Origin of the sequence: Variovorax paradoxus (assembly GCF_009755665.1) — a bacterium.
GTDB classification, from domain to species: Bacteria; Pseudomonadota; Gammaproteobacteria; order Burkholderiales; family Burkholderiaceae_C; genus Variovorax; species Variovorax paradoxus_G.
Genome location: NZ_CP046622.1, coordinates 2696292 through 3602077, shown reverse-complemented (window position 1 = coordinate 3602077; position 905786 = coordinate 2696292). Strand labels below are relative to the sequence as shown.

Genomic DNA, 905786 nt, shown 5'->3' with positions numbered 1-905786 from the left:
GCCAAGATCGAGGTGACCTCGTTCACTTCCGCCAAGGCGATACCGGCACTGCGCGACGGCGAAGAGGTGATGCAGCGCATCACGCGCCGCCCCGGCGTGGTCTACACCGCGCTGGTGCCGAACCTGCGCGGGGCCGAGCGCGCGCTGGAAAGCCGCATCGGCGAATTCAACATCGTCATGTCGGTGAGCGAGACCCACAACCTCAGCAACCTGCGCATGACGCGCGAACAGTCTTTCGCCCAACTCACCGAAGTCATCGCGCTGGCAAGTCAGGCCGGCGTACCGGTGAACGTCTCGCTCTCATGCGTGTTCGGCTGCCCGATGGAGGGCGAGGTGCAGTTGGCCACGGTGCTCGAATGGATCGACCGCTTCGCCGTGCTGCAGGTGCAAGGCGTCACGCTGTGCGACACCACGGGCATGGCTTTTCCAACGCAGGTGCAGACCGTCTGCGAAGCGGTGCTGGCAGGGCACCCTGCAATGCAATGGACAGCGCACTTTCACAACACGCGCGGCATGGGGCTTGCCAACACCGTTGCCGCGGTCGAGGCGGGAATGGAGCGGCTCGACATGTCGCTGGGCGGCATCGGTGGCTGCCCGTACGCACCCGGTGCCACAGGCAATGTGGCCACCGAAGACGTGGTGCACATGCTGCAATGCATGGGCTACGAAACCGGCATGAATCTCGATGGCCTGATCGAAGCCGCAGCGGAGCTCGAGAACCTGGTGCAGCACGCTCTGCCGGGCCAGGTTTCCCGCGCCGGCCAACGGCTCACACGGCATGCGCCGCCGGCCGATTTCAACGACATCGCGGCGCGTGCGCATGCGCGCCGCGGCAAGGAGCTGCACTCATGATCGATCATCTGGACCACCTGGTGCTCACCACCGCGGATGAGAAAGCCTGCACCCGCTTCTACGTCGATCTGATGGGCATGGTGCTCGAGACTTTCGGTCCAGGCCGCAAGGCTTTTCGCTTCGGCAACCAGAAGATCAACCTGCACGTGAAGGGCCACGAATTCGAGCCCAAGGCGCAGGTGCCGACGCCGGGGGCGCTGGACCTGTGCTTCATCGCGAGCGTGCCGCTCGACGACGTGATCGCGCGGCTGAAGGACAAGGGCCTGCCGATCATCGAAGGCCCCGTGATGCGAACCGGCGCCACCTCGCGCATCCGCTCGGTCTATGTGCGCGACCCTGACCTGAACCTCATCGAGATCTCCGAGCTTTCGCCCTGAGGGCGCCGGCTTCGAAGACAACCTACAAAAACCACCCGAGACAAACCATGAAAACCACACTTCGCCTTCTGGCAGCCAGCCTTGGCCTTGCACTGGTCACCACCACGGCCAGCGCCGACACCTGGCCTTCCAAGCCGATCACCTTCATCGTGCCCACCGCACCCGCGGGCTCCACCGACATCATGGCGCGCATGGTCGGCGAGCCGCTGCAGCGCGCATTGGGTCAGCCCGTCGTCGTCGACAACAGGCCCGGTGCCAGCGGCAATATCGGCACCGAAGCCGTGGCGCGCGCCGCGCCCGACGGCTACACGCTGCTGATGCAGTACTCGGGCTACCACGTCGGCAACCCGTCGCTCTACCCGCAATTGAAGTGGAGCCCGTCCAAGGATTTCGTTCCGGTCGCCATGGTGATGCGCGCGCCGCACGTGGTCGCCGTCAGCGGCAAGCTTCCGGTCAGTTCTATGAAGGAACTGATCGAGCACGGCAAGAAGAAAGAAGGCGGCTTGTTCTACGCCTCGTCGGGCAACGGATCGATCCAGCACATTGCGGGCGAGTTGCTCTCCCGACAAGCCAAACAGCCGATGACGCATGTGCCCTACAAGGGCTCGGGTCCGGCCATCAACGACCTGATTGCGGGCAACGTGGACATGTTCATCACCACGCCGCCCTCGGTTATCGGGCACATCGCCAGCGGGCGCATGAAGGCGCTGGCCTATACCGGGAGCAAGCGGCACCCGTCGATGCCCAATGTGCCGACTTCGGCCGAGGCGGGCTTGCCGGGCTACGAAGTGGAATCGTGGTTCGCGGTGTTCGCGCCGGCCAGGACGCCGCCTGAAGTGGTCGCCAGGCTCAGCGCCGAGATCAAGAAGATCATCGAGAGCGAATCGTTCCGCAAGAAGGTGGACGAGCAGGGCGCCTTTGCCACCTACATGGATTCCGCCGCGCTGGGCAAGTTTGTCGACCAGGAATTGGTGGCTTGGTCGAAGGTGATCAAGGCGGCCGACATCAAGCCCGAGTGACAGGTCTCGGGCCGCAACACGCTACGGCTTGACGCCGAGCACCGAGAGAATGATGGCTGCGAGGGTCAGCGTGACCGGCAGCCGGTGCGACGCCAAGGCTTGCGCCCGCGCAACCGACAGCTTCGACGAGAGAAGCAGATTCTTTTCGGAATGAAGAGGTGTGGTCATATCGATACTCCTGAATGGCTGCGGGCGACTTGTCCGCATGTCTCAAAGATAGTCATCGCAAGGCACTGCGGCACAGGCCTTTGCGCGACACCGCGTTTCCGTTTTTGCAACGATCGGCGCGGAACCAGGTCAGGGTAGCTGCGAAGAATTAGCCGGCAATGAGCTTCTGCACCAGCTCGGCCGTGGTGGCCGCCGCGTACTTGCGCATCAGCCGCGCCCGGTGCAGCTCGACCGTGCGGTGGCTGATGCCCAGCGCCTTGCCGATCTCCTTGGACGTGAGGCCGCGCATCACCTGCGCGGCCACCTCGCGCTCACGCGGCGTGAGCTCTGCCTTTACGGCGCGGCGCGAACCCAGGTCTTCGAAGGTCCAGATGCCGGCCTCGTGCGGTGCGGCCCGGTTCATGGCGTGGCCGGTGACATGGCACCAGAAGGTTTCGCCGGCCATGGCGCCGTGCAGGCCGCCCAGGCGCTTCATCATGCGGTTGTCGGCATAGCGGCCGCTGGCGTTCAAGAACGGCTCCATGCGCTTGCCGATGCGCTCGAACTCGGCCACGCTCGGGTACAGAATGCTGAACGAATGCCCGACCAGCGCAGAGGGCGTTGCACCAAATATCTCGCAAACCCGCTCGTTGCAGGCCACGATGGTGCGGTTGCGCGAAACCACCATGCCCACGGGGGCATGCTCGAAGGCCAGGCGGTAGTCGATCTCCAGCATCGGGGGTCACCATTACGAAATACTACGTATGCGACTACGTAGTATCGTTCAAGGCTCTTCAAAAGCTTTCGCCAACTCTCCACCCATCCATCAAGGAGCCCGAGTGAACAAGATTTATCCCTCCGCAGACGCGGCACTCAAGGGGGTCGTGGCCGACGGGCAGATGCTCGCGGTCGGCGGCTTCGGCCTGTGCGGCATTCCCGAGGCGCTGATCGATGCGCTCAAGGACACCGGCGTGCAAAACCTCACCGTCATCTCGAACAACGCGGGCGTCGACGGCTTCGGCCTTGGCAAGCTGCTCGAAACGCGCCAGATCAAGAAGATGATCGCGTCGTACGTGGGCGAGAACAAGGAGTTCGAGCGCCAGTACCTCGCGGGCGAGCTCGCGCTGGAGTTCACGCCCCAGGGCACGCTGGCCGAAAAGCTGCGCGCGGGCGGCGCGGGCATTCCGGCCTTCTTCACCAAGACCGGTGTCGGCACGCAAGTGGCCGAGGGCAAGGAACTGCGCGAGTTCGACGGCGAAACGTACGTGATGGAACGCTCGCTGGTGCCCGACGTGGCGCTGGTCAAGGCCGACGTGGCCGACAAGTCGGGCAACCTGCGCTTTCGCCTTACGGCGCGCAATTTCAACCCCGCCGCCGCCATGGCCGGGAAGATCTGCATCGTCGAGGTCGAGAAGATCGTCGAAGTGGGCGAACTCGCACCGGACGACATCCACCTGCCGGGCATCTACGTGCACCGCATCGTGCTGAACGCCAACCCCGAGAAGCGCATCGAGAAGCGCACCGTGACGGCAGCCGCTCCGGCCGACGCCGCGGCTGCCAAGGTCGAGGCGCAGGCCGCCATCGCCCAGGCCGCCGCCGGCAGCGAAGTGCCCGCCCCCGTCAAGAACACCAAAGGAGCCTGAGATGCCCTGGACCCAAGACCAAATGGCCGCGCGCGCGGCGCAAGAGCTCGAAGACGGCTTCTACGTGAACCTGGGCATCGGCATTCCCACGCTGGTGGCCAACTTTGTCGGCGACAAGGAAGTGTGGCTGCAAAGCGAGAACGGCATGCTCGGCATCGGCCCATTCCCGACCGAAGACCAGGTCGACGCCGACCTGATCAACGCCGGCAAGCAGACCGTGACCACGCTGCCGGGCTCGGCCATCTTCGGCAGCCACGACAGCTTCGCGATGATTCGCGGCGGCAAGATCAACCTGTCGATCCTGGGCGCCATGCAGGTCAGCGTGAAGGGCGACCTCGCCAACTGGATGATTCCCGGCAAGATGGTGAAGGGCATGGGCGGCGCCATGGACCTCGTGGCCGGCGTGAAGCGCGTCATCGTGCTGATGGAGCACGTCGCCAAGAAGAAGGACGGCACCGAGGACTTCAAGATCCTCGAGAAGTGCACGCTGCCGCTGACCGGCGTGGGCGTGGTCGACCGCATCATCACCGACCTGGCCGTGATGGACGTGGTGCCCGAAGGCCTCAAGGTGGTCGAGCTCGCGCCGGGCGTGAGCTTCGATGCGCTGCAGGCGAAGACCGGGGCGCAGCTGATCCAGTAGGCAACAGCAGCGCATCGCGCTGCGCTTCGGCGGCTTCGCGCAGAAAGTTCCACACCGTCTGCATCCGCACGAGGTGCTTGGTTTCCGCCGGCATCGACATCCAGAAGGTGCGCGTGAAGTTCGCCTGGTCGCCGAGCACGGGGCGCAAAGCCCCATCCTGTTCGGCAATGAAGGCCGGCAGCACCGCAATGCCGGCACCGGCGGCCACCGCGCGGTGCTGCGCGAGCACGCTGGTGCTGCGCAGTGCAAAGGCATCGGGCCGATGCAGTTCGTCCAGGTACTGCAGCTCCTTGCTGAAGAGCAGGTCGTCCACGTAGCTGATGAAAGTGTGGCCGCGCAGGTCTTCGCGCGTCCTGATCGGCTGGTGCGCGGCCAGGTACTGCTTCGACGCGTAGAGCCGCAGCGTGTAGTCGGTGAGCTTGGTCACGACCACGGCCCCGCGCGCCGGCCGTTCGAGCGAGATCACGATGTCCGCCTCGCGCCGCGACAGGTGCACCAGCCGCGGCATGGCCAGCAGGTCGATGGTGAGCCGCGGGTGCTGCTGCGCGAACAGCGCGAGCTGCGGTGCCAGCACCACGGTGCCGAAGCCCTCGGTCGCGCCGATGCGCACTAGGCCCGACAAGCCTTCCTGCGATGCCGGCGCAGTGCTTTCCACTGCCTGGAACGCGCTTTCCATCGCCTCGACCTGGGGCTGCAGCTTGCGGCCCGCCTCGGTCAGCCTGTGGCCGCCCGCTTCGCGCGAGAAAAGCGGCGCGCCCACTTCCTTCTCGAGCGCCTGGATGCGCCTGGCCACCGTGGTGTGGTCCACCTCGAGGCGGCGCGCCGCGCTCATCAGCGTGCCCGAGCGGGCCAGTTCCAGAAAGTAGCGAAGGTTGTCCCAGTCCATGTGCTCGCATTGCCTCGGTTGGGCTTTGCATTTTTGCAAAGCGATGGCGCATATTTGTCTATTGTCATGGCAAATCTGCAAAGCTAGGATGCGGCTTGAACCTGCCACGCAGGCCCCCGTATTCACAGGAGACAAAACCCATGGACGCCACCACCACTCCCAACGCAAAAAACCAGGTCGCCACCGTCAAGCTTTTGATCGGCGGCAAGTTCGTCGAATCGAAGACGAGCGAATGGCGCGACATCGTCAATCCGGCCACGCAGGAAGTGCTGGCCCGCGTGCCCTTTGCGACGCAGGCCGAGCTCGATGCCGCGGTTGCGTCCGCGAAAGACGCCTTCAAGACCTGGCGCAAGACCCCCATCGGCGCGCGCGCCCGCATCTTCCTGAAGTACCAGCAGCTCATTCGCGAGAACATGAGCGAGCTGGCCGCGATCCTCACGGCCGAGCAGGGCAAGACGCTGCCCGACGCGGAGGGCGACGTGTTCCGCGGCCTCGAAGTGGTCGAGCACGCATCGAACATCGGCAACCTGCAGCTCGGCGAGCTGGCCAACAACGTGGCCAACGGCGTGGACACCTACACGCTGCTGCAGCCGCTGGGCGTGTGCGCGGGCATCACGCCGTTCAACTTCCCGGCCATGATTCCGCTGTGGATGTTTCCGATGGCTATCGTCACCGGCAACACCTTCGTGCTGAAGCCCTCCGAACAAGACCCGATGGTGACCATGCGCCTCGCCGAACTGGCGCTCGAAGCCGGCATTCCGCCCGGCGTGCTCAACGTGGTGCATGGCGGCGAGGCCGTGGTCAACGGCATCTGCGACCACAAGGACATCAAGGCAATCAGCTTCGTGGGCTCGACCAAGGTCGGCACGCACGTCTACAACCGCGCCACGCTGGCGGGCAAGCGCGTGCAATGCATGATGGGCGCGAAGAACCACGCCATCGTGATGCCCGACGCCAACAAGGAGCAAACGCTCAACGCCCTGGCTGGCGCGAGCTTTGGCGCCGCGGGCCAGCGCTGCATGGCGGTGTCGGTGGCGGTGCTGGTGGGCGAGGCGCGCAACTGGGTGCCCGAGCTCATCGCCAAGGCCAAGACGCTGAAGATCGGTGCCGGCACCGAGAAGGGCGTTGACGTGGGGCCGCTGGTTTCCTGCGCAGCCTACGACCGGGTCAACAACCTCATCGAACGCGGCCTGGCCGACGGTGCCAAGCTGGAGCTGGATGGCCGCAAGCCCACCGTGCCCGGATACGAGAAGGGCAACTTCGTCGGCCCAACAATCTTCTCGGGCGTGAAGCCCGGCATGACGATCTATGACCAGGAAGTCTTCGGACCGGTGCTGTGCGTGGCGGACGCCGAGAACATCGACGAGGCCATCGAGCTGATCAACAGCAACCCCAACGGCAACGGCACCGCCATCTTCACGCAGTCGGGTGCTGCGGCGCGCCGCTTCCAGGAAGACATCGACGTGGGGCAGGTCGGCATCAACGTGCCGATTCCGGTGCCGGTCCCGATGTTCTCTTTCACCGGTTCGCGCGCCTCCAAGCTCGGCGACCTGGGGCCCTACGGCAAGCAGGTCATCATGTTCTACACGCAGACCAAGACGGTGACGGCGCGCTGGTTCGACGACAGCACAGTCTCGCATGGCGTGAACACCACGATCAGCCTCAAATGAGGCACGGGCTTCGCGTCGCGGCTTCGGGGGCGGTGACGGCGCTCGTGTTGCTCGGCGGCAGCGCGCTGGCCGCCGAAGCTGGTCCGGATGACTGCGATCCCAACGGGAACCAGCAGCAGATGAACGCCTGCGCCGCGCGCGATTTTCGCGCGGCCGATGCCGCACTCAACATCCGCTACGGCGAAGTGATGAAGACACTCTCGCCGCAGATGCGCGTCGCGTTGCGCACCGAGCAGCGCGCTTGGCTCAAGGGCCGCGACCCGGCCTGCAAGCGGGCCGCGAAAGCGAACGAGGGCGGCTCCATCTGGCCGCTGGTGTTCAGCTCTTGCCTGGAGAAATCGACCCGCAAAAGGGCCGCCGAACTGGATCGCTGGAAGGGCCGCGAACAATGAACTTCGAATTGTCCGAAGAGCAGAACGCCTTTGCGCAGAGCGCGCGCGATTTTGCGCAGGCCGAGTTCGCGCCGCATGCCGCGCAATGGGATGCGGAGGCCATCTTTCCGAAGGAGGCCATCGCCAAGGCCGGCGAGCTGGGCTTCTGCGGCCTCTATGCACCCGAGCGCATCGGTGGCCTCGGTCTGCCGCGGCTCGACTCGGCGCTGGTGTTCGAGGAAATGGCCGCGGTCGACCCCTCGACCACTGCCTTCATCACCATCCACAACATGGCGACGTGGATGCTCGGCACCTGGGCGACCGATGCGGTGGCCGAGCGCTGGGGCGAAGACCTCACGAGCGGGCGCAAGCTGGCTTCGTACTGCCTCACCGAACCGGGCGCCGGTTCGGACGCGGGCTCGCTCAAGACGCGCGCCGAGCTGCAAGGCGCCGAGTACGTCATCAACGGCGGCAAGGCCTTCATCTCCGGCGCGGGGTCGACCGACGTGCTGGTGCTCATGGCGCGCACGGGCGGCGGCGGCGCGGGCGGCATCTCCGCGTTTGCGGTGCCGGCCGATGCGCCCGGCGTGAGCTACGGCAAGAAGGAACACAAGATGGGCTGGAACAGCCAGCCCACGCGCACCATCAACTTCGACAACGTGCGCGTGCCGGCCGAGAACCTGCTGGGCAAGGAAGGCGAGGGCTTTCGCATTGCCATGAAGGGGCTCGACGGCGGGCGCATCAACATCGCGACCTGTTCGGTAGGTGCGGCGCAGGGCGCGCTGGACGCGGCGCGCCGCTACCTGCACGAGCGCCAGCAGTTCGGCAAGCCGATCTCCAGCTTTCAGGCGCTGCAGTTCAAGCTGGCCGACATGGCGACCGAACTGGTGGCGGCGCGGCAGATGGTGAGGCTTGCCGCAAGCAAGCTCGATGCGGGCCATGCCGATGCGAGCACTTATTGCGCGATGGCCAAGCGCTTTGCGACCGATGCCGGCTTCAACGTGTGCAACGACGCGCTGCAGTTGCACGGCGGCTACGGCTACCTGAGCGAGTTTCCGCTCGAGCGGCTGGTGCGCGATACCCGCGTGCACCAGATCCTCGAAGGCACCAACGAGATCATGCGCGTGATCGTTGCGCGAAAATTGCTGGAAGGGGACAGCGATATCCGCTGAGGCCCCGCATCCAGAACCTCTCAAGACAATGACCGATTCCGTAGTTCTTTTTGAAGAAATCAAGACCGCCGGCGGCCAGCGCTTCGGCGTTGCAACGCTCAACGCACCGGCTTCGCTCAACGCGCTTTCCGTGGACATGGTGCGCCTGCTCACGCCCAAGCTGCGCGAGTGGGCAAAGGACGACGGCATCGTCGGCGTGCTGATGCAGGCGGCCGGCGAAAAGGCCTTCTGCGCGGGCGGCGACCTGCGCCAGCTGTATCAAACGCTGCTCGAATGCGGCCCCGCTCGCAACACCTACGCCGAAGACTTCTTCCGCGAAGAGTACGAGCTCGACTACCTGATCCACACCTTTCCCAAGCCGTTTCTCTGCTGGGGCCACGGCATCGTGATGGGCGGCGGCGTTGGCCTGATGTCGGGCTGCTCGCACCGCGTGGTCACCGCGCAAAGCCGCATCGCCATGCCCGAGATCAGCATCGGCCTCTACCCGGACGTGGGCGGCAGCTGGTTTCTGCGGCGCACGCCGGGGCGCACGGGGCTGTTCCTGGCGCTTACCGCTGCCAACCTGAATGCGGCCGACGCCATCTTCTGCGGACTGGCCGACGTCCTGGTGCCGCATGAGCACAAGGGCCAGGTGCTCGAGGCGATTGCCGCAACGCGCTGGCACGGCGAGCAGAAGGCCGACCGCGCCGAGCTTTCGCGAATCCTCGCGCGGGCGGGCGAGGGCGCGCAAATGCCGCAATCCAAGGTCCGCGAGCACTACGACACCATCAACGCCCTGATGGCCGGCGACGACCTGCTCGACATTGCGAACCGCCTGCGCAACCTGCAAAGCGACGATGCGTGGCTGCAGTCCGCGTCCAAGACCTTCATGAAGGGCGCGCCGAGTTCGGCTGCGCTGAGCTTCGAGCTGTGGCAGCGCGTGCACCGCATGTCGCTGGCCGAGGTGTTCCGGCTCGAATACTGGGCTTCGCTGGGCTTCTGCGCGCACAAGGATTTTGCCGAGGGCATCCGCGCGGTGCTGATCGACAAGGACCGCAACCCGCGCTGGAGCCCGGCCACCATCGAAGAGATCACGCCCGATTTCATCGAAGACCACCTGCGCCCACGCGGCGAAATGCCGGCCGAACTGGCTGCATTGGTCTGACTCTCTTCCACGAATACAACGGAGACAAACAATGAAGATCGCATTCATCGGCCTCGGCAACATGGGCGGCCCCATGGCCATGAACCTGAAGAAGGCGGGCCACGATGTCAGGGCTTTCGACCTGTCGGCCGAGGCTTGCAGGAAATACGCGGCCGATGGCCTGGGCATTGCCTCTTCCGCTGCCGATTCGGTCGTCGGCGCCGAGGTGGTGATCAGCATGCTGCCGGCCAGCGCGCATGTGGAGGGCCTGTTTCTCGGCGGCGCCGGCAAGCCCGGCCTGCTCGAGAGCATCGTGGCCGGCACGCTCGTCATCGACAGCAGCACCATCGCGGCCGCCACCTCGCGCAAGGTGGCCGAGGCGGCCGCTGCCAAGGGCATTGCCATGATCGATGCGCCGGTTTCCGGTGGCACCGGCGGGGCCATTGCCGGCACGCTCACTTTCATGGTCGGAGGGGAAGCGAAAGACCTGGAGCGCGCCCGCCCGGTGCTCGAGAAGATGGGTGCCAACATCTTTCACGCGGGCGCGGCAGGCGCAGGCCAGACAGTGAAGATCTGCAACAACATGCTGCTCGGCATCTTGATGATCGGCACCTCCGAAGCGCTGGCGCTGGGCGTTGCCAACGGGCTCGACCCGAAGGTGCTGTCCGAAATCATGCGCCGCAGTTCCGGCGGCAACTGGGCGCTTGAAAAATACAACCCCATGCCGGGCGTGATGGATACCGCTCCCGCATCGAAGAACTACGCAGGCGGCTTCGGCACCGACCTGATGCTCAAGGACCTGGGGCTCGCTCAAGAAAACGCCACCGCCGTGCGCGCCGCAACGCCGCTGGGTGGGCTGGCACGCAGCCTGTATGCGGCGCACAGCCTCGCGGGCCACGGCGCGCTCGATTTTTCGAGCGTGCTGAAGCTGGTACAGAAGGCTTCGTAGCCCTTCTTTCAGACGGCGTGCGCGGTCGCAGCAACGCGGCTGGTGCCCGTGCTCAAAGCAGCTCGATCCCGGGCAAGCTCTTGAAGCAGCTCTCGCGCGTGATGCGCACAAAGTCGGCCAGCCACGGCTGGCCGGAAGTGCCCTGCGTGCAGGCCATGTACAGCCGGCCCGTGAGGCCCCTGGCGCCCACGCGGCGCGCCGTGACATAGCCGCGATCGAGGTAGTTCTGCACTGCCCACAGCGGCAGGGTCGCCACGCCCCGGCCGCTGGCCACCAGTTGCAGCATCGCCACCGTGAGCTCGGTCGTGCGCCGGTGCGCGGGCTCCACGCCGGCAGGGGCCAGCACTTGCCGCACGATGTCGAGCATTTCGTCCGGCACGGGGTAGGTGATGAGGGTCTGGTCGGCAAAGTGGCGCGCGGTGAGATGCGGCTTGGCCGTGAGCGCGTGGTCGTTGGCCAGCAGTGCCACGATCTCGAAGCGGAACAGCGCGTGGTAGTCCACCGTTTCGTCCGGGTCCTGCTCGGAGACGATCGCCACCTCGGCGCGGTTCTGCATGACCAGCGCGATCGGGTCGGGGTGAAAGCCCGAGACGATGTCGAGCTCGATCTCGGGCCAGCGCTGGCGAAAGGCGTCCATTGCCGGCATGAGCCAGTCGAAGCAGGTATGGCACTCGACCACGATGCGCAGTTGTCCGCTGCGCCCCAGCGCAAGCCGAGCCACGTCGCGCTCCGCTTCTTCGACCAGCGGCAGCGCGGTGTCGGCCAGTTGCAGCAGCCGCAGCCCGGTGGTGCTGAACTGCGGCGGCACCGACTTGCGCTCGAACAGCTGCGCGCCATAGCGGTCTTCGAGCAGCTTGATCTGGTGCGACAGCGCCGACTGCGTGAGGTTGAGCAACTGCGCCGCGCGCACCAGGCTGCCGGTGTCGCGCAGGGCAACCAGCGTGCGCAGGTGCCGTATTTCCAGGATGGACTGCAACATGAACAAATTTCAAGTGAAAGGGCAAAACGTTTCGTTTGAATCATATGCCTCAAAGCCCGACCATTGCGGATTCTCAAGATCCAGCGACCGGAATACCTGCAAATGACCATCCGTACCCACACCCTCGGCTTTCCGCGCATGGGCGCCAACCGGGAACTGAAGTTCGCACTCGAAAAGCACTGGCGCGGCGAAATCGACCGCGCCGCGCTCGAAGCGGTCGGCGAACAGCTGCGAGCGCGCCATTGGCAGGCCCAGCGCGACGCGGGGCTCGACTACGTGGCCGTTGGCGACTTCGCCTATTACGACCACGTGGCCAACCACATCCAGCTGCTCGGCTGCGAGCCGGCGCGCTTCGGCTTCAAGGGCGACGAGCCAGAACTCTCGCGCTATTTCAAGATGGCCCGCGGCGTGGAAGACGAAGCCGGCCATGTGCACGACGCGGCTTGCGGCCACGGCTGCGAAGGCACGGCGGGCACCTTTGCCCTGGAGATGACCAAGTGGTTCGACACCAACTACCACTACCTCGTGCCCGAGTTCTCCGTGGCCACCCAGTTCAAGCTGGCCTCGGCGCGGCTGTTCGATGAAGTGGCGCAGGCGCAGCAGGCGGGGCATGCCGTCAAGGCCGTGCTGCTCGGCCCGCTGAGTTTTCTGTATCTCGGCAAGGAGAAAGAGGCGGGTTTCGACCGCTTCTCGCTACTCGATGCCTTGCTGCCCGTTTACGAACAAGTGCTGAACCGCCTGAAGCAGCAGGGCGTGGAATGGGTGCAGATCGACGAGCCCATCCTGGGCCTGGACCTGCCCGATGCCTGGCGCAATGCCTTCGAGCGTGCCTACTGGCAACTGGCCCGCAGCGCGCCCAAGCTGCTGCTGGCCACCTACTTTTCGCCGCTTTCGGACAACCTGCGCCTTGCTTGCCAGTTGCCGGTGGCCGGCCTGCACGTGGATGCCGTGCGCTCCCCGCAGGAGTTGACCGGCGTGGCCGACTGGCTCCCGGCGCACAAGGTGCTGTCTGTCGGCATCGTCGATGGCCGCAACATCTGGCGCACCGACCCCGATGCCGCACTTGCCGCGCTGCGCCCGGCGGTCGACAAGAACCGGGGCGAACTGTGGATCGCGCCGTCGTGCTCGCTGCTGCACGTGCCGTTCAGCCTGGCGGCGGAAAGCAAGCTCGACGCTGAACTGAAGTCGTGGCTCGCGTTTGCGGTCGAAAAGCTCGACGAACTGCGCGTGCTGCGTGCCGTGCTCGAGGGCCGCGAAGCCTCCGTCGCCGAAGAGCTCGAGGCCGCGCGCTCCGCAGTGGCTGCGAGGCGCGGCAGCTCGCGCGTGCACCGCGCCGATGTGGCGCTGAGGTTGGCCCGCAGCGTGGCGGGCGATGACCAGCGCGCGTCTACCTTCACCAAGCGCCAAGCGGTGCAGCGCGCGCGCTTCGCGTTTCCTGCACTGCCGACCACCACCATTGGCTCGTTCCCCCAGACTTCGGAGATACGCGCCGCGCGCGCCGCATTCAAGCGGGGCGAGCTCGATGCGGCGGGTTACCGCGAGAAGATGCGCGCCGAAATCGCGCTGGCCGTGCGTAAGCAAGAGGCACTGGGCATCGACGTGCTGGTGCATGGCGAGGCCGAGCGCAACGACATGGTCGAGTACTTCGGCGAACAGCTCGACGGCTTTGCATTTACCGCCAACGGCTGGGTGCAGTCGTATGGATCGCGCTGCGTGAAGCCGCCGGTGATCTTTGGAGACGTGGCGCGCCCGGCGCCGATGACGGTCGAGTGGACGGCCTATGCACAGAGCCTGACCCGACTGCCGATGAAGGGCATGCTGACGGGCCCGGTCACCATCCTCCAATGGTCGTTCGTGCGCGACGACCAGCCGCGTGCCACCACCTGCGAGCAGATTGCCTGGGCGATTCGCGACGAGGTGGTCGATCTCGAGGGCGCCGGCATCGGCATCATCCAGATCGACGAACCTGCAATCCGCGAAGGCTTGCCGCTGCGCCGTGCGGGCTGGCCTGCTTACCTGAAGTCGGCCACGCGCGCATTCCGCATCAGCGCCTCGGGCGTGCGCGACGAGACTCAGATCCACACGCACATGTGCTATTCGGAGTTCAACGACATCCTGCCCGAGATCGCGGCGATGGATGCCGACGTGATCACCATCGAGACCAGCCGTTCCGACATGGAGCTGCTGCGGGGGTTCGGTGGCGAGAACAGTTCGGGCGGCTTCCGCTACCCGAACGAGATCGGCCCCGGCGTGTACGACATCCATTCGCCGCGCGTTCCATCGGTCGACGAGATCGTGCGCCTGATGCGCAAGGCCGCGGGCGTGGTGCCGCTGGAGAACCTCTGGATCAACCCCGACTGCGGCCTGAAAACCCGCGGCTGGCCCGAGACTGAAGCCGCGCTGTCGAACATGGTGACGGCTGCGAAGCTGCTGCGCGAGGAACTGGCCATCGCCTGAAGCAGAGAGAGCGGCCATGGCAAGCGCCAATAATGGTGCCATGACCGCTTTCTCAATCGTTGCCAGACGTTTCTTCTTCGCGCCCTTTCTTCTCCTGCTGGTGCTGGCCCCGGCAATGGCCCGTGCGCAAGACCGCGCCCAGGCCCTGCTGCAATTCGAAGGCGTGCAGGCGCGCTACCAGGCGGCCTATGCGCCGGGCGCGGTGGCGCGCGATGCACGCGAGTTGCTGGAGCCAGCCGACCAGGCCATTGCCGACAGTGCACTCAAGGCGCTGGACCGAGCCGCTGCGCGGTCGTTCGATGTGGCGGCATCTGTCGCCGCCATCCAGCAGGAAGTAGCGGCCGCGGGCAAGGGCGCAGCCGCGCCAAGCCCGCAGGTAGTGACGGCGGTGGCCCGTTTCGCGCAGCTGCGCGCCGACTACGCCGCGAAAGACCGGGCGGCGAAGTTCGAGTTCTTCAACCGTGAGCGCGCGAAGCCGGTCGACCCCGCGCGCACCGAGCTGCTCGAGCGCATGGCCGTGGCCGACATGCGGGAAGTCGATTTTTCGAGCCAGCTGCTGCTGAGCTCGGTCGTCAAGCAACTGGCCCGCGGCAATGCCGGCCAATTCACGTCGTTGCCCGACCGCACGCTCGACATGGCGGTGGACACGCTGTGGTCGCGCGGCGTCACGTCGCCGCGCCCGCGCAATCTGTTGACGGTGGCGCGCGAACTCGAAAAGCAGGTGACGCAGGCATTGCTCGCGGCACTGCCAGATGCGGATGTGGCTGCCTTGCTTGCATGGCGCAACGACCCGCATGCCGCAGCCGAGCGCGAGGCACTGCTGGGTGCTTACCGCGCCGAGGTCAAGGCAAGCGGCGCCGTGGCAATCCGGACGATGGTGCGCGGCTGGCCGCGTTCTTGACCACGGCGCGTGCGGTGCCGTATTTGTCGGGCGCCGCGGCATAGGGCATGAAGCGGCTTTGGTTCTCATCCACGTCGAGCGGGCGGCCGACGAACGGAAACGCCCGCTGCGGGCAGGCTTCGCGCTCGCACACCTTGCAGCCCGCGCCGATGGGTGTCGGCACATCGGGGTCGCGCAGGTCCAGGCCCTTGGAATAGACGAGCCGCGTCGCGTGGCTGATGTCGCAGCCCAGGCCGATCGAAAAAGTCTTGTTGGGCGAGCCGTAGCCGCGAAACCCGTGCGACACCGTGCGCGCGATCCAGAGATAGGCGCGGCCGTCGGGCATGCGCGCCAGTTGGGTGAGTACGCGCCCGGGCTGCGCAAAGGCTTCGTACACGTTCCATAGCGGGCAGGTGCCACCGGTCTTCGAAAAGTGGAAGTGCGTGGCCGATTGCCGCTTCGAGATGTTGCCGGCCCGGTCGACGCGAATCAAGAAGAAAGGCACGCCGCGCGCGTCGGGCCGCTGCAGCGAACTCAGGCGATGGCAGATGGTTTCGAACCCCACGCCGAAGCGCCTCGCCAGCTGGTCGATGTCGTAGCGCAGCTGTTCGGCCGCTTCGAGAAAGATTCCGTAGGGCAGCAGCAGGGCGGCGGCGAAGTAGTTGGCCAGGCCTATGCGCGCCAGCGAGCGTGCGGTGTCGCTCGAGAGCGGCGCATCGGCCACCAGCTGGTCGATCAGCCCGCCCAGTTCAAGGAACGCAAGCTGCGTTGCGAGCTGGAATGCGTGCTGGCCCGGCTCCAGGTAGCGCGAGAGCCGCAGCACGCGCGTGGTTGGGTCGTAGCGGCGTTGCGCCCCGCCTTCATCGTCATCCGCCGGAACTACCTGCACGCCATGCGCTTCGAGCAGCCGCTGCGCGAGCCTGTCGCCCGGGCTGCTTTCGCGCAGCCGCCATTGTGCGGAGAAGGCCTCGGCCGCGGCATCGAGCGGCGCGATGTGGTTCTGGTGTGCAAAGAAGAAGTCGCGCACTTCCTCGAAGGGCATAGGCCGAGCTTGCGGCATGCGCGCAAGGTCGCCGCGGCCGTCGCCCAGTTCGGCTGCCAGTGCTTCGAGCCGTTCGGTGGCGTCGCGGTGGCGCTGGTGCAGCGCCACCAGTGCGCGGCCCACGGCTGGCATTTGCGTGGCTACTTCGCGCAATTCTGCAAGCGCGACGGCATCGCCGCCGGGGTTGTCGGCCAGTGCTTCGCGCAGGCTTGCGACCAGGCGCGCCTCTTCGTCTTCGGAGAAGGCCTGGATGTCGACGCCCAGCGTGGCATGCAGGCGCAACAACACCGGCACCGTGAGCGGACGCTGGTTCTGCTCGATCTGGTTCAGGTAGCTCGGCGACAAGCCCAGTTGCTGCGCCAGCGCGAACTGGCTCAGGCCGCGCTCTTCGCGCAGGCTTCGCAGCCGCACGCCCATGAAGGTCTTCTTCATCGTCAATCCGTTCTTCGCAAGATTCGCAAAATGCATGCGAGGTCTTCGCAATCATTCGCCAATTCAGTCCTTCATTATGGGCACGATCTTGCGTAAATTGCGAATATGCAAATCGCACGCGGCACAGTCCGACTGATCGAGGTGGTGTTCCCCGAACACACCAACCACTACGGCACCTTGTTCGGCGGGCAAGCGCTGCAGCTGCTGTCGAAGGCGGCGTTTCTTTCCGGCCGCGGCTTCGTGCGTGGCGACGTGGTGATGGCGCGCTGCGGCGAGGTGCTGTTCCACGCGCCCGTGCGGCTGGGCAGCACGCTGGTGCTCGACACGCACGTGTCGCGCGTGGGCCGCAGTTCGCTCACGGTGCGCGTGGCCGGCAGCGTGCAGGACGTGGCCACCGATGCGCTCACCCGTGTGCTCGACGGTGAATTCGAGATGGTGGCGGTCGATGCCGCCGGACGGCCGGTGCGGCTGGCGAACCCACCGCACTTTCATGAACAGAAACTCGAGGAGACGGTATGACACTGATCGCAGAGAACGCGCCCGCAACCGGCTTCAAGCCGAAGAAATCCGTTGCGCTTTCGGGCGTGGCAGCGGGCAACACCGCACTGTGCACCGTGGGGCGCACCGGCAATGACCTGCACTACCGAGGCTACGACATCCTCGACATTGCCGACGTCTGCGAGTTCGAAGAAATTGCGCACCTGCTGGTGCACGGAAAGCTGCCGACCGCTTCCGAGTTGCGCGCCTACAAGGGCCGGCTGAAGGCGATGCGCGGCCTGCCCGCGAGCGTGAAGGAAGCACTGGAGCGCCTGCCCGCGAGCGCGCACCCGATGGACGTGATGCGCACCGGCGTTTCCGCGCTCGGCTGCGTGCTGCCAGAGAAAGACGACCACTCGCTGCCCGGTGCGCGCGACATTGCCGACCGGCTGATGGCATCGCTCGGCTCGATGCTGCTCTACTGGTATCACTGGTCCACGCAGGGCAAGCGCATCGAGGTGGAGACCGAAGACGATTCGATCGGTGCGCACTTCCTGCACCTGCTGCACGGCCGCGCGCCTTCGGCAAGCTGGGAGCGCGCAATGCACACCTCGCTCAACCTGTATGCCGAGCATGAGTTCAACGCATCGACCTTCACTGCGCGCGTGGTGGCGGGCACGGGCTCCGATGTGTATTCGGCCATTACCGGCGCCATCGGCGCGTTGCGCGGACCCAAGCACGGCGGTGCCAACGAAGTGGCGTTCGAGATCCAGAAGCGCTACGACACACCCGACGAGGCCGAGGCGGACATTCGCCGCCGCGTGGAAGCCAAGGAGGTCGTCATCGGTTTCGGCCACCCGGTCTACACCGTGTCGGACCCGCGCAATGCGGTGATCAAGCGGGTGGCCAGGCAGCTCTCGGACGAGGCCGGCTCCACGCGCATGTTCGACATTGCGGAGCGCATCGAAAGCGTGATGTGGAACGCCAAGATGATGTTTCCCAACCTCGACTGGTTCAGCGCCGTGAGCTATCACATGCTCGGCGTGCCCACGGCCATGTTCACGCCGCTCTTCGTGATTGCGCGTACCAGCGGTTGGGCCGCCCACATCATCGAGCAGCGGCAGGACAACAAGATCATCCGGCCCAGCGCCAACTACACCGGCCCTGAAGACCTCGCCTTCGTGCCGATTTCAGACCGCCGCTGAAGGCTTCCGCACAGCTAAGCACCGTTTACCGCAACAGAGAAGAACCATGTCCGCTCACATCAGCAACGTCCGCCCCGAACCCGACCAGGTGCTGGTCGACATCGTCGACTACGTGCTCGACCACCAGCAGATCACCAGCGCGCTGGCATACGAAACAGCGCGCCATTGCCTGATCGACACGCTCGGCTGCGGGCTCGAGGCGCTCGAGTATCCGGCCTGCACCAAGCTGCTCGGTCCGGTCGTGCCCGGCACGGTGGTGCCGCATGGCGCGAAGGTGCCCGGCACGCCCTACCAGCTCGATCCGATCCAGGCGGCCTTCAACATCGGCACGATGATCCGCTGGCTCGACTTCAACGACACCTGGCTTGCGGCGGAATGGGGCCATCCGAGCGACAACCTCGGCGGCATTCTTGCCACGGCCGACTGGCTTAGCCGCAATGCGGTGGCGGCGGGGCGCAAGCCGCTCGTGATGCGCGACGTGCTCACCGCCATGATCCAGGCGCATGAGATCCAGGGCTGCCTTGCGCTGGAGAACTCGTTCAACAAGGTGGGCCTCGATCACGTGGTGCTGGTGAAGGTGGCTTCGACGGCCGTGGTGGCGCGCCTGATGGGCCTCTCGCGAGACGAGATCGTCAATGCCGTTTCGCTGGCCTGGGTCGACGGGCAGAGCCTGCGCACCTACCGCCATGCGCCCAACACCGGCAGCCGCAAGAGCTGGGCCGCGGGCGATGCCACCAGCCGCGCGGTGCGCCTCGCGCTCATCGCCAAGACCGGAGAGATGGGCTACCCCAGCGTGCTCACGGCCAAGACCTGGGGCTTCTACGACGTGCTGTTCAAGGGTCAGCCTTTCAAATTCCAGCGGCCGTATGCAAGCTACGTGATGGAGAACGTGCTGTTCAAGATCAGCTTCCCGGCCGAGTTTCACAGCCAGACGGCGGTGGAGGCGGCCATGGCGCTGCATGCGCAACTCAAGCAGGCGGGCAAGAAGGTGGAGGACATCGAGCGCGTGACCATCCGCACGCACGAGGCTTGCATTCGCATCATCGACAAGAAGGGGCCGCTCGCCAACCCGGCCGATCGCGACCATTGCATCCAGTACATGGTGGCGGTGCCGCTGATCTTCGGCCGCCTCACGGCCGCCGACTACGAAGAGAGCGTGGCGAGCGACCCGCGCATCGATGCGCTGCGCGACAAGATCGTGTGCGTGGAAGACCCGCGCTTTACCGCCGACTATCACGATCCTGAAAAGCGCAGCATTGCCAACGCGCTGACCGTGACCTTCAAGGACGGCGCCGGCTTTTCAGAAGTGGTCGTCGAATACCCGATCGGCCACAGGCGCCGCCGCGCGGACGGCATTCCGCTGCTCGAAGCCAAGTTCCGCACCAACCTGGCACGCCGCTTCGCGCACAAGCAGCAGCAGGCCATCCTCAATGTGTCGCTCGATGCGAAAGAGCTTGAGGCCATGGCGGTGCACGAGTATGTCGATCTCTACGCCGCCTGATCCGATGCGAACCAACACCGAATCGACGAAGAAGGTGCTGCGCCGCCTGGCCGAGGCGCGCCGCGGCGTACTGGTGCCGGGGGCATTCAACGCGCTCTCCGCGCGCGTGATCGAAGACCTCGGCTTCGAGGCGATCTACGTCACGGGCGCCGGCGTTACCAACATGCACTTCGGCTTGCCCGACCAGGCCTTCATGGGCCTGCATGAGATAGCGGAGCACACGGCGCGCATTCGCGATGCAGTGAACCTGCCGCTGCTGGTCGATGCCGACACCGGCTTCGGCAACGCGCTGAACGTGCGGCATGCGGTGCGCGTGCTCGAACGGGCAGGGGCCGACTGCATCCAGCTCGAAGACCAAGTCAGCCCCAAGCGCTGCGGCCACTTTGCGGGCAAGGCGGTGGTCGACACGGCGGAGATGCTCGGCAAGATCAGGGCCGCGACCGATGCACGCACGGATGCCGACATGCTCATCATGGCCCGCACCGATGCGGCGGCGGTGCACGGCTTCGAGGCGGCCGTCGAGCGCGCGCAGCTGTTCAGCGAGGCCGGTGCCGACATCCTTTTTGTGGAAGCCGTGACGCAGGCCGACGAAGTGCGCGCCTTGCCGCGGCGGCTGGGCAAGCCGCAACTCATGAACATGGTGATCGGCGGCAAGACGCCGACATTCGGTGCCCAAGAGCTGGGCGCGCTCGGCTATGGCCTGGTGCTGTACGCCAATGCTGCATTGCAGGGCGCGGTAGCTGGCATGCAACGTGCATTGACGGTTTTGCGTGATACTCGCCGCCTCGACGAAGACCCGTCGCTGGTGGCTTCGTTTGCCGAACGGCAGCGCCTGGTCGGAAAACCCGAGCTCGACCAGCTAGAGAAAAAATACGCAGGCTGAGGTGAATTTCTTAGACGAATGTGCACTTTTGCCCTCTCGTCAGAAAGTTCCCCGTCATTGTTTCAGTTTCATGAACACTGCGATTCGATTGGCTAGGGTTTTCCCTTGTAATCGTGGTGCAAACTTCAGGGCATCCAAAGCCCAATCAAGAAGGAAATTGAAATGAAGACCTCGAACATCCTCGCCGCCGCCGCTCTCTCCCTGCTCGCCGCCGCTGGCGCCCACGCAGAAACGTACGAAGGCGTGCAGCCCCTGACCTCCGGTTACAGCCGCGCCGACGTGGCACCCCAGGCCGCCGCCGCAGCCCGCGAAGGCAACGTGTACAGCGACGCCGCTTCGGCAACCGTGGCTCCCGTGCTGGCTGCTTCGACCGACCGCGCCGCAGTTCGCAGCGAAGCCGTTGCCGCCGCTCACGCACCGGGCCAGAACCTGCGCCGCGAAGCCTTCGCAGGCAGCGTGGTTCCCTCGCAAGCTCGCAGCTTCACGCGTCAAGCCGGCCTGTAAATCACGGCAGGCACGGGAACAGCGGCATCGGGCCGCTTGCTCCCGCCAAGACAAAAAAGCCGGACGGTGCCCAGTGCATCGTCCGGCTTTTTCGCGTTTGCCGCGAAGGGCATAGGGGCACCGACAGGCGTAGGCGAGTCTGTGTGCAGCGTGCGCCTTGGCGACCTGGAACGCCCGGTTACAGGGCGCCGCGTTACCGGAAGTTTCACCCGGCCGGGGAGGGTCTGCGGAGGCGTCCAGGGAGGGTGGCCGGTGTAGACTGCCAGGTTTTTCGTTCTGGGGTATGGCGCACGTTTCACAGCGCACAGTTTTCAATGGTTCGGCGCTCGTTCGCTTGCTTTCGCGACTGGCCGACACGGACCTGCGCGAACCCCGGCAAGCAACCGCGGACCGATTGAGCCAATGGTTCGGCTGGACCGATGCCATTTCACTGTCCGCGGCGCTGGACGGCGTTCCGGCGGCTGCTGCTTCCCGGTTGCGGCCGGGCGCGAACGCCGAGGAGCGGGAGTGCGCTGGTGCGCATACCGCGCTGGCCAAGGCCATTGCCGACGACGTCGCCGTGGCGGCAGCGACCGAGTTCGCGCCGTTTCGCCGCCGCTACCTTGCCCTGCAGCAAGCCATGGAAGCGGGCATCGGCCCATTGCGCGGGCGCCTTCGGGCCGCACTGGCGGCCAGGTCGCCGGCCATGGCCAGGCTGGCCGCCGTGGACGTGGTCATGGAGCAGGTGCTGGCTGCGCGCGAGCACAGCCTCCTGGCCGGCGTGCCCGCCCTGCTCGAAAAACACTTCACCCGCTTGAGCGAGGACGGCCTGCTGACGACAGCCGAACCCGCCAGCGAGGCCCAAGCCGGCGAGTGGCTGCATGTGTTCCGCAAGGACATGAAGAACGTGCTGCTCGCCGAACTGGACTTCCGATTTCAACCCGTCGAAGGGCTCCTTGAAGCCTTTCGCGAGGCAACCAGAGTGCCATGACTAGATTTCTTCAATACGCTGTTTTTGCCGCCGGCCTGGCCGCGGTGTGCTGGGTTGGCGCGGGGTACGTCGGCTCCAGCCATCCGCTGGCGCTTTCGATCACGGTGCTGGTGGGCGCGTTCTACCTGATGGGGGCGCTGGAACTGCATCGCTTCAGGCAGGCCACGTCCACTCTGGCCAGTGCCGCGGCGCGGTTGACCGAAGCCCCGGCCAACCTGGGTTCGTGGCTGGAGCAGCTGCATCCGTCGCTGCGCAACGCGGTGCGCCTGCGCATCGAGGGCGAGCGCGTCGGCTTGCCCGGCCCCTCGCTCACGCCGTACCTTGCCGGACTGCTGGTGCTGCTGGGCATGCTGGGTACTTTTCTGGGCATGGTGGTTACGCTGAACGGCACCGGCATGGCGCTGGAAAGCGCCACCGACCTGCCGGCCATCCGCGCCTCGCTCTCCGCGCCGGTGAAGGGCCTGGGGCTGGCGTTCGGCACCTCGGTGGCCGGCGTGGCTGCGTCGGCGATGCTGGGCCTGGCCTCTGCGCTGTGCCGGCGCGAGCGGCTGCAAGCCGGGCAACTGCTCGACACAAAGATCGCGACCAGCTTGCGCGTGTACTCGCTGGCGCATCAGCGCGAGGCGTCATTCCAGCTGCTGGAGCGGCAGGCCCAAGCCATGCCTGTGCTGGTCGACCAGCTGCAAGCCATGCTGGCCGCCATGGAGCGGCAGAGCCAGGCATTGAACGAGCGCCTGATCACCAGCCAGGAGCACTTCCACAGCAAGGCCGAGGCGGTGTATGCCGGCTTGGCCTCGTCGGTGGATCAATCGCTGAAGCAAAGCCTGACCGAAAGCGCCCGCATCGCCGGCGCAACGATCCAGCCGGTCGTCGAAGCCACCATGGCTGGCATCGCGCGCGAGACGGCCTCGTTGCACGGCACGGTTGCGCACACGGTGCAGCAGCAACTCGAAGGGCTTTCGAGCCGCTTCGAGGCGACCACAGCCACCGTGGCCGATACGTGGAAGGCCGCGCTGGCCGAACACCAGCGCAGCAATGAGGCCTTGGCCAGCGACTTGCGCGTTTCGCAGGAGCGCTTTGCCGAAACCTTCGAGCAGCGCTCGGCCTCGCTGGTGGAGAGCGTGTCTGCGCGGCTCGACAGCACTGTGGGCAGCGTATCCGACACATGGGGCAGTGCCCTCGCAGAGCACCAGCGCGCCAGCGAGAAGCTGTCGGGCGACACGCAACAGTCCCTCGCGGCGGCCGCGGCCACGTTCGAGCAGCACTCCGCATCGCTGCTGCGCACGGTCGGCCAGGCGCATGCCAGCCTGCAAACCGACATGGCATCGCGCGACGAGCAGCGGCTGTCGGCCTGGACCGAGGCGCTGTCGTCCATGGCTGCATCGCTGCAGCAGGAATGGCAGCAGGCCGGCGCGAACACGGCCAGCCAGCAGCAACAGCTCTTCGAAACCCTGGCGCAAACTGCGCGCGACATGTCGGCGCAGGCGCAAGCGCATGCGAAGAGCACGGTCGAGGAAATCGCCCAGCTGCTGCAAGCCGCTTCGGACGCACCGCGCGTTGCGGCCGAAGTGGTGGCCGAGCTGCGGCAGAAGCTCTCGGACAGCATGGCGCGCGACAACGCAATGCTGGAAGAGCGCAGCCGCATCATGGAAACGCTCGGCACCTTGCTCGACGCGGTGAACCATGCCTCCACCGAGCAGCGCTCGGCGGTCGATGCACTGGTCGGCGCGTCGGCCGATGTGCTCGAACGCGTGGGCAGCCGCTTCACCGAAAAGGTCGAGGCCGAAACCGGAAAGCTCGAGAGCGTTGCCGCGCAGATCACCGGCAGTGCGGTCGAAGTGGCAAGCCTTGGCGAAGCCTTCGGTTTTGCCGTGCAGCTGTTCAGCGAATCGAACGACAAGCTGGTGGCGCACCTGCAGCGCGTTGAAGGCGCGCTGGGCAAGTCCCTTGCGCGCAGCGACGAGCAGCTGGCCTACTACGTTGCGCAGGCGCGGGAGGTCATCGACCTCAGCATCATGTCGCAGAAGCAGATCGTCGAAGACCTGCAGCAGATTGCCAGCCGGCAAGCCGCCGTGGGCAGCGAAGCATGACGAGCGAAGAAGCCGACGGCGGCCTGGAGCCGACCGTTCCGGTATGGGCGGTGTTCGGCGACCTGATGGCAGGGCTGGTCGGGGCCTTTGTGCTCATTCTCGTGGGCGCGCTCGGCATGCAGCTGGATCTTGCCGCCAAGCTCGAAGCCGAAGTGCAGCAGCGGCAGGCGGAAACGCAGCGCCGCGAAGCGCTCGAACAAGCCTTGGCCGGGCCGCTCGCGGCGGGCCGCGTCACGCTGAACAACGGACGCATCGGCATCAGCGGCAGCGTGCTGTTCGCCTTCAACTCCGCCGATCTGCAGCCCGAAGGCCGCCAGCTGCTCAAGAGCCTGGCCGCGCCGGTGGCGGCCTACCTCCGCGCCCGCGACGAGGTGCTGATGGTGAGCGGCTTCACCGACGACCGCCAGATGCGGCAGTCGAAGGACGGCAACCGCCCCTTCGCCGACAACTGGGAGCTCTCGGCCCAGCGCGCACTCACGGTCACGAGGGCGCTCATCGAAGAGGGCATTCCTTCGTCGTCGGTGTTTGCCGCGGCATTCGGCTCCGAGCAGGCGGTCGCGTCCAATGCCGATGCCGAAGGCCGCTCGAAAAACCGGCGTGTGGAAATGGCGCCCACGCCGAGGCAATCCAACGCCACCACGAAGCGGCCGTGAGCGAGCACGTCGATCCCATCGAGATGATCGGCACCTGGCGCGCGCAGGGGCAGCACCGCGCGGACCCGGTGCGCTTTCATTTCATGGAAGCGATGGCCCGGCGCGCGGCCGCCCACCAGGGCGAGGCGAGGCGCATCCTCGATGAGAAGCTCATCAGCCTGACTGCGGCCTACGGCAAGAATCTTGAAAAGGCCCAGGGTGTCGACAGTGCCCCGGCGCTCGCTGCCGCGAAACGACTGCCTGCAGGCGCACCCGCCCGCGGCGCACTCGCGGAGCTGGTCGACCACATCGCGCGGCATGCCCCGGCCATCGGCGGCAGCACCGCGGCGGCCGCAGAAGACACGCTGCACGGCCTCGCGCCGGCGCCCGCCGAACTGAAGACCCTCAAGATCTTCAAGAGCACCTGGTCGCGGCTCAGCGCCGAGCGGCGGCTGACCCAGTCGCTCGCCAAGGTGCCCGATAACGCCGGCCCGCTCAACTCGCACCACCTGGTGCACCGGTCGCTGCTGTTGATGCGCGATTCGTCGCCGGAATATCTCAACCGCTTCATGACCTACGTCGACACGCTGTTGTGGGTCGACCAATTGAACGGTGCCGGCGCTGCGGCGCCCGTGAGTGCGCCGCGCGCCGAGACCTCGAAGAAGACCGGGCGCGGCAAATCCGCCTGACGCTGAGATCGAGGCTGAGGGCGCAGCCGGCTAGCGCAAGCCGTGCGTGCGAATCACGGCCTTGAGCCGCCGCACCTCGTGCTGCAGGTCGAGAATCAGCGCCGCGGCGTCCAGGCCCACGCCAAAGTCGCGCTCCAGCCGGCGCGCCTCGAGCGCGCATTGCAGGTCGCTGCTCGAAAACTGCCAGCGCTCGGGCGGCGCCTCGGCGGTAGAAATTTGCACGATGCCCACTTCGACGAGCTGCACCACCCATTCGGTGTCGGCGCCGCAGGCATGGGCCAGCTCGCTCGCGGCGAGCGGCTGCGACGCGCTGATGGCTGTTGTGACGGAAACGGTCGCCATGCTCACACTCCCAGATGGTGGCGTGGGTTGAACGAAGCCGATGCCTGCGCCAGTTGCTCGTAGGCCTTGCGTGCGGCCTCGCTGTTGGCCGGGGGCAGGGCAATGTCGAGCAGCAGGTACAGGTCGCCGGGCTGCTTGCCGCCCAGGCCTCGGCCCTTGAGCCTGAGCTTGAGTCCGCTGCGCGCGTTCCGCGGCACGGTCACCTCGACCGCACCGCCGGTGGGCACTGGCACCTTCACCTGCGCGCCGAGCGCGGCTTCGCTCGGGGTGACGGGCAGCGTCATGTAGAGGTCGCGCTCTTCGACGCGGTAGAGCCTGTGCGGCGCAATGCGCACTTCCAGGTACAGGTCTCCGGCCGGCTCGCCGCCGTGGCCGGGCATGCCCTGTCCGGCAAGCCGGATGAACTGCCCCGGATGCATGCCGGGCGGAATCTTGACACTGAGCGTGCGCGTCTTGAGCGCGGGGCGGCCCTGCGCGTCGGTTTCCTGCGCGCGCAGCGTGATCTCGCGCTCGGCGCCGTTGAGCGCGTCTTCAAGGGATATCTCGATGGCCGCGTGATGGTCTTCGCCGCGCGCGCGGTAGTTGCGCCTTGCCGCGCCGCGCCGCTCGGCTTCGCCGAAGAGCGAGGAGAAGAAGTCGCTGAAATCCGCATGGTCGGCCGGGCCCTGGCGCGGGCCGCGGTGAAATTCGAAGCCCGTGTCCCAGCCCGGCGGCGGCTGAAAGTCGCCTTCGGGGTGTCCGCCGCGCGCCACGCGGTCGGCCAGTGCGTCGTAGGCGGTGCGCTTTTCCTTGTCGCGCAGCACGTCGTAGGCTTCGTTGATGTCGCGCATGCGCTTCTCGGCGTCGGCCTCCTTGCTGACGTCCGGGTGGTACTTGCGTGCAAGCTTGCGATAGGCCTTTCGCACCTCGTCCTCGGACGCGGTGCGTTCGATGCCGAGCGCGCTGTAGTAGTCCTTGAATTCCATGGCTGTCGGTTTGAGTGAACGCCGAACAGCGCGCGCCCCCGGACGTCTACGCCAGGGCCGAGTCGCCGTCGGCATGCCGCAGCAGCGGCGTTACAGCCCATGTAGGGCCGCTGCGCGAAAAACGCAATGGCTGTGCATTGCCGAGCAGGCCCAGGTCGATGGGCACGCCGATCAGCGCGGCCAGCGCGTAGAGCGTGCCGCCGTGGGCCACCACCAGGACCGGCGAGGGCTGCGCCAGCGCTTCGTCGAGCGCCTGCCTCTTGCGCGCCAGGAACTGCGCGAGGGTTTCGCCGCCGTCGGGCTCGCAAGCCCAGTCGATGTTGACCGACGAGGTGCCGATGAGTGCGCCGAAGTTGCGCTCGCGCAGTGCGGCCTGCGGCGTGGGCTCGATGCGGAGCACGGCTGCAACGGTGTGCGCGGTGTCATGGGCGCGCCGTGCGTCGCTGCAGACGATGGTGCGGATCGGCTCGCCGGCCAGCAGCTGGGCGGCGCGGGCCGCCTGCTGGAGCCCGAGCTCGCTCAGCGGCTCGTCCACGGCCTGGAAAATGCGCTGCGCATTGCGGCCAGTCTGGCCGTGGCGCAGAAAGTAGAAGTGATCGCAGGCCGGCGCCAGCGGCTGCGCGGCGGCAATGCTCACCAGCTGGTCGAGACCGGCGGTTGCGCCGTGGGGAAAGGGTGGCTGTGACATGGGTGCGGTTCAACCGAACTTCATGCCCTTGGGCCGGGCCTGGAGCCGGTTGATGTAGGCATCGATCTTCGGCCGGTTGGAGCGCCCGCCGAACGCACGGTGCCAGATGAACATCGAGCCGATCATCACGTCGGCCGCGGTGAACCGCGCACCGAAGAGATAGGGGCCGTCACCCAGCTCGCGCTCCACCGCGTCCTTGGCCTGCTCGAAGTTGGTCCAGCCGCGTGCGCTGTTGTTGCTGCGCACCCCCAGCAGGCTGTCGCCCATCGCGGGCTCCAGCTGTGCCGTTGAATAGACCATGAGCGACAGGTAGCGGCCGCGGTCGGGCGAATCCACGGGCGGTGCCAGGCGGGCCTGCGGAAACTTGTCGGCCACGTACATGCAGATGGCCGCGTTCTCGAACACGCGCGTGCGGCCGTCCACCAGCGCCGGCAGCTTGCCCGCGGGGTTGATCTTCAGGTACTCGGGCTTCTTGTGCGCCTTTTCGCGGATGAGGGTGGTCACGATCTCGTATTCCACGCCGGCTTCGTCGAGCATCCACTTCGCTACCTGCGAACGGCTTTGCGGATCGAAATACAGCTTCAGCATTGAATGGGCTCCTTTCAGCGATGTACGGTCAGAACTTGGGAATGCGCAGCGTCTTGCTGATCATCAGCGTGCCGGAGAGCGCGAAGAGCAGCGTGAGCGGATGCAGCTGCCACGGCCCGAGCACCCAGGCGCCGCCCCACACCGCGTCGCCGATGCGGCCCTGCCAGGCGGCCCAGGCCAGAACGCCGACCAGCACCACGCTGGTGGGAATGGGCGTGCCTTCGAAGTACTTGACCTTGTCGGCGCCCGCGGAAAGCGCCTCGGCCGTGACGTTGTAGCGTGCGAGCCGGCTCACGCCGCAGCCGACGAAGTAGATCAGCAGCACGCAGTCCCAGCCGCCGTCCAGGCCCGCCGCGAAGGCGAGCGCGGCGGGCGCCACGCCGAACGAGATCACATCGGCCAGCGAATCGAGCTCGCGCCCCAGGGCGGAGTGGGTTTGCCGCCAACGCGCAATGCGGCCGTCGAACACGTCGAACACGAAGGCCGCCGGCGCGAGCGCGGCGGCCCAGAAGAACTGCGCGAGCGACTGGCTTGCCATGAAGGCCATGGCAAGGAACACCGCGCCCACGCCGCACGCGGCATTGCCGAGCGTGAACGCATCGGCCAGGTGAAAGCCGCGAATCATCGAAAAATGCTTGCGGGCCGGTGCGGAGGAGGGGGTGGTCATGGGGGTGCTTCGGAGTCTGCGAATGCACCGCACCTTAACGCAAGCGGGGCCGCTTGCCTGTAGTCGGCATCCGACTCCGGCTCAGGCCGGAAACCGGGCCTCATAGGCTTTTTCGAGTTCCGCGTGGTTGCTCCAGAACCCCCGGGGGGTGCGCTCGTGCAGCACGTCGTCGAGCACGTCCAGGTGCGCGTGCCAGCCGCTCGAAACGCCGAGTGTTTCCTTGCGGTCGGGCAGGCGGCGATGGGTGAGCACCAGGTGCGTCGAATCGCCCCGGGGCGTGAACTCGAAGCTCACTTCGGATGCGGTGGCGCTTTCGCTGCCCCAGCTGATGGTCAGGCGTTTCAGTGGTTCGATCTCGACCAACCGCGATTTCTGGGATATGGGGCTGCGGCAGTCGGCGAAGCGATCGGGCGCCACTTCGCCGGAAAGGCTGGTGTGGTCGAAGCGCAGTTCGAACACGCCGCCGCTTTTCTCGGCCATGGTGCCGCCGGCCAGCCAACTTGCGCGCTTGTCCGGGTCGATGAAATAGGCCCACACGCGCTCCACCGGCGCGGGCAGGGTGCGCTCCATGCGCACGGTGCCGGGTTCGATCAGGGTTCCGAGGCTGCTCGTCGTCATTGCTTGCTCCTTGAAGAAGGGAAAGAACTTCACTTGCGGGATGCGTTGTCGCGCCGCAGCTCCTGCTCCAGCGCGTCCAGATGGCTGTTCCAGAAGCCTTCGTAGTACCGCAGCCATGCGTTGGCCGATGCGAGCGCCGCCGGCTCCAGCCGGCAGACGTGCGCGCGGCCCTGCACCGTGCGGGAGACCAGGCCGGCGCGCTCCAGTGCCTTGACGTGCTTGGAGGCGCCCGCAAAGGACATTCGAAACGGCGCCCCGAGTTCGCCCACGCTGCACTCGCCCTGGGCCAGCAGCTGCAGCATCGTGCGCCGCGTGCTGTCGGCCAGGGCATGGAACACGGCGTCGAGCCGTTCGTCATCTAGTTCAACCATGAGGTTGAATATAGCCGTGCAAGAAAAGTTATTCAACCAAAAAGTTGAATGAATTGTGTCGTTACACCCGATACAGAAGAGACGCGGTTGCGCCGCCTGGCGCTGGAGCTTGCGAGGTGGCGCTCCTACGATTCCCTTCGTTCCATCCACTCGCTGACAAACAGACAAATGAAAACTATCGCCAATCGCCGCATCTTCCTGCTTGCCGCATCTGCGCTGCCGCTGGCCAGCGCCTGCACCGCCTGGTCCGCGAAAGCGCAACAGGCCACATCGGCCGAGGCGCAGCTCGCGGCGCTCGAAAGCTCCGTGGGCGCGCGGCTCGGCGTGGCCGCGCTCGACACCGGCAGCGGCGCGCGCGTGCTGCACCGCGCAACCGAACGCTTTGCGCTGTGCAGCACCTTCAAGGCCATGCTGGCCGCGGCCATCCTTGCCCGTAGCGCGCGTGACGGCAGCCTGCTGGAGCGCCGCGTGAGCTACGGCAAGAGCGACTTGTTGCCCAATTCGCCCATCACGGAAAAAAACCTGGGGCAGGGGATGACTGTTTCCGCCCTGTGCGCGGCCACCATGCAATACAGCGACAACGCGGCCGCCAACCTGCTGATGAAGATTCTCGGCGGGCCTGCCGCGGTGACCGCGTTCGCGCGCTCCATCGGCGACCAGTCCTTCAGGCTCGACCGCTGGGAGACCGAACTCAACAGCGCCATTCCGGGCGACCTGCGCGACACGACCACGCCGGAGGCGATGGCCGCAAGCCTGCAGCGGCTGGTGCTGGGAGACGCGCTTGGCGCGGCGCAACGCAGCCAGCTCGAAGCCTGGCTCTTGGGCAACACCACCGGCGCGACTCGCATCCGCGCCGGCGTGCCGGCCGACTGGAAGGTGGGCGACAAGACCGGCCTGGGCTCCTACGGCAGCAACAACGACACCGGCGTGCTGTGGCCGCCGGCGGGTGCTCCGGTGGTGCTGGCGGTGTACCTCACCTTTCCCAGGGAGGATGCGCCGGCGCGCAACGACGTCATCGCGTCGGCGGCGCGCATCGTGGTGAACGCACTGCGGGGCTGATCCCCGCGGCTTACTCTTCGCTCGTCCACTCGACCTGCACGCCCAGGCTGCGCAGGTTTTCGACGAAGCGGGGGTGGGCGCGGCGAATGGGCGCGGCATTGCGGATTTCGGAGCGGCCTTCGATGCTGGCTGCCACCATGAAGAGCGCGATCGCCACGCGAATGATGTAGGGGCTTTCGACCACGGCCGGCGTCAGCGGGCTGCCGCCAAAGCTGATGAGCCGGTGCGGGTCCGACGAGAACACATGGGCGCCGAACTTGGAGAGCTCGCTGGTCCAGCCCAGGGCGCCGTCGTACACCTTGTTCCAGAACATCGCATTGCCCTGGGCACGCACGCCCAGCGCGATGAAGATGGGCAGCAGGTCGACCGGAAAGTAGGGCCACGGCGCAGCCTCCACCTTGGTGAGCACGTTGCTCGTGAAGGGCGTTTGCACCTTCAGCGGGCCGCTGCAGGTGGCGCGCGACCAGCCGTCCTGGTGCGTGACGGTGACGCCGAACTTGGCGAAGGTGCGGTCGATCAGCGGAAAATTCTCGGGTGCGCTGTTGCGCACGACCACGTCGCCGCCGGTGATGGCGCCCAGCGCCAGGAAGGTGGTGATCTCATGAAAATCTTCGTCGAAGCGGAACTCTCCGCCTCCGAGGGCATTGCCGCCATGCACCGTGAGCCGCGAGGTGCCGATGCCCTCGATGCGCACGCCCAGCATCGTCATGAAGCGGCAGAACTCCTGCACGTGCGGCTCCGACGCTGCGTTGGTGAGCGTCGATGTGCCCTTGGCCGCCGCCGCGCACAGCACGAAGTTTTCGGTGGTGGTGACCGAGGCGTAGTCGAGCCAGTGTTCGGTGGGCGCAAGCGGCCCGTCGCAGCGCACGAGCAGCGAGCCGCTGGCGCGCTCCACTTTGCCGCCGAAGCGGCGGAACACGTCCACGTGCGGATCGATCTCGCGCACGCCCAGCGTGCAGCCCTTGACGTTGTCTTCCAGCCGCGCAATGCCGAAGCGCGCCAGGAGCGGAGGCACCAGCATGATCGACGAGCGCATTTCCTCGGGCAGCCGGTCGCGTGCGGCATCGAACACCGTGTTGCGGTGGTGCAGCTCCAGCGTGCCGGTGGCGTGGTCCATGCGTGCTTCGCTGCCCAGGCTGCGGAAGATGTCGAGGATCTTGCGCACGTCGGTGATGTCGGGCACGCCGTGCAGCCGCAGCGGCTCACGCGTGAGCAGCGTGGCGCACAGCACCGGCAGCACGGCGTTCTTGTTGGCGGAGGGAGTGATGCGGCCGCGAAGCGGCGTACCGCCGTGCACGATGAGATTGGACATGGGAATACGGGGCGGAAAAGAACCGGAGAAATGAGTGCCGGAACTGTACCCGCCGGGCGGGTGGCGCTGTAGAGCGCGGTAGTGAACTATTCCGCGTTCAGCTGTTCCGCCACTTCGCGCCGGCCCAGGCCCCGCACCGAGGCCAGGCCCTCCAGCTGTGCCTTGCGCGGCCGCGCCTTGCCTTGTTCCCACTTGTAGATGGTCTGGCCGGTAACGCCCACCAGCTTTCCATAAGCCGCCGCCGAGAGGCCGAGCTTTTCGCGGTGCGCGGCCAGTCGGGTGGCGCTGAAGCGGCGGGACGGGCCCGATTCGGCGCCATCGTCCGCATCGCCCGCGGAGGGGGCGCTCGAAGACATCTTCAGCGCGCGCCGCAGTTCCTTCTCCAGTTTCTCGACTTGCCGGCGCAGAGCGGCGATCGAGGCGCGATGGTGCGTGGAAGCTTTTTTCAGCGTTTCGATCTCTGTGCGAACTTCCTTGCGGGCGACACGGGAAATCTCGGTTTTGAGGATGGAGGCAATATTTGGCATGGGCGCATTTTGCACACCTTGCGCGAAGCTGGGCCGAAGGGTAATAAAAAATGCTTATTTTCTGGGTCAGAGCACGAACCAGCCGACCGAGATGAAATGGCTCACCGTGCCCGCCAACACGAACACGTGCCAGGTGCCGTGCGCATGCCGGAAGCCGCGGCGGTTTCGATAGAACACCGTGCCCACCGTGTAGAGCACTCCGCCCGCCAGCAGCCAGGCCAGGCCGCCCCCATCGAGCCGCGCCGCCAGGGGCGCCGCCGCCAGCACGCCGAGCCAGCCCATGCCGATGTAGAGCGCCAGCGGGGGCTTGGAAACCGCGCTGTCCGGTTGCAGCAGCTCACGCCCGATGCCGAAGAACGCGGCGCTCCACACCGCGGCGAGCAGCAGCCAGCCCCAGAGGCCGTGCAGCGTGACGAGCGCAAAGGGCGTGTAGGTGCCCGCAATCAGCAGGTAGATGGCGCAGTGGTCCGCCCGCTCCCAAAAGCGCTTCAGCCGTCCGCGCGTGCTGTGGAACAGCGTGGATGCGGCATACAGCACCACGGCCGAGAGCGAGAACACCAGCGCACCGCCAATGCGCGCGGCATCACCCGTGGGCAAGGTCTTGGCAAGAAAGAGAACGGTGGCCGCAAGGGCAAGCACCAGGCCCAGCAGATGGCTGTACCCATTGAGACGTTCGCCGGGGTACATCGCGTGAGTGCAGCAGTTCTGGTCGGAAAGGGGAGGCGGAGGCCGCGGATGCTAGGTCGCCCTCATGACCGCACGGTGACTCCGGTGCGTGTTCACGCGGCCGTGCCGAAGCGCTCCGCATAGAGCTGCGCGATCCAGTCGATGAACACCCGCACCCGCGGCGACAGCTGCCGGTGGTGCGGGTACAGCACCGAATAGACCATGGGCGGGCAGGGCGTGTGCGGCAATATCTCGACCAGCGAACCCTCGCGCAACTGGCGCTCCACGCTGAAGCGCGGCACCTGGATGATCCCGCAGCCCTGTTCGGCGCAGATCTTGTAGAGGTCGGCGTTGTTCACGCTGATCCAGTCCTTGAGCATGTACATCTCGAGCTTGCCGTCGACCATGAATTCGTACGGAAACACCTCGGGCCGCGAAGCCGAGAAGAAATTGACGCCCAGGTGCCTCGCAAGCTCCGAAGGCTGCGTGGGCGTGCCGTATTCGGCCAGGTAGCCCGGGCTCGCGCAGGTCACTTGCGGCAGCAGCGCCAGGCGGCGGGTGACAAGCGATGAATCCTTGGGCTCGCCCGCGCGCACCACGCAGTCGACGCCCTCCCGCAGCAGGTCCACCAGCCGGTCGCCGCTGCCCATGACAAGCTCGATGTGCGGATAGCGCGCGTGAAACTCGCGAATGCGCGGCAGCACGATCGCCTGCGCCGGCGCGCCGTGGATGTCGATGCGCAGGCGCCCGCGCGGATTGACCGCCAGCTCCGACAGCGAAGACTCCGCGTCCTCCAGTTCGCGCAGCAGATGACGGCAACGCTCGTAGAAGGCCTGGCCGTCGACGGTGGTGCGCACCTGCCGCGTGGTGCGCTCCAAGAGGCGCACGTGCAGCCTGGCCTCGAGTTCCTTGATGGCATGCGTGGCCGTGGCACGTGGAATGTCGAGCGCGGCCGCGGCCTGGGTAAAGCTGCCCAGGTCGACGATGCGGGTGAACAGCTGCATGGCGTCGAAGCGGTCCATGGGTTTCTTCGATTGTTGAGTCTCATTGAATTGTATTGGCGAGATTTGCGTATTTATTCACCCCCACAGAACAGAGAGACTTTCCGCTCACCCCCTTTCGACATTCAAAGGAGCGACCTCATGCAATTGATCTTTCCCCGGCTGCGCGGTGTTTACGACCGGCTGGAGCCGTTGAGCTATGCGCTGCTGCGCATCGCGTTCGGGCTGATGCTCATGACCCACGGCATTCCCAAGCTGCTCGGCCGCAGCCACGGCAGCATGGCCGACCCGCTGGCCGGTTCGGTCAACCTGATTGCCAACGTGCTGCACCTGCCTTTCGCGCCGCTGATCGGGTGGTTCATCGCGCTGCTTGAAGGCGTGGGCGGGCTGATGCTGGCGCTGGGCTTCCTGACGCGCATCGTCGCGCCGATGGTGGTGGTCCAGATGCTGGTCATCTGCTACTTGCTGGCGCCAACCTTCCCCTGGATCGACCGCGGCTACGAATATCCGCTGATGCTGGTCTTTGCCGCGCTTTGCATCGCTGCGCGCGGTGGCGGGCGGGTCTCGATCGATGCGCGCCTCGGCCGCGAATTCTGAGACCAACAAAAAAGGAGAAGCCCCATGAACGAACTCCGGCAGAACGCGGCGGGCCCGGTGCCCGCCTTCAATACCCTCAACCGCCGAACATTCATGATGACCACCGCGGCCAGCGCGGGTGCCGCCGCTTCGGCGGCCAGTGGCACGGCTGCGGAAACCGGCAGCGCGGCACCGCTCTCCGGCGCCGGCTCCCAGGAGACCCGCGTCACCATCAACGGCACGCCCCGCGAACTGACGCTGGAGCCGCGCGCCTCGTTGCTCGACGTGCTGCGGGAGCAGCTCGGCCTTACCGGCGCCAAGAAAGGCTGCGACCACGGCCAATGCGGCGCCTGCACGGTGCACGTGGACGGGCGCCGCGTTGCCTCGTGTCTCACGCTGGCCGTGAAGACCGACGGCTGCGCCGTGACCACCATCGAGGGTATCGAGCCGGCCGACGGCACGCTGCACCCGATGCAGCAGGCCTTTCTCGACCACGATGCGCTGCAATGCGGCTACTGCACGCCCGGGCAGATCATGGCGGCCATTGCCTGCGTGCGCGAGGGCCACGCCACCAGCGAAGCGCAGATCCGCGAATACATGAGCGGCAACATCTGCCGGTGCGGCGCCTACACCGGCATCGTCGAAGCGATCCGCGAGGCGGCGCCGCAAGTGCTTCGGATCGAAGGCCGCATGGAGGGCCGCCGCCATGCATGACTTCGCCTACCTCCGCGCGCGCAGCACCGGCGAAGCCGTGCAACTGCTCGCCCGGCACCAGCCCGGCGCGCACTACTTCGCAGGCGGCACCACGCTGTTCGACCTGATGAAGCTCGGCGTTGAAGCGCCGGCCACCGTAATCGACATCACCCGCATCGAAGGGCTGCGCGAAGTCGATGCGTCGAGCCGCGGCGAACTGCGCATCGGCGCGCTCGCGGCCATGAGCGACGTGGCCGAGAACGCCACGGTGCAGCGCGAATTCCCGGCCTTGTCGGAGTCGCTCTGGAAGGCCGCCTCGCAGCAGCTGCGCAACATGGCGACGGTGGGCGGCAACCTGCTGCAGCGCACGCGCTGCGCCTACTTTCGCGGCGGGCCCGAATTCGCTTGCAACAAGCGCGTGCCCGGCAGCGGCTGCGCGGCACTGGGCGGTCAGAACCGCGGCCACGCGGTGCTTGGCGGCAGCGAAGCCTGCGTGGCCGTGTATCCGGGCGACTGGGCGGTTGCGCTCGCGGCTTTCGATGCACTGGTCGACACCGTCAGCCCGCGTGGCGAGCGCACGGTGCCGTTGCGCGAGCTGCACCGCGCGCCGGGTACCACGCCGCACCTGGAAACGGTGCTCGCAGCCGACGAACTGATCGTGCGCATTCGCATACCGCGCGGGTCCATCGGCCGGGGCTCCACGTACCACAAGATCCGCGACCGCGAGTCCTACGCCTTTGCACTCGCATCGGCGGCGGTTGCACTGGAAATCAGGAGCAACCGCGTGGCCGACGCGCGCATTGCGCTCGGCGGCGTGGCCACGCATCCGTGGCGCGCCGTGCAGGCGGAGCGCAGCCTGGTCGGCCAGCCGTTCACCCGGGCGGCCGCGCGGCGCGCCGCCGAGCTCGCCTTCGAGGGCGCGAAGCCGCTCGAGCACAACGCATTCAAGGTGGCGCTCGGCATCGAAACGGTGACCGACGCGCTGATGCTGGCCAGGGAAAGGAACTGAAGATGGCAACCAACCTCAAGACAGCGCCAAGGAACATGCCTCGCGCGGGTGCCGAGCGTGTCGACGCGCGCGACAAGGTGCGCGGCGCCACGCGTTATGCGGCCGACGATGCGCGCGCCGGGCTGCTGCATGCTGCGCTGGTGCCTTCGCGCATTGCGCGCGGCACCGTCACCGGCATCGACACCGCCGCGGCACAGCGCGTGCGCGGCGTTCGGCAGGTGTTCACCCACGAGAACGTCGGCGCCTTCGACACCGGGGGCTTCCTGATGGGCGGCGGCTTCGGCTTCCAGAGCTTCTATCCGCTGCGCTCGCCGCAGATCGCCTACCGCGGGCAGACCGTGGCGATGGTGGTGGCCGACACGCTGGAGGCTGCGCGCGAGGCGGCGGCCCTGGTGGCTGTGACCTATGCAGCCGTTCCCTTCGTTGCCGGCATCGATGCGCCCGATGCCCAGCCGCAGGCTCAATCGGCATTGCTGCCGCAGCCGATGTTCGCGGACCGGCGGGCGGGCGATGCGGAGGCCGCGCTCCAGGGCGCTGCATTCACGGTGGACGCGTCGTACGAATTGCCGACCCAGCACCAGAATCCGATGGAGATCATCGCGACCGTGGCCGAGTGGAGCGCCGACGGCGTGCTGACCGTTCGCGAGCCCACCCAGAACGCCGAGGGCGTGCGCCATGGCGTGGCCAAGCAGCTCGGCATCGAGCCCGCCAAGGTGCGCGTGCTGTCGCCCACCGTGGGCGGCGGCTTCGGCCAGAAGAACTCGCTGCAGTCGCACACCACGCTGGTGGCGATGGCGTCGCGTGCGCTGGGCCAGCCCGTCAAGCTCGTGCTCTCGCGCAGCCAGCTGTTCCACAACGCGAGCTTCAGGCCCGCGAGCCGCCACCATGTGAGGTTGGGTGCCGACCGCAACGGAAAGCTGACGGCAGCCATCCACGAGATCGACCAGCAGACCTCGCGCCACGACCTGTTTCCGTCGAGCGGCACCGAGATCACATCGCGGCTCTACGGCATCGGCAACTTCCTGGGGCGCGAACGGCTCGTGCGCACCGACGTGCAGACGCCCGGCTACATGCGCGCGCCATTCGAGCATCCGGCCGCCTTTGCGTTCGAAAGCGCGGTCGACGAGATGGCCTACGCGCTCGGCCGCGACCCGGTCGGGTTCCGTCTTGCGAACGATGCGGCTGTCGACCCGATCAGCGGCAAGCCCTTTTCTTCGCGCCACCTGGCCGAATGCCTCGTCAAGGGAAGCACCGCCTTCGGTTGGGCGCGTCGCACGATGGCGCCGCGCTCGATGCGCGCGGCCGACGGCAGCCTCATCGGGTGGGGCGTGGCGGCCGGTGCCTACAAGGCGGCCATCGCACCGGCCGTTGCCAAGGTGCGGCTGAACGCCAACGGCACGGTGAGGGTGGCGGTGGGCGGCCACGAGATGGGGCAGGGCATTCGCACCGCCATTGCATTGACGGTGGCGCGCACGCTGGGCGCGCCGGTGGCGGCGGTGGAAATTGTGCTGGGCGACACCACCGCCGCGCCGCAGCACCTGACCGCCGGCTCCTGGGGCACAGCCACCGCGTTGCCGCCAGTGCAGGAAGCCGCCCAGCGGCTCATGGACGATCTGCGGCAGAACGCCGGGGCGCAAGCCGGTGCACAAGCTGATGCGAATGGCGCCACGGCGGTAGCGCTGCTGCGCGCCTCGGGCCGCTCCTTTGCCGAGGCCGAAAGCCGCATGCGCGCGCCGGGCCAGCCCGAGCAGGTCTTCGGCCGGCTCACGGGGGGCCTGCCCGCAGCGGCAGGGCCGGTGTATCCGGACTTTGTCGCCTTCAGCTTCATTGCGCATTTCGTCGAGGTGCGCATCGAACCCACCACGCGCCGCATCCGCGTGCCGCGCGTGCTCAGCGTGGCCGACTGCGGCACCGTGGCCAGCCTGCGCACCGCGCGCAGCCAGGTCGAAGGCGGGGTGGTGTGGGGCATAGGCGCCGCATTGCGCGAGGCGAGCGAGGTCGATCCGCGCTACGGCGGCTTTCTCAACGCCGATCTTGCGGAATACGTGCTGCCCGTTGCGGCGGACATCGGCCGCATCGACGTCGACTTTGTCGGCAAGCCCGACACGCGGCTCAACGCCATGGGCGTGAAGGGCCTGGGCGAAGTGGCCATGGTGGGCGTGGCGCCCGCCATCGTGAATGCGGTGTTCCACGCCACCGGCAAGCGGCTGCGCCGGCTGCCGCTGCGGCTGGAGGACCTGCTGGAGAGCTGAAGAGCTGAGCCTTGGCGCTACTTGCCCGTGCCGAACGAATTGACATGCACCTCGACGATGTCCACAAACTCCGGCAGCTCCAGCAGGAACTCGGCGTCGCGTGCTAGCGGCGCCACGCGCAGCGGATCGCCGCGCTCCGCGTGCATGGCGTGCATGTGTTCGATCGACTGCCAGTAAGACACGGTCCTGAACTCGGCGGTGTCGCCGTTCAGTTTGCGAAAGTACTGCACGCCCAGGCATTGGGGCTTTTTCGCGATCTCCTGGATGCCGTGCTCGAAGCTGTAGCGCAGGTATTCGTCGGCCCGCGCGATCGGTGTGCGGCCTTGCCACACACGTCCGATCAAAGGGGTGGCGAGCAGTTTGCATTCGACGGACATGGGTGCTCCTTTTCTTGGAGGCGACAAAACAAACGGCACCCCGTGTGCCGTCGATGTCGTGAAAAAGACTGGCGCTCGTGCCGGCGCCGGTGCGTAGGAAGCCGTCGCCTTCGCCTGCAAGCGAAGGCTGGGCGCTCAGCTTTCGAATGCGCCTTGAAGCGTACGCGCCAACTCGGCCGCGAGTGCCTCGCGCTGCGGCGCGGGGCGCCAGAAGCCGCGCGTTGCCACGCCTTTCGATTCCCACTCCGGATGATTGCGGGCCGGACGCGCCGCGCGAACGGCCGCCGCGGTGGCGCGTGTCGGCGCATCCTGCGTTGCGCTGGTTTCGGCCGCAATGCGCCCGGTGGCCGCGTGCCCGCGCTGCTCCAATGCCCGCGTGAGCTTCAGTTGCCATGCCACTACCGCGAACAGCACGCCGTCTTCGATGGTGAGCTCGTGCACGTCGCGCAGCTTGTTCACCAGCTTGCGCCCGAAAGGGCCCCAGCCCTGCGAAACGGCACCGCCGATGGCACCGCCTACCGCGGCACCCGCGCCGAGTGAAATGCCGGCCACGGCAAGGTCCGCCACCACGCCCACCGCGGCGCCGATGACCGCGCCCTTGCCGAGCCGCAGGCCCGCGTCCTTCATCGCCTCGGGGCTGAAGAAGTCCAGCGTCCAGCGGCCCTCGACGAGCGGCAGCGGCGCTTCGCCGGCATCGTCCTGGCGAAAGCCGTAGAGCGCGAGCAGGTCGTCGGTGCAGCGCTGCGCCTTGTCGAACACGTCTTTCTGCAGTGCGGCGACAAGCGCCTTCCGGCGCGCGGTGTCCGCGAATTCTTCGGCCGGCACGGTGCGGCGCAATGCCGCGGCATCCACCAGCAGTTCGGCGATCCGCGCGCAGGCCGAGCGCCGCCGTTCTGCGGCTTCGGCGGCCAGCGAATCCATCACGCCGTGCAGCAGTTCGCGCCGGTCGCGCAGCAGTGTCGAAAGGTCGTTGTAGAGCTCGCGCTCGGCTCCCACGAAGGGCGCAGCGGCATCGAAGCGCACCTGCACGTGCAGGCCATAGGCCGAGAGCAGCTCTTTCCAGGCGGGCTCGCGGCTTGCCGCATTGCGCACGAAGTTCAGAACCGGCAGCACGGGCCGCGCGCAGGAGTTGAGCAGTTCGATTTCGTCGCGAAACTTCGGCAGCACCGGTTCTCGCACGTCGATGACGAGAAAAGCCGCGTCGATGTCCAGCATGGTGCGCAGCACCTTGGCCTCTTGCTCGAACACGCCGTGCGCCTCGGGGCCCTGGAGAAAGGCGCGGATGCGCTCGGGCGGCGTGGCCTGCGGATCGAGCCCGGCCAGGTGCTCGCGCAGGGCCACCGCATCTTCGAGCCCCGGTGTGTCGAAGAAGCGCACGGCAGCCTGGCCGTTCACTTCAAGATCGGCCGATTCCACGTGGCGCGTGGTGCCGGGGCGCTGCGACACCTCGCCGAAATTCACGCGCCGCGTGAGCGTGCGCAGCAGCGAGGTCTTGCCTGCGTTGGTGTGGCCGACAACGGCAATGCGGATGGGTTGCTGCGTCATGGTGCCGTGCCGAGTTGCTTCAGGGCGTCTTCGAGCCGGTGCGTGACCGCGACGCGTTGCAGGCCGGTGCCCTGCAGCCAGTCCACCCAGCGCTGAGCCAAGCCGGCGTCAGCCGCCTCTTCCGCCGCGTGAGCCGGCCACAGCCGGCATTCACCGCAATGGGCCAGCACTTCGCGCAGAAAGCGCTCGGTGCCGCGGTCGGGGCTCGATGCGGCATGGCACACCAGCAGCACCGCACGCGGGCGTGCCAGTGCCAGCTGGTCGAGCAGTGCGCGGCGCGCGGGGGCGCTGCCGTCGATGCGCTGCACCTGCGCGGCGGGCAAACCCGCGGGCGGCCATGCCAGGTCGGCAGGCAGCTCGAACCCGATGACGAAGAGCGCGTCCTGCAGTTCCGAAGGCGCGAGGCTGGCAGGCGCGGTGCCTGGTGCGCCGCCGGGGTCGGCATCCACGATGGCCGGCGGCGCGAGTGCGGCGAACCTGGCCATCAGCTTGCGGTAGTAGGGGTCGCTCCAGTCTGGCTGCAGTGCGGCTTTGCGCCTGTGCCACACCACGGCGCTCAGCAATACCAGGGCCACGCGCGGCAGCAGCCCGTACACGGCGATGCAGCCCGTGAGCCACAGCGCCCATGTGCGCTGGCCCGCGGCACCGGGCGCGGCCGAGAGAATCGTCGCCGCATCGGGAACCGGAAAGCCGAGTTGTGCCGGCGCCCAGCCCAGCGCATGGACCGCGCGCACGAAAAAATCCGGGTCGAGAATCGTCGTTTCCCAGCTCAGCGTGTAGCTGCGGAACGCAAGCGCGAACAGCAGCGCGGCCAGCACCACCGCGAAAGACAGCGCCCAGATGCCGTGGCTCACGAGCCCGAACGCCCAGGGCAGCAGCCGCGCCCGGCTCAAGAGGCCGGTGGCCGCCCGCAGCAGCACCGGTGCCTGGCCCCGCTTGCCGCCGGCCACGCGCGCGGTGAGCGAAAGCCATATCCATCCGAGCGAGCTTGTGTTGAACGAGCCGAGGGGAAGCCACAGGCCGGCCAGCCACAGCAGCAGTGCGAGCAGGTGAATGCCCAGCAGGCTCACGAGCGCGACGATCACATTGATGTGCCGTTCGCCGCCGCCGACCACGTTGCCCGCCAGGCCCAGGCCGGCAACGACGACCAGCGCTACCAGGCCAAGCAGCACCCACGGGCCCCATTGCCGGGCGCGTACAAGTTCGGATTGAAGGCCGATGCGTTCGCCGAGCTGGAGCGCGCGGGCCGTGATGCGCGTGTGCGCGTCAGCTGAGCGGGAGGCGGCGGTGCGCATGGCTTGCGCATCATCGAGTGGACCTTTCTCTTCGGTCCATCGGATCGCCTCGGTAATGACCGCGTCCGGAAAAGCAGATTCGCGCAACGCGGTGTTGATCAACAGGGTCCCTTCGCAAGTGGCGTTCCGCGATGGCGGAAGGCGGGCAAATTATGCCCGGCGCGCTGCGATGGACTCTATGCGAACGACTAGAGAAGGGACCGCAAGCGATCCCTTTCGTGGAACACCGCGGAACCGGCTTTGCCGGGCCGCAGGTGTTGCCCCCGGCGAGGGGGAGGGAGAAGCGACACGAAGTGCGCGCAGCCTGGGGGAGTGCCCATCTCTAGCGGAGGCCGAAGAACGAAAGCACGGCCACTACAACCACGACCAGACCGACGATGTAGATGATTGAATTCACGCGAGGACTCCTCGTTGTTGACGACAGCGCCAGCATCGCGCCGCAGGGGGGTGGCGGCTGTCGGCGAGGGGCGGCCTGTGCTGTAGGACTCGCCAAGACCCGGGCGAGCGCATGCGCCCCGCCAGCGCAGCCTCAGGCCGCGTGCTTGCGGCGCGGCTCGAGGCCCAGTGCCTGCTCGAGCAGCCAGCGCATCGCCGAATGGATTTCTTGCGGATCGGCGCCGGCATCTATCTCCAGTGCCGCCCGGTCGAAGGCCGCCGATAGCAGCCGGGAGAGGGCGTCGAGCGAGACTTCTCCCTTGCCCAAACCGGCTTTTTCCAGCCCCTGGCGCAGCGAGCCGGCCGAGGTGGCGTCGTCGATGGCCATGATTTCTTCCAGGCCCAGCACGGCCGGCCCTTCGATCAGCAGCAGCCGCGTGCGGCCCGGCGCGCTCATCGCGTTCAGGTAGGCCTGGCTTCCCTCCAGCAGGGCTTCGCGCGGCGTCAGCTGCCGTGGCGTGGCCGCCTCGATGTCGGCCGCCACGGTTTCGGCCTCGCGCACCAGCACCTGCCTGAACAGGTCGCGCTTGTCCGCAAAGTGGTGATACAGCGCGCCACGCGTGATACCGGCGGCAACAGCAATCTCGGGCGTCGAGGTTTCGCCGTAGCCCTTGCTGACGAACAGCGCTCGCGCGGCGTCGATCAGCGCAAGGCGCGTGGCTTCCGTGCGTTCCCGGTTGGTTCTGGATTGAGAGTCGGCAATGGATTTAGGCATTTACATACAGGCTGTCTGTAGATTAATATACAACTTACATGCAGACTGCATGTTAATTGAAAGGACCGACGCCATGAAAGTGACAAGCTACTACCCGGTGATCATGACCAATGACGTGGCCGGAACCGCCGCCTTCTACCAGGCGCATTTCGGCTTCACGCCGCTCTTCACGAGCGAGTGGTATGTGCACCTGCAGATGGCAGAGCAGCCATCGGTGAACCTTGCCGTGCTCGACGGCCGGCACGAGACCATTCCCGCGCCCGCGCGCGGCCAGGTGGCGGGCGGGCTGCTGCTCAACTTCGAGGTGGACGACCCCGACGCGGTTCACGACCGGCTCGCCGCGGCCGGCCTGCCGATTCTTCTGCCGCTGCGCGACGAGGCCTTCGGCCAGCGCCACTTCATTACCAGCGACCCGAACGGGGTGCTGATCGACATCGTCAAGCCAATTGCACCAAGCGCGGAGTTCGCGGCGTTGTACGAGGCCGGCGCACTGCCCACCTGAAGCTGGCTACGCCCGCAGCGCTTCGCCTTCGTCTTCCTCGAGCGAATCGCCCAGGAAGCCGCCGCTCTGGTGCGCCCACAGCCGCGCATACAGGCCGCCTTGTGCCATGAGCGAGCGGTGGTCGCCTTCTTCCACCACGCGGCCTTCGTCGAGCACGATCAGCCGGTCCATCGCCGCAATGGTCGAGAGGCGGTGCGCAATGGCAATCACGGTCTTGCCTTCCATCAGCCGGTACAGGCTCTGCTGGATGGCGGTTTCCACCTCGGAGTCGAGCGCGCTGGTCGCCTCGTCGAGCAGCAGGATCGGCGCGTCCTTCAGCATCACGCGTGCAATGGCCACGCGCTGGCGCTGCCCGCCCGACAGCTTCACACCGCGCTCGCCCACGTGCGCCTCGTAGCCGCGCCGGCCGGTCGCGTCGCCCAGCGTCTGGATGAATTCGTGCGCCTCGGCGCGCTTGGCGGCGGCCTCGATCTGCTCCTGCGTGGCGTCAGGGCGGCCGTAGGCGATGTTGTCCGCCACCGAGCGGTGCATGAGCGAGGTGTCCTGCGTGACCATGCCGATGTGGCTGCGCAGTGAATCCTGCGTCACATGGGCAATGTCCTGCCCGTCGATCAGGATGCGGCCGCTTTCCAGGTCATGAAAGCGCAGCAGCAGGTTGACTAGCGTCGACTTGCCCGCGCCCGAACGGCCGACCAGGCCGATCTTTTCACCGGGCCGCACCACCAGGTTCAGGTCGTCGATGACACGGCGGCCGGCATCCGCATAGCGGAAGCTCGCATGCTCGAAGCGCACCTCGCCGCGCGGCACGTGGAGCACGCCGGCATCGGGCGCGTCCAGCACGATGCGCGGGCGCGACAGCGTCTTCATGCCGTCCTGCACGGTGCCGATATTCTCGAACAAGCTCGTCATCTCCCACATGATCCAATGCGACATGCCCTGCAACCGCAAAGCCATCGCTGTGGCCGCGGCCACGGCACCCACGCCCACCGTGCCGTTCGACCAGAGCCAGAGCGCCGTGCCGGCCATGCCCGCCGTCAGGCCCATGCTGAGCGCATGGTTGACGATTTCGAAGGCGCTCACCAGCCGCATCTGCCCGTAGCCGGTGTACATGAACTCGCGCATCGCCTCGCGCGCAAACCCGGCCTCGCGCTGCGTGTGCGAGAACAGCTTGACGGTGGCGATGTTGGTGTAGGCGTCGGTCACGCGGCCGGTCATCAGCGCGCGCGCGTCGGCCTGCGCCTTGCCCACCTTGCCCAGGCGCGGCACAAAGTACATCAGCGAAACCGCATACAGAACGAGCCAGATGATGAACGGCACCACCAGCTGCAGGTCGAGCACGCTCACCAGCACGATGATGGTCACCACATACACGCCCATGGCCACCACCACGTCGGCCAGCACAAAGAGGGTGTCGCGCACCGCGAGCGCGGTCTGCATCACCTTGGCGGTGATGCGGCCCGCAAACTCGTCCTGGTAGAAGGCCATGCTCTGGCCCAGCATCAGCCGATGAAAGTTCCAGCGCAGGCGCATCGGCAGGTTCACCGCCAGCGTCTGGTGCTTGACGATGGTTTGCAGCGCGACCACGCCGATGCTGATGACCAGCAGCGCGGCCAGCCACATCAGCGTGTCGCCGCGGTCTGCCCACAGCCGCGACGGTACCTGGCCGCCGAGCCAGTCGACCACACGCCCGAGCACGGCGAACAGCAGCGCCTCGAAGGTGGAGATGGCCGCGGTGAGCGCCGCCATGGCGGCCATCTTGAGACGCAGGCCTTGCGTGCAGGCCCACAGGAAGGCAAAGAAGCCCGTCGGGGGAAGCGCCGGTTCGGCAGCGGGATAGGGGTGGAGGAGTTTTTCGAAAAAACGGAACAAGGCGTGCAGTCTCCAGGGAGAAGCTGCGACTTTATCCCGGGGCGGCATTCCTTGCCCCGAAAGGGTGCGTTCCGGCGTTGCGCTCTGCAGTGGCCCGGGTCATTCGCCCAGAACACAGAACCAGTGCCATCGCACCACATGGTGCCCGCAGTAGCGGTCGACCACGCGCGACGCCAGTTCCTGGTTGGCGTACATGTCCGAACGCCTGTCGACCCACACCATGGCCTCGTAGAGGTCGTCCGAGTCGCCGGTCAAATCGAACTTGTCCAGCAGCGCATTGGCGAGCGCCCAGTTTGAAAATTCGTCGCCGCCCGCCGCCTGGTTGCGCAGCAGATCGAGCCTGGACTGCGCCACGGCGGCCCGTGCAGGTTCGATCGGCGGCGTGACACCGACGGCCGGACTGTTCATCGCGAAGGTCAGGAGAACGCCGGAGACCACCGCCCCTGTAGCGAAGGACCCGATGAGCTGCGTCCGCTGCGAGAGCCGAAGCATGATTGCGCCTTTTGCTGCGGACAGGCGTCGAACGGTGCGGTCGAACATGGCAAACCCTCTTGTTGTAGATATTGGTGCGCGAGCGTAGGCCTCCACCGCAGCCGCCGCGTCATCGGAAGCGATGACGCGGCGGCATACATCCTTCGCGTCAGGCCGTTCGTCCGAGGCCGCTCAATCCGCCAGGCGCGTCTGGTGCCGTGTCGGAGGTGTCGAGTGGTGCAGAAGGCGCAGCAGATCCCCCTGCCTGGAGGTGCCGGTCTTGGAGTAGATCCTCTGCAGGTGGGTGCGAATGGTCGGCTCGCCCACGCCCAGCATGCCGGCGGCCTCGGTGCCGCCGAGGCCTTGCGACAGCGCCATCAGCACGCGCAGTTCGCCGCCGGTGAGCCCATGCAGCCGTCCAAAGGCCTCCCCGGGCATCAGCGGCGGCTGCACGGGGTCTTGCATGAACACGGCAACACTCGCCGCGAACGGTGCGAGGACCCCGGCGCGCCGGCCATCGGCAATCGGCAGCAAGGTGGCGACGTAGCCCCCGCCGGTTCCATCAGGAATGCCGATCGCATGGTCCTTGGTGCGCATGTCGGCACCCTCGCGGCCTGAATCCTGGATCGCCTGCGTCAATGCGGCACGAGCCGCCGGATACACCGGGGACAACCGGTTGTCGACCAGGCGCATCGCCGTGCCCGACCTGACCTGCCGCTCGGCCGCGGTGTTCATGTACACGACGTGGCCGTCGCGCGCGGCCAGGAAAACGCCGGCTGCCAGCCCGTCGAGGGTTCTCTTCAGCACGTCGGAATTCAGCACCTGGATGTCGAGCGCATCGGAAATCGCCAGAGCGCGGCAGACATGCGGAGCAAGGAGCTTGAACAGGCCAAGGTCGCTCTGCTGGTAGTGCGGCGACTTGTCGCTGCGCGACGCGTGCAGGGACGCCATGCGCCCGCCGGTGCGCAGCGCCGGAAACCACATGATGTCGAGCACGCCGTGCGGCTGCAGTACCTCGCGGTAGAAGCCGCTGTCGTGCAGATGGAAACGCTCCATCGACAGAGCGCTCACGTCCCCCAGGTTCGAGAGGACATCCGCCGCGGCCATCGGGCTCTCGGCGTACCGGGCGCCGAGTTTCTGCAGAAACTCCGGCTCATAGCCGAAGACGTACAACTGGTCGTTCTGGACCTGCTTCAGGTCGTGCACGCAGATGCCGCCGCCGACGCTGTCACAACGCTGCGCAATCATTTCGCATGTTGCAGCCCACCGCTGCGGGTCGAGGGAGCAGTCGTAGATGGCACCGATCAGCTCCGACAGCTCCGCGGCGGAAATCTGTTCCGGGGCGGTCATCGCACGGGGTACCTACCCGATGCCCGTGCCGGGGGCACAAGGTTCGTCAAATGCCATACGATGCGGGGCTGATTCATCGACGAATCGTAGGCAGGCGGGCTGCGTCGCGTAATAACCTAAACAGGTGATCAATTGAACGCAGGAGTCGAGCCCGCCGCACAGCCTTCAATACCCGATTGCACCGAGCAGATCTACACGCTGTGGGACAAGCTCGCGAACTACCCCATCGGCGACGGCGATGAAGCGCTGGAGCACCTGCTCGGCAGCCTGTGCTCGATCTTTGGCGCGCATAACGCGCTCTGGTCGGTGGTCGTGCGGCTGCCCAGCCCCGCGGTGGGCGACGCGTTGAACGGCTGGCGTCCGCTATACGTCCGGCTTTTGCGGCCCTTGCCGCCGATTGCCGCTTCGGTCCAGGAGCAGTTCGACACCTTGTGGTCGCCGTCTGTCGACCTCTCGCAGATCCTTGCGGTGTCGGGCGAGGAACCGTTTCGCACACAGCTGCTGTTTGAAGCGCTGCCTCCCGAGTGGTTCAACGGCCCCCACTACCAGCGCCATTACCTGGATGTCGGGCACGCGGACAGCATGTCGATGCGTTGCGCAATCAACGCCGATGTGCGGGTGCATCTTTTCATTTTCCGGAGCACGGAAACCCCCCGGTTCTCATCGGCGGACAAGAACCCTTTCGGCCTGGCGCTTCGCGGACTGCGGTGGTTCTATCGCCAGCAATTGCTCAGCCACGGGCTCCTCATCGCGAACGCACCGCTCACCGCAACGGAGCGCAGGGTCTTGCTGGGGCTGCTCGAGGGAAGGGCGGAGAAAGTAATCGCAGCCAATCTGGGCCAAAGCCCGAACACGACGCACATTCACGTGAAGTCGATCTACGCCAAGTTCGGCGTGCATAACCGGGCGGCGCTGACATCCCTCTGGCTCGGGCGCCTGCCCGAAGCCCGCTGATCGAACATCGATTCGTCAGCGCAGCGATCTCACGCCTCATTGTTTCCGATGACTCCTTGAGCGTGCGATCTCCCTAGGCTCGGGACCTCACCGTTCCGCCCGGCCAAGACCTCACAGGCGGTTCCAACTCGAGGAGTCCACTGTGAACACAAGCCGAATCTTCCCGCTGCCGCTGCCGGCCGACGCAGTCAAGGTGCCGAGCCCGTCCGTGCACGACGCTTTCAAGCGTGCTGTCGAAAGTCTTGTGCGGCGCTGCGGTGCTGCCACGATCGACCTGCGGGAACGCTACCTCTCGCAATCGGTCGATCATGAAGATCTCGAGAACCGCATGCGTGAATGGGAAGCGTACGAAGCCCGCTCGCGATGCCTTCCCCCCGCGCTGTGATCGTCTACTGGCCTGTCGATCCCTGATGGGAGATGTCTGGCGCTACAGTCGATGCAACGCCTTCACGGAGCATCGGCTTGACCCACGACGACAACACCTCCCGCCTGCCCACGTACTTCATCTCGCATGGCGGCGGCCCCTGGCCCTGGATGAAGAAAGAGATGGGCGGCGTCTACGACCGGCTGGCCGCCTCGCTGGCCGACATGCCGCGCCAGATCGGCCGCACGCCCGGTGCCATTCTCATGGTGTCGGCCCATTGGGAGGCGCCGGTCTTCACCGTGCAGGGCAACCCGCGCCCGCCGATGATCTACGACTACGGCGGCTTTCCGGCCCACACGTATGAAGTGCGCTACGACGCGCCCGGCTCGCCCCAGCTCGCGCAACGTGTGCAGTCGCTCCTGACCGCGGCCGGGCAGCCGGCGGCCATCGACCCCGAGCGCGGCTTCGATCACGGCATGTTCTCGCCCATGGCGGCCATGTACCCGGACGCCAGCGTGCCGGTGGTGCAGCTGTCGCTCAAGCGCGGGCTCGACCCGGCGGAGCACCTGGCGCTTGGCCGCGCGCTCGCGCCGTTGCGGGGTGAAAACGTGCTCATCGTCGGCAGCGGCCTGAGCTATCACAACCTGCGCAATTTCGGTCCGCAGGCGCACGGCGTTTCGAAGGCGTTCGGCGACTGGCTCGACGACACCTCCGTGCAAGCATCGCCGCAAGAGCGCGTGCAGCGGCTGCAGGACTGGGCCTCGGCCCCCTCGGCGCGCATGGCGCATCCGCGCGAGGAGCACCTGATTCCGCTCATGGTGGCGGTCGGCGCGGCCGAGCAGGAAGCCGGCGAACGCATCTATCACGAAGACGACTTCATGGGCGGGCTGGTGGTGTCGAGCTACCGCTTTGGCGCGGCCGCCAGCTAGAAGAACAGCCAGTTGGCAGAATCGGGCGATGTCTTCCATCCCCGATTCAAATTCCACTTCGGAGTCAGGCGCAGAAGCCCGCCTGCTCATCGAACGCGTCGCCGCCACCGGCACGCGCCATGACGTGGTGCATGGCGGCGTTCGCGTCTGCTGGCGCCGCTTCGGCGCCGAAGAAGAAAGCCCCGATCCGCCGCTGGTGCTGCTGCACGGCGGCCACGGCAGCTGGATGCACTGGCTGCGCAACGTCGAGGCGCTTTCGGCCGGCCGCACGCTGTGGCTGCCCGACATGCCGGGTTTCAACGATTCGGATGCGCCGCCTCGCGCAGCGCCCGGCGAAGACCCGCTCGGCCCCTTGCTCGATGCGCTGGGCGGATCGCTCGACCAACTGATCGGCGCCGGCACGCCCATCGATCTCGGCGGCTTCTCGTTCGGCGGACTCACCGCCGCGCGCTTTGCCGTGCGGCGCGGTGCCATCCGGCGCCTGGCGCTCGTCGGCAGCGGAGGCCACGGCACCTTGCGGCGCATGGCGGCGCAAATGATCAACTGGCGCGCCGCACCCGATCGCGAGGAAGAACGCGCCGCGCTGCTGCACAACCTGGCCGCGCTCATGCTGCACGACAAGGCTGCCATCGACGCGCTGGCTTTCGAGATCCACGACATCTCCTGCCACGGCACGCGCTTTCGCAGCAAGGAGGTGTCGCAGGCCGGCGGACTGCAGGCCGCGCTCGAGGCCATCGGTGGGCCGCAACTGCTGCTCTGGGGCGAGTACGACGTCACCGCCGATCCGCGACCGCTGGTGGCGCAACTCACGGCCGGGCAGCCGCAGCGCGAAGGCGTGGTGATCGACGGGGCGGGGCACTGGGCGCAGTACGAGCGCGCCGATGAGTTCAACCGGCTGCTGCTGCGCTTTCTGGGCTGAGCGCTCGCAGCCGACGCCCCGCTATTGCTTCACCAGCCCCAGCTTGCGGATCATGTCGCCCCACTGGTCGTAAGTGGCTCGCGTGAGCTCGGCCAACTGGGCGGGGCTCGATGACTCGGCTTCGTAGGCGCCCTGGCGGAAGAAGTCGCGCGTGGCCGGCATCGCCAGCACCTGTGCGAGCGCGCCGTTGAGCTTGGCGACGACGGGCGCCGGCATGCGCGCGGGCCCGTAGAAGCCGAGCCAGCTCGGCATGTCGACGCCGGCAACGCCTTGCTCGGTCATGGTGGGCACGTCGGGCAGCATCGCGCTGCGTTTCGGCGCGGCCACCGCCAGCATGCGAACCTTGCCCGTGGCGGTGTTCTGGATGGCGTTGGGCGCCGCATCGAAGTAGTACTGCACGCGGCCTGCAAGAAAGTCCTTCGCGGCATCGGCGCCGCCCTTGTAGGGCACGTGCACCACGTCCAGCCCCGCCTTTTGCGCGAAGGCCTCGCCGTAGATGTGCGACGAGGTGCCGGTGCCGAAGGACGCGTAGCTCATCTTCCCGGGGTTGGCCTTGATGTAGGCCACGAGCTCCTGCACCGTGCGCGCCGGCACGCTCGCATGCACCGTAAGCACCAGCGGCCCGCGTGCGCCGAGCGAGAGGGGGGTCAGGTCCTTGAACGGGTCGTAGCGCACTTGCGCCAGCGTCTGCGGGTTCTGCGCGACCACGGAAGAAGGCGCGTACATCATCGTGTAGCCATCAGGCGCGGCGCGAATCACTTCCTCGGTGGCAAGGATGAAGCTCGCTCCCGGCCGGTTCTCGACGATGACAGGTGTCTGCAGCACCTCGCCGAGCTTGTTGGCGACAAAGCGCGCCTGCGCATCGGAGGCGCCCCCCGCTGCCAGGCCGAGCACGATGCGGATGCTGCGGCCCTTTTCGGGGAAGGCCGCGGGTTCGGCCGCGAGCACGCTGGGCGGCAATGCGGTTGCGCCAAGTGCGATGCCGAGGCCAAGGCACGCGGCCATGCGGCGGCGGCTGAAAAAGGGCGAGCGGTTCATTGCCTGGCCAACCCCACCTGCTGCACCATCGCGCCCCAGCGTTCGTAGCTCGAACGCGTGACGCTTGCAAATTCCTCCGGCGTGGAGGCGCCGGCTTCGTAGCCGCCCGATCGGTAGAACTCGCGCACCTGCGGCATCGCCAGCACCTGTGTGAGTGCGGTGTTGAGCCTGGCGACGACCGGCGCGGGCATGTGCGCCGGGCCGTAGAAGCCGAGCCAGCTGGGCAAGTCGAGCCCGGTGACGCCTTGCTCGGCGAAGGTGGGCACGTCGGGCAGGGCTGCAATGCGCGCGTTGGCGGCAATCGCCAGGATCTTCACCTTGCCGGTGGCCGAGGTGATGAGCGCCGAGGAGGCCGAATCGAACATGTACTGCACGCGGCCGCCGATCAGGTCCTTGGCCGCGTCCGACCCGCCCTTGTAGGGAATGTGCACCGCGTCGATGCCGGCCTTCTTGACGAAGGCCTCGCCGTAGATGTGCGACGAAGTGCCCGCGCCAAAGGAGGCGTAGCTCACCTTGCCGGGGTTGGCCTTCACGTAGGCGATGAGTTCCTTCACGTTGCTGGCGGGCACGGTGGTGCTCACCGACAGCACCAGCGGGCCGCGGCCGCCCATCGAAATGGCGGTGAAGTCCTTGAACGGGTCGTAGGGCACCTGCGAGAAGGTGTGCGGGTTCTGCGCCATGGTCGAAGAGGGCGCGTAGAGCAGCGTGTAGCCGTCGGGCAGCGCACGCGCCACCTCGCTCGCGGCGAGCATGGTGCTGGCACCGGGCTTGTTGTCGACGATCACGCCGGTGCCCAGCACCTCGCCGAGCTTCTGCGCCACGATGCGCGCCTGGGCATCGGTGCCGCCGCCGGCGGTAAAGCCCACCACGATGCGTATCGGCTTGCCGCCGCGCACCGGAAAGTCTTGCGCCAGGGCCAAGGGCGCCAAGCCCAGCAAGGCCGCCGCGCCGAGTGCAGCGCCGAACGCACGGCGGGTGCCGCGGGGTTTCTTCATCGATGTCTCCGTTTATGAATGTTCTTCTTATATTGATTTAGAAATCCATAAAAATCCACATAACCTAGGGAATACCCCGAAGTCGCGCTGTTTTCAAGCTTTTGTGTTTGACAAAATGAACATTGAAATCAAAATACGACGAAACAGCCCATCCAAGACACTCATTCATGAAAACTGTCGTCCGCACCGACGAGCGCATCCTCAGCTCCGACATCTTCGACCGCGACAGCCGCGTCAAGCGTCCTGACCACGGCACCTGGGCGGAGCCCGGCAAGAACATTCCGGTCTATCACCGCTGCGGCGTGCTGGTTGTGGGCGGCGGGCCTTCGGGCACCGCGGCCGCCGCGGCTGCCGCCCGCGCGGGCGCCGACGTGGCGCTGCTCGAGCGCTACAACCACCTGGGCGGCCTTTCCACCGGCGGCCTCGTGATCTGGATCGACCGCATGACCGACTGGGAAGGCAAGCTGGTGATCCGCGGCTTTGCCGAAGAACTGTTCGACCGCCTGCCGGCCGATGCCATTGCCGGCCCCTCGCGGGAAGACTGGGGCTCGCAAGACGCGGCCAAGGCCGCGCACTGGTCGCAGCGCACGGCCGCGTATCACGGCGTCGTCACCTGGTCGCCTACCATCGACCCCGAGCGGCTCAAGCTCCTGTCGCAAGAAATCGTGCTGGAGCGCAAGGTCAAGCTCATCTATCACTCCTGGGCTGCCATTCCCATCGTGCAGGACGGCGCCGTGAAGGGCGTGGTCTTCGAGAGCAAGGAAGGCCGCATGGCCATCATGGCCGACGTGGTGGTCGACGCCACCGGCGACGGCGACCTGTTTGCGCGAGCCGGCGCCGCCTATGTCAACGACATCGAAGAAGCCGACGTGCACCACTGCATGAACACCTCGTGGCTCTTCGGCGGCGTGGACATGAACCGCTGGATCGAATTCAAGGCCGGCCAGCCCGAGGCGTTCAGCGCCTTCATGGCGCGCGGGCGCGAAGTGTGCGGCCTGTTCGAGCGGCCGTTCGTCTCGTGGCGCAACGACGTGGCGTTGTTCATGGGGCCGCGCCAGTCGGGCTACTCGGCGCTGGACGTGGACGACCTCACGGCCGTGGAGGTGCGCTCGCATCGCGCCATGGCCGCGCACCTGGACTACTTCAAGGCGCATGCGCCGGGCTTTGAAGATGCCTACCTGATGCTGAGCGCGCCGCAGATCGGCGTGCGCCATGCGCGGCGCCTCAGCGGGGTGGGTGCGGTGCTGCGCAGCCAGTGGCCCGACGGCGTGGCTCTGGCCGATGAGGTGGGCGTAACGCCCGCGGTGTCGCCCAAGTTTCCGAACATCTCCATTCCCTACGGCGCGTTGGTGCCGCAGCAGCTCGACGGCCTGCTGGCCTGCGGGCGCCACATTTCATGCGACCGCAACTCGCACGGCTTCATGCGCGAGATTCCGCAGTGCTGGATCACCGGCCAGGCGGCGGGCGTGGCGGCGGCGCTGGCCTCGCAGGGCGGCATCGAGCCGCGCTTTGTCGATGTGGGCGCGCTGCAGTCGGCGCTGCTCGCGCAGGGCGTGTACCTGCGGGCCGGTGCCGGGCAGGGTGCGCATGCACCGGCCGTTGCCGAAGCCGGCGCCTGAATGTCTTGCCATGAGCCCGGTCGACCTTTCCCGCGAGCCTCTACATTGCACAGTCCTGAGTCTTGCAACGGGTTCTTCCATGTCCACTGACAAAAACGACACCTCTTTTTCCGCATCGGAGGCCGCCGATGCGCGCGGCGACCGCTCCGACACCGTGAGCGCGCTGGAGCGCGGCATCTCGGTGCTGCGCTGCTTCAGCGAAGAGCGCCCCGTGCTGGGCCATGCAGACATCGCGCGCATGACCGGTATTCCTCGGCCCACGGTCAACCGGCTCGTCGCCACGCTGCTCTCCATGGGCATGCTCAAGGCCGCGCAGGTGGCCGACCGCTTCATGCTCGGCCCTGGCGTGGTGTCGCTGTCGCGCGTGTTCCTGGGCAGCCTCGACGTGCGCGCCGCGGCGCGGCCCAGCATGCAGGCCATGGCGGAGGAGGTGGGCGCCTCGGTCTACCTGGCCATACGCGACGGCATGGAGATGGTGCTGATCGAGGCTTGTCGGCCGCGCTCGTCGATGCTGTCGGCCCGGCTCGACGTGGGCTCTCGCGCGCCGCTGGCCAATTCGGCCCTGGGCCGTGCGTACCTTTCGGCACTGCCCGAGGCGCAGCGCAACCAGCTCATCGATTCGATGCGCCTCCTGCGCGGTCCCGAGTGGGACAGCATTGCGCCCGGCATGACTCGCGCCATCGGCGAAGCCCGGCGGCTGGGCTATTGCCTCTCGCTCGGCGAGTTTCACCGCGAGATCAATTCGGTGTCGGTGCCCCTCATCGGGCCCGACGGCGAAGTGATGTCGCTCAACGGCGGCGGCGCGGCTTTCGTGTTCACCGAAGAGCGCCTGCGCAACGAACTGGCACCGCGCCTGCACGACATTGCGCTGACCATTGCGCGCGACATCGGCGGGCACGTGCCTACGCCTACGCCTTCACCGGGCTAGCAGGGCCGGCACGGGCCGGCCTCCCACGACCACACAAGAACGGAGACACAGGTCATGTACCTGAGCGATGAAGAAAAAGCCATGATGGACGGCCGGGACGGACCGGCCGTGCAGAAGGCGATGGACCTTCTGATGCGCTACGGCGAAGCGCTGGGCGCCGAGCGGCTGGTGGAAACGCGCAACGTCTGCGCCACCATCACCTCGACCACGCCGTTCCAGCGCGACTTCGCGCTGGCCAAGGGCGGCGGCATGGACGCGGTGTTCTCCGAGTTCAGCCTCGACAGCCAGGAGACCGTCGAGATTCCGAAGTTCAAGGTCTTCACCAGCCACCTGCAACTGGGCTTCGACCCCGGCCAGCCCGAGCGCATGGGCGTGAGCGAGGAGATCGTGCAGTTCTACAACAAGAGCGAGCGCCACGCGGCAGGCCTGGGTGCGCAGATCATGAACACCTGCACGCCCTACCAGGTGGGCAACATTCCCACGCGCGGCGAGCACTGCGCGTGGATGGAATCGTCGGCCGTGGTGTATTGCAACTCGGTGCTCGGCGCGCGCACCAATACCGAAGGGCGCGAGAGCACCGGCGCGGCCATGCTCACCGGGCGCATTCCCTACTGGGGCTACCACCTCGACGAGAACCGCCGCGCGACGCATTTGGTCGAGCTCGACGTCGAGGTCGAATCGGTGCAGGACTGGGGCTTGCTCGGCTACTACATCGGCGAGCACGTGCAGGAGCGCGTGCCGGTGGTGCACAGCAAGCGCGGCATCGCCCGTGTGCCCAACCTGCCGCGGCTCAAGCACTTTGGCGCGGCGGCATCGTCGTCGGGCGGCGTGGAGATGTATCACATCGCCGGCATCACGCCCGAGGCGCTCACGCTGGAGCAGGCGCTCGGCGGCCGTGCGCCGGTGGAGGTGCTGCGCTACGGAGAGGCCGAGCGCCGCGCCACCTACGAGAAGATCAACGCGACCGGCAAGGAAGCCGAGGTGCAGTACGTGATGCTCGGCTGCCCGCACTACACCATCGAACAGATCTGGGAGGCCGCGCAGCTCATCGAAGGGCGCAAGGTGCACCCGGATTGCGAGCTGTGGATCTTCACGCCGCGCGCCATCAAGTCGCTGGCCGACCGCAACGGCTACACCAGGATCATCGAGGATGCGGGCGGCATCATCATGTCCGACAGCTGCTCCGCCATGAGCCGCGCCGTGCCCAAGGGCACCAGGACCGTGGCGCTTGATTCAGCCAAGCAGGCGCACTACCTGCCCGCCATTCTTGGGGTGCAGGCGTGGTTCGGCAGCACGGCGGAATGCATCGATGCGGCGTGCACGGGGCGGTGGAATGGGGGCATGCAATGAGGCTCGGGATTTTCTCCCTCCCCCTCTGGGGGAGGGCAGGGGTGGGGGCCAGCGGCGCATCCGTCGCGCGCTCTGCCCGCCCCCATCCCAACCTTCCCCCAGCGGGGGAAGGAGCAAAACCATGAATGCACGCGACAACACATCCACGCTCGTCATCCGCGGCCGCAAGGTGGTCGGCGGCGTGGCCGAAGGCGAGGCACTCGTCACGCGCGACCGCATTTCGGGCTGGGGCGGCATCGATCCGCGCACCGGCACCGTCATCGAAACGCGGCACGAGCTGCGCGGCCAGAGCTTTGCGGGCAAGGTGCTGGTGTTTCCGGGGGCCAAGGGGTCGTCGGGATGGTCGGCCATGTTCCATATGACGCGGCTCATGAACTCCGCGCCCGCGGCATTCCTGTTCAACGAGATGACCACCAAGATGGCACTGGGTGCCGTGGTCACGCACTCGCCCTCGATGACCGACTTCGAGCGCGACCCGCTCGAGTGCATCGAGACCGGAGACTGGGTGCGCGTGGACGCCGACCGCGGCGTGATCGAGATCACCAAGAAGAACAAACCCGGAGACCGCCCATGACTACCCGCCCCCTGCGCAGCAACTTTCCGCGCGGCTCGTACCTCTGGTCGGTGCGCAATGCGCACTGGCGCGCGCTCGGCATTCCGGAAGAAGACTGCGAGAAGCCGAAGATCGCGATCGTCAACAGTTCGTCGGAACTGGCCGCGTGCTTCAGCCACCTTGACAAGGTGGCGGCGGAAATCAAGACCGCGATCCGCGCCGCGGGCGGCGTGCCCTTCGAGATACGCACCGCGGCGCCCAGCGACTTCATCACCGGTGCCGGCGCACGCGGTGCCTACATGCTCGGCGCGCGCGACCTCGTCACCAACGACATCGAAGTGGCCGTGGAGGGCGCGCAGCTCGACGGCATGGTGTGCCTCACTTCGTGCGACAAGACCGTGCCGGGCCAGCTCATGGCGGCGGCGCGGCTCAACATTCCGACTTTGCTCGTGCCCTGCGGCTACCAGCCCAGCGGCGAGTACCGCGGCAAGCACATGGACATCGAGGAAGTGTTCATCGGCGCGATGCATGCCGTCACCGGCCACCTGCCGGTCGAAGAACTCGTGGGCATGAGCCGCGAAGCGATCCGCGGGCCGGGCGTGTGCTCGGGCCTGGGCACTGCCAACTCGATGCACATCGTTTGCGAGGCGCTCGGCATGGCCTTGCCGGGCAGCGCACCGGTGGCCGCGCTGAGCCAAAAGATGATGGCCGACGTTCGCGCCGCCGGCACGCGCATCGTGCAAATGGTGTGGGACGACCTCAAGCCGCGCGACATCCTCACGCCCGGCGCCTTTGCCAACGCGGTGCGCGCGGTGCTGGCCATCGGCGCCTCGCTCAACACGGCTAAGCACTTGCAGGCGGTGTCGACCGAAGGCGAGTGCGGTGTCGACGTGTACGGCCTGTTCGAAAGCCTGGGCCCGACGACGCCGGTGCTGGCCGGCGTGCGGCCAATCGGCGAACACAGCATCGAGGCCTTCGAGGCGGCGGGCGGTTGCCGTGCACTGATGAAGCAGCTTGCACCGTTGCTCGACACGAGTGCGCCCACCGTCACGGGCGGCACCGTGGCCGACAACCTGCAGAGCGTCGGAGTCGCCGACCCGGAGGTGATCCGCCCCATGGATCGGCCGGTGGCGCCGCTGCCCGCCATCGTGCTGCTGCGCGGCAATCTCGCGCCCGAGTCGGGCCTCATCAAGACCGGCATCGCGCCACGCAAGGTGCGCAGCTTCACCGGTCCGGCGGTGTGCTTCTGGACATCGGATGCCGCCATTGCCGCGTTGAAGAAAGGCGAGATCGTGCCGGGCCAGGTGGTCGTGATGCGCGGCGCCGGTGCCTGCGGCGGCCCTGCGATGGGCGGCGGGGCCTCGCGCGTGGTGTTTGCCATCGACGGTGCGGGCCTGGGTGACCAGGTCGCGATCTTGACCGACGGGCATCTTTCGGGCCTGGTCTGCAAGGGGCTGGTGGTGGCCGAGGTGTCACCCGAAGCCGCGCTCGGCGGGCCGTTGGGGCTGGTGCGCGATGGCGACGTGATCACCATCGACCTGGACGCGCGCCGCCTCGACATTGCATTGACCGATGCCGAACTCCAGGCGCGCCGCGCCGACTGGCAGGCGCCGCCGCCTGCCTTCGACACCGGCTGGCTGCAGCAGTACCGGCGCAACGTGAGCCCGCTGTCCAAGGGCGCCGTGCTCGTGCGCACCGAACGGCCTCAACCCTCGGGCTAGCAAAACCTTTTACCCCGGCCTTCGCCGACCGGTGCGCCCCCCTGCGCACCCGGTGGCGCAGCCCTGCGCGCGTTCCGAGTTTTTCAACCAAGAGAAGAAGCAGGAGACAAGAAAACCATGAAGAAGATCTTGATGTGGTCAGCGTTGGGGCTCGCGAGCAGCGGCGCCGCGCATGCGCAATCCACAGTGACCGTGTTCGGCGTGATGGACCTCGGCATCCAGTACACCAACGGCGATGGCGGCGGTTCGGTCAAGGCGCTGTCCAACGGCGGCCTCTCGACCAGCCGCCTTGGATTTCGCGGCACAGAAGACCTGGGCGGCGGCTTGCGCGCGGGCTTCTGGCTCGAAGGCAGCCTGAATCCCGACACCGGCACCGGCCGTGCGAGCAACAGCAACAACCAGACGAGCGGCGCGGGAACGGCGGGGCCGATCACCTTCGACCGCATGTCTTTCGTGAGCCTCTCGCACCAGAAGGTGGGTGAGCTGCGCCTGGGGCGCGACTTCATTCCCACGCACTACAACAGCATCTACTTCGACCCCTTCAATGCCAACGGCGTGGCGCGCGCGGGCAACCTCACGTTCGCGGGCGCGGGCACCGGGCCGCTGCCCACCGGCATCACGGGCAGCAATACGGTGAGCTACTGGCTGCCGGCCGGCCTCGGCGGCTTCTACGGAATGGCGATGATCGGCACCGGCGAGAACGATTCCACCGCCCCGAACCGCGACGACGGCAACTTTGCCGGTGCGCGCTTCGGCTTTGCCTCGGGCGCATTCGACGTAGCCGCCGCCGTGACGCGCACCCACTACGACGCCACCGCCACCATCGGCAACTACACGCACGCCAACATCGGCGGCACGTGGGACGCGGGCTTTGCGAAGTTCTTCGCGCTCTACAACAAGGTAACGGTGAAGCTCGCCGCCGGCACGGTGCGCAAGAACACCGCCGAGATCGGCGCGCACATTCCGGCTTTCGAAGTGGGCCGCATCCGCGTGAGCTACGCCTACCTGGACGACCGCAGCGACGAGAGCCTGCGCAATGCCAACGGCATGCCGCGCAACCGCGACGATGCGCGCCAGTTCGGCATTGGCTATGTGCACAACCTCTCGAAGCGCACCGCGCTCTACGGCACCTACGCGCGGCTCATGAACAGCGGCCAGGCGCGCTATGTCGTCAGCGGCGGCGTGGCGCCGGCCGGCGGCCGCCGCTCGTCGGGCTGGGAGCTCGGCGTGCGGCATCTCTTCTGACAAGGAGCAAGAAAATGCGACGCAGAAACCTGACGCTGGCGGCCCTTGCGGCCGGCGGTTCGCTCGCCCTGCTGCCCGGCGGGGCGGCCTGGAGCGCCGAGACCTATCCGGACAAGCCGCTGCGCCTGATCGTCGGGTTTGCGCCCGGCGGCGGCGCCGACGCGCTCACGCGCATCATTGCGGAGGGGCTGTCGAAGCAGCTCGGCCAGCAGGTGATCGTGGAAAACAGGCCCGGCGCCGACGGCGTGCTCGCGGCGCAGGCCACGTCATCGGCCAAGCCCGACGGCTACACGTTGCTGATGGGCACCAACACCGCCATGGTGGCCGCGCCCACGCTGCGCCCCACAGCACCTTACGACCCGTTCAAGGCCTTCACGCCGATCAGCTCGGCCGGCCAGTTTTCGATGTTCCTGGTGGTGCCTTCGAGCCTGCCGGCGAAGAGCGTGAACGAGTTGCTGGCCTTGGTCGCGGCCAAGCCCGGCGCCTACAACTCGGCATCGAGCAACAGCGCCTCGGAGCTGGCCATGCTGCAGCTGCTGGGCGAGCGCAAGGTCGTCAACGCGCGCTACAAGGGCGACATGCAAGCCATGACCGACCTGCTGGGCGGCCAGATCCACATGATGTTCACCACCGGCACGCTGGCGCCGGGCTTCGTGAAGGAGGGGCGCATTCGCGCGCTGGTCACGCTGCTGCCGCAGCGCAGCGCGTTGCTGCCCGACGTGCCCACGGGCAGCGAACTGGGGCTGGGCAAGCTCACCATCACGCCCTGGGCCGGCTTCTTCGGGCCGCCGGGGTTGCCGCAGGCCATTACCGCCAAGCTGTCGCAGGAACTGCAGAACACGCTGAAGCGGCCGGACGTGCATGCACAACTGGTGCAGCAGGGCTTCGAGGGCTACGGCATGAGCCCCGCAAAGTTCACCGAGTTCTTCCGCGCGCAGTACGACGCCTTCGGCGCCACCGTGCGGCAGCACAACGTCAAGTTCGAATAGCCGCGGCTGCGGCTCAGAGGCCGATCGAGCGCGCGTTGCTGCGCCAGAACGCCGCATCCGGAAAAGCACCCGCGCCGGCCGCGGCGTTGTCGGCCATGTGCTCGGCGCGGCTGGTGCCGGGAATGGTGCAGGTCACGGCAGGGTGGCTCAGCACGAACTTCAACAGCACCTGCGCCCAGCTTGTACAGCCGATCTCGCCGGCCCACGCCGGCAGCGGCTTGTCGCGCAGCCGGCGCAAAAGGCCGCCACCGCCAAAGGGCATGTTGACGATCACCGCCACGCCGCGCTCGGCCGCGAGCGGCAGCAGTCGCTGCTCGGCTTCGCGTGCGTCGATCGAATAATTGATCTGCAGGAAGTCGAGCTTCTCGGCGCGCAGCACGGCCTCGACCTCGTCGTAGGCCGAGGCGGTGTAGTGCGTGATGCCGATGTAGCGCACGCGGCCCTTGTCCTTCCAGCCGCGCAGCGTGGCGAGATGGGTTTTCCAGTCGACCAGGTTGTGCACCTGCATCAGGTCCATGCGCTGGGTGCGCAGCCGCGCGAAGGACTGCTCCATCTGCGCAATGCCAGCCTCGCGGCCCGATGTCCACACCTTGGTGGCAAGAAAAGCCCTGTTCTCGCGCTGCTTCGATGCGGCCAGCAGTTCGCCGGTGTTTTCTTCGGAGCGGCCATACATCGGCGAACTGTCGATCACCTTGCCGCCGGCTGCGAAGAGGGCGTCGAGCACACCCGGCAGGCGCTTGTATTCGTCGGTACCGGGGCGCTGGTCGAACCCGATCCAGGTGCCGCAGCCGACAACCGGCAGGGCTTCCTGGGTGGAAGGAATGGGGCGGGTGTTCATGGTCATCGCAGGCCTGCCTTGTTGCTGTGCGAAGGAGGGGAGCGCGGCACCGGCGCAGAGTGCGGCGCCTAGCCTGAGCAGCCGGGCGCGTGTGATGGGGAAGTGGGGTTGGTTCGTGAGGAGCGTCACGAATCAAATTCTGCGCCAGGGGCTTTGACTGGGTGCGCGTTGGGGGCGTTGTTCAGGGCGCGCACCCGCCGACGGGGTACCTTTCTCCGCGAATGTCCCCCGGGGCTGCGCCCCTCCTCCTTTATTTCGCTGCGCAAGGCACCCCATCGACGTGTGCGTTATGAGCAGCGGTCGTTGATCGGCGGTACACCCAGAGCGTGCCCCGGTGCACAGGGCATCGGGTGCTCCACGCAGCGAAATAAAGGAGGAGGCCGCAGGCCGGGGGACATTCGCGGAGGGGAGTACCCGGTGGCCTTTGCACACGCTCTGGACAACAGCGCCCCGAATGAATTCACGTACGGAGAAAGCCCTCAGCGCAAATAGCGCCCGTCAGCCTTCAGCATAGACAGTTCAGAGAAGGTCAGTCCCCGGTGCTCCCCCGGCCGGTAAGACACAGCAATCCCACCGATGTCCAGCGTCTTGAACGACTCGAGCCCCTTGTGCAGCGAATCGGCCGTCGGGTTCGCGCCCGCGCGCTTCAGGCCCTCGACCATCACCTTGGCCGCCACATAGCCTTCGAGGCTGGCGTAGCTGAACTCCGTTGCGCCGATTTTCTTCATGGCTGCCTGGTACTCGGCAATCATCGGCATTGCCGTGTTCCACGGGTATGGCACGACTTGCGAAATGACCACGCCGGCTGCGTCCTTCTTGATGTCCTGGAACAGCTTCTGGCCGTTCAGGAAAGAGAACGAATAGAAAGCCGTTTCGCCGCCTGCCGCTCTATAGGCGGTGATGAACTTGGCCGCCACGTCGTTCGTGGCCGACAGCACCACGGCCTTGGGCTTGAGCTTGACCAGTTCCGCCGCGCGTTCGGCTGCGTCGGAGCCGTCGTTCTTGATCGGCACGCTGCCGACCATTTTTTCGCCGCGTTCGGAAATGAATTTTTGCGTGCTCTCCATTGCCGAGCGCGCGCCCGGGTTGTCGTTGTGCGCAAAGGCGATGCGCGAGAGGCCGATGGTGAACAAGTGGTTCACGATGCGGCTGTATTCCTCGTCGAAGCTGATGCGGACCGGAAAGCCGTATTCGGACGGCTTCACCACCGGCGCCGCGCCTGTGTACGAGCCCACGACCGGAATCTTGAGCTCGTTGGCAGCCTTCAGGGCACCGACCGCCGACGACGTGCCGATCGGCATCAGGATGCCCACGGCGCCGTCCTTCACGAAAGTCTTCACGTTCTCGGCGCCCTTGGCGGGGTCGTATGCATCGTCGAGCTGGCGCAACTCAATGGGCCGGCCGTTCACGCCGCCATTCGCATTCACCGCGGTGAACAAAGCGCGGATGCCGACCAGCGGCTCGGTCGACAGCGTTGCCAGCGGGCCCGTCTGAACATTGGTCTGGCCGATCAGCAGCGGCTTGGTTTGCGCCTGCGCCGCAGGCTGTACCGCAAGGAGGAGGGCAGTCAAGGCCGAAGCCAGCAAATGAATCTTTTTGTATTGCATGGTCACAAATTGTTTGTTCTGCCATCTTAAGAGGCAAGGCGCTTTGGGTAAATCGCTATTTGTCCCGTGCTGGTTGCGGCTCATGGAATACTGTATAAAAATACAGTTAACGATTGCATCATGGGCCTTCCTTTCCTCAACTCCTTTTCCGCCGCCGCAGGCCGTGGCGTCTGGCATGCCGACGAACTCGGCCTGGCCGACGCGCAGGTCGTCGCCACCGGCCACGCCGCACTCGACGCCGAGCTGCCCGGTGGCGGTTGGCCTGTGGGCGCCATGACGGAGTTGCTGCAAACCGCGCCGGAAGCCCATGTCTGGCGGCTGCTGCTGCCGGCCCTGGCGCAGGCAGTGCAGGCGCGCGGCGGGCCGGTGGTGCTGATCGGCGCGCCCTACGAACCCTGCGGGCCGTCTCTGGCGGCGCAGGGCTTGCCGGTGGAGGCGCTGATGTGGGTCAGAAGCGACGCGCCGGCCTCGCGGCTGTGGGCCTGCGAGCAGGCGCTGCGCTGCGCGGATGTGTCCGCCGTGCTGGCCTGGCTGCCGCAGGCCCGGGTGGGTGAACTGCGCCGGTTGCAACTGGCCGCCGCCCAGCATGACGTGCTGCTCTTCGTGTGCCGGCCCGAATCAGCCGCGCAGGGTGCGTCGCCGGCGCGGCTGCGCCTCCAGGTGGAAAGCTGCGAGGCCGACAGCTCGCAGATCGAACTGCGCATTCTCAAGCGCCGCGGGCCACCCTTGGCCGCGCCGGTGATGCTGCCCGCGCGCAACGAACGCATGGCCGCATTGCTGGCGGCTGCCCGGTTGCGCCGCAAGCTGCGGCTCCAGCAGCAGGGCACGGCGCCGGCCGGCGAAGCGGCAACGTCCGCCACGGCCACGGTGGTGCGCATCGACGCATGGAAGGGAGGCCCCAATGCACTGGATCGCATTGCGGTGGTCGCTTGAATCCGGTTCGCCTGAAGAAGCGCAGCCCCTGCCCACGCCCGAGGCACTCGGCTGGTGGGCGCTGCAATACACGCCGCATGTCGCCTGGCAAGACGAGGCGCTGATGCTCGAGGTTTCGGCTTGCGAGCGCCTGTGGGGCGGGCGCTCGTCGCTGATGCGCCAGTTGGCCCACGAGAACCCCGCGCCCGGCGCGGTGATGCGCGGCGCGCAGGGCGCCACAAGCCTCATCGCATTGGCCCGGTTGCGCCTGTTCGAGCGCAACGAGAGCCGGCCCAAGGACATTCCCGCCGGCCTGCCGCTGGACACGCTGAGTGCCGCGCGCGAACACCTCGATTTGCTTGCGCGCCTGGGCTGCCGCACCTGGGGCGACGTGGCCGCCTTGCCGCGCGGCGGCCTGACGCGGCGCTTTGGCGCGGCGTTGCGCGAGGCGCTCGATGTGGCATGGGGCCTGCGCCCCGAAAGCCACCACTGGCTCACGCTGCCCGACGTGTTCGAGCAGAAGCTTGAACTTCCCGCGCTGGCCGAAACCGCGCCCGAGCTGATGTGGTCGGCCAACCGGCTGCTCACGGCGCTGCAGTTCTGGCTGCGTGCCCGCCAGCGCGGCGCGCGCGCGCTCGAGCTCCAATGGACGCTCGACCTCAAGCGCTTCAACGGCGTGAACCTGCCGCCGCACCAGCAAGTCACCGTGCGCACGGCCGAGCCCACGCAGGACATGGCGCACCTGCGCCGCCTGCTCTCCGAAAAACTCGCCCTCACCACGCTTGCGGCGCCTGCGAGCTGGCTGCGGCTGCGCACACTCGAAACCGATCCGTGGGCCGGCGCCAGCACCAGCTTTCTGCCTGAAGACAACCGCAAGGGCGACAAGCTGCACGAAATGGTCGAGCGGCTCAGCGTGCGGCTCGGGCCGCAGCAGGTGGTGGTGCCCGTGTCCCGGGCCGACCACCGGCCCGAGCGCAAGCAGGCCTGGCGGCCCGCGCTGCAGAAAGACACTGCGCTGCCGGGCACCCGCAAGGAAGCCAAGGAAACTGCAAAGGCGAAGGCCGCGGCTTCGCAGCCCGATGCGCTCTACCCGCCGTGGCTCTTGCCCGAGCCGTTGCTGCTCGAGATGGACGGCGAGCGCCCGTGCTACCGCGGCGCACTCAGCAAGCTGATCGGACCGCAGCGTGTCGAAGCCGGCTGGTGGGGCGGCAAGGAAGACGGCGGCCAGCCTGCAATGCGCGACTACTACGTGGCGGAAAGCCCTGAAGCCGGGCTGGTGTGGATCTTTCGCGAGCGGCCCTCCGCAGGCTTTTCGCCGGGCGAAGTGCGCTGGTACCTGCAGGGGTTCTATGCCTGACCTGAGCGAGAAGCAGCTGCGCGGACGCAACTCCGCCAAGGTGCATGCGCTGCCGTTGCCCTTGCGCAAGAAGCCGCCGCCCACGCTGCCCGACTATGCCGAGCTGCATTGCCTGACCAACTTCAGCTTCCAGCGCGGCGCCTCGACGCCCGAGGAGATGGTCGAGCGCGCCTACCAGCTCGGCTACACGGCGCTGGCCATTACCGACGAATGCTCGGTGGCCGGCATCGTGCGCGCGCATGTCTGCCTGCGCGAGTTGACGTCCAAGCTCGACGAGTACGAGCGCGAGCACCCCGACGAGCCGCCGATTCCGCGCAACCCCGGCTTCCGGCTGTTGTTCGGCAGCGAGTTCCGCTTCGAGCGCTTCAGGCTCGTGGTGATCGCGAATGACACCGAGGGCTGGGGCAACCTGTGCGAGTTCATCACCGCCGCGCGCAACACCGAGCTGCCCAAGGGCGAGTACCGCGTGAGCTGGGACGAGAGCGACGTGGCTTCGCTGCAGCACTGCCAGGTTCTCTTCGTGCCGCACAGGGCGCCGGGCGGTGCCATGGACGTCGCCTCGCTGCATGAAGACCTGCTGGCCGCCAAGGCGCTCTATGGAGAGAACCTGTGGCTGGCGGTGGAAATGCTCAACGAGCTCGACGACGACCTGTGGTTTGTCACGCTGATGCAGGCGGGCGAGCACACGGGCGTGCCGCTCGTGGCGGCCGGCGACGTGCACATGCATGCGCGCTCTGCCAAGCCGCTGCACGACGTGCTCACGGCCGTGCGCGAAGGCAAGACCGTGGCCGAGTGCGGTTTTGCACTGCAGTCGAATGCCGAGCGGCATCTGCGGCAGCGGGTGCGGCTGGCCGAGCTGTATCTGCCCGAAATGCTGTCGAACACGCTGGTGGTGGCCGAGCGATGCCGGTTCGATCCCAATGTGATCCGCGAGACCTACAAGTACCCGCTCGAAACCGTGGGCAACCACGAGACGCCCGTGCAGACGCTGGTTCGCAAGACCTGGGAGGGTGCGGCAGTGCGCTTTCCCGGGGGCATTCCGAACAAGGTGCGCGAGCAGGTCGAGAAAGAACTCGCGCTGATCGTCGAGCTGAAGTACGAGATGTTCTTTCTCACGGTCGAAGACATCGTGCGCTTTGCGCGCTCGCAGCACATCCTTTGCCAGGGGCGCGGTTCTTCGGCCAACTCGGTCGTCTGCTACTGCCTGGGCATTACCGCGGTCAGCCCTGAAAAAGGCCATCTGCTGTTCGAGCGCTTCCTGAGCCGGCACCGCAACGAGCCGCCCGACATCGACGTCGACTTCGAGCACCAGCGGCGTGAAGAGGTCATCCAATACATCTACAAGAAGTACGGCCGCGAGCGCGCAGCCATTGCGGCCGTCGTCATCTGCTACCGCGCGCGCAGCGCCTTGCGCGACGTAGGCAAGGCCATTGGCATCGACGAACGCCTGATCGACGAGTTCGCAAAAGACCACTACTGGTTCGACGACACCGTGCTGGGCGAGCAATTGTTCAAGGCGGCCGCGCGCGTGGGTGTGGAAGAAGATGAGCTCAAGCTGGTGCAATGGATCGAGATGACGCAGCGCCTCAAGGGCTTTCCGCGCCACCTGAGCCAGCACGTGGGCGGCTTCGTGCTCACGCACACCAAGCTCACGCGGCTGGTGCCGGTCGAGAAGGCATCCATGGTGGATCGCTCGGTCATCCAGTGGGAGAAGGACGACCTCGAAGCCATGGGCATGCTCAAGGTCGACGTGCTCGCGCTCGGCATGCTCAGCGCCATACGCCGCGGGCTCGATCACATGAACCGCTGGCGCGGCTCGATGATGGAGATGCACCACATTCCCAACGACGACCAGAAGGTGTTCGACATGATCTGCGATGCCGACACCATTGGCGTGTTCCAGATTGAAAGCCGCGCGCAGATGTCGATGCTGCCGCGCCTGAAGCCACGCTGCTATGAAGACCTGGTGATCGAGGTTGCCATCGTGCGGCCCGGGCCCATCCAGGGCGGCATGGTGCATCCGTATCTCAAGCAGCGCGAGCGAGTGGCCAAGCACTTGCCGATCCATTACGAGAAGGAAGAGCTGAAAGAAGCACTCGGGCGCACGCTGGGCGTGCCGATCTTCCAGGAGCAGGTGATGCAGATCGCCATGATCGCGGCCAAGTTCACCGCCGACGAGGCCGATCAATTGAGGCGCGCCATGGCCGCCTGGAAGCGCAAGGGCGGCCTCGAGAAATTCCACGAGAAGCTCGTGCAAGGGATGGTCGACAACGGCTACAAGGCGTCCTTCGCCGAGGCCATCTTCAAGCAGATCCTCGGTTTTGGCGACTACGGCTTTCCCGAAAGCCATGCCGCGAGCTTTGCGCTGCTGGTCACCGTGAGCAGCTGGCTCAAGAACTACGAGCCTGCCTGCTTTCTGGCGGCCTTGCTCGATTCGCAACCCATGGGCTTCTACAGCCCCTCGCAGCTCGTGCAAGACGCGCGGCGGCATGGCGTGGAGGTGCGGCCGGTCGATGTCACGTGCAGCGACATCGACACCACGCTCGAAGCCCGCGCCCCCGACGCGCCGCGCATGCCGCCTGGCACCGATGCGCGATATGCCGATCGCCTCGGCAACGAGAACCAGCCCGCGGTGCGGCTCGGGTTGAACCGGGTTTCGAGCCTCAGCAAGGAGGGCGCCGAGCGCCTGCTTGCAGCGCGTGCGCAAGCGCCATTCACCAGCACCGAAGACCTCGCCCTGCGCGCCGAACTCGACGGCAAGGACATGGCCGCACTGGCCGCCGCCGATGCGCTGATGTCGCTTTCGGGCCATCGGCGCCAGCAGGTGTGGGACGCCACCGCCCAGCGCCGTTCGCCGGCCTTGCTCAAGGGCGTGCCGATCAACGAGCAGGTTCTGCAATTGCCTGCCGCACCCGAGGGCGAGGAGATCGTGGGCGACTACGCGGCGCTCGGCCTCACGCTGCGGCGCCATCCGCTCGCGCTGCTGCGCCCGCGCCTTGCACGCATGAAGCTCATGAGCGCCGAAGAACTGCGCAGCCTGCCCAGCGGCCAGACCGCGCGCGCCTGCGGCATCGTGAAGGGGCGGCAGCGCCCGGGCACCGCCAACGGCACCATCTTCGTCACGCTCGAGGACGAGACCGGCAATGTCAACGTCATCGTCTGGAGCCATGTCATCGAAGCCTGGCGCGAGCCGCTGCTCAAGTCGCACCTGCTCGCGGTGCAGGGCACCTGGCAGCGCGACGACGAGACCGGCGGCAAGGTGCAGCACCTGATCGCGACCGGCTTCAAGGACCTGACGCCGCTCATGGGCCGGCTGGCGCAGAGCAACACCAGCCGCGATTTTCATTGACGGCGCGGATGCAACCGATCGTTCCATGTCTCGCGCAGCCGGCCACTTTTCGCTAACCTGCTTCTTCCATGTCCACACTTGCACTTGATCCCGTCGTGGCCTTGCCGATCGGTCCGCCGCCGCCTGCGCCCGATGTGCCCAACCCCATGCCGCCACCGCCGCCCGGCCCGCCGCCGGAAGGCGATCCACCGCCTGCCGAGCCGCCATTTACCGACCCCGGCTTTCCGCCGCCGGTGGTGGACCCGCCGCCCATGCAGACCGCAAGCGCGGTGCCTTTCGGAAAGCCGCACGCGCGGCGGCTGCGCGAAATCTATCGCTCGGCCGGCTGGCCCTGCTGCGACGCCATCGAGGTCGAGCTGCTGGCGGGCGGGTTTCTCGAGCGCGTGCGCACGCCGCACGGCCACGAGACCTTGCGCGTCACCGACGCCGGTATTGCCCGCATTGCCACCACGCTCACCATCAACCGCGCGGCACTCTCGCCGCACGAGGCATTGGTCGAACGCGTGGCACGCGAAATGACACGCGGCGGCCGTATCGCCTGGCGTGGCCTGGGCCTGCGGGCGCGCCTGCCGCCGCTCGAAGAGGGCGGCAAGCCGCGCTGGTGCATTGCAAAGCCCGATGTGTTTTCGATTCGCAATACCAGCGTCGAGGCTTATGCGCACCCCATCGTGCATGAAGTAAAGGTGAGCCGCGCCGACTTGCTGGGCGACCTGCGCAAGCCCGACAAGCGCGCCGCCTACCTCGACTTGGGCGGCGAGTGCTGGTACGTGCTGGGCAACGACGCGCGTGGCCGCTGCATCGCGTCGCCCGACGAAATTCCGCAGGAGTGCGGCGTGCTGGTGCTCGAAGGCGAACGGCTGGTGGTGGCGCGCGCCGCAGTGCATCGCGCGTTCGACCGTATTCCGTTCGGCGTGTGGCTGGCGCTTGCAAAGGCGCAACCCATTGCGGGCTTCGATGACGATGCGCAGGACATGCTGGGCGACGATGCGCATTGAGTGACGGCCTGCACGGCCGCACCGCCCCTTATCGGGCCTCGGGCCACCACTGCTCGGCCGTCGTGCGAATGATGCGCGCCGCCTGCAGGCGGATGTTCTTGCCGTCGTCCTCGCGCTCCTTGTCTGAGACCACGCGAAAAGGCCAAGTTGAAATGCGGCCCGCATGCGGGCGCGGCTGCGAGCGCCTCAGCGGCGAAAAAAACAGGATCCGCGCAGAAGGCGCTGGCGGGCTGGCGGTGGTCATGGTGTCGCCTCGAATGTTGCTCTGGGAGACGAGTAATTCTAGAGGAAACACTGTATGAACGTACAGTATATTTGCGCTGTCTCAAATGCTGAGAAGCGGATGCGCGGCCTTCGGCACGTCCGGCCCGCTGCGCAGGTTGCGTTCGATGAACTCGCGGGCAATGGCATCCAGGTTGGCCGGCGCCGGCGCGACGAAGGACATGCGGTATTTCAGCAGCCGGCCGTTGCGCCCCGTGAGAAAGGTGAACGACTCGTAGGTCTTCTTGCTCTGGGCGTGAACCACGCGAAAGCTCACGCGCCGGAAGGCCTGCCCGTCGATCAGCTCATCGCGCACCGGGCCGACTTCCACCTTGGCATAGACACCTCTCGCGCCCGCAAGCCGGACCTCTTCCACGGCGGCCTTGAAGTGCTCGTCGAACTCCGGGTCGGCGATGCCGGCTGCCCAGTCGCTGCGCTTCATGCCGTACACGTACACATCGACCCACCCCACCTTGCTTTGGTACCGGTGGCTCATGCCCAGCCCGGGCTGCCCGGCCTCGTACGAAGTCGAGCGCACATACTGCCACTGCACCGTGCCGGCAGCCGGAGCCGAGGCGACGGGAGGTCTCGCGGGCGGCGTGGTGCAGCCCGCGAGCAGGGCTGCAGCCGTCAAGATCAAGGCAGGCCAGCGCTTCGTCATCTGGGGCCTGCCTGAAACGGGTGGTGCGCCTCGGCCGTCAGTCCGGCCGGACTTCGAAATACGCTTCGTCGGCTTCGCCCAGTGCCCGAAAGCCCGCGGTCTTGGCCGATTCGTAGGCCTTGGCCCAGCTTGCGGCCAGCGCAATGTCGTCTCTCGTGAGTTCGTCGGCACTCGACTCGCTGGCGTTTTCGAAGGCCTTCAGCGCCTGCGTCACGCCGTCGCCCAGCAGTTTGTCGAGTTCGCGCCGGAAGCGCGACTCCGCCGCGGAAATGACTTCGGCCGGTGCGCCGGGGAAGTCGATCAGGTTCACTGTGTAGCTCATGGGTGGGATGCTACGTGATGGCAACAGCCCCGCCCTCCGGTGACGTTGTTGCCGCGCATGTCAGGGATGTGCCGCCAGCTGTGTGCCCGCGCTCACGCCGCCGCTTGCAGCCAACGCCTCGGGCGGCATCGCAGCCACCGTCTCGGGCTGCGTTTTGATCGAGGCGCAACGGCCGTAGGTGTCGTCGAAGCGGACGATGTCGTCCTCGCCCAGGTAGCTGCCGGTCTGCACCTCGATCACTTCGAGCATGGTCTTGCCCGGGTTCTCGAGCCGGTGGATCGCGCCCGAAGGCAGGTAGATGGATTCGTTCTCCCGCACCAGGCTGACCTGGCCGTCGCACGTGGCCCTGGCCGTGCCGCGCACCACGATCCAATGCTCGGCGCGGTGGTGGTGCATTTGCAGCGACAGCTTGGCGCCCGGGTTCACCGTGAGGCGCTTCACCTGGAAGCGGTCGCCGAAGTCGAGCCTGTCGTAGGCGCCCCAGGGCCGCACCACGCGCCGGTGTTCGGTCGCTTCGGCCTGGCCTTGCTGTGCGAGCATGCGCACCACCTCGCCCACCTGCTCGGCGCAATCCGACTTTGCCACCAGCACGGCGTCGGGCGTGTCCACGATGATCAGGTCTTCGGTGCCCAGGGCAACCACCGGCCGGTGCGGCGCATGAATGAAGGTATTGCGCGAACGCAGCGTTCTGGCCTGGCCGCTCAGCCGGTTGCCGGTTCCGTCGTCCGGGTGCAGCGTGGCCACCGCGTTCCAGCTTCCCACATCGCTCCAGGCGCCTTCGAACTTCACCACGGCAATGTTCTGCTGCTTTTCGAGCACCGCGTAGTCGATGCTGTCGCTGCGGCAGGACTGGAAGGCCTCGGGATCGAGGCGGTCGAAACTGCCTTCGCTCGAAACGCCGGCAGTCGCGCGCTCGCAGGCCAGCAGGATGTCGGGCGCGTGGGCGTTCAACGCCGCAATCAGCGTGCTTGCCCGCACCAGGAAGATGCCCGCGTTCCAGCTGTAGCCACCGTGCAGGATCAGCGATTCGGCCACCGCCGCCGTGGGCTTTTCGACGAATCGCACCACGGCTCGGCTGCAGCCGTCGGCCGACACCGCGCCGGCTTCGATGTAGCCATAGGCGGTGCTTGCGAAAGAGGGCATCACACCGAAGGTCACGATGTGCCCCGCCAACGCCGCGTCCACGCCGCGCCGTATCGTTTCGGCGAACAGCGGTGTGTCGGGAATATGGTGGTCGGAGGGGGCGAACAGCAGCAGGTCGTCCTTGCCGGCGAGCAGTGCCGCCGCCGCCATGGCCGCTGCGGTGTTGCGCGCCATCGGCTCCAGGATCTGGCGTCCCGTCGCGCCGGCCTTCTCAACCGCCTCGCGCACCAGGAAGCGGTGGTCTTCGGATGCGATGCAGGTAATGTTGCGGTTCAGGCTGCACAGGCGCTCCAGGGTCATCTGCAGCAGGCTCTTGTCGCCGATCAGCGGTGCGAACTGCTTGGGAAGCGTCTTGCGCGAGAGCGGCCACAGGCGCGTGCCGCTGCCTCCGCAGAGCACGACGGGATGGATGATGGGGGTGTTCATTGCAACGTCCTTGATGAAGGTGGAGGCCGGCGCGCTCAGAGCTGCCCGGTGTTGGTGGCGAAGCTCACGGCCTGTGCGCGCGAATGCACTTGCAGCTTCTTGTAGATGTTCTTGATGTGGGCGTTGACCGTCTGCCCCGAGATTCCGAGCCTCATGCTGATCTCCTTCGACACGCAGCCGCGCGCCACGCAGCGAAGCACTTCGCGCTCGCGAGTCGTCAGCGTTACCTCGCGCTGCGGTGTTTCGACCGGAGGCGGTTCGCTGGTCTGCTGGTTCATGCGCGTGAGCAGGCGCCGCGCCAGCTTGGGCGTGATCGCCGCGCCGCCGTTCACCACCTGCAGCACCGCCTGCGCAAAGCTCTGCAGCCATGCATGCTTGAGCAGGTAGCCCGTGGCGCCGAGCTCGAAGGCATGCATCACATGAGCGTCGTCTTCCATGGCCGAGATCACGATGATTTCGCAGTAGCGGTGCAGCTTGCGTGCCTCGCGGATGAGCTCGAACCCCGATCCGTCGCCGAGCCGCAGGTCGACCATCAGCACGTCGAACTCGTGGGTCGTCAGCAGGCGGCGGCCGTCGCGCACGCTGCCGGCCTGCGCCTCCAGCTGGATGCGCATGTCCGACAGCAGCTCCTGGGCAATCACGCGGCGCATGAACTCGTCGTCGTCGACGAGCAGCACGCGGACCGGAGCATCTTCCTGCCCCGTCAGGAAATGCGGCCACAGCGGTTCGGCCGGAGGACAGACGCCGGACGGATAAACCGTGCGGCGCTCGGACGCCCGAGCGGAGTCAGGGGAGTCGGAAGAGTGAGGCGCGGTGTCGGACATGAAGGTTCCTAGAGAGTTGTTAGGGTTGGAGGAGGTTTCACGTTTGCATCGAGATACGCCGGCCCTACGGGGCTGGCAATTTGGGAGCCTCTGCAGGCAGCTTTGAAGAAGTCATGGCCTGGATCCGGTGGGAGCGGGAACCGCGAGCGGCTCGGCCACGCAACGCATCAGCTCGCGCTCCAGGCGCTGAAGAATGGCGTTGCGGTCCAGCTCTGTTTCCGCGAAGGAACGGGCGGCCGCACCCATGGCTTCGCGTTGCGGGCGAGACATCGCGAGCTGCGCGATGGCGTCGGCCAATGCGTCCGCGTCGCCGGGGGCAACCACCATGCCGCGGCCGGACACCACGTTGCTCAGTTCGGTGCCCTCATGGGCCGTCACGATCACGGCCTTGCCGCTCGCGAGCATGCCGGCCAGCTTCGAAGGCATGACCAGGTCCGCGGCGTCGGCGCGCTGCGGCAGCACGTGGATGTCCGCCATGCCCAGCAGTTCGTTGAGCCGCTCGGCAGGCTGCAAGTCGATGAAGTGGACGCGCGGCAGGTTCGCGCAGGCGGCCTTCAGCGGCTCGCGGCTCGGGCCGTTGCCGCAGAAGACAAAGTGGATATGCGCCGCCGCGACCAGGCGGTGCGCCGCATCGGCCAGCAGCTCGATGCCCTGCTTGGCCCCCAGGCTTCCCGCGTAGAGCACCACCACCTCGTCCGCCGGAATGCCGAGCATGTTCCGGTAGCCGGTGGTGCCGTCTGCATCCGATGCACCGGCGGGTTGCGGAAAGATCGAACGCACATCCACCCAGTTGGGCAGCAGCACCAGCCGGGTTTCGTCGATGCCCTTGTCCCTTGCCTTGTCGAGCATGGCGGCCGAGATGGTCGATACGCGGTTGAACCGACCCAGCAGCCAGCGCTCCACCGAGAGCGCGAAGCGCCGCACCCGCGCGCCGCGCACCAGGCCCATGCCAAAGGCGGCGTCCACCTCGTAGTCCTGGATGTGCAGCCACGACTTGATGCCCAGCATCCGCGAGAAGAAGAGCACGGACGGCGCGCAGAAAAGGGGCGGCTCGACCACGAAGACCAGGTCCGGCTTCCAGCGGATCTGCGCGAAGAGCAAAGGCATGCTCGACACCATGAAAGAGAAGAGGTGCGCCAGGCGCGCCAGCGCCCGGGGCCGCGCGGGCACCCAGGTCGGGGCGCGCCAGACGGTGATGCCGTTCCAGTCCGTCTTGCGGTAGGCCCAGGCCGAATGCCCTTCGGACACTGCCCAGTTCGGAAAGAAGGGCGGCGATGCGATTACGCGCACGTCATGGCCCTTTGCATGCAGCCACTGCGCCATCTCGCCCGAGTACTTGCCGATGCCGACCAGCTCGGGCGTGAAGTTCATCGAGTAAAGCAGAATTTTCACGACGCCCTTTCAAAGGAACCGCGGACCAGCCGCACGATCGGATAGAAGCCGAACAGCGCGCGCATGCGCACCTCGTAGAGAAGAAAGTCGGACACGAAGGCGATGAAGAAAACGTAGTGCGGCTTGCCCGGAAAAACCGACACCACCACGCCGTACGACAGCAGCCGAAGCGCCACCTCGAGCAATGCCCAGCCGCCGAGCGCGGCCACCGGGCTCTTGAGTGCGAGCAGCATCTCGTGGTGGATCGTGTAGGTGCGCAGCAGGAAATACGGCGCAATGCACAGGAAGATCTCCAGCGCCTCGTGCCCCACCTTGAGCAGCGGTGCGGCAACCGTGATGAGCGCGGCCAGCGCGGCAAAGAGCGCGCAGCCCAGCAGGAACGATTGCCTGGCCAGCTGCAGCGTCGACGCATCGAGCTTGCCGGCCTCGGCGCCGAGCATGGCGCGCGTCTTCGTATAGAGAAACGCCTGCACGAACTGCGACGGGGCTTCCGCCAGCAGAAAGGCGACCTTGAAAGCGCCCACGTATCCGAGCGGCATGAAGAAGGCGATCACCAGCAGGTCCGACTTGCGAAGCAGGAACATCAGCAGCGAATAGACGGTGGCGCCGCCCTGCGACTGGAGACGCAGCGCGGGCCGGCCACGCGGCGGTCCCGCGGCCCACCCGGTGCGCATGCTGGCCGCCCCTACGAGCAAGAAGGCCACGAGGTTGATGAGCAGCAGCTGCCAGGCACCCAGTTCGAACCCCAGCACGATGAGAGCTGCGACGCCGAGCACCAGGATGCTCGACCGGATGCCCGTCTCCAGGTTGAGCAACCCCGCGTAGCCCATCCCCCGGCTATAGGAAAGGCGCAGGCTGATGAACGAGAACACTGCGAGCGTGGAAACGATCAACGCAAAGGGCACGCCCACCACCGGCAGGTGTTGAACCTTCAGGATCAGCGCGACCAGCAGCGTGGCCAGCGGAATGCCGATGGCCAGCGTGCGCAGCACGTCGCCCCGGCTCACGCCCGGCGGCACGCTGGCGGCTTCGCGCGAGAACAGCAGCGAACTGCCCAGCGTTCCCACCATCAGCGCCGCTTCCAGCACCGATTGGTAGATCGAGTACTCGCCGAACTCCGCGGGCGAGACATACGCCGCCATCAGAAACACGGCCAGGAAGCCCGACATGTAGGCATAGAGCCGCGAAGCCAGCGCACCCAGGCCGCGCAGCTGCACCGCGCGAAAGCCGGGCAGGGTGATGGAGCGGTCTAGGAGGTTCATGGCGTGCGCCTGTTGCGTGCTGGCCGCGTCATTTCGGCGCGGAAGCGCCCGCGAAGCGGCCGGCAGCGGCTGCACGCTGGGCGAGCAGCCCGCGGCCGAAGGCCCAGTTCTTGGCGCGCCGCGCCGCCTGCAACGCATATGTCAGCGCGGCGGCCGTGTGCACGCGGCCATGCAGCACGTGCGACATGGCCATCTTTGCGCTGCCCTGGAAGTGCAGGGCCATCACGCCCACCAGTTCGCCGGCCGGCGTCACCACGCTGGGCTGGCCGTCGACGTACACGATGCGCTTTGCGCCGCCCCGCGCCTGGAATTCGTTCAGCAGCAGGTTGTGGCCGCCGTTGATGTTGTGGTCGATCATCCGTCCGCCGAACACGCGGTTGATCGGGTCTGCATTGCCGCTCGCCTGGGCCCAGAGGTGAAGCAGCGTCATGTCGGACACGCCGCCGCGCACGCCGCGGGCCGCGAACCGCGCCGCGATCGCGCGCAGCTTCCGGCGGCCGGCGGGCGTGGCGTAGGTGTTGAGCACAAAGGCGATGAAGCGTTGCAGGCCCATCGCGGTCCAGTAGCTCACATGCGGCGATATCTGGCATGGGTCCCACCCGTCGCGGGGGCGCACGTACGAGCCGGAGAAATCCGCCTTTCCGGACACGCGCCGGATGTGCGCGCCGACGCCGCGAAACAGCAGCACGTCGCTGTCGATCAGCACGAACTCGCGGCACTCCGGATGTGCCTTGAGGTACTCGGCCAAGAGGAAGTAGCGCCGGAAGCAGATCTTCTCGAACTCCGGCGAGTTGCTCGACAGGTGCACATAGTGGCTGCATAGGCGCGCGTAGTCGGGGCCTGCGTCGGTGCCCGCCAAAACGACAAGGTGTTCCTCGGCCAGTGCCGCCGATTCGCGGCACAGCAGCAGGGTCTTGTTCTGGCGGTCTTCCACCACGATGAATGCGAGAGCGTTGGTCATGGGTTATTGAAAAAAATGGCGTGGGTAGTGGGTCGGCACTCAGGGCCGCGGCGCTGTGGCGTTTCGCACCAGCGCGACGTGGGTGGGTAGAAAGCGGTAGTCCGCGTCCAGCGGCAGGTCGAGCGTGAACAGCCCACCGCGGGCTTTCGCATCGGCAATCCAGTCGCGCAGCTGGTCGGCCGTGAAGCGCGGCGCAGTGGTCTGGCCCCACGACGAGCCGAGCGGCGTGAGCACATGGAACGCCAAGCCCGATGCGGGAGTGGTGGAAGGCACCGAAGGCGCCGGAGGCTGCAGGAGCTCCCCGGCCATGAGGTTCTGGCACGGCGCGGCCTTGGCACTGAAGCGCTGCGGGCCCTCGCCGGAGTTGAACGCGAGCCACCGCTTCGGCGCGCCGGTGCGCGCGGCGGCGCAGAGCCCGTTCCAGTCTTCCGCCGACATGCCCTTGGTGTTGTAGACCCCGTCGAACCACCAGCCCTTGGCAAGCGCGCCGTAGTGTTCCGACCATTCCCGCACCACCGCGGTCCATCCGGCGATGAAGCGCGCGGGCGGCGGCTTCTGCTCCGAAACGTCGCCCAGGCAATCCATCAGGTAGGCGTCGCCCTGCGGCGCGCGGAAGGGCAGGTACAGCACCAGCCCGATGCCGCGGCGCTGCAGGGCGCGGCCGATTTCCATCGGCAGGTCGCGCGGCGGGCGGTTCTCGATGCTGCCGGGGCACAGCAGCTCCAGCGCCGCATTGGGCGCGATGAACTGGCCGTTGTTCTGGCCCAGCGTCAGGATGAGGTAGGAGGCCCGCATGCGTGCGAGCGACGCGGCAAGCGCTTCGGCATCGAATCGCGCGACATCGGCAATGGTCTGTTTGTCGGGCAGGTAATGCACCATCACGCCAAAGCCCGTCACAGGCGGTGCGGCCGATGCCGCGCAAGCCACGCACAGCAGCCATGCCGGGAGAAGCCGCCGAAGAGCGCCTGCAAGCCTGGTCATTACATGGCCCCCGCGAGCGAAACGGCTTCATGCTTGAGCGTGAGGTAGCGCCTTGCCACGGTGCCCGGCGCGCAGGCTTCGGCGAGGGTCCAGGCCGGCTGCTTGGAGCGGTGCTCGGCCAGGTAGCGCGACAACCCGTCGAGGTCGGTGGCGCCGTTGCCGATGAGGAAGGCGTAGTCGCCGAACAGCTCCCGGTGCACCGGAATGTCCGACAGCAGCAGCGGCACGCCCAGCGTGGCAGCCTCGGCGGCGGACAGGTTGAAGCCCTCGAACGCCGAAAGCGAAATGAACGCCGCCGCGCCGCAGTACAGCTGCGTCAGTTCCTTGCGCGAGACCATTCCTCTATGGCGCACGCAGCCGCTGATGGCGGGTCCCATAAGGGCGGCCATCCGCTTCACTTCCGCCGCACCGTTGCCGGTGACGTCCAGCCAGTCGACCAGGCCCTCCCGCTTCATGCGTTCGAACAGCTTCAGCGTGCCGTCGAAGTTCTTGTGGGGGTAGTAGTGGTACGAAGCAATGAGGTAGCGCTCTCCAATGACAGCCGCGCGCCCCGGCTTGACCGGTCCCGGCGGGCCGGGCGAGCGGGTTGCCTCCACCGGATTGAAGATGACCGTCGGGTGCTCGCAGCGTCCGAAGTAGCGCTCGAAATCCTGCTGGCTGCTTCTGCTGATGAACACCACGTCAGCCGCGCTGCGCGCCACGCGCCGCAGGCACCAGTCGAGCCACAAGCGCTTGGTGCGGCTGAAGTACTGCGGGTAGGCCTTGTACTGCAGGTCGTGAATTACCACGATCGAATCGCGGTGGCGCCCGAAAAGCGTGAACGGCAGAAAGTAGTTGGGGAACAGCGAGAACACGGTCTCGCCGGACACCAGTGCCCGCAGCCGGTGATAGTTGTAGAGCAGTATCTCCACCAGGAAACGGCTGACCCTCAGGCGCTGCGCGACGGCGTAGATGCCCGGGTGCCGCTCGCTGATCGGCTGGATGTGGTCGCCCTTGCACATGCGCATCCGGCGCAGCAGAAGATCGGACACGTTCAGCACGCCGCCCGCGCCCTTGTTGAGGCTGATCGAGTCGTAGAAGAGGTATTTGTACATGTTGAAACCTCACGTCGTGCCGTGCGCGTACATCGCCGCCCCGCGGCCCGGCTGGCGAAAGCGCGAACTCAGCAGCCCGGCAAAAACCGCCGCGATCAGCCCCGAGGCCGCGAACGGGCCCCAACCCAGAATCGGCCCCCGCATGAAGGGCACGTATGCAGCCAGCAGCACCAGTGCGCAGAGGTAGGTGGCAGACAGCGCGGCATGCGGTTGGTCCACCTTGTCGAGCATGCGGAACAAGGCCGAGACCGCCAGTCCGAGCATCACCGGACCTGCCAGGCCGAAGTCGAAGTACGCCGTGGTGAATGGCGGCAGCGAGAGATTGCTCTGCGAGAAGTTGCCCAGCACGGCCGGCCATCCGAGCGGGTCGAACTCCGGGTACATCTTCAGGCTGCGCGGCAGCATGAAGGAGAAGGCCGACAGCAGGTAGCGGCCGAAACCGAGTTCGGGTTCGGGCGCGCGCTCCAGCAGTCCGGCCACGACGTACATCGCGTCGAAGTCCTGGCTGTAGGGAAAGGTGGTGAGCGTCTCGCCCCAGAAGCTGCCGCGCGAAATCAGGTTCAGTACCGGGCCAAGTCCGGCGATGGCACCGAAGATCAGCATGGCCAGCAGCCAGCGGCGCTTCACGCCGAGCACGTAGATGAAAAGCGGCAGCAGGCCGATCAGCAGGATCTGCCGCGGCGTGTTGACGGGGTAGGCCGCAATGCCGGCCAGCACCAGCGCAAAGCCGGCGGCGCACCACGACCAGATCGTCCGGCGGCGGTATGCGTGGATAGCCAGTGCCACGAAGCACATCAGCACGATGAGCTTCGGCAGCGTCGAATAGACGATGAAATCGACCGGAAGGTTCTGGCCTTCGTCGGGCAGGCCGCGCGCGATGAAGTTCAGGTCGGGGCGGATGAACAGCGACGCGAACGCCGCAACCGTGCCGCTCAGCAGCAGCAGCACGGGGTGCGCAACGCCGGCGATCTGCGTCTCGGGCAGCCCGGCCCCGCGCGCGAAGGCCGGCGCTGCCGCCTCGTGCATGCCGAACCTGGCGGCCTCCACACCCGCCATGTACAGCAGCAGCAGCGTGATGGCTTGTGTGTGCGCACCCGCGCCGATCACGCCCGTGTCCCAGAACGAAACGTCGGCCGCGATCTGCATGGCCGGCGCCACCGAGAAGTAGGTGAGGACCGCGGTGTAGTGGATCAGCAGGAACGTGCTCGTCCCGGGGGCGCCGAGCATTGCAAGCTGCACCAGCGAGAGCACGCACACCGCCGCGTAGCCCCAGACCGGGTCTACCTGGGCGCATGCGAACGCAGCCGCAATGCCGAACCAGAAGCAGAGTGTTCTCATGACAGGGCCTTGTGCGGTGGAGGTGGGCGTTCGGCTCAGGCGTGGGCGATCTCTTGGACCGGACGGATCGCCTCCTGGTATGCCGCATAGGTGCGGCGCAGGCCTTCTTCGAGCGGCACCGTGGCGTGCCACCCGATGGCCGCTGCGCACGACACATCGAGCAGCTTCCTGGGCGCGCCGTCCGGCTGCGAGGTGTCGAAGCGGATCCGGCCGCTGTAGCCGACGACGTCGCCGATCAGCGCCGCCAGTTCGCCGATCGACAGGTCTTCACCCGTGCCGAGATTGATGTGCGCGCACATGGGCGTGGTGTGCTGCTCGTAGCTGTCGCGCGTCATGTCCATGACTGCGATGCAGCCGTCGGCCATGTCGTCGACATAGAGGAACTCGCGACGCGCGCGGCCGGTGCCCCAGATCACCACCTCGGACGCGTTTTCCGTCTTGGCCAGGTGAAAGCGCCTGATGAGGGCCGGGACCACGTGGCTGTTCTGCGCGTGGTAGTTGTCGCCGGGCCCGTACAGGTTGGTCGGCATCACGCTGCGGTAGTCGATGCCGTGGGAGGCACCGTATTGCCGGTTGTAGCTCTCGCACAGCTTGATGCCTGCAATCTTGGCGATTGCATAAGGTTCGTTCGTCGGCTCGAGCTTGCCGCTGAGCAGCGCATCTTCGTGGATGGGCTGCTCGGCAAGCCGCGGGTAGATGCAGCTCGAGCCGAGGAACAGGAGACGCCTGACGTTCGCAAGGAACGCCTGGTGCGTGACATTGGCGGCGATCAGGAGGTTCTGGTAGATGAACTCCGCCGGGTAAGTCATGTTGGCGTGGATGCCGCCGACCCTTGCCGCCGCGAGATAGACCTGGTCGATCTGCTCGGTGGCGAAGAACCGGCGCACTGCCTCCTGGTCGAGCAGGTCGAGCTCTTCACGTCCGCGCGTGACGACCTCGTGCCCGAGGCTGCGCAGGCGCTTCATGAGCGACTGACCCACCATGCCGCGATGACCAGCAACGTATATACGCATATGTTCTTTCGGTTGAAGGTTGAGGATTGAGATGTCGGAACAGGGAGTGCACGGGCCTCGGCGCCTAGCCGGAACCCTTGGCGCCGGCCACCACCAGGAAGGTCTTCAGCAGGATCGCGAGGTCCTGGCGCAGCGACAGCGTGGCGACGTAGTCGGCGTCCATGGCGGCCCTGCGCCGGTAGCTGACTTCGCTGCGCCCGCTCACCTGCCACAGGCCGGTGATGCCAGGGCGTACCGAGCAGTAGTGGCCCCAGTAAGGGCCGTACAGGTCCTTCTGCGAGAACATGCAGGGGCGCGGGCCGACCATGCTCATGTCGCCCTTGAGCACGTTCCAGAACTGCGGCAGCTCGTCGAGGCTGTACTTGCGCAGGAACGCGCCGAAGGGCGTGATGCGCGGGTCATGCTCCAGCTTCTGGTACATGTCCCATTGCCGGCGCGCCTCTTCGTTCTCGCGCAGGTGCCGCGCCAGCACCGCGTCGGAGTCGGCCACCATCGAGCGGAACTTGTAGAAGCTGAAGACACGCCCATCCCGTCCGTAGCGCGGCTGCTTGTAGATCGCCGGGCCGCCGGAGGTCAGCAGCACGCCGATCCAGACCAGCGCATAGGCCCACCCCATGAACAGGAAGAAGCAACTCGCCATTGCGATGTCCGCACCGCGCTTGGTGGCCATCAGCAACCGCGAATTGCCCGCCCACTGGACGGGAGCATTCGATGGCAAGGTGTTCACGCCGTGGCTCCCTCCGTTGCCGCCGCGGCCGCGACCGGCGTTGCGGGCCGGGGCAGTTCGGCGGGCGCGGTCGGATAGTCGTGCGCGCGCAGCCTGTAGGCACCGTAGCGATAGGCAAGGCTGCCGTAGTAGCGGCGGCGGGTGTCCAGCGCGTTGAGTACCACGCCCTGGAAATGCGCACCGGCGTGCCTCAGCTGCTTGACGCTTTCGGTCAGGTCGCCCAACTCGTTGTCGCCGGCGCGGGCGACCATTAGCAGGGTTCCCATGCAGGTCGCCATCTCGGCCGTTTCCGACGCGAGGAGCGTGGGCGGCGTGTCGACAATCACCACGTCGTAGCGCGTCGAAACCTTCTCGAGCACGCGTGCGAATGCATCGCTTGTGAGAAGGCCCGTCGGGTCGGACGGCAACACGCCTGTCGTCATCACGTCGAGATGCGGCAGAACCCCCTTGTGGATGGCGCTGTCGAGTTCGATGGCGCCCTGGATCAGTTCCGAGAGGCCGCCGCTGCGCTTCAGGCCGAAGCGGGGTGCCACGCTGCTGCGCCGGAGGTCGGCATCGATCAGCAGCACGCACCGGCCGCTCGATGCAAGCACCGCCGCAAGGTTGGAAGACACGAAGGTCTTGCCCGCGCCGGGCGTGGCGCTGGAGATCATGATCCGGTTGTTCAGCGCCCGCGGCATCGCAAACTTGAGCGCGGTGCGTAGCCGCCGCAGTCCCTCGAGCGCCGGGTCGTCCGGATGAGCCGCCGCCAGCAGGTGCATGCCGGGCTTGCCTTGGAGCACGGCGCGGTCGAGGTGGCGCTGCCGGTCGCTCAGCGTGACCGTGCTGTACACGTCCAGGCCGGTGTGGGTTTCGATCTCGGCCGGGCTGGCAATGGTGTTGCGCCACGACCTGCGCATGAAGGTCGAGGCCGCGCCGACGAAGAGGCCCGCCAGCAGCGCAAGCGCCATGGTGATCGAGGCCTTGGGCCGGATCTGCTTCTCGGGCGTCAGTGCCTGGTCGAGCACACGCACGTTGCCGATGCGTCCTTCCTTGGCGAGCCGCATCTGCAGCGAGCTGTTGAGCAGCGACACGTAGAGGTCCGTATTGACCTTGATGTCCCGCTGCATGCGCAGCGAGTCCTGCTGCATCATCGGCATGCGGCGGATGCGCTGTTCCACGCCGCCCAGCGCCTTCTTCAGCGACGCAATCTGCGCGTCGATGGTCATGACGCTCGGGTCGCGGGCCGTGAAGCGCTCGGTGAGCTCCAGCCGCTTCTGCGTTGCGTCGAAGAGCTTCGTCTGCAGGTCGATGTTCTGCGACAGCGCATTGCGCGCCTCGTCATCGAGGCTGATCGTTCCGTTGCGATTGCGATACTGGTTGTAGACCTCTTCGGAGTTCTCCAGCTGCTGCTTGAACTTGGGCAGCTCGCCTCCCAGGAAGTTGAGCGCGCGCTGCGCCTGCGCCGTCTTCTGGTCGATGTTCACGCGGACATACAGGCGCGCGACTTCATTGAGAAGGTTCGCCAGCTGCATGCGGTTGCCGGTCTGCCAGCTCACTTCCATGACCGAGGACTGCTTGCCTTTTTCGATCACGCGAAGGTCCTTCTGCAGCTCCAGCAGAGTGAGCTGCTTCGATTGGCGCACCAGCGAGAAGGCCGCGCCCGGCAGCCCCGAGACGGAGCCCACCAGCAGGTGGAGGGGGCCGAGCGGGGTTTCGGCGTCGACCGGTGTCCCCACCTTGCCTTCGATCGGCGCTTCCAGCTTGGGATGGCTCAGGGAGTAGGCGCCGTTCTCGCCCGCGGTCAGCGTGAAGCGCGTGCCTTCGAGTTCGGCTGGCACGTCCATTTGCGCGACCACGATCTGCTCGTTACCGCTCACGTAGCCCGAAAGGCCCGCAAAGCCGGGTTCGGAGAGCTTCTTCGCGCGCCGTGCCAGCCATGGGCCGACGATCGGCACATAGAGCGGCTCGGCCTCGATGTAGAGCTTGGTGTTCTCGATGGCCTGCCCGAGCACGAGGCGCGACTTCAGGATTTCGGCCTCGCCCGCGGTAGGGGTCTTGGCATTCAGCGCGCTGCTCGCGGAGTCGCCGACCAGCGTGCCACCCGAGCGTTCCGGGTCCTCGACCTGGATGAGCACGTTGGCTTCGTACACGCGCGGGCCGAATAACGCGTAGGCCGCGCCGATCAGCAGTGCCACCGCGGTGATCTTCGCGATCTTCCATCGGTTGTCGATCAGCAGGTCGACATGCTCCCGCAGTCTTGAAGGAGGCTGCTCGGAAGCCGGCGCCGCATCTGTTGGGGCGGTAACCATGGGTTGCCAGTGCGCATTCATGAGATCACCTTTTTGGTTTGCCTGGACGAGGGGTGGCGAATGGGGATAGGGCGCTCAGCGCCGGTCGACGGTGCCGCCGAGGTTCACGACCTGCGCCGCGGGAAGGATCAGGCTGATGACGCGGTTCCATCGCACCAGCGGCACGGGGTCGATGTAGACGACGTCGCGCGCCTGCAGCGGAAAGCGGTCTGCCAGCGCCAATGCAACCGGGTTCTTCGCGTCGAGGTGGTACACCTCGGGCACTTCGCCGCGCGAATTGCGCACCACGTAGATCTGGCCGGGCGAAGAGGTCAGCAGGTCGGGCCCGCCCGCATCGCCCAGCGCCTCGTTCAGGCTCAGCCGGCCGTTGCGCATCAGCAGGGCGGAGGGGTTGCGGATCTCGCCCATCACATACACGCGGCTGTCCTCGCGGGTGCCCACGTTCACGAGGTCGCCGTTCTGCAGCGGGATGCGACTCGCATCGAAGCCGTAGCGCTGCAGCAGCGGCAGGTCGATGTTCAGCGTGCGCTCGCCGCGCGTGAGGGTCACGCGCGAGCGGTCGGCTGCGGTGGTAACGCTGCCGGCGCGGTTGATCGCCTCTGCAAGCGTCATCGGCACATCGGTGAAGATCTGCAGGCCCGGTGTGCGAACCTCGCCTTCCACGTACACGCGCCGGCTGCGGAACGACTGGATCCGCACGCTGACCAGCGGGTCTTTCACGAACGGCGAAATGCGCCGCGTGATCATGTCGGAGGCGCCGCTTTCCGTCATGCCCTCGACCTTGGTGCGCCCGATGTAGGGAAAGGTGATCTCGCCCGATCCGTCGACGATGAAGCCGGGAGCCACGCTCACGCCCGTCGGGTCCGACTGCTGCGAGATGACGGCGCCCGCGTTGGGCATGAGTTCCGGGTGCCGGTACACCACGATGCCGATCACGTCGCCTGGAGCGATCGTGTAGGCCGGTGCCTTGCCGAAGAGCTGGCGCACCTCCGCCGGCACGCCCTGCGGTTCCTGTGTGGCGCGCGTGCGGATCAGCTCGGGCGTGATGGGAACGATCTTCGGCTCGCCTTCCGCATGGGAAGTGCTCCAGCCGCTGGTGTCCGGCGTCTTGAAACCGGGAATCCCGCAGCCAGTCAGGCACAGCGGCAGCGCCAACGCGACCACCGACCCGATCCGGCGTCGGATGCGCGCGCGTTCGGAAGCTTGGACGGACGCGGGAGCAACGGGTGCGCCGCGCGAGGAACTGGCTGGGTCGAGGTGTGCCATGGGATGGTCCTTTGCTCGTGGGGGATCCTGAAAGTCCTGGAACGGGTTCACTGCGGCACGTAGGCGCCGTGCAGGGGAGGCTCGGCAACGGCCGGGGCGGGGCTCACGGCGCGGCGCTCGGTGCCGGCGCCCGTGGCGCATGCGGTCACCCAGTCGCCGACCGACTGCAGAAAGAGCTGCTGCCCCTTTGCCGTGCAGAAGGTGTGGTCGAGTTCGCGCATGAATTCGTACTGGAGGGCCTGCGCGAAGGGCTCGCGCCGGAAGGGGCCGAGCTGGTCGCGGCCGTGGTCCGAGACATGCAGCGAGCCCGAATACAGCAGCTGCACCGCCACCTTCCGCTCAACCAGGCGCTTCATGGCCGCGCCGAACCAAACGGCATTGACCTGCGGCGGCTTTCTTTCCGTGAAGAAGCCGGGCAGCGCCTTCGTGGAGTAGCTGCGCAGAAAATGCCGCTGGAGCCAGCGCTTGGCCTTGCCCGCGAAGGCCGGGTGCGCGGGGGCGGCAATGGCGCGCCGCACGTTGCGCTCCCAGCGGGAGCGCCATTCCGGGAACGCGAAGCCGTCGAACAGCGAAATCGCCACCACGCGCGTGTCCGCTTCGGCCACGGCCATGGCGTGCTCCACGCCCGAGCACATGGCCACGATCACGAACTGCCGGATGCCCATCGTGTTCTCGAGCAGGTCCATGCCCGCCTGCAGGTCGTTCATTGCGCGGGTCTGCAGGTCGTGCGAGAAGTCGGACGCCTCGCTGTCCCCCACGCCGCCCAGGTCGAAGCGCAGGCTGCTCACGCCGCGCGCGGCCAGCACATGCGCCAGCTTGACGTTGATGCGGCGCGGGCCGATGCGATGGTTGGCGCCCATGTTGAACATCAGGCATGCGGCAGTGGCGGGCACCTGTTGCGCGGGCATCGTGACGGTGCCGACCAGCGAGTTGCCGGTGCCGAACCGCACCGGGGTTTGCGTCATGTCATTCATGAAGGGCCCCCTGCAGGCGGTTGAGCGCATCGGCCGGAACCATGGCGCTGTTGGGGTAGGGGTCGGACGTCCAGTCGAGCCGGTGCTGGAAGTAGGCAAGGCGCACCGGCATGTAGCGCGACTGCTGCTCGGCCGCCCACTGCGCTGTCTGCTCGTCGTCGGGGCCCGTGAGCACCAGCGTGTCGTGCAGGGCCGTGAGCGGGAGCGATTCGGGCGCAAGCGTGGCCAGCTGCGTGCGCAGCGTGGCCGAAAGCGAGGTGCCCAGCGCCTCCTCGGGCATGGTGTCGGGCTCGCGCGAAAGGCCGCGTCGCCACGCCAGGTCGGGAATGCAGAAGGTCGTGTCGATGGCCGCCACGTGTTGCTCGCGCAGCAGGCGCGCATAGCGCCGCCCGTCGATCACGGGCTCCCACAGCACCAGCCGCGCCGGGTCGCAGCGCCCGTTGCGGGCCGCCAGCACGGCCAGGGTGGCGCCGAGCCGCGCGCCCACCCAGACGATGCGGCTTCCCGGTGCGCGCCGGCGCAGCTCTTCATGCGCCGTGCACAGGTCGCGCCGCCAGCCGTCGAGCTCGCCGTCGTCCTCGTCGCCCGGTGAATCGCCGGTGCCGTAGAAGTCGAAGCGCAAGGTCGCGATGCCCGCGCGCGCCAGGCGCTCGGCCAGCACCTTGAAGAAGCGGTGCGTGCGCATGCCCTCCTGCCCGAAAGGCGGGCAGATGAGCACCGCGGTGTTTCCGGGCAGTGCTTCCTCGGCGGCGTGGAACAGGCCGAAGATCTGCCGCGATGCGGGGCCGAAAAGGAATGGATAGGGGGTCATGCAAAGCTCTCCATTGCCCCGCGCGGCATGCTGGCGCGGGTGTGGGTCTGCCGCCACTCGGCGATCGATCCCACGCTGTCCATGCGCGAAGGCGCGGGCTGCAGCACAAGCCACAGGATTCGGCCGGCGACCGGCACCTCGACGCTGCGGCAGTCCGCCGTCACGCCCACTTCGAAGCGCTCCGGCGGCACGATCAGCCCCAGCCCGATGGCCTTGAGGCAAGCCTCCTTGCGCGTCCAGCAGGTGAGAAAGGCCTGGTCGCGCTCGTTGGCGGGCAGGGCGCGAAGCGCTTCGTTCTCAAGCCGCGTGAAATGCGTTGCGGCAAGCGCCAATGCATCGGGCACCGGCCGAAGCTGTTCCACGTCCGCGCCCAGCGGGCCGCGCTCGCCGATGGCGACCAGGCCCAGCCCCTGGCTGTGGCTCAGCGAGAAGTGAACGCGCGGCCAGCCCAGCAGCGAAGGCTTGCCGAAGGCGCTGTGCGTAAAGCGCAGCGCATCGGCGCGCGCGCCGGTCTGCTCGGCCAGCGCATAGCGCAGCGCGGCATGCGCCGCCACGTAGCGTTGCCGCTCCTGCGGAAAGCGGAACTGCCCGGCACGTGTGCGTTCCTCCTTGGAGAGGATCAGCGCGGCACCGGGACCGGCGCAGTCATCCAGGTCGAAATACTGGCAAAGCGGTGCGTCGACAGAAGAAAGGGCGAAGGCCGCGTGTCCCATGATCGTTACTCCTTGCGTAGCCAGCCGCCGAAGGTGCGGCTCAGCAGGCCCTCGCCGCGCGCGCCGGTCTTGAGGTTGCCCATAGCCAGCGGTGCGAGCTCCGAGAGCTCGGCGCTGTCATGCGCTTCGTGGGCGGAGGCCGCGATCTGGCCGAGGTTCTCGAACAGGTACCGGCGCGACTGAACGCGGTACCCCAGCGTCTGCTCGGTCTGCTGCAGCGCCCGCAGCACGAGCAGCGAATCCCCGCCAAGGTCGAAGAAGTTGTCAGTCGGGCGGATGTCGTTGACGTCGATGCCGATCACCGAGGCCCAGATCTGCGCGAGCCGGGCATGCTCCGGGTTCAGGAGCGTTTCGTCGGCCTTCGGGACAGCGGCGGTGGCATGGGCCGGTGCCGAAGCTTTGGCCGCATCCACGGCGGCGAGCCTGCGCAGGTAGACGGCGCTGGGCGAACCTTCTTCGCTGGACAGTTCGGCAAGCGTGGCTTCGGGATGCGCGGCGGCCCGTTGCAGCAACTCCAGGTAGCGGTCGCGCAGATGTGCCCCGGTTTCGCGCAGGTAGATGTCCGCGTTGTAGTTCAGCGCGCCCTCCAGCCCGTGCGGCTTGTCCATCAGCCACATGCCGATGTCGTCGGTGGCGCCGTGCTGCATCAGGTGCAGCTGGCGGGTTTGCAGGCTGCCCAGGCGGCGTGCGCGGTCGCGCGCGTCCTGGAACGAGAACATCGTCTGGTAAGGACCGACCGCGCGGATGCGGGCGCCCAGGGCGGGCTCCGCCATGAGCCGCTCGAACGGCACCTGCTGGTAGTTCATGATCGACAGCAGCTCGCGCTTCACGTAGCGCATGAACTCGGCGAGCGGCTGATCCAGGCCGACCTGCAGAGAGACCGGCAGCACGTTGTTGAAGAAGCCCATCACGTCTTCGGTCTCGGGCTGCTGGCGGCCGCGCACCGGGTTGGCGATGACGATCGACTCCGAGCCGATGACCCGGCTCATGGTGAGCGCATAGATGCCGAACGTCAGCATGCTCAGCGTCACGTCCATGTCGCGGGCAACCTTGCGCAACTGCTGCGTGGTCGAAAGGTCGACACGGATCCATTGCGCGCCGCCCTGGCCGCTCTTGCCCGAGCGCCGCGGCATGTCGGTGTTGGGCAGGCGCGGCATCGGCGCGTCGGCGAAGCGCTTCAGCCAGAAGTCGAGCTGCTCCTGGAAGCCGGGCTCGTTCATCCAGTTGGCCTGCCATTCGGCATAGTCGCCGTGCGTGGTGGCAAGCGCGGGCAGGCCGTGCGGGCGCCCGCGTTCCGCCGCGTCGTAGATGGCGGAGAGCTCGCGCTGAAGCAGGTCGAAGGACCAGCCGTCCCAGATCAGGTGGTGCGGCACGAACACGAACACATGCTCGTGCGCATCGAGCTGGAACACCGCCGCATGCATCATGGGCGCGCGGTGAATGTCGATCGGCCGGTCGGCAAGCTCCTGCATGCGATCGGCCAGTTCGGCTTCGCGCTGGTCGGCCGGCAGGTTGCGCAGGTCGATGAAAGGCAGTTCGAAGTCCACCGCTTCCGACATCGCCTGCACCGGCTGCCCGGTGTGCGGATCGGTCGCCATGCGGGTACGCAGGGCGGGCTGGCGGCGAATGATCTCCCTGAACGCGGCCTCGAAGCGCTGCGCATCGAAGTTGCCGGTCAGGCGCTGGGCGGCGGGTGCGTTGTAGACCGAGCGGCCGGGATGCAGGTCCTCCATGAACCGGATGCGCTCCTGCGACGGGGTGAGCGGCGCCGTCTTGCGATTGATGCGGCAGGGCAGCGGCGCCTGTGCGAGGGAGCCCGCGCTTTGCAGGCCCTCGACAAGCGCGGCCAGCTTTTCGGCCGTGGGCGCCTCGAACAGAGCGCGCAGCGGCAGCGTGATCTTGAACTCGCGGCTCAGCAGCGTTGTCAGGCGCGAAGCCAGCAGCGAATGGCCGCCCATGGCGAAGAAGTCGTCCCGCATGTCGAGGCCGGGCAGGCTCAGCACCTTTTCCATGGTGGCGAGCACCTTGCGTTCGCAATCGGTGCGAGGTCCGGCGCCGCGCCGCGCCTCGTCGCGCGAGACGGCCTGCGGTGGCGGCAGCGAAACGCGGTCGACCTTGCCGTTCGGCAGCGTGGGCAGCGTCTTCAGTGCCACCACGTGCTGCGGCAGCATGAAGGCGGGCAAGTGCTCGCGCAGGTGCGCCATCAGCACGTCCTGATCGAATTCGACGCCGGGCGTGAGCGCAAGGTAGGCCACCAGGCGAACGTCGCCCGGGCTGTCTTCGCGCGCCACGACCACGCAGCGCGAAACGCCGGCCACCTCGCGGCAGCGCGCCTCGATCTCGCCCGGCTCGATGCGGTAGCCCCGCACCTTGAGCTGGAAGTCCAGCCGGCCCAGGTGCTGGATCAGCCCGTCGTTGCGCCAGCGGCCCCGATCGCCGGTGCGGTACAGCCGCTTGGCGGTGCCGAAGATGCGGGCGGTGACGAAGCGCTCGGCAGTGAGCTCGGGCCGGTCGATGTAGCCTTGCGAGAGGCCGTCACCCGCAATGCAGATTTCTCCGGGCACGCCGATGGGACAGGGTTGAAGGTCGGCGTCGAGAATCCAGATCTCGGTGTTGTCCACGGGGTGGCCGATGGACACGCCGCGCGATGCCACGGCCTTCGGGTCGACCAGCCAGGCCGTCGAGTACACCGTGGTTTCGGTGGGGCCGTAGCCGTTCCAGAGTTCCGAAAGGCGCTCGCACAGCGCAAGCGCGAAGCTGGGCCGCAGCGGCTCGCCGCCGATCCAGCCGCGAAAGCCCGGCGCGCCCGGCCATTGGGCGTCGAGCAGCAGCTGCCACATGCCGGGCGTGGCCTGCAGGAAGTTGATGCGCTCTTCCTCGAGCAGCTTGCTCAGGCGCACGCCGTCCATGGCCAGCTCGCGCTGCACCATCACGATCTCGGCGCCCACGGTGAGCGGCAGCAGCAGGTCCGGCACGGCCATGTCGAACGACAGCGTGGTCACCGCCGCAATGCGGTCGCTGGCGTTCATGCCGGACTTCCTCAGCATCCACTGCAGCAGGTTGGCCACCGATGCGTGCCGTGCGGACACGCCTTTGGGCAGGCCCGTGGAGCCGGAGGTGTAGATCACATAGGCGGGATCGTCCGGGCCGGCGTCGTCTTCGCTCGCGGGCAGGGGATCGCCGGAGGCTTGCTGCCAGGCGCTGTCGCGGTCGATCTCGAACACGTGTTCTCCCGCGCCCTCGCGCCAGCTGCGCGGCGCCCCGGCAATGTCCGACGAAGTCAGAAGCAAGGTGAGGCCGGCGTCCTTGGCGTAGTGGTCGAGCCGTGCCTGCGGAAACGCGGGGTCGAGCGGTACGTAGGCGGCGCCCGCCTTCAGCACGGCGACCATCGCGAGGACCATTTCGAGGCTGCGCTCCAGGCACAAGCCCACATGCTGGCCGCGGCGCACGCCGCGCTCGCGCAATGCACGCGCAAGCCGGTTGGATTGCGCGTCGAGCTCGGCATAGGTGAAGACTCGCGCGCCGTCGCGCACCGCGGGGCGATCGGGCTGCAGCGGCACGCGGGCCAGGAAGCGCGCGAGCGCATGCGGCGCGCCTTCCAGTGCGGTGGGAGGTGGCTGCAGCGCGATGAGCTCTTGCGCGCCCTCGGGCGAGAGCACCTCGAGCCGGCCGACGGCTTCGCCCGGGTTGCGCGCGGCCGAGCGGAGCACGCATTCGAACATGTCGAGCCAGCGCTGAACGGTGGCTTCGTCGAACAGGTCGGTGTTGTATTGCGCCTCGATCTGCAGGCCGCCGTCGAGCGGGCGCAGGTTCAGGAAGAGCTCGAAATTCTCGAACTGGCGGGGAATGGTGTCCTGGGTGACGTCCAGGCCCGTGAAGGCCTGCGTGCTGCTGGCCACGTCGGGGTCGACGTTGAACACCACGCTCACCAGCGGCAGGCGGCTCGGGTCGCGCTGCAGCGCAAGTTTGCCCAACAGCGCGCCGTAGGTAAGCGCCTGGTGATCGAATGCGTCGAGCACGGCGGTGCTGCATTCGCCCAGCAATGCGTCGAAGCGCATCTGGCCGTGTGCGGCGAGGCGCAGCGGCAACAGGTTGACGCAGTGGCCCACCAGGTCGGGCATGTCGCGCGCGATCTGGCCCGACGCCGGAATGCCGACCACGATGTCGTCCTGCCCGGTGAGGCGGTGCAGCGTGGCGACGAAGCCGGTAAGCAGGCCCGCGAACAGGCTGGCGCCGGTCTTCGCGCTCATCGAACGCAGCGCGGTCACCAGGCGGCGGTCTAGCAGCCGCTCGGCGCGCCGCGAGTTGAAGGTGCGCGTGGCGGGGCGCAGGTGGTCGAGCGGGAGTTCGATCACGGGCAGGGTTCCGCCGGGAAAGCGCTCCAGCCAGTAGTCCACATGCACCTGCATGTCGGGGTGCGCGGCTTCAGCGGCTTCTTCCGCCGCAAAGCTCGCATAGGTTGGCGCGGGCTTGAGCCGCAGGCCGTTGCCCGTTTGCTCGGCATACAGATGGCCGAGCTGCTCGGTAATGACCACCCAGGACCAGCCGTCGCAGACCACATGGTGCGCCGACATGACGAGTTCATGCTCGGCATCGCCGAGCCGGTACAGCACAGCCCGGAACAGCGGGCCTTGCTCCAAAGAGAAAGGCGTGCACACCGCGGTGTCGTGCGCGTCCTTCAGCGCCTGGGTTCGGGCTTCGGGCGAAAGGGCGCTCAGGTCCTTTTGCTCCATCGGGTCTTCGGGCGGCTGGCCGACCAGCATGCAGGTGCCGTCAGGCGAAACCGTGGCGCGCAGCGACTGGTGGCGCCCGACCAGCCGTGCCACGGCACGCGCCATGGCATCGCGGTCGAGCGGCCCGCGCAAGCGCAGCAGCACCGATTCGTTGTACGAGAGCGAGGCTTCGGTGCTCATCGTTGCGCCGAGCCAGACTTCGCGCTGCGATTCAGTCGTCGGAATGACGCATTCGATAAGGCCCGCGGCGGCGGGGGGGCGAAGAACGGCGTTCATGCTGTGGCCTTTCCATTGATCAGATGGCTGGGGGAAGAGGTGGTGTCGGGCACGTACCAGAAGGGCTGGCCGTCGATGTCGCGGGCGAGGACCGAGCCGTCTTCTTCCTCGGCCTTGCGGTAGTCGAAGCCGGTGATGACGGTCGCGCGGCGCGGCAGGAATCCGGATTCCTGCATTTCGGCCACAGACTCCTTGAATGCGCGCTGGATGGTCGCGATGTCCTCGGCGCTGTGCGCGCTCGTGAGAAAGCACGGGAAGTTGTCCAGGATGTGCACGCCGCGGCTGCGCATCATTGCGAACAGCAGGTCTTGCAGCGGATGGTCTTCGAGCCAGCTCACGCGCCAGAGCGAAGCGAAGTGCCGGATCGCGATGGGCGCGCCCACCTCGGCGCACCAGGCCGTGAGCTCCTCGGCCATGGTGCCGGTGCTGGTGCTGAGCCCGATCTGCAACGCGGGGCCGGCGTCTTTCAGATAAGCGAGCGATGCCTTGGCCGCGGCCAGCGCGAGCGGGTGCCGCACGAAGGTGCCGGCGAAGTAAGTCACGCCCACGCCGGGGATGGAGTCGTCGCCGTACTGCCAGGCGCCGCCGTCGAGCGCGTCCATGAACTCGCGCTTGCCGGCAATCACGCCGACCGGGAAGCCGCCGCCGATCACCTTGCCGTAGGTGGCAAGGTCGGCGCGTATGCCGAACAGTTCCTGGGCGCCGCCCAGCCCGACGCGAAAGCCGGTGATGACCTCGTCGAAGATCAGGCAACTTCCGCTTTCCGCGGTAATGGCGCGCACCTCTTCCAGGAACTCGCGCGGCTGGAAGTCGGGGCGGCGGCTTTGCACCGGCTCGGCGAGCACGGCGGCAAGGTCGTCGGCGTTCTCGCGAATGAAGGCCAGCGCCTCCGGCGTGCCGTAGTCCAGCACGCGGATGTCCCCGAACATGCCGCTCATCACGCCGGGCGCGGCGGAGAGGCCCTTGCCGCCCTTGCCGGCGCGAACCAGCACTTCGTCGAAGGTGCCATGGTAGGAGCCCGTGAACACCACGACGGTGCTGCGCCCCGTGACCGTGCGTGCGATGCGCAGCGCCGCCATGACCGCTTCGGAGCCGGTGTTGCAAAGCGCCGCGCGGTCGCTGCCAGTGAGCTCACAGATGAGCGCGGTCACATCCGCGGCCAGCGGATGCTGCGGGCCGATCTCATAGCCTTCGTCGAGCTGCCGGCGCACCGCTTCCTGCACGAAGTCCGGCTGCCAGCCGAACATGTTCATGCCGAAGCCGTTGAGTGCATCGACGTATTCGTTGCCGTCCAGGTCCCAGAGCTTCGACCCCTTGGAGCGCTCGATCACGATCTGGTAGGTGATCTCCTTGGTGATCGGACGGAAGCCATTGACCACGCGCGGGTCCGCCATGTGGGGGCGGTTGGCTTCAGTGAACTGCTTGCTCTTTTGCGTGCGCTGGACGTAGCGGCGCATGAATGCGGCGAGCCGCGCTTTCTGCCGGCCGCTCGGCTCGGCGGTGCGCTGCGTGTGGATGCGCGCAATGGCGCCGAACGCCTTTGTCACGTCATACCGCAGCGGCTCCTTGGCTGCGGCGGGTTCGTCGGCAGCGGGCAGTGCGGGCGAGGTGGGCGCTGCCTGCGCCACGGCCGGCTGCACAGCGGGCTGGGTCGCCTGCTGCACAGCCACGTCATGGGAAAGCTCCGCCCCGGCGCCGGACAGCAGCGCGAGCTGCTGACGCATCAATTCCATTTGCTGCGTAACCAGTTGTACAAGTGGCGTGGCGCCGATTCCGCTGCCTTGCAAGGGCGTGAAAACAGGCGACAGATGGGCTACCGCGGGCACGGCGGCCGCCGTTGGCACCGGCGCGGAAACCACCACGGCTGCCGGAGCGGACGCCACTGGCGCCGCAGCCACTGCGGCAACGGGTTCGGACGGCAGGGTCTCCCGCAGGAAAGCGCCGAGCGCGTCGAGGCTGCGATAGTTCTCCATGAGCTGGCGAAAGCTCAGGTTCACCTTGAAGCGCTTCTTGATCTGCGTGGCGACCTGCGTCAGCGTGAGCGAGTCCAGCCCGAGTTCGCTGAATGCGGCGCTCCCTTCCGCCTGGGCCATGTCGATGCCGGAGATGTCCTCGAACAAGGACCGCAACCGCGCGTCGAGCGAGGCGTCCGACGAAGCGGATGTGGAAGAAACAGGTAGCGGGGGCGCTGCAGCAACTGTCACGGTCGTCTCCAAAACGGGGGGTGGTACAAAAAGGGCGGGCACGGGCGACGCGGCTTCCGGCGGGATGGCCGGCTTTGCCGCGGGGGCCGCGATGTCGACCCAGAAACGCTTGCGCTCGAACGGATAGGTGGGCAGGCGAACCCGCTGCGCGCCGTTGCGCACCGCGAGCCGCGACAACTCGACATCGGCGCCGCATGTCCAAAGGCGCGCCAGCGCCAGGCGCAGGGTGCGGGCCTCGTCGGCCGGCTCGCCGTGCAGCAGCGGCATCACTTCGCCGGCGCCGTGCTGGCGCACCAGCGTGGCAAGTGCATTGCGGGGGCCGACCTCGACGAAGAGCGGCCGCGCCGTCTGCGCCATGGCGCTGCGCACCGCCGGCGAGAAGTGCACCGTGCCGCGCAGGTGGCGTGCCCAATAGGCCGCGCTGGTGGCCTCGGCGTCTTCGAGCAGACGGCCTGTGAGCGTCGAATAGATCGGGATCGTCGGCGGGTGTAGCGCCACTTCACTGACCAGCGCTTCGAAAGGCGCGACGGCGCCGTCCATCATTGCGCTGTGGAATGCGTGCGATGTCTGCAGCGGGCGGCTCGGAATGTCTTCTTCCTGCAGCGAAGCCTGCAGCGCCGCAATGGCATCGAAGGGGCCGGCGGCCACGCAAGCTGTCGGGCCGTTGTCCGCGGCCAGGGAGAGCGAAGAGCCGAGCCTGGCCGTGAGCTGTTCGGCACCAAGGCGCACCGACAGCATTGCCCCCGCGGGCTGGGCCTGCATGAGCGCGCCGCGGCGGGCGACGAGCCGCGCGGCGTCTTCGAGCCGCATCACGCCGGCCAGCACCGCGGCCACGAACTCGCCCACGCTGTGGCCGATCAGCGCATGCGGCCGCGCACCCAGCGAAAGGAGCCTGCGTGCCAGTGCGTATTCCATCGCAAACATGGCGGGCTGCGTCACGGCCGTGGGTGCCAGCGCATCGGCTTCGCCTTCGAACATGCGCTCGCGCAGATCGAAGTCGAGCGCGCTGCCGAAGGCCTTGACGCAGGCATCGAAGGCGGCCGCGAAGACGGGGTCGTTCGCGTACAGGTTCTTGCCCATGCCGGCGTACTGCGCACCCTGGCCGGGGAACATCAGCACCAGCTGCGGCGCGCGAGAATCGATGTGGCCGCTGACCCGCCATGCGCTGTCGCTGCCGCGCAGCGCGGCAACGGCTTCGGCCGCATCGCTGGCCACCACGGCGCGGCGGAAGGCGTGTGCCTTGCGGCCGACGCCCAGCGTGTAGGCGACGTCGGCCAGCGGCAGCCCCGGCGTTGCATCGAGATGCGCCGCCAGCTGTTCCGCGGCCACGGCGAGCGCCGCCTCCGAGCGGGCCGAGAGCGGCAGCACTTGCGGACCGGCTGCGCTCGGCGAAGCGGGACGCGGAGGCGCCTCTTCGACGATGACGTGCGCGTTGGTGCCTCCCACGCCGAACGAGCTGACGCCCGCGCGGCGCGGCTCCGCGGCGCGCGGCCACGGCTGGAGGCTTGGCGTGACGTAGAAGGGCGTGCGCGAAAAGTCGATGGAGGGGTTCGGCGCGGTGAAGTGCGCAGTCGGCGGAATCACTTCGTGGTGCAGCGAGAGCGCCGCCTTGATGAGCCCGGCCGCGCCCGCCGCCGTGACCATGTGGCCCACGTTGCTCTTGAGCGAGCCGAGCGCGCAGAAGCCCAGCGCATCGGTGTGCTCGCCATAGGCGCAGGTCAGCGCCTCGACTTCGATCGGGTCGCCCATCGGCGTGGCGGTGCCGTGCGCTTCCACGTACGAGATGCTGCGCGCCTCCACGTCTGCAGCCGCCAGCGCGGCGCGGATCACGGCGGCCTGGCCGTCCACGCTGGGTGCGGTAAAGCTCGCCTTGGCGCCGCCGTCGTTGTTGACTGCGGCGCTGCGCAGCACTGCATAGATGGTGTCGCCGTCGGCCTGTGCGTCCGCCAGGCGCTTCAGCAGCACCACAGCGGCGCCGTCGCTGAACACGGTGCCCTGGGCCTGCGCGTCGAAGCTGCGCGTGCGGCCGTCGGGCGAGAGCATCGAGCCCTCCTGGTAGAGATAGCCGCTGCGCGTGGGGCAGGTAACGGACGCGCCGCCCGCCAGCGCCATGTAGCACTGGCCCGTGCGCAGCGCATGAAACGCGTGCGCCACGGCCACCAGCGATGTCGAGCAGGCGGTGTGCACGCTCACCGCCGGCCCCGTGAGGTTGAGCCGGTTGGCCACCCGCGTGGTGATGTAGTCCTTCTCGTTGGCCAGCATCACCTGGAACTCGCCCACGGCTTCGATGAGGTCGGGCCGCGTGCTGACGTGGCGCTGGAAGTAGCTGGCGTTGTACATGCCGGCATACACGCCCACGGGGCCGGGGGCGGCGTCGGGCACATAGCCCGCGCGTTCCAGGCACTCCCAGCAGATCTCGAGGAACACGCGCTGCTGCGGATCCATCAACGCCGCTTCCTTCGGGCCGATGCCGAAGAAGGCGGCGTCGAAGTTCTCGATGCCTCCGATCACGCCGCGGGCGCGCACATAGGCCGGGTCGCTACGCAAGGCTTCCGAAACGCCGGCATCGAGTGTCTCGTCGTCGAAGAAGCTGATGGTGTCGCGGCCGGCAACCAGGTTGTCCCAGAACTGCTCGACATCCGCAGCGCCCGGAAAGCGGCCCGCGGTAGCGATCAGCGCCACGGCGTCTTGCATGTCCGTGCCTGCCTGCGCCTGGGGTGCGCGTGGGCGATCGCCGGTGGCGGGCGCGGCACTACCGGCGGGTGCCAGCTGAGCCGCCATTGCGGCCGGCGTCGGATAGCGGAAGAAGAGGTTGGTCGAAAGCGGCTTTGCGCTGTCCCGCTGCAGATCCGCAAGCACCTGCAGCACGCGCATCGAATCGCCGCCGAGGTCGAAGAAGTTGTCGTTGCGGCCCGCCTTGGCAATGCGCAGGGCGCGCGCAAAGGCTTCGCACACGCGCTGCTCGGTGGCATTGCGCGCTTCTTCGAACGGCTGTGCAAGATCGGGCCGATCGCTGGCCGGTTCGGGCAGCGCCTTCCGGTCAAGCTTGCCGTTGGCGGTGACCGGCAACTGCTCGAGCCAGACTTGCGCGGAAGGCACCATGGCCGCGGGGAGGCGGGCCGCGAGGTGCGCGCGCAGCGCCTCCCACGAGAGCTTTTCCTGCGAACGCGCGACCAGGTAGGCGACAAGGTTCAGCTGCCCGTCGGCATCGGGCCGCGCGACGACGGCGCAGTTCTTCACCGCCGGGTGGGCGAGGATGGCCGCCTCCACCTCGCCAGTCTCGATGCGGTGGCCGTGGATCTTGACCTGGCCGTCGCGCCGGCCGATGAACTCGATGGTGCCGTCGGGCAGCCAGCGCGCAAGGTCGCCCGTGCGGTACAGGCGCTCGCCCGGTGCGCCGAAAGGGTCGGGCACGAAGCGTTCTTCCGTGAGCGCGGGTTGCCGCAGGTAGCCGCGCGCCAATCCGTGTCCTCCGATGCAGAGCTCGCCCACCATGCCCGTGGGAAGCAGGGCCATCGTGGGGCTCAGCACGCGCAGCACCGTGTCCTTGATGGGCCGCCCGAGCGGCACCGAGCGCAGGTCGGCGGGCAATGCGGCGGGAATGCGGTAGGTGGCCGCGAAGGTCGTGCACTCGGTGGGCCCGTAGCCGTTGCTCAACGCGAGCTGCGGTAGCGCGGCCAGTGCGCGCCGCACATGCGGCACCGAAAGGGCTTCGCCACCGGTGAGCAGGTGCCGCAGGCCCGAGAGATGCGCCGGGTTGTCGTCGATCACCGCGTTGAACAGCGCCGCAGTGAGCCAGGCGGTGTGCACGTTGTGGCGTGCAATGGTGCGGGCGAGGCCGGCACCCGTGGGAACGCGCTCGTCATGAATGACGCAGCAGCCGCCGTTGAGCAGCGGCCCCCAGACTTCGAGGGTGGAGGCATCGAAGCCGAGCGGCGCGGCATGCAGCATCGCACGGCCGGGCGCCAGCTCGACATAGCCGGCATCGACCACCAGCCGAAGAATCGCGCGATGGCAGATCTCGATGCCCTTGGGCGCGCCGGTGGAGCCCGAGGTGTACATCACGTACGCCACCGTTTCGCCGTCGATGGCCGGGGCTTCCCACGATGCAGGTGCAGCATTGCCTTCGGCGCCGTCGGGCACTTCTGCGGACTCGTCGAGCACCAGCACGGACATCGTCTCAGGCACGAGATGGCGATGCGAGGGTGCGGCGATGGTCAGCTGCGCGTTTGCTTCGGCCAGCATGTAGGCAATCCGCTCGGCCGGAAAGTCCGTCGGCACCGGCACATAGGCCGCACCCGCCTTGAGAACGCCCAGCTGGGCCACCACGGCCTCCGTCGAGCGGTCGAGCAGCAGCCCGACGGCATCGCCTGCCTGCACGCCCAGGTGCTGGAGGTGCCGGGCAAGCCATTCGGAGCGGCGTTCGAGCTCGCTGTAGCTCATCTGCGCATCGCCTTCCGCAATGGCCGGCGCATCGGGCGTGGCGGCGGCCTGGCGGCTGAACATTTGCGCCACGTTGAGCTGGCGGTCGAGCGGAGCAGGCGGCGTGTTCCAGGCGATGAGCTGTTGCTCGCGATCAGCCGGGGGCAGGGTGCGGATGTCGCCCAATGGTGCTTCGGGGCGGCAGAGCAGGTCAGCCGCCGTGTCGGCGATTGCCATCAGCAATTGCTCGATGGATGCGGCATCCAGAAAACCTGCCGCCGCGTCGGCGTGGAGGCGCGGCGTGTCGGATGCGGCGTCCAGCCAAAGGTGAAGGGGGGCCTGGAGTGTGGGGGCGACGGCTTCGCCGCGCAGCCAGAGAGAACTTGGCGAGGACTCCGGCGTATCTGCTTCGAGTGCTTCAGCGGCCTGCCGCCGCTTCTGGTCGAGCGTGGCCAGCCATGCGCTCGCCGGCTGCGCGGGATCGAACGTCGCGGCAAGCGTGATTTGCCTTGCGGTTGCTTGCAACTCGTGCGCCGGTACTTCGTGCAGGACCGCTTGCTGAGCGCCAAGCCAGCGCGCCTGCAACAGGGCCCAGGCTGCTGCAAATGGGGTGTCCGGCAATTGACCGGCGGCTGCAGCCCATTGGCTCCAATGCCTCATATTTTCCGGCGCGAGTGCCATTGAACTGCCAGTTCGCTCTGCAGTTGCCGAGCTGGGTAGAGAAACGAACAGATCGCGAAGCGAAAGCTGGAGGGCTCCGAATTGCACCGAAAAAACCGAAGGAAATTTCATGGAAAAGCTCGAATGGGTAATATCTGCTAATACATTGAATACGGAAAAACTGCATTAAGTAGAAATAAAATGAGGTAGTACGTTTGGTCATATTTCGGAGGCAATCCTAGGGTGTTTGACGAAGACGGTGGGAGCAAATGTTGGTCAAGTTACACTCCGGAATCAGTTGTTACATAGATGTACTGCCTGATATCGCCCAAACAGGGTAGCTAATCACTCGATTCGAGTAGGTAACTCGCTCTCGAGGGCGCGCTCGGGTTCCCGGTCTGCGTGAAAACAGTGGCCGTGAGCCGTTCACGGGGAACCAATGTAAAAATTCCAAGGCACTGCCGCATGAGCGATGTGCCCCCTTTCGGGGGAGACAATCGCCCCGTTTCCCTCGGACGGACCCATGACAAAACGCCTGCATGGCGCGGCTGGCTGCGATCAAAGGGGGGAGAGGGGATCCCGGTGTTGCACCGGCGGCCTGGTGGTTACAGTTCGGCCTTGCTGGCCGGGGCGCCGCCCCGAATCGGTGCTTGCAAGTGGCGGGAATGCGACGCCGAAATATCGCGAACTAAGGATGTACGCATAAACAGGGTAGATGGCCCCTGTTATTAATCATCCGAGCTTGTAACCGAATTAAAAATACTCGTGCTGGAATCCGAGTTCATGTAATTCTTGCGCAATAACTTGTCTCAAGATTGTCGCAACTTTGAAGGGTTCCAAAATGTTCCGGGACATCTTATTGCCAAATGCAAAATTGAAGCAATCCGGGGTCTACTACGAGTCCGGACTTGAGCGAAAAACCGAGGCTATTACTGCCAACGCCACTTATTTTGGCAATCCGCAGTGGGCGCAGGAATACCTCGATTTTTGCCATAGGGATGCGCATTTCAGGAGCCGGTGGCTCGCGGCGGCCGGCGACTGGACGGACAAGGTCGTCATCGACCTGGGCTGCGGACCCGGGAACATCTTTGCCACGGTGGGCGGAAAGCCGCGGCTCCTGGTAGGCGTGGATGTCGCCCCCGGCTCGCTGGAGTTGGCGGCAAAGCTGGGCTATACGGCGGTGCTGGCCGATGCGGCCTACACGCCTTTTCGCTCGCATGTGGCGGATATCGTCGCCATCAATGCGTCGCTGCACCATTGCGACGACATGGCCGCGGTGCTGCGCGAAGGCGCCCGGCTCGTCAAGCCGCACGGCCTCCTGGTAACCGACCACGATCCGCAGCTCACCGCATGGGACTACAAGGGCATTGCCAAGCTCATGTGGGATGCGCGGCTATGGGTCTACCGGGCGATCCGGCACGGCTTTCACAAGACCGGCAGCCAGCAGTCGTGGGGCCTCAGGACCGAAGTCCATCACCAGCCGGGCGATGGTGTCACGAAGGAGTTCTTCAAGTCGACACTGGAGCCGCTCGGCTTCGACGTGCACGTTTATCCGCACAACCATCAGATCGGCGCCGAAGCGCTGAGCGGCGTCGTGGGGCCTGCGCAATGGAAGTACCGGCTGGGCAATGTGCTGTCCGGCCGCCGCCCTTCGGCACCTACCAGTGCGTTGTCATTGATGTGCGTGGCCAAGCGCCGCGGCGACGCGCCAAACCTGACGGCGGAATAAAGCCGCTCCACAAGAACAAAGAGGAGACCGACCCATGCTTGCAACCCTGATGCCGCAGACGCCCCTGACACCGAGCGACTACGAACGCAAATTTCTGGACAACCAGGACGAGAACCTTTTCATGGGCTCGTTCGAGAGCTTTGCCGCCGCCGAAGCAGGCGCACCCCCCTCGAAGGCTGTGGGCTACGACAACGCCGAAGCTGCCTGGGAAATCTACAGCCACCAGATTTATTTCTACGACTACCCGGGCCTTTTCTGGCTTTCGAGATCCCTCGACGCGGGCATGTCGCGCGTGTTCGACCTGGGCGGGCACGTGGGCATCAAGTACTACGCCTTCCGCCGCGTAATGCCGTATCCCGACAACCTGCGATGGACCGTTTGCGATGTACCGGGCGTGGTGCAAACCGGGCGCGAACTGGCCGTGCGGCGCGAGGCGACTGCGCAGCTGAGCTTTACGACCAACTATGAAGATGCCAGCGGGTGCGACGTGCTGTACGCGTCTGGCAGCCTGCAGTACCTGCCCGTCCGCATCTCGGAAATCATTGCGTCGCTTGCAGTGAAGCCCAAGCGCATCGTGCTGAACACGACCGCCGTTCACCCGGAGCGCACCATCTACACGCTCAACAGCATCGGCTTTGCGGTGTGCCCCTACCGCATTCAGCATGACGAGGAGTTGTGGGCCGACCTGAGAAACGCCGGATACAAGCGGCGCGATGCCTGGCGCAACGTAGGCAAGCCGATCGAGGTGCCCTTTGTCGAGGGCGGGGACAAACCGTATTACGCGGGGTGCTGCTTCGACCTTGCCGGGTAAGGCGCAGGGAGAGGGCTACTCGCGAGCGCTCTTGCCGTTGTCAACGTGCGTAGCGCGCGAGCTCGTGCTTGGCAATCGCGTTGCGGTGCACTTCATCCGGACCATCGGCCATGCGCAGATGGCGGGCGTAGGCCCAGAAGTTCACCAGCAGCGTGTCCTGGCTCAAGCCCATGGCGCCGAAGGCCTGCATTGCGTCGTCGATCACCTGAATGCAGTTGTTGGGCGCAATCACCTTGATCATCGCGATCTCTTGCGCCGCCACCTTGTTGCCCACCGTGTCCATGCGCCAAGCCGCGTGCAGCACCATCCAGCGCGTCTGGTCGATCAGCATGCGGCTCTTGGCAATGCGCTCGCGCCACACGCCCTGTTCGGAAAGCGGCTTGCCGAAAGCCACGCGCGACACCACGCGTTCGCACATCATCTCCAGCGCCGACTCGGCCATGCCGATCATGCGCATGCAGTGGTGAATGCGCCCCGGGCCAAGGCGGCCCTGTGCAATTTCGAAACCGCGGCCCTCGCCCAGCAGGATGTTGTCGACCGGCACCCGCACGTTCTCGAACAGCACCTCCGGGTGGCCGAACGGCGCATCGAAGTGATTGACCAGCGCCATGTCGCGCAGCACCGTGATGCCGGGCGTGTCCGCGGGCACGATGACCATCGACTGCTGCCGATGGCGATCGGCGTTGTCGGGGTCCGTCTTGCCCATCAGGATGAACAGCTTGCACCGCTCGTTCATCGCACCCGTGATGTACCACTTGCGCCCGTTGATCACGTATTCGTTGCCCTCGCGCCGGATGCTGCACGCAATGTTGGTGGCGTCCGAAGAGGCCACTGCCGGTTCGGTCATTGCAAAGGCGGAGCGAATCTGCCCGTCGAGCAGCGGCTGCAACCAGCGCGCCTTCTGCGCGGCTGAACCGTAGCGCTCGATCACCTCCGTATTGCCCGTGTCCGGCGCGCTGCAGTTGAACGCCTCGGCGCTCCAGTAGCGGCGACCCATGATCTCGCACAGCGGCGCGTACTCCAGGTTCGTCAAGCCAGCACCGTGCGCCGTCTCGGGCAGGAACAGGTTCCACAGGCCTGCCGCGCGAGCCTTTTCTTTCAGTTCTTCGAGCAGCGGCAGGCCGGTGTAGAAGCCGCCGTTCTTCTGTGCGTTGAGATACGACTGATGCGCCTCTTCGGCCTGGCGCTTCTCGTTCGGGTAGATGTGCGCATCCATGAAGGCAAGCAGGCGCGTGCGCAAGTCCTGGACCTTGGGCGTGTAGGCGAATTCCATGAGAGACGTCTTTCGAGGGGCGTTGGGAGTGCCTCGATGGTGCCCGGGTGCGGGCTGGGCGGCTGTCTCCTGCATGACGGGGCGTACGGCTCGGAGCAGCGCGGAATGCGCGAAGGGCAGCCATGTCGCGCATGGCCGAGGCCGAGCGAATGCTTGCGATGCAGGTGGGATGTGAACTGCAGGGGTCTTGCACAGCACTGCTTGGCATGGGCGTGCTGTAGATGTGGCTGCCGAAGCGCTTCTTAGTCGCGCGGAGTTTCAGCTATTTGCGCAGTGCTTGGAGCGGGTGAAGGGAATCGAACCCTCGTATGAAGCTTGGGAAGCTGCCGTTCTACCATTGAACTACACCCGCATTTTGTAGCCCGTTGACTTCTAACGAGCTATCGACCTAAGTGCCTGATTCTACAGAGGGAAGTTAGAGATTCAACTTCAGCCGCAAAGCTTTTCAAGCGGAGACGACCTGGCGGTAGAAGGGGGCAAGGGCCTGCGCCTGGTTGCCTCTGAGTCGGGTTCAGGCGGCCGTGGGAGATGTCACTTTTGGGTCGCCTTTCGGCTAGACGCCGCCAACCAAGCTTAGGCCCTACTTCGTCGTGCTTTTCTTGAGCTTCTCGAGGTCGCTCGCAGCAAGCTGATAGCCTCGTCGAAACTCGGGCGAGTTCAACAGCGTTGCTCGAAACGCCACGAATGCAGCAATGGCGTTTCTCACGCTGGGAGTGAAGGCATCTGTAAAACCGGGTGGGGCAACGCCCCACTCGAGGGTCAACATGCCACCTGCGGCGGTTTCAAAGTCGTCTTCATCGATCCCGCAGTTGTCCGAGCCCGCAATCAATGCGTTCGAAATCAAGCTTTCCGCGTCATTTACAGCGCTGAAACTCTTGCGCTGAATCGGATCGGCACGATCGAAGTTTTTCAAAACGTAGGGATCAACGATGCCACCACTTGGCGATTTCACCCAGTATTTGCCACTTGCGACCACCAACGTTCCGAGTTCTTCTGCTTTGCTCATGTCGAAGGTCGCGAGGATGCAGGTCGTTAGCGCTTTCGATGCGGCGCTTGGGTCCTCAACCTCAGGCGCTGCGTGTGCGCCCACGGAACTCTTGCAGATCAACAATGCGAGCAACGCCATCCGAGGCCAGTGGCGGCCTGTAGAAAATTTGGACATAGCGGATATTCTGCCGGCCGCGCGTTCTGCATATCCGGTTGGAGCGCCCAGGCTAACCGGTTCCTCCCTCGCGGAATCGGGCGTCTCCCATCTTCGCGAGTTCGGTGAAGCCGGCCTCCGTGATGCGAAGCACCGTGGCGACGCGTGAGGTGGCGTAGCGAACGGTGGACTCCAGGGCCTGAATCTCAGCTTCGATCAGACCGGTAGCCAAGAGGACGGAGATGTGCCGGATGTCCTCTGGATTGGCAACACGAACCGGAAGCCGCACATGCAGCAGCCGCATCAAAAACGAAAGGGGCATTCGAGTCTCCGAGTGCCGGCGCTTGTCTTTGTTCTGCCAAGAAATGCCGGCCATTTCTGGTCGGCGGAATGTAGCTACAAGTGCAACTCGGTCGCTACTACTTGCTTATAAGTTAGAACCATTTTTGAGAAATACTTCACACTTATTGCTAAGCTGGCCGGGCTGACGCGGATGACGACGTAGGCACCCGCCTGTAGTTCACCTCGACCGCAAGCGCTTCTTCCCCGCCCGGCGTGATGTTGAACATGCGGATGTCCAGGTGCTCCGCGTCAGGCTGCGACACCTCGGTGCGCCAGCCCCAGCGTTCGCCGCCCGCGCCGGTGCCGTAGCCGCCCAGCGCGCCGAAGCGCCCGTCCTCCACGCGGCCGGTGCTGAACATGATCGACGTGCCGGTGCCGAAGCTCTCGCCCCAGGCGCATTCGAAGGCGTCTTCATCGAGGTGGTAGCCCCAGAGCGCGACGCCCTCGAAAGGCTCGCCGCTGCAGCGGCCCTCGTACTCGTGCAGCAGGAACCGCCCGCGGCCGACGAGCCGGATGGTGCCGCGCTGCACCGATTCGTCGGCCAGCTTGCCGGGCTCGAACCAGAGCCTGAAGCGGCCTTCCCAGTTGCCGGCCATCGCAGCCAGCCGGTGATGCGTGCCGCCGGGCGCGGCGGATTGTTGGAACGCTTCTTTGCTCATGAGGCCTGTCGTGAACGGGGTGCCGTGGCGGGAGATGAGGGGGTCATCGCTCGGCATGGTGCGCCACCCGCCCAAACCCGACTTTTTTGCCCGACTAATCTAGACACCGTCACATTGCCCTAAAACAATCCGGCTCCCTCAGGTTCAACAAAAAGCATTCGTTGAGGGGATCAAGAAATGCACCTGCTCTTCTTGCTGCGACTCCAGCATGTCGAGTTACCTGCCGAGATCGTGGGGCCCGAAGAAATCAAGCATGTTTCGGTTCTCAAGGCGACGGGCCTGGTAGAAGCGGAAATTGCACCGGCCATCGACCCATCCGGCAAGTTCAACATGGCCCGCACCGCCATCGTCACGGCAATCACCGACGACGGCATTGCCGAGATCATGAAGTTGCGCACCGAACGGATGCGGCCCGCAACGACATGGCGGGCGGCCAGGCGCCGCCGAAAGCTGTGCATCCGATGCGGCCAGCCGAACGCTCCGGTTTGCAGCTGCTGCCCGGCACCTGAACCGGAATCCAGCGCGCCGATCTGACTGACCGGGAGGCCGGAAGAAGGCCGAAGCGGCGAGAAACCGCGCTCGTCCGACACGGCGCGGCTTGCTCATCGCCGACGATCCGTCGATGTCAGCGCTTCGGAGCATTGCCGTCACCGTCATCGAAGTGGAAGAGGGCGCCTACCGTTGGCGCCTGGTCGAGCTCGGCGACGAGGAGTTGGGGCAGGGCTGGAGCGTGCTGCGCCAGCAGCCGAGGGCGATGAAGACCTACAAGGCGGCGATGGCCGCTGGCCTGGTCGAGCTGCAGAAGATGATCGGCGACCTCGACCTGGGGCCGCGGGAGGAAGAAGAACCCGGCCGGGCGAAACCCGCGAAGAAGAGTGGGCCGGTGTTCGGGTTCGGCTTCGGGCTGCCGAAGCTCGGCTGAAGGGCGAAAAAAGAAGCCGCCGGGCCGTTTTTCAGACCGGGCCGTACAGCGCCCTGATGTGCCGGCCTGCGTTGGCGGAGGCCGAATCGCCGTAGCCGTCGCCCACCGCAGCGCACAGTTCCGCAATGCCGTGGGCGAATTCGATGTGCATCTGGTCGAGCCGTTCGCCCGGCTTGATGATGCCGACCTCGGCCGCCAGCGCGGTGAAGTTGGTCTCGGGGTCGCGCACCAGCTGCTCGGGCTCGGGGGTGTTTTCGAAATGCTGGCGCGCCACGTCGGCGGGTTGCCGGTCGCCCACCACCCGCACCAGGCTCAGGCCCTGGTCGATCAGGAATTCATGATCCGCGCGCCCGCCGGCCAGCCGCGTCCATTCGGCGGCGAACAGCGACGCCCATTCGAGGCGGGCATTTCTTGGGGCAAATTCGGACATTTCGCGGAACCCAGAAAAGTACCTCTAAAGTATACATCTGCGTTATTGAAATTGTGAGCGAATTCACCCTTTGCAGCTGGCACCAAGCCCATCAACGCAGGAAAACATGCTCCATGAACTGCCTGACGGGGTACTGGATCATGGTTTGCACCCCGGCCGGCAGTTCCAGCGGGCGCATCAGCATCTTGAGCGTGGCGCCGGCGCTCAGGTTGGTGCGCACTGTGCTGTTCAGGCGGGCGCTCAACTGCTCGACAAAGGCCGTGTCGCCGGCGCGCTCGGGCGACCGGGTGCGCGCCACGTGGCGAATGGCGCAATCGGCGTCTTCGCTCTTCAGCTCCAGCGTGCGCCGGCCGATGGTGCCCAGCACGCGAAAGCGGCTGAGCCGTTCCTCGTCGCGGTAGCGGCGAAAGAAGCGATAGAAATGCTTGTAGTGGCTCACCTCGTCGGCCGCAATGCGGCTGGCCAGGTCTCGCAGCACCGGTTCGGCCGTGCTGCGCGCCATGGCGCGGTAGTAGGTGGCGGTGCCGGTTTCGACCACGCAGCGCGCCGTCATTTCGAGCCCGCGCGTGGGGGCAAGGAGCTCGACCTTGCAGTAGGTGGCGTATTCCTCGAGAAAGCCGCGGTAGGCGGTTTCCCAGTCGAATTCGGGCCACACATGCGCCACGTAGGCGCGCAGGGCCTTGCCGTGCTGCAGTTCCTCGGCCTCCCAATGGTGGGTGAGCCACTCGGTCACCTCGTCGTCGCCGCGAAAGAAGTCGACCAGGTTCTGGGTGTACAGGTCGGAGCCGCTTTCGATGAAGGAGGCGGAAGCAACGAGGTAGAAAAGATTCTCGTCCTGGCGGACTTCGTCGCGCGCAATGCGCGAAAACTCCAGATCCTCGATCTTCCAGTGTGGCGCCTCATGACCTGCCATGCATGCTCCTTGATCCACGTCGGGACGAAATAGCCATTAGGACGAAGCCGAACGCATTTGGTTCTCCCGGTGCGGCCCATGGTAGCGGCGCTCCCCACGGCAAGCTGACTGCGGCCCCGGCAAGGCGCGGGGCGGTAGCCAAACCTATAATCGTTTGTTCAAGCAAATCAAGCAGTTAGGTCGGTTCGACGCAGTGGGTTCGACGAGAGGGTCGCCATCGCCAGGCCGCCCTCGACAGAAGACGAAATCCAAAGATGAGCCAGCCCACATTCACGGTCGCGGACATCCGCAAGACCTTTCTCGATTTCTTCGCCTCCAAGGGCCACACGGTGGTGGCCTCGAGTTCGCTGGTGCCGGGCAACGACCCGACGCTGATGTTCACGAATTCGGGCATGGTTCAGTTCAAGGACGTGTTCCTGGGCGAGGACAAGCGCCCCTATGTGCGCGCCGCCTCGGTACAGGCGTGCCTGCGCGCCGGCGGCAAGCACAACGACCTGGAGAACGTGGGCTACACCGCGCGCCACCACACCTTCTTCGAGATGCTGGGCAACTGGAGCTTTGGCGACTACTTCAAGCGCGAATCGCTCAAGTGGGCCTTCGAGCTGTTGACCGAGGTGTACAAGCTGCCGGCCGAAAAGCTCTGGGCCACGGTCTACATCGAGGACGACGAGGCCTACGACATCTGGACCAAGGAAATCGGCCTGCCGCCCGAGCGCGTGGTGCGCATCGGCGACAACAAGGGCGGGCGCTACATGTCCGACAACTTCTGGATGATGGCCGACACGGGCCCCTGCGGCCCGTGCTCCGAAATCTTCTACGACCACGGCCCCGAGATCCCCGGCGGCCCGCCCGGCAGCCCCGATGAAGACGGCGACCGCTACATCGAGATCTGGAACAACGTGTTCATGCAGTTCGACATGCAGCCCGATGGCTCGGTCAAGAAGCTGCCCGCGCCCTGCGTGGACACCGGCATGGGCCTGGAGCGCCTGGCGGCCATCCTGCAGCACGTGCACAGCAACTACGAAATCGACATCTTCGATGCGCTCATCAAGGCCGCCGGCCGCGAGACCGGCACGCAAGACCTGTCGAACAACTCGCTGCGCGTGATTGCCGACCACATTCGCGCCACCTCTTTCCTGGTGGCCGACGGCGTCATTCCGTCGAACGAAGGCCGCGGCTACGTGCAGCGCCGCATCGTGCGCCGCGCCATTCGCCACGGCTACAAGCTGGGCCAGAAGAAGCCGTTCTTCCACAAGCTGGTGCCTGACCTGGTCAAGCTCATGGGCGACGCATACCCCAAGCTGGTGGCCGATGAAAAGCGCATCACCGAAACGCTGAAGGCCGAGGAAGAGCGCTTCTTCGAAACGCTCGCCAACGGCATGGAAATTCTCGACGCGGCGCTTGCCAATGGCGCCAAGACGCTGCCGGGCGACGTGGCTTTCAAGCTGCATGACACCTACGGCTTTCCGCTCGACCTGTCGGCCGACGTGTGCCGCGAGCGCGGCGTGAGCGTGGACGAAGCGGGCTTCAACGCCGCCATGGAAAAGCAAAAGGCCGCGGGCCGCGCGGCCGGCAAGTTCAAGATGGACCGCAACGTCGAATACGGCGGCGCGGGCAACGTCTTCACCGGCTACGAACACCTCGAAGAATCCGCCAAGGTGGTGGCGCTGTATTTCGAAGGCGCGGCTGTGCAAGAGCTGAAAGAAGGCCAGCCTGGCATCGTGGTGCTCGACACCACGCCGTTCTATTCGGAAAGCGGCGGCCAGGTCGGCGACCAGGGCGTGCTGGTGGCCGAAGGCGTGCAGTTCGGCGTGGAAGACACGCAGAAGATCAAGGCCGACGTGTTCGGCCACCACGGCACGCAGACCCAAGGCACGCTGAAGGTGGGCGACACGGTCAAGGCCGCGGTCGACACGGCGCGCCGCGCCGCCACCATGCGCAACCACTCGGTCACCCACCTGATGCACAAAGCCCTGCGCGAAGTGCTGGGCACGCACGTGCAGCAGAAGGGCTCGCTGGTCGATGCCGACAAGACGCGCTTCGACTTTGCGCACAACGCGGCCGTCACGCACGACCAGATCCTCGAGATCGAAAAGCGCGTGAATGCCGAGATTCTTGCCAACACCGAGACGCATGCTCGCGTGATGGACATGGAGTCGGCCCAGAAGACCGGCGCCATGATGCTGTTCGGCGAAAAGTACGGCGAGAGCGTTCGCGTGCTCGACATCGGCACCAGCCGCGAGCTTTGCGGCGGCACCCACGTGGGCCGCACGGGCGACATCGGCCTGTTCAAGATCGTGAGCGAAGGCGGTGTGGCGGCCGGCGTGCGCCGTATCGAAGCGGTCACGGGCGCCAATGCGCTCAGCTACCTGCAAGATCTCGAATCCACAGTGCAGAGCGTGGCTGCCACGCTCAAGTCGCCGGCTGCCGAGCTGCAGGGCCGGCTCACGCAGGTGCTTGAGCAGGTGAGGGCGCTGGAGCGCGAAGTGGGCGCGCTCAAGGGCAAGCTTGCATCGTCCAAGGGTGACGAGCTCGTGTCGCAGGCCATCGACGTGAACGGCATCAAGGTGCTGGCCGCCAAGCTCGACGGCGCAGACGCGAAGACGCTGCGCGACACCATGGACAAGCTCAAGGACAAGCTCAAGACGGCGGTGATCGTGCTGGCCGCGGCCGACGGCGCCAAGGTGCAGGTGGCCGCCGGCGTGACCAACGACACGGTGGGCAAGGTCAAGGCCGGCGAGCTGGTCAACTTTGTTGCGCAGCAAGTGGGCGGCAAGGGCGGCGGCAAGGCCGACATGGCCATGGCCGGCGGCACCGATGCCGCGGGGCTGCCTGCAGCGCTCCAGTCAGTGCAAGCCTGGGTGGCGGAACGCACCTGATGGCCGCCACCGAGGTGCTCGGCTCCCCTCCCGGCGAAGTGCTGGTGATGGGAGCGGGCACCATCGGTTGCTTCATCGGCGGCAGCCTTGCCGCGGCCGGTGTCCCGGTTACTTTCGTGGGCCGTCCGCGCGTGCTGCAAAGCCTTGCGGCGCACGGCCTTGCGCTCAGCGATCTGGAAGGCGGCTCGCATCGCTTGCCCGCCGACAGCCTGCGGCTGAGTGACCAGGTGCCTGTCGGCGCAACGCCGGCACTGGTTCTGCTGTGCGTAAAAAGCGGCGCCACGGCCGAAGCGGCCGCCGAACTTGCCTTTGCGCTGCCCGCGGGCACGACGGTCGTCTCGCTGCAGAACGGCATTTCCAATTGCACCGAGGCATCGAAGGCCGGCCCCACGCTGGGCGTGCTGCCCGGCATGGTGCCCTACAACGTGGCTGAAACGGGGCCGGGCGCCTTTCACCGTGGCACGGCAGGGCGGCTGGCTGCAAAGGACGACGCGGCGCTGCGGCCTTGGCTGCCGGTGTTCGAGCGCGCCGGCATACCCATCGACCTGTACGCCGACCTGCTGCCCGTGCAATGGGGCAAGCTGCTCCTCAATCTGAACAACCCGGTCAATGCGCTCTCGGGCCTGCCGCTGCGCGACGAACTGCTGCAGCGCGGCTATCGGTGCTGCTTTGCCGCGCTGATCGACGAGGCGCTGGGCGTGCTCGGCAGCGCCGGCATTGCGCCCGCGCAGGTGGCCGCGGTGCCTGCAAAGCGGCTGTCGACAGTGCTCCGGCTGCCCGACTGGCTGTTTCGCATGGTTGCGGCGCGCATGCTGCGCATCGATGCCAAGGCCCGCTCCAGCATGGCGGACGACCTCGCGCTCGGGCGGCGCACCGAGATCGATGCGCTCAGCGGCGAGGTCGTGCGGCTTGCGCATGACCAGGACATGGAGGCGCCGCGCAACGCAAGGATGTCGGCGCTGCTCGAAGAGTGGCCGCGGCAGCCCAGGCGCTGGACCGCACGGCAATTGCAAGACGCACTCTGGCTTTAACGCCATGATGAATGCATGCATCTGTGGCTGCACGGTCACACGGCATGCGCCGGTTTCGCCGCCGCCAAGCGCTTGCAGAAAGAAGAAGGAACCATCTTCGTAGTGCATTGCTTGCATCTGTTCAATGACTCCCTTTGTCGTATGGCGCGCGAACATTTTGAGAGGGAAAAGTTCCGTACTTCGTTGACGCTGTTGCATTCGATCAGCTAAAAATGTTCGCACTTCCAAGGAGGGAGAGCGCACGTGAAGCTATTCATAACAGCCCACAAGAACTTGCCGTCGCAACTCCGATTTCATGCCGGAAATGATGAGTTAGCGCGCGTGCGCTAAGTCCACTCTCCAGGCATTCATCTCGGCCCGGCATACCCATTCCATAGCCCTCGCGCATCGACGGGAATGGAACCCCTCGCTCCCCGCATCCTGGGACCACCTGCCTGACCGCGGTGTGGCTCGGCGTTGCCCGCGTTTTCCTGCGAACGTTCAGTTCGCCGGGAGGGTGCGGTGCTGCCTGTTCGTTCGATGTTTTGTTTCGTTCCATCCAACACCGCGCGCGCTCGCGCACGGCCGGCTATCCGCCGGTACATGCGGGGCGGTGCCTGTCTTTACCAAGAGGCGATCATCATGAAGAAACTTGTCAAGCCAGTCGTCAACAACCTTGCCATTACCGCCGTGACTCTTGCCGCCCTGGCGGCCTGCGGCGGCGGAGGAGGCGGCGGCGAATCTTCCTTGGGAGGCACTGCACTGAGTGCCCCCAGTCCATCGGCAGACAGTGCGGCCTCGCCCAAGGCGCCCGACGACGGACCCGCGCTCGCGCCCGATGCGGCGCTGGCCCAGACCGACCGCTCCGTGAAGCCGATGGAGTTGCCCGATACCGTCTGGCCCATCAACTACAAGCTCTGGTTCAGGCCCGATGCGGCGCTAAAGACCTTCGTGGGACGCGGCGACGTGGAGATCGAGGTGCTCAAGCCGGTAGACGCCATCGTGGTGGCCGCGCACAACCTGAAGTTCGCCAACGGCCGCACCACCTTGCGCAAGCTGTCGAATCCCTCCGAGGTGATTGCGCTGGTGCCCACCCCGCAGACGCTGGGCGACTTCGTCCAGCTGCGGCGCAACGACGGGCAGATTGCCAAGGGCAAATACCTGCTGCACATGGAATGGGACGGCAAGATCCAGTTCTCCGACGCGGAGTACTGTCCGCCCGGCGAGATGGCGCGCAACCCGTTCTGCTCGGCGGCAACCGGCATCTTCAAGGTGGGCCTTTCCACGCCCGAGGGCGTGAGCAGCGACGCCATCGTGACGCAGGGCGAAACCAACTTTGCGCGGCAATGGTTCCCGGGCTGGGACGAGCCGGCTTTCCGCCACACCTTCGAGATTTCGGCCGAGGTGCCGGGCGACTGGCAAACGGTGTCCAATGCCGCGCAGAAGTCGGCCGTCAAGCTGCCCGACGGCTACCAGCAAGTGGCGTTCGAGAAAACGCCTTCCATGCCGATGTATCTCACCTTCTTCGGCGGCGGCAAGTTCGACATTCTTTCGGACACTTTCAAGAACCCGCTGGACGGCAGCGAGATGCCGCTGCGCTGGTTCACGCCGCCGGGCCGCTCAACCTGGGCCACCTTCGCGATGGAGTGGACCAAGGTGGCCATGGACTACTACTACAACTACACCGGCATTGCGTTGCCGTTCAAGAAGTTCGACACCGTGGCGGCCAACGACAGCTATGACAACAAGCCGAACACCGGCTTCGGCGGCATGGAGAACTGGGGCTCGATCTTCGAGTTTGCCGACCGCGTGCTCACCAAGCCGGGCGACACGCCCACGCTGTATTCGGTCACGGTGGTCACGCACGAAATTGCGCACCAGTGGTTCGGTGACCTGGTCACGCTCGACTGGTGGGACAACGTGTGGCTCAACGAATCGTTCGCACGCTGGTTCGACCGCCGCACCACGATCAAATTCCATCCGAACTACTACAGCTTCTCCGACTACGTGCTCGACAAGCACTCCGTGATCGTGGCCGACCTGAAGGACACGGCGGTGCCGGTGCAGCGCAACCTCAACGACGCGGGTTCGTTCGGCTTCATCAGCCCTTCGATCTTCGTCTACAACAAAGGCAGCCACGTGCTGGAGATGGTGCAGAACTACATCGGCGAAGAAGCGATGCAGAAGGGCTTGCAGATCTACTTGAAGGACTACGCATTCGGCAACGCCACGCCGTCGCGGCTGTGGAACTCCATCGAGAAAGCCAGTGGCGGCAAGAGGGTGGCCGACATCGGCGACAGCTTTATCCGGCAAACCGGCGTGCCGCTTTTGACGGTGGACGCGCAATGCGCGGGCGACCGCACCTTCGTGTCGATCGCCCAGGAGCCGTTCCCTAACGAGAACGCCTATCCGGCATCGTCGTGGACCATTCCGGTGACGCTGGCCTATGGCGACGCGATGGAACAGCGCAAGACCTTTGTCATGGCGACCAGCACCACGCAGCTGGAGCTTCCGGGCTGCACCGCGGTGCTTGCCGGGCCGACCGGGCAGGACTACTACGTGAGCAACTACAGCACGCAGTCGTGGAGCGACCTGCTGGCGAAGGCGCAGAACTTTGCCGACAACAAACCGCTCCTGCTCAACATCGAGCGGGACGCATTCCGGCTGCTGTCGGTGGGGCGCATCACTCAGGGGCAGTACGACCAGATCAAGGGCGTGATCAACCTGCCGTCGACACTCCTGGCCAAGACCGAGGCAAGCCAGCAGAAGATGATGGCGCAGGATGCCGGCGGCAAGGAAGACTACCCGCACGCGCTGCGCTACCAGGGCAGCCTGAAGCTGCGCGAGAACCAGAAGCGCTGAGGGGCACCGCCATGAAGAAAGCATTGGGCTACCTTGCGGCCGGCGCGGTCGCACTGCTGTTGTTGTCAGGCTGCGGCGCGGGCGATGGGCCCGAGGCGGAGCTGGTCGGCGTCTATGCCGTGAAGAAGAACGGCGCGCTGAAAGAGCTGGTGAAAATCGAGTGGCAGGGCGGCCGCTACATCATGCGCGACAAGGTTCGAACGCCCGAGTGGAGCGAGCCCAAGATGCAGATGCAGCCGGTGACGCGCGAGGCTTGGCGCAGGATCACCACCGACACCGAGGACACCGCCTTCGTTGGCGTGTCGAGCGACCAACTCGCCATCTTCAAGGTGCCGCCGGGGTGGCAGAAGAACAGCTTCAAGACCGAGACGGGCTACTTCCTGTTCTATTCGCAGGGGCCGGTGGAGGCGTACAAGCTGTAGTGCGGCGCTTGCGCTTGCGTTGAAGGGAGAGGGCGCAGCCCCGGGGGACATTCGCGGAGGGGAGTACCCGGTGGCCTTTGCACACGCCCTTAACAACGGCGCAAGAGCTACAGAGCCGCTCCAGTGGAGGCAGGCGCTACGATCGCACCTTCGATGCGATGGCGCTCCAGTGCATCGGCGACAAAGCCGCTCGCCTTCATCTCTTCGACAAAAGCCGCCAGCACCGCCTGCGCCTCGGGACCGCGGCTGGCGGGAGTGCCCATGGCCTGCTGGATCACCATGAAGCGGCCGGGCAGCACGCGCACGCCCCGTTCTCGCTGTGCCTCGGCTTCGAGCAGCTGGCGAATGCCCGCCGCCACCTCGACCGCACCCGAGCGCAGTGCCGCCAACGCGGCGGCCGCGCCCTGGAGCCGGACGATCTCGGCCTGCTTGATCTCGCGTGTGAGGAACAGGTCGTAGGCGCTGCCCGCGCCGACCGAGATGCGATGGCCCTTGGCATCGACCTGCGCGTTGTCCGTGAGCGCCGACGATTCGCGCACGAGGTAGCTGCCTTCGATCAACACATAGGGCGCGGTGAACAGCAACCCCTCGCTGCGCGCCGGGTCGATGGCGAAGAAGCCGATGTCGGCCTTCTCGTTCTTCACGGCATCGACGGAAGCCGCCGCCTTTTCGAACACCACGAGTTCCACGCCGACGCCGAGCCGCCGCGCGAATTCGCGCGCGAGATCGACCGACACGCCCACCGGCTCGCCCGTGGCCGCGTCCTTGTTCGCAAGAATCGGGTTGCCCAGGTTGATCGACGCGCGCAGCGTGCCGCCGGGCGCGAAGGCGGAAACAAGAGCGGGTGCAATGCCGTATTGCGACTTCGGCGGCTTCGGCTGGGTCATGGCGTCCATCGTTTCAGGAAGATGATGTGCGCCAGTTTACTGACCCGCCTCGATGCGTCAGCGCGCCGTTATCGGCTCGAGCCCGGTCTTTGCAATGGTCGGCGCCGCGGCAGGCGCGTTGAGGTAGCGAATCAGTTGGCGTGCCGCATCAGGCTGCTTCGATGCCGTGGCCACGCCGGCCGAGAACACCGTCACGCGCTGAACCTCCGCGGGCAGTGGGCCGATGTAGTCGATGCCTTCGATGGGGAGCAGTTCGCTCACCTGTTGCAGGCCCAGCGCCGCATCGCCGCGGGCCACCACGGTGCCCACGCGCTCGCTCAGGATGCGCTTGCTCTTGGGCTTGACCCGGTCCTCGATGCCGAGCTTCTTGAGCAGCTCCGTCTCGTAGTAGGTGCCGCTTGCGCTGGCCGAGTAGGCGATGGAAGGCGCCGCCAACAGCGTGCGCTTGAGCGCGTCCACGGTCGAGATGTCGGGCTTGGGCGCACCCTTGCGCACCGCAAACCCGATGGACGAGCGCACCAGGTCGACCTGGCTCCCCGGCACCACCTTGCCTTGCGCCACTAGCGCGTCGAGCGCGGGACGCGCGAGGATCACCACATCGGCCGGTTCGTTGCGCGAGAGCCGGCTCGGAATCGAATCTTCCGCGTTGCCCATGGAGGCCCCGTACGCGGTCTTGACCGTGCGACCGCTGCTGCGCTCGAAACCCGGGCGCAGGTCGTTGTACGCGGCCGTGAAGCCGCCCGAGGTCATCACGTGGATGTCGCCGCCGACGGGTGCCTGGCCGCCGAGGCTGCCGCATCCGGCAAGAACGGCCGCAGCCGCCAGCAGAGCCGTGCGGCGCGTCAGGCGATTGAACGAGAAAGGCTGGGTCTTCATGGTGTCTCCTGAGTGGCTCAGGTTCATCGTAGGCAGCCAAACTGTCAATCAGCCTTCAGCGTCTTCGGGGTAATTACCGAGAAGGCCGCCTGGCAGAGGGTTTCAACCGAATGGCTTGGCCTGCCTGATGACTTTTGACTACATGAGTGACTTCCGGTTTCGTACGACCTAGCGCAGTTTTTTTTAAGCGAGCTGCCCGCTTGCCAATGCCGCAGCGGCGGCGCGTGTCTCGACGCCGAGCTTCTCGAAGATGTGCTCGAGGTGCTTGTTGACCGTGCGCGGGCTGGTGCCGAGTATTTCGCCGATGTCGCGGTTGGTCTTGCCCTTGGCAAGCCACGACAGCACTTCGGTCTCTCGCGGCGTCAGGGCCGCTTCGGCCAGCCGTGCAGAAGGCGCGCCGCCGGTACCTTCGCGCTGCACGGCAAAAAGAAGCATGGTCTCGCCGAGCGCGGCGGCGCCCAGGTTGCGCACCGACAGCCTTGCGCCCGCCGCGGTCATGAGTGCTATTGCGCCGCCGGGCACGAGCGCGGGCTCCAGCGAAGCGGGCAGCAGGCCCGGCGCCGGCGGCGCATCCATCGCGTGCAGCCACAGCGCGGCTTGCGGTGAACGCCATGCGACACGCCCGTGCGCATCGACAAAAACCACGCCCATGCCGGCCACATCGACAGCGTCGCGCGCCATGCGCGTGATGCGCGCGTTGCGGGTGTGCGTGTGCAGCCGCGCGAGCACTTCCTGCGCGCGAATGGGCTTGACCACGTAGTCGACGCCGCCGCACTCGAAGCCTTCGACCACGTGCGCCGTTTCCGAAAGGCCCGTCATGAAAAGCACGGGAATGTGCGCAAGCGCCGCATTGGCCTTGATGCGCCGGCAGGTCTCGAAGCCCGAAAGGCCGGGCATCAGTCCGTCGAGCAGGATGGCGTCGGGCACCACCAGTTCGAGGCGCTGCAGCGCGGCCTCGCCGTCCGCGGCAACCAGCACGGTGTAGCCGCTCGATTCGAGCGTGTCGCACAGCATGCCCAGGCTGCTGGGGGCGTCGTCCACCACCAGCACCACGGGGCGTTCGGTTTCAGGGGGCGAGAGTGTCTGCATCTTCTGCGAGTGCCTTGCGGAGATTGTCGAGATCGAAACGGGTGACCATGCCGCGCAGCCAGGTGCAGGTCACGGCGGCCGGCGGAGACGCCGCGGCAAGCCGGTCGAGCACCTGGTGCAGGCCGCGCACGTGGCCCATCTGCACCAGCCGCATCAGCTCGGCGCGGTCGTCTTCGGAAAGCGCCAGCTGATCGGGACGAACCGAGACATCGACCGTGGGCGGCATGGCGTCGTTGAGCGCCAGCCATTCGAGTCCGAGATGGCGCTCCAGCGTGGCAATCAGCTCCGATTCGATGACCGGCTTGCCCACGAACGCCTGGCAGCCTGCGGCGCGCAGCAGCTCGCTCTGGTTCTCGAACATGTTGGCCGAGACGATGATGATCGGAATGCGATCGAAGCCCGAGGCGCGCACCAGCGCTGCGGTCTGCCAGCCGTCCATGTCGTCCATGGTGAGGTCCAGAAGAATCGCGCTGGGCAGGTTTTCGCGCAGGCTGTCGAGGCACTCGGTACCGCTGGCGGCTTCTCGCACCTCGAAGCCCAGCGGCACTAGCATGCCGGCCAGCATCTGGCGCTGCACCGGCTGGTCGTCCACCACCAGCAGCGTACGGCGCTCGCCGATGTAGCCCGACACCAGCCGCCGCAATGCGCCGGCCTTCGCCTGCGGGCCGGGGTCGGCCACTTCGCGCAGGTACACCCGCACGCTGAAGGTGCTGCCCGCAGGCGAGGTGGCAGCCAGGGCGAGCTCGCCGCCCATCAGCGACGTGAGAAGGCCGGTGATGGTGAGGCCAAGGCCCGTGCCCGGCTCGCCGCGCCGGCGTCCCGCGGCCCCGCGTTCGAACGGAAGAAAGATGCGCTGGTGGTCCTGCGGCGCCACGCCGATGCCGGTGTCGTCCACGTCGAAGCGCAGCACTTCGCGCCGCGCATCCACATGCAGAGTAACGGTGCCGCTGTCGGTAAAGCGCACGGCGTTGGCCAGCAGGTTGATGAGAATCTGCCGCAGCCGCTTGGCGTCGGCATGCACCCAGGGCGGCAGCCGGCCGCTGTGGGTGTACACGAAGGCAAGGCCCTTGTTCTCGGCCTGCGGCCGCACCATGTGCACCACCTCGTCCAGAAAGGCGGGCAGCGCGAGCGGCGCGGGCTCCAGCTGCAGGCGCCCGGCCTCTATGCGTGCCAGGTCGAGCAAGCCGTCGATCAGGCCGAGCATGTGCTCGCCGCTGCGCTGTATGGTCTGCACCGCTTCGCGCGGCGGCGCCACGGCCTCGCCCTTGAGCAGGATCTGCGAGTAGCCCAGGATGCTGTTGAGCGGCGTTCGCAGCTCATGCGTCATGCCGGCCACATAGCGGGTCTTGGCCTGGTTGGCGGCCTCGGCGGCCTCCTTGGCGGTCTGCAGCGCGGCATCGGTGCGCTGGTGCGCCTCGATCTCGACGGTGAGCAGGTGGTTGTGGCGGTTCGATTCTTCCTGCGCCATCTGCCGGCTCTCGCTGCCCAGCACGATCCACCACGCCGCCACCGCCGCCACCAGCGAGAGCAGCGCAAACACCTTGAGAAAGGCGCTGCGCAAGGCCGGGTCCACCACATCGGAGCCCATGATGGTCTCTTGCGCGTACACCACGCCCATCACCGTGGCCAGCAGCGCCACGAGCGAGGTTGCCACCATAAGGTAGTGCGCCACGCGAAAGTTGAGCCGGCCCGACAGCGCCGGAGGCAGCAGCGCCTTGAGCCAGCCGCTCATCTGCTCGGCCGCGCGAGAGTCGGCCTTGCAGCGGTCGTGGCAGCGCGATTCGAGCGTGCAGCACAGCGAACAGATCGGCGCGCTGTAGGCGGGGCAATGCGCCATGTCTTCCGACTCGAAGCTGTTGTCGCACACCGAGCACTTGACCATCTGCCCCGGTGCCCAGCGCCGGATGTCGGTGCGCGCCAGGTAGTAGCGTCCCCGCGTGCGCCAGGCGAGCAGCGGCGAAACAACCAGCGCAGTGACAAGCGCGATGAAGGGGGAGAAAGCCCGCGCCCACTGGCCCAGCACGCCGGAGTACGCCAGCATGGCGAGCGCCGCAGCCACCAGCATCGCGCCAAGGCCGACAGGGTTGATGTCATACAGGTGCGCGCGCTTGAACTCGATGGTGCGAGGGCTCCAGCCCAGCGGCTTGTTGATGACGAGATCGGCCACCAACGCGCCGACCCATGCGATGGCGATGTTGCTGTAGAAGCCCAGCACGTGCTCCAGCGCCGCGAACACGCCCAGCGTCATCAGCAAGATGGCGATGACCACATTGAACACCAGCCACACCACGCGCCCCGGGTGGCTGTGCGTGAGCCGCGCAAAGAAGTTGGACCACGCCAGCGAGCCCGCATAGGCGTTGGTGAGGTTGATCTTCATCTGCGACACCACCACGAAGAGCGTGGTGATCGCCAGCACCCAGGCCGGGTCGCGCAGCACGTAAGAAAAGCCCGTGAGGTACATCAGCGTGGGCTCGATCGCGTGCTTGCCCGGAATCTCGTGTTGCAGCGCCAGAAAGGCCAGGAAGGCGCCGCCCATCATCTTGAGCATGCCCGGCACGATCCAGCCCGGGCCCGATACCAGCACCGCGGCCCACCAGCGCCCCCGGTTGGCGGCCGTTTTCTCGGGCAAGAAGCGCAGGTAGTCGACCTGCTCGCCGATCTGCACCACCAGCGAAAAAGCCACCGTGGCGGCGGCGCCGAACATCAGCGGGTCGAAGCCGCTGCTGTCTGAAGTGCGGCCCACCAGGCCGGTGAAGTCGGCATAGAGCTCGGGCTTTTTCACCAGCACCGCGATGAAGGGGCAGATGAACAGCACGATCCAGATCGGCTGCGTCCATAGCTGCAGGCCCGAGATGAGCGTGATGCCGCGCATGACCAGCGGCACTATCACGATCGACGAGAGCAGGTAGAGCAGCGGCAGCGGCCAGTCGAGGTATAGCTGCAGCGCCAGCGCAAGGATGGCCGCTTCCAGCGCGAAGAAGATGAAGGTAAAGCTCGCGTAGATGAGCGAGGTGAGGGTGGAGCCCAGGTAGCCGAAGCCCGCGCCGCGGGTGAGCAGGTCCATGTCCACGCCGTGCTTGGCCGCGTAGTAGGAAATCGGCAGGCCGGTGAGAAAGGTGATGAGCCCCACCACCAGGATGGCCCACAGCGCATTCGAGAAGCCGTAGCTCAGCGCAATGGCGCCGCCAATGGCCTCCAGAGCGAGGAAAGAGGTGGCGCCGAAGGCCGCATTCGCGACACGGAACTCCGACCACTTGCGAAAGCTGCGCGGCGTGTAGCGCAACGCGTAGTCCTCCAGCGTTTCGTTCGCGACCCACGCGTTGTAGTCGCGGCGGATGCGAAAGATCTTCTGGCCGGTGACGGGTTGCATGGTGGGGTCTTGCGGCAAGGGCGAGGGCGGCGGCATGGAAGGCAGCAGAGCAAGAAGCGCTCCCTGCGTGCGTTGCGCTGTTTGCGCCCTTTGCGCGGCTTGCAAGTCTGCAGGTCCGGGCGCTGGTGGCCGCTACGTTGAATGACGTATTCGCGGCGGCGCAAGTGATTTCTAAAGTACCAGCCATGGTGCTCGAGGCACCGTCCGATGCACTGCGATGGTGCGCGGCCAGTTCATTTTTCAACCCGCCTGGAGTTCCTGATGTCGCGTGATTCCGATCCTTCTCTCGATGCCCTGGCATTGCGCCGCCGCCGTTTGCTGCAGGGCGCCGCGGCGCTGCCCGTGATGGGCCTCCCCGGCCTGAGCTTCGGGCAGTCGCAGTTCCCGACGGCCAAGATCAACACCACCAAGCTCGCGGTGACCGACACCGAAGTGACGGTGGGCCAGTTGCACTCGTCATCCGGCACCATGGCCATTTCGGAGACCGGGTCCATCCAGGCCGAACAGCTCGCCATCGACCAGATCAACGCGATGGGCGGCATCCTCGGCCGCAAGATCAAGGTCATCAAGGAAGACGGCGCCTCCGACTGGCCGACCTTTGCCGAGAAGTCGAAGAAGCTGCTGGTCAACGACCACTGCGCCGCCGTTTTTGGCTGCTGGACCAGCGCCTCGCGCAAGGCCGTGCTGCCCGTGTTCGAAAAGGAGAACGGCCTCCTGTACTACCCGACGTTCTACGAAGGCCTGGAGCAGAGCAAGAACGTGATCTACACCGGCCAGGAAGCCACGCAGCAGATCATCTGGGGCCTGGACTGGGGTGCGAAGGAGAAGAAGGCCAAGACCTTCTTCCTGGTGGGCTCCGACTACATCTGGCCGCGCACCTCGATGAAGATCGCGCGCAAGCACATCGAGAACTTCCAGAAGGGTTCGGTCAAGGGTGAGGAGTATTACCCGCTGGGCCACACCAACTTCAACTCGCTGATCAACAAGATCAAGGTCGCCAAGCCCGACTGCATCTTTGCGGCGGTGGTGGGCGGCTCGAACGTGGCCTTCTACAAGCAGCTCAAGGCCGCGGGCATCACGGGCGACAAGCAGTTTCTGCTGACGCTGGCCGTGACCGAAGACGAAATGACCGGCGTGGGCGGCGAAAACTTCGCAGGCTTCTATTCGTCGATGAAGTACTTCCAGTCGCTCGACAACCCGAACAACAAGAAGTTCGTGGAGGCCTTCAAGGGCAAGTACGGCAAGGATGCGGTGATCGGCGACGTCACCCAGGCGGGCTATCTCGGCCCATGGCTCTGGAAGGCGGCTGTGGAAAAGGCCGGCAGCTTCGACGTGGACAAGGTCGTGGCCAGCTCGCCGGGCATCGAACTGAAGACCGCCCCCGAAGGCTACGTGAAGCTGGATGCGAACCACCACCTGTGGAGCAAGGCGCGCATCGGGCAGGGGCAACTGGATGGGACGTTCAAGGTGGTGGCGGAGTCGAGCGAGCTGATCAAGCCGGATCCGTTTCCGAAGGGCTATCAGTAAGAAAGCCGCCGACCCTCACCCCAACCCTCTCCCGCGCGCGGGAGAGGGAGTCAATACAGGAATCCTTCATGACTCTGTCGGACATGATGAACATCGGCCTCATGCAGGGCTTCGCGGGGCTGAGCCTCTTCGCGGTGCTGCTGCTCATGGGCCTGGGGCTTGCGATCATCTTCGGCCAGATGGGCGTGATCAACATGGCGCATGGCGAGTTCATGACCATCGGCGCCTATTCGATCTACCTGGCCGCACGGGTCACCGAAAGCCTGGCGCCGGCGTTCATGCCGTACTACTTTCCGATTGCCATCGGCCTGGCTTTCGTGTTCGCCTTCATCGTCGGCTGGATCGTGGAGTGGGTGCTCATTCGGCACCTGTACAAGCGCCCGCTCGATACGCTGCTGGCCACCTGGGGCGTGAGCCTGGGGCTGCAGCAGCTCTTTCGCACCTTCATCGGCCCGAAGGAAGTGAGCCCCACGCTGCCCGAATGGCTCATGGGCTCGTGGACGCCGCATGAAGGGCTGGACATTCCGATCAACGGGCTCTTCGTGCTCGCGCTCACCGCGCTGGTCACCGGCGGCGTGCTCGTCGCGCTGCACAAGAGCCGCTGGGGCCTGCGCGTGCGCGCCACCGTGGCCAACCGCACCATGGCCAACGCGACCGGCATCGACACCATGAAGACCGACCGCCTGACCTTCGCCATCGGCTGCGGCATTGCCGGCATGGCGGGCGCAGCCTTCACCACCATTGGCTCAACGGGGCCGACCTCGGGCTCTCTCTACATCGTCGATGCCTTCCTCGTTGTCACCTTCGGCGGCGCCGCCAGCCTGTTGGGCACGGTGGTTTCGGCCTTCGGCATTGCGCAGACGCAATCGATCTCGGAATTCTTCATGACCGGCTCGATGGCCAAGGTGCTGACGCTTTCGCTGATCGTGCTCATCTTGATGATGCGTCCACAAGGCTTGTTCGCAGTCAAGGTCCGTCGCTGATGAAACCGCTTCCTTCCTGGAGAACGTTCCGATGATGAATTTCATCAAGGCCTCGATCCTGCGCTATCAGCTTGGCAGCCTCCTGCTGCTGGTGTTGCTGCTGGCAGTGGTGCTGCCGCTGTCGCTCGACATCTTTCGCCTCAACCTGGTGGGCAAGTACCTCGCCTACGCCTTCGTTGCCGTCGGGCTTGTGATGGTGTGGGGCTACGGCGGCGTACTGAGCCTGGGGCAGGGCGTGTTCTTCGGCATTGGAGGCTACGCGATGGCGATGTTTCTGAAGCTCGAAGCCTCGGACCCGATCACCACCAAGATCCAGTCGACGCCCGGCATTCCAGACTTCATGGACTGGAACCAGATCACCGAGTTGCCCATGCTGTGGCTGCCCTTCAAGAGCCTGCCGCTGAGCCTGGCGCTGGTGGTGCTGGCGCCGATGGCGCTGGCGTGGCTCGTGAGCTTTGCGATGTTCAAGCGCCGCGTGGGCGGCGTGTACTTTGCCATCATCACGCAGGCGGTGGCGCTGATCTGCACCGTGCTCATCATCGGCCAGCAGGGCTACACGGGCGGCGTCAACGGCATGACCGACCTGAAGACGATGCTGGGCTGGGACACGCGCACCGACGGCGCGAAGTACATCCTCTACTACGTGTGCGTGGGCCTGCTGGTGGCGAGCATCGTGCTGTGCCGCTGGATCCAGACCAGCAAGCTCGGAACGCTGCTGCTCGCCATGCGAGACAAGGAAGACCGCGTGCGCTTCTCGGGCTACGACGTGTCGAACTTCAAGGTTTTCATCTTCTGCCTTGCGGCCGGTCTCTCGGGCATTGGCGGTGCGATGTTCGCGCTGCAGGTGGGCTTCATGTCGCCGAGCTTCGTGGGCATCGTGCCGTCCATCGAAATGGTGATCTTCTGCGCCGTGGGCGGCCGCATGAGCCTGGTGGGCGCCGTGTACGGCGCGCTCCTGGTGAATGCGGGCAAGACGCTGTTCTCGGAGAGCTTTCCGGACCTGTGGCTGTTCCTGATGGCCGGGCTTTTCATCGGCGTGACCATGGCCTTTCCGATGGGCCTGGCAGGCCTGTGGGACGAAAAGATCAGGCCCTGGTGGAAGAGCCGCCGCCAGGCGCTGCGCGAAGCCGCAATAAAGCCGCCGGCCGCAGCCATGCCTGCGCCCGCACCGCAGACGGAACCTGCGTTGCCGGACGGCATCGGCAGCCAGCGCGCCTGAACCCGGAGCCCATCGCATGAGCAACACCGACTTCGCACTTGCCGTGGAAGACCTCACCGTCTCCTTCGACGGCTTCAAGGCCATCGACGACCTGACGCTTTACATCGACAAGAACGAACTGCGCGTGATCATCGGCCCCAACGGTGCCGGCAAGACCACGCTGCTCGACCTGATCTGCGGCAAGACGCGGGCGAGCGGCGGCAGCATCAAGTTCAAGAACACCGAGCTCACAAAAATGGCCGAGCACAAGCGCGTGCGGCTGGGCATCGGGCGCAAGTTTCAGACGCCGTCGATCTACGAGAACCTGAGCGTCTTCCAGAACCTGGAAGTATCTTTTCCGAAGGGCCGTTCGGTGCTGGGTGCGCTGGCCTTCAAGTGCGACGACGAGGTCAAGGCCAAGGTGCAGGCGGTGGCCGAAGACATCGGCCTGGCCGACAAGCTGCGCACCGAGGCGGGTCTGCTGAGCCACGGCCAGAAGCAGTGGCTGGAGATCGGCATGTTGCTGATGCAGGAGCCCGAGCTGCTGATGCTCGACGAACCCATTGCGGGCATGAGCGCGCGCGAACGCGAACTCACGGCCGACCTGCTCAAGCGCATCTGCCAGAACCGCGCGGTGATCGTCATCGAGCACGACATGGCGTTCGTGAAGCAGATTGCGCACAAGGTGACTGTGATGCACCAGGGAAAGATCCTGGCCGAGGGGCCGATGGAGAAGGTGCAGGCGGATCCGAAGGTCATCGACGTTTATCTGGGGCATTGATGGCGTGTTCTTCTGGTTTTCGCCTTGTGCGCTGTTCAGGGCGCGCACCCGCCGACGGGGTACCTTTCTCCGCGAATGTCCCCCGGCCTGCGGACTCCTCCTTTATTTCGCTGCGCAAGGCACCCCGCCAGCGGGTGCGTTGCACAGAGCAGTGGTTGATCAGCGGAACACCACGAGCGTGCCCTGGTGCACAGGGCATCGGGTGCTCCGCGCAGCGAAATAAAGGAGGAGGGCGAAGCCCGGGGGACATTCGCGGAGGGGAGTACCCGGTGGCCTGTGCACGCGCCCTGAACAGAAGCAAAGGAGTCACCAAATGAGCAACATCATGCTGAAGGTCGATGATCTGCACACAGCCTACGGCCAGAGCGAAGCACTGCACGGCATCTCGTTCGAAGGCCATGCCAACGAAACAATAGCCATCATGGGCCGCAACGGCATGGGCAAGACTACGCTGTTCAAGAGCCTCATGGGCGTGCTGCCGCTCAAGAGTGGGCGCATCGAAGTGGCGGGGCAAGACGTGTCGCGCGACGAAAGCTTCAAGCGCGTGGCCAAGGGCATTGCCTACGTGCCGCAGGGCCGCATGATCTTTCCGACGCTGACCGTCGAAGAAAACATCCAGACAGGCCTCGAGAACTCGAAGACAAAACGCATACCAGAAGAAATCTACGCGCTGTTCCCCGTGCTCTGGGAGATGAGGCGCCGCAAGGGCGGAAACCTCTCCGGCGGCCAGCAACAGCAGCTTGCCATTGCGCGCGCCCTGGTTACCGACCCCAAGGTGCTGCTGCTCGACGAGCCTACCGAGGGTATCCAGCCTTCGATCATCAAGGACATTGCCAAGGCCCTCAACGAGATCCGCAAGCTGCGCGGCATCACCATCGTCGTGTCCGAGCAGGTGCTGAGCTTTGCGATGGACGTGGCCGACCGGCTCTTCGTGATCGAGGGCGGCAGGCTCGTGCATGAGACCGCGCGCGACAAGACCGATGTCGATCACATCAAGGCCTATCTCTCCGTATGACCTTCTCCGTTCACCACAACCCAACCAGGAGCCACTGCAAATGACGGACACGCTGATCAAGGTCGACCTGACCAAGCCGCCTACCGAGAACGAGATGATCCACAACCGCTGGCATCCGGACATTCCGATGGCCTGCTGGGTCAACCCGGGCGACGACTTCATTCTTGAAACCTTCGACTGGACCGGGGGCTTCATCAAGAACAACGACAGCGCCGACGACGTGCGCGACATTGACCTGAGCACCGTGCACTACCTCTCGGGCCCGGTGGGCGTGAAGGGCGCCGAGCCCGGCGACCTGCTGGTGGTCGACCTGCTCGACATCGGCGCCAAGCAGGACAGCCTTTGGGGCTTCAACGGATTTTTCTCGAAGAAGAATGGCGGCGGCTTCCTGACCGATCATTTTCCCGAAGCGCAGAAATCAATCTGGGACTTCAAGGGCATGTTCACCAGCTCGCGCCATGTGCCGGGTGTCAACTTTGCGGGCCTCATTCACCCCGGCCTGATCGGCTGCCTGCCCGACAAGCCCATGCTCGACATGTGGAACGAGCGCGAGGGCAAGCTCATTGCCACCGACCCTGACCGCGTGCCCGGCCTTGCCAACCCGCCGTTCGCCGGCACTGCCCACATGGGCAAGATGACAGGCGAGGCCCGCGCCAAGGCTGCGGCCGAAGGCGCGCGCACCGTGCCGCCTCGCGAGCACGGCGGCAACTGCGACATCAAGGACCTGTCGCGCGGCTCCAAGGTTTTCTTTCCCGTGTATGTGGATGGTGCCGGGCTCAGCGTGGGCGACCTGCACTTCAGCCAGGGCGATGGCGAGATCACCTTCTGCGGCGCTATTGAAATGGCGGGCTGGGTGCACATGAAGGTCACGCTCATCAAGGGCGGCATGGCCAAGTACGGCATCAAGAACCCGATCTTCAAGCCAAGCGTGATCACCCCGCAGTACAACGACTATCTCATCTTCGAGGGAATCTCGGTCGATGAGGCCGGCAAGCAGTACTACCTCGACGTGAACGTGGCCTACCGGCAGGCCTGCCTCAACGCGATCGAGTACCTGAAGAAGTTCGGCTACTCGGGTGCGCAGGCCTACTCGATCTTGGGCACCGCGCCCGTGCAGGGTCACATCAGCGGCGTGGTCGATGTGCCCAACTCTTGCGCCACGCTCTGGCTGCCCACGCAGATCTTCGATTTCGACATCAACCCGAACGCCTCAGGGCCAATGAAGATGATCGACGGCAGCATCGACATGCCGCTCTCGCACGACCTGGTCTGACGCACCCATGCCTACCTACGATTACGCCTGCGGCCAGTGCGGCGGTTTCGAGGCGCTGCGGCCTTCGGGCCAGCGCGACGAGCCCGCCGCTTGCCCTGACTGCGGATGCGCGTCGCCGCGCGTGCTTTCGGCCGCACCGCGGCTCGCACTGATGGCCTCGGGCACTCGCCGTGCCATGGAGACCAACGAGCGTGCGCGGCATGAGCCGGGCAGCTCGCGCGACTACGCGCGCTTCAAGCATCCGGCGGGCTGCGGATGCTGCTCGGGAGCGTCGCGGCGCAGCGCAACGTTGACGGCGCCCAGCGGTGCGAAGTCGGCGCCGTCGAAGCGGCCCTGGATGATTTCGCACTAGCCCGGATGCCGTTGCGGCAAAGCCTTGTTGCTTGCGACGCATTCGTGACCCCGGTCACCACACTGCCCACCAGTCAAGCAAGATGCTCCCGGCTCAAGCTCGAGAGATCTGCGCAACCGAGGAGACCGAGGGTTCGTTCGATGTCATCCCGGAACAGCTGGAGCACGCGCTGCGCACCTTGTTGACCCCCAACGGAAACACCATACAAGGGCGGTCGCCCGAGCATGACGCAGCGCGCGCCAAGCGCCAGCGCCTTCACCACGTCGCTTCCATCGGAAAATCCGCTGTCGATCAATACGGGAACGCGCGCTCCGACGGCTTCGATGATCTGTGGCAGAACGTCCATCGGAGAGACAAGGCTGTCCAGGTTTCGGCCTGCGTGGTTTGAAACAATGATGGCGTCGGCGCCGTTGTCCACTGCGATGAGTGCATCCGCGGCACTGAGGATGCCTTTGACCATCAATGGTTCTTTCCAGTGCTTGCGCAGCTCGCGCAGCTCTTGCCACGTGCTCCGGTCGTTCTTCGGGTTGGCGAAAGGCTTGGCTCCTTTGCTCTGACGCAAGCCTGCCTGGAATTCCTTGGGATAGTTCTCGTAGCGTGGCATGCCGTGCCGTCGCACGTGTGGAACCAGCACATCCAGAAACCATCCCGGATGGCGCGCCACGTCATAGGTATTGCGGGCCGTCATCCGGATCGGAACGCCAAAGCCGTTGCGGAGGTTGTAGGGCCGCAGCGGCAAGACGGGCGTGTCGACCGTAAGAATCAAGGCTTTGTAGCCGGCTTCGCGCACGCGCTCGACGAGCTGATACGACATGTTTCTGTCCGGCCACATATAAAGCTGAAACCAGAGCTCGGTATCGCCGGCAGCTTCCGCCACTCGTTCCATACTGGTGATTGAAGAGGTGGACAGCGTGAACGGAATTCCAGCCGCCTTGGCAGCGCGCGCCAAGGCGATCTCACCCTCGTACCAAAGCAGGCCGGCAGCCGCCGTCGGGCTGATTGCCAGCGGAGACTCCAGCGTTCGCCCGAAAAGCTCCACACGCTGATGTCGCTGCGATACGTCGCGCAGCACTCGCGGCACGAGCCGGATCCGGTCGAACGACGCACGGTTGTAGGTGCGGGCGTTTTCGTCGCCGGTGCCCCGGTCGACGTACTCGAAGAGCCCGTGCGGCAGGCGCTTGCGGGCCAGTTCGCGCATCTCTGCCGTGCTGTAGGCGGCCGCAAAGGCGGGCTTAGTCCACCTTGACATTGTTTGCCTCGATCACCTTCTTCCAGCGAGCAGCTTCCCTGATCTGGAAAGCGGTCGCTTCCGCGCCGTTGTTGGCTACCACCTCGAAGCCGAGCTCCGCCATTTGCCGCCCGAAGGCATCGGAAGTCAGAACTTTGAGGATCGCCTCGCTGAGCCGCTGCTTGATTGCTGACGGTAATCCTTTGGGTGCGGCAATGCCTTGCCACGAATACACGTCGTCGAGACCGTGGACGCCGGCCTGTGCCAACGTCATCGTTGCGGGGGTCATGCGGTCGCGCTTGTCACCGGTGATTGCAAGCAGGCGAAGCTGCCCTGACTTGGTGTACGGCGCCACGTTCCCCAGGTTCGATACCAGCACTTCAGCGTGTCCTGCCAGTGTGTCGCTGATGGCCGGCCCACCGCCTTTGTATGGAACGTGAACACCTTCTGTTCCGGCATTCTGCAGAAACAGCGCCAGCGTCAGATGCTCGCTCGATCCCGAGCCTGCCGTGGCGATGGGCGCTTTGCCTCCGCTGCTCTTGAGGTAGGTCAGGAGCTCCGGAATCGAATGCGCCGGCACCTTTGGGTTCACGACGATGGCGTTCGGCGTACGCACCGCGATTGTCAGCATGTCGAAGTCACGCTCGGGCAGGTAACCCAGGTTCTTGTACAGCCCCTGGTTGATGGCCAGTACTCCCAGCGCTCCAAGGAGAAGGGTGTAGCCGTCCGGCTTGGCGCGGGTCAATTGCACAGCGCCCAGGGCGCCATTGGCACCGGCCTTGTTTTCGACGACGACGCTTGTTCCCAGGACTTCCGCCAGCGGCTGGGAAATTCTGCGCGCGATGGCGTCGGAAGATCCGCCCGGCGCATAGGGAACGATGATCGTGATAGGACGCGAAGGGTAGTCGGACGCGAACGCCGGTGCAGCCAATGCCAATGCTGCCGTTGCGGCAGCGGCAAGCTTCTTTAGAGTGTTTTTCATATGTCTCCGAGAGATTGGAATAGTGCGCCGCTGCTTCCCCGGCAGCAGCGCTTCAACGTTGGCTGCGTGTTGCTGGGCGCCCCCCAGTCCGAGCCAATGAAGAAGAAGCGGATGCTATCGACGGGGTGGAGCAGGGTCCAATCCAATGACAGCATCCGCTGATGCAATGTTTGGATCGGAAAACAGCACTCGCCGCTTGACATGGCAGCGCTCGGTCCTGTCGGGATTGTTTCAATCTCGTGAACGCCGTGATTCGTTTTGCGGCGTTTTTTTATGGGTGTTCGGGATCAAACTTCTTCTCACCAACCAACCCATTAGGAGATTGAAATGAATGCCTCGAAGATCCTCGCTGCCGCTGCTCTCTCGCTCCTGGCTGCCGCCGGTGCGCAAGCAGAAACCTATGAAGGCGTGCTGACCGTGAACTCGGGCGTGTCGCGCTCCGAAGTCGCTCCGCAAGCCGTTGCCGCCGCTCGCGCCGGCAACCGATACAGCGAAGGCGCCAGCGCCGGCGCACAACCCTTCACCTCGACCGCCGACCGCTCGGTGATCCAGGCTGAAGCCGTTGCCAAGGCACATGACCCGCTGGCCAGCCTCGACCGCCGCGCGTTCTACCGCGACGAAGTGCCGCAAGCCTACAAGAAGCCCAGCGTGTCGTTCACGCGCCAAGCTGGCCTGTAAGCCGATCTTTCCTTGATCACTGCGATGATGAAGAACGGGCCCTCGATGGGGCCCGTTTTCCGTTGCTGTAGAAAGCCTGGGGGGCTAGATGCGTTGCGCGGCGTGCGTCACTCCCGCGTCAGCGCAAAGCCCTTTCGTATGCCGCCGGTAGCCGAAGGCGCCACCCACAGATCGAACTCGCCGGGTTCGACGGTCGGCTTCATGTCGCGGCCGATGAACTGCAGGTCTTCCGCGCCCAGCGTGAACTCGACCACCTTCGATGCGCCGGGCTCGATGCGCACCTTTTGAAAGTTCTTGAGTTCGCGCACGGGCCGCGTCACGCTCGCGGCGCGTTCGGCGGTATAGAGCTGCACCACCTCCTCGGCCTCGCGCTGGCCGGTGTTGGTTACCGTGGCACGCACGCGCAGGGTGCTGCCAATCGGCAGCCGGTCGCGGCTGAGTTCGATGCCGTCGTAGCGCACAGGTGCATAGCCGATGCCGTATCCGAAGGGGTAGAGCGCCTGGTTCGTGGTGTCCACGTAGCGGGTCTTGAAAGCCATGGCCTGGTCGTTGTCGGGCAACGGCCGGCCGGTGCGCTTCTGGCCATAGTAGAAGGGCACCTGCCCCGACGTTTGCGGAAAGCTCACCGGCAGCCGGCCCGATGGGTTGAAGTCACCGAACACTACGTCCGCAATGGCGGAGCCCGTCTGCACGCCCAGAAACCAGGTGACAAGAATCGCGTCGGCATTGCGCACCGCGCCCCGAAGCGCCATCGCACGGCCGTTGCTCAGCAATACGACAACGGGCTTGCCGGTTGCGGCCACTGCTTCGGCCAAGTCTTGCTGCGCCTGGGGTAGGCCGATGTCGGTGCGCGAACGGGCCTCGCCCGACATGAGCTGTCCTTCGCCGATGGCGAGCACCACCACGTCGGCGTCGCGCGCGGCGGCCACCGCGGCTTCGATGCCGCCCGCCAGCGGCGACTCGATGTTTGAGCCGCGCACCACGGTCAATGCTTTGGGGGCGTGCAGCGCCGCACGCAGGCCATCTTCAATGCCGACCGGGCCCGACTGCCCCGGGAACAGGCTCCAGGCGCCGAGCAGGTCTTGCGTGCCGGAGGCGAAGGGGCCGATCAGCGCGATCTTCTTGCCGGACTTGGGCAGCGGCAGCACTGCACGTTCGTTCTTCAGCATCACGATGGAACGGCGTGCGTCCTCGCGTGCCAGCGCAATGTGCGCGGGGTTTTCGGGCCGGGCCTGCGCGGGGGGACCGTGGAGCCCTCGAAAGGGCTGGTCGAACAGGCCGAGCTTCTGCTTGACCCACAGCACGCGGCGCACCGCGTCGTCCAGCCGGGCCGTCGGCACTTCGCCCGAGGCCACGAGTTCGGGCAGGTAGCGCATGTAGAGGCCGCTTTGCATGCTGACGTCGGTGCCGGCCAGGAACGACTGCTTGGCTGCTTCCCGCCCATTGGCGGCGTAGCCGTGGGCAATCAGTTCCTCGTCGGCGGTGTAGTCCGAAACCACGAAGCCCTTGAACTTCCACTCGTCGCGCAGCACGCCCGTCAGCAGCGCAGGGTTGGCGATCGAGGGGATGCCGGAGATTTCATTGAAGGCGCTCATTACCGAGAGCGCACCCGCGTCAAGCGCGGCGCGGAACGGCGGCAGGTACACCTGGCGCAGCGTGCGCTCGGAAATATCGGTGGCTGCGTAGTCGAGCCCGCCCTCGGCCGCACCATAGGCCGCAAAGTGCTTGGGCGTGGCCAGCAATGCATCGCCGCGCGAGAGGTCGCTGCCCTGAAAGCCGCGTACGCGTGCCGCCGCGAACAGGTTGGCCAGGTACACGTCTTCGCCCGCACCCTCGATGCCGCGGCCCCAGCGTGCATCGCGGGCAATGTCCACCATGGGCGCAAAGGTCCAGCGAAAGCCGTCGGCGCTGGCTTCCACCGCCGCCGCGCGGGCGGTGCGCTCGGCCAGTTCTGGCTCCCAGCTGGCGGCCTCTGCCAGGGGCATGGGGAAGATGGTGCGAAAGCCGTGGATCACGTCGGCGCCGTAGAGCAGCGGAATGCCCAGGCGCGATTCGCGCACGGCCACCTCTTGCAGGACGCGCTTGCGCTCCAGTCCCTGATTGTTGAACAGGCCTGTGAGCCGGCCGGCGCGCACGTCGTCGATCTCTTGCTGCGCATTGCGCTGGCCGGCCTGGGGGTTGCCGGGAATGTTTGTGTCGGCGGGGCCGTAAAGGCTGAGCTGGCCCACCTTCTCCTCGACCGTCATGCGGGCGACGAGCGAATCGATACGAGCGTCGACGCCTTGAGGCCCTACAGGGGTTGCAGGAGCTCTCTGTGAGACGGGAGTGACGGCGGAAACGGGAGAGAGAAAACAGGCCAAGCCCAGCAGGGCCGCCATGGCGGGGGTTCGAACGTGCATGAGCCGCCATTCTCACGCCAAAGCCTGACCGCACGGCACGGTCGGTCTTTGGAGCTGTTACACCCGGTTTAACAGCGGCTGTCCCTCGGCCCAGCGGCGCAGGTTGTCCAGGAAGATGGCGGCCACCCGCATTTCGTTGCCATCGGAGTGGCCCGCAGTGTGCGGCGTGACGATCACGTTGGGCATGTCCCACAGGGGCGAATCGACCGGCAGCGGCTCGTGTGCGAACACGTCGAGGTAGGCGCCGGCCAGTGCACCGCGCCGAAGAGCGTCGATGAGTGCGGGTTCTTTCACCACTTCGCCGCGCGCCACATTCACCAGGCGCGCGTCGGCCGGCAAGCGCGCGAGCGCAGCCGCATCGACGAGCCCGCGCGTGCGCTCGGTCAACGGGCAGCACAGCACCAGCCAGTCGGCCCGCGGCAGCACTTCGCCGATGCGCTCGTAGCTCACCGTTTCGGATGCCGGCGATTCGGCTGCGCCATCGGTGCTTCGAACGGCGACCACGTGCAGGCCCAGCGTCGCAAGCAGCGAGGCCAGGCTCTGGCCGATCGGGCCCCAGCCGACGATGACCGCGGTCTGCCCCGCAAGGTCGCGTGGGAGCCCGCTGCCCACGAGCGGTGCCCAGCTCCGGTTGCGCTGCGCCGCCAGCAGCTGCGGAAAGCAGCGCGCCAGCATCAGCACGCCGGCCAGCGCGGTCTGCACCACAACCCCGGCGTTGGCGCCGGATGACGTCGTCACGGCCACGCCGCGCGCAAGGAGTTCGCCATACACCGGCCGGTCGGCACCCGACGAGTGGGCATGCACCCATTTCAGCGAAGGCGCGCCGCGCAGCGCATCGTGAAAGCGTTGGGTGTGGGGCAGCACCGCATGCTTGGTCGAAAGGCCGGTGACGTCGCGCGAGACGAAGGCCACATCGGCATCGTCGCCAATGGTTGCCAGCACATACGGCTTGCCGCCGAGTGCCGCCTGCAGGCCATCGCCGGCATGGCGCGCAGCCTCGGGCGACATGAGAATGCGCAGCGGCTGCATCGGTGTCTTCACGTGCGTGGTTGGGTCACTCGGCCGTGGCGCCCGATTCGCGCACGATCAGCTTCCACTTCTCGTACTCGCGCCGCGTGAACTGGCCGAACTGCGCGGGTGTGCCTCCGACCGGGTCGGCACCCTCGCGCACCATCTGTGCGCTCAGCGAGGGCAGCGTGTCGTTGACGGCCTTGTTGAGCAGCGCAATCACGGGCTCGGGCGTGCCCTTGGGCGCGAAGAAGCCGAACCACGAACCCGCAGAAAAATCCGGAAAGCCTTTCTCGGCCACCGTGGGCACGTCGGGCAGCGAACGCGAGCGCTGCAGGCTGCTGACTGCAATGGCGCGCAGCTTGCCGCCCTTGATATGGGAGATGACCGAGGGAATGGTCGCGAACATGAACTGCACGCGGCCCGCGATCAGGTCGTTCAGTGCGTTGGCGCCCTTGTACGGTATGTGCAGTGTCTCGGCGCCGATGCGTTTGCTGAGCATGAAGCTCGACAGGTGCGAGGAGGTGCCCACGCCGGTGGAACCGTAGTTCAGCTTCCCGGGGTTGGCCTTCGCGTAGGCGATGAATTCTTCCATCGTCTTGGCGGGCACCTCGGGGTTCACGACCAGCACGTTGGGCACGTCGGCAATCTGCACCACCGGCACCAGGTCCGTGAGCGGGTCGTAGGGCAGGTTCTTGTAGAGCGTCTGGTTCACGGCCATCGGGCCCACCGAATTGACGATGAGCGCGTAGCCGTCCGCCGGTGCGCGCACCACGAATTCGGTGCCGATGTTGCCTCCACCGCCGGGCTTGTTGTCGATGACGAAGGGCTGCCCGAGCTTCTCGGACATCTGCTGCGTGACCGCACGCGCCAGTATGTCGGTGGTGCCGCCGGCGGTGAAGGCCACCACTACGCGAACCGGCTTGGAGGGGTACGCCGCTTGCGCTCCGGCACGGTGCGCCGTGACCAGGCCGCCGGCGAAAAAGGCGATGGCCGCGACGCTTGCGAGGCTGCGGCGCCGCAGGGCGAATGAATCGACGGATGATGAAAGCTTGTCTCGTGTCATTTTTGTTTCCTCTGATGGGATGTTGATGCGCTGGGTCTGTCAGTCGCGAAAGCCCGGGTCCATTCGGTCCAGCTTGCGCAGCAGCGCGGGCCATTCCATGAGCCCGTAGGGGCGGCGGGTGCCGGGCTGGTAGTTGTTCCACGTCTCTTCCAGGATGTGCTGCGGCACTTTCGTCAGAGGCGTGTTGCACGACATGGCACCGATCTGCGCGCGGCAGGCCAGCTCGAGCCGGTGCATCCAGTTGAAGGCCTCGCCCACGCTGCGGCCCACCACCAGCGCACCATGGTTGCGGAAGATCACGGCCTCGCCCTGGCCCAGGTCGGCCAGCAGCGAGGCCTGCTCCTCGGTGTTGAGCACCACGCCCTGGTAGTCGTGATAGCCGATCTTCAGAAAGCGCATGGCGGTCTGCGTGAGCGGCAGCAGGCCGCATCCGAGAGAGGAAACCGCCATCGACGCCCAGCTGTGCGTGTGGATCACGCAGGCCACGTCGGGCCGCGCGGCATGCACGGCGCTGTGGATCACGTAGCCGGCCTTGTTGATGCCGTAGCCCAGCTGGCCGAAGTCGGGCTTGGAGAGGATGTTGCCGTCCTGGTCGACCTTGATGAGGCTCGACGCGGTGATCTCCTCGTACATCATCCCGTAGGGGTTGATGAGAAAGGCGCCTTTCTCGCCCGGCACGTGCGACGAGATGTGATTGGCCATCATGTCCGACATGCCGTACAGATCGACAAGGCGATAGCAGGCCGCAAGGTCGATGCGGGCTTGCCATTCCGCCTCGGAGCAACGGCCCCTCATGGAGGGAATCTGGAGTACGCCGGGTGTGTTCATCGTGGTGTTTCCTTTCGGTGGCTTCGGTACAGAAGGAGCTCAGTCACCGCCCAGCTGCAGGCGGCTGGGCAGGCGTTTTTCAATCGCGAACTTCAGCAGTGCTGCCGAGCGGAAGATGCCGTGCGCGAACTTGCCGTAGGGCAGAGTCAGAAAAAGCGCCATGACCACGCCCAGGTGCACCGCGAGCAGCAGCGCCATGAAGGCGGTGTCGCGCCATGCAAGCAGCGCAAGGCCCGTCAGGCTGGTGAGCAGCAGCAGCGCGATGAAGCCGCGGTCCATCGGCCGCTGCGCAATGTCGCCGTGCGCGGCATTGCGCCGCAGGTTCATCCACAGCAGCCCGACCGGGCCGATCACCAGGCCGGTGCCGCCCGCGGTGCCCAGCAGCACCGGCAGGCTGGTGAGCGCGTAGGGCGCTTGCAGGCCGAGCAGGTAGTGGTACAGCGTTGCCACGCAGGTGGAGGCAAAGCACAGCATGAAGCCGTAGAAGGTGAAGTGGTGAAAGCGCCGCCGCCAGAGCGTGAAGCGGTCGTCCTCGTTGTTGCAGCCCTGCCCGTGGCCGCCGTCCAGGTACTTGAGTCGCAGCACGTCGTGCGCGGCCTCGGCGCTGGCTGCGGCGCGCACGCCGGCCACTTCGGCGGGCGCGCTTTCTTGAGCCGGCGACACCTCGCGCCAGAACCGGCGCGTGCCCAAGGCCAGCGCGAACACCACCCAGCCGAACACCGTGCCGAACACCAGCGCCAGGAAGTTGTGCGGAAAGATCGCATAGAAGTTGCCCGCAAGCGGCTCGTGCAGCAGCGATCCCGTCATCGCCACGGCCAGCACCAGAAACAGCGCGAGGCCGCCGGCCAGTGCGAGCGCTACGGTGAGGCCGGCCCTCTTGTAGAGCGCGCCCATCGCGGGCGGCCAGGCGTAGTCGTGATACGTCTGCATGCGCACCTGCGCCATGGCTTGCGGCACGTTCACCGCAAATTCGTGCGGCGGCGCATATTGGCATGCATGCAGGCAGGCGCCGCAGTTGTGGCACAGGTTGGCAAGGTAGTGCGTGTCGGCCTTGCCGAACTCGAGCCGCCGCGTCATCGCGGGAAACACGGCGCAAAAACCTTCGCAGTAGCGGCAGGCGTTGCAGATCTGCAGGATGCGCGCCACCTCGCCCTCGCTGGCATTCAAAGGAAGGGCGGGGCGAATCGGAATCACGCGCGGCGAGGCGCTGCCGATGCCGTCGGCATCCGCACGGGCACGCGCGACGAGATCAGTGAGCTGCTGCAAGGGTGGCCTCCGGGGAACTCTTCGAAAGGTTCTTTGCCGCGCGCGCAGCCTGGGTTCCAGCGATGCGGCCGAAGGCCGTGCCGATGCTCATGCCCACGCCGGCCGTGTAGCCCTTGCCCAGCACGTTGCCGGCCATCATTTCTCCGGCCACAAAGAGGTTGGGGCTGGGCCGGCCGCCGAAGCGCACGGCCGCGGTCTCGTCCACCTTGAGGCCGAGGTAGGTGAAGGTGATGCCGGGACGCACGGGGTAGGCGTAGAAGGGCGCGGTGTCGAGCGGGCGCGCCCAGTGCGTCTTGGCGGGCACGAGGCCTTCGGTGTGGCAGTCGTCCAGGGCCGTGTGGTCGAAACGGCCGACGCGGCAGGCGTCGTTGTAGTCCTGCACGGTGCGCACGAACGCGGCTTCGTCCAGGCCGATCTTCTGCGCGAGTTCGCCGAGCGTGTTTGCCTGCGTGCCGGTGAACACTGGCGGCATGAAGCGACCGACCGCCTTCTGGTCGATGACCGACCATGCGATCTGCCCCGGCTGCTGCGCCACGAGCCGGCCCCAGATCGCATAGCGCTTGGGCCAGAAATCTTCGCCCTCGTCGTAGAAGCGCTGCGCCTCCCGATTGACCACCACACCGAGCGAGACGCAGTCGATGCGGGTGCAGATGCCGCCGTCGTACAGCGGCGCGCGCGCATCGATGGCCACCATGTGGCCCTGCGACGGATCGCCGATGCTGTCGGCGCCGACTTCGATCATGTACTTGAGCAGCACGCCCTGGTTGAAGCGCGTGCCGCGGATCAGGAAATTGTCGGCCGGCCACTCGCCGCGCTCGTTCCGGCCCCAGGCCTCGCGCAGCCACTCGCGGTTCGACTCGAAGCCGCCCGCCGCCAGCACGCAGCTCTTCGCTTCGATGCGTTGGCCCGCCTCGGTGCGCACCGCCACGAAGCAGTCGCCGTCGAGCTCCACCGAGGCCACGGGCGTGTCGTAGCGGATCTGCACGCCCAGCCGTTCGGCGCTGCGGTAGTAGGCATTGACCAGCGCCTTGCCGCCACCCATGAAGAAGGCATTGGTGCGCGCCACGTGCAACGCGCCCGAAAGCGGCGGCTGAAAGTGCACGCCGTGGCTGCGCATCCAGTCGCGGCAGTTTGAAGAGGCGCGAATCACCAGGCGCGCCAGGTGTTCGTCAGTCAGGCCGTCGGTCACCTTGAGCAGGTCTTGCCAGTACTCCTCTTCAGGGTAGGCGTCGATCAGCACGTCCTGCGGTGCGTCGTGCATGCAGCGCAGGTTGCGGGTGTGCTGCGAATTGCCGCCGCGCCATTCCTTGGGCGAGGCTTCGAGCAGCAGCACCGAAGCGCCGGCCTCGCGCGCCATCAGGGCGGCGCACAGCGCGGCATTGCCTCCGCCGACAACCAGTACATCTATCACTCGTGGGTCTCCTTGATGCAGGAGACTTTAGGCAGCACGGCCTTCACGCGAAAGGCCGATCGAGGCAACGGGTGTTCAGTTTTCGAGAAGACTGGCGCCAGTCCAGCGGCCCTCGCGCACCAGGGCACGGGCGGTGTCTGCAAGCACCACGCGCGCGGCGAGCGCGGCGGGCGAAAGCTCGTCGTCCGACAGGCTGACGAGCAGGTTGCGGCGGCCCACGTGCGCATCGCTGATCTGCGTGAGCTGCAGGTCGTCGCGGTCGTGCCGGGCCGTGGCGGCGCCGGGCTGGATGGTCGCGCCGTGGCCTGCGCGCACCGCGTCCATCAGTAGTGCGAGGCCGTCCACCTCGGCCACGATGCGCGGCTGAATCCGCGCTCGCGCGAAGGCGGCCATCAGCGTTGCGCGGAGACCATGGCTGCCGCTGGGCAGGATGAGTGGCACATCGGCCAGCTGCGACAGGCGCACCTTGGTGCCCGTGGGGCGCCCGTTCAGCGTCGGCGATGCGATCACGAACAGCTTTTCCGCCAGCAGCGGCAGCACGCTCCAGCGCCGCGGCGTGTCGGTCTGGAACAGCACCGCCAGGTCGAGCTGGCGCGCGTGCAGCATGGTGGTGAGATGGCCCGAGAGCGCCTCGACCATGTGCAGCCGCACCTCGGGGTAGCGCTCCTGCATGCTGCGCATCAGGGGCACGCCGAGCACAGTGGCCGTGGTGGGCGCCAAGCCCACGCTCACGTGGCCGGAAAGCCGCGCCTGCTGCGCCGCGCGCACGGCGTCGTCGGCATGCCGCAGCGTGAGTTGTGCCTGGTGCAAGAAGGCCAGGCCCGCATCGGTGGGCACCACGCCGGTCGAGCTGCGCTGCAGCAGCCTCGTCGAAAGCTCGCTCTCGAGCCGGCTGATCTGCTGGCTGAGCGCCGACGTGACCACGCCCAGCTCGACGGCCGCGCGGCCCATGCTGCGGAGTTCGCAGACCTTGACGAAGTAACGCAGTTGCCTCAGTTCCATGCCCGCATCATCGCGCAGGCACGGCCACCGGTTGCCGCTTGCGCAGCAGCAGCCAACCGAAGAGCGGAGCGGTGATGTACATCACCACCGAATAGATCGCGGCCGGCAGCGCGAGCTGAAAGCTGCCGAGCACGCTCACCGCGATGAAGATGGCCAGCGTGGAGTTGTGGATGCCGATCTCGTAGCTGATGGCGGTTGCGAGCGGCTTGTCCAGGCCCGCGGCGCGGCTCAGGTAATAGCCCGCCAGCAGGCTCAGCAGGTTGAACAGCAGCACCGGCAAGCCGATTTCGGCGAAGGTGGCCGTGATGGTCTTCCATTCGTTGGCAATGGCCAGCACCGTGACCACCGCGAGCACCACGGCGCTGAAGATCTTGGTGGGCTTTTCCATGCGCGCTGCAAAGCCGGGCTTGCGCGAGGCCACGAACATGCCGATGGCCACCGGCACCAGCACGATGGCGATCACCTCCACCAGCTTGCGCGTTTGCAGCGGCACCACCTGGCCGCTCTGCGCAAAATGCCCGATGGCCCAGTTGGCGATGAGCGGCAGCGTGACGATCGACAGCAGCGTGTTCACGGCCGTGAGCGAGATGTTCATGGCCACGTTGCCGCCGAACAGGTGCGAGAACAGGTTGGCCGAAATGCCGCCCGGCGAGGCCGCGAGCAGCATGAGCCCGATGGCGAACACCGGCGAGAGGCCGAAGCCGACGATGATGGCGTAGCAGGCCAGCGGCAGGCCGACAACCTGCAGCGCGAGCGCGATGGTCACCGCCTTGGGATGCTTGAAAAGCCGCCGGAAGTCGTCCAGCGAAAGCGAAAGCCCTAGCCCGAACATCACCAGCGCCAGCGCGCCGAACAGAAACCGGGTCACGATGAGCGTAGCGTCCATGCTTGTTGTCTCCTCTTCTTGCTTCTTCTAAAAAAATGGCTGCCGGCACCTGTCGCGCAGGCGCTGGCAGCCGTGGAAACCGGAATCTGCGCGTCTTATTGCTTGTAGCTGTCGTCGATGCGGTCGAGCTTGCGAATGAGCGACGGCCAGACGAACTGCCCGCCCAGTCCGCCCGTCTGCACCTTCATTGCCTGGCCCACGCCCTCGACGATCTTCGGGTTCACTTGCGTGAGCTCGCCGCCGCCCGACTGCGCTGCAATCTGGATCTGGCAGGTGTTCTCGAAGGTGTACATCGAAAGGAACGCGTCTGCAATGGTCTTGCCGCAAGTGAGCAGGCCGTGGTTGCGCAGCATCAGGAAATTGGCGTTGCCCATGTCGGCCTGCAGGCGCGGCTTCTCGTCGTCGCGGAAGGCCACGCCTTCGTAGTCGTGGTAGGCCAGCGAGGCCAGCACGAAGGTCGATTGCTGGCTGATGGGCAGCACGCCGTTCTTCTGCGCGCTCACGGCAATGCCGGCCTTGGTGTGGGTGTGCAGCACGCACTGGATGTCTTCGCGCGCGGCATGCACGGCGCTGTGGATCACGAAGCCGGCCGGGTTGACGGGGTAGGGCGACTCGATGATCTTGTTGCACTGCTGGTCGACCTTGACCAGGCTGGACGCGGTGATCTCGTCGAACATCAGGCCGTAGGGGTTGATCAGGAAGTGGTGCTCGGGCCCAGGAATGCGCGCGCTGATGTGCGTGAACACCAGGTCGCTCCAGCCGTAGAGTGCCACCAGGCGGTAGCAGGCCGCTAGGTCGACGCGCAGCTGCCACTCCTCGGCGGACACGAGCTTCTGGATTTCGGATTGGGAGTTTGCGTTCATGGTGATGTGTCCTTTGTCGGGTGTCAGGCGGCGGCCGGCTCTTTCATCGCGGCCTTGTAGATGCTCTGCTTCGGCTGCGCCATCAGGCGCTGCAGCATGGGTTCGAATTCGCTGATGGGCAGCGTCTCGGCTTTCGGGTCGAAGGCCGGGTTGTCGTACAGCGCGCAGAACTCGGCCGTGCGCTCGTAGTGCGGATGGCTCCTGAAGTTGTCGCGCATGTCGCGGTCCAGCCCGATGTGGTGAAAGAAGTAGTGGCCCTGGAAGATGCCGTGGTGCTGCACCATCCAGTGGTTGGCCTCGCTCACGAAGGGCTTCAGGATGGCCGCGGCAATATCGGGGTGGTTGAAGCTGCCGAGCGTGTCGCCGATGTCGTGCAGCAGGGCGCAAACCACGTATTCCTCGTCGCGGCCGTCGCGCAGCGCGCGGGTCGCGGTTTGCAGCGAATGGGTGTAGCGGTCGACCGGAAAGCCGCCGTAGTCGCCTTCGAGGATCTGCAGGTGCCTGATCACGCGCGCGGGCAGGCCGCCTGCAAATTGCCTGAACTCGCCGCCGATCAGTTGCCAGTCTTCGCGCGTGCTCTGCTGCATGCTGGTGAAACTCGCCCGTTCGCTCATCTTGTGGTCTCCGTTCTTGTGGGGTGCCGGCCACTGTAGACCCGTGCTTGACGCGCAACTGTCAAGGATTTGACAATGCAGGGGCCTGGAAAACCCCCGATGCCCGCTCCCAAGCCGCGCCTTTCCGCTTCGCACCTGGTTGCGATGGAGCGCAACCCGTGGTTCACGAGCATTCCGCGGGCACAGCGTGAGGCCCTGCTTGGCGCGGCCGAACTCATTCACCTGCGGCGCGGTGCCATGGTGTTTCGCCAGGGCGACCCGGTGCATGCGGCGGGCGGGGGCTTTTATGGCCTGGTGGCCGGCACCATCAAGATATCGTCGCTGCGGCAGGACGGGCGCGAGGCCATCCTAGCGGTGCTCGAGCCCGGCAACTGGTTTGGCGAGATCACGCTGCTCGACGGCTCGCCGCGCACGCACGACGCTACCGCGCTGGAACCGCTCGATCTGCTGGTGGTGCCGCCCGAGGCTTTTGCGCAGCAGATGCGCGACGTTGTCTTTGCGAACGCCATTGCCATGATGCTGGCCGCAAGGGTGCGCATGCTCTACGGGCTGACCGAAGATGCCACGCTGCGCAGCCTGCGCGCGCGCGTGGCGCACCGCCTGCTGGTGCTGGCGCGCGGCGACGCCACGCAATCGGTGCAATTGCGCCGCACGCTGATGCTGCCGCAGGAAGCGCTGGCCATGATGCTCGGCGTCACGCGCCAGACGCTTTCGAAGGAGCTCAACGCGCTGGCGCGCGACGAGGTGATTTCGCTGAGCTACGGGCGCATCGAGCTTCGGTCGGTCGATACGCTGCAGGCGCTGGTTCGCAGCGGCTAGCCCGGCGCATTCAGCGGGTATTCAGCGCAGGACGCGGCCGTCGGCCGAGATACTGATCAGGTCGATGTTCCGCGACGGATCGCGCAGGCCCGGCCGCAGGTTGACGCGAAAGCCGCCCACGTCGTAGTCGGTCATGGCCGTCATCACGCGCTGCAGGCTGGCGGTGGTGAAGCCGCGGCCCGCGCGCCGCACGGCCTCGCCCACCACCTTGGCGGCAATGAAACCCTCCAGGCCTTCGTACGAAGGCGTCTGGTCGGAGTTGTCGAGGGCGGCGCGGTATTCCTTGACGATGGGAATGGCCGAGGGCCGGGGCGAGGGCACCACCTGCGAAATGACGATGCCGCCGATATCCTTGCCGAGTTCGGCGTAGAGCGGGTCGATACCCACGATCGAAAAGGCCATGAAGCTGCCGGTGTAGCCGCTCTTGCGCAGTTTGCGGATGGCGTTGGCCGTGGTGCCCGAGAGCGACACCAGCACGATCGCTTGGGGCGTCTGCTGCAGCACGGTCTTGAGCGCCGCGTCGAGCTTGTCGCCGCCCATGGGAACCATGGCCGTTGCAACCAGCGGCGGCGCCTTGAGCTCGGTGACGGCCTGCTGCACGGCGGCGAGGCCCGCGCGGCCCATGGCGTCGTCATCACCCACCAGCGCGATGCGCGTCTGACCCACAGTGGCGCACTGGCGCACGATCTTCAGGGCTTCGTCGATCATGCCGGGACGCACATGAAACACGTTCGGATGGCTCGCCTCGCGCAGCGAATCGGCGGCGGCAAAGGGCGCGAACAGCAGGTTGCCCTGCTGGGCGGCAACGCTGGCGCCGGCATCGCTGCTTGCGGTGCCCACAAAGCCGAACAGCATGTCGGCCTTGTCTGCGCCCAGCAGCGTGCGGGCGTTGGCTGCGGCACGGGTGGCGTCGTAGCCGTCGTCGAGCTGCAGCAGCTTGAGCTGGAGCCCGCTGGCCGCGTTGCGCTCGTTGAACTCGCCCACGGCAAGCCGGCTGCCGGCCGCAAAAGCGAGGCCGATCTCGCCGGCCGCGCCCGTCAGCGGCACCGATTGGCCCAGCAGCACGACACGCGCGCCTGCGGTGGCCTTGGCGTGTTGTGAGAGCGCCGGAAGAGAAAGGCCGCCGCCCAGCAGCAGTGCGCCGGTTGTCTTCAGTACTTGCCTGCGAGAGCTGTTCATTTGCCACCCTTTGTCAAAATTAGTAAAAAAGTGTAGCAATTTCGGTGCCCGCAGGGAAGGGAACCGACCCGCGGGCAAGCCGGGTTCGCATGGGCGATCTGCTTGCGATATTCAAGCCCTTGGGACCAGCTGTTGGCCGCCAAGGCGACTGCTCCGAAGGCGCAGATGGATGCAGCCATTCAGAAAGCCTATTGCGAGTCGCTTGCGCTCAGTAAGGAGGAGCGGGCAGTTGCAGTGTCCAGCGCGGTCACCGACGCATTCGATCGTGTGCAGCCGGTGTTGCCGCGGTTCCTGTCAGCTGCGGCAATTGGAGAAAGTGCCGGCTGAGACCTGGCTCCGCCGGCAATACCTCAGGCGCGCCGGAAGACCAGGTCCCACACGCCGTGGCCCAGCTTGAGGCCGCGGTTCTCGAACTTGGTCAACGGCCGGTACTCCGGCTTGGGCGCATAGGCTTCGGCCGTGTTGCGCAGCAGAGGCTCCGCCGAGAGCACTTCGAGCATCTGCTCGGCGTAAGGCTGCCAGTCGGTGGCGCAATGGATGTAGCCGCCCGGGCGCAGGTGCTCGGCAAGTTTCTTCACGAACTCGGGCTGGATCAGCCGGCGCTTGTTGTGGCGCTTCTTGTGCCACGGGTCGGGAAAGAACACATGCACGCCGGCCAGTGAATCGGGCTGCAGCATGTGGTCGAGCACGTCGACGGCGTCGTGCGCGCAAATGCGGATGTTGCCGATCGATTGCTCGCCGATGCGCTTGAGCAGCGCGCCCACGCCGGGCTCATGCACTTCGCAGCAAAGAAAGTTGGTCTCGGGCATCACCGTGGCGATGTGCGCGGTGGCTTCGCCCATGCCGAAGCCGATCTCGAGAACCGTCGGCGCGGCGCGCCCACCGAAGGCCGAGGTCAGGTCGAGCGGCTCGGGCTTGTAGGGCAGCAGGAAGAGCGGGCCCAGCTCGGCAAAGGCGCGCGCCTGGCCTTCGGTGGTGCGGCCGGCGCGCTTCACGAAGCTCTTGAGGCGGCGGTGCAGCGGATGCGGCTGGTCGGCCGCGTCGTCGCTCGGCGGGGAATCGTTTGGCACGGTGTCGGGAAAGGTCATTACGGCCGCGAATTGTAGAGACCAAGCCATTCCGGCACCCAGCCGGCCAGTGCCGCGGCGCATGAGCCGCCCCGCGCGGCGCCGAGGCCGAGCACGCGCGCGGCGGCCTCGAGCGACGCCAGTGCGGCCTTGGGCGTGGCGGTGTCGATGGGGGTGGCGCCGTTCTGCTTCGAGAGCTTGTCGCCATGGGCGCCCCGCACCAGGGGCGTATGCAGGTAACTGGGCGTGGGCATGCCGAGCGCGCGTTGCAGCAGGATCTGGCGCGCGGTGTTGTCTGCCAAGTCTTCGCCGCGCACGACGTCGGTTACGCCCTGTTCCGCGTCGTCGACCACCACCGCGAGTTGATAGGCCCACGGCCCGTCGGCGCGGCGCAGCACGAAGTCGCCCACCTCGCGGCTGACGTGCTGGCACTGGCGGCCGAGGCGGCGGTCGGTCCAGCAGAGCTCGCCCGACGGAAGCGCCGGTTGCACGGCTTCGAACTTCTCGGTGGCAAAGCGCCACGCCCGCGCGGGCTTGCCGTGCAGGCCATTGCGGCAAGTACCGGGATAGACCCGCTCTCCATGCCGCGTGTGCGGCCGCCCAAGCCGGACCAGCGCCTCGTCAATGTCCTTGCGCGAACAGCCGCAGGGGTAGGCGAGGCCGAAGGCCTGCAGCTTCGCAAGCGCCGCTTCGTAATGCGCGATGCGCTGCGTCTGCCACACCGGCGCTTCGTCCGGCAGCAGGGCGCAGTCGGCCAGCTGCCGGAGGATGTGCTCGCCCATGCCGGGCAGGCAGCGCTCGGTGTCCGCGTCCTCGATGCGGATCAGCCAGCGTGCCTGTGGCCCGCGGGCGCGCACGTCGAGCCAGCTCGCAAGCGCGGCAACCAGCGAGCCGGCGTGCAGCGGGCCGGTGGGCGAGGGCGCGAAACGGCCGGTCTCACGCATCCGCGGATCAGATCACTGCAAGCGCCAGCGAGAGGCCCGAGAGGAAAGCGTCTTCCACCCGGTGGCCGGTGCACCAGTCGCCGGCAACGCCGATGCGGGCCTTGGCGTCCCACAGGTGGGTCTTGCCCACCGGGACTTGCGTCTGGGCTTCGGTCCAGCAGCGTGCCTGCGCGTGCGTGGGTGCGGCATGGATGCCGGTGATCTCGGAGAAGGCGCGCAGCAGCTTGGCTTCGACGCGCGCGGCGTCGTCGCGCAGGTGTTCTTGCGACCAGGTGGCGCTGGCCTGCAGCGTCCAGCGCTCGACGCGTTCGCGCCCCGGCTTGGACGACTCGCGCGCGAGCCATGCCACGCGGTGGTGGGTGCTGCGAGCCGCATTCCATTGCGGGCCGAGGTGCGACATGTTGGCCTGGTTGGCCTGGGGAAAGGCGATCATCAGCGTCCAGCAGGGCGCGATGCGCACGGGCTCGATCTTCTGGCTGATGCTGGCCGAGAGCTTGCCGTCGCCCAGCAGCGCACGTGTGCGCGAAGGCGGAACGGCGAGCAGCACGGCATCGAAGCCCGAGTACACATGCTGCGAATCGTCCGCACCCGCGGTGCGCAGCTGCCAGCGCTTCGGATCCAGCGCATCGGGTTCGATCTGCGTGACTTGCGTGCCGGTCACGAGGTTGCCGCCCAGCGGCGCGGCCCAGTAGGCCACGAGCGCATCCATGCCGGGCTGGGCAACCCAGTGCGATTCGCGGCCCGGCAATGCCGCTTCGGCCACGCGCCCGTGCGCGTCGAGCACGCGCACCAGGTTGGCGCTCCATGGGCGGCAAAGGCTAGGCGTGGCTTCGAGCGCCAGCGCAAAGCGGGCGTCGCGCACGGTGAAGTACTGCGCGCCGCTGTCGAAGCGGCCGAAGGCGGTGTCGATGCTCGCCATGCGTCCGCCCGGGGCGGCCTCGCGTTCGAAGACGGTGACCTTGTGGCCGGCCTGCACCAGCGTGCGTGCGCAGGCCACGCCGGCAATGCCGGCGCCCACGACGGCGTAGTGGCGCGGGGCGGCGGGGGTTCGGTGGCGGTCGGTGGCCTTTGCCGTCTTGGCAGTTGCGCGAGTGGTCATGAGGGACTCTTTTCTTGTGTAGGGAGACGATGGATGTGGTTGCACTCTACATCGGTCTGGAAGTGGGGCGTCCGACCGGGCAACGTCAGCGGCCGCGGTGCCGCTCGAGCAGCGCCCGCCGCGTGGCCTCGTGGTCGAACTGCGCGAGCCACCATTCGAGGGCGCGACCCGGCCCGCCCGCGCTGCGCACGCGCCAGGCGCAATGCATGGTGGCGAGCGGCGGCTGGCGTTCGGTCTTGCGTTCGACGAGGTGCCCGGCTTCGATGTAGGGACGCGCCATGGGCTCGGGCAAGAAACCGCCGCCAAGGCCGTGCAGTTGCGCGTTCAGCTTGGCATGCATGCTCGGCACCGTGAGCACGTCTTGCCCGCCGACCAGGTTGACGGTCATGCTGGGGCCGCTGCGCACCGAGTCGGCGGCGGCCACTGCACGGTGCTGGCGCAGCACCGCGTCGGTCAATGGCTCGGGCAAGCGCGCGAGCGGATGGTGCGGTGCCACGGCATACACAAAGCACAGCTCGCCGATCGGCCGGCTGCGGATGCCGGTGGCGGTGAAGGCCAGGCTTGCCGCGTCGAGCACGGCGCCGATGGCGAGGTCGGCCTCGCCGCTGGTCAGTGCCTCGATGGTGCCGAGCAGCGTTTCATCGCGCAGCTTGAGCCGCGTGGGCGGGTTCAGCGCGAAGAAGGCAGTGGCCAGGTCGAGCAGCGGGTCGCGTGCGATCACGCTGTCCACGGCAATGGTGAGCATCGGCTCCCAGCCGGTGGCGACGCGCTTCACGCGGTTGGCCACCGCATCGATCTCGCCCAGCAGGCGTGCCGCTTCGCGCAGCAGTTCGGCGCCGGCCTCGGTGATGCGGGCCTGGCGGGCGCTGCGGTCGAACAGCAGCACGTCGAGCGCGTCTTCGATCTGCCGCACGCGGTAGCTGAGCGCACTGGGCACCAGGTTGAGCGCGCGCGCCGCGCCCGCAAAGCTGCCGGTGCTTGCCACCGTCTGGAGCATGGCGAGCGCGTCGGGGGTCAGTACGTCTCTGGCGCTGGGCATTGTGGCTCCGTTGGATGCTCGGTCGATTGATCAAATAATTTGAATGATGCCATCAAAACCCGGCGCTTTTACGGCTGGGGTGCAGGCCTAAAGTTCTTCACATCCGCTGCGCATCCGGCGCGGCATACGAAAGAAGGCCCGAGCATTCCCACGGGGCAGGGCCGAAGGAGTTTGACGATGTTGCAAGTCCGTAAATCACAGGAACGCGGTTATGCCGACCATGGCTGGCTGCGCTCGTTCCACAGCTTTTCTTTTGCCGGCTACTACGACCCGGCCCACATGGGCTTCGGCAACCTGCGGGTGATCAACGAAGACCGCGTGGCCGCGGGCGCCGGCTTTGGCACCCATGGCCACAAGGACATGGAAATCATCAGCTACGTGCTCTCGGGTGAACTGGCGCACAAGGACAGCATGGGCAACGTGGAGTCGATTCCGCCGGGCGACGTGCAGCGCATGAGCGCGGGCCGCGGCGTGATGCACAGCGAGTTCAACCACAAGGCCGACGAGACCACGCATTTCCTGCAGATCTGGATCGAGCCGAACGTGCGCGGCATTGCGCCGGGCTACGAGCAGAAGAAATTCAGCAATGACGAAAAGCGCGGCAAGCTGCGCTTGGTGGCCTCGCCCGACGGCGCCGACGGCTCGGTGACGGTGCACGCCGACGCGCGCCTGTTCGCCGGCCTGCTCGATGGCGACGAAAAAGCCAGCCTGGCGCTCGATCCGCAGCGCAAGAGCTATGTGCACCTGGTGCGCGGGGAGCTCGAAGTCAACGGCCAGAAGCTGTCTGGCGGCGACGCCGCGATGCTGCAAGGCGAATCGCAACTGACGCTCGGCGCCGGCAAGGATGCCGAAGTGCTGGTGTTCGACCTGGCCGCCTGAGCAGACGTTTTCTTCAATTCTTGTTTTCCGCTTCTTTCAACTTTCTACAACCGAGGAGTTTCATCATGACAACCACCGCAATCAATGTAACCGCCACATCCAACCCCACCGCAGCGCAAGACACGCTGGCACTTGTAGGTCGCGTGCTGCTGGCGCTGCTTTTCGTGCCTGCGGGCTTCAGCAAGCTCATGGGCTTTGCGGGCACGGTCGGGTATATCTCGTCCGTCGGAGCGCCGCTGCCGCAGGTTGCGGCGGTCATCGCGATCGTCGTGGAACTGGGCCTGGGCCTGATGCTGCTCGTCGGCTTCAAGACACGCCTCGCGGCCGTGGTGCTGGCGGTGTTCACCGTCGCGGCATCGGTGCTGTTCCACAATTACTGGAGCATGCCCGCAGACAAGGCCTTCGTGAACCAGCTGATGTTCTTCAAGAACATTGCCATTTCCGGCGGTTTGCTCGCCTTTGTCGCCTTCGGTGCCGGCCGCTTCAGCATCGACAGGAAGTAAGCAGGCTTTTGCCCGGGCTTCGCATCAACGACCCTCGTCACCACTTCAGGAGAACCATCCAATGCCAAACATCGTGGTCGTCTTTCATTCCGGCTACGGCCACACCCAGCGCATCGCCCAGGCTGTCGCCGATGGAGCCGGCGCGCAACTGCTCGCCATCGATGCGGATGGCAACCTGCCCGAAGGCGGTTGGGAGACGCTGGCCGCAGCGGACGCCATCATCATGGGCTCGCCGACCTACATGGGCGGCGTGAGCTGGCAGTTCAAGAAGTTTGCCGATGCGTCGTCGAAGGTGTGGTTCACGCAGGGCTGGAAAGACAAGCTCTTTGCGGGCTTCACCAACAGCGCCACCATGAACGGCGACAAGGTCACGACCATGGCGTACCTGTGGACGCTCGCGATGCAGCACAGCGGCATCTGGGTGAGCTTGGGCATCCTGCCGACGAACAACAAGGCCGCCACGCGCGATTCGCTGAACTACGTGGGTGGCTACGGCGGCCTGCTCACGCAGTCGCCGTCGGATGCGAGCCCGGCCGAGATGTTCAAGGGCGACTTCGACACTGCGCGTGCTTTCGGCGAGCGCGTCGCCGAAGTGGCAAGATCGCGCGGGTAAAACCCAGTCCACCACGGAGCCCCCGATGACCGATAACGCCGCACAGACCCAACTGCTTCAACCGCATGACAAGGACCTGGGCGGTGGCTTCAAGGTGCGGCGCCTGCTGCCCGCGGCGCAGCGCCGGTCGGTCGGGCCCTTCGTCTTCTTCGACCACTTCGGCCCGGCTACCGAGCAGCCCGGTGCCGAACACGATGTGCGGCCGCATCCGCACATCGGCCTTTCGACGGTCACTTATCTTTTCGAGGGCGCGATGATGCATCGCGACAGCCTCGGCAGCGTGCAGGAAATCTTGCCCGGTGCCATCAACTGGATGACGGCGGGCCGCGGCATCGTGCACTCCGAGCGCAAGCCCGAGCGGCTCAAGGCCGATACCTACGTTAACCATGGCCTGCAGCTTTGGGCAGCCTTGCCACAGGCGCATGAAGAGGTCGAGCCGAGCTTCGAGCACACGCCGGCCAGCGCCATTCCCGAGCTTGAGGAGCAAGGCGCGAAGGTGCGCGTACTGGTGGGCGAGGCCTTTGGAAAGCACTCACCGGTCAAGACGCTGTCGCAGACGCTCTACCTCGATATCGCACTGCCCGCTGGCGGCCGCTTCGAATTGCCCGCACTGGCACAGGAGCTGGCCGTCTACGCCGTCGATGCCGATGCGCGCATCAATGGCGAGTCCATTGCGGCGCACACGATGGTTGTGCTGCCGGACGGCCAGGGCGCGGTGCTGAGCGCCGATACGGCGGTGCGTTTGATGGTGATCGGCGGCGAGCCGCTCGATGGTCCGCGCTACATCACCTGGAACTTCGTTTCCAGCCGGCGCGAGCGCATTCTGGAGGCGGGCTCCGACTGGGCCGCCCAGCGCATGGGCCACGTGCCCGGTGAGACCGAATTCATTCCGCTGCCGGGCAAGCCCTTCGGCGTGCGTGAGCCGGACGTCGGCACCACGCCGGTCTGACGAGCCCGCAGCGAACAAGCCCCCGCGGCGCGGGGGCTCAGTTCTTTTGTTCCAGGTCGGGATCCTCGGCAGCGCGCGCACTCGCATCGGCCGCGCGTGCGCTCAGGTCGGGTGCCAGCGCGCGCCGGCCGTCGAACACGAAGCAGTCGCCGTGATAGTGCGCACCGCCGACTTCTTCGAAATATTTAAGGATGCCGCCTTCGAGCTGCAGCACGTTTTCCACGCCTTCCTCGCGCATCAGGATGGCGGCCTTTTCGCAGCGGATACCGCCGGTGCAGAAGCTCACGACCGTCTTGCCCGCGAAATCGGCGCTGTGTGCTTTCAGTGCGGGCGGGAATTCGGTGAACTTGGTGATGCGCCAGTCGATTGCGCCGTCGAAGGTGCCTTCGTCGACCTCGAAGTCGTTGCGCGTGTCGAGCAGCGCAATTTCGCGGCCGGCGTCGTCATGCCCCTGGTCGAGCCAGCGCTTGAGGGTGTGCGCGTCCACGCCCGGTGCGCGGCCGGCCGCCGGCTGGATGGCGGGATGGTCCATGCGGATGATCTCGCGCTTCAGCTTCACCAGCATGCGGCGGAAGGGCTGCGTGGCCGACCAGCTTTCCTTGGTTTCGAGGTCTGCAAAGCGCGGATCGGCGCGGAGGCTGGCCACAAAGCTGCGAATGGCGTCGGCTGCGCCCGCCAGAAACAGGTTGATGCCCTCGGGCGCCAGCAGGATGGTGCCCATGAGGCCCAGCGCCTGGGCGCGCCCGCGCAGGTCTTCACGCAGCACGGGGCTGTCGTCGATGGCTACGAACTTGTAGGCCGCAATATTCAAAATCTCTTGCACGGGGCGGAATTGTAGGTGCCGCCGGGCCGCCCCAAGGCACCGAGCCTCCCCCTCGGGGGGGGGCGAAGCACACGAAGTGGCAAGCCGGGGGGCTCAATTTAGGGGATTGCCAACCCACATCGTGGAGTGCCGGTTTCTACAATGGGAGGATGTTTGTTCACCTGCGCCTGCACACCGAGTTTTCCGTCGTCGACGGCACCAACCGAATCGACGAAGTCGTCAAGGCCGCCGCTGCCGACAAGCAGCCCGCACTGGCCATCACCGACCTGAACAACCTGTTCGGGGCGATCAAGTTCTACAAACAGGGGCGCAGCAAGGGTGTCAAGCCGGTCATCGGCGCAGAAATCTTCGTCGAGGGGCTGGGCAAGGAGCCCGGCGTGCTCACGCGCATCGTGCTGCTGGTGCAGAACATGGAAGGCTACCTGCATCTTTCCGAGTTGCTGGCGCGTGCCTGGACGCAGAACGTGGGCCGGGGGCAATCCCAAGCGGCCTGCAAGCTCGAATGGCTCGAAGAGCTGCAGGGCGGGCTGATCGCGCTCTCGGGCGCGCAAGCCGGCCCTCTGGGGGCGCCGCTTTTGCAGGGGCAGGAAGAACGCGCCGCTGAACTGGCGCTTCAGTTGGCGGGCATGTTCCCGCACCGCTTCTACATCGAGCTGCAGCGCGCGGGCCGCCCCGAGGACGAGCCGCACGTGATTGCCGCCGTGAAGCTCGCGGCCCGGCTGCGCCTGCCGGTGGTCGCCACGCACCCTGTGCAGTTTGCCGAGCGCCAGGACTACGAGGCGCACGAGGCACGGGTCTGTATCTCCGAAGGCGAAATCCTGGGCAACCCGCGCCGGGTGCGCAAGTTCACCGAGGAGCAGTATTTCAAGTCGAGCGCCGAAATGCAGGCGCTCTTTGCCGACGTGCCGAGCGCGCTGGCCAACACGGTCGAGATTGCCAAGCGCTGCAACCTGACGCTGGTGCTCGGCAAGCCGCAGCTGCCCGATTTTCCGACGCCTTTCATCAGCGAAGGCGTGCGCATGCCGATCGACGAGTTCTTCCGCCAGGAGTCCTTCGCGGGGCTCGAAGAGCGGCTGGTGCACCTGTATCCAGACCAGGCCAAGCGCGATGCCGAGCGGCCGCGCTATGTGGAGCGGCTCGAGTTCGAGATCAACACGATCTTGAACATGGGGTTCCCGGGCTATTTCCTGATCGTGGGCGACTTCATCAAGTGGGCCAAGAACAACGGCTGTCCGGTGGGCCCGGGCCGGGGCTCGGGCGCGGGCTCGCTGGTGGCCTATGCGCTGAAGATCACCGACCTCGATCCGCTCGAATACAAGCTGCTGTTCGAACGGTTCCTGAACCCCGAGCGCGTTTCGATGCCCGACTTCGACATCGACTTCTGCCAGGGCAACCGCGACCGCGTGATCGACTACGTGAAGGACAAGTACGGCCGCGAGGCCGTGAGCCAGATCGCCACCTTCGGAACGATGGCCGCCCGCGCCGCCATTCGCGACGTGGGCCGAGTGCTGGACATGAGCTACATGTTCTGCGACGGCATCAGCAAGCTCATTCCGAACAAGCCGGGCCAGCCTGTCACCATCCAGTATCCGCCGGATCCGAAGGTGGATGGCGACAAGAACAACTACGCCATCGAGATGGAGCCGCAGCTCGCGGCCCGCATCGAGAAGGAAGAAGAAGTGCGCATGCTGGTGGAGCTTGCGCAAAAGCTCGAAGGCATGACCCGCAACATCGGCATGCACGCGGGCGGCGTGCTGATTGCGCCCGGCAAGCTCACCGATTTTTGCCCGCTGTACCAGCAGCCCGGCAGCGACTCGGCCGTGAGCCAATACGACAAGGACGACGTGGAGGCCATCGGCCTCGTGAAGTTCGACTTTCTGGGCCTGGCCACGCTCACCATCCTCGAGATTGCGAAAGAGTTCATCGTCAAGCGCCACAAGGGCCAGGAGAACTTTGCCTACGAGAACATCAAGCTGGACGACCGCGAGACCTACAAGCTCTTTTCCGAGGGCAAGACGGAAGCGGTGTTCCAGTTTGAAAGCCGCGGCATGCAGGGCATGCTGAAGGATGCGCGGCCCACGCGCCTTGAAGACCTGATTGCGCTCAACGCGCTGTACCGGCCGGGCCCGATGGACCTGATTCCGAGCTTCGTGGCGCGCAAGCACGGCCGCGAAGAGGTGGAGTACCCGCACCCGGCCGTGGCCGAGATGCTCTCCGAAACCTACGGGATCATGGTCTACCAGGAGCAGGTGATGCAGACCGCGCAGATCCTGGGCGGCTACTCGCTCGGCGGCGCCGACCTGCTGCGCCGCGCCATGGGCAAGAAAAAGCTCGAGGAGATGGCCGAGCACCGCGAGAAGTTCCGAGCGGGCGCGCTCAAGACGCACGGCATTCCGCAGGACAAGGCCGACGAGATCTTCGACTTGATGGAGAAGTTCGCGGGCTACGGCTTCAACAAGTCGCACGCGGCCGCCTATTCGCTGCTGGCGTACCACACGGGCTGGCTCAAGGTTCATTACACGGCCGAGTTCTTCTGCGCCAACATGACCGTGGAAATGGACGACACCGACAAGCTCAAGGTGTTGTTCGAGGACGCGCAGAAAAACTTCGGCATCACGTTCGAGCCGCCGGACGTGAACCGCGGCAACTACCGCTTTGAACCCGTCACCGACAAGGTGATTCGCTACGGCCTGGGGGCCGTCAAGGGCACGGGACAGCTTGCGGTGGAGGCCATTGTGCGGGCGCGCGAAGAGGGCGGTCCGTTCAAGAGCCTGTTCGATTTTTGCGTGCGCATCGACCGCCAGCGCATCAACAAGCGCACGGTCGAAGCGCTCATCAAGGCCGGCGCGTTCGATGCCATTCAGCAGAACCGCGCCTCGCTCATCGCCTCGGTTGACCGCGCCTTCGAGTTCGCGGTGGCCACCGAAGCCAACGCGGCCCAGGTCGACATCTTCGGCGACAGCGAGCACGGCTCGGCCACGCAGGAGCCCGAACTGGTGGACGCCACGCCCTGGGGCGTGAAGGAGCGGCTCACCTACGAGAAAACGGCCGTGGGCTTCTACCTCTCGGGCCATCTGTTCGACGAGGTGTCGCACGAGGTGCGGCGCTTCTGCAAGCGCGAGATCGGCGACCTGATGGACACCCGCGAGCAGCAGGTGATTGCGGGCATCGTGAGCGACTTCCGCGTGATCAACGGCCAGCGCGGTCGCCTGGCGATCTTCAAGCTCGACGACAAGTCGGACTCCATCGACGCGACCGCCGACGAGGCGCTGATCAACGCGAACCGCAACACGCTGAAGGACGACGAGCTGGTGATCGTGAGCGGCCGGCTGCAGCCCGGCCGCGGCGGTTTCGAGGCGCGTTTTCAGGTGCAGCAGGTGTGGGACCTGGCTACTGCGCGCTGCCGCTTCGGCAAATTCCTGCGGGTGGCGGTCAACGGCAAGGCGCCGGACATCGCACGCCTGGTGAAAGATTTTCCGCCGCGTACCGAGCAAAGCGAACACGGCGACCTGGTGCAGGGGCTGCCGGTGCGTCTTTCGATGGCGCGGGGCGGCGCGCAGGTCGAACTGCAGCTTGGTGAGCGCGCCAAGTTCTTTCCGACCGATGCCGCGCTGGCAAGCTGGACGGCGCAGGCCGAAGCCGGAAAAGCCTCGGTCGTCTACGAGTGAGCGAGAGGCGCCGGATGTTCCTCAGGGGAACATTCGGATGCCGGGGGTTGTCCATCTGTTTCTTTGTAAACCAGGCTGTTCAAAGGAGGAACGATTGCCATGACCCATACCAACACCAGGACCCTGAAGAAAGCCACACTGGCCCTCGGCATGTCGCTCGCGCTGGTGCTGCCCCTTTCGCCGGCATTTGCGCAGTACGCAGGCCCGAGCACGGTGCAGACGATGACCGTCAAGCAACTGCTCGACACCGGCAAGGACGATCAGCACGCCACGCTGCGCGGCTTCATCGTTTCGCATGATGGCGGCGAGCACTACACCTTTGCCGACGACACCGGCCGCATGAAGGTGGAAATCGACGCCAAGCACTTTCCGCCAGGCGTGAAGATCGACGACAAGGTGCGCGTCGAGATTTCGGGCGAGTTCGACAAGGATCTGGTGGGCAACAAGGCCGAGCTCGACGTCAAGCGGCTGAGCGTCGCGGCGGCAAAGTAAAGAGCTCCAGCGCTTCGCTGCCTTCGGCGCGCAGGCACCGAAGGCAGCGAGATCTCAACCCTAGCGCTTGGGCCGAAGCGAGACGATCAGCGACGGGAAGATGCGCCCGTCGGTGTCGCGCGGCAGCTTGTCGGTCTTGCGCAGGCCGCGTTCGGCGGCTTCGTCCCAGCTGGGCAATCCGCTCGATCGGGTCAGCTTGACGCCGACGATGGTGCCGTCGGGCGCTAGATTCACTTCGAATTCGGCGGCCGGGTTGCCATTGACCGTCTCCGCATCGGGGAAGGTGATGTTCGGACGAACGGCGGCTGCAATGCGCCCCGCATAGCCGCTCGACGGTCCGGACGAACGCAGGGCGGTGCCCTTGGAATCGTCGCTGCCGCTGGCGCCCGCCAAACCCTGCATGCGCTTGAGCGTTGCGGCGCGGTCGGCGGCGGCCTGCTTGGCTGCCGCTTCCTGCTGCTGTTTCTTCGCTTCGGCCTGCTTGGCCTCGACTTCCTGCTGCTTCTTCTGCTGCTCGGCGAGCTTTTGCTGCTGGGCCTTCTTGCGCTCGGCTTCGTCTTCCGCGCGCTGCTTGGCTTCGAGCTCTTTCTTGCGCTGCTGTTGCTGGCGCTCCAGCTCGCGCTCTTTCTGCTCTTTTTCTTCCTTGAGCTTCTTCTCGCGTTCGAGTGCGATGTCCGGCGCGCGCGGCGGCGGTGCGGGTTCGGGAGCCTTCACCTGGGGTGGAGGAGGCGGCGGCGGGGGGAGCGGGCGGCGGTGGTGCGGGAGCGGGCGTGGGCGCTTGCGGTGCGGACAGGCGCGGCGCGGCCTGCTGCACCGTGGAAGACCACAGCTCCGCATCGACCGCGCCTTCGTCGGGGTCGCTGCGCCAGCGCACTCCCCACGTCAGCGCCGCGATCAGGAGCGCATGCGCGACCAATGCGAGCAGCACCGCGCGCGGCGTGCCGCGCTGCGGCGGTGGTGCGAACTCGGGGCGATCCAGGGCGAGCGACATGCCTTATTTGCCGCCCGTGGTGGTGACGGACAGGCCCACGCGCTCGATGCCGCTGCGCTTGAGCTGGTTCATCGCCTTCACGACGGTTTCGTACTTGACGGACTTGTCGGCGCTGATGACCACGGGGCGCTGGTCGTCGCCGCCCTGGGCGGTCTTGGCCGCGGAGCCGATCTGGGTCATGGGAATCGACGCGCCGCCGCTGCCGGTGGACGGGTCTTTCTTGATCTGCACTTCGTCGTCGCTCTTGATGACGATCTCGATGGGCTTGTCGGGTTGCTTGTTGGCACGGTCTACCGAGGGCAGGTTGATCACGCTCGGCGTGATGAGCGGCGCGGTGACCATGAAGATGATCAGCAGCACCAGCATCACGTCGATGAACGGGACCATGTTGATCTCGTTGATCGTGCGGCGGCCTCGGCCTCGGGATGAAACGGCGGGCATGCGCTCGGCCTCCGTTCAGCGGTTGCCCGGAGTCGCCGAAGCTGCCGTCGCGCTCGCGGCCGGGTGGGCCGAGAGATTGCGCTGCAGGATGTTCGAGAACTCCTCGATATAGGTTTCGAGCGCGATGGCGATCTTGTCGATCTCGCGCGCGAAGCGGTTGTAGCCCACCACCGCGGGAATGGCGGCGAATAGGCCGATGGCCGTGGCCACCAGTGCTTCGGCGATGCCGGGCGCCACGGTGGCCAGCGTTACCTGAGCGAGCGCGGCCAGGCCGGTGAAGGCATGCATGATGCCCCAGACCGTGCCGAAGAGGCCGACATACGGCGATACCGAGCCCACGGTGGCCAGGAACGACAGGTTCTGCTCGGCCGCATCGAGTTCGCGCTGGAAGCTCGCGCGCATGGCGCGGCGGGCGCCGTCCAGCAGCGTGCTGGCGTCGCTCACGTGGCGTTCGCGCAGCTTCTGGTATTCGCGCATGCCCGAAGCGAAGATGCGCTCCATGGGCCCGGCGAACTTGGCGTTTTGCGCGGCCGATGCGAACAGTTCGTTCAGGCTGGTGCCCGACCAGAACTCGCGTTCGAAGTCGTCGTTCAGCGCGCGCATGCGGCGCAGCGCAAAGTATTTGCGGATGATCGCGGCCCAGCTCGCAATCGAGACGATCACGAGCAGCAGCACGACCAGTTGGACCACGAAGCTCGCGTGGAGGAGGAGATTGATGATCGAGAGGTCTTGGTTCATGGCTTGAAAGGTTGAGTCATGGAGCCGCCGGAGCGCTCGAGGGTTCCCGAAACTTGGGTCGGTATGCGCGCGGGGCGCAATGTGGTGGCGTCCACCCAGCCGATGCGGATGGTGCCTTCGCACAGAAGGACGGGCGCCGGGGCGCCTGTTCGTTCTTGCTCTGTTTTTGATAGCACCTGCTGACCGATTATCAACGACGCCGTACCCATTTGTCGGAGATCGGCTGTAACCAGCAGTTCGTCGTCGAGGCGGGAGGGGCGATGGTATTTGAGCTGCGTTTCGCTCACCACGAACTGGCCACCGGTTTCCTCGCGCAGCTTTCGCTGCTCCACGCCCAGCGAGCGCAGCCATTCGGTGCGCCCGCGCTCCATGAACTTGAGGTAGTTGGCGTAGAACACGATGCCGCCGGCATCGGTGTCCTCCCAGTACACGCGGATGGGAAACGCGTAGCTCATGGGGCCGGGTTCGCGATCATGGCCCGCAGGCGTTCGATGGATTCCTCGAGATGGGCCATCGAGCTGGCGGTGGAAAAGCGCACGAACTTGCCGGTTTCGGCGGTGCCGAAATCGCGCCCCGGGGTCACGGCCACGTGGGCGCGCTTCATGGTTTCGAAGGCGAAATCCCAGCTGCCCGAAATGCCGAGCTTCTCGGCCACGCTGGTGCAGTCGGCCCAGGCATAGAAGGCGCCGTCGGGCACCACGGGCACGTTGAGGCCCAGCGCATTGAGCTGCGGAATGAACCAGTCGCGGCGCGCCTTGAACTCGGCGCGGCGGCGTTCGTATTCGGCAATGCTCGCATCCTCGAAGCAGGCCAGCGCCGCGTATTGCGACACGGTGCTGGGGCAGATGAAGAGGTTTTGCGCCAGCCGCTCGACCACGGGCACCAGCGCTTCGGGCACCACCAGCCAGCCAAGGCGCCAGCCGGTCATGTTGAAGTATTTGCTGAAGCTGTTGATGCTGATGACGTTGTCGTCGATGGCCAAGGCCGTCTGCCCAAAGGCATCGTCGTGCGAAAGCCCGAGGTAGATCTCGTCGATCAGCGTGATGCCGCCGCGCTGCGACACCACGTTGTGGATGCGGCGCAGCTCGTCGGACGCAATCGAGGTGCCCGTGGGGTTGGAAGGCGAGGCGAGCAGCACGCCGCGCGTCTTGTCGGTCCACGCGGCTTCGACCTTGGCGGCGGTGAGCTGGAAGCGCTCGTCGGCCGTGGTCGGGATCATCACCGCGGTGCCATCCGCGGCGCTCACGAAATGGCGGTTGCAGGGATAGCTCGGGTCGGGCAGCAGGATCTCGTCGCCCGATTCGATGAGCGCGAGGCAGGCCAATTGCAGCGCGGCCGATGCGCCGGCCGTCACCACGATGCGGCGTGCGGGCACGTCGACGCCGAAGCGCTGCGCATACCAGCCGCTGATGCGCTCGCGCAGATGGTCGAGTCCGGTCGCCTGCGTGTACTGCGTGGCACCGGCGCGCACCGCGCGTGCGGCGGCTTCCTGCACCAGCGGCGGCGCGGTGAAGTCGGGCTCGCCGATGTTCAGGAAGATCATCGGCCGGTCGGTATGGGCCACCTCGCGCGCCAGCACGCCGGCGGCCTTGGCAACCTCCATCACGTAGAACGGTTCGATGCGCTGTGCGCGCGCCGAGATTCTCATTGCACCCCCAAGCTACGGCGCTGCGCGCCTTCGGGCGGCCGGGCGGCGCTCCTCACGTTCTAGCCTTGCCGGAAGTGCGATCGGCCTCCACCTCGGCCGCGCGCAGTTGCGGCGCCAGGCCGTTGAGCACGGCGTTCACATACTTGTGGCCGTCCGTGCCGCCGAATTCCTTGGCAAGCTCGATGCATTCGTTGAGCACCACGCGCCATGGCACGTCCAGGCAGTGCTGAAACTCGTACACGCCGATCCACATCACGGCGTGCTCGATGGGCGATATCTCTTCGAACTTGCGGTCCAGCAGCGGGCGGATCAGCGCGTCGAGCTGCTCAGCGCCTTCGATGGCACCGTGCAGCAGCGCGTCGTAATGCGCGGCGTCGGCCTTGTGGAAGCCCGCGAGGTCGCGCGTGAACTGGTCGATGGCAGCCGCGTCGTTGCGGCCCACCAGATGCTGGTAGAGCGCCTGCAGCGCAAATTCGCGCGCGCGGCTGCGATTCGACTTGGCCGAAGCCTTGCGTGCGCCCGTGCTGGTGAGGCCGGTGCGTGCCTGGCGCGGCTTGGCGCCTGCTGTCTTGTTGTTGTCTTCGGTCATTTGAGGGAGGCCAGCAATTGCGCCATCTCGACCGCCACCTGGGCCGCATCGCGGCCCTTGTCGGTCTGGCGGGCAATGGCTTGCTCCATGTTTTCGGTCGTGAGGATCGCGTTGGCGATGGGAATGCGATGGTCGAGCGCGATGCGGCTCACGCTCGCGCCCGATTCGTTGGCCACCAGTTCGAAGTGGTAGGTTTCTCCGCGAATGATGCAGCCCAGCGCCACGAGCGCGTGGTAGCCGCCGCGCACGGCCATGGCCTGCAGGGCCACGGGCACTTCGAGTGCGCCGGGGACCTGCACATGGTGAATGTCGTCCGCCGCCACGCCCAGCTTTTCGAGCTCGGCGAGGCAGGCCGCGGCCAGCGCGTCCGTGATGTCGGCGTTGAAGCGTGCCTGGACGATGCCGATGCGCAGCCCTTTTCCGTCGAGCGGCTTTGCATCCGCTCCCTTGTTTGCACCTTGCATGTCTTGTCAGTCTTTCGTGAGGTAGCCGGCAATTTCGAGGCCGTAGCCTGCGGCCATGCTCGGCATGCGGCGGGGCGTGCCGAGCAGGTTCATCTTGTGCACGCCGCATTCGCGCAGGATTTGCGCGCCGATGCCGTAGCTGCGCAGGTCCATGCGGCCGCGCTCGGGGGCTTGCGCGGGGCGCGCGGTGCCGTCGAACTGGGCGAGCAGCTCGCCGGCGGTTTCGCCGCAGTTCAGCAGCACGGCCACGCCCTTGCCTTCATTCGCGATGTGCGCGAGGCTGGCGTCAAGGCTCCAGGAATGCAGCGAGCGGTTGATTTCGAGCGCGTCGAGGACCGAAAGCGGCTCGTGCACGCGCACCGACACCACATCGTCCGGCTGCCACTTGCCGCGCACCAGCGCAAGATGCACGCCGCGGCTGGGCTTGTCGGTGAAGGCGTGGGCGGTAAAGCTGCCCCACGCGGTCTGGATTTCGCGGCAGCCGACTTTTTCGACCAGCGATTCAGTGCGGCTGCGGTGCTCGATGAGCGCGGCAATGGTGCCGATCTTGAGCCCGTGCTCGGCCGCAAAAATCTGCAGGTCGGGGAGGCGCGCCATGGTGCCGTCTTCGTTCATCACCTCGCAGATCACCGAGGCGGGCGAGCAGCCGGCCATGGCTGCGAGGTCGCAGCCGGCTTCGGTATGGCCGGCGCGCATCAGCACGCCGCCGTCCACCGCCTGCAGCGGAAAGATATGGCCCGGCTGCACCAGGTCGCTGGCCACGGCATTGCGCGCCACGGCGGCCTGCACAGTGCGGGCGCGGTCGGCGGCCGAGATGCCGGTGGTCACGCCTTCGGCCGCTTCGATCGAAACGGTAAAGGCGGTCGAATGCTTGGCGCCGTTGCGGGACACCATGGGCGGCAGCTGCAGCCGCTCGCACATTTCGCGCGAAAGCGTGAGGCAGATCAGCCCGCGCGCATGGCGGGCCATGAAGTTGATCGCCTCGGGCGTGATGTGGTCCGCCGCGATGACGATGTCGCCTTCATTCTCACGGTCTTCCTCGTCCACCAGGATCACCATGCGGCCGGCGGCGAGCTCGGCCACGATCTCCTCGACCGGGGAAATCGGCGCGGGTGCCCGCGAGCCGCGGGGCGCGCCGATGGGGGTGACGGAGGCGTTCATTCGGCGGTGTCCTTGGAATACGTGGAAGGAGTTGGCACCAGGACGCCGGCCTGGAGCATGCGCTCCACGTAGCGCGCCACGGTATCGATTTCGAGATTGACCTTCGAGCCGGCCTGGAGGCTGCCGAGGGAGGTGTTTTCGACGGTGTGCGGGATCAGGTTGATGCTGATTTCCGCGCCGTCTTCGATGTCGCTCACGCTGTTGACCGTAAGGCTCACGCCGTTGATCGTGATCGAGCCCTTGTAGGCCAGAAAGCGCGCCAATGCGGGCGGTGCGACCACGCGCAGTTCCCAGCTTTCGCCCACGGGCGCAAAGTGGCTCACCATGCCGATGCCGTCCACATGGCCCGACACGATGTGCCCGCCCAGCCGGTCGCTGGCGCGCAGCGCCTTCTCGAGGTTGATGCGGGCGCCTTGCTCGGTGAGGCCGGCGGTCTTGTCGAGCGATTCGGCGGAAATGTCGATGGTGAACAGCTGCTGCGCCGGATCGAGCGTGGTCACGGTCATGCAGGCGCCGTTGAGCGCGATGCTGTCACCGAGGCCTACATCGTCGAGATATCCGTTGGGCACCGAAATGCCGAGTCTTTTGCCGTAGGAGGAGGAGGGGCCGAGGTCGTGGATGGCGGCGATGCGCCCCACGCCGGTGATGATTCCGGTGAACATTTGCACATTTTCGCAGATGCGGGGGCCCTCGGCCTTTCCGCGGCGCTTTGGCCGTGCAATCCGCCTCCGGTCGCCGAGGCTGGACGCTAGAAGCTGTCGCGCCCGCGCACCCGTGACACGATCCGCAGGTCGGGCTCGAGCATCTGCACAGACTTGAATTCGAGCGCCAGCGCGCCCTCCAGCGAGGTGAGTGGCCCTTCGGCGTGCAGGTGGCTCGCCATGTCGAGGCCGCTGCCGATCAGCTTGGGCGCCAGGTAGACCAGCAATTCGTCGACGCAGCCTTCCCGGATGAGCGAGCCGTTGAGCTTGTGGCCGGCCTCGACGTGCAGTTCGTTGACGCCGCGCGCTGCCAGGTCTTGCAGCATGGCGGCCAGATCGACCTTGCCCGCGGCATTGGGCAGGCAGGTGACGGTGGCGCCGCGTGCTTCCAGGGCGGCAGCGCGGGCTTCGTCGCGGACGGCTGCGTAAATCCACACTGGGCGGCCTGCTATGAAAACATGAGCGTCAGGCGGGGTCTGCAAATGGCTGTCGACGATCACCAGATGCGGCTGGCGCGGCGTTTCGACCATGCGCACGTCGAGCCGGGGGTTGTCTTCGAGCACGGTGCCCACACCGGTCAACACTGCGCTGGCACGGGCGCGCCACGCGTGGCCGTCGGCTCGGGCCGCTTCGGAGGTGATCCATTGGCTCACCCCGTTGGCAAGGCCCGTCTTGCCGTCGAGCGAGGCCGCCACCTTGAGACGCACCCAAGGCAGCTTGCGGACCATGCGGCTGAAGAAACCGATGTTGAGCTCGCGCGATTCCGCGGCGCCAGGGCCGGTTTGCACCTCGGTGCCGGCCGCCCGCAGCCGGGCGAAGCCCTGTCCGGCGACCAGCGGGTTCGGGTCTGCAAGCGATGCCACGACCCTGCCGATGCCGGCCGCGATCAGCGCGTCGCAGCAGGGACCGGTACGCCCGTGGTGCGAGCAGGGCTCGAGCGTGACGTAGGCCGTGGCGCCTGCAACCGAGTGGCCCTTGGCCGCGGCGTCGCGCAGCGCCATCACTTCGGCATGCGGCCCGCCGGCTTGCTGCGTGTGGCCCTGGCCCAGCACGCGGCCGTCTGCATCGCACAGCACGCAACCCACGCGCGGGTTCGGATCGGTCAGCAACAGCGCGTCGGAAGCCAGGCGCAATGCGGTGGCGATGTGCTGCGCGTCTTGTTCGGGGGAGGGCATGGGCTGCGAGAAGAATTATTTAACACCGGAGCCGCTGGATCATACGAGCGGCGGTCAAAAGCGGATGAACGGCAAACGGCCTGCAGAGAGCCGCCTCTACGCTCCAGTTTCGATGCAGGAATAAAGAAGCAACCGAAGTTGCAGGACGGGGAGGACATCGAAAAATGGCTACATCAAGGCAGGCCGCCACGGGCTTTTCGCTCGTGGAGGTGCTCGTTTCCATCGCGGTGCTGAGCGTCGGTTTGCTCGGCTCCATCGGCATGCTGCTCACGGCTGTGCGCACGGGCAAGGAAGCCGCAACATTCGCTGCGGCAGTCAACCTCGCTCGCGACCTTTCCGAAAAGGTTCGAATGAACCCGGGTGTGGCGGCAAGGAACGACGCGGCCAATACCTATCTTGTCGCCAACTGGACCGAGGATGCCGGCACTGGCGCCGCCCCGGGCGGGTGCGCGGCGGCAGGCGCGGCTTGCGATCCCGAAAGCCTGGCGGCCTGGGACATGGGCGAGTGGAAGCGCCGCGTTGCCAAGGCATTGCCCGGTGCCCGCCTGAGCGTGTGCTTCGATGACCACCCTTGGAACGCGTCGGCCGGCGAATACGCGTGGCCGTGCAGTGGTTCCGGCCGCAATGTGGTCGTCAAGCTCGGCTGGGTGCCGCACGCCGACGCCGTGGACGCGAAGCACGACGGCAAGCCGCAGCGGGAGCTTCCGCCTCGCTTGGTGATGCAACTGGTTGTCGGCTAGGCGAACGGCTGCCGTGCGAGCCCCTTGTCACCCAAGGTGCCTGCGCCAGGGCGGGATGACCTTGGTCGAGTTGATGGTCGCCGCCGCGATCGGCCTGGTGGTGGTGCTGGCCGCCACGGCTACCTTCATTGGCAGCCGGCAGCTCTTTGCCGCCAATGCCGAAGCGCAGGCGGTGGAAGATTCACTGAGGTTCGCGGCTGCAGTCGTCAGAGGCATCGTGCGGCAAGCCGGCTATGCCGACTATGCACCGGACCACGTCGGCCCGGACGGCAGCGTGGTAATCGGCAGCAACGCAAACCTGATGGTGTCGCCCGACGATCCATCCGACCTGGACATCGTCGGCGCGAGCCATGCGCGGGTCGGCCTCACAGGCGAAAGCTATGGCAGCCACAACAGCAGGGGCGTGAACGGGAGCGACTCGCTGCGGGTGCGGTTTTTCGGCCGCAGCCGCGACGGAGGCGGCGATACCGAACCAGACGGCACCATGGTCGATTGCATGGGCATTGCCCAGGCCGGCCCTTCGGACGACGGGCCGTCGCTCGCCGATCGTGCATGGAGCTTCTTCTTCGTGGCGGAAGCCGCCGACAAGGAGCCCGAGCTTTACTGCAAGTACCGCAGCGACAAGGAGGGCTCGTTCAGGTCCGAGCCGCTCGCGCGCGGTATCGAGGTGTTCAAGGTCGTTTACGCCTACGACGGCAATGGCGACGGGGTGCCTGAACGCTGGCTCGACGCCGCGCAGCTGGAGGCGCTGGCGGGCTCCACCGCCGGCATCAACGATGAGTGGCGCAAGGTGGTCGGTCTTCGCATCGGCATGGTCGCGCGCAGTGGCCCTGGCATTGGCGAAGCCCGAACGCAGGTTGAACTTCTCTATCCGCTCGGCGCCGACTTTCCCGATGTGAGCTTCATGCCTCCGGCGGACGGCAGACTGAGGCGCACTTCCACCTTCACGGTCATGCTGCGCAACGTCATGAAGGAGCCGGCACCATGAGCCGGAGCGGCTCGTCGCCGCAGCGAGGCTTCTCGTTGATCGTGGTGCTGTTGATGCTGCTCATTGCGATGGTGCTTGGCATTGGTGCGGCACAGGTCTCGCTGGTGGGCGAGCGAAGCGCACGCAACGACCGCGACACCGAGATCGCGTTCCAGGCCGCCGAAGCGGCGCTGGTCGACGCCGAGCGCGACGTGCTCGGCCCGAACCAAGGCGCGGCGCAACGCCTGTGTATTTTCAACGGCAGGGATGTTTCGGCCTTTGTCGCGGGATGCGGCGGCACGGGCATTCACCAGGGGCTGTGCGCCCAAGCCGAAGACGGCGCCGAGCCGGTCTGGATGACTGCTGATTTCGCAGCCGAAAGCACAACGTCGGTCGCCTACGGCACCTTCACTGGGCAAATCTACGCAACGGCCAGTGCGGTCGCAGGCGCTCGCGGCGGCGCGTTGTCGGCGCGCGCGCCGCGCTACATCGTGGAAGCGGTTCGCAACCTGGGGGGCTGGCAGTCCAGCCAGCTCCAAAGCGCAAGTGCGCGAAGCGCCTCGCATCTCTTTCGCGTCACGGCCATCGGCTACGGCGTGCGGGACGAGACGCAGGTGGTGCTGCAAACCAATTTGTACAAGCCGGCCGCCAGCCCGGGTTGCCCGTCCTGACTTTCCTGCTTTTGCTGAAACGGAATCCGAATGCGTTCTCCTGAAAGTCGCCTGCGCTCGGCGGCAGCTGTTGCCATCTGGGTGCTCTGCGGTACGTCGGTATTTGCGGCGGAGACCGGCGTGGTGCCGGCTGTAGAGCTGCCAAGTGAGCCGTTGTCTTCCATGGCGTCGCGCGTCGACCCGAACATGGTGCTCGACCTCGCACTGGAGTTCTCGAACACGGGTGCGGCCTATCGCGGCAGCTTCGACTGGAAGAAGGTCTACCTGGGCTATTGGGACCCGATGGCCTGCTACGGCTACGCCGCTTCCGATGGCTATTTCAAGCGCCTGTCCCCGGCAACGCGACTTGCCGGCGGCGAGATCGCGTGCGCGCATCAATGGAGCGGCAACCTGTTGAACTGGGCCGCGACGTCGACCGTTGACGTATTGCGGCTCGCGTTGACAGGTGGCGACCGGGTGGTGGACGAAGCCGAACGTACCGTGCTGCAACGCGCGGTGCTGCAGCAGGATTTCTACCGCGGCAGCTACTTTCCCGACAAGGCCGTGTCCGGCAACCTGGACAAGCTCACGCCGCTGGTGGTGGGCAGCAGCAATGGCTTGCGCGCGGCGGGCACTCTTCATTTCAATCATTGCGCCGACCGCATGTTCGTTGGATCGAGCGCAAGCGGCAGCTGCGCCAGCCCGGGCACCGACCAGCAATACGGTCCCGGCGCGGCGAGCGCTCCCTACTTCGCGCGGGTCGAGGTCTGCACCGCGGCTGAAGGCGCGGTGCGCAGGGACCTGTGCCTCAAGTACCCGAGCGGCAATTTCAAGCCCGCCGGCGAGATACAACATTACGCCGACAGGCTTCGTTTCGCCGTGTTCGGCTATCTGCTCGACAACGACCCGGCCCGCTATGGGGGCGTGTTGCGCGCACCGATGAAATACGCCGGACCGAGAAAGCTGGAGGCCAAGCTCGACCGAGTGGACAACCCCCAGACCGAATGGGATGCCAGGACCGGCGTCTTTCTTGGCGATCCGATATCCGTCGCGCAGGGCGGCCGGTTCGGTGGCGTCATCAACTACCTGAACCGCTTCGGACGCGCCGGTGCGTACAAGAAGTTCGACCCCGCGGGTGAGCTCTACTACGAATCGCTGCGCTACCTGCAAGGCAAGGTGCCCACGCGAGATGCAATCGCGGGCGTAGCAGCCCTCGACGATCCGCGAAAGGACGGGCTGCCGGTCTACAACGACACCGCGCAATGGCGCACCGACGGCCACAAGAGCTGGGACCCCGTGGGTGTCAGCTGCCGCAAGAACTACATCCTGGCGATCGGAGATCTCGAAACGCACGGCGATCGTGCCTTGCCCGGGCTGCCTGGCGGTGGCCGCAGTTTCAGCAATGCCTCGTTTGAGCCCGACACGTCCTACTGGACCCGCCTGGTCGGCGCGTTCGAAAACCGCGAGTCGCTGTCCTATACCCACCCTTCGGGAAAGACCGGTCTTGCAACGACCGGAAACCGAGGTCTTCCAGCCTTCAACTACAAGGGCGGCGCGCAACTGACGGCGAGCACCATCGCAGCTGCGGAAACGGGCGCCGACAAGGGTTCGTTCGGCATGGCGGGGCTGGCCTATTGGGCGAACACCCAGAAGATTCGTGCCGACTACCCCGACGTGCGGGTCCAGACCTTCGGCGTCGACCTGGACGCCGGCGGGCAGGGGGCCGTCCGGCAAGCGCAGCGCGGCAGCGCGCTTTATCTCGCGTCGAAGTACGGGGGCTTTGCAGACAGCAACGCGGACGGCAATCCATTCAGGGGCTCAGGCGACGGCGGCCAGGCCGACGTGGCGGGCAATTCCGAATGGGCCGAAGGCATCGACAACGATGGCCAGCCCAAGCCGTCCAACTACTTCCTGGCGGGCGAGCCGCGGCAATTGCTCGGCGCGATCCACCGGATTTTCGAGTCGGCAGCGGCGCCGTCAGGCGGGAGCACGGCGGACGCGGCCATTTCCTCGGACCGCATCGCGGAAGCCGGGAGCAGCCTCTACGTGCCGCGGTTCCGCGGACGCCGCTGGTCGGGCACGCTGCTGTCGTATCCATTGGCTTACGACGCGGCTGCGGCCACGGTGCGCCAGGCCGATGAGCCCGCGTGGGACGCGGGAGCCCTGTTGACCGGCAACGCATCGGCTCAGCCGGCACGTGTGGCGCGCGATCCCTCGGACAGGAACATCTTCACCCTTTCGTCGGCCGGCAGAGGGACGCCTTTTCGCTGGGAAGCACTCGACAGCGCATCGCGAGCCCATTTGAACTCCACGCCCTATGCGGTGCCGCCGGCATCCGATGCGCTGGGCGCCGACCGGCTTGCCTATCTGCGCGGCGACCGCCGCAAGGAACTGTCGGCACCGGGTGGGATGTTCCGTGTGCGTGATTCGGTCATGGGCGATGTTGCCAATTCGAACCCGCTGTTCGTGGGCGCACCGAGCCTGCACGTGCAGGATGCCGGCTATGGCCGCTTTCTAGAGGCGAACAAAGCGCGGCCGCCGGCGGTGTACGTCGGCGCCAACGACGGCATGCTGCATGCGTTCTCGGCCGCCACGGGAGGCGAGCTCTTCGCCTACGTGCCGCGCGCGGTGTTGCACAAGCTCGGTAGCTACAGCTCGCCAGACTATGTGCATCAATCCTATGTCGACGGATCGCCCGCGGCGGTGGAGGCGAGGATGGCCGACGGCAGCTGGAAGACCGTGCTGGTTTCCGGAATGGGTGCTGGAGCAAGCGGCGTCTTTGCGCTCGATGTTTCCGATCCCGCCGCGTTTTCTGCCGACAAGGCACTGTGGGAGTTCACGGGCCTCGACGACGAGGACATGGGCCACGTGCTCCAAGCGCCGCGAATCTTGAAGTTTCGCCTCTCCGCACCCACGCGCACCGGGGCAGCAGCCTATGCCTGGTTTGCCGTGGTGCCCTCCGGCTTCAACAACGCCAATCCGGACAGGCGCGGGGCGCTGTTCCTGCTTTCGCTCGACAAGCCCGCCGGTGCCGCCTGGAAGCGGGGCGTCAACTATCACAAGATCGTGCTGCCGACACCAGCGGACAAGACGCTGGCAAACGCCCTCGGCACGCCGGGCGACTACGCAGCCGCGGACGGTTCGGTGCACTGGCTGTACGCCGGCGACACGCAAGGCAACCTGTGGAAGTTCGACTTCACCGGCCGTGCGCCTTGGAACGAGGACAACGCACTCGGGTTGAAGGGGTTGCCGCTCATGGTCGCGATATCGCCCGGCGCGGGCGCCAAGCGCCAACCGATCACTGTGGCGCCAGAAGTGGGCGCAGGGCCGAACGGCGGCGCCATCGTGCTCTTCGGCACCGGCAAGTTCATGAGCGCCGAAGACATCGGCAGCGCCAGCCATGCGGTGCAAACGCTCTACGGCGTGTACGACTCGGGCACCGCCATTCCCGCGCACGAAACGCGCACCCAGCTTCAGGCGCGGACCGCCGCCGCTGCGGCCGGCCAGGCACTGCCGGCCATCGTGGGCGAACCTTTCGTCTATGGCACCGGAAACCGCAGCGTGGCAAGTCGCCGCGGCTGGTATTTCGATCTTCCCGGCTCGCTCGACTCGGGCGAGCGGCAGGTGACCCGGCTGGCGCTCAGCGACGGCTATCTGTTCTTCAACACGCTAATACCGAACGGCAATGCCTGCGGCGCAAACGGCGGCGGTCGCAGCTGTGCAATCAACGCAATGACAGGGCTTTCGAAAGGCGGGACCTGTGTGCCTTCGACGGTGGGGTCGTTGTCGTCGCCATTACTCGTTGCGCTTGGAGAAGGGGCGCATACCTCACCCGATGCATTCGGCCGCCGTTCGGCGACGAAGAGGCTTTCAGTGATCAACGCCGGCTCTGGAGGACGCCCTGGTGGAGCCGGCATTTCAACCGTGCAGCCGGTGGAAGGTGGCCAGATTTCGCAAGTGGCCGGGCGCTTGAACTGGCGCCAGATCACCGATTTTGAGGGGGCAAAGCCATGAAAGCCGCCAAGTCGGCAAGCGGCACCGCCGGTCGCATTCACGGCTTCACGCTCATCGAATTGATGATCGTGGTCGCGATCCTCGCCATCCTGGCCGCAATCTCCTATCCGTCGTACCTGGACTTCATGCGCAAGGGCTGGCGCACCGAGGCGCGCTCGGCCCTGATGCAGCAGATGCAGCAGCAAGAGCGGCAATACACCATGACCGGGCAGTACAAGCGCTACGAAGGCGGATCCGGCGAGGGAGGTGCCGGCGGCAAGTACCTTGTCGAGAGTGGCAATTGCGAGGGGCAGGGCACCATCGAGCGCTGCATCAGGCTCACGGCCACCCCGCAGCCGGGCTACTCCGATCCCGAAGTCGGAGCGCTCTGGATCGACAGCATGGGAGACAAGGGCTGCAACGGCACGGCGGGTGCCAAGTGCTGGCAATGAGGTCCGGCTGGCGATGGCCGATGGTTGCGAGGGCTGCGCTGGGCGGATTCACCCTCGTCGAGCTGATGGCCGTGGTAGCCATCATGGCAATCCTGGGTTCGATCGCCGTTTCCTCGTTTCGCGACCTGCTGCTCAACCAGCGGCTTGCCGCTGCTTCGAGCGGTTTCGTGGCCGCGCTGAACCTGGCTCGCACCGAAGCCATTCAGCGTTCGCAAAAGGTGCATGTGGGCGCCCTCGAGGGAAGCGACTGGTCGAGTGGCTGGGCCGTGCAGGCCGGGCCGGAAGGCGCAATGCAAACGGTGCGCAAGTTCGAGAAGCTTCCGAACGGGGTGAGCGTCGACGCAGCACTCGGAGACGGATTCGTGCGAGGGCTGGACTACGACAGCAATGGCTTCTCGCGCCGGGCGGGCGGCACGGGCTTCGGCGCCGGATGCCTCACGCTGAAGGCCGAGTCGGGCCGCAGGGCGTCGATCGTGGTATCCGCGTCGGGTCGCGCCAGGGTCTGCAACCCCGATGTCCGGGGTGAGTGCGGAAGCGGCGCTTGCGGCAGCGGCGGCTAGTGAGAGGGCGCCAGGGGCTTGCCGCGACGCCTCTTGCTCAAATGTCCCGCAACAGCTGCCTGAACTCGTCCACGTCCTCGAAGCTGCGGTACACCGAAGCAAAGCGCACGTAAGCGACCTTGTCGAGCTTCTTGAGCTCGCGCATGACGAGTTCGCCAACCTTGGTCGAGTCGATTTCGCGCAGGCCGCTGGCCAGCAGCTTTTGCTCGATGCGCAGCAGCGCGTTGTCGATCTGCTCGATGCTCACCGGCCGCTTGCGCAGCGCCAGCATCATCGAGGCGCGCACTTTGGTCGAGTCGAAGTCGGCGCGGCTGCCGTCCTTCTTCACGACGACCGGAAAGTTCACGTCCGGCCGCTCGTACGTTGTAAAGCGCTTGTCGCAGGCGCTGCACTGGCGGCGCCTGCGCACGAAGTCGGCGTCTTCCGAAACGCGGGTCTCGACGACCTGCGTTTCAAGATGACCGCAAAAAGGGCATTTCATGCGGCCAGGTCTTGCGGACGATCAGCGGTAGACAGGGAAGCGGCTCGTGAGCGCGTGCACCTTGGCGCGCACGGCGTCGATGTTGGCTGCATCGCGCGGGTTCTCGAGCACGTCGGCCACCAGGTTCGCCGTGATGCGGGCCTCTTCATCCTTGAAGCCGCGCGTCGTCATGGCGGGAGTGCCGATGCGCACGCCGCTGGTCACCATCGGCTTCTCAGGGTCGTTGGGGATCGCGTTCTTGTTGATCGTCATGTGGGCGGCGCCCAGCACGGCTTCGGCTTCCTTGCCGGTAATGCCCTTGGAGCGCAGGTCAACCAGCATCACGTGGCTTTCGGTGCGCCCGCTCACGATGCGCAGGCCACGCTCGGTGAGGGTGTCGGCCACGATCTGGGCGTTCTTGACCACTTGCTGCTGGTAGGCCTTGAACTCGGGCGTCATGGCTTCCTTGAACGCAACGGCCTTGGCGGCAATCACGTGCATCAGCGGGCCGCCTTGCAGGCCCGGGAAAATGGCGCTGTTGATGGCTTTCTCATGCTGCGACTTCATCAGGATGATGCCGCCGCGCGGACCGCGCAGGCTCTTGTGGGTGGTGGAGGTCACCACGTCGGCATGCGGCACGGGGTTGGGGTACACGCCCGCGGCCACAAGGCCTGCGTAATGGGCAATGTCGACCATGAAGATCGCGCCCACGTCCTTGGCCACCTTGGCGAATCGCTCGAAATCGATGCGCAGCGAATAAGCCGAGGCGCCGGCGATGATGAGCTTGGGCATGTGCTCGTGCGCCTTGCGTTCCATCGCGTCGTAGTCGATGGCTTCGTTGGCGTCGAGGCCGTAGCTCACCACGTTGAACCACTTGCCGCTCATGTTGAGGGGCATGCCGTGCGTGAGGTGGCCGCCTTCGGCCAGGCTCATGCCCATGATGGTGTCGCCGGGCTTCAAGAAGGCCAGCATCACGGCCTCGTTGGCCGATGCGCCGCAATGCGGCTGCACGTTGGCGGCGTCGGCGCCGAAGATCTGCTTGACGCGGTCGATGGCCAGTTGCTCGGCCACGTCGACATGCTCGCAGCCGCCGTAGTAGCGCTTGCCCGGGTAGCCTTCGGCGTACTTGTTGGTGAGCTGCGAGCCCTGTGCGGCCATAACGGCCGGCGAGGCGTAGTTTTCGCTCGCGATGAGCTCGATGTGGTGTTCCTGGCGCGCGTTTTCGGCCTGGATGGCAGCCCAGATTTCGGGATCGGTCTGTTCGACCAGGATATTGCGTTGGTACATGGCAGTCCTTTGAAGACGAGGTCCTTGTTCTTCAACCAAACAAGGGCTGCCCAGGCGAACGGCTGAACGCCTGAATGGATGCCAGGCGGCACGCTTCCCAGTGGTATTCCACGTCAGCGCGTGGCACCTTTGGAGGTGCTGCGCCTATCGCCAGTCGCGTACGGAACGGAGTGTAGCTCACCCCATGGTTTTGCCCATGGGGCAGGGACTCAGGAAACCTCGGAAAGCAGTGCGACTTTTTGAGGATCGGCCACTGCCGGCTCGGCAGCTTGCTGCGGCTTCGGCGGTACCGCGATGGGGATTGGCTGTGCGCGAACGATGGGCGCCGTCGTGGTCGGAGGGTTGCGGCCGTTGGCCACCTGCAGTAGCCGCTCGTGCTCGGCCAGCACCTTGTTGGCATAGCCGCCGTCATCATCGAGATTGGCTGCGCCCACGTAGTAGCGCAGGCCGCCTTCGAGCGAGCCGGCGCGGGCGATGCATTCCTGCAGCACCTTCACGCCGACGCGCATGTTGGTCACAGGGTCGAAAGCGGTGAGTGTGCCGCCGGCGCTTTCGTACTTGTCGCCGTGAACGCGGGTCATGACCTGCATCAGGCCCTGCGCGCCCACGTGGCTCTGCGCGAACGGGTTGAAGCTCGATTCGACCGCCATGATGGCCAGGATCAGCGTCGGGTCGAGCTTGGTGCGCTTGCCCAGTTGGTATGCCTCTGCGACGAGCACGCTCAGCGGCTCGGCCGCCACGCGGTATTTCTTGCTGAGCCAGTAGGCCACCGCGGCTTGCTGCTTGGGCAGATCGCCGGGGCTCGCGGCCGTGGTGCGCACAATGGCTGTCGGCTCCAGGTCGGTGGCCTCGGGCGCAGGCTTGCGCGACTGGAGCCAGCCCATGAGCTGCTCTTCGCCGGTCTGGCGCAGATCGGGCCGCGCCACCAGCGCGAGAGCCGCAAACACAATAGCCAGGCCGACCAGTGCAAACCCGTTGTGGGTGATTTCAAAAAAGCCGTCTGCCACATCGGACGCAAAGGTCCTTAGCCCGCGGGCTGTGGCATCAAACGCCTTGTTCATCGCTCTTCCTTTCTATGCGGCACCTGATCGCAGCGCCCGGAGGGCGATGGATGAAGGCAGCGGCGCTTGATTGGTACGAATCAGGCTCCGCGCATGGAGGTGTAGGGGTGAGGGCGCGGCGACCTGATCAAGCCGTGGGAATTCGGCAGCGGGTTCAGGGGCCCCTGCTGGGTCTGGGGCAGGCCAGGGGCAGGCGGATTCTAGCGTGGCTAAATACTCGGTCAAGAATAAGGATTCATACCATTATATGATTACATATTTAAACAAATCCAACTTCTTGATTCGAAAGGCAAGGGAAATCCCTTGGAGGCGGGGATTGCAATGCAAGCGTGGGGCGCCTAATCTGAATACGCCTGAGTTCTCAGGCGGTTTTCCGAAATCCGGCAGCCCGAGGTGCAAGTCAAGGGCTCGAACGATGGAGGATCCATGGCGGCAATCTCTTGCTGCCAGCACGGCAGGAACCATTGACTTCCGGTCGCGCGAAACGATGGCATGGGTCTTATGCCCGCCATCAAGCCCGGTAATGAGACATTCGTCGAATTGCCGGGCTTTCTTGTTTCTAGCTTTGCTTCTCTTTGCGGCACACTCCCGCGATGGATGTAGCTTCGCTCAAACAAAACAAATGGATGCGGCGTGGGATCGTCGCCTTGCTCGTTCTTCTGGCGCTGTGGGTCCTTGCCTGGCTGGCGGTGCCGCCGATCGCCAAGAGCCAGATCCAGAAGATCGCAAGCGAGAAGCTCGGCCGGCAGGTCACCGTGGGCAAGATCGACTTCAAGCCCTGGAGCCTCGAGCTCGCGCTGAACGATCTGAGCATTGCCACGGCCGATGGCAGCCGGCCCCAGGTGGCCGTCAAGCGCATCTATGCCGACGCCGAGCTGCAGTCGCTCTTGCGCCTGGCGCCGGTGATCGATGCGGTGTCGGTCGAGTCGCCCGCCATCCTCCTCACGCACCTTGCCGACGGCAAGTACGACATTGACGACATCGTGGCCAAGCTCGCGGCCGGCCCGCCGCCCGACCCCAAGGCCGAGCCAGCGCGCTTCGCGATCTACAACATATCCATCAAGAACGGCGCGGTCGATTTCGACGACCAGACCGTCAAGCGCAAGCACGAGCTGCGCGACTTCGTGCTCAACGTACCGTTCCTGAGCAACCTGGCTTCCAAGCGCGACATCAACACCGAGCCCAAGCTTGCCTTCACCCTCAACGGCAGCAAGTTCGATTCGGCCGCGCTCACAACGCCGTTTGCCGAAACCCGCAAGACCGACGCCCATGTGCAGTTCAAGGGGCTCGACCTGGTGCCCTACCTGGGCTACATACCCGGGGGCTTGCCGGTGAAGCTGCAGGCCGGCAGCCTGGACGCCGACCTGAAGATCGACTTTGCCCAGGCCGCCGCGCCCGGCCTGAAGATCACCGGCACAGTCGAAGCCCGCGGCGCGAAGCTGGGCGATGCGCGGGGCCGCGACTTGCTGGGCTTCGAGTCGCTCAAGCTGGCGCTGGCCGACGTGCGGCCGCTGGAGTCGGTATTTCATCTGAGCGAAGTTGCGCTCTCCGGTCCGCAGCTTGCGGTCGCCCGCGATGCAAAGGGCCAGCTCAACCTGCTCGCCACCGACCCGGCCACGGGGGCTGCCGAGAAAGTAGCGGCTCCTCCCACTGCAGCGGCAAGCGCTCCGGCCGGCAAGGCACCTGAAAAACCGAAGCTCAAGGTCCAGGTCGACAAGATCGCGCTCAGCGGCGGGCGCATCGGCTGGCGCGACGAAACCGTCAAGCCCGCCGCGGCCATCGACCTGAGCGCGCTCGGCCTCGATGTGACCGGCGTCACCTGGCCCATGGAAAAGCCGGCCCAGTTCAACGGCAGCACCGCAGTCGCCGGCGCAACCCTCAAGTTCCAGGGCAGTGCCACCGACAAGATGGCCGATGTGCAGACCGAAGTCGAGGCGCTGCCGCTGTCCCTGGCGGCTCCTTATCTGGCGCAAAGCCTGGAGCCCACGCTCGACGGCAAGCTCAGCGGGCAGATCGACATCGCCTGGGCTCAGCCCGATCTCAAGTTCAAGGCCCGGCGCCTGGCCGCCGACGGCCTGGCGCTCACCCAGGCGAAGACTGCCTTGGCGAGCGTCGGCCGCTTCGAACTGGTCGATGCCGAGGTCGACATGGCGAAGCACACGCTGAACGTGGCTTCTTTCACCGCCACGAACCCGAAGGTCCATATAGAGCGCGACAGCGAAAAGCGCTGGATGTTCGAGCGCTGGCTCAAGACGCCGGCGGCTGGCGGGGCTGCAGCGGCCAAGGTGGCCGCGCCCAAGCCCGCGGGCTCCGGGACCGCGGCGGCATCGTCCGCCGCCAACACCAAGCCGTGGGCATTGACCATCGGCACGCTGGCGGTCGGAAACGGCACGCTTTCGTATGCGGACAAGGCCAGCGCAACGCCCGTGGCGGTCGAGATTACAGCGCTCAATCTGAACGCGCAGAAGGTCGCGCCCGAGACCAGCACGGTGTCGCCGCTGCAGATTTCAGGGCGTATCGGCTCGCGGCGGGCCGAACCGGGCCGCTTCGACTACAAGGGCCACGTGGTGCTCAAGCCGCTTTCGGCCGAAGGCCGGCTCGAGGTGGCGTCTTTTCCCGCCCATGCCTTCAAGGCCTACTACGCGGATGCACTCAACGTGGATATCCGCCGCGCTTTCGCGAGCTATCGCGGCACCGTGCGCTATGCAAGCGCACCAGCCGGCATGACCCTGAAGCTTGCCGGTGACACCGCACTTGACGACTTCCGCGCCAACAGCATCTCGCTCACCCAGTCGCCCGGTTTCGACCGCAACACCAACCAGCTGCTGAGCTGGAAGACGCTGAGCCTGCGTGGCCTGCAGGTGAGCATGGCGCCCAACGCGCCGCCAGCGGTGGATGTTCGCGAAACCACCCTGACCGACTTTTTTGCCCGCGTGATCGTCGATCCCACCGGCCGGCTGAACCTGCTGAACCTGACGAAGAAGGGCGAGGCGGAAGGCAATGCCACCGCGGCGACGAGTGCCGAGGCAAAGACGCGCAGGAGCCTGGGCGGAACCAGCACCACCACGGCGCCCTTGCCGCAGTCCGGCGGCGCCCCGGCGTCGGCCGAGGCCATGGTCGGCGGCAGCTCCGAGCCCGCCAGGCCGGCCTCGGCGCCGGTTGCAAAGGCGCAGGCCGAAGCCGACACCGGGCCCAAGCCGGTCATCAATTTCGGCCCGATGAGCCTGGTCAACGGTCGGATCGACTTCACCGACCTGTTCGTCAAGCCCAACTACTCGGCCGACCTGAGCGAGCTGACCGGCAAGCTCAGTTCCTTCTCGTCGAACCCGCCGAGAGGCGAGAGCGGCCGCCCGGCGCTGGCCGACCTGGAACTGCGCGGCAAGGCGCAGCAGACGGCGGCACTGGAAATCACCGGCAAGCTCAATCCGCTGGCCAAGCCGCTGGAGCTCGACATCACGGCCAAGATGCGCGATCTCGATCTGGCGCCGCTCTCGCCGTATTCGGTGCGCTATTCGGGCCACGGCATCGAGCGGGGCAAGATGAGCATGGACGTCAACTACAAGATTGCGGCCGACGGCCAGCTCACGGCCACCAACAAGCTGGTGCTCAACCAGCTGCAGTTCGGCGACGAAGTGCAGGGCGCGCCCAACAGCCTGCCGGTAAGGCTCGCGGTGGCGTTGCTGGCCGACCGCAACGGCGTGATCGATGTCGACCTGCCGCTGCGCGGTTCGCTCAACGATCCGCAGTTCAGCATCGGCCCGCTGATCTTCAAGGCAATCGTCAACCTCATCGTCAAGGCGGCGACATCGCCGTTCAGCCTGCTGACCGGTGGTCTCGGCGGGGGCAGCGGCGAATCGAGCACCATCACCTTCGAACCTGGCAGCTCGGTGCTCAGCGCGAGCGCCAAGGAAAGCCTGGACAAGGTCGCCAAGGCTTTGGCGGAGCGTCCGACCCTCCAGATGACGGTGGTCGGCACTTCCAGCCTCGAGCAGGAGCGCGATGCCTACCAAGGCCAGCGCCTGCGCCAGTTGGCCCAGGCCGAGAAGCGGCGTGCGGCCGTGCGCAGCGGCCAGGCGGGCACCGACGTGCCGCCGGTTACCGATGCTGAATACCCCGAACTCCTGACCGCCGTGTACAAGCGCGCCGACATCACCAAGCCGCGCAACATGGTCGGGCTGGCCAGGGATCTGCCGGTGAAGGAAATGGAAAACCTGCTGATCACCAGCATTCCGGTCGACGAAGAGTCGATGCGGCAACTGGCCGTGGAGCGCGGCGCCGTGGTGCGCGACTACCTCCTGGCGCAAAAGCTCCCGAGCGAACGCCTGTTCCTTGGCGCCGTGAAAACCAAGGCGAGCGGTGCCGACTGGAAACCGGGCGCCGAACTCAACCTGGCCATGAAGTAGGCAGAAGAGCACTTGGTTTTTTGCGCCGGCTCGCTATATATGTAGGCCGCCGCCCGGGCCTTCGGGCAGCTATTTGGCTGCTGTCCCGGCATGGAATTCAACCGCCCGCCACAACTGGGTGAAAATGTCGATGTGCGCCGGCCTTTGCCGGCGCCTTCGCTTTCTCTCTTCAGACAACGATCTCGCGCAAGTGACCTCTACTTCTTCCAAGCCACACGACCTCCAGGCCCTCGACACGCTCACCGGCGGCGCCTTCACCGCGCCAACCTCGGGCGAGCGCGCCGCGCGCATCCGCGACTGGCTCGCGGGCAACCCCGCGCCCGAGCAGATGCAGGAAGTCTTCAAGGAGCTGAGCGGCCGCGACAAGGGCGCGGCGCGCCTCTTGCGCGAAAAGCTCGACGAACTCAAGCGTGCCAAGGGCCAGGAAGCCATTGCCGCCGAATGGGCGCAAAAGGCCGAGGCGTTGCTGGGCCAATCCAAACTCAACATTGCCGATGCGCTCGCCTGGCAACGCGACGCCGCCAAGGCCGGCGCGCCGCTCTCGCGCGAGCCGCTGGCGGGTTTCAAGGTGCAACTCGCCGAGCGCGTGAAGGGCATCGAAGACCTGCAGCACCGTGCCCAGGTGCACCGCGAAGCCGCCGTGCTGCTCGCGCAGCGCTTTGAAGTGCTCTCGACCAAGGGCTGGCAGGACGCCCAGGCCGCCGAGGAATCGCTGCGCGCCGACGTGACCCACTGGCAGCAGCAGGCCGCCGACATCACGGCCGATGGCAACTGGAGCAGCCTGGACGCCAGGTTTGCCCCGCAGCTCGAATCGTCCAAGGCGCAATTGCTGGTCGTGTCCGACGCGTTCCACGCGGCGCTCGCCCAGGCGCAGGCCGCGGCTGCAGACCCGGCGGCACCGCTCCCGCCGGTGCCCGTGTGGGCCGACGAACTGCGCGCCGCGCGCGGCGAAGTGGTGGCGCCCAAGGCCGCGCCCGCCAAGCCGGCCGCACCCAAGGTAGACCCGGCCGTGCGCGCAGCGGCTCAAGATGCCGTGCAAGCGGCCCTGACCAAGCTCGAGCAGGAAACCGCCGAAGGCCACGGCAAGGCCAGCGCTGGCGCGGCCGCGGCACTGCGCGCGGTGCTGAAGGAACACGGCAAGCTCGTCGATGCCCCGCTCGAAGCGCGCGTGCATGCGGCGCTGGTGGCGGCCGGCGAACTCGAAGGCTGGCAGCGCTGGAGCGCCGACAAGGTGCGCGAAGATCTCGTCGCCAAGGCCGAAGGCCTGCTCAAGCGCCCCGAAGGCCAAGCCCTCGGTGGCCGCAAGATGCAGGAAACGCTGCGCTCGCTGCGCGACCAATGGAAGCAGGCCGACCAGGGCGGCGTGCCCAATCATGCGCTCTGGAAGCGCTTCGACGAAGCCTGCAACGAAGCCCACAAGGTGGTCGAAGCCTGGCTCGAAAAGGTTCGCGCTGATGCGGCCGAGCATCGTGCCCACCGCGTGGCGCTGATCGAAGAGGTCAAGGCCTGGGCGGCCGAGCACGCCACCCCCTCCGACCTGAAGGCGCACAACCGCGCGCTGCACCAGTTTGCCGACCGCTGGCGCGATGCCGGCCACGTGGGTGAGAAGGTCTTCGCCGAACTGCAGCCGCAGTGGAACGAAGCATTCGGCGCTGCACGCGCACCTTTCGAGACGGCGCAAAAGGCGAGCATCGAACGGCGCCAGGCCATGATCGCCGAGGCCGCAGAGCTCGGCGCCCAGCCCATGCTGCGCATCGATGCCGTCAAGGCCCTCCAGCAGCGCTGGCAGGCGGAGGCCCAGAGCGTGCCGCTCGACCGCCGCCACGAACAGAAGCTGTGGGACGCGTTCCGCGCACCCATCGATGAAGCCTTCAATCGCAAGACTGCGGAGCGCGAGAAGTCCGCAACCGCGATGAGCGAACACGACCGCCATGTGCTCGAGGCCTCCAAGGCGCTCGACGCTGCCAATGCCGGCGGCGATGTGCAGAAGATTCGCGCCGCCATCGCCCGGCTCGAAGCCGCGCTGCGCGGCGAGGCGCCCCCGCCAGCACCCGCGCCCTCCAGCGACGGACCTTCGGTCGGCGCCACCGAGGTGGTCGCACCCGGGCAGGCTGCGGCCGAATTCGGCGAGAGCGCCGAACAGGCTCCGGGCTCGAGCGATGCGGAAGCCCTGCCAGGCACGCGCGCCGAACCGCCGCCCGCCGCCAACACAGACCTGGTGGCACCGGCCGATGGCGCGGATTCTTCGGCGCGGGCCGACAGCGCGGCACACGAAGGCAGCGAACCCGCTGCGGCCGAAGAAGCCAAGGCACCGCCCGCACCGCCGAAGCCGGCCCCCAAGCCGGTGGTTGCCGTGCGCGGCGACGACCGTCCTGGTAACAAGAAGGCCGAAGCAGCCCCGGCAGCCCGTGCAGGCGGCCGGTTCGGCGATCGGCGCGATGGCGCCCGTCCGGGCCCGGGCGGCCCTGGTCGTCCTGGCGAGCGCGGGGCACCTCGCGCTGATGGCCGTGGCGACCGCGGCGATCGCGGTGCACCGGCCGGACGCTTCGGCGACCGCCCGCCGCGCTTCGAAGACCGAGGTCCGCGGCTTGGCGACGCGGCTTTCCGCGCGCAACGCGAAGCCCTCGAGCGTGCGGACATGGCGCTGCGCAAGCTGGCGGCCCAGGCCCACGGCGAAGCGCTAACGCAAGTGCTCGGCGCATGGGAGCAACGCGATGCCTCCAAGCTGCCCAGCGTTCAGGAGCTGGGCCGCGCGGTCACGCCCGCGGTGCGCAGCGGCTGGTCTCAGGCCATCGGTTCGGCACCCAAGGCCGCACCCGATGAAGCCGCCGAAGCACTGTTGCGCCTCGAAATGGCCGCCGAAGTGCCGACGCCTGCGGAGCAACTCGACGCACGCCGCGCGCTGCAACTCAAGTTGCTGACGAAGCGCGGCGATCCCCCGCCGGCACAGACCTGGGGCCAGGACGCCGGCAAGGTGCTGGCTGCAGCGCACGATGCGGCCAGCGCGCGACGTTTGCAGAACGCGTTGAAGGCGCTGCTGCGCAAGTAAGGCGCGCACCCGCGCACCGGCTCCGACGGCCATGCAAGAAAAAGGCGCCCCGCGGGGCGCCTTTTTCTTGGTGCGATGAAATCGCGTGGATCAGACTTTCTCGCCAATCGTGGGCGTTTGGACGACGGCCGCCTGCTCGGCCGCATGGCCGCTCGCCATCCGGCGCCGGGCGAACAGCCCGCCGATGCCCAGCAGCAGCGCGACGGCGCCGACGATCAGGGTGGTCTTGTCCGTGGCCATCGATGCCGCGACCTTGTCCTTGTTCTCCATGATCTTCTGCACGTCGGCGAGCGCGACCACCGGCTGGCCCTTGAGCTTGGCCTCGTACACGAGATTGTTGTCCGAGGGATCGATGCGCACTTCGATGGCTTCGTCGATCAGCGGCTCGACCTTGCTTCGGCCGATGGCATGGTCGACGCGCCATTTCTCGGTGCTCCCGTCGGCGAGCTTCGCATCGAGCACGAAGTAGTGGCGCGTCGTGGTGCCGCCGCGGCGGCGCTTGGTGGTTTCGGTGATCTCGCTGCCGCTGACGATCGTGCCGCTCTTGGCAACCAAGTCTTCCACCGCGGTGCCGTGCGTGTCGGCGCCCGCCTTGAACTGTGCATAGGCTGCCCATCCCAGGATGCCGACGCCGAACAGCAGCGCGATCCATGCCTTGCCCGTGAGCTGATAGAACCAATCCCTCATGTTGTTGACCTTTTTCGGTGAGTTGATAACCCGCCGATGTTAAGGGGCAAATTGCTACTGAATAGGTAGCAATGAATGAAGAATTGGCGGGCGATCAGCTCTGTTTAGGAAGAAAGAACTCATCGAACAGCGCCACCACCGCGGGGAAGTCCCGCGCGAAGTTCGGACGGTTCACGAAGTAGGCCTCGCAGGCCACCGCGAAGAACTCGCTGATCGATGTTGCGCCATAGTCGTCGAGCCATGGCGGCTCGGCGCCGAAGCGGTCAGCGAGGATCGTCTTCTCGCGAAAGTCTTCATACGCCGGCTGCAGCACCGCAAGCCAGGCGGCGCGAGACTCGCGCGCATTCTTCTTGCCCGCGAAGCCCGGCGGCAGCGGCGGACAGCCGTCGGCATCGCCTGCGCGCATGTCGATCTTGTGGGCGAACTCGTGGATCACGACGTTGTAGCCGCCGCCAGTGGTGATGCCGCTTGCGAGCACATCCTGCCAGCTCAGCATCACCGGGCCGCGGTCCATGGCCTCGCCGGCCACCACCTCGTCGTATTCGTGCACCACCTGCGCTTCGTCGACGATCTTGCGCCGCGCGACGACCTCCGACGGATGCACCACGATGCCGACAAAATCGTCGTACCAGTCCAGGCCGCCTTTCAAGTTGAGAACCGGCAGCACCGCCTGCGCGGCAATTGCCAGCGCGACCTCGTCGGTGATGACGAAGCCCTGCGTGCCGTGAAATTCCTTGTCGCGCAGGAATTCAGCCGTGAGGGTGCGCAGCCGTTGCTGTACGAGGTGAGGCAATTCGCCCAGAAAGGCATAGCGCTCGAGCGTCGCCTGCCAGGCCGCTTCGGGAATCGGGGGCAGGGCGCGCAACTGGCGCAGCCACTTGAACATTGCGTTGGTTAACGCAGATCGACGCGTTGCGCGCCGGCGGGTGAAAGGCACAGCAGCTGCGCGCGCGGCGGATGGGCCGCCACGTCCCAGTCGCTCAGCACCATGCGCTGGAGGCCGTCGCCCAAGTCGTGGTCGGCGGGACGGTGCGTATGGCCGTGCACCAGTGTGCGCGCGCGCGCCTGCTCAAGCCACTGGCGGGCGGCACCGCCATCCACATCGGCCCAAAGCGTCGACGGGTCGCGTTTGCGGTCTTCGCTTTGCTCGCGCATCGACCGTGCGAGCGCGCGGCGTTCGGCAAGCGGCCTGGCCAGAAATGCGGCCTGCCACTCAGGCGTGCGCACCTGGGCGCGAAACTTGAGGTAGTCGGTGTCGTCGAGGCAAAGAATATCGCCGTGGCTCAGAAGCCACCGTTCACCGTGCAGCACCAGCACTGTGGGGTCGTCCAGCAGCGTGAAGCCGCATTGCGCCGCAAGCGCTGGGCCCACGAGGAAGTCGCGGTTGCCGTGCATGAAGTACACCGGCAGCCGTTCGGCGGTGCGACGCAGCAGCTCGGCGCAATGCGCCTCGAAGCCGGGCAGGGCGGCGGCGTCGTCGCCCACCCACACTTCGAACAGGTCGCCGAGGATGATCAGCGCATCGGCCGGCGTGGTCTGCAAATAGCCCTGCCACGCTTCGAAGGTGACGGGCTCCTCGGCCTGCAGATGCAGGTCCGAAATCAGGTCGACGGTGCGCCACGTCGGCGGAGCGAGCAACTCCTTGAAAGCCGGATTTGCCGCCATGCCGATGTCGCGCCCCGCCTGCTCTTGCTGGTCGTTATTCGGAGACGACAACAGCCTTTTCAATCACGACGTCTTCGAGCGGCACGTCGTCATGGAAGCCCTTGCGGCCCGTCTTCACGGCCTTGATCTTGTCGACGACATCGGTGCCGCCGGTGACCTTGCCGAACACCGCGTAGCCCCAGCCCTGGGCCGAGGGGGCGGTGTGGTTCAGGAAGCCGTTGTCGGCCACGTTGATGAAGAACTGGGCGGTGGCCGAGTGCGGTGCGCTCGTGCGGGCCATGGCCACGGTGTAGTTGTCGTTCTTGAGGCCGTTGTTGGCTTCGTTCTCGATTTCGGCGCCGGTGGGCTTTTGCTTCATGCCGGGTTCGAAGCCGCCGCCTTGCACCATGAAGCCCGGAATCACACGGTGGAACACCGTGTTGTCGTAGTGACCGTTCTTCACATAGTTGACGAAGTTTTCGGCCGACTTGGGGGCCTTGGCGCTGTCGAGCTCGAGCGTGATCACGCCGTAGTTCTTGATGTGCAGTTCGACTTTGGGGTTGCTCATGAGGGAGTCCTTCTTTCGGATGTTCGGAAATTACTTCGCCAGTGTGGCGGACTTGATGATGATGGGCTCGAGCGGCACGTTCTGCATGCCGCCCTTGTTACCGGTTTGAACAGCGCGGATCTTGTCGACCACGTCGGTGCCGGACACGACGCGGCCGAACACCGTGTAGCCGTAGCCGTCGGGATTGGGCGCGTTGAGCGAGTCGTTGTTCTTCACGTTGATGAAGAACTGCGACGTGGCCGAATTCGGGTTGCCGGTGCGCGCCATGGCAATGGTGTACCTGTCGTTCTTCAGGCCATTATTGGCTTCGAGGGCAATGGGCGGGCGCGTGGGCTTTTGTTGCATCTCGGCCGTGAAGCCGCCGCCCTGGATCATGAAGCCGTCGATCACACGGTGGAACACTGTGCCGTCGTAGTGCTTGTCCTTGACGTACTGCAGAAAGTTCTCGACTGTCTTGGGTGCCTTGGCCTGATCGAGTTCGACGAGGATGTCGCCGGCCGAGGTGGCGAGCTTCACGCGCGGGCCGGCCTGCTGCGCATGCACGGTACCGGCAAAGGCGAGGGCTGCGGCCAGCGCGAACGCGCCGCGGCGGCTGAATCGGGTGGACGGGAAATTGAATAAGGCTTGGATCGTCAAGGAAAGCTCCGTGTGCGAATGATGTGGGGTGCGGGCCCGGCAACGCAAGCTGCCGCGGTCCGGTGCGCGTGCGGCCGGTTACTTGCTCGGGCGGCCGACCGGTTTGCGAACTTCCGCCGGAGGCGGTGGCAGCGTTGCGGCTTGCGCTTCGGCTTTCGGGTTGAAGATCTGGCGGATCAGCGAGAGCTTGGGCGCGACGCTCGCGTTGGTGCTGGCGAATTGCTGCGCCCGCACATATTCCTGGGCGGCGAGACGCGCATACACGTCGCCGAGATTTTCATGCGCGGTGGCGTAGTTGGGGTTGAGCTTGAGCGCCTGTTCCAGAGCGGCGCGTGCCTGGTCGAACTTGCTCTGCGCCGCATAGAGCGCGGCCAGGTTGTTGTAGGGCTCGGGCAATTCGGGGAAGTCTTGCGTCAGCTGCGTGAACGCGGCGATGGCCTCGTTCTGCTTCTTTTGCTCGGTGAGGATCACGCCTCGCAGAAAGCGCATCTGCGGATCGCGCGGCTTGCCGGCAATGTACGCGTCGGCCTTGGCGAGCGCCTCGTTCGACTTGCCCTGGCGCAGCAGCGTGTTCACGTCGTCGTAGTCGTTGGCGTACGCGGTGGAACCCCACAGGCTGAAGAGCAGTGCAAAGGCGATGGAGAGTTTGGAGAACGCGACGTGCTTCATGAAGCCTCGGCAAGATTGGGAAGTGCGGGCCTCGAAAACACCCGGAATGTACACGGCAGCAGCCGTTTATACTGCGATGCATTGTAGCCGAGGGGCCATGTCCAACCCCTCGCGGCCACTGTCCCGTCACCCCTGAAATTCAACGTCGTTCGCCCGTGCCGCACGTGCGCGAAGCGACGCTTTCCGAGCCTCATGAGTCTGCGCATCTACAACACGCTTTCGCGTGAACTGGAGGAGTTCTCCCCATTGCAACCGGGCCGGGTGCGCATGTACGTGTGCGGCATGACGGTTTATGACCTGTGCCACCTGGGCCATGCGCGCTCGATGATCGCCTTCGACCTGGTGCAGCGGTGGCTCAAGGCCAGCGGCTATGCCGTGACCTATGTGCGCAACATCACGGACATCGACGACAAGATCATTCGCCGCGCCGTCGAGAACGGCGAGACGATCCGCTCGCTCACCGACCGCATGATCGACGCGCTGCACGAAGACGCCGACGCGCTCGGCATCGAGCGCCCCAGCCACGAACCTCGCGCCACTGACTACATCCCGCAAATGCTGTCGATGATCGGCACGCTCGAGAAGAAAGGTCTGGCCTACCGTGCAGAGAACGGCGACGTGAACTACGCGATCCGCAAGTTCCCCGGCTACGGCAAGCTCAGCGGCAAGTCCATCGACGAGCTGCATGCGGGCGAGCGCGTGGCCGTGCTCGACGGCAAGGACGACCCGCTCGACCCCGTGCTCTGGAAGAGCGCCAAGGCGAGCGAGCCCGACGAGGTGAAGTGGGCCAGCGAGTTCGGCGCGGGCCGCCCGGGCTGGCACATCGAGTGCTCGGCCATGGCCTGCGAACTGCTCGGCGAAACGCTCGACATCCATGGCGGCGGCGAAGACCTGCAGTTCCCGCACCACGAGAACGAAATTGCGCAGAGCGAAGGCGCAACCGGCAAGCCGCTGTCCAACTACTGGATGCACAACGGCTTCATCGTGACCGACAACGAGAAGATGTCCAAGAGCTTGGGCAACTTCTTCCTGATTCGCGATGTGCTCAAGAAGTACGACGCGGAAACCATCCGCTTCTTTGTCGTGCGGGCGCACTATCGCCGTCCGCTCAACTACAGCGACGTGCACCTGGACGACGCCCGCAATTCGCTGAAGCGGCTTTATACGGCGCTCGAACTGGTCGCGCCCGAGGCCGTGGCCATCGACTGGAGCGATCCGTACGCGGCTCGCTTCAAGTCCGCCATGGACGAGGACTTTGCAACGCCCGAAGCCGTTGCCGTGCTGTTCGATCTGGCGGGCGAGGTGAACCGCACGCGGTCGGCCGCGCAGGCCGGCTTGCTGAAGGCGCTGGGCGGCTGCCTGAACATTCTGCAGAGCGATCCGACCAGCTTCCTGCGTGCAGGCACCACGCTGGACGAAGCCACCATCCAGGCGCAAATCGATGCACGCGCGGCCGCCAAGGCCGCAAAGAACTTTGCCGAGGCCGACCGCATCCGCAACGACCTTCTGGCGCAGGGCATCGTGCTCAAGGATTCGCCCACCGGCACGACCTGGGCCGCAGCGCAGTGAACGGAACCACCAACCCAATGCCTGCAACCAGGAAATCGAGCGTCCAGATCTTCACGCCCGATTACTGGGAGGAGGCCTGCAAGCACCTGGCCAAGAAGGACCGCGTGATGAAGCGGTTGATTCCGAAGTTCGGCGATGCCTGCCTCGAGTCGCGCGGCGATGCGTTCACCACGCTCGCGCGCAGCATCGTGGGCCAGCAGATTTCAGTGAAGGCCGCGCAGACGGTGTGGGACAAGTTCGCGGTGCTTCCGCGCAAGCTGACCCCGGCCAACGTGCTCAAGCTCAAGGTCGACGACATGCGCGCGGCAGGGCTGTCGGCGCGCAAGGTCGAGTACCTGGTCGACCTGGCCATTCACTTCGATTCGGGCGCGGTGCACGTCGACGCCTGGAAGGACATGTCGGACGAGCTCATCATCGAAGAGCTCGTGGCCATTCGCGGCATCGGCCGCTGGACGGCTGAAATGTTCCTCATCTTTCACCTGATGCGGCCCAATGTGCTGCCTGTGGACGACCTGGGCCTGCTCAACGGCATCAGCGTGAACTATTTTTCGGGCGATCCCGTGAGCCGCAGTGATGCCCGCGACGTCGCCGTGGCCTGGGCGCCATTTTGCAGTGTGGCAACTTGGTATATTTGGCGCTCGCTCGACCCGGTACCGGTCGCATACTGAACAACAGGAGAAGACGTTGGCGAAACGAACCTTCCTCGACTTCGAGCAGCCCATTGCTGAACTCGAATCCAAGATCGAAGAACTGCGCTATGTACAGACCGAATCGGCGGTCGACATCTCGGAGGAAATCGACCAGCTGGGCAAGAAAAGCCAGCAACTCACCAAAGACATCTACAGCGACCTGACGCCCTGGCAGATCACCAAGATCGCACGGCATCCGGAGCGCCCCTATACGCTCGACTACGTCAACGAAATCTTCACCGACTTCGTCGAGCTGCATGGCGACCGGCATTTTTCGGACGACCTTTCGATCGTCGGCGGGCTTGCACGCTTCAATGGCACGCCTTGCATGGTGCTGGGCCACCAGAAGGGGCGCGACACCAAAGAGCGCACCGCGCGCAACTTCGGCATGAGCAAGCCAGAGGGCTACCGCAAGGCATTGCGGCTCATGAAGACGGCCGAAAAATTCAAGCTGCCGGTCTTCACCTTCGTCGATACGCCCGGCGCCTATCCCGGCATCGACGCCGAGGAGCGTGGCCAGTCCGAAGCCATCGGCCGCAACATCTACGAGATGGCGCAGCTCGAAGTGCCGATCATCGTCACCATCATCGGTGAAGGCGGCTCCGGCGGCGCCCTCGCAATCTCGGTGGGCGACCAGCTCCTGATGTTGCAGTACTCCATCTACTCGGTCATCAGCCCCGAAGGCTGCGCTTCCATTCTCTGGAAGACCAGCGACAAGGCGCAGGAAGCGGCCGATGCCCTCGGCATTACCGCGCACCGCCTGAAGGCATTGGGCCTGGTCGACAAGATCGTGAACGAGCCGGTCGGCGGCGCGCACCGCGACCACCGCCAAATGGCTGCTTTTCTCAAGCGCGCGCTCAACGACGCCTTCCGCCAGGTCAGCGACCTGAAGCCGAAAGAGCTGCTCGATCGCCGCTACGAACGCCTGCAAAGCTACGGGCGCTTCAACGACACCAAGGCCGACACCGGCAGATAAGCAAGCGCCCCATGAACGAAGCCTTCGAACGCGCGATGGCCGCGTTCGAGCCAGCGTATCTGCCGTTGGCGGTGGGCTTCAGCGGCGGGGCGGATTCCACGGCCTTGCTGGCCGCTTGCGCGTCGGCATGGCCGGGGCAGGTGGTGGCCTTTCATGTACACCACGGGCTGCAAGCTGTGGCCGACGATTTCGAGCGGCATTGCGCCGAGGTGTGTGAGCGGCTGGGCGTGCCGCTGGTCGTCCATCGCGTCGATGCCCGGCATGCGCGGGGCGACAGTCCTGAAGATGCCGCACGGCGTGCGCGCTACGAGGCCTTTGCAGCAATGGCTCTCTCGGGCGAATCGGCTGGCGCTATCAAATCAATAGTCCTCGGGCACCATGCAGACGACCAGGTCGAGACACTGCTGCTCGCCTTGTCCAGGGGGGCGGGGTTGCCGGGCCTTGCGGCCATGCCGGCGCATGCGCAGCGTCATGGGCTCGACATCTACCGGCCGTTGCTGGCCGTGCCCGGTGCCGATATCCGTGCCTGGCTGAAGGGGCTCGACTTGCCCTGGATCGAGGATCCGACCAACCAGGACGAGCGCTACACCCGCAACCGCATCCGCGCCGTGCTGTTGCCGGCGCTGGCGCAGGCTTTTCCGCAATTCCGCTCCACCTTCACCCGCAGCATCGGCCATGCCGCGCAGGCGCAGGAGCTGTTGGGCGAACTGGCGGCGCAAGACCTGGCCACAGTGGGCGCTCCACCGCGCATTGCCCCACTGCGGCTGCTTTCACATGCGCGCCAAGCCAACCTGCTGCGATACTGGCTGATGCAGGCGCACGGCTGCGTCCCCAGCGCGGCGCAGCTCGACCAATTGCTGAGCCAGTTGCAAGCGTGCACGACCCGCGGCCACCGCATCCACCTCAAGGTGGCCAACGGTTTCGTCGAGCGGCGGGGCGATTTTTTGCATTGGTACAATTCCAGGCCCTCGCCCAAGGCTTCGCGCTGACGGCTTGCAGGGCGCCGCGTCGGCACTCGGGAGTGCAGCGGCCCTTTCTTTTTCTCTGAATTCACCCATGGCATTGATCGTTCACAAATACGGCGGTACGTCGATGGGCTCGACCGAGCGCATCAAGAATGTCGCCAAGCGCGTCGCGAAGTGGGCGCGCGCCGGCCACCAGATGATCGTGGTCCCGAGTGCCATGAGCGGCGAAACCAATCGCCTGCTCGGCCTGGCCAAAGAGCTGGCTCCGAGCAAACCCAGCGACGCCCACGGCCGCGAACTCGACATGCTCGCCGCCACCGGCGAACAGGCTTCGTCCGCGCTGCTGGCCATTGCCCTGCAGGCCGAAGGCATGGAAGCCGTGAGCTACGCGGGATGGCAGGTGTCGGTGCGCACCGACAGCTCCTACACCAAGGCCCGCATCGAGAGCATCGACGACGAACGCGTCCGCGCCGACCTGGATGCCGGCAAGGTGGTTGTCATTACCGGCTTTCAGGGCGTGGACGACAGCGGCAACATCACCACGCTGGGCCGGGGCGGCAGCGACACCTCGGCCGTGGCCATTGCGGCCGCCATGAAGGCCCACGAGTGTCTGATCTACACCGACGTGGACGGCGTCTACACCACTGACCCGCGCGTGGAGCCCGATGCGCGCCGCCTCTCGACCGTGAGCTTCGAAGAGATGCTCGAGATGGCGAGCCTGGGCTCCAAGGTGCTGCAGATCCGCTCGGTGGAATTCGCCGGCAAATACAAGGTGCCCCTGCGCGTGCTTTCGAGCTTCACGCCCTGGGACATCGACATCAATGAAGAGGCCAAGTCCGGCACGCTGATCACTTTCGAGGAAGACGAAAACATGGAACAAGCCGTTGTATCCGGCATCGCTTTCAACCGCGACGAAGCCAAGATCTCGGTGCTGGGCGTGCCCGACAAGCCGGGCATCGCGTATCACATCCTCGGTGCCGTGGCGGACGCCAACATCGAAGTCGACGTGATCATCCAGAACCTCAGCAAGGACGGTCGCACCGACTTCAGCTTTACCGTGCACCGCAACGAGTATGCGAAGACGGTCGACCTGCTGCAATCGAAAGTCATGCCCTCGCTGGGCGCGACCGAGATCGTGGGCGACACCAAGATCTGCAAGGTCAGCATCGTGGGCATCGGCATGCGCAGCCACGTGGGCGTCGCCAGCAAGATGTTCCGCGTGCTGAGCGAAGAGGGCATCAACATCCAGATGATTTCGACCAGCGAGATCAAGACCTCGGTCGTCATCGACGAAAAATATATGGAATTGGCGGTGCGCGCGTTGCACAAAGCCTTCGATCTGGACCAACCTGCCGCCTGACAGTGGCATAATCTCGGCTTCTTTCAGGAACTGTGACCGAGTGGCCGAAGGTGCTCCCCTGCTAAGGGAGTATGGGGTGTAGAGCCTCATCGAGGGTTCGAATCCCTCCGGTTCCGCCAATTGAGGTTTTGGAGCAATCCATAACCTTCCGAATAAGCCCCGTAGATCGTTGATTTACGGGGCTTTTTCTTTGGCTGAGCGTCTTTAGCGTACCTGGCTTTTCCAACGTTTTCCAGGCCGAGCCAGCCGCAGCGCGTGGTACGCGCCGTGGTAGGGCGCTTGGCCTGTGGTAAGACCCTCTCAGAAAGCGGTGTGGTAAAACCCGCGCCCATGGCTCGACACACACTCACGGCACTGGCACTCAAGGCTCGATTGACGGAGGCCGCCAAGGTGGCCGCCGAGAAGAAGAAGCCGCAGCGCATTGGCGACGGCGACGGATTAATGCTCGTGGTGCAGCCGAACGGCTCCGCCTCTTGGGTCTTGCGCTACTCGACCACCAGGCGCACCGACCTGACGCTCGGGCGGTGGCCCACCGTGACTCTGGCGCTTGCGCGCGAAAAGGCCGAAGAGGCGCGCCGGCTCATCGCCGCTGGCGCCGATCCAGCGGAGAAGCGGGCCGAAGAAAAAAAGGCCCGCGCAAGCGCTGCATCGCCCGACACCTTGCGCTTGCTGTTCGACGACTGGATGGCCACTACGAAGAGCGACAAGAGCGCCGTCTATCGCGGCAACATCGAAGCCGCCATGAAGAAGGACGTGTTCCCGAGGCTCGGCGCCAAGGCCCCGCACCTGGTGACGCGCGCCGAAATCCTCGAAATATTGCGTGCGATTGAAGAGCGCGGTGCTTTCGAGATGGTGCGGCGGCTGCGCATGTGGCTGCGCGAGTTATTCGAGTTCGGGATCGACGACGAGAGCCGACCGCTCTTGCTCGCGTCTCCGGTGCCGATGGGCACGCTGCGCAGTTTCAAGACGCGCAAGGCCATGAATTTTCCTGCCGTCACGAATCATGCTGACGTGAAGGCGCTGATGGTCGCCTTGCGCCGGACCGAGAACTGGACGGTGCGCGCGGCGCTGCTTTTTTCGTCGTATGTGTTTCAGCGACCAACAGAGATTCGTGAAGCGACGTGGGCCGAGTTTGATCTTCAACAGGCCAGGTGGGTCATACCGGCCGAGCGCATGAAGGGCAGGCTTGAGCACTGGGTGCCCCTCGCTCCGCAAGTCGTGGAGCTGCTGCGGCAGCACCAAGGCGTCGTTGGCAATGAGGGGTGGCTGTTCCCGGGCCGGCGCTATGGCAAGCCGCTGTCAGAGGGAACTCTGTCGGGGCGGTTGAATGCCTGCGGCTATGAAGGGAAACACTCGCCCCACGGGTTCCGGGCGATGGCCCGTACCGTCTTGGATGAGCGCCTGAAGGTCGACACTCGCTTCATCGAAAAGCAGCTGTCGCACGAGGTCGACGCCAGACTCAAGGGCGCATACAACCGTGCGGAGTACTGGGACGACCGCGTACTCATGATGCAGGCGTGGGCGGATTGGCTGGACGCTCAGAAATGAGCTTCTGCAAGTAGGCGTCGATTTCCGACTCCAGCCAGTAGTTGCCGCTGCCTTGCTTCATTGGCGCCGGGAAAGTTCCCTTCTTGACCTCGCTGTAGATCGTGGACTTTCCGCGGCGCACGCGTTGGCAGACCTCGGGGATGCGCAACAGCTTCATTTTTCTAACCTCCTGAATTCAACGACCCACACCCACGGGTTTGCGGCCCAGCTCGTGGTGTCGGGATGCTTGTCGAGCCACGCTTTCACACGGCAGTAGCGCTTGGCTTGTGGATCAGCGGGGAGCACGGGGCGTCCGGCGGCATTGAGCGATTCCCATAGCCAGCGGTAGTGCTCAACTGGTGTCGCGGCATAGCCGTACCCGGGTACGGTCCCGTGGCCGCCGGGCGTACCCTCGGCGAGGGCGTCGGCTTCCGTGATGTACTGCAGGCGCTCGATCCGAACGCCGGTGATTTCGAGAGTGATGCGGCTGGCCCAGCGGAACATGTGAATGCCTGGCTTCCAGCCTTGCCGCAACCTATCGTCGGCATCGAGGTATTCGGGCCGCGGGCCACCGTCTGCGGCGTAGCGGCAGTAGTCAGGCTTCCTGAACGGGGCCATGTCGCCGCCATGTTGTTCGAAGAGGTCGCTATCGATGAGCGGACCTTGCCATGACTCACGGACCCATAGGCGCTCGCCCGGCGCGCCGTACACGGCATTCGTGAAGTCGCCGCCATTGATCTCGCCGGCGATCTCATGCGGCGCCAGGTCACAGCCGATGCCTCGGTCGCGCCGCGGCTTCACCACGCGCCGCGTCTGCGTCTTGCTGCCGTCGAGTAGCGCGCGCACCATGGACGCGGAGAACAGGATGGGGCGCTCGTGCGGGAATTGGCTGACTGGCACGCGGCGCGTATTGATGAATTCTGGCGGACTCATGCGGGAACCTTCTGGTGTGTGCTGCGAAGGCGTCTTTGCAGCGCGGCGGCAGCGTTGAGCCGGGCGTGCAAGCCTTCGAGCGCCTCTGCGCTAAGCGGATACCCAGAGCGGCGCACCAGGCGCGCCGCGTCCTGCAGCGTGTGCAGGTCGTGGGGGTTGTGAAACTCGACCGTCATCCGGTTGGCGGTGACATCGACCCCAGCCACGGACACGAGCGGGCCGGCTGAGGCAATCTCGGTTGCCGCCATCGCGTCGGTGGTTGTGAGAATGGCTTCGACCAGCTCGACGCGTCGGGATGGTTCCAGCTCCGGGGCAAGGCGCTTCACTACGCGCCAAAGGGCGGTCCTGCTGCTCATGCTGCCGCTCGCTGTTCTGCTGCGGCCTGGCGCAGCGTGAGGTGGTGGAAAGTTGCTGCGGCCTCGGCCATCTGCTGCGGCGTGCTGTTGCGCAACATTTCTTCGTAGACCTCGAGGCCTGCCGTCATGGCGTGGAGGCCGGGCCCGTCGAAGCCATAGCGGCCATGGCGCCCGCGGATGCCGTCGCATCGGATCAGCGCATCGCGCGCGGCGACCATCGGCGCGACACATACCGGGTCGATCTGTTCGGCGCGCACGAGTCCGACGTTAATGCACGATGCGAGGCGGTCGAAAAAGTCATCGTCGGTCGTGCCGGCCTTGAGCTGGCAAAACGCATCGTGCAGCTTGAGCATTACGTCATCGGCGGTGCCTGGGTGCGTGTCCTGGCGTGCGGCGATGAGCATTGCCCACGTCGCCGGATTGACGTTGGAGCGAGGGTATCGGCGCTTCATGCTGCGTACTCCTGTTCGGCCATGTCGCAAAAAAAGGAGCACGAAGGCAGCGCTTCGTTTCGTCGGACTGGGCCGGGCGGAAGGTCGCGCAGCGAGTAGCGGATACCGGTCTTTCGGTCGCGGAAGAGGTAAGCGCCTTCGCCAATCTCGTCCTGCACCTGGCACAGCTCTTCAAACTCTTCGGGGAAGTCCTGTGCAATCGCGCGCCAATAGCCCTCGCCGCCCTTCACGCATCCGATGCAATTCGCGTTGTCATAGCCGAGGCGGTACATGAGCGGAGGCACGAGCCCGGCGCGCTCGACCATCGCTTTGCAGTCGCTCTTTGAGAGGCCGCGGTCGATCAACGGCGCGATCACTGGGCGGTCAGGATTTCGCTCGCGGAAGTCGTCTAGGCGGTCTTCTTCCTCGGCGGTGTAGCCGAACACCATGATGTCGCCTGGCTGCTTCCACGCATCGAGCAGCTTGCGCTTGAGCAGACGCGAGCAGGGCGCGCCGTTCGGCCCCTTCATGAAGCGTTCGCGCCGGAAGACCTGAACCGTCGATGCGCCGTACTTTTCATCGCGCAGCACAGTGACCGGGCGGGCGAGCCAACTCTCACAATCGGCCAGAAACCGGCGGTTGACCTTGTGCTCTTGCTTGAGGAAGGCATTGATGATCTGCACGTCGTGCGTCCCGCTGTACTGGGCGAGCGCGAGCTTCGTTGCGACCGCCGAGGCGGCTCCGCATGAGAACTGGCAAACGATGCGGGTCATGCGGCCTCCAAGAGGCTGGCGATCAGATCGCGTGCGACAGGCGGGCAAACGGCGTTGCCCAGCATGTGCATCGCGGCCTTGTGTTGCGCCGGGAGTTGGTAGTCACCCGGAAAGCCCATCGCGGCGCGCGCTTCGTCTGCTCGGAGCATCCGCATGCGGTTGCCGCGCACTACGCCCCAGCGGTCAACCGTAGTGATGGTTCCGATAGGTCTATGGATGCTCCGCCCGGTGAGTCCCGAGCCGCTGCCGTAGTACGGAATTAGGAAGCGCCCACAACCGAGGTCGCGGCGGCCTTGGTGGATGCGCCGAAGCGTCGCGGGGCTGCGCTTCGCCGTGCGGATGGGGGACCATGCGCCCGCGTCGAAATTCACGATAGCGCTCGCGGGAACGTGCTCGCGCTGGGGCAGCTTCAGGGAAATCGGGTGCTTGCTGCGTGTGCCGACGATGAACAGCCGGCTCCGATGTTGAGGCACGCCGTGATTCGCTGCATCGATCACCATCGGTGCAAGGGCGTACCCCAGCGCTTCCATCGCAAGCTGCCACGCAGGATAGAGCGCCCAATCGGAGAACTCGGGAACGTTCTCCACGATCAGCACCGGCGGGCGGTGGTACTCGGCTGCCGAGACGACCGCCCACGCGGTGCTGCGCAGCGCGTCGTGGTGCGGCTTCTCTTTGCCGCGCGCCGGGCTGTGCCCTTGGCAGGCGGGGGAGGCCAGAAGAAGATCGTGGGCGGGCACTGCGCGCCAGTCGGCTTGCTGCAAGTCCTGGCATGCGTGCTCGGTGTGTGGGTGGTTGGCGGCGTGAACGTCCACCGCGGCTTGCCAGTGGTTGCCCGCCCACACCACTGTGCATCCAGCCTGCACGGCGCCGGTGGAGAACCCGCCGGCACCTGCGAAGAGGTCGATAGCTCTCATGCGTTCACCGCAAATCGAATGCTTGCGCGGTCGAGCCCGAAGTCTCGCGCGATGAATTCGGTCAGCACCAAGCCCTGCAGATGGCGAACATCGTGCAGGTTGGCGATGACCGCTTCGGGCTGAAACCGGGTGCCATTGGTCGCGCTGACGTGGGCGTTCTCTCCCTCGCCGCAGTAGCCTGGCCGGGTGACCTGCCAGATGGTTCCGCCGGCGGTGCGCAGGGTGTCGGCTTCGTTGTCGAAGCGCACATCAGTAATGACGAACCGCTTTTCGCCGTTGCGCTGGTATTCCACCAGCCGGGACAAAAGGGCGCGCGTCCAATAGCGGCCATGCTGCGACCGGCGGTACTCGGTGCCCCACCACTGCAGGATTTGCCGCGGCGTGCGCGGCAGGTCGAGCCATTCGTCGCTGAGCGGCGTGCGGTGGTCGGGTGCGGCCACGCTGAGCGATAGCACCACGGCAGCGAGGAAGTCGCGCGGCGCGCCGCGCATCCGCAGGGCCGTGTTGGGCGTGCTCTTCAGGTGCGGGGTTGCCAGTTCCTTGAGCGTCAACCCGAAGGCGTCGGCGACCTCTGCGCGGAGGGCGTCAGCGAAGGCGAGCTTGCGGAAGTGCGCGTGCGCCACGAGCAGATCGGCCACGGTGTCTTTTCCGGAGCCTGCCCAGCCTGACAAGCCGATGATGTGTTGTTTCATGTGTGAAATCTCGAAAGGGTTAGGCGGCTTGCGCCGTGGCGGGTGCGCGCGCCGGCAGCAGCTCGCATGTGCTGACCTGGGCGCTGGTTTCGGGGGTGCCGCGCGGCCCGAGAAGCGAGCGCGGATTGATGAGCACCAGGCGCAGCGCATCGCCGGCCTTGATTGCGGGGTTGGCTTTGCGCCACGCTTCGGCGGCGGCGCCGGGCCAACGCACGACGTAGCCCTCGACGCGGCCGGGGCCTTGGTTGTCGATCACGCGCATCTTCAGCACGAAGGTCTTGCTGTCGTCGTGGTGTTCGCTGACGGCGGGGCGGCCCGGATAGTCCTTGCCCACGAAGAAAACGCCGGTGGTGGTCGTCGTCATGGCCGCGTACCTCGCTGCTCTGCGCGGATGCGCTTGAGCGTCTTGCGGATGTCGGTCGCGAAGCTCGGCGTGTAATGGAATCGGCTGTCGGCGAGGCCGCCGATGGGTCCGGTTTGTTGCGGCTGCTTGGGGCGCCGCGGGCGAGGGGAAACGATCACAATCATGGTGTGCTCCAGCCGTAGACACACATCGCGGCAAGCACGATGGGCAGGACGATGAAGACCGCCAACGCAGCGGCGGTCGCGAGAAAGCCCGGGATGGGCTTCACGGGCGATGTCCTCAGAAGGCCAACGCCGGTTTCTTGAAATGAGGTCGAGCGCATGGCCGGCCTTTCAGAAAGGGCAGGCCGCGACGGCGCGGCCCGGAGTGGTGAGGGCAATCTCGAGCGCGATGTCGAACACCTCTTCGTCAGAGGCGCCGTGCCGGCTCGCGAGCAGCGCCGCGCTCATTGGGTTGCGCTCGCAGTAGGGCGAACCCGGGCGGTGCTCGTAGTGGTATCCGCCACACCGGCACAGGCGATGGCCGGTTTCGCGCAGGTGCTGCGTGAACAGGCCATGGCTGCGACGCCGCGTGCGGCACTCGGGGCAGCGAAAGAGGAAGGCCATCAGACCGCCTTCGCCCACGTTGTGCGCAGCCATTCACCGAAGCGCAGGCCGGAATCCGCATCGAGGAAGGCTTCGTAGCGGCGCTGGCTGCGCGTCATCGGGCGCACCGCGCCCATGCCGAGGTATTCAACCTTCCAGGTCGGATGCGCGTTGCGGATGTCGCCCGGCTTGTGGGCGTCGAAGTTGACGCCGATGTAATGGCCGCGGTCCTCGGCGATCACGCCAGGCCTGCCATCGACGGTGACGCGCCGGCCGATAGCTGCGGGCACGCCGTAGGTGTCGCGAACATAGGCGAAGGGGACGGCGCTCACGATGCTGCGCTCCCGGTGGCCTCGGCGATGGCGGTGATGTGGCCCCTGCAGTTGGCGCCGTAGTGCGGGCATCCGGGGCCTGCGCGGCACCCTGTCTGGACACAGATGCAGCGGACGCCCTTGTAGTCGTCGACTGCCTCGGCCTTGGCGATGGCGGCGCGGGCCTCGGCGGGGCTGCCGAACAGTGCTTCGCCGCCGTGCGCGTCGATCATGGACTCGTAGTCGTACCCGGGTTCCGGCGCGGGATTCCAGCGGGCCACCGACCACATGCCGCAGCTCGGGCCTTCGGTGCACGGCTCGACGAACCACGGCCCCGGCGTGTGCTGCGCGATGCTCATGCGACACCGCCTTGCATGGCCGGCGCCGCGCCAGCGGCCGAAAGGTTCAACGCGTCGATCTGACCGTTGAGGGCTTGCGCCTGCCTGCCGAACGCTTCGTGCATCGGGTGCGTGGGCGCGTCTTCGGTATGAAGGCGAACGGTTCCGCCTTCGATGCCGGGCAGCGAGACGGTGCCTGCCTTGAGCGCCTTGTCGGCTAGCGGGAGCCCCATGGCCTGCCATGCCGAGACGCCAACGGCGGGGCAGCGGTAGAACGCCTGGCGGCGAGTGCCGACCTTGCGAATCCAGATGTCTACGCGCGTCGAGCCGGTCGGGATAAAGCCTGAGGCTGCGCCCGTGCTCGTGGCGTGGTGAGCTTTGACGCCGCGCATCGCTTAGCTCGCGTGCTCGAGGCGAACGACATCGGCGACGGGGCAGCCGGTGACGTGGTTGGCGGCAACTTGGGCGTCTTCAGCGTTAGCGGCGCGAAGCTGCACGAACGGGAGGTAGCCGGTTTCCGACTGGGTGAGGTGCCCCAGCTTGTCGCGTGGGGTGTAGTAGCAGCGGTACCTGCGGCCCGCGGTGATCGATTTCGCCATAGCAACTCCTTGGTTGGGATGGCGAATTAAACATGGCGTTTATAAGTCTGTCAACACGGTGTTTAAGTGAGTCGAGCAAAATTAGTTGACGGGCCGCTTAAAGCTCGAATCGGAGGGACTCGTGAAGCTGTTGTTTGTGCTGTGTTGTCTTGTCGCTGCCTCGAGTGCAACGGCGCAGGTCTACAAATGCCCCGATGCGACTGGCAAGCTGCAGTTTCAGCAGACGCCGTGTGCCGGTAGCGCGGGTAGTAAGGTCGAAGTGCGGCCGGCTTCAGGTCCCGATCCGACTAAAGCGGCTGTGTCGCCCGCTGGCGCGCCTGGCAGTGGCGGAGACAAGAAAACTTTTACGGACACCCTGGCCGATGAGCGCATGCAGCGTGAGCGCTGGGTAAAGCTCAACGATGCGAAGCTCGACGCGGATCGGCAGCGTGTGGCTTGCGAAGAGCAACAACGCGCGATGGCGTCACGCACCGCGAGTTCAAACAACAATCTCGCTGGGGCGACGCGCAATCAGGCTATCGCATCTGAGATGCAAGCGGCCGCGACAACGTGCCAAAACCGTGTGTCGGGCGCCGACCGATTGGTGGATCGGCTTCAGGCTGAATGCGACCGCCAAGGATGCAGGGCTCCTGGCACCTGAGCGTTAAAGCTCGATGCCGGTCCAGACCGCGCGACCGATCACTTCGAAATCGTCGGCCGCGGTGTATATCTTCTGTTTCGGCTTGAAGTCGCTGTTCTCTGCAATCGCAAGAATTCCGACGCCCTCGACGGTTTGCAGTCGCTTGATGAGCAGTTCGCCGTCGACGCGGAAGGCATAGAACTCTCCATTGAGGCGGGTTTTGTCGGCGCGATTCAAGAGCACCACGGCGCCATCGCGAATCTTCGGCTCATTGCTGATGCCGATGGCATCCACAACGATGGCATTCCCTTTGTTGATTCCGAGCTTTCGAAGGTAGTCTGCCCTGAACGAGAGGGGAGGCCGGTCGTCTTCGTTGTAGACGATCCGGCCCTCGCCGTTGGAGAACGACACATCGACTCGGCGCACTTCTACGAACTCGGCGGTGTCGACCGCCTTCGCTTGTGCGTCCTCATCTCCTTCGCCGGTGAGAATCCAGTTGGCAGAGCACCCAAGTTCGCGCTCGGCGCGAATGGCGCCTTCTTTCGAGATGCCGCGGCTTTTCCAGTTGGTGAGGGTTGCTGAAGACACTTGGAGCTGCACCTGTAGGCGCGCAAAGTCGTTCCCCGGTCTGGCGAATTCGGGAGACTTTCGGCGGGCGTAGTCAAGCAGGCGCGAGACGGATTCATGCATGCCGAGATTCTCCGGCGCTAAACAAAGTGTTGATAAACACCGCGTTGACATGTGTATAAACACCATGTTTAATACGCGCCATGACCGACAAGGAACTCATTCGTGAGCTGGGTGGGCCGACCAAACTGGCGGTGCTGCTTGGGTACGACAAGACCCAAGGGGGCGTGCAGCGTGTCCAAAACTGGATTACTCGCGGCATTCCGCCGCAGGTAAAGCTCGACTTCCCTCACATCTTTCTGGCGGCCCAGTTCGGTCGCGCATCTGCATCGTCCGATGCGAAGCAGGGCGCGCATGCCTGATTGGGCGCTCTTGGTGCTGCTTGGTCTTGGGCCCCACCGGCTTCGGTGTGGCGCTTTCACGGGGAGGGTGCGCCGGCACAGATGACCTTTCATGCATCTCCCCCGCAGGCGCGCGCCGTACTTCGCGAGCGCCGCGCTTTCGCGCGTTCACGCCATCCGCGTGTCGGCCGGTCGCAGCACATCGACGGCCGGCGTCAGAACGCGCCTGCACAAGCCTTGAAGTGTCACGGTCTGCCTCGGCGTTCGCGCGCCGTGCGCCAGGGCGCTCGCAGAGCAGATTTCGATCCATGCCGAAACGGTCTCGCGGTTGATTTCTGGCTCCACCTCGAGCAGGAGCACGAGCTGCTGCAGGAATTGCTCGATGGCGTCGATTCGCTCGGCTGGCGTGGGGGTGAGTGCTGCTTCCATGGTCTGCCTGGCTCTTTCTTTCTCTTGAGGTTTGCATGAACGCAACTTTCTCAATTCCGAACCATCTCGCCTATGGCGCGGATGAGGCCATGCCCTCCAGACAGCCGGGGCAAGACATCCTCGATGCGATCTACAACACGGTGCACAAGTACCCGGGCGGAGTGGCTGCTTTGGCCAGCCGCATGGAGATGAGCGCGAACACGCTCACGCACAAGGCCAACCCGAACACGGTTTCGCACCAGCCGAATCCGCGAGAACTGATCGCGCTGCAGACCTTCAGCGGTAACTACGCGATCCTGCATGCGATGGCCGAGGCGCTGGGTCATACCTGCACGCCGTCGACGCCGGACCAGTCGGGTGGTGATCCGGTCGAGGCGCTCATGCTGATGCAGGGCGCCTTCGCGGACTTCGTGCGAGCGGCTGCCGACACTGTGCGGGTCGGCGATGGTGCCGTGAGCGGCTCACAGATTCGGAGGGCCGACCATTGCGCCCAAGAGGCGATTGCGACGATAGGGCATGCCATGGCGATGCTGCGCAGCCGCATGCGGAAGGCGCCGCAGACATGAGCGATGGCGAAATGGCACGGCTGCCCGACATTGGCTTGCAGGCTCTGCTCGAGCGGGTCGATGAGGTCGGCGACTGCTTGGTTTGGAACCGCTATTCGCTCGATGGCCTGCACCCGCAATGGCGAATCGGCGGACGGGGAGGGCGGCTTTGGAACGTGCAGCGCTTGCTCTGGTTGCTCGTGCGTGGCCCGGTGGAAGAGGGCTTTCAGATTGGCGTGAGTTGCGGCACGGAACGGTGCGTGCATCCCGATCACCTGGCGGCGCGCACGCGCTCGCAAGCCTGCGTTGGCAAACCCAAAGCACCGGACCATCGGATTCGAATCGCGATGGCGCGACGTGCACGCGCGACGTTGACGGCCGATGGGGTCAACGCCATCCGGGCCAGCACGGAAAGTTGCGCGGTGCTCGATGAGCGACACGGGCTCTCGCGCGGCTATTCGTCGCAGATTCGCAAGGGCAACAAGTGGCGGCAATCCGGCGGGCACTTCGATGGCTTGGGAGGGCGTCGGGCGTCATGAGCATCCGGGTAATGACGATGGTGTTCGACCGCTACCCAGTGGGCGGCAGCGAGCGGCTGCTCGCCCTGGCGATGGCGGACCATGCGCGCGACGACGGCACGCGCATTTGGCCTTCGCTCGATGAGCTGGCACGCAAGACCATGCAGAGCCGCAGCACTGTGCAGCGGCAGATTTCCAAGATGCTGGCCTCGGGCTGGCTTGAGCGTGTGTCGGATCGCACTGGGCGGGGACACACCAATGAATACCGCATTGCGCAGGTCTGGATCGAGGGCGGGCTGCTGCCTTCGCAGGTCGCGCCGCTGCCTGTTACAGATGCCGAGCCCGGTTATCCACAAGGTGGTCAAGATGACACCCTTTCTCCGGACCAAAAGGGTGTCACCCAGAACGCAAAGGGTGTCACCACGGACGTAAAGGGTGTCATAGCTATGACACCCGAATCTTCAGAACCGTCAAAGAACCGTACCCCCCTACCCCCCGATGGGGGGGCGACGGGTTTCGATCAAGTCTTTTCGGACTACCCGAACCATGCCAACCGGGCGAAGGCGGAGCGGCGTTGGCGCCGGCTCGGGCCCGATGCGGCGTTGCAGCAGGCCATGCTCGCGGCCATTGCCGTGCAGCGGCACAGCGTGAAGTGGAGCAAGGACAAGGGCCGGTTCGTTCCCGAGTTCCACACCTGGCTGCGCAATGCCGGGTGGCGCGATGACGTGAGCGAATGCACCCCGGCCCTGCCGTGGGATACCGACCGCAGAACCATCGAGGCAAAGGCCGCAGAGCTTGGCATGCGGCCATGGAACGAGGCGGACTTGAGCATCAACCGCGAGACGTTTCAGGCGTACACCGAACGCGTGCGCCGTCTGATCGAACAGGAGGCGGAATGCGCATTGACCTGAAGCTCACCGGCATTGAGTCCGTGCTTGGCGTCATGGAGAAGCTGAGCGGCCAGCAGATCAAGCAAGCCTATGCCGCGGCGTTGAACGATGGCGGCTTTCACCTGCGCCGCGAGATGCGCAAGGAAATGGCCGCAGCCTTCGACCGGCCCACCGCGTACATCCTCAACAGCGTCTATGTGCGCAGGGCCAAGCCCGACGATCTGAGCGTGGCTGTCGAGCCTACCTACTACGGCGGCAAGGGCGTGGACCCGCAGAGGATTCTCCAAGCGCAGGAGTTCGGCGGCTCACGCCGAGACAAGCGCAGCGAGGTGGCACTGCGGCGTGCAGGCATCCTGCCCTCTGGCTATCAGACCGCCATTCCTGAGACTCCCTTCCCGGGCAGCGACGATGGGCGCGGCAACCTGCGTGGCGCCTTCCTTGTGCAGTTGCTGACCTACTTCCAGACGATGGGCGAGCAGGGCTACCGCGCCAACATGACGGCACGGCGCAAGGCCAATGTGCACAAGGGCACCAAGACGCGCACGGGCCGACGCTACTTCGTGGCCTATGGTCATCTGCGCAGTGGTCCCACCTCGCACCTGGCGCCCGGCATCTGGGCGGCCAGCGGCACGCAAGATGTAGAGGTGCGCCCTGTGCTGATGTTCGTGCGCGTTGGCATCTATGAGCCGAGGCTCAGCATGGAGGCAGTGGCCGACAAGTCCAATGTGGATGCGTACATCGAGCGGCGCATCCGCTTCCGCATCAGGCAGGCGGCGGGCGTATGAACCTCAACGGCAACGCACCAACAGTGTGCGGCACCCCCCCGGGCTCGGGTCCTTCTGCGAAGCGTCGGATACGGGTAATTCGAACCGCGTCCTCGGGCTGTTCACCGACCTTCCTAAGGGGGTTAAGTGAAGGCTGTTGAGGCTATGAGCGTGGGCATCACGCAAGCGGAGTTCGCGGTGTTGATCGGCGTGAGCGAAGCGAAGGTGAGCCAGTTGATCGGGGAGGGCGTCATCGAGCGCGGCCAGACGGCGCATGCGTGGCTGCTCGCCTATTGCGAACGGCTGCGCGAGGTGGCCGCCGGCCGCGCATCGATTGAAGACGGCGGCCTCGACCTCGTGCAGGAGCGTGCCCGACTCGCACGCAGCCAGCGCGAAGCACAGGACATCAAGAACGCCGTGGCGCGCGGCGAGTTCGCGCCCATCGGCCTCCTGGCTGACGTTCTCGGCATGGCATCCAGCGCGGTCGTGGATCGCTTCGAGCAACTCGAGGGAGCGCTGCGCAAGGCGTGCCCCGACCTGCCCGACGAAGCGAAGGCGACCGTGCAGCAGGTCATTGCCAACGCGCGCAACGAGTGGATTCGCGCCACTGGAAAGCTCGTGGTGGCCGAACTGGAGGGCATGGCGTCCGACGACGAAGGCAACGCAGACGATGCCTTTGCGGAAGAGGTGGGGCAGTAATGGCCATGCACGTTTCGCGTGAAACATTGCGCGCCGTGGGCAAAGCGGTAGCGCTCGGCTTGAGCAGCCTTCGCGCCGAGGTCTTTCAGACGCTGAGCGAGTGGGCCCGCGACAACTTCAAGCTGGCTGGCGAAAGCTCTCACCAGAAGGGCGGATGGCTCGCATGGTCGTTTCAGGTCGGCATCCTCGACTTCATGAGCGACGACCGAATCGAGGAACTCGATGTGGAGAAGTCGAAGCGCGTCGGCTACACGAAGATGATTACCGCGTTCGTGGCCTACAACATCGCGCACCGCCGGCGCAAGCAGGCGCTTTGGCAACCGACCGACGACGACCGCGATAGCTACGTCAAGAGTGAAATCGACCCCATCCTCGATGCGCGCGACGGCGTGCCTGCGGTGCAGGCTGCTCGCCGCAAGGGCGGCGGCAGCGACGACACCATCAAGATGAAGAAGTTTCGCGACAGCGTGCTTCACCTCTTGGGCGGGAAGGCGAAGCGAGCCTATCGGCGGATCACGGTCGCGATTGCAATCCTCGATGAGTGGTCTGCCTTTGACCAGACCATCGAGAAGTCCGGCGACCCGGGCGGCTTGGCGAAGGGGCGGCTCGAAGGCGCGCCCTATCCGAAGTTCGTGGGTGGATCGACGCCTGGCTTCAAAGGGTTGTGCCATGTCGAGCGCGCGGTGCTCAACGCCGAGGGCTTCGTCCGCTTCTACATCGATTGCAAGCACTGCGGCCTTGAGCACCCGCTGAAGTGGGGCGGAAAGGAAATGCTGCACGGCTTCAAGTGGGACCGCGGCAACCCGGCCAGCGTGCGGCATGTGTGCCCGCACTGCCGCAAGTCCATTCGGCAGAGCGACTTCCTGCACGGCGGGCTCCCGATGCAAGGCACATGGGTGTGCGAGAAGACGGGCAAGAGGTTCGGTCCGGATCGCATTTGGCGCGACAGCACCGGCATGCCGACCCGGCCGCCGAAGACGCTGGGCCTGCACATCTGGGCGGCGTACAGCCCGCAGCGCACCTGGGAGAGCATCGTCAAGGAATTCGAGGAAGCGCTCGACGCAGTGGCCCGCGGCGACGCGGGGCCGATGCAGCTCTTCGTGAACGAAACGCTCGGCGAGACGTGGGAGGTGGTTGGCGAGCGCACCGATGAGCATGCGCTGCAGTCCCGTGCGGAGGCCTACCCATTGAAGACGGTCCCGGCGGGCGGCCTGGTGCTGACGGCTGGTGTCGACGTGCAGCGCGACCGCTGGGAAATCGATGTATGGGCGTGGGGCCGCGGCTTGGAGTCGTGGCATGTCGAGCACCACGTCATCCAAGGAAACCCGGCATCTGAAGACGATTGGGAGCCGGTCGCCGCCTACCTGTCGAGCCGCTACGTGCAGGCGTGGCATGGCGGGTCGATGGGCCTGAGTGCCATCTCGATCGACTCGAGCGACCAGACGCAGGCCGTCTACAACTGGGTGCGCAAGATGCAGCACCAGCTCCCCAAGCTGCGCGCGGTGAAGGGACGCGGCGAAGAGAACGTGCCCGTGCTCGGCCCGAGCAGCCCGCAGGAGGTGCGCTGGAACGGCAAGAAGATTCCGAACGGCATCAAGCTGTGGAATGTCGGCGTGGACTCGGCGAAAGACTTGCTGCTCGGGCAGCTTGCCATCGAAACGCCGGGCCCCGGCTACGTGCACTTCAGCCAAGAGCTGCCGAAAGAGTGGTTCGAGCAGCTCACAGCCGAGCAGCGCATTCTCGTGAAGGTCCACGGCAAAGAGGTCTACCGATGGGTCAAGCGCAGGCCGCGCAACGAAGTGCTCGACAACCGCAACTACGCGCTGCACGCTGCCTTCGGCCTCGGCCTTCACAACCACACCGACAGGCGCTGGAGCGAACTCGAGGCGGCTGTGCAGCCCACTCGCGACCTCTTCAGCGGTCCGGCCGCCGTTGAGCCGGCTCCGACCCAGCCGGCCGCGCTGCCCACGCGCGCGCCAGCACCAACGCCACCAAGACCCGCGCCGCGGCCAGCACCTGCGCCGCGCTCGTTTGCATCCGATGAATGGAGTGACCGCCTTTGACTGAACCTACCTCGCTCACACCTGGGCAATCCGAAGACGCCGCGGTGCAGTTGGAGCACGACTTCACCAGCATCGTGCGTGAAGAAATCGGCATGCACGAAGGCATGGCCGGCGTCTTCGCTGCAGCGCTGGTGCGTGGCCTGCGCCGGCGTCTCGGCGGCCAAGACATCTACATCCCGGCGCCGGATCGGTCCGTGCGTGATGCATCGATCCGCCGGGACTTCACGGGGTCGAACGTCGATGAACTGATGCGGCGCCACGGGCTGAGCCGAACCCGCATCTACGAAATCGTGGGCCAGCGCCCACCGCGCACGGCACCCGCGAAAAATCCGGAATCGCCCCTAAAAACCGGACTCACAAACGGATAGCTTCATTGCCATGACCATCGCAAAAGACATGCTTACCGCCTACCTGGCCGCCGAAGCCGCAGTGCTCTCGGGCAAGACCGTGCAGTTCAACGGGCGAACCCATACCCAAGAAGACCTGGCGGAAATCCGCAAAGGGCGCTTGGAGTGGGAGCGCCGCTTTGCCAACGAAACCGGCGGCGGCCAAGCCACCTTCGGTGGACTCTCTTACTCCGTCGCCCGCTTCGACGGCGAGCAAGGCTGAATATGAACATCGTTGATCGCATCGTTGGTGCTGTAAATCCGTTGGCCGGCCTTCGCCGCGCGCAGGCGCGCCGGGCGCTGGCGCACTACGAAGGCGCGAAGCCGAACAAGCAGCGCGTGCGGCGCATGGACAACAGTTCGCCCGACACGCTTGTTGGCGCGGGTGCCGCGGCCGTGCGCGCGCACGCGCGCTATCTCGAGCGCAATCACGACATCAGCCGCGGCGCTCTCCGCGTGCTGGTTAACAACGTGGTAGGGCCCACGGGCATCGGCGTGGAGCCGCAGCCACGCCGCGCAGACGGTTCTATCCATTCGGAATACGCAGCCCTTCTGCGCGAAGCGCACCGCGATTGGCAGCGCCGGCCCGAGGTCACGGGGCGCTACCGCTGGCCGCTGGCGCAGCGCCTCACGGCCTACACCTGGCTGCGCGACGGTGAGGCGTTCGCACAGCAGCTCGTGGGCCCTGTGCCCTTCCTCAACCACGGCACGCGGGTGCCGTATTCGCTTGAGCTTTTCGAACCCGACTTCGTGCCTCTCGACTATGACGACCCGAGCAAGGGCATCCGGCAAGGTATCCAGTCGAACGCGTGGGGTGAGGCGACCGGGTATTGGGTCTACAAGGGCGACCCGCGGGAGGGCATGACCTTCATGAACGCGAGCGGGCTGAAGTTCATTCCTGCCGAGCGCATGCTCCACACGGCCACCATCGACCGCCTGCACCAGCGCCGGGGAGTTTCGGAATTTGCGAGTGTCATCACGCGCGGTGAAGACCTCAAGGACTACGAAGAAAGCGAGCGCATTGCTGCCAAGGTGGCGGCTTCGTTGACTGCCTATGTGAAGCGGAACGAGACGAACGGGTTCCAGCCTGAGAACTCGCCGCAACCTCCGCGCGATGAGAAGGGCAATGTGTTGCCGCGCGATCTGAGGATGCAACCCGGGATGATCCTCGACACGCTGACCGTGGGCGAAGAGGTCGGGATGATCGACAGCAACCGACCGAATCCGAACCTCATCGCCTGGCGCGCGGGGCAGTTGCGCGCGTTCTGCGCCGGCATCGGCGCGAGTTACTCGAGTGTGAGCCGGGACTACGACGGCAGCTACAGCGCGCAACGGCAGGAGCTGGTCGAGCAATGGGTCCACTACGCAGTCCTGGCCGACGAGTTCGTGGGCATGTTCGTGCAGCCGTCGTGGGAGACGTTCGTGCAGGTCGCCCACCTGAGTGGTGCCGTGCCGATTCCCTCCGACGTAGTGCCGGGCACCGAGGATGATGCGCTCTTCATCGGGCAGAGCATGCCGTGGATCGACCCGATGAAAGAGGCCAACGCGTGGGAGAAGCTCGTGCAGGCCGGCTTCGCGAGTGAGGTCGAAGTCATCCGCCGCCGCGGCGGGAACCCGCACGACGTCATCGAGCAAGTCGATGCCTTCCGCAAGGATGCGGCAAGGCGTGCGCTGGTGTTCTCGAGCAATGCGGCAACGCCCGCCAACGTGGTGGCTGCGGCGAGCGCAAAGCCCGAGCCGGAAGAAGAGGAAGAAGGCCGGCGCAGAAAATAATCCGGTTTCTCCCCTAAAAACCGGACGCCGGTTTTTTGACACTGAGGGCCTCAACACAGAGGCCCTCAGTTCATGAGCAAACCGCAAAACACCTGGTACGCAATTCGCCGCCGCACAGCCCTCGCCGCAGCCGCGCTGGGTGTAGCAGCCGCAGCCGAGATTTACATCTACGGCGACATCGGAGAAAGCTGGTGGGAGGAAACGGTCAGCGCCGCTTCCTTCGTTCGTGAACTGCAGGCCGTCGACGCCGATCAGATCACCGTCCGCATCAACAGCATCGGCGGCAGCGTCCCCGATGGCCTGGCCATCTTCAATGCGCTTCGTCGCCACAAGGCGACCGTGACGACGGAAGTCGACGGCATGGCGTTCTCCATTGCCAGCCTCATCGCCATGGCCGGCGACAAGGTGCACATGGCGGACAACGCCATGCTCATGATTCACGCGCCGTGGACCTACGCCGCCGGCAACAGCGCCGAGCTGCGCGAACTCGCCGATCAGCTCGACACCTGGGCGGCGGCGATGTCCACAAGCTACGCGGTGCGCACCGGCGATCAGCCCGGGATGCTGGCCCTGCTGACCGATGGCAAAGACCACTTCTACACGGCGGCCGAGGCGCTCGCCGCGAAGTTCATCGATGCGGTCACCGACCCGATGCCTGTTGCCGCCAGCGCCGCGCGCGACCTCCCGCTCAACCGTTACCGCTCTCTGCCGGCTGCTCTGCTGGCCGAGGGCACCACCGCGGCGCCTGCCGCTCTTTCCGCTGAAGAGGACTCTATGAAATTCCGTTCCCATGTGCTGCTGGCCTCCATCGGCGCTGCCGGCGCAGCTGCGGCCGGCGGCGGAACCGCCGCCGTTCCCGCCAACCCCGCCGCACCTGTCGTGGCACCGGATGCCGCCGCAGTGCTGGCCGCCGATCAGGCGCGCCGCTCGGGCATCCGTGCGAGCTTCGCGCGCTTTGCCGCACAGCCCGGCGTCGCCGATATCCAGCGTGCCTGCGAAGACGATCACGCCGTGACCGTCGAGGCGGCCGGCACGCGCCTGCTCGCGCACCTCGCCACCGGCGCAACGCCCGTGGCAGGCGCCCATGTGACCACCGTCGAAGACGAATCCGACAAGCAGCGCAACGCCGCCACGCAGGCGCTGCTCGCGCGTGCCGGTCTGGAGAAGCCCGAAGGTGCAAACCCCTTCCGCGGCTACACGCTCGCCGAACTGGCTCGCTCCAGCCTGGCTCGCGCCGGCTTCAAGACCGATGGCCTCGACAAGATGGCATTCATCGGCGCCGCGTTCACGCACAGCACCAGCGACTTCCCGGGCCTGCTCGCGAACGTGGCGAACAAGTCGCTGCTGCGCGGCTACACCGAAGCCGATGAAACGTTCCCGCTGTGGACCCGGGCCGGCTCGCTCGGCGACTTCAAGCCCGGCAAGCGCGTCGACTTGAACGCGTTCCCGAGCCTGCGCAAGGTGGCCGAAGGCGCCGAGTACAAGTACGCGACGCTTGGCGAGCGCGGCGAAACCGTGATGCTCGCGACCTTCGGCGAACTTTTCAGCATCACGCGGCAAGCCGTCATCAATGACGACATGGACGCGTTCACCCGCGTTCCGCGCCTGATGGGCCGTGCTGCCATCCGCACAGTGGGCGATCTGGTGTATGCGGTGCTGACCAGCAATCCGGCCATGAGCGACGGCATTCCTCTGTTCCATGCCGATCACGCCAACCTGATGGCTGCCGGCGCGATCACCACCGCGAGCGTCGATGCAATGGGCGCGGCGATGGCTGTGCAGAAGCAAGGCAAGTCGGCGCTGAACATCGGCCTGAAGTACCTGCTCGTGCCGCGTGCGCTGCGCGGCGTCGCTAACGTGGTGAAGGCGAGCGAGTTCGAAGTGGGCGCCGCCAGCAAGAACAACACCGTTCCGAACTCGGTGCGCGACACCTTCGAGGTCATCTCGGACGCGCGGCTCGATGCCGCCTCGCCGACCGCCTGGTATGGCGCCGCCGACCAGAACGCCACCGACACCATCGAAGTGAGCTACCTCGATGGCAACGATCAGCCGTACCTCGAGCAGAAGGCCGGTTGGAACGTCGACGGTACCGAGTTCAAGGTGCGCATCGATGCCGGTGTGTCGCCGCTCGACTTCCGCACCCTCGCGAAGAACGCCGGCGCCTGATGCCCGTGGCAGGGCCTCACGGCCCTGCCGGCACAGCACATCTCAACTTCCTCAAGGAAACGTCATGAAGAATTTTGTTCAAGAAGGCAACGTGCTCGACTACACGCCGGGTTCGGCTGTGGCGTCGGGTGCCGTGGTGGTGATCGGCGCTCGCGTCGGTATCGCGGTCGCCGACATCGCGGCGGGCTCCACCGGCGCGCTGCGCGTCAAAGGCGTGGTCGAACTCGCCAAGCTGGCTGCCGACGCTCCGGTTCAGGGCGCGCTCCTGTATTGGGATGACGCGAACGACCGGCTCACGACCACCGCCAGCGGCAACACCCTGGCCGGCTACGCCGCCAAGGCCGCCGGCGCGGGTGCTACCACCGCTTGGGTCCACCTCAACGCCTGAAGCGATGTCGACGCCCTTCGCCGCCCTCGAAGCCCGCGCCAATGGCGCGGTGCTCGGCCGCCTTGCCAACGCCATCGCAGTGGTCGAGGGCGTTGATGTGCCTGTCATCTTCGACAAGCCCTACGCCGCACCCTTCGGTGGCGAAGTCGATGCCGCGGCGCCCGAATGTACGGGGCCTGTTGCAGGGCTCGGTGCACTCGAGCGGGACAGTGCGCTAACGATTGACGGCATCGCCTACGTAGTCGAGACGGCGGAGCAAGACGGCCTCGGCTTCGTGCGCTTGGTGTTGCGGAGCGTCTGACCATGCTTGCACTTGAGCCCGTCATCGTTGGCCGTGTCCGGGAGGTTCTCGCTGATTGGACCGTCATGGGCTTCACGTCCGACAAGGGCAGCCGCTCAGCGCGGCCGCTGGCCTCTGTTTCGTTCGCAGATTGCCGGGTCGCCGACAGCAAGGCCGGCGCAGTGAACGTGCAGCCGGGTTACCGGGTGACGCTGTTGACGACCAAGGGCGACGAAGCGGCGGCGCTTGTCGATGCGGCATTCGTTGCCGTGGTTGGCGCGCTGCACAACTGGGCGCCCGGCGAGGCGGCAGGGCGGCGCTGGGAGCGCCTTTCCCTGCTGCTGGTCGGCGCACCGCAGTACCCCGAAGACGGCCTTGTGGGCGTCGACCTTCTTTTCACCACCGGCGCCCGCTTCGACGGGCAACCCTGAACCTTTCCCCTGGAGCTTCCACCATGCCTGTTGTCCACATCAAAGACGAATATGCGATCCCGCGCGGCCGCACGTATTTCGACCCCTACGACGCCAACGAAGAGTTGACGGGCGAGATTCCGCTCGGCAACTGCCCGGGCGTCAATCTCACCATCGACACCGAAAAGGCCGAGCACTACAGCTCGCAAACGGCGCAGGGTGAAAAGGACAAGTCGCTGACCGTCCGCATCAACCGGACTGGCGCGCTCAACTGCGACAACGTGAACGCGTCGAACTATGCGCTGTGGCTGGCTGGCACGCGGCAGGTGGTTTCGCAGACTGCCGTTGCTGTGTCCGCAGAGCTGCGCCGCGTCGAACCCGGGCGGTTCTACCAACTGGGCGCCACCGCGGCAAACCCGCTGGGTGTGCGCAACGTGACCGCTGTCACGGTCAAGGACGAAGCCGGAACCGTGACGTTCGATGCAGGCGACGACTACAACGTTGACCTCGAAACCGGGCGCGTCCAGATCATCGAGGGCGGCGCCATCGTTGCAGGCGATGTGCAGTTCGGCTACACGCCGGTCGCTGGCACCTTCGAGCGGGTCAAGACCGGCGGCAAGGCCGAAGTGCTCGGCGCGTTGCGCATCGTCGCGGACAACGCATCCGGTGCCAACCGCGATTTCTACATGCCGAAGGTCGTGCTGACTCCCACGGGCGACCTCCCGCTCATCGCCGAGGGAACCGACTTCGTGCAACTGCAGTTCGGCCTCGAGGTGCTCAAGCCCGCCAACGTCGAGGCCATCTACGCGGACGGCCGCCCCGTCGCCTCCTAACTGCACCGCTGCCCGCATCGCCGCGGGCAGCGGCAACCCGTGGTGCTTGTTTTCAGGCGCCATGGGCTGCCGCTGAAAAGCAATCGGCTCCTGCCTCAACCGACCTAAATTCTCGTGGCCACTCCCAAGCCGATTCAGATTCTCATCAATGCCAAGGACGATGCGTCCAAGGTGTTCGACAAGCTGCAGAGCCGCCTCGCCGCATTCGCCGCGGTGGTGCTCAGCTACTTCGGCATTCAGGCCTTTGCCGGGTGGGTGAAGGGCGGTGCCGACCTCGAGCAGGCGCTCAGCCGTGTGCAGGCGGCGACCGGCGCTACTGCTGCCGAAATGCGCGCGCTGCGCAAGGCCGCGACGGATGCCGCAGCGGATACGCGATTTGGCTTCACCGAACTCGAGGCTGCCGGCGCTCTCGAAAATCTGGCGAAGGCGGGGTTGAGCGTCAAGCAGGCGATTGAGGCGCTCCCGGCTGCCATGCAGCTCGCCCGTGCGGGCGGAATCGAGCTCTCCACCTCCGCCGAGTACCTGACGAAGATCGTCACGGGCCTTGGCCTGGCGTTCTCCGACTCGGGCCGGGTCGCGGACGTACTGGCGAAGGGCGCCAACGCCACGAACACCAGCGTGACCGGCCTGGCGCAGGCTCTGAGCTATGCCGCGCCGCTTGCGAACTCGCTCGGCCTCGGCCTCGAATTCACCGTGGCTGTCATCGGGAAGTTCGCCGACGCAGGCATTGACGCGAGCCGCGCGGGTACGGCGTTGAACTCTGTCCTCTCGCAGTTCTCGGACCCGGCCAGCAAGTTCCGCACGGAACTGGCCGCGGCCGGCATCACGTCGACCAACTTCGAGAAGGCCTTGCACGAGCTGGCCGCCGCTGGTCCGGCGGGGCAACGAGCTATTGCGGCGGTCGGGCAGGAGGCCGGGCCCGCTCTGCGCGCCTTGCTGAATCAGGGTGTCGGCAAGCTCGATGAATTGAAGAAGGCTCTGACGGATGCCGGTGGCAGCGCAGCCGATACGGCGGCCGTGATGCAGAACAACCTCAACGGTGCGCTCGACAGCCTGCGCACCGCGTGGAACACGGCCGCCAATGCCCTGACCACGCCGGTGCTGCCTGTGCTGAAGGATGGTGTCGAGAAGCTGGCCGGGGCGCTGCGTGCAGCGGTGGCTGACGGCACCGTGGGCCGCTTCGGAACCGCCATTGCGTCGGCCTTTCAGAACGGCATCAAATGGGTGCAGGCGTTCATCGCGAGCGTCGATGTGCCCGCTTTGATCGCGAAGGCGCAGGCGCTGGCCGGCCGTGTGGGGGAGCTGCTCGACAGCTTCGGGCAGAAGGCGCAGACCACGGGCAGCGTCGTGCAAACGGCCTGGGGCGTCGCAACTGCAGGCGCCAACACGCTCATCGCGGTGGTGTTTCGGGTGGCCCAGGCCTTCGCCGGGGTGTCCCGCGATATCTTGAGCGGAACCGCCGCAATCATCGAAGGGCTATCGAAGATCACCTTCGGCGGCGTGTCTGCGGCGTTCAAGCAGGCGGCAGCCGATGTCCGCGAATCGGCTGCCGGGATGGAGGGGGTCACAGAGGCTTTCGGCGAGAAGGCTTCGGAAGCTTTCGACCGGGCGGCCGAGGGCGCGGAGTTGGCGCGGACGGGATGGGCTGGGCTGACCGCCGGTGCCGAGGCGACCACGACGGCGACCACCGCGAGCGCCGCGGCATTCACCGATATGGCGGCCACGATGCAAGCCGCCGGCGACAGCGCGAAGGAGGCGGGCCAGAAGTCGGCCAGCGCAGCCGATGCGCAGCGGGTGAAGGCCGAGGAAGCGCGTGCTTCAGTGGTCGGTCTGCGTGAAGAATACGCAAAGGCAATCGCCACCGGAAACCTTGAGCTGGCCGTGCAGAAGCTCGAGGAACTGCGCAAGGCCAACATCGCCGCTGCCGGATCGGCGGGCGAGAACAGCAAGGCGCAGGAACAGGCGGCCGCTGAGATTGCCGCGGCGTTCTCGCGCGCAGGCATCGAGACGAAAGAGGCCCTCGAGGTCGCTGCCAAGACTGCGCTGCGGGATTTCGAACTCATCCGCGACAGTGGCAAGGCGACCGCCATCGGCCTCGGTGAAGCGTGGAAGCGGGCGGCCGATGCCGCCATCGCGGCGAGCAACGGCGTCGCACCCGGCTGGGTGCAGGCGCAAGCCGCCATGCGCGGCTTCGAGATGGTGGTCGACGGCGCCGGCCGCTCGACTCTGCGGCTGCGGGATGCGCAGTCCGATGCGGTCAAGTCCGCCAACGAACTCGCAGGCGCGCTGCAGAACGTGACCAGCGCGCGCGAGCGCGACATCGAGGCGCGCGAGAAGGCGATTGCGTTGCAGGAGCGCGAGCAGGTGTTGGAACGCAAGCGCCTTGGTGTGGACAAAAACGGTTTCTCGACCGACAAGAACGGCAACACCGTTGTCGCCGGCAGTGACCTCGGCACCCTCACGGGCATCGCCGCCTTCCTGAAGAATGCCGGCGTCGATGACGATGCCAAGGCGCGCAGCATCGCCCGCGAGTTCGCCGATGAGCAGGGCAACGTCCAGTATTTCAACAACCCCGGACAGAAGAAATACGGGGGCGACACGCTGAGCTTCGCGCTGTTGAAGGCGGCGGAGAAAGTGACCTTTAGCCAAGCCAGCGGAACGCCGGGCACGCCCACCACGATCCCCCGTCAGGAATCGTTTCGCAATGTCCGGGTGGACATCAATCTCAACGGCAGTTCTCTCGGTGCTGTGAACACCGACAACGCCGGCGCCGACATCATCCAAGACCTCATGGCGCGGCTGGGGCAGGCCAAGGGCGTCGCCTCGACGTAAGCAGATGGCGACCACACATCACACCCTCGGTTCGATCCAAATCCCGCGCGGCATGGTTTGGGCGGATGAATTCAACTGGAGCCCGGTCGAGAAGTCCGCCGAGTATTCGGTCACCGGCGCGCTGCTGATCGACGCGGCCACCAAGCTTGCCGGCCGGCCGCTGACCCTGCAGGGCACCTCGGATGCCGGCTGGATTGATCGCGGGGTGCTCAAGGCACTGCGCGCGCTCGCTGCGGCGGATGCCGTGGGTGTCCACGTGCTGACGCTCGCGGACGGGCGAATCTTCAATGTGCAATTCGCACCTGGCGAGCCAATCGAGGCGACGCCGCTCGCACGTCCCGAGCTTCCCCCTGATTCCTATCCCTACATCGCCACGCTGCGATTGATCGAGGTCTGACGCATGACGATTCTTAAAGGCGACGTGAAGCTGGTGAAGTCCCAAGTGATGGACGATGTTCCCGAAGGCGGTGGCGCGCCCACGGCGAATGTCGTTGTCGACGGCTCCAGCAATGCCATCTTTCCCGACATCTCCGAGGTCGACCGCGCAGCCGGGCGAGTGAGCGCGCGCAAGGTGCATGTGTGGGTGCAATCGGACGACACCGATACCTACATGGGCGCGAACCTCATCATTGCCGAGCCACCGAACGACCCGAACGTTTCCGTCACCATGTTCGCGGGCGAAACCTTCGACGTGCGCACCGCGGCCATCTCGCGCATCGAGGCTTATCTGAGCGTCGGGCCGAACTACGCCGGGTTCTTGTTCGGCAACCACATCAACGGTCAGGCCACGATCCAGATCTTCCAGCGTACAGACGACCTGCCGGCCATCGGAAGCACGCTGGCGCTGACGAAGCGTGAAGGGTTCCCCGACCAGTTCATCCAGTACGTGCGCGTGACCGAGGCCTCGGTGGTGCTGTCCACGTTCACCGATGCACAAGGGGACTTTCAGCGCTACGTGCTCACGCTCAAGATCAGCGACCCGCTGCGCGCCGACTTTCCCGGCTTCGATGTAGCCCGCATCGATCCGACCAAGGCCCAACTCGCGGCAGCGACGAAGGTCAGCAGCGTCATCGTGGCGGACGCGGCCAAGTACTACGGCGTGGTGCCCCTCGAGGAAGGGGCGAGCATGGGCGATTTCTCGGTCAAAGCCACGGGCATCTTCACCCAGCTCGTGCCGAGCGCGCAGATTGAGACGCCGATTGCCGACGCGCGCAGCAACCAGTTGCTCGCGGGCGTCGTGTCCGGCGGCGGCGCGGTCACATCGAGCGTCACGCTCGCGTTCACCACGTCGCAAAGCCTGTTTGTCGGCGGGGCGATCAAGCCGAACACCCTCACGGTGGTGAACGGGGCAGTGACCGTGAGCGACAGCGGCGGCCGCCTCATGAGCGCCGGAACCCAAGTCGGCACCATCGACTATGACAACGGCATTCTGTCGCTGCTGACGAACGTTTTTGGCACCAGCGCGCTCACCTTCGACATCACGTACCAGCCGGCGCAGGTGCCCCAGGCTGTCACCCAGTCGCAGAGCATCCGCGTTACCGCCGAAAGCCGCGCGCTCTCCTACGTGCGGACCATCGAGCCAGCGCCAGTGGCGGGCACGCTGTCCGTCGCCTACATGGTCGCCAGCCGCTGGTATGTCATCCGGGATGACGGCTCGGGCGCGATTCGCGGCCCGGACAGCGGCTATGGGGCCGGCACGGTCAACTTCACTACCGGAACCGTGTCTGTCACGCTTGGGGCGCTGCCGGATGTCGGCAGCGAGGTCATCTACCAGTGGGTCGAGCCGCAGGCGGCGCGCTCGAGCGAGCTGCTGACGTTGGACAACGGTGGCAAGTTCTATTGGCCCTTCAACACCAGCGGCGTGTCGTCGCTCGCGCCTGGCGCCAAAAGCATCGAGCCCGGCGCCCTGACGATCACCTGGAATGACGGTACGCCGCGGACCGTGACCGACGACGGAGCGGGCAATCTGACCGGCTATGGCACGGGCACGGTGAACTATGCGCAAGGCACCTTCCGGCTCAGCCCGACGACGATCCCTGCGCCTGGCACGCCGGTCAATGTGACCGTCGACACCGCCACGCTCGCGACTGCATCGGTCGCCATCGCAAGCGGCTCGGGCAGCTTCGGCGTCACGGGCATTTCGCCGGGCTCGGTTTCGCTGACCGTCACAGGGCAGCTACAGGGAAAGTACCTTGCGACACCTATCGTGGATTGGGGCCCCGCGGCGTCCTACCTCATCACGGACGACGGGGCCGGCGTGCTCTACATGCACCTGGCCGGGCAGTTGCTCGCGGTCGGGGCGGTCGACTATGCCGCCGGCACTTTCACGCTCAACGCCAACACCGTTGTTCCGACCCCGCTCGCCCTGTTGCTGACAGCCTGGGACAACGTCTACCTGCGCAAGAACAAGCCGGCCTGGGCGATCGACGTCGTGGCCTCCTAAGGATCAATTCAGATGGCAAACGTCACCATTCCTTTCGAAGAGACCGGCAATGCGCTCGAGCTCTCGAGCTTCCTCGCGATTTCGGCGAACACCGTGCTGAGCATGTCCCTCGCGGGCGCCAACAGCGCCGCGGCCAAGTACGCAAGCGCCGCGTCCGGCAGCACGTCGTTCTCTGGCGACATGGACGAACTGCACTTGAAGACCAATGTCGCGAACGCCTTCGTGCTGTCCGGCGTGAGCTTCAGCGCCGGCGGCAAGCGGTACGTGTCAAAGGCCAGCGGCGACCTGCATGTGGACCTGTCTCCGATCACCGGCAATGGAACAAAGGTCGGCACGCTGACGTCGGGGCAGGGTGAGGTGGTGCTGAACACCTGGCCCGCCGGCATGGCGCCGGCGGTCACCGACTGGCGCGGCGTGGCGGGTGCGCCGGTGAACGGTGCATTCACGCCCTTCAACACCTACCTCTCGACATTCCGCATTGCGACCGCGCCCATTCGCACGGGCAGCTTCAGCGTCCTCGGGACGATGCAGGACGGCACGACTTTCAACTACTCGGCAGACAGCGACGGCACCATCGATGAGCCGCGCGTGAAGGGCCGCATCAACTACACGACGGGCGTGGTCAAGCTGGTGGGCGTCACGCCTTCGGCGCCGGCCGGCGCCACGCCCGTTGATCTGTCGTTTCTCGACATCCCGGGCTTGACCACTGCCTACATCGATCTGATCCGGCAAGAGACGCTACGTTACAACGCCGTCGCCTTTACCTACCTGCCGCTCGATGCCGATCTGCTGGGCATCGACCCAGTGCGCTTGCCCAGCGACGGGCGGGTGCCGATCTTCCGCCCTGGCGAACTGGCGGTGGTCGGCCATCGGGCGACGACAGCGCCAGCGACCGCCGTCAACGGCGGTGTGGTGAACGTGGGTCGTACGCGGCTCTCGCGCGTGCGGGTGCTCGGCAACGACGGGCACGTCATCGAGACCGGGTATAGCGAGAACCTCGAGGCGGGCACCGTCACATGGAATGACGTGACGGGCTATTCCCAGCCGGTGCGGGTGGAGCACAGCATCGAAGACACGGGTCTGCAGCGTGACGCTCAGATCGATGGGACCATTACCTTCACGCGGCCTCTCACGCACGACTATCCGATCGGCTCCTACGTTTCGAGCGCGCTGCGGGCCGGCGACATGAAGGCCCGGGTCTCGTTGGTGTTCGACCAAGCGACATGGAACGGCACGACCTTCTCTGATGTCCCTGTCGGCGACCCGGCACCCGGCACATACAACACAGTCGGATACCCGATCACGGTCACCAACGATGGGGCCTACACCGAGCGGTGGGCGCTGCGCTTCAAGACAACGTCGACGGTCGAAGTTTTCGGCGAGCACGTCGGCAACCTCGGCGAGTTCTCGATCAACGCCGTTATCCAGCCGATCAACAGCGTCAACAACAAGCCGTTCTTCACGATCCAGCCGGCGGGCTGGGGCGGCGGATGGGTCCCGGGCAATCTCCTGCGCGCCAACACAGTCGGCGCCATGTTCGGAGTCTGGATGGTTCGCACCGTGCAACAGGGCCCCGCATCGGCGGCCGACTACTCCTTCTTGACCGTCGTCCGTGGCGACGTGGACAACCCTGCAACCTGAGGCAATCAATGACTTCTCTCGTCGACACATCGGTCAAGCTCTACACCAGCGAGATGGCGAATGCGCCCGCACTGACCAACGCCAATGGCACGCTGGTGGCTCTGCTGGACGCGGTACTGAAGGATGGCTTCGATACGAAGGCCATCACCTCCCTGGTCGTGGCCTCAGGCGTTGCAACACTCACGTGGTCGGGCGCGCACGCAGCGATCCCGAACGCGGTGATCTTCCTGGCTGGCGTGACCGGCGGTCCGACAGGCTTTGCCGACATGAACGGCGAGCAGAAGGTGCAGACCAAACCGAACGCCACAAGCTGCACCTTTCTGACGGCGCTGCCGGACGGAGCCTATACCGGCACGATCACGAGCAAGATTGCCCCTCTGGGCTGGGAGAAGCCCTTCTCAGGCACGAACAAGGCAGCCTATCGCAGCGCGGACCTCGCAGGCACGCGCATGTACCTGCGCGTGGATGACAACTACACGGCGAACGCGCGCCTTGTCGGCATGGAGACGATGTCCGACATCGATACTGGCACAGGGCGGTTTCCGACATCGTCGCAATCGGCCTTGCTTGCGGAAGGTGGCGGATGGTGGGTAAAGGCCGAGGCGTCCGTACAGCCGGCATCGTGGGTCATCGTGGGCGACGGTCGGGTGTTCTTCATCCACATCTCCCCCTATGTGGCGAACGGAAGCTCGTTCAACGGCTACGTCCTCGGGTCATTGCGCGGCTTCGGCGACATGATCTCCCTGCGCCCTGGTGGCGACGCCTACGCGTGTGCGCTTGGCGTTCAGCCGGGTACGGGCACCGGATTCCCCACCTATGGCTGCTTCGAAAGTGCCGCGAATGCGCAGCTCTTCATGCCTCGCGACTGGACGGGTGTGGGGTCATCGCTCGGAAACAACTCGGTCCCATATACGGGGGGCACCGCCGTGTCAGGCATGGACAGCACGCTGGGTGTCTTTCCAAGCCGTGTCGACGGATCGATGCGCCTCTCTCGTCGTTACCTCAACACCTCGCCGTTCGGACAAGAGCCTCGATGCGACGTGCCGGGCCTGCTGTCGGTGCCGCAGATCGGCCTCGGCGGCCTGCAGCACAAGGCGATCTATGCAGGCACCGGGACACTGTCTGGCCGAAACCTGATCGGGCTCATTGTGTCTAACAGCGGCGCCAGCACGGTGCCCAGTCCCTCGAACTCGGGGATGATCTTGGTCGATGTCACGGGCCCGTGGCGCTAATGGCCACTACCTACGCTCCAGTCGCGCTGTTGCACCTGGACGGCCCGAACGCGTCGACGAACGTCGTCGACGCGATGCACAACCTTTGGCAGGCCTCCGACGGGGCGAAGCTCACGACGGCCGACTCGAAGTTCGGCGGTTCGTGCTTGTCACTCGATGGGAGCGGTGATTTCATCACTACGCAGGGCGGGCAGTCCTTTGTCTTCGGTACGGGAGACTTCACGGTTGAAGCCTGGGTGAAGCCGACCAACACCGGGCGCGCGATGCAGGTTGTTGACTTCTACCAGACCAATCAGGCGAGCTGGCAAATGGAGGTCAACGCGGCGGGGCGTCTGCATTTCTATGGCTGGAACGGCATCACCACCGCCAGTCTCGTGACTGGCACCTCGTCGCTGTACGGCGCATGGCATCACGTCGCGATCTCTCGGAAGGCGGGAACGATCTATGCGTGTGTCGACGGAGTTGTCGAGGCGAGCGTCGCGAACGCCGTCAACTTCTCGAATCAAGTTGGCCAACTCGCCATTGGCGCGCAGGTCAGCATGCGGAACGCGGCCTACGACTATGCGGGATTGATCGACGAGGTCCGCATTACGAGGGGCACCGGCTGGTACAGCGCCAATTTCACGCCACCTTCGGCGCCGTTTCCTGACGAGGCGGTGATATTGATCGGACAACAGCGCTATGCACTGGCTGTTGGTCAACCGGCCGCGGCCTACTCGGGAGCCAGGCCGCTGTTTGCAGGACGGCTCTACCGCAACTTCCAGATCCTCGGTGCCGAAGGAAGGCTTGTCGGCACCGTGAAAGAGAAAAGCCTACCTGCAAACCTGCCGCTGAAGCGTCGGGTGCGTCTCGTGCGTGAGCGCGATGGCGCAACGGTCGGCGAGACGTGGAGCGATGCGACGACGGGCGCGTATGTTTTCACCAACATCGACGCTGCGGAGGCTTATTCGGTGGTCACGTACGACTACCTGCACAACTACCGTGCGGTGATCGCAGACAACCTGAGTGTCGCGAGCGGCGGGGTGGAGTTGGTCCCATGAGCTTCACGCACACGACCGCCGCCAACGACGCCATGCTGCTCGGCATGGCGGCACTGCTCGATGCCGACGACGACCCCGCCTATGCGATCCTGTTCGCGGGCACGACGGCGCTTGTTACGCTGAGGTTCGCACAACCGGCCGCGAGTCTGGTCGCGCATCAGCTGGTGTTCGAGCAGGGCGACCCGGCCGGCGACATGATCCTCGTACAAGGCAGCGCCGACAACTTCACGTTGTTCAACGGCGCGGGCACGCTCATCGGCGCGGGCGATGTGACGGACATGGCGGGCAGCGGCGCTCTCAAGGTGAGCGGCACCACGGGCACGCTGCTCTATGCCGGCGCGCGCGCGATCCTCGGCTCGTTGGTAATGGATTGAGCCCGTGGCCTCGATCGATCTTGTCTTCGAGGGTGCACCGCTTCACACGGGCGATCTCGTCTTTGGCGACGGTGGCAGCTCGCCGGTCACCGACGCGGTTATCAGTGGCGCAATCACGCTCTCGAAGCCTGGGCTTTCCGGCGCCGTGGTGCTCGGGCTCGTGGTTTCGGGGGCGGTCACGCTCACGAAGCCTGCGCTTCGGGGCGACGTGGTGTACTTCAGCGATACGCAGCGGCCACTCGTTGGGCGAATTCAGGGGCGCTGGCAGGATGCCTCGCCGCGGTCAGAGCGAGCGGGACAGGCTTGGCGTGATGCGCAGCACTCCCCGGCAGGGTTTGACACGCGGTTTATGAGCGGCGTGCGCCTAACTTCAGGCACCGAGCAGCGCTGGCAGGATGCCTTTCGCGATCACCGCCGGCCATTGTGGATGCGGTATCAGGACGGCAAGCGCCGCCAGCTCGAAGCTGACCAATCCTTTGCCGACGGGGTTCGCGCCCCCGATGTGGTTTGGCAGGCATTCCAGAGCGGAACAGGGATGCAGCGCCGCGTCGCCACTTCGTTCCAGGATGGCATCCGAGGCGTCGCCGGCCAGCACCGTACGCGCTTTCAAGATGCGGTGCCCGCGGGCTGGCGCTGGTGGTCCGTGGTCGGCACCGGCAAGAGCCTTGTGAAGGGTTGGAGCAACCGCTATCAGGACGGACGGCAGCCGACTCCTGGGGTGACTGTTCCGCATCCCCCCGAGCCGCCCCTCGACCCTTGCTACATCCCCGATCCCAATCTCGTCTTCGAGGCGCCTTGGCGTGCTGGCACGAACTTGGTGTTTGTGTGCGAGCGGCATGGCGCCGGCGAGACGGTCATCGTTCCAGTTAGGAGGGTCTACGTCGTGGAAAACCACATCACACTGCACCGTGTCGACAACGGGGCATCTATCGAGGCGGACGCCTTCAGCATGAGTCTCGATGTGGACTCTTGGACTTGGACATGGGGCGCATCGCTGCCGGCGAGCGCGCTCGCGCTTATCGAGCCCGGGCCGAATGGCGATCCTGTCGACATACAAGCCAGCGTCAATGGCGTGGCGTTTCGGCTGTGCGCCGAGAGCTACACCCGTGAGCGCAGCTTTGGCAAGGCTCGAATTCGCGTGCAGGGCAGGGGTCGTGCAGCGATCCTCGATGCACCCTATGCGCCAACACTGAACCACGCCAGCGCCAGCCCGCTAACCGCGCAGCAGCTCGCCGCGCTCGCGCTGACCATCAACGGCGTGGGCATCGGGTGGGATGTGGCCTGGGGCCTCGAGGATTGGAGCGTCCCGGGCGGCACGTGGAACTTCCAAGGCAGCTACATCGCTGCTGTGCAAGACATCGTGGGTGCTGCCGGCGGCTACGTGCAGCCGCACCGCACTGCGCCGACTCTGCGCGTGTTGCCCCGCTACCCGGCGACGCCGTGGACCTGGGACACGCTCACCCCAGACTTCGAGCTTCCGAGTGCGGTCACCAGCGTGGAGGGCATCGAGTGGAGAAGTCTTCCGGCCTATGACCGCATCTTCGTCAGCGGGACCACCGGCGCTGGCGTGCTCGGGCAAGTCACGCGCGCCGGCGCGGCGGGCGGCTCGGTGGCGCCGATGGTCACGCACCCGCTCATTACCAATGCAATCGCGGCCCGGCAGCGCGGCCTTGCGGAACTGTCGAACACCGGCCGCCAAGCGCTCGTGACCCTGCGCATGCCGGTACTGGCCGAGACCGGAATCATCCAGCCTGGCGCACTGGTGCGCTACGTCGACGGGCCCACCACCCGGCTTGGATTGGTGCGTAGCACCGCCGTGAGCTGGGACCGCCCGGTCTTGCGGCAAACCATTGGCCTTGAAACCCACGTGGACTGAACCATGCGAAACATCTACCGCGTCTTTCTCGACTTGTTGCCGGCGCGTCCGCTGCAGGTGGGGACTATCACCTCGGTCGAGGGCGAGGTCGCGACCGTGCAACTGCCTGGCGGCGGACTCCTGATCGCGCGCGGCGTCGGCGCCGCCGGCGCCGTTGGTGCCACGGTGTTCGTGCGTGACGGCCTCATCGAGGGCGAGGCGCCGTCTCTGCCTGTCGAAGTCATCGAAATCTAAAGAGACACCCATGGGCGATTTCATCCAAGTCTTCACAGAACTGAAGGGCGTGCTCGGCGGCGCCGGCGCCGTGGCGGTTGCGGTCGCGCTCTATCTGTGGAATCAGCGTGGGCAGCGTCAGCTCGAGGGTGCGAATACCGAGGCCAACGTTTCGGCCATTGCGCACTGGCGAAGCGTGGCAGAGCGCTCCGACGCTGCGCTCGTTGCCATGACGCTCCGAGCCGACAAATTCGCCGAAGAGCGCAACGAGGTGCGCGAGGCCTTTGCGCGCATGGAAGGGCAGATGGCGGAGATGACCAAGCTCATTGCACTGCAGAACTCTCAGCTCGAGGCTCAAAGCAAGAAGCTGGAGTTGCAAAGCGAAGAGATGCACGGCCTGCGGGACCAAGTTCGGAAACTTCAGGAGCAGATTCATGCACCCCGTTGATAGCGACCTGTCGCCCCTCGAGCCGACCAAGCGGCTGGCTCGTTCCGTCCGCCATGTTTTCAATGCGTGCGTCGTGATTGGCGGCCTGTTTGGTGGTGGCGTAAGCATCGGCTACTTCGTCGGTGTGCAGCAGCAACGGCAAGCTTCCCTCGAAGAGATTGCGAGACTTCAGAAGGCCTATGGGCTTCGACTCGAAAGCGCTGCCGGCGCAGTCACGGACGCGGCCAAAGCAACGTCGAGCGCGGCTGAAGCGGTGGGCGAAGCGGCCGACCAGGTGGGCGCCGCGGCCAAGACCGCAACCACGGCGGCAATCACTGCCAAGGCCGCGGCCAAAGCAACCGCAGCGCCGGCGCCGACGCCAGCGCCGGCCGCCACGGTGAACAACACCATCAAGCGGGCCAACGAGAAGCTCCAAGGGGGGCGCCCATGAAAACAGCGGCAGCCGTCCTGTTCGTACTGGCCTTGCAGGCGTGTGCGACTCAGCCGCCCGCGGCGCGCGACTGCCCGCCACTCCCGACGCTTCCAGCGAATCCCACGCCCGCGCAGAGAGACCGGCACACCGAAGCAATCGTTGCGCAGTACCTCCGCTGTGCCGGCGTCACGCCATGAACCCGAACAACCTTACCGCGGCGAAAGAGCCGAACAAACCATGATTGATGTCCAAACCCTTATCGACTGCACCGGCGCCTCACGCATCAGCTCGGAGCGCTACGCGTGGCATCTGAACGATGGCATGAGCCGCTTCCGTATCACCTCGGCCGCGGTGGCTGCGTGTTTCCTCGGCCAAGTGGCCATCGAGTCGGAAGGGCGCGACGGACCACTTTCGGAGGTGGAAGAGGGCCTTAACTACACCTCTGCCGACCGGCTTCGCGACATCTTCCCGAGCCTATTCGTGAGAGGCGGCTATCGAGCGGCGGACTATGTGCGAAAGCCGGCAGCGCTGAGCAATCTGCGCTACAAGGGCTTCCATGGCCGTGGGCTCATCCAGCTCACCTGGGAGGCGGCTTATCGAGCGGCCAGTGATGCACTGGGCTTTGACTACGTGGACAACCCGGCGCTCGTGCTCGAGCCGGAGCACGCTGCGCTTACGGCCTGCTGGTTCTTCGCTGAGTACAAGGGTTGCTTGCCGGCGGCAGAGCGAGGCGATATCTATGAAGTCACTGGGCGCGTGAATGGCCCGGCGCGCCTGAAACTGGCAGAGCGCAAGGCGATCACTGCGCGTGCTTACAAGGTGCTGAGCACATGAAGCTCCTAGACATCGTGCCTTCATGGCTATGGGCATTGCTGTTGGTGCTTGCTCTTACGCTGGCCGGCGTCGAGCGCACGCAGGTGCTCAAGGCGAGGGCGGAAGTGTCGAAGGCACAGAAGACCCTCGCTGATGAAAAGCTCGACCGTCAGGCCGAGAACACTCGCCGCGCTGTCGCGGCCCTCGAAGACCTGCAGCGGGTGCTCGCAATGCAGGCTTCTCATGCCAAAGCTCAACAGGAAAACGTCAATGCCTACGAAAAGAAACTGGCCGCGCTCGATGGCCGCCGCCGCGCTGCTGCTGGCGATGCTGAGCGGATGCGCCAGCAGTTCGCCGCCTTCGCCGCCCGTGATCGGGACCAAGCCACAAGCGACCCAGCTGCCTGCAAGCGTATCGCGGATCGATCCGCGGTCCTCGCAGACCTGGCTGCGCGAGGTGCAGAGCTACTTCGAAGCGGTCGAGTCATCGTTGAGCAGAGAGACGCCGAAGTAGGCGTGCTGTTGACATTGGTCGAAAACGATCGGAAGTTGCTCGGAAACCCTGCACCCTAGCCAGCTCTCGCGCTTGACAAAATACTGTATGAAAGTACAGTATCTATCAAGGGATCGCTCTCATAGAAAAGCGCTACATACTGTGACAATTCGCTTTTTATGAAAGCAATTGATGGATTTGCAGCAGCTTGTGATAGGTAGAGCCGTTCTGTTTGACATTCCGCCCGACCAACCTGATAAGAGTGCAGGAGTGCCGACCGGCGGTCAGGCGCTTACAACGTTGGGCAGTTCCGCGAAGTTGATGGTGGGCCGTCGTCTTACCGGAGCACTTGGAAAGAACGCGAATGGAATGGAGGTGTCGATCGTCGACTCTGCGCCAGCTAGCTTTTTCCAGCTCGCCTGCAATGCAATCGATGGCAATGACGCCAACTTTGTTTCCCAAGCTCGAGTGCTTGCGACGATGCTGGCAGGCGCGCAGAACAACAAGCACCTAGCGCACAGCAAGTTGATGTTCATACAAGGAACGGTCACGGCAGGGCAGTTGCCGTACCTAATGGCAGTGAAAGCTGAATTGCAAGATGGTTTGGCGGACAGGCCGGGTGCAGGTGCATCTAGTTCGTTGCAGCATTTGAAGGACATCTTCATGACTGATAGTCAACGACTGTTCAAGATTGGATACCTGCAGCGAAATGTGGCGAACCCGACGATCAACGCAGGGCAATATCAACCGCACGAGCATGTCGTTCATTTGTTTGATCACTTAATGACTTCGACCGAGACTCGGCACGCCGCGTTTTACTTCTACAACGGCTTTCTGGGTTGCAACACTGCAAGTTCGGCGCGAGCAAGGACAAGAGATTTTTACGAGAACACGCTGACTTTCATCAAGTCCTCAGGGCTGCCCGAGAACGATAGACTAGATTTGATCGAAGCGCTCCGTACAGACCTTCGCAGCACTTCAAATGTGGTAAGTGTTATCGACTTTGCGACAAGTCATATGGCTCCGCAGATCAAGCAGGCCTACGAGACCTTCATGATTGGGCAAAAGGGCTTCCCAAATCATGCAGTTCAGAAGGACGTTGAATACGTCGCTGCAAAACTTAAGCGTCGTCGGAAGATTACATTTTCCTCGAAAATCTTTCTGTCCAGCCCGCCGGAGTTGATGTCGAGCATTACGTTGGCAGCCAACCCAGACGGGTCAACTACGCTTACTGTTCCTGGCTTGATGGAGACTCGTGAATGACCCCTGCCTCCTTCGGAGAGAGGCTTGATGCGCTTCGTCCGTGTCTGAAGGAGTACGGGAAGTACGTCATTCAGACAATCATGGCTTCCTTAGAGGCGACGCTGACTGCTGAGAAGTACTCGCAGTTGATCAAGGTAGGTCCGAGTTTCCGCGTCAAAGATACTCTGTCAGCGGTCGAAAAAATTGAGCGCAAAGCCTACGACGATCCAGTTTCTCAGCTAACAGATGTCCTAGGAGTTCGCTTCGTAGTCTTGCTCGACGCAGATATCGCACTAGTCGAAAGGGCGATAGTAAATTGCAACGCGTGGACTCCGCGAAAGGATCGGTCTCCGCTCTTCGAAGTACATGAGAATCCCGAAGTCTTTGATTACCAGTCAACGCATTTCATCGTTCGAGCTAACGATGACATCAAACTAGGTGATTTCGTAGTTCCGCGAGACACTCCATGCGAAATCCAGATTCGCACTCTAGTGCAGCATGCCTATGCTGAATTCGTCCACGATAGGGTCTACAAGGCTGGCAAGGAAGTTCCTTCCAATGTGAGGCGACTTGTGGCGCGCTCCATGGCCATGCTGGAGTCCACGGACTTGATCTTCTCGGAAGCGGCAGAGGAACTTGCCTGTATAAATCTTTCGTTAGCGGAGTGGAGCGCGCACTCAGCAAAGGTATATGCCACCTGCGGTCAGCTGGCAACGGCTGTTAGCGAAGCTGAGGCACAACTGTTTTTTGAGACATTCAGAGATGTGTTGAGCGGCGCCCATACCAGTGACGTGAGAAGACTCTTCGAAGTCCACTCTGCCAAGGTTATTGAGGCTCGCGAAGAAGGCAATATGTTTAGCCATCCCTTCGTGGTTTTGGTTTTGTGGGTCCTCGCGCATCACGATCAAATTGCCGCAGATCGCTGGCCTTTGGGCAAGTACCGCGCTGATCTTGTTACAGCAGCTTCTTTTCTGGGCATCGCGCTACCACACTAGTTGTATGCGCTCGTCGGGGCCTCACCTCGGCCAGGCCGGCAGCAAATCCTCTTCGTCGTCGTCGTTCACGCTGAAGCCCGTGCTGCATTTCGGGTTCATCCGCTCGAGCGCTGCGTATCCGATCTCCAGCTCTGCAACGCCGACACACCACCAGGTCTGCCGGGTCTTGATCGGCTTGCTCTTCGCTCCACGGGCGCTGATCTCGAAGCCGTCGACCATCACGCCGCCTTCCTTGATCGTCAGCACGCGTGCGTATTGCAGGACCGGCAGGACGTCCGTCTCCAGATTCTTTATGGCCAGGAGTCGCGCCTGCAAGGAGTTGCCCCAGTGTTCGCGATTCGCCTTCCGCAGGTCCAGCACGCCAGGCATGCCGGCCTGACCGGCAACCTGCATGCGCGATTTCCAATTGCCGTGCCATCGCAGCGGAACTACGCGGCACAGCACTCCGACCTCCCGACGCCATCACACAGGCCCATACACCGAGCGGATGTGGTCGCCGGCGTTACCGTAGGCCTTGTCGCCGTAACGGTCGCCAATTGCCGCGCACAGGTCGACCACGCCAAAGGCGAAATCCATCTGCATGTCGTCGAGCCGGTCGCCGCGCTTGATGATGCCGAGCTCGGCCGCCAGCTCGGCGAACGCCCCTTCAGGATCGCGCACCCGGTCTTCGGGGTCTGGATAGCTGTTGAAGTGCTTCAGGGCGATCTCTTCCGCCGGCTGGTCGCCGACCACGCGGAACAGCGTCATGGCCTGCTCGTGCAATTCTTCAGGGTCGGCCTGGCCTTCGGCAAGGCGGAGCCACTCGGAAACGAACGCCCCGACCCAGGTGTGGTAGTCGGGCTTTAGGGAGGGTTCAGTCATGTTGAACTCCAGAAAGTACTGTAAAGGCATACAGTATTCGGCAGGGTTATTCGCCCGTCAACCCGTTCCTGAGTGCAGAATTTGGGCATGTGCACCCGTTACATCAGCCCGGAAGAGCGTGAGATAGAAGCCTTCTGGAAGATCGACCGGCGGTCCAACCAACGCAAGGACTGGCAGAACCTGCTGACGGCGTTTCCGCTCTCCCTGGCCAGCTTCGTCCGACGGGCCGACGAGGTGGAGTACGCGCGCGAGCTGGTGGTGGGGCAGTGGGGAATGATCCCGCCTTGGTCGACGTCGAATATTCCCGTGTCGAAGCCGCGGAAGGGCGAGGACAAGGGCAAGCGCCTGAGCACCGTGAACGCGCGTACCGACCGCATGGAAAAGTCGCCAACCTACAAGGACGCATGGGCCCGCGGCAAGCGCTGCATCATCCCGGCCGCCAGCTTCGACGAACCGAACTGGGAGAGCGGGAAAAACGAGTGGTGGCGCTTTCGCCGCGCCGACGGCAAGCCATGGGGCGTGGCCGGCCTGTGGAACAGCTGGACGGACCTGAAGACTGGCGAGATATGGGACAGCTACACCATGCTCACCATCAACGCGAATCTGCACCCGGTGATGTCGCGCATGCACAAGATCGAGATCGATCGGATGACCAAGCAGGTGATGTTCGATAAGCGGTCCGTCGTGCCGCTCGAGGAGCACGACTTCGATCGGTGGCTGACCTGCACGGTCGAGGAGGCGCGCGACATGCTGCTGCTGCCTTCGGTGAACGTCATCGATGCGGGGCCGGCACCGTCGACAGCGCAGGCGGCCAGCGAAGAAGAAGCCGACCTCGTCTGACACCTGGCGTCGCGCCCGCGGCTGACGATGTCGCAATGCCAGACCTCCGCAGAATCGCCGTTACCGTCGTTGAGGAAGAAGAAGGAGCCTACCGCTGGCGCCTGATCGAACAGTATGGCGAGGACTGGCACGTCCTTAAGCAGCAATCGAGGTCGATGGGTACCTACAAGGCTGCCATGGCCGCGGGTCTGCTCGAGCTGCAGAAGATGATCGATGACCTCGACGTGGGGCCGCGCGAAGAAGAGCCTGAGATCGTCAAAGCGAAGAAGTCTGGTCCGAATTTCGGCTTTGGATTTGGGTTGCCAAGCTTTAAGTGATTTCAGGCAGACGGCACAGGCAGGCGAGAAAAAGCCCGCTCGGGAGCGGGCTTTGGTACTTAGTTCGGGAACTGGGGCAGGGCGCGGAGCGCGGGCGCCACGATCTTGTCCGCGGTGGTCCGAAGCGCCACATCAACACCCGGAACGCGGTCGTCCGGGTAGATTTCTACGGCCTTGCCGTTGGCTTGCTTCATGAAGAATCGGGCTCCAGCTCGATACATCGAAACGACGGCTCGCACAGGTAGACGCCACAGGAGGCGGCCATTCTGAACTGCGCCAATTTCTGCGACCGAAAAGCCGCCATCTAGTTGCACATGCGTAACTTCGACGCACAGATTTGTACTCATTTTTGGAGTTCCCAAAAAAAGTGCTTGGCGTCGTCTTCACGAAATGCAAAAATATTTGTGCTGCTAGCACGAATGGTTTTTGCCGTTCGTTTCCCCCGCCAAGCGAAAGTAAGGTTGGGGCCAGAGGCCAGTCCCCGTTGGCGCGGGGCCTGGCCTTCTGCGTTTCTGAACCATCAGAAACAGGACGTGGACGGACTATATCTAGGGTGTGGGGAAGCTCCAACCGTGGAAAAGTTGCGTTTTCAGCGATTCCTATCTTGACCGATCACAGGGGCTAACAGCAGTTAACTTCTTGGTCAATACGGCGGGCGTGGGCAAGGCGCGGAAACGCTCGGGCATCTTGACGGACATGGCTCTGGGCGCGGCTTGTGGCGCGATTTCATTCAGAAACCCGCATGGGCATTGGCTCGAATACTTTTGTACCCTCAAAAGCTGCGCCGTTGCACGTGATAATCGCTGCCAGCGTGTTGATTGAAATTATCAATGATTGGTCTAGACCGCGCTTTCGGACCTATATCCATGGAAGAAACATGGGTATGGAGTTGGCGCGCGGTTGTTTGCCGAACGACGAACTGCCTTAGTCTCCGGACGGCTCGAAGGGGTTGGGCCGATTGCCTCGCCGGGTAGAATCGCCGCTCGCGCGTTGTGTGAGTTGGTGTCAGTTAGCTGGCAGGCCCTCTAAGCTATTGATTAATAAAGGGATTATTTCCCCTTACAAAGCTTATCTGCATCTAGCGACGGCATATTTACATGCGGCGTCGGCGCAGTTGGCGGGGCCCGTTCCAGCGTCGCGCAGCTGAGTCTCGGAGTACGCAAAGGACTCAGTCTAAGAGCGCGCAACGCGGCTCTTCGGGCGAGATCAGCTTGCGGTTGTGTGTCTCCAGTTCTGCGCGGCAGGCTTGGTCGCGAACCGGCATGCCATGCGAGAACAATACTTCGTGGCAGCAGTCGCTATCCTCGGGCGATGGACTCAAAGCCGATACTGAATTTAAAGAAGCTGCGCACGGAGCGCAGGATTACCCAAGAGGAGCTCGGTAAGGCCCTCGGGATAACTACGCGAACGCTCATCAGATGGGAGGCTGGCCAGGGGGAGCCGGGCATCTCCGATCTAAGGGCCCTTGCCAGTTATTACCAAGTTAGCGTTGACCAACTTATCGGGGACCTTCTAGGATCAGGCGAGACGGGCGTTCTACCGAAAGTGGCCGATCTTTCTGGCGATCAGCTGAACTACTGGGTTGCGAGGGCGCAAGGGTTGTCGCCTGAGATGACTGATCATGGTCCTGTTGTCTATGAGCCTGGTTACGGGCAGCGCCCGGTACCTGCGTACTGCAATGACTATGTGCATGGTGGCCCCTTCATTCGGCTGCACAGGATCCACTTGCTCCCTCTTGCTGCCGGCGAGAAGTTCGACGGGAGAGTGGTTGCCGTAGATAGTTGGGTCGCCAGATGCGCAGCGAGTCCCTTTGCTTCTCTTGGCGCCACCGATCTGGAGGCGGCCATGCGGGCCTACCTTCTGGCTGAGTTTGGGGTCCACGTCCTGGCTTAGGCGGCGGTGACATTTTTGTTACCTTTCGACAATCTTTGTCAGCGCCGCGGGCTGCTCAAGTGCCGTCTCGAACATATTTGTTCCATTTGGCACACTTTCTTACAGAAATCATGGGTAGAAAGAATTGGCACGCGATCTGCGACTGTTGAAGCGCTCCGGGGACATTCCCCGGTGAACCCAAACTCAACCGAGGAAACTCTATGAACGTTCGTACCCTCCGCAGCCGCGCACAAGCTGGCTTCACCCTTATCGAACTGATGATCGTTGTGGCGATCATCGGCATTTTGGCCGCCATCGCCATTCCCCAGTACCAAACGTACATCGCCAAGTCGCAAGTCTCGCGCGCAGTGGGCGAAACCGGCGCCATCAAGACGGCCATCGAAGATTGCATGAACAACGGCAAGACGACCATCGGCGCTGCCGCTGGCGAATGCAATCCTGGCGCTACCGCTTCGAGCATCCTGTCTGGCACGCCGCAAGCTGGCGCTCCGACCGTGGCCGGTGCAGGTTACCCTGTCGTCACGATCACCCCTGCTAGCGGCACGGCTCAGATCGTCGGTACGTTCGGCAACAAGGCTGCCAACACGCTGACCGCTGGCACCGCCAAGGCAATCACTTGGGCTCGCGATGCCAATGGCACGTGGACCTGCAACAGCACCGCCGACGTAAAGTACAACACGGCTGCTTGTGGCGCAACCGTTGCTGCTACGCCGTAATTTACGCGTGCATCAGCAAAGGCCGCCTTCGGGCGGCTTTTTCAATGCTCTGATGAGGAGTACATGAACGAGCCGATTCAATTCGTGATTGATAGCCTGTGGTATCAATTGGACGCGGCGAAAGAACTTATCCTTATAACCTTGGGGGGGGTTCTATTCGCGGTTCTAGGCAACCAGCAAGGTTGGAAAAATGAAATAAGAAGACTACATCCTTCCAGTCTTCGCATCAATCTAATCGTCTACATCGTCGATATCTTGATTGTGGCGGTGCCGGTCTCGATGCTCGTCCGCCTCATTTATCAAGTGCTTAGTTCCCACGGATTGATCCTCTTCTCGACGGTCTTGGATGTTTGGCCAGTATGGATTGTTGGACTTCTTTGCGTTGCCACGGGTGACTTTATTGGATATTGGCGTCATCGGTTCGAGCACTCTCCGCTGCTCTGGTCGGCGCACTCGTTGCATCACAGCGACGAAGAGATGACTTGGTTTACGCTGTTCAGATTTCACCCACTCAATAGAGTTTCCACTGCTGCGATAGATTACGGCGCGTTGTTCCTTTTGGGTTTTCCTTTATGGGCGATAGCTTTTGCCGGATCAGTCCGGCATTTCTACGGAATGTTCGTCCACATCAACAGGCCATGGACATTGGGCTTCTTGGGGTGGATTTTGGTTTCACCCGCGATGCATCGATGGCACCACGTACGCGCTGGACCGGGTATGTTTAGCAACTACGCAACTGTCTTTAGCCTATTTGATCGCATGTTCGGAACGATATACGCGCCCGGCCCCTGTCACGATCGCCTTGGGGTGGAAGGTGTGAATCAGGATGAGTATGTGTCTCAGATGCTTCTGCCGATTGCAAGGATTTGGCGGATGATGGGATCACTGAAAGTGCCCGGGTTGCGAGCTCGTGTTGGAAAGAATTGAGTTTAAGAACGTTAGCGTTGAGTCGTTGCGGACGGACGGGAGCAGCGTCTCTGAAATATCCGGGGCTGCAGCCCGCGTCTGTGCGCCGGACGTATGCCTCCGTACGCGTCGGACGTCTGTGTTTGCTTCGATATGCCGACCCATGCTTGCTCCCAGTCGCATCGTTCACATCTGCTCCCATGGACCGGTGCTGTTGACTCGACCTTCCCTGCCCCGATCTTTCCGTGGTAAGGGTGTGGTAAAAAATCAGAAACAGCCCGCTAGGCTTTGTGCAGTCTAGATTCTTGAAGTCCTCCGGTTCCGCCAAGCTGATGAAGCCCTGTTAATCTTCGGATTGACAGGGCTTTTTTCATGCTCGGGAAATGCTGCGAGCATCGCTTTAAAGCCATCGGCGGCTTTTTTTCGTCTGCGTTTTCCGATGCCTCAAGCTCTTCGACCATCGCTGCGATGAATGCACGCCATGCGCGCTGTCGACTGTTTTCAAGAGGCCTGCCGACATGCTGGCATATCGTGGCACGCTGAAAACGCGTAGTGAACCGCGCTCGATCAAAGGTTTTCCAAAGTATTCAAATTCGCTGCGTGGCAACTTGCGAGCGGGTGCATTGCCCTCCGCAGGTCAGAAACGAGCGTAAATAAATCTCTTAGAACCACCCGCGCCGTAGCAGCTTTGCGACAAAACCGGGGCAAAAGTAACCATCTGTATGGTTAAATCGCCCGAACTATCGCGAAGAGGACGAGGGAATCTCCATGAAGCTGCTGCTGAGCGTCGTGTGCGCCGTTGTTGCATTGGCCGGGTGCGTCAGCACGCCGCCGACACCGACGGAGCCTGGAACAGGGTCGGGGCTTTCCTATGTGCCCATGGTGGCCATGCAAGGCGTCGACAAGGCCCGATACGACAGCGATGTGGCCGATTGCCGCACCGCGGCGACCCGCATCACTGCGCGTAGCGAAACGGGCGACGCCATGTGGCTGGCGCTCGGCCTGGGCTTGATCACCGTGCACGGTCAGGGCATCGTTGCCGCAGCCGCTCAGGGGGGAATTGCGGCCGCCGTGATCGACATGTCGTACCGTCCCGATGCAGAGGTGATTGCCGAGCACCAGCAGATCGCGATCGTGCATTGCATGGCGAAGCGCGGGTATCACAACCTGGACCCGAACGTGCGCGATACCTTCTACGGCCACTCCTTCAATCCCGAAGTCGTGCTGGCGCCGCGCCGCACCGGCGTGGACACCTACAACGCCGAGCTCGTCGCCAAGGCCGGGCAGTGCAGCATCCAGCCGCGCGCGGAGCTGACGGCCAAGGGCCCCGGCTACGAGGCCTACAACGTGCCGTGTTCGAACGGCGCAACCTGGGCCGTGCGCTGCGAATTCGGCAAGTGCCGCGTGCTGGGCCAGTCGGCCGTTCGCCGTTCCTGATTCGCGATGGTGTCGGCGCCGCGCGCGCCGACGATCCGTCGCCCGCCCGATCACTTGATGATCATTCCCTTGAGTGCCGGATCCGCAGGCGGCGCCTTGAGCTTCATCTCCCGCAGAGTCTTCATGAGCAGCTTGGCAATCATGAGATTGCGGTGCCGCTTGTGGTTGGCGGGTATCACGTACCAGGGCGCGTGGTCCGTGGAAGTGGCGCGCAGTGCCTTGTCGTAAGCCTGCTGGTAGGCGCTCCACTTGGTGCGCACCTCGAGGTCGCCCATGCTGAACTTCCATTGCTTTCCCGGCGTATCGATACGCGCCTGCAGGCGTTCCCGCTGTTCGTCCTTGTCGATGTGCAGCATGCACTTGACGACCACCGTGCCGGTTTCGGCCAGCAGGCGCTCGAAGTCGTTGATTTGCGCATAGCGCCGCTTGGCCTCGGCCTTGTCGATCCAGCCTTCGACCACCGGCACCAGCACGTCTTCGTAGTGGCTGCGGTTCCACACCGCTATTTCTCCCGCGCGCGGCACGACCGCGTGGCAGCGCCAGAGGTAGTCGCGCGCGCGTTCGTCGTCGGTGGGCGCCTTGAAGGCCGTCACGCGCACGCCCAGCGGCGAGGTGCGTGAAAAAACCCAGCGCACCGTACCGTCCTTGCCGCTGGTGTCCATGCCCTGCAGCACCAGCAGAACCTTGCGGCGGCCTTCTGCATGCAGCAGGTCCTGCATTTCGTCGAGTTCGCCTGCCAGCTCGTCTATTTCGGCGATTTGCGCGGCTTCGTTGCCCTCGAGAAATGGGGTTTCGCCGGGGCTCACCTGCGATAGTTGGAAGCTGCTGCCGACGCGGTATTTTTTTAGGCTGGCCATGAACCGGAGCTCCGTGCAAAAACACGCAGCGTACGCGATCGGCGGTCAGCGATCCGACTCATCCGGATCGATCGATGCGCTCCAGCGGTTGTCCCAATCGGCGTGGCGCGCCGCGCCGTCGAGCTCCCGGCGGTCGCGCTTGGTCGGTCGGCCCTGCTCGATGGCCAGCGCCGGTTCGCTGCCCATGCGGCGCTGTTCGCGGGCTGCGGCCTGCGCAGCAATGCTCTCCGCCGTTTCTTCATAGAGCTGCTGCGCCACCGGCGCGGGGCCGCGCTGTCCGCTCAGGCCGCGCACCGTCACAGTCCGCGTGATGGGGCCGAGGCGGATGGCCACCGTGTCGCCCGCCTTGACCTCGCGGGACGCCTTGGCGACGTCGCCGTTCACCTGCACCCGGTTCTTGCCGATCTCTTCCGCAGCCAGCGACCGCGTCTTGAAGAAGCGAGCGGCCCAGAGCCATTTGTCGATGCGCAAGCGATCCATATTCAGGAATTGTGGTGGTAGACAGGGAGCCGCACGACAGCGTCGAGCCCGACCACCTGTGCGGAATTTTCCTGCACGCGGCGGTTTTCGAGGCTGATGCGGCCGCCGAGCGCCAGCACGATTTCGCGGCAGATGGCCAGGCCCAGCCCGGAGCCGCTGCCGGTGTCGCCGGCCGAGAAGGGCGCAAACAGGCGCTGGCGGAGTTCGGCCGAAATGCCGGGGCCTTCGTCGCGCACCGTCAACACTGCTTCGTCGCCGATGGACTGGACCATCACCGAAAGAGCGCCGCCCCGGGGGCTCTGCTTGATGGCGTTGTGCAGCAGGTTGCGCGTGAGCTCCTGCAGCATCCAGCGGTGCGCGCGCACCGTCACGGGCTGGTCCACGGCCAGTTCGAAGTCCAGCGCCTTGTCGGCGATCAGCGGCGAGAGGTCCAGCGCAATTTGCCGCGCCACTTCGCCGAGCTCCAGCGGGACCGATTCCGGCTGCTGGCGCAATTGCTCCACCTTGGCAAGCGAAAGCATCTGGTTGGCGAGCGTTGTGGCGCGCTCCACGGTCTGGCTGATCTCGCTCAGCGCCTGTTCGGGCGCCACGTCGCCGCGCCGTGCCGACTGCACCTGCGCCTTCAGCACCGCCAGCGGCGTGCGTAACTGATGAGCGCTGTCGCGAACAAAGCGCTTCTGGTGGTCGAGCAGGCGTTGCAGCCGGCCCATGACCTCTGTGGTGGCATCGACCAGCGGTCGCAGTTCGCGCGGCGCATCGGGTGCATCGATGGGCGACAGGTCGTCGGCCGCGCGTTTCTCGATGGCCTCGCCGAGCTCCCGCACAGGACGCGTGGCGCGTTGCACCACGAGCACGGTAACCAGCGCGATCACGCCCATCAGCAACAACTGGCGCCACAGCATGTCGGTGAGCAGCTTGCGCACCAGCGTCTCGCGCAGTTCGAGGGTTTCGGCCACCTGCACCACGGCCATGCCGCGACCCTTGGCGCTGGCAACGGGTTGCAGCAACACGGCCACCCGCACCGGCTGGTTGCGAAAACGTGCGTCGTAGAAATCGACCAGCGCCGAATAGGCGCCGCGGTCAGGAATTTGGCCGCGCCAGAACGGCAACTCGGCAAAGCCTGAAACCATTTCGCCGTCGAGCGCGGAGACCCGGTAGAAAAGCCGGCTGCGGTTGTCGGCCTCGAAGGCTTCGAGCGCGGAATAGGGAACGATGGCGCGCAGCCGCGCCGCTTCGTCGTAGCCTTCCACGTCGAGCTGCTCGCCGATGGTCTTGGCCGAGGCGAGCAGGGTGCGGTCATAGGCCGTGGTGGCCGCTGCCAGGCTCTGCCGGTACAGGCTTACGCTGTTGATCACGATGAACAGCGCCACCGGCGCGAGAATGCCGAACAGCAGCCTCGCGCGCAGCGACAAGGCCTTCTTCATGGTTCGGCGCGCAGCAGGTAGCCCAGGCCGCGCAGCGTCATCAGCGCGGCGCCGGTGCCCGCCAGCTTCTTGCGAAGGCGGTACACCACCACTTCCACGGCCTCGTACTGCACATCGGTTTCGCCCGGAAACACCAGTTCGAACAGCCGCTCCTTGCTCACGGCGTGGCCCGGCTTCATCATCAGCGCCTTGAGCAGCGCCAGCTCGCGCGGCGTGAGCTCCAGGATGCCGCCGCGGTGGTAAACGGCGCCGCTTTCGGGCTCGAAGCGCAGGCCGCCTACCTCCTGCGGGTTCAGGCCCACGTCGGGGCCGGCATTCTGGTGGCGCCGGCGCAACGCCCGAATGCGTGCTTCGAGCTCGTCGAGGTCGAAGGGCTTGGGCAAGTAGTCGTCGGCCCCCGCGTTCAGGCCCATGATGCGGTCGCCCACCGTGCCGCGGGCAGTCAGCAGCAGCACGGGCGTCCGCAGCCCGGCGGCACGGGCCTGGGCCAGCACCTGAAGGCCGTCCAGGTTGGGCAGGCTCAGGTCGAGCGCCACCACGTCGGGCTCCAGCTCGCGCCATTGCTCGACCGCCAGCGCGCCGTCGCCGCAGATGCGCACGTCGATCTTGCTGCGGGCGAGGGCGCGCTGCAGGGTGACCTGCATCGAGGGATCGTCTTCGACCAGCAGCAGCTTCATGGGGTGTGGAGGGGCAATGGTACTTCGGTGTTTTCCCCAGTCCGGCGGACAGCCAACTGACAGCGGGGCGGCGCATGATAGCGGCTCAGGTCCAAGTCAGGTTTTCTTTAGTTCTCAGGAGACAACGATGCGTCGCGACACCTTTTTGAAGTCATTGGCCGCGCTGGCCGCCGCCGGAGCCCTGCCGTTGTCGGCGCGCGCCGCTGCCAACGTCAAGATGATGATTCCAGCCAACCCGGGCGGTGGCTGGGACACCACGGGCCGCGCGCTGGGCAAGGCACTGACGGACGCCAAGCTGGCCGACACGGTCACCTATGACAACAAAGGCGGCGCCGCGGGCGCACTGGGCCTGGCCCAGTTCGTGAACGGCTCCAAGGGCGACCCGAACGCGCTCATGGTGATGGGCTCCGTCATGCTGGGCGGCATCATCACCGGCAAGCCGCCGGTCAACCTGTCGCAGGCCACGCCGCTGGTCCGCACCACGACCGAATACAACGTGTTCGTGCTGCCGGCCAACTCGCCCTTCAAGACCATGAAGGATGTGGTCGAGCAGCTCAAGAAAGACCCCGGCAGCGTGAAGTGGGGCGGCGGTTCGCGCGGTTCCACCGAGCACATTGCCGCGGCCATGATCGCGCAGAAGGTCGGCGCCGATCCCTCCAAGATCAACTACGTGGCCTTCCGCGGAGGCGGTGAAGCCACCGCCGCCATCCTGGGCGGTAACGTCACCGTCGGCGGCAGCGGCTACAGCGAATTCGCCGAGTACATTGCCGCCGGCAAGATGAAGGCCATCGCGGTCACGTCCGCTCAGCGCCTGCCGGGCATCAACGTGCCCACGCTCAAGGAGCAGGGCATCGACGTGGAAATCGGCAACTGGCGCGGCGTGTACGGCGCCCCCGGCATTACCGCCGAGCAGCGCAAGGCGCTGACCGACATGGTGCTGGCCGCCCTCAAGAGTCCCTCGTGGGCCGAATCGCTCAAGAAGAACGACTGGACGCCGGCCGTGCTCTCTGGCGAAGCCTTCGCCAAGTTCGTGGACGACGACTTTGCTAGCCTGCGCGCCATCATGGCCAAGTCCGGAATGATCTGATTTCGCTCGCCCCCAGTCTTCGCGCACTTCGGAAGATGGGGGCTCTTTCGATAGTGGGGCCCTTCAACGGGCCCCATTCCTTTCCCTGACTGCGGGAGAAAAATGACAACTCCAGAATCCTCGGTCTCGCCGCAACCCGCGGCCACATGGCCGCAAACCCTGGTCGGCGCAGGTGTGCTGCTGACCGGCCTTGCGCTGGGTTTCGGCGCAATCGGCATTTCTTCAGAAGCCGGCTACGGCGGCGTGGGCCCCAATTTTCTGCCTTGGCTGGTCTCGGGCGTGCTCACCTTGTGCGGCGCCTGGATTCTTTGGGAGGCGCGCACCGGCGGCTTTCGTGAACTCGACGCACCCTCGGGCGCCGAGCATGCCTACTGGCCGGGTTTCGTCTGGGTATCGGCCGGCCTGCTGCTCAACGCGGCGCTGATCACCACGATTGGCTTCATCCTCAGTTGCATGCTGTGCTACCTGCTCGCCGTGCAGGGCCTGCGCCGCGCGAGCGGCCAGCCTTCGGCCAGCTCGCCGCGCACCTGGTCTATCGATCTGCTGACGGGCGCGCTCATCTCGGCCCCCGTGTTCTGGATGTTCACCAAGTTCCTGGCCATCAATCTGCCGGGCCTCACGACCACAGGCTGGCTCTGACATGGAAATCTTCAACGCACTCATGGCGGGTTTCGCTGCGGCGATCACCCCTGTCAATCTGCTCTGGTGCCTGGTGGGCTGTGCATTGGGCACGGCCGTCGGCGTGCTGCCCGGCATCGGCCCAGCCGTGGCGGTGGCCATGCTGCTGCCCATTACCGGCAAGGTCGACATCACGGCCTCGATGATCTTTTTCTCGGGCATCTACTACGGCGCCATGTACGGCGGCTCGACCACGTCGATCCTGCTCAACACGCCGGGTGAAACGGCCAGCATGGTCACGGCGATGGAAGGCAACAAGATGGCCAAGAGCGGCCGCGCAGGCGCCGCGCTCGCCACCGCCGCCATCGGCTCCTTCGTTGCGGGCACCATCGCCACCGTCATCGTCACGCTGTTTGCGCCATTCGTGGCCGAGTTCGCTGTCAAGCTCGGCCCACCCGAGTATTTCCTGCTGATGCTGCTGGCCTTCACCACCGTGAGCGCAGTGCTCGGCAAGAGCACGCTGCGCGGCATGACGGCGCTGTTCGTCGGCTTGGCGGCGGGCTGCATCGGCCTGGACCAGATCTCGGGCCAGGGCCGCTACACCGGCGGTGTTCCCGAACTGCTCGACGGCATCGAGATCGTGCTGGTGGCGGTGGGCCTGTTCGCTGTCGCCGAGGTGCTGTATGCCGTTCTCTACGAAGGCAAGGTGGTCGAAGCCCAGAACAAGCTGACCCGCGTGCACATGACAGCGCGCGACTGGAAACGTTCGATTCCGGCGTGGCTGCGCGGCACCGCCATCGGCACGCCGTTCGGCTGCATTCCGGCCGGCGGCACCGAGATCCCGACTTTCTTGAGCTATGCGACGGAAAAGAAGCTGGCCAAGGACGCCGATGCGAAGGCCGAGTTCGGCACCAAGGGCGCCATCGAAGGCGTGGCCGGTCCCGAAGCCGCCAACAATGCCACGGTAACGGCAGCGCTGATTCCGCTGCTGACGCTGGGCATTCCCACGTCGAATACCACTGCCATCTTGCTGGGCGCATTCCAGAACTACGGCATCCAGCCTGGCCCTCAGTTGTTCACTACCTCCGCCGCATTGGTGTGGGCACTGATTGCTTCGCTCTACATCGGCAACGTGATGCTGCTGGTGCTTAATCTGCCGATGGTCGGCCTGTGGGTCAAGCTGCTGAAGATTCCCAAGCCGCAGCTCTACGCGGGCATCTTGATCTTCGCGACGGTGGGTGCCTACGGCATGCGCCAGAGCGCGTTCGACCTGTTCTTGCTGTACGGCATCGGCCTGCTTGGCGTGGTGATGCGGCGCTTCGACTTCCCGACCGCTCCGGTGGTGGTGGGCATGATCCTCGGGCCGCTTGCGGAAGCACAGCTGCGCAATGCCATGTCGATTGGCGAAGGGAGCGCTTCGGTGTTCTTCCAGCGGCCCATGTCGATCACGCTGGTGGTCATCATCGTGGCTGTGCTGGTGTTGCCGCGCGTTGCCAAGCGGATGAGTGATCGGAAGTTGGCTCGGCTGGCGGGCTGAGTTGGCTTTATTTTCCGGGGCCGGGATTCCGCCCGGCGGCGAACTCACTTTCTTCTGCTTCGCCAAAAGAAAGTAAGCAAAGAAAAGGCGACCCCACTGTCTGCGACCCCTGCGCTGCGCTACGGGGCAACCTGCGGTGCTCGGTTTTCGCGGGGTCCGCAGAACTCGCTTCGCTCAGACAGCTGCGGCCCTGATCCGCGAAACCCTCCGCTCCTCGGCGCATACAGAGGGGAGTGCAACCCATCTGGGCCTTTGCTTCGCTCGGCCACCAGGCCACTGCGGCGCTGCGCGCCGCGGTGGTTGGAATTGAGTTGGGCTGTTGATCAACGCGCCGGCCGCTCCACCAAGTCATCATCAATATGCGGATCAGCCGGCTGCCCCCGCAGCTTGCGCACAGTTCGCCGAATCCAGTGCTCGATGTCATCCACATAAGTGAACACAGCCGGCACCACCAAGAGACTCAGCACGGTAGACGTAATCAGCCCCCCAATCACCGCCATCGCCATCGGTGAGCGGAAGCTTGAGTCGGCAGTACCCAGGCCCACCGCAATCGGCAACATGCCCGCGCCCATGGCCAGCGTGGTCATGATGATGGGACGTGCACGCTTGTGGCAGGCATCGCGCAGCGCATCCCAGCGGCTCATGCCGTGATCGCGCCGCGCCACGATGGCGTATTCGACCAGCAGGATCGAGTTCTTGGTCGCGATGCCCATCAGCATGATCAACCCGATCAGCGAGGGCATCGACAGGGCCTTCTGCCCGATCAGCAGGCCCACGAATGCTCCGCCCAATGCCAAAGGCAACGCGCAAAGAATCGTCACCGGATGCAGGAAGTCCTTGAAGAGCAGCACCAGCACGATGTAGATGCACAGCACGCCCGTGAGCATTGCAAGGCCGAAGCTCGCGAACAACTCTGTCATCACTTCCGCGTCGCCGATCTCGGTTACGCGCACGCCGGGCGGCAGCTTCTGGATCGATGGCAGCGAAGTGACTGCCGTCTTGGCATCGCCCAGGCCGACGCCCGAGAGTTCGATTTCGAAGTTGACGTTGCGCGAGCGGTCGTAGCGGTCGATGACGGCCGGGCCGCCTTCCATCGTCAATGAGGCTACCTGGCTCAGCATCACCGGGCCGCGCGTACCAGGCACCGAAAGGCGGCCGAGCAGGTCGAGGTTCTGCCGTGCCGAATCTTCGAGCTTCACCACGATGGGCACCTGCCGCTGCGCAAGGTTGAGCTTGGCCAGCGCTTGGTCGTAGTCGCCCAGCGTGGCCACTCGCAAGGTTTCGGCGATGGCCGAACTGGTCACGCCAAGATCGGCGGCGCGTGCAAAGTCGGGACGCACCGCAATTTCGGGACGGATCAGGCTCGCGGTCGAGGTGATGTTGCCGAGGCCGGGCACCGTGCGCAGGTCTTTCTCGACCGCACTGGCCGCACTTGCCAAGGCCGCAGGGTCTTCACCGGTGAGCGCGAGAATGTATTTTTCGCCCGAGCCGCCCAGACCCACCGTGCTGCGCACGCCGGGCAGCGTTTCGAGCGCGGCGCGAATCTGGTTTTCGATCACCTGCTTGCGCGGCCGGTCTCCGCGGTCGTCCAGCTTGATGGTGAGCGTGGCCTTGCGCGTTTCGGGCGTGCCGAAGTTGGCGAACGGGTCGCCGCCCGCGCTACCGCCCGCCACCGTGGTGTAGACGCTTCTCACGTGCTGGATCTTCATCACGCGGTTTCGCGTTTCTTCCGCAGCCGCGGTGGTCTGTGCGAGCGTGGAGCCGGGGGCGAGCGAGAGATAGATCTGCGTTTGCGAGTTGTCGTCCGGTGGAATGAAGCCGGTCTTCAGCAGCGGAATCATCGCCAGCGAACCGAAGAAGAAGAGGGTGGCGAACACCATCGTCTTGAAACGATGGTGCGTGCTCCACTCCACCGCGCGCATGTAGACCGTGAGCCAGCGCGGCTCCTTTTCGGCGCCGACCACCGGCTTCAGGATGTAGGCCGCCATCATCGGCGTGAGCACCCGCGCCACCACCAGCGACGCAAACACCGCCAGCGAAGCCGTCCAGCCGAACTGCTTGAAGAACTTGCCGGCCACGCCGCTCATGAACGCCGTGGGAAGGAACACCGCAATCAGCGTGAAGGTGGTGGCGATCACCGCCAGGCCGATTTCGTCGGCCGCCTCCATGGCTGCCTCGTACGGCGACTTGCCCATGCGCAGGTGGCGAACGATGTTTTCCACCTCCACGATGGCATCGTCCACCAATATCCCGACCACCAGCGAGAGCGCAAGCAGCGAGATCACGTTGACCGAAAAGCCCAGCAGGTGCATGCCGATAAAGGCCGGAATCACGGACATGGGCAGCGCCACGGCCGAGACAAAAGTGGCGCGCCAGTCGCGCAGGAACAGCCACACCACGATCACGGCCAGGATCGCGCCCTCGTACAGCAGGTGCAGCGAGCCGTCGTACTCTTCTTCCACCGGGTCGACGAAGTTGAAGGCTTCGGTCAGTTCGATGTCGGGTCGCTGCACGCGCAGGTCGGCCAGCGCCTTCTGGATGGCGCGGCCCACTTCCACTTCGCTGGCGCCGCGGCTGCGGGCCACTTCGAAGCCGACCACGGGCTTGCCGTTGAGCAGCGCGGCGGCGCGCGGCTCGGCGATGGTGTCGCTGATGCGCGCCACCTGGTCGAGCCGGATGCGGCGGCCGTCGGAAAGCGCGATCTGCAAGTCGGCGAGCTGGTCGGCCGACTGCACGGTAGCCAACGTGCGCACCGGCTGCTCGCTGCCGCCCAGGTCAATACGGCCGCCCGCGCTTTCGGTTTGCACCTGGCGCAGCTGACGCGAAATGTCGGCCGCCGAGGCGCCCAGCGCCTGCAGCTTGGCCGGGTCCAGGTCGATGTGCACTTGGCGCGTGACGCCGCCCACCCGGTTGACCGCGCCCACGCCGGGCAGTGCGAGCAGCTTCTTGGTCACGTCGTTGTCGACGAACCAGCTCAGCGCCTCGCTGTCCATGCGCGGCGAGGCGATGGTGAAGGCCAGCACCGGCTGGGCTGCGAAGTCGAGCTTTGTGACGACGGGGTCGCGCACGTCGGCCGGCAGGTCGGCGCGCACGCGCTGCACCGCGGAGCGCACGTCGTCCACGGCCTCTTGCACCGGCTTCTCGAGGCGGAACTCGACGATGAGCGTCGCGGCACCGTCCTGCACCTTGGTGGTGATGTGCTTCAGGCCCTGCACCGTGGCAATGGAGTTCTCGAGCTTGCGCGCAACGTCGGTCTCCAGCTGCGAAGGCGCGGCGCCGGGCAGCGATGCCGAGACCGTCACCGTCGGCAGGTCGATGTCCGGAAAGTTCTGCACCTTCATCGCGTTGAACGACAGCAGCCCACCGAAGGTGAGCAGCACGAACAGCATCACCGCCGGAATCGGGTTGCGGATGGACCATGCGGAAACGTTCATGGGCGTGCCTTTGTTTCGTTGGTGCCCGCGTTGCCCGCGGGCGCCGATGCCGCCGATGCGGCGGGCTGGGCTCCGGCCGCTGCCGGTGCGGGCGCCGCCACGACGCGCACCAGGTCGCCGTCGTTCAGGAAGCCCGCGCCTTGCACCACGATCTGCGCGCCTTCGGGCAGCGCACTGGTGATTTCGACGCGCTCGCCGACGCGGCGGCCGGTCTGCACCTTGAGCTGCGCCACGCGGTTGTCGGGCAGCAGCATGAACACGTTGTTGAAGCCGTCGCGCGGAACGATGGAGCTCTGCGGCACGGTGGGTGCCGAGCTGCGTCCGAGTTCGAAGTCGCCGCGCGCGAACATGCCCGCCTTGATGCCGGTGTTCTGCTGCACGTTCGGCAGGTCGACATAGACCAGTGCCGCGCGCGTTTGCGGGTCGACCGTGGGCGCGATGCTACGCACCTTGCCGCGCACCTGCGCGCCGCTTGCGCTGACCACGAAGGCTGTGGTGCCCACCGCGATGCGGCTGAGTTCGGCCGAGGTGACCTCCGCGCGCCATTCGAGCCGGCCCTGGCGGATCAGCCGGAACAGTTCGGTGCCGGCCGCCACCACGCTGCCGACAGTTGCGGTGCGCGACGAGATCACGCCGTCATCGGGCGCCAGCACCTGCGTATTGCGGCCGCGCACTTCCTGCGCTGCCAGCACGGCCTCGGCGGCTTCGACGCGCGCCTTGGCGGTTTGCTCGGCCGTCTGGTACTGGTTGATCTGCTGCTGGCTCAACGCGCCCGTGGCTTGCAGCGTGCGGGCGCGCGCCGCGTTGCCAGCGGCGTCGGCGGCGGTGGCCTTTGCTTCCGCAAGGGAGGCGCGCGATTGCGCGATGTCGGCACGCACCGTCTCGGGCGAGAACACGGCCAGCACCTGGCCCTTCTTCACCACGTCGCCCACGTTCACACGAACCTCTGCCAGCTTGAGGCCGCTCGATTCGGAGCCCACGCTGGCTTCTTGCCATGCCGCCACATTGCCATTGGCAGCAAGGGTGAGCGTCAGCTCGGTGGGCTCGGGTTTGGCGACAGTCACCGTCAGGGACGGCCGGGGCGGCGGTGCGCCGTCCTTGCCCTTGGCGGCCGCGGGCGTTGCGGATTCGTTCGCGGGCTTGCCGCGTGTCAGCCACACGGCCGCAGCAACGACCACAACGAGCGCCAGCAGCGCGATGACGAGGGTAGAGCGTTTGATTCTTTTCATGGCGACGTCGCGACCTTGGCGGTCGGGTTGGAGGTCATAGAGGACGATTCGGGGCGGGCCCATCCGCCGCCCATCGAGCGGTAGAGCGCCACCCAGGCTTCGGTGCGTTCGCGTTGCAGCGAGACGCGCGCGGTTTGCGCCGCAAAGAGCGTGCGGCGCGAATCCTCGAGTTCGAACAGGCTGGCCAGGCCGCTTTGATAGCGGGCCTGGGTGGCGTCGAACGAGGCCTGGTAGTTCTGCACGGCCGTGTCGGCATCGGTGGCGCGTGCGTTGGTGCTGTCGAGGTTGACCAAGGCTTCTTCCACCTCGCGCACCGCCTGGCGCACGTTGGCCCGGTACAGCGAGACGGCTTCGGTGTAGCGCGCCTTCGCTGCTTCGGCGTTGGCGGCGCGCGTGCCGCCGTCGAACAGGGGCACAGTGAGTGACACCGGCCCCACGGTCCAGGTGTCGAGCGATTCGCGAAAGCCGCTGGTGCGAATCTGCATGCGGCCGATGGAGCCCGAGAGCGACAGGCGCGGATAGCGCGCGGCCTCGGCCGATCCCACGTCGGCACTTGCGGCGGCCACGCCCAGTTCGGCGGAATACACGTCGGGCCGCTGCGAGATGGCCTGTGCCGGCACGCTGGCAATGCTGCCCACCGCCGGCAGCGCGCGTTGCGCCGGCGAGGCTGCGAGCTTTTGCTCCAGCGTTGTTTCGTCGATGCCGCTGAGCGCCACCAGCGCCTTGCGCTGCACTGCGCACAACGCGCGCTGCTGCGTCAGGCGGCCGGAAGCATCGGAGGCGCTGGCGCGTGCGAGTGCGGCATCTGCCGGTGCGGTAAAGCCAGCGCGTGCCGAAAGGTCGGTGAGCCGCGCGGTTTCGCTGCGCGAGCGGGCGTCCGATTCGGACACGCGCAACTGCTGCTGGCAGGCACGCTCTGCGAAATAGGCATTGGCGGTTTCGGCCGCCACTGCAACGCGTGCGTCATGCCACTTGGCATCGGCACTTTCCTGCCGGTTGCGCGCTGCATCGCGGTCGGCACGCAGCCGGCCGAACAGGTCGATTTCCCATTGCGATTGAAGGCCGGCCTGCAGCGTGGTCACCGGCGCAAGTGCGGTGGCGCCGCCGCTGCCGGACGAGGCGCCTGAAGCGCCCGAGCCAAGCGAAGAGCCCGAGACGCCACGGCTGGCCGAAAGCGTGCCGTCCAGGTTGGGCAGCAGCGCCGCACCGGCCGCAATGCGCGTGGAGCGCGCTTCGGCCACGCGCGCTGCGGCGCTCGCAACGTTGGGGCTCGCGGCTTCGGCCGCGGCAATGAGTTCGACCAGCAGCGGGTCGTCGAGTTGGCGCCACCAGTCGGCCAGCGACGTGAGCGAGCCGCCGTGAGGCAGCGGCGCGTGCCACTGCGCGGGCATCGGCGCTTCCACCGCGGCGGGCGGCCTCATGAAGCCGCAGCCGGTAAGCCCGAGCCCGAGACCGAGCGGCAGGCAAACCGTGTAAATCAATCGAAGTCTTCTCATGTCTTCTTTCTCCCGGATCGGACTGGTGCGGCCGCAGGCTTGGCGGCGGCCTGGCGGCGCACGGCTTCGGCCTCGACCAGCGCAAGCGCATAGCCTGTGAGGCGCTGAGCCCACGTGTCGACGCTGCGAGGCGTGTTCAGCAAAGAGGGGCGTATCGCTTCGACGAGGTCTTGGCTCACGAAGAGCTGCATGGCCAGGCCGGTGATGGCGAAGGTCAGGCGATGCACGTCGTCGTCGGGCCGCGCAAGACCGAGCCGGCGGCACAGCACGCCCGCAATGGCCTTGTGCGGCGCCTTGATGTCGCGCTCCATCTCTTCGGCCCACTGGCTGGTGGGTTCGAGCATTTCGCGCAGGTGCAGCTGGATGCACTGCCGCACGATCTCGCCTTGCTTCAGCGGCTCGATCATGTGCGTGAAGAAGATGCGAAGCGCTTCTTCGATCGGCATGTCGGGTGCGTCGTAAAGCTGCACGAAGTCTCCGGCATTGCCGCCCATCGGCTCGCCGAAGGTGGCGGCATACAAGCCAGCCTTGTCGCCGAAGTAGTAGCTGATGGCCGAGATGTTGACGCCGGCGTTGCGCGCAATCTCGCGTGTGGAAGTCTTGGCGTAGCCGTTGGCGGCAAAGAGCGCGAGTGCGGCGTAGAGAAGGCGCTGGCGCGCTTCAACGCCGTCGCTTCGAGGGGCGCGGGCGGTAATGGCTTGAAGGGCGGTGGCGCTCATGCCCGCGATTAGACCACGCAGCTAATCAAACGATTGATTTACTTAAGGCCGGATGAGGGCTTTAGTCGCATTCTTTGGCCGGATGTGAATTCTGGACAATTCCGCAGCCGCATTGATGCCGGATTTGTTGCGGATTGATGCACGCTACGATCCGCCCATGTCCGCCGCTCCGCCTGTTGCCGCACCCTCCGCATTGCCCCTCGACGCAGAGGGCATCCTCGCGCTGGCTGCGCGCTCGATGTTCCATCTGTTCTCGAGCATCAGCCAGGGCATGTTCCTGGTCGACCGCAGCGGGCGCATCGTGTGGGTGAACGAAGGCTACCGGCGCTTCTTGCCGGCGCTGGGTTTTTCTTCGATCGACCAGTTCATGGGGCACATGGTCGAAGACGTGATTCCCAACACGCAGATGCGGCGCGTGCTCGAAACCGGCGAGCCCATACTTGTTGACCTGCTCACCAACAAAGCAGGTACTTTCGTTGTCAGCCGCATTCCGCTGCGCGCCGAGCACGACGGGCAAGAGGGACAAAAGGGCGGGGCGGGAGATGTGATCGGCGCCATCGGCATCGTGCTGTTCGATCAGCCCGAAACCACGCTGCAGCCGCTCATCAGCAAGTTTGCGCTGCTGCAGCGCGACCTCGACGATGCGCGGCGCGAGCTGGCGAGCCAGCGCAACAACCCGCTCTACCAGCATGCGGCCGATGGCCAGCGCCGCTCGAAATACACCTTTGCCAGCTTTATCGGCAGCAGCCCCGCGGCGGTGGAAGTAAAGCGCCATGCACGGCGTGCCGCACAGTCGACCAGCCCGGTGCTGCTGCTGGGCGAAACCGGCACCGGCAAGGAGCTGCTCGCGCATGCGATCCACGCGGCATCTGCGCGGGCCAAGGGGCAGTTCGTCAGCGTCAACATCGCGGCCGTGCCCGACACGCTCCTCGAGGCCGAGTTCTTCGGCTTTGCCCCCGGCGCCTTCACCGGCGCCGACCGACGCGGGCGCGAGGGCAAGTTCAAGCTGGCCGATGGCGGCAGCCTGTTCCTCGACGAGATCGGCGACATGCCGCTCGGCCTGCAGGCCAAGCTGCTGCGCGCGCTGCAAGAGGGCGAGATCGAGCCGCTCGGCTCCAACAAGCTCGTGCCCTTCGATGCGCGCGTGATCGCCGCCACCTCGCGCGACCTGCCCGAGCTGGTGCGCCGCGGCCAGTTTCGCGAAGACCTGTACTACCGCCTCAACGTGCTGCCGCTGCGCGTGCCGCCCCTGCGCGAACGCCGCAGCGATATTCCGGCGCTGGTCGAAGCGCTGGGCGAAGACATGGCGCTGCGCAGCGGCGAGGCGCCGCCCGAACTCACACCCGATGCACTGGCGCTGCTTGCCGGGCAGCATTGGCGCGGCAATATCCGCGAGCTGCGCAACGTGCTGGAGCAAGTGACCATGCGCAGCGATTCGCAGCGCATCGACGCGGCGCAACTCGAGCGCATCTTGCGCGAAGCGGGGCTCGAGCAGATTGCCCCACCCGAGTTGCCGCAAGCAGGCGGTGACGCCGACGAGAAAGCCGCATTGCTGCGGCCACTCGCGCAGCAGGTGGCAGAACTTGAACGGCGCGCCATCGCCGCGGCAATGGCGGCAACCGGCGGCAACAAGCTTGCCACGTCGCGGTTGCTGGGTATTTCGCGGGCGACGCTGTACGAGCGTATGACAAACACGGATCGCGCGGCCTGAAATGCGGAGACCACCCTTGGCTGCGGGCGGTTCGATTCTCTAGCGCGAGCCTGTCCGCGACTGCCGCTGCACCTTGACCAGCCTGAAAAAGCCGGAGGTCCACATCATGAGCAGGAGCGGGGCGCAGAAGGTGAGTCCGAAGCGGCGGACCTGCGTTTCCAATGGATTGGCCGCGGGGCCCCAGCCCAGATGCGTATCGATCCAGCTGCCCGCGCCGTAGTACACGCCTGCCCAAACGGCCCAAAGCGTGAGCAAGGCCAGTCCGATCCATCCCCTCCGTGCGAGCTTCTGGCCCGGCAGGAGGGCCAGCACCGCATGGTTGAACCACAAGCTGGCAAACAACACAAACAGGCCGGCTACGGCGGCGGAGAACGGCAGCTGCCACGCGCGCTCCTGCGCCGGCAAGGCTGCGATCGAGATGCACACGATGGCGATTACCAGGCGGGGCGATTGCGAGGCGCCGAGTTGCATCAGCCGGTAAGGCCACGCCACCGTGATGCGCAGTAGCGACCCCGCCATGACGAGGAGGCCATGGTGCGTGGTCTGGTTCGTGCGCTCCCTGTGCCGCCGGGCATCCTCCTTGTACTGGCGCCAGCGGCTCTCGATGGCCTCGCCATGGAGCGTGTGGGCCAGGCAGGCGGCCATGAACCACGCCATGCCTGCGCATGCACCGGTCCAGGGCAAGCCGCTGAACCAGGGAAGATAGATGCCGACAACGATGCAGAGCACCAGGATGGCCGGGAAGGCGGGGCTCGCCTCGGTGGGTGGCAGCGACGGCGTCATCACGGCAAATGCGATCAGCAGCACCGTAATGCACACCAGCACCGGACTTCCGAAGCCGGAGTGAAACGCTGCGGGCCATGCATCGGTCTCGCTGAGGCCGCACATGAACGTGGCCGCCAGCATGCAGGCAAAGCCCGCGGCGGCAAGATGCGACCGCTTGGGCAAGCCCGGTGCAAGGCCTTCAGGCCGGAGTGTCGCGTGCATGCTTGCCTTGAAAGAAAGGAAGAAGCGATACGCAAAGTGCAGCATCACCCAGCCGACGACGCCGTTGGCGATCGCAAACGCCAGGCGTTCGAGCCAGGGCCTCTCTGCATAGCCCTTCAGCTGCACCACTGTCGCTGCTACAAGAAGCACGGCGAAGGTGCGAACCCACGCTCCGACTTCCATTGCGTGATCGGCGCGCGAATGCTGCGGCGGCGGTACCCCTAGAACATACCGCTGCCTGGGTTCGAGCTCGCCCCAGAGCCGCGCGAGGCGGTTCGACGCAAGCATGGCAAACAGATACAGCCGCCATTTGGCGACCTGCTCGATCATCGGGCCGAAGAACGAGAGCTCGGCGTAGCGGCGCCTGAAGTTTTCGTCGGCGTGAAAACCAAAATTCAGATCGTGCAGCCGCTGGCGAAGCGCGACGGCGCGCGACGCACCCATCACCTGCTCGGTTCGAAAATCGGTTTCCCAGCCGAAGTAGGTGGACAAGCCCTGCGCAAAGCCCCGCGGCATCTGCTCCGCGTCGATCACCAGTTGCGCAAACCATTTGCTTGCTTCGCTGTGCTCCCAGAAAGGCAGCTTGCCGAGCTCTTGTTCCAGCAAGGGCCATCCGGCAATCAAGGCTTCGCCGCCCGCTTGCTGCAGGTAGGCCAGGGTCTGCTCGGCGAGCACGCGGGCGGGAACGTAGGACAGGGGCGGCGCTTCGGCCTCGGGTTGCGGCTCCAGATGCGGTTCATGCTCAGGCTCAAGCACGTGGGGCCCAGGCGCAAGCGCTTCTTCTGCGGCGACGCTTGCATGCCCTTCGTCGGCAGCAGCCTGCTGCTCAGGCGGTGTTGCCAGTGCCACCGCCGTTACGGTCGCCGGCTCCTCTGTCAATGGCTCGACGGCCTGCGTTGCCGCATGCTGTGCTAGCCATCGCGCATGTTCCTGGGCAGATTCGTAGGCCTCTCTCAAGGCTTGGTAGGCCTGTGCGTCGTCGTCGGGCCGCGTCACCTTCAACCGCATCGCATAGGCACGCTTGATTGCAATCAGGTCGGCAGTGGGCTCCATGCCGAGCGTCGACCAGAAATTCACAGCACGAAGCCCTTGTCGATGCTGTCGAGGTAAGCCTTGAATTCTGTTCGATGCTGCCGAATCAGGTGCTCGTCCTGGCTGTCGAGCGCCGCCTCGAAGCGCATCAGCGCATGGGCAACGTCTTGCCGTGCATGGCCCAGGCGATCTTCGTAGAGCCGCTTCGCCCGCGACACCAAGTACACGTTCTCCTGCTTGTCGCGCGGATGGATCTTGAGGGTGCGCAGTTTCTCGAGTGCGGCGGCAATCTGCGGTTCGCTCATGACCTGCGCAGACCGCTGTATCACGCTCTGGGTCGTCTGCCCGGTGGCGGGAATATGGGCCTCCACTTCGAGCAAGCCGTTGATGTCGTAGGTGAAGCGAAGATTCACGTTGATTTCGCCGCGCGCCATCGCAGGCACCTGTACATCGAGGCTGCCCAGCTTGAGGTTTTCGGTTCCTATCGGCGACTCGCCCTGGCGCACGTCGATGGTGATGGCTGTCTGCCCGTCCTGCACAGTCGAGTAGGACTGCACACGCGACACCGGCACGGCCGTGTTGCGCTCGATGATGGGCGAAAAGCGATTGGGATAGTGGCGGCCGTCGATCTCTTCCGACACCACGATGCCGAGCGAGTAGGGCATCACGTCGGTGAGCACGACCTCGTCGAGCGCGGCGTTTCTTTCCTTGAGCGCCGCCTGTATCGCGGCGCCGCGGGCGACGGTTTCGTCCGGATTGATGGTTCGCAGCGGAAGCCGGCCGAACAGGCGTGTCACAACCTGCCGCACGATGGGCATGCGGCTTGCGCCCCCCACCAGAACCACTTCGCTGAGGCCGCTCGGGTCGAGCTTTGCGTCCATCAGGGCGCGTTCGAGCGGCCTTCGCAGACGCAGCAGCAAGTCGGCGCAGCGTTTTTCGTATTCGGCGCGGGTCACTTCCAGCGTGTGCGTCGCTTCCTTGCGCTGAAGCTGGAGTTGCGCGGTTTCGCGTTCGCTCAAGTCGCGCTTGGCCTGCTCGGCCGATCGCCAGAGCGCGTTGTCGGAGGCGATGGCTTCCTTGTCCGCGTCGTTGAGCGCGGGAATCTTCTCGACGAACCAGTCGACCAGCACCTTCACGAAATCTTCGCCGCCAAGGCGGGTGTCGCCCGCGCTGGCGCGCACTTCGATCACGCCTTCAAAATATTCGAGCACCGAGACGTCGAAGGTGCCGCCGCCAAGATCGAACACGAGGAAAGCCGAGTGATCGGCGCGTTCCTGCAATCCGTAGGCAAGCCCGGCCGCGGTGGGCTCGTTGAGTAGCCGCTCGACCTTCAGGCCCGCCAAGCGTCCGGCTGCCTGGGTGGCCTTGCGCTGCACGTCGTTGAAGTACGCCGGCACCGTGATCACGGCCTCGGTGACCGGCTGGCCCAGATAGGCCTCGGCATCGGCCTTCAGGGCACCGAGCACGAGCGCGCTCAGTTCCTCGGCGCGCATTCGGCGCTGGCCGAGCGTTACGGCGTGGTCCGTGCCCATCCAGCGCTTGAAGGCGGTGGCCGTGAGCCGGGGGTGGGTGGCCGCGCGTTCGCGAGCGGGCAGTCCGACGATAAAGCTGCCGTCGTCGGCCACGCCCACGGCAGAAGGAGTCAGCACGTGCCCCAGCGAGTTCGGGATCAGTTCTGTTTTTCCGTCTCGGTATACACAGACCAGGCTATTGGTCGTTCCCAGGTCGATTCCAACTAGCATCTCACTCCCTCATAGGACACGTTGCATTTTGTTGCCAAGCATACTTCGGTGCCGTGTTTGCTGCTGTGCCTGTGCATGAGCGAGTGCAACGGTGCACCTCTAGTTAACCCTGATCGAATAGAAGACAAGTGTCTGAAAATCAGACGATTCAGGTGTTCTGAAGCTGGACGAATTGACTGCCGTCCGGGACAAATCCGTTTGGCATCAACGGCTTCGATGCCTGGCACGAACTGTGCAATATTCAGGCATCTAATAAGGAGACAAAGAATGAACCGTCGCCACCTCGTTGCGTTGGCCGCACTCGCTGCCTGCGCCGCCACGGCACCCGCCTGGGCCCAGTCCAACGAAATTCGCATCGCGCACATCTACAGCAAGACCGGCCCGCTCGAGGCCTACGGCAAGCAGACGCAGACCGGCTTCACCATGGGCCTGGACTACGCCACCGGCGGCACGATGACCGTCAACGGCAAGAAGCTCGTGGTCATCGAGAAAGACGATCAGGGCAAGCCCGACCTCGGCAAGTCGCTTCTGGCGGCCGCCTACTCCGACGACAAGGCCGCGCTGGCAGTGGGGCCCACGGCTTCGGGCGTGGCACTGGCCATGCTGCCGGTGGCCGAGGAGTACAAGAAGATCCTGATCGTGGAGCCCGCGGTGGCCGATTCGATCACCGGCGACAAGTGGAACAAGTACATCTTCCGCACCGGCCGCAATTCGAGCCAGGACGCCATCTCCAACGCGGTGGCCATCGACAAGGCGGGCGTGACCGTTGCCACCTTGGCGCAAGACAACGCCTTCGGCCGCGACGGGGTGAAGGCCTTCGGCGCGGCGCTCAAGAAGGCGAAGCTGGTGCACGAGGAATACCTGCCGCCCGCCACCACCGACTTCACGGCCGGCGCACAGCGGCTGATCGACAAGCTCAAGGACCAGCCTGGCCGCAAAATCATCTGGATCGTCTGGGCCGGCGCGGGCAACCCGTTCAAGATTGTCGACCTGGACCTGAAGCGCTACGGCATCGAGATTGCCACCGGCGGCAACATCCTGCCGGCCATGGCGGCCTACAAGAACCTGCCGGGCATGGAAGGCGCGGCGTACTACTACTTCGGCATTCCGAAGAACCCGATCAATGAGGCGCTGGTGTCGGCGCACTACAAGGAATTCAAGACGCCGCCGGACTTCTTCACCGCAGGCGGTTTCTCCGCGGCCATGGCGGTGGTCACGGCGCTCAAGAAAACGGGCGGCGACACCAACACCAACAAGCTCATCAGCGCCATGGAAGGCATGAGCTTCGACACGCCCAAGGGCAAGATGACCTTCCGCAAGGAAGACCACCAGGCGATGCAATCGATGTACCACTTCAAGATCAAGGTCGATCCGGCTTTTGCCTGGGGCGTGCCCGAGCTGGTGCGCGAGATCAAGCCCGAAGAGATGGACATCCCCATCAAAAATAAGCGCTGAGCTGAGCGCCCAGATCCTGCCGCGGCCGTGAGGCCGCATGCCTTTCGCCCCGGGTGGCCGCCGGGCGAAGCGCCAGCTTGCGCCTTGCGGCGCGGGCGCGGCGCCATCAACGGCCGATTCGTCAGCAATCAAGCAAGCGTTCGACACACCTACAACAGAAGGAGACAGCGATGGCAGCGATGCGATGGAACTGGAAGGGATTGGCCGCGGCTGCGGCAATGGCGTTTGGTGCCTACAGCGCAACGGCAACTGCGGCGGTGCCGCTGCCGTCGCTGGGCGCGAACCCGGCGGAAGTGAGCGTGTCCGGCCTCTCGGCGGGCGGCTTCATGGCGGTGCAATTGCACGTGGCCTATTCGGCCACCTTCAAGCGCGGCGCCGGCGTGGTGGCAGGCGGGCCTTACTACTGCGCGGAGGGCTCGGTGCTCAACGCCACCGGGCGCTGCATGACGCACAGCACCAGCATTCCGGTGTCGTCGCTCGTGACCACCACCAACAGCTGGGCCGCGAGCGGCGCGATCGACCCGGTGTCGAACATGACGGCTTCGAAGGTTTACCTTTTCTCCGGCACGTCGGACAACACCGTGAAGCCGGCGGTCATGGACGACCTGAAGACCTATTACCAGAGCTTCGTGCCTGCCGCCAACACGGTCTACAAGAACAACATCGGCGCCGGCCATGCCATGGTGACCGACGACTACGGCGGTTCCTGCAGCACCACTGCTGCGCCCTACATCAACAATTGCGGCTTCGATCTTGCGGGCGACATCCTGCAGCATCTCTACGGCCCGCTGAACCCGCGCAACAACGGCACGCTGGGCGGCACGTTCACCGAGTTCAACCAGTCCGAATTCATCACCGGCCACGGCGTGGCCGCCACCGGCTGGATCTACGTGCCGCAGGCCTGCACCACCACCTCGTGCCGCGTGCACATGGTGCTGCACGGCTGCAAGCAGAACTACACCGACGTGGGCGACCAGTACGTGCGCAAGACCGGCTACAACCGCTGGGCGGACACCAACAACATCGTGCTGATCTATCCGCAGACCAGCACCGCCGCCACCAACAGCTGCTGGGACTGGTGGGGCTACGACAACGCGAACTACGCAAAGAAGTCGGGTCCGCAGATGGCTGCGCTCAAGGCCATGGTCGACCGCGTGACGGGTTCGGGCGGCGGCTCGTCGCTGCCGGCGCCCACCGGCGTGGGCACCTCGGGTGCGACCAGCAGCAGCATGGTGATCGGCTGGGCCGGCGTTTCAGGCGCGAGCGGCTACAACGTGTACCGCGGCGGCAGCAAGGTCAACGCCGCACCCGTGGCCGGCACCAGCTACACCGACACCGGCCTGGCACCGTCCACCACCTACAGCTGGACGGTGGCGGCGCTCGACGCGAGCAACGCGCAAGGTGCGATGTCGGCCGCGGCCACGGGCACCACGCTGGCCGGCAGCGGTGGCGGCGGCACCTGCTACACCGCCAGCAACTATGCGCACACCGTGGCCGGGCGCGCCTATGCGCTCTGGGGCCTCACGTATGCCTATGGTTCGGCGCAAGCCATGGGGCTGTGGAACATCTACGTGACCACCACGCTGAAGCAGACCGGGCCCAACTACTACGTGATCGGCAGCTGTTGAGGGCCGACCGGTACCGACTTTTCCATTTGCAAATGACCAACGATGCTTGAGACCCGAGACCTGACCATCCGCTTCGGCGGGCACGTGGCCGTCAACAACGTGAGCTGCGCCTTTGCGCCGGGCACGCTGACGGCCATCGTGGGCCCCAACGGCGCGGGCAAGACCACGTACTTCAACCTGATTTCGGGCCAGCTCAAGGCGAGTGCAGGAACGGTGTCGCTCGACGGGCAATTGCTCTCGGGCCTGTCGCCTTCGGCGCGCACGCATGCGGGGCTGGGGAGGGCGTTTCAGCTCACCAACCTGTTTCCGAATCTCACGGTGCTGGAGAACGTGCGGCTTGCGGTGCAGGCCGCGCGCGAAGGCGCGCACCGCCGCGGGCTCAACCTGTGGAGCATCTGGAGCGACCACAAGGCGCTGACCGAGCGCGCCGACCAGATCCTGGCCGACGTGGCGCTGAAGTCCCGAGAGCATGCAACGGTGGCAAGCCTGCCGCACGGCGACCAGCGCAAGCTGGAGGTGGCGCTCCTGATGGCGCTCGAGCCCAAGGTCTTCATGTTCGACGAGCCCACGGCCGGCATGAACGCGGCCGAGGCTCCGGTCATCCTCGACCTGATCCGCAAGCTGAAGCAGGACAAGAGCAAGACCATTCTCCTGGTCGAACACAAGATGGATGTGGTGCGCGAGCTTGCCGACCGCATCATCGTGCTGCACAACGGCACGCTCGTGGCCGATGGGGAGCCGGCCGAGGTGATTGCATCGCCGGTGGTGCAAGAGGCTTACCTGGGCATTGCGAAGGAGGCCGCATGAACCTGCTCGAACTACAAGGCGTGCAAACGCACATCGGGGCTTATCACATCCTCCACGGTGTCGACCTGCAAGTGCCCAAGGGCCAGCTCACCATGCTGCTGGGCCGCAACGGCGCGGGCAAGACGACCACGCTGCGGACCATCATGGGCCTCTGGCATGCGTCGCAGGGCAGGGTGCGCTTCGGCGACAAAGAGATCACCGCCATGCACACACCGCAGATCGCGGAGCTCGGCATTGCCTACGTGCCGGAGAACATGGGCATCTTCTCCGACCTCACGGTGAAAGAGAACATGCTGCTCGCCGCGCGCGGCGCGAAGAACGCCGAGCAGATGGACGATGCGCGCCTGAAATGGATCTTCAAGCTCTTTCCGGCAGTGGAGAAGTTCTGGAACCATCCCGCAGGCAAGCTCTCAGGCGGCCAGAAGCAGATGCTGGCCGTGTCGCGCGCCATTGTCGAGCCGCGCGAACTGCTCATCGTCGACGAGCCCAGCAAGGGGCTGGCGCCGGCCATCATCAACAACATGATCGACGCGTTCGGTGAACTCAAGCGCAGCGGCGTGACGATCCTGCTGGTGGAGCAAAACATCAACTTCGCCCAGCGCCTCGGCGACACCGTCGCGGTGATGGACAACGGCCGCGTGGTGCACAGCGGCGGGATGGCGGAGTTTTCCGCGGATGCGCAACTGCAGCAATCTCTTTTGGGTCTCGAGCTATGACGTATTCGATGTCTTGTTCCCTCTCCCTCTGGGAGAGGGCCGGGGTGAGGGCAGACGGCCTGTGCAGTGGCCACGCCCTCCTGTTGGTGCCGCTGGCCCTCACCCCAACCCTCTCCCGCGAACGGGAGAGGGAGCAAGAGAAGGGAGCGCAACGATGAAAGCACTCGACTTCGACTGGAAGCCGCTGCTTCTCGCGCCCATCCTCGCAGCGGTGGCGCTGCCGCTCACCGGCTCGTTCTCGACCTGGCTCACGCTCACGGTAGCTGGCCTGGCCATGGGCATGATCATCTTCATCATCGCCTCGGGCCTCACGCTGGTGTTCGGGCTGATGGACGTGCTCAACTTCGGCCACGGCGTGTTCATTGCGCTCGGCGCCTTCGTGGCCAGCAGCGTGCTCGGCCTCATGGGCGACTGGACCGGTTCGCAAGAACTGTGGCGCAACCTCGTGGCTGTGTTCCCGGCCATGCTGGTCGCCATGGCGGTGGCTGGCGCGGTGGGGCTGGCCTTCGAGCGCTTCATCGTGCGGCCGGTGTACGGCCAGCACCTGAAGCAGATCCTCATCACCATGGGCGGCATGATCATCGGCGAGGAGCTCATCAAGGTGATCTGGGGGCCTGCGCAGGTGCCGCTGCCGCTGCCCGAAGCCTTGCGCGGCTCGCTGCTGATCGGCGATGCGGCCATCAGCAAATACCGCCTGCTGGCGGTGGCTGTGGGCGTGCTGGTGTTCGGGCTGCTCGCCTGGACGCTGGGCCGCACCAAGATCGGCCTTTTGATCCGCGCCGGCGTGCAAGACCGCGAAATGGTCGAGTCGCTCGGCTATCGCATCGGCCGGCTGTTCGTCGGCGTGTTTGTGGTGGGCAGCGCGCTGGCGGGCCTGGGCGGCGTGATGTGGGGGCTGTTCCAGCAGAACCTGGTGCCGCAGATGGGCGCACAGGTCAATGTGCTGATCTTCATCGTGATCATCATCGGCGGGCTCGGCTCGACCGGCGGTGCGCTCATTGGCGCGCTGCTGGTGGGGCTCATGACCAACTACATCGGCTTTCTGCTGCCCACGCTCACGCAGTTTGCGAGCATCTTGCTGATGGTGGCGGTGCTGCTGTGGCGGCCGCAGGGCGTGTACCCCGTGGCCAACCGTTGAGAAAGAAGCAGCCGCCATGTTCCTGAAACGACTTCTCTCCAACGACACGCCCCGAAGCCGCCTGCTGGCGCTGCTGCTGGTGGTGCTGTTCATCGCGCTGGCCTTCGCGCCGTTCATCTTCCCGGGCGTGAAGGCGCTGAGCGTCGCGGCCAAGATCCTGGTGTTCGTGGTGTTGGTGGCCAGCTTCGACCTGCTGCTGGGCTACACCGGCATCGTGAGCTTCGCGCACACCATGTTCTTCGGCATCGGTGCCTACGGAATCGCCATCTCGGCGTCGCGGCTCGGGCCCAGCTGGGGTGCGGTGCTGCTCGGGCTTGGGGCCGCACTCGCGATCTCGCTGGTGCTCTCGTTCGCCATCGGGCTGTTCTCGCTCAGGGTGCGCGCCATCTTCTTCGCGATGATCACGCTGGCCGTGGCTTCGGCCTTCCAGACGCTGGCGTCGCAGCTGTCTGACTTTACGGGCGGCGAAGATGGCCTGACCTTCAAGCTGCCCGAGCTGATTTCGCCGAGCTTCGAATTCTCTGAAGAGCCGTTTCTCGGCGTCTCACTCGACGGCCGGCTGCTGTGCTACTACATGCTGTTCGTGGCAGCGGTGGTGCTGCTGCTGGCGTTGCTGCGCATCGTGAATTCGCCGTTCGGCCGGGTGCTGCAGGCCATTCGCGAGAACGAATTCCGCGCCGAAGCCATCGGCTACCGCGTGGTGGTGTACCGCACCACGGCGGCCGTGCTGTCCGCGCTCTTCGCCACGCTGGCCGGTGCCATGCTCGCGATCTGGTTGCGCTACAACGGGCCAGACACGTCGCTGAGCTTCGAGATCATGATCGACGTGCTATTGATCGTGGTGATCGGCGGCATGGGCACCATGTACGGCGCGGCCATTGGCGCAGTGCTGTTCGTGCTGGCGCAAAGCTACCTGCAGGACCTTCTACGCGTGGGTAGCGAAGCCGCGAGCGGGTTGCCTTGGCTCTCGGCGCTGCTGTCGCCCGACCGCTGGCTGCTCTGGCTGGGCCTGCTGTTTGTTCTGTCGGTGTACTACTTTCCGACAGGCATCGTCGGCAAGCTCAGGGCGAGGGCTGCGCGATGAGCAACGATCTTTCGGTTCCGGTTGTCTCCCGTTATGCGCAACTCGCGGGCCGCGAAGTCCATTGGCTCGATTGGGGCGCGCCCGATGCGCCGGTGATCATTGCGTGGCACGGCCTGGCGCGTACCTGCCGCGACATGGACGAGCTGGCGCAGCACTTTGCCGCGCGCGGCTTCCGCGTGATTTGTCCCGACACCATCGGCCGCGGACTCAGCCAATGGAGTCCGGTGCCGGACGAGGAATACCAGTTGTCGTTCTACGCGCGCCTTGCCGGCGCGCTGTGCGACGAGCTGCGCCTGGGCCGCGTTCACTGGGTCGGCACTTCCATGGGTGGCGCGATTGGGACGGTGTGCGCTTCAGGTCTGTTCGAGCCACGGATGAGGGGGCGCATTGCGAGCCTGGTGCTCAACGACAACGCGCCGCAGCTTGCACAGGCCGCCATCGAGCGCATCCGTGCCTATGCCGGCGAGCCGCCCGCATTCGACACGGTGGCGGAGCTCGAGCTCTTCTTTCGCACTGTCTACAAGCCCTACGGCTGGCTCAGCGATGCGCAGTGGCGTCGCCTCACCGAGAGCTCCACCCGCCGCCTGCCCGATGGCCGCGTGACGCCGCACTACGACCCGGCCATGGTCCGGCAGTTCAGTGCGCACGACAACGACTACCTGATCTGGCCGCACTACGACGCGATCGAAGTGCCGGTGCTGTGCCTGCGGGGCGCCGAGTCGGACCTGGTGCTGCCCGAGGTCACGCAGCAGATGCAGCAAAGAGGGCCGGGCGTTTCGGGCCGGCTGCAAGTGGTCGAAATTCAGGGGTGCGGCCATGCGCCCGCGCTCAACGTGTCGGAACAACTGGAGCTCATTGAAGGGTTTATTCGGGCCGCCGGTCGCTAGTGGCGAGTCGGCGAGACAATCGCCGCCGCTCCCAACCACTAGGATTTATGCCATGGCGCTTTCGATGTACGACCTCTCCGTGCCGGTCTTCTCCCGCGGACTCGGCCAGCTCACCCATCTGCTCGAGAAGAGCCTGGCGCATGCCAAGGCCAACGACATCGATCCCGCGACGCTGGTGGACGCAAGGCTCGCGCCGGACATGCTCACGCTGGCCGGGCAGATCCAGCGCGCGAGCGATGCCTCGAAGCTTGGCGTGGCCCGCATCGCCGGCATCACGGCGCCGAGCTTTCCCGATGAGGAAAAGACTTACGACGAGCTGCTGGCTCGCATCGTGAAGACGCAAGCGTTTCTTGCTACCGTGGACCGCACGATGATCGACGGGCAGGAAGAACGCCAAGTGACCATCAAGTCCCGAGAAGGCGAAGCGCATTTCACTGCGCAGCGCTACCTGCTCCAGTTCGCGTTGCCCAACTTCTTCTTCCACGTGACCACGGCCTACGGCGTGCTGCGCCACAAGGGCATGCCGATCGGCAAGATGGACTATCTGGGTAGGTTCTAGGCGCGGGCCGGCCCTTGGGTCGGCCAGCCTGCCAAGTTGCGTTCGGCGATTCCCGCCAGCCCGGTGATCCACGCGGGGCTGTCGTTGAGGCACGGGATGTAGCTGAAGGCCTCGCCGCCAGCATGCATGAAGGCCTCGCGGCCCTCCATGGCAATTTCTTCGAGCGTTTCGAGGCAGTCCGCCGGAAACCCCGGACACACCACGTCGACACGCTTCACGCCGCTCGCGCCCAGTTCGCGCAGCGTAGGCTCCGTGTAGGGTTCGAGCCATTTGGCGCGCCCGAAGCGGGACTGGAAGGTCACGCGGTGCTGCTCGTCCGAAAGGCCGAGCCGCGCCGCGAGCAGGCGCGCGGTTTCGAGGCACTGCGCCTGGTAGGGGTCGCCGAGTGCAATGTTGCGCGCCGGAATGCCATGGAAGCTCATCAGCAGGATCTCGCCGCGACCCTCTTTCTTCCAGTGCTGCTCGATACCCAATGCAAGCGCCTCGATGTAGGCCGGGTCGTCGTGGTACTGGTTGACGAAGCGGAACTCCGGAATGCGCCGTTGGCTGCGGCTCCAGTCGTTCACCGCATCGATCACACTGGCCGTCGTGGTGGCCGAATACTGCGGGTACGCCTGGAGCACCAATACACGCGTGGCGCCTTCGGCCTGCAGCGCATCGAGGCGCGAGGCGATCGACGGGCTGGCGTATCGCATGGCGTCGCGCACCGTCACGCGGTGGCCGCGTTCGCCGAGCCAGCCGGCAAGCAGCGTGGCCTGCCTTTGCGTCCATACCTTCAGCGGCGAGCCCTCGGGCATCCAGATGCTCGCATACTTGGCGGCCGACTTGGCGGGCCGCACGCGAAGGATGATGCCGTGCAGGATCAACGCCCACACCAGCCTTGGAATCTCGACCACTCGCGGGTCGCCGAGAAACTCCGCAAGGTAGGGGCGAACGGCAGCCGCCGTGGGCGCATCGGGCGAGCCCAGGTTGCACCAGAGCACGGCGGTGCGCCCGGCGATGGAACTGTCGTTCGTGTTGTCTTGAGGCATGCGATATTCTCGGGCATGACCTCCGCCTCCACGGCGCTCGCGAACAGCGCGCCCCTCGACATCAAGCGCATCGCCGCGATCTCGCTCGACCTGGACGACACCCTGTGGCCGATCTGGCCGACCATCGAGCGCGCCGAGACGGTGCTGCAGGAATGGCTGCTTCGCGAGGCCCCCAAGACCGCCTCGCTGCTGCTGACGCCGGGCATCTTGCGCGAGCTGCGCGAAGCCACCGCCAAGGAGCGTTCAGACCTGGCGCACGACCTGAGCGCGCTGCGCCGCGAATCGATTCGCACGGCGCTGAAGCGCTCGGGCGAAGACCCGGCGCTGGCCGACCCCGCCTTCGATGCCTTCTTTGCCGAACGACAGCGCGTGACGCTGTATGAAGACGCGCTGCCCGCCCTCAAGTGGCTGAGCGAACGCTACCCGCTGGTGGCGGTGTCGAACGGCAACGCCGACATTCACCTGACCGGCGTGGGCCGCTGGTTTCGCACTGCCTTCAATGCACGCGCGTTTGGCAGCGGCAAGCCGCATGCGCCGATCTTCCGTGCCGCGGCCGCTTCGGTCGGCCTGCTGCCGAAAGACGTGCTGCACGTGGGCGACGACGCCGAGCTGGACGTGGTCGGTGCGCTCAATGCCGGCATGCAGGCGGCCTGGCTGGTGCGCGACGAGCGCCCCTGGGTGCACGGCGCGCGGCCGCAACTGATCGTGCCGAACCTGCACGCGCTGTGCGTGGCGCTTGGTGCCTGAACGCCGTCAACGCGGGCCTTACGAGAACACAGGCCGGAAGAAGCTGCGCTCGTAGCTCACGATGCAACGGGTTTCTTCGGCGTACCTGAATGCGGCCTGGCATTCGGGGTCTTGCATCGAATCTGCGCGGTATTGCTCGTAGGCGGCCAGGCTCGGAAAGCTGAACATCGCCAACGCCACATTGTTGGCGCCTTCCGACGGCAAAAAATAGCCATGGTGCTGACCGCCGAACTTCTCGACCAGCGGAATCCACAGCTTGCCGTAGTGCTCGAATTCCTTGAGTTTGTAGGGATCGACGATGTAGCGGAGATAGCAGGTGACCATGGTTCTTTCCGTGAACGAGTGGGGATCGGCAATCGGCTTTGTTCAGTCCAGCTTGAAATGTTCGCGCAGCGCCGTGCAGAAATCGGCGGTGCCGCTGAGCGAGAAGGTCACGGTGTCGAGCTCCGGCGCTTCGCTCGTCTGCTGCAGGTCGAAGTCCCAGGCGGCTCCGTCTTCCAGGGCGCCTTGCGCATTGGGGAAGGTGGCGTTGGCCCAGGCCAGCACCTGCGCAACTTCCGCAAGCACCTCGCGCGTGTTGGCGGGCACCGTCGTGGCCATGGCATCGAAGGTACCGTGGCCTTCGGTGTCTTCGCTGTAGTCGAAATCGAGATAACGCAGGTGGCTCATGGTGTGTTCAGAGCGTTGGCTGCGGCTAGCCCGCTGAGTACCGCGCCTTCGAGCGTGGCGGGGTAGGGGCCTTCGGTGTAGTCGCCGCAGGCCTGCAGGCCGGGCGCGATTTTCGCAGGCGGCCGCACGAGCGCCGGCGTGCATGCGAAGGTGGCGCGTTTCTCGACGACGGTCTGCACGAGCTGCAGCGGGGCCTGTCCCAACTGCGTGGCCGCCTGTGCCATCACCTGATGCTCCAGCGCCTCGCGCGGAGTCTCGGTCGCGCTCACGACCATGGCAAGCACGCCCTCGGGCCCGCCGAGTTGAGTGCGATCGAACACGAACTGCGCCGGTGCGGTGGCGGGGTGGCTGCGCAGCGCGAGCATCGGCTCTGCAAGAGGTGTGGCGCCGCGCACATAAACGGTGGCAATGGCTTCGAAGCTCAAGGCCTCGGTGCTCTCGCACCAGCGCTCCGCCGATAGGCCCGATGCGCGCACGAGCCGGGCCGCGTCCCACGGCGCGCAAGCCAGCACAACCTGGTCGAAGCATTCATCGTCCGCGCGCCATTGCTCGCTTTGACGCGAGATGGCGCGCACGCGCGTGCCGATGCGCAGCGCGGCGCCATGCTGCACAAGCCAGGCCAACGCAGCATCGGGAAAAAGCGCACCCAGGTCCACACGCGGAATCAGCAGGTCGGCGCCGCCGCTGCCGCTGAAAAGCGCATCGCGCAGCACGCGCAAGAACACCTCTCCGCTCGATTGATCGACCGGCGTGTTGAGCGCCGAAACGCACAGCGGCTCGATCAGTTCCTGCATCACGCGCGGCGTAAGGCCGGTGCAGAGCGCGGCCACGGTAGTGCCGGTGGCGCAGCGGAATCCGCCGAGGCGCCATTGCACGGCCGTGCGCAGCAAGGCGGATTTGTCGCGCCATGTCCAACCGCGTGCGCTGAAGATGCCGGCCAGCAAATCGAGCGGCGCCGGCAGCCGCGGCAGCTTCAACCCGCCGCCGTCGGCAAAGCGCAGCGAGAGCGGCATGCGAAGCAGCGCACTGCCTGCATCGACGCCTACATCGCGCATCAGCTTCAGCGTTGCGGTGTAGGCGCCGATGAGGATGTGCTGCCCGTTGTCGAGCGCCATGCCGTGCATGTTGTCGACCCGCCGCGCGCGGCCGCCCGCCATGTGCGCGGCTTCGAACAGCGTGACGGCATGGCCGAGGCGGGTGGCCTCGACGGCGCAGGCGAGTCCGGCCCAGCCGGCGCCGATGACGGCTGTTCTCAAATGCGCCCCAGCGCCTGGACTTTCCAAGCCAGCCAGAACTTGCGCACCGGCGTCAGGCTCACGCGTTGGTTCAGCACCTGGAAGTTGTCGCGCTCTATTTCGCGCAACAGCGTGCGGTAGATGCTGGCCATCATGAGACCGGGCTTCTGGGCGCGGCGGTCGGCGGCAGGGAGGAGGGCGAGGGCTTCGTCGTACGCCGCATGTGCGCGCTCGGCCTGGAACTTCATCAGCGCGACGAAGCGCTCCGAATGCACGCGATTGAGAATTTCGTGCGCCTTCACATCGAACTTCTGCAGCTCGTTCACAGGCAGGTAGATGCGCCCGCGCAGCGCGTCTTCGCCCACGTCGCGAATGATGTTGGTGAGCTGCAGCGCCAGGCCGAGCTTGTGCGCATAGGCGGTGGTCTGCGGATCGGTCTGGCCGAAGATGCGCGCCGCGACCTCGCCGACCACGCCGGCCACCAGGTGGCAGTAGCGCGCCAGGCCCGGGAAGTCGAGATACCGGGTCTGGTCGAGATCCATCTGGCAGCCGTCGATCACCTCGTTGAGCTGCCGCGGCTCGATGCCGTAGGCCGCGGCATGCGGCACCAGCGCCTGCATCACCGGGTGCCGCGGCGGGCCCGAGAAAGACTGCGCCACCTCGGTGCGCCACCAGGCGAGCTTGGTCGCGGCAACGCCGGGGTCGCTGACCTCGTCGACCACATCGTCGATCTCGCGGCAGAAGGCATAGAACGCCGTGATGGCTGCGCGCCTTTGCTTGGGCAGAAACAGGAAGGCGTAATAGAAACTGCTGCCCGAAGCGGCGGCTTTGTCTTGTACGTATTGCTCGGGAGTCATCGGGGGAGCGCTTTCATGGGCGGCAATTGTCTCCGCATCTGCAGGGCCCGCCAGACCAGCAGCGGGGCGTCGGTCTTGCCGATCTTGGGACGCTGCGAAAAGGTGTCGAAGCCCAGGTCTTCGATTTTGTCGAGAATGCGCAAGCCGCCCTGCACGACGAAGCGCAGCTCCCAGCCGGCGCGGCCCGGCAGCCGGTGGACCAGCGGTGCGCCCTGGGTCATCAGTTCGCGCGCCCATGCACTTTCCACGGCGATGAGGTTGATGGCTTCCTGCGGAGGCGGTGCGTCGGCCAGGGGCGCGAAGACCTTGAAGCTCTCGCGCGCGAGGCCGCGCCGGGCGCAATCGGTGAGTGGAAAGTAAAAGCGGCCACGCGGCAGATCCACGCTCGGGTCTTGCCAGAAATTGATGAGTTGCAGCGCGCTGCAGATGGCATCGCTCTGGGCCAGCGCCTGGGCATCGTTCACGCCATAAAGATGCAGCAGCAGGCGGCCGACGGGATTGGCGGAGCGGCGGCAATAGTCGAGCAGTTCGGCGCGGTCGGTGTAGGTTCCGCCGTCGCGGGTTTTCTCGATGTCCTGGATGAAGGCGCTCAGCAGGTCGGCCAGCAAGTCTTCGGGCAATGCGAACTGCGCAATGCTGTAGGCGAGCGGGCCGAACACCTCGGGCCAGCGCGAGGTGGGCAGCACGCTCCCCATGGCGGCGGCGCGTAGCTCTTCGCGGTAGGCATGCAGGTCCGCCAGCCGCTCGCCGGGCGAGGCGTTGCCTTCGTCGGCGATGTCGTCGGCGGTTCGGGCGAAGTGGTAAATGGCGGCAATCGGCGCACGCAGGTGCGGCGGGCACAACCAGGAGGCCACCGGAAAGTTTTCGTAGTGCGCCGGCGCAGCGGCAATAGGAGATGGTGCGGACACGCGGCGATTGTCCGCGACGACCGAGGCCGCGGACTATGCTCGTGGTGTCGCCATCAACAAGTTCCTGCTTTCATGAATCCATCGGCAACGGTTCCCTCGGCCCCGACACCAGCGCCCGGCGAGGCGCCTCACCCGGCAGGGCCCGGCCTGATGATTGCCGCCCTGGGCGTGGTGTTCGGCGACATCGGCACTTCGCCGCTGTATGCCTTCAAGGAAACGCTGAACCCCGAGCACGGCGTGGCGTTCACGCCCGATGCGGTACTAGGCCTGCTCTCGCTCATCTTCTGGGGGCTGATGTTCGTGGTCACGCTCAAGTACGTGGTGTTCGTGCTGCGCGCCGACCACGACGGCGAGGGCGGCATCCTCGCGCTGCAGGCGCTGGCGCGCAACGCGACTGCGGGTCCCCGCGCCCGGCCATGGGTGTGGAACGCAATCGGAGTGCTCGGCCTGGTGGGAGCGGCCATGTTCTATGGCGACACCTTGATCACACCGGCCATCTCGGTGCTGTCGGCGGTCGAGGGGCTGGAGGTGCAGGCGCCGGTTCTGCAAAGGGTGGTGATTCCGATCACCATCGTCATCCTGGTCGGGCTCTTTGCGGTGCAGCGCAAGGGAACCGGCGTGGTGGGCAAGGTGTTCGGGCCCGTCATGCTGCTGTGGTTCGTGGTGCTGGCGCTCGCGGGGGGCTGGCAGGTGCTGCACAACCCGCAGGTGCTGGCGGCGCTTCACCCGGGGCGGGCCGTAGGCTTCCTGGTCGAGCATCGCGTCCAGTCGCTGGCGGTCCTGGGCGCGGTATTTCTTGCCTTCACCGGCGGCGAGGCGCTGTATGCGGACATGGGGCACTTCGGGGCCAGGCCGATCCGGCTCGCGTGGCTTTTTGTTGCGCTGCCGGGTCTGGTGCTGAACTATTTCGGGCAGGGCGCGCTGGTGCTGGCAAACCCGGCGGCCGTCGACAACCCGTTCTTCCGGCTCTTTCCTTCGTGGGGCGTGGTGCCGATGGTGGTGCTTGCCGCCATGGCCACGGTCATTGCCTCCCAGGCCGTGATCTCGGGCGCCTTTTCTCTCACGGCGCACGCCATGCGCATGGGCTACCTGCCGCGTATGCGGGTGGTGCAGACCTCCGGCTCGGCCATCGGCCAAATCTACGTGTCCACGGTCAACTGGCTGCTGATGGCGGGGGTGCTGTTGTTGGTGCTGGGCTTTCGCAGTTCGGGCGCGCTGTCGGCGGCCTACGGCATTGCGGTGTCGATCACGATGGTGACCACCACGCTGCTGGCCGGCATCGTGGCTTGGGGCCTCTGGCGCTGGAATCGGGTGGCGGTCGTGCTGGGCGTTGTGGCTTTCGCGCTGGTCGACCTGACATTCGTGGTCGCCAACAGCCTCAAGGTGGCCGAGGGCGGCTGGCTCACGCTGGCCGTGGCGGCCGGGGTGATGGTGCTTTTCACCACCTGGGCCAAGGGACGCCGGCTGGGGCTGGAAGCCGCCGCGGCCGAAAGCCTGCCGCTCAAGGCATTTTTCGACTCGCTGGCGCTGCACATGCCGCACCGTGTGAGCGGCACGGCGGTATTCCTGAATGCCGATGCGGCTTCGGTGCCGCACGCCTTGCTTCACAACCTCAAGCACAACCAGGTGCTGCACGAACAGGTGATCGTGATGCGGGTACTGGCCTGCGACACGCCCCGGGTGGAGGCGCGCATGCGCATAGAGGCCGAATGCCTGATGAAAGGCATCTGGGTGGTTACCGCGCGACACGGCTTCATGGAGCGGCCCGACGTGCCCGAATTCATCCGCATCCTGGCCTACCAGAAGGCATTGGCCATCGACTCGATGAAGACCTCGTATTTCGTGTCGCGTGCTTCGGTCGGAGAGGAAAACCTCCCGGGCATGAACCCCGTGCGGCGCGCGCTCTTTGGCTGGCTGCAGCGAAACGCGGGGCGAGCATCTGACTATTTCGAGATTCCGGGCAACCGGCTGGTGGAAATGGGGCAGCGAACCTAGGGGGCGAAGCTGCCAAGATTGTCACGCCGCGATTGACAGTGTTAAAGGTTTACCCTAAATTACTAACCGGTGGGTCAGTAATTGGCCCGGTTCGACCTTTCTAGGGTGTCTCATGACCGCCTCTCCCGGCTTCTCTCCTCTTGCCCGCGGTGCCGCCTGGCTACTGCTTCCCGCCTTGTTCCTGGCCGGCTGTTCGCAGTCGAAGCCGGCCGAGGAACCTGTGCGCGCGGTCAAGCTGGTGACAGTCGGCACCAGCGATTTCGACGCCCAGCCTGAGTTCTCGGCCGAGGTCCGGGCGCGTGTCGAATCGCGCCTCGGGTTCCGCGTGGCCGGCAAGATCATCAAGCGCCAGGCTGAACTGGGTCAGCACGTGCAGGCCGGGCAGGTGCTGGCGCAACTCGACCCGCAGGACTACCGGCTTGCAGCCGAAGCGGCGCGCGCCCAACTGGCCGCGGCGCAGACCAACCGCGATCTCGCGGCGGCCGATCTCAAGCGCTATACCGAATTGCGGGCGCAGAACTTCATCAGCGGTGCCGAACTCGAGCGCCGCGAATCCACCTGGAAAGCCGCGCAGGCGCAGCTCGAACAGGCGCAGGCCCAGCTTTCGTCCCAAGGCAACCAGGCGAGCTACACCACGCTGGTGGCCGATGTGGCCGGCGTCATCACCGCCATCGAAGCCGAGCCGGGACAGGTGGTGCAGGCCGGCACGCCCGTCGTTCGCATCGCGCAAGACGGCGCGCGCGACGTGGTGTTTGCGGTACCCGAAGACCGGGCCGCGCTGATCAAGCCCGGCTCGCCGGTCATGGTGCGCGGCTGGTCGGGCGGCGACGAGCTGCAGGGCCAGGTGCGCGAAGTGGCGGCCAGCGCCGACGCGGTCACTCGTACTTATTCGGTCAAGGTGTCGATCGATGCGGCAACCTCGCCGGCGCTCGGCGCAACGGTCTATGCGCGTCCGCAGGCGCTGGCGCGTGCGGGCGGCGCGGTCATCAAGTTGCCGACCAGCGCGTTGCGCCAGGAGGGCAAGGGCACCGCGGTCTGGGTGCTGGACAAGGCAACGATGACGGTGCGCTCGCAGCCGGTGCGGGTTGCCACGGCCGATGGCAACGAGGCCGTGATCGGCGGCGGACTGACGCCCGGCATGATGGTCGTCGCCGCGGGCGTGCACGTGCTTTCGCCGGGACAGAAGGTCACCATCTACCAGTCGAAGGAGGCTGCAGCCGCGGCCGCCAACGCCAATACCAGCGCGTCGGCGAAGCCCGTCGAACCGGTTGCGGCCACGAAGAAGGAGATCGCTGCAGGTGCTTCCAAATGACGGAAGGCACAGCAACCACCGACAAGCCCTCGGGCTTCAACCTCTCCAAATGGGCGCTGGACCACGGGCCGCTCACGCGCTACCTCATGGTGGTGCTGATGGTGCTGGGGGCCTTTGCCTACTTTCAGCTCGGGCAGGACGAAGACCCGCCGTTCACCTTCCGTGCCATGGTGGTGCGCACCTACTGGCCCGGCGCCACTGCGCAGCAGGTGGCCGAGCAGGTGACCGACAAGCTCGAACGCACGCTGCAGGAGGCGCCCTACGCCGACAAGATCCGCAGCTATTCGAAGCCGGGCGAGTCGCAGATCATTTTCCAGATCAAGGATTCGTCCAAGGCCGCCGACGTGGCCAACGTCTGGTACACGGTGCGCAAGAAGATCGGAGACATGCGCAACACGCTGCCGCCGGGCGTGCAGGGCCCGTTCTTCAATGACGACTTCGGCGATGTGTATGGCGTGATCTACGCGCTGGAGAGCGAAGGCTTCAGCTACGCCGAGCTCAAGACCCTGGCCGACGAAGTGCGGCAGCAATTGCTGCGCGTGAAAGACGTTGCGAAGGTCGACCAGTTCGGTGTTCAGGACGAAAAGGTGTACGTCGAGATTTCGCAGAAGCGCGTTGCGCAGCTGGGGCTCGACTTCAACGCCGTGCTCGCGCAGCTTGGTTCGCAAAACGCGGTGGAAAGCGCGGGAACGATCCAGTCGCCGCTCGACGTGGTGCAGGTGCGCGTGGCGGGGCAGTTCACCAGCGTGGAGCAACTGCGCGAAATGCCGATTCGCGGCAGTTCGGGCAACCAGCTGAAGCTCGGCGACATTGCCGAGATCCGCCGCGGCTACGTCGACCCGCCGGCGGTAAAGGTGCACCACCAGGGCAAGGAAGTCATTGCGCTGGGCGTCTCCATGACCAAGGGCGGCGACATCATTGCACTGGGCGAGGCATTGCGCGCCACCACCAAGCAAATCGACCAGCGCCTGCCGGCCGGCGTGAAGCTGGCGCAGGTGCAGGACCAGCCGGTGTCGGTGGCCAGCTCGGTCAATGAATTCGTCGGCGTGCTGATCGAGGCCGTGGCCATCGTGCTGGCCGTGAGCATCATTTCGCTCGGCCTGCACAAGGGCGGACGCCTCGGCTGGTACATCGACATCCGCCCGGGGCTGGTGGTGGCCATCACCATTCCGCTGGTGCTGGCCGTCACGTTCCTGGCCATGAACTACTTCGGCATCGGGCTGCACAAGATATCGCTGGGGTCGCTGATCATTGCGCTCGGCCTTCTGGTGGACGACGCGATCATCGCGGTCGAGATGATGGTGCGGAAGATGGAAGAGGGCTACGACAAGGTGCGTGCCGCCACCTTTGCCTACGACGTCACCGCCAAGCCCATGCTCACCGGTACGCTCATCACCGCCGCGGGCTTTCTGCCGATCGGCATTGCCAAGTCGGTGACGGGTGAATACACCTTCGCGATCTTCGCGGTGACAGTCATTGCGCTGGTGCTGTCGTGGATCGTGTCGGTGTACTTCGTGCCTTACCTCGGCACGCTGCTGCTCAAGGTAAAGCCGCACGACCCCGATGCGCCGCCGCACGAGCTGTTCGACACCCGGTTCTACAACAGCTTTCGCGGCGCGGTGAACTGGTGCGTGCAGCACCGCTGGCTGACCATCGGCGCCACGGTGCTCATCTTTGCGCTGGGTATTTTCGGCATGGGCAAGGTGCAGCAGCAGTTCTTCCCGGATTCGAGCCGCCCCGAAATCATGGTGGATATCTGGTTCCCGGAGGGCACCTCGTTCCCCGCGAACGAAGAGGTCGCCAAGCGGGTCGAGCAGCGCATCATGAAGGAAGAGGGCGTGAAGACGGTCAGCACCTGGATCGGTTCCGGCGTGCCTCGCTTCTACCTGCCGCTGGACCAGGTGTTTCCGCAGACCAACGTGTCGCAGCTCATCGTGCTGGCCAAGGACCTGAAGGTGCGCGAAAGCCTGCGCATCAAGCTGCCCGCGCTGCTGGCGGAGGAGTTCCCGGAAGTGCGCGGCCGCGTGAAGCTGCTGCCCAACGGGCCGCCGGTGCCGTACCCGGTGCAGTTCCGCGTGATCGGCACCGATCCGGCGCAACTGCGCGCGCATGCCGACGAGGTGAAGGCCGTGCTGCGCGAGAACGCCAACATGCGCGGCGTGAACGACAACTGGAACGAATCGGTCAAGGTGATCCGGCTCGAGGTCGACCAGGCCAAGGCACGCGCGCTCGGCGTGACCAGCCAGGCAATCGCCCAGGCGTCCAAGACGATGTTCTCTGGCACCACGGTGGGCCAGTACCGCGAGAACGACCTGCTGATCGACATCGTGCTGCGCCAGTCGGCGGACGAGCGCGAGGCCATTTCGGACATCGGCAACGCCTATCTGCCCACGACCTCCGGGCGTTCGATTCCGCTCACTCAGATCGCCCGGCCAGTCTTCACCTGGGAGCCCGGCGTGATGTGGCGCGAGAACCGCGACTACGCCATCACGGTGCAGGGCGACGTGGTCGAAGGGCTGCAGGGCGCCACGGTCACCGAGCAATTGCTGCCCAAGCTGCGCGAACTCGAGGCCGGCTGGCATGCGGCGGGCGAGGGCGCCTACCGTATCGAGGTGGCGGGCGCCGTCGAGGAAAGCAGCAAGGGCTCGGCTTCCATCGTCGCAGGCGTGCCGATCATGCTATTCCTGGTGTTCACGCTGCTGATGCTGCAACTGCACAGCTTCAGCCGTTCGCTGCTGGTGTTCATTACCGGCCCTATGGGCATTGCCGGCGTTGCCGGGGCGCTGCTGTTGCTGAACCGGCCGTTCGGCTTCGTTGCGCTGCTGGGCGTGATTGCGCTGATGGGCATGATCCAGCGCAATGCGGTGATCCTGATCGACCAGATCGAGAGCGACCGCGCGGCGGGCGTGCCTGCCTGGGACGCCATTGTCGAGTCGGCCGTGCGGCGCCTGCGCCCCATCGTGCTGACCGCTGCGGCGGCCGTGCTGGCGATGATTCCGCTCTCCCGCAGCGTGTTCTGGGGGCCGATGGCCGTTGCCATCATGGGCGGGTTGATCGTGGCCACCGTATTGACCCTGCTGGCGCTGCCGGCAATGTATGCGGCTGCATTCCGCGTCAAGCGGGAGCCGAAAGAGGGTCTGATTAGCGCTTAAAATACGCGGTTGACCGATTTCAGGCGGACGGTCTTTGGGCGGCGGGTATTCGACATCGGCGATATCGAATACCTGTGGCACCAAGGCCGTCCGCCTTTGCATTCACCTGAAAAATTTGGCAAGCGCGGGTGGCGAAATTGGTAGACGCACCAGGTTTAGGTCCTGACGTTCGCAAGAACGTGCCGGTTCGAGTCCGGCCCCGCGCACCAGCCACACCCCTCACAAGGAAGACACCATGACCGTGACCGTTGAAACTCTCGAGAAGCTCGAACGCAAGATCACGCTGACCCTGCCGGTCGGCACCATCCAGTCCGAAGTCGATTCGCGCCTCAAGAAGCTCGCGCGCACCGTCAAGATGGATGGCTTTCGTCCCGGCAAGGTGCCAATGAACGTCGTGGCCCAGCGCTACGGCTATTCGGTCCACTACGAAGTCATGAACGACAAGGTCGGTGAGGCTTTCTCGCAAGCCGCCAACGAAGCCAAGCTGCGCGTGGCCGGCCAACCCCGCATTACCGAGAAGGAAGAGTCGCCCGAAGGCCAGCTCGCCTTCGACGCGGTGTTCGAGGTGTTCCCCGAAGTCAAGATCAAGGACCTGTCGGGTGCCGAAGTCGAGAAGCTCTCGGCCGAAGTGGGCGACGACGCCATCGACAAGACGCTCGACATCCTGCGCAAGCAGCGCCGCACCTTCGCGCAGCGCGCACAAGACGCCGTGGCGCAAGACAACGACCGCGTGACGGTCGACTTCGAAGGCAAGATCGACGGCGAGACCTTCCAGGGTGGCAAGGCCGAAGACTTCCAGTTCATCGTCGGCGAAGGCCAGATGCTGAAGGAATTCGAAGACGCGGTGCGCGGCATGAAGGCCGGCGACAGCCGCACCTTCCCGCTTTCGTTCCCGGCCGACTACCATGGCAAGGACGTGGCCGGCAAGCAAGCCGACTTCATGGTCACCGTGAAGAAGATCGAGGCTTCGCACCTGCCTGAAGTCAACGAACAGCTCGCCAAGTCGCTCGGCATTGCCGAAGCCACGGTGGAAGGCCTGCGCGCCGATATCAAGAAGAACCTCGAGCGCGAAGTCAAGTTCCGCCTGCTGGCCCGCAACAAGAACGCCGTGATGGACGCGCTGGTGGCCAACGCCGAGCTCGACCTGCCCAACGCCAGCGTGCAGTCCGAAGTGAACCGCATGATCGAAGGCGCCCGCGCCGAGCTCAAGCAGCGCGGCATCAAGGACGCCGACAAGGCTCCGATTCCCGAAGAAGTGTTCCGCCCGCAAGCCGAGCGCCGTGTGCGCCTGGGCCTGGTGGTGGCCGAACTGGTGCGTGCCAACAACCTGCAGGCCAAGCCCGAGCAGATCAAGGCCCACATCGACGAGCTGGCCGCCAGCTATGAAAAGCCGGCCGACGTCGTGCGCTGGTATTTCAGCGACAACAACCGCCTGGCCGAAGTCGAGGCGGTCGTCATCGAAAACAACGTGACCGAATTCGTGCTCAGCAAGGCCAAGGTCAACGAAAAGTCGGTGTCGTTCGACGAACTGATGGCTCAGCAGCAAGGCTAAGCGCCGGCCTGCGCCGCCGCCCGCAACGCCAATGGGGCTTGTGCTTTACGGCACGAGCCCCATTTCACTCAGGCGTACAGTTAAATTCGAACAGCGAACGAACCCTTTTCCGGAGAGCAAATCAATGAGCGCACAGGATACCAAGGCCCTCGGCATGATCCCGATGGTCATCGAGCAGTCGGGTCGCGGCGAGCGGTCTTACGACATTTATTCGCGTCTCCTCAAGGAGCGCATCATTTTCCTGGTGGGCGAAGTGAACGACCAGACGGCCAACCTCGTTGTGGCGCAGCTGCTGTTCCTCGAGAGCGAGAATCCGGACAAGGATATTTCGTTCTACATCAATTCCCCGGGCGGCAGCGTGAGCGCCGGCATGGCGATTTACGACACCATGCAGTTCATCAAGCCCGACGTTTCCACCATGTGCATCGGCTTTGCGGCCAGCATGGGCGCCTTTTTGCTGGCGGCTGGCGAAAAGGGCAAGCGTTTCTCGCTGCCCAATTCGAAGATCATGATCCACCAGGTGCTCGGCGGCGCGCGCGGCCAGGCCACGGACATCGAAATCCATGCCCGCGACATCCTGCGCACCAAGGACCAGATGAACCGCATCCTGGCCGACCGCACCGGCCAGCCGCTGGAAAAAGTCAAGTCGGACACCGAACGCGACTATTTCCTGACAGCCGACGAAGCCAAGGATTACGGCCTGGTCGACCAGGTCATTGCAAAGCGCAGCTGATCAACCAGCCCGCGCCACGGCGCCGGTGGCGCCAAAAAGGCAAAGACGGCGTTTTCCCCACGGGAAACGCCGTTTTTGTTTAGTTATCATTGTCCTACCCCGTTAACGAGGCACCTGTCCATGGCCGAAAAAAAAGGCTCTTCCAGCGAAAAAACGCTTTATTGCTCGTTCTGCGGCAAGAGCCAGCATGAGGTCAAAAAGCTGATCGCGGGCCCTTCGGTCTTCATCTGCGACGAGTGCATCGACCTTTGCAACGAAATCATCCGCGACGAGCTCCCGGCCGGTGAAGAGGCGCGCGAGGCGCGCAGCGACCTGCCCACGCCGTTGGAGATCAAGACCAACCTCGACAACTACGTGATCGGCCAGGAGCCGGCCAAGCGCATGCTGTCGGTGGCGGTCTACAACCACTACAAGCGCCTGCGCCATAAGGAAAAGGCCAAGGGCGAGGACGTCGAGCTCAGCAAGAGCAACATCCTCTTGATCGGCCCCACGGGCTCGGGCAAGACACTGCTCGCGCAAACCCTCGCGCGCATGCTCGACGTGCCCTTCGTCATGGCCGACGCCACCACGCTCACCGAAGCGGGCTATGTGGGCGAAGACGTCGAAAACATCATCCAGAAGCTGCTGCAAAGCTGCAACTACGAAGTCGAGCGCGCCCAGCGCGGCATCGTCTACATCGACGAGATCGACAAGATCTCGCGCAAGTCGGACAACCCTTCCATCACGCGCGACGTGTCGGGCGAGGGCGTGCAGCAGGCGCTGCTGAAGCTCATCGAAGGCACCATGGCCAGCGTGCCGCCGCAAGGCGGGCGCAAGCACCCGAACCAGGATTTCCTGCAGATCGACACGACCAACATCCTGTTCATCTGCGGCGGCGCGTTTGCCGGCCTCGAGAAGGTCATTGAAAACCGCACCGAGGCTTCTGGCATTGGCTTTGGCGCCTCGGTCAAGAGCAAGGCGCAGCGCAGCATCACCGAGGTGTTCCGCGAGGTCGAGCCTGAAGACCTGATCAAGTTCGGCCTGATTCCCGAGCTCGTGGGCCGCATGCCCGTGGTGGCGTCGCTGGCCGAGCTCAGCGAAGACGCGCTGGTGCAGATCCTGACCGAGCCCAAGAACGCGGTGGTCAAGCAGTTCACCAAGCTGCTGCAAATGGAAGGTGTCGACCTCGAGATCCGTCCCGCGGCGCTCAAGGCCATTGCCCGCAAGGCGCTGGCCCGCAAGACCGGGGCACGGGGCTTGCGTTCGATCCTCGAACAGTCGCTCATCGACACCATGTTCGAGCTCCCGAATGCCACCAACGTCGACAAGGTTGTGGTCGAAGAATCCACAATTGATGAAAACAAGCCGCCGCTGCTCGTGTACCGGGAAGCGGCCAAGAAGGCTTGAGCGAGGCTTGAATGAACGCGGCGCCGGCTCTTTTCACCAAAGCTTCCGGCGCCTTCGACAAAGACCGGGTGCGCGGGCTTGAAATGCCCCAACACCCATCCATCTTTGCCTGATCAATCAAAGGATATTCATGTCCGGTCATACCCCCCTGCCTGCCGACGCGATCGACCTGCCGCTGCTGCCGCTGCGCGACGTCGTCGTGTTCCCCCACATGGTGATCCCGCTGTTCGTGGGTCGCCCCAAGAGCATCAAGGCGCTCGAGTTGGCCATGGAAGCCGAACGCCGCATCATGCTGGTGGCGCAGAAAGCCGCCGCCAAGGACGAACCCTCGGTCGAGGACATGTTCGAGGTGGGCTGCGTCTCCACCATTTTGCAGATGCTCAAGCTGCCCGACGGCACCGTGAAGGTGCTGGTCGAGGGCCAGCAGCGTGCGCGCGTTAACCGCATCGACGACGGTGAAACCCACTTCACGGCCAACGTGACGCCCGTCGAGGCGCCCGAAGGCGGCGAGAAGGGCACCGAGGTCGAGGCGCTGCGTCGCGCCGTGATGCAACAGTTCGACCAGTACGTCAAGCTGAACAAGAAGATCCCGCCCGAGATCCTCACCTCGATCTCGAGCATCGACGATCCGGGTCGCCTGGCCGACACCATTGCGGCGCACCTGCCGCTCAAGCTGGACAACAAGCAGGCCGTGCTCGACCTGGACGACGTGAAGTCGCGTCTTGAAAACCTGTTCGGCCAGCTCGAACGCGAGGTCGACATCCTCAATGTCGACAAGAAGATCCGCGGGCGTGTGAAGCGCCAGATGGAAAAGAACCAGCGCGACTTCTACCTCAACGAGCAGGTCAAGGCGATCCAGAAGGAGCTCGGCGAAGGCGAAGAGGGCGCGGACATCGAGGAGATCGAGAAAAAGATCAAGCTCGCCAAGATGCCCAAGGACGCGCTGAAGAAGGCCGAAGGCGAGCTCAAGAAGCTCAAGCTCATGTCGCCCATGTCGGCCGAAGCCACCGTGGTGCGCAACTACATCGACGTGCTGGTGGGCTTGCCCTGGAGCAAGAAGACCAAGATCAAGCACGACCTGGCCAATGCCGAGGCCGTGCTCAATGCCGACCACTACGGCCTTGAAAAGGTCAAGGACCGCATCCTCGAATATCTCGCGGTGCAGCAGCGCGTAGACAAGGTCAAGGCGCCCATCCTGTGCCTCGTGGGCCCGCCCGGCGTGGGCAAGACCTCGCTCGGGCAGTCGATCGCCAAGGCGACCGGCCGCAAGTACACCCGCATGGCGCTCGGCGGCATGCGCGATGAAGCCGAGATCCGCGGCCACCGCCGCACCTACATCGGCGCGCTGCCGGGCAAGGTGCTGCAGGGGCTGAACAAGATCGGCACGCGCAACCCGCTGTTCCTGCTCGACGAAATCGACAAGCTGGGCACCGACTTCCGCGGCGATCCTTCGAGCGCGCTGCTCGAGGTGCTCGACCCGGAGCAGAACCACACCTTCGGCGACCACTACGTCGAGGTCGACTTCGACCTTTCCGATGTGATGTTCGTGGCCACCTCGAACTCGATGAACATTCCGCCGGCGCTGCTCGACCGGATGGAAGTCATTCGCCTCTCGGGCTACACCGAGGACGAGAAGACCAACATCGCGATCAAGTACCTGCTGCCCAAGCAGATGAAGAACAACGGCGTGAAAGAAGACGAGCTGCTCGTCACCGAAGAGGCCGTGCGCGACATCGTGCGCTACTACACGCGTGAAGCCGGCGTGCGTTCGCTCGAGCGCGAACTCTCCAAGATCTGCCGCAAGGTGGTGAAGGGCCTCCTGCTCAAGCAACTCACACCGAAGGTGACCGTCGACGGTGCCAACCTCAACGACTTCCTCGGTGTGCGCAAGTACAGCTTCGGCCTGGCCGAGAAGCAGAACCAGGTCGGCCAGGTGGTCGGCCTCGCGTGGACCGAGGTCGGCGGCGACCTGCTCACCATCGAGGCTGTCACCATGCCGGGCAAGGGCGTGATCAGCCGCACGGGTTCGCTCGGTGACGTGATGAAGGAATCGGTCGAGGCCGCGCGCACCGTGGTGCGCAGCCGCTCGCGCCGCCTGGGCATCAAGGACGAGATCTTCGAGAAGCGCGACATCCACATCCACGTGCCCGACGGCGCAACGCCCAAGGACGGCCCGAGCGCGGGTGCCGCCATGACGACGGCCTTCGTCTCGGCGCTCACGGGCATTCCCGTGCGTGCCGACGTCGCGATGACCGGCGAGATCACGCTGCGCGGCGAGGTCACGGCCATCGGTGGGTTGAAGGAAAAACTGCTGGCGGCATTGCGCGGCGGCATCAAGACCGTGCTCATTCCCGAAGAGAACGCGAAAGACCTGCAGGACATTCCCGAGAACGTGAAGAACGGCCTCGAGATCGTGCCTGTGAAGTGGATCGACAAGGTCCTGGAAATCGCGCTCGAGAAAATGCCGGAGCCGCTGTCCGACGAAGAAGTTGCGGCCTCCGCCGCCGCCGTGGCAGAGCTGGCCAAGCAGCGCGAAGCGCGCGCTTCCGAAGGTTCTGTCAAACATTGATTGGCAAAACTTGCCGGGCCCCGAAAAAGTGTTCTATAATTCGAGGCTCGAAACGCGGGAATAGCTCAGTTGGTAGAGCGCAACCTTGCCAAGGTTGAGGTCGAGAGTTCGAGACTCTTTTCCCGCTCCAGTTTTTGAAAAAGGGAAGCAATGCTTCCCTTTTTTTCGCGAGTTCGATTTCGTTTTTCAGCGTGGCGCGATAGCAAAGCGGTTATGCAACGGATTGCAAATCCGTCTAGCCCGGTTCGACTCCGGGTCGCGCCTCCACCTCTCTCTGATCAAGTTCGATCCAACCTCCACTGAAAACGAGCCCCGCCAACCTGCGTTGCCGGGGCTCGTTTTGTTTGGGTTATCGTCGATGTTCAACCCGAGGCCCGGATGGTGAAATTGGTAGACACATCGGACTTAAAATCCGCCGCTTCCTTAATCGGGGCATACGGGTTCGACCCCCGTTCCGGGCACCACATCTAGACAAGGGAGCACACAATGCCTCGTTACAACGCTCCATTTGAAATTCATGTGCACGGCGACGTGCCACTGCGGTCCGACGTCAGCTTCGACCAGATCCAGGAAGCACTCAAGCCGCTGTGGGCCTATGCGGGCGCCAAGTCGCTGGCCGACGGAGCCACGAGCACCTACGAGGAAGAACCCGGCATCCGTTTCGAGCAGAAGGACCACATGCTCCAGATGTGCTGGACGGTGCCGGGCGACGAAGACTTTCGCCAGGCGCTGGACGAGATGTGCATGGCGCTGAACGAGCTCTCGGAGCGCGGGGCGGCCATCGAGGTCACGTTTTACGACACCGACTTCGACGAGGAAGAGGGCGACCCCGAGGAAGAATCCCGCGACGATTTCCTGATGCTGTTCGTCGGCCCCAATCCGGCCGCGATCATGCAGGTGCAGCGCGACTTGCTGGTGGAAGACGTCGTCAACCTGATGGAGCGCCATTTCGACGGTGCGGAGCTCGGCGGTGTCGTCTCCGAAATCGATCGCCTATTCAGCGACCGCTTCGATGCGCTCGTGAATTCGCTCGAGATCGGCAAGCGCCCGCGCGGCACCGGCGGCAGTGGCAGCGGCGGTGGGCATGGCGGCGGCCGCCGTCCGCGCCACCTGCACTGACGTACTCCGCGGAAAGTCCGGCGCCCTGATCGACAACGCCTCATGGCGCTGTTTCCGTCCTCCGCCCTGAACCCCGGCGTGCGCAAGCGCGAGGTGTTCGGCTGGGCGATGTACGACTTTGCGAACTCGGGCTACACCACCGTCGTCATCACGGCCGTATTTGCCGCCTACTTCGTGGGGGGCATTGCCAAGGGGGCGCCCTGGGCGGCCTTTGCATGGACAGCAGCGCTCAGCATTTCCTACGCCATCGTCATGCTCTCGATGCCAGCCATCGGTGCGTGGGCCGACCGGTGCGCAGCCAAGAAGCGCGTGCTTGCCGTGGCGACGCTGGGCTGCGTGGTTGCAACCGCAGCGCTCGCGCTCACACCCGGGTTTTCGGGCACCCAAGGCGTTGCCATCGCCATGGTGCTGGTGATCGTCTCGAACACCTTCTATTCGTATGGCGAGTCGCTGACCGGCGCCTTCCTGCCCGAACTCGCAACAGCCGAGGGAATGGGCAAGGTCAGCGGATGGGGCTGGGGGTTCGGCTATATCGGCGGCATGCTCGCGCTCGGCCTGTGCCTGGCGTACGTGCTGTCGGCCCAGGCCAAAGGCCTGCCGGCATCGCACTTCGTTCCGGTCACCATGCTGATCACGGCGGCCATCTACGGCGCGGCAGCCTCGGCCACTTTTGCATTGCTGCCCGAGCGCGCGCAGCCCCAGGCGGCGACCAAGGCATCGGGCACGTGGCAGCAACTGCGCGCAACCTTCCGCCAAGCTCGCGCGTACCGCGACTTCATGCAACTGCTCATTTGCACCGTCTTCTACCAGGGCGGCGTGGCGGTGGCCATCACGCTTGCCGCCATCTACGCGGAGCAGGTCATCGGCTTTGTTGCGAGCGAGACCATGGTGCTGATCTTCGTGCTCAACCTGGCGGCCGCGCTGGGTGCCTTTAGCTTCGGCTATGTGCAAGACCGCGTGGGCCACAAGATCTCGCTGGCCGCCACGCTGCTGGCATGGATTGCCGTATGCGTGATTGCGGCCATGGCAACCACCAAGGGCGCCTTCTGGTGGGCCGCCGCCATTGCCGGTCTTGCCATGGGCTCGAGCCAGTCGGCCGGCCGCGCGATGACCGGCTACCTCGCGCCGCCGCAGCAGCTTGCAGAGTTCTTCGGGCTGTGGACCTTTGCCACGCGGCTGGCGAGCATCATCGGTCCGCTCATGTTCGGCGCCATCACATGGGCCGCGGGCGGCAACCAGCGCATTGCCATTCTCTCGACAGCGGTGCTGTTCGTGGCGGGATTGCTGCTGTTGCTGCCCATCGACATGGCGCGCGGCCGGGCAGCCGCGCTGCGCAGCCGGTAGAGCCATCGGCTCAGGGCATCTGCTGTTGCTGTAGCGACTTCGGCACGCGGTAGCGCTCGCCGTCGTAGCGCAGCGTCACGTTGCTGAACCGCGCGGGCAGGGCTTTCTCGGTGCAGCCCAGGTCTTCCTGCATTTGCGCGTGGCGCTGCACCAGCGTGCGCGAGAGTTGCAAGTCGGCGTAGCCGTTGCTTGCCGACTTGCCCACCGAAAGCATGGTGCGCAGTTTCTCGAAGCGGCCGGTGCAACTGCTGTCCCATTCGCCGCTGTCGTGGTCGAGCTCTACTTCTTGCAGCACCTGCCGCAGCTTGCTGCCGTGGTGCACGTAAAGGCGAATGGTTTCGCTCGCGGCCGAGCTGCCCGGCGCCGTGCTCCTGTAGCGCACGCGCAGCCCGAATGCGCGCGTGTCGGAAGACAGCACATAGCGCGAGGTGTCGATGCGAATGTCCTGAATGGCGGTTGCGCTGTCTTCGTCGAGCGCCTCGGGCTGGAAGACGCGACCGATGACGGTGTCGCGCTCGGTATTGCCGTTGTCCGGGCGCTGGATGAGCAGCAACTCCAGGTCGAACACCTTGGCGCCCGTGCTGCTGGTTTCGCGCGGCACCGGCAGCACCACGATGCTGCGCCCCGGAAAGGCCGGCCAAGGCTTGCACGCGGCCAGTCGCTCGTCGAGCTGGCGGTTCGGATACAGCTTGGCATGCATGCGCTCGGCCAGGCCGCTCTCGCAGGCTGCATGGCTCAGGCCTGCGGCCGAGAGGCACAGCAGGAGCAGGGTGTGGCGCAAAAACAGGCGCATGCCGAAGGTTTCAGACGGCAGTTGGAGCCGGTACTGCCGTACTTTGTTGTCGAGGCTGCAGCCAGTGCGCGGCGGCCGCTTCGAGCACGGCTAGGTCGCCGCTGCCCTGCAAGACCAGTTCGCCCTCGCCATCGTTCGCAAGCCGACCGAGCGAAGCCAGTACGCGTCGGGTCTGCTGCGCGACCGGTGCGCCGGTATCGATGAAGCGCAGCATGGGCGGTGCATGGCGCTGCAGTTCGTTCTTCACGAGCGGGTAGTGCGTGCAGCCGAGCACCACGGTATCGACCTGGCCCGGCGCATCGCCGAAAGGGCCGGCCTCGACCATGTAGCGTTCGCACAGCGCGGCAATGGCCGCAGTGTCCAGGCCTTCGATCGCCTTCACCAGGCCATCGCAAGGCACCGCACGCACGGTCGCTGATCCTGCGAAAGATTCCCGCAGCGCCGCGTATTTGGCACTGGCCAGCGTCCCGCGCGTGGCCATCACCGAGATGTGCCCGGTGCGGCTCGTTGCCACGGCGGGCTTGAGCGCCGGCTCCAGGCCCACGATGGGCAGCGCCGGATGCTCGGCGCGCAGCAGGTGAATCGCCGCGGTGGTGGCCGTATTGCAAGCCACCACAAGGGCCTTGATGCCGTGATCGGCGATCAGCTGTTCGGTCACCTTGCGCGAACGTTCGATCACATAGGCGTCGCCGCGCTCGCCATACGGCGCATAGGCGGTGTCCGCAAAATAAACGAAGCGTTCGTGCGGCAGTTCGGCGCGCAGCGCGGCGAGCACGCTGAGCCCGCCGACACCGCTATCGAACACACCGATGGAAGGCATCAGAAAACCTCCGCGCTGCGCGCTGCGGTGCGAGCGCCTTCGGGCGGCCGGGCGTCGCTCAAGCTTCTTCCATCATGATGGTCTTGAATTCGCCGCTGGCAATGCGCTTCTGCCACTCGGCCGGGCCGGTGATGTGCGCGCTGGTGCCGCCCGCGTCGACAGCCACGGTCACGGGCATGTCGACCACGTCGAATTCATAGATCGCTTCCATGCCCAGGTCCTCGAAGCCCACCACCTTGGCGGTCTTGATGGCCTTGCTCACCAGGTAGGCGGCGCCGCCCACGGCCATGAGGTAGGCGCTCTTGTGCTTCTTGATGGCTTCGATGGCGACCGGGCCGCGCTCGGCCTTGCCGATCATCGCGATCAGGCCGGTCTTGGCCAGCATCATCTCGGTGAAGCCGTCCATGCGGGTGGCGGTGGTCGGGCCGGCCGGGCCCACGGCTTCGCCCTTCACCGGATCGACCGGGCCGACGTAGTAGATGACGCGGTTGGTGAAGTCCACCGGCAGCTTCTCGCCCTTGGCCAGCATGTCCTGGATGCGCTTGTGCGCGGCGTCGCGGCCGGTGAGCATCTTGCCGTTGAGCAGCAGTGTGTCGCCCGGCTTCCAGCTTGCCACTTCGGCGGGCGTGAGCTTGTCGAGATCGACGCGCTTGCTCTTCTTTTCGTCGGGCGCCCAGTTCACGTCGGGCCACAGGTCCAGCGACGGCGGATCGAGGTACACCGCACCGCTGCCGTCCATCACGAAGTGCGCATGCCGCGTGGCCGCGCAGTTGGGAATCATCGCCACGGGCTTGCTGGCCGCGTGCGTCGGGTACATCTTGATCTTGATGTCGAGCACGGTGGCCAGGCCGCCCAGGCCCTGCGCGCCGATGCCCAGCGCATTGACCTTCTCGTACAGCTCGACGCGCAGCGCCTCGACCTTGCTCAGCTCGGCGCCCGAGGCCTTCTTGGCCTGCAGCTCGTGCATGTCCAGGTCGTCCATCAGGCTTTCCTTGGCCATCAGCGCGGCCTTCTCGGCCGTGCCGCCAATGCCGATGCCCAGCATGCCGGGCGGGCACCAGCCGGCGCCCATGGTGGGCACCGTCTTCAGAACCCAGTCGACCACGCTGTCGCCGGGGTTCAGCATGACCAGCTTGCTCTTGTTCTCGCTGCCGCCGCCCTTGGCCGCTACCGTCACTTCGACGGTGTTGCCCGGAACGATCTCGGTGAAGATCACCGCGGGCGTGTTGTCCTTCGTGTTCTTGCGGTCGAACTGCGGATCGGCCACGACCGAGGCGCGCAGTGTGTTGTCGGGGTGGTTGTAGCCGCGGCGCACGCCTTCGTTGACGGCATCGTCCAGGCTGCCTGTGAAGCCGCCCCAGCGAACGTCCATGCCCACCTTGAGGAACACGTTGACGATGCCGGTGTCCTGGCAGATCGGGCGGTGCCCGGTCGCGCTCATCTTGCTGTTGGTCAGGATCTGCGCAATGGCGTCCTTGGCGGCGGGGCTCTGCTCGCGCTCGTAGGCTTTGGCCAGGTGGGCGATGTAATCGGCGGGGTGGTAGTAGCTGATGTACTGCAGCGCGGCGCTGATCGATTCGATCAGGTCGGCCTGCTGGATCGTGGTCGTCATGGTGGGGGGTGTTCTTTTGAGTGTGGAAACGCCCCCCGATTATCTCAGCCGCCGCGTTCTACCTGGCGGCGGCCCGGGCTTCCTCGATCCAGCCGTCGAACAGCGGCCGGTGCGCCCGGATCCAGCCGTCGGTGTGGCGCTCCAGGTCTTGCTGGGTGTTGGCGCCCTGGCTCATGCGCAGGTTCTGGGCATTGATGTCGCCGATCGGCAGTTTCATCACCTCGAACAGCCTGCCGGCGGCCGGATTCTTCTCGACGAAAGCCCTGTTGGCGACGATCTGCTCCTGGTTGGCCTGGAACCCGTAGTTCTTGCCGTTGGGAAGCTGCGTGTCCGCACCGCCGCCCTGGGAGGACGAGAAGGGCACCTGCAGCCACACCACGTCTGCACCCGGCCGAAGCACGGCGCTGACCCAGTAGGGCGTCCAGGTGTAGTACAGCACCGGCTTGTCCTGCTTGAAGCGGGCGATGGTGTCGGCCATCAGTGCGGCGTAGCTGCCCTGCTTGTGGGTGACGGTGTCGCGCAGCTGGTAGGCAGTGAGGTGGTTCTCGATCGCCAGCTCGCACCCCCAGCCGGGGTTGCAGCCCGTGAGGTCGGCCTTGCCGTCGCCGTCCGCATCGAAGAGCCTGGCGATTGCCGGGTCCTTCAGTTGCGCGATGTTGGTGATGTTGTATTGCTCGGCCGTCTTGCGATCGATGAGGTAGCCCTGCACTGCGCCGTCGGAGTACACGCCGGTGCGCGAGAGCTTTGCATCGCCGCCGCTGTTCTTGTAGAAGTCCGCGTGCAGCAGGCTCCAGTGGTTGGCCATGAAAGTGGCGTCTCCGTTGGCAATGGCCAGGTGCTCGGTGGCGGGCTCGAGGTCCTTCATGGGTTCAACCGTGTAGCCGAGCTTTTCGAGCGCGCGCATCACGAGCAGTGTCTGGAACGCCTCTTCCGCGAGCGAGCTCTTCAGCGGCTGCACGGTAACGCCCTTGCCGGGCAGGTCATTGGCGGCCTGTGCGGTTGCGCCCATGGCAATGAAGCCAAGCGCGAGCAGGCCGCGGGCGATGAGAAGACGGGTTTTCTTCATGCGTTGGTTTCCTCCGTGGCCTGTCATTGCGTGGAAAACGCGGGAACCGGCGCGCCCGCATCGCGCGAAGGCGTGCCCACGAGGCGCTGCAGCACGCGCAGCGCAAGACCCGCAGGACCCGTGTGCCACCAGCGCCGCCCGGCGCTGCGGCGCGACTTGCCCATCGCCTGCGTCAGCCGGTCGAGCGAAATCGCCAGCAGCACGATGCCCAGGCCGCCCACGGTTGCCAGGCCCATGTCGAGCCGCCCGATGCCGCGCAACACCATCTGGCCCAAGCCGCCCACCGCGATCATCGAGGCGATCACCACCATCGACAGCGACAGCATCAGCGCCTGGTTGATGCCCGCCATGATCGATGGCATGGCCAGCGGCAGCTGCACCTTCACCAGCATCTGCCAGGGTGAGGCGCCGTAGGCGCGCGCGGCCTCGATCAGGTCGGGCCGCACCTGGCGCAGGCCCAGGTTGGTCAGGCGCACCAAGGGGGCCAGCGCGAAGATGATCGTCACGATCACGCCAGGCACGTTGCCAATGCCGAACAGCATCACGACCGGCACGAGGTACACGAAGGCCGGCGTGGTCTGCATCGCGTCGAGCACGGGCCGCATGATCCGCTGGGCGCGGTCGCTGCTGGCCAGCAGCACACCGAGCGGCAGGCCGATGATCATGCAGAAGACCAGCGAGGTCAGCACCAGCGACAAGGTCACCATGGCCTCGGGCCAGATGCCCAGCATGGCCACGAGCAGCAGCGCCGCCGTGGTGCCGATGGCGAGCGCGCGGCCCGCAAACTGCCAGGCGAAGAGGCCGATGAGCGCGATCATCGCGAGCGTCGGCAGGCCGGTCAGCAGGCCCTGCACCCAATTCAGCGTGCTGTCGATGGGCAGGCGCACCGTCTGGAAGAAGGGGCGGAAATGCTCGACCACCCAGCCTAGGCCCTGGTTGATCCAGGATTCGACAGGGAGGGAGCCGTCCCAGAGGCGGTGCAGTTGAAATCCGCTGGCGGCGCTGTCGGCTTGGCCGGCGAGCTGATGGGCCGCGTCCACCGGCGCGTCGAGCCAGGCGCTGGTGGCCGAGGTGTCGGGCGAGGCCGAGAGCGCCTCCCACGGATCGACGAAGGCCGCGGGCTCCGCCGCCGTGTTCAACGCGGCGCCGAGGTCTGGCGCGTTCAGGTCGGAAGAAGGCAATGTGGTGTCATTCATCGTTCGGTTGTCCTTCGTGAATTCAGTGCGGCTCGGCGGCGAGGGCGGGCGCGGCATGAGGGGAGACCGGCTCGATCGGCGGCGTGTCGCGGTCCAAAAACTTGAGCAGCGTCGTCTTGCTGATTGCGCCGCAGAAGCGGCCGTCGCCCGCCACCACCGGCAGCGCGCACGGCGCCTGCGCAAGCTGGCCGATCAGGCCGGCCACCGGCGCCTCGGCGTCGATGCGCGGCAGGTCGGCCAGGAACGCATGCTGCAGCCCGAGCGGACCCGAATGCCCGTCGAGCGCGCCGCGCAGCGTGTCGGCCGACACCACGCCGAGGAAGCGCTTGTTCGGGCTGGTCACGTAGGCGAAATCGCGGTCCTGGTCTTCCAGCAGCTTGAGCGCCGCGCGCGCACCGCGCTCGGGGTGCTCGCACACCACCGTGAGCGACTTGCGCGCGATGTCCGCCGCCTTGAAGACGGCCGCCGCGTCCACGCCCCGCACAAAGCTGCGCACGTAGTCGTCGGCAGGGCTGCGCAGGATCTCGTCGGGCGTGCCGACCTGGATCACCCGGCCGTCCTTCATGATCGCGATGCGGTCGCCGATGCGCATGGCTTCGTCGAGGTCGTGCGAGATGAAGACGATGGTGCGGCGCTGCTCTTGCTGCAGGCGCAGCAGCTCCGACTGCATCTCGGTGCGGATGATCGGGTCGAGCGCGGAGAAGGCCTCGTCCATCAACAGGATCGAAGGGTCCGAAGCCAGCGCCCGCGCCAGGCCTACTCGCTGCTGCATGCCGCCGGAGAGCTCGTCGGGGTAGCTGTCGCCCCAGCCCGCAAGACCCACCTGTGCGAGCGCCTTGTCGGCTTGCGCAAGGCGATCCTTCTTGCCGGTGCCCGAGAGCTCCAGGCCGAACGCGGTGTTCTCGCGCACCGTCATGTGCGGCATCAGCGCGAATGACTGGAACACCATGCTGATGTCCTTGCGGCGCAGCGCGCGTAGCTTGGTGTCGGAGTGCTCGTTGATGTCGGCGCCGTCGATCACGATGCGGCCCGCGGTCGGCTCGATCAGCCTGTTCAAGAGGCGCACCAGCGTCGACTTGCCAGAGCCCGAGAGGCCCATGATCACGAAGATCTCGCCGGCCTGGATCTCGAAGGTGGCATCGAAGACGCCGATCGACTGGCCTGTTTGCGCAAGGATTTCCTTCTTCGAAAAACCTTGGCGGACCAGCTCGAGTGCTTGCTCGGGCGAATCGCCGAACACCTTGAAAACATGGTCGATGAGAATTCCTTTGGCCATACGCCGGGGGCTCCTTGTGTGATGTTTGGACACAGCGCCGCCCCTGGGGTATGAGGCGGCAACGGTCACGCCATCAGCCGAGGGGAGGCTGAGCACAGAGCGCGAGAAAACGCGTGCAATGGCCCGGCGAACCTCTAGGGCTGCCGACAGGCACTGAAGACGACGTGGCGACGAAACCAGTGCCCGCCGAAAGGTGGCGTGGCAGTGGGACCGGAAACGATCCGGCCGGTTTTGCCGGGCATGGCCTGGCAGGAGAACCTTGCACCGCGACGGGATTCGGAGATCCGCGAGTAGTGCAGGGCCGACCAACATGACTTGTCGGTCGTCTGGAGCCTTCGATTATAACTTTTTGACATGACGCGAGTCAACCCAACGGGCGTAACGTCATGTTGGCTGCGGCCCCCCGAATGGCCCCGTCAAATGCGAGCTATTCTTATTGGCCGATACTGGGCCCCGCGCCCGTTGAGGCGGCGCGACCATCCAAGACTGCGGAGCTTTCTCTCATGACGACTTCCCCCAAGACCCGTGCCGAGCGCGACACCTTCGGACCGATCGATGTGCCGGCCGACAAGCTGTGGGGCGCGCAGACGCAGCGCTCGCTGCAGAATTTCGACATCTCCGGCGAGCAGCAGCCGCGCGAGATCATCAAGGCACTGGCGCAGGTCAAGCGCGCTTCGGCGGTGGTCAACCACGCGCTGGGTCTTCAAGACGAAAAGAAGACCAAAGCCATCGTGGCCGCGGCCGATGAAGTCATCGCCGGCAAGCACCCGGGTGAGTTTCCGCTCGTGGTGTGGCAGACCGGCTCGGGCACGCAGACCAACATGAACGTGAACGAGGTGCTGGCCAACCGCGCGAGCGAACTGCTCGGCGGTGAGCGCGGGGAAGGGCGCCTTGTGCACCCGAACGACGACGTGAACCGCAGCCAGTCGAGCAACGACGTGTTCCCCACCGCCATGCACGTGGCGGCCGTCGAGGCCATCACGCACAGGCTGTTGCCGGCTATTGCCAAGCTGCGCGGCACGCTTGAACAAAAGTCGAAGGACTTTGCAGATATCGTGAAGATCGGCCGCACCCATCTGCAGGACGCCACGCCGCTCACGCTGGGCCAGGAGTTCTCGGGCTACGTGGCGCAATTGGCGCACGGCGAAGCGCATGTGCGCGCCGCGCTGCCGCACCTGTGCGAACTGGCGCTCGGCGGCACGGCCGTGGGCACTGGGCTCAATGCGCCCAAGGGCTATGCGGAGCAGGTGGCGGCCGAACTCGCAAAGCTCACGGGCCTGCCTTTCGTGACGGCGCCAAACAAGTTCGAAGCCATGGCCAGCGTCGATGCGCTGGTGCATGCGCACGGCGCGCTCAAGACGCTCGCGGCCAGCATGACCAAGATTGCCAACGACGTGCGCTGGCTCGCGAGCGGCCCGCGCAGCGGCATTGGCGAGCTGAGCATTCCCGAGAACGAACCCGGCTCGTCGATCATGCCGGGCAAGGTCAACCCGACCCAGAGCGAGGCCATCACGATGCTGGCCGCGCAGGTGTTCGGCAACGACGTCGCCATCAACATCGGCGGCGCTTCGGGCAACTTCGAACTGAATGTGTTCCGCCCGATGGTGGCGCACAACTTCCTGCAGAGCGTGCGCCTGCTGGCCGACGGCATGGTGAGCTTCAACGACCACTGCGCGGTGGGCATCGAGCCGAACCGCGAGCGCATCACCGAGCTGGTGCAGCGCTCGCTGATGCTGGTGACCGCGCTCAACACGCACATCGGCTACGACAAGTCGGCCTACATCGCGAAGAAGGCGCACAAGGAAGGCACGAGCCTTCGCGAGGCTGCGATTGCTTCGGGGCACCTCACGGCCGAACAGTTCGACCAGTGGGTGGTGCCGGAGAACATGACCGGCCGTTGATCAGTACCCGATGGTGTAGCGCTGGCGCGAGTGCGCGGGCTTCTCGAGTTCGTCGATGAACGCGATCGCGTAGTCCTCGAAAGTGATCCAGCTGCGGCCTTCGGCGCTCACCAGCAGGTCGTCCTTGCCGAGGCGGAATTTGCCGGTGCGCTCGCCTTCGACGAATTCGGCCGAGGGCGAAAGAAAGGTCCAGTCGAGTTCCTTCTCATTGCGCAGCGCGTCGAGGAACACGCCGCCGGCCGTTGCTTCGGCCTTGTAGGCGTCGGGGAAGTTCGGCGTGTCGATCACCTTCAGCCCCGGTGCCGCGAACAGGCTGCCGGCGCCGCCGACTACCAGCAAGCGCTTCACGCCCGCCCGCTTCACCGGCTCGATGATGGCCGCTGGCGGCACCGTGGAGAAGTGCGCGGCGCTGAACACCGCGTCGTGGCCGGCCACGGCCTTTTCGAGTGCTGCACCGTCCAGCACGTCGAGGTCGACCGCCTTCACGTTGGCACGGCCCGAGAGCTTGTCGCTGGCCTTGCGTGCAATGGCCGTCACGGTATGGCCGCGGCGCAGGGCCTCTTCGAGAAGGCGGCCGCCGGCGCGACCGGTGGCGCCGATGATGGCAATGTGGCTCATGAATGCTCCAGGAAAGTTGATTCGATGAAACGCATCTTAGGTTTCTGGTTTCGAAAGAAATACCTCGATTTCCGCGTTTCTTTATTCCTAAAATCGTTCGAATGGATCGTTTGAACGCAATGCGGGTCTTCGTGACCGTGGTGGATTCGGGCAGCCTCTCTGCCGCAGCCGACAAGCTCGACCTTTCTCGGCCGGTGGTGACACGCTATGTGGCCGAGCTGGAGCAATGGACCGGCGCGCGCCTCTTGCACCGCACCACGCGCCGCCTGAGCCTTACCGCGGCGGGCGAAGAACTGCTGCCGCGCTGCCGCCAAGTGCTCGAACTGGCGGGCGACATGCAGGCCGCGGTGCGGCACCCGGCGGAGGCGCCGCGCGGCCAGTTGCGCATCACGGCCAGCACCTCGTTCGCGCAGGCGCAGCTGGCCGACGCCGTGGCCGACTATGTGCGGCTCTATCCCGGCGTGGCGGTCGACCTGGTGCTGCTCGACCGGGCAGTGAACCTGGTGGACGAGCGCATCGATCTCGCGATCCGGGTGGCGGTGGAGATCGATCCCAACCTGATTGCGCGCAGGCTCACGGATTGCCGTTCGGTGGTGTGCGCTTCGCCCGGGTATCTGAAGGAGCACGGCGAGCCGCTGCGCGTGGAGGAGCTGGCCCAGCGCAACTGCCTGACGCACTCGTACTTCGGACGCAGCCTCTGGAATTTCACCCGCAAGGACGACGGTACGCCCGTTTCGGTGGCCGTGGGCGGCAATGTGTCGACCAACGATGCCGCGAGCCTGATGCAGCTTGCTCGGTCGGGGGCCGGCATCACGATGCTGCCAACCTACCTGACGGCCTGCCTGCTGCGCTCCGGCGAACTGGTGAGGTTGTTTCCGGAGTTCGAGCCGCAGGTGGTCGGCATGTATGCGGTGTATGCCTCGCGCAAGCACATGCCCGCCACGCTGCGCACGATGCTCGATTTTCTGGCCGGCCGGTTCACCGAGGTACCGGCCTGGGATTTGCCGCGCGCCGGCTGAACCCCGGGGTCGGATCGGCCCGCGTCAGTGCCCGTCGCCGCGCGGCGCGTTCGACGCCATGAGCTTGTCGGTGTAGGCAATGGCCATGGCCGAGAACAGGAAGGCGATGTGAATCACCGTCTGCGCAATCAGCACGCGATCGGTGTAGTTGTCGGCGTTGATGAAGGTCTTCAGCAGGTGGATCGAGCTGATGCCGATGATGGCCGTGGCCAGCTTGACCTTGAGCACCGAGGCGTTCACATGGCTCAGCCACTCGGGCTGGTCGCGGTGGCCTTCCAGGTCCATGCGGCTCACGAAGGTTTCGTAGCCGCCGACGATCACCATGATGAGCAGGTTGGAGATCATCACCACGTCGATCAGCGCCAGCACCACCAGCATGATCACGGTTTCGTTGAGCGTGCCCACCGGCGCGGTGGTCTTGTAGCCGATGCTGGTGATCAGCGCCTGCAGCGCGTCCTTGTTGCCGAAGGCGGCTTCGACAAGGTGCAGCAGTTCGACGAGGAAGTGCACCACGTACACCGCTTGCGCCACGATCAGGCCCAGGTACAGCGGCAGCTGCAGCCAGCGACTGGCAAAAATCAGCTTGGGCAGCGGGCGAAGCGGCGAGCCACGCGCTGGTACGGGCGGGTTCCGGGTATCGAAAGGGTCGGGAGCGGACATCGGGAGGAAGGTTGGAAACGACCGGCGATTCTAGGGGTGCCCCCGTGTCCGGCCCGTGATAACCCTGCGAACTAATATCGGACCGTCAGTGACCCGTAAGTGGCTCCGCCGACATTACGGCCGCACCTACCCAGGAGACAAGAGAATGAGCAGCAGCGCATCGAAGAACATCGAATCCGTTCTGGTCGAGAACCGCGTGTTCCCGCCCGACACCCGTGCCACCCAAGGTGCCCGCATCGCCGGCATGGCCGCCTACGAGGCGCTGTGCAAGGAAGCCGAGCAGGACTTCGAAGGCTTCTGGACCCGCCAGGCCCAGGCCAACCTCAACTGGACCAAGCCGTTCACCCGCACGCTCGACGAGTCGAAGGCGCCGTTCTACGAATGGTTCGGCGACGGCGAGCTCAACGCGAGCGCCAATTGCCTGGACAAGCACATGGGCACGCCGGTCGAGAACAAGACCGCCATCGTCTTCGAGGCCGACGACGGCACCGTCACCAACGTCACCTACAAGGAACTGCTCGGCCGCGTGAGCCAGTTTGCCAACGCGCTCAAGGCCGCCGGCATCCAGAAGGGCGACCGCGTCATCATCTACATGCCGATGACGGTCGAAGGCGTGATCGCCATGCAGGCCTGCGCGCGCATCGGCGCCACGCACAGCGTGGTGTTCGGCGGCTTCTCGGCCAAGGCGCTGCAGGAGCGAATCATCGACGCCGGCGCGGTGGCCGTCATTACCGCCAACTACCAGCTGCGCGGCGGCAAGGAACTGCCGCTCAAGGCCATCGTCGACGACGGCATTGCGATGGGCGGCTGCGAGTCGATCAAGACTGTGTTCGTCTACGAGCGCACGCCCTCCGCGTGGAACCGCGTCGAAGGCCGCGATAAGACATTCGACGAGGCGCTGAAGGGCCAAAGCACCGACTGCCCGCCAGTGCCAGTGAACGCCGAGCATCCGCTCTTCATCCTCTACACGTCGGGCTCCACCGGCAAGCCCAAGGGCGTGCAGCACGCCACCGGCGGCTACCTGCTGTGGGCCAAGCTCACGATGGACTGGACCTTCGACATCAAGCCCGAAGACGTGTTCTGGTGCACCGCCGACATCGGCTGGATCACCGGCCACACGTATGTGGCCTACGGTCCGCTCGCGGCCGGCGCCACGCAGGTGGTGTTCGAGGGCATTCCTACGTTCCCGCACGCGGGCCGCTTCTGGCAGATGATCGAGAAGCACAAGGTCTCGGTGTTCTACACCGCGCCCACCGCCATCCGCTCGCTCATCAAGGCGGCCGAAGGAGACGAGAAGGTGCACCCCAAGAACTGGGACCTGACCAGCCTGCGCATCCTCGGTTCGGTGGGCGAGCCCATCAACCCCGAGGCATGGATGTGGTACCACCGCAATATCGGCGGCGAGCGTTGCCCCATCGTCGACACCTTCTGGCAGACCGAAACCGGCGGCCACGTGATCACGCCGCTGCCGGGCGCCACGCCGCTGGTGCCGGGCTCGTGCACCTTGCCGCTGCCGGGCATCATGGCCGCCATCGTCGACGAAACCGGCAAGGACCTGCCCAACGGAGCGGGCGGCATGCTGGTCATCAAGCGGCCCTGGCCCTCGATGATCCGCACCATCTGGAATGACCCCGAGCGCTTCAAGAAGAGCTACTTCCCCGAAGAGATGGGCGGCACCATCTACCTGGCGGGCGACGGTGCGGTGCGCAGCGCCGACCGCGGCTACTTCCGCATCACCGGCCGCATCGACGACGTGCTCAACGTGTCGGGCCACCGGCTCGGCACGATGGAAATCGAATCGGCGCTCGTCTCCAAGACCGACCTCGTGGCCGAAGCCGCCGTGGTCGGCCGGCCCGACGACGTGACGGGCGAGGCCGTGTGCGCTTTCGTCGTGCTCAAGCGCAGCCGCCCCACCGGTGAAGAGGCCAAGCAGATTGCCAACGAGCTGCGCGCCTGGGTCGCGAAGGAAATCGGGCCCATTGCCAAGCCGAAGGACATCCGCTTTGGCGACAACCTGCCCAAGACACGCAGCGGCAAGATCATGCGGCGCCTGCTGCGCAGCATCGCCAAGGGCGAAGCGATCACGCAGGACACGTCCACGCTCGAAAATCCTGCAATTCTGGAACAGTTGTCACAGACCAATTGATTCGATCTGTAGGACATGGCCGTTAGTGGGAAGCAGGGGCCGTTGCGGCCCGCGGCCTGAGGTACAACCAGCGGAGTTGCCGTGCGCCGGGGCGCACATGGCCGTTCCGTTGTGTTAGACCTGTTCGAAGGAGGCCCCCATGGGTGTGAGATCTGCTTTCCTGTTTGCCATTCTGCTGCTGATCGCGGCCCTTGCCGCGCTCAACTGGGGCACGCTGTCTTCGCCCGTGCCGGTCTCGCTGGGCTTCATGACCATTTCCGCGCCGCTGGGCTTGATGATGCTGGGGCTTACCGTCGCCCTGGGCGTGTTCTTCCTGGTCTATGTGCTGTACCTGCACAGCTCGGTGCTGCTGGACGCGAAGCGCCACAACAAGGAAATGCAGGTGCAGCGCGACCTTGCCGACAAGGCCGAGGCTTCGCGCTTTACCGAGCTGCGCAACTTCCTTGAAGCACAAGAGAACAAGCACATGGCGGAGAACGCCGAGCGCCATGCCGCATTGGTTGCGAGGCTGGGGCAGGTCGAGAGCGTGATTCGTCAGCGCTCGGAGCAGTCGGACAACACCGTGGCTGCGCACATCGGCCAGCTCGAAGACCGCATCGAGCGCCGGCCGCTGCCCACGGACATCGATCCGCGGGTTTGATCAGCGCGTCGACAGCACCCAGGCAGCAAGCTTCTTTGCGTCCGCTTCGCTGACCTGGTTGTTGGCTGGCATCGGCACCGGACCCCACACGCCCGAACCACCCTTGATGATCTTCGTTGCGAGCATGTCGGCGGCGCCGGCATTGCCCTTGTACTTGGCGGCCACGTCCTTGAACGAGGGGCCGAGCACCTTGCGCTCCACCGCATGGCAGCTCATGCAGTTTTTCGACGTGGCCAGCGCCAGGTCGGCGAAAGCAGGGGCGGCCAGGCCAAGGCCCAAAACAGCGAACGACAGGAGTCTTTTCATGGGGCTTATTTCGTAATGGCTAGGTTACATTCGATCTAACGCGATTGTAGGTAACGCCGTGTACCGGCGTCCGGAAGCGTTTCCAACAAAACCCGAGGGATTCGCGATGCTTTTTCTGCTGTTGGGCCTGCTGGGCATAGGTCTCAAATACTTCGAAGTGGGCATGGTCGCCGGCTGGAGCTGGTGGATCGTGCTGTCGCCTTTTGCGCTGGCCGTGGCGTGGTGGGCCTGGGCCGATTCGTCGGGCTATACCAAGCGCAAGGTCGTCGAGCGCGAAGAGCGCCGCAAGCAGGCGCGCATCGACCGCCAGCGCAGCAACATGGGCCTGCCGCCCAACAACCGCCCGAAGCGCTGACACCCGAGTGGGCGCGGCATCGTAAATTGCACGCGTTGCGGCCCACGCCATGGACGAAGAAACCATCCAGCATGCGGTGCTGGTCTTCGGGCTCTCGCTCTTGCTCGGGCCTGCCATCGGCGGATTGGCCGGATGGCTCAAGAACTTTTTCTGGGGCGTCGGCATTGGCGCGCTGCTGATCGGCTGCGCCGGGCTGTATGCCGCGGCAACCATCGGGTGGCAGCGATACCAATCGATTGAAGGCACCGCCAGCGTACAGGGCAGCCTGGTCGATTTTGTCGAAGAGCGCAGCAAGGACAGCAACGGCCGCACGACGGTTTCGCGCGCCCCGGTGGTCGAGTACGTCGCCGCCGACGGCCAGAAACGCCTGGTCAAGGGCCTTGGCGGCGGCTTGTCGGACAAGGAATGGGGCGACGCTGTCGAGGTGCGCTACAGCATCGCCGACCCGGCGCACGCGCTGATCGCCGATTTCCAGAACATGTGGGGCCCCGTGTGGGGATTCGGCATCTTCGGGCTGTTCCCGACGATGTTCGGCCTGTTCTTCACCGGCATGGCCATCAACGAAGGGCGCCCCGTCAAGCGGCCCGTGCAGCGTGCGGCCACGCCCACGCAGCAGCGCTGGCGCACGCGCGGCACCGTGATGGCCAACCTCGTTTTCGTGGCCGGCTTCGCCGTGTGTTTTCTCTACCCGGGCGAGAGCATGGGAAAGGCACTCGGCGCCGGGTTCATGACCATCGGCGCCGGTGCGTTGCTGCACTTTGCGGTGCAGAGTTTCCCTCCGGCCATGGCGTTCGAATCCCGCAGCATCCTCGCGATCGTCGGCCTCGGGTTTCTGGCCTTCGGCTACGGCGCGTGGATGATGCTGGCCTGAGGCTTTCTCAGAACTTGTCGAGCACCGCGCCCGAGCTGGCGCTCGAGGCATTGAACGCGAACTTGGCCTGCACGCCGCGCGTGTAGCGCGGAGCCGGCGGCTTCCAGCCTTCGCGGCGCTTGGCAAGCTCGGCTTCGGGCACGTTGAGTTCGAGCACCAGCTTGTGCGCATCGATCGTGATCGAGTCGCCTTCGTTCACGAATGCAATGGTGCCGCCCGCCGCCGCTTCGGGTGCCACATGGCCGACCACCATGCCCCAGGTACCGCCCGAGAAGCGGCCGTCGGTGATCAGGCCCACGCTTTCGCCCAGGCCCGCGCCGATGAGCGCGCCCGTTGGCGCCAGCATTTCGGGCATGCCCGGGCCGCCCTTGGGGCCCAGGTAGCGCAGCACCATCACGTCGCCCGCCTTGATCTTGCCGTCGAGAATGGCCTTGAGCGCCGACTGCTCGTCATCGAACACGCGCGCAGGGCCGGTGATCACGGGGTTCTTCAGGCCGGTGATCTTGGCGACTGCGCCTTCGGGCGAGAGGTTGCCCTTCAGGATGGCCAAGTGGCCTTCGTCGTACATCGGGTTATCGATGGGGCGGATCACGTCCTGGTCGGCGCGCGGCACGTCGGGCACGTCCTTCAGCACCTCGGCAATCGTCTGGCCGGTGATGGTGATGCAGTCGCCGTGCAGCAGGCCCGCGTTCAGCAGCACCTTCATCACCTGCGGAATGCCGCCGGCCTGGTGCAGGTCGACCGCCAGGTACTTGCCGCTCGGCTTCAGGTCGCAGATCACCGGAACCTTCTTGCGCATGCGCTCGAAGTCGTCGATGGTCCATTCGACTTCAGCCGCGTGCGCAATCGCCAGGAAGTGCAGCACCGCGTTGGTCGAGCCGCCCGTGGCCATGATGACGGCGACCGCGTTCTCGATGGCCTTCTTGGTCACGATGTCGCGCGGCTTCAGGTCTTTCTTGATCGCCTCGATCAGCACCTTGGCCGATTCCTTGGCCGAGTTGGCCTTTTCGTCGTGCGGGTTGGCCATGGTCGACGAATAGGGCAGCGAAATGCCCAGCGCCTCGAATGCGCTGGACATGGTGTTGGCCGTGTACATGCCGCCGCACGAGCCGGTGCCCGGAATGGCGCGCTTCTCGATCTCCAGCAGGTCTTCGTCGCTCATGTTGCCGGCGGCGTTCTGGCCCACGGCTTCGAACACGCTCACGATGTTGAGGTCTTGCCCCTTGTACTTGCCCGGCAGGATGGTGCCGCCGTACACGTAGATGGCCGGCACGTTGGCGCGCAGCATGCCCATGAGGCCGCCGGGCATGTTCTTGTCGCAGCCGCCGACCACCAGCACGCCGTCCATCCACTGGCCGCCCACGCAGGTCTCGATGCAGTCGGAGATGACCTCGCGGCTCACCAGCGAGTACTTCATGCCTTCGGTGCCCATGGCCATGCCGTCGGAGATGGTGGGGGTGCCGAACACCTGCGCGTTGCCGCCCGCCTCCTCGATGCCGGCAATGGCCGCGTCGGCCAGCTTCTGCAGGCCCGAGTTGCACGGGGTGATGGTGCTGTGGCCGTTGGCCACGCCGACCATCGGCTTCTTGAAGTCGCTCTCTTCGTAGCCCATGGCGTAGAACATCGAGCGGTTGGGCGCGCGGCTCTTGCCTTCGACGATGTTGGCGCTGCGGCGGTTGATCTGGATTGGCTTGGTGTCCATGTCGGTGTCTCTTCTCGTGGGGAATTCTCGGGGAGGGTCAAGTATCGGACTTCTCATTGATTCATTCCAATCCATTTTTCCGCGCCGATTGATATGCTTGGCATATGAAAGATGCTTTGATCGACCTGCGCGCCTGGCGCCAGTTCGTGGCCGTGGCAGAGGAACTGCACTTCGGCCGCGCCGCGCTGCGGCTGCACATGACCCAGCCGCCGGTGACGCAGGCCATTGCCCAGCTCGAGAAAACACTGGGCGTCGTGCTGTTCGACCGCACGCGCCGCCGCGTGGCGCTCACGCCGGCCGGCGAGGCGCTGCTGCCCGACGTGCGCGAGCTGCTAGCGCGCGCCCAGGCGCTGCCGGCGCGGGCGCGCGCGGCGGCGGCGGGGCAGGTGGGCCGCGTGCGCATCGCCTTTGTCTCGACCGTCGGCTTCGAGCAGCTGCCGGCCTGGGTGCGCGAATTCCGCGTGCGCTGCCCGGAGGTGGCGCTCGAACTGGTCGAAGCCACGGGCGACGTGCAGATCGAGGCCTTCGCGCGCGGCGAGATCGACGCCGGCCTGATGCTGCATTCGCCGGGTGCCGCGCCGCCTGGGCTGGCGCGCCTGCCGGTAGAGGAAGAGGCACTGGTGCTGGCGCTGCCCTCGCAGCACCGGCTCGCGCGTGCGCGGCCCGTGCCGCTGGCCGAGGCGCTGGCCGAGCCGCTCGTGATCTTCCCGCGCCGCATCGTGCCATCGCTGCACGATGCGGTCTTCGATCTCTATCACGCGGCGGGCCGCACGCCGCAAGTGGCGCAGGAGGCCATCCAGATGCAGACCATCGTCAATCTCGTCTCGGGCGGCATCGGCGTGGCCTGGGTACCGCGCAGCGTGATGCAGTTCCGGCGCGCGGGGGTGGTCTATCGGCAGGCCGGCGAGTTCAAGGGCACCGGCCGGCGCCGCGTGGCGCTGCCGGTCTGCGAAACCAGCCTCGTGTGGCCCGCGCAGGCCGCGCATCCGGCGCTGGCGCGTTTCGTGGAATTCGTGCGCGAGCGCACGGGGCGGGCACGGCCGGCGTAGGGCCGCCTACCTGCGCGGCGTTCGTGCGCCGGCCGGCCGCGGTGCTTCGGGCGCATCGAGCGACGCGGCGAGCAGCATCTCGACCCAGCCCGCGAAGGCCTGCATCCGGCGCGATAGGTTGCGCCGGTGCGGATAGATCAGGTGCACCGGCAGCGGCTGGGCGCGCGCCTCGGGCAGCACCTCGGCCAGCTCGCCGGCCGCGAGGTGTTCGCGCACGTCGTAGGCCGGGATCTGGATCAGCCCCAGCCCCGCCAGCGCGCAGGCGATGTAGGTCTCGGCGTTGTTCGCGCTCACCTGGCTGCGCATGCGCAGCGTCGCGGTCTCGCCGTCGCGCTGCCACTCCCACGGCGCCGCGCGGCCGCTGGTCGGCGAGGCGTAGTTGACCGCGAGGTGCTCGGGCAGGTCCGCCGGCGCGCGCGGCGTGCCATGGCGGGCCAGGTAGGCCGGGCTCGCGCAATTGATCAGCGTGAAATGCCCGAGCGGCCGCGCCACCAGGCTGCTGCTCGCCAACGGACCCACGCGCAGCGCGCAATCGACACCTTCGAGCACCAGGTCCACGGCGCGGTCGCTGGAGCCGAGTTCGAGCTCGATCGCCGGGTAGCGCTCGAAGAAATCCGGCAGCGCCGGCGCAATGAGCCGCCGCGCGATGCGGCTCGGCACGTCGACCTTGAGCCGTCCGCTGACGTGGCTGCGCGACGGGAGGAACTGCTGCTCGATGTCTTCCATGTCGGCCACCAGCGTGCGGGCCCGCTCCAGCAGCACTTCGCCGTCGGGCGTGAGGCCGACGCGCCGCGTGGTCCGGTGCAGGAGGCGCGAGCCCAGCTTCGCCTCGAGCTGCTGCACCGCGGTGGAGATGGTGGCGCGCGGCAGCGCGAGCCGATCGGCCGCACGCGTGAAGCTGCCGGTTTCGGCCACGCGCAGGAACACCTTGAGAAGGTCGATGCGGTCCATGCGTGCTGTCTGGATTGTTTGTGATTGTCAGAACAGTCTAGCGCCGGATTGTTGATTTATTTTGGAACTTGCCATCAATAGACTGAAGCTTCCCGATTCACATCAACGCTCTTCAGCAGGAGGCCATTCCATGTCCGCACGCACTCTCCAGAACAAGGTCGCCGTCATCGCCGGCGGCGGCAAGAACCTCGGCGCGCTCATCGGCCATCAACTGGTCGACGGCGGCGCCCGCGGCATCGCGATCCACTACAACAGCGACGCCTCGCGCAAGGAGGCGGAGAAGACCGCCGCCGAACTCGAGGCCAAGGGCGCCGGCACGCTGCTGGTGCAGGGCGACCTGGCCGTGGTGGAGAGCAGCGCGAGGCTGTTCGACCAGGCGGTGGCGCACTTCGGTCAGGTCGACATCGCCATCAACACCGCGGGCGTGGTGATCAAGAAGCCGATCCTCGATGTCACCGAAGCCGACTACGACAAGAGCTTCGACGCCAACGCCAAGGCCGCGTTCTTCTTCATCCAGCAGGCCGGCCGCACGCTGGCAGACGGCGGCAGCATCGTGTCGCTGGTGAGCTCGCTCCTCGCGGCCTACACGCCGTTCTACGCGATCTATCCGGCCTCGAAGGCGGCAGTGGAACACTACACGCGTGCGGCCTCCAAGGAGTTCGGCGAGCGCGGCATCTCGGTCAACGCGATCGGCCCCGGACCGATGGACACGCCGTTCTTCTATGGGCAGGAAAGCAAGGAGGCCGTCGAATACCACAGCAGTGCGGCGGCGCTCAGCAAGTTCTCGAAGAAGGGCCTCACCGACATCGAGGACATCGCGCCCATCGTGCGCTTCCTGGTCACCGAAGGCTGGTGGATCACGGGCCAGACCATCTTTGCCAACGGCGGCTACACCACGCGCTGATCCGGCAGGACCGCACCCGGAGGACAACGCAAGATGCACACGATCATGGTGATGGGCGGCGGCTTCGTGCTGCTGCTGGTGTTTCTGTTGGCCAGCCGTTTCATCGGCGACGGCTCGCTGCTGGCGCTGGCCACGGCCGCCAAGTGGTTCATCCCGGCATGGTTCATCGGCGCCGGCATCAACATGGCCGTGGGCGTGATCAAGGCCGGCTATTCGGTGGCCGAGGAACTGCCGATCTTCCTGCTGGTATTTGCCGTGCCGGCGTTCGTGGCGGCACTGCTCTGGTGGAAGTTCGGGCGCTGACATCGCCCTGAATGTCCCCGCGCCGGCCGCGACATTTCGGCCGGGCACAATCCGCGGATGCTCATGTATCCGCAGATCAATCCTGTCGCCCTGCAGCTCGGGCCCGTGGCCATCCACTGGTATGGCCTGACCTACCTGGCCGCGTTCGCGCTGTTCTACTTTCTCGGCACGCGCCGCCTTCGGCACGAACCGTATCGCTCGCTCGCCGGCACGGGCGCCTGGCAGCGCAAGGACATCGAGGACATTCTTTTTCTTGGGGTGATGGGCGTCATCGTGGGTGGGCGGCTCGGCTACTGCCTGTTCTACAAGCCCGAGTTCTATCTGGCGCATCCGCTCGAAATTCTCTATGTGTGGCAGGGCGGCATGAGCTTTCATGGTGGCCTCCTGGGCGTGATCGGCGCAATGATCTGGTTTGCGCGCTCGCGCGCCCGGCCGTTCTGGCAGGTGATGGACTTCGTTTCGCCCTGCGTGCCGACGGGCCTCGCGGCAGGCCGCGTGGGTAACTTCATCAACGGCGAACTCTGGGGCCGCTTCAGCAGCCCCGACCTGCCCTGGGGCATGGTGTTTCCGCAAAGCGGCTCGATGCTGCCGCGCCATCCTTCGCAGGTGTACCAGTTCCTGCTCGAGGGGCTTCTGCTGTTCGTCATCATGTGGCTCTACGCGCGCAAGGAACGCAAGGAAGGGCAGGTGGCCGCGGTGTTCCTCATCGGCTACGGCGCGCTGCGCTTCATTGCCGAATACTTCCGCGAGCCCGACGACTTTCTGGGCCTGCGCGCGCTGAACCTGAGCCAGGGGCAATGGCTCAGCGTGCCGATGGTGCTCTTCGGCATCGGCCTGTGGCTCTGGGCCGCGCGGCGCCCCCGGCCGGCCACCGCCTGAGCGGCAAGCCCTCAGGGTAAGCCCGGGCTGCGCATGGGGTGCGCAGCCCTTGCGCTGCGCGGACTGCGGCCCCACAATTTTGCGTAATTACAGAAAATTACGATTCAAGCTCTTAGCCCGCCTTGTAGCTGTCCGCCTCCCATGCGCCTTGTTCCCAACTCCCTGCACGACGAAGTCGCCGCCACGCTGCGCGAGCAGATCTTCGCGGGCGAGCTCGCGCCGGGCAGTTTCCTGGACGAGGCGGCGCTGTGCGAGCGGCTGTCGATTTCGCGCACCCCCTTGCGCGAGGCGCTCAAGGTGCTCACGGCCGAAGGCCTGCTGCGGCACGAGCCGCGGCGCGGCTGCTTCGTGCGAGAGGTGACGGAGCGCGACCTCGACGAGATATTTCCGGTGATTGCGCTGCTCGAAGGCCGCTGCGCCTACGAGGCCGCGCGAAATGCCAGCGACTCCGAGCTGCATGACCTCGACGCCTTGCATGAGCGGCTGGTGCGGCACGCCAAGGCCAAGCGCATCAACGACTACTACGCCACCAACCACCTCATTCACGAGGCGATCATCCAGTTGGCCGACAACAAGTGGCTGGCGCAGGTGATCGGCGATCTGCGCAAGATTCTCAAGCTCGCGCGGCTGCAGCAGTTGCATGCACCAGGCCGCCTGGAGCAAAGCCTGTCGGAGCACCTGGCGGTTTTCGCGGCGCTCAAGGCGCGCGACAGCGAAGGCGCGGACGCCGCCATGCGCACGCACCTGACCCGCCAGCGCGAGGCCCTGCGCGAAGTGGCGCGGCAGCAGAAATCAAGGGTGATGTCATGACCTGCACCAACAAGGGCATCTCCCCATTCCACAGAACTGGAGCGTGTCGATGAGTGCGACCGAATGGTTCCAGGCGCGGCTGCGTTCTGGCGACAAGACCGGCAGCAAGGTGCCCGTGGCGCCCGAGGGCGCCGCCCGCGGCGCGCCCAAGGCTGCCGCAAAACCCACCGTGCGCTCGACCGCCGAGCGCATGCAGGCCACCTTGCGCAAGGCCGACGAGGCGCTGTCGCCGCGCGCCTTGCGCCGCGTGCTCACGGCCTTGCAGTCGGTCATCGATCCACGCGTGAGCGAGGTCGAGGGCGGCCGGAGGGCGCACGCCATTGCACTCGAATACGCGGCCGCCACGCCGGAAGAGCGCCGTGACTACTGGGCGCTGATGAGCGAGCATTTCGCGGCCGATCCGCAAAAGCTCAAGTCGGCGCGCGACCAGCACCAGGCTGCCGTCGGAACGCCCGACGAAGGCCAGGCCGAATTGAAGCTGCGCCGGGCGCTGGTGTCGCCCCGCATGCGGCTGCTGCAGCGCTTTGCGGTAGAGCCCGAGGGCATGCGCTTCCTGGTCGACCTGCGCGCCGAGCTGCTGCCTTTTCTCAAGTCCGACAAGCGGCTGATTGCGCTCGATGCCGAACTGGAGCACCTGTTCTCCACCTGGTTCGACGTCGCGTTTCTCGAACTGCGCCGCATCGACTGGGATTCGCCGGCTTCGCTGATCGAGAAGCTGATCCGCTACGAGGCCGTGCACGACATCAAGAGCTGGACCGACGTGAAGAACCGGCTCGACGACAGCGACCGCCGTTGCTACGGCTTCTTCCATCCGCGGCTGCCCAACGAGCCGCTGATCTTCGTCGAGGTGGCGCTGGTCGACCGCATCAGCGACGGCATCATGCCGCTGCTCGACGAAACAGCCGTGCCCATTCAGCCGGCCAAGGCCACCACCGCGATTTTCTATTCGATCAGCAACACCCAGAACGGCCTGCGGGGCGTGAGCTTCGGCGATTCGCTCATCAAGCGCGTGGTCGAGACGCTGCAGGACGAGCTGCCGCGCCTGAAGATCTTTGCCACCCTCTCGCCCATTCCCGGCTTTCGAGCCTGGCTGGCCAAGAACGCCGCGGAACTGCTGCCGCGCCTGGACGAAAAGCGCGAGGCCGAACTCGGCCGCCTCGTCGGTTCGCTGCCCCCCACCGCCGAGCGCCTGCTTGCGGCGGTAGACGGCGCAGCCACGCTCGACGCCAAGTCGCCGCTGCGCCAATGGCTGCTGCAGGCGGCAGCCGAGTACCTGGGCCGCACGCTGATCGACGGCACGCCCGTCGATCCGGTAGCGCGTTTTCACCTGGGCAACGGTGCCCGGGTCGAGCGGCTCAACTGGGCTGGCGATCCGTCGCCCAAAGGGCAAAAGCAGTCTTATGGCCTCATGGTCAATTACCTCTACGATCTCAAGCGGCTCGACAAGCATCGCGCATGGTTGGCCGAAGGCAAGGTGGCGGTTTCGGGAGATGTCGAAAGCCTGTTCTTCAAAAAAGGCTGAGAGTTCTGAAAGAAAGTCCGGCGCGCGAGGCGTCGGCGGCCGCATGCCGCGGCATTCCACAACGACAGGAGATGACAGATGACTCAGGGTTTTCAACGACGCGACGTGCTGCGCCTGGGCGCAGCCGGTGCAGCCGTTCTGTGCGGCGGTGCGCGTGCGCAGGGGGGTAATTGGCCAACGCGGCCGGTCAACATGATCGTGCCGTTCCCGGCCGGCGGCGGCACCGACGCCTTTGCGCGCCCGCTCTCGGCGCAGTTCTCCAAGGTGACCGGGCAAACCCTGGTGATCGACAACCGCGGCGGCGCCGGCGGCACCGTGGGCGCAAGCATTGCGTCCAAGGCGCAGCCCGACGGCTACACGCTCTTCATGGGCGCGGTTCACCACGCGATCGCACCGTCGATCTACCCCAGGCTCGACTACGACATCGAAAAAGATTTCGTGCCCCTGATGCTGCTGGCCAACGTGCCGCAGGTGGTGGTGGTCAACCCCAGGCGCGTGACCGCCACCACGCTGCAGGAGTTCGTTGCCGCCGCCAAGCGCAACCCCGGCAAGCTCAACTACGGTTCGGCGGGTTCGGGCACCTCGCACCACCTGGCGGGCGAGCTGTTCAAGCTGCAGACCGGCACTTTCATCACGCACATTCCGTACCGCGGCGCGGGCCCGGCGCTGTCCGACCTGATCGCGGGAAATGTCGACCTGATGTTCGACGGCCTTGGCTCTTCCGCGCAGCACATCAAGGGCGGCCGCATCAAGGCGCTGATGGTGGCCGGCGCCAAGCGCAACCCGGCATTCCCCGACGTGCCCTGCGCCGCCGAGGTCGGCCTGCCCGACTACACCGTGACCACCTGGTACGGCCTGTGGGCCCCCAAGGGCACGCCCGCCGACATGCAGGCACGCATCGTCGACGAGATGAAGAAGGCGCTGGCAACCGATGAGCTCAAGGCCATCTGGGCGCAGAACGGCTCGGAGATTCCGAACCTCGCCATGGCCTCGTACGGCGGCTTCGTCAATTCCGAGGTCAAGCGCTGGGCGTCGGTGGCGAAAGCCTCGGGCGCCAAGCTCGAGTAATGGGCGAGAGCACGGTCTCATTGCGCCGCGAGGGCCCGGTAGCGTTCGTCACCTTGTCGAATGCGGGGCGCCTCAATGCGATGACGCGCGCCATGTGGCGCGAACTGCGGGCCGTGTTCGACGGCATCGGGCAAGCGGACGAGGCGGGGCTTCGGTGCGTGGTCATCAGCGGCGAGGGCGGTGCCTTCTGCGCGGGTGGCGACATCTCCGAATACCCGTCGTTCCGTTTCGACGAAAGCAGCTTGCGTGAATTCCACGAGAACGAAGTGTGGGCCGCCCTGCAGGCCATGCTCGATTGCCCGTTGCCCCTGGTCGCGCAGATCGAAGGCGCATGCATGGGGGCAGGCATCGAGATAGCGAGCTGCTGCGACATCCGGCTCGCGGGCGCGTCGGCGAAGTTCGGCGCGCCCATTGCCAAGCTGGGCTTTCCCATGGCGCCGCGGGAAGCCGCGCTGGTTCACGGCGCCATCGGCGATGTGCTCGCGCGCGACATGCTGCTGGCCGCCGGCGTGCACGGCGCCCAGCGGCTGTACGACGCCGGCTTTTTGCTGCAGGTGCTGCCCGACCATGAAGTGCCCGCCGCCGCGCAAGCGCATGCGGCGCGCATTGCCGCACTGGCACCGCGGGCCGCCCGGCTTCACAAGCGCACCTTCGCCATGCTGAAAGCCGGCGCGCAAACGACCGAGAGCCTGCTCGCAACCGCCTACGACTATGCCGACTCCGCCGAGCACCGCGAAGGCATTGCCGCCTTTCTTGCCAAGCGCAAACCGAATTTCTGAAGTACCTGCTCGATGAAGACGAAAGCCAACCCCAACCTGTTTGCCGCCTTGCGCGCGGCGTTTCCCGCCGACCTCGACGGCATTGCCGTCGAAACGGACAACGGCCTGTTCTATTCGTGGAGAGACCTCGACCGCGCGAGCGCGATGATCGCCAACCTGCTGGATGCGCTGGGCCTCGAAGAAGGCGCCCGCATCGCGGTGCAGGTCGAGAAGTCGGTCGAGGCGATGATCCTGTATCTCGCCACGCTGCGTGCCGGCTATGTGTTCCTGCCGCTCAACACCGCTTATCAAAGCGCTGAAATCGAATATTTCATCGGCAATGCCGAGCCTGCCGTGGTGGTGTGCACCAGCCGCAATGCCTCGTGGGTGGGCCCCATTGCCAATGCCGCCGGCACGCGGCACGTGTTCACGCTGGACGACGACCGCACTGGCACGCTGCTGGAGGTTGCCGCGCAGTGCAGCGACCAGCATGCGGTGGCGCACAGAAACGCAGACGACCTGGCCGCCATCCTCTACACCAGCGGCACCACCGGCCGCAGCAAGGGCGCCATGCTCACGCATGGCAACCTGCTGTCGAATGCCGAAGTGCTCAAGGACTACTGGGGCTGGACGAAGGGCGACGTGCTGATCCATGCGCTGCCCATCTTCCACGTGCACGGGCTCTTCGTTGCGTTGCATGGTGCGCTGCTCAACGGCAGCAAGATGATCTGGTTCTCGAAGTTCGACCCGAAGCGCGTGGTCGAAAAGCTGCCCGAAGCCACGGTGTTCATGGGCGTGCCTACGCTTTACGTGCGGCTGCTGGCCGAATCCGGCCTCACGCGCGAGGCGGTGCGCAACATGCGGCTGTTCGTTGCGGGTTCGGCGCCGCTGCTCATCGAAACCTTCGACGAATGGCGCGAGCGCACCGGCCACACCATTCTCGAGCGCTACGGCATGAGCGAAACGGTGATGCTCACCTCCAACCCCTACAACCCGGCGCAGGGCGAGCGCCGCGGCGGTACGGTCGGCTTTGCGCTGCCGGGCGTTCAACTGCGCGTTCGCGACGACAGCGGCCGCGACTGCACCACCGACGAGATCGGCAACATCCAGGTCAGCGGCCCGAACGTGTTCGTGGGCTACTGGCGCATGCCCGAGAAGACGAAAGAAGAGTTCACTGCCGACGGCTTCTTCAAGACTGGGGACGTCGGCAAGATCGACGGCCGCGGCTACATCACCATCGTCGGGCGCAGCAAGGACCTGATCATCAGCGGCGGCTACAACGTCTATCCCGCCGAGATCGAGGGCTACATCAACGAGTTGCCCGGCGTGGCCGAAAGCGCGGTGGTCGGCGTGCCGCACCCCGACTTCGGCGAGGTGGGCGTGGCCATCGTCATTCCCAAGCCGGGCGCCGCGCTGGATGCCGATGCCATCGTGGCCGAACTGAAGTCGAAGCTCGCGAACTTCAAGATACCGAAGCGCTGCTTCGTGGTGAACGAGCTGCCGCGCAACACGATGGGCAAGGTGCAGAAGGCGCTGCTGCGCGAGCAGCACAAGGGCCTGTTCGCCTAGTCTTTCGCCGCCTTCGGCGCTCTCGGTGCGAGGGCGGTGGTGCGGGGTTCATGAAAGATCATCGCGTCCACCACGCCGGGTGACGGCCGGCGGAACTCCACCCCGTAGCCTTCGAGCGTGTCGACGTTGAAGCTGCGTCCGCCGGCCGGAAGCAGCCGGTAGGTCGGCTGGCCCGGAACGGTCATGCCGAGCTGGCCCTCGGCGTCCAGCCTGATCTCGATGACGCGGCCACTGTGCAGGTAGTCGCCGGCGCACAAACGGCGAAATGCCGGGTCGAGCACGTCGCCGGCGGCAACGCGGCGAAACACGATGTCGTCCACCATCTCCTCGAGAGGAACCTCCACGCGATCGATGCGGCCCTGCCGGTCGTAGCGGAAGGTGAGGGTCCGGTTGCTGGGGTGCATCACCGTCGGCCGGTCGGGCGTGATGAACACGTCGTAGTGGCGGTGCTCCAGCGGCTCCTCGAAGCCGCGCCAACGCCAGGCAAGGCCGTCGGCAGCCTGTTCGATGTGGATTCGTCCGTACGCCGGATGCTCGTAGCCGCCCACATAGTCTTCCAGCGCGTGGCTCGGTCGGGTGCCGCTTCGGCGGACTTCCCCCTTGGCCTTCTTGTCGAGGCCGAGCTGTTCCACTGCCTGTTTGCGCCGCGGCGCCAGGCGGCCGAACCAGTCGACGGGCGTGCGGCCGCAAATGTGGTCGAGCAACGCGTAGGTGAGGATGGCGGTGAAGCCGCCCGGCGCCCGGTTGGTCAGCACCACCACGCCCGCGCGGCGTTCCGGCTGCATGGTCATGAGCGTGCTCCAGCCGGCCCAGGAGCCTGAATGCGCGATGGTGCGCTCGCCCCGGTACTGCTCGCAGAAAAGGCCGAGGCCGTAGTGCGAATCGCCGATCTCGGGAAATTCGGAGCGGCCCATGTGCACGCGCGGCGTGGTCATTTCGCGCAGCGCCTGGGCCGAAAGCAGCTGGCGGCCATCCACCTTGCCGCCGAGCAGGAAGCGCGCCCATTTCGCCAGGTCTGACACCGAAGCGTTGATGCCGCCCGCCGGCGTGGCGCGAATGGGCGAGAGCGGCGTGCGGTAGCGCTCGTCGCCATCCATCGCATGGGGGCGGGCGGCGTCTTCGGCGGCGCCAAGCGCCTCGATGGAAAAGCTGAAGTGGCTGAAGCCCAGGGGCTTCATCAAGCGTTCGGTGGTGAAGTCCTGGTAGCTCTGGCCGCTGATGCGCTCGGTGACCATTCCGGCGACCAGGTACCCGAGGTTCGAATACTGGAAGGTGTCGCGCAAGTCCTTGTTCGGTGCAAGGTGCCTGAGTGCGGCCAGCATCTGGGCATTGCTCAGGTCGCCGGGCATGTGGATCCAGTCGTGCCGCGGCAGGCCGCTGTGATGGCACAGCAGGTCGCGCACCGTCAGCCGTTCGGTCGCCACCGGGTCGTGCAGGCGAAATTCGGGAATCACCTCGCGCACCGGCCGCGACCATTCGAGCTTGCGCTCATCGACCAGCAAGCCCAACCCGGCCGCGGTGAACGACTTGGTGATCGAGCACAGCAGGAATTGCGTGTCCACCGTCACGGGCAGGCCCGTATCGGTGTCGCGCACGCCGTAGCCCTTGAGCACGGCAATCTCGCCGTCCTGGATCACGGCCAGGGCAAGCCCGGGTACTTTCCATTCCTGCATCGAGGCTTCGACGAGGCTGTCGAGTTCGCTCCACATGGTCGGGTCCTTGCCTTTGCTTGCGCTTGAATAGGGCCGCGCATCCTAAAGCAAATGCCCGAAACGCGGTCTCTAGGTGGTGGCCAATCCGTTCATGAGCCCGCTGCGCCCATGGCAGTTGATGTACTCGTAGCTCTGCTCGTCGGCCTTCAGTACCGACACCTCGTGGTACACGCGCAGCTGCAGCTGGAAGTTCAGCGCCTGCACGTAGCGCATGAAGCTGCCGAAGATCGCGACGTGCGTGGGGTGCGACTCGGCCCAGCGCTCCATGTCGGCGAGCGATCGCCAGAAGCTCAGGCCGAACGACTTTTCGAGCGGCGTGCCCTTGGCGTCGAGATGGCGCATGTAGCGGTTGCTGTAGCAGCCGATGTCCAGTCCCCGGTCGCGCAAGAACTCCATGCCCTCGCGCAGTACCGGTTCCATCTGCTCCAGGTAGAGCGTGCGTTCTTGGCCGGTGGTGTCGGCCCATTCCTGCCCGGAGCGGATCATCGCGATGTTCTCGTGGCCCGCGATGCGCACGCGCTGCCCCGGAGCCGGCGTACCGGCCATTACGGCGCGTGTGCCGGAGGGTGCCATGGCATCGGTCTGCGAAAGCGGAATGCGGTCGCGCATCGAACCCCAGTAGCCGTGCTCCTGCAGTTCGCCGCTCACGCCGCACATCACCACGCCCACGCCCTCGAGGCGGTCAGGTGTGTTGAACATGGTCTCGAAGTGCTCGACGCGCGGCGAAACGATTTCGCGGAAATAGCCAAGGCCGTCTGCCAGCCGCTCGTCGGAGCGCCACCACGCGTCGACCTCGGGCGCGGCGCACCAGCGTGCATGGGCTGCAGGGTCGTCCCAGTATGCGATGGCGATCATGTTGTCGTAGCCGTCGGCATCGACGTAGTGTGCGAAGTCGTGATGGCCCGGGCCGTCGGGCAGCGCGAAGCCGGCTGCGATCTTCATCAGCGCAGCGCATGCGCGGCCTTGCATATCGGCGCCGCGCGATTGCACGCCGAAGTAGCCCATTACCACCTGCCTGACCGCGGCATGTGCGCGTGCCGACCAGGCGGGGTAGGGCGGCGCGTAATCGTCCTCCACGCGGCGGTGACGCGTGCGTGGGCATTTCAGGTGCTCTGCAATGGCGGATTCCATGGCGTGGCTCCAGCGTGTTCAGGCGGCCAGCTGCTGGCGCGCCGCGACGGCCGGCTCGGGCGCGGCGACGATGGCTTCGAAGGCGCCGCCTTCGACTTCGGGCGTACGCTGCAGCACCACCGGTTCGCGTTTTGTCTTGTTCAGCAGCAGCTGCGTGACGTCCGGCCGCGAGTAGTGGCCGCTCGGGTCGGCCGCTGCCTTGGCGAGCGCAATCATTCCGAGGTCGATGTCCGCAATCACCAGCCCTTCCTGGTTTTCGGCCAGCGCCGTGCCGAGCGGGGAACCGTCGGGCGAGTAGATGCGTGCAAAGCCGCCGCCCACGCGCAGCAACTGCTGCTTGCCTGCATCGGTGCACATCAGCTCGCTCATTGCCGGTGAAACGGTGGCGCACGGCGCAATGACGAAGCATTGGCCTTCCGCCGCGTAAACCTGGCTGGCCGCATTGTTGAGCTCGGGGCCGAGGGCGAAGGCCGCACCGCGGTAGAGCGAAAAACTGGGCCATGCGCCGCAGTGGATCTGCTCGTTCTGCGCATACATCGCGTATTTGCTGAGCGGCTGCAGGTGCTCCCAGCACGAGAGCGATCCGATGTTGCCGATGGCCGTTTCGGCCACCGCAAGGTCGGAGCCGTCGCCCTCGCCGAACACGGTGCGCTCCACGTGCGTGGGCTTGAGCTTGCGGCGCGTCTGCACCGTGTTGCCCTGGTCGTCGATCAGCGCCTGCGCAATGTAGAGGCTGCCCGCGGCCTTTTCGCTGTAGCCAAGGGACACCCAGATCTTGTGCTTGCGCGCGGCATCGCGAATGCGATCGAACTCGCCCGAGCCGACGACCAGCGAGTTGTCGTGATAGCGCTGCACGAACTGCATGCCCCAGGCCGGCGAGTCGAGCCAGATCCACCAGGGGTACCCGGGCATCCAGGTTTCGGGAAAGGCGATGAGCTTCACGCCCTGGCCGGCCGCTTGGGCCATGAGGTCGATGGTCTTGTCGACGGTGCCGTCGAGATCGAGGAACACTGGCGCGGCCTGTACGGCGGCAACGCGAAGCTTGGGATGAACGGTGGCGGGCATGGCGGGTCTCCAGGAGCGGGGGTGGTGAAACAACTTCGCACACCTCGCACCGGGTTTGCGCGGTGGCATGCGGGTTGCTTCGAGCGTAGATTCGCCGCCGCGAAACCCCTTGACCCGAACTTGCGGCGTTCTTGTTCCAGCGTTGCATGCCGGCCTTTCAAGAAACCCGAGGAACCCCGATGAACCAGTTGTTCAGCACCGACGCCGTTCCCAGTGACCAGCGGCTCGCCTACTGGACCGACATGATCTGCAATGTGTACGTGCAGCTCGGGTGCGATGCGGTGCGCAAGGACGATTCCGGCAACTTCGAGGGCAGCATCCGTCAGCACACGCTGCCGAGCCTCGATGTGTCGGTGGTCAAGTCGGGCCCGCAGAAGGTCATGCGCACGCCGGGGCACATCTCGCGGTCGGGCGACGATTACTTCCTGGTCAGCATCCAGGCGCGCGGCCAAGGCGTGGTGCGGCAGGACGGGCGCGACGCGGTCTTGGCGGCGGGCGACTTTGCGCTGTACGACAGCACGCGGCCCTACGAACTGCTGTTCGACAACGCCTTCGAGCAGATCGTGCTCAAGCTGCCCGGCGAACGCCTGCGCGGCGAACTGCACGACACCGAAGCACTGACGGCCACCACCGTGTCGGGACGCGAAGGCGCGGGGCACCTGCTGCTGGGCATGATCCGCACCCTGCGTGAAGACATCGACACCTTGCAGCCTGCATCGGCGCTTGCGGTGGCCAACGGGGTGCAGAGCATCCTGGTGGCAGGGCTGCAAACGCTGCCCGCGGCACGCGCGCCGGGTCTCAGCAATCTCACGGCCTACCACCTGGCCCGCGTGAAGCGGCGCATCGACGAACAGTTGGCAGACCCATTGCTGTCGGTGGGCAGCCTTGCGGCGGAACTGGGCGTTTCAGCGAGCCACATTCACCGCATCTTCAAGAGCGAGCCGCTCACGCCTTCGCAGTACATCTGGGAGCGCCGGCTCGAAGCCTGCAGCCGCGACCTGCTCGAGCCGCGCCTTGCCGGACGCCCGGTGGCCGAAATCGCCTACGGCCGTGGCTTCAACGGCGCGGCGCATTTCAGCCGCGCATTCCGCGAACGCTTCGGCTGCTCGCCGCGCGAGTGGCGGCAGCAGCGCGTTCAACAACAATAAAAAAGAGGGCGCGGCCTTCGCCGGATTACTGCACCAGCAGCACCGAGGTGTCGGTCTCGGAAATGACCTTGGTGGCCACCGAGCCCATCAGCGCGCGGCCGAAAATGCCGTGGCCGTGGGTGCCCAGCACAATCAGCTGGGCATGCGCGGCAGTGGCCGACTTGAGGATTTCCTCGGCCGCATGGCCGTGGCGCTGGTCGACAGTGAAGTTGCTCACGTTGTTCTGCGCGAGCAATGCCTTCACGGGGTCGAGCACCTTGGCGCTTTCTTCAGCGTAGTAGTCATCGACCACCTGTTTGCTCAGGTGGCGCGCCACATGGCCGTGGACGCCGGTGCACACATGCACGATGACCAGCTCATGCCCGTCCACGAACATGGCGCGGTTGGCGAGCAGGTAGTTGAGCGCCTTTTGCGTATAGGCGCTGCCGTCGACTGCGATGAGGATTTTCATGAGGCCGGTTATACGGCCCGCGCTTGCCTGCCGCAACGGGTCTCACCCAAGACCCGAGGGGCTTTCACTTCAACAGCCGCGCAGTGTGCGAAGCTGCGCGATGGCTCAGCCCTGCAGGCCCTTCCAGAGCATGTAGGCGGCCAGCAGGTACAAGATGCTCGCGAACACGCGCTTGAGCTTTTTCACCGGCAGGTTGTGGGCCGCCTTGGCACCAAGCGGAGCCGTAAGCACGCTGCACACCGCAATGACCGCGAGCGCCGGCAGCCAGATGTAGCCGAAGGCGCCATCGGGCAGGCCCTGCACCGACTGTCCGCTCACCACATAGCCCAGCACGTTGGCCACCGCGATCGGAAAGCCGAGCGCGGCGCTGGTGGCCACGGCGTTGTGAATGGAGATGTTGCACCACGTCATGAACGGCACGCTGACGAAGCCGCCGCCCGCACCCACCAGCCCCGAGATGAAGCCGATGGCGCCGCCCGCCGACAACTGGCCGGCCGTACCCGGCATCTGCCGCGTGGGCTTGGGCTTGCGGTCAAGAAACATCTGCGTGGCCGAGAAGCCCACGAACAGCGCGAACACGATCGCCAGCACGGTGCCCTTGAGCAGTGCGAACACGCCCAGGCTGCCCAGCAGGCTGCCGATGACAATGCCGGGCGCCAGGCGCCGGACGATGTCCCAGCGCACCGCGCCGCGCTTGTGGTGCGCGCGCACGCTCGACACCGAAGTGAAGATGATCGTTGCCATCGAGGTGGCAATGGCCATCTTCACGGCCAGATCGGAAGCCACCCCGCGGTGCCCCATGATGATCGTGATGAACGGCACCATGAGCATTCCGCCCCCGATGCCGAGCAAGCCCGCCAGAAAACCGGTGCCCAGGCCGAGTGCGGCCAATTCGGCGATCAGGAGGGGGTCGAGCAGGGAGTTCACGCAGCGGAGCCTTGAAAAAAAGCAACGGCCCCGTGCAGCGCATGCCGGGGCCGTTTGAACGGAAAAAGGTGTCTGCAAGTGGGCGCCGAACCCGCATCCTGAACCAGGGTTCAGGTGGGCGAGGGCAGCAAGGCTTCGGGTTCATCTGACGCGAGATGATCACGCCCGCCAAGCGATGTACCAAGCCCGGCTCCGGAGAGCATTGGAACAAGGAAATATTAAGCCCGACGCGCACCGCAGACAGTTCGGATTTTACGCCCCTCACGGGCCGGGCGCCTCTGTTCAGAGTAAATGGTCATCGCCCGCAAGGGCTTGATCGAGTTTCTGAATGAGCTGGGCGGCCTTCGCGTCGCCCTCGCCGGCATCTGCGGTGGGCACCGCGGTTGCCGGGGCGGCCGTCGATGCCGGTGCGGCTGCCGCGGCCGCCTGCTGGGCGGCCAGGTCGAAGGCCAGGTTGAGCGAAGCAAGCACGGCAATGCGGTCGCGGGCCTTCACCTTGCCCGCATCGCGGATCTTGCACATGGCCGCATCCACCCGGTCGACAGCCTCGCGCAACTGCGCCTCGCCGCCCTCGGGGCAGCCGAGCAGATAGCTCTGGCCCATGATCTGAACTTCAATCTGCTTCATGCGGGGGAATCTTCGGAAGGTGGTTCGGCCGGGAGCCGCTCGAGCAGGGCATCGAGGCGCGTGCGGGCCGCGGCGAGCCGCGACTTCAGCGCATCGCGCTCGCGCGTGAGCGCTTCGACCTGCTCCTGCAGCAGCGCATTGGTGCGCTGCACCTCTTCATGACGCACGAGCAGGCGTTCCACACGCTCGGCGATCTGGTCGATGGGGCTGGAGGCGGGCATGGTTGGCGATTGTAGTTTCCCAGGGAGGCGGTCCCCCGTGGCGCCGAGCGCCGCGTAGGACCGGGACGGATTCTGCGGCCTGCACGTTGCTCTTTCCAAGTTTTCCGATGCAAAGCGGGCAACAGTCTGCGCAACTTTTGGCTTACTGCGCCTGCGGCAACCGGGAGAAGCCCTAGAATCCCGCCCGTTGGTGCCTGCGTCGTGGTTCACACGCCGCGGTTCAACGGGAAGCAGGAGTGAACGCCCCCCGGACACGGGACAAGGCCGAAGCCGCCTGCGCTGCCCCCGCAACGGTCAAGCAGTCGACGCCATGCGCGTCAACCTCATCCATCAAGCCACTGGGTGCCCTGAAACAGGCGCCTGGGAAGGCGGTGAGGTCGCACTGCCAGCCCGGATACCGGCCAACGAGGCGGCTGCCGCATGCGCGATCGATTCGCGCGCATGAAGCAGCCATTGCGCCCAAACGCTGGCGGGGAGGCCGGCGACGGGCATAGACGTTCGTTCGGTCCATTCATGATTTCCTGCGTTTCCCTTTCCCTCGGCCGTGTTCCTGCGCGCCGTCGCCGCCTTGCCTGCTTGCCGCTCGCGCTGGCCTCCGCTTTCGGCGGCCTGGCGCTGATCCAGCTGCCCTCGGCAGCGCACGCCCAGCAAGAAGCGCCCGCGCTGGGCGAAACCGTGGTCACGGCCAACCGCACGCCGCAAGCCCTGTCGGACCTGGTGGGCGACGTGTCCATCATCGACCGCCAGACCATCGAGCGCAGCGGCGCCGTCGGCGTGGCCGACGTGCTGGCGCGCCTGCCCGGCATCGAGATGACGCGTAACGGCGGCCCCGGCAGTACCACCAGCCTGTTCATCCGCGGCGCAGACACGCGCTTCACCGCCGTGTACATCGACGGGGTGCGCATTGATTCGCAATCGACCGGCGGCGCCGGCTGGGAGGGCATTCCGCTTGCGCAGATCGACCGCATCGAAGTGCTGCGCGGCCCCGCTGCGGCGGTGTACGGCTCCGACGCCGTGGGCGGCGTGGTCCAGCTCTTTACCCGGCGCGGCGAAGAAGGCGTGGCGCCCTATGCGGGCGTGGGCTTCGGCAGCCATGGCCTTCGCAAGGCCGAAGCGGGCGTGAGCGGGAAGTCGGGCGCGTTCGACTATTCGCTGGGTGTTGCGCATGAAGAGAGCAAAGGCTTCAACGCGCTGCCGATCGAAAAGCGCACGCCCTCCAGGGACGGCCTGACCGACCCTGACCGCGACGCATACCGCAACGACTCGGGCAACCTGCGGCTGGGCTACCAGATCAACCCGGCCCAGCGGCTCGAGGCCACGCTGCTCTACAGCGACACCGAAGCGGGCTACGACTCGCCGGTGAGCGCCAGGACGCGGCCGCCGATCCGGTTTACCAACGACGTTTCGCAGAACACGCTGCGCACGGCGGGGCTTTCATGGTCCGCCAAGTGGAACGACATCTACAGCACGCGCGTGCAGGTGACCGATTCGCAATCGGTCTACAAGACGCAGCCTTCGTTCTACCGCACCGAAACCAACCTTCGCGGCTACCTGTTCCAGAACGAATTGCGCTTCGGCCCGCATCTGGTGACGGCCACCCTCGAGCGCCGTGAAGACGCGCTCGAGAACGCGCCGACCACCTTTACCGGCCTGCTTTCGCGCAAGCGCTCGCAGGACGCGGTTTCGCTGGGCTACGGTTTCGTGCAGGGCGCGCATTCGCTCCAGCTGCATGTGCGGCATGACGACGACAGCGAATTCGGCGGCAAGACCACCGGCAGCGCCGCCTACGGCTACGCCATCACGCCGAAGCTGCGCGCCACCGTGTCGGCCGGAACCGCATTCCGCGCCCCCACGCTGTACCAGCGCTTCAGCGAATACGGCACGCCCGCCCTCAAGCCGGAGTCGAGCCGCAACGTCGAGCTTGGCTTGCAATACGCCGACGGCGGCACGCATGCGGGCATCGTCGTGTACCAGAACCGAGTCAACGACCTGATCGTGTTCGACGGCGGGGCCACGAATTGCGATTCCGGCTTTGGCTGCTACGCCAGCACGGCGCGTGCGCGCTACCGGGGCATCACGCTTTCCGGCGGCCACCGCATCGGCGACGTGACGCTGCGCGCATCGATGGACTTCCAGGATCCGCGCGACCTGGAAACCGACAACCTGCTCGCACGCCGCGCGCGCCGCCACGGCACGCTGGGCGCCGACTGGCGCATTGCCGGCTGGACACTGGGCGCCGAGGTGCAATCGTCGAGCAAGCGCTTCGACGACGCGGCCAACACCCGCACGCTGAGCGGCTATACCGTGCTTAACCTCGTGGCCAGCACGCAGATCACGCGCGACATCGGCCTGGTGGCGCGCGTCGACAATGTGGGCGACAAGGACTACACGCTGGCACGCGGCTACGCCACCGGCGGCCGCAACGCCTACATCGGCCTGAAGTGGACGCCGCACTAAGCACGCTTTGCCGCCGGCAACCCCGAAAGGAAGAAAGATGCCCATGACCATTGCGCATGAATTCATCCTCGGGGGCCAGAAGAGCGGCAAGTCGCGCCGCGCCGAGCAGCGCGCCATCGACTGGATGGCCGAGGCGCCCGCTGCGCGGCGCGCCGTGCTCATAGCCACCGCCCAAGCCTTCGACGACGAGATGCGCGAGCGCATCGCGCGCCACCAGGCCGACCGCGCCCGGCGCGTGCCAGCCATGCGCACCGTGGAAGAGCCGGTGGAACTGGCGCGCGCCATCGTCTCCGAGAGTGCGCCCGAAACGCTGGTGGTGGTCGACTGCCTCACGCTCTGGCTTACCAATTTGCTGATGCCGCTGCGCTCCGAGGGCGCCAAGCCGGCCACGCGCACGCCCGCGGCGCACGTCGCCATGCTGCTCATCGCGCTGCGAGAGGCGCGCGGGCCGGTGGTGCTGGTTGGCAACGAAATCGGGCTGGGCGTGATTCCGCTCGGCCGGGAAACGCGTGCCTTCGTCGATACGCTGGGCCGCATGAACCAGGAAGTGGCGGCCGCATGCCATCGCGTCACGCTGATGGCGGCCGGGCTGCCGTTGACCTTGAAGGCGCCTGCCGCATGAAGATGAAGCACTGGATTCGATTTTTTTCCGCCGTACTCGGCCTTGGTGTTCTTTCGCTGGCCGCGCACGCTCTTGAAGTAACGGACGAGCGCGGCGTCGCCGTGACGCTGCCGCAGCCGCCGCAGCGCATCGTCACGCTGCTGCCGTCGTTGACCGAAGGGGTCTGCGCGCTCGGTGCCTGCTCGCGGCTGGTGGGTGTCGACAACTATTCCAATTCGCCGAGTGCGGTGCGCGCGTTGCCGCAGCTGGGCGGGGGGCTCGACCCCAATGTCGAGGCCATCGTGGCGCTGCGGCCCGACGCGGTGCTGCTTGCCAAGTCGTCCCGCGTGACGCAGCGGCTCGAAGCGCTCGGCCTCAAGGTGGTGGTGCTCGAACCCAAGAGCCATGCCGACGTGCGGCGCGTGCTCGGCAAGCTCGACCAGGTGCTTGGCACCCGCGAGGCGCCGAACGTGTGGCGCGTGATCGACGCCAGCGTGTCGGCTGCGGCGCAATCGCTGCCCGACCGCGCGAAGGGCCTGCGCGTGTACTTCGAGGTCAACAGCGCGCCGTTCGCGGCCGGCGAGTCGTCGTTCATCGGCGAAACGCTCACGCGGCTGGGTGCGAAGAACATCGTGCCGGCGTCGCTCGGGCCGTTTCCCAAGCTCAACCCCGAATACGTGGTGCGCGCCAATCCCGATCTCATCATGGTCAGCGTGCGCAGCGCGCAGGGGCTGGAACAGCGCCCGGGCTGGGGCGGCATCCGTGCGGTGCGCGAAGGCCGCATCTGCCGCTTCAGCGCCGACGAGTCGGACGTGCTCGTGCGCCCCGGCCCGCGTATGGACGAGGCTGCGCGGTTGATGGCACGCTGCCTGGCGGAAAAGGCCGGCTGAAAAGCCGCAAGAATTCTTCATGCACACGCACCATCAGCGCAGGGTCTGGTTCTTCGGCATTGCCTTGCTCGGCTTGGGCATTGTGTTCGCGCTGATCGGGCTGGGCATCGGCAGCACCGGCTTCGAAAGCCTGCTGGCGGCATGGCGCGATCCGGTGGCACTGCAGATCGTGTGGGACATCCGGCTGCCGCGCACGCTGGGCGCCTGGCTCGCGGGCGCGCTGCTCGGGCTTGCGGGCGCGGTGGCACAAGGTTTGTTCCGCAATCCGCTCGCCGACCCTTATCTGCTCGGCAGCGCCTCGGGCGCTTCGCTTGGCGTGGCAGTGGCGCTCATGCTGTTCGGCGGCTCGGTCGCAAACATGCAATGGGCATTGCGCCTTGGCCTTACCGGCGCGGCTTTCGTGGGGGCGGTGCTCGCAGTCATGCTCACGCTGGTGCTCGCGCGCGGCGTGCAGCAGACGCTTCGGCTGCTGCTGGCGGGCGTGATCGTCGGCGTGGTGCTCGGCGCCGCCAAGGACCTGATCACCATCGCCTCGGCCGATGTCCTGCAGGCCATCCAGGGCTTCATTCTCGGCAGCACGGGGTTGGTAGGCTGGAGCGCTTGTGCTGTCATGGCGGCAGTGGGCTTGGTGTGCCTGTTGCTGGGCTGGGCGCTTGCACCGGTGCTCGACGGCCTTTCGCTCGGAGAAGCGACCGCAAGGAGCCTGGGCTTGCCGCTGGGCGCCATGCGCGCCGCGCTGGTGGTTGTGCTCGCGTTGGCCACCGGCGCCGCTGTGGCGCAGACCGGCCTGATCGCTTTCGTGGGGCTGGCTTCGCCGCACCTGGTGCGCTCGGTGGTCAAGACCACGCATGCCGGATTGATCGTGTTGTCGACGGGCATGGGCGGACTGCTGCTGATGTCCGCCGACCTCGCCGCGCGCTGGCTCATTGCCCCGCAGGAACTGCCGGTGGGCGTGCTCACCGCCGTGCTCGGCGGCAGCTATCTGCTGTGGCTGATGCACAGGCGCAGCGCGCGGCGAGGCGTGGCATGAGCGGCCGCATTCCCGCGATCGAGGCACGCGGCTTGAGCGCCACGCTCGGCAGCACCGAGGTGCTGCACGGCATCGACCTTCAGCTGGGCGCCGCGCGATGGACCAGCATCGTCGGGCCGAACGGCGCGGGCAAGTCGACCTTGCTCAAGGCGCTTGCGGGCCTGCTTCCGCACCGTGGCGAGGTTTTCCTTTTCGGCGAGCCGGCGGCCAGGGTGCCGGGCCGCACTCGCGCTCAACGCCTTTCATGGCTGGGCCAGAGCGGCGCGGCGGGCGAGGGCAGCGCCGACGACTTGATGGTCTACGACATTGCGATGCTCGGCCGCTTGCCGCACCAGCGCTGGCTTGCAGCACCGAGCGCGGAAGACCGCGAAGCCGTGGAAAGAGCATTGCGCAGCACGCAGGCCTGGGAGTGGCGCGAACGGCCGCTGGGCCAGCTCTCCGGCGGCGAACGGCAGCGCGTGCTGATGGCGCGCGCGCTCGCGGTCGAGGCCGAGCTGCTGCTCATGGACGAGCCCCTCGCCAATCTCGACCCGCCCCACCAGGCCGACTGGATGCAGACCGCGCGTGCACTGGTGGCTGAAGGCCGCACCGTGGTCAGCGTGTTGCACGAACTGCCGATGGCACTTGCGGCCGACGAGCTGGTCGTGATGAATCATGGCCGCGTGGTGCACCACGGCGGCAGCAGCGACCCTGCCACCCATGCAGCGCTCGAGCAGGTGTTCGACCATCGCATTCGTGTGCATCGCGTGGCGGACCAGTGGATTGCATTGCCGAATTGAACGACTTCAGAACACCACACCATGCAGATCGAAACTCCCCCCAGCGACAAGCCCTACGACAAACCCGAGGGCGAGCGCCGCGGCATCGTCATCGTCAACACCGGTGACGGCAAGGGCAAGAGCACCGCTGCCTTCGGCCTGGCGCTGCGCGCCCACGGGCGCGGCAAGGCAGTGAAGATCTACCAGTTCATGAAAGTGCCCTCGGCACGTTTCGGCGAGCACCGCATGTTCGAGCAGATCGGCATTCCCATCGAAGGCCTGGGCGACGGCTTCAGCTGGAAGAGCCAGGACCTGGAGCGTTCGGGCCAGCTGGCGCGCGACGGCTGGGAAAAGGCCAGGGCGGCCATTCTTTCGGGCGAGTTCTTTCTGGTGGTGCTCGACGAGATCACCTATCCGCTGATCTACGGCTGGCTGCCGCTCGAAGGCGTGCTCCAAACGCTGCGCGAGCGGCCGAAGCATGTGCACGTGGTGCTCACCGGCCGTCGCTGCCCGCCCGAGATCGTCGAGCTGGCCGACACCGTGACCGACATGACCATGGTCAAGCACGCCTTCAAGGCCGGGATTCCCGCACAGCGCGGCATCGAGGATTGAGCCATTGGCTGCCGCGGCCGTCTTGTGGCTTGCGCTGGCCATCGACCGTTGGCTGGGCGAGCCGGCGGCGCGCTGGCACCCCGTGGTGTGGGTGGGGCACTACCTTGGCTGGTTCGGCTCCCGCCTCGCGCCGCTCGCGGCCGATGCAAGGCCGCGCGATCTGCCGCTGTTCCTGAAGGGCGCGCTGGTCTGGTGCGTTGGTGCATTGGTGGTTGGCGCCATGGCTCTGACGGTGCAGGCAACCGCACTGCTATGGCTGCCCGGCTGGGCGACCGCCGTAGTGCTTGCATTTGCATTGAAGCCGCTCTTCGCATGGCGCATGCTGCGCAATGAAGTGCTTGCCGTGGAGGCGGCGCTCGCGGTCTCACTGGAGGCGGGGCGTGCGCAGCTCGCCCGGCTGGTAAGCCGGGACGTCTCCATCCTCAGCGAAAGCGAAGTGCGCGAAAGCGCCATCGAGTCGCTGGCCGAGAACCTCAACGATTCACTGGTAGCGCCGCTGTTCTGGTTTGTGCTGCTGGGCTTGCCGGGCGCCGCGGTCTATCGCTTCGCGAACACGGCGGATGCGATGTGGGGCTACCGCGGCGAGCGCGGTGGCCGCGACTGGACATGGTTCGGCAAATGGGCCGCGCGCGCGGACGACGTGCTTTCGTGGCTGCCGGCCCGGCTCACCGTGCTGCTGCTTGCGCTCGCCGCGCGGCGGTGGCCGCGCGGGCTGGCGCTGGAGGCGCGCCGCACGCCTTCGCCCAACAGCGGCTGGCCGTTGGCGGCGATGGCATTGCTGCTTGGTGTGCGGCTGGCCAAGCCCGGCGTGTACGCGTTGAATGCGGAAGGGCGGCGCGCCGAAGCGGCCGACACGCAGCGCGCGGCGCAGCTGGGCGGCAGGGCCGCGCTGGCGCTGGCGGCGTGTGCATCATTGGCGATCTTCGCCATTGCGAGGTCGGCATGACACTGGACCGAACGACACCGACCCATGCGCTGCACGGCGGCCCCGATGAGGCCGGTGCGGCGCGGCACGATTTCTCGACCAACGGCAACGCCGCGGGCCCGTGCCCTGCCGTTCTGGCAGCGTTGCGCGCAGCCGATGCAGCGCACTATCCAGACCCGGCCTACACGTCCCTGCGCCGCACATTGGCAGTCTTTCACGGTGTGGCCGCCGAACGCGTGGTGATTGCGGCAAGCGCGAGCGAATTCATCCATCGCATCAGCGCCGCATGGGCGCAGGGCGGCGGACTGGAGGCCTGCCTGCCGCTGCACAGCTACGGCGACTACGAGCGTGCGGCATCGGCGTGGGGCTTGCAGGTGTTGCGCACCGCCGAGCCGCGGGGAAAGCCGGCACTGCGCTGGTGTTGCGAGCCCTCGAGCCCGCTGGGTCAGGCCGATCTCGTGCCGCACATGGACACAGTCGACGCTTGCGTGCTCGACATGGCCTACGAACCGCTGCGTCTCGAAGGCCGGGCGTCGTTCGACGCGGCACAGCGCGATCGCGTCTGGCAGCTGTGGACGCCGAACAAGGCGATGGGCTTGACCGGCGTTCGCGCTGCCTACGCCATCGCACCCGAAAAAGACCAGGCCGCGGCCCTGAATCAACGCATCGAGCAACTGTCACCTTCATGGCCCATCGGCGTGCACGGCGTGGCGCTGCTCGAAACCTGGGTCGGCGACGAAGCCCAGGCGTGGCTCGCGCAAAGCCTGAACACCTTGCGGGCATGGAAGGCGCGGCAGCGCACCCTCTGCGAATCGCTGGGATGGGAGTGCCTGCCGAGCGACGCCAACTTTTTCTGCGCGCGCACCGATGTGCCGTATCCGAAGCTGGCCTCGGCATTGCGCGCTGAAGGCGTCAAACTGCGCGACTGCGCATCCTTCGGCCTGCCCGGCCACGTGCGGCTGGGCGTGTTGCCGCCGCAAAGCCAACAGGCACTCAAAGAGGCCTGGACACGAGCGGCAGAAGCAGCCGAACATTGAGCAGAAGCAAGCAAGAATCCACCGCCACCATGCTCTACGCCATCACCACGCTCTTTCTTTGCCAATTGGCCGGCGAACTGCTCGTGCAGTGGCTCTCCCTGCCGATCCCCGGTCCGCTGATCGGCATGCTGCTGTTGTTCGTTGCGCTGCTCGTGCGCGGCGCCGTGCCCGAGGCATTGAGCGAGACCTCCGGCCATCTGCTGCGCAACCTCATGCTGCTGTTCATTCCCGCTGTGACCGGTGTCATGCTGCATTTCGAGCGGGTGGGGCGCGAGTGGCTGCCATTTCTTGCCGCCGGCATTGTGGGTGCGGCCTTCACCATGACGGTGACCGCGCTCACGCTGCGCTGGATGATCCGCATCACGGGCAAGGAGGCTGAATGACTGCGCCGGCAAAGCTGTCCGAGATCTGGGTCTTTCTTGCGCAGTCGCCGCTGCTCTGGCTGTCTCTCACGCTGCTGGCCTACCTGGGCGCGCTGTGGCTGCACAAGCGCAGCGGCAGCAGGCCGCTGGTCAATCCGGTGCTGGTGTCGGTCGTCGTCATCGTCACGGTGCTGCTCGTCACGCGCACGCCCTACGACACGTATTTCGAGGGTGCCAAGTTCGTGCACTTTCTCATCGGGCCAGCCACTGTGGCGCTCGCCGTGCCGCTCTACGGCCAGCTCGCACGGCTGCGTCGGCTGTGGCTGCCGATCGGTGTGGCGCTGCTGGTTGGCTCGGTGGCGGCCATTGTCTCGGCCATCGGCATTGCCTGGGTGCTGGGCGGCTCGCATGAGCTGATGATGTCCCTCGCGCCCAAGTCGGCCACCATGCCGATTGCAATGGGCGTGGCCGAAAAGATCGGCGGGCTGCCCTCGCTCGCCGCGGTGGCCGCTGCCGTCGCGGGCATCTCGGGCGCCATCATGGCAACCGGCCTGCTGAACCTGCTGCGCATCAAGGAGCCCGCTGTGCGCGGCTTTGCAGTAGGCATGGCGGCGCACGGCATCGGCACCGCGCGCGCCATCCAGGTGAATGAAACGGCAGGTGCCTTTTCGGCCCTGGCACTGGGGCTGAACGGCATTGCCACGGCGCTGCTGGTGCCGTTGCTGGTCAAGCTGCTGGGCGTTTTCTGACCCGGGATTTCTGACGCAGAATGGCGCTCCCATCGACGTTGGAGCGCACGGCATGGCCCAGTACACCGCAGAGATCCTCTGGCAGCGAGGCGACCAGGACTTTCTCGGCAACAACTACAGCAGAAGGCATTCAATGCGCTTCGACGGCGGCGCGGAAGTGCCGGGTTCCTCGTCGCCGCACGTGGTGCCGTTGCCGTTTTCGGATGCGGCGGCGGTCGATCCCGAAGAAGCCTTCGTCGCTTCGCTCTCGAGCTGCCACATGCTGTGGTTTCTCACCATGGCGGTGAAGCGCAAGTTCACCGTCGATCGCTATTTCGACGCGGCAAGCGGCATCATGGAAAAGAACGCCGAAGGCAAGCTCGCGATGACGGTGGTCACGCTTCGGCCGGAGGTCAGGTTCTGCGGCGACAACCTGCCTACGCGCGAGCAGATCGAACACATGCACCACCGGGCGCATGAGGAATGCTTCATCGCCAACTCGGTGAAGACAGACGTGCGCTGCGAGCCGGTGTTCGGCCCGGCCGAGTAAAGCCGGGCGGGCCGCAAGAACGGCTCAGCGCCGCTGCAGCCGCGGGTTCTTCGCAAACAGCTCGGCCGCCCAGTCGACGAACGCCCGCACCTTCGCGCTCAGGTGACGGTTAGGCGGATAGACCACATGAATGGGCAGCGGGTCGCGGTTCCAGTCGGGCAGCACCTCGATCAGTTCGCCGCTCTCCAGCAGCGGCTCGGCCATGAACGTGATGCACTGCGAAATGCCGAAGCCGCCGAGCACCGCCGCCATGTGGGCATTGCTCTCGTTCACCGAAACGCGGTAGGGCCCGTTGAGCTCGATGGTCTCGTCGCCCTTCTTGAACTCGTGCGGGTAGACGCGCCGCGTGCTGCCCGAAAAGTAGCTCACCACGTGGTGCCGCTTCTCGATGTCGTTGGGGTGCTGCGGAGCGCCGTAGCGCTTGATGTAGGCGGGCGATGCCACCGTCACGAAGTGCAGGGTGCCGATGCGCCGCGCCACCAGCGACTGGTCGCTCAGCTCGCCGGCCCGGATCACGCAGTCCACGTTGTCGGTGATGAGGTCGACCGTGCGGTCGCTCACCCCCAGGTCGACCTGGATCTCGGGATAGCGGTCGCAGAAGGTGGCCAGCGCGGGCAGGATGATCAGCCGCGCCACCGAGGTGCCCACGTCGATGCGCAGCCGCCCCGTGGGGTTGGCCTGAGCATTGGTCATGCTGGCTTCGATGTCGTCGAAGTCGTTCAGGAGGCGCGCCGCGCGCTCGTAGTAGGCGGCGCCGTCGGGCGTCACGGTCACGCGCCGCGTGGTGCGGTTGAGGAGTTTCACCCGCAGGCGCGATTCCAGCGCCTGGATCTGCTTGGTGACCGTTCCCTTTGGCAGGGCGAGCGAATCCGCGGCCCGGGTGAAGGTGCCTGCTTCCACCACGCGGACAAAGATCCGCATTGCCTGGATTTGATCCATTGATGACTGTTCCTGGGAACCCGGCCGCTGCCGAGGGGGAGCGGATTCTCACACAAGGTGACAATCCCTATCGTTTCCCGGATTGTTCGCCGTTTGGAAACAGAGTAGGGGCAGGTTGCCTGTTTAACACCACACTGGCCGCCTTATATTTCGACTATCGCCAATCCTCCTGAGGTTGCCTCCATGTCACCCCGTCCGTCGTCCCGCTCTGCCGAAGCCGCTGCTCTTGCCGCGGCGCAAGGCGTGGAAGCCGATCTTTCGATCGAGCTGCCCGGCCGCGCGCCGGTCGATGCCCGGGTCTACGGGCAACGCCCGCGCGGCGAAACGGTGCCGCTGGTGCTGCATTTCCACGGCGGCACCTTCGTTTGCGGCAACTTGGACAACGGGCGCAACGTGGCCCGGCTGCTGGCAGGAGCCGGTGCGGTGGTGGTGTCGGTGGCCTACCCGCTGGCACCCGAATCGCCGTTCCCCGAACCCATCGAAGTGGGCTATGCGGCGCTCGAGTGGCTCTACAAGCAGCGCGTCAAGCTCGGCGGCAAGGGTGCCCGGGTGTACCTGGCCGGCGAAGAAGCCGGTGGCAACCTGGCCGCCGGGGTGGCGCTGATCGCCCGCGACCGGGCGCATCCACCGCTGGCGGGGCAGATTCTTCTGTCGCCCATGCTCGACCCTTGCGCGGGCACCGCGTCGCTGCGCAAGGCAACGAACGATGAGGCCGAATGCCGCTGGGCCAAGGGCTGGGAAAAGTACCTGAGCTGCCCCTCCAACGCGACCCATCCCTACGCAGTGCCGAGCGGATCGCTCCGGCTCGGAGCCCTGGCACCCGCGCTGGTGCTGGTGGGCCCTGACGACGCCATGCGCGACGAGGCGCTGACTTTTGCCGGCCGCCTGCGCGCAGCCGGCATCGACGTGACGAGCAGCGTGCTGCCCGGCGCCGCCAACTGGCCCAAGGCCCTGTACGACCCCGAGCCCTCGGGCTGCAAGGCCTGTGAAGCCAGCGTGCAGCAGCACTTCCGCGAATTTTTCAGTGCCACCACGCCGCCCCCGGTAGCACCCAAGCCCAGCTAGGTGGGCCGGTCGCGGCAGCCCTGCCGAACGTCGCGACGCCTTTCCTCGGCCCACCGGTAACCCCGGTCATTTTCGAATTCCGCCTCCTGGTGCCAAAAGCGCCGGGGTGGCCTGTTGCATCCCAAAAAGTCATCGAGAAGGACGAACCATCATGTCGAACAATAAGCAAAAACTGTCTTCCGTCGCCCGCAAGGGCCTGTGGCCCACTGTGACCGGGCTCACCGCACTGCTGGCTGTGGCTGCGGCCGTGCTTGGCATGCACAGCTTCAAGGCGGAGGCCACGGCACCCGCCGCGGCGCAACAGGGCACCCCGGTGTCCGTGGCCACCGTGGCCGAGAGCGAAATCAACGCCTGGGACGAGTTCTCGGGCCGGCTCGAAGCCGTGCAGCGCGTCGATGTGCGCTCCCGCGTGGCGGGCGCCGTGCAGGCGGTGCACTTCCGCGAAGGCGCGCTGGTGAAGCAGGGTGACCTGCTGATCACCATCGACCCCGCGCCGTACGCCGCCGAAGTGGAGCGTGCCGAAGCCCAGGTGGCGTCCGCCCAGGCCCGCCAGGCATTCAGCCGCAGCGAGCAGGAGCGTGCCAAGCGCCTGTGGGACCAGCAGGCCATTGCCCAGCGCGAATATGACGAGCGCGTGAACGCCAGCCGCGAAGCCGATGCCAACCTGCGCGCCGCGCAAGCGACGCTGCAGTCTGCACGCCTCAACCTGGGCTACACGCAAGTGCGCGCGCCCGTGTCGGGCCGCATCGGCAAGCTCGAGGTGACCCAGGGCAACCTGGTGGCTGCCGGCCCCGGCGCGCCGGTGCTGACCACGCTGGTGTCGGTGAGCCCGATCTACGCGAGCTTCGATGCCGACGAGCAGGTGATCACCCGCGCCCTGAAAGACCTGCCGAGCGGCGCCAGCGCACGCGGCCAGATCGAGAGCATTCCCGTGCAGATGGGCACCTCGGGCTTCGACGGCACGCCCTTCATCGGCAAGCTGCAGCTGATCGACAACCAGGTCGATGCCCGCAGCGGCACCGTGCGTGTGCGCGCCTCGTTCGACAACAAGGACGGCGCGCTCATTCCGGGCCAGTTCGCCCGCATCCGCATGGGCCAGGCACGCAACGACGCCGCACTGCTGGTGAGCGAACGCGCCATCGGCACCGACCAGAACAAGAAGTTCGTGATGGTGGTGGGCGAAGACAACAAGGCCATGTACCGCGAAGTGACGCTGGGCGCATCGGTCAACGGGCTGCGCGTGGTGAGCAAGGGCCTGAAGGCCGGCGAACGCGTGGTGGTCAACGGCCTGCAGCACATCCGCCCCGGCGCACTGGTGGTGCCGCAGAACGTGACGATGGACGCCAAGGCCGACACCAAGCAACAACAACCGGAACGCGTCGCGGAAGCCGCGAAGTCCTGAACTCGGAGGGGAGCGCATTTGCGCTCGCCGGAGAAACAACATGAATCTCTCTAAATTCTTCATCGACCGGCCGATCTTTGCCGGCGTGCTGTCGCTATTGATATTGATAGCCGGCCTGATCGCGCTGCGCGGGTTGCCGATTTCGGAATACCCCGAAGTCGCGCCGCCTTCGGTGGTGGTGCGTGCCCAGTACCCGGGCGCCAACCCCAAGGTGATTGCCGAAACCGTTGCGACGCCGCTCGAAGAGCAGATCAACGGCGTGGAAGGCATGCTTTACATGGGCAGCCAGGCCACCACCGACGGCGTGATGACGCTGACGGTGACCTTCCGCCTCGGCACCGACCCCGACAAGGCCCAGCAGCTGGTGCAGAACCGCGTCTCGCAAGCCGAGCCGCGCCTGCCCGAAGAAGTGCGCCGCCTCGGTATCACGACCGTCAAGAGCGCACCCGACCTGACGATGGTGGTTCACCTCGTTTCGCCGAACAACCGCTACGACATCAACTACCTGCGCAACTACGCGGTGCTGAACGTGAAGGACCCGCTTGCGCGCATCGAAGGCGTGGGCCAGGTGCAGATCTTCGGCGGCGGCGACTATTCGATGCGCGTGTGGCTCGACCCGCAGAAGGTCGCGCAGCGCGGCCTCTCGGCCAGCGACGTGGTGGCTGCGATCCGCGGCCAGAACGTGCAGGCCGCGGCCGGCGTGGTCGGCGCTTCGCCGGGCCTCTCTGGCGTGGACATGCAGCTCTCGATCAATGCGCAAGGGCGCCTGCAGAGCGAAGAAGAGTTCGGCGACATCATCGTGAAGAGCGGCACCGACGGCGCCGTGACCCGCCTGCGCGACATTGGCCGCTTGGAAATGGGCGCTGCCGACTACTCGCTGCGTTCGCTCTTGAACAACGACCCGGCCGTGGGCATGGGCGTGTTCCAGGCGCCGGGCTCCAACGCGCTCGACATCTCGTCCAACGTTCGCAAGACGATGGCCGAGCTCAACAAGAACATGCCTGAAGGCTTGGAATACCGCATTGCGTATGACCCGACGCAGTTCGTGCGCGCATCGATCGAATCGGTGATCCACACGCTGCTCGAAGCCATCCTGCTGGTGGTGCTGGTCGTGATCCTGTTCCTGCAGACCTGGCGCGCTTCCATCATTCCGCTCCTGGCGGTGCCGGTGTCGGTGATCGGTACCTTTGCGGTGCTGCACGTCCTCGGTTTCTCGATCAATGCGCTGAGCCTGTTCGGGCTGGTGCTGGCCATCGGTATCGTGGTGGACGACGCCATCGTGGTGGTGGAAAACGTCGAGCGCAATATCGAGGCGGGGCTGACGCCGCGCGAAGCCACGTACCGCGCAATGCGCGAAGTGTCCGGGCCCATCATCGCGATTGCGCTGGTGCTGGTGGCCGTGTTCGTTCCGCTGGCTTTCATCAGCGGTCTCACGGGCCAGTTCTACAAGCAGTTCGCGGTGACCATCGCGATCTCGACGGTGATCTCGGCCATCAACTCGCTCACGCTGTCGCCGGCTCTCGCGGCACTGCTGCTGCGCGGCCATGACCAACCGAAGGACGCGCTGACGCGCGGCATGGACAAGGCTTTCGGCTGGCTGTTCCGCGGCTTCAACAAGCTCTTCAGCCGCGGCTCGGAAGCCTACAGCGGCGGCGTCAAGAGCGTGATTTCGCGCAAGACGCTGATGCTGGTGATCTACCTCGCGCTGGTTGGCGTGACCTTCGGCCTCTTCAAGGCGGTGCCCAGCGGCTTCGTGCCGGCGCAGGACAAGCAATACCTGATCGGCTTTGCCCAGCTGCCGGATGGTGCCACGCTCGACCGCACCGACGAAGTGATCCAGCGCATGGGCGAGATCATGAAGAAGAACCCGAACGTGGAAGACGCCATCGCGTTCCCGGGCCTGTCGATCAACGGCTTCACCAACAGCTCGAACTCGGGCATCGTGTTTGCCACGCTCAAGCCCTTTGACCAGCGCAAGCGCGCCGACCAGAGCGGCGGTGCGGTGGCCGGCCAACTCAACGGTGCCTTTGACAGCATCCAGGACGCGTTCATCGTGATGTTCCCGCCGCCGCCGGTGGCGGGCCTGGGCACCACGGGCGGCTTCAAGCTGCAGCTGGAAGACCGCGCCTCGGTCGGCTACGACCAGATGGACGCCGCAGTGAAGGCCTTCATGGCCAAGGCGTATGCAGCGCCCGAGCTCACGGGCATGTTCACGAGCTGGCAGGTCAACGTGCCGCAGCTGTATGCGGACATCGACCGCACCAAGGCCCGCCAGCTCGGCGTGCCGGTGACGGACATCTTCGACACCATGCAGATCTACCTCGGTAGCCTGTACGCGAACGACTTCAACAAGTTCGGCCGCACGTACAGCGTGCGTGTGCAGGCCGATGCGCCTTACCGCGCCCGTGCCGAAGACGTGGGCATGCTGAAGGTGCGCTCGACCTCGGGCGAAATGGTGCCGCTCTCGGCGCTGATGAAGGTGAATTCGACCTTTGGCCCGGAACGCGCCATGCGCTACAACGGCTACCTGGCAGCCGACATCAACGGCGGCCCGGCTCCCGGTTATTCGTCCGGCCAGGCGCAGGACGCGATCACCAAGATTGCGGCCGAGACGCTGCCCAAGGGCGTGACCTTCGAGTGGACCGAGTTGACCTACCAGGAAATCCTGGCCGGCAACTCCGCCTTCCTGGTGTTCCCGCTGGCGATCCTGCTGGTGTTCCTGGTGCTGGCCGCGCAGTACGAAAGCCTGACGCTGCCCATCGCGATCATCTTGATCGTGCCAATGGGCATCCTGGCTGCGATGACGGGCGTGTGGATATCGGGGGGTGACAACAACGTCTTCACGCAGATCGGGTTGATCGTGCTGGTGGGGCTGAGTGCGAAGAACGCGATCCTGATCGTGGAGTTTGCACGCGAGCTCGAGTTTGCCGGTCGCACGCCCGTCCAGGCTGCGATCGAAGCCAGCCGTCTGCGCCTGCGCCCGATTCTCATGACCTCGCTGGCCTTCGTGATGGGCGTGCTGCCTCTTGTGCTGTCGACCGGCGCTGGCTCTGAAATGCGCAAGGCCATGGGCGTGGCGGTGTTCGCCGGGATGATCGGCGTGACGGCTTTCGGCCTGTTCCTGACGCCGGTGTTCTATGTGCTGATGCGCCGCCTGGCGGGCAACCGCGCGCTCAAGCTGCACGGCGACGTGCCGCACGGGGAAGACTTTGCCCACCCGGCTGCACCGGCACCGTCGTCCCACGGTGGTTCGGGCGGTGGCGGGCTGCACCCGCTGCCTGCCGCGCCGCGCCCTTCGCACGGCTCGCATGACTGATCGAGAAGAAAGCTCATCATGAAATTCTCAGTACAACCTTGGGTCAAGCCGCTTCGCACCGCCTTGCTGCCGCTGGTGGCAGCCCTGGCGCTGGCCGGCTGCGCGACCGTGCCCTCCGGCGTGCCGGAGATCCAGACCACCGCCCAGTTCAAGGAGCAGGGCGCGGCCCCGCCCGCGGGCTGGACGCGTGCGGTGCCGTCCGAAGCGCAGGCCCGCGGCGCCTGGTGGCTGGCCTTCAACGACCCGGTGCTCAATGCGCTGGTCGAAAAGGCCGACGTCAACAACAACAACATCCAGGCCGCCGCGGCCCGGCTTGCGGAAGCTCGCGCCCTGGCGCGCAGCGCCCAGGCCGACCGCCTGCCGCAGATCGGCCTGGGCGCCGGCGCCAATCGCGGCGCGGGCCTCGACAAGGCCACGGCCAGCACCCGGCCGGCCACGATGACCAACATCGGCGCCACGTTCTCGTACGAGGTCGACCTGTTCGGCCGGCTCTCGGGCGCGAGCAATGCGGCCAAGCTCGATGCGGCCAGCCGCGAAGCGCTGCTGCAAAGCACGCGCCTTGCCGTGCAGGCCGAGGTGGCGCAGACCTACCTGCAACTGCGTGCGCTCGACGCCGAGCGCGCCCTGGTGCGCGAGCAGGTCGAGGCCTACCGCGACACGCTGCGCCTGACGCAGCGCCGCCAACAGGCCGGCGACATCGCCGAGCTCGACGTGGCACGCGTGCAGACCGAGGTGTCGTCGACCGAGTCGGATGCGCTCGCGCTCGACCGCCAGCGTGCGCAGGTCGAGCATGCGCTTGCGGTGCTGGTGGGCGATTCGGCCTCGAGCTTCGGCCTGCGTACCGACGAGTGGGCCACCGCGCTGCCATCGGTGCCGCCGGGCGTGCCGGCCACGGTGCTCACGCGCCGCCCGGACGTCTCGGCCGCGCAGAACGCCGTGCTCGCGGCGCAGGCTCGCGTGGGCGTGGCACAGGCCGCCTGGTTCCCGGACATCTCGCTGACCGGCGCCGCCGGCTATGCATCGCCCGAAATCGGCGACCTGTTCAAGTGGTCGGCCCGCTCGTGGGGCGTGGGCGCGCTGCTCTCGCTGCCAATCTTCGACGGCGGCCGCCGCGAAGCCGGTGTGCAGGGCGCCAACGCACAGCTAGACGGCGCGCTGGCCAACTACCGCAGCCAGGTGCTGGTGGCGTTCCAGGAGGTGGAAGACCAACTCTCCGCCATCCGCATCCTGCAGGAGCAGTCGACCGTGCAGGCGCAGGCCGTCACTTCGGCCCAGCGCGCGACCAGCCTGTCGGACACGCGCTACCGCAATGGCTACATCAGCCAGCTCGACCTGCTCGACGCCCGCCGCAGCGAACTGCGCAACCGGCGCCAGGCGCTGCAGGTGAAGTCGGCGCAGTACCAGGCGGCCGTGGGGCTGATCCGCGCCATCGGCGGCGGGTGGGAAGTGCCTGCCGCCACTGCGCAGGCGCAGCCTCAGCCCGGCGCGCCGGGTGCGGTACAGACCGCGGCACGCTGAAACACCAAAGGGGCGCAAGCCCCTTTTTCTTTGCCCCTCTACGGTTCGGGGGACGTGCGGCGACAACCGACAATAGCCGCATGACAACCCGATGCGTGATGGTTCTGGGCACGACAAGTGGCGCCGGCAAGAGCTGGCTGGTCACTGCGCTGTGCCGCTGGTATGCGCGGCAGGGCCTCAAGGTGGCGCCTTTCAAGGCGCAGAACATGAGCAACAACGCCCGCGTGGTGGATGGCGGCGAAATCGGCAGCGCGCAATACTTTCAGGCGCTGGCGGCGCGCGCCGTGCCGCACGTGCGCATGAACCCGCTGCTGCTCAAACCCGAGCGCGACACCCACAGCCAGGTGGTGCTGATGGGGCAGGTGAACCAAGAACTCACGGCCATGCCCTGGCGCGGACGCAGCGAGCGCGTGTGGCCGCAAATTGCTTCGGCATTCGACGAACTGCGCGCCGACAACGACGTGGTGGTGATCGAAGGCGCCGGCTCGCCGGCCGAGATCAACCTGATGGCCAGCGACATCGTCAACCTGCGCGTGGCCCGCCATGCGGATGCCCGCTGCCTGCTGGTGACAGACATCGACCGTGGCGGCGCCTTTGCGCATCTCTACGGCACCTGGGCATTGATGCCCGAAAGCGACCGCGCGTTGCTGCGCGGCTTCGTGCTCAACAAATTCCGGGGCGATGCCTCCCTGCTGGCCCCGGCGCCGCAGCAGCTGCAGGCGCTGACCGGCGTTCCCACCGTGGCCACGCTGCCCATGTGGTGGCAGCACGGCCTGCCGGAGGAAGACGGCGTGTTCGACGACCGGAGCCGCTCGAACGGCTTCGTCACGCGTACCGTGGCGGTGGTGGCGTATCCGCGCATCAGCAATCTGGACGAGTTCCAGCCGCTCAAGAACGTGACCGGCGTTCGCCTGGTCTGGGCGCGCACGCCGGCCGACATGGCCGGCGCCGACTGGATTGTTCTGCCCGGCTCCAAGCACACCAGCGGCGACCTGGCATGGCTGCGCGCGCAGGGGCTGGACCGCGCCATTGCCGCGCACGCCGCCGCCGGGGGCGCCGTGCTGGGTGTTTGCGGCGGCTTGCAGATGCTGGGCGAGGCGCTGGTCGATCCGCACGGCATCGACGGCAATGCGCCCGGCTTGGGGCTGCTGCCGCTTGTCACCGTGTTCGAGCGCGAGAAAACCGTGCGCCACCGGGCTGCCGTCTTCGGTGAACTGGGCGGCCAATGGGCTGCGCTTTCGAACGTGCCGGTGGCGGGCTACGAAATTCACCACGGCAATACAGCGATACACCCGCAAATGGCGCAGGACGGCCATGCCGTGATGCCCGAAGGCCTGGCCTGGCAAAACGCGCGCGGCAATGTGCTGGGCCTTTACCTGCACGGCTTGTTCGAGGATGCGGCCGTGTTGCACGCGCTTTTCGGCGCCGCGGCGCCCACGCTCGATTCGACCTTCGACGGCCTGGCCGATTTCATCGACACCCACTTCGAGGCCGGCGTACTGCAAGGCCTGATCGCATGACCGACAAGAACATCATTCCTTCCATCTCCGACATTCGCGATGATGCACTTGCAGCACGGCTGCAGGGCGCGCTCGACAACAAGACCAAACCGCTCGGCGCGCTCGGCCGCCTCGAAGGACTGGCCCTGCGTATCGGGCTGATCCTGGGCAGCGAAACGCCCGTGCTCGAAGCGCCGCAGATGCTGGTGTGCGCGGGCGACCACGGCCTGGCGGCGCGCGGTGTCTCCGCGTTTCCGAGCGATGTGACCTGGCAGATGGTCGAAAACTTTCTTGCAGGTGGCGCGGCCGTGAGCGTGCTGGCGCGCCAGCACGGGCTCGCGCTGACGGTGGTCGATTGCGGCGTGCGGCGCGACTTCCAGGCGCGCCCGGGGCTGGTGTCGCGACGCATCGCCGCAGGCACCGCCGATGCATCGGCCGGCCCCGCGATGACGCCGGAGCAATGCGCGCAAGCCATTGCCAATGGCCGAGAGGTGGTGCGCGCGCTCCCCGGCAATGCTTTGCTGCTCGGCGAAATGGGCATCGGCAACAGCTCGGCGGCGGCCATGCTGCTTGCGCGCCTGGCGGGTCTCGACATCGATGCCTGCACCGGCGCGGGCACGGGGCTCGACGCCGACGGGCTGGCGCGCAAGCGCACGGTGTTGCGCGAAGTGCTGGCCCTGCATGCATCGGCCGTCGCGCCGCTGGATGCATTGGCTGCGTTCGGCGGCTTCGAACTTGCCACCTTGGTCGGCGCGGTGCTGCAGGCGGCAGAAGAGCGCCGCGTGATCGTTGTCGATGGATTCATTGCGAGTGCGGCGGTGCTGGTGGCAGGGGCACTGCAGCCGCATGTGGTGCAGCGGTGCGTGGCGGCGCACAGCTCGGCGGAACCGGGGCATGCGCTGTTGTTGAAGCACATGGGGCTGGAGCCGTTGCTGAATCTCGACTTGCGCCTGGGCGAAGGCTCTGGCGGCGCGCTGGCCTGGCCGCTGCTCGAATCGGCCTGCCGCATCCTGCGCGAAATGGCGAGCTTCGAGGCGGCGGGCGTGTCGCGCAAGGACGGCTGAATTCGATGAACGGCGTTCGCCACTACCTGCTGGCACTGCAATTCTTCACGCGGGTGCCGGTGACTGGGCGGCTCGCTGGGTGGGTCGGGTTCAGCCCGCAGATGCTGCGCGCGAGCGCGGCGCATTTTCCGGGCGTAGGCTGGCTCGTGGGTGTCGTAGGTGCGGCTGTTTTCGTCTTGGCGCTGCAGGGCCTCCCGGGCCCATCCGGTGCACTGGCAGCGGCGCTGCTGAGCATGGTGGCAACCGTGCTGCTCACCGGCGCCTTTCATGAAGACGGGCTCGCCGACGTGGCCGACGGGTTGGGCGGATCGGTCGACCGCAACCGCGCGCTCGAGATCATGAAGGACTCGCGGATTGGTGCATTCGGCGCCATTGCGCTGGTGCTGGCACTCGGTTTGAAGGCTGCGCTGCTTGCTTCGCTGGCAGGGCAGGGCCTGCAAGCAGTGGCAGCCGCCATCGTCGGTGCGCATGTGCTGTCACGGCTGGCGCCGCTGTTTTTGATTCGCTGGTTGCCGTATGTGGGTGATGCCGGCGCGAGCAAGGCCAAGCCGCTGGCCGATGCAATTGGCGGCGGCGCCTTGCTGGTCGGCGTGCTCTGGTCGGTTCCGGCCCTTGCGCTGGTGCTGGTGACTCACGGCCCAGGAAGAACGATCGCCATGGCGATGTCATGCGCTCTTGCCGCGTTGGTCATGGCGCGCATGTTCCGGCGCCGGCTGCAAGGCTTCACCGGCGACGGGCTCGGCGCTACGCAGCAGGTGTGCGAGCTTGCGCTCTATCTTGCACTGGCGTGGCAGGCATGAAGCTGTGGCTGGTGCGCCATGCGCAAACCGACGCCGCGCCGGGCCTTTGCTATGGCGTCACGGATGTCGGCGTGCCGATGGAGGCGACGCTGGCGGTTGCGCGCGCCGTGGTGTCCCGCATTCCCGCGGGCATCGCACTGGTCCATTCGCCTTTGCGGCGTTGTGCCGAGCTGGCAGCCGCCATCGGCACGCTGCGCCCGGACCTTGCCATGCGGGCGGACGAGCGCCTGGCCGAAATGGACTTCGGCGCCTGGGAAGGCCGGCCGTGGGCATCCATCACCAGTGCCGACTTCGATGCATGGACCGGCAATTTCGCCGACGGTCTTCCGGGCGAGTACGGCGAAAGCACGGCCAGCTTCATGCAGCGCACCGGCGCTGCTTTCGACGAGTGGCGGGCGTCGGGCCAGGACGCGGTGTGGGTCACGCATGCGGGCGTGATGCGCGCCGTGCAACTGCTGCATGGCGGCGTGCGGCGCGTGGAGGCCGCCGCGCAATGGCCGTCGGCACCCATTGACTATGGGGCGTGCCTGCTGATCGAATGCGGGTGACGGGCGGCAGCGTCCGCGCCATTCCATTGCCCCCATTCGCGCCATGCCCGCACCGCCTTCCCACGAGCGCCTGTACGTTCGCCTCGACGAGGACCCCTTGCACGGTCCCGAGGCCGCGATGCCTGTGGGCTCATTGCAGGCCTTTCCGGTCGCGGCGCCGCTGCGCGCGCATGTCGCGCACATCCTGCTCTATCGCGAAGCGCTGCCTGACGGGCGCGAAGTGCTCGAGCGCGTGCTGCCCGACGGCGCGGTGCGACTGGTCTTCAATCTTGGCGACGCACCCTCGGCGGGTGAGGGCGCCGGGCAGCCCGTCGAGGCCATTGGCGCTTCGGCCGCACCGGCGCTGGTGCGGTTGCGCGGCAGGGTCGAGGGGCTGTCGGTCACGCTGCGCCCGGGCGCGTCGGCGGCGCTGCTCGGCATGCCGGCCGGCGAGATTGCCGGCACCGCGGTGCACCTCGATCAACTCTGGCGGGGCCAGGGCGCCGAACTGCGCGAACGCATGGCAGCCGCGCCCGACGACTCCTCGCGCGTTGCGGTGCTCTGCGCCATGCTCGGGCAGCGGCTGGCGCGGGCCGATGCGGCTCTGCACCCGGCCGCCCCTATGGCCGCAACAAGGGCGGCGCAGCTGATCGCGGAATCGGGCGGTCGGCAGTCGCTGCGCGATGTAGCCGCGGCGGTCGGCGTCGGCGAGCGCCGTTTGCAGCAATTGTTCCAGCAACAGGTGGGCCTCTCGCCGCGCACGTGGGGCAGGCTCGCGCGGCTGCATGCATGCCTGCGCGCCTTGCGGCAGCCACGGCCTTGCATGCCCGGCTGGGCGGAGCTGGCGCTCGATGGCGGCTTCTACGATCAGTCGCACCTCGTCAACGAGTTCAAGGCGCTGAGCGGCCTTACACCGACGGAGTTTCTCGGCCGCGCGATTTCGGTTTCTTCCAATACAGCGGCGTGACGCGGCGGTACCTTCGGGCTTCGAACTCGGAGAAAAAGGAAAGAACTCGATGCAAGACGAAGAAGTCAAGAAGCCGCTGACGGGCCGCGTGGCCGTGGTGACCGGCGCCAGCCGGGGCGCCGGCCGCGGCATTGCCCTGGAACTGGGCGCGGCGGGGGCGACCGTGTACGTGACCGGCCGCAGCACGCGCGCGCAGCCGGCCGAAAGCTATGGGCGCATCCTCGGGCTCTCGGAACTTGAAGCCCTGCCGGGCAGCATCGACGAGACGGCCGACGAACTCACGCGCATGGGCGGCCACGGCATTGCGGTGCGCTGCGACCACACGCAGGAAGACGAAGTGGCAAGCCTCTTCGCGCGTGTGCAGCGCGAGCAGGGCCGCCTCGATCTGCTGGTGAACAACGCCTGGGGCGGACATGAGACCTTCGACGGCGTTTTCGAGGCGGCGTTCTGGGAACACCCGCTTTCCAGCTGGGACTCGATGTTCGACCGCGGCGTGCGCAACCACCTGCTCGCGAGCCGGTTCGCGGCGCCGCTCATGGTGGCGCAGAAGAGCGGGCTGATCGCGATCACCAGCTTCTGGGACCGGGGCAAATACCTGCGGGGCAACCTGTTCTACGACCTCGCCAAGTCGGCGATGAACCGCTTGGCCTTCGGCATGGCCGAGGAGCTGCGCCCGCACGGCGTGGCGTCGCTCGCGCTTTCTCCGGGCTGGATGCGAACCGAGTTCGTGCTGGCTGGGCACAAGACCGACGAGGCGCATTGGCATGAACGCCCCGCGCTCGCAAGAACCGAGTCGCCGCGCTATCTCGGCCGCGCTGTTGCCGCGCTGGCGGGTGATGCGGGGGTGATGCAGAAAAGCGGCGGCGTGCACCGCGTGGCTGACCTGGCGCGTGAATACGGCTTTACCGACATCGACGGCCGTCAGCCTGAAGCGTTCGAGCTTTAGCCTGGAAGAGAGCCGGCGTCAGGCCGACTTGGGCCGCGGCGTCTTCGGCTTGTAGTCGCAGTAGGGCGCCACCGCGCATTCCCAGCACTTCGGCGTGCGTGCCACGCAGATGTAGCGGCCGTGCAAGATGAGCCAGTGGTGCGCATGCAGGCGAAACTCGAAAGGCACGCGCTTCTCCAGCTTGAGCTCCACCTCGAGCGGCGTCTTGCCCGGCGCAAGCCCGGTGCGGTTGCTGACGCGAAAGATGTGCGTGTCCACGGCGATCGTCGCCTCGCCGAATGCCACGTTGAGCACCACGTTGGCGGTCTTGCGCCCGACGCCCGGCAGCGCTTCGAGCTCCGCGCGCGTGCGCGGCACTTCACCGCCGTGCTGCTCCACAAGAATGCGGCAAGTCTCGATCAGGTGCTTGGCCTTGCTGCGGTAGAGCCCGATGGTCTTGATGTATTCCTCGAGCCCCTCCACGCCCAGCCTCAGGATGGCTTGCGGCGTGTTCGCTACCGGAAAAAGCTTGCGCGTGGCCTTGTTCACGCCCACGTCGGTGGCCTGCGCCGACAGCAGCACGGCGGCCAGCAGCTCGAAGGGCGTGGCGTATTCGAGCTCGGTTTCTGGGGTGGGGTTGGCCGCCTGCAGGGTGGCGAAGAAGAGGGGAATATTGTCTTTTTTCATGGGGTCTGGAAGCGCCGCGCTCGCCTGCGGTACGGTGGCAGGAGGCGATAGTTGCAATATATCGTTGAAAGCCGATGGGCTTACGCAGCTTTATTGCCTGCGGGTTTCGCCACAATAGCGCTTCAGAAAGTGAGACTTCCCATGCAATTCGCTTCCCGCCTCGACAACGTCGAAACCTCCGCAATCCGCGAACTCTTCAAGCTGCTTGGCAAGCCCGGCATCATCAGCTTTGCGGGCGGATTTCCCGACAGCGCCATGTTCGACGTCGAGGGCCTGAAGGAGGCGAGCCAGAAGGCGCTGACCGAAGAACCCGGCGGCGCGCTGCAATACGGCGCCACCGAAGGCTACGAGCCGCTGCGCACGCAGCTCAGCGCCTTCATGAAGACCAAGGGTGTCGACGTGGACCCGAGCGGGCTCATCGTCACCACCGGCAGCCAGCAGGCGCTCGATCTGCTGGGCAAGACCATGATTTCGCCCGGCGACAAGGTGATCGTCGAAGGCCCGACTTTCCTGGCCACCATCCAGTGTTTTCGGCTGTACGGCGCGCAGCTCATCAGCGCGCCCATCGACGCCAACGGCGTGAAGACCGACGAGCTCGAAAAGCTGATTGCCGAGCACAAGCCCAAGTTCGTCTACCTGATTCCCACCTTCGGCAATCCGAGCGGCGCCATGCTGAGCCTGGAGCGCCGCAAGAAGGTGCTCGAGCTGGCCGTCAAGTACCAGACGCTGATCGTCGAGGACGACCCGTACGGCGATCTCTACTTTGGTGAGGCACCGCCGCCGTCGATCATGGCGCTCAGCAAGGATGTGCCGGGCAGCCGCGAGTTGCTCGCGCATTGCGGCAGCCTGAGCAAGGTGCTGAGCCCGGGCCTTCGCATCGGCTGGATGATCGCGCCCGCCGAGCTGCTGGCCAAGGCCACGATGTGCAAACAGTTCAGCGATGCGCACACCAGCACCTTCTCGCAAGCCACGGCCGCGCAATACCTCAAGAGCGGCCGCATGCCGGCCACGCTGGCGCATGTGCGCGAGGTGTACGGCCAGCGGGCGCAGGCGATGGGTGCGGCGCTGGAGCGCGAGTTGGGTGACGCGGTGAGCTTTAGCCAGCCGCAGGGCGGCTTGTTCTTCTGGGCCCGCCTCACGGGTGCCAACGGCAAGCTGGCCGATGCAAGCGAATTGGCCAAGCGCGCCATCGAGCAGCTGGTGGCCTTTGTGCCTGGTGCGCCGTTCTATGCCGAGAAGCCCGACCTGGCCACGCTGCGGTTGAGCTTTGCGACGGCGGATGTGGCGAAGATCGAAGAGGGCGTGAAGCGCCTCGGCCAGGCGCTGTAGGTCTTCAGGGCGAGCGGTGCAGCCGCGGCGCTGCCAGTAGCGCCAGGTTGTCCTCGATGGCCGCATCCACATTGGGATAGCGGCCTTTCATCTTCGACAGCGTCATGATGGTCTGGAGCGCCTTCAGGTCCTTGACCGAAGGCGCGACCTTGATTTGCGCGATGGCCGCCGATGCGTTGCCGCCGTTGACCAATGCCATTACCTTGCTTGCCCAGTCGTTTGCGCGCGCCATGTCTTTACCTGCTTTCCATTGAACCGCCGACTGTACACAGCGCGGCGCGTTACGATCACCCATGAGAAAAACCTTTCAGCTTCAGGTCGAGGGCAAGCACCCCGACCGCCTCCTCGAAGCCATCAAGCACGAGATTCGCAAGTACATCAAGCGTGAGCGTCGCCGCGTTTTGCCCGAGGGCGCGGACTTCTGGGACTTCGACTGCAAGTTCGGCGCCTCGGCCGAAACCGCCGAAGCCGTGCACCTTTCGGCGATCACGGGCCTGATCGACGGCGTCGTCAAGGAGGCCGGCAAGCAGTTCTACGTCGAGATACTGGCCAAGCCGGGCAAGCGTACGCCGCGGCCCGCCGGCGCGCAGTCGGAAGAGCCGCCCGAAGAAATCTAGGCCTCTTTTCAGATCAGCGCCTGCGCGAGCTGCAGCCCGTAGCGCTGTTCCGCATCCTGCAGCGCACGCGCAATCGAGGGGTGCAGCCGCACCCCGCTTTTCGATTGGGTTTCACGGCGCTTCAAGCCGCCTTCCCCGGGCAGGCGCACCGGTTTCGCCGGATCGATGGGCACGTTGTTGCGGCACTGGGCCGCCACGTGGTCCATCTGGCGCAAGAAAGCTTCCTTGCCGCCGAACGCATGCAGGTCGTGCAGCGTGATGTGCACCGTCGCACCCCAACCCTCGGGCGGATCGGCCCGGCCATGGCCTGCGAGGCCGGCGGTCAGCGTTTCGACCAACAGTGCCATTCCATAACCCTTGTGGCCGTGGCTCAGTCCGCCTACCGGCAGCAGCGTGCCGGGCGGCTGGTCGAACAGCACCTGCGGGTTGTTCGTAGGCTTGCCGGAAGCGTCGATCAGCCATTCTTCGGCAAAAGTCTCGCCGGCCGCGCGCTTGCGGTTGCTCATGCCGTTGGTGGTGATGGAAGCCGAAATGTCGACCATCACGCCGCCTTGCGACAGTGGAAAACCCATGGCCAGCGGATTGGGTGTGAACACCGCGTGCGTGCCGCCGAAGGGCGCAACGCTGGCCGTATTGGGATCGGAGCAGGCGAGCAGCATCAGCATGTCTTCCTGCAGCGCGCGCAGCATGTAGACGGCAAGGCAGGCGATGTGATGGCTGCGGCGGATCACGAGCGAGGCGGTGCCGAGCTCGCGGGCACGCGGGAGCAACATGTCCATGCCCTGGTCCATGAGCCAGGGGCCGGGCAGGCGCTTGCCGTCCCACAGCACGGCGGCAGGCCGGTCGGACAGAACCTCCGGCGCGCCGCTTGGCGTCATGCCGCCGGATTCGATCTCTTTCACATAGCCGGCCAACAGGGCGAGCCCGTGCGTGTCGTGGCCCAGCAGGTCGCCTTCGACCAGGGTGCGGGCGACGCTGTCGGCCATCGAGGCGTCGAGGCCGGCCTTCTGCAGCAAGGCGCTGCCGTAGTCCCTGAGTGCGTCTGCACTGTAGAGCGGTGCGGTTGGGTCAGTCATTTAAGGATCTCCAGCACTCTGTCGAGGCCGCCCTCGTTGATGGCCACCATGGCCTGCTCGCGCACCTTCGGCTTGGCGTGGTAGGCCACCGAGAGGCCGGCTTCGCCCATCATCGGCAGGTCGTTGGCGCCGTCGCCCACGGCGATGGTCTCTTGCGGCGAAATGCCCAGGAGCGACGCGACTTCGAGCAGCGTGCGGCGCTTCTCGGCGCCGTCGCAGATGTCGCCCCAGCTTTGCTGCACCACCTCGCCGGTGAGTTGGCCATTGGCTTCGTCGAGCAGGTTGGAACGCGCAAAGTCGATGCGAAGGCGGTCTTTCACCCGGTTGGCAAAGAACGTGAAGCCGCCCGACACCAGCAGCACCTTGAGCCCGGCCGCCTTGCAGGCCGCGACAAGTTCGGCTGCGCCCGGGTTGAGCTTCAGCCGCTGGTCATACACCTGCTGCAGCGCCTCGACCGGCACACCCTTCAAGAGCGCCACGCGGCGCCGAAGGCTTTCCTTGAAGTCCTTGATCTCGCCGCGCATCGTGGCTTCGGTAATCGCTGCCACTTCGGCCTTCTTGCCCACTGCATCGGCGATCTCGTCGATGCACTCGATGTTGATCAGCGTCGAATCCATGTCGAACGCAATCAGCTTGAAGTCGGCGAGCTTCAGCGGCGGCTTCACGCGCTGGATGACGAGGCCGGGAGAGAATTCTGTAGCGCTCATGCGGGGGCGGTTTCCTTGACGATGGGTTGGCCGAGGCTGCGCAGCACGTCGCGCACCATCTGCGCGCGGTCCTTCGGCTCTTTCAGTTCGCGCTCGATGCGCAGCTTTTCGTTGCCGGCAAGCTTGATGTGCTTGTTCTTCTGGATCAGGTGGATGATGGCCATCGAGTCGACCGGCGGGTCTTTCTTGAAGGTGATGTGGATCACGCCCGGCGCCGCATCGACCTTGACCACGCCGTACGGCCGCGCCAGCACGCGCAGCCGGTGGGTGTCGATGAGCGTTTGCGCCTGCGGCGGCAGCTTGCCGAAGCGGTCGACGATTTCTTCCAGCAGCGTGTCGATCTGCTCTGGCGTCTTGGCGGTGGCCAGCTTCTTGTAGAAAGAGAGGCGCAGGTGCACGTCGCCGCAGTAGTCGTCGGGCAAGAGGGCGGGTGCGTGCAGGTTGATCTCGGTGGTGACCGAAAGCGGCGACAGCAGGTCGGGCTCTTGTCCGGCCTTCAGCGCGCGCACGGCTTCGCCCAGCATCTCGTTGTAGAGCTGGAAGCCGATCTCCATCATGTTGCCGCTCTGGTTCTCGCCCAGCACCTCGCCGGTGCCGCGAATCTCCAGGTCGTGCATGGCCAGGTAGAAGCCCGAGCCCAGTTCTTCCATCTGCTGGATCGCGTCGAGCCGCTGCGCCGCCTGCTTGGTCAGGCCCTCGGTGTCCGGCACCATGAGGTAAGCATAGGCCTGATGATGCGAGCGCCCGACGCGGCCGCGCAGCTGATGCAGCTGCGCCAGGCCGAACTTGTCGGCGCGGCTCATCACGATGGTGTTGGCGGTCGGCACGTCGATGCCCGTTTCGATGATGGTCGAGCACAGCAGCAGGTTGTAGCGCTGCGCCACGAAGTCGCGCATCACGCGTTCCAGCTCGCGCTCGGGCATTTGGCCGTGGGCCACGGCAATGCGGGCCTCGGGCAATATCTCTTCGAGCTTCTGGCGGCGGTTCTCGATGGTCTCGACCTCGTTGTGCAGGAAGTACACCTGCCCGCCGCGCTTCAGTTCGCGCAGCACGGCTTCGCGGATCACGCCGGTGCCCTCGTTGCGCACGAAGGTCTTGATGGCCAGGCGCCGCTGCGGCGCGGTGGCAATCACGCTCAGGTCGCGCAGTCCTTCGAGCGCCATGCCCAGCGTGCGCGGAATCGGCGTGGCGGTGAGGGTGAGCACGTCGACCTCGGCGCGCATCGCCTTCATTGCCTCCTTGTGGCGCACGCCGAAGCGGTGCTCCTCGTCGATGATGAGCAGGCCCAGGTTCTTGAACTTGACCGATTGCGAAAGCAGCTTGTGCGTGCCGACCACGATGTCGACCGTGCCTTCTGCAATGCCTTTGGCCGCCGCAGTGATTTCCTTTGCCGAACGGAAGCGGCTCATTTCCGCCACCTTGACCGGCCACTTGGCGAAGCGGTCGACCAGCGTCTGGTAGTGCTGCTCGGCCAGCAGCGTGGTGGGCGCGAGAAACGCCACCTGCTTGCCGCCGGTGATGGCGATGAAGGCGGCGCGCAGCGCCACTTCGGTCTTGCCGAAACCCACGTCGCCGCAGACCAGGCGGTCCATCGGCTGCGGCGAGATCATGTCTTGCACCACGGCATGGATCGCGGCCTTCTGGTCGGCTGTTTCCTGAAAGCCGAAGTCGTTGGCGAACACCTCGTAGTCGGCGGCCGAATAGCGGAAGGCGTGGCCTTGCCGTGCGGCGCGGCGTGCGTAGATGTTGAGCAGTTCGGCGGCGGAGTCGCGCACCTGTTCGGCGGCCTTGCGCTTGGCCTTTTCCCACTGGCCGGAGCCCAGCTTGTGCAGCGGGGCTTCGTCGGCGCTCACGCCGGTGTAGCGGCTGATCTGGTGCAGCTGCGAAACGGGCACGTAGAGCGTGGCCTTGTCGGCGTATTCCAGGTGCAGCATTTCCTGCAGCAGCGGCTTGCCTTCGGCATCCACGCCCTGGCCCAGGTCCATGTGGATGAGGCCGCGGTAGCGGCCGATGCCGTGGGCCGTGTGGACCACCGGGTCGCCGACGTTCAGCTCGGACAGGTCCTTGATCAGCGCCTCGACGTCGCTGACCTGTTCCTGCTTCTTGTTGCGGCGGCGGGTGGTGGGCGCGGTCGCGAAGAGCTCGGTTTCGGTGACGAGGTCGATGCCCTGTTCGCGCCACGCGAAGCCAGAGGCCAGCGCGGCGGTGGCGATGCCGATCTTCTCGTCGGTCGAGGCCTCGAACTCGGCCAGCGAGTCGAAGGCCGGCGGGCTCACACCGCTCGCGCGAAGGAAGTCGAGCAGGCTTTCGCGCCGGCCTTCGCTTTCGGCAATCAGCAGCACCCGGTGCGGCGTTGCCTTGATGTGGGCCTTGAGGCCGACCAGCGGATCTTCGGCGCCGCGCACCACTGCGAACGGCGGAAGCCGGTCGAATTCCGCATACGGCGTTTCGGCGGCGATGTCGCCTCGAATGGCGAGCTGCGCATGCGGCTTGGCGCGTTGGTAGAACTGCTCGGCATTGAGAAACAGCGCCTCGGGCGGCAGCGCCGGCCGCTCGGGGTCGCCGCGCACCAGGCGGTAGCGCTCGTTGGTGTCTTGCCAGAAATGCTGGAACGCGGGTTCGAGATCGCCGTGCAGCACCACGGTGGCGTCGGGCCCGAAGTAGTCGAACACCGTGGCCGTCTCGTCGAAGAACAGCGGCAGGTAGTACTCGATGCCAGCGGTGGCCACGCCGTTGCCCATGTCCTTGTAGATGCGGCTCTTGGTCGGGTCGCCTTCGAGCAGTTCGCGCCAGCGGCTGCGAAAGCGTGCGCGGGCGTCGTCGTCCATCGGAAACTCACGGCCCGGCAGAAGGCGGACCTCGGGCACGGGGTAGAGGCTGCGCTGGGTGTCGGGGTCGAAGGTGCGGATCGAGTCGATCTCGTCGTCGAACAGGTCGACGCGGTAGGGCACGAGCGAGCCCATGGGAAACAGGTCGATCAGGCCGCCGCGCACCGCGTATTCGCCGGGGCTCACCACCTGCGTCACATGGCTGTATCCGGCGAGGGTGAGCTGGGCCTTGAGCTTCGATTCCTCGAGCTTCTGCTTGGCCTTGAAGTGAAAGGTGTAGCCGGCCAGGAAGGCGGGCGGCGCCAGCCGGTAGAGCGCGGTGGTGGCAGGCACCAGCACCACGTCGGCTTCTTTCTGGCTGATGCGCCAGAGCGTGGCGAGCCGCTCGCTGATCAGGTCCTGGTGGGGTGAAAAGCTGTCGTAGGGCAGCGTTTCCCAGTCGGGGAACAAGGCGCAGCGCAGATCCGGCGCAAAGAACGCCATTTCGTCGATCAGGCGCTGGGCGTCGTTCGCGTCCGCCGTGAACACCGCAGTGGCCCGGCCGGCGGCTTTTTCGCGCACGCCCAGTTGCGCCAGCAGCAGGGCGTCGGCCGATAGGGGAGGACGCGGCAGCGTGAATCGCTTGCCCGCCGTGAGGTGGGGGAGGTCCATGGAACGCTTCTGAAAATGCACGACACCCCGCGCCGGCTGGCGAGGGGTGTGAAGCTGTCGATTCTAGAATGGCGGCCCCTTATTCGCTTGCCGGCCCTTGGCCGCTGCCGGACCCCATGTCTTCCTCCCGATTCTTCGTGCTGATTCCTTGCGCCGGTTCCGGCCACCGTGCGGGTGGCGTGCAGCCCAAGCAATACCAGCGGATCGCGGGGGCGTCGATGGTCGCCCACACGGTGGAGGCTTTCCGCGCGCTGGCGGGCCGCTTTGCCGGGCTGGCAGTGGTGGTGTCGCCCGAAGACCGCGACATTCAGGCGGCGCTGCCGCGTTTTCCGGCCACGGGTGAATTCCTGCTGCAGGTGGGCGGCGTCACGCGCGCGGCCACGGTGCGCAACGGCCTGGCGGCGCTTCGGCAAAAAGGGGCCGGGGCGCATGACTGGGTGCTGGTGCACGACGCGGCACGCTGCCTGGTCACGTCGAGCCAGATCGAGGCGCTGATTGCGGCTTGCGAACACGACGCGGTCGGCGGGCTGCTTGCGCACCGGCTGGCGGACACGCTGAAGGTTTCTTCCGGCGACAGCCGGGTGTCGCAAACGCTGCCGCGCGCCGACAAGTGGCTGGCCCAGACGCCGCAGATGTTCCGCATCGGCATGCTGCTCGATGCCTTGGAGCGCGCGGGCGATGCGGTGACGGACGAGGCGGGCGCCATCGAGGCGATCGGCCTGTCGCCGCTGCTGGTGCCGGGCAGCGCGCAGAACTTCAAGGTGACCTTCCCTGAAGACTTTGCGCTGGCCGAAGCGGTTCTGCTTGGCCGCAAGAAAGGCGCGGCATGACGGCGCCGTTCAACATTCGCGTCGGCGAAGGCTGGGACGTTCACCAGCTCGTGGCCGGACGCAAACTGATCCTGGGCGGGGTCGAGGTGCCGCACACCACCGGCCTTCTCGGGCATTCGGACGCCGACGTGCTGCTGCATGCCATTACCGACGCTTTGCTCGGCGCGGCGGGGCTGGGTGACATCGGCCGGCATTTTCCGGACACCGACGCGCAGTTTCGCGGCGCGGATTCGGCCGTGCTGCTCGGCGAGGCGGCGCGGCGCGTACGGGCCGCTGGCTGGGAAATCGGCAATATAGACAGTACGGTGATTGCGCAGGCGCCGAAGCTGGCGCCGCACATTCCGGCGATGTGCCAGCGCATTGCCGAGACGCTGGGGCTTGCGCCCGAGCAGGTCAACGTGAAGGCCAAGACGGCCGAGAAGCTTGGCCCCGTTGGCGAGGGCCGGGCGATGGAAGCCCGCGCCGTGGCGCTGCTCCACCGCTGACCGGCGGCGGTCTGCGCCTACGTCCGCCGGCTGGGGGCTTCAGCAGGTTTTGGTACGGGCATGGCGCGCGGCATGCGGATATGCGCCGCAAGGCCGCGCCCCGGCGTGCTGGTGAGCGCGAAGGTGCCGCCCATGCGCTCGATGTTCTTGGCCACGATCGATAGGCCGAGGCCGGCGCCGGCCGCCGAAGTGCGCGCCACGTCGCCGCGGAAGAAGGGCTTGGTCAGCTGCGAGAGCAGGGCGGGTTCAACCCCTGCGCCATGGTCCCGCACCTTGATCAGCACCGCGTCGTTGTTCGCCTGCGCCTGGATCACCACGTCGGCCACCCCCGTGGAAGGCGTCTTGCCGTAGCGCCGGGCGTTTTCCACCAGGTTGGAGATCACGCGGGTGAGCTCGACCTCATCGCCCATCACGCGCAGATCGGGCGGCACGTCGACGCGGATGTTCATTTCTTCGTAGTCCTGCACGGCGTAAGTGCAGGCATCGACCACGTCGCGCAGCAGCACGGGCTTGGGGTCGACATGGTCGGGGCGCGCGTAGTCGAGGAATTTGTCGATGATGGCGTCGAGCTGGGCAATGTCTGCCGCCATGTGGTCGCGCGCGTCTTCGTCGGCCACGCTCATCTCGGTTTCGAGCCGCAGGCGCGCCAGCGGGGTGCGCAGGTCGTGCGAGATGCCGGCCAGCATGATGGCGCGGTCCTGTTCGATCTTGGCAAGCTGGTCGGCCATGCGGTTGAAGCCGATGTTCACCGCGCGGATTTCGTTGGTGCGGGCGCGCTCGTCGAGGCGGTGGGCCTCGTATTCGCCTTCTCGCACCTGCATGGTGGCACGCGAAAGCTGCTTCAAGGGCAGGTTGATCAGCCGGGTGATCAGCGCCGCGCCGGCCAGCGAAAGGGCCATTGCCGTGCTGAGCCACACCAGCCAGGTGCGGCCGCCCACGCGGCTGAAGCGGGTTGGGTCGAGCAGCAGCCAATAGGCGTCGCTCTCGATGGTGAAGCCGATCCACAGGCCCGGCTCGTCGTTGACGCGGCTGGCCACCGTGGTGCCCTCGCCGAGCTGGTCGATCAGTTCTTCGGTCACACGCTGGTCGAGTGCGCCGCTGGTGTAGGGCTGAAATCGGTCGTTGGGCTCGCGCGGGAGGATGCGCACGCCTTCCTGGTCGGCCAGCGTCTTGATGAGCGACACCCGGGTGATCGCGTCCGAATACACCAGCGCCGCGCGCGTGAGGTTCACGAGCGAGGCGATCTGGTGCGCGGTCTGGATGGCGCGCGGCTCGTATTCGAGCGAGCGAAAAGTCTGCAGCCAAGCGACCGTGCAGCCGATCAGCAGCAGGGCGAGCAGGAAGAATGTGCGCCAGAAAAGGCTGAAGCCGAGCTTCAGGCCCGGTCGCCGGTCACGCTGGCCGATGCCCTCGAGAGGGCTTGGCATGGTGACCTGGGCGCCGTCCTCCTGGGCTGGGCTGGGTCTGGCAGATTGCAGGCCGATGGCCACCTCTGAACGTCGTTCAGGCCGCGCCGTCCGGCACGAACACGTAGCCCACGCCCCACACCGTCTGGATGTAGCGGGGCGCCGCGGCGTCGGCCTCGACCAGCTTGCGCAGGCGCGAGATCTGCACGTCGAGGCTGCGATCGAAGGGCTCGAACTCGCGGCCGCGGGCCAACTGGGCGAGCTTTTCGCGCGACAGCGGCTGGCGCGGATGGCGCACCAGCGCCTTCAGCATCGCGAATTCGCCGGTGGTGAGCGAAAGCTCCTCGCCGTCCTTCTTGAGCGTGCGCGAACCGAGGTCGAATGCAAACGGCCCGAAAGTCACGGTTTCGTTCTCGGTGGAAGGGGCGCCCGGTGCCTCGAGCGGCGGACGGCGGCGCAGCACCGCGTGCACGCGGGCCAGCAGTTCGCGAGGGTTGAAGGGCTTGCCAAGGTAGTCGTCGGCGCCGACTTCGAGGCCGACGATGCGGTCGACGTCTTCGCCCTTGGCGGTGAGCATGATGATCGGCGTGCGGTCGTTGGCGGCGCGCAGGCGTCGGCAGACCGAAAGGCCGTCTTCACCGGGCATCATCAGGTCGAGCACGATCAGGTCGACCGTGTCGCGCAGCAGGATGCGGTTGAGCGCCTTGCCGTCCTCGGCCACGATTACTTCGAAACCTTCCTGGGTCAGGTAGCGGCGAAGCAGGTCGCGGATGCGGGCGTCGTCGTCGACGATCACGATCTTGTCAGTGCGAGCGGGAACTTGAGTCATTTCTACAACGTTGAATTTGTAACAGCGCCGATTCTGAAGGCGTTAGGCCCCCGTTGAGCCGGTTTTACTTATGGTTTGACACTAAGTTACAAAACTTGCGGTCGCTCGCTGTCTAGTCATCCGACGTTAGCCCGGCAGTGGCAAAGTCCATCTCATTGATGACTTTCGTTCAATGAGAACTCTTCTTTCAGCGTTTCCGATCATCGTTGCCTGCGGCTGTGGCCCTGCCTTGGCTGTGGCCGGCGACTTTCTCAAGGTTGGCGACCTGCGCCGAAGCGAAGTGCGCGAAGCCGTAGCCGCCCACCGCGCGGCCCAGCGCGACGAGATCCGGCGGGAGGAGGCGGCTGCCGGCCGGCGCCTCACCGCGGCCGAACTCTTCGAGCTGCGGCAGCAGGTGCGAAGGCAGTGGACGCCCCCCGGCACCCCTCCGCGGCCGAATTCGGCAGAATCGCAGCCGGCCGAGCGACTCGCGCCCGCGCCGATTTCAGCCACTCGCGCGCTGACCTTGCCACGCAGCCAGCGCCGCTGAGGCGGCGCGGCGCGTTTGGCGTCTTGAATACCAATCCAGGGAGTATCTCGTCTTGAAAAAAATCAAACTGATCGCGGCTTGCGTTGCATTGGCCGCGGCTGGAGCTGCAGGCACCGCCATGGCCCAGAACATGGCCGCGCCGCCGCAGAACGTGCTGCAGCTCACGGCTTCGGGCACGGTCGAAGTGCAGCAGGACCTGCTCAGCATGACGCTCACCACCACGCGCGACGCCACCGACGCCGCCACTGTTCAGTCGCAGCTCAAGGCCGCGGTGGACGCAGCGCTGGCCGAAGCCAAGAAAAACGCCCAACCGGGGCAGCTTGATGTGCGCACGGGCAACTTCAGCCTGTCGCCGCGCTATACCCGCGAAGGCAAGATCAACGGCTGGCAGGGCTCCGCTGAAATGGTGCTCGAGGGCCGCGACTTTCCGCGCATTACCCAGACCGCCGGGCGCATCACCACGCTGAACGTCGGCAATGTGGGTTTTGCACTGAGCCGCGAGCAGCGTGCCAAGAGCGAGACCGAGGCCCAGACGATCGCCATCGAGAACTTCAAGCAGAAGGCCACTGAACTGGCCAGGGGCTTCGGCTTTGGCGGCTACACGCTGCGCGAGGTCTCGGTGAACGCTAACGACAACGGCCCGATCCGGCCGCGCGCCATGGCGGCATCTGCCAAGTCTTTTTCCGCCGATGCGCCGGTGCCGGTGGAAGCTGGAAAAACCAGCGTGGTCGTGAGCGTGTCCGGATCGGTGCAGCTCAAATAAGAAGCAAGCGCGGCTGGCGCGCCGGCCGCTTCGCGCTGATTACTGGGCCGTCCAGCCGCCGTCCATTTGCCAGGCGACGCCGCGCACCTGGTCGGCGGCGGGCGAGCACAGGAACACCGCCAGCCCGCCGAGCTGCTCGACCGTTGTGAACTGCAGCGAAGGCTGCTTTTCTCCGAGCAGTTCGTTCTGCGCCTGTTCGGCCGAGATGCCTTCGCGCGCGGCGCGGTCGTCGATCTGCTTTTGCACCAGCTGCGTCAGCACCCAGCCGGGGCAAATTGCATTGCTGGTGATGCCGGTGGTCGCGGTTTCGAGCGCAACCGACTTGGTGAAGCCGACGATGCCGTGCTTGGCCGCCACGTAAGCCGATTTTTGCGCCGAGGCGACCAGCCCATGGGCCGACGCCACGTTGACGATGCGGCCCCAGTTGGCTTCGCGCATGGCCGGAATTGCAAGGCGCGTCGTATGGAACGCGCTGGTAAGGTTGATTGCGATGATCGCGTCCCACCGTTCGGGCGGGAAGTCCTCGACCTTTGCCACGTGCTGGATGCCGGCGTTGTTCACGAGGATGTCGACGCGGCCGAACTTGTCCGCGGCGAACTTCATCATGTCTTCGATCTGGTCGGGTTTGCTCATGTCGGCGCCGTGGTATTCGGCGCGTACGCCGAGCGCCTCGATCTGCGACTGGGGGGCCTCGGCATCGCCAAAGCCATTGAGCACGATGTGTGCGCCTTGCTGTGCAAGAGCCTTGGCAATGGCAAAGCCAATGCCGCTGGTGGACCCCGTGACAAGCGCGGTTTTGCCTTTGAGCATAAAGATCAATCTCCGGATGAATTAGGATGCGACGAGACCATTATCCGCACCAGGACGACTTCGTTTTCATGACCGACCCGACGCTTCATCACGTGGCGTGCGATGACGCCCAGGGCGGCCATCGCATGGCCTATTGGCAATGGGGCGATTCACGCAGTGCGCATGTGGTGATGTGCGTGCACGGGCTCACCCGGCAAGGGCGCGACTTCGACGTGCTGGCCCAAGCCATCGTGGCGCGTGCTGGTGGCAATGTGCGCGTGGTCTGTCCCGACGTTGCGGGGCGCGGCCGGAGCGACTGGCTGCGCGACCCGGCGCTTTACCAGGTGCCCGTCTATGCGGCCGACATGCTGGCGCTGGTGGCGCAGCTGCACCGCGAACAGCCGATCGGTACCTTCGACTATCTGGGTACCAGCATGGGCGGGCTGATCGGCTTCATACTGGCGGGGCACAAGCAATTGCCGCTGGCCCGGCCGATACGCCGCTTCGTCGTGAACGACGTCGGCCCGACGATCGAGGCCAGCGCCCTTCAGCGCATCGGCGCCTACGTGGGGCAGGGCGGCCGCTACGACGGCGTGCAGCAAGCGGCCGATGCCATGTGGTCGATATCGACTACTTTCGGCCCGCACACGCCGGCGCAGTGGCTTGCCTTGTCGCAGCACATGGTAGTGCCGGCATCGCAGCGCACGGCCGATGGATCGGGCAAGCTGGAAGCGAGCAACGATGACGGTGCAGGCCCATGGGTGCTTCACTACGACCCGGCCATCGCCGTGGCGCTGCGCGCCATCACGCCCGAAGCTGCGGCCCAGGGCGGCGCGGTGATGTGGAGCCTTTACGACGCCATCGACGCGCGCACGCTGGTGACGCGCGGCGCCCAGTCGGATCTGCTCTCGCGCGAAACGGCACTGGCCATGACCGAGCGCGGCCCGCGCGCGGCGCTGGTCGAGTTCGAAGGCGTGGGCCATGCGCCGACCTTCATCGACCCTGCGCAGGTCTCCGCCGTCACATCCTTCCTGTTCGATTGAGGCCAACGTGAAGCGCGAGTCTTCCAGCCTGCAAACGGCAAACACGTCCGACACGGTCATGGTGGACTATCCCTTGTCCGCCGCAACGGCCGATCGCACCCCGGTCATCGAGAACATGCTGGCGCGCGCGCGGGCATTTGCCGAGCCGCTGATTGCCGACGAAAAGCTCGACACCGGCGAAAACACACTGGCGCACGCTGATGCGGTGGCCGCCATCGTTGCGAAGATGGGCGGCTCCGAGGCCATGCAGGCCGCGAGCTACCTGGTGTACGCCTGCCAGCACCTCAATCGCCCGCAGGAAGTGATCGCCAAGGTGTTCGGCGACAACTTTGCGGCGCTGGCGGTGGAAACCACCAAGCTGGTCCGCGTGCAGGAACAGGCGCGCTCGGCGTCGCAAGGCCACCATCTGTCCGAAGGCGCAGGGGCGCAGACCGAGAACGTGCGCAAGATGCTGCTCGCGTTTTCGCGCGACCTGCGCGTGGTGATGCTGCGCCTGGCTTCGCGGCTGCAGACCTTGCGGCATGCCGCGGCCAGCAAGCAGCCCGCGCCCGAGAGCGTGGCGCGCGAATCGCTGCAGGTATTTGCGCCGCTGGCCAATCGCCTGGGTATCTGGCAGGTGAAGTGGGAGATCGAAGATCTCTCGTTCCGCTTTCTCGAACCCGAAACCTACAAGCTGATTGCGCGCCTGCTCGACGAAAAACGGGTCGAACGCGAAGGCCACGTCGAACAGCTGCGCTCGCAGCTTGAACGCGAACTGCAGGCCGAGGGCGTGCGCGCCACGGTGCAGGGGCGACCGAAGAACATCTACAGCATCGTCAAGAAAATGCGCGGCAAGTCGCTCGACTTTGCGCAGGTGTTCGACATCCTCGCGCTGCGCGTGGTGGTGCCCGACGTGAAGGACTGCTACGCGGCGCTGGCCTGGGTGCACTCGCACTTCCTGCCGATCGACGAAGAGTTCGACGACTACATCGCGCGGCCCAAGCCCAACGGATACCAGTCGCTGCACACCGTGGTGCGCGAGGTGGTCGACGGCAAGCCCGGCAAGCCGATCGAGATCCAGATCCGCACGGAAGAAATGCATGACCATGCCGAACACGGCGTGGCGGCGCACTGGGCCTACAAGGAAGCGGGCCACAAGGGCTATGCGGGCGTGTGGGCAAGCGGGGAATACGACGCAAAGATTGCCGTGCTGCGGCAGCTGCTGGCGTGGGAGCGCGATCTTTCGGGTGGCTCGCAGGGCCAGGGCCTCTTCGACGACCGCATCTATGTATTGACGCCCGACGCGGCCATTGTCGAACTGCCGCAAGGCGCGACACCGGTCGACTTTGCCTACACCGTGCACACCACGCTCGGCCACCGATGCCGCGGCGCGCGTGTCGATGGCGCGATGGTGCCGCTGAATACGCCGCTCTCCAACGGACAGACGGTGGAGATCATCGCGGCCAAGGAAGGCGGCCCTTCGCGGGACTGGCTCAACGCCGAACTGGGCTACCTTGCAAGCCACCGCGCCCGTGCAAAGGTGCGCGCTTGGTTCAATGCGCAAATCACCCACGAGACGGTGGCGCGCGGGCGCGAAGCCGTCGAGAAGCTGCTGCAGCGGGAGGGCAAGACCTCCACGCGGCTGGAAGACCTGGCGTCGCAGCTGGGGTTCAAGTCGGCGGACCATCTGTTCGAAGTCGTGGGCAAGGACGAGTTTTCGCTGCGCAACATCGAGATGCTGCTGCGCCCGCCGGAGCCCGCGCCCAACCCCGACGACGGCGTGCAGCTCAAGAAGCCGCGCGCGAGCGAAAAGTCAGGCAAGGGCGGGGTGCTGGTGGTGGGTGTCTCTTCATTGATGACGCAGTTGGCCAAGTGCTGCAAGCCTGCACCGCCTGATGCCATCAGCGGCTTCGTGACACGCGGCCATGGCGTGAGCGTCCATCGCACCGACTGCAGCAACTTCCGGATGATGGCTTCGCGCGACGGCGAGCGCGTGATCGATGTCGAGTGGGGTGCAGCCAAGGGCGGCGAAGCACCGATGTATGCGGTCGACGTGGCCGTGGAAGCGGCCGACCGCCAAGGCTTGCTGCGCGACATCTCCGATGTGTTCGCACGAGAAAAGATGAACGTGATCGGCGTGCAGACCCAATCGGTCAAGGGCACGGCGTGGATGACTTTCACCGTGGAAATCTCCGATGCGGCGCGGCTCGCGCAGGTGCTTGGCGTGGTTACGGCGGTTGCCGGCGTGCGATCTGCACGTCGTCGCTAAAAAGCGCGTTTTCTCCTGCTACAATAGCTGCTTCTCGGACACATCCTTAGGCGCGTAGCTCAGCTGGTTAGAGCACCACCTTGACATGGTGGGGGTCGTTGGTTCGAGTCCAATCGCGCCTACCAATTTCTGTTTCAACTTCCGGCCAACCACCGGGTCTGTTGAACAGAGCTTTCACCGGGTTCCCCGGTGTCTCAATCGTCCTTGCGGTAAGCAGACAAAGACCATGGCCATGTTGTTGTGCTACCTTGGCCGCTCTGCAAACCTTTTCCAAATTTCTTGATAAGCGATCTGATGAATACGCGATCAACGCTGGTTGATCGGGCTCATGCCGAGATGCGCCTGGCCGCATTGCTTCGGCAAGCCCCCATTGAATTTGCGCGTGCGGTCTACGGCATCAACGACCACGCGAGCGGCCGTACCGACACCATGGCAGGGCGCGAAATTGCTCGTGCCCTGCAGCAGGGCATTGCGGTGACTCAGGAGCGTGCCGAACAGCGCGCCCGCGCCTACCTGCCCACGGCCGGCCATGAGCACTGCCCGCGTTGCTGGGTGGTGTACGGCCACAAGAGCCCCCTGCGTTTTCGAGAGGCGACCGCGGAGCGCCCCGAGAGCGCCGGCTGCAATGCCTGCGGCGCCGAGTACGCGACAACGCCCGACTGAGGCAGCGGACGCGCGGTCAGGGTAAACCTTGTCGCGATGCAGCAAAACCGCTACCTAGAATTGATCGGATGACATGGGCATCCATGTGAAGGAGTCCGCAGTGCAGAGCAAGAAGTCCGGGGTGAAGCCGGTGCAACGTGTAATCAAGAAGTACCCCAACCGAAGGCTCTACGACACCGAGACATCCACCTACATCACGCTCACCGAGGTGAAGCAGCTGGTGATACAGAACGCCCAGTTCGTGGTGCGCGATGCCAAGACCGGGGACGACCTCACGCGCAGCATCCTGCTGCAGATCATTCTCGAAGAAGAGGCGGGCGGTGCCCCCATGTTCACCGAGCAGGTGCTGGCCAACATCATCCGTTTTTACGGACAAGCGATGCAGGGCTATATGGGGCCGTACCTCGAGAAGAACATCCAGGCCATGACCGAAGTGCAGGCCCAGCTCGCCGAAAAGGCCGAAGGGCTGACGCCCGAAATGTGGTCGCGCTTCATGACCATGCAGTCGCCAATGCTGCAGGGGCTGATGGGCAATTACGTCGAGCAGTCCAAGAACGTGTTCCTGCAAATGCAGGAACAGATGCAGAAGAATACCGAGCAGGTTCTGGGCGCATTCGGCATCAAACGCCCCTGAATTCCCGGTCCCGGCCGATAGCTGGGACAATAGAGGCATATATGAGCGAAGTTGCCTCCCCCGAACGTACCGCCACGCCGGCTGCCCCCAAGGTCGGTTTTGTGAGCCTGGGCTGCCCCAAGGCCCTTACCGATTCCGAATTGATCCTGACCCAGCTCAGCGCTGAGGGCTACCAGACGGCCAAGACCTTCGAGGGCGCCGACCTGGTGATCGTCAACACCTGCGGCTTCATCGACGATGCGGTGAAGGAAAGCCTGGATACCATTGGCGAGGCCCTGGCGGAGAACGGCCGCGTCATCGTCACGGGGTGCCTTGGCGCCAAGACGGGCGACCAGGGCGGCAACCTGGTTCGGCAAATGCACCCGAGCGTGTTGGCCGTGACCGGTCCGCACGCCACGCAAGAAGTAATGGATGCGGTGCATGCCAACCTGCCGAAGCCGCATGACCCTTTCGTCGATCTCGTTCCCAACACCTTCGGCATTGCCGGCCTCAAGCTCACGCCGCGCCACTATGCATACCTGAAGATCAGCGAAGGCTGCAATCACCGCTGCACCTTCTGCATCATTCCCTCGATGCGCGGCGACTTGGTGTCGCGGCCGGTCGGCGACGTGCTTGGCGAGGCCAAGGCCTTGTTCGAAGGTGGCGTGAAGGAGCTGCTGGTAATCAGCCAGGACACTTCGGCCTACGGCGTGGACGTGAAGTACCGCACCGGGTTCTGGGACGGCAAGCCGGTCAAGACCCGCATGCTCGAACTGGTGCGCACGCTGGGCGAAATTGCCGAGCCGTACGGCGCGTGGGTCCGTCTGCACTATGTGTACCCATACCCGAGCGTGGACGAAATCATTCCGTTGATGGCGAGCGGGCAGGTGCTGCCTTACCTCGACGTGCCGCTGCAGCACAGCCACCCCGATGTGCTCAAGCGCATGAAGCGGCCGGCAAGCGGCGAAAAGAACCTGGAGCGCCTTGCGCGCTGGCGCGAGGTCTGCCCCGAACTCGTGATCCGCAGCACCTTCATCGCCGGGTTTCCCGGTGAGACCGAGCAGGAGTTCGAGCACCTGCTCGACTTCATTCGCGAAGCGCAGATCGACCGGGCGGGCTGCTTTGCCTACAGCCCGGTGGAAGGCGCAACGGCCAATGACATTCCCGGCATGCTGCCGGCCGCCGAGCGCGAAGCGCGCCGTGCCCGCTTCATGGAAGTGGCTGAAGCCGTATCGATTGCCAAGCTGCAACAGCGTATCGGTGCAACGATGCAGGTGCTGGTGGATTCGGCGCCCGGCATGGGTCGCAAGGGCGGCGTTGGCCGCACCTATGCCGACGCGCCCGAGATCGACGGCACCGTGCGCCTGCTGCCACCCGAGAAAATCAGCAAGACGCTCAAGGTGGGTGAATTCACCAAGGCCCGCATCGTCGGCGCCGAAGGCCACGATCTGATCGCCTTGCCGATCTGAGCCGTTCGGCCCTGCAACTCGAAACACGCCGCCGCAGCGTTGCCGGTTATGCGGCGGCACTGGCCGACCTGCGAACTAAGGGCCGAACGACAGCCTGAAAAGTTGTGCGCCTACAGACACGTAGAACCCAAGGCTTGAATGTGGCTGCCTCTGCTTCGAGGAGGTTCCATGTTCTTCCAACTCTTTCAATCCGGTTCCAGCCTTCACCTCAAAAGGGCGGCGGCGTTGCTGCAGGAGGCGCAGATGGCACGCCTCGAACACCAGGCGGCGGCGGAGCATCACGCCGCCTTGGCAATGATGTACGCAGACCGAGTGAAGCGCCTGACCCATGAGGTTTATCCGCTGCCTGCTCCCGGCGTGGAGCCCGACGCGAGGGCCGAGCAGGAAAAGCCCGCCATCTACTCGATTGAAACGAGCCGCAGGCCCAAGTCGAATCTGCTGACGTAGCCAGACCCAAAAAGAAAAGCCCGCGTAAGCGGGCTTTTCGATGGGCTTGGGTGGGGCGGCCACGGCCCGGCTGTCGTCAGTCATCCGAGCGCGAAATGACCAGGAGGCTCATGAACAACGCGCCGAGGAACATGCCGATTAACAAGGTAAATGCTGCGATCACGATGGTTTCCAGTAGGTTTGATGTCCATATTTTCAAACCAAACGTAACCTTTTGTGCGTTTTCACGTTACTTTTTGAAGCATATTGATGGAAAAGTGTGACTTTCGCCACACTTTTGAGTCTCGAAGCCGCGTGTGCCGCGGCAAGGCTAGGCGCGCGTGATGAACCAAGCCCACAAACCAACGCCAGCGGCGATCCAGACCGCAAGAACGAGAACCGCGCCCGTCATGCTTCGGGGCTTCGCGCCTTGCTCTTTCATCCACGTGTCTGCGCCGACGCGGCATTCCTCGAGAACAGCTGCGGGAATGAGCCGGATGTTCAGCCAGATCAGGCCGGGCAGCAGCAAGGCGTCGTCCAGATAGCCAAGTACCGGAATGAAATCTGGAATCAGATCGATCGGGCTCAGCGCATACGCGACCACAAAGGCGGCGAGCGCCTTTGCGAACCACGGCGTGCCAGGATGCCGGTAGGCAAACCACAGCGTGACGGCGTCGCGCTTGATCCGCGAAGCCCACTGACGGATGTTCTGGAAAATGGACATGGACGAGAAGCGGCGGTCGGCCGGCCCGAGTATGGCGGACCGCGCGGAACAATCGGCTGGCCGGATCGGCCGCAACCTTGGCGTGGTAAGGTGCACGGCGGGCTTCAAGGCCTGTCGCAACTCCGCAGATCCGTCCTGTGATCGCGCAGCGAGTTGAACGCCGCGCTCATCAGGTTGGGTTTGCGGTTCACCTTTATTGGCAACGCGGTGTATTGACTCGGTTGCCGCGCTTCATGAGACTGTGCGCGATCATTCGTCGATGTACTGCGTCAGAATGGCGAAAAGCCGCTCCTCGGTGAGCAGGTTGCTGCATCACTTCATGAGACGAAGCCCGTTCCACTTGTCCGAATCCGTGTCGTCGAAAACCGTTTCGCAAAAACTCCCGCTTAGGGACTGCGATGGTGTGCGCGAATGCGGCGGATTTTCGTCGGTCTGGCCTGCCTTGGCCGTGGCCGGTTTTCGAGAGGGAGAGCATCCCTCGATCATGTTCCCAGGGAAAAGAAAAAACCCCTGTAAATCACAGATTCACAGGGGTTTCAGCTTGGTAGGGGTGGTGCCCAGAAGAGGACTCGAACCTCCACGATGTTACTCGCTAGTACCTGAAACTAGTGCGTCTACCAATTCCGCCATCTGGGCCCACATAGCTGCCGAAGCAGTTATGTTTTGAATTTCAGGAAAGAGAGAATCATATCAAAAATAATGGCCACTCCAGCGGTCTGCTGGATGAATTTGAAGGAACTGTTCAGGGACATCGCGACGGACACGGTTTCGTGCAGCGCGACGACGGCGAAGCCGACATCTATTTGCCCCCGAACGAGATGCGTGCGGTGCTGCACAAAGACCGCGTCAAGGCGCGCGTGGTGCGGCAAGACAGGCGCGGGCGTCCCGAGGGGCGGGTGGTCGAAATCGTCGAGCGCCCCGAGCAGCCGATCATCGGCCGCCTGTTGCATGAAGGCGGCATCTGGCTCGTCGCGCCCGAAGACAAGCGCTACGGACAGGACGTACTGATTCCAAAGGGCGCGACCGGTCCCGCGAAGGTGGGACAGGTTGTGGTGGTGCAGCTCACCGAGCCGCCGGCCCTGTTCGGGCAGCCCGTGGGCCGCGTGAAGGAAGTGCTTGGCGAAATAGACGACCCGGGCATGGAGATCGAAATTGCCGTGCGCAAGTACGGCGTGCCGCACGAGTTTTCCGCCGAATGCCTGGCCGAGGCCAAGGCCTTGCCGGAGAAGGTTCGGCCTGCGGACAAGAAGGGCCGCATCGACCTGACCGACGTGCCGCTGGTCACCATCGACGGCGAAGACGCGCGCGACTTCGACGACGCGGTGTACTGCGAGCCCGCGAAGGTTGGCCGAGGCAAGGGATGGCGCCTGCTAGTGGCCATTGCGGACGTCAGCGCCTATGTGCAGACCGGCTCGGCGATCGACATCGACGCCTACGACCGCGCGACCAGTGTCTACTTTCCGCGCCGCGTTATCCCGATGCTGCCGGAAAAGCTTTCTAACGGCTTGTGCTCGCTGAACCCCGAGGTCGAGCGCCTGTGCATGGTGTGCGACATGCTCGTGGCCGCCGACGGCGAGATTTACGCCTACCAGTTCTACCCGGCGGTGATGTTCAGCCATGCGCGCTTCACCTATACCGAAGTGGCGGCCATTCTTGGCAACACGCGCGGCCCTGAGGCAGCCAAGCGCAAGGACCGCGTGAAGGATCTGCTGAACCTGGCCGATGTCTACAAGGCCCTGCTCAAGCAGCGCGGCAAGCGCGGCGCAGTCGACTTCGAAACCACCGAGACGCAGATCATCTGCGACGACGCCGGCCGCATCGAGAAGATCGTGCCGCGCACGCGCAACGAAGCGCACCGCCTCATCGAAGAAGCCATGCTCGCGGCCAACGTGTGCAGCGCCGACTTCATCGCCGAAGGCAAGCACCCGGGCCTGTTCCGCGTGCACGAAGGCCCGACGCCCGAGAAAAAGGAAATCCTCCGCGGCTATTTGAAGGCCATGGGCGTGGGGTTGAGCATTACCGACGACCCACGGCCCGGCGAGTTCCAGGCCATTGCCGAAGCCACCAAGGAGCGGCCCGACGCGCAGCAGATCCACACCATGCTGCTTCGCTCGATGCAGCAGGCGATCTACACGCCCATCAACAGCGGCCACTTCGGCCTGGCGTACGAGGCCTACACGCACTTCACGAGCCCGATCCGGCGCTACCCGGACCTGCTGGTGCACCGTGTGATCAAGGCGATTCTCGGCAAGACGCGCTATCAGCTGCCGATGCTGCCGACGCCGGGCGAGGCGCATGCCAAGCTCGCCAAACGGCTGGCTTCTCGCGTCAAGGCGCCGACGACCAAGCCGCAGAAGGCCACGGTCGCGCCCAGCAAGGAAGTGCTGGCGTGGGAAGCCGCCGGCCTGCATTGCAGCGCCAACGAGCGCCGTGCCGACGAAGCCAGCCGCGATGTCGAGGCGTGGCTCAAGTGCAAGTACATGCGCGAGCACCTGGGTGAGGAATACGGCGGTGTGGTCACCGCGGCCACCACCTTCGGCATCTTCGTGACGCTGGACGCCATGTATGTCGAGGGGCTGGTGCACATCACCGAGCTCGGCGGCGAGTATTTCAAGTTCGACGAAATGCGCCAGGAACTGCGCGGCGAGCGCACCGGCATCCGCTACGCCATTGGCACCCGCGTTCGGGTGCAGGTGAGCCGCGTCGACCTGGACGGGCGCAAGATCGATTTCCGGCTGGTGCGAGAGGGCGAAGAACTCACGTCGCGTGCCATGAAGGACAAGGGCGTGGGCTCGGCCGGCGTGCCGGTCAAGGCGTCAGCCAAGCGCAGCTCGCGCCACAAGGCCGAGGCCGCCCCCGAACCACGCGGCGACCGCGCCATCGGTGCAGCTGCGGGGCCTCAATCGGCGATGCAGGCCTTCAAGTCGGCGGTGAAGAAGGCCGCCAACAAGATGAAGGGTCGCAAGCCACCGCGCCGCACATGACGCACAACGCATCGCATCCATACACAAGCAAGACAGACAAGCTGAGAAGGAGACACTGAGCATGAGCGTAGAAAACAACAAGGGCCGCATCGCAATCGTCACGGGTGCCGGCACGGGCATCGGACGCGCCGCGGCGCTCGCATTGCTGGCCGATGGCTGGAGCGTTGGGCTGGCGGGGCGCCGCCCCGAGCCCCTGGAGCAGGTGGCCGAAGAGTCCGGGGCTGGTGCGCGCGCCTTTGCGGTGCCCACCGATGTGGCCAATGCCGAATCGGTGCAGGCACTTTTCGCCGCGGTGGTCGAACGCTTCGGCCGTGTCGACCTGCTGTTCAACAATGCCGGCGTGGGCAACCCACCGGGTGCGTTTGAAGACTGGACGCCGGATCAATGGCGCGGTGTGGTCGACATCAACCTGAACGGCATGTTCTTCTGCATTCAGCAGGCGTTCCGTACGATGAAGGCGCAGAGCCCGCGAGGCGGCCGCATCATCAACAACGGCTCCATTTCGGCCACCGCGCCGCGGCCGAATTCGCCGGCCTACACGGCGACCAAGCATGCCGTCGAGGGTCTCACCAAGACCGCGTCGCTCGACGGGCGCAAGTACGACATCGCAGTCGGCCAGATCGACGTGGGCAACGCCATGACCGAGCTGGCCGCGCGCATGGCCAAGGGCGTGCCGCAAGCCAACGGTGAACTGGCGATCGAGCCGCTGATGGACGTCAAGATCGTCGGGCAGTCGGTGCTCTACATGGCAAACCTGCCGCTGGAAGCCAACGTGCTGTTCCACACCGTGATGGCGACGAAGATGCCCTTCGTCGGACGCGGCTAGAACCTCCTCATCAGCCGGGTGCCTGGCGCGCCAGCCCACCGGCGCTCAGCGGGGGCGCATTGGCCGGCCAGGTGTCCGCGATGTGGCCGTGGCGCCAGACGGCGCTTTGCGCAGCCTCGAATGGCGATTGTTTCGAGGCCATCGCGGCGCCGATCATCCCGGCCAGCACATCGCCCGTGCCGGCGGTTGCGAGCGCGGCATTGCCAGTCGGGTTGAGCACGGGCGGCGCGCCGCTGTTGTCGGCGATGACTGTTCCCGAGCCTTTGAGCACGGCAACTGCGCCATAGCGCGATGCCAGTTCGCGGGCTGCTGCCAGCCGGTCGGCTTGAATGTCGGCGGCCGTGCAATCCAGCAGGCGCGCGGCTTCGAGCGGATGCGGTGTGATGACGGTCGGCCTTCCGCGTCGGCCGCGTGATGCCAGTTGCGTTTGCAACGCGCTGTCGCTCGCAATGGCGTTCAGTGCATCGGCATCGAGCACCAGTGCAGCCGCTGTCGCCAGCACGCGCGGCAGCACCGCGCGTATGTCTGTGCCTCCGCCGCATCCGCAGACCGCCGTCATGCCTGAAAGATCGAGCGCATCGGCGTCTCTCAGCATCAGCTCGGGCTGTGCAAGGTCGACAGGGGTGGCGCTCGGGTCGAGCAAGCCCACGAATACGCGTCCGGCCCCCGCATGCAGCGCAGCCGATCCGGCCAGCAGCGCGGCGCCCGCCATGCCGGGTGCGCCGCCGATCACGGCGACATCGCCATAGCTGCCCTTGTGCGATGCGTGGCTGCGTGGCGGGGCCGCCGGCCGGCCCGCAAGGCGCGCGGCGGGCGGTTCAGCGATGCTGCCGCTGCAACCCAGGTCGTCGAACCACACCGTGCCTGCGGCATCGCGGCCCTGCGCCGTAAAGAGGCCTGGCTTCAGGGTCAGAAAGGTGATGCAGAAGCGGAACGATGCGGCACTCGAATGAGGGATGGCGCTTGAAACGCCGGTGTCCGCGTCCAGGCCGGACGGCACGTCGACGCTCAGTACCGGTTGCGCCGTCGAATGCATCTGCCGCAGCCATTCGGCCATGGCGTTCTCGAGCGGCCGGGTGGCGCCGATGCCGAGCAGCGCATCGATGGCCAGTCCATAGGTTGCGGGCGGGTTGGGCGCGAAGATCACACCGGCATCCCTGGCTCGCTGCAGCGATGCCTTCGCGTCCGGCGGCAGGCGGTTCTCGTCGCCGGCGAAAGTGACGATCGGCAGAAAGCCACGTTGCTGTAACTGCGCGGCCGCTTCAAAACCATCGCCGCCGTTGTTTCCCGGCCCGCAGGCGACCCATACCGTGCGCGCATGCGGCGCGACAGCCATGGCCAGGCGCGCAACCGCAAGGCCGGCGCGCTGCATCAGCGTGTGGGCGGGCAGGGCGGCTGCGGCCGCCTCCTCGATGCGCCGCGTTGCCGCGATATCGAAAAGGTCGGCGACGGTTTCGGACGTGATGCGTTGCATCGGTTCATTTTGCCGCCCCATGTGCCCTGGCAGGAGCTGCGGCGGTATCTCTAGGAAAGATGGAGCCGCTCGACGCCCAGGCCTTCGAGGTCGACGCCGGCATCGCGGCCCCCGATCAGGTCGGCCACCACCCGCGCGCTGCCGCACGACAGCGCCCAGCCGCTCGAGCCGTGGCCCAGGTTGAGCCAGACGCCCGGCACGCCGCTGGCGCCGAGCACCGGAGGGCCGTCGGGAAGCATCGGCCGCGCGCCCTTCCATTGCTGCACGCCCGACTGCAGCGTGACCGCGCCGGGGAACCAGTCGTGCAGCACCTTGTAGAGCGTTTGCACTGCGGATGGATTCATGGTGCTCAGCGAACCGCCGATTTCGGCGCTCCCGGCCACGCGCACGCGCTGGCCCAAGCGCGAGATCGCGACCTTGTAGCGTTCGTCCATCACCGCGCTGCGCGGCGCATTGAGCGATTCGCGAATTGGCGCACTGATGGAGTGGCCGTAGATGGGAGCAAGCGGAACCCGAAGCCCGAGCGGCCGCACAAGCGCTGCCGAGGCCAGCCCGGCGCACACCACGACGGCGTCGAACCGCAGCGGCGGGGAACCGCTTGCAAGCGAAACGGATGTGGGCTCGGCGCGGCTCAGCGGCGCGATGTCGCAATTGAAGTGGAATTGGGCGCCGAGTGCCTCGGCCTCCCACTTGAGCAGCAGCGCGAACTGGCGGCAGTTGGCCACTTCGTCCTCGGGCAGGTAGATGGCGCCTGCAAGCGCCGTGTCGGTGCTGAGCGCGGGTTCGATGCGCCGAGCCTCGTCGGCGTCGACTTCGCGAAAGACGCTGCCAGCCGCCCGCAGCACGTCGAGGCCGGGCTGCACCAGCTTTTTCTCGCGCTTGGAGCGCAGCAGCACAAGGTAGCCGTCGCTGCGCTCGTAGCTGAGTTCGCGCGCCTCGGTCACCTCGTGCAGGCGGGTGCGGCTGTAGAACGCCAGCCGCTGCATGCGGGCGCGGTTGGCGAGATAGGTTTCGAGCTTGCAGGCCTTTTGCCAGCGCGACATCCAGCCGATGTCGCGTGAATTCAGCGGCCAGCGCAGCTTGATGGCGCCGTGGGAAGAGAGCAGTGAACGCAGCACCTTGGCGCGCATGCCCGGTGCGGCCCACGGCGTTACATAGCCCGGTGCGACCACACCCGCATTGGCAAAACTGGCTTCCTCGGCGGCCGCGCCGCGGCGCTCGAACACAGACACTTCATGGCCGTCCGAAGCCAGTTCCCAGGCGGTGGTGACGCCGATGATGCCGGCGCCCACGATCGCGATTTTCATTGAATGCTTGAGTAAGAAGAAATGGCTGACGCCCGTCGCTAGGCGTGCAGCCTATTGTCTTCGCAGTGCGTGTTCTGTTTGTAAGGCAATCGCGAGAACGGCGTCGTCGTGCAGTGCCGCGTGCCACAGCATCAAGCCGACGGGCAGCTCGCCGGCGGCATGGCAGGGCAGTGAAATGGCGCAGCCGTCGAGCATGTTGACGATTGACGGGTTGCGCAGCAGCAGTGCGTTGACGCGAAAGAACTCGTCGTCGCGCTCGGCCCCCGGTGCCACGCTCGCGATGGGAGGCGCGGTGATCGGCACGGTTGGCGACAGCACGGCGTCGTAGGGCGCGAGCGCCGCTTCGACGCGGGCAATCCAGGCGCGCCGGGCATTCACAAGGTCGATGTATTCATGCGCCTTCATGCCGGCGCCTTTGAGAATGCGCTGCGCAACGCGCGGGTCGTAGCCGGCGCCGCTGCGTTCCAGCAACAGCCGGTGCCAGGCGTAAGACTCGGCCGCCGAAAATCCGCCGGTGGCGTTGATGGCCTGCAGCTCTGCCAATTCAGGCAATGCGATTTCCTCGATCTGGGCGCCAGCGGCCCGCAATGCTCGCAGCGCGCCTTCGAAAGCCTGGGCCACGGCAGGCTCGATGCCGTCGAAAAAAACGTTCTTCACCACGGCCAACCGGTATGCGCCCAGAGAGGCTGCGCCGGCAGTCACGCGGCGCGCTGCGAGGATTTCATGTGCGGTGACGGCGTCCCGCACCGATCGCGTCATGGCGCAAACGGTGTCCAGCGTGGTCGACAGCGGCAGGGCGCCGTCGGCCGGAACCAGTCGGGCGGTGCTCTTGAAGCCGACGATGCCGTTCAGCGCCGCGGGAATGCGGATCGAGCCGCCGGTGTCGGAGCCCAGCCCGATGAACGCCGCTCCGGTGGCAACCGAAACGGCGGCGCCGGAAGAAGAGCCTCCCGGAATGCGCGGCGTGGCCCGGTCGCTCACATTTGCCGGGGTGCCGTGATGGGGGTTGACGCCCACGCCGGAGAAAGCGAACTCGGTCATGTTGGTGCGGCCCGTCAGTACGCCGCCTGCGGCGCGCAGCCGCGCCACGGCTACGGCGTCCGCCTTGGCGGCCGGGGCATGCGAAAGCACCATGGAGCCGGCAGGAGTCGGCTGTCCCTCGATGTCGAACAGGTCCTTGGCGGTGAACGCCAGCCCGGCGAGCCTGCTTTGAAGCGCCGGCCGGTCGGCTTGCCGGCGGGCGTCGTCGAACAGCGTGCGGGTGAAAACATGCTTGCAGGCCGGCGATTCGGAAATCTCGATGGCGCGCTCCATTTCGGTGCGTGCATCGCTGCCGCCTGCCAGAAGGTTCAGACGGACGGCGTGAAGGTCGTTCATGGGTTGGCTGCGAGGGCGCGGACGGCTCGGTTCCGGGGTGGGACAAGGGGGAAGGACGGGGGCAGGCCGTGCTATACTCGTTGGGTTTCGCTGATCATGCGACGGCTCTCGCCGCACCCAGCCAGACACATTCGCAAACCGGCCCAATCAAGGTGTTGTGACTCCATTCGAAGGAGGCGCAAAACGGGCTGGATTTTAGACCCAACCTTTGGAGTAATTTCAATGTCGACCACCATGCGCGAAATGCTGGAAGCCGGTGTCCACTTCGGTCACCAAACCCGCTTCTGGAACCCCAAGATGGCTCCGTTCATCTTCGGCCATCGCAACAAGATCCACATCATCAACCTGGAAAAGTCGCTCCCGATGTTCCAGGACGCGATGAAGTACGCCAAGCAGCTCACCGCCAATCGCGGCACCATCCTCATGGTCGGCACCAAGCGCCAGGCCCGTGAAATCGTGGCTGCCGAAGCCCGCCGCGCCGGCGTGCCTTTCGTTGACACCCGCTGGCTCGGCGGCATGCTGACCAACTTCAAGACCGTCAAGACCTCGATCAAGCGCCTGAAGGACATGAAGGCCCAGCAAGAAGCCGGCCTCGAAAGCCTGAGCAAGAAAGAGCAGCTCACGTTCACGCGTGAAATCGAGAAGCTCGAAAAGGACATCGGCGGCATCCAGGACATGACCGCGCTGCCCGACGCCATCTTCGTGATCGATGTGGGCTTCCACAAGATCGCCGTGGCAGAAGCCAAGAAGCTCGGCATTCCGCTGATCGGCGTGGTGGACTCCAACCACTCGCCCGAAGGCATCGACTACGTCATTCCCGGCAACGACGACTCGTCGAAGGCTGTCACGCTGTACGCCCGCGGCATCGCCGACGCGATCATCGAAGGCCGCAACAGCGCCACCGGTGACGTGGTCAAGGCCATCGCCGAAGGCAGCGACGAATTCGTCGAAGTCGAAGAGGGCGCCTCGGCCTGATCGAGTGCTCTCACGCGCCTGAAGAAGGGGCTTTGGTGCCCCTTTTTTTTAATCTGATTTTTTGGACACGGAGATAGAACAATGGCTGCAATCACCGCAAGCATGGTCGGCGAACTGCGCGCAAAGACCGACGCGCCCATGATGGAATGCAAGAAGGCCCTGACCGAGGCCGACGGCAACATGGAAAAGGCCGAAGAGCTGCTGCGCATCAAGCTCGGCAACAAGGCTGGCAAGGCTTCGGGTCGCATCACCGCCGAAGGCGTGGTCACGGCGTTTGTCGAAGGCTCGGCCGGCGGCATGATCGAAATCAACTGCGAAACCGACTTCGTCACCAAGAACGACAGCTTCCTGGCCATGGCCAACGCTGCCGCGATGCTGGTCGCCAAGAACAACCCCGCCGACATCGCTGCGCTCGGCGCGCTGCCCTATGAGCAGGACGGCTTCGGCCCCACGCTCGAAGACGTGCGCAAGGGCCTGATCGGCAAGATCGGCGAGAACATGAGCTTCCGCCGCTTCAAGCACTTTGCCGGCAACGGCAAGCTGGCTTCGTACCTGCACGGCACGCGCATCGGCGTGATGGTCGAGTTCGAGGGCGACGAAACGTCGGCCAAGGACGTGGCAATGCATATCGCCGCCATGAAGCCGGTCGCGATCTCGGCTGCAGACGTGCCCGCCGACCTGATCGAGAAAGAGCGCGCCGTTGCCGCCGGCAAGGCGGAAGAAGACCGCAAGACGGCCGAAGCCGAAGGCAAGAAGGCGCAGCCTGCCGACATCGTTGCGAAGCGCATCGAAGGCGGCGTGCAGAAGTACCTGAAGGAAGTCTCGCTGCACAACCAGCCGTTCGTGAAGAACGACAAGCAGACCGTCGAGCAGATGCTCAAGGCCGCCGACACCACCATCAAGGGCTTCACCCTGTATGTGGTCGGCGAAGGCATCGAAAAGAAGGTCGACGACTTCGCAGCCGAAGTGGCCGCGCAAGTTGCTGCCGCCAAGGCCGCCGCGTAAAAACTGTTACGCCCTAAAGCGACGGCGCGCGTGTGTGTGCCGCCGCTTTTTCACCGCCTCGTTCTACACTCGCCCCCGCCAACCCAAGTAAGGAAATTGCCCATGTCTGATCCCCGTCCAGCCCACAAGCGAATCTTGTTGAAGCTGTCGGGTGAAGCGTTAATGGGGGACGATGCCTTTGGTATTAACCGCGCGACCATCGTTCGCATGGTCGAAGAGGTGGCTGAGGTGGTGAACATGGGTGTGGAAGTCGCCGTCGTCATCGGCGGCGGCAACATCTTCCGCGGTGTCGCGGGAGGTTCGGTTGGCATGGATCGCGCCACGGCCGACTACATGGGCATGCTGGCCACGGTGATGAACTCGCTAGCGCTAGCCGACGCCATGAACAAGCAGGGTCTGGTGGCTCGCGTGATGTCCGCCATTGCCATCGAGCAGGTGGTCGAGCCCTACGTGCGGCCCAAGGCGCTGCAGTATCTCGAAGAGGGCAAGGTCGTGGTGTTTGCCGCGGGTACCGGCAATCCGTTCTTCACCACCGACACGGCCGCCGCGCTTCGCGGTGCCGAAATAGGTGCCGAGCTGGTGCTCAAGGCGACCAAGGTCGATGGTGTCTATTCCGCCGACCCCAAGACCCATCCGAATGCAACGCGGTATTCCACGCTCACGTTCGACGAGGCAATCGCGCAAAATCTCGGCATCATGGACGCCACGGCCTTTGCGCTGTGCCGCGACCAGAAGCTGCCGATCAAGGTGTTCTCGATCTTCAAGAACGGCGCACTCAAGCGCGTCGTCATGGGCGAGGACGAAGGCACGCTGGTGCATGCCTGAGGAGTATTGAGATGACCACCCCTACCATTGCAGAAATTCGCAGCACGACCGATGCGAAGATGAACCAGTCGCTGGCTGCGTTCCAGAACAACCTCACCAAGATTCGTACCGGCCGCGCCAACTCCGCGCTGCTCGACTCCATCCATGTGGAGTACTACGGCTCGCAGGTTCCCCTGAGCCAGGTGGCGAACGTATCGGTGCTCGATTCGCGCACCATCAGCGTCCAGCCCTGGGAAAAGGGCATGGGCGCAAAAATCGAAAAAGCCATCCGCGAAAGCGACCTGGGCCTGAACCCGGCCTCGATGGGCGACCTGATCCGCGTGCCGCTTCCCGCAATGAGCGAAGAGCGCCGCAAGGAAATGACCAAGCTGGTCCGCAACGAAGGCGAAAGCGCCAAGATCGCCACGCGCAACCTGCGCCGCGACGCGAACGAAGCGGTCAAGAAGCTGGTCAAGGAAAAGCTCGCCTCTGAAGACGACCAGAAGCGCGCCGAGGCCGAGATCCAGAAGGTCACCGACCGCCACATCGCGGAAATCGACCGGCTGGTCGCGGCCAAGGAAGCGGAGATCATGGCCGTTTGAGGCTGCGCATGGCCTCGTCTTCGCTGCAGATTCCCCACCACGTTGCCATCGTCATGGATGGCAACGGACGCTGGGCCACGCGGCGATTCCTGCCTCGCGTGGCGGGTCACAAGCAGGGCGTCGAATCGCTGCGCCGCTGCGTCAGGGCCTGCGTCGATCGCGGCGTGGGCATTCTCACGGTGTTCGCGTTTTCGTCCGAAAACTGGAACCGGCCACCCGAAGAGGTTTCGGGGCTGATGGAAATCATGGTCGGTGCGCTCGCACGCGAAGTGCCCAAGCTGAGCCGCGACGGCGTGCGGCTGCACTTCGTCGGCGAGCGGGCCGGGCTCTCCAAAAAGATGGTGCAAGGCCTGGTCGATGCCGAAGAGGCCACGGCGCAGAACACCAAGCTCATACTCAACGTCTGCTTCAACTATGGCGGCCGATGGGACATTGCACGGGCAGCCGCCAAGCTGGCCGAGCAGGGCGAGCCGCTCACCGAAGCCAATCTCGATCGCGCGATGGCCCTGGCTCATGTGCCCGACCCCGACCTGCTCATTCGCACTGGCGGCGAGCAGCGCCTGTCGAACTTCCTGCTGTGGCAAAGCGCCTATGCGGAGCTTTTCTTCAGCGACAAGCTGTGGCCGGAGTTCGACGAAGCCGAACTGGATGCGGGAATTGCCGCATTCCAGGTTCGCGAGCGCCGTTTCGGCAAGACTTCCGCGCAGGTCACGGCTGGCAGCGATTCCACCTCAGATCGCCAGTTGGCCTGACGGCCTTCAACGGCCCGAAATACCGCCGCATGCTCAAACAACGCATTCTCACGGCCATCGTCCTGCTGGCGATCTTGCTGCCGGCGCTTTTCTATCCGTCGCACGTTCCATTTGCCTGCGTCATGCTGGTGCTGATCGGTGCCGGAGCCTGGGAGTGGGGCCGACTCAATGGGTACGGGCAGCAACTGTCGGTGTTCCTTGGCCTGGAGACGGTGGCGCTTTGTGCGTTGTCGTGGTGGCTCGGGTTGCTCGAGCGGCCACTGATGCTCATGTGGCTGCTGGCCAGCGCCGCCTGGGTGCTTGGTGGCGCCGCGCTGCTGCGCGTGGCCGTGCCGGGCTGGCCCCGCATTCCGCGCGGCCTGCGGCTGGTCGGCGGGTTGCTGGCGCTCTGGGTGGCTTGGCTCGCGGCCGTGCAGGCGCGCATGGTCGGCATCAACTTTCTGCTTTCCATTCTTGTGCTGGTCTGGGTGGCCGACGTTTTTGCCTATTTCGCGGGCCGCGCCTTCGGCCTCAAGTTCACCCGCGGCAAGCTCGCTCCCACTATCAGCCCCGGCAAGAGCTGGGAAGGCGTATGGGGCGGCATGGCAGGCGTGGTGGTGCTGGCTTTTGCGTGGGTCTGGGCCGACAGGGCGGCTGGTGCAACCGTGGCAAGCCTCTACACCCGTCTGCATGAGCGCGGCTGGTGGCTGCTGCTCGTGGGCGTGGTGTTTCTTGCCGCGATGAGCGTTGTCGGCGACCTGGTCGAATCGCTGATCAAGCGCAGCGCGGGCGCCAAGGACAGCAGCCGCCTGCTACCGGGCCACGGCGGCGTGCTCGACCGCGTGGATGCCCTCTTGCCGGCGCTTCCCATCGCAATGATGCTGGCTTCCTTGTGAACACACCCAAACAACGCATCACGGTGCTGGGCTCGACCGGCTCGGTCGGGGTCAGTACGCTGGATGTCATTTCGCGGCATCCCGAGCGCTTCGAGGTTTTTGCGCTGTCCGCCTCCACCAAGGTCGACGAACTGCTGGCGCAATGCGCGCGGTTCTCACCCCGCTACGCAGTCATGGCCAGTGCGCCGCATGCGGCGCTGCTGGCGGAAAAGCTCGAGCAGAACAATCTCCCGACGAAAGTATTGGATGGCGCTGGTGCTATAGAAAAAATAGCATCGCACGAAGAAGTCGATGCCGTCATGGCGGCCATTGTGGGCGCTGCGGGCCTGGGCCCGTGCCTGGCCGCGGCGCGTGCCGGCAAGCGGCTTCTGCTGGCCAACAAGGAAGCGCTGGTGGTCGGCGGCGAGCTTTTCATGCGCACCGTGCAAGAAGGCGGCGCCACGCTGCTGCCGATCGACAGCGAGCACTCGGCCATCTTCCAGTCGCTGCCTGAAGATCCGTCCACCTGGTCGCGGCGCATCGACAAGATCATCCTGACCGCTTCGGGCGGCCCGTTCCGCACGCGCGCGCCCGGCACCCTGGGCACGGTAACGCCTGAGCAGGCCTGCGCGCATCCGAATTGGGTCATGGGCCGCAAGATTTCGGTCGATTCCGCCACCATGATGAACAAGGCGCTCGAGGTCATCGAGGCGCGACACCTCTTCGGCGTGCTGCCCGAGCAGATCGAAGTGGTCATCCATCCGCAGAGCGTGGTGCATTCGATGGTCCAGTTCACCGATGCGTCGGTCATCGCGCAACTCGGCACGCCCGACATGCGCGTGCCCATCGCCGTCGGCCTAGCCTGGCCCGAGCGCATCGAAAGCGGGGCGGGGCGCCTGGACTTCCGCCAGATGGCGGCGCTGAGCTTCGATGCGCCCGATGCGGCGCTGTTTCCGGGGCTGGGCCTGGCGTGGCACGCACTTCGCGCGGCACCCGGGACCACGGCAGTGCTCAACGCTGCCAACGAAGTCGCAGTCGAAGCATTTCTTGACCGGCGGCTTCGCTTCGATCGCATTCATGCAGTCAACATGGAAACTTTGGAAGCCATTTCTCCCTCCAAGCCCGCATCGCTGGCGGACCTGCTGGCGCTCGATGCCAGTGCCCGCGCGGCCGCCAATGCCGCGGCGCTGCGCTTTGCGGCCTGATACGCCGGACAACCGAGGACTCGGATGCTCACTGTCATAGCCTTTGTAGTTGCCATCGGCGTGCTGATTGCCGTGCACGAATACGGCCACTACCGCGTCGCCGTCGCTTGCGGCGTCAAGGTGCTGCGGTTCTCGGTGGGTTTCGGCAAGACGCTCTACCGCTGGCAGCCCAAGCATCAGCGCGCTGGCCAGTCGACCGAATTCGTCATTGGCGCATTCCCCCTCGGCGGCTACGTCAAGATGCTCGACGAGCGCGAGGGGCCGGTGGCACCCGAAGAACGGCACCGCGCGTTCAACACTCAGCCGCTGCGCTCGCGCGCGGCCATCGTCGCCGCCGGGCCCATTGCCAACCTGCTGCTCGCGGTAGCGCTTTACACGGCCGTCAACTGGATCGGCGTGGATGAACCCGTCGCCAAGCTGGCTCGCCCCGTGGCGGCTTCCCTGGCCGAAGCCGCGGGCCTGCGCGGCGGCGAGCATGTCACGCGCGCCGGTTTCGACGGCGACCTGGAGCCGGTGCAGTCGTTCGAGGACCTTCGCTGGCGCATGACGCGCGGTGCTCTCGACGGCCGGGACCTGACACTCGAAATCGCAGGCGAGGGCGGTCGGCCCGAACGCCAGATCGTGCTGCCCCTGAGCCGCATGCAAGCCAAGGACGCCGATCCGCAGATGTTCCGCAAGATCGGCGTGCTCGCTCCTCTTACGCGGCCCGAGATTGGCGAGGTCATGGCGGGTAGCGCCGCAGAGCGCGCTGGCCTGCGCAATGGCGATCTGGTCCGTGCCATTGGCAACGCGCCCATCGTCGACGGGCAGCAATTGCGGGAGTTGATCCGCACTTCGATCGATGGCGACCAGCCGCGCGCGCAAACCTGGCAGGTGCAGCGCGGCGGCCAAGTTGTCGAACTCGAAGTCAAGCCGGAGCTGCGTGACGACGCGGGCGTGAAGGTCGGCCGGATCGGCGCCTACGTGGGAGCGCCGCCCGAAATGGTCACGGTCCGGCAGGGGCCTGTCGATGGTGTCTGGCGCGGCATCGTGCGCACCTGGGAGGTCTCGGCGCTCACCGTTCGCATGATGGGCAAGATGGTGATCGGCGAAGCTTCGCTCAAGAACTTGAGCGGGCCGCTCACCATCGCCGACTATGCGGGCAAGTCCGCAAGCCTCGGGCTGACCCAGTACCTGGTGTTCCTTGCGCTGATCAGCGTGAGCCTGGGCGTGCTCAATCTCATGCCGCTGCCGGTCCTCGATGGGGGGCACCTGATGTATTATCTTTGGGAGGGCCTGACCGGCAAGAGCGTCTCTGACGCTTGGATGGAACGGCTTCAGCGCGGCGGTGTCGCCTTGCTGCTGGTCATGATGTCGGTCGCACTCTTCAACGACGTCACGCGGCTCTTTGGTTAACTTTCTGCCGGCCCTTTCCGCGCCGGCCCAATTCACAGATGAACACAAACTTCAGTCGCTTTCGCCTGCGTAGCGTTGCCGCGGTAGTGGCCAGCGCCCTGGCGGCCACGGCAGCTTGGGCCGTCGAGCCTTTCACGGTGCGCGACATTCGCGTCGAAGGCTTGCAACGCGTGGAGCCCGGCACGATCTTCGCGTCGCTGCCGCTGCGTGTGGGCGATACCTACAGCGACGAACGCGGATCGGCCGCCATCCGCGCGCTGTTCGACCTGGGTTTGTTCAAGGACGTGCGCATCGACGTCAATGGAAACGTGCTGGTGGTGATCGTCGAAGAGCGGCCCACCATCGCCGATGTCGATTTCGTCGGAACCAAGGAATTCGACAAGGCCGCGCTCCAGAAGGCGCTGCGCGAAGTCGGCCTGACCGACGGCCGGCCCTACGACAAGGCACTGGCCGACCGTGCCGAGCAGGAGCTCAAGCGCCAGTACGTGAGCCGCAGCCTCTACAACGCGCAGGTCGTGACCACGGTCACGCCCATCGAGCGCAACCGCGTCAACCTCACGTTCACCGTGACCGAAGGCGACTCAGCCCGCATCCGCGAAGTGCGCGTGGTCGGCAACAAGGCCTTCAGCGAATCGACGCTGCTGAGCCTGTTCGACCAGGACAGCGGTGGCTTCATGAGCTGGTACACCAAGTCGAACCAATACTCGCGCTCCAAGCTGAACGCCGACCTGGAAACGCTTCGCTCGTACTACATCACCCGCGGCTACCTCGAATTCCGAATCGATTCGACCCAGGTGGCCATCTCGCCCGACCGGCAGGACCTGACGGTGACGGTGAACATCACCGAAGGCGAAAAGTTCGTGGTGGCCGGCGTCAAGCTCGACGGCAACTATCTCGGCCGCGACGAAGAGTTCAAGTCGCTCGTGACCATCAAGCCAGGCGAGCCGTACAACGGCGAGCAGGTTACCGAAACCACCAAGGCCTTCACCGATTATTTCGGCACTTTCGGCTATGCGTTTGCGCGCGTGCAGGCCCGTCCTGAAATCGATCGCGTCAACAACCGCGTGACGCTGACGCTGCAAGCCGAACCGTCGCGCCGCGTCTATGTGCGCCGTGTGGCCGTGGGCGGCAACGCCAAGACGCGCGACGAAGTGATCCGGCGCGAGTTCCGCCAGTTCGAGGCTTCGTGGTACGACGGCGACAAGATCAAGATCTCGCGCGACCGCGTGGACCGCCTCGGCTTCTTCACCGAAGTGAACGTGGAAACCCAGGAAATTCCGGGGTCGCCCGACCAGGTCGACCTGGTCGTGAACGTGGCGGAAAAGCCCACCGGCAGCCTGCAACTCGGCGCCGGCTACTCTAGCGCGGAGAAGGTGGCTCTCACCTTCGGTATCTCGCAGGAGAACGTGTTCGGTTCGGGCAACTTCCTGGGCTTGCAGGTCAACACCAGCAAGTACAACCGCACGCTTTCGCTGACCACGACCGACCCGTACTTCACGCAGGACGGCATCTCGCGCACGGTGAGCGTCTATCACACGACCACGCGCCCATACAACTATTCGGTCGACGGTGACTACCAGTTGGTCAACCAGGGCGCGTCCATCCGCTTTGGCGTGCCGTTCAGCGAGGTCGACACCGTCTTCTTCGGTGTCGGCCTGGAGCGCTACGCATTCGACGCGCAGAGTTCGTTCGCCTTCCTCACGCCCAAGTCGTACCGCGACTACTTCCAGTGCAAGACCGACGCCAGCGGCCTGTTCGTCTCGCGATGCGACCAGGACAGCGTGTGGGGCGTGCCGCTGACCATTGGCTGGGGCCGGGACAACCGCGACAGCGCGCTGGTTCCCACCAGCGGGCGCCTTCAGCGCGCCAACGTCGAGCTGGGTGTCGGCGGGGACATGAAGTACCTCAAGACGAGCTACCAGTACCAGCAGTTCTTCCCCATCAGCAAGCAGTACACCTTCGCGATCAACGGCGAGGTCGGTTACGGCAAGGCGTTCGGCGGCAAGACCTTCCCGATCTTCAAGAACTTCTATGCCGGTGGCCTGGGTTCGATCCGCGGCTTCGAGCAGAACTCGCTGGGTCCGCGCGATGCGCCGCTGCTCGGCCAGACCGAAGGCGCCGCCCTGGGTGGTACCAAGAAGGCGATCTTCAATGCCGAGCTCAGCACGCCGTTCCCCGGCGCCGGCAACGACCGCACCTTGCGTCTGTACGGCTTCTTCGACGTCGGCAATGTGTTCGGCTCGCGTGCCGAAGGCCTGACCGACGCCCAGTACAAGGCCCAGAAGAAGCTGCGTGCCTCCGTCGGCCTCGGCGTCAGCTGGATTTCGCCGCTCGGCCCGCTGCGCCTGGCCTACGCCTTCCCCATCAAATCCCAGAAGGAAGTGGTGGATCCGGCGACCGGCTTCGTTACGATCCCGAAGGATAGAATTCAGCGCTTGCAATTCCAGATCGGAACTTCTTTCTAAATGACGCATTTGATCCGCGCCGCAGCTGGCGCGTTGTTGATCCCCGTTTTCGCGCTGGTTGCCGCGCCTGCTGCCCAGGCGCAGGAGACTTTTCGCATCGGATTCGTGAATCCGGATCGCGTGCTGCGCGAAGCCCAGCCGGCCAAGGCTGCGCAAGCCAAGCTCGAGTCGGAGTTCCTCAAGCGCGAGAAGGACCTCACGACGCAGGGCGAGGCGTTGAAGTCGGCCTCCGAAAGGTTTGAGCGCGAGGCGCCTACCTTGTCGGAAAGCCAGCGCACGGCGCGCCAGCGCGCGCTGGTCGACCAGGACCGTGATTTCCAGCGCCGCCGCCGCGAGTTCCAGGAAGACCTCAATGCGCGCAAGAACGAAGAGCTCCAGCAGGTCTACGAGCGTGCCAACCGCGTGGTGAAGCAGGTGGCAGAGGCTGAAAAGTACGACGCCATCCTGCAGGAAGCGATCTACATCAATCCGAAGCACGACATCACGGACAAGGTGATCAAGGCGCTGAACGCCTCGACCACTTCTTCCGCGCCTGCGGGCGGCAAATAACGCCGCAAAAACGGCGTGGCATTGCAGCTCGGAGCCATTGTTGACGCCCTGGGGGGCGAGCTCCACGGGGACGCTGCGCTCTCTATCGAGCGGCTCGCGCCGCTGCAGAACGCCCAGCCCGATGCGCTCAGTTTCCTGAGCCATCCCAAATACCAGCAGGAACTGGCGGCATCCAAGGCCGCCTGCGTAATCGTTTCGCCGGCCATGCGCGAGGCGGCAGCGGCGCGCGGAGCGTACATCGTCGCGGCGGATCCGTATCTCTACTTTGCGCGGCTCACGCAACTCTGGAAGGCGCACCATGCGCGTCCTGAGTCCAACCGCATTCATCCCTCCGCCGTCATCCACCCGGAAGCCCATGTGGACGCCACGGCGCGCATCGGTGCCTTGTGCGTGGTGGAGCGGGGCGCGCACATCGGAGCCGGCACGGTCCTGAAGTCGCGCGTGACCGTCAGCGAAGACTGCGTGGTCGGCGACCGCTGCCTGCTGCATCCCGGCGTGGTGATCGGTGCCGACGGCTTCGGCCTGGCGCCGCACAAGGGAGAGTGGGTCAAGATCGAGCAGCTGGGTGCGGTGCGCATCGGCAACGATGTCGAGATTGGTGCCAACACCTGCATCGACCGCGGCGCCCTGGACGACACCGTCATCGAAGACGGCGTCAAGCTCGACAACCTCATCCAGATCGGCCACAACGTGCGCGTGGGCAAGCACACCGCCATGGCGGGCTGCGTCGGCGTGGCGGGCAGTGCCACCATTGGCGCGCACTGCACCTTTGGTGGCGGTGCCATCGTGCTGGGCCACCTGACCGTTGCAGATGGCGTGCACGTTTCGGCGGCCACGGTGGTCACACGCTCGATCCACAAGGCCGGCCAGTACACCGGCATGTTCCCCATCGACGACAATGCGAGCTGGGAAAAAAATGCTGCAACGCTCAAGCAGTTGCACAGCCTGCGCGAACGACTGAAGGCGCTGGAGAAGGCCCCCCAGAAAAAATGAAGACGATGCAGGAACAGAAAATCATGACGACGACGCTCGATATCCATCAAATCCTCAAGCTGCTGCCCCACCGTTACCCGTTCCTGCTGGTGGATCGCGTGCTGGACATGGAAAAGGGCAAGCGCATCACGGCGCTCAAGAACGTGACGATGAACGAGCCGTTCTTCAACGGCCACTTTCCTCACCGTCCGGTCATGCCGGGCGTGCTGATGCTCGAAGCCATGGCGCAGGCGGCGGCGCTGCTGTCGTTCCACTCGCTGGACATCGTGCCGGACGACAACACGGTCTACTACTTTGCCGCCATCGATGGCGCGCGATTCAAGCGCCCCGTGGAGCCTGGCGACCAGCTCACGCTCGAAGTCGAAATCGAGCGCATGAAGGCCGGCATCTCCAAATTCAAGGGTCGTGCCCTGGTGGGCGCCGAGCTCGCCTGCGAGGCCACGCTCATGTGCGCCATGCGCCAGATCAACTGATCTAGCGGCGGTTACAACAAGGCATGACGCAGGTTCATCCGACAGCGCTCGTCGATCCGAAGGCAGAACTCGACGCCTCGGTTTCGGTCGGGCCTTACACCATCATCGGCCCCCACGTGCGGGTTGGCGCCGGCACGACCATCGGCGCGCATTGCGTGGTCGAGGGCCGCACCACCATCGGCCGCGACAACCGGATCTTTCAGTTTTCCTCCCTCGGCGCCGTGCCTCAGGACAAGAAATACGCCGGCGAGCCGACCGAGCTGGTCATCGGCGACCGCAACGTCATTCGCGAGTTCTGCACCTTCAACCTCGGCGTGCCTGGGGCGGGGGGTATCACGCGCGTGGGCAACGATAACTGGATCATGGCGTACACGCACATCGCGCACGACTGCCGTGTCGACGACCACACCACGCTGGCCAACAACACCACGCTGGCCGGCCACGTGCATCTGGCCGATTGGGTCACGATCGGGGGGCTGACGGGCATCCACCAGTTCGTTTCGGTCGGCGCCCACGCCATGGTCGGCTTTGCCAGCGCCGTGTCGCAGGACGTGCCCCCCTTCATGCTGGTCGACGGCAATCCGCTTGCGGTGCGTGGCTTCAATGTGGTGGGCCTTCGCCGCCGCGATTTCTCGGCAGCCCGGCTGGCCGCGGTGAAGCAGATGCATCGACTGCTGTACCGGCAGGGCAAGACGCTCGAAGAAGCGCGTGCCGGCATCAACGCCTTGGCGGCTGAAACTCCTGAAGCGGCCGAGGACGTGGCGCTGATGGAACGCTTTCTCTCCAACTCGACGCGCGGCATCGCGCGTTGAAGTAGCAGTCGCATGGGCAAGGACGAACAGCGACGGTTCGCGCTGGTCGCGGGAGAGGCTTCCGGCGACCTGCTGGCGGGCCTGCTCCTCGACGGCCTGCAGGCGCGCTGGCCATCGCTCCAGACCGCCGGCATCGGCGGCCCCCGAATGCTCGCGCACGGCTTCCAGAGCTGGTGGCCGCAAGAAAAGCTCGCTGTGCGCGGCTATATCGAGGTGCTGCGCCACTATGCCGAAATCGCCGGGATCCGCCGGCAGCTCAAGGCACGGCTGCTGCGCGAATGGCCCGAACTCTTCATTGGCGTGGATGCCCCCGATTTCAACCTCGATCTTGAGGCCGGGTTGCGCAGTCGCGGCATGAAGACGGTGCACTTCGTCTGTCCTTCGATCTGGGCCTGGCGCGCAGATCGCATTGAAAAGATCCGCGCGGCGGCCGACCATGTGCTGTGCATCTTTCCGTTCGAGCCGGCGTTGCTGGCGGAAAACGGGGTGCAGGGCAGCTACGTCGGCCATCCGCTGGCCAATGTGATTCCCATGGCGCCCGATCGTGGCGCCGCCCGCGCAGCGTTGGGCCTGGCGCCGGATGCGGAGGTCGTCGCCTTGCTGCCCGGCAGCCGCCGTTCGGAAGTGCGCTATCTGGCCGCGCGCTTCTTCGCCGCCGCGGCGCAAATGCTCAAGGCAAGGCCGGCATTGCAGTTTGTCGCCCCCATCCTGCCGGGGCTGCGCGTGGAGGTCGAGGCCTTGCTGCAGGCCAGCGGCGCCGCAGGCCGGGTGAAGTTGCTCGACGGCCAGTCGCATGCCGCGCTGGCTGCCTGCGATGTGACGCTGATTGCCAGCGGCACCGCCACGCTCGAGGCAGCGCTCTTCAAGCGGCCGATGGTCATTGCGTACAACATGAACGCGCTCTCGTGGCGCCTGATGCAGCGCAAGCAGCTCCAGCCCTGGGTCGGTTTGCCCAACATCCTGGCGCGTGAGTTCGTGGTGCCGGAGCTGCTGCAGGAGGCCGCCACACCCGAGGCGCTGGCCCACGCCACGCTGGAGTGGCTCGACGCGCCCGAAAAAACCCGAGCGCTGCAACAAAAATTTTCAGAGCTGCACGTGCAACTGCAGCGCGATACGCCGACACTTTGCGCCGATGCGATCCAGAAAGTTCTTGAAGGCTGAGCAGGCGGCGCTGGTGTGGGATGCACCGGGCCTCGTTGCGGGCGTCGACGAAGCGGGCCGCGGTCCGCTGGCCGGCCCGGTGGTCGCTGCGGCAGTCATCCTGGACGACCAGCGCCCGATTCGCGGCCTGGCCGATTCCAAGACGCTCACCGCCTTGCAGCGCGAGCGCCTGCATGACCAGATCCTTGCCAAGGCGCTGTGTTGCTCGGTGGCCCAGGCCAGCGTCGACGAGATCGACACCCACAACATCCTGCAGGCCACGATGCTCGCGATGCGCCGTGCGGTGGAGGGCCTGCGCCTCAAACCCGCGAAAGTGCTGGTCGACGGCAACCGCCTTCCCACGCTCGATGTGCTGGCCGAGGCCATCGTGAAGGGCGACGCGCGAATCAAGGCGATTTCCGCTGCGTCCATCCTCGCCAAGGTCCACCGCGACCGCCTGTGCGAGCAACTGCACGTCGAATTTCCCCACTACGGCTTTGCCGGCCACAAGGGCTATGGCACGCCGGAGCATCTGGAGGCGCTGCTGCGCCACGGCGCCTGCGTGCATCACCGCCGCTCGTTCAGCCCGGTGGCTGCGGCCCTGGCGCGTGCGGCCGGCGAAGTTGCGGTGCCCGCCGACGCCTCCATGCCGGTCGCGGTGGCCGCATCAACGGTGGAGACCGTGCATCTTGACCTGCGTACGGTCCCCTGAGATGCCCGACGCATGACCACTCCATCGGGCGCGAGCCACATCAGCTCGCGCGACAACCCGCTGCTCAAGGACTTGCGCAAGCTTGCACAGGACCCGGGCGCCTATCGGAAGCTCGGCCGCGTGTGGCTGGAGGGCGACCACCTTTGCCGCGCGGCGCTCGCCAGGGGCATCAAACCCGCCATCGCCGTATTTTCAGAATCGTTCTGGCCGCAGTGTCCCTCCGAATGGGCGAGTATCGCTATCAAAACCGTAGTGATCGATGATGATCTCTTGCGCGGCGCCAGTGGATTGGAGTCGCCTGCGCCCATGGGTTTCGTGCTCGACCTGCCCGAGCGGCCGGCGCTGCTGCCCGACGCGCCCAGCGTCGTGCTCGACCGCCTGCAGGACGCCGGCAATGCCGGTTCCATCCTGCGCAGCGCGGCGGCTTTCGGGTTCAGGCAGGTGATTGCGCTCAAGGGCACCGCTGCGCTGTGGGCGCCCAAGGTGCTGCGGGCCGGCATGGGCGCGCATTTTGGCCTGCGGCTGATCGAAGGCGTGGAGGCCGATGCGCTCGACGAACTGAAGGTGCCACTGGTGGCCACCAGCTCGCATCGGGGCGAATGGCTGCACGAGGCCAGGCTGCCGCATCCCTGCGCGTGGCTCATGGGGCATGAGGGGCAGGGCGTTTCAGCGGCACTGGAGGCGCGCGCAACGCATCACATCCGCATTGCCCAGCCGGGCGGCGAGGAATCGCTGAACGTGGCCGCCGCGGCGGCCATCTGCCTGCACGCGAGCGGCGCGGCCCGCCTTGTTCGGGCGAAATCCTGATTTTCAGACGCCATAAAGGCGTCGGCCCCGTATGTTTTCCGGACTTTCGAGGCAAGAGGGTGACGCCGCCGGGCTACAATCGGGGGCTTACTCGCAATAGCGTCGCCCGGCCGCCTACAACGCCATCTTCCCCTTAAGCAGCAGTCCGCAGGCAACGCGCCTGGGGCTCCGGGCGACCGTAACCATCCGGAGAACCCAGTGCTTTTGTCTCTAAAGGGAAGTTTCCCGCCCGCCATTCTGGCGCTCGCAGACGGCACGGTCTTTCAAGGCAATTCGATCGGAGCCGCCGGCTCCACGACCGGTGAAGTGGTGTTCAACACCTCGATGACCGGTTACCAGGAAATCCTCACCGACCCGAGTTATTGCCAGCAGATCGTGACGCTCACGTATCCGCACATCGGCAACTACGGCGTCAACGGGGAGGACATCGAAGCCGACAAGATCCATGCCGCTGGCCTGATCATCAAAGACCTGCCGCTCGTCGCATCCAATTTCCGCAAGACCGCCACGCTGACCGAATACCTCGTGGCCGGCAAGACGGTGGCCATTGCGAACATCGACACCCGCAAGCTCACCCGCCACCTGCGCACCCATGGCGCGCAGAACGGCTGCATCCTGGGCCTGGCCGCGGGCGAGGCCGTGACGCAGGCGCTGATCGACAAGGCCATTGCCGCCGCCAAGGGCGCGCCCAACATGGCCGGGCTCGATCTGGCCAAGGTCGTGTCGGTGAAGCAAACCTACGAGTGGACCGAAACCGAGTGGAAGCTTGTCAACCTGAACGGCAAGCCCGGCTACGGCGTGCAGATCACGCCCAAGTTCCACGTGGTGGCGTTCGACTACGGCGTCAAGAAGAACATCCTGCGCATGATCGCGCAGCGGGGCGCCCGCATTACCGTGGTGCCGGCGCAAACGCCTGCCGCCGATGTGCTCAAGCTCAAGCCCGACGGCATCTTCCTGGCCAACGGCCCGGGCGACCCGGAACCCTGCGACTACGCCATCAGCGCAGTCAAGGAGCTCATCGAAACCGGCATTCCCACCTTCGGCATCTGCCTGGGGCACCAGATCATGGCGCTGGCCTCGGGTGCGAAGACCTTCAAGATGAAGTTCGGCCACCACGGCGCGAACCATCCGGTGAAAGACCTGGACAACGGCCGCGTGAGCATCACGAGCCAGAACCACGGTTTCGCGGTCGACGAGAAGTCGCTGCCGGCCAATCTGCGCGCCACCCACATCAGCCTGTTCGACAACACGCTGCAGGGCCTTGCGCGCACCGACAAGCCGGCGTTCTGCTTCCAGGGCCACCCGGAAGCCTCGCCCGGCCCGCACGACATCGGCTACCTGTTCGACCGCTTCACCGAACTCATGGAGCAGGCACGTGGCTGATGCACCCGCGGTGCTCGACGTCTCGGTCATCGCCGCCTTGCGCGATGCCGAGGGCAAGATCTATGTGCTGCGCGGCCTCAAGGTCATGCTGGCGCAGGACCTTGCCGCGCTCTACGGCGTCGAGACCCGGGTGTTGTTGCAGGCCATGCGCCGCAACCTCGATCGTTTTCCCGCGGACTTTGCCTTCACCCTGGAGAACCACGACCTCGAGAATTTGAGATCACAACTTGTGATCTCAAAACCCGAGAAGCCGGGTTCCGGCGGCGCGCGCTACCGCAGCGTGGCGTTCACCGAACAGGGCGTGGCCATGTTGTCGAGCGTGCTACGCAGCGAACGCGCCGTGGCCGTCAACATCGAGATCATGCGGACCTTCGTCAAGCTGCGCAGCATGCTGTCGGAGCACGCCGATCTCAAACGCAAGCTGAACGCGCTGGAACAGCGATACGACCAGAACTTTCGCGATGTATTCAACGCGATCCATCAACTGATGGATGAACCGAAGCCGGGCGCCTACAGCGGCCGCGGCATCGGTTTCACCAAGGATAAATAAGATGCCCAAGCGCTCAGACCTCAAATCCATTCTCATCATCGGCGCCGGCCCGATCATCATCGGCCAGGCCTGCGAGTTCGACTACTCCGGCGTGCAGGCTTGCAAGGCTTTGCGCGAAGAGGGCTACAAGGTCATCCTGATCAACAGCAACCCCGCGACGATCATGACCGACCCGGCCACGGCCGACGTCACCTACATCGAGCCGATCACCTGGCAGACGGTCGAGAAGATCATCGCCAAGGAGCGCCCCGACGCCATCCTGCCGACCATGGGCGGCCAGACCGCGCTGAATTGCGCGCTCGACCTCTGGCGCAACGGCGTGCTCGACAAGTACACCGGCGCAGCCACCAACAAGCCGGTCGAACTCATTGGTGCCACGCCTGAGGCCATCGACAAGGCCGAAGATCGCCTGAAGTTCAAGGATGCGATGACCAAGATCGGCCTTGGTTCGGCGCGCTCCGGCATCGCCCATTCGATGGAAGAGGCTTGGGCGGTGCAGAAGTCGGTCGGCTTCCCGACCGTGATCCGCCCGAGCTTCACGCTCGGCGGCACCGGCGGTGGCATTGCCTACAACCCGGAAGAATTCGAGACCATCTGCAAGCGCGGCATCGAAGCCTCGCCGACCAACGAGCTCCTGATCGAAGAGTCGCTGCTCGGCTGGAAAGAGTACGAGATGGAAGTCGTGCGCGACAAGGCCGACAACTGCATCATTGTCTGCTCGATCGAAAACCTCGACCCCATGGGCGTGCACACCGGCGACTCGATCACCGTGGCACCGGCACAGACGCTCTCCGACAAGGAATACCAGATCCTGCGCAACGCCTCGCTGGCCGTGCTGCGCGAGATCGGCGTGGACACCGGCGGCTCGAACGTTCAGTTCTCCATCAACCCGAGGGACGGCCGCATGGTCGTCATCGAGATGAACCCGCGCGTCTCGCGTTCGTCGGCGCTGGCTTCCAAGGCCACGGGTTTCCCGATTGCCAAGGTCGCGGCCAAGCTGGCCGTGGGCTACACGCTCGACGAACTGCGCAATGAAATCACGGGCGGCGCCACGCCGGCTTCGTTCGAACCGTCGATCGACTACGTGGTCACCAAGATCCCGCGTTTCGCGTTCGAGAAATTCCCGCAGGCCGATTCGCGCCTGACCACGCAGATGAAGTCCGTGGGCGAGGTGATGGCCATGGGCCGCACCTTCCAGGAATCGTTCCAAAAGGCACTGCGCGGCCTCGAAGTGGGTGTCGATGGGCTCAACGAGAAGACGCAGGACCGCGAAGTACTCGAGAAGGAACTGGGCGAGCCCGGTCCCGAGCGCATCTGGTACGTGGGCGATGCCTTCGCCATGGGCCTGAGCGTCGATGAGGTGTTTGCGCTGACCAAGATCGACCCCTGGTTCCTGGTGCAGATCGAGGAGATCGTGAAGATCGAACTCGAACTCGAAACCAAGTCGCTGGCCGACATCGACAAGGACACGCTGCTCGCGCTCAAGAAAAAGGGCTTCTCCGACCGGCGCCTGGCCAAGCAGCTCAAGACCACCGACACGGCCATTCGCGAGAAGCGCCGCGCCCTGGGCGTGCGCCCGGTCTACAAGCGCGTGGACACCTGCGCGGCCGAGTTCGCAACCAACACGGCCTACATGTACTCGACCTATGAAGACGAGTGCGAAGCCGACCCGACCGACAAGAAGAAGATCATGGTGCTCGGCGGCGGTCCCAACCGCATCGGCCAGGGTATCGAGTTCGACTACTGCTGCGTGCACGCCGCGCTCGCCATGCGCGAGGACGGCTACGAGACCATCATGGTCAACTGCAACCCCGAGACCGTGTCGACCGACTACGACACGTCCGACCGCCTGTACTTCGAGCCGCTCACGCTCGAAGACGTGCTGGAGATCGTCGACAAGGAAAAGCCGCTCGGCGTGATCGTGCAGTACGGCGGCCAGACGCCGCTCAAGCTCGCACTCGACCTCGAAGCCAACGGCGTGCCGATCATCGGCACCTCGCCCGACATGATCGATGCGGCCGAAGACCGCGAGCGCTTCCAGAAGCTGCTGCACGAACTCAAGCTGCTGCAACCGCCGAACGCCACCGCGCGCACCGAGCCCGAAGCGCTCGAAAAGGCAGCGGCACTGGGCTACCCGCTGGTGGTGCGCCCGAGCTACGTGCTTGGCGGCCGCGCGATGGAAATCGTGCACGAGCAACGCGACCTCGAGCGCTACATGCGCGAAGCGGTCAAGGTGAGCAACGACTCGCCGGTGCTGCTCGACCGCTTCCTGAACGATGCCGTCGAATGCGACGTCGATTGCCTGCGCGATGCCGAGGGCCAGACCCTGATCGGCGGCGTGATGGAGCACATCGAGCAAGCCGGCGTGCACTCGGGCGACTCCGCCTGCTCGCTGCCGCCCTACAGCCTGAGCGCCGAAACCATTGCAGAGCTCAAGCGCCAGAGCGCCGCCATGGCCGCCGCGCTCAACGTGGTGGGCCTGATGAACGTGCAGTTCGCCATCCAGCAGAAGGACGGCAAGGACGTCATCTACGTGCTCGAAGTGAACCCGCGTGCTTCGCGCACCGTGCCTTACGTGAGCAAGGCCACGGGCATCCAGCTCGCCAAGGTGGCGGCACGCTGCATGGCCGGCCAGTCGCTCAAGTCGCAGGGCGTGACCAAGGAAGTGACGCCGCCTTACTTCAGCGTGAAGGAAGCCGTGTTCCCGTTCGTCAAGTTCCCGGGCGTCGACACCATCCTCGGCCCCGAGATGAAGTCGACCGGCGAAGTGATGGGCGTAGGCAAGACCTTCGGCGAAGCGTTCGTGAAGTCGCAGCTGGGCGCGGGCACGCACCTGCCGAAGTCGGGCAAGGTCTTCATCTCGGTGAAGAACAACGACAAGGCACGTGCGGTGGAAGTGGCGCGCGGCCTGGTCAAGCTGGGCTTCGAGATCATCGCCACCAAGGGCACGGCCGCCGCCATCGGCGCCGCAGGCATCGAATGCGCGACGGTGAACAAGGTGACCGAAGGCCGCCCGCACATCGTGGACATGATCAAGAACAACGAGATCGCGCTGGTCATCAACACGGTGGAAGAGCGCCGCAACGCGATCAACGATTCGCGCCAGATCCGCACCTCGGCGCTGCTCGCGCGCGTGACCACCTTCACCACCATTTTTGGTGCCGAAGCCGCGGTCGAAGGCATGGGCTTCATGGACGAACTCGGTGTGATCTCGGTGCAGGAGATGCACGCGCAGCTGGCAGCCGCCTGAGCGTGGCCATGGAAACGCAGCTCGTCGAACTCGACCTCGCGGACTGGAACGCGGCCAAGCCCAACGAGGGATGGATCGCCGCACTGGAAGCGGGCAAGGTGCTGTACTTTCCGCGCCTGGGCTTCGAACTGCTGCCTGAAGAGCGCGCTCTGCTCACGCCGAGCCTGTTGTCGCCGGATGTGCGCAACATCAGCCTCGACGCCCACGGCAAGCTCAAGGGCGCCGTCGGCGACGAGGACGTGCAGCGCAAGGCAACGGCAATGGTGGGACGGTTTCGCGCGCAGGCGCAGCAACTCATCCACGGCCTGCTGCCGCACTACACGCCGGCGCTGCGGCTAGCGCCGACCAGCTACCGGCCGGCACAGGTCGAGACGCGCGTGCAGTCCTGGCGCGCCGACGACCGCCGGTTGCACGTCGATGCGTTTCCTTCGCGGCCCAACTACGGCGAGCGCATCCTTCGCGTGTTCACCAACGTGAACCCCGAAGGTGCACCGCGCGTGTGGCGCGTGGGCGAGCCGTTCGAAGACATTGCCAAGCGCTTCTTGCCGCGTGCCAAGCCTTATGTGCGCTGGCAGGCGAAGCTGCTGCAGGCGCTGCATGTGACCAAGTCGTTCCGCAGCGAGTACGACCACCTGATGCTGCAACTGCACGACGGCATGAAGTCAGACATGGCCTACCAGGAAAATTCGCCTCAGGAGAAGGCGGAATTTCCGCCGGGCTCGGTGTGGGTGTGTTTTTCCGACCAGACCTCGCACGCCGTCATGGCGGGCCAGTACATGCTCGAGCAGACCCTTCATCTGGCTGCGTCGAAGCAATACAATCCGGATTCGAGCCCGCTCGCCATCCTGAGCCGGCTGACCGGACGCACACTCGTCTGATCCTTTCCCCCAATCGACCGCCGAACGGCAGCGTTCGGCGGTTTCGCTTTATGGAGAACCAAACATGGCCACCATCCCAATTACCAAGCGCGGTGCCGAGAAGCTGCGCGCCGAGCTGCATCAGCTCAAGACCGTGGACCGCCCCTGGGTCATCAATGCGATCTCCGAAGCCCGCGCACAGGGCGACCTGAGCGAGAACGCCGAGTACGAAGTCGCCAAGGACCGCCAGGGCTTCATCGAAGGCCGCATCCAGGAAGTCGAAGGCAAGCTGTCGGCCGCGCAGATCATCGATCCGGCCGAACTGGACGCCGGCGGCAAGGTGGTATTCGGTTCCACGGTGGAACTCGAGGAAGAAGAAACCGGCGAAGCAGTCAAGTACCAGATCGTCGGCGAGGACGAAGCCGACCTGAAGCTCGGACTCATCAATATCTCCAGCCCGATCGCGCGTGCACTCATCGGCAAGGAAGAGGGCGACGTCGCTGAAGTGCAGGCCCCCGGCGGCCTGAAGCGCTACGAGATCGTGGCGGTTCGCTACATCTGATTTGCGCCCGATGAAAGACCGTCTCGCGCTGTTGCTGGCCGCCTTCTGGTGGGGCAGCCTCACGACGATCGGTTTTCTGGTCGTGCCGATGCTTTTCGCGCGGCTCGGCAATCCCGCCGTGGCGGGCAATTTTGCAGGGCAGCTGTTCGAAGCGCAGAGCTGGATCGCCATCGGCTGTGGCCTGCTGCTGCTGGTTCATTTCAGGACGAAGATGGACGACCGTATCGACAACGCCTCGATGACGGCCATCTTCCTCATACTGGGTGCTTTGCTGCTGGCGCTGCTCCAGCAATATGCGGTGGCGCCCCGCATTCTTGCGCGCGACAACCTCAAGCTCTGGCACGCCGTGGGAAGCGGCATGTACCTGGTTCAGTGGCTGTGCGCGGGTGCGCTGCTGTGGCGCATGGGCGCTGCCAAGGTTCCCGCGGCAAGCTGAGGATCGGCGACGGGACTGCTGCCGTCCCGGTCCGCATCCGTTCAGCTCATTCCTTCCAGAACTTCGCGATCCAGTTCGCCCGCCGGATGTACCGGAAAGCCCGGTTGCGCCGGCCGGCGAGCGCATCTGGCGGGTTGCATTCGCCGTGGAACACCATGATGCGAGCGCCTTCGGGCACGAAAGGCTCTTCCCAGTAGTTGGCCGGCCACATGGGAATGCCGTGGTACTTGAAGCTCGGGCACCAGGCGGTGGGCCAATAGCCCAGCTTGCCCTGCTTGTGCATCATGGCGGACAGGTAGGTCTGCTCGTTGCGGTACTCGGCCTGGACCTTGTCCATGTTCTCGCGAAAGTACGCCAGCACGTCGGCGTGGGCACCCAGCTCGAAGCGGTAGACCGATGAGTTCCCGGTGATCCGCTGGCGCCGCCAGGGACGCGCGTAGTCGTGAATGATCAGGAACTCGCCCGGGTGCTCGAAGAATGCATCGAGGCTGCCGACGACCACTACGTCCACGTCCAGGAAGAGGGCGGTGCCGCGCAGGCCGTGCAGGTCCTTTTCGAAGGTGGTGAGCTTCTTCCACGCGCCGTCGCGCTGGCCGGGCGCCAGCTTCAGGTTGAGTGGGGGAATCGGCAGGCACGTCACCTCGGGTCGAATGCCGGTGCCGTCGTCCGTCAGGCACACGAACTTGAAATCGCCGCTCAGATTGCGGCGCACCATGGCATAGAGGCGGTTGACGTATTCGGGTCCGTATTTCGTGCCCCACTTCATGCAGAGGATATGGCGCTGGGCGCCTTGCGCTGGCACCAAGTTCAGTCTGCCTGGTTACGCTTCTTGGCCGAAAGCGGCCGCTTTGCCTTGGCGCGCTTGATGGTGCCGCCAGGGGTGAGCCGCTGGTTGCCGAGCACGCGCAGGGTCTTGATTTCGGGGCGCTGGCCGCCGCGCTTGCTGTACTTCAGCACCTTGATGTCGCGTGGGCCGGGCATGCGGTCTTCGTCGACCACGCGCTCCTTCTCGGGCTTGGGGCGCCACAGCACCAGCAGCTTGCCGATGTGCTGGATGGGCGCTGCGTCGAGTTCTTCGGCCAGTTCCTGCAGCATGGCGTCGCGCGCCAGGCGGTCATCGGAAAAGACGCGGATCTTGATCAGGCCGTGGGCCTTGAGTGCCGCATCGGCCTCTTTTTTAACGGCAGGGGTCAGCCCGTCTCCACCGACCATGACGATCGGATCCAGGTGGTGAGCTTCGGCGCGGTGCACCTTGCGCTCGGCAGGGGTAAGTTGAATGGCGGGCATCCCCGTATTATCGAGGGTAGAAAGCAACCTCTCGAAACGCCGGGCCGCTTCCGAGCGAATACCGCAGCGCGAAGCACGGGAGGCCACCCATGAGCACCAAGGCAAAAAGCAAAAAAGTCAACAAGGCGTGGCTGCACGACCACATCAACGATCCGTACGTGAAGCTGGCCACGCGGGAGGGGTACCGCGCACGTGCCGCCTACAAGCTCAAGGAAATCGACGAGTCGCTGGGGCTGGTCAAGCCGGGCCAGCTTGTGGTCGACCTGGGTTCCACACCCGGCGCCTGGAGCCAGTACCTGAGGCGGCGCATGTCGCCGGACGGCGCCGCGGCCGGGGAATTGAACGGCACCATCATTGCGCTGGACATTCTGCCGATGGAGCCCATCGAGGGCGTGACCTTCCTGCAAGGCGATTTCCGAGAGGCGGAGCTGCTGGAGCAGGTGTTGGGAGTGCTGGCGGGCCGCAAGGCCGACCTGGTGGTGTCGGACATGGCACCCAATCTCTCGGGCATTCATTCGGCCGATGCCGCCCGGGTTGCGCACCTGATCGAGCTTGCAATCGACTTCGCGCAGCACCACCTGAAGCCTGAGGGGGCGCTGGTCGCCAAGCTCTTCCACGGAAGCGGCTACGACGAGCTGGTGAAGCTGTTCAAGGCGAACTTTCGCACCGTGAAGCCCTTCAAACCCAAGGCCTCGCGCGACAAATCGTCTGAAACCTTTTTGGTCGGCATGGGTCTGAAGGCCCAGGAAACGCTTTGATACCTTGACGCTACAACCTCTTGAACGGGCCGCCAAAGGGTGTCAATGGGGCGCAAACCCTTCCGAGGCTATGGCTGCATTAGGGAAATGCCGGCTTTTCGTAGCTTGAAAAGCCTAAAATGGGGCGCAATTGCGTACCCACAGCGCGTTCTTTTCACAATCTTGTCACGCGCTTTCGACTGGAGCTTCGTTTGAACAATCAGTGGTTTTCCAAAGTTGCCGTATGGCTCGTCATTGCCATGGTGTTGTTCACTGTGTTCAAGCAGTTCGACACCCGCGGCGGCGTCGGCTCGGGGACGGTGAGTTATTCGGAATTCCTGGATCAGGTCCGAAACAATCAGATCAAGAGCGCCGTCATTCCTGAAGGCGCAGGCGGCGGAGAAATCATCGCCGTCACCAACGACGATCGCAAGATCCGCACGACCGCCACGGTGCTCGACCGCGGCCTGGTGGGCGATCTGATCGACCACAACGTCAAGTTCGACGTCAAGCCGCGCGAAGAGGGCTCGCTCCTCATGACGCTCCTGGTGAGCTGGGGCCCGATGCTGCTCCTGATCGGCGTCTGGATCTACTTCATGCGCCAGATGCAGGGCGGCGGCAAGGGCGGGGCGTTCAGCTTCGGCAAGAGCAAGGCCCGCATGATGGACGAGAACAACAACACGGTCACTTTTGCCGACGTCGCAGGTTGCGACGAGGCCAAGGAAGAAGTCCGTGAAGTGGTCGACTTCCTCAAGGACCCGCAACGCTTCCAGAAGCTCGGCGGCCGCATTCCGCGCGGCCTGCTGCTGGTCGGCCCTCCGGGTACCGGCAAGACCTTGCTCGCCAAGTCGATCGCCGGCGAAGCCAAGGTGCCGTTCTTCTCGATCTCGGGCTCCGACTTCGTTGAAATGTTCGTCGGCGTGGGCGCGGCCCGCGTGCGCGATATGTTCGAAAACGCCAAGAAGAACGCCCCTTGCATCATCTTCATCGACGAAATCGATGCGGTGGGCCGTCAGCGTGGTGCCGGCCTGGGTGGCGGCAACGACGAGCGCGAACAAACCCTGAACCAGATGCTGGTCGAGATGGACGGTTTCGAAACCAATCTCGGCGTGATCGTGGTGGCTGCAACCAACCGCCCCGACATCCTGGACGCCGCACTGCTGCGCCCCGGCCGTTTCGACCGCCAGGTGTACGTCACGCTGCCCGACATCCGCGGCCGCGAGCAGATCCTCGGCGTGCACATGCGCAAGGTGCCGCTCGGCCAGGACGTGAACCCGAGCGTGATTGCGCGCGGCACGCCCGGCATGTCCGGTGCCGACCTGGCCAACCTTTGCAACGAAGCCGCCCTGATGGCTGCACGCCGCAATGCGCGCGTGGTCGAAATGCAGGACTTCGAGAAGGCCAAGGACAAGATCTTCATGGGCCCCGAGCGCAAGAGCATGGTCATGCCCGAAGAAGAGCGCCGCAACACGGCCTATCACGAGGCCGGCCACGCCCTCATCGGCAAGCTGCTGCCCAAGTGCGACCCGGTCCACAAGGTCACCATCATTCCGCGCGGCCGCGCCCTTGGCGTGACCATGAGCCTGCCGGCGCAAGATCGCTACAGCTATGACCGCGAATACATGCTGAACCAGATCAGCATGCTTTTCGGCGGCCGGATCGCCGAAGAAGTGTTCATGCACCAGATGACCACCGGCGCTAGCAACGACTTCGAGCGCGCGACGTCCATTGCCCGCGACATGGTCACCCGCTACGGCATGACCGACGCGCTCGGCCCGATGGTCTATGCCGAGAACGAAGGTGAAGTGTTCCTGGGCCGCTCGGTCACCAAGACCACGAACATGAGCGAACAGACCATGGAAAAGGTCGATGGCGAAGTCCGCCGCATCATCGACGAGCAGTACGCCCTGGCGCGCCGCCTCATCGAGGAAAACAGCGACAAGATGCACGCCATGGCCAAGGCCCTGCTCGAGTGGGAAACCATCGACAGCGAACAGCTCGACGACATCATGGCCGGCCGCGCACCGCGTCCGCCAAAGGACTGGACCCCGCGCATTCCGCCCTCGGGCAGCGGCGGCAGCGGCGGTACGCCGGCTGTCAATCCGGATCCGGCACCGACAGCTGCCTGAAGTGCATCCGGCTTCACACAACAACGGGGCCCTTGGCCCCGTTTTTCATAGCGAAGGTGCCCCATGACGGCAGCTTCGTCGACCTGGCAGACCGCACGATTCGCCATCGATCTTGCGCAACCGCGCGTGATGGGCATCGTCAACGTCACCCCCGATTCGTTTTCAGACGGAGGGGCGCATGCCTCCACCTCGGCCGCGCTGCAGCATTGCGAGCAGTTGCTGAAGGAGGGCGCCGACATCCTCGATATCGGCGGCGAGTCGACCCGGCCCGGCAGCCCGGCCGTGCCGCTCGATGCCGAACTGGCGCGCGTGCTGCCGGTGGTGCGCGAGGCGGTCAAGCTGGGCGTGCCGCTGTCTGTGGACACCTACAAGCCCGAAGTCATGCGCGCGGTGCTCGATCTGGGCGCCGACATCGTCAACGACGTCTGGGCCCTGCGGCAGCCCGGTGCGAGAGAAGCCGTGGCTGCGCATCCTTCGTGCGGCGTTTGCCTGATGCACATGCACCGGGACCCGCAAACCATGCAGACCGCGCCCATGCAGGGCGACGTGCTCTCCCAGGTGCTGTCGTTCTGGGCCGAGCAGGTGGCGCAGCTTCGTTTGCTGAACGTCGATCCGTCGCGAATCACCCTGGATCCCGGCATCGGTTTCGGCAAGACGGTGGCGCAGAATTTTTCCTTGCTGGCACGCCAGCGTGAACTTCTCGACGCCGGCTATCCGCTGCTCTTGGGCTGGTCTCGCAAATCTTCAGTCGGCACGGTCAGCGGCATTCCGGCTGCGGCCGAACGCCTGGTGCCCAGCGTGACGGCGGCAATGCTCGCGGTCGACCGCGGTGCGGCCATCGTGCGGGTGCACGACGTGCGCGACACCGTGGCCGCACTCGCGGTGTGGCGAGCCATGAAGGCCGAAGAACCGCATTCCGGCCCGAGAGCTTCAAACGATCAACAACTAGAACAAGCACAAACTCCATGACCCGCAAATACTTTGGCACCGACGGCATCCGCGGCACGGTTGGCCAGTCGCCCATCACACCCGATTTCGTCTTGCGCCTTGCGCATGCGGTGGGCCGCGTGCTCAAGAAGAGCCAGTCGCGCCCCACGGTGCTGATCGGCAAGGACACGCGCATTTCGGGCTACATGCTCGAATCCGCGCTGGAGTCGGGCTTCAATTCCGCCGGCGTCGACGTGGTGCTGCTCGGCCCGCTGCCCACGCCGGGCGTGGCCTACCTCACGCGCGCGCAGCGCGCGAGCCTGGGCGTGGTGATCAGCGCAAGCCACAACGCCTATCCGGACAACGGCATCAAGTTTTTCAACGCCCACGGCAGCAAGCTCGACGATGAATGGGAGCTCGCGGTGGAGGCCGCGCTCGAAGAGGCGCCCGTGTGGGCAACCTCCGCCGAACTCGGCAAGGCGCGCCGCCTGAACGACGCGCCCGGTCGCTATATCGAGTTCTGCAAGAGCACCTTCGCCAACGACCTGACGCTGCGCGACATGAAGCTCGTGATCGATGCGGCGCACGGCGCGGCCTACCAGGTGGCACCGAATGTGTTTCATGAGCTGGGGGCGGAGGTCACCAGCATCGGCTGCGCACCGGACGGGCTCAACATCAACAAGGGCTTTGGCGCAACCCATCCGGCCGCTCTGGTGGAGGCCGTGACGTCACAAAAAGCCGACTACGGCATTGCACTCGACGGCGACGCCGACCGCCTGCAGCTCGTCGATGCGAGCGGACGTCTTTTCAACGGCGACGAATTGCTCTACCTCATGGTGGCCGAGCGCATTGCGCGCGGGGAAAAGCCGGTCGGCGTGGTCGGCACCCTCATGACCAACAAGGCTGTCGAGATGGCACTGCGCAACCAGGGCATCGAGTTCGTGCGCGCCAAGGTGGGCGACCGGTACGTGCTCGAAGAGCTCGATAAACGCGGCTGGCTGCTCGGCGGAGAAGGCTCCGGCCACCTGCTGGCGCTCGACCGCCATACCACCGGTGACGGCATCGTGAGTGCGCTTCAGGTGCTGCAAGCCTGCGTGCGCAGCGGCAAGACGGTGGCACAGCTGTTGGCCGACATCACGCTGTTTCCCCAGACCCTCATCAACGTTCGCCTCACACCGGGGCAGGACTGGAAGAGCAACAAGGCGCTGGCCAGTGAAACGCAGCGTATCGAGGCCGAGCTCGGCGACGGCGGCCGCGTGCTGATTCGTGCGAGCGGCACCGAGCCGCTGGTGCGCGTGATGGTCGAGGCACGCGACGCAAAGCAGGCCGAGTCTTGCGCCAAGCGCCTTGCCGCGACCCTTGAGTCCGCACAATGACGTCGATGATCGAAGTCGTTCTGGCGGACTACGGCAATGCCGCGCATTCGGCCGCGCTGGTCGATCTGCTCGACAGCTATGCGCAAGACCCTGCCGGCGGCGGCACGCCGCTCGAAGCCGAGGTGCGCGCCGGCCTGCCTGCTGCGCTGGCGGCGCGGGCGCAGGCCTTCAGCGTGCTGGCTTACGACGGTTCGCAGCCCATCGGGCTCATCAACTGCATCGAAGGTTTTTCGACCTTCGCCTGCAAGCCGCTGGTCAATGTGCACGACGTGGTTGTGCTGGCCAGCCATCGCGGCCGGCGGGTGGCGCAGCGCATGTTCGAACGCGTGGAGCAAGAGGCCCGTGCGCGCGGTGCCTGCAAGCTCACACTGGAAGTGCTCTCGGGCAATGCGCCGGCCCTGCGCAGCTACGAGCGCGAGGGGTTTGCCGGCTACCAACTCGACCCGGCATTCGGGCACGCGGTGTTCTTGCAGAAGAAGCTCTGAAAAAGAAAAAGGGCCGTGGCGCGCTTGGCGCCGTCGGCCCTTACCCCAACCCTCTCTGGAGGGAGAGGGGGCAATGCAGATCAGAAGCGCGTGACGGGTGCTTCGGCTTCGGTCTTGCTGGGCGCGTACTTGCCCAGCTCCCATTTCGCGATCGCATTGCGGTGCACTTCGTCCGGGCCGTCCGCAAAGCGCAGCGTGCGCGCACCGGCATAGGCGTAGGCCAGCGGAAAGTCGTCGCACATGCCGCCGCCGCCATGCACTTGCATGGCCCAGTCGATCACCTGGCAAGCCATGCTCGGCGCTACCACCTTGATCATCGCGATTTCGTTCTTTGCAACCTTGTTGCCGGCCACGTCCATCAACCAGGCGGCCTTGAGCGTGAGCAGGCGAGCCATGTCGATCTTGCAGCGTGCCTCGGCAATGCGCTCTTGCGTCACGGTCTGCGAAGCGACCGTCTTGCCGAAGGCCACGCGCGACGAGGCGCGCTTGCACATCAGCTCGAGCGCGCGCTCTGCCAGGCCGATCAACCGCATGCAATGGTGAATGCGTCCCGGGCCCAGGCGGCCTTGGGCAATTTCGAAGCCGCGGCCTTCGCCGAGCAGGATGTTGTCGACGGGCACGCGCACGTTCTCGAAGTACATCTCGACGTGGCCGTGCGGCGCATCGTCGTAGCCCATGACGTTGAGCGGGCGCACGATGCGAATGCCCTTGGCGTCGGCCGGCACGATCACCATGCTCTGCTGCGAATGCCGCGGCGCATCGGGGTCGCTCTTGCCCATGGTGATGAAGACGGCGCAGCGTGGATCGGCGGCGCCTGAAATCCACCACTTGTGGCCGTTGATCACGTACTCGTCGCCCTGGCGCTCGATGCGGGTCGAGATGTTGGTGGCATCGCTGGACGCAACGTCGGGTTCGGTCATGGCAAAAGCCGAGCGGATCTCGCCTTCGAGCAGCGGCTTGAGCCAGCGCGCCTTGATGGCCTCCGAGCCGTAGCGGGCAATGGTTTCCATGTTGCCGGTGTCCGGCGCCGAGCAGTTGAAGGCTTCCGAAGCCCATTGCACGCGGCCCATGATCTCGGCAAGCGGTGCATATTCCTGGTTGGTGAGGCCCGCGCCTTCGTATCCCGAGGCGGAGGCGCTGTCGACCGGCAGGAACAGGTTCCACAGCCCCTGCGCCTTGGCCTTCTCTTTCACCTTCTCGACGGTCTTGAGCGCCGTCCAGCGCTTGCCCGCAGCCGTGTTGGCGGCCAGCTCGGCTGCGTAGGCGGCTTCGGCCGGGTAGATGTGCTCGTCCATGAACGCGGTGACGCGTTTCTGCAATTCCTTGGTCTTGGCCGAATATTCGAAATCCATGCTGTCTCCTGGTGGGGTTTTGGGGGCTGGTTACGCCTTTTGGGCAAACTGCCAGGCCATCTCGGCCATCGGTCGCGCACCGCGGGCGGAGGCCACGGCTTGTTCGCTCGACGCGGTACCGGCCTCGACCCGCTTGGCAATGCCTTGCAGGATCGCGGCCATGCGGAACAGGTTGTAGGCCTGGTAGAAGTTCCAGTCGGGCGCCAGCGCCTCGGGCGTGCTGATGCGGGTGCGCTCGCAGTAGCGGCGGATGTATTCGCTTTCGGTGGGAATGCCCAGCGCCGCGACATCCACCCCGCCGATGCCGCGGCCGGTGGTGGGAGGCATGTGCCAGGACATGCAGTGGTAGCTGAAGTCCGCCAGCGGATGGCCCAGCGTGGAGAGCTCCCAGTCGAGCACCGCGATGATCCGCGGCTCCGTGGCGTGGAACATCACGTTGTCGAGTCGGTAGTCGCCATGCACGATCGAGACCTTGCTCTCGTCGCGCGCGCTCGCCGGCATGTGAGCGGGGAGCCAGTCGATCAGGCGCTCCATGGCATCGATCGGCTGCGACAGTTCGCCCGCGCCGTCGGCCGAGGCCTTGTACTGCTTGCTCCAGCGGCCGATCTGGCGCTCGAAGTAGTTGCCGGGCTTGCCGTAGTCGGCAAGGCCGCGCTCGGCAAACTTCACGGTATGCAGCGCCGCAATGACGCGGTTCATCTCGTCGTAGTAGGCCGCGCGCTCGGTGTTGGTGAAACCGGGCAGCGACTGGTCCCACAGCACGCGCCCCTGCATGAACTCCATGACGTAGAAAGCGCGGCCGATGACGGATTCGTCCTCGCACAGGCAGTGCATGCGCGGCACGGGCACGTCGGTGCCGGCAAGACCGCTCATGACCTTGAACTCGCGCTCCACCGCATGGGCCGACGGCAGCAGCTTGGCAACGGGTCCGGGCTTTGCGCGCATCACGTAGCTCTGCGTCGGCGTCACCAGCTTATAGGTCGGGTTCGACTGCCCGCCCTTGAACATTTCGACCGTGAGCGGGCCCTTGAAGCCGTCGAGGTTCTTCGTGAGCCAGGCTGCAAGCACTTCGATGTCGAAGGCATGCTGCTGCGAAACGGCGCGGGTGCCGATGAAGTTCGAGAAGTCCTGGCTCATGTCTCTGTCTCTTTTTCGTTTTCTCAGCTCTCAGCTTCGGAGACGCGCATCAAGGCTGCGCGGTCCAGCACGACCAGCCCGCCCGGCTCGATGCGGATGGTGCCCTCGCGCTCCATGGTCTTGAGCTCCTGGTTGACCCGCTGGCGCGACGCGCCGAGCAACTGCGCGAGTTCTTCCTGCGCCAATTGCAGGCCGATGCGCGTCTGGCTGCCGTCTTCCAGGTTGGGCACGCCGTAGCTGCGCACCAGGTGAATGAGCTGCTTGGCTAGGCGTGCGCGCAAGGGCAGGGTGTTGAGGTCTTCCACCAGCCCGAACAGCGTGCGGATGCGGCGCGCCTGCAGCCGCATCAATGCTTCGTACAGCTCCACGTGCGTGGCCAGGATCTTCTGGAAATCGGCCCGCGCCACGCAGAGCACCGTGGTGTCGCCATGCGCATAAGCGTCGTGCGTGCGCCGGTCCCCGTCGAACATCGCCACGTCGCCGAACCAGATGCCCGGCTCCACGTAGGTCAGCGTCACCTGCTTGCCCGAGACGGCCGTCGAGCTCACTCGCACCGCGCCCTTGGCACAGGCAATCCAGTGATCGGGCGGATCGCCGCGGGCGGCAATCAGGTCGCCGTCCTTGTAGCGTTTGACAAAAGCACATCGAAGAATGTCGTGCCGTAGCGATGGAGAGAGAGAAGAAAACCAGCGACCACTGTTGATCGCTTCACGTTCTTCGATGGTAAGAATGGGGTCGTCCATTGGTCTGTCCTGTCGGCGACTGAAAGGCTGAAGGGTGTCACGGGAGTGACGTCGTGCCGCTATTCGTACTGCGGCGGCTTCTTCTCAAGAAACGCGGCAATGCCTATGCCTGCATTCGGGTGGTGAAGGTTGCGAACGAAGTGGTCGCGCTCCTGCGACAGCTGCGACGCGAAGGTGGCGCCGCGCGCCTCGCTGAGCAGCTCCTTGATGCTGGCCAACGAATTGGGTGCGCGAGCGTTGAGCTTGGCCGCAAGCGCCAACGCGCTTGCGAGCGCCTGGCCGTTTTCGCTCAGCTCGTTGACCAGACCGAGCGCATGCAGCCGCGGCGCGCCGATGCGCTCGCCAGCCATCAGCCATTCGCTGGCCAGCTGGCGCGGCAACGCTTGGCCCAGGTGCCAGCTCAGGCCGCCGTCGGGCGAGAGCGCCACATTGCTGTACGACGCCGCAAAAATCGCGTCGCGTGCAGCCACCACGAAGTCGCAGGCCAGTGCCAGCGAAAAGCCCGCGCCTGCCGCCGCGCCTTCGACCGCTGCAATGATCGGCTTGGGAAAGGTGCGGATGGAGTCGATCCAGTTGTGCAGGCCTTCGATGCTTTCGGCCTGCACCGAGGGGTCGCGCTGGCGGTTGTCGGACAGCCGCTGCAGCGAGCCGCCAGCGCAGAACCACGCGCCTTCGCCCACGATGACGACGCTGCGGATCTCGTCGCTGCTCTCGGCGCCGTTGAGCGCCTCGATGCCTGCGGCGTAGATCTCGGGGCCCAGCGCATTGCGTTGGGTCGGGTTGGCGATGGTCAGCACCATGGTGCGTCCTTCGCTGGTGCTCTTGAGTTCGGCGGTCATCGGTGTCGTGCTTTCCTGGCTTGGCGTTCGTTCATTCTTCTTCGTGCAGCAGGCTCAGGCCTAGCGCACCGCGACGGCGCAGCCACGGGCTTGGGCGATAGCGCGGATCGCCGTAGACGGTCTGCAGGTTGAACAGCACCTCGAGCATGTTGGTCGGCCCGTACACGTTGCCCATGGCCAGCGGGCCACGCGGATAGCCCAGGCCCAGCTGCACGGCGGTTTCAAGATCGGCCGGCGAGCACACCCGCTGCTGGCACATGTCGGAAGCAATGTTCACGATGGTGCCGATCACGCGCTGCGTGACGAAGCCGCCGCTGTCGCGGATCACGCTCACCGCCTTGCCGTCGCGCGCGAAGAGTGCATGCGCCGCATCGCGGATGTCTCGCCGCGTGGCCGGATTGGTGGCGAGCACGCGGCGCTTGGTGGCGGCATCGTCGATCAGCATGTCGATGCCGACGGTGCGCGTGGCGTCCAGGCGCTCGACCGCGGCCACGGTGGTCACGTCGAAGCCGAGCGGCGCCACCAGGATGAGCGAAGCAGGCGCGGCGGTGGCACCGCTGTCGATCTGGGCTCCCAGGGCATTCACCAGCCGCAGCAGCTCGGCGCGGCGCGCGGCACGCGGCGAAACCCACACCGAAGGCAGCGCCGCCACGGTCGGCGGCGCGGCTTCGGCGGGCTGCTGCATCACACCGTCGTTGTAGTTGTAGAAACCTTCGTTGGTCTTGCGGCCGAGCACGCCGGCAGCCAGCCGCTGCGCCGTGATCACGCTGGGGCGGAAGCGCGGCTCTTCGTAGTACTGGCGATAGATCGACTCCATCACCGGATGCGACACGTCGAGCGCCGTCAGGTCCATCAGCTCGAATGGGCCGAGGCGAAAGCCGGCCTGGTCTTTCAGGATGCGGTCGATGGTGGCGAAATCGGTCACGCCTTCGCCCACGATGCGCAGCGCTTCCGTGCCGTAGCCGCGGCCGGCGTGGTTGACGATAAAACCGGGGGTGTCTTGCGCCTGCACGGCGCTGTGGCCCATCTGCACCGCATAGCCCGCCAGCTGCTTGCAGACCTCGGCGGACGTCTTGAAGCCCGCCACCACCTCGACCACCTTCATCAGCGGCACCGGGTTGAAAAAGTGAAAGCCCGCCACGCGCTCCGGGTGCTTGAGCCCGGCCGCAATGGCCGTGACTGAAAGCGACGAGGTGTTGGTGGCGAGCGTGGCCGCAGGTGCGACAACCGATTCGAGCTCACGGAACAGCGAGCGCTTGACCTCGATGTCTTCGACCACCGCTTCGATCACGAGGTCGCATGCGGCCAGGGCCGCCACCGAATCGACCGCCTTGACGCGGGCGATTTGCGCATCGCGTGCCGCGGCGTCGATCTTGCCCTTCTCGTGCAGCTTGTTCCATTGCGCCGCGAGGGCTTCGCGCCCGCGTTCCGCAGCGCCTTCAAAACTGTCGAGCAGCAGCACTTCGCTGCCCGCTTGCGCTGCAATCTGGGCGATGCCTCGGCCCATGGCGCCGGCGCCGACGACGCCGATCCGGGTGTAGTTCACTGTCATTGGAAGAAGATTTTCGCTGGTTGAGGTGTATCCGGGCCTGATGGCAGGCGTGGGCGCGGAGCGTGCACAGCCTTCGATTTTGCAGCCACCGGGCGCAGCGGCTTCCCGGGTTTTACGCGAGGCCCGGCTTTCAGGCCGCGCGGCGGCTGCGATCGATGGCCACGCTCAGGCCGATGGCCAACAGCAGCAGGGCAAGGCCGACCCAGTTCATCCAGGCCACCGCTTCGTTGGCGAGCAGCCATCCGCCCAGCCCGGCACCGACTGCCTGGCCGATGTAGATGCCCGAGCTGTTGAGCGCGACGGAGCCCGGCGCAAGAGCGGGCGCCAGGCCCACCAGCCGCGCCTGCTGCGCCGAGTTGGTCGCAAAGCACCCCAGGCCCCACGGCACGAGAACGGCCGCCAGCCAGGGAAGCGTGCCGGCCCACGGCCAGAGAAAGAGACTGAGCGCGATCAGCGAACTCGTCAGCAGCACCATGCGGCCCGCACCCACCCGGTCGATGAAGCGGCTCACCAGCATGTTGCCCAGCAGCCCGAAAACGCCGAACAGGGCCCACATCAGGCTCAGCGTGGTGGGGTCGGCACCGAAATCCTGCTTGAGGATGGGGCCGAAATAGCTGAACAGGACGAACTGCCCGGCACCCTGCAACGCCGTGACCGAAACAATGCCCATCAGCACCGGGCTGCGGAGCACGCGCGACCATGCAGCCGCTGTGAGCGCCGCCGGGCGAATGCCGCGCGGAAGCGTCAGCCAGATCGACACCGCGCTGACGATGCTGAGCACTGCGACGGCCGTGAAAGCCATGCGCCAGCCCAGGTGGCCGCCGATCAGTGCGCCGAGTGGCAGGCCCAGCACCGAGGCCATCGACCAGCCAAGAAAGACGAAGGTCACGGCGCGCCCGCGCTGCTCCGGCGGCACCAGCATGCCCGCGCAGGCCGCGGCCTGCGGCGTGAAGATGGCCGGTGCCACCACGGTGAGCATGCGCACCGGCAGCAGGGCGCCGAAACTCGGCATCAAAGCCGCAACGACGTGCCCGGCGGCATACCAGACGAGGGTGAGGGCGAGCAGTTGGCGTCTGTCCCAGCCCGCGACCACCGCCGCCAGAAGCGGTGCGCCAAGGCACATCACCACCGCGGCAACCGTGATCAGCTGGCCCGCGGTAGCAACGGTAACCGCCAGTGACGTGCTGATTTCATTGAGTGTGCCGGGCACCACCATCACGCCCGTGCCGATCACGAAATTGCCGGCCAGCAGCGCCCAGAGCGCGCCCCGGGGCGCGGGCCGGCTCACTGGAGGCCCTTCGCCTTCGGCTGCGGTGTTCGCCTTGGGGCGGCCCGGCGGCTCATGAAATCACCGGCGAACCTGCAGCGCGCCCGGATTCACGATGTTGGTGGGGTTGCCCTTGATGAAGCTCACCACGTTGTCGAAAGCCTGCCCGAAATAGCTCTCGTAGCTGTCTTGCTCCACGTAGCCGATATGCGGCGTGCAGATGCAGTTTTCGAGGCGCAAGAGCGCGTGGCCCTGCAGCGGCGGCTCGCTCTCGAACACGTCGACCGCCGCCAGTCCCGGTCGGCCGCGATTGAGCGCCGCCAGCAGGGCATCGGGCTCGACCAGCTCCGCGCGCGAGGTGTTGACGAAGAGCGCCGTCGGCTTCATGCGCGAAAGGTCTTCGAGCGTGACCAGGCCCATGGTTTCTTCGTTGAGCCGCAGGTGTACCGACAGCACATCGGCCGCGGCAAAGAACTCGTGCCGGTTCTGCGCCACCTGGAAGCCGTCGGACCTGGCCTTGGCACAGCTTGCCTCGCGGCCCCAGATGACGACCTGCATGCCGAAGGCTTGGCCGTAGCGAGCCACCAGTTGGCCGATGCGGCCGTAGCCCCAGATGCAGAGCGTCTTGCCCTTGAGCACCGAGCCCAACCCGAAGTTGGGCGGCATCGAAGCCGACTTGAGCCCCGATTGCTGCCAGGCGCCATGCTTGAGGTTGCTGATGTACTGCGGCAAGCGCCGCATGGCCGCCATGATCAGCGCCCAGGTGAGTTCGGCGGGCGCCTGGGGAGAGCCGGTGCCCTCGGCCACCGCCACGCCCCTCTCGGTACAGGCTGTGACGTCGATATGGTTGCCCACGCGCCCTGTCTGCGAAATGAGCTTGAGCTTCGGCAGCTTCTCGATCAGCTGGCGCGAGATATGGGTGCGCTCGCGGATCAGCACGATCACGTCGGCGTCTTTCAGCCGGATTGACAGTTGACCAATGCCCTTGACCGTGTTGGTGTAGACCTTGGCCGCGTACGCGTCCAGCTTGGTGGCGCAGCGCAGCTTGCGTACGGCGTCCTGGTAATCGTCGAGGATCACAATGTTCATGGCGTGCCATTGTGCCTCGCAGCATTGGCATGACGCGCGTGTGAACGTTTGGATACCCGCCCCGGGCAGTGGTCACCGGGGGTTGCATGCCCTCAATGCAGGCGTGTGGAGCCCGGCGCGGTGCTGACGGCTTCCATGGCCTCGAGTGCCGCCAGCCGGTCGAGTTCGGCGCAAACGTCGGCCATGCGGCCGGAAATCACCATGCGGTTGGTGCTGCGTTTTTCGCCCTGCAGGCCGTCCACCACGCGAATGACGCGCAGGGGCCGTGCGGGCGCGGGTGCTGCATCAGCAGAGGCCGCCGGACCATGGGCCCGGGCCGTGCATGAGGGCCGGACCGCGACGTAGCGCAAGCCTGCGGAAGCACTGCCGCTGTCGCGGCGGCGCGGGCGGCGTGCCGGCAGCAGCCGGCTTGCGAGCGATTGCAGCGGCATCCACAAATCAACGATGGCGAGGAGGGCGATTCCCATGTGAACTCCAAAAAAGTCTGAGGTTGAACACAGGCAGGATTTCTTTGATCGGGCGCAACAGGGTGATGGCGACTTCGCGCCATACGCCCGCCACCTGTGGCGACCGGATGGGGTGCTGCTTTCGCGGCAGGCCGCGGGGCCTACATCAGCATGGTGTTGCGAATGAGGCCGACGGCCAGGCCTTCGATTTCGAACGGCTCGCCGGGCTGAACCACGATGGTCGGGTAGTCGGGGTTTTCGGCGTGCAGCTCGATGACCTGCTTGTTGCGCTTGAGGCGCTTGACCGTGACTTCGTCGCCGAGGCGGGCCACCACGATCTGGCCGTTGCGGGCTTCCTTGGTGGCTTGCACCGCCAGCAGGTCGCCGTCCATGATGCCGGCGTCGCGCATGGACATGCCGCGCACCTTCAGCAGGTAGTCGGGCTGGCGCTGGAACAGCGTGTTCTCGACGTAGTAGGTCTGGTCGACATGTTCTTGCGCGAGGATGGGTGAACCCGCCGCAACACGGCCGATGAGAGGCAGTGCCAACTGCGCCATGCCGGGCAGCGAGAGAGAGAACTGGCTGCCTTCGCGATGGCGCGACTCGTTGAGCGAGCGCAGCGCATCGCCCTTGAGCCGGATGCCGCGCGAGGTGCCGCTGACGAGTTCGATCACACCCTTGCGGGCAAGCGCCTGCAGATGCTCTTCGGCGGCGTTGGCCGACTTGAAGCCCAGCTCATTGGCAATTTCTGCCCGCGTGGGCGGAGCGCCGGTGCGTGCGATGGCGCTCTGGATCAAGTCCAGGATTTGCTGCTGGCGGGCGGTAAGCTTCACGGCGAACTGCATATGTTGTTCCTTGCGGCACTGGCTAGATATCCAGTACCTGTATTTTTAACCAGTTTTTAAAAGTTGGCAAGCCATGGTTAATTCGCTCTCGCCGAGCCTGCAGCGCATTGTGGTTCTGGGAACGGGCGGCACCATTGCCGGCCGTGCCGCAAGCGGCGGCGACAACATCGGCTACACGGCCGGCCAAGTGGGCGTGGCAGATCTGCTCGGCGGCATCGAAGCCCCCGAAGGCCTCGCGCTTGCGGCGGAGCAGGTGGCGCAACTCGACAGCAAGGACATGGAACCCGGCGTCTGGCTGCAGCTCGCCCGGCGTTGTGCTTTCTGGCTGGCCGAGGCCGACGTGGCCGGCGTGGTGATCACGCACGGCACCGACACTCTCGAAGAAACCGCCTTCTTTCTTCAGGCAGTGCTTGCGCCCGACAAGCCTGTGGTGCTGACCTGCGCCATGCGACCGGCCAGTTCGCTCTCGCCCGACGGCCCGCAGAACGTGCGCGACGCCATCGCGGTCGCGGCCACTCCGGCGGCGCATGGCGTAACCGTGGTTTGCGCAGGCGCGATCCACAGCGCCTTCGATGTCCAGAAGGTGCACACCTACCGTCAGGATGCGTTTGCTTCGGGCGACGCCGGTCCGGTCGGCTATGTGGAAGAGGGGGCGGTTCGGCGCTTGCGGGAATGGCCTGAACCGGCGACGAGCTCAAAAATTCTCGAAACAGGCGAAGGCGCGCCGATGCAATGGCCGAGGGTCGAAATCCTCACCAGCCACGCCGGTGCGACCGGCGCGATCGTCGACTTGCTGCTTCAGGAACGGGCGACGGGCGTCGCCGAGCCAGTGCGCGGCCTGGTTCTGGCCGCGACGGGCAACGGCACGGTGCACCATGCGCTGGAGGCTGCCGGGCTTCGTGCGCAGGACGCGGGGGTTGCGGTGCTGCGCGCCACGCGCTGCGCTAGCGGGCGCATTCTTCCGAGGCCTGATGACAAGCTGCGCGATGCCGGTGCCCTGACGCCGGTCAAGGCGCGGATCGCGTTGATGCTGGAACTGATCGAGACTGCCGCCTGAAAAGCAGCGGGGCAGACAGGCAGGCGCGCAAGCTGCCAAGGCAGCCCGCCGGCCTGCTGAATTTCAGTTGCTCAGTGCGGCCAGTGCGCGCTGCGTGATCTCTTCGACCGTGCCGACACCCTTGATGGCGCGGTACTTCGGTGCCGAAGCCGGGTCGGCCTTGGCCCAGGCCGAGTAGTAGTCGACCAGCGGGCGCGTCTGCTGGCTGTACACCTCGAGCCGCTTGCGCACGGTTTCTTCCTCGTCGTCCTTGCGCTGGATCAGTTCTTCGCCCGTGATGTCGTCCTTGCCTTCGACTTTCGGCGGATTGAACTTCACGTGATAGATGCGGCCCGACGCCGGGTGCGAGCGGCGCCCGCTCATGCGTTCGATGATGTCGCTAAAGGGCACGTCGATTTCGAGCACGTAGTCGAGCTTGACGCCCGCTGCCTTCATGGCGTCCGCCTGCGGAATGGTGCGCGGGAAACCGTCGAACAGGAAGCCGTCGGCGCAATCGGGTTGCGCGATGCGTTCCTTCACGAGGTTGATGATGAGGTCGTCGCTCACCAGGCCACCCGATTCCATGACCGCCTTGGCTTGCTGGCCGAGCGGTGTGCCGGCCTTGACGGCTGCGCGCAGCATGTCGCCGGTCGAAATTTGAGGAATGCCGTACTTCTGGCAAATGAAGGCCGCTTGCGTGCCTTTGCCCGCCCCGGGCGCGCCCAGCAAAATTAGTCTCATGGTGTCCTCGGACGGTTCTTAGATCTTGTGTCGCGCCAAGCGCCGGCCCAGGAGCCGTGCAAGGCGGAATTGCGTCGAGGATAGCATGCGTGAGCGTGAAGAAATTCCGTTACAGCCGCTCTTGCGGCGACCCGCTTCAAGGTGCGGGGTTGGCCGCGAACAGTGCCCGAACGCGGGCCAGGTCGTCAGGGGTGTCGATGCCCGGCCCGGGAGCCGCATGGGTGACATGCACCGCGATGCGATGCCCATGCCAGAGCGCACGCAGTTGCTCCAGAGCTTCGGTCGCCTCGACGGGAGCCGGCGGCAACAAAGGGAATTTGCGCACGAAACCCGCGCGGTACCCGTAGATGCCGATGTGACGCAGCGGAGCCGGACTTGGCAGCGCCGTGGGCACGCGGTTGACCGAGCCGTCGCGCCACCACGGAACAGGCGCGCGGCTGAAGTACAGCGCGTTGCCTTGTGCGTCGAGCACCGCCTTCACCACGTTCGGATTCACGAAATCGTCGAGCGAATCGATCTCGTGGGCCGCGGTACTCATGGCGGCTTCCGGACGAAGGGCGAGAGCGGACGCGACCGCGTCGATCAGCGCAGGGTCGATCAGCGGCTCGTCGCCTTGCACATTGACGACGATGTCGTCGGCGTCGAGCGCGAGTTGCTCGCAGGCCTCGGCAAGGCGGTCTGTGCCGCTCGGATGGTCCTGTCGCGTGAGGATCGCCTCCACGCCGTGTTGCTTGCAGGCCGCGACGATGGAAAGGTCGTCTGCGGCAACCACCACCCGCAGCGCGGTCGATTGGCTCGCCCGCTGCGCCACGCGCACCACCATGGGCAAGCCGGCGATGTCCGCCAGAGGTTTGTTGGGTAGCCTGGTCGAAGCCAGGCGCGCTGGTACCAGAACGGTAAAGCTCACAGCCCCAGCTCTTCGTCGGACAGGGTGCGCGCCTCGTTCTCGAGCAGCACCGGAATTCCGTCGCGCACCGGGTAGGCGAGGCGGGCGCTGCGCGAGCAGAGCTCCTGCTTTTCGGCGTTCCAGGTCAGCGGGCCCTTGGTCACGGGGCAGACGAGCAGTTCAAGCAGCTTGGTATCCATCGAGCGATGATAGCTTTGCGTCGAGCGCGGCGAAGAATTCCGGCGCGGGTGCGAAATGCAACGGCACGGCCAATGCACCGGGGGCTTTTTGCCACAGCTTGACCGCGTCTTTTTCGGTGCAGAGCAGCAGGTGCCCGGTGTCGGAAGGGGCTTGCCAGCCACTGAAATCGAAGTGGTCGGGCAGCGCAATCGTCTCGGCCAGTGTGAGGCCGCGAGCGCTCAGCATTTCGAAAAACGCATCGGGCCGGGCAATGGCCGCGAGCGCAATCACCGGATTGCCGGCGAGGGCGCTCAGCGGCACGCGCTTGCCGTCGCGCGCCACGGCGTCGTGCGCCAATGCGCGGGTGGCGGTGTAGCCGCCGCCGAATGCAGGTTGCGCGCCGCTGTGGAGCACCAGGTCGCACCGGCGCGGCCAAGCCTCGCGCAACGGACCGGCGGGCAGCCGCCAGCCATTGCCGATTCCGCGGTCGTCGAACACGCAAATCTCGATATCGCGCGCAAGCGCCAGGTGTTGCAGCCCGTCGTCGCTCACGATGACTTGCGTCGTCGGGTGCTGTGCCAGCAGGGCCTGTGCGGCTTCGGCGCGGTGCCGCGCCACGAAAACGGGCGCACCGGTGGCGTGGCGGATCAGCGCCGGCTCGTCGCCGACGTCTTGCGGATCGCTTTCCTCCAGCACTTCACGGCAGTCACCGGTGCGGCGGCCGTAGCCACGCGAGATCACTCCGACATGCACGCCGCGAGCCTGCAGATGCCGAACCACGGCCATCACGACCGGCGTCTTGCCGGCGCCGCCCGCAATGACGTTGCCGACCACGATCACGGGCGCTTCTACGCGTTCGGTCTTCAGCCACCCCAGCCGGTAGAACCAGCGCCGCAACGCAAAAAGCGCCGCATAAACAAGCGACAGAGGCCACAGCAGGCACGCCAGCACACCGCGATGCAGCCAGGCGCGCTGCAGCCGGGAGGCCGGTGCGCCGGTACTGCTGCTGCGGCCGTAGGGCGGCACTCAGCGTCCTGCTTGCGCCGTCGACTGGGCTGCGAAGGTGATCTGCACCAAGCCCGCGCGGCGCGCCGCTTCCATGACCGTGATCACGGACTGGTGCGGGCTGCTGGCATCGGCACTGATGATGACCACGCTGTCCTTGCCGCCCGTGGCTGCCGCACCGAGTGCAGCGGCCACAGTTGCCACGTTGCGATCGGCAACGGGCGTCTTGTTGATCGAGTAGCGCCCGTCGGCGGACACCGTCACGATCACTTCCTTGGGGTAGTCGCGCTGCGAATCGACATCCGCCGTCGGCAGGCGCAGCTGCATCTCCGTGAACTTGCTGTAGGTGGTCGACAGCATCAAAAAGATGAGAACGACCAGCAGCACGTCGATGAACGGGATCAGGTTGATCTCGGGCTCGTCCCGCGCCCCGTGGCGGAAATGCATGCGGCCGCGGCTCATGCGAGGTCTCCGTCGAACGACGCGGCAGTGGCAAGCGTGGGCGCCATCATTTCCGGAGCGCGTTCAGGTGGCGGGCAAAGCGCTCGCCCGACAGTTCGAGGTTCAACAGGTATTCGTCGACGCGGCTGCGGAAATAGCGCCAGAAGATCAGCGTCGGAATGGCCACGATCAGGCCGAAGGCCGTGTTGTAGAGCGCAATCGAAATACCGTGCGCCAGCTGCGCCGGGTTGCCGGAACCCACCGCGCCGCTTCCGGGCGATTGCGAGCCGAAGATCTCGATCATGCCGATCACCGTGCCCAGGAGGCCGAGCAGCGGCGCCGCCGACGCGATGGTCGCCAGGGCGGGCAGGTAGCGCTCCAGCTTATGCGCCACGGTACGCCCCGAGGCTTCCATGGCTGCGCGCAGGTCGTCTTCGGTGCAGCGCGGGTTGGCGTTGAGCGCGCGCAGCCCGGCGGCCAGCACCTGGCCGAGCATCGAATTGCGTTCGAGCTTGGTCACCACGTCCGGACCGGGAACCGCGCCGTGAGAGACGGTCATCGCCTCGTCGAGCAGTTTGGGCGGAAGGACCTTCACGGTCTTCAGACTTGTGAAACGTTCTATAACCAGCGCGAGCGCGATGACCGAACAAGCGAGCAATGGCCAAATCGGCCAGCCCGCGGCAACTATGATGGAAAACAAGAAAATCCTCCGGCCCGTAGACTGCAAATGCGCGGCGATTATCCACCGAGCCCACAACCGCCACGCGGCTTGTTTGCATGTAAGCGGAGACGCACAGATTCTGTGGATAACTTTGTGACTAACCCGATGCGCAACAGCTCCGGACCCGCATGGAACGGGCCTTCCATTAGATCGATTGAATTTTGAGCAGCACTTTCTTCAATGAAATCAACAGCTTGCACGACAAACCGTGCGCCTGTTTCGTATCAGGGTTTCACCGCCGGTGGGTGGCCGCTCACTGTGGAAGAGTGGCTGCCGGCCACTTGTGCGATTTGTGAACTTGCGTGAACCGAATGCCACACCGGGTCCGCGGATCTGGGCTGTCGGCGCTTTGTGCCGCGCGGTTGCCGATGCGCTCGACGCGCGGTTCAATCCGGTCGCGGTGCGCGGCGAAATCTCGGGTTTTTCGCGCGCCTCAAGTGGACATTGTTACTTCGCGCTCAAGGACGCGTCCGGCCAGTTGCGCTGTGCGATGTTCCGCCGGGCTGCCGGCCTGCTTGATTTTTCGCCGCGCGACGGCGACCAGGTCGAGGTGCGTGGGCGCCTGGCGGTCTACGAGCCGCGCGGCGATCTGCAGCTGGTGGTCGAAAGCCTGCAGCGCGCGGGGCAGGGGGCATTGTTCGAGCAGTTCCTGCAGCGCAAGGCGCGGCTCGAAGCCGAGGGGCTTTTCGATGCCGCGCGCAAGCGGGCGCTGCCCACCATGCCGCGCTCGGTGGGCCTCGTCACCTCGCTCGGCGCAGCGGCTTTGCACGACGTTGTCACGGCGTTGCGGCGCCGCGTTCCGCACATTCCGGTGGTTCTGGCGCCGGCGGCGGTGCAGGGCGCAGGTGCGCCGGCGGAGCTCGTTCGTGCGCTGCAATCGTTCTATTCATTGCAGCCGGCGGTCGACGTGATCCTGCTGGTGCGGGGCGGCGGCTCCATCGAAGACCTCTGGGCCTTCAACGACGAAACCCTGGCCCGCACCATCGTCCAGAGCCCGGTGCCACTGATCTGCGGCGTGGGGCACGAAACCGACTTCACCATCGCCGACTTTTGCGCCGATCTGCGCGCGCCCACACCCACGGCGGCGGCGGAACTCGTCAGCGCTCCGCAGGCGATGTGGCTCGGTGCACTCGACCTGCTGGAAGAGCGCCTCGGCGATGCGGTGGGTGCGCGTCTCGACGTGCTGGGCCAGCGGCTCGACCAGGCGGCGGCGCGGCTCGGCCGGCCTTCGGCGCTCGTGGCGCGCCAGCAGCTTCGATTGGCGCACCAAGCCCAGCGGCTGCACTACGCATTGCGATCGAGAGCCGAGCGTCTTGCCCATGTGCCACGTTCCATTTCGGCCGATTTCCCGTTGAAGCTCGAGCGCGCGTTGGCGCAGCGACGCGAGCGCCTCGAGCGCGTGGCCTTGCGCCTTCGGTTGCTCGACCCAGCCCTGGTGCTGCAGCGCGGCTACGCATGGCTCACCGGCCCCGACGGCCGGGCCATCGTCAGCGCCAAGAAACTGAATGCCGGCGATGCCGTGGTTGCGCGGCTCGCCGATGGTTCGGTCGACCTGACCGTCACGCCCGGCGAGACGGGACCACGTCCGACGCCGGGTGCGTAATTCCTTTCTAGAATCCTTTATTCCCCGCAACCAACCCACGAGAAAAAACCATGGAACATGTGCTCCCACCCCTGCCATATGCGCTTGACGCGCTGGCACCCGAGTACTCGAAGGAAACCCTCGAGTACCACTACGGCAAGCACCACAACGCCTACGTGGTGAACCTGAACAACCTGCAAAAGGGCACCGAGTTCGAATCGATGACCCTCGAGGAGATCGTCAAGAAGTCCAGCGGCGGCATCTACAACAACGCTGCCCAGATCTGGAACCACACCTTCTTCTGGAACTGCATGAAGCCCCAGGGCGGCGGTGCTCCCAGCGGCGCGCTGGCCAAGGCCATCGATGCCAAGTGGGGTAGCTACGACGCGTTCAAGGAAGCCTTCGTGAAGTCGGCCGTGGGCAACTTCGGCTCGGGCTGGACGTGGCTGGTGAAGAAGGCCGACGGTTCTGTGGACATCGTGAACATGGGCGCCGCCGGCACGCCGCTGACCACGGGCGATACGCCGGTGCTGACGGTGGACGTGTGGGAACACGCCTATTACATCGACTACCGCAACCTGCGCCCGAAGTTCGTCGAGACCTTCCTGGCCAAGCTGGTGAACTGGGACTTCGCGGCGAAGAACTTCGGCTGAAGCGGGTTTCCAAACAAAAAAAGCCGACCCTCGGGTCGGCTTTTTTCATGAGCCGGGCAGGCGGCCTGGCTCAGCGCCTGGAAGCGGCAAACAATTCGCCGCCCAGCTTGGCGCCTTTCTTGATGTTTTTCTTGGCGAACCAGCCCTGGTTCATTTCAAGCACGTAGCGCACGGGCTCTTCGGAACAGTGCGAGTTCTCGGTCAGGGGCTGCATGTCGACCAGGTTGACGATGCGGCCGTCGTCGGCCACGAAGGCGGCGGTCAAGGGCAGCAGGGTGTTTCTCATCCAGAAGCATTGGGTGGCCGGCTGCTCGAAGACAAAGATCATGCCTTCGGACTGCGGCATCTCCTTGCGGAACATCAAGCCGATCTCCCGCTGCCGCGGTGTTTGCGCCACTTGCGCATCGATCTTGTACAAGCCGACGGACAGCTTGGTGCGTGCGAGGTCGGTCTGGGGTTGCTGTTGTTGTGCCTGCGCCGGGCCGATCAAGGAGGCGGCGAGCAGGAGCAGGGCGGCGAAACGCTGGAACATCGGAGCTTCTTTCAAGGCGGATTCAAGGGCGCGGGGCCAAGAAAAATGCCCGCTGATGCGGGCATTGGCAGGCAGTGCCGGTGAGCTGGGCAGCTTACACCTTCTTGGCTGCAGCCGCGTGCGCCTTGGCCGCGTGGTGGCGCGCCTTGTGCTTCTTCACGGCGTGTTTGGCCGGTTGCTTGGCCTTGTGCGCGGCAGCCGCCACAGGCGCGTCCACCTTGGGTGCCGGTTCGGCTTGTTGGGCGAAAGCACCGGCTGCGAAGAGACCGGCGACGAGGGCTGCGAGCAGCTTGTTCATGAAGACATCCTTTGAGATTGTTGATATGGATCACCTTCGCGAGAAGGCCAAGCTTCAACGCCTCAGCCGTTCGCCCCGGTTGACAGCGGCGGCGCCAGGACAGACGAAAAAAAAGCGCTCCGGAGAGCGCTTTTCTTGTGCGGCTGGCCGAATTACTTCGGGGTGCTGCCTTGGGTCGACTTGCGCTTGACGCTGCCGTCCTTGTTGCGGCGACGCTGGTCGCGCGTTTCAGCGCGCTTTTCGCCAGATGCGGCAGCCTTGTCGGTGCCGATGGCGCCGCCTTCGGGCGTCTTGGCGATGTCGCCAGCGGGCGCAGCCACTTGACCGGCGGGCTTGGCGTCCTTCTTGGCTTCGGCGCGGGCTTGCGACTTGCTGTTGGTCGCGTTGCCTTGCTCGGGCGTGGTGCCGGTGGGGTTCTGGGCGTAGGCGCCAGCGGCGAACAAGCCAGCGATCATGACTGCGAGAATTTTGCTCATTGTGGTTCCTCTATTCGAGAATTGGTTGGAAACGCCTCCCGGCGAGCAGAAGGTCAGCCACTAACGAGACCATTGGCCTCGAGGTTGACAAACGCTCGCTGATGGGTTGCGTCTAAAATGTACAGCGATTTGTTCGCGGGCTGTACAGCGATTCCCCGTCGCTGTCTGAATTCGCAGACAGTCGTCCGAATTACGTCACTCCCGGAGTCATCCCCCCTCATGTCCAGCTACCAGCACATCAAAGTCCCGGCCGAAGGCCAGAAGATCACGGTCAACGCCGACAACTCGCTCAATGTGCCTGATCAGCCGATCATTCCCTTCATTGAAGGCGACGGCACGGGTCTGGACATCACCCCCGTGATGCTGAAGGTGGTGGACGCAGCGGTTGCCAAGGCATACGGCGGCAAGAAGAAGATCCACTGGATGGAAGTCTATGCCGGCGAAAAGTCGACCAAGGTCTACGGCCCCGACGTCTGGCTGCCCGAAGAAACGCTGCATGCCGTGCGCGACTACGTGGTTTCCATCAAGGGCCCGCTGACCACGCCCGTGGGCGGCGGCATCCGCTCGCTGAACGTTGCGCTGCGCCAGGAACTCGACCTGTACGTGTGCCTGCGCCCCATCCAGTATTTCGAAGGCGTGCCCAGCCCCGTGCGCGAGCCGCACAAGACCAACATGGTCATCTTCCGCGAGAACTCGGAAGACATCTACGCCGGCATCGAATTCGAAGCCGAAAGCGACAAGGCCAAGAAGCTCATCAAGTTCCTGCAGGACGAACTGGGCGTCAAGAAGATCCGCTTCCCCAACACCTCCGGCATCGGCGTGAAGCCTGTGTCGAAGGAAGGCACCGAGCGCCTCGTGCGCAAGGCGCTGCAATACGCGGTCGACAACGACAAGCCCAGCGTGACCATCGTGCACAAGGGCAACATCATGAAGTTCACCGAAGGTGGCTTCCGCGACTGGGCCTACTCCCTGGCTGCCAAGGAATTCGGCGCCGAGCTGATCGACGGCGGTCCGTGGATGAAGTTCAAGAACCCCAAGACGGGCAAGGAAATCACCGTCAAGGACAGCATTGCCGACGCCTTCCTGCAGCAGATTCTCCTGCGCCCCGCAGAGTACAGCGTGATTGCCACGCTGAACCTCAACGGCGACTACGTGTCCGACGCGCTGGCCGCGCAAGTCGGCGGTATCGGCATTGCCCCGGGCGCCAACCTGAGCGACACCGTCGCCATGTTCGAAGCCACCCACGGCACTGCTCCGAAGTACGCCGGCAAGGACTACGTGAACCCGGGTTCCGAAATCCTCTCGGCCGAAATGATGCTGCGCCACATGGGCTGGACCGAAGCCGCCGACCTGATCATCAGCTCGATGGAAAAGTCCATTGCCAGCAAGAAGGTCACCTATGACTTCGCGCGCCTGATGGACGGCGCCACGCAAGTGAGCTGCTCGGGCTTCGGCCAGGTCATGATCGACCACATGTAAATTGCGCGAGCAATAACGCTTCGGCGCCCCGGGCGCCGTGAGCCAAGGCCCTCGAGATCTTTACGGTCTCGAGGGCTTTTCTTCTTTTGGCCTCCGCAGCCGCACCGGTTGGATAAATGGCACACCTTGCTCCAAATGCCCATTTTTCTCAAAGCGCGTGCCGCGTAGTATTTACGCGTGCAGCATGCGCAAACGGCAGAGTTTTTTTGCGTCGTTTGTGGTGTCGCACGCGACGCAAGCCCCTTGATTTGTCGATTCCGCGCCACCAAGTCTTCTTGCGCCGGCACGGTGCTTGCACGCTCTATAGAATCTTTTTTTATGGCAACGAGAATTCCCAAGACTCCCAGCACTCCGCCGGCACAGAAACCGGCAGGGGATGACGGAGATTCGGTCGTTCTGGAGCGGCGGCCGCAAAAAACCGCGCCGCCCCAGATGTACCAAGTGGTCATGCTGAACGACGACTACACCCCCATGGAGTTCGTAATCGTCGTCCTGCAAGAATATTTCAACAAGGATCGCGAAACCGCGACCCAGATCATGCTAAAGATTCATCTCGATGGCCGCGGTGTTTGTGGGGTTTATTCCCGCGATCTGGCGGCCACCAAGGTCAATCAGGTGATGGAGGCGGCGCACCAGGCCGGGCATCCGCTGCAGTGCGTGAGCGAGCCTGTTGCGTGAACCAGTTGAATTGCGCAAGCTCCAACCCATCTGAGAACTTATTTACAGCAAGGCAAAAGGAAATCACATGATTGCCCAGGAACTGGAAGTCAGCTTGCACATGGCCTTCGTCGAGGCCAGGCAGCAGCGCCACGAGTTCATCACCGTGGAGCATCTGTTGCTCGCTTTGCTGGACAACCCGAGCGCCGCAGAGGTTCTGCGCGCCTGCTCGGCCAACGTCGACGACCTGCGGGCGTCGCTCACCAACTTCATCAAGGACAACACGCCGCAAGTGGCGGGTACCGACGATGTCGACACCCAGCCCACGCTGGGTTTCCAGCGCGTCATCCAGCGCGCCATCATGCATGTGCAGTCCACCGGCAACGGCAAGAAGGAAGTCACCGGCGCCAACGTGCTGGTCGCGATCTTCGGCGAAAAGGATTCGCATGCGGTGTACTACCTCCACCAGCAAGGCGTGACCCGCCTGGACGTGGTGAACTTCATTGCCCACGGCATCAAGAAGAGCGATCCGCCTGAGGCCGTCAAGGGCAGCAGCGAATCGTCTTCGGGCGAGGGCGAAGAGGGCGGCGGCGAAAAGAACGAGAAGGCTTCGCCTCTCGAGCAGTTCACGCAGAACCTCAACCAGCTCGCCAAGGACGGCAAGATCGATCCGCTGATCGGCCGCGAATACGAGGTCGAGCGCGTCATCCAGATTCTCTGCCGCCGGCGCAAGAACAACCCGCTGCTTGTGGGTGAGGCCGGCGTGGGTAAGACCGCCATCGCCGAAGGCCTGGCCTGGCGCATCACGCAGACCGACGTGCCTGAAATCCTGGCCGAGGCGCAGGTGTACTCGCTCGATATGGGCGCGTTGCTGGCCGGCACCAAGTACCGCGGTGATTTCGAGCAGCGCCTGAAGGGCGTGCTCAAGTCGCTGAAGGACAAGCCGAACGCCATCCTGTTCATCGACGAGATCCATACGCTCATTGGTGCGGGTGCGGCCTCGGGCGGCACGCTCGATGCGTCCAACCTGCTCAAGCCGGCGCTCTCGAGCGGCCAACTCAAGTGCATCGGCGCCACAACGTTCAGCGAATACCGCGGCATCTTCGAGAAGGATGCGGCCCTGTCGCGTCGCTTCCAGAAGGTCGACGTGGTCGAGCCGACGGTGCAGGAAACCGTCGACATCCTGAAGGGCCTGAAGTCGCGCTTCGAAGAACACCATGGCGTCAAGTACGCGGTGGCGGCACTGCAGGCAGCGGCCGAGCTGAGCGCCAAGTACATCAACGACCGCCACCTGCCCGACAAGGCCATCGACGTGATCGACGAGGCCGGTGCTGCGCAGCGCATCCTGCCCGCGAGCAAGCGCAAGAAGACCATCAGCAAGTCCGAGGTCGAGGACATCGTCGCGAAGATCGCGCGCATTCCCCCGGCCAACGTCAGCAACGACGACCGCGGCAAGCTGCAGACGATCGAGCGCGACTTGAAGAGCGTGGTGTTCGGCCAGGACAAGGCACTCGAGGTGCTGGCGTCCGCCGTGAAGATGGCGCGTTCGGGCCTTGGCCGCGAAGACAAGCCGATCGGTTCGTTCCTGTTCAGCGGCCCCACGGGCGTGGGCAAGACCGAAGCGGCCAAGCAACTCGCCTACATCATGGGCATCGAGTTGATCCGCTTCGACATGTCGGAGTACATGGAGCGCCATGCGGTGAGCCGCCTGATCGGCGCGCCTCCGGGCTATGTCGGGTTCGACCAGGGCGGTCTCCTGACCGAAGCCATCACGAAGAAGCCGCACGCGGTGCTGCTGCTCGACGAAATCGAGAAGGCGCACCCGGACATCTTCAACGTGCTGCTGCAGGTCATGGACCACGGCACCCTGACGGACAACAACGGACGCAAGGCCGACTTCCGCAACGTGATCATCGTAATGACCACCAACGCGGGCGCCGAGACCATGAACAAGGCGACCATCGGCTTTACCAACCCGCGCCAGGCGGGCGACGAAATGGCCGACATCAAGCGCCTGTTCACGCCGGAGTTCCGCAACCGCCTGGACGCGACCGTGAGCTTCAAGGCGCTGGACGAGCAGATCATCCTGCGCGTTGTCGACAAGTTCCTGCTCCAGCTCGAAACGCAGCTGGCCGAGAAGAAGGTCGACGTCACGTTCAGCGACGGCTTGCGCAAGCACCTGGCGAAGAAGGGCTTCGATCCGCTGATGGGTGCGCGCCCGATGCAGCGCCTGATCCAGGACACGATCCGTCGTGCACTGGCCGACGAGCTGCTGTTCGGTCGACTCATCGATGGTGGCCGCCTGTCGGTCGACATCGACGACCAGGGCGAAGTGCAGCTGGACATCCAGCCGCTGCCCAAGAAGGAAGGCAAGTCCAAGCCTGAAGCCGAAGAGGCTGCGGCAGGATAAAGAAGCGGGGCCGGCAGAGCCGGTTCCGCGGTATTCCTGGCAACACTGAAAAGGCCGGTAGCATTCGCTGCCGGCCTTTTTGTTTGGGGCCGGAAATTAGCCGCACACAAGCTTCACCTTGATTCTTCCCGAGCTCAGCCAGGATTGGAAAACCGGCCTCTCCCTGGCGTGGAGCGGCTATATCGCCGTGCTCTCGGTCTGGATCGTGATGCAGAAGCGCGCGCCGGTGTCCACCATGAGCTGGATCCTGTCGCTGGCGCTGTTGCCGTTCGCAGGCTTCGTCATCTATTACTTCCTGGGGCCGCAGCGCTTGCGCAAGCAGCGGGTCAAGCGCCTGCGCAGCCGTGCCAAGGCCCACACGCAGGGCGAGCTGGCGCGGCTGAGGGACGCCGCAGAGAATGCGCCGCCGGCGCTGCAGCAGATAGCGAGGCTGTGTACCGCCGCCTGCGGGCTGCCGGTTTCCAGCGCCACGGGCGTGGCACTGCTTTCGGGTGGTGCACGCACCTTCGACGCCATCTTCGATGCGGTGCGCGAGGCGCAAGACCACATCCATCTCGAGTACTACATCTTCGAGCCCGACAAGATCGGCACCGCGCTGCGCGACCTTTTGGTGGAACGTGCCAGGCAGGGCGTGGCGGTGCGGCTTTTGCTCGACGCGCTAGGCTCGAAGCGCATCGGCCGCAAATTCATGGCGCCGCTTGTTGCCGCGGGCGTGGAGGTTGCGCTGTTCCACGACACACGCATCGGCCGGCGCCTGCGGCCGGTAACCAACTACCGCACCCACCGCAAGATCGTGGTGTGCGACGGCCGCGTGGGTTTTACCGGCGGCGTCAACATCACCGACGAGGAAGACAAGCGCACGCGGCCAGACGCCTACCACGACGTGCACCTGCGCATCGAAGGCAGCGCGGTGCGCTGGCTCCAGACCACCTTTCTCGAAGACTGGGCCTACGCCACCGGCGAAGACCTTCGCAACATGGATCACCTGATGGGCGCCATGCTGCCGCCGGTGGAGGCGGGCGACATTCCTGTGCAAATTGTGACCAGCGGGCCGGACAACATGCTCGAGCCCATCCACCGCATGCACGTGGAGGCCATTCATTCGGCCAGCGAACGCGCCTGGCTCACCACCCCGTACTTCGTGCCTGGCGAGCCCGCCATGATGGCACTCACCAGCGCGGCGCTACGCGGCGTGGACGTGCGCCTTCTGGTGCCGCGCCGCAGCGATTCGGCCATTGTGAGCGCCGCTGCGCGCTCCTATTTCGACGAACTGATCGCGGCCGGCGTGAAGGTGTGGGAGTACAAGGCCCGCATGCTGCACTCCAAGACCTTGGTGGTCGACGACCATTGCGCGATGATCGGTACCGCAAATTTCGACAACCGCAGCTTCAGGCTCAATTTCGAGGTGAGCGCGGTGGTCTACGGGCCCGAGCTGGCGCGCCCCCTAGCGGCGCAGTTCGAGACTGACCTCCACAGTTCCGGCGCGGTGCGCGCCAACCGCCCGCAGAGTTTCTGGCGCCGCCTCGGCGACGCAATTGCACGATTGTTTTCTCCCTTGCTCTGAATGAACCACACCTTTCTCTGGCACGACTACGAAACCTTCGGTGCCGTGCCGCGCCGCGACCGGCCTTCGCAGTTCGCCGCCATTCGCACCGACGCAGAGCTGAACGAAATCGGCGAGCCGCTGATGATCTACTGCAAGCCGGCGCCCGATTACCTGCCCAGCCCCGAAGCCTGCCTGATCACGGGCATCACACCGCAGGTGTGCCTTGAGCGCGGTGTTCCCGAGCACGCCTTCGCCGCGCAGATCGAGAAGGCCTTCTCTCAGCCCGGCACCATCGGCGTGGGCTACAACACCATCCGCTTCGACGACGAGGTCACGCGCTTCCTGTTCTGGCGCAACCTCATCGACCCCTATGCGCGTGAATGGCAGAACGACTGCGGCCGGTGGGACCTGCTCGACGTGGTGCGCCTGACCTACGCGCTGCGGCCCGACGGCATCGAGTGGCCGAAGAAGGAAGACGGCAAGCCCAGCTTCAAGCTCGAAGACCTGGCGCGGGCCAACGGATTGCTGCATGAAGCGGCGCACGATGCGCTTTCCGACGTGCGCGCCACCATCGCGCTGGCCCGGCTCATTCGCGACCGCCAGCCCAAGCTCTTCGAATTCGCCTTCGGCCTGCACAAGAAAGACCGCGTGGCCAGCGAGCTCGGCCTGCCGGCCATGCGGGACACGGCCAAGCCTTTCCTGCACGTCTCGGGCATGTTCCCGGTCGAGCGCGGGTGCCTCAGCGTGATGTGGCCGCTTGCGAGCCATCCGACCAACAAGAACGAGCTGCTCGCGTGGGACCTGGCCCACGACCCGAGCGAGCTGCGCGACATCGATGTCGATACCCTGCGCCTGCGCCTCTTCACCCGCACCGCCGACCTGCCCGAAGGTGTGGTCCGCCTGCCGGTGAAAGGCATTCACCTCAACAAGTCGCCGATGGTCGTCGGCAATCTGCGTACGCTGGCGCCCGCCATGGCCGAGCGCTGGAACGTCGATCTCGACGCGGCCATGCGCCACGCAGCCATCGCGCGCGACCTGCCCGACATGAGCGCCATCTGGTCGCAGGTGTACGCCCGTCCCAAGGAGGCCACGCCCGACGTGGACGAAGACCTGTACGGCGGCTTCGTCGGCAATGCGGACAGGCGCCGCCTGAACCAGCTGCGCGCGCTATCGCCCGAGGAACTCGCGAAGGACCGTACCGGTTTCGACGACGGACGCCTCGAGGAAATCCTCTTCCGCTACCGGGCGCGCAACTGGCCGGAGCTGCTCAGCCCTGAGGAAACCGAACGCTGGGAGGCGCTGCGCGTTGCGCGGCTGTTCAAAGGCGAGGGCGGGGCGCGCACCATCGAGATGCTGTTCAGCGAAGTCGATGCGCTGTCCGAAACCGCCGACGAGCGCGGCGAAGAAATCCTGGGCGCGCTCTACGAGTACGCCGAGGCCATCGCTCCGGAAGCCTGAGGCACCAACCCCCGGCGAACCGCACCATGCGTCCGATCGTCACCCGCCTGCGCCTTGCAGCTTCGGCCGCAACGCTTGCCATGCTCGCCGGTTGCAGCACCCTGCCAACTGCGCCCGGTTCCTCCACGGCCTGCGCAGCCGGCTTCGACGCTTTCGAACGCGACACTCTGTACTTCGGCCGCGCCATTCCCGCCGGCGGGCAGGTGTCGAACGCGCAGTGGGCCGCTTTCCTCGATTCGGTAGTGACCCCGGTCTTTCCGAAGGGCCTTACGGTCGTCGATGCGGCAGGGCAGTGGCGCGGCGCATCGGGCGGCGTGGTGCGCGAGCCCTCCAAGCTTGTGGTGCTGCTGCACCCGCGCAGCGCCGAGGACGATGCCGCCATCGCCCGGATCATCGACACCTACAGGCAGCGCTTCGGCCAGGAGGCCGTGCTGCAGGAAAGGCAGTCGGTCTGTGTTCGCTTCTGAAAACGAAAACGACTGCAACGCCGTCCGGCGGCTTGTGCCGGCCGACGCTACGGCCTACCGCGCCTTGATGCTCGACGCCTATGCCACGCACCCCAGCGCCTTCACCACCACGGTGGAAGAGCGCTCTGGATTGCCGGTTGAGTGGTGGGAGGAACGGCTGGGTTCGGATGCAAACGAGGCCAGCGTGGTCTATGGCGCCTTCGACGAGGCGGGCGTGCTGGTGGGCGCGGCGGGCTTGAGCTTCGAAGCGCGGCAGCGTGCCCGCCACAAGGCCACGCTCTTCGGCATGGCCGTGGCGGCTTCCGCGCGCCGCGCCGGTTTCGGCCGGCGGCTGGTGCTTGCGCTGCTGGCGCATGCGCGCGCCACCGAACGCCTGCGGCTGGTGCAGCTCACCGTCACCGAGGGCAACAGTACCGCGCAAGCTCTCTACGAGCGCTGCGGATTTCAGGTTTTCGGCGTGGAGCCGCTGGCCATCGCGGTTGAAGGGGCTTTGCTGGCCAAGGTACACATGTGGTGCGACCTCAAGGCCTTGCCTGCGTAGAGTGCTTGCGCGGCGACAAGCGGAAGACTAGGGCTTGCGAATCATCCAGCTGGTGGCCTGCTCGCGGCCTGGCAAATGCAGCGCAGCAGTGGCGGCCGGTGTTTCCGCCAGCAGCTTTCCCTTGCGGAACACCTTGAGCCTGGTGGCGCGCAGCCGGATCGCTTCGACCGCGTCGCGCGCCTGCAGCAGCACAAAGCTCGCGTCGCAGCCCGCTTCGATGCCGTAGCCTTCGAGGTGCATCACGCGCGCGGCGTTCGTGGTCACGGCTTCGAAGCATTGGCGTATGCCGGCCTGGCTCGTCATCTGCGCCACATGCAGCCCCATGTGCGCCACCTCGAGCATGTCACCCGAGCCCATGCCGTACCAAGGGTCCATCACGCAGTCGTGGCCAAAGGCAACGTTCACCCCTGCGGCCATGAGCTCGGGCACGCGCGTCATGCCGCGCCGTTTCGGATAGGTGTCGTGGCGGCCTTGCAGCGTGATGTTGATGAGCGGGTTCGAAACGACGCTGACACCGCTCTGCGCAATGAGCGGCAGCAGCTTGCTCACGTAGTAGTTGTCCATCGAATGCATCGACGTGCAATGCGAGCCCGTCACGCGGCCCTGCATGCCCAGGCGCCAGGTTTCGGCGGAAAGGGTTTCGATGTGGCGCGACAGCGGGTCGTCCGACTCGTCGCAATGCATGTCGACCAGCTTGCCGCGCTCGGCCGCAAGCTCCATCAGCAGTTTGACGCTGGCTGCGCCATCGCCCATGGTGCGCTCGAAATGGGGAATGCCGCCGACCACGTCCACGCCCTTGTCGAGCGCGCGCTTCAGGTTGTCGACACCGCCTGCCGAGCGCAGCACGCCATCTTGCGGAAACGCCACAAGCTGCAGATCGAGGTACGGCGCAACCTGGCGCTTGACCTCGAGCAGCGCATCGACCGCGAGCAGGCTCGGGTCGCTCGTGTCCACATGCGATCGCACGGCCAGCAGCCCTTTGGCCACGGCCCAATCGCAATACGCCAGCGCACGCTCGATCAGTGCATCGGCCTTGAGCAGCGGCTTGAGCTCGCCCCACAGCGCAATGCCTTCGAGCAGCGTGCCGCTTTCGTTGACACGCGGCAGGCCGTAGCTCAGCGTCGCATCCATGTGGAAATGCGGGTCGACAAAGTGCGGTGAAAGCAGCAAGCCCTGGGCATCGAGCTTTTCATGCGCCGGCGCGTCGAGGCTCGCAGTGACCTCGGCGATTCGGCCTCCCTGCACGGCAATCGACATGCCGGTGCGGCCGTCGGGGAGGGTGGCGTTGGTGATGAGGAGGTCGAGCATCGTGGGAGGTCTTCTTGTCTGGGGGCGTGTGCGTTCAGCGCGTGCGCTGCGCCCGATAGCGGTACTGCCCGGGCGCCGGGCCGACTTCGATGGTCACGCGGCGCAGTTTGCCGTCGTGGCCGGACGCGGCCTTGGCCGTGACCACGATGCCGCGCGGCGTAGCGCGGCAGGTGAGATCGGTGAGCGCGATCTCGGCATGGTCGTTGTCGAGCTCGGCAATGACCAGCGTGTGATCTGCATGCAGGCTGCCGTTGGCATCGCGCGTCATCCGCTGCACGTAAAGGAAAGACTGGGCGTACTGGTCGGCGTGGACCACGCGGTAGGTGCCCTCGTGGTTCTTCCCCCAGGTGCCGCACAGCTGCACCCAGGTGATCGAATCGGGCGTCTTGAAAGTGTCGTAACCGTAGTCGTTGCCCAGCGCATGCGCGCCGGTGCCGCACAAGCCGGCAAGCGCGGTGAGCAGCATCTTGCGCACTGCGGCTGCGCGCGGCATCAGCGCTCCCCCTTGCGATACGGTTTCATCAGCGCCTGCGGATAGCTGGCCTTGCGCGCCACCAGCACCAGCGCGAGGATAGACAGCAGGTACGGCAGCATCAGGTAGATCTGGTAGGGCAGCACGGCATCGCCCGATTGTTGCAGCCGAAGCTGCAGCGCGTCGAAGAACGCGAACAGCAGCGCGCCCAGCAGGGCCTTGCCGGGCCGCCATGAGGCAAACACCACCAGCGCCACGCAGATCCAGCCGCGGCCGTTCACCATGTTGAAGAAGAAGGCGTTGAACGCGGAAAGCGTGAGAAACGAGCCGGCCATGCCCATCAGCGCCGAACCCGCGACGATGGCTCCGGTGCGCATGCCCGCGACCGATACGCCCTGGCTCTCGGCCGCCTGCGGGTTCTCGCCGACCATGCGCAGCGCCAGACCTAGGGGTGTGCGGTACAGCACCCAGGCAATCGCCGGCACGAGCAGCAGCGCGAACAGGGTGAGCGATGTCTGCGCATTCAGGATGGGCAGCGGCAGCCAGTCCATGGGCGCGAAGGGCGTGATGGTCGGCGGTGTGTTCACTTTCGGAAAGCTCACGCGGTAGCCGAAGTAGCTGAGTGCAGTGGCCAACAGCGTGATGCCCAGCCCCGAGACGTGCTGAGAAAGTGCCAGGCCCACGGTGAGAAACGCATGCAGCAGCCCGAACACCATGCCCGTGAGCGCAGCAACGCCCACGCCGGCCCACAGCGGCGCGCCGGCGTACACCGCGAGCCATCCTGTGAAGGCACCCGCCACCATGATTCCCTCGATGCCCAGGTTGAGCACGCCTGCGCGCTCGCACAGCAGCACGCCCAGGGTGCCGAGGATGAGCGGCGTGGCGATGCGCAGCACCGCGACCCAGAAGGCCGGGTTGGCGAGGATGTCGAGCAGGTCGGTCATTTCGTCATCCGCACCCGGTACTGCGTGAGCAGCGTCGCCACCAGCACTGCGATCAGCGAGGCCGCGACGATCACGTCGGCGATGTAGGTCGGCACGCCCACTGCGCGGCTCATGGTGTCCGCACCGACCAGCACGCCCGCCACGAACACGCCCGCGGCAATCACGCCCAACGGATGCAGCCCGGCCAGCATTGCGATCACGATGCCGGTATAGCCGTAGCCCGGCGACATGTCGAGCGTGACATAGCTGGTGCGGCCCGCCACCTCGATGGCGCCGGCCAGCCCGGCCAGCGCGCCGGAAAGCAACGCCACCATGACCACGGTGCGCGTCACCGGCACGCCCGCAAACTCGGCTGCACGCGCATTGGCGCCGACTGCGCGAATGTCGAAGCCCAGCACCGTGTACTTGAAGATCGCCCAGACGATCACAGCGAGCGAAACCGCCCAGAGCAGGCCCGTGTGCACACGCGTCTGTGCAACCAGCTTGCCGAGCTCCACGTCGGGCTGCAGTGACACGCTCTGCGGCCAGCCCATGGCGGTCGGGTCTTTCATCGGCCCGTCGAGCAGCGCCGACACGCCGAGCAGCACGATGAAATTGATCAGCAGCGTGGTCACGACCTCGTCGACGCCGAGCTTGTTCTTCATCAGCGCGGGGCCGAGCAACAGCAGGGCGCCGGCCACGGCGGCGGCCAGCATCATCAGCGGGAACAGCAGCCACGGCTGAAGCTCGAAGCCCGTGCCGCCGTGCATGCCACCAACGGCCACGGCGGCAAGCGCGCCGGCGAACAGCTGGCCCTCGGCGCCGATGTTGAAGAGCCGCGCCTTGAACGCGACCGTCGCGGCCAGGCCGGTAAGGATGAGCGGGATCGCGCGCGTGAGCGTTTCGCTCCAGGCGAACACGGAGCCGAAGCCGCCCTGCAGCAGCAGCGCGTAGGTGCGGCCGACCGGTGCGCCGGCCCAAAGCACGAGCAGCGCGCTCACCAGCATGGTGAACAGCACCGCACCGATGGGAGCCAGCACCAGTGCGGCACGCGATGTCTCGTGGCGTCTTTCGAGCCGCATCATGGTCGGGCCTTTCCGCGCGACGCGTCGGTCCCGCCGGCCATTGCCAGGCCGATGGCTTCGCGTGTCCAGGCCGAAGCCGGGCGCGCCTCGCCCAGGTGTCCGCCGTGCATCACGGCCACGCGGTCGCCGAGTGCCAGCACTTCGTCGAGGTCGTCCGAAATCACCAGCACCGCCGCGCCGGCATCGCGCGCCGCAATGAGCTGCTGCTGCACATAGGCGACGGCGCCGATATCCAGGCCCCAGGTCGGCTGGTGCGCGACGATGAGGCGCGGTGCGCGGGTCGGATATTTCCTGTTGTCGGCGTCTTCCACCTGTTCGGGCGCGAGCAGCGCACGTCCCAGGATCAATTTCTGCATATTTCCGCCGGAGAGCGAGCGCGCCGGGGACATCAGGCCGGCGCCGCGCACGTCGAACGCTTGCTCGATACGCCGCGCATGCAGCCGCGCGGCCGCACGCCGCACCAACAGAGACCAGCGCGAGAAAACCGGGCTGCGCAGCCGCTCCGACACCGCGTTCTCCCACACTGGCAGGTCGCCGACCACGCCGACTGTGTGCCGGTCTTCGGGAATGCGTGCCACCCCGCGCTGCACCAGCCGGGAAGGCGAGGGCGGCAGCGCACGGCCCATCAGCAGGGCGGTGCCGGAGACGGCGCGGCGCGTGCCGCACAGCAGTTCGGCCAGCGCGACCTGGCCGTTGCCCGAAACGCCCGCAATGGCGGTGATTTCCCCGCCGCGCAGCGTGAGCGTCACCTCGCGGAGGGGGCTCGAATGGTCCTGCGCGTCACTCCTGGCCGACGCGGTGTTCACACGGTCAAGCACGCAAACCGCATCGCCCACCGAACCGGCTGGCTGCCGCTGCGCAGCCTCGACCGCATGCCCAACCATCCACAGCGCGAGTTGCGCCTGCGTGGTGTCGGCCGTGTGCGCTTCGGCCACCAGCTTGCCGCCGCGCAGCACGGCAATGCGCCGCGATACCCGCAGCACCTCGCCCAGCTTGTGACTGATGAAGATCACGGAGAGCCCCTGCGCCACCATCTGCGCAAGCGTGGCAAACAAGGCTTCGCTTTCCTGCGGCGTCAGCACGGCGGTGGGTTCGTCCAGGATGAGGATGCGCGCGCCGCGGTACAGCGCCTTCAATATTTCGACGCGCTGCCGCTCGCCGACCGAGAGGCTGCCGATCTTCGCGTCAGGCTGCACAGGCAGGCCGAAGCGCTGCGCCACTTCAAGTAGCCGGGTGCGCGCCGCGGCGCGGCGCGAGAACACGCGCCACAGCGGCTCCGTGCCCATCATCACGTTGTCGAGCACGCTCAGGTTGTCGGCCAGGGTGAAGTGCTGGTGCACCATGCCCACGCCCGCCGCCAGTGCCGCCTTGGGGTTGCCCGGAGGCAAGGGCGTGCCGAAGGCCTCGATGCTGCCTTCGTCGGCAACGTAGTGCCCGAACAGGATGGACATCAGCGTCGACTTGCCCGCGCCGTTCTCGCCGAGCAGCGCGAGCACCTCGCCCGCCTGCAGGTCGAGGGAGATGGCGTCGTTGGCGACGAGGGCGCCGAAGCGCTTGGTGATGCCCTTGAGGCGGAGAACGGTGGGAGTCGTCATGGCGAAGCGGGTTGCAGTTCGCCACAGAAACTCAAGATGGCGCGGGCGGAGGCCTCGGGCGAGGCCTGCAGCAGGCCGTGCGGCCCGTCGAGTTTCACGACGCGCAGCGCGGAAAGCCGCTGCTGGATGATCGCAGCCGCCCGCCGGGGCACGACGCGGTCCTGCAGCGCCTGGAGGTACATGGTAGGCACGCGCACCAGCGAAAGCTTGTCGCGCACGTCCACGCGCTGCACTTCCTTCATGCGACGGGTCATGACGGCGACGGAGACCTGCGCAAGCGACGCCTGCAGCATGCCCGACAGGCGCGGCGATGCGTACCGTCCCAGCAGCAACTGCCGCATGGGCGCGCGCATCGGCCTGGAATGCATCAGGCGCATCGACAGCTCGAGCAGGCCCGCGCGCATCACCGCAAGGCCTGGCCCGGGCCGGCGCGCGAAGCTGCAGCACAGCACGAGCCCGAGAAGCCCCGGCGGAGGCGACGCCGCGATCGAGATGGCCAGCGGCCCGGAAAAGGATTCGCCGAGCAGCACGAAGGGCGCCCGCGTCGGCAGTTGCGCGCGAACCAGCGGCTCCAGATCGTCATAGCCGAGCGCCTGGTGGCCTGGGTAGCGCACGACGTCGATAGCGGCCTGCGGCCCCATCGCCTCTTTCAGGGGCTCGAAGAGATCGCCCGTTCCGTCCATGCCCGGCAGCAGCACGAGGCGTACGGGCGCCACCGTCACTTCCATGCAGCCAGGAACGCCAGCATGACCTTGGCCGAGTTGTCGGCCGCAATGCCCATGAAGGTGCCCATCTCGTTCGCGCCTTCACCGCCGCCGGCCAGGTCGCTGAGCGAGCGGAAGGCGATGTAGGGCACGCCGTTGCTGTAGGCCACCATGCCCACGGCCGCGGTTTCCATGTCGAGCACGTTGGCCTGGAAGGTCTTGAAGGTGTATTCGCGATACGCCTTGTTGTCCATGAAGGCCTGGCCCGAAACACCATTGCCGCCCACGACGAGCTGGGGCTTGCGCGCCAGGCACTTGCCGGCACTGCAGTTCGCCAGGTCGACGTTGCGGATGCTGCGTGCCACCTCGAGCATCTTCGGATCGGCTTCGAACCAGAACTTGCGTTCGATGCCCGGCTTTGCGGCAGAGCGCACCTCCACCGGGCGCGGATGCATCATGCCGAAGTTGGGCAGCGTGGCATCGGTGATGAACGGCGGCGCGGTGAACTTGCCCGGCGCGGTTTCGCGCGCCATCAGCACCTCGAGGTACTGGCCCCATTGGGCGGGCACCGTGACGTCGCCCACATGCAGCGATGGGTTCACCCCACCCGCAATGCCGCTGAACACGATGCTGGTCACGCGAAAACGGTCGAGCACCAGTTGCGTGTTCATCGTCGCGTTGGTCATGCTGATGCCGGAGAGAAACAGCACTACGGGTTTGCCTTGGAGCGTGCCGGTGGTGAACTCGACCCCGTTGACGCTGTGCCTGGCCGGCCCCTGCAGTCGGCTCAGCAACAGCTTGAGCTCGGGCTCGAAGGCCGAGATCACCGCAATGCGCGGCGTGTCGTCCAGCCGGAGGCCGCTGGTGCCGCTGGCACCAGTCTTGTAGACGCCGGCGCAGCCCGCGAGACCGAAGGCCAGCACGCCGGCCGCAAGAAGAGAACGCCAGCGCATCGTCAACGGCCCCTTCACTTGGCGGTCGATTTGGGCTGGGAGTCGTCGACCTTGATGGTGACCTTGCCTGCCAGGATGTCGGCCTGCTTCGCCTTGACCTTGGCAATGATGTCGGCGGGTACCTTCTTCTCGAAAGTGCCGAGCGGCGCGAGCTCCGAGCCCTTGTGCTTCATCATCGAATAAGGGCCGTAGTCCTCGGCAGCAAACTTGCCTTCCTTCACGAGCTTGATCGCGCGGTCGGCCGACGGCTCGAAGTTCCACAGGGCCGAGGCAACCACCGTGTCCGGGTACTGCGCCTGCGTGTCGATCACGTTGCCAATGGCAAGCTTGCCTTTTTCCTTGGCTGCGTCGGAGACGCCGAAGCGCTCGGCGTACATCACGTCCGCGCCCTTGTCGATCATCGCGAAAGCCGCTTCCTTGGCCTTCGGCGGGTCGAACCAGCTGTTGATGAAGCTCACGCTGAACTCGACCTTGGGGTTGGTTTCCTTCGCGCCGGCCATGAACGCGTTCATGAGCCGGTTCACTTCGGGAATCGGAAAGCCGCCGACCATGCCGATGCGGTTGCTCTTGGTCATGCCGCCGGCCACCATGCCGCTCAGGTAGGCCGGCTCCTGGATGTAGTTGTCGAACACGCTGAAGTTGGGCGCCTGCGGCTTGAGCGACGAGCCCATCAGGAAGGCGACCTTGGGAAAGTCCTTGGCCACCTTGCGCGCCGCCGCTTCCACGCCGAACACTTCGCCCAAGATCAGCTGGTTGCCGCCCGTGGCGTACTCGCGCATCACGCGCTCGTAGTCGGCATTGCTGACGTTCTCGGTCGCCTTGTATTCGATCTCGCCGCGCGCCTCGGCCGCCTTGAGCGCCTTGTGGATGCGGCCCACCCATTGCTGCTCGAAGGGCACGGTGTACACCGCCGCCACCTTCAGCTTGGCCTGCGCCAGCGCCAGCCCGGGCGCGCCCGCCGCAAGGGCCGCGGCAATGGCAGCGGAACGAATGATCAACTGACGGCGTGCTGTCACGGTGCTTCTCCTCGAGGTATGAAAATCTTCTTGTTGCCAACCGAACCGCGCAGCCGCCGCCTGAGGGCGTCGGCTCTACTTCGTGCCAAATATGCGGTCGCCCGCGTCGCCCAGGCCTGGCAGGATGTAGCCGTGGCTGTTCAACTCGCGGTCGATCGCGGCGGTGTAGATCGGCACGTCGGGGTGGGCCTTCTGCATGGTGGCCACGCCTTCGGGGCAGGTCAGCAGGCAGACGAACTTGATCGACTTGGGGTTGAGCTCTTTCAGGCGCTCCACCGCCGCCACGGCCGAGTTGCCGGTGGCCAGCATCGGGTCGACCACGATCACGTCGCGGTTCTCCATTTCGCCGGGCATCTTGAAGTAGTACTCGACGGCTGTGAGTGTCTTGGGGTCGCGGTACAGGCCGATGTGGCCGACGCGCGCGCCCGGCACCACCGTGAGCATGCCGTCCAGAATGCCGGTGCCCGCGCGCAGGATGGACACCAGCACCAGCTTCTTGCCATCGATGACCTTGGCCTGCATGGTCTCGAGCGGCGTCTCCACTTCGATGTCCTGCATCGGCATGTCGCGCGTGACCTCGTAGGCCATGAGCATGCTGATTTCGTTCAGCAGCCGCCGAAAGCTGTTGGTGGAAGCGTCCTTGCGGCGCATCAGCGTGAGCTTGTGCTGGACGAGGGGGTGGTCGACGAGATGGACGTTGCTCATTTGATTTTTCTGCCGTTGCTGGACCCGCAAGTCTAAAAGACGGTGCCGTCGCTTTCGATCAGGAGCGGCGGTGCTCCGTCACGCAAGCGCTGTGCCAGCACACGGCCTGCCGCCCAGGTGCCGCCTTCGAGCACGCAGGCCAGCGGCAGTTCTTCTTCGGTGCGGTCGAGCATCTTGCGCACGCGGGGCGCCAACTCGTCGAGCAGCGCCACGGTGAGCGCGCGCCATTCGACGATGAACTCGTCCCCGGCCTTCCACACGCGCGAAAGAGAGGCAGGGTCTTTGGGCACGATCACGCCGCTGTCGATCAGCAGGCCGCCGTTTCGGTATTCGGGCAGGGCCGTGAGCGCATCGAGCTGGCGCACCTTCACGCCGGCCCACTCGAAAGGTTCGAGCAGCGAATAGGTCAGCCACTGCGAGAGCTTGTGGAACGGCATCCAACCGTTGGTGAGGCCGGGCCCGCGCACCGCGCTGTGGCGCCAGCAGTCGCCAAGCGCAAGGGCCGGGTCGCTCGAACCGATGCCGCCCGTTGTGTCGCTGCCGTCGACGGCAATGCTGTCGATGGAGTTGGCCGAGGGCCAGATGCGCGAGAGCGTTTCGAGCAGCAGCGAGAGGATCTGGTGCGCGGTGATTTCTGCGGTGGGCGGTGCGGCAGCGCCAAAAGGGGCGACCAGCGCGTCGAACATGCCGGCCGGCCGGCCATCGTCGCCGAAGGTTTCGGGCTGTTCGCTCATTGCTTCGCCCAGCCGGCGCAGCAACACGGCGCGGCCGGCAAGGCCCACCAGAGGGTTGACGTCGCTCACCTGAAAAGCGTCGCCGAGCCTGTCGGTGACCAACCCGCGCAATCCGGCTGCATCGGCTTGCAGCGGATGATCGGGGTTGGACGAAAAAAGCCCGCTCGTGAAGGCATGGAAGCTCGCCACCCCCAGGCCTTCGGAGCGCGTGAAGCGCTGGCCCGTGGCCGGCTCGGTGTAGTGCCAGTTGGGGCCGGCGCCGGCATCGAGCAGCACGCTCACCAGCACCAGGTCGATGTGCGCGCGGGCACGCTGCCGGGCGTCGATGCGGTCGCCGAGCAGTGCGTCGAGCTGCTTCAGCCGGTCGACGCCGCCGGCCTCGAAGTGGCGCCAGCGGCTGTGATACGGAATGGTGTCCCATGGGTAGCGCTCGCGCGTGACCTCGGCCACGGCGCGGGCCGCGTCATCCGCCGCATCGTCGCCGCCGATGCGAAACCATCGCGACTCCCCGCTGCGTGCGCGAGCGAGCAGTGCGGCCGCGCGCTCGCGAATGGCGCCGGTGGTGCGCAAGAGGGTGGCGGCGCCCGCGGGGCGGCTGGTGTCGGGCGCGAATTCGGTCGCCGGATCGATGTTGCCCGCGCTACCGGCCGGCAGGTTGCCCGATCCGTCCGCGGGCAGGTAGTTGTTGCCGTGTTCCTTGTTGTCGCTCATTCGCTCAATCCCCGGCCCTTGGCCTTCTTGAGTTCTTCGGCGGTCGGCACCGGGCCGGGCGTGAAGTAGCCGGCGGCCATCTTCGCGTCCATTTCGACTCGGGCGTCGGCCGGAATCAGTTCGTCCGGAATGTTCACGCGCTCGCCGATCTCGATGCCCGAGCCGGTGATCGCGTCGAACTTCATGTTGCTCATCGACACGAGCCGATGGATTTTCTTGATGCCGAGCCAGTGGAAGACGTCGGGCATCAGCTCCTGGAAGCGCATGTCCTGCACCCCGGCAACGCACTCTGTGCGTGCGAAATACTGGTCGGCCGTGTCGCCGCCCACCTGGCGCTTGCGTGCGTTGTAGACGAGGAACTTGGTGACCTCGCCGAGCGCGCGGCCCTCTTTGCGCGAATAGGCGATGAGGCCCACGCCGCCGCGCTGCGCGCCCTGAATGCACTCTTCGATGGCATGCGTGAGATAGGGGCGGCAGGTGCAGATGTCGGAGCCGAACACGTCGGAGCCGTTGCACTCGTCGTGAATGCGCGCCGTGAGCTCGACCTCCGGATTGGCCAGGTCGCGCGGGTTGCCGAAGATGTAGAGCGTCTGCCCGCCGATGGGCGGCAGGAACACTTCGAGGTCGGAGCGCGTGACGAGCTCGGGGTACATGCCGCCCGTTTCCTCGAACAGCGTGCGGCGCAGGTCGGTCTCGGAGCAGCCGAAGCGCCGCGCCACTTCGGGCAGGTACCACACGGGTTCGATGGCGGCCTTGGTGACCATGGCGGCGCCGCCGGTGGTAAGAAAGTGGCCGTCGGCCTTGAGCCGCCCGCTTTGCAGCGCCTCGATCACCTCGGGCAGGATCACGTGCGCCTTGGTGATGGCGATGGTCGGGCGAATGTCGTAGCCGGCCGCAAGCTCGGCGGAGAACACATCGGCCACCAGCGCGCCCCAGGGGTCGAGCGAAACGATGCGGCCCGGCTCGCTCCATTGCGGATAGGGGCCGATGACGTCGGTGGGCGCGGTGTTGGTGAGGTCGGCCTTGTGCTCGCGCTTGAGCGCCCCTGCCGCCACGGCAAGCGCGCGGTAGACACTGTAGGAGCCGCTGTGCGTGCCGATGACATTGCGGTGCGCCCGCTTGGTGGTGGTGCCCACCACCGGCCCGCGCTCGACGGCGGTGGCGGCGGCCCATCGGATGGGCAGCGCACCAAAGCCACCGGCGTGGGAGGTCAGCCGGATATGGCCGGTCGACGAGGAAGCGTGGAGCGGGGGAAGGGGGGAGACGGAGATCGCCGGATCCGCGGGAATGCCAAGGGTCGCGGGAGGCGCCGAGATGGAGGAACGGGTCGCTGTGCTATCTGCGGACATTGGAGGCCCTCAAAAAATGCAATGTACCGATGAGCCGCGCCGCTGGCAAGCAGGGCGCGGCCATGGCCATCGCACTCGCGGGCACTCGCGCGGAGCACTCTCGGCCGCGGCCCGCTTCAAGCGGGCGAGGAGCGCAGTCCGTAGGCCTTGCCGCCGACGAACAGGTATTCGGCGCGCAGCACCGGCTCGCCTTTTTCGCCGGTGAAAGTGAAGCCCAGTACCGCAACGGGCGTGCCGGGCTTGATCTCTTCGACGCCCCAGGCCTGCAGTCGCGTAAGGGGTGCCAGCTCGACAAGCCACTTGCGGTCGCGCCGGGTCGGCAATTGCGCCTTGGCCAGCAGCCCGGGGCCGTCGACCGCCGTGCTCTGCTTGGGCAGCGGGCGCTGCTTCAGGTCGGGCGGCAGCGTCGGGTTCTCGGGCAGTTCCAGTTCCAGCTCGCCGTGCGGGTTGCGCCACATGACCTTGGTTGCACGCCCCTCCAAGTAGAGCGGGCGGTCCTGGTCGAAGCTGCTCCAGCCGTGGTGAGCCCACGCAGGAAGGGTCAGGCTCAGCGAACCGGCAACGAACATGCGCCTTTGCATCATCTCGGACTCCTTGTTCAGATGTAAGCGATCCAACGCCCGCAGATGATGACAGCGAGCCAAAACCCCAACGACAACAGGCATTGCAGCTTGGGTATGGCGCCGCTCGCGGCAAGGCCGCCTCGCGCGTGGAACCAGGCTGCGTTGGCGCCCGCCAGGCAGATCAGCAGCAACTTGACGCGGAATGCGGAGTTGGCGAGCAGTTCGCCGGGCTGGCTCGCAAACATCGTGAGGCCGGTGGCGGCGCACAGGCCAAAACCCGCCAGCGCCGGCAGCAGCGTGAGCCGGGCCAATTGGCTTTGCGACAGTTCCTTGCCCACGCCGAGCACGCGCAACTCAAAAACAAGCAGGCCGCCGAACAGCATCGCAATGCCCACGATATGCACCACCTCCAGCGCCGGATAGGCCCAGGGGTGCGAAGCGAGGCCGGCCAGCATCCGCGCGCCTCAGTTCCCGGCCGAAGCCGGTTCAGGGGCCAAGGGGCATGCGGCAGCAGGTGGCACGGGCGCTCCTTCCATGGGTTCGGGCGAGCTTAGCCGAGGACGCGATGCGCTGCCGCCGGGGGGCGCCAGGTAACGGCACAATCCGGCGGAACCTTTTTCTTGAACGGGCTGTAACCAGCCGGTCCGATGGCACGAAACACTATGGACAGCAGGACGCGAATGAGCGACGCCGAGGCGGCGCTGCGGAGCCTGTTCCTGCGCGGCCTTGCCGGCGACGCAGCGGCTTACCGCGAATTCCTGCAAAAACTCAGCGCGCACTTGCGCGCTTTTCTGGGCAAGCGCCTTTTCGGCTGGCCCGACGAAGTGGAAGACCTTGTCCAGGAATGCCTGCTCGCCATGCACAACCAGCGCCATACCTACCAGAGCGACCAGCCGCTGACGGCCTGGGTGCATGCGATTGCGCGCTACAAGATGATCGACCTGCTGCGTGCCAAGTCGGTGCGCGAAGCGTTGCATGACCCGCTGGACGATGACCTGGCCGTGTTCGCCGAGTCGGCCATCGACGCCAGCGATGCCCGCCGCGACATCAGCGGCCTGCTTCAGACCCTGCCGGAGCGCCAGCGCCTGCCGATCGTGCATGTGAAGCTCGAAGGCCTTTCGGTGGCCGAGACGGCGAGCCTTACCGGCATGTCGGAATCGGCCGTGAAGGTCGGCATTCACCGCGGCCTGAAGGCGCTCGCGGCCAGACTCAGGAGCAAGACACCATGAAAACCGACGATCTCGTGGCCATGCTGGCCACCGGTGCCGCGCCCGCGCCGCGCCGCGCCGCCGGGCGGCGCCTGGCACTTGCCGTGCTGGCCGGCGTGCCGCTGTCGTTCGCCATTCTGCTCACCGAATACGGTGTTCGCCGCGATCTGGTGCAGGCCATGTTCTGGCCGATGTTCTGGGTCAAGGTGCTGTTTCCGCTGTGCATTGCGGCGGCGGCCTTCGTGGCGGTGCAGCGCCTCGCACGCCCGGGCGTTCCGGTACGGCGCGCCTGGATCGGCATTGCCGTGCCGGTGCTCGTGGTGTGGGTGCTGGCGGCCATGTCGTGGTTCAACGCTCCGCCCGAAGAACGCATGCCGCTGCTCATGGGCGAGTCGTGGCGCATCTGCGCGGCCAGCATCGGGCTCATGGCGCTGCCCGTCTTTGCGGCGGCGCTCGTGGCGTTGAAGGGGCTGGCGCCCACGCGGCCGGCCTTGGCGGGCGCGGCAGCCGGCGGGCTGGCGGGCGGGGTGGGTGCCGCCGTCTACGCGCTGCACTGCATGGAGCTGACGGCACCGTTCCTTGCGGTCTGGTACATCAGCGGCATTGCGGTGCCGGTGGTGCTGGGCGCAGTGCTGGGGCCGCGTCTGCTGCGCTGGTAGTTTGCTGCGCTGGTAGATCGCGCCGGCCGGGCCAGGGCCCGGCCCGGCTTCAGCGCTTCTTGGCCCCGAAGATGCCGCCCAGAACGCCGCGCAGAATTTCCTTGCCGACCGAAGTGCCCATGGTGCGCACGGCCGACTTGGCCATCGTCTGCACCAGGCCGTCGCGCTTGCCACCGCGCGGGCCGGTGCTACCGAAGAGCAGGTCGTTCAGCATGCTGCTGCCCCCCTCGGAAGATTCGGCCGCCCCCTTGGCGCCCTGCTTGGCCGCCGGTGCATCGGGCGCGGTTTCGGCGCGGCCCTTGAGCTTCTCGTAGGCCGATTCACGGTCCACCGTCTTCTCGTACACCCCGGCGACAAGCGAATTGGCGATCACCGCCTGGCGCTGCGCGGCAGTGACAGGGCCGATCTGGCTGCCCGGCGGCACTACGAACACGCGCTCCGTCACGCTCGGGCGGCCCTTGGCGTCGAGAAAGCTCACCAGCGCCTCGCCGACGGCAAGCTCGGTAATTGCGGTTTCGATGTCCAGGCCCGGCTTCTGGCGCATGGTGGTGGCCGTGGCCTTTACGGCCTTCTGGTCGCGCGGGGTAAACGCACGCAGCGCATGCTGAACCCGGTTGCCCAACTGGGCCAGCACCGAATCGGGTATGTCGAGCGGGTTCTGCGTCACGAAATAGACGCCGACGCCCTTGGAGCGCACCAGCCGCACCACCAATTCGATACGTTCGATCAGCGCCTTGGGAGCCTCATTGAACAGCAGGTGGGCTTCGTCGAAGAAGAACGCCAGCTTGGGCTGGTCGGGGTCGCCGATTTCGGGCAGCTGCTCGAACAATTCAGACAGCATCCAGAGCAGGAACGTGGCGTACAGCCGCGGCGAGTTCATGAGCTTGTCCGCGGCCAGGATGTTGACCACGCCCTTGCCGCCCACGGTTTGCATGAAGTCGGCAATGTTGAGCATCGGCTCGCCGAAGAACTTGTCGCCGCCCTGGGTTTCGATCTGCAGCAGCCCGCGCTGGATGGCGCCCACGCTGGCGGCGCTGATGTTGCCGTATTCGGTGGTGAACTGGCTTCCGTTCTCGCCCACGTACTGCAGCATGGCGCGCAGGTCCTTCAGGTCGAGCAGCAGCAGGCCGTTGTCGTCGGCAATCTTGAACACCAGGTTCAGCACGCCGGCCTGGGTTTCGTTCACGTCGAGCATGCGGCCCAGGAGCAGCGGGCCCATGTCGGACACCGTGGCCCGTACCGGATGGCCCTGTTCGCTGAACACGTCCCACAGGGTGACGGGGCAGGCGGCCGGTTCGGGCAGCTCGATGCCGCGTTCCTTCAGCGTGGCGGCCATCTTTTCGCCGATGCTGCCTTTCTGGCTCATGCCGGTGAGGTCGCCCTTGACGTCCGCCATGAACACCGGAACGCCGATGCTCGAGAGTTTTTCCGCAATGGTCTGCAGGGTGACCGTCTTGCCGGTGCCGGTGGCGCCGGTGATCAGGCCGTGGCGGTTGGCCAGGCTGGGGAGCAGGGCGCACTCGGTGGCGTCGTGGCGGGCTATCAGGAGGGGGTCGGCCATTGAGGGCTCCGGGTCGTATCGAAGCGGGCAGTCTAATCAAGCGGCGCTCCTATAATCCACGGCCCCCGAGGTAGTTACGGAAAAAGTTTCAGGAGGTTTTTTTTGTCATCGACTGCTCAGCCCCCCATTCCCGCCGTTGGCGATTCACCTGAACAGTCGCCGATTGAAAAAGAGTTGGCCGTCTTGCTGGTGAACGCGCTCAATCTGGAAGTCGCCCCCGAAGACATCGTGCCGACCGACCCGCTTTACGGCGAAGGCCTGGGCCTCGATTCCATCGACATCCTCGAGGTTGCGCTCGAAGTGTCCCGGCGCTACGGCTTCCAGCTGCGCTCGGACGACGAGCGCAACCAGCAGATCTTCCAGTCGCTGCGCACGCTCGCGACCCACGTCGCCCAGCACCGCAGCGCCTCCTGATCCATGTCTCGATGGCGACTGGCGCTCCTGCTGCTGGTGGGAGTGGCCTATGCCGGCCTCTCTCACTGGATGATGCTGTTCCACCCCACCGAGCCGTGGGCGGTGGTGGTTTTGCTCGGCCCGCTCTGGCTCGCCGCCATGGGTTTTGCGGCCAGCAAGCTCGGCCGCTGGGGCTTCATTGCCGCCATGCTGCTCGGCATTGCAGGCTTTGCGCTCGTGTTCCTGGGTGAGGCGGGCGATACCAACCGGCTTTATGTGTTCCAGCATGTGGCCATCAACGGCCTCTTGTGCGGCTGGTTCGGCGCTTCGCTGCGCGGGCCCGGCCTGCCGCTCATCACCCAGTTTGCCCAGCGCGTGCATCCGCTCAAGGGCCACATGCTGGCCTACACCACGCAGCTCACGCGCATCTGGACCGCGTATTTCGCCCTCGTGGTCGTGTCGTCGATCGTGGTGTACCTGAGCTTGCCTTTCTCCGCCTGGTCGCTGCTTGCCAATGTGCTGACACCGCTCTCGGTGACGCTTCTTTTCGTGGGCGAGCACCTGGTGCGCTACCGCCTGCACCCCGAATTCGAGCGCACGCGGCTCATCGATGCGGTGCGCGCCTTCCAGGGAACATCGCCCATCGACAACGGCACCGGCAGCCGGTGAAGCAGGGCCCCGCGTGACCGCCGAAATCCGCCTGCTGCCGCTCATCGCCAACCGGGACCTCGACGCGCCCCTGGCGTGGCGCGCCGGCGTCCCAGTGAGCACGCGGCAGTTCCTGGCCGACGTGGCCCGGTTCGCGCCGGTGCTGCCTGCAGAGGGCAGGGCGGTCAACCTGTGCGTCGACCGCTACGCCTTTGCCGTCAGCCTGGCGGCTGCGCTGGTGCGCGGCCATGCAAGCCTCTTGCCACCCGACGCCCGGCCCGACACGCTCGCGCGGCTGCTCGAATCCGGCGGAGCGAATCTTTTCGCGCTGACCGACGATGCCGGCCTGGCCACCCCCGGCATGCCGCGCGTGCTGATCGAAGACCGGTCCAGCCCCGAAGGCGGCATCGGTCTCGAGGTGCCGGCCGTCAGCAGCGGCATGCATGCCGTGAGCCTGCTGACCTCCGGTTCCACGGGCGTGCCCCAGCCGCACGCCAAGCGATGGGAAACACTGGTCGGCGATGTGGCCGTGGCGGTGGAACGGCTCGCCAGCCTGCTCGGGCGGCCATCGCTTGCCGGCCTGACGCTGGTCGCGACCGTGCCGGTTCAGCACAGCTATGGGTTGGAATCGTCGGTGCTGCTGGCCATGCTGGGCGGTGCCGCGTTCGAAAGCGGAAGGCCGTTCTTTCCGGCCGACGTGGTGAAAACGCTGGCCTCGGTGCCGCGCCCCCGTGCGCTGGTCACCACGCCTTTCCACTTGAAGACCCTGCTGCTCTCGGGCATCGAGTTGCCGCCGGTCGACCTGATTCTTTCGGCCACCGCGCCGCTTTCGCCGCAACTGGCAGCCCAGGCCGAGCAGGCGCTCGGCGGCGTGCTGATCGAAATCTACGGCAGCACCGAGTCCGGCCAGGTCGCCAGCCGCCGCACGACGCAAAGCGAGGTCTGGGAGAACTTCGGCAGCATTCGCGTGCATGCGGAACCGGGCGAGGGCGAGGGACCCGAGCGCTTCATTTTCAGCGGCGACTTCCTGCCCGAGCCCACGCCCATGGCCGATGTGCTCGAACTGCTCGATGCGCGCCGCTTCCGGCTGTTCGGCCGGGCCAACGACCTGATTCACGTGGCCGGGCGTCGCAGTTCGCTTGCGCATCTGAACTATCACCTCAACAGCATCGCCGGCGTTGAAGACGGCGCGTTCTGGCTCCCCGACGAAGTGGCCGACGGCGTGGTGCGCCCCGTGGCTTTCGTGGTGGCGCCCACGCTCTCGGCCGGCGAAGTCATCGCGGCGCTGCGGCAGCGGCTGGAGCCGGTGTTCGTTCCGCGGCGGGTGGTGCAAGTCAAGTCCTTTCCGCGCGAAGGCACCGGCAAGCTCACCGTGCGCGCGCTGCGCGAATTCGCGCTTGCGCAGCTGGCCGGGGACGACACCCCGGTGGGAATTGCCCACGCGGTACCCGCCGATCATCCGGCCTTTGCGGGCCACTTTCCCGGTCAGCCGCTGCTCCCGGGAGCGCTGATACTGGCCGAGGTCATGGAGGCCGTGCAGCGAGTGCCGGCACTGGTTGCCCGCCTTGGCACGCACCCCACCCTCGCCGCTGCCAAGTTTCTTGCACCCGTGCGGCCGGGGAGCATGCTCTCCATCGAACTGCAACCCGAAGCCGGCGCCGCGCGCGGCGTGCGTTTCGACGTGCGCTGCGACGGCGTGGTGGCTGTCACCGGCCGCTGGACCGCGGCGCCAGGCTCCGCGTGATGAAGCACACCGAAGCCGAGACGCACGCCGTGAAAGAGGCGTCGCAGACGGGGCAGCGCGGCGACTGGGCGCGCACGCCGGAGCGCAGCAACATGCTGGCCCTGCGCTTCATCTGCATGATGGCGCTGGTTTTCGGGCGCCACGTCACGCGGCTGCTGCTGCCGCCGATCAGCCTTTACTTTCTGCTGTTCGCGCCTACGCCGCGCCGCCACATCAAGCGCTACCTGTTCAGGGCCATCGGCCCGCGTGCGGGGTGGATCGACGGCTATCGGCTGCTGCACGCCTTTGCCTCGACGGTGCTCGACCGCGTGTACTTCCTGCGCGGGCGCATGGATCTGTTCGACGTGAAGGTCAAGGGCAACCTGCCGCTGGAGACCGAGGCGCTGCAGGGGCGGGGCGCTTTCTTGCTGGGCGCGCACGTCGGCAGCTTCGAGGCGCTGGGCGCCTGCAAGCACCACAGCCAGCACAAGCAGGAGCTGCGGCTCGCGATGCTGATGTACCCCGACAACGCGCAGCGCATCACGGCCATTCTGAACGCCATCAGCCTGCCCGAGGCGCGGCCCCACGTGATCGCGCTGGGCCGGCCGCATTCGATGCTCGCCCTGCGCGACTGGCTCGACCATGGCGGTCTTGGCGGCATGCTGGCCGACCGCACGCTGCCGGGCAGCGAGGACCAGCCCGCGCAGCAGCGCGGCAACAACATCGTGCTGCCTTTTTTGGGCCAGCCGGCCAGCTTCAACGACGGCCCGTTCCGCCTTGCGGCGCTGCTGCGGCGCAAGGTGTTCTTCATGGCCGGCCTCTACGGCGGCGGTGCGCGCTACGATGTCCAGTTCGACCTGCTGGCCGACTTCAGCGAACGCGCATCCGACCCCGCCGAGCGGGAACGCCGCATCCGCGCGGCGGTCGAAGCCTACGTGGCGCACCTCGAAGCGCTGTGCCGCGCCTACCCCTACAACTGGTTCAATTTTCATGATTTCTGGCTCGAAGATTCGGTTTGACTGGCTTTGCAGGAGCCTGCTGCTGGCATTGGCCTGCTGCGCCGCGCCGGCGTGGGCTTTCGACCTGTCCGAGCTGATGGGTCTGCTTTCGAAGCAGAAGAGCGGCGAGGCGCGCTTCACCGAGCAACGCTTCGTGCACGGCCTGGAAGGCCCGCTCGATGCGCGCGGCACGCTGAGCTTCGAGGCGCCCGACAAGCTGGTGCGGCGTACCTTGTCGCCGCGCGTCGAAACCATGGCGGTCGAAGGCAACACGCTCACGCTCTCGCGCGGGGGCCGCAACCGCACCCTCACGCTCGACAGCATGCCCGAGCTGCTCGGCCTGGTGGAGGCCATGCGCGGCACGCTGACCGGCGACGGCACCACGCTGCAGCGCTATTTCCGCAGCACCGTGGGCGGCTCGGCCAGCAGCTGGACGCTCGACCTCACGCCCATCGACAGCCGCCTGGCGGCGCAGATGCGCAGCATCCGCATCTCCGGCCGCGCCAGCGAAGTGCTGGGCCTTGAAATGGAATTCGTCGGCGGCGACCGCTCGGTAATGAACATCACGCCCGAGCGCGCGGGCGCCGCTCCCGTGGCTCCCTCTGCGCCAGCGGGCGCTGCCGGGCGCACCACGCCGTGACCGGGCGCGACACCGCGGCAGGCCCGCCGAGTTGGCAGCGCCGCGCGTTGGTGCTGCTGGTGTGGGCGCTGGTCCTGATCGGCGGCGCGGTGCAAATTGCGCGTACGCATTTCAGCGCCGACCTTTCGGCCTTCCTGCCCAAGAGCCCCGACGTGCGGCAGCAGGTGCTCATCGAGCAACTGCAAAGCGGCGTGGCGTCGCGCACGCTGCTGCTCGGCATCGAGGGCGGTGCCAGCGTGGAGCAGCGCGCCGCGGTGTCCCGCGCGGTGGCCAAGGCCATGCGCGAGAGCCAGCTGTTCGACCTGATCCAGAACGGCGACACCGGCGACTGGACCGAAGCTGGTACCTGGGTCTTCGATCATCGCTACCAGCTCTCGCCGGGCGTCAGGCCCGAGCAGTTCACAGTCGACGGATTGCGCGACGCAATCAACGAAACGCTGTCGATGCTGGGCACGCCGGCCGGCAACGTGATCAAGCCGTTGCTCGATCGCGACCCCACCGGAGAGACGCAGCGCATTGCCGTGGACCTGGCGCCGGCAAGCGCGCCGCGTACCGAGGGCGGCGTGTGGATGTCGCGCACCGCGCCGCGCGCGCTCATGATTGCCACCACGCGCGCCGCGGGCAGCGACCTCGACGCACAGGCCGCGGCCATTGCGCGCGTGCATGCGGCCTTCGATGCCGCAACGCGCGGCATGGGCGAGGCCGGGCCCAAGCTGCTGCTCAGCGGGCCGCCGGTGTTTTCGGTGCTGAGCCGCGACAAGATCAAGACCGAAGCGATCCACCTTGCGATCGTGGGCGGCATCGTGATGGGCGGGTTGCTGCTGCTGGCGTTCGCCTCGCCGCGCGCGCTGGTCATCGCGTTTTTGCCCGTGGCCACGGGCGTGGTCATCGGCACTGCCGCGGTGAGCATGGTGTTCGGTTCCGTGCACGGCATGACGCTGGGCTTTGGCAGCACGCTGATCGGCGAGACGGTCGACTACGCGATCTACTACCTCATTCAGGCGCGCGGCGCGGCCGTGGCCGGCACCGGCTGGGCAAGGTGGCGCGATGTGCATTGGCCCACTGTGCGGCTTGGGCTGCTCACATCGGTGTGCGGGTTTGCGGCGCTGGTGTTCTCTGGCTTTCCGGGCCTGGCCCAGTTGGGTGTTTTCTCGATTGCGGGGCTCGTGGCCGCCGCGCTCGCCACGCGCTACGCATTGCCCATGCTCGCGCCGGACGGCGCCACCGGCATGGGCATGCGCAAGTACATGGCACGCGGCGCCGGCCTGCTGGTTCGCGGCCTGCCGCGCCTGCGCTGGGTGCTGGCCGGGCTCGGAGTGGCCGCGCTGGCGCTGGTCATCTGGCAGGGGGGGCATCTCTGGCGCGCCGATCTCGGCGCGATGAGCCCGGTGCCCAAGTCGGCCCAGCAGCTCGACGAAATGCTGCGCGCCGACATCGGCACGGGCGACGGCAGCACGCTGGTGGTGGTCTACGGTGCCGACGAAGAGGCTGCACTGCGCAACACCGAGGCGGCCGCGGCGCGGCTCGAGGCGCTGGTCGACAAGGGCGAGCTCGGCGGCTTCGAAACCGTGACGCGCGTGCTCCCGAGCGTGGCCACCCAGGCGGCGCGCCTCGCCAGCCTGCCGGACGGCGAGACCCTGCGAACCCGGCTCGCCGAGGCCACGCAAGGCTCGCCGTTGCCCGCCACGCGCTTGGGTCCCTTCCTGGCCGAAGTGGAAGCCGCGCGCAAGCTGGCGCCGGTGCGGCGCGCCGACCTGAAGGACGGGCCGCTCGGTTCGGTCGTCAACACGCTCATGTACCAGCGCCCCGGCGGCGGCTGGTCGACGCTGGTGGTTCTTCATCCGGGCCCGAAGTTCGACGCGGGGCGGCTCGAAGCGGCGCTCGCCGGTGCGCCTGAAGTGCAGGTGGTCGACGTGGGCCGGGAACTCGCCGGGCTCTATCAGCGCTACCTGCACGAGGCCTTCGTGCAGGTGCTGCTCGGCGCATTGGCCGTGGTGGTGCTGCTCGGCATCTACCTGCGTTCGGGCAAGCGCCTGCTCGCGGTGTGCCAGCCGCTGGTGGTCGCGGTGGTGCTCACGCTCGGCGGCATGGCCGTGCTCCAGGTGCCGCTGGGCATCCTTCATCTTGTCGGGCTGCTGCTGATCGTGGCGGTCGGCTCCAACTACGCGCTGTTCTTCGACCAGCTGCGCGTGGCGGGCCGGGCCGACGAGGACACGCTGGCCTCGCTGATGCTGGCCAACCTGACAACCGTGGTGTCTTTCGGGCTGATCGCGATTTCGGACATTCCAGCGCTGTCGTCGATCGGCCGCGTGGTCGCGCCGGGCGCCTTGCTGGCGTTGCTGCTCTCGGCCGCCTTCGCGAGCCGGATGGCGCCGCCGCCCGCGCGCGGCTGATGGGAAAATCCCGAGCCATGTCATCCGCATCCGCCGCACCGTCTGAATCGTGGCCCTGGCCGCCGGCCATTCGCGCGAGCGCGGCCGTGCACGTGGCCGCCATCGGTGCGGGCGCGCTGGTGCCGGGGGCGATGCCCTGGGCCATCGGCGCCGTCGTGCTGAACCATGCGCTCATCACCGGCGCGGGGCTCACGCCGCGCAGCAGCCTTCTGGGACCCAACGTCACGCGCCTGCCCGAGGCGGCCGGCGCCCGGCGCGAAGTGGCCATCACCATCGACGACGGCCCCGAGCCCGAGGTCACGCCTCGGGTGCTCGACCTGTTGGACGCGCATGGCCAGCGCGCCACCTTCTTCTGCATTGCCGAGCGCGTGCTTGCGCAGCCGGCGCTCGCGCGCGAGATCGTGGCGCGGGGCCACAGCATCCAGAACCACACTGCGCGGCATCGGCACAATTTTTCTTTTCTCGGCCCCCGGGGCTTTGCGAGCGAGATTGCGCGGGCGCAGGAAATCCTTGCGGAAACCACGGGCCAGCGCCCGACCTGTTTCCGTGCGCCAGCCGGCCTGCGCAACCCATTCCTGGAGCCTGTGCTGCACCGCCTCGGCCTTTCGCTCGTGAGCTGGACGCGTCGCGGCTTCGACACGCGCGAAGGCGATCCCGCCAAGGTCATGGCGCGCCTAGCCCGCAACCTGCAGGCGCGCGACATCCTGCTTTTGCACGACGGCAACGCCGCGCGCACCCCTGAAGGAAACCCAGTGTTGTTGGAGGTATTGCCCTTGGTGCTCGAACGCCTGCGCGCCGAAGGCCTTAGCGCCGTCACTTTGCCCGAGGGCCTGAAGCCATGAGCGCGGTGCTGCCTTCGTCGACCGGCACCACCGGCAGCGCTTGGCGCGAGCTGCACGAAGCCGCCACCATTCCCTACAAGAAGGGCGGCAGCTTTGCGTGGCATTTCGCGCGCGGCAAGCTGGGGCGCGACCCGGTGTTTCGCGGGCTGCTCGAGCGCGGCTTGATCGGCGCGGAGCATCGGCGCGTGGTCGACATCGGCTGCGGGCAGGGGCTTTTCGCGAGCCTGCTCGCATCGATGAGCCAGATGCAGGCACAGGGCCGCTGGCCGGCTTCGTGGAAGCCGACGCCGGCAGCGGCCGACTACACCGGCATCGAACTGATGCCCAAGGACGTGGCGCGTGCCGAGGCTTCCATCGGCCATCTGCAACCGACGCCGAAGCTGGTCTGCGCCGACATGTGCTCGGCGGCGCTGCCGGACTGCGATCTGGTCGTGATTCTCGACGTGCTTCACTACGTGAACATCGAGGCGCAAGACAGCGTTCTGCAGCGTGTGCGCGACGCGTTGCAGCGCGGCGGCAATCCGAACGCGCGGCTGTTGCTGCGCGTGGGCGATGCATCGAGCAAGCGCGGCTTTGCCATCAGCCAGTGGGTCGACCGCACGGTAACGCGCATCCGCGGCCACAAGGTGTCGCCCACCTGGGGCCGTCCACTGGCCGACTGGATCGCGGTGCTGCAGCGGCTGGGCTTCAGCGTGCAGAGCATTCCCATGAGCGAAGGCACCCCCTTTGCCAACGTGCTGCTGGTGGCCGACCTGGAGCCTTCTGCGTGACAACCGCCCCGCAAACGCTCGACCGCGCGGGCATTGCGCAGCGCATTCCGCATAGCGGCAGCATGTGCCTGCTCGACTGGCTGGAGCGCTGGGATGCCGAGTCGATTCATTGCAGCACCCGCACGCACGCACTGCCCGACAACCCTCTGCGAACGGCAGGCGGCCTGCTCGCGCCCAACGCAATCGAATACGCCGCGCAGGCGATGGCGCTGCACGGTGGTCTGCTGGCCGCCGAAGGAAGCGAGCCATCGGCCGGCTTTCTGGCGAGTGCGCGCAACGTACGCCTCTCGGTCGCTCGGCTCGACGACATTGCCGGCGCACTGCAGGTGCACGCGCGGCGCCTTTCGGGCGATACGAACCAGATCCTTTATGAATTCGCGGTGAAGGACAGTGACGGCCTCATGCTGGCCGAAGGCCGCGCTGTGGTGGTGCTGAACACGCCGCTTGCAACCGGAGCCATCACCTCATGAGCCTTGAAGGAAAACGTGCACTGATCACAGGCGCAAGTGGCGCATTGGGCGCGGCCATGGCCGAGCGCCTGGCACGCGACGGCGCCACGGTGCTGCTGCACGCCAACTCGCGTCCCGAAGCGGTGGAGCAGTTGGCGGCCACCATTGCGGCCGCGGGCGGCAAGGCCGAGTGCCACGTGTTCGACCTGCGCAGCGATGAAGCCTGCCGCGTGGCGTGCGAACGCATGCTCGAAGATGGGCCAGTCCAGATCGTCGTCAACAACGCCGGCGTGCACGACGACGCGGTACTGCCCGGCATGCGCGCCGACCAGTGGCACAAGGTGATCGATGTTTCGCTCAACGGCTTCTTTCGCGTGACCCAGCCATTGCTGCTGCCGATGATGCGAACGCGTTGGGGCCGCGTGCTCAATATCTCGTCGGTCTCGGCGCTGACCGGCAACCGCGGACAGGTCAACTATGCGGCCGCCAAGGGTGCGCTCAACAGCGCGACAAAGGCGTTGTCTCTGGAGGTGGCCTCGCGCGGTGTCACGGTCAACGCCATTGCGCCGGGCATCATCGCCTCGCCCATGGCCAACGCCGCCTTCGACCCCGCCATGGTCAACCAGATGGTCCCGATGAAGCGCGCCGGAACGCCGCAGGAAGTGGCGGCGCTCGCCTCGTTCCTGGCCAGCGACGAGGCAGCCTACATCACGGGGCAGGTGATTTCGATCAACGGCGGAATGATCTGAGTTTTTCTGCCGCCGGACGCCCCCCGAAGCGCTATTTCTGAAAAGGCGGCGCCCCCCGAAGCTTGCGAAACACAAGCCCCGGCAGCCGCAGCACGAATTCGACCATCAGCCGCGTGTGCATCCACGTCAGCAGCACGTTGTCGCGCCCGTAGCGAAAGTGCGAAACCCCGCCTTCCTCGGCGCTCAGGTACTTCACCGGTGCATCGATGTTCACGGGCTTGACGCCGCGCCAGGCCAGCCGCACGACGGCTTCGGTGTCGAAGTCGAAGCGGCGCATCCACGGTTGCCGCGCCATCACGGCGATCAGGTCGGGCACCGGGTACACGCGAAATCCGTAGAGCGAATCGCCGACGCCGGCAAACAGGGTTTCGAGCTGGGTCCAGCCGTTGGACACGCGCCTTCCGCGCACGCGCAGTAGCGGCGCGGAGGCATCGAACACCGGCCGGCCGAGGACCATGGTTTCGGGCCGCGCCTGCGATGCGGCCATGAACGAAGGAATCAGGTCGGCCGGATGCTGGCCGTCCGAATCCATGGTCAGCGCGTGCGTGAAACCGGCCTCGCGCGCCGCGCGCAGGCCGTGCAGCACGGCTGCGCCCTTGCCCTGGTTTTGCGGCAGCAGCCAGACCCGCAGGCCCGGGTCGTGTGCGGCCATTTGCTGCAGGCGTTCACCGGTGCCGTCGGTGCTGCCGTCCACCACCACCCACACGGGGTTCCATTGGGCGCGCGCCGCTTCGACGGTCGAAAACAGGCGTTCGCCCGTGTTGTAGCTGGGAATTAGGACAAGGTGTGTGCGCGAGGCGTCTGGCATGCGGGGGACGCGTCGGTGGCGCGCTGTTCCATGTTTTGGCGAAAGTATTGTTCCAGCTCCGATTGCAGCACGTGGCTGTCCTGCAAGGGCGCGAACCGCTCGCCCAGCCGCAGCTTGAAGACGATGGGCAGCGGCGGCACGCGCCACAGCGGCCAGCCCTTGCTGAGGTACGGCGAATCGGTTTCGATGAACACGGTCTGGATGGGGGCCTGCGCGAGCTTGGCAATCAGCGTCACGCCGTGGCCGAAGGGATTGAGCGGCGGCGTTACCGTGCGCGTGCCCTCCGGAAAAATGACCAGCTGCCCACCGTTGCGAAGGTCAGCCACCGCCAAGCGCACCATGGTGCGCGCCGATTCGTTGCTGATGTAGCGCGCAAGGCGCGCACCCGCGCCAAGAAAGATGTTGCGCAGCAGGTCGGCCTTCATGATGCAGGCACTGCGCGGCAGCCGCGCCACCAGCAGCAGCGCGTCGAGCATCGTGGGGTGGTTGGCAACGAAGATCACGCCGGGCTCGCTGCGCATCGGGTCGAGGCAGCTCGCGTCGATGCGCATCATTCCGGTCACGGAGGCCAGGCCCCAGAACATGCGGTACGCAAACGCGATGGTCAGGCGGCCCAGCTTGCGCGCGGGCGCCTCCGGCATGACCGGATACAGCAGCATGGCGACGAAGTTCCAGACCAGCGAAATCAGGCCCAGGAACAGCAGCAGCGCGTAGAGCATCAACGCGAGCGGAATGGTCGTGAGAATGCGCAGCACGCGGGTCATCGACATCTCGTCGGTCCGATCGAATCGCAACGACGGGTCAGGCCCGCAGGCGACCCGGGGCGACGGCGTGGGCTTCGATCTCCACCAGCAGGTCGCTGCGGCAGATGTCCGCCTCCAGGTAGACCGCATGGCGGATCATCGGCGCGTCGGCGCCCACCGCGTTCTCGAGCACGCTGCGCACCGCCTCGGTGTCGGCCGGATGGCGCACATAAACCACGCAGTCGAGCTTGGCGAGAGAAAACGTGGCCGTGACCTGGCTGTTGGCCGCCGCGATCACCGCTTCGAGGTTGCGCAGCGTTTCGCGCGTTTGCTCCAGCACGTCTCCCTGGTGAACGGTTTCGTGGCCCACGATGCTCGCGGTGCCCGAGATGAAAAGTGCCACGTCGCCGTTGCCGACATCCGCCAGCGCGGCGCGCGAAAAGGTGGGCGAGCGCGGGCCGTAAGTTTCGGGATAGCGGTAGGCCGAAACCTGGCGCGGGTTCTCGACCGGCACGGGCGCCGTTTGCCCGGCCAGGAACCGGATGGACAGCGCGCCTTGGTGAATGCCCAACGCACACGCCGCAGGGGCGCCTTCGAAGGCAGCGCGGCCGGCCTCGAAAAACGCTTCTTGCCGCCCGAGGTTGAACTGGCGGTATCGCTCCAGCCCGCCGCCGTCGGCATTGATCTGCGGCAGGTAGTTCCAGATACGCAGCAAGTGCGGCGTTGCGGCGTGGTCGAGCGTCTTGAAGAGGTCGCGGTAAGCGCTGTGCGCAATTTCGGCGAGGTTCTGTTTTTCCGCGGATTCATCGATGTCGATGGCGCCAAGCAGCCAGTGGCCATTGCTGCGCCAGCGGGCGATGCCGGTGGTACCCGACTGGACCCGCCCGCCGTTCACGTGCCACACGTCGGCCATTGCGCCCTGAGCGGAAAGCACGCGCGCATTGACGGTCGGCATCCATGCCAGCCCGTGCGGCGTGCCGTAGCCGAGCGCCGCAAAAGGCGCGGTGCCGTTGGCGGTCAGCGCAAGGCTGTCGGACAGTGAAAGGCGCTCGACGCGCAGATGAGAAATTTCGCCCTGTACTCGCACGTCAGCCGGCCTCGACGGTGTTTTCTGGCTTGCGGGCCATGTATTCGGAAAAAACGCCCAGGCTCGCATGCCGGCGCACTTCGGTGAAGCCCGCGGCGCGCAATGCCTCCAGCACGCGCTCGGGCGGAATGCAGGCTTCGATGGTGTCCCAGTAGTAGCGCCACAGCTCCGAGGTGTTGCTGCGGCGGCCGACCACGCGAGCGATCAGCGGCACCACCGCGCGCATGTAGCCCTTGAGCAGGGCGGTGGCGATGCGGCCCTGCGGCTTGGTGATTTCGAGCACCACCAGGCGGCCGCCGGGGCGCAGCACGCGGTGGAACTCGCTGAATGCGGCTGCCACGTCGCTGATGTGGCGCATGGCATAGCCCATGCTCACGAAGTCGCAGCTGGCATCGGGCCGGGGCAGCGATTCCGCCACGCCCGGAACCAGCTCCACGCCCGGCAGGTTGATCTGTTCCATCATTCCCACGCTGGGATCGACGCCCACCAGCTTGCCCGTCGGGCCGATGATCTTGAGAGCCTCGCGGGCGACCAGTCCGGTGCCGATCCCGACGTCGAGCACCTGTGCACCCGCAACGAGACCGGCCTGCGTCAGGGCGGCCCGCCGGTATGCCGGGCCGGTGCCGAAGGCGAGCACGCTCTCGATGCGGTCGTAGTCGGCGGCGGTGCTGTCGAAGATGCGGCGCAGAAACGCCTGGTGTTCCGCCTCGTTCTTGTAATACAGCGGCAAGGGGGTGTGCGGCGGCAGGATGGCCGGATTCCCGGGAGCGACAGAAGGCGATGGCGTCATCGACGGATTATCACCAAAAGACCCGGCCGCTCCGGCCCGGAGGCCCCGCCGTTGCGTGCGCCGGACAGTAAACTCGGAGCCTGCTTTGAAAACACAAGACTGCGAGATAGAAAGCCATGGCCGGACATAGCAAATGGGCAAACATTCAGCACCGGAAGGGCCGCCAGGACGAGAAGCGCGGCAAGCTCTGGACGCGCGCCATTCGCGAGATCACGGTGGCCGCCCGCACTGGCGGCGGCGACCTCAGTGCTAACCCTCGGTTGCGGCTGGCGGTGGAAAAAGCCAAGGCCGTCAACCTGCCTATCGACACCGTCAAGCGCAACATCGACAAGGCGACCGGCAACCTCGAAGGCGTGAATTACGAAGAAATTCGTTACGAGGGGTACGGAATCGGCGGCGCGGCGATCATCGTCGACACCATGACCGACAACCGCGTGCGCACTGTGGCCGAAGTGCGTCACGCATTTTCCAAGCACGGCGGCAACATGGGCACCGAAGGCTCGGTGGCCTTTCAATTCAAGCACTGCGGCCAGATCATCTTTGCGCCCGGCACCGACGAAGACAAGGTGATGGAGCTCGCGCTCGAAGCCGGCGCGGAAGACGTGGTGACCGACGATGACGGTGCCATCGAGGTGCTCACCGCGGTCGGCGACTTCGAAGCCGTGAAGAACGCGCTGGAAGCCGCCGGCTTGAAGCCCGAGGTGGCCGAGGTCACCATGCGGCCTGAAAACACCGTCGAAATAACCGGCGAAGACGCGGCCAAGATGCAAAAGCTGCTCGATGTGCTCGAAGACCTGGACGATGTCCAGGAGGTCTATCACAACGCGGCGCTTTCCGAATGAACGACATACAGCGAATGAAGGCCTGCGAATGAAGGTACTGGTAATTGGAGGAGGGGGCCGCGAGCACGCCTTGGCGTGGCGCCTGGCGCAGGCCAACCGGGTCAGCCGCGTGTACGTGGCGCCGGGCAACGGCGGCACCGTGAGCGACGAGCGCTACGACTGCATCGACATCACCGAGCCCGCCGCGCTGCGCGAATGGGCCATGAAGGAAAAGATCTCGCTGACCGTCGTCGGCCCCGAGGCTCCATTGGCCGCCGGCGTGGTGGATGAATTCCGCGCACACGGCTTGCGCATCTTCGGCCCCACGCAGGCCGCGGCGCAGCTCGAAAGCTCCAAGGCGTTTTCCAAGGCGTTCATGAAGCGCCACAAGATTCCGACCGCCGAGTACGAGGCCTTTACCGATGCGGCCGCGGCCCATGCGTACATCGATGCCAAGGGTGCGCCCATCGTCGTCAAGGCCGACGGCCTGGCCGCCGGCAAGGGCGTGGTGGTGGCCATGACCGCGCAAGAAGCCCATGAGGCGGTCGACTTCATGCTGGTCGACAACAAGTTCGGCGTGTCCCACAACGACGGCGGCGCGCGCGTCGTCATCGAAGAATTCCTGCAGGGCGAGGAAGCCAGCTTCATCGTGCTGTGCGACGGCAAGAACGTGACCGCGCTGGCCACCAGCCAGGACCACAAGCGCCTGCTCGACAACGACGAAGGCCCCAATACCGGTGGCATGGGCGCCTACTCGCCGGCGCCGGTGGTCACGGCCGAGGTGCACGCGCGCGCCATGCGCGAAATCATCCTGCCGACGATTCGCGGCATGGAAAAGGACGGCATTCCGTACACCGGCTTTCTGTATGCCGGTCTCATGATCGATCCGTCGGGCCACCCCAAGACGCTCGAGTTCAACTGCCGCATGGGCGACCCTGAGACGCAGCCGATCATGATGCGACTCAAGTCCGACCTGTTCGAAGTGTTCTGGCATGCGACCGACGGCACGCTCGATCAGGTCGAGCTGCAATGGGACCGGCGCGTGGCGCTAGGGGTGGTGATGGCGGCGCACGGCTACCCGCTGTCGCCCCGCAAGGGCGACCGCATCACGGGCATTCCTGCCGAGGCGCCCGATGCCGTGGTGTTTCATGCCGGCACCACGCAGCAAGACGGCGAACTGAAGACCAGCGGTGGCCGCGTGCTTTGCGTCACCGTATTGGCGGACAGCGTAAAGCTCGCGCAGCAGCGGGCTTATGAAGTGGCGGCGCGCATCAACTTCGATGGCGCGCAGTACCGCAAGGACATCGGGTATCGCGCGGTTCACGCGCGCAACAACCCGCAGGCTTGATGCAGCAGACCAATCCGGCGGCCGTCGGCGACTACCTGCAGAGGCTCCAGCAGCAGATCGTCGAAGCAGTAGAGGCGGCGGACGGCGGCGCCTGCACGCGCGATGACTGGCAAAAGGAACCCGGAGAAAGCCTGCAGGGCCACGGCCTTACCTGCATTCTCGAAGGCGGGGAACTGTTCGAGCGCGCGGGCTGCGGTTTTTCGCAGGTGCGAGGGCCCAAGCTGCCGCCCTCGGCCACGCAGAACCGGCCCGAACTCGCTGGCGCGCCTTTCGAGGCCATGGGCGTTTCGCTGGTGTTCCATCCGCGCAATCCTTACGTGCCCATCGTTCACATGAACGTGCGCATGCTGGCCGCGTTGCCCGAAGGCAAGGACCCGGTGTGCTGGTTCGGCGGCGGCATGGACCTGACGCCTTGCTATGGCTTCGAGGAAGACGCGGTGCACTTTCACACCCTATGCCGCGATTCGCTCGCTGCATTCGGCGACGACAAATACCCGCGCTTCAAGACGTGGTGCGACGAATATTTCTTTCTGAAGCACCGCAATGAGCAGCGTGGCATCGGCGGCATCTTTTTCGACGATTTCGCCGAGGGCGGCTTCGAGAACGGCTTTGCAATGCTGCGTTCCGTGGGCGATGCTTTTCTGCCGGCCTACCTGCCCATCGTGGAGCGCCGCCGCGGCATGCCGTGGGGCGAGCGCGAACGTGCGTTTCAGCTGTACCGGCGTGGGCGGTATGTCGAGTTCAACCTGGTGTGGGACCGCGGCACGCACTTTGGGCTGCAATCGGGCGGGCGCACCGAATCGATCCTGCTGTCGATGCCGCCGCTTGCGAGCTGGGCCTATCGCCAGCAACCCGAACCGGGCAGCCCCGAAGCCGCTCTGTACAGCGACTTCATCGTGCGGCGCGACTGGTTGTGAGTTCCTCCGGCGCTCCGCGCATCGGCGTTTTCGGCGGCGCATTCGATCCGCCTCACAACGCCCACGTGGCCTTGGCCGAAGCAGCGCTTTCGCAGCTCGGCCTGGCCGAGCTGCACGTCATTCCTACCGGCCAGGCCTGGCACAAGAGCCGCACGCTCACGCCGGCGCAAGACCGTCTTGCGATGGCGCGGCTGGCTTTCTCGGGGCTCGCGGGCAGGGTGGTGGTCGACAGCCGCGAAGTGTTGCGCGACGGCCCCACCTACACGCTCGATACCCTGCATGAGTTGCGGAATGAACAACCCGGTGCGCAACTGGTCTTGATCATGGGTGCCGACCAGGCCACCGCCTTGCCCACATGGCATGGCTGGCAGGCTATACTCGGCATTGCTATTGTTTCTGTAGCGTATCGCGCACTATCGACGGGCGGCATTGCTCGTTTTGATCCGAAAATGCTGCTCGGCCTTCCGGCTGGCGCGCATTTCGAAGCGCTCGAATTACCGGCCATGGACACCAGCGCCACCGAAATCCGGCGGCGCGCGGCGCTCGGCGAGGACATTTCCTCGCTGGTTCCGTCCGCCGTTGCACGCTATATTGACCAACACCACCTTTACCGCCCTGCCTGATGACCACTGAAGCCGCCGCCAAGAAAGACACCCAGAAACTCCAGCGAGCCATCATCGATGGACTCGAAGACGTCAAGGCGCAGGACATTCAGGTTTTCGACACAGAGCATCTTTCGCCGCTGTTCGAGCGCGTGATCGTTGCCTCGGGCACCTCCAACCGCCAGACCAAGGCGCTGGCCGCGAGTGTTCGCGACGCGGTGCGCGAGGCCGGCTTCGGCAAGCCGCGCATCGAGGGCGAGGACAACGGCGAGTGGATCATCGTGGACTGCGGCGCGGCCGTGGCGCACATCATGCAGCCCGCCATCCGCCAGTACTACCACCTCGAGGAGATCTGGGGCGACAAGCCCGTGCGCGCCAAGCTCGGCGGCACCAAGCCGGCCCTTGCAACCGCCGCCAAGGTGACCGAAGAGAAGAAGCCCGTCGCCGCCAAGATGCCGAACCTGCGCCGCACAAGCGCGGCCAAGACCGCCATCCGCGCGGCCGAGCAGGAAGCCAAGGCCGAGAAGGCCAGCCGGAGCCCGGCGAAGAAAACCGCCGCCAAGAAGGCGCCCGCCAAGAAGACCACGACCGCGCGCGTGCCGGTCAAGGTCGTTGGCAAGCCCGCCGCGAAGAAGCCCGCGGCAAAGAAGGCGCCTGCCAAGAAGGCGCCAGCGCGCCGCGCATGAAGCTCCTGGTGGTCGCCGTCGGGCAGCGGATGCCCGATTGGGCGCAGACTGCCTGGGACGACTACGCCAAGCGCTTCCCGCCGGAACTCAAACTCGAGCTGCGCGCGGTCAAGACCGAACCCCGCGGCTCCAAGTCGCTCGAAACCCTGTACGCCGCCGAACGCGAGCGCATCGAAGGCGCCATTGCCAGAGGCATGCGCATCGTGGTGCTCGACGAGCGAGGCACCGCGCTCACCACCAAGGCACTGGCCGCGCGCCTGCAAAGCTGGCAAGGCGAGGGCGATGACGTCGCGCTCGTCATCGGGGGACCTGACGGACTCGACCCGGCTTTCAAGGCCGCGGCGCATGAACGCATTCGCCTGTCCGACCTGACCCTGCCGCACGCCATGGCGCGCGTGCTGCTGGTCGAGCAGCTGTACCGGGCCTGGTCGGTCAACGCGGGCCATCCGTACCACCGGGAATGACACCAGACTTCATCTACCTCGCGTCGCAAAGCCCGCGCCGTGCCCAGCTGCTGGGCCAGCTTGGCGTACGCCACGAACTGCTGCTTGCCGGCCCCGATGAAGACGCCGAATCGCTCGAAGCGGCGTTGCCGAACGAGTCGCCCACCGCCTACGTTCAGCGTGTCACGGCGCTCAAGCTCGATGCGGCCGTTGCGCGGCGCAAGCGCCTCGGTTTGGCCGATGCACCGGTGCTCTGCGCCGACACCACGGTCGCGCTGGGCCGCACGATTCTCGGCAAGCCCGACGACGCACGCGATGCCGAACGCATGCTCGCGCTGCTTTCGGGTGCCACGCACCGCGTGCTGACGGCCGCCGCTCTGCAGCATGGCCGCCGTCGCCACGCCGCGCTCAGCGTGTCGCGCGTGCGCTTCGCGGCGATCAGCAAGAAGCAGATCGCGCGCTATGCCGCAAGCGGCGAGCCGCTCGGCAAGGCCGGCGCCTATGCGATTCAAGGCGCGGCGGCTGCGTTCATCGAACACATCAGCGGGTCCTATTCGGGCATCATGGGACTCCCGATGTTCGAGACCGCGCAGCTCCTTCGCAGCGCCGGTTTCAATACCTGAGAACTCCATGCAAGACATCCTGATCAACTGGTCCCCGCAAGAGACCCGTGTGGCGCTGGTCGAGCACGGCGCGGTGCAAGAGCTGCACGTCGAGCGCACGCTGGAGCGCGGGTTGGTCGGCAACATCTACCTGGGCAAGGTCTCGCGCGTGCTGCCGGGCATGCAGTCGGCCTTCATCGACATCGGCCTGGAACGCACGGCCTTCCTGCATGTGGCCGACATCGTGGCGCCGTTCACGCCGGGCTCGCGGCCGAGCGCACCCGCGCCCGATCGCGACCACCGCAACGGCGGACCCATGGTGCCCATCGAGAAGCAGGTGTTCGAGGGCCAGTCGCTCTTGGTGCAGGTGATCAAGGACCCGATCGGCACTAAGGGTGCGCGGCTGTCGACGCAGATCAGCATTGCGGGCCGGCTGCTGGTGTTCTTGCCGCAAGACAACCACATCGGCGTTTCGCAGAAGATTCCTGCGGACCAGCGCGAGTCATTGCGCACCCGCATGCTGGCGCTGATCGAGGCGGCTGCGGCTGCCGACAGCGGCGGCGTGGTGCCGGCCAACACGGGTGGCTTCATCCTGCGCACCAACGGCGAAGATTCGTCCGATGCCGAACTGGCCGAAGACATTGCCTACCTTCGCAAGACCTGGTCGCGCATTCGCGAAGCATCGGGCAAAGTGCCGGCCATGTCGCTGCTGCACCAGGACCTGAGCCTGCTGCAGCGCGTCCTGCGCGACATGACGAGCGAAGATACGCAGACCATCCGCATCGATTCGCGCGAGCAGTTCGAGGTGCTGCTGAAGTTCGGGCTCGAATACATGCCGCAGGCGGCCGGCAAGCTGCAGCACTACAAGGGCGAGCGGCCGATCTTCGACCTGTATTCGGTCGACGAGGAAATTGCCAAGGCGCTGGGCCGGCGGGTCGATCTCAAGTCGGGTGGCTACCTGGTGGTGGACCAGACCGAGGCGCTCACCACGGTGGACGTGAACACGGGCGGCTTTGTCGGCGCGCGCAATTTCGACGACACCATTTTCAAGACCAACCTCGAGGCGGCGCAGGCCATTGCGCGGCAGCTGCGGCTACGCAACCTGGGCGGGATCATCATCGTCGACTTCATCGACATGGGGCGCGACGACCATCGCGAGCAGGTGCTGGCGGAGTTTCGCAAGCAGCTTGCGCGCGACCGCGTCAAGACCACTGCCGGCGGCTTCTCGCAGCTGGGCCTGGTCGAGATGACGCGAAAACGCACGCGTGAGTCGCTGGCGCACATGCTGTGCGAGCCCTGTGCGGCATGCGGCGGGCAAGGCATTGTGAAGACGGCGCGCAGCGTCGCCTATGACGTGATGCGCGAGATCTTGCGCGAGGCGCGGCAGTTCACGCCGCGCGAATTCCGCATCGTCTCGTCGCCACAGGTGATCGAACTTTTTCTCGATGAAGAAAGCCAGCACCTGGCGGGCTTGAGCGACTTCATAGGCAAGCCGATTTCGTTGCAGGCCGAGCCCGCCATCGGGCAAGGGCAATACGACATCGTATTGCTCTGACCCGAAGGCCTGGGCTCAGAGCGTCGGGTCTTGTCCCGGCGTGGCGCTGCGCACGGCAAGCGTCTGCAGGCGCGCATAGAGCCCGTCGAGCGCCATCAGCTGTTCATGGCTGCCTTGCTCGGCAATGCGGCCTTTTTCCATCACGATGATGCGGTCGGCATGCTGGATGGTCGAGAGCCGGTGCGCCACGATCAGCGTGGTGCGGTTCTGCATCAGCCGCTGCAGGGCGTCTTGCACCAGGCGCTCCGATTCGGTGTCGAGCGCGGAAGTCGCTTCGTCGAGCAGCAGGATGGGTGCGTTCTTGTAGAGCGCGCGCGCAATGGCCAGGCGCTGCCGCTGGCCGCCCGAAAGCTGCGTGGCGTTGTGGCCCAGCACAGTGTCGATGCCCTGAGGCAGGCTCTCCACGTGGCTGGCCAGGTTCGCCGCCTCTATGCACTGCTGCACACGGCCGCGGTCGATTTCGGCACCGAGCGCAACGTTCGCGGCCAGCGTGTCGTTGAGCATCACCACGTCTTGACTCACCATGGCGAACTGCGCGCGCAGGCTCTTCAGTTCCCATTCGGCGGTGTCGTGGCCGTCGAGCAGCACCTGGCCGCCGCTTGGCAGCACGAAGCGCGGCAACAGGTTGACCAGCGTGGTCTTGCCCGAGCCCGAGGGGCCGACGAAGGCCACCACCTGGCCGGGCTCGATGGCAAGGCTCACGCCGTCGAGCGCACGGGCTTCGTCTTCGCCCCGGTAGCTGACGACCGCATCGCGCAGCTCGATACGGCCTTGCGCACGTTCGATGCGGAAGCTGCCCTGTGGCTCGGGGGACACGTCGTCGACCAGCACCAGACCGCGCTCAAGGGCGGCCAGGCCGCGGGTGATGGGTGCGGCCATGTCCGCCAGGCGGCGAATGGGTGCAATCAGCATCAGCATGGCCGTGATGTAGGCGACGAATCCGCCCACCGTGAGGCCTTGCTCTCCGCTTTGCCACAGCGCGATCATCACGACCACCGACAGCGCAAGCGAAGCCATCATCTGCGTGAGCGGCGTGGTGGCCGCCTGCGCGATCGTCGACTTTACGGCCAGCCGGTTCAGCCGCTGGCTCAGCTGCTCGAAGCGTTCGCCTTGCGCTTCTTCGGCGCCATGCAGCCGCACCATGCGGTGCGCGAGCACGTTTTCTTCCACCACGTAAGCCAGCTCGTCGGTGGCCTGCTGGCCTTGCTGCGTCAGGCGATAGAGGCGCTTGGAGAACACCTTCATGATCCACGAGATGCTCGGCACCAGGAAGGCGACGATGAGCGTGAGCTTCCAGTTCAGATAGACCAGATAAGCGAGCAGCGCAACCAGCGTGAAGCCGTCGCGCGAAAGCCCGAGGAGCGCCTGCACCAGCAGCATGGAACCGGTCTGCACCTCGTACACCACGGTGTTGGAAAGTGCGCTTGCCGACTGCCGCGAGAACAAAGCCAACTCGGCCCCGAGCAGCCGCTGGAACAGCACGCGCCGCAGCCTTTGCATGCCTTCGTTGGCAATGCGCGAAAGCGCATATTGGGAGATGAACTGCGCAATGCCGCGCACCGCGAACAGCAGCAGCACGGCAGCGGGCACGATCCACAGCGCCAACTGGCCGCGGTTGAATCCGCGGTCGAGCAGCGGCTTGAGCAGGGCCGCCATCAAGGGCTCGGTAATGGCGGCCATCAGGGCACCGACGATCCCGACGGCCCACCAATGGCGTGAGCCGCCGAACCAGGTCATGAGGCGCGCCAGCCGGCGAATCAGGGGAGGGCGTGCGGTCTCACTGCCGGGGGATGCTTGCATGGCGGCGAATTCTACGGGGCGCCCAGACAGGCCTTCAGCAAGGCGTCATGTAGGACCGCGCCGCCCAATACACGTTTTGTGACGGCACCACCAAACCAGTGTGTAACATGTGGCCCGTCGCATCGGGTAGAACTTTTTTCCCCGAAACATCTCCGAACCGCATGAACAAGCCGTTGCCAGTTTCCATTCCAACTCCTTCTTCATCGTTTTTTGCACGCCGCAGCCTCGTCGCGGCTCTTGCTGCAACTCCCATGATGCCCGCGCTCGCCCAGTTCCGGGTCGAGGTGTCGGGCGTCGGGCTGACGCAATTGCCGATTGCGCTGGTTCCGTTCAAGGGCCAGGACGCCTCGCCCCAGAAAATTTCCGAGATCGTGCAGGCCGACCTCGAACGCAGCGGCCAGTTCCGCGGCGTCGATGCTTCCGGCCAGGCGCTCGACGAAGCCTCGCGCCCCGACCTGGCGTTGTGGCGCCAGCGCACCGCAGATTCGCTGGTGGTCGGTAGCGTCACGCGGCTGGGCGACGGCCGCTTCGACGTGCGCTTTCGCCTGTGGGACGTGGTGCGCGGACAAGATCTCGGCGGCCAGAGCTACACCGTTCCGCAGGGCGACCTGCGGCTCGCGTCGCACCGCATTGCCGACTACGTCTATGAAAAGCTGACCGGCGACAAGGGCATCTTCTCGACCCGCATTGCCTACGTGACCAAGGGCGGCAGCCGCTACTCGCTGTGGGTGGCCGATGCCGACGGCGAAAACGCACAGGCCGCGCTCGCGAGCCCGGAGCCGATCATCTCGCCCGTGTGGTCGTCCAACGGGCAACAGCTGGCTTATGTGTCCTTCGAGTCGCGCAAGCCCGTGGTGTACGTGCACAACGTGGCCAGCGGCCAGCGCCGCCTGCTTGCGAACTTCCGCGGCTCCAACAGCGCGCCGGCGTGGGCGCCCGACGGCAACTCGCTGGCCGTAACGCTCAGCCGTGACGGCGGCTCGCAGCTCTACACCATTGCGGCCACCGGCGGCGAGCCGCGCCGCCTGACCCAGAGCGCCAGCATCGACACCGAGCCCGTCTACTCGGCCGACGGCAGCACGATCTACTTCGTGAGCGACCGCGGCGGTGCTCCCCAGATCTACAAGATGAGCGCCGGCGGCGGCGCGCCGACCCGTGTCACCTTCAGCGGCACCTACAACATTTCTCCTTCTGTCAGCGGCGATGGCCGGTGGTTGGCCTACATCTCCCGCGTTGGCGGTGCGTTCAAACTCCATGTGATGGAGTTGGCAACCGGCAATGTCTCGGCCATCACCGACACCTCGGCAGACGAGAGCCCAAGCTTTGCCCCCAATAGCAAGCTGATCGTCTACGCAACGCACCTGCAAGGCCGCGAAGCGCTCATGACGACCACGCTGGACGGAAAAATCAAGGCACGGCTGGCGGGGCAGGCGGGAGACATTAGAGAACCGGACTGGGGTCCGTTTCAAAAGCAATGACCAAGGTTTATTTGAGGAGTACCCAATGTTGAAACGTACGATTTATTCGCTGGCCATCGTGGCTCTGATTGCTGGCTGCTCGTCGGGCACCAAGCTCAACGACACACCGGTGACCGACCGCTCCGGAACCGCCGGCGGCCAGCAGGGCAGCGCCAGCGGGGTCGCGCCCGTCACCATCGATCCCAATGCCGGCACCGCGCAAGGTCCGGTCGGTATCGAACGGATCGTCTATTTCGACTACGACAGCTACACGGTCAAGCCCGAGTTCCAGTCCCTGATCGACGGCCATGCCCGTTTCCTCAAGGCCAACCCGCAGCGCCGTGTTTCCATCGAAGGCCACACCGACGAACGTGGCGGCCGCGAGTACAACCTTGCGCTGGGCCAGAAGCGTTCCGAAGCCGTCCGCCGTGCGCTGACGCTGCTGGGCGTGAACGACGCCCAGATCGAAGCCGTGAGCTTCGGCAAGGAAAAGCCGGCGGCCCAGGGCTCGGGCGAAGACGTCTGGGCTCAGAACCGCCGCGCTGAACTCCGCTACACCCGGTGATGCAACACGCTCTAATGCGAGGCGCGGCACTGGCTGCCGCCTTGCTCTGCGTTTCGGCAGGCTCGCAAGCCGCGTTGTTCGAGGATGACGAGGCGCGCCGCGCCATCCTCGACCTGCGGCAGCGGGTCGAAGCCATGCGCCAGCAGACCGACCAGCGGCTGACCGACGAAAACGGCCAGCTGCGCCGCAGCCTGCTCGACCTGCAAAACCAGATCGAGCAGATGCGAGGCGATCTTGCGCGCATGACCGGCCAGAACGAGCAGCTGCAGCGCACGCTGAGCGAAATGCAGTCCCGTCAGAGCACCATCGACGACCGGCTGAAGCAGACCGAACCGACGAAGGTTTCCGTGGACGGCCGCGAGTTCACCGCGGACCCCAAGGAAAAGGCCGACTTCGATGCCGCACTCGGCATCTTCCGCGCGGGCCAGTTCGCGCAGGCGCAAACCGCCTTCGCGGAGTTCGTCAAGCGCTACCCGCAAAGCGGCTACAACGCCTCCGCGTTGTTCTGGCTCGGCAATGCGCAGTACGCCACGCGCAACTACAACGAGGCCATTGCGAACTTCCGTTCCATGCTGTCGCTCGCGCCCGACCACGCCAAGGCTCCCGAGGCCGTGCTGTCGATCGCAAATTGCCAGATCGAGCTGAAAGACACGCGCGCCGCGCGCCGCACGCTGGAAGACCTGACCAAGGCCTACCCGCAATCCGAAGCCGCTCAGGCGGGCCGCGAGCGACTCTCGCGCCTGCGTTGATGCCGGCGGAGCACTCCGCTTGAATGCAACCCTTCCGGAAGCATTGATCGCCGCCGCGGCTGTCGTCACAGACACCGCGGCGCCTGACTTTGCGCGCCGCTTCGGCGGCCTCGAGCGCCTCTATGGCGTGGCGGGCGCCGCGCGCATCCGCAACGCGCACGTGCTCGTCGTCGGCATTGGCGGTGTCGGCTCCTGGGCCGTCGAAGCCCTGGCGCGCAGCGGAGTGGGGCGGTTGACGCTGATCGACCTCGACCATGTCTCGGAGTCGAACATCAACCGCCAGATCCACGCGCTTGATTCGACCGTGGGGCAAGCCAAGGTCGAGGCCATGCGTGATCGCATTGCGCAGATCAACCCCGAGTGCAAGGTGTTTGCCATCGACGAATTCGTCGAGCCCGGCAACTGGACGGCGCTGCTCGATGCGGCGCAGGCCGAGAACGGGCCCGCCACCGCCGTCATCGATGCGTGCGACCAGGTGAAGGCCAAGCTCGCGATGGCAGCATGGGCACGCGCCTCGCGCGCCGCCTTCGTCACCGTGGGGGCGGCCGGCGGCAAACGACATGCGCACAAGGTCGACATCGACGACCTTTCGCTCGTTACGCACGACCCGCTGCTGGCCCAACTGCGCCAGCGCCTGCGCAAGGAACACGGTGCACCGCGAGAAGGCCGCAAGATCGGCGTGGCCTGCGTCTTCAGCCGCGAAAGCGTTGCACCGCCTGATGCCTCCTGCACCATCGAAGGCGACGGCTCGCTCAACTGCCATGGCTACGGTTCCGTGGTGAGCGTGACGGCTACTTTCGGCCAGTGTGCGGCAGGCTGGGTTCTCGACAAAATCGCGAGCAACGCCGCGCTATAATCTTTGGCTTTGCCGGATTCAACGTCGGCAAAGAAGAAAAAAATGGTTCCGGGACGTTAGCTCAGTTGGTAGAGCAGCGGACTTTTAATCCGTTGGTCACTGGTTCGAATCCAGTACGTCCTACCACCCGAATCGTGCGAAAGCCAAAAGCCTGCTGTCGAAAGACAGCGGGCTTTTTTGTTTGCGCCGACGCCAGCACCGGGCCCTTGCGCGGCTACACGGTCAAGGCGACGCCGCCGGCTCCAGCCGCCGCCCGGACTGCGTTGCGGTTAGCATATTCAGCTGCATACGCGAGGCGGATGGATCAATGCGGATATTGCTTGTAGAGGACGACAAGGTACTGGCGGACGCTCTCTCGCGCGCGCTGGTTCAGTCCGCCCACGCAGTCGACATCGTCTCCACCGGCGAAGAAGCCGACCACTCGCTCGCGCTCGGCATCTACGACCTGGCCATCCTGGACATCGGCCTGCCGAAGCTGAGCGGGCTCGACGTGCTGCAGCGGCTGCGCGCGCGCAGGTCGACAATGCCTGTGCTGATGCTCACAGCCTTCGACACGCTGCAAGACCGCGTTCGCGGCCTCGATCTTGGCGCCGACGACTACCTGGCCAAGCCGTTCGACCTGCCGGAGCTCGAGGCCCGCGTGCGCGCACTGCTGCGCCGCAGCACCAATTCCACGCCCTACCTCGAACACGGCGCGCTGCGTTTCGACACAGTGGGCCGCCGCGTGTTCTACGACAAGAAGCCGCTGGATCTTTCGCCCCGCGAGCTTGCCGTGCTCGAGCTTTTGATGATGCGCGAGGGCCGCGTGGTCGGCAAGGAGCAGATGGTCAACCATCTGTATGGGTGGGGCGACGAGGTGGGTGAAAACGCAATCGAAGTCAACGTCTACCGGCTGCGCAAAAAGCTCGAGCCGCTCGGATGCGAGATTCGCACCGTGCGCGGCATGGGCTATCTGATGGACCGCAGCGATGCGGAAACCTGAACCCAGGCTGCAGCGCAAGCTGCTGGCCTGGCTGCTCGGTCCGCTGGCCGTGCTGCTGGTGCTCGACACCGGCGCCGCCTACTGGAACTCGCTGCGCTTTTCCAACCTGGCCTACGACCGCGCGCTGTACGAGATCGGGCGCGAGATCGTCCTGCACGTCAAACTCGACGGTGCCCGCCCGCGGCTCGACCTCTCCGAGGCCGCGGGCAACGTCCTGCTGCTCGACCAGGAAGACCTGCTGTTCTACCGCGTCGTCAGCGAGGACGGCGTTGCGTTGGGAGGCGATGCCGAAATGCCGCCGCCGCAGCAGCAAGATCCCACCACGCCGCGCTTCTACCGCGACTCGGTGCGCGGACAGCCGGTGCGCATGCTGGTGGCCCGGATGCCCATCGGCGGCAACCCCGGCGCGCCGATGGTGAAGGTGCAGGTTGCCGAAACGCTGCACAAGCGCACGCGGCTTGCCTGGGAAATGCTGGCCAATGTGGTGGTGCCGCAATTGCTGCTGATCGTGATGGCCACGGCGGTGGTCTGGTTCGGCATTTCGCGCGGCCTCGAGCCGCTGCAGCGGCTGCGCCGCGCAGTGTCGGACCGATCGCACCTGGACTTGAGCCCGATCGACATCCAGGATGTTCCGGGCGAGGTGCGGCCGCTGGTGGACGAAGTGAACGAGCTGATGGCGCGGCTTGGACGGACCTTCGATTTCCAGAACCGCTTCGTGGCCGACGCCGCCCATCAGCTGAAGACACCCGTCAGCGGCCTCAAGGCCCAGATTGAACTCGCCCTCCGGGAAAACGACGCCGAGCGGGTGCGCCATTCGCTTGCGCAGCTCTACATCAGCGCCGACCGGCTTTCCAGGCTGGTGCAGCAGCTGCTTTCGCTCGCACGCAACGAACCCGGCGCCCTCGACGCCATGCAGCTGGAGCCGCTCGACCTGAATGCCTACGCGCTGGAAGTCAGCATGGACTGGGTTCCGCAGGCAATCAAGCGCGACATCGACCTGGGCTTTGAAGGCGTGGAGCATTCGCTGGTGATCAACGCCGACCGCGACCGCCTGCGCGAACTGATCAACAACCTCATCGACAACGCCATTCGCTACAGCCAGCCAGGCGGCCGCGTGACCGTGCGCGTGAGCCAGAGCGGCAACGACCAGTGCCGCCTGGCCATCAGCGACGACGGGCCCAGCGTGCCGGTGGAGGAGCGTGCCCGCATCTTCGAGCGCTTTCACCGCCTGCTCGGCACGCAAGAAGACGGCAGCGGCCTTGGCTTGGCCATCGTCAGCGAGATTGCCACGCTGCACGGTGCGCGCATCACGCTGGAGGAAGACATCGACGGCGTGGGCAACACCTTCAGCGTCTTCTTTCCACTGCGCGCAGCTTCAGCCTGAGCCGGCGGCTGTAAGCCGGCTGACAGCTGGCGGACAAGTTGCTGACAGCCTGCCGGCAGAAAGGTGACAGCGCAGACCCGTAGCCTCGAGCACGACGGAACCGCAGTGGTTCCGCGTCCACTTCGAGGAGACAGCATGTCGTTTCTAACCAGTCCGGATTTCTGGATTGCCCTTTCGCAGATCATCCTGATCAACATCGTCCTGAGCGGCGACAACGCGGTCGTCATTGCCATGGCGTCGCGTTCGCTGCCACCGGCACAGCAGAAAAAGGCCATCCTGTTCGGCAGCATGGGCGCCATCGTGTTGCGCGTGGTGCTGACGTTCTTTGCCGTGTACCTGCTTACGCTTCCGTACCTCAAGCTCGTGGGCGCAGCATTGCTGTTCTGGATCGGCATCGGCCTCCTGAAGGGCGATGACGGCGAAGAAAACCTCGACGGCCACTCCAGCCTTGCAGCGGCCATCAAGACCATCGTGGTCGCCGACCTGGTCATGAGCCTGGACAACGTCGTCGGCGTCGCAGCCGCTGCCAAGGGCAACGTTCCGCTGCTCGTGTTCGGCCTGGTGATCAGCATTCCGCTCATCATCTTCGGCAGCACCCTCATCCTGAAGCTGATGGACCGTTTCCCGATCATCATCACGCTCGGCGCCGCACTGCTCGGCTGGGTGGCAGGTGAAATGGCGATGTCCGACCCGTCCATCGCAGGCTGGGCCGCTGAGCAGCACGTGCTGCACAAGGTGGTGCCCGCCATCGGTGCGATCTCGGTCGTGATCGTCGGCAAGTGGCTGACCAGCCGCCAGCAGCCGGAACCCGCCAACGCCTGAAGGTGTTGCTGTGAGACGGCGCATTCTGGTCCCCATCGACCCGACCGACCCGGCCCGCACACGGTCGGCCGTCGATCAGGTGGTGCGCATCTGCCAGCGCGAGCCGGTAGCGGTCCGGCTGCTGCGGGTGCAGCCCGTGGTCTCCGGCCACGTGGCCATGTTTTTCGACGCGCAGGAACTGCGTGAGCTTCAAGAGGGCGCGGGCGCCGAAGAGCTGGAGTTCGCGCGGAACCTGCTTGCCATGGCCGGCATCTCTTGCTCCACCACGGTGGTGATCGGACGCAGCGCCGAGGCCATTGTCGCGGCGGCTCGCGACTTCGGCTGCGACCGCATCGTGTTCGGCCGGGAAGAGCCCAGCCTGGCAGGGCGCATCTTCGGTTCGCTGGCGCAGCAAGTGCGCCAGCTGTCGGGCGCGAGCGGCGGCAACTTCCAGATCATCGGCTCCTGAAGCGGTGCCCGAGGCCGGCCCTTGCAAGGGCCGGCCTCCGGTTTTCCCCACGGTGGGCCCCATATCCGCGGGCAAACTCAGCGGTACGAGAGCACCAGTCGGTGCACCAGCCGCGTCGACCCATCGAGCAACCACAAACAGCGGCAGCTTGAACGGCAGCGAGATGGTGGCGGGCGCAATCATCGACAGATCGAGGCCTTGCCTTTGTCCGCTGCAACGTCCGCAACCGCGCCTGCGCCGGCGGCCGAGAACGCAGAAGGGCGCAGGCAGCGCTTTCTGGACGACCTGCGCGCGAGTCGCCAGGCCTTGACGCTGCGCTTGAGCCTGCATGAGTACGTGCTGTGCCATTCAACCGCGTTCAGCTGGTCAAGGCGGTGCAGCAGGGCGATAGCGACTTCGGCGTGCTCAGCGACATATAGGGCACCGCCGTGCGACCGGCACGATGCGGCCGGCAGGGCCTCACAACGCATCCATTTTTCGAGGTCTCCCCACTTGCCGGAACGGCGCACGAGCCATGCCGCCGCGACATATCTAAAAGTGTCCGGCCAGGATAGCGGGCCGCAAGGCGAGTTGAGATAGTTCACGCCACGGCTCCCGAGCGAGCGCCGGCGGTCTTGAACAAATAAATCTGGAGACAAAAAATGGATATGCGCACTCGCGCCTGCCTGGCTGCGGGCATTGCAACGGCTTCGCTCGGGTCTTGCCCGGCATTCGCGCAAAGCGCCTCTGCAGATAGCGTGAGCATCTATGGCGTGCTGGACCAGTACGTGGGATCGCTGCGCCGAAGCGATCAAGCGGGCCGCACCAGGGTGTTGAACAGCGGCGGCATGACCACTTCATACTGGGGCGTCCGGGGAGCAGAAGACCTGGGCGGTGGCCTGCAGGCGTTCTTCGCGCTGGAGAGCTTCATCCAGGCCGACACCGGCACGTTCGGGCGCACGTCAGCCGACCCATACTTCTCGCGGAATTCCTATGTGGGGCTGGGCGGGGCCTACGGCCAGGTGAGCGTAGGGCGGCAAACCAATGCGATGTATGCCGCAACCGGCAACTTCAATCCCTTTCTTGCGTCAGCCAACCTGAGCCCGGTCATGCTGCAGGTCTGGAACACGGGCTACGACCGGGCGGTGCTGGGCGACAGCGTGTGGGACAACACGGTGCAGTACACGTCGCCCGAGATGGCGGGCTTTCGCGCTTCCGCGGCGTACGGCTTTGGCGAGGTGGCAAACCGGCCCGGTCGGCACAACCTGAACCTGACCGTCAACTATGCGAACGGTCCGTTCGCAGCAGTGGTTTCTGCGCAGGAGACTGATGTGGGCCCGGGTCTCGCGGCCCCGGTCACAAGCCAGAAAGCGCGGATGGCCGGTCTCTCGTATGACTTCAATGTGGTGAAGGTGTACGGCCAGTACTTCCATGCCGATACGCCCGACATCCGCACCAGGGCGCGAACGGCCCAGCTTGGCGTTGCGGTGCCTGCAGGTGCGGGGCGGATCATGGCCTCGGTTGCCAGCACCCGCAGAGACATGCCGCTTGCGGATACGCGCCGGACCACATCGGCCATTGGATACGACCACTATCTTTCCAAGCGCACGGACCTCTACGCGGTGTACCTCTCGGACAAGCTCACCGGATTCGACAGGCGGGGCAACGTGGCGCTTGGCGTGCGGCACCGCTTCTGAGATTTCCGGACACCTGTCTTACAGTGAATCGAACTCCATGAACACCATCATCCCGAACATTACCCGGCGTACTGCGCTCGCGCTTGCCGCGCTTTCCATTTGCGCAAGCGCGGGTGCGCAGCCCTCGTCGACAAAGCCGATACGCCTTGTCGTGCCCTTCGGTCCCGGCGGGGTTGCCGACCTGACAGCGCGAACCGTTGCGCAGAAGATGTCGGAGTCAATGGGACAAAGCATCATCATCGACAACAAGCCCGGCGCCGGTGGCGTGGTCGCCGCCGACACGGTGGCCAAGGCGCCGCCGGACGGGCTGACGGTCTTGCTGATGTCCAACGGCAATGCCGTGAGCGTGGGGCTCTTCAAGCACCTGCCGTTCGACACGCTGAAAGATTTTGCGCCGGTCTCGACGCTCGGCTACTTCGACATGGCGGTGGTGACCGCCGCGGATTCGAAGTTGAAGACGCTGCAGGATCTGCTCGCTCATGCAAAGGCGCACCCTGGTACGGTGAACATCGGAACGATCAACACGGGCAGTACGCAGCACCTGGCGGCAGAGCTCTTCAAGCGCAGCACGGGCATCGATGCACAGGTAGTGCCGTTCAACGGCTCGCCCGCAATGATCACGGCGCTGCGCGGTGGGCAGGTCGACGCCGGTGTTGAAATTCTTGCGCCCATCCTGGGCCAGATCAGCGGCAAGGCGCTGCGGCCGCTCGCGGTGATGGGCGCCAAGAGGTCGTTTGCGCTACCGGATACGCCAACCGTCGCGGAGAGCGGTGCGCCGGGCTTCAAGGTCGCATCGTGGAATGCACTCGCGGTGCCTGCCAAGACGCCGCCCGCCGTCATTGCCCGGCTCAACAAGGAGGCCAATGCAGCCCTGGCCGCGCCGGACGTCAAGGAGCGGCTGCGTCTGTTGGGTGTCGAGGCGCAGGGGAGCACCACGCAACAGCAGGCCGAACTGCTGAAGAGCGAAATTCAGCGCTGGTCCGAGGTCATTCGCCTGGCCGGGATTCCCAAGCAGTAAGGCATTGAGGCGCTAAGGCCCTCGCGAGCTTCAGGCGCCATTCATGGTTTGGGCCACCACTTCGCGGACCAGTTCGAGCACGGCTTGCTGGGTGAGGGTGGTCGGCCTTTGCGAGCTGAGCGCAAGGGCCAGCCGGCTGCGCAGCGGCGGGTTCTCGATGCGGCGAATGGCAAATGCCTCCGGGCGCGGCGCGGTAAGAATCGCGTTGGACGACAACACCGCCTGCCCCATGCCTTCGATGACCAGGTCGAGAATGGCGCCAACCCCGTCGATCTCCATCGAGATGGAAGGGCGGCATCCGATGTTTGCCATCTCCGCTTCGACGAGCATGCGGATCGAATTGGGCTTCGTCGGAATCACCAGCGGCGCAGAAGCCACTTCGCGCAGCGAAACCGGACCATCGGCCTTGCCGCCGCCCGGCTGCACCGGACCCACAAGGTAGAGGTCTTCTTCAAGGATGACGACGCTGTCGATGTCTGCTGAAGGTACCGGGTTATAGAGCAGCGCAAGATCGATGCGGCCTGCAGTTACCGCCTCTTGCAGCGCACTCGAAAGCGCCTCGGTAATCGAGAGGCTGGCATCGGGCAGCTTCTGGCGGAAGGCACGGGTCAGCGGCACGGCAATGCGCTTTGCAATGCTGGGCGGCAACCCGACCGCCACGCGGCCGGCCAGCGCGCCGCGCAGCAGGCCGAGGTCTTCCTTGGCGCGTTCGATCTGGTGCAGGATGCCCCGGGCGTGCTCCAGCAGCAGCTTGCCCGCATCGGTCAGGGTGACGCCCCGCCCGTTGCGTGTGAGCAGGTTTTGCCGCAACTCCACTTCGAGCTGGCGCACCTGGCGGCTGAGCGCCGGTTGCGCAACGTCGATCACGATCGACGCGCGGGTAAAGCTCCCCAGCTCCGCGACGTGAACAAAGTATTCCAGCTGCTTGAGGTCCATGGAGCGCAGTCTAGGGGCTGCCCGCGCCTTCGGCACCTCGGACGAACCTACGCCCAGTACAGCCGCAACGGGTTGTCCACCAGCAACTTGCGCTGGAGTTCTTCCGTTGGCGCAATGCGCGGAATCATGTCGACCAGCGTGCCGTCGTCGGGCATGTGTGTCTTGAGGTTGGGGTGCGGCCAATCGGTGCCCCACAGCACGCGGTCTGGAAACTCCTCGACCAGTCGCCGCGCGAAAGGGACCACGTCGTCGTAGGTCGGCGGGCCGGAAAGCGACAGGCGCTCGGGACAGCTCACCTTGGACCAGACATTCGAATGCTCGCGCAGCAGCTGCACAAAGCGTTCGAACTGCGGCGCGTCGACGCGCTGGCCAACGTCGGGCCGGCCCATGTGGTCGACCACCACCGTGGTGGGCAGGCTGGTGAAGAAATCCCAGAGCTCGGGCAGGTCTTGCGCTTCGAAATACACCACCACGTGCCAGCCCAGCGGCGCGATGCGCTCGGCAATGTTCATCAGCACCTCGCGCGGCGTGAAGTCGGTCAGCCGCTTCAGAAAGTTGAAGCGCACGCCGCGCACGCCGGCGTCGTGCAACGCGCGGAGTTCGGCGTCGCTCACGGCGGGGTCGACCGAGGCTACGCCGCGGGCACGCCCGTTCGAATGCGCAATGGCGTCGAGCAGGGCGCGGTTGTCGTTGCCGTGGCAGGTGGCTTGCACGATCACATTGCGCTCGAAGCCCAGCAGATCGCGCAGTGCGAAGAGCTGTTCCCTGGAGGCATCGCACGGCGTGTATTTGCGCTGCGGCGCATAAGGGAACACGGCGCCCGGCCCGAAGACGTGGCAATGCGCGTCCACCGCGCCCGGCGGCGGGATGAAGCGGGGCTTCGACGGCGCCGGGTGAAAACATAGCCAGTCCTTGTCCATTGTGCTGGCGGCCGCGGTGCGTGCTGTTTGCATAGCTGCGTATCTTGCGCAGGATCGCCGCACGCGGCGAGCACGAAAACGCGCTAGCAGCTAGCGCGTTTCGGCATGGCACAAGGCGGACGAATCAAGGCAAAAAAACAGCCCGCACGAGGGCGGGCTGGAAGGTGACCTGCTGGAGGAGGGAGGATCAGAGAGGAATGCAGGCCACAGGGAGAAAGAACCTCTACTATGTGCCCCCAACCTGCTTGCAACCTGACCTGGCGCGCTGTCAGTCCTCGTCTTCCCACTTGCCGATGACAGTGCCGAGTACGGTGAATTCCATGCGTATCGGCTCGTGGTTGGGGTTGAGCGGCAGCAGCCATCGGCGGCCGTCTTCTTCCTTAAAGACCTTGAAGGTGATCTCGTTGCTCGACTCGAGCTTGGCGATGACGCGCTCGCCGTCTTCGGGCGCTGTTCGCAGCGTGTCGACGAAGATGATCGATTCCGCGGGGTAGCTCTTCATGCTGCCGCTCGGGGCAGTCATGCTGTCGCCGCGCACGCGCAGCGCATAGGTATTGCCGGCGCTGTGATGCGCAACGCAGGGAATCCATCGCTCGGCCTCCAGCGGCGCCCGTCCGGGGGTGCTCCAGCAGGCGGCATCCGCCCAAGCGATGAGCGGCACGGTGCCGGGCGTGCCCGGGCTGAACGACGGGATGGGAGGCGGGGTGCGCGTAACCCGGTAGGGGCCCGGCGGTTCGTTGGCATTGTCGCGGGCCGGACGCTGTTGCACCGTGTCCCATGGAGCCGGGCCGTCGCCGGTGTCGAGCCAATTGGGGTCGACGCGATACGCGCGTGCCAAGGCAAGCAGGCCCATCGAGCGGCCGGTGTCGCCGCGCTCGATCTTTGAAATGTTCGACTGCTTGACGCCCGAAGCGGCTTCAGCCTGCTTCTGGGTCATCTTCGCAAATTTGCGTGCTGCCAGTGCACGCGCTGCAATAGTCTCCATGGGCGCACATTTAAGCGCAGGCGAATATTCAACTTGGACTTTAGAATAGTTGAAAGGGAGTATTTGCCATGAAACCACGCAAGTTGGTGCTGGCGCTGAAGGCTGCAAGGCCAACGCAAAAGCAGATCGAAAAACCGGCGGGCGGCGCAAGGCCGTGCCGCCACCGGGCTCACCGCGCGGGCTGAGCCATGCAAAGGCCATCGACACCGGGCCTTCGGCTCGACCGCGCGCTTTGCGCGCTATTGGCGCTGCTGTCTGCCGTAGCGCTGTTCTATGGATTTCGCCTGCGGGACTACGGCCTGGGTGGGCTCGCCGTTTCGGGCCTGGTCACCGCGGGTTATGTCGGCCTTGCGCTGTTCGACGACTGCGCCTTCAGGCGGGCGCATGCGGTTCGGGAGGCGATAAGGCGAGGGTCGAGCTGACGCGCACGCAGTCCTTGATGTGCTGCTCGCCCAAGGCGCGCAGGGCCGCGTAGCCCAGCGCGGCGGAGACGATCTGCCCGGCAATCGGCACGTACTTGGCGGCCTGCTTGGCCGTGAGCTTCACGCCGGCATGCCGGGCAAGCTTGATCAGCAGGTCGCGCGTGACCAGCCGGCCCACCAGCAGGGCCCCGACGGTGGTCGCCGCCTTCTGGATGCGCTCGCGCTGGTGCGGCGCGAGCTTCTCGACCTGCGTGACCGAAAGGCCGAACTCGGCGCTGATTTGCGGCACGAGCCGCGAGAGCAGGGCGGCGTCGGCCGCCCAGTCGACGCCGGGTACCGGAATGGCGCTGGCGGCAGCGGCCATCAGGGCCTTGCGGCCGATCAGCCGGCGGCTGCGATGGACCGCGGCAATGAGCTTTTCGTCACCCCGGGCCAGTTCGATGGCGGACGGCATGGCGCATGTCTCCTTTGCAGGTTCAGGTCAGGCCGCCAGCGCCTCGAGCTGGTCCGAAAGGGCCAGCCAGCGCTCTTCGAGGCGGCCGATTTCTTCGTTGAGGGCTTTCAGCCGCTTGCCTGCTTCGGCAATTTCGGCTGACGGCAGCGGCTGCGCCAGGCGCGCCTCCAGCGCGGTGCGTTCCGTGCCCGCCGCGGCCAGGCGCTCATCGATCTGCGCGATTTCGCGCTTGATCGGCTTGGCCTGGTCGCTGCGTTGCTGGCGGCCCTGGGCGTCCTGCTTGCGCTGCTGCGGGTTCTTGCCGGCGGCCGCGGATTCGCTCTCGATGGACGACGGCGCTGCGGGCGGGGCCGCAGCAGGGGCAGCGGCACTTGCCGCCTCGCGCACGGCCACCTTGGCCTCTTCGCGCAGCCGCTTGGCTTCGTCCAGCAGGTAGCGTTGGTAGTCGTCGAGGTCGCCGTCGAAATCGGTGACCACGCCGCGGCCCACGAGCCAGAATTCGTCGCACACCGAGCGCAGCAGCGCACGGTCGTGGCTCACGAGCATCAGCGTGCCTTCGAACTCGTTCAGGGCCACGGCCAGCGCCTCGCGGGTGGCAAGGTCCAGGTGGTTGGTGGGCTCGTCCAGCAGCAGCAGGTTGGGGCGCTGCCACACCATCATCGCGAGCACCAGGCGCGCTTTTTCGCCGCCGCTCATGGTGCCCACGGGCTGCTTCACCATGTCGCCGCTGAAGTTGAAGCTGCCCAGAAAGCCGCGCAGGGCCTGCTCGCCGGTGGCTTCCTTCACGCTGCTGCCGAGCTCGCGCGCCATGCGCACCATGTGCTCCAGCGGCGTGTCCTGCGGGCGCAGCACGTCGAGTTCCTGCTGCGCGAAGTAGCCGATGTTGAGGCCCTTGCCCTCCGTGACCTGGCCGGCCAGCGCGCCCATCTCGCGCGCAATGGTCTTCACCAGGGTCGACTTGCCCTGGCCGTTGGCACCCAGAATGCCGATGCGCTGGCCCGCCAGCACCGATCGGCTGACGCCGCGCAGAATGGTCTTGGGCTCTTCGCCTTCGATCTCATAGCCGAAGCTCGCGTTGCTGATGGAGAGCATCGGGTTCGGAATGTTGCCGGGCTCCTTGAACTCGAAGGTGAAGTCGGCCTCGGCCAGGAGCGGCGCAACCCTTTCCATGCGCTCCAGTGCCTTGACGCGGCTTTGCGCCTGTTTGGCCTTGCTGGCCTTGGCCTTGAAGCGGTCGATGAACTTCTGCAGGTGGGCGATCTTGTCCTGCTGCTTGCTGAAGGCGACTTGCTGCTGCTCCATCTGCAGCGCGCGCATGTCCTCGAACTTGCTGTAGTTGCCGCCGTAGCGCGTGAGCTGGGCGTTGGCAATGTGCAGGGTCACGTCGGTCACGGCATCGAGAAACTCGCGGTCGTGGCTGATGACGATCATGGTGCCGGCGTACTTCTGCAGCCAGGCTTCGAGCCAGACGAGCGCGTCCAGGTCCAGGTGGTTGGTGGGTTCGTCGAGCAGCAGCAGGTCGCTTGGGCACATGAGCGCGCGGGCCAGCTGCAGGCGCATGCGCCAGCCGCCCGAAAAGCTGTTCACCGGCTCGTCGAGTTCGTGCGACTTGAAGCCGAGGCCAAGAATCAGGGCCTGCGCGCGCGGCACCGCGTCGTGCTCGCCGGCATCGGCCAGGTCGGTGTAGGCGTGGGCCAGTTCCATGCCGATGTCGCCGTCGTCGGGGTTGGCCTCGTAGGCGGCCTCGATGGCGGCCAGCTTCTCGCGCAGCTCGGTCAGGCGGGTGTCGCCGCCCACCACGAATTCGGTCGCCGATTCGTCGGTTTCGGGCATGTTCTGCGCCACCTGGGCCATGCGCCAGTGCCTGGGCACCGAAAAGTCGCCGCCGTCTTCGTGCAGCGTGCCGTTGAGCAATGCAAACAGCGTCGACTTGCCCGCGCCGTTGCGACCCACCAGGCCGACCTTTTCACCGGGGTTGAGGGTGACGGTGGCGCCGTCGAGCAGGACCTTGGCGCTGCGGCGAAGAATGACGTTTTTGAGAGTAATCATGAAATAGGAACCGTAAGGGCGATTATCCCGCCCAGCCCCGGGCGGCCTGGCGCAAAGGGGCATAGGGGCGGACAGCGCCCGGTAAAGGGGCCGCAGCGCAGGCTGCGGAAAGCGGTGGGGGCTCGGCCAGGCGCAGCTAACGCGCGCCGGCACCGGCCAGCAGGGCAGAGCGGGTGACCAGCAAGACCTGGTCCTCGCCGGCCGAGGTTTCGAGCCACACCACTTCGAGCTGCGGAAACGCCGCCTCGAAGTAGTCGCGCTCGTTGCCGATCTCAAGCACCAGCACCGCCTGCTCGCTCATGCGAGAAGGCGCGTCGGTGAACAGCTGGCGCACAAAGTCCATGCCGTCGATGCCGCCGGCCAGCGCAAGCTCGGGCTCGGCGCGGTATTCGGCGGGCAGGGCGGCCATGCTGGCGCTGTTCACGTAGGGCGGGTTGCACAGCACCAGGTCGTAGGGGCCGGCCACATTCTTCAAGCCGTCTGATTCGATCAGGGTCACGCGGGTGTCGAGCTGGTGCCGGGTCACGTTGATGGCGGCCACTTCGAGCGCCTCCACCGACAGGTCGGCGGCATCCACCGTCACATCCGGATAGGTCAGCGCCGCGAGCACGGCCAGGCTGCCGTTGCCGGTGCACAGGTCGAGCACGCGCTGCGTGTGCTCGCCCAGCCAGTAGTCGATGCTGCCGTCTGCAATCAGTTCGGCGATGAAGCTGCGCGGCACGATGGCGCGCTCGTCCACGTAGAAGGGCACGCCCTGCAGCCACGCTTCCTTCGTGAGATAGGCGGCGGGCTTGCGCGTGGCAATGCGCTCTTCGATGAGCGCCTGCACCTTGCCGGCATCGGCCGGGGACACGGGCGTGTCGGCCACCCCGTCCAGGTCATCCAGCGGCAGCTTCAGGCGCCACAGCACAAGCCAGGCGGCTTCGTCAAAGGCGTTGGCGGTGCCGTGGCCGAAGGCGACGCCGGCTTCTTCGAGCCGCCTTGCGCCGGCCTCGATCAGTTCGATGACGGTGCTCATTGAGCCAGCGACGCTTCGAGCCGCTCCAGCGTGCGCTTGTAGATGTTCTTCAGCGTCTCGATTTCGGCCACATCGATGTGCTCATCGATCTTGTGGATGCTGGCGTTGACCGGACCAAGCTCGACCACCTGCTTGCAGATATTGGCGATGAAGCGGGCATCGCTGGTGCCGCCGCTGGTCGACAGCTCCGTCTGGATGCCGGTTTCATCGGCAATAGCCGCTTGCACCGACGCCACCAGTTCGCCGGGCGTGGTGAGAAACGGCAGGCCGCCCACGGTCCACGCAAGCGTGTAGTCGATGCCATGGGCATCGAGCACCGCATGCACGCGCTTCTGCAGCGATTCGGGTGTCGACTCGGTCGAAAAGCGGAAGTTGAAATCGATGACCGCGCTGCCCGGAATCACGTTGCTCGCGCCGGTGCCCGAGTGGAAATTGCTGATCTGCCAGCTGGTGGGCTGGAAGTACGCATTGCCCGCGTCCCAGCCCGCGGCCGCGTTGATGGCCACCAGTTCGGCCAGCGCAGGCGCAAAGGCGTGAACCGGGTTTTTTGCCAGGTGCGGATACGCGATGTGCCCCTGCACGCCGTTCACGGTGAGCTTGCCGCTCATGGTGCCGCGGCGGCCGTTCTTGATCATGTCGCCGCAGCGCTGGACGGCGGTGGGCTCGCCGACGATGCAGTAGTCGATGGTTTCGCCGCGCGCGGCCAGGGCGTTGCACACGACGACGGTACCGTCGACGCCGGGGCCTTCTTCATCGCTGGTGAGCAGCAGCGCGAGCGTGAGCTTGGGGTCGGGCGTGGCCTTGAGGAACTCTTCGATCGATACCACGAAGGCGGCAACCGAGGTCTTCATGTCGCAGGCGCCGCGGCCGTAGAGCTTGCCGCCGCGGTGCGTGGGCGTAAAGGGGTGGCTGGTCCATTGCTCGAGCGGGCCGGTGGGCACCACGTCGGTGTGGCCGGCGAACACCAGCGTCTTTGTTGCCGCAGCCCCGGCGGGCCGGCGCACCGCCCACAGGTTGGTCACGCGAAAGTCGGCCGGGCCGCTCTCGATGGTTTCAAGCGTGAAGCCCAGCGGCGCCAGCCGCTCGCCGATGATCTGTTGGCAGCCCGCATCCTCGGGAGTGACGGAGGGGCGCGAGATGAGTTGTTCGGCGAGCTGGAGCGTGCGGGACATCGGAAAAAAGCCAGGGGGCTGGGTCGGTCAGAACTTCACGTCCAGCGTGATGTCTGTAAAGGTGGGTTCGTCGACCTGATCCGTCAGGTGGCGGTCTTCGGTCTTGGGCTTGGGTGCGGCGCGGTTTTGCAGGCGCCACATCAGGTTGGTGGGCGAGTCGGACTGGGCCAGGCCTTCTTCGCGCGTCACGCGCTCTTCGGTGATGAGGCGGGCAATGTCTTCTTCGAAGGTTTGCGAGCCTTCGGCCATCGACTGCTCCATGGCCTCCTTGACCGCGGAGAAGTCGCCTTTTTCGATCAGCTCGGCCACCAGGGCCGTGTTGAGCATGACTTCGAGCGCGGGCACGCGGCCACCGGTGGGCGTGCGCAGCAGGCGCTGCGACACGATGGCGCGCAGGGCCGAACCCAGGTCGCCCAGCAGCGTGGGCCGCACCTCGACCGGGAAGAAGCTCAGGATGCGGTTGAGCGCACGGTAGCTGTTGTTGGCATGCAGCGTGGCCACGCACAGGTGGCCCGACTGCGCATAGGCAATGGCCGCCGTCATGGTTTCGCGGTCTCGGATTTCGCCGATCTGGATCACGTCGGGCGCTTGGCGCAGCGCGTTCTTGAGCGCAACCTGCAGCGACTCGGTGTCGCTGCCCACGTCGCGCTGGTTCACCAGCGACTTCTTGTTGGTGTAGGTGAACTCGATGGGTTCTTCCACCGTGAGGATGTGGCCCGTGGCGTGCTCGTTGCGGTAGTCGAGCATGGAGGCCAGCGTGGTGGTCTTGCCCGCGCCGGTGGCACCCACCATCAGGATCAGCCCGCGCTTCTCCATGATCAGCGTCTTGAGAATGTCGGGCAGGTTCAGGTCGGCAAAGCTGGGAATGGTCGAGGCAATGTGCCGCACCACCACCGCATAGCTGCCGCGCTGGCGCATGGCGCTGATGCGGTAGTTGCCGGCACCTTCGAGCATCACCGCCATGTTGAGCTCGCCGGTTCTTTCCAGCTCCTGGATGCGGGCTTCGGGCACTACTTCGGCCAGGAGCGCGAGCGGCGCGGTGGCGGGCAGCACCTGCGCATTGATCGGCACGCAGGTGCCGTTCATGCGAATCAGCACCGGGGAGTGGGCCGAGAGATAGATGTCGGAGGCCTTGCGCTCGGCCATCAAACGAAGAATTCGCTCCATCATGTTCATCGGTCTCTCTCCTCGGGTGCTGTTGTTTTCTAACGGGACAAAGGCGGGAGCCTGTCGATCAGTCGCGCAGCAGGTCGTTCAGGCTGGTCTTGGAGCGCGTTTGCGCATCGACCGTCTTGACGATGATGGCCGCGTAGGTGCTGTAGTCCTGGCCCGACTTGGTCTTCTTGGGCAGGTTGCCGCTGATGACCACGCTGCCGGACGGCACGCGGCCGAAGAAGGTTTCTCCGGTGTCGCGGTTGAAGATGGGCGTGCTCTGGCCGATGTACACACCCATGCCGAGCACCGAGTTTTCTTCGATGACAACGCCTTCGACCACTTCGGAGCGGGCGCCGATGAAGCAGTTGTCTTCGATGATGGTCGGGCCGGCCTGCAGCGGCTCGAGCACGCCGCCGATGCCCACGCCGCCCGACAGGTGCACGTTGACACCGATCTGCGCGCACGAGCCCACGGTGGCCCAGGTGTCGACCATGGTGCCTTCGCCCACGTAGGCGCCAATGTTCACGTAGGAGGGCATCAGGATCGCGCCCTTGGCGATGTAGCTGCCGCGGCGTGCGACGGCCGGCGGCACGATGCGAACGCCCGATTCCTTCAGCTCGCCGGCCGACAGGTGCGAGAACTTGGTCGGCACCTTGTCATAAAAGCCGAGCGAGCCGGCCTGCATCTGCTCGTTGTCCTTCAGGCGGAACGACAGCAGCACGGCTTTCTTGATCCACTGGTGCACCGTCCACTTGCCCACGCCTTCACGCGTGGCAACGCGCAGCTTGCCGTTGTTGAGTTCGGAGATCACGTGCTCGACGGCGTCGCGCACTTCGGCGGTGGCGGCGGTGGGCGAGACATTGGCGCGGTCTTCCCACGCGGCGTCGATGATTTGTTGCAGTTGCTGGGTCATGAGAGGGTCTCGGATAAAAAATGGAAGCCGGGAAAGCAGCGGTTCAGCGCTGGCCTTGCGCACCGGACTGGACGAAGCGGACGATGCGTTCGGCGGCTTCCACGCATTCGGCGGTTTCGGCCACCAGAGCCATGCGGATGCGGCCGCGGCCGGGGTTGGGGCTGTGCGCCGTGTCGCGTGCCAGATAGCTCCCCGGCAAAACCGTAACATTGTATTGAGCGTAGAGCGCGCGGGCGAAGGATTCGTCGTCGCCAGCCCACACTTCGGGCACCCCCGCCCACAGGTAGAAGCTGGCGTCGGGCAAGCGCACATCGAGCACCGGTTCGAGCAGGGGCGTGACGGCGGCAAACTTGGCGCGGTACTTGGCGCGGTTTTCGACCACGTGGGCTTCATCGCTCCAGGCCGCGATGCTGGCGGCGGCCACGGTGCCGCTCATCGCGCTGCCGTGGTAGGTGCGATAGAGCAGAAAGCTCTTGATGATGGCCGCATCGCCCGCCACAAAGCCGCTGCGCAGGCCCGGCACGTTGCTGCGCTTGGACAGCGAGGTGAGCGCAATCAGGTTCTTGAAGTCGCTGCGGCCGAGCTTGGCGGCGGCTTCAAGGCCGCTGAGCGGGGGCTCGTCTCGAAAGTAGATTTCGCTGTAGCACTCGTCCGCCGCAATCACGAAACCGAAGCGGTCGGACAGCGCGAAAAGCTTCTTCCATTCGTCCAACGGCATCACGGCGCCGGTCGGGTTGCCGGGCGAGCAGACGAACACCAACTGGGTGCGCTCCCAGATCGCCTCGGGAACGCTGTCCCAATCGACCGCGAAATTGCGCGACGCCACGCTCGGAACGTAATACGGCTCGGCGCCGGCGAGAAGCGCCGCGCCTTCGTAGATTTGATAGAACGGATTGGGCGAAACCACCACCGGCGCGCGGGATGTGCTGGCATCGATCACCGTTTGCGCCAGCGAGAACAGCGCCTCGCGCGAGCCGTTGACCGGCAGCACCTGCGCGGCCGGGTCGAGTTGCAGGCCGTAGCGGCGCTGCAGCCAGTCGGTAAAGGCGGTGCGAAGCTTCAGGTTGCCGGCGGTTGCGGGGTAAGCCGCCAGGGTCGACATGCTGGCAGCCAGCGCGTCCTTGATGAATTCGGGCGTGGCGTGCTTGGGCTCGCCGATGCCCAGGCTGACGGGCGCGTAATCGGCATTGGGCTTGACGCCCTCGAAAAGGAGCCTCAGCCGCTCGAAGGGGTAGGGCTGGAGCTTGGAAAGCAGGGGATTCATGGCCCGATTATGAAGAAAGTCCGGCTTCTATCGATTTGATGCGTGCTCGTGATCGCCAGTCCCATTCACCTGTTCATATGATCAGGTATGGCCATGGGGCCTCAGGGAAGGAAGAACATGGGCAACAAGCCCCCGAGATCGCGCTACGCGCGACAAGAAGCTCGCATTGACAACTGGCAAGTGAGCCGGCCCGCCAGTCGCGGCAGGCGTTTTGCTGGCGTAGTGATCGACCAAGCGTTGGTGTTCTCCACGTTTGGGCTACTGACAAAGTCCACGTTGTGGGGTAACTGGGATCTGGACTCTGGAGCCAGCCCTTGGCAACCCCATTTTGATCACGCGTATCTGGGCTTCGTCATCTTCTGGGGCATGCAGGGATATCTGCTTTTCACCCGGAATCAGACCATTGGCAAGTGGTTGCTCAACATGCGCATCGCCCGACCCGATGGTTCGCATGTGTCGGGCATTCGGATACTTGCACGCTACGGCCTTAGCCTGATGGCGTCGCTTGTTCCTGTGTGGTCTTTGCTGATCAATTGCCTCGTCGACCCTGTCTTCATCTTCGGCGCATCGCGCCGGTGTCTGCACGATGAAATCGCGGACACCGTCGTGCTCGAGATCCGACGTCCTGCCTGACCCGAACACACATTTCGCGACACAGCGCGGTTGCAGCCGATTTACAGGGAATAAGAACTATGACCATGGACATGAGCTTGGCCTTTTTGTGTTGATCTACGCTTGGGTCACCAAGAAGATCGATGACTTCAGCAACCACTTCATGCACAGCGCCATGTCCGCGGTTGCCGCCGTTGCTTTGGTGCTGTTCACAGCCTGGATCATGGTGCAGGGCTTTCGCATCCTGACGGGCCAATCGCGCGAGCCGATGATGGGCTTGGTGGTCAATGCGAGCCGCACGACCCTCATCCTGATCGCCGCCTCCACGATGGCTTTGGGGGGCTCCAGCATCCAGACATTCTTCACCAACACCCTGGCCTCGGGCATCAATGGCCTGGTCACGGGGAGCGATGACTCGCCGGCGAAGGTGATCGACAAGAACCTGGCCTATACGGCGGTGGCGATGGGCGCCATCGAGGGAGCACAGGGGCTCAACGCCAGCATTAGCGCCGACAACGTGGCGGCTGCGGGCCGCGCCTCCCTGATCGCCATGCTGGGCGTGGCCGGCCCACCGATTACGGCGGCGGCTTTGCTGCTGACCTACAAGGTGGCGCTAGCGCTCTTCATCGGACTGGGGCCGATTTTTATCATCTGCCTGATCTTCAAGGTCACCGAGTCGATGTTCTGGCGCTGGCTGAACTACGGACTAGGAACCTTGTTCTCGTTGGCGGTGCTCAGTTTCATGGTTTCGCTCGTATTGGATCTGACACTGCGGGTGGCCGCGGCGCTATGGGCCGGCAATGCGATCATGGCTTTGCTCGACCAGCAAGGCGGTGCTGGGCTGACCAATCAGGCGATGCAGCAAGGGGGTATTGGCCTCTTGATGACGGTGCTGCTGGTCACTGCGCCGGCGATGGCTGCGAGTTTCTTCGGGGGGACGTTGGGGAGCTTCTATGCGTTCACACAAGTGAATGGAGCGGCGAGCGCCAGCCAGCCGGGGCCGCAAGGGCAGGCGCCGGGGACCTATCAGCAGCAAACGGCCCAGACCACGAAAACTGCTCCTCCTGATGAAATAGGCCGTGGTCCACTCGGCGGCGCCCGTACTGCAGGCGTTCCTCCTCCCCCTCCGATCGACGCAGTGAAGAGAAGCTAACCATGTCAACACATCTCTTGCGTAGTTTGCTGGTGATTGGCTTGGCACTCTTGGGAACTGGCGTGGTGCACCCAGAAGGAGGGAGCTGTCCTTTGGGCTACTACCCTATTGGCGGGCAGGGAACAATGGGTTGCGCACCTCTTCCGGGTGCTCAACAGGCGCCGAAGCCGCCGGCAGAGCGGTGGGAGCGCCGGTGGGGAGCAATTGCGACGGACGGGCCTCAAGGCGCCTTGGGCGTAGCCACCGACAAGCAAAGCAAGCGAGAAGCGTCACGAGTGGCCATGCAGGATTGCCAATCGAAGGGTGGAGTGAATTGCAAGATTGACATTGCATATGACAACCAGTGCGCGGTGGTTGTTGTCGGCGACGGTGGGTACAACGTACCGAATGCCCCCACAGCGGACGAAGCCGTTGAGATGGGCATGAAGACATGTCGCAGTGCTGGACGTACCAACTGCCACGTTTACTACTCCGCCTGCAGCCTGCCAGCGCGAATTCGGTAAACGGCCATGAAACGCCTCGTTGCCACTACGCTCCTTATTCTTTTCACCCTCACGCTCCCCGCTTGCGGACAGTCCATGAAACAACCCGATATCAAGCTCAATCCGCAACCCAAGATGCGTTATGAATTGACGCTAATCATTCATGATGCTCCGGGGCCATTTGAATCGGTTACGGGGTTCATGCAGTACGAGGTGCAGAACGAACAGGAGTGCGTGCCAGCAGATGCCATCAGCGGACACCACCAGCGTCTGTCCAGTGACCCCGACATCGAGCTAAGGCGCGTCGGCGACAGTCAAACTTACAAGGGTACGGTCTATCTGGATTGGGTGCAGGACGGCGACTATTACGGATTGGGAGTGTGTCGCTGGAAGATGGTCGGCTTCTCGGGCGTGATGAAGGCAGGCGACGTGACCTTCAATCCGTTTATTTCGGGCGACCAGATCGCGACACAGCAGTCAAAGACTGAATTCTTCGCCAAGAAGATCTACGGGGAAAAAATCGAAGCGTCCCAAGCCCCTGTTCCGGACGAGTTGCGCACGACACCCGGTTTGCATGTTGGTGGAGTGGCGCATTCCGAATGGATTGCCCAACAACCTGAAAACTTCTTCTCCACCACCCTGAGTGCCAAGGAGGACTTCCAATGAGCATCGACGCCAACGAATACGCACGCCTGTCCAACGATTCGTACAACGATCGCTCCCAAGAGAAAAATTCCAACAAGACGGTCCTCATCGGAGGCATCGATTACAAGATTCTCGACGTTGCCAATGACCCCAAAACGGGTTATCAGGGCACGGCCTACCAGCGCATGGACACCGGCGAAGTAGTCATTGCCCACCGGGGCACTGAACCGGACGCCAAGGACGTCAAGGCCGACGCAGGCATGGTCTTCAATGGACGCAACAGCCAGCTCGACGGTGCCGTGGCATTTACGGAAAGGGCCATGGCAAGAGCGCGGGAAACGCAGCCCAACTTTGCCAAGTCCATTGCTGTCTCCATCACCGGCCACTCTCTGGGTGGCACTCTGGCCGAGATCACGGCGGCCAAGTACAGCGTGTATGCCGAAACCTTCAACGCCTACGGCCCAAAGGACTTGACCCACTTGAAACGCTATGGCGTCGACGTGCACGCCCAGCATCCGAATATCGTCAACCATGTGCGTGCCACCGATGTGGTCGGCGCCGGCGGGCCGCACTTGGGACAGGTGAGGATTTATGCCGCGCAGCAGGACATCGAGAGTCTCCGTCATGGCCGCTATATCGGGGGCTCGCAGTTGCCGGGCAATCCGCTGTTAGCGGCGGACGTTTCAGCTCACTCGATCAAGAATTTCCTGCCAGGCAACGAAGCACTGGGCGAGTCGGTTATGAACACGGCCAACGAGGCGCGCGCGCGTGCTCATGCCGGCCCCATCGCGCAATACCGCTATGACGTGATGAAGGGGCGGATCGACTTGCGCACGGTGGCGGACCATAGCCTGCCGCCGATCCCGACCGAGAGCGGCCTGCGACTTGGTGTGCAGGCGGCGGATGCAGCCAGCACGGTGGCGGCAGAGAAGGCAGCGCAAGCCATGTTGTCGGGTGCACAGGCGGTCGGATACGGCGCACAAACTGTCAGCGATGCCACGGGACGGGCCTACGACGCCACAAGCACCGCGGTCGTCCACGCAGCGAAAGCGACCGGCAAGGTCGTCGCTTCAGGCGCACAGGCGGCCAGCCACGCGGCCGAGCGAGCCTACGATGCAACGCGCGAATCGTTGATCACGGGTACCCAGCGGGCAGGGCAAGCACTGCAGGAGAGCGGCCAAAAGATCCGCGATGACGCCTCCCGTGCCGCTGGCAAGTTCACCCGTCCGTGGCTCCTCAGCCAGACAGAAGCAGCCCCGCTCTTGAACCAGCCAGGGCATCCTGGCAACGGGTTCTACAAGCAGTCGCTTGTCGGCTTAGAGAAAATCAATGCTGAGCGCGGCATTCCCTCTGATCACCGCACCTGCAATGCCGCTGGCGCCTTGGCTGCAGGAGCTTGTCAATCCGGCTTCAGACAGATCGACCAGGTGGCGCTGAATGAGGACGGCAGCAAGCTCATTGCGGTGCAAGGTAAGCTTGGCTCGGCGCATTCCAAGGTGGTCGATGTGAACACGATGGTGGCGCTGAACACGCCCTTGGCGCAGAGTTCGCAAGCCTTCGCCGATGCGAAAAATCAGCAACAGAACCAGCGCTTGCAGCAGGCGAATCAGCCTGTCCAGACGCAGGCTGCCCCGGTTCTGTCTTGAGGATGGTCGCCGCCTGCTCAGGTGCCGCTGCGCCGGTAGAACGCCAGCGAGCCGGCCAGCGCCAGCAGCATCGCGCCGCAGGTGCGGTCGATCCAGCGGGCGGCCGCGGCCGTGAGCAGTCGCATGGCCCGTGCGCCGACGAATGCGTAGACCAGCATGACGGCTGCGTCTAGCGAAGCGAACAGCACCGAGATGATGGCGTACTGCATGCCCTGTGCGGCCGACGGGTCAATGAACTGCGGCATCAGCGCCGAGCAGAACAGGTAGCCCTTCGGGTTGGTGACCGCCACCAGGAACGACTTGAGGAAGACCTTGCGGCCTTCTTTGGGGATGCCTTGCGAAGGTTCGGCCGCATTGGCGCGAGGCGCATCGAAGCTGCCACCTTTGGAGCGCAGCATGCGAATGCCCAGCCATGCAAGATACACGGCGCCCACCCACTTGAGCATGGAGAACCAGAACTCCGAGGCTGCGAGCAGCGCGCCCAGGCCGAGCGCCACGGCGCCGACCAGGACGAAGTCGGACAGCACGGCGCCCAGGATGCCCGGCAGCGCGCCGCGCACGCCGCGCCTGGAGCCATTGCTCAACGCCAGCAGCACGGTCGGGCCGGGGGTGGCAATGGCGGCCAGCGCCACGATGGAGAACAGCAGGGCGGTGGCAAGCGTCATGGCGGCGGGCTTCCTTTATGGGTTCAGATTTTTTTGACCAGCACCTGGCTCTTGCGATCCCAGTTGTACTTGCGCTTTCGGGCTTCGGGCAGCCAATCGGGGTTGACCTGCTGGAAGCCGCGCTTCAGAAACCAGTGCATGGTGCGCGTGGTGAGCACGAAGATGCTTTCCAGGCCCATGGCCTTGGCGCGGTGCTCGATGCGCTTGAGGATGCGCTCGCCATCGCCTTGCGATTGCGACTGGGGCGATACAGTCAGCGCCGCCATCTCGGCCGTGCGTGCCTCGGGATAGGGGTAGAGCGCCGCGCAGCCGAAGATCACGCCGTCGTGTTCGATGACGGTGTAGTGGCCCACGTCGCGCTCGATTTCGGTGCGGTCGCGCTTAACCAGGGTGCCGTCGCGCTCGAAGGGTTCGATCAGCTGCAGGATGCCGCCGATGTCATCCACCGTGGCTTCGCGCAGGCTTTCGAGCTTCTCGTCGATGACCATGGTGCCGACGCCGTCGTGCACATACACCTCGAGCAGCAGCGAACCGTCGAGCGCAAAGGGCAGGATGTGGTTGCGCTCCACGCCGGCCTTGCAGGCCTTGACGCAGTGCTGCAGGTAAAACGCGGTGTCGGTGGGTTTTTGCGGCGGCGGCAGCGACGCCAGCAGCTTCTCGGCCGCGGCGAGCGGCAGCTCGGTGTCGATGGGGTTGTCTTCGCTTTCGGGCAGTTCGCTGTCGATGCGGATGCCCGGGATTTCGGTCAGGAAGATCAGCTTGTCCGCCTGGATCGAAATGGCCACGCTGGTGGCAACCTCTTCCATCGTCAGGTTGAAGGCCTCGCCCGTGGGCGAGAAGCCGAAAGGCGACATCAGCACCATGGCGCCGAAATCGAGCGTGCGGCGGATGCCGACCGCATCGACCTTGCGCACCAGGCCCGAATGCTTGAAGTCCACGCCGTCGACCACGCCGATGGGCCGGGCGGTAATGAAGTTGCCCGAGATCACGCGCACTGTAGAGCCGGCCATGGGCGTGTTCGGCAGGCCCTGGCTGAAGGCGGCTTCGATCTCGTAGCGCAGCTGGCCGGCGGCTTCCTGGGCGGAATCGAGCGCCACCTCGTCGGTAATGCGGATGCCGTGCGAATAGCGCGCCTCGTGCCCCTTGGCGGCGAGCTGCTCGTTGACCTGCGGGCGAAAGCCGTGCACCAGCACGATCTTGACGCCCATGCTCTGGATCAGCGCCAGGTCTTGCGCAATGTTTTGCAGCTTGCCCGCCGCAATCGCCTCACCCGCCAGGGCGACCACGAAAGTCTTACCGCGGTGCGTGTGGATGTAGGGCGCGACCGAGCGGAACCAGGGCACGAAGGTGAAGTTGAAAACGGTGGACATGGGGCGTGATTGTGCATTCTTGAACGAAGGTTCGCGCAGCTCAGGCCAACGCGCGCAGCAGCCGGGCGGCACTGGCCCCCGCCACGGGGCCGCCCGGCGCTGCGGCAGGTTCCGAGCCGGGCAGCTTGCGCGCCCTGAAGGTGGCCAGCAGCGCGGCATAGGCGTCGGTCGATTCGCCCGAGTCGGCGGGCAGGTCGAGCATTTCAGCCAGCTGCGAGGGCGCCACGGAGCCTTCGCGCATCAGCGCATCGACCACGGCCATGAAGGCCGGCGTGTGCGCCTCGAGCAGCGCCAGTGCGCGTGCATGCTCCTGCGCCAGCAGCGCCTCGATCTCCGGGTTCGTGGCCTTCAGGTCGGTGTTGAGGTTGTCCTCGGCGTCGTTGGCCACGTCGGTGCGGCTCAGCCGCGTGCCGAAGGCGTAGTGGCGCACGTACTGCGCGGCGAAAGCGGTGGCCTGGCGGATGTCTTGCGACGCACCCGAGGTGCAGGCCTGTTCGCCGAACACCAGTCGCTCCGCGGCCCGGCCCGCCAGACCGACGCAGATACGGTCGCGCAGGTTCTGCCGCGACCATGCCTTGCGGTCTTCGTAGCTGTTGTAGCCGCCCTCGAAAGATGCGACGTTGATCTTGATCTCCTGCGGCGCGCGGCCGAACAGCAGGCCGTAGGCCACGCCGTGGCCCGCCTCGTGCACGGCCAGCAGGGCCCGAAAGTCCTCGTTCGAGCGCTGCTTGAGCCGGTTGAGCTCGAGCGTGACCGCAAAGCTGCGGCGCGCCTCGCGCTTGCCTTTCCGGTACCGCGCCACGATAAAGGCCTTGTCCCCGGCCGTTTCCAGCGACAGCCACACCGGCTCCGAACCGTCCGCGCCTTGCTCCAGCGCCCAGAGCGCGGCGTTGACCAGCGTCGCGCTCAGGATTGCGTGGATGGACGAGAACAGCGGGCGCGTGCCCTGTGCCGGGAAAACGGCATTGGCGTAGATCTGCTCGTACACGCTCGACTCGAGCATGAAGCGCACGCCCGAGCTTTCACGGATCTCTTCCACATATCGGTCGCAGATCGACAGAATCAGCTGCACATAGGTGGCCCGGCTGAACGACGGATAGATGACGTGGTTGTTGCCCAGCCGCGCCACCTGCTCGGGCTTGAAGCGTTCGGACAGCGCCTTCTTCACATCGATGAGAGAGAGCTTCCTGGTCAGCGCGTGGAAGATGTCGGCATCGGTGTCGCAGTCTTCCACGCGGCGCGCGGTTTCGGCATACATCTCGTCGAGGTTGCCCGAGACGAACACCAGCAGCTTGCTGTAGTCGGTCTCCCAGCTTTGCTGCGTGTCGCGGAACGCGCGCAGCCGCGCATGCACCTCGGAAGGCTTCCAGGCCATGATCTGCAGCAGCGTTTCAGGCAGCTTGAGGCAGCGCTTGATCTCTTGCGCTTCCCAGGGCGCGAGGTGAAGCTTGCGCTTCTTCGCCTTCTTTTTGTCGGGCGGGCCGTCGCGGTCTTGTTCATATTCGGCCTGGGCGAGCGACGCCTCGATTTCGCCGAGCATCGACAGCGCCGGCGGCAGCCGGCCATCGGACAGCAGTGCCCACACGTCCTGGTAGCGTTCGACCTTGGCGTCGTGGCCGTTGCTCTGGAGCGTGCGAAAGCGCTGGAACTCGTCGAGCACCAGGATGCCCGGCGTGCCTTCGTCGATGCCCGATTCGGCCAGCATGGCCGAAATCGAACCCCGGCTGCTGTAGCCCGAACCGTGGCTGAAGCCGTCCATCTGCACTTCGATGAATCGGTCGTAAAAGCCCAGATGCTGCGCGAGCCTGCGCACGAGCTGCGTCTTGCCGGTGCCCGTGAGGCCCCAAAGGCACACGATGACCGGGCGGCTGATGAGTTGCGGAAACACGTACCACGCCCGCAGTGAATCGATCACGCGGTCGATGCTGTCGTCGATGCCGAAGAGCTCGGTCTTGAGCGCCTGGGCAACTGCCTGCAGATGGCGCGTCCGCTCGGAGAGCACCGCATGCAGGTCTGGATGAATGTCGTTGGACATGGAAATTCTTGAATAAAACGAAAATGAAGAAGCCGGCGCTCCCTCGCGGGCGAGGAGGCGGCAATGCAGACGCTGTGAAAGGGTCGGTTGCTGCGCTTCGGCCGTGGAAGCGAGCAGGGCGTCCGGTGCAACGGACGCGCGGGCTTCTTCTTCAGGCCGGACGCGGCAGCTCGACCCCGCCATGCACCGAGGCATGGCTTGCGCGGCGGCTGCGCAAAGTGGGGGGTACGAGGAAGGAGGTCATGGGGCGCAATCGTAGCGGTAGGGTGTAGTTGAGTAAAGACTATTTACTCGACGTGTTGCGCAATGGCCGCGCATTGTCGGAGGCGTGCAACAGTGGCGGTGCGCGCCGATAATCGACGGTTTGCCCGCCGCGCATCGCGAATAGCTTTTCCCTTGACGACCACGACACCTTCCGCTCCCTTGCGCATCGACTTTCCCGAGTCGCTCCCGGTCTCCGGCCGGCGCGATGAAATCATGGCCGCCATCGAGGCGCACCAGGTGGTGATCGTCTGCGGCGAAACGGGCTCGGGCAAGACCACGCAACTGCCGAAGATCGCGCTGGCGCTCGGCCGCGGCAAGCTCAACGCACCGCCGGGCAAGGGGCGGCTCATCGGCCACACGCAGCCGCGCCGCATCGCCGCGAGCTCGGTGGCCAAGCGCATTGCCGAAGAGCTGAAAACGCCACTGGGCGACGTGGTCGGCTTCAAGGTGCGCTTTCAGGACCGGCTGAGCCGCGACGCCTCGGTCAAGCTCATGACCGACGGCATCCTGCTGGCGGAGACGCAGACCGATCCGCTGCTGAAGGCCTACGACACGCTGATCATCGACGAGGCGCACGAGCGCTCGCTCAACATCGACTTCCTGCTCGGCTACCTGCGCGAGATTCTTCCGCGCCGGCCCGACCTGAAGGTGATCGTGACCTCGGCCACCATCGATGCCGACCGCTTTGCGCAGCACTTCGCATCGGGCAAGGGGCCAGCGCCGATCATCTACGTGTCGGGCCGTACTTTCCCAGTCGAGCAGCGTTATCGACCCTTTGAGGAGTCGCGCGAACATGACCTGAACGACGCGATTGCAGATGCCGTCGATGAGCTCTGGCGCGATCCGCACAACGCGGGCGACATCCTCGTTTTTCTGCCTGGCGAGCGCGAGATCCGCGAGGCTGCGGACCATTTGCGTCGCCACCTGAGCCACCAGCCGCTGTTGCGCAATGCCGAGGTGCTGCCGCTGTTCGCGCGTCTCTCGGGCCCCGAGCAGGACCGCATCTTCGACGGCCACACGGGCCGGCGCATCGTGCTGGCCACCAACGTGGCCGAAACCTCGCTCACCGTGCCGGGCATCCGCTATGTGATCGACACCGGCACGGCGCGCGTCAAGCGCTACAGCTTCCGCAGCAAGGTCGAGCAATTGCTGGTCGAGCCGATCAGCCAGGCCGCGGCCAACCAGCGCGCGGGCCGCTGCGGGCGCGTAGCGAACGGCATCTGCATTCGGCTTTACGACGAAAAGGACTTCGAAGGCCGGCCGCGTTTTACCGACCCCGAGATCCTGCGTTCATCGCTGGCCGGCGTCATCTTGCGCATGAAGTCGCTGCGCCTGGGCGATGTGGCGCGCTTTCCGTTTCTCGAAGCACCTTCGCCGCGGGCGATTGCCGACGGCTACCAGCTGCTGAACGAGCTGGGCGCGGTCGACGATGCCAACGAACTCACCGCCACCGGTGCCGAGCTGGCCAAGCTACCGCTCGACCCGCGCGTCGGACGGATGATCCTGGAGGCGCGAACGCGTGGCGCGCTCGAAGAGGTGCTCGTCATCGCATCCGCCCTCAGCGTGCAGGACGTGCGCGACCGCCCGATGGATGCGCAGCAGCAGGCCGACCAGGCGCACTCCAAATTCGACGACGAGAAGAGCGAGTTCAGCGGCTACCTGCGGCTGTGGAAATGGATCGGCGATGCGCGCGGCGGGCATGGCGATACGCACAAGCTGAGCAACCGCCAGTACGAGCAGCTGCTGCGCCAGAACTTCATCAACATCCGCCGCGTGCGCGAATGGCGCGACATCCATTCGCAGCTGCTTACGGTCGTGACCGAACACAAGTGGCGCATCAACGCGGAGCCCGCGGGCTACGAACCGCTGCACCTGTCGATGATCGCGGGCCTGCTCGGCAACGTGGGCTGGAAGCTCGAAGACGACGAGGCGTACCTGGGTGCGCGCGGCATCAAGTTCTATCGGCATCCGGGTGCGCACCTGAAGAAAAAGCCCGGCCGCTGGATTGTTGCGGCCGAACTGGTCGAGACCACGCGGCTCTTCGGTCGAGGCATTGCCAACATCGAGCCGCAGTGGCTCGAACAGGTGGCCGGCCATCTGCTGAAGAAGCAGCTTCTCGATCCGCACTGGGAGAAGAAGGGCGCGCAGGTTTCCGCGCTGGAGCGCGCAACGCTTTATGGGCTGGTCGTCTACAGCGGGCGCCGCGTCGATTTCACCAAGGTCGATCCGGTGGCGGCGCGCGAGATCTTCATTCGCGAGGCGCTGGTCGGCGGGCAGTGGGAAAGCAAGTTCCCGTTCCTCACCGCCAACCGCAAGCTGGTGCGCGAGGTCGAGGGGCTGGAGCACAAGGCGCGCCGGCAAGACGTGCTGGTCGATGAAGAGCTGATCTTCGCCTTCTACGACGCGCAGCTGCCCGCCGACGTGGCGAGCGGCATCACCTTCGAGAACTGGTACCGCCATGCCTCGAAGGAGCAGCCGCGCCTGCTGTACCTGACGCGCGAGGAGCTGATGCGCCACCAGGCCGCGGGCATCACCACGCAGGCGTTTCCGCCCACGCTGCGGCTCGGCGGCGTCGACTGTGCCGCGAGCTACCTGCACGGGCCGGGCGACGCGAAGGACGGCCTCACGGTGAGCGTGCCGCTCTTCGTGCTCAACCAGGTGAGCGAAGAGCGCTGCGAATGGCTGGTTACCGGCATGCTCAAGGACAAGATCCAGGCGCTGCTCAAGAGCCTGCCGCAACGCCCGCGCTCGCGCCTCGTGCCGCTGCCCGATTCGGCGGCCAAGCTGGCGGAAGAACTCTCGGCGCCCGAGGTGTTCGGCCACGGCTCGTTGACCGACGTGCTGCTCAAGCGCGTGCGCGATGCCACGAGCATCGACGTGAAGCGCGCCGACTTCAAGCTCGACATGCTGCCGCCGCACCTGTTCATGAACCTGCGCATCGTGGACGAGCACGGGCGCCAGCTTGGCATGGGCCGCAACCTGGGCGCACTCAAGGCCGAACTGGGTGCGCAGGCTCGCGGCGCCTTCCAGGCGCTGGCGGGCCTCAACGTCAAGGCGTCTGCGGAGCGAAAGCCGGCGGACGGCAGCGATGGGCGCGCGCAGGCCAAGGGCAATGCCGCCGCGCCGGCACCGGCCGCGCCGAGCTTGCCCGCCGGCCAGCGCTACACGAGCTGGAGTTTCGGTGAGCTGCCCGAACTGATGGAAGTGCGCCGCGGATCGCAGTCGCTTATTGGATTTCCGGCGCTGCGCGACGAGGGCGATGCCGTCACCATCGAAGTGTTCGACGAACCCGCCGTGGCCGCCGCAAAGCACCGCGCCGGCCTGCGCAGGCTGTTTGCGCTGCAACTGAAAGACGCGCTCAAGTACCTCGAGAAGAACATCCCCGATCTGCAGAAGATGGCGGTGGCCTACATGCCGCTCGGCACATCGGAGGAGTTGCGCACGCAGATCATCGACGTGGCGATCGATCGCGCGTTTCTTCAGGAGCCACTGCCCACCGATGAATTTGCCTTCAAGCGGCGGCTCGAAGAGGGCCGGGGCCGCCTCACGCTGATTGCGAACGAGGTGGCGCGGCTGGCATCGACCATCCTGGTCGAATACGCGGCTGCCGCGCGCAAGATCAAGGACACAAAGATCCAGCCCGAGGCCGTGCAAGACGCCGCGCAGCAGCTGCAACGCCTTGTGGGCAAGCGCTTCATCGCCGATGCACCGTGGACGCAGCTGCAGCATTTCGCGCGGTACCTCAAGGCGATCGTGCTGAGGCTCGACAAGCTGCGCGCGGACCCGGCGCGCGACGCTGCCAAGCTGGCCGAGCTTCGCCCGCAGGAGCAGCGCTACTGGCGGCTGGTGGCGGAGCGCAAGGGCGCGGTGGACGATCGCATGCTCGAGTTTCGCTGGCTGCTCGAAGAGCTTCGCGTGAGCTTTTTTGCACAGGAGCTGCGCACACCGCAGCCGGTGAGCATCAAGCGGCTGGACAAGGCCTGGGCCCAGCTGCAGGCCTGAGGGGCAGGGCGGCAAAAAAGAAGCCCGCTTGCGCGGGCTTCTTTTAGGTGCGAGAAATACGCGGAAGCGCTATATGCGTCCCATGAGCACCAGGATGATCACGATCACCAGGACAAGGCCCAGGCCACCGCTCGGCCCGTAGCCCCAGCTTCGGCTGTAACCCCAGCTCGGCAGCGCGCCGATCAGCAGCAAGATCAGAATGATCAGCAGAATGAACGAGAGGGACATGCTTTTCTCCTGGACGTTGTTGTTACGAGCACCGATCCTCGTTGTCCAGGGGCGCAAGACACGCCGGAAAGCCGCTCCTTCGGCGGTCAGGACTGTCCTACCGTCAGCGTCGGCCTGGGAGCCGCGCCAGTCTGTTCAGAGCCGCGCAAGACGGTCGAGAGCGGAAATCAGCGTCTCATCCTTCTTGGCGAAGCAGAAGCGGACCACGCGCTGGTCGAAGCCGTTGCCGTAGAACGCCGACAGCGGAATGGCCGCCACGCCGATCTCGCTGGTGAGCCAGAGGCAGAAGTCGGCTTCGGACAGGTCGCTGACTGCCGAGATATCGACGCACTGGAAATAGCTTCCCTCGCTGCGCAGCAGCTTGAAGCGGGTCTTCTCAGCGAGCCCTGCGGCAAAAAGGTCGCGCTTGTGCTGGTAGAAGGCCGGAAGCTCGAGGTAGGGCTTCGGGTCGGCCATGTACTGCGCGAGCGCATGCTGCATGGGTGTGTTCACCGTGAAAACGTTGAACTGGTGCACTTTGCGGAATTCCGCCATGAGCGGCGCCGGTGCCGCCACGAAGCCGACCTTCCAGCCGGTGACGTGATAGGTCTTGCCGAAGCTGCTCACGATGAAGCTGCGTGCCGCAAGGCCCGGGAAGCGGGCCACGCTTTCGTGCTGTGCGCCGTCGTAGATCATGTGCTCGTAAACCTCGTCGGCAATCACGAACACGTCGGTCGGGGCCAGCAGCTCTTCGAGCTTGCGCATTTCGGCCGCGGTCCAGATGGTGGCGCTCGGGTTGTGCGGCGTGTTGACGATGATGGCGCGCGTGCGCGGCGAGAGCGCCGCGGCAATCTTGTCGAAGTCGGGCCGGAAGGTGCCCGGCGTGAGCGGAACGCGCACCACACTGCCGCCTGCGAGTTCGATGTTGGGCACGTAGCTGTCATAGCAGGGCTCCAGAACAATCACCTCGTCGCCCGTGCGCACCACTGCAAGAATGGCCGTGATGATCGCCTGCGTGGCGCCCGCGGTTACCGTGATCTCGGTGGCAGCGTTGTAGCTGTGGCCGTAGAGCGCGGCAATCTTGCCGGCAATGGCTTCGCGCAGCGCCGGAATGCCGGGCATAGGCGGATATTGGTTGTGGCCTGCGGCCATGGCGGCCGTCACGTCTTCAAGCAGCTTCGGGTCGCAGTTGAAGTCGGGGAAGCCCTGGCCGAGGTTGACAGCGTTCTTCTCGGTTGCCAGCGCGGACATCACGGTGAAGATGGTGGTGCCGACGGCGGGCAGCTTAGTGGTGATCTCCGGCGTGCGGGGGGCGGAAAGAACGGTGCTCATGGTCGTGGTCGGAAGCTGGGTCTGCTGAAATATCAAAGATCGTAGTCTTGCTGATGGCCGCTCAGGGCCTTGGCAATCAGGTTGCGGTCGAGCCGGTCGGACAGCAGCTCGGCAAACTTGAAGACGAAGTTGCGAAGGTAGGCGCTGCGCTTGAACGCCACGCGGGCAATGTTCTGGCCGAACACATGGCCCATGGGGCGCACCACGAGATCGGCGTTCGACTCGTCGCGCACCGCCATCTCGGCCACGATGCCCACGCCCAGGCCAAGGCGCACATAGGTCTTGATCACGTCGGAGTCGATGGCTTCGAGCGCGATGCGCGGCGTGAGCTTTTTCTGCGCAAACGCGTGGTCGATGCGCGTGCGGCCAGTGAACGACGGGTGGTAGGTAATGATGGGCTCGTGTGCCAGGTCTTCGAGCGAGACGCGCTCCTTGGCGGCCAGCGGGTGGTCTTTGGGGAGCACCAGCACGTGCTGCCATTCGTAGCAGGGCAGGGTCACGAGCTCGGTGTAGTCCGCGAGCGATTCGGTCGCAATGCCCACCTCGGCAATTTCGTCGATCACCATGCGCGCCACCTGGTCGGGCGAGCCCTGGTGCAGGCTCACGTTCACCTTGGGGTAAGCCTCGCGCAGCCTGGCCACCGGTACCGGCAGCACGTAGCGCGCCTGGGTGTGGGTGGTGGCAATGGAGAGGGTGCCGCTGTCTTGCGCGCTGAATTGCTCGCCGATGCGCTTGAGGTTGCCAACTTCTCGCATGATCAGCTCGATGCTGGCGATGACGTGCTGGCCCGGCTCGGTGACCCGTTTGAGGCGCTTGCCGTGGCGGGCGAAGATTTCGACGCCGAGTTCTTCTTCTAGCTCGATGATGGCTTTCGACACTCCGGGCTGCGAGGTGTGGAGCGCCTTGGCCGCCTCCGTAAGGTTCAGGTTGCGCCGCACGGCTTCCTGAACAAATTTGAACTGGTGCAGATTCATATCAAATTCCGTCTTATTGCGGAATTCATTATGCCTTCGGAGTCTATCGAAATGCCCAGGACTTCAAGATTTGGTTGCGATTCTGGCCAGCAGGTCGACCAGTTCGGGCTCTTCGCCCACGATGTTGGTGAGCTGGAACTCCACGTTGGGCCAGGTGCCGCGCAGGGCCTCGAGCTGCAACGGCAGGTCTTCACGGGCGTGCTTGCCCATGCCCAGGAACAGCGGAACGACCCTGAGCGACCGCGCGCCGCTCGCAATCAGGGCTGCCGAAGCTGTGCGCAGGTCGGGCGTTGCCAGCTCCATGTAGGCGCAAACCACACGAGCTTGCGGATCCAGCGCCGTGACGCGCGCGGCCACGGCCTCGATGGGCTCGCGCCAGCGATCGTCGCGCGAGCCATGGGCCAGGAGGATGATGCCCCTCGCGTTCACCGTGCTCATGTCCGGCTCCCCCGCGTCTATCGTCGAAGAACCAGCCAACTGAATGCGGCAAGCGACATGACGGAATAGATGAGCCCCGGCGCCGCGGCCGTGAGCCATGGTGACCAGTTGCTCAGGTTGCCGAGATAGCCGAACACGTTGTTCAGCAGGAAGAAGCTGATGCCGATCATCACGCCGCCGAACACATAGGTGGTGATGCCGGTCTGGCGGAAGTGCAAGTAAGCGAAGGGCAGGGCGAGCACCACCATCACCAGGCACGAGAGCGGATAGAAGACCTTGCGCCAGAACTGGATCTCGTAGCGCTGGGCGGTCTGCCCGTTGGCTTCGAGGTGGCTGATGTAGTCGAACAGGTCGATGGTGCTCATGCGGTCGGGCCGCAAGAGGGCGACCGACACCATTTCGGCGGTGAGCGTGGTCGGCCAGTCCATCTGTGGCACCCGGGTGGTCATGATGTGCGCCTTGTTGGCGTCGGCGCGGGTGTTGTAGTCCTGCAGCTCGACGTCAGACAGCGCCCAATGGTCGTCAACGATGCGCGCAGAAGACGCGAGGAGCTGCCTGCGCACGTAGCCCTTCTCGTCGAATTCGAAGATGCGCGCATTCCGGAGGGAGCCGTCGCGCGAAATGGAGACCACATTGACGGCGTAGGACACGTTGCCGCGCTTCTCCTTGAGCCACGCTCCCGTGTTGCCGACCAGCGAAAAGGTGCCTTGATAGCGCGACTTGAGCAGCTGCCCCGTGCGCTCGGACGCAGGCGCGATGTAGTCGCCGATGGCAAAGGTCAGAAAAACGAAACCTACGCCCAGCAGGAGCAGTGTGCGCAATGCACGCCAGGGGCCAAGGCCGCTGGTGCGAAGAATGGTGTATTCGGAGCTTTGCGCCAGCCGCGCCATCACGAAGATGCAGCCGATCAGCACCGTGATCGGGAGCAGCTCGTAGAGGTGGCTCGGAATAAGCAAGGTCACGTAGACCAGTGCCTGCGCGGGGCCGTAGGCAAGGCTTTCGGGTTTGCCGATGGATTGCAGCTCATCGACAAAGTCGAAGAAGAAGAACAGGCTCAGGAAGCCGAGCGTCACGAAGGCCACGGCCTTCAGTGCCTCGACGTAGATCAGGCGTCGGATTGTTTTCACGTGGTCGGATCGATCTTGGTGGGCTGGGACGGCAGGCCGCCGGCAATGACGCGTTCCGCCCTGCGTCGCCTGCCCCAATTGTTATTGCGCATAGCGAGCCACGCCACCCCGATCAGCAGCACGCCGCCGTGAAGCAGCAGCATGAAGGAGCCCATGCCGTATCGGCCCGAGCTGATCCAGCTTTGGCCCAGGTTGAGCATGTTGTAGTAGACGACGAAGGCGAACAGCGCGAAGAGCAGGTTGCCGCTGCGCCCCACGCGCGGGTTGACGCTGGAGACGGTCAATGCGAGCAGCACGAAGTTGATGGCGGCCAGCAGCATGCCGATGCGCCAGGCGAGTTCGCCCCGGTTTGCGTCGCCGGGCTCGCGCAGGAGCTGGAGCGTCGGCTTGGCGCGTGCCGGCGTGGTGTCGGCCGTAAAGGAGTCGTTGCCGCCCGCACGGGTGCCGTAGGTCTCGAACTCGCTGATCTTGAGGCCCGAGGTTGCGGTTTGCAGCAGCGGGCGTTCGACCCGCTGGCCATTGCTCAGCATGAGATAGCGGTGCTCGCCCACGTTTTCGATGCGGCCGCTGCGCGCCGATGTCGTGATCTGCAGCCCCCGTTCGATCGCCCAGATGAACACGTTGGTGGCGGTGGCGCCATCGGGCGTGTCCTTGTCGATGAAGAAGACACGGATGCGCCCGGCCGATTCGCGGAATTCGCCGGGCGTGACGCGCTCGATGTCGCTGCGCCTTTCGTACTGCGCGCGCATGCCGATGGTCTGCGAGTTGGCCCAGGGCCAGCCCAGCAGGGCCATGATGGCAATCAGCGCGAGCACCGGCCAGGCAAAGCGGAACAGCGGCTGCACGAAGTCGACGAGACCGCGGCCGCTGGAGAACCAGATCACCATTTCGCTGTCGCGGTACATGCGCGACAAGGTGCCGACAATGGCGATGAACAGGCTCAGGCTGAGGATGGTCGGCATGTAGCCGAGCACCGTGTAGGCCATCACGAGGAACACTTCGGACGGGTTCACGCTGCCCTTGGAGGCGAGCCCGAGCGTGCGGATGAGCATCATGGTCATCACGATGGTGACCAGGACCACGAGGGTCGCTCCGAAGCTGCGCGACAGCTCCTTGCGTAGGGAAGAATGGAATAACATCGTTCGAGGAAAAAAAGGATTATGGACTTTCAGCTCAAGACCCTCACCGTCGCCCGCGCCGCGGCCGAAAAATCCGACGTTCTGATCGTGCTCGTCGGCAGCGCCCCCATCACCGCCAAGGACCCGCTTTCCGCGCTGATTGCCAGCGCGCGCAAGGCCGGCGACCTGCCCGACAAGGCCGGCAAGCTGCTTGCGCTCTACCATCCGGACGAGGTGGTGGCGTCGCGCGTGGTGCTCGCCGCCATCGGCGACGGCAAGCCCGCGTCGGTGCGCAGCGGTGTCATTGCGGCGGTCAACGCGGCCAAGGCCCACGCGCCCAAGCGGGTGGTGATCGTGTTTGCGCATGAAGCCGACGGGGCGGCGGTGGCCTGCGCCGTTGCCGCGGCGGCCGACGCCAGCTACGTCTACACCACGAGCAAATCGAAGGCTTCGAACGGCGACGGCGGACGCTCCATCCGAAACCTCACGGTCGGTGTGAGCGATGCCGCGGCCGTGAGCAAGGCCTTCGACGAAGCCCGCGCAACAGTGTCCGGCATCGAATTTGCCAAGGAATGGGGCAACCGCCCCGGCAACTATTGCACGCCCACCTTGCTGGCTGACGCCGCCGAAGGCCTGGCCAAGCTGCCCCGCATCAAATGCGAGGTGCTGGGCCCCAAGGAAGTGCAGAAACTCGGCATGGGCTCGTTCGCGGCTGTGGCGCAAGGTTCGGCCGAGCCGCTGCGCTTCATCGTGCTGCGCTATCAGGGCGGCCCGAAGGACCAGGCGCCCGTGGTGCTGGTCGGCAAGGGCATTACCTTCGACACCGGCGGCGTCTCGCTCAAGCCGGCGGCCGAAATGGACGAGATGAAGTTCGACATGTGCGGTGCGGCCAGCGTGCTCGGCACCTTCCGCGCGCTGGGCGAAATCCAGCCCGCAATCAACGTGGTGGGCCTGGTGCCCTCGTGCGAGAACATGAACGACGGCCGGGCCATCAAGCCCGGCGACGTGGTCACCAGCATGAGCGGGCAGACCATCGAGGTGCTGAACACCGATGCGGAAGGGCGCCTCATTTTGTGCGACGCACTGACGTACGCCAAGCGCTTCGACCCGGCCGCCGTGATCGACATTGCCACCCTCACGGGGGCCTGCGTGGTGGCGCTGGGCGGCGTGCGCAGCGGCCTCTTCACGACCGATGAAACCTTGGCCGCCGCGCTCCAGGCGGCCGGAGAAGAATCGCAAGACCGTTGCTGGCGCCTGCCGCTGGACGACGAATACGCCGACGGCCTCAAGAGCAACTTTGCCGATGTGGCCAACGTGGCGGGCCGTGCCGGCGGCGCCATCACGGCCGCCAAGTTCCTGCAGCGCTTTGCCGGCGATTTCGCCTGGGCGCACCTGGACATCGCGGGCACGGCCTGGAAGAGCGGGGCGGCCAAGGGATCGACCGGCCGTCCGGTGGGCCTGCTGGTGTCTTACCTGATGGAGCGCGCGCGCAGCGGTGCGGCCAAGGCGCCCGCACCGAAGGCCGCGCGCAAGAACGCCGGCCCCGCCGCGCGAAAGGCCCGGTCCGCACAGTGACGGAAATCGGCTTTCACTTCAATACGCCGGACAAGGTCAACTACGCCTGCCGGCTGGTTCGCAAGGCCGTGAGCGCGCGCGGGCTGCGCGTGGTTGTGGTGGGCGAGGCGCAGGTGCTGGAGGCCGTGGATGCCGCGCTCTGGCAGCTCTCGCCGTCCGACTTCATCGCGCATTGCCGCGGCGATGCGCAGGCGCACATGGTGGCCCGTTCGCCGGTCATCCTTTCGGCCGAAGGTGCGGATGTTGCCTCGCTTCCGCACCGCGAGATGCTCGTGAACCTCGGGCCCGAGGTTCCGGCGGGCTTCGAGCGCTTCGAGCGCCTGATCGACATCGTGAGCGACGAGGCCACAGACCGGCAGATCGGCCGCTCGCGGTGGCGCCACTATGCCGACCGGGGCTACACCATCCAGCCGCACGATTTTGCGAGGAGCGCTTCCTGATGGCCAGCACGCTGCGTACACCGCCCCGGTTCGTTCCTACCTTGACCACCGTGCTCGATCTCCCGGTCGAGCCCGTGGCCGCCGAGGCGGGCAAGCCGCCTGTTCCTGCCAGCACGCCGGTACCGCCGGTCGACCCCGCCGAGGCCGTGGCGCTGCCCCCGGCCGAGCAGCGGTCCGACGCCGAAATCGTGCGCCTCGAAGAGCAGCTTTTGCATCGGGTGCTGCAGCGCGTGGACCTGTCTTTGGAAGAGCGTTTGAGCGACACGGTGTCGGCCGCGGTTCAACAGCAACTCGATTCGATGCTGCCTCGGCTGCGTGAAGAAATCGAGGCCGTTTTGCGTGCTTTGGTCATCGAGGCAATGGCCGCCGAACTCTCGGAAAACACAGGGTCTACGCCAGCTTCCGGAGCATAAAGCTTCAGCTAAACTGCGCCGCAGGTCGGTAGGCGTGAGGGTGCCGCTGGTCCGCGGCGCGAAACTTGCGAGGTCTGCGCGCCCGGATCACACGACCGGTTTCTTGTTTAGTTTTATTTATCCATGTTCTGGAGGTTCTCATGCAATTGAAATGGACTGCGGTCGCACTGGCTGCACTCACGCTTGTGGCTTGCGGCAAAAAAGAAGAAGCTGCTGCACCCGCCGCACCGGCGCCCACGGCAGCGGCCCCGGCACCTGCAGCGCCTCCGGCAGACGCACTGGTCGTCAAGATCGGCCACGTGGCACCCACCAGCGGTCCGATTGCCCACCTCGGCAAGGACAATGAGTTCGGCGCCAGGATGGCCATCGAAGACCTGAATGCCAAGGGCCTCAAGATCGGCGACAAGGTCGCCAAGTTCGAGCTGCTGCCTGAAGACGACGCAGGCGATCCGAAGCAAGGCACGGCAGTGGCCCAGAAGCTGGTCGACAGCAAGGTCAACGGTATCGTGGGCCACCTGAATTCGGGCACCACCATCCCCGCTTCCAAGCTCTACAGCGACGCCGGCATTCCGCAGATTTCGCCTTCGGCAACCAACCCCAAGTACACGCGCCAAGGCTTCAAGACCACGTTCCGCGTGGTGGCCGACGACACGCAACTCGGCGGCACGCTGGGCAAGTACGCTGTCGAAACGCTCAAGGGCAAGAACATTGCCGTGATCGACGACCGCACGGCCTACGGCCAGGGCGTTGCCGAAGAATTCGAAAAGGCGGCCAAGGCTGCCGGCGGAACCATCGTCGGGCACGAGTTCACCACCGACAAGTCGACCGACTTCAACGCCATCCTGACCAAGCTGAAGGCTGCCAAGCCCGACGTGCTGTTCTTCGGCGGCATGGACGCCGTTGGCGGCCCGATGCTCAAGCAGGTCAAGCAACTCGGCCTGAACGTCAAGTTCATGGGCGGCGACGGCCTGTGCACCGGCGAACTGCCGAAGCTGGCTGGCGATGCCATCGGCGAAGAGATGGTGGTTTGCGCCGAAGCCGGCGGTGTCGACGGCGACTTCAAGCAGCCGCTGGAAGACTTCAAGGCCAAGTTCAAGACCAAGAACGGCGTGGACGTGCAGATCTATGCACCGTACGTGTACGACGCAGTCAACGTGCTGGCCGAAGCCATGGTCAAGGCCGGTTCCGCCGACCCTGAAAAGTACCTGCCGGAAGTCGGCAAGGTGCAATACAAGGGCGTGACCGGCCCGATCGCCTTCGACGAAAAGGGCGACATCAAGAACGGCGCGCTGACGCTCTTCACCTACAAGGGTGGCGTGCGTACGCAAATCGCCGTGGTGCGCTGATCGGCTCGCCGCAAAGCGCTGCAATGCGCAAAAAAGAAAAGGGCCTTCGGGCCCTTTTTTCATTGCGCCTGCCGCCGGTGGTCAGGTGAGGGCGGCGTGGCCCGAGGGCCGGTCGGTGTTGCAGTACTCGATGAAGGCGTCGAGATCGCGCGATTTGTCGAAGACCGCATCGGCGCCCAGTGCCTCGCAGCGAGCGCGGATGTCGGCCGTGACGTAGTTGCTCAGCACCACCACGCGTTGCCCGGGTCCGCGTGTTTTGCAGCCCGAGAGCACGCCAAGGCCGGAGCCTTCCTTCAGGAACAGGTCGATGATGAGAAGCTGCCAGTCGTGGGGATGGGCGGCAAGCCAGGCGAGCGCGGCCGACTCGGTTTCAGCAAACCCGACGACCTGTCCATTGACCAGGTCCTCGAGGGCCGGAACCAGGTTGTCTCTGATGGTCTTGTTGTCCTCGACGAGGAACGTGATGAGGGCCATGCCGTGGTTTCGCTTTGAGAACCAATAGCGTAGCGTGCCGGATGAGTTCGCAGCGTAGGAGAAGGGATAAGGCGCAATCCATTCGGCCGGGGCCGGCCGAAAAGACCGTCAGTCCGCAGCGCCGGTCCGGATTCTTGCCTTGAGTTCTTCTGCCCGTGCCTGGCTTTCGTCGCGCTCGGCAGTGGCTTCGAGCCGCTTTTCGATTTCTTCGCTCAAGGCGGCGTTGACCTCGGCCAGCGTTTCCGCCGACTTGGCCAGCTTTTCTTCCAGCTGGCTGGTGTGCTCGATCGCCTGGGCCACGTCGCCAACCTGTACCTCTTCGGGCAGCCCCTGCTCGAGAACTGTATTCACGACCGCGAGGTTGTCCGATGCCCGCTGCACATCGGCGGCAACCGCTTCGGTCTTCTCCAATGTCTGTTCGAGTGACGTGTCGCCACGCGATGAGTTTTGTTGCTGTCCGGCCATCCGGGCTCCTTTGCAGGCGTGAAAAGTAAGACCTTTGGATGGTACCGCCAGACGACCTCGGTTGGCGGCGCCAGGCGCGTTGCTGGAGTACAACGGCGCCCACAAAAAAGCCCAAGGTGCCTTGGGGCAACTCGGGCTTTCTTCTCTTGCTGCATGTTCGTGAACGGTTACGAACAATCAATCTCTGGCGGAGCAGGCGGGATTCGAACCCGCGGAGGGCTATTAACCCTCACACGCTTTCCAGGCGTGCGACTTAAACCGCTCATCCACCGCTCCTGAGCCCACGATTGTAGCAGTCGCTCAGGCCGGATTTTGCGGTTTGCCGGCCTGGACCATGCGCATGGCCGAGGCGATGAGTGCTGCCGTTTCGCTCATGTTGCTCGGCACGATCAGCGTGGTCTTGGAATCGGCCGCCACCTTGCCGTAGGCATCGACGGCGCGCTCGGCCACCTTGAGCTGCACGGCTTGTTCACCACCCGGCTGGCGAATGGCCGCTGCTACGCGCTCGATGGCGTCGGCGGTGGCGGTGGCCACGGCGGTGATGGCGGCCGCCTCACCCTGGGCATTGTTGATCTGGGCCTGCTTCTCGCCTTCGGAACGGGCAATGAAAGCCTCGCGTTCGCCGGTGGCGATGTTGATCTGCTCCTGGCGGCGACCTTCGGAGGCCGCGATGAGGGCGCGCTTGCCGCGCTCGGCGGTGATCTGCGCCTGCATGGCCAGCAGAATTTCCTTGGGCGGGGTCAGATCCTTGATTTCGTAGCGCAGCACCTTCACGCCCCAGTTGAGCGCCGCCTCGTCGATGGCGGCAACCACTTGCGCATTGATGACGTCGCGCTCCTCGAAGGTCTTGTCGAGCTCGAGCTTGCCGATCACGCTGCGCAGCGACGTTTGCGCCAGCTGCGTCACGGCCACGATGTAGTTGGACGAGCCGTAGCTCGCGCGCATCGGGTCGGTCACCTGGAAGTACAGGATGCCGTCGACCTGCAGCTGGGTGTTGTCCCGCGTGATGCAGATCTGGCTGGGCACGTCGAGCGGAATTTCCTTCAGGCTGTGCTTGTAGGCGACCCGGTCGATGAACGGAATCAGGAAGTTGGGGCCGGGCGTCATGGTGCCGTGGTACTTGCCCAGGCGCTCGCGCACCCATGCGTTCTGCTGCGGCACGAACTTGACCGACTGGCTGATGAAGATGATCGCAATGACCAGGATGATGATGGGAACCGAAAATTCCATGATGTTTCTCCTCTTGAATTCTGTGTTTAGGTCTTTTCGACCACGAGGCGGCTGCCGATGACTTCGACCACGCGGTGCTCTCCGGCCGACGGGACGCGGCCTGCGCGCTGCACCACGGTCCACTGGGCGCCACGATAGCGCACGGTGGCGGTGCCTTCGGGGGTCCATGCCTCCACGTGGATGATTTCGCCGATGTCCATGTTGACGTCGCGATTCGCCTCGGTGGGCGGTGCGGCCGGCCGCCTGCGCTGCACGGCATACCAGACCAGCACTGCACCCACGCCGACCACGGCCGCCACGACCAGCTGCGTGACCATGCCCAGGCCCAGGTGCGCGGCAATGGCTGCGGCTGCAAAGCCGGTGGCCAGCAGCAACAGGTAGACCGTACCCGAGAGCAATTCGAGCACGATCGCGGCTCCCGCTATCAGCCACCAGATGGTGGAATTCGCCATGTCTTCTCCTCTTTGATGGACGCTCGACATTCTGAGTCAAAAGCTCACGCAATCCTTCATCCGAATTCCGTACACTTCGCGCCTCATTGCCTGTCCGGAGCCCTGCTCATGAAATTTCGCTTCCCCATCGTCATCATCGACGAGGACTTCCGCTCCGAAAACACCTCGGGCCTCGGTATTCGCGCGCTTGCGCAGGCCTTCGAAAGCGAGGGCTTCGAGGTGCTGGGCGTCACGAGCTACGGTGACCTGAGCCAGTTCGCCCAGCAGCAAAGCCGTGCCAGCGCGTTCATCCTGTCGATCGACGACGAGGAATTCACCGTGGGTCCCGACCTGGACCCCGCCGTGCTCAGCCTGCGGAACTTCATTGGCGAGGTGCGCCGCAAGAACGCCGATGTGCCGATCTATATTTACGGCGAAACCAAGACTTCGCGCCATATTCCGAACGACATCTTGCGCGAGCTGCACGGCTTCATCCACATGTTCGAGGACACGCCGGAGTTTGTGGCGCGCCACATCATCCGCGAGGCCAAGAGCTATCTCGAAGGCGTGCAGCCGCCGTTCTTCAAGGCGCTGATCGACTACGCGGAAGACGGCTCGTACTCCTGGCACTGTCCGGGCCACTCGGGCGGCGTGGCGTTCCTGAAGAGCCCGGTGGGCCAGATGTTTCACCAGTTCTTCGGCGAGAACATGCTGCGCGCCGACGTCTGCAACGCGGTGGAAGAACTCGGCCAGCTGCTCGACCACACCGGCCCGGTGGCGGCCAGCGAGCGCAATGCGGCGCGCATCTTCAATGCCGACCATTGCTTCTTCGTGACCAATGGCACCAGCACCAGCAACAAGATGGTGTGGCACCACACGGTGGCGCCCGACGACGTGGTGGTGGTCGACCGCAACTGCCACAAGTCGATCTTGCACGCGATCATCATGACCGGCGCGATTCCGGTCTTCATGAAGCCCACGCGCAACCACTTCGGCATCATCGGCCCCATTCCGAAGAGCGAGTTCGAGCAGAGCGCGATCAAGGCCAAGATCAAGGCCAATCCGCTGCTGGCCGACGTGGACGCGAACAAGGTCAAGCCGCGCGTGATGACGCTCACACAGTCGACCTACGACGGCGTGATCTACAACACCGAGACCATCAAGGGCATGCTCGACGGCTACGTCGACACACTGCACTTCGACGAGGCGTGGCTGCCGCATGCGGCTTTCCACCCGTTCTATGGCGCCTACCACGCCATGGGCAAGCGCCGCGTGCGCCCGAAGGAATCGCTGGTGTTTGCCACGCAATCGACGCACAAGCTGCTGGCGGGCATCAGCCAGGCCAGCCATGTGCTGGTGCAAGACTCGCAGAACCGCGCGCTCGACCGCGACCTGTTCAACGAGGCCTACCTGATGCATTCGTCGACCAGCCCGCAGTACGCGATTATCGCGAGCTGCGACGTGGCCGCCGCCATGATGGAGCCGCCCGGCGGCACGGCGCTGGTGGAAGAGAGCATTCTCGAGGCGCTCGACTTCCGCCGCGCCATGCGCAAGGTGGAGGAGGAGTTCGGCAAGGACGAATGGTGGTTCAAGGTCTGGGGGCCCGAAAAGCTCGTCGACGAAGGCATCGGCCGCGCCGAAGACTGGATCATGACGGGCGAGAAGAACGGCAAGCCGAGCAAGAGCAAGAAGTCGCCGCGCAACTGGCACGGCTTTGGCGAACTGGCCGACGGCTTCAACATGCTCGACCCGATCAAGTCGACCATCGTGACCCCCGGCCTGGACCTCGAGGGCAACTTTGCCGAGACCGGCATCCCAGCGAGCGTCGTGACCAAGTTCCTCGCCGAGCACGGCGTGATCGTGGAGAAGACCGGGCTCTACAGCTTCTTCATCATGTTCACCATCGGCATTACCAAGGGGCGCTGGAACACGCTGCTCACGGCGCTGCAGCAGTTCAAGGACGACTACGCGCGCAACCAGCCGATGTGGCGCATCCTGCCCGAGTTCTGCCAGCAGCACCCCGGCTACGAGCGCCTGGGCCTGCGCGACCTGTGCCAGCACATCCACCAGCTGTACGCGCGCTACGACGTGGCGCGCCTCACGACCGAGATGTACCTGAGCGACCTGACGCCGGCCATGAAGCCCAGCGACGCCTTCGCCCACATTGCGCACCGCAAGACCGAGCGCGTGGAAATCGACGAGCTCGAAGGCCGCATCACCACCAGCCTGATCACGCCGTACCCACCGGGCATTCCGCTGCTCATTCCGGGCGAAGTGTTCAACAAGAAGATCGTTGACTACCTCAAGTTCTCGCGCGAGTTCAACCTTCAGTGCCCGGGCTTCGAGACCGATATCCACGGCCTGGTGGCGCGCATCGACGAGACCGGCAAGAAGCGCTACTACGCGGACTGCGTGGCCGCGCCGAAGAAATAAGAAAACGAAGGAAGCACGCGGCGCGCTCAGCGCGCTGCGTTCAAGAGGGCAGGTCGATCCGTACCCGCATGAAGCGTGCAAATCTCGGCAGGCCGCTGGCGTTCATGCCATTGAAGCGGTAGGTGACCCAACTGCCGACTGCGGGCGGATTGTCGCGCTCGGCGTCGGTCAGGCCAGTGCCGAGCTTGAAGCGCTTGCCCTCGGGCGTTTCGACCAGCAGTGCACCCAGGCGCCCACTGTGCCTGCCTTTGCCCGGCGCATGGCCCACCACGCGGGCATCGGCGTCTTCATGAGGCTTTAGCTTGAGCAGGTCGTTGTTGCGTTCCGCGCGATAGAGCGATCCGCCCCGGTGCAGCATGAGGCCTTCGCCGCCCATCTTCACCGTCTTGTCGAGCAGCGCCTGCAGGTCCGCATGCGTGGTGGCCCGCTCTTGCGGCACGGGCACGACCCAAGGGGCGTCGGTGATCGGCAGCAGCTTTCGCAAGGCCGCGAGCCGCGCCGTGAAATCGCCGCCCTGGCTCGGCAGGTCGAACACCATGAAGCGCATGCTGTGCCAGGCGCTGTCGTTGGGCGTTTGGCTGCGCACCGTGGAAACGGCGTGTGCAAACTGGCCCCGGCCGGCCCACAACTCGCCGTCGAGCGGCTGCTTTGGCAGCGGCGCTGTAAACCAGGCAGGCGCCACCACCGGCTCGCCGCCGCGCGTCCAGAGCCGCTTGCCGTCCCAGTAGCCGCGCACCCCGTCGTACTTTTCGCTGACCCAGTAGTCGGCCAACGACATCCCGGGGCGATAGACCTCGGCGAGCATCAGCCCCGGAGCGGCACCGCGCGCCGCGGCCGCACCGGCCGCCAGCGCGCCAAGGCCGGTGAGCAGGAAGAAGCGTCGATTCAGCAAGAAGCGGCAGCCAATCAGTCGCTTATTCGGCCATTCCCGCCACGACGTTGCTGAAGCCGCCATCCACGTAGGTGATTTCGGCCGTGACGCCGCTGGCCAGGTCGCTCAGCAGAAAGGCGGCCACGTTGCCGACTTCTTCGATCGTCACGTTGCGGCGGATCGGAGAGGCGTCTGCCACGGCGGACAGCATCTTGCCGAAGCCCTTGATACCGCTGGCCGCCAGCGTCTTGATCGGGCCGGCGCTGATGCCGTTGACCCGCATGCCCTTGGGGCCGAGCGAGGCCGCGGTGTAGCGCACCGAAGCTTCGAGCGAGGCCTTGGCCAGGCCCATGGTGTTGTAGTTGGGCAGCGCGCGCTCGGCACCCAGGTAGGTCAACGTCAGGAGCGCCGACTTGTCGTTCAGGTAGGGCAGGGCCGCCTTGGCCATCGCCGGAAAGCTGTAGGCGCTGATGTCGTGTGCAATCTTGAAGCCCTCGCGCGAGAGCCCCTCGAGAAAGTCGCCTGCGATGGCCTCACGCGGTGCGAAGCCGATGCTGTGAACGAAACCGTCGAACTTGGGCCAGGTCTGCGCCAGATCGGCAAAAAGCTTGTCGATCTGCGCGTCGTCGCCCACGTCGCAGTCGAAAATCAGCTTGGAGTCGAAATCGGCGGCGAATTCGGTGATACGGTCCTTGAACCGTTCGCCGACATAGCTGAAGGCGAGCTCGGCGCCTTGTTCGTGGCAGGCCTTGGCGATGCCGTAGGCAATGGAGCGATTGCTCAACACGCCGGTGATCAACAGTTTTTTGCCGGAAAGAAAGCCCATGAAGTTGCCTCGTGAAAATCTTGGGCAGAATTCTCGCATGCGGTTTACCTGGGCTTGGTTATTGGCGTTGTGCGCGGTTCCCGCATGGGGGGCGCACGGATATGCACTTTGGGATGACCTGAAATACGCGCCCGGCTTCCAGTCGTTCGACTACGTCAACCCCGATGCACCCAAGGGCGGCGAGCTCCGGCTCGTGAGCAACCAGCGCTATTCGACTTTCGACAAGTACAACCCCTTCACCATCAAGGGTGCGCCGCCGGCCTACCTGGATGGCCTGCTGTTCGACTCGCTGCTGACCGGATCGATGGACGAAACCGCCTCGGGCTACGGCCTGCTGGCCGAAGACGTCTCGGTTGCGCCGGACCGTCGCAGCGTCACGTTCCGGCTGCGTCCGGAGGCCCGCTTTCACAACGGCATGCCCGTGGAAGCCGCCGATGTGAAGCACAGCTACGACACGCTGATCGGCCCGTTCACCTCGCCGGGATACAAGACCATGCTGCAGGAGGTGGAGGGCGCCGACGTGCTTGACGCCCGCACCATCCGCTTCCGCTTCAAGACGCCGAACCGAGAGCTGCCTTTGATCGTGGGCGGCCTGCCGGTCTTCAGCCGTGCTTGGGGCGTGGAGAACGGCAAGGCCAAGCCTTTCGACCAGGTGGTGATGGACACCCCGATAGGCAGCGGGGCCTACAAGATCGGACCCGTACGCTTCGGCAAGGACATCACCTATGTGCGCGATCCCAATTACTGGGGGCGCAATCTGGCGGTGAACCGCGGCGCGCAGAACTTCGACCGCATCACCATCAAGATCTACAAGGACAACACGGCCCGCTTGGAGGCGTTGAAGGCCGGGGAATTCGACATGATGAGCTTCTATTCGGCGGGCGACTGGGCGCGCCGGGTCACGGGCAAGCGCTTCGACTCCGGTGAGCTCATCAAGCGGGAGTTTCCGCACAAGAAGCCTTCCGGGTTCCAGAGCTTCGTGCTGAACAGCCGCCGCGACAAGCTGAGCGATCCGCGTGTGCGGGAGGCGCTGGGCCTGGCGCTGGACTATGAGTGGATGAACCGCCAGATGTTCTACAACGGCTATCCACGCGTGAAGGACCTGTTCGGCAACACCGATTGCGAGGCCCAGGGCTTGCCCTCCGCGGAAGAGAGGGCGCTGCTCGAACCGTGGCGAGGCAAGATTCCCGAGGCGAGCTTCGGCCCGATGTATGCCCCGCCCACCACGGAAGGCGCCGGCCAGTCGCTGCGCAACAACCTTCGACGCGCCCGCGACCTGCTGAAAACCGCCGGCTGGGAGTACCGGGACGGCGCACTGCGCAACGCCAAGGGCGAGGCAATGACGCTGGAATACCTGGACAGCAAGGAAGGCGGCGTGCGCACGGTGTCGCCATGGATGCGCAACCTCGAAAAGCTCGGCATCTCGCTGAACTTCGCGCCGGTCGACTTCGCGCTCTACCAGGAGCGCCTCGACCGGTTCGAGTTCGACATCACCACGATCAACTTTCCGGGCACCAACAACCCGGGCCAGCAACTTCTCGAAATCTTCGGCAGCAAGGCCGCAAAGACGGAGAGCTCGGGCAACTACATGGGCGTGTCCACGCCCGCGGTCGACGCGCTGCTGAAGAAAATCGTGGAAGCAGACAGCAAGGCCGAGCTTCTGCCCGCGTGCCGCGCACTGGACCGGGTGGTCATGCACAGCCACTACCTGATTCCCCAATGGACGCTGACCTCGCACCGGGTCGCCTACGACGACCGGCGGCTGGCGTTCAAGGCGCCCATGCCGCCGTATGCCGGTGCCGAAGCCTGGGTCATGGGAACCTGGTGGGCCAAGCCGCAGAAACAATAGAAGAGAAGGAAACGAACCGTGCTCTCCTATGTACTCAAGCGGCTCTTGCTGTTCATTCCCACGCTGCTGGGCGTCTTGCTGGTCACTTTCCTGGTGATCCAGTTCGTGCCGGGTGGGCCGGTAGAGCAATACCTGGCCGAGGCAAAAACAGCGGGTGCCGGCGGCGGGGGCGGTTTCGAATCGGGCGGCGGTTCCTACCGGGGCAACCAGGGCGTCGATCCGAAACGGCTCGAACAGATCAAGGCGCTCTACGGCTTCGACAAGCCGCCGCACGAACGCCTCTGGCAGATGCTCGGCCAATTCGCCCGCTTCGATCTAGGCAGGAGCTTCTTCCAGAACAAGGATGTGTGGACGCTGATTCTCGAGAAGCTGCCGGTATCCATCAGCCTCGGCCTATGGACGTTTTTCATCAGCTACGGCGTCGCGGTGCCGTTGGGCGTCGCCAAGGCGGTCAAGGCGGGGACGCGCTTCGATCTGATCAGCACGCTCATCGTGCTCATCGGCTATGCCATTCCCGGCTTTGTGCTGGGGGTGGCGCTGCTGGTGATCTTCGGCGGCCAGCTTCAGTGGTTTCCATTGCGAGGATTGACCTCGTCCAACTGGGATGAGCTGAGCTGGGGCGCCCGCATCGTCGACTACCTCTGGCACATCACGCTGCCCGTCACCGCCATGGTGCTCGGCAGCTTTGCGGTAACGGCCATGCTCACCAAGAACGCTTTTCTCGAAGAAATTCGCAAGCAATACGTTCTCACCGCCCGCGCCAAAGGGCTGGGTGAGCGGCAGGTGCTGTGGAAGCATGTGTTCCGCAATGCGCTCATCCCGATCATCACGGGCCTGCCATCAGCCTTCATCGGCGCATTCTTCGCGGGCTCGCTGCTCATCGAAACGCTGTTCTCTCTCGATGGGTTGGGCTTGCTCGGCTATGAGAGCGTGATTCGGCGCGACTACCCGGTGGTGCTCGGCACCCTGTACCTCTTCACGCTGATCGGCCTGGTGACCAAGCTGATTTCCGATCTCTGTTATGTCTGGGTGGACCCGCGTGTCAAATTCGACTGAGAGCGCGATTTCCGCCGCGGTGCCGGCCGGCCTGAACGCCAACGCCGTGCCGAATACCTCCGCGCATGCTTCTCCCGGCCGCCGTGCGTGGATACGCTTCAAGCGCAACCGCCTTGGCTATTGGAGCCTGGTGATCTTCGCCGCGATGGTGGTGCTGAGCCTGTTTGCCGAAGTGCTGTCGACCGACAAGCCGCTGGTTCTGCGCTATGAGGGGCGCACCTATTTCCCGGTGCTGCGCGACTACTCCGAGAAAACGTTCGGCGGCGATTTCGAGACACCGGCCGACTACCTCGATCCCTTCATTCGCGAGCGCATCACGCAAGGTGGCAACTGGGCGATTTACGCGCCCAATCCCTACGGGCCGAAGACGCTGAACTACTTCGCCAAGGCGCCGAGTCCGGCGGCTCCCACAGGCGATAACTTCTTTGGCACGGACGACCGCGGGCGCGACCTGCTGGCGCAGCTGATCTACGGTTTTCGCGTCAGCGTGCTGTTCGGCCTGGCGCTCACCGCCATCGGCACGGTGCTTGGCGTGATCGCGGGTGCGGTGCAGGGCTATTTCGCCGGAAAGGTCGACCTCGCGTTCCAGCGTTTCATCGAGATATGGAGCTCGATGCCCGAGTTGTACCTGCTAATCATCTTCAGCGCGATCTTCGCGCCAAGCGTGGCGTTGTTGCTGATCTTGCTGAGCCTTTTCGGATGGATGGGCCTGGCCGACTACGTGCGCGCCGAATTCCTGCGCAACCGCCAGATGGACTACGTGCGCGCCGCGCGCGCCCTTGGCGTGGGCAACCTGCAGATCATGTGGCGCCACATCCTTCCCAACAGCATGGTGCCGGTTGTCACCTTCCTGCCGTTTCGCATGAGCGCGGCCATCCTGGCGCTGACCTCGCTCGACTTTCTTGGGCTTGGCGTGCCGCCGGGCACGCCGTCGCTCGGCGAACTGCTGAGCCAGGGCAAGGCCAACATCGATGCCTGGTGGATTTCGCTTTCCACGTTCGGTGTGCTGGTCGTCACGCTGATGCTGCTGACCTTCATGGGCGACGCGCTGCGCGACGCGCTCGATCCACGGAAGGCCGACAAATGAGCGACGTGACTTCTTCTCAGCCATTGTTGGATGTAAAGGGCCTGCGCGTCGCCTTTGGCGGCAAGAGCGTGGTGCACGGCGTTGATTTCCGCATTGCCGCCGGCGAAAAGCTCGCGCTTGTCGGTGAGTCGGGCTCGGGCAAGACCGTCACGGCCCTGTCGCTGCTGCGGCTGGCTCAGAATGCCGAAGTGACCGGCTCCGCAAAGCTGTCCGGCGCGAGGGACGGCTCGAACGCGCGCGACCTGCTGTCGATTCCGGAGCGGGAACTGCGCGGCATTCGCGGCAAGGAGATCGCGATGATCTTCCAGGAGCCGATGACGGCGCTCAATGCGCTCTACAGCGTGGGCGACCAGATTGCCGAGGTGCTCGAACTGCACGAAGGACTTTCCGCGCGCGCGGCGCAGGCGGCTGCCGTCCAGTTGCTTGCCGACACCGGAATTCCCGAGCCGGAACGCCGGGCGAGGGCGTTTCCGCACCAGCTTTCGGGCGGCCAGCGCCAGCGCGCCATGATTGCGATGGCGCTCGCCTGCAAGCCGCGCCTGCTGCTGGCGGACGAACCGACCACTGCGCTCGACGTGACGGTGCGTGCACAAATTCTCGACTTGCTTGCCGACCTGCAGCGCAAGCACGGCATGGCCGTGCTGTTGATCACGCACGACCTCAATCTGGTGCGCCGGTTTGCCGACCGTGTCGCGGTGATGGAAAACGGCCGCATCGTCGAGCACGGCGCTGTCGCCACCGTGTTCGAAGCACCGCAGCATGCCTACACGCGCAAGCTGATCGACAGCCATCCGGAACGCGACGTCTCCGCGGTGGCTGTGGGCGCTGGTGCGCAGCCGGTGCTCGAGGCCACCAGGCTGCGGGTGAGCTATCCGGTGTCCAGGCCCGGCATCGCTGGCTGGTTCCGCAAGGGTGAATTCATCGCGGTGGAGAACGCCGACTTCCGCATCGCGCCCGGCGAAACGCTGGGGGTGGTCGGCGAATCGGGGTCGGGCAAGTCGACGCTGGCGCTCGCCGCGCTCGGCTTATTGAAGTACCGCGGCGCGCTGAAGGTGGACGGCAGGGGGTGGGCGGTCGACCGCACGTCGGACCTGGCCCTGCGCCGGGTCATGCAGGTGGTTTTCCAGGACCCGTTTTCTTCGCTTTCGCCACGCATGACGGTCGAGCAGATCGTGGGGGAGGGGCTGCGCGTGCACGCGCCCGAACTCGGCACCGAGCAGCGCCGGGCGCGCGCACTGGCGGCGCTGGCCGACGTGGGGCTGAGCGAGGCGCAGTTCCCGTCGCTGCTCGACCGCTATCCGCACGAGTTTTCTGGTGGGCAGCGCCAGCGGCTCGCAATTGCGCGGGCATTGATCGTCGATCCGCAATTGCTGGTGCTCGACGAGCCCACCAGCGCGCTCGACGTCACGATCCAGAAGCAGGTGTTGGGTTTGCTCCAGCGCCTGCAGCGCGAGCGGGGCCTGAGCTATTTGCTGATCACGCACGACGTCGAGGTGATCCGCGCCATGGCGCACCAGGTCATCGTGATGAAGGACGGTGCCATCCTCGAAACCGGCCCGGTCGAGCGCGTGCTCGATGCGCCCGAGCACCCCTATACAAAGAAACTGGTGGCCGCGGCGCTGCTGGAATAAACAACGGAATAGAAAAAAATGTCGGGAGTCGGACAAAACCGGCGCGGTGCCTGGCGCGCAGCGCTGGCCTGCATGGTTACTTTGGCTGTGGCCATGGGGCTGGGGCGCTTCGCCTTCACGCCCATGCTGCCGATCATGCTGCACGAGGGAAAGCTCCAGCTCGAGGCCGGAGGCGTGCTGGCTTCACTCAATTACCTGGGTTACTTTCTTGGCGCGGTCAGTTGCGCGGCCATCGGCATCAAGGCGAAGAGCATGGTGCGCGGCGGCCTCGCCGCAACGGCGGTGCTGCTGATCGGCATGGGCGTGCTCCACAGCTTCACCAGCTGGGGCATCCTGCGCACGGCCGCCGGCGTGATGAGCGCCTGGGTTTTCGTTTTCGCATCGGGGTGGGGGCTGCGGCGATTGGCCGAAACCAATTCCCCGGCACTGGCTGGCGTGATCTATACGGGGCCGGGCATCGGCATTGCCATGACGGGCCTGCTCGGCGGCGCGTTGGGCCGATGGGGCTCGGAAGCAGGATGGATCGGTCTGGGCGTGCTCGCGGTCGTGTTGGTGGCGCTGATCTGGCGGATTTTTGATGACGACGACTTGCCTGCAACCGGCGGTTCCGCGGCGGCGCCCGCTGCGGCGACCAGGCCGGCTGCTTCGGCATCGGCGCGCAGCGAGGCCATCTGGCTGGTTGCGTTGTACGGCCTGGCCGGCTTCGGCTACATCATCACCGCCACGTTCCTGCCGGTGATCGCCCGCCAAGCCCTGCCGGGCTCGCCGTGGCCCGACTTTTTCTGGCCGCTGTTCGGGCTGGCCATCATTCCGGGCGCGCTGATCGGCGCGCGCGCGCCCGTTCACTGGGACAACCGGTTGCTGCTGGCCGTGGCCTATGCGTTGCAGGCGCTGGGCGTGGTCCTGTCGGTCGCATGGCCGACGATCACGGGCTTTGCCCTGGGGAGCCTGCTGCTCGGCATGCCGTTCACGGCGATCACGCTTTTTGCGATGCGAGATGCCCGCCGCTTGCGTGGCAATGCCGCGGCCGGGCTGATCGGCTACGCCACGGCTTCCTATGGGGTGGGGCAGATCATCGGCCCGCTGTTTGCGGCGCCGTTGGCGCAGCGAACCGGTTCTTTTCAGCTGCCGCTGCTGGTGGCGGCCGCTGCGCTGGCGCTCGGTTCGGTGCTGTTTGCGCTGGTCTGGTCCAAATCCCGGCGCCGACAGGCGTTTTGAGCCGCTCCAGCCACTTCATTTATCACAGGAATAGCATATAATTCGAGGCTCACGACCAAACGGGCGGGTACCAACCGCCCGTTTTTTTTGGTCTATGCATTTTCAATGCGTGCATCCGTGGCGGGCGGGTGGCGCGCATAAGCATTTCGCACAGGCATTTTTACAAGGCGTTTTCAAACACGTGGCGTTGCAGCAGATTGTGGAACAAACCGTAGCCGGACTCGGCTATGACCTGGTCGAGATCGAACGCTCGGCCGGGGGATTGCTGCGCGTGACGATTGATTTGCCTTGGGCGGCCCCCACATCGGAAGCTGTGGCTGCCGGTATTCCCGAGCCTTTCGTGACCGTCGAGGATTGCGAAAAGGTAACGCGGCAGCTGCAATTTGCGCTCGAGGTCGATGGTGTCGATTACAAGCGGCTCGAAGTTTCCTCGCCGGGTATTGACCGTCCGCTGCGCAATGAGCAGGATTTCGAGCGTTTCGTGGGCGAGGTGATCGACATCACGCTCAAGGCGCCGATGGGTGCCGCGGCGGCGGGGCAGGTGTCTGCCACCCGCAAGAAGTTTCGCGGCACGCTGGAGCGCGTTGAAGGGGCCGACGGAGCCCCGGGTTGGCAAATCGTCTGGAGCGATGCGCCCGAGCCCAAGCCGGGTCAAAAAGTGAGCAAGAAGCGCGCGCCTGCAACACTGCATGCGCTCGGCTTCGTGCTGGACGAGCTGCGCGATGCGCGGCTCGCGCCAATTGTGGATTTCAAGGGCCGCAAGGCCAAAACCCAACCGGGTTTTTCGGATATTGACGACGGAACGAATGTTCCGGACTGACTAGAGGAGTGGTGGCATGAATCGCGAAATGTTGATGTTGGTGGATGCGATCTCGCGCGAGAAGAACGTCGAGCGCGACGTTGTTTTCGGCGCAGTCGAGTCCGCACTGGCGCAGGCCACCAAGAAGCTCCACCAGGGCGATGTGGACATCCGCGTCTCGGTCGATCGCGACAGCGGCGACTATGAAACCTTCCGCCGCTGGCACGTCGTTCCGGACGAGGCCGGCCTGCAGCTGCCCGACCAGGAAATCCTCCTGTTCGAGGCCCGGGAAGAAATGCCCGACATCGAGGTCGACGAATACATCGAGGAAGCGGTTGAGTCCGTGCCCATCGGCCGTATCGGCGCCATGGCGGCCAAGCAGGTCATCCTGCAGAAGATCCGCGACGCCGAACGCGAGATGCTGCTCAACGACTTCATGTCGCGTGGCGACAAGATCTTCGTGGGCACCGTCAAGCGCCTGGACAAGGGCGACATCATCGTGGAGGCTGGCCGTGTCGAAGGGCGCCTGCGCCGCAGCGAGATGATCTCCAAGGAAAACCTGCGCAACGGCGACCGCGTGCGGGCCATGATCATGGAAGTCGACCTGACGCTGCGCGGCGCGCCGATCATCCTGTCGCGCTCGGCACCCGAGTTCATGATCGAGCTGTTCCGCCAGGAAGTGCCTGAAATCGAACAAGGCCTGCTCGAAATCAAGAGCTGCGCCCGCGACCCGGGTTCGCGCGCCAAGATCGCCGTGCTCTCGCACGACAAGCGCGTCGACCCGATCGGCACCTGCGTCGGTGTGCGCGGCACGCGTGTCAACGCCGTCACCAACGAGCTCGCCGGCGAGCGCGTCGACATCGTGCTGTGGAGCGAAGACCCGGCCCAGTTCGTGATTGGCGCCCTGGCGCCGGCCAACGTGTCGTCGATCGTGGTCGACGAGGAAAAGCATGCCATGGACGTGGTGGTCGACGAGGAAAACCTCGCCATCGCCATCGGCCGCGGCGGCCAGAACGTGCGCCTGGCTTCCGACCTCACCGGCTGGAAGATCAACATCATGGACGCCAACGAGTCTGCGCAGAAGCAGGCCGTCGAGACCGATGCCAGCCGCAAGCTCTTCATGGAAAAGCTCGACGTCGACGAGGAAATCGCCGACATCCTGATCTCCGAGGGCTTCAACAGCCTCGAGGAAGTGGCCTATGTGCCGATCTCCGAAATGCTGGAGATCGAAGCGTTCGACGAAGACACCATCAACGAGCTGCGCACGCGCGCCAAGGATGCGCTGTTGACCATGGAAATCGCCAAGGAAGAGGGCGTCGAGACCGTCTCGCAGAATCTGCGCGACCTCGAAGGCCTGGACCCCGAGCTGATTCCCAAGCTGGCCGAGGCGGGTGTGCACACCCGCGACGACCTCGCCGACCTCGCGGTCGATGAACTCACCGAGATCACCGGCCACAGCGCCGATGACGCCAAAGCCCTCATCTTGAAAGCCCGCGAACACTGGTTCGCCGGCCAAGAGTGATGGTCATGGAGGCACGAAACCAATATGTCCAGTACCACTGTCGCCGAGTTCGCGAACGAGCTCAAGAAGACTCCCGAAACCTTGCTTGACCAGCTCAAGAGCGCAGGCGTGCCCAAAGCGGCACCCACCGATGCACTCACCGAGGCTGACAAGCAGCGCCTGCTCGGCTTTCTCAAAGCCAGCCACGGCACCGCCGAGCCCGAGCGCAAGAAGATCACGCTGACGAAAAAGTCGACCAGCGAGATCAAGCAGGCCGACGCCACCGGCCGCGCCCGCACCATCCAGGTCGAAGTGCGCAAGAAGCGCACCTTCATCCAGCGCGACGACGGCCACCCCGCCGTGCCCGAAGCACAGCCCGTGGCTGAAGCGCCCGCCGCGGCACCCGCCGCACCCCGCAGCGACGAGGCAGAACTGGCTCGCCGCGAGGAAGAGGCGCGCCGCCAGGCCGAGCTGATCCGCCGCCAGGAAGAAGAGCTGGCCGAGAAGCGCCGCCTGCGCGAAGAAGCCGAAGCCCGCGAACGCGAGCAGGCCGAAAAGGCCGAGCGCGCCGAACAGGCCGAGCAAGAAGCCGCACGCGTCGCCGCCGAGAAGAAGGCTGCTGCCGAAGCCGCTGCCGCGCCCGCGAAGGAAGCGGCCAAGCCGGTGGCAGCACCTGCGGCCGCCGCAGCCGCTGCCGCTGAGCAGCAAGCCGCAGATACCAAGCTGGCCGCCCAGACCGCTGCCACGCAAGCCAAGGAAGACGCGAAGGCCAAGGCCGCAGCTGAATCGAAGGCCCGTGCCGACGAGGAAGCCGCTCGCGCCAAGGACCTCGACGAGCGTCGCCGCAAGGCACTCGCCGAAGCCGAAGCCATTCGCGCCATGATGAATGCACCGGCCCGCGTGCTGGTGCCGCACAAGGCGCCCGAGAAGCCGCAGCCCGAAAAGGCCGCGGTCAAGGGCACGCTGCACAAGCCGGCCGCGCCCGCGGCTCGCCCCGGTGCGCCCGCCGCAGCCGGAGCTCCCGCAGCGCCTGGCGCCGCCGGTGCCGGCAAGGAAGTCAAGTCGGCCAAGCTCTCGTCGAGCTGGGCTGGCGATCCTGCCAAGAAGAAAGAAATCAAGACTCGCGGCGATGCCAGCGGTGGTGTCGGTCGCGGCAACTGGCGCGGAGGCCCGCGTGGCCGCCGTGGCAGCAACGACCGTGGAGGCCACGAAGAGCATGTGCAGGCCGCGCCGGTCGAGGCACGCATTCTCGAAGTGCACGTGCCCGAAACCATCACGGTGGCCGAGCTCGCGCACAAGATGGCCGTCAAGGCGCAGGAAGTCATCAAGCAGCTCATGAAGCTGGGCCAGATGGCAACCATCAACCAGTCGCTCGACCAGGACACCGCCATGATCCTGGTGGAGGAAATGGGCCACAACGCGGTTGTTGCCGCCTTGGACGATCCGGAAGCCTTCACCGACGAGGACGTGGGCGCACAAACCGCCGAAGCCCTGCCGCGCGCGCCGGTCGTGACCGTCATGGGCCACGTCGACCACGGCAAGACCTCGCTGCTGGACTACATCCGCCGCGCCAAGGTTGCCGCGGGCGAGGCCGGCGGCATCACGCAGCACATTGGTGCGTACCACGTGCAAACCGAGCGCGGCATGGTGTCGTTCCTCGACACCCCGGGTCACGAGGCCTTCACGGCCATGCGTGCCCGCGGTGCGCAGGCCACCGACATCGTCATCCTGGTGGTGGCGGCCGACGACGGCGTCATGCCGCAGACCAAGGAAGCCATCAAGCACGCGAAAGCCGCTGGTGTGCCGATCGTGGTTGCCATCAACAAGATCGACAAGCCCGACGCCAGCCCGGACCGCGTGAAGCAGGAACTGGTGGCCGAGGAAGTCGTGCCTGAAGAGTACGGCGGCGACGTGCCGTTCGTGCCGGTGTCCGCCAAGACGGGCCAGGGCATCGACGACCTGCTCGAACAGGTGCTGCTGCAGGCTGAAGTGCTGGAACTCAAGGCGCCGGTGGATGCCGCCGCCAAGGGCCTGGTCATCGAAGCGCAGCTCGACAAGGGCCGCGGCCCGGTTGCTACCGTGCTGGTTCAGTCCGGCACGCTCAAGACCGGCGACGTGGTGCTGGCCGGCTCGACGTATGGCCGCGTGCGCGCCATGCTCGATGAAGACGGCCGGACCATCAAGACCGCGGGTCCGTCGATCCCGGTCGAGATCCAGGGCCTGACCGAAGTGCCGCAAGCGGGCGACGAGTTCATGGTGATGAGCGACGAGCGCCGTGCGCGCGAAATCGCGACCTACCGCGCCGGCAAGTTCCGCAACACCAAGCTGGCGAAGGCCCAGGCTGCGAACCTGCAGAACATGTTCACCGACCTTTCGGCCGGCGAAGTGCAGACGCTGCGAATCATCATCAAGGCCGACGTTCAGGGTTCGCAAGAAGCACTGGCACAGTCGCTGCTCAAGCTGGCGAACGAAGAGGTCAAGGTGCAGATCGTGTACGCCGGCGTCGGCGGCATCAGCGAAAGCGACATCAACCTCGCCATCGCCTCCAAGGCCATCGTGATCGGCTTCAACGTGCGTGCCGATGCCGGTGCGCGCAAGCTGGCCGAAGGCAATGGCGTGCAACTGAACTACTACAGCATCATTTACGACGCTGTGGACGAGATCAAGGTTGCGATGTCGGGCATGCTGGCACCGGAGCGCCGCGAGGAAATCATCGGCTCGGCCGAAATCCGCACGGTGTTCGTGGCCTCGAAGATCGGCACGGTCGCGGGTTCGTACATCACCTCGGGTTCGGTCAACCGCAGCGCTCATTTCCGCCTGCTGCGCGACAACGTGGTGATCTACACCGGCGAAGTCGACTCGATCAAGCGCATGAAGGACGACGTCCGCGAAGTGCGCGAAGGCTTCGAGTGCGGTATCAAGCTCAAGAACTACAACGACATCAAAGAGGGCGATCAGCTCGAGTTCTTTGAAATCAAGGAAATCGCCCGTACGCTGTAAGCGTTCGACGCGAGAGAGTCCATGCCGAAAAGAAAAGCCGCCGCCCCCAACCGCGCGTTCAAGGTTGCCGATCAGATCCAGCGCGATCTGACGGAGCTGATCGCGCGCGAGTTGAAAGACCCGCGCGTGGGCATGGTCACGATCCAGGCGGTCGAGGTCACGCCCGACTATGCGCATGCGAAGGTTTTCTTCAGCGTGCTCACAGGCGACGTGGACGAGACAACCGAAGCGCTGAACCAGGCCGCGGGGTTCCTGCGCAACGGCCTGTTCAAGCGCCTGCACATCCACACCGTGCCAACGCTGCATTTCCTGTTCGACCGCACCACCGAGCGTGCGGCCGACATGAATGCGCTCATTGCGCAGGCCGTCGCTTCGCGTTCGAAAGACGACTAGCCATGAACGCGCCACGCACAAGGGTGCAGCGGCGCCCTGTGCATGGGGTGTTGTTGCTCGACAAACCGCTGGGACTCTCCAGCAACCAGGCCTTGCAAAAGGCCAAGTGGTTGCTGCGGGCCGAAAAAGCGGGCCACACCGGCACGCTCGATCCGCTGGCCACCGGCGTGCTGCCCCTGTGCTTTGGCGCAGCGACCAAGTTCAGCCAGCTCCACCTCGATGCCGACAAGACCTATGTGGCCACGGCCCGCCTTGGCGTGAAGACCGCCACCGCGGACGCGGAGGGCGAGGTCATTGCCGAGCGCCCGGTGCAGGTCACGCCTGAAGACCTGGCCCGTGTCGAGGCGCAGTTCACCGGCCCGATCCGCCAGGTTCCGCCGATGCACAGCGCGCTCAAGAAAGACGGCAAGGCACTGTACGAGTACGCGCGCGAAGGCATTGAAATAGAGCGCGCGCCACGCGACGTGGTCATTCACCGGCTGAGCATCACGCGAACGGACGAGACCGCCCTGCGGATCGTTGCTTCCGTGAGCAAGGGCACCTACATTCGCACCCTGGGCGAAGACATCGGCGAGGCCCTGGGTTGCGGCGCGCACCTGACTTCGCTGCGCCGCACGGCAACCGGCGGCTTCGGCGAGGCGCAATGCGTCACGCTCGAGGCGCTTGAGGCCATGGCCGAGGAAGAGCGCCTGGCACAACTCCTGCCTGCCGAATCCCTGGTGGACGGCCACAGCCGCGTCATGCTCGGCAACGAAGATGCGGCACGCTTTCTGTCGGGCCTGCGCCGCCGCGGCGACTGGGCCGATGCCGGCGAGGTGGCTGTGTTCGGCATCGAACCGCCGGCCTTCCTGGGAACGGCCCACATCACGGCCAACGAATTGATTCCGGGGCGCTTGCTGAACCCCATCGAAATCCAGCAAATTCTTTTGAACGCACAACAGACCGAAGCGACACCATGAGTACCAAGCAAATCCGCAATATCGCCATCATTGCCCACGTGGACCATGGCAAGACCACGATGGTCGACCAGCTGCTGCGCCAGTCGGGCACCTTTGCCGAGCACGAGAAAGTGGTCGACACGGTGATGGACAACAACGCCATCGAAAAAGAACGTGGCATCACCATCCTGGCCAAGAACTGCGCCGTGACCTGGGAAGGCACGCACATCAACATCGTCGACACCCCCGGCCACGCGGACTTCGGCGGTGAAGTGGAGCGCGCGCTCTCCATGGTCGACGGCGTGGTGCTGCTCATCGATGCGCAAGAAGGCCCCATGCCCCAGACTCGCTTCGTGACCAAGAAGGCCCTGGCTCTCGGCCTCAAGCCCATCCTGGTCGTGAACAAGGTCGACAAGCCGGGCGCAAACCCCGACAAGGTTGTCAACGCTGCCTTCGACCTGTTCGACAAGCTCGGCGCAACCGACGAACAGCTCGACTTCCCCGTGGTCTACGCCTCGGGCATCAACGGCTGGTCGTCGCTGGAAGAAGGCGCACCCGGTGAACAGTGGGGCCCCGACATGTCGGCCCTGTTCAACACCATCCTGAAGCACGTTCCGTCGCAAAAGGGTGACCCGAACGCGCCGCTGCAGCTGCAGATTTCCGCCCTCGACTTCTCGACCTTCGTCGGCCGCATCGGCGTGGGCCGCATCAGCCAGGGCACGCTCCGGCCCATGACCGACGTGCTGGTCATGGAAGGTCCGGACGGCAAGACCGTCAAGGGCCGCGTCAACCAGGTGCTGACCTTCCAGGGCCTGGACCGCGTGCAATCGACTGAAGCCGGCCCCGGCGAAATCGTGCTGATCAACGGCATCACCGACATCGGCATCGGCGTCACCGTGACCGACAAGGACAAGCCCGCGCCGCTGCCCATGCTCAAGGTCGACGAGCCGACCCTGACCATGAACTTCTGCGTGAACACCAGCCCGCTGGCCGGACGCGAAGGCAAGTTCGTCACCAGCCGCCAGATCTGGGACCGCCTGCAGAAGGAACTGCAGCACAACGTTGCGCTGCGCGTGAACGAAACCGACGAAGAAGGCATTTTCGAAGTGATGGGCCGCGGTGAACTGCACCTGACCATCCTCTTGGAAAACATGCGCCGCGAAGGCTACGAAATGGCCGTGTCGAAGCCGCGCGTCGTGTTCCGCACCGTGAACGGCGAGAAGCACGAGCCCATCGAGCTGGTGACGGCCGACATCGAAGAGCAGCACCAGGGCGGCGTGATGCAGGCACTGGGCGAGCGCAAGGGCGAGCTGGTGAACATGGAACCGGACGGCCGCGGCCGTGTGCGCCTGGAATACCGCATTCCGGCGCGCGGCCTGATCGGCTTCACGAATGAGTTCCTGAACCTGACGCGCGGCTCGGGCCTCATCAGCAACATCTTCGACAGCTACGAACCGCACAAGGGCGACATCGGCAGCCGCAAGAACGGCGTGCTGATCTCGATGGACGACGGTGAAATCTTCACCTACGCCCTGGGCAAGCTGGACGACCGCGGCCGCATGTTCGTGAAGGCCAACGATCCGGTATACGAAGGCATGATCGTCGGCATCCACAGCCGCGACAACGATCTGGTGGTGAACGCCACGCGCACCAAGCAGCTGACGAACTTCCGCGTGAGCGGCAAGGAAGATGCGATCAAGATCACGCCCCCGATCGACCTCACGCTGGAATACGGCGTCGAGTTCATCGAGGACGACGAACTGGTCGAAATCACGCCCAAGAGCGTGCGCCTGCGCAAGCGTTTCCTGAAGGAAAGCGACCGCAAGCGCGCCAGCCGCGAAACGGCGAGCTGATCGCCGACATCGACCGATGCTGCGCCTGACGCACGGAGGGGCCGTGTGGATGATGGTCGCCGTGACCCTGATGTGGGCCACGGCGGGCGTTGTCACGCGGCACCTTGCGCAGGCGCACAGTTTCGAGATCACCTTCTGGCGCAGCCTCTTCACGCTGCTTGCGCTGCTGGTGATCTTGCCGCTTTGGCGGGGCCGGGCGGTGTTTTCGCAAATACGGCGCGGCGGCCGCGCGCTCTGGATTTCAGGCGTTTGCTGGACGGTGATGTTCACCGCCTTCATGGTGGCGCTCACGCTGGCTTCCACCGCGAGCGTGCTGGTGACCATGGCGCTCGGGCCGTTGTTCACGGCGCTGGCTGCGCGCATTTTCATCGGCCACCGGCTGCCGCTGCGAACCTGGCTCGCCATTGTGGTGGCCGGGCTTGGCATTGCCTGGATGTACGGCACGCAGCTGATGCAGGGCGGGGCGGCGGCGGGCGGATCTCTGCTCGGAACGCTGGTGGCGCTTTGCGTACCGTTGGCCGGCGCCACCAACTGGACGGTGGTTCAGCATGCGCATGCCAAGGGGCATGACATCGACCTGGTTCCCGCGGTGCTGATCGGCGCGGCGCTCAGCGCGCTGTTCACGCTGCCCTTTGCACTGCCTTTTCAGGCGAACGCGCGCGACCTCGGCCTGCTTGCCTTCCTGGGCGTGTTCCAGCTGGCGATTCCGTGCGTGCTTTCAGTGCTTTGCGCACGGGTGCTGAAGGCGCCCGAAGTTGCCCTGCTTGCATTGCTCGAGGTGATCTTCGGCATTGCATTGGCTTGGCTCGGTGCCGGCGAAACGCCTGCGCCCAGTGTGCTGACCGGCGGCGCGCTGGTCATCGGGGCGCTGGTGTTCAACGAGCTGCTTGCGCTACGCGGACGGCGCACCACAGCGGCAAACAGCGTGCTGCCCAGCGCGCACTAGGCGAATACGAAAAAAGAAAAAGGCCCCGACTTTCGCCGGGGCCTTTTGCATTCAGCAGATGGCCGCCCTCAGGGGCGGGCAACCTTCCAGGCGCCATTCAGGACGCCGTCACCGGTCTTGTCGCCCGGCTTGCTGTCCTTCGTCCAGTAGTAGAGTGGAGAACCCTTGTAGGCCCACTGCTTCTTGCCGTCTTCGCGCATGATGATGGTGTAGCCGCCCATGGGCTTGGCGGTTTCTGCCACGGGGAGCGGCGGCCAGTTGGCGGCGCACTGGGCGTTGCAGGCGGAGGTGCCTGCGCCGGGCGTATCGCGGGCGAAGGTGTAGAGCGTCATGCCGTTCGGTCCGACGAGCACGCCGTCAGCGGTGCGGGTGGGTGTGTCGGGTGCGCTGGCGGTCTTGTTGGACATGCCGCCGCAGCCGGCGAGCAATGCCGCCGCGAGGATCGAGGCGCTGAGCAATTTCATGCAGTTTCTCCTTCAGTTGATAAATCGCGAAAACAAAGCCAGTTGGTTGCGCGACCGGGCAGTTTATGCCGGCCTCAAGACAAATCGCGGTAGGCGAGCGTCGCGAGTTTCAGCAAAACATCACGCGGCAGCTTGCCGGCTACGGCATAACCGAAGCCCTGATCCACCCAGTAGAAGCTTGGCACCGGCCCTTCCGACGCAAAACGGAAGGCCGTTTCGCGCGAAGCGGCTGTGCTGGTGGGCGCCGGGCTGTCGAGAATGCCGATGTAGAGAGTGACACGCTCGCCGGATCCGTCCTCGAACATGAACTGGGCGCGCGCGCCGCTTTCTCCGGGCAGGAGGCGCCCGCCGACCAGCGTGTAGCCCATCGTCGTCAGGTCCGGCACCTTGAGTGGCCTGTCCAGGCGTTTGGACAGCCACTGGACGAGATGCTGCTGCTCGGTGGCGGCCACCTCGACGGGATGCCTCTTTTCGGGCGCATAGACGGCATGCGCAATCGACGCGTCGTGCACGAACTCGCGCGTTGCAGGTGCCTTGGCCAATTGGGCCAAGGGCGTGGCGCCATGCACCGCCCACTGGGCGTTGCCAAGCCAGCCGGCCGCAAACGCGACGAGCACGCCGGCCGCCATGCCCCCCCATCGAACCCAGCTGCCTTGCCGGTGCAAGCCGCGATCGAGCGCGCCCGCCAATGCGGCGGGAATCGGCTCGTCGAAGAGTTCGCCATGCAGGCGCCGCAACGCCTCGCGCTGGCGGCGCCACGCTGCGACTCGTGCGGCAGCAGCAGGGTCATGCGCCACGGCTTCTTCGACCTCGGCCCGGCGCTGTGGCGTGAGTCGGCCGTCGACCAGCGCATGCAGTTCTTCATCGGTGGGGGGCGCGGTGGGGCGGTTCATGGTTGAGGGCAGGTTTCACTTCAGGAGGCGCAGGCCGGGGCGATTCGGCGCGGAGGCGCCGTCCATCAGCTCTCGCAACCGGTTGCGGGCGCGCGACAGGCGAGACATCACGGTGCCCGCCGGAATGCCGAGCACCTTGGCCACCTCCGCATAGGAGAAGTCTTCCAGCGTTACCAGCAACAGAACGATCCGCTGTTCCTCGGGCAATTGCATGAGGCAGCGCTGCAGGTCCAGGCCGGTGCCGAGGTCCCGGCCCGGATCGACGCCGCCGTGCAGCTCCTGTGCGGCCTCGTCCAGTGGTACGACGCTGTGCGGCGGCGGCGAGCGCCGCAACTGGCTTGCAAAGATGTTGTGCATGACCGAAAACAGCCATGCGCGCAGGTCGCTGCCCACCAGCCACAGGCGCCATTTGCTGCAGGCCCGCTCCAGGGTGTCCTGCACCAGGTCGTCCGCCGCCCAGGCATTGCCCGTGAGTGCGCGCGCATAGCGGCGCAAACTCGGGATCTGCTCGGCCAGCAGGCGGGCGTTCATGAGGAGCGAGGCGCGTGCGGCTCAGGGCTTGGCGGTTTTCCAGGCGCCGCCGACACCGTCGCCGGTCTTGTCGCCCGGCTTCGTGTCCTTGGCCCAGTAGTAGAGCGGCCAACCCCTGGCGGCCCATTGCTTCTTGCCGTCGTCGCGCGTAACGATGGTGAAGTCGCCCGCTGGCTTGTCGGCATCGGTGGCCATGAAGGGCGGCCAGTTGGTTGCGCAGCCCCCGTTGCATGCCGATTTGCCGCTGCCGGCGGTATCTTTGTCGAAGGTGTAGAGCGTCATGCCGTTCGGCCCGACCAATGCGCCGTCCGCCGCCTTGGGCTGGGCAAGAACGGGAAGCGCGAGCAGGCTGCCAAGCAGCGCGGCGGCAATGCCGGCGGAAGGAATGCGAAAAGGCGACATGGAAGACTCCTGGTTGTGGCGCACCGACTGTCCGGTGACACCGCATAAACGCCTGCGAGCGGCGTTTTATTCCATGCCGAGCAAAAAAAAGAAACTAGCGGCTGCGGCTCTTCATGGCGCGCTCGACTTCGCGCTTGCCTTCGCGGTCCTTGATGGTGTCGCGCTTGTCGTGCTCGGCCTTGCCCTTGGCGAGCGCAATTTCGCATTTGACCTTGCCCGCCTTCCAATGCAGGTTGAGCGGCACCAGCGTGTAGCCCTTTTGTTCAACCTTGCCGACCAGCCGGCGGATTTCTTCCTTGTGCAGCAGCAACTTCTTGGTGCGGACCGAGTCAGGGTTGACGTGGGTCGATGCGCTCTTGAGCGGGTTGATCTGCAGGCCGACAACGAACAGCTCGCCGTCGCGGATCACCACGTAGCCGTCGGTTAGCTGTACCTTGCCTTCGCGCAGGGACTTGACTTCCCAGCCTTCGAGGACGATGCCGGCTTCGAAGCGTTCTTCGAAGAAATAGTTGTACGCGGCCTTCTTGTTGTCGGCAATGCGGGAGGAGGTATCTTGTTTCTTGGTGGCCATGGCTCGGAAAGATGGGGACGCATGGCTTCAATACAATCCGTCGCGCACGCTGTCCCGATTCTATGAAAACCGTCAACAAGTCCGTCCTCATCTGGTACAGCGCCGAAGAGATGTATGCGCTCGTCACCGATGTGGAGAAGTATCCGCAGTTCCTGCCCTGGTGCGACAAGGCCCGGGTCATCGAGGAAGACGAGGCCGGCATGACCGCCGAAGTCGGCCTGGCTTTTGCCGGCCTTCACCAGAGCTTTACTACCCGCAACAGCCATGTGCCGGGGCGCGAAGTGCACCTCAAGCTGGTCGACGGGCCGTTCTCCAACCTCGACGGCATCTGGAAGTTCGCACCCGTGGGCGAGCCCGGCGACCGGGCCTGCCGGGTCGAGCTGCACATGAGCTACGGCTTCAGCAACTTTGCGCTGCAGGCACTGGTGGGGCCGGTGTTCGACACCGTGGCCTCCAGCCTGGTCGAGGCCTTCGTGAAGCGCGCCGAGCAGGTCTACGGCAAGGAAGGATGATCGAAGTCACGCTGAGCTGCTCGCCCGCGCCGCGCGAGGTGTTCGAGCAAGTGCTGCGGCTGGCGACCGGCGCCACGGTGACCGATGCCGTCGAGGCGAGCGATCTTGCGCTGCGATTTCCGCAGCTCGATTGGCACCAATCGATGACACCAGGAATATGGGGCAGGGAAGCCGACTGGGGCCAGCCGCTCAAGGATGGCGACCGCGTCGAGCTCTGCCGCCCCCTGGCCGTCGATCCCAAGGTGGCGCGCCGCGAGCGCTTCCAGCGGCAGGGCGCGCGCGGTACCGGCCTTTTTGCAAACCGCCGCAAGGGCGGCAAGGCCGGCTACTGAGTCTTCGAGACTACTTGCAGTCGCTTTGGATGATCGACTGAAGGCGCTTCTGCTCGGCGGCACGCGCGGTGTCGTCCATGATCTCGCGCTCGCCCTTGGCGTTGACCTTGGCCACGCGGATGCCGCTATCGAACGTGGCCTTGCCTTGGCGCGCGCGTTCGCAGTTCTCGGCCTTGATCTTGGCGTTTTTCTCCGCCTCGGCGGCTTGCTTGGCCTTTTCTTCCGCCTGCGCCTTCTTGGTCTTTTCCTCGAGCTCCTTGTCGACAGCCGGAGGCTTGGGCGCTGCGGCGGCTTCACGGGCCTTGGGTGCGCCTGCCTCGTCGGAGGCGGCGCCGTCGGCGGGAGCCGAGCTGAAGCCCGTGCGGGCCGGCGGCGGCGAGCCCGCGCGGCGCAGGATGTTCTTTTCGGGAATATCGGGCGGCGGTGCCTGGTCGCTGAAGACCTTCTTGCCACTCTTGTCGATCCATTGCCATTGCGCGCTGGCCGACAGCGGCAGCAGGCAAACACATCCCAGTACGAGCCAATGCGCGAATTTCATGCGGCGAGTTTAGCTGTGCCTTACGTTTTGCAACACGAAAGGCCCACGCTTTCGACGACGTCGAGTTGGAAATTGGCGACGTTTGACGCTCTCGCAGGCCGCGCCCGATATCGGCCGAAGCCCCTCCGGGGTCGGGTAAGTACCGGGCATCGTTACAATCCGTCTTTTGGAGCTTCACCCATGCGCCTTCTCGGCAAAGCGCTCACCTTCGACGACGTGTTGTTGGTGCCAGCGTTCTCCCAGGTCCTGCCCAAGGACACCTCCCTCGCCACCCGTTTCTCCCGCAACATCGCGCTCAATCTGCCGCTGGTTTCCGCCGCGATGGACACCGTGACCGAGGCTCGCCTCGCGATCGCAATTGCGCAAGAAGGCGGCATCGGCATCGTGCACAAGAACTTCACCGCGGCCGAGCAGGCCGCGCAGGTTGCCAAGGTGAAGCGATACGAGTCCGGCGTGCTGCGCGACCCCGTGGTGATCACGCCCACGCACACGGTGCTGCAGGTCATGCAGCTGTCCGACGAGCTGGGCATCTCGGGCTTTCCGGTGCTCGACGGCGGCAGGGTGGTGGGCATCGTCACAGGGCGCGACCTGCGCTTCGAGAGCCGCCTGGACGTGCCGGTGAGCGAGATCATGACGCCGCGTGAAAAGCTCATCACCGTGCCCGACGGCACCACGCTCGCCGAAGCCAAGGCGCTGCTCAACAAGCACAAGCTCGAACGCCTGCTCGTGATCAACAGTGCATGGGAGCTCAAGGGCCTGATCACCGTCAAGGACATCACCAAGCAGACCAGCTTTCCCAATGCGGCGCGCGATCCGAGCGGCCGCCTGCGCGTGGGCGCGGCGGTGGGTGTGGGTGCGGGCACTGAAGAACGCGTCGAGGCGCTGGTCAAGGCCGGTGTCGATGCCATCGTGGTCGACACCGCGCACGGCCACAGCGCCGGCGTGATCGAGCGCGTGCGCTGGGTCAAGAAGAACTATCCGCAGGTCGACGTGATCGGCGGCAACATTGCCACCGGCGACGCAGCGCGCGCGCTGGCGGACGCCGGCGCGGACGCCGTCAAGGTCGGCATTGGCCCCGGTTCGATCTGCACCACGCGCATCGTTGCCGGCGTGGGCGTGCCGCAGATCATGGCCGTGGACAACGTGGCCACCGCGCTGCAGGGCACCGGCATTCCGCTGATCGCCGACGGCGGCATCCGCTATTCGGGCGACATCGCCAAGGCTATTGCCGCGGGCGCGAGCACGGTGATGATGGGTGGCATGTTCGCGGGTACCGAAGAGGCGCCGGGCGAGATCGTGCTGTTCCAGGGCCGCAGCTACAAGAGCTACCGCGGCATGGGCTCCATCGGCGCCATGCAGCAGGGCAGTGCCGACCGCTACTTCCAGGAGTCCACCACCGGCAATCCCAACGCCGACAAGCTGGTTCCCGAAGGCATTGAAGGCCGCGTGCCGTATAAGGGCTCGATGGTCTCCATCGTGTACCAGATGTCGGGCGGCTTGCGCGCCAGCATGGGCTACTGCGGCTGCGCCACCATCGAAGAGATGAAGAACAAGGCCGAGTTTGTCGAGATCACCACAGCCGGTATCCGCGAGAGCCACGTGCACGACGTGCAGATCACAAAAGAAGCGCCAAACTACCGCGCCGAGTAAGTTCAATCTGGCCAGACATCGAAAGTCAGGCCATATTGAGATTAGAATTCGGGCCAGATTAAAAATTTCTGGCCCAAATGCAATCCATCGGCATCGCTGAAGCCAAGAACAACTTCTCTGCCCTGATCGACCTGGTCGAAAAGGGCGAGGAGGTTCGCATCACCCGCCACGGCAAGGAGGTGGTGCGCATGCTGCCGGTGCGGCGCAAGCCGGTCATCACCGACGAGCAGATCGAGCGCGAACTCGGCCAGATCGACGCGCTGCACGCCAGCATCAAGCCCGGCCGAACCGTGCGCACGTTGCTGGACGAGGGGCGCCAGTCGTGACAGCCTTCGTCATGGACGCTTCCGTCACCGCCGCCTGGCTGTTGCCCGACCAGGCCAGCGAACACACCCGCAAGCTCTACGCCGCCATCCGCCGCGACGAGGTCGAGCCGCAGGCGCCCAACGCCTGGCAGTGGGAATGCGCCAACATCCTTGCCAACGGCGTGCGCAGCGGCCGCATTCCTCCTGCGGCCGTCGAAGGACTGTGGAGCGTGCTCGATGCCATTCGCCACCGCGTGGAGCTGCACGAACTCGCACCGGCCCAGCACAAGGCGGTGCTGGCCGTTGCCATCGATGCCGGCGTTTCGCTCTACGACGCGGGCTACCTGTGGCTCGCCAAGTCGCTCGATCTTCCGCTCGCCACCTTCGACGAGCAACTCATCCAGGCCGCGCCGCAAGCGGGCGTCAGGCTGTTCGACATCTCAACGCTCTGACCGAGTCTTCTCCATGCAACACGACAAGATCCTCATTCTCGATTTCGGCTCGCAAGTCACCCAACTCATCGCGCGCCGCGTGCGCGAAGCACACGTGCTCAGCGAAGTGCACCCTTGCGACGTGACCGACGAATGGGTGCGCGAGTACGCGGCCGACGGCCACCTGAAGGGCGTGATTCTTTCGGGCAGCCATGCCAGCGTGTACGAAGAAACCACCGACAAGGCGCCTCAAGCCGTGTTCGACCTGGGCGTGCCGGTGCTCGGCATCTGCTACGGCATGCAGACCATGGCGCACCAGCTCGGCGGCAAGGTCGAGGGCGGCCACAAGCGCGAGTTCGGCTTTGCGTCCGTTCGCGCCCATGGCCATACCGCGCTGCTGAAAGACATTGCCGACTTCACCACGCGTGAAGGCTTCGGCATGCTCAACGTGTGGATGAGTCACGGCGACAAGGTCACCGAACTGCCGCCCGGATTCAAGCTCATGGCCAGCACGGAGAGTTGCCCCATCGCCGGCATGGCCGACGAGGCGCGCCGCTACTACGCGCTGCAGTTCCACCCCGAAGTGACGCACACGGTGCAGGGCAAGGCGATCATCGATCGCTTCGTGCTCGGCATCTGCGAGGCCAAGCCCGACTGGGTCATGCGCGACCACATCGCCGAAGCCGTGCAGAAGATCCGCGAGCAGGTGGGCGACGAAGAAGTCATCCTCGGCCTCTCGGGCGGCGTGGACTCGAGCGTGGCCGCCGCGCTCATCCACCGCGCCATCGGCGACCAGCTCACTTGCGTATTTGTCGACCACGGCCTCTTGCGCCTGAACGAAGGCGACATGGTCATGGAGATGTTCGAAGGCAAGCTGCACGCAAAGGTCATTCGCGTCGATGCAAGCGAGCTGTTCCTCGGCAAGCTCGCCGGCGTGAGCGACCCCGAAGCCAAGCGCAAGATCATCGGCGGCGAGTTCGTTACCGTGTTCAAGCAGGAAGCCGCCAAGCTCAAGGCGGGCGACGGCGGCCACAAGGGTGCGACCTTCCTCGCTCAAGGCACCATCTACCCGGACGTGATCGAATCGGGCGGCGCCAAGAGCAAGAAGGCCGTCACCATCAAGAGCCACCACAACGTGGGCGGCTTGCCCGAGCAGCTCGGCCTCAAGCTGCTCGAGCCGCTGCGCGACCTGTTCAAGGACGAAGTGCGCGAACTGGGCGTGGCGCTCGGCCTGCCGCCCGAGATGGTGTACCGCCATCCGTTCCCCGGCCCCGGCCTGGGCGTGCGCATTCTTGGCGAAGTGAAGAAGGAATACGCCGACCTGCTGCGCCGCGCCGACGCGATCTTCATCGAGGAGCTGCGCAACTTCAAGGACGAGGCCACCGGCAAGACCTGGTACGACCTCACCAGCCAGGCCTTCACCGTGTTCCTCCCCGTGAAGAGCGTGGGCGTGATGGGCGACGGCCGCACCTACGACTACGTGGTCGCGCTGCGCGCGGTGCAGACCAGCGACTTCATGACCGCCGACTGGGCCGAGCTGCCGTATGCGCTGCTCAAGAAGGTGTCGGGCCGCATCATCAACGAGGTTCGCGGCATCAATCGCGTCACTTACGACGTTTCGAGCAAGCCGCCCGCGACGATCGAGTGGGAGTGAGGTTCACTTCTCCATAAAAAAAGCCGCTGATTCCCAGCGGCTTTTTTTTGTTCCTAGTCGCGTCTCCAAGGGCTCCACCAACGTCGGGAGGGCTGCCAAGGTGCGAGCGGCCGCGTGTCCAGATCGAAAGCTGTGGTCGGTATATCGCCGCGGAGCTTGCGTACTTTCACCTCGAGGGCGTGAGCGATGCCGCGTGCGTGCCGGTCCCCACGGAGCGCGCGCCGGCGCCACTCTGCCGCCTGGGCGGCCAAGGCATGCTGATCTGTGTCGTCGTCCAGTTCCACCATGCCGGCATTGTTTGTTTTTGCCGGCCTTCGGCTGTAGGCGGATGGAGTACACGGTTGTACGAAAAGATACAAACGCCGGCGTTCTTCGCAGGACGATGGTCATCGCTGGCGCAGTCTTCTGCCGAGCGCGATCACGCAGCAATCACTATCGGAAAACGCGCTCGCAATCCATCCGCTCCACGCTCGAAAGGCACCGTAACTGCGTCCCTTGCAGCTTGGGGAAGGTTGCGCCAAAGGTAGTCGCGCGCGTTGCCCGGGTCGCCGGCCACGTACAGCTGCGTCGTCAGCAGCTCACGCGTGCCCAGTTTCACCTTGACGTGGATGTGCGGTGTGCGGCCACTGTAGGGCACGGGCCGGATGGTGCGGAAGCGGTAGCTGCCGTCCTCGCCGACTGCAACGCGACCGAAGCCCTGAAACGCCGCATCGGCGCGGTCCCCGTCGCCGGGATGATGGTAGTGGCCGTCTTCGTCGCATTGCCAGATCTCGACCTGCGCGCCTCTCAGCGGCTTGCCATCCAGGTCGGTCACCGAGCCGTCGACCCATGCGGGTTGGCCGCCGCGGTACTTCAGCGTGCCGTTGCGCAACAGGTCGTTGTCGGAGTCGCTGGGCAGGCGGACGGGATAGAAGGGGCCTTCGGTCTGCGACGGCGTGGCCGTCCGCGCTACCGCAGGCTGAGCCCGGGCACCCAGCCAGAGCGCCGGAAAGGCGACCATCGCCGCGGCAACGGCGCGCCGTGGAATGCCGTCCGCCGGACCAATCCGTTCGGATCGTGCTCGATCCGGTGGGGATTCAACCCGGTCGGATCCTGGTTCTGGCGTGGCGCGCATGGCTTGTCAGAGCCGCGGCGCACGCGCGAGTTCCGTGCCTTCATCAACCGGCGCTCGGGCGCACCCGGCCGGCCGCGTCCACGCCCAGCGCCAGAACCGCCGCGCCCATCAGCAGCAGCCCCAGCAGCTGTTCGAGGGGCACTTCCGCCGGTTGCGACGACGGGCTGAAGTGAGGCTGGGAGGCAAAGTCCTGCGGACCGAAGCGCACGTCGTTGAACAGGTACGGGTAGTAGAAGGCGCGCAACCGGGCATGAAATTCGGCGATGCGGTCTTGATACGCCAGCTGCGCCTGCAAGTCGGTATCGGCCTGCCGATGCAATGCGGCCTGCACGCCGACGCCCGGCAGCAGCCAGCCCAGCCGCGAGGTCCAGCGCTGGCGCGCAAGCAGGCCATCGCGATAAGCCGCCACCTGCGGTGCCGCGCTCTCGTCGCCGAGCTGCTGAAACGCGTAGTACCACTTCCAGTGAAAGCCCGAGGGTAGCGGCGAGGTGTCCCGCCATTCGGGGTGTGTGCGGAAGAACTTCTCCATCGTCGCCTCCGGCGGCAAGTCCCACGCGCCGTGCACGGCCTGGCGCTGTGCCAGCATCAACTCCACGCCCTGGTGAACAGGCACGGCGCGCGCGAGCACGGCGTTGGCAAGGGTCGGCAGGATGAGCGTCAGCACGGCCCAGCAGCCCATGAGTGCCATCGCGTTGGCGGCGGAGCTCCCGCTTCGCGTTGCGACGATCAACGCCAGCCCGCTCCAGAGCGCGAGGTAGCCGGCCGTGACCAACAGCACGATGCCCAAGGCTTCGATGGCGGTGCCGCTAGCCGGTGCGCCCGCCAGCACAGGCAACACCAGGCAGCCGAAGACCAGCGCCGTGCGCAAGCCCGCGCGGCGCAGCCACAGGCCGCGGCCGGCGCCGGGCATGGCCAGCAGCGTACTCAGGCGGCCCGAGCGGCGTTCACCCGAAACCAGGTCGTACAAGAGCGCAATGAGAAACAGCGGCGCCAGGTACACCAGCACAAAGGCAAAGTCGAAACGTCCGGCCAGCGCCAGTTCGGGGTTGAAGCTCTCGCCTTCGTGCAGCTGGGCTTGCAGGGCCAGGGCGCGCACGCGCAGCACGTAGGGCGCGGCATCGCGCAGGCCAAGCGCAAGGAAGGCCGTGGGCGAGGGCGCATCCCAGGTGCCGTGAAAGGTGTAGTAGGCGGCCGAACCGGCGTCGCCGCCATGGGTGTACTTGCGCGCCTGTGCCGCGAGTTCCTGCTGCTGCAGCCCCTCCAGGCGCGCAATGGTCTGCTGCTGGCGCTCGACTTCGCGCATGCCTGAAAGCACCGCAAGAGCCGACAGCACCAACAGCAGCGTCAATGCAGACAGCGCGAGTTTCGAGCGCACCAGCAGGCGCAATTCATGGGCAACCCAATTCATCGCGTCACCCTCCCGAGACGGCGTGTGGCCACGGCCAGCAAACCTGCGAGCACCACCAGCCAGAGCAGCAGCACTCCCGCGGCGGGCGCCGCGCGGCGCAGCGCCTCGGCCGGTGGTGCGGCTTGGTAGCGAAAGTCGGCAACGCCATGCCAATGCGCGTGGCTGATGCGGCTGTCGCGGCTGGAGCGGTCGCCCGCGAAGCTGAGCTTTTCGGCTTGCAGGCGGTTGAGCTCCTGCACCATGCGATAGCGATGGCGCTCGGCCTGTTCGACGAAGCGGCGGTAGTTCTGCAGGTCGGTGCCCGCAGCGGCCATCGAAAGGCGGCGCAGCGCGATCACCGGGCTGATCAGCGCAAAGGCGTCAACGCGGCGCAGCTGCGCCGCTTGCCGCTCGAAGCTCGCATTGGCGTAGCGCTCGAAGAGCGCGCTGGTCAGCCGTTCGCCTTCCATGCCGAGCAGGCCCTTGTAGTTGACGGGGAGGTCTTCCACGCGAGAAACGCCGTACTGCGCGAGCACTTTTTTCTTGAAGCCGGCGAAGTAGGGGTCATCCGGGTCGTGGCTGTCGCCCAGCGCAGCCAGGTCGCGCGCCACCGCGATGTCGGTCTCGAAGCGCGTGGGCAGCGCAAGCACCGAGGCCGCGATCTCGGGCGCCAGCCGCGGCACCAGCACCACGCTGACGGCCCAGAGCGCGAGCAATGCAACCAGGGCATCGCGTCCGCGCCCAAACCACGCAGAAACGCCGACGATGCCGACGGCCCAGATAAGCAGCCACACGCCGTAGCCTGCCGCCATTGCAATTGCCAGACCGGCGGGAGCGGGGGTTGCCGCACCGATCCACAACAGCGCCAGCAATGCAGGCAGCAATGCCGCGGCCGCAACGCCGCACAGCGCCAGCAACTTGCCCGCCACGATTTGTCGCGGGCGGACCCCTTGCGCGAGCAGTACCCGCAACGTGCCCGATTCGCGCTCCCGCGCCAGCGCCGCATGGCCGACAAAGATGAGCAGCAACGGCGCCAGCACCTGCAGCACGAAGGCAGGGGTGAGCTGGCCGAAGCGCAGCAGCAGCGAAGACTGCCGCACGTCGCCAAAATTGGCGCTGTTCTGCCGGTGCCCTTCAAGGAAGAGCGTGTGGCCCGTGTAGGCGTCGACCCCGGGGTCGAAAGCGGCAAGCGGGTTCAGCGGCCGGAAAACGAAGTGCCCGTAGTGCACCATGCGGTGAGGGTGCCGGTCGGGCTGGGTTTCGAATTCATGGTCGACTTGCCCCTGGTGGCGCGCGCGTTCCGTATCGGTCGTGCGGCGCTGTTCCCAGGCCGTGAAGGTGGCCACGGCCGTCAACAGCAGCAGCAACACGAGCCCGAGCACGGCGACGCGGTCGCGGCGCAGCAGGCGCCATTCCTCGCGCGCAATGTGCAGTGCGACGCTCATTGCTGCGCCTCCTGGCCCGCGTAGCGGCGGTGCAATGCACGCACGTCGAAGCGCTCGGTGCCCGAGGCGGCGACTTCTTCGATCAGCCGCCCGCGTTCGATGAAGCCGATGCGGTCGGCCACGTCGGCGGCGCCGAGCAAGTCGTGCGTCACCATGAGCACGGCCACACCTTGCGAGCGCAGCAGCCCGAGGATGCGGCTGAACTCGGTGGTGGCCTGCGGGTCCAGCCCGGAGGTGGGCTCGTCCAGCAGCAGCGCTGGCACCTTGCGCGCGAGCGCCAAGGCAATCGCCACCTTCTGGCGCATGCCTTTCGAGAACCCCGACACGCGCCGACCGTGCGCGGCGGCGTCCAGTCCGGCGCTGGCCAATGCCTCGTCGATGGCCTGCGCGGATGCAGGCTGGCCGGCAAGGTGGAGCAGGTAGGCCACGTTCTCGCGCGCGCTCAGGTGCTCGTAGAGCGCCACGTTCTCGGGTATGTAGGCAAGCTGGCGCCGTGCGCCTGTCGGGTCCGCCACCGGGTCGGTGCCGTTCACCCGCACGCGGCCGCTGGCGGGTTGCACGAAGCCCAGGAAGAGGCTCAGCGTGGTGGTCTTGCCGGCGCCGTTGGCACCCAGCAGCGCATAGATCTCACCGGCCTCGACCCTCAGGTCCAGCCCGTGCAGGATGATGTGCGCGCCATAGCCGGCAACCACGCTGTGGGCCTCCAGCGCGGGGTGCGCCGCGGCGTGCGGCGGTGCAAAGTCGGTCACGGTCATGATCTGTATTTCCTCGCGTCAGAACCGGGCCTGCAGGCCGACGGTGATGGTGCGTGCCGTTCCCGGCGTCACCCACACGCGGCTGTAGGAGCTCGTGTAGTAGGTCTTGTCGAAAAGGTTGTCGACATCCAGCGTCAGCCGCAGCGTGGGGTTGAGGCGCCAGTAGGCGACCAGCTTGGCCGTGGTGTAGCTGGGCAGGTCGAACGCGGGCGTTCCGGCATTGGCCTCGGCCTGCGTGCGGGCCTGGCCCAGCCGCTTGCCCACGTAAGTGACGCCCCCGCCAATGCCGTAGCGCTGCCCGTTGGCAAAGGCGTCCTCGTACACGGCAAGCACGCTGCCGTTGACCTTCGGCACGTTGAGCAGGCGTCCGCCAACTTCCAGGCTGTGGTCCTTCGCAATTTCCACGTCGTTGAACACCAGGCTCGCATTGACCCGCCAGTTCTTCGTGACCTGGCCCGCAAAGTCGAGTTCGAGGCCGCGGCTGCGAATTTCTCCCGCGGAGACCGAGTAGCCGGCGTTCACCGGGTCGGAGGTCAGCACGTTGCGCTTGCGAATGTCGAACAGCGCGGCGGTCGCGCCGATGCGCTGGTCCGCGCTCTCCCACTTGGTGCCAAGCTCCAGCGCGCGGCCGGTCTCCGGCGCGAAGCTGTTGGCCGCAAAGTCCGAGCCGACGTTCGGGCGGAACGAGCGGCCCGCGTTCGCATACAAAGTCCACTGCGGCGTCGGCAGCCAGCTCAGGCCGATGCGAGGCGAGGTGGCCGATGGGTCCTGTTCGGCCGTGGTGTTCGTGCGGCGGTTCAGCAGCGACTGGCGGTAATTGTCCACCCGCACACCAGCCACCAGCCGCCATTCGGGCGTGAGCTTGATGGCGTCCTGCACATAGAACGCAGTGCCGCGCTGCTGCTCCAGGGTATCGGTGTTCGCGCCCGGCGTGGGTTGCGGTTGGCCGTAGACGGGGTTGTAGATGTTGATGGCGTACGGCCGCGCGGCGCTCGGATTCACCCGCAGCATCACCGAATCCATTCCGAAGCGAAAGCTCTCCGCGCCGAACAGCAGCTCGTGCTCGATACTGCCCGTGTGCACCTTGCCCTGCAGCTCGGCCTGCAAGGCTGTGTCGTGGGAGTCGAAATCGCGAAAGCGCCGCTGGCGCGTCAGGTTGCCGTTGGCCTGCAGCGCGGTTGCCTCGGTTGCAAAGCCGTTGATCGAGGTTTCGCGATAGGAAAGACCCACGCGGCTTCGCCAGTTGGTGTTCCATTCATGCGAAAGAACGAATTGGTGCGTCTGGTTGTCGACGGTCACGTCGCCGTCGGCGGGTTCGCCCAGGAAACGGCTGCGCGGAATTGCGCCCAGCCGGTTGTTGACGGCCACCACGCCGCGGTCCAGCGGCGTCTTGTGGCGAAGTACCTCGCCCGCGTACTCCAGCACCGTGTCGCGGCCCAGCTTCCAGGTGAAGGCGGGCGCAATCACCTGGCGCTTGGCGCTCACATGGTCGCGAAAGCTGTCCCGGTCTTCCACCGCAACGTTGAGCCGATAGGCGAGGTTTTCCCCGAGGGGGCCGGTGCTGTCGAATGCGCCGCGCTTCAAGCCATGACTGCCGGCATACCCCTCGACCGAATGCGCGGCTTTCCAGAGCGGCCGCTTGGACACGATATTGAGCGTGCCGCCCGGCTCGCTGCTGCCGTAGAGCGCGGCGGCCGTGCCCTTGAGAAATTCGATGCGCTCCACGCCCGCAAGATCTCGCGGCGCATTGAAGCCGCGATTGGACGAGAAGCCATTCAGCAGCGTGGCCATGCCGGTGTTCTCGTTGCCGGGTAGACCGCGGATCGCAATGTTGTCCCACAGGCCGCCAAAGTTGTTCTGGCGCGAAACGCCACCCACATAGTCGAGCACGTCGTCCAGCTTGGTGGCGCCCAGGTCGTCGATGGCCTGGCGCGTGACGATGCGCACCGATTGCGGCAGCTCGCGCAGCGGCAGTTCTGTCTTGGCGCCGGCAGCTTCTTCGGAGTGGTAGGCGCCGGACTCGGTCCGGCCGATGACTTCGATGGTCGACAGCTCGGCTGTCGCCGGGGCTTCGGTCGCCGATTGGGCGAAGGCCGGTCCGGCAAAAAGGCTCGCCACTGCAAGGGCCGGAGGAAGCAGGCGGAAACCGGGAATCCGGCGCCCCGCGAAAGGGGTGGAGGTGAGATTGGAAATCATGAACGGCACTCGACAAGAGACGGCCGGGCTGCGCGACGAAGGCGCGGCAAGGCAGAAATCGGGAAGAAACTGGTAAGTACGCGGCCGGGCCTATGAAGCACCGGGCAGCGGGGCGAGCAGGCAACAGTCCGCCTCAGCGGCGGATGTCAGGCGAGTGCAGGGGGATCGCGCGAGGCGAAGGGCCAGCGTTCAGGATCGGGAACGAATGCAGTGGCGGGCCGTGTCGCCTGGAGCGCAGCCGGTTCGGCCCGGCCGGCCATGTAGATCGGCGGCGCAGCGAGGGCGCTGGCCTGCTGGGCGAACGCCACGCACCACGAGCACAGCGCCTGGGCTTCCGCGCCGTGGCCGTCGGTGTCGTCGCTGAGGCCGGCATTCAGCGAACGCCACTCTTGCGCAAGTTCCGGCCCCGCCTGCTGCAGATGCTCTGCTTCGTGCAAGGGCATGCCGACGGCCGTGTTGAAGAACACGGCGAGCAGCAGGAGTCGGAGAAGAATGCGGCGCATGATGACAGCGAAGGCCGGAATCATACTGTCGGGCACCGGCCGCCGGTTCAGCCTGCTGCGGCGTGCGGCCTCTTGAACCTGCTTCGCGCGTGTTGCGCCTTCCCCCGGATCACGCAGCCTTGCGCATGGTCGTTGATGAGGCCCATGGCCTGCATGAAGGCGTAAACGGTCGTTGGCCCGACGAACTTCCAGCCGAGCTTCTTCAGTGCCTTGGACAGCGCGATGGAAGCCTCGGAGGTCGATGCGCTCTGCGGTTCCGCGAGCGCGCCGGCATCGGGCTCATGGCTCCAGAAAAAGGCCGCCAGCGAGCCGTGGCTTGCAACCAGTTCTTGCGCCCGTGCGGCGTTGTGGATCACCGCCTCGATCTTGCCCCGATGCCGGACGATGCCCGCGTCTTGCAGCAAGCGCTCGACGTCTTGCGCGGTGAAGCGGGCCACCTTGTTGAAGTCGAACCCGTGGAACGCCGCGCGAAAGTTTTCCCGTTTGGCAAGGATGGTGCGCCAGCTCAACCCCGACTGGAAGCCTTCCAGGCAGAGCTTTTCGAACAGGCGGCGGTCGTCCGCTACCGGAAAGCCCCATTCGGTGTCGTGGTAGGCAAGGAATTCGGGCGCGCTTGCGCACCAGCGGCAGCGCGGTTGGCCGTCTGGGCCGTTGATCAATGTGGTCATCAGGTGGAGGCGGCTATAGGGATGGTCAGCCCAGCAGAAAGCCGAGCCGCTCGTCGGCGCGGGCCGGCGCAATTTCCATGATCTCGGCGCTTACGACGTTCTCGGCAACGAACGGATCGGCATCGACGCGCGCCTGCAGCTCGGCCATGGTCGTGCGGTGCGCAAGCACGGCACCGCCCTGGTTGGGCTTGAGGCTGCCGGAGAGCATGAACACGCCGTCGTCGAAACCGCGCTGGAGCCATGCCTTGTGGCCTTCCATCCACTGGGCTGCATTGGCCTTGTTGCCGGAGAACTTGAGGAGCACGATGAACATGGATTTTTCTGTTTGTGGAGGGTGGTGGGTCTGGAGGTCAGCGGTGGCTGGTGGCTGGCTTGGTCGCGCAGGACGCGAGCCATTCGCACAGCTGTCGGACTTCCTGTTGCACGAAGGACTTGTCCCGAAAGGCGTTGGCCAGCACGGCCACGCCCTGGCTCCGGGCGAGCAGGTGCATGGCGAGCGCATCGGCATCGGCCTTGCGGCCCAGCAGCGCGAACTGCTTTCGCAGCCAGACGCGGAACAGGGTGAACAGGCCATTGGCCTGCTTCAGCGAGGGGTGGTCCAGCTTGGCGAGTTCGGTGGACAGCGTGCCCACCGGGCAGCCGTGCCGCATGATGAGAGGCTGGTTGGCAACCAGGATGTGAATGAAGCTTCGGATGCGGCTCATGGGATCAGGGCCGCATGCTTCCCATTGCGCCAGCATGCCGCGCGTCTGGCCAAGGCGCGCGGCAATCACCGCATCCAGGATTTCGTCCTTGGTCTTGAAGTGATGGTAGAAATTGCCGCGCGAAATGTTCACCACCTTCGCAATATCAGCGAACGAAGTGGCCTCGAAACCTCGCATGTAGAACAGCTGGTCCGCGGCGTCCACGATCTGCTCGCGGGTGGTCTTGTCGGCCGTGGCGGTCATCTGCAATCCGGATCTCCTGCAACTAGGACGTCTGTCCTAAACGGCGCGGAGAATAGGGCAGCCGCTCTGATTCGTCAAGAACGCAAATCGCCGGACCGATGCGGGTGCTTTCGGTAAGCTACGGGGCCAGCAGCAGTCCGAATCTCCGGGTGAAGACGCTCTTATTCCTTGCCATGCCCGAACAGCTTCTTCTCCCAGGTATCGACCCTCCGCCGCCGCCCCTGCGCCGCGCCCGCGGCACAGCGCCCCGCAAGGAGCGCCTGCATCGCTCACTCTTCCTGGCGATCTTTCCGCACGCTGAAGACGCCGCTTCGATCGCCGCGCTGGGCGCGCGCCTCAAGGACCGGCATGCGCTGAAAGGAAAGCTGACCGAGGCGCATCGCCTGCATGTCACGCTGCATCACCTAGGAAGCTATCCGGCGTCAGCGCCGCGCAAGCAGGTGCAGGCGGCCATCGACGCGGCAGCCAGCGTGGCACCTCCGTCTTTCGATGTGGTGTTCGACGAGGTCATGCGGTTCGACAAAAGCAAGGCATTCGTTTTGTGCGGCGCTGAGAGCGGGACATCAGCGATCGCGGCGTTCAGGCAGTGTCTTGGCGAAGCACTGGCCGATGCGGGCTTCAAGCCCGAGCACGGCTTCACGCCTCACATGACCCTGGCCTACACGCCCACAAAGGTCGAGCGGCATCCGATCGAGCCAGTCCGGTGGAGGGCCGATTCGTTCGCCCTGATCGAAAGCCACGTCGGCGAAAGCATCCATGAGGTGCTCGGTCGGTGGCCCCCGGTCCGGCCCGCCTGAAGTTCTTTGCCGCCGCGCCCTAGTCGCTGTCCGCAAAATTATCGAACAGCAATCCGCGCAGCCACTGGTTGCCAGGGTCGCGATGCACCTTCGCGTGCCAGAACAGGTTGATTGCAATCTGCGGCAGCGGCACCGGGTGAGGGCGCCACACCAAGCCAAAAGGCTCGGCGATGCTCTGCGCCAGCCGCTCCGGCACGGTGGCGATCATTTCGCTCGAGCGAAGAATATGGCCAATGGCCACGAAGTGCGGCACCCTGAGCCGAATGCGCCTTTGGATGCCTTGTGCGGCCATCACATCGTCGGCCTTGCCATGGCCCGTGCCGGCGGCCTGCACCAGAACATGGTCGGCCGCGCTGAAGTCCTTGAGCGACACACTGCGCTTGCGCGCGAGCGGATGGGTGCCTGAAAAAAGGCACACATAGCGCTGCAGAAACAGTCGGCGCTGGAACACCCCGGCCTTGAGCTGCGGCAGCAGGCCGATGGCAATGTCGACGTGGCCGGCTTCGAGCTCGTCGCGCAGGCTGGCAGCGGTGTTGTTGCGCACCGTGCTGATGGTCACGCCCGGCGCTGCGGCGGACAGCGTTTCCATGAGCCTGGGCGTGAAGTAGATCTCGCCGATGTCGGTCATGGCGAGCGTGAAGCTGCGCGTGCTGCTGGCGGGGTCGAACACCACCTGCTGGTTCAGCGCCGAATGCAGCGCGCCCATTGCGTAGGCCACCGGTTCGGCCAGTTGCAGCGCAAAAGGCGTGGGCTCCATGCCGCGCGCCGTGCGCAAGAAGAGCTCGTCGCCCAGCAGCTTGCGCAGTCGCGCCAAGGCATTGCTGATGGCTGGCTGCGAAAGCCCGAGCGATTCCGCCACGGCCGAGACGCGCTTCTCGGCCAGCATGCGGTCGAACACCAGCAGCAGGTTGAGGTCGATGTCCTTGAGTTGCATGCGGACCTTTATTCATGGCGGTGATGTAGCCAATTCACCGGATTCTATTGGTCAATCTGCATTCGCCGCGCATCATCCGCTCCAGAGACAGGCCGGCCTCTTGAGCCGGCGCACAGAAAAGCCCACGATGGACCTGCACATTCACCCTATTGCCCGCACGCTCGAAGTCCGCCCCGGCGCGAACCTGCTCGAAGTGCTGCGCGAGCACCACGTGCCGGTGTCTTACAGCTGCATGTCGGGGCGCTGCGGCACCTGCCGCTGCAAGGTGGTGGCCGGCCAGGTGCTCGACGCCGGGCAAGACGCGATACGGCCCGACGGGCAGGGCGAGCGCTACGTGCTCGCCTGCCAGAGCACGCTGACCGAAAGCTGCACCATCGAGATTCCGGAGCCCGACGAGGTGGTGGTGCACCCGGCGCGCATCTTGAAGGCGACCGTGACCGGCATCGACGTGCTCACCCACGACATCCGCCGCCTGCGGCTCAAGCCAAACAAGCCATTGGAATTTTCACCGGGCCAGTACGCGCAGCTGCAGTTCGCACCGGACCTGGCCCGGCCGTATTCGATGGCCGGGCTCAGCCGCGATGCCGAGCTTGAATTTCATATACGCAAGGTGCCGGGCGGGCGTGTCACCGCGCACATCTTCGAGCAGTTGCGCGTGGGCGATGCGGTGCGCGTGAGCGGCCCGCTCGGCACGGCCTACCTGCGCACGAAGCACCGCGGGCCGATGCTCTGCGCGGCCGGCGGAACGGGGCTCGCGCCCATTCTCTCGATCGTTCGCGGTGCGATTGCGGCCGACCTGATGCAGCCGATTCACCTGTACCTTGGCGTGCGCTCCGACGCCGACGTGTATGGATTGGCCGAACTCACCGAACTGCAAGCGCGGCATCCCGGGCTGAAGGTGCATGTGGTGGTCGTCACCGGCCCCGCGCGCGAAAACCAGCGCCTGGGCCTCATCACCGACGCCATCCGCGCCGACTGGCCCGGCGGCCTCGAGGGCTGGCGCGCCTACCTCTGCGGCTCGCCGCCCATGGTCGAGGCCGTGACGCAGCTGGTGCATGCGCGCGGCCTCGCGCCCGAGCAGACCCATGCCGATGCCTTCTACCTGCAAGGCACCTGAAGAATACAGACAGACAAGAAAAGGAGACCCGCGATGAGCACGCAAGACGTATTTCCCATCGAGCTGCGATGGGAAAGCGAAAAGACCAGCCGCATTCCCTTCATGGCCTACACCGACGAGGCGCTGCACAAGAAGGAGCTGCAGCGCTTCTTCTACGAAAAGCACTGGTGCTACGTGGGCCTGGAAGCCGAGATTCCGAATACGGGCGACTTCAAGCGCACGGCCATCGGCGAGCGCTCCGTCGTCATGTCGCGCGACGAAGCGGGTGCCATCCATGTGTTCGAGAACGTCTGCGCCCACCGCGGCATGCAGTTCTGCCGCGAGCGCCACGGCAACAAGAAGGAGTTTGTCTGCCCGTACCACCAGTGGAACTACACACTCAAGGGCGACTTGCAAGGCGTGCCGTTCCGCCGCGGCGTGAAGCAGGACGGCAAGGTCAACGGCGGCATGCCGGCAGACTTCAAGACCGAAGAGCACGGCCTCAACAAGCTCAAGGTGGCCTCGCGCGGCGGCGTGGTGTTCGCATCGTTCGACCACGACATCGAGCCCTTCGAGGACTTTCTCGGACCAGACATCCTTGGCTACTTCGACCGCCTGTTCGACGGCCGCAAGCTCACCATTCTTGGCTACAGCCGCCAGCGCATTCCGGGCAACTGGAAGCTGATGCAGGAGAACATCAAGGACCCGTACCACCCGGGCCTCTTGCACACATGGTTCGTCACCTTCGGGCTCTGGCGTGCGGACAACAAGTCGGAGCTCAAGATGGATTCGCACGGCCGCCATGCCGCAATGATTTCCACCCGCGGCAGCGCCGGCAAGGCCGCGCAGGTCACGCAGGTGTCGAGCTTCAAGGAGAGCATGCAGCTGAAGGACCCGCGTTTTCTGGACATCGTGCCCGAGCCCTGGTGGAACGGGCCCACGGCGGTGATGATGACGTTGTTCCCGAGCCTCATCCTGCAGCAGCAGGTCAACAGCGTGTCCACGCGCCACATACAGCCCGTGGGCCACGACGCCTTCGATTTCGTCTGGACGCACTTCGGCTTTGAAGACGACACCGAGGAGATGACACAGCGCCGCCTCCGCCAGGCCAACCTGTTCGGGCCGGCCGGCTTTGTCTCGGCCGACGACGGCGAGGTGATCGAGTTTTCGCAGGAAGGCTTCGAACAGAAGCCGTATCACCGCACGCTCGCCGAACTGGGCGGGCGCGAGGTCGAGAACACCGACCACATGGTCACCGAAACGCTGATCCGCGGCATGTACCGTTACTGGCGCGAAGTGATGGAGGCGGCATGAACCTCGACGCCAACGCTTATCTCGAACTGTCGCGGCTGTACGCGGCCTATGCGCATGCCGTCGATTCGGGGCAGTGGGACTTGTGGCCGGCGTTCTTCATCGACGAGTGCAGCTACAGGCTGCAGCCGCGCGAGAACCACGAGCGCGGGCTGCCGCTTGCCACGCTGTCTTTCGAGAGCCGAGGCATGCTCGAAGACCGCGTCTACGGCATCAAGGAAACGCTGTTTCACGACCCGTACTACCAGCGCCACGTGGTGGGCCTGCCGCTGGTGCACAAGGTCGATGCCGACGGCACGATCCACAGCGAAGCCAACTACGCAGTGTTTCGCACCAAGCTCGACCAGGCATCGACCGTGTTCAACGTCGGCCGCTACATCGACACGGTGGTTGCGACCCCCGAAGGGCTGAAGTTCGCGACACGCCTTTGCGTGTTCGACAGCGAGATGATCCCCAACTCGATCATCTATCCCATCTGAGCCACCCAAGTTCCAAAGGCATCCAGCTATGACCACAGTGACATGGATCGACGCGGCGTCGGTCGACGAGGTTCCCGCCGACGACGTGGTGGGCATCGAGGTGCAGGGCAGGGACATTGCCCTGTACGGCACCGAAGACGGCATTCATGCGACCGACAACATCTGCACCCACGGCCACGCGCGCCTTTGCGACGGCTTTCTCGAAGGCCACGAGATCGAATGCCCGCTGCACCAGGGGCGCTTCGACGTGCGCACCGGCAAGGCCATGTGCGCGCCGCTCACCGAGGACCTGCGCAGCTATCCGGTGAAGATCGAGGGCGGGCGCGTGTACCTCGCCATCGAGCAGTAGGCGCTGCGCCAAGCCGTCTGTTGCGCATCGGGTCTGCGCAATCTGTATCTGTTGCGCCGCACGCGGATGGCGACAATGAAGCCATCGTTTGATGGAACCATGGAACCCGTATGACCGCGCAGACCCGAGACCAGATTGCCGACCGCATTGCCGCCGAACTGGGCCACAGCTTCGAAGGCGAACTCGTTGCCGGCGGCAACTACATACCCGTGGTGCGCGACGGAAACATCCTCTACACCAGCGGCCAGGTCCCGCGCGTGGGAACCACCGTTGTCGTCACCGGCCGCGTGGGCGACCAGGTGCCGCTTGCCAAAGCCCGGGAAGCCGCGCAGATCTGCGCCTTGCGCTGCCTGACTCTGCTGCGGCGCGAGCTCGGTTCGCTCGACGAGATCGGCAAGCTGCTGCGCGTGGGTGTGTTCGTGCAGTGCACCGCCGACTTCACGCAACAGAGCGAAGTGGCCGATGCTGCTTCGGAGCTTCTGCACCGCGTTTTCGGCGATGCCGGCCTGCATGTTCGCACGGCGGTCGGTGTGTATGCGCTGCCCAAGAACGCAAGCGTCGAGCTGGAGATGACGGTAGCCGCCAGGCCCACCGCCAGTTGATGCGCTAGCGCGTTTGCAGGTTGACGATGTCGCGCGCCAGCGAGGCGATCGTGAGCGGCGCGCAGCCTTCTGCGTTATTGCTCACGGTGACGTAGGCGCGCTGGCCTGCGCCCGTGGTGCCTGCAATCACCCGCGCCAAAGCCTCGCGCGTTTCCGGATCGGGGTCGACGATCTTGTCGAACGGCCCGTAGAGTTTTTCCGCATCTTCATAGCCGAAGCGGCCGTGCCGGCGATGCAGGTTCCAGCGGCACACCAGCGGACCGGGCCACAGCGCGCGCAGCATCGGCAACTGGTCTTCGATGGGCGGCATCTTGGCGTGCAGGCCCATGCAGAAGGTGGCACCGGTGCTGCGCAGCATGTCGGCGAAGGCGGGGCACAGCAGCTGCGGGTCGCGCACCTCAACGGCAATGACGGCGTCGGGCGCCACCGGCTGCAAGCCGGGCAGGGCTTCCAGCATCTCGCCGATGCGGGTGAGCAGCGCGGGCTGGTCGGCCAGCAGTTGCGAAGGAATCGGGCTCAGCTGGAACACCAGCGCACCGATGCGGTGGCCGAGGCCATCGAGCGCAGGCTGCACGAATTCCTGGATCGCGATCTCGCTGTTCAGGAACACCGGGTTCACTTGCGTGCCGCGGCCGCTCTCGTCGCGCACCGTGGCATCGGTCACCAGGCTCGGCGCCTTCACCACAAAGCGAAAGTCGTCCGGCACCATGGCCGCATAGCGCGCGTATTGGCTCGCCGTCAGCGCGCGGTAGAAGTTGCGGTCCAGGCTCACGGTGCGAAAGAGCGGGTGCTGCGCCAACGCGGCGAGCCCGTTTTTCGAGAGCACCGATTCGGCATATTCGCCGTCCCACACCAGGTTGGCCCATCCCGGATAGCTCCATGACGAGGTGCCGAGCCGAAGCCCGGGCGGCAGCGCCGCGGCCAGCTCGATGAGTGCGGGGTCGGCTGCCGCTGCTGCCACGGTGCCGCTGCGTGGTTTTTTCTTCGGTGGCGGTTCGGCCTCGGGCTCTTGCAGCGCCGCCGGGGGCGCCTCGGGCGGGCGCGGAAGATCGGGGAAAAGGGAGTCCTGCACTTCAGCCATGTCTGGGGTCGCATTCTCGGCCAACATCGGCCGGCCTTGCCGCGGCGGGCACAATCCGCGCCATGAAACAGTGGTTGCGTACGCAGGTGGGCTGGTGGCTGGCATGGCTGATCTTCACGGCCGTGGGTGCGGTGTGGCTCGCGCGCGCAGAGCTGGCCCAGCTGCAGCAGGCTTTCGAAGCCGACGTGCGCATTGCGCACCGCCTCATGAGCCAGCAGATGGTGCAATACGACGCGGTGCTGGCCACGCTGGCGCTGCTTGAAACCAGCAGCGGCGCAGACCGCCCGGAGCAGCGGCTCTCTTCGGTCTATCCGTCGATCCTGCGGGTGCAGCGGCGCGCAGGCGACGAACCCTGGCCCGATGAGAAGCACGCGGGTGCTCTGGCCGCGGCGGAAGCGAGTTCGCGCACCCAACGCCGCGCCGAAGTGGCCGCGGTCGATCTTGGGCAGGGCCGATACCAGCTCGTGATCGGTGCCACGCCCGTCAGCTATTCGCTCGAAATCGACTTGGCCGGCTCGGTGCCGTGGCGCGATTGGCCGATGAACCCCGAGCAAAGCCCGGTGCGCGTAAGCCTGCAGCGCGGCGGGCAGCAGTTTGTTCTGCAGCCGGGGCATGCGGCCCGGACGGGTACGGGCGGCTGGCGCTTCGGCCTCACCAAGCCTCTCGCATCGCCGAGCCAGCCCTTCGACCTTGTGGCCGAGCGGCGCGTGGGCTGGGCCGAGCTGCCATGGCGCGGCATTGCGGGCTGGGCCGTGGCGGTGGCGGTGCTGCTGGCCGGCTTGTGGACCGCCCAGCGCCAGCGCATAGCGCGCCGCCGTGCCGAAGAGCTGCTGCGGCTCGGCCAGGTGGCTCGGCTCAATGCGCTGGGCGAACTCTCGGCCGGCTTGGCGCACGAACTGAACCAGCCGCTCACCGCCGTGCTGGCCAATGCGCAGGCCGCGCGGCGGCTGCTGGACGACGATCCGCCTGAGTTGGCCGCGGCGCGCGACGCCATGGGCCAGGCCGTGGAACAGGCGCGCCGCGCGGCCGGCGTGGTCGGCCGGCTACGTCGCGTGATCGAGCGCCCTGAAGCCGGTGGCGACGTCAAGCCGCTGGTGCTGCAGGAGGTGGTGCGCAGCGCCATGCATCTGCTGGCGCCGGAGTTTGCACAACGCGGTGTTGCCGCGCAGTTCGACGCCACGGCCCAGGCGCCTGTGCGCGTGCAGGCCGAGGCGGTGGCGCTCGAGCAGATCGTGCACAACCTGCTGATGAATGCGTTGCAGGCGCTCGACCTAGTGCCCGTGTCCGAGCGGCGTCTCGCGGTTTCGGTCGGCCGCAACGGCCAGGAGGGCGTGCTGACCGTGACCGACGACGGGCGCGGCATTTCGCCCGAGGCGATGCCGCGTCTTTTCGAGCCCTTCTTCAGCACGCGTGAAGGCGGCCTGGGCCTTGGCCTGAGCCTCAGCGAAACGCTGGCGAGCGGCATGGGCGGCAGCCTGAGCGCTGCCAATGCGGCGCCGCGCGGTGCACGCTTCACGCTGCTGCTGCCGTTGGTGGCGGCATCGACCAAGGAGCGCACGGCATGAACAGCACCGTCCCGCATTCGCCGTTGTCGCCGCTCATTCATCTCATCGACGACGACCAGGCGGTGCGCGACAGCCTCTCGCTCCTGATCGGCACGGTGGGCCTCAGGGTGCAGGGCTGGGCCGAGCCGCAGGCCTTCATCGACAACTTCGACCGCGCGAGCGTCGGCGCCATCGTGCTCGACGTGCGCATGCCGGGCATCAGCGGGCTCACCGTGCTCGACCGGCTGGTGGCGCAGGGCGTCGACCAGCCGGTGATCATGCTCACCGGCCACGGCACCGTCGAAATGTGCCGCCGCGCATTCAAGGCCGGCGCGGCCGAGTTTCTCGAGAAGCCGGTGGACGACGAGCAATTGCTCGAAGCGCTGCAGCAGGCCGTGCGCCAGCATGTGCGCTCGCGCGAACGCGCACAGGCCGACAACGCCGCGCGAGAACGGGTGACGCAGCTGTCGGAGCGCGAGCGCGAGGTGCTTGCCTTCATCGTGCAGGGGCTGACCAACAAGGAGATCGCGCGCATGCTGGCGCTGTCGCCCCGCACGGTCGAGTCGCACCGCGCCAACCTGTTTGCCAAGCTCGATTGCGACTCGCTCGCGCAGCTGATTCGCCGCTACGCCGTGCTGGTGGCCGGAGAAGCCTGAACCCGGCCGCTCCGTAGTTCTACGGAGCGCCGGGCGTAGCCGTACGAATGGCCCCGGCGGCCGGTGTTTTCTACAGTGGCGCTGCCGTCGGCAATGCGCCGGCGCAACCACCCGCATCCACTGGAGAAATCGAAAAATGCGTTCCACCCTTCGCCTTGGCGGCCTCGCCATTCTGCTTGCCGCTTCTGCCGCACAGGCCCAGACCACCGCACCCGCGGTGCGCTCCGAAAAGAACATCTCGCTCGCCCTGGCCAACCAGATCGCGGCGGAAGCCGTGGCCGCCTGCGCCGCCAATGGCTACAACGTGGCCGCCACCGTGGTCGACCGCGCCGGCACCGTGCGTGCCGTGCAGCGCGCCGACAACGCAGGCCCGCACACTCTTGCCTCGAGCGAGCGCAAGGCCTGGACTTCGGCGTCGGCCAAGAACGCGACACAGGCCATGATGGAAGGCTCGCAGAAGAACCCGGCCGGTGCCAACCTGGTCTACCTGCCGGGCGTGCTGCTGCTGGGCGGCGGCGTGCCGGTGAAGTCGGGCAACGAAGTGATCGGTGCCGTGGGTGTGGGCGGTGCGCCCGGCGGCCATCTGGACGAGCAGTGCGCCAATGCCGCGCTGGACAAGGTCAAGGGCCTTTTGGGCTGATGATGATGAAGCGCGGCATCTGGTCCGGGGCACTGGCGGTCGCGCTCGGCGCGGGCGCGGCGCTTGCCGCGCATGCCCAGGTGCCGCCGCAAGCGGCCGAGGTGCTGGCCTATGAAGGGCTGCACCGGGCCGCCTGGCACGGCGACCTGCCAAAACTCAAAAGCCTGATTGCTACCGGCACCAACCTGGACGCACGCGATGCGCGGGGGCGCACGCCTTTGCACGTGGCCACCCATGCGCGGCAGCGCGAAGCGGTGAAGCTGCTCGCCAAGGCCGGCGCGAAGCTCAACGCGCTCGAAGACGATCGCTACGACGCGGTCACCATTGCGTCGGTGGCCGACGACGCTCCGACACTCGCGCTGTTGCTGTCGCTCGGCGCCAGTGCAAAGCAGGTGACGAGCCGCTACGACGGCACCGCGCTCATCGCCGCGGCGCACCTGGGCCATGACGAGGTGGTGCGACAACTGATCGCAGCCGGCGCGCCGCTCGACCATGTCAACAACCTGCACTGGACGGCGGCAATCGAAGCCGTCGTACTCGGCGACGGCGGTCCGCGCCACCAGCGCACGCTTGCAGCGCTGGTCGATGCCGGTGCCAACCTGCAGCTGGCCGACCGCCAGGGCAACACACCGCTGCAGCTTGCCAAGGCCCGCGGCTACACCGCGATGGTGAAGCTGCTGGAGGCGCCGCGCGCAAGATAAGGGCGGCTCGGGGGACAATCGGGCCTCTCCACGAGGAAACCGCCCCATGTACATGCCCCCGCAGTTCAACGCCAAGGACCCGGCCATTGCGCTGGAGTTGATGCGTGCGCACCCGTTCGCCAGCCTGATCTCCAACGACGACGAAGGGCTGCCGTTTGTCACGCACCTGCCCATCGTGGCCGAGCAGCGCGAAGGCGACGAGCTCGTGCTGCTGGGTCATTGCGCCAAGCCGAACCCGCACTGGCGATACCTGCAGGCGCGGCCGCAGGCGGTCGTCACTTTCATGGGGCCGCATTCGTACCTGTCGCCTTCGGTCTACCCCGACCTGGCACGGGTGCCCACCTGGAACTACCTGGCGGTGCACTGCACCGTCGAGGCCCGGCTGATCGAAGAACCCGCCGCGAAGGACGCGCTGCTCAAGAAGCTCATCGGCGATCACGAGCCCGGCTATGCGCAGCAGTGGCGCGACTTGGGCGAGGAGTTCCAGCTCAAGATGCTGGCCGGCATCGTCGGCTTCGAAATGCGGGTAACCGCGCTGCAGTGCAAGCTCAAGCTCAACCAGCACCGCCGCGAATCGCATGCCGCCATGCGCGCCGTCTACAGCGCCGGCACGCCGGACGAGAAGGCGCTCGCGGTGTGGATGGAGCGCCTTGGCATGACGGGCGAAGCCACTGCGGTGCAAGGAGCCTGAGATGCGCATGTTCGGATTGCTCGGCCTGGTGCTCGCGTTGGTGATCGTCGGGCTGATCGCCAAAAAGCAGTTGACGACCACCGCGGCCCCGGCATTGCCAACGGTGCCGGGCGCTGCATCGCCCGCGCCGGGGCAAGCGCCTGCCGCTGCGCGCGCGCAGGTGCAGCAGGTGCAGACCCAGGTCAACCAGGCGCTCGACGCCGCTGCGCAAGCGCGCAAGATGCCGGATGACAACTGAGCCCCTACAGCCTTTGCAGACAGGCGACGCGCACTGGATGGCGCTGGCGCTGGCCGAGGCGCGCCGGGCCGCCGAAGCCGGCGAGGTGCCCGTGGGTGCGGTGCTGGTGAAGAACGGCCAGGTCATCGCCACGGGCCGCAACACGCCGGTGGCGCAGCACGACCCGAGCGCGCATGCCGAGATCAACGCGCTGCGTGCCGCGGCGGCTGCACTTGGCAACTACCGGCTCGACGGCTGCGAGCTCTTCGTGACCCTCGAGCCGTGTGCCATGTGCGCGGGCGCCATGTTGCACGCGCGGCTCGCGCGCGTGGTGTTCGGCGCGGCCGATCTTAAGACCGGCGCGGCCGGCTCGGTGGTCGATCTTTTTGCGGAGCCCCGGCTGAACCATCGCACCCAGGTGCAGGGCGACGTGCTCGCCGCTGAATGCAGCGCCGTGCTCCAGCAGTTCTTCAAGGAGCGGCGCGATGCGGCGCGCGAACAGGCCGAGCCGTTGCGCGACGATGCACTGCGCACGCCGGCCGAGCGCTTCGATGCGCTGGAGGGCTACGCTTTCGAGCCGCGCTACATCCACGACCTGCCCAGCCTGCGAGGCTGGCGCATGCACTACATAGACGAAGGCGAAGGCCCGAGCGACGCGCAGACGGCCTGTTGCCTGTGCCTGCACGGCCCCGGCGAATGGGGCTACTTCTTTCGCCATCTCGTGGGTGCGCCGGGGCTGCGCACGCTGGTGCCAGACCTCATCGGCTTTGGCAAAAGCGACAAGCCCAAGCGCGAAGCGGTGCACACGCCCGAATGGCACTGCCAGGTGCTGAGCGAATGGCTCGACCGCATGCAGCCCGGGCCGATGGTGCTGGTGCACAGCGCCGCGGGCGCCGGGCTCGCGACTTTGCTGCAGGCTGCAAGGCCCGAGCGGTTCACGGCCATGCTCCTTGCACCCGATGCCGGCGAGCCGGTGGGCAATGCATGGCGCGCGCCATTCCCGGACCGCGGCTACCAGGCCGCGCTGCGCGCGCTCGGCCCCATGGCGTCGTCTTCGGGTCCGGATGCGCAGCAGGCCGCGTCGCTCGCACAGAAGGCTCGCAACGCAATGGGATACTCGGCGGCGTGACCAAACACATCTATATCTATTCCCCCTCCAGCGCGATTCGCGACAAGGCCGCTTTCCGACGCGGCGTCGCAAGGCTCAAGGCCCTTGGCTATGAAGTCGAACTCGACGAGGCCGCGCTTGCAGTGCACCAGCGTTTTGCGGGCGACGACGCGACACGGCTCGCCTCGATCAGCCGCGCCGCCGCCAGCGGTGCCGACATTGCCTTGATTGCGCGCGGCGGCTACGGCCTCACGCGCATCCTCGACGCGATCCCCTACAAGGCCGTGGCCAAGGCGATCCAGCGCGGGACCGAATTCGTGGGCCTGAGCGACTTCACGGCCTTGCAAAATGCGCTGTTCGTCAAGACCGGCGCCGTCACCTGGGCCGGCCCTGCGGTGGGCGAAGATTTTGGCGCCGAGGGCGGCGCCGACGACATCATGGAAGCCTGCTTCGACGACCTCGCGAGTGGGCAGGGCGAAGGCACAGGCTGGCGCATGCCGGTGCGCGACGCCGGGCTGAAGCTCAAGCCCGTGCACGACGCCACCCTGTGGGGCGGCAACCTTTGCGTGCTGACCAGCCTGCTCGGAACGCCTTATTTCCCGCAGGTGGACAAGGGCGTGCTCTTCATCGAAGACACCAACGAGCATCCGTACCGCATCGAGCGCATGCTCGACCAGTTGCGCATGGCCGGGGTGCTGGCAAAGCAGCGCGCCATCGTGTTCGGCCAGTTCACCGGCATGCGCAAGGTGCCCGGCTACGACCGCGGGTTTGGCTTCGATTCAGTGGTCGACAGGTTGCGCGCAAGGCTCAAGGTGCCGGTGCTCATGGGGCTGCCCTTCGGGCACGTGCAAACCAAGGTGCTGCTGCCCGTGGGTGCCAAGGTGGAGCTTGCCGCCGAAGGGCGGGATGTCTTCATGGTCTGGGGCCACCGCCACGCGCACGACGACCACGCGCATTGAGCAGCGGATGCCAGCGCCGTTATTGGTGCTGCGTAAAGCGCTGGTGCACGCGCGGGCTCATCGAGCCCGGCAGTCCGCCCTCGAACATGCTGTTGATGGCCTTCATCTGGCGGCGGGCGGCGGCTTCGCCGTCGATGGCGCTCAGCGCCACCATCACGTCCTGACGCAAATACCAGAGCGACTCGACATCGGTCGCAAACCGGACGCGCTGCGCAACGCGCTGTACCGAATGGCCGCCGTGCGCCTGGAGCACCGAAAGCATGGCCGAGCGGATTCTTCCCAACTGGTTTTCTCCCATCCGGGGAGACCCGAGACCGGGAATTCCGAAGAAGCGAAAAAAGCGACGAAAAGTCAGCATGAGGACTAAAAGCGTATTGCCGGAAGCAAGGACGGTTGCTACCTTAAGCCTCAGTCACACGATTAACAAGTTCTGAAACAGTGTTTCTTGTTTGTAAACAACAAACTTTACGCTTCAGTTGAAGTGATCGTTGGCGTTTGTCTACGAAAGTTGTAAAAATTAATGTCATCTTGCGAGCGGCCTAACAAGTTCAGAACGCAGAAATGGGGTTAACAGGTTCGTCCCGAGCGTCGATCCGCCAACTGGCCGTTAATGTGTGGGCATCAGCAACTGTTGCCATCGAGTCCTCTCAACAGCATGGATGCCAATTCCACAGTCGTTTTCGCTGACCTGACCGGGAGCTCCCGGGTCTTTGAAGCCATGGGAAATGCGCGCGCCACCGAAACGGTGACGCGGCTCACCCAATGGATCGGCAGTATTTGCCAGGCGCACGGGGGCAGGGTGGTCAAGTCGCTGGGCGACGGCGTTTTTGCCATCTTCTCGCACGCCGCCGCAGCCACGCATGCCGTCATCGAGCTGCAGCGCTACCACCAGAAGCGCCTGGTGGCTTGGCCGGCGCCGCTGCGCATGGCCCTGCAGATCGGCGTGGCAAGCGGCGAAGTGCTCGAGGTCGAGGGCGACTGCTTCGGCGATGCGGTCAACCTGGCCTCGCGGCTCAGCGACCTGGCGGGACCGGGGCAGATCTGGGCCACCGACGCCGTGATTTCGCAGTTGCGCGAGGTCGGCGTGCGGCATCGCGACCTGGGCCTCATCACCATTCGCGGGCGCAGCGAAATGTCGGCGGTCCATCGCATCGACTGGCAGGAGGAGGTGACCTCGTTCCTGACCGTGCCGGCCGCGCTCATGCCCATGCGCCTGCCCGATTCGTCGTTCGGGCAGATCGAGCTCGCTTGGCTGGACGTGCGCTCCATGTTCCGCACCGAAGAGTTGCCGATCCACCTGGGCCGTGTGAACGACGCGCAGTTCGTGGTCACCGATCCGCGCGTCTCGCGGCTGCACGCGCGCATCGAGCTGCGGCAGGGCAGTTGCGTGCTGACCGATCTCAGCACGTACGGCACCTGGGTGCGGTTTCACGGCAACGGCGGTCCGAGCAACGAGATCGCTCTGCGGCGCGAAGAGTGCGTGCTGCACGGCAGCGGAGAGATCGGCCTGGGCGCATCGCTGAGCGATTTCACCGCGCCGACCATCGCCTTCAAGACGGCCGGTACGGAAATGCTGCTGTCGCCCCGCGCCCCCCGGCGCTGAGAGCTCACTGCGGCGCCGACAGAATCGCGGTGAGCTGGCCGATGTCGATCGGCTTTTGAAGATGGTGGTCGAACAGGTCCCGTGCCGCGGCGCCGGCCGCGTCTTCCACCGAGAAGCCCGATATGGCCACCAGGAGCCGTGGCGCACCTTCCGCGAACTCCGTGCGCAGCCGACGCGCCACCTCGGTGCCGGGAAAATCGGGCAGGGTAAGGTCGATGAGCGCCGCATCGAAGCGCTCTGCCTTTGCCGCATCCATGGCCTGCTGCGCCGTGTAGGTGCAGCGGGCGGTATGGTCCTGCAAGGTCAGCAGTTCCTGCAGGAGGTCTGCGGCGGCCTGGTTGTCGTCGACGATCAGCACATTCACGGTGGCACGCTTTCAATCAGCTAAGGCGAACCATGCAGTATCCCGGCCAATCGCAAAGCGTGCAGTAGGAAGGCGCCTACGCCTCCGCTTGCGCCACTGTCCTGGCAACGGCCTCCAGCGGCAGTTCGACCCGGAACAGCGCCCCTTCGCCCGGCGTGCTCTCCACCTCGATGCAGCCGTTGTGCAGGCACACGATCTTGCGCGTGATGTAGAGGCCCAGGCCCAATCCCGACGCATGCTTGCGGCTGTCGTCCGTGCGCTCGAACTGCTCGAAGATGCGTTCCTGGTCTTCGGGTGCAATGCCGATGCCTTGGTCGCGCACGGTGATGCGCGCGGTGCCGCCAACCTGGGCGAGCACCATCTCGACGGGCTTGCCGCGGCCGTAGCGCAGTGCGTTGGTCAGCAGGTTGGTCAGCACCTGTTCGATGCGGAACTCGTCCCACACGCCCCGAAGCTCGCGCGGCGCTTCGAGCGCGATCTTCGAGCCCGCGGCCTCCGCCTGCTGGCGCAGGCCCTCCACCACGGTCCGTGCAAGGGCGGCCAGGTCCACCGGCTTGGGCTGTATGGACAGCGCGTCGCGCCGCATGCGCGTCACGTCGAGCATGTCGTCGATCAGCCGCACCATGTTGCGAATCTGCCGCTGGTCGCGTTCGATCATCGAGGGCAGCCGGTCCGCGGCAAAGGACTCCAGGTTGCCCTTGGCCACATGAAGCTGCCGCAGTTGGGTTTCGAGGTAAAGAGTGTTGAGCGGCGTGCGCAGCTCGTGCGAAACCATCGACATGAAGTCGTCGCGCATTTGCACCGCGCGTTCGAGTTCGCGCTGCGTATGCCGCAGCTGCTGCACCAGTTCTTCCTGCTTGTGGTTGGCGGCCGCTAGCTTTTCCATCTCCTGGCCGAGCGCCTTGCGGTGGCGGTGCAGGTCGACGAACACGTTGACCTTGCTCGTGACCGCATGCGGATCGAGTGGCTTGTGCAAGAAGTCGACCGCGCCGCTCTCGTAGCCCTGGAATGCATAGTTGAGTTCGCGGCCCGCCGCGCTCACGAAGATGATGGGAATGTGCCGGGTGCGCTCGGTGCCGCGCATGAGCTCGGCCAGTTCGAAGCCGTTCATGCCCGGCATCTGAACGTCAAGAATCGCGAGCGCAAACTCGTGGTCGAGCAGCAGCGCAAGCGCTTCTTCGGCCGAAGTCGCGCGGAACACCGCGCGCCCCGGGCCGCGAATCAGGGCTTCGAGCGCAAGAAGGTTTTCGGGCAGGTCATCGACGATCAGCAGCTTGCTTTGGACGTCAATGGGCATGGGTGGACTCCAGTTGCAAGAGCAATGCGCGAAGCTCGCGCAGGGGCAGCACATGATCGGGGGAATGCAAGGCAATGGCCGCTTGGGGCATGACGGAAATCTGGGCTTCGTTGGGGTCCTGAACGGCTGTAATACCACCGGCTTGCTGGATGCGTCGGAGTCCTTCGGCGCCGTCCTCGTTCGCGCCGGTCAGCAGCATGCCGGCGAGAGCGGGGCCGTACGCGTCGGCGGCGGAGGCCATCAGCACGTCGATGGAGGGGCGCGAGAAGTGCACTGGCGGCTCGCAGCTGAGTGAAAACCGCCGGTCGCGCTCGATCGACAGGTGATAGCCCGGCGGTGCGAAGTACACATGCCCAGACGCAAGCGGCATCTTGTCCGCAGCCTCGTGCACGGGCAGGTGCAGGCGATCGGAAAAGATCTCGGCCAAGTGGCTTTCGTGGTTTTCGGGCACGTGCAGCACGATCACGACAGGCAAGCTCCACAATGCCGGGAGCCCATTCAGCAGCGTGAACAACGCCTCGATGCCGCCGGCGGATGCGCCGAGCACCACGGCCTCGACGCGCCGGCCCGGGGTTTGGGGTGCGGTCAGCTTCATGTGGCCTTGCGGTAGATGCGCTCCGGCTTCGAATGCGCATCGAAACGCTGCGAATAACTCGAGAAGTCGATGCTCTCTTTCGAGCCCAGTCCCAGAAAGCCGCGGTGGCAGAGCGACTCATGAAAGAGGCCCAGCGCGCGATCTTGCAGCTCGCGGTTGAAATAGATGAGCACATTGCGGCAAGACACCAGCTGCGTTTCGGCAAACACGCTGTCCGTTGCCAGGCTGTGGTCGGCAAAGATGACGTCGGCGCACAGCGAAGGGTCGAAGCGGGCGGCCTCGTAGGCGGCCGTGTAGTAGTCGGAGAAAGAACTCCGTCCGCCCGCGCGCTGGTAATTGGCCGTGTACCCGCGAACCGCCTCGATCGGAAAGATGCCTTGCCGCGCCTTTTCGAGCGAAGCCGGGTTGATGTCCGTCGCATAGATCTGCGTGCGCGAGAGCAGGCCTTCTTCGCGCAGCAGGATGGCGAGCGAAAACACCTCTTCGCCCGTGCTGCAGCCCGCCACCCATACCTTCACGGAGGGGTAGGTGTGCAGGATGGGCACCACATGCTGGCGCAGCGCCAGAAAGTAGGCCGGATCGCGGAACATCTCGCTCACGGGAATCGTGAGGTACTGCAGCAGCCGGCCGAACAGTGCCGGGTCGCGCAGCACTTTTTCCTGCAGCGCCGAAATGCTCGGAAGCCCGAGCTGTGCCAGCGCATGCAGCACGCGCCGCTTTTGCGACGCCACGGTGTAGTTGCGAAAGTCGTAGCTGTACTTGAGGTAGATGGCTTCCATCAGCAGCCGCAGCTCGATCTCCGTGTTGCTCAACGGGGAGGGCAGGGAGGACGGCGGCGGCGAAGGCGCGGCGGAGGAGGTCACAGCCGCTCCATTTTCGGCAACCACACGCGCAAGAGCGAGAACAGGCGCTCCAAATCCACAGGCTTGGCCAGGTAGTCGCTGGCGCCGGCGGCCAGGCACTGCTCGCGATCGTCCTTCATGGCCTTGGCGGTAATCGCAATCACGGGCAGCTTGTCGAAACTCGGGTTGGCGCGCAGGCGTCGCGTGGCCTCCAGGCCGTCCATCTCCGGCATCATCACGTCCATGAGCACCAGGTCGATCTCGCGCACCTGGGCGAGTTTTTCGAGCGCCTCGCGGCCGTTGCGGCCGATCTCGACCGCGGCGCCGCGCTGCTCCAGCGCGCTCGTCAGCGCGAAGATGTTGCGCACGTCGTCGTCCACCAGCAGGATGGTGCGCCCCTCGAAGATGCGGTCGCGCCCGCGCACGGCCTTGAGCATGCCCTGGCGTTCGCTGGAGAGCTCGGCTTCCACCTTGTGCAGGAACAGCGTCACCTCGTCGAGCAGCCGCTCCGGCGACCGGGCGCCCTTGATGATGATCGAGCGCGAGTACCGTTGCAGCTCGGCCTCTTCGTCGCGCGTGAGGTTGCGGCCGGTGTAGACGATCACGGGCGGGAACGAGACGATTTCCTCGGCTGCCATCTGCTTGAGCAGCTCGCTGCCCTGCATGTCGGGCAGGTGCAGGTCGGTGATCATGCAGTCGAACACGCGCTTGCGCAGAAGCTCGAGCGCTTCTTCGCCGGAGCCCACGGCAATGATCTCGATGTCTTCGTCCCCGATGAGCCGGATCACGCTCTCGCGCTGCAGCGCGTCGTCTTCGACCAGCAGCACGGTCTTGACCTTCTGCGTGAGCTTTTCTTCGAGGCGGGTGAACACCTGCATCAGTTCGGCGCGGGTGGCCGGCTTCTGTGCGTAGCCGATGGCGCCCATGTGCAGCGCGGCGGCCTGCGCATTGTCGGCGGCAGACACCACATGAATCGGAATGTGGCGCGTCTTCGGCGAATCCTTCAGGCGCTGCAGCACGTCCAGCCCGGTGCTGTCGGGCAGGCGCATGTCGAGCAGGATCGCGTCGGGCACAAATTGCTGGGCCAGCTCGAAACCGTCCGCGGCGCCATGCGCCACCAGGCAGCGGTAGCCGAGCTCGTGCGCCAGGTCGTAGAGGATGTGCGCGAACTGCGGCTCGTCCTCGATCACGAGTACCCGGCGCACCTGGTCGCGCGGCAGCTCGCGGTCGTCGGCAAAAAGCGGCGGCGGCACGGCGCCCGCGGGCGCCGGCAGCGCATGCCCGGTGAAAGAGGTGAGCATGGTCGAAGACGGGGCCTGCGCCGCAGCCGGTGTGGCCGGAACCGGGGCTGGAGCCGGCGCTTCCAGGCCTTGCGGCGCCACGGCCGGCAATTGCAGCGTGAAGGTGCTGCCCTGGCCGGGCTGGCTTTGTACCGCGAGCGTGCCGCCCAGCAGCCGCGTGAGGTCGCGCGAAATTGAAAGGCCCAGGCCCGTGCCGCCATAGCGGCGGCTGGTGGTGCCGTCGGCCTGGTGGAAGGCTTCGAAAATCAGCGCTTGCTGATCGGGTGCAATGCCGATGCCCGAATCGGAAACCGCGAAGACCGCACCGCCGTCCGGCGCGGCGGAAACCACCAGCGCCACCTCCCCGCTGTCGGTGAACTTGACCGCATTGGAGAGCAGGTTCTTCAAAATCTGTTCGACCCGGTGCCGGTCGGTCACCAGCAGGGGCGGCGTGCCTGGGCGCATCTCCTGCCGGAAGGCCAACCGCTTTTCGGAGGCCAGCGGCTTGAAGGTGCTTTCCAGGCTTTGCGCGAGTTTGTCGAGCGCGACGTTCTCGACCACGATCTCCAGCTTGCCCGCCTCGACCTTGGAGATGTCGAGGATGTCGTTGATGAGCGTCAGCAGGTCGTTGCCAGACGAATAGATCGACTCGGCGAACTTCACCTGCTCGGGGCTCAGGTTGCCTTGCGGGTTGTCGCCGAGCAGCTTGGCCAGGATGAGCGCACTGTTGAGCGGCGTGCGCAGTTCGTGCGACATGTTCGCCAGAAACTCCGATTTGTAGCGGCTCGCCCGCTGCAATTCGTCGGCGCGGTCTTCCAGGTCGCGCTGCACGCGGCGCAGGGCGGCGTTGCGCTGGTCCAGCGCCTCGGTGCGCTCCGAAAGCTGGCTGTTGGTCTGCTCCAGCTCGGCCTGCTGGTTCTCCAGCATGGCCTGAGATGCCCGCAGCGCGCGCGACTGTTCCTCGAGCTCCTCGTTGGCGGTGCGCAGTTCTTCCTGCTGCACCTGCAGCTCTTCGTTGAGCTGCTGCGTTTCGGCCAGCGCGTCCTGCAGCTGCTCGCGGTAGCGGGCCGCGGCCAGTGAATCGCCGATGTCTTCGCCCACCAGGTCGAGCAGTTCGTTGGCGCGCGAATCGGGAGCGGCCGGAAGGCCGAGCTCGACCACGCCGTTCACCACGCCGTTGCTCGACACGGGTATCAGCAGTACGGCCGAAGGCGCCATATCGCCCAGGCCCGAATTGACCTTGAGGTAGTCGGCCTGGATCGGCTCGATGAGCAAGCGGCGCCGTTCCGCCGCAGCGTGGCCGAGCAGGCTCTGGGTCGGCGAAAAAACCTGCGGCGAAGCCTCGGCCTCCATCGAGAAGCCGTAGCTCGCCGCCCGGCGCAGCGTGCCGTCCCGCTCGCGAACATACAGCGCACCCACCGCGCTGCCCAGGTGCCGCGAGCAAAAGGCCAGGACCTTGCGGCCAAGGTCGTTGGCGCTCAGTTCGCCCACCAGTTTGCCCACCAGCTCGGTCTGTGCACCGCGCAGCCACGCCTGCTGCGCGAGCCGTTCGGCGTCCGCGGCCTGCTCTTGCAGCACCACGTCATAGCTGTTTGAAAGCCGCACCAGCTGGCGCCGGCCGAAGTACGCCACCAGGCCGGTGAAGAGCAGCGTGAACAGCAGGAACGTGCCCACCACGAGCCAGCTGGTGCGGTTGGCCTGCTCGCTGCGCTGAAAACGCAGGCCCTGTTCGGTGTCGATGAAGCCGGCGAACTCCGCCCGCATGGCATCGCTCAGCTGCTTGCCGCGGCCTTGCCGCACCGCCTGCTGGTACTCGGAGCCACCCTTGCGCGCTGCAATGAGGCCGCGTGCATATTCATTCCATTCCTGCTGGAGCGAGGCAATGCGCTCGAGCCGCTCCAGCTGCTGCCGGTTGTCCGAAACCAGCTTGCCGAGCGCGTCGATTTCGCCCTTGAACCGGGGCAGGGCGCTTTGGTACGGCTCCAGAAAGCTCTCGTCTCCGGTAATGAGAAAGCCGCGCAGGCCGGTTTCCATGTCGATGCTGCGCCGCTGCAGCTCGCTTGCGCTGCGTGTGACGCGGTCGGAGTGCTCGACCGCACCGATGGTCGACAGCAAGAAGACGATGAGGCCGACGAACACCAGTGCGCCAATGAGGCCACCCAGCAGCGGCAGTTTCAGGTTGCGGCTCAGCAGGCGGTCGAAATCATCGGGGTCGATCGCGGTCGGAGTTTTCATTCGGGCAAGATTTGTAAGCAAAACTTTTCTAGTTTTGCCCAAGTCCGAGGTCGCTTGTGTCGGAGAAGGCCCCGAGACGCTCCTGTGCGGCGATACGGTGCGCCAGCAAACGCCCGCCGTTATACTGTTGTTTCATACAGTCTATCCAAGTGGCCGCGAATCCTTCGACCAAGCTGCAGAACGGGGTGATCGATCCGCCCGGGGAGCGCACGGTGTCCGTCAAGGCCCTGTGTGCCTTCGCCGCCAAGGAGGGCGACCTCGACCTGCGTTTTGTGCCCGCGCCCAGCGCGCTCGAGGGCATGGCCGGCCATGCGCTGGTACAGGGCCGGCGCGGCGACGGCTACCAAAGCGAGGTGGCGCTGGTTTCGCACTGGGGCGCACTCAAGGTGCGCGGCCGCGCCGACGGGCATGACCCGCGCGAACGCCGCGTCGAAGAAATCAAGACCTTCCGAGGCGACTTCGATGCCATCCGCGGCAACCACCGGGCGCTGCATTGGGCACAGGCACGCACCTACGGCTGGATGCTGTGCGAAATGAACGGCTACGAGCGCATGACCGTGGCGCTGGTGTACCTCGACCTCGCCACCGGCGACGAAACCGTGCTGGAAGAGCAGCACGAACGGGCCGCTCTGCAGGCGCATTTCGAGCGCCTGTGCGCGTGCTACAGCGCGTGGGCCGAGGCAGAGGCGGCGCACCATGCCGGGCTCACCGGCGCGCTTGGCCGACTCGAATTTCCGCACGGTGCGTTCCGTGCCGGCCAGCGGGAACTGGCCGAGGCCGTGTACCGCGCCGGCGTGAACGGTCGTTGCCTGATGGCGCAGGCGCCCACCGGCATTGGCAAGACGCTGGCAACCATCTTTCCGCTCCTCAAGGCCCGGGCCGCACAAAAGATCGACAAGATCTTCTTTCTCACTGCCAAGACCTCCGGCCGCGCCGTGGCGCTGGATGCATTGCGTTTGCTCGGCAAAGACAGCGCGCAGGTGCGCGTGCTCGAACTCACCGCGCGCGAGAAGGTGTGCGAATACCCTGACCGGGCCTGCAACGGCGACTCATGTCCGCTCGCCAAGGGCTTCTACGACCGCTTGCCCGCCGCGCGGGAAGAGGCCGCGCGCACCGGCCGGCTCGACCGGCAGGCGCTGCGGCACATTGCGCTCGCGCACACGGTGTGCCCCTATTTCCTCGCGCAGGAAATGGCGCACTGGTGCGACGTGATCGTGGGCGACTACAACTACTACTTCGATGGCAGCGCCTTTCTCTTTGCCACCATGAAAGACGCCGAGTGGCGCGCGGCCGTGCTGGTCGACGAGGCGCACAACCTGCTGGAGCGCGCACGCGGCATGTACACGGCCCAGCTCGACGGGCCCGCGCTCGAAGAAGCCCACCGCGCGGCGCCCGCCGCGGTGCGCGGCCCGCTCGCCCGGCTCTACCGCGAGTGGGACACCGTGCAGCAATCGCAGGCCGAGCCGTATGACGTCGTCGACGAGGTGCCCGAGCGCTTTGCACGCGCCCTGCAGGCGGCCAACATGGCCATGGGCGAGTATTTCGCCGCCACGCCCGAGGCCCTGCAGGGCCCGCTGCAGCGCTTCTTCTTCGATGCCCTGCAGTTCGCCCGGCTGGCCGAATCGTTCGACGACCATTCGGTTTTCGAGCGAACACTGGGGCCCGCGCAAGACCAGCAGCAGCGCAGCCTGGCGATCCGCAACCTGGTGCCGGCGCCGTTTCTCGAACCGCGATTTGCCGATGCTGCGTCGGTCACCTGCTTTTCAGGCACCTTGTCGCCCTTCGAGTTCTACCGCGACGCGCTCGGGCTGCCGCCGGACACTGCGTTGCTCGACGTGGCTTCGCCTTTTTGCAGCCGCCAGCTCCGGGTGGAAGTGGCCACGAACGTGTCGACCCGGTTCCGAGACCGCGCCGGATCGCTCCGCAGCGTGGCCGAAATCATTGGTGCGCAGTTCGAGCGCCTGCCGGGCAACTACCTCGCGTTCTTCAGCAGCTTCGACTACCTTGAAAAAGCCTGCGCGGCTTTCCTGGCCAGGCACCCCGGTGTGCCGGTGTGGGCGCAGACCCGCGGCATGGCCGAGGCCGAGCGGCGCGACTTCGTGGCTCGCTTCGAGGAGGGCGGGCAGGGCATCGGCTTTGCCGTGCTCGGCGGCGCGTTCGGCGAAGGCATCGACCTGCCCGGAAGCCGGCTCATCGGCGCTTTTGTCGCGAGCCTGGGCCTGCCGCAATACAACGCCCTGAACGAGATCACGCGCGAGCGCATGCAGGCGCGCTTCGGCAAAGGGTACGAGTACACCTATCTCTATCCGGGGCTGCAAAAAGTGGTGCAGGCGGCCGGCCGGGTCATTCGCACCGAACAGGACCGGGGCGTGCTGCATCTGCTGGACGACCGGTTTGCACGCGCCGAAATCCGGCAGCTGTTGCCGCCGTGGTGGGAACTGCAGCTGGGCGGCCCGGCGCGTTCCAGAGACGAACGAGGAGGCTTCGATGCGGTCCGCTAGGCGCATCCAGCTGGCCGACGAGCCCGACCTGTTCGGCGAGGTGCCGGCGGCGGCGATCGAAGGCCTGCGGTACGAGCACGAATTTCTCACGCGCGCCGAGGAACAGGAGCTGCTGCGCATCGTGCAGGGCTTCGAGCTCCGGGAGATGCGCTACAAGGAATACACCGCGCGCCGCCGCGGCATCAGCTTTGGCGGCAGCTATGACTTTGCCAACCATCGCTTGAAGCCCGGCGCCGCAATGCCGGAGGTTTTCCACCCGCTACGGGCCAGGGTGGCCGAATGGATGGGCATGGCGCCCGAGGATTTCGCCCACATGCTGGTGGCCGAATACCGGCCCGGAACGCCGCTCGGATGGCACCGCGACGTGCCTGATTTCGAAGACATCGTCGGTGTTTCGCTGCTCGGCGAGGCCGTGATGCAACTGCGGCCCTATCCACCGGCCAGCGCCACGGCACCCGCCAGCCTCGAACTGCTGATGGAGCCGCGCTCCATCTACCTGCTGCGCGGCGAAGCGCGCTGGGCATGGCAGCACGCCATTGCGCCCACCGAGACGCTGCGGTATTCGATCACCATGCGCACGCGGCGGCGCGGATGACATCGAGCGCAGGCGGGGTCAGGCAGGGGCTGTCGTTCGCGCCCTGCGCGGGGCGCGCACCGGTCGGGTCGCGGGGGCCGCACGCTTGGCAGCCTTGGCCGCAGCCGTTTTCTTCATCAGTTCCGAGGCGACTCGCAGGTCCTTGAGCCAGGCTTCCCATGCGGCCTCCCTTTGCTCGGGGTCGCCGCGCAGAAGGGCGGAGGGGTGCAGCGTCACCAGCACGCGGCGTCCGGCTGCATCTTCATGCCACTGCCCACGCTCCTTCATCACAGCTACCGGCCGGCCCAGCAGCGAGCGCGCGGCCGTGCCGCCCAAGGCAATGAAGGCGCGCGGCTGCACCAGTTCCATCTCGCTTTCGAGCCAGTGCCTGCAGGCTTCGGCCTCGCGCTGACCCGGCGTCTTGTGGATGCGGCGCTTGCCGCGAAGCTCGTATTTGAAATGCTTCACCGCATTGGTCACGTAGAGCTTCTCGCGCGACCAGCCGAGCTCGGCCACGGCGCGGTCGAACAGCTTGCCGGCAGGGCCCACGAAGGGGCGGCCCACCAGGTCTTCCTTGTCGCCCGGCTGCTCGCCCACCACCATCAACACGGCGCCGACCGGGCCTTCGCCAAAGACCGACTGCGTCGCGGGCTCTCCCAGCGGGCACTCGCGGCAGGCGTCGGTGGCGACGCTCAGCGCCTTCAGGGCGGCAGTGGCTTCGTTGCGGTGAGACACGGTCGAGACGGTGTGTGGTTCGTGGTGTTCAGCCGGCCGCCCTCAATGCGTGCCGCCGCCCCGCCGTGACTGGGTCTGGTTGCTGCTGCCGACATGGCTTTCGCGGTCGTGGCGGCTTTCGGCAGTGCGGCGTGGCTCGTTGCGAGGCGTCGGGCTCTGGTTGCCCGCCTTGTTGTGATCGGGCGGGAGCGAGCCGCGTTCATCGGGTGTATTGGGGTTTGTCTTCGTCATGAATTGCTCCTTCAAAAGAATGCGTGGACATGCATTTCTCCACGCGCCGCGGAGCCGCCGGTGTGGGAATAGACCCACGACGGGCGTCGTCCAAGCCGGGCGCCCGCGGCGGCGGTGGGCCAATAGCTTCGAGCCATGTCATTTCCTGTTTTGCAACCCTTGAAGGCGCACGCATGACTCATATCGTTTTGGGCGCGACCGGGCATGTCGGCTCGGCGCTCGTTTCTGCGCTGCTTGCCCGAGGCGAGAAAGTGACCGCGGTCACGCGCAACGGTGCGCACGCCGAAGCCTTGCGCCGGCAGGGCGCCACCATCGCGGAAGCCGACGTGTTCGACGTGCCTTCGCTGCGGCGCGTGGTGGCCGGCGGCAAGCGGCTGTTCCTTCTCAATCCGCCGGCGCCGCCCTCCACCGACACCGCTGCCGAGGAGCAAAGGAGCCTGGATTGCATTCTCGAAGCGATCGAGGGCTTGCCGCTGGAGAAGATCGTCGCCGAGTCCACCTACGGTGCGCAGCCTGGCGACCGCATCGGCGACCTCGATGTGCTCTACCGAATGGAGCAGGCGCTTGCCGCGCAGCCGGTGCCTGTGAGTGCGATTCGCGCGGCCTACTACATGAGCAACTGGGACGCCTCGCTGGAAACTGCGCAAAGCGAAGGCAAGCTGCACAGCATGTACCCGCCTGATTTCAAGCTGCCCATGGTGGCGCCGCGCGACCTTGGCGAGTTTGCGGCGCGGCTCATGCTGGGCGAAGCCCGGCCTTCCGGTCCGCACTATGTCGAGGGGCCGCAGCGCTACTCGCCAGGCGATGTTGCCGAGGCTTTTGCTCAGGCGCTCGGCCGGCGGGTGGAAGTGGTGGTAACCCCGCCCGATCAGTGGGAGCAGGCTTTCCGTTCGATGGGATTTTCAGAGGCCGGCGCACGGTCCTATTCCGCGATGACCCGCGCCACTCTCGACAAAAAGGAAGAGCCTGAAAACGCCGAAAGAGGCGCGACTTCATTGGACGAATACATCTCGGCGCTGGTGAAGAACGGGTAACGGGAAGCGGCGCTTTCGAGCCTGGCACTGCGATTTTGAAAATCAGCCAACGCGCTGTCCGATAAGCGGGGCGACAGGGGCTCGGCCGGCGGAACTCCGACAGTTCGCAACTATCTTTATCGGCCGCAAGACAACTTGCAATCCCGCCGCGCGGCGCGGTGCACGCATGATGCTTGCCTGTTGCGCGAGCTTGGTTTGAACCGGCAGGCTACATCGACCAACGCCGCTTAAACACCGTCCATCACGCATCCCGATCGGCGGTTTGCCGCCTCGGATCGCCGTCGATACGATCCCGCGCCTTGCTCCAAAGGATTACGCGGATGCCGCCAACGATTGCTCCTCACACGACGCTCGCGACGTCGAAAAACGCCAGTTGGCAACAGCGCAGCCGGCGCCACGTGTGGCATCCGTGCACGCAGAGCATCCGGCTGGAGGCGGTGCCGCCTCTGCCGATCGCGCGAGGCAAGGGCGTCTGGCTCTACGACCACGACGGCCGCCGCTACCTCGACGCCACGAGTTCGTGGTGGGTCAATCTCTTCGGCCATGCGCATCCGGCCATCAACGCCGCGCTGAAAGACCAGCTCGACACGCTCTCGCATGTGATGCTCGCAGGCTGCACGCACGCGCCAGCGGTGGAACTGGCCGAACGGCTCGCAGCACTGACCGGCCATGCGCTCGGCCATTGCTTCTACGCCTCCGACGGCGCATCGGCGGTGGAGATCGCGTTGAAGATGAGCTTTCATGCGTGGCGCAACGCGGGCCTCGGCGGCAAGCGCAACTTCGTCGCCCTGCGCAACGGCTACCACGGCGAAACGCTGGGCGCGCTGCATGTGACCGATGTGCCTGTGTTTCGCGACGCGTATGCGCCGTTGCTCGCGAATGCGCACCTCGTCGCATCGGCCGACGCACGGACCGCGCTGCCTGGCGAAGATGCGGCGGCCGTGGCACGGCGTGCCGCCGCGCAACTGGAGGCGCTGCTGGCCGAAAGCCATGCGTCGATTGCCGCCGTGATCGTCGAGCCGCTGGTGCAATGCGCCACCGGCATGGCCATGCACGACCCCGAATACCTGCGCCTGGTGCGCGCGCTGTGCGACCTCTACGGCGTGCACCTCATTGCCGACGAGATCGCGGTGGGCTGCGGGCGCACCGGCAGCTTTTTTGCCTGTGAGCAGGCCGGCATCTGGCCCGACTTTCTTTGCCTCTCAAAGGGCATCAGCGGCGGCTACCTGCCGCTGGCGCTGGTGATGACGCGCGATGCAATCTACGAAGGCTTTGTCGACGACGACGTGGCGCGCAGCTTTCTGCATTCCCATTCGTACACCGGCAACGCGCTGGCCTGCCGCGCTGCCATTGCGACGCTCGACCTGTTCGAGCAAGAGGACGCGCTGCGCCGCAACCGCGCGCGCGCCGAACGGCTCGTCGGTAGGTTGCGCGACGGGCTGCACGGCATGCCGGTCGATCACCTGCGCCAGCGCGGAATGATCACGGCCTTCGACGTGCGCGAGCCCGGTGCCCGGTTTGCCGAACGCTTTCACCTGGCCGCGCGGGCGAACGGGTTGCTGATGCGGCCGATCGGCGCCACGGTGTACCTGATGCCGCCGTATGCAATTGGCGACGGCGATATCGACTTCCTGGTCGATGCCACGCTGGCCACGCTGAGGGCGGTTGACGTTTCGGGCCGCGCGGAACAGGGAGGCCGCGATGTCGCGCTTGCTTGAACGCCTGGAGGGCGAGATTGCGGCACTCGACGCGAAGTCGCTGCGCCGCAGCCGGCAGATTGCCGAGACGGCCTGCGCACCCGAGCAAATGCTGACGCTCGCCGGCGCACAAACGCCACGCGCCATGCTCTGCTTCAGCAGCAACGACTACCTGGGCCTGGCAGCGCACCCGGCGCTGGCCGCCGCATTGGCCGAAGGCGCGGCGCGCTATGGCACGGGCAGCGGCGGGTCGCACCTGGTGCTTGGCCATTCGCGCGCGCATGCGGAGCTGGAAGAGCGGCTCGGCGACTGGATGGCGCCCTTCATTCCCGAGGCGCGCAGCCTGTTCTTCTGCACGGGCTACATGGCCAACCTTGCAGTGCTGACGGCACTTGGCGGCGCCGAAGCGGTGATTTTTTCGGAGTCGCTCAACCATGCGTCGCTGATCGATGGTGCGCGGCTGGCCAAGGCGCGGGTCGAGCGCTATCCGCATTGCGATCTTGCAGCGCTGGATGCGCAGCTCGGCGCCTGCGATGCGCCCGTCAAGCTCATCGTGAGCGATGCGGTCTTCAGCATGGACGGCAACATCGCGCCGGTGGCTGGGCTGCTTGCGCTGGCTGAGCGGCACGACGCCTGGCTGGTGCTGGACGACGCGCACGGCTTCGGCGTGCTGGGCGCCACGGGGCGCGGCGTGCTGCAGGCGGAAGGCCTGCGCTCGGAGCGGGTGGTGCTTGTGGGTACGCTCGGCAAGGCGGCCGGGGTTTCAGGCGCGTTCGTGGCGGCGCACCCGACCGTGGTCGATTACCTCGTGCAGCGAGCGCGGCCGTACATCTTCACCACCGCCGCGCCGCCGGCCATTGCGCATGCGCTGCTTGCGAGCCTCAGGCTGATCGAAAGCGAAGAGGGCGATGCGCGCCGGGCGCGCCTCAAGGTGCGCATTGCCCAATTGCGCCGCGGCCTCGGGGCCGTCTTGCCGCACGGCGGCAGCGCCTTGCTGCCGGAGTCGCCCACCGCGATCCAGCCGCTGATCGTCGGCAGCAACGCGCGCGCGATGGAAACGATGGCGCAGCTCGATGCGCGCGGCCTGCGCGTCGGCGCCATTCGCCCGCCGACCGTGCCCGCCGGCACCGCGCGCCTGCGGATCACGCTCTCGGCCAGCCACAGCGAGTCCGATGTGGCCCGGCTGGTCGATGCATTGGGCGGGGCATTGGCGCAGCCAGAGGTGCACCCATGACGCCCCGCCGCTGGTTCGTCACCGGCACCGACACGGGCGTCGGCAAGACGCTGGTCAGCAGCGCGATGCTGAGCCTGCTGGCCGCCTCGGGCCTGCGCGCGGTCGGCATGAAGCCGGTGGCCGCGGGGCTGGATCTGGTCAATGGTGCCTGGCGCAACGACGACGTCGAGCAACTGCATGCCGCAGGCAATGTCGATGCGCCGTTGGCGTTGCGTTGCCCGTACCTGCTGCGCGCGCCGATGTCGCCGCACCTGGCGGCGCGGGAGGAGGGCGTGCGCATCGAGTTGCCGCCGCTGCTCTCGGCCTTTGCGGCGCTGTCGCAGCGCGCCGACGCGGTGGTGGTCGAGGGCGTGGGCGGGTTCTGCGTGCCGTTTGGCGACGACCTCGACAGCGCCGACCTGGCCGTGGCGCTGGGCCTGCCGGTGGTCCTGGTGGTCGGGCTGCGCCTGGGATGCCTGAACCACGCGCTGCTCACGGCCGAGGCGATCCGCGTGCGCGGCCTCATGCTGGCGGGCTGGGTCGCGAGCATCGTCGAACCGAAAATGCTCGCGCCCGAGGCCAACCTGCAGACCTTGCGCGGCCGGCTCGGGGCGCCGTTGCTCGGCGTGGTGCCGCACCTGGCGGAGGCGTCCGCGGCAGGCGCCGCGCGGCATCTCGATCTGCGCGCATTGCGCGCTACCGGCGCCTACCTGGCGCGGCGTGCTGCCGCGCTCGCCTGATCCGGCCAGGCGCTCAGCCGCGCTGCCCTGATTCGGCCAGGCGCTTCGCCCGCGCGCCGCCCTGGCGTTCGAGCATCCAGCCCGGATACTCGGACGGCAGCGCGCTCACCTTGTCGAGCGTCGCAAGCTCATCGGCGGAGAGCCGGATGCGCGTTGCGGCAATGTTGTCGTCCAACTGCTCGACGCGCTTGGCGCCCACGATCACGCTGGTGACCACCTGCTGGTGCAGCAGCCATGCCAGCGCGATCTGCGCCACCGACACCTTGCGCGCCTCGGCCAGTTCGCGCATCGCGTCGATGCAGTCGTAGGCCCGCTCCACATTCACCGGCGGAAAGTCGAAGGTGGTGCGGCGGCTGCCTTTTTCGGCTTCGGTATTGCGCCCGTACTTGCCGCTGAGCAAGCCGCCCGCCAGCGGGCTCCAGACCATCAGGCCGACGTTTTCGCTCTGCAGCATGGGCGCCAGCTCGCGCTCGAGGTCGCGGCCCGCAATGGTGTAGTAGGCCTGCAGCGATTCGAATCGCGCGAGGCCCTGGCGCTCGGCAATGCCCAGCGCCTTCATGATCTGCCAGGCGGCCCAGTTCGAAACGCCCACATAGCGCACATGGCCTTGCTGCACCAGGTTGTCCAGCGCGCGCACCGTTTCCTCCACGGGCGTGACCGGGTCGAAGCCGTGGATCTGGTACAGGTCGATGTGGTCCAGCTGCAGGCGCTTCAGGCTGGCCTTCACGCCGTCCATGATGTGATAGCGCGAGGCGCCGGCCGCATTGGGGCTCTTGCCGGCCTCGCCGAAAACCTTGGTGGCAACCACCACGTTCTCACGCGGCACCTTGAGGTTCTTCAGCGCTTGGCCGGTCATGGTTTCCGAGAGGCCTTCGGAATACACGTCGGCGGTGTCGATGAAGTTGATGCCGGCATCCAGCGCCCGGCCGACCAGGCTTTCCGCCTCGGCCTGCTGCAGGTTGCCGATATGGCCCCAGATGCCGCTGGCGCCGCCGAAGGTCATGGTGCCGAGGCACAGCTCGGAAACGAACAGGCCGGTGCGGCCGAACTTGCGATATTGCATGGAGAGGGTCCTTTGCGTTGGAGAGGCGTCGGCAAAAAGTATCCGCCCGCGGCCCCCGGGGCGACGAGCGCGTTTCTGCAAAGTCTTTGCCTATTTCTCCAGACCTATGTCCGGGGCCGTGCAGATTCATGAGTGCGGCGCTAAGCTTTGAACCACCCGATCCTCCACGCTGCCCGCAGACTTGGCGCAGACGTTGTTGATCCAACCCGCGACAAGGCCCGAACATGTCCGACGAAACACCCGAAACCGCTGCCGCCATCGCCCAGCCGATGCCCCTGGAGCCCGAACTCGACGAAGCCAGGAAGGAACTGGTGGCGCTGATCAACCGCATCACCGGCGGGCGCGACGGCACGGTGGAAACACCGGTAGCCGGCCTGCAGGTGTTCTGCATCAGCAAGCCCGACGGTCCCAAGCATGCCTTTGCAACCCCGGCGCTCGGGCTGATTGCCCAGGGCTCCAAGCGGATCATCGTGGGAGACGACATCTATGTGTATGACCCGATGCACTACCTCGTGACCTCGGTCGACCTGCCCGTGTGCGGCCAGGTGCGCCTGACCAGCGACAACGAACCCTATCTCGGCGTGCGGCTGGAGCTGGCAATGGACGACATCGGCGAGCTCATCGGCGACGAGAAGCTGCCCGCCAAGGCCAATGCGCCCGCCTCGCGCGGCATGTACGTCAACCGCATAGCCATGCCGGTGCTGGAGCCGGTGCTCCGGCTGCTGCGGCTCGTCGAATCACCCGAGGACGTGCCGATCATGGCGCCGATCATCAAGCGCGAGATCATGTACCGCCTGCTGGTGAACGGCGAGGGCGCGCGGCTGCGGCAGATTGCGCTGCAAGACAGCCACACGCAGCGCATTGCCAAGGCCATCAGCGCGCTGCGCGTCAACTATGCACAGTCGCTGCGCATCGAGGACATGGCGCGCGCGGTGCACATGAGCGTGTCGTCATTCCACCATCATTTCAAGGCTGTGACGGCGATGAGCCCGCTGCAGTACCAGAAGCAGCTGCGCCTGCAGGAGGCGCGCCGCCAGATGCTGATGGCCGGCGCCGATGTGGCAAGCGCCGCGCACAGCGTGGGCTACGAAAGCCCGTCGCAGTTCGCGCGCGAATACGGCCGCATGTTCGGCGCGCCGCCGCTGCGCGACAAGCGGCGCTGGCTCAGCGACGCCGAGAACGACGCACAGTTGGGAAGCACGGCCATGGCCGCGGCTTGACCGCCGGGGCCGCTGCGAAGCGTCAAAGCTTGGGCGGTGCAACGGCTTGATGCGCGTCGACAGTGGTCAGCTGGTTCACGATGGTGCCGATGCCTTCGGCGCGGCGCACGGCGCGCTCCACGGCGGTCTTGAGGCTTTCGCTGGCAAGCCTGCCTTGCAAGGTGACCACGCCGCCTTCCACGCACACATCGACATCGCATCCCACCACTGCCGGGTCCCAGTTCAGCTGGGCGAAGACCTCGTGCCTGAGTTCAAGATCGGGGTTCATTCCAAACCTTTCGAAAAAGAGATTGTTCGAACAGGGCCGTTCTTCTTCTTTTTCGTCGCGCTCGGCTCACAGGATGCCGCGATCGAGCCGGAGCTGCAAATGCAACCCCTGGCTTTTCTCGGGCGTTTATTGGTCCGCGCCGGCCGCCTGGGCGGGCTTGCGTGGTCAGGGCGCGAAGATGACGCGCTTCGCAATGAGCACGCCGTTTTCCACCGTATCGCCGACCACGGTCACGCGGCGGCCATTGGCCAGTTGGGCGATGGTTCCTCCGCCTTCGAACGCGGTTCCGGGGCGGCTGGCGTCCACCTGGCGGCCCCGCACCCGGAAGCTGGCGGGAGACTGGTAGGCGCCGATGGCACCGATCAGCGTGAAATCGACCGGCCCACCGGCGCCTGGGACGTTGCGCACGCGCAGCTTCTTCACCACCAGCACGCCGTTGTTCATGAAGCCGTCGACTTCCACCTTGACGCCGTTGCCGATGGAGGCCAATTGGGGAGGCGGAATCTGCGCTTGTGAAGCGTTGACGGCTGTACCGAGAACCTTGAAGTCCCCGATACCGGCGTAGTTGGTAACGACACCCGCAAGCTGCACCGCCGAGGCGTTTTGCGTCGGTATGGCATACCAGCCCTGCACCTTGGTGGCGATGAACACGCCTCCAACCGGCGCCGCGCTGCCACGCACCCGGACGATGGCGCCTTCGGCCAATTTCGAGTCGTCGACGCCGAGATACTCCACGGTGAGCTGACCGAGCGTGAAGCTCGTCCTGAGGCGGTCGAGGTTCTGCACGAATCCGGTGACCAGCGGCTCGGCCGAGGCGGGCTTCAGCTCGACGCGCGTGGCACGCAAGGTGCCCGGCGCGGAGGGCAGGCCCCACACCTGAACCTGGCTCGCGGCAACCAGGTCCGACAGGCTGTTTCCGCCGCTCCACACGGTGGCGTTGTCGGTGGTGACCGTGGTACCCATCACCACAAAGCTGCCGCCTGCAAGGTTGATCGAAGAAACCGCACCACGCAATTCGGCCGCCGAATCGACCTGCTGCGCCGTGGCCGCGGTGAACTGGCTGTCGATCTTGCCGGCAATGCGCACGCTCATGCCGATCTGCAGCTCGCTGGTGTCTTCAAGGCTGAAGGTGGCGGCGTCCGTGTTGTAGCGCACGCCATTCAGGATGATGCTGCCGAGCCCGCCCACGGAACCCACGCCGGTCGCGTCGGCGGTGCTCACGCCGGTGCCGCCCGAGCCCACGCCCGAACCGTCGTCGGTGCCATTGCCCGCGGTGCTCGTCCCGCCGCTGCCACCGCCAGTGCCGGAGCCGCCCGTTCCCGTACCGTCCGATCCCCCCGCGGTGCCAGTGCCACCACCGCCACCTGTACCCCCGGAGCCGTCGCTACCACCGCCAACAGCTGCGCTGCCGCCAAGGCCCACGCCGCCGGCGGACGTTCCGCCGCCACCACCGCCGCCGCACGAGAGCAGCAGGGCCATTGCTCCGGCAAGGAGGATGCCGCGCATCCAACGGTAGTGGTTCTTCATGGCGTTTTCTCTTCCCGCTTGGGGGCGACCACCGGCGCAAGCGGCGCGGTGTCGTCTTCATAGTAAGTGTAGATACCGACCCGGATGCGCCCTTTGGCGCCTTTGGGAGCGCGGTCGACGGCGCGCGTCATTTCGCCCGCCAATTCGTGGTGCAGGGTGGACCAGCGTTCGCGCACCAGCTGATGGATGCTCTCGCAATCTTCCAGCCCCAGGCCGCGCGCGTACACCGCGCGCTCGAGCATGCGCGGCTGCTCGCCAAGGGTGTTGGACACCGCAGCCAGCAGGTGGTCGCGGCCGTTGTCTCCCAGAAACGCCAGCATCGCCTGCAAATTGTCCACCGGCACGAAGCCGTCGACCTTGAGTTCCGCACAGCCGTCCTGCTCGGCCGCCATGTTCAGGCGCACCAGTTCGTCCAGGATGGCGCGGTGGTGCACGTTGCCCCGGCTGCCGAGCCGCGCCACGGTTTCGAAGGAGGGGACGTCCTCGGCCTCGGCGGTGATCGGAAGCCGCTGGTAGGCCTGGTTTTCCGACACCATCTGCAGCCAGAGCGTAAAGGTCTTGGCGGCGGCCGATATTTCCGTGTGGGGCAGGGCGTCCACGGGCGCGCGAACCTTGGAAGTCACTGCCTTGCGGTTCAGGCCGGTCGTGACCGACAACTGGCTGATATTGGGTTTTGCCACGCCCTGTTTGCGCCAGGAGCGCGTGGCTTCCTCCAGCAGCAGGTCGCGCAGCAGAACTTCCAGGTGCGGATGCTTCACCCCCATGGCCAGGGCGAGCCGAACCACCGGCCGCAGGATGCGGCCGCATGCGGCAAGTGCCCAGTCCAACTGGTGTTCCATGAAATGAGGCGTTTCTACTGATGCAGTTGCGATGCGGTGGCGTGAACTGGCGGGCCTGAACCCTTGTTAGTGCACTATTGTCCGCATCGCCGAGGATCGCACAAAAAAGACTTCATTCATGCACCACAGGTACCCACACTGGTTCGGGTGATCGACGAACGCCCGGTGGCGCTGATCTTCACCACCCGCTCCTGGTTGCCCACGGGGCTTGCGCGGCAGATCGTGATGTCGGCCGCCGTGCCGCCGACGCCGGTGCTGTCGAAGCTGAGGGCACTGAGCCCGCCGCTGTCGCGTATCTGGTAGCCGCTGGCCGCGGCCGGCTGCTTCTGGATCACCTGCCCACTGTTGCTGATGACGATCCAGCCGGCTTCCCATTGGCCGTTGGTGGCGCAGGCGGTGCCGTTGGCCGAGGCGCACAGCGTCACGGCCGCGTTGCGCTTGATGGCTTCGCTGCGCGCCAGCTGGCTGCCGGCCACCAGATCGGTCGCGTAGGAAGTCAGCCGGCTCGAAAGCCGAATGTTGTCGAACGAGGGCACGGCCACCGACACCAGCACCACCAGCACCACAATGGTGACCATCAGCTCCACCAGCGTGAAGCCGCGCGTTCGCATGCCGGCGGTTGTCTGCACCTTGCCCACCCTTTACTTCTGGATGAACCAGTAGACGCGGCCCTTGGGCTGCGTGAAGGCGGTCTTGACCGCGGCACCCTTCGGGCTCAGGAACGAGTCGGGGTTGGCGCCGATCACCACGTCGCGGAAGCTGCCGTTCACCATCACGCGGCCGACCACGGGCGAGGGTGCAAGGCCGCCGCCGACCACGTTCTGGAAGCGTGCGCCCTGCGCGCCGGCGTTCAGGTAGGCCAGGTTGTAGACGTTGGCCGTGCCCAGGTCGGCACGGCACGACTGGCGCACGGTCGGATCTGTGGGCGTGTGGGTATTGAAGGTGGTGTTGCCATAGGCGGTCACCGACGAGGTCACCACCTGTTCGCCCGGCGCGAGCACCAGGTACCAGCCCTTCTTGGCCGCCAGGGCGGTGGGCGAAGGCGCATCGGTGCCCGTAATGGCCAGCAGCGAGCCGTGGCACAGGAGCGAGTTGCCGTCGCAGTTGCTCGATTCGTTGGTGAGCCAGGTGGCGTCTGCGGGCTTGTCCACCATCATGTAGAAGCGGTTGGAGACGCTGAGCGCGGCCGAATAGGAGCGCAGCGGCTTTTCGCGGTCGCCAGAACCCAGCAGCAGCACGTTCATGCCGTTGTCTTCGACCACATCGGGCCCGAACATGAATTTGCGGTTGGGCGTGCAGGTGGCGCTCGCGACGTCGCAGCCGAGCGAGGCGATCTTGGTCATCGTCCAGCTGCCCGGTGCGGCAGCGCCAATGGCAATGCGGTAGACGTTGCCACCCAGGTCGGCTGCATAGGCGATCTTGGCCAGGCCCGCGCTGTCGTTCACGACCGTGACTTCGCCGGTGACCCCGCGGTCGGTGGTGAAGCTCTTCAGCACGTTGCCGGTGCTGGCGTCGAGCACGTAGATTTTGTTGCCCTTGGCCGCGGCCCCGCAGGCCTGGCTCGCTACGGTGGTGTCGACGTCTTCGCACTTATCGTATCCGCCGCCGAACATCACCATGGGCGTGCTGCCGGAACCGTAGCCGGCCGACTTGACGATCTTCGGCGCCGACCAGGTCTGGCCGATGCCTGTCATGTCGTTTGCACCCGTGTCGCAACCGACGTCATCGTCCTGGTTCGGGCAACCCCTGCGCCACTTGAGAATGGGCGAGGCGGGGTTCGACACATCGAACGCATAGACCAGGCGGCCGCCGCGGCGCATGCTCGCGTAGAGCCAGGCTTCGTTGCCCTGGCGATAGGCTGCCATGGCGCCGTCCATGCCGTAGGGCTTGGGGGCGGTCGCGCCCACGCTGACCGGCACGCCCGGAAAGTTGATCCGCTTGGTGTTGTCGTACAGCCGCTTGATGCTGCCGTAGAACTCCGGCGGCACGAAGGACCACATCTCGCTGCCGGGCGCCGCGGAGCCGATGGCGGCGCTCTGGTTGCCGTTGACGGCGCGCAGCATGCCGTCGTTGGCACCATAGAACACCACCACCTCCGGCTCGCTGTCGCTGCCGTAGTTGATGGCCACCGGACGCGAATGCACCACGTCGCCGTGCACCGAAGGGCGCATGGCCGTGGTCGATGTGAGAGGCGTGCCGTCGGCAGCACGGCGCTCGTCACCCTTGTTGTCCAGCCCGCGCAGCCATTCGATCAGCGTGGTGCGCTCGGCGTCGGTTGGCACGCCGAGTGCCGCTTTTGTGATGCCGGTGTTTCCGGTGGCAAAGCTCGTCAGGATCGAGCAGTCAGCTGCCGCGCAGGTCTTCACGTTGCGGTCGGCCGTGAGCACCTGCCGCAGCATGTAGCCTTGCGCGCCTTTTTCCACCACGTTGCCGTCGGGGCTTTCGGCGGCCTCCTTGCCAAGGCAATCGCCGGCGGGCCGGAAGCTCCAGTAGGCGTCGGTGGTGCTTGGCGCGGGCGTCCAGAAACTTCGCGCGCAGGGCGCGATGAAACCGGTCTGGTTATTGATGGCGTTGGTGCCGGCTGCATCTTGCAGGATCAGCTGGTTGTTGGTGTCCAGGCCGAGCTTGTATTGCTTGAGATTGCCGTTCCAGCGCGGATAGGCGGAATCGTCAGGGCGGAACATGCCCACGAACACCTGGTTCAGGTAGGTGCCCTGCGTGTTCACGCTCACGGGCAGGCTGACCGACGAGAACACGCTGTTGACCGACTGGATCTTGCTGAAGATGTCGTCCAGCGATTCCTTGAGCGCCATGCCAAGGTCGACCTTGGCGCTGAGGTCGTAATACTCGCCTTTGCTTTGGTCTGCCATGCTCTTTAGCAGCGCACTCCAGCCCGGCCCTTGGCCGCCGGTGGCCTTGGCAGCTTCAACGGTGTAGACCTTCACTCCCATGCTGGTTTGCAGGAACTTGGCCCATTCGTCGGCCACGTTGTCCTGCGAGCCGCTCGGGCTCAGCGGAATCATGGTGGTGGTGCCTCCCGCCGCACGCAGTGCATTGGTGGAGGTGGTGGTGTCGCTGGTGTTGTCTTGGGCGGCACCGTTGCTGATGTAGATGACGTAGGTGCCGATGCAGTTGGTGGTGTTCGGCCCGTTGTAAGTGCTGCTGTTGATGGCCGCCAGCGGATTGCCCGGCAGCGCATAGATCGCCTTTGACGCCGCGGTACCAAAGACATTGCCGGTGTAGTCGGCCTTTGCCTTGTTGTTGCCGGCCATGGGGGCGCCGCTCGACAGATAGCGATAAACCTCGGCCATCATCTTGCCGGCCTTGCCGCCGTTGGACTTGTCGTCGTTCTTGCCCAGGCTACGGATCAGCGCGCCGTATTTTCCCCTGTTGGCATCGTCCATCAAGCGCACACCGGCGCGCAGGTAGGCACCGTCGATGTTCGAGTTGCCGCCGCCCGTTTCGCTGAACATCATCACGCCGACCTTGAACTTGCCCGTGGGCAGGCTTTCGAAGGCGCTGGCCAGCGCATTGATCTCGGCGGTGAAGGGCTGGTTCCAGTTGGCCGTGTTGTCCAGAACGAACAGCACGTTCGGCGCGTCCGTCACGGTCTGGTTGTAGCCGACGAAAAGATCGATGTCCTCCGCCTGCGCCGCGGAAAGCCCGAACATCAGCAGTGCGGCGGCCCAGAGCGGCCGGAAGAAGTTCTTTTTCATGATGTCGATCCGTTCATCGTCGTGATCATTCGCAGGAAAGGTCTGGCTATGAGCACAGCGCTTCGAATTGCTCTTTGGTCAGCAGCGCCCGCACGCCCTGGCGCACCGCCGTGACCGTGCCGCTGGCGGCGTCCGTCACGCTGGTGCTGATGTCCCACACCGTGTTGTATTGGTCGGGCAGGGCATTGAGCCCCGAGCCGCTGGTGGATGAATTTCCGCCGATGCCACCGGGGCCGGCCGTGCCGCCTCCACCGGTGTCGGTGGACTTGGTGGCGCGCACGCACGTGGGGGCGGCGATGTCGACCGTGTAGTCGATGGTGCCGTCGTTGTTGATGTCGACACGGCTCTGGGTGGCCAGGGGCCTGGCCAGCGAAGGCGAGCCGTCCACGCCGGGCAGCAGCAGGGAGGAGGCCACCTCCTCGATAGCGCGGTTGGCCGCGGCCACCGCTTCGTTGCGGTTCTGCATGTTGCCCACCGACTTGAGGTTGGTGTTGCTGAGCGTGAAACCGGCGGTCACCGCAAGGGTAATCAGCACCAGCATGATCAGCCCGACGATCAGCGCCGCGCCGCCTTGCCGGCGCTTGGGTGAGGTGGATGGCATCTTCACGGCGTTTCCCTGCGGCCGGTCACGTTGGTCATGCGGATCGCGGTGGTGAACGCGTGGCGCTTGTAGTGGTCGTTGAACGGACCGAGCGTTGCGCTGCCGAGGTTGTAGGTGCGCGTGTCCGTATGGCCGGGCGAAATCTCGGTGCTGCGTGCCACCACGTAGAGCTTCACCGCGACCACGTTGATCAACTGGTCGGCCGTGCAGGGCAACGCCGTGCTGCAATGAACGAAGTTGCCGTCGGGGCTTCCGTCGCCGCGGTTGGTGGGGGAAGACCTGACGGCTGCGTCCGCCCAGGCAATAGCCTGGGTGTAGTTCACGGCCGCGCCGGTCTTGCTCAGCGTGTCCAGGCCCAGTTCCACGCGGAAGCCCTCGACGCCTTCGATAAGAGGCACAGGCGGCTGCTGCGCCAGCCCCGTCGACGAGAGATCGAAGCGCGAACGCGCCAGAGTCGGGATGCCGTCGCCGACCGTTTCGGCGTAGTCCCGCACGTAGTAGATGTCGGAGATGAACCTGCGCTTGGGCGACGGCGTCGTGCAGTTCTTGCTCATCATGGTGGCAAAGCCGGCCGTGGTGAGGTCGAAGTCCGAGGGCTTCTGCGTGCCGCAGAAAGACGACTGGAAGTACAGCTTGCCCAGCGTGTCGGCTTCGCAATTCGGCGTACCGGCGATGCAGGTTTCGGCATGGCGCACCACCAGCACGTCGGTGTTGGCCTTCTTGTTCGTCAGCAGGCCGGCGCAACTGGCCGGCACGGCGTCGTAGGCCTGCACGGGCATGTCGAGCAGGCTGCGCTTGTAGTCTTCGGTCCAGTTCACCGCCGAATAGGGCAGGCACGGATCGGGCGCATTGCCGGTAGGCACTTTCGTGGGCACCCCCGAAACCGTGAGGTCGTCGAACTCGGGCATGTAGTTTTCCCAGAAGCCCGCGTGCGTGATTTCGTTCTCGAGCACAAAGACGCTCAAGCGGCCGCTTTCGATCTGGCGGTTGACCTTGACCATTTCGCGCTGGGTGTTGTTCACATTGAGGAACAGCGCAATCAGCGCCGCCAGCACGATCAGCATGATGGTGATGGACACCATCAGTTCGATCAGCGTCAGCCCGCGCTGGCGCAGCAGGGCACGGGCAGGGTGGCGAGTTTTGCCTGCCCGGCGTGCGCGCATCATGAAAGCGTCCCGATGCGCACCAGTGTCGTCACGGTCCGGCGGCACCTGTCGGCGGTGCATTGCGGGCTTGGCGTTGTTGCGGTGGGAGCCACGTCGTATGCGTCCTTGCCGCAGGCCACGCCTTCCGGCGGTGCGGCAATGGGCACGAGGCCCTGCCAGGCGACGGTGATCAGGTATTCGTTGTTGCCCAAATCCTCCACGCAGCCGCGCCCGCCGATCATGGCGCCAAGCTTGGTGTTGCCCGAGGTTTCGGCTGCGCCCTGGAGTGCGTTGCACCATTCCATGGCGTCGATCTGCTGGCGCGAGCCCGTGCCGGTGGGGCAGTTGATCCCGGCGCCGAGCGGCGACGCGGTGACATAGCTGGAGGCCATGCGGCGATTGATTGCAATGCGGCTCGCCATGTCATTGAGCAGGATCAGCGCCTGCGAGCGCTGGTAAGACTCCATTTCGGACGACTGGAGGCGCGCCTGCAGGCCCACGAGCCCGAACAGGCCGAAGGCAACGATCAGCAGGGTGACCAGCACTTCGATCAGCGTGGCGCCGCGTTGCTTGCCGGCGCGTTCGGCGGTCGGGCCCGGCTTCACCATTTGTCGGCCGGCGTTTTCGCGCCTTGGTTATCGAGGGTGAGGTCGCCGTCGGACGCCTGGGCGCCTCTCGAATCAAAGGTCAGGACAAACCCGGGAGGAGCATCCGCCGCAGACAGGGTGACCGAGTAGTCGTAGTTGGCGGCAACGTCCGCCGGCAGCGAATAGCCGCTGGCCGTAAGTGTCGTCTTGTCGGCGTAGCTGCGGTTCGCCAGCAGGAACTGCTGCTGCCGGTTGGCGATCTCCATCATCTGCGCCTGGGCCGCGGAGCGCTTGGCGCGGATCACGTAGCGGTTGTAGCTGGGCATCGCAATGGAAGCCAGGATCGCGACGATCGCCACTGTGATCATTACCTCGATCAATGTGAAGCCATTGCGCCGGCGCGAAAACGAGAGCTTTTTCATTCAGCTGGCCAGGTGATGATGTGTCAGATTGTATTTAAATGTGAATTTATCACATTTGCTCGTTAAATAGTGCGTCCTTGGGCCGGACGACACGCGTCCGCGGGGCAGGTGTTGGGTACCGGCACACACGAAGCACCGACACATTCGACACTTTGAAAAGAGTCATCAGGCGAGGATGCTTCCGACTGATGGACGCTGGCGTCGTCCTACGTTCGGGCTCCTTGGAGTTCCCAGAATCGATTCATTGCCACTTTGCTCCTCGAGCGAACAGGAGTCGAACCAATGAACAGAGAACCCGGAAACTTGGGCTCAGGCGACGGAACCCGGCCCACCACCAGCGGCGGCGTGGACAACATCGGCGCGGGAGAAAAGTTCACCAGCAGTTCTTCGGCTGCCGGCGAACAAGACTCGGCACCGGCCCCCGCCGAGCGCATGGCGAGCAAGCGCAAGAACGTGGAGGCATCGCGCCACGACGGTTCCGCGGCCTACGGGCTGCGGGAAGACCTACGGTCGGAAACCAACAAGGAGCCGCGCAAGCCCTAGCGGCTTGCATGGCCGAGGAGCCACTCATGACGACTTCGGAAAAAGCTTTCCCCTTTCCCACGTCCAAGAACCACGGCAAGCCGGCTGTCGAGCCGGCCAAGCCGGTCGAGCAGGCGCCCAGCGAAGAGGCCCTGGACAGCGGCGTCGAAGAGTCCTTTCCCGCCAGCGACCCAGTCTCGGTGACCGTGACCAAGGTCAAGCTGCCGAAGGCGCAGCAGGACAAGGACAAGGAAAAGGCGGAAGACACCGGCGGCAAGCAGAAATAGCTGTTCGCGGCGCCCCACGCAACACCCTTGGCGAGCGGCGTTCCGTGCTGCCGGCGGCTTCTGATTTCCTACTGAGCCGCCAATGCTCGACATTGCTGCCGCCTGCCTGGTCATCACCGCGCTTCTGGCCTATGTGAATCACCGTTTCGTCGGGCTCCCGACGACCATCGGGGTGATGGCGATCGCGCTGCTCCTTTCGCTGGCGATCGTGCTGCTGAATGCGGTCGGCCTCGATCATGGGTTGCGCCGCTACGAAGAATCTTTCGTACGTTCGATCGACTTTTCGGACGTACTCATGCAGGGCATGCTGTCGCTCTTGCTGTTTGCGGGCGCCCTGCATGTGAACCTGAGCGAGTTGAAAACTTACCGCTGGCAAGTCGGTGTGCTGGCTCTGGTGGGTACCCTGGCCTCGACCGTGGCTGTGGGCTTCGGCATGTGGATGGTGCTCCCCTGGATCGGCATCGAACTGCCGCTGCTGTACTGCCTGCTTTTTGGTGCCCTGATATCGCCCACCGACCCGATTGCCGTCATGGGCATTCTGAAGTCCGCCGGGGCGCCCAAGAACCTTGAACTCGTGGTGGCCGGGGAGTCGCTGTTCAACGACGGCATCGGCGTGGTGATCTTTGCCTTGGTCCTCGGCATGGTGACGAGCGGCAGTGTGCCGACGGCGGGCGTGGCGTTCGAACTGCTGGCGCGCGAGGCTGGCGGCGGCCTGGCTTTCGGGTTCGGGCTCGGCTATGCGACGTACCGCCTGCTGAAGAGCGTGGACCATTACCAGGTCGAGGTGCTGCTCACGCTCGCAGCCGTGCTGGGCGGCTATGCGTTGGCGAGCCATCTCCACATCTCCGGACCGCTGGCAATGGTGGTCACCGGCGTGATGATCGGCAATCGGGGCCGGGCGCATGCCATGTCCGACACCACGCGCCGCTACATCGACATGTTCTGGGAACTGCTCGACGAAATACTCAACGCGGTGTTGTTCGTGCTGATCGGCATGGAGGTGTTGCTCATCGCATTCAGCGCGCCTGTTCTTTTCGGCGGTGCGACCGCAATCGCGGTCACGCTGGCCGCGCGATGGCTCACCGTAGGGGTTCCGGTGGGTGCGCTGCGCGGGTTCTTCCGGCTCCCCGCCGGCTCGGCGCAGGTGTTGACCTGGGGAGGGCTGCGCGGCGGCATCTCGGTAGCGCTTGCCCTTTCGTTGCCCGCGGGCGAGGAGCGCGACACGATTCTTGCGCTGACATACTGCGTGGTTGTGTTCTCGATCCTCGTTCAAGGCCTGAGCATCGGCAAGGTGATCCGGCGAGCCATGGTGTCCGCAAGCGGTCGCAATTAGCACCGCCATGCCTGGCGAACGCCCGGGCAAGATTCTTGCAGGCTCCGGCTGCCGCCCGGGCAACCCCCATGGCAGAACGCAGTCCCCGGCGGTAAATTGCGCTCGCGCCGCAAGGCGGCAGACAATCGATATCAGTACTTTCGCCCCGAGGAGTGTTCGTGGACGCATGGTCGAGCCAGCAGCTTTCCACCCTGTATGGGCGCGAGATCTTCCGATCGCGCGAGGCGGACGAAACCCACGCGCTCGTGACCCATGAGCTGAAGGCGCACCGGAGCACCTGGGGGCGCGGCAATGTCGATGCGGTCTTCTGCCGGGCCGAACTCAGCGCACTGTCGCTGTGCATCCTGCGCTACGGCTGCGATGTCGACATCGAGCCCGACTCGCTGGGCAATTTCGTGCTGGTGCAGATGCCGCTGCGCGGCCACGCCGAAGTGCATACCGGCGGCCAGACGGTGCAGATCCATCCCGGCCAGGGGGCCGTGGTGTCCGCGCACAAACCCGTGCGGCTGCGCTGGCATGCGGACTGCGAGCAGCTGATGCTCAAGATCGACCTTGCCCGTCTGCAGGACGTGGCACGCCGAACGTTTGCCGCAAGGCCCGCCGGCGGTGCAGGGGCCGCGGCAGAAATCGGCGAGATCGACTTCGAGCTGCCGCTTCGGCTCGACGACGCCGCAGGCACCCAGTGGTGCCGCATGGTGGCCGGCCTCGCATCGCTGCTCCCCGCGGACGGCCACGAGCCGTATGACCCGCGCTGGCTGGCCCACTACGAAGACAACCTCATGCTCTATCTGCTGTGCCACCGGCCCAATTCGGTGCGGCGGCAGCACGACGCGCTGCGGCTCGGCTCGGAGGCGGCCAGCATGCGGCAGCTGCGGCTTGCCGAAGAATTCATGCGCAGCCGGCTCGATGCGCCGCTTTCGCTGGAGGACGTGGCGGAGGCCGCCGGCGTGTCGCGGCGCGCGCTCGGTTTGCTATTTAGGCGCTACCGCGATCTTTCACCCATGGAAGTGCTGCGCAACATGCGGCTCGATGCTGCGCATGCCCAACTGGCGCGGCACGACGGCGCCAGCGTGACCGAGGTCGCCTTCAGCTGCGGCTTCTCGCACCTGAGCCGTTTCGCCGCCTGCTACCGCGAGCGCTTTGGTCGGCTTCCGCGCGAAACTTCGCGAGAGCCGGCGCGGCACTAGAACCGTCGGCTTCGTCAGGCCGGCTTCATGGCGCACTTGGCGGACGAGCTGTCCTGATAGTTCTGCAGCACCGTGCCGATCACCTTGTTGGCAATGCGCCCGCTCGCGTCCTTGCCGATCACGCGCAGGTAGTAGTTCTGAATGGGAAAGTTGTTGGCACCGTAGCTGAAGTCGCCCCGCACCGACTTGTACCTGGCGGCCTTGATTGCCTTGAGCAGCGCCGGCCGGTCGGCCACCTTGCCGCCCACGTCCCGCACCGCCGCGTCCATGGCCATGAGCACGTCATACGCCTGGCCCGCATAGAACGACGGGTTGCGGCCGTTGTTCTGCTCCCGGAAATCCGCCACGAAGCGCTTGTTGGCCGGGTTGTCGAGGTCGTATGACCAATGCGCGGTGTTGAAGAGCCCGAGCATCGGCTCGCCGACGGCGGGAATCATGTCTTCGTCGGCCGAGAAGGCGGTCGAGATCAGCGCCACCTCTTTCGACAGGCCCGCGCCGACAAACTGCTTGATGAAGCTCACGCCCATGGCGCCCGGCAGAAAGAAGTAGAGCGCATCGGGCCTGGCCGCGCGGATCTGCGCGATTTCGGCGGAGTAGTCGAGCTGGCCCAGCTTCGTGTAGAGCTCATCGCTCACCGCGCCCTTGAAGTTGCGCTTGAAGCCGGTGATCGCATCCTTGCCGCCGGGGTAGCTCGGCGCAATGAGCGCGACCTTCTTGAAACCCTTGTCCGAAGCGAATTTGCCCGCCGCTTCGTGGTATGCGTCGTTCTGGTAGGACGCGCCGAAGAAATACGGATTGCACCTGGCCCCCGAGTAGTCGCTCGGGCCGGTGTTGCTCGAGAGATAGGGCACCTTGGCCGCGAAGAGCGGCGCGCCCACGGCGAGTGCGACCGTCGAGCCGATGGGGCCGGTGAACAGGTCGATCTTGTCGCGCAGCAGCATGCGCTCGACCACCTGCCGGGCCAGGTCGGGGCTGCCGCCCGTGTCCGCCTCGACAAACTCCACCGGGACGCCGCCGAGCTTGCCGCCCAATTGCTTCATTGCCACCGCGAAGCCGGCCTTGGCCTCGGCGCCGCCCACCGCAAACGGGCCGGAGAGGTCCATCGCCAGGCCGACCTTGACGGTTTGCGCCTGGGCCCGTGCTTGCGATGCGAATGCGCCCGTGACGGCGAGCGCCAGCAAAGCAACGGCGGTTGTGATTCTTGCCTGCGACATGAAGGATCTCCTCAGGGGTGATTCGGATGGCGTGGGTTGCAACAAAGGTATGTATGCGCGGGGGCCGAGTCTCCACGGCGCGCGAACGGCGGGCTATCCACTTTTCGCGCGGCCTGCGCCTGCAAGAAGTGGACAGACAGCACGCGGGGCGCTCCACAGAATCGTCCGCCGAACCCCACCACTTCGGAGACTCGTCCCATGAGCCAATACATCGACATCGCAGCCGCCGACGGCCAGGCCTTTCGCGGCTACCTTGCATTGCCGCCCTCGGGGCAAGGCCCCGGCATCGTGCTGTGCCAGGAGATCTTCGGCATCAACGACTACGTGCGCGAAGTGGCCGACCTCTATGCCGAAGAGGGCTACGTGGTGCTTGCGCCCGACCTGTTCTGGCGCATGGAGCCGAATGTCGAGCTGGGCTATTCGCCCGAAGACTGGCAGCGCGCCTTCGGCTTCTTCCAGAAGTTCGATGTGGCGGCCGGTGTCTCGGACATCACGGCCAGCGTGAAGGCGCTGCGCGCGCACCCGGCATGCACCGGCAAGGTGGGCGCCCTGGGCTTTTGCCTCGGCGGAAAGCTCGCGTATCTTGCGGCTGCGCATTCGGGCGTGGATGCGGCGGTGGGCTACTACGGCGTCGGCATCGAGGCCGACCTGGAGGTGCTGCCGAAAATCGAATGCCCGATTGCGCTGCACTTCGCGGAGCTCGACAAGTTCTGCCCGGCCGAAGCGCGCAACCAGGTGCTCGAGGCCTTTGCAGGCAAGCCCGGCGCGCAGATGTATGTGTACCCCGGCGTGGACCACGCATTCGCGCGCACCGGTGGCGATCATTTCGACAAGCCCTCCACGCTCATGGCCCACCAGCGCTCCATGGCGCTGTTCAAGGACGCCATCGGCCCCGTCTACGACCTGTCTGCGCTCTGGGACAAACACTGCGAATACGAATTCGCGACGCGCGACGTGGTCGCCACCATGGGCACGATGGTGAGCGAGCCTTATGTGAACCACATTCCCACCATGACAGGCGGGGTAGGGGCCAAGGAGCTCTCGCGCTTCTACAAGCACCACTTCATTCCCACCACGCCGCCGGATACGCGGCTTACCCCCATCTCGCGCACCGTGGGCGCCACGCAGATCGTCGACGAGATGCTCTTCTGCTTCACCCACACGGTGGAAATCGACTGGATGCTGCCGGGCATTGCGCCTACCGGCAAGGCGGTTGAAATCCCGCTCGTGGCCATCGTCAAGTTTCGCGGCGACAAGCTCTATCACGAGCACATCTATTGGGACCAGGCCAGCGTGCTGGTGCAAATTGGCCTGCTCGATGCAAAGGGCCTGCCGGTAGCCGGCGTGGAGACGGCGCGCAAGCTGGTGGACGAGCATCTGCCTTCGAACACGCTGATGCCGCGCTGGCAAAAGTCGACCAGCCTGACCATCGCCGATCCGGCCCTGCCACTCGGATGATGGCGGGCGACTCGGAGATGCTCGAACTGGTGGTGGAAGCGGTGAGGCCGCTCACGCCCGCAATCAAGGCCTTCGTGCTGCGGAGCGCGCACGGCGGTGCCTTGCCGCCGTACACGCCCGGCGCTCATCTGGGCCTGCAAGTCGTCCAGCCCAACGGCCGCGTCGGCCAGCGCGCCTACTCGCTGGTGGCGCCGCACGCGGAGGGCTGCTGCTACGAAGTTGCGGTGCTGCATGAGCCGCAAGGCTCGGGTGGCTCTGCATGGATGCATGGATTGAAGCCGGGCGCCGTGCTGACGGCGCAGCCGCCGCGCAACGATTTCGCGCTGCATACAGGCAGCGTGCCGCCGCTCCTGATTGCCGGCGGCATCGGCATCACGCCGCTGCTGTGCATGGCCCGGGCGCTGGCGGCCGAAGGACGCGCATTCGATTTCTTCTATGCCAGCCGCAGCGCGGTGCACACCGCGTATCTGGACGAAGCGCGCGCGCTGGGCGCCACCGTCGTTCATGACGGCGGCGATCCGGCCCGCGTCCTCGACCTGCGCGCTGCGCTTTCGGCTCCGCAGCCGGGGCGCCACCTTCATGTGTGCGGACCCAAGGGCATGGTGCAGGCCGCGGTCAACCTGGCCCGAGACCTTGGCTGGCCCGGCGACCAAGTGCACTGCGAACTCTTTGCCGGTGCGCTGGAGCAAGAGGGCGACGCGCCTTTCGAAGTGTGCACGCTGCGCTCGGGCAAGACGCTGACCGTGTCCGCCCACCAGAGCCTGCTCGACGTGCTGATCTCTGCGGGGCTGGACCCTTTGTACGACTGCCGCCAGGGCGATTGCGGCGTGTGCGCCGTTGCAGTGGAAGAGGGCGTTCCCGACCACCGCGACCACAACCTGAGCGCCCGGGAAAAAGCCGAGGGCCGGACCATCTGCACCTGCGTGTCCCGCGCGAAGACGCCGCACCTGGTGCTCGACATCTGACCACCACATTTCAGGAGACCCATTCCCATGACCATCGACCTGCAGGCACTCGTGCAGCCTGACCGCGTGCACAAGCGCGTGTACACAGACCCCGCGATCTTCGAGCTCGAGATGGACCGCATCTTCGGCCAGGCCTGGATCTACGTTGGCCACGAGAGCCAGGTGCCGAACGTCGGCGACTACTTCACCACGCGGCTCGGCCGCGAACCCGTGGTGATGGTGCGCCACACCGACGGCAAGGTGAACGTGCTCTACAACCGCTGCCCGCACAAGGGCGCCAAGATCGTTCCGGACGGCAGCGGCAGTGCCGGCAAGTTCTTGCGCTGCCTTTATCACGGCTGGACCTTCAAGTGCGACGGCAGCCTGCTCTCGGTGCCGCTGCGCAGCGGCTACGAAGACACCGCGCTCGACCTGAAGGCGCAACAGCACTCGGTGCGAAAGGTGGCGCGCGTGGCCAGCCACCGCGGCTTCGTGTTCGCGAGCCTGGCTGAAGAGGGCCCCGAGCTCGTCGAGTTTCTGGGCGGCGTGGCCACCTCGCTCGACAACTTCTGCGACCGCGCGCCGGACGGCGAAGTGGAAGTGGCCGGCGGCGTGCAGCGCGTGATACAGCGCAACAATTGGAAGATCTTCTTCGAGAACCTGCACGACACCATTCATGCGGTGGCCACGCATGAATCGTCGTGGCGCGCGGCCAAGGAAGAATTCGAGTCGATGCCGGCCGGCACGCCCAAGCCCTTCGAGGTCGTGATCGTCGACGGCAACGGAGAGCCGCTGGAGTTCTGGGAAAAGCTCGAACTCAAGGGCTACGACCACGGCCACGGCTTCATGGAAGGCATCTTCGTGCCACCCACCGATCCGGTGAGCCTGGCCTACGTGGCGGCGCTTCAGGCAAAGCAGGGCGAGGCGCGCGCCGACCAGATTTTGCGGGTGAACCGGCACAACACCATCGTGTACCCAAGCTGCTCGCCGCACACCTCATTCCAGCAGATCCGGGTGATACGGCCACTCTCGGTCGATCGCACGCTGGTCGAAATATTCAGCTTTCGATTGAAGGGCGCACCCGAGGCCACATTCCAGCGCACGCTCAAGTACACCAACATCGTCAATTCGCCCTCGTCGAACGTGATGCCCGACGACCTCGAAGCCTACAACCGCGTGCAGGAAGGCCTGGCTTCCGACGGCGGCGACTGGGTTAGCATGCACCGCGGCATGGGGCGCGAGCAGCCCTTGCCGGGCGGCCGCTCTTCCAACGGCAACAGCGAAATGCCGGCGCGCAACATGTTCGGCGCCTGGGCCTCGTACATGGGTGTGCGGACCGGAGGCGCCGAATGAACTTCAACGACTGGCAAGAGCAGCAGGACATCACGCAGTTCCTGTTTCACGAGGCACGCCTGCTCGACGAGCACCGGTGGGATGAATGGCTGCGGCTGTTCACGCCCGACGGGCTGTACTGGGTGCCGCTGGTCCACGGCCAGACCGACCACCTCAACCACGCCTCGCTGTTCTGCGAAGACGCCTTGCTGCGCTCGATGCGTGCGCGGCGGCTCGAGCAGGCCCGTGCCTACTCGCAGCAGCCGCCGACTCGCACCGTGCACGTGCTGGGCAACATCTCGCTCGAGTCGCGCACCGAAGCCGGCTGCGTGGTGCGCTCGACCTTCCACCTGCTCGAATGGCGCAAGACCGAGCAGCGCGCGTTCGCCGGCAGCGTGCTGCATACCCTGCGCCGCGAAGGCAACGAGTGGCGCATGGAGATGAAGCGCGTAGAGCTCGTCAATTGCGACGCGCCGCACGAAGCCTTGCAGGTGTTCATGTGACCCAAGCCGCGCTGCTGGCCATGCACTACCAGAACGACGTGCTCCACGCGGACGGCAAGGTGCGCGTGGGCGTGGCCGCCGACGACCCCGCGCGGCCACGCCTGATCGCGGCTGCCGCGCGGCTGATTGCCGGCGCACGTGCGAGCGGCGTGCCGGTCATCTTCGTCCGCATCGCCTTCGCGCCCGGGTATGCGGACTGCCTTCGCAACAGCATGCTGTTCCGCCGCGTTGCCGAAACCGGCGCCGTGCTCGACGGGCAATGGGGAGCGGAGTTCTACGCCGAACTGGCGCCGCTGCCCGGCGAGGCGGTCGTCACCCACAAGCGCAACAATCCGTTCTGGGCCAGCGGGCTCGAAGAGGCGGTGCGCCGCACCGGTGCCACGCGGCTGTACGTGGCGGGCATTGCGACGAACCACGTGGTCGAGCACGGTGCGCGCCACGCCAGCGACCTGGGCTACGACGTGGCGGTGGTGGCCGACGCATGCAGCACCGCGCAGCCGCACCTGCACGCGGCCAGCCTGGAAACACTGGGCATGCTCGCGGACGTGATGCTCGTCGATGAAGCGATTGCACGCATGAAGAACAATGCAACACCGTAGAACATGAAAGAACCGAAAGGCACGCCATGAGTCTGCAAGGCAAGGTTGCCATCGTCACCGGCGCGGCCGCCATGCTCGGCAGCGCCATCGTTCGTGCCTTTGCGCAAGCCGGCGCGCAGGTGCTGGCTGTAGATATCGATGCCGAGCGCGGCCAGGCACTGCAGGCCGATCTGGGTAGCGGCTGCCGCTTCGTGGCTTGCGACATCGCATCCGACGCGGCGCTCGACGCGCTGCTGGCGGACGTGCTCGCCACCGAAGGCCGTATCGACTTTCTCATCAACAACGCGGTGGTCTACGGCGACAGCGGCATGGCCGCCACGCGCGGCGAATGGCTGCGCGCGCTAGACGTCAACCTCGTGTCTGGCGCGGTGCTGGTGCAAAAGGCCGCTGATGCGCTGGCCGCGCAGCGCGGCGCCATCGTCAACATGGGCAGCGTGGGCGGCAAGTTCGGCACAGCGAACCGTGCGCTCTATCCCGCGGCCAAGGCCGCCATCCTTCAGCTCACGCGAAACCAGGCCGCCACGCTGGCGCCGCGCGGCGTGCGCGTGAATTCGGTGTCGCCCGGGTGGACCTGGTCCGATGCATTGAGCCGCATGGCAGGCGGCGACCGTGCGCATGCCGACCGCATGGCGGCGCCATTGCATCCGCTGGGCCGGGCGGGGGACCCGGACGACGTCGCGCAAGTGGTGCTGTTTCTGTGCTCGGATGCCGCGCGCTTCGTGACCGGTGCAGACATTCCCGTCGATGGTGGTTTCTCGATGCTCGGGCCCGACCAGGGGCGGTCGGCGCGCGACTGGTTCGACGCCTGAGCTTTCTGTACGCAAAAATTTTTTTGCCGATCGAGAGGAGCGCTGTAACCCCGGCTTCCGAAGTGGCGAACTAGCAAATAACCGCGCATTCCGGCGCGGTTGCAACTGTTCAACCATCTTCGGAGCTCATCCATGATCAACCGTCCCCTCGCCATTACCGCCCTTGCACTGGGCGCCCTTGCCGCCGGTTCCGCCATCGCGCAAGACAAACCCATGGCCGACAAAATGGTCACGATGGAGAAATGCTACGGCGTTTCGATGGCAGGCAAGAACGACTGCGCCGCCGGCCCCGGCACCACCTGCGCCGGCACCTCGAAGATGGATTACCAGGGCAACGCCTGGAAGAACGTGCCGGCCGGCACGTGCGCCACGATCAAGACGCCCAAGGGCATGGGTTCGCTGGCTCCCATCAAGTCCTGACCGGCGCGCGCCGCCATGCCAGAAACCCTCACGGCCGGCGTCGGGCTCAAGCCGGAGCACTACGTGCCTGCGCTCGACGCACGCAGCGAGGGCCTGTGGTTCGAGGTGCACCCCGAGAACTACATGGTGGCGGGCGGCCCGCGGTTCGGCTGGCTGGAAGCGATTCGCTCCCGCCATCCGGTGTCGCTGCATGGCGTCTCGCTTTCGCTGGCGGGCGATGCGGAGCCCGACGCCGCGCATCTTCAGCGGCTGGCAGCGCTGGTCCGGCGCATTCAGCCGGCGTTGGTTTCCGAACATCTGGCGTGGTCCGCATGGAACGGCCAGTACTTTCCGGATCTGCTGCCGTTTCCGCGCAGCACCGCCGCGCTGCACCGCATTGCGGCCAGTATTGCGCGCACCCAGGACGCGCTGGGCACCGCCATCGCCATCGAGAACCCGTCCCACTACCTGCGCATCGATGGGCACGAGTGGAACGAGATCGATTTTCTTCGCGAGCTTGCGCAGCGCACCGGCTGCAAGCTGCTGCTCGACATCAACAACGTGTATGTGTCCGCCCGCAACCTCGGTTTTTCAGCCGCGGACTGGATCGACCGTTTTCCGCATGCGCTGGTCAGCGAAGTCCATCTTGCGGGCCATGCTGCCGACCCGAACCTGGGCGATTCGCTGCTGATCGATTCGCACGACGCGCCCATTGCGCCGGAAGTCTGGCAGCTGTATCGCCGCTTTGTCGAACGGGCGGGTGCCCGGCCCACGCTGATCGAACGCGACGGCAATGTGCCGGCCTTCGAAGAATTGATGGCCGAGCGCGAGCAGGCCGCCGCCGAGCTCGAGCACGCCACGACGCAGGAGGCCATCGCATGACCATGCCGCACGGCCGGTTTCAGCAGGCGTTTGCAACGGCGCTGTTCTCGCCCACCGAAAGCCTGGACCCTGCGATGCGGGGGCTTGCGGCGCAACCCGCTTTCGCCGTGTACCGGAACACGGTGATGAAGGTGTGCATCGATGCACTCGAGGCCAACTTTCCGACCGTGGCGCGGCTCGTGGGCAGCGAGTGGTTTCGCGCCGCCGCCGCGCTCTACGTGAGTGCCGAAGCGCCGCGCGATGGCCGCCTTCTGCACTACGGCAGCGGCTTTGCCGAATTTCTGCGGGGCTTCGAGCCTGCCGCTGAACTGGTCTACCTGCCAGGCGTGGCGCAACTCGACACGCTCTGGCGCGAGGCCCATGTCGCAGAGGACGCGCCCGTCGCCGATGCTGCATGGGTGGCCCGCCAATCACCGGAGCAGATGTCAGCCTTGTCGCTCAGACCTCATCCCGCGGCACGCTGGGTGTGGTTCGACGACCAGCCAGTGTTCACCATTTGGGAGCGCAATCGGGCGCAGGGCGAAGTCACCGATGAACTGGCCTGGCAAGGCGAGGGCGCCTTGCTGACGCGGCCGTACGACACCGTGAGGTGGCAAGGACTCACGCAGGCCAGCTGCGTCTTTCTCGATGCCTGCGCAGGCGGAGCAACCCTCCAGCAAGCGGCGGAGCGCGCACTGGCCGTCGATGCGAAAGCAGACCTTGCCGCCATCTTTGCCGGGCTGCTGAGCGCCGGCGCATTCACCGCCCCATCTTCATCGCCCGCATCCAACGAAAGAACACCATGAGCACGAATCTCCAGGCGTCGGACTCGATTGCAACCGGCAGCACTCGCGGCCTGCGCGCCCACTGGAATGCCGCGGCCGAAAGGCTCACGCGCGTCGTGACGCACGATGCGCTGGCGCTGGCCACGCGCGTGTCTGTTGCGGCCATCTTCTTCTATTCGGGCCGCACCAAGGTCGAAGGTTTTCTTGCGCTGACCGACAGCGCCTACGAACTGTTCCGTACCGAATACAAGCTGCCACTCGTTCCGCCCGAGCTCGCCGCGCATCTGGCCGCCTATTCGGAGCATCTGTTCCCTTTGCTGCTGGTGCTGGGCCTGTTCACGCGTTTCTCGGCGCTGGCGTTGCTGGGCATGACGCTGGTAATCCAGCTCTTTGTCTACCCCGACGCATGGCCCACGCATCTCTCATGGGCCGCGCTCATGCTGTATCTGGTGGGCCGCGGCGCCGGCCGTCTTTCGCTGGACCACGCCCTGGGCATTCGCTGAGCGGCCTTGCGCCGGCGGCGGTTCCGCGGCAGGCCCGCCGCCGCGCCTGCTTACTCCTTGATGAAATTCAACAGGTCGTTGTTGAGCCGGTCCTTGTGCGTGTCGGCAAGGCCGTGCGGTGCGCCTGCATAGACGATCAGCTTGGCGTTCTTGATCAGCTTGGCTGATGCGCGGCCCGACGCGTCGATCGGCACGATCTGGTCGTCGTCACCGTGCACCACCAACGTGGGCACGTCGAAGCGCTTCAGGTCTTCGGTGAAATCCGTGGCCGAGAAGGCGGCAATCGAGTCATAGGTGTTCTTGTGGCCGGCCTGCATGCCTTGCGCCCAGAACGACTGGATGGAACCCTGCGACACCTTGGCGCCCGGCCGGTTGAAGCCGAAGAACGGACCCGAGGCAATGTCGAGATACAGCTGCGAGCGGTTCTCCAGTTCGCCCTTGCGAATGCCGTCGAACACCTCGATCGGGAGGCCGCCCGGGTTCTTGTCGGTCTTCAGCATGAGCGGGGGAACCGCGCTCACCAGCGCCGCCTTCTTGACGCGGCTGGTGCCATGGCGGCCGATGTAGCGGGCCACCTCGCCGCCGCCGGTGGAAAAGCCGACCAGCGTCACGTCCTTCACGCCGAGCGCGTTGATCACTGCGGCCAGGTCGTCGGCGTAGTGGTCCATGTCGTTGCCTTCCCAGGGCTGGCTCGAGCGGCCATGGCCGCGGCGGTCATGCGCAATCACGCGGTAGCCCTTCGAGGCGAGAAAGATCATTTGCGATTCCCAGCTGTCCGAACTCAGCGGCCAGCCGTGGCTGAAGGCAACGACCTGGCCGTTCCGCGGGCCCCAGTCCTTGTAGTAGATCTGCACGCCGTCGTTGGTGGTGATGTAGCTCGCGCTTTTTGCAACCGCGGCGGCCGGCTGGCGAACGGCCGACTTGTCGGCGGCGAACACGGCGTTGGCGGCAACAGCGAGGGCGGCCACGGCGAAGATACGGGTAACGGCGTTCATGTTTCTTTCCTTTGATTCGGTTTGAGGTTTCAGGTCGGAATCGACAGAACGAACTTTACGTGTGTGGCGAAACGATTGGTGATAAAAAGTCCTGATAACTTGACTTGGAGTATTTCATGCCTGATCGGCTCGAAGCCCTGCTGACGCACTTTTCCGTCAGCGCGCGGGTGTTCCACACCGGCGCGCTCTGCGGAATCAACGACCTGGACGGGCAGGGCGCAACCGGCCAAATGCACCTGGTGCGCCGCGGGGAGGTGGGCGTCAGCCACGGCGGCGCGGAGGTGCTGCGCATCGAGCGGCCAAGCCTTTTGATGTACCCGCGGCCCATGGCGCACAGGTTCATTACCGACGCCGCGCGCGGCGCGGACTTTGCCTGCGCGCATCTGCAGTTCGAAGGCGGCGCCGCAAACCCGATCCTGGCCGCGCTGCCCGCATTCGTGTGCCTGCCGCTGGAAGAAATCGACGGCACCGAGGGCGTGCTGGAACTGCTGTTCGAAGAGGCCTTCGAGCAGCGCTGCGGCAAGCAGGTGCTGCTGAACCGCCTGTTCGACGTGGTGGTCATCCAGGTGCTCAGGCACCTGATGGAAAAAGGGCAGACCCGCTCGGGCCTGCTCGCGGGGTTGTCGCACCCGCGCCTGCGAAACGCCGTGGTGGCCATGCACGAAAAACCCGCGCTCGAATGGACGCTCGACGCACTCGCCGCCGAAGCCGGCATGTCGCGCAGCGTGTTTGCCATCCAGTTCCGCGACACCGTGGGATGCACGCCAGGGGTCTACCTGCAGCGCTGGCGAGTGGGCCTTGCGCAGCAGGCATTGCGCCAGGGGCGCCCGCTCAAGCTCATTGCGCAAGAGGTCGGCTACGGGAGCGAAGCCGCGTTGTCGCGCGCCTTCAAGGCACAAAGCGGCCTTTCGCCGCGGGAGTGGAAGCAGGCTGCATGAGGGTGGGCTCGGTTGCCCCTGACACGACGGTGCGGTAGCCTCCCGGCACCAACACTGCCAGGAGTCTCTCGATGCCCAGTCGCTTGCTTCTCTCCGCTGGCGCTGCCGTTGCAGCCACCGCATTGATCATCGGTTGCGGTGCCATGGGTTCATCGGTCGGCAACCCGATGAGCTTCTTCATCACCAGCGTCAACCCTGGCAAGGGCGGCGACCTCGGAGGCTTGGCCGGCGCCGACCGCTTCTGCCAGTCGCTGGCCACGAGTGCGGGGGCGGGCAACAAGACTTGGCGCGCTTATCTGAGCGTCGCTCCCGCGAACGGACAGCCGGCCGTCAATGCGCGCGACCGGATCGGCGCCGGTCCCTGGACCAATGCCAAGGGCGTGGTCGTCGCCACCAGCGTGGCCGACCTGCACAGCGCCAACGCCAAGGTCGGCAAGGACACCTCGCTGACCGAGAAGGGCGAGGTTGTCTCCGGCGCCGGCGATCCGGTCAACCGCCACGACATCCTCACCGGCTCACGCCCTGACGGCACCCTGGCCGTGGCCGATCCCGGCAAGGACACCACCTGCGGCAATTGGACCAAGAGCGACGGCGGCTCTGCCATCGTGGGTCACCACGATCGCAAGGGCACCAATCCCGATCCAGTAGCCAATGCCTCGTGGAACTCGTCGCACGGTACGCGCGGCTGCAGCGTCGACCAACTCAAGATGAGCGGCAGCGCAGGGCTGATGTACTGCTTCGCGACCAACTGACTTCGGCAGACGGGCGGGTTGAGACCCGCGCCGTCGTCGTGGTAGCGCAACACACCTCAGGTTCTGTTCAGGTTTTGAATAGATAGGTTCTAGTAACGAATTTGTACGGATTGTTTCCTAGTTGTACGCTTAACAGCAACAACTAGTGGAGACAGACGATGAGTTCGAGGCAACGTCGCGGGCCAGCCGCAACAGCGAATCCACCCAACCAGAGCGGCCAGCTCTTGCGTCTGAACCCCCGGCGGCAGCAGGTCCCCGGGCTTTTCTCTCCACATCCCTGATCGCGCCGCCCGTGGCCTTTTCCCTGGCCGCAGCGAATGTGCGTACAGCGAGGCCGCAAAGCCGGAACTCGCCCGCGCGTGCACACGCGCGCAAGTCATCTTTTCAAATCCGTCGCCGAAGGAAAAAACTTCAATGAACCACGTGTTCTGCACTATCTGGTCGAAGACTCTAGGCACTTGGGTGGTCGCCTCGGAATTGGCCACGCAGCATGGCAAAAGCGGCGGAGTCGACAAGCGGCCTCATTCGAAGGACGCAGTGGACCGGTTCGCTGCCGCAGACATGCGCAGCCCCTGGGCCCTGCGGCTGGTCGCGCTGGCGGCGCTGCTTGCCTTGTACGCACCGGTGCAGGCCGCGAACCTGTATTGGGACCCGAACACTTTCGGAGTCGGCCTGGGCGGCGACGGAACCTGGAATACCTCGTCCATCTGGAACACCACCGGCAACGACGTGGCGGGTCCGTGGATCGGCTGGACCAACGACCCACTGGACACTGCCATCTTCAGCGGCACCGCCGGAACAGTGACGCTGGCCACGCCGATCACGGCGAACAGGCTTAATTTCGCCGTCCACAACTACACGATCACCGGCGGCACGTTGACGCTGGGTGGCGTCGCGCCGACCATCGATGGCGCCGGCAATGCGACCATCAGTTCAACCCTGGCCGGTACGGCCGGCCTCACGAAGGCGGGCACCGGCAACCTCGTCCTGAACGGGGCCAACACCTTCACGGGCGGCATCAATCTCAACGCTGGCACCCTGACCGTGAACGCAGATGCGGCGCTGGGCGCGGCGAGCAACACGGTGAACCTTGCCGACGGCGCGCGCCTGACGGCCAACGGGGCGCTGAGCGCCACCCGCGTTGTCAATCTGACGGGTGCGCAAGGTCAGGCGGCCGGGGCCGGCGTGGGTTTCGCCCGGTTCACCGGCAGCGGCGGCCTGCAAACCTACGCTGGCGCCACGATGAGGAACGATGCCAGCGACTTCACGGGTCAGACCACGCTCTACGTTGATGGCGCCTTCTCCTTCACTTCCGTGCGCAACGAAGGCCAAGCCAGTTCGCTCGGCGCCGGGAGCGGCGCAAACGGCACGATCCGTTTCTACTCGGTCAACTCTTTCTTCGACACCGCAAGCTACATCGGGAGCGGGGACAGCTCGAACCGCAATTGGGAGTTCACCGACGCGGGCAGCGCCTCGTCCGGCGCCGGGCTTTACAACGCAGGAACCGGAACCCTGACGCTCACCGGCGGTATGGCCGCCATCGGCACCCGCACCACCCCGATCCATTTCCGCGCCGCGACGGCCGACCTCGAGCTTCTGGGGACGATCAGCGCGAACAACGCCCGCTCCCTCTTCTTCCATGGCAGCGGCGTGAATCGAACCATCACTTTGGGCGGCGCCAACACCTACAGCGGCCTCTCGTATATCGGCTACACCGGCGCAGTGACGGTCCGCGCCCGGACGCTTGCTGACACCGGCGTGGACAGCTCCTTGGGTACGGGAGTGGGCGGCGGCGTCATCCTCATGAATGGGTCCGCACTGAGCTATACGGGCGCGGGCGCCAGCAGCAACCGCCCGTGGACGATCGGGGGTAGCGGCGCAGGTTGGGGAGCCAGCGGCAGCATTCTCAACGACGGCACGGGCGCACTGGCGCTGAGCGGTGCCGTGAGTCTCGACCCCGTGGCCAACAACAGCTTCACGCTCGGCGGCAGCTATGCGGGCGCGGCCAACACTCTCTCCGGCGTCATTTCCGGGACGGGCAACCTCGTCAGCACGGGTTCCGCGACATGGAACCTCACGGGAGCCAACACCCGCACTGGTGCCATCACGGTGAACGGCGGGACGTTGCGCGCGGGCAGCGCCTCGGCCTTCGGCACGACCACTGCCGTCACCGTCAATGCGGGCACGCTGGATCTCAACGGCAACGACATGACGACCGCGACGCTCGCCGGATCCGGCGGCACGGTGGCTCTGGGCGCCGCAAACCTGACGCTCACGGCCGTCTCGGGCGCCGCGACCTATGCGGGCAGCATCACCGGCGCCGGCGGTAGCCTGACCAAGACGGGCGCGAGCACCCTGACGCTGACCGGGCAGAGCACCTATACCGGCGCCACCACGCTGGCGGGCGGCACGCTGGGCTTGAACTTCGCGGGGGCGGGCGGGCCGACCAGCAACATCATTTCCGGCGCCTCGGCACTGGGCATGAGCGGCAGCACGCTCACCGTAACGGGCGCTGCCGGCGAGGCCAACGTGCAGAGTTTCAACGGGCTGAACGTGACCGCCGGCAGCAACAGGATCGGCACGGCGCCAGGCGCGGGCGGCACTGTCACGGTCAATCTCGGCGGCATCACCCGCAGCGGCGGCCTGATCGATTTCGGCACATCCGCCAGCGGCATCATCACGACAGCCAATGCCAATGGCACGCTCGGGGGTTGGGCAACCGTCAACGGCAGCGACTACGCCAAGGTGCAGGGCGGAAGCATCGTCGCCTTCACCGCCGCCGACTACACGAACAAGGACGATGCGGGCGCCTGGCTGAACAACGAATTCATCAGCGACGCCGGCGGCGCGGTCAATACAGCCTATTTCGGTACGGTCGCTGGCAGCAAGCAGCTGGGCGGCCTTCAATACACCGCGGCGGCCAATTCCACGGTGAACGTGAGCGCCGGAGAGACGCTGAGCATCGACGGCGCCATCATCGTCGCGCCCACGGTGAACAACACCACCAAGACCATTCAAGGCGGCAACCTGACCGGCTCCCCAGGCGGCGGTACGCTGGGCGTCTTGCAGAACGGCGGCGCCACCAGCAACTTCACCATCGCCTCGACGATTGTCGACAACGCCGGCGCCATCGGCTTCAGCAAGGGCGGCACCGCGCGGGTTACGTTGACCGGCGCCAACACCTACACCGGCACCACGACTGTAAGCGGCGGCACGCTGTCCATCGACACCGTCGCCAACGGCGGTCTGGCGAGCAGCATCGGCGCTTCATCCAGTGCCTCGTCCAACCTGGTGATCGAGAACGGCACGCTGAGCTACACCGGCGCCAGTTCCGCCACCGACCGTGGCTTCACGCTGGTCGACGGCGGCGCGTCGCGGACCGTCGAGGTGACCAACGGCGCCACCAATCTGGCTTTCAATGGAGTGGTCACCAGCCCCGACGACGCAGGCTTCACCAAGACTGGCGCGGGCACGCTGACGCTGGGCAACGCCGGCAACGACTATGTCGGCGTCACGACGGTGAGCGGCGGCACCCTGTCTGTCGGCACGCTTGCCGATGGCGGTCTTGCCAGCGGCATCGGCGCCTCCGGCAGCGCATCCAGCAATCTCGTTCTAAGTGGCGGCACGCTTGCCTACACAGGCGGCACGACGAGCACGGATCGCGGTTTCACCGTCGGCGTTGTCGGCGCGGGCGGCAGCAGCGGTGGCATCGACGTGAGCAACGCCGCCACCACTCTGACCATGAGTGGCGCGGTGGTCGGGGACGACGGCTTGCGCAAGGAGGGCGCGGGCACGCTGGAGCTTTCCGGAACCAACACCTACTCGGGCGGTACCACGGTTAACGCCGGTACGCTGCGGGCGGGGTCCACCCAGGCTCTTGGCACGGGCAACAACCTGCAGGTGCAGGCCGGCGCCACGGTCGATCTCAACAACTTCAACAACAGAATCGGCGCGCTGGGTGGCAGCGGCAGCGTGACCCTTGGCTCGGCCACGCTGACCTCCAGCGGCACTGGCACCTTCTCGGGCACCATCAGCGGCACGGGTGGTTTCACCGTCGCCGGCGGTACGCAGACGATGAGCGGCTGCAACAATACCTACACCGGCGCCACGGCCCTCAACGGTGGCCGTATCGACGTCAGTTGCCTGAACAATGGCGGCGTGGCCAGTGACATTGGCGCCTCGAGCAACGCCGCCTCCAATCTGCTGTTCAACAACGGTTATCTCTATTACACCGGCGGCAGCATCAATATCGATCGAGCATTCACGCTGCAGAGCGGGTTTGGCGTGCTCGGTGTCAGCAACGCGGCGACAACCCTCGGCATTGGCGGGTCGATTGGAGGCGGCGGCACGCTTTACAAGAGAGGACCGGGCACGCTGGTGCTGTCCGGCAACAACACGTATTCCGGTGGCACAGTTGTCGACGAGGCCGGTATCCTGCGCGCAGGTTCGACGACGGCCTTCGGTACCGCTGGCGTCACCATGGGCAACGTTGCCGGCGCGATACTGGATCTCAACGGCCTCAACAACACGGTCTCTGCATTGAACGGCGGCGGAGCGGCGGGGGGCGACGTCACGCTGGGCGCGGCGACGCTGACGATCAGCAACGGCGGCTTCAACTACGCCGGCAGCATCAGCGGCACCGGCAATCTGGTCAAGACCGGCGGCAACGCCCAGGGTCTGCTTGGTTGCACGAGCACCTATAGCGGCACGACGACCATCAACGGCGGCACCCTGGCCGTCGACTGCCTCACCAATGGCGGCAACAACAGCTCGATCGGCACCAGCGGCTCGGCCGCCAGCAACCTGACCCTCAATGGCGGCACCCTCTTTTACTCTGGCCCGACGACGAGCACCGATCGCTTGTTCACGCTCGGCGCCACCGGCACGCTCTCCGCTTCGGGCACCGGTCCGGTCAGCTTTACGAACACCGGCGCCATCGCGTTTGTCGCTCCCAACGCCAACAGTCTCCTGGGATTGGCTGGCACGAACACCGGCAACAACAATCTTGCCGCGCAGATCACCAACAACGGCACCGGCACCACCTCGCTGACCAAGAGCGGCACCGGCACCTGGATTCTCAACAATCCGAACAGCACCTATACCGGCGTCACCACCATCAGCGGCGGCGTGCTCGGCGTCGACAAGCTCAGCAATAGCGGCGTGGCCAGCAGCATCGGCCAGTCGTCGAATGCAGCGAGCAACCTCGTGATCGGCAGCGGATCGACGCTGCGCTATACCGGCGCGGGCGACACGACCGACCGGCTGTTCACGCTGTCCACCGGGGCCAGCGTCATCGAGTCGTCGGGCACCGGCGCCGTCGTGTTCAGCAACACAGGATCGGCCGCCTACACCGGCAGCGGAGCCCGCACTTTGGCGCTTGGCGGAACCAACACCGGCGCCAACACGATGGGCGGGACCATCGTCGACGGCCCCGGGGGCACGACGACGCTGGCCAAGAACGGACCGGGCAACTGGATCCTGACGGGCAACAACACCTTCACCGGCAACACGGTGATCAACGACGGCAACCTGACGATCGGCAATGGCGGCACCACGGGCAACGCCGGCGCAGGCAATGTGTTCGTCGTCAATTCGACCTCGACGCTGTCAGCGAACCGCAGCGACACCTTCAACTTCAACGGCACGATCAGCGGCGCGGGCAATCTAGCGCAGATCGGCACCGGTACCACCGTGCTGACGGCCGCGGGCAATTCGGTCGGCGGCACCACCTCGATCAGCGCCGGCACGCTGCAGGTCAACGGCGCCCTGGCCACGGCCGGTATCTCGATGACCGGCACTTCCGCACTGACGGTGAACGGCACGGTGCAGGCAGCCGGTGGCACGGCCTCGGCGGTCACCGGCGACGCCGGTGCCAGCACCCTCAACGTCAACGTCGGCGGCACGTTGCGCGCAGGCGGCAACCTGGGCGCCGGCGCGGACACCGCCACCCTGGCCGGCACCCTGAACACCGGTGCCGGCACGCTCGACCTGGGCGCCGACAACGACACACTCGCGCTCAACGATGGCGGCACGATTGCCGGCATCGTCAGCGGCGGCACCGAAAGCGGCGCCGGCGACACGCTGCGGGTGAACAACACCGCCAGCCGCACGCTGGATGGCACCAGCACCGCCGGCTTCGAAACGCTGGTCAAGCAGGGTTCCGGCACGCTCACGCTCACCGGTGCGCAGAGCTATTCCGCGGGCACCGCGGTGCAGGCAGGCACGCTACTGGTCAATGGCATCCAGACCGGGGCAGGGGGGCTCACCACCGTGCAAAGCGGGGCCACGCTGGGCGGCACGGGCACCGTTGCCGGCGACGTGACCATTGCCAGCGGCGCTGCGCTGAGTCCGGGCAATGCCGGTGCGGTGGGCGCATTGACCGTCAATGGGAACCTGACGCTGAACAACGGCTCGGCGCTCAACTACCAATTCGGGCAAGCCAATGTGGTGGGCGGCCCGCTCAACGATCTCACCACGGTGGCGGGCAACCTGACGCTGGACGGACTGCTCAACGTCAACCCGACTGCCGGCGGCAGCTTCACGCCCGGCGTGTACCGCGTCATCAGCTACACCGGCGCCCTGACCGACAACGGCCTGACCATCGGCAGTGCGCCCGCAGGCAGCTACGCCGTGCAGACTTCGGTCGCGAACCAGGTGAACCTGCTCAACAGCACTGGCGTCTCGCTCAACTTCTGGGACGGTCCCGGCAACCAGAACAACGGCACGATCCAGGGTGGCAACGGCCTGTGGCAGAACGCCGCCGGCGGCGACAACTGGACCGACCAGACGGGCGCGATCAATGCAACGTTTGCCGATGGCGCTTTCGCCATCTTCAGCGGAACCGCCGGCACCGTCACGGTCGACAACAGTCTCGGTGCCGTCAGCGCCTCGGGCATGCAGTTCACCGTGGATGGCTACACCATCAGCGGCGATCCCCTCACGCTGAACGGCGCGCCGTCGATCATCCGCGTGGGCGACGGCACCAGTGCGGGCGCGGGCATGACCGCCACCATCGACGCGGCGCTGGGCGGTGCGGGCGGGGTGCAGAAATCCGACCTCGGCACACTGGTGCTCGGTGGCACGAACTCCTACACCGGCGGCACGAGCGTGAACGGTGGCGTGCTGCAAGTGGCCGCCGATGACAACCTGGGCGACGCAAGCGGTGGGCTCACGCTCGATGGCGGCGCATTGCGCAACTCGGCGGGATTCGCGTCCGCGCGGGCCGTCACGCTCGGCACCAACGGCGGCACTTTCGATACGCAGGCGAACCTCACGCTGTCCGGCACCATCGGCGGCACGGGTTCGTTGACCAAGACCGGCGCCGACACGCTGACGCTCACCGGCAGCAACACGTATATGGGCGGCACGTCCATCAACGGCGGCACAGTGGCGGTATCCGCGGATGTCAACCTCGGCAATGCCGGCGGCGCGCTCTCGCTCGATGGCGGCACGCTGCAGAGCACGGCCGCCTTCACGTCTGCACGGGCAGTCACGCTCAATGCGGGCGGCGGCACCTTCCAGACCACCGCCGACCTCACGCTGACCCGCGCGATCGGCGGCTCCGGCGCGCTGACCAAGACCGACGCCGGCACGCTGGTGCTCACCGGGAACAACACCTACGGCGGCGGCACCACGATCTCGGCGGGCACGCTGCAACTGGGCAATGGCGGCGCCACGGGCTCCATCGCGGGCAATGTCACCAACAACGGCACTCTGGTCTTCAACCGCTCGGACACCTACAGCTTCGGCGGCACGATCTCCGGCAGCGGCGGCGTCACGCAGCAAGGCACCGGCATCACGGTGCTGACCGGCAACAACAGCCATGGCGGCAGCACCGCGGTCAATGCCGGCACGCTGATCGTCAATGGCAACCAGGCGGCGGCCTCCGGAGCCACGTCGGTGGCAGCCGGCGCCACGCTGGGCGGCGTCGGCACGATCGGCGGCAACGTGTCGGTGGCCGATGGCGCAACGCTCAGCCCGGGCAACCTCGGCAGCGTGCCGGGCACGCTGACCGTCAACGGAAACCTGACGCTGGGCAATGCCTCCGCGCTGAGCTACAACTTCGGCCAGGCCAACGTGATCGGCGGCGCCTACAACGACCTGACCAGGGTCGCGGGCGACCTCACGCTGGGCGGCACCCTGAATGTCGCGACCACGCCGGGCGCGACGTTCGACCCCGGCATCTATCGCGTCATAAGCTACGGCGGCACGCTGACCAACAACGGCCTGGTCGCCGGGACGATGCCTTCGCCGAGCTTCTATGTGCAGACCTCGGTGAACAACCAGGTGAACCTGGTGAACACCGCCGGCTTGCCGGTGGACTTCTGGGATGGCCCCGGCAACCAGAACGACGGTGTCCTCCAGGGGGGCACCGGCCTCTGGCAGAGCGCCGCCGGCAACGGCAACTGGACGCTGGGCGATGGCAGCGTCAATGCGCCGTTCCCGGACGGCAGCTTCGCGGTCTTCGCTGCCGCGCCGGGAACGGTCACGGTCGACAACAGCCTTGGCGCGGTCAGGAGCAGCGGCATGCAGTTTGCCGTGGACGGCTACACGGTCCAGGGCGGCCCGATCGCGCTGACCGGTGCGACGAACATCCTGCGCGTGGGCGATGGCACTGCCGACGGCACGGCCATGACCGCGACGATCGCCTCCGCGCTGACCGGCACGGGCGGCGTGCAGAAAACCGACCTCGGCACCCTGGTGCTGACCGGTGCCAACACCTACGGCGGCGGCACGAGCATCACGGCAGGCACGCTGCAACTGGGCGACGGCGGCGCCAGCGGTTCGATCGTCGGCGACGTGGCCAACAACGGCACGCTGGTCTTCAACCGCTCGGACAGCACCACGTTCGGCGGCGCCATTTCGGGCAGCGGCAGCGTCTCGCAGGCGGGTGCCGGCACCACCGTGCTCACCGGCACCAACACGTATCTCGGCACCACGAACGTGCAGGCCGGCACGTTGCTCGTCAACGGCGATCAGTCCGGCGCGACCGGGCTCACCACCGTCCAGGGTGGCGCGACCCTGGGTGGCAGGGGCACTGTCGGCGGAGACGTAGCCATCGCGGGCGGCGCCACGCTGAGACCGGGTGATGCGAGTGCCCCCGGCACGCTGACCGTCAATGGCAGCTTGTCGCTGGACAGCGGCGCCACGCTCAACTACCGGTTCGGCGAGGCCGGCACCGCGGGAGGGGCACTGAACGATCTCACCGTGGTGCGCGGCAACCTTGCGCTCGACGGCACGCTCAATGTCAGCATCGCGCCGGGCGGCAGCTCCGGGCCGGGCGTGTATCGCGTGTTCAGCTACGACGGTGTCCTGACCGACAACGGCCTGGCGCTTGGCACGGTTCCGCCGGGCGACTTGTTCGTGCAGACCTCGATCGCCCAACAGGTGAACCTGGTGAACACCACCGGTCTCACGCTGAACTTCTGGGATGGCCAGAGCACCCCGGGCAATGGCGCGATCGACGGCGGCAACGGCACCTGGCGCCTGGCCGACAACGAGAGGTGGACCGAGGCCAGCGGCGCGGTCAATGCGCCGTACTCCAACGGTGCATTCGCCATCCTGGCCGGCACGCCGGGCACCGTGGCGATCGACAACGGCAACGGCCAGATCGAGGCGTCGGGCCTGCAGTTCGCAACCGATGGCTACCGCCTCACGGGAAGCACGCTGGCGCTGACGGGCAGCGCGCCGACCATTCGCGTGGGCGATGGCACCGCTGCGGGCGCCGGCATGACGGCCACTATCGACGCGGCGCTCGCCGGCACGGGTGCATTGACCAAGACCGATCTGGGCACGCTGGTGCTGAACGGCAACAACACGTTCAGCGGCAGCACGACCGTGGAAGCCGGCACGCTGGCAGTCAATGGCAGCCTCGGCGGCAGCAGCGTCAACGTGCTCGCAGCAGGCCGGCTGAAGGGCTCGGGCACGGTCGGCAGCCTGGCCGTCGCGGGCACCGTCGCGCCGGGCAACTCGATCGGGACGCTGACGGTCAACGGCAACTTCACGCAAGCCGCGGGCTCGACCTACGAGGTCGAAGTCGACCCGGCATCCACGGCCTCCGACCTGATCCACGCCAGCGGCACCGCCAGCATCGCGGGCGGAGCGAAGCTCAACGTGACGCGCATCAGCAGCAGCGACTTCGTGGTGGGCAACCGCTACACGGTCGTGACCGCCGACGGCGGCGTCACGGGCACCTACAGCCTGGGCGGCGACACCCGCACCGCATTCGTCCAGTTGCGCGACACCTATGACGCCAACAACGTCTACCTGAATGCCGAGAAGGTGCGCAGCTTCACCGACGCAGCCGGCACGCCCAACCAGGCGGCCGTCGCCGCGGCGCTGGACAGCATGCCCCAGAGCAATGCGCTGGCCAATGCGGTGGCCTTCCTGCCCAACGACTTCGCGGCGCGCGACGCACTGAACCAGCTGTCGGTGGACCTGCATGCCTCCAGCAAGACGGCGATGCTGGAAGACAGCCGCTTCGTTCGCGAGGCGGCCATCGACCGCCTGCGCACGGCCAGCTGCGCGCCGGGCAGCGCGCCGCCGCAGCCGGCACAGCAGCAACCGGCACAGCAGCAACCGGCACAGGCGCAGCCGGGCAGCCAGCAAGACGGCTGCACGCCGGCCGACAGCCAGGCGGGCACCGCCTGGGGCCAGGTCTTCGGCTCGTGGGGCCACATCGACGGCGACGCCAACGCCGCCAAGCTCAAGCGCGACATCGGCGGCTTCGTGGTCGGTGCCGACAAGGCCGTCGGCGCCGGCTGGCGCGTGGGAGCCTTCGGCGGCTACAGCCGCACCAGCGCCGACACCGACGCGCGCAACAGCAGCGCCAAGACCGACAGCTATCACCTGGGCCTGTACGGCGGCACGCAGTGGGGCGCCACCTCGTTGCGCCTGGGCGCGAGCCAGAGCTGGAACAAGCTGGAGACCAGCCGCTCGGTGGGTTTCGAAGGCTTTGCGGACAGCGTCTCGGCCAAGTACGACAGCACCACCACGCAGATCTTCGGCGAAGCGGGCCACCGCATCGACGCGGCAGGCGTGGCGCTGGAGCCCTTCGCGCGCCTGGCCCATGTGCGCGTGAAGAGCGACGCCTTCCTGGAGCGCGGCGGGCTGGCCGCGCTGTACGGCCAGGGCGGCAGCGTCGATGCGACGTTCTCGACGCTGGGCGTGCGCGCCAGCACCCAGCTGGGCAGCACCACGCGGCTGCGCGGCATGCTTGGCTGGCGCCACGCCTTCGGCGACACGACGCCCACCAGCACGCATGCGTTCGCAGGCAGCATCCCGTTCACGCTCGCGGGCGTGCCGCTGGCCAGGAACGTGGCGGTGGTCGAGGCGGGCGTGGACATGCAGCTGCGGCCGAACCTCACGCTGGGGGCTTCCTACTCGGGGCAGTTCGGCGGCGGGCTGAAGGACCACGGGTTCAAGGCGAGCCTGAACTGGGCGTTCTGAGAGCGGACACGCAAGCTGCTCGGCCGCGCCTCGCGGCCGGCACTTGCGCTCCCTGGCGATGTTCTATTTGTTGCGCCTCAGAACTGCGCTTGCGCGTCGCCCGTCCGGTCATGCACCCAGCGTATCGCCTGCTGCTCTCCATGCCGGGTTGCCTCAGCCTCTGTCCCATACACGATCTCTTCCGTGTCGTTGGGCAGTTGTGTCTCTTCTTCATCCGCAGGCGTGCGGACAACAACAACGATGGGTTGATAGCCGCCGCGCACGGGCTCCGCGCGAAGCTCAAAGCGGAATCCGCGGTATTCAAGAGAATGCCCGTCGGAAATGGGTGTGCTGTCGTCTGTCATGGTTGTTGACCCGGAGTTCCAGAAATCGTGCGCCAGTTTGGGAGCGGCGGCCTGCAGGCGTGCGGAGGAACCGTTTGAAGGACGGTGCGCCGCGCGATCTCGTTTGCCAGGCAGAGGTCTTTGCTCCAGATAGCGCTCCCACAGATACAGCGCCGGCAGGGCAAACAGGTGCATTGCCGCTGCGAAGATGCCAGCGCAGAAGAGGGCGATTGCCACCAAAGGGCTTGCCGCAACTCCCAGGATCGTTCTTAACATGTTGGCTTAAAAAGTGAAAAAGTCAGCGGCCCGCCAGCGCCTGCGGGCAAATCTAGCCGGGCGCGATCGGAAGGTCGTACGGCTGGGCTGACGGATTGCGTAGGAGGCTTGCCAGCCGGGTCTTTCCGACCGATTTGGGAGGGCATACTTCGCTCCGCCTGCGAAACTACCGAGCTCCAAAAGACACGACAAGACATGACCGACCAACTGCAACATCGCAATAATGTCCATGTGGCCGGCAGCGGCCCCGCCACGCTGTTTTTCGCGCATGGTTTCGGCTGCGACCAGAACATGTGGCGCCTTCTGGAACCCGAGTACCGCAAGAAGTACCGGACAGTGCTTTTCGACCTCGTCGGCAGTGGCGGCTCCGATCTCAAGGCATTCGATCCGGGCAAGTACGCGTCACTGGACGGCCATGCCGCGGATGTGATCGAAATCGTGAAGGCCTATGGGGAAGGCCCGGCCATCTTCGTGGGGCATTCGGTCAGCGCGATGATCGGCGTTCTGGCGGACCTTGCCAGTCCCGGCCTCATTGCGGCGCACGTGATGGTCGGGCCGTCGCCCTGTTACATCAATGATGGCGACTATGTCGGAGGGTTCGAGCGCGCCGACATCGACTCGTTGCTGCACACCCTCGAGAGCAACTATCTCGGATGGTCCAGCACGATGGCGCCGGCAATCATGGGTGCGCCGGAGCAACCCGAACTCGGCGTCGAGCTGACCAACAGTTTCTGCCGCACCGACCCGGAGATCGCGAAGCACTTCGCGCGCGTCACCTTCCTGTCGGACCACCGAGACGCCATTGCCGAACTGCGAACGCCTTCGCTGATCCTCCAGTGCGACGACGACCTGATTGCTCCCGTGGCCGTCGGCGAATACATGCACAAGGTCATGCCCGACAGTGTTCTGACGATCATCGACAACGTCGGGCACTGTCCGCATTTGAGCCAGCCGAGCGCCAGCAACGACGCGATCGCATCGTTTCTCTCGCAGCGCGGTTACTAGGCCTGCTCATGACAGCGCTGCGGCCCGCCGATGAGATGCTGCTCGACGGTGTTCCCTGCGGGCTGGTCGAGACAGACGCAAAGGGCGTCTTCTTGCGCGTCAACAAGCCGTTCTGCGCCTGGTTGGGCTATGACAAGGCAGATCTGGTGGGCAAGAAGCGGCTGCAGGACCTGTTGACCATGGGCGCCCGCATCTTTCACCAAACCCATTGGGCGCCCTTGCTGGAAATGCAAGGCTCGATCTCGGAGTTGAAGCTCGACGTCCGGCACCGGAATGGAAGCACCCTGCCCATGGTTCTCAATGCCGTTCGTCACGGGCACGGGCCGGATCACACCCAGGAAGTGGCCCTGTTCGTGGCACGAGACCGCGACAAGTACGAACAGGAGTTGCTTCTGTCTCGGAAAAAACTCGAGGCACATATTGCGGAAGTGGAGCGCCTTCAGGCCGAAACGAAAGACCGGGCGCTTTTTGCGGAGCAGATGATCGGGATCGTGAGCCACGATCTGCGCAACCCGTTGTCCGCCGTTCACACAGGTATCCAGGTTCTCTTCAAGCATGCACCCACCGACAACCAGGCACGGGTGCTGTCGCGAATGGCGCAGTCGGTGGACCGCGCGAATCGCCTGGTGTCGGACTTGCTGGACTTCACCGTCGCGCGTGTGGGAAAAGGCATTGCGATCAACCCCCAGCCGGTCGACCTGCACGAGGTGGTCGCCCAGAGCGTGGCCGAACTCGCCTTGTCCTTTCCTGATCGGACGTTGCGCCACGAAACCGAAGGCCGCGGGGCGTGTCGGGCCGATCCGGATCGAGTCGCACAACTCGTCGGCAATCTGGTGGCAAACGCGGTGACCTATGGTGACCCGCACAGGGAAGTCACCATCAAAACATCAGTGAGTCCTGAGCGCGTCGAGGTTTCGGTGCACAACTGGGGTCCTGCCATTCCGAGCGAACTCATTTCGGCCTTGTTCCAACCGATGGTCCGCGGATCGCCAGCCAGCACCGGCAGAAGCGTGGGCCTCGGGCTGTTCATCATCATGGGGATTGCGAAGGCCCATGGCGGGCAGGTAGCGGTGGAGTCAAGCAACGCAGAAGGGACAACCTTCGTCGCCACCTTGCCCATGTCTGGAGAATCGACGCTCAGCCCCGCTGGCTGAGCAAGCCAAGCAGCACGACCACCGCAATGCCCAGCAGCAAGGTCGTGCATTTCCAGAAGATCACCGGGTTCTTTTCGACGAGCGGCGTGCCACGGCTGTTCAAGAAATCCGGGCGGGGTTGCCGCAGGTCTTGCACAAACTCTGAAAGCACCTCGTAGCGCTTGAGCGGGTTGGGGTTGAGCGCCTTTCGCAGCACTTCGTCGATCCAGGCCGGAATGGCCCGCTGCGCGTCCAGCGCGGACCTGTACTGCAGATTGCGCTGGTCTGCCCGCGTGCGAATTCGTGCAGCCTCCGCCCCGTAGGGCAGCCGTCCGGTCAGCATCTGGTAGACGATCACGGCCAGCGAGAACAGGTCCGATCTTGCCGACCCACCTTCGCCCACAAAGTATTCGGGCGCCGTGTACTGCACCGTCCCCAGTATCTGGTCAGGCGCGGCCAGCGTGCTGTCGTCCAGGCCGGCCACCCAGGTGGAGCCGAAGTCGATGATGCGCACCGTGCCCGTGCGGTCGATCATGATGTTCTCGGGCCGCAGGTCCTGGTGCAGCATTTCGAGGCGGTGAAAAGCCTGCAGGCCTTTCGCGAGCTGGTCGACGATGCCGCGCACCGATTCGAGGCTCGGCCGCGGGTTGTCGACCATCCACTGCGCCAGCGTCTGCCCCTCGACGAACTCCATCGCAACGTAGAGGTAGTTCCGCTTGCGATGGGTGGCGTGCGGCTTGAGCACGTGCGCGCTGTCGATGCGCCGCGCCACCCATTCTTCGAGCAGAAAGCGGTCCAGATGCGCCTCATCGTTCTGCAGGTCGACCGAGGGAGTCTTGAGCACCACGCGCTGGCCCGTGTCGTCGTCGGTCGCCAGGTAGATGTGGCTGCGATGGCTGTGGTGCAGGTCGCGCACGATGGTGTAGCCGTCGAAGCGCATGCGCGCCTCCAGCAGCGGCGGCAGCTGCAGCGCGGCGCGTTGTGCGTGCAGTTCGTTGACGTCGCCATCGGGCAGGGCGTCGATCCTGACGATCTGCACCGTCAGGTTGTCCGGGCTGCCGCGGGCGTAGGCTACTTCCGCAATGCTGCGAGCCGCGGCGTCCAGGTCGGTGGGGTTCGCATCCAGTGCGGCCTTGATGGCCGCGGTGTCGATGTGCTCGTGAACGCCGTCCGATGTCAGCAGGAAGACATCGCCTTGCTCGACGGGAACGGCGCGGTAGTCGATCTCCACATGCGGCCCCACGCCCAGTGCGCGGCCAAGGTAGCTTTGTCCGCCGCCCACCGACACGCGGTGGTCTTCGGTCAGCTGCTCGAGTGCTTCTGCATGCCAGCGGTAGACGCGTGTGTCGCCCACATGAAAGATGTGCGCGGTGGTCGACCTGACGACCAGCGCGCTGAAGGTGCAGACGTAGCCGCGGTCCTTGTCGAAGCGGCCGCCGCCGTTCTGCGTTTGCGCATGCAGCCACGCGTTGGCGGCCGTGAGCACGCGCTGGGCCGAGCGGCTCACGCTCCATGCGTCCGGGGTGCAGTAGTAGTCGGTCAGAAAGCTCCTGACCGCCGACTCGCTGGCCACGTGGCTCACGTCGCTGCTGCTGATGCCGTCGGCAATGGCAATTGCCACGCCCTTGGCACTGCGGACTTGTCCCTCCGGCAGGGCGGCGCCGTGGAAATCCTGGTTGGTTTCCTTGCGCCCCTTGTCGGAGTACTGGCCGATCGAGACCGCGAATGCGGAGCGCATCGTCACCGGCGGCGAGCGGCTGGGCCGTGTTTAGCGGACCACGCGCTTGGGGCCCGTTTTCACGTGTGTGGCGTACAACGTGAGGCCGGTGAACGACAAGCCGCCAATGAGATTGCCCAGCACCGTGGGGATCTCGTTCCAGATGATGTAGTCCATGATCGAGAAGTTGCCGCCCATGAGCAGTGCCGACGGGAACAGGAACATGTTGACGACCGAGTGTTCGAACACCATGAAGAAGAACACCATGATCGGCATCCACATGGCAAGCACCTTGCCCGTGACCGAGGTCGAGATCATTGCGCCCACGACACCGGTCGACACCATCCAGTTGCACAGCATGCCGCGCACGAAAAGCGTCAGCATGCCGGCGGCGCCGTGGTTGGAATAGCCCACCGTGCGCGCCTCGCCGATGGTGGCGATCACCTGGCCGACCTTGTCGGGCGGGCTCGTGAAGCCGAAGGTAAAGACGATGGCCATCAGCACGGCCACGGTGAACGCGCCGAGAAAGTTGCCGACGAACACCAGCCCCCAATTGCGCAGCACGCCGCCGATGGTCACGCCGGGGCGCTTGTCGATGAGCGCGAGCGGCGTCAGCACGAACACGCCCGTCAGCAGGTCGAAGCCGAGCAGGTAAAGAATGCAGAAGCCCACCGGAAACAAAATGGCTCCGATGATCGAGTAGCCGGTCTGCACGTTGATGGTGACCGCGAACACAGCCGCCAGTGCCAGGATTGCGCCCGCCATGAAAGAGCGGATGAGCGTGTCCCGCGTGGACATGAAGATCTTGGATTCACCGGCGTCCACCATCTTGGTGACGAATTCGGAAGGCTGCAAATAGGCCATGGCGTTGCTTTGGTTTGAAGAAAAAGCCGAAAGAAAAAAATGGAAAGGAGAGGCGCGGGGAAGCCGCAGCCTCAGGCCGCCTTCTCCAGGGCAAGATGCGCGGAAGACGCCGCGGCGGCCAGTCCTTGAAGGACGTCGCCGACCACGATGATCGAAGGGCTGCACAGGCCGTTGTCGGCAATGGTCTGCTCCAGCGTCGCGAGTGTTCCCACCGCATGCCGCTGGGTCGGCAGGCTGGCGCTCTGGACCACGACGATGGGCGTCGAAGGCGGCAGGCCGCTCAGCAGTTCGTTCTGGATGCGGCCCGCGCCCGACACACCCATGTAGATGACCAGCGTCAGCCGCGCGGCATGCGCGGTGGCCGCCAGCGCGTGCCAGTCGGTGCCCGGCGAACCAGGCTTTGCGTGGCCCGTGACGAAGACGACGCCCTGCGCATGGTCGCGGTGCGTCAGCGGCACGCCGAGCGAGGTCAGCCCGGCCAGGCCCGAGGTGATGCCGTTCACCACCTCGACCTGGATGCCGGCCTGCGCAAGGTGCTCGACCTCTTCGCCGCCGCGGCCGAAGATGAAGGGGTCGCCGCCCTTGAGGCGCACCACGTGCTCGCCTTCGCGCACGGCCATGATCATGAGCCGCTCGATGAAGCTTTGCGGCGTGCTCTTGCAGCCGCCGCGCTTGCCGACGTGGATCACGCGTGCACCGGGCTGCGCCATGGCAACGATCTCGTCGCTCACCAGGTCGTCGACAAGCAGCACGGTGGCCGACTGGATGGCCTTGAGCGCCTTGATCGTGAGCAGTTCGGGGTCGCCCGGGCCGGCGCCGACGAGCGTGCAACGGCCATGCACGGGGGGCATGCCTGGGTTGCGGTCGTCGCTGCGCGACGAAGACGTGAGAGTGAGGCTCATGTCGTTCTTCGCGTCAGGCTGCGGAGTCTTCGGTTTGAAGGCAGGCGCGGTTGGCCGGCCCCGCGACCGGTCGCTCGAGCTCCACCGCATGCGTGGCAAGCTCGTTCGAATCCAGGTGCACCACGCCCTCGGCAACCTTCACGGCAAACTTCGGCGTGCATCCTTCATCGGGCGACTTGGCGCACCCGTCGTCCAGGCCGATGGCCCAGTTGTGCAGCGGGCAGGCCACGCTGGTGCCGAACACGATGCCCTGGGAGAGCGGCCCGCCCTTGTGCGGGCAGCGGTCCAGCAGCGCGAACACCTGGTCCTCCGCATTGCGGAACACCGCCACGTCCACGCCCACCGGGCGCGCCACTCGGCGCGCGCCCAGCACCGGGATGTCCTCGACGCGGCAGATCACTTTCCATTCGTTGTTGTCGTTCATGGCTGTTGCTCCTTCATTCACGCTGCCTGCGTTGTTTCGTCCACCACCGCCACGGGCGTGAACTGCCGCACATCCACCTGCGCCTGGCTCGACTCGAACCAGGGATCCGGCTCCCCATCCAACGCGAACTGCAGCCGCTCCCACAGCGCCTTGCGCCCGGCCTCGTCCTCCAGGATCTTCTTCTTCACATAGTCCAGGCCCACCCGCCCGATGTAGTGCACCGTGCGCTCCAGGTACCAGCCTTCCTCGCGGTACAGCTGCAAGAACGCCCCCGAGTACTCCATCACCTCCTCGGCCGTCTTCACCTTCACCAAGAACTGCGCCACTTCCGTCTTGATGCCGCCGTTGCCGCCCACGTACAGCTCCCAGCCGGAGTCGACCCCGATCACCCCCACGTCCTTGATCCCGGCCTCCGCGCAGTTGCGGGGGCAGCCCGAGACCGCCAGCTTCACCTTGTGCGGCGAATACATCGCCCACAGCGCCCGCTCCAGGTCCTTGCCCATCTGGGTGGAATCCTGCGTGCCGAAGCGGCACCACTCGCTGCCCACGCAGGTTTTCACCGTGCGCAGGCTCTTGGCATAGGCAAAGCCCGAAGGCATGCCGATGTCCTTCCACACCCCCTCCAGGTCTTCCTTCTTCACCCCCAAGAGATCGATGCGCTGGCCGCCCGTGACCTTGACGGTGGGAATCTTGTACTTGTCCGCCGCATCCGCGATGCGCCGCAGCTCATCCGGCGTGGTGTGGCCGCCCCACATGCGCGGAATCACCGAATAGGTGCCGTCCTTCTGGATGTTGGCGTGGCTGCGCTCGTTGATGAAGCGGCTCTGCGGATCGTCCTTGGCCTCCTTGGGCCAGGTGCTGATCAGGTAGTAGTTGATGGCCGGGCGGCAGGTCGCGCAGCCGTTGGGCGTGCGCCAGCCCAGGTGGCGGTACACCGCGTCGTGCGTCAGGTGGTGGTCCTTGCGGATGGCGTCGCGCACCTCCTGGTGGCTCGCATCGGTGCAGCCGCACACCGCCTTCTTCTTGGGCGTGGCCGAGTAGTCGCCGCCGGCGGTGAACATCAGGATCTGCTCCACCAGCCCGGTGCAGGAGCCGCAGCTGGCGCTGGCCTTGGTGTGCTTCTTGACCTCGTCCAGCGTGAACAGGCCCTTTTCCTTGATCGCCTTGCAGATGGTGCCCTTGGTCACGCCGTTGCAGCCGCACACCTCGGCCTCGTCGGGCATGCTGGCGGCCTTGTTGTGGCCCTCGTGGCCGGTGTCGCCGATGTTGGACTCGCCGAACATCAGCTTGTCGCGGATGTCGTGCACGCTGCGCCCGTCGCGCAGGAGCTTGAAGTACCAGCTGCCGTCCACCGTGTCGCCGTACAGGCACGCGCCCACCAGCTTGTCGTCCTTGATCACCAGCTTCTTGTAGACCCCGCCGAAGGGGTCGCTCATGACGATCTCCTCGGTGCCTTCGCCGCCCATGAACTCGCCGGCCGAGAAGAGATCGATGCCCGTGACCTTGAGCTTGGTGGAGGTGAGCGAGCCCAGGTAGCGCCCGATGCCGAACTGCGCCAGGTGGTTGGCCGCGACCTTGGCCTGCTCGAAGAGGGGGGCCACCAGCCCGTAGGCGATGCCGCGGTGGGCGGCGCATTCGCCCACCGAGTAGATGCGCGCATCGGTCACGGTCTGCATGGTGTCGTTGACCACGATGCCGCGGTTGCAGTGCAGGCGCATCTTCTCGGCCAGCTCGGTGTTGGGGCGGATGCCGACAGCCATGACGATCAGGTCGGCGGCCACCTCGGTGCCGTCCTTGAAGCGGATGGCGGACACCCGGCCCTGGTCGTTTCCGACCAGCTCCTGGGTCTGGGCGCCGATGAGGAACGCGAGGCCCCGGTCTTCCAAAGACTTCTGCAAGAGCTTGCCGGCCACGTCGTCCAGCTGGCGCTCCATGAGCCAGGGCATGACGTGCACCACGGTGACGTTCATGCCGCGCAGCATGAGGCCGTTGGCCGCCTCCAGGCCCAGGAGGCCCCCGCCGATGACGACCGCGTTCTTGTGGGTGCGGGCGGTCTCGATCATGTAGTCGGTGTCGGCGATGTCGCGGTAGGCGATGACGCCCTTCAAGTCCTTGCCGGGCACGGGGAGCATGAAGGGGTTGGAGCCGGTGCACATCAAGAGGCGGTCGTAGGCGGCCTCGGTGACGGCGCCCTGGGCGTCGACGGCGCGCACGATGCGCTTGACGCGGTCGACTTCGACGACTTTCTTGCCGGCGTGCAGGGTGATGTGGTTGTCCGAGTACCACTCCCAGCTGTTGAGCACGATCTCGTCCACGGTCTGTTCGCCGGCCAGCACGGGCGACAGGAGGATGCGGTTGTAGTTGGGGTGCGGCTCGGCACCGAAGACGGTGATGTCGTACATGTCCGGGGCGAGCTTCAGCAACTCTTCCAGGGTGCGCACGCCGGCCATGCCGTTGCCGACCATCACGAGCTTGAGTTTGTGCATGGGGTGGGGCCTTTCGAAAATGCAAATGCCGCAACGCAGCTTTGTGTGGCTGCATTGACGAGCGGGGTTGGGGGGAGGGGGCGCCCGCTGAGTGCGGGCTGAAGGTGCTGGCGCTATTTGCGCCGGGCGTTCGCAAGCCGCGAAAACCACACCAAAGCGGTGCTTCGTTACACCGTGATTTCCTGGTCATGCAAAGACCGTGCCTGCATGCGATAGCCGCACCCCTGCTGCGGAAGGCGCCTGTGCGGCGGATGAAGCAGGCACCCGAACGGAGCCCGCGCTCGCAACTGGTGCGGCGGCGCCGGGCTGCTGCAGGGCCTCAGGCGGTGCCGTGCACCAAGTGCTCGAACACGTCGTCCGAGCCCATCTGGCCGCCTTTCAGCATGATCTCCATGCCGTCGAGCGCGGCATCGTCGCTGTGCACCCGGCACAGCGACGCGCCGGCGCCCATGTCCGCCACATACGACAGCCCCCATGCATCGAGCGCTTGGACGCCATGGCTCGATGTGTCGCCGCCGGCAATGCCCACGCGCCGCAGCGGCACCATCGCCAGTACCTTGGCCAGCAGATCGCCGCCCGCGCGTGCGAGCGCCTGCGCATCGAGCTCGGTGATGGGCCTCAACTGTTGTTCGGAGGGGCGGGTGCAGGCCAGCACGTTGCGGCCGCCCGCAAGCCCACGCGCGATGTCCTGGGCATGGCGGTTGAGCGTGGCCGCGTCTTGCCGGGCGAGCAGCGGCGCGTCGAGCCACACCGTATCGAACGAGCGTGCCCCCGCCACTTGCCGTGCCGTCACGGGCGAGAGGCTGCCGGCAAGCACCAGCACCGGGCCTCGCGCGGGTGCCACGCGGTGCGGGCCGGCCTGCACATCGGCATGGCGCGGCCCAAGGGCAGTGGCCAGCGCATCGACCACGCTGCTCGGCCCCACGGCAAGCAGCGTGGCACGGAGGGCCTGTGCCCACAGCACTTGGCCGATGCTTGCCAGTTGCGGTGCTTCGGCCACGTCGAACAGCACGGCGCCGGTGCCGGCTTCGGAAAAGGGCGCTTGCAATGCGCACTGCAGTGCATTGCCAAGCGCATCCGGGCCTCGCACGGTGGCCGTGAAGGGAATGGAGCGAACGTCGGCCAAGCCCTGCCTGCCCAGGTGAGCCCGCAGATCCGGCTCATCCATTGGCGTGACCGGGTGACGGCTCATCGTCGGATGCCTGTCGATGCGGAACACCTCGCCTCCGGCACCCGCCGCGGCGAACAGGTTGCCGAAAAGGCAATACCGCCCAAGGTTGGGCTGGCCGCCCACGATCGCCGTCCACGGTTGTTCCACGGCGGTACGCAGCGCGCGAACGGCCGCGCCAATGGAGCCGATATGCGGCGCGCTGTCGAAGGTGGAGCAGGTCTTGTAGTGCAGCACGCGGGCGCCGAGCGACCGGAACAATGCCGCCACCGGGGCCAGTTCGGCCTGCATCGCCTCCGGCGCCATCGCTCGCGCTGCGCCGGCAATGCCCAGCACATCGAGCGGCCCGGTGCGGGCGAGCCGCGCGGCATCGGGCGTCTTCAGGAACAGCATTGCACGCAGGCCCGCCCGCGCCGCGGTGCCGAGAGTGTCGGTTGCGCCGGTGAAGTCATCGCCGTAGTAGACGATGGCCGGGGCGGGCATTGCCGGCGTCACGGCTTGCCGAAGAAGGCGAGGGCACGCGCAAGCTCGGGAGCGCCGCGGGCCGCGTCTTCCAGCGCAACACCGTTGCGAACGGCCGACCATGCCTGCCGGATGCTGGCCACACCTGCCGCCGCACCGTCTGGATGCGCAAGAATGCCGCCGCCGGCCATGAAGAGCAGGTCGTCGCTGCCGATGGCCGCCCAGGTGGCCGGCACGGTGCCGGCCCATTGGCCCGACGAGAAAGCCGGCATCACGCGGTCGTCCGCAGCATCGGTCAACGGCGTGAAGCAGTCGCGTGCCGACTCGATCACTTCGCTGTCGGCCTGCGAAAACTTGCCCTGCAAGCCGTGCACGTGCATGTGGTCGACACCGGCGAGCCGCCAGAGCGTTTGGTAGGCCTGGAAAGAGATGCCAAGCAAAGGATGCCGCGACAGTGCGCCGTATCCGTTGCGGTGGCCATGCAACGCCAGGCCGGTATGGCGCCGCAAGGTTTGTATGCCCGAATGCCCGCACCAGTTGAGGCTGGCCATCACGCACGAGCCGCCTTCGCGCTCGACCAGGTCGGCGTGCCGCTTCATGGCATCGGTTTCGTCGGTGATGTTGAAGGCCACCATGACGTGCTTGCCGGTGCGCTCCTGGTGCGCGCGCACCACGGCCATGACCGCGGGCACGCGCTCGGCGAGCGGTGCGTGCGCCGGGTCGGCACACACCTCGTCGTCCTTGATGAAATCGACGCCCGCGGCGCACAGCCGTGCAACCAGCTCTGCCGTTTCGGCCGCGGAGAGCCCCACGTTCGGCTTAATGATGGTGCCGACCAGCGCGCCGCTTGCAACGCCGGTTGCGCGCCGCGTGCCCGCGATGCCGGCGCGCGGCATTTCGAACTTTGCGCGGTAGGCGGCTGGCACCCGCAGCGATTCGAGCCGCAGGCCCGTTACTTCGCCCAGGTCGTAGAGGTTGCCCGATACGGTGGCCGCAAGCGTCGGCAGGTTGGCACCGATGTTCGCCACCGGAAACGAAATGTCGATGTACGCGCGCCGCCATGGCCCGCGCGTGCCCTTGCGCTCCAGCAGCGCATTCGGGAGGCTCGGCGCCTCGGCTGGAGCAACTTCGGCAATTGCCTCGACGGTGGCGCGCGCCCGCTCGCGCAGCGCATCGGTCTCGCCCTCCACGCGCGTGAAGGTGCCGCATGATTGTTCGCCTGCCATCACCTCGGCCACGGCGGCCGGCTCCAGCGGCGTTTCGATCAGGTAGCGCCCGTGGACGCGTTCAGCAGGCACCATCGCCGTGCTCACAGCTTGCTCAGGTCCGGAAAGGGGCGCACCGGTTCGCTGCCGTTCCAGCCTTCGGAGGCGCTTCGGATCAGGTCGAACATCTTGCCCTTGGGCCCCGCCACTTCGGACAGTTCGATCACCGTGCCCGGGTGGTATTCGGTGTCGAAGTAGATGAAGCGGCCGCGCTCGCCCACTTCGCCGCTCATTACCGGCTTGAAGCCCTGCGCGGTAAGGCGCGCCAGGTCGGCGTCGTAGTCGGCCGTCCAGTAGGCCACGTGCTGCAGCCCGGTGCGGCCGGCCTGCAGGAAGTCGCGGTACATCGAAGGCACGTCGTTGCGCGTCTGGATCAGTTCTACCTGCACATAGCCCGAGTTGGCCAGCGCAACCGAGTTGTGCGGCTCATGCGCTTCGCCGTTGTAGCGGTAGTTCTTGATGGGCACCTTGGGGTTGTAGAACCAGGGGCCCACGCCGAGCTTGGTGCTCCAGTAGTCCATGGCGGCCTCGATGTCGTGCACGACATAGCCCAGCTGGCGAATCTCGCCGAGGAATCGACTCATTGCGGTTGGCTCCGTTGATGTGAGTGTGTTGTTGTGGTGTCAGAACTTGAGAAAACCGGTCGAGAACCACGGGAACGCGGCCACGATCACCAGGCCCACCAGCATCGCGGCGATGTAGCCCCAGATGTGCCTGATGCCTTCGTCGGGGTTGACCTTGCTCACCGCGCATGCGCCGTAGTAGCCCACGCCGAAAGGCGGGGCGAAGAGGCCGATGCCCATCGCGAAAATGACGACCATGGCGTAGTGCACCTCGTGCACCCCCGCGGCCTTGGCTATGGGAAAGAGCAGCGGCCCGAACAGCACGATGGCCGGAATGCCCTCGAGCACGCTGCCCAGCACGATGAAGGCGACGATCGACACCGCCAGAAAGCCGTAGGTGCCGCCCGGCAGCGCACCCATGATGCGTGCCAGGTCTTGCGAGAAGCCAGACTGCGTGAGACCCCAAGCCATGGCGGTGGCACAGCCCACAATGAAGATGATGGCGCCCGAGAGCGAGGCCGTGTCGACCAGCATCGGCTTGAGCCGCTTCCAGTCGAACTGCCGGTACACGAAGAGCCCGACGAGCGCCGAGTAGACGATGCCGATGGTCGACACCTCGGTGGCCGTTGCCACGCCCTCGACCACCGCGGCGCGAATCACGAAGGGCAGCAGCACCGCGGGCAGGGCCACCAGCAGCAGCTTGCCGATTTCGCGCTTGCTGTGGCGTTGCACGCCGCTCAGGTCTTCGCGGCGGTAGCGCCACCACACCACCACGCACAGTGCGGCGCCCAGCACCACGGCCGGCAGCAGCCCGCCGGTGAACAGCGCCGCAATGGAAATGCCGGTGACCGAGCCGATGGTGATGAGCACGATCGACGGCGGAATGGTCTCGGTCTGCGCGCCAGTGGCAGAGAGCAGCGCCACCAGGTCGCCCGGCTTGGCGCCGCGCTTCACCATTTCCGGGAACAGCACGGGCGCAATGGCCGCCATGTCGGCGATCTTGGAGCCCGATATGCCCGACACCAGGTACATCGCGCCGATCAGTACATACGAGAGGCCCCCGCGCACATGGCCCAGCAGGCTCGCAAGAAACTGGATCATGGCGCGGGCCATGCCGGTCATCTCGATAAGTGCGCCCAGGAAGATGAAAAGCGGCACCGCAAGCAGGATGAGGTGCGACATGCCTTCGTCGAGCCGCCCCACCATGACCAGGAGCGGCGTGCGCGTGGTGAGCGCCAGGTAGCCGAAGGTGGCCAGAGCGAATGAAAAAGCAATGGGCACACCCGAGAACACCGTGGCCGCCACCACGACCACGAAGAAGATCACCAGGTTGAACTTGCCGAGCGTGGCAAAGAGCGGTGCCGCGAGCCAGAAGGCACCCACCAGCGCGGCCATGCCGAGCACCGCGATAGCGATCTGCCGGCCGGTGCACACGCGCAGCAGGCGCAGCAGAGCCATCACCACCATGATGCCGATGCCAGCCGGAATGGCCGCCGCGCGCCATGCGTTGCTGATTTCGAGTGCGGGCGTGACGATGAACGACTCTTCATGCGCGTAGTCGATCGACGGCCAGACGATCAGCGCCAGGAAAGCGACAGACGCCGCAATGGCAAAGGCGTCGAGCAGGGCGCGCGTCGAAGGCTGCACCTTCTGCAGCAGCGCCGTCATGCGCATGTGTTCGCCGCGCCGCAGCGCCACGGCCGCGCCCAGCATCGAGAGCCACAGGAACAGGATGGATGCGAGCTCGTCCGACCACACCAGCGGCGCATGGAACACATAGCGCGAGACCACGCCCGCGAACAGCACGCAGATTTCTGCCAGCACCAGCAGTGCGGCAACGGCTTCAACGGCGCCGCCGAGGACCCGGTCGGCGCGCGCGGCGATGCCGCTCAGCGGGTTGGCCGACGGGCCGGCGCTCGCGTCTGCGTGCAGGAGGGGCGCCGCCTCGAAAGTCGATTCATGCACCATGGGTGTCAGGCCAGCTTGCCGACGGCGCCTTCGAGCAGCGCCCACGCCTCGGGGCCGAAGCGGCCCTTCCATTCACCGTAGAAGCCCGATTCGCGCAGCTTGGCGCGAAAGCTGTCGGCAGTGGGGCGGTTGATGGTGAGGCCCTTGGCCTGAAGGTCGCCGACCACCGATTCGTTGAGCTTCTTGATGTCTTCGCGCTGCTGCATGCCGGCGTCGTTGATGGCGCGCGCCACGATGGTCTTGAGGTCGGCGGGCAGGGCGTCCCAGGCCCGGCCGTTGGCAACGAACCAGTAGCCGTCCCAGATGTGGTTGGTGAGCGAGCAGAACTTCTGCACCTCGAAGAGCTTGGCCACCTGGATGATGGGTAGCGGGTTTTCCTGCGCATCGACGATCTTGGTCTGCAGCGCGGAGTAGACCTCGCTGAACTGCAGGCTTGCCGGCGCGGCACCCAGGCCCTTGAACATCGAGATCGACAGCGGGCTCACCGGCACGCGGATCTTCAGCCCGTCCATATCCTTCGCGTTGGAGACCGCGGCCTTGCTGCTGGTGGTTTGGCGAAAGCCGTTGTCCCACATCTTCTCGAAGGCGTAGAGGCGCGACTTGGCAATGGCGCCGCGCACGTGGGCGCCGAGCTTGCCGTCCATGGCGCCCCACACCTGGTTGTAGTCGCTGAACGCAAAGCCCACCGCGTTGATGGCCGCCACCGGCACCAGCGTGGCAATGACGAGCGCAGAAGGCGTGAAGAACTCGATGCCGCCCGAGCGCACCTGCGCCAGCATGTCGGTGTCACCGCCGAGCTGGTTGTTGGGAAAGATCTTGATCTCGACCCGGCCGTTGGTTTCCTTGGCAATGCGGTCGGCCGCCTCTTGCGCGCGAATGTTGAGCGGGTGCGTCAGCGGCAGGTTGTTGCCGTACTTGTACGAGAACTCGGCCGCGCGGGCAATGCGCGGCAGGGCCGACACGATGCCGGCGGCGGGGAGGGCGGAAAGCGTGCGCAAGGCACTGCGGCGGGTCAGCGATGTCATGTCTTTTGTCTCCAGGATCTTCGGAATGCGGTTGATGCAATCTGATGCACCATTGGATTCGAGCCACAGCGAAGATAAAAGCATGCATGATCCGGGTCAAACTCGATCCTGATGGTTTTTGATGTATGCGGGATAACCCTTCAACCGATGCGCCCCGTGCCCGCGTGGTGGACATTGCCCGCGCCGCAAAGGTGTCGACCGCCACCGTCGACCGGGTGCTCAACCGCAGGCCCGGCGTGCGCGACGCCACGGTGCAGCGCGTGCTCAAGGCCGCCGGAGAGCTCGACTACCTGCCTGGCCCCGAGCTCTATGCCGCGCTCACGCCGCCGCCGCTCAGGCTGGTGTTCCTGCTGCCGGCCGGCACCAACCGCTTCATTCGCATGCTTGGCGACATGGTGGGCTATTCGCAGGAGCACTGGGCGCCGTTCAACGTGCAGTGCCGCACGGTGTTCATCGAGAGCTTCAATCCGCATGAACTGGCCGATGCGCTGCGGCGCCACGGCCAGCGTTGCGACGGCATTGCGATGATGGCGCTGGAACACCCCGCGGTGCGCGAGGCGGTGGCGGCGCTCGCCGCGCGTGGGCTGCCGGTGGTCACGCTCATTTCAGACCTGTCGAACTCCGAACGCGCCGCCTTCGTGGGCTTGGACAATCGCGCCGCCGGGCGCACTGCGGGCTATCTCATCGGGCGGTTCATCGGCGCGCGCGCCGCAAAGGTTGCGCTCATCGCGGGCAGCCTGAGCTACAAGGCCCACGAAGAGCGCGAAGCCGGCTTCTTGCACGTGATCGAAGAGATGTTTCCCCGGCTCGAGGTGGTGGGCCTGCGCGAAGGGCAGGACGACGCCGGCAAGAACTACCGCCAGACCCGCGCATTGCTGGAGCAATACCCCGACATGGGCGGCATCTACAACATTGGCGGCGCATCCGATGGCGTGGCGCGTGCACTGAAGGAGGCCGGGCGCGAACAGAAGGTGGTCTTCATCGGGCACGGCCTCACGCCCGACACGCGCACGCTGCTGATCGACGGCAGCATGGACGCGGTAATTACCCAAAGCCCGCACACCACGCTCATGAACTGCGTGCGCATCTTTGCCAACCTGCGCGACGGGCGTGAAGCGCTCAGCGGGGTGGAAACCACCCGCAGCCAGGTGATCTTTCGCGAGAACCTGCCTTAGCTGCCGTTCAGCCCGGCCACTGGAAGCGCGGCGCGCGCTTGGCGAGGAAGTCCGTCACGGCCTCGCGGTGGCCCTTGGTTCCCATGGCGAGCGCCTGCGCGCTGGCCTCCAGTTCGAGCCGGGTGTCCAGGTCGTCGGAAGCAGCGAGGCTGCGCTTGATGAGGCTTACCGCCGAGGGCGATGCGCCTGCAAAGCTGTCGGCCAGCGCGCGTGCGCGGGGCAGCAATTGCTCGGGCGCCTGCAACTCCATGGCCAGGCCCAGGCGCAGCGCTTCTTCGCCGCCGACCTCGCGTCCCGAGAGCATCAGCTCCTTGGCGCGTTGCGCACCGACGATGCGCGGCAGGGTATAGAAGGTGCCGCAGTCGGGCACGAGGCCGATCTTGATGAAGGACACGCACAGGCGCGCGCGCGGCGTGGCAATCACGAAGTCGGCGGCCATGGCCAAGCCGAAGCCGGCTCCGAAGGCCGCACCATCGACCGCGGCAACCACGGGGCGGTCGAGCGTGATGAGGTCGCGCAGCCAGCCGTGCAGGTCGTGCAGGCGTTCGCGCCAGCCCTGGTTGTCCAGCCCCGCGCTCGCAATGCTGCGCAGGTCGCCGCCGGAGCAGAAGTGCCCGCCGGCACCGGTGATGACGAGCGCACGCACGCCACGGTCGCGTCGAACACGCTGTACCGCGTCGGCCACTTCTTCGCGCATGGCCGGGCCGAGCGCGTTGCGGGTGGCGGGGTCGTCGAGCGTCAGTACGGCCGTCGAGCCCTCGGTTTCGAAGCGGATGCGCTCGTAGGCAGGGGAAGCTTCGGGTGTGATCATGGTGTTGAAGGAGCGAATGTCGGATCAGGCCGCCGGCTTGAGCGCGGAACTCAGGTCGCGTCCACCTGCCAGCGAACTGCCGCCGTCCACCGGAATGACGGCTCCCGTGACGAAGCTCGACCAGGGCGAGCTCAGCATCAGCGCCATCAGCGCGACGTCTTCGGTGCGGCCGAAGCGGCCGAGCGGAATGGAGGCGGCCATGGCCGCGAGCGCCTCTGGGCCAGGAGCCAGCCTGCGCACGCCTTCGGTGTCGCCGATGGGGCCGGGCACGATCGAATTGACGCGCACGCCGTCGGTACCCCATTCCATGGCCAGCACGCGCGTGAGCATGTCGACACCCGCCTTGGCGGCGCACACGTGCGCCTGGTAGGGCGTGGGGTTGGCCGCCTGCGGCGCAGAGATGTTGATGATCGATGCACCCGGCCGCCGCAAGAACTCATGCGCCCCGCGCAGCACGTTGAAGGTGCCCACGAGGTCGATGTCGACCACGGTTCGAAAGCCCTTGCTCGACATGCCCAGGGCCGGCGCCACGAAGTTGCCGGCGGCACCTGACACCAGCACATCGATGGGGCCGAAGGCCTCGTGCGCCGCGGCCAGCGCGGCGCCGATGCTCTCCGCATCGCGCACATCGGCGCTCCAGCCCTCGGCGCGGCCGCCATGGCTGCGCAGGCGCACGACGGCGGCGGCCACGCGTTCGGGCGAGCGGCTGGCAATGCCCACGCGGGCACCGCGCCGGGCGAAGGCCTCGGCAATCGACAGGTTGATGCCGCTGCTTCCGCCGGCGACGAAAACCGTTCGGCCCCGGAAGTCGAAAGCCGCTTCGGGCGGCGGTGCGAGAGAAGCTTCTGCGTATTCGGTCATGGGCGATGTGTGAATGAAGAAAGACGCCGCTGCACTCAGTTTTCCGACGGCGGCAGCGGCAGATAGCGAAACGATCCGAGCGCGCTGGCCACCAGTTCGCCGCTGGCGTCGCGCGCTTCGGCTGCGCACGAAACGACGCCGTCGTTGGTGTCCAGCGCAATGCCGTCGGCCACGATGCGGCCGAGGCCGGGCCGCAGGAAGCTGGTGTTCAGGTTCAACGTGACGGCGGTCTTGGTGAAGTCGACCAGCGAAACCGCTGCGCTCGCCATCACCACGTCGAGCATGGTGAGGATCACGCCGCCATGCACGGCGCCGATCACGTTCTGCAGCTCGGGCCGCGCATCGATCAAAAGCCGCGCCCGGCCGCCTTCCGAGTAGGCGCGCTCCACACCCATCATCCGCGTGAAGGGCACGCGCGCGTAGGCGTTGCGTCGGTCCATCTGATCGGCCATCCCTGCGGACATCTCAGCGGACATAGGCGGCGCGCAAGGCGGTCTTGAGCACCTTGCCGGCGGCGCTTATCGGCAGCTCCCTGGCAAAGGCGATGCTGCGCGGGCACTTGTAGCCGGCCAGTTCGCGGCGGCACCACGCCGTGAGTTCGGCGATGAGTTCAGCGGCAATGGCATCGCTCGCCGCTTCGGCCGCGGGATGCCCCTGGCGTACCACGACCACCGCATGCACCGCTTCGCCCCAGCGCGTGTCGGGCACGCCGATCACCGCGGCGTCGGACACCGCCGGATGGCTGCGCAGCGCCGCCTCGACCTCGCCGGAATAGACGTTTTCGCCGCCCGAGATGATCATGTCCTTCAGCCGGTCGGCAATGAAGATGTAGCCGTCCTCGTCCATGCGCGCGGCATCGCCGGTGCGGAACCAGCCCTCGCGGAACGCCTGCTGGGTGGTCTCCGGCAGGTTCCAGTAGCCGCGCGTGACCATGGGGCCGCGCACCACGATTTCTCCGACCGACCCGCGCGGCAGCTCGGCGCCCGATTCGTCGACGATGCGGATCTCTGCGCCCAGCCCGGAGCGACCGACGGAGCGCCAACGGTCCGCCAGGCGCGCCTCGCCGTGGTGGTTCTGCGGCGGGTTGATGCAGACGGCGCCGGCGGTTTCGGTGAGTCCGTAGGCCTGGAAGAACTCCGCCTCGGGCCAGGCCAGGAGGGCGCGGTCGAGGAGGTCGGGCGGCATGGGCGCCGCGCCGAATGCAATGCGGTTGAGCGACTGCGCGCGCGCCGGGTCGAAACGCGGCCAGTCGAGCACGCTCTGCAGCATGCTCGGCACCATCACGGTGTCGGTGATGCCGTGGCGCTCGATGGCGGCGAGCACCGGCTCCGGGCGAAAGCTCGGCATCGTGAGGCAGGTGCCGCCGACCATCGACTGGCCGACCAGCCGCCCCATGCCGGCCACATGGAACAACGGGGCCACCAGCAGCGACACGCTGTCGGGCGCGTTCGGCAGCTCGGCAGCGCGCGTCATCGATGCCGTCCAGAAATTGGCATGCGAGAGCATCACGCCCTTCGAGCGCCCGGTGGTGCCGCCGGTGTAGAGCAGGGTGCACAGCGCGTCGCCAGCCGTGCGGCTGTCGGGCAGCGGGGCGCAGCCCGCAGCCTCTTCAGCCAGCGCGCTGAATGAAATCACCGGTGCCAGGTCGCCCAGCGGTGCGGCGGTTTCGCTCAACGCCTCATCGCTGACAAGAAGCAAGGCGCCCGCATCGGCCAGTGCGAAGCGCAACTCGGGAACGCTCCAGCGCGTGTTCAGCGGGCATGCCACGGCGCCCAGCCACCAGCAGGCCCACAGCGCCACGATGAGGCGGTCGCTGTTCGGCGCCAGCAGCGCCACGCGGTCGCCGGGCTGTATGCCTCTTGCCTGCATGGCGGCCGCGTGGCGCGCCACCGTGTCCAGCAGCTCTGCAAAGTCGAGCGAGCGCTCCGAGTCTTCCGTCACATGGCGGAGGGCCGTCTTGTGGGGGTGGCGCTGCACGGCGCGGTGCAGGCCCTGTGTCAGGTACATGTGTGTCTCCAGCTGCGTGGGTTCAGTTGGGGCGAGGCACGCCGCTGGCCGTTGGTGCATCGGCCGGCGCGCGGTAGCGGAAGGTGCCCATGGCCTTGGCCACCACCGTGCCGCTGCCGTCGACCAGCTCGGCCTCGCAAAAGCACACCGAGCGCCCGCCGCCCGTCGCGCGGCCGGTGGCCACCAGCCGGCCCGCCGCAGGACGCATGAAGCCGATGTGCATGTCGATGGTCACCACTTCGCGGCTGTAGTCGATGCGGCTGAGCGCGGCGTGCGCCATGGCGCTGTCGAGCAGCGTCATGACCACGCCGCCATGGCCGCCGCCGTGGTTGTTGCACAGCTCGGGACGCAGCTCGAGCGAGACGACCGCCTTGCCGTCCGCCGCAAAGTCGCGGCGGGCGGCCAGCAGCTCGAGAAAGGGCACATGGCGCTCCGGTCCCGCCACGGGGCGTGCCGTCGATTTCGGTTCGCTAAGGGTTTCGTTCATCTGCACGAGGTTCATTCGGGTTTGAAGCCGACTTCGTCGAGCATCTGCTTCTCGCGTGTGTACTGGGCTTGTGCGTAGGCGCGGAATGCCGCGCTGTCCATCGGCCACGCCGCAAGATCGAAGTCGCTCAGGAGGCGCTGGTAGGTCGGGTCTTCCATGCCCTTGCGCAGGGCCGTCTGCAAGCGGGCGGAAATCTTCGGGTCGAGGTTCTTCGGCGCCACCAGCCCGAAAGGCGACTGGATCACCAGGTCGTAGCCCTGTTCCTTCACGGTCGGTACCGCGGGCCAGCGCTTCAGCCGCTCTTCGGTGAAGGTGGCGAGCACGCGCACCTTGCCGCCCATTGCCATGGCGCCGAAGCCCGGGTCGCCCGACACGTCGAGGTGGCGGCCGATGAGGGCGGTGAGCTGCTCGTTGCCGCCCTTGAACGGAATGAAGTTGAACTTGACGCCCGCTGCGCGCGCCAGACGCTCGGCATAGATTCGGTTGATGCTGGTGCTGCCGACGTTGCCCCAGCTGATTTCGCCCGGGCGCTTCTTCGCGTCGGCCAGCAGGTCCGCCAGGCTCTTCCAGGGCGCATCGGTCGCCACGGCAATGCCCGTGGCCAGGCCGGCCATGCCGATCACGTAGCTGAAGTCGGTGCGCGGGTCCCACGGCACCTTGATCATGTGCGGCTGGCGGATGACGGTGTTGTGCATCACGGCCAGCGTGTAGCCGTCGGCCTCGCCCATGGTGGTGAGGCTGGCCGTGCCCGTGACGCCGCCTGCGCCCGCCCTGTGCGTCAGCACGAAAGGCTGGCCGATCTCCTGCGAGGCGGCATCCAGCATGGCGCGCACCACCGCGTCGAGCATGCCGCCCGGCGGAAACGGGAGGATGACGGTGATGGGCTTGGACGGAAACTCCGCCGCCAGCGCCGCGGTGTGCCGCCCGAGTGCCGCGGCACCGACTGCAGCAAGCGCACCGGCGCCGAGTGCCCGGCGTGTCAGGCCCGGAGGAGCGGAAGAAAAAGATGAGGTCTGCATGCTTGTCTCCTTTGTTTTCGTCAATGCGTGGCGCGTTCGGCTTCGGCAATGGCTTCTTCCTGCAACAGCCGCCACTGCACCTTGCCGGTCTCGGACTTGGGAAGGGCGTTGCGGAACACCACGCTTCGCGGCACCTTGTAGGCCGAAAGCCGCTCGCGGCACCACGCGGCGATGCCTTCAGCATCAACCTGCGCGCCGGGCCTGCACACCACCAGCGCCCGCACCGACTCACCCTGGCGGGCGTCCGGCACGGCCACCACGCAGGCCTCGTGCACGGCCGGGTGCTGGTGAAGAAGGCCTTCCACCTCGGCCGGCCACACCTTGAAGCCACTGACATTGATCATGCGTTTGAGCCGTTCGCGCATGAAGAAGAAGCCGTCCGCGTCGCGGCAGGCGAGGTCGCCCGTGCGAAAGAAGCGCTTGCCGTCGCGCTCGAAAAAGGCGGCCGTATTGGCCTCTGGGTTGTTCCAGTAGCCGAGCATGAGCTGCTCGCCGTGCGTGACCAGTTCGCCGACTTCGCCGTCGGGCAGCGGCGCCAGCGTGACCGGATCGACGATGCGCGAATCGACGCCGAAGGCCGGCAGGCCCAGCGACAGCGTCTTGCCGTTGCCCGGCGGATTGCCGTGCAGGAACGAGGCCGTCTCGGTGAGGCCGTAGCCTTCCACGTACGAAATGCCGAAGCGCTCCCGCAGCAGCGTGGCAACGGCCTGCGGCATCGGTGCGCCGCCGCCGTTGAGCATGCTGAGGCTGCGCAGGTCGCGTTGCGCAGTCTCGGGGTGGGCGAAGAAGTCGTTCAGCATGGCGGGCGGTGCGGCCCAGGTGGTGACGCGGTAGCGTTCGATGGCGCGGCCTGCGGCCGCCACATCCCAGCGCGGCAGCATCACGACGGTCGCGCCTTGCGAAAGCGGCATCAGCATGGCGTTCTGCAGCCCGAGCATGTGAAAGAGCGGCGCCACCGCGAGCACCACAGCCTCGGCATGCAGGCCGCGCCACAGGGCGGCGCCGTATGTGGAAGCCAGCACCGTGCGGTGCGTGTGCATGCAGCCCTTGGGGTGGCCCGTGGTGCCCGAGGTGTAGGGCAGCAGGCAGAGGTCGGTGGGCTGCACGTCCACCTCATGCGGCGGCGGCGCGTCGGCCAGTGCGGCTTGCCATGCCACCGCGCGGGGCACATCGAGCGGCATGCGGGGCGCCGTCACGGTGTCGGGCACCGGCTGCGTGGGCAGATTCAGCAAGGCATCCGAATAGGTGTGCACGACGGCGTGTGCGAGCCGTCCGTCCTGCAGCGCCGGAGCCACCGCCGCGAGCAGTTCTTGCGCCACGCAGACCACGCGCGCGCCGCTGTCGGCCAGGTAGTGCGACACCTCGGTCGCGGTGCTCATGGCATTGATGGGCACCACCACGCCGCCCGCGCGCACGATGGCATGGAACGCGACGACGAACTGCGGGCAGTTCTGGCTCAGCAGCAGCACCCGGTCGCCGCGGTTCACGCCGTGTTGCTGCAGGTGCCCGGCCAGCCGCACGGCCTGGTCGCGCAGCGCGGCATAGGTGACGGCGTTCTCGCAGAAGAAGATGGCAGGCTTGTCCGGAAAGCGCAGCGCCGCCGATTCGATCTGCTGCCAGAGCGTGATGCGCGGCACGTGGATGCGCGCGGGCAGCCCGCGCGGCCAGTGCGGCGGCAGGGTTTCGGCGGCGGCGGGGCGGTCGGTCATGAGCGGCGGAACCGGTTCTTGCTGCATGGCTTCGAGGTCAGGGCTCGATCGCGCGGGCGATGATTTCCTTCATCACCTCGTTCGAACCGCCGTAGATGCGGCCTACGCGCGCGTCGGCCCAGATGCGTGCAATCGGGTATTCGGTCATGTAGCCGTAGCCCCCGTGGATCTGCACGCATTCGTCTGCCACGCGGCACAGTGCGTCGGTGGTCCACCACTTGGCCATGGCGGCGGTCGCGGCGTCGAGCTCGCCGCGCAGCAGGCGCGCCATGCAATCGTCGACAAAGCTGCGCGCAATGGCGGCCTGCGTCTGGCATTCGGCCAGCCGAAAACGGGTGTTCTGCAGGCTCATCAGCGTGTCGCCGAAGATCTGTCGCTGCGTGGCGTAGGCCACGGTGTCGTCGACCGCGCGCTGCATGGTGGCGGCAGCGCCGACTGCAATAAGCAGCCGCTCGCGTGGCAACTGCTGCATGAGCTGCACGAAGCCGCGGCCTTCGGTGTCGCCGAGCAGGTTCCACGCCGGTACGCGCACGTCGTCGAAAAACAGCTCGACCGTGTCCTGGCCGCGCTGCCCGACCTTCTCGAGCAGCTTGCCGCGCCGGAAGCCCTGCAGGTCGGCTGTTTCCACCATCAAGAGCGAAACCCCCTTGGCGCCGAGCGTCGGGTCGGTCTTTACCGCCACGCACACCAGGTCGGCATGCAGGCCGTTGGTGATGAAGGTCTTGGCCCCGTTCAGCACGTAGCAGTCGCCGTCCAGCCGCGCCGAGGTCTTGATGCGCTGCAGGTCGGTGCCCGCGCCGGGTTCCGTCATGGCGATGGCGCCGACCATGTCCCCGCTGGCCATCTTCGGCAGCCAGCGCAGCTTTTGCTCTTCGGAGCCGTAGCCCAGCAGGTAGTGCGCGAGGATGCCGCTGTGCACGTTGAGGCTGAAGCTGTTGACCAGCGCACGGCCTTGCTCTTCGCAGATGACCGCCTCGTGCAGCACGCCGCCGCCACCACCGCCGTAGGCTTCCGGAATGCCGGGGCACAGCAGGCCGAGCTCGCCCGCGCGGCGCCAGATGGCGCGGTCGGGGTGGTGCTGCCGCGCCCATTCCTCCTGGCGCGGCACGCACTCCGTTTCGAAGAACCGGCGCGCGGTTTCGGCCAGCATGGACAGCTCGGCGTCCATCCAGGAGCGGGCGGCAGTGGGCAAGGGCATTGCTCTCGGCTCCGGCTCAGGGGCGGCCGCCGCCGCAGACCAGCACTTGTCCGCTGACGTAGTCCGACTCGGGAATGCAGAACAGGTAGACGGCGCCCGCCGCTTCTTCGGCCGTGCCGCCGCGGCCCAGCGGAATGAGCGATTCGGCGTTCTTCAGGATCTGCGGGTTGACGCCGACCTTGATCTGGCGCCCGTCGATGTCGATGCTGGCGTCGGCATTGGCGTCCGCCTCGGTCAGCCGCGTCTTGATGAGGCCGAAGGCCACGCTGTTCACGTTGACCTTGTAGCGGCCCCATTCCTTTGCAAGCGCCTTTGTCAGGCCGTTGATGCCCGACTTGGCCGCCGCGTAGTTGGCTTGCCCCGCATTGCCGTAGACCCCCGAGGTCGACGAGATGTTCACCACCTTGCGCAGCACCGGCGTGCCGGCCTCGGCCTCGCGCTTCGACGCTTCGCGAATGAAATCGGCCGCGGCGCGCAGGATGCGGAAGGGCGCGGTCAGGTGCACGGCGAGGATGTCTTCCCACTGCTCGTCGCTCATCTTCTGGATCACGTTGTCCCAGGTGTAGCCGGCGTTGTTGACGATGATGTCCAACCCGCCGTAGGTCTCTATTGCGGTGCCGACAAAGCGCGCGCCGAAGTCGGGCTGCGTCACGCTTCCGATGCAGGCCACGGCCTGCCCACCGGCCTCGCGGATGGCAGCCACCGTTTCAGCGGCCGGAGCTTCGTCGAGATCGTTGACCACCACGCGAGCGCCTTCGCTCGCGAGCTTGAGTGCGATGCTGCGGCCGATGCCGCGGCCCGAGCCCGACACGAGGGCGACCTTGTCGTGCAACTTGTTCAACTTGTTCATGGAGTGGGTTCGAGAAGATGAAGAGATCAGGGCAGGGCCACCACGGCGTCGCCCGTGAGCTTGACCTGTCCGTCCTGGTCGACGGTAGAGAGCTCGAGCCTCACGCGCCGCTCGCCGCCCGCCTCGAACTTCTCCGTCACACGGCCTTCGCAGCGCACGCGGTCGCCCACATGCGTGATGGCCGCAAAGCGCACGCCGTAGCTGCGCAGCGCCGAGGGCGGCACCCAGTTGGTCAGCAGCCGGCCGAGCCAGGCCATCGACAGCATGCCGTGGGCGAACACGTCAGCCTGACCGGCGCTGCGCGCAAAGTCGATGTCGACATGAATCGGGTTGTGGTCGCCCGACGCGCCGCAGTACAGCGCGAGCATGAGGCGCGAGACGGGTTCGAGCTCCAGCGCGGGCAGCGTGTCGCCGACCTGCAGGCTGTCGAACCGGGGAATGTGCGAGGTTGTTGAAGTCATGGGATGCGGTTCAAACCCGTTCAGGCGTTGCGCAAAACGGTCACGGTGCGCAGTTCGGCCACACGCGCATCGTTCTGGTTGTGCACCTGCGTGCGGCGCACCACGAACTCCAGCGCGCCGCCTTTCTTGTCGTAGATGTCTTCGATGCGCTGCTCGAAGCGCAGCGTGTCGCCGGCATGCGCGGGTGCGTGGTACGTGAACTGCTGCTCGCCGTGCAGGAGCTTCCGGTAGTCCATGCCCAGCAGATTGCGGATGGCGGCCGGATCGGGCGCATCCATTTCCAGGCAGAACAGGAAAGTGGGCGGCACGAGCAAGCCGGGCAGGCCCGCGGCGCGCGCAGCTTCTTCGTCGACATACAGTGGGTCGGTTTGGCCCGTGGCCTTGGCGAAGAAGCGCAGCCGGCCGGCCTCCACGCGCACATCGAAGGCGGGGAGGGTGTGGCCGATGAAGCTACGGTCGATCATGCGGCTGCCCCCTCAAGCGCGCTGGTACAGCGTGACCACGCAGGCGCCGCCCAGCCCCAGGTTGTGCTGCAGCGCGAGGCGCGCGCCTTCCACCTGCCGCTGGTCGGCCTGGCCGCGCAGCTGCCAGGTGAGTTCGGCGCACTGGGCCAGTCCGGTCGCGCCCAGGGGGTGCCCCTTCGAGAGCAACCCGCCGGAAGGGTTGGTGACCACGCGGCCGCCATAGGTGTTGTCGCCTTCAAGAATGAACTTCTCCGCCGTGCCTTCGGGCGTGAGGCCGAGCCCTTCGTAGGTGATGAGCTCGTTGGCGGTGAAGCAGTCGTGCAGCTCCACCACGTCGATGTCTTCGGGGCCGATGCCGGCTGCCTCGTACACCTGGCGTGCGGCGGCCACCGTCATGTCGTAGCCGACCACCTTGCGCATGTCGTGTGAGTCGAAGGTGCTGGGCGTGTCGGTTGTCATCGCTTGCGCGGCAATCGAAACTGTGGTGTCGATGCCGTGGCGCCGCGCAAAGTCTTCCGAGCACACCACCGCCGCGGCCGCGCCGCAGGTTGGCGGGCAGCACTGCAGCCGCGTCATGGGCTCGAACACCGTCGGCGCGGCCATCACCTCGTCGAGCGTGACCGTGTCGCGAAACACCGCCATCGGGTTGCGCGCCGCATGCTGGCGCGCCTTGACGGAGATGCGGCCGAAGGTGTCGGCGCGGATGCCGTGTTCCTTCATGTAGTCGCGCCCGGCGCCGCCGAAGAATTGCGCGGCGCGCGGCGCGGCGGGGTCGAAGCCCTGCAGGGCAGTCATCTCTTCGGCAAAGCGCGCCATCGGCGAGGGGCGGTCGTCGTAGGCGCCCTTCAGCGCGCCCGGCACCATCTGCTCGAAGCCGAGCGCGAGCGCGCATTCGACCATGCCGCTCTCGACGGCCTGCCGCGCCAGGAAGAGCGCGCTCGATCCGCTGGAGCAATTATTGTTGAGGTTGAACACCGGCACGCCTGTGAGGCCGACACGGTAGATGGCGGCCTGGCCGGCCGTCGAGTCGCCATACACATAGCTCACGTAGGCCTGCTGCACTTCGGCATACGGCACGCGTGCATCGTCGAGCGCAAGGCGCGCGGCGCGCTCGCCCATCACGAGGTAGGGCTCGCTCTTGCCCGGCTTGCTGAAGGGAATCATGCCGACGCCGGCAACGATGACTTTGCGTTTCATGGTCTTTCCTGGATGGCGGGATGGAAAAAGGGGAGCCCGGCTATTGCAGCTTGATGCCGAGCTGTTCGATGAAGGTCTTCTCGCGCGCCGTCTGCTCGGCGGCGTATTGCTGGTAGGCCGCGCTGGACATGTACAGGTCGGGCTGGTCGTAGAGCTCCAGCGCGCGCTGATAGGTGGGGTCTTTCATCGCGCGATGGAATGCGTCGTGCAGCGTCTTCACCACGGCCGGGTCCATGCCCTTGGGCCCGACGATGCCGACCGGCGAATTGACGGTGATGTCGTGGCCCATTTCTTTCAGCGTGGGCACTTGCGGCCAGCGCTTCAGGCGCTTGTCGCCCAGGGTGGCGAGCACGCGGGCCTTGCCGCTTTCGACCAGCGCGCCCCAACCGGGATCTGAAATGACGTCGATGTGCCCGCCGAGCAGCGCGCTGGTTTCCTCGGCCATGCCCTTGAACGGAATGAAGTTGAGCTTCACGCCCGTGGCGCGCGACAGGCGTTCCATTGCAATGTGGCCGCCGCTGCCCACGCCGGTCGAGCTGTAGCTGATCTGCCCCGGCCGGCGCTTGGCGTCGTCGAGCAGGTCTTGCAGCGTTTTCCACGGCGCGTCGTCGCGAACGACAAGGCCGTTGGTGTAGCCCGTGAGGTTGATGATGTAGGTGAAGTCGGTCACCGGGTCGTAGTTCACCTTCTGCAGATGCAGCAGGCGAAAGAGCGTGGCCGGAACGACGGAGATGGTGTAGCCGTCGGGTGCGGCGCTGCGCGCCATGGCTGCGGGCGCCAGCGTGCCGGCCAGGCCTGGCTGATTCACCACGACAACCGTCTGGCCGATCTCCTTGCCCAGCGCCAATGCAATGGCGCGCATCTGCGCATCGGTTGCACCGCCTGCGGGAAAGGGCAGGATCAGCGTCACGGGTTTGTGCGGATAGGCGGGCGGCTGGGCCAGGGCGGCCGGCGCTGCAAGGCACGCGGCCGATGCGGCAAGTGCGCCAAGGGCCTGGCGGCGGGAAAGAGCGCGATACGTCATCTCTGTCTCCTGTCTTTTTCGGCAGCTGTGCCGCTGCCTGTGGCGATCACCGGCGCTGGCCGGTGTCATGTCGAACATGCGAACTTCGCAGGACCGATGAGGAAAGTTTAGGGAGACGATGCGGTACGGCCCATGGCCGAACCGATGATTCGGATTGGCACGTTCGATCAGCGTGCCGACCTGGCGGGCTCAGTGTTCGCGCAGCCGCGTGGTGCGGTATTCGCCCGGGGCCACCCCGGTCCAGTGCTTGAAGGCACGATGAAAGGTGCTGGCCTCCGAGAAGCCGAGCCGCTGCGCGATTTCGACCAGGTTCAGCTCGGGCCGCGCGAGGTACTCGATGGCGGCATCGCGCCGCAGGTCGTCCTTGATGGCTCGGTAGCCCTGGCCTTCTTCGGCCAGGCGGCGGCGCAGTGTTTGCGGCGTAACGGCCAGCTGCTTGCCGACCGCTTCGAGCGACGGCAGCTCATCGGCCAGTTGCCGCCGCAAGATGCGGCGAATGCGCTCGGTCATGCTGGTCTGGTCGCGGTACTTCACCAGCAGGCTGGCCGGTGCCTGGCGAAGAAACTCCTCCAGGCTTTGCTCGTTCTGCACCACCGGCAGTTCGAGCCAGCGTGCCTCGAAGCGCCAGCCGGTGCAGCCTGCGCCAAAACGCACCGGGGCCTGGAACAGCGCGGGCGCATCGCTGGCGCGCTCGTCCTGGTGCGGGTAGTCCACCTGTAGCAGCGGCACACGCCGTGCAACCAGCCAAGAGACCAGACCATACGCGAGAAAAGAAAACGCCCGCTGCGCATAGGCCACCGATGCCGTGAGCGGCACGCGCGGCACCAGCGCGAAGGTGGCCTCGCCTTGCTGCACATGCAGGCGCGGCACGAAGTCGCTCAGCAGCAAACGGTAGTGGCGCAGGCCCAGCGTCAACGCTTCTCCGAGCGTGCGGCAGCGAATGAGGAGGCGCGTGGCCTGCGCAAAGCTCCCCGTCGGTACCGGCTGGCTGCACAGGCCCCACAGCTCGTCGCGCAGGCGGTGCCGCAGCGCGAAGATGAGGGCCGCGAACTGGTCCTGAGTAACGCGCGAGAGCGGTGCGTCGAGCAGCGCTGCAGAGATGCCGGCACGCTGCAGCAGTGCATCCACGTCGGCGCCCCGCGCACGCGCGCCGATCAGGATCTGATCGACGTGCTGGATGCCGATGGTGTGGCGCGTGCTGTGTGTCGGTGTGTGCCTGATGGCCATGGGCGTTCGAGGTGCGGGAGCGCCCCGTGCGGCGCACGCATGGCCGGATTCTAGGAGCAGCTGCACCGGGCGGCGGCGCGCTCTCAGCCCACCACGCCGCGCCGGCGCAGGTCGGCGCGGGCGGCCTCGTCGTGCCCCAGCGCGGCGAGCACCTCGTCGGTGTCCTGGCCCGGCGACGGCGCCGGCCGCTCGATCGAAAACTCGAAGCCGGTCATCTTCACTGGGCAGGCCAGCTGCGGCGCACCGCCTTCGGTGGCCCGTGGATGCACCATGCCGCGCGCGATGAAGTTCTCATGCGCCAGCGCCTCTTCGAGCCGCAGCACGGGTGTGACGCAGCACTGCCGGCCATGGAACACGTCGGCCCAATAGGCGAGCGGCCGCGCTTCGATAAGGGCGGCCACGTCGGCGCGAACCCGCTCGGCGGTGGCGCGGTCGGGCGGCATGTGCATCGGCTTCAGGTCGGGCCGGCCGAGCACGTCGCAGAAGCGCTCCCAGAACTTGTGCTCGAGCGCGCCGACGGAAAGGTGCCGTCCGTCCTGCGTGCGGTACATGGCATAGCAGGGCAGCGCGCCGCTGAGCTTGTCGAGGCCCGCGCGGCGAGTGGCGCCTTGCGTGGCCAGGGTGACCAGCGGCACCAGCGCATGCGCCAGCACGCCGTCGGCCATGGAGATGTCCACATGGCGGCCGGTGCCGGTGCGCGCCGCATCGAACAAGGCCGCGAGAATGCCCATCACCGCATTCATCGAGCCGCCGAGCAAGTCTGCGATGGGCAGGTTGGAGAGGGCGGGGCCCGCGTCGTCGCGGCCGATCTGGTCGCTGACGCCGCTGAGCGCGCAGTAGTTCAGGTCGTGCCCCGGCTCATCGCGGTAAGGCCCGGTCTGGCCGAAGCCGGTAATGCTGCAATAGACCAGGCGCGGGTTTACCGCGGAAAGCGCGGCATAGCCCACCCCCAACCTGTCCATCACGCCCGGCCTGAAGCCTTCGACCAGCACGTCGGCGCTCTCGGCCAGCCGGTGCAGCAGCGCCACGCCGTCGGCTTGCTTCAGGTCGAGGCGCATGCCTTTCTTGTTGCGCTGGACCATGGCGCGCAAAGCCGGTGCGGCGTAGTCGCCAAGGCCCGTGTCTTCGATCTTGAGCACCTCGGCGCCAAGATCGGCCAGGTGCAGTGTGCAGACCGGCCCGGGCAGCAGGCGGGTCAGGTCGAGTACGCGAATGCCGGCCAGCGGCGGGCGCGATGCGCCGGTTGTCTCCATCGATTTTTTCCTGGGTGAATATGGAACGGGCGCGTTGCAGTCTAAAAACAGGTGCCTCGCGTGCCCATGGCACAAAGCCTGAAAGCCGTTGGCAGAAAGAATCATTTGCACACACGCTCCGGGCGGTTTGGCCACGCCGAGGGGGCCCTTCGGCATTTGCGAATGGCGCGGAAAGGGCGTAGCCGGCATGCTCGACGCAACCATGCCGAACTCCGGCGATTTCAATGACTCAATGACGAATTCATCGACGACATCAAAACCGACAGGCGCCGGCGTGCTGGCGCGCCACCAGGCCGAGCTGGACGCGGGCCGCTTTCTCATCCAGCGCTGCGGCGCCTGCCAGCGGGCGGTGTACTTTCCGCGGGTGCTGTGCCCCCATTGCGGCGCCGAAGAGCCCGCGCTGGTGGCACCTGCCGGCACTGGCGCCGTGTATGCCGTGACCACGGTGCGCCGCAAGCCCGAGGCCGGCGGTGACTACAACGTGTGCATCGTCGAGCTGGACGAAGGCGTGCGCCTGATGAGCCGCGTTGAAGGCATGCCGCCGGCCGACGTGCGCATCGGTTTGCGTGTGCGGGCGCGCGTGGTGGTGCCGACGGGTGGTAGCGGCATGGTTGTTTTCGATGCCGCCACGGGAGACGCCGCATGACCGCACTGAAGCAACTGCGCGGCAGCGCCGCCATCGCCGGCGTGGCCACCTACGGCTGCGGCGAGTCGCCGGGCCACACCGACATGGAACTGCTGGCCGAAGCCGCGCGCCGCGCTGTGGCCGACGCCGGGCTGGCCATGAAGGACATCGATGGACTCTGCACCGCCAGCGCAAGCGCAACGATGTGGGCCATGCCGGTGGTCGAGTACCTGGGCCTTCGCCCGACCTACATCGACAGCACGATGCTCGGCGGCTCCAGCTTCATCGCGCACCTGCTGCCGGCCATGCAGGCGCTGGCCAGCGGCCAGTGCAACGCGGTGCTCGTCTGCTACGGAAGCGCGCAGCGCACCGCCACCTTCGGGCGCAGGGAAGTGGTGGCGAGCCGCCGCTACCTCGACCCGCAGCCCTACGAAACGCCTTACGAACCGATGCAGCCGCTCTCGGCCTATGCATTGGCCGCATCGCGCCACATGCACGAGTTCGGCACCACGCGGCGCGACCTTGCAGAGGTGGCCGTGGCCGCGCGCGCCTGGGCCCGGCTGAACCCCGAGGCGTTCATGCGTGACCCGCTCTCCATAGACGACGTGCTGGGCGCGCGCATGGTCTGCGACCCGCTGACCGTGCGCGACAGCTGCCTGGTGACCGACGGCGCAGGCGCCTTCGTGCTGGTGCGCGCCGACCGTGCGCGGGACTTGCGGCGCGAGCCCGTGCATGTGCTTGGCACCGGCACGGCAGTTTGGAACCGGCAGATTTCATCGATGCACGACCTGACGACGACGGCCGCGCGCGACAGCGGTCGCGCCGCGTTTGCCATGGCCGGCCTGGCACCCAGCGACATCGACGTGGTGCAGCTGTATGACGCCTTCACCATCAACGTGCTGCTTTTCCTTGAAGACCTGGGCTTCTGCGCCAAGGGCGAGGGCGGCGCCTTCGTGCGCGGCGGTGCCATTGCGCCTGGCGGCCGGCTGCCGGTCAACACCAACGGCGGCGGGTTGTCCTGCGTGCATCCGGGCATGTACGGGATCTTTGCGTTGATCGAGGCCGTGCGGCAGCTTCGCGGAGAAGGCGGCGACCGGCAGGTGAGCGGTGCCCGCACGGCGCTCGCGCATGGCAACGGAGGCACGCTGTCCAGCCAGGCCACGGCCGTGCTCGGGCTGGCGCAAACGCTGTGATGAAGCCCGTCAGCCGTATTCCGCCGCCAGTTCGGTGCGGCCCACCGGCGTGATTTTCCTCACCACAGCGCACTCGTAGTCTTCGAACGAACTGCACAGATCGAGGGGCGGAGAAATCTCCGCCTCGACGCAGCCAATCGCCTTCAGAACCGCGATGGCCTGGATCGCATCGCGGTCCCGGATATGCACCGGGAAACTGGCGTGCTCGAGTTCGAGCAAGTACTCAATGGGTCTGGGTGTTGCTGGCACTGTCTGGAAATACTAGCCCAACAACTTCAGCTTGTGCTCAGGGTGTCACCCCAGTAGGCGTGCGGAACACGCTACAAGAGGTGTCGGAAAACTCGCACCACTTTCGATTCAATGCACCTTGGCATGGGTGCATTGGTATTACCGGTGCAGCGACGCACCGCCGCAAATGGCAATGTCCTGGCCTGTAATGGCGGCGGCCGGCGCCGAGAGAAGAAAGGCGACCAGCGCGGCAATTTCTTCAGGCTGGATCAACCGCCCGATGGGGGGCAGGCGCGGGGTGCTGCCCGAGCGGGCCGGGTCTTGCAGCATTGCGGTCTGCGTTGCGCCGGGCGACACCACGTTGATGGTGACGCCGCTGGCGGCCACCTCCGCGGCCCAGCTGCGCGCGAGCGCGATGAGCGCCGCCTTGGTGGCGGCGTACTGCCCGCGACCGGGCAGGCCTTGGGCCACGCGGCTGCCGACGAACACCACACGGCCGCTGCCGCGCACGGCCATCGCGGGCACAAGCGCATCTGCGAGGCGCGTGGCGGCGTCGACGTGCAGGCGCCACATCAGTTCGCCACCCGCATGATCGAGCTGGCCCAACGGGCCGACGCGCAGCACGCCGGCGGCATGCACCAGCGCATCGGCGTCCTGCAGGGCGGCTGCGGCGCGCGCGATGCCTTCGGCATTCGACAGATCCACCGCCGTGTGCGCGAAGGCCGCATCGAACAGCGTGGGCGCCGCAAGATCGAGCCCGCTCACGCGCCAGCCCTCGCCCAGCAGATGTGAGGCAATGGCGCGGCCGATGCCGCTGCTGCTGCCCGTGACCACGGCATGCGGAGCGGCCTTATTCGACACGGATGTTGCCTTCGGTGATGATCTTCTTCGACCGCTCCATGTCAGCCTGCTGGAACTTTACGAAGTCTTCGACGCTGCCCGGCGTGAGCAGCAGCCCTTGCGCGTTGAGCGTTTCGCGCATGTCGGTGGCCAGGGCCTTGTTCACTTCGGCATTGAGCCGCTGCGTGATGGCCGGCGGCAGCTTGGCCGGACCCCACAGGCCGTACCAGCTATAGAACTCGTAGCCCGGAATGCTTTCGCCCACCGTGGGTACGTTCGGCAGGCTGGTGGCGCGGTTGGCGGAGGTAACGGCCACCACGCGCAGCATGCCGCTCTTGTGGTACTGCAGCGAGCCGAGGATGGGGTCGATGAAGCCGTCGATCTGCCCGCCGATCAGGTCCTGGAAGGCCGGCGCCGTGCCCTTGTACGGCACGATGAGGTAGTCGAGCCCGCCGGCGCGCTTGAGCAGTTCGGTCGACAGGTGGCCGGCCGAGCCGATGGAGCCGACCGCGAAAGTCATCTTGCCCGGGTTCGCCTTTGCGTACGCAATGAGCGACTTGACGTCGGTGATCGGCAGGTTCTTGTTGATGGCCACCGACAGCGGCGCCTTGGCAACCAGCGCCACCGGCGTGAAGTCGCGCACGATCTCATAGGGCACGGACTTCATCGTCATCGGCGCCGTGGTGAAGGTCGATGCGTTGAACAGCAGCGTGTAGCCGTCGGCCGGTGCCTTCGACACCACGTCGGCACCGATCACGCCGTTGCCGCCGGGCCGGTTCTCGACGATGAAGGGCTGGCCGGTCTGGTCGCCGAGCTTCTGCGCGAGCAGGCGGCCGACCGTGTCGAGCGTGCCGCCAGGCGGAAACGGAATTACCACGCGCACCGGGCGGGTGGGCCAGGGTTGCGTCTGCGCAAAGCCTGAGGACGCCGCGACAAGCGCAAGGGCCGCAAGCGTGGCACGGAGGAAATGGTTGCGTTGCATGTCTCTTGTCTCCTTCTGGTTTTATGGGGGAGGGCACCGGTGGTGCCGAGCCGCTTGTACTTGATCAGCGCTTCGACAAACCGGCTTGCCGCACCGCGGCGCGCAGCGCCTCCATCTCGCGCTCGTTCGGCGCCTCGGTTGGCGGGCGCACCGTGGCGTTGTCGAGCACGCCGGCCAGGAACATGCCGCCCTTCATGCGCGCGTGCGCTTCGCCGGTCGGCTCGCCGCCGCCATACACGGCATCTTTCAGCGGTGTGATGAGGGCCTGCACGGCCATGGCCTTTTTCAGGTCGCCGGCCTTCACGGCATTCCACAGGTCGATGATCAACTGCGGAATGAAGGTGGCAAAGCCGACCAGCGCGCCGTCCACGCCTTGCACCATCGAGGCCAGCAGGTACTCGTCGTGGCAGGTGAGGATGGCCTTCGAGGCATCGGCCTCGCGGATTGCCTGGATGTCGCGGGCGTACTTGTTCATGTCGCGCTGGCCTACCTTGAAGGCCTGCAGGTAGGGCAGGCGGGCCAGCTCGGCCAGCAGTTGCGAGGAGTAAGAGGCGCGTGTCCAGGCCGGGTACACGTGGCAGACCAGGTCGAGTTCCGGCGCGGCGCGGTGAATGGCCTCGAAATACTGCAGCGCATGCCCCGGCGTGAAGCCGAAGCGCAGCCAGTGGTGGGGCGGCATCACGTCGAGCGCGACCGCGCCGGCGGCCTGTGCGGCGCGTGCATGCTCGGCGGCCTCGGCCAGGCCTTCGCACACGATGGACGAGATGACCGGCGTGCGGCCGCGCAGCTCGTCGGCCACGATGCGGGTGACCTCGGCGCGCTCGGCGGGGGTGAGCGAGAACACCTCGCCGGTGTGGCCGTTGGTCATGACTGCCACCACGCCGTCGTGCCCCGCCAGCCACGAGGCGAGCTTGCGCAGCGCCGGCTCGTCGATGCGGTGGTCGGCCGTGAAGGGGCAGGAAATGGCGGGAATGATCCCGCGATAATTCGCGATGGAAGGCATGCTGTGTCTCCGTTGTGGTTCAAGGTGCAGGAATGGGTGCATCTTTTGCCGGCGGGGCATGCACCGTCCAATACTCGAATCGCATACAACTATTCAACCGATTGCGCAGCACATGGGCCCCGGCAACCGCCCCCTCGACCTCGAATGGCTCGAAGACTTCATTGCCTTGGCCGAGACCGGCAATTTCTCGCGCGCGGCGCAAGTGCGTTCCATTGCGCAGCCCGCGTTCAGCCGGCACATTCGCGCGCTCGAAGAGTGGGTGGGGGTCGACCTGTTCGACCGCAGCGCGCACCCCGCGGCGCTGACGGCCGCCGGCAAGCGTTTTGAGCCGCTGCTGAAGGAACTGCTGGCCGGCCTGGAAGCCGCCCGCATCAAGGCGCGTGCGGCACACGACATGGCCGCGGCAAGCCTGAGATTTGCCGCCACGCATGTGCTCTCGCTGACGTTCTTTCCGCGTTGGCTGGGCAGCGTGGAAAGCCGGCTGAGCCTGGGACCGATCCAGACGATGTCGGACAGCTCACAGGCCTGCGAAGACCTGATGCTGCAGCGCCGCGTGCAATTTGTGCTGTGCCACGGCCATGCCGACGCACCGGGCCGGCTCGACGAAGGGCAGTACCCGGTTCTTCGGTTGAGCGAAGACGTGCTGGTACCGGTCTCCGCACCCGGTGTTCACGGTGCGCCGCTGCATGCGCTCGGCACTGCCCAGGCGCCTTCGGTGCTGGCCTACAGCGAAGCCTCGGGCCTGGGGCGGATCATGCGTGCGATACAGGACAGCGAGTTCGGCAAAGACTTCGCATCGTCGCTCTCGGTGGTCTTTACGGCGCACCACGCCGCGCTGCTCAGAACCATGGCGCTCGAAGGACGCGGCCTTGCATGGCTGCCCATGAGCCTGGTTGCCGACGACCTGCGCAGCGGTGCGCTGGCGGATGCGGGCAAAGGCGCCTGGCGGGTGCCGGTGGACATCCGGCTGTACCGCCAGGCAGCAAGCATGGCCCCTGTGGCAGAGGCGCTTTGGCAGTTGGTGAGCGACGGATCGCCCACCCCCTAGGTGATGGCCTGCCCGGCTCAGGCCACCGGCGAAATGAACGAGATCAACCGTCCCATGCGGGCGATGAAGTTCGAGGTGACGATGAACTGCGGTTTTTCACGCTTCACATACGGCTCGATCTCCGGCGGCGCATCGGCCGGATACGGAGAGGTGTCGTAGATGTCGCCCACGTGGCGGCTGCGGTACGCCGTGCCGGTGTACGGCGTCGTCGGTCCGTTGCCGCGGAACGGGTTCACGATCTCGGGCACGGGCGCGGTCCAGTAGTTTCCGTCCACCAGCGCGGCCAGGATCGTCTGCACCTCTGATTCGGGCACCACCGGGGTCTTCAGCACCGCGCCTTCGAACAGGTCCGGAAAATCCACTTCGCGAACGGCGGCAAAGTACTTTGGCAGGGCGCGAGGCGCGGTGGCCCGCAGCGGCGACCTGGCGACCATGGCATCGATCTGCGGCTGCGTCATCGCATTGAGCTCATCCAGCCGCTTTTGCAGCGCGGCGGGGGTTACCGATCGGCCCGACGAGTAGTGGCTGATCGTGTTGGTGATGTCCTTGTCGAAAAAGTACGCGCCGTTGTGGATGTTGGAGCCATAGCGGTGAATGAACAGCGGCTCGTTGGTGTCGAGCTCGATGAACGTGGCCACGTTGCGCCCGGCGAGCAGCGGGTTGATGGTCGCGACATCCGCCGGGAGCTGGATGGATGGCGACTTCAGCCAGTCGATCGCATTCTGAAGCTGCGAAAGGTACTTCTTGTCGCCGGTGAGCGTGAAGTAGCCGAGCAACTGCTGGATGTTGGTCTGCGTAGTGTGCGTGGCCAGCGAGCGCGGCTCGTAGGAGCGCGCACCGGCCGGAGCGCCCGCCGGGCGGCCATTGGTTTCGCGCGACAGGTGCTGAAGGCTCCAGCCCGATTGCAGCGGCAACACCCCCGAGGTCCACTGCATGCGCTGCATGCAATCCATCGCCCGAATGATGTTGGCCACCAGGTCGGTGCGCCCCAGCGTCATCACGCACATGGTCAGGAACTTGATGTTCTCGCCCATGACGTCGTCGTTGAAGGTGACGTGCAGCGTGTAGTCGCTGTCTTCCATGCCCGCGCGAGCGCCCGCGGGCAACTGCTGCGGGTTGGGCAAGGGCATCGACGTGATCGCGTTCGGGTTATGCGGAAAGCGCTGCGGCCAGCCGCCGTCCGCAATGCCGAACTGGGGGCCGAACTGCGCGTCGGTGATGAACTTGATCGCCTTTTCGGTCGCGGCCTGGTAGACCGGGTCTTTCTTCTCCAGGTACATGCGCAGCATCAGCTGCGAGGCGACAGCGGTGGTGGCGTCGTCGAAGGTCGCATTGCCGTAGTAGTGCTGGAACTCCTCGAGGCGCCAGCCGTTCATGCCCACTGTTTCGTACCAGTGCTGCAGCGATGCCTCGCCGGCGAAGTCGTAGATGTAGTTCCAGCCGCCCGAGATGTGCTGGGCCGCGGCAACCGCCTTGGCCGTGCGGTCGGCCGCTTGGTAGAAGCGCTCGTCGCCGGTCGCGTGATAGGCATCGAGGTAGATATGGCCGATGGAAGACGTGCCCGGTGGCTGCAGCCACAGCATGGTGCGCTTGGCTTCCATTTCGCCGAATGTCTGCGTGAGGTCCGGCGAGTACGACCACACATAGCCGCCCTTGTAGGAGACCACTTCGTCCATGTAGGTTGCCGCGCGCTTGAGTCCTGCCGCGGCGGTGGTGGTGGCGGAAGAGGAATCGGGAAGGTCGGCCCGTCGTTGCCGCCACCGCCGCAGGCGGCGAGTGCGACGGGGGACAGGACCGAAATTGCAAACTGTCGGCGTTTCATGGCATTTCCCTTTATTTGATTGAATGTCCGGGGTTGGTCGGGCAGCGTCGTCGGATGTCATACGACATCAGTTGTCTTATGACGCGGCGCGCGGATTATTCGGGCAGCTTTAGTGCCGCGTCAATCAGGAGTTGCGAAGAAATTCGCTTCAAAGTATCACCAGTAGTTACATAGTTGTAGGACAACGTATGAGTTGCTGGGTATGTGCACACGTTTCCTCACGGTTGCCTACAAGGAATGCCGGCCGGGGTTGGCGCCGTTGCGTCGGCACTGCCAATCCCGTAGGCTGGCTCTCAGCGTCCACACGCGACACCCGAGCCTGTGCAGGCCGCCGGGCCGGCCTTCCGGACGCCAAGGAGTCCACGCCATGCCAAGCCGATCGAACGGCCTCGCGGCCGAAATGGAAGCAGTGCGAACGCTGGCGCTCGTCGGGCCCGCCGCCGCAGGCAAGAGCTCCCTTGCCGAGGCCTTGCTGCACAAGGCGGGGGCCATCGGCGCGTGCGGCAGCATCGAGCGGGGCAGCACCGTCAGCGATTACGACCCGCTCGAGCGCCGCATGCTTCATTCGCTCAACGCGTCGGTAATGCACCTCAAGCACGCCGGCACGCGCATCCACTTCATCGACACGCCCGGCGGCCCCGACTTTCTCGGCCAGAGCCTGCCGGCGCTGGAGGCAGTCGAAACTGCGGCGGTGGTCATCAACGCCGCCACGGGCATCGAGCCGATGGCGGTGCGCATGATGGAGTACGCGGCCTCGCGCCATCTCGCGCGCATGATCATCGTCAACAAGATCGACTCGCAGGGCGTTTCGCTGCAGGGCCTGCTGGCCGACATCCAGGCTGCCTTCGGCCGCGAATGCCTGCCGCTGAACCTGCCCGACGGCGTCAACAGGCAGGTGGTCGACTGTTTCTTCAACCGCTTCGGGCGATCCGACTTCGGCCCCGTCGAAGCGGCGCACCGCGCACTGGTGGAGCAGGTGGTCGAGGTCGATGCGGCCTTTGTCGACCGCTATCTCGAAGAGGGCGACGTGGACCCGGCGGAGCTGCATGCGCCGCTCGAGCAGGCGCTGCGCGAAGGCCACCTGATACCGGTGTGCTTCGTCTCGTCGCGCAGCGGCGCCGGCGTGGCCGAGCTGCTGGACGTGATCGTCAAGCTGCTGCCCGATCCGACCGAAGGCAATCCGCCCGCGTTCCTGCTCGGGGAGGGGGCGGAGGCCAAGCCGATGGAAGTCCGGCCCGACCCTTCGCTGCACGTGCTGGCCCATGTGTTCAAGGTCACGGTCGACCCCTACGTCGGCAAGATGGGCATCTTTCGCGTGCATCAGGGCACGCTCACGCGCGACAGCCAGCTCTACATCGGCGACGGGCGCAAGCCCTTCAAGGTGGGACACCTGTTCATGCTGCAGGGCAAAGAGCATGTGGAGGTGTCGCATGCGGTGCCGGGCGACATCGTGGCCGTGGCCAAGGTGGAGGACATTCATTTCGATGCCGTGCTGCACGACGCCGCCGAAGACAGCCACGTTCATCTCGCGCCGCTCGCATTTCCGGTGCCGGTGCATGGCCTGGCGGTTGAGCCCAAGCGCCATGGCGACGAACAGCGCGCGTGGGAGATCCTCGGCAAGCTGGCGGCCGAGGACCCGTGCCTGCGCATCGAGCATGTGGCCGCCACCAACGAGACAGTGCTCTACGGACTGGGCGAGCTTCACCTGCGCATCGTGCTCGAGCGCTTGCGCGAGGTGTACCGCTTCGAGGTCCTGACGCGGCCACCCCGCATTGCCTATCGCGAGACTGTAACCGCGCCGGCCGAGGGCCACCACCGCCACAAGAAGCAGACCGGCGGCGCGGGCCAGTTCGGCGAGGTTTTCCTGCGCATCGAGCCGCTGCCGCGCGGCGCCGGCTTTCAGTTTGCCGACGAAGTCAGGGGCGGCGCCATTCCGGGTCAGTTCATTCCCGCGGTGGAGAAGGGCGTGCGCGAGGTGCTGGCAGGCGGCGCCATCGCCGGCTACCCGGTGGTCGACGTGCGCGTGGTGGTGTACGACGGCAAGCACCACAGCGTCGACAGCAAGGACATCGCCTTTGCGACCGCCGGCCGCAAGGCCTTCATGGCCGCGATCCGCGAGGCCCGGCCCGCGGTGCTCGAGCCGATCGTGCAGATAGGGATCGATGTGCCCGAGCATTCCGTCGGCGATGTCACGAGCGACCTGTCTGCGCGGCGCGGCGTGGTCACCGGTACGTCCGATGTCGGGGCCGGCACAGTGAGCGTCGGCGGGCATGTGCCCATGGCCGAACTGGCCAACTACCAGTCAAGGCTCAATGCAATGACCAGCGGCCAGGGCCGCTACACCATCGCGTTGTCGCACTACGAAGCCGTGCCGCCGGGGGTTCAGCAGACGCTGATGGGGCAGTACCGGGGGCACGAAGAGGAATAGCAGGACACCGGGGGCTAGCCGTGCTTGCGGTAGCCCAGCAGTTCGCTGACCGCGCGTGCTTCCCGCCGCACTGCGGTGGCGATGGGGCCATTGATGGCGGGGTCGAAGCCGCCTGTCGCTCCCAATGCGGTCAGCACCGCGCACACGCGGCCCGCATAGTCGTAGACCGGCGCCGCCACGGCGCTGATGCCGCGCAGGTAAGTGTCTTTCACGCTCGCGCAATGCGCCTTCTGCACGTCGCGGCGCAGTTGTCCGATGGGGTCGGCCGCGTCGAGCGTGGCACGCATGTCTTCGGGCGAATCGGCCAGTTCCTGCTCGGCGAGCGCGAGCACCCGCGACTCATCGAGCAGGCCCAGGAACGCGCGGCCTGTGGCCGACCAGAGGATCGACATCACCGAGCCGGCGCGCACGTTCACCGTAACGGGCAGGCCCGGCTCCTCGAAGCGCACGATGGTCGGCCCCTTGTTGCCCATGACGGCGACGAAGCAAGTGACCTCCAGCGATTCACGCAGCCTGACAAGGCAGGGCTCGGCCGCACGAATCGGGTCGGCCTGACGCATGGCGGCCAAGCCGATCTGGATGGCTTCGGTACCGAGGTAGTAGTGCTGCGAGACAGCATCCTGCAGCACCAGGCCTTCCTCCATCAGGCTCGCAAGGTAGCGGTGCACCTTTGCCGGGCTTTCGGCGACATGGACCGAGAGGGCCGTGAGGCTGCTGCGGCCGCCGAGGTGGGCAAGGCCCTTGAGCACCGCCATGCCCGTTTCGGCCGATTGCACGCGCTGGCGGCGCTCGCGGGTGGCGGGAGGAAGAGAGGAGGGCTCCAGGGCTTTGGTCATGTGCGCTTGATGGTAGTTGGTGGAGCTGGCTGGCAGGAGAAGCGGTCGGACGCAGGGTTAGCCCTCAAGAATCATCATTACGCAATGCGTATGATATTTACGCAATACGAAACTACGCCAACTGGAGACTTTCATGAAAAACCGTCTTGCCCACTGCCTTGCCGTTCTTTCCCTTCTTGCGGCGGCCGGCGCCAGTGCCCAAACCTTTCCGGCCAAGCCCATCCGCTGGCTCGTTCCGTACGCGGCAGGTGGCGGCTCCGATTTTTTGGCGCGCACGGTGGCGCAGACACTCTCCACCCAGGTCGGCCAGCCGGTGCTGGTGGACAACAAGCCCGGCGGCAACACCGCACTGGCCGCAGCTGAAACGGCGCGCGCGCCGGCCGACGGCTACACCGTGCTGTCGGCCGACAACGGCACGCTGGTGTTCAACCCGGCGCTCTACAAGTCGCTCTCGTACAGCCCCACCAAGGACCTGGCACCGGTCACGCTGATGGGCAGGTTCCCGATGATCCTGGTGGTTGGCGCCAATTCCGGCATTGCCACGGCCAAGGATTTCATCGCTAAGGCCAAGGCAAAGCCGGGCGACGTGAGCTACGCCTCGGCGGGCGCGGGCAGCCCGCATCACCTGGCGATGGAACTGCTCAAGGTGGAGGCCGGCCTGTTCATGGTTCACGTTCCGTACCGCGGTGCCGCGCCGGCGCTGGCCGACGTGGTGGGCGGGCAGCTGCCGGCCATGATGGTCGACCTGGCGGCCGGTGCCGGGTTCATCAAGGGCGGCAAGGTCCGCGCGCTGGCGGTGGCCAACCCGACGCGCCTGCCGCAGCTGCCCGACGTGCCCACCTTCGCAGAGCTCGGCTACAAGAACGTCGAAGCCGCGGCGCTGGTCGGAGTAGTGGTTCCCTCGGCCACGCCCCCGGAGGTGGTGAACACGCTCAATCGCCAACTGGTGGCGGCGATCAACGAGCCCTCGGTGCGCACGCGCATGGTCGATTTCGGCGTCGAGCCGGTGGCCAACACGCCCGCCCAATATGCCGCGCTGCTCAAAAGCGAGACGGCGCGCTGGCACAAGCTCATTCGCGACCTGAAGATCACGCTGGATTGACGAGACCGGGGAGCACCGCCCATGTCAGATACCGCCATTCCCTCGCGCTCCTCCGGCTGTCCTGTCGCGCACGGGCCGTTGTCTTCCGAGCGCACGCCCACCGGCTGCCCCGTGAGCGCGCGCGCCGCCGAGTTCGACCCCTTCGAAGACGGCTACCAGCAGGACCCTCCCGAGTACGTGCGCTGGGCGCGCGAGAAGGAGCCGATCTTCTACAGCCCCAAGCTCGGCTACTGGGTGATCACGCGCTATGACGACATCAAGGCGGTGTTCCGCGACAACATCACCTTCAGCCCTTCGAATGCGCTGGAGAAAATCACGCCTACGAGCGACGAGGCCAATGCCGTGCTCGCCTCCTATGGCTTCGCGCTGAACCGCACGCTGGTGAACGAGGACGAGCCCGCCCACATGCCGCGCCGCCGCGTGTTGATGGACCCGTTCACGCCCGAGGCGCTCAAGCACCACGAGCCGATGGTGCGCGAGCTGGCCCGCACCTATGTCGACCGCTTCATCGACGACGGCAAGGCCGACCTCGTGGACCAGATGCTGTGGGAAATTCCGCTGACGGTGGCGCTGCATTTCCTGGGCGTGCCCGAGGAAGACATGGACACGCTCCGCAAGTATTCGATTGCGCACACCGTCAACACCTGGGGCCGGCCCAAGCCTGAGGAGCAGGTGGCCGTGGCGCATGCAGTGGGCAATTTCTGGCAGTACGCCGGCAAGGTGCTAGAGAAGATGCGGCAAGACCCCGATGCGCCCGGCTGGATGCAATACGGCATCCGCAAGCAGAAGCAGCACCCCGAGGTTGTGACGGATTCGTACCTGCACTCGATGATGATGGCTGGCATCGTGGCCGCGCACGAGACCACGGCCAATGCCACCGCCAACGCGGTGAAGCTGCTGCTGCAGCATCCCAAGGCGTGGCAAGAGCTGTGCGAAGACCCGGGCCTCATTCCCAACGCGGTGGAAGAGTGCCTGCGGCACAACGGATCGGTGGCCGCTTGGCGACGCCTTGTCACCAGGGATACGCAGGTGGGCGGCGTGGATTTGCTCGCCGGGTCGCGGCTCCTGATCGTCACTTCGTCGGCCAACCACGACGAGGCGCATTTTGCTGACGCGGACCTGTTCGACATCCGCCGTGACAACGCGAGCGACCACCTGACCTTCGGCTACGGGTCGCACCAGTGCATGGGCAAGAACCTCGCGCGCATGGAAATGCAGGTCTTCCTCTCGGAGTTCACGCGGCGGCTGCCGCACATGCGGCTTGCGCAGCAGAGCTTCACGTATGTGCCGAACACCTCGTTCCGCGGACCTGAGCACCTGTGGGTCGAGTGGGACCCCGCGGCCAACCCCGAACGCCGGAACCCGGCGCTGCGAGAGCTGCAGTTGCCGGTGCGCGTTGGCGAAACTTCGCGGCATGCCGTGTCGCGGCCCGTGGTGGTGGAGCGCGTGACGCGCGTAGCCGAGGGCGTGGTGAAGCTTCGCCTGGTGTCGCCCGACGGCAAGCCGCTGCCGCGCTGGAGCGCGGGTTCGCACATCGACGTGGAGTGCGGCTCGTCCGAGCTGTCGCGCCAGTACTCTCTTTGCGGCGACCCGGAGGATTCCGGCGTGCTGGAGATTGCGGTGCTGCACGAGCCCGAGGGGCGCGGCGGGTCGGCCTGGGTGCACACGCAAGTGAAAGCCGGCGACCGGCTGCGCATTCGCGGGCCGCGCAATCATTTCCGCCTCGACGAGTCGCTGAAGAAGGCGGTCTTCATCGCGGGCGGCATCGGCATCACGCCCGTGAGCGCAATGGCACGCCGCGCGAAGGCGCTGGGCATCGACTACGAGCTGCACTACAGCGGCCGCAGCCGCAAGCACATGGCCTTTCTGGACGAGCTTGCGGCGTTGCACGGCGAGCGGCTGCACGTGTATGCGGGCGACGAAGGCCGGCGCTGCGATCTGCGGTCGCTGCTCGCCGAACCGGTGCCTGGTGCCCAGGTCTATGCCTGCGGGCCGCTGCGGATGCTGGAGGCGCTCGAAGGCTGCTGCGCCGCATGGCCCGAGGGCGCCTTGCGCGTCGAGCATTTCGAATCGACCCTGGCCACGCTCGACCCTTCGAAGGAACATGCGTTCGAAGTCGAGCTGAAGGATTCAGGCCTGGTCGTCACCGTGCCGCCGGACCAGACACTGCTGACCGCCTTGCGCGCGGCCAATGTGGATGTGCAGAGTGACTGCGAGGAGGGCCTTTGCGGTTCGTGCGAAGTGCGGGTACTGTCCGGCAAGGTGGACCATCGCGACATGGTGCTGACCCGCCCGGAGCGAGAGGCCAACACGCGGATGATGGCCTGCTGTTCGCGTGCTTGCGAGGGCCGGTTGGTACTGGAGCTGTAGGCAAGAGATCGGCCAGGCATTCGACCAAGTTGTTTCAATTGGCAGTGGCCTACCATCGGCCGATGCTGCAGCCCTCGTTTTCGTCAGAGCATTCCAGAGGAGGCGCCCGTTGAGGCGGCTCGGCGCTTCCTTCGCAAAAGTGCTCTGGCGTGTGCTGGCGCTGGTGCTGGTCGCTCTCGGCCTGCTCGGCGTCTTTCTGCCCGTTCTGCCCACGGTGCCTTTTCTGCTTGCCGCCGCCTGGGCGGGCGGGCACGGCTGGCCTGCTTTGGAGCAGTGGCTTGTCGGGCACCCGCGCTATGGCAAGTACATCCGGCAATGGCGGGAGGGCGGCTGCGTACCGCGCCGCGCGAAGTGGGCGGCCAGCTGGATGATGGCCTTCAGTTCGGCCGTGCTGCTGGCCACCGGCGCCCACATCGCCGTGAAGATCGGCGCGCCGCTACTCATGGCCGTGGTTGCCGTCTGGCTATGGAGGCGGCCGGAGCCGTGATGCTGCCCTCAGTTCCGTTCCGATAGCTGCTCCAGGATGGCCGGGTTCTCCAGCGTGGATGTGTCCTGCGTGATGGCCTCGCCCCTGGCCACAGACCGCAGCAGCCGGCGCATGATCTTGCCGCTGCGCGTCTTGGGCAGGTTGTCGCCAAAGCGGATGTCCTTGGGCTTGGCGATGGGGCCGATCTCCTTGGCAACCCAGTTGCGCAGTTCGTTGGCGATCTTCTTCGCTTCGTCTCCGGTGGGGCGCGAGCGTTTCAGCACGACGAAGGCGCAGATCGCCTCGCCCGTGGTGTCGTCGGGCCGGCCGACCACCGCGGCTTCGGCCACCAACGCGGTGCAAGACACCAGCGCCGATTCGATTTCCATCGTGCCCATGCGGTGGCCCGAGACGTTGAGCACATCGTCGATGCGGCCGGTGATCGTGAAATATCCGGTCTTCGCATCGCGGATGGCACCGTCGCCCGCCAGGTAGTAGCCCTTGAGTTCCGGCGGGTAGTAGCTCGCCTTGAAGCGTTCCGGGTCGCCCCAGATTGTGCGGATCATGCTTGGCCAGGGCTTCTTCACAACCAGGATGCCGCCCTGGCCGTTGGGCACATCGGCACCGGTCTCGTCGACGATGGCCGCCGCAATGCCAGGGAAGGGCAGGGTGCACGAGCCGGGCACCAGCGGCGTGGCGCCCGGCAGCGGCGTGATCATGTGGCCGCCTGTCTCCGTCTGCCAGAAGGTATCGACGATGGGGCAATGGCCGCCGCCGACGTGCTGGTGAAACCACTCCCACGCGGCCGGGTTGATCGGCTCGCCGACCGAGCCCAGGATGCGCAGGCTCGACAGGTCGTAGCGCTCGGGGTGTACGGCCTCGTTGGCCTCGGCCGCCTTGATCAGCGAGCGGATGGCCGTCGGCGCGGTGTAGAACACCCTCACTTTGTGGTCCTGGATCATCTTCCAGAAGCGGCCGGCGTCCGGGTACGTGGGTACGCCCTCGAACACGACTTCGGTGGCGCCCAGCGCCAGCGGGCCGTAGGCGATGTAGGTGTGGCCCGTGACCCAACCGATGTCGGCGGTGCACCAGAACACGTCGTCCGGCTTCAGGTCGAAGGTCCACTGGGTCGTGAGCGCCGCATGCAGCAGGTAGCCCCCGCTGGAATGCTGCACGCCCTTCGGCTTGCCGGTGGATCCCGAGGTGTAGAGCACGAACAGGGGATGCTCGGCGCCCACCCATTCGGGCTCGCAGGTCTCCGGCTGCGCCTGCGTCTCGTCGTGCAGCCAGCGGTCGCGCGAGGCAACCCATGCGATGGGCCCGCCAGTGCGGCGGTAGACGATGACGTTCTTCACGCTCTCGCAGCCGCCCAGTGCGATGGCTTCGTCGACGATGGCCTTGAGCGGAAGCTGCTTGCCGCCGCGCACCTGTTCGTCGGCGGTGACGACCATGACGGCGCCGGCATCCTGGATGCGGTCGCGCAGGCTCTGCGCCGAGAAGCCGCCGAACACCACCGAATGCGTGGCGCCGATGCGCGCGCAGGCCTGCATGGCGACCACGCCCTCGATGCTCATCGACATGTAGATGACGACGCGGTCGCCTTTTTTCACGCCGCGCGCCTTCAGCGCATTGGCCATGCGGCAGGTGCGCGCGAGCAGATCGCGATAGCTGACGCGGGTGACCTGGCCGTCGTCGGCTTCGAAGATGATTGCGGTCTTGTCGCCCAGGCCGCGCTCCACCTGGCGGTCCAGGCAGTTGTAGGACACGTTGAGCGTGCCATCTTCAAACCACTTGAAGAAAGGGGCGTTGCTGTCGTCGAGCCCTTGGGTGAACGGCGTCTTCCAGCTCAGGAACTCGCGAGCAAGGCGCGACCAGTAGCCGCTGTAGTCGGCCTCCGCCTCGGCCACCAGCTTGTCGTACGCGGCCATGCCGGACACGTGGGCGTCCTTCATCTCCGGGGCGGGAATGAAAGGGGTTGTCGGTTCTTGGGTGCTCACGATGGATCTCCTGTTGCTCGATTCAAAAGACGTCAAGTGGACTGTTTCATCGGTCCGAACGACTGCTCAGTCCGAGTGGCTGTTCAGCCAGGCGGCGACTGCCGCGGCGCTGCGGAAGTCGTCGCAGGCGCGTGCCGGAACGGTGGAATAGCGCTGGTTCCACATGCGCGCCAGCGCCTGGCCCGGCCCCACCTCCAGCACGCAGCGCACCTGCCGCGCCATGATGTTTTCCATGCATTCGTCCCAGCGAACCTTCTGCGCAATCTGGGCCGCCAAAGCCGTGCGTGCAGAGTTCGCATCGCGCATGCGCTCCCCCGTGTTGCTGAACAGCGCCACGCGGGGCGCGCGAAAAGGCACCTGCGCGAGGGTCTGAAAAAAGCTCTTTGCCGCCTCGCGCATCCGGGGCGTGTGAGAGGCGACGTTGACCCGCAGGCGCGTGCAGTGCGCACCGGCTGCCATGGCCATGCGCTCCGCCTCATCCAGCGCGGCAACCGGGCCGCCGAGAACCACGCTGGCATTGCCGTTGCGAATGGCGAGCGCGAGTCCAGCTTCGATGCGCAACTGCTCGAGGCGCTGCTCCGGCAGGCCGCTGACAGCCAGCAGGCCACCGGGCGCATGCGCGGCGCAACGGTCCATTGCCTCGGCCCGCTGCGGTGCAAGCGACGCCGCCGTACCGGAATCGATCACACCGGCCGCGCTGAAGGCGGCCAGTTCGCCGACGCTGTAGCCGGCCACCGCGGCCGGCGGTGGAACGATGGGCGCGAGCTGCCCCCAGGCTGCCAACGCAAGGCTCGTCAGGAGCAATTGCGCATTGCTGTTCCGTTCAGCCCATTCCGGATCGGCGAGCGCACGGCGCCAATCGTCGATGCCGAGCTGCGCGCACATGCCGCGCACGATGGCGTCGTCCCCCAGCCAGGGAAGCATGGCAGGGTGCTGGGTGCCTTGGCCGGAAAAAAGCAGCGCGTAGCTCATGGGGCCGAACACACGCGGTGGAGCCAGCAGGCAGCGGCGAGCGTGTCTGCCGCGCCGCCGGGCGACAACCGCTGCCGCACGAAGTCGTCTGCAATGGCCTGCGCCTCCTGGAGCCCTTGGGGCCGTGCGATGCCTCCCCGGTCCAGAAAGCCCTGCGCCGCGCGTTGGGCGCCGCGCAGCCCTGCAAGACCGCCGCGGTGCGCCAGGTTGCTGTCGTCCAGCACCGCGATGATGTGGAACAAGGCATCGAGGCGGGCCTGGCGAGCCGTGAGGCCGCGGGCCAGCGCGCGCTGCAAGGCCGGCAAGGCTGTCTCGAACAGCACCGGGAAGCCCAGCGCCGCCTCTTCGGATGCGCTGCGCAGGCCGTGGCGCCGTGCGGCGATGCCACCGGGCAACGCGGACGGCCGCTGGCTGCGCCTGGCCAGTGCATCGCCCCAGTGGCGGCGCAGCGCATCACGCAAGCCGGCCGGGTGCAGTGAACCGCCTTGCTCCCGTAGCGAGGCACCTGCCGCCGCGCACAGCAGGCCGAGCATAAAAATGGCGCCGCGGTGCGTGTTGACGCCGCCGGTGGCGGCCAGCATGCGCGCCTCGGCCGCAATGCCATGCCGTTCAAGCACCGGAAAATTCGCGCCCTCTGCGCCGGCCTCGGCAATCTGCACGAAGTAGCGGCGCAGCGAGAACAGGCTGCGCATGAAGGTGTGCGCGTCCATGTCGTCGTGGCTGCCGCGGTCGATCAACGTGACCAGGCCGGGCTTGGGCGACAGCGAGAGCTCGTCGTAGAGCGCGAGCGTGGCGGCGCGGCCGATCATCTGCGGCGTGAGCGGCGCTTGCGCCTGCAGGGAAAGGGTGGAGCTTTTCATGCGCCCAGCTCCGTCATCTCGGCGCGCTCGCACCACGTGGCATCGCGTTGCAGGCACACGCCATCGAGCCGCTTGACCAACACGGCGCGCGAGCGGCCGGCGCGCCACTCGCTCCATTCACGCCATGCCACCGCCGAGCCGTCGTTGAACAGGAGCTCGCCATCCAGCCGCAGCCGTGGCGACTCGAACGACGCAAGCGCCCGAGCCACGGCATCCGCATGCGCCACTCCCTCGACGGTGACCGACAGATCGAGATCGGAGGCTGCGTGCACGTGATCGAGGCCGCTGATCGCCTGCCAGCCGTAGCTGCCGAAAACGCGCGCCGTCGCGTGGCCTTCATCGAGTCTGCCGAGCAGTTCGCTGATCGCGCCTTGGGCTGGCGGTGGCAGCAGGTCGTGCACGTCGGCAAGCCGCGGGAACTCGTCGAGGCCAAGCACCGCCGCGTGTGGCACCTGCAGTGCAAGCCGGCGCTTGTCCCAGCGCGCTGGCGCCGGCAAGCCAAGCGCGAGCCGTTCGCTGGCAGCGGAATCGGCTGGCTGCCGCGTCACGACCAGCGGCAGTTGATGCGACGCCCAATGCGCGAGGCACTCGCGTGCCTGCTCGTCCCACGGCCGGCCCAGCACGGCGGCCCAGCCGCTGGTGGAAAGCCGGGCGAGTTGATGGCGACGCAGTGGAGCCATGGCGGTCTTGCCTGTTCAGACGGCGGAGACGGCGGTCAAGCGTCGTCCAGCACGCGCTGCACGACAGCAGCGGCCATGCGGCGTCCGCCACGTTCGGCGCCGTCCCGTGCGCGTTGGTCTTCCGTCGGTGTGTGGGCCAGTGCCTCGCGCAGGCAGGCCTGCAAGTCGCCCTGCCAAAGCGAACGCACGCCGCCCATCGCCACATAGTTCTGCACGCCGGGGGCGAACACCGGGTTGGACTGTGACAGGGCCGTGAGCTTTTCTTCCGGCAGCTTGGTCACGCGCGCCATGGCGGGGATGCGCATCACGCGAATCTCGGCCTCGGGCAGCGCGTAGCAGGCGTCGGCAATCAACCCCGAGGTGATGAAGCCGCCGGACAGCGCCTGGTCGTACACCAGGCCGATCACGCGGTGGCCGCGCCGCCGCGCCAGGTCGATGCTCGCGCCCAGGTGCGCCATTGCACGGTTGATGCCGAGCAGTTCGTCGCGCCGGCGCAGTTGCTGGCCCTGGGTGTCGATCAAGAGCAGGATCGGTCGGCCCGGGTGCTGCGTGACGGTGTCCAGCACCACGCGCGCTTGCGCCAGTGCAAGCCGCACCCCGATTGGTGCATGGTGCGTGGTGCCGATCACCGCAACAGGCTCGCCGTCGAAGATGACTTCGCCTTGCAGAAAGTCGCCGTCTTCGCGCATGCCGTGATACGGGCCGAAGAGCTGGGTGACGAGTGAATTCCACTGCATGGATTGCCCCTCTCTGTCTTTGTCAAACGGTGCGCAGCGCGCGGACGGCGTCCACCGAAAGCTCCGGTACCTGCTGTGCATCGGGAATGCCGAGCGCGGTCCAGAGTAGCGTTGCTTCGTCGCTGTCAGTGGTGGCGGTGGAGCCGGTGGAGGGCAGGGCGTGCAGACGGTCAGTGAGCAGCACGTGCTCCTGCTCCAACGCGGCCAAGGTCAATGGCTTCGAACCGGATAGCGCTGCAATCGCCGCCGCGCGAAAAGCAGCAACATCGTCTTCGACCAGCGCATCGCAGTCGCCAGTGAGCCAGCGGTGCTTGCCGCCGGTGGTGCGCCAGACCAGTGCGCGGTCGCGCGAATCGAATTCGTCCACGCCGTGGGAGGCTTCGATCACCTCCGGGCCCGACATTGCCAGCCGTCCGACGTCGCTCATCACGATGTAGTCGGCGCAGCGTGCGACGATGCCCATGCCGCCGAAGCAGCCGTTGGCGCCGCCAATCAGCACGATTACCGGCATGCCGGCGGTGCGCACGTCGAGCAACGCGCGCATGACTTCCGACACCGCAATAAGCCCGGCGTTGGCCTCGTGCAAGCGCACGCCGCCCGATTCGGCCAGCAGCAGCACGGCCGCGGGCCGGTCGCGCAGCGCCCGCTGCAGCAAGCCGACCAGCTTGGCGCCGTGCACCTCGCCGACACTGCCGCCCATGAACGCGCCTTCCTGCGCGGCCACGAACACGCTGCGGCCGTCGAGCAGAGCGCGGCCGACTGCCACGCCGTCGTCGAATGCACATGGCACGCCAAGCTGCGCCAGGTGCGGGCTGGTGACCCGCTCGCTCGGAGGCAGCCATTCATGAAAACTGCCGGCGTCGAGCAGCAGCGCCAGCCGCTCGCGCGCCGAGCATTCGGCATAGCTGATCATGGCCGGCCTCCTGCAATCTCCGCCACCGCCTGGTCGAGCCGCAGGCTTACCACCGCGGGCGTGGCGCCCATGTCGTTGATCGACACGCGCACGCCGGCCAGCGGATGGCGGGCGTGGAAGTCGTTCATCACGGCCTGCCAGATGGGACCGAAGCCGCGCGCTGAAGTCTCGACGCGCACCGCGCAGACGTTGCCGGCGTCGGGTTCGAGCATGACTTCGAGGTTGCCGGAACCGACGACGCCGACCAGCACCGGCGCAAAGGCACCGGCCTGGCGGCCGCCGGAGAAAGAAAAGTCCAGGGTTTCGAGCCCTGCGGGAACGTCGCTCATCGTTGAATCTCCTGCTACCAGTTTCTGAAACGCTTGGGTGGCTGGTACAGCCCGCCGGAGGCGCGCACCAGATCGCGCATGTTGCGTGCGGCCAGCAGATTGCGGGTGGCCTGGCGGGGGTCGATGCCCAGGTCCTGCGGCCGGCGGATCACGCCGCGGTCGCGCAGGTTCTCGACCGCGCGCTTGTCCCGCGCCAGACCCACCGCGGTGTAGCCGGCCACGCCGCGAATCGCCTGCTCGCGCTCCGCATCGCTGCGGCACAGCAGCAGGTTGGCAATGCCTTCCTCTGTGAGGATGTGCGAGACGTCGTCGCCGTAGATCATGATCGGCGGCAGTTCCATGCCGGCCTGCTCCTGCAGGGTCCATGCATCGAGCCGTTCGACGAAGGCCGGCTGCATGTGCTCGCGGAAGGTCTCCACCATCTGCACCACCAGCTTTTGCCCGCGCGGCGTGCCGGCTGCGCCCGTGCGCCCGGCGCGCGCTTCGCGCCCCGCCTTGAGCCATGCCGGGCTCGAATGCCGGCGTCCGCGTGCGTCGGCGCCCATGTTGGGGGCACCGCCAAAGCCGGCAATGCGGCCCAGCGTGGCGGTGGAGCTGTTGCCGTCCAGGTCGACCTGCAAGGTCGAGCCGATGAACATGTCGCAGGCGTAGTGGCCGGCCGCCTGGCAGAAGGCCCGGTTGCTGCGCAGGCTGCCGTCGGGGCCGGTGAAGAACACGTCGGAACGCGCGCGAATGTAGTCTTCCATGCCCAGCTCGGAGCCGAAGGAATGCACCGATTCGACCCAGCCCGCCTCGATGGCCGGAATCAGCGCCGGATGCGGGTTCAGCGCCCAGTGCTTGCCGATCTTTCCCTTGAGGCCGAGCGACTCGGCATAGGTCGGCAGCAGCAGCTCGATGGCCGCGGTGTCGAAGCCGATGCCGTGGTTCAGGCGCTGCACGCCGTACTCGCCGTAGATGCCCTTGATGGCCATCATCGCCATCAGGATCTGGACTTCGCTGATCTGCGCCGGGTCGCGCGTGAACAGCGGCTCGATGAAATTGGGCCGCGGTGCCTTCACGACGAAGCTCACCCAATCGGCGGGAATGTCGATGCGCGGCAGCGTGGTGGTCTTGCCGTCGACCATTTCATTGACCTGCGCAATCACGATGCCGCCCGAGAACGCCGTGGCCTCGACGATGGCCGGCGTGTCTTCGGTGTTGGGGCCGGTGTAGAGATTGCCTTGCGCGTCGGCCGCCTGCGCGGCGACCAGCGCCACCTTGGGCGTCAGGTCGACGAAGTAGCGCGCGAACAGTTCCAGGTAGGTGTGGATGGCGCCGATCTCGATGCGCCCCGCGGACACCAGCTTGGCCAGCCGTGCTCCCTGGGGCCCCGAGAAGCTGAAGTCCAGCCGGGCGGCCAAGCCGTTCTCGAAAACGTCCAGATGCTCCGGCAGCGCCAGCACCGACTGCACCATGTGCAGCCCATGTACCTTGGCCGGATCGACCTGGACCAGGGCGCGCGCGAGGAAGTCGGCCTGCTTCTGGTTGTTGCCTTCCAGGCAGACGCGGTCGCCGGGCGAGAGCACCGACTCGAGCAGGGTGGCGACGGCTTCGGTGTCGACGCGCTTGCCGGCGAGCCGGCTTCCGAGCGCATCGGCCGCGCGTGCCAACCGCATGCTGCGGTCGTCGGCCTTGGAGGTCCAGGATCTGGAGATCATAGGAAGAGGAGTTGAAGTTCGATCGAAGACAGCGGCGCCCTCACAGCACCACGAAGAGCAGCCACACCACCACCGGCGCCACCAGCGTCACGATGGCGCCGTACACCATCAGCTGCCGGAAGAACACGTCCCGGTCCACCCCCTTGGCGCTGGCAAGCACCAGCGCGCCGTTGGTGGAGAACGGACTGACGTCGACGATGGTCGAGGACACGGCCATTGCCGCGATGAAGCCGATGGCGCCGACCCCTGTATCGCCCTGCAGGAACGGCACCGCCAGCGGGATCAGCGAGCCGAGCACGGCGGTCGACGAGGCGAACGCCGAGACCACCGCGCCGACGAAGCACAGCAGCAGCGCGGCGATCATGGGCGAGGTGAGTCCGGCCACGCTATGGCCGACAAAGTCGATCGTGCCCATCTTTTCCATCACGCCCACGTAGGTGCTGACGCCCACGATCAGCATGATCTCCGGCCACGACACCTGGCCCAGCGCGCGCTTTTGCAGGTTGGGTGCCATCAGCGTCAGCACGAGGCCGATGCTGATCGAGACGAAGCCGATGTCCTGCTTGAAGAACAGCGTCAGCACGGCGAGCGCAAGCAGTCCGGCCACGGTGGCGATGCGGTAGGCATGCGAGCCAGGTTGCGCGGCTTCGGCGCGCGATGACTCCATCAGGGAGTTTTCCGCCCGCGCCGCGATGCGCCGCTCTTCGGGAAACGATTCACCTTCGGCGTCGCCATACACCTGCGCGCCGCTTTGCCCATGCGACACGCGCTGCACGACTGGGGCGCTACCGTCGGCGTTCGCTCGCTGCCGCAGCAGCTTCATGCCGCCCATCAGGAAGAACAGCAGCAGCGAAACCGACAGGTTGACCCCGAGGCTTGCCAGCATGGTGGCAACCTCGTTCAGCGGCAGGCCGGCCTTGGCAACGATCTTGTTGGTGATGCCGCCGTAGATGCTGATCGGCGAAAAGCCGCCGCCCTGCGCGCCGTGCACCGCCATGAGCCCCATGAGCAGCGGGTTGATGCCGTACTTGGCGGCAAAGCCAAGCGCGATAGGCGCAATGATGGCCACCGCCGCCGGGCTGACCGCGCCCACCGCCGTGAGCAGCGCGGCAATGAGAAACATGATCCAGGGAATGGCGGCAATGCGCCCGCGCACCGCGCGCACCGCCAGCCTGACCAGCCAATCGATGGTGCCGTTGTTCTGCGCCAGCGCGAACAGATAGGTGATGCCTACCAGCGTGAGAAACAGGTCGGCCGGAAAGCCGCCCATGATCGCCTTCGTGTTCATGCCGGCCACCAGCGTGCCGACCAGGAACGCGCCGACGAAGGCGATCACGCCCATGTTGATGGGCAGCACGGTGGCCAGCACGAACATGCCGACCAGCGCGTAAATCGAAATCCAATGTGAACTCATCGATGCGTCTCCGGTGTTTTGGGTACGACGCACATGGCACCACGCGTCTGGGTCCGTACGGTACGCACCCCCTCCGGGACGATCAATGAAGCGGCGTTGCCGACCTTTACGCGTTGTGAAACGATCGAGGGTTAACCCTGATCGATCGGATGCTCAACCCTCAGCGGAGTTCAGCTCTTGCCAGGCGGCACACCGACAGCAGCGCCAGCAGGTTCGGGTCGCGCTCGCGCGTGCGCAGGAAGTTGAGCGCGATGGTCTGGCGCATCAAGTACCGGGGTTGCAGCGGAATCAGCTGCACCTTCTGCGGCATCACGCCGCGCACTCGACCCGGCAGCAGCGTGTAGCCGACCCCGCCGCTCACCAGGTTCATCAGCGAGAAGATGTCGTCGGTCTTCATCACCACGTTGGGCGTGAAGCCGGCGATGCGGAAGGTTTCGACAAACCCCCTGTAGGTGACGAAGCCTTCGCTCAGGCTCACGAAGCGCTCGCCGGCGCAGCTGCTCAGGTCGATCTCGCTCAGGGCGGAGTAGGGGGAGCCTACGGGTGCGGCAAACTGGATGTCGTCTTCGAACAGCGGTTCCGACTCGACATCGGAAACGTCTTCAGGAATGGCCATGAGCGCAGCGTCGATGGCGCCGTCCCGCAGCTTCTGCAGCAGGTGCGCGTTGGACCCGAGCACGAGCTCGGTGTGCAGGTCGGGCTTGCGCAGCTTCATGCCCATGATCAGCTGCGGCACCGTGCGGCTGGTCAGGGAATAGAGCGAACCGATGCGGATCCGGTCGGCCGAGTAGCCGGCAACTTCGCGCGTGGCGCGAACGCCCTCGGACATTGTGCGAAGCACATCGCGGGCTACCTCTGCCAGCGCATGGGCGGCTTCGGTCGGGTGCAGGTTGCGGCCTTCGTGCCGGAACAGGGCGCAGCGCAAGCCGGTTTCCAGCGAATGCAGCGCGCGGTGCACGCTGACGGCGCTGATGTCGAGCTTTTCCGCCGCGCGAGCCAGATTGCCGGCCTCCATGAAGGCCAGCAGGATCTCGAGCTTGCGGAAAGTGATCTCTTCGTCGACGTGGAGGAGCATGGGCGGCCTGCGAATGACACCGGATCGTACCCCCGACGATCGGATGCACCTGAGAGCCGCCGCCAACACCTAGATGGCATCGGCTTCAGATTGCGACATTGGCTGACAGCCAGCCGCTGCTGCGGGGTAGAGCGTCCCGCCATGACCAAGGTCGACCGCTACCAGCCCATGCTGCTCGACGAACGTCCGCTCGACCTCGACGAGCCGGGGTGGATCTACGAACTGAAATTGAATGGCTATCGGGTGCTGGCCGAGTTTGGCGGCGCCGTGCAGCTGCGCACGCGCAATGGAACCGATGCCACCACGTGGTTTCCGGAAATCACGCAAAGCCTGGGCACGCTGAGAAGCGGACAGTGCGTGGTGGACGGCGAGGTCTGCGTGTTCGACCAGGCGGGCCGCAGCGACTTCAGCCAGCTGCAAGATCGTGGGGCCCGGGGCCGGTATCCGGGTGGCCCGAACGTCGTTTACTGTGTCTTCGATCTGCTGGTGCACCGCAGCGTCGACATCACGCAGCAGCCATTGCTCGAGCGCAAGGCCGCGCTTGCCGGGATCTTCAAGAAGAGGCCCCGGCCGTACATCATGTACGTCGACCACTTCGAAACGGGCGCTGCTCAGCTCTTCGCCGACGTCGTGGTTCCGATGAAACTGGAGGGCCTGGTGGCCAAGCGCGCCTACAGCGTCTACCAGCCCGGCGTTCGGTCGAGCGATTGGGTGAAAGTCAAACGCAGCGCCATCCCGGCGGGGCGGGTCGCGCGAACTTGATTCAGGCGGGGCGCGTATCCGGCCAGGCAAACGTCTTTGCCGGGCCAGGCGCGCGAGGGCCCATGCGCTCGTCGAGGGCGTAGCCTTCGAGCGCTCTCACGCCGGCACGCAGTGCGTCGAGCCAGATTGCATAGGACAGCTCGGCGGACTCCAGTTCTCTCCAATGGCTTGCGTCGTCGCATTGCTCCGTGAGCACCCAGAAGAAATGCCCAGGGTGCGGTTCGTCGACATAGATGGCAATCCGCCGAACGTGGCTCATTGCAGTGTCCTCGCAAGGCACTTGCTCAGACAGCCTGGCCGCGCGGAGCCTGTTCCGCACGGCTTGCTTGTCGTCGACAACGCCGGTTTTCTGGTGAGCGTCGGCCATGGTGTTCTCCTTGGAGATCGCGCCAAGGCTGTTATGGCAATCGACATGCCTGCGGCAGCCGGGAGCGCAGATTGCCTTGGCTCTGCGCCCGCGAGCCGCAGGCCCACACCGGCGGTGCAATGACCAGGTGAAGCAAGAAATACAGCAAAAATGTCCCGGCATAGAACAGCAGTGCCGAACGCTGGCAGCCGTGCGCAAGGCTCCAGGCTCGTGCGCCGTGGCGCCGGGCCTGCCGCTTGCCAGTCGGTCGGTTCAACCCTTGTTCCGAGGCCGCCGCTCTTCACCGCCACACCATGATCGCCGTCCACCACCTCAACTGCGTCTCGGCGTGCCCGCTCGGCGGCCGCCTCATGGACGGGCGCAGCCGCAGTGCCTTCGAGCGCGGCTGCCTGTGCTGCCATTGCCTGCTGCTGGAAACCGACCATGGCCTGGTGCTGGTCGACACCGGCTACGGGCTGCGCGATGTGAACGACCCGCGCGGGCGTCTCAGCGGCTTCTTCCTGCGGCTGATGGACCCGGACTTTCGCGAGGAGATGACGGCCGTGCGCCAGATCGAAGGGCTCGGATTCTCGGCCTCGGACGTACGCCATATCGTGCTCACGCACCTCGACTTCGACCACGCGGGCGGGTTGGACGACTTTCCCGCCGCGCGCGTGCACATGATGAGCATCGAGCGGGACGAGGCGCAGCGCCAGCGCACATGGCTCGACCGCCAGCGTTTCAGGCCCCAGCAGTGGAGCAGCCGGGAGCGCTGGCAGGTGTACGCCGCCGGAGGCGGCGAACCCTGGTATGGCTTCGACTGCGTGCGCGAGCTGCAAGGGTTGCCGCCCGAGGTGCTGCTGGTGCCGCTCGTGGGCCACACGCTCGGGCATGCGGGTGTTGCGGTGCGCGCGGCTTCCGGCGGCTGGGTGCTGATGGCGGGTGATGCCTATTCCATCATCGCGAGATGGATGCCCGCGATCCGTGGTGCACGCCGGGCCTGCGCTTCTACCAGACGATGATGGAGAAAGACCGTGCTGCGCGCCTGCACAACCAGCGGCGGCTTCGTTCGCTGCGCGAGCGCTTCGGCGCGGAGATCACGCTGCTCAGCGCGCACGATCCGGTCGAATTCGAGCGAGTCGCGACTCGGGGCATGAATGTGCCCGCGGACCGCGGGAGCAGGGCGGTCAACGTGCAGTGGGGCGAGGCAACCTGAAAGTCACAAGGAACAACCATGAACTCATCCGCCGCGCTCCGCTTGTTCGTGACTGCGCTGCTCGCGTTCGCACTCGGTGGCTGTGCGCTTGCCCCGACCGTCGGCGCCGACGATGCTCGTCGCATTGCCGGCAAGACCTACGTGGTCACCGGCGCATCGAGTGGCTTCGGCCGTGGCGTTGCCGTGAGGCTTGGCGGGCTGGGAGCCAATGTCGTGCTCGCAGCACGCCGCACCGAACTGCTGGAAGAGGTCGCACGCGAGGTGCGCAGCGCCGGCGGCAACGCCCTGGTGGTAACGACCGATGTGGCGCGTCCTGGCGACATGGATCGCCTGATGTCGGCCACGCTCGCGCGCTTTGGGAGGGTCGACGTCTGGATCAACAACGCCGGCGTGGGCGTCATCGGACGCTTCGAGGAAATTCCGGTGGCGGACCATGCACGCGTGGTGGACGTGAACCTCAACGGCGTGATCTACGGCAGCCATATCGCACTGGGGGTGTTCCGCGCGCAGGGCAGCGGAACGCTGGTGAACGTCGGTTCGGTCGAAAGCGAAGTGCCGCTCGCCTACCAGGCTTCGTACGCGGCCTCCAAGGCGGGTGTGCTGGCGCTGGGCCGCGCGCTCAACGAAGAGCTTCGGTTGGCCAGCCTTTCGGGGGTGCAGGTTGCCACTGTAATGCCCTGGGCGGCCGACACGCCGTTCTTTGCGCATGCGGGCAGCTACAGCGGACGAGCGCCGAACATGTTCGCGCTCGACCCGCCGGAGAAGGTGGTCGAGGCGATTGTGTGGGTGTCCGTCAATCCGCGGGAGGAACTCCCGGTCGGGTGGAAAGCAGGCGTTTCGACCGCGAGCCACCGGCTCTTTCCCGACTTGACCGAGCGCTTGTCGGCCGACATGGTGCACAAGGCGCAGATGGAGCGGGCGCCGCCGGCGCTGAACGGCCCTGGTGCACTGCACCGGCCGCTCGAGGCCGGCCGAGGCGTGAGCGGCGGCATGCTGCTGCGGCCGGGGCCGGACGGCGTACTCCGGCCATCGGAGCGGGTCATTCGTGCACCATGACCGTGTTTCGCCCCTCCTGCTTCGCAAGATAGAGCGCCTCGTCCGCGGCTTTCAAAAGCTCGAACGGCGTGCTGTCGGGCTGCGGCACCTCGGCCGCCACGCCAAGGCTCACGGACACCGTGCCCAGCGCCGACGCCGCATGGGGAATCCGCAAATCGGCCACGGCCAGCCGCGCCCTTTGCGCAACCTCGAGCGCACCTTCGGCATCGGTAGCGGGCAACAGCAGGACCATTTCCTCACCCCCGTAGCGCGCGACCAGGTCGCCCGAGCGCCACACGGCCGAACGCAGCGCGAGGGCAATCCGGCGCAGGCACTCATCCCCTTCGAGATGGCCGTACAGGTCGTTGTACTTCTTGAACTCGTCGACGTCCACCATGACAACCGCGAGCGGCGTCTGGCCTTCCAGCGCCTGCTGGAAGTTGAAGAGCAGGCGGGCGTCGAAGTAGCGGCGGTTGGCCAGGCCTGTGAGCCCATCTTCCTGCGCAAGATGTTCCAGGCGTTCATTGGCTTCGGTCAGTGCGTCGCGGGCGCTTCGCAAATGCAGTTCCGCCACCAGCCGCCGACGCATCGACCGGATCAGGTAGCGGCCCGAGACGCCGACGATCAGGCACAGAAGAACCACCCAGGTCGTTTGATAGATCGATGCGGACTTCCATTCCCGCAGCGCCTCGTCCTTGCCGACGGCAACGGTCACGAAGAGCGGATAGTCCAGCAGGTGTTCGAAGCTGATGATCCGCGTCACGCCGTCGATCGCCGATCTTCCTTCGACGGTGCCCGAACGCGAGGCCTGGAACTGCTTCTGGAAAGGCGAGTCGGTATTGCGCCTGTTCATATCGGCTTCCCTGAAGGGGCGGCGAACCAGGAGCTGGTCGGTTCCGAACAGCGCAATCGCTCCCTGCTCGCCGATCTGAAAGCGGTCCAGCACGCTCAGCAGGTGCTTGACGCTGAGCGTGATCAGCACCACGCCTGCAAAGTTGCCGTCGGGGTCGTTGATTCTTCGCGAGACCGGAATCACCCATTCACCCGAAGAGCGGCTCACGATGGGGCCGCTGATCAGCGTTCGCGCGCTCGGGTTGGTCTGGTGGTAAATGAAATACTCGCGGTCCGAGTTGTTCTTGGTACCCGCCGGAGATGCCTCGGAATGGACGAGCCAGCGTCCTTGCTCGTCGTAGATGAAGAGCCCCTTGATGGATTGGATTTCGGAGGCATGGTTCACCAGCACCGGTTGAAGACGCTGCAGCGTCTCGGGCGTGATGTCCGCGCGCTCGAGTTCGAAGACGATGCCCGAGATGATGTGTTCGGCCAGGGCGACGGTGCTGTCGATCTGCTGGCTGACCGCGCGTGCGAGGTTGGTGTTCGCCCGGGCGATCTGCTCGTTTTCTGCCGTGCGCGCGCGAATGACCAGCCATGCGTTCATGACCAGCAACGCCACGCACACAAAGACTACAAACAAAGTAGTACCGAAGATGACGCGACTTCTTTGCGCGTCCGTTTTTCGGGCGAGGGAGCTTGCGTCGTTCGATGACCTCGGGCCAGTGGACGTATCTGGAGCCGTCTCGGGCGACGGAGGAGAGGGCGCTTTTTTCATCGAAGGCCCGACTCTACAAAAAAAACGTCGGTCGCCGTCTTTACCTGCGCTGCGGCATATCTTTTTTGTCGCACGTCGGGCCTGAAGCGACGCTGCGTGTCACCTTTGGAGGTAATTCGCGTGCTTTTCTTCGAGAGCAACGCGGGCATGGATCGTGCGCCATGTGCCGCGGTCGATTCTCTTTAAATCAAAACAAGCGCTTTTCATGATCATGTTTTTTCGAGGGTGCGTTTCTGCACTGGTGTTTTCGGTGCTTCTGTTTGGCTGTGGCGGAGGGGGAGGTGGTGGTGGTCAAGGTGGCGGCTTAGGCGGCCTGGCTGGATTCGCTGGCAACGGCGCAATCCCGGGCAGCAATGGCGCCAGCCAAGGCGGCGATGGCCAGAATGCAGGAGGGGCAGGGAACACGGGCGGCACAGGTGGAACCGGTGGGGCCGGCAATACAGGAGGAAGTACCCCGCCCATGCCGGCAACCACCGCATTGGTGACCACGCTCGGCAAGCCCGCCCGGGTGCTGCTTGGACTCGGCGCAGGCAGCCCGATCGATCTGATGAAAAGCCAGGACATTCGCCCGGATATCGTCGACACCTACCTCGTGGGCGTTGGCGCAGGCGCCTGGCCCAGCTGGAACAGTCCGGACGGGGCATACATCACATTCACCGCGCAGGCCATCCAGGCCTACGGCGCGGTTCCGATGTTCACGCTCTACCAGATGGCAACGAGCGGGGAAGGCAATCTGAACATCCTCAACGATGCCGCCTTCATGAACAACTACTGGGCGCAGGTCCGGCTGATGTACCAGCGCATTGCAGCCCTCGGTACGCCCGTTCTGGTCAATCTGGAGCCCGACTTCTGGGGATTCGTTGCATCGCAAGCGCCCGGTCGCGATGCGACGCGGATGACAGCCGCCGTGAACAACCAGCCCGAATGCGCGGGGTTGCCGAACACCGCCGCAGGCGTCGGCCAATGCCTCGTGCAGATGGGCAGGCAGATCGCACCCAAGGCGCTGATGGGGTTCCCGCCTGCCTTCTGGAGCGGCACCCCTGCGGAGATCGGCGCGCAGATGAAGGCGGTTGGTGCACATCAGGCGGACTTCATCGTTGCCCAGACGAGCGACCGCGACGCGGGCTGCCGCGAAGTCCCATCGCCTCCCGCGGAATGCACGGGGCGAAGCGGTCCGTTCTATTGGGACGAAACCAATCAGACCTCCCCGAATTTCCATGAGTCCCAGAGCCAGATCTCGGCCTACCGGGCGGCCCTGGGCAATGGCCTCCCGATCCTGTGGTGGCAGACACCGATGGGCGTGCCGTCCGACACGCCCGGCGGTACCGATCAGCACTACCGGAACAACCATGTCGACTACATGCTGCGCAATACCCAGGAGTACGGCGATACCTACACGTTCGCGATCGTCTTCAGCCCGGGTGGCAGCCACCAGACTTCGATCAGCACCGATGGCGGTCAGTTTGCCCGCCTCTCGAGTCAGTATCTCGCGCGAGGCGGCGCGACCCTGAAGTAGTGCCTAGCCCGGCGCCGCGCCCTGGGTGGCGGTGTAGACGGCATACAGCGACTGGCTTGCCGCCATGAAGAGGCGGTTGCGCTTGGGGCCGCCGAAGCAGATGTTGCCGCAGACTTCCGGCAGCCGGATACGCCCGATGAGCCGGCCTTGCGGCGTCCACACCGTGACGCCGCTGTAGCCCACGCTGCGGCCCGCATTGCTGGAGCACCACAGGTTGCCGTCGACGTCGGCGCGCACGCCGTCGGGCGCGCATTTCACGCCGTCGACCATGAAGTTGCTGAAGAGCTTGCCGTTGCTGAGCTTGTTGTCCGAGCCGACATCGAACACATACATGTCGCCCTTGCCGCCGGCAATGGTGTCGCCCGGCCCCTGCCCGGTGCTGACGATGTAGAGCTTCTTGAAGTCCGGCGAGAAGCACAGGCCGTTCGGGTCGGGCACCAGGTCTTCGCCAGCCACCTGCGTGAGCGTGCCGCTCTTGTCCAGGCGGTACACCGCGGTCGGCAGTTCGCGCTTGTACGAGCCGATTTCGGGCGGCTGCCCGAGCCTCGGATTGAGCCGGCCGGCCTTGTTGGCGGGCCCGCCCGGTGCGTCGACCGCGCCCTCGTACAGCTGGGCGCCGTAGGGCGGATCGGTGAACCAGTAGCTGCCGTCAGGGTGAGGGACGATGTCGTTCGGCGAGTTGAGCCGCTTGCCGTTGAAGCTCGAGGCGAGGATGGTGACCGAACCGTCGAGCTCGTAGCGCACCACGCGCCGCGTCAGGTGCTCGCAGGACAACTGTCTGCCCTGGTAGTCGAAGGTATTTCCGTTGCTGTTGTTGGAAGGCGCGCGAAACACGCTGACGTGGCCGTCGTCCTCGCTCCAGCGCAGCTGGCGGTTGTTCGGTATGTCGCTCCACACCAGAAAGCGGCCGACCGAATTCCAAGCAGGCCCTTCGGACCACAGCGCGCCGGTCCACAGCCGCTGGATGGGGGCGTTGGGCTGGCGCAGGCCATCGAAGGCCGGGTCGACCGTGAGCACGTCAGGGTCGGTGAAGTAGGTGGTCGGCGCCCCGCCCGGGCCGAAGTCGCGCGGCGGCTGGGTGATGGTGCTCGGCGGCGCAGCCGGCTTGCCGGAGGCAGCTTGCGCGTGCGTCCATCGCGGAAAGACGAAGGAGGCGCCTACCGCGGCGCCCACGCCGCCAAGAAGTTTTCGGCGTAGTACCGAACCATTCAATTCTGGATCGACTTTTTCTTGTGCCACTAATCACTCCATGAAAAGGATGAAAGAAGCTGGAGAAGGGCAGGACGTCTCCAGCCTCGCTTGATACATCAGCCGGCCATCGCGGTCAACGGCACCGGTTGTCTGCAGATACGTAGTTCCCCTCGCGGCTGCGTCAGATTGCGATCAGGCCGGCGCAAGAGCATCCGGTTGCGTTCGACAACCCACTACATCGGGCACGTATGAAAAACAGAAATCTTGCCAGGGGACTCTTCCTCATGGCAATCGCGCTGGCCTTCGGCCTCACGGCGCTTCGCTATCCCATCGGGGACCTGAGCCGTGCAGGGCCGGGTCTTTTCCCCGTGATGGTGAGCAGCCTGCTGCTGCTGATCGGCGTGTCGACGGTGGTTCGGTCGTTCTTCGTCGAGCCGGTGCGGCTGGACCTCCACTTCAAGAACATCGCACTCATCCTCGCAAGCCTTTGCGGCTTCGCGTTGATCTCGATGTACCTGGACATGGCCGCGGGCATCGTCTTCATGGTGTTCTGCTCGGCCTTTGCCGGCAGTTCGAACTCGTGGCTGCGCAACGTCAAGATTTCAGCCGGGCTGATCGCCATGGCGTTCGCGCTCCAGAAACTCCTCGGCCTGAACCTGCCGCTTTTTTGAGCCCACCATCATGGAAGTCTTGAACAACCTGGCGTTCGGCTTTTCGCACGCCCTCACGTGGCAGAACCTGCTGTTCTGCGCCATCGGCTGCACGGTGGGAACGCTGGTGGGCCTGCTGCCGGGCCTTGGTCCGCTGGCAACCATCAGCCTGCTGCTGCCGCTGACCTATTCCATTCCCACGACCGGCGCACTCATCATGCTGGCCGGCATTTACTACGGTGCGCAATACGGCGACAGCGTGAGTGCCATCACCATGAAGATTCCGCATGCGAGCAGCATCGTGGCCTGCATCGACGGGTATGCGATGACGCTGAAAGGGCAGACCGGCCTCGCGCTCTTCACGGCCGGTTTCTCCAGCTTCATCGGCGGCACGGTGGCCATCCTGGTGCTGTCGTTCTTCGCACCCATGCTGGGCGAGGTCGCTTTCCTGTTCGGTCCCGCGGACTACGTCGCGATGATGCTGGTGGGCTTTGTGTGCGTGAGCTTCGTCACCACCGGCAGCCTGCTGAACGGGCTGGCGATGTGCATGATTGGCGTGCTGCTGGGAACCATCGGCACCGACGTGAACAGCGGCATGGCGCGCTTCACGCTGGACATGCCGTTCCTGACCGACGGCGTCGGCATCGTGAGCATCGCGCTGGGCTGCTTCGGCATTGCAGAGATCACCAAGAACCTCGACTCCCGCGAGGAGCGCTCGCCCTTCAACGGCAAGATCAACCTCATTCCCACCTGGGCGGAGTTCAAGCGGATCATTCCCAGCGCGCTGCGCGGCAGCGTGGTCGGCTCGCTGCTGGGCATATTGCCCGGCGGCGGCCCGACCATTGCGCAGTTTGCGGCCTACGCGCTCGACAAGAAGGTGAGCAAATACAAGCATGAGATCGGCTCCGGCTGCATCGAGGGCGTGGCCGGCCAGGCCGCGGCCGATGAAGCAGCCGCGCGCACCAGCTTCATTCCGCTGATGAGCATCGGCATTCCCGAAAACGCCGTGATGGCGCTGATGCTCGCCGCCTTCATCATCAAGGGCATCCAGCCGGGGCCCAACATGATCGGCGCCCACCCCGAGCTGTTCTGGGGCCTGGTGGCCAGCATGTGGATCGGCAACGTCTTCTTGCTGGTGCTGAACGTGCCGCTGGTGCGCTACTGGCTCTCGGTGTTCAAGATCCCGTACAGCGTGCTGTTCCCGTCGATCCTGTTCTTCTGCTGCATTGGCACCTACAGCGTCAACAACAATCTCGAAGACGTCTTCATCACGTCCGCCTTCGGCTTCATGGGCTACATGTTCATGCGGCTCGAGCTGGACGCCGCGCCGCTCATGCTCGGATTCATCCTCGGCCCGATGCTGGAAGAGAACTTCCGCCGGGCCATGCTGCTAAGCCGCGGAAGCTTCAATGTGTTCGTCAACAGGCCCATCAGCGGCACGCTCATGGCGCTGATCGCTGTCTTCATCGCGTGGCAGGTTGTGGCCTTCGTCGTCAAGGCACAGAAGAAGAATGCCGGCGCGGGCATCGTGCACGGCGCGTTGGCCGAGGAGTGACTTCGCAGCGTGCGCAGTCGGGCCATTTATGGCAGACACTCATCGAATGGCGCTACGGACCCTTCGGCGTCCTGTTGGAGCGGCCGCAGTGATGATGGACGCCAATCGCCGCGCGGCGTCCGCAAACTCGTCGGCCGTGAAAGCTCCCAGGCCCAGGATCAAGCCGGAACGTTCGCTGCCTTCCGCATACATGCGAGACACCGGGCGCACAGCCACGCCGGCCCTGGCGGCCTGAATGGAAACGGCCTGGTCATCGATGCCAGGCGCCAGCCAGAGCACCGAGTGCATGCCCTGATCGCTGGGTTGCAGCCATGCCAGGTCACGGGGAAGCATCTCCTGAAAAAGCTGCGAAAGCTGGCTGCGGCATTCTCCATAGACGCCTCGGATGCGCCGGATGTGCCGGTCCAGATGCCCCTCGGCGATAAACGCCGCCAGGACATGCTGGTCGGCGCTCGGGGGATGGCGGTCCAGCAGCATTCGAGCACCACAGAACGCGTCGACGAGCCTGGGAGGCACGACGGCATATCCCAGCCGCAGCGACGGAAAGAGGATCTTGCTGAATGTTCCCAGATAGATCACATGATCGGGATCCAGGCCTTGCATTGACGGGAACGGATGTCCCGCATATCGCAACTCGCTGTCGTAGTCGTCTTCCACGACCCAGGCTGCATTGGCGCGCGCCCAGTTCAGCAGGGCGTTTCGGCGCGCCATGCTCAAAGGCATGCCCAAAGGGTACTGATGCGACGGAGTCACAAACGCGGCGCGTGCATCGGGCCTCAAGCGCAAGCCCTCTTCTACGATCAAACCTTCCGAATCGACCGGCACGCGCACCATGCGGCCTTTGGGCCCCAAGGTTTCCAATATTGCGGTGATGCCCCAATAGGCCGGGTTCTCGACCCACGCATGGTCTTCGTTGCCCAGAAGCACCAGGCAGGCCAGATAGAGCCCTTGCTGGGTACCGGTCGTCACAATGACCTGAGCAGGGTCGCAACGCACTGAGCGAGACCGTCGCACATATTCCGCGATCGCCTGGCGCAGAGGCAAGGCACCCTGAGGGTCTCCATAGCCGCTTGGCATCCCCTTGCCGCGCGCGCGAATCTGGTTCCCCAGACGGCGCCAGACCTCGCCGGGAGCGGCAACGCCGGCAGGCACTGAAACGGCAAAGGGCACCGGCGGCAAAGGCATGAACTGCCGAGCGATCTGGGCGAACGCCGCCGATGGCAAGGGCAGTGGCAGAGGCTTGCCGCTCGCCTTGCCTTCGCGTGCGTCGGCACCAACCAATGGCATGTCGGCCAAAGATGCGGCGACGCGCGTGCTGCCACCTTGTTCGGCCTCCAGGAATCCTTCGGCAATCAGTTGCTCGAAAGCCTCGAGGACAGTACCGCGTGCGACACCCAACGAAATGGCGAGCGCCCGAGTCGACGGGAGGATTTCGCCGGCTTGGAGGTCGCCTCGCTTGACCGCCTGACGCAACTTGTGGGCGAGTTGCCGTGCGAGGCCGCCGGCCTTGCGATCGAGTTGCCCGATCGCTGGAACTTCCGGCGTATTGGCGGTCCGCGGCATGGATTCTGGCCTCCTGAGATAGGTGAATACTGGTTCAGTTTACTGAGCCTGAATAAATCACACTACTTTTGCCGGCCGCTTCCGTTCACCAGCAACCCATTACAGAGATAGAGATATGTACGTTCCTGCTCATTTCGATGAATCGCGCCCTGAAGTTCTGCACGACCTGATCGCCAAGAATCCTCTGGGCATCTTGTTTACGCACGGAAAAACCGGCTTGGATGCCAACCATGTTCCGTTCGAGCTGGACGCCAAGGATGAGGCCAGACTGGTGCTGCATTCGCACGTCGCCCGCAACAACCCCATGTGGGAAGACATCGTCAGCGGCGATGAAGTGATGGTTGTGTTCAGGGCAGGGGACTCCTACATCTCGCCCCAGTGGTATCCGAGCAAGCATGAACTCCACAAGCAGGTGCCCAGTTGGAACTACATCGTGGTGCATGCCCACGGGCGGGCCACCATTCGGGACGATGAGCGATATGTCCGCGGAATGGTGGCACGGCTCACCCGCACGCAAGAGGCGTCGCAGCCAAAGCCCTGGAAGATGAGCGATGCTCCCAAGGACTACATCGACACCATGCTCAAGGCAATCGTCGGAATCGAGATCGAGGTAACCCGCTTGGTGGGCAAGGCCAAGCTGAGCCAGAACAAGGAGGTGCGCGATATCGAAGGTGCCGGCAAAGCGCTGAATGCGAAAGGGGAGCGGGTAATTGGCGACGCCATGCTGGCCTGTGCCAAAGCCAAGGCGGCTCAATAGGAGCGGCTGTGGCGTCAGCGCTCAAGAGTCGCTTCGCTCGCGTTGGCTGCGTCGGCGACGTAATCACGACCCGCGTTGAATGAAGTCCACAAACGCCCTTAGCGGCGCCGGCAGCAAGCGGCGGCCAGGGTAGTAGAGGAAGGGGCCGGAGAACCGCGGCCACCAGGGCTCGAGAATCGGTTCGAGCGCACCGCTGTCAAGGTGTGGCCGAAGCCAGTCTTCGAACAGGTAGACCACGCCGGCACCGGCCAGCGCCGCATCGACCGAGAGATCTGCCGCTGCGCCGATCCGCACGGTCAACTGCCCGGCCACCTCGATGCGCAAGGTTTCGCCGTCGCGCTCGAACTCCCACGGCGGCATCGAACCGCTCGCAAAACGGCCGCGCATGCAGTTGTGGCTCAGCAGCTCGCGCGGATGCTCCGGCCGGCCATGGCGGGCGAGGTAGGAGGGCGCTGCCGCCACCGCAAAACGCTGGAAGCGCGGACCGATCGGCACCGCGACCATGTCCTGCTCGAGCCGCTCGTCGTAGCGGATACCGGCATCGCAACCGGCGGCCAGCACGTCGACGAAACTGTCTTCCGCAATCACTTCGAGAGAGATGTTCGGATAGGCGGCAAGGAAGCGCGGCACGATCGCTGGCAGCACGAGCCGCGCGGCGCTGATCGGCACGTTCAGCTTGAGCGTGCCGGCAGGCCGGTCGCGAAAGCCGTTCACCACGTCGAGCGCCGCCTCCACCTCGGTGAGGGCGGGCCTCAGCCGCTCGAGCAGGCGTTCTCCCGCTTCTGTCGGCCGCACGCTGCGGGTTGTGCGGTGAAGCAGGCGTACGCCGAGTTGAGCTTCCAGCCGGCGCACCGCCTCGCTCAGGCCCGATGCGCTGCCGCCGGTCAGGCGCGCGCCGTCGCGAAAGCCCTTGGCGCCGGCCACCGCCACGAAGGCGTTGAGATCTTCGAGATCGACTTTCATTGTTCTGGATTCTGCACAGCCCGTGCCGATTATGGCGGCTTATCAAACAGAGACGGGCTGCCTAGACTGGCTTCACGACTCCATTGACCTCTTCAACTCCAGGAAAAAACATCATGTCCAGCATGCAGACCCCCAGCACCTATACCCTCGGCGACCGTTCGGTCCATCGGCTCGGCTACGGCGCCATGCAGCTCGCCGGCCCCGGTGTGTTCGGCCCGCCGAAAGATCGCGAGGCGGCGCTGGCCGTGTTGCGCGAAGCGGTCGCCAATGGCGTCGATCACATCGACACCAGCGACTTCTACGGCCCGCACATCACCAATCAACTCATCCGCGAGGCACTCGCGCCTTATGCGAAGGACCTCGTCATCGTCACCAAGATCGGGGCGCGGCGCTCCGAGACAGGCGGGTGGCTGCCTGCGTTTTCGCGCGAGGAGCTGACGCAGGCCGTGCACGACAACCTGCGCAACCTTGGGCTGGACGTGCTGGAAGTGGTGAACCTGCGCATCATGTTCGATGTGCACGGCCCGGCCGAGGGATCGATCGAGGCGCCGCTCGCGGCATTGGCGGAGCTTCAGCGCCAAGGCCTGGTGCGCCACATCGGCCTGAGCAACGTGACGCCGGCACAGGTCGCCGAGGGGCGCAGCATCTGCCGCATCGCCTGCGTACAGAACCAGTACAACCTCGTGCATCGCAACGACGACGCGCTGATCGACGACCTGGCGCGCGACGGCATTCCGTACGTTCCGTTCTTTCCGCTCGGCGGCTTTACGCCGCTGCAGTCGGCAGGGCTTTCCGAGGTCGCGCAGCGTCTGGGCGCCACGCCGATGCAAGTGGCTCTGGCGTGGCTCCTGCGACGCTCACCCAACATCCTGCTGATTCCGGGCACCTCGTCGGTCGGGCACCTGCGCGAAAACCTGGCCGCCGGAAAGCTGGAACTGCCGGCCGATGCGATCGAAGCGCTGGACCGCGTGGCCGCTCCGGTTGTCGGCTGATGGGCATCAACGCGCCTGAACTGGTAGCGCCATGGACAGATAGTCCACCTGGCGCCCATCCACACGGAAGCAGTCTTGAACGAGGCCGGCCCCCGTGAACCCGGCACGCTCATAGAGCCTGACGGCTGCATGGTTGGATGCAATGACTTGCAGGTCGATCCACGCCATTTGCTGATCGGCTTGGGCCCATTCGATTGCGGCGTTCAGGAGCCGCTGTCCGAGGCCCGAGCGCCGCCATTGGCGATGCACGCCCATTCCCAGCAGGCACCGATGCTCCATGCAGGGGGCTGGATGCGCCCTCAAGTCGGCATGGCCGACGATCCTGTCCTCACCAGAAAGAGCGACCCAGGCCCGACGCCATCCTGGATTGGGAGGAACCACATCCAAGGCTCGGCGAAAGCCAGCTGCTTTCTCGCCTGCAAAGTGGCAGTCGATTCGGGCAATGGGCTGAAACAGAGGCTGACCTTCGGCGCCGTTGTCGGAAATGTGATCGTTCAAGTACTCGGCGAATGCCGAGAAGTCGCGTGTTTGAAGTTCAACGATGCGGGGCGTCATGGGGCGATTGTCCTGTGGGCGAGTTGAACCGAGCCGAGCGCGAGATCCATCGGCTGCACCAACAGATCCGAGCCTTCCCGCAGCGGCTGCAACGCACCGACGGGGCGAAAGCCGCAAGCCACATACAAGCGCACCGCAGGCGTGTCTCCGGCAGTGACGCCCAACCAGAGGTGGCGCATTCCAACGCTCTTGGCCCACGAACAGGCCGATGATCTTGGTCATGAAGAAGAGCGGCAGGAGCATGCAGCGCGGGCCAATCCGGCGGCAAGCGGGAGTGGTGCCTCAGTCAATTCCTGCGTGAGGCAATGACACCGTGCACCTGCGAGGCCGGGACCGGCCGCGCGAACAGGTAACCCTGGGCCTCGTCGAACCCTTCCTGCCGGATGATCTGCAGCTGTGCCTCGGTTTCGACGCCCTCCACGGTGGTGGCAATGCCCAGGCTCGTGCCGATGCCGGCCACGGCCCGGATGATTGCGAGCGACTTCCTGTCGGGCAGATCGGCGATGAAGCTGCGGTCTACCTTGATCTTGTCGAACGGAAAGCTGCGCAGATAGCCCAGCGATGAGTACCCGGTCCCGAAATCGTCCATCGCGATCTTCACGCCCAGTTGCCGGATCTGCTGCAGGGTGCGCAGGTTCTTGTCGTCTTGGCCGAGCAGCACCGACTCGGTGATCTCCAGCTGCAGGCGCGAAGGGGAGAGCGCCGAAGCATCGAGCGCGTTCCTGATCACGTCGATCAGGTTGTCGGCGCTGAACTGGACCGGCGAGAGGTTCACCGCAACACCGATCTCATCGGGCCAGGTGGCAGCCTCGCGGCATGCCTGGCCAAGGACCCATTCGCCAAGTTCCACGATGAGCCCTGTTTCCTCCGCGATCGGAATGAAGTCGGCCGGCGAGATCATTCCCCGGTCCGGGTGGCGCCAACGCACCAGCGCTTCGAAGCTGGTGCAGCGATTGGAGGCCAGGCTCACGAGCGCCTGGAAGTGGACCTCGAACTCCCCGTGGGCGAGCGCCTCCCGCATCGAGAGCTTCAAGGCCTGGCGCGTCTGCAGGTGGACGTCCATGCTCCTGGCGTATCTCTGGAGGGTTCTTCCGCCGGCAGCCTTCGCGCGGTGGAGTGCCACGGCGGAGGCACGCTTGATCTCGTCGACGGTGCCGCCGTCTTCGGGCGCCACGGCGACGCCGACGCTGGCTCCGATGCTCAGCTTGTGTCCCTCCGGCTCGAACGGCGCTAGCAGGATACCTATCAGACGGCGCGCGATCTCGATCGCCGCGTCCGGATGCGGCAGCCCGAAACAGCCGATCGCGAACTCGTCCGCACCGAGTCGTGCGAGCGTGTGCTCTTCACCGGCGAGGCCGAGCCGCAGGCGCTGGGCGACCTTCTGCAGCAAGATGTCGCCGACGGGATGACCGTAAGCGTTGTTGACCGCCTTGAAGCCGTCAAGATCCAGCGTCAGCACGGCCACCAAGGTCCCGCGCGCGCCCGCATCGTTCAAGTGCTGGTGCAGCGCCTCGCGGAATGCCGAGCGGTTGGGAAGGCCGGTGAGGACGTCGTGACGGGCCATGTGGGAGACCTGGCTCTGGGCGTGGAGGCGCTCCTGCTCCGCCTTGCGGCGCGCGGTGGTGTCGCGGAAGAAGATCGACAGGCCCTCCTCTGTAGGCGAGGCGTGGACCTCGAGCCACACCTGCGTCGCCGGCACGAATTCCTCGAACGACACGGCCTTGTTGCCCGCCGTCGCCTGCCGGAAGTAGTCGCCGAAGAGGCTTTCGACCTCGGCGGGGAAGAGGTCCCACAGCTTTGCGTTCAGTGCCTCTTCGCCGAGCTTCAGGAACCGGCGGGCGTTCTCGTTCATGTAGGTGATACGCCATGCATGGTCGACAACCAGTACGCAGTCCATCGTGTTCTCGAGAACCGCAGAGAGCCGCCTCGCCGCACGTTCGGCCTGCTGCTGCGCCACCACGGCATCGTTGCGCGCCGCCTTGGCTTCGGTGATGTCGCGCCAGATGCTCACCATCCGGATCGGCAGGCCCGATGCGTCCAGCACGGGTGCCCCGATGACGTCGAGCCATCGGTGCACGCCCTCGGCGTCGATGGCATCCACCTCCAGTCTCGACGTGCCGCCGGCGCGCACGATGTCGAACATGGCGCTCAGTTTCCGGAGCCGGCCTTCGGGAAAGATTGCCTCGAGCGCCTCGCGGTTCGCGAGTTCGGAAACCTCGAGACCGATCATCCGTCGCGCCGCCTTGTTCATCAGCAGCGTATTGCCCGACAAGTCGAGCATGCTGATGCAATCGGGGCTGCTGTCGAAGATGCTCCGAATAGAGGCTTCGCTCTCGCGCAGCGCGGCTTCGGCCTGGCGCCGGTCGGTAACGTCGAGAATGGAGCCGGCGTAGCCGAGGAACCCTCCGTCAGGCGAAAGCCGGGGCGCGCCGGTGTCGATGACCCAGGCCCAGCTGCCATCCGAGCGGCGCAGCCTGTAGTCGAGCTGAACCGGAATCCGCTGGGCGCTTGCCGCCTCGAACTGTCCCAGCACCGAGGCGCGGTCTTCGGGATGGATGGCCCGGGTCCAACCTGCACCGAGCGACTCGGTCTCGGTCTGGCCCGTCACCTCGAGCCACAGCCGGCTGTGGAAGGTGGCCTCGCCATGCTGATCGGTGAGCCACATCATCACCGGCACGCTGTCGGCAATGAGGCGGAACAGCGACTCGCTCTCGCGCAGAGCTTCGATTGCGATTCGATGCTGATGAACGTCCTCGAGCAGCCCATACCAGCGCACGATCCCATTGTTCTCGTCGCGACGGGGGGCCGCCCGAGCCCTGAACCATCGGTACCTTCCGTCTGCGGCGCTGCGCACCCTGTATTCGGCATCGAACGGAACGCCGCGGGCCACCGAGTCGATCCATTGCGTTCTGATGCGTTCGACATCGTCGGGGTGCAAGGCGCATTCCCAGCCCGAGCCCAGCGACTCCTCGACCGAATTGCCGGTGAGCGCCGGCCAGCCCGGTCCGACTTCGGTGATCGCACCGGTGGCATCGGCGGTCCAGGTGATCTGCGGGTGCAGTTCGACGAACGAGCGGTAGTGCGCTTCGCTGGCGCGCAGCACCCGCTCGGCCGTGCGCAGCTCTGTCACGTCAGAGATCACGACCACAAGCAGCTTGCCGTTGGAACCACGGAGATCGACCGACTGCTTGAGCGTGACCAGGGTTCTGGTCGATCCGCCCTCCGTGGTGATCTCTTCCTCGAAACTTCGGCTCTTGCCGCTCGCGAGTACCTCGAGATCGAGTTCTCTGATCCGATCGGCCTGCGGTTGCGGCAAGAAATCGCGGTCCGTCTTTCCCCGCGCACTATCGAGCGAGACGTTGAGCAGCTCGCAGGCCCGCCGGTTCAGATGCAAGTACCGGGAGGCCTCGTCCTTCACAATGACCGCCTGGCCGGCCCCATCAAGGATCGCGGCCATTTGGACCAGCGGATCGAGCTGATCGGAAGGCTGCGCAGCGCGGGACTCACCCATGTCGATGTCTCCTGTCTGAAATCCTCACCGACATCGTAGCCCAGAGCGGAGGGCGTCAATCGATAGTGCGAAGCCCCGGTCCTGCGGTCAACATTCCCACTTCAGCCCACGGTGATCACGACCTCGGCGTACTCGCTGGGCACCACCAGGCCGCGCCCGCCACCGATGTCCAGTTCATCGAGCAATGCCGTGATGTCGCGCTGCAGCGCCGCCTGTCCCGCCACGTCCAGCGCGCCGAAGGCCTTGTGCGTTGGCCCGTAGAACTCGCGGAACACCTGAACGAAATGCGCGGCTGAGCGGTAGCGGAAGTGAAACTTTCTGTGCTCGACGCGCAGGTCGCGGGCGCGTGGTCCAAACAGCGCGACCAGGTGCGGTTCGGAGCCCCAGAGCGCGGGCGAGCGCACGCCCGCGGGCGGTGCCACGTGGGTGCCAATGATCTTGAAGAGGCGGCCGATGAAGCCCTCCGGCGTCCAGTTGGCCAGTGCTATGCGTCCGCCGGGGCGCACCACGCGCAGCATCTCGCGCGCGGCGCTCGCATGGTCGGGCGCGAACATGACTCCGAAGGTCGACAGCACGACGTCGAAGGTGGCGTCCCCATAGGGCAGGGCCTCGGCGTCGGCGACCTCGAATGTGACGTCCAGCCCTTCGGCGGCGGCACGAGCGCGCCCCTTGTCCAGCAGCGCCTGCACGTAGTCGGTGGAGGTCACCCTGGCAAAACGGCGCGCGGCAGCCAGGGTCGCATTGCCGTTGCCGGCGGCCACGTCGAGCACGCGTTCGTCGGCGCGCAAATCGACTGCCTCGGCCAAGGTCTCGCCCACGATCTGCAACGTGGTGCCAACGACTGTGTAGTCTCCGCTGGCCCAGGTGGCTTGCTGGCGCTGCTTGATGGCGGCATAGTCCGGGGCAGCCGCGGCAGCGGCGGAGGTGGACGGGGGAGCGGTCAAGGTGGACATGATGAATTCCTTCGAAGTGGATGTTGAATGCCGACGCAACAGCAGTCGGTATGCCGATGATTCCCGCCGGCGCCTTCGGGCACTTCACCCGTTGTCGTGGCGGTTTGCTCTTGCGTTCGCCGATACGGGCACGGCGGGCCCATGACAGCGCTCGATCCGCTGTCCGACGTGCTGCGCAGCGTGCGGTTGCGCGGTTCGGTGTTTTTCCACGTCAGCTGCCGCGATCAGTGGGCAGCCATGGCGCCGGATTCGCGCGAACTCGCGCCGGCCGTGATGCCGGGGGCTGAGCACGTCATCGAGTACCACCTGTTCGTGAAGGGCGAGGGCTGGGTCGCGGTAGCGGGCGAGCCGCCGCTGCGGGTGGCTGCCGGAGACATCGTCATGCTGCCCCATGGCGACGCACATGTGGTCTCCAGCGCGCCGGGCCTGCAGCCGGAGGTCGACGACGAGTGGCTTTTCCAGATGCGCAAGAACGACAGGCCGCTGCCGGTGACTTACCGCGGGAACATGGTCGAACTGGGGTTGCTGGCACCGGAAGAAGCCAGCACCGTCATCGTGTGCGGCTTCATCGCCTGCGACCTGCGGCCGTTCAATCCGCTGATCGCCGCCTTGCCCAGGCTGCTGCACCTGCGCGCGGAGGGCGTGGGCGCCTGGGTGGCGCCGATGCTGGAACACGCGGCGTCCGAATCCATAGACGCACGCGCCGGCGGAGCCGCCTTGCTGCAGCGCATCAGCGAGATGGTTTTCGTGGACGGCGCCCGGCGCTACCTCGACTCGTTGCCGCAGGAGGCCCAGGGCTGGCTCGGTGCGCTGCGCGACCGGCAGATCGGGCGCGCGATCGGTCTGATGCACGGCGACCCGTCCGCGCATTGGACGGTGGAAGACCTGGGGCGCCACGTGGGAATGTCGCGCTCCACGCTGCACGAGCGCTTCGTCGCGCTGACTCATCTGGCACCGATGCAGTACCTCACGAACTGGCGCATGCAATGCGGCGCCCGCCTGCTGCGCGAAAGCCATTCGCCCGTGGCGGCAGTGGCACTGGAAGTGGGCTATGACTCGGAGGCGGCGTTCGCGCGCGCCTTCAAGCGGGCCACCGGCCTGCCGCCGGCAACGTGGCGGCGCGCACAGCAGAAGGCGGCGGATGCGCCGGCCTGAGAACTTGGCGCTCCCCGTCGCCCCGGACCAAGGGCATCACGGGACTTTGCGCCAGCTTCCCTTGCTGCATGATCGATCACGTCGGTGACTTTCTTGGTGGCCGTGGCATCCCCGGACTATCTGGAGCGCCGCGGCACACCGCGGTCACCGTCCGATCTGCGCGGCCACGCCTGCAGCACGATGCGCTGCTCGAGACTCAGAAGAACGTGGATGCATCGACAAACGCGCATTTCTGGCGCCCAGCCGCCGCTTCAATCTCAGCGCGTTCCGTTCGCGTTCTTCTCGCGCGGCTGATTGCTGTCTGACAACTGCTCCGATGGTGGGCCGAGTTCCCCGCTGTCAGCACCCGCGCTTTTTGAAGTCCCGCCGCGCCGGCTGTTCTTGCCAGTGCCTGAGTAGATCTCGTCATCGTCGAAATTAACTTCGGCTTCCGCTCCGGCGTCACCGCCGCTCACTCGGCCGTGCGACGGTGGATTGGGGCCATGAGGGCCGATGGGGTCGAGGCGGCCCGCCTCATTACCAGGATCTTGTGCTCGCTTGGGCATGCCTGCTCCTTTTCATCATTTCCGAAAGAACGCCACCAACGCGTTCATCTTCGGTGGCGGAATTCGCCTCGAAGTCTTCGAAGAGAAATCAAATCTCGCGGAGGGCGATTTGCGCCTCAGGTCGACGCGCGACCCGGCCTACTTTTTTTCTCTTGCAGCCGGATGCTTCGGCGTGCTGTCGCCTGCCTGCGGGTCTGTGCTCCTGCGGTTGCGCTCGCCGCCGCCTCCACTCGCAGACCCAGATTCCTTGCCGCCTTCCATCGACGGGTTCTGCTTGCGTGCAGCCTCGGGGGTGGCACCGCTGGTACCCACTGCCGGGTGCGTAGGAGGGGTGGTCGGACTTGGAGTCGAGGTCGCGTCGCTGCCCCCGGTCGCAGGGTGGGTGGGGGGAGCCCCCGTCTGAGCCGCGGCACAGAATGATGCGAGCGCCAAGCAGGCTGCTCCGAGCACTTTGCTGATCTTGAACATCGTGTCTCTCCTTGAAGCCGACCTGTCCGTCATTTGGCGCGTGCCCTCGGCCAGTGCTGTGCGAGGTCTGCCCCGGCTTCTGTCGGAGCGAGCCTACGCTGACCAGCTTGATCAGAGCCGCTCGCAAGCTTCCCAACCACAAGCAGCAGTACCGTGACGACGGCTCATGCATACACCTGTCACGCTGCTAGGCAAATCGCAGCCGCGGTTCTATTTTTTCATCGTGGCCTTCAACTTTCGACTTGGTTGCCGATAACCAGATGTGGCAGGACCCGAGGCCCCATCGCCCGCGAATTTCCGATCCACGAACTGGACACGCCCCTCACCTGTGAAAGAAGAGTTCCATGCATTTGCGAGATATGAAAATCGGCCTCCGCCTCAGCGGAGGCTTTGCCGCCATCTTGTTGCTGATGATGCTGGTTTCCGGGGTCGCCCTGATCCGGCTGAATGCCGTGGCTCACTCGGCCAGCGTGATGGTGGACGAAGCACTCGTAAAGGAACGTGTTGCAAACCGGTGGGCCAACCTGCTCGGCCCGAGCATCGTTCACTCCTTTGGCATGGCCAAGGCCACTGACAGTGCGAATGAAGCCTACTTCAAGAAGAACCTGACCGAGGGTGTGGCGTCGATCAATCCGGTCCAGGAGGAAATGGGCAGGCTGCTCACCTCGCCGGATGAGAAGAAGTCGTTCGACGAGGTGGTCGAGGCGCGCAAGAAGGTGCTGGCCCACCTGGCGACAATCAACAAGCTGAAGGCGGCCGGCGACAACGAAGCGGCCGGCAAGCTGGCCGACACGGAATACCAGGCCGCGCTTCAGGTCTACGGCAAGGCCGTGCAACAAATTGCAGAAAACCAGCGCGTGCAGATCGACTTGAAAGCCCGCGAGATCCAGCAGATCCACCAGAGCGGCCGCTGGGTCGTTGTCTGCCTGTCCGCCGTTGCATTGCTGGCAGGTGCCTTGTGCGCGTGGCGGCTTACCGTGGGAATCGTGCGGCCGATGCGCGACGCGCTCGGACTGGCAGAGCGCGTGGCGGCGGGTGACCTGACGACCCGGATCGTTGCCAGTACGCGCGACGAGGTCGGCCAGTTGCTGACGGCCCTGAAGTCGATGAACGACAACCTTTCGAAGGTGGTCGGGGAGGTGCGCCAGGGCACCGACACGATTGCCACGGCTTCCGGCCAGATTGCGTCCGGCAATCAGGACTTGTCGTCGCGCACCGAGCAGCAGGCAAGTTCACTTCAGCAAACCGCGGCCTCCATGGAGGAATTGACTTCCACCGTGAAGCAGAACGCGGACAACGCCCGCCAGGCCAACCAGCTCGCCGCCTCGGCATCTGAAGTAGCAGTGCGCGGCGGCAGCGTCGTGAGCGAGGTGGTCGACACGATGGGATCGATCAACTCATCCTCGCGCAAGATCGTGGACATCATCGCGGTGATCGACGGCATCGCATTCCAGACCAACATCCTCGCGCTGAACGCCGCAGTGGAGGCGGCGCGCGCTGGCGAGCAGGGGAGGGGCTTCGCTGTTGTGGCGGCAGAGGTGCGCAATCTCGCCCAGCGCTCGGCCGCGGCGGCGAAGGAAGTCAAGGGATTGATCGACGACTCCGTCGGCAAGGTCGAGGCTGGCAGCCAAAAGGTGGCTGAAGCGGGCCAGACGATGGATGAAATCGTCGCGAGCGTGCGCCGGGTGACCGACATCATGGGCGAGATCGCCGCCGCCAGCCAGGAGCAAACGTCCGGTATCGAGCAGATCAACCAGGCCATCACGCAGATGGACCAGGTCACCCAGCAGAACGCCGCGCTGGTGGAAGAAGCCGCAGCCGCTGCCGCCTCGCTGCAGGACCAGGCGGGCAGCCTGTCTCAATTGGTGGGTGTCTTCAGGTTGGACGAGGCGCGCCGTGAGCTGGCGTTTGCCTGAAAGGTCTCTTGGGAAGGCCATGGCCGGTTCGGTAATACAGTGTTGCGAGACAGGCCTGTACGCCTTGCACGGATCGACGTCACCAACATCAATCGCGATCCTCGTAGTAGCGGCGGTACTGCTCGCGTTCCCATTGCTGGCGACGCCACTCACGGCGCTCGGCGCGGCGCTGTTCCCAGCGTTGCGCGCGGCGCTCCTCCCAAAGAGAGCCAGGTTCGTAGTAGACAGGCGCGGGTACGGAGTAAACCGGCTGCGCAGGCTGGTAGTAGGTCGGGGCCGGCCTCGAGTAGACAGGCGCCGGCTCGTAATAGACCGGTGCGGGTTCGCTCACGGCGACGCCGGGCAAGTTGATACCAATGGACCAACTGGTGCCCGCATTGGCCGATGCGGCGGTGAACAAGGCTGCGGCAGCAACGAGACTTGCGGCACCCAACTTGAGAGCGGCTCGGGGAAAAGTCATTTCAACTCCTGAGGGCTAGAAATAGCCCTGACGCTCAACCAACGCCTTGCCATGCGGTGCCGCGTACATCGCGACGGTGAAGAACGTTCACAAATGTCACACAGCCAATGAATTCAAGAGCCTTACCCGGCGAGGTACCGCTCCGAAAACGCACTCTGATCACGCACCACCTCCTCGAAGAGGTGGTGGTAGACATCGAAGTGGCCGCCGGGATAGCGCGAAGAGCGGCCATGATGTCCTGCCGCTGCCGACTGACGCTGACGAGCTGCCGCGGGCGACCCTGGCTTTCACCAAAATGGCGATAGTCGAACGCGAAAGCCGCGATTCCCACCGAAGCAGACCTTTCGGCAAATGGCAAGGGCGCCCTCGGCCTCTCGGGCTGGTAGAAGCATCCCGCGCATTCGACGCCCGCGACTCGAAAGTGACCCGCACACGCTCGATCATCTGCGCCTCGTTCTCGAGTCAAGCCGTGAACGGTGAGGGCTTGGCGGTCCGCCGTCCTTCGACGTATGGCACGCCCGCTTCGAGCCAGATCACGGCCAACTCAGGCCAATATGGAGGAGGGCGATCCAAGCCTGACATCACGCCCTCCCGAGCCGAGGCAACTTCCAGCACGTATTCTGAGAGCGGCGATGCCGGCCCATTATTCGTCCGCATGCATCATCAAGGAATAGAGCTCTGCGACCCTTTCCACGGTGATTCCTTCCCGTTGCTCGACGGCGAGAGGGTGGTCTGTGGGCTCGAGTTCAATGAGCGGGCGAATGCCTCCATCTCGAAGACGAACTCGGGTCTTCAGGTTCACAGTGTCTGGATACGGCTTCAAGGAAGTGTTGAGCCATCCAAAAAACGGACCCGCATGGGAACGTAGTGGTTCCTCGAAGAGTTCAACCCATTGGGTATAGCTCTCTTTGCTCAATGACACCCATACGCCCCAAGAGAACGGCTCACCTTGGCACTGAACTGGAATTTCCAAGCAGCCACGGACGAAGAAATACTGACCGTCAATAGTCAGCCGACAGCATCTCACACCGCCAGCCAAGAGCGAAGAACACGCTCATTCAAGGACTTAGGGCGGCGCTTCGCCGGTTCTGTCGCGCCGATCGCGACAAGGAGTCTCAACTTTGCCGCGCGCGACGCGATTTCTGTTTTCTGCCGTAGTGATCGGCAGCGCAGATGAATCGATCGCATCAAGGCACAACGCATCTATTTCGGATGTTTTGTTGCCCACTTTGTTGGATTCCGCCGATCTCTGACCCGAGATTTCCATCGAATACTGACCCCCCGCTTTGTGAGCCCGAAGGCTTCACGGTGTGGATAAGTGCTTGATGTGTGTGGATCTGTCGCAGATTGCGCCGCTGTTTCCGCGATTTGGTGGCCTCAATCGCGAGCCAGGTCGCGAGCTTGTCGGCATAGGGATCGAGCTTGCTTGAGCTCGCCCGCTTGGCGTAGCGCGGCGCTTCGTCGCCCGCTCGCAGGTACTTCTTCACGGTGTTGCGAGACAGGCCTGTACGCCTGGCTATCTCGCGAATGGACATCTGCTCGCGCAGGGCCCAGCGTCTGACTTCGACTCGAGGCGCGCTTCGAAAGCGCATGGCGGTGCCCCTCGGCGATCGCGCCGTGGCATGTCAGGAAAACACTTGAAGCGCGGGGAGGGTGACCTGCGGGGTGCAGGCACCGATGGCGAGTGGAGGATGCGCTCGCCTACCGCCGTCGTATATCGGCGCGAAGGATCTCGCCGAGCTGCAGGCGCAGGCATCGCCAGATGCGGTGGCGCCTGCCGCGGGGACTCAGGAGAGGTTGGCCTTGTCCAGGCCGAAGGCCTTGTCCGACGAACCGGGCACGGTCTGGAACGCGACGTTCACGCGGTTCCATGCATTGACGGCCATGACGCTGAAGGTCAGGTCCGAAAGCTCTTTTTCCGACAGCTGCGTGCGCACGCGCTCGTAGATGTCGTCAGGCACGCCGTGTTCGGGCAGCCTGGTCAGCACCTCGGTCCAGGCCAGGGCCGCACGCTCGCGCGGAACGAACAGCGTCGATTCACGCCATGCGGCCAGATGGTGAATGCGCAGTTCGCGCTCGCCATGGATCTTGGCCTCCTTGATGTGCATGTCGAGGCAGAACGCGCAACCGTTGAGTTGTGAGGCACGGATCGCGACGAGGTCGCGGATCGGTTGCTCGATGGTGCCGCTGTCCACGAGCGTGCTGAACTCGATCAGCTTCTTGAAGAGTTCGGGCGACTGCTTGATGTAGTTGAGACGATGGGTCATGTGTGCTCCGGCCTCAGTGCGGCTGGGGTACCCGTTCGCGAACGCCGCGAGGGAGAAGAAAGGTTCGTGGGGTCGGCAATGCGGCGCCACAAGCCGGCGTCCGGCTCGCGCGCCGCCGACGCGAGTCAGTAGTCCCAGATGATCGGAACCCAGCGGAAGATGTCGCCGTCGACCGCCACCCGGCCGATGGAGGGGAAGGGCAGGTGAGCAGCCACCAGCAATCCGCGCGTCTGCGCCAGTTCGCGGAAGAGTCCGATGCGCACGTCGGTCGCTTTCTCGGGATCGTGCTCGAAGCCGTTTTGCCAGTCGGGGTGATCGAATGCGACCGGGAACATGGCGTCGCCGGCGAACATCAGGCGCTCGCCGCCCGACACCAGGTCGACCACGCTGTGCCCCGGTGTGTGGCCGCCGGTACGGCGGACCACCACACCCGGCGCCACCTCGCGCCGCTCCTCGAAGGTCTGCAGCCGGTCGCGGTATTCGTTGTAGAAGCTCTTGGCGGTCGAGCGGAGCACCTCCGGCACCGGCTTCGGCATCACTGTCCGGGAGAAGTCCGGCGAGGTCCAGAAGTCGACCTCGGCCTTGGCGACGTGGATGCGCACGTCGGGACGCAGGCGTTCCTTGATCCCCGGAACGAGCAGCCCGCCCACGTGGTCCATGTGCATGTGGGTGATGATCACGTCGGTGACGGACTCGAGCTCGATGCCGGCCGCGGCCAGACGTTGGGGGAACTGCCCGGCGCGCGGAAAGCCCGGGAACTGGCCGCCCAGACCCGCGTCGATGAGGATGGTCTGGTCGCCGCTGCGGGCGACCATCACGTTCAGCGGCCAGTCGTACTTGTCGGGCGGCATGAACATCTGGTCCAGCCAGTTCGCCAGGTCCGCCGGATCGGCGTTGGTGGCCATGGTCGAGGTGGGCAGCGGCATCGGGCCGTCGCTGACCACCATCGCGTCGATATCGCCGATGCGCAGTGCGTAGCGGGAAGGCACCAGATCTTTGGGTTTCTCGCTCGTGGGTTGCAAGGTTTCATCTGTGAGGGACATGGCGGAATCTCCAAAAGGGCGGCCCGATGGCGCGGGCCTGACCTGCCAGGCGACTGGCAGCAGGTTGCCGTTCAACTCCCAGGAGTTGTGAGGCGCGGATCACGGCAATAGACCGTCTGGCGTTGATCGTAGGTAGCCAAGGAGCGCGCCGGTAGGCTCGCAGACGGACGCACAGTGGTGCCTGATACGCACCAAATACGTCAACAGGTTTGGCTTCCCGGCAAGTGGCGTGAGAGTTGTGCCAGTGCGTGCGCGGCAAGACGTGCAGCGGGTGTCCGCAGGTGGCGCGCAGACGGATCGAGGGAGGAAGCCGGAACTCCAGAGAGAATCGCGTTTGGCAATGGCGAGCGTTTTCCGGCCAAGAGCGGTGGGATTCGCAAGGAAGATCGATGCTCAAGCGGTAGGCACCAAGCGTTGGAGCCCGGTCAATGTGCGTTGGGCCTTGTACAGCGGTGGCCTCCCGCTACAGCGGCAAAAAAAGCAGCCACGGGCGGAGGCGCTCCTATGGGGTGCCTGCGCCCAGCGCGCGCCGGATCGAATCGACGGTTCTGCTTTCCTCCCAGAAGCCTGCGCGGACATAGCGCCGCGCGGGAAGGGATGGAGCAAACCTCGTGGTCGGCCAAGCCGTCGCGCTCTACCGCAATTTCGCTGCGTCGAAGATCCGTCGTGCGAGGCCCTCGCGATCGCCCGGTGGAATCGGACGTCGTCTTCGATGCCTTTGTTTCGGCTCGCTTTGCTGCCTGTCGCGCTGCGCTGCGGGCCAAAGCCGGCGGCACTGACGCATGAGGGTCCTGTGGACCCTCTCCACCGAGCAAGACCGCGCCGACATCGTCGACCTCATCGCCCGGGACAACCCGCTTGCTGCCATCCGCGTGGATGAGATTTTCTCGGCAGCCGTCGGCCGGCTGGCCGAGCACCCCCTGGAGGGACAGGCTGAAAAATTGTCGTGCCTACCAATGTCGTGCGTCCTACCGGGTCACCGCGAGGTGCCGCTGCGCACTCTGCCGATGAGCTGAAAGCCGGCCGCGCGCCACAGGGGCGCTCCTTGAGAGCGCCTTTCTCAATCGTCCTCTACGGCCACGACCTCCGCGACCACGCGGCACACTTCGCCCGGCAGGAACGGCTTCTCGATCACCGGCCGCCCGCTGGCCGAAACGAAATCGTTCAACACCGCCGACAGCGTGTCGCCGGTGACGAACACCACGCGGCCGGCCTGCTCCGGCCAGCGCCGCTCGATCTCGCGGTACAGCGCGCGCCCGTCGAGGTCCGGCATGCGCACGTCGGTGAGGATCGCGTCGTAGTGTTCCAGCGCCATGTGCCGCAGCGCGTCCCGCGCGGATGGGACCGCCACGACGCGGTGCCGGACGCCGGTGAGGATCTGCGCCAGCGTATCGCGCACCTCCATCTCGTCGTCGACGATCAGGATCTTGTGCGGACGATCGCTCGCGTTCTGCGGCGCCGCGGCCACGGCACGGCCTTCTTGCACGTTTCCGACCGGCAGTGCGATGTCGAATACCGCACCGCCCCCCGGTGGGCAATCGACGGTGAGCTCACCGCCGTGCGCCTCCACGATGCCCAGGCTTACCGCCAAACCCACGCCGGTGCCGATGCCCGTGGGCTTGGTGGTGAAGTAGGGCTCGAACACGCGTGTGCGCAGCTCGGGCGGGATGCCCGGGCCGTTGTCCGACACCGTCACACGCACCCGCCGGGCCGCCGCGTCGTGGCGCGTGCGCAGCTGGATACGGCGCGGCGGCGGCTGGTCCTGCAGCGCCTGCTGCGCGTTGACGAGCAGATTGAGCAGCACCTGGTGGATCTGGCCGGCATCGGCAAGGATCGGCGGCAGGTCGCCGGCCTGGTCCAGCACCACCTCGACGCCGCTGCTGCGCACGGCATAGGCCGCCATGTCGAGCGCCGCCGCCACGACCTCTTGGATGGCGACCGGCCCGCGCTCGGGCGGCTGCTGGCGCGCCATGCCCAGAAAGGTGCGCACGATGCGCGCGCAGCGCTCGGCCGCGGCGCGGATCTTCGCCGCCATGGCCCGGGTGCCGGCGTCGGCCTGTTCTTCCAGCAGCACCGCGCGTGCCACCACCACGGCCAGCGGGTTGTTGAGCTCGTGCGCCACCCCGGCCAGCATCGAGCCCAGCGCGGCCAGCTTCTCGCGCTGATGCAGGGCCTCGCGCTGCCGCGCCAGCTCTTCGGCGGAGCGCTTCTTCTCGGTGATGTCGGTGGAAATGCCGCACACCGCATAGGCCTTGCCGTCGGCATCGTGCAGCGGGAACCTGATCGAGATGTACGTGTGCAGGCCGTCGTCGAGCGGCGCGGTTTCCTCGAACTCGATGGGGGCGTTGCGCTCCAGCACCTCGAGGTCGTTGCTGCGCGAGGTGCATGCGCTCGCGCCGGACAGCATCTCGGTCTCGGTTTGCCCGAGCACCTCGGCCTGCTTCAGGTGAAACAGTTGCTCCCATTGCCGGTTGACGAACAGGAAGCGGCCCTCCGTGTCCTTCACCGATACCACCGACGTGGTGTTGTTCAGGATCTGCTGCAGCCTTGCTTCGCTGTTCTGCAGCGCCTGCTGCACGCGCACCCGTTCGGCGATGTCGTGGCGCAGCCGGTTCTGCGTGCTCGCGACCTTCTCGGCCATCGCGTCGAAGGCGCGGCTCAGTCGGCCGAGTTCGTCGTTGCCCCGCAGCCGGCTGCGCGCCGAGAGGTTGCCCGCGGCCAACTGCTCCGCGGCATGCACGAGGCGTGCGGTCCGCCGCGTCAGCAGGAAGTGGAATACCAGCCACATGGCCAGCGCCAGTGCGGTCACCCAGCCCGCCCAGTAGAGCGACTGCTGCATGACCTGCGCGCGCGCCTCGGCCTTGGGGCCCGCAAGGTCGTAGGCCAGGAACAGGCTGCCGCGTTGGGACGGGCGCAGCTCCTCTCGCTCGCGGCTGCCCATCAGGATGCCGGCATAGGCCAGCAGCTCATTGCCCGTCGGGTCGACAGTGACCCGCGCGCGATGCTCGCGCATGGCGCCGGCGGCCTGGAGGAAGTCGAACGTCGGCAACACCTCCGCGACCGGCCTGCCGAGCCAGGCGCGCCGCGTGGCGGCGAGCACCAGGTTCCGCTCGTCCGTGAGGACCGCGAGAACGATCTCGTGGTTGTGCGCGAGCACCGCGATCTCGTGCTGCGCGGCGACCAGGTCGCCGCGCAGTGAAAGGTACTCGAGCGTGCTCTGCAGGCGGGACATCTCCTGTGCGATGCGTTCGCGGCTGCGCACTTCGGTGGCGCGCTCGGCCTGCGGCACGTGGTACACGAGGATGAAGGTGCTCAGCACCGCGGCAAACCCCAGCAGGATCAGCGGCACCGTCACCTTGAGCGACGTCGACAGGCGCAACTTCACGGCGGCAGGCTTTCCAGCGGCGCGGGCGCCAGCACGTCCTCGATCTTCAGCGGAGCGGGAAGCAGCCTGGCGGCCAGCATCAGATCCATGAGCCGGCGCCCCGTGGGCACCAGCTCGGGCGAGCTGCCGCCGATCATCCTCAGGTTTTCCTCGCGCGAGGGGATGTGGAGCCCGCGCAGGGCGGCCAGGTACTGCTCGCCCGTGGTCTGCTGGCGGATGCCCATGCGCCTGCCCGCGTCGGCCGGGTCTCGCTGCAGGTAGTCGACGGCCCTGAACCAGCCTGCCAGCAGCGTCTGCGCCGCCTTGGGGTGCTTGTCGAGCACGCTCTGGCGCACTGCGATCAGGTCGACGATCTCTCCAGGAATGCGCGTGCTGTCGAACAGCGTGGTGGCGCCATGCTTGAGCATCTGCGCGCGGTACGGATCGAACGTGACGGCGGCATCCACCTGCCCCCGCTCGAAGGCGCCGGGCTGCTCGTTGGACTCCATCTGCACCACGGTGACGTCGCTCGCCTGCATGCCGTTCAGCGCAAGCGCGCGGCTCAGTACGAAGGCACCGAGCGCGCCGCTTTCCACCGCAACGCGCTTGCCGCGCAGGTCCGTCATCGATTTCATGCCGGGCCGCCCCAGCACTACGTCGGCGCCGTGCGACACGTCGACCACCAGGATGACCCGCGGGCTCATGCCTTCGGCCGCAAGCCCGAAGAGCTCGTCCAGGCTGATCACCATGCCGTCGATGGCCTGGTTGCGGAATGCGCGCAGCACCTCGCTCGCCGAGGGGTACTCCAGCAGCTGCACCGACTTGGTTGGCAGGTGGCCGAGGTCGCGTGCGAGATAGAGAGGCTCGCTGCCGATCCATACGTTGGTGCCGATGCGCAGCGGCGATTCGGGCTGGCGAGAGCAGCCCGGCAGCAGTAGCGCCAGCAGCACAAGCGCCAGCAGGACAAGCGCGCGCGGCCGCGTCGGCGTGCGGCCGCCGAATGTTTGCAAGTGGCTTCTCATGCGTGCCTCACCGGCCGTCGGGAATGAAGACATAGCCCGCATTGCGCAGGGTCCGGATGTACCTCGGATGCTCCGGGTCGGGCTCGACCTTCTTGCGAAGCCGCATGATGCGCAGGTCCACGCTGCGGTCGAACGGTGCCAAATCGTGCTGCCCGTGCGAGCTCAGGATCTGCTCGCGCGACAGCGGCCGGTTCGGGTGCTCGGCCAGCGACTTGAGCAGGTCGAACTCCAGCGGGGACATCGGCACTTCGCTGCCCGCGTCGTCGGTCAGGCGGTGGGCTGAAATGTCGAGGACGCAGCGCCCGATCCGCACGCGCTGCGCGCCGAGGTCCGCCCGCCGCGCCGGTGTCGTGCGGCGCAGGACGCTTTTCACGCGGGCCAGCAGTTCGCGAGGGTCGAAGGGTTTCGGCACGTAGTCGTCCGCCCCCATCTCCAGGCCGACGATGCGGTCGGTCACCGTGTCGGCCGACGTGAGCATCACGATCGCCACGTGTGCATAGCGTTCGCGCAGATGGCGCGCGAGGCTCAGGCCGTCCTCGCCGGGCATGTGGATGTCGACCAGCGCCAGGTCGACCATGTGCTCGGCCGCCAGTGCCCGCGCGGCGTCGGCGTTCCCGGCGCCGATGGCTCGGTAGCCGTGGGAGACAAAGTACTCCTCGATGACTTCGCGGATGTCCTGCTCGTCGTCCACGACCAGGATGTTGGCCTTCGGCGTCATGAACCCTCCTCTTGGCTCGCTCACGCTCCCTGTGGCCGTTGGAGCGTAGACCGATTCGGCCGGCGCTGCGTGAAACAAACGAAACAAGAATGCCCCGGCTCTGAAGCAAAAAGAACGCACGTGCTTTTCAGAATCCATTCCAGCCCAGCCGCATTGCGCTGGTACGCACCGGAGTCAACGTGAGTACGCAACTTCTAGCTTTGGCCATCTGCATGTGGCCGTGGGTCAAGTCGGTGTGGCAGTCGGATGACCGCCCGTTCGCCGGGAACCTGCGGAATGCGTTGCGCCGGGTTTCACATCGTCACATTCATTGAAGGAGTCAACCATGCAATCGCTTTCTTACCTCACCCTGGACAACCAACGCCAGTCCCTGCTCCAGCCCGCGGTCGATTCGTTCGCGTTGAAGATCAGCGGCGGCGTCCTGCGCCGCGGCGACGCGGGCTACGACGACGCGCGAAAGGTCTGGAACGCCACGGTCGACCGCCATCCTGCGCTCATTGCGCGCTGCCTGACAGTGGGGGACGTGCAGGCGGCCGTGCGCTTCGCTGCGACGCACCGCATGCTGCTGAGCGTGCGCGGCGGCGGTCATCACATCGCCGGGAACGCGGTCGTGCACGACGGCCTGATGCTCGACCTGTCGGGAATGTCGGAGGTGCGCATCGACGCCGCTGCGCGCACCGCGCAGGTCGGTCCGGGCGCGCTGCTCGGTGACCTCGATCGCCAAGCGCAGGCCCACGGCCTGGCCACGCCGCTGGGCATCAACTCGACCACCGGCGTTGCCGGCCTCACGCTCGGCGGCGGCTTCGGCTGGCTCACGCGCCGTCACGGAATGACCGTCGACAACCTGATCGCCGCCACGGTGGTCACGGCGGACGGCGCCGTGCACGAGGCGTCGGCGGGCTCGGAGCCGGAGCTGTTCTGGGCCTTGCGCGGCGGCGGCGGCAATTTCGGCGTCGTCACCTCGTTCAAGCTGCAGCTGCATCCGGTCGGGCCCGAGGTGTATGCCGGCCTCGTGGTCTATCCGTTCGAGCAGGCGCGCCAGGTGCTGCGCGCGTGGCGCGACTTCAGTGCCGGCGCACCCGACGAGCTGAGCGTGTGGGCGGTGATGCGCAAGGCGCCGCCGCTGCCATTTCTGCCGGTTTCCGCACACGGCACGCAGGTCGTGATCTTTCCGCTGCTGTACTGCGGCGACCTGTCCAGGGGCGAGCAGGCCGCGGCGCCAGTGACGCGCTTCGGCACGCCGTTGGCCACCGCGCTCGGGCCGACGCCGTACGCGGCCTTCCAGACCGCGTTCGACCCGCTGCTGACGCCGGGCGGGCGCAACTACTGGAAGTCGAACAACTTCGGCACGCTGAGCGACGCGGCGCTCGATGCCGTGATCGCTTCCGGCTCGCGGCTGCCGGGACCGGAATGCGAGGTCTTCCTGGCGCAGCTGGGTGGCGCGATGTCGCGTGTGGAGCCCACGGCCACGGCCTTCGTGGGACGCGACGCGCGCTTCATCATGAACGTGCACGGCCGCTGGTCGGATGCCAAGGACGACCAGCGCGTGCGAGCCTGGGCGCGCCGGGCCTTCGAGGAAGCCGCGCCGCACGCCACGGGGAGCGGCTACGTCAACTTTCTGACGGAAGACGAAGGCGAGCGCGTGGCCGCCACCTACGGTGCCAATTACCCGCGCCTGCAGGCCCTCAAGCGCCGCTATGACGCGGCCAACCTGTTCCGGATGAACCTGAACATCGCGCCAGCGGCCGATGCACAAGGGGAGGGCGCGTCATGAGTGCGGCAGTCGAACGGGCGGGTGCGACGGCCCACACGGGCGCCACGCCCGAGGCGCTGGCGGCCTACGAAAGCGCGCTCGCCTCGGTGCTGGCCTGGCGCAGCGGCACCGGGGCATTGCTGGAGCAGGCACTGGCGAAGGCCCCCGGCTTCGTCATGGCGCACGTGCTGCAGGCCTATACGCTGCTGTGCAGCCGCGACCGGCGACGCGTGCAGTCGGCGCAGGCCGTGCTGCATCGCGCGGCAGGCCTCGGGCCCAACGAGCGGGAGGCGCTGCACCTTGCGGCCATCGCGAGCGTGCTGACGGACAACTACGACTTCGCCCGGGAGACGCTCGGCGAACTGCTGCAGCAGGACCCCCGCGATGCGCTTGCCGCGCACGCGGCCCATGCGTTCGACTACCTGGTCGGGGACGCCGAGCGCATGAGCAGTCGGGTCGCGAACCTGCTGCCGGCCTGGTCGCCCGAGGTGCCCGGCTACCACGCCGTGCTGTCGATGCATGCCTTCGGCCTGGTCGAATGCGGGGACAGTGAGGGCGCCGAGTTCGCGGCGCGCGCAGCGCTGGCGCTGAACCCGCTCGACGCGCGGGCGCACCACGTGATGGCGCACGTCTTCGAGATGACGGACCGCGCCGACGAGGGCTTGCGCTGGATGCGCGAGCACCAGGCGTGCTGGGCCGAGAACAGCTCCGTCGCCACGCATTGCTGGTGGCACCTGGCGCTCTTTCTCATGGGATGCGGCCAGGTCGCCGAGGCGCTCGAGGTCTACGACCAGCGGGTGCGGTCCGGGCAGTCGTGCGCGATTGCCGACCTGATCGACGCGTCGGCGTTGCTGTGGCGACTGCACCTGCGCGGCCACGATGTCGGCGAGCGCTGGAACGAACTCTGCGATGCCTGGGAGCCGCACATCGGCGACGCCTTCTGCAGCTTCACCGACGTGCACGCGATGCTCGCCTTCGTCGGTGCGCGCGACTGGGCTCGCGCGCGGACACTGGAACGCGCGCTGGCCGTTGGCGAAACGCTGCCCACGCGCCATGGCAAGACCACGCGCCAGCTCGGCCTGCCGGCTTGTCGCGCCCTGATGGCATTCGGACAGGGCGACCATGCCCGCGCGATCGGCCTGCTCGGCAGCCTGCCCGCGCTGGCGCACCGCCTGGGCGGCAGCCATGCGCAGCGAGACGTGCTGCACCTGACGCTGCTGCAGGCCGTGGCGTGCGTTCGGCGGCCGGTGCGCCGGGCCTTGAAGCGCATCGGCACCGTCCCGCTGTTCGGCCACGGCATCGCGCTGGGCGCGGCCGTCCCGAACGGCCATCTTCTCTCGGCCCGTTTCGCGGCCGCATCCGGAGGTTGACATGTACCACTTGCTGAGCTGTATCTACACCGCCGTCCGCCGTACCGGCGCGCCTGGCCGGTTCGCGTCTGCGTGGCGCCGCCTCGCTGCTGCGCTGAGGGAGCACCGTCGCCGAGCCGTGGCACGCAGCGAGCTGAGTTCGCTCGACGAGCGCACGCTGCGCGACATCGGCCTGTCGCACCGCGCGGCAGCCGAATGGCCACGGTCGCGCGAGTTGTAGGGAGACGTGGTGATGGCACGGAACCGATTCACCACCAATGCCGGCTCACAGCCGTCCGGCAAGCTGCGGACCGACGGGGTGTGGATCACGTCCACTGTTGCAGCGGCCGCGGTGGCGGGAGCGATCCTGATCGTCGCGATACCGCAGCCACTCGCCTCGACGATGCCAGCGCCGTGGATGTCGGCCGTGCACCAGCCACTGGCTGTTCCTTGTCATTGATATGTCTGAGACAAGGCGCGCTGTGAGGACCCGAACGCGGGGGTGCGCGGCGGCATCATGATGTCTGAGACGAACCAGCGCCTGTCGTGCGCAGCCTGTCCGCTGCGCGCATCGACGCACAGGTGAGGGCGCTGTGCATGGCGGCCGAAGTGTCAGGTGGAGAGCTGGCGAAGGTCAGGCTGCTGCCTCCTGGTGCTGATCCTTACGTGACCTCTTAACCGGCCCCCGAGAGCGACTTTTCGTATGGGCAGATCACCTCCTTTGACGGCGGATGGGACCTCTGGCGGCACAATGCGTGCCCGGCGGTCACGCCCGCCACCCGTCAACCCGCAACGATCTTTTCGGGACTGATGCCGATGACCTACGAACTACGCGTCTATACCGCAATGCCTGGCCGCCTGCCCGACGTCCTTGCCAGATTTCGCGATCACACCGTAGGCATCTGGAACCGGCTGGGAATTCGTCAACTCGGATACTGGACGACTGCGGTCGGACCGGACAGCAACGCGCTCCCCTACATGCTTGTCTGGGAGAGCCTGGCCGATCGTGAGGTCAAGTGGGCCAAGTTTGTCGCCGATCCCGAATGGGTCGAAGTCAGAAAACAGAGCGAGGCAGCCGGACCGATCGTTGCGAAGATGGACAACTCGTTCTTGACGCCCACCTCTTTCTCGCCTGCGAAATAGTCTCTTGCGCGACGGACGACACAGGTGGCCGGACGCGGCATCAACGCCGAATGCCTCTTCAGTCTGCCCGAAGGGGTCTGGACCTGTACCCATCGACTGGGTTACTGGCGCTTGAGAGCGGACGGATCGACGCGATCAGCTTGGGACGACAAGGCCTCACCGCTGGAGGGTAGGGACTCCGACCGTCCAACACGGCACTCGCTGCTCGACGGATTCGCGAGGATGGCGCTCGCAACGATGTGGAAGAGACGATCGGCCCGTGAGGCAAATGAGGGTTGGCCGGCGAGCCAGCTGAGTGCCGACATCAGGGCGAACAGGTCCTCCCCATCCATATCGGCGCGCGCCGTTCCCTCGGCCTGAGCTCGGCGCAGCAGTCGCGCGCCCGCTGCGTGCAGCGCCGCGCTCGAAGCGTGAAGCGCGGAGTCCGGGTCCGCGTGGGCGCTCGCCATCAGGTCGCAAACGCCGCTATAGGTCTGCGTAAATCCCACTGCTTCGCGAAACCAGGACACGAGCGCTTCGTCAGGCGGTCTCGACGTTTCGAGTTCGGTCGCCTGCTGGGTCAGCGCGTCCGCATTCGTCCGCAACAACGCGTCGAACAAGGCTTCTCGCGTCGGGAAGTGGCGAAGCAGTGTGGCCAACCCGACGTCGGCACGGCGGGCGATATCTCGCATGGAAGCGTCGGCGCCATGCTCGGTGACCACGTCACGCGCGACTGCAAGTAGATGGTCGTGGTTCTTTTTGGCGTCGGCTCGCATGGAGGACCTTGACAAGTGGATCAGTGATCCGTATATTTGGATCAGTGGTTTGGATAGTGCTCATCCTGATTTGGACCACTGATCCACATGATAGCGCGCCTTCGCACCAAGTGCGAACAGCGGCGCTTCAACACCCAACCAAGGAACATGACATGACCAGACTGAATGGAAAGACCACTGTGATCACCGGTGGCGCGACGGGCATCGGCCTCGCCGCCGCCAAGCGCTTCATCGAGGAGGGCGCCTTCGTTTTCATCTTCGGCCGCCGGCAGGAAGCGCTCGATGCCGCTGTGGCCGAGCTTGGCCCCAATGCCCGCGCGGTGAAGGGCTCGGTCTCCGATCCGGCCGACCTCGACCGGCTCTACGCCGCGGTGAAGGCCGAGCGCGGAACCCTCGACATCGTCTTTGCCAACGCCGGAGCGGGAGGCCCGCTGGCGCTCGGCAAGATCACCGCCGATCACATCGACGAGGCCTTCGACACCAATGTGAAGGGGGCGATCTTCACGGTCCAGCAGGCGCTGCCGCTGATGGGCAAGGGTGGATCGATCATCCTGACCGGATCGAGCGCCGGCACCACGGGCGCCCCGGGATTCACTGCTTACAGCGCAAGCAAGGCGGCGGTGCGCAACCTTGCGCGAACCTGGGCGGAGGACTTGAAGGGAACCGGCATCCGGGTCAACGTGCTGTCGCCCGGACCCACGGCGACCGACCTTGCGAAGGCAGCGCTGGGCGAGGAAGGTGTCAAGGCCTTCGGCGCGATGACGCCACTCCAGCGCATGGGCGATCCGGCGGAGATCGGAGCGGTGGCTGCCTTTCTCGCGTCCTCGGACAGCAGCTTCATGACCGCAAGCGAGGTCGCCGTCGACGGCGGCCTGGCGCAACTCTGACCCCTGGCATCAAACATGATCGGAGAAACATCAATGAGCTACGCAATCATCGGCTTCGGCGAGATCGGCCAGACCCTCGCCAAGGCGTTTGCTCGCAAGGGCATTGAAGTGTCCGTTGCAACCACGCGCGACCCGGAAAGCTTTGCATCCGATGTGGCCGCAATCGGACCCGAGGTCATTCCCACGACACTGGCAGAAGCAGTCAAAGCAGACATCATCTTTTTGGCTGTCCGTTTCGAGTCGCACAGAGATGTCGCGAAGGCGCTGCCAACCTGGAAGGGAAAGATCATCGTTGATGTGACCAATGCCTACGGCGTGTCCCACGAAGACCTGGGCGGACGGCCTTCGGCCAAGGTCGTCGAGGAGGCGTTCGCGGGCGGCAGGCTGGTCAAGGGCTTCAACCATCTGGTTGCTGCCGTCCTGGACCAGGATCCGGCCGTACACGGCGGCAGGCGCGTCGTGTTCCTGACGAGCGACGATGAGGACGCCGCAACGCAGGTCAGCGTGCTCGCGGAAAACTTGGGCTTCGCACCCGTCAAGCTTGGCGCGCTTTCAGAAGGTGGGCTGCTCGTGCAGGCGCACGACAAGAGCTGGGGCCGCCTGATCTTCAAGGACCTTGTCAAGTTCGACTGATGAGCACGACGACTGGACGAATGGAAAAATGCGATGAGCACCGAAAAGAACATACAGACCGTGAAGGACTTCTTCACCGCGATCAGCCACGGCGACAGGGAGGCTCTGCTGGCGCTGGTCGCTGAAGACGTCGAATGGATCATCCCGGGTGAAGACTGGCCGCTGGCCGGAACGCGCCACGGACACGCCGGGCTGGCGGATCTGCTCGAGACGGCATCGGCACCCAAGCGCTGGCGCGGGGCGCCCGGATCGGCAACTTCGTGTCAGTTGCTCAGCCACAAAGCAAGCAGCGCGAGCAAGTACACAAGCACCAAGAAGCAATTTCCGGGTAGCTGGCTGCGTTCCATGTGCGTTCTCCAGTGAGGTGGACAACCGGCGCCCCTTGTTTGCCCGTTTTGGATCAAAGATCAAAGCGCTTCGCCGTGAAGTCACTGTAGAAGTTGCGCCGCACGCGCGCCTGGGCAGTACGCACCTTTTCCGGGGAGACAAATGCCCTCACTGCTGCTTCCACAACGCAGAGCCTGCAGAGCCCGGATTGAACGGCGTCGGAAGATCAGCCTTCTATGAAAGATCGGTGCTCTGCCGTGGCTCAAAGGAAAGCGAGCTGAGGATCTTCGCGTCCACTACGCTGCGCAGCCGGTCGGCCGTGTATTCCAATTTGCGCATTCCGTCCAACCGCGTGACGGTGGGAGGAATGCCCGCGCCAAAGAAGCATTTGATGAGGGAGGCAACCGTCGTCTCACTGCGCGCTTTGCGAGCGCATGGTCCGCTTTGCTCCAGTGCATGTGAAGCTTTTTCCAGTGGGTAAGTCGTGGTTTTGAGGTGGTGGGTTTTTTCGATCCGGTGCTGGCCGAAGAATTAGCTTAGATGCCACGTGCGCAATCAACAGATGAGGCTAGTACGTAATTCTTGTTGCGGGAGCCGGTTTTTGAAGTGCAACTTTCTGTCGGCCGACGGGCTCAGCCAATCAGCGCGGATCTCAGTACATGTCATTTAACATAATGCGCATTGTGTTATCTATATGGACCCGATGAAAGACCACTTCGAAAGACCCGAACCCGTGCCGTCATTGGGTTCGCTTCGATTCCATGCCCGGAACACCAGCCTCAAGGTACCCAGGTCGCGCACGCTTTTTAGGTTACCGACGGACTGTTCATCCGTAGCTATCCGTGCGCCAGGTCCGACCGAGTGCACACGCGAGAAATTGCGTGCTGCCTCCGAGAAAGTTCATCCAAGTCGTGCTGGTCGCCGTTTGTGCGATCGAGGGCGACGGCGGCGTTCGATTCGCCTTTTTCCTACGTCGCCACCATCCATGGGTTAGGTAAGGCCAGAAAGTTGCCATTAAGACAAAGGTTTGCATTTTTGAGAATCAGCTCGCACAATTAGCACCTTGGTGTGGATGAGAACCACGAATCGACCACCGCTTGCCGCCCGCTTGTAAAAGCAACGACTCCCGGCGTGCCGACCTAGATCGTCGTAAGAAAGATCAATGGCGGAGGTGTCGCATGAAGAAGTCTCGAGTCGAACCTCGAATGGAATGCGGATTGCATCCATGTGTCGGAGTCGAGCACGACCGACATGGCTCACTTGACGTCCACGGTGCCGCCCTGCCGCGGCATTTGAACGGCCGACGACAACCCTAGCAACTCCCCAGGGACTGACCGCGATCGGGATGACCAGCAACAACCCTGCGGCAGTGAGCGCGTTCGTCGCCTCTGCACACCGTTCAACTCGTGGTCCACCTTCTTCGGCCAGGTTTTCGACCATGGCCTCGATCTGATCAACAAGAGCAGCACCGAGATGATCTTCATGCTGTTGCAGACCAGCGACTTCGGCCGTACCGCTTCCGGCGGCGCAGGCGACGGCCTCCTGATCGGCAGCAATGCCTCGCCGTTGCCGCGCATGACTTCACTGGACGCATAGGTGATGCCATGCGACTGCTTCTGGTCCAGGATCGCGAGCTTGTAGGTGACGGCTTGGCCGGGCACCTGCGCAGGTATGGCTTCCTGGTCGACCGTTTCGAGCGGATCGCCGACGTCGGCGAACTGGAGAACGAGTCCTACGATGTGCTCCTTGTCTGTACGCAGTTCCCCGACCGTTCGGGGCTGAAGTGGGTCCGGGCGCTGCGCAAGCAGCGCTTGAGCACACCGGTCCTGATGCTGGCGGCGGGGAGTCGTCCGAGGGAGAGGATCAAGGCACTCGACGCGGGCGCGGACGACTGCCTGGTGGCGCCGTTCCCCACCGAACTGCTGGCCGAACGGGTGCGGGCCCTGCGTTGCCGGGCCGCGGGCCTGGCAACGCCGCACATACATTGCGGCGACGTCGAGGTCGACCTGTGCCGCAAGACCACCATCCGGTACGGCACGCCTGTCGTGCTGACCGAGCGAGAGTGGAATCTGGTGGAAGCGCTCGCACTGCGCTTCGATCACACCGTGCCCAGGGCTCAGGTTGAACTGCTTGTTCAAGGAGTTCATGGCGCACCGACGAGCAACGCTTTGGAAGTGCACTTGTCGAATGTGCGCCGCAAGCTGGGGCGGCAGATCATCAGGACGATTCGCGGTGTCGGCTACCGTCTGAACACCTGAGGTTGCGATCTTCAGACTCGTAAGCGTGCGGCACACAAGATTGCAACCTTAAGTGTCTTGTCTTGACAGAATCGCGGCACTCGCAGAGGCCCATCACCGATGGCGCCGCAATGTCGCGGCCTCCCTCCACGGGCATGAACGGCGACACCTTCTCAGACAGGTACCTCCGATCCATGTTCAAGCCCTCTTCTGCTTTCGTGTTCGCCAATTTCATGCAGCTGCCTACGGTCGTGCCGAAACCGGTGTGGCGCGCGCTTCGCGTGGTGAGCATCCTGTCGGCCTTGGCACTTGCCACGGTGCTGGCGCTCCGGCCCACCGTTGGAATGCCCTTGTTCTGGGGGCTGATCGTGCCCTCCCTCCCCCTCGTGTTCATGCTGGCGCCCGGGCTATGGCGCAACATCTGCCCGCTGGCGGCAATCAATCAGCTGCCGCGGAGATTCGGCATCACGCGCGCGCTCACGAGCCGCCGCCTTTCGCACGGCGCAGCGTTTCCGATCGGCATCGGCTTGCTGATTTCCGCCGTCGTCGCCCGCAAGCTCCTGTTCAACAGCAGCGGCGCCGCCACCGCGGGGTTGATGGCAGCGGCCATGGGCGCCGCGTTCATCGGCGGGTTGCTGTTCAAGGGCAAGAGCGGTTGGTGCAGCAGCATCTGTCCCCTGCTGCCGGTGCAGCGGCTGTACGGCCAGACGCCGTTCATCCGGATCGCCAACACACACTGCGAACCTTGCGTCGGCTGCACCAAGAACTGCTATGACCTGAACCCCGGCGCGGCCTACCTCGCCGACCAGTACGACCCGGATCCGGCGTACCGCAACTTCCGCAGCTTCTTCGCGGGCGTGTTCCCGGGTTTGATACTCGGCTATTACCTCGTGCCATCCCCCGGCGAGATCGGCTCCGTATCCACAGTCATGCAGATGCTGCTCTACATGGCCGCCAGCCTGACGCTCTTCAACGTGATCGAGATGCTGGCCAGCAAGACGCGCAACGTTTCGCCTGTGCTCTTCGCGGCGACTGCGTTCTCGCTCTATTACTGGTTCACCACTCCCGTGATCGTGGGCACCTTGAGCAGCCTGGGCAAGGTTGCCATCGGACCTGAAGTGATCGGCGTTTTGCGCGGGCTGACGATCATCGCGAGCCTTGTCTGGATCGCGCGGTCCCTGCATGTCGAGCGCATGTTCCTTCGCCGCGAGTTGCGTAAGGCCGTCAAGGACGGCGCCCGGCTTGCGCCCATCGTTATCGAGACGATGCGGCTGAACCGGAGTTTGTTCGAGCCGGTACGCAAAGCAATGGTGTCGCCGCAGCCTGAGAACCCGGCCGGTGCCGTCGAGCCGGCCGATTCCGCCGCACAGGCGCCGGAACTGTGCATAGACCCCACTGGGATGAAGACCCCCATCCGCAAGGGCCAGACACTGCTGGAAGCGATGGAAGACTGCGGCGCTCCCATCAACGCCGGCTGTCGTTCTGGCGTTTGCGGCGCAGATCCGATCGCAGTCATCGCGGGCGGCGGCCGCCTCGCCCCGATCGGCAGCGACGAGCGCGCGACGCTGGCGCGGCTAGGTTGTTCCGACGGCACGCGCCTGGCATGCATGGCGCGGGTGCGCAATCCCGGCCCGATCCGCATCGACCTGAAGCCGAACGCGAACCGGACGGCGCCAGAAGTCCGCGAGCCTGAAGTCATGTCCTTCGATCCGTCGATCCGTCGAGTGGCGATTGTCGGTAACGGTGTCGCGGGCCTGACGGCGGCCGACCACGTGCGGCGCCGCCACCCCGAATGCGAGATCCACCTCATCGGTCGCGAGAATCACAACGCCTACAACCGCATGGCCATTGCGAAGCTGATCAGCATGCCGGCGGGCATCCAGGGCCTGCACCTGCTGCCCGAGCAGTGGTATGCCGAGCATCGCGTCACTGCCTGGTTGAACACGCACGTGTCGAGCATCGACACGCAGCGCCAGGAGCTCACGCTGGCGACGCGGCAGACGCTGGGCTACGACAGGCTCATCCTGTGCTCCGGGAGTTCGGCGTGGGTCCCGCCGATGGACGGATACGGCATCGACGGCTCCTTCGTCTTGCGCGATGCCGACGATGCGATGGCAATCCGCGACTACATGCAGCGCTTCCAAGGCACTTCCGCGGTCGTGCTGGGGGCCGGCCTGCTCGGCCTCGAGGCGGCGCAGGCGCTGGCCCAGCTCGGGACGCAGGTGCAGGTGCTGTCGAACACCAGCCAGATCCTCGACCGGCAGATCGATGCCGCGGCCAGTGCCTTGCTGGAAGCACATCTTGCGACCCAGGGGATCAGTGTCATCACCGAAGCCGAAGTCGGCACGCTGGACCGCGGCAGCCGGGGCCGTGTGGCGGGGGTCACGTTGAAAGACGGCCGACGGCTGCCCGCCGACGTGGTGGTGGTCTGCACCGGCGTTCGCGCCAATGTCGACATCGCCCACTCGGCCGGACTCGCACTCGGCCGGGGCATCATCGTCGACGCGCAGATGCGCACCAGCGACCCCCATGTCTACGCCGCCGGCGATGTGGCCGAGTTCGAGGGCAATTCGATTTTCCTGTGGGCAGTGGCTGCCGAGCAGGGCGAGATCGCGGCCATCAACGCACTCGGTGGCAAGCGTGTCTACGGCGGCCATGTGCCCGTGACCGCACTGAAGGTCTCGGGTATCGACGTGCGCTCTGCGGGCGCCGTGCATGCCACGCAGCCTGGCGATTTCGAGTTGACCCAGTTCGATGAGGCCCAGGGCGCCTATCGCAAGCTGGTGGTCGCCAGGGGCCGGCTTGTCGGCGCGGTGCTGGTCGGATCGCCGGACGAGGCCGACGAGATCATTCCGGCGGTGCGCGACGGCGCGGCGGTATCCTCAATGACGGCATTGCTGGAGCGCGGGCACTGGAGACAGCACTCGCTGCCGATGGCCGCCTAGCAAGTGCCCATGGCCGCAGGGCACACGCTCAGGATCCCATGGGACTCACAGAAGCCATCGTCGGATCGAAATCAGCCTCTACACGGTGCACATCCGGCACGCGCGGATATCGCAGCACGCGGTACCCGGCCTCTACCAGCAACGCATCCCGGTCCAGGTCGCGCTGCGACTTGCCCTTGCTGTTCTTGTCGCCGAGAGCCACCACGGCCACGACCTTGAATGAACGGTCGCATACGACAAAGTCTGCGATCTTGCGGCTGAACGAGCTTCGTGCGGCGCGCGTGCGGGCCGTAAGCAACGCCCCGAAGCTGACCTGCGGCAGCACCACAAGGTCTGGCAGGGTTTGCACGAGGCGGTTGTACATGGCTTGTTCGCGCGCAGTCAGCGGCGGCCGTGCCTTGGGCTTGTCTACAAAGCCGCTGCTGCTTTGCGCAGACCTTTTTCTTGCGAGCGCCACGAACACCAGCAGCCCGATGGCCAACAAAAAGACCATGAATAAAAACGTATTCATCTCTGCTTCTCCTTCTCCGCAGAGTCTCGCATGACTGTGCAGGCGCCCTTTTGGGTGTTTTGCCGGACCTGTGCCGGCGCGCCGGATTCAGCCCTCGTATCGAGGGAAAGCGGCACAGTGCCTGATGCGCAAGCCGCGGCCAATTAGGCCGCGGAACTCACCATTTACCGTCTTTGGGAATCGCTTGAGGGCTCGGCTTTGCGCCAGCCGCAGCCGTGATGAGTTGTGCGGCTTCCGGCCGATTGGCCTTGGCCGCAAAGTCGACGGCGGTCATGCCAAGCTGGTTCTTCATCGTGGTGTCCGCGCCTTCGGCCAGCAGCAGCTTCACGGCTTCGGTCGATCCGTACATCGCGGCCATCATGAGCGGCGTGGTGCCGTTCGGCGACTGCGCATCGATGAAGGCGTAGTTGTCGAGCAGCACTTTCATGATGCTCAGCTGGCCGCTGCTGGCGGCATAGTGCAGCGGCGTCCAGCCGGGCTTGTTGACGGCGGCGTCGCGCTTGAGCAGCTGGGCGACGATGTCCTGCTGGCCCTTGATGGCGGCCAGCATCAGTGGGGTTTCGTCCTTGGCGTTGGCAATGTCGACGTCGGTTTGCGGCGACTCGAGCAGCACCTGGGCGACCTTGGGCGACGGTTCGCGCAGGGCGATGATCAAGCCGGTCTGGCCGTGTTCGTCGCGCGTGTTGGGGTCGAAGCCGCGCTGCAGCAGGGTTCGCACGCCGCTGGCATTGTCTCCGCGCACGGCCCGAAAAAAATCTTCGAACGAACCCGCATGCGCAGAAAAAGTTGCTGCAACGACAGCTAGATACGCAAACTTCTTAATGTATTTCTTCATTTGGTTTTGACTCCCTTGAACAGCGCTTCGAAGTTCTCGCTGGTGGATTCTGCGACTGCTTCGACGGGCAGTTTGCGCAGGTCGGCGATCTGCTTCGCAACGTACGGCACGTACGACGGATTGTTGGTCTTGCCGCGATACGGCACGGGTGCCAGATAGGGGCTGTCGGTTTCAATCAGCATCCGGTCCAGCGGTACGAAGGCCGCCACATCGCGCAGGTCCTGCGCCTTCTTGAAGGTCAGGATGCCTGAAAACGAAATATAGAAACCCAGGTCGAGCGCCGCACGGGCGACTTCGGCGGTTTCGGTAAAGCAATGGAACACGCCGCCTGCGGCCCTGCCGGAGCCGTCTTCGCCCTCCTCCTTCAGGATGGCCAGCGTATCGGCCGAGGCTTCGCGGGTGTGAATGACCAGCGGCATGCGGGTTTGCTGGGCGGCGCGAATGTGCACGCGAAAGCGGTCGCGTTGCCATTCCATGTCCGAAATGCTGCGACCGCCCTTGCGCTCTTCCATCTGGTAGTAGTCGAGGCCGGTTTCGCCGATGGCCACTACCTTGGGCAAGGCGGCACGGCGAACCAGGTCGTCGAGGGTGGGTTCGGCGATGTCCTCGTTGTCGGGGTGCACGCCCACGCTGGCCCAGAAGTTGTCGTAGCGGGCCGCCAGGGCCTGTACGTCATCGAACTCTTCCAGCTTGGTGCAGATGCACAGGGCCCGGTCGACCTGCGCTTCGGCCATGGCGGCGCGGATTTGCGGCATCTGGTCCGCGAATTCGGGGAATGTGAGGTGGCAGTGGGAATCGGTAAACATGGCGCTGATTGTCTGGCTGATGCCAGGGACACCGAGGAACCGGCTTTGCCGGGCCTCTGGTGCCGCCCTCAGGAGGGAGCTGGCGTAGCGACGCGAAGTGCGCGCAGCCTGGGGGGAGCCTAGATAGTCTGTGTGGGACGGTCGGAGGCCATCGAGCCACCGAGCGCCGCCTCGATGCGCGCCTTGAGCTGGCGCGACTTTTCGTCGGACGGAAAGCGGACGCCGACACCCGGCGCCCTGTTGCCGGCGGCGCGCTGCGGTGTGATCCACGCAACCTTGCCGGCCACGGGATAGCGCTGCGGGTCTTCAGGCAGCGTCAGCAGCACGTAGACGTCGTCGCCCAGCCGGTATTCGCGCGAGGTCGGAATGAAGATGCCGCCTTCGGCAAACAGCGGAATGTAGGCGGCGTAGAGCGCACCCTTTTCCTTGATGGCGAGCTGGATCACGCTCGGCCGTTGAGGCGTTGCGGCGGCGGCAGGGGCGGCTGGTTGGTTCATGGTCGGCGAGGAGCAGAGTTTAGGGTGGTTCGCGCCTCGCTCACAAGCGCTTCCAGCATGAGCCCCGCATTGAAAGGGTGTTCGGCGGTTCTTGCCGCATGGGCAAGCGACTTGGACCAGCGCGCCAGCGCCAGGTGCGAAGGCACCGCTGCCGGCAGGTCTGCCGCCTCGAAGAATCGGGGTTCGGCACCGCTGCCAACGGCCATCAGGTCGTGGCAGAGCTTTTGCAGCGCACCGATGGCTTGTGAGGGCGCCTGGTCCGCCAGCGCGGCGACGTCGCCGCGCAACACTGCCTTGGGCAGCAGCGACCAGGCCTTGGGCGACTGGCCGGAGCGCGCGAGCCGCAGCGCGTCGCTGGGCCGGCCGCCGGCCGCACGCAGCAAGGCCGTTGCGTCGGCCGCGGGCACGTCGTGGGCGCCCAGCCAGGCTTCGGCTTCGGCCGTTGCGGGCCATGGCAGCGTAAAGCCGAGGCAGCGGCTGCGAATGGTCGGCAGCAGTTGCCATGCCGCCTCGCTGGCCAGCACAAAGCGAACGTCGCCGACCGGCTCTTCGAGCGTCTTGAGCAGTGCGTTGGCGGTGATGGTGTTCATGCGCTCGGCGGGGTAAACCAGCACCACCTTGCCGCGGCCGCGGGCGCTGGTGCGCTGGGCAAAGCCGACCGCGTCGCGCATGGCCTCGACGCGGATCTCTCGGCTGGGCTTGCGCTTCTTGTCGTCGATGTCGGCCTGGGCTTTTTCGTCGAGTGGCCAGCCGAGTTCCTGCATGGCGACCTCGGGCATCAGCACGCAAAGGTCGGCATGGGTTCGAACCTCGATGGCGTGGCAGCTGGGGCATTGGCCGCAGGCGGTGCCGCCCTCTTCCACCTTGGGCTGTTCGCAAAGCCAGGCAGCGGCGAGCGCCAGCGCGAGTTCGTATTGGCCAAGGCCCGACGGCCCCTGCAGCAGCCAGGCATGGCCGCGCTGGCGCAGCAGCTCTGCGAGCGGCCGGCGGAGCCAGGGCGAAAGCTGCGGCGTGCTCATCGCGTGACTCCAGTCGCGGGTGTCAGCGCGCCACGCGCGACAAGCGCCGTTTCGACTTGCTGCCAGACCTGGTCGCGCGTCTGGCTGGCGTCGATGCGAACGAAGCGCTGCGCATCGGCGGCCGCACGGGCCGCGTAGCCCGCCGCCACACGCCGGAAGAACTCGACCGGCTGGGCTTCGAACTTGTCGGGCAAGCGTGCTCCGGCCAGCCGCTCGGCCGCAATTTCGGGCGTCAGGTCGAACCACAGCGTGATGTGGGGCTGCAGCAACCCTGCCGCTCCCCTGCCCCCTTGCACCCATTGCTCCAGCGTGGACAGCACCTGCGCATCGAAGCCGCGGCCCGCGCCCTGGTAGGCGAAGGTGGCGTCGGTGAAGCGGTCGCACAGCACCACGTCGCCGCGGGCCAGCGCTGGCTCTATCACCCGCGTGACGTGATCCCGCCGCGCCGCAAACACCAGCAGCGACTCGGTCAGCGGGTCCATCGGCTGCTCGAGGATGAGCCCGCGCAAGGTTTCCGCCAGCGGCGTGCCGCCGGGTTCGCGCGTGCGGACGACCGTGCGGCCCTGCGCTTTCAGGAGCGCTTCCATCGCGTCCAGATGGCTGGACTTGCCCGCGCCGTCGATTCCCTCGAGCGTGAGAAACAGGCCTTCGCTCATTGCGCAACCTTCGGTTTGGGTTCGCCATTGCTGCCACCGCCCCCGCGCTGGTAACGGTTGACCGCGCGGTTGTGCTCGTCGAGCGAGGTGCTGAACTGGCTTGTGCCATCGCCGCGCGAGACAAAGTACAGCGATTTGCTTTGCGCCGGCTGCACCGCAGCCAGCAGCGCGGCCTTGCCCGGCATGGCAATGGGCGTGGGCGGCAGGCCGCCGCGGGTGTAGGTGTTCCAGGGCGTGTCGGCCTGCAGATCTTTCTTGCGCAGATTGCCGTCGAAGGTGGTGCCCAGGCCGTAGATGACGGTCGGGTCGGTTTGCAGCGGCATGCCAGTGCGCAGGCGGTTGACGAACACGGCCGCAATCTCGGAGCGGTCTTTGGCCTTGCCTGTCTCCTTCTCGACAATACTCGCCAAAATAAGCGCCTCATCAGCCGTTTTGATCGGCAAATCGGCCGCCCGGGCTGCCCAGGCGGCTTCGAGCTTCTTGTCCATGGCCCGCATGGCACGCTGCAGCAGCGCGATGTCGGTGGAGCCCTTCGAATAGGTGTAGGTGTCCGGAAAAAAGCGCCCTTCCGGGTGCACGCCGGGCCTGCCGAGCTTGGCCATCAGCGCGTCGTCTGGCAGGCCGACGGTCTCGGGCTTGAGCTGCTCGGCCTTGGCAAGGGCGGCGCGCACCTGCCGGAAGTTCCAGCCTTCGACGAGCACCAGACTGCGCGTGGCTTCTTCGCCGCGCACCAGCACGTTGAGCAGCATCTTGGGCGTGATGCCGCGCTCCAACTCGTAGCTGCCGGCGCGAATCTGGCGGTCCTGCCCAGAAAGGCGGAACCACAGATAAAGCAGCTGCGGCTGCACGTCGGCGCCGGCATCGGCCACCGCCTGCGCCACGCCGCGCGGCGTGGTGCCCGGTTCCACGGAAAGATCGAGGCTGGGCGCGGGCAGCTTGAGCGGCTGGTGCACCCACCACAGTCCGGCGGCGCCAAGGCCGAGCGCACCCAGTGCGGCAAGCAGAAAGAGCGTAAGAAAGAAGCGGCGCACGGGTCCGATGGAATGACAGGAAGAGGAAAAACGAATCGGGGATTCGGTGCGAAAAGTCGGTGGCCCTGCGGGAACAACGGCAAGTTTCCCTGCAAGCCGGACGGATCGGCTTCGACCATGATAATTCAGCGATGACTACTGTCGTTCTCAATGGTGTTACCGCCCTCTCGCACCTTGGCGTGATTCGCGCCGAAGGACCGGATGCGGCCGGCTTCCTGCACGGCCAGCTCACGCAGGATTTTTCGCTGCTCGGCGCCACCGAGGCTCGCCTGGCCGCCCTTTGCACCGCCAAGGGCCGCGTGATTGCCAGCTTCATAGGTATTCGGCCGCAGCCCGACCTGGTGCTGCTGGTCTGCAGCAAGGACATTCTGGCCGCCACGCTCAAGCGCCTGTCGATGTACGTGCTGCGCGCCAAGGCCAAGCTCACCGATGCCACGGACCAGTTCGCCCTGTACGGTCTCGCCGGCACCGCATTGACGGGCAACGGCCTCGATGCCGCCGCCCTGCCCGGCCAGCGCACGGCCATCGGCACGGATATCAGCTCCGTTTCGCTCTATCCGGCCGACGGCGTGCCGCGCGCTCTGTGGATTGCCCCCGCCGGCAACCCCGCCCCCGCCGGACCGTCGCTCGACGCGGAGCTATGGCAGTGGAGCGAGGTTCGCAGCGGCATCGTGACGGTGACCACTCCGGTGATCGAGGCCTTCGTGCCGCAGATGATCAACTATGAATCGGTCGGCGGCGTCAATTTCAAGAAGGGCTGCTACCCGGGCCAGGAGATCGTGGCGCGCAGCCAGTTTCGCGGCACGCTGAAGCGCCGCACCTACCTTGTGCAGGCCGATGCGCCGGTGAACGCGGGCCAGGAAGTGTTTGCCGCCAGCGACGCCGATCAGCCCGTGGGCACCGTGGCGCAGGCCGCGCCGGCCCCCGGCGGCGGCTGGGCCGCGCTGATCTCCATCCAGATATCGGCGCTCGAAACCGGCGGCCTGCACGCGGGCGGCGCCGACGGCCCGGCGCTCACGGTCGAGCCGCTGCCGTATCCGCTGCTCGAAGACATCTAGCCTTGCCGCCAACCCCGGCGTCCCTGAAAACGGACGCCCGGCGCTGCTTCGAAAGAGGCGGCGCTATTTTTTTGCGCGCGTTTAACCCTGCCTTCGGTGCTGCTCCGTAGAAGCCCTACCGATCCACTCCCGGCAAGGAAGACCACCATGAAGCGCAGACTCATCTTCTCGGCAGCCCTCGCATTGGCCGCCCTCTCGGCCTGTGCCGAAAGCCCGATACGGCCGCATTCACCGCCTTTGACATACGAGCGCCTCGGCTCGCTCATGCAGGTGAGCGTGGTCGATCGCGCCACGGGCCGCGAGTTGCCCATCTACCGCCATCGCGGTGAATACTGGGTGGCTGGCCGGCCCGGCTCGCGCTACGCGATTCGCGCGCGCAATGCGATGGGCGAGCGTGTAATGGCGGTGATGTCGGTCGATGGCGTGAACATCGTCACCGGCGAAACCGCGGGCGTGCTGCAGAACGGCTACGTTTTTTCAAGCGGCGAACGAAGCGACATCACCGGCTGGCGCAAGAGCGATTCGCAGATTGCGGCCTTCGAATTCACGTCGATCGGCAACTCGTACGCGAGCCGCACCGGCCGGCCGGCCGACGTGGGGGTGATCGGCGTCGCGCTGTTCCGCGAGCGGGTGCCTGTGCCGGCCGCACCTCCCATCGTGTTGCCGCAACGAGACGGCTACGGCAGCAACCGCGAGATGGAGCGCCGCAGCGAGGCGCCGTCCGCCGCTGCGGAAGCCGCGCCGGCCGCACCTGCGGAAGCCGCGCCGGCCGCACCTGCGGCACAGTCCCGCTCCGCCGACAGCGTGCTGGGCGCCGAATCGGCCGCATCGGCCAAGGGCGGGCTGGCCCGGCCCTCGCCAAGCCTGGGAACCGGCCACGGCCGGCGAGAGACATCGCATGTGGGGCACACCACCTTCGAGCGCGCGCAATCCACGCCCGACGAAGTGGTCCGCATTCGCTACGACAGCCGCGAGAACCTCATCGCGGCCGGCGTCATTCCCGTGCCGCCTCCGCCGCGCTGGCCGCGTCCCGAAGGTCCGTCCGCCTTTCCGGGTTCGGAGATGGGCTATGTGCCCGACCCGCCGGCCCGCTATTGATTCAGCGTGCGCCGCATCTCGATGTGCGGGATGCCGGCTTCCTCGAAGGGCTCGCCATGCACGGTGTAGCCCAGCCGCGCATAGAAGCGCTCGGCGCTGCGCTGGGCGTGCAGGCCGATTTCGCGATCGCCGCGCGCCCTGGCGGCCTCCTCCAGGGCGTGCATCACCGCGGCGCCGTGTCCGCCGCTGCGCAGCGCCCGGTGCACGGCCATGCGGCCGAGCATCGCCGTGCCGTCGACGGCATCGAGCAGCCGGCCGGTCGCAATGACCTGGCCGAGCCGGTTGCGCGCCACCGCATGCAGCACCACCGCATCGTGCTCGTCCCATTCCAGTTCCTTGGGAATGTTCTGCTCCTCGATGAAGACTGCGCGCCGCAACGCACTTGCCCCTTCGCCCAGGGTTTTCCAGTCGCCGGTTTCCACGCTGCGCATCGGCTCGCCGGCCTCGAAACCCGTCAGAATTTCGCGCAACACAGGCGGCACCGGTTTGGAGGTCTGCGTGGCCGGGTCTGCAAACACATAGACCAGTTCGCAGCCCACCAGGTACTGGTCCTGCCGGAACAGCGCGCCCTGGAAAACCATGGACGAATTACCGATGCGCGCGCACTTCATGCCCACGTCGATCACGTCGTCCATGCGGGCGGAAGCTTGAAAGTCGACCGTGGCCTTGCGCACATACAGGTCACCGCCCAGCGCATGCATTGCCTCTTCGTAAGGCAGCGCAAGCGCGCGCCAGTAGTCGGCAATGGCGGTGTCGAAGTACATCAGGTAGTGCGCGTTGAACACGATCTTCTGCATGTCGACCTCGGCCCAGCGCACGCGCAGGCGATGGAAGAAACGGAAGTCTTTTCTCTGGGGTACGGTTTCTTGGCTCATGGCTTCAGTGCTTCTTTGAGTGCGCGGGCCGCATCGTCCTGCGCCTGCAGCGCTTCAGGAATGGCGCGGCCCATTTTCAAAAATTCGTGGATCACGCCGCGATAGATTTCGAGATCGACCGCCACGCCCGCGGCACGCAGCTTGTCGGCATAGGCAATGCCTTCGTCCACCACCGGGTCGCATTCGGCCAGCCCGATCCAGGCTGGCGCCACGCCATCGACATCGTCCGCCAGAAGCGGCGCAAAGCGCCAGTCGTCGCGGTCGGCCGGCGTGCGCACATACTGGCCGAAAAAGAAGTCGATCAGCGCCTTGGTCAGCAACGGTCCGTTGGCGTACATCTGGTGCGAAGGAGTGTCCTGGTGCCCGGTGGTGCCTGGGTAGATCAGCATCTGCAGCGCGAGCGGCAGGCCCGCGTCGCGCGCAAGAATGGCGCACACCGCGGCCAGCGTGCCGCCGGCGCTGTCGCCGCCCACTGCAAGGCGGCTGGCGTCGAGACCGAGGCGCGCGCCTTCTTTCGCAACAAAGGCGAAGGCGTCCCAGGCGTCATCGGAGGCGGTCGGAAACTTGTGCGCGGGCGCCAGCCGGTAGTCGACCGACACCACCGCGCAGCCGCTCTTCAGGCTGAGCACGCGGCAGAGCGTGTCGTGCGTGCGGATGTTGCCGACGGTGAAGCCGCCGCCATGAAAGTACACCAGCACCGGCAGCCTGGCCGACGAAGGCGCGTAGAGCCGGGCCGGAATCTCGAAGCCGTCGCGCGCGGTAATGCTGAAGTCTTCGGTGCGCGTGAGGTCCGGCTTAGGCACCTCGAGCACGCCGGCGCCCTTTTCATAGGAAGCCTTGGCCTCGTCGGGCGTGAGCTGGTCCAGGCTCGGATGGCCCGCCCGGGCCATGCGTTCGACCACGCTCGCCATCTTGGCCGTCAGCAATGTGCCCGACGCGACAGCGGCAAGGGTTTTGTTCATGTGCAAGACTGATTGCTCTTGTTAGATTCGAATGGTCGGCAATCGTACCGCCCCAAGTATCAACGCCCATGGCCCTCATCCAATACCTCACCCAGATCCAGTTCGAGTTCGGCGCCATCAAGCTGCTGTCCAGCGAATGCGCGCGCATAGGCATCACCCGCCCGCTGATCGTGACCGACGCGGGCGTGCGCGCCGCCGGCGTGCTGCAGAAGGCGCTCGACGCCGTCGCCGATCTCGAGGTGGCGGTGTTCGACCAGACGCCCTCCAACCCGACGGAGGCGGCCGTTCGCGCGGCCGTCGAGCTGTACCGCAGCCGCCGGTGCGACGGGCTCATTGCCGTGGGCGGCGGCTCCGCCATCGACTGCGCCAAGGGCGTGGCCATCGCGGCCACGCACGAAGGCCCGCTCAAGACCTACGCCACCATCGAAGGCGGCTCACCCAAGATCACCGAGCGCGTGGTGCCGATCATTGCGGTGCCCACCACCAGCGGCACGGGCAGCGAGGTGGCGCGCGGCGCCATCGTCATCGTGGACGACCACCGCAAGCTCGGCTTTCACAGCTGGTTCCTCATGCCCAAGGCGGCCATCTGCGACCCCGAGCTCACGCTCGGCCTGCCGCCCCGCCTCACGGCCGCGACCGGCATGGATGCCATTGCGCATTGCATGGAAACCTTCATGTCGGCGGCCTTCAATCCGCCGGCCGACGGCATCGGGCTCGACGGGCTGGAGCGTGCCTGGCTGCACATCGAGCGCGCCACCAAGGACGGCAGCGACCGCGACGCGCGACTGAATCTGATGAGTGCCTCGATGCAAGGCGCGATGGCTTTCCAGAAAGGCCTGGGTTGCGTGCATTCGCTGAGCCACAGCCTCGGCGGCGTCGATCCGCGTCTGCACCACGGCACGCTCAACGCCCTCTTCTTGCCCGCGGTGATCCACTTCAATGCGGGTGCCGAGTCGGTGCAGAAAGAGCAGCGGCTGCAGCGCATGGCCCGGGCCATGCACCTCGATTCGGCCGGCGACCTGGCCGACGCTATCCGCGACATGAATGCGCGGCTGGGCATGCCCAAGGGCCTGGCCGAAGTGGGCGTGACGCCCGAAATGTTCGAGAAGATCATCGACGGTGCGATGGCAGACCATTGCCACAAGACCAATCCTCGGCTCGCTACGCGCGACGACTACAAGGCGATGCTCGAAGCGTCGATGTAGGCTGATTGTTTGGGCCGCTGCTGTTCAGGGCGACGCACCCGCCGACGGGGTACCTTTCTCCGCGAATGTCCCCCGGGGCTGCGCCCCTCCTCCTTTATTTCGCTGCGCAAGGCACCCCATCGACGGGTGCGTTGCACAGAGCCGTCGTTGACCAGCGGTGCACCAGCAGCGCGTCCACGTGCACAGGGCGCCGGGTGCTCCGCGCAGCGAAATAAAGGAGGAGGCCGAAGGCCGGGGGACATTCGCGGAGGGGAGTACCCGGTGGCCTGTGTACGCGCCCCGAACAGCAGCCCCCAGCAGCGACCCCGAAAAACAGTGCCCCAAACAGCCACGTCATGTATATGACATAAGGAATTTCTAGACTGCCAACCGAAGGCTTTGCATCCGAACAAGCCCCAAGGGCGAGGGAATTTCCGAATGACGCGTACCGTCCAGGTCCACACCGTACTCAGCGCTGAGCAGCTCAGGTTTCGCGCCATGCGCGGACAGGAAGCACTGTCGCAGTTGTTCGAGTTCGAGGTCGACATGGTCAGTCCGAGCTTCAACCTCGACCTGAAGAAACTGCTTGGTACTTCTCTCACTATCGAGGTAACCGACGGCGGCGCGCCGCGATTTCTCAACGGCACTGTGGTGCGCTTCGAATTGGTGGGCCGCGCCAATGAAACCGGCCGCCACTACGTGTACCGCGCATTGGTGCAGCCCTGGCTTTGGTACCTCACGCGCACCACCGACTGCCGTATTTTCCAGAACAAGAGCGTGCCCGAAGTGCTCGACGAAGTGCTGGGCAAATATGGCTTCGAGTTTGAGAAGCGCCTGACGGGCAGCTACCGCCCTTGGGAATACTGCGTTCAGTATCAGGAAAGCGACTTTGCTTTTGTGAGCCGCCTCATGGAGCACGAAGGCATCGCGTATCACTTCGAGCACGCCAGCAACTCGCACCTGCTCGTGCTGGCCGACGATACCGGCGGCTACCGCAAGCTTCCGGGCTACCCCACCATTCCCTATCGTCCGCGTGATCGCGTGCTTCATGCGATGGAGCCCTGCATCGACCAGTGGCGTGTGGCCGAGCAGATCACTTCGGGCCGCGTGATGCTCGACGATTTCGATTTCAAGAAGTCGCGCGCGTCGCTGCAAAGCGTGCGGCAAGACCCCAAGGGCCACGACCATTCGACCTACGAAGTCTATGAATGGTTGGGCGGCTACAGCGAGCACCAGCAGGGTGACACCTACGCCAAGATCCGCCTGCAGGAGCTGCAGTGCGCACACGAGCTTGCCGCGGGCCACACCAACGTGGTCGGCATGGCGCCGGGCTATCTGTTCGAGATGACGCATTGCCCGCGTGAGTCGGACAACCGTGAATACCTGGTCACCGAAACCCGCTACGACCTGCAAGAGCCTGAATACTCCACCGGTGGTGGAACGGAATCGGTCTGCCAGTTCGACTTCACGGTGCTGCCTTCGAACGTGCCCTACCGGCCTGCACGGAAAACGCCCAAGCCGCGCACCAACGGCCCGCAAACCGCCACAGTCGTCGGCCCGGAAGAAATATGGACCGACCGTTTCGGCCGCGTGAAGCTGCAGTTCCGCTGGGACCGCTACGGCCAGTCGGACGAAAACAGCTCCTGCTGGGTGCGGGTGTCGAGCAACTGGGCCGGCGCCAACTACGGCACCATGCACATGCCGCGCGTGGGCCAGGAAGTGATCGTCGATTTCATCGGCGGCGAGCCCGACCGCCCCATCATCACCGGGCGCGTGTACAACAACGACCAGATGCCGCCGTGGGAGTTGCCCGCAAACGCCACGGCCAGCGGCATTCTCACGCGCTCGAGCACGGGCGGCGCGGCCAACCAGGCCAACATGCTGCGCTTCGAAGACCGCAGCGGCGCCGAGCAGATCCTGCTGCACGCCGAGCGCAACCTCGACGTGGAAGTGGAAGCCGACGAAACGCACACCACCGACGGCACGCGCACCACACTCATCAAGGGCCATGAATCGGCCACCTACAAGAGCGGCGAAACGCGCGACATCACCGCGGGCGCGAAAGAAACCATTGCCGGCGGCGACACGCGCGACGTGACGGGCGGCTTCAGCGAAACGGTCAGCGGCGGCGTCACGCAGACCATTTCGGGCGGCAAGAAGCGCACGCTCAGCGGCGGGCTGAACGACACGATCTCGGGCGGCGTCAACCTTGCGATCACCGGCGGCTTCCACGGCACCATCGACGGAAAGGAGATCCGCTTTGTGAGCGGCGGACGCAACGACACCATCGACACGTCGAACACCGTGCTGGTCAACGGGCCCTCGAACACCACGGTGACCGGCCCGACGGTGCACACCTCCCCGGATGTGACCTTCAACACGACGAACCACATCCACAACACGACGCAGCACGTCATCAACACCAGCGTCTACAACACGACGTCGAACACCTACAACAACCTGACGGTCAACTACACCAACAACTCCGTCTCCTACACCAACAACTACTCCAAGAGCAGCGACTGGAGGTGGTTCCGCCTGGGCGGCACCGGCCTGAACATGGACGTTTCGGGCATTTCGCTGGGCGTGGTGGCCGTGCGTTCGATGGCCATCGGCGTGCAGGCGCAGGCCATCGGCGTGAAGCTGGAGGCTGTGGGCGCGGAGTGGAAGAACAAGGCAATGTCGCTGGGGGATGCCGGTGCGCTCATCCAGCTCGTGGGCACGGAGATCAAGACGGGCGGCCTGCGCGCCGGCATCCAGGCGCTCAAGATCCTGCTCTGAAGCGTGGAAAACGTGCTCGATATCGTGTTGTGGGGGGTGTTCGGCATCGTCAGCCTGGGCGTGATCGTGCTCGCCGCAATCGTGCTCGCGGTGGCGCTGATGAGCCATCGCGCCTATGCCGAGGAAGGCCGGCTGTGGCAGCAGCTAGAGGCCAGCGGGCGTCCGCTGCAGGGCGTTGCGGTTTCCCTGGTGCGCTCGCCCAGCGGCTACTCCCGGCGCGGGCCCATCGGGCAGCGCATGACGGCCGTGCAGTTGGGCGTCGCCTACGTCGATGCCGACGGCATCGAGCAGCAGGCCACCTTGCGCACGCTCATCGACAAGGACCTGCTGGCCCATTTTTCCGCCGGCCGGCCCGACATTCATCTGCTGCAGGACCCGCAAGACCCTTCGCGACTGGCCATCGACCGCAGGCACACCCCGCTGGAGATCCGCGGCGCAAGGCGCTGATCTCGCCGTGAAAACCATCAAACCCCTGCGCCTGAGCGTTCTTACGCGACCCTTCCTGCGCGCGCAAAGCCAGCGTCTCGCACTCACCGTGATCGGCATGCACACCCTCGGCGAAGGGGGCGTGCTGCTGCCGGAGACGGAGCTCTGGAAGACCGTCTCTGCCGAACTGGGAAACCAGTCCGCAATCGATCTCGGCATTCCCAAGCTGCGGCCCGAATTCCTGGTGAGCGGCCAGGCCTACACCTGCCACCAGCAGGACAAGACACGCTGCGCGGTCGACCTGCGCGTCGGGACCTTGCGACGCCAGTTCCTCGTTTCGGGCGACCGCTACTGGCTGGATGGCCGCGCCACCGAGCCGCAGGCTTTCGACACCATGCGCCTGGACTGGCGACACGCGTTCGGTGGCCCCGGCTTTGCCGCCAACCCCGCGGGCATAGGGATTGCACCCGAGATGGTCAATGGCCTGCTGGTGCAGCGGCTTCCCAACGTCGAACGCCCGGGCGATGGCATGGACCGCCCCGACCGCAGGCCGGTCCCGGCCTGCCCGGCTGCGATGGACGTCGATCTGCCCGAACGCCTGAAGCTGCTGGGAACCGACTATGGCGACCAGTGGCGCGAGACGCTTTACCCCGGCTTTGCGCGCGACATGGACTGGCAGTTCTTCAACGCCGCGGCTCCGGAACAACGCTGGAACGACGAACTGTCCATTCCCGCAGCCGCGCCCTACGAGATCTGGAACATGCACCCAGAGCACGCGGTGCTGCGCGGAAGGCTTCCGGATCTGCGCGCACGCGGCTTCGTGGCGAGAAAGTCTGCGCGGCCCCTTGGGCTGGAAGAGGTGCCGCTGCGGCTGACCACCGCCTGGTTCTTCCCGCACATGGCGCAGGTCATGCTGATCTTTCACGGCGAGACGCTCATCGCCGAGGACGATGCCGCGGACATCACGCATGTCATGCCGGCGATGGAGGCGGCAGACAGCCCGCTGCGCCCCCTCTCCCATTACGAGAAGGTCTTCGAGAATCGCTGCAACCTCGAGAAAGGCGCGATCCATGCGCTTCTCGACGAGGAACTGCTGCCGGTCTCGGCCATCGGCCCCTGGCTGGACCAGATCGACGCGCGCGAATCGATCCTGGCAAGGAACATCAAGGACAAGGGCGAGCGCCTGCGCGCCGAACTGACGGCGCGCGGCCTGGAGGCCGGCCACAAGGCGCGCCATTTCCGGGAACGGCCCCTGCCGAAGCCTTTCGACAAGATGCCCACGCTGGCCGAACTGCCCGAGTTCATCGACAAGACACGCGCCTATCAGCGCGAACAGGAACGCAAGCTGGAGGAAGCCAGGCAGGAGGTCGCGAAGGCCGCCCGGGACAACGCATCCGAATCGCGCAAGGCGGGCTTCGACAGCAGCCGGATCACCGACGAGGAAAGCCGGAACGCGCAGCTCAAGGGCCCGCCGAAATTCGAGGCCGAGACGATCGTCAAGGGCCTGGCCGGCATTGCCGCGGCCACGGGCACTCCGGCCATGAGCGCCGCCGAGCACACCGAGCTGCAGGCCCTCGGGCAGCGGGGCCGGCAGAACATGCTGACGCTGTACCGCATGGCGGCCCACCACCAGGCCGCTGCCGATCCGATGGCTGCCGAACAGAATGCGCAGACGCGCGAACGCGTGCTCGCCGCCATGGCCGCGGACCGCGATCTGTCCGCCATGGATCTGACGGGCTGCGACCTGTCGGGCCTCGATCTGCGGGGCGCCCGCATGCACCAGACCTTGCTCGAAGGCGCCCGCCTCCAAGGCACCCGCCTGGATGGCGCCGACTTGAGCCAATCGGTGCTGGTGCGCGCCGACCTGCGCCAGGCCTCGTTGACAGGCTGCAACCTGGAGCGCGCCAACCTCAGCCTCGCGCGCTGCGAAAACACCAACTTCGCGCAGGCCCGCTTCGAGCGCACGCAGATGGAAAAGCTGCGCCTCGACGGCTGCTGTCTCGACGAAGCGAGGTGGAGCCATCTGTTGCTGCAGGGGATTGAACTCGCGGATTGCAGCCTGCGGCGCGCCGACCTCCGCTACGTGAGCATGGCCGAACACTGCCGGCTGGTGCGCTGCGACTTCGGCGGGGCACGCCTGGAAAAAGTGCTGTTCGTGGAGGCTGAATTCGAGTCGGTGGATTTTTCCGGCGCCACCGTCGAGGCCTGCAGCTGGGCCCACACTCCGATGCACAACGGCATCCGGTTTCGGCTTGCCCTGCTCAAGACCACCAGCTTCGTCGGCACCACGGATCTTCGCGAGGCCGACTTCGAGGATGCCACGCTCGTGCATTGCACCCTGCGCGAACTGCCTCTCGATAGCGCGAACTTCAGGCGGGCTACGCTCGATACCTGCGATTTCTCCTCCACGTCGCTCAAGGGCGCGGACCTGCGCGCGGCGGCGGCGCCCGACAGCCTCTTCATCCGCGCCGATTTCACGCGTGCCTCCCTGCGGCTCGCCAACCTCATGAATGCCAACCTTCAGAAGGCCTGCCTGGTCGATGCCGATCTGGGCGAGGCCAACCTGTTCCGTGCCGACGTCTCCCAGATCCTCATCACCCCCGGCACGATCACCCTGGGTGCCCACATCGACCAGATGAAGACACTGCCCCGGCGCCGCGAGGCGGGCGGCGCGTGAACGCCGAGACGCTGGCAGCCCAGGTCCGCAACGGCGAGCCGATCCGCGAGAAGGACTTCAGCAACATGGACATGAGGGGCATCGACCTGCGCGGCGGCGTGTTCAGCGAATGCAGCTTCCGGGGCGTTCAGGCCGATGCCGCGCGCGTGGGCGAATCCCTCTTCGAGAAATGCCGCTTCGACCAGGCGCAGTTGCCGGCGGCGGAACTGACGCGCGCCGCCTTCCACGAGTGCAGCCTGCAGGATGCGGTGCTGGACGCGGCCTCCATGCCGCATTCGGTGTTCAGCGGCTGCACGCTGCGGGGCATTCGGCTGGAAGAGGCCTTCATGGACCAGGCGAACTTCCATCAAAGCGAGCTGCGCAACGCCTGCCTGGACCGTGCCAGCCTCGACAAAGCCGTGTTCTCCGAGTGCGACTTGACGGGCGCGTCCTTCAATGCGGTGGCCTTCTCGTCCACCATCTTCTTTCGCGCAGCGCTGGCGGGCACGCGCTACGCCGGAGCCAGCTTCACGAACGCGATTTTCAGCGAGGCGGATCTTGCGGGGCAGGACTTCTCCGGGCAGCAGTTCCACCTCTGCCAGTTCATCGATGCGGCGCTGACGGCGTGCCGATTCCGCGATGCGCGCCTCACGCAGTGCAACTTCAAGGGTGCCGACCTGCGCAATGCGGTGCTGGCAGGGGCGCAGGCCATGCAGTGCCTGTTTCCCGAGGCCGACCTGCGCGGCGTCGATGGGCGGCGCGGCCACTTCCAGCAGAGCATCTGGATCGACGCCCATCTCGACGGCGCGGACTTCTCGCAGGCGCAGCTCGAGCAAGGCGTCTTCCATCGCGCGCACTGCGGGCAGACCGCATTCGCCGGCAGCCGCCTGGACTACGCCGATTTTTCCTACGCCTCGCTGGTCCAGGCCGACTTCCGCGACGCCGCTTTCCTGCGCACCGTGTTTCACCGCGCCGACCTGGACGGCGCCAGGTTCAGTACCCGCATCGGTACGTTGGACCGGGACCCTGCGCTGTATGACGCCGAGAAGGTGGCGCTCCAGCGACCCGAGCGCCCGTCCCGCCTGGACCGCGACATCCATGGCCGCCGCCCCAAGAAAGAAAGCCCATGACCTCCACCCGGACCACCGCCGGCGACACGATCGCCACTGCACGCCATGCAACCCAAGGCGTGCTGGATCCGCTGATGCAGCGCCCTTCGCATGCGGCCCGCGCGGACTCCGGCACGCGGACCGCCACGGTGATAGCAAGCGATGGCGATCCCTGGTTCGAGGTCGACCTCGACGACGGCCAGGGATCGCTGCGCTGCCGGCGCGTCGCCAGTTGCCTGCTGCTGCCTGCGCCGGGCGATACGGTGCTGATCACCTCGACCCGCCAGGGCGACAGCTTCGTCATCGCGGTGGTCGTCCAGGCCGACCCGCGGCAGGCGACCCTGGCCGTGGACGGCGACCTGACGCTGGTGTCGCGCTCGGGTGGCATCCGCGCGCGCAGTGCCGGCCCGATGGCGCTGGAGTCGGACACCTCGATCGCCATGCAGTCGCCCGAGTGGCGCGCGCAGGCCGGACGGGCCCATTGCGAGATCGGGGAGATGGACTACCAGGGCGCTCGCATCCGCTTCAGCGTGCTGGTGTCGCGCTTCGTCGGGCGCACCTGCGAGGTGGTGCTGGATCGCCTCAACCTGCTCACCCGCTCGAGCTTCCGGCTGACCGAGGAGATGGAACAGGTGCGTGCCGGCCAGATCGACATTCAGGCCGAGCAGACCCTGCGCCTGCATTCGAACAACACGCTGCTGACCAGCAACGGGCTGGTCAAGGTCGATGCCGAGCAGATCCACATGGGCTGAAAAAAAGGAGCACCGCATGTTCGCCAACTGCCAGATGATGGGCCTCGATCTCGCCTTTCCCGACGTCTGCAAGACGCCGCCGGCGCTGCCCATTCCCTACCCGAACTTCGCGCTCGGACCCACGGCCATCCCCAACGCATGGAACATCCTTTATGGCGGCACGCCGGCGCACAACCTGGCCACCACCACGCCCATCACCAACGGCGACAACGCCGGCGTGCTGATGGGCGTTGTGTCGCAGACAGTGATGGGGCCTTCGCGCCACATCACCGGCGCCTTTACCGTGCTGCTCAAGGGTACGCCCTGCACGCGCATGACCAGCCTGTCGGTGCAGAACCGCTGCAACATCGTCGGCATGCGGATCGTGCCGAGCCAGTTCAAGGTGCTGGTGCTGGCGGCCTGAGGCTTTCTTCGCTCGCCTATTCCGCCTTCACGCCGGCGGTGCGGATCACCTTGGCCCACTTCGCGGTCTCGGCGGTGATGAAGGCATCGAACTCCTCCGGCGTGCTGCCTGCCGGAATCGTGCCCATGGCATCGAGCTTGGCGCGCGTCTCGTCGCTCTTGATCACGCGCGCCACCTCTTCGGACATGCGCTTGACGATGTCGCGCGGCGTGCCAGCGGGTGCGAGCATGCCGGCCCAGGTGCTGCCGGTGAAGCCCGCAAAACCCTGCTCGATGAAGGTGGGCACGTCGGGGGCGGCGGCCAGGCGCTTGTCTCCGGCCACGCCGATGAGCCGCACCTTGCCCGCCTTGGCCTGGTTGATGAGGCCCGTGGGCGCGTCGAAGAACAGCTGGATCTGGCCGCCCATCAAATCCGTGAGGGCGGGTACCGCGCCGCGGTAGGGAATGTGGATCATGTAGGTCTGCGTGAGCGACTTCCACAGTTCGGTCGTCAGGTGCGCGGCCGAGCCGTTGCCCGACGAGCCGAAGCTCACCTTGCCCGGGTTGGCGCGCGCGTAGTCGATGAGTTCGCGCGCGGTCTTGAACGGCGCATCGATGTTCACCGCCGCCAGCAGCGGCGACACGCCCATCAGCGAAACACCGCTCAGGTCCTTCTTCGGGTCATACGGCAGCTTGGGGTACAGCGTGGTGTTGGCCGCATAGGCCGCAATGACGACGCCGAAAGTGGTGCCGTCGGGTGCGGCCTTGGCGATCGCATCGACGCCGATCAGGCTGTTGGCACCGGGCTTGTTGTCGACGAGCACCGGCTGGCCGAGCCGCGCCTGCAGGCCCACCTGCACCAACCGCGCCATCTGGTCGGTAAAGCCGCCCGGTGTGTACGGCACGATGATGCGGATCGGCTTGTTGGGCCAGGCGCTTTGCGCCAGCGTCGGCATCGGGATGGTGGCGGCCGCTGCGGCGGCTAGCGTGAATCGGCGGCGTGAAATCGGGGCCTGCTGCATGAGGGGCGGCTTTCTCTTGAAAGAGTGAGCTGGCCATTCTCGAAGGCGCTGCGCGCCCGCAGCCTCAGGGTTTGCCCCGGCGAAACGTTTTCACAGCGGCAGCAGGTCTTGCGTGCGGCCGGTTGAAAGCCACGCCTCGAACTCATCCGACAGCCGCTGCGCTTCGCGAGTCGCCCTGCTCCAGGCGCCGATGCGCGCCTGCGCGTCGTTCGCAAAACGAATGAAGTCCTTGCGGTCGGGCAGCTTGCCGTTGGGCAGCGAGCGCACCCAGTCGGCGTCGGGCGCGAGCACCACCATGCGATCAAGAAAGCCGGTGGACTTGTGCCGCCAGCGCAGGCCCTTGTCGAGCCAGCCCGGCACCACGGCCTGTTGGAAATGCGGGTACAGCACGATGCCTTCGTCGGCAGGCTGGTAGTCCAGGTGCAGGTGGTAGTCGGTAATGCCGCCGTCCCAATACGCGCCGCGCGGCGCGCCCGGAATGTCGTGCACGGCAGCAAGCAGGAAAGGAATCGAGCACGATGCCTGCAGCACCATGTTGAAGTTCTCTTCGCTCAGCGCGTGCTGCCGCGTGCGAAAGTCCCTGGTGCCGAAAGGCAGGGCCGCGCCGGGCGTGGAGAACACGCAGCGCTCCAGCCATGCGCCCAGGCTCTTGCGGTGCAGGCTGTTGGTGGCAAAGGCGCCCAGGTAGCCGAAGGGCGTGCGCGCCCTGCCCTCGCGCCCGAGGATGTGGCGGCCGCGCGAGGTCACCACATGGAGCTTGTAGCGCGAGTGGTTGAGCACCTCGCCGATCCGCCCGCCGTAGAAGTCGTGCAGGCTCTCGGCAAACCGCGCGCTCAGCTGGTCGGGGCTGAGGCGCTTCTGTCCCGGCGGCACGTCGAACTGCTGGCGCACATAGTCGTACTCGAAGCGCTCGAAGGCCTTCTGCGGATCGGACAGGCAGGCCGTCGAAAGCCGCCATGCACCGATCGACGCGCCCACCAGGTGCACCGGCTGGCTCGACTGCGTGAGCCAGCGCCCGAAGATGAAGCGGTCGAGCGGGCCGAGGATCAGCCCCTTGGGGCCGCCCGCCGCACCGGGAATGGTGCGCACGTCCTGCGGTCGCAGGCCGTGTTCTTCGATGTGCTTGCGGGCCGCGGGGCCGGCATAGATGCGCAGTGCCTTCATCGTCATGCCGGCTGCATCAGCAAGAACCGTGCGGCACGGCTTACTTGCGCAGCCCCTGCAGCTTGGCGAACGCGCTGGCCATCTGGCCCGCGGGTTGCGGCGCGCTGTCGCGGCGCGAACCCTGCTGCTGGCCGCGTCCCGCGCCTTCGAAGCGGTTGTCGCGCGGGCCGTCGCGGCGGGCTGGGGCCGCATCGAGCTTCATCGAGAGGCCGATGCGCTTGCGCGCCACGTCCACTTCCATCACCTTGACCTTGACGATGTCGCCGGTCTTCACCACTTCGCGCGCATCGTTCACGAACTTGTGGCTCAGCTGGCTCACGTGCACCAGGCCGTCCTGGTGCACGCCCAGGTCGATGAAGGCGCCGAACTGCGCCACGTTGCTCACGGTGCCTTCGAGGATCATGCCTTCCTTCAGGTCGGCAATGTCGTCCACGCCGTCGTTGAAGCGCGCCACCTTGAAGTCGGGGCGCGGGTCGCGGCCCGGCTTTTCGAGTTCGCCGAGGATGTCCTTCACCGTGATGACGCCGAACTTCTCGTTGGCGAACAGCTCGGGCTTGAGCGTCTTGAGCATCTCGGCGCGGCCCATCAACTCGGCGATCGGCTTGCCGGTCTTCACGATGATCTGCTCCACCACCGGATAGGTCTCGGGGTGCACGCCGGTAATGTCGAGCGGATCGGCGCCGTCGCGAATCCGCAGAAAGCCCGCGCTCTGCTCGAAAGCCTTGGGGCCGAAGCCGGTCACGTCGAGCAGCTGCTTGCGCGTGGAGAACGCACCGTTCGATTCGCGCCAGCGCACCACCGCCTTGGCCACGCTGGCCGACAGGCCCGACACGCGGCTGAGCAGCGGCACGCTTGCGGTGTTGAGGTCCACGCCCACCGAGTTCACGCAGTCTTCCACCACGGCCTGCAGCGTGCGCGCCAGTTCGCTCTGGTTCACGTCGTGCTGGTACTGGCCCACGCCGATGCTCTTCGGGTCGATCTTCACGAGCTCGGCCAGCGGGTCTTGCAGGCGGCGCGCAATGCTGGCGGCGCCGCGCAGGCTCACGTCCACATCGGGCATTTCCTGCGAGGCGAATTCGCTGGCCGAATACACGGAGGCTCCGGCTTCGCTCACCACCACCTTGTCGACCTTCATCTCGGGTGCGCCGGCTTGCGCGGCCATCTTGGCTAGCAGCTTGATGAGGTCGGCGGCCAGCTTGTCCGTCTCGCGGCTCGCGGTACCGTTGCCAATGGCGATCAGGTTCACGCCATGCTTGGCGCAGAGCTTGCCGAGCGTGTGCAGCGAGCCTTCCCAGTCCTTGCGCGGTTCGTGCGGGAACACGGTGGCGGTTTCGACCAGCTTGCCGGTGGCGTCGACCACGGCCACCTTCACGCCGGTGCGAATGCCCGGGTCCAGGCCCATCACCACGCGCGGGCCCGCGGGAGCGGCCAGCAGCAGGTCGCGCAGGTTGTCGGCGAACACCTTGATGGCGACCTTCTCGGCGTCTTCGCGCAGGCGGGTGAACAGGTCGCGCTCGGTCGAGAGCGCGAGCTTCACGCGCCAGGTCCAGGCCACGCACTTGCGGATCAGGTCGTCGGCCGGGCGGCCTGCGTGGCTCCAGCCCAGGTGCAATGCGATCCGGCCTTCGGCAATGCTGGGCTTGCCCGGCTCGGGCTCCACCGGCAGCACCAGCTTGGCGTCGAGGATGTCGAGCGCGCGGCCGCGAAACACGGCCAGCGCGCGGTGCGAAGGCACGCGGCCGATCGGCTCGTCGTAGTCGAAGTAGTCGCGAAACTTGGCGACGTCGGCGTTGTTCTCGTCCTTGCCTGCCATGAGGGTGGACTTGAGGAGGCCCTCGGCCCACAGCCATTCGCGCAGGCCCTGCACCAGGGCCGCATCTTCGGCCCAGCGCTCCGAAAGAATGTCGCGCACCCCGTCGAGCACGGCCGGCACGGTCGAAAAATCGGGGCCGGGCTTGCCGTCGTCGAGCGTCGTGGCCGGCTGCAGGAAGGCCTTTGCCTCCAGAGCTGGGTCGAGCGTCGGGTCGGCCAGCAGCTTGTCCGCCAGCGGCTCGATGCCGAACTCGCGCGCAATCTGGCCCTTGGTTCGGCGCTTCTGCTTGAATGGCAGGTACAGGTCTTCGAGCTCCTGCTTGGTCGGCGCGAATTCGATGGCGGCGCGCAATTCGGGCGTGAGCTTGCCCTGCTCGTCGATGCTCTTGATGACTGCGGCGCGGCGGTCTTCGAGTTCGCGCAGGTAGGCCAGGCGCGCTTCGAGTTCGCGCAGCTGGATGTCGTCGAGGCCGTCCGTGACCTCCTTGCGGTAACGGGCAATGAACGGAACCGTGGCACCGCCATCGAGCAGTTCGATGGCCGCCTTCACCTGGTGCTCGCCTACCTTGATCTCGGCGGCAAGCTGGCGAATGATTTTCTGCATTTCTGAATGACGTCCCTGTCACGCACGGCCGGCTGGGCCGACGGTGCTTGGCGAATAAAGCGCTGAAGTTTGCCATAGGGCGGAAGGCGGCCATTCGGTGGGTACCGGCGGCAGACAGCACAATGGCCGCAGTGCAAACCCCTCCCCCATCCTCTCCCCCGCCGGCCGGCCCTCGTCCCGCCTCCGTACCCCGAAAACTCCTGCGCACGCTGATGGCCGTGCTGCTGGTGCCGGTGCTGCTTTTCGAGGAATGGGGTTGGGTGCCGTTGGCCGCCTTGGCCGCCCGGCTGGCGCGCCTGCCGCTTTGGGCGCGTGCGGAGAACTGGCTGCGCAATTTGCCGCCATGGGGCGCGCTGCTGGCGTTTCTGCTGCCGGTGCTTCTGTTGTTGCCGGTGAAAGTGCTGGCGCTTTTTCTCTTCGGCCGCGGCCACGCCGCGAGCGGCGTGACGGTGCTGATCGTCGCCAAGCTGATAGGTACCGCCTTCGTGGCGCGCATCTTTCAGCTGGTCGAAGATGCGCTCATGCGCATTCCACTGTTCGCACGCTGGTATCCGCGCTGGAAAGGCTGGAAGGACCATGTGCTGACGCTGGTTCGCGAGAGCCGGCCATGGCGCGTGGTGCGGGCCCTCAACCGCCGGCTCGCACGGGGATGGCGGCGACTGCGCGAGGGCTGATTGCTTATTTTTACCCGGGTGTATTGCGTCTTTAATTTTACCCGGATAATATATGGCGCATGAACATGCCCCAAGAGACGAGGCGCGCCCTCACCAGGAAATACAAGGAAACGGTCCGCCCCGCGGGCGTCTTCGCCATCCGCAATACGCTCAGCGGCCGCCTCTACGTGGCCGGCAGTCTCGACGTGGAGGGAGCGATGAACCGCGCCCGCTTCGAACTCGGCCTGCGCTCGCACCGCAACAAGGCGCTGGTGCGCGACTGGGCCGCGCACGGTGCGGCAAACTTCAGCTTCGAGGTGGTCGATCGCGTCAAGGAGCGCGACGACCCGGCCTTCGACCGCGCCGCGGAGCTCGAAAAACTTCTTGCGCTCTGGCGTGAGGAGCTTCAATGCCACGGCGACCGGAGCTACGACACGCCATGAGCATCGCTCCACTGGACTTGTGCCTCAACATCGGCCGTGCCCACGCCAGCCTGAACCTGAAGCTCCAGGAGGAACTGGGCGCTTTCCATGGCCTGGACTACGAAGTCTTCACGCTGCTTCATCGGCTGCTGAGCACCGAAGGCGGCTGCATGCGGGCAGCCGACCTTGCGCGATCGTTGGGAGTGCCGATCTCGGCGTTGGTTCGCAAAATGGTCCTGCTCGAAAAGTCGGGCCTGGCCGAACGCACTGCCGGCTTGAAGGGAGACGGCCTCCATGCAACCATTCGCCCCGGCGGCAGAAAGCTCATGCAAGCCGCAGTGACGACCGCCGAAGCAATTTGCGCCGATGCGGTGAAATCGCTGGCTCCGGAAAGCCTGTCGCAAATCAACGTCGCGCTCCTTGCGCTTTGCCACGACGACGCGCCCTTCGCCTGAGCCTTTCAGCGGGTAGATTACGCACCCCGATGCGCGCGGTCCCGAAAGAACAATGAAATCCAACATGCCATTCGACACGCCCCCCATCAACCTGGTTGTTTTCGCCGGCTTCAAGCGCATCGCCCACGGAAGCGCCGCCGACGTGCTTGCGCACTTGCGCGAGCGCAAGGACGACGCACCCTATCTCGTGTTCAACGAACAGACCGGTGAACAGCTCGATCTCGATGTTCACAACCGGGGCGGTGCCGGTGCGCCTGCCGCCAACGCCGAGACTCCCGAGGAAACCCCGCGCGGCGTCGGCCGCCCGAAGCTCGGAGTGGTCGCACGCGAAGTCACCCTCCTGCCGCGCCACTGGGAATGGCTCAACCGCCAGCCCGGCGGCGCTTCGGTTGCATTGCGGCGGCTGGTCCAGGAAGCGAGCCGCGTCAACGCCGACCGCGACGCCGTGCGCGCATCGCGCGAAGCCGCCTACCGCTTCATGACTGCCATCGCTGGTGCCCTGCCCGGCTTCGAGGAAGCCACCCGTGCGCTGTTCGCCGGGGAGCAAAACCGCTTCGAGGCGCTGATCGACTCCTGGCCCGCGGACTTGCGCATCCATCTTCATAAATTGTCCGCCGCCGCCTGGAGCACCACCGAATGAGAGCAACCTCCGAGAACGCAGCCACGGCCCAGAGCGGGCTGCGCGGTACGCCAACCGCACCCGTCGGAGCGCCACGCGCACTATGGAAGACCTTCCTGTTCTTCCTGGCGCCGATGCTGCTCAGCAACATCCTGCAGTCGCTGTCGGGCACCATCAACAACATCTACATCGGGCAGATGATCGGCGTCAGCGCCCTGGCGGCAGTGTCGAGCTTCTTTCCGGTGATGTTCTTCTTCATTGCGTTCGTCATCGGCCTGGGTGCCGGAGCCTCGGTGCTCATCGGCCAGGCCTGGGGCGCGCGCGACGTCGCCAAGGCCAAGGCCGTGGCGGGCACCACGCTGGCGGTCGGCATCCTGCTGGGACTCGCCGTGGCGGTGTTCGGCGGCGCCTTCACCACGCCGCTGCTGGCATTGCTCGGCACGCCGCCGGACGTGCTGGCCGACTCCACCAGCTACGCCCGCATCATGCTGATCGCCATGCCGGGCCTGTTCGTCTTTCTGCTGTCCACCGCCATGCTGCGCGGTGTGGGCGACACGGTCACGCCGCTGCTCACGCTGATCATTTCCACCGTTGTGGGTCTCGTCGTCACCCCGGCGCTCATTCGCGGCTGGGGCGGTCTGCCGCAGCTCGGCGTCGCGAGCGGCGCCTGGGCTACCGTGGTGGCCTTCGTGGTTGCCACGTTGTGGATGGCGTGGCGCCTGCGCAGCCGCGGCAGTCCGCTGGCCCCGGATGCAGAGCTGATCCGCCATTTGCGCATCGATCCCAAGCTGCTGAAGGCGGTCCTCAAGGTCGGCGTGCCCACGGGCGTGCAGATGATCGTGGTGGCGCTCGCCGAAATCGCCCTGCTCTCGCTGGTGAACGGCTACGGCTCAAGTGCTACTGCGGCGTATGGCGCGGTGAACCAGGTGGTGGCGTATGTGCAGTTTCCGGCCATCTCGATCGCGATCACGGCATCGATCCTCGGAGCGCAGGCCATCGGTGCGGGCCGTGCAGACCGGCTTGGCGCCATCGCCAAGACCGCGCTGCTGATGAACATGGTGCTCACGGGTGGACTGGTGCTGCTGGGCTACCTGTTCTCGCGCCACCTCATGGGCTTTTTCATCACCAGCGCGCCGGTGATCGAAATTGCGCAGACGCTGCTGCACATCATGCTGTGGAGCCTGGTGATCTTCGGCATGGCCGCAGCCATCTCGGGGATCATGCGGGCCAGCGGTTCGGTGCTGGTGCCCACGGCCATCTCGATCCTCTGCCTGATCGGCATCGAGGTGCCGGTGGCCTGGTTCATGAGCCACCGCATCGGCCTCAATGGCATCTGGTATGCCTACCCCGTCACCTTCGGGGCGATGCTGCTGCTGCAAACGGCCTACTACCGGCTGGTGTGGCGCAAGAAGGCGATCCGGCGGCTGGTGTAGCCGGCGCGCCGCCATGAATCACGCGGCCGGCCCTCGGGTTGCCGGGGTGGCCTCTGCCGGCGCCGCCCCACCGCCAATCATCAACCATGCGCTCAAGGCGCTGAGAACCGCCAGCCCGGCGCTCAGCAGCATCACCCACCGAAAACCGGCTACGAAGGATTCGGCCACGGCACGCTTCAAGGCCGCGGCGGTTGCCGCATCGACGCCCGGCGGCAACGCGGCCCCGGCCAGCTTGTCGCGCTCGCCTTCCAGAAATGCCGAGACCTCCGCAGAGGCCCCCATGCCGCGCAGGCTCTCGGCGAGCGCGCTGTCGAAAGCCCATGCCATGACCAGGCCGAACACCGCAATGGCCAGCACCGCGGCAGCGCGAGACACAGCGTTGTTGACGCCTGAAGCAACGCCGGCCTGTTCCGGCCCCACTGCATTCATCACGGTGGTGGTGAGCGGCGCCACCGTCACGGTCATGCCGAAACCCAGCACCACCACCGCAGGAAGGAAGCCGCTCCAATAGCTCGCGCCAACCCCGGGCACGGCGAACAATGCAAAGCCGACGGCGGCGATCGAGGGGCCGATGACCAGCGGCAGCCGTGGGCCGAAACGGTCGACCAGCTGGCCGGCCCAGCCCGAAAGCGCGAACATGATGAAGATGAACGGCAGCAGCGCCGCGCCGGCCACCGTGGCGGAGTAGCCCTGCACCTGGATCAGGTTGAGCGGGAAGAAATAGAGCCCACCGCCGAGCGCGGCATACAGCAGCAAGGTCAGCAGGTTGGCGCCGCTGAAGTTGCCGATGCGCAGCAGCGCCAGCGGCAGCATGGGCGTTTGCGCCTTGCGCTCCACGGCAATGAAGCCCGCGCTGGCCGCGATGCCGATGGCCATGGCGGCGATCACCGCGGGCGAATTCCAGTGCTGCGTGGGTGCCTCGATGAACGCGTAGACGATGCCGCCGAGCCCGGCGGTTGCCAGCAGCGCTCCCAAAAAGTCGAGCCCGCCGCTGGCCGACGAACCACGGCTTTCAGGCACGTGCCGCCACACTATCCACAGCACCAAGAGCGCCATCGGCACGTTGATGAGAAAGGCCCAGGCCCACGAGAAATGGTCGACCAGAAAGCCGCCGAGCACCGGGCCGGCGGCCGCTGTAATGCCGCTGAAGCCCGACCAGACGCCAATGGCCTTGCCGCGTTCTTTTTCAGGGAACGCAGCGCTGATCAGCGCCAGGCTTCCGGGCACCAGCAAGGCGCCGCCAATGCCCTGCACGGCGCGCGCGGCAATCAGCTGCTGCACGTTGGCCGCAAGGCCGCAAGCCACCGATGCAACGGCGAAGATGCCGACGCCGACCGCGAAGATGCGGCGCCGCCCGAAGTGGTCGCCGAGCGCGCCGCCAACCAGCAGCAGCGCGGCCAGCAGCAAGGCATAAGACTCGACCACCCATTGCGCCTGGAATGCAGTCGCCCGCAGGTCCGCCTGGATAGCCGGCAACGCCACATTGACGACCGTGCCGTCGATGAAGGCCATGCTGGAGCCGATGATGGCGGCGGCCAGCACCCAGGGCTTGGAGGCATCGGGACAGGTGCCCTCTTGTGCCTTGGCGCCATGCAGGATCAGCGCGTTGTCGCAGGGTGCCTTGCCGATCTGTGCCATGGCGTTCGCTCCTGGGGTCTTGGCTATGGCATTCAGGCCGGGCAGGCTGTCGCGGCCGGATTCGCTCTTGCCGCGCTCACGCTGCGTGCAATGGCTGCTGCCGCTGCCGCCGTGATGCGCTGCGCGCCCTGCGCCACCGCGTCGATGCCGCTTGCGACGCCCTCGGCCACATTCAACTGGCACACCATGGTGCGGGTCTCGTCGGTGCGCCGCAGCGTCCAGCTGAAGCCTGCATCCACGCGGCCGCCGTCGACGGCGTCGAACTGGCGCACCTGCACCGCAATGCGCCACACGGGCTGCGATGTTTGCCGGCCGCCCTTGGTAACGTCGAGCGCGCCGAGCCGGGCCGCAATGCCGCTGGCCAGCGCATCCTGCAGTTCGCTTTCGAACGACGCGGCCCAGCGGTGCTGCTCGAGCACGTCGACCTGCACGCTGCCGTTGGAGCGCCCCACCACCATCTGCGGCCTTGCAAGCCGCTCGGGCACCGCCACGGGCGCCAGCTCGATGTAGATCGGTGCGGCGGTGCCAATGGTCGAAGGCGCGGCTTCGGCGGCCGGCACCGTGCTGGCCAGCGTGTAGTAGTTGTCGGGCTTGCTCGCACAGCCCGCAAGGACGATCAGCGCGGCCGCAGCGGCACCGAGAAGGAGCGGTGTTGTCTTTTTCTTCATTTCTTGTCGTCCTGTTTGCCGCGCAGCAGCGACTCGGGGTGCCGCTCGAGGTAGTCAGTCAGCACGCGCACCGATCCGGCGGCGCGAGTCAGCTCGCGCAGCGTCTGGCGCATGTCCTGCTGCAGCGGCGAATCGTCGGCCAGCGTGCGCTCGGCGTTGTTGACCGTCTTGCGCACGTCCTTCATGGCGGCGGCAAGCTCCGGTGTTACGTCGGTGTTGATGCGCGTTACCGCCTGCTCGGTGCTGGTCAGCGTCTTGTTCAGCGTGGTGAGCGTGGTGCGCAGGTCGGCGGCAATCTGCTCGTACGGCACCTTGTTGAGCTTGCTCGCAATCTCCTGCACCTGGGACTGGATCTCGTCGAGGCTGTTGGCCATGGTGGGCAGCTCGATCGGGTTCTTCGTCACGTCGATCTTCGCCGGCGGCGCCTTCGGGAAAAAGTCGAGCGCCACGTACACCTGCCCTGTCAGCAGATTGCCGTTGCGCAGCTGTGCGCGCAGGCCCTTTTCGGCCAGGAAGCGCAGGCGCTCCTGCTGCGTGGCGCGCGATTCCACGCCGCTTTCGCCGGCGCGGCGGCGCAGGCGGTCGGGGTAGACCTGCACCAGCACCGGCATGCGGAACTCCCGCTCGGCGCGGTCGAACTCCACGCCGATAGATTTCACTTCGCCGATCACCACGCCGCGGAAGTCGACCGGTGCGCCCGGCGTCAGGCCGCGCAGCGACTGGTTGAAGTACATCAGCAGCGTTTGCGGCGGACCATCGGGCTCCTTCATGGCCGTGGTTTCGTCTTCGGCGAGCGTAAAGGCCGTGTTCTCCTTGGCCAGCGGCCCCATGGCGTCTTCCGGCGCCTTGAAGGCAATGCCGCCCAGCAAGATGGTGGCAAGCGATTGCGTGCGCAGGGTAAAGCCGCTGGCGCTCAATTGCGCATCGATGCCGCTCGCCTGCCAGAAGCGCGTGTTCACGCCCACGAACTTGTCGTAAGGCGCGTTGACGAAGATGCGCAGCGTCACGCCGCGGCCGTCGCCATCGAGTTCATAGGCGGCCACCTGGCCCACCTTGATGCGCCTGAAATACACCGGCGAGCCCACGTCGAGCGAGCCGATGTCGGTGGCGCGCAGCAGAAACTGCTGGCCCGATGCATCGCGCGTGACGATGGGCGGCACTTCCAGGCCCTTGAACTCGCTCGCGGTTTCGGTCGACACACCCGCATCGGCGCCGATGTATGCGCCCGACAGCAAGGTGCCCAGGCCTGAAATGCCGGAGGTGTCGAGCCGCGGGCGCACCACCCAGAAACGCGAATCTTCGGCGGTGAAGCTCTTGGCCTCGTTGTTGAGCTGCACGATCACCCGCACGTGCGAGCGGTCGCGCGCAAGCCGCAGGCTCTGCACCGTGCCAATCTGCACGTCCTTGTACTTGACGGCGGTCTTGCCGGCTTCCAGGCCTTCGGCGGTATTGAAGGTGAGCACGATCTCGGGCCCGCGCTCCATCAGTATCTTGGCGATCAGCATCACGCCGACCAGCGCGGCCACAATGGGAATCAGCCAGATCAGCGAAGGCAGCCACTGGCGCCGGCGCACCACGCGTGGCGGTGGCAACCCGGGCGGAGCCTGGTTGTCGTTCGGTTTGACGTCTTCTTCACTCATGCTGGTTTTTCTTCCCTGTTGTCGGGTGCGGGTTCATTTCGTTGCCGTTCGGCTTGCTGCTGTTCCTTGCTGTCCCATGTGAGCCTGGGGTCGAAGCTCAGCGAGGCGAGCATGGTCAGCACCACCACCGAGCCGAAGGCCGCAATGCCCACGCCCGCATTGATGACCGCAAAGCCCTGGATCTGCACCAGCCCGGTGAGCAGCGACACCACGAACACGTCGAGCATCGACCAGCGGCCGATGATCTCGACGATGTGATAGAGCTTGGCCCGCTCGGGCCTGCGCCAATCGCTCGCTCGCTGGGCCAGCAGCGCGAGCAAGATCAATACCGTGAGCTTGAACAGCGGCACCAGGAAGCTCGCGATGAAGATGATCGCCGCGAGCCCGTAGGCGCCCGAAACCCAGAAATAGATCACACCACTCAGGATGGTGTCGTACTGCGCGCCGAACAGCGTGCGCGTGATCATCACCGGCAGCAGGTTGGCCGGTATGTACATGATGCAGGCCGCAATCAGGAAAGCCCAGGTGCGGCTCAGGCTGTAGGGCTTGCGCGTGTACAGGCGGGTGCCGCAGCGGCCGCAGGGCTCGCCCTCGGCGGCGTCTCGCCAGACGGCGTCGCAGTGCGGGCAGGCCACAAGGCCGAGCGAGGCGGCCGTGGCCACCGGGGCCTCGTCGCCGTCGTCATGCGCATGGAGAAAAGGGCCGATCACGCCGCGCCCTCCTTCGGCTCCCCAGGCGGGCGAAAGGTCATTTCCCAGAAGGCATTGGGATTGAACGAAAGCACCGCCGTGAGCATGACGGTGAGCGCAATGAAAGCCCAGAGCGCCGGGCCGGCCACCACGGTGGCCATGCTCGACAGCTTGACGATGGCCACCAGCACGCCGAGCAGGAACACCTCGACCATGCCCCAGGGCCGCAGCATCTGCATGGCGCGCACCAGAACGGCAAAACCGGCGGGCCGGTGCTCGCGCTGCAGCGGAATCAGCAAATAGGCCAGGATGCAAAGCTGCAGCAGCGGAAAAAGCAGCGTCGTCGCCAGCACCAGCAGCGCCACCAGCGACATGCCCTCGGTGCTCAGCACCAGCACGGCGCCGGCCAGCGTGGTCTGGCTGCGCAGGCCCTGCAGCTCGATCTCGACGATCGGAAACAGGTTGGCAATGGCAAACATGATGAGCGACGCCAGCGTCAGCGGCAGAATGCGGCGCTGCTGGTCGCCGGCGTGCCGATAAAGCTCGGTGCCGCAACGGGCGCAGCGCGAAACCTCGCGCGGCTTGAGGGGCGTGCGGCTGAAGACCGCATCGCAGCCCGGGCAAACCACAGTTTCAGGTACTTCCGTCATGGGGCCGTACCCTACCCTATTCAGCCATGATGCCCTGTCGTCTTGAGCCGAAGGCTGCTGAAAACTGCCGCCATACCGGCGCAACAGGCCGCGAGCACCAGTGCCACCACAGGCCCGCGCCCGCCGTGCGCGCTCCACACGCTGAACACGCCTGCCAGCACCACCGCCCCCAGCGTCTGCCCCGTGAGCCGCGCCGTGCCCAGCATGCCGCTGGCCGCGCCGCTCCGGTGTGCCGGCGGCGAGGTCACGATGGTGTGGTTGTTCGGCGACTGGAAGAGGCCGAACCCCAGGCCGCACAGCGCCATGCGCCAGGCAATGTCGGCATTGCCCGGATGCGCAGGCAGCGCGGCCAGCAATGCCAACCCGATAGCAAGCAGGCCCAGCCCGATGCCGCCGAGCAACCCGTCCGGGTAGCGCCCGATCAGCCGGCCCGCCAGCGGTGCCATGACCACGATGGCCAGCGGCCAGGCGGTAATGAGCAAGCCGGCCTCGATGTGGGTGCGGCCGTACACGTCGAGCAGCAGGAACGGCAGCGCAATATAGGCCAGCATCTGCGCGCAGAAAGCCGCCACCGAGGTGCCCATGGACAGCGCGAACACCGGGATGCGCAGCAGGTCGATGGGGAAAAGCGGCACCGCGAGGGTGCGCTGCCGCCGCAGGTAGAAGAAGCCCACCGCCACGCCGGCCAGCAGGATGAGCCACGCGGAGGCATGCGCCCCCCCGGCCGCCGCGCCGCCCTCGCGCACGCCCAGGCGGTCGACGCCCAGGAACACCAGCGAGAACATCAGCACGTTCAGCGCCACGTCGACCGGCGAAAAACGCAACCCCGCGGCCGGCGCCACGCGGTTGAATGGCAGCGCCTTCATTCCCAGCGTGAAGACGAGCAGCCCGAGCGGCACGTTGATCGCGAAGAGCCACGGCCACGAAGCCACTGAAAGGATGGCCGCCGCCACAGAGGGGCCCGCCACGGAAGACGTGGCCACCACCATCGAGTTGATGGCCATGCCGCGCCCCAGCAGCGCCGAGGGAAAGGTCAGCCGAACCAGCGCCGCATTCACGCTCATGATGCCGGCGGCGCCTAGGCCCTGGAAAGCGCGAGCAGCGATCAGGGTACCGAGCGAATCGGCGAAGGTGGCGCCCAATGAAGACACGGTGAACACCGCCATGCCCACCAGGTAGACGCGCCGGTAGCCCACCAGGTCGCCCAGCGACGCCAGCGGCAGCAGCATGACGAGCGTGGCAATCTGGTACGCGTTGACCACCCATATCGCATGCGAGGGGCTGGCCTGGAGCTCGCGCGCAATGCCCGGCAGCGCCAGGTTGACGATGGTGCCGTCGAGCACTGCAACCATGATGCCGAGGATGATGACCAACATCGCGCGGCGGCGCGCGGGTTGTTCCAGGCCGTCGATCGGGTGCGTGGATTCGTTGTTCTTGGGCGCCTGGGCCTCGGCGCCTGCCCGCGTCGTGTTCAAGCCTCTTGCGCTCCCTGTGCGCTGCGGGTGGGTTGCGAAGGCACGCGCCCCAGCGTAAGCCAGGTCAGCACCAGCGCAATGAGCGCGCCGCCGGCCATGCCGGTCACCATCGGCAGCGGACGCCCGTCGGTAAAGAGGCCCACCACCGCCATGGCCAGCGCGCCGGTCAGCATCTGCAGCGTGCCGAGCAATGCCGAGGCCGTGCCGGCAATGGCGCCGTGCATCTCGAGCGCCAGCACGCCGGTGGTCGGAATCACCAAGCCCATGAAGCCCGAGGCGATGAAGTAGAGAACGATCAGCACCCACAGGTTGTCGCCGCCCGTCGCAAAGTAAGTGAACATGGCGACCATGGCCGCGCACGACGCCACCACGCCGAACTTGACGAGTCCGACCAGCCCGAAGCGCTCGCCGAGCGAACCCGTGAGCTGCGAGGCGCCGATGAAGGCCGCCGCATTCACGCCGAAAGCCACGCTGTACATCGCGGGCGACAGGCCGTAGTGGTCGATCATCACGAAGGACGAATTCGCCAGGTAGGTGAAAAAGCCCGCCATCGCAAAGCTGCCGATGAACACCAGCCCCAGGTAGTGCCAGTCGCGCAGCAGCAGCCAGTAGGCCGACAAGGCGCTGCCGAGGCTGCTTTCAACGCGCTGCGACGGAGGCCGCGTCTCCTGCAACTGCGTGACCATCATCGCCAGGCCCGCCGCCGCGGCAATGGTCACCGCTCAGAACACGCCGCGCCAGCCCGTGACCGCAATCACGGCGCTGCCCGCCAGCGGCGCGAGGATCGGCGACACGCTGAACACCAGCATCAGCAGCGACATGAGCCGCGCGGCGTCGGTGCCGGTGTGCAGGTCGCGCACCACCGCGCGCGGAATTGCCATGCCGGCCGCTGCCCCCAGGCCTTGCACGAAGCGCAGCACGATCAGCGTATGGATGTCGGTGGCCAGCGCGCAGCCGATGCTCGCAAGCGCAAACAGCACCAGCCCGGCATAGAGCGGCGGCTTGCGCCCGACCATGTCGGAGATCGGTCCGTACAGCAGTTGGCCCGCGCCCAGCGAAAGAAAGAACGCCGTGAGGCTCATCTGCACCGCGCCGATGTCCGCGCGCAAGCTCTGGCCGATGGCAGGCAACGCCGGCAGGTACATGTCGATGGCGAAGGGTCCGATGGCGGAGAGCAGGCCCAGCAACAGGGCCATCTTGAAGAAGGGAGAAGAACGCATCGAACCGATTGTCGCCAAGCGCGGCGAACGGTGCAGGCGTGGGGTCGCCGCCGCGCCGTTGCTAATTCTGGACAAAGAGTACGAACTTGGTATTCACGCCGTTTCCATGGGCGCCGTCCGATATTCGCAAGAAAGCAATCGACGGCTACGCTATCGGCTTCCCGGAATATTTACAACGATTCACAACACTTGTCTCCTGGAGGGAGTATTCATGGCCGTCGCGCAAACGATCCATAAACACCTTTTTCGCGTGTTTTTACTGACGCTGGTGTCGCTCTTCGCCATTCCGGCGGCAACACTGGTTTTCACCGAATACGCGCTTCGCTCGCAAGACGCCGAGTTCTTGCAGGCCATCGAGGCGCGCATCGCTTCCGACACCCGCCTGTCGGCCGCCGACAAGGCACAGACCACCGAGTTTTACCGCAGCCATCCGCTGTCCAAGGCTTGCAGCGCCACGGCGCCTGAAGACAAGGACTTTCACGAGCAAGTGTGCGAGCCCTATTCGATGCAATGGCAGTTCCATTGGGCCGACCGGGCCGCTATATGGACTCTGGCGCTCGGCGCGGCGCTGCTGGCGGCCGCACTTGTGCTGGGCGCCCTCGCCTTTGCCAACCGCGGCCTTCGCTATGCCAGCTTTGTGGCCGGCTGGCGGCTCATGACCGTGTCCAGCGCGGTCGAGGTCGTGCTGCAGAGCTCCATGCTGGTGTGGCTGTCGTTCTGGCTTACCGCGTACTTCATGGAGCGCTACTACATCAAGCTGATTGCCATTGCCGGCATTGCAGCCGCAGTGGCTGTTTTCTATGCGATCTACACGCTTTTCAAGAAGCTGCCCTTCGGCAACGTGATCGAAGGCGAGGTGGTTGCGGAAGCCGATGCGCCGCGTTTGTGGAACCGCATCCGCGAACTGGCTGCCCGCGTGAAGACCACACCGCCAGACCACATCGTTGCAGGCATCGACACCAACTTTTTCGTGACTGAGACGCCCTGCGATGTTCGCGGCCAGACCTTGCACGGCCGCACGCTCTTCGTGAGCATTCCGCTGCTGCGCGTGCTCGACCAGACCGAAGCCGACGCGGTGCTCGCGCACGAGCTGGCCCACCTGGGCGGCGGCGACACCCGGAGCAGCGCGGCACTCGGACCCAAGCTGCAGCAGTTCGACCAGTACACCTGGGAAATGCGCAGCGGCGGGCTGACCATCGTTGCGCACTTCTTGCTGCGCCTGTACCGAATGATCTTTTCGTTTGCCCTGGCGCGCGACAGCCGTGAGCGGGAATTCAAGGCCGACCGTGTCTCCGCCGGCCTGACGGCGCCGAACGCCATCGTGCAATCTCTCATCAAGATTTCGGCCTATGCCAGCTACCGCAACGACGTGGAGCAGAAGCTCTTCGAGCACAACCGTCAGCATGACGGCGCGCTCGGCATTGCCAGCTTCGTGGCCGCGGGCCTGCCGCCGTACGCGGGCTCGGATGCGTTCATCGAGACGATGAAAACCGCCGACGTGCCGCACCCCTACGACACCCATCCGCCGCTCCTGGAGCGCATGCGCAACGTGGGGCATCACGTGCCCGAAACCGACTACGGCGCCATTGTCTCGACCGCACCGCAAGCCTCGTGGGCCGACGAGATCGAGACCGCCGCCGACATCGAGGCGCGGCTGTGGAGCGACTATGAGCAGCGCTTCGTACAGAACCACGAACTGAGCCTTGCCTACCGCTACGAACCGGCCACGGAAGAAGAACGCGCCGTGGTGCTGCGCCACTTTCCGCCGGTGGAGTTTGCGCTGAAGAACGACGAAAGCGTGCAAGTGAGCTACGAGGGCCTGCACCAGAGCGTTGATGGCGGCTCGACCATCGGATGGGACGAGGTCAAGGACCTGACCTACCAGGACAACACCTTCGGCGACGTGCTGGTCGTGACGCACCACGACAAGGGCATGCTGGGCGCGCGCACCACCAAGGTGAAGGTGGGCGGGCTGGGCAAGCAGAAAGACAACTTCAAGGGCGCCGTCGGCCGCTACTGGCAGCGGCACCAGATCATGAGGGCCGAGCGGGCGACGTCGGCACAGGCCGAAGGGGACGCGCCGGCATGAAGTCCGGCAAGCTTCCCGGGCTGTTCGTCGCTCTGGCCGTGGTGTATTTCATGACCAGCCTCGGGCACTTCACCCACAACGCCGAGTTCATCTGCGAGTATCCAAATCTGCCGGCCTCGTTTACCAGCGCAAGGATCTACGCCGCCTGGGTGGCAATTACATCGGTGGGCCTGCTCGGCTTCCTGCTCATCCGCAAGAAGTGGATCGCCACGGGTCTGGTCCTGGTTGCTGCGTACGCGGTGCTCGGGTTCGACGGCCTCGGCCACTATGCGCTCGCACCGTTCGAGTGGCATACCCGCATGGCCAATGCCACCATCCTCTTGGAAGTGGTTGCCGCGGCATTCCTCCTGGCTGCCACGGTGTACCAGCTCGCAGTGCAGCTGCGCCGGCCGACAGGTATCTGAAGAAGACTCGGGTCCGCGCTTCTAGAACAGCGAGGCCATGCCGTTCGGCCGCGCGCCCTCTATGTCGAGCATGCGCAGCTTTGTCAACGCGCCGCCTCCCGCCGAAAAGCCGCCGGGCTTGTTGCCCGCGGCCAGCACGCGATGGCACGGCACTACCGGCGCGAACGGGTTGTGCCCCATGGCCTGGCCTACCGCACGCGACAGCCCCTTGTCGCCCAGCTCGGCCGCGATTTCGCCATGGGTGCGCGTCTGGCCGGGGGGAATGCGGCGGGCAATGGCGTAGATGCGTCGATGAAATTCCGATACGCGGCTCATGTCGAGCTCGATGCCGCTCAGGTCATCCGGCTCGCCTTGCAGAAGGGCCTGGATGGCTGCGACTGCCTTCTGCGCGCTCTCGGGCGGCACGGCCTCGGTCAGATCCGGAAAGCGGCGCCGCATGCGCGCCCGCGTGGCAGCCGCCCCGCTTTCTTCAGGCAGTTGCACGCCGATGAGCCCGCGCGGCCCCCAAGCGAGCGCGCAAGTGCCTATTGCGGTGTCGAACAGCGCGAAGCCGGGCTCCGCCGCAACTGCTGCTGTGGTCGCTGCTTCATCGTTCATCGCGCCATTTTGTGCCACCCGCGATAGCCGTTCAATCGACCAGGGCTGCCGGCGCCAGGTGCCGCTCCAGCAGTACGGCCACATGCACCGCTTCGCGCTGCGCGCCGTCGCCGATCTGGTGGCGGCAGCTGGTGCCGTCGGCCACCACTATTGCGTTCGGCTTCGCGCGGATCGCCGGCAGCAGGCTGGCCTCGGCCATCTGCATCGACACGTCGATATGGCGCGCCTCGTAGCCAAAGCTGCCGGCCATGCCGCAGCATGAGCTTTCGATCAGTTCAGGCTCGGCGCCGGGAATGAGCCGCAGCACCTCCAGCACCGGGCTCACCGCGCCGAACGCCTTCTGGTGGCAGTGCCCGTGCAGCAGGATCGGCGCCGTCGCGGGGGTGAGCGCAAGCGCGAAGCGGCCGGCTTTCATCTCGCGCGCAATGAACTCTTCGAACAGCAGCGCCTGCTTGGCGACTGTTTGGGCCTTCTTGCCGAAGCCCATCACCAGGGTTTCGTCGCGCAGCGTAAGCAGGCATGAGGGCTCGAGCCCGACGATAGGAATGCCCGCCTCCGCCAGCGGCTTGAGCGCGTCGATCAGTGCCTCGGCACGGCGCTTGGCTTCGGCCACCATGCCGCTGGCCAGGAAGGTGCGGCCGCAGCAGTGGTGTCCGCCGCTTTTTTCGACCGTGTGCAGCGTGTAGCCCGCGGCCTTGAGCACGCGTGCCGCGGCCAACGCGTTCTCGCTTTCGAAAGTGCCGTTGAAGGTATCGACGAAAAGCACCGCGGCCTTGCCGCCGTTCGCCTGTACCGACAGCACCGCCTCGCGGCCGGCGAACATGCCGTGCAGCTCGGCCTTGGCGCGCCAGAAGGTGTCGGAACGCCATTCCGGCAGCGACCGGCGGGCGGAAAAGCCCAATAGTTTTTCGCCCAGCCAGGCCGCCCCGGGCATGGTGTTGCGCAGGTTCATGAGCCACGGCATGCGGCTGGCCGTGCGCGCGTAGTCGGGCATATAGGCCACGATCTTGTCCTTCAGCGTGTGGCCGTGGCGCTTCTTGTAGTGATCGAGAAACTCGATCTTCATCTTCGCCATGTCCACGCCCGTCGGGCAGTCCCGCTTGCAGCCCTTGCAGCCGACGCACAGGTCCATGGTCTCGTGCATCTCTTCGCCGGTGAAGGCGTCGGGGCCAAGCTGCCCCGAGAGCGCGAGCCGCAGCGTGTTGGCGCGGCCGCGCGTAAGGTGCTGCTCATCGCGCGTCACGCGGTAGCTCGGGCACATGGTGCCGGCGTCGAACTTTCTGCAATGGCCGTTGTTGTTGCACATTTCCGCGGCCTTGGCGAGGCCGCCGGTGCTGTCGCCGCCGGTGCCGGGCGCGGTGGTCTGCTCGGTCACCGGATCGGCATTGACGTTCCAGGCCGACCAGTCGAGCACGGGCTTGAGCTCGATGCGCTTGTAAGGTTTGGGCGCCGTGGGCGGCGCAAAGCGGAACAGCGCGCCGTCGTCCATGCGCGGCGTGTCGATGATCTTGCCGGGGTTGAAAAGGTTGGCCGGATCGAGCTTGTGCTTGATGGCGCGAAACGCCTCGTTGATGGCGGGGCCGAACTGCCATTCGATCCATTCGCCGCGGCACAGGCCGTCGCCATGTTCGCCACTGAAGGCGCCCTTGTACTTGCGCACCAGCGCGGCGGCTTCTTCGGCAATGGCGCGCATCTTGGCGCCGCCGTCTGCGCGCATGTCGAGAATCGGCCGCACGTGCAGCGTGCCTACCGAGGCATGCGCATACCAGGTGCCACGGCTGCCGTACCGGGCGAACACTTCGGTCAGGGCGTCCGTGTACTCAGCCAGGTGCTCGAGCGGCACGGCGCAGTCTTCGATGAAGCTCACCGGCTTGCCGTCGCCCTTCAGGCTCATCATGATGTTGAGGCCGGCCTTGCGCACTTCCCATAGGTTTTTCTGGCGAGCGTCGTCGGGCATTTCGACCACGCTGCCGGGCAGTCCCAGGTCACCCATGAGCTCGACCAGTTGCTTGAGCCGAGGCAGCAGTCCAGGCTTGTCGGCACCCGCAAACTCCACCAGCAAGATGGCCGCCGGCTTGCCGATGAGCGCCGTTTCCACCGTGGGCTTGAAGGCCGGGTTGGCAAGGCTCAGCTCGATCATCGTGCGGTCGACCAGCTCCACCGCCGTGGGGCCGAGCTTCACGATGTGCTGCGCCGCATCCATGGCCGAATGGAAGGTCGGAAAGTTCACGATGCCCAGCACCTTGGCGCGCGGCAGCGGCGCGAGCTTGAGCTTCAGGCTCTTCGTATAAGCCAGCGTGCCTTCGGCGCCGATCAGCAGGTGCGCGAGGTTCACGCTGCCGTCCGCCGTATAAGGCCGCTCGCTCTGGTTGTCGAAGATGTCGAGGTTGTAGCCGGCCACGCGGCGCAGCACCTTGGGCCAATGGGCGTGGATCTGCTCACGGTGCTCCACCGCCAGCCCGTGCACGAACTGCGCAATGCCGGCCGCGCGGGGGGCTAGCGTGGCCTGCGGGCCGAATTCGACCAGCTCGCCGCTCGAAAGCCAGGCGCTCGCGCCGAGCACGTTGTGCACCATGTTGCCGTAGGCAATGGAGCGCGAGCCGCAGGAGTTGTTGCCCGCCATGCCACCGAGCGTGGCCTGCGCGCTGGTCGACACGTCGACCGGGTACCACAGGCCGTGCGACTTGAGCTGCGCGTTCAGGTGGTCGAGCACCAGGCCGGGCTCGACCGTGGCGGTGCCCTCTTCCACGTTCACGTCGAGCACCCGGCGGAAATGCTTGCTGTTGTCGATCACCAGTGCGGCGCCCGTGGTCTGGCCGCACTGGCTGGTGCCGCCGCCGCGCGCAAGTACCGGCACCTTCAGGTCGCGCGCAATGTCGATGGCGGTGGCAATGTCTTGCTCGTTGGTCGGCACGAACGCGCCGACCGGTGTGATCTGGTAGATCGAGGCATCGGTGGCGTAGCGCCCGCGCGAACCGTCGTCGAACAGCACCTCGCCCTGCGTTTCGGCGCGCAGCCGGCGAGCGAGCGCATCACAGGTTTCGTTGGGCGGAAGAACGGTTCCGGCGGGCTGGATGTGGCTGGCGGGATCGACGCGCATGGTGTGGGGGGTCAGCTCGCTTTGTGGGTCTGTGGGTAGATTTCGCCGGCGCGCATCAGCTCCAGCACCGTGTCTCGCTTGCGCATGAGGTGCGCGACCATCACCTTGCGCATCGCCGGTGCGTCGCGCGTAGCCAGCGCGTTGACCATCTGCTCGTGCTCTTCGACGGCGTGCTTCCACTTGGCGTCGTTCTGGTTGGTTCGAAAGCGCAGCGACTGCACGCGGGCATTGATGGAACGGTAGGTGCTGGCCAGCACCGGGTTGCCCGCGGCCTCGTTGATGGCGGTGTGGATGCGCGCATTGAGGCGGTAGTAGCCGGAGAGATCGCGCCGCGCGAAGCAGGCCATCATTTCGTAGTGCAGCGCGCGCACCTCGGCAAGTTCTTCGTCGGTAATGCGCTTGGCCGCCAGCTCGCCCGACATGCCTTCGAGCATGGCCAGCACCTCGAAGGTGTTGAGCACGTCAGCCTCGGTGAGCTTGACCGCCACGGCGCCGCGGTTGGGCAGCAGGTCGACCAGCCCTTCGGCAGCCAGCAGCTTGATGGCTTCGCGCAGCGGCGTGCGCGACACGCGCAGCTGCAGGCACAGCTCGCGTTCATTCAGCTTGGCGCCCGGGGCAATGTGCCCTTCGACCAGCATCGTGCGCAGGCGCGAAGCCACCTGGTCGTGCAATGCGAGGCGCGAGATTTCGATGATGTCTGCAGTCATGTCTGATTCTTTGAATGCATTTTGAATGCAAAAAACCACAGCTGCAATCCGTCTGGTTACGGGTAAACCAGCATGCCTGATTCAGTTTTGAATGCAAAACTGAAAGCGAAAGGACAGTCCATGCTGCAACTCGACATCCACCCCACCGGCCGCCACTTCCTCCAGATTCCCGGCCCGAGCCCGGTGCCCGACCGCATCCTGCGGGCCATGAGCCTGCCGACCATCGACCACCGTGGGCCCGAGTTCGGCACGCTCGGGCTCAAGGTGCTCGGCGGCATCAAGCAGATCTTCAAGACCCGGCATCCGGTTGCCATCTACCCTGCTTCCGGCACGGGCGCCTGGGAGGCGGCTTTGGCCAACACGCTGAGCCCGGGCGACCACGTGTTGATGTACGAAACCGGGCACTTCGCATCGCTGTGGCAAAAAATGGCCACACGGCTCGGCCTTTCGACCGAGTTCCTCGCGTGGACGGGGAAGGACGAACAACTGCCCGCCGCGCCCAGCTGGCGCCGCGGCGTGCAGGCCGACCTCATCGAGGCGCGCCTGCGCAAGGACACTGAAAAGAAGATCAAGGCTGTGTGCGTGGTGCACAACGAAACCTCCACCGGCGTCACATCCGACATCGCCTCGGTGCGCAAGGCCATCGATGCAGCGGGCCACCCCGCGCTACTGATGGTCGACAGCATTTCGGGCCTTGCAAGCGCCGATTTCCGGCACGACGAATGGGGTGTGGACGTCACCATCAGCGGCTCGCAAAAGGGCTTGATGCTGCCGCCGGGCATCAGCTTCAACGCGCTTTCGCCGCGTGCGCTCGAAGCCTCGAAAAGCGCGAAGCTGCCGCGCGCCTTCTGGGCCTGGGACGAGATCGTGGAGATGAACAAGGACGGCTACTGGCCCTACACGCCCAACACCAACCTGCTCTACGGCCTCTCGGAGTCGCTCGACATGCTGCTTGGCGAAGGGTTGGACAACGTGTTTGCGCGCCACCAGCGCTGGGCTGCCGGCGTGCGCGCGGCGGTCAACGCCTGGGGCCTGCCGATCCAATGCGCCGACCCGGCCGTGTACTCGCCCGTGCTCACCGGCGTGATCACGCCCGAGGGCGTGGATGCCGACGCGCTGCGCCGCCTGATTCATCAGCGCTTCGATCTTTCGCTGGGCACCGGCCTCGGCAAGCTCAAGGGCCGCATGTTCCGCATGGGCCATCTGGGCGACAGCAACGACCTGACGCTGGTGGCCATGGTGGCGGGCGTCGAAATGGGCATGAAGCTCACAGGTATCAAGCTGGCGGGTAGCGGCGTGCAGGCCGCGATGGATCATTTCGCGAGCCACGCGGCAGCCCCCGCCAACCTGCAGAAAGCCGCGTAGTCGCCAACGACACCGGCGCGCATCGGACCCACCACACACTGGAGACAAAGATGATGCAGAGACGTTCGCTGATTCAAGCCGCGGGTGCCGCGGCCGCCACGCTGGGCGTGCCCCGGCTCTTCGCGCAGGAGTGGCCCAGCGGGCCGGTGCGCATCGTGGTGGGGTTTCCGCCGGGCGGAGGCACCGATGCACTCGCGCGCGTGGTCGCACAAAAGCTCACGACGATGTGGAACCAGCAGGTCATCGTCGAGAACAAGGGCGGCGTGGCGGGCGTGCTGGCGGCCGAATACGTGTCGCAGCAGCCCAGCGACGGCAGCACGCTGCTCATGGCGCACATCAACAGCCACGCGCTCGCGCCCAGCCTGCAGCCCAAGCTGCGCTACAGCGTGGAACGCGACTTCGTCCCGATCGTGCTCGTGGGTGTCACGCCCAACCTGCTGATTGCCAGCCCGGCGCAGAAGGCGCTCACGGTGAACGACATCGTGTCAGCGTGCAAGACCTCGCCCGGCACTGTGAGCTTCGGCTCCGCAGGAGCCGGTTCGGCACAGCACCTTGCACTCGAAATGTTCAAGCTGCAGGCCAAGGTGGACGCCCTGCATGTGCCGTACAAAGGCAGCGGCCCGCTGCTGGCCGACCTGATGGGCGGCCAGATTCAATACAGCTTCGAAACCATGACCGCAGCCACGCCGCACGTAAAAAGCGGCCGCGTGCTCGCCGTGGCGCAGACCCGGGCCAAACGCGCCAAGGGTCACCCCAACGTTCCCACGATGCAGGAGCAAGGCTTCGCAGGTTTCGAGGCCACCACGTGGTACGGCCTGGCCGGCCCGGGCAAGCTGCCGCAGCCGGTAGCCGAAAAGATCAACCGCGACGTGAACACGGTGCTCGCGATGCCCGACGTGCAGGAAAAGCTCGACACCTACGGCGCGGAGGACGGTGGCGGCTCTCAGGACAAGTTCAAGCAGTTCATCGCCACCGAGATCGCCAAGTGGGCCAAGGTGGTGAAGGATGGCAAGGTGCATGTGGATACTTGACGTGTGCCTCTTCGGGGTTCCCGGGCTTAGGGATTCAGGGCGGCGCACCAGCAGCGTGCCCCAGTGCACAGGGCATCGGGTGCTCCGCGCAGCGAAATAAAGGAGGAGGGGCGCAGCCCCGGGGGACATTCGCGGAGGGGAGTACCCGGTGGCCTGTGCACTCGCCCAGGACGCAACTGACAAAATCACAAGATGACCTCACAAATGACAGCCCTCGCAGACGCACTCGTTGCCGCCCGCCGAAGCAACACCACTCTCGATGCCGCCTCCTGGACCGACGCGCTGCAAGATGCCACGCAAGCCTACGAAGTCCAGGACGCAGTAGCGGCTGCGCTCGGCTGGTTTGGTAACACCAGCATCCCGGCCCATTGGAAATCCGGCGGCGCCTCGAGGAACCTGACGCTCACGCATGCGCCGCTGCCTCCACACGGCGTGCGCAAGAGTCCGGCGGACTTCAGCGACCTGGCCTTTCACTCGCCCGGCATCGAAGCTGAAATCGCCCTGCGCCTCGGACAAGACGTAACGCCCGCCATGGCCGCGAAGCTCGACCATCAAGACACGGCTTCGCTGATCGACGCCATGGCAGTTTCGGTCGAAATCGTTGATTCACGCTGGCAAGACCTGGCCGCTACCCCTCCATTGCTTCGCCTTGCCGATTCGCAAGTGCATGGCGCCCTGGTGCTCAGCGAATGGCAGCCCTATGCGGCTGTCGACTGGGCTTCGCAGCGCTGCGAAACCAAAGTCGGCGCGTCGGAAACCGTGGTGCGCGAAGGCACCCATCCGCTGGCCGATCCCGCATGGCTGCTGCCCATCTGGCTGCGCCACATCACGCGCCACGGCCAAACTGCGCCGGCCGGAACCGTGGTTACCACGGGCTCGTGGGTCGGCATCGTGCCCTGCCGCCGCGGCGATCAGGTCACGGCGGAATTTGCGGGCATCGGCTCGGTCCGCTTGACCGTGTAGCGCCCTCCTCCCACGCCCGAGCACGCCACCAGAAAGTCGAGCACCGCGCGCACCCGCGCAGGCAAGGTGCCGGCCTTGCCGATGTACACCGCGTGGATCGGCTCCACCTCGCCCGGGTTGAATTCGTGCAGCAGCGGCACCAGCCGGCCCGCATCGATGTCGTGCTGTATGTGATACAGCGACAGCCGCGCCACGCCGGCGCCTGCGATCGCCAACTGCCGCAAGGTTTCGCCGTCGCCCGCGCGCACCGGGCCGGCCACGGGCAACGAGACCATTCGCCCATCGACGCGCAAGGGCCAATCCGGCGTATTGCGCCGGTAGCTCCAGCCCAGCCTGTTGTGCGCTTCCAGTTCTTGCGGCGTGTGCGGCGTGCCGTACTTCGCAAGATAGCCGGGTGAGGCCACGATCGCCTGGCTGGTTTCGCCGAGGCGGCGCGCCACCAGGTCGGAAGACGGCAACTGCCCCCATCGGATTGCGATGTCCGCGCGCTCGTCCATCAGGTCGACGATGCGGTCGGTCAGCGCAATGTCCAGCGTGATCTGCGGATGCAGCTCGAGCAGGCGCGGAACCAGCGGTACCAGCTTGTGGTGCCCGAAAGACACGCTGGCGTTGATGCTCACGCGCCCTCGCGGCACGGCGCCCGCTGCGGCGCAGCGCTCGGCCTCGTCCATGTCGGCCAGCACGCGCGTGCTGCGCTCGTAAAAGTGCAGGCCTTCCGGGGTGAGCTGCAGCTTGCGCGTGGAGCGGTGCACCAGCTGAATGCCCAGGCGCAATTCGAGCCGCGCCACCAGCTTGCTCACCGCGGAAGGCGTCATGTCGAGCAGGCGCGCCGCGGCGGAAAAGCCGCCGCACTCGACCACTTGCACGAAGGCTTCCATTTCGCCGGAGCGATTTACGTCGATACGCGGCATGGCGGTCCTTTGGCTCCGATCGCTGTGACTTCAATTCACAAGTCTATGTACAGATAGCATTCTAGTCATCCATGGGAATAACCCGCACAGTAGAGCCATCATGCCAATTGCTCTACTCGCCCTTACCGCCGGTGCCTTCGGAATAGGCACCACTGAATTCGTCATCATGGGCCTGCTGATGCAGGTTTCGGCGGATCTTCATGTCTCCATTACCGCCGCCGGACTGCTTATTTCGGGCTATGCGCTCGGCGTTGCGGTCGGCGCGCCCATGCTCACCATTGCCACCCGCAAGCTGCCGCGCAAGACGGTGCTGCTCGCGCTGATGGCGATCTTCACGCTCGGCAACCTGGCTTGTGCGCTCGCGCCCAACTACGAACTGCTGATGGCTGCGCGCGTGGTCACCTCGCTTGCGCACGGCACCTTCTTCGGCGTGGGCTCGGTCGTGGCCACGGGCCTGGTGGCACCGGAGCGCCGCGCCTCGGCCATTGCCATCATGTTCACCGGCCTCACGGCCGCCACGCTGCTCGGCGTGCCTGCGGGCGCATGGCTTGGCCTGCAGTATGAATGGCGCGCCACCTTCTGGGCCGTGACGCTGATCGGCGTGCTGGCATTTGCAGTGCTCGCGATCTTCGTGCCTCGCGTCAAGGGCCAAGCCAAGCCGGCGCCGCTGCGCGACGAGCTTGCGGTGCTCGCACGCCCCCAGGTGCTGCTGGGCCTGGCGATGACGGTGCTCGGCTTTGCGGGCGTGTTCGTCGTGTTCACCTACATCCAGCCCTTGCTGACGCAAGTCACTGGTCTGCCTGAATCGGCGGTGTCTCCGATCCTGCTGGTGTTCGGCGGCGGCCTTGCCGTGGGCAACATTCTGGGTGGAAAGCTGGCCGACCGCGCAACGATGCCCGCCGTGATCGGCACGCTGGTGGCACTGGCCGCCGTTCTCGGTGCGATGCAGTTCACCATCGGCACGCCATTCACCGCCGTCGTGTTCGTCGGCCTGCTCGGCATCGCTTCTTTCGCGACGGTGGCGCCCATGCAGTTGCGCGTGCTCGAGAAGGCCTCGGGTGCCGGGCAGAACCTGGCCTCGAGCCTCAACATCGCGGCCTTCAACCTGGGCAACGCGCTCGGCGCGTGGGCGGGCGGCGCCGTCATCGACCACGGCCCTGGCCTGCGCTCGCTAGGCTGGGTGGCAGCGCTGCTCACGCTGGTGGGCCTGGCGATTGCACTCTGGAGCCGCTCGCTCGATCGGCGCGAGAGCAACAACGGCGCTCCGGCCGACTGCGCCTCTTCGGCGCAGGCCTGAAAACTCTACTACTCAACGACAACTACAAGGACACCATCATGGAACAACGCTTTCTCGGCCGCTCCGGCTTCAAGGTTCCCGCGCTCGGCTTCGGCGCCGGCACCTTCGGCGGGCAAGGCCCGCTCTTCAGCGCCTGGGGCAACACCGACGTCGAGGGCGCGCGCGGCATCGTCGACCTGGCGCTCGATGCCGGCGTGACGCTGTTCGACACGGCCGACGTGTATTCGAACGGCGCGTCGGAATCGATACTCGGCGCGGCACTCAAGGGCCGGCGCGACAAGGCCATCATCTCGACCAAGCTCTCGCTGCGCTCGGGAGACGGGCCGAACGACGTCGGCGCCTCGCGCCACCACCTGATCGCTGCAACGGAGGCCGCGCTCAAGCGCCTGAACACCGACTACATCGACATCCTGCAACTGCACGCCTTCGATGCGATGACGCCAGTCGACATGGTGCTCGACACGCTCGACGACCTGGTGCGCGCGGGCAAGGTGCGGCTCATCGGCGCATCGAATTTCTCGGGCTGGCAACTGATGAAATCGCTTGCCGCCTCCGACCGGCTCGGGCTGCAGCGCTTCGTGGCCAACCAGACCTACTACTCGCTGATCGGCCGCGACTACGAATTCGAACTGATGCCGCTGGGCATCGACCAGGGCCTTGGCGCCATCGTGTGGAGCCCATTGGGCTGGGGCCGTCTCACCGGCAAGGTGCGGCGCGGCCAACCGCTGCCCGCCGGAAGCCGCCTGCACGAAACCGCCGGCTTCGCACCGCCCGTGGAGGACGAGCGCCTGTACCGCGTGGTCGATGCGATGGACCAGGTGGCCGAGGAAACCGGCAAGACCGTGCCGCAGATCGCGCTTAACTGGCTGCTGCTGCGGCCCAGCGTGTCGAGCGTGCTGATCGGTGCGCGCAACGAAGAGCAGTTCAAGCAGAACCTAGGCGCGCTCGGATGGCAGCTCAGCGCGGAGCAGATCAAGCGGCTCGATGCGGCCAGCGCCGTGACGCCGCCCTATCCTTACTACCCGTACTGGAACGGGCAGTTCGCCGAGCGCAGCCCTGTGGCGGTGTGAGCCGGTCGAGGTAGATGAACGCCTAGGCGAGTGCAGCGTCGACAGAGCGCTCATTCGCCACCGTGCCACTGAGCTGGTCCACCAGCCCGTCGACTTCCTGCTCGGCCCTGCGAAGCGATTGCGCGAGCTCCTCGCCGCCGAACTCGTCGGACTCCACCGCCGCCTCATACACATCGGTAATGCCGATGTAGCCGAACACGGAGCGCACCGAGCTTTCGGTGTGGTTCAGGTGCGCGATGCGTCCGCCCGGGCCGTAGCCGTGGTCGCCGCGCGCGCCGAGCAGCACCATGCGCTTGCCCGCGTCCGCGAGCATCGGCCAATACGGCACGGCGCCGCGTGCGCGATCGAACCCAAAGGTGCGCCCCACGCGCACGATATTGTCGATGTAGGCCTTGAACTGCGCGGGCACGCTGAAGTTGTACATCGGCAAGCCCACCACGATCACGTCGGCGGCAATCAGCTGGTCGACGAGCCGGTCGCTCTCGGCCAGTGCCTCGGCCATCCAGGGCTCACGCTCGGCCGGCGGAGTGAAGGCCGCATGAATCCAGCGGCCATTGACATGCGCCGGCGGGTGCTGACCCACATCGAGATAGTCGACGCGATCGTTCGGGCGAGCCTTGCGCCAACGCTCGACAAAGCGCGCCGAGAGCCGGCGCGTGTGCGAGCCGTGAGGATCGATGCCCGAAAGCCCGGGACGGGCGCTGGTGTCGATATGGAGTAGGTTCATGGTCATCAATGAGTGAGTTGATCTGTTCTGTCTGCTGCGTTCAAAATGACTGCACAGGCTTCTAATCTAGAGACGAGACCAAACTCCTACAAACGATCATTTCTCTATCGATGAACGAAATCAGCTCACCTGTTCGCCGGGCGCGCAGCTTGCCGCCACTGCTCTCGATGCGCGCATTCGAAGCGGCGGCCGCGCACCTGAGCTTCCAGCGTGCGGCGCACGAGCTTTCCGTGACGCCATCGGCCATCAGCCACCAGGTGCGCGCGCTGGAAGACACGCTGGGCCGGCCGCTGTTTCGCCGGCTCACGCGGCAGCTGGCTTTGACACCCGCGGGCCAGCGGCTTTTCGACGACCTGCGCGCGGGCTTCGACGCGCTGGAGGCAGGAATCGAAAGGCTGCGCCAGCCTGCCGCACTGCAGGCCGTCACGCTCACCACCAACACCGCTTTTGCCGCCCGCTGGGTGCTGCCCCGCATGGCCGGCTTTCGCAAGGCGTGCCCCGGCATCGAACTGCGGCTGCACGCCAGCGATACGCTCGTCGACCTGGCGCGCGGCGACGCCGACATAGCCGTGCGGTCAGGCAGCGGCAACTGGCCCGGCCTCACGGTGAGCGAGTTGATGACCGAACAGTACGCGCCGCTGTGCAGCTCGATGCTCGGCCTGAAGCGCGTGAGCGATTTGCCGAAGCACCAGCTGATTCACGCCGATTGGCAGCCCGGCGCCGCTGCGCCCGCAACCTGGCCGCGGTGGTTTCGCGAGGCCGGCATCGCACCGCCCCGCGGCCGATCCATGAAGGCTGCAGGCCTCTCGTTCTCGGACGAAACCCACGCCATCCTCGCCGCACTCGCAGGCCATGGTGTGGCACTGCTCAGCCTCACGCTGGCTGCCGAAGAATTGCGCAGCGGCGCGCTGGTGCAGCCCTTCGGCCCCGCGCTCGACACCGGAAGCTACTTTCTCGCGACGGCGCAGGGACGCGAAAATGAACCGGCGATTCGCGGCGTCTGGGACTGGATCGCGTCGCAGGCCGCGGCCGCTGCTTGATGCAGCCTCACATACCTGAAAGGCACCCAGCCGGCGGCCTGGAAGCTTCAGCGCAGCGGCAGCTCGATGCAGCCTGCAAGCGGCACCGCGGTGACGCGTTCGCTGCTCGCAACGACGACGGCGCGGCCGGGCTGCGCGGCGCGCCGGGCCAGCGCATTCCACAGGTGATGAATCGATCGGGCATCGAGCGCACCCGTAGGCTCGTCGAGCAGCACCAGCGGACGTCCCGATGCCAGTGCTGCCGCCAGCCACACCTTGCGCTTCGAGCCGGTCGAGAGCATGTACATCGGTTTCTCCAGATGCGGGGCCAGTGCGAAGCCTTCGACGAGGCCTTGCCATGAAGCCTCATCGAAACCCGCATCACCTTCGCTGAGCGTTGCCGTGCATGCATGGGCCGTGACCTGGTCGAAGGCTTCCGTCGTTGGGTCGCAGAAGAAGACGTTCCGGCGATAGGCATCGGGTGCGAGGTCGAGCCGCGCGCCCACTGCCGTCAGCCGCCCGGTCGCAGCCAGCGCGCCGGCCATCACGCGGAGCAAGGTGGACTTTCCGGTGCCGGTGTCGCCATACAGCAGCGTGACGCCCTCCCCGACGGCCACGGACCACCCGGACGCCAGCGCGGGCTGGTCCGGGTACGCGAAGCCCAGATCCTCGAGTTGAAGGATCGAGGAAGAAGTTGAAGGATCCATGCCCCGGTTGTAGCCTCAAACGATCAAGCCGCCCGCAACTGCTCCCGTAACTTCTGCCCGATCTCGGGCCGCTCGAGAAACGGGTCCGCGGGGTTCTTGACGGCCACGATGTTCTCCATGCGGCTGCGCACATTGCCCAGCGCCTTCGGATGGCTGAACACGTAGAACTGGTTGCCACTGATGGCCTCGAACACCTTCGCCGCCACCTCCGCCGCCGTGATCTTGCCGCTGCTCACCGCCTTGTTGCTCATGGCCTGGCCGATCAGCTGGCTCTTGGTGAGCTCGGTCTCCTTCGGCGCATTCGGGCGATTGCGCTCGCTGCTCGTGATGCCGGTGGGCACGAAATACGGGCACAGCAGGCTCGCCCCGATCTGGTCGGTCACCAGGTTCAGGTCCTGGTAAAGCGTTTCGGTCAGGCTCACCACCGCAGCCTTGGCGGCGTTGTAGATGCCCATGTTGGGCGGCGTGAGCAGCCCCGCCATGCTGGCCGTGTTGGTGATGTGTCCGCGGTAGCTCGGGTCTTTGGCGGCGGCTTCGAGCATCATCGGCGTGAACAGGCGCACGCCGTGAATCACGCCCCACAAGTCGACGCCGAGCACCCACTCCCAGTCGGCCACCGTGTTTTCCCACACCAGGCCGCCCGCGCCCACGCCGGCGTTGTTGAACACGAAGTGCGGCGCGCCGAAGCGTTCTTTCACCGCAAGGGCCAGCGCCTCCATCTGCGCCGCGTCGGACACGTCGACCTTGCGGGCCAGCACCTGCGCGCCGGCGGCTTCCATCTCGGCTTGAGCTTTGTCGAGCGCGTCTTGCTGCACGTCGACCAGCACCAGGTTCATGCCGCGCGCGGCACCGATGCGTGCGCACTCCAGCCCAAAGCCCGAACCTGCGCCGGTGAGTACGGCCGTCTTGCCCTTGAAGTCCTGAATCATTTGCCGGTGTCCTTCTTGCGTTGAAAGTTTTGTCTCTGACTGACGTTGATGCGGCAATTGAAATACGAAAAGCGCTGCGGCGCAGTCACGAAGGTGCCCCGCGCAAGAAGCTGTCAGGCTTCGGCCTGCTTCAGCACGTAGCCGATGCGCGGGAAATGCACGTGCACCGTGCCCACCCGCTCGTGGCTGCGCTCCAGCGTGTAGTGCGTGCGCGTGGCGGCCACCAGCGTGCCGGGCGTTTCCTCGAGGCCGAAGCTTTCTGCGCGGACCGTGACTGCGCTGCCGAGGGGAATGCCGTGGTCGTCCTGAAAGGTGCTGTCGGTCAGCAGCGTGTGCGGCGTTGCGGCCTTGGCAATGGCAATGGCTTCGTCGGGGTTCGATCTTTCAGGCGCACCGTGGCCGATGGCGGCCATGCGATCCATCCAGTCGACCACCGCGGGCGTCAGGTCGAGGATGGTTCTCACCGATTCGATGCGACGGGTGTACCAGAGCGGGTGGTATGCCGAAAAATCGGCAATGCACGGCGCTTCGCCCAGCAGGTAAGGCTTGTCGTCGAGCATATCGGACAGGCGGCGCAGGTACGACTTGTACGCACTGGTTGCGTCGGCGGGGCGCAGCCGCGTCATGTTGCCTGTGCTCATCTTCGCGCGGTCTTCGCCGAAGGCCTTGGCGGCTTCGGGCGGGGCCTTGGCAAACACCTCGGCCACGCCGCGGGGCTGCAGGTTCCAGGCCATGGCGGCCCAGAACAGCGTGGTGTCGGCCCACTGCGAGAGGATGCGCGACATGCCCTTTTCGGGTTCCGGGTAGAGCGTGGCCTCGGGCTCGAGATGCTCCAGCACGTCGGCGATGAGCGCGCTGTCGCAATAGATGTCGGCGCCGATCTGCAGGAACGGCGTCTTGCGGTAGCCGCCGGTGAGCACCCCCACCTCGGGCTTGGGCATGATGGCCGGAATGAGAACGGACTTCCACGGCAGCTTCTTCGCGCCGAGGATGAGCCGCACCTTTTCGGAAAACGGCGAGGTGTTGTAGTGGTGCAGGATGAGTTCGGCCATCGGGGTCCTTGTGTTCTTTCTTTGAATTGTTCGGGGAAATGCGATCAACGGGGGCTGGCGCGCTCGATGATCGAATTGAAATCGGTGCCCGCGCCCAGCGTGCCGAACGCGTTGCCCCAATCGCCGCCCAGGCGCGATGCGCAGAACGCGCCTACAACCGCGGGCGGCGCGGCCTGCGCAAGCAATGCAGCTTGCACCGCCAGGGCCACGTCCTGTGCCAGACGGCGCGCCTCGGTTTCGGAGGCCATCGCCTCGATGCGGGACGGCAGCGCGTCGGCCAGCCGGTCGAATGCAGCATGCTGGCCGCGTGCCGGCGCCAGCTCTTTGGCAAGGGCCGCCACCGCATCGCCCTTGCGCAGGCCGCGCAGCAGGTCGAGCGCCATGATGTTGCCCGCCCCCTCCCAGATCGAGTTGAGCGGCATCTCGCGGTAGATGCGGGCCATGTTGCCTTCGCCGCCCTCCTCCACATAGCCGTTGCCGCCAAGACATTCCATGGTCTCTTGCGCGAAGTGACTGCCGCGCTTGCAGATCCAGAACTTGGCGATCGGCGTGAGCAGGCGCGCCATGAGGCGTTCATGTTCGTCGTTCTGCCGGTCGAACGCGCGGGCGAGGCGGATGGCAAGCGCGGTTGCGGCTTCGCTTTCGAGCGCAAGGTCCGCCAGCACGTTCTTCATGAGCGGCTGCTCGACGAGCGGCTTGCCGAAGGCGTTGCGCTGCACGGTATGGTTGATGGCCAGGCTCAGCGCCTGGCGCATGAGGCCGCTGGTGCCCAGCGCGCAGTCGAGCCGCGTCATCGTGCCCATCTCGAGAATCTGCGGAATGCCGCGCCCTTCTTCGCCGACGAGCCAGGCGCTGGCGCCGTGGAACTCGACCTCCGAGCTCGCATTGGCCTTGTTGCCGAGCTTGTCCTTCAGGCGCTGGATGTGGATGGCGTTGCGGCTTCCATCGGGCAACACGCGAGGCAGGAAGAAGCAGCTCAGCCCGGCAGGCGCCTGCGCCAGCACCAGGAAGGCATCGCACATCGGCGCCGAGAAGAACCATTTGTGGCCGGTGATCGCGTAGCGCTCGCCCCAGGCGTCGCTGCCCTCGCGCACCGCGCTTGTGGTGTTGGCCCGCACGTCCGAGCCGCCCTGCTTCTCGGTCATGCCCATGCCCATGGTCACGCCGGGCTTGTCCTTGAACGACTTGAGCGCCGGGTCGTACCAAAGGCTGCCGAGCTTGGGGCCCCAGTCTGCATACACCGCCGCATTGCTGCGCAGCGCGGGCGTTGCGGCGTAGGTCATCGAGATGGGGCAAAGAACCGACGATTCCAGTTCGGTGAAAAGCATGAAGCCCGCCGCCCGCTGCACGTGCGGCGAGGCGGAAGTGCCAGTCCACGGCGTGCCGTGCAGGCCCGCGCCCACTGCGGCCTTCATCAGCGCGTGGTAGCTGGGGTGAAACTCCACCTCGTCGATGCGCCGGCCGAAACGATCGTGCGTGTGCAGCTCGGGCGTGTGGGTGTTGGCCAGGCGCGCATGCGTCTGCATGTCGGCCGAGCCGACGGCGGCGCCCAGTTCATGCAGCTGCGCCAGCTGAAGCGCCGGCGCGTTGAACTGCAACGCATCGCGCAGGGGCCTGTTGGTTTCGAAGAGGTTGTAGTCCACCAGCGGCACGGGCTGGTTGAACACCTCGTGCGTTCCAGCATTCTTCATACAGAACCTCCGAAAAGTCAGTTCCAGAAAAACCGCGGCACCGGGTTTGCCGGGCCGCTGGTATGGCCCCCGGCAGCCTAGATCAGCTTGACCAGTTGCTTGCCGAAATTCTTGCCCTTGAGCAAACCCAGGAAGGCCTCAGGGGCGGATTCGATGCCTTGCGCCACCGACTCGCGCGGCTTGAGTTTGCCGGTGGCCACCAGCGTGCCGAGCTCGGTCAGCGCCTCGGGCCACACTTCCATGTGCTCGCTCACGATGAAGCCTTCGATCTTCATGCGGTTGATGAGAATGAGCGCCGGGTTGGCCAGCGGTAGCGGCTGGCCGTCGTAGCCCGCGATCATTCCGCACAGCGCAACGCGCGAGAAGGCATTCGCGCGCAGCAGCACGGCGTCGAAGATATAGCCGCCCACGTTCTCGAAGTAGCCGTCGATGCCGTTGGGGCAGGCTTCCTTGAGCGCGGCGCTCATGCTCTTCACATCGGGGTGCTGGCGGTAGTCGATGCAGGCGTCGAAGCCCAGCTCGTCGGTCACGTACTTGCACTTGTCGGGGCCGCCCGCAATGCCGACCACCCGGCAGCCGCGCGCCTTGGCCAGCGCGCCGAACGCGCTGCCCACTGCGCCGCTAGCGGCGGTAACCACCATCGTCTCGCCGGCCTTCGGGGCAATGATCTTTACCAGCCCATACCAGGCCGTGACGCCCGGCATGCCGACCGCGCCGAGGTAGTGCGACAGCGGCACGCGGGTGGTGTCGACCTTCTTCAGCGCGCCGGGCTGCGAGGCGTCGACCACGCTGTATTCCTGCCACCCGCCAAAGCCCACCACCTTGTCGCCGGCGGTGAACTTGGGGTGCTTGCTCTCCACCACTTCACCGGCGGTGCCGCCCTGCATCACCTGGCCGAGCGGCTGCGGCTGCGCATAGCTCTTGGAGTCGTTCATGCGGCCGCGCATGTAGGGGTCCAGGCTCATGTAGTGGTGGCGCACCAGCACCTGGTTCTCGGCCAGCGCGGGCGTTTCGGCGGTCACGAGCTTGAAGTTGCTGGCAACGGCTTCGCCATCGGGGCGGTTGTCGAGGTGGATCTGCTTGTTGGTGGGCATGTATGGGCTCCTGGAGATTCATTCGGTGGTCGGTCAGTCGGTCGAAGGCGGGCGCATCGCATTCGCGCTGGCGGGCCCCGTAGGCAGCCGGCGCTTCACGTACTTGAAGGTGCCGGTGGCATGGGCGCACACGCGCTCTTGCTCGTCGTAGATCTTGGCTTCTGTAAAAGCCAGCGTCGCGGTGCGGTGAATGAGCGTGCCGCGCGCGTGCAGCGGGCCGACCGAAGGCTGCATGAAGCTGGTCTTCATCTCGATGGTGACCACGCCGGTTTCGGGCGCCACGCTGCGCGCTGCGGCCGCCATGGTGATGTCGAGCAGCGTCATGCAGGCGCCGCCGTGAGTCACGTCGAAGGTGTTCAGATGCTCGGGCTTGGCGGTGTAGATGATCTCGGACTCGCCGCCCTCGAACTTGGTGAGCTCGAAGCCCAAGTGGCGCGCGAACGGAATCTGGCTCGTGTACGAGCGGATGTTGATGTCGGTGGAGTCTTCAGTCATTGCGCACCAAGGTTACGCGCCAAGCACCACGCTCACACCGCCGTCCACCGCGAGCCACTGCCCCGTGATGTGCTTGCCGGCATCGCTTGCGTACAGCAGCGTCAGGCCCTTCAGGTCTTCTTCGTCGCCCAGGCGGCCTAGCGGCGCATGCGAGGCCATCTTTTCCTCGCCCAGCGACTTGATCAGGCCGGCGGCCATCTTCGTCATGAAGAAGCCTGGGCAGATCGCGTTCACGTTGATGTTGTACTTGCCCCATTCGGCGGCCAACGTGCGCGTGAAGCCGATCACCGCTGTCTTCGAGGTGTTGTAGGCCAGCGTCTGCATCTCGGGCGGGTTGCCGTTCAGGCCTGCGATGGATGCAATGTTGATGATGCGGCCCGTCTTCTTGGGAATCATGTAGCCGTTGGCGACATGCTGCGACAGGATGAAATAGCCGCGCACGTTGAGGTTCATCACCTTGTCCCATGCCTCGACCGGATGGCTCTCGGCCGGCGCGCCCCAGCTGGCACCCGCGTTGTTCACGAGGATGTCGATGGCGCCCATGCGCTGCAGCGTTTCATCGGCCAGGCGGCGCGTGTCTTCTTCCTTGGAGCAGTCGGCGGCGATCCAGCGCGCGTCGATGCCGGCGGATTGCAGCTCGGCCGCGGCCTGCTCCAGGTCTTCGGCCTTGCGGGAGCTGAGCATGACTTTCGCGCCCGCCTCGCCCAGCGCATGCGCCATCTGCAGGCCAAGGCCGCGCGAGCCGCCGGTAATGAGGGCGGTCTTGCCGGTAAGGTCGAACAGCTGCTTGGTGGTGCGAGGGGTCATTGGGTGTCTCCGGTTTTCAGATATTCAGTTGTGATGGCTGCTACTTGTCACCCAGCCGCGATCGCACATAAATGAGCACCACGCCCACGAGCGCAACCACCGCGCCGGGCACGGCCATCGACCAGCCGAGCGCGGGCTCTGTGCGGCCTGTGGCAATGCCCAGGATCACGACAAACAGGCCGCCGTAGATCAGGATCCAGATCCACTTCTCGAGCCGCGCGTGCGGCTTGGGTGGCTTGGCGGGATTGGGGGTGTTGTTGTTGGGGGCGGCGTTGGCCATCTTCAAAAAGCTTCCTCTGGCAATGCTGTACAGGTGGGATCGCGGCTTTCGACCACGTTGAGCCAGGCGCCGATTTTCGGCAGCTCGTAGTGGAAGAAATAGTCCGTGGCTCCAATCTTGCCAGCTGTTACCGCCCTCGCCTTTTGCGCGTCGATTTCGAGTGCCCGCTGCGCCACGTCCAGCCAGATCCAGGCCAGCACGGTGTGGCCGAACGCCTGCATGTATGGCACGGCGTTGGCCAACGCATCGGCCGGGTCGCCGGTGGACCACGCGGCTTCGGTCGCGCTGGCTATGCGCTGCAGGGCCACCTTCAATGTCCTGGCGTGTGCCGCAAGCGCCGGCACCTCGGCCGCGCGGCTGATGGTGTCGGTGATGCGGCCGGCCAGCAGCTGCAGGCCCCGGCCTTTTTCCATCAGCACCTTGCGCCCCAGCAGGTCGGCCGCCTGGATGCCGTGCGTGCCCTCGTGGATCATGTTCAGGCGGTTGTCGCGCCAGTACTGCTCCACCGGAAAATCGCGCGTATAGCCGTAGCCACCGTGCACCTGAATGGCCAGCGAGTTGGCTTCGAGGCACCATTCGCTGGGCCAGCTCTTGGCAATGGGTGTGAGCACCTCGAGCAAGAGGCGCGCGTCGTCCGCAGCCTGCGCGCCACCGGTCTTCTGCTCATCGACAAGACGGGCGCAATACAGCTCCAGCGCCAGGGCGCCTTCGCAGTACGCCTTCTGCGCGAGCAGCATGCGGCGCACGTCGGCGTGCTCGATGATGCGGACCTGCGGGCTGGCCGAATCTTTTGCGACTGCGGTGCCGGGCTGTTCGGCTTTTTTCACGAGCCGGCCCTGCGGCCGGGTCTTCGCATACTCGAGCGACGCGTAATAGCCGGCCATGCCGAGCATGGTGGCCGCGGTGCCGACGCCGATGCGCGCCTCGTTCATCATGTGGAACATGCAGTGCAGGCCCTTGCCGGGCTCGCCGACCAGGTAGCCCACCGCACCCGCCTTGCCGCCGACCGGGTACTTGCCCTCGCCGAAGTTCAGCAGCGTGTTGGTGGTGCCGCGCCAGCCCAGCTTGTGGTTGAGGCCGGCCAAGGCGACGTCGTTGCGCTCGCCAGTCAGCTCGCCGTTCGTGTCGACCATGCGCTTGGGCACGATGAACAGCGAGATGCCGCGCGTGCCCGGCACCAGCTTGCCGTTGGCATCCGGAATCTTGGCAAGCACGATATGCACGATGTTCTCGGTCAGCTCGTGGTCGCCCGCCGAGATCCACATCTTGTTGCCCGTGAGCCGAAAGCGTGGCCCGAGCGGATCGTTCTGGTAATCGTCGCCGTCGGGCACAGCGCGCGTGGCCACGTCGCTCAGCGAAGAGCCGGCCTGCGGCTCCGACAGGCACATGGTGCCCGCCCAGCGGCCCGAAAATTCGTTCTTGGCGAACACCTCTTTCTGCATCTCGGTGCCGTGCACCATCAGCAGGTTGGCGTTGCCGCTGGTCAGCATGTTGGAGCCGATGCTCACCGACGCCATCGCGAAGAAACTGTTGGCCGCGGCCTGCAGCGTGTAGGGCAGCTGCATGCCGCCGATGTCGTAGTCCTGCGCCGCGCTCATCATTCCGGATTCGACGAAGGCCTTGTGCGCATCGTGCGTGGCCTGCGGCAAGACGACCTTCTCGCCGTCGAAGTGCGGCTCTTGCGTGTCGACGATGCGATTGGCCGGCGCGTACTTTTCGCGCGCGATGCGTTCGCAGGTGTCGAGCACCGCGTCGAAGGTTTCACGCGAGTGGTCTGAAAAGCGCTCGCGCTGGCTCAGCGATTCCGCGTCGAGCCAGTCGTAGAGCAGGAAGTCGAGGGTGGGACGCAGGCTCATGATCGGATCTCGGTGTTGAGGCTACAGACTTCGATCGGTAGCGCTCGTCGGCCGGCGAAGCCAGGCCCGTTCGTGGAACACCGCGGAACCGGCTCTGCCGGTCCGCTGGTGTTGCCCCCGGAAGGGGGTTGGCGGACGCCACACGAAGTGCGCCGCAGACTGGGGAGAGTCAGATGATTTCAAACACGCCCGCAGCGCCCATGCCGCCGCCGATGCACATGGTGACCAGCACCTTCTTCGCGCCGCGTCGCTTGCCTTCGATGAGCGCGTGGCCCGTGAGGCGCTGGCCGCTCACGCCGTAGGGGTGGCCCACGGCGATGGCGCCGCCGTCCACGTTCAGGCGGTCGCCCGGAATGCCGAGCTTGTCGCGGCAGTAGATCACCTGCACTGCGAAGGCTTCGTTCAGCTCCCACAGGTCGATGTCGTTGACCGTGAGGCCCAGGCGCTTGAGCACCTTCGGGATGGCGAAGACCGGGCCGATGCCCATTTCGTCGGGTTCGCAGCCAGCAACGGCAAAGCCGAGAAAGCGGCCGAGCGGCTTGAGTCCCTTCTGCTGGGCGTACTTCTCGTCGACCACCACGCAGGCGCCGCCGCCGTCGGAAAACTGGCTGGCGTTGCCCGCCGAGATGAGGCCGCCAGGCAGTGCCGAACGAATGCCGCTGATGCCCTCCTTGGTGGTGCCGGGGCGAATGCCTTCGTCGTTCTCGACCGTGACTTCCTTGGTGCGCAGGCCCATCACGGGGTCGGCCACGCCGGCCAGCACGGTGATGGGGGCGATCTCGTCCTTGAAGCGGCCGGCTTCGAGCGCGGCGGTGGCCTTCTGCTGGCTGGCGGCGCCGTATTCGTCCATCGCGTCGCGGCCGATGTTGTAGCGCTTGGCGACCTGTTCGGCCGTCTGCAGCATGTTCCAGTAGATCTCGGGCTTGTGCTTTACCAGCCAAGGGTCGGCCAGCATGTGCTTGTTGGCTTCGTTCTGCACGCACGAAATGCTCTCGACGCCGCCGGCCACGTACACGTCGCCCTCACCCGCAATGATGCGCTGTGCGGCGGTGGCAATGGTCTGCAGGCCCGACGAGCAGAAGCGGTTGATGGTCATGCCCGAGGTGGTCACGGGGCAGCCGGCGCGCAGCGCGATCTGGCGCGCGATGTTGGAGCCTGTAGCGCCTTCGGGCGTTGCGCAGCCCATGATCACGTCGTCGACTTCGGCGGCTTCGATGCCTGCGCGCGAGATGGCGTGCTGCACCGCGTGGCCGCCGAGCGTGGCGCCGTGCGTCATGTTGAAGGCACCCTTCCAGCTCTTGGCGAGCGGCGTGCGGGCAGTGGAAACGATGACGGCGCTGGTCATGGTGAGGTCCTTTGAAGATGGAAGGGAAAAGAGGTGGTTGTCGTCATTGCGCCGGCGCAGCGTTGGTGTTGCGCAGGAGCTGGTGATAGAAGCCGATCATCTCGCCGTAGTTGGAGACGGCCAGCCGTTCGTTGTTGCCGTGGAAGCGCGCGAGGTCTTCGCTCTTCATGCGGAACGGCGAAAAGCGGTAGACGGCGTCGCTCACCAGGCTGAAGTGGCGCGAATCGGTGGCGGCCGTCATGAGGCCGGGGGCCACCACCACGTCGGGGAACGACTGGCGCACCGCCTGCTGGATGGCGCGGTAGCCGGTGCTGTCGGTCGGCGACACGGGCGAAGGCTCGGAGTTGCCCGGGTAGCGCTTGATCTTGATCTCGTCGTTGCCGAGCGCCTTGCGCAGGTGCGCTTCCACGCTGTCGATGGTGTCGCCCGGCAGGATGCGGAAGTTGACCGCCGCCTCGGCGCGGCCGGGCAGCACGTTGTCCTTGTTGCCGGCGCGGACGATGGTGAGCGCCGTGGTCGTGCGCAGCATCGCGTTGCTGCTTGGGCTCTTCTGGAGCTGGCTGCGCACCAGCGGCTCGGTGAGCCACAGGTTGGAAAGCATTACGCGGTTGACGCCGCCCATTTCGGGCGCAAGGGCACCGAACATCTGCGCCGCCACGCCCTGGATGGCGCCGGGCATCGGGTTGGCTTCGAGCCGGGCGAGCGCAGCGCTCATGCTGCCGATGGCGCTGCGCTGCGGCGGCATCGACGAATGGCCCGGCGCTGTGTCGAGCGAAAGAAAGAAGGTGCCGTAGCCCTTTTCAGCCAGGCCGATGAGCGCGGCAGGCTTCGAAAGGCCGGGCAGCACGCCATCGAGAATCAGCAAGCCTTCGTCGAGCACCCAATCGAGCCGCACGTTGCGCGACTTGAGCAGCTCGGCGATGGGCAGCGCGCCTCGCAGGCCGCTCACCTCTTCGTCGTCGCCCATCACGAGGTAGACGGTCTGCCTGGGCTTGAAGCCACTGCCGATCAGCAGCTCGATGGCTTCCATCTGCGCGAACAGGTTGCTCTTGTTGTCGAGCGTGCCGCGGCCCCAGACGAAGCCGTCCTTGATCTCGCCGGCGAAGGGATCGACCGTCCAGGCCTTCTCGGTGCCGGGGGCAATGGGCACCATGTCCTGGTGCGCCATCAGCGCGATGGGCTTGGCCGCCGCGTCGGTGCCGGCCCATGTGTACAGCAGCGCCTTCTGGCCCACCACTTCCTTCTTCAGGGTGGCGTGGACCTTGGGAAACTGCTGCTCCAGGTAGGCGTGCAGCTTGTCGAACTCGGCCAGGTTGGCGGCCGGATCGTCAAGGCTGGAAACGGTGCGGATCGGAATTGCGCCGGCCAGCCGCTTGGCGGCGGCCTGCACGTCGATCTCGAGCTTGGGAGCGGGCGCTACCGCCAGTTGCTGCGACGGCGTGCGCCAGGTCTTGACCGCCACGGCTGCCACCAGCACCACGAGTACCAGCAGCAATCCGGCAAGGATGCGTTTCAACATGGGCGGTCAGGCTTCCCGCATCAGCTGAAGGACTTGCCTTCGGCGACCAGCTTCTGAATCAGCGGCGCTGGCTGCCAGAACTCGGCGTCGTCGCGCGGGTTCTTGGCAAAGCGCTTCATGGTTTCGGCCACGTTATAGAGGCCGACTTGCGATGCGTAGTGCATCGGGCCGCCGCGCCAGATCGGGAAGCCGTAGCCGGTGAGGTACACCATGTCGATGTCGCCCGCCTTCGAGGCGATGCCGTCCTCGAGGATGTGCGCGCCTTCGTTGACCAGCGCATACACCAGGCGCTGCACGATCTCTTCGTCCGAAATCTTGCGCGGCGTGATGCCCAATTCCTTGCGATGGTCTTCGATCATCTTGTTGACGAGGTCCGAAGGAATCGCATCGCGCTTGCCAGCCTGGTAGTCGTACCACCCTGCCCCAGTCTTCTGGCCGAAGCGGCCCAGTTCGCACAGCTTGTCGGCCGTGCGGCTGTACTTCATGTTCGGATGCTCCACGGCGCGGCGCTTGCGAATGGCCCAGCCGATGTCGTTGCCGGCCAGGTCGCCCATGCGGAACGGGCCCATGGCAAAGCCGAACTTCTCGATGGCCTTGTCGACCTGCTGCGGCGTGGCGCCCTCGTCGAGCAAAAAGCCCGCCTGGCGCGAGTACTGCTCGATCATGCGGTTGCCAATGAAGCCGTCGCACACGCCCGAGACCACGGCGGTCTTCTTGATCTTCTTGCCGATGTCCATGACGGTGGCCAGAACATCCTTGCCCGTTTGCTTGCCGCGCACCACTTCGAGCAGCTTCATCACGTTGGCGGGGCTGAAGAAGTGCATGCCGACCACGTCCTGCGGACGCTCGGTGAACGATGCGATCTTGTCGACGTCGAGCGTGGAAGTATTCGAAGCCAGGATGGCGCCCTTCTTGGCGACGCGGTCGATCTCCTTGAACACCTTCTCCTTCACGCCGAGTTCCTCGAACACGGCTTCGATGATCAGGTCGGCGTCCTTCAGGTCGTCGTAGCTCAGCGTGGTGGTCAAAAGCGCCATGCGCTGCTCGTACTTGTCCTGCTTGAGCTTGCCCTTCTTGATCTGCGATTCGTAGTTTTTCTTGATGGTGGCAATGCCGCGGTCGAGCGCTTCCTGCTTCATCTCGAGAATCTTGACCGGGATGCCCGCGTTCAGGAAGTTCATCGAAATGCCGCCGCCCATGGTGCCGGCGCCGATCACACCGACCGACTTGATCTCGCGCTTGGGCGTGTCGTCGGCCACGTCGGGAATCTTGGAGGCCGCGCGCTCGGCCATGAACAGGTGGCGCAGCGCGAGCGACTCGGGCGTGAACATCAGCGAAGTGAAGATGCGGCGCTCTTCAGCCATGCCGGCGTCGAACTTCATCTTGGTGGCGGCCTGCACGGCCTCCACGCACTGCAGCGGCGCGGGGTAGTTCTTCGACATGCCGCCCACCATGTTCTTGGCGAACTGGAAGTAGGCATCGCCCTGCGGATGCTTGCACGGCAGGTTGCGCACCAGCGGCAATGCGTCGCCGGTCTTGCCGGCCACGCTCTTGGCAAACGCCACGGCTTCTTCGAACACCGATTCGGGCGAGGCCGCGAGCCTGTCGAACAGCTTCTGGCCCGGGAGGCTGGCGAGCAGCTCGCTCTTGACCGGCTCGCCGCTCACGATCATGTTGAGCGCGGTTTCCACGCCCAGGACGCGCGGCAGGCGCTGCGTGCCGCCGGCGCCCGGAATGAGGCCGAGCTTGACCTCAGGCAGCGCAATGCTGGTGCCGGGAGCCGCCACGCGGTAGTGGCAACCCAGCGCGAGCTCGAGGCCGCCGCCCATGCACACCGAATGAATGGCCGCGACGATGGGCTTGGGCGAAGCCTCGAGCGAAAGGATCACGCTCAGCAGATTGGGCTCTTGCAGCGCCTTGGGCGTGCCGAACTCCTTGATGTCCGCCCCGCCCGAGAACGCCTTGCCGGCGCCGGTGATGACGATGGCCTTGACGGCGTCGTCGGCGTTGGCCTTCGACAGGCCATCGGTGATGCCGATGCGGGTCGAGAAACCGAGACCGTTGACCGGCGGGTTGGTCAGTGTGATCACGGCGACATCGCCGAGCACTTTGTATTCAGCCGTCATGCTGCGTTCCTTGGTGTGTGAAGAAAAAGAAGAAAAAGCACGAGTGTTCTTTTTCGAAGGATTCTAGGCGTTTCGCGTGGCTCAACAATGGCACGCAGTCGCTGTTGGGACAAGAGGATCCGGGGCGCGGCCCGGATCCTCGGAGGGCTTCTTCAGACCTCGAGCCACTCTTTGCGAGTGGTGGCGTCCGCGCGCAGGCTGTCGGGCGTTCCGTCGAACACGATGCTGCCGTGGCCCATGACCAGCGCACGGTCGGAGATCTGCATTGCAATAGTGAGCTTCTGCTCGATCAGCAGCACCGAAATACCCTTGTCCTTGAGCGTCTTCAGGTACTGCCCCACCAGCTCGACGATCTTCGGCGCAAGGCCTTCGGTCGGCTCGTCGATGATGATGAGGTCGGGGTCGCCCATGAGCGTGCGGCACAGCGTGAGCATCTGCTGCTCGCCGCCCGAGAGCACGCCGGCCTCGGTGTGCTGCCGCTCCTTCAGGCGCGGGAACATGCCGTACATGTCGTCGAAAGACCAGCGGCTGCCCTTGCCCGAGCCCTTTTGGCCGAGCAGCAGGTTCTGGTGCACCGTGAGCTTGGGAAAGATGTCGCGGTTCTCGGGCACGTAGCCGATGCCCAGGTGCGCAACTTCGTAGGCCTTCTTGCGAAGGACGTCCTGGTCCTTCCAGCGCAGCGTGCCTTCGGCATGCACCAGGCCCATGATGGCCTTGGCGGTGGTCGAGCGGCCAGAGCCGTTGCGCCCCAGCAGCGCAACGATTTCGCCGGCGCCAACCTCGAATGAAACGCCATGCAACACATGGCTCTTGCCGTAGTAGGCGTGAATGTCGTGAAGCTTCAGCATGTGTCAGTGTCCCTGGCCCTGGCTTTGTGCATCGGCTACCGCCGAGCCAAGGTAAGCCTCTTGCACGCGCGCATTGGCGCGAACGGCAGCGGGCGTGTCGAAGGCGATGACTTCGCCGTACACCACCACCGCAATCTTGTCGGCAAGGCCGAAGACCACGCCCATGTCGTGCTCCACCGTCAGCAGCGTCTTGCCGACGGTGACGTGCTTGATGAGCGAGATGAAATGCGAGGTCTCGGTCTTGCTCATACCCGCCGTGGGCTCGTCCAGCAGAATGACGTTGGCGCCGCCGGCAATGGTTACGCCGATTTCAAGTGCGCGCTGTTCGGCGTAGGTGAGGTTTACCGCCTGCACGTCGCGCTTGCGCTGCAGCCCGATCTGCTTGATGAGTTCCTCGGTGCGCGCATTGGCATCGTCGAGGTTGGAGAGAAAGCGCAGGAAGGTGTACTTGTAGCCCAGGCTCCACAGCACGCCGCAGCGCAGGTTCTCGAACACGCTCAGCTTCGGGAAGATGTTGGTGATCTGGAAGCTGCGCGAAAGGCCCAGCCGGTTGATCTCGTAAGGCTTCTTGCCGTCGATCCGCTCGCCGTTCAGCAGCACTTCGCCGCTGGTGGGCGCAAGGCGGCCGCTGATGAGGTTGAAGAGCGTCGACTTGCCCGCTCCGTTCGGGCCGATGATGGCCACGCGCTCGCCGGCGTTCACCGCCAGGTCCACGCCGCGGATGATCTCGGTCTTGCCGAAATTCTTGCGCAGCGACTTCAGTTCCAGTGCATGCTGCGCGCTCATTACGCCGCCTCCCGACGCTTGATTTCTGCTTCGATTTCTTCCTGCGCACGCCCCCAGACTCGCACGAAGCGGCGCCGCGCCACCTCCAGCGCACCCAGGCCCACCGCCAGGATCGCCAGGGCGCCGAGCCAACTGCCCACACCCGAGGTGTCGAGCGCCACGCCGAAGAAGTTCAGCGTCGGCCCCATCGCTGCGTTCAGCTGGATGTGGTAGATCATTTCGATGAGCGCCGCGGCCCCGACGACCACCGGCACCAGCGCCACCGCAAGCGCGAGATACAGCAGCCAGAAGCGGTCGAACTTGCCGAACTTGGCAACGCGCAGGTTCATCATCACCAGGCTTGCGATGCCGCCGGGGGCGAACATCACCATGAACACGAACACCAGGCCGAAGTACAGCTGCCAGGCCTTCGACAGTTCGGACAGCAGGATCGACGCGAACACCAGCAGCACCGCACCGATGATCGGCCCGAAGAAGAACACCGCGCCGCCAAGGAAGGTAAACAGCAGGTAGCCGCCCGAGCGGATGGCGTTGAGGCTGTCGGCCGCATTCACGATCTCGAAGTTGATTGACGCGAGGCCGCCGCCGATGCCGGCGAAGAAGCCGGCGATGATGAACGCGAAGTAGCGCACGCGCTGCGTGTTGTAGCCGATGAACTCCACGCGCTCGGGGTTGTCGCGCACGGCGTTCAGCATGCGGCCGAGCGGCGTGCCGGTAAAGGCATACATCAGCCCGGTGCAAACGAAGCAGTACGCGGCGATCAGGTAGTACACCTGGATCTGCGGACCGAAGTTGAAGCCGAAGAAGGTAGGGCCGTACACGCGGTCGGTGGTGATGCCGCCCTCGCCGCCGAAGAACGTCGGGAACATCAACGCCATGGAGGCCACGAGCTCGCCGATGCCCATGGTGATCATCGCGAAGGTGGTGCCCGACTTCTTGGTGGTCACAAAGCCGAAGATCACGGCGAAGAACATGCCGGCCAGGCCGCCCACCAGCGGGATGAGCACCAGCGGAATCTGCAGGCCGCCCTTGCCGCCCATGTTCATGGCATGAATGGCAAGGAAAGACCCGAGGCCGACATAGACCGCGTGGCCGAAGCTCAGCATGCCGCCCTGCCCCAGCAAGATGTTGTAGCTCAGGCAGATGATGATGAGATAGCCCATCTGCGAGAGCATCGTGAGTGCCAGGCTGCTCTTGAACAGGAGCGGCGAGACGATCAGCACGATGGCGAAGAGCGTCCAGACCAGGTAGCGCCCGATGTTCCAGGGCTTGAAGCGGTAGTACTGCATTTTTTGCGTACTCTGCGCGTCCTGCTCGTTCTGCGCGCCCTGCTCGTTCTGGGTGGTGGATGTGGTTGCTGCGGTCATGGCGTCAGTCCTCCCGGGTTCCAAGAAGACCCTTGGGCCTGAAGATGAGGATCAGCACCAGGAACAGGTACGGCAGGATCGGCGCAACCTGCGAGATCGTGAGCTTGAGCAGTTCGTAGCCGAAGGTCTGGTCTGTCACGGCGACGCCGATGGCGCGCAGGCCCGTGGCCAGCGACTGGTCCATGGCCACCGCAAAGGTCTGGATGATGCCGATGAGAAGCGATGCAAGGAAAGCCCCCGCCAGCGACCCCATGCCGCCGACCACCACCACCACGAAGATGATCGAGCCGACCGAAGCAGCCATTGCCGGCTCGGTCACGTAGGTGTTGCCGCCCACCACGCCCGCCAGGCCCGCGAGTGCGGCGCCGCCGCCGAACACCAGCATGAACACGCGCGGCACGTTGTGGCCGAGTGCCTCGACCATGTCGGGGTGCTTGAGCGCCGCCTGAATGACCAGGCCGATGCGGGTGCGCGTGAGCAGCAGCCACACCGAGATGAGCATCAGCACTGCCACCAGCATGATGAAGGAGCGAGACTTCGGAAACTGGGTGCCGTACAGCGAGAAGAGCGGCCCCTGCAGTTGGGGCGGCAGGCCGTAGGGCACGGTGGAGCGGCCCCAGGCGAGCTGCACCACTTCGAGGATGAGGTACGAAAGGCCGAAGGTCACCAGGAGCTCGGGCACGTGGCCGAACTTGTGCACTCGGCGCAGGCTGTAGCGCTCGAACGCGGCGCCCAGGAGGCCCACCAGCAGCGGCGCAACGAACAGCGCCGGCCAGAAGCCGATGATGCCCGACAGCGTGTAGGCGATGTAGGCGCCGAGCATGTAGAAGCTGGCGTGCGCAAAGTTGAGCACGCCCATCATGCTGAAGATCAGCGTAAGGCCAGAGCTCAGCATGAACAACAGCAGCCCGTAGCTGACGCCGTTGAGCAGCGAGATGACGAAGAATTCGACGTTCATCGGTCTTTCGGATGCGTGAAAAAAGAAAGAGGCCCGAGTGTTGAAGTCGGGCCTCGACCGGTCAGGCGACCGAAGCGGTCACGAGGCGCTGCCGGGCCGCTTCATCTGGCAGGACGTGGGCGTGCTCGAGACATAGGCCTCGTAGTACTTCACCGGTGCCAGCGTGTAGCCGGTGTTTTCAGGGCTGTACGGGTTCTTGGCGTCGGCCTTCTGCCAGCGCGTGATCCACAGGCCCTGCTGCAGCTGGTGGTCGGCCTTGCGCATCTCGACGTCGCCGTTGAAGCTCTTGAACTTCATGCCTTCCATGGCGGCCGCCACCTTGACGGGCTCGGTCGACTTGGTGCGCACGAAGGCTTCGCTCAGCATGGCGTACACCGTGTAGATGTCGGTGGTGTACATGTCGTCGTTGAAGCGCTTCTTGAACTCGTTCATGAGCGGCTGCACCGGGCCCGGCGCGTTGTAGTGGCTGTAGCCCACTTGGTAGACCTTGCCGTCCGAGGCCGCGCCCATGGCGGTCGGCGTGCCGTTGGTCACGGCGTAGTAGGTGTAGAACTTGACGTTCAGGCCCGAGTCGTTGGCCGACTTGATGAGCAGCGCCAGGTCGGAGCCCCAGTTGCCGGTAATGACGGTGTCCGCGCCCGATGCCTTGATCTTGGCGATGTACGGCGCAAAGTCGCGCACCTGGGCGAGCGGGTGCAAGTCGTCGCCTACTACTTCCACGTCGGGGCGCTTTGCCTTGAGGTTGTCCTTTGCGAACTTGGAGACCTGCTGGCCGTGCGAGTAGTTCTGGTTGATCAGGTAGACCTTCTTGATGTCCGGCTGGTCCTTCATGAAGGTGGTCAGCGCTTCCATCTTCATGGAGGTGTCGGCATCCAGGCGGAAGTGCCAGTAGCTGCACTTGCTGTTGGTGAGGTCGGGGTCGACCGCCGCGTAGTTGATGTACAGCACTTCCTTGCCCGGGTTGCGGGCGTTGTGCTTTTCGAGCGCGTCGATGATGGCGAGCGCGGGGCCCGAGCCGTTGCCCTGCACCACGTAGCGGGCGCCCTGGTCCATGGCGGAGCGCAGTGCGGCGGTGGTCTCTTGCGGGCTGAGCTTGTTGTCGATGCCGATGATCTCGAACTTCACGCCGGCCGCATTCTTCTTGTTGAATTCTTCGGCCAGGAACTGGAAGGTCTTGAGCTGGTTGGTGCCGACCGCGGCCATCAGGCCCGAGAGCGGGTCGAGCCACGCGATTTTGACGGTTTCACCCTTCTGGGCCAGAGCGCCGGTGGCGCTTGCGGCAAGGATGGCTGCGGTAGCGATTTTCAGAGCGAACTTCACGATCTATATCTCCTGGTCAAACCGAATCAAAAAAGCCTTGCACGAGCGTACAAGCGTTCACTGCCCCTCCCCTCAGGGAATGCCCGGAGGGGGTGGCCGCAAAGGCCCGTTTCTATCGCACAGGCGACAGCGCATTTCTCCAATTGCTACCCACGGGTAGACGGCTTCTACCCACGAGTAGGAAATGCGTTCACAAAGACGCTCAAGGGCGCTTCATCTGGCAGGTCGTCGGCGTGCTGGCCACATACGACTCGTAGTACTTCACGGGAACATTGGTGTAGCCGGTGTTTTCGGCGTCATAGGGGAACTTGGCGCTGGCCTTCTCCCAGCGCGATATGTAGAGGCCCTGCTGCAGCTGGTGGTCGGCCTTGCGCATCTCGACCTCGCCGTTGAAGCTCTTGATCTTCATGCCCTCTAGCGCGGCCGCCACCTTGACCGGGTCGGTCGACTTGGTCTGCACGAAGGCGGCATCGAGCAGCGCGAACGTGTGATAGATCGACGATTGCGTCAGGTCGTCGCTCATCTTCTTCTTGTAGCCGGCGAGCAGCTTCTGGATTTCGCCGCCCATGTTGTAGTGGCCGTAGGCCACCGTGTAGATCTTGCCGGCCGAGGTAGCGCCCATGGCCGTGGGTGTGCCGGTGCCGAATGCGTAGTAGGTGAGGAACTTGACGTCCAGGCCCGAGTCGTTCGCCGCCTTGATGAGCAGCGACAGGTCTGAGCCCCAGTTGCCGGTAATGACGGTGTCCGCGCCCGACGCCTTAATCTTGGCGATGTAGGGCGAGAAGTCGCGCACCTGCGCAAGCGGATGCAGGTCGTCGCCCACGATCTGGATGTCTGGGCGCTTGGTCTTGAGGTTTTCCTTGGCGAATTTCGACACCTGCACGCCGTGCGCGTAGTTCTGCCCGAGGATGTAGACCTTCTTGATGTCGGTCTGGTCCTTCATCCAGGTGGTCAGCGCCTCCATCTTCATGGAGGTGTCGGCGTCCAGGCGAAAGTGCCAGTAGCTGCACTTGCTGTTGGTGAGGTCGGGGTCGACCGCCGCATAGTTCAGGTAGAGCAGTTCCTTGCCGGGATTGCGCGCGTTGTTCTTCTCGATGGCGTCGATGATTGCCAGCGCCGGCCCCGAGCCATTGCCTTGGGTGATATACCGCGCGCCCTGGTCCTGCGCGGAGCGCAGCGCGGCGGTGGTCTCCTGCGGGCTCAGCTTGTTGTCGATGGCAATGATCTCGAACTTCACGCCCGAGGCATTCTTCTTGTTGAACTCTTCAGCCAGGAACTGCGTGGTCTTGAGCTGGTTGGTGCCGACCGCGGCCATCAGCCCCGAGAGCGGGTCCAGCCAGGCGATCTTGACCGTCTCGCCCTTCTGGGCAAACGCGGCCGCGGCGCTCACCAGCATGGCACAAGCAGCTACGGACTTGATGGCAAATTGCATGAAGAGTCTCCTGGATGAATGGCGGGTATGAAGCGGGATGCCAGCGTACAAGCGCCCTTTTCTTCCCCGCACAGGGATTGCCCGGAAGGAAGGCCGCCGAAGCGGCCTTGCTATCGCGTGCGCGACAGTGCGGTGGTTCAGGGCGGTGCGTCAGGCGGTCGGCAGCTTGTAGTCCTTCAGCATTTCGCGCAGCCGGGTCTTGAGGATCTTTCCGGTGGCGCCGAGCGGAATGGCGTCGACGAACACCACGTCGTCCGGCACCTGCCACTTGGCGGTCTTGCCTTCGTAGAACTTCAGCAGCTCTTCGCGCGCGACCTCCGCGTTGGGCTTCTTGACCACCGCGATGATCGGCCGCTCGTCCCACTTGGGGTGGTACACGCCGATGCAGGCCGCCATGGCCACGGCCGGATGCGCAACGGCGATGTTCTCGATTTCGATGGAGCTGATCCACTCGCCGCCGGACTTGATCACGTCCTTGCTGCGGTCGGTGATCTGCAGGTAGCCCTCGGCGTCGATGGTGGCAACGTCGCCGGTGGGGAACCAGCCGCGGCCCTGCTCGTCGCGGATGAGCGGATCGCCGCCCTCGCCCTTGAAGTACTCCTTCACGATCCACGGTCCCTTGACCAGCAGGTCGCCAAAGGCCTTGCCGTCCCAGGGCAGTTCCTTGCCGTTGCCGTCGACGATCTTCATGTCGACACCGAAGATGGCGCGGCCCTGCTTCATGCGGATTTGCAGCTGCGCATCGGGCGGCAGCGACAGGTGCTTGTTCTTGAGCGTGCACAGCGTCCCGAGCGGGCTCATCTCGGTCATGCCCCAGGCATGCAGCACCTCGACGTTGTACTTCTCCTGAAACGCCGTGATCATCGCCGGCGGACAGGCCGAACCGCCGATGACGGTGCGGTTGAGCTTGCTGAACTTCAGGCTGTTGGCCTGCATGTGGCCGAGCATCATCTGCCACACGGTAGGCACGCCGGCCGCGAAGGTCACGCCTTCGGACTCGATGAGCTCGAACACCGACTTGCCGTCGAGTGCCGGGCCCGGGAACACCACCTTGCAGCCCACCAGCGCGGCCGAGTACGGAATACCCCAGGCGTTGACGTGGAACATGGGCACCACCGGCAGCACCGAGTCCTGCGCCGAAAGGCGCATCACATCGGGCAAGGCCGCTGCATAGGCATGCAGCATGGTCGAGCGGTGGCTGTAGAGCGCGGCCTTGGGGTTGCCAGTGGTGCCGCTCGTGTAGCACATGCTCGAGGCCGAGTTCTCGTCGAAGGTGGGCCATTCGTACTCGGTGGGTTGCGCGCCCATCCAGGCTTCGTAGCTCACGAGGTTGGGAATGCCGCTGTCGGCGGGAAGCTTGTCGGCATCACAAAGCGCAATCCATTTCCGGATGGTGGTGCACTTGGCATGCACCGCCTGCACCAGCGGCAAAAAGCTCAGGTCGAAGCACAGGATCTGGTCTTCGGCGTGGTTGGCAATCCATGCGATCTGGTCGGGGTGCAGGCGCGGGTTGATGGTGTGCAGCACGCGGCCGCTGCCGCTCACCCCGTAATACAGCTCCAGGTGGCGGTAGCCGTTCCAGGCCAGCGTGGCGATGCGGTCGCTGAACAGCAGCTGTTCGCCGTCAAGCGCATTGGCCACTTGCCGGGCACGCGATGCGATGCCGCTCCACGTGGTGCGGTGAATGTCGCCCTCCACCCGACGCGAAACGATCTCGCCATCGCCGTTGTGGCGCTCGACGAACTCGATCAGCGACGAGATCAAAAGCGGTTGGTCTTGCATCAAACCCAGCATCTACGGACTCCTAAAGGAAATGACTTCATGAAAGCTTGCAAAGCACAGATTCACGCAAGCTTCGGCCGCTTCCACAATGACACAAACCCGCACTGCTGAATGGAACGAAGCGCCTCATCAAGGTGCGTTCACCGGCATGATTCTGGCGGCCGTGGGCGTCGCGTCGAGCAGCAGCTGCGAAGGCCATGTCCCCCAGGTGACGCCGAGTTCGGGCGTGTTCGGATCGCCCCTGCGCATGAAGGCACCCACGCTCGCCATCACGGCGCCGGAAAGCGCGAGCCGGCCGGGCTGGTTGGCCTTGCCGCCCATCACGTTGCTGAGCAGCGAGCCGCTGAAGTTGCCGAAGACGAACGGCAGGTCGAACGCGTGCGCCGCGCCGTACACGTCGTTCCACGGCGGCGCCTCCTGCGCCCAGTCGAGGCGGTAGTGCCAGACGTTCGACTGGCGCGTCTTCATCGTGTCGAGCAGGTTGTCGCGGCTCGCGCCGAAAAGCCCCTGGGTGATGACATCGGTGGCCGCGTTGTAGCCCGTGCCCGGCGTGTCTACCGGAAGGTAGGACGCATCGATGATGTCGGCCACGGTGGGCGCGGACGGCGCGTCGGGGTCGAAACTGAACATCATCGAGAAGCGCTGCGCATCGGTCACGATCCAGCCCGGCTTCGGAAAACCGATGGTGCCCAGCAGCGAGGCGAAGAGCTTGCCCTCGTCGCGCGTGTTGCCCGCGAGCATGGGCACCTTGTTGTACTGGTCGGCCGCAATGGCGCCGATCGGGTCGACCGGCAGCACCGTGCCGTCGGGAATGGGTGCGACGGAACCCAGGCCGGCGGCAACCACCTTGGTCAGCAGTGCCCCGCCCTCCTGCGCCCGCATGTAGTCGGCAATTTGCGTCGGTGTACGGGTGGCGATGTAGGTCTTGGCCGCGGCGGCATCGGCCACAGTGCCATCGGCGACGAGCAGTCTCTCCAGGATCGCCTGGCCCTGCGCGAGCGAGGCTGACGCCGGAGCCAGCGTGGGGAGCGTGCCGGGCGGCAGGTTGCTCGCAAGCGAAATGCCGCCGCTCATCTCGAAGGCCTTGTGGAACAGCCCCTTGGCCATCGGCGAGGTCATGACCGCCAGCAGGTTGGTGGCGCCGGCCGACTCGCCCGAGAGCGTGACGTTGCCCGCGTCGCCGCCAAAGCTCGCGGCGTTGCCCCGGATGAAGCGCAACGCCGCCATGATGTCCAGCAGCGCAAAGTTGCCCGAATCGTCGCCCGCCGTGCCGCCTGGGCGCAGTTGCGGCACGTTGATGAACCCCAGGATTCCCAGGCGGTAGCTGGTGGTGATAACCACCGCGTTGGCGGTTTTTGCCAGCGCCGCGCCGTCATACAGCGGATCGGCTGTGTAGCCCGAGATGTTGCTGCCGCCGTGCACGAACAGCAGCACGGGCAGGTTCTTCTCTTCGGTGGCCGGGCGCCAGATGTTGACGAACAGGCAGTCCTCGCTGCCGACCGGCTTGCCCAGGTTGGTGCCGACGGTGGCGTCGAAGGTGTTGTTGGTGCCGGGGCTGAAGAGTCGGCCAATCTGCAGACATGAATTGCCGAACTGCGTGGCCTGGCGGATGCCGCTCCAGGCTTCGGGCTCCACCGGCGCGCGCCAGCGCAACGCGCCAACCGGCGGCTGGGCGAACGGAATGCCCTTCCAGAACCAGGTGCCCGTCCTGGCGCTGTCGTCCACGCCCTCGATCTTGCCGGCGGTGGTCGTGCGCACCATGGGCCCGTCGGCGGGCGGAGGCGGCGGCGCCGCGGGAGCGGTCGGGGTGAACGAGAAACCGCCGCCGGAGCCCCCGCCGCAGGCGGAAAGCGCCATGCAGGCTGTAACCGCTACCGCTTGCGCCGCGGTTCTTGCCGCGGTCTGCAGGGTTGCGCCCCGGACTTCCTTTGTCTCTGCTGTGTTCATTGTTTGTCTCCACACCGGGTTAATCGGAATGACTCCGTCGGTGTCCGCCCGCCATACTCCGCCGGGCTGGATCCGCCAGAAAATTCTAGGAACCGGCGGCGTTTCCCCCGCTATCGCAAGCGAGCCAATTCAATGACTTCAGGAGCCTCCATGCCGCATGCCCAGCGCCGCCCGCAACGCCGGCCGGGCTGCGCAGCGCAGCCGGAACTTCGAACCAGCTCTGCCGCGTGGCTCGAAGGCGTGCTCTCGATGTTTGCGGCCGAGGGCCTGGACGTGCCCTCGCTGCTGCGCGAAGCCGGCTTCGACCCCGATTCGCTGCACCGGCAGAACGCTCGCATCCCGGTTGACGAAGTCTCCGTGCTGTGGCAACTGGCCGTGGCGCGTGCCGGCAAACCGACGCTGGGGTTGCACCGCGACCTTGCCGCAACGCACAGCAAGCTCGGCACGGTGGGCCACGCCATGTCGTGCAGCGCCGACTTGAGCGAGGCGCTCAACCGGCTCACGCGCTACATGGCCGTGATCTCCGACGCAACCGCCTTCGCGATGCAGCCCGACGCACGCGGCTCGTGGATGGTGATGGAGCACACCGGCGGCAGCCTGCCGATTCCGCGCCAGCGCGTCGAGTACGCCCTGCTCACCGTTTTCATGCAGTGCCAGTGGCTCACCCGGCGCGAGCTGCAGCCGCTGGCCCTCGAGTTCGTCTACCCGCCCCCAGCCGACGACCGCCTGCACCGCGAGGCCTTCGGCTGCCCGATCCGCTACAACGCGCCGGCCAACCGCCTGCTGCTGTCAACGGCTGACTTGTCCATGCCGCTGCCCACCTACCACCCCACCCTGGGCGAGATGCAGGAGCACCTGCTGGACGAGCAGCTGAACCTCCTGGGCCAGACCACCACCAGCACCCTGGTGTGCGCCGAAATCGCGCGCCGCCTGCCCCATGGCGAGCCGCGCCGGCAGGACGTGGCCGCGGGCCTTGGACTGGCGGAGCGCACGCTGCAGCGGCGGCTGCAGGAAGAGTCTGTGTCTTTCCAGTCGCTGCTCGACCGCACCCGCCGCGAGCTGGCGCAGCAGTACCTGGCCGAAGACCGCCACACACTCACCGACGTGGCCGACATGCTCGGTTTTGTCGACAGCAGCAACTTCTTTCGCGCCTGCAAACGCTGGTTCGGGCTGCCGCCCGCCCAGTACCGGGCGCGCATCTGGGACACGCCGGCACTTGCCCATTGAGGAGGCCTGAGCGGAACTCGCATTTGCCGATGGCCCGCGCCGCAAGGGGTCTCATGCTCTGCCGGACAATTCGGGCATGAGCTTGCTTGCTGAAGACACCGCTGCCGCCGACCTGGGCGTGCGCTGGAAACCCGGGTTCCAGGCACTGGGCCCTGCCTTTCTTACCGAACTGCGGCCGACGCCGCTGCCCGATCCCTATTGGGTAGGCCACAGCGACGCGGTGGCCGGCTTGCTGGGTTTGCCTGCCGATTGGCGGCAATCGGACAGCACGCTGGCGGCCCTGACCGGCAGCGTGCCCGTCGCCGGCACCCAGCCCTTCGCCACGGTGTACAGCGGCCACCAGTTCGGCGTGTGGGCCGGGCAGCTTGGCGATGGCCGCGCGATCATGCTCGGCGAAACCGAGGGCGGCCTCGAGGTGCAGCTCAAGGGCGCGGGCCGCACGCCCTACTCGCGCGGCGGCGATGGCCGCGCCGTGCTGCGCTCCAGCATCCGCGAATTCCTTTGCAGCGAGGCCATGCACAGCCTTGGCATTCCGACCACGCGGGCCTTGTGCGTCACGGGCTCCGACGCGCGCGTCTACCGCGAGGAACCGGAAACCGCGGCCGTGGTGACCCGCGTGGCGCCCAGCTTCATCCGCTTCGGCCATTTCGAGCACTTTGCCGCCAACCAGCGCGATGCTGAACTGCGCGCGCTGGCCGACTACGTCATCGACCGCTACTACCCGGCCTGCCGCACGACCGACCGCTTCGGCGGCAACGCCTACGCGGCTTTCCTGGAAGCCGTGAGCGAGCGCACCGCCGCCCTGCTGGCGCAGTGGCAGGCCGTCGGCTTTTGCCATGGCGTGATGAACACTGACAACATGAGCATCCTCGGGCTCACCATCGACTACGGCCCGTTCCAGTTTCTGGACGGCTTCGATCCGCGCCACATCTGCAATCACAGCGACACCGGCGGGCGCTATGCCTTCAACCAGCAGCCGAACGTGGCCTACTGGAACCTGTTTTGCCTGGCGCAGGCGCTGCTGCCGCTGATCGTCGACCAGGAAGTGGCCGTGGCCGCACTGGAGTCTTACAAGACGGTGTTCCCGCGCGAGTTCGAAGGCCGCATGCGTGCCAAGCTCGGGCTCACCGATTCGGCCGAAGGCGACCGCCCGCTCATCGAGGGCGTGCTGAAGCTCTTGGCCGCCGAAAAGGTCGACTACACCATCTTCTGGCGTCGCCTTTCGCAGTACATGGCTGAAGGCAACGCCGAACCCGTGCGCGATCTCTTCCTGGACCGCGTCGGCTTCGATACCTGGTTGCTATCTTTTTCGGAGCGACATGCAAAGGCGCCATCGACGGGCCAACGCTCGGAAGCTGCCGATTTGATGCTCAAATCCAACCCCAAATTCGTGCTGCGGAACCACCTGGGCCAACAAGCCATCGAAGCTGCTGCGCAGAAGGACTTCTCGGGTGTGGCAACCTTGCTGAACCTGCTCGAAACCCCATTTGAAGAACATCCCGGTGCCGACGCTTACGCCGGCTTCCCGCCCGACTGGGCCTCCACGATCGAAATCAGCTGCTCATCATGACCGCACCCATCCAGAAAACCGATGCCGAATGGAAAGCCCTGCTCGCTGAAAAAGGCGCCGAGCCCGCGGCCTTCGAAGTGACGCGCCACGCGGCCACCGAGCGCCCCTTCACCGGCAAGTACGAGGCGCACTGGGAAGACGGCACTTATCACTGCATCTGCTGCGGCGCGAAGCTGTTCGAGGCATCAACCAAGTTCGACGCAGGTTGCGGCTGGCCCAGTTTCTCGGAAGAAGCCGTGCCGGGCGCCATCAAGAACATCGTCGACCGTTCGCACGGCATGGTGCGCACCGAAAACGTCTGCGCGAACTGCGGCGCCCACCTGGGCCACGTGTTCCCCGACGGTCCTACCGAAACCGGCTTGCGCTACTGCATGAACTCGGCTTCGCTCGATTTCCAGAAGAAGTAACCAAACCACCACAGGCTCCCGCCCAGCGCATGAAACTGCTCCTCGACTTCTTTCCGATCCTGCTGTTCTTCGGCGCCTACAAGCTGGGCGACATCTACACCGCAACGGCCGTGCTGATGGGCGCCACCGTGGTGCAGATGGGCATCATCTACGCCACCGAACGCAAGCTGCAGGCCATGCAGAAGGCCACGCTGGTGCTGATCCTGCTGTTCGGCACGCTCACGCTGGTGCTGCACGACGACCGCTTCATCAAGTGGAAGCCCACGGTGCTCTACGGCGCAATGGCGGTTGCCCTGGCCGTGGCGCTCTGGGCGCTGAAGAAGAACTTCCTGAAAATGCTGCTGGGCTCGCAATTGCAGCTGCCCGACCGCATCTGGAGCCGCCTGAATGTGGCGTGGATCGGCTACTGCCTTTTCATGGCACTCATCAATGCCTACGTGGCGGCGTACTTCACCACCGAGGCCTGGGTCAACTTCAAGCTCTGGGGCTATGTGTTCCCGATCGTCTTCCTGGTGGCGCAGGGCCTGTACATCTCGCCGCACCTCAAGAGCGACGAGCCCACCGCATGAGCACCGCCGCAACCCACCCGCTGCCGACGGCAGATGCCCTCGAGGCGGTGCTGCGCCAGAAGCTGCAGCCCACCGTGCTCGAGGTGATCGACGAGAGCAGCGCCCACGCCGGCCATGCGGGCGCCAACGCAGAGGGCTACGGCACCCATTTCCGGGTTCGCATTGCTTCCCCACTGTTCGAAGGGAAGCCCCGCGTGGCGCGCCATCGCCTTGTGTATGATGCCCTCCAAGTTTTTATCGCGCAGGGTCTGCACGCCATCGCCATCGAGGTGCTCTGAGTCGTCCGATCGATCAACGGGTCGATCAAATGCCACGCGGCTTTCGCCGCGGCGGCTCCGCCCTCCTCATTTCCCTTTTCTTTCTTTCGTCTTTCCCGCTTTTTCCACGCGCTTTTTTCTACACGCGCATTTCCCATCCAGCCTGATATTCATTCCATGAAAAAACAAATCTTGACGGCCGTTGCGGCCGCAGCGCTGCTCGGTGCGATTCCCCTGGCGGCAGTGGCGCAGAACGCAGCCATCGTCAACGGCAAGCCCGTGCCCAAGGCGCGCATGGACGTGCTGGCGCAGCAATTGGCGGCAGCCGGCCGGCCCGTCACGCCGGAAATGCAGGGCCAGCTGCGCGAAGAAATCGTCGCGCGCGAAGTGTTCATGCAGGAAGCGCAGAAGCAGGGTCTGGATGCGACCGACGACTACCGGAACCAGCTCGAGCTCGCACGCCAGGCCATCCTGATCCGCGCGCTGTTCGAAAACTACCGCAAGACCAACGCCGTGTCGGAAGCCGACATCAAGGCCGAGTACGACAAGTTCGTCGCGGCCAACGGCGGCAAGGAATTCAAGGCTCGCCACATCCTGGTCGAGACCGAAGATCAGGCCAAGAAGATCATGGCCGACCTGAAGAAGGGCGCCAAGTTCGAAGACATCGCCAAGAAGCAGAGCAAGGACCCGGGTTCGGGCGCCAACGGCGGCGACCTCGACTGGGCCAACCCGTCCAGCTTCGTGCCCGAGTTCTCCGAAGCGATGATCAAGCTCAAGAAGGGCGAAACCACCGCAACGCCCGTCAAGACGCAGTTCGGCTATCACATCATCCGCGTGGACGACATCCGTCAGGCACAGCTGCCGAAGATGGAAGAAGTGCAGCCGCAGATCACGCAGCAGCTGCAGCAACAACGCCTGCAGAAGTACCAGGAAGAGCTGCGCGCGAAGGCCAAGATCGAGTAAAGGCCGAGCAGCGTTGGCTGCTCTTGCCTTCCAAAAAAAAGCGGCCTTCAGGCCGCTTTTTGTTTGGGGCGCTTTTCCTCAACCGACCCAACGGCGCGCGTTGCGCCAGATCTGCATCCAGGGGCTGAGCTCGCTCCGGTCGCCCGGCGTCCAGCTCATCTGGATGTTGCGGAACACGCGTTCCGGATGCGGCATCACGGCGGTAAAGCGGCCGTCTGGCGTGGTCACCGAGGTCAGGCCACCGGCGCTGCCGTTCGGGTTGAACGGGTACTGCTCGGTAGGCTTGCCGTGGTTGTCCACGAAGCGCATGGCCGCAATGGCCTTGGCGGCATCGCCGCGGTGCTTGAAGTTGGCATAGCCCTCACCGTGCGCCACCGCGATCGGCAGGCGGCTGCCAGCCATGCCCGCAAAGAAGATGCTGGGAGACTCGAGCACCTCGACCATCGACAGGCGGGCTTCGAAGCGTTCGCTCTGGTTGGTGGTGAAGCGCGGCCAGGCTTCGGCGCCGGGAATGATGTCGGCCAGCTCGGCGAACATCTGGCAGCCGTTGCACACGCCCAGGCCGAACGTGTCTTCGCGGCCGAAGAAGGACTTGAACTGTTCGGCGAGCTTCGGATTGAAGGTGATGCTGCGCGCCCAGCCGATGCCGGCTCCCAGCGTGTCGCCGTAGCTGAAGCCGCCGCACGCGACCACGCCCTTGAAATTGGCGAGATCCGCCCTTCCCGTCTGCAGGTCGGTCATGTGGACGTCGTAGGCCTCGAAACCCGCCTCGGTGAAGGCATAGGCCATTTCGACGTGCGAGTTGACGCCCTGCTCGCGAAGGATGGCGACTCTGGGCCGGCTCTGAAGGATGGCGGGGGCGTTGAGGCTGCTGCCCTCTCCCAGGGGGAGAGGGAGGAAGATGTGCATGCCGGGGTCCGAAGGATCGCCGGCTGCGGCGTGCTCGGCATCGGCGCAGGCGGGGTTGTCGCGCTCGCGGGCGATCTTCCAGCTGACGGAGTCCCACACCTGATGCAGGTCGTGCAGGCTGGCGCTGAACACCGACTTGGCATCGCGCCACACTTCGACCTTGCCCTTGCCGGCGTCCATGGTCGAGCTGGCCGGACGCGTCTTGCCGACGAAGTGGCTGTGCGCGCTGAGGCCGTGGGTGCGCAGCACCTGCATCACGTCGTTCCGCTCGGCCGTGCGCACCTGCAGCAGCATGCCGAGTTCTTCGTTGAACAGCGCCTTGAGCGTGAGCTCTTCGCGCCGCGCGCTCACTTGCTGCGCCCAGTTCTTGGCGTCGCCGGTTTCCATGCGGCTGTCGGAAATGCCGTCGCCTTCGGTCACCAGCATGTCGACATTGAGCGCCACGCCCACATGGCCTGCAAAGGCCATTTCGCAGGCGGTGGCGAACAGGCCGCCGTCGCTGCGGTCGTGCATCGCCAGGATCTTGCCGTCGGCGCGCAGTGCGTTCACGGCATTCACCAGCGCCACGAGCTGGGCCGGATCGTCGAGATCGGGCACCGTGTCGCCGCTCTGGCCGAGCGTTTGCGCCAGGATGCTGCCGGCCATGCGGTGCTTACCCTGGCCCAGGTCGACGAGCACGAGCGTGGTGTCGGCCTCTTGCGCATCGAGCTGCGGCGTGAGCGTGCCGCGCACGTCGGCGAGCGTTGCGAAGGCGGTCACGATCAGGCTCACGGGCGACGTGACCTTCTTGGCTGCGCCGTCGTCTTTCCATTGCGTGCGCATCGACAGCGAATCCTTGCCGACGGGAATGGACACACCCAGCGCCGGGCACAGCTCCAGGCCCACGGCCTTGACCGTTTCGTACAGCGCGGCGTCTTCGCCGGGCTCGCCGCACGCAGCCATCCAGTTGGCCGAGAGCTTGACGCGCGAAAGCTCGATGGGCGCGGCCAGCAGGTTGGTAATGGCTTCTGCCACCGCCATGCGGCCCGAGGCCGGCGCGTCGAGTGCGGCCAGCGGCGTGCGTTCGCCCATGCTCATGGCTTCGCCCGCAAACCCCTTGTAGTCCGCCAGCGTGACGGCGCAATCGGCCACCGGCACCTGCCATGGGCCGACCATCTGGTCGCGGTGGCTCAGGCCGCCCACGGTGCGGTCGCCGATGGTGATCAGGAAGCGCTTGGAGGCAACGGTCGGGTGCGAGAGCACGTCGATGGCCGCCTTCTGCAGGTCGACGCCGGTGAGGTCAAGCGGCTTGAAGCTGCGCGCGACGGTCTTCACGTCGCGATGCATCTTGGGCGGCTTGCCGAGCAGCACGTCCATCGGCATGTCGACGGGCTGCACTGCGGCGCCTTGGTCGGCCACCAGCAGCTGGCGTTCTTCGGTCGCGACGCCCACCACCGAGAACGGGCACCGCTCGCGCTCGCAGAAAGCCTTGAACTGCTCGAGCGATTCCGGCGCGATGGCCAGTACATAACGCTCCTGGCTTTCGTTGCACCAGATTTCCTTGGGCGCCATGCCCGATTCTTCGAGCGGCACCGCGCGCAGGTCGAAGCGCGCGCCGCGGCCAGCGTCGTTGGTCAGCTCAGGAAAGGCGTTGCTCAGGCCGCCCGCGCCCACGTCGTGGATCGCAAGGATCGGGTTGGCTGCGCCCTGCTGCCAGCAATGGTTGATGACCTCTTGCGCACGGCGTTCGATTTCGGGGTTGCCGCGCTGCACCGAGTCGAAGTCGAGCTCGGCGGCGTTGGCGCCGGTGGCCATCGAACTCGCGGCGCTGCCGCCCATGCCGATGCGCATGCCGGGGCCGCCAAGCTGGATGAGCAGCGAACCCGCCGGGAACTGAATCTTCTTGGTTTGCGTTGCGTCGATGCTGCCAAGGCCGCCCGCGATCATGATGGGCTTGTGATAGCCGCGCTGTACCGTGTCGATGTCGCTCGCCACCGTTTGCTCGTATTCGCGAAAGTAGCCCAGCAGGTTGGGCCGGCCGAATTCGTTGTTGAACGCGGCGCCGCCCAGCGGGCCTTCGGTCATGATCTGCAGCGGGCTGGCAATGTGCTCTGGCTTGCCGTAGTGGCCTTCTTCCGGCCAGAGCTTCGATACGGTGAAGCCGGTCAGGCCGGCCTTGGGCTTGGAGCCGCGGCCGGTAGCACCTTCGTCGCGGATTTCGCCGCCAGCACCGGTAGAGGCGCCGGGGAATGGCGAGATGGCGGTCGGATGGTTGTGCGTCTCAACCTTCATCAGCACGTGGCTCAGTGCGCTATCTTTTTGATAGCCCTGCGAACCGGAAGCGGGGATGAAGCGCTCGACGGTCGTGCCCTCCATCACCGAAGCGTTGTCCGCATAGGCAATCACCGTGTGCTGCGGGTTCTGCTTTTCGGTGTGGCGAATCATCGAGAACAGGCTTTGGGGCTGCGCCTTGCCGTCGATGGTGAACTGGGCATTGAAGATCTTGTGGCGGCAGTGCTCGCTGTTGGCCTGCGCGAACATCATCAGCTCGACGTCGCTCGGGTTGCGCCCGAGCCGCGTGAAGGCATCGACCAGGTAGTCGATTTCGTCCTCGGCCAGCGCCAGGCCAAAACCCGTATTGGCCGCCACCAGCGCGGCACGGCCGCCGCCCTGCACGTCGACCAGCGCCATCGGCTGGGCCGGCAGTTCGCTGAACAGGCTTGCGGCCTGCTCGACGGTGGCAAGCACCGACTCGGTCATGCGGTCATGCAGCGGGCCTGCCACGGCGGCGAGCGTGTCGCCTTCCAGCACGGGCGCCTTGCCGATCAGCGGGGCCTTGAGCTTCAGGTGGTACTGGGTGACGCGCTCGACCCGGCGCAGCGCAAGGCCGCAGTTGTGGGCGATGTCGGTGGCCTTGGAGGCCCAGGGCGACACGGTGCCCAGGCGGGGCGTGACGACCACCGACGTGGCGGCCTTGGCCGGTGCCTCGAAGGGCTCGCCGTAAGTCAGCAGCGCGGCAAAGCGGTCGTGCTCGGCATCACTCAGCGCCGCGTCGGTGACCACCAGGTGCACGAAGCGGGCCGAAATGCCCTCGATGCGCGGCTCGATGGCCTGCAGCTTGGGCAGCAGCTGCCGCGCGCGGAAATCGCTGAGTGCGCTGCCGCCCTCGAACATGGTTACGACAGGAAGGGCTTGGGATGCGGGCTGCGTCACGGTCGATGGGGCCTTGGGGCCGCGTTGGGAATCAAAGAATCGAGGCGGAAGACCGCTGACTGGGGTCATCCGCGTTAACCCGGAATTTTAGCTTGCTGAATGGGATAATTCCGGGATGAGCATTACCTACAAAGACGCAGCGGGCATCGCAGCCATGCGCGTCGCCTGCCGCCTGGCCTCCGAGGTGCTGGACTACCTCACGCCGTTCATCAAGCCGGGCATCACCACGAACGAAATCGACCGGCTCGCCGCCGAATACATGGTCAAGCAGGGCACCACCTCGGCCACGGTGGGCTACATGGGCGCCAGCAGCGTGCCCTTTCCGAAGTCTCTCTGCACCTCGGTCAACCACGTGGTTTGCCACGGCATTCCGAATGACAAGCCCTTGAAGAAGGGCGACATCATGAACGTCGACGTCACGGTGGTGAAGGACGGCTGGTTCGGCGACAACAGCCGCATGTACATCATCGGCGACGCTTCCATCGCGGCCAAGCGGCTGTGCAGCATCACCTTCGAAGCCATGTGGCATGGCATTCTGCAGGTGCGCCCGGGCGCCCACCTGGGCGACATCGGCCATGCGATCCAGAAGTTTGCCGAAGGCCACGGTTTTTCCGTCGTGCGCGAGTTCTGCGGCCACGGCGTGGGCCAGCGATTCCACGAAGAACCGCAGGTGCTGCACTACGGCCGCCCCGGCACGCTCGAAGAACTCAAGCCCGGCATGATCTTCACCATCGAACCGATGATCAATGCCGGCAAGCGCGACGTGAAGGAAGACTTCAAGGGCGGCCAATACGACGGCTGGACCATCGTCACGCGCGACCATTCGCTCTCGGCGCAATGGGAGCACACGGTGCTGGTCACCGAAACGGGCTACGAGGTGCTCACGCTGTCCGAAGGCAGCCCGCCCCTGCCCTCCTTCGTCACTTCCACGAAAACGTGAGCCGCGCGAGCGGCGCACGGCCCCGGACAAAGCCGTGATCGAACCAGCCAAGATCGACGTGGCAACGCTGCGCGAAGCCTATCGCGCAAAGAAACTCGCGCTCTTCGAAACCTTGCGTTTCGCGCGCGCACCCACGCGCAGCGTGCATACGGTGCTGAGGCAGCTGTCGGCGCTGGCCGACCAGACCTTGTGCGCGCTTTGGCGCGAGGCCGACTTTGGCGATTCGCTTGCGCTGGCGGCCGTGGGCGGCTTTGGCCGCGGCGAGCTGTTTCCGTATTCCGACGTCGACGTGCTGTTGCTGCTGCCACCCGAAGGCCACGCGAGCGGCATCGATCCGGCGCGCATCGAGGCCTTCATCGGGCATTGCTGGGACGCGGGGCTGGAGATCGGCTCAAGCGTGCGCACGGTCGAGGAATGCCTGGCCGAGGCAGAAAAAGACGTCACCGTGCAGACCTCGCTGCTCGAGGCACGGCTGATCGCGGGCAACAAGAAGCTCTTTGTCGGCTTTCGCCGCCGCTTCACCCGCGCCATCGATCCGCAGGCCTTCTTCGTGGCCAAGTCGCAAGAAATGCGGCACCGCCACCAGAAGTTCGACAACACGCCGTACGCGCTCGAACCCAACTGCAAGGAATCGCCGGGCGGCCTGCGCGATCTGCAAACCATTCTCTGGATGACCAAGGCCGCCGGCTACGGCAGCCGCTGGGACGACCTGGCAAAGAACGGGCTTGCAACGCCGTTCGAGGCGCAGCAGATCAAGCGCAACGAGGCGCTGCTCTCGCTGATTCGCGCGCGGCTGCACGTGATTGCCAACCGCCGCGAAGACCGGCTGGTGTTCGACCTGCAAACCGCCGTGGCCGCGAGCTTTGGCTACGAGAGTGAATCGCAGCGCAAGTCGAGCGAAGCGCTGATGCGGCGCTACTACTGGGCGGCCAAGGCGGTCACTCAGCTCAACCAGATTTTGCTGCTCAACATTTCGGAGCGGCTGCAGCCCAGCGACGAACAGCACACGTCGATCAACGAGCGCTTCTACGAACGCGCCGGCCTGATCGAGATTGCAAGCGAGGACCTGTACGAGCGCGAACCGCGCGCCATTCTCGAGACCTTCCTGCTCTACCAGAAGACCATCGGCGTGAAGGGCCTGTCGGCGCGCACGCTGCGCGCGCTCTACAACGCGCGGCATGTCATGGACAGCAAGTTCCGGAACGACCCGGCCAATCACGAGACGTTCATGCGCATCCTGCTGCAGCCGTACGGCATCACGCATGCGTTCAGGCTGATGAACCAGACCTCGGTGCTGGGGCGCTACCTGCGGGTGTTCCGCAGCATCGTGGGGCAGATGCAGCACGACCTGTTCCACGTGTACACGGTGGACCAGCACATCTTGATGGTGCTGCGCAACGTGCGGCGCTTCTTCATTGCCGAGCACGCGCACGAATACCCGTTCTGCTCGCAGCTTGCGGCCGGCTGGGACAAGCCGTGGATTCTTTACGTGGCCGCGCTGTTCCACGACATTGCCAAGGGCCGCGGCGGCGACCATTCCACGCTCGGCGCGCGCGACGTGCAGCGCTTCTGCAAGCAGCACGGCATTGCGCGCGAAGACGCCAAGCTCATCGAATTCCTGGTGGCCGAACACCTGGTGATGAGCCAGGTCGCGCAAAAGCAGGACCTGAGCGACCCGGAAGTGATCGGCGCCTTTGCCAAGCGCGTGGGCAACGAGCGCTATCTCACAGCCCTTTATCTGCTCACCATTGCCGATATTCGCGGCACGTCGCCGCGCGTGTGGAATGCATGGAAGGGCAAACTGCTCGAAGACCTTTACCGCTACACCCTGCGCGCGCTGGGCGGCCGCATGCCCGACCCGGACGCAGAAGTGGAGTCGCGCAAGCGCGAGGCGCTGGTGCAGCTTGCGTTGCATGCACAGCGCTTCGAAGCGCACAAGGCGCTGTGGGACACGCTCGACGTCGGCTACTTCATGCGCCACGAGGCCAGCGAAATCGCCTGGCATGCCAAGCAGCTTTCGCGCTTCGTGCCGCCGCCCAACGTGCCGGTCGATCCCAAGGCGCCGCCCATCGTGCGCGCGCGCCTTTCGCCAGTGGGCGAAGGGCTGCAGGTGGTGGTGTACACGCCCGACCAGCCTGACCTGTTCGCGCGCATCTGCGGCTATTTCGACCAGTCGTCGTTCAGCATTCTTGACGCGAAAGTACACACCACCAGCAACGGCTACGGCCTCGATACCTTCCAGGTTGTAACTACTTTCCTGCCCGACCATTACCGCGACCTCATCAGCATGGTCGAGCTGGGCCTTGCCCAAACGCTCACCGAGGCCGGTCCCCTGCCCTCGCCCAGCGTGGGCAGGGTGTCGCGCCGGGTGCGCAGCTTCCCCATCAAGCCGCGCATCAGCCTGCTGCCCGACGACAAGGCGCAGCGCTGGCTGCTCAACATCTCTGCCAGCGACCGCGCGGGGCTGCTGTATTCGGTGGCGCGGGTGCTTGCACGGCATCACCTCAATCTGCAACTCGCCAAGGTCACCACGCTCGGCGAGCGCGTGGAAGACACGTTCCTCATCAGCGGCCCCGAGCTGCAGGGACAGAAGACGCAACTGGCCATCGAGACGGAGCTGATGGAGGCCCTGGCCTCCTGAGGCGCTTTCCGCTTGTTTCGTTCGCAGGCGCATCCTGCGGCATGATGTTGCCGACTTGATTCAACTCGAACGGCAACACTCGACATGAGCCAAAAGACCAACCCTCTCGCGGGCCAGCCCGCACCGCTGGACCTGCTCGTCAACATCCCGCGCCTCATCTCGGCCTACTACACGGGCCGGCCCGATCCTTCCGTGCCAGCCCAGCGCGTCGCCTTTGGAACGTCGGGGCACCGCGGCTCTTCCTTCGACGACGCTTTCAACGAGTGGCATGTGCTGGCCATCAGCCAGGCGATTGCCGACTACCGCAAGCAAAAAGGCATCGACGGCCCGCTGTTCCTGGGCATCGACACGCATGCGCTCTCCACGCCCGCATTCAACAGCGCGGTAGAAGTGCTGGCGGCCAACGGCGTGGAGCTGATGCTGTCGAAGGACGACGAATACACGCCGACGCCCGCCGTCTCGCATGCCATCCTCGTCTACAACCGCGGCCGCACGACGGGGCTTGCCGACGGCATCGTGATCACGCCTTCGCACAACCCGCCCGAAAGCGGCGGCTTCAAATACAACCCGCCCAACGGCGGCCCGGCGGGCACCGACATCACCTCAGCCGTCGAGGCCGCGGCCAATGGCTATCTTGCCGCCGGTCTCCAGGGCGTGAAGCGACTGCCGCTTGCACAGGCGCTGCGCGCCTCGACCACGCACCGCCACGACTACCTGAACACCTATGTGGAAGACCTGGCGCAGGTGCTCGACATGGACGCGATTCGCGGCGTGCCGATCGACCTGGGCGTCGATCCGCTGGGCGGCGCCGGCGTGCGCTACTGGCCCGCCATTGCCGCGCGCTACAAGCTTGACCGGCTCAACGTGCTGAGCCAGGAGGTCGATCCGACCTTCCGCTTCATGTCGCTCGACTGGGACGGCCGCATCCGCATGGACCCCTCGTCGCCCGATGCGATGCACCAGCTCATCGGCCTCAAGGACCGCTTCGGCATTGCCTTTGCGTGCGATACCGACCACGACCGGCACGGCGTCGTCACGCGCAGCGCGGGGCTGCTGCCGCCGAACAACTACCTGGCCGTGATGGTCGACTACCTCTTCACGCACCGCCCGCAATGGGCCCCGCATGCAGCCGTTGGCAAGACGGTGGTCAGTAGCCAGATGATCGACCGCGTGGCCGCCAACCTGGGGCGCAAGCTGTACGAGGTGCCGGTGGGCTTCAAGTGGTTCGTCGACGGGCTGGTGGATTCGTCCTTGGGCTTCGGCGGCGAAGAAAGCGCGGGCGCAACCTTCCTGCGGCGCGACGGCTCTGTATGGACCACCGACAAGGACGGGATCGTCCCGGCTCTGCTGTCGGCGGAGATTGCCGCCCGCACGGGGCGCGACCCCGGCGAGCGCTTTGCCGAACTGGCAGAGACGCTGGGCAAGCCCGTGTCCAACCGCGTGGATGCGGCGGCCACTGTCGAGCAGAAGAAGAAGCTTTCGAACCTGTCGCCGCAGCAGGTGCTGTCGACCGAACTCGCGGGCGAAAAAATCCAGAACGTGTTGAGCCATGCGCCCGGCAACGGAGCGGCCATCGGCGGCGTGAAGGTGGTCACGGAAAACGGCTGGTTCGCCGCTCGGCCCTCGGGCACCGAGAACATCTACAAGATCTACGGCGAGAGCTTTCTCGGTGCCGAGCACCTCGGGCGCATCCTCGAGGAAGCGCAGCAGCTGGTGGACAAGGCGCTGTCGGCGGGCTGATGAAACCGGGGCACCGCCGGTTCAGCGCGTGCCCTCTCCCAGCCGCCGCTCCAGCCACACGCTGTAGCGCGAGAGGCCGAAGCACAGCACCCAGTACACCGCCGCAATGAAGAGGTACCCCTCGAGGTAGAACGGCCGCCAGGTCGGATCGCCGCCGAGGGCCAAGCCCAATGCGCCGGTCAGCTCGAACAGCCCCACCACGGTGACCAGAGACGTGTCTTTCAGCGTGCCGACCACGCTGTTGGTCAGCGCGGGCACCACGAGCCGCAGCGCTTGCGGCAGCACGATGTCGCGCTGCACCGGCCAGCGCCCGAAGCCGAGCGCCATCGCGACTTCGGTCTGCCCGCGCGGCACGGCCTGCAGGCCGCCGCGGATGATCTCGGCCAGGTAGGCTGCCACGAAGAGCGTCAGGCCCGCCAGCACGCGCACCAGCACATCGGGCTGCCAGCCCGCGGGCCACAGCAACGGCAGCAGGAAAGAGGCCATGAACAGCACCGAAATGAGCGGCACGCCGCGAACCAGCTCGATGTAGCTCGCGCTCAGGGTGCGAACTACGGGCCAGCCCGAACGGCGGCCCAATGCAAGCAGCAGTGCCAGCGGAAAGGCCAGCGCCAGGCCAACCACCGCAAGGCCGATGGTGAGCGGCAAGCCGCCCCAGCGGCTGGTCGGCACATGGACCAGGCCGGCCACGCCACCGAGCATCAGCAGCACAAAGAGCAGCAGTGCCACGATCCAGAGCGGCACCAGCCACCAGCGCCAGCTGCGCGGCCAGGCGCTGAGCACCGTGACGGCCGACAACACGACCACCGCGATCGCCGGTCGCCATTGCTCTTCATACGGAAATCGGCCGAACAGCATTGGGCGCCACTTTTCAGCCACCACACCCCAGCAAGCGCCGTGCTGCATCGCGCGGCAGGCTTCGGCGTCGGGCCGGAACACTGCATTCAGCACGCCCCATTCGAGAGCATGAAAGCCGCCCCATGCAAGCAGTGCGAGCAGCAGCACCGTGGCCAATGCCCGCAGCGGCGAACCCCAGAGCTCGCTGCGCCACGCGATGGGGCCTTGGGCGGCATTTTTCATTGCCAGCCCCTGAGCGCAACGCGTGCGTTGTAGCGGTTCATGCCGAACGAGATCAGCAGCGACAGCAGAAGGTACACCGCCATGATGATCGCGATGCACTCGAAAGCCCGCCCGTTCGAGCCAATGGTGGTGTTGGCCACCGACACCAGTTCCGGATAGCCCACGGCCACGGCCAGCGACGAGTTCTTGGTGAGGCTGAGCAGTTGGTTGGTGAGCGAAGGCACGATCACGCGCAGCGCCTGCGGCAGGATCACGATGCGCAATTGCTGCCCTGGCGTGAGGCCCAGCGCCTGCCCGGCCAGCACCTGCCCCTGCGATACCGACAGGATGCCGGCGCGCACGATCTCCGCCACGAAAGCCGCCGAGTAAAACGACAGCCCCGCGACGATGGTCACGTACTCCGGGCTCAACGCCGCGCCGCCGCTCACGCCGAAGTCGCCCTTCTCGGGCCATTCGAAGTGCGTCGGCCACCAGCCGCCGTCGCCCGATGCGGGCCAGGGCACGCTCAAGCCGCCGTTGCTGAGCCACACGCCCGGCAGCAAGCGCACGGGCTCGGTCGGGTCCGGCAAAAGGTTGGCCATGGCAAAGGCCAGCATCAGCAGCTGCACCAGCAGGGGCACGTTGCGCAGCACTTCGACATACGCTGTGCAAATGCCGCGCAAGAGCACGTGCGGCGCGAGCCGGCCGATGCCAATCAAGGTGCCGAGCACGATTGCGAAGACGGCCGCGGGCACCGCCGCCCGCACGGTGTTGATCAATCCTGCCAGGAAGGCGCGCCAGAACGGCTGGCTGGCATCGAAGTCGAGCCAGCCTTCGCTGATGGAAAAGCCCGCCGGCTCGGTGAGAAAGTCGAACCCCGACCGGACCCCGCGCGAGCGCAGCACCTCGAGCGCGTGATTCATCACCCAGACGGCGCCGGCCAGCACGGCCAGCACCAGCAGCGCCTGGACGATCCAGGCCAGCCAGGCGCCGCGGCGCGAGGCTTGCCGGCTCATCGAACCGGTGGTGCGTAGATCAGGCCGCCCTTGCTCCAGAGGTTGTTCGATCCGCGCGGCAGCTTGAGCACCGATTTAGGCCCGACGTTGCGCTCGAACATTTCACCGTAGTTACCCACGGCCTTGATGGCGCGGAACGACCAGTCCTTGTCGAGGCCCAGCAGCTTGCCCAGGTCTTCGCCGGTGCCGACCAGGCGCTGCTGCGCCGGGTCTTTGCTGTTGGCCTTGAGATCGTCTGCATTGGCCTGCGTAACGCCGAACTCCTCTGCCTCGATGAGCGCATTGGGCACCCACTTGGCAATGGCAAACCATTCGTCGTCGCCGCGCCGCACCAGCGGCGCGAGCGGTTCCTTGGAGATGAGTTCGGGCAGGATGACGTAGTCGTCGGGGTTGGGCGCCTCCTTGTTGCGCAGGCCCGCGAGCGCCGAAGCGTCGGTGGTGAAAGCCTGGCAGCGGCCCGAGAAGAATGCCTTGAACGAAGCCTCAAAGCTTTCGAACACCACCGTCTTGACCGGAATGTTCTGGGCGCGGAAGTAGTCGGACACGTTCTTCTCGTTGGTGGTGCCCGACTGCGTGCAGATGGTCGCGTTCTTGAGCTGTTTGGCGCTGGTCAGCTTGAGTTTCTTCGGCACCAGGAAGCCCTGGCCGTCGTAGTAGGTGATGGTGGTGAAGTTGAAGCCCAGCGAAGCATCGCGCGTCAGCGTCCACGTGGTGTTGCGCGCAAGAATGTCGATTTCACCGGCCTGCAGGGCCGAAAAGCGCTGCTGCGAATTGAGCGGCACGAAGTCGACCTTCTTGGCGTCGCCCAGCACGGCGGCGGCAATGGCGCGGCAGGTATCGACGTCCAGGCCCGACCAGTTGCCCTGCGTGTCGGGCGCGGAAAAGCCGGCCACGCCGTTGGTCACGCCGCATTTCACGGTGCCGCGCTGCTTGACCGCATCAAGCGTTTTGCCGGCGAAGGCCGGCGCCGCGGCAGCAAAAGCAAAAGCGGATGCGGCAACGGCCAGCACGGGACGGAATCGACTCTTCATTGGTGTGTTCTCCTCAACAACAAGCAAAAGGCAGTGTACGGGGCCGCGCACCACTCTGCCAAAGAACGGACGGTTGAATGCATATGCCGCATCGCGCGCCGGTCCGGGCTTTTCGTGCCCGCGGCACATTCACTAACATATGGCCCTTTAATCACTTTCACCAGGAATCTGCTCATGACCAAATCCGATGACACCGGCAAGCTCGTTCTGCGCGTCGCACTCGGCATCCTTATCCTGCTGCACGGCATTGCGAAAGTCGGCAAGGGAGTCGACGGCATCGGCGGCATGCTGGCCTCGCACGGGTTGCCGGCGGCCATGGCGTACCTGGTCTACGTCGGTGAGATTCTTGCGCCCGTGCTGCTGATCGTTGGGCTTTTCACCCGCCCGGCAGCGCTGATCGTTGCAATCAACATGGTGGTGGCGATCTGGCTGGTGCACCAGAAGGACCTGGGCGCCCTCAATGGCCAAGGCGGCTGGGCGCTCGAACTGCAGGGCATGTTCCTGTTCTCGGCAATCGCGGTTGCGCTTTTCGGCGGTGGCCGGTTCGGCCTGGGCGGCAGGTACAACTGAACGCATGCGGCCGGTGACGAACCGGCCGCTTTTTTTCAGTCGTCGTCGTTCGCGTCGAGCCCAGGAAACAAGACGTCGGTGTAGCCGAAACGCGAAAAGTCGCGCACCCGCATCGGATAGAGCTTGCCAAGCAGGTGATCGACCTCATGCTGCACCACGCGCGCATGAAAACCGCTCACGGTCCGGTCGATCGGATCGCCATATGGATCGAAGCCGGTATAGCGGATGCTCGAAAAGCGCGGCACCACGCCGCGAAGGCCCGGCACCGAAAGGCACCCTTCCCAGCCCTCTTCTTCCTCGTCGCCGATCGGCGTGATGACGGGATTCAGCAGCACCGTGCGGGGCACCGGCGGCGCATCGGGGTAGCGCGGATTGACGACGTCGGTGCCGAAAATGACGAGCTGCTGATCAACGCCGATCTGCGGTGCGGCCAACCCGGCCCCGTTGACCGCAATCATGGTCTCGAACATATCGCGCACCAGCAGGTGCAGCTCGTCGGTGTCGAAAGCGGCCACCGGCTGCGCAACGCGCAGCAGCCGGGGGTCGCCCATTTTCAGGATTTCGCGAATGGCCATGGCGGATTATCGCGACAGCGCACTGTGCGGTTGGTTACCCGCCCCCCGCTCTGATCAGGGAGGCGTTTGAGTCTTGGAGTCGGGCGACGTGTACAGCCGTTGACGGGCGTTTGGCGGTGGCGAGCGGTACTGCGGCAATGGCGACACGCCGGTATTCCCCGTCGGCGGCACGATGGCACCACCACCCGGCGGCCGTCCGCCGCCGCTCCAGCCCGGGCGTCCCCCCGGGTATCCTGGCCGCACAGCTGGATAACCTGGCCGTCCGTAGTACGGACGATTGCCGTAATAGGGCCGCCCGCCGTAGTAAGGCCGGCGGCCTTCATAGTAGGCGCCGCCCTCGATGTAGACAGGCGCCGGCTGAACGACTACCGGATTGTCGTAATACGGCTGCGAATAGCCCCCGTCGTAGTAAGGATCGCCGGGCACCGCAACGCAGCCGCCGAGCAGCGCGATGCCACCGATGGCGACGCAGGTACCGAGAACACGAATTTTCTGCATAAGGGACTCCTTGTCAGCCTTTTGTCTTCAACGCCAGCTTGTAGACCCTGTTGACTGCGCTGGTGTGAAGTCACGTAACCAGCCGTAAGGACACCGAGCCTCTATCCCTTCAGCCTGGCACGCCGCTGGCGAGTATCTCCAGCATACCCGCCTCGTCGATCACGTTCACGCCGAGCTCGCGGGCCTTGTCCAGCTTGCTGCCGGCCTCCTCGCCCGCAACCAGGTAGTTGGTCTTCTTGCTGACGGAACCAGCCACCTTGGCGCCGGCTGCTTCCAGTTTGTCCTTTGCTTCGTCCCTGCTGAGCGTAGGAAGGGTGCCGGTGATGACGAAGGTCAGTCCCGCCAGCGGTTTGGGCGCGCGGGCGGCGGGTTCGCCTTCTTCCCATGTCAGGCCGCAGGCGCGCAGTTGCTCGACCACTTCGCGGTTATGCGGTTGGTCGAAGAAGGTGCGCAGGCTTTGCGCCACCACCGGGCCCACGTCGTTGACCTCTAGCAACTGTTCTTCGGTCGCGTCCATGATCGCGTCGAGCTTGCCGAAATGCTTGGCCAGGTCCTTCGCGGTGCTTTCGCCCACATGCCGGATCCCCAGCCCGAACAGGAAGCGCGGCAGCGTGGTCTTCTTCGATGCTTCGAGCGCGTCGACAAGGTTCTTGGCCGACTTCTCCGCCATGCGGTCCAGGCCCGCCAAGGTGGTGAAGCCAAGCCTGTATAGATCGGGCAAGGTGCGGATCAGGTTGGCGTCGACCAATTGCTCGACCAGCTTGTCGCCGAGCCCGTCGATGTCAACCGCGCGCCGAGCCGCAAAGTGCAGGATGGCTTCCTTGCGCTGGGCGCCGCAGAACAGGCCGCCCGTGCAGCGGTAATCGACCTCGCCCTCTTCGCGCAGCGCTTCCGACCCGCACACCGGGCACTGCCGCGGCATGGTGAACAGCGGGCCGCGCTCGCCCTCGGGCTTGGCCAGGCTCTCGGGGACCACGCCGACCACTTCGGGGATCACGTCGCCCGCGCGTCGCACGATGACCTGGTCGCCCACGCGCACGTCCTTGCGGCGTGCCTCGTCCTCGTTGTGCAGCGTGGCGTTGGTCACGGTCACACCGCCGACGAACACGGGTGCGAGCTTGGCCACCGGCGTGAGCTTGCCGGTGCGGCCCACCTGCACCTCGATGCCGAGCACCTCGGTGAGTTGTTCCTGCGCCGGGTATTTATGCGCCACGGCCCAGCGCGGCTCGCGCGAAACGAAGCCGAGCTGCCGCTGCAGCTCCAGGCTGTCGACCTTGTAGACCACGCCGTCGATGTCGTAGGGCAAGGCATCGCGCTGGCGGCCGATGTTCTCGTGGAACGCGATCAATTCGATCGCGCCCCTCGCGCGCGCCGTCTGCTTGGCCACCGGGAAACCCCATGCGTCGAACTGCTGCAGCCAGTCGAACTGCGTCGGAAAATCCGGACCACCCTCGTTGGCCGGCGTGACCTCGCCGAGGCCGTAGGCAAAAAAGCTCAACGGGCGCGCTGCGGCAATGGCCGGATCGAGCTGGCGCACCGCACCGGCCGCCGCGTTGCGCGGATTGACGAACACCTTCTCGTTCTTTTGACCGGCCGCGATCTTCTCGCGCTGGCGTTCGTTGAGCGCGTCGAAGTCGGCGCGCTTCATGTAAACCTCGCCGCGCACCTCGACCACGGGCGGCGCCTTGCCGTTGAGCCGCAGCGGAATATCGCGCACCGTGCGGATGTTCTGCGTGACGTCTTCGCCCACCTCGCCGTCTCCGCGCGTTGCGGCCTGCACCAGCACGCCGTTCTCGTAGCGCAGGTTCATGGCGAGGCCGTCGAATTTGAGCTCGCAGACGTATTCGACCTGAGGCCCGTCTTCAGCCAGTCCCAGTTCCTTGCGCACCCGCGCATCGAAAGCGCTGGCGCCGCCGGGCGAGATGTCGGTCTCGGTGCGAATCGACAGCATCGGCACCTTGTGGCGCACCTTCACGAAGCCTTCGAGCACCTTGCCGCCGACACGCTGCGTGGGTGAATCGGGCGTCCGCAGGTCGGGAAATTCGGCTTCGATGGCTTGCAGCCGCTGGAACAGCTTGTCGTACTCGGCGTCAGGCAGTTCGGGCGCGTCGAGCACGTAGTAAAGGTGGGCGTGCTTGTGGAGCTGTTCGCTCAGTGCGGCGGCTTCGCGTGCCGCTTCGTCGCGCGTTGTCATGGGTGTCTCCCGAAGAAATCGGATCAGCTGAAGAGGCGTCGCGCCAAAGGCGAACCGGCGGCGAGGTCGCGCGACTCGAGCGTGTCGTAGAGCTGCTCGAGGTCGGCGCCGATCACGTCCATGGTTTCCTCGCGCAGCAACTGCCCGTCGCTGTCGGTCACTACGCCGTCCATTTCGCGCGCCAGTGTGGCGGCGGCTTCGCGCATGCGGCGGAATGGCTGCTCGGCGCGGTCGACCTGCGGAACGTCCAGGCTCAGGCTCAGTTCGCGAATGGCCGACTGCGCTGGATCGTCGGCCAGCGCGGCCTGGGTGTCGAACGACAGCCCGAGAATCGGCGGCAGCCCGACTTCGCTGGTCGGCAGCACCATGCGGCCAGGAATGATGCCCGCCACAAAGCCCAGCCGCGCCGCGTTCTGCTGCACGTAGCCGGGGCTCCAGGCCGCGTGCAGCGCGCGCAGCACAAAGCCCAGCTGCGCATCGTGCGCACTGGCAAACTGGTCGAGCTCGCGCGCACGCGCCACTTCGTCGAGCATTTCGGGAAACTCGAGCGCGCCGTTCACGGCATCGGCAAAGGCCTGCGCCTTCACCACGAATTCGGAATACTCGATTTCGTTGAGCGCGCCGGTGCGGTTGGCCAACTGCACGCCGACCTGGAAGGCGCTGTAGCGCTGGCCCGCCACTGGCGGTTCCCATTGCCCGGTGTGCTCGTTCAGGCCTTCAATGGCAACAGGCTTGCTGCCTGCGCGGCGGGTGGGCGGCATGGCCGCGATGGCCGCATCGCCCGATGCAAGGCCGTCCAGCGACACCGGAGCGATCACGTCGATGAGCGGATCGAGTCCGCCGCGCCGCTCGGCGGTAGGCAGCGGGCTTGCGCCGGGCGCCGGCAGATCAGGGTCGAACAAGGGCTCATGCCGCTCTTGACCCGGAGGCATCTGGTGCGGATCGATGTGCAGCATCGGCTCCACGCCGTCGGCCGCGGACGCCGGCGAACGGTCCGCATCGGAAAAATCGTCGCTGGCGGCGTCGGGCTGCCGCGGTGCATTGCGGCGCGATGTGACGGTGTTGTAGGCCACGACGGCCGCGAGAACGAGGCCGCCGAGGATGGCCAGGGCGAGAGTGAGATTGCTCATGCGCGCTGCTCGGCTTAAGCAGCTTCGACCATCGAGACGGCCGATTCCATGTCGACCGCAACGATGCGGGACACGCCCTGTTCCTGCATGGTTACGCCGATCAGCTGCTCGGCCATTTCCATGGCGATCTTGTTGTGGCTGATGAAGAGGAACTGGGTTTCGCGGCTCATGGCGGTCACGAGTTTTGCATAGCGTTCGGTGTTCGCGTCGTCCAGCGGCGCGTCCACCTCGTCGAGCAGACAGAAAGGCGCGGGGTTGAGCTGGAAGATGGCGAACACCAGCGCAATGGCCGTGAGCGCTTTTTCGCCGCCCGAGAGCAAGTGGATGGTCTGGTTCTTCTTGCCCGGAGGCTGCGCCATCACCTGCACGCCCGAATCCAGGATTTCGTCGCCCGTCATCATCAGCCTGGCGTTTCCGCCGCCGAAGAGTTCGGGGAACATGCGGCTGAAATGCTCGTTCACGATCTTGAAGGTGCCGCCGAGAAGCTCGCGTGTTTCGCCGTCGATCTTGCGGATGGCGTCTTCGAGCGTGCCGATGGCCTCGTTCAGGTCGGCCGACTGCGCATCCAGGAAGGTCTTGCGCTCGCTGGCAATGGCGAGTTCGTCGAGCGCAGCCAAGTTGACGGCGCCCAGCGCGACCACTTCGCGGTTCAGGCGGTCGATTTCGCTTTGCAGGCCGGTGAGGCGCACCTTGTCGGTCTCGATCGACTGGGCGATGGCTTCAAGGTCGGCGCCCGCGTCGTCGAGCAGCTGCTGGTACTGCTCGACACCCAGGCGTGCGGCCTGTTCCTTGAGCTGGAATTCGGTGATGCGCTGGCGCAGCGGATCAAGCTCGCGCTCGAGCTGCAGCCGGCGCTCGTCGCTGGCGCGCAGCTTCAGCGTGAGGTCGTCGTATTGGCTGCGTGCGGCGCCCAGGGCGCCCTCGCGCTCGAGCTTCAGCGCCAGTGCGTCCTGCAGCCCGGCTTGGGCTGCGGCGTCCGACAGGCGGCCCAGTTCGGCCCTGGCGCGCTCGTCTTCGTCGGTAAGAGCCACCACCTGCTGCGATGCGGTTTCGATGGCCCGGCTCAGCTCGCCGCGGCGGGCTTCGAGCGTGCGCTGCGAGAAAGTGGCTTCCTGCGCCTGGCGTTCCAGGCTGCGATGCTGCTCGCGGCTGGCGGCCAATGCACGGCCGGCTTCGATCACACGTTCGTCAAGCTGCGCGTGGCGCTCCTGGCTATCGGCAAGCTGCATATCGAGCTCTTCGAACCGGCCTTCGGCGGCCATGCGCTTTTCCTGCAGCTCCTCAAGCTGCGCGTCGACTTCGGAAAGGTCGGCGGCAAGTTGCTCGCTGCGTGCCCGCGTCTGCTCGGCAAGCTGCGTCATGCGCAGGGTTTCGACCTGCAGTTCGTGCGCACGCGATTGCGTCTCGGCCGCTTCACGGCGCGCCGTCACAAGGCGTTGCGCGGCATCGGCGTAGGCGGCTTCGGCGCGGACCAGCGCGGTGCGCGCCTCTTCGCTGATGAGCGTCTGGGCGCGCAGCTGGCGCTCCAGGTTTTCCATTTCCTGCTGGCGTGCCAGCAGGCCGGCCTGCTCGGAATCTGGGGCGTAGAAGTTCACGCTGTGCGAGAACACGGCGTGGCCGCTCTGCACATAGATGACTTCGCCGGGCTGCAGCGTGCTGCGCTGCGCAAGGGCTTCTTCGAAACTCTGGGCCGTATAGCAGCCGTGGAGCCAGTCGGTCAGCAGGGCTTGCAGGCCGGCATCGTTCAGGCGCAGCAGGCTGGACAGGCGCGGCAGCGCGGCAGCGCCTTGCGGCAAGCCGGCGTCGGGCGGGCTGTAGAACGCCAGCTTGGCGGGCGGCGCATCGTTGCCGAAGGCGCGCACCATGTCGAGCCGGCTGACTTCGAGCGCACCCAGGCGCTCGCGCAGCGCCGCTTCGAGCGCGTTTTCCCAGCCCTGCTCTATGTGAATGCGGCTCCACAGCCCCTGCATGCCTTCGAGCCCGTGCTTGGCGAGCCAGGGCGCGAGCTTGCCGTCGGTCTTGACCTTTTCCTGCAGCGCACGCAGTGCTTCGAGGCGTGCCGAAAGTTCGGCATGCCGGGCGCTCTCGGTATTGACCGCCTGCTGCTTCGTCCGGCGGTCGTCGTCGAGCTGCGGCACCGATTCCTGCAGTTCATGCAGGCGGGCATCGGCTTCGCTCGCGGCTTCTTGAGCGGCGGCGTGCTCTTCCTGCATGGCTTGCAGGCGAGCTTCGTCGGGCGCGGCCAGCGCGCTCTGGTCGGCACGCAGGCGTTCGCCGCGCTGCGTGAGCTGCCGGCTCTGGTCTTCGATGTTGCGCTGGTCGGCCGCCAGCACCTGGATCTGCTGCTGAATCTGCACCACCGCGGCACGCTGCGCGTTGGCCTCGTCCTGGGCGCGCTGCTGCGCTTCTTCCAGCTCGGGCATGCGGGCGTAGTGCTCTTCGAGCTGCGCGGCCAGCATGACGGCTTGCTCTTCGGCATCGACGCCCTGGCCGGCCAGGGTTTCGATCTCGGCCTCGGCTTCTTCGCGGCGGCGGCCCCATTGGCCCATTTGCTCGCGCAACTGGACGAGCCGTTGCTCCACGCGCTGCCGGCCCTCGACCACGAAGCGGATTTCGCCCTCGAGGCGGCCGACTTCGGCGCTGGCTTCGTAGAGCTTGCCCTGGGCCTGGTTGACCTGGTCGCCAGCCGCGTAGTGCGCCTGGCGCACGGTTTCGAGTTCGGATTCGATGCGGCGCAGGTCGGCGGTGCGCGACTCCAGGTCGTTGATCGCCTTTTCGGAATCGGCCTTGATCTTGGCCTGGTCGGCATCGCTTTCGCTGCGCTTGAGGAACCACAGCTGGTGCTGCTTCTTGGTGGCTTCGCCCTGCAGCGTGTTGTAGCGCGCGGCCACCTCGGCCTGCTTCTCCAGCTTTTCGAGATTCGCGTTCAGTTCGCGAAGAATGTCTTCGACGCGCGTGAGGTTCTCGCGCGTGTCGCCCAGGCGGTTTTCGGTTTCGCGCCGGCGTTCCTTGTACTTGGAAACGCCCGCGGCTTCTTCCAGGAACAGGCGAAGCTCTTCAGGCTTGGATTCGATGATCCGGCTGATCGTGCCCTGCCCGATGATGGCGTAGGCGCGCGGGCCGAGGCCGGTGCCCAGGAACACGTCCTGCACGTCGCGCCGGCGCACCGGTTGATTGTTGATGTAGTAGCTGCTGGTGCCGTCGCGCGTGAGCACGCGCCGCACGGCAATTTCGCCGAACTGGTTCCATTGGCCGCCGGCGCGATGGTCGGCGTTGTCGAACACCAGTTCCACGCTCGAACGGCTGGCCTGCTTGCGCGTGGTCGTGCCGTTGAAGATCACGTCCTGCATCGACTCGCCGCGCAGCTCCGACGCGCGCGACTCGCCCAGCACCCAGCGCACCGCGTCCATGATGTTCGACTTGCCGCAACCGTTGGGCCCGACAACGCCGACCAGCTGGCCTGGCAGCAGGAAGTTGGTCGGTTCGGCGAACGACTTGAAGCCTGAAAGCTTGATGGAATTGAGACGCACGACTTGTCGGCCTGCCTTGGCATAGCGCCAAGGTATTGATTTGTAAGGAAAATTGCACGGGCCCGCCGCTTGAAGCAGGCCGCCGCCCCAGCTGTGGATGATAACGTCAGGGCATGAGCGATTCCCTGGTTTCCCCCTTCACCGCGCGCCGCGGCTACCTGCTTGCCGGCGCAGCTGCACTGCTGGGCCTTGGCGGTTGCGCGGCCACCCGTTCCACCGAGCGCGCCGAACCTTATGCCAACCAGGAATGGTTGCAATCGAGCGCCAACCGCATTGCCAATCTTTCCTTGCGCGACAACCTGCAATCGATCCGGCGCGTACAAACCACGCTGTACCGGCGCAATCCGCGCGAATGGCGCAAATCGGCGGCAAGCATCGAAGCGGCCACCCAGCGCGCCTGGGACGCGGTGTTGACGGGCCCCGCCCTGCCCGAGCTGCGCGGCGCCACCGGCATCGACGCCATCCGCCTGGCCTTCGACACCAGCCCCCAGGGGTACCAAGGCGACCGGGTTGCGGCACTGGTCGTCGGCTGGGCATCCATGCTCAAGCAAGCCAATGGCGACACCTGGGACCAGACCATGCTCGACGGCGTCAACGCCGAGAACAGCTACCGTGCCGCGCGCAATTTCGAAATATCGCTGTGGCTGATCTCCTCGAAAACCGGCGCGGACGGCCAGCCCTTGCTGCTGGCCACCGAAATCAGCGAGCGAGGTCGTAACCTCGTGGCCGACCGCGAGCTGTCGAAGGTGGTGGCGCGGCTCGACCTGCTGGCCGCCCAGGCCGACGAGAAATACCGCCGCGCCGCGCTCGACTTCGGGCAGAACTGGATCATGGGCGTGGTCATGCCTTTCTTCACCTTGATTCCCAGATAAGGCAATGGGCACAACCAGGAAATATATTTCCCAAACAGCGGTTTGCGGTAATATGTTTCCGTGCTCAAACAGGAACTCATCACTGCTCTCACCGCCCGCCGTGATGCCGCGGGGCTCTCCAATGCGGAAATCGCGCAACGCTCGGGCCTGACCGAGCGCTCGGTGCGAAACGCGCTGAGTCTCAAGGGCAATCCGCAGCTGTCGTCGCTGCTGGCACTGGTCGACGCGATGGGCCTCGAACTGCAGCTGGCACCCAAGGGCTTCGGCGAGAGCACGGCCGCCGACGCCGGCTACCGCCCCGTCGCCACCCGCGTGGGCCACGCCATCGCGCAGGCGCCCTCCCCGCCGCCGTACGTCAACAAGCGGCGCCGTTCGCCATGAACGTCAAGATCCTCGAAATCTCGCTGGGCTCGCGACGCTTCGGCAAGCTCTTTCAGTACGCCGACCTGTGCCGCTTTGTGGCGGAGCCCGAACTGGTGGCCGCCCCGCCGGCTGAAGTGCTGTCGCTTTCCATGGTGGCAAGCGATCCGGCCACCCAGGCGGCACTCTGGAGCGACGTGAAGAACCCGCTCTTCAATGCACAAGGTGGCCAGCTTCCGCGCTTCTTTCAGAACCTTTTGCCCGAAGGCGTTCTGCGCAGCCATATCGCGCAGTTGCGCGGCTGCCGAGAAAACGACCATTTCGAACTACTCGCGGCTTGCGGAGGCGACCTCCCCGGCGCTGTGAGCGCGCGCCCGGTTTCAGTCGACCGCGGCACGTTGCAGCGGCTCATCACCCAGGACCAGGACGCGCTCGAGATGTCGGTGGTCGAACTGCCCATGCCGCAGGGCATTTCGGTGTCGGGCGTGCAGCCCAAGCTCGGCCTGCGCCGCCAGGGCGGCCGCTATGTGGCCCGCACGCGTGCCGGTGCCAGTACGCGCGTGATCGCCAAGTTGCCCATGGCCGGCCGTCCGCACATGCCGCAACTCGAAATGCTTTCGCTCCAAATGGCGGGCGCGGCCGGCGTCGAGGTCTGCCATGCCGAACTGGCACCGCTCTCCGCCATTGCGGCCGAGCACAGCTACGCGCTGCCCGACGAGCCTGATTTCCTCGCGGTCACGCGCTTCGACCGCGAGGGCGCGCGCCGCATTCATTTCGAAGATTTTGCGCAGGTGCTTGCGGTCGACCCGATGCACAAGTACAGCGCCAGCTACCTCGACATGGCACTTGCCATGCGCGCCTTTCCTTCGATGGGCGAAGAGGCCGTGCTCGAACTCGTGCGGCGCCTGGCGGTGAACGATCTGCTCGGCAACCCCGATGCACACCTCAAGAATTTCGGCGTGATCTATCCCGACGGCATTGCGCCGCGGCTGGCGCCGGCCTACGACATCGTGGCGTATGCCGCGCTCCAGGGTGTCGACGGCCATGCCTTGCCTCTTCTGCCATCGGCGGGCGGAGGTGCCGCGCCCAAACGTACTGCGTTGTTCACGCCTGCCAACATACGCGCCTTCTGCTTCTCGACCGGGCTGCACGAACCTCTGGTCCGGCGCGTCATTGCAGATACCGCGCGGCTCGCGCGCAGCCAATGGCCCGCAATGATCGATGGATCGACGCTGCCCGCGCCGTGGAAAAAGCGGCTGCAGCAACGCTTGCAGGCACATCCCTTGCTGCAAGGGATGGCCAGGCGCGGCAAATGAGAAAAGGAAAAGAAAACGCGCCCCTAGAATGATTCAGCCCTTCACCCCTCAACCCATCCGAGGCAGCAGCAACTCATGAGCTCCATCAATTTCATCGGCGGCGAAAAAGGCGGTGTCGGCAAGTCGGTTACCGCGCGCGTGCTGGCGCAGTACTTCATCGACCACAGCCGGCCGTTCACGGGCTTTGACACCGACCGCTCGCACAGCTCGTTCACCCGCTTCTACGAGGGCTTTGCGTCGCCCATCGTGGTCGACAGCTTCGAGGGGCTCGACACCGTGGTGAACGGTTTCGAAACCAATCCGCAGCAAAGCGTCATCGTCGACCTCGCGGCCCAGACACTCGCGCCGCTGTCGCGCTGGATCAAGGAGTCGGATCTGTTCGACGTGTTCGTCGACCTGGGCGTGGCCGTCAACTTCTGGCATGTGCTGGACGACGGCAAGGACTCCACCGACCTGCTCGGCACGCTGATCGACACCTTCGGCAACCGGCCCAACTACATCGTGGTGCAGAACTACGGCCGCGGCAGCGACTTCGGCATGCTGCTCGCGTCGCAATCGCTCTCCAAAGCCACCGCGAACGGCGCCCGCGTGATCACGCTGCCACGCCTGCACGAGGCGAGCATGCGCAAGATCGATGCGCAGAACACCAGCTTCTGGAAGGCGGTGAACGACCGCGAAGGGCCGCACGCGCTGGGTCTGCTGGAGCGCCAGCGCGTGAAGTCTTGGCTTGCCACCGCCTACGCGGCCTTCGACACCCTGCCGCTCTAAGCGGCTGGTTCAGCGCGCGGCCGGGCGCTTGCGGAAAATCAGCACAAGCAGCAACACCGCAAGAACGAAGAAGGCGACGAACGACCAGTTCGCCAGCGTCAGGCCGAACAGCGACCAGTCGATCTTCGAGCAATCGCCGCCGCCGCGGAAGATCATCGGCAGCGCCCGCTTGAGCGGAAAGGTCTCGATCATTCCGTACAGGTCGCGACCGCACGAGACGACCTCGGGCGGATACCACTGCAGCCAACTCTGAGCGGCGGCCGTGTAGGCGCCACCAATGGCCGACACCAGTGCCAGCACCCCGCCCGTCACCTGAAGGCCGCGGCTGCGAAAAACGGCGGCCAGCCCGGTGAAGAGCGCCACCAGAACCAGGGCATACCGCTGCACGATGCACATCGGGCACGGCTCCAGGCCCACCACGTGCTGCAGATAGAGCCCGAAGGCCAGCATGAGAACACAGGCCAGGCAAATCAGCCCATACGCACGGCGCGGCGCGCCGAAGTACCAATCGATCAAGGGGAAACCCAATCTTCTTCTACGAACACCCGGGCCTTGCGCGGCGTGGCGACTACCGTGTCGCCCTCGTTCAAGCCCAGTTCACGGAACTGTTGCGCAGGGATTTGCGCTTCGATGATGGTTCCGGAGCCCGGATTATCTGGATTCGTTGCTGTGGGCTCAAGTTCCAGCCGCGCGATCGGGCCGACCACGATGGCACGCGACAACGTAGCCACGATGCCGGTGGCCCCGGCGGTGTAGCGCTCCACGGTGAGGTCATGCGGGCGCACGTAGGCCATGGCCTTGGCGTCGCGCGCGCCGCTGTGCTCGGGCGAGTCTAGGCGCATGCCGTCGAGTTGCACCGCGCCGTTGTCGGCCCGGCCATGGAACAGGTTCACGTCGCCCAGAAAGCCATAGACGAACGGGCTTGCGGGCTGGTCCCACACTTCTTGCGGCGAGCCGACCTGCTCGAGCCGGCCCTTGTTGATGACCACCACACGGTCGGCCACTTCGAGGGCTTCTTCCTGGTCGTGGGTGACGAAGATCGAGGTGACGTGCAGCTCGTCGTGCAGCCGGCGCAGCCAGCGGCGCAGCTCCTTGCGCACCTTGGCATCGAGCGCGCCGAAGGGTTCGTCGAGCAGCAGCACCTTGGGTTCGACGGCGAGTGCCCGGGCCAGCGCAATGCGCTGCCGCTGGCCGCCCGAGAGCTGCGAAGGGTAGCGGTCGGCCAGCCAGTCGAGCTGCACCAGCTTGAGCAGGTCGGTCACCTTCTGCTTGATCTGGGCGTCGCTCGGGCGCTCCTTGCGCGGCTTCACGCGCAGGCCAAAGGCCACGTTCTCGAACACGGTCATGTGGCGGAACAGCGCGTAGTGCTGAAACACGAAGCCCACCTGCCGCTCGCGCACATGCACGTCGGTGGTGTCTTCGCCCGAAAACAGAATGCTGCCGGTGTCGGCCGTTTCCAGTCCCGCGATGATGCGCAGCAGCGTGGTCTTGCCGCAGCCCGAGGGGCCGAGCAGTGCGACGAGTTCGCCCGATTCGACGTCAAGGTTGACGTTGTTCAACGCGCGGAAATCGCCGAACTGCTTGCTGATGTTGCGGATTTCGATGCTCATGATCTTGTTCTTTCTCTCTCAGGCCGCCGCGGGCTCGGGCGGACGTTCCGGCGGCAGCTCGGCAATGGCCTTCATCTCGCGTTCGTGGCGCCATTCGATGACCGACTTGATCACCAGCGTGACCAGCGCCAGGATGGCCAGCAGCGAGGCCACGGCAAACGCCGCCACCGACTGGTACTCGTTGTAAAGCACTTCCACATGCAGCGGCATCGTGTTGGTCTGTCCGCGGATGTGGCCAGACACCACCGACACCGCGCCAAACTCGCCCATGGCGCGAGCGTTGCAAAGAATCACGCCATACAGCAGGCCCCACTTGATGTTGGGCAAGGTCACACGCCAGAAGGTCTGCCAGCCGGTCGCGCCCAGCACGATGGCGGCCTGCTCTTCGTCGGTGCCCTGTGCCTGCATCAGCGGCACGAGCTCGCGCGCAATGAACGGAAAGGTCACGAACACCGTTGCAAGCACGATGCCTGGCACGGCGAAGATGATCTTGATGTCGTGCTCCGCAAGCCACGGACCCAGCCAGCCCTGCGCGCCGAACACCAGCACGTAGATCAGGCCCGCCACCACCGGCGACACCGCAAACGGCAGGTCGACCAGCGTGGTCAGAAAGGCCTTGCCGCGGAATTCGAACTTGGCAATGGCCCATGCCGCGGCAACGCCGAACACCAGGTTCAGCGGCACCGAAATGGCGGCCGTGATGAGCGTGAGGCGAATCGCGCTCCAGGCATCGGGCTCTTTCAGCGCCTCGACATAGGCGCCCACGCCCTTGCGCAGGGCCTCCGTTGCCACGGCTGCCAGGGGCAGCACCAGGAACAGGAACATGAACGCGAGCGCAAGGCCGATCAGCAGCCAGCGCACCCAGGGCGATTCGGTGGTGCCGGCCTGCGCGCGGCGAATGATTTTTGAAGGGGCGCTCATCTCAAGCTCCTGCGCGGCGGCGCTGCCAGGCTTGCAAGCCGTTGATGACGAGCAGCAGGATGAACGAAATCACCAGCATCACCAGTGCGACCGCGGTTGCGCCGGCAAAGTCGTATTGCTCGAGCTTGCCGATGATGATGAGCGGCGTGATTTCCGAAATCATCGGCATGTTGCCGGCAATGAAAATCACCGAGCCGTATTCGCCGATGGCCCGCGCGAAAGCCATTGCAAAGCCCGTGAACAGCGCGGGCGCAATCGACGGGAAGATCACTTTCGTGAAAGTCTGAAGGCGTGTCGCGCCGAGCGAGGTAGCAGCTTCTTCAAGCTCTTTTTCGGCGTCTTCGAGCACCGGCTGCACGGTGCGCACCACGAACGGCAGCCCGATGAAGATCAACGCAATCACGATGCCAGCCGGCGTGAACGCCAGTTTGATGCCGTGCGGCTCGAGAAGCTGGCCGATCCAGCCGTTGCCCGCGAGCAGCGCGGTCAGTGAGATGCCGGCCACCGCCGTGGGCAGTGCAAACGGCAGGTCGACCAGCGCATCGACGATGCGCTTGCCCGGAAACCTGTAGCGCACCAGCACCCAGGCCACCAGCAGGCCGAACACCGCGTTCACCATGGCCGCGAGCAGTGATGCGCCGAACGTGAGCCGGTAAGAGGCCATGACGCGCGGCGCGGTCACGGCCACCCAGAACTGCTCCCAGCTCAGCGTGAAGGTCTTGAAGACCAGCGCCGACAGCGGGATCAGGACGATCAGGCAGAGATAGAAAATCGAGAAGCCGAGCGTAATGTGAAAGCCCGGCAGCACCCGCCTGGAGCCCCCTGCCCGGTTCACATGCGAAAGCGGCGCTCCCGCGGACGGGAGCGCCGAAGAAACAGCGCCGCTCATTTACTTTGCGCCAGGGGTGTAGAGCTTGTCGAACTGGCCGCCGTCGTTGAAGTGCACCTTCTGTGCATCGCCGAGGCTGCCAAAAAGCTCTTGCACCGTGAACAACTGCAGCGGCTTGAACGTGGCGGCGTGCTTCTTGAGCACGGCCTGCGAACGCGGACGCAGCGCATGCTTGGCCGCAATTTCCTGCGCCTCTTCGGAATAGAGCCAGTCGAGGTAGGCCTTGGCGAGCTCGCCGGTACCCTTCTTCTTGATCGTGCGCTCGACCAGTGCCACCGGGTTCTCGGCCACGATGCTGATCGACGGGTAGACCGAATCGACCTTGCCCGTGCCGAACTCGCGGTCGATCGACACCACTTCGGACTCGAAGGTGATCAACGCGTCGCCGATGTTGCGCTGCAGGAATGCAGTGGTTGCATCGCGCCCGCCGCGCGCCAGCACCGGCACGTTCTTGAACAGCTTGCCCACGAACTCTGCCGCCTGGGCGTCGGTGCCGCCCTTCTTCTTCACGTAGCCCCAGGCCGCAAGGTAGGCATAGCGCCCGTTGCCGCCGGTCTTGGGGTTGACGATGACCACCTGCACGCCCGGCTTGACCAGGTCTTCCCAGTCCTTGATGCCCTTGGGATTGCCGTTGCGCACCAGGAACAGCATGGTCGAGGTGGTCGGCGATGCGTTTTCGGGGAACTGCTTGTTCCAGTCTTTCGCGACCACGCCAGTGTTGGCCAGGAAGTCGATGTCGGTGGAGGTGTTCATCGTCACCACATCGGCATCGAGGCCGTCGGCCACGGCGCGCGCCTGCGCACTGGAGCCGCCATGCGACTGGTCGATCTTCACGTCCTTGCCCGTGGCCTTCTTGTAGTGGGCCACGAACGCCGCGTTGTAGTCCTTGTAGAACTCGCGCGCCACGTCGTACGAGGCGTTCAGCAGCGTGGTGCCCTGGGCAAAGGCGCTGCTGCCTGCAAGTGCGGAGGACGCCAACGCGAGCACGGCGGCGAAGGTCTTGAGTCTGGAAGTCATGTGGTTGCCAAGTTTTCTGAAAATTCACGGCCCGCCGGCCAGGCGGCGGGCTCGTCGGTCAACGACTGGAGCAAGGCCAGGCCGAGCGGCCAGTCTCCATGCCCCGAATCGACGTTGATATGCCCCGCATTCTGCATGCGGACAAACTCACTGCCCCAGGCGCGGGAATATGCGCCGGCCAGGCGGATGGGGCAATACGGGTCGTTGCTGCTCGCCACCACGATGCTGCGGTACGGCAGGGCCGCATACGGCACCGGCGCAAAGTCGGACAGCACGGCCCGGCGCTCGGGGTCGGCCGGTGCCACCAGCAGCGCTCCTTGGATGCGCGTGGCCGCCTCGGCCGGCAGGTGCGCCGTGGCAATGCAGCCCAGGCTGTGCGCAGCAATCACCACCGGGCCGGAGCTTTCGAGCACCAGCCTGGCCAGCGTGGACACCCAGGCCTCGCGCTTGGGCGACGCCCAGTCGTCCTGCACCACCCGTGCCGCGCCCGGAATGCGCTCCTGCCACAGGCTCTGCCAATGGCCGGGCCCGGAGTCGCGCCAGCCGGGCACGATGATCACGGAAGTCTGCATCGCGGCGCTGCCCTGCCTGCTTACTTGTTGGGCTGCGGCGTGATGCGCAGGTAAGGCTTCACGGCCTTGAAGCCCTTGGGAAAGCGCTCCGCCAGTTCGGCCGGGTCCTGGATGCTCGGGACGATCACCACGTCGTCGCCGTCCTTCCAGTTCACGGGCGTCGCCACCTTGTGGCTGTCGGTGAGCTGCAGCGAATCGATCACGCGCAAGATTTCGTCGAAATTGCGGCCGGTGGAGGCCGGGTACGTGATGGTCGCGCGAATCACCTTCTTCGGATCGATGATGAACACGCTGCGCACCGTGGCCGTGGCCGATGCGTTGGGGTGAATCAGGTCGTACAGGTCGGCCACCTTGCGGTCGTGGTCGGCCACGATCGGGAAGTTCACCGTGGTGTTCTGCGTTTCGTTGATGTCGCCGATCCATTCCTTGTGCTTGGTGGCCGGGTCGACGCTCAATGCAATTGGCTTCACGCCGCGCTTGGCAAATTCGCCCGACAGCGCCGCGGTCTTGCCGAGCTCGGTGGTGCAAACGGGCGTGAAATCGGCCGGGTGCGAGAAGAACACGACCCACGAATCGCCGGCCCACTGATAGAAGTCGAGGGGGCCTTCGCTGGAGTCCTGGGTGAAATTGGGGGCTGTGTCGCCGAGTCGCAGGGTCGCCATGGTCGCTCCTTGGATGGGATGGGACCTGGGATTGTGCGAAGGGTCGCTTCAATGCCAAACGAATATCTACTTGTTTGGTTATGGCGTTTTTCGCATAACGACCGCTCGGCGCGGTCATCTGGCAGACGCTAGTACATGCCGGTTTCACTGCCGTGCAGGTGCTCGGCCAGGAAGTCGATCAACCGCCGCACCGCCGGCACCAGTGCCCGTCGCGCCGGAAAGACCATGTGCGCAATGACGGCTGGAGGCCCCCACTCGGGCAGCACTCTCGCCAGGCGGCCCGCTTCCACGTCGTCACGGCACATGTAGCCGGGCAGCAAGGTCGCACCAGCGCCCTCGAGCACGGCAAGCTGCAGTGTCGCGAGATCGTCCGCCACATAGCGGGGTGTATGAACGTGCGTATAAATCTCGCCGTTCGGGCCCTCGAGCCGCCATTCGCTGCGCCCCTCGCCGCTGGCTGACATGGACGCGGTCTGGAGCCGCACAAGGTCGGCTGGCGTTTTCACCGGGCCCTGGCGCTTCAGCAAGTCCGGCCTCATCACCAGCACCGCGCGGCTCGTTCCCAGCACCTTGGCCACCAAAGTGGTGCTGTCCTCGATGGCCGGCCGCACGCGCAAGGCGATGTCGATGCCTTCCTCGATCAGGTCGACCGGCCTGTTCATCACCCGCAGGTCGACCCGCACGCCGGGGTAGCGCTCCATGAACTGCGGCAGCAACCGGCCCAACCCGCTGTGCGCGATTGAAATGGGGCAGCTCAGGCGCACCGTGCCGCTCGGCTCCGTCTGCACCTGCGCCACAGCCTCCGCCGCCGCCTGCGCTGCGTCGCGCATGGCCGCCGAGTGCCTCAGGTAGATCTCGCCCGCCGGGGTGAGCGAAAGCCGCCGCGTGCTGCGCTGCATCAGTTGCACGCCCAGCCGCTCCTCGAGATCGGCCACGCGGCGCGACAGCCGTGACTTGGGAACACCCAGCGCGCGGCTTGCCGCGGCAAAGCCGCCCCGCTCCGCCACTTCAGCAAAGAAAACCATGTCGTTGAGGTCTTGCATGACCCCGATTGTCCTGCAAATAGAACGATGTAGGCAAATTTCGCCTACTTATCTCGGACTCGCATCAAAAATAGAATTCTCGCATCGTCGGCCACTTTTGAGCGTCGACCACCACACGAAAGCGATTCACCATGAAACTGCTCCACGTCGATTCCAGCATCCTGAGTACCAATTCGACCTCCCGCCTCCTTACGGCCGAGATCGTGGCCGCATGGAAAGCCGCGCATCCGGACACCACCGTCGAATACCTCGACCTCGCGGTGAACACTCCGCCGCATTTCAGCGCCGATGCGCTGGGCATCAAGACGGGCGTGCAGGCCCAGCCGACCGAAGCCCAGCAGCGCGAAAACGAGCTCTCCGAAAAGCTCGTGAGCCAGTTCCTCGCCTCCGACGTCATCGTGGTCGGCGCGCCGCTGTACAACTTCTCGATTCCGACCCAGCTCAAGGCCTGGATCGATCGCCTCGCCCAGATCGGCCGCACCTTCAAATACACCGACAAGGGCCCCGTGGGCCTGGCCGGCGGCAAGACGGTGATCGTGGCGTCCAGCCGCGGCGGCATCTACTCGACCACCGAAGGCGGCCGGGCCATGGAACACCAGGAGAGCTACCTGAAGGCGATCCTCGGCTTCTTCGGCGTCACCGACGTGCGCTTCGTGCGCGCCGAAGGCCTGGCCATGGGCGATGCACCCAAGGCCGCCGCGCTGGCTGCCGCACGCGCCGACATCCTCACGGCAACGGCCGAAGCCGCCAACCAGAAGGACGTGGCACAAGCCGCCTGAGCCTGGTTCGCGTCAAAACAAAAGCCGCTCCCAGGAGCGGCTTTTTTCATTCCTGCCCGATCACTGGTCGGTGCATCAGACAGCCGAGTGGGTCTTGATCCAGGCGACGTATTTGTCCATCCACCCCTGCAGGAACTTCTTCGTGCCCTCGTTGCCGATGTGGCCCTTGTCGTCGAACAGGCCGTCCTTGAACTGCAGGAATATCTCGGGCGAGCCCATCGTCGGAACGTCCAGGTAAGCCAGCACGTTGCGCAAATGCTGCTGCGCCAGCGCAGTGCCGGTCGCCCCCACGGAGATACCCACCACCGCTGCGGGCTTGCCGCCCCAGGCACTCTGCCCATAGGGCCGCGACGCGTGGTCGATGGCGTTCTTCAGCACGCCGGAAAAAGAGCGGTTGTATTCGGGCGTTACGAACAACAAACCTTGCGCCGCCGCAATCTCGGTCTTCAGCCGCTTCACCGAAGCCGCCGGGTTGCCGTCGTCGTCCTGGTTGTACAGGGGCAGATCGTCGATGCGCAAATGCTCGAAGGTGAAATCCGAGGGCGCAAGGTGCGCCAGCGCAAGGGCCAGCTTGTGGTTGTACGAATCCTTGCGAAGGCTGCCGACGATCACGGCAATTCGGGTCTGGCTCATGTATGAAGCTCCTTGATGAGTGAAGGGAATCCAGATGGCAAAAACCATTATGCGAAGCCCCCAAGACCTTTTCCAGAAAAGCTCTTCCCCCGCGCCCGCCTTTTCGGCGCCCCAAGCAGGCGCTTTGAATCGAAGGCATCATCGTCCCGGTCCTTTCGACCCAGGAGCAATGCACGATGAGATTCTTGATGGTGGGTGCCGGCGCACTCGGCGGTTATTTTGGCGGCCGTTTGCTGGAGGCGGGACGCGACGTCACCTTTCTGCTGCGGCCCCGGCGCGCGGCGCAAATCGAGAAGACGGGTCTGGTGGTCCAGAGCCCATTCGGCAACCTGCAATTGCCCTCACCGCCCCACGTGCTGGCTGAAGACATCAAGGCACCATTCGACGTGATCGTGGTCGGCAGCAAGGCCTACGACCTCGACTCGACCATGGAATCGTTCGCAGCGGCCGTCGGGCCGAACACGGTCATTCTTCCCCTGCTCAACGGCATGAACCACATCGAGCGCCTGGTCGCGCGGTTCGGCGACGAGCGCGTGCTGGGCGGCCTCTGCATGATCTCGGCCACGCTGGACGACGAAGGCCGCGTGCTGCATCTCAACGACATGCACGGCCTGAGCTACGGCGAGCGCGCCGGCGGGCGTTCGGCCCGCGTCGATGCCATCGCAGCCCAGTTCGCGGGCGCGAAGTTCGACGCCACCGCAAGCGAAACCATCTCGCAGGACATGTGGGAAAAATGGGTTTTCATTGCCTCGGCGGCCGGCCTCACGAGCCTGATGCGCGCATCCATCGGCGACATCGCAAGCGCTGGCGGCCAGGACGTGGCGCTTGCGATCTTCGATGAATGCTGCGCCATTGCCGCGCACAACGGCTTCGCGCCGCGCCCGGCAGCCATCGAACGAGGCCGCGCCATCATGACGGCACCGGGCTCGCCGATGACCGCATCGATGTACAAGGACATCGTGCGCGGCGCGCCGGTCGAGGCCGACCACATTGTGGGAGACCTGCTGGGCCGCGCACCGGCAGGCCGCTCGGCGACGCCTTCGGTGCTGCGCATCGCCTACATTCACCTGAAGGCCTACGAGGCGCAGCGCGCCCGCCAAGCCACCTGACGAGGGTTCTCCGATGACCGACGCCATCGCTTTCCTCCACACCTCACAGCTTCATGTGCCGACCTTCGAGCGCCTCACCCGCGAGATTGCGCCCGAACTCGAGGTGCGCCACCTGGTAAGGGAAGAACTGCTGCAGGAAGCCCGCGCCTGCGGCATCGACAACCCCAAGCTGGCTGCCCGCGTGCACGACGCGATGCGCGAGGCCGCATCCGACGGCGCCGCCGTGGTTGCATGCACCTGCTCCACCATTGGCGGCATTGCGGAAAAAACCGCGACGGGCGGCGCCTTCACCGCCCAGCGCATCGACCGCGCCATGGCCGAGCGCGCGGTGCGCGCCGGTCCGCGCGTGTTGATTGCAGCCGCGCTCGAAAGCACGCTGGAGCCCACCACGGCGCTGATTCTTTCGACCGCGGCGCAGGCCGGCGCGGGCGTCAAGCCGAGCGTGCTTTGGATCGAGGAGGCCTGGCCCTACTTCGAGGCCGGCGACACCGCCCGCTACATCGGGACGCTGGCCAAGGCCATTCGCACCGCCGCTGTCGCCGCCGACGCGGTGGTTCTGGCGCAGGCGTCCATGGCGCCGGTTGCGCATGAACTGGCAGACCTGGGCATCGAGGTGCTCGCGAGTCCCGCCCCGGGCGTTGCGCATGCGGTGGCAACGCTGCGCGCCTCGCGCACGGCATGGGCCGCGCAGGCGGCCGCTCTCGGCAGCCCCGCTGCTTCCGCTACTCCGATTTGAGAATCGTCTCGCCCTTCAGCGCGCCCATGTCGCGAATGTTGAAGCGGTGCCGCTTCCATCCCTCCCACGTGCGGCGCATGTGGCTGATCGAGATGAAGTAGTAGAGAAACTTGAACATGCCGAGTGCCCGCCAGATCGGCGTGCCGCGATAGATGTCGCCGGCCAGCAGCGACATCAACCCTTCCTTCACGCGGAACGGATTGCCCGGGTGCATGAACATGTCGCGGATGGTCGGGTTGGTCACGCGGTAGATGAACCACGAATACTCGCGCGGGCCCTTGCGCATCATGGCTTCGAAGTCCCTGCGCGCGGGCGCCAGTTCGGCCGGCTTGTCGAGTGCCGTGGCCACCAGATCGGCGCCGTCGAATGCGCTGTGCATGGCCAGGTACACGCCGGACGAGAACATCGGGTCGATGAAGGTGAACGCATCACCCAGCATCAGGTAGCGGTCGCCCGTGGCATGGGTGCTCGAGTACGAAAAGTTTCCGGTGGCATGCACCGCGTCGTCCACCAGCGTGGCGTTCTTCAGCCGGTCCACCAGCACCGGGCAAAGCGCGATGGTGTCGTAGAAAAAGTCCTTCAGCGGCTTGTCGCGCGTCTTCAGGTAGTAAGGCCAGCACACCGCGCCCACGCTGGTGGTGCCGTCCGCCAGCGGAATGAACCAGAACCAGCCGTGCGGAAACCAGCAGATGCTGATGTTGCCTTCCTTCTTGCCCTCGAGCCTTTCGGCATTGGTGAAGTGGCCGAACAATGCCGTGCTGTTGTGGTCGGGGTTCTTTTCCTTGCAGCGGAATTTGTTGGCCAGCAGCGTGTCGCGGCCCGTGGCATCGACCACGAAGCGCGCGCGCCAGCTGCGCTTGGCGCCGTCGTCCATTTCGGCCTGAACCGTGGCGCCGTCGGCATCGAACGCCACGTCGCGCACCTTGCAGCCTTCGAGCGTTTGCGCGCCGCGTGTGGCGGCATTGCGAAACAGCAGCTCGTCGAGTTCCGAGCGGCGCACCTGCCAGGCGGAGTCGAGCGACTTGTCCCAGCCTTCGGCAAAGTCGACATAGCTTCGGTGTTCGTGGTCGGGCGAGACAAACTCGATGCCGAACTTGGGCATGCCGATCTTCTCGACCTGGTCACGCACGCCGAGCTTGTCGAAAAGCTCCACGTTGGCCGGCAGCAGCGATTCGCCGATGTGAAAGCGCGGGTGATGCGCCTTTTCGAGCAGAACCACCTTGCGGCCCTGTTGGGCGAGCAGCGCTGAAATGGTCGAACCCGCAGGTCCGCCGCCGATCACGAGTACATCGCAGGATTCGTCGGCCGTCCGCGGCATGGAAGATGCGGAAGAAGTAGCTTGGGGCGAGGACATGCGGGGCAAGCACCATTGTTAACAACCGTGAAGCATAGCGCGGCTGGCGGCGTTTGCCCCCCGTGGCGCCGCTACGGGGCGCCGGTCTTCGGCGCGTTCTGCAGGCTGGCCTGCGTCACGCTCGCGCCGGCGGGCACGTCGTCGGTAATCCACACGTTGCCGCCGATGACCGCGCCCTTGCCCAGCGTGACCCGCCCGAGGATGGTGGCGCCAGCGTAGATCACCACGTCGTCTTCCACCACCGGGTGCCGCGGCAGGCCCTTTTGCAGGTTGCCCTCGGCATCGGTCGGAAAGCGCTTGGCGCCCAGCGTCACGGCCTGGTAGAGCCGCACGCGCTTGCCGATGACCGCCGTTTCACCGATGACGACACCCGTGCCGTGGTCCATGAAAAAGCCCGCGTCGATCTTGGCGCCAGGGTGGATGTCGATGCCCGTTTGCGCATGCGCCAACTCGGCCACGATGCGCGCCAGGAGCGGCAGGTCGAGTTCGTAAAGCCGGTGCGCGAGCCGGTGGTGAATCATTGCCAGCACGCCTGGGTAGCACAGCAGTACTTCGTCCACGCTGCGCGCCGCCGGGTCGCCTTGGTAGGCCGCGAGCACGTCGCTGTCGAGCAGGCGGCGCAATCCCGGCAGCGCGTTCGCAAACTGGCGGACGGCATTGGTGGCGATCTGGTCGATCTCGCTCGCGGGGCGCGGATCGTGGCGGGCATTGAAATTCAGCTCCAGGCGTGCCTGCACCAGCAGCGCGTGCAAGGCGGTGTTCAGCGTGTGGCCGACGTAGAAGTCCTCGCTCTCATGGCGCAGCTCCGGCGGCCCGAGCCGCATGGGAAACAGCGCCCCCTTGAGCGACTCAACGATCTGCGCAAGTGCATCGCGCGACGGAAATTCGCGCGCACCGGGCTCGCGCGAGCGGCGCTGCGAGTCGCGCCATTCGTTGCGCGCACCGTGCAGCGCCCGAACGATGTCGCTCACATCAAAATTGACCATGTTGCTTTCTCCGGGACATGTGTAGCCACACTGTAGAAGTCCCCGGCGCTTGTGCCAAGAACTGAAAACCCGGTGACGCGGCAACTCAAAAAAGCCCGGCGCCAAAGCGGCGCCGGGTGTCGCAAGCCTGAGGGTCCGTCAGAGCTTTGCGATCGAAACCTCCGTGGACTTGACGAGAGCGACCACGTCGGAGCCCACCTTGAGCTGAAGCTCGTCGACGGAGCGCGTGGTGATGACCGAGGTCACGATGCCCCAGGCGGTTTCGACATCGACTTCGGAGACGACGTCGCCGCGGATGATCTCGCGGACCTTGCCCTTGAACTGGTTGCGTACGTTGATGGCTTGAATGGACATGGTGTTGCTTTCTCTTTCAGGTTGAACGAACGATTCGGAGGGGTGAATAAATAAAGACGATGCGTTCAGGCGGCTGCGGCGGCAAGCGCCTGGTCGAGATCGGCCAGCAGGTCTTCGATGTGCTCGATGCCCACCGACAGGCGCACGGTGTCCTCGGTGACACCGGCCCGCGCAAGCTCTTCCGGCGAGAGTTGCCGGTGCGTGGTCGAGGCCGGGTGCGTCGCCAGCGAGCGCACGTCGCCAATGTTCACCAGCCGCGTGAAGAGCTTCAGCGCGTCGAGAAACTTCGCCCCGCCCTCACGGCCGCTTCCAATGCCGAAGGTCAGCACGCCGCTCGACTTGCCGCCGAAGTATTTCTTCGCCAATGCGTGATCGGGGTGGTCTTCCAGCGCCGCATAGTTGACCCAGTTGACCGCCTTGTGCGTCTTGAGGTGCTGCGCCACCGCAAGCGCGTTGCTGCTGATGCGGTCCATGCGCAGCGCCAGCGTTTCGATGCCCTGCAGGATCAAGAAGGCATTGAACGGCGAAATGGCCGCGCCTGTGTTGCGCAGCGGCACCACGCGCGCGCGGCCAATATAGGCCGCCGGGCCCAGCGCTTCGGTGTAGACCACGCCGTGATAGCTCACGTCGGGCTCGTTCAGGCGCCTGAAGCGTTCCTTGTGCTGCGCCCAGGGGAACTTGCCCGAATCGACGATGGCGCCGCCAATGCTCGTGCCGTGTCCGCCCAGGTACTTGGTGAGCGAATGCACCACGATGTCGGCGCCATGCTCGATGGGCCGGCTCAGGTACGGCGAAGGCACGGTGTTGTCCACGATCAGCGGCACTCCGTGGCGGTGCGCAATGTCGGCAATGGCCGCAATGTCGGTCACGTTGCCGGCCGGGTTGCCGAGCGACTCGACGAACACCGCCTTTGTCTTTTCGTCGAACAGTTTCTCGAAGCTCGTCGGATCGCGGTGGTCCGCAAAGCGCGTGGTAATGCCGAACTGCGGCAGCGTGTGCGCAAACAGGTTGTAGGTGCCGCCATACAGCGCGGTGCTGCTGACGATGTTATCGCCCGCCTCGGCGATGGTCTGGATCGCATAGGTCACCGCCGCCTGGCCCGAGGCCAGCGCGAGCGCCGCAATGCCGCCTTCGAGCGCGGCCAAGCGCTGTTCGAGCACGTCTTGCGTCGGGTTGTTGATGCGGGTGTAGATGTTGCCCGGCACCTTCAGGTCGAACAGGTCCGCGCCGTGCTGGGCGCTGTCGAACGCATAGGCCACCGTTTGATAGATGGGCGGCGCCACGGCGCGCGTGGTCGGCTCGGGCGAATAGCCGGCGTGCACCGACAGGGTTTCGAATTTCCAGTTCTGCGACATGCAGTTGCCTTTCTGCTTTTGTGAGTTGGCGGGTTCAGACTGCCCAGCGCAGCGTGTGCGCCGGGGGCTGCAGCCAGGCGGCATCCGTTTCCGCGGTTTCTGCGTCTCCGGCCTTCTGCAGCACGCGGTCGAGAATGCGTTTCTCGATGGCGGCAAAGGCGGGGTCTCCTTGCGAGCGCGGCCGGGCGAGCGCAATGTTCTCGTCGAGTGCAATGCGGCCGTCCTCGATCAGGATCACGCGGTCGGCAAGCGCCACGGCCTCTTGCACGTCGTGCGTCACCAGCAGCGCAGTGAAGCGGTGGCGCTGCCACAGGTTCTCGATGAGCCGGTGCATCTCGATGCGCGTGAGCGCGTCGAGCGCGCCCAGCGGCTCGTCGAGCAGCAGCAGCCGCGGGTGGTGCACCAGCGCCCGTGCCAGCGACACGCGCTGCCGCTGGCCGCCCGAGAGGCGTGCCGGCCATTCGTTCTCACGGTCGGCCAGGCCCACTTGCGCAAGCACCTGCTTGCCGCGCACATTGGCGTCGCCGGGCAAGCCCAGCGTCACGTTGTCGAGCACGCGGCGCCAGGGCAATAGGCGGGCCTCCTGGAACATGATGCGGGTGTCGTCGTGCAGGCCGTCGATGGCCTTTCCGTCCGTATAGAGCCCGCCAGACGTGGCTTCTTCAAGCCCGGCGATCAGCCGCAGCAGCGTGCTCTTGCCGCAGCCGCTGCGCCCCACGATGGCGATGAATTGCCCCGGCTCGATGGTGAGCTGCGTGTTGCGCAGCACCTCGCGTTCGCCGTAGCGCTTGTGCAGGCCGCGCGCCTCGAGGCGCACGCCGCCCGCGATGGCAGTTGGTTGGATGTCTTTCAGAACGGCGCTCATGATTTAAGACTCGGTTGGAACAGCGCCACGTCAAGCGCATTGATTTTTCTGGGCAGCAGCTTTTCCGCGAAGAAGGCATCGGCGATGCGCTGCTGTTCGGCGAGTGCTTCGGCCAGCACCGGGCGTACCGCGTAGCTGCGGCGAGCGTTGGCCTGCTCGATCGTCGCGGCGTCCAGCCCCCACACGGGCGACAGCAGGGCCGCCGCTTCCTTCGGGTTCTGCTTGACCCACTTGCCGGTTTTTTCAAGCTCGGCATACACCACACGCAGCACGTCGGGGCGTGCCTTCGCGAACTTGGTGCTTGCAAGGTAGTAGCGCTGGTATGAAGCGATGCCCGTACCATCGGCCAGCACGCGCACCTTGGACTGGCGCTGCGCCGCCGCAAGGAACGGATCCCACACCACCCAGGCGTCGATGGCGCCGCGCTCGAAAGCGGCCCGGCCGTCGGCCGGCGTCAGGTAGGCGGGATCGATGTCCCTGAAGGACAAGCCGGCCTTCTCGAGCGCCGCAATCAGCAGGTAGTGCGCGCCGGCCGCCTTGGCGAAGCCGATCTTCTTTCCCTTCAGGTCGGCCACCGATTTGAGCGGCGAATCTTCGCGCACCAGAATGGCCTGTGCCGCGGGCGAAGGCGCCTCTTGCGCGACGAAGGTCAGGTCGGCGCCTGCTGCCTGCGCAAACACCGGCACGGTGTCGGCCACGTCGGCGCTGATGTCCAGGTTGTCGAGGTTCAGTGCCTCGAGCAGCGGCAAGCCGCTGGTGAACTCATGCCAGCTCAGCGTGGCGTTGAGCGGCGCGAGCTGCCTTTCGAGCGTGCCTTGCACCTTCAGCAGCGCGATCAGCGTCGAGGACTTCTGGTAACCGAGTCGGACCGTCACAGGCCGTGCGGCCGTGCCCTGGGCGAGCGCCGCGCCAGCGCCTAGCGCCCCCAAGCCGGCCAACCCCGCAACCACGGTGCGGCGAGAAATTGTTGAATTCGTGTTCATCCGCCCTGCCCTCATTTCGGCTTCTTCTGGTAGCCCGGGTGCCAGCGCAGCCACCACTGCTCCAGCCCGCGTGCGAACAGGTCGGCCAGCTTGCCGAGCAGCGCATACAGCAGGATGCCCACCAGCACGATGTCGGTCTGCAGGAACTCGCGGGCGTTCATCGTGAGATAGCCGATGCCGGCTTGCGCCGAAATGGTTTCCGCCACGATCAAGATCACCCACATCAGCCCCAGCGAAAAGCGCAGGCCGACCAGAATGGACGACAGCGCGCCCGGCAAGATGACCTCTCGGTACAGCTGCCAGCGCGAGAGGCCATAGGTGCGCCCCATCTCGATCAGCTGCGGATCCACATTGCGGATCCCGTGAAAGGTGTTGAGGTAGATCGGAAAGAACACCGACACCGAGATGAGGAACAGCTTGGCCGACTCGTCGATGCCAAACCACAGAATGACGAGCGGGATGAGTGCCAGCGCGGGAATGTTGCGCACCATCTGAATCGTCGAATCGAGCAGCGTCTCGAAGAACTTCACCGAGCCCGTCAAGAGGCCTAGAACCAGCCCCGCTCCACCGCCAATGGCCAAGCCCGCGAGCGCACGCCCCGCGCTCACCTTGACGTGCGTCCAGAGTTCGCCCGAAACCGCCAGGCTCCAGGCTGCCTTGACCACGTCCACCGGGGCCGGCAGCACCCGGGTGGAAAGCCAGCCCAGCGATGAAGCGATCTGCCAGAAGACGATGAGCCCCACCGGCACGAGCCACGGCACCAGCCGGCCCGCAACGTTGGCGCCGAAGGCCTTGAGCGCTCCGGGGGCGCTTTCTCGAGAAGGCGCGAGCGCCGGCAGTTCCTGCACTTGTTCGGTCATGACGGTCCTTAGCTTTGGGAGGCGAGGCGCGAAGGCGCATCGAGATTGGCGACGACTTCGCCGAAGGGCCCGGTCAGCGAGCCGCCCGCGAGCCGCGTTTGTGCCCTGCGCGAGAGCAGCGGAAACACCAGTTCCGCAAAGCGGTAGGCCTCTTCGAGATGCGGGTAGCCCGAGAGAATGAATTTGTCGAGGCCGAGCGCCGCGTATTCCTCGATGCGGGCCGCCACTGTCTTGGGGTCGCCCACCAGCGCGGTGCCAGCGCCGCCGCGCACCAGGCCCACCCCGGCCCACAGGTTGGGCGCAATTTCCAGGTCGGCACGCGAGCGCTTGGCCCCGCCCGCATGCAGCGCGGCCATGCGGCGCTGGCCTTCGGAATCCATGCGCGCAAAGGCGGCCTGGGCGCGAATCACGGTGTCGTCATCGACACGGCTGATCAGCTCGTCGGCGGCCTTCCAGGCGGCTTGCTCGGTCTCGCGCACGATCACGTGCAGCCGAATACCGAACTCGACCTTGCGGCCCTTGCGTGCGGCGCGGTTGCGCACGTCGGCAATCTTCTTGGCCACCTCGGCGGGCGGCTCGCCCCATGTGAGATAGGCATCGACCTGCTCGGCTGCAAGATCGTGCGCTGCCGCCGACGAGCCGCCGAACCACACCGGCGGATAAGGCTTCTGCACCGGAGGAAACAGCAGCTTCGCGCCCTTCACGCTCAGGTGCTGCCCTTCGTAGTCGAAAGACTGGCCGCCGTGGCTACGCGCAAGAATCTCGCGCCAGATGCGGATGAACTCGGCCGACTGCTCGTAGCGCGCTGCATGGTCGAGGTAGACGCCGTCGCCCTCGAGCTCGGCCCGGTCGCCGCCAGTGACCAGGTTCACCAGCAGGCGACCGCCCGACAGGCGGTCGAAGGTCGCCGCCATGCGCGCGGCCAGGCTCGGCTGGTGCAGCCCGGGCCTCACCGCGACCAGGAACTTGAGCTTCTTTGTCGCGCCGATCAGGCTGGACGCAATCACCCAGGGGTCTTCGCAAGAGCGGCCCGTGGGAATCAGCACGCCTTCATAGCCGAGGTTGTCGGCGGCGCCGGCAATTTGCTGCAGGTAGGCCAGGTCGACCTGGCGCGCGCCTTCGGTCGTACCGAGATAGCGGCTGTCGCCGTGGGTGGGGAGAAACCAGAATATCTGCATGTCTTCTTTCCGTCGGTTGGGCTTGGCGTCAGATGGCGAAGAAAAAGCCGCGCACGCTGGGCGGCGCGAACCGCAAGCGCGGCAAGGCGGCACGCGAACGTCCGGCTTGCGGCTCGCGGATGCCCCAGGCGCGCTTTGTTGTGTCGAGCACGCACGCGGCGCGGCTGCGCAAGGTTTCGCGCGTCACGCAATTCCCGCCGGAGCGGCCTCGAGCACGTTGATGCGCCGCGGAATCAGCTTCAGGTCGAAAAAGGTGTCGGCGATCTTCTGCTGCTCGGCAAGAATCGCCTTGGTGATGGGGCCGGTGCCGTAGGCCGCGCGTGCCACCGTCAGGTCGGCCACCGGTTTCGGCAGGCCCCAGAGGGCGGCCAGCTCGGCGGCAAGATCGCTCTTGTTGGCGGTGCCCCAGGCGTCGATCTTGCCGATTTCCTCGGTCACGATGGCCAGCACGTCGGCGTTCTTTGCCGCGTAGTCGAGCGACGAAAAGTAGTACGAGCGGTTGCCCACCACGCCGGTCGCGTCGGCCAGCACGCGCGCCTCGAGCGACTTTTCGGCGGCGGCAAGAAACGGGTCCCAAATCACCCATGCGTCGACCGAGCCCTTCTCGAATGCGGCGCGCGCATCGGCCGGCGGCAGGTAGACAAGGTTCAGGTCGCTGTACGCAAGGCCGTGTTTCTCGGCCAGCTTGACGATGAAGTAGTGAACGTTCGAACCCTTGTTGAGCGCGATCTTCTTTCCTCTCAGGTCGGCCACCGTCTTGATGGCCGAGCCTTTGGGCACCAGCACCGCTTCCGACTGGGGGCGTTGCAGCGTCGCGGCTACGTAAGCCAGCGGCGCGCCCGCGGCCTGCGCAAAGATGGGCGGCGCCTCGCCCACGTCTCCGAAGTCGATGGAGCCGACATTCAGCGCTTCGAGCTGCACCGGGCCGGCGGTGAACTCGGTCCACTTGAGCGACACGCCAAGCGGCGCGAGCCGCTTCTCGAGCGTGCCACGGCCCTTGAGAATGCTGAGCAGGCCTTTCTGCTTGCCGATGCGAAGCTGGCGCGCCGGCGCCTGGGCCAGCGCGCTGAACGAAGGCAGCGCTATCGCGGCGGCGGTGCCCTGCAGCAGGCGGCGGCGTGGGATGGAAATCGAAGTCATGAGGTTGTTCTTTCGTATGCGGAGGAGCAAACCCTGCTCAGGCCGAGATGAAGCCGACGATGAGCGCAACGGCCGTGACCACGACCGTGCTGATGGCGAGGTCTCGCAGCGCATGCCAGATGGAACGAGGCGGCGAGTCGAGCGCGGAGTCTTCTGTGGCAACGGGGTTCACGTGTGGGTTCCTTTTTGGCAAAGCTGTCCCCTCGCCGCTTACGGGCGAAAAAAAGGGGACGGAGATGGGGCCGGCTGAAGGCGCGGGGTCGACGGGGAACCCGTCAGACGCTACATCGCACCCGGGAAAACGGCACCGGCTCGAAGCCGTGCGTTGCAGGCAGCTTCAGGCCTTCAGTCGCCAATAGTTCGACGGCCTCGTTGAGCCGCTCAGCCAAGTCGCTGTGCACCTGGTAGGCGTTCTCGGGTGTCAGCGTGATCTGCGAATCGGTGGCGTAGACACCCGGAAGAATGTGCCGTGCCGAAAGCGCATGCAGCACGGGCCGCAAGGCGTAGTCGAGCGCGAGCATGTGATGCGGGCTGCCGCCGGTCGCCAGCGGCAGCACCGTCTTGCCCTTGAGCGCGTTCTGCGCCAGCAGGTCGAGAAAGACCTTCAGCACGCCGCTGTAAGCCGCCTTGTAGACCGGCGTGGCCACGACCACCACCCGCGCCTGCGCCACCTGCGCAATGGCGCGCTCGATGGCCGGATGATTCCAGTCGGCCAGCAGCAGCGCCTCTGCCGGCAGGTCGCGGACTGCGAGCCGCTCGACGCGCGCATTGCGGCCGGCGAGCCGTTCGCCCACGGCCTCGAGCAAGGCGGTGGAACGCGACGGTGCCGAAGGGCTGCCAGCAATCAAAAGAACGGACACGAGAGGCTTTCTTTGTTGTCTTACTTGTAGATCTGGTCGAACGAGCCGCCGTCGGCAAAGTGCGCCTTGTCCGCGTTGGCCCAGCCGCCGAACGCCTCGTCGATGGTCACCAGCGTGAGCTTGGGAAACTGCTTGTCGTACTTGGCCTTGGCCTTTTCCGAGGTCGGGCGGTAGAAGTTGCGGCCCGCAATGTCCTGGCCCTCGTCGGAGTACAGGTACTTGAGGTATTCCTCCGCCACGGCACGCGTGCCCTTCTTGTCGACCACCTTGTCGACGACCGCCACCGTGGGCTCGGCCAGGATGGAGACCGAAGGCACCACGATCTCGAACTTGTCGGTGCCGAATTCCTTCAGCGCCAGGAAGGCCTCGTTCTCCCAGGCCAGCAGCACGTCGCCCACGCCGCGCTGCACGAAGGTGATGGTCGAGCCGCGCGCGCCGGTGTCGAGCACGGGCACGTTCTTGAACAGGCTGCCGATGAATTCCTTGGCCTTGGCGTCGCTGCCGTACTTGCGCTTGGCAAATTCCCACGCGGCCAGGTAGTTCCAGCGGGCGCCGCCGGAGGTCTTGGGGTTGGGCGTGATCACCTGGACGCCCGGCTTCACCAGGTCGTTCCAGTCCTTCAGGCCCTTGGGGTTGCCCTTTTTCACCAGGAACACAATGGTCGAGGTGTACGGCGCCGAGTTCTGCGGCAGGCGCTTCTGCCAGCCTTCCTTGACGACCCCGCCATGCTTGACCAGTGCGTCGATGTCGCCGCCGAGCGCCAGCGTGGCCACGTCGGCGTCGATGCCGTCGATGATCGAGCGCGCCTGCTTGCCCGAGCCGCCGTGCGACTGCTTGATGGTCACGTCCTGGCCGGTCTTGGCCTTCCAGTATTTGGCGAAGGCGCGGTTGTAGTCGACATACAGCTCGCGCGTCGGGTCGTACGACACGTTGAGCAGCGTCACCGGGCCTGCGCCCTGCGCAAACGACGGCAATGCTGTCAGGGCCATGGCACCGGCCACGCCGGCCCCCAGGGAAAGCTTGATAAAGTCGCGGCGAAGGCTCATGGTGTCTTACTCAAAAAGGCATATCGATGAAGCTACGTATTCTGAATACGACATATGGAAACTGGAACGACCGAGTTCTCAGTTCTAAATAGCAAAATCAACTAAGCAACCGCTTTCCCCACCAGAGGCAATCAAAAATGGCACGCATGGTTCAGTGCATCAAGCTCGGCAAAGAGGCCGAAGGGCTCGACTTCCCGCCCTATCCCGGGGAACTGGGCAAGCGCCTGTGGGAGAACGTCAGCAAGGAAGCCTGGGCCGCCTGGCTCAAGCAGCAGACGATGCTGGTCAATGAAAACCGGCTGAATCTGGCCGATCTGCGGGCCCGCCAATACCTGGCCCGCCAGATGGAAAAGCACTTCTTCGGCGAAGGCGCCGACGTCGCCCAGGGCTACGTTCCCCCGTCCAACTAAAGCCGCCTTGGCCGCCAAGCCCGTCGCCTGGCGCGCCGATGGCGTGCCGTACAGCGAGCGCTTCGGCGACATCTATCACCCCGAAACCGGAGCGCCGGCGCAGGCTCGCCACGTGTTTCTGGGCGGCTGCGGCTTGCCCGAGGCGTGGTCGGAGCGCCCGAAATGGCTGGTTCTCGAAACCGGCTTCGGGCTGGGCCTCAACTTTCTGACAACCTGGCAGGCGTGGCGGGCGGATGCGAACCGGCCGCGCCTGCTGCACTTCGTCTCGATCGAGGCGCATCCGGTCGGGCCTGAAGACCTGCTGTGCGCCGCCGGCGCCTACCCTGAACTGGTGCCGTTGGCCGAGGAACTGGCCGCGCAGTGGCACGGGCTGCTGCCGGGCTTTCACCGGCTGGCCTTTGAAGCCGGCCGGGTACTGCTCACACTGTGCATCGGCGACGTGCAACCCATGCTGCGCGCGCAGCGCTTCGACGCCGACAGCATCTTTCTCGACGGCTTCAGCCCCGAGCGGAACCCCGCGATGTGGTCGCCGGACACGCTCAAGGCCGTGTCGCGCTTTGCCCGCCAGGGCACCGGCATTGCCGCCCGGACCGATGCCCGGGCTGTGCACGATGCGCTCTCGCAGAATGGTTTCCAGCTCGAAAGACGGCCGGGCCTGCCCCCCGGACGCGACGGGCTCATCGGCGTGTTCGCCCCCGCCTGGACGGTGCGCCGCCGCGGCCCCGCGCCCGAGCATGTCGAAACGCCGGGCCGCTGCGCAATCATCGGTGCCGGACTGGCCGGCGCGGCCGTTGCCGCCAGCTTGGCACGGCGCGGTTGGAAAGTCACCGTGCTCGATGCAGCCGACCGCCCCGCCGCCGGCGCTTCCGGCCTGCCGGTCGGCGTGCTTGCGCCGCATGTCTCGCCCGACGATGCCCTGCTCTCGCGGCTCACGCGTGCGGGCATCCGCGCCACATGGCTGGAGTTGGAGCGCCTTCTGGAAGAAGGCCACGACTGGCGCGCCGCCGGCGTGCTGGAGCGCCGGCCCGAAGGCGACACGCGCGTGCCTACCGGGTGGAACGAGAGCGGCCCGAACGAATCGTGGCCCGCCAGCGCTGCGCAACTGGCGAATGCCGGCTTGCCCGTTGACGCCCCCGCGCTCTGGCATGCCCGCGCGGGATGGGTTCGCCCATCGAGGCTGATCGAAGCCTGGCTGCGCGAGCCGGGCATCGAGTTTCGCGGCAACGCGCCGGTCGCACGCCTGTCACGCAGCGCGGCTGGTTGGCAGCTCTCGGATGCGGCCGACCGGCTGCTGGCCGAAGTAGATCGCGTGGTCGTCGCCGCGGGCTACGAATCGGGCCGCTTTGCACCCGCACTTCCGCTTCAGCCGGTGCGCGGCCAAGTCGCGTGGGGTCGGATGGCGGACGACGTCGCATTGCCCACCACGCCGGTCAATGGCGACGGTCACCTGATTGCCCATGTGCCCGAAGATGAAGGCGCCCTGCTCTGGCTTTGCGGCGCCACCTTCGACCGCGACAGCACCAACCTGGCGCCCCGGCCACACGATGCCCGGGCAAACCGGGAACGCCTGGAGCGCCTGCACCCCGGTGCCGCGGCAACGCTGACACCGGCTTTCGAAAGCGGCGACGCCCAACACTGGGTGGGTATCCGTTGCGCCTCGGGCGACCGCCGCCCGCTGGTCGGGCCGTTGGGCGAGGCCGGCCTCTGGGCCTGCACCGCGCTGGGTTCGCGCGGCCTCACGTTCGCTGCGCTGTGCGCCGAACTGCTGGCCGCGCAATGGCACGGCGAGCCGCTGCCGCTGCCCGCCAACCTGGCCAAGGCCCTTGGCACCGAAAGAGCCGCGCCCTAAGCGCCCTAAGCGCCAGAGGCGTCGGCCGACGCCAGCATGTGGTCGATCTTGCTGTCGCCGTAGACGCGCACCACTTCGGAAATGACGACCTTGTAGCCGTCGAGCCAGTTTGCCTGCGCCGCCTTCGCCTGCTGGTGCACAGGGTGCTGGATGAGCGCCTGCAGCGCTTCGAGCGATTCCCAGTAGTAGACGTTCGACACCAGCCCGTTGCCCGCGTTTTCCCAGGTTTCTTCACCCAGGTAGCCAGGCAGCGACTTCGCGGCGGCCGCAATGGTCTGGTCGAGACGATGGAATTCGTCGTCGAACTGCTTCTTGGCGAAGATGAAGGTAGCGGAATACATGGAGCGTCGATGCGTGTGGTGAAGGCCGGGCGGGCGCCGATTCTGCGGCATAGGACCGAGGCAGCCAAACGGAAAGCCCCCGCTGGCCCTGCCGACACGTGAGAATGCACCGCATGGCCATTCAGTACGACATCACGCACACCACCGTCTACCGCTACAAGAAACCGGTGACCTTCGGGCTGCACCGCGTCATGTTCCGCCCCCGCGACAGCCACGACCTGCGGGTGCTGGCCACCGACCTCCAGGTGAGCCCGCAATCGTTCACCCGGCTCATCCAGGATCCGCATTCCAACTCGGTTGCGCTGGTGCAGCCCATGGGCGAGGCCACCGAGCTGCGCATCGTGTGTTCCTTCACCATCGAGCATGTGCCGGCGCAGCAAGACCAGCTCGCGCTGGACCCGGCCGCCGAATTCCTTCCCTTTGCCTATTCGGTGCAGGAGCGCCTCGACCTGGAGCACTACCTGCGCCCGCACCACGACGACGATGCGAACGGAACGCTGATCCGCTGGGCCCATCAGTTCCTGCATACCGACAAGCCCAACAGCACCCGCGAAGTCCTCACGCGCATGAACGCGCACATCGGCCAGAGCCTCGAATACAAGGCACGCGACGAAGAAGGCACGCAAACGCCGCTCCAGACGCTGGCACTCGGCAGCGGCAGCTGCCGCGACTACGCACTGCTGATGATGGAAGCCACGCGCCGCCTGGGCATTGCCACGCGTTTCGTCTCGGGCTACATCTACGACGCCGCGCTCGACCGCGTAGCCCAGTCGCCCGGCGAATCGATGACCGGCGCCGGCACCACGCACGCATGGTTGCAGGCCTACCTGCCGGGCGTCGGCTGGCTCGCGTTCGACCCGACCAACAACCTCATGGGCAGCGGCCAGCTGATCCGTGTCGGCGTCACGCGCGATCCGGCGCAGGCCGCGCCTATCTCGGGCAGCTGGTATGGCGACGCCGAGGCCTACGACGGGCTGGAGGCCACAGTGGTGGTCACGCGCCGCAAGGAGTGACGCGCGAAGGACAGCCCCTATCCGCCATGCGCCGGCGATGCTCCGGCGAGCGCTGGACGCTGGTACATCGAACGCAGAACGACCCGGCGGCTGGCCACCGGAAGCTTCGCCACCGCGCCGAAGAAGTTGCGGGCCGCCTCGCATTGGGCGTCGGGCTCGTGGCCATGAGCCCGCAACTTCTGGACGATCTGCACCTGCACCGCAGGCACCGTCGCCAAGACCGGCGCCAGCGCACGGCGCAGGACCTCGGGCGACGGCGGCCGAACATCCTGGCGAGGCTCGGCCTGCAGCATCGCGCGGATCAGAAGGTCTTCGCGCTTCTCGAGTGCCTCGGGCAGGCTGGCGGGCGCGAGTTCGGCACCAGCGAGATAGTTTGAGCAGTTCTGCGCGCTTGTCGCCCGGACCGCGGCAAGCTGGCTGTTGAACAACATCAGGAACTCGTCGAGCTGCTCGTCATTCGCCGTGCGCAGCAAGCGCGCCGTGAGGCCACTCAAAACCGTACTGCCGCTCTTGACGACGTCGATATCCGGGGCTCCGCGCTGGCTGACCGCCCATGCCCGATCCGCCGCCTTGTCGATGGTTTCGGGAAAGCGCGCCTCGACCGCCAGCCAGAACGGATCGGCAGCGTACATCTCACGCAAGCTGCCCCGCGAGGAACGATCGATACGCCCCACTGTCTCGCCGCCGGTTGCAGTTCGGGTCACCGCGTTCGCGGCGAGAAGTTCCGCATGCGTTGGAAACCACATCGATTGGGCCGACGTCTGGGTGATCTTCTCGATGAATCTTTCGGGCATTCCGGCGGCCTTGTACGCCGCAATGGTCTCCGCCGTGATGGTGGTCTCGTCTCTCACGTTGGACGCGACGAGGCTCGGCCGATGAAACCCGATTCGGGCGTTGCGTGTCGCTGCCCGCTCACGCCCCGCGAGAAACACGAGCGTGCAAGCACTTTCGCATTGGACCTGCACATAAGTGTCGAGCTTGCGATCGCGCACCATCTGTGCAATCGCCGAGCCTTCGAGCATGCGCCCACCTCCTGAACGAAGTTCGAGTCGGCGGACGTCGGACGCGCCGGCCAATGCAACACTCAATGCCTTGGCTGAGCCCTCGCCCATGGGTCCGTCCAATGCCGCCGAGCGTCCGTCAGGCGAGATGCTGATCTTGGCAGCAGGGACCGGGTCATGCCCAACCGCAACCTGAGCCAATTCCCATGCTTGCGGACCCAGCCGCTGTGTCCATTGGCTTCCCCAGAACATGGCGCCGATCAGCACCATGAATTTGGCGACAACCGCCCATCCCGCAGAACCGCCGCGCGACGCATGCTGCCGCGCGGATCGCCAGATGCCAACCGCTCCCCAAATCCAGATCACGGTGCCGAGCACCGTGAGTGAGAGGCCGACCGCCGAGGACAGTCGCAGGTTGTGGGCGTTGCGAAGCGTCTCCTTCGCCAGCGAACTCAGCAACGTGGCGCCACCGGCGCCTAACACCGTTGCATTCAGCCAATAGGAAATGCCGAGCGACATCTCGCCCCGCCAATGGCGCATCAGATAGTTGTTACGCATGCCGCCTCCCGCGTGCTGTTTCTTGTATGCCTATATGGCCGGTCAATTATCTCGGCGTCGCTGCATCTCGCCCAGTTGTTTAAGAGGCGAACGCGCACCCGGTCGTGTCGCGTACGAGATAGCAGCTACGGGAAAGCCCGGGCCGATGCGCCCGGCAACGCCCCTACGCTGCGCCGCCGGTCCAGCGAAATAGCACGGTCGTTCTCTACGGCCTGGCGATGCAGCGCTGCGCCGGGCTTCTTCTTCCCAACACCACAAGAACGGAGAGAGACATCCATGCATTCCGCGCGCCTCACATTTCTTGCCCTTGCAGCCAGCCTTGCCGTCGCGTCCTGCGGCGGCGGTGGCGGTGGGGGCGGCTTCGCGTTCACCCCGCTCCCGCCCGCTCCGGCCCCCGCGCCCCCCCTCCTCCTCCACCGCCCCCGCCGCCGCCCGAAGAGACGCGCCTGCAGGACAGCCGCAACTCGTTCGCGCCCGCCGATGCTTCAGCCACCACCTTCGCGGCGCTCGCCTCGGACGCCAGCGACGCCGTCGACAACGCCACCACCAGCCGCTGGGCCGGCATGCTCGGCGGCGCGCAGTACCGCGTCGAGGTGCCCGCCAACTGGAACGGCAAGCTCGTGATGTATGCGCATGGCTACGCCGGCGATGTCAACCTGCTGGTCGTGAGCAACCCGTCGATCCGCCGCTACCTCATCCAGAACGGCTACGCCTGGGCTGCATCGAGCTACAGCAAGAATTTCTACGACGTGCGCGCCGGCGTGGAAGACACCAACGCGCTGGCCCTGGAGTTCAACGCCATTGCCAAGGCCAACGGCCGCGAGCTTGCCGCGCCGTCGAAGGTCTACATCACGGGCCATTCGATGGGCGGCCACATCACCGCGGCGGCCATCGAGGACGAGGCTTTTGCCACGGCCAACCACAAGGTCAAATACAACGGCGCAGTGCCGATGTGCGGCGTGGTCGGCGACACGGAGCTGTTCGACTACTTTGCAGGCGCGCAGATCGCCGCCCAGGCTCTTGCCGGGCTGCCCAAGTACCCGACCGTCAACTGGCTGGACATCAGGACGCAGGTCACGGGCACGCTCTACACGGCGTTTCCGGGCACGCCCACGGCCACTGGCCTGAAGTTCGGATCGGTGGTGAAGAACCTCACGGGCGGCGAGCGGCCGATGTTCGATCTCGGGTTCACGCAGGGCGGCTCGTTCGCGGCGGTCTGGGGCGTGTTCGGCAGCGACGGCACAGTCAACGGCATCCTGAACAAGAGCACGCTCGACACCAACCGCTTCACCTACACCATCGACGGCGACGTGCCGGGAACGACCGCGCTGAACGCATCGGTGCTCAAGCTCACCGCGGCGCCCGACGCCAACCGGCTGCGCACCGATGGCTTGCGCTGGATTCCCAAGGCAAACGGCGAATTCAAGATCCCGGTGGTCTCGCTGCACACGCTGGGCGACCTGTACGTGCCCTTCAGCATGCAGCAGATCTACCACCAGCGCGTCGCGGCCAAGGGCAACAGCGACTGGCTGGTACAGCGCGCCGTGCGCGGCATCTCCCATTGCGACTTCACGATCGCCGAGCAGGCAGAAGCCTTCGACGCCATGATCAAGTGGGAGCGCGACGGCGTGAAGCCGGCGGGTGACGACGTGGTCACAGCTGCCACGGTGGCAAACCCGGCTTACGGCTGCACTTTCACTCGCCCCCTCGGCGCGGTGGACGAGAGCGCCACCAGCCAGGCGACGCGTCCGGGTGCGGCGGCGGCGCGCCCCTGCCCACCGTAAGAAAGCGCGAAGGTTCTGGCCGGCGTGTAAGCGCCGGTCGACTGCCTGAACCGGCGGGTCGATAAAGGAGGCACGGGTACGCGGCATTGACGCACGCCACGATCGGCGGCAATGTCGCTCCCATCGGCTTGACATCGAAGACTCACTCGCACGGGACGGCACATGAGAACCCTCGCATTCACCGCAGCCGCACTGGCAGCCGCGGCGCTGGCCTGGCCTGCCGGGTCTTCGTTCGCCGCCGAGCCAGCCCGGCGCGTGCCCGCGCCCAAGGTCGACGTCATGGCCTCGCCCACCACCAAATACGAAACCGCCGTGTTCGCCGGCGGTTGCTTCTGGGGTGTGCAGGGCATATTCCAGCGCGTCAAGGGCGTGAACAACGCCGTGTCTGGCTTTGCCGGCGGCGATGCCAAGACGGCGCGCTATGACAATGTGGCCTCGGGCCGCACCGGCCATGCCGAATCGGTGCGCATCACCTACGACCCGCAGCAGGTCAGCTACGGCAAGCTGCTGCAGATCTATTTCTCGGTGGCGCACGATCCGACCGAACTGAACCGGCAAGGGCCCGACACGGGCCCTCAATACCGCTCCACCGTTTTTGCCGAGAACATCGAGCAGGCCCGCGTTGCGAGGGACTACATCGTGCAGCTGAACCAGGCCAAGACCTTCGGCAAGCCGCTGGCGACCACCATCGAAATGTCGAAGCCCTTTTATGCGGCGGAGGCCTATCACCAGGACTTCCTCACGCGCCATCCGCGGCACGGCTACATCGTGATTCACGACATGCCGAAGATCGAGAACCTGAAGAAGCTGTTTCCGGAGAGCTACCGGTCGACGCCCGTGCTGGTGAACCCGGCAAAGGGCAGCTGAACTCAGCCGGGCTTGGGTGCGTCCGCCACCGCGTCGTAGTTGCCGCGACGCGCCGCCTGGTTGCAACGCGCGCGGTGCACAAGCGCCTTCTGCGCTACAGCGACATTGGAGGCGTCACCCTTCCACTCGTCCAGTGCCGGCTGCTGAACGGCGCGGGAATATGAGAACGCCAGCGCCCAGGGCAACCGCGATGCGAACCGCGCGTTCATGGCGTTCAACCGTGCCGAAGCAAGCTCTGCCGACTGGCCGCCCGACAGGAACGCGATGCCCGGCACAGCCGCGGGCACGGTGCGCAGCAGGCAGGTCACCGTGGCGTCGGCCACCTCGTCCACGCTCTCCTGAATCGGACAGGCCTGGCCGGGCAAGACCATGTTGGGCTTCAAGAGCATGCCCTCCAGCAGCACGCCCTGCAAACGCAATTGAACGAAAACCCCACGCAGGGTTTCTTCGGTGATTTCCGCGCAGCCTGCGAGGAAGTGGTCTCCGTCCATCAGCACTTCGGGTTCGACGATGGGAACCAGCCCCGCTTCCTGGCACAGCGCCGCATAGCGGGCCAGCGCATGGGCATTGACCTCGATGCATGCTCGGCTGGGCAAGCCGGGACCGGGTGTGATGACGCCGCGCCACTTGGCAAAGCGCGCCCCCATGCCGGCGTATTCGGCCAGCCGTTCGCGCAGGCCGTCCAGGCCCTCGGTCACAGTCTCTCCCGGGTGGCCCGCCAGGGGCTTCGCCCCCGTGTCGACCTTGATGCCCGGGATGATGCCCGCCGCCTCGAGTGCCGAGACAAAGGTCGCGCCCCCGCTCGTGCGCTGCCGGATGGTTTCGTCGAAAAGAATCGCGCCGCTGATGCTTGCTCCGAGGCCCGGCGCGGTCACGATCAGTTCGCGCCAGCTGCGGCGCGCGTCTTCGGTCTGGGGAATGTTGAGCTTCGCAAAGCGCTTGTGGCAGGTGGCGTTGCTCTCGTCCATGGCAAGCAAGCCCTTGTCGCCGGCAACCAGCGCCTGTGCGGTATCGATCAATGCCTGTGCAGTCATGATGCTGTGGCCCTCGCTTGCGGATGATCGTACGCCTGTGCCCGGCCTCCGGCTAGATCACGTTCTTCTCGACCAGCGGCCTGTTTTCGAGAATGCGCGCGAACGACACCGGCGACAGGTCAAGGCTGCGGTACTCGCCGTAGCGGATGAGCTCCGCCACGCCCCGCCCCGCCGCGGGGCATTGCTGCAGCCCGTGCCCTGAGAAGCCGTTGGCAAAGTAGAGGTTGTCGCAATCCGGGTGCAGCCCGAGGATCGCGTTGTGGTCGAAAACGTTCATCTCGTAGTAGCCGGCCCACGCGCTTGTCATGCGAATGGCCTCGAACACCGGCACGCGCGCGGCCAGCGCCGGCCAGATGAAGTCTTCGAAAACGCGGTAGTCGACCTCGAGCGGCGCATCGTCGCGGTCCCTGTCCTGCGGCGGCGCAAAGCCGCAGATGAAGCGGCGGCCTTCGGGCCGCAGCCAGATGCCCGAGGTGTCGATGATCAGCGGACACCCCGGCAAGGTGTCGGGACACGAAAAGCTGAACACCATGCGGCGGCGCCCGCGCACCGGCAAGTCGATGCCGGCCCAGCCGGCCACCTTGGCGGCCCAGGCGCCCGCCGCGTTGACCACCACGTCGGCCTCGAGTGGGTCGCCGATGTCCAGCTCCACGCCAGTGAGCGCGCGGCCGCTGCGCTGCAGCCCGGTCGCCTTTGCCTGCACATAGCGCGCGCCCTGTGAAATGGCCTTCTTTCGAAACGCCTGCAGCAGGCTGTAGCCGTCGTACCAGCCCTCGCCCGAAAGGCCCAGCGAAGCCAGCGCGATGCCTTCGGTCGAAATCCACGGAAACCGGGCTTTCAGCTGTTCGGGCGTCATCAGGACCACATCGACACGATGCGCCTTCTGCGTTGCATGGTTCTCCCGCAGCACCTCGACGCCCTCCGACGGGGCCAGGTACAGGTACCCGGGCTCGACCAGGCCGATGTCGGGCACGTTGTCGCCCACGCGCAGGGTTTCGCCAAGCCGGCGAAAAAATTCGATGCCGTAGAGCGACATCTCGATGTTGATGGCGGTGGAGAACTGCTGCCGGATCGAACTCGCCGACAAGGCCGACGACGCCTGCGTGTACGAGAAATCGCGCTCGACCACGGTCACGTCGAACGGCTCCTCCGACGGGTCCTGGTTCAGAAAATAGGCAATGGCGGAACCGATGGCCCCGCCGCCGATGATCACCACACGACGCATGAAATCCCTTTCTTGCTGCTCGTCCACAGGTCCATTCTTACAAGCGCCGGGAAAAACCGCGAGGCCCGCACGCAGAATAGCAACGATGAGAAAAGACATTCCCAATCTGGGCGCACTGCAGGCCTTCGAGGCCTCGGCGCGCCTGGGGAGCTTTACCCGCGCGGCGGCCGAACTGGCGCTGACGCAAAGCGCCGTCGGGCGCCAGGTGGCCACGCTGGAGCAGCGGCTGGGCGTGCCCCTGTTTTCGCGCGTGCGCCGGCGGCTCACGCTTACCGACACCGGCCGCGAATACGCCGCGCGCATCCGCCGCCACCTGGACCAGATCCGCCGTGACACGCTCGAGATCAGTGCCGGCCACGACATGGGCTTTGTGCTCGAAGTCGCGGTGGTGCCCACCTTTGCCACCCAATGGCTCATCCCGCGGCTACCCGATTTCAGCCGGCAGCACCCCAACATCACGGTCAATCTCTCGGTGCGCACGCAGCCCTTCTCGTTCCAGGAAAACGCCTATGACGCCGCCATTTATTTCGGCGACCAGTTCTGGCCCCGCACACAAGGTGGGCTGATCTTTTCCGAAGGAGAGATGGTCCCCGTGTGCAGCCCGGCGTTCCGCGATGCCAATGGCCCATGGAACGAAGCGGCCTTCGAGCGTTGCCGCCATGTGCACCTGAGCACCCGCGCACACGCCTGGCGCGACTGGTATGCGCAGCAGGGTTGGGAGTACACCCTGCACGCCTCGCGTGGGCCGCGCTATGAGCTCTTCACCATGGTCACCGCCGCTGCGGCCGCCGGCATGGGAGTCGGCCTGGCGCCCCGCCTCCTGATCGAGCGCGAACTGCGAACCGGCGAACTCGTGGTGCCGATAGACCGGCACCTGGACGTGAGCCAGGGCTATTACTTTGCCTATCCCGAAGGCCCTCCCGCCTCCGGCGCTCTGGAGCACTTCAAGGGCTGGGTGCTAGGCCTTACGCCCGATTGAGTAAAAGATATACGAAAAAAGTTGCTATTTCATGTGCCCATCTATACATTGATACCCAGGTTGCGTACCGCAACACCGCACCGGTCCCGCGGCCGCCCGCGCAAGAAGGCGCCGCGAAGCTTCCGGCGTCGAAAAGCAAGATCAATCGGCGTAGGAGACAAGAATGGCATCGAAAGCAACCTTTCGCCGCGAGCTCTCCTCGTCGAATCCGGCCCCACGCCCGCGCTGAACGGCATTTGACTCAAGACGGTGCCATATGCGCCTGCTCCTGGTCGAAGACAACGAACTGCTTGGAAGCGCGGTTCACAAAGGCCTGGTTCGCACGGGCTACGCAGTGGACTGGAATCGCCTTGGAAAAGACGTTCTCCCCTCGCTCGCCTCCTGCACCTACGACTGTGTGCTCCTTGACCTTGGTTTGCCCGATGTCACCGGAGACATATTGCTCAAGAGCATCCGAACGCGCGGCATTCCCATTTCGGTAATCGTGATCACAGCGCGCTGCGGCATCCGGGACCGGGTGCGCCTGCTGGACATGGGTGCCGATGACTACATGGTCAAGCCGCTCGACTTGGACGAAGTGGCTTCCCGGGTGAGGGCTGTACTGCGCCGGGTCAACGGCAAGACGCCGACCGCCGCCGAGCCGGAGCATGGCCCGCTGAAGCTGCACCCCTCCCATCGCATGGCAACGCTGCATGGCAATGTCGTGCCGCTGACCAACAAGGAGTTCTGGCTCCTGGAGATTCTGGTGCGCCGAAAGAAGCAGGTGCTTTCTCGCGCTCAGCTCGAGGAAGCGCTCTACACCTACGACGTCGAGGTCGAGAGCAACGCGGTGGAGGTCCACGTTCATTTCCTCCGGCGCAAGTTCTCGCCCAAGCTCATTCTCACGGTGCGAGGCGTCGGCTACCAACTCGGGCCCGAGAGCTGGAATGAATAAGCGGTCGGGCGCCCCGTGGTCCTTGCGGCGCCGGCTGGCGGCGATCGTGTTCTTCGTGTGTGCCGCCACCCTGCTGGCCGCGGCCGCCGCCATGTACAGGGCCGACCACCTTTCCGACAAGAAAGTGCTCGACGCCCGCCTGGTGGCGCTGGCACATACGGCACTGGCGTTCGCCGAACACGAGATCGCCGAGATCTCCGCGGAGGGCCACGACGACGGTGTGCACGAAACCGGCGACACGCTCGGCACGCACTATCACTACCAGATATGGTCGCCCAGCGGACGGCTGCTTCTTCAAAGCCACAAGGCCCCCTCGGGCGTCCCGATGCGGCCGCTGGCAGAGCGCGGCTTCGGCAAGGCAATCGTGGATGGCGAGAGCGTGCGGACTTATTCCGAAGCAGCCAAAAAGGGCGGCATGGTCGTCCAGATCGCGGAGCGCGTGGGCTACCGCATGGGCGCAATCGGCACCATCACCAGGTACTTTCTTTCCTATCTGGCGATTCCGCTCATCCTGATCTTCGTGAGTGCCTGGTGGTTCCTCAACCGTGCACTTCGATCCGTCGAGGGCTACGCTTCACAGCTTCGGGAACGCCAAGCGCTCGACCTCACGGAACTGAATGCCGTGGACCCGCCTACCGAACTCAGACCCATGGTCGATTCGATCAACGCATTGCTCGACCGCTTCAGGAAGGCGTTATCGGTCGAACGCGACTTCACCGTGATTGCGGCGCACGAGATGCGCACCCCGCTGGCCGGCCTGCGCGCGCAAGCCCAACTGGCCTCCACGCTTGCGGATTCGCCGCAAGAACTGTCGGCTTCCTTGCGGCATCTGATGTCGGGTATCGATCAGGCCAGCTACCTTCTCGATCAGCTGCTCGACCTCGCGCGAATCGACAGCCTTGCGGCGACCGGGGCGCACACCCTGAACCTGGTGAACCTGGAAGAGGTCTACAGAGACGTGATGGCCGACCTCGGTCCTGCGGCGGCCCAGCGCGAGCTTACGTTGCGAACGCGGTTCGAGGTGCGGGAGCTGATGGCCGAAGAGCTCGGCGTGCACCTCCTCATGCGCAATCTGATCGTCAACGCGATCCGCTTCACCCCGGTCGGCGGGCGAATCGAGATCGGCAGCGCACGAAGCCGCCAGACGGTTGTGCTCACCGTCGACGATTCCGGCCCCGGCATTCCCGCCAGCCGGCACGCGGAGGCGTTCCAGCGCTTCAATCGGCTCGGCCGCGTCGACGGGCACGGCGTCGGCCTCGGGCTGTCGATCGTGCACGCGGTGGCCGAGGCGCATCACGCGCCGGTGCGCCTGCTCGAGTCGCCGCTGGGCGGCTTGCGGGCCTCGGTCCGGTTTCCCGCGGCAGCTTCGGGAACATCGGCGCCCGAGCGGAGCGAAGTGGTTCACATCTGCCTCGCCGCCCTGCGCAATGTCGACGTGATGGGGTCCAGAAGATACTGAAGCGCGGTCTGGAATCCACCGTCGATATAGACCTCGGCTGGCATTCCCGCCTGCATCTTCAAATCGCCCACCGCCTTCACCGACTCTGCGTCGGCCAGGATCGAAACGCTGTAGTACGGCATCTGCGTGGACTTGTCGGTAAACCGGTCGCCCGATACATAGGTGACCTTGCCCGCCACCATCGTGGCATTGCGGTACTTGAACGCGGTGAACTTGATGCGGGCGTGCTGCCCCACCAGGACGTTGTTCACTTCTTCAGGTCGAATCTGCGCCTCGATCATCAGCGCCGTGTTGCTCGGCACGATCTCGGCAATGGTTTCACCTGGCCGCACGACCGAACCCGGCGAGGTGAACTTCAGGTCGATGATCTCGCCGGCCGCCGGCGCCAGCACCACCTGGCGCGTGGTCGCGTCGTCGGACTTGCGCAGTTCCTGTTCGATCTCGCTCACGCGCGCCACCGTCGTCTTGAGCTGGTCGCTTGCCGAGCGAAGGTATTCGTTGACGATCGAATTGCTTTTGATGTCGGCATCGATCAACCGCCCATGGCCGCGTGCGAGCTCGGAGCGGCGCTCCTCCAGCTTGGAGGTGTAGTCGGCCACCGAGGCTTCCATCTGGTTGATCCGCGCCGATGAAACGAAGCCTTCCTGTACCAGGCCGCGATTGGCCTCGAGGTCGCGGTGCTGCAGGGCCAGCGATTCCTGCGCCTTGCTGCCCTGCGCCTCCAGCGCCCCGATTTCCTGCTGCACCCTCTGGCGCAACTGCCGCATCAGCGCTAGCTCGCTCTGCAGCGAATGGCGGCGCGCATGGAACAGTGCCGATTCCTTGTCCATTGCGTCCTGCAGGCGCGTGTCCTTGCGTGCTTCCGCCTGCAGGCCTTCAGAGAACACCAGCCTGTCGGCGCGGCGCTGCTCCGCATCCAGCCGCTCCAATGCCGTGCGTTCTACCGCGAGGCGATAGGTGAGCCGGTTGCGATCGGCGTCCACCCCCACGTCGCCGATGACCACAAGGGGCTCGCCTTCCTTGACCACTTGTCCGTCGCGAACGAGAACCTGCCTCACGATGCCGCCTTCCAGATGCTGGACGGGCCGCCGGTTCAAGTCCACCTTGACATGCGCCGGTGCCACCACCGCCATTGCCAGCGGCGCGAGCCCGACCCACGCTCCCAACGGAATGACGATGCCCAACACCGTCCACAGTCCCATGCTCATGAGACGCCTGATCTGCTGTTCGCTGGTCTTTTGTTTCGGTGCCCTGCCGGCATGCGGGAGCGCTTGTGCGTGCGTCATATGTTCCTGCCTTTCCGGTTCTTATGCCGAGCGCTCGCGTTCACGCTCGCGCTCACGTTCGGCGACTGCGGCCTGCGATTGCTTCTGCATCGCCTTCATCACCTCGCCGGCCGGACCGAACTGCTTCACATGTCCGGCCTCGAGGATGAGGATCTTGTCCACGTGCGCGACCAGCGAAGGGCGGTGCGTCACCACGATGGAGGTCACACCCTCGGCGCGCAGGCTGCTGAGGGCGTGCGCCAGCGCAATTTCGCCCTCCGCGTCCAGGCTTGCATTCGGCTCGTCGAGCACCACCAGGCGCACATCGCCATACATCGCGCGCGCAAGCGCAATGCGCTGGCGCTGCCCCGGCGACAGGCGCGCTCCGGCCTCGCCGATGGGCGTGTCATAGCCCTTCGGCAGTTGCAGGATCATGTCGTGCGCGTTGGCCCGCTTGGCGGCCGCGATCACCGCCTTGGGGTCGGACTTGGAGAGCCGGCCGATGTTGTCGGCGACCGTGCCGTCGAACAGCTCCACGTCCTGCGGCACATAGCCGATCCATGGGCCCAGTTCGCTGCGCGGCCATGACGAGAGATCGGCGCCATCCAGCCTGACGGTTCCGATGGTCGGCTGCCAGATGCCGGTCAGAAGCCTCGCCAGCGTGGATTTTCCCGCTGCGCTGGCCCCGATGATGGCCAGTGCCTCGCCGGCGGCGAGGTTCAGGGAAACGCCGGTCAGCGCCAGCTTTTCGGTGCCCGGCAGACGCAGCGATACGCCCTCCACACGCAGTTCGCCCACCGGCCGGGGTAGCGACATCTGCGGCTCGCCCTTGTCGAAGTAGCCGCACAGATCGCGCAAGCGGCGATAGGCGGAGCGCGCTTCGTTCAGCACGCGCCAGCTGCCGACGATCTGCTCCACCGGCTGCAAGGCGCGGCCGAGCAGGACGGTGGTGGCGATCATCACGCCCGCCGAAGCCGACTGCGTAAGGACCAGGTAGGCGCCGATCGACATCATCATGACCTGCACGCCCTGGCGCAGGAACCGCGACGCGGCGCTGAACATCACGCTCGAATGGCTGCTAGCGCCTTGCAACGCCAGCGCTTCGTCCTGCTGCTTGCGCCAGCGGCCCAGCAGGCGCTCGGTCATGCCCATGGCCTGCAGCACTTCCGCGTTGCGCAGCGAGCCCTCCACGTAGCGCGACGCGCTGCGCGTTTCCTTCTGCACCGCGTCCAGCGCCTTGCGGCTCATCCGGTCGTTGAGCCACGCCAGGCCGATCATCACGATGGCGGCGCCTGCGGCACCCAGGCCCAGGGCCGGGTGGAAGAAGGCGATGACGGCCACGTAGACCACGATCCACGGCGCGTCCATCAGCGCCGTCAATCCGTTGGCCGAAAACAAGCCGCGCAGGGTCGCGATGTCGCGCATCGCGTCCGGCCGCGCGTTCAGCGGCGAGCGGGCCATGGCGGTGACGACCGCGTGCACCACCGGCGGCGAGAGCCGCTCGTCGACGATGTTACCGCTGAGGTGCTGCAAGCGCAGCCGCACGTAGTCGAGCACGAACAGAATGGCGAGCGCAGCCCCTACGCCCGCCAGCAACACCCACAGCGTCTCGCGGCTGTTGGTGGGAATCACCCGGTCGAACACCTGCAGCATGAACAGCGCAGGCACCAGGTACAGCAGATTGATGACAAACGAGAAGAGCGCCATGTTGAACAACAGCGGCTTCATCTTGGCCCAGATCGGCTTCATGTTCTTGTCTCCTCCAGTATGCGGAGCAAGGCGCTTGCGCGCCCCGCTCCGCGCCTTGCTACGCCGTTCAGGCGAAGTCGAAGTTGGCCGCCACCACCGCCGCATTGGCGCTGAAGGTGCCGATCAGCGTCAGTTCCCCGGCCGACGTCTCCCCGCCTCCGGCCTGCACCCATTGCCACAGCGAGAAGCTGTTGCCGTTGGTGTCGTTGATGACCAGCAGCGCGTCTTCTCCGGCGCCCGCGGTGATGGCGAATTCGGCGTTGAATGCCGCCGAAACCGCTGCCGCGTTGCCGAGGTTCGCCGTCGTCACACCTTCACCGCCGGTGCCGGTCAACAGCAAGGCTTCGATGTCGCCGTTGCCCTGTCCGACCGTGACATTCACCGTGCCGCCGGAACCGTTGCCCGATGCGAACAGGAAGTTGTCGTTGCTGTTGCCGTCGTCCCAGGCCGTGTTCAGCGCCCCGGTGAACTCGATGCGGTCGTCCCCCGCCGCGGTAGGCCCGTTGGCGTCGAAGTTGCTCACCTCGTCTCCGAACTCGTTGACCGCGCTGAACCTGAAGATGTCCTGGACGTTGTCGTTCGCCGCCCCCGAGTTGATGATGTCGGCTCCGATTCCACCAATGAAGATGTCGCCTCCGGCACCGCCGTTGATGGTGTCGTTGCCCGCTCCGCCATTCAGCGTGTTGGCTCCGGCATTGCCCGTCAGGTTGTCGCTGCCCGATCCGCCGGTCACGTTCAGGATGCTGGCGATCGACGTGAAGCCGGACGCCGCACCCGTCGCCAGGTTGACCGTGACAGGCGTCGCCGAGGTCCCGTACGACAGCGTGTCGGCGTTGCCGCCGAGGTTGGCGCTGATCGATTCCACGCCCGTGACGGTGGCGCCTTCGAATCCGGTGATGGTGCCGTTGTAGACGACATCCAGCACATCGTTGTTCGCCACGCCCGTGATGTTCAGCGTGTCGTTGCCGCCGCCGCCGTCGATGGTGTCGGCGCCGCCGCCGATCGCGTAGGTGAAAGTGTCGTTACCTAGGCCGCCGTTCAGGACATTGGCGGCCGTGCTGCCGGAGATGTTGTCGGCGCCGCTGCCGCCGGTGAAGTTCTCGACAGACACCAGCACGTCGGAGTTGGCCGCATTGCTGCCCGAGCCTCCGACGATGATCGGCGCCGCGCCGCCCAGGTTTACCGTGAGTGCCGCCGTGTAGGCCGAGTAGTTGGCGGTGTCGGTGTTCGCGCCGCCGTCGAGCGTGTCGCGCACGTTGTCGACCGTTGCGCTCAGGGTGTCGTTGCCCGCTCCACCGCTCAGCAGGTTGGCGACGCCGAGCCCTGCGGTTCCGCTCGCCGTGAGCGAATCCGCGAAGGCGCTGCCCACCAGGTTCTCGATGCTCGAGAGCGTGTCGCTGCCCGCCCCTCCGGTGGCCTGCGCCGCGGCAATGGCCAGCGACACCGTCACTCCCGCCGTCGCAGTGGCATAGCTCGCCGTGTCGTTGCCGCCGCCGCCCGTCAGCACGTTGTTTCCGGCGTTGCCCGTGAGCACGTTGGCCGACCCGTTGCCGGTGCCGTTGATGTTGCCGGTGCCGAGCAAGGTGAGGTTCTCGACCTCCGCATCGGTGATGGTGTAGGTGACGGTCGACTGCACGGTATCCGTGCCGCCGCCCCCGCCCTCTATGACGGTATCGGTTGCGCTGTCCACCAGGAAGGTGTCGTCGCCCGCGCCGCCGTTCATTGCGTCATTGCCGACGCCTCCGTCCAGCGTGTCGTTGCCGTCATTGCCGTTCAGCGTGTCGTTGCCGATGCCGCCGGCCAGCACGTCGTCGTCGTCCCCGCCGTTGAGCGTGTCGTTGCCGTCACCGCCCAGGAGCGTATCGATGCCCAGGCCGCCGTTCAAGGTGTCGTTGCCGCCGAGCCCGCTCAGCGTGTCGGCCAGGTCGCCGCCGCTGATGACGTTGTTCAGGGCGTTGCCGGTTCCGACGAACGGGTCGGCATCGATGCCGGTGTACGTCAGGTTCTCCACGTTGGCGACGAGCTCCAGCGAGTACGCTGCCATCTCGGTCTCGACTTCGTCCGTGCCGGCCCCCGCCGCTTCGACGACCACGTCGGCCAGGTCATCGACGACGTACGTGTCGTTGCCGCCCAGGCCGACCATCGTGTCGGCGTCGACGCCGCCGTCGAGCACGTCGTTGTCCCCAGCGCCCGAGCCACCCACCAGCAGGTCGTCGCCGATCCCGCCGCTGAGATTGTTGTCCCCGGTGCCGCCGAAGATCAGGTCGTTGCCGCTGCCGCCAATGATGACGTCGTCGGTTTCGTTTTCGCCCGCGATGAAGTTGTTGGCGATCGAGGCCGCCAGGTTGATGGTGCGCCCTCCGCCCGTGGGGTCGAGCCGGCTCACCAGGTAGTCGTCCGCGCCGAGCAGGTAGCCCTCGAAGGTGGTATCGCCGAAGTTGATGCGCTCCACGCCGGTGCCGGCCGTGTTGCCTGTGAAGTGGTTGGCGACAGTGACCGTCTGGCCGTTGAAGTTGAGAACCAGGCTACCGTTGGCGGTGCCGGTGTTGTTGTCCGCGGCATTGAGCCCGGTGATCGGGTTGAACGTTCCGGCGACAGGATCCAGCACGCCCGGCACGATCACGATGCGGTCGGCGGTGCCGCCGCTCGTCGCGCTGACGCCTTCGTTGATCGTGTCGCTGCCGTCCGCAAGGCCGAAGGTGTAGGTGTCGTCGCCCAGGCCGCCGTTGAGCACGTCGTTGCCGATGCCGCCGTTCAGCTGATCGTTGCCCGCGCCGCCGTTGAGCGTGTCGGTGCCGGCGCCGCCGATCAACACGTCGTTGCCGCCGTTGCCGTTCAACGTGTCGTTGCCACCGAAGCCCAGCAGCAGGTCGTTACCTTCGCCGCCGTTGAGCACGTCATTGCCGTTGGTGCCGGCGACGATCGTGAGGGTGGCATCCGTGAACTGCAGGCGTTCGATGCCGCTCAGCGTGTCTGTGCCTTCGATCGGGTCGCTCCCGATGTCGGTGACCGTGAGCCTGCCGTCGGCGGTGGAACCGAAGGCGTAGTTGGCCAGCGGCCCCAGGTAGGCGACCGTGTCGATGTCGGCGACAGCGTCCGCGTCGGACTTGATCGAGCGGACGATCGCCAGCTGGCCGGGGTTGATGGTGCCCGCGAACATCGAGTTGACCAGCGTCTTCATGCTGCTGTGCAGCGAGATCGGGGTGCCGGTATGGTTGGGGTCATTGGCGGCATAAACGCCGATCTGCACGTCGAGCCACTTGTCGCCGTCGATGATGTCGTCACCGCCGCGGCCCATGATGAGGTCGCTGCCGTCGCCGCCGAGGATGATCTCGCCCGCCATGAAGCTGGTCACTCCGGCGCCCAGCACGGCCTGCAGGCCCGCGATGCGTGCGATGCCTGCCGCGTCGAGCCTGCTGCCGGTGTAGCCTTCGGTGCCGCCTTGTGCGAACGGAAGCCGCTCGTCGGCAATGGTGTCGGCGCCTGTGAGCACGTCGTTGAAGCGCGTGCCCGAAAGGCCTTCGACCGATTCGTAGGCATCCAGCGTTCCGTTCTGGGGCGGCGCAGGGTTTTCGTCGAACACGATGCCACGCGTCAGGTCGGCGTCGACAAAGGCTGCGTTGTCCTTGTAGGTCACCCAGTCCCAGCCCGACATGCCGGCCAGCTTGCCGCGGCCGGGGCTCCCGACCATGATGTCGTCGCCGCCCTCGGCAATGAACTCGTCGAAGCCGCCGTCGCCCAGGAACACGTCGTGGCCGACGATGCCGTCTTTTGCAAAGATCTCATCGAAACTGTCCCCCGGCGCGCCATCGAAGGTTCCGGTCTCGATCCAGTCATCGCCTTCGTTGCCCAGAATGCGCTCAGCGTTCTTGCTGCCGAGGATGAAGTCGTTGCCTTCGCCCGCGAAGACTTCCGATCCCGCATCGGTGCCCAGCACGATGAAGTCCTGACCCTTGCCGCCCATGATCAGGTCGAGGCCCGGCCCACCGTGGACCACGTCGTTGCCGTCGCCCGCCTTGATGTTGTCGTCGCCGCCCAGGTCCCTGACGATGTCGTCGCCCGAACCCGCATTGATGATGTCGTTGCCGGCGCCGCCTTCCAGGTTGTCGTTGCCGCCATCGCCGTGAATGGTGTCGTCGCCCTCGCTGGCAATGATGATGTCGTTGCCCTCGGTACCGCCCAGCACCACGTGCTGGTCGCCCGTGTACTTCAGGTAGTTGGTGTCCGGCCCTACGGTTGCGGGGTTGTTGCGAACCACCAGCGGCGTCAGGATGCCGCCGCCCACCGGATCGGTGCTCTCCAGGTCTCCGTCGCCGTCCAGGTCGTTGAACTGCCTGGTTATGTCCACTTCGAGCGCCAGGCCCGGGGTTGAGAACACGTCCGACGGCAGGTGCGTCGCGTTCGTGTTGGTCATGATCATTTCAGCGAACGAGTTGTTCTCCATTTCGCCGAACAGGTGCAGGCCGTCGAGCCGCTGCAGATAGTAGAAGCGGTCGCCGTTCTGCAGGCTCTCCATCTGGTTCTCGAACACGAAGTTGAAGGTCGAGCCGAGCATGCCGCCGAACGGAAGAATCTTCTCTGCCAGGCCGCCGATCCACAGGTCGACATTGTCCAGGCCGGTGATGGTGACTCCGTTGGCGTTGCTGGCCCAGGCGCCGGTGCCGTTGAGGAAGTCGACCGCGTCCTCAGGCACCAGCATTCCCCCGACCGAAGCGCCCGTGATGATCGTCAGCGCTGCGTCGCGCTTTCCCTCGATCGTGGTCTGGCCGGTAATGAGCTGGTGCGTGCCGTAGGCGGCAATGAAATTGATGATCGACGCTTCGTGCTTGAGATTGCCCGCAAAGTCGACCCAGCTGTCGTAGGGCCTCAGCTCGGCGGCGTTGTTGGTTGCGTTGTAGAACTCGCGCCGGGCGGCGTTGAGCGACGGCACCCCCGTGTCGCGGCCCCGGGCAAGGTTGATGGTCGCCAGGTCGAGCGGAAGGCCCAGCAAATTGTTGCGCAGCGCGCTGGTCACGAACTCGTCGATCTCGTTGCCCACCTGCCGCGTCATGCCGCGGATGATCGCGCCGGCGGCAATGTCGTCGGTGATCGCGTGCCCGGCGTCGAACGCCACCGGATTGAGGAAGCCCTCGATCAGCCCGATGTCTTGCGGGTTGAAGTTCGGGTCGAAGCGATCGATGGTCTCGGTAAGCATCGAGTGGCCGAAGCGATACACCACATGCGCAAACTCGGCAACGATCGAAGGATCGATGGTCACGTCGAAGCCGTCCGGAACAACGAACGGGTTGATCTGCGGCTGTACCTTGCGCGCAAACTCCTCGAACACCAAATGCTGGTATTGCATTTCGGTGGTGAACTTGGCGGATTGGAACAGCCGCTCGCCGTCCCAGACCAGCGTATTGAGGTCCGCCGGCACGGCCGCGACGTCTTCGAGCAGCCATTCGTTCAGGAACGCCAGGTCCCCGCCCGCCGCGGTCGAAAGAATGACTACCTTGTTGTGCTCGACCATGCGGTTGTGCTCGGCATGGAAGACATGGTGAACCGCGGTCAGCCCAATGTTCTCATTCACGCGGCCGTCGCCGGCGATGAAGTGGGCGTCGAGCAATTCGTTGTCGTACTCGGTGTCTCCGTTGCCCGGATTGCCCAGGCCGATGGTGATGTCGCCGTCGGCGATCTTGCCGATGGGAACGGCTTCATGCGCGATGTCGGCCAGGAAGGCATGGCCGGTGCGAAGCGCAAGCGCGGTCGTCGGATTGACGGGGTTGGCCGGCGTGCCGGAGACCACGATGTCGTCGGCCGTGTTCGGAACGCCGTCGACGCCGATGCCGGTAATGACCTGCGCGAAGCCGGTCACAGGGTCGGGGATGAAGTTGCCGTACTGGTCTGTTCTGAGCAACGGTACGCTGCCTACATCGAAGTCGGTCAGCTGGATGCCAAGCAGCAGCGCTTGCGCCTTGACTTCGCCCCACGTCGCCATGCCGCCGTTCGCGCCTTCGATGAGCTTGCCGGTGGCGACGGGCGCGCCCTGGTCGTTCAACTCGTACTGGCGCAGGAACACCTGGTGCGATGAATGCGAGGTGTAGGTCTGGTTCTGGTCGACGAAGGCGGTGGTGGTGTTCACCGGCCCGACATCGTCGGCCGTTCCCATGACGCCATCCTGCCCGGCGGAAACAGTGGCGCGCGTCAGCACCATGAAGTTGGTGTTGCTGCCCGGAACGTAGAGCGGATCGTCCGGCTGCAGGGGAATGAAGACCGTGCCGCTGCCGCCCTTGTTGACGAGGTCCAGGCCGTGATCGAAGAACTGGCCGAACAGCGTGAACCATGAATTGAAAGAGGCCGAGAGGCCGACGTCCGGCGAAATGTTGGGCAGGCTGACGTTGTCGCCTTCCATCGCGATGCCGTAGGGCTCGAGGGCAGCGTTGCGCACTGCACGGGCGTCTTCCAGCGCGGTGACCGTCAATGCATGTGCCGCGTCGGCGTCGGCCGCCGCATCGAGGGCTGCCTGCTCTTCCGGCGTCGGAGGCGTGTTGGGGTCTCCATCACCGAGTTCCTCCGCATCGGCCCGGGCGTTCTGCGCAATGACGCGGGCCTGGTATTCGGCATCGGAAGCGGGCTTGAAATCGTTGTAGATGACGGTGACGGCCGCAAGGTCGGCCATGGAGTTCGCCGAACCGGCACGGTCGAGCGCCGTCAGGATCGCGGCCGGGTTGCCCAGCGTCTGGTCGACCAGCAGGTTGGAGATGGTGCGCAGGCTGGAGTCGAAGACCAGCGAGTTCGGGTTGTTGCTCGGGGCATAGGTCGGCGACGTCGGCATGGCGGGCGCGGGGCCGGGCCCGTCGGGGTCGAACGGCGTGCCATCGGCGGGCCGGTACACCGGGTCCATCAGCGACGGGAACTGCTGGTCCGCCGCGCCCCACGTTTCATGAAGCAGGTTGTTGTACGTGCCATCGACCGTACGCAAACCCCAGCTGACGTTGTATGCGGGCACCAGGCCTCCTGGTCCGAACAACGGCTGCCCTGCGGCATGCGCCTCCGAGATCTTGATCTGGGCAAGGATGAACTCGAGGTCTGCTTGATTGACAGTGACTGACATGACGCTGCTCCTCTGTGTGGTGGGACTGGTTGAAAGCGTTGTTTTCGCCAGGGTTGAGTCTTTGCCTCGACTCTTAAGATTTCCTTAAGTAATTGGTAGTAATTTCAAGCCACACGCCGAAACCCGCGCACGCTCTCACTCGCGCATACGCGGACTTCGGCCGGTGACGCAGGTCCGCAGAAGATCAATGTCCGGAGGAGAAAAAAATGAACACCTCACGCCGCGCTGCATCGGCAAGCAAGCCGTTGGCCCTGCTCTTGGCGCTGGCCGCGGGCCCCGCGGCAGCACAGAGCCTGGTCGCGCTCTATCAATCGGCGCGCAGCTATGACGCCGTCTACCAAGGTGCGCGAGCGCAGTACGACGCCAGCGTGGCCCGGGCGGCGCAGGCGCGCGCCGGGGTGCTACCGGTCGTCAACCTCACGGCGGGGGCCTCTTTCACCGAACAGGACGTGTCGGCCGGCAACGCCGCGTTCACGCGCGGGGTCAGCTCGCGCAACGTGGGCATCAACCTGATCCAGCCTCTGTATCGGCCCGCCAACTGGGCGGCCTACGAGCAGGGCAAGCGGCAGGAGGAGATCGCAAGCGCACAGCTCACCCTGGCCGAGCAGGACCTCGTCGTGCGCGTGAGCCAAGCCTATTTCGATGTGCTCGCCAGCCAGGACAGCCTGGGGCTGGTTCGGGCGCAAAAGGCGGCGGTGGCCGAACAGCTCGCCTTCGCGAAACGCAATTTCGAAGTCGGCACGTCGACGATCACGGACGCGCGCGAAGCCCAGGCCCGCTACGACCTCGTCATTGCGCAGGAGATTGCCGCCGAGAACGACCTGCAGGTGAAGAAGCTCGTTCTCGACCAGCTCGTCGGGCTGGCCGGCAGCGTGCCGGTGCCGCTCGCCGCACCGGTCGTGCTCCCCGGGCTGGCACCGGGCGACGTGGGTACCTGGCTTGCACAAGCCGAGGCCGCGCATCCGGCCATCGTTCAGGCGGCGCTCGCGGTAGAGGTTGCGACGCTCGAAGTGCGCAAGGCAGAGGCCGGGCACAAGCCGACGATCGACGCGCAACTGGGCTACAACGTCAGCACCAACCCGCCAGGCAACTCGCCCAGCGCCTCGACAGACAAGGTGCGTGTAGCCGGCGCAAGCATCGGCGTGGTCTTCAACATGCCGCTATACGCCGGTTTCGCGACCGAGAACCGCGTGCGCGAGACGCTGGCGCTCGAGGACCAATCGCGCGCCGCGCTCGAAAACGCGCGCCGCAGCGTTTCTGTCTCGACCCGTGCCGCCTTCCTCGGGCTCGTGTCGGGCGCCAGCCAGGTGAAGGCGCTCGAGGCGGCCGAAGCGTCGAGCCAGGTGGCCCTGGACGCCAATCGCATGGGCTACCGGGTTGGCGTGCGCATCAACATCGACGTGCTCAATGCGCAGAGCCAGCTGTACCAGACCAAACGCGACCTTGCGCAGGCCCGCTACAACGTGCTGCTGGGCGACTTGCGCCTGCGCCAGGCGAACGGCTCGCTCACGGCCGATGCCCTTGCGGCGCTCAACGCCACTTTGGCAACCGACGGCAAGCCGGCCGTCGACAGCGCTGCCCCTGTCGCGCATCCGCGATAGCACCGGGAACGCTTCGGGCGAGCGGAAAGGGCTCATAAGATTCAGGGGCCACAAGATCTCCGCATGAACATCGCCCTCGAACACCCCGATCAACCCGAAGTCGTCCAGCTCATTGAAGCGCTCGACGCCTACCAGAAGCCGCTCTATCCGCCCGAGTGCCACTACGGCATCGACATTGCCGCGCTGTCGGCGGCGCATGTGCTGTTTGCGGTTGCGCGCGACGAGCGCGGAGCGGCTGTGGGCTGCGGCGCCATGGTGCTGGAGCCCGCCTACGGCGAGCTCAAGCGGATGTTCGTGCGGCCGGAAAACCGCGGACAAGGCGTTGCCGCGAGGGTGCTGGCCTTTCTGGAAGGCGAGGCGCTTGGCAAGGGATGCACGCGATTCGCGCTCGAGACCGGCATCAGCCAGCCGGAAGCGCTGGCTTTCTACGTCAGCGCGGGCTACTTGAGGCGCGGGCCGTTCGGGAGCTACCCCGACGATCCATTCAGCGTGTTCATGGAAAAAAGCGCCACCTAGCCTCCGGCCGCCAATCTTCGCGCCCTCTCGCACCGGCCCCTCGCGGGCCCGAAATTTGCTCATTCGATCAAAAAATGACAGAAAATTTTCTTTTTTGTCTTTCAGTTGTAAACTGATTTTCATCAAACGCTCCCCTTCGGAGTGCACGGCCCCACGAATGAGCACCAACGCAGACACCACCGGCACCACCGTGGCCCAGCGCATTGCGCAGGCGCTGCCGCGGCTGACGCGTTCGCACCGCCAAGTGGCCGACTACGTGCTGGAGCACCCGCTGCAGGTCGCCACGCTACCCATCGACGAGCTCGCCGCGGTGGTGGGCGTGTCTGTTGCCACCGCCAACCGCTTTGCCCGGGCATTGGACTTCGACGGCTACGCCACCTTCAGGGCCGAGCTCGTGCGTGGCTTCGAATCGCTGGTGGCTCCGGTGGAGCGCCTGCGCGGCAACCTCGAGCATCCGACCACGGTGGCCGAAGTGTTTGCCACCGCGCTGGACGAGAGCCGCCGCAACATCGAAGCCACGCGCCAGTCGCTGGACTACGCTGCTTGCGAGGCCGCGGTGCAGCGCATTCTGAAGGCGCGGTCGGTGTACATCGGCGGCTTTGGCGCCAGCGCATGGCTGGCTGGGCTGCTGCAGCACGGCCTGGACGGCAGCTGCAACGACGTGCGAATGCTCTCCAGCGTGAGCGGCGTCACGCATGCCGCGCGCACGCTGATGCACGCGGGGCCGCAGGACCTGTTCATCGGCCTCACCTTTCCGCGCTACCTCACCGATACCGTGGCGCTCGCGCAAATTGCGCGCGGCCAGGGCTGCGCCGTGCTGGCGCTGACCGACAGGCCGAGCTCGCCGCTGGCGCCGCTGGCCGACGTGGCGCTCTATTGCCAGACTGAAACCAGCTACCGGCCGAACTGCGAAACCAGCGTGCTGGCGTTGATCGAGGCGTTGACCAGCGCGGTGGCGCTGCGTGCCCCTCGCGCCGTGCAATCCGCGAGCCGCATTCTCCAAGCCGTGCGTCCCTGGCTGCATGGCGCACAGGGCCTGGCGCGGGCGGAACTCTCCGCACAACCGCCCAGCACCGCTCCCGCCGGCGCACGCAAGAAAAAGAAGAAATCCTCCCAATGAAGAACAGCAGCAACATCCCCGTCATCGCCATTCACGGCGGGGCCGGAACCATCAGCGCCGCAACCACCAGCGCGGCGCAGGCGCAGGCCTATCACGACGCGCTGCAGAACATCGTGCGTGCCGCGCAGGCAGCGCTGCTCAAGGGCGCATCCGCGCTCGACGCCACCTGCCTCGCGGTCGAAATGCTCGAAGAGTGCCCGCTCTTCAACGCGGGCCACGGTGCGGTTTTCACGCACGACGAAACCCACGAACTCGATGCGGCCGTGATGGACGGCGCAACCCTGGCGGCGGGGGCGATTGCCGGGGTCTGCCACATTCGCCGCCCGGTGCGCGCCGCGCGCGCCGTGCTCGAAGACGGCGCCCATGTGCTGCTGGCCGGCGCGGGCGCCGAAGCCTTTGCGCGTGACCACGGGCTCGAAATGGTCGAGCCCTCTTTCTTCTCGACCGAGGCGCGCCGCCAGCAGCTCTACCGCGTGCGCGACACCGGCCGCGTGGTGACCGACCACGAAGGCGCGGCCATGACGCCGCCGCTCGACGAAGACAAGAAGTTCGGCACCGTGGGCGCCGTGGCGCTCGACATACGCGGCCACCTGGCCGCAGCCACCTCGACCGGCGGCATGACCAACAAGCGCGTCGGCCGCATCGGCGACACCCCGCTGATCGGCGCCGGCACCTATGCGGACGACCGCACCGCCGCCGTCTCTTGCACCGGCAGCGGTGAAATGTTCATCCGCGTGGCAGCCGCCTACGACGTTTGCGCGCGCATGGCCTATGGGGGCGCCACGCTCGAAGCCGCCACCCGTGCCGTGGTGCACCAGTCGCTGCCCGCCATCGGCGGCACGGGCGGGCTGATCGCCATCGACCGCCACGGCAACCTGAGCCTCGCCTTCAACAGCGAAGGCATGTACCGCGGCCATGCCCGCGGCGACGAAGCCCCTGTGACGGCCATCTTCGACTGAGGCGCACGCACTCTCTTTTTTTCGCATCCCATGTCCTCCCCTGCCCTCGCCCTGCCAGACGGCCGCGTTCTCGCCGTCGAAGACCTCACCGTTCGCTTCTCGACTTCCGAGCGCACGGTCGATGCCGTCAAGAAGCTGTCCTTCCACGTCGACCACGGCGAAACGCTTGCGGTGGTGGGCGAATCGGGCTCCGGCAAATCGGTCACCTCGCTCGCGCTGATGCGGCTGGTGGAGCATGGCGGCGGCCGCATCCTCGGCGGGCGCATGGCGTTTCGCCGCCGCAGCGGCGAGGTGCTCGACCTGGCGCAGGCGCGCGATGCCGAAATGCGCAACATCCGCGGCGCGGACATCGCGATGATCTTCCAGGAGCCGATGACGTCTCTCAACCCGGTGTTCACCGCCGGCGAGCAGATTGCCGAGGCGATTCGCATCCACCAGGGCAAGAGCAATGCGGCCGCCCGCGCCGAGGCATTGCGCATGCTCGAATTGGTGCGCATACCTGAAGCGCGCAACGTGCTCGACCGCTTTCCGCACCAGCTGTCGGGCGGCATGCGCCAGCGCGTGATGATTGCAATGGCGCTTTCGTGCAAGCCGCAGCTGCTGATTGCCGACGAGCCCACCACTGCGCTCGACGTGACGATCCAGGCGCAAATTCTGCAGCTCATTCGAGAGCTGCAGAAAGAGATGCGCATGGGCGTGCTCTTCATCACGCATGACATGGGCGTGGTGGCCGAGATTGCCGACCGCGTGCTGGTGATGTACCGCGGCGACAAGGTGGAGGCCGGCAGTTCCGACACCGTGTTCGCCTCGCCCCAGCACCCGTACACCAAGGCGCTGCTGTCCGCGGTGCCCAAGCTCGGCGCCATGCAGGGCACCGACCTGCCCGCCAAGTTCGAATTGCTGCGCACCGAAGGCCGCCCCGACACCGTGCCGGTCACCGACACCAAGCCGCAAACCACGGTGCGTGACGACGCAGGCCCTATCCTTCGCGTGCGCGACCTGGTCACGCGCTTCGATGTGCGCAGCGGGTTCTTCGGCCGCGTGAAGCGCCGCGTGCATGCGGTGGAAAAGATCAGCTTCGACCTGTATCCGGGCGAAACGCTGGCGCTGGTGGGCGAATCGGGCTGCGGCAAGTCGACCACCGGGCGCTCGCTGCTGCGCCTGGTCGAAAGCCAGAGCGGCGCCATCGAGTTCGGCGGCCGGAACATCCGCGAGTTGCCCACGCGCGAGCTGCAGGCGCTGCGCCGCAATATCCAGTTCATTTTTCAGGACCCGTTCGCGTCGCTCGATCCGCGCGTGACGGTCGGCTTCTCGATCATGGAGCCGCTCTTGATTCACGGCATTGCCAAGGGCGCCGAGGCGCAGCAACGCGTCGACTGGCTGCTGCAGAAGGTGGGCCTGCCGCCCGAGGTGGCGCAGCGCTATCCGCACGAGTTTTCAGGTGGCCAGCGCCAACGCATTGCGATTGCACGCGCATTGGCGCTCAACCCCAAGGTGGTGGTAGCCGACGAATCAGTGTCGGCGCTGGATGTTTCCATCCAGGCGCAGATCGTCAACCTCATGCTCGACCTGCAGCGCGAACTGGGCGTGGCGTTTCTCTTCATCTCGCACGACATGGCCGTGGTGGAGCGCATCAGCCACCGCGTGGCCGTGATGTACCTCGGGCAGATCGTGGAGATCGGCCCGCGCCGCGCCGTGTTCGAGGCGCCCCAGCATCCCTACACCCGCAAGCTGATGGCGGCGGTGCCGGTGGCCGACCCGTCGCGCCGCCACAAGCCGCGCGCGCTGCTCGAAGGCGAGATTCCCAGCCCCATTCGCGCCGTGGGCGACGAGCCCGACGTGCCGCCGCTGGTGCAGGTGGCGCCCGGCCATTTCGTCGCACGGCACGCCGTGGGCGGAGCCTTCTGATTTTTCAACCCGCAGGCCCTCTCCTGCTTTTTTCCTCGAACCGACTGGAGTTCTTTCCATGAAGCAATCTTCTTCCTCCCTGCGATGGGCATCGGCACTGCTGGGCCTGGCCGCACTGGCGATGACCGGCACGGCAATGGCCGCGAAAGACGCGGTGCTGTCGATCGGCTACCAGCCCGAGACGCTCGACCCCTACAACACCAACACGACCATCACCACGGCCGTGACCAAGACCTTCTATGAAGGCCTGTTCCAGTTCGACAAGGACCTGAAGGTTCAGAACGTGCTGGCCGAAGGCTACGAAGTGTCGAAGGACGGCCTGGTCTACACCATCAAGCTGCGCCAGGGCGTCAAGTTCCACGACGGCACCGACTTCAACGCCGACGCCGTCAAGTTCACGCTCGACCGAGTGCTGAACCAGGACAACAAGCTGCTGCGCTACAACCAGTTCAACCGCGTGAGCAAGGTCGAAGCGGTGAATGCCAGCACTGTGCGCATCACGCTGAAGGAGCCCTTCGGCCCCTTCATCAACTCGCTGGCCCACGCCTCGGCCGCAATGATTTCGCCCAGCGCGCTGAAGAAGTGGGGCAACAAGGACATCGCCTTCCACCCCGTGGGCACCGGCCCGTTCGAATTCGTCGAGTGGAAGCAGACCGAAGCGGTCAAGGCCAAGAAGTTCGACGGCTACTGGAAGAAGGGCTACCCCAAGGTCGACACCGTGCAGTGGAAGCCGGTGCTCGAGAACAACACGCGCGCCGCCATGCTGCAGACCGGCGAAGCCGATTTCGCGTTCCCGATTCCCTACGAGCAGGCCGAGCTGCTGAAGAAGAGCGACAAGCTCGAAGTGGTGGCCATTCCTTCGATCATCACGCGCTTCCTGGCTTTCAACATGCTGCAGAAGCCCTATGACAACCCCAAGGTGCGCGAAGCCATCGGCTACGCCATCAACAAGGAAGCCCTGGCCAAGGTCGCTTTCGGCGGCTATGCCTTCCCCGCACAGGGCGTGCTGCCGCAGGGCGTGAAGTTTGCCGAGAAGATGGCACCCATTCCCTACGACGTGAAGAAGGCCAAGGAACTGCTGGCCGAAGCCGGCTACCCGAACGGCTTCGAATCGGTGCTGTGGAGCGCCTACAACAACACGACCAGCCAGAAGACCATCCAGTTCGTGCAGCAGCAGCTCGCGCAAGTGGGCATCAAGCTGCAGGTGCAGGCGCTCGAAGTGGGCCAGCGCACCGAACAGGTCGATGCATGGCCCGATCCCAAGACGGCCAAGGTGCGCATGTACTACACGGGCTGGTCTTCGTCGACCGGCGAAGCCGACTGGGGCCTGCGCCCACTGTTCGCCTCTGAAGCCTGGGCGCCCAAGCTCAACAACATGTCGTTCTACAAGAGCGAGGTGGTGGACAACGCGCTGGCCAAGGCGCTGATTACGGTGGACGACAAGGAAAAGGCCGCGCTCTACAAGACCGCGCAGGACGAAATCCGCAAGGACCTGCCGCGCGTGCCGCTGGTGACCGAGCAGAACCTGTCGGCGCATTCCAAGCGCCTGTCGGGTGTGCACGTGATGCCTGACGGCAACATCAACATCGACGCGATCTCGATTAATTGACCCACCCCCGAAGCGGCTCACTTCGTGTAGCCGCCCCCCTCAAGGGGGCGACACCTGCGGCCCGGCGGAGCCGGTTCCGCGGTGTCTCCCGATGGGCCCCGAGGCCTCAACGAGGGTTGATTGTCTGTATGCCATGCTGAATTACTTTCTCAAACGACTGTTGGGGCTGATCCCGACGCTGCTCATCGTGGCGGTGCTGGTGTTCCTGTTCGTCCACATGCTGCCGGGCGATCCGGCGCGCCTTGCCGCCGGCCAGGAAGCCGACGAGCAGACCGTGGCCATGGTGCGCGCGGAGTTGGGCCTGGACAAGCCGCTGCCGCAGCAATTCGTGAGCTTCTTCACTCACATGCTGCAAGGCGACTTCGGCAACTCGATCCGCACGCGGCGGCCGGTTGCGACGGAGATCGGCGAGCGCTTTTTCCCGACGGTGATGCTCACCATCACCAGCATGGTGTGGGCAGTGATTTTCGGCATGGGCATCGGCATCGTTTCCGCGGTGTTCCGCAACCAATGGCCCGACCGGCTGGGCATGACGCTGGCCGTGTCGGGCATCTCTTTTCCCGCATTTGCATTGGGCATGCTGCTGATGCAGATCTTCTCGGTTCAGCTCGGCTGGCTGCCCACCGTGGGAGCCAGCAGCTGGAAGCACTACATCCTGCCTTCGATCACGCTGGGCGCGGCGGTGGCCGCCGTCATGGCGCGCTTCACCCGCGCATCGTTCGTCGAAGTGATCCAGGAAGACTTTGTTCGCACGGCACGCGCCAAGGGCGTGCGCGAGCGCACCGTCATCATCAAGCACTGCCTGCGCAACGCGCTCATTCCGGTCGTGACCATGATGGGCCTGCAGTTCGGCTTTCTGCTGGGCGGCTCGATTCTTGTCGAGGCGGTGTTCAACTGGCCCGGCCTCGGCCGCCTGCTGGTCGACGCCGTGCAGATGCGCGACTACCCCGTCATCCAGACGCTGGTGCTGCTGTTCTCGCTCGAGTTCATTCTGATCAACCTGGTGGTCGATGTGCTGTACGGCTACATCAACCCCACCATTCGCTACAAGTGAGGCAGCCGACATGACGCAAGCTACCGGCGTGTCTGCCGAAATCACCGTTCCGCCCGTGGTGGCGGTTCAAACCGCGGGCAAGGTCCGCACGCCCTGGGGCGAATGCTGGCGCCGCTTCAAGAAGCAACCTGTGGGCATCGTTGCGGCGGTGTTCGTGCTGCTGCTGGTGTTCGTGGCAGTGTTCGCGCCGTGGATCGTGCCCTTCGACGCGGAGAACTTCTTCGACTACGACATGTTGAACACGGGCCCCTCGGCCACGCACTGGTTCGGCGTCGATCCGCTGGGGCGTGACATCTTCAGCCGCATCCTGATGGGTGCGCGCATTTCGCTGATGGCGGGTTTTCTTTCGGTGCTGGTGGGCGGTTTCGTAGGCACGGCCTTCGGCCTGCTCGCGGGCTACTACGAAGGCTGGTGGGACCGCATCGTGATGCGCATCTCCGACGTGCTGTTCGCCTTCCCCGGCATTCTTCTGGCGCTGGGCGTCGTCGCCATCCTGGGCAGCAGCATGACCAACGTCGTGGTGGCGGTGTCGGTGTTCAGCGTGCCGGCGTTCGCGCGGCTGGTGCGCGGCAACACACTGGTGCTCAAGCAGCAGACCTACATCGAGGCCGAGCGCAGCATTGGCGCATCGGACTGGACCATCATCGTGCGGCACATCCTGCCGGGCACCATCTCGTCGATCGTGGTGTATTTTTCGATGCGCGTGGGCACGTCGATCATCACCGCGGCCAGCCTTTCGTTCCTGGGCATGGGCGCGCAACCGCCAACGCCCGAATGGGGCGCCATGCTCAGCGAAGCGCGCGCCGACATGGTGACCTCGCCGCACGTGGCGCTGTTCCCGAGCCTGGCCATCTTCTTTACCGTGCTGGCGTTCAACCTGCTGGGCGATGCGCTGCGCGACGCGCTCGACCCGAAGATCGACCGCCAGTAAACCGGGGCCTCGCATGCCTTCGATTCCGCACATCGGCAGCCTGCCCGCAGGCAAGCGCAACGCCATCACCGACGTGCGAGGCGTTTCAGTCGGCCACCGCACGCTCGACGACGACGGCGTGCAGACCGGCGTAACCGTTGTACGCCCGCACGGTGGCGACCCTTTCCGCGACAAGGTGCCGGCCGCGGCCGTGGTGCTCAATGGCTTCGGCAAGAGCGTGGGCCTGGTGCAGGTCGAAGAGCTGGGTGTGCTCGAAACGCCGATTGCGCTGACCAACACCTTCTCGGTCGGCACGATTGCAACGGCGCAGATCCGCGACTGCGTGGCGGCCAATCCGGAATCGGGCCGGTCGATGCCCACTGTCAATCCGCTGGTCTTCGAGTGCAACGACGGTTTCCTCAACGACATCCAGCGGCTGGCCGTGGCCGAGGCCGACTACCTGCGGGCACTGGAAAGCGCGGGCGCCGATTTCGAGCAGGGCTCGGTGGGCGCGGGCCGTGGCATGTCGAGCTTCCAGTTCAAGGGCGGCATCGGCAGTGCGTCGCGCTGCGTGCCCTCGCGCCAAGGCGGCGTGCACACCGTGGGCGCGCTGGTGCTGGCCAACTACGGCCGGCTGCCGCAACTGGTGCTGGCCGGCCGGGCGGTGGGTGCGCAACTCGCCACGCAGCTGGCTTCACAAGACGCGGCCGTGCAGGCAAACACGGCGGCCGAGCCGGAAAAGGGCTCGATCATCATGCTCATTGCCACCGACGCCCCGATGGACGCACGGCAGTTGCGCCGCCTGGCGCTGCGCGCGGGTGCCGGGCTGGCGCGCACCGGCTCGGTGTTCGGTCACGGCAGCGGCGACATCGCGCTGGCTTTTTCGACTGCCTACACCGTGCCCGACCGGGCCGAGCGGCCTATGCCTGCGGTCGCCATGCTGCACGACAGCCTGCTTGACGATATCTTCCAGGCCGCGGCCGACAGCACCGAACAGGCCATCGTCCACGCGCTGTGGCGTGCCACCGCGGTGAGCGGCCGGGATGGTCACCACCGCCGGGCGCTTTCGGAGCTGCTGCCGCCCTCTTCCTTTTTCTCTTGAATCGCAGGTCTTGCCCCGCATGAAAGTTCTGATCTCCACCGACATCGAAGGCGTTGCCGGCGTCTACCACCAGGAACAGGTGCGCCCCGGCAATCCGGAGTTCGAGCGTGCACGCCTGCTGATGGCGCAAGAGGCCAATGCGGCCATTGCCGGCGCCTTCGAGGCCGGCGCCACCGAGGTGCTGGTCAACGATTCGCACGGTGGCTTTCGCAACATGCCGCCGGACGTGCTCGAACCGCGCGCCCGCGTGGTCCAAGGCAAGCCGCGTTATCTGAGCATGGTGGCAGGCGTGGAAGAAGAAGGTGTGCAAGCCGTCTGCATGGTGGGCTACCACTCGCGCGCGCAGGGGCGCGGCATCCTTGCCCACACCATCAACAGCTTTGCGTTTGCGGGCATCTGGCTCGGCGACCGCGAACTGGGCGAGGCCGGGCTCTATGGGGCACTGGCAGGTGAATACGGCGTGCCGGTGGTCATGGCCAGCGGAGACGATGTGTTCATCGCCGAAAACCAGCCGGTCTTTCCGCATGCGGTTTTCGTGCAGACCAAGCGCGCCACGGGGTTCAGCAGCGGCGTGTCGCTTTCGCCCGAACAGTCGCGCGCGGCCATCCACGCAGGGGTCATTCAGGGCCTGGCGGCCCGAGCCAGCGCAGCGCCCTTGGTCTTCAAGGGCCCGCAGGTGATCACGCTACGCACCCAGTCGCCCGCCATGGCCGACCTTTTCTGCCAATGGCCGTCGTTCGAGCGCGTCGATGGTGTGACCTTGCGTTTCACCGCCGACTCGGTGGAAGCCGCGGTTCGCATGCTGAACTGCTGCTCGGCCATGTCCGCCATGCTGCGCTGAAGCAGCACCTGCACTCTCCCCGAGGCGGGCGTGGACAAAACGCGCAATGCCAATGGGCCTTATCCTAGGCCTGCAGAACACCCGCACCCTTATCCAGAATAAGCATTCAACCGCCCGGCAACCCGCATGGGCACTGGAGAATAAGCTTATCCGCATAAGGCGCGAACCAAAAAATAGTTTGCTTCCATAAGGCGTGCTTTCAGAATCTCGGCTTCTTGCTGGGGCGCCCCGTTGGACGTGCGGCACCGCACTTCTTCAAGACTCACGATGTACCAATACACAGATTTCGATCGCCAGTTCGTCCACCAACGGGCAGCCCAATACAGAGACCAGCTCGAGCGCTGGCAAAAGGGCAAGCTCGCCGAAGACGAGTTCCGCCCGCTGCGGCTGCAAAACGGCTGGTACGTGCAACGCTATGCGCCCATGCTGCGCGTGGCCGTGCCGTATGGTGAGCTTTCGAGCCGCCAGCTGCGCGTGCTGGCCCGCATTGCGCGCGAGTACGATGAGCCAGAGGCCGAGGTCTACAGGAAGGCCATCGAGACGCAAGGCCTGCTCGGCAGCCACAAGCTGCCCACGCACTACGCCCACTTCTCGACGCGCCAGAACGTTCAGTACAACTGGATTCCTCTTTCCAAGTCGGCCGACGTGATGGACCTGCTGGCCTCCGTCGACATGCACGGCATCCAGACCAGCGGCAATTGCATTCGCAACATCACCAGCGACGAGCGCGCCGGCATTGCCGTCGACGAAATTGCCGATCCGCGCCCGTTCGCGGAAATCATGCGCCAATGGAGCACGCTGCACCCCGAGTTCGCATTCCTGCCGCGCAAGTTCAAGATTGCCATTACCGGCGCCACTGAAGACCGCGCCGCCACTGGCTGGCATGACGTGGGCCTGCACGTGGTGAAGAACGAGGCCGGCGAAATCGGCTTTCGCGTGCAAGTGGGCGGCGGCATGGGCCGCACGCCCATCATCGGCACCGTGTTGCGCGAGTTCCTGCCCTGGCAGCAGATCATGAATTACCTCGAAGCGGTGATTCGTGTCTACAACCGCTATGGCCGCCGCGACAACATCTACAAGGCGCGCATCAAGATTTTGGTGAAGGCCGAAGGCCAGCGCTATATCGACGATGTGGAAGCCGAGTACAAGCAGATCATCGAGCACGACGGTGCACCGCACACCATCACGCAGGAAGAGTACGACCGCGTGGCCGCCTCCTTCGTGCCGCCGACGCTCGCAACGCGCGTGCTGCAAAGCGCCGAAAAAACCGACGCCGAGCTGCGCGCCCACGCTGCGGACGACGTGCAGTTTGCCCGCTGGCTGGCCCGCAACGTGGCCCCGCACAAGAACCCCGCGCTGCGTGCCGTCACCTTGTCGTTCAAGCGCCTGAAGCAGGCGCCCGGCGATGCCTCGGCCGACCAGCTCGACACGCTCGCCGTGCTGGCCGACCGCTTCTCGGCCGGCGAAGCCCGCGTGACGCACGACCAGAACATCGTGTTGCCCTGGGTGCATGCCGAAGACCTGCATGCGCTGTGGCTCGCCGCCCGCGCGGCCGGCTTTGCCAGCGCCAACGTGCACCTGCTGACCGACATGATCGCCTGCCCCGGCGGCGACTTCTGCGCGCTGGCCAATGCGCGCTCCATTCCCATTGCCGAAGCCATCACCGAGCGCTACCAGGACCTGGACGAGCTCGACGACTTGGGCGAGATCGACCTGCACATCAGCGGCTGCATCAACTCCTGCGGCCATCACCACAGCGGCCACATCGGCATCCTGGGCGTCGACAAGGACGGCAAGGAGTGGTACCAGGTCACCCTGGGCGGCTCCGACGGGTCCGTGCTCAGCGGCACGCCGCAGGCCGGCAAGGTGGTCGGCCCCTCGTTCTCGGCGGCCGAAGTGCCGGGCGTGATCGAGGCCGTGCTCACCACCTATCGCGACACCCGCCAAAACGGCGAGACCTTCATCGACACGCTGCGCCGCGTGGGCCACGACCCGTTCAAGGCCGCCGCCAACAGTGCGCGCTTCAAGGTGGAGGAAGCAGCATGAACCGCAAGCTGAACATCCTGGCCGCCGAAGAACACATCGATGACGGCGACCCGAAGGTGCTGCAACTGCCGAACGATGCCGATCCGCTCGCCATCGAGGTGTGCCTGGAAGACATCGAGCGCATCGACCTGAACTTTCCGAAGTTCACCGACGGCCGCGCCTACAGCCAGGCCTTTCTGCTGCGTCGGCGCCTCGGCTTCAAGGGCGACATTCGCGCCACGGGCGACGTGCTGATCGACCAGCTGGTGCAAATGGAACGCACCGGTTTTTCAAGCGCCGTGCTCAAGGAAGGCGTGGACGCCTCCGACGCGCAGCGCCAGTTCGACCGCTTTGCCGCCTTCTACCAGGGCGACGCGGTGCAGCCGGCGCCGCACTTCGCGGCCAGCAACTGAGTCCGCACAGGAAACTTCGACATGAGCATTGCCACGGACATCGACTTCGCACGCATCAACACCGAACTCGGCCGCAACGCCGAGGGGTTGGTGGACTGGGCAATCGGCCTCGGCCAACGGGCGATCGTCACCACCAATTTCCGGCCGTTCGAGGCCGTGATCCTGCACATGGTCACGCGCGCCAAGCGCGATGTTCCGGTGATCTGGATGGACAACGGCTACAACACCGAGGCCACCTACCGCTTTGCCGACGAAGTGACCAAGCAGCTGGGCCTGGATCTTCATATCTACCTGCCGCGCCGCTCGCGTGCGCACCGTGAAGCGGTGGAAGGCCCCACCCCGGCGCTCGATGATCCGCGCCATGCCGCTTTCACCGAAGAAGTGAAGCTGGAACCCTTTACCCGTGCGCTGCGCGAAACGGCGCCCAAGGTGTGGTTTACCGCGCTGCGCGCCACCGACACCGCCGTGCGTGCGCAGATGGACCCGGTCAGCGTCAACCCCGACGGCCTGATCAAGGTTGCGCCGCTGCTGCACTGGTCGTCCAAGGATTTGTACGAATACTGCGAAGCGAACGGCCTGCCCAACAACTTCGACTATGTGGACCCGACCAAGGGCGAAGACAACCGCGAATGCGGCCTGCATCTTTCGCACTGAACGATCGATCTCCGCATCCAGGACCCCATCCGATGAACGCCCGAACCGAAGCCGAACTTTTGCAGCCCTCGATGCATTCCCCTGCGCACCTGTCCAACACGCACCTCGATGCGCTCGAGGAAGAGACCATCTTCATCCTGCGTGAAGTCGCGGCCGCCTTCGAGCGCCCCACCCTGCTGTTTTCGGGCGGCAAGGATTCGCTGGTGCTGCTGAAGTGCGCAGAAAAGGCCTTCGGCGTCGGCCGCATTCCCTACCCGCTGCTGATGATCGACACGGGCCACAACTTTCCTGAAGTGACGGCCTATCGCGACCAGCGCGCCGAGGAACTGGGCGCCGAGCTCATCGTGCGCAGCGTCGAAGACTCGATGGCACGCGGTACCGTGCGCCTGGCGCACCCCGGCGAATCGCGCAACGCGCACCAGTCGGTCACGCTGCTCGAAGCCATTGAAGAATTTCGCTTCGACGCGCTGATTGGCGGCGCCCGCCGCGACGAGGAAAAAGCGCGCGCCAAGGAGCGCATCTTTTCGCACCGCGATTCATTCGGCCAATGGCAGCCCAAAGACCAGCGCCCCGAACTCTGGACGCTGTTCAACACGCGCCTGGCCCCGGGCGAGCATTTCCGCGTGTTCCCTATTTCGAACTGGACCGAACTCGACGTGTGGCAATACATCGAGCGCGAGCACGTCGGCCTGCCGTCGATCTACTACACGCACAAGCGCGAAGTGGTCGAGCGTCGCGGCCTGCTGGTGCCGGTGACCGAGCTCACCCCGCCGCGCGACGGCGAAACTGTGCAGGTGCGCGATGTGCGCTTTCGCACCGTGGGCGACATCACGACCACCTGCCCGGTCGAAAGCCTGGCCGCCGATGCGGGCGACGTGGTGCTCGAGACGCTGTCGGTCGATGTGAGCGAGCGCGGCGCCACGCGCATGGACGACATGACTTCGGAAGCTTCGATGGAGAAGCGCAAGAAAGACGGATATTTCTGATGAGCACGACGACGGCAACCCTCGATAGCAACGCCCTGCAAGGCGACACCGGCACCGCCCTGCGCTTCATCACCTGCGGCTCGGTGGACGACGGCAAGAGCACGCTCATCGGCCGCCTGCTGGTCGACAGCAAGACCGTGCTGCAAGACCAGCTTGCCGGCGTGCAGCGCGGCGGCGAAACCGACCTGGCGCTGCTCACCGACGGCCTCTCGGCCGAGCGCGAACAGGGCATCACGATCGACGTGGCCTACCGCTACTTCTCGACCGCCAAGCGCAAGTTCATCATCGGCGACGCGCCGGGGCATGAGCAGTACACCCGCAACATGGTCACGGCCGCCTCGGCCGCCGATGCCGCCGTGGTGCTGGTCGATGCCACCAAGCTGGCCTGGGCCGCCGAGGTGGAAGACGGCACCGTGGTCAAGCGCGAGTTGCTGCCGCAAACCCGCCGCCACACGCTGCTGACTCATCTGCTGCGCGTGCAGTCGATCGTGTTCGCGGTCAACAAGCTCGACGCCATCGACGATGCCGCCCTGGCCTTCGAACGCATTTCGACCGCCCTGAACGCCTTTGCCGAAGCGGCCGGCGTGCAGGTGGCCGCCATCGTGCCGATCTCGGCCCTCAAGGGCTGGAACGTGGCCACCCGCCACGCCGACTGGGTCGGCTACGAAGGCCCGAGCCTGCTCGAGCTGCTCGAGGAACTGCCGGTCACCGTGCAGGACGAGGCCGTGCCCTTCGCCTTTCCGGTGCAGTGGGTCGAAAAGTTCTCTTCCTCGGCCGACACCTCGCAGGGCCGCCGCGTGTTCTGGGGCCGCGTGGCTTCGGGGCATGTGGAGCCCGGCCAGCGCGTGACCGTGCTGCCCAGCAACCAGACGGCCACGGTCGCCCAGGTGCTGAGCCACACGCGCCAGCCGAAGACGGTGCATGCGGGCCACAGCGCCGGCGTCGTGCTCGACCGCGAGGTGGACGTGTCGCGCGGCGACTGGCTGCTGGCACCCGGGGCCTTCGAGCCGGTGCGCGAAATTACCGCCACGGTCGCCTGGCTCGACGACGAGCCGCTGGTTGCGGGCCGCGTCTACTGGGCGCTGCAGGGCCATCGCTGGGTCAAGGCCAAGGTGGCGCGCATCGTCGACCGGGTGAACATCACCACGCTCGAATCGGAGCCAACGGCGCAGCTGGAGGCCAATTCCATCGGCGACGTGGTGCTTGCGCTGCAGCAGCCGCTGGCGGTTCTGCCCTTCACGCAATCGCGCGCATTGGGCTCGCTGGTGCTGGTCGATACGGCCACCCACAAGACCGCCGCCGCCGTGCTCGTGCAGCCTGCCGCCGCAAAGGCCTAAAATCTCGGGTTTTCCCGACCCACATACTGACGTTAGAAGACAAATGACCCACGTCGTCTCTGAAGCCTGCATCCGCTGCAAATACACCGACTGCGTGGACGTATGCCCCGTGGATTGCTTCCGCGAAGGCCCCAACATGCTGGTGATCGACCCGGACGAGTGCATCGATTGCGCAGTCTGCATCCCCGAATGCCCGGTCAATGCGATCTACGCCGAGGAAGACCTCCCGGCCAACCAGATCGCCTTCATCAAGCTCAACGCCGAGCTCGCGCTGGCCGACGGCTGGAAGAGCATCACCAAACGCAAGCCGGCACTGCCCGACGCTGAAGAGTGGAAAGACAAGACCGACAAGATCGGCGAACTGATCCGTTGAACCCGGCAGGCCCAGCCCCCATCGAGACCGACGCGCTCATCATCGGCGCCGGTCCGGTCGGGCTGTTCCAGGCCTTCCAGCTCGGCCTGCTTGAAATCTCCTGCCACGTCGTCGATGCGCTGCCCGCCGCCGGCGGCCAGTGCGTGGCGCTCTATGGCGACAAGCCGATCTACGACATTCCGGGTACGCCGGTTACCAGCGGGCGCGATCTTGCGCAATCGCTGCTGCAGCAGGTTGCGCCGTTCAAGCCGCAGTTCCACTTCGGCGAGCAGGTCGCCACCCTTGCCCGCCAGGTCGACGATCGCTTGCTGCTGACAACGTCGGCGGGCAAAGCCTTCCTGGCCAGGACGGTGTTCATTGCCGCAGGCGTCGGCGCCTTCGTGCCCAAGCGCATCGCCGTCGAAGGTATTGCGCAGTTCGAAGGCAGCTCGCTTTTCTATCACCCCGATTCGCTGGACCGCTTCGCGGGACAAACGGTGGTGGTGAATGGCGGCGACGAGATTGCGCTGCAAACCGCCATCGCGCTCACGGCCATTGCCAATCAGGTCACGCTGGTGCACCGGCGCGATGGCTTCCAGGCCGACGAAGGACTCGTCGCTTCGATGCGCGCGCTGGTCGCCGAAGGCAGGCTGGCGTTCAAGGTGGGCCAGCCCACCGCATTCGACGGCAAGCAACTGCAGATCGCCACGCCCGACGCGACCACGGTCGACCTGCCGCTCGATGCGCTGGTCGCCTGCCTCGGCATTTCGCCGCGCCTCGGGCCCATCGCCGACTGGGGCCTGGAGCTCGAGCGCAAGCAGGTGCCGGTCGACACCGAGAAGTACGAAACCCGCGAGCGCGGCGTGTTCGCGGTGGGCGACATCAACACCTACCCAGGCAAGAAGAAGCTCATCGTCTGCGGGTTCCACGAGGCCACGCTGGCAGCCTGGGGCGCCGCCGCCCTGGTGTTTCCGGGCAAGGCGATTCCGCTGCAGTACACGACCACCAGCACGCGGCTGCATGAGCTGCTGGGCGTGGCCGCCGCTCGCCGCTAAAAACCGCTGAAACAGACGGTGGGCCGAATGGCCCTCCGCCGTCTGGATGCTTCGCGCCGAGGCTCGTACAATAGTTTCCGCTTTGCGCCACGGCGCGGAGCACCACCGCTAGGGGTGTCGAACCGGAATCCGTTCCGGGGCTGACTGAGAGAGTCCCTTTGAACCTGACTGAGGTAATCCTCGCGCAGGGAAGCTGGTCCGGCGGCCTGTCGCGTTGTCTCGCGCGATGGCTGCGCCGCCGGAGCCTCGCCCACCTGCCAAACCTTTTGCACTGGAGCAACTGGATGGCACACGACGATAGTTTTTCTTCCGCCAACGAGGCGCTGACGCCTTTGCCCGCGTCGCAGCGCGTGTTCGGCTGGCACGACCATGCATCGCTCTGGTTCAGCCTGGGTGTGGGGCTGCTGGTAATGCAGATCGGCGCCTACCTGGTGCCGGCGGTGGGCACGCGCGATGCGGCCATTGCCATTGTGCTGGGCTCGCTGCTCGGCGCGGGCCTCCTGGCCTGGACCGCGCGGCTGGGCTGCGAAACCGGTCTGGCAAGCGCCGGGCTGATGCACGCCACCTACGGCAGCGCCTTCGCGCGGCTGCCGGTGTTGCTCAACATCGTGCAGCTGGTGGGCTGGACCACCTTCGAACTGGTGATCATGCGCGAGGGCACGCAAGCCATCGGCCAGCAGGCGTTCGGCCTCACGCTCACAGGCCCGCTGGGCGGCGCCCTTACCACCCTGCTCTGGGGCGCGGTGCTGCTGGCGCTGCTCGCGGGCTCCATGGTCAAGCTGGTGCGGCGCTTCGTCAGCCGCTTCGGCCTGCCGCTGGTGGTGCTCTCGCTGCTGTGGCTCACCTGGCAGTTCGCAACGCGGCTCGAGGCCAAGGGGCTGGACGCCTTCTGGGCACGGCCGGGCGCCGGCGGCATGGGCATGTTCAGTGCGCTCGATCTGGTGATTGCCATGCCGGTGTCGTGGCTGCCGCTGGTGGCCGACTACGCGCGGCACGGCAAGCGCAATGCCAACGGACGGGGTGGCCTTGGCAGCGCATTCACCGGCACCTGGCTCGGCTACGCGCTGGCCAACATCTGGTGCTATGCGCTCGGCGTCATGGTGGTGAGCGTGGCGGAGCCGGGCACCGGGCTTGTCACTGCGCTGCTGCTCGCGCAAGGCGGCCTGGTGGCGCTCGGCCTCATCCTCATCGACGAGCTCGACAACGCGTATGGCGACGTGTATTCGGGCGCGGTGTCCACCCACAGCCTGCTGCCGCGCTGGAGCGTGCGCCGCTGGGGCCTGCTGATGGCGGCGCTGTGCACCGCGCTGGCGCTGGTGCTGCCCATGCACACGCTCGAGCCGTTTCTGCTGATGCTGAGCTCTGTGTTCGTGCCGCTTTACGGCGTGATCCTGGGGCGGCTGGGCACGGGCCGGGCCATTGCATCAGTCGGCAACCGCCGCGTCGACCTTGGCGCGGCGCTGATCTGGATTGCCGGCATTGCGGCCTATCACGCCTGTGCCAAGTGGGCGCCCCAGTTCGGCTCCGCGTTGCCGACGCTGGCGGCCACCTTCCTGCTGGCGTGGATCAGCCGGCCCAAGCCGGCATCTACAACAACGGCAGGCGGTGCATCGGCACTGGCGCAAAACCGTGGTTGAGCGGACCGTGTCCCTCGCCGATGCGCACGTCCGCACCGGCGGCCATGGCGCCGAGTACGTAGGCACGCGCGCGCTCCACGGCCTCGGGCAACGCCAGGCCCAGCGCCAGGTGCGCGGCAATCGCGGACGACAGCGTGCAGCCGGTGCCATGCAGGTTGCGGCTTGCAATGCGGGCCGAGGCCAGGCGCTTGCGCACGCCGCCGCGCCCCAGCAGCACATCGACGACGTCGTCGCCGGGCAAGTGACCGCCCTTGAGCAGCACGGCCTGTGCGCCAAGCGCCAGCAGTTCTTCGGCCGCCTGGTCGAGCGCATCGATGCCGTCGATGGTATGGCCGATGAGCAAGGCCGCTTCGTCGAGGTTGGGCGTCACCACCACGGCGCGCGGAAACAGCTCGCGCACCAGCACCTGCACCGTCTCGGCGGCAATCAGCCGGTCGCCGCTGGTCGCGACCATAACCGGATCGAGCACCACGTTGGGCAGCCGGTAGTGATCGATGGCCCAGGCCACCACGTCGACCACCTCGGGCGCGTGCAGCATGCCGAGCTTGACCGCATCGACACCGATGTCCTCGACCACCGCCTGGATCTGCGCCTTGAGAAAAGCAGGCGGCACGCCGTGAATGCCCGACACGCCGCGCGTGTTCTGCGCAGTGAGCGCAGTGATCGCCGTCATGCCGTAGCAGCCGAGCGCCGCGAAAGTCTTCAGGTCGGCCTGGATGCCCGCACCGCCGCCGCTGTCGGAGCCGGCAATCGAGAGCACGCGCACGTAGCGCTGGGGCGCTTGGTGCGCGTCGGAGTGTGCAGCTTGGGTCATGCTGAAAATTATCGGCGAGTTGGGCGCCCTGCCCGCCCCCATCCCGGCCTTCCCCCAGCAGGGGAAGGAACAAAGCCATGAGCCTTCCGTTTCAATCGGCCGCCATCCTCGGCGCGGGGCTGATGGGGCGCTTGCTCGCGGTCACGCTGGCGCGGGCCGGCTGCAATGTCGATCTGTTCGATGCCGCCAGTCCCACGGCCGACGGCGCGGCGGCGCGCGTGGCGGCCGCCATGCTCGCGCCGCTGGCTGAATCCGCAGTAGCCCCAGCTTCAGTGGTGCGCATGGGCCACTACGCATTGACGCGCTGGCCCGAACTGCTGGCGCCGCTCGCACAGCCTGTGTTCTTTCAGCGCGAAGGCACGCTGGTGCTGTGGCACCGGCAAGATGCAGCAGAGGCTGCGCGGCTCGCGCGCGTGCTGGCCCGCACGACGCAGCAGGTGCCCGAACTGGCCCCCATGCAAACGCTCGACGGTAGCGGCATTGCCGCACTCGAGCCTTCATTGGGGCAGCGCTTCGCACAGGGGCTTTTGCTCCCCGGAGAAGGCCAGCTCGACAACCGCGCGCTGCTTTCTGCACTGCTCGCCACGCTGGAGAACAGCCCCAACGTGCAACTGCACTGGCAATCCCCTCGCGCACCAAGCGATTTTTCTCCGGGCGCACCCGGCCAGCCCGACCGCGTGATCGACTGCAGAGGGCTTGGCGCCAAGCCCCAGTGGAATGCACTGCGCGGCGTGCGCGGCGAAGTCATTCGCGTGCATGCGCCCGAGGTGGCATTGCAGCGGCCGACGCGGCTGGTGCATCCACGCTATCCGCTCTACATCGCGCCCAAGCCCGGCGGCGTGTTCGTGATTGGCGCGACCGAAATCGAATCGGACGACATGTCGCCCGCCAGCGTGCGCTCCACGCTCGAGCTGCTGAGCGCCGCCTATGCGGTGCACAGCGGCTTTGCCGAAGCCCGCATTCTGGAAATTGCGACGCAATGCCGCCCGACGCTGCCCGACAACCTGCCCGCCATCCGCCAGCCGCACCCGCGCGTGCTGCAGATCAACGGCCTGTACCGCCACGGTTTCATGATCGCGCCCGCCGTGCTCGACGCAGCCATGGAGCTGCTGGTGCATGGCCGCTCCCAGCTCGCGCAAAGCCTTGGCCTGGAGATTTCCGACACATGACGATCGACGTGCTGATCAACGACAAGCCATTTGCGCTGCCCGAAAGCGCCACGCTGGTGGACGCGCTGGCCGCGCTGAACGCCGTGCCGCCTTTTGCAGTGGCGGTGAACCGCGAATTCGTGCCGCGCTCGGCCTATGCGGCGCGCGCACTGCAACCCCAAGACCGCATCGAAGTGATCCGCCCCGTGACCGGCGGCTGAACGAACGACATAGCGACGGAGACAACACACACCATGACCACCACCTCTTCCACTTCTTCAGCGCCAGACGGCGATCCGCTGGTTCTGTACGGCCAGACCTTTCACAGCCGCCTGCTGCTGGGCACCGCGCGCTACCCTTCGCCGGACCTGCTCGAAGCCGCCGTGAAGCGCGCCAGGCCCGCCATGCTGACCGCCTCGCTGCGGCGCCAGTCCGCAAGCCCCGGCGCAAGCGACAGCGGCAACGGTTTCTGGGAACTGCTGCGCCGGCTCGCGGTGCCCGTGCTGCCCAATACCGCCGGCTGCCACAGCGTGCAAGAAGTGATTGCCACGGCGCAGATGGCGCGCGAGCTTTTCGACACGCCCTGGATCAAGCTCGAACTCATCGGCGACGACTACACGCTGCAGCCGGACACGCTGAATCTCGTCGATGCCGCATCGCAGCTGATCCGCGACGGCTTCCAGGTGCTGCCCTACTGCACCGAAGACCTGGTGCTGTGCCAGCGCCTCGTCGACGTGGGCTGCCAGGCCGTCATGCCATGGGCCGCACCCATCGGCACCGGCCGCGGCCCGGTAAACCCCTATGCGCTGCAATTGCTGCGCGAGCGGCTGAGCGTGCCGATGCTGGTCGATGCGGGCCTGGGCCTGCCCTCGCATGCCTGCCAGGTGATGGAATGGGGTTACGACGGCGTGCTGCTCAACACGGCAGTCGCGCTCGCGCAAGACCCGGTGTCGATGGCCGGAGCCTTTGCAGACGCGGTGCAGGCCGGCCGCGCGGCCTACCGCTCCGGCGCCATGGCCGCGCAAGACTCCGCGCAGCCGAGCACGCCGGTGCTCGGCACGCCCTTCTGGCATCACACCGCATGACCGCACTGAACGACCACCGGGCTGTTGCCCACGCCATCGTAGCGGCGCATGGCTTGCGCTTCGGCGCCATCACGGCCGCGGCCATTTCGGCCGGCAGCTTTTCGTCGGACGACCCGGTGTACCGCGGCGCCAAGCAGGCCTGCGCGGCGCTCGGCTTCATCGAAATCGACGCCGAATGCCTTGCGCTCGCCTGGCAGGCACAGACAGTGCGCACCGGCGCATTCGACGCGAGCCAATGGCCCGAGACGCCGGCCGATTTCGGCATGCGCGCGTTTCCGCCCGCGGCACGCGACGATGCCTTTGCGCCCTGCCCCGAACGACTCGGCCTGTACGCGGTGTTGCCAGATGAGCAATGGGTCGGCCGCATGGCGCGCGCCGGCGTGCCCACCGTGCAGCTGCGCTTCAAGTCGGACGACGTCGCAACCATCGAGCATGAGGTGCAGGCCGCCGTCGACGCGGTGCGCGGCACCGGCGCGCTGCTCTTCATCAACGACCATTGGCAGACGGCCATTGCCGCCCGTGCCTACGGCGTGCACCTTGGCCAGGAAGACCTGGACGCGCTCTCGCCAACGCAGGTGCGGCAAATACGCGATGCCGGTTTGCGCCTTGGCGTGAGCACCCACGGCTACGCCGAGATGGTGCGCGCCGATGCGGTGAGCCCCAGCTACATCGCGATGGGCGCGGTGTACCCGACCACCCTCAAGAAGATGGCGACGGCTCCGCAGGGCGTGGCGCGGCTTGCAGCGTATGCACGCCTCCTGCGCGGCTATCCGCAAGTGGGCATCGGCGGCATCGATGCGGTGCGCCTGCCCGAGGTGCTGGCCACCGGCGTGGGCTCCGTTGCCGTGGTGCGCGCGCTTGTCACCGCAGATAACCCGGAGGCCACGGCCGCTCAATGGATGGCGGCCATGAGCGCAGCCGCCGCATGAACAAGACAAGAATGACAGAGAAGCAATTTCTTTTCCCCGCATGGCCGCTGTCGCCCGTGTCGCGCGCAGCGGCTGTCGCCTTCCTTCTGGCGGCCGGCGGCGCGCAGGCCCAGCAGCCAACAGAGCTGCCCGCCATCACGGTGAACGAAAGCAATGCGGCGCCGCAAGCCGACGTGAGCGGCTTCGGCGACGTGCCGGTGCGCGAGCTGCCGCTTTCGGCCACGGTCATCGACAGCACGCAGCTTCGCGCGAGCGGTGCGCGCAGGCTGGCGGACCTCACGCAGTTCGATTCGTCGGTGACCGATGCCTACAACTCAGCCGGCTACTGGGACTACCTGACCGTGCGCGGCTTTGTGCTGGACAACCGCTTCAACTACCGGCGCGAGGGCTTGCCGATCAGCGCCGAGACATCGATTCCGCTCGACAACAAGGAGCGCGTTGAAATCTTGCGCGGCACCAGCGGGATCCAGGCCGGCACCAGCGCGCCCGGCGGCTTGGTCAACTACGTGGTCAAGCGGCCCACCGAGCAAGACTTGCGCATGCTGCGCCTGGAAACCACCAGCCGCGGCAGCGTGCTCGGCGCGCTCGATCTTGGCGGGCGCTTTGGCGCGAACCGCGAGTTCGGCTACCGGCTGAACGTGGTGAACGAAAACCTCAAGCCGCTCACGCACAACATCGACGGCAACCGCAACATGTTTTCGCTGGCCGGCGACTGGCGCATCACGCGCGACTCGGTGCTCGAATTCGAAATCGAGCGCAGCCACAAGACGCAGCCGAGCCAGAACGGCTTCAGCCTGCTGGGCAATGCGCTGCCCGCCCCGGTCGATCCGAAGATCAACCTCAACAACCAGCCGTGGTCGCAGCCTTCGGAGTTCAACGCGCTCACCGGCAGCGTGCGCTTCAGCCAGGCGATCAATGCCGACTGGCGGTGGAGCGCGCAAATCGGCCAGCAGCGGCTCAAGACCGATGACCGCCTGGCCTATGCCTTCGGCTGCGGCGCCGAAGGCAACTACGACCGCTACTGCTCCGACGGCACCTTCGACTTCTACGACTTTCGCAGCGAGAACGAGCGGCGCACGCAAACTGCCGGCAGCCTGAACCTCAAAGGCAACGTGATGACCGGCAGCGTGCGGCATGAGCTCGGCTTTAGCGTGCTCGCAAGCCGCGTGCGCAACCGCTTCCAGGACCAGGCCTACAACTACGTCGGCACCGGCAACATCTGGGCCACCGCCATCGTGCCGCCAGACCCGACGCTCACAGACGCCAACACCAACCGCGACGAGCGCTCGACCGAGCTTTCGGTGCAAGACGCCATTCGCTGGAACAGCCGCTTCACCACCTGGGTCGGCCTGCGCCACACGCGGCTCGACCGCGACAGCATTCGCACCGACGGCTCGCGCCCCACCGGCTACAAGGACGGCATCACCACGCCATGGATTGCGGCCAGCTACGCCATCCAGCCCGGGCTGCTGGCCTATGCAAGCTGGGGCAAGGGCGTGGAGTCGCAGATCGTGCCGAACAAGAGCTCGCAGTACACCAACGCCGGCGAGGCGCTGCCCGCGCTCACCTCGCGCCAGTGGGAGCTTGGGCTCAAGGGCGGCAGCGATGTCTTCAACTGGCAGCTTGCGTGGTTCGACATCAAGCGCCCTATGACAAACCTCGACGCCTGCAACCGGCTTGGCACCACGCCGTGCGACGGCCGCTACGACGGCAGTGCGGTGCACCGCGGCCTCGAGGCAGGCGCGCAATGGAACACCGGCCCCTGGCGCTTTGGCGGCAGCGTCACGCTGATGGATGCCAAGCGCCGCGGCAGCACCGCAGAGCCCGCCGTCAACGGCCAGTGGCCCACCAACGTGCCCAAGCAGGTGCTGCGCGCGCAGGCTGCGTACCGCGTCGCATCGGTGCCTGGCCTCGAGATGCTGGGGCAGCTTTCGCATGAAGGCCGGCGCAACGTGCTGCCCGACGGTTCCATCGCCCTGCCCTCATGGACCCGCGTCGATGCGGTGCTGCGCTACGACACCAAACTGCGCGGTGTTCAGACAAGTTGGAGCCTTGCCGTCGACAACCTGTTCGACCGCCGCTACTGGAAAGAATCGCCCTACCAGTTCGGCCATGTGTACCTGTTTCCCGGAGCGCCGCGCACGCTGCGCCTTGGTCTGAGCGTGTCGCTGTGAGCGACGCTCAAAAAATCTTCAGAAATTTATTGCGGTCGCATGCGCGGGTTCGAAAGGCCCAAAAAATCACGCTATAATCTGAGGCTTGTTCCTCGATAGCTCAGTTGGTAGAGCGCCGGACTGTTAATCCGTAGGTCCCTGGTTCGAGCCCAGGTCGAGGAGCCACTACAAGCCGCAAGGCAACTGGATGCCCCGCTACTCAAAAGGTAGCGGGGCATTTTCTTTTCAGGCGGCTTATTTGGCATCGCCAAATAGGCAATGCGTTCAAGCCATCGAAGAACGCCTCATCTTGTTCCTGGCGATCTGCAGCGTCCTCGCCATTCGCCGGGGTTCATGCAGCATCTTGTTGATTTCCGCCAGGCCGTCTTCGGTGATGCGCGTCACCGTGGCTGTGCGGGCAATGTGGTACTTGCCACCTGCATCGGACGCCGGCGCGATGTCCGCTTCGACAAGCCCGGTGGCTTTCAACACGCTCACATACTGAACATCTTCGGGTCTCGTCACCACCTTGGGCAGCAAGGCGGTCTGCAGGCTTAGCAAGTAGAACAACGGCATGGCTGAACCTCGTTGAATGCGTTTTTTTCTTCGGCGCTGACACTTGCCCGCGTCGCTCCTTCACGGAGGACTCGAAGGTATCGCGGCGCCCTGCCCGCCCTGTCAGACAGCAGTCCGGAAGCGGGTAGGATCTGGGAAGAATTCACATTTTTGGAGCTCACCATGAAATGCCTGCTACGCCCCTTGGCCCTTGCCGCCCTTCTGGCCGGCGGCCTCGTCGCTCCTGCCCTGGCAGACCCTCACAAAGACGAAAGCGGCCACGGCTATGGCAAGGGCCGCCACGGAAAGCGCGAACACAAGGAAGCGTATTGGGACGGCGGCTGCAAGGTCGAGCGCAAGTGGGGAAAAGGCGGCGAATACAAAGAGGAGCGAAAGTGCAAGGAGCGCTCGGCACGCCCTCGGCAATATGACGGCCCCTACTACGCGGCGCCCCAGCCGGTGGCGCCGCCCACTGTCGTCATACAGCCTCAGATCGTGATCCGACCGTAGGCACCTAGGCACTTACGCGAGGAACTCGCCGTGCGCCCTCTTCATCGAGTTTCAAACGGCAGCCATGCGCCAGAGCCCGATCTAAAAGCGCGTTGGATTCGTAACGCAGGCATGCGCGAAAGCAGTTTGGATCTGGCACGGAGGATTGCAGCGGTCAACGCCGTCGCGAACCAATTGATCGCGGAGTCCGTATGTCTACGCAAGCAGGCTGCCAACCTTCGGTTCGAATGCACAAGAGTTCGGCTCGGCTCTCGTAACGCCGACGCCGTCGAGCTGCAAGCCACGAGTGAGCGCTCTGACTTCGCGCGTGCGTCGATCAACCCCCATCCGGGCAGAAATTCACGACGATGAAAATTGCCGCCTACATGACCAGTATCTGGCGTGAGCGCGGCAGGCACCGGCGTGCAGCCCCTCTCGGGCAGTGGAGCCGTCACGCTCGGCGGCAAGGCTCACGCTAACCGCGGCCACAGACACCTTCAACGACGCCATCGCAGGCACGGGCAGCTTCGTGCTCGCGGGAGGGGCACAGGTGCTGAGGGTACCGACACCTACACGGCGGCACGGCGAGCTCCATCAGGCATTCATACCTCTTCGAGGACGGCAGCGCTGGAAGACGGCCGCTTTGTGCGCGACGGCAGGCTCTTCGCGGAGGGTGGGAGATCTCATTTCCCTGCCAAGCAAAAAAAAGCCCAGCCCGAAGGCTGGGCGGAAGCCCTGACGATGTCGCCACGTCAAGGGCCCCGAGAGGAAGAACCAAGGATCGGGGCAACGGCAAATTAGGTTTGGAGTGGCGGCCCGGTTGTCGGACATGGCCGACTTGAGGGCCGGAAACCGGCCCGGCAATCATACTGTATGTTTGTACAGTTTCAATCCGCTCAAGAAGCTGCCTCTTGAATGCAACGGAGCCATCGTCTGGGCTCGCGCCACACTGCCACTGCATGTGACAAATCCACGGCACGCGTGCAGCCCACTTTACCGACTCAGTAATTGCTGGGTTTTTGCTCTATGCCGGGGGGAGATTGCAATTAAAAGCTCTCACTTCAGAAGCCGCTCTCAAACAGTGGAAGGCTGAGCTGCTTCCGATGTGCACGCACAACTCATCCTTAGCATGTTTTAGACCCTGGTAGGCGCCAAGAAATACAAATAATGCAAAAACACGCGGCGCGGCTGCATATCGATTGCGCAATTGCAATTCATCAATCTGTTTTTGACTATCAGTCGCGGCTCGCGGCGAAGCCTCCTTTCCCTTGCTGGCGCTCGCTGCGGTCCAGTGCCACTGGAAAGCTCGTATACGGCAGACAACCAGCCCGGGCGCCTGCTCTTCGGCACCACGTGCACCAAGAAGTTTCGCCTTTAAACCCCGATTTGCAAGCGCCGCAATGGTGCGTGGCAATTAATTCCAATAGTAACTTGATATTACTACCAGTAAATAAACCGCCATTGAAGTTTTTTATCGACCAATAAGATGACTCTAAAACGAGACATTTAAGGGCTGTAACGCTGCCTCCCTCTTCTAAGATTTGTTTGCAAAACGATATTTCACAATTTTGCAGATTGTGAGCAACCAAGGTCGCTCATTAACACTTTTATATGCATGGATGGGGCAAATGAACACTACTTATCGCTCGCTTTGGAACGACTCCCTCGGGGCCTGGGTTGCGGCGCCGGAGACCACCAGTGCTCGAGGTAAGCGCAGTGGAAGTTGCGTGGCAGGTTCCGCTGGGGGTAGCGCACTTGCATCGCTTCCGCCGCGACGCTTGCGCAGGGGTGTTCTGACCGCGCTGCTGGCGATGAGCGGGTTGGGGTGGAGTTCTTGGGCAGAGGCGCAGGTGAGCTGCGCTGGGGCGCCCTACTACTCCTACAGCGGCAGCCTGACGTGCGCCGGCCAACAGTCGCAGGCGACTCTCGGCGGAGCCACTGCAATAGGTTTCAACGCCTCGAGTACGGGGATAAATGCGACGAGCCTCGGCATCAACGCCATTGCCTCTGCGACCAATGCCATCTACCTGGGTTCGCGCACTGCCCCTGGGACGGGTGCATTGGCCGAGAGCGCCATTGCAATCGGAACAGACGTGACTTCCAGTGGGCCGGGTGCCGTTGCCGTTGGCATCCAAGCCGCGGCCACCGGCGCATCAGCCACCGCTCTCGGGGCGACCTCTCGGGCGATCGGGGACGGCACGGTTGCGATCGGCCAAGCGGCCGGTGCGGCCTCGACGAGTTCCAATACGGGCTCGGTCGCCGTGGGTATTGCCGCGGGACAATTTGTCTCCGGCGCGCAGAACACCGCCATTGGCGGTGGCGTTGAGAGCGTGACCCGGGGCGCGGGTTCGGGCGTCACGGGAACGCGCAACGTCGCCTTCGGCACGGGCGACGGCTCGGTAACCTACGCCGGGACCTTGAAGGCTTCGGCAGGCAGCCTTGTCAGCGGCAACGACAATATCGCCATCGGCACCAACGCCGGCATCGGCGTCACGGTCAGCGGGACGACGTCGATCGGCCTGAACGCGAATGCGACCTCGACATCTGCAGTCGCGGTAGGTACCAGCACGGTCGCTAGCAACATCAATGCGGTCGCGCTGGGCGCTGCCGCCACCGCCACCGCAGCTGGCGCCAGCGCGTTGGGCACCTTCGCCAATGCCTCGGGAGCGAACTCCACTGCGGTCGGAGTCAGCGCCACGGCCGGGGCCGACTTTGCATTTGCCGGGGGATGGAGCAGCAAAGCGCTTGGGCTTCGCACCGTCGCGCTAGGCAACCAGTCAGAGGCAACCAGCGACGCGGCCACCGCGGTCGGCAACGCCGCTCGCGCGGTAGGAAATAGTTCGCTTGCGCTCGGGGCGCAAGCGCTCGCGATGGGTACCAGTACGGTTGCGGTCGGCCAGGGTGCCGGTGCGGGTTCGACGGCTGGCAATACCGGTTCAGTCGCATTGGGTATCGCATCCGGGGCACTGGTCACCGGTGCACTGAACACAGCCATAGGCGGCGGCACTGCGAGCGTGATGCGGGGCGCAGGTTCGGGCGTCACGGGCACGCGCAACGTGGCCTTCGGCACAGGCGACGGCTCGGTCGCCTACGACGGCACCTTGAAGGCTGCGGCAGGCAGCTTGGTCAGCGGCGACGACAATATCGCCATCGGCACCAATGCAGGTATCGGCGTCGCGGCCAGTGCGACGACGTCGATCGGTGTGAACGCGAATGCGAGCCTAGAGAGGGCGATCGCCATAGGTAACAATGCCACTGCTTCCGCACTGGATGCCATCTCGCAAGGCACCAACGCCAGCGCAGCCGGCCGGAACGGCATCGCAATCGGCTTCCAATCGATCGCCTCCAAGATAAATTCCATCAATCTTGGCGCGCGCACGGCTCCAGCCGCAGGCGCCACTGCAGAAGGTGCAATCGCTGTCGGCACGGACGTGGAAGCGTCTCAGGACCGCGCAGTCGCAATGGGTGCCGCAACGCGCGCTGCCGGTGCCGATGCCGTCGCAATGGGTACCCGGACCGCCGCGACCGCCGCCAATGCCACCGCGCTCGGCTCGGGCGGCACCAATGCCGCGACCGCCGTGCGCGCTTCGGCTGCCGGTTCTCTGGCACTGGGCGGCAACGCGACCGCGGGCGCCAACGCCGCAGCCGCCGATGCCATCGCCATTGGCGGCGAGTCGTCCGCCACCCAGACGGAAGCGATTGCGGTCGGCCGACTGGCCACCGCCTCGGCTGCGAACACCATTGCGGTCGGCAGGAATGCCCGGGCCGATTCGGCCGAAGCGGTTGCAATCGGCACCAACGCTACCGCCACGGGCGGCCGCTCGGTTTCCATCGGCTCCGGCAACGTGGCCAACGGAAACGGCGCGGTCGCCATCGGCGATCCGAACACCGCGACCGGCGACGGCGCGGTTGCGAACGGCATGGACAACACGGCCACCGGCAACGGTTCCGTGGCAATGGGCAACACCAACATGGTGGGCGGCGGCGGCCAGGCGGTCAGCGTCGCCGGCACGGCGGCGCAGGGCGCGGTCGGCATCGGCTACCAGAACACCGTGATCGGCCAGGGCGCCGTGGCCATTGGCGACCGCAACGTCGCCAACGGCTCCAGCGCCATCGCGTTGGGCCAGCAAGCCAATGCAACCGGGCTGAACACCATCGCGCTGGGCGCGAACGCCGTGGCCAACAATGCAGGCGCAGTGGCGCTGGGCGCGGGTTCGGTAACCGCTGCGCCCGTGGCAACCACTGGCACGACCATCAACGGCGTGACCTACCCCTTCGCGGGCACGACGCCGGCCAGCACGGTCAGCGTAGGCGCGCCGGGCGCTGAGCGCACGATCACCAACGTGGCGGCGGGGCAAATCACCGCCACCAGCACCGATGCGATCAATGGTTCGCAGCTCTTCAGGACGAACAGCGCGATCGAAGCGGTGTCCTCGACGGCCAACCTGCCGCTGACCTTCACCGGCAACACCGGCTCGGTGGGCAGAAGGTTGGGCGAGAGCCTGTCCATCACCGGGCTGGGCACCACGGCTGGCACCTACGGCGGCGCCAACCTGCGCACGACCGTGGTCGGGAACCAGGTGCAATTGCAGATGACGGACGCACCGGTGTTCACCAGTGTGACCACCGGCAACAGCACGCTCAACAACAACGGCCTGACCATCCTCGGCGGCCCGAGCGTGACGACCGCGGGCATCAACGCCAACAACACGCGGATCACGAACGTGGCCCCGGGTACCGCCGGCACCGATGCGGCGAACATGAACCAGCTCAACGCGGTCAGCGCAGTGGCCGGCCAGGGCTGGAACGTCACCACGGCGGCCAGCGGCACCGGCACGGTGAGCGGCACCAGCGTGGCCAACATGGCACCTGGCGCCACCATGACGACGACGGCAGGCAACAACATCGGCATCACGCAGAGCGGTACGAACCTGACCATTGCGACCAACCCCGACCTGGTGGCAACAAGCCTCACCACGGGCGCCACGACCATCAACAATGCCGGCCTGACCATCGCCGGCGGGCCGAGCGTGACGAACACGGGCATCAATGCCGGCAACACGGCGATCACCAACGTGGCCGCAGGCATGCTTTCGGCGACATCGACCGATGCGGTCACGGGCAGTCAGCTGTACACCACGAACCAGCAGGTGACGGCGAACACGAACGATATCGCCAACATCAGCAACGGCTTGGGCATCAAGTACTTTCATGCCAACTCCACCCTGCCTGACTCGCAGGCGCTGGGCACCGATTCGGTTGCCATCGGCCCGAACGCGGTTGCCACCATCGATGGCTCGATTGCGCTCGGTTCGGGCACCACTGCCGACCGCTTCGTGGCGCCCTCGACCGGCAGCATTCCGGCCGGCAGCAGCCTGATCGAATACAACACCACCGACCGCACGCTGCTGGGTGCTCTGTCAGTCGGCAGCGCGACCACGTACCGCCAGATCACCAACGTGGCCGACGGCACGCAGTCGCAGGACGCGGTCACGGTGCGGCAGCTGTCGGGTGCGCTGCAATCCTTTGCGATCACGCCCATCCAGTACTTCCACGCCAACTCCACGGCGGCGGACTCGCTGGCCATCGGTGCCGAATCGGTGGCGGTCGGACCGCAGACGGTGGTCAACGGCAACAACGGCGTGGGCATCGGCAACGGCGCCATCGTGCAGCAAAGCGCGCCGGGCGGCATTGCCATTGGCCAAGGCGCTACTTCGCATCTGGCGGATTCGATCGCAATGGGCACCAACGCGTCGGCTGCCGGGGTTCAGGGCGTGGCACTGGGCGCGGGCAGCAGCGTCACGCAAGCGGGCGGCGTAGCACTGGGTGCCGGCTCGGTGGCCTCCACCGCGGCGGGCGTGGCGGGCTTTGTGCCACCCACGGCCACCGATGCACAGCGCATTGCCATTGGCGCGACGACCAGCACGCTGGCGGCGGTGTCGGTGGGCGATGCGGCCAACGGGCAGTTCCGCCAGATCACCGGCGTGGCGGCGGGCTCGGCCGACAGCGATGCGGTCAACGTGTCGCAGCTGCGCGGGGTGCAAGGCGTGGTGGCGGCGATCGACCAGTCGACGGTCAAGTACGACACCAACCCGGACGGCTCGATCAACTACAACAGCGTGAGCATGGGCGGCAGCGGCGCGACGGGCCCGGTCACGGTGCACAACGTGGCGCCCGGTGTGGCCGGCACCGACGCGGTCAACGTGAACCAGCTGAACGCCGGCATCGCAGGCGCCAACGCCTACACCGATGCGCGCGTGAACTCACTGGGCGGCGAGATCCGCAGCATTGCCAAGGACGCCAGCGCCGGTGCCGCGGGTGCCATGGCAATGGCCAACATGCCGCAGGCCTACATCCCGGGCAAGAGCATGGTGTCCGCGGGTGTCGCGGGCTTCGACGGCCAGGCCGCCCTCGCCCTCGGCGTGTCGAAGCTCTCGGACAACGGCCGCTGGGTCGTCAAGTTCAGCGGCTCGGCCAACTCGCGCGGCAAGGTTGGCGTGGCGGCCGGTGCGGGCTTCCATTGGTAAGCCGACGGCCCGAAACAAGAGGAACAACATCATCATGACGAAAAAAACGCAAATCCACCGCTTCTCGGCCGTCGCACTCGGGGCCGCCGCCATTCTGGTTCTGCAGGGCTGCAGCTCCTACGTGAGCAAGGGCATCACCGATGACGGCAAGGCCACCGAGGTGATCTTCCCCAGCGTGGAGAACGACGCCTGGCTGAAGGAAGGCACGTTCCCCAACCTGGACAACCTGCGTGCAGTGGCGCCGGGCGTCACCAAAGACCAGCTGTTCGATCTGCTCGGCCGCCCGCACTTTCGCGAAGGTGTGGCGAGCCCGCGCGAGTGGGACTACATCTTTCACTTTCGCAAGCCGGGCGGCGGCGTGACCACCTGCCAGTACAAGGTGATCTTCGACAAGGACTACAAGGCGCAGACCTTCCACTGGCTGCCCGCCGGCTGCGGCGACGTGCTGGCGGCGCGTGCGGCGCCCGTGGCCGAACGGCCGGCCGCTGCGGCCCCGGCTGCGCCGCGCAAGATCACGCTGGGTGCCGACGGGCTCTTCCGCTTCGACGGCGGCTCGCTGGCCGACCTGCTGCCCGAGGGCCGGCGCAAGCTCGAGACCCTGGCTGGCGAGATCAAGAGCAGCGTCAAGTCGGTGGATGCCGTCAGCGTGACGGGCCACACCGACCGCCTGGGCAGCAGCACCTACAACAACGCCCTTTCACTGGCGCGTGCCAACACCGTTCGCAACTACCTGGCGCAGTCCGGCGTGCCGGCACAGACCGTGCAGGTGCAAGGCAAGGGCGAATCCGAACCGAAGGTGCAATGCGCGCAAACCAGGCGCGCGGAGCTCATCGACTGCCTGGCGCCCAACCGCCGCGTGGAGATCGAAGTATTCGGCGGAAGCTGAACGACCTTGCGGGCTCGGCGGCACACGCCGGGCCCGCTTCCAGGCGAGCCTTTGCGCGGCAGCCGCGTTACAAACAGTCGCGGCTTTGTCTGACATCTGCGATTTTGAAACAACTCGATCTTCCGTTCTCGATTAGGAGGTTGAGATGGAAGATCGCGACAAGAGAACCGGCCCCGATTCGCAAGCGACAAGGGCTCTTTGGTGGGTGATTGCCGCAATGGCGGCGGTGATTTGCACGCTCGCGCTGCTGCACCTTGCCGTGCAGCGCGAGCGCGCGGCCATGGCCGTCGGCCAAGTCGATTTTCAGCTGCTGCCGGAGGCCTTTGCTGAAGCCTGGAGGGCTACCCCACCCCACTTGAATCCTGCCAGCGTGCCCGCATCATTGATCCCATCAAAAAAACCGGGGGAAGATGATGTCGAGGTCTTCGGATGCGCGCGCCCTCTCGAAGCTCGCCTGGGAAGCGGCGTGGGAACGTCTGGGCAATGCGCTGCAGCCGCCGCCGGGCTATCCGGAGCCGACGCCGGAGCAGCTTCAGGAGTGCTTTCGCGTGGCAAAGGAGCAGCTTGAAAACTTGCGCGAGGCCTATGACATCGAACCGCCACGCAAGCCGTGAAGCCCGCAGAGGGCACACCGCACACGCGAAATATCGCAAAAAGAGGGCAATCCCAGAGCGCGAGTCAGCCGCTAAACAGTAACGCCGCGTACATTACCGCCAATGTACTATCGGCTTGGTCCATGCACTTGAATTCCCTACTCTTGGTTGCGCTGCTTCTTGTTGCAAGCGGTTTGTTCTGGTGGTGGGCCTTTGGTGGAGGCCTCTTCGCTCTGATCTCCGTCGCGGTGATCGGCTTGGGGGCGGTGCTCTACATGGCCCTGCGCGGGGACAAGGGCATCAAGGACGAGCTCGACGCGCAAGTCCCCCAAAAAGACGCGGGCAACAAAGAGTCCTGAAGCGCGCTCGCGGCGCGGCGCCGGCAGCGTCCGGCGACCGCGTCAGCGCAAGGCAAACGCCAGCGTCACGGCGCCCAGCGCCAGCAGCGCAAGCCCGGCAATGAAGACCACCTCGCCCCAAGCTTCCAGGCGGGCGCCTGATTTGCGCGACCGCATCGAGATGAATGACAAGAGCGCACTGGCCAGGAAGACCAGTGCGTCGATGGCCAGCATGCGATCGATGACCAGCCGCAGGTCGTCGCGCGGGCCCAGGTGGCCGATCGACATCACCGTCATGCACACGCCGATCATGGTGGCCGACGTGGGCAGGATGTGCGCCGAAAGGCCTCCGGACGATGAGCTCATGTTCTGCGCAAAAGCCTGACGGCGAAGCTCAGCCGATGCGAACCGGCACGAAGATCTTGTCTTCGCCGCGCTGGATCAGAAGCGCGACCGACTTGTCGGCCTTGGCCACCACTTCGCGCACCTGCTCCAGACTCTTGGCTGGCGTGCCGTTGATGGCCAGCAGCACGTCGCCCGCCTGTACGCCGGCCATGGCCGACGGACCAGCAACGTCTTCGACCAGCAGGCCGTTCTCGATGGCGGCCTCGCGCTTTTCCTGCGGCTGCAGCGGCCGCAGTGCAAGGCCGAGCTTGCCCTGCCCCGCGGCGCTGTCGGCCTTTGCGACCTGCGTGGGCTTGTCGCTCGCGTCGCCGAGCTTGGCGGAAAGCTCCTGGCGCTCGCCTTGGCGCCACACTTCGAGCGTGACCTTCTTGCCCGGCGTCTGCTGACCGATGACGGCGGGCAGATCGCCAGACGAGACGATGGGCTGGCCGTCGACCTTGCGGATCACATCGCCCGCCTTCAGGCCGGCCTTGTCGCCGGGGCCGCCCTTCTCGATGTTGGAGACCAGCGCACCCTCGGGCTTGTCGAGCTTGAACGAATCGGCAAAGGCCTGGTTCACCTCCTGCACCGCCACGCCCAGGCGCGCATGCGTGGCCTTGCCGGTGGCAACGATCTGATCCTTCACCTGCACGGCCACATCGATGGGAATGGCGAACGACACACCCTGGTAGCCGCCGCTGCGGCTGTAGATCTGCGAGTTGATGCCGACCACCTCGCCGCGCGTGTTGAGAAGCGGCCCGCCCGAGTTGCCGGGGTTCACCGCCACGTCGGTCTGGATGAACGGCACGTAGCTGTCGTCGGGCAACGAGCGGCCCTTGGCGCTCACCACGCCCGCCGTTACCGTGTTCTCGAAGCCGAAGGGCGAGCCGATGGCCAGCACCCATTCGCCGACCTTCAGGTCCTTGGTGTTGCCCAAGGCAAGCGTGGGCAGGTTCTTCGCGTCGATCTTGAGCACGGCGATGTCGGTCTTGGCGTCGGCGCCGAGCACTTTGGCGCGGTATTCGCGGCGGTCGGTCAGCTTGACGGTAACCTCCTTCGCGCCTTTCACGACGTGCGCGTTGGTCATGATGAGGCCGTCGGGGCTCACGATGAAACCCGAGCCCTGCGCCCGCACCGGCACATCGCGCTGCTGTGCGCGCGGGCCCATCTGGCCCTGGAAGCGGCGGAAGAACTGGAACATCGGATCTTCCGGGTCGATGCCCTGCATCTCGGCCGCGGCTTCGGCGTCCGACTCCTTGGCGGTACCGGTCACGCTGATGTTGACCACCGCAGGGCCGTCTCGCGTGGTGATGGTGGAGAAGTCGGGCAGCGTGACCATTGCGGGGGCTGCGGCGACGGGCGTGGCGTTGGTCGGGGCGCTCACGGCACTGGTGTAGGCGCCGGCACCAACGGCGCCGATCACCCCGGCGGTTGCCAGGGCAAGAACCAGGGCGGAGGGAGAAGTCAGGCGGGTGTTCATTTCTAGCTTTCCTTTCAATGCGTCTGCACGCAAACACGATGAGAGGAATGTCGGCCCGCTGACTTAAGCGCGCCTTAAAGCGCGACCCGAATTCGAGAGAGCTCAGGCCTTGGCTGCAAAGCGCACCACCGCCCGCAGGCCGCCCAGGCTCGGCGATGCGGCGAGCGCCACCGTGGCGCCATGCAGGTCGGCAATCGACTTGACGATGGCCAGCCCCAGCCCGCTGCCCGGCGCCTGCGGCTCGCCAGAGCGATAGAAACGGTCGAGCACCCGCCCGCGCTCCTCTTCGGGCAGGCCGGGCCCGCTGTCGTCCACACTGAGCTCCACGCCCTCGCCTTGCACCGCAATGCCCACGTCCACGCGCCCGCCTTCAGGCGTGTACTTCACGGCGTTGTCGACCAGGTTGCGCAGCAGCATGCGCAGCGCCTCGGGCTGGCCGTTCACCACGGCGGCGTCGTCCGCATGCGAGATGCCGATGTCGATGCGCCGTGCCTGCGCGGCCGCGACCGCGTCCGAAATGGCGAGCCGCGCGGTCTCGGCAAGGTCGACCGGTTCGGGCTTGGCACCTGCGGCCATGCTGGCCTCGTGCCGGGCCAGCGCGAGCATCTGCTCGACCAGCCGCGTCGCGCGATCGATACCCGCCACGAGCCTGCTCACGGCCACCTCGCGCGCCGCCGCATCGGGTGCGCGCTGCAGGCCCTGCACCTGCAGCTTCAGTGCGGCAAGCGGCGAACGAAGCTCATGCGCGGCATCGGCCACAAAGTGCTTTTGCGCATCGAAGGCGTGGCGCACCCGGTCGAACAGCAGGTTGAGTTCTTGCACCAGTGGGCGTACTTCGTCGGGCAGGCCTTCCTCGCTCACGGCGGAAAGATCGTCGGCTTGCCGCGATGCAACCTGCGTGCGCACGCGCGCCACGGGCGCGAGCGAAAGGCTCACCACCCACCAGACGATGAGCATGAGCAGCGGCGCCATGAGCGCCACGGGCGCAATGGTGCGCAAGGCCAGCGCGCCGGCCATGTTGCGCCGCGCCGCCATGTCTTGTGCCACCTGGATGACCAGCGCGCTGGTCTGCATCGAGAACACCCGGTAGGTGGTGCCGCGCGCACGCACGTCGGCAAAACCCAGCACCGCCAGTTGCGGCAGCGCGGCCTGCTCGGCCGACTCGAAAATGCGCACGCCGTCGGCCGTCCACACCTGCACCACGAACTCGAAGTTCTGCTCGCCGCTGCCGATGCCGCCGACCGCCGCACTCGGCGGCAAGCCGGCACGCAGCGAGAGCGCCATCTGCTGCATGTGGTAGTCGAAGATGTCGTCGGCCTCCTTCAGCACCGTGCGGTAGGCCACCACCGCCTGCGCGCCGGCGGCCAGCACAATGGCCGCAAGCAGAAACCAAAGCAGGCGCGCGCGCAGCGACCCCGTCAGCGCGCGGATCATGCCTTGGGCACCATGTAGCCAACGCCGCGCACGTTGCGGATCAGCTCCGCGCCCAGC

General features: G+C 65.8%; 837 protein-coding genes, 11 tRNA genes, 6 pseudogenes and 3 riboswitches (2 of these 857 cut by a window edge). Of the genes and pseudogenes, 441 read left to right on the top strand and 413 right to left on the bottom strand.

Translation table 11 applies throughout. The annotated features are described in order from the left end of the window. The 3 genes in view from GOQ09_RS16760 to GOQ09_RS16750 are tightly spaced (at most 47 nt apart) and all read left to right on the top strand, a layout consistent with a single transcriptional unit that may run on beyond the window. On the top strand, window positions 1-852 hold the 3' portion of the coding sequence (locus GOQ09_RS16760; protein WP_157614540.1) for a hydroxymethylglutaryl-CoA lyase. 132 nt of this gene lie to the left of the window's left edge; the window shows 852 of its 984 coding nt (coding positions 133-984); the start codon falls outside the window, past its left edge; its stop codon occupies window positions 850-852. Next, window positions 849-1229: a VOC family protein gene (locus tag GOQ09_RS16755; protein WP_157614539.1), complete on the top strand. Its 381-nt coding sequence runs from the start codon at window positions 849-851 to the stop codon at window positions 1227-1229. Before GOQ09_RS16760 ends, GOQ09_RS16755 begins: the two co-directional genes overlap by 4 nt. Before the next feature lie 47 nt (window positions 1230-1276). Continuing rightward, entirely contained in the window at window positions 1277-2248 is a 972-nt protein-coding gene (locus GOQ09_RS16750) for a Bug family tripartite tricarboxylate transporter substrate binding protein (RefSeq protein ID WP_157614538.1), read from the top strand. Window positions 2249-2269: 21 nt separating this feature from the next. On the opposite strand, the gene GOQ09_RS26130 is transcribed toward GOQ09_RS16750, so the two are convergent. Together GOQ09_RS26130 and GOQ09_RS16745 are read right to left on the bottom strand one after the other, a co-directional pair. Beyond that, the gene (locus GOQ09_RS26130) at window positions 2270-2416 is read right to left on the bottom strand and encodes a hypothetical protein (RefSeq protein ID WP_165442094.1); all 147 of its coding nucleotides are present in this window, start codon (window positions 2414-2416) and stop codon (window positions 2270-2272) included. Window positions 2417-2564: 148 nt separating this feature from the next. Beyond that, a complete protein-coding gene (locus tag GOQ09_RS16745; RefSeq protein ID WP_157614537.1) occupies window positions 2565-3131 on the bottom strand; it encodes a LuxR C-terminal-related transcriptional regulator in 567 nt (188 codons plus the stop codon). Between the two features lie 103 nt (window positions 3132-3234). Between GOQ09_RS16745 and GOQ09_RS16740 the strand changes: the two genes are divergently transcribed. Further along, window positions 3235-4038: a CoA transferase subunit A gene (locus GOQ09_RS16740; RefSeq protein WP_157614536.1), complete on the top strand. Its 804-nt coding sequence runs from the start codon at window positions 3235-3237 to the stop codon at window positions 4036-4038. A gap of 1 nt (window position 4039) precedes the next feature. Continuing rightward, on the top strand, window positions 4040-4678 hold the full coding sequence (locus GOQ09_RS16735; RefSeq protein WP_157614535.1) for a 3-oxoacid CoA-transferase subunit B: 639 nt from the start codon (window positions 4040-4042) through the stop codon (window positions 4676-4678). On the opposite strand, the gene GOQ09_RS16730 is transcribed toward GOQ09_RS16735, so the two are convergent. After that, complete coding sequence (locus GOQ09_RS16730; protein WP_157614534.1) at window positions 4602-5564, bottom strand: LysR family transcriptional regulator; 963 nt, start codon at window positions 5562-5564, stop codon at window positions 4602-4604. The genes GOQ09_RS16735 and GOQ09_RS16730 overlap by 77 nt on opposite strands. A 140-nt stretch (window positions 5565-5704) precedes the next feature. Between GOQ09_RS16730 and GOQ09_RS16725 the strand changes: the two genes are divergently transcribed. The 5 genes from GOQ09_RS16725 to mmsB are packed head-to-tail and all read left to right on the top strand — an operon-like array spanning window position 5705 to window position 10849. Next, window positions 5705-7234, top strand: a complete 1530-nt coding sequence (locus tag GOQ09_RS16725; protein WP_157614533.1) for a CoA-acylating methylmalonate-semialdehyde dehydrogenase — start codon at window positions 5705-5707, stop codon at window positions 7232-7234. 32 nt (window positions 7235-7266) lie between these two features. Continuing rightward, entirely contained in the window at window positions 7267-7626 is a 360-nt protein-coding gene (locus tag GOQ09_RS16720; RefSeq protein ID WP_242630863.1) for a lysozyme inhibitor LprI family protein, read from the top strand. Beyond that, window positions 7623-8777 carry an acyl-CoA dehydrogenase family protein gene (locus GOQ09_RS16715; RefSeq protein ID WP_157614531.1) on the top strand — a complete coding sequence of 385 codons (1155 nt, stop codon included), beginning with the start codon at window positions 7623-7625 and terminating at the stop codon, window positions 8775-8777. The genes GOQ09_RS16720 and GOQ09_RS16715 overlap by 4 nt, the downstream gene beginning before the upstream one ends. A 28-nt stretch (window positions 8778-8805) precedes the next feature. After that, a complete protein-coding gene (locus GOQ09_RS16710; RefSeq protein WP_157614530.1) occupies window positions 8806-9921 on the top strand; it encodes an enoyl-CoA hydratase/isomerase family protein in 1116 nt (371 codons plus the stop codon). Between the two features lie 31 nt (window positions 9922-9952). Beyond that, entirely contained in the window at window positions 9953-10849 is an 897-nt protein-coding gene (mmsB, locus tag GOQ09_RS16705) for a 3-hydroxyisobutyrate dehydrogenase (protein WP_157614529.1), read from the top strand. 52 nt (window positions 10850-10901) lie between these two features. Here the strand turns inward: mmsB and GOQ09_RS16700 are convergent, their stop codons facing one another. After that, window positions 10902-11828 (bottom strand): LysR family transcriptional regulator, encoded by a 927-nt coding sequence (locus tag GOQ09_RS16700; RefSeq protein ID WP_126746834.1) that lies wholly within the window; start codon window positions 11826-11828, stop codon window positions 10902-10904. Window positions 11829-11930: 102 nt separating this feature from the next. Between GOQ09_RS16700 and metE the strand changes: the two genes are divergently transcribed. Both metE and GOQ09_RS16690 read left to right on the top strand, forming a co-directional pair. Beyond that, the gene (metE, locus tag GOQ09_RS16695; RefSeq protein ID WP_157614528.1) at window positions 11931-14285 is read left to right on the top strand and encodes a 5-methyltetrahydropteroyltriglutamate--homocysteine S-methyltransferase; all 2355 of its coding nucleotides are present in this window, start codon (window positions 11931-11933) and stop codon (window positions 14283-14285) included. A gap of 40 nt (window positions 14286-14325) precedes the next feature. Further along, window positions 14326-15186, top strand: coding sequence for a hypothetical protein (locus GOQ09_RS16690; RefSeq protein WP_242630862.1), 861 nt, complete (start codon window positions 14326-14328; stop codon window positions 15184-15186). On the opposite strand, the gene GOQ09_RS16685 is transcribed toward GOQ09_RS16690, so the two are convergent. Beyond that, entirely contained in the window at window positions 15128-16639 is a 1512-nt protein-coding gene (locus tag GOQ09_RS16685) for a short-chain fatty acyl-CoA regulator family protein (protein ID WP_157616744.1), read from the bottom strand. The two genes, GOQ09_RS16690 and GOQ09_RS16685, sit on opposite strands and share 59 nt — an antisense overlap. A 105-nt stretch (window positions 16640-16744) precedes the next feature. Here GOQ09_RS16685 and GOQ09_RS16680 point away from each other — a divergent pair, with 105 nt between their 5' ends. The 9 genes from GOQ09_RS16680 to GOQ09_RS16640 all read left to right on the top strand — a co-directional run bounded on the left by GOQ09_RS16680 (window position 16745) and on the right by GOQ09_RS16640 (window position 25590). Then, window positions 16745-17158, top strand: coding sequence for an acyl-CoA thioesterase (locus tag GOQ09_RS16680; RefSeq protein ID WP_157614526.1), 414 nt, complete (start codon window positions 16745-16747; stop codon window positions 17156-17158). Beyond that, a complete protein-coding gene (prpC, locus tag GOQ09_RS16675) occupies window positions 17155-18321 on the top strand; it encodes a bifunctional 2-methylcitrate synthase/citrate synthase (protein WP_157614525.1) in 1167 nt (388 codons plus the stop codon). The genes GOQ09_RS16680 and prpC overlap by 4 nt, the downstream gene beginning before the upstream one ends. A 46-nt stretch (window positions 18322-18367) precedes the next feature. Further along, entirely contained in the window at window positions 18368-19822 is a 1455-nt protein-coding gene (locus GOQ09_RS16670) for a bifunctional 2-methylcitrate dehydratase/aconitate hydratase (RefSeq protein WP_157614524.1), read from the top strand. Window positions 19823-19826: 4 nt separating this feature from the next. Further along, the gene (locus tag GOQ09_RS16665) at window positions 19827-20705 is read left to right on the top strand and encodes an isocitrate lyase/PEP mutase family protein (protein WP_157614523.1); all 879 of its coding nucleotides are present in this window, start codon (window positions 19827-19829) and stop codon (window positions 20703-20705) included. A gap of 162 nt (window positions 20706-20867) precedes the next feature. Further along, the gene (locus GOQ09_RS16660) at window positions 20868-21209 is read left to right on the top strand and encodes an alpha/beta hydrolase (RefSeq protein ID WP_157614522.1); all 342 of its coding nucleotides are present in this window, start codon (window positions 20868-20870) and stop codon (window positions 21207-21209) included. Window positions 21210-21492: 283 nt separating this feature from the next. Next, window positions 21493-22179, top strand: coding sequence for a DUF3348 domain-containing protein (locus tag GOQ09_RS16655; RefSeq protein ID WP_157614521.1), 687 nt, complete (start codon window positions 21493-21495; stop codon window positions 22177-22179). Continuing rightward, window positions 22176-24269 carry a DUF802 domain-containing protein gene (locus GOQ09_RS16650; RefSeq protein ID WP_157614520.1) on the top strand — a complete coding sequence of 698 codons (2094 nt, stop codon included), beginning with the start codon at window positions 22176-22178 and terminating at the stop codon, window positions 24267-24269. The genes GOQ09_RS16655 and GOQ09_RS16650 overlap by 4 nt, the downstream gene beginning before the upstream one ends. After that, a complete protein-coding gene (locus tag GOQ09_RS16645; RefSeq protein ID WP_157614519.1) occupies window positions 24266-24922 on the top strand; it encodes an OmpA family protein in 657 nt (218 codons plus the stop codon). Before GOQ09_RS16650 ends, GOQ09_RS16645 begins: the two co-directional genes overlap by 4 nt. After that, window positions 24919-25590: a DUF2894 domain-containing protein gene (locus GOQ09_RS16640; RefSeq protein WP_347563249.1), complete on the top strand. Its 672-nt coding sequence runs from the start codon at window positions 24919-24921 to the stop codon at window positions 25588-25590. The genes GOQ09_RS16645 and GOQ09_RS16640 overlap by 4 nt, the downstream gene beginning before the upstream one ends. Before the next feature lie 30 nt (window positions 25591-25620). On the opposite strand, the gene GOQ09_RS16635 is transcribed toward GOQ09_RS16640, so the two are convergent. The 7 genes from GOQ09_RS16635 to GOQ09_RS16605 form a co-directional block, all read right to left on the bottom strand. Further along, window positions 25621-25932: a chaperone modulator CbpM gene (locus GOQ09_RS16635; protein ID WP_207309866.1), complete on the bottom strand. Its 312-nt coding sequence runs from the start codon at window positions 25930-25932 to the stop codon at window positions 25621-25623. Between the two features lie 2 nt (window positions 25933-25934). Then, window positions 25935-26897 (bottom strand): DnaJ C-terminal domain-containing protein, encoded by a 963-nt coding sequence (locus GOQ09_RS16630; protein ID WP_157614517.1) that lies wholly within the window; start codon window positions 26895-26897, stop codon window positions 25935-25937. Between the two features lie 46 nt (window positions 26898-26943). Continuing rightward, window positions 26944-27585, bottom strand: coding sequence for a histidine phosphatase family protein (locus tag GOQ09_RS16625; RefSeq protein ID WP_157614516.1), 642 nt, complete (start codon window positions 27583-27585; stop codon window positions 26944-26946). 9 nt (window positions 27586-27594) lie between these two features. After that, window positions 27595-28173, bottom strand: a complete 579-nt coding sequence (locus GOQ09_RS16620) for a glutathione S-transferase family protein (protein WP_157614515.1) — start codon at window positions 28171-28173, stop codon at window positions 27595-27597. A gap of 28 nt (window positions 28174-28201) precedes the next feature. Next, window positions 28202-28840: a CDP-alcohol phosphatidyltransferase family protein gene (locus tag GOQ09_RS16615; RefSeq protein ID WP_157614514.1), complete on the bottom strand. Its 639-nt coding sequence runs from the start codon at window positions 28838-28840 to the stop codon at window positions 28202-28204. Window positions 28841-28921: 81 nt separating this feature from the next. Next, window positions 28922-29458 (bottom strand): SRPBCC family protein, encoded by a 537-nt coding sequence (locus GOQ09_RS16610; RefSeq protein ID WP_157614513.1) that lies wholly within the window; start codon window positions 29456-29458, stop codon window positions 28922-28924. 29 nt (window positions 29459-29487) lie between these two features. Then, window positions 29488-29829, bottom strand: coding sequence for an ArsR/SmtB family transcription factor (locus GOQ09_RS16605; protein ID WP_126746849.1), 342 nt, complete (start codon window positions 29827-29829; stop codon window positions 29488-29490). 168 nt (window positions 29830-29997) lie between these two features. Between GOQ09_RS16605 and bla the strand changes: the two genes are divergently transcribed. Continuing rightward, window positions 29998-30888 (top strand): class A beta-lactamase, encoded by an 891-nt coding sequence (gene bla, locus GOQ09_RS16600; RefSeq protein WP_157614512.1) that lies wholly within the window; start codon window positions 29998-30000, stop codon window positions 30886-30888. A gap of 10 nt (window positions 30889-30898) precedes the next feature. Here the strand turns inward: bla and GOQ09_RS16595 are convergent, their stop codons facing one another. The 4 genes from GOQ09_RS16595 to GOQ09_RS16580 all read right to left on the bottom strand — a co-directional run bounded on the left by GOQ09_RS16595 (window position 30899) and on the right by GOQ09_RS16580 (window position 34415). Further along, entirely contained in the window at window positions 30899-32200 is a 1302-nt protein-coding gene (locus tag GOQ09_RS16595; RefSeq protein ID WP_157614511.1) for a UDP-N-acetylglucosamine 1-carboxyvinyltransferase, read from the bottom strand. 86 nt (window positions 32201-32286) lie between these two features. After that, window positions 32287-32727 carry a helix-turn-helix domain-containing protein gene (locus GOQ09_RS16590; protein WP_157614510.1) on the bottom strand — a complete coding sequence of 147 codons (441 nt, stop codon included), beginning with the start codon at window positions 32725-32727 and terminating at the stop codon, window positions 32287-32289. A 66-nt stretch (window positions 32728-32793) separates the two neighbouring features. Beyond that, window positions 32794-33414 carry a PAQR family membrane homeostasis protein TrhA gene (gene trhA / locus GOQ09_RS16585; RefSeq protein ID WP_157614509.1) on the bottom strand — a complete coding sequence of 207 codons (621 nt, stop codon included), beginning with the start codon at window positions 33412-33414 and terminating at the stop codon, window positions 32794-32796. A 92-nt stretch (window positions 33415-33506) separates the two neighbouring features. After that, the gene (locus GOQ09_RS16580) at window positions 33507-34415 is read right to left on the bottom strand and encodes a LysR family transcriptional regulator (RefSeq protein ID WP_157614508.1); all 909 of its coding nucleotides are present in this window, start codon (window positions 34413-34415) and stop codon (window positions 33507-33509) included. A gap of 120 nt (window positions 34416-34535) precedes the next feature. Here GOQ09_RS16580 and GOQ09_RS16575 point away from each other — a divergent pair, with 120 nt between their 5' ends. Genes GOQ09_RS16575 through GOQ09_RS16560 form a run of 4 tightly spaced genes read left to right on the top strand, consistent with a single transcriptional unit; the run spans window position 34536 to window position 38924 of the window. Beyond that, window positions 34536-34991, top strand: coding sequence for a DoxX family protein (locus GOQ09_RS16575; protein WP_157614507.1), 456 nt, complete (start codon window positions 34536-34538; stop codon window positions 34989-34991). A gap of 24 nt (window positions 34992-35015) precedes the next feature. Then, window positions 35016-35684 (top strand): (2Fe-2S)-binding protein, encoded by a 669-nt coding sequence (locus GOQ09_RS16570; RefSeq protein WP_165442093.1) that lies wholly within the window; start codon window positions 35016-35018, stop codon window positions 35682-35684. Beyond that, window positions 35677-36672 carry an FAD binding domain-containing protein gene (locus tag GOQ09_RS16565; protein ID WP_157614506.1) on the top strand — a complete coding sequence of 332 codons (996 nt, stop codon included), beginning with the start codon at window positions 35677-35679 and terminating at the stop codon, window positions 36670-36672. Before GOQ09_RS16570 ends, GOQ09_RS16565 begins: the two co-directional genes overlap by 8 nt. 2 nt (window positions 36673-36674) lie before the next feature. Next, window positions 36675-38924 (top strand): xanthine dehydrogenase family protein molybdopterin-binding subunit, encoded by a 2250-nt coding sequence (locus GOQ09_RS16560; RefSeq protein WP_242630861.1) that lies wholly within the window; start codon window positions 36675-36677, stop codon window positions 38922-38924. A gap of 17 nt (window positions 38925-38941) precedes the next feature. Here GOQ09_RS16560 and GOQ09_RS16555 read toward each other — a convergent pair whose 3' ends face one another. The 4 genes from GOQ09_RS16555 to GOQ09_RS16540 all read right to left on the bottom strand — a co-directional run bounded on the left by GOQ09_RS16555 (window position 38942) and on the right by GOQ09_RS16540 (window position 43291). Then, complete coding sequence (locus GOQ09_RS16555) at window positions 38942-39301, bottom strand: hypothetical protein (protein WP_157614505.1); 360 nt, start codon at window positions 39299-39301, stop codon at window positions 38942-38944. 135 nt (window positions 39302-39436) lie between these two features. Then, entirely contained in the window at window positions 39437-40846 is a 1410-nt protein-coding gene (locus GOQ09_RS16550; RefSeq protein WP_157614504.1) for a GTPase/DUF3482 domain-containing protein, read from the bottom strand. Continuing rightward, window positions 40843-42243 (bottom strand): DUF2868 domain-containing protein, encoded by a 1401-nt coding sequence (locus GOQ09_RS16545; RefSeq protein WP_157614503.1) that lies wholly within the window; start codon window positions 42241-42243, stop codon window positions 40843-40845. The genes GOQ09_RS16550 and GOQ09_RS16545 overlap by 4 nt, the downstream gene beginning before the upstream one ends. A gap of 427 nt (window positions 42244-42670) precedes the next feature. Then, window positions 42671-43291, bottom strand: a complete 621-nt coding sequence (locus tag GOQ09_RS16540) for a TetR/AcrR family transcriptional regulator (protein WP_157614502.1) — start codon at window positions 43289-43291, stop codon at window positions 42671-42673. Window positions 43292-43364: 73 nt separating this feature from the next. Between GOQ09_RS16540 and GOQ09_RS16535 the strand changes: the two genes are divergently transcribed. Further along, on the top strand, window positions 43365-43793 hold the full coding sequence (locus GOQ09_RS16535; RefSeq protein WP_157614501.1) for a VOC family protein: 429 nt from the start codon (window positions 43365-43367) through the stop codon (window positions 43791-43793). 6 nt (window positions 43794-43799) lie between these two features. On the opposite strand, the gene GOQ09_RS16530 is transcribed toward GOQ09_RS16535, so the two are convergent. The 3 genes from GOQ09_RS16530 to GOQ09_RS16520 all read right to left on the bottom strand — a co-directional run bounded on the left by GOQ09_RS16530 (window position 43800) and on the right by GOQ09_RS16520 (window position 47483). Continuing rightward, on the bottom strand, window positions 43800-45710 hold the full coding sequence (locus GOQ09_RS16530) for an ABC transporter ATP-binding protein (protein WP_157614500.1): 1911 nt from the start codon (window positions 45708-45710) through the stop codon (window positions 43800-43802). Window positions 45711-45761: 51 nt separating this feature from the next. Then, window positions 45762-46202, bottom strand: a complete 441-nt coding sequence (locus tag GOQ09_RS16525; RefSeq protein ID WP_242630860.1) for a hypothetical protein — start codon at window positions 46200-46202, stop codon at window positions 45762-45764. Between the two features lie 123 nt (window positions 46203-46325). After that, window positions 46326-47483: a helix-turn-helix transcriptional regulator gene (locus GOQ09_RS16520; RefSeq protein WP_157614499.1), complete on the bottom strand. Its 1158-nt coding sequence runs from the start codon at window positions 47481-47483 to the stop codon at window positions 46326-46328. 132 nt (window positions 47484-47615) lie between these two features. Here GOQ09_RS16520 and GOQ09_RS16515 point away from each other — a divergent pair, with 132 nt between their 5' ends. The 4 genes from GOQ09_RS16515 (at window position 47616) to GOQ09_RS16500 (ending at window position 50649) form a co-directional block, all read left to right on the top strand. Continuing rightward, window positions 47616-48437, top strand: coding sequence for a helix-turn-helix transcriptional regulator (locus GOQ09_RS16515; protein WP_242630859.1), 822 nt, complete (start codon window positions 47616-47618; stop codon window positions 48435-48437). A 142-nt stretch (window positions 48438-48579) separates the two neighbouring features. Next, on the top strand, window positions 48580-48822 hold the full coding sequence (locus GOQ09_RS16510; RefSeq protein ID WP_157614498.1) for a hypothetical protein: 243 nt from the start codon (window positions 48580-48582) through the stop codon (window positions 48820-48822). Between the two features lie 77 nt (window positions 48823-48899). Continuing rightward, window positions 48900-49730 carry a DODA-type extradiol aromatic ring-opening family dioxygenase gene (locus GOQ09_RS16505; protein ID WP_157614497.1) on the top strand — a complete coding sequence of 277 codons (831 nt, stop codon included), beginning with the start codon at window positions 48900-48902 and terminating at the stop codon, window positions 49728-49730. A 28-nt stretch (window positions 49731-49758) separates the two neighbouring features. Next, complete coding sequence (locus GOQ09_RS16500) at window positions 49759-50649, top strand: alpha/beta fold hydrolase (protein WP_157614496.1); 891 nt, start codon at window positions 49759-49761, stop codon at window positions 50647-50649. A gap of 21 nt (window positions 50650-50670) precedes the next feature. On the opposite strand, the gene GOQ09_RS16495 is transcribed toward GOQ09_RS16500, so the two are convergent. Both GOQ09_RS16495 and GOQ09_RS16490 read right to left on the bottom strand, forming a co-directional pair. Then, the gene (locus GOQ09_RS16495) at window positions 50671-51654 is read right to left on the bottom strand and encodes a Bug family tripartite tricarboxylate transporter substrate binding protein (protein WP_431769279.1); all 984 of its coding nucleotides are present in this window, start codon (window positions 51652-51654) and stop codon (window positions 50671-50673) included. Window positions 51655-51683: 29 nt separating this feature from the next. Beyond that, entirely contained in the window at window positions 51684-52682 is a 999-nt protein-coding gene (locus tag GOQ09_RS16490) for a Bug family tripartite tricarboxylate transporter substrate binding protein (protein WP_157614494.1), read from the bottom strand. A 167-nt stretch (window positions 52683-52849) separates the two neighbouring features. On the opposite strand from GOQ09_RS16490, the gene GOQ09_RS16485 reads away from it, so the two are divergent. The 7 genes from GOQ09_RS16485 to GOQ09_RS16455 all read left to right on the top strand — a co-directional run bounded on the left by GOQ09_RS16485 (window position 52850) and on the right by GOQ09_RS16455 (window position 61087). Further along, window positions 52850-54301, top strand: coding sequence for an FAD-dependent oxidoreductase (locus GOQ09_RS16485; RefSeq protein WP_157614493.1), 1452 nt, complete (start codon window positions 52850-52852; stop codon window positions 54299-54301). Window positions 54302-54380: 79 nt separating this feature from the next. Further along, window positions 54381-55229 (top strand): IclR family transcriptional regulator, encoded by an 849-nt coding sequence (locus tag GOQ09_RS16480; RefSeq protein WP_157614492.1) that lies wholly within the window; start codon window positions 54381-54383, stop codon window positions 55227-55229. Window positions 55230-55283: 54 nt separating this feature from the next. Beyond that, window positions 55284-56579, top strand: coding sequence for an aconitase X (locus GOQ09_RS16475; protein ID WP_157614491.1), 1296 nt, complete (start codon window positions 55284-55286; stop codon window positions 56577-56579). A 121-nt stretch (window positions 56580-56700) separates the two neighbouring features. Beyond that, the gene (locus GOQ09_RS16470; protein ID WP_157614490.1) at window positions 56701-57153 is read left to right on the top strand and encodes an aconitase X swivel domain-containing protein; all 453 of its coding nucleotides are present in this window, start codon (window positions 56701-56703) and stop codon (window positions 57151-57153) included. Further along, window positions 57150-58853 carry a dihydroxy-acid dehydratase gene (locus GOQ09_RS16465; protein ID WP_157614489.1) on the top strand — a complete coding sequence of 568 codons (1704 nt, stop codon included), beginning with the start codon at window positions 57150-57152 and terminating at the stop codon, window positions 58851-58853. The genes GOQ09_RS16470 and GOQ09_RS16465 overlap by 4 nt, the downstream gene beginning before the upstream one ends. Before the next feature lie 117 nt (window positions 58854-58970). Then, window positions 58971-60098 (top strand): porin, encoded by a 1128-nt coding sequence (locus tag GOQ09_RS16460; protein WP_157614488.1) that lies wholly within the window; start codon window positions 58971-58973, stop codon window positions 60096-60098. Window positions 60099-60112: 14 nt separating this feature from the next. After that, window positions 60113-61087, top strand: a complete 975-nt coding sequence (locus GOQ09_RS16455) for a Bug family tripartite tricarboxylate transporter substrate binding protein (protein WP_157614487.1) — start codon at window positions 60113-60115, stop codon at window positions 61085-61087. A gap of 13 nt (window positions 61088-61100) precedes the next feature. On the opposite strand, the gene GOQ09_RS16450 is transcribed toward GOQ09_RS16455, so the two are convergent. Both GOQ09_RS16450 and GOQ09_RS16445 read right to left on the bottom strand, forming a co-directional pair. Continuing rightward, window positions 61101-62021 carry an aldo/keto reductase gene (locus tag GOQ09_RS16450; protein WP_431769315.1) on the bottom strand — a complete coding sequence of 307 codons (921 nt, stop codon included), beginning with the start codon at window positions 62019-62021 and terminating at the stop codon, window positions 61101-61103. Window positions 62022-62404: 383 nt separating this feature from the next. Continuing rightward, on the bottom strand, window positions 62405-63496 hold the full coding sequence (locus GOQ09_RS16445; RefSeq protein ID WP_242630858.1) for an ABC transporter substrate-binding protein: 1092 nt from the start codon (window positions 63494-63496) through the stop codon (window positions 62405-62407). Window positions 63497-63652: 156 nt separating this feature from the next. Between GOQ09_RS16445 and imuA the strand changes: the two genes are divergently transcribed. From imuA to GOQ09_RS16425, 4 genes are all read left to right on the top strand, one after another. Next, the gene (gene imuA / locus GOQ09_RS16440) at window positions 63653-64465 is read left to right on the top strand and encodes a translesion DNA synthesis-associated protein ImuA (protein WP_157614484.1); all 813 of its coding nucleotides are present in this window, start codon (window positions 63653-63655) and stop codon (window positions 64463-64465) included. Further along, the gene (locus GOQ09_RS16435; protein WP_157614483.1) at window positions 64434-65801 is read left to right on the top strand and encodes a Y-family DNA polymerase; all 1368 of its coding nucleotides are present in this window, start codon (window positions 64434-64436) and stop codon (window positions 65799-65801) included. The genes imuA and GOQ09_RS16435 overlap by 32 nt, the downstream gene beginning before the upstream one ends. Next, window positions 65794-69150 (top strand): error-prone DNA polymerase, encoded by a 3357-nt coding sequence (locus tag GOQ09_RS16430; protein ID WP_157614482.1) that lies wholly within the window; start codon window positions 65794-65796, stop codon window positions 69148-69150. Before GOQ09_RS16435 ends, GOQ09_RS16430 begins: the two co-directional genes overlap by 8 nt. A gap of 68 nt (window positions 69151-69218) precedes the next feature. After that, entirely contained in the window at window positions 69219-70145 is a 927-nt protein-coding gene (locus GOQ09_RS16425; RefSeq protein ID WP_157614481.1) for a hypothetical protein, read from the top strand. Between the two features lie 28 nt (window positions 70146-70173). Here GOQ09_RS16425 and GOQ09_RS16420 read toward each other — a convergent pair whose 3' ends face one another. The 20 genes from GOQ09_RS16420 to GOQ09_RS16325 all read right to left on the bottom strand — a co-directional run bounded on the left by GOQ09_RS16420 (window position 70174) and on the right by GOQ09_RS16325 (window position 101032). Continuing rightward, a complete protein-coding gene (locus tag GOQ09_RS16420) occupies window positions 70174-70389 on the bottom strand; it encodes a hypothetical protein (RefSeq protein WP_157614480.1) in 216 nt (71 codons plus the stop codon). Between the two features lie 81 nt (window positions 70390-70470). Continuing rightward, the gene (locus GOQ09_RS16415) at window positions 70471-71067 is read right to left on the bottom strand and encodes a hypothetical protein (RefSeq protein ID WP_157614479.1); all 597 of its coding nucleotides are present in this window, start codon (window positions 71065-71067) and stop codon (window positions 70471-70473) included. Window positions 71068-71104: 37 nt separating this feature from the next. Further along, window positions 71105-71389 (bottom strand): hypothetical protein, encoded by a 285-nt coding sequence (locus GOQ09_RS16410; RefSeq protein ID WP_157614478.1) that lies wholly within the window; start codon window positions 71387-71389, stop codon window positions 71105-71107. A gap of 60 nt (window positions 71390-71449) precedes the next feature. Further along, on the bottom strand, window positions 71450-72958 hold the full coding sequence (locus GOQ09_RS16405) for a mannose-1-phosphate guanylyltransferase/mannose-6-phosphate isomerase (protein WP_157614477.1): 1509 nt from the start codon (window positions 72956-72958) through the stop codon (window positions 71450-71452). 35 nt (window positions 72959-72993) lie between these two features. Continuing rightward, on the bottom strand, window positions 72994-73782 hold the full coding sequence (locus GOQ09_RS16400; protein WP_157614476.1) for a LuxR C-terminal-related transcriptional regulator: 789 nt from the start codon (window positions 73780-73782) through the stop codon (window positions 72994-72996). Between the two features lie 111 nt (window positions 73783-73893). After that, window positions 73894-75174, bottom strand: coding sequence for a glycosyltransferase WbuB (locus GOQ09_RS16395; protein ID WP_157614475.1), 1281 nt, complete (start codon window positions 75172-75174; stop codon window positions 73894-73896). Continuing rightward, window positions 75171-76436, bottom strand: coding sequence for an oligosaccharide flippase family protein (locus tag GOQ09_RS16390; protein WP_157614474.1), 1266 nt, complete (start codon window positions 76434-76436; stop codon window positions 75171-75173). Before GOQ09_RS16390 ends, GOQ09_RS16395 begins: the two co-directional genes overlap by 4 nt. 28 nt (window positions 76437-76464) lie before the next feature. After that, the gene (locus GOQ09_RS16385; RefSeq protein WP_157614473.1) at window positions 76465-77397 is read right to left on the bottom strand and encodes a hypothetical protein; all 933 of its coding nucleotides are present in this window, start codon (window positions 77395-77397) and stop codon (window positions 76465-76467) included. 39 nt (window positions 77398-77436) lie between these two features. Then, window positions 77437-78378, bottom strand: coding sequence for a hypothetical protein (locus GOQ09_RS16380; protein WP_157614472.1), 942 nt, complete (start codon window positions 78376-78378; stop codon window positions 77437-77439). Continuing rightward, window positions 78378-79472, bottom strand: a complete 1095-nt coding sequence (locus GOQ09_RS16375) for a glycosyltransferase (RefSeq protein ID WP_157614471.1) — start codon at window positions 79470-79472, stop codon at window positions 78378-78380. Before GOQ09_RS16375 ends, GOQ09_RS16380 begins: the two co-directional genes overlap by 1 nt. A gap of 9 nt (window positions 79473-79481) precedes the next feature. Continuing rightward, the gene (locus tag GOQ09_RS16370) at window positions 79482-80810 is read right to left on the bottom strand and encodes a hypothetical protein (RefSeq protein ID WP_157614470.1); all 1329 of its coding nucleotides are present in this window, start codon (window positions 80808-80810) and stop codon (window positions 79482-79484) included. Between the two features lie 35 nt (window positions 80811-80845). Beyond that, window positions 80846-81823, bottom strand: a complete 978-nt coding sequence (locus tag GOQ09_RS16365; RefSeq protein WP_157614469.1) for a GDP-L-fucose synthase family protein — start codon at window positions 81821-81823, stop codon at window positions 80846-80848. 64 nt (window positions 81824-81887) lie between these two features. Then, entirely contained in the window at window positions 81888-82550 is a 663-nt protein-coding gene (locus tag GOQ09_RS16360; RefSeq protein ID WP_157614468.1) for a sugar transferase, read from the bottom strand. Next, window positions 82547-84862 (bottom strand): polysaccharide biosynthesis tyrosine autokinase, encoded by a 2316-nt coding sequence (locus tag GOQ09_RS16355; RefSeq protein ID WP_157614467.1) that lies wholly within the window; start codon window positions 84860-84862, stop codon window positions 82547-82549. Before GOQ09_RS16355 ends, GOQ09_RS16360 begins: the two co-directional genes overlap by 4 nt. A 54-nt stretch (window positions 84863-84916) precedes the next feature. Continuing rightward, the gene (locus GOQ09_RS16350; RefSeq protein ID WP_157614466.1) at window positions 84917-86107 is read right to left on the bottom strand and encodes a polysaccharide biosynthesis/export family protein; all 1191 of its coding nucleotides are present in this window, start codon (window positions 86105-86107) and stop codon (window positions 84917-84919) included. A gap of 47 nt (window positions 86108-86154) precedes the next feature. After that, complete coding sequence (locus GOQ09_RS16345; protein WP_165442092.1) at window positions 86155-87081, bottom strand: hypothetical protein; 927 nt, start codon at window positions 87079-87081, stop codon at window positions 86155-86157. Continuing rightward, window positions 87074-87892: an alpha/beta fold hydrolase gene (locus GOQ09_RS16340; protein ID WP_157614465.1), complete on the bottom strand. Its 819-nt coding sequence runs from the start codon at window positions 87890-87892 to the stop codon at window positions 87074-87076. Before GOQ09_RS16340 ends, GOQ09_RS16345 begins: the two co-directional genes overlap by 8 nt. Beyond that, entirely contained in the window at window positions 87889-88605 is a 717-nt protein-coding gene (locus GOQ09_RS16335) for a 4'-phosphopantetheinyl transferase family protein (RefSeq protein ID WP_157614464.1), read from the bottom strand. Before GOQ09_RS16335 ends, GOQ09_RS16340 begins: the two co-directional genes overlap by 4 nt. A gap of 5 nt (window positions 88606-88610) precedes the next feature. Then, entirely contained in the window at window positions 88611-93614 is a 5004-nt protein-coding gene (locus tag GOQ09_RS16330; protein ID WP_157614463.1) for a non-ribosomal peptide synthetase, read from the bottom strand. After that, window positions 93611-101032, bottom strand: a complete 7422-nt coding sequence (locus tag GOQ09_RS16325; protein ID WP_157614462.1) for a polyketide synthase — start codon at window positions 101030-101032, stop codon at window positions 93611-93613. The genes GOQ09_RS16330 and GOQ09_RS16325 overlap by 4 nt, the downstream gene beginning before the upstream one ends. Before the next feature lie 742 nt (window positions 101033-101774). On the opposite strand from GOQ09_RS16325, the gene GOQ09_RS16320 reads away from it, so the two are divergent. Together GOQ09_RS16320 and GOQ09_RS16315 are read left to right on the top strand one after the other, a co-directional pair. Continuing rightward, window positions 101775-102629 carry a class I SAM-dependent methyltransferase gene (locus tag GOQ09_RS16320; protein ID WP_242630856.1) on the top strand — a complete coding sequence of 285 codons (855 nt, stop codon included), beginning with the start codon at window positions 101775-101777 and terminating at the stop codon, window positions 102627-102629. Window positions 102630-102663: 34 nt separating this feature from the next. Further along, window positions 102664-103440, top strand: a complete 777-nt coding sequence (locus GOQ09_RS16315; RefSeq protein ID WP_157614460.1) for a TIGR04325 family methyltransferase — start codon at window positions 102664-102666, stop codon at window positions 103438-103440. A gap of 40 nt (window positions 103441-103480) precedes the next feature. Here the strand turns inward: GOQ09_RS16315 and GOQ09_RS16310 are convergent, their stop codons facing one another. From GOQ09_RS16310 to GOQ09_RS16290, 5 genes are all read right to left on the bottom strand, one after another. Further along, window positions 103481-104713 (bottom strand): acyl-CoA dehydrogenase family protein, encoded by a 1233-nt coding sequence (locus tag GOQ09_RS16310; RefSeq protein ID WP_157614459.1) that lies wholly within the window; start codon window positions 104711-104713, stop codon window positions 103481-103483. A 278-nt stretch (window positions 104714-104991) separates the two neighbouring features. Continuing rightward, window positions 104992-105065 (bottom strand) — tRNA-Gly (locus tag GOQ09_RS16305). 228 nt (window positions 105066-105293) lie between these two features. After that, on the bottom strand, window positions 105294-105875 hold the full coding sequence (locus tag GOQ09_RS16300) for a hypothetical protein (protein ID WP_157614458.1): 582 nt from the start codon (window positions 105873-105875) through the stop codon (window positions 105294-105296). 52 nt (window positions 105876-105927) lie between these two features. Beyond that, window positions 105928-106230, bottom strand: coding sequence for a hypothetical protein (locus tag GOQ09_RS16295; protein WP_242630855.1), 303 nt, complete (start codon window positions 106228-106230; stop codon window positions 105928-105930). 94 nt (window positions 106231-106324) lie between these two features. Beyond that, window positions 106325-106855: a DUF1579 family protein gene (locus GOQ09_RS16290; RefSeq protein ID WP_157614457.1), complete on the bottom strand. Its 531-nt coding sequence runs from the start codon at window positions 106853-106855 to the stop codon at window positions 106325-106327. 177 nt (window positions 106856-107032) lie between these two features. Here GOQ09_RS16290 and GOQ09_RS26205 point away from each other — a divergent pair, with 177 nt between their 5' ends. Both GOQ09_RS26205 and GOQ09_RS16280 read left to right on the top strand, forming a co-directional pair. Next, on the top strand, window positions 107033-107389 hold the full coding sequence (locus GOQ09_RS26205; RefSeq protein WP_207309863.1) for a hypothetical protein: 357 nt from the start codon (window positions 107033-107035) through the stop codon (window positions 107387-107389). Window positions 107390-107477: 88 nt separating this feature from the next. Then, the gene (locus tag GOQ09_RS16280) at window positions 107478-107777 is read left to right on the top strand and encodes a hypothetical protein (protein WP_157614456.1); all 300 of its coding nucleotides are present in this window, start codon (window positions 107478-107480) and stop codon (window positions 107775-107777) included. 31 nt (window positions 107778-107808) lie between these two features. On the opposite strand, the gene GOQ09_RS16275 is transcribed toward GOQ09_RS16280, so the two are convergent. Continuing rightward, a complete protein-coding gene (locus GOQ09_RS16275; protein ID WP_157614455.1) occupies window positions 107809-108207 on the bottom strand; it encodes a hypothetical protein in 399 nt (132 codons plus the stop codon). Between the two features lie 91 nt (window positions 108208-108298). Continuing rightward, window positions 108299-109120, bottom strand: a complete 822-nt coding sequence (locus GOQ09_RS16270) for a ferritin-like domain-containing protein (protein WP_157614454.1) — start codon at window positions 109118-109120, stop codon at window positions 108299-108301. A 254-nt stretch (window positions 109121-109374) separates the two neighbouring features. Here GOQ09_RS16270 and alaS point away from each other — a divergent pair, with 254 nt between their 5' ends. The 5 genes from alaS (at window position 109375) to GOQ09_RS16245 (ending at window position 116293) form a co-directional block, all read left to right on the top strand. Further along, a complete protein-coding gene (gene alaS / locus GOQ09_RS16265) occupies window positions 109375-111999 on the top strand; it encodes an alanine--tRNA ligase (protein WP_157614453.1) in 2625 nt (874 codons plus the stop codon). Next, window positions 111999-113030 (top strand): 2-dehydropantoate 2-reductase, encoded by a 1032-nt coding sequence (locus GOQ09_RS16260; protein ID WP_157614452.1) that lies wholly within the window; start codon window positions 111999-112001, stop codon window positions 113028-113030. Before alaS ends, GOQ09_RS16260 begins: the two co-directional genes overlap by 1 nt. A gap of 15 nt (window positions 113031-113045) precedes the next feature. Next, window positions 113046-113240 carry a hypothetical protein gene (locus tag GOQ09_RS16255; RefSeq protein WP_157614451.1) on the top strand — a complete coding sequence of 65 codons (195 nt, stop codon included), beginning with the start codon at window positions 113046-113048 and terminating at the stop codon, window positions 113238-113240. A gap of 411 nt (window positions 113241-113651) precedes the next feature. Continuing rightward, on the top strand, window positions 113652-115871 hold the full coding sequence (locus GOQ09_RS16250) for a M1 family metallopeptidase (RefSeq protein ID WP_157614450.1): 2220 nt from the start codon (window positions 113652-113654) through the stop codon (window positions 115869-115871). 11 nt (window positions 115872-115882) lie between these two features. Continuing rightward, window positions 115883-116293: a hypothetical protein gene (locus tag GOQ09_RS16245; RefSeq protein WP_157614449.1), complete on the top strand. Its 411-nt coding sequence runs from the start codon at window positions 115883-115885 to the stop codon at window positions 116291-116293. A 107-nt stretch (window positions 116294-116400) separates the two neighbouring features. Here the strand turns inward: GOQ09_RS16245 and GOQ09_RS16240 are convergent, their stop codons facing one another. The 4 genes from GOQ09_RS16240 to GOQ09_RS16225 all read right to left on the bottom strand — a co-directional run bounded on the left by GOQ09_RS16240 (window position 116401) and on the right by GOQ09_RS16225 (window position 122515). Beyond that, the gene (locus GOQ09_RS16240; RefSeq protein WP_157614448.1) at window positions 116401-117180 is read right to left on the bottom strand and encodes a transporter substrate-binding domain-containing protein; all 780 of its coding nucleotides are present in this window, start codon (window positions 117178-117180) and stop codon (window positions 116401-116403) included. Window positions 117181-117237: 57 nt separating this feature from the next. Next, window positions 117238-118056 (bottom strand): substrate-binding domain-containing protein, encoded by an 819-nt coding sequence (locus tag GOQ09_RS16235; protein WP_157614447.1) that lies wholly within the window; start codon window positions 118054-118056, stop codon window positions 117238-117240. Window positions 118057-118239: 183 nt separating this feature from the next. Beyond that, on the bottom strand, window positions 118240-119145 hold the full coding sequence (locus tag GOQ09_RS16230) for a response regulator transcription factor (protein ID WP_157614446.1): 906 nt from the start codon (window positions 119143-119145) through the stop codon (window positions 118240-118242). Beyond that, window positions 119123-122515 carry a hybrid sensor histidine kinase/response regulator gene (locus GOQ09_RS16225; protein WP_242630854.1) on the bottom strand — a complete coding sequence of 1131 codons (3393 nt, stop codon included), beginning with the start codon at window positions 122513-122515 and terminating at the stop codon, window positions 119123-119125. Before GOQ09_RS16225 ends, GOQ09_RS16230 begins: the two co-directional genes overlap by 23 nt. A 261-nt stretch (window positions 122516-122776) precedes the next feature. Here GOQ09_RS16225 and urtA point away from each other — a divergent pair, with 261 nt between their 5' ends. The 7 genes from urtA (at window position 122777) to GOQ09_RS16190 (ending at window position 129644) form a co-directional block, all read left to right on the top strand. Next, a complete protein-coding gene (urtA, locus tag GOQ09_RS16220) occupies window positions 122777-124042 on the top strand; it encodes an urea ABC transporter substrate-binding protein (protein ID WP_157614444.1) in 1266 nt (421 codons plus the stop codon). Window positions 124043-124110: 68 nt separating this feature from the next. After that, window positions 124111-125025, top strand: coding sequence for an urea ABC transporter permease subunit UrtB (gene urtB / locus GOQ09_RS16215; RefSeq protein WP_126746926.1), 915 nt, complete (start codon window positions 124111-124113; stop codon window positions 125023-125025). Window positions 125026-125059: 34 nt separating this feature from the next. After that, window positions 125060-126244, top strand: a complete 1185-nt coding sequence (urtC, locus tag GOQ09_RS16210; protein ID WP_157616736.1) for an urea ABC transporter permease subunit UrtC — start codon at window positions 125060-125062, stop codon at window positions 126242-126244. Between the two features lie 16 nt (window positions 126245-126260). Then, a complete protein-coding gene (gene urtD, locus GOQ09_RS16205; RefSeq protein WP_157614443.1) occupies window positions 126261-127004 on the top strand; it encodes an urea ABC transporter ATP-binding protein UrtD in 744 nt (247 codons plus the stop codon). A 325-nt stretch (window positions 127005-127329) separates the two neighbouring features. Then, window positions 127330-128019, top strand: coding sequence for an urea ABC transporter ATP-binding subunit UrtE (gene urtE / locus GOQ09_RS16200; protein WP_157616735.1), 690 nt, complete (start codon window positions 127330-127332; stop codon window positions 128017-128019). A gap of 40 nt (window positions 128020-128059) precedes the next feature. Further along, window positions 128060-129292, top strand: a complete 1233-nt coding sequence (fmdA, locus tag GOQ09_RS16195; RefSeq protein WP_157614442.1) for a formamidase — start codon at window positions 128060-128062, stop codon at window positions 129290-129292. A 7-nt stretch (window positions 129293-129299) separates the two neighbouring features. Then, a complete protein-coding gene (locus GOQ09_RS16190; RefSeq protein WP_157614441.1) occupies window positions 129300-129644 on the top strand; it encodes an FmdB family zinc ribbon protein in 345 nt (114 codons plus the stop codon). 73 nt (window positions 129645-129717) lie between these two features. On the opposite strand, the gene GOQ09_RS16185 is transcribed toward GOQ09_RS16190, so the two are convergent. Next, the gene (locus tag GOQ09_RS16185) at window positions 129718-130842 is read right to left on the bottom strand and encodes an alpha-hydroxy acid oxidase (protein WP_242630853.1); all 1125 of its coding nucleotides are present in this window, start codon (window positions 130840-130842) and stop codon (window positions 129718-129720) included. Window positions 130843-130876: 34 nt separating this feature from the next. Further along, complete coding sequence (locus GOQ09_RS16180; RefSeq protein WP_157614439.1) at window positions 130877-131854, bottom strand: Bug family tripartite tricarboxylate transporter substrate binding protein; 978 nt, start codon at window positions 131852-131854, stop codon at window positions 130877-130879. Between the two features lie 327 nt (window positions 131855-132181). Here GOQ09_RS16180 and GOQ09_RS16175 point away from each other — a divergent pair, with 327 nt between their 5' ends. Continuing rightward, window positions 132182-132532, top strand: a complete 351-nt coding sequence (locus GOQ09_RS16175) for an alpha/beta hydrolase (RefSeq protein ID WP_157614438.1) — start codon at window positions 132182-132184, stop codon at window positions 132530-132532. 107 nt (window positions 132533-132639) lie between these two features. Here the strand turns inward: GOQ09_RS16175 and GOQ09_RS16170 are convergent, their stop codons facing one another. The 10 genes from GOQ09_RS16170 to GOQ09_RS16125 form a co-directional block, all read right to left on the bottom strand. After that, window positions 132640-134931, bottom strand: a complete 2292-nt coding sequence (locus GOQ09_RS16170; protein WP_157614437.1) for a glycoside hydrolase family 3 N-terminal domain-containing protein — start codon at window positions 134929-134931, stop codon at window positions 132640-132642. Between the two features lie 57 nt (window positions 134932-134988). Then, entirely contained in the window at window positions 134989-135960 is a 972-nt protein-coding gene (locus tag GOQ09_RS16165; RefSeq protein ID WP_431769314.1) for a D-2-hydroxyacid dehydrogenase, read from the bottom strand. A 25-nt stretch (window positions 135961-135985) separates the two neighbouring features. Beyond that, a complete protein-coding gene (locus tag GOQ09_RS16160) occupies window positions 135986-137005 on the bottom strand; it encodes a Bug family tripartite tricarboxylate transporter substrate binding protein (protein ID WP_157614436.1) in 1020 nt (339 codons plus the stop codon). Window positions 137006-137044: 39 nt separating this feature from the next. After that, the gene (locus GOQ09_RS16155) at window positions 137045-137833 is read right to left on the bottom strand and encodes a class II aldolase/adducin family protein (protein ID WP_157614435.1); all 789 of its coding nucleotides are present in this window, start codon (window positions 137831-137833) and stop codon (window positions 137045-137047) included. Window positions 137834-137872: 39 nt separating this feature from the next. Then, window positions 137873-139099 (bottom strand): tricarballylate utilization 4Fe-4S protein TcuB, encoded by a 1227-nt coding sequence (tcuB, locus tag GOQ09_RS16150; protein WP_157614434.1) that lies wholly within the window; start codon window positions 139097-139099, stop codon window positions 137873-137875. Further along, window positions 139083-140510, bottom strand: a complete 1428-nt coding sequence (tcuA, locus tag GOQ09_RS16145; RefSeq protein WP_157614433.1) for an FAD-dependent tricarballylate dehydrogenase TcuA — start codon at window positions 140508-140510, stop codon at window positions 139083-139085. Before tcuA ends, tcuB begins: the two co-directional genes overlap by 17 nt. A gap of 75 nt (window positions 140511-140585) precedes the next feature. Beyond that, complete coding sequence (locus tag GOQ09_RS16140; RefSeq protein WP_157614432.1) at window positions 140586-141512, bottom strand: LysR family transcriptional regulator; 927 nt, start codon at window positions 141510-141512, stop codon at window positions 140586-140588. A gap of 7 nt (window positions 141513-141519) precedes the next feature. Then, entirely contained in the window at window positions 141520-142398 is an 879-nt protein-coding gene (locus tag GOQ09_RS16135) for a bile acid:sodium symporter family protein (RefSeq protein ID WP_157614431.1), read from the bottom strand. Between the two features lie 95 nt (window positions 142399-142493). After that, window positions 142494-143261 carry a class II aldolase/adducin family protein gene (locus GOQ09_RS16130; RefSeq protein WP_157614430.1) on the bottom strand — a complete coding sequence of 256 codons (768 nt, stop codon included), beginning with the start codon at window positions 143259-143261 and terminating at the stop codon, window positions 142494-142496. A 23-nt stretch (window positions 143262-143284) separates the two neighbouring features. Beyond that, the gene (locus GOQ09_RS16125) at window positions 143285-143875 is read right to left on the bottom strand and encodes an HD domain-containing protein (protein ID WP_157614429.1); all 591 of its coding nucleotides are present in this window, start codon (window positions 143873-143875) and stop codon (window positions 143285-143287) included. 99 nt (window positions 143876-143974) lie between these two features. Here GOQ09_RS16125 and GOQ09_RS16120 point away from each other — a divergent pair, with 99 nt between their 5' ends. Beyond that, window positions 143975-144694: a Crp/Fnr family transcriptional regulator gene (locus GOQ09_RS16120; RefSeq protein ID WP_157614428.1), complete on the top strand. Its 720-nt coding sequence runs from the start codon at window positions 143975-143977 to the stop codon at window positions 144692-144694. A 21-nt stretch (window positions 144695-144715) separates the two neighbouring features. On the opposite strand, the gene GOQ09_RS16115 is transcribed toward GOQ09_RS16120, so the two are convergent. Continuing rightward, entirely contained in the window at window positions 144716-145873 is a 1158-nt protein-coding gene (locus GOQ09_RS16115) for an ABC transporter substrate-binding protein (RefSeq protein WP_157614427.1), read from the bottom strand. A gap of 132 nt (window positions 145874-146005) precedes the next feature. Here GOQ09_RS16115 and GOQ09_RS16110 point away from each other — a divergent pair, with 132 nt between their 5' ends. Beyond that, a complete protein-coding gene (locus GOQ09_RS16110) occupies window positions 146006-146200 on the top strand; it encodes a hypothetical protein (RefSeq protein ID WP_157614426.1) in 195 nt (64 codons plus the stop codon). 23 nt (window positions 146201-146223) lie between these two features. On the opposite strand, the gene trmB is transcribed toward GOQ09_RS16110, so the two are convergent. The 4 genes from trmB to GOQ09_RS16090 all read right to left on the bottom strand — a co-directional run bounded on the left by trmB (window position 146224) and on the right by GOQ09_RS16090 (window position 150022). Then, complete coding sequence (gene trmB, locus GOQ09_RS16105; RefSeq protein ID WP_157614425.1) at window positions 146224-146961, bottom strand: tRNA (guanosine(46)-N7)-methyltransferase TrmB; 738 nt, start codon at window positions 146959-146961, stop codon at window positions 146224-146226. Further along, on the bottom strand, window positions 146961-147884 hold the full coding sequence (gene gluQRS / locus GOQ09_RS16100) for a tRNA glutamyl-Q(34) synthetase GluQRS (protein ID WP_157614424.1): 924 nt from the start codon (window positions 147882-147884) through the stop codon (window positions 146961-146963). Before gluQRS ends, trmB begins: the two co-directional genes overlap by 1 nt. 7 nt (window positions 147885-147891) lie before the next feature. Further along, entirely contained in the window at window positions 147892-148983 is a 1092-nt protein-coding gene (locus GOQ09_RS16095) for an NAD(P)/FAD-dependent oxidoreductase (protein WP_157614423.1), read from the bottom strand. 85 nt (window positions 148984-149068) lie between these two features. Further along, window positions 149069-150022, bottom strand: coding sequence for a LysR family transcriptional regulator (locus GOQ09_RS16090; RefSeq protein WP_126749998.1), 954 nt, complete (start codon window positions 150020-150022; stop codon window positions 149069-149071). A gap of 177 nt (window positions 150023-150199) precedes the next feature. Between GOQ09_RS16090 and GOQ09_RS16085 the strand changes: the two genes are divergently transcribed. From GOQ09_RS16085 to GOQ09_RS16070, 4 genes are all read left to right on the top strand, one after another. Then, window positions 150200-150901 carry a pirin family protein gene (locus tag GOQ09_RS16085; protein ID WP_126749999.1) on the top strand — a complete coding sequence of 234 codons (702 nt, stop codon included), beginning with the start codon at window positions 150200-150202 and terminating at the stop codon, window positions 150899-150901. A gap of 65 nt (window positions 150902-150966) precedes the next feature. Then, the gene (locus GOQ09_RS16080; RefSeq protein WP_157614422.1) at window positions 150967-151404 is read left to right on the top strand and encodes a DoxX family protein; all 438 of its coding nucleotides are present in this window, start codon (window positions 150967-150969) and stop codon (window positions 151402-151404) included. 61 nt (window positions 151405-151465) lie between these two features. After that, a complete protein-coding gene (locus GOQ09_RS16075) occupies window positions 151466-152017 on the top strand; it encodes a flavodoxin family protein (protein ID WP_157614421.1) in 552 nt (183 codons plus the stop codon). Between the two features lie 25 nt (window positions 152018-152042). Further along, complete coding sequence (locus GOQ09_RS16070) at window positions 152043-152966, top strand: pirin family protein (protein WP_157614420.1); 924 nt, start codon at window positions 152043-152045, stop codon at window positions 152964-152966. Between the two features lie 37 nt (window positions 152967-153003). On the opposite strand, the gene GOQ09_RS16065 is transcribed toward GOQ09_RS16070, so the two are convergent. After that, complete coding sequence (locus GOQ09_RS16065) at window positions 153004-153789, bottom strand: sulfurtransferase (protein WP_157614419.1); 786 nt, start codon at window positions 153787-153789, stop codon at window positions 153004-153006. Window positions 153790-153938: 149 nt separating this feature from the next. Between GOQ09_RS16065 and dnaE the strand changes: the two genes are divergently transcribed. Both dnaE and GOQ09_RS16055 read left to right on the top strand, forming a co-directional pair. Beyond that, window positions 153939-157457 (top strand): DNA polymerase III subunit alpha, encoded by a 3519-nt coding sequence (gene dnaE / locus GOQ09_RS16060; RefSeq protein ID WP_157614418.1) that lies wholly within the window; start codon window positions 153939-153941, stop codon window positions 157455-157457. Window positions 157458-157556: 99 nt separating this feature from the next. Further along, window positions 157557-157949 (top strand): YgiW/YdeI family stress tolerance OB fold protein, encoded by a 393-nt coding sequence (locus GOQ09_RS16055; RefSeq protein WP_157614417.1) that lies wholly within the window; start codon window positions 157557-157559, stop codon window positions 157947-157949. A gap of 60 nt (window positions 157950-158009) precedes the next feature. Here GOQ09_RS16055 and GOQ09_RS16050 read toward each other — a convergent pair. From GOQ09_RS16050 to ribD, 10 genes and pseudogenes are all read right to left on the bottom strand, one after another. Next, window positions 158010-158940, bottom strand: a pseudogene (locus GOQ09_RS16050) (energy transducer TonB). A gap of 3 nt (window positions 158941-158943) precedes the next feature. Further along, complete coding sequence (locus GOQ09_RS16045; RefSeq protein WP_055806077.1) at window positions 158944-159381, bottom strand: ExbD/TolR family protein; 438 nt, start codon at window positions 159379-159381, stop codon at window positions 158944-158946. Between the two features lie 15 nt (window positions 159382-159396). Then, window positions 159397-160119, bottom strand: coding sequence for a protein TolQ (gene tolQ / locus GOQ09_RS16040; protein ID WP_126750007.1), 723 nt, complete (start codon window positions 160117-160119; stop codon window positions 159397-159399). Then, on the bottom strand, window positions 160116-160574 hold the full coding sequence (locus tag GOQ09_RS16035) for a YbgC/FadM family acyl-CoA thioesterase (protein ID WP_157614416.1): 459 nt from the start codon (window positions 160572-160574) through the stop codon (window positions 160116-160118). Before GOQ09_RS16035 ends, tolQ begins: the two co-directional genes overlap by 4 nt. Beyond that, window positions 160571-161767 carry a pyridoxal phosphate-dependent aminotransferase gene (locus GOQ09_RS16030; protein ID WP_157614415.1) on the bottom strand — a complete coding sequence of 399 codons (1197 nt, stop codon included), beginning with the start codon at window positions 161765-161767 and terminating at the stop codon, window positions 160571-160573. The genes GOQ09_RS16035 and GOQ09_RS16030 overlap by 4 nt, the downstream gene beginning before the upstream one ends. Before the next feature lie 52 nt (window positions 161768-161819). Next, window positions 161820-162356 (bottom strand): transcription antitermination factor NusB, encoded by a 537-nt coding sequence (gene nusB, locus GOQ09_RS16025; RefSeq protein WP_126750010.1) that lies wholly within the window; start codon window positions 162354-162356, stop codon window positions 161820-161822. After that, window positions 162353-162820: a 6,7-dimethyl-8-ribityllumazine synthase gene (ribH, locus tag GOQ09_RS16020; protein ID WP_157614414.1), complete on the bottom strand. Its 468-nt coding sequence runs from the start codon at window positions 162818-162820 to the stop codon at window positions 162353-162355. The genes nusB and ribH overlap by 4 nt, the downstream gene beginning before the upstream one ends. A gap of 6 nt (window positions 162821-162826) precedes the next feature. Beyond that, complete coding sequence (gene ribBA / locus GOQ09_RS16015; RefSeq protein ID WP_157614413.1) at window positions 162827-163981, bottom strand: bifunctional 3,4-dihydroxy-2-butanone-4-phosphate synthase/GTP cyclohydrolase II; 1155 nt, start codon at window positions 163979-163981, stop codon at window positions 162827-162829. Further along, on the bottom strand, window positions 163978-164643 hold the full coding sequence (locus GOQ09_RS16010) for a riboflavin synthase (RefSeq protein WP_157614412.1): 666 nt from the start codon (window positions 164641-164643) through the stop codon (window positions 163978-163980). Before GOQ09_RS16010 ends, ribBA begins: the two co-directional genes overlap by 4 nt. Before the next feature lie 86 nt (window positions 164644-164729). Next, window positions 164730-165857: a bifunctional diaminohydroxyphosphoribosylaminopyrimidine deaminase/5-amino-6-(5-phosphoribosylamino)uracil reductase RibD gene (gene ribD / locus GOQ09_RS16005; protein ID WP_157614411.1), complete on the bottom strand. Its 1128-nt coding sequence runs from the start codon at window positions 165855-165857 to the stop codon at window positions 164730-164732. A 164-nt stretch (window positions 165858-166021) separates the two neighbouring features. Here ribD and pilV point away from each other — a divergent pair, with 164 nt between their 5' ends. Genes pilV through GOQ09_RS26360 form a run of 6 tightly spaced genes read left to right on the top strand, consistent with a single transcriptional unit; the run spans window position 166022 to window position 173219 of the window. Next, window positions 166022-166597: a type IV pilus modification protein PilV gene (gene pilV / locus GOQ09_RS16000; RefSeq protein WP_157614410.1), complete on the top strand. Its 576-nt coding sequence runs from the start codon at window positions 166022-166024 to the stop codon at window positions 166595-166597. A gap of 55 nt (window positions 166598-166652) precedes the next feature. Continuing rightward, entirely contained in the window at window positions 166653-167585 is a 933-nt protein-coding gene (locus GOQ09_RS15995) for a PilW family protein (RefSeq protein ID WP_157616733.1), read from the top strand. Further along, entirely contained in the window at window positions 167582-168235 is a 654-nt protein-coding gene (locus GOQ09_RS15990) for a pilus assembly PilX family protein (RefSeq protein WP_157614409.1), read from the top strand. Before GOQ09_RS15995 ends, GOQ09_RS15990 begins: the two co-directional genes overlap by 4 nt. Before the next feature lie 30 nt (window positions 168236-168265). Further along, a complete protein-coding gene (locus GOQ09_RS15985) occupies window positions 168266-172228 on the top strand; it encodes a pilus assembly protein (protein ID WP_157614408.1) in 3963 nt (1320 codons plus the stop codon). Then, window positions 172225-172659, top strand: coding sequence for a type IV pilin protein (locus GOQ09_RS26525; RefSeq protein ID WP_157614407.1), 435 nt, complete (start codon window positions 172225-172227; stop codon window positions 172657-172659). The genes GOQ09_RS15985 and GOQ09_RS26525 overlap by 4 nt, the downstream gene beginning before the upstream one ends. 20 nt (window positions 172660-172679) lie before the next feature. Next, complete coding sequence (locus GOQ09_RS26360; RefSeq protein WP_165442091.1) at window positions 172680-173219, top strand: GspH/FimT family pseudopilin; 540 nt, start codon at window positions 172680-172682, stop codon at window positions 173217-173219. A 37-nt stretch (window positions 173220-173256) separates the two neighbouring features. Here the strand turns inward: GOQ09_RS26360 and nrdR are convergent, their stop codons facing one another. From nrdR to GOQ09_RS15960, 3 genes are all read right to left on the bottom strand, one after another. Beyond that, a complete protein-coding gene (gene nrdR / locus GOQ09_RS15970; RefSeq protein WP_007836918.1) occupies window positions 173257-173700 on the bottom strand; it encodes a transcriptional regulator NrdR in 444 nt (147 codons plus the stop codon). 21 nt (window positions 173701-173721) lie between these two features. Then, complete coding sequence (gene glyA, locus GOQ09_RS15965) at window positions 173722-174966, bottom strand: serine hydroxymethyltransferase (protein ID WP_157614406.1); 1245 nt, start codon at window positions 174964-174966, stop codon at window positions 173722-173724. Window positions 174967-175007: 41 nt separating this feature from the next. Beyond that, window positions 175008-175134, bottom strand: a riboswitch (ZMP/ZTP riboswitch). Window positions 175135-175175: 41 nt separating this feature from the next. Beyond that, window positions 175176-176027 (bottom strand): lytic transglycosylase domain-containing protein, encoded by an 852-nt coding sequence (locus GOQ09_RS15960; RefSeq protein ID WP_157614405.1) that lies wholly within the window; start codon window positions 176025-176027, stop codon window positions 175176-175178. A gap of 593 nt (window positions 176028-176620) precedes the next feature. On the opposite strand from GOQ09_RS15960, the gene GOQ09_RS15955 reads away from it, so the two are divergent. Both GOQ09_RS15955 and GOQ09_RS15950 read left to right on the top strand, forming a co-directional pair. Further along, complete coding sequence (locus GOQ09_RS15955) at window positions 176621-180430, top strand: DUF748 domain-containing protein (RefSeq protein WP_157614404.1); 3810 nt, start codon at window positions 176621-176623, stop codon at window positions 180428-180430. Window positions 180431-180560: 130 nt separating this feature from the next. Continuing rightward, a complete protein-coding gene (locus GOQ09_RS15950; protein ID WP_431769313.1) occupies window positions 180561-183479 on the top strand; it encodes a DUF349 domain-containing protein in 2919 nt (972 codons plus the stop codon). A gap of 90 nt (window positions 183480-183569) precedes the next feature. On the opposite strand, the gene GOQ09_RS15945 is transcribed toward GOQ09_RS15950, so the two are convergent. The 6 genes from GOQ09_RS15945 to GOQ09_RS15920 all read right to left on the bottom strand — a co-directional run bounded on the left by GOQ09_RS15945 (window position 183570) and on the right by GOQ09_RS15920 (window position 187683). Next, a complete protein-coding gene (locus GOQ09_RS15945; RefSeq protein WP_157614402.1) occupies window positions 183570-184166 on the bottom strand; it encodes a hypothetical protein in 597 nt (198 codons plus the stop codon). A 94-nt stretch (window positions 184167-184260) separates the two neighbouring features. Then, window positions 184261-185052, bottom strand: a complete 792-nt coding sequence (locus GOQ09_RS15940) for a zinc-dependent peptidase (protein WP_157614401.1) — start codon at window positions 185050-185052, stop codon at window positions 184261-184263. Between the two features lie 8 nt (window positions 185053-185060). Next, window positions 185061-185831 carry a UDP-2,3-diacylglucosamine diphosphatase gene (locus GOQ09_RS15935; RefSeq protein ID WP_157616731.1) on the bottom strand — a complete coding sequence of 257 codons (771 nt, stop codon included), beginning with the start codon at window positions 185829-185831 and terminating at the stop codon, window positions 185061-185063. Between the two features lie 34 nt (window positions 185832-185865). Further along, window positions 185866-186378, bottom strand: a complete 513-nt coding sequence (locus GOQ09_RS15930; RefSeq protein WP_157614400.1) for a peptidylprolyl isomerase — start codon at window positions 186376-186378, stop codon at window positions 185866-185868. 30 nt (window positions 186379-186408) lie between these two features. Then, window positions 186409-187014: a peptidylprolyl isomerase gene (locus tag GOQ09_RS15925; protein ID WP_157614399.1), complete on the bottom strand. Its 606-nt coding sequence runs from the start codon at window positions 187012-187014 to the stop codon at window positions 186409-186411. A gap of 78 nt (window positions 187015-187092) precedes the next feature. Continuing rightward, window positions 187093-187683, bottom strand: a complete 591-nt coding sequence (locus GOQ09_RS15920) for a tetratricopeptide repeat protein (RefSeq protein WP_157614398.1) — start codon at window positions 187681-187683, stop codon at window positions 187093-187095. Between the two features lie 192 nt (window positions 187684-187875). Between GOQ09_RS15920 and cysS the strand changes: the two genes are divergently transcribed. From cysS to GOQ09_RS15885, 7 genes are all read left to right on the top strand, one after another. Next, complete coding sequence (cysS, locus tag GOQ09_RS15915; RefSeq protein WP_157614397.1) at window positions 187876-189252, top strand: cysteine--tRNA ligase; 1377 nt, start codon at window positions 187876-187878, stop codon at window positions 189250-189252. 17 nt (window positions 189253-189269) lie between these two features. Continuing rightward, window positions 189270-189920 (top strand): DNA-3-methyladenine glycosylase family protein, encoded by a 651-nt coding sequence (locus tag GOQ09_RS15910; RefSeq protein WP_157614396.1) that lies wholly within the window; start codon window positions 189270-189272, stop codon window positions 189918-189920. 16 nt (window positions 189921-189936) lie between these two features. Continuing rightward, the gene (locus tag GOQ09_RS15905) at window positions 189937-190917 is read left to right on the top strand and encodes an acetyl-CoA carboxylase carboxyltransferase subunit alpha (protein ID WP_126749515.1); all 981 of its coding nucleotides are present in this window, start codon (window positions 189937-189939) and stop codon (window positions 190915-190917) included. A gap of 11 nt (window positions 190918-190928) precedes the next feature. Then, window positions 190929-191906, top strand: a complete 978-nt coding sequence (tilS, locus tag GOQ09_RS15900) for a tRNA lysidine(34) synthetase TilS (protein WP_157614395.1) — start codon at window positions 190929-190931, stop codon at window positions 191904-191906. 67 nt (window positions 191907-191973) lie between these two features. Then, on the top strand, window positions 191974-193242 hold the full coding sequence (locus GOQ09_RS15895) for an aspartate kinase (protein WP_157614394.1): 1269 nt from the start codon (window positions 191974-191976) through the stop codon (window positions 193240-193242). Window positions 193243-193268: 26 nt separating this feature from the next. Then, a tRNA-Ser gene (locus tag GOQ09_RS15890) sits at window positions 193269-193361 on the top strand. Window positions 193362-193632: 271 nt separating this feature from the next. Further along, window positions 193633-194790: a tyrosine-type recombinase/integrase gene (locus GOQ09_RS15885; protein WP_165442090.1), complete on the top strand. Its 1158-nt coding sequence runs from the start codon at window positions 193633-193635 to the stop codon at window positions 194788-194790. On the opposite strand, the gene GOQ09_RS15880 is transcribed toward GOQ09_RS15885, so the two are convergent. The 14 genes from GOQ09_RS15880 to GOQ09_RS15815 form a co-directional block, all read right to left on the bottom strand. Beyond that, entirely contained in the window at window positions 194747-194947 is a 201-nt protein-coding gene (locus GOQ09_RS15880) for a helix-turn-helix transcriptional regulator (RefSeq protein ID WP_157614392.1), read from the bottom strand. The genes GOQ09_RS15885 and GOQ09_RS15880 overlap by 44 nt on opposite strands. Continuing rightward, on the bottom strand, window positions 194944-195702 hold the full coding sequence (locus tag GOQ09_RS15875) for a morphogenetic protein (RefSeq protein ID WP_157614391.1): 759 nt from the start codon (window positions 195700-195702) through the stop codon (window positions 194944-194946). Before GOQ09_RS15875 ends, GOQ09_RS15880 begins: the two co-directional genes overlap by 4 nt. Further along, entirely contained in the window at window positions 195699-196058 is a 360-nt protein-coding gene (locus GOQ09_RS15870) for a hypothetical protein (RefSeq protein ID WP_157614390.1), read from the bottom strand. The genes GOQ09_RS15875 and GOQ09_RS15870 overlap by 4 nt, the downstream gene beginning before the upstream one ends. Then, entirely contained in the window at window positions 196055-196510 is a 456-nt protein-coding gene (locus GOQ09_RS15865) for a hypothetical protein (protein WP_157614389.1), read from the bottom strand. The genes GOQ09_RS15870 and GOQ09_RS15865 overlap by 4 nt, the downstream gene beginning before the upstream one ends. Next, the gene (locus GOQ09_RS15860) at window positions 196507-197262 is read right to left on the bottom strand and encodes a hypothetical protein (RefSeq protein ID WP_157614388.1); all 756 of its coding nucleotides are present in this window, start codon (window positions 197260-197262) and stop codon (window positions 196507-196509) included. The genes GOQ09_RS15865 and GOQ09_RS15860 overlap by 4 nt, the downstream gene beginning before the upstream one ends. After that, window positions 197259-198176, bottom strand: a complete 918-nt coding sequence (locus GOQ09_RS15855) for a DNA cytosine methyltransferase (RefSeq protein WP_157614387.1) — start codon at window positions 198174-198176, stop codon at window positions 197259-197261. Before GOQ09_RS15855 ends, GOQ09_RS15860 begins: the two co-directional genes overlap by 4 nt. Continuing rightward, complete coding sequence (locus GOQ09_RS15850; protein ID WP_157614386.1) at window positions 198173-198868, bottom strand: hypothetical protein; 696 nt, start codon at window positions 198866-198868, stop codon at window positions 198173-198175. The genes GOQ09_RS15855 and GOQ09_RS15850 overlap by 4 nt, the downstream gene beginning before the upstream one ends. Window positions 198869-198887: 19 nt before the next feature. Continuing rightward, on the bottom strand, window positions 198888-199232 hold the full coding sequence (locus GOQ09_RS15845; protein ID WP_157614385.1) for a hypothetical protein: 345 nt from the start codon (window positions 199230-199232) through the stop codon (window positions 198888-198890). Further along, the gene (locus GOQ09_RS15840; RefSeq protein WP_157614384.1) at window positions 199229-199396 is read right to left on the bottom strand and encodes a hypothetical protein; all 168 of its coding nucleotides are present in this window, start codon (window positions 199394-199396) and stop codon (window positions 199229-199231) included. The genes GOQ09_RS15845 and GOQ09_RS15840 overlap by 4 nt, the downstream gene beginning before the upstream one ends. Window positions 199397-199564: 168 nt before the next feature. Beyond that, window positions 199565-199837: a hypothetical protein gene (locus GOQ09_RS15835; protein WP_157614383.1), complete on the bottom strand. Its 273-nt coding sequence runs from the start codon at window positions 199835-199837 to the stop codon at window positions 199565-199567. Then, window positions 199837-200148: a hypothetical protein gene (locus GOQ09_RS15830; protein ID WP_157614382.1), complete on the bottom strand. Its 312-nt coding sequence runs from the start codon at window positions 200146-200148 to the stop codon at window positions 199837-199839. The genes GOQ09_RS15835 and GOQ09_RS15830 overlap by 1 nt, the downstream gene beginning before the upstream one ends. Next, complete coding sequence (locus GOQ09_RS15825; protein WP_157614381.1) at window positions 200145-200486, bottom strand: hypothetical protein; 342 nt, start codon at window positions 200484-200486, stop codon at window positions 200145-200147. Before GOQ09_RS15825 ends, GOQ09_RS15830 begins: the two co-directional genes overlap by 4 nt. Further along, the gene (locus tag GOQ09_RS15820) at window positions 200483-200857 is read right to left on the bottom strand and encodes a hypothetical protein (protein WP_157614380.1); all 375 of its coding nucleotides are present in this window, start codon (window positions 200855-200857) and stop codon (window positions 200483-200485) included. Before GOQ09_RS15820 ends, GOQ09_RS15825 begins: the two co-directional genes overlap by 4 nt. 3 nt (window positions 200858-200860) lie before the next feature. Then, window positions 200861-201064, bottom strand: coding sequence for a hypothetical protein (locus GOQ09_RS15815; RefSeq protein WP_157614379.1), 204 nt, complete (start codon window positions 201062-201064; stop codon window positions 200861-200863). 121 nt (window positions 201065-201185) lie between these two features. On the opposite strand from GOQ09_RS15815, the gene GOQ09_RS15810 reads away from it, so the two are divergent. Beyond that, complete coding sequence (locus GOQ09_RS15810; RefSeq protein ID WP_157614378.1) at window positions 201186-201704, top strand: DUF4124 domain-containing protein; 519 nt, start codon at window positions 201186-201188, stop codon at window positions 201702-201704. A gap of 3 nt (window positions 201705-201707) precedes the next feature. Here GOQ09_RS15810 and GOQ09_RS15805 read toward each other — a convergent pair whose 3' ends face one another. Continuing rightward, a complete protein-coding gene (locus tag GOQ09_RS15805; protein WP_157614377.1) occupies window positions 201708-202373 on the bottom strand; it encodes a LexA family transcriptional regulator in 666 nt (221 codons plus the stop codon). Window positions 202374-202453: 80 nt separating this feature from the next. On the opposite strand from GOQ09_RS15805, the gene GOQ09_RS15800 reads away from it, so the two are divergent. Next, window positions 202454-202672, top strand: coding sequence for a hypothetical protein (locus tag GOQ09_RS15800; protein WP_157614376.1), 219 nt, complete (start codon window positions 202454-202456; stop codon window positions 202670-202672). Between the two features lie 147 nt (window positions 202673-202819). Here the strand turns inward: GOQ09_RS15800 and GOQ09_RS15795 are convergent, their stop codons facing one another. Next, window positions 202820-203080, bottom strand: coding sequence for a hypothetical protein (locus GOQ09_RS15795; protein ID WP_157614375.1), 261 nt, complete (start codon window positions 203078-203080; stop codon window positions 202820-202822). Between the two features lie 35 nt (window positions 203081-203115). Between GOQ09_RS15795 and GOQ09_RS15790 the strand changes: the two genes are divergently transcribed. The 29 genes from GOQ09_RS15790 (at window position 203116) to GOQ09_RS15650 (ending at window position 230848) form a co-directional block, all read left to right on the top strand. After that, complete coding sequence (locus tag GOQ09_RS15790) at window positions 203116-203646, top strand: phage regulatory CII family protein (RefSeq protein WP_157614374.1); 531 nt, start codon at window positions 203116-203118, stop codon at window positions 203644-203646. Further along, a complete protein-coding gene (locus tag GOQ09_RS15785) occupies window positions 203643-204164 on the top strand; it encodes an HNH endonuclease (RefSeq protein ID WP_157614373.1) in 522 nt (173 codons plus the stop codon). Before GOQ09_RS15790 ends, GOQ09_RS15785 begins: the two co-directional genes overlap by 4 nt. An 11-nt stretch (window positions 204165-204175) precedes the next feature. Next, the gene (locus GOQ09_RS15780; RefSeq protein WP_157614372.1) at window positions 204176-205054 is read left to right on the top strand and encodes a helix-turn-helix domain-containing protein; all 879 of its coding nucleotides are present in this window, start codon (window positions 204176-204178) and stop codon (window positions 205052-205054) included. After that, window positions 205039-205818, top strand: coding sequence for a hypothetical protein (locus GOQ09_RS15775; RefSeq protein ID WP_157614371.1), 780 nt, complete (start codon window positions 205039-205041; stop codon window positions 205816-205818). The genes GOQ09_RS15780 and GOQ09_RS15775 overlap by 16 nt, the downstream gene beginning before the upstream one ends. A 144-nt stretch (window positions 205819-205962) precedes the next feature. Beyond that, window positions 205963-206496 (top strand): hypothetical protein, encoded by a 534-nt coding sequence (locus GOQ09_RS15770; protein WP_157614370.1) that lies wholly within the window; start codon window positions 205963-205965, stop codon window positions 206494-206496. Further along, a complete protein-coding gene (locus GOQ09_RS15765; RefSeq protein WP_157614369.1) occupies window positions 206496-208559 on the top strand; it encodes a phage terminase large subunit family protein in 2064 nt (687 codons plus the stop codon). The genes GOQ09_RS15770 and GOQ09_RS15765 overlap by 1 nt, the downstream gene beginning before the upstream one ends. After that, entirely contained in the window at window positions 208556-208927 is a 372-nt protein-coding gene (locus GOQ09_RS15760; protein ID WP_242630851.1) for a Mor transcription activator family protein, read from the top strand. The genes GOQ09_RS15765 and GOQ09_RS15760 overlap by 4 nt, the downstream gene beginning before the upstream one ends. 10 nt (window positions 208928-208937) lie before the next feature. Continuing rightward, window positions 208938-209168, top strand: a complete 231-nt coding sequence (locus GOQ09_RS15755; RefSeq protein WP_157614368.1) for a hypothetical protein — start codon at window positions 208938-208940, stop codon at window positions 209166-209168. 2 nt (window positions 209169-209170) lie between these two features. Then, the gene (locus tag GOQ09_RS15750) at window positions 209171-210718 is read left to right on the top strand and encodes a phage portal protein (RefSeq protein WP_157614367.1); all 1548 of its coding nucleotides are present in this window, start codon (window positions 209171-209173) and stop codon (window positions 210716-210718) included. 72 nt (window positions 210719-210790) lie between these two features. Further along, window positions 210791-212884, top strand: a complete 2094-nt coding sequence (locus tag GOQ09_RS15745; RefSeq protein WP_157614366.1) for a ClpP-like prohead protease/major capsid protein fusion protein — start codon at window positions 210791-210793, stop codon at window positions 212882-212884. A gap of 64 nt (window positions 212885-212948) precedes the next feature. Continuing rightward, window positions 212949-213272 carry a DUF2190 family protein gene (locus GOQ09_RS15740; RefSeq protein WP_157614365.1) on the top strand — a complete coding sequence of 108 codons (324 nt, stop codon included), beginning with the start codon at window positions 212949-212951 and terminating at the stop codon, window positions 213270-213272. Between the two features lie 4 nt (window positions 213273-213276). Then, window positions 213277-213573, top strand: coding sequence for a head-tail joining protein (locus GOQ09_RS15735; RefSeq protein ID WP_157614364.1), 297 nt, complete (start codon window positions 213277-213279; stop codon window positions 213571-213573). A 65-nt stretch (window positions 213574-213638) separates the two neighbouring features. Continuing rightward, a complete protein-coding gene (locus GOQ09_RS15730; protein ID WP_157614363.1) occupies window positions 213639-213983 on the top strand; it encodes a hypothetical protein in 345 nt (114 codons plus the stop codon). 23 nt (window positions 213984-214006) lie between these two features. After that, on the top strand, window positions 214007-214795 hold the full coding sequence (locus GOQ09_RS15725) for a hypothetical protein (protein ID WP_157614362.1): 789 nt from the start codon (window positions 214007-214009) through the stop codon (window positions 214793-214795). Between the two features lie 114 nt (window positions 214796-214909). Beyond that, window positions 214910-217627 carry a phage tail tape measure protein gene (locus tag GOQ09_RS15720; protein ID WP_157614361.1) on the top strand — a complete coding sequence of 906 codons (2718 nt, stop codon included), beginning with the start codon at window positions 214910-214912 and terminating at the stop codon, window positions 217625-217627. Window positions 217628-217631: 4 nt separating this feature from the next. Beyond that, complete coding sequence (locus GOQ09_RS15715; RefSeq protein ID WP_242630850.1) at window positions 217632-218024, top strand: hypothetical protein; 393 nt, start codon at window positions 217632-217634, stop codon at window positions 218022-218024. 3 nt (window positions 218025-218027) lie between these two features. After that, entirely contained in the window at window positions 218028-220070 is a 2043-nt protein-coding gene (locus GOQ09_RS15710) for a hypothetical protein (RefSeq protein ID WP_157614360.1), read from the top strand. A 12-nt stretch (window positions 220071-220082) separates the two neighbouring features. Beyond that, window positions 220083-221711 carry a hypothetical protein gene (locus tag GOQ09_RS15705; RefSeq protein WP_157614359.1) on the top strand — a complete coding sequence of 543 codons (1629 nt, stop codon included), beginning with the start codon at window positions 220083-220085 and terminating at the stop codon, window positions 221709-221711. Window positions 221712-221719: 8 nt separating this feature from the next. Further along, on the top strand, window positions 221720-222943 hold the full coding sequence (locus tag GOQ09_RS15700; RefSeq protein WP_157614358.1) for a hypothetical protein: 1224 nt from the start codon (window positions 221720-221722) through the stop codon (window positions 222941-222943). Then, a complete protein-coding gene (locus tag GOQ09_RS15695) occupies window positions 222943-223983 on the top strand; it encodes a LamG domain-containing protein (protein WP_157614357.1) in 1041 nt (346 codons plus the stop codon). Before GOQ09_RS15700 ends, GOQ09_RS15695 begins: the two co-directional genes overlap by 1 nt. Continuing rightward, a complete protein-coding gene (locus GOQ09_RS15690) occupies window positions 223980-224357 on the top strand; it encodes a hypothetical protein (RefSeq protein WP_157614356.1) in 378 nt (125 codons plus the stop codon). The genes GOQ09_RS15695 and GOQ09_RS15690 overlap by 4 nt, the downstream gene beginning before the upstream one ends. 4 nt (window positions 224358-224361) lie before the next feature. Beyond that, window positions 224362-226233, top strand: a complete 1872-nt coding sequence (locus GOQ09_RS15685) for a hypothetical protein (protein WP_157614355.1) — start codon at window positions 224362-224364, stop codon at window positions 226231-226233. Window positions 226234-226236: 3 nt separating this feature from the next. Then, window positions 226237-226467 (top strand): hypothetical protein, encoded by a 231-nt coding sequence (locus GOQ09_RS15680; RefSeq protein WP_157614354.1) that lies wholly within the window; start codon window positions 226237-226239, stop codon window positions 226465-226467. A gap of 10 nt (window positions 226468-226477) precedes the next feature. After that, complete coding sequence (locus GOQ09_RS15675) at window positions 226478-226894, top strand: hypothetical protein (protein WP_157614353.1); 417 nt, start codon at window positions 226478-226480, stop codon at window positions 226892-226894. Beyond that, complete coding sequence (locus tag GOQ09_RS15670) at window positions 226881-227324, top strand: hypothetical protein (protein WP_157614352.1); 444 nt, start codon at window positions 226881-226883, stop codon at window positions 227322-227324. Before GOQ09_RS15675 ends, GOQ09_RS15670 begins: the two co-directional genes overlap by 14 nt. Window positions 227325-227543: 219 nt before the next feature. Beyond that, a complete protein-coding gene (locus GOQ09_RS15665; RefSeq protein ID WP_157614351.1) occupies window positions 227544-228140 on the top strand; it encodes a glycoside hydrolase family 19 protein in 597 nt (198 codons plus the stop codon). Then, the gene (locus tag GOQ09_RS15660; RefSeq protein WP_157614350.1) at window positions 228137-228691 is read left to right on the top strand and encodes a hypothetical protein; all 555 of its coding nucleotides are present in this window, start codon (window positions 228137-228139) and stop codon (window positions 228689-228691) included. The genes GOQ09_RS15665 and GOQ09_RS15660 overlap by 4 nt, the downstream gene beginning before the upstream one ends. Window positions 228692-228803: 112 nt before the next feature. After that, a complete protein-coding gene (locus GOQ09_RS15655) occupies window positions 228804-229874 on the top strand; it encodes a nucleoid-associated protein (protein WP_157614349.1) in 1071 nt (356 codons plus the stop codon). Beyond that, entirely contained in the window at window positions 229871-230848 is a 978-nt protein-coding gene (locus GOQ09_RS15650) for a GTP pyrophosphokinase (protein ID WP_157614348.1), read from the top strand. Before GOQ09_RS15655 ends, GOQ09_RS15650 begins: the two co-directional genes overlap by 4 nt. A 21-nt stretch (window positions 230849-230869) precedes the next feature. Here GOQ09_RS15650 and GOQ09_RS15645 read toward each other — a convergent pair whose 3' ends face one another. Together GOQ09_RS15645 and GOQ09_RS15640 are read right to left on the bottom strand one after the other, a co-directional pair. Beyond that, window positions 230870-231241, bottom strand: a complete 372-nt coding sequence (locus GOQ09_RS15645; RefSeq protein WP_157614347.1) for a hypothetical protein — start codon at window positions 231239-231241, stop codon at window positions 230870-230872. A gap of 69 nt (window positions 231242-231310) precedes the next feature. Next, window positions 231311-231709 carry a hypothetical protein gene (locus tag GOQ09_RS15640; RefSeq protein ID WP_157614346.1) on the bottom strand — a complete coding sequence of 133 codons (399 nt, stop codon included), beginning with the start codon at window positions 231707-231709 and terminating at the stop codon, window positions 231311-231313. Window positions 231710-231796: 87 nt separating this feature from the next. Between GOQ09_RS15640 and GOQ09_RS15635 the strand changes: the two genes are divergently transcribed. Next, window positions 231797-232549, top strand: a complete 753-nt coding sequence (locus tag GOQ09_RS15635) for an SOS response-associated peptidase (protein WP_157614345.1) — start codon at window positions 231797-231799, stop codon at window positions 232547-232549. Between the two features lie 35 nt (window positions 232550-232584). Next, on the top strand, window positions 232585-232866 hold the full coding sequence (locus GOQ09_RS15630) for a hypothetical protein (RefSeq protein ID WP_157614344.1): 282 nt from the start codon (window positions 232585-232587) through the stop codon (window positions 232864-232866). A gap of 59 nt (window positions 232867-232925) precedes the next feature. Here the strand turns inward: GOQ09_RS15630 and GOQ09_RS26520 are convergent, their stop codons facing one another. Further along, window positions 232926-233060, bottom strand: a complete 135-nt coding sequence (locus tag GOQ09_RS26520) for a hypothetical protein (RefSeq protein WP_278189362.1) — start codon at window positions 233058-233060, stop codon at window positions 232926-232928. Window positions 233061-234177: 1117 nt separating this feature from the next. Between GOQ09_RS26520 and GOQ09_RS26620 the strand changes: the two genes are divergently transcribed. From GOQ09_RS26620 to GOQ09_RS15610, 4 genes are all read left to right on the top strand, one after another. Beyond that, window positions 234178-234759: a helix-turn-helix domain-containing protein gene (locus tag GOQ09_RS26620; protein WP_157614343.1), complete on the top strand. Its 582-nt coding sequence runs from the start codon at window positions 234178-234180 to the stop codon at window positions 234757-234759. Between the two features lie 200 nt (window positions 234760-234959). Further along, window positions 234960-235475 (top strand): pilin, encoded by a 516-nt coding sequence (locus GOQ09_RS15620; protein WP_157614342.1) that lies wholly within the window; start codon window positions 234960-234962, stop codon window positions 235473-235475. A 63-nt stretch (window positions 235476-235538) separates the two neighbouring features. Beyond that, the gene (locus GOQ09_RS15615) at window positions 235539-236402 is read left to right on the top strand and encodes a sterol desaturase family protein (protein WP_157614341.1); all 864 of its coding nucleotides are present in this window, start codon (window positions 235539-235541) and stop codon (window positions 236400-236402) included. 747 nt (window positions 236403-237149) lie between these two features. Continuing rightward, a complete protein-coding gene (locus GOQ09_RS15610) occupies window positions 237150-237818 on the top strand; it encodes a hypothetical protein (protein WP_157614340.1) in 669 nt (222 codons plus the stop codon). A 50-nt stretch (window positions 237819-237868) separates the two neighbouring features. Here the strand turns inward: GOQ09_RS15610 and GOQ09_RS15605 are convergent, their stop codons facing one another. Genes GOQ09_RS15605 through GOQ09_RS15590 form a run of 4 tightly spaced genes read right to left on the bottom strand, consistent with a single transcriptional unit; the run spans window position 237869 to window position 241256 of the window. Continuing rightward, window positions 237869-238675, bottom strand: coding sequence for a PPK2 family polyphosphate kinase (locus GOQ09_RS15605; protein WP_157614339.1), 807 nt, complete (start codon window positions 238673-238675; stop codon window positions 237869-237871). 45 nt (window positions 238676-238720) lie between these two features. Beyond that, window positions 238721-239155: an RNA-binding S4 domain-containing protein gene (locus tag GOQ09_RS15600; protein WP_157614338.1), complete on the bottom strand. Its 435-nt coding sequence runs from the start codon at window positions 239153-239155 to the stop codon at window positions 238721-238723. Between the two features lie 2 nt (window positions 239156-239157). Further along, complete coding sequence (locus GOQ09_RS15595) at window positions 239158-240579, bottom strand: sensor histidine kinase (protein WP_157614337.1); 1422 nt, start codon at window positions 240577-240579, stop codon at window positions 239158-239160. After that, entirely contained in the window at window positions 240576-241256 is a 681-nt protein-coding gene (locus GOQ09_RS15590; RefSeq protein WP_126749534.1) for a response regulator transcription factor, read from the bottom strand. The genes GOQ09_RS15595 and GOQ09_RS15590 overlap by 4 nt, the downstream gene beginning before the upstream one ends. Before the next feature lie 127 nt (window positions 241257-241383). On the opposite strand from GOQ09_RS15590, the gene GOQ09_RS15585 reads away from it, so the two are divergent. From GOQ09_RS15585 to GOQ09_RS15575, 3 genes are all read left to right on the top strand, one after another. Beyond that, window positions 241384-242343 carry a Bug family tripartite tricarboxylate transporter substrate binding protein gene (locus GOQ09_RS15585; RefSeq protein ID WP_157614336.1) on the top strand — a complete coding sequence of 320 codons (960 nt, stop codon included), beginning with the start codon at window positions 241384-241386 and terminating at the stop codon, window positions 242341-242343. Window positions 242344-242445: 102 nt separating this feature from the next. Further along, window positions 242446-242982, top strand: coding sequence for a tripartite tricarboxylate transporter TctB family protein (locus GOQ09_RS15580; protein ID WP_157614335.1), 537 nt, complete (start codon window positions 242446-242448; stop codon window positions 242980-242982). Between the two features lies 1 nt (window position 242983). Then, the gene (locus tag GOQ09_RS15575) at window positions 242984-244498 is read left to right on the top strand and encodes a tripartite tricarboxylate transporter permease (RefSeq protein ID WP_157614334.1); all 1515 of its coding nucleotides are present in this window, start codon (window positions 242984-242986) and stop codon (window positions 244496-244498) included. Window positions 244499-244821: 323 nt separating this feature from the next. Here GOQ09_RS15575 and GOQ09_RS15570 read toward each other — a convergent pair whose 3' ends face one another. The 4 genes from GOQ09_RS15570 to GOQ09_RS15555 are packed head-to-tail and all read right to left on the bottom strand — an operon-like array spanning window position 244822 to window position 251376. Continuing rightward, a complete protein-coding gene (locus tag GOQ09_RS15570; RefSeq protein WP_157614333.1) occupies window positions 244822-247932 on the bottom strand; it encodes an efflux RND transporter permease subunit in 3111 nt (1036 codons plus the stop codon). Then, window positions 247929-249161 carry an efflux RND transporter periplasmic adaptor subunit gene (locus GOQ09_RS15565; protein WP_157614332.1) on the bottom strand — a complete coding sequence of 411 codons (1233 nt, stop codon included), beginning with the start codon at window positions 249159-249161 and terminating at the stop codon, window positions 247929-247931. The genes GOQ09_RS15570 and GOQ09_RS15565 overlap by 4 nt, the downstream gene beginning before the upstream one ends. Further along, entirely contained in the window at window positions 249158-250657 is a 1500-nt protein-coding gene (locus GOQ09_RS15560; protein WP_157614331.1) for an efflux transporter outer membrane subunit, read from the bottom strand. The genes GOQ09_RS15565 and GOQ09_RS15560 overlap by 4 nt, the downstream gene beginning before the upstream one ends. Further along, complete coding sequence (locus GOQ09_RS15555) at window positions 250654-251376, bottom strand: CerR family C-terminal domain-containing protein (RefSeq protein ID WP_157614330.1); 723 nt, start codon at window positions 251374-251376, stop codon at window positions 250654-250656. The genes GOQ09_RS15560 and GOQ09_RS15555 overlap by 4 nt, the downstream gene beginning before the upstream one ends. Before the next feature lie 157 nt (window positions 251377-251533). On the opposite strand from GOQ09_RS15555, the gene GOQ09_RS15550 reads away from it, so the two are divergent. Next, window positions 251534-253087 (top strand): sigma-54 interaction domain-containing protein, encoded by a 1554-nt coding sequence (locus GOQ09_RS15550; protein ID WP_157614329.1) that lies wholly within the window; start codon window positions 251534-251536, stop codon window positions 253085-253087. Between the two features lie 39 nt (window positions 253088-253126). Here the strand turns inward: GOQ09_RS15550 and GOQ09_RS26195 are convergent, their stop codons facing one another. Both GOQ09_RS26195 and GOQ09_RS15540 read right to left on the bottom strand, forming a co-directional pair. Continuing rightward, window positions 253127-255151, bottom strand: a complete 2025-nt coding sequence (locus GOQ09_RS26195; RefSeq protein WP_207309862.1) for a J domain-containing protein — start codon at window positions 255149-255151, stop codon at window positions 253127-253129. After that, window positions 255148-256848 carry an Hsp70 family protein gene (locus GOQ09_RS15540; RefSeq protein ID WP_157614328.1) on the bottom strand — a complete coding sequence of 567 codons (1701 nt, stop codon included), beginning with the start codon at window positions 256846-256848 and terminating at the stop codon, window positions 255148-255150. The genes GOQ09_RS26195 and GOQ09_RS15540 overlap by 4 nt, the downstream gene beginning before the upstream one ends. Before the next feature lie 267 nt (window positions 256849-257115). On the opposite strand from GOQ09_RS15540, the gene GOQ09_RS15535 reads away from it, so the two are divergent. The 8 genes from GOQ09_RS15535 (at window position 257116) to GOQ09_RS15500 (ending at window position 265122) form a co-directional block, all read left to right on the top strand. Next, window positions 257116-258303, top strand: a complete 1188-nt coding sequence (locus GOQ09_RS15535; RefSeq protein WP_157614327.1) for a substrate-binding domain-containing protein — start codon at window positions 257116-257118, stop codon at window positions 258301-258303. A 170-nt stretch (window positions 258304-258473) separates the two neighbouring features. After that, a complete protein-coding gene (locus tag GOQ09_RS15530; RefSeq protein WP_157614326.1) occupies window positions 258474-259931 on the top strand; it encodes an extracellular catalytic domain type 2 short-chain-length polyhydroxyalkanoate depolymerase in 1458 nt (485 codons plus the stop codon). 42 nt (window positions 259932-259973) lie between these two features. Next, the gene (locus tag GOQ09_RS15525) at window positions 259974-260738 is read left to right on the top strand and encodes an ABC transporter ATP-binding protein (RefSeq protein ID WP_157614325.1); all 765 of its coding nucleotides are present in this window, start codon (window positions 259974-259976) and stop codon (window positions 260736-260738) included. Further along, a complete protein-coding gene (locus tag GOQ09_RS15520; protein WP_157614324.1) occupies window positions 260735-261454 on the top strand; it encodes an ABC transporter ATP-binding protein in 720 nt (239 codons plus the stop codon). The genes GOQ09_RS15525 and GOQ09_RS15520 overlap by 4 nt, the downstream gene beginning before the upstream one ends. Window positions 261455-261608: 154 nt before the next feature. Further along, a complete protein-coding gene (locus tag GOQ09_RS15515; protein WP_157614323.1) occupies window positions 261609-262592 on the top strand; it encodes a branched-chain amino acid ABC transporter permease in 984 nt (327 codons plus the stop codon). Window positions 262593-262608: 16 nt separating this feature from the next. Next, the gene (locus GOQ09_RS15510; RefSeq protein WP_157614322.1) at window positions 262609-263676 is read left to right on the top strand and encodes a branched-chain amino acid ABC transporter permease; all 1068 of its coding nucleotides are present in this window, start codon (window positions 262609-262611) and stop codon (window positions 263674-263676) included. Next, window positions 263673-264563: an alpha/beta fold hydrolase gene (locus GOQ09_RS15505; protein ID WP_157614321.1), complete on the top strand. Its 891-nt coding sequence runs from the start codon at window positions 263673-263675 to the stop codon at window positions 264561-264563. The genes GOQ09_RS15510 and GOQ09_RS15505 overlap by 4 nt, the downstream gene beginning before the upstream one ends. A gap of 52 nt (window positions 264564-264615) precedes the next feature. Then, window positions 264616-265122 (top strand): DUF1993 domain-containing protein, encoded by a 507-nt coding sequence (locus tag GOQ09_RS15500; RefSeq protein ID WP_157614320.1) that lies wholly within the window; start codon window positions 264616-264618, stop codon window positions 265120-265122. Here the strand turns inward: GOQ09_RS15500 and hemH are convergent. Next, a complete protein-coding gene (hemH, locus tag GOQ09_RS15495) occupies window positions 265119-266153 on the bottom strand; it encodes a ferrochelatase (protein ID WP_157614319.1) in 1035 nt (344 codons plus the stop codon). The two genes, GOQ09_RS15500 and hemH, sit on opposite strands and share 4 nt — an antisense overlap. A gap of 15 nt (window positions 266154-266168) precedes the next feature. Here hemH and GOQ09_RS15490 point away from each other — a divergent pair, with 15 nt between their 5' ends. After that, entirely contained in the window at window positions 266169-266900 is a 732-nt protein-coding gene (locus GOQ09_RS15490) for an HAD family hydrolase (RefSeq protein WP_157614318.1), read from the top strand. An 18-nt stretch (window positions 266901-266918) separates the two neighbouring features. Here GOQ09_RS15490 and GOQ09_RS15485 read toward each other — a convergent pair whose 3' ends face one another. The 5 genes from GOQ09_RS15485 to hpnC are packed head-to-tail and all read right to left on the bottom strand — an operon-like array spanning window position 266919 to window position 270515. Continuing rightward, the gene (locus GOQ09_RS15485) at window positions 266919-267224 is read right to left on the bottom strand and encodes an NIPSNAP family protein (protein ID WP_157614317.1); all 306 of its coding nucleotides are present in this window, start codon (window positions 267222-267224) and stop codon (window positions 266919-266921) included. 42 nt (window positions 267225-267266) lie between these two features. Next, window positions 267267-267569: a hypothetical protein gene (locus GOQ09_RS15480; RefSeq protein WP_157614316.1), complete on the bottom strand. Its 303-nt coding sequence runs from the start codon at window positions 267567-267569 to the stop codon at window positions 267267-267269. Continuing rightward, window positions 267566-268825 carry a hydroxysqualene dehydroxylase HpnE gene (gene hpnE, locus GOQ09_RS15475; RefSeq protein ID WP_157614315.1) on the bottom strand — a complete coding sequence of 420 codons (1260 nt, stop codon included), beginning with the start codon at window positions 268823-268825 and terminating at the stop codon, window positions 267566-267568. The genes GOQ09_RS15480 and hpnE overlap by 4 nt, the downstream gene beginning before the upstream one ends. After that, a complete protein-coding gene (gene hpnD / locus GOQ09_RS15470) occupies window positions 268822-269661 on the bottom strand; it encodes a presqualene diphosphate synthase HpnD (RefSeq protein ID WP_157614314.1) in 840 nt (279 codons plus the stop codon). The genes hpnE and hpnD overlap by 4 nt, the downstream gene beginning before the upstream one ends. Further along, a complete protein-coding gene (gene hpnC / locus GOQ09_RS15465; RefSeq protein WP_242631132.1) occupies window positions 269658-270515 on the bottom strand; it encodes a squalene synthase HpnC in 858 nt (285 codons plus the stop codon). The genes hpnD and hpnC overlap by 4 nt, the downstream gene beginning before the upstream one ends. A gap of 204 nt (window positions 270516-270719) precedes the next feature. Here hpnC and GOQ09_RS15460 point away from each other — a divergent pair, with 204 nt between their 5' ends. The 13 genes from GOQ09_RS15460 (at window position 270720) to GOQ09_RS15400 (ending at window position 285731) form a co-directional block, all read left to right on the top strand. Next, complete coding sequence (locus tag GOQ09_RS15460; RefSeq protein WP_157616728.1) at window positions 270720-272564, top strand: potassium transporter Kup; 1845 nt, start codon at window positions 270720-270722, stop codon at window positions 272562-272564. A 112-nt stretch (window positions 272565-272676) separates the two neighbouring features. Further along, entirely contained in the window at window positions 272677-273876 is a 1200-nt protein-coding gene (locus GOQ09_RS15455) for an efflux RND transporter periplasmic adaptor subunit (RefSeq protein ID WP_157614312.1), read from the top strand. Beyond that, window positions 273873-277028: an efflux RND transporter permease subunit gene (locus GOQ09_RS15450; RefSeq protein WP_157614311.1), complete on the top strand. Its 3156-nt coding sequence runs from the start codon at window positions 273873-273875 to the stop codon at window positions 277026-277028. Before GOQ09_RS15455 ends, GOQ09_RS15450 begins: the two co-directional genes overlap by 4 nt. Before the next feature lie 122 nt (window positions 277029-277150). Then, window positions 277151-277237: transfer RNA gene (locus GOQ09_RS15445), tRNA-Leu, on the top strand. A gap of 26 nt (window positions 277238-277263) precedes the next feature. After that, window positions 277264-278580, top strand: a complete 1317-nt coding sequence (gene tig / locus GOQ09_RS15440) for a trigger factor (protein WP_157614310.1) — start codon at window positions 277264-277266, stop codon at window positions 278578-278580. 124 nt (window positions 278581-278704) lie between these two features. After that, the gene (gene clpP / locus GOQ09_RS15435; RefSeq protein ID WP_157614309.1) at window positions 278705-279313 is read left to right on the top strand and encodes an ATP-dependent Clp endopeptidase proteolytic subunit ClpP; all 609 of its coding nucleotides are present in this window, start codon (window positions 278705-278707) and stop codon (window positions 279311-279313) included. A gap of 120 nt (window positions 279314-279433) precedes the next feature. Further along, entirely contained in the window at window positions 279434-280699 is a 1266-nt protein-coding gene (gene clpX / locus GOQ09_RS15430) for an ATP-dependent Clp protease ATP-binding subunit ClpX (RefSeq protein WP_126749562.1), read from the top strand. Between the two features lie 130 nt (window positions 280700-280829). After that, complete coding sequence (gene lon, locus GOQ09_RS15425) at window positions 280830-283268, top strand: endopeptidase La (protein WP_157614308.1); 2439 nt, start codon at window positions 280830-280832, stop codon at window positions 283266-283268. Window positions 283269-283322: 54 nt separating this feature from the next. After that, window positions 283323-283398 (top strand) — tRNA-Gly (locus GOQ09_RS15420). A 63-nt stretch (window positions 283399-283461) separates the two neighbouring features. Further along, window positions 283462-283535: transfer RNA gene (locus GOQ09_RS15415), tRNA-Cys, on the top strand. Window positions 283536-283640: 105 nt separating this feature from the next. Continuing rightward, window positions 283641-283732, top strand: a tRNA-Leu gene (locus GOQ09_RS15410). Between the two features lie 22 nt (window positions 283733-283754). Further along, a complete protein-coding gene (locus tag GOQ09_RS15405) occupies window positions 283755-284387 on the top strand; it encodes a DUF6806 family protein (RefSeq protein WP_157614307.1) in 633 nt (210 codons plus the stop codon). A gap of 42 nt (window positions 284388-284429) precedes the next feature. Further along, window positions 284430-285731 carry an MFS transporter gene (locus GOQ09_RS15400; RefSeq protein WP_157614306.1) on the top strand — a complete coding sequence of 434 codons (1302 nt, stop codon included), beginning with the start codon at window positions 284430-284432 and terminating at the stop codon, window positions 285729-285731. A 10-nt stretch (window positions 285732-285741) separates the two neighbouring features. Here GOQ09_RS15400 and GOQ09_RS15395 read toward each other — a convergent pair whose 3' ends face one another. The 6 genes from GOQ09_RS15395 to proV are packed head-to-tail and all read right to left on the bottom strand — an operon-like array spanning window position 285742 to window position 292494. After that, complete coding sequence (locus GOQ09_RS15395; protein ID WP_157614305.1) at window positions 285742-286524, bottom strand: hypothetical protein; 783 nt, start codon at window positions 286522-286524, stop codon at window positions 285742-285744. A gap of 10 nt (window positions 286525-286534) precedes the next feature. Next, window positions 286535-287344, bottom strand: a complete 810-nt coding sequence (gene murI, locus GOQ09_RS15390; RefSeq protein WP_157614304.1) for a glutamate racemase — start codon at window positions 287342-287344, stop codon at window positions 286535-286537. A 58-nt stretch (window positions 287345-287402) separates the two neighbouring features. Continuing rightward, complete coding sequence (locus GOQ09_RS15385) at window positions 287403-288956, bottom strand: fumarate hydratase (RefSeq protein WP_157614303.1); 1554 nt, start codon at window positions 288954-288956, stop codon at window positions 287403-287405. 58 nt (window positions 288957-289014) lie between these two features. Further along, entirely contained in the window at window positions 289015-290022 is a 1008-nt protein-coding gene (gene proX, locus GOQ09_RS15380) for a glycine betaine/L-proline ABC transporter substrate-binding protein ProX (protein WP_157614302.1), read from the bottom strand. A gap of 23 nt (window positions 290023-290045) precedes the next feature. Beyond that, the gene (gene proW, locus GOQ09_RS15375) at window positions 290046-291218 is read right to left on the bottom strand and encodes a glycine betaine/L-proline ABC transporter permease ProW (RefSeq protein WP_157614301.1); all 1173 of its coding nucleotides are present in this window, start codon (window positions 291216-291218) and stop codon (window positions 290046-290048) included. 22 nt (window positions 291219-291240) lie between these two features. Continuing rightward, window positions 291241-292494 (bottom strand): glycine betaine/L-proline ABC transporter ATP-binding protein ProV, encoded by a 1254-nt coding sequence (gene proV, locus GOQ09_RS15370; RefSeq protein WP_157614300.1) that lies wholly within the window; start codon window positions 292492-292494, stop codon window positions 291241-291243. Between the two features lie 503 nt (window positions 292495-292997). Here proV and fumC point away from each other — a divergent pair. After that, window positions 292998-294395, top strand: a complete 1398-nt coding sequence (gene fumC / locus GOQ09_RS15365; protein WP_157614299.1) for a class II fumarate hydratase — start codon at window positions 292998-293000, stop codon at window positions 294393-294395. On the opposite strand, the gene GOQ09_RS15360 is transcribed toward fumC, so the two are convergent. Then, on the bottom strand, window positions 294396-295013 hold the full coding sequence (locus tag GOQ09_RS15360) for an NAD(P)-dependent oxidoreductase (protein ID WP_157614298.1): 618 nt from the start codon (window positions 295011-295013) through the stop codon (window positions 294396-294398). Between the two features lie 101 nt (window positions 295014-295114). Here GOQ09_RS15360 and GOQ09_RS15355 point away from each other — a divergent pair, with 101 nt between their 5' ends. After that, window positions 295115-296032, top strand: coding sequence for a LysR family transcriptional regulator (locus GOQ09_RS15355; RefSeq protein ID WP_157614297.1), 918 nt, complete (start codon window positions 295115-295117; stop codon window positions 296030-296032). A gap of 24 nt (window positions 296033-296056) precedes the next feature. On the opposite strand, the gene GOQ09_RS15350 is transcribed toward GOQ09_RS15355, so the two are convergent. Beyond that, window positions 296057-296692: a YqhA family protein gene (locus GOQ09_RS15350; protein ID WP_126749688.1), complete on the bottom strand. Its 636-nt coding sequence runs from the start codon at window positions 296690-296692 to the stop codon at window positions 296057-296059. A gap of 145 nt (window positions 296693-296837) precedes the next feature. Here GOQ09_RS15350 and acs (GOQ09_RS15345) point away from each other — a divergent pair, with 145 nt between their 5' ends. Together acs (GOQ09_RS15345) and GOQ09_RS15340 are read left to right on the top strand one after the other, a co-directional pair. Continuing rightward, a complete protein-coding gene (acs, locus tag GOQ09_RS15345; RefSeq protein ID WP_157614296.1) occupies window positions 296838-298838 on the top strand; it encodes an acetate--CoA ligase in 2001 nt (666 codons plus the stop codon). A gap of 139 nt (window positions 298839-298977) precedes the next feature. Then, entirely contained in the window at window positions 298978-299478 is a 501-nt protein-coding gene (locus GOQ09_RS15340) for a LapA family protein (RefSeq protein ID WP_157614295.1), read from the top strand. Here the strand turns inward: GOQ09_RS15340 and GOQ09_RS15335 are convergent, their stop codons facing one another. Next, window positions 299479-299784, bottom strand: a complete 306-nt coding sequence (locus tag GOQ09_RS15335) for a c-type cytochrome (protein WP_157614294.1) — start codon at window positions 299782-299784, stop codon at window positions 299479-299481. Between the two features lie 106 nt (window positions 299785-299890). Here GOQ09_RS15335 and GOQ09_RS15330 point away from each other — a divergent pair, with 106 nt between their 5' ends. Together GOQ09_RS15330 and GOQ09_RS15325 are read left to right on the top strand one after the other, a co-directional pair. After that, window positions 299891-300139, top strand: a complete 249-nt coding sequence (locus GOQ09_RS15330; RefSeq protein WP_157614293.1) for a TIGR04438 family Trp-rich protein — start codon at window positions 299891-299893, stop codon at window positions 300137-300139. 49 nt (window positions 300140-300188) lie between these two features. Then, window positions 300189-301010, top strand: coding sequence for a DUF3592 domain-containing protein (locus GOQ09_RS15325; protein WP_157614292.1), 822 nt, complete (start codon window positions 300189-300191; stop codon window positions 301008-301010). Window positions 301011-301017: 7 nt separating this feature from the next. On the opposite strand, the gene ilvD is transcribed toward GOQ09_RS15325, so the two are convergent. Continuing rightward, a complete protein-coding gene (gene ilvD / locus GOQ09_RS15320) occupies window positions 301018-302712 on the bottom strand; it encodes a dihydroxy-acid dehydratase (protein WP_157614291.1) in 1695 nt (564 codons plus the stop codon). A 104-nt stretch (window positions 302713-302816) separates the two neighbouring features. On the opposite strand from ilvD, the gene GOQ09_RS15315 reads away from it, so the two are divergent. Further along, entirely contained in the window at window positions 302817-303761 is a 945-nt protein-coding gene (locus GOQ09_RS15315) for a LysR family transcriptional regulator (protein WP_157614289.1), read from the top strand. 6 nt (window positions 303762-303767) lie between these two features. On the opposite strand, the gene GOQ09_RS15310 is transcribed toward GOQ09_RS15315, so the two are convergent. Beyond that, on the bottom strand, window positions 303768-304712 hold the full coding sequence (locus GOQ09_RS15310) for a LysR family transcriptional regulator (protein ID WP_157614287.1): 945 nt from the start codon (window positions 304710-304712) through the stop codon (window positions 303768-303770). Between the two features lie 130 nt (window positions 304713-304842). Between GOQ09_RS15310 and GOQ09_RS15305 the strand changes: the two genes are divergently transcribed. The 8 genes from GOQ09_RS15305 (at window position 304843) to GOQ09_RS15270 (ending at window position 312525) form a co-directional block, all read left to right on the top strand. Beyond that, window positions 304843-305616, top strand: coding sequence for an SDR family oxidoreductase (locus tag GOQ09_RS15305; protein WP_157614284.1), 774 nt, complete (start codon window positions 304843-304845; stop codon window positions 305614-305616). Between the two features lie 33 nt (window positions 305617-305649). Next, the gene (locus GOQ09_RS15300; protein WP_157614282.1) at window positions 305650-305919 is read left to right on the top strand and encodes a hypothetical protein; all 270 of its coding nucleotides are present in this window, start codon (window positions 305650-305652) and stop codon (window positions 305917-305919) included. Between the two features lie 57 nt (window positions 305920-305976). Beyond that, window positions 305977-306798 (top strand): prolipoprotein diacylglyceryl transferase, encoded by an 822-nt coding sequence (gene lgt / locus GOQ09_RS15295; protein ID WP_157614280.1) that lies wholly within the window; start codon window positions 305977-305979, stop codon window positions 306796-306798. 141 nt (window positions 306799-306939) lie between these two features. Next, window positions 306940-307608, top strand: coding sequence for a GntR family transcriptional regulator (locus GOQ09_RS15290; RefSeq protein WP_157614278.1), 669 nt, complete (start codon window positions 306940-306942; stop codon window positions 307606-307608). Window positions 307609-307657: 49 nt separating this feature from the next. Next, window positions 307658-309130, top strand: coding sequence for a malonyl-CoA decarboxylase (locus GOQ09_RS15285; protein ID WP_157614276.1), 1473 nt, complete (start codon window positions 307658-307660; stop codon window positions 309128-309130). A 78-nt stretch (window positions 309131-309208) separates the two neighbouring features. Further along, complete coding sequence (locus GOQ09_RS15280) at window positions 309209-310198, top strand: Bug family tripartite tricarboxylate transporter substrate binding protein (RefSeq protein WP_157614274.1); 990 nt, start codon at window positions 309209-309211, stop codon at window positions 310196-310198. Beyond that, window positions 310198-310977 (top strand): enoyl-CoA hydratase/isomerase family protein, encoded by a 780-nt coding sequence (locus tag GOQ09_RS15275; protein WP_157614272.1) that lies wholly within the window; start codon window positions 310198-310200, stop codon window positions 310975-310977. Before GOQ09_RS15280 ends, GOQ09_RS15275 begins: the two co-directional genes overlap by 1 nt. Window positions 310978-310989: 12 nt before the next feature. Further along, complete coding sequence (locus GOQ09_RS15270) at window positions 310990-312525, top strand: malonate--CoA ligase (protein WP_157614271.1); 1536 nt, start codon at window positions 310990-310992, stop codon at window positions 312523-312525. Here the strand turns inward: GOQ09_RS15270 and GOQ09_RS15265 are convergent. The 3 genes from GOQ09_RS15265 to GOQ09_RS15255 form a co-directional block, all read right to left on the bottom strand. Continuing rightward, on the bottom strand, window positions 312522-314234 hold the full coding sequence (locus GOQ09_RS15265; protein WP_157614269.1) for a serine hydrolase: 1713 nt from the start codon (window positions 314232-314234) through the stop codon (window positions 312522-312524). The genes GOQ09_RS15270 and GOQ09_RS15265 overlap by 4 nt on opposite strands. A 72-nt stretch (window positions 314235-314306) precedes the next feature. Beyond that, window positions 314307-315368, bottom strand: a complete 1062-nt coding sequence (locus GOQ09_RS15260) for a phenylacetaldoxime dehydratase family protein (RefSeq protein WP_157614267.1) — start codon at window positions 315366-315368, stop codon at window positions 314307-314309. 18 nt (window positions 315369-315386) lie between these two features. After that, on the bottom strand, window positions 315387-316433 hold the full coding sequence (locus GOQ09_RS15255) for a carbon-nitrogen hydrolase family protein (RefSeq protein ID WP_157614265.1): 1047 nt from the start codon (window positions 316431-316433) through the stop codon (window positions 315387-315389). 179 nt (window positions 316434-316612) lie between these two features. Between GOQ09_RS15255 and GOQ09_RS15250 the strand changes: the two genes are divergently transcribed. Further along, a complete protein-coding gene (locus GOQ09_RS15250; protein WP_157614263.1) occupies window positions 316613-317581 on the top strand; it encodes a helix-turn-helix domain-containing protein in 969 nt (322 codons plus the stop codon). 25 nt (window positions 317582-317606) lie between these two features. On the opposite strand, the gene GOQ09_RS15245 is transcribed toward GOQ09_RS15250, so the two are convergent. The 4 genes from GOQ09_RS15245 to GOQ09_RS15230 all read right to left on the bottom strand — a co-directional run bounded on the left by GOQ09_RS15245 (window position 317607) and on the right by GOQ09_RS15230 (window position 319807). After that, the gene (locus GOQ09_RS15245) at window positions 317607-318032 is read right to left on the bottom strand and encodes a universal stress protein (protein WP_126749671.1); all 426 of its coding nucleotides are present in this window, start codon (window positions 318030-318032) and stop codon (window positions 317607-317609) included. A 105-nt stretch (window positions 318033-318137) separates the two neighbouring features. Continuing rightward, window positions 318138-318959, bottom strand: coding sequence for a sulfite exporter TauE/SafE family protein (locus GOQ09_RS15240; RefSeq protein WP_157614262.1), 822 nt, complete (start codon window positions 318957-318959; stop codon window positions 318138-318140). Window positions 318960-319241: 282 nt separating this feature from the next. After that, a complete protein-coding gene (locus GOQ09_RS15235) occupies window positions 319242-319586 on the bottom strand; it encodes a cell division protein ZapA (protein ID WP_157614261.1) in 345 nt (114 codons plus the stop codon). Continuing rightward, window positions 319583-319807 (bottom strand): DUF904 domain-containing protein, encoded by a 225-nt coding sequence (locus tag GOQ09_RS15230; protein WP_093023459.1) that lies wholly within the window; start codon window positions 319805-319807, stop codon window positions 319583-319585. Before GOQ09_RS15230 ends, GOQ09_RS15235 begins: the two co-directional genes overlap by 4 nt. A gap of 172 nt (window positions 319808-319979) precedes the next feature. Then, window positions 319980-320227: riboswitch (cobalamin riboswitch) on the top strand. A gap of 93 nt (window positions 320228-320320) precedes the next feature. Here GOQ09_RS15230 and GOQ09_RS15225 point away from each other — a divergent pair. From GOQ09_RS15225 to GOQ09_RS15175, 11 genes are read left to right on the top strand one after another with little or no spacing between them, the layout of a single operon-like run. Then, on the top strand, window positions 320321-322264 hold the full coding sequence (locus GOQ09_RS15225; RefSeq protein ID WP_157614260.1) for a TonB-dependent receptor domain-containing protein: 1944 nt from the start codon (window positions 320321-320323) through the stop codon (window positions 322262-322264). Between the two features lie 37 nt (window positions 322265-322301). Beyond that, window positions 322302-322886: a bifunctional adenosylcobinamide kinase/adenosylcobinamide-phosphate guanylyltransferase gene (gene cobU, locus GOQ09_RS15220; protein WP_431769278.1), complete on the top strand. Its 585-nt coding sequence runs from the start codon at window positions 322302-322304 to the stop codon at window positions 322884-322886. Then, complete coding sequence (locus GOQ09_RS15215) at window positions 322883-323755, top strand: ABC transporter substrate-binding protein (protein WP_431769277.1); 873 nt, start codon at window positions 322883-322885, stop codon at window positions 323753-323755. The genes cobU and GOQ09_RS15215 overlap by 4 nt, the downstream gene beginning before the upstream one ends. A 19-nt stretch (window positions 323756-323774) precedes the next feature. Beyond that, window positions 323775-324785, top strand: a complete 1011-nt coding sequence (locus GOQ09_RS15210) for a FecCD family ABC transporter permease (RefSeq protein WP_157614259.1) — start codon at window positions 323775-323777, stop codon at window positions 324783-324785. Next, on the top strand, window positions 324782-325564 hold the full coding sequence (locus GOQ09_RS15205; RefSeq protein ID WP_157614258.1) for an ABC transporter ATP-binding protein: 783 nt from the start codon (window positions 324782-324784) through the stop codon (window positions 325562-325564). The genes GOQ09_RS15210 and GOQ09_RS15205 overlap by 4 nt, the downstream gene beginning before the upstream one ends. 21 nt (window positions 325565-325585) lie before the next feature. Further along, complete coding sequence (gene cobO, locus GOQ09_RS15200; RefSeq protein WP_157614256.1) at window positions 325586-326155, top strand: cob(I)yrinic acid a,c-diamide adenosyltransferase; 570 nt, start codon at window positions 325586-325588, stop codon at window positions 326153-326155. Window positions 326156-326159: 4 nt separating this feature from the next. Beyond that, the gene (gene cbiB / locus GOQ09_RS15195) at window positions 326160-327101 is read left to right on the top strand and encodes an adenosylcobinamide-phosphate synthase CbiB (RefSeq protein WP_242630849.1); all 942 of its coding nucleotides are present in this window, start codon (window positions 326160-326162) and stop codon (window positions 327099-327101) included. After that, on the top strand, window positions 327098-328117 hold the full coding sequence (locus tag GOQ09_RS15190; protein WP_157614254.1) for an aminotransferase class I/II-fold pyridoxal phosphate-dependent enzyme: 1020 nt from the start codon (window positions 327098-327100) through the stop codon (window positions 328115-328117). The genes cbiB and GOQ09_RS15190 overlap by 4 nt, the downstream gene beginning before the upstream one ends. 29 nt (window positions 328118-328146) lie before the next feature. Next, window positions 328147-328500 carry a CidA/LrgA family protein gene (locus GOQ09_RS15185; protein ID WP_157616725.1) on the top strand — a complete coding sequence of 118 codons (354 nt, stop codon included), beginning with the start codon at window positions 328147-328149 and terminating at the stop codon, window positions 328498-328500. Further along, a complete protein-coding gene (locus tag GOQ09_RS15180; RefSeq protein WP_157614252.1) occupies window positions 328497-329228 on the top strand; it encodes an LrgB family protein in 732 nt (243 codons plus the stop codon). The genes GOQ09_RS15185 and GOQ09_RS15180 overlap by 4 nt, the downstream gene beginning before the upstream one ends. 52 nt (window positions 329229-329280) lie before the next feature. After that, window positions 329281-329757: an OsmC family protein gene (locus GOQ09_RS15175; RefSeq protein ID WP_157614250.1), complete on the top strand. Its 477-nt coding sequence runs from the start codon at window positions 329281-329283 to the stop codon at window positions 329755-329757. Between the two features lie 24 nt (window positions 329758-329781). On the opposite strand, the gene GOQ09_RS15170 is transcribed toward GOQ09_RS15175, so the two are convergent. Further along, on the bottom strand, window positions 329782-330696 hold the full coding sequence (locus tag GOQ09_RS15170) for a LysR family transcriptional regulator (protein ID WP_157614248.1): 915 nt from the start codon (window positions 330694-330696) through the stop codon (window positions 329782-329784). Window positions 330697-330879: 183 nt separating this feature from the next. On the opposite strand from GOQ09_RS15170, the gene GOQ09_RS15165 reads away from it, so the two are divergent. From GOQ09_RS15165 to GOQ09_RS15120, 10 genes are all read left to right on the top strand, one after another. Continuing rightward, window positions 330880-331761, top strand: coding sequence for an alpha/beta hydrolase (locus tag GOQ09_RS15165; RefSeq protein ID WP_157614246.1), 882 nt, complete (start codon window positions 330880-330882; stop codon window positions 331759-331761). Between the two features lie 151 nt (window positions 331762-331912). Beyond that, window positions 331913-333163, top strand: coding sequence for an efflux RND transporter periplasmic adaptor subunit (locus GOQ09_RS15160; protein WP_157614244.1), 1251 nt, complete (start codon window positions 331913-331915; stop codon window positions 333161-333163). A 40-nt stretch (window positions 333164-333203) separates the two neighbouring features. Beyond that, window positions 333204-336479: an efflux RND transporter permease subunit gene (locus tag GOQ09_RS15155; protein WP_157614242.1), complete on the top strand. Its 3276-nt coding sequence runs from the start codon at window positions 333204-333206 to the stop codon at window positions 336477-336479. Between the two features lie 18 nt (window positions 336480-336497). Beyond that, a complete protein-coding gene (locus tag GOQ09_RS15150; RefSeq protein WP_157614241.1) occupies window positions 336498-337997 on the top strand; it encodes an efflux transporter outer membrane subunit in 1500 nt (499 codons plus the stop codon). Between the two features lie 80 nt (window positions 337998-338077). Next, a complete protein-coding gene (locus GOQ09_RS15145) occupies window positions 338078-339517 on the top strand; it encodes a cobyric acid synthase (RefSeq protein WP_157614239.1) in 1440 nt (479 codons plus the stop codon). Further along, entirely contained in the window at window positions 339514-340560 is a 1047-nt protein-coding gene (gene cobT, locus GOQ09_RS15140; protein WP_157614237.1) for a nicotinate-nucleotide--dimethylbenzimidazole phosphoribosyltransferase, read from the top strand. The genes GOQ09_RS15145 and cobT overlap by 4 nt, the downstream gene beginning before the upstream one ends. A gap of 5 nt (window positions 340561-340565) precedes the next feature. Continuing rightward, window positions 340566-341360 carry an adenosylcobinamide-GDP ribazoletransferase gene (locus GOQ09_RS15135; protein ID WP_157614235.1) on the top strand — a complete coding sequence of 265 codons (795 nt, stop codon included), beginning with the start codon at window positions 340566-340568 and terminating at the stop codon, window positions 341358-341360. Then, window positions 341357-341908 (top strand): histidine phosphatase family protein, encoded by a 552-nt coding sequence (locus GOQ09_RS15130; RefSeq protein ID WP_157614233.1) that lies wholly within the window; start codon window positions 341357-341359, stop codon window positions 341906-341908. Before GOQ09_RS15135 ends, GOQ09_RS15130 begins: the two co-directional genes overlap by 4 nt. A gap of 43 nt (window positions 341909-341951) precedes the next feature. Continuing rightward, on the top strand, window positions 341952-342854 hold the full coding sequence (locus GOQ09_RS15125; protein WP_157614231.1) for a helix-turn-helix domain-containing protein: 903 nt from the start codon (window positions 341952-341954) through the stop codon (window positions 342852-342854). Window positions 342855-342903: 49 nt separating this feature from the next. Continuing rightward, on the top strand, window positions 342904-343800 hold the full coding sequence (locus tag GOQ09_RS15120; protein ID WP_157614229.1) for an SDR family NAD(P)-dependent oxidoreductase: 897 nt from the start codon (window positions 342904-342906) through the stop codon (window positions 343798-343800). 18 nt (window positions 343801-343818) lie between these two features. Here the strand turns inward: GOQ09_RS15120 and nth are convergent, their stop codons facing one another. Next, on the bottom strand, window positions 343819-344466 hold the full coding sequence (gene nth, locus GOQ09_RS15115; RefSeq protein ID WP_157614227.1) for an endonuclease III: 648 nt from the start codon (window positions 344464-344466) through the stop codon (window positions 343819-343821). 141 nt (window positions 344467-344607) lie between these two features. Here nth and GOQ09_RS15110 point away from each other — a divergent pair, with 141 nt between their 5' ends. Then, window positions 344608-345795 carry a PLP-dependent aminotransferase family protein gene (locus tag GOQ09_RS15110; RefSeq protein WP_157614225.1) on the top strand — a complete coding sequence of 396 codons (1188 nt, stop codon included), beginning with the start codon at window positions 344608-344610 and terminating at the stop codon, window positions 345793-345795. 4 nt (window positions 345796-345799) lie between these two features. Here GOQ09_RS15110 and GOQ09_RS15105 read toward each other — a convergent pair whose 3' ends face one another. Further along, window positions 345800-346027 (bottom strand): hypothetical protein, encoded by a 228-nt coding sequence (locus tag GOQ09_RS15105; RefSeq protein ID WP_157614223.1) that lies wholly within the window; start codon window positions 346025-346027, stop codon window positions 345800-345802. A 61-nt stretch (window positions 346028-346088) separates the two neighbouring features. On the opposite strand from GOQ09_RS15105, the gene GOQ09_RS15100 reads away from it, so the two are divergent. Then, window positions 346089-346412 (top strand): DUF6172 family protein, encoded by a 324-nt coding sequence (locus GOQ09_RS15100; protein ID WP_157614222.1) that lies wholly within the window; start codon window positions 346089-346091, stop codon window positions 346410-346412. Between the two features lie 8 nt (window positions 346413-346420). Here GOQ09_RS15100 and GOQ09_RS15095 read toward each other — a convergent pair whose 3' ends face one another. From GOQ09_RS15095 to mfd, 3 genes are read right to left on the bottom strand one after another with little or no spacing between them, the layout of a single operon-like run. After that, entirely contained in the window at window positions 346421-347488 is a 1068-nt protein-coding gene (locus GOQ09_RS15095) for an Ldh family oxidoreductase (protein ID WP_157614220.1), read from the bottom strand. Next, on the bottom strand, window positions 347485-348195 hold the full coding sequence (serB, locus tag GOQ09_RS15090; RefSeq protein ID WP_157614218.1) for a phosphoserine phosphatase SerB: 711 nt from the start codon (window positions 348193-348195) through the stop codon (window positions 347485-347487). Before serB ends, GOQ09_RS15095 begins: the two co-directional genes overlap by 4 nt. Then, a complete protein-coding gene (gene mfd, locus GOQ09_RS15085; protein WP_157614217.1) occupies window positions 348192-351674 on the bottom strand; it encodes a transcription-repair coupling factor in 3483 nt (1160 codons plus the stop codon). Before mfd ends, serB begins: the two co-directional genes overlap by 4 nt. Window positions 351675-351790: 116 nt before the next feature. Here mfd and ispD point away from each other — a divergent pair, with 116 nt between their 5' ends. Together ispD and ispF are read left to right on the top strand one after the other, a co-directional pair. After that, on the top strand, window positions 351791-352504 hold the full coding sequence (ispD, locus tag GOQ09_RS15080; protein WP_157614214.1) for a 2-C-methyl-D-erythritol 4-phosphate cytidylyltransferase: 714 nt from the start codon (window positions 351791-351793) through the stop codon (window positions 352502-352504). Continuing rightward, the gene (gene ispF, locus GOQ09_RS15075) at window positions 352501-352989 is read left to right on the top strand and encodes a 2-C-methyl-D-erythritol 2,4-cyclodiphosphate synthase (protein WP_157614212.1); all 489 of its coding nucleotides are present in this window, start codon (window positions 352501-352503) and stop codon (window positions 352987-352989) included. Before ispD ends, ispF begins: the two co-directional genes overlap by 4 nt. 17 nt (window positions 352990-353006) lie before the next feature. On the opposite strand, the gene GOQ09_RS15070 is transcribed toward ispF, so the two are convergent. Both GOQ09_RS15070 and ompR read right to left on the bottom strand, forming a co-directional pair. Further along, the gene (locus GOQ09_RS15070; protein ID WP_157614211.1) at window positions 353007-354416 is read right to left on the bottom strand and encodes a sensor histidine kinase; all 1410 of its coding nucleotides are present in this window, start codon (window positions 354414-354416) and stop codon (window positions 353007-353009) included. Between the two features lie 76 nt (window positions 354417-354492). Further along, on the bottom strand, window positions 354493-355224 hold the full coding sequence (gene ompR / locus GOQ09_RS15065; protein WP_126749638.1) for an osmolarity response regulator transcription factor OmpR: 732 nt from the start codon (window positions 355222-355224) through the stop codon (window positions 354493-354495). Between the two features lie 172 nt (window positions 355225-355396). On the opposite strand from ompR, the gene GOQ09_RS15060 reads away from it, so the two are divergent. Together GOQ09_RS15060 and GOQ09_RS15055 are read left to right on the top strand one after the other, a co-directional pair. Continuing rightward, complete coding sequence (locus GOQ09_RS15060) at window positions 355397-355753, top strand: hypothetical protein (protein ID WP_157614209.1); 357 nt, start codon at window positions 355397-355399, stop codon at window positions 355751-355753. Window positions 355754-355805: 52 nt separating this feature from the next. After that, window positions 355806-356516 (top strand): SIMPL domain-containing protein, encoded by a 711-nt coding sequence (locus tag GOQ09_RS15055; RefSeq protein ID WP_157614207.1) that lies wholly within the window; start codon window positions 355806-355808, stop codon window positions 356514-356516. A 39-nt stretch (window positions 356517-356555) separates the two neighbouring features. On the opposite strand, the gene GOQ09_RS15050 is transcribed toward GOQ09_RS15055, so the two are convergent. Then, window positions 356556-357326: a 3-hydroxybutyrate dehydrogenase gene (locus GOQ09_RS15050; RefSeq protein WP_157614205.1), complete on the bottom strand. Its 771-nt coding sequence runs from the start codon at window positions 357324-357326 to the stop codon at window positions 356556-356558. Between the two features lie 26 nt (window positions 357327-357352). Between GOQ09_RS15050 and GOQ09_RS15045 the strand changes: the two genes are divergently transcribed. The 7 genes from GOQ09_RS15045 to GOQ09_RS15015 all read left to right on the top strand — a co-directional run bounded on the left by GOQ09_RS15045 (window position 357353) and on the right by GOQ09_RS15015 (window position 363788). Then, window positions 357353-358348 (top strand): alpha/beta fold hydrolase, encoded by a 996-nt coding sequence (locus GOQ09_RS15045; RefSeq protein ID WP_157614203.1) that lies wholly within the window; start codon window positions 357353-357355, stop codon window positions 358346-358348. A 58-nt stretch (window positions 358349-358406) separates the two neighbouring features. Further along, window positions 358407-360596, top strand: coding sequence for a RelA/SpoT family protein (locus GOQ09_RS15040; RefSeq protein WP_242631131.1), 2190 nt, complete (start codon window positions 358407-358409; stop codon window positions 360594-360596). 48 nt (window positions 360597-360644) lie between these two features. Continuing rightward, a tRNA-Val gene (locus tag GOQ09_RS15035) sits at window positions 360645-360721 on the top strand. Between the two features lie 169 nt (window positions 360722-360890). Beyond that, a complete protein-coding gene (locus GOQ09_RS15030) occupies window positions 360891-361259 on the top strand; it encodes a hypothetical protein (RefSeq protein ID WP_242630848.1) in 369 nt (122 codons plus the stop codon). 73 nt (window positions 361260-361332) lie between these two features. Continuing rightward, complete coding sequence (phaR, locus tag GOQ09_RS15025) at window positions 361333-361893, top strand: polyhydroxyalkanoate synthesis repressor PhaR (RefSeq protein WP_041946121.1); 561 nt, start codon at window positions 361333-361335, stop codon at window positions 361891-361893. A gap of 41 nt (window positions 361894-361934) precedes the next feature. Beyond that, on the top strand, window positions 361935-363341 hold the full coding sequence (rimO, locus tag GOQ09_RS15020; RefSeq protein WP_157614200.1) for a 30S ribosomal protein S12 methylthiotransferase RimO: 1407 nt from the start codon (window positions 361935-361937) through the stop codon (window positions 363339-363341). 168 nt (window positions 363342-363509) lie between these two features. Further along, window positions 363510-363788, top strand: coding sequence for a hypothetical protein (locus tag GOQ09_RS15015; RefSeq protein WP_157614198.1), 279 nt, complete (start codon window positions 363510-363512; stop codon window positions 363786-363788). A 310-nt stretch (window positions 363789-364098) separates the two neighbouring features. Here the strand turns inward: GOQ09_RS15015 and GOQ09_RS15010 are convergent, their stop codons facing one another. Continuing rightward, complete coding sequence (locus tag GOQ09_RS15010; protein ID WP_157614196.1) at window positions 364099-364491, bottom strand: YkvA family protein; 393 nt, start codon at window positions 364489-364491, stop codon at window positions 364099-364101. A 551-nt stretch (window positions 364492-365042) separates the two neighbouring features. Further along, a tRNA-Leu gene (locus GOQ09_RS15005) sits at window positions 365043-365127 on the bottom strand. Between the two features lie 80 nt (window positions 365128-365207). Here GOQ09_RS15005 and rnr point away from each other — a divergent pair. Next, entirely contained in the window at window positions 365208-367475 is a 2268-nt protein-coding gene (gene rnr / locus GOQ09_RS15000; protein ID WP_242631130.1) for a ribonuclease R, read from the top strand. A gap of 61 nt (window positions 367476-367536) precedes the next feature. Then, window positions 367537-368301, top strand: coding sequence for an SDR family oxidoreductase (locus GOQ09_RS14995; RefSeq protein ID WP_157614194.1), 765 nt, complete (start codon window positions 367537-367539; stop codon window positions 368299-368301). A gap of 10 nt (window positions 368302-368311) precedes the next feature. On the opposite strand, the gene GOQ09_RS14990 is transcribed toward GOQ09_RS14995, so the two are convergent. From GOQ09_RS14990 to GOQ09_RS14980, 3 genes are read right to left on the bottom strand one after another with little or no spacing between them, the layout of a single operon-like run. Then, window positions 368312-369775, bottom strand: a complete 1464-nt coding sequence (locus GOQ09_RS14990; protein WP_157614192.1) for an NAD(P)H-hydrate dehydratase — start codon at window positions 369773-369775, stop codon at window positions 368312-368314. 50 nt (window positions 369776-369825) lie between these two features. Then, complete coding sequence (locus tag GOQ09_RS14985; protein WP_157614190.1) at window positions 369826-371082, bottom strand: D-amino acid dehydrogenase; 1257 nt, start codon at window positions 371080-371082, stop codon at window positions 369826-369828. Between the two features lie 51 nt (window positions 371083-371133). After that, a complete protein-coding gene (locus tag GOQ09_RS14980) occupies window positions 371134-372459 on the bottom strand; it encodes an amidase (RefSeq protein ID WP_157614189.1) in 1326 nt (441 codons plus the stop codon). Window positions 372460-372681: 222 nt separating this feature from the next. Between GOQ09_RS14980 and rpsB the strand changes: the two genes are divergently transcribed. The 22 genes from rpsB (at window position 372682) to GOQ09_RS14870 (ending at window position 395040) form a co-directional block, all read left to right on the top strand. Further along, the gene (rpsB, locus tag GOQ09_RS14975) at window positions 372682-373434 is read left to right on the top strand and encodes a 30S ribosomal protein S2 (protein WP_126749808.1); all 753 of its coding nucleotides are present in this window, start codon (window positions 372682-372684) and stop codon (window positions 373432-373434) included. An 81-nt stretch (window positions 373435-373515) separates the two neighbouring features. Continuing rightward, on the top strand, window positions 373516-374439 hold the full coding sequence (gene tsf / locus GOQ09_RS14970; protein WP_157614187.1) for a translation elongation factor Ts: 924 nt from the start codon (window positions 373516-373518) through the stop codon (window positions 374437-374439). 102 nt (window positions 374440-374541) lie between these two features. After that, window positions 374542-375264 carry a UMP kinase gene (pyrH, locus tag GOQ09_RS14965; protein WP_157614186.1) on the top strand — a complete coding sequence of 241 codons (723 nt, stop codon included), beginning with the start codon at window positions 374542-374544 and terminating at the stop codon, window positions 375262-375264. A gap of 11 nt (window positions 375265-375275) precedes the next feature. Beyond that, on the top strand, window positions 375276-375845 hold the full coding sequence (frr, locus tag GOQ09_RS14960; RefSeq protein ID WP_126749810.1) for a ribosome recycling factor: 570 nt from the start codon (window positions 375276-375278) through the stop codon (window positions 375843-375845). Window positions 375846-375853: 8 nt separating this feature from the next. After that, window positions 375854-376597 carry a polyprenyl diphosphate synthase gene (uppS, locus tag GOQ09_RS14955; RefSeq protein ID WP_157614184.1) on the top strand — a complete coding sequence of 248 codons (744 nt, stop codon included), beginning with the start codon at window positions 375854-375856 and terminating at the stop codon, window positions 376595-376597. A 29-nt stretch (window positions 376598-376626) separates the two neighbouring features. Continuing rightward, window positions 376627-377472: a phosphatidate cytidylyltransferase gene (locus GOQ09_RS14950; RefSeq protein ID WP_157614182.1), complete on the top strand. Its 846-nt coding sequence runs from the start codon at window positions 376627-376629 to the stop codon at window positions 377470-377472. Then, a complete protein-coding gene (gene ispC, locus GOQ09_RS14945) occupies window positions 377469-378656 on the top strand; it encodes a 1-deoxy-D-xylulose-5-phosphate reductoisomerase (RefSeq protein WP_157614180.1) in 1188 nt (395 codons plus the stop codon). Before GOQ09_RS14950 ends, ispC begins: the two co-directional genes overlap by 4 nt. Window positions 378657-378680: 24 nt before the next feature. Further along, entirely contained in the window at window positions 378681-380051 is a 1371-nt protein-coding gene (gene rseP, locus GOQ09_RS14940; RefSeq protein ID WP_157614178.1) for an RIP metalloprotease RseP, read from the top strand. A 38-nt stretch (window positions 380052-380089) separates the two neighbouring features. Then, window positions 380090-382516 carry an outer membrane protein assembly factor BamA gene (bamA, locus tag GOQ09_RS14935; protein WP_157614176.1) on the top strand — a complete coding sequence of 809 codons (2427 nt, stop codon included), beginning with the start codon at window positions 380090-380092 and terminating at the stop codon, window positions 382514-382516. Further along, on the top strand, window positions 382517-383065 hold the full coding sequence (locus tag GOQ09_RS14930; RefSeq protein ID WP_126749816.1) for an OmpH family outer membrane protein: 549 nt from the start codon (window positions 382517-382519) through the stop codon (window positions 383063-383065). 15 nt (window positions 383066-383080) lie between these two features. Then, the gene (gene lpxD / locus GOQ09_RS14925) at window positions 383081-384058 is read left to right on the top strand and encodes a UDP-3-O-(3-hydroxymyristoyl)glucosamine N-acyltransferase (RefSeq protein WP_157614174.1); all 978 of its coding nucleotides are present in this window, start codon (window positions 383081-383083) and stop codon (window positions 384056-384058) included. Between the two features lie 23 nt (window positions 384059-384081). Further along, window positions 384082-384531, top strand: a complete 450-nt coding sequence (gene fabZ, locus GOQ09_RS14920) for a 3-hydroxyacyl-ACP dehydratase FabZ (protein ID WP_157614172.1) — start codon at window positions 384082-384084, stop codon at window positions 384529-384531. Window positions 384532-384554: 23 nt separating this feature from the next. Further along, complete coding sequence (lpxA, locus tag GOQ09_RS14915; protein WP_157614170.1) at window positions 384555-385343, top strand: acyl-ACP--UDP-N-acetylglucosamine O-acyltransferase; 789 nt, start codon at window positions 384555-384557, stop codon at window positions 385341-385343. A gap of 12 nt (window positions 385344-385355) precedes the next feature. Then, window positions 385356-386504 (top strand): lipid-A-disaccharide synthase, encoded by a 1149-nt coding sequence (lpxB, locus tag GOQ09_RS14910; RefSeq protein WP_157614168.1) that lies wholly within the window; start codon window positions 385356-385358, stop codon window positions 386502-386504. Next, the gene (gene rnhB / locus GOQ09_RS14905) at window positions 386476-387195 is read left to right on the top strand and encodes a ribonuclease HII (protein WP_157614166.1); all 720 of its coding nucleotides are present in this window, start codon (window positions 386476-386478) and stop codon (window positions 387193-387195) included. The genes lpxB and rnhB overlap by 29 nt, the downstream gene beginning before the upstream one ends. Before the next feature lie 12 nt (window positions 387196-387207). Next, complete coding sequence (locus tag GOQ09_RS14900) at window positions 387208-388002, top strand: TrmH family RNA methyltransferase (RefSeq protein WP_157614164.1); 795 nt, start codon at window positions 387208-387210, stop codon at window positions 388000-388002. A 198-nt stretch (window positions 388003-388200) separates the two neighbouring features. Continuing rightward, window positions 388201-389385: a glutamine-hydrolyzing carbamoyl-phosphate synthase small subunit gene (carA, locus tag GOQ09_RS14895; protein ID WP_157614162.1), complete on the top strand. Its 1185-nt coding sequence runs from the start codon at window positions 388201-388203 to the stop codon at window positions 389383-389385. Then, window positions 389378-389935 (top strand): ORF6N domain-containing protein, encoded by a 558-nt coding sequence (locus GOQ09_RS14890; RefSeq protein WP_157614160.1) that lies wholly within the window; start codon window positions 389378-389380, stop codon window positions 389933-389935. Before carA ends, GOQ09_RS14890 begins: the two co-directional genes overlap by 8 nt. Window position 389936: 1 nt before the next feature. After that, the gene (carB, locus tag GOQ09_RS14885; protein WP_157614159.1) at window positions 389937-393185 is read left to right on the top strand and encodes a carbamoyl-phosphate synthase large subunit; all 3249 of its coding nucleotides are present in this window, start codon (window positions 389937-389939) and stop codon (window positions 393183-393185) included. Window positions 393186-393193: 8 nt separating this feature from the next. Then, window positions 393194-394063 carry a Kdo hydroxylase family protein gene (locus tag GOQ09_RS14880; RefSeq protein ID WP_157614157.1) on the top strand — a complete coding sequence of 290 codons (870 nt, stop codon included), beginning with the start codon at window positions 393194-393196 and terminating at the stop codon, window positions 394061-394063. Window positions 394064-394127: 64 nt separating this feature from the next. Further along, the gene (gene greA / locus GOQ09_RS14875) at window positions 394128-394604 is read left to right on the top strand and encodes a transcription elongation factor GreA (RefSeq protein WP_126749827.1); all 477 of its coding nucleotides are present in this window, start codon (window positions 394128-394130) and stop codon (window positions 394602-394604) included. 10 nt (window positions 394605-394614) lie between these two features. Then, a complete protein-coding gene (locus GOQ09_RS14870) occupies window positions 394615-395040 on the top strand; it encodes a DUF4149 domain-containing protein (protein ID WP_157614155.1) in 426 nt (141 codons plus the stop codon). Window positions 395041-395086: 46 nt separating this feature from the next. Here GOQ09_RS14870 and GOQ09_RS14865 read toward each other — a convergent pair whose 3' ends face one another. Beyond that, window positions 395087-395806 (bottom strand): glycosyltransferase, encoded by a 720-nt coding sequence (locus GOQ09_RS14865; RefSeq protein WP_165442089.1) that lies wholly within the window; start codon window positions 395804-395806, stop codon window positions 395087-395089. Between the two features lie 41 nt (window positions 395807-395847). After that, the gene (locus GOQ09_RS14860; protein ID WP_157614151.1) at window positions 395848-396327 is read right to left on the bottom strand and encodes a YhbY family RNA-binding protein; all 480 of its coding nucleotides are present in this window, start codon (window positions 396325-396327) and stop codon (window positions 395848-395850) included. Window positions 396328-396416: 89 nt separating this feature from the next. Between GOQ09_RS14860 and GOQ09_RS14855 the strand changes: the two genes are divergently transcribed. From GOQ09_RS14855 to GOQ09_RS14835, 5 genes are all read left to right on the top strand, one after another. Continuing rightward, window positions 396417-397085 (top strand): RlmE family RNA methyltransferase, encoded by a 669-nt coding sequence (locus tag GOQ09_RS14855; protein WP_157614149.1) that lies wholly within the window; start codon window positions 396417-396419, stop codon window positions 397083-397085. Between the two features lie 191 nt (window positions 397086-397276). Next, window positions 397277-399193 (top strand): ATP-dependent zinc metalloprotease FtsH, encoded by a 1917-nt coding sequence (gene ftsH / locus GOQ09_RS14850; protein ID WP_157614147.1) that lies wholly within the window; start codon window positions 397277-397279, stop codon window positions 399191-399193. Window positions 399194-399256: 63 nt separating this feature from the next. Then, on the top strand, window positions 399257-400162 hold the full coding sequence (gene folP, locus GOQ09_RS14845) for a dihydropteroate synthase (protein ID WP_157614145.1): 906 nt from the start codon (window positions 399257-399259) through the stop codon (window positions 400160-400162). Then, window positions 400159-401496, top strand: a complete 1338-nt coding sequence (glmM, locus tag GOQ09_RS14840) for a phosphoglucosamine mutase (RefSeq protein ID WP_157614143.1) — start codon at window positions 400159-400161, stop codon at window positions 401494-401496. The genes folP and glmM overlap by 4 nt, the downstream gene beginning before the upstream one ends. A gap of 5 nt (window positions 401497-401501) precedes the next feature. Next, window positions 401502-401981, top strand: coding sequence for a GNAT family N-acetyltransferase (locus GOQ09_RS14835; protein ID WP_126749851.1), 480 nt, complete (start codon window positions 401502-401504; stop codon window positions 401979-401981). An 80-nt stretch (window positions 401982-402061) separates the two neighbouring features. Here GOQ09_RS14835 and GOQ09_RS14830 read toward each other — a convergent pair whose 3' ends face one another. The 9 genes from GOQ09_RS14830 to lexA all read right to left on the bottom strand — a co-directional run bounded on the left by GOQ09_RS14830 (window position 402062) and on the right by lexA (window position 411251). Next, complete coding sequence (locus GOQ09_RS14830) at window positions 402062-403333, bottom strand: acyl-CoA dehydrogenase family protein (RefSeq protein ID WP_157614141.1); 1272 nt, start codon at window positions 403331-403333, stop codon at window positions 402062-402064. A gap of 30 nt (window positions 403334-403363) precedes the next feature. Continuing rightward, entirely contained in the window at window positions 403364-404470 is a 1107-nt protein-coding gene (locus tag GOQ09_RS14825; RefSeq protein ID WP_157614139.1) for a phosphotransferase, read from the bottom strand. 23 nt (window positions 404471-404493) lie between these two features. Next, a complete protein-coding gene (locus GOQ09_RS14820) occupies window positions 404494-405213 on the bottom strand; it encodes a Crp/Fnr family transcriptional regulator (RefSeq protein ID WP_157614137.1) in 720 nt (239 codons plus the stop codon). A 59-nt stretch (window positions 405214-405272) separates the two neighbouring features. After that, window positions 405273-406052 (bottom strand): oxepin-CoA hydrolase, alternative type, encoded by a 780-nt coding sequence (locus GOQ09_RS14815; protein ID WP_126749837.1) that lies wholly within the window; start codon window positions 406050-406052, stop codon window positions 405273-405275. A gap of 31 nt (window positions 406053-406083) precedes the next feature. Next, window positions 406084-407604 carry a 3-hydroxyacyl-CoA dehydrogenase gene (locus tag GOQ09_RS14810; RefSeq protein ID WP_157614135.1) on the bottom strand — a complete coding sequence of 507 codons (1521 nt, stop codon included), beginning with the start codon at window positions 407602-407604 and terminating at the stop codon, window positions 406084-406086. Between the two features lie 130 nt (window positions 407605-407734). After that, window positions 407735-408892, bottom strand: a complete 1158-nt coding sequence (locus tag GOQ09_RS14805; protein WP_157614133.1) for an MFS transporter — start codon at window positions 408890-408892, stop codon at window positions 407735-407737. Window positions 408893-408952: 60 nt separating this feature from the next. Beyond that, window positions 408953-409960 (bottom strand): D-2-hydroxyacid dehydrogenase family protein, encoded by a 1008-nt coding sequence (locus GOQ09_RS14800; RefSeq protein WP_126749840.1) that lies wholly within the window; start codon window positions 409958-409960, stop codon window positions 408953-408955. Between the two features lie 92 nt (window positions 409961-410052). Further along, on the bottom strand, window positions 410053-410427 hold the full coding sequence (locus GOQ09_RS14795; RefSeq protein WP_157614131.1) for a hypothetical protein: 375 nt from the start codon (window positions 410425-410427) through the stop codon (window positions 410053-410055). Between the two features lie 140 nt (window positions 410428-410567). Then, on the bottom strand, window positions 410568-411251 hold the full coding sequence (lexA, locus tag GOQ09_RS14790; protein WP_157614129.1) for a transcriptional repressor LexA: 684 nt from the start codon (window positions 411249-411251) through the stop codon (window positions 410568-410570). 73 nt (window positions 411252-411324) lie between these two features. Here lexA and GOQ09_RS14785 point away from each other — a divergent pair, with 73 nt between their 5' ends. After that, window positions 411325-412308 carry an asparaginase gene (locus tag GOQ09_RS14785; RefSeq protein WP_157614128.1) on the top strand — a complete coding sequence of 328 codons (984 nt, stop codon included), beginning with the start codon at window positions 411325-411327 and terminating at the stop codon, window positions 412306-412308. Window positions 412309-412371: 63 nt separating this feature from the next. Here the strand turns inward: GOQ09_RS14785 and adk are convergent, their stop codons facing one another. From adk to GOQ09_RS14755, 6 genes are all read right to left on the bottom strand, one after another. Then, window positions 412372-413028 (bottom strand): adenylate kinase, encoded by a 657-nt coding sequence (gene adk, locus GOQ09_RS14780; protein WP_126749844.1) that lies wholly within the window; start codon window positions 413026-413028, stop codon window positions 412372-412374. 136 nt (window positions 413029-413164) lie between these two features. Further along, on the bottom strand, window positions 413165-413935 hold the full coding sequence (gene kdsB, locus GOQ09_RS14775; RefSeq protein WP_157614126.1) for a 3-deoxy-manno-octulosonate cytidylyltransferase: 771 nt from the start codon (window positions 413933-413935) through the stop codon (window positions 413165-413167). Then, window positions 413932-414114 carry a Trm112 family protein gene (locus GOQ09_RS14770; protein WP_013541700.1) on the bottom strand — a complete coding sequence of 61 codons (183 nt, stop codon included), beginning with the start codon at window positions 414112-414114 and terminating at the stop codon, window positions 413932-413934. Before GOQ09_RS14770 ends, kdsB begins: the two co-directional genes overlap by 4 nt. Next, on the bottom strand, window positions 414095-415120 hold the full coding sequence (gene lpxK, locus GOQ09_RS14765; protein ID WP_157614124.1) for a tetraacyldisaccharide 4'-kinase: 1026 nt from the start codon (window positions 415118-415120) through the stop codon (window positions 414095-414097). Before lpxK ends, GOQ09_RS14770 begins: the two co-directional genes overlap by 20 nt. Then, window positions 415121-415546, bottom strand: coding sequence for an ExbD/TolR family protein (locus GOQ09_RS14760; protein WP_157616722.1), 426 nt, complete (start codon window positions 415544-415546; stop codon window positions 415121-415123). It lies immediately after the preceding gene. 61 nt (window positions 415547-415607) lie between these two features. After that, a complete protein-coding gene (locus GOQ09_RS14755; RefSeq protein ID WP_126749848.1) occupies window positions 415608-416240 on the bottom strand; it encodes a MotA/TolQ/ExbB proton channel family protein in 633 nt (210 codons plus the stop codon). 313 nt (window positions 416241-416553) lie between these two features. Between GOQ09_RS14755 and xseA the strand changes: the two genes are divergently transcribed. Together xseA and GOQ09_RS14745 are read left to right on the top strand one after the other, a co-directional pair. Next, window positions 416554-417864: an exodeoxyribonuclease VII large subunit gene (gene xseA / locus GOQ09_RS14750; protein ID WP_157614122.1), complete on the top strand. Its 1311-nt coding sequence runs from the start codon at window positions 416554-416556 to the stop codon at window positions 417862-417864. A gap of 50 nt (window positions 417865-417914) precedes the next feature. Next, window positions 417915-418496 carry a superoxide dismutase gene (locus GOQ09_RS14745; RefSeq protein WP_157614120.1) on the top strand — a complete coding sequence of 194 codons (582 nt, stop codon included), beginning with the start codon at window positions 417915-417917 and terminating at the stop codon, window positions 418494-418496. Between the two features lie 70 nt (window positions 418497-418566). Here GOQ09_RS14745 and GOQ09_RS14740 read toward each other — a convergent pair whose 3' ends face one another. The 3 genes from GOQ09_RS14740 to GOQ09_RS14730 form a co-directional block, all read right to left on the bottom strand. Continuing rightward, on the bottom strand, window positions 418567-419028 hold the full coding sequence (locus GOQ09_RS14740; RefSeq protein ID WP_157614118.1) for a DUF192 domain-containing protein: 462 nt from the start codon (window positions 419026-419028) through the stop codon (window positions 418567-418569). 94 nt (window positions 419029-419122) lie between these two features. After that, window positions 419123-419326 carry a hypothetical protein gene (locus GOQ09_RS14735; RefSeq protein ID WP_157614116.1) on the bottom strand — a complete coding sequence of 68 codons (204 nt, stop codon included), beginning with the start codon at window positions 419324-419326 and terminating at the stop codon, window positions 419123-419125. A gap of 152 nt (window positions 419327-419478) precedes the next feature. Continuing rightward, on the bottom strand, window positions 419479-419802 hold the full coding sequence (locus GOQ09_RS14730; protein WP_157614114.1) for a cell envelope biogenesis protein TolA: 324 nt from the start codon (window positions 419800-419802) through the stop codon (window positions 419479-419481). A gap of 219 nt (window positions 419803-420021) precedes the next feature. On the opposite strand from GOQ09_RS14730, the gene icd reads away from it, so the two are divergent. The 7 genes from icd to GOQ09_RS14695 all read left to right on the top strand — a co-directional run bounded on the left by icd (window position 420022) and on the right by GOQ09_RS14695 (window position 428360). Next, window positions 420022-421281, top strand: coding sequence for an NADP-dependent isocitrate dehydrogenase (icd, locus tag GOQ09_RS14725; RefSeq protein ID WP_157614112.1), 1260 nt, complete (start codon window positions 420022-420024; stop codon window positions 421279-421281). A 318-nt stretch (window positions 421282-421599) separates the two neighbouring features. Beyond that, complete coding sequence (gene clpS / locus GOQ09_RS14720) at window positions 421600-421959, top strand: ATP-dependent Clp protease adapter ClpS (RefSeq protein WP_021007487.1); 360 nt, start codon at window positions 421600-421602, stop codon at window positions 421957-421959. 67 nt (window positions 421960-422026) lie between these two features. Further along, entirely contained in the window at window positions 422027-424348 is a 2322-nt protein-coding gene (clpA, locus tag GOQ09_RS14715; RefSeq protein WP_157614111.1) for an ATP-dependent Clp protease ATP-binding subunit ClpA, read from the top strand. Between the two features lie 118 nt (window positions 424349-424466). Then, entirely contained in the window at window positions 424467-425912 is a 1446-nt protein-coding gene (gene cls / locus GOQ09_RS14710) for a cardiolipin synthase (protein WP_157614109.1), read from the top strand. Beyond that, window positions 425913-427352: an exodeoxyribonuclease I gene (sbcB, locus tag GOQ09_RS14705; protein ID WP_157614107.1), complete on the top strand. Its 1440-nt coding sequence runs from the start codon at window positions 425913-425915 to the stop codon at window positions 427350-427352. A gap of 26 nt (window positions 427353-427378) precedes the next feature. After that, window positions 427379-427819 carry a DUF3574 domain-containing protein gene (locus GOQ09_RS14700; protein ID WP_157614105.1) on the top strand — a complete coding sequence of 147 codons (441 nt, stop codon included), beginning with the start codon at window positions 427379-427381 and terminating at the stop codon, window positions 427817-427819. Beyond that, window positions 427806-428360: a GNAT family N-acetyltransferase gene (locus GOQ09_RS14695; RefSeq protein ID WP_242630847.1), complete on the top strand. Its 555-nt coding sequence runs from the start codon at window positions 427806-427808 to the stop codon at window positions 428358-428360. The genes GOQ09_RS14700 and GOQ09_RS14695 overlap by 14 nt, the downstream gene beginning before the upstream one ends. A 27-nt stretch (window positions 428361-428387) precedes the next feature. On the opposite strand, the gene GOQ09_RS14690 is transcribed toward GOQ09_RS14695, so the two are convergent. The 13 genes from GOQ09_RS14690 to GOQ09_RS14630 form a co-directional block, all read right to left on the bottom strand. Then, entirely contained in the window at window positions 428388-429668 is a 1281-nt protein-coding gene (locus GOQ09_RS14690) for an amidohydrolase family protein (RefSeq protein WP_157614103.1), read from the bottom strand. Between the two features lie 34 nt (window positions 429669-429702). Beyond that, window positions 429703-430161 carry a hypothetical protein gene (locus GOQ09_RS14685; protein WP_431769276.1) on the bottom strand — a complete coding sequence of 153 codons (459 nt, stop codon included), beginning with the start codon at window positions 430159-430161 and terminating at the stop codon, window positions 429703-429705. Continuing rightward, entirely contained in the window at window positions 430161-431084 is a 924-nt protein-coding gene (locus tag GOQ09_RS14680) for an ABC transporter permease (protein WP_157614102.1), read from the bottom strand. Before GOQ09_RS14680 ends, GOQ09_RS14685 begins: the two co-directional genes overlap by 1 nt. Next, entirely contained in the window at window positions 431081-432145 is a 1065-nt protein-coding gene (locus GOQ09_RS14675) for an ABC transporter permease (RefSeq protein ID WP_207309968.1), read from the bottom strand. Before GOQ09_RS14675 ends, GOQ09_RS14680 begins: the two co-directional genes overlap by 4 nt. Then, entirely contained in the window at window positions 432145-433743 is a 1599-nt protein-coding gene (locus tag GOQ09_RS14670) for an ABC transporter ATP-binding protein (RefSeq protein WP_157614098.1), read from the bottom strand. Before GOQ09_RS14670 ends, GOQ09_RS14675 begins: the two co-directional genes overlap by 1 nt. Then, window positions 433740-434471, bottom strand: coding sequence for an alpha/beta fold hydrolase (locus GOQ09_RS14665; RefSeq protein WP_242630846.1), 732 nt, complete (start codon window positions 434469-434471; stop codon window positions 433740-433742). The genes GOQ09_RS14670 and GOQ09_RS14665 overlap by 4 nt, the downstream gene beginning before the upstream one ends. Beyond that, window positions 434462-435400, bottom strand: coding sequence for a 5'-methylthioadenosine/S-adenosylhomocysteine nucleosidase (locus tag GOQ09_RS14660; RefSeq protein ID WP_207309860.1), 939 nt, complete (start codon window positions 435398-435400; stop codon window positions 434462-434464). Before GOQ09_RS14660 ends, GOQ09_RS14665 begins: the two co-directional genes overlap by 10 nt. A gap of 14 nt (window positions 435401-435414) precedes the next feature. Then, window positions 435415-436416: a BMP family protein gene (locus GOQ09_RS14655; RefSeq protein WP_157614094.1), complete on the bottom strand. Its 1002-nt coding sequence runs from the start codon at window positions 436414-436416 to the stop codon at window positions 435415-435417. Between the two features lie 75 nt (window positions 436417-436491). Further along, window positions 436492-437121, bottom strand: coding sequence for a uracil phosphoribosyltransferase (upp, locus tag GOQ09_RS14650; protein ID WP_013541661.1), 630 nt, complete (start codon window positions 437119-437121; stop codon window positions 436492-436494). A 32-nt stretch (window positions 437122-437153) separates the two neighbouring features. After that, window positions 437154-438566, bottom strand: coding sequence for a URC4/urg3 family protein (locus tag GOQ09_RS14645; RefSeq protein ID WP_157614092.1), 1413 nt, complete (start codon window positions 438564-438566; stop codon window positions 437154-437156). Then, complete coding sequence (locus tag GOQ09_RS14640) at window positions 438563-439915, bottom strand: GTP cyclohydrolase II (RefSeq protein WP_157614090.1); 1353 nt, start codon at window positions 439913-439915, stop codon at window positions 438563-438565. Before GOQ09_RS14640 ends, GOQ09_RS14645 begins: the two co-directional genes overlap by 4 nt. A 116-nt stretch (window positions 439916-440031) precedes the next feature. Continuing rightward, window positions 440032-440499: a DUF6152 family protein gene (locus GOQ09_RS14635; RefSeq protein ID WP_157614089.1), complete on the bottom strand. Its 468-nt coding sequence runs from the start codon at window positions 440497-440499 to the stop codon at window positions 440032-440034. A 14-nt stretch (window positions 440500-440513) separates the two neighbouring features. After that, on the bottom strand, window positions 440514-440933 hold the full coding sequence (locus tag GOQ09_RS14630; RefSeq protein ID WP_157614087.1) for a hypothetical protein: 420 nt from the start codon (window positions 440931-440933) through the stop codon (window positions 440514-440516). A 225-nt stretch (window positions 440934-441158) separates the two neighbouring features. Between GOQ09_RS14630 and GOQ09_RS14625 the strand changes: the two genes are divergently transcribed. Continuing rightward, window positions 441159-441707, top strand: coding sequence for a sigma-70 family RNA polymerase sigma factor (locus GOQ09_RS14625; RefSeq protein WP_242630845.1), 549 nt, complete (start codon window positions 441159-441161; stop codon window positions 441705-441707). Next, on the top strand, window positions 441704-442345 hold the full coding sequence (locus tag GOQ09_RS14620) for an NrsF family protein (protein ID WP_157614084.1): 642 nt from the start codon (window positions 441704-441706) through the stop codon (window positions 442343-442345). Before GOQ09_RS14625 ends, GOQ09_RS14620 begins: the two co-directional genes overlap by 4 nt. 49 nt (window positions 442346-442394) lie before the next feature. Here the strand turns inward: GOQ09_RS14620 and GOQ09_RS14615 are convergent, their stop codons facing one another. Continuing rightward, the gene (locus GOQ09_RS14615) at window positions 442395-443906 is read right to left on the bottom strand and encodes a helicase HerA-like domain-containing protein (RefSeq protein ID WP_157614082.1); all 1512 of its coding nucleotides are present in this window, start codon (window positions 443904-443906) and stop codon (window positions 442395-442397) included. Between the two features lie 102 nt (window positions 443907-444008). Between GOQ09_RS14615 and GOQ09_RS14610 the strand changes: the two genes are divergently transcribed. Genes GOQ09_RS14610 through fabG form a run of 10 tightly spaced genes read left to right on the top strand, consistent with a single transcriptional unit; the run spans window position 444009 to window position 453511 of the window. Beyond that, window positions 444009-444320 (top strand): phosphopantetheine-binding protein, encoded by a 312-nt coding sequence (locus GOQ09_RS14610; RefSeq protein ID WP_055796895.1) that lies wholly within the window; start codon window positions 444009-444011, stop codon window positions 444318-444320. 3 nt (window positions 444321-444323) lie between these two features. Further along, complete coding sequence (locus GOQ09_RS14605; RefSeq protein ID WP_126746037.1) at window positions 444324-444968, top strand: hypothetical protein; 645 nt, start codon at window positions 444324-444326, stop codon at window positions 444966-444968. Between the two features lie 13 nt (window positions 444969-444981). Continuing rightward, complete coding sequence (locus GOQ09_RS14600) at window positions 444982-446691, top strand: AMP-binding protein (RefSeq protein WP_157614080.1); 1710 nt, start codon at window positions 444982-444984, stop codon at window positions 446689-446691. Further along, window positions 446691-447689, top strand: coding sequence for an acyl-CoA synthetase (locus tag GOQ09_RS14595; protein ID WP_157614078.1), 999 nt, complete (start codon window positions 446691-446693; stop codon window positions 447687-447689). Before GOQ09_RS14600 ends, GOQ09_RS14595 begins: the two co-directional genes overlap by 1 nt. Next, window positions 447661-448308, top strand: a complete 648-nt coding sequence (locus GOQ09_RS14590; protein WP_157614076.1) for a LolA-related protein — start codon at window positions 447661-447663, stop codon at window positions 448306-448308. The genes GOQ09_RS14595 and GOQ09_RS14590 overlap by 29 nt, the downstream gene beginning before the upstream one ends. Continuing rightward, window positions 448305-450701: an MMPL family transporter gene (locus tag GOQ09_RS14585; protein ID WP_157614074.1), complete on the top strand. Its 2397-nt coding sequence runs from the start codon at window positions 448305-448307 to the stop codon at window positions 450699-450701. The genes GOQ09_RS14590 and GOQ09_RS14585 overlap by 4 nt, the downstream gene beginning before the upstream one ends. Then, on the top strand, window positions 450701-451543 hold the full coding sequence (locus GOQ09_RS14580) for a polysaccharide deacetylase family protein (protein ID WP_157614072.1): 843 nt from the start codon (window positions 450701-450703) through the stop codon (window positions 451541-451543). The genes GOQ09_RS14585 and GOQ09_RS14580 overlap by 1 nt, the downstream gene beginning before the upstream one ends. Beyond that, the gene (locus tag GOQ09_RS14575; protein WP_157614071.1) at window positions 451540-452313 is read left to right on the top strand and encodes a class I SAM-dependent methyltransferase; all 774 of its coding nucleotides are present in this window, start codon (window positions 451540-451542) and stop codon (window positions 452311-452313) included. The genes GOQ09_RS14580 and GOQ09_RS14575 overlap by 4 nt, the downstream gene beginning before the upstream one ends. Beyond that, a complete protein-coding gene (locus GOQ09_RS14570; protein ID WP_157614069.1) occupies window positions 452310-452783 on the top strand; it encodes a hydroxymyristoyl-ACP dehydratase in 474 nt (157 codons plus the stop codon). Before GOQ09_RS14575 ends, GOQ09_RS14570 begins: the two co-directional genes overlap by 4 nt. Then, on the top strand, window positions 452780-453511 hold the full coding sequence (gene fabG, locus GOQ09_RS14565; RefSeq protein WP_157614067.1) for a 3-oxoacyl-ACP reductase FabG: 732 nt from the start codon (window positions 452780-452782) through the stop codon (window positions 453509-453511). Before GOQ09_RS14570 ends, fabG begins: the two co-directional genes overlap by 4 nt. Window positions 453512-453542: 31 nt before the next feature. On the opposite strand, the gene GOQ09_RS14560 is transcribed toward fabG, so the two are convergent. Genes GOQ09_RS14560 through GOQ09_RS14545 form a run of 4 tightly spaced genes read right to left on the bottom strand, consistent with a single transcriptional unit; the run spans window position 453543 to window position 456939 of the window. Further along, complete coding sequence (locus tag GOQ09_RS14560; protein WP_157614065.1) at window positions 453543-454319, bottom strand: glycosyltransferase family 2 protein; 777 nt, start codon at window positions 454317-454319, stop codon at window positions 453543-453545. After that, on the bottom strand, window positions 454286-455089 hold the full coding sequence (locus GOQ09_RS14555) for a lysophospholipid acyltransferase family protein (protein WP_242630844.1): 804 nt from the start codon (window positions 455087-455089) through the stop codon (window positions 454286-454288). Before GOQ09_RS14555 ends, GOQ09_RS14560 begins: the two co-directional genes overlap by 34 nt. 31 nt (window positions 455090-455120) lie before the next feature. Then, window positions 455121-456149: a Rid family hydrolase gene (locus tag GOQ09_RS14550; RefSeq protein ID WP_157614063.1), complete on the bottom strand. Its 1029-nt coding sequence runs from the start codon at window positions 456147-456149 to the stop codon at window positions 455121-455123. A 1-nt stretch (window position 456150) separates the two neighbouring features. Further along, window positions 456151-456939: a class I SAM-dependent methyltransferase gene (locus tag GOQ09_RS14545; protein ID WP_126746026.1), complete on the bottom strand. Its 789-nt coding sequence runs from the start codon at window positions 456937-456939 to the stop codon at window positions 456151-456153. A 116-nt stretch (window positions 456940-457055) separates the two neighbouring features. Between GOQ09_RS14545 and GOQ09_RS14540 the strand changes: the two genes are divergently transcribed. Genes GOQ09_RS14540 through rng form a run of 8 tightly spaced genes read left to right on the top strand, consistent with a single transcriptional unit; the run spans window position 457056 to window position 463913 of the window. Then, entirely contained in the window at window positions 457056-457781 is a 726-nt protein-coding gene (locus GOQ09_RS14540; RefSeq protein WP_126746025.1) for a YebC/PmpR family DNA-binding transcriptional regulator, read from the top strand. 28 nt (window positions 457782-457809) lie between these two features. Next, window positions 457810-459108, top strand: a complete 1299-nt coding sequence (purD, locus tag GOQ09_RS14535; protein WP_157614062.1) for a phosphoribosylamine--glycine ligase — start codon at window positions 457810-457812, stop codon at window positions 459106-459108. Further along, window positions 459108-460025, top strand: coding sequence for an oxygen-dependent coproporphyrinogen oxidase (gene hemF, locus GOQ09_RS14530; RefSeq protein ID WP_157614061.1), 918 nt, complete (start codon window positions 459108-459110; stop codon window positions 460023-460025). The genes purD and hemF overlap by 1 nt, the downstream gene beginning before the upstream one ends. Beyond that, complete coding sequence (nadD, locus tag GOQ09_RS14525; RefSeq protein WP_157614060.1) at window positions 460022-460648, top strand: nicotinate (nicotinamide) nucleotide adenylyltransferase; 627 nt, start codon at window positions 460022-460024, stop codon at window positions 460646-460648. The genes hemF and nadD overlap by 4 nt, the downstream gene beginning before the upstream one ends. Continuing rightward, window positions 460648-461313 (top strand): ribosome silencing factor, encoded by a 666-nt coding sequence (gene rsfS / locus GOQ09_RS14520; protein WP_126746021.1) that lies wholly within the window; start codon window positions 460648-460650, stop codon window positions 461311-461313. The genes nadD and rsfS overlap by 1 nt, the downstream gene beginning before the upstream one ends. Continuing rightward, window positions 461310-461777 (top strand): 23S rRNA (pseudouridine(1915)-N(3))-methyltransferase RlmH, encoded by a 468-nt coding sequence (rlmH, locus tag GOQ09_RS14515; protein ID WP_081270496.1) that lies wholly within the window; start codon window positions 461310-461312, stop codon window positions 461775-461777. Before rsfS ends, rlmH begins: the two co-directional genes overlap by 4 nt. After that, window positions 461774-462379: a Maf family protein gene (locus tag GOQ09_RS14510; protein ID WP_157614058.1), complete on the top strand. Its 606-nt coding sequence runs from the start codon at window positions 461774-461776 to the stop codon at window positions 462377-462379. The genes rlmH and GOQ09_RS14510 overlap by 4 nt, the downstream gene beginning before the upstream one ends. A 7-nt stretch (window positions 462380-462386) precedes the next feature. Next, window positions 462387-463913 carry a ribonuclease G gene (gene rng / locus GOQ09_RS14505; RefSeq protein ID WP_157614057.1) on the top strand — a complete coding sequence of 509 codons (1527 nt, stop codon included), beginning with the start codon at window positions 462387-462389 and terminating at the stop codon, window positions 463911-463913. A 15-nt stretch (window positions 463914-463928) separates the two neighbouring features. Here rng and msbA read toward each other — a convergent pair whose 3' ends face one another. Then, on the bottom strand, window positions 463929-465713 hold the full coding sequence (gene msbA / locus GOQ09_RS14500) for a lipid A export permease/ATP-binding protein MsbA (RefSeq protein WP_157614055.1): 1785 nt from the start codon (window positions 465711-465713) through the stop codon (window positions 463929-463931). Between the two features lie 251 nt (window positions 465714-465964). Between msbA and tolB the strand changes: the two genes are divergently transcribed. From tolB to GOQ09_RS14455, 9 genes are all read left to right on the top strand, one after another. Further along, window positions 465965-467191, top strand: a complete 1227-nt coding sequence (tolB, locus tag GOQ09_RS14495; RefSeq protein WP_242630843.1) for a Tol-Pal system beta propeller repeat protein TolB — start codon at window positions 465965-465967, stop codon at window positions 467189-467191. Between the two features lie 25 nt (window positions 467192-467216). Beyond that, a complete protein-coding gene (gene pal, locus GOQ09_RS14490; protein WP_157614051.1) occupies window positions 467217-467735 on the top strand; it encodes a peptidoglycan-associated lipoprotein Pal in 519 nt (172 codons plus the stop codon). Then, the gene (gene ybgF, locus GOQ09_RS14485; protein ID WP_157614049.1) at window positions 467735-468484 is read left to right on the top strand and encodes a tol-pal system protein YbgF; all 750 of its coding nucleotides are present in this window, start codon (window positions 467735-467737) and stop codon (window positions 468482-468484) included. The genes pal and ybgF overlap by 1 nt, the downstream gene beginning before the upstream one ends. Window positions 468485-468503: 19 nt before the next feature. Next, window positions 468504-469340, top strand: a complete 837-nt coding sequence (locus tag GOQ09_RS14480; protein WP_157614047.1) for a tRNA threonylcarbamoyladenosine dehydratase — start codon at window positions 468504-468506, stop codon at window positions 469338-469340. A gap of 50 nt (window positions 469341-469390) precedes the next feature. Further along, a tRNA-Lys gene (locus GOQ09_RS14475) sits at window positions 469391-469466 on the top strand. Window positions 469467-469647: 181 nt separating this feature from the next. After that, window positions 469648-470322: a response regulator gene (locus tag GOQ09_RS14470; RefSeq protein WP_157614045.1), complete on the top strand. Its 675-nt coding sequence runs from the start codon at window positions 469648-469650 to the stop codon at window positions 470320-470322. Then, complete coding sequence (locus GOQ09_RS14465; RefSeq protein WP_157614044.1) at window positions 470309-471706, top strand: sensor histidine kinase; 1398 nt, start codon at window positions 470309-470311, stop codon at window positions 471704-471706. The genes GOQ09_RS14470 and GOQ09_RS14465 overlap by 14 nt, the downstream gene beginning before the upstream one ends. Before the next feature lie 135 nt (window positions 471707-471841). Then, window positions 471842-472528: a TerC family protein gene (locus tag GOQ09_RS14460; protein WP_157614042.1), complete on the top strand. Its 687-nt coding sequence runs from the start codon at window positions 471842-471844 to the stop codon at window positions 472526-472528. A 10-nt stretch (window positions 472529-472538) separates the two neighbouring features. Beyond that, entirely contained in the window at window positions 472539-472976 is a 438-nt protein-coding gene (locus GOQ09_RS14455; RefSeq protein ID WP_157614040.1) for a universal stress protein, read from the top strand. A 179-nt stretch (window positions 472977-473155) separates the two neighbouring features. Here GOQ09_RS14455 and GOQ09_RS14450 read toward each other — a convergent pair whose 3' ends face one another. Beyond that, window positions 473156-473560 (bottom strand): hypothetical protein, encoded by a 405-nt coding sequence (locus tag GOQ09_RS14450; protein WP_157614038.1) that lies wholly within the window; start codon window positions 473558-473560, stop codon window positions 473156-473158. 57 nt (window positions 473561-473617) lie between these two features. Here GOQ09_RS14450 and GOQ09_RS14445 point away from each other — a divergent pair, with 57 nt between their 5' ends. Next, window positions 473618-474652: a porin gene (locus GOQ09_RS14445; RefSeq protein WP_157614036.1), complete on the top strand. Its 1035-nt coding sequence runs from the start codon at window positions 473618-473620 to the stop codon at window positions 474650-474652. Window positions 474653-474689: 37 nt separating this feature from the next. Further along, on the top strand, window positions 474690-475670 hold the full coding sequence (locus tag GOQ09_RS14440; RefSeq protein ID WP_165442088.1) for a Bug family tripartite tricarboxylate transporter substrate binding protein: 981 nt from the start codon (window positions 474690-474692) through the stop codon (window positions 475668-475670). Between the two features lie 30 nt (window positions 475671-475700). Here GOQ09_RS14440 and GOQ09_RS14435 read toward each other — a convergent pair whose 3' ends face one another. The 10 genes from GOQ09_RS14435 to dapC all read right to left on the bottom strand — a co-directional run bounded on the left by GOQ09_RS14435 (window position 475701) and on the right by dapC (window position 486958). Then, window positions 475701-476606 (bottom strand): LysR substrate-binding domain-containing protein, encoded by a 906-nt coding sequence (locus GOQ09_RS14435; protein WP_157614034.1) that lies wholly within the window; start codon window positions 476604-476606, stop codon window positions 475701-475703. Between the two features lie 47 nt (window positions 476607-476653). Then, window positions 476654-477526, bottom strand: coding sequence for an amidohydrolase family protein (locus tag GOQ09_RS14430; protein ID WP_431769312.1), 873 nt, complete (start codon window positions 477524-477526; stop codon window positions 476654-476656). A 268-nt stretch (window positions 477527-477794) separates the two neighbouring features. Then, the gene (locus GOQ09_RS14425; protein ID WP_157614030.1) at window positions 477795-478511 is read right to left on the bottom strand and encodes a helix-turn-helix domain-containing protein; all 717 of its coding nucleotides are present in this window, start codon (window positions 478509-478511) and stop codon (window positions 477795-477797) included. A gap of 372 nt (window positions 478512-478883) precedes the next feature. Continuing rightward, window positions 478884-479387, bottom strand: a complete 504-nt coding sequence (locus GOQ09_RS14420; protein WP_157614029.1) for a hypothetical protein — start codon at window positions 479385-479387, stop codon at window positions 478884-478886. 27 nt (window positions 479388-479414) lie between these two features. Then, the gene (locus tag GOQ09_RS14415) at window positions 479415-481436 is read right to left on the bottom strand and encodes an ABC-F family ATP-binding cassette domain-containing protein (RefSeq protein WP_157614027.1); all 2022 of its coding nucleotides are present in this window, start codon (window positions 481434-481436) and stop codon (window positions 479415-479417) included. A gap of 136 nt (window positions 481437-481572) precedes the next feature. Then, window positions 481573-482454, bottom strand: coding sequence for a 50S ribosomal protein L3 N(5)-glutamine methyltransferase (gene prmB, locus GOQ09_RS14410; RefSeq protein WP_157614025.1), 882 nt, complete (start codon window positions 482452-482454; stop codon window positions 481573-481575). Next, window positions 482451-483626 (bottom strand): succinyl-diaminopimelate desuccinylase, encoded by a 1176-nt coding sequence (gene dapE / locus GOQ09_RS14405; protein ID WP_157614023.1) that lies wholly within the window; start codon window positions 483624-483626, stop codon window positions 482451-482453. The genes prmB and dapE overlap by 4 nt, the downstream gene beginning before the upstream one ends. Before the next feature lie 27 nt (window positions 483627-483653). Next, window positions 483654-484802 (bottom strand): PilT/PilU family type 4a pilus ATPase, encoded by a 1149-nt coding sequence (locus GOQ09_RS14400; protein ID WP_157614021.1) that lies wholly within the window; start codon window positions 484800-484802, stop codon window positions 483654-483656. A gap of 58 nt (window positions 484803-484860) precedes the next feature. Beyond that, entirely contained in the window at window positions 484861-485694 is an 834-nt protein-coding gene (gene dapD, locus GOQ09_RS14395) for a 2,3,4,5-tetrahydropyridine-2,6-dicarboxylate N-succinyltransferase (protein WP_157614019.1), read from the bottom strand. A gap of 43 nt (window positions 485695-485737) precedes the next feature. Continuing rightward, window positions 485738-486958 (bottom strand): succinyldiaminopimelate transaminase, encoded by a 1221-nt coding sequence (dapC, locus tag GOQ09_RS14390; protein ID WP_157614017.1) that lies wholly within the window; start codon window positions 486956-486958, stop codon window positions 485738-485740. Between the two features lie 117 nt (window positions 486959-487075). On the opposite strand from dapC, the gene GOQ09_RS14385 reads away from it, so the two are divergent. From GOQ09_RS14385 to GOQ09_RS14365, 5 genes are all read left to right on the top strand, one after another. Further along, window positions 487076-487591, top strand: a complete 516-nt coding sequence (locus GOQ09_RS14385; RefSeq protein WP_157614015.1) for an RDD family protein — start codon at window positions 487076-487078, stop codon at window positions 487589-487591. Between the two features lie 88 nt (window positions 487592-487679). Further along, complete coding sequence (locus GOQ09_RS14380) at window positions 487680-488723, top strand: type IV secretion system protein (protein ID WP_157614013.1); 1044 nt, start codon at window positions 487680-487682, stop codon at window positions 488721-488723. Between the two features lie 2 nt (window positions 488724-488725). Continuing rightward, window positions 488726-489226 carry a DUF4189 domain-containing protein gene (locus tag GOQ09_RS26615; protein ID WP_157614011.1) on the top strand — a complete coding sequence of 167 codons (501 nt, stop codon included), beginning with the start codon at window positions 488726-488728 and terminating at the stop codon, window positions 489224-489226. Window positions 489227-489232: 6 nt separating this feature from the next. Further along, complete coding sequence (locus GOQ09_RS14370; RefSeq protein WP_157614010.1) at window positions 489233-489871, top strand: hypothetical protein; 639 nt, start codon at window positions 489233-489235, stop codon at window positions 489869-489871. After that, a complete protein-coding gene (locus GOQ09_RS14365) occupies window positions 489868-491496 on the top strand; it encodes an XVIPCD domain-containing protein (RefSeq protein ID WP_157614009.1) in 1629 nt (542 codons plus the stop codon). The genes GOQ09_RS14370 and GOQ09_RS14365 overlap by 4 nt, the downstream gene beginning before the upstream one ends. Before the next feature lie 17 nt (window positions 491497-491513). On the opposite strand, the gene GOQ09_RS14360 is transcribed toward GOQ09_RS14365, so the two are convergent. From GOQ09_RS14360 to GOQ09_RS14350, 3 genes are read right to left on the bottom strand one after another with little or no spacing between them, the layout of a single operon-like run. After that, window positions 491514-492161 (bottom strand): LysE family translocator, encoded by a 648-nt coding sequence (locus tag GOQ09_RS14360; RefSeq protein ID WP_157614008.1) that lies wholly within the window; start codon window positions 492159-492161, stop codon window positions 491514-491516. Between the two features lie 23 nt (window positions 492162-492184). Continuing rightward, complete coding sequence (gene argA / locus GOQ09_RS14355; RefSeq protein ID WP_157614007.1) at window positions 492185-493531, bottom strand: amino-acid N-acetyltransferase; 1347 nt, start codon at window positions 493529-493531, stop codon at window positions 492185-492187. Window positions 493532-493571: 40 nt separating this feature from the next. Further along, complete coding sequence (locus GOQ09_RS14350) at window positions 493572-495566, bottom strand: AAA family ATPase (protein ID WP_157614006.1); 1995 nt, start codon at window positions 495564-495566, stop codon at window positions 493572-493574. 306 nt (window positions 495567-495872) lie between these two features. Here GOQ09_RS14350 and hrpA point away from each other — a divergent pair, with 306 nt between their 5' ends. After that, window positions 495873-499832, top strand: coding sequence for an ATP-dependent RNA helicase HrpA (gene hrpA, locus GOQ09_RS14345; RefSeq protein ID WP_431769275.1), 3960 nt, complete (start codon window positions 495873-495875; stop codon window positions 499830-499832). Between the two features lie 69 nt (window positions 499833-499901). Here the strand turns inward: hrpA and GOQ09_RS14340 are convergent, their stop codons facing one another. From GOQ09_RS14340 to lptF, 6 genes are all read right to left on the bottom strand, one after another. Further along, the gene (locus GOQ09_RS14340) at window positions 499902-500060 is read right to left on the bottom strand and encodes a DUF3309 family protein (RefSeq protein ID WP_157614004.1); all 159 of its coding nucleotides are present in this window, start codon (window positions 500058-500060) and stop codon (window positions 499902-499904) included. A gap of 135 nt (window positions 500061-500195) precedes the next feature. Continuing rightward, window positions 500196-501371, bottom strand: a complete 1176-nt coding sequence (locus GOQ09_RS14335) for a pyridoxal phosphate-dependent aminotransferase (protein ID WP_157614003.1) — start codon at window positions 501369-501371, stop codon at window positions 500196-500198. Between the two features lie 32 nt (window positions 501372-501403). Then, window positions 501404-502345 carry a CysB family HTH-type transcriptional regulator gene (locus tag GOQ09_RS14330; protein ID WP_157614002.1) on the bottom strand — a complete coding sequence of 314 codons (942 nt, stop codon included), beginning with the start codon at window positions 502343-502345 and terminating at the stop codon, window positions 501404-501406. Window positions 502346-502408: 63 nt separating this feature from the next. Next, window positions 502409-502783, bottom strand: coding sequence for a sirohydrochlorin chelatase (locus tag GOQ09_RS14325; RefSeq protein WP_157614001.1), 375 nt, complete (start codon window positions 502781-502783; stop codon window positions 502409-502411). 17 nt (window positions 502784-502800) lie between these two features. After that, window positions 502801-503910, bottom strand: a complete 1110-nt coding sequence (gene lptG / locus GOQ09_RS14320; RefSeq protein ID WP_157614000.1) for an LPS export ABC transporter permease LptG — start codon at window positions 503908-503910, stop codon at window positions 502801-502803. After that, the gene (gene lptF / locus GOQ09_RS14315; protein WP_157613999.1) at window positions 503907-505049 is read right to left on the bottom strand and encodes an LPS export ABC transporter permease LptF; all 1143 of its coding nucleotides are present in this window, start codon (window positions 505047-505049) and stop codon (window positions 503907-503909) included. Before lptF ends, lptG begins: the two co-directional genes overlap by 4 nt. Window positions 505050-505070: 21 nt before the next feature. Between lptF and GOQ09_RS14310 the strand changes: the two genes are divergently transcribed. From GOQ09_RS14310 to GOQ09_RS14295, 4 genes are all read left to right on the top strand, one after another. Next, a complete protein-coding gene (locus tag GOQ09_RS14310; RefSeq protein ID WP_157613998.1) occupies window positions 505071-506603 on the top strand; it encodes a leucyl aminopeptidase in 1533 nt (510 codons plus the stop codon). Next, window positions 506600-507043, top strand: a complete 444-nt coding sequence (locus GOQ09_RS14305; RefSeq protein ID WP_157613997.1) for a DNA polymerase III subunit chi — start codon at window positions 506600-506602, stop codon at window positions 507041-507043. The genes GOQ09_RS14310 and GOQ09_RS14305 overlap by 4 nt, the downstream gene beginning before the upstream one ends. Beyond that, entirely contained in the window at window positions 507043-507456 is a 414-nt protein-coding gene (locus GOQ09_RS14300) for a hypothetical protein (protein WP_157613996.1), read from the top strand. Before GOQ09_RS14305 ends, GOQ09_RS14300 begins: the two co-directional genes overlap by 1 nt. 140 nt (window positions 507457-507596) lie before the next feature. Continuing rightward, complete coding sequence (locus GOQ09_RS14295) at window positions 507597-508802, top strand: branched-chain amino acid ABC transporter substrate-binding protein (RefSeq protein ID WP_157613995.1); 1206 nt, start codon at window positions 507597-507599, stop codon at window positions 508800-508802. 81 nt (window positions 508803-508883) lie between these two features. On the opposite strand, the gene GOQ09_RS14290 is transcribed toward GOQ09_RS14295, so the two are convergent. From GOQ09_RS14290 to GOQ09_RS14270, 5 genes are all read right to left on the bottom strand, one after another. Next, window positions 508884-509276, bottom strand: coding sequence for a response regulator (locus GOQ09_RS14290; RefSeq protein WP_126745936.1), 393 nt, complete (start codon window positions 509274-509276; stop codon window positions 508884-508886). A gap of 108 nt (window positions 509277-509384) precedes the next feature. Then, window positions 509385-509834: a hypothetical protein gene (locus GOQ09_RS14285; RefSeq protein ID WP_242630842.1), complete on the bottom strand. Its 450-nt coding sequence runs from the start codon at window positions 509832-509834 to the stop codon at window positions 509385-509387. Between the two features lie 92 nt (window positions 509835-509926). Next, window positions 509927-510017, bottom strand: a tRNA-Ser gene (locus GOQ09_RS14280). Window positions 510018-510041: 24 nt separating this feature from the next. Further along, window positions 510042-510971 (bottom strand): SPFH domain-containing protein, encoded by a 930-nt coding sequence (locus GOQ09_RS14275; protein WP_126745910.1) that lies wholly within the window; start codon window positions 510969-510971, stop codon window positions 510042-510044. Window positions 510972-510997: 26 nt separating this feature from the next. Continuing rightward, a complete protein-coding gene (locus tag GOQ09_RS14270) occupies window positions 510998-511423 on the bottom strand; it encodes an NfeD family protein (protein WP_157613993.1) in 426 nt (141 codons plus the stop codon). 108 nt (window positions 511424-511531) lie between these two features. Between GOQ09_RS14270 and GOQ09_RS14265 the strand changes: the two genes are divergently transcribed. Next, complete coding sequence (locus tag GOQ09_RS14265) at window positions 511532-513835, top strand: arginine/lysine/ornithine decarboxylase (protein ID WP_157613992.1); 2304 nt, start codon at window positions 511532-511534, stop codon at window positions 513833-513835. A gap of 40 nt (window positions 513836-513875) precedes the next feature. Here the strand turns inward: GOQ09_RS14265 and GOQ09_RS14260 are convergent, their stop codons facing one another. Both GOQ09_RS14260 and fabI read right to left on the bottom strand, forming a co-directional pair. After that, the gene (locus GOQ09_RS14260) at window positions 513876-514727 is read right to left on the bottom strand and encodes a DNA ligase (RefSeq protein WP_157613991.1); all 852 of its coding nucleotides are present in this window, start codon (window positions 514725-514727) and stop codon (window positions 513876-513878) included. Between the two features lie 22 nt (window positions 514728-514749). Then, window positions 514750-515532, bottom strand: coding sequence for an enoyl-ACP reductase FabI (fabI, locus tag GOQ09_RS14255; protein ID WP_157613990.1), 783 nt, complete (start codon window positions 515530-515532; stop codon window positions 514750-514752). Between the two features lie 37 nt (window positions 515533-515569). On the opposite strand from fabI, the gene GOQ09_RS14250 reads away from it, so the two are divergent. From GOQ09_RS14250 to GOQ09_RS14195, 12 genes are all read left to right on the top strand, one after another. Continuing rightward, window positions 515570-517381 (top strand): extracellular solute-binding protein, encoded by a 1812-nt coding sequence (locus tag GOQ09_RS14250; protein WP_157613989.1) that lies wholly within the window; start codon window positions 515570-515572, stop codon window positions 517379-517381. Between the two features lie 18 nt (window positions 517382-517399). Continuing rightward, window positions 517400-518437 carry a microcin C ABC transporter permease YejB gene (locus GOQ09_RS14245; protein WP_157613988.1) on the top strand — a complete coding sequence of 346 codons (1038 nt, stop codon included), beginning with the start codon at window positions 517400-517402 and terminating at the stop codon, window positions 518435-518437. Continuing rightward, window positions 518403-519524: an ABC transporter permease gene (locus GOQ09_RS14240; protein WP_431769274.1), complete on the top strand. Its 1122-nt coding sequence runs from the start codon at window positions 518403-518405 to the stop codon at window positions 519522-519524. Before GOQ09_RS14245 ends, GOQ09_RS14240 begins: the two co-directional genes overlap by 35 nt. Further along, window positions 519521-521155, top strand: a complete 1635-nt coding sequence (locus GOQ09_RS14235; protein ID WP_157613987.1) for an ABC transporter ATP-binding protein — start codon at window positions 519521-519523, stop codon at window positions 521153-521155. The genes GOQ09_RS14240 and GOQ09_RS14235 overlap by 4 nt, the downstream gene beginning before the upstream one ends. Before the next feature lie 18 nt (window positions 521156-521173). Next, window positions 521174-522373, top strand: a complete 1200-nt coding sequence (locus GOQ09_RS14230) for a YbfB/YjiJ family MFS transporter (protein WP_157613986.1) — start codon at window positions 521174-521176, stop codon at window positions 522371-522373. 181 nt (window positions 522374-522554) lie between these two features. Beyond that, a complete protein-coding gene (gene rimP, locus GOQ09_RS14225) occupies window positions 522555-523193 on the top strand; it encodes a ribosome maturation factor RimP (protein ID WP_157616715.1) in 639 nt (212 codons plus the stop codon). A 16-nt stretch (window positions 523194-523209) separates the two neighbouring features. After that, window positions 523210-524694 carry a transcription termination factor NusA gene (gene nusA, locus GOQ09_RS14220; RefSeq protein ID WP_126745899.1) on the top strand — a complete coding sequence of 495 codons (1485 nt, stop codon included), beginning with the start codon at window positions 523210-523212 and terminating at the stop codon, window positions 524692-524694. A gap of 24 nt (window positions 524695-524718) precedes the next feature. Then, window positions 524719-527673 carry a translation initiation factor IF-2 gene (infB, locus tag GOQ09_RS14215; RefSeq protein ID WP_157613985.1) on the top strand — a complete coding sequence of 985 codons (2955 nt, stop codon included), beginning with the start codon at window positions 524719-524721 and terminating at the stop codon, window positions 527671-527673. A 21-nt stretch (window positions 527674-527694) separates the two neighbouring features. Then, complete coding sequence (gene rbfA, locus GOQ09_RS14210; RefSeq protein ID WP_126745896.1) at window positions 527695-528066, top strand: 30S ribosome-binding factor RbfA; 372 nt, start codon at window positions 527695-527697, stop codon at window positions 528064-528066. A 2-nt stretch (window positions 528067-528068) separates the two neighbouring features. Next, on the top strand, window positions 528069-529025 hold the full coding sequence (truB, locus tag GOQ09_RS14205; RefSeq protein WP_157613984.1) for a tRNA pseudouridine(55) synthase TruB: 957 nt from the start codon (window positions 528069-528071) through the stop codon (window positions 529023-529025). After that, window positions 529022-530857 carry a translational GTPase TypA gene (gene typA, locus GOQ09_RS14200; RefSeq protein ID WP_028258722.1) on the top strand — a complete coding sequence of 612 codons (1836 nt, stop codon included), beginning with the start codon at window positions 529022-529024 and terminating at the stop codon, window positions 530855-530857. The genes truB and typA overlap by 4 nt, the downstream gene beginning before the upstream one ends. A gap of 16 nt (window positions 530858-530873) precedes the next feature. Further along, window positions 530874-531803, top strand: coding sequence for a DMT family transporter (locus GOQ09_RS14195; protein ID WP_165442086.1), 930 nt, complete (start codon window positions 530874-530876; stop codon window positions 531801-531803). Between the two features lie 68 nt (window positions 531804-531871). On the opposite strand, the gene GOQ09_RS14190 is transcribed toward GOQ09_RS14195, so the two are convergent. The 5 genes from GOQ09_RS14190 to smpB form a co-directional block, all read right to left on the bottom strand. Beyond that, complete coding sequence (locus tag GOQ09_RS14190; RefSeq protein WP_157613983.1) at window positions 531872-532267, bottom strand: COG4315 family predicted lipoprotein; 396 nt, start codon at window positions 532265-532267, stop codon at window positions 531872-531874. A gap of 74 nt (window positions 532268-532341) precedes the next feature. Continuing rightward, complete coding sequence (locus GOQ09_RS14185) at window positions 532342-533160, bottom strand: anti-sigma factor family protein (RefSeq protein WP_157613982.1); 819 nt, start codon at window positions 533158-533160, stop codon at window positions 532342-532344. 15 nt (window positions 533161-533175) lie between these two features. After that, window positions 533176-533691 (bottom strand): sigma-70 family RNA polymerase sigma factor, encoded by a 516-nt coding sequence (locus GOQ09_RS14180; RefSeq protein WP_157613981.1) that lies wholly within the window; start codon window positions 533689-533691, stop codon window positions 533176-533178. A 21-nt stretch (window positions 533692-533712) separates the two neighbouring features. Further along, the gene (locus tag GOQ09_RS14175) at window positions 533713-534093 is read right to left on the bottom strand and encodes a COG4315 family predicted lipoprotein (RefSeq protein ID WP_157613980.1); all 381 of its coding nucleotides are present in this window, start codon (window positions 534091-534093) and stop codon (window positions 533713-533715) included. A gap of 94 nt (window positions 534094-534187) precedes the next feature. Beyond that, window positions 534188-534664 (bottom strand): SsrA-binding protein SmpB, encoded by a 477-nt coding sequence (smpB, locus tag GOQ09_RS14170; protein ID WP_157613979.1) that lies wholly within the window; start codon window positions 534662-534664, stop codon window positions 534188-534190. Between the two features lie 62 nt (window positions 534665-534726). Here smpB and GOQ09_RS14165 point away from each other — a divergent pair, with 62 nt between their 5' ends. Then, on the top strand, window positions 534727-535176 hold the full coding sequence (locus tag GOQ09_RS14165) for a type II toxin-antitoxin system RatA family toxin (protein ID WP_126745891.1): 450 nt from the start codon (window positions 534727-534729) through the stop codon (window positions 535174-535176). Continuing rightward, window positions 535173-535508 carry an RnfH family protein gene (locus GOQ09_RS14160; RefSeq protein ID WP_157613978.1) on the top strand — a complete coding sequence of 112 codons (336 nt, stop codon included), beginning with the start codon at window positions 535173-535175 and terminating at the stop codon, window positions 535506-535508. Before GOQ09_RS14165 ends, GOQ09_RS14160 begins: the two co-directional genes overlap by 4 nt. Before the next feature lie 10 nt (window positions 535509-535518). Here GOQ09_RS14160 and GOQ09_RS14155 read toward each other — a convergent pair whose 3' ends face one another. Beyond that, the gene (locus tag GOQ09_RS14155; RefSeq protein ID WP_157613977.1) at window positions 535519-536046 is read right to left on the bottom strand and encodes a DUF4124 domain-containing protein; all 528 of its coding nucleotides are present in this window, start codon (window positions 536044-536046) and stop codon (window positions 535519-535521) included. Between the two features lie 180 nt (window positions 536047-536226). Between GOQ09_RS14155 and guaB the strand changes: the two genes are divergently transcribed. The 4 genes from guaB (at window position 536227) to guaA (ending at window position 540086) form a co-directional block, all read left to right on the top strand. Then, window positions 536227-537696 (top strand): IMP dehydrogenase, encoded by a 1470-nt coding sequence (gene guaB, locus GOQ09_RS14150; protein WP_157613976.1) that lies wholly within the window; start codon window positions 536227-536229, stop codon window positions 537694-537696. Window positions 537697-537773: 77 nt separating this feature from the next. Further along, window positions 537774-538022 carry a type II toxin-antitoxin system Phd/YefM family antitoxin gene (locus tag GOQ09_RS14145; RefSeq protein WP_157613975.1) on the top strand — a complete coding sequence of 83 codons (249 nt, stop codon included), beginning with the start codon at window positions 537774-537776 and terminating at the stop codon, window positions 538020-538022. Window positions 538023-538033: 11 nt separating this feature from the next. Then, on the top strand, window positions 538034-538453 hold the full coding sequence (locus GOQ09_RS14140) for a type II toxin-antitoxin system VapC family toxin (protein WP_157616713.1): 420 nt from the start codon (window positions 538034-538036) through the stop codon (window positions 538451-538453). Between the two features lie 13 nt (window positions 538454-538466). Next, on the top strand, window positions 538467-540086 hold the full coding sequence (gene guaA / locus GOQ09_RS14135; protein ID WP_157613974.1) for a glutamine-hydrolyzing GMP synthase: 1620 nt from the start codon (window positions 538467-538469) through the stop codon (window positions 540084-540086). A gap of 418 nt (window positions 540087-540504) precedes the next feature. On the opposite strand, the gene GOQ09_RS14130 is transcribed toward guaA, so the two are convergent. The 9 genes from GOQ09_RS14130 to GOQ09_RS14090 form a co-directional block, all read right to left on the bottom strand. After that, on the bottom strand, window positions 540505-541086 hold the full coding sequence (locus tag GOQ09_RS14130; RefSeq protein WP_157613973.1) for a protocatechuate 3,4-dioxygenase: 582 nt from the start codon (window positions 541084-541086) through the stop codon (window positions 540505-540507). Window positions 541087-541243: 157 nt separating this feature from the next. Beyond that, window positions 541244-542608 (bottom strand): ABC transporter permease, encoded by a 1365-nt coding sequence (locus tag GOQ09_RS14125; protein WP_157613972.1) that lies wholly within the window; start codon window positions 542606-542608, stop codon window positions 541244-541246. Then, on the bottom strand, window positions 542605-544032 hold the full coding sequence (locus GOQ09_RS14120) for an ABC transporter permease (protein WP_157613971.1): 1428 nt from the start codon (window positions 544030-544032) through the stop codon (window positions 542605-542607). The genes GOQ09_RS14125 and GOQ09_RS14120 overlap by 4 nt, the downstream gene beginning before the upstream one ends. Then, window positions 544029-544787, bottom strand: coding sequence for an ABC transporter ATP-binding protein (locus GOQ09_RS14115; RefSeq protein ID WP_157613970.1), 759 nt, complete (start codon window positions 544785-544787; stop codon window positions 544029-544031). Before GOQ09_RS14115 ends, GOQ09_RS14120 begins: the two co-directional genes overlap by 4 nt. 18 nt (window positions 544788-544805) lie before the next feature. Next, window positions 544806-546983, bottom strand: coding sequence for a TonB-dependent siderophore receptor (locus GOQ09_RS14110; RefSeq protein WP_157613969.1), 2178 nt, complete (start codon window positions 546981-546983; stop codon window positions 544806-544808). A 146-nt stretch (window positions 546984-547129) separates the two neighbouring features. Continuing rightward, on the bottom strand, window positions 547130-547486 hold the full coding sequence (locus GOQ09_RS14105) for a DUF2946 family protein (protein WP_157613968.1): 357 nt from the start codon (window positions 547484-547486) through the stop codon (window positions 547130-547132). Between the two features lie 47 nt (window positions 547487-547533). Beyond that, the gene (locus GOQ09_RS14100) at window positions 547534-548154 is read right to left on the bottom strand and encodes a DNA-3-methyladenine glycosylase I (RefSeq protein ID WP_157613967.1); all 621 of its coding nucleotides are present in this window, start codon (window positions 548152-548154) and stop codon (window positions 547534-547536) included. Between the two features lie 25 nt (window positions 548155-548179). Then, window positions 548180-548467, bottom strand: a complete 288-nt coding sequence (locus GOQ09_RS14095; RefSeq protein ID WP_157613966.1) for a YciI family protein — start codon at window positions 548465-548467, stop codon at window positions 548180-548182. Between the two features lie 37 nt (window positions 548468-548504). Then, a complete protein-coding gene (locus GOQ09_RS14090) occupies window positions 548505-549101 on the bottom strand; it encodes a TetR/AcrR family transcriptional regulator (RefSeq protein ID WP_157613965.1) in 597 nt (198 codons plus the stop codon). A 149-nt stretch (window positions 549102-549250) separates the two neighbouring features. Between GOQ09_RS14090 and GOQ09_RS14085 the strand changes: the two genes are divergently transcribed. Beyond that, entirely contained in the window at window positions 549251-549898 is a 648-nt protein-coding gene (locus tag GOQ09_RS14085) for a 2'-5' RNA ligase family protein (protein ID WP_242630840.1), read from the top strand. Between the two features lie 19 nt (window positions 549899-549917). Here the strand turns inward: GOQ09_RS14085 and GOQ09_RS14080 are convergent, their stop codons facing one another. Then, entirely contained in the window at window positions 549918-550832 is a 915-nt protein-coding gene (locus GOQ09_RS14080; protein WP_157613964.1) for a LysR family transcriptional regulator, read from the bottom strand. 127 nt (window positions 550833-550959) lie between these two features. Between GOQ09_RS14080 and GOQ09_RS14075 the strand changes: the two genes are divergently transcribed. The 5 genes from GOQ09_RS14075 (at window position 550960) to GOQ09_RS14055 (ending at window position 554669) form a co-directional block, all read left to right on the top strand. Next, window positions 550960-551949, top strand: coding sequence for a 2Fe-2S iron-sulfur cluster-binding protein (locus GOQ09_RS14075; RefSeq protein ID WP_157613963.1), 990 nt, complete (start codon window positions 550960-550962; stop codon window positions 551947-551949). A 33-nt stretch (window positions 551950-551982) separates the two neighbouring features. Then, the gene (locus GOQ09_RS14070) at window positions 551983-553242 is read left to right on the top strand and encodes an aromatic ring-hydroxylating dioxygenase subunit alpha (protein WP_157613962.1); all 1260 of its coding nucleotides are present in this window, start codon (window positions 551983-551985) and stop codon (window positions 553240-553242) included. Next, on the top strand, window positions 553239-553718 hold the full coding sequence (locus GOQ09_RS14065; RefSeq protein WP_157613961.1) for an aromatic-ring-hydroxylating dioxygenase subunit beta: 480 nt from the start codon (window positions 553239-553241) through the stop codon (window positions 553716-553718). Before GOQ09_RS14070 ends, GOQ09_RS14065 begins: the two co-directional genes overlap by 4 nt. 28 nt (window positions 553719-553746) lie before the next feature. Further along, window positions 553747-554067, top strand: coding sequence for a non-heme iron oxygenase ferredoxin subunit (locus GOQ09_RS14060; protein WP_126745865.1), 321 nt, complete (start codon window positions 553747-553749; stop codon window positions 554065-554067). Window positions 554068-554177: 110 nt separating this feature from the next. Next, entirely contained in the window at window positions 554178-554669 is a 492-nt protein-coding gene (locus GOQ09_RS14055; protein WP_157613960.1) for a RidA family protein, read from the top strand. A gap of 4 nt (window positions 554670-554673) precedes the next feature. Here GOQ09_RS14055 and GOQ09_RS14050 read toward each other — a convergent pair whose 3' ends face one another. Further along, window positions 554674-555750: a DUF72 domain-containing protein gene (locus GOQ09_RS14050; RefSeq protein ID WP_157613959.1), complete on the bottom strand. Its 1077-nt coding sequence runs from the start codon at window positions 555748-555750 to the stop codon at window positions 554674-554676. 62 nt (window positions 555751-555812) lie between these two features. Between GOQ09_RS14050 and GOQ09_RS14045 the strand changes: the two genes are divergently transcribed. From GOQ09_RS14045 to GOQ09_RS14010, 8 genes are all read left to right on the top strand, one after another. Further along, entirely contained in the window at window positions 555813-557315 is a 1503-nt protein-coding gene (locus tag GOQ09_RS14045) for a sensor histidine kinase (RefSeq protein WP_157613958.1), read from the top strand. Next, complete coding sequence (locus GOQ09_RS14040) at window positions 557312-557950, top strand: response regulator transcription factor (protein WP_157613957.1); 639 nt, start codon at window positions 557312-557314, stop codon at window positions 557948-557950. Before GOQ09_RS14045 ends, GOQ09_RS14040 begins: the two co-directional genes overlap by 4 nt. Before the next feature lie 136 nt (window positions 557951-558086). Continuing rightward, window positions 558087-558590, top strand: coding sequence for a GlcG/HbpS family heme-binding protein (locus GOQ09_RS14035; protein WP_157613956.1), 504 nt, complete (start codon window positions 558087-558089; stop codon window positions 558588-558590). Window positions 558591-558592: 2 nt separating this feature from the next. After that, window positions 558593-559291, top strand: a complete 699-nt coding sequence (locus tag GOQ09_RS14030; RefSeq protein ID WP_157616711.1) for an ankyrin repeat domain-containing protein — start codon at window positions 558593-558595, stop codon at window positions 559289-559291. Between the two features lie 46 nt (window positions 559292-559337). Continuing rightward, a complete protein-coding gene (locus GOQ09_RS14025) occupies window positions 559338-559982 on the top strand; it encodes an FMN-binding negative transcriptional regulator (RefSeq protein WP_157613955.1) in 645 nt (214 codons plus the stop codon). Window positions 559983-559989: 7 nt separating this feature from the next. After that, window positions 559990-560220: a hypothetical protein gene (locus GOQ09_RS14020; RefSeq protein WP_431769273.1), complete on the top strand. Its 231-nt coding sequence runs from the start codon at window positions 559990-559992 to the stop codon at window positions 560218-560220. Next, entirely contained in the window at window positions 560210-561328 is a 1119-nt protein-coding gene (gene tadA, locus GOQ09_RS14015; protein WP_157613953.1) for a tRNA adenosine(34) deaminase TadA, read from the top strand. Before GOQ09_RS14020 ends, tadA begins: the two co-directional genes overlap by 11 nt. Beyond that, window positions 561325-562266, top strand: coding sequence for an LD-carboxypeptidase (locus GOQ09_RS14010; RefSeq protein ID WP_157613952.1), 942 nt, complete (start codon window positions 561325-561327; stop codon window positions 562264-562266). The genes tadA and GOQ09_RS14010 overlap by 4 nt, the downstream gene beginning before the upstream one ends. A gap of 19 nt (window positions 562267-562285) precedes the next feature. Here the strand turns inward: GOQ09_RS14010 and GOQ09_RS14005 are convergent, their stop codons facing one another. After that, on the bottom strand, window positions 562286-562528 hold the full coding sequence (locus GOQ09_RS14005) for a hypothetical protein (protein WP_242630839.1): 243 nt from the start codon (window positions 562526-562528) through the stop codon (window positions 562286-562288). Window positions 562529-562921: 393 nt separating this feature from the next. Between GOQ09_RS14005 and GOQ09_RS14000 the strand changes: the two genes are divergently transcribed. Then, complete coding sequence (locus GOQ09_RS14000; RefSeq protein ID WP_157613950.1) at window positions 562922-563869, top strand: adenylate/guanylate cyclase domain-containing protein; 948 nt, start codon at window positions 562922-562924, stop codon at window positions 563867-563869. 4 nt (window positions 563870-563873) lie between these two features. On the opposite strand, the gene GOQ09_RS13995 is transcribed toward GOQ09_RS14000, so the two are convergent. The 5 genes from GOQ09_RS13995 to GOQ09_RS13975 all read right to left on the bottom strand — a co-directional run bounded on the left by GOQ09_RS13995 (window position 563874) and on the right by GOQ09_RS13975 (window position 570482). After that, window positions 563874-564233, bottom strand: a complete 360-nt coding sequence (locus tag GOQ09_RS13995; RefSeq protein ID WP_157613949.1) for a response regulator — start codon at window positions 564231-564233, stop codon at window positions 563874-563876. A gap of 76 nt (window positions 564234-564309) precedes the next feature. Then, complete coding sequence (locus tag GOQ09_RS13990; RefSeq protein ID WP_157613948.1) at window positions 564310-565530, bottom strand: hybrid sensor histidine kinase/response regulator; 1221 nt, start codon at window positions 565528-565530, stop codon at window positions 564310-564312. Further along, window positions 565520-566125: a chemotaxis protein CheB gene (locus GOQ09_RS13985; RefSeq protein WP_157613947.1), complete on the bottom strand. Its 606-nt coding sequence runs from the start codon at window positions 566123-566125 to the stop codon at window positions 565520-565522. Before GOQ09_RS13985 ends, GOQ09_RS13990 begins: the two co-directional genes overlap by 11 nt. Next, window positions 566122-566904, bottom strand: a complete 783-nt coding sequence (locus GOQ09_RS13980; protein WP_165442143.1) for a CheR family methyltransferase — start codon at window positions 566902-566904, stop codon at window positions 566122-566124. Before GOQ09_RS13980 ends, GOQ09_RS13985 begins: the two co-directional genes overlap by 4 nt. Before the next feature lie 80 nt (window positions 566905-566984). Next, a complete protein-coding gene (locus GOQ09_RS13975; protein ID WP_157613946.1) occupies window positions 566985-570482 on the bottom strand; it encodes a response regulator in 3498 nt (1165 codons plus the stop codon). A gap of 212 nt (window positions 570483-570694) precedes the next feature. On the opposite strand from GOQ09_RS13975, the gene GOQ09_RS13970 reads away from it, so the two are divergent. Together GOQ09_RS13970 and GOQ09_RS13965 are read left to right on the top strand one after the other, a co-directional pair. After that, entirely contained in the window at window positions 570695-572983 is a 2289-nt protein-coding gene (locus tag GOQ09_RS13970; RefSeq protein ID WP_207309967.1) for a helicase C-terminal domain-containing protein, read from the top strand. Next, entirely contained in the window at window positions 572970-573578 is a 609-nt protein-coding gene (locus GOQ09_RS13965) for an alpha-ketoglutarate-dependent dioxygenase AlkB (RefSeq protein ID WP_157613945.1), read from the top strand. The genes GOQ09_RS13970 and GOQ09_RS13965 overlap by 14 nt, the downstream gene beginning before the upstream one ends. A gap of 18 nt (window positions 573579-573596) precedes the next feature. On the opposite strand, the gene GOQ09_RS13960 is transcribed toward GOQ09_RS13965, so the two are convergent. Both GOQ09_RS13960 and GOQ09_RS13955 read right to left on the bottom strand, forming a co-directional pair. Beyond that, the gene (locus tag GOQ09_RS13960; protein ID WP_157613944.1) at window positions 573597-574292 is read right to left on the bottom strand and encodes a UdgX family uracil-DNA binding protein; all 696 of its coding nucleotides are present in this window, start codon (window positions 574290-574292) and stop codon (window positions 573597-573599) included. Between the two features lie 42 nt (window positions 574293-574334). Beyond that, window positions 574335-574523, bottom strand: coding sequence for a hypothetical protein (locus tag GOQ09_RS13955; protein WP_157613943.1), 189 nt, complete (start codon window positions 574521-574523; stop codon window positions 574335-574337). Between the two features lie 29 nt (window positions 574524-574552). Here GOQ09_RS13955 and GOQ09_RS13950 point away from each other — a divergent pair, with 29 nt between their 5' ends. The 4 genes from GOQ09_RS13950 to bioD all read left to right on the top strand — a co-directional run bounded on the left by GOQ09_RS13950 (window position 574553) and on the right by bioD (window position 579207). Then, window positions 574553-575557 (top strand): NmrA family NAD(P)-binding protein, encoded by a 1005-nt coding sequence (locus GOQ09_RS13950; protein ID WP_242630838.1) that lies wholly within the window; start codon window positions 574553-574555, stop codon window positions 575555-575557. A gap of 320 nt (window positions 575558-575877) precedes the next feature. Then, complete coding sequence (gene bioA, locus GOQ09_RS13945; RefSeq protein WP_157613941.1) at window positions 575878-577275, top strand: adenosylmethionine--8-amino-7-oxononanoate transaminase; 1398 nt, start codon at window positions 575878-575880, stop codon at window positions 577273-577275. Further along, entirely contained in the window at window positions 577259-578488 is a 1230-nt protein-coding gene (locus GOQ09_RS13940) for an 8-amino-7-oxononanoate synthase (RefSeq protein WP_157613940.1), read from the top strand. Before bioA ends, GOQ09_RS13940 begins: the two co-directional genes overlap by 17 nt. Further along, window positions 578485-579207 carry a dethiobiotin synthase gene (gene bioD, locus GOQ09_RS13935; protein WP_207309858.1) on the top strand — a complete coding sequence of 241 codons (723 nt, stop codon included), beginning with the start codon at window positions 578485-578487 and terminating at the stop codon, window positions 579205-579207. Before GOQ09_RS13940 ends, bioD begins: the two co-directional genes overlap by 4 nt. A gap of 13 nt (window positions 579208-579220) precedes the next feature. Here bioD and GOQ09_RS13930 read toward each other — a convergent pair whose 3' ends face one another. Next, the gene (locus tag GOQ09_RS13930; RefSeq protein WP_157613939.1) at window positions 579221-580270 is read right to left on the bottom strand and encodes an aldo/keto reductase; all 1050 of its coding nucleotides are present in this window, start codon (window positions 580268-580270) and stop codon (window positions 579221-579223) included. A gap of 224 nt (window positions 580271-580494) precedes the next feature. Between GOQ09_RS13930 and GOQ09_RS13925 the strand changes: the two genes are divergently transcribed. Further along, on the top strand, window positions 580495-581490 hold the full coding sequence (locus GOQ09_RS13925) for an AraC family transcriptional regulator (RefSeq protein WP_157613938.1): 996 nt from the start codon (window positions 580495-580497) through the stop codon (window positions 581488-581490). A 22-nt stretch (window positions 581491-581512) separates the two neighbouring features. On the opposite strand, the gene GOQ09_RS13920 is transcribed toward GOQ09_RS13925, so the two are convergent. From GOQ09_RS13920 to GOQ09_RS13880, 9 genes are all read right to left on the bottom strand, one after another. After that, window positions 581513-581758, bottom strand: a complete 246-nt coding sequence (locus GOQ09_RS13920; RefSeq protein ID WP_157613937.1) for a BON domain-containing protein — start codon at window positions 581756-581758, stop codon at window positions 581513-581515. A gap of 165 nt (window positions 581759-581923) precedes the next feature. After that, entirely contained in the window at window positions 581924-583285 is a 1362-nt protein-coding gene (locus tag GOQ09_RS13915) for a DUF5666 domain-containing protein (protein WP_157613936.1), read from the bottom strand. Beyond that, complete coding sequence (locus GOQ09_RS13910) at window positions 583282-584124, bottom strand: DUF6502 family protein (protein ID WP_157613935.1); 843 nt, start codon at window positions 584122-584124, stop codon at window positions 583282-583284. The genes GOQ09_RS13915 and GOQ09_RS13910 overlap by 4 nt, the downstream gene beginning before the upstream one ends. Before the next feature lie 116 nt (window positions 584125-584240). Continuing rightward, complete coding sequence (locus GOQ09_RS13905) at window positions 584241-584753, bottom strand: GspH/FimT family pseudopilin (protein WP_242630837.1); 513 nt, start codon at window positions 584751-584753, stop codon at window positions 584241-584243. Between the two features lie 12 nt (window positions 584754-584765). Beyond that, window positions 584766-587840 carry a pilus assembly protein gene (locus GOQ09_RS13900; protein WP_157613934.1) on the bottom strand — a complete coding sequence of 1025 codons (3075 nt, stop codon included), beginning with the start codon at window positions 587838-587840 and terminating at the stop codon, window positions 584766-584768. A 46-nt stretch (window positions 587841-587886) separates the two neighbouring features. Then, on the bottom strand, window positions 587887-588441 hold the full coding sequence (locus tag GOQ09_RS13895; protein WP_157616706.1) for a pilus assembly PilX family protein: 555 nt from the start codon (window positions 588439-588441) through the stop codon (window positions 587887-587889). Window positions 588442-588443: 2 nt separating this feature from the next. Continuing rightward, the gene (locus GOQ09_RS13890) at window positions 588444-589607 is read right to left on the bottom strand and encodes a PilW family protein (protein WP_157613933.1); all 1164 of its coding nucleotides are present in this window, start codon (window positions 589605-589607) and stop codon (window positions 588444-588446) included. Further along, window positions 589604-590194, bottom strand: a complete 591-nt coding sequence (locus tag GOQ09_RS13885; RefSeq protein WP_157613932.1) for a prepilin-type N-terminal cleavage/methylation domain-containing protein — start codon at window positions 590192-590194, stop codon at window positions 589604-589606. The genes GOQ09_RS13890 and GOQ09_RS13885 overlap by 4 nt, the downstream gene beginning before the upstream one ends. After that, complete coding sequence (locus tag GOQ09_RS13880) at window positions 590188-590595, bottom strand: type IV pilin protein (protein WP_157613931.1); 408 nt, start codon at window positions 590593-590595, stop codon at window positions 590188-590190. Before GOQ09_RS13880 ends, GOQ09_RS13885 begins: the two co-directional genes overlap by 7 nt. Before the next feature lie 282 nt (window positions 590596-590877). Here GOQ09_RS13880 and GOQ09_RS13875 point away from each other — a divergent pair, with 282 nt between their 5' ends. From GOQ09_RS13875 to GOQ09_RS13860, 4 genes are all read left to right on the top strand, one after another. Further along, window positions 590878-591138, top strand: coding sequence for a hypothetical protein (locus GOQ09_RS13875; RefSeq protein ID WP_242630836.1), 261 nt, complete (start codon window positions 590878-590880; stop codon window positions 591136-591138). 26 nt (window positions 591139-591164) lie between these two features. Further along, window positions 591165-591404: a hypothetical protein gene (locus GOQ09_RS13870; protein WP_157613930.1), complete on the top strand. Its 240-nt coding sequence runs from the start codon at window positions 591165-591167 to the stop codon at window positions 591402-591404. 82 nt (window positions 591405-591486) lie between these two features. Beyond that, a complete protein-coding gene (locus GOQ09_RS13865; RefSeq protein ID WP_157613929.1) occupies window positions 591487-592737 on the top strand; it encodes a cation:proton antiporter in 1251 nt (416 codons plus the stop codon). Between the two features lie 158 nt (window positions 592738-592895). Further along, complete coding sequence (locus GOQ09_RS13860; RefSeq protein ID WP_157613928.1) at window positions 592896-593924, top strand: AraC family transcriptional regulator; 1029 nt, start codon at window positions 592896-592898, stop codon at window positions 593922-593924. Between the two features lie 14 nt (window positions 593925-593938). Here the strand turns inward: GOQ09_RS13860 and GOQ09_RS13855 are convergent, their stop codons facing one another. Further along, window positions 593939-595138, bottom strand: a complete 1200-nt coding sequence (locus tag GOQ09_RS13855; RefSeq protein ID WP_157613927.1) for an ABC transporter substrate-binding protein — start codon at window positions 595136-595138, stop codon at window positions 593939-593941. A gap of 198 nt (window positions 595139-595336) precedes the next feature. Between GOQ09_RS13855 and GOQ09_RS13850 the strand changes: the two genes are divergently transcribed. The 10 genes from GOQ09_RS13850 to GOQ09_RS13805 all read left to right on the top strand — a co-directional run bounded on the left by GOQ09_RS13850 (window position 595337) and on the right by GOQ09_RS13805 (window position 603331). Then, window positions 595337-596596, top strand: coding sequence for a dienelactone hydrolase family protein (locus GOQ09_RS13850; RefSeq protein WP_157613926.1), 1260 nt, complete (start codon window positions 595337-595339; stop codon window positions 596594-596596). Beyond that, a complete protein-coding gene (locus tag GOQ09_RS13845; RefSeq protein ID WP_431769272.1) occupies window positions 596593-597561 on the top strand; it encodes a PDR/VanB family oxidoreductase in 969 nt (322 codons plus the stop codon). The genes GOQ09_RS13850 and GOQ09_RS13845 overlap by 4 nt, the downstream gene beginning before the upstream one ends. Before the next feature lie 27 nt (window positions 597562-597588). After that, window positions 597589-598893: an aromatic ring-hydroxylating dioxygenase subunit alpha gene (locus tag GOQ09_RS13840; protein ID WP_157613925.1), complete on the top strand. Its 1305-nt coding sequence runs from the start codon at window positions 597589-597591 to the stop codon at window positions 598891-598893. Further along, the gene (locus GOQ09_RS13835) at window positions 598890-599375 is read left to right on the top strand and encodes an aromatic-ring-hydroxylating dioxygenase subunit beta (protein WP_157613924.1); all 486 of its coding nucleotides are present in this window, start codon (window positions 598890-598892) and stop codon (window positions 599373-599375) included. The genes GOQ09_RS13840 and GOQ09_RS13835 overlap by 4 nt, the downstream gene beginning before the upstream one ends. A gap of 20 nt (window positions 599376-599395) precedes the next feature. After that, window positions 599396-599974, top strand: coding sequence for a cysteine hydrolase family protein (locus tag GOQ09_RS13830; protein WP_157616703.1), 579 nt, complete (start codon window positions 599396-599398; stop codon window positions 599972-599974). Window positions 599975-600000: 26 nt separating this feature from the next. Next, the gene (locus tag GOQ09_RS13825; RefSeq protein ID WP_157613923.1) at window positions 600001-600783 is read left to right on the top strand and encodes an SDR family oxidoreductase; all 783 of its coding nucleotides are present in this window, start codon (window positions 600001-600003) and stop codon (window positions 600781-600783) included. Between the two features lie 132 nt (window positions 600784-600915). After that, window positions 600916-601203, top strand: a complete 288-nt coding sequence (locus GOQ09_RS13820; RefSeq protein WP_157613922.1) for a BufA1 family periplasmic bufferin-type metallophore — start codon at window positions 600916-600918, stop codon at window positions 601201-601203. A 15-nt stretch (window positions 601204-601218) separates the two neighbouring features. Continuing rightward, entirely contained in the window at window positions 601219-602064 is an 846-nt protein-coding gene (bufB, locus tag GOQ09_RS13815; protein ID WP_157613921.1) for an MNIO family bufferin maturase, read from the top strand. Continuing rightward, window positions 602061-602849 carry an HvfC/BufC N-terminal domain-containing protein gene (locus tag GOQ09_RS13810; RefSeq protein ID WP_157613920.1) on the top strand — a complete coding sequence of 263 codons (789 nt, stop codon included), beginning with the start codon at window positions 602061-602063 and terminating at the stop codon, window positions 602847-602849. Before bufB ends, GOQ09_RS13810 begins: the two co-directional genes overlap by 4 nt. After that, on the top strand, window positions 602846-603331 hold the full coding sequence (locus GOQ09_RS13805) for a DoxX family protein (RefSeq protein ID WP_126745826.1): 486 nt from the start codon (window positions 602846-602848) through the stop codon (window positions 603329-603331). The genes GOQ09_RS13810 and GOQ09_RS13805 overlap by 4 nt, the downstream gene beginning before the upstream one ends. Window positions 603332-603381: 50 nt before the next feature. Here the strand turns inward: GOQ09_RS13805 and GOQ09_RS13800 are convergent, their stop codons facing one another. After that, entirely contained in the window at window positions 603382-604326 is a 945-nt protein-coding gene (locus tag GOQ09_RS13800; RefSeq protein WP_157613919.1) for an alpha/beta fold hydrolase, read from the bottom strand. 116 nt (window positions 604327-604442) lie between these two features. On the opposite strand from GOQ09_RS13800, the gene GOQ09_RS13795 reads away from it, so the two are divergent. The 3 genes from GOQ09_RS13795 (at window position 604443) to GOQ09_RS13785 (ending at window position 617464) form a co-directional block, all read left to right on the top strand. Further along, window positions 604443-605264, top strand: a complete 822-nt coding sequence (locus GOQ09_RS13795; protein WP_157613918.1) for an AraC family transcriptional regulator — start codon at window positions 604443-604445, stop codon at window positions 605262-605264. Between the two features lie 71 nt (window positions 605265-605335). Then, entirely contained in the window at window positions 605336-606016 is a 681-nt protein-coding gene (locus GOQ09_RS13790) for a hypothetical protein (protein ID WP_157613917.1), read from the top strand. A 414-nt stretch (window positions 606017-606430) separates the two neighbouring features. Further along, on the top strand, window positions 606431-617464 hold the full coding sequence (locus GOQ09_RS13785; protein ID WP_157613916.1) for an autotransporter-associated beta strand repeat-containing protein: 11034 nt from the start codon (window positions 606431-606433) through the stop codon (window positions 617462-617464). A gap of 77 nt (window positions 617465-617541) precedes the next feature. On the opposite strand, the gene GOQ09_RS13780 is transcribed toward GOQ09_RS13785, so the two are convergent. Beyond that, complete coding sequence (locus GOQ09_RS13780; protein ID WP_157613915.1) at window positions 617542-618024, bottom strand: hypothetical protein; 483 nt, start codon at window positions 618022-618024, stop codon at window positions 617542-617544. A 234-nt stretch (window positions 618025-618258) separates the two neighbouring features. Between GOQ09_RS13780 and GOQ09_RS13775 the strand changes: the two genes are divergently transcribed. Continuing rightward, complete coding sequence (locus GOQ09_RS13775; protein WP_126745821.1) at window positions 618259-619068, top strand: alpha/beta fold hydrolase; 810 nt, start codon at window positions 618259-618261, stop codon at window positions 619066-619068. A gap of 8 nt (window positions 619069-619076) precedes the next feature. Beyond that, a complete protein-coding gene (locus GOQ09_RS13770) occupies window positions 619077-620222 on the top strand; it encodes a PAS domain-containing sensor histidine kinase (RefSeq protein ID WP_157613914.1) in 1146 nt (381 codons plus the stop codon). On the opposite strand, the gene GOQ09_RS13765 is transcribed toward GOQ09_RS13770, so the two are convergent. From GOQ09_RS13765 to GOQ09_RS13720, 10 genes are all read right to left on the bottom strand, one after another. Next, window positions 620206-621939 carry a bifunctional protein-serine/threonine kinase/phosphatase gene (locus tag GOQ09_RS13765; protein WP_157613913.1) on the bottom strand — a complete coding sequence of 578 codons (1734 nt, stop codon included), beginning with the start codon at window positions 621937-621939 and terminating at the stop codon, window positions 620206-620208. The genes GOQ09_RS13770 and GOQ09_RS13765 overlap by 17 nt on opposite strands. 30 nt (window positions 621940-621969) lie before the next feature. Then, window positions 621970-622782, bottom strand: a complete 813-nt coding sequence (locus GOQ09_RS13760; protein ID WP_157613912.1) for a formate/nitrite transporter family protein — start codon at window positions 622780-622782, stop codon at window positions 621970-621972. A gap of 71 nt (window positions 622783-622853) precedes the next feature. Then, on the bottom strand, window positions 622854-623684 hold the full coding sequence (cobA, locus tag GOQ09_RS13755; RefSeq protein WP_157613911.1) for a uroporphyrinogen-III C-methyltransferase: 831 nt from the start codon (window positions 623682-623684) through the stop codon (window positions 622854-622856). A gap of 13 nt (window positions 623685-623697) precedes the next feature. Continuing rightward, complete coding sequence (nirD, locus tag GOQ09_RS13750) at window positions 623698-624108, bottom strand: nitrite reductase small subunit NirD (protein WP_157613910.1); 411 nt, start codon at window positions 624106-624108, stop codon at window positions 623698-623700. Between the two features lie 17 nt (window positions 624109-624125). Then, complete coding sequence (gene nirB, locus GOQ09_RS13745; protein ID WP_157613909.1) at window positions 624126-626594, bottom strand: nitrite reductase large subunit NirB; 2469 nt, start codon at window positions 626592-626594, stop codon at window positions 624126-624128. 319 nt (window positions 626595-626913) lie between these two features. Then, window positions 626914-628245: a four-carbon acid sugar kinase family protein gene (locus GOQ09_RS13740; RefSeq protein WP_157613908.1), complete on the bottom strand. Its 1332-nt coding sequence runs from the start codon at window positions 628243-628245 to the stop codon at window positions 626914-626916. Between the two features lie 8 nt (window positions 628246-628253). After that, window positions 628254-629525 (bottom strand): ribulose-bisphosphate carboxylase large subunit family protein, encoded by a 1272-nt coding sequence (locus GOQ09_RS13735; protein ID WP_157616702.1) that lies wholly within the window; start codon window positions 629523-629525, stop codon window positions 628254-628256. Window positions 629526-629533: 8 nt separating this feature from the next. Then, complete coding sequence (locus GOQ09_RS13730; RefSeq protein WP_157613907.1) at window positions 629534-630073, bottom strand: VOC family protein; 540 nt, start codon at window positions 630071-630073, stop codon at window positions 629534-629536. 39 nt (window positions 630074-630112) lie between these two features. Continuing rightward, window positions 630113-632020: a TRAP transporter large permease subunit gene (locus GOQ09_RS13725; protein WP_157613906.1), complete on the bottom strand. Its 1908-nt coding sequence runs from the start codon at window positions 632018-632020 to the stop codon at window positions 630113-630115. 5 nt (window positions 632021-632025) lie between these two features. Then, window positions 632026-633045: a TRAP transporter substrate-binding protein gene (locus GOQ09_RS13720; protein WP_157613905.1), complete on the bottom strand. Its 1020-nt coding sequence runs from the start codon at window positions 633043-633045 to the stop codon at window positions 632026-632028. Between the two features lie 125 nt (window positions 633046-633170). Between GOQ09_RS13720 and GOQ09_RS13715 the strand changes: the two genes are divergently transcribed. After that, the gene (locus GOQ09_RS13715; protein WP_157613904.1) at window positions 633171-634220 is read left to right on the top strand and encodes a LacI family DNA-binding transcriptional regulator; all 1050 of its coding nucleotides are present in this window, start codon (window positions 633171-633173) and stop codon (window positions 634218-634220) included. Window positions 634221-634227: 7 nt separating this feature from the next. Here the strand turns inward: GOQ09_RS13715 and GOQ09_RS13710 are convergent, their stop codons facing one another. From GOQ09_RS13710 to GOQ09_RS13640, 15 genes are all read right to left on the bottom strand, one after another. Next, complete coding sequence (locus GOQ09_RS13710; RefSeq protein WP_157613903.1) at window positions 634228-635031, bottom strand: enoyl-CoA hydratase/isomerase family protein; 804 nt, start codon at window positions 635029-635031, stop codon at window positions 634228-634230. A 24-nt stretch (window positions 635032-635055) separates the two neighbouring features. Then, window positions 635056-635892: an SDR family oxidoreductase gene (locus GOQ09_RS13705; RefSeq protein ID WP_157613902.1), complete on the bottom strand. Its 837-nt coding sequence runs from the start codon at window positions 635890-635892 to the stop codon at window positions 635056-635058. 35 nt (window positions 635893-635927) lie between these two features. After that, entirely contained in the window at window positions 635928-636332 is a 405-nt protein-coding gene (locus GOQ09_RS13700; protein WP_242630835.1) for a PaaI family thioesterase, read from the bottom strand. A gap of 25 nt (window positions 636333-636357) precedes the next feature. Next, complete coding sequence (locus tag GOQ09_RS13695; RefSeq protein ID WP_157613900.1) at window positions 636358-637899, bottom strand: class I adenylate-forming enzyme family protein; 1542 nt, start codon at window positions 637897-637899, stop codon at window positions 636358-636360. A gap of 22 nt (window positions 637900-637921) precedes the next feature. After that, window positions 637922-638386, bottom strand: coding sequence for a PaaI family thioesterase (locus GOQ09_RS13690; RefSeq protein WP_157613899.1), 465 nt, complete (start codon window positions 638384-638386; stop codon window positions 637922-637924). 11 nt (window positions 638387-638397) lie between these two features. Beyond that, window positions 638398-639405, bottom strand: a complete 1008-nt coding sequence (locus tag GOQ09_RS13685; protein WP_157613898.1) for a tripartite tricarboxylate transporter substrate binding protein — start codon at window positions 639403-639405, stop codon at window positions 638398-638400. A 20-nt stretch (window positions 639406-639425) separates the two neighbouring features. Then, complete coding sequence (locus tag GOQ09_RS13680; RefSeq protein ID WP_242630834.1) at window positions 639426-641141, bottom strand: long-chain-fatty-acid--CoA ligase; 1716 nt, start codon at window positions 641139-641141, stop codon at window positions 639426-639428. 10 nt (window positions 641142-641151) lie between these two features. Then, entirely contained in the window at window positions 641152-642312 is a 1161-nt protein-coding gene (locus GOQ09_RS13675; RefSeq protein ID WP_157613897.1) for an acyl-CoA dehydrogenase family protein, read from the bottom strand. Between the two features lie 16 nt (window positions 642313-642328). Next, a complete protein-coding gene (locus GOQ09_RS13670) occupies window positions 642329-643162 on the bottom strand; it encodes an SDR family NAD(P)-dependent oxidoreductase (RefSeq protein ID WP_157613896.1) in 834 nt (277 codons plus the stop codon). Window positions 643163-643188: 26 nt separating this feature from the next. Further along, entirely contained in the window at window positions 643189-643623 is a 435-nt protein-coding gene (locus GOQ09_RS13665; RefSeq protein WP_157613895.1) for a MaoC family dehydratase, read from the bottom strand. Between the two features lie 20 nt (window positions 643624-643643). Then, window positions 643644-644087 (bottom strand): MaoC family dehydratase N-terminal domain-containing protein, encoded by a 444-nt coding sequence (locus GOQ09_RS13660; RefSeq protein ID WP_157613894.1) that lies wholly within the window; start codon window positions 644085-644087, stop codon window positions 643644-643646. A 12-nt stretch (window positions 644088-644099) separates the two neighbouring features. Continuing rightward, entirely contained in the window at window positions 644100-645284 is a 1185-nt protein-coding gene (locus GOQ09_RS13655; RefSeq protein ID WP_157613893.1) for a lipid-transfer protein, read from the bottom strand. A gap of 40 nt (window positions 645285-645324) precedes the next feature. Further along, entirely contained in the window at window positions 645325-646308 is a 984-nt protein-coding gene (locus GOQ09_RS13650; protein WP_157613892.1) for a tripartite tricarboxylate transporter substrate binding protein, read from the bottom strand. Window positions 646309-646497: 189 nt separating this feature from the next. Then, window positions 646498-647535: an AraC family transcriptional regulator gene (locus GOQ09_RS13645; RefSeq protein ID WP_157613891.1), complete on the bottom strand. Its 1038-nt coding sequence runs from the start codon at window positions 647533-647535 to the stop codon at window positions 646498-646500. Window positions 647536-647618: 83 nt separating this feature from the next. Next, entirely contained in the window at window positions 647619-648788 is a 1170-nt protein-coding gene (locus GOQ09_RS13640) for a CaiB/BaiF CoA transferase family protein (protein WP_157613890.1), read from the bottom strand. Between the two features lie 232 nt (window positions 648789-649020). Between GOQ09_RS13640 and GOQ09_RS13635 the strand changes: the two genes are divergently transcribed. After that, complete coding sequence (locus GOQ09_RS13635) at window positions 649021-649434, top strand: Zn-ribbon domain-containing OB-fold protein (RefSeq protein WP_157613889.1); 414 nt, start codon at window positions 649021-649023, stop codon at window positions 649432-649434. Next, window positions 649431-650606 (top strand): thiolase, encoded by a 1176-nt coding sequence (locus GOQ09_RS13630; protein ID WP_157613888.1) that lies wholly within the window; start codon window positions 649431-649433, stop codon window positions 650604-650606. Before GOQ09_RS13635 ends, GOQ09_RS13630 begins: the two co-directional genes overlap by 4 nt. A gap of 9 nt (window positions 650607-650615) precedes the next feature. Here GOQ09_RS13630 and GOQ09_RS13625 read toward each other — a convergent pair whose 3' ends face one another. The 4 genes from GOQ09_RS13625 to GOQ09_RS13610 all read right to left on the bottom strand — a co-directional run bounded on the left by GOQ09_RS13625 (window position 650616) and on the right by GOQ09_RS13610 (window position 653659). After that, window positions 650616-650825: a hypothetical protein gene (locus tag GOQ09_RS13625; protein WP_157613887.1), complete on the bottom strand. Its 210-nt coding sequence runs from the start codon at window positions 650823-650825 to the stop codon at window positions 650616-650618. A gap of 168 nt (window positions 650826-650993) precedes the next feature. Next, the gene (locus GOQ09_RS13620; RefSeq protein ID WP_157613886.1) at window positions 650994-651695 is read right to left on the bottom strand and encodes an SDR family NAD(P)-dependent oxidoreductase; all 702 of its coding nucleotides are present in this window, start codon (window positions 651693-651695) and stop codon (window positions 650994-650996) included. Beyond that, window positions 651685-652656 carry a Bug family tripartite tricarboxylate transporter substrate binding protein gene (locus tag GOQ09_RS13615; RefSeq protein WP_157613885.1) on the bottom strand — a complete coding sequence of 324 codons (972 nt, stop codon included), beginning with the start codon at window positions 652654-652656 and terminating at the stop codon, window positions 651685-651687. Before GOQ09_RS13615 ends, GOQ09_RS13620 begins: the two co-directional genes overlap by 11 nt. A 64-nt stretch (window positions 652657-652720) precedes the next feature. Further along, complete coding sequence (locus GOQ09_RS13610; RefSeq protein ID WP_157613884.1) at window positions 652721-653659, bottom strand: dihydrodipicolinate synthase family protein; 939 nt, start codon at window positions 653657-653659, stop codon at window positions 652721-652723. 112 nt (window positions 653660-653771) lie between these two features. Between GOQ09_RS13610 and GOQ09_RS13605 the strand changes: the two genes are divergently transcribed. After that, entirely contained in the window at window positions 653772-654707 is a 936-nt protein-coding gene (locus tag GOQ09_RS13605) for a LysR family transcriptional regulator (RefSeq protein WP_157613883.1), read from the top strand. A 17-nt stretch (window positions 654708-654724) separates the two neighbouring features. Here the strand turns inward: GOQ09_RS13605 and GOQ09_RS13600 are convergent, their stop codons facing one another. Next, the gene (locus GOQ09_RS13600) at window positions 654725-656383 is read right to left on the bottom strand and encodes a pectate lyase (protein WP_242630833.1); all 1659 of its coding nucleotides are present in this window, start codon (window positions 656381-656383) and stop codon (window positions 654725-654727) included. Between the two features lie 513 nt (window positions 656384-656896). Here GOQ09_RS13600 and fusA point away from each other — a divergent pair. After that, window positions 656897-658957 (top strand): elongation factor G, encoded by a 2061-nt coding sequence (gene fusA, locus GOQ09_RS13595; RefSeq protein WP_157613882.1) that lies wholly within the window; start codon window positions 656897-656899, stop codon window positions 658955-658957. A gap of 14 nt (window positions 658958-658971) precedes the next feature. Here the strand turns inward: fusA and GOQ09_RS13590 are convergent, their stop codons facing one another. Beyond that, window positions 658972-659793, bottom strand: a complete 822-nt coding sequence (locus tag GOQ09_RS13590; RefSeq protein WP_157613881.1) for an IclR family transcriptional regulator — start codon at window positions 659791-659793, stop codon at window positions 658972-658974. A 133-nt stretch (window positions 659794-659926) separates the two neighbouring features. On the opposite strand from GOQ09_RS13590, the gene GOQ09_RS13585 reads away from it, so the two are divergent. From GOQ09_RS13585 to GOQ09_RS13575, 3 genes are all read left to right on the top strand, one after another. Beyond that, a complete protein-coding gene (locus tag GOQ09_RS13585; protein ID WP_157613880.1) occupies window positions 659927-660895 on the top strand; it encodes a Bug family tripartite tricarboxylate transporter substrate binding protein in 969 nt (322 codons plus the stop codon). 21 nt (window positions 660896-660916) lie between these two features. Further along, window positions 660917-663265 (top strand): cytochrome P450/oxidoreductase, encoded by a 2349-nt coding sequence (locus tag GOQ09_RS13580; protein ID WP_157613879.1) that lies wholly within the window; start codon window positions 660917-660919, stop codon window positions 663263-663265. Window positions 663266-663374: 109 nt separating this feature from the next. Further along, window positions 663375-663752: a YbaN family protein gene (locus GOQ09_RS13575; protein ID WP_207309857.1), complete on the top strand. Its 378-nt coding sequence runs from the start codon at window positions 663375-663377 to the stop codon at window positions 663750-663752. An 8-nt stretch (window positions 663753-663760) separates the two neighbouring features. On the opposite strand, the gene acs (GOQ09_RS13570) is transcribed toward GOQ09_RS13575, so the two are convergent. The 10 genes from acs (GOQ09_RS13570) to GOQ09_RS13525 form a co-directional block, all read right to left on the bottom strand. Then, complete coding sequence (gene acs / locus GOQ09_RS13570; RefSeq protein ID WP_242631126.1) at window positions 663761-665683, bottom strand: acetate--CoA ligase; 1923 nt, start codon at window positions 665681-665683, stop codon at window positions 663761-663763. Between the two features lie 111 nt (window positions 665684-665794). Continuing rightward, window positions 665795-666700 carry an ACP S-malonyltransferase gene (locus GOQ09_RS13565; RefSeq protein WP_157613877.1) on the bottom strand — a complete coding sequence of 302 codons (906 nt, stop codon included), beginning with the start codon at window positions 666698-666700 and terminating at the stop codon, window positions 665795-665797. Next, window positions 666697-667560 carry a triphosphoribosyl-dephospho-CoA synthase MdcB gene (gene mdcB, locus GOQ09_RS13560; RefSeq protein ID WP_157613876.1) on the bottom strand — a complete coding sequence of 288 codons (864 nt, stop codon included), beginning with the start codon at window positions 667558-667560 and terminating at the stop codon, window positions 666697-666699. The genes GOQ09_RS13565 and mdcB overlap by 4 nt, the downstream gene beginning before the upstream one ends. Then, window positions 667557-668240, bottom strand: a complete 684-nt coding sequence (gene mdcG, locus GOQ09_RS13555) for a malonate decarboxylase holo-[acyl-carrier-protein] synthase (RefSeq protein ID WP_157613875.1) — start codon at window positions 668238-668240, stop codon at window positions 667557-667559. The genes mdcB and mdcG overlap by 4 nt, the downstream gene beginning before the upstream one ends. 35 nt (window positions 668241-668275) lie before the next feature. Beyond that, window positions 668276-668977, bottom strand: a complete 702-nt coding sequence (gene mdcE / locus GOQ09_RS13550; protein ID WP_157613874.1) for a biotin-independent malonate decarboxylase subunit gamma — start codon at window positions 668975-668977, stop codon at window positions 668276-668278. A gap of 22 nt (window positions 668978-668999) precedes the next feature. Further along, window positions 669000-669890 carry a biotin-independent malonate decarboxylase subunit beta gene (locus tag GOQ09_RS13545; RefSeq protein ID WP_157613873.1) on the bottom strand — a complete coding sequence of 297 codons (891 nt, stop codon included), beginning with the start codon at window positions 669888-669890 and terminating at the stop codon, window positions 669000-669002. Then, window positions 669887-670219, bottom strand: coding sequence for a malonate decarboxylase acyl carrier protein (gene mdcC, locus GOQ09_RS13540; protein WP_157613872.1), 333 nt, complete (start codon window positions 670217-670219; stop codon window positions 669887-669889). The genes GOQ09_RS13545 and mdcC overlap by 4 nt, the downstream gene beginning before the upstream one ends. 14 nt (window positions 670220-670233) lie before the next feature. Next, the gene (mdcA, locus tag GOQ09_RS13535; protein ID WP_157613871.1) at window positions 670234-671916 is read right to left on the bottom strand and encodes a malonate decarboxylase subunit alpha; all 1683 of its coding nucleotides are present in this window, start codon (window positions 671914-671916) and stop codon (window positions 670234-670236) included. A gap of 40 nt (window positions 671917-671956) precedes the next feature. Beyond that, on the bottom strand, window positions 671957-673330 hold the full coding sequence (locus tag GOQ09_RS13530) for an SLC13 family permease (RefSeq protein WP_157613870.1): 1374 nt from the start codon (window positions 673328-673330) through the stop codon (window positions 671957-671959). A gap of 160 nt (window positions 673331-673490) precedes the next feature. Continuing rightward, entirely contained in the window at window positions 673491-674405 is a 915-nt protein-coding gene (locus GOQ09_RS13525; RefSeq protein WP_157613869.1) for a LysR family transcriptional regulator, read from the bottom strand. A gap of 141 nt (window positions 674406-674546) precedes the next feature. Here GOQ09_RS13525 and GOQ09_RS13520 point away from each other — a divergent pair, with 141 nt between their 5' ends. Continuing rightward, window positions 674547-675167: a hypothetical protein gene (locus GOQ09_RS13520; protein ID WP_242630832.1), complete on the top strand. Its 621-nt coding sequence runs from the start codon at window positions 674547-674549 to the stop codon at window positions 675165-675167. Window position 675168: 1 nt separating this feature from the next. Here GOQ09_RS13520 and GOQ09_RS13515 read toward each other — a convergent pair whose 3' ends face one another. Continuing rightward, window positions 675169-675534: a hypothetical protein gene (locus GOQ09_RS13515; RefSeq protein ID WP_242630831.1), complete on the bottom strand. Its 366-nt coding sequence runs from the start codon at window positions 675532-675534 to the stop codon at window positions 675169-675171. A 296-nt stretch (window positions 675535-675830) separates the two neighbouring features. On the opposite strand from GOQ09_RS13515, the pseudogene GOQ09_RS13510 reads away from it, so the two are divergent. Together GOQ09_RS13510 and GOQ09_RS13505 are read left to right on the top strand one after the other, a co-directional pair. Continuing rightward, window positions 675831-676729: pseudogene (locus tag GOQ09_RS13510) on the top strand (MBL fold metallo-hydrolase). A gap of 18 nt (window positions 676730-676747) precedes the next feature. Further along, a complete protein-coding gene (locus GOQ09_RS13505) occupies window positions 676748-677785 on the top strand; it encodes an SDR family NAD(P)-dependent oxidoreductase (protein ID WP_157613868.1) in 1038 nt (345 codons plus the stop codon). Here GOQ09_RS13505 and GOQ09_RS13500 read toward each other — a convergent pair. Continuing rightward, a complete protein-coding gene (locus GOQ09_RS13500; protein WP_242630830.1) occupies window positions 677769-679202 on the bottom strand; it encodes a sensor domain-containing diguanylate cyclase in 1434 nt (477 codons plus the stop codon). The two genes, GOQ09_RS13505 and GOQ09_RS13500, sit on opposite strands and share 17 nt — an antisense overlap. A gap of 631 nt (window positions 679203-679833) precedes the next feature. On the opposite strand from GOQ09_RS13500, the gene GOQ09_RS13495 reads away from it, so the two are divergent. Continuing rightward, window positions 679834-680889, top strand: coding sequence for a hypothetical protein (locus GOQ09_RS13495; protein ID WP_242630829.1), 1056 nt, complete (start codon window positions 679834-679836; stop codon window positions 680887-680889). 3 nt (window positions 680890-680892) lie between these two features. On the opposite strand, the gene GOQ09_RS13490 is transcribed toward GOQ09_RS13495, so the two are convergent. Continuing rightward, window positions 680893-682128, bottom strand: coding sequence for an SMP-30/gluconolactonase/LRE family protein (locus GOQ09_RS13490; protein ID WP_165442085.1), 1236 nt, complete (start codon window positions 682126-682128; stop codon window positions 680893-680895). Window positions 682129-682364: 236 nt separating this feature from the next. On the opposite strand from GOQ09_RS13490, the gene GOQ09_RS13485 reads away from it, so the two are divergent. Then, window positions 682365-682751: a tripartite tricarboxylate transporter TctB family protein gene (locus tag GOQ09_RS13485; protein WP_157613866.1), complete on the top strand. Its 387-nt coding sequence runs from the start codon at window positions 682365-682367 to the stop codon at window positions 682749-682751. Between the two features lie 10 nt (window positions 682752-682761). Continuing rightward, on the top strand, window positions 682762-684285 hold the full coding sequence (locus tag GOQ09_RS13480; RefSeq protein WP_157613865.1) for a tripartite tricarboxylate transporter permease: 1524 nt from the start codon (window positions 682762-682764) through the stop codon (window positions 684283-684285). 39 nt (window positions 684286-684324) lie between these two features. On the opposite strand, the gene GOQ09_RS13475 is transcribed toward GOQ09_RS13480, so the two are convergent. Then, window positions 684325-685848 carry a PLP-dependent aminotransferase family protein gene (locus GOQ09_RS13475; protein WP_157613864.1) on the bottom strand — a complete coding sequence of 508 codons (1524 nt, stop codon included), beginning with the start codon at window positions 685846-685848 and terminating at the stop codon, window positions 684325-684327. Between the two features lie 115 nt (window positions 685849-685963). On the opposite strand from GOQ09_RS13475, the gene GOQ09_RS13470 reads away from it, so the two are divergent. Continuing rightward, window positions 685964-686605, top strand: coding sequence for an FMN-binding negative transcriptional regulator (locus GOQ09_RS13470; protein ID WP_157613863.1), 642 nt, complete (start codon window positions 685964-685966; stop codon window positions 686603-686605). 63 nt (window positions 686606-686668) lie between these two features. Here the strand turns inward: GOQ09_RS13470 and GOQ09_RS13465 are convergent, their stop codons facing one another. Next, window positions 686669-687568: a LysR family transcriptional regulator gene (locus GOQ09_RS13465; protein ID WP_157613862.1), complete on the bottom strand. Its 900-nt coding sequence runs from the start codon at window positions 687566-687568 to the stop codon at window positions 686669-686671. A gap of 113 nt (window positions 687569-687681) precedes the next feature. Between GOQ09_RS13465 and GOQ09_RS13460 the strand changes: the two genes are divergently transcribed. Further along, a complete protein-coding gene (locus GOQ09_RS13460; protein ID WP_157613861.1) occupies window positions 687682-688560 on the top strand; it encodes an aldo/keto reductase family oxidoreductase in 879 nt (292 codons plus the stop codon). Window positions 688561-688566: 6 nt separating this feature from the next. Here GOQ09_RS13460 and GOQ09_RS13455 read toward each other — a convergent pair whose 3' ends face one another. From GOQ09_RS13455 to GOQ09_RS13445, 3 genes are all read right to left on the bottom strand, one after another. After that, window positions 688567-689115: a GNAT family N-acetyltransferase gene (locus tag GOQ09_RS13455; protein ID WP_242630828.1), complete on the bottom strand. Its 549-nt coding sequence runs from the start codon at window positions 689113-689115 to the stop codon at window positions 688567-688569. Between the two features lie 286 nt (window positions 689116-689401). Then, window positions 689402-692626, bottom strand: coding sequence for a PAS domain S-box protein (locus GOQ09_RS13450; protein ID WP_207309856.1), 3225 nt, complete (start codon window positions 692624-692626; stop codon window positions 689402-689404). Window positions 692627-692727: 101 nt separating this feature from the next. Next, the gene (locus GOQ09_RS13445; RefSeq protein ID WP_157613860.1) at window positions 692728-693579 is read right to left on the bottom strand and encodes a class I SAM-dependent methyltransferase; all 852 of its coding nucleotides are present in this window, start codon (window positions 693577-693579) and stop codon (window positions 692728-692730) included. Window positions 693580-693720: 141 nt separating this feature from the next. Between GOQ09_RS13445 and GOQ09_RS13440 the strand changes: the two genes are divergently transcribed. Further along, window positions 693721-694734, top strand: coding sequence for an AraC family transcriptional regulator (locus GOQ09_RS13440; protein WP_157613859.1), 1014 nt, complete (start codon window positions 693721-693723; stop codon window positions 694732-694734). 257 nt (window positions 694735-694991) lie between these two features. On the opposite strand, the gene GOQ09_RS13430 is transcribed toward GOQ09_RS13440, so the two are convergent. Then, window positions 694992-695279 carry a hypothetical protein gene (locus tag GOQ09_RS13430; protein WP_157613858.1) on the bottom strand — a complete coding sequence of 96 codons (288 nt, stop codon included), beginning with the start codon at window positions 695277-695279 and terminating at the stop codon, window positions 694992-694994. 812 nt (window positions 695280-696091) lie between these two features. Here GOQ09_RS13430 and GOQ09_RS13425 point away from each other — a divergent pair. Next, window positions 696092-697663 (top strand): methyl-accepting chemotaxis protein, encoded by a 1572-nt coding sequence (locus GOQ09_RS13425; RefSeq protein WP_157613857.1) that lies wholly within the window; start codon window positions 696092-696094, stop codon window positions 697661-697663. 88 nt (window positions 697664-697751) lie between these two features. Here GOQ09_RS13425 and GOQ09_RS13420 read toward each other — a convergent pair whose 3' ends face one another. The 5 genes and pseudogenes from GOQ09_RS13420 to GOQ09_RS13400 form a co-directional block, all read right to left on the bottom strand. Next, window positions 697752-698123 (bottom strand): hypothetical protein, encoded by a 372-nt coding sequence (locus GOQ09_RS13420; RefSeq protein ID WP_157613856.1) that lies wholly within the window; start codon window positions 698121-698123, stop codon window positions 697752-697754. Between the two features lie 643 nt (window positions 698124-698766). Beyond that, on the bottom strand, window positions 698767-699150 hold the full coding sequence (locus tag GOQ09_RS13415) for a DUF2199 domain-containing protein (protein WP_242631125.1): 384 nt from the start codon (window positions 699148-699150) through the stop codon (window positions 698767-698769). Between the two features lie 304 nt (window positions 699151-699454). Then, a pseudogene (locus GOQ09_RS13410) lies at window positions 699455-699715 on the bottom strand (helix-turn-helix domain-containing protein); the annotation flags it as partial. A gap of 195 nt (window positions 699716-699910) precedes the next feature. After that, entirely contained in the window at window positions 699911-700390 is a 480-nt protein-coding gene (locus tag GOQ09_RS13405; protein ID WP_157613854.1) for a carboxymuconolactone decarboxylase family protein, read from the bottom strand. Between the two features lie 125 nt (window positions 700391-700515). Beyond that, window positions 700516-701433, bottom strand: coding sequence for an MBL fold metallo-hydrolase (locus tag GOQ09_RS13400; RefSeq protein ID WP_157613853.1), 918 nt, complete (start codon window positions 701431-701433; stop codon window positions 700516-700518). Between the two features lie 782 nt (window positions 701434-702215). On the opposite strand from GOQ09_RS13400, the gene GOQ09_RS13395 reads away from it, so the two are divergent. After that, window positions 702216-702449, top strand: coding sequence for a type II toxin-antitoxin system RelE/ParE family toxin (locus GOQ09_RS13395; RefSeq protein ID WP_157613852.1), 234 nt, complete (start codon window positions 702216-702218; stop codon window positions 702447-702449). A gap of 44 nt (window positions 702450-702493) precedes the next feature. On the opposite strand, the gene GOQ09_RS13390 is transcribed toward GOQ09_RS13395, so the two are convergent. The 3 genes from GOQ09_RS13390 to GOQ09_RS13380 are packed head-to-tail and all read right to left on the bottom strand — an operon-like array spanning window position 702494 to window position 706561. Beyond that, window positions 702494-704818 (bottom strand): hybrid sensor histidine kinase/response regulator, encoded by a 2325-nt coding sequence (locus GOQ09_RS13390; protein ID WP_157613851.1) that lies wholly within the window; start codon window positions 704816-704818, stop codon window positions 702494-702496. Beyond that, the gene (locus GOQ09_RS13385) at window positions 704815-705807 is read right to left on the bottom strand and encodes an ABC transporter substrate-binding protein (RefSeq protein ID WP_207309855.1); all 993 of its coding nucleotides are present in this window, start codon (window positions 705805-705807) and stop codon (window positions 704815-704817) included. Before GOQ09_RS13385 ends, GOQ09_RS13390 begins: the two co-directional genes overlap by 4 nt. A gap of 19 nt (window positions 705808-705826) precedes the next feature. Continuing rightward, window positions 705827-706561: a response regulator gene (locus GOQ09_RS13380; protein WP_207309854.1), complete on the bottom strand. Its 735-nt coding sequence runs from the start codon at window positions 706559-706561 to the stop codon at window positions 705827-705829. Between the two features lie 301 nt (window positions 706562-706862). Here GOQ09_RS13380 and GOQ09_RS13375 point away from each other — a divergent pair, with 301 nt between their 5' ends. The 4 genes from GOQ09_RS13375 to GOQ09_RS13360 all read left to right on the top strand — a co-directional run bounded on the left by GOQ09_RS13375 (window position 706863) and on the right by GOQ09_RS13360 (window position 710782). Continuing rightward, a complete protein-coding gene (locus tag GOQ09_RS13375; RefSeq protein WP_157613849.1) occupies window positions 706863-708311 on the top strand; it encodes an FAD-binding oxidoreductase in 1449 nt (482 codons plus the stop codon). Next, window positions 708308-709660, top strand: coding sequence for a tetratricopeptide repeat protein (locus GOQ09_RS13370; protein ID WP_157613848.1), 1353 nt, complete (start codon window positions 708308-708310; stop codon window positions 709658-709660). Before GOQ09_RS13375 ends, GOQ09_RS13370 begins: the two co-directional genes overlap by 4 nt. A 118-nt stretch (window positions 709661-709778) precedes the next feature. Beyond that, complete coding sequence (locus GOQ09_RS13365; protein ID WP_157613847.1) at window positions 709779-709880, top strand: DUF1127 domain-containing protein; 102 nt, start codon at window positions 709779-709781, stop codon at window positions 709878-709880. 575 nt (window positions 709881-710455) lie between these two features. Further along, window positions 710456-710782 (top strand): NIPSNAP family protein, encoded by a 327-nt coding sequence (locus GOQ09_RS13360; protein WP_157613846.1) that lies wholly within the window; start codon window positions 710456-710458, stop codon window positions 710780-710782. 101 nt (window positions 710783-710883) lie between these two features. Here the strand turns inward: GOQ09_RS13360 and GOQ09_RS13355 are convergent, their stop codons facing one another. After that, window positions 710884-711537, bottom strand: coding sequence for a TetR/AcrR family transcriptional regulator (locus GOQ09_RS13355; RefSeq protein WP_157613845.1), 654 nt, complete (start codon window positions 711535-711537; stop codon window positions 710884-710886). A 152-nt stretch (window positions 711538-711689) separates the two neighbouring features. Here GOQ09_RS13355 and GOQ09_RS13350 point away from each other — a divergent pair, with 152 nt between their 5' ends. From GOQ09_RS13350 to GOQ09_RS13330, 6 genes are all read left to right on the top strand, one after another. Further along, window positions 711690-712424: an SDR family NAD(P)-dependent oxidoreductase gene (locus GOQ09_RS13350; RefSeq protein ID WP_157613844.1), complete on the top strand. Its 735-nt coding sequence runs from the start codon at window positions 711690-711692 to the stop codon at window positions 712422-712424. A gap of 33 nt (window positions 712425-712457) precedes the next feature. Continuing rightward, the gene (locus tag GOQ09_RS13345) at window positions 712458-713057 is read left to right on the top strand and encodes an NADPH-dependent F420 reductase (RefSeq protein WP_157613843.1); all 600 of its coding nucleotides are present in this window, start codon (window positions 712458-712460) and stop codon (window positions 713055-713057) included. Window positions 713058-713090: 33 nt separating this feature from the next. Then, a complete protein-coding gene (locus GOQ09_RS13340; protein ID WP_157613842.1) occupies window positions 713091-713420 on the top strand; it encodes a nuclear transport factor 2 family protein in 330 nt (109 codons plus the stop codon). A gap of 1437 nt (window positions 713421-714857) precedes the next feature. Beyond that, window positions 714858-714980: a hypothetical protein gene (locus tag GOQ09_RS26515; RefSeq protein WP_278189361.1), complete on the top strand. Its 123-nt coding sequence runs from the start codon at window positions 714858-714860 to the stop codon at window positions 714978-714980. 8 nt (window positions 714981-714988) lie between these two features. Further along, window positions 714989-715642, top strand: coding sequence for a response regulator (locus tag GOQ09_RS13335; protein WP_157613841.1), 654 nt, complete (start codon window positions 714989-714991; stop codon window positions 715640-715642). A 134-nt stretch (window positions 715643-715776) separates the two neighbouring features. Further along, on the top strand, window positions 715777-718566 hold the full coding sequence (locus tag GOQ09_RS13330; RefSeq protein WP_165442084.1) for an NAD(P)/FAD-dependent oxidoreductase: 2790 nt from the start codon (window positions 715777-715779) through the stop codon (window positions 718564-718566). 28 nt (window positions 718567-718594) lie between these two features. On the opposite strand, the gene GOQ09_RS13325 is transcribed toward GOQ09_RS13330, so the two are convergent. The 7 genes from GOQ09_RS13325 to mltG form a co-directional block, all read right to left on the bottom strand. Beyond that, window positions 718595-719077, bottom strand: coding sequence for a DUF2726 domain-containing protein (locus GOQ09_RS13325; protein WP_157613839.1), 483 nt, complete (start codon window positions 719075-719077; stop codon window positions 718595-718597). A 157-nt stretch (window positions 719078-719234) separates the two neighbouring features. Then, on the bottom strand, window positions 719235-719912 hold the full coding sequence (locus GOQ09_RS13320) for an ankyrin repeat domain-containing protein (protein ID WP_157613838.1): 678 nt from the start codon (window positions 719910-719912) through the stop codon (window positions 719235-719237). Then, window positions 719909-720718: a TatD family hydrolase gene (locus GOQ09_RS13315; protein WP_157613837.1), complete on the bottom strand. Its 810-nt coding sequence runs from the start codon at window positions 720716-720718 to the stop codon at window positions 719909-719911. Before GOQ09_RS13315 ends, GOQ09_RS13320 begins: the two co-directional genes overlap by 4 nt. 119 nt (window positions 720719-720837) lie before the next feature. After that, window positions 720838-721215, bottom strand: coding sequence for a PilZ domain-containing protein (locus GOQ09_RS13310; RefSeq protein ID WP_157613836.1), 378 nt, complete (start codon window positions 721213-721215; stop codon window positions 720838-720840). After that, a complete protein-coding gene (locus GOQ09_RS13305) occupies window positions 721212-722234 on the bottom strand; it encodes a DNA polymerase III subunit delta' (protein WP_157613835.1) in 1023 nt (340 codons plus the stop codon). Before GOQ09_RS13305 ends, GOQ09_RS13310 begins: the two co-directional genes overlap by 4 nt. Continuing rightward, complete coding sequence (gene tmk, locus GOQ09_RS13300) at window positions 722231-722890, bottom strand: dTMP kinase (protein ID WP_157613834.1); 660 nt, start codon at window positions 722888-722890, stop codon at window positions 722231-722233. Before tmk ends, GOQ09_RS13305 begins: the two co-directional genes overlap by 4 nt. Continuing rightward, entirely contained in the window at window positions 722887-723921 is a 1035-nt protein-coding gene (gene mltG, locus GOQ09_RS13295; RefSeq protein WP_157613833.1) for an endolytic transglycosylase MltG, read from the bottom strand. The genes tmk and mltG overlap by 4 nt, the downstream gene beginning before the upstream one ends. A 131-nt stretch (window positions 723922-724052) precedes the next feature. On the opposite strand from mltG, the gene GOQ09_RS13290 reads away from it, so the two are divergent. Continuing rightward, window positions 724053-724979 carry a YgfZ/GcvT domain-containing protein gene (locus tag GOQ09_RS13290; RefSeq protein WP_157613832.1) on the top strand — a complete coding sequence of 309 codons (927 nt, stop codon included), beginning with the start codon at window positions 724053-724055 and terminating at the stop codon, window positions 724977-724979. Between the two features lie 147 nt (window positions 724980-725126). Beyond that, a complete protein-coding gene (locus GOQ09_RS13285) occupies window positions 725127-726077 on the top strand; it encodes a hypothetical protein (RefSeq protein ID WP_157613831.1) in 951 nt (316 codons plus the stop codon). Here GOQ09_RS13285 and GOQ09_RS13280 read toward each other — a convergent pair. Next, the gene (locus tag GOQ09_RS13280; RefSeq protein ID WP_157613830.1) at window positions 726071-726952 is read right to left on the bottom strand and encodes a YbgC/FadM family acyl-CoA thioesterase; all 882 of its coding nucleotides are present in this window, start codon (window positions 726950-726952) and stop codon (window positions 726071-726073) included. The genes GOQ09_RS13285 and GOQ09_RS13280 overlap by 7 nt on opposite strands. After that, entirely contained in the window at window positions 726949-727914 is a 966-nt protein-coding gene (locus GOQ09_RS13275; RefSeq protein ID WP_157613829.1) for an alpha/beta hydrolase, read from the bottom strand. Before GOQ09_RS13275 ends, GOQ09_RS13280 begins: the two co-directional genes overlap by 4 nt. 68 nt (window positions 727915-727982) lie before the next feature. Here GOQ09_RS13275 and GOQ09_RS13270 point away from each other — a divergent pair, with 68 nt between their 5' ends. The 7 genes from GOQ09_RS13270 to GOQ09_RS13240 all read left to right on the top strand — a co-directional run bounded on the left by GOQ09_RS13270 (window position 727983) and on the right by GOQ09_RS13240 (window position 737225). Further along, complete coding sequence (locus GOQ09_RS13270; protein ID WP_157613828.1) at window positions 727983-729119, top strand: iron-containing alcohol dehydrogenase; 1137 nt, start codon at window positions 727983-727985, stop codon at window positions 729117-729119. Window positions 729120-729536: 417 nt separating this feature from the next. Then, window positions 729537-731879: a type VI secretion system Vgr family protein gene (locus tag GOQ09_RS13265; RefSeq protein ID WP_157613827.1), complete on the top strand. Its 2343-nt coding sequence runs from the start codon at window positions 729537-729539 to the stop codon at window positions 731877-731879. Window positions 731880-731882: 3 nt separating this feature from the next. Then, a complete protein-coding gene (locus tag GOQ09_RS13260; RefSeq protein WP_157613826.1) occupies window positions 731883-732326 on the top strand; it encodes a hypothetical protein in 444 nt (147 codons plus the stop codon). 7 nt (window positions 732327-732333) lie between these two features. Further along, a complete protein-coding gene (locus GOQ09_RS13255) occupies window positions 732334-734982 on the top strand; it encodes a DUF2169 family type VI secretion system accessory protein (protein ID WP_157613825.1) in 2649 nt (882 codons plus the stop codon). Continuing rightward, window positions 734979-736091 (top strand): pentapeptide repeat-containing protein, encoded by a 1113-nt coding sequence (locus GOQ09_RS13250; RefSeq protein WP_157613824.1) that lies wholly within the window; start codon window positions 734979-734981, stop codon window positions 736089-736091. The genes GOQ09_RS13255 and GOQ09_RS13250 overlap by 4 nt, the downstream gene beginning before the upstream one ends. Continuing rightward, window positions 736088-736822 carry a DUF3540 domain-containing protein gene (locus tag GOQ09_RS13245; protein WP_157613823.1) on the top strand — a complete coding sequence of 245 codons (735 nt, stop codon included), beginning with the start codon at window positions 736088-736090 and terminating at the stop codon, window positions 736820-736822. The genes GOQ09_RS13250 and GOQ09_RS13245 overlap by 4 nt, the downstream gene beginning before the upstream one ends. A 16-nt stretch (window positions 736823-736838) precedes the next feature. Further along, the gene (locus GOQ09_RS13240) at window positions 736839-737225 is read left to right on the top strand and encodes a DUF4150 domain-containing protein (protein WP_157613822.1); all 387 of its coding nucleotides are present in this window, start codon (window positions 736839-736841) and stop codon (window positions 737223-737225) included. 16 nt (window positions 737226-737241) lie between these two features. Here the strand turns inward: GOQ09_RS13240 and GOQ09_RS13235 are convergent, their stop codons facing one another. The 3 genes from GOQ09_RS13235 to GOQ09_RS13225 form a co-directional block, all read right to left on the bottom strand. Continuing rightward, the gene (locus tag GOQ09_RS13235; RefSeq protein WP_157613821.1) at window positions 737242-738225 is read right to left on the bottom strand and encodes a tripartite tricarboxylate transporter substrate binding protein; all 984 of its coding nucleotides are present in this window, start codon (window positions 738223-738225) and stop codon (window positions 737242-737244) included. 90 nt (window positions 738226-738315) lie between these two features. Further along, a complete protein-coding gene (locus GOQ09_RS13230) occupies window positions 738316-739389 on the bottom strand; it encodes a patatin-like phospholipase family protein (RefSeq protein ID WP_157616691.1) in 1074 nt (357 codons plus the stop codon). Window positions 739390-739429: 40 nt separating this feature from the next. Continuing rightward, window positions 739430-741805: a Tex family protein gene (locus GOQ09_RS13225; protein ID WP_157613820.1), complete on the bottom strand. Its 2376-nt coding sequence runs from the start codon at window positions 741803-741805 to the stop codon at window positions 739430-739432. 212 nt (window positions 741806-742017) lie between these two features. On the opposite strand from GOQ09_RS13225, the gene GOQ09_RS13220 reads away from it, so the two are divergent. The 5 genes from GOQ09_RS13220 (at window position 742018) to GOQ09_RS13200 (ending at window position 745387) form a co-directional block, all read left to right on the top strand. Then, entirely contained in the window at window positions 742018-742479 is a 462-nt protein-coding gene (locus GOQ09_RS13220) for a hypothetical protein (protein ID WP_157613819.1), read from the top strand. A gap of 59 nt (window positions 742480-742538) precedes the next feature. Next, on the top strand, window positions 742539-742901 hold the full coding sequence (locus tag GOQ09_RS13215) for a GIY-YIG nuclease family protein (protein ID WP_157613818.1): 363 nt from the start codon (window positions 742539-742541) through the stop codon (window positions 742899-742901). Beyond that, entirely contained in the window at window positions 742898-743335 is a 438-nt protein-coding gene (locus GOQ09_RS13210) for an AsnC family transcriptional regulator (protein ID WP_242630827.1), read from the top strand. Before GOQ09_RS13215 ends, GOQ09_RS13210 begins: the two co-directional genes overlap by 4 nt. 64 nt (window positions 743336-743399) lie before the next feature. Further along, window positions 743400-743975, top strand: a complete 576-nt coding sequence (locus tag GOQ09_RS13205) for a DUF2239 family protein (RefSeq protein WP_157613817.1) — start codon at window positions 743400-743402, stop codon at window positions 743973-743975. Continuing rightward, window positions 743972-745387 carry an MATE family efflux transporter gene (locus tag GOQ09_RS13200; RefSeq protein WP_157613816.1) on the top strand — a complete coding sequence of 472 codons (1416 nt, stop codon included), beginning with the start codon at window positions 743972-743974 and terminating at the stop codon, window positions 745385-745387. The genes GOQ09_RS13205 and GOQ09_RS13200 overlap by 4 nt, the downstream gene beginning before the upstream one ends. An 18-nt stretch (window positions 745388-745405) precedes the next feature. On the opposite strand, the gene GOQ09_RS13195 is transcribed toward GOQ09_RS13200, so the two are convergent. From GOQ09_RS13195 to GOQ09_RS13165, 7 genes and pseudogenes are all read right to left on the bottom strand, one after another. Further along, window positions 745406-747025: an MFS transporter gene (locus GOQ09_RS13195; RefSeq protein ID WP_157613815.1), complete on the bottom strand. Its 1620-nt coding sequence runs from the start codon at window positions 747023-747025 to the stop codon at window positions 745406-745408. Between the two features lie 32 nt (window positions 747026-747057). Beyond that, entirely contained in the window at window positions 747058-747693 is a 636-nt protein-coding gene (locus tag GOQ09_RS13190) for a PqiC family protein (RefSeq protein ID WP_157613814.1), read from the bottom strand. Next, window positions 747690-749333: an intermembrane transport protein PqiB gene (locus GOQ09_RS13185; RefSeq protein WP_157613813.1), complete on the bottom strand. Its 1644-nt coding sequence runs from the start codon at window positions 749331-749333 to the stop codon at window positions 747690-747692. The genes GOQ09_RS13190 and GOQ09_RS13185 overlap by 4 nt, the downstream gene beginning before the upstream one ends. Beyond that, window positions 749330-750040, bottom strand: a complete 711-nt coding sequence (locus GOQ09_RS13180) for a paraquat-inducible protein A (RefSeq protein ID WP_157616690.1) — start codon at window positions 750038-750040, stop codon at window positions 749330-749332. Before GOQ09_RS13180 ends, GOQ09_RS13185 begins: the two co-directional genes overlap by 4 nt. Beyond that, on the bottom strand, window positions 750040-750672 hold the full coding sequence (locus GOQ09_RS13175; RefSeq protein WP_157613812.1) for a paraquat-inducible protein A: 633 nt from the start codon (window positions 750670-750672) through the stop codon (window positions 750040-750042). Before GOQ09_RS13175 ends, GOQ09_RS13180 begins: the two co-directional genes overlap by 1 nt. Before the next feature lie 20 nt (window positions 750673-750692). Further along, entirely contained in the window at window positions 750693-752147 is a 1455-nt protein-coding gene (locus GOQ09_RS13170) for an MFS transporter (RefSeq protein ID WP_207309853.1), read from the bottom strand. Further along, window positions 752144-753367 (bottom strand): annotated as a pseudogene (locus tag GOQ09_RS13165) (multidrug effflux MFS transporter). The gene GOQ09_RS13170 and the pseudogene GOQ09_RS13165 overlap by 4 nt, the downstream one beginning before the upstream one ends. A gap of 211 nt (window positions 753368-753578) precedes the next feature. On the opposite strand from GOQ09_RS13165, the gene GOQ09_RS13160 reads away from it, so the two are divergent. Together GOQ09_RS13160 and GOQ09_RS13155 are read left to right on the top strand one after the other, a co-directional pair. Continuing rightward, complete coding sequence (locus GOQ09_RS13160) at window positions 753579-755456, top strand: M48 family metallopeptidase (protein ID WP_157613811.1); 1878 nt, start codon at window positions 753579-753581, stop codon at window positions 755454-755456. Beyond that, the gene (locus GOQ09_RS13155) at window positions 755453-755860 is read left to right on the top strand and encodes a hypothetical protein (protein WP_157613810.1); all 408 of its coding nucleotides are present in this window, start codon (window positions 755453-755455) and stop codon (window positions 755858-755860) included. Before GOQ09_RS13160 ends, GOQ09_RS13155 begins: the two co-directional genes overlap by 4 nt. A 21-nt stretch (window positions 755861-755881) precedes the next feature. On the opposite strand, the gene GOQ09_RS13150 is transcribed toward GOQ09_RS13155, so the two are convergent. From GOQ09_RS13150 to GOQ09_RS13140, 3 genes are read right to left on the bottom strand one after another with little or no spacing between them, the layout of a single operon-like run. Then, the gene (locus GOQ09_RS13150; protein WP_157613809.1) at window positions 755882-756457 is read right to left on the bottom strand and encodes a methylated-DNA--[protein]-cysteine S-methyltransferase; all 576 of its coding nucleotides are present in this window, start codon (window positions 756455-756457) and stop codon (window positions 755882-755884) included. 31 nt (window positions 756458-756488) lie between these two features. Then, entirely contained in the window at window positions 756489-759557 is a 3069-nt protein-coding gene (locus GOQ09_RS13145) for an FAD-binding and (Fe-S)-binding domain-containing protein (protein ID WP_157613808.1), read from the bottom strand. 11 nt (window positions 759558-759568) lie between these two features. After that, complete coding sequence (locus GOQ09_RS13140) at window positions 759569-760264, bottom strand: GntR family transcriptional regulator (protein ID WP_157613807.1); 696 nt, start codon at window positions 760262-760264, stop codon at window positions 759569-759571. 120 nt (window positions 760265-760384) lie between these two features. On the opposite strand from GOQ09_RS13140, the gene GOQ09_RS13135 reads away from it, so the two are divergent. The 3 genes from GOQ09_RS13135 (at window position 760385) to GOQ09_RS13125 (ending at window position 763623) form a co-directional block, all read left to right on the top strand. Then, window positions 760385-761629: a pyridoxal-phosphate-dependent aminotransferase family protein gene (locus GOQ09_RS13135; RefSeq protein ID WP_157613806.1), complete on the top strand. Its 1245-nt coding sequence runs from the start codon at window positions 760385-760387 to the stop codon at window positions 761627-761629. 53 nt (window positions 761630-761682) lie between these two features. Beyond that, window positions 761683-762660: a Bug family tripartite tricarboxylate transporter substrate binding protein gene (locus GOQ09_RS13130; protein WP_165442142.1), complete on the top strand. Its 978-nt coding sequence runs from the start codon at window positions 761683-761685 to the stop codon at window positions 762658-762660. A 204-nt stretch (window positions 762661-762864) separates the two neighbouring features. Continuing rightward, a complete protein-coding gene (locus tag GOQ09_RS13125) occupies window positions 762865-763623 on the top strand; it encodes a 2-keto-4-pentenoate hydratase (protein WP_207309851.1) in 759 nt (252 codons plus the stop codon). On the opposite strand, the gene GOQ09_RS13120 is transcribed toward GOQ09_RS13125, so the two are convergent. Continuing rightward, on the bottom strand, window positions 763572-764534 hold the full coding sequence (locus tag GOQ09_RS13120; RefSeq protein WP_157613803.1) for a LysR substrate-binding domain-containing protein: 963 nt from the start codon (window positions 764532-764534) through the stop codon (window positions 763572-763574). The genes GOQ09_RS13125 and GOQ09_RS13120 overlap by 52 nt on opposite strands. Window positions 764535-764634: 100 nt before the next feature. On the opposite strand from GOQ09_RS13120, the gene GOQ09_RS13115 reads away from it, so the two are divergent. Next, window positions 764635-765831 (top strand): MFS transporter, encoded by a 1197-nt coding sequence (locus GOQ09_RS13115; protein WP_157613802.1) that lies wholly within the window; start codon window positions 764635-764637, stop codon window positions 765829-765831. 38 nt (window positions 765832-765869) lie between these two features. Then, a complete protein-coding gene (locus GOQ09_RS13110) occupies window positions 765870-766901 on the top strand; it encodes an aldo/keto reductase (RefSeq protein WP_157613801.1) in 1032 nt (343 codons plus the stop codon). A 22-nt stretch (window positions 766902-766923) separates the two neighbouring features. Here GOQ09_RS13110 and GOQ09_RS13105 read toward each other — a convergent pair whose 3' ends face one another. Beyond that, window positions 766924-767634: an FMN-dependent NADH-azoreductase gene (locus GOQ09_RS13105; protein WP_207309849.1), complete on the bottom strand. Its 711-nt coding sequence runs from the start codon at window positions 767632-767634 to the stop codon at window positions 766924-766926. 104 nt (window positions 767635-767738) lie between these two features. Here GOQ09_RS13105 and GOQ09_RS13100 point away from each other — a divergent pair, with 104 nt between their 5' ends. Next, the gene (locus GOQ09_RS13100) at window positions 767739-768668 is read left to right on the top strand and encodes a LysR substrate-binding domain-containing protein (RefSeq protein WP_157613799.1); all 930 of its coding nucleotides are present in this window, start codon (window positions 767739-767741) and stop codon (window positions 768666-768668) included. A gap of 47 nt (window positions 768669-768715) precedes the next feature. Here the strand turns inward: GOQ09_RS13100 and GOQ09_RS13095 are convergent, their stop codons facing one another. The 20 genes from GOQ09_RS13095 to GOQ09_RS13000 all read right to left on the bottom strand — a co-directional run bounded on the left by GOQ09_RS13095 (window position 768716) and on the right by GOQ09_RS13000 (window position 792988). After that, window positions 768716-769354, bottom strand: a complete 639-nt coding sequence (locus GOQ09_RS13095; RefSeq protein WP_157613798.1) for an ABC transporter ATP-binding protein — start codon at window positions 769352-769354, stop codon at window positions 768716-768718. A 23-nt stretch (window positions 769355-769377) separates the two neighbouring features. Continuing rightward, on the bottom strand, window positions 769378-770283 hold the full coding sequence (locus GOQ09_RS13090) for an SDR family oxidoreductase (protein ID WP_157613797.1): 906 nt from the start codon (window positions 770281-770283) through the stop codon (window positions 769378-769380). Window positions 770284-770396: 113 nt separating this feature from the next. Continuing rightward, entirely contained in the window at window positions 770397-771335 is a 939-nt protein-coding gene (locus GOQ09_RS13085) for a glutathione S-transferase family protein (RefSeq protein WP_157613796.1), read from the bottom strand. 44 nt (window positions 771336-771379) lie between these two features. Further along, window positions 771380-773026, bottom strand: coding sequence for an isovaleryl-CoA dehydrogenase (locus GOQ09_RS13080; RefSeq protein ID WP_157613795.1), 1647 nt, complete (start codon window positions 773024-773026; stop codon window positions 771380-771382). A 77-nt stretch (window positions 773027-773103) separates the two neighbouring features. After that, window positions 773104-774120, bottom strand: coding sequence for an NADP-dependent oxidoreductase (locus tag GOQ09_RS13075; RefSeq protein ID WP_157613794.1), 1017 nt, complete (start codon window positions 774118-774120; stop codon window positions 773104-773106). A 33-nt stretch (window positions 774121-774153) separates the two neighbouring features. After that, complete coding sequence (locus tag GOQ09_RS13070; RefSeq protein ID WP_157613793.1) at window positions 774154-774615, bottom strand: PaaI family thioesterase; 462 nt, start codon at window positions 774613-774615, stop codon at window positions 774154-774156. A gap of 12 nt (window positions 774616-774627) precedes the next feature. Then, window positions 774628-775422 (bottom strand): SDR family oxidoreductase, encoded by a 795-nt coding sequence (locus tag GOQ09_RS13065; protein WP_157613792.1) that lies wholly within the window; start codon window positions 775420-775422, stop codon window positions 774628-774630. Window positions 775423-775462: 40 nt separating this feature from the next. Beyond that, a complete protein-coding gene (locus GOQ09_RS13060) occupies window positions 775463-775702 on the bottom strand; it encodes a hypothetical protein (RefSeq protein ID WP_157613791.1) in 240 nt (79 codons plus the stop codon). A 2-nt stretch (window positions 775703-775704) separates the two neighbouring features. Beyond that, window positions 775705-777558: an acyl-CoA dehydrogenase gene (locus GOQ09_RS13055; protein ID WP_157613790.1), complete on the bottom strand. Its 1854-nt coding sequence runs from the start codon at window positions 777556-777558 to the stop codon at window positions 775705-775707. Window positions 777559-777727: 169 nt separating this feature from the next. Beyond that, window positions 777728-778903, bottom strand: a complete 1176-nt coding sequence (locus GOQ09_RS13050; protein WP_157613789.1) for an acetyl-CoA C-acyltransferase — start codon at window positions 778901-778903, stop codon at window positions 777728-777730. A 43-nt stretch (window positions 778904-778946) separates the two neighbouring features. Next, window positions 778947-780422: a M20 family peptidase gene (locus tag GOQ09_RS13045; protein ID WP_157613788.1), complete on the bottom strand. Its 1476-nt coding sequence runs from the start codon at window positions 780420-780422 to the stop codon at window positions 778947-778949. Window positions 780423-780442: 20 nt separating this feature from the next. Then, a complete protein-coding gene (locus GOQ09_RS13040; RefSeq protein ID WP_157613787.1) occupies window positions 780443-782548 on the bottom strand; it encodes a 3-hydroxyacyl-CoA dehydrogenase NAD-binding domain-containing protein in 2106 nt (701 codons plus the stop codon). Between the two features lie 152 nt (window positions 782549-782700). Then, on the bottom strand, window positions 782701-783396 hold the full coding sequence (locus GOQ09_RS13035) for an ABC transporter ATP-binding protein (protein ID WP_157613786.1): 696 nt from the start codon (window positions 783394-783396) through the stop codon (window positions 782701-782703). 3 nt (window positions 783397-783399) lie between these two features. Next, complete coding sequence (locus tag GOQ09_RS13030; protein ID WP_126746375.1) at window positions 783400-784182, bottom strand: ABC transporter ATP-binding protein; 783 nt, start codon at window positions 784180-784182, stop codon at window positions 783400-783402. Next, window positions 784182-785471 carry a branched-chain amino acid ABC transporter permease gene (locus GOQ09_RS13025; protein ID WP_157616688.1) on the bottom strand — a complete coding sequence of 430 codons (1290 nt, stop codon included), beginning with the start codon at window positions 785469-785471 and terminating at the stop codon, window positions 784182-784184. The genes GOQ09_RS13030 and GOQ09_RS13025 overlap by 1 nt, the downstream gene beginning before the upstream one ends. An 82-nt stretch (window positions 785472-785553) precedes the next feature. Then, window positions 785554-786507, bottom strand: a complete 954-nt coding sequence (locus GOQ09_RS13020) for a branched-chain amino acid ABC transporter permease (protein ID WP_126746376.1) — start codon at window positions 786505-786507, stop codon at window positions 785554-785556. Between the two features lie 78 nt (window positions 786508-786585). After that, window positions 786586-787827 (bottom strand): branched-chain amino acid ABC transporter substrate-binding protein, encoded by a 1242-nt coding sequence (locus tag GOQ09_RS13015; RefSeq protein WP_157613785.1) that lies wholly within the window; start codon window positions 787825-787827, stop codon window positions 786586-786588. A 202-nt stretch (window positions 787828-788029) separates the two neighbouring features. Next, window positions 788030-789259, bottom strand: coding sequence for a branched-chain amino acid ABC transporter substrate-binding protein (locus GOQ09_RS13010; protein WP_157613784.1), 1230 nt, complete (start codon window positions 789257-789259; stop codon window positions 788030-788032). 150 nt (window positions 789260-789409) lie between these two features. Further along, window positions 789410-791053 (bottom strand): 3-(methylthio)propionyl-CoA ligase, encoded by a 1644-nt coding sequence (locus GOQ09_RS13005; protein ID WP_157613783.1) that lies wholly within the window; start codon window positions 791051-791053, stop codon window positions 789410-789412. Between the two features lie 117 nt (window positions 791054-791170). Beyond that, window positions 791171-792988: a carboxylesterase/lipase family protein gene (locus GOQ09_RS13000; protein ID WP_157613782.1), complete on the bottom strand. Its 1818-nt coding sequence runs from the start codon at window positions 792986-792988 to the stop codon at window positions 791171-791173. 150 nt (window positions 792989-793138) lie between these two features. On the opposite strand from GOQ09_RS13000, the gene GOQ09_RS12995 reads away from it, so the two are divergent. From GOQ09_RS12995 to GOQ09_RS12970, 6 genes are all read left to right on the top strand, one after another. Next, complete coding sequence (locus tag GOQ09_RS12995) at window positions 793139-794215, top strand: AraC family transcriptional regulator (RefSeq protein ID WP_157613781.1); 1077 nt, start codon at window positions 793139-793141, stop codon at window positions 794213-794215. 76 nt (window positions 794216-794291) lie between these two features. After that, the gene (locus GOQ09_RS12990; RefSeq protein WP_157613780.1) at window positions 794292-795785 is read left to right on the top strand and encodes a protein adenylyltransferase SelO; all 1494 of its coding nucleotides are present in this window, start codon (window positions 794292-794294) and stop codon (window positions 795783-795785) included. Further along, window positions 795782-796192, top strand: coding sequence for a peptide-methionine (R)-S-oxide reductase MsrB (gene msrB, locus GOQ09_RS12985; protein WP_126746383.1), 411 nt, complete (start codon window positions 795782-795784; stop codon window positions 796190-796192). The genes GOQ09_RS12990 and msrB overlap by 4 nt, the downstream gene beginning before the upstream one ends. A 29-nt stretch (window positions 796193-796221) precedes the next feature. Beyond that, window positions 796222-796761 carry a septation protein A gene (locus tag GOQ09_RS12980; RefSeq protein WP_126746384.1) on the top strand — a complete coding sequence of 180 codons (540 nt, stop codon included), beginning with the start codon at window positions 796222-796224 and terminating at the stop codon, window positions 796759-796761. Continuing rightward, window positions 796758-797039, top strand: a complete 282-nt coding sequence (locus GOQ09_RS12975) for a BolA family protein (protein ID WP_157613779.1) — start codon at window positions 796758-796760, stop codon at window positions 797037-797039. The genes GOQ09_RS12980 and GOQ09_RS12975 overlap by 4 nt, the downstream gene beginning before the upstream one ends. A 156-nt stretch (window positions 797040-797195) precedes the next feature. Continuing rightward, a complete protein-coding gene (locus tag GOQ09_RS12970; protein ID WP_157613778.1) occupies window positions 797196-797981 on the top strand; it encodes a peptidylprolyl isomerase in 786 nt (261 codons plus the stop codon). A gap of 78 nt (window positions 797982-798059) precedes the next feature. Here GOQ09_RS12970 and purL read toward each other — a convergent pair whose 3' ends face one another. Then, window positions 798060-802043 (bottom strand): phosphoribosylformylglycinamidine synthase, encoded by a 3984-nt coding sequence (purL, locus tag GOQ09_RS12965; RefSeq protein ID WP_157616687.1) that lies wholly within the window; start codon window positions 802041-802043, stop codon window positions 798060-798062. 154 nt (window positions 802044-802197) lie between these two features. On the opposite strand from purL, the gene map reads away from it, so the two are divergent. From map to pgm, 3 genes are all read left to right on the top strand, one after another. Further along, window positions 802198-803022, top strand: coding sequence for a type I methionyl aminopeptidase (gene map / locus GOQ09_RS12960; protein WP_126746387.1), 825 nt, complete (start codon window positions 802198-802200; stop codon window positions 803020-803022). 34 nt (window positions 803023-803056) lie between these two features. Then, a complete protein-coding gene (locus tag GOQ09_RS12955) occupies window positions 803057-805663 on the top strand; it encodes a [protein-PII] uridylyltransferase (RefSeq protein WP_157613777.1) in 2607 nt (868 codons plus the stop codon). Between the two features lie 84 nt (window positions 805664-805747). Next, window positions 805748-807403 (top strand): phosphoglucomutase (alpha-D-glucose-1,6-bisphosphate-dependent), encoded by a 1656-nt coding sequence (pgm, locus tag GOQ09_RS12950; RefSeq protein ID WP_157613776.1) that lies wholly within the window; start codon window positions 805748-805750, stop codon window positions 807401-807403. A gap of 21 nt (window positions 807404-807424) precedes the next feature. On the opposite strand, the gene GOQ09_RS12945 is transcribed toward pgm, so the two are convergent. The 3 genes from GOQ09_RS12945 to GOQ09_RS12935 are packed head-to-tail and all read right to left on the bottom strand — an operon-like array spanning window position 807425 to window position 810509. Then, window positions 807425-808483 (bottom strand): amino acid ABC transporter permease, encoded by a 1059-nt coding sequence (locus tag GOQ09_RS12945; protein ID WP_157613775.1) that lies wholly within the window; start codon window positions 808481-808483, stop codon window positions 807425-807427. Then, the gene (locus tag GOQ09_RS12940) at window positions 808480-809478 is read right to left on the bottom strand and encodes an amino acid ABC transporter permease (protein WP_157613774.1); all 999 of its coding nucleotides are present in this window, start codon (window positions 809476-809478) and stop codon (window positions 808480-808482) included. The genes GOQ09_RS12945 and GOQ09_RS12940 overlap by 4 nt, the downstream gene beginning before the upstream one ends. After that, on the bottom strand, window positions 809475-810509 hold the full coding sequence (locus GOQ09_RS12935) for an amino acid ABC transporter substrate-binding protein (RefSeq protein WP_157613773.1): 1035 nt from the start codon (window positions 810507-810509) through the stop codon (window positions 809475-809477). The genes GOQ09_RS12940 and GOQ09_RS12935 overlap by 4 nt, the downstream gene beginning before the upstream one ends. 174 nt (window positions 810510-810683) lie before the next feature. Between GOQ09_RS12935 and GOQ09_RS12930 the strand changes: the two genes are divergently transcribed. Further along, on the top strand, window positions 810684-811079 hold the full coding sequence (locus GOQ09_RS12930) for a DoxX family protein (protein ID WP_157613772.1): 396 nt from the start codon (window positions 810684-810686) through the stop codon (window positions 811077-811079). 35 nt (window positions 811080-811114) lie between these two features. Here GOQ09_RS12930 and def read toward each other — a convergent pair whose 3' ends face one another. The 5 genes from def to smc form a co-directional block, all read right to left on the bottom strand. Next, window positions 811115-811654: a peptide deformylase gene (def, locus tag GOQ09_RS12925; protein WP_157613771.1), complete on the bottom strand. Its 540-nt coding sequence runs from the start codon at window positions 811652-811654 to the stop codon at window positions 811115-811117. A gap of 54 nt (window positions 811655-811708) precedes the next feature. Continuing rightward, window positions 811709-812152 carry a hypothetical protein gene (locus GOQ09_RS12920; protein WP_126746396.1) on the bottom strand — a complete coding sequence of 148 codons (444 nt, stop codon included), beginning with the start codon at window positions 812150-812152 and terminating at the stop codon, window positions 811709-811711. 109 nt (window positions 812153-812261) lie between these two features. Beyond that, complete coding sequence (gene ligA, locus GOQ09_RS12915; RefSeq protein WP_157613770.1) at window positions 812262-814346, bottom strand: NAD-dependent DNA ligase LigA; 2085 nt, start codon at window positions 814344-814346, stop codon at window positions 812262-812264. Window positions 814347-814369: 23 nt separating this feature from the next. Further along, window positions 814370-815476 (bottom strand): cell division protein ZipA C-terminal FtsZ-binding domain-containing protein, encoded by a 1107-nt coding sequence (locus GOQ09_RS12910; RefSeq protein ID WP_157613769.1) that lies wholly within the window; start codon window positions 815474-815476, stop codon window positions 814370-814372. 14 nt (window positions 815477-815490) lie between these two features. Continuing rightward, entirely contained in the window at window positions 815491-819006 is a 3516-nt protein-coding gene (gene smc / locus GOQ09_RS12905; RefSeq protein ID WP_157613768.1) for a chromosome segregation protein SMC, read from the bottom strand. A gap of 113 nt (window positions 819007-819119) precedes the next feature. On the opposite strand from smc, the gene GOQ09_RS12900 reads away from it, so the two are divergent. The 4 genes from GOQ09_RS12900 to GOQ09_RS12885 all read left to right on the top strand — a co-directional run bounded on the left by GOQ09_RS12900 (window position 819120) and on the right by GOQ09_RS12885 (window position 822322). Continuing rightward, window positions 819120-819878: a hypothetical protein gene (locus GOQ09_RS12900; RefSeq protein WP_157613767.1), complete on the top strand. Its 759-nt coding sequence runs from the start codon at window positions 819120-819122 to the stop codon at window positions 819876-819878. 60 nt (window positions 819879-819938) lie between these two features. Continuing rightward, a complete protein-coding gene (locus GOQ09_RS12895) occupies window positions 819939-820259 on the top strand; it encodes a helix-turn-helix domain-containing protein (RefSeq protein ID WP_157613766.1) in 321 nt (106 codons plus the stop codon). Further along, window positions 820256-821554, top strand: a complete 1299-nt coding sequence (locus GOQ09_RS12890; protein ID WP_157613765.1) for a type II toxin-antitoxin system HipA family toxin — start codon at window positions 820256-820258, stop codon at window positions 821552-821554. Before GOQ09_RS12895 ends, GOQ09_RS12890 begins: the two co-directional genes overlap by 4 nt. A 75-nt stretch (window positions 821555-821629) precedes the next feature. Then, window positions 821630-822322: a mobilization protein gene (locus GOQ09_RS12885; protein WP_157613764.1), complete on the top strand. Its 693-nt coding sequence runs from the start codon at window positions 821630-821632 to the stop codon at window positions 822320-822322. Between the two features lie 9 nt (window positions 822323-822331). Here the strand turns inward: GOQ09_RS12885 and GOQ09_RS12880 are convergent, their stop codons facing one another. The 8 genes from GOQ09_RS12880 to GOQ09_RS12845 form a co-directional block, all read right to left on the bottom strand. Then, the gene (locus GOQ09_RS12880) at window positions 822332-822838 is read right to left on the bottom strand and encodes a disulfide bond formation protein B (RefSeq protein ID WP_157613763.1); all 507 of its coding nucleotides are present in this window, start codon (window positions 822836-822838) and stop codon (window positions 822332-822334) included. Then, window positions 822835-823932, bottom strand: a complete 1098-nt coding sequence (locus GOQ09_RS12875; RefSeq protein WP_157613762.1) for a sulfate/molybdate ABC transporter ATP-binding protein — start codon at window positions 823930-823932, stop codon at window positions 822835-822837. The genes GOQ09_RS12880 and GOQ09_RS12875 overlap by 4 nt, the downstream gene beginning before the upstream one ends. A gap of 18 nt (window positions 823933-823950) precedes the next feature. Beyond that, on the bottom strand, window positions 823951-824853 hold the full coding sequence (cysW, locus tag GOQ09_RS12870) for a sulfate ABC transporter permease subunit CysW (RefSeq protein ID WP_157613761.1): 903 nt from the start codon (window positions 824851-824853) through the stop codon (window positions 823951-823953). A gap of 1 nt (window position 824854) precedes the next feature. After that, on the bottom strand, window positions 824855-825742 hold the full coding sequence (gene cysT, locus GOQ09_RS12865) for a sulfate ABC transporter permease subunit CysT (RefSeq protein ID WP_157613760.1): 888 nt from the start codon (window positions 825740-825742) through the stop codon (window positions 824855-824857). Further along, a complete protein-coding gene (locus GOQ09_RS12860) occupies window positions 825743-826759 on the bottom strand; it encodes a sulfate ABC transporter substrate-binding protein (RefSeq protein WP_157613759.1) in 1017 nt (338 codons plus the stop codon). It lies immediately after the preceding gene. After that, a complete protein-coding gene (locus GOQ09_RS12855) occupies window positions 826756-827331 on the bottom strand; it encodes an RBBP9/YdeN family alpha/beta hydrolase (protein WP_157613758.1) in 576 nt (191 codons plus the stop codon). The genes GOQ09_RS12860 and GOQ09_RS12855 overlap by 4 nt, the downstream gene beginning before the upstream one ends. 20 nt (window positions 827332-827351) lie before the next feature. Continuing rightward, the gene (locus tag GOQ09_RS12850; protein ID WP_157613757.1) at window positions 827352-827993 is read right to left on the bottom strand and encodes a peroxiredoxin; all 642 of its coding nucleotides are present in this window, start codon (window positions 827991-827993) and stop codon (window positions 827352-827354) included. 128 nt (window positions 827994-828121) lie between these two features. Continuing rightward, on the bottom strand, window positions 828122-829036 hold the full coding sequence (locus GOQ09_RS12845; protein ID WP_157613756.1) for a LysR family transcriptional regulator: 915 nt from the start codon (window positions 829034-829036) through the stop codon (window positions 828122-828124). Window positions 829037-829167: 131 nt separating this feature from the next. On the opposite strand from GOQ09_RS12845, the gene GOQ09_RS12840 reads away from it, so the two are divergent. Beyond that, the gene (locus GOQ09_RS12840) at window positions 829168-829815 is read left to right on the top strand and encodes an FMN-dependent NADH-azoreductase (RefSeq protein WP_157613755.1); all 648 of its coding nucleotides are present in this window, start codon (window positions 829168-829170) and stop codon (window positions 829813-829815) included. Between the two features lie 75 nt (window positions 829816-829890). Here the strand turns inward: GOQ09_RS12840 and GOQ09_RS12835 are convergent, their stop codons facing one another. Beyond that, entirely contained in the window at window positions 829891-830448 is a 558-nt protein-coding gene (locus GOQ09_RS12835) for an NADPH-dependent FMN reductase (protein WP_157613754.1), read from the bottom strand. A gap of 176 nt (window positions 830449-830624) precedes the next feature. Here GOQ09_RS12835 and panE point away from each other — a divergent pair, with 176 nt between their 5' ends. Together panE and GOQ09_RS12825 are read left to right on the top strand one after the other, a co-directional pair. Further along, window positions 830625-831557, top strand: a complete 933-nt coding sequence (panE, locus tag GOQ09_RS12830; protein ID WP_157613753.1) for a 2-dehydropantoate 2-reductase — start codon at window positions 830625-830627, stop codon at window positions 831555-831557. Between the two features lie 13 nt (window positions 831558-831570). After that, window positions 831571-832293 carry an Asp/Glu/hydantoin racemase gene (locus GOQ09_RS12825; RefSeq protein WP_157613752.1) on the top strand — a complete coding sequence of 241 codons (723 nt, stop codon included), beginning with the start codon at window positions 831571-831573 and terminating at the stop codon, window positions 832291-832293. Here GOQ09_RS12825 and GOQ09_RS12820 read toward each other — a convergent pair. The 13 genes from GOQ09_RS12820 to GOQ09_RS12770 all read right to left on the bottom strand — a co-directional run bounded on the left by GOQ09_RS12820 (window position 832280) and on the right by GOQ09_RS12770 (window position 843274). Continuing rightward, window positions 832280-833647 carry an NAD(P)/FAD-dependent oxidoreductase gene (locus GOQ09_RS12820; RefSeq protein WP_157613751.1) on the bottom strand — a complete coding sequence of 456 codons (1368 nt, stop codon included), beginning with the start codon at window positions 833645-833647 and terminating at the stop codon, window positions 832280-832282. The genes GOQ09_RS12825 and GOQ09_RS12820 overlap by 14 nt on opposite strands. A 71-nt stretch (window positions 833648-833718) precedes the next feature. Continuing rightward, complete coding sequence (gene epsC, locus GOQ09_RS12815) at window positions 833719-834633, bottom strand: serine O-acetyltransferase EpsC (RefSeq protein ID WP_157613750.1); 915 nt, start codon at window positions 834631-834633, stop codon at window positions 833719-833721. Window positions 834634-834771: 138 nt separating this feature from the next. Beyond that, window positions 834772-834987, bottom strand: a complete 216-nt coding sequence (locus GOQ09_RS12810) for a TOBE domain-containing protein (RefSeq protein WP_007829250.1) — start codon at window positions 834985-834987, stop codon at window positions 834772-834774. A 65-nt stretch (window positions 834988-835052) separates the two neighbouring features. Then, window positions 835053-836342 (bottom strand): O-acetylhomoserine aminocarboxypropyltransferase/cysteine synthase family protein, encoded by a 1290-nt coding sequence (locus tag GOQ09_RS12805; RefSeq protein WP_157613749.1) that lies wholly within the window; start codon window positions 836340-836342, stop codon window positions 835053-835055. A 34-nt stretch (window positions 836343-836376) separates the two neighbouring features. Beyond that, window positions 836377-837207, bottom strand: a complete 831-nt coding sequence (locus GOQ09_RS12800) for an ATP-binding cassette domain-containing protein (RefSeq protein WP_157613748.1) — start codon at window positions 837205-837207, stop codon at window positions 836377-836379. Then, complete coding sequence (locus GOQ09_RS12795) at window positions 837204-838190, bottom strand: aliphatic sulfonate ABC transporter substrate-binding protein (RefSeq protein WP_157613747.1); 987 nt, start codon at window positions 838188-838190, stop codon at window positions 837204-837206. The genes GOQ09_RS12800 and GOQ09_RS12795 overlap by 4 nt, the downstream gene beginning before the upstream one ends. Before the next feature lie 11 nt (window positions 838191-838201). Beyond that, window positions 838202-839050 (bottom strand): aliphatic sulfonate ABC transporter permease SsuC, encoded by an 849-nt coding sequence (gene ssuC / locus GOQ09_RS12790; protein ID WP_157613746.1) that lies wholly within the window; start codon window positions 839048-839050, stop codon window positions 838202-838204. 8 nt (window positions 839051-839058) lie between these two features. Beyond that, the gene (gene ssuD, locus GOQ09_RS12785) at window positions 839059-840228 is read right to left on the bottom strand and encodes an FMNH2-dependent alkanesulfonate monooxygenase (protein ID WP_157613745.1); all 1170 of its coding nucleotides are present in this window, start codon (window positions 840226-840228) and stop codon (window positions 839059-839061) included. A gap of 28 nt (window positions 840229-840256) precedes the next feature. Further along, on the bottom strand, window positions 840257-840415 hold the full coding sequence (locus tag GOQ09_RS26120; protein WP_165442083.1) for a hypothetical protein: 159 nt from the start codon (window positions 840413-840415) through the stop codon (window positions 840257-840259). Beyond that, window positions 840412-841368 carry a sulfonate ABC transporter substrate-binding protein gene (locus tag GOQ09_RS12780; protein ID WP_157613744.1) on the bottom strand — a complete coding sequence of 319 codons (957 nt, stop codon included), beginning with the start codon at window positions 841366-841368 and terminating at the stop codon, window positions 840412-840414. Before GOQ09_RS12780 ends, GOQ09_RS26120 begins: the two co-directional genes overlap by 4 nt. Before the next feature lie 37 nt (window positions 841369-841405). Next, the gene (locus GOQ09_RS26510) at window positions 841406-841540 is read right to left on the bottom strand and encodes a hypothetical protein (RefSeq protein WP_278189368.1); all 135 of its coding nucleotides are present in this window, start codon (window positions 841538-841540) and stop codon (window positions 841406-841408) included. A gap of 103 nt (window positions 841541-841643) precedes the next feature. Then, window positions 841644-842228 carry an NADPH-dependent FMN reductase gene (gene ssuE, locus GOQ09_RS12775; protein ID WP_157613743.1) on the bottom strand — a complete coding sequence of 195 codons (585 nt, stop codon included), beginning with the start codon at window positions 842226-842228 and terminating at the stop codon, window positions 841644-841646. Between the two features lie 20 nt (window positions 842229-842248). Continuing rightward, window positions 842249-843274 (bottom strand): sulfate ABC transporter substrate-binding protein, encoded by a 1026-nt coding sequence (locus GOQ09_RS12770; protein ID WP_157613742.1) that lies wholly within the window; start codon window positions 843272-843274, stop codon window positions 842249-842251. 137 nt (window positions 843275-843411) lie between these two features. Here GOQ09_RS12770 and GOQ09_RS12765 point away from each other — a divergent pair, with 137 nt between their 5' ends. Together GOQ09_RS12765 and mnmC are read left to right on the top strand one after the other, a co-directional pair. After that, window positions 843412-843684, top strand: coding sequence for an oxidative damage protection protein (locus tag GOQ09_RS12765; protein WP_012748083.1), 273 nt, complete (start codon window positions 843412-843414; stop codon window positions 843682-843684). A 7-nt stretch (window positions 843685-843691) separates the two neighbouring features. Next, window positions 843692-845533 carry an FAD-dependent 5-carboxymethylaminomethyl-2-thiouridine(34) oxidoreductase MnmC gene (mnmC, locus tag GOQ09_RS12760; protein WP_157613741.1) on the top strand — a complete coding sequence of 614 codons (1842 nt, stop codon included), beginning with the start codon at window positions 843692-843694 and terminating at the stop codon, window positions 845531-845533. 5 nt (window positions 845534-845538) lie between these two features. Here the strand turns inward: mnmC and GOQ09_RS12755 are convergent, their stop codons facing one another. Next, window positions 845539-845874 carry an antibiotic biosynthesis monooxygenase family protein gene (locus tag GOQ09_RS12755; protein ID WP_157613740.1) on the bottom strand — a complete coding sequence of 112 codons (336 nt, stop codon included), beginning with the start codon at window positions 845872-845874 and terminating at the stop codon, window positions 845539-845541. A 113-nt stretch (window positions 845875-845987) separates the two neighbouring features. Between GOQ09_RS12755 and GOQ09_RS12750 the strand changes: the two genes are divergently transcribed. Next, the gene (locus tag GOQ09_RS12750; RefSeq protein WP_242631102.1) at window positions 845988-846887 is read left to right on the top strand and encodes a transglutaminase-like domain-containing protein; all 900 of its coding nucleotides are present in this window, start codon (window positions 845988-845990) and stop codon (window positions 846885-846887) included. Between the two features lie 17 nt (window positions 846888-846904). Here the strand turns inward: GOQ09_RS12750 and GOQ09_RS12745 are convergent, their stop codons facing one another. Further along, entirely contained in the window at window positions 846905-848446 is a 1542-nt protein-coding gene (locus GOQ09_RS12745; protein ID WP_157613739.1) for an ATP-dependent Clp protease proteolytic subunit, read from the bottom strand. Between the two features lie 276 nt (window positions 848447-848722). Here GOQ09_RS12745 and GOQ09_RS12740 point away from each other — a divergent pair. After that, window positions 848723-850230 (top strand): annotated as a pseudogene (locus GOQ09_RS12740) (alpha/beta hydrolase family protein). A gap of 162 nt (window positions 850231-850392) precedes the next feature. Continuing rightward, complete coding sequence (msrA, locus tag GOQ09_RS12735; RefSeq protein WP_157613738.1) at window positions 850393-851097, top strand: peptide-methionine (S)-S-oxide reductase MsrA; 705 nt, start codon at window positions 850393-850395, stop codon at window positions 851095-851097. A 2-nt stretch (window positions 851098-851099) separates the two neighbouring features. Here the strand turns inward: msrA and GOQ09_RS12730 are convergent, their stop codons facing one another. Both GOQ09_RS12730 and GOQ09_RS12725 read right to left on the bottom strand, forming a co-directional pair. Beyond that, window positions 851100-852131 carry a class I fructose-bisphosphate aldolase gene (locus GOQ09_RS12730; RefSeq protein WP_157613737.1) on the bottom strand — a complete coding sequence of 344 codons (1032 nt, stop codon included), beginning with the start codon at window positions 852129-852131 and terminating at the stop codon, window positions 851100-851102. Window positions 852132-852183: 52 nt separating this feature from the next. Next, window positions 852184-853356: an NAD(P)/FAD-dependent oxidoreductase gene (locus tag GOQ09_RS12725; protein WP_157613736.1), complete on the bottom strand. Its 1173-nt coding sequence runs from the start codon at window positions 853354-853356 to the stop codon at window positions 852184-852186. Window positions 853357-853441: 85 nt separating this feature from the next. Here GOQ09_RS12725 and GOQ09_RS12720 point away from each other — a divergent pair, with 85 nt between their 5' ends. The 3 genes from GOQ09_RS12720 (at window position 853442) to GOQ09_RS12710 (ending at window position 856728) form a co-directional block, all read left to right on the top strand. Next, entirely contained in the window at window positions 853442-854335 is an 894-nt protein-coding gene (locus GOQ09_RS12720) for a LysR substrate-binding domain-containing protein (RefSeq protein ID WP_157613735.1), read from the top strand. A gap of 256 nt (window positions 854336-854591) precedes the next feature. Beyond that, window positions 854592-855269 (top strand): response regulator transcription factor, encoded by a 678-nt coding sequence (locus tag GOQ09_RS12715; RefSeq protein ID WP_157613734.1) that lies wholly within the window; start codon window positions 854592-854594, stop codon window positions 855267-855269. Continuing rightward, window positions 855262-856728: an ATP-binding protein gene (locus GOQ09_RS12710; RefSeq protein ID WP_157613733.1), complete on the top strand. Its 1467-nt coding sequence runs from the start codon at window positions 855262-855264 to the stop codon at window positions 856726-856728. The genes GOQ09_RS12715 and GOQ09_RS12710 overlap by 8 nt, the downstream gene beginning before the upstream one ends. On the opposite strand, the gene GOQ09_RS12705 is transcribed toward GOQ09_RS12710, so the two are convergent. The 3 genes from GOQ09_RS12705 to GOQ09_RS12695 form a co-directional block, all read right to left on the bottom strand. After that, complete coding sequence (locus tag GOQ09_RS12705) at window positions 856671-857936, bottom strand: HlyD family type I secretion periplasmic adaptor subunit (RefSeq protein ID WP_242631100.1); 1266 nt, start codon at window positions 857934-857936, stop codon at window positions 856671-856673. The genes GOQ09_RS12710 and GOQ09_RS12705 overlap by 58 nt on opposite strands. 99 nt (window positions 857937-858035) lie before the next feature. Next, entirely contained in the window at window positions 858036-859742 is a 1707-nt protein-coding gene (locus GOQ09_RS12700; protein WP_242631099.1) for a type I secretion system permease/ATPase, read from the bottom strand. A 67-nt stretch (window positions 859743-859809) separates the two neighbouring features. Continuing rightward, window positions 859810-866835, bottom strand: a complete 7026-nt coding sequence (locus tag GOQ09_RS12695; protein WP_157613731.1) for a peroxidase family protein — start codon at window positions 866833-866835, stop codon at window positions 859810-859812. A 206-nt stretch (window positions 866836-867041) separates the two neighbouring features. On the opposite strand from GOQ09_RS12695, the gene GOQ09_RS12690 reads away from it, so the two are divergent. From GOQ09_RS12690 to GOQ09_RS12605, 18 genes are all read left to right on the top strand, one after another. Then, complete coding sequence (locus tag GOQ09_RS12690; RefSeq protein ID WP_157613730.1) at window positions 867042-868436, top strand: TolC family outer membrane protein; 1395 nt, start codon at window positions 867042-867044, stop codon at window positions 868434-868436. A gap of 63 nt (window positions 868437-868499) precedes the next feature. After that, window positions 868500-868952, top strand: coding sequence for a GNAT family N-acetyltransferase (locus GOQ09_RS12685; protein WP_157613729.1), 453 nt, complete (start codon window positions 868500-868502; stop codon window positions 868950-868952). 157 nt (window positions 868953-869109) lie between these two features. Beyond that, window positions 869110-870072: a MurR/RpiR family transcriptional regulator gene (locus GOQ09_RS12680; RefSeq protein WP_157613728.1), complete on the top strand. Its 963-nt coding sequence runs from the start codon at window positions 869110-869112 to the stop codon at window positions 870070-870072. Then, entirely contained in the window at window positions 870069-871031 is a 963-nt protein-coding gene (locus GOQ09_RS12675; RefSeq protein WP_157613727.1) for an isoaspartyl peptidase/L-asparaginase family protein, read from the top strand. Before GOQ09_RS12680 ends, GOQ09_RS12675 begins: the two co-directional genes overlap by 4 nt. 30 nt (window positions 871032-871061) lie before the next feature. Next, window positions 871062-872939, top strand: a complete 1878-nt coding sequence (locus GOQ09_RS12670) for a dipeptide ABC transporter ATP-binding protein (protein ID WP_157613726.1) — start codon at window positions 871062-871064, stop codon at window positions 872937-872939. A gap of 58 nt (window positions 872940-872997) precedes the next feature. Continuing rightward, window positions 872998-874548, top strand: a complete 1551-nt coding sequence (gene gsiB / locus GOQ09_RS12665) for a glutathione ABC transporter substrate-binding protein GsiB (RefSeq protein WP_157613725.1) — start codon at window positions 872998-873000, stop codon at window positions 874546-874548. A 133-nt stretch (window positions 874549-874681) separates the two neighbouring features. Next, a complete protein-coding gene (gsiC, locus tag GOQ09_RS12660; RefSeq protein ID WP_157613724.1) occupies window positions 874682-875602 on the top strand; it encodes a glutathione ABC transporter permease GsiC in 921 nt (306 codons plus the stop codon). A gap of 10 nt (window positions 875603-875612) precedes the next feature. Then, a complete protein-coding gene (gene gsiD / locus GOQ09_RS12655; protein ID WP_157613723.1) occupies window positions 875613-876533 on the top strand; it encodes a glutathione ABC transporter permease GsiD in 921 nt (306 codons plus the stop codon). A 13-nt stretch (window positions 876534-876546) separates the two neighbouring features. Continuing rightward, window positions 876547-877614, top strand: a complete 1068-nt coding sequence (locus GOQ09_RS12650; RefSeq protein WP_157613722.1) for a P1 family peptidase — start codon at window positions 876547-876549, stop codon at window positions 877612-877614. A gap of 19 nt (window positions 877615-877633) precedes the next feature. Continuing rightward, window positions 877634-878455, top strand: a complete 822-nt coding sequence (locus GOQ09_RS12645; protein WP_157613721.1) for a M55 family metallopeptidase — start codon at window positions 877634-877636, stop codon at window positions 878453-878455. A gap of 267 nt (window positions 878456-878722) precedes the next feature. Continuing rightward, entirely contained in the window at window positions 878723-880501 is a 1779-nt protein-coding gene (locus tag GOQ09_RS12640) for a nitrite/sulfite reductase (protein ID WP_157613720.1), read from the top strand. Then, window positions 880498-880893: a DUF934 domain-containing protein gene (locus GOQ09_RS12635; protein ID WP_126746440.1), complete on the top strand. Its 396-nt coding sequence runs from the start codon at window positions 880498-880500 to the stop codon at window positions 880891-880893. The genes GOQ09_RS12640 and GOQ09_RS12635 overlap by 4 nt, the downstream gene beginning before the upstream one ends. 21 nt (window positions 880894-880914) lie before the next feature. Then, the gene (locus GOQ09_RS12630; RefSeq protein WP_157613719.1) at window positions 880915-881547 is read left to right on the top strand and encodes a phosphoadenosine phosphosulfate reductase family protein; all 633 of its coding nucleotides are present in this window, start codon (window positions 880915-880917) and stop codon (window positions 881545-881547) included. Between the two features lie 32 nt (window positions 881548-881579). Further along, entirely contained in the window at window positions 881580-882533 is a 954-nt protein-coding gene (gene cysD / locus GOQ09_RS12625; RefSeq protein ID WP_157613718.1) for a sulfate adenylyltransferase subunit CysD, read from the top strand. Continuing rightward, the gene (locus GOQ09_RS12620) at window positions 882533-883870 is read left to right on the top strand and encodes a sulfate adenylyltransferase subunit 1 (RefSeq protein ID WP_157613717.1); all 1338 of its coding nucleotides are present in this window, start codon (window positions 882533-882535) and stop codon (window positions 883868-883870) included. Before cysD ends, GOQ09_RS12620 begins: the two co-directional genes overlap by 1 nt. A 43-nt stretch (window positions 883871-883913) precedes the next feature. Further along, on the top strand, window positions 883914-884243 hold the full coding sequence (fdxA, locus tag GOQ09_RS12615; protein ID WP_157613716.1) for a ferredoxin FdxA: 330 nt from the start codon (window positions 883914-883916) through the stop codon (window positions 884241-884243). Further along, on the top strand, window positions 884240-885277 hold the full coding sequence (locus GOQ09_RS12610; RefSeq protein WP_157613715.1) for an NAD(P)/FAD-dependent oxidoreductase: 1038 nt from the start codon (window positions 884240-884242) through the stop codon (window positions 885275-885277). The genes fdxA and GOQ09_RS12610 overlap by 4 nt, the downstream gene beginning before the upstream one ends. A gap of 100 nt (window positions 885278-885377) precedes the next feature. Beyond that, a riboswitch (TPP riboswitch) is annotated at window positions 885378-885485 on the top strand. A gap of 76 nt (window positions 885486-885561) precedes the next feature. After that, window positions 885562-886914: a purine-cytosine permease family protein gene (locus GOQ09_RS12605; RefSeq protein ID WP_157613714.1), complete on the top strand. Its 1353-nt coding sequence runs from the start codon at window positions 885562-885564 to the stop codon at window positions 886912-886914. Here the strand turns inward: GOQ09_RS12605 and thiD are convergent. After that, window positions 886865-887728 carry a bifunctional hydroxymethylpyrimidine kinase/phosphomethylpyrimidine kinase gene (thiD, locus tag GOQ09_RS12600; RefSeq protein ID WP_157613713.1) on the bottom strand — a complete coding sequence of 288 codons (864 nt, stop codon included), beginning with the start codon at window positions 887726-887728 and terminating at the stop codon, window positions 886865-886867. The two genes, GOQ09_RS12605 and thiD, sit on opposite strands and share 50 nt — an antisense overlap. 77 nt (window positions 887729-887805) lie before the next feature. Here thiD and GOQ09_RS12595 point away from each other — a divergent pair, with 77 nt between their 5' ends. From GOQ09_RS12595 to GOQ09_RS12570, 6 genes are all read left to right on the top strand, one after another. Continuing rightward, window positions 887806-888897: an FAD-dependent oxidoreductase gene (locus GOQ09_RS12595; RefSeq protein WP_157613712.1), complete on the top strand. Its 1092-nt coding sequence runs from the start codon at window positions 887806-887808 to the stop codon at window positions 888895-888897. After that, entirely contained in the window at window positions 888894-889097 is a 204-nt protein-coding gene (thiS, locus tag GOQ09_RS12590; RefSeq protein WP_126746451.1) for a sulfur carrier protein ThiS, read from the top strand. Before GOQ09_RS12595 ends, thiS begins: the two co-directional genes overlap by 4 nt. A 33-nt stretch (window positions 889098-889130) precedes the next feature. Then, on the top strand, window positions 889131-889961 hold the full coding sequence (locus GOQ09_RS12585) for a thiazole synthase (protein ID WP_157613711.1): 831 nt from the start codon (window positions 889131-889133) through the stop codon (window positions 889959-889961). Next, window positions 889958-890890 carry a thiamine phosphate synthase gene (locus tag GOQ09_RS12580; protein ID WP_157613710.1) on the top strand — a complete coding sequence of 311 codons (933 nt, stop codon included), beginning with the start codon at window positions 889958-889960 and terminating at the stop codon, window positions 890888-890890. The genes GOQ09_RS12585 and GOQ09_RS12580 overlap by 4 nt, the downstream gene beginning before the upstream one ends. Before the next feature lie 11 nt (window positions 890891-890901). After that, entirely contained in the window at window positions 890902-893064 is a 2163-nt protein-coding gene (locus GOQ09_RS12575) for a TonB-dependent siderophore receptor (protein WP_165442141.1), read from the top strand. An 89-nt stretch (window positions 893065-893153) separates the two neighbouring features. Further along, window positions 893154-893229, top strand: a tRNA-Asn gene (locus tag GOQ09_RS12570). A gap of 99 nt (window positions 893230-893328) precedes the next feature. Here GOQ09_RS12570 and GOQ09_RS12565 read toward each other — a convergent pair. Beyond that, window positions 893329-893619, bottom strand: a complete 291-nt coding sequence (locus GOQ09_RS12565) for a hypothetical protein (protein WP_157613708.1) — start codon at window positions 893617-893619, stop codon at window positions 893329-893331. Window positions 893620-893781: 162 nt separating this feature from the next. Between GOQ09_RS12565 and GOQ09_RS12560 the strand changes: the two genes are divergently transcribed. From GOQ09_RS12560 to GOQ09_RS12540, 6 genes and pseudogenes are all read left to right on the top strand, one after another. Continuing rightward, entirely contained in the window at window positions 893782-894108 is a 327-nt protein-coding gene (locus tag GOQ09_RS12560) for a hypothetical protein (RefSeq protein ID WP_157613707.1), read from the top strand. Between the two features lie 1598 nt (window positions 894109-895706). Further along, window positions 895707-895790: pseudogene (locus GOQ09_RS26610) on the top strand (ESPR-type extended signal peptide-containing protein); the annotation flags it as partial. A gap of 390 nt (window positions 895791-896180) precedes the next feature. Then, window positions 896181-900614: a beta strand repeat-containing protein gene (locus tag GOQ09_RS12555; RefSeq protein WP_431769311.1), complete on the top strand. Its 4434-nt coding sequence runs from the start codon at window positions 896181-896183 to the stop codon at window positions 900612-900614. A gap of 34 nt (window positions 900615-900648) precedes the next feature. Next, window positions 900649-901500 (top strand): OmpA family protein, encoded by an 852-nt coding sequence (locus GOQ09_RS12550; RefSeq protein WP_157613705.1) that lies wholly within the window; start codon window positions 900649-900651, stop codon window positions 901498-901500. Between the two features lie 410 nt (window positions 901501-901910). Further along, a complete protein-coding gene (locus GOQ09_RS12545) occupies window positions 901911-902114 on the top strand; it encodes a hypothetical protein (protein ID WP_157613704.1) in 204 nt (67 codons plus the stop codon). Between the two features lie 143 nt (window positions 902115-902257). Then, window positions 902258-902452 (top strand): hypothetical protein, encoded by a 195-nt coding sequence (locus GOQ09_RS12540; RefSeq protein WP_242631098.1) that lies wholly within the window; start codon window positions 902258-902260, stop codon window positions 902450-902452. Between the two features lie 42 nt (window positions 902453-902494). Here GOQ09_RS12540 and GOQ09_RS12535 read toward each other — a convergent pair whose 3' ends face one another. From GOQ09_RS12535 to GOQ09_RS12520, 4 genes are all read right to left on the bottom strand, one after another. Further along, complete coding sequence (locus tag GOQ09_RS12535; RefSeq protein WP_157613702.1) at window positions 902495-902797, bottom strand: hypothetical protein; 303 nt, start codon at window positions 902795-902797, stop codon at window positions 902495-902497. A 28-nt stretch (window positions 902798-902825) separates the two neighbouring features. Then, entirely contained in the window at window positions 902826-904295 is a 1470-nt protein-coding gene (locus GOQ09_RS12530) for a DegQ family serine endoprotease (protein ID WP_157613701.1), read from the bottom strand. Between the two features lie 102 nt (window positions 904296-904397). Continuing rightward, window positions 904398-905729 (bottom strand): ATP-binding protein, encoded by a 1332-nt coding sequence (locus GOQ09_RS12525; protein ID WP_157613700.1) that lies wholly within the window; start codon window positions 905727-905729, stop codon window positions 904398-904400. After that, window positions 905726-905786, bottom strand: partial view of a response regulator gene (locus GOQ09_RS12520; RefSeq protein WP_157613699.1) — the 3' portion only. Its footprint extends 599 nt past the window's final position; only the last 61 of its 660 coding nucleotides appear in the window; the start codon falls outside the window, past its right edge; the stop codon is at window positions 905726-905728. Before GOQ09_RS12520 ends, GOQ09_RS12525 begins: the two co-directional genes overlap by 4 nt.

What these genes read in the sequence shown, in the direction of transcription:
- GOQ09_RS16755 (WP_157614539.1), top strand. Translation starts at nt 849, where the DNA reads ATGATCGATCATCTGGACCACCTGGTGCTCACCACCGCGGATGAGAAA.
- GOQ09_RS16750 (WP_157614538.1), top strand. Translation starts at nt 1,277, where the DNA reads ATGAAAACCACACTTCGCCTTCTGGCAGCCAGCCTTGGCCTTGCACTG.
- GOQ09_RS26130 (WP_165442094.1), bottom strand. Translation starts at nt 2,416, where the DNA reads ATGACCACACCTCTTCATTCCGAAAAGAATCTGCTTCTCTCGTCGAAG.
- GOQ09_RS16745 (WP_157614537.1), bottom strand. Translation starts at nt 3,131, where the DNA reads ATGCTGGAGATCGACTACCGCCTGGCCTTCGAGCATGCCCCCGTGGGC.
- GOQ09_RS16735 (WP_157614535.1), top strand. Translation starts at nt 4,040, where the DNA reads ATGCCCTGGACCCAAGACCAAATGGCCGCGCGCGCGGCGCAAGAGCTC.
- GOQ09_RS16730 (WP_157614534.1), bottom strand. Translation starts at nt 5,564, where the DNA reads ATGGACTGGGACAACCTTCGCTACTTTCTGGAACTGGCCCGCTCGGGC.
- GOQ09_RS16725 (WP_157614533.1), top strand. Translation starts at nt 5,705, where the DNA reads ATGGACGCCACCACCACTCCCAACGCAAAAAACCAGGTCGCCACCGTC.
- GOQ09_RS16715 (WP_157614531.1), top strand. Translation starts at nt 7,623, where the DNA reads ATGAACTTCGAATTGTCCGAAGAGCAGAACGCCTTTGCGCAGAGCGCG.
- GOQ09_RS16710 (WP_157614530.1), top strand. Translation starts at nt 8,806, where the DNA reads ATGACCGATTCCGTAGTTCTTTTTGAAGAAATCAAGACCGCCGGCGGC.
- mmsB (WP_157614529.1), top strand. Translation starts at nt 9,953, where the DNA reads ATGAAGATCGCATTCATCGGCCTCGGCAACATGGGCGGCCCCATGGCC.
- GOQ09_RS16700 (WP_126746834.1), bottom strand. Translation starts at nt 11,828, where the DNA reads ATGTTGCAGTCCATCCTGGAAATACGGCACCTGCGCACGCTGGTTGCC.
- metE (WP_157614528.1), top strand. Translation starts at nt 11,931, where the DNA reads ATGACCATCCGTACCCACACCCTCGGCTTTCCGCGCATGGGCGCCAAC.
- GOQ09_RS16690 (WP_242630862.1), top strand. Translation starts at nt 14,326, where the DNA reads ATGACCGCTTTCTCAATCGTTGCCAGACGTTTCTTCTTCGCGCCCTTT.
- GOQ09_RS16685 (WP_157616744.1), bottom strand. Translation starts at nt 16,639, where the DNA reads ATGAAGAAGACCTTCATGGGCGTGCGGCTGCGAAGCCTGCGCGAAGAG.
- GOQ09_RS16680 (WP_157614526.1), top strand. Translation starts at nt 16,745, where the DNA reads ATGCAAATCGCACGCGGCACAGTCCGACTGATCGAGGTGGTGTTCCCC.
- prpC (WP_157614525.1), top strand. Translation starts at nt 17,155, where the DNA reads ATGACACTGATCGCAGAGAACGCGCCCGCAACCGGCTTCAAGCCGAAG.
- GOQ09_RS16670 (WP_157614524.1), top strand. Translation starts at nt 18,368, where the DNA reads ATGTCCGCTCACATCAGCAACGTCCGCCCCGAACCCGACCAGGTGCTG.
- GOQ09_RS16665 (WP_157614523.1), top strand. Translation starts at nt 19,827, where the DNA reads ATGCGAACCAACACCGAATCGACGAAGAAGGTGCTGCGCCGCCTGGCC.
- GOQ09_RS16660 (WP_157614522.1), top strand. Translation starts at nt 20,868, where the DNA reads ATGAAGACCTCGAACATCCTCGCCGCCGCCGCTCTCTCCCTGCTCGCC.
- GOQ09_RS16655 (WP_157614521.1), top strand. Translation starts at nt 21,493, where the DNA reads ATGGCGCACGTTTCACAGCGCACAGTTTTCAATGGTTCGGCGCTCGTT.
- GOQ09_RS16650 (WP_157614520.1), top strand. Translation starts at nt 22,176, where the DNA reads ATGACTAGATTTCTTCAATACGCTGTTTTTGCCGCCGGCCTGGCCGCG.
- GOQ09_RS16645 (WP_157614519.1), top strand. Translation starts at nt 24,266, where the DNA reads ATGACGAGCGAAGAAGCCGACGGCGGCCTGGAGCCGACCGTTCCGGTA.
- GOQ09_RS16635 (WP_207309866.1), bottom strand. Translation starts at nt 25,932, where the DNA reads ATGGCGACCGTTTCCGTCACAACAGCCATCAGCGCGTCGCAGCCGCTC.
- GOQ09_RS16630 (WP_157614517.1), bottom strand. Translation starts at nt 26,897, where the DNA reads ATGGAATTCAAGGACTACTACAGCGCGCTCGGCATCGAACGCACCGCG.
- GOQ09_RS16625 (WP_157614516.1), bottom strand. Translation starts at nt 27,585, where the DNA reads ATGTCACAGCCACCCTTTCCCCACGGCGCAACCGCCGGTCTCGACCAG.
- GOQ09_RS16620 (WP_157614515.1), bottom strand. Translation starts at nt 28,173, where the DNA reads ATGCTGAAGCTGTATTTCGATCCGCAAAGCCGTTCGCAGGTAGCGAAG.
- GOQ09_RS16615 (WP_157614514.1), bottom strand. Translation starts at nt 28,840, where the DNA reads ATGACCACCCCCTCCTCCGCACCGGCCCGCAAGCATTTTTCGATGATT.
- GOQ09_RS16610 (WP_157614513.1), bottom strand. Translation starts at nt 29,458, where the DNA reads ATGACGACGAGCAGCCTCGGAACCCTGATCGAACCCGGCACCGTGCGC.
- GOQ09_RS16605 (WP_126746849.1), bottom strand. Translation starts at nt 29,829, where the DNA reads ATGGTTGAACTAGATGACGAACGGCTCGACGCCGTGTTCCATGCCCTG.
- bla (WP_157614512.1), top strand. Translation starts at nt 29,998, where the DNA reads ATGAAAACTATCGCCAATCGCCGCATCTTCCTGCTTGCCGCATCTGCG.
- GOQ09_RS16595 (WP_157614511.1), bottom strand. Translation starts at nt 32,200, where the DNA reads ATGTCCAATCTCATCGTGCACGGCGGTACGCCGCTTCGCGGCCGCATC.
- GOQ09_RS16590 (WP_157614510.1), bottom strand. Translation starts at nt 32,727, where the DNA reads ATGCCAAATATTGCCTCCATCCTCAAAACCGAGATTTCCCGTGTCGCC.
- trhA (WP_157614509.1), bottom strand. Translation starts at nt 33,414, where the DNA reads ATGTACCCCGGCGAACGTCTCAATGGGTACAGCCATCTGCTGGGCCTG.
- GOQ09_RS16580 (WP_157614508.1), bottom strand. Translation starts at nt 34,415, where the DNA reads ATGGACCGCTTCGACGCCATGCAGCTGTTCACCCGCATCGTCGACCTG.
- GOQ09_RS16575 (WP_157614507.1), top strand. Translation starts at nt 34,536, where the DNA reads ATGCAATTGATCTTTCCCCGGCTGCGCGGTGTTTACGACCGGCTGGAG.
- GOQ09_RS16570 (WP_165442093.1), top strand. Translation starts at nt 35,016, where the DNA reads ATGAACGAACTCCGGCAGAACGCGGCGGGCCCGGTGCCCGCCTTCAAT.
- GOQ09_RS16565 (WP_157614506.1), top strand. Translation starts at nt 35,677, where the DNA reads ATGCATGACTTCGCCTACCTCCGCGCGCGCAGCACCGGCGAAGCCGTG.
- GOQ09_RS16560 (WP_242630861.1), top strand. Translation starts at nt 36,675, where the DNA reads ATGGCAACCAACCTCAAGACAGCGCCAAGGAACATGCCTCGCGCGGGT.
- GOQ09_RS16555 (WP_157614505.1), bottom strand. Translation starts at nt 39,301, where the DNA reads ATGTCCGTCGAATGCAAACTGCTCGCCACCCCTTTGATCGGACGTGTG.
- GOQ09_RS16550 (WP_157614504.1), bottom strand. Translation starts at nt 40,846, where the DNA reads ATGACGCAGCAACCCATCCGCATTGCCGTTGTCGGCCACACCAACGCA.
- GOQ09_RS16540 (WP_157614502.1), bottom strand. Translation starts at nt 43,291, where the DNA reads ATGCCTAAATCCATTGCCGACTCTCAATCCAGAACCAACCGGGAACGC.
- GOQ09_RS16535 (WP_157614501.1), top strand. Translation starts at nt 43,365, where the DNA reads ATGAAAGTGACAAGCTACTACCCGGTGATCATGACCAATGACGTGGCC.
- GOQ09_RS16530 (WP_157614500.1), bottom strand. Translation starts at nt 45,710, where the DNA reads ATGCCGCCCCGGGATAAAGTCGCAGCTTCTCCCTGGAGACTGCACGCC.
- GOQ09_RS16525 (WP_242630860.1), bottom strand. Translation starts at nt 46,202, where the DNA reads ATGTTCGACCGCACCGTTCGACGCCTGTCCGCAGCAAAAGGCGCAATC.
- GOQ09_RS16520 (WP_157614499.1), bottom strand. Translation starts at nt 47,483, where the DNA reads ATGACCGCCCCGGAACAGATTTCCGCCGCGGAGCTGTCGGAGCTGATC.
- GOQ09_RS16500 (WP_157614496.1), top strand. Translation starts at nt 49,759, where the DNA reads ATGTCTTCCATCCCCGATTCAAATTCCACTTCGGAGTCAGGCGCAGAA.
- GOQ09_RS16495 (WP_431769279.1), bottom strand. Translation starts at nt 51,654, where the DNA reads ATGGCCGCGTGCCTTGGCCTCGGCATCGCACTTGGCGCAACCGCATTG.
- GOQ09_RS16490 (WP_157614494.1), bottom strand. Translation starts at nt 52,682, where the DNA reads ATGAAGAAACCCCGCGGCACCCGCCGTGCGTTCGGCGCTGCACTCGGC.
- GOQ09_RS16485 (WP_157614493.1), top strand. Translation starts at nt 52,850, where the DNA reads ATGAAAACTGTCGTCCGCACCGACGAGCGCATCCTCAGCTCCGACATC.
- GOQ09_RS16480 (WP_157614492.1), top strand. Translation starts at nt 54,381, where the DNA reads ATGTCCACTGACAAAAACGACACCTCTTTTTCCGCATCGGAGGCCGCC.
- GOQ09_RS16475 (WP_157614491.1), top strand. Translation starts at nt 55,284, where the DNA reads ATGTACCTGAGCGATGAAGAAAAAGCCATGATGGACGGCCGGGACGGA.
- GOQ09_RS16470 (WP_157614490.1), top strand. Translation starts at nt 56,701, where the DNA reads ATGAATGCACGCGACAACACATCCACGCTCGTCATCCGCGGCCGCAAG.
- GOQ09_RS16465 (WP_157614489.1), top strand. Translation starts at nt 57,150, where the DNA reads ATGACTACCCGCCCCCTGCGCAGCAACTTTCCGCGCGGCTCGTACCTC.
- GOQ09_RS16460 (WP_157614488.1), top strand. Translation starts at nt 58,971, where the DNA reads ATGAAGAAGATCTTGATGTGGTCAGCGTTGGGGCTCGCGAGCAGCGGC.
- GOQ09_RS16455 (WP_157614487.1), top strand. Translation starts at nt 60,113, where the DNA reads ATGCGACGCAGAAACCTGACGCTGGCGGCCCTTGCGGCCGGCGGTTCG.
- imuA (WP_157614484.1), top strand. Translation starts at nt 63,653, where the DNA reads ATGGGCCTTCCTTTCCTCAACTCCTTTTCCGCCGCCGCAGGCCGTGGC.
- GOQ09_RS16435 (WP_157614483.1), top strand. Translation starts at nt 64,434, where the DNA reads ATGCACTGGATCGCATTGCGGTGGTCGCTTGAATCCGGTTCGCCTGAA.
- GOQ09_RS16430 (WP_157614482.1), top strand. Translation starts at nt 65,794, where the DNA reads ATGCCTGACCTGAGCGAGAAGCAGCTGCGCGGACGCAACTCCGCCAAG.
- GOQ09_RS16425 (WP_157614481.1), top strand. Translation starts at nt 69,219, where the DNA reads ATGTCCACACTTGCACTTGATCCCGTCGTGGCCTTGCCGATCGGTCCG.
- GOQ09_RS16420 (WP_157614480.1), bottom strand. Translation starts at nt 70,389, where the DNA reads ATGACCACCGCCAGCCCGCCAGCGCCTTCTGCGCGGATCCTGTTTTTT.
- GOQ09_RS16415 (WP_157614479.1), bottom strand. Translation starts at nt 71,067, where the DNA reads ATGACGAAGCGCTGGCCTGCCTTGATCTTGACGGCTGCAGCCCTGCTC.
- GOQ09_RS16410 (WP_157614478.1), bottom strand. Translation starts at nt 71,389, where the DNA reads ATGAGCTACACAGTGAACCTGATCGACTTCCCCGGCGCACCGGCCGAA.
- GOQ09_RS16405 (WP_157614477.1), bottom strand. Translation starts at nt 72,958, where the DNA reads ATGAACACCCCCATCATCCATCCCGTCGTGCTCTGCGGAGGCAGCGGC.
- GOQ09_RS16400 (WP_157614476.1), bottom strand. Translation starts at nt 73,782, where the DNA reads ATGTCCGACACCGCGCCTCACTCTTCCGACTCCCCTGACTCCGCTCGG.
- GOQ09_RS16390 (WP_157614474.1), bottom strand. Translation starts at nt 76,436, where the DNA reads ATGAACCTCCTAGACCGCTCCATCACCCTGCCCGGCTTTCGCGCGGTG.
- GOQ09_RS16385 (WP_157614473.1), bottom strand. Translation starts at nt 77,397, where the DNA reads ATGACCAACGCTCTCGCATTCATCGTGGTGGAAGACCGCCAGAACAAG.
- GOQ09_RS16380 (WP_157614472.1), bottom strand. Translation starts at nt 78,378, where the DNA reads ATGACCAGGCTTGCAGGCGCTCTTCGGCGGCTTCTCCCGGCATGGCTG.
- GOQ09_RS16375 (WP_157614471.1), bottom strand. Translation starts at nt 79,472, where the DNA reads ATGTACAAATACCTCTTCTACGACTCGATCAGCCTCAACAAGGGCGCG.
- GOQ09_RS16370 (WP_157614470.1), bottom strand. Translation starts at nt 80,810, where the DNA reads ATGAGAACACTCTGCTTCTGGTTCGGCATTGCGGCTGCGTTCGCATGC.
- GOQ09_RS16365 (WP_157614469.1), bottom strand. Translation starts at nt 81,823, where the DNA reads ATGCGTATATACGTTGCTGGTCATCGCGGCATGGTGGGTCAGTCGCTC.
- GOQ09_RS16355 (WP_157614467.1), bottom strand. Translation starts at nt 84,862, where the DNA reads ATGAATGCGCACTGGCAACCCATGGTTACCGCCCCAACAGATGCGGCG.
- GOQ09_RS16350 (WP_157614466.1), bottom strand. Translation starts at nt 86,107, where the DNA reads ATGGCACACCTCGACCCAGCCAGTTCCTCGCGCGGCGCACCCGTTGCT.
- GOQ09_RS16345 (WP_165442092.1), bottom strand. Translation starts at nt 87,081, where the DNA reads ATGAATGACATGACGCAAACCCCGGTGCGGTTCGGCACCGGCAACTCG.
- GOQ09_RS16340 (WP_157614465.1), bottom strand. Translation starts at nt 87,892, where the DNA reads ATGACCCCCTATCCATTCCTTTTCGGCCCCGCATCGCGGCAGATCTTC.
- GOQ09_RS16335 (WP_157614464.1), bottom strand. Translation starts at nt 88,605, where the DNA reads ATGGGACACGCGGCCTTCGCCCTTTCTTCTGTCGACGCACCGCTTTGC.
- GOQ09_RS16330 (WP_157614463.1), bottom strand. Translation starts at nt 93,614, where the DNA reads ATGAACGCCGTTCTTCGCCCCCCCGCCGCCGCGGGCCTTATCGAATGC.
- GOQ09_RS16325 (WP_157614462.1), bottom strand. Translation starts at nt 101,032, where the DNA reads ATGAAATTTCCTTCGGTTTTTTCGGTGCAATTCGGAGCCCTCCAGCTT.
- GOQ09_RS16315 (WP_157614460.1), top strand. Translation starts at nt 102,664, where the DNA reads ATGCTTGCAACCCTGATGCCGCAGACGCCCCTGACACCGAGCGACTAC.
- GOQ09_RS16310 (WP_157614459.1), bottom strand. Translation starts at nt 104,713, where the DNA reads ATGGAATTCGCCTACACGCCCAAGGTCCAGGACTTGCGCACGCGCCTG.
- GOQ09_RS16300 (WP_157614458.1), bottom strand. Translation starts at nt 105,875, where the DNA reads ATGTCCAAATTTTCTACAGGCCGCCACTGGCCTCGGATGGCGTTGCTC.
- GOQ09_RS16295 (WP_242630855.1), bottom strand. Translation starts at nt 106,230, where the DNA reads ATGGCCGGCATTTCTTGGCAGAACAAAGACAAGCGCCGGCACTCGGAG.
- GOQ09_RS16290 (WP_157614457.1), bottom strand. Translation starts at nt 106,855, where the DNA reads ATGAGCAAAGAAGCGTTCCAACAATCCGCCGCGCCCGGCGGCACGCAT.
- GOQ09_RS26205 (WP_207309863.1), top strand. Translation starts at nt 107,033, where the DNA reads ATGCACCTGCTCTTCTTGCTGCGACTCCAGCATGTCGAGTTACCTGCC.
- GOQ09_RS16280 (WP_157614456.1), top strand. Translation starts at nt 107,478, where the DNA reads ATGTCAGCGCTTCGGAGCATTGCCGTCACCGTCATCGAAGTGGAAGAG.
- GOQ09_RS16275 (WP_157614455.1), bottom strand. Translation starts at nt 108,207, where the DNA reads ATGTCCGAATTTGCCCCAAGAAATGCCCGCCTCGAATGGGCGTCGCTG.
- GOQ09_RS16270 (WP_157614454.1), bottom strand. Translation starts at nt 109,120, where the DNA reads ATGGCAGGTCATGAGGCGCCACACTGGAAGATCGAGGATCTGGAGTTT.
- alaS (WP_157614453.1), top strand. Translation starts at nt 109,375, where the DNA reads ATGAGCCAGCCCACATTCACGGTCGCGGACATCCGCAAGACCTTTCTC.
- GOQ09_RS16260 (WP_157614452.1), top strand. Translation starts at nt 111,999, where the DNA reads ATGGCCGCCACCGAGGTGCTCGGCTCCCCTCCCGGCGAAGTGCTGGTG.
- GOQ09_RS16255 (WP_157614451.1), top strand. Translation starts at nt 113,046, where the DNA reads ATGCATCTGTGGCTGCACGGTCACACGGCATGCGCCGGTTTCGCCGCC.
- GOQ09_RS16250 (WP_157614450.1), top strand. Translation starts at nt 113,652, where the DNA reads ATGAAGAAACTTGTCAAGCCAGTCGTCAACAACCTTGCCATTACCGCC.
- GOQ09_RS16245 (WP_157614449.1), top strand. Translation starts at nt 115,883, where the DNA reads ATGAAGAAAGCATTGGGCTACCTTGCGGCCGGCGCGGTCGCACTGCTG.
- GOQ09_RS16240 (WP_157614448.1), bottom strand. Translation starts at nt 117,180, where the DNA reads ATGACCCAGCCGAAGCCGCCGAAGTCGCAATACGGCATTGCACCCGCT.
- GOQ09_RS16235 (WP_157614447.1), bottom strand. Translation starts at nt 118,056, where the DNA reads ATGAAGACCCAGCCTTTCTCGTTCAATCGCCTGACGCGCCGCACGGCT.
- GOQ09_RS16230 (WP_157614446.1), bottom strand. Translation starts at nt 119,145, where the DNA reads ATGCAGACACTCTCGCCCCCTGAAACCGAACGCCCCGTGGTGCTGGTG.
- GOQ09_RS16225 (WP_242630854.1), bottom strand. Translation starts at nt 122,515, where the DNA reads ATGCAACCCGTCACCGGCCAGAAGATCTTTCGCATCCGCCGCGACTAC.
- urtA (WP_157614444.1), top strand. Translation starts at nt 122,777, where the DNA reads ATGTCGCGTGATTCCGATCCTTCTCTCGATGCCCTGGCATTGCGCCGC.
- urtB (WP_126746926.1), top strand. Translation starts at nt 124,111, where the DNA reads ATGACTCTGTCGGACATGATGAACATCGGCCTCATGCAGGGCTTCGCG.
- urtC (WP_157616736.1), top strand. Translation starts at nt 125,060, where the DNA reads ATGAATTTCATCAAGGCCTCGATCCTGCGCTATCAGCTTGGCAGCCTC.
- urtD (WP_157614443.1), top strand. Translation starts at nt 126,261, where the DNA reads ATGAGCAACACCGACTTCGCACTTGCCGTGGAAGACCTCACCGTCTCC.
- urtE (WP_157616735.1), top strand. Translation starts at nt 127,330, where the DNA reads ATGCTGAAGGTCGATGATCTGCACACAGCCTACGGCCAGAGCGAAGCA.
- fmdA (WP_157614442.1), top strand. Translation starts at nt 128,060, where the DNA reads ATGACGGACACGCTGATCAAGGTCGACCTGACCAAGCCGCCTACCGAG.
- GOQ09_RS16190 (WP_157614441.1), top strand. Translation starts at nt 129,300, where the DNA reads ATGCCTACCTACGATTACGCCTGCGGCCAGTGCGGCGGTTTCGAGGCG.
- GOQ09_RS16185 (WP_242630853.1), bottom strand. Translation starts at nt 130,842, where the DNA reads ATGCGCGAACTGGCCCGCAAGCGCCTGCCGCACGGGCTCTTCGAGTAC.
- GOQ09_RS16180 (WP_157614439.1), bottom strand. Translation starts at nt 131,854, where the DNA reads ATGAAAAACACTCTAAAGAAGCTTGCCGCTGCCGCAACGGCAGCATTG.
- GOQ09_RS16175 (WP_157614438.1), top strand. Translation starts at nt 132,182, where the DNA reads ATGAATGCCTCGAAGATCCTCGCTGCCGCTGCTCTCTCGCTCCTGGCT.
- GOQ09_RS16170 (WP_157614437.1), bottom strand. Translation starts at nt 134,931, where the DNA reads ATGCACGTTCGAACCCCCGCCATGGCGGCCCTGCTGGGCTTGGCCTGT.
- GOQ09_RS16165 (WP_431769314.1), bottom strand. Translation starts at nt 135,960, where the DNA reads ATGCAGCCGCTGCGCATTCTCATGTCGCCCGAGGCTGCGCGCCATGCC.
- GOQ09_RS16160 (WP_157614436.1), bottom strand. Translation starts at nt 137,005, where the DNA reads ATGACACGAGACAAGCTTTCATCATCCGTCGATTCATTCGCCCTGCGG.
- GOQ09_RS16155 (WP_157614435.1), bottom strand. Translation starts at nt 137,833, where the DNA reads ATGAACACACCCGGCGTACTCCAGATTCCCTCCATGAGGGGCCGTTGC.
- GOQ09_RS16140 (WP_157614432.1), bottom strand. Translation starts at nt 141,512, where the DNA reads ATGGAACTGAGGCAACTGCGTTACTTCGTCAAGGTCTGCGAACTCCGC.
- GOQ09_RS16135 (WP_157614431.1), bottom strand. Translation starts at nt 142,398, where the DNA reads ATGGACGCTACGCTCATCGTGACCCGGTTTCTGTTCGGCGCGCTGGCG.
- GOQ09_RS16130 (WP_157614430.1), bottom strand. Translation starts at nt 143,261, where the DNA reads ATGAACGCAAACTCCCAATCCGAAATCCAGAAGCTCGTGTCCGCCGAG.
- GOQ09_RS16125 (WP_157614429.1), bottom strand. Translation starts at nt 143,875, where the DNA reads ATGAGCGAACGGGCGAGTTTCACCAGCATGCAGCAGAGCACGCGCGAA.
- GOQ09_RS16120 (WP_157614428.1), top strand. Translation starts at nt 143,975, where the DNA reads ATGCCCGCTCCCAAGCCGCGCCTTTCCGCTTCGCACCTGGTTGCGATG.
- GOQ09_RS16115 (WP_157614427.1), bottom strand. Translation starts at nt 145,873, where the DNA reads ATGAACAGCTCTCGCAGGCAAGTACTGAAGACAACCGGCGCACTGCTG.
- trmB (WP_157614425.1), bottom strand. Translation starts at nt 146,961, where the DNA reads ATGACCTTTCCCGACACCGTGCCAAACGATTCCCCGCCGAGCGACGAC.
- gluQRS (WP_157614424.1), bottom strand. Translation starts at nt 147,884, where the DNA reads ATGCGTGAGACCGGCCGTTTCGCGCCCTCGCCCACCGGCCCGCTGCAC.
- GOQ09_RS16095 (WP_157614423.1), bottom strand. Translation starts at nt 148,983, where the DNA reads ATGACCACTCGCGCAACTGCCAAGACGGCAAAGGCCACCGACCGCCAC.
- GOQ09_RS16090 (WP_126749998.1), bottom strand. Translation starts at nt 150,022, where the DNA reads ATGCCCAGCGCCAGAGACGTACTGACCCCCGACGCGCTCGCCATGCTC.
- GOQ09_RS16085 (WP_126749999.1), top strand. Translation starts at nt 150,200, where the DNA reads ATGTTGCAAGTCCGTAAATCACAGGAACGCGGTTATGCCGACCATGGC.
- GOQ09_RS16080 (WP_157614422.1), top strand. Translation starts at nt 150,967, where the DNA reads ATGACAACCACCGCAATCAATGTAACCGCCACATCCAACCCCACCGCA.
- GOQ09_RS16075 (WP_157614421.1), top strand. Translation starts at nt 151,466, where the DNA reads ATGCCAAACATCGTGGTCGTCTTTCATTCCGGCTACGGCCACACCCAG.
- GOQ09_RS16070 (WP_157614420.1), top strand. Translation starts at nt 152,043, where the DNA reads ATGACCGATAACGCCGCACAGACCCAACTGCTTCAACCGCATGACAAG.
- dnaE (WP_157614418.1), top strand. Translation starts at nt 153,939, where the DNA reads ATGTTTGTTCACCTGCGCCTGCACACCGAGTTTTCCGTCGTCGACGGC.
- GOQ09_RS16055 (WP_157614417.1), top strand. Translation starts at nt 157,557, where the DNA reads ATGACCCATACCAACACCAGGACCCTGAAGAAAGCCACACTGGCCCTC.
- GOQ09_RS16045 (WP_055806077.1), bottom strand. Translation starts at nt 159,381, where the DNA reads ATGCCCGCCGTTTCATCCCGAGGCCGAGGCCGCCGCACGATCAACGAG.
- tolQ (WP_126750007.1), bottom strand. Translation starts at nt 160,119, where the DNA reads ATGAACCAAGACCTCTCGATCATCAATCTCCTCCTCCACGCGAGCTTC.
- GOQ09_RS16035 (WP_157614416.1), bottom strand. Translation starts at nt 160,574, where the DNA reads ATGAGCTACGCGTTTCCCATCCGCGTGTACTGGGAGGACACCGATGCC.
- GOQ09_RS16030 (WP_157614415.1), bottom strand. Translation starts at nt 161,767, where the DNA reads ATGAGAATCTCGGCGCGCGCACAGCGCATCGAACCGTTCTACGTGATG.
- nusB (WP_126750010.1), bottom strand. Translation starts at nt 162,356, where the DNA reads ATGACCGAAGACAACAACAAGACAGCAGGCGCCAAGCCGCGCCAGGCA.
- ribH (WP_157614414.1), bottom strand. Translation starts at nt 162,820, where the DNA reads ATGCAAGGTGCAAACAAGGGAGCGGATGCAAAGCCGCTCGACGGAAAA.
- ribBA (WP_157614413.1), bottom strand. Translation starts at nt 163,981, where the DNA reads ATGAACGCCTCCGTCACCCCCATCGGCGCGCCCCGCGGCTCGCGGGCA.
- GOQ09_RS16010 (WP_157614412.1), bottom strand. Translation starts at nt 164,643, where the DNA reads ATGTTCACCGGAATCATCACCGGCGTGGGGCGCATCGCCGCCATCCAC.
- ribD (WP_157614411.1), bottom strand. Translation starts at nt 165,857, where the DNA reads ATGCCCTCCCCCGAACAAGACGCGCAGCACATCGCCACCGCATTGCGC.
- pilV (WP_157614410.1), top strand. Translation starts at nt 166,022, where the DNA reads ATGGCTACATCAAGGCAGGCCGCCACGGGCTTTTCGCTCGTGGAGGTG.
- GOQ09_RS15995 (WP_157616733.1), top strand. Translation starts at nt 166,653, where the DNA reads ATGACCTTGGTCGAGTTGATGGTCGCCGCCGCGATCGGCCTGGTGGTG.
- GOQ09_RS15990 (WP_157614409.1), top strand. Translation starts at nt 167,582, where the DNA reads ATGAGCCGGAGCGGCTCGTCGCCGCAGCGAGGCTTCTCGTTGATCGTG.
- GOQ09_RS15985 (WP_157614408.1), top strand. Translation starts at nt 168,266, where the DNA reads ATGCGTTCTCCTGAAAGTCGCCTGCGCTCGGCGGCAGCTGTTGCCATC.
- GOQ09_RS26525 (WP_157614407.1), top strand. Translation starts at nt 172,225, where the DNA reads ATGAAAGCCGCCAAGTCGGCAAGCGGCACCGCCGGTCGCATTCACGGC.
- GOQ09_RS26360 (WP_165442091.1), top strand. Translation starts at nt 172,680, where the DNA reads ATGGTTGCGAGGGCTGCGCTGGGCGGATTCACCCTCGTCGAGCTGATG.
- nrdR (WP_007836918.1), bottom strand. Translation starts at nt 173,700, where the DNA reads ATGAAATGCCCTTTTTGCGGTCATCTTGAAACGCAGGTCGTCGAGACC.
- glyA (WP_157614406.1), bottom strand. Translation starts at nt 174,966, where the DNA reads ATGTACCAACGCAATATCCTGGTCGAACAGACCGATCCCGAAATCTGG.
- GOQ09_RS15960 (WP_157614405.1), bottom strand. Translation starts at nt 176,027, where the DNA reads ATGAACAAGGCGTTTGATGCCACAGCCCGCGGGCTAAGGACCTTTGCG.
- GOQ09_RS15955 (WP_157614404.1), top strand. Translation starts at nt 176,621, where the DNA reads ATGGATGTAGCTTCGCTCAAACAAAACAAATGGATGCGGCGTGGGATC.
- GOQ09_RS15950 (WP_431769313.1), top strand. Translation starts at nt 180,561, where the DNA reads ATGTGCGCCGGCCTTTGCCGGCGCCTTCGCTTTCTCTCTTCAGACAAC.
- GOQ09_RS15945 (WP_157614402.1), bottom strand. Translation starts at nt 184,166, where the DNA reads ATGAGGGATTGGTTCTATCAGCTCACGGGCAAGGCATGGATCGCGCTG.
- GOQ09_RS15940 (WP_157614401.1), bottom strand. Translation starts at nt 185,052, where the DNA reads ATGTTCAAGTGGCTGCGCCAGTTGCGCGCCCTGCCCCCGATTCCCGAA.
- GOQ09_RS15935 (WP_157616731.1), bottom strand. Translation starts at nt 185,831, where the DNA reads ATGGCGGCAAATCCGGCTTTCAAGGAGTTGCTCGCTCCGCCGACGTGG.
- GOQ09_RS15930 (WP_157614400.1), bottom strand. Translation starts at nt 186,378, where the DNA reads ATGAGCAACCCCAAAGTCGAACTGCACATCAAGAACTACGGCGTGATC.
- GOQ09_RS15920 (WP_157614398.1), bottom strand. Translation starts at nt 187,683, where the DNA reads ATGAAGCACGTCGCGTTCTCCAAACTCTCCATCGCCTTTGCACTGCTC.
- cysS (WP_157614397.1), top strand. Translation starts at nt 187,876, where the DNA reads ATGAGTCTGCGCATCTACAACACGCTTTCGCGTGAACTGGAGGAGTTC.
- GOQ09_RS15910 (WP_157614396.1), top strand. Translation starts at nt 189,270, where the DNA reads ATGCCTGCAACCAGGAAATCGAGCGTCCAGATCTTCACGCCCGATTAC.
- tilS (WP_157614395.1), top strand. Translation starts at nt 190,929, where the DNA reads ATGAACGAAGCCTTCGAACGCGCGATGGCCGCGTTCGAGCCAGCGTAT.
- GOQ09_RS15895 (WP_157614394.1), top strand. Translation starts at nt 191,974, where the DNA reads ATGGCATTGATCGTTCACAAATACGGCGGTACGTCGATGGGCTCGACC.
- GOQ09_RS15880 (WP_157614392.1), bottom strand. Translation starts at nt 194,947, where the DNA reads ATGAAGCTGTTGCGCATCCCCGAGGTCTGCCAACGCGTGCGCCGCGGA.
- GOQ09_RS15875 (WP_157614391.1), bottom strand. Translation starts at nt 195,702, where the DNA reads ATGAGTCCGCCAGAATTCATCAATACGCGCCGCGTGCCAGTCAGCCAA.
- GOQ09_RS15870 (WP_157614390.1), bottom strand. Translation starts at nt 196,058, where the DNA reads ATGAGCAGCAGGACCGCCCTTTGGCGCGTAGTGAAGCGCCTTGCCCCG.
- GOQ09_RS15865 (WP_157614389.1), bottom strand. Translation starts at nt 196,510, where the DNA reads ATGAAGCGCCGATACCCTCGCTCCAACGTCAATCCGGCGACGTGGGCA.
- GOQ09_RS15860 (WP_157614388.1), bottom strand. Translation starts at nt 197,262, where the DNA reads ATGACCCGCATCGTTTGCCAGTTCTCATGCGGAGCCGCCTCGGCGGTC.
- GOQ09_RS15855 (WP_157614387.1), bottom strand. Translation starts at nt 198,176, where the DNA reads ATGAGAGCTATCGACCTCTTCGCAGGTGCCGGCGGGTTCTCCACCGGC.
- GOQ09_RS15850 (WP_157614386.1), bottom strand. Translation starts at nt 198,868, where the DNA reads ATGAAACAACACATCATCGGCTTGTCAGGCTGGGCAGGCTCCGGAAAA.
- GOQ09_RS15845 (WP_157614385.1), bottom strand. Translation starts at nt 199,232, where the DNA reads ATGACGACGACCACCACCGGCGTTTTCTTCGTGGGCAAGGACTATCCG.
- GOQ09_RS15840 (WP_157614384.1), bottom strand. Translation starts at nt 199,396, where the DNA reads ATGATTGTGATCGTTTCCCCTCGCCCGCGGCGCCCCAAGCAGCCGCAA.
- GOQ09_RS15835 (WP_157614383.1), bottom strand. Translation starts at nt 199,837, where the DNA reads ATGGCCTTCCTCTTTCGCTGCCCCGAGTGCCGCACGCGGCGTCGCAGC.
- GOQ09_RS15825 (WP_157614381.1), bottom strand. Translation starts at nt 200,486, where the DNA reads ATGAGCATCGCGCAGCACACGCCGGGGCCGTGGTTCGTCGAGCCGTGC.
- GOQ09_RS15820 (WP_157614380.1), bottom strand. Translation starts at nt 200,857, where the DNA reads ATGCGCGGCGTCAAAGCTCACCACGCCACGAGCACGGGCGCAGCCTCA.
- GOQ09_RS15815 (WP_157614379.1), bottom strand. Translation starts at nt 201,064, where the DNA reads ATGGCGAAATCGATCACCGCGGGCCGCAGGTACCGCTGCTACTACACC.
- GOQ09_RS15805 (WP_157614377.1), bottom strand. Translation starts at nt 202,373, where the DNA reads ATGCATGAATCCGTCTCGCGCCTGCTTGACTACGCCCGCCGAAAGTCT.
- GOQ09_RS15800 (WP_157614376.1), top strand. Translation starts at nt 202,454, where the DNA reads ATGACCGACAAGGAACTCATTCGTGAGCTGGGTGGGCCGACCAAACTG.
- GOQ09_RS15795 (WP_157614375.1), bottom strand. Translation starts at nt 203,080, where the DNA reads ATGGAAGCAGCACTCACCCCCACGCCAGCCGAGCGAATCGACGCCATC.
- GOQ09_RS15790 (WP_157614374.1), top strand. Translation starts at nt 203,116, where the DNA reads ATGAACGCAACTTTCTCAATTCCGAACCATCTCGCCTATGGCGCGGAT.
- GOQ09_RS15785 (WP_157614373.1), top strand. Translation starts at nt 203,643, where the DNA reads ATGAGCGATGGCGAAATGGCACGGCTGCCCGACATTGGCTTGCAGGCT.
- GOQ09_RS15780 (WP_157614372.1), top strand. Translation starts at nt 204,176, where the DNA reads ATGACGATGGTGTTCGACCGCTACCCAGTGGGCGGCAGCGAGCGGCTG.
- GOQ09_RS15775 (WP_157614371.1), top strand. Translation starts at nt 205,039, where the DNA reads ATGCGCATTGACCTGAAGCTCACCGGCATTGAGTCCGTGCTTGGCGTC.
- GOQ09_RS15770 (WP_157614370.1), top strand. Translation starts at nt 205,963, where the DNA reads ATGAGCGTGGGCATCACGCAAGCGGAGTTCGCGGTGTTGATCGGCGTG.
- GOQ09_RS15765 (WP_157614369.1), top strand. Translation starts at nt 206,496, where the DNA reads ATGGCCATGCACGTTTCGCGTGAAACATTGCGCGCCGTGGGCAAAGCG.
- GOQ09_RS15755 (WP_157614368.1), top strand. Translation starts at nt 208,938, where the DNA reads ATGACCATCGCAAAAGACATGCTTACCGCCTACCTGGCCGCCGAAGCC.
- GOQ09_RS15750 (WP_157614367.1), top strand. Translation starts at nt 209,171, where the DNA reads ATGAACATCGTTGATCGCATCGTTGGTGCTGTAAATCCGTTGGCCGGC.
- GOQ09_RS15745 (WP_157614366.1), top strand. Translation starts at nt 210,791, where the DNA reads ATGAGCAAACCGCAAAACACCTGGTACGCAATTCGCCGCCGCACAGCC.
- GOQ09_RS15740 (WP_157614365.1), top strand. Translation starts at nt 212,949, where the DNA reads ATGAAGAATTTTGTTCAAGAAGGCAACGTGCTCGACTACACGCCGGGT.
- GOQ09_RS15735 (WP_157614364.1), top strand. Translation starts at nt 213,277, where the DNA reads ATGTCGACGCCCTTCGCCGCCCTCGAAGCCCGCGCCAATGGCGCGGTG.
- GOQ09_RS15730 (WP_157614363.1), top strand. Translation starts at nt 213,639, where the DNA reads ATGGGCTTCACGTCCGACAAGGGCAGCCGCTCAGCGCGGCCGCTGGCC.
- GOQ09_RS15725 (WP_157614362.1), top strand. Translation starts at nt 214,007, where the DNA reads ATGCCTGTTGTCCACATCAAAGACGAATATGCGATCCCGCGCGGCCGC.
- GOQ09_RS15715 (WP_242630850.1), top strand. Translation starts at nt 217,632, where the DNA reads ATGGCGACCACACATCACACCCTCGGTTCGATCCAAATCCCGCGCGGC.
- GOQ09_RS15710 (WP_157614360.1), top strand. Translation starts at nt 218,028, where the DNA reads ATGACGATTCTTAAAGGCGACGTGAAGCTGGTGAAGTCCCAAGTGATG.
- GOQ09_RS15705 (WP_157614359.1), top strand. Translation starts at nt 220,083, where the DNA reads ATGGCAAACGTCACCATTCCTTTCGAAGAGACCGGCAATGCGCTCGAG.
- GOQ09_RS15700 (WP_157614358.1), top strand. Translation starts at nt 221,720, where the DNA reads ATGACTTCTCTCGTCGACACATCGGTCAAGCTCTACACCAGCGAGATG.
- GOQ09_RS15695 (WP_157614357.1), top strand. Translation starts at nt 222,943, where the DNA reads ATGGCCACTACCTACGCTCCAGTCGCGCTGTTGCACCTGGACGGCCCG.
- GOQ09_RS15690 (WP_157614356.1), top strand. Translation starts at nt 223,980, where the DNA reads ATGAGCTTCACGCACACGACCGCCGCCAACGACGCCATGCTGCTCGGC.
- GOQ09_RS15680 (WP_157614354.1), top strand. Translation starts at nt 226,237, where the DNA reads ATGCGAAACATCTACCGCGTCTTTCTCGACTTGTTGCCGGCGCGTCCG.
- GOQ09_RS15675 (WP_157614353.1), top strand. Translation starts at nt 226,478, where the DNA reads ATGGGCGATTTCATCCAAGTCTTCACAGAACTGAAGGGCGTGCTCGGC.
- GOQ09_RS15670 (WP_157614352.1), top strand. Translation starts at nt 226,881, where the DNA reads ATGCACCCCGTTGATAGCGACCTGTCGCCCCTCGAGCCGACCAAGCGG.
- GOQ09_RS15665 (WP_157614351.1), top strand. Translation starts at nt 227,544, where the DNA reads ATGATTGATGTCCAAACCCTTATCGACTGCACCGGCGCCTCACGCATC.
- GOQ09_RS15660 (WP_157614350.1), top strand. Translation starts at nt 228,137, where the DNA reads ATGAAGCTCCTAGACATCGTGCCTTCATGGCTATGGGCATTGCTGTTG.
- GOQ09_RS15655 (WP_157614349.1), top strand. Translation starts at nt 228,804, where the DNA reads ATGGATTTGCAGCAGCTTGTGATAGGTAGAGCCGTTCTGTTTGACATT.
- GOQ09_RS15650 (WP_157614348.1), top strand. Translation starts at nt 229,871, where the DNA reads ATGACCCCTGCCTCCTTCGGAGAGAGGCTTGATGCGCTTCGTCCGTGT.
- GOQ09_RS15645 (WP_157614347.1), bottom strand. Translation starts at nt 231,241, where the DNA reads ATGCAGGTTGCCGGTCAGGCCGGCATGCCTGGCGTGCTGGACCTGCGG.
- GOQ09_RS15640 (WP_157614346.1), bottom strand. Translation starts at nt 231,709, where the DNA reads ATGACTGAACCCTCCCTAAAGCCCGACTACCACACCTGGGTCGGGGCG.
- GOQ09_RS15635 (WP_157614345.1), top strand. Translation starts at nt 231,797, where the DNA reads ATGTGCACCCGTTACATCAGCCCGGAAGAGCGTGAGATAGAAGCCTTC.
- GOQ09_RS15630 (WP_157614344.1), top strand. Translation starts at nt 232,585, where the DNA reads ATGCCAGACCTCCGCAGAATCGCCGTTACCGTCGTTGAGGAAGAAGAA.
- GOQ09_RS26520 (WP_278189362.1), bottom strand. Translation starts at nt 233,060, where the DNA reads ATGAAGCAAGCCAACGGCAAGGCCGTAGAAATCTACCCGGACGACCGC.
- GOQ09_RS26620 (WP_157614343.1), top strand. Translation starts at nt 234,178, where the DNA reads ATGGACTCAAAGCCGATACTGAATTTAAAGAAGCTGCGCACGGAGCGC.
- GOQ09_RS15620 (WP_157614342.1), top strand. Translation starts at nt 234,960, where the DNA reads ATGAACGTTCGTACCCTCCGCAGCCGCGCACAAGCTGGCTTCACCCTT.
- GOQ09_RS15615 (WP_157614341.1), top strand. Translation starts at nt 235,539, where the DNA reads ATGAACGAGCCGATTCAATTCGTGATTGATAGCCTGTGGTATCAATTG.
- GOQ09_RS15610 (WP_157614340.1), top strand. Translation starts at nt 237,150, where the DNA reads ATGAAGCTGCTGCTGAGCGTCGTGTGCGCCGTTGTTGCATTGGCCGGG.
- GOQ09_RS15605 (WP_157614339.1), bottom strand. Translation starts at nt 238,675, where the DNA reads ATGGCCAGCCTAAAAAAATACCGCGTCGGCAGCAGCTTCCAACTATCG.
- GOQ09_RS15600 (WP_157614338.1), bottom strand. Translation starts at nt 239,155, where the DNA reads ATGGATCGCTTGCGCATCGACAAATGGCTCTGGGCCGCTCGCTTCTTC.
- GOQ09_RS15595 (WP_157614337.1), bottom strand. Translation starts at nt 240,579, where the DNA reads ATGAAGAAGGCCTTGTCGCTGCGCGCGAGGCTGCTGTTCGGCATTCTC.
- GOQ09_RS15590 (WP_126749534.1), bottom strand. Translation starts at nt 241,256, where the DNA reads ATGAAGCTGCTGCTGGTCGAAGACGATCCCTCGATGCAGGTCACCCTG.
- GOQ09_RS15585 (WP_157614336.1), top strand. Translation starts at nt 241,384, where the DNA reads ATGCGTCGCGACACCTTTTTGAAGTCATTGGCCGCGCTGGCCGCCGCC.
- GOQ09_RS15580 (WP_157614335.1), top strand. Translation starts at nt 242,446, where the DNA reads ATGACAACTCCAGAATCCTCGGTCTCGCCGCAACCCGCGGCCACATGG.
- GOQ09_RS15575 (WP_157614334.1), top strand. Translation starts at nt 242,984, where the DNA reads ATGGAAATCTTCAACGCACTCATGGCGGGTTTCGCTGCGGCGATCACC.
- GOQ09_RS15570 (WP_157614333.1), bottom strand. Translation starts at nt 247,932, where the DNA reads ATGAACGTTTCCGCATGGTCCATCCGCAACCCGATTCCGGCGGTGATG.
- GOQ09_RS15565 (WP_157614332.1), bottom strand. Translation starts at nt 249,161, where the DNA reads ATGAAAAGAATCAAACGCTCTACCCTCGTCATCGCGCTGCTGGCGCTC.
- GOQ09_RS15560 (WP_157614331.1), bottom strand. Translation starts at nt 250,657, where the DNA reads ATGAGAAGACTTCGATTGATTTACACGGTTTGCCTGCCGCTCGGTCTC.
- GOQ09_RS15555 (WP_157614330.1), bottom strand. Translation starts at nt 251,376, where the DNA reads ATGAGCGCCACCGCCCTTCAAGCCATTACCGCCCGCGCCCCTCGAAGC.
- GOQ09_RS15550 (WP_157614329.1), top strand. Translation starts at nt 251,534, where the DNA reads ATGTCCGCCGCTCCGCCTGTTGCCGCACCCTCCGCATTGCCCCTCGAC.
- GOQ09_RS15540 (WP_157614328.1), bottom strand. Translation starts at nt 256,848, where the DNA reads ATGCTAGTTGGAATCGACCTGGGAACGACCAATAGCCTGGTCTGTGTA.
- GOQ09_RS15535 (WP_157614327.1), top strand. Translation starts at nt 257,116, where the DNA reads ATGAACCGTCGCCACCTCGTTGCGTTGGCCGCACTCGCTGCCTGCGCC.
- GOQ09_RS15530 (WP_157614326.1), top strand. Translation starts at nt 258,474, where the DNA reads ATGGCAGCGATGCGATGGAACTGGAAGGGATTGGCCGCGGCTGCGGCA.
- GOQ09_RS15525 (WP_157614325.1), top strand. Translation starts at nt 259,974, where the DNA reads ATGCTTGAGACCCGAGACCTGACCATCCGCTTCGGCGGGCACGTGGCC.
- GOQ09_RS15520 (WP_157614324.1), top strand. Translation starts at nt 260,735, where the DNA reads ATGAACCTGCTCGAACTACAAGGCGTGCAAACGCACATCGGGGCTTAT.
- GOQ09_RS15515 (WP_157614323.1), top strand. Translation starts at nt 261,609, where the DNA reads ATGAAAGCACTCGACTTCGACTGGAAGCCGCTGCTTCTCGCGCCCATC.
- GOQ09_RS15510 (WP_157614322.1), top strand. Translation starts at nt 262,609, where the DNA reads ATGTTCCTGAAACGACTTCTCTCCAACGACACGCCCCGAAGCCGCCTG.
- GOQ09_RS15505 (WP_157614321.1), top strand. Translation starts at nt 263,673, where the DNA reads ATGAGCAACGATCTTTCGGTTCCGGTTGTCTCCCGTTATGCGCAACTC.
- GOQ09_RS15500 (WP_157614320.1), top strand. Translation starts at nt 264,616, where the DNA reads ATGGCGCTTTCGATGTACGACCTCTCCGTGCCGGTCTTCTCCCGCGGA.
- hemH (WP_157614319.1), bottom strand. Translation starts at nt 266,153, where the DNA reads ATGCCTCAAGACAACACGAACGACAGTTCCATCGCCGGGCGCACCGCC.
- GOQ09_RS15490 (WP_157614318.1), top strand. Translation starts at nt 266,169, where the DNA reads ATGACCTCCGCCTCCACGGCGCTCGCGAACAGCGCGCCCCTCGACATC.
- GOQ09_RS15485 (WP_157614317.1), bottom strand. Translation starts at nt 267,224, where the DNA reads ATGGTCACCTGCTATCTCCGCTACATCGTCGATCCCTACAAACTCAAG.
- GOQ09_RS15480 (WP_157614316.1), bottom strand. Translation starts at nt 267,569, where the DNA reads ATGAGCCACCTGCGTTATCTCGATTTCGACTACAGCGAAGACACCGAA.
- hpnD (WP_157614314.1), bottom strand. Translation starts at nt 269,661, where the DNA reads ATGACTCCCGAGCAATACGTACAAGACAAAGCCGCCGCTTCGGGCAGC.
- GOQ09_RS15460 (WP_157616728.1), top strand. Translation starts at nt 270,720, where the DNA reads ATGATTGCCGCCCTGGGCGTGGTGTTCGGCGACATCGGCACTTCGCCG.
- GOQ09_RS15455 (WP_157614312.1), top strand. Translation starts at nt 272,677, where the DNA reads ATGACCGCCTCTCCCGGCTTCTCTCCTCTTGCCCGCGGTGCCGCCTGG.
- GOQ09_RS15450 (WP_157614311.1), top strand. Translation starts at nt 273,873, where the DNA reads ATGACGGAAGGCACAGCAACCACCGACAAGCCCTCGGGCTTCAACCTC.
- tig (WP_157614310.1), top strand. Translation starts at nt 277,264, where the DNA reads ATGACCGTGACCGTTGAAACTCTCGAGAAGCTCGAACGCAAGATCACG.
- clpP (WP_157614309.1), top strand. Translation starts at nt 278,705, where the DNA reads ATGAGCGCACAGGATACCAAGGCCCTCGGCATGATCCCGATGGTCATC.
- clpX (WP_126749562.1), top strand. Translation starts at nt 279,434, where the DNA reads ATGGCCGAAAAAAAAGGCTCTTCCAGCGAAAAAACGCTTTATTGCTCG.
- lon (WP_157614308.1), top strand. Translation starts at nt 280,830, where the DNA reads ATGTCCGGTCATACCCCCCTGCCTGCCGACGCGATCGACCTGCCGCTG.
- GOQ09_RS15405 (WP_157614307.1), top strand. Translation starts at nt 283,755, where the DNA reads ATGCCTCGTTACAACGCTCCATTTGAAATTCATGTGCACGGCGACGTG.
- GOQ09_RS15400 (WP_157614306.1), top strand. Translation starts at nt 284,430, where the DNA reads ATGGCGCTGTTTCCGTCCTCCGCCCTGAACCCCGGCGTGCGCAAGCGC.
- GOQ09_RS15395 (WP_157614305.1), bottom strand. Translation starts at nt 286,524, where the DNA reads ATGCGCCTGTTTTTGCGCCACACCCTGCTCCTGCTGTGCCTCTCGGCC.
- murI (WP_157614304.1), bottom strand. Translation starts at nt 287,344, where the DNA reads ATGCCTTCCATCGGTGTGTTCGATAGCGGTGTCGGCGGGCTCAGCGTG.
- GOQ09_RS15385 (WP_157614303.1), bottom strand. Translation starts at nt 288,956, where the DNA reads ATGACGACCACGATCCAGCAGGCCGACCTGATCGAATCGATCAGCGCC.
- proX (WP_157614302.1), bottom strand. Translation starts at nt 290,022, where the DNA reads ATGAAGAAAACCCGTCTTCTCATCGCCCGCGGCCTGCTCGCGCTTGGC.
- proW (WP_157614301.1), bottom strand. Translation starts at nt 291,218, where the DNA reads ATGAATGACACCACATTGCCTTCTTCCGACCTGAACGCGCCAGACCTC.
- proV (WP_157614300.1), bottom strand. Translation starts at nt 292,494, where the DNA reads ATGGCCAAAGGAATTCTCATCGACCATGTTTTCAAGGTGTTCGGCGAT.
- fumC (WP_157614299.1), top strand. Translation starts at nt 292,998, where the DNA reads ATGACGACTTCCCCCAAGACCCGTGCCGAGCGCGACACCTTCGGACCG.
- GOQ09_RS15360 (WP_157614298.1), bottom strand. Translation starts at nt 295,013, where the DNA reads ATGAGCCACATTGCCATCATCGGCGCCACCGGTCGCGCCGGCGGCCGC.
- GOQ09_RS15355 (WP_157614297.1), top strand. Translation starts at nt 295,115, where the DNA reads ATGGATCGTTTGAACGCAATGCGGGTCTTCGTGACCGTGGTGGATTCG.
- GOQ09_RS15350 (WP_126749688.1), bottom strand. Translation starts at nt 296,692, where the DNA reads ATGTCCGCTCCCGACCCTTTCGATACCCGGAACCCGCCCGTACCAGCG.
- acs (WP_157614296.1), top strand. Translation starts at nt 296,838, where the DNA reads ATGAGCAGCAGCGCATCGAAGAACATCGAATCCGTTCTGGTCGAGAAC.
- GOQ09_RS15340 (WP_157614295.1), top strand. Translation starts at nt 298,978, where the DNA reads ATGGGTGTGAGATCTGCTTTCCTGTTTGCCATTCTGCTGCTGATCGCG.
- GOQ09_RS15335 (WP_157614294.1), bottom strand. Translation starts at nt 299,784, where the DNA reads ATGAAAAGACTCCTGTCGTTCGCTGTTTTGGGCCTTGGCCTGGCCGCC.
- GOQ09_RS15330 (WP_157614293.1), top strand. Translation starts at nt 299,891, where the DNA reads ATGCTTTTTCTGCTGTTGGGCCTGCTGGGCATAGGTCTCAAATACTTC.
- GOQ09_RS15325 (WP_157614292.1), top strand. Translation starts at nt 300,189, where the DNA reads ATGGACGAAGAAACCATCCAGCATGCGGTGCTGGTCTTCGGGCTCTCG.
- ilvD (WP_157614291.1), bottom strand. Translation starts at nt 302,712, where the DNA reads ATGGACACCAAGCCAATCCAGATCAACCGCCGCAGCGCCAACATCGTC.
- GOQ09_RS15315 (WP_157614289.1), top strand. Translation starts at nt 302,817, where the DNA reads ATGAAAGATGCTTTGATCGACCTGCGCGCCTGGCGCCAGTTCGTGGCC.
- GOQ09_RS15310 (WP_157614287.1), bottom strand. Translation starts at nt 304,712, where the DNA reads ATGGACCGCATCGACCTTCTCAAGGTGTTCCTGCGCGTGGCCGAAACC.
- GOQ09_RS15305 (WP_157614284.1), top strand. Translation starts at nt 304,843, where the DNA reads ATGTCCGCACGCACTCTCCAGAACAAGGTCGCCGTCATCGCCGGCGGC.
- GOQ09_RS15300 (WP_157614282.1), top strand. Translation starts at nt 305,650, where the DNA reads ATGCACACGATCATGGTGATGGGCGGCGGCTTCGTGCTGCTGCTGGTG.
- lgt (WP_157614280.1), top strand. Translation starts at nt 305,977, where the DNA reads ATGCTCATGTATCCGCAGATCAATCCTGTCGCCCTGCAGCTCGGGCCC.
- GOQ09_RS15290 (WP_157614278.1), top strand. Translation starts at nt 306,940, where the DNA reads ATGCGCCTTGTTCCCAACTCCCTGCACGACGAAGTCGCCGCCACGCTG.
- GOQ09_RS15285 (WP_157614276.1), top strand. Translation starts at nt 307,658, where the DNA reads ATGAGTGCGACCGAATGGTTCCAGGCGCGGCTGCGTTCTGGCGACAAG.
- GOQ09_RS15280 (WP_157614274.1), top strand. Translation starts at nt 309,209, where the DNA reads ATGACTCAGGGTTTTCAACGACGCGACGTGCTGCGCCTGGGCGCAGCC.
- GOQ09_RS15275 (WP_157614272.1), top strand. Translation starts at nt 310,198, where the DNA reads ATGGGCGAGAGCACGGTCTCATTGCGCCGCGAGGGCCCGGTAGCGTTC.
- GOQ09_RS15270 (WP_157614271.1), top strand. Translation starts at nt 310,990, where the DNA reads ATGAAGACGAAAGCCAACCCCAACCTGTTTGCCGCCTTGCGCGCGGCG.
- GOQ09_RS15265 (WP_157614269.1), bottom strand. Translation starts at nt 314,234, where the DNA reads ATGTGGAGCGAACTCGACAGCCTCGTCGAAGCCTCGATGCAGGAATGG.
- GOQ09_RS15260 (WP_157614267.1), bottom strand. Translation starts at nt 315,368, where the DNA reads ATGGAATCCGCCATTGCAGAGCACCTGAAATGCCCACGCACGCGTCAC.
- GOQ09_RS15255 (WP_157614265.1), bottom strand. Translation starts at nt 316,433, where the DNA reads ATGCCCGCCACCGTTCATCCCAAGCTTCGCGTTGCCGCCGTACAGGCC.
- GOQ09_RS15250 (WP_157614263.1), top strand. Translation starts at nt 316,613, where the DNA reads ATGAACCAGTTGTTCAGCACCGACGCCGTTCCCAGTGACCAGCGGCTC.
- GOQ09_RS15245 (WP_126749671.1), bottom strand. Translation starts at nt 318,032, where the DNA reads ATGAAAATCCTCATCGCAGTCGACGGCAGCGCCTATACGCAAAAGGCG.
- GOQ09_RS15235 (WP_157614261.1), bottom strand. Translation starts at nt 319,586, where the DNA reads ATGAAGCAGATTGAAGTTCAGATCATGGGCCAGAGCTATCTGCTCGGC.
- GOQ09_RS15230 (WP_093023459.1), bottom strand. Translation starts at nt 319,807, where the DNA reads ATGCCCGCCTCCAGCCCCATCGACCAGATCGCCGAGCGTGTGGAACGC.
- GOQ09_RS15225 (WP_157614260.1), top strand. Translation starts at nt 320,321, where the DNA reads ATGATTTCCTGCGTTTCCCTTTCCCTCGGCCGTGTTCCTGCGCGCCGT.
- cobU (WP_431769278.1), top strand. Translation starts at nt 322,302, where the DNA reads ATGCCCATGACCATTGCGCATGAATTCATCCTCGGGGGCCAGAAGAGC.
- GOQ09_RS15215 (WP_431769277.1), top strand. Translation starts at nt 322,883, where the DNA reads ATGAAGATGAAGCACTGGATTCGATTTTTTTCCGCCGTACTCGGCCTT.
- GOQ09_RS15210 (WP_157614259.1), top strand. Translation starts at nt 323,775, where the DNA reads ATGCACACGCACCATCAGCGCAGGGTCTGGTTCTTCGGCATTGCCTTG.
- GOQ09_RS15205 (WP_157614258.1), top strand. Translation starts at nt 324,782, where the DNA reads ATGAGCGGCCGCATTCCCGCGATCGAGGCACGCGGCTTGAGCGCCACG.
- cobO (WP_157614256.1), top strand. Translation starts at nt 325,586, where the DNA reads ATGCAGATCGAAACTCCCCCCAGCGACAAGCCCTACGACAAACCCGAG.
- GOQ09_RS15190 (WP_157614254.1), top strand. Translation starts at nt 327,098, where the DNA reads ATGACACTGGACCGAACGACACCGACCCATGCGCTGCACGGCGGCCCC.
- GOQ09_RS15185 (WP_157616725.1), top strand. Translation starts at nt 328,147, where the DNA reads ATGCTCTACGCCATCACCACGCTCTTTCTTTGCCAATTGGCCGGCGAA.
- GOQ09_RS15180 (WP_157614252.1), top strand. Translation starts at nt 328,497, where the DNA reads ATGACTGCGCCGGCAAAGCTGTCCGAGATCTGGGTCTTTCTTGCGCAG.
- GOQ09_RS15175 (WP_157614250.1), top strand. Translation starts at nt 329,281, where the DNA reads ATGGCCCAGTACACCGCAGAGATCCTCTGGCAGCGAGGCGACCAGGAC.
- GOQ09_RS15170 (WP_157614248.1), bottom strand. Translation starts at nt 330,696, where the DNA reads ATGGATCAAATCCAGGCAATGCGGATCTTTGTCCGCGTGGTGGAAGCA.
- GOQ09_RS15165 (WP_157614246.1), top strand. Translation starts at nt 330,880, where the DNA reads ATGTCACCCCGTCCGTCGTCCCGCTCTGCCGAAGCCGCTGCTCTTGCC.
- GOQ09_RS15160 (WP_157614244.1), top strand. Translation starts at nt 331,913, where the DNA reads ATGTCGAACAATAAGCAAAAACTGTCTTCCGTCGCCCGCAAGGGCCTG.
- GOQ09_RS15155 (WP_157614242.1), top strand. Translation starts at nt 333,204, where the DNA reads ATGAATCTCTCTAAATTCTTCATCGACCGGCCGATCTTTGCCGGCGTG.
- GOQ09_RS15150 (WP_157614241.1), top strand. Translation starts at nt 336,498, where the DNA reads ATGAAATTCTCAGTACAACCTTGGGTCAAGCCGCTTCGCACCGCCTTG.
- GOQ09_RS15145 (WP_157614239.1), top strand. Translation starts at nt 338,078, where the DNA reads ATGACAACCCGATGCGTGATGGTTCTGGGCACGACAAGTGGCGCCGGC.
- cobT (WP_157614237.1), top strand. Translation starts at nt 339,514, where the DNA reads ATGACCGACAAGAACATCATTCCTTCCATCTCCGACATTCGCGATGAT.
- GOQ09_RS15135 (WP_157614235.1), top strand. Translation starts at nt 340,566, where the DNA reads ATGAACGGCGTTCGCCACTACCTGCTGGCACTGCAATTCTTCACGCGG.
- GOQ09_RS15130 (WP_157614233.1), top strand. Translation starts at nt 341,357, where the DNA reads ATGAAGCTGTGGCTGGTGCGCCATGCGCAAACCGACGCCGCGCCGGGC.
- GOQ09_RS15125 (WP_157614231.1), top strand. Translation starts at nt 341,952, where the DNA reads ATGCCCGCACCGCCTTCCCACGAGCGCCTGTACGTTCGCCTCGACGAG.
- GOQ09_RS15120 (WP_157614229.1), top strand. Translation starts at nt 342,904, where the DNA reads ATGCAAGACGAAGAAGTCAAGAAGCCGCTGACGGGCCGCGTGGCCGTG.
- nth (WP_157614227.1), bottom strand. Translation starts at nt 344,466, where the DNA reads ATGAAAAAAGACAATATTCCCCTCTTCTTCGCCACCCTGCAGGCGGCC.
- GOQ09_RS15110 (WP_157614225.1), top strand. Translation starts at nt 344,608, where the DNA reads ATGCAATTCGCTTCCCGCCTCGACAACGTCGAAACCTCCGCAATCCGC.
- GOQ09_RS15105 (WP_157614223.1), bottom strand. Translation starts at nt 346,027, where the DNA reads ATGGCGCGCGCAAACGACTGGGCAAGCAAGGTAATGGCATTGGTCAAC.
- GOQ09_RS15100 (WP_157614222.1), top strand. Translation starts at nt 346,089, where the DNA reads ATGAGAAAAACCTTTCAGCTTCAGGTCGAGGGCAAGCACCCCGACCGC.
- GOQ09_RS15095 (WP_157614220.1), bottom strand. Translation starts at nt 347,488, where the DNA reads ATGACTGACCCAACCGCACCGCTCTACAGTGCAGACGCACTCAGGGAC.
- serB (WP_157614218.1), bottom strand. Translation starts at nt 348,195, where the DNA reads ATGAGCGCTACAGAATTCTCTCCCGGCCTCGTCATCCAGCGCGTGAAG.
- mfd (WP_157614217.1), bottom strand. Translation starts at nt 351,674, where the DNA reads ATGGACCTCCCCCACCTCACGGCGGGCAAGCGATTCACGCTGCCGCGT.
- ispD (WP_157614214.1), top strand. Translation starts at nt 351,791, where the DNA reads ATGTCTTCCTCCCGATTCTTCGTGCTGATTCCTTGCGCCGGTTCCGGC.
- ispF (WP_157614212.1), top strand. Translation starts at nt 352,501, where the DNA reads ATGACGGCGCCGTTCAACATTCGCGTCGGCGAAGGCTGGGACGTTCAC.
- GOQ09_RS15070 (WP_157614211.1), bottom strand. Translation starts at nt 354,416, where the DNA reads ATGCCAAGCCCTCTCGAGGGCATCGGCCAGCGTGACCGGCGACCGGGC.
- ompR (WP_126749638.1), bottom strand. Translation starts at nt 355,224, where the DNA reads ATGACTCAAGTTCCCGCTCGCACTGACAAGATCGTGATCGTCGACGAC.
- GOQ09_RS15060 (WP_157614209.1), top strand. Translation starts at nt 355,397, where the DNA reads ATGAGAACTCTTCTTTCAGCGTTTCCGATCATCGTTGCCTGCGGCTGT.
- GOQ09_RS15050 (WP_157614205.1), bottom strand. Translation starts at nt 357,326, where the DNA reads ATGCTCAAAGGCAAAACCGCGCTTGTCACGGGGTCCACCAGCGGCATT.
- GOQ09_RS15045 (WP_157614203.1), top strand. Translation starts at nt 357,353, where the DNA reads ATGCGACGAGACCATTATCCGCACCAGGACGACTTCGTTTTCATGACC.
- GOQ09_RS15040 (WP_242631131.1), top strand. Translation starts at nt 358,407, where the DNA reads ATGGTGGACTATCCCTTGTCCGCCGCAACGGCCGATCGCACCCCGGTC.
- GOQ09_RS15030 (WP_242630848.1), top strand. Translation starts at nt 360,891, where the DNA reads ATGAATACGCGATCAACGCTGGTTGATCGGGCTCATGCCGAGATGCGC.
- phaR (WP_041946121.1), top strand. Translation starts at nt 361,333, where the DNA reads ATGGGCATCCATGTGAAGGAGTCCGCAGTGCAGAGCAAGAAGTCCGGG.
- rimO (WP_157614200.1), top strand. Translation starts at nt 361,935, where the DNA reads ATGAGCGAAGTTGCCTCCCCCGAACGTACCGCCACGCCGGCTGCCCCC.
- GOQ09_RS15015 (WP_157614198.1), top strand. Translation starts at nt 363,510, where the DNA reads ATGTTCTTCCAACTCTTTCAATCCGGTTCCAGCCTTCACCTCAAAAGG.
- GOQ09_RS15010 (WP_157614196.1), bottom strand. Translation starts at nt 364,491, where the DNA reads ATGTCCATTTTCCAGAACATCCGTCAGTGGGCTTCGCGGATCAAGCGC.
- GOQ09_RS14995 (WP_157614194.1), top strand. Translation starts at nt 367,537, where the DNA reads ATGAGCGTAGAAAACAACAAGGGCCGCATCGCAATCGTCACGGGTGCC.
- GOQ09_RS14990 (WP_157614192.1), bottom strand. Translation starts at nt 369,775, where the DNA reads ATGCAACGCATCACGTCCGAAACCGTCGCCGACCTTTTCGATATCGCG.
- GOQ09_RS14985 (WP_157614190.1), bottom strand. Translation starts at nt 371,082, where the DNA reads ATGAAAATCGCGATCGTGGGCGCCGGCATCATCGGCGTCACCACCGCC.
- GOQ09_RS14980 (WP_157614189.1), bottom strand. Translation starts at nt 372,459, where the DNA reads ATGAACGACCTTCACGCCGTCCGTCTGAACCTTCTGGCAGGCGGCAGC.
- rpsB (WP_126749808.1), top strand. Translation starts at nt 372,682, where the DNA reads ATGTCGACCACCATGCGCGAAATGCTGGAAGCCGGTGTCCACTTCGGT.
- tsf (WP_157614187.1), top strand. Translation starts at nt 373,516, where the DNA reads ATGGCTGCAATCACCGCAAGCATGGTCGGCGAACTGCGCGCAAAGACC.
- pyrH (WP_157614186.1), top strand. Translation starts at nt 374,542, where the DNA reads ATGTCTGATCCCCGTCCAGCCCACAAGCGAATCTTGTTGAAGCTGTCG.
- frr (WP_126749810.1), top strand. Translation starts at nt 375,276, where the DNA reads ATGACCACCCCTACCATTGCAGAAATTCGCAGCACGACCGATGCGAAG.
- uppS (WP_157614184.1), top strand. Translation starts at nt 375,854, where the DNA reads ATGGCCTCGTCTTCGCTGCAGATTCCCCACCACGTTGCCATCGTCATG.
- GOQ09_RS14950 (WP_157614182.1), top strand. Translation starts at nt 376,627, where the DNA reads ATGCTCAAACAACGCATTCTCACGGCCATCGTCCTGCTGGCGATCTTG.
- rseP (WP_157614178.1), top strand. Translation starts at nt 378,681, where the DNA reads ATGCTCACTGTCATAGCCTTTGTAGTTGCCATCGGCGTGCTGATTGCC.
- bamA (WP_157614176.1), top strand. Translation starts at nt 380,090, where the DNA reads ATGAACACAAACTTCAGTCGCTTTCGCCTGCGTAGCGTTGCCGCGGTA.
- GOQ09_RS14930 (WP_126749816.1), top strand. Translation starts at nt 382,517, where the DNA reads ATGACGCATTTGATCCGCGCCGCAGCTGGCGCGTTGTTGATCCCCGTT.
- fabZ (WP_157614172.1), top strand. Translation starts at nt 384,082, where the DNA reads ATGACGACGACGCTCGATATCCATCAAATCCTCAAGCTGCTGCCCCAC.
- lpxA (WP_157614170.1), top strand. Translation starts at nt 384,555, where the DNA reads ATGACGCAGGTTCATCCGACAGCGCTCGTCGATCCGAAGGCAGAACTC.
- lpxB (WP_157614168.1), top strand. Translation starts at nt 385,356, where the DNA reads ATGGGCAAGGACGAACAGCGACGGTTCGCGCTGGTCGCGGGAGAGGCT.
- rnhB (WP_157614166.1), top strand. Translation starts at nt 386,476, where the DNA reads ATGCGATCCAGAAAGTTCTTGAAGGCTGAGCAGGCGGCGCTGGTGTGG.
- GOQ09_RS14900 (WP_157614164.1), top strand. Translation starts at nt 387,208, where the DNA reads ATGACCACTCCATCGGGCGCGAGCCACATCAGCTCGCGCGACAACCCG.
- carB (WP_157614159.1), top strand. Translation starts at nt 389,937, where the DNA reads ATGCCCAAGCGCTCAGACCTCAAATCCATTCTCATCATCGGCGCCGGC.
- GOQ09_RS14880 (WP_157614157.1), top strand. Translation starts at nt 393,194, where the DNA reads ATGGAAACGCAGCTCGTCGAACTCGACCTCGCGGACTGGAACGCGGCC.
- greA (WP_126749827.1), top strand. Translation starts at nt 394,128, where the DNA reads ATGGCCACCATCCCAATTACCAAGCGCGGTGCCGAGAAGCTGCGCGCC.
- GOQ09_RS14870 (WP_157614155.1), top strand. Translation starts at nt 394,615, where the DNA reads ATGAAAGACCGTCTCGCGCTGTTGCTGGCCGCCTTCTGGTGGGGCAGC.
- GOQ09_RS14865 (WP_165442089.1), bottom strand. Translation starts at nt 395,806, where the DNA reads ATGAAGTGGGGCACGAAATACGGACCCGAATACGTCAACCGCCTCTAT.
- GOQ09_RS14860 (WP_157614151.1), bottom strand. Translation starts at nt 396,327, where the DNA reads ATGCCCGCCATTCAACTTACCCCTGCCGAGCGCAAGGTGCACCGCGCC.
- GOQ09_RS14855 (WP_157614149.1), top strand. Translation starts at nt 396,417, where the DNA reads ATGAGCACCAAGGCAAAAAGCAAAAAAGTCAACAAGGCGTGGCTGCAC.
- folP (WP_157614145.1), top strand. Translation starts at nt 399,257, where the DNA reads ATGACGGCAGCTTCGTCGACCTGGCAGACCGCACGATTCGCCATCGAT.
- glmM (WP_157614143.1), top strand. Translation starts at nt 400,159, where the DNA reads ATGACCCGCAAATACTTTGGCACCGACGGCATCCGCGGCACGGTTGGC.
- GOQ09_RS14835 (WP_126749851.1), top strand. Translation starts at nt 401,502, where the DNA reads ATGATCGAAGTCGTTCTGGCGGACTACGGCAATGCCGCGCATTCGGCC.
- GOQ09_RS14830 (WP_157614141.1), bottom strand. Translation starts at nt 403,333, where the DNA reads ATGGATTTCGAATATTCGGCCAAGACCAAGGAATTGCAGAAACGCGTC.
- GOQ09_RS14825 (WP_157614139.1), bottom strand. Translation starts at nt 404,470, where the DNA reads ATGAGCCAGGACTTCTCGAACTTCATCGGCACCCGCGCCGTTTCGCAG.
- GOQ09_RS14820 (WP_157614137.1), bottom strand. Translation starts at nt 405,213, where the DNA reads ATGGACGACCCCATTCTTACCATCGAAGAACGTGAAGCGATCAACAGT.
- GOQ09_RS14815 (WP_126749837.1), bottom strand. Translation starts at nt 406,052, where the DNA reads ATGACCGCCGAACTCAAGAGCACCAGCGAAGGACGCACCATGGTGCTG.
- GOQ09_RS14810 (WP_157614135.1), bottom strand. Translation starts at nt 407,604, where the DNA reads ATGACAGTGAACTACACCCGGATCGGCGTCGTCGGCGCCGGCGCCATG.
- GOQ09_RS14800 (WP_126749840.1), bottom strand. Translation starts at nt 409,960, where the DNA reads ATGAACATTGTGATCCTCGACGATTACCAGGACGCCGTACGCAAGCTG.
- GOQ09_RS14795 (WP_157614131.1), bottom strand. Translation starts at nt 410,427, where the DNA reads ATGGGAATCGCCCTCCTCGCCATCGTTGATTTGTGGATGCCGCTGCAA.
- lexA (WP_157614129.1), bottom strand. Translation starts at nt 411,251, where the DNA reads ATGCAGTTCGCCGTGAAGCTTACCGCCCGCCAGCAGCAAATCCTGGAC.
- GOQ09_RS14785 (WP_157614128.1), top strand. Translation starts at nt 411,325, where the DNA reads ATGGTTAATTCGCTCTCGCCGAGCCTGCAGCGCATTGTGGTTCTGGGA.
- adk (WP_126749844.1), bottom strand. Translation starts at nt 413,028, where the DNA reads ATGAGACTAATTTTGCTGGGCGCGCCCGGGGCGGGCAAAGGCACGCAA.
- GOQ09_RS14770 (WP_013541700.1), bottom strand. Translation starts at nt 414,114, where the DNA reads ATGGATACCAAGCTGCTTGAACTGCTCGTCTGCCCCGTGACCAAGGGC.
- GOQ09_RS14760 (WP_157616722.1), bottom strand. Translation starts at nt 415,546, where the DNA reads ATGCATTTCCGCCACGGGGCGCGGGACGAGCCCGAGATCAACCTGATC.
- GOQ09_RS14745 (WP_157614120.1), top strand. Translation starts at nt 417,915, where the DNA reads ATGGAACATGTGCTCCCACCCCTGCCATATGCGCTTGACGCGCTGGCA.
- GOQ09_RS14740 (WP_157614118.1), bottom strand. Translation starts at nt 419,028, where the DNA reads ATGTTCCAGCGTTTCGCCGCCCTGCTCCTGCTCGCCGCCTCCTTGATC.
- GOQ09_RS14735 (WP_157614116.1), bottom strand. Translation starts at nt 419,326, where the DNA reads ATGAACAAGCTGCTCGCAGCCCTCGTCGCCGGTCTCTTCGCAGCCGGT.
- GOQ09_RS14730 (WP_157614114.1), bottom strand. Translation starts at nt 419,802, where the DNA reads ATGAGCAAAATTCTCGCAGTCATGATCGCTGGCTTGTTCGCCGCTGGC.
- icd (WP_157614112.1), top strand. Translation starts at nt 420,022, where the DNA reads ATGTCCAGCTACCAGCACATCAAAGTCCCGGCCGAAGGCCAGAAGATC.
- clpS (WP_021007487.1), top strand. Translation starts at nt 421,600, where the DNA reads ATGGCAACGAGAATTCCCAAGACTCCCAGCACTCCGCCGGCACAGAAA.
- clpA (WP_157614111.1), top strand. Translation starts at nt 422,027, where the DNA reads ATGATTGCCCAGGAACTGGAAGTCAGCTTGCACATGGCCTTCGTCGAG.
- sbcB (WP_157614107.1), top strand. Translation starts at nt 425,913, where the DNA reads ATGAACCACACCTTTCTCTGGCACGACTACGAAACCTTCGGTGCCGTG.
- GOQ09_RS14700 (WP_157614105.1), top strand. Translation starts at nt 427,379, where the DNA reads ATGCGTCCGATCGTCACCCGCCTGCGCCTTGCAGCTTCGGCCGCAACG.
- GOQ09_RS14690 (WP_157614103.1), bottom strand. Translation starts at nt 429,668, where the DNA reads ATGCTCGACCTCCTCATCACCAACGCCACCCTCCCCGACGGCCGCACC.
- GOQ09_RS14685 (WP_431769276.1), bottom strand. Translation starts at nt 430,161, where the DNA reads ATGCCGCGCGCAGCCGCAGTGCGCAAGATGCTGCTCACCGCGCTTGCC.
- GOQ09_RS14680 (WP_157614102.1), bottom strand. Translation starts at nt 431,084, where the DNA reads ATGACCGACCTGCTCGACATCCTCGCCAACCCGGCCTTCTGGGTCGCG.
- GOQ09_RS14675 (WP_207309968.1), bottom strand. Translation starts at nt 432,145, where the DNA reads ATGCGGCTCGAAAGACGCCACGAGACATCGCGTGCCGCACTGGTGCTG.
- GOQ09_RS14670 (WP_157614098.1), bottom strand. Translation starts at nt 433,743, where the DNA reads ATGACGACTCCCACCGTTCTCCGCCTCAAGGGCATCACCAAGCGCTTC.
- GOQ09_RS14665 (WP_242630846.1), bottom strand. Translation starts at nt 434,471, where the DNA reads ATGGAAGTGACGGTGGCGCCCGTACGCCTCGTGCTGCTGCCGGGCATG.
- GOQ09_RS14660 (WP_207309860.1), bottom strand. Translation starts at nt 435,400, where the DNA reads ATGCGCTGGCGTTCTCTTCTTGCGGCCGGCGTGCTGGCCTTCGGTCTC.
- upp (WP_013541661.1), bottom strand. Translation starts at nt 437,121, where the DNA reads ATGAGCAACGTCCATCTCGTCGACCACCCCCTCGTCCAGCACAAGCTC.
- GOQ09_RS14645 (WP_157614092.1), bottom strand. Translation starts at nt 438,566, where the DNA reads ATGAGCGACAACAAGGAACACGGCAACAACTACCTGCCCGCGGACGGA.
- GOQ09_RS14640 (WP_157614090.1), bottom strand. Translation starts at nt 439,915, where the DNA reads ATGTCCGCAGATAGCACAGCGACCCGTTCCTCCATCTCGGCGCCTCCC.
- GOQ09_RS14635 (WP_157614089.1), bottom strand. Translation starts at nt 440,499, where the DNA reads ATGATGCAAAGGCGCATGTTCGTTGCCGGTTCGCTGAGCCTGACCCTT.
- GOQ09_RS14630 (WP_157614087.1), bottom strand. Translation starts at nt 440,933, where the DNA reads ATGCTGGCCGGCCTCGCTTCGCACCCCTGGGCCTATCCGGCGCTGGAG.
- GOQ09_RS14625 (WP_242630845.1), top strand. Translation starts at nt 441,159, where the DNA reads ATGAGCGACGCCGAGGCGGCGCTGCGGAGCCTGTTCCTGCGCGGCCTT.
- GOQ09_RS14620 (WP_157614084.1), top strand. Translation starts at nt 441,704, where the DNA reads ATGAAAACCGACGATCTCGTGGCCATGCTGGCCACCGGTGCCGCGCCC.
- GOQ09_RS14615 (WP_157614082.1), bottom strand. Translation starts at nt 443,906, where the DNA reads ATGGCCGACCCCCTCCTGATAGCCCGCCACGACGCCACCGAGTGCGCC.
- GOQ09_RS14605 (WP_126746037.1), top strand. Translation starts at nt 444,324, where the DNA reads ATGTCTCGATGGCGACTGGCGCTCCTGCTGCTGGTGGGAGTGGCCTAT.
- GOQ09_RS14595 (WP_157614078.1), top strand. Translation starts at nt 446,691, where the DNA reads ATGAAGCACACCGAAGCCGAGACGCACGCCGTGAAAGAGGCGTCGCAG.
- GOQ09_RS14590 (WP_157614076.1), top strand. Translation starts at nt 447,661, where the DNA reads ATGATTTCTGGCTCGAAGATTCGGTTTGACTGGCTTTGCAGGAGCCTG.
- GOQ09_RS14580 (WP_157614072.1), top strand. Translation starts at nt 450,701, where the DNA reads ATGGGAAAATCCCGAGCCATGTCATCCGCATCCGCCGCACCGTCTGAA.
- GOQ09_RS14575 (WP_157614071.1), top strand. Translation starts at nt 451,540, where the DNA reads ATGAGCGCGGTGCTGCCTTCGTCGACCGGCACCACCGGCAGCGCTTGG.
- fabG (WP_157614067.1), top strand. Translation starts at nt 452,780, where the DNA reads ATGAGCCTTGAAGGAAAACGTGCACTGATCACAGGCGCAAGTGGCGCA.
- GOQ09_RS14560 (WP_157614065.1), bottom strand. Translation starts at nt 454,319, where the DNA reads ATGCCAGACGCCTCGCGCACACACCTTGTCCTAATTCCCAGCTACAAC.
- GOQ09_RS14555 (WP_242630844.1), bottom strand. Translation starts at nt 455,089, where the DNA reads ATGTCGATGACCCGCGTGCTGCGCATTCTCACGACCATTCCGCTCGCG.
- GOQ09_RS14545 (WP_126746026.1), bottom strand. Translation starts at nt 456,939, where the DNA reads ATGACGCCATCGCCTTCTGTCGCTCCCGGGAATCCGGCCATCCTGCCG.
- GOQ09_RS14540 (WP_126746025.1), top strand. Translation starts at nt 457,056, where the DNA reads ATGGCCGGACATAGCAAATGGGCAAACATTCAGCACCGGAAGGGCCGC.
- purD (WP_157614062.1), top strand. Translation starts at nt 457,810, where the DNA reads ATGAAGGTACTGGTAATTGGAGGAGGGGGCCGCGAGCACGCCTTGGCG.
- hemF (WP_157614061.1), top strand. Translation starts at nt 459,108, where the DNA reads ATGCAGCAGACCAATCCGGCGGCCGTCGGCGACTACCTGCAGAGGCTC.
- rsfS (WP_126746021.1), top strand. Translation starts at nt 460,648, where the DNA reads ATGACCACTGAAGCCGCCGCCAAGAAAGACACCCAGAAACTCCAGCGA.
- rlmH (WP_081270496.1), top strand. Translation starts at nt 461,310, where the DNA reads ATGAAGCTCCTGGTGGTCGCCGTCGGGCAGCGGATGCCCGATTGGGCG.
- GOQ09_RS14510 (WP_157614058.1), top strand. Translation starts at nt 461,774, where the DNA reads ATGACACCAGACTTCATCTACCTCGCGTCGCAAAGCCCGCGCCGTGCC.
- rng (WP_157614057.1), top strand. Translation starts at nt 462,387, where the DNA reads ATGCAAGACATCCTGATCAACTGGTCCCCGCAAGAGACCCGTGTGGCG.
- msbA (WP_157614055.1), bottom strand. Translation starts at nt 465,713, where the DNA reads ATGCAAGCATCCCCCGGCAGTGAGACCGCACGCCCTCCCCTGATTCGC.
- tolB (WP_242630843.1), top strand. Translation starts at nt 465,965, where the DNA reads ATGATGCCCGCGCTCGCCCAGTTCCGGGTCGAGGTGTCGGGCGTCGGG.
- pal (WP_157614051.1), top strand. Translation starts at nt 467,217, where the DNA reads ATGTTGAAACGTACGATTTATTCGCTGGCCATCGTGGCTCTGATTGCT.
- ybgF (WP_157614049.1), top strand. Translation starts at nt 467,735, where the DNA reads ATGCAACACGCTCTAATGCGAGGCGCGGCACTGGCTGCCGCCTTGCTC.
- GOQ09_RS14470 (WP_157614045.1), top strand. Translation starts at nt 469,648, where the DNA reads ATGCGGATATTGCTTGTAGAGGACGACAAGGTACTGGCGGACGCTCTC.
- GOQ09_RS14465 (WP_157614044.1), top strand. Translation starts at nt 470,309, where the DNA reads ATGCGGAAACCTGAACCCAGGCTGCAGCGCAAGCTGCTGGCCTGGCTG.
- GOQ09_RS14460 (WP_157614042.1), top strand. Translation starts at nt 471,842, where the DNA reads ATGTCGTTTCTAACCAGTCCGGATTTCTGGATTGCCCTTTCGCAGATC.
- GOQ09_RS14445 (WP_157614036.1), top strand. Translation starts at nt 473,618, where the DNA reads ATGGATATGCGCACTCGCGCCTGCCTGGCTGCGGGCATTGCAACGGCT.
- GOQ09_RS14440 (WP_165442088.1), top strand. Translation starts at nt 474,690, where the DNA reads ATGAACACCATCATCCCGAACATTACCCGGCGTACTGCGCTCGCGCTT.
- GOQ09_RS14435 (WP_157614034.1), bottom strand. Translation starts at nt 476,606, where the DNA reads ATGGACCTCAAGCAGCTGGAATACTTTGTTCACGTCGCGGAGCTGGGG.
- GOQ09_RS14430 (WP_431769312.1), bottom strand. Translation starts at nt 477,526, where the DNA reads ATGGACAAGGACTGGCTATGTTTTCACCCGGCGCCGTCGAAGCCCCGC.
- GOQ09_RS14425 (WP_157614030.1), bottom strand. Translation starts at nt 478,511, where the DNA reads ATGGAGACTATTGCAGCGCGTGCACTGGCAGCACGCAAATTTGCGAAG.
- GOQ09_RS14420 (WP_157614029.1), bottom strand. Translation starts at nt 479,387, where the DNA reads ATGCCGTCCGCCATCGAACTGGCCCGGGGTGACGAAAAGCTCATTGCC.
- GOQ09_RS14415 (WP_157614027.1), bottom strand. Translation starts at nt 481,436, where the DNA reads ATGATTACTCTCAAAAACGTCATTCTTCGCCGCAGCGCCAAGGTCCTG.
- prmB (WP_157614025.1), bottom strand. Translation starts at nt 482,454, where the DNA reads ATGAGCACCGTCATCGAACTGATCGAGGCCGGCGCAAGGCGGCTCGAA.
- dapE (WP_157614023.1), bottom strand. Translation starts at nt 483,626, where the DNA reads ATGTCCCGCACGCTCCAGCTCGCCGAACAACTCATCTCGCGCCCCTCC.
- GOQ09_RS14400 (WP_157614021.1), bottom strand. Translation starts at nt 484,802, where the DNA reads ATGAACATGATGGAGCGAATTCTTCGTTTGATGGCCGAGCGCAAGGCC.
- dapD (WP_157614019.1), bottom strand. Translation starts at nt 485,694, where the DNA reads ATGACCCAGCAACTGCAACAAATCATCGACGCCGCGTGGGAAGACCGC.
- dapC (WP_157614017.1), bottom strand. Translation starts at nt 486,958, where the DNA reads ATGAATCCCCTGCTTTCCAAGCTCCAGCCCTACCCCTTCGAGCGGCTG.
- GOQ09_RS14385 (WP_157614015.1), top strand. Translation starts at nt 487,076, where the DNA reads ATGGGCAACAAGCCCCCGAGATCGCGCTACGCGCGACAAGAAGCTCGC.
- GOQ09_RS26615 (WP_157614011.1), top strand. Translation starts at nt 488,726, where the DNA reads ATGTCAACACATCTCTTGCGTAGTTTGCTGGTGATTGGCTTGGCACTC.
- GOQ09_RS14370 (WP_157614010.1), top strand. Translation starts at nt 489,233, where the DNA reads ATGAAACGCCTCGTTGCCACTACGCTCCTTATTCTTTTCACCCTCACG.
- GOQ09_RS14365 (WP_157614009.1), top strand. Translation starts at nt 489,868, where the DNA reads ATGAGCATCGACGCCAACGAATACGCACGCCTGTCCAACGATTCGTAC.
- GOQ09_RS14360 (WP_157614008.1), bottom strand. Translation starts at nt 492,161, where the DNA reads ATGACGCTTGCCACCGCCCTGCTGTTCTCCATCGTGGCGCTGGCCGCC.
- argA (WP_157614007.1), bottom strand. Translation starts at nt 493,531, where the DNA reads ATGTCCACCGTTTTCAACTTCACCTTCGTGCCCTGGTTCCGCTCGGTC.
- GOQ09_RS14350 (WP_157614006.1), bottom strand. Translation starts at nt 495,566, where the DNA reads ATGTCCAACGACATTCATCCAGACCTGCATGCGGTGCTCTCCGAGCGG.
- hrpA (WP_431769275.1), top strand. Translation starts at nt 495,873, where the DNA reads ATGGCCGCGCATTGTCGGAGGCGTGCAACAGTGGCGGTGCGCGCCGAT.
- GOQ09_RS14340 (WP_157614004.1), bottom strand. Translation starts at nt 500,060, where the DNA reads ATGTCCCTCTCGTTCATTCTGCTGATCATTCTGATCTTGCTGCTGATC.
- GOQ09_RS14335 (WP_157614003.1), bottom strand. Translation starts at nt 501,371, where the DNA reads ATGAGCACCGTTCTTTCCGCCCCCCGCACGCCGGAGATCACCACTAAG.
- GOQ09_RS14330 (WP_157614002.1), bottom strand. Translation starts at nt 502,345, where the DNA reads ATGAATCTGCACCAGTTCAAATTTGTTCAGGAAGCCGTGCGGCGCAAC.
- GOQ09_RS14325 (WP_157614001.1), bottom strand. Translation starts at nt 502,783, where the DNA reads ATGAGCACGGTGAACGCGAGGGGCATCATCCTCCTGGCCCATGGCTCG.
- lptF (WP_157613999.1), bottom strand. Translation starts at nt 505,049, where the DNA reads ATGTTATTCCATTCTTCCCTACGCAAGGAGCTGTCGCGCAGCTTCGGA.
- GOQ09_RS14310 (WP_157613998.1), top strand. Translation starts at nt 505,071, where the DNA reads ATGGACTTTCAGCTCAAGACCCTCACCGTCGCCCGCGCCGCGGCCGAA.
- GOQ09_RS14300 (WP_157613996.1), top strand. Translation starts at nt 507,043, where the DNA reads ATGGCCAGCACGCTGCGTACACCGCCCCGGTTCGTTCCTACCTTGACC.
- GOQ09_RS14295 (WP_157613995.1), top strand. Translation starts at nt 507,597, where the DNA reads ATGCAATTGAAATGGACTGCGGTCGCACTGGCTGCACTCACGCTTGTG.
- GOQ09_RS14290 (WP_126745936.1), bottom strand. Translation starts at nt 509,276, where the DNA reads ATGGCCCTCATCACGTTCCTCGTCGAGGACAACAAGACCATCAGAGAC.
- GOQ09_RS14275 (WP_126745910.1), bottom strand. Translation starts at nt 510,971, where the DNA reads ATGGAATTTTCGGTTCCCATCATCATCCTGGTCATTGCGATCATCTTC.
- GOQ09_RS14270 (WP_157613993.1), bottom strand. Translation starts at nt 511,423, where the DNA reads ATGGCGAATTCCACCATCTGGTGGCTGATAGCGGGAGCCGCGATCGTG.
- GOQ09_RS14265 (WP_157613992.1), top strand. Translation starts at nt 511,532, where the DNA reads ATGAAATTTCGCTTCCCCATCGTCATCATCGACGAGGACTTCCGCTCC.
- fabI (WP_157613990.1), bottom strand. Translation starts at nt 515,532, where the DNA reads ATGGGCTTTCTTTCCGGCAAAAAACTGTTGATCACCGGCGTGTTGAGC.
- GOQ09_RS14250 (WP_157613989.1), top strand. Translation starts at nt 515,570, where the DNA reads ATGCGGTTTACCTGGGCTTGGTTATTGGCGTTGTGCGCGGTTCCCGCA.
- GOQ09_RS14240 (WP_431769274.1), top strand. Translation starts at nt 518,403, where the DNA reads ATGTCTGGGTGGACCCGCGTGTCAAATTCGACTGAGAGCGCGATTTCC.
- GOQ09_RS14235 (WP_157613987.1), top strand. Translation starts at nt 519,521, where the DNA reads ATGAGCGACGTGACTTCTTCTCAGCCATTGTTGGATGTAAAGGGCCTG.
- GOQ09_RS14230 (WP_157613986.1), top strand. Translation starts at nt 521,174, where the DNA reads ATGTCGGGAGTCGGACAAAACCGGCGCGGTGCCTGGCGCGCAGCGCTG.
- nusA (WP_126745899.1), top strand. Translation starts at nt 523,210, where the DNA reads ATGAATCGCGAAATGTTGATGTTGGTGGATGCGATCTCGCGCGAGAAG.
- infB (WP_157613985.1), top strand. Translation starts at nt 524,719, where the DNA reads ATGTCCAGTACCACTGTCGCCGAGTTCGCGAACGAGCTCAAGAAGACT.
- rbfA (WP_126745896.1), top strand. Translation starts at nt 527,695, where the DNA reads ATGCCGAAAAGAAAAGCCGCCGCCCCCAACCGCGCGTTCAAGGTTGCC.
- truB (WP_157613984.1), top strand. Translation starts at nt 528,069, where the DNA reads ATGAACGCGCCACGCACAAGGGTGCAGCGGCGCCCTGTGCATGGGGTG.
- typA (WP_028258722.1), top strand. Translation starts at nt 529,022, where the DNA reads ATGAGTACCAAGCAAATCCGCAATATCGCCATCATTGCCCACGTGGAC.
- GOQ09_RS14195 (WP_165442086.1), top strand. Translation starts at nt 530,874, where the DNA reads ATGCTGCGCCTGACGCACGGAGGGGCCGTGTGGATGATGGTCGCCGTG.
- GOQ09_RS14190 (WP_157613983.1), bottom strand. Translation starts at nt 532,267, where the DNA reads ATGAAATTGCTCAGCGCCTCGATCCTCGCGGCGGCATTGCTCGCCGGC.
- GOQ09_RS14185 (WP_157613982.1), bottom strand. Translation starts at nt 533,160, where the DNA reads ATGAACCGCCCCACCGCGCCCCCCACCGATGAAGAACTGCATGCGCTG.
- GOQ09_RS14180 (WP_157613981.1), bottom strand. Translation starts at nt 533,691, where the DNA reads ATGAACGCCCGCCTGCTGGCCGAGCAGATCCCGAGTTTGCGCCGCTAT.
- GOQ09_RS14175 (WP_157613980.1), bottom strand. Translation starts at nt 534,093, where the DNA reads ATGTCGCCTTTTCGCATTCCTTCCGCCGGCATTGCCGCCGCGCTGCTT.
- smpB (WP_157613979.1), bottom strand. Translation starts at nt 534,664, where the DNA reads ATGGCCACCAAGAAACAAGATACCTCCTCCCGCATTGCCGACAACAAG.
- GOQ09_RS14165 (WP_126745891.1), top strand. Translation starts at nt 534,727, where the DNA reads ATGAAAACCGTCAACAAGTCCGTCCTCATCTGGTACAGCGCCGAAGAG.
- GOQ09_RS14160 (WP_157613978.1), top strand. Translation starts at nt 535,173, where the DNA reads ATGATCGAAGTCACGCTGAGCTGCTCGCCCGCGCCGCGCGAGGTGTTC.
- GOQ09_RS14155 (WP_157613977.1), bottom strand. Translation starts at nt 536,046, where the DNA reads ATGAAATTCGCGCATTGGCTCGTACTGGGATGTGTTTGCCTGCTGCCG.
- guaB (WP_157613976.1), top strand. Translation starts at nt 536,227, where the DNA reads ATGCGCCTTCTCGGCAAAGCGCTCACCTTCGACGACGTGTTGTTGGTG.
- GOQ09_RS14145 (WP_157613975.1), top strand. Translation starts at nt 537,774, where the DNA reads ATGCAATCCATCGGCATCGCTGAAGCCAAGAACAACTTCTCTGCCCTG.
- GOQ09_RS14140 (WP_157616713.1), top strand. Translation starts at nt 538,034, where the DNA reads ATGGACGCTTCCGTCACCGCCGCCTGGCTGTTGCCCGACCAGGCCAGC.
- guaA (WP_157613974.1), top strand. Translation starts at nt 538,467, where the DNA reads ATGCAACACGACAAGATCCTCATTCTCGATTTCGGCTCGCAAGTCACC.
- GOQ09_RS14130 (WP_157613973.1), bottom strand. Translation starts at nt 541,086, where the DNA reads ATGGTCGCCTTTCCGGCGCTCTGGCTGGGTGCCCGGGCTCAGCCTGCG.
- GOQ09_RS14125 (WP_157613972.1), bottom strand. Translation starts at nt 542,608, where the DNA reads ATGAATTGGGTTGCCCATGAATTGCGCCTGCTGGTGCGCTCGAAACTC.
- GOQ09_RS14120 (WP_157613971.1), bottom strand. Translation starts at nt 544,032, where the DNA reads ATGAGCGTCGCACTGCACATTGCGCGCGAGGAATGGCGCCTGCTGCGC.
- GOQ09_RS14115 (WP_157613970.1), bottom strand. Translation starts at nt 544,787, where the DNA reads ATGACCGTGACCGACTTTGCACCGCCGCACGCCGCGGCGCACCCCGCG.
- GOQ09_RS14110 (WP_157613969.1), bottom strand. Translation starts at nt 546,983, where the DNA reads ATGATTTCCAATCTCACCTCCACCCCTTTCGCGGGGCGCCGGATTCCC.
- GOQ09_RS14105 (WP_157613968.1), bottom strand. Translation starts at nt 547,486, where the DNA reads ATGCGCCGCATTCTTCTCCGACTCCTGCTGCTCGCCGTGTTCTTCAAC.
- GOQ09_RS14100 (WP_157613967.1), bottom strand. Translation starts at nt 548,154, where the DNA reads ATGACCACATTGATCAACGGCCCAGACGGCCAACCGCGCTGCCGCTGG.
- GOQ09_RS14095 (WP_157613966.1), bottom strand. Translation starts at nt 548,467, where the DNA reads ATGTTCATCGTGCTCCTCAAGTTCTCCGGCAACAAGGCCAATGCAGCC.
- GOQ09_RS14090 (WP_157613965.1), bottom strand. Translation starts at nt 549,101, where the DNA reads ATGACCGCCACGGCCGACAAGACCACCCGCGAGCAGATCGTGGACGCC.
- GOQ09_RS14080 (WP_157613964.1), bottom strand. Translation starts at nt 550,832, where the DNA reads ATGCAACTCAAGGACATCGACCTCAACCTGCTGCTGGTGTTCGACCGC.
- GOQ09_RS14075 (WP_157613963.1), top strand. Translation starts at nt 550,960, where the DNA reads ATGGACCTGCACATTCACCCTATTGCCCGCACGCTCGAAGTCCGCCCC.
- GOQ09_RS14070 (WP_157613962.1), top strand. Translation starts at nt 551,983, where the DNA reads ATGAGCACGCAAGACGTATTTCCCATCGAGCTGCGATGGGAAAGCGAA.
- GOQ09_RS14065 (WP_157613961.1), top strand. Translation starts at nt 553,239, where the DNA reads ATGAACCTCGACGCCAACGCTTATCTCGAACTGTCGCGGCTGTACGCG.
- GOQ09_RS14060 (WP_126745865.1), top strand. Translation starts at nt 553,747, where the DNA reads ATGACCACAGTGACATGGATCGACGCGGCGTCGGTCGACGAGGTTCCC.
- GOQ09_RS14055 (WP_157613960.1), top strand. Translation starts at nt 554,178, where the DNA reads ATGACCGCGCAGACCCGAGACCAGATTGCCGACCGCATTGCCGCCGAA.
- GOQ09_RS14050 (WP_157613959.1), bottom strand. Translation starts at nt 555,750, where the DNA reads ATGGCTGAAGTGCAGGACTCCCTTTTCCCCGATCTTCCGCGCCCGCCC.
- GOQ09_RS14045 (WP_157613958.1), top strand. Translation starts at nt 555,813, where the DNA reads ATGAAACAGTGGTTGCGTACGCAGGTGGGCTGGTGGCTGGCATGGCTG.
- GOQ09_RS14040 (WP_157613957.1), top strand. Translation starts at nt 557,312, where the DNA reads ATGAACAGCACCGTCCCGCATTCGCCGTTGTCGCCGCTCATTCATCTC.
- GOQ09_RS14035 (WP_157613956.1), top strand. Translation starts at nt 558,087, where the DNA reads ATGCGTTCCACCCTTCGCCTTGGCGGCCTCGCCATTCTGCTTGCCGCT.
- GOQ09_RS14030 (WP_157616711.1), top strand. Translation starts at nt 558,593, where the DNA reads ATGATGAAGCGCGGCATCTGGTCCGGGGCACTGGCGGTCGCGCTCGGC.
- GOQ09_RS14025 (WP_157613955.1), top strand. Translation starts at nt 559,338, where the DNA reads ATGTACATGCCCCCGCAGTTCAACGCCAAGGACCCGGCCATTGCGCTG.
- GOQ09_RS14020 (WP_431769273.1), top strand. Translation starts at nt 559,990, where the DNA reads ATGTTCGGATTGCTCGGCCTGGTGCTCGCGTTGGTGATCGTCGGGCTG.
- tadA (WP_157613953.1), top strand. Translation starts at nt 560,210, where the DNA reads ATGACAACTGAGCCCCTACAGCCTTTGCAGACAGGCGACGCGCACTGG.
- GOQ09_RS14005 (WP_242630839.1), bottom strand. Translation starts at nt 562,528, where the DNA reads ATGCTTTCGGTGCTCCAGGCGCACGGCGGCCATTCGGTACAGCGCGTT.
- GOQ09_RS14000 (WP_157613950.1), top strand. Translation starts at nt 562,922, where the DNA reads ATGGATGCCAATTCCACAGTCGTTTTCGCTGACCTGACCGGGAGCTCC.
- GOQ09_RS13990 (WP_157613948.1), bottom strand. Translation starts at nt 565,530, where the DNA reads ATGCCCATTGACGTCCAAAGCAAGCTGCTGATCGTCGATGACCTGCCC.
- GOQ09_RS13985 (WP_157613947.1), bottom strand. Translation starts at nt 566,125, where the DNA reads ATGAAGCTGACCGCACCCCAAACCCCGGGCCGGCGCGTCGAGGCCGTG.
- GOQ09_RS13980 (WP_165442143.1), bottom strand. Translation starts at nt 566,904, where the DNA reads ATGGAAGCCATCTACCTCAAGTACAGCTACGACTTTCGCAACTACACC.
- GOQ09_RS13975 (WP_157613946.1), bottom strand. Translation starts at nt 570,482, where the DNA reads ATGAAAACTCCGACCGCGATCGACCCCGATGATTTCGACCGCCTGCTG.
- GOQ09_RS13965 (WP_157613945.1), top strand. Translation starts at nt 572,970, where the DNA reads ATGCGGTCCGCTAGGCGCATCCAGCTGGCCGACGAGCCCGACCTGTTC.
- GOQ09_RS13955 (WP_157613943.1), bottom strand. Translation starts at nt 574,523, where the DNA reads ATGACGAAGACAAACCCCAATACACCCGATGAACGCGGCTCGCTCCCG.
- GOQ09_RS13950 (WP_242630838.1), top strand. Translation starts at nt 574,553, where the DNA reads ATGCATTTCTCCACGCGCCGCGGAGCCGCCGGTGTGGGAATAGACCCA.
- bioA (WP_157613941.1), top strand. Translation starts at nt 575,878, where the DNA reads ATGCCGCCAACGATTGCTCCTCACACGACGCTCGCGACGTCGAAAAAC.
- GOQ09_RS13940 (WP_157613940.1), top strand. Translation starts at nt 577,259, where the DNA reads ATGTCGCGCTTGCTTGAACGCCTGGAGGGCGAGATTGCGGCACTCGAC.
- bioD (WP_207309858.1), top strand. Translation starts at nt 578,485, where the DNA reads ATGACGCCCCGCCGCTGGTTCGTCACCGGCACCGACACGGGCGTCGGC.
- GOQ09_RS13930 (WP_157613939.1), bottom strand. Translation starts at nt 580,270, where the DNA reads ATGCAATATCGCAAGTTCGGCCGCACCGGCCTGTTCGTTTCCGAGCTG.
- GOQ09_RS13925 (WP_157613938.1), top strand. Translation starts at nt 580,495, where the DNA reads ATGTCCGACGAAACACCCGAAACCGCTGCCGCCATCGCCCAGCCGATG.
- GOQ09_RS13920 (WP_157613937.1), bottom strand. Translation starts at nt 581,758, where the DNA reads ATGAACCCCGATCTTGAACTCAGGCACGAGGTCTTCGCCCAGCTGAAC.
- GOQ09_RS13915 (WP_157613936.1), bottom strand. Translation starts at nt 583,285, where the DNA reads ATGAAGAACCACTACCGTTGGATGCGCGGCATCCTCCTTGCCGGAGCA.
- GOQ09_RS13910 (WP_157613935.1), bottom strand. Translation starts at nt 584,124, where the DNA reads ATGGAACACCAGTTGGACTGGGCACTTGCCGCATGCGGCCGCATCCTG.
- GOQ09_RS13900 (WP_157613934.1), bottom strand. Translation starts at nt 587,840, where the DNA reads ATGAAAAAGAACTTCTTCCGGCCGCTCTGGGCCGCCGCACTGCTGATG.
- GOQ09_RS13895 (WP_157616706.1), bottom strand. Translation starts at nt 588,441, where the DNA reads ATGCCATCCACCTCACCCAAGCGCCGGCAAGGCGGCGCGGCGCTGATC.
- GOQ09_RS13890 (WP_157613933.1), bottom strand. Translation starts at nt 589,607, where the DNA reads ATGATGCGCGCACGCCGGGCAGGCAAAACTCGCCACCCTGCCCGTGCC.
- GOQ09_RS13885 (WP_157613932.1), bottom strand. Translation starts at nt 590,194, where the DNA reads ATGGTGAAGCCGGGCCCGACCGCCGAACGCGCCGGCAAGCAACGCGGC.
- GOQ09_RS13880 (WP_157613931.1), bottom strand. Translation starts at nt 590,595, where the DNA reads ATGAAAAAGCTCTCGTTTTCGCGCCGGCGCAATGGCTTCACATTGATC.
- GOQ09_RS13875 (WP_242630836.1), top strand. Translation starts at nt 590,878, where the DNA reads ATGAACAGAGAACCCGGAAACTTGGGCTCAGGCGACGGAACCCGGCCC.
- GOQ09_RS13870 (WP_157613930.1), top strand. Translation starts at nt 591,165, where the DNA reads ATGACGACTTCGGAAAAAGCTTTCCCCTTTCCCACGTCCAAGAACCAC.
- GOQ09_RS13865 (WP_157613929.1), top strand. Translation starts at nt 591,487, where the DNA reads ATGCTCGACATTGCTGCCGCCTGCCTGGTCATCACCGCGCTTCTGGCC.
- GOQ09_RS13855 (WP_157613927.1), bottom strand. Translation starts at nt 595,138, where the DNA reads ATGTCGCAGGCAAGAATCACAACCGCCGTTGCTTTGCTGGCGCTCGCC.
- GOQ09_RS13850 (WP_157613926.1), top strand. Translation starts at nt 595,337, where the DNA reads ATGAGCCAATACATCGACATCGCAGCCGCCGACGGCCAGGCCTTTCGC.
- GOQ09_RS13845 (WP_431769272.1), top strand. Translation starts at nt 596,593, where the DNA reads ATGATGGCGGGCGACTCGGAGATGCTCGAACTGGTGGTGGAAGCGGTG.
- GOQ09_RS13840 (WP_157613925.1), top strand. Translation starts at nt 597,589, where the DNA reads ATGACCATCGACCTGCAGGCACTCGTGCAGCCTGACCGCGTGCACAAG.
- GOQ09_RS13835 (WP_157613924.1), top strand. Translation starts at nt 598,890, where the DNA reads ATGAACTTCAACGACTGGCAAGAGCAGCAGGACATCACGCAGTTCCTG.
- GOQ09_RS13830 (WP_157616703.1), top strand. Translation starts at nt 599,396, where the DNA reads ATGCACTACCAGAACGACGTGCTCCACGCGGACGGCAAGGTGCGCGTG.
- GOQ09_RS13825 (WP_157613923.1), top strand. Translation starts at nt 600,001, where the DNA reads ATGAGTCTGCAAGGCAAGGTTGCCATCGTCACCGGCGCGGCCGCCATG.
- GOQ09_RS13820 (WP_157613922.1), top strand. Translation starts at nt 600,916, where the DNA reads ATGATCAACCGTCCCCTCGCCATTACCGCCCTTGCACTGGGCGCCCTT.
- bufB (WP_157613921.1), top strand. Translation starts at nt 601,219, where the DNA reads ATGCCAGAAACCCTCACGGCCGGCGTCGGGCTCAAGCCGGAGCACTAC.
- GOQ09_RS13810 (WP_157613920.1), top strand. Translation starts at nt 602,061, where the DNA reads ATGACCATGCCGCACGGCCGGTTTCAGCAGGCGTTTGCAACGGCGCTG.
- GOQ09_RS13805 (WP_126745826.1), top strand. Translation starts at nt 602,846, where the DNA reads ATGAGCACGAATCTCCAGGCGTCGGACTCGATTGCAACCGGCAGCACT.
- GOQ09_RS13800 (WP_157613919.1), bottom strand. Translation starts at nt 604,326, where the DNA reads ATGAACGCCGTTACCCGTATCTTCGCCGTGGCCGCCCTCGCTGTTGCC.
- GOQ09_RS13795 (WP_157613918.1), top strand. Translation starts at nt 604,443, where the DNA reads ATGCCTGATCGGCTCGAAGCCCTGCTGACGCACTTTTCCGTCAGCGCG.
- GOQ09_RS13790 (WP_157613917.1), top strand. Translation starts at nt 605,336, where the DNA reads ATGCCCAGTCGCTTGCTTCTCTCCGCTGGCGCTGCCGTTGCAGCCACC.
- GOQ09_RS13785 (WP_157613916.1), top strand. Translation starts at nt 606,431, where the DNA reads ATGAACCACGTGTTCTGCACTATCTGGTCGAAGACTCTAGGCACTTGG.
- GOQ09_RS13775 (WP_126745821.1), top strand. Translation starts at nt 618,259, where the DNA reads ATGACCGACCAACTGCAACATCGCAATAATGTCCATGTGGCCGGCAGC.
- GOQ09_RS13770 (WP_157613914.1), top strand. Translation starts at nt 619,077, where the DNA reads ATGACAGCGCTGCGGCCCGCCGATGAGATGCTGCTCGACGGTGTTCCC.
- GOQ09_RS13765 (WP_157613913.1), bottom strand. Translation starts at nt 621,939, where the DNA reads ATGCGCTCCGCATTCGCGGTCTCGATCGGCCAGTACTCCGACAAGGGG.
- GOQ09_RS13760 (WP_157613912.1), bottom strand. Translation starts at nt 622,782, where the DNA reads ATGGCCTATTTGCAGCCTTCCGAATTCGTCACCAAGATGGTGGACGCC.
- cobA (WP_157613911.1), bottom strand. Translation starts at nt 623,684, where the DNA reads ATGAGCCTCACTCTCACGTCTTCGTCGCGCAGCGACGACCGCAACCCA.
- nirD (WP_157613910.1), bottom strand. Translation starts at nt 624,108, where the DNA reads ATGAACGACAACAACGAATGGAAAGTGATCTGCCGCGTCGAGGACATC.
- nirB (WP_157613909.1), bottom strand. Translation starts at nt 626,594, where the DNA reads ATGCACAAACTCAAGCTCGTGATGGTCGGCAACGGCATGGCCGGCGTG.
- GOQ09_RS13740 (WP_157613908.1), bottom strand. Translation starts at nt 628,245, where the DNA reads ATGCCCGCCCCGGCCATCGTCTACTACGGCGATGACTTCACCGGCGCA.
- GOQ09_RS13735 (WP_157616702.1), bottom strand. Translation starts at nt 629,525, where the DNA reads ATGGTGCCTGCTGAACGCGTCCACGGGCGCTACCTGATCGAAACGCCG.
- GOQ09_RS13730 (WP_157613907.1), bottom strand. Translation starts at nt 630,073, where the DNA reads ATGAGTCGATTCCTCGGCGAGATTCGCCAGCTGGGCTATGTCGTGCAC.
- GOQ09_RS13725 (WP_157613906.1), bottom strand. Translation starts at nt 632,020, where the DNA reads ATGGTGCATGAATCGACTTTCGAGGCGGCGCCCCTCCTGCACGCAGAC.
- GOQ09_RS13720 (WP_157613905.1), bottom strand. Translation starts at nt 633,045, where the DNA reads ATGACATCGCTGACCCGCCGCAGTGCCTTGCGCACGCTTTCCGCCCTC.
- GOQ09_RS13715 (WP_157613904.1), top strand. Translation starts at nt 633,171, where the DNA reads ATGCGGGATAACCCTTCAACCGATGCGCCCCGTGCCCGCGTGGTGGAC.
- GOQ09_RS13710 (WP_157613903.1), bottom strand. Translation starts at nt 635,031, where the DNA reads ATGATCACACCCGAAGCTTCCCCTGCCTACGAGCGCATCCGCTTCGAA.
- GOQ09_RS13705 (WP_157613902.1), bottom strand. Translation starts at nt 635,892, where the DNA reads ATGACCGAATACGCAGAAGCTTCTCTCGCACCGCCGCCCGAAGCGGCT.
- GOQ09_RS13700 (WP_242630835.1), bottom strand. Translation starts at nt 636,332, where the DNA reads ATGGACCGACGCAACGCCTACGCGCGCGTGCCCTTCACGCGGATGATG.
- GOQ09_RS13695 (WP_157613900.1), bottom strand. Translation starts at nt 637,899, where the DNA reads ATGTACCTGACACAGGGCCTGCACCGCGCCGTGCAGCGCCACCCCCAC.
- GOQ09_RS13690 (WP_157613899.1), bottom strand. Translation starts at nt 638,386, where the DNA reads ATGAACGAAACCCTTAGCGAACCGAAATCGACGGCACGCCCCGTGGCG.
- GOQ09_RS13685 (WP_157613898.1), bottom strand. Translation starts at nt 639,405, where the DNA reads ATGCAGACCTCATCTTTTTCTTCCGCTCCTCCGGGCCTGACACGCCGG.
- GOQ09_RS13680 (WP_242630834.1), bottom strand. Translation starts at nt 641,141, where the DNA reads ATGCAGCAAGAACCGGTTCCGCCGCTCATGACCGACCGCCCCGCCGCC.
- GOQ09_RS13675 (WP_157613897.1), bottom strand. Translation starts at nt 642,312, where the DNA reads ATGCCCTTGCCCACTGCCGCCCGCTCCTGGATGGACGCCGAGCTGTCC.
- GOQ09_RS13670 (WP_157613896.1), bottom strand. Translation starts at nt 643,162, where the DNA reads ATGAACAAGTTGAACAAGTTGCACGACAAGGTCGCCCTCGTGTCGGGC.
- GOQ09_RS13665 (WP_157613895.1), bottom strand. Translation starts at nt 643,623, where the DNA reads ATGACTTCAACAACCTCGCACATTCCCCGGTTCGACAGCCTGCAGGTC.
- GOQ09_RS13660 (WP_157613894.1), bottom strand. Translation starts at nt 644,087, where the DNA reads ATGATCGACCGTAGCTTCATCGGCCACACCCTCCCCGCCTTCGATGTG.
- GOQ09_RS13655 (WP_157613893.1), bottom strand. Translation starts at nt 645,284, where the DNA reads ATGAAACGCAAAGTCATCGTTGCCGGCGTCGGCATGATTCCCTTCAGC.
- GOQ09_RS13650 (WP_157613892.1), bottom strand. Translation starts at nt 646,308, where the DNA reads ATGACGTATCGCGCTCTTTCCCGCCGCCAGGCCCTTGGCGCACTTGCC.
- GOQ09_RS13645 (WP_157613891.1), bottom strand. Translation starts at nt 647,535, where the DNA reads ATGGCCATCAGGCACACACCGACACACAGCACGCGCCACACCATCGGC.
- GOQ09_RS13640 (WP_157613890.1), bottom strand. Translation starts at nt 648,788, where the DNA reads ATGGAGACAACCGGCGCATCGCGCCCGCCGCTGGCCGGCATTCGCGTA.
- GOQ09_RS13635 (WP_157613889.1), top strand. Translation starts at nt 649,021, where the DNA reads ATGACGAATTCATCGACGACATCAAAACCGACAGGCGCCGGCGTGCTG.
- GOQ09_RS13630 (WP_157613888.1), top strand. Translation starts at nt 649,431, where the DNA reads ATGACCGCACTGAAGCAACTGCGCGGCAGCGCCGCCATCGCCGGCGTG.
- GOQ09_RS13615 (WP_157613885.1), bottom strand. Translation starts at nt 652,656, where the DNA reads ATGCAACGCAACCATTTCCTCCGTGCCACGCTTGCGGCCCTTGCGCTT.
- GOQ09_RS13610 (WP_157613884.1), bottom strand. Translation starts at nt 653,659, where the DNA reads ATGCCTTCCATCGCGAATTATCGCGGGATCATTCCCGCCATTTCCTGC.
- GOQ09_RS13605 (WP_157613883.1), top strand. Translation starts at nt 653,772, where the DNA reads ATGGGCCCCGGCAACCGCCCCCTCGACCTCGAATGGCTCGAAGACTTC.
- GOQ09_RS13600 (WP_242630833.1), bottom strand. Translation starts at nt 656,383, where the DNA reads ATGGACGAAGTGGTCTCCTACAAGGGCGGCTATGTGTGGTCGTACTCG.
- fusA (WP_157613882.1), top strand. Translation starts at nt 656,897, where the DNA reads ATGCCAAGCCGATCGAACGGCCTCGCGGCCGAAATGGAAGCAGTGCGA.
- GOQ09_RS13590 (WP_157613881.1), bottom strand. Translation starts at nt 659,793, where the DNA reads ATGACCAAAGCCCTGGAGCCCTCCTCTCTTCCTCCCGCCACCCGCGAG.
- GOQ09_RS13585 (WP_157613880.1), top strand. Translation starts at nt 659,927, where the DNA reads ATGAAAAACCGTCTTGCCCACTGCCTTGCCGTTCTTTCCCTTCTTGCG.
- GOQ09_RS13580 (WP_157613879.1), top strand. Translation starts at nt 660,917, where the DNA reads ATGTCAGATACCGCCATTCCCTCGCGCTCCTCCGGCTGTCCTGTCGCG.
- acs (WP_242631126.1), bottom strand. Translation starts at nt 665,683, where the DNA reads ATGAAGGACGCCCACGTGTCCGGCATGGCCGCGTACGACAAGCTGGTG.
- GOQ09_RS13565 (WP_157613877.1), bottom strand. Translation starts at nt 666,700, where the DNA reads ATGAGCTACGCGCTGCTTTTTTCCGGCCAAGGCACCCAGCACCCTGCC.
- mdcB (WP_157613876.1), bottom strand. Translation starts at nt 667,560, where the DNA reads ATGAAAAGCTCCACCCTTTCCCTGCAGGCGCAAGCGCCGCTCACGCCG.
- mdcG (WP_157613875.1), bottom strand. Translation starts at nt 668,240, where the DNA reads ATGGCTCCACTGCGTCGCCATCAACTCGCCCGGCTTTCCACCAGCGGC.
- mdcE (WP_157613874.1), bottom strand. Translation starts at nt 668,977, where the DNA reads ATGCAGTGGAATTCACTCGTCACCCAGCTCTTCGGCCCGTATCACGGC.
- GOQ09_RS13545 (WP_157613873.1), bottom strand. Translation starts at nt 669,890, where the DNA reads ATGATCAGCTATGCCGAATGCTCGGCGCGCGAGCGGCTGGCGCTGCTG.
- mdcC (WP_157613872.1), bottom strand. Translation starts at nt 670,219, where the DNA reads ATGAGCGACGTTCCCGCAGGGCTCGAAACCCTGGACTTTTCTTTCTCC.
- mdcA (WP_157613871.1), bottom strand. Translation starts at nt 671,916, where the DNA reads ATGATCTCCAGATCCTGGACCTCCAAGGCCGACGACCGCAGCATGCGG.
- GOQ09_RS13530 (WP_157613870.1), bottom strand. Translation starts at nt 673,330, where the DNA reads ATGAGTTCACATTGGATTTCGATTTACGCGCTGGTCGGCATGTTCGTG.
- GOQ09_RS13525 (WP_157613869.1), bottom strand. Translation starts at nt 674,405, where the DNA reads ATGCTCCTCCACGTCGACGAAGAGATCACTTTCCGCAAGCTCGAGATC.
- GOQ09_RS13520 (WP_242630832.1), top strand. Translation starts at nt 674,547, where the DNA reads ATGACCAAGGTCGACCGCTACCAGCCCATGCTGCTCGACGAACGTCCG.
- GOQ09_RS13515 (WP_242630831.1), bottom strand. Translation starts at nt 675,534, where the DNA reads ATGGCCGACGCTCACCAGAAAACCGGCGTTGTCGACGACAAGCAAGCC.
- GOQ09_RS13505 (WP_157613868.1), top strand. Translation starts at nt 676,748, where the DNA reads ATGAACTCATCCGCCGCGCTCCGCTTGTTCGTGACTGCGCTGCTCGCG.
- GOQ09_RS13500 (WP_242630830.1), bottom strand. Translation starts at nt 679,202, where the DNA reads ATGAACGCATGGCTGGTCATTCGCGCGCGCACGGCAGAAAACGAGCAG.
- GOQ09_RS13495 (WP_242630829.1), top strand. Translation starts at nt 679,834, where the DNA reads ATGCCGGCAACCACCGCATTGGTGACCACGCTCGGCAAGCCCGCCCGG.
- GOQ09_RS13485 (WP_157613866.1), top strand. Translation starts at nt 682,365, where the DNA reads ATGGCAATCGCGCTGGCCTTCGGCCTCACGGCGCTTCGCTATCCCATC.
- GOQ09_RS13480 (WP_157613865.1), top strand. Translation starts at nt 682,762, where the DNA reads ATGGAAGTCTTGAACAACCTGGCGTTCGGCTTTTCGCACGCCCTCACG.
- GOQ09_RS13475 (WP_157613864.1), bottom strand. Translation starts at nt 685,848, where the DNA reads ATGCCGCGGACCGCCAATACGCCGGAAGTTCCAGCGATCGGGCAACTC.
- GOQ09_RS13470 (WP_157613863.1), top strand. Translation starts at nt 685,964, where the DNA reads ATGTACGTTCCTGCTCATTTCGATGAATCGCGCCCTGAAGTTCTGCAC.
- GOQ09_RS13465 (WP_157613862.1), bottom strand. Translation starts at nt 687,568, where the DNA reads ATGAAAGTCGATCTCGAAGATCTCAACGCCTTCGTGGCGGTGGCCGGC.
- GOQ09_RS13460 (WP_157613861.1), top strand. Translation starts at nt 687,682, where the DNA reads ATGTCCAGCATGCAGACCCCCAGCACCTATACCCTCGGCGACCGTTCG.
- GOQ09_RS13455 (WP_242630828.1), bottom strand. Translation starts at nt 689,115, where the DNA reads ATGACGCCCCGCATCGTTGAACTTCAAACACGCGACTTCTCGGCATTC.
- GOQ09_RS13450 (WP_207309856.1), bottom strand. Translation starts at nt 692,626, where the DNA reads ATGGGTGAGTCCCGCGCTGCGCAGCCTTCCGATCAGCTCGATCCGCTG.
- GOQ09_RS13445 (WP_157613860.1), bottom strand. Translation starts at nt 693,579, where the DNA reads ATGTCCACCTTGACCGCTCCCCCGTCCACCTCCGCCGCTGCCGCGGCT.
- GOQ09_RS13440 (WP_157613859.1), top strand. Translation starts at nt 693,721, where the DNA reads ATGACAGCGCTCGATCCGCTGTCCGACGTGCTGCGCAGCGTGCGGTTG.
- GOQ09_RS13430 (WP_157613858.1), bottom strand. Translation starts at nt 695,279, where the DNA reads ATGCCCAAGCGAGCACAAGATCCTGGTAATGAGGCGGGCCGCCTCGAC.
- GOQ09_RS13425 (WP_157613857.1), top strand. Translation starts at nt 696,092, where the DNA reads ATGCATTTGCGAGATATGAAAATCGGCCTCCGCCTCAGCGGAGGCTTT.
- GOQ09_RS13420 (WP_157613856.1), bottom strand. Translation starts at nt 698,123, where the DNA reads ATGACTTTTCCCCGAGCCGCTCTCAAGTTGGGTGCCGCAAGTCTCGTT.
- GOQ09_RS13405 (WP_157613854.1), bottom strand. Translation starts at nt 700,390, where the DNA reads ATGACCCATCGTCTCAACTACATCAAGCAGTCGCCCGAACTCTTCAAG.
- GOQ09_RS13400 (WP_157613853.1), bottom strand. Translation starts at nt 701,433, where the DNA reads ATGTCCCTCACAGATGAAACCTTGCAACCCACGAGCGAGAAACCCAAA.
- GOQ09_RS13395 (WP_157613852.1), top strand. Translation starts at nt 702,216, where the DNA reads ATGAGGGTCCTGTGGACCCTCTCCACCGAGCAAGACCGCGCCGACATC.
- GOQ09_RS13375 (WP_157613849.1), top strand. Translation starts at nt 706,863, where the DNA reads ATGCAATCGCTTTCTTACCTCACCCTGGACAACCAACGCCAGTCCCTG.
- GOQ09_RS13370 (WP_157613848.1), top strand. Translation starts at nt 708,308, where the DNA reads ATGAGTGCGGCAGTCGAACGGGCGGGTGCGACGGCCCACACGGGCGCC.
- GOQ09_RS13360 (WP_157613846.1), top strand. Translation starts at nt 710,456, where the DNA reads ATGACCTACGAACTACGCGTCTATACCGCAATGCCTGGCCGCCTGCCC.
- GOQ09_RS13355 (WP_157613845.1), bottom strand. Translation starts at nt 711,537, where the DNA reads ATGCGAGCCGACGCCAAAAAGAACCACGACCATCTACTTGCAGTCGCG.
- GOQ09_RS13350 (WP_157613844.1), top strand. Translation starts at nt 711,690, where the DNA reads ATGACCAGACTGAATGGAAAGACCACTGTGATCACCGGTGGCGCGACG.
- GOQ09_RS13345 (WP_157613843.1), top strand. Translation starts at nt 712,458, where the DNA reads ATGAGCTACGCAATCATCGGCTTCGGCGAGATCGGCCAGACCCTCGCC.
- GOQ09_RS13340 (WP_157613842.1), top strand. Translation starts at nt 713,091, where the DNA reads ATGAGCACCGAAAAGAACATACAGACCGTGAAGGACTTCTTCACCGCG.
- GOQ09_RS26515 (WP_278189361.1), top strand. Translation starts at nt 714,858, where the DNA reads ATGATCTTCATGCTGTTGCAGACCAGCGACTTCGGCCGTACCGCTTCC.
- GOQ09_RS13335 (WP_157613841.1), top strand. Translation starts at nt 714,989, where the DNA reads ATGCGACTGCTTCTGGTCCAGGATCGCGAGCTTGTAGGTGACGGCTTG.
- GOQ09_RS13330 (WP_165442084.1), top strand. Translation starts at nt 715,777, where the DNA reads ATGAACGGCGACACCTTCTCAGACAGGTACCTCCGATCCATGTTCAAG.
- GOQ09_RS13325 (WP_157613839.1), bottom strand. Translation starts at nt 719,077, where the DNA reads ATGAATACGTTTTTATTCATGGTCTTTTTGTTGGCCATCGGGCTGCTG.
- GOQ09_RS13320 (WP_157613838.1), bottom strand. Translation starts at nt 719,912, where the DNA reads ATGAAGAAATACATTAAGAAGTTTGCGTATCTAGCTGTCGTTGCAGCA.
- GOQ09_RS13315 (WP_157613837.1), bottom strand. Translation starts at nt 720,718, where the DNA reads ATGTTTACCGATTCCCACTGCCACCTCACATTCCCCGAATTCGCGGAC.
- GOQ09_RS13310 (WP_157613836.1), bottom strand. Translation starts at nt 721,215, where the DNA reads ATGAACCAACCAGCCGCCCCTGCCGCCGCCGCAACGCCTCAACGGCCG.
- GOQ09_RS13305 (WP_157613835.1), bottom strand. Translation starts at nt 722,234, where the DNA reads ATGAGCACGCCGCAGCTTTCGCCCTGGCTCCGCCGGCCGCTCGCAGAG.
- tmk (WP_157613834.1), bottom strand. Translation starts at nt 722,890, where the DNA reads ATGAGCGAAGGCCTGTTTCTCACGCTCGAGGGAATCGACGGCGCGGGC.
- GOQ09_RS13290 (WP_157613832.1), top strand. Translation starts at nt 724,053, where the DNA reads ATGACTACTGTCGTTCTCAATGGTGTTACCGCCCTCTCGCACCTTGGC.
- GOQ09_RS13285 (WP_157613831.1), top strand. Translation starts at nt 725,127, where the DNA reads ATGAAGCGCAGACTCATCTTCTCGGCAGCCCTCGCATTGGCCGCCCTC.
- GOQ09_RS13280 (WP_157613830.1), bottom strand. Translation starts at nt 726,952, where the DNA reads ATGAGCCAAGAAACCGTACCCCAGAGAAAAGACTTCCGTTTCTTCCAT.
- GOQ09_RS13275 (WP_157613829.1), bottom strand. Translation starts at nt 727,914, where the DNA reads ATGAACAAAACCCTTGCCGCTGTCGCGTCGGGCACATTGCTGACGGCC.
- GOQ09_RS13270 (WP_157613828.1), top strand. Translation starts at nt 727,983, where the DNA reads ATGGCCCTCATCCAATACCTCACCCAGATCCAGTTCGAGTTCGGCGCC.
- GOQ09_RS13265 (WP_157613827.1), top strand. Translation starts at nt 729,537, where the DNA reads ATGACGCGTACCGTCCAGGTCCACACCGTACTCAGCGCTGAGCAGCTC.
- GOQ09_RS13245 (WP_157613823.1), top strand. Translation starts at nt 736,088, where the DNA reads ATGACCTCCACCCGGACCACCGCCGGCGACACGATCGCCACTGCACGC.
- GOQ09_RS13240 (WP_157613822.1), top strand. Translation starts at nt 736,839, where the DNA reads ATGTTCGCCAACTGCCAGATGATGGGCCTCGATCTCGCCTTTCCCGAC.
- GOQ09_RS13235 (WP_157613821.1), bottom strand. Translation starts at nt 738,225, where the DNA reads ATGCAGCAGGCCCCGATTTCACGCCGCCGATTCACGCTAGCCGCCGCA.
- GOQ09_RS13230 (WP_157616691.1), bottom strand. Translation starts at nt 739,389, where the DNA reads ATGAAGGCACTGCGCATCTATGCCGGCCCCGCGGCCCGCAAGCACATC.
- GOQ09_RS13225 (WP_157613820.1), bottom strand. Translation starts at nt 741,805, where the DNA reads ATGCAGAAAATCATTCGCCAGCTTGCCGCCGAGATCAAGGTAGGCGAG.
- GOQ09_RS13220 (WP_157613819.1), top strand. Translation starts at nt 742,018, where the DNA reads ATGGCCGTGCTGCTGGTGCCGGTGCTGCTTTTCGAGGAATGGGGTTGG.
- GOQ09_RS13215 (WP_157613818.1), top strand. Translation starts at nt 742,539, where the DNA reads ATGAACATGCCCCAAGAGACGAGGCGCGCCCTCACCAGGAAATACAAG.
- GOQ09_RS13210 (WP_242630827.1), top strand. Translation starts at nt 742,898, where the DNA reads ATGAGCATCGCTCCACTGGACTTGTGCCTCAACATCGGCCGTGCCCAC.
- GOQ09_RS13205 (WP_157613817.1), top strand. Translation starts at nt 743,400, where the DNA reads ATGCCATTCGACACGCCCCCCATCAACCTGGTTGTTTTCGCCGGCTTC.
- GOQ09_RS13200 (WP_157613816.1), top strand. Translation starts at nt 743,972, where the DNA reads ATGAGAGCAACCTCCGAGAACGCAGCCACGGCCCAGAGCGGGCTGCGC.
- GOQ09_RS13195 (WP_157613815.1), bottom strand. Translation starts at nt 747,025, where the DNA reads ATGGCACAGATCGGCAAGGCACCCTGCGACAACGCGCTGATCCTGCAT.
- GOQ09_RS13190 (WP_157613814.1), bottom strand. Translation starts at nt 747,693, where the DNA reads ATGAAGAAAAAGACAACACCGCTCCTTCTCGGTGCCGCTGCGGCCGCG.
- GOQ09_RS13185 (WP_157613813.1), bottom strand. Translation starts at nt 749,333, where the DNA reads ATGAGTGAAGAAGACGTCAAACCGAACGACAACCAGGCTCCGCCCGGG.
- GOQ09_RS13175 (WP_157613812.1), bottom strand. Translation starts at nt 750,672, where the DNA reads ATGACGGAAGTACCTGAAACTGTGGTTTGCCCGGGCTGCGATGCGGTC.
- GOQ09_RS13160 (WP_157613811.1), top strand. Translation starts at nt 753,579, where the DNA reads ATGGCCGTCGCGCAAACGATCCATAAACACCTTTTTCGCGTGTTTTTA.
- GOQ09_RS13155 (WP_157613810.1), top strand. Translation starts at nt 755,453, where the DNA reads ATGAAGTCCGGCAAGCTTCCCGGGCTGTTCGTCGCTCTGGCCGTGGTG.
- GOQ09_RS13150 (WP_157613809.1), bottom strand. Translation starts at nt 756,457, where the DNA reads ATGAACGATGAAGCAGCGACCACAGCAGCAGTTGCGGCGGAGCCCGGC.
- GOQ09_RS13145 (WP_157613808.1), bottom strand. Translation starts at nt 759,557, where the DNA reads ATGCGCGTCGATCCCGCCAGCCACATCCAGCCCGCCGGAACCGTTCTT.
- GOQ09_RS13140 (WP_157613807.1), bottom strand. Translation starts at nt 760,264, where the DNA reads ATGACTGCAGACATCATCGAAATCTCGCGCCTCGCATTGCACGACCAG.
- GOQ09_RS13135 (WP_157613806.1), top strand. Translation starts at nt 760,385, where the DNA reads ATGCTGCAACTCGACATCCACCCCACCGGCCGCCACTTCCTCCAGATT.
- GOQ09_RS13130 (WP_165442142.1), top strand. Translation starts at nt 761,683, where the DNA reads ATGCAGAGACGTTCGCTGATTCAAGCCGCGGGTGCCGCGGCCGCCACG.
- GOQ09_RS13125 (WP_207309851.1), top strand. Translation starts at nt 762,865, where the DNA reads ATGACAGCCCTCGCAGACGCACTCGTTGCCGCCCGCCGAAGCAACACC.
- GOQ09_RS13120 (WP_157613803.1), bottom strand. Translation starts at nt 764,534, where the DNA reads ATGCCGCGTATCGACGTAAATCGCTCCGGCGAAATGGAAGCCTTCGTG.
- GOQ09_RS13115 (WP_157613802.1), top strand. Translation starts at nt 764,635, where the DNA reads ATGCCAATTGCTCTACTCGCCCTTACCGCCGGTGCCTTCGGAATAGGC.
- GOQ09_RS13110 (WP_157613801.1), top strand. Translation starts at nt 765,870, where the DNA reads ATGGAACAACGCTTTCTCGGCCGCTCCGGCTTCAAGGTTCCCGCGCTC.
- GOQ09_RS13105 (WP_207309849.1), bottom strand. Translation starts at nt 767,634, where the DNA reads ATGACCATGAACCTACTCCATATCGACACCAGCGCCCGTCCCGGGCTT.
- GOQ09_RS13100 (WP_157613799.1), top strand. Translation starts at nt 767,739, where the DNA reads ATGAACGAAATCAGCTCACCTGTTCGCCGGGCGCGCAGCTTGCCGCCA.
- GOQ09_RS13095 (WP_157613798.1), bottom strand. Translation starts at nt 769,354, where the DNA reads ATGGATCCTTCAACTTCTTCCTCGATCCTTCAACTCGAGGATCTGGGC.
- GOQ09_RS13090 (WP_157613797.1), bottom strand. Translation starts at nt 770,283, where the DNA reads ATGATTCAGGACTTCAAGGGCAAGACGGCCGTACTCACCGGCGCAGGT.
- GOQ09_RS13085 (WP_157613796.1), bottom strand. Translation starts at nt 771,335, where the DNA reads ATGGCCGAACTCATCCTGCACCACTACAACACCTCGCCGTTTTCCGAA.
- GOQ09_RS13080 (WP_157613795.1), bottom strand. Translation starts at nt 773,026, where the DNA reads ATGAAGAATGCTGGAACGCACGAGGTGTTCAACCAGCCCGTGCCGCTG.
- GOQ09_RS13075 (WP_157613794.1), bottom strand. Translation starts at nt 774,120, where the DNA reads ATGCCCACCAACAAGCAGATCCACCTCGACAACCGCCCCGATGGCGAA.
- GOQ09_RS13070 (WP_157613793.1), bottom strand. Translation starts at nt 774,615, where the DNA reads ATGACTGAAGACTCCACCGACATCAACATCCGCTCGTACACGAGCCAG.
- GOQ09_RS13065 (WP_157613792.1), bottom strand. Translation starts at nt 775,422, where the DNA reads ATGACCCCTCGCACCACCAAGCAGCTGTTCGACCTTACCGGCAAGACC.
- GOQ09_RS13060 (WP_157613791.1), bottom strand. Translation starts at nt 775,702, where the DNA reads ATGGCCAACGCCGCCCCCAACAACAACACCCCCAATCCCGCCAAGCCA.
- GOQ09_RS13055 (WP_157613790.1), bottom strand. Translation starts at nt 777,558, where the DNA reads ATGAGCCTGCGTCCCACCCTCGACTTCCTGCTCTACGACTGGCTCGAC.
- GOQ09_RS13050 (WP_157613789.1), bottom strand. Translation starts at nt 778,903, where the DNA reads ATGACCAGCGCCGTCATCGTTTCCACTGCCCGCACGCCGCTCGCCAAG.
- GOQ09_RS13045 (WP_157613788.1), bottom strand. Translation starts at nt 780,422, where the DNA reads ATGTTGAAACGCATCCTTGCCGGATTGCTGCTGGTACTCGTGGTGCTG.
- GOQ09_RS13040 (WP_157613787.1), bottom strand. Translation starts at nt 782,548, where the DNA reads ATGACGGCTGAATACAAAGTGCTCGGCGATGTCGCCGTGATCACACTG.
- GOQ09_RS13035 (WP_157613786.1), bottom strand. Translation starts at nt 783,396, where the DNA reads ATGCTGAAGCTTCACGACATTCACGCCTACTACGGCAAGAGCCATGTG.
- GOQ09_RS13030 (WP_126746375.1), bottom strand. Translation starts at nt 784,182, where the DNA reads ATGAGCGCGCAGCATGCACTGGAACTGAAGTCGCTGCGCAAGAATTTC.
- GOQ09_RS13025 (WP_157616688.1), bottom strand. Translation starts at nt 785,471, where the DNA reads ATGCAGTACTACCGCTTCAAGCCCTGGAACATCGGGCGCTACCTGGTC.
- GOQ09_RS13020 (WP_126746376.1), bottom strand. Translation starts at nt 786,507, where the DNA reads ATGAACGTCGAATTCTTCGTCATCTCGCTGCTCAACGGCGTCAGCTAC.
- GOQ09_RS13010 (WP_157613784.1), bottom strand. Translation starts at nt 789,259, where the DNA reads ATGCAATTTGCCATCAAGTCCGTAGCTGCTTGTGCCATGCTGGTGAGC.
- GOQ09_RS13005 (WP_157613783.1), bottom strand. Translation starts at nt 791,053, where the DNA reads ATGCTGGGTTTGATGCAAGACCAACCGCTTTTGATCTCGTCGCTGATC.
- GOQ09_RS13000 (WP_157613782.1), bottom strand. Translation starts at nt 792,988, where the DNA reads ATGAACACAGCAGAGACAAAGGAAGTCCGGGGCGCAACCCTGCAGACC.
- GOQ09_RS12995 (WP_157613781.1), top strand. Translation starts at nt 793,139, where the DNA reads ATGCCGCATGCCCAGCGCCGCCCGCAACGCCGGCCGGGCTGCGCAGCG.
- GOQ09_RS12990 (WP_157613780.1), top strand. Translation starts at nt 794,292, where the DNA reads ATGAGCTTGCTTGCTGAAGACACCGCTGCCGCCGACCTGGGCGTGCGC.
- msrB (WP_126746383.1), top strand. Translation starts at nt 795,782, where the DNA reads ATGACCGCACCCATCCAGAAAACCGATGCCGAATGGAAAGCCCTGCTC.
- GOQ09_RS12980 (WP_126746384.1), top strand. Translation starts at nt 796,222, where the DNA reads ATGAAACTGCTCCTCGACTTCTTTCCGATCCTGCTGTTCTTCGGCGCC.
- GOQ09_RS12975 (WP_157613779.1), top strand. Translation starts at nt 796,758, where the DNA reads ATGAGCACCGCCGCAACCCACCCGCTGCCGACGGCAGATGCCCTCGAG.
- GOQ09_RS12970 (WP_157613778.1), top strand. Translation starts at nt 797,196, where the DNA reads ATGAAAAAACAAATCTTGACGGCCGTTGCGGCCGCAGCGCTGCTCGGT.
- purL (WP_157616687.1), bottom strand. Translation starts at nt 802,043, where the DNA reads ATGTTCGAGGGCGGCAGCGCACTCAGCGATTTCCGCGCGCGGCAGCTG.
- map (WP_126746387.1), top strand. Translation starts at nt 802,198, where the DNA reads ATGAGCATTACCTACAAAGACGCAGCGGGCATCGCAGCCATGCGCGTC.
- pgm (WP_157613776.1), top strand. Translation starts at nt 805,748, where the DNA reads ATGAGCCAAAAGACCAACCCTCTCGCGGGCCAGCCCGCACCGCTGGAC.
- GOQ09_RS12945 (WP_157613775.1), bottom strand. Translation starts at nt 808,483, where the DNA reads ATGAAAAATGCCGCCCAAGGCCCCATCGCGTGGCGCAGCGAGCTCTGG.
- GOQ09_RS12940 (WP_157613774.1), bottom strand. Translation starts at nt 809,478, where the DNA reads ATGAGCCGGCAAGCCTCGCGCCGCGGCGCCTGGCTGGCCTGGATCGTC.
- GOQ09_RS12935 (WP_157613773.1), bottom strand. Translation starts at nt 810,509, where the DNA reads ATGAAGAGTCGATTCCGTCCCGTGCTGGCCGTTGCCGCATCCGCTTTT.
- GOQ09_RS12930 (WP_157613772.1), top strand. Translation starts at nt 810,684, where the DNA reads ATGACCAAATCCGATGACACCGGCAAGCTCGTTCTGCGCGTCGCACTC.
- def (WP_157613771.1), bottom strand. Translation starts at nt 811,654, where the DNA reads ATGGCCATTCGCGAAATCCTGAAAATGGGCGACCCCCGGCTGCTGCGC.
- GOQ09_RS12920 (WP_126746396.1), bottom strand. Translation starts at nt 812,152, where the DNA reads ATGCAGAAAATTCGTGTTCTCGGTACCTGCGTCGCCATCGGTGGCATC.
- ligA (WP_157613770.1), bottom strand. Translation starts at nt 814,346, where the DNA reads ATGACAACGCGCGACGAAGCGGCACGCGAAGCCGCCGCACTGAGCGAA.
- GOQ09_RS12910 (WP_157613769.1), bottom strand. Translation starts at nt 815,476, where the DNA reads ATGAGCAATCTCACTCTCGCCCTGGCCATCCTCGGCGGCCTCGTTCTC.
- GOQ09_RS12900 (WP_157613767.1), top strand. Translation starts at nt 819,120, where the DNA reads ATGAGCGATTCCCTGGTTTCCCCCTTCACCGCGCGCCGCGGCTACCTG.
- GOQ09_RS12890 (WP_157613765.1), top strand. Translation starts at nt 820,256, where the DNA reads ATGAACGTCAAGATCCTCGAAATCTCGCTGGGCTCGCGACGCTTCGGC.
- GOQ09_RS12885 (WP_157613764.1), top strand. Translation starts at nt 821,630, where the DNA reads ATGAGCTCCATCAATTTCATCGGCGGCGAAAAAGGCGGTGTCGGCAAG.
- GOQ09_RS12875 (WP_157613762.1), bottom strand. Translation starts at nt 823,932, where the DNA reads ATGAGCATCGAAATCCGCAACATCAGCAAGCAGTTCGGCGATTTCCGC.
- cysW (WP_157613761.1), bottom strand. Translation starts at nt 824,853, where the DNA reads ATGAGCGCCCCTTCAAAAATCATTCGCCGCGCGCAGGCCGGCACCACC.
- cysT (WP_157613760.1), bottom strand. Translation starts at nt 825,742, where the DNA reads ATGAGCGGCGCTGTTTCTTCGGCGCTCCCGTCCGCGGGAGCGCCGCTT.
- GOQ09_RS12860 (WP_157613759.1), bottom strand. Translation starts at nt 826,759, where the DNA reads ATGACTTCCAGACTCAAGACCTTCGCCGCCGTGCTCGCGTTGGCGTCC.
- GOQ09_RS12855 (WP_157613758.1), bottom strand. Translation starts at nt 827,331, where the DNA reads ATGCAGACTTCCGTGATCATCGTGCCCGGCTGGCGCGACTCCGGGCCC.
- GOQ09_RS12850 (WP_157613757.1), bottom strand. Translation starts at nt 827,993, where the DNA reads ATGGCGACCCTGCGACTCGGCGACACAGCCCCCAATTTCACCCAGGAC.
- GOQ09_RS12845 (WP_157613756.1), bottom strand. Translation starts at nt 829,036, where the DNA reads ATGCAAGACCTCAACGACATGGTTTTCTTTGCTGAAGTGGCGGAGCGG.
- GOQ09_RS12840 (WP_157613755.1), top strand. Translation starts at nt 829,168, where the DNA reads ATGAAACTGCTCCACGTCGATTCCAGCATCCTGAGTACCAATTCGACC.
- GOQ09_RS12835 (WP_157613754.1), bottom strand. Translation starts at nt 830,448, where the DNA reads ATGAGCCAGACCCGAATTGCCGTGATCGTCGGCAGCCTTCGCAAGGAT.
- panE (WP_157613753.1), top strand. Translation starts at nt 830,625, where the DNA reads ATGAGATTCTTGATGGTGGGTGCCGGCGCACTCGGCGGTTATTTTGGC.
- GOQ09_RS12825 (WP_157613752.1), top strand. Translation starts at nt 831,571, where the DNA reads ATGACCGACGCCATCGCTTTCCTCCACACCTCACAGCTTCATGTGCCG.
- GOQ09_RS12820 (WP_157613751.1), bottom strand. Translation starts at nt 833,647, where the DNA reads ATGTCCTCGCCCCAAGCTACTTCTTCCGCATCTTCCATGCCGCGGACG.
- epsC (WP_157613750.1), bottom strand. Translation starts at nt 834,633, where the DNA reads ATGGTCAATTTTGATGTGAGCGACATCGTTCGGGCGCTGCACGGTGCG.
- GOQ09_RS12810 (WP_007829250.1), bottom strand. Translation starts at nt 834,987, where the DNA reads ATGTCCATTCAAGCCATCAACGTACGCAACCAGTTCAAGGGCAAGGTC.
- GOQ09_RS12805 (WP_157613749.1), bottom strand. Translation starts at nt 836,342, where the DNA reads ATGTCGCAGAACTGGAAATTCGAAACCCTGTCGGTGCACGCCGGCTAT.
- GOQ09_RS12800 (WP_157613748.1), bottom strand. Translation starts at nt 837,207, where the DNA reads ATGAGCGCCGTTCTGAAAGACATCCAACCAACTGCCATCGCGGGCGGC.
- GOQ09_RS12795 (WP_157613747.1), bottom strand. Translation starts at nt 838,190, where the DNA reads ATGAACACGAATTCAACAATTTCTCGCCGCACCGTGGTTGCGGGGTTG.
- ssuC (WP_157613746.1), bottom strand. Translation starts at nt 839,050, where the DNA reads ATGACCGAACAAGTGCAGGAACTGCCGGCGCTCGCGCCTTCTCGAGAA.
- ssuD (WP_157613745.1), bottom strand. Translation starts at nt 840,228, where the DNA reads ATGCAGATATTCTGGTTTCTCCCCACCCACGGCGACAGCCGCTATCTC.
- GOQ09_RS12780 (WP_157613744.1), bottom strand. Translation starts at nt 841,368, where the DNA reads ATGACTTCGATTTCCATCCCACGCCGCCGCCTGCTGCAGGGCACCGCC.
- GOQ09_RS12770 (WP_157613742.1), bottom strand. Translation starts at nt 843,274, where the DNA reads ATGAGCCTTCGCCGCGACTTTATCAAGCTTTCCCTGGGGGCCGGCGTG.
- GOQ09_RS12765 (WP_012748083.1), top strand. Translation starts at nt 843,412, where the DNA reads ATGGCACGCATGGTTCAGTGCATCAAGCTCGGCAAAGAGGCCGAAGGG.
- GOQ09_RS12755 (WP_157613740.1), bottom strand. Translation starts at nt 845,874, where the DNA reads ATGTATTCCGCTACCTTCATCTTCGCCAAGAAGCAGTTCGACGACGAA.
- GOQ09_RS12750 (WP_242631102.1), top strand. Translation starts at nt 845,988, where the DNA reads ATGGCCATTCAGTACGACATCACGCACACCACCGTCTACCGCTACAAG.
- GOQ09_RS12745 (WP_157613739.1), bottom strand. Translation starts at nt 848,446, where the DNA reads ATGCGTAACAACTATCTGATGCGCCATTGGCGGGGCGAGATGTCGCTC.
- msrA (WP_157613738.1), top strand. Translation starts at nt 850,393, where the DNA reads ATGAGAACCCTCGCATTCACCGCAGCCGCACTGGCAGCCGCGGCGCTG.
- GOQ09_RS12730 (WP_157613737.1), bottom strand. Translation starts at nt 852,131, where the DNA reads ATGACTGCACAGGCATTGATCGATACCGCACAGGCGCTGGTTGCCGGC.
- GOQ09_RS12725 (WP_157613736.1), bottom strand. Translation starts at nt 853,356, where the DNA reads ATGCGTCGTGTGGTGATCATCGGCGGCGGGGCCATCGGTTCCGCCATT.
- GOQ09_RS12720 (WP_157613735.1), top strand. Translation starts at nt 853,442, where the DNA reads ATGAGAAAAGACATTCCCAATCTGGGCGCACTGCAGGCCTTCGAGGCC.
- GOQ09_RS12715 (WP_157613734.1), top strand. Translation starts at nt 854,592, where the DNA reads ATGCGCCTGCTCCTGGTCGAAGACAACGAACTGCTTGGAAGCGCGGTT.
- GOQ09_RS12710 (WP_157613733.1), top strand. Translation starts at nt 855,262, where the DNA reads ATGAATAAGCGGTCGGGCGCCCCGTGGTCCTTGCGGCGCCGGCTGGCG.
- GOQ09_RS12705 (WP_242631100.1), bottom strand. Translation starts at nt 857,936, where the DNA reads ATGAGCATGGGACTGTGGACGGTGTTGGGCATCGTCATTCCGTTGGGA.
- GOQ09_RS12700 (WP_242631099.1), bottom strand. Translation starts at nt 859,742, where the DNA reads ATGAAGCCGATCTGGGCCAAGATGAAGCCGCTGTTGTTCAACATGGCG.
- GOQ09_RS12695 (WP_157613731.1), bottom strand. Translation starts at nt 866,835, where the DNA reads ATGTCAGTCACTGTCAATCAAGCAGACCTCGAGTTCATCCTTGCCCAG.
- GOQ09_RS12690 (WP_157613730.1), top strand. Translation starts at nt 867,042, where the DNA reads ATGAACACCTCACGCCGCGCTGCATCGGCAAGCAAGCCGTTGGCCCTG.
- GOQ09_RS12685 (WP_157613729.1), top strand. Translation starts at nt 868,500, where the DNA reads ATGAACATCGCCCTCGAACACCCCGATCAACCCGAAGTCGTCCAGCTC.
- GOQ09_RS12680 (WP_157613728.1), top strand. Translation starts at nt 869,110, where the DNA reads ATGAGCACCAACGCAGACACCACCGGCACCACCGTGGCCCAGCGCATT.
- GOQ09_RS12675 (WP_157613727.1), top strand. Translation starts at nt 870,069, where the DNA reads ATGAAGAACAGCAGCAACATCCCCGTCATCGCCATTCACGGCGGGGCC.
- GOQ09_RS12670 (WP_157613726.1), top strand. Translation starts at nt 871,062, where the DNA reads ATGTCCTCCCCTGCCCTCGCCCTGCCAGACGGCCGCGTTCTCGCCGTC.
- gsiB (WP_157613725.1), top strand. Translation starts at nt 872,998, where the DNA reads ATGAAGCAATCTTCTTCCTCCCTGCGATGGGCATCGGCACTGCTGGGC.
- gsiC (WP_157613724.1), top strand. Translation starts at nt 874,682, where the DNA reads ATGCTGAATTACTTTCTCAAACGACTGTTGGGGCTGATCCCGACGCTG.
- gsiD (WP_157613723.1), top strand. Translation starts at nt 875,613, where the DNA reads ATGACGCAAGCTACCGGCGTGTCTGCCGAAATCACCGTTCCGCCCGTG.
- GOQ09_RS12650 (WP_157613722.1), top strand. Translation starts at nt 876,547, where the DNA reads ATGCCTTCGATTCCGCACATCGGCAGCCTGCCCGCAGGCAAGCGCAAC.
- GOQ09_RS12645 (WP_157613721.1), top strand. Translation starts at nt 877,634, where the DNA reads ATGAAAGTTCTGATCTCCACCGACATCGAAGGCGTTGCCGGCGTCTAC.
- GOQ09_RS12640 (WP_157613720.1), top strand. Translation starts at nt 878,723, where the DNA reads ATGTACCAATACACAGATTTCGATCGCCAGTTCGTCCACCAACGGGCA.
- GOQ09_RS12635 (WP_126746440.1), top strand. Translation starts at nt 880,498, where the DNA reads ATGAACCGCAAGCTGAACATCCTGGCCGCCGAAGAACACATCGATGAC.
- GOQ09_RS12630 (WP_157613719.1), top strand. Translation starts at nt 880,915, where the DNA reads ATGAGCATTGCCACGGACATCGACTTCGCACGCATCAACACCGAACTC.
- cysD (WP_157613718.1), top strand. Translation starts at nt 881,580, where the DNA reads ATGAACGCCCGAACCGAAGCCGAACTTTTGCAGCCCTCGATGCATTCC.
- GOQ09_RS12620 (WP_157613717.1), top strand. Translation starts at nt 882,533, where the DNA reads ATGAGCACGACGACGGCAACCCTCGATAGCAACGCCCTGCAAGGCGAC.
- fdxA (WP_157613716.1), top strand. Translation starts at nt 883,914, where the DNA reads ATGACCCACGTCGTCTCTGAAGCCTGCATCCGCTGCAAATACACCGAC.
- GOQ09_RS12605 (WP_157613714.1), top strand. Translation starts at nt 885,562, where the DNA reads ATGGCACACGACGATAGTTTTTCTTCCGCCAACGAGGCGCTGACGCCT.
- thiD (WP_157613713.1), bottom strand. Translation starts at nt 887,728, where the DNA reads ATGACCCAAGCTGCACACTCCGACGCGCACCAAGCGCCCCAGCGCTAC.
- GOQ09_RS12595 (WP_157613712.1), top strand. Translation starts at nt 887,806, where the DNA reads ATGAGCCTTCCGTTTCAATCGGCCGCCATCCTCGGCGCGGGGCTGATG.
- thiS (WP_126746451.1), top strand. Translation starts at nt 888,894, where the DNA reads ATGACGATCGACGTGCTGATCAACGACAAGCCATTTGCGCTGCCCGAA.
- GOQ09_RS12585 (WP_157613711.1), top strand. Translation starts at nt 889,131, where the DNA reads ATGACCACCACCTCTTCCACTTCTTCAGCGCCAGACGGCGATCCGCTG.
- GOQ09_RS12580 (WP_157613710.1), top strand. Translation starts at nt 889,958, where the DNA reads ATGACCGCACTGAACGACCACCGGGCTGTTGCCCACGCCATCGTAGCG.
- GOQ09_RS12575 (WP_165442141.1), top strand. Translation starts at nt 890,902, where the DNA reads ATGACAGAGAAGCAATTTCTTTTCCCCGCATGGCCGCTGTCGCCCGTG.
- GOQ09_RS12565 (WP_157613708.1), bottom strand. Translation starts at nt 893,619, where the DNA reads ATGCCGTTGTTCTACTTGCTAAGCCTGCAGACCGCCTTGCTGCCCAAG.
- GOQ09_RS12560 (WP_157613707.1), top strand. Translation starts at nt 893,782, where the DNA reads ATGAAATGCCTGCTACGCCCCTTGGCCCTTGCCGCCCTTCTGGCCGGC.
- GOQ09_RS12550 (WP_157613705.1), top strand. Translation starts at nt 900,649, where the DNA reads ATGACGAAAAAAACGCAAATCCACCGCTTCTCGGCCGTCGCACTCGGG.
- GOQ09_RS12545 (WP_157613704.1), top strand. Translation starts at nt 901,911, where the DNA reads ATGATGTCGAGGTCTTCGGATGCGCGCGCCCTCTCGAAGCTCGCCTGG.
- GOQ09_RS12535 (WP_157613702.1), bottom strand. Translation starts at nt 902,797, where the DNA reads ATGAGCTCATCGTCCGGAGGCCTTTCGGCGCACATCCTGCCCACGTCG.
- GOQ09_RS12530 (WP_157613701.1), bottom strand. Translation starts at nt 904,295, where the DNA reads ATGAACACCCGCCTGACTTCTCCCTCCGCCCTGGTTCTTGCCCTGGCA.
- GOQ09_RS12525 (WP_157613700.1), bottom strand. Translation starts at nt 905,729, where the DNA reads ATGATCCGCGCGCTGACGGGGTCGCTGCGCGCGCGCCTGCTTTGGTTT.